This is a genomic window from Acidimicrobiales bacterium (assembly GCA_035547835.1).
GTDB lineage: Bacteria > Actinomycetota > Acidimicrobiia > Acidimicrobiales > Iamiaceae > DASZTW01.
In genome coordinates this window covers 57,672-902,705 of sequence record DASZTW010000005.1, presented here as the reverse complement: position 1 = coordinate 902,705, position 845,034 = coordinate 57,672, and the positions used below count along the sequence as shown (strand labels likewise).

The 845,034-nt window shown below is 70.3% G+C and carries 738 protein-coding genes, 7 tRNA genes, 1 other RNA gene, 2 pseudogenes and 2 riboswitches (1 of these 750 cut by a window edge); of the genes and pseudogenes, 508 read left to right on the top strand and 240 right to left on the bottom strand.

Translation table 11 applies throughout. The features are described from left to right. From VHA73_06440 to VHA73_06415, 6 genes are all read left to right on the top strand, one after another. Positions 1–577: RHS repeat-associated core domain-containing protein (locus VHA73_06440; GenBank protein HVX17654.1), on the top strand; the 577-nt coding region annotated here is incomplete at its 5' end. After that, positions 574–1,146 carry a hypothetical protein gene (locus VHA73_06435; protein ID HVX17653.1) on the top strand — a complete coding sequence of 191 codons (573 nt, stop codon included), beginning with the start codon at positions 574–576 and terminating at the stop codon, positions 1,144–1,146. The genes VHA73_06440 and VHA73_06435, both read left to right, overlap by 4 nt. Before the next feature lie 117 nt (positions 1,147–1,263). Next, the gene (locus VHA73_06430) at positions 1,264–1,788 is read left to right on the top strand and encodes a hypothetical protein (protein ID HVX17652.1); all 525 of its coding nucleotides are present in this window, start codon (positions 1,264–1,266) and stop codon (positions 1,786–1,788) included. A 72-nt stretch (positions 1,789–1,860) separates the two neighbouring features. Next, entirely contained in the window at positions 1,861–2,766 is a 906-nt protein-coding gene (locus tag VHA73_06425; protein HVX17651.1) for an RHS repeat-associated core domain-containing protein, read from the top strand. A gap of 1,056 nt (positions 2,767–3,822) precedes the next feature. Then, on the top strand, positions 3,823–4,608 hold the full coding sequence (locus VHA73_06420) for a hypothetical protein (protein HVX17650.1): 786 nt from the start codon (positions 3,823–3,825) through the stop codon (positions 4,606–4,608). Between the two features lie 8 nt (positions 4,609–4,616). Next, positions 4,617–5,060 carry a hypothetical protein gene (locus VHA73_06415; protein ID HVX17649.1) on the top strand — a complete coding sequence of 148 codons (444 nt, stop codon included), beginning with the start codon at positions 4,617–4,619 and terminating at the stop codon, positions 5,058–5,060. 1,136 nt (positions 5,061–6,196) lie between these two features. On the opposite strand, the gene VHA73_06410 is transcribed toward VHA73_06415, so the two are convergent. The 3 genes from VHA73_06410 to VHA73_06400 are packed head-to-tail and all read right to left on the bottom strand — an operon-like array spanning position 6,197 to position 8,593. Then, entirely contained in the window at positions 6,197–7,450 is a 1,254-nt protein-coding gene (locus tag VHA73_06410) for a cysteine desulfurase family protein (protein HVX17648.1), read from the bottom strand. Then, positions 7,345–7,833 carry a hypothetical protein gene (locus tag VHA73_06405; GenBank protein ID HVX17647.1) on the bottom strand — a complete coding sequence of 163 codons (489 nt, stop codon included), beginning with the start codon at positions 7,831–7,833 and terminating at the stop codon, positions 7,345–7,347. Before VHA73_06405 ends, VHA73_06410 begins: the two co-directional genes overlap by 106 nt. A 43-nt stretch (positions 7,834–7,876) precedes the next feature. Next, positions 7,877–8,593 (bottom strand): helix-turn-helix domain-containing protein, encoded by a 717-nt coding sequence (locus VHA73_06400; GenBank protein HVX17646.1) that lies wholly within the window; start codon positions 8,591–8,593, stop codon positions 7,877–7,879. 51 nt (positions 8,594–8,644) lie between these two features. Between VHA73_06400 and VHA73_06395 the strand changes: the two genes are divergently transcribed. The 6 genes from VHA73_06395 to VHA73_06370 all read left to right on the top strand — a co-directional run bounded on the left by VHA73_06395 (position 8,645) and on the right by VHA73_06370 (position 14,181). Then, positions 8,645–9,820 (top strand): P-loop NTPase, encoded by a 1,176-nt coding sequence (locus VHA73_06395; protein HVX17645.1) that lies wholly within the window; start codon positions 8,645–8,647, stop codon positions 9,818–9,820. A 297-nt stretch (positions 9,821–10,117) separates the two neighbouring features. Beyond that, positions 10,118–10,861, top strand: a complete 744-nt coding sequence (locus VHA73_06390; protein ID HVX17644.1) for a molybdopterin-dependent oxidoreductase — start codon at positions 10,118–10,120, stop codon at positions 10,859–10,861. Next, complete coding sequence (locus VHA73_06385) at positions 10,858–11,550, top strand: cytochrome b/b6 domain-containing protein (GenBank protein HVX17643.1); 693 nt, start codon at positions 10,858–10,860, stop codon at positions 11,548–11,550. The genes VHA73_06390 and VHA73_06385 overlap by 4 nt, the downstream gene beginning before the upstream one ends. A gap of 100 nt (positions 11,551–11,650) precedes the next feature. After that, complete coding sequence (locus VHA73_06380) at positions 11,651–11,890, top strand: DUF3107 domain-containing protein (GenBank protein ID HVX17642.1); 240 nt, start codon at positions 11,651–11,653, stop codon at positions 11,888–11,890. 3 nt (positions 11,891–11,893) lie between these two features. Continuing rightward, positions 11,894–12,844, top strand: coding sequence for an ArsA family ATPase (locus tag VHA73_06375; GenBank protein ID HVX17641.1), 951 nt, complete (start codon positions 11,894–11,896; stop codon positions 12,842–12,844). Beyond that, positions 12,844–14,181 carry an ArsA-related P-loop ATPase gene (locus VHA73_06370; GenBank protein ID HVX17640.1) on the top strand — a complete coding sequence of 446 codons (1,338 nt, stop codon included), beginning with the start codon at positions 12,844–12,846 and terminating at the stop codon, positions 14,179–14,181. Before VHA73_06375 ends, VHA73_06370 begins: the two co-directional genes overlap by 1 nt. A gap of 44 nt (positions 14,182–14,225) precedes the next feature. Here the strand turns inward: VHA73_06370 and VHA73_06365 are convergent, their stop codons facing one another. Next, positions 14,226–14,831, bottom strand: a complete 606-nt coding sequence (locus tag VHA73_06365; GenBank protein ID HVX17639.1) for an ATP-dependent Clp protease proteolytic subunit — start codon at positions 14,829–14,831, stop codon at positions 14,226–14,228. 97 nt (positions 14,832–14,928) lie between these two features. Here VHA73_06365 and VHA73_06360 point away from each other — a divergent pair, with 97 nt between their 5' ends. Both VHA73_06360 and VHA73_06355 read left to right on the top strand, forming a co-directional pair. Then, entirely contained in the window at positions 14,929–15,378 is a 450-nt protein-coding gene (locus VHA73_06360; protein HVX17638.1) for an SRPBCC domain-containing protein, read from the top strand. Then, a complete protein-coding gene (locus VHA73_06355) occupies positions 15,375–15,725 on the top strand; it encodes a metalloregulator ArsR/SmtB family transcription factor (GenBank protein ID HVX17637.1) in 351 nt (116 codons plus the stop codon). Before VHA73_06360 ends, VHA73_06355 begins: the two co-directional genes overlap by 4 nt. Before the next feature lie 154 nt (positions 15,726–15,879). Here VHA73_06355 and VHA73_06350 read toward each other — a convergent pair whose 3' ends face one another. After that, complete coding sequence (locus VHA73_06350; GenBank protein ID HVX17636.1) at positions 15,880–16,722, bottom strand: thioesterase family protein; 843 nt, start codon at positions 16,720–16,722, stop codon at positions 15,880–15,882. Continuing rightward, complete coding sequence (locus VHA73_06345) at positions 16,719–18,032, bottom strand: hypothetical protein (protein ID HVX17635.1); 1,314 nt, start codon at positions 18,030–18,032, stop codon at positions 16,719–16,721. The genes VHA73_06350 and VHA73_06345 overlap by 4 nt, the downstream gene beginning before the upstream one ends. 17 nt (positions 18,033–18,049) lie before the next feature. Here VHA73_06345 and VHA73_06340 point away from each other — a divergent pair, with 17 nt between their 5' ends. Together VHA73_06340 and VHA73_06335 are read left to right on the top strand one after the other, a co-directional pair. Beyond that, complete coding sequence (locus VHA73_06340; protein HVX17634.1) at positions 18,050–19,243, top strand: cytochrome P450; 1,194 nt, start codon at positions 18,050–18,052, stop codon at positions 19,241–19,243. Further along, positions 19,240–20,781, top strand: a complete 1,542-nt coding sequence (locus VHA73_06335; GenBank protein HVX17633.1) for a histidine kinase N-terminal domain-containing protein — start codon at positions 19,240–19,242, stop codon at positions 20,779–20,781. Before VHA73_06340 ends, VHA73_06335 begins: the two co-directional genes overlap by 4 nt. A gap of 103 nt (positions 20,782–20,884) precedes the next feature. Here VHA73_06335 and VHA73_06330 read toward each other — a convergent pair whose 3' ends face one another. Further along, positions 20,885–21,151, bottom strand: coding sequence for a WhiB family transcriptional regulator (locus VHA73_06330; GenBank protein ID HVX17632.1), 267 nt, complete (start codon positions 21,149–21,151; stop codon positions 20,885–20,887). Positions 21,152–21,382: 231 nt separating this feature from the next. Between VHA73_06330 and VHA73_06325 the strand changes: the two genes are divergently transcribed. Then, positions 21,383–22,114, top strand: a complete 732-nt coding sequence (locus VHA73_06325; GenBank protein ID HVX17631.1) for a glycerophosphodiester phosphodiesterase — start codon at positions 21,383–21,385, stop codon at positions 22,112–22,114. A gap of 35 nt (positions 22,115–22,149) precedes the next feature. Here the strand turns inward: VHA73_06325 and VHA73_06320 are convergent, their stop codons facing one another. Then, entirely contained in the window at positions 22,150–23,094 is a 945-nt protein-coding gene (locus VHA73_06320; protein HVX17630.1) for a diacylglycerol kinase family protein, read from the bottom strand. Between the two features lie 166 nt (positions 23,095–23,260). Between VHA73_06320 and VHA73_06315 the strand changes: the two genes are divergently transcribed. Then, positions 23,261–24,040, top strand: a complete 780-nt coding sequence (locus VHA73_06315; protein ID HVX17629.1) for an electron transfer flavoprotein subunit beta/FixA family protein — start codon at positions 23,261–23,263, stop codon at positions 24,038–24,040. 21 nt (positions 24,041–24,061) lie between these two features. Next, on the top strand, positions 24,062–25,030 hold the full coding sequence (locus VHA73_06310; GenBank protein ID HVX17628.1) for an electron transfer flavoprotein subunit alpha/FixB family protein: 969 nt from the start codon (positions 24,062–24,064) through the stop codon (positions 25,028–25,030). Positions 25,031–25,142: 112 nt separating this feature from the next. Here VHA73_06310 and VHA73_06305 read toward each other — a convergent pair whose 3' ends face one another. From VHA73_06305 to VHA73_06290, 4 genes are read right to left on the bottom strand one after another with little or no spacing between them, the layout of a single operon-like run. After that, positions 25,143–26,372 (bottom strand): hypothetical protein, encoded by a 1,230-nt coding sequence (locus VHA73_06305; GenBank protein ID HVX17627.1) that lies wholly within the window; start codon positions 26,370–26,372, stop codon positions 25,143–25,145. 5 nt (positions 26,373–26,377) lie between these two features. Further along, entirely contained in the window at positions 26,378–27,160 is a 783-nt protein-coding gene (locus tag VHA73_06300) for an SCO1664 family protein (GenBank protein ID HVX17626.1), read from the bottom strand. Positions 27,161–27,162: 2 nt separating this feature from the next. Then, on the bottom strand, positions 27,163–27,702 hold the full coding sequence (locus VHA73_06295) for a DUF3090 family protein (GenBank protein HVX17625.1): 540 nt from the start codon (positions 27,700–27,702) through the stop codon (positions 27,163–27,165). Positions 27,703–27,713: 11 nt separating this feature from the next. After that, positions 27,714–28,406, bottom strand: coding sequence for an MSMEG_4193 family putative phosphomutase (locus tag VHA73_06290; GenBank protein ID HVX17624.1), 693 nt, complete (start codon positions 28,404–28,406; stop codon positions 27,714–27,716). A 49-nt stretch (positions 28,407–28,455) separates the two neighbouring features. Between VHA73_06290 and VHA73_06285 the strand changes: the two genes are divergently transcribed. Continuing rightward, positions 28,456–29,130 carry a uracil-DNA glycosylase gene (locus VHA73_06285; GenBank protein ID HVX17623.1) on the top strand — a complete coding sequence of 225 codons (675 nt, stop codon included), beginning with the start codon at positions 28,456–28,458 and terminating at the stop codon, positions 29,128–29,130. On the opposite strand, the gene VHA73_06280 is transcribed toward VHA73_06285, so the two are convergent. Further along, the gene (locus VHA73_06280) at positions 29,099–30,469 is read right to left on the bottom strand and encodes a hypothetical protein (GenBank protein HVX17622.1); all 1,371 of its coding nucleotides are present in this window, start codon (positions 30,467–30,469) and stop codon (positions 29,099–29,101) included. The genes VHA73_06285 and VHA73_06280 overlap by 32 nt on opposite strands. Positions 30,470–30,554: 85 nt before the next feature. On the opposite strand from VHA73_06280, the gene VHA73_06275 reads away from it, so the two are divergent. Then, on the top strand, positions 30,555–30,908 hold the full coding sequence (locus VHA73_06275) for a hypothetical protein (GenBank protein ID HVX17621.1): 354 nt from the start codon (positions 30,555–30,557) through the stop codon (positions 30,906–30,908). Between the two features lie 7 nt (positions 30,909–30,915). Here VHA73_06275 and VHA73_06270 read toward each other — a convergent pair whose 3' ends face one another. After that, complete coding sequence (locus VHA73_06270) at positions 30,916–32,079, bottom strand: Coenzyme F420 hydrogenase/dehydrogenase, beta subunit C-terminal domain (protein ID HVX17620.1); 1,164 nt, start codon at positions 32,077–32,079, stop codon at positions 30,916–30,918. A 166-nt stretch (positions 32,080–32,245) separates the two neighbouring features. Between VHA73_06270 and VHA73_06265 the strand changes: the two genes are divergently transcribed. After that, positions 32,246–33,817, top strand: coding sequence for an LCP family protein (locus VHA73_06265; GenBank protein HVX17619.1), 1,572 nt, complete (start codon positions 32,246–32,248; stop codon positions 33,815–33,817). A gap of 163 nt (positions 33,818–33,980) precedes the next feature. Continuing rightward, positions 33,981–34,151, top strand: coding sequence for a hypothetical protein (locus VHA73_06260; GenBank protein HVX17618.1), 171 nt, complete (start codon positions 33,981–33,983; stop codon positions 34,149–34,151). Here VHA73_06260 and VHA73_06255 read toward each other — a convergent pair. The 3 genes from VHA73_06255 to VHA73_06245 form a co-directional block, all read right to left on the bottom strand. Continuing rightward, the gene (locus VHA73_06255; GenBank protein HVX17617.1) at positions 34,148–34,846 is read right to left on the bottom strand and encodes a nitroreductase family protein; all 699 of its coding nucleotides are present in this window, start codon (positions 34,844–34,846) and stop codon (positions 34,148–34,150) included. The two genes, VHA73_06260 and VHA73_06255, sit on opposite strands and share 4 nt — an antisense overlap. Then, a complete protein-coding gene (locus VHA73_06250; GenBank protein ID HVX17616.1) occupies positions 34,843–35,448 on the bottom strand; it encodes a TetR/AcrR family transcriptional regulator in 606 nt (201 codons plus the stop codon). Before VHA73_06250 ends, VHA73_06255 begins: the two co-directional genes overlap by 4 nt. 262 nt (positions 35,449–35,710) lie before the next feature. Next, a tRNA-Arg gene (locus tag VHA73_06245) sits at positions 35,711–35,782 on the bottom strand. Between the two features lie 93 nt (positions 35,783–35,875). Between VHA73_06245 and VHA73_06240 the strand changes: the two genes are divergently transcribed. The 11 genes from VHA73_06240 to VHA73_06190 all read left to right on the top strand — a co-directional run bounded on the left by VHA73_06240 (position 35,876) and on the right by VHA73_06190 (position 48,547). Next, complete coding sequence (locus VHA73_06240) at positions 35,876–36,241, top strand: response regulator (GenBank protein ID HVX17615.1); 366 nt, start codon at positions 35,876–35,878, stop codon at positions 36,239–36,241. Between the two features lie 99 nt (positions 36,242–36,340). Beyond that, a complete protein-coding gene (locus tag VHA73_06235) occupies positions 36,341–37,942 on the top strand; it encodes an arginine--tRNA ligase (GenBank protein HVX17614.1) in 1,602 nt (533 codons plus the stop codon). Beyond that, positions 37,939–39,243, top strand: coding sequence for a diaminopimelate decarboxylase (lysA, locus tag VHA73_06230; GenBank protein ID HVX17613.1), 1,305 nt, complete (start codon positions 37,939–37,941; stop codon positions 39,241–39,243). The genes VHA73_06235 and lysA overlap by 4 nt, the downstream gene beginning before the upstream one ends. A 91-nt stretch (positions 39,244–39,334) precedes the next feature. Then, on the top strand, positions 39,335–40,654 hold the full coding sequence (locus VHA73_06225) for a homoserine dehydrogenase (protein HVX17612.1): 1,320 nt from the start codon (positions 39,335–39,337) through the stop codon (positions 40,652–40,654). Next, the gene (gene thrC / locus VHA73_06220; protein ID HVX17611.1) at positions 40,654–42,042 is read left to right on the top strand and encodes a threonine synthase; all 1,389 of its coding nucleotides are present in this window, start codon (positions 40,654–40,656) and stop codon (positions 42,040–42,042) included. Before VHA73_06225 ends, thrC begins: the two co-directional genes overlap by 1 nt. Before the next feature lie 43 nt (positions 42,043–42,085). Further along, a complete protein-coding gene (locus VHA73_06215) occupies positions 42,086–43,246 on the top strand; it encodes a cofactor-independent phosphoglycerate mutase (protein ID HVX17610.1) in 1,161 nt (386 codons plus the stop codon). 230 nt (positions 43,247–43,476) lie between these two features. Beyond that, positions 43,477–45,438 carry a transcription termination factor Rho gene (gene rho / locus VHA73_06210; GenBank protein HVX17609.1) on the top strand — a complete coding sequence of 654 codons (1,962 nt, stop codon included), beginning with the start codon at positions 43,477–43,479 and terminating at the stop codon, positions 45,436–45,438. A 79-nt stretch (positions 45,439–45,517) separates the two neighbouring features. Then, positions 45,518–45,772, top strand: coding sequence for a 50S ribosomal protein L31 (gene rpmE, locus VHA73_06205; GenBank protein ID HVX17608.1), 255 nt, complete (start codon positions 45,518–45,520; stop codon positions 45,770–45,772). Positions 45,773–45,864: 92 nt separating this feature from the next. Continuing rightward, a complete protein-coding gene (gene prfA / locus VHA73_06200; GenBank protein ID HVX17607.1) occupies positions 45,865–46,956 on the top strand; it encodes a peptide chain release factor 1 in 1,092 nt (363 codons plus the stop codon). Further along, positions 46,956–47,837, top strand: coding sequence for a peptide chain release factor N(5)-glutamine methyltransferase (prmC, locus tag VHA73_06195; GenBank protein HVX17606.1), 882 nt, complete (start codon positions 46,956–46,958; stop codon positions 47,835–47,837). The genes prfA and prmC overlap by 1 nt, the downstream gene beginning before the upstream one ends. Further along, the gene (locus VHA73_06190) at positions 47,834–48,547 is read left to right on the top strand and encodes an L-threonylcarbamoyladenylate synthase (protein ID HVX17605.1); all 714 of its coding nucleotides are present in this window, start codon (positions 47,834–47,836) and stop codon (positions 48,545–48,547) included. The genes prmC and VHA73_06190 overlap by 4 nt, the downstream gene beginning before the upstream one ends. Here the strand turns inward: VHA73_06190 and VHA73_06185 are convergent. Further along, positions 48,510–50,042 (bottom strand): acetyl-CoA acetyltransferase, encoded by a 1,533-nt coding sequence (locus tag VHA73_06185; GenBank protein HVX17604.1) that lies wholly within the window; start codon positions 50,040–50,042, stop codon positions 48,510–48,512. The two genes, VHA73_06190 and VHA73_06185, sit on opposite strands and share 38 nt — an antisense overlap. A 195-nt stretch (positions 50,043–50,237) precedes the next feature. Between VHA73_06185 and VHA73_06180 the strand changes: the two genes are divergently transcribed. The 15 genes from VHA73_06180 to VHA73_06110 all read left to right on the top strand — a co-directional run bounded on the left by VHA73_06180 (position 50,238) and on the right by VHA73_06110 (position 62,363). Further along, a complete protein-coding gene (locus tag VHA73_06180) occupies positions 50,238–50,882 on the top strand; it encodes a hypothetical protein (protein HVX17603.1) in 645 nt (214 codons plus the stop codon). Beyond that, positions 50,870–51,409: a ribose 5-phosphate isomerase B gene (gene rpiB, locus VHA73_06175; protein HVX17602.1), complete on the top strand. Its 540-nt coding sequence runs from the start codon at positions 50,870–50,872 to the stop codon at positions 51,407–51,409. Before VHA73_06180 ends, rpiB begins: the two co-directional genes overlap by 13 nt. Continuing rightward, positions 51,406–52,674 (top strand): serine hydroxymethyltransferase, encoded by a 1,269-nt coding sequence (glyA, locus tag VHA73_06170; GenBank protein HVX17601.1) that lies wholly within the window; start codon positions 51,406–51,408, stop codon positions 52,672–52,674. The genes rpiB and glyA overlap by 4 nt, the downstream gene beginning before the upstream one ends. A 42-nt stretch (positions 52,675–52,716) precedes the next feature. Beyond that, entirely contained in the window at positions 52,717–53,862 is a 1,146-nt protein-coding gene (locus VHA73_06165) for an MraY family glycosyltransferase (protein ID HVX17600.1), read from the top strand. 154 nt (positions 53,863–54,016) lie between these two features. Next, the gene (locus VHA73_06160; protein HVX17599.1) at positions 54,017–54,304 is read left to right on the top strand and encodes an AtpZ/AtpI family protein; all 288 of its coding nucleotides are present in this window, start codon (positions 54,017–54,019) and stop codon (positions 54,302–54,304) included. Continuing rightward, positions 54,301–54,684, top strand: a complete 384-nt coding sequence (locus tag VHA73_06155; GenBank protein ID HVX17598.1) for a hypothetical protein — start codon at positions 54,301–54,303, stop codon at positions 54,682–54,684. Before VHA73_06160 ends, VHA73_06155 begins: the two co-directional genes overlap by 4 nt. Then, positions 54,681–55,466, top strand: a complete 786-nt coding sequence (gene atpB / locus VHA73_06150; GenBank protein HVX17597.1) for a F0F1 ATP synthase subunit A — start codon at positions 54,681–54,683, stop codon at positions 55,464–55,466. Before VHA73_06155 ends, atpB begins: the two co-directional genes overlap by 4 nt. A gap of 37 nt (positions 55,467–55,503) precedes the next feature. Beyond that, positions 55,504–55,770: an ATP synthase F0 subunit C gene (atpE, locus tag VHA73_06145; GenBank protein ID HVX17596.1), complete on the top strand. Its 267-nt coding sequence runs from the start codon at positions 55,504–55,506 to the stop codon at positions 55,768–55,770. After that, positions 55,770–56,279, top strand: a complete 510-nt coding sequence (gene atpF / locus VHA73_06140) for a F0F1 ATP synthase subunit B (protein ID HVX17595.1) — start codon at positions 55,770–55,772, stop codon at positions 56,277–56,279. The genes atpE and atpF overlap by 1 nt, the downstream gene beginning before the upstream one ends. Beyond that, a complete protein-coding gene (gene atpH / locus VHA73_06135) occupies positions 56,276–56,836 on the top strand; it encodes an ATP synthase F1 subunit delta (GenBank protein ID HVX17594.1) in 561 nt (186 codons plus the stop codon). Before atpF ends, atpH begins: the two co-directional genes overlap by 4 nt. Before the next feature lie 15 nt (positions 56,837–56,851). Further along, complete coding sequence (gene atpA / locus VHA73_06130; protein HVX17593.1) at positions 56,852–58,393, top strand: F0F1 ATP synthase subunit alpha; 1,542 nt, start codon at positions 56,852–56,854, stop codon at positions 58,391–58,393. Positions 58,394–58,410: 17 nt separating this feature from the next. Further along, entirely contained in the window at positions 58,411–59,283 is an 873-nt protein-coding gene (atpG, locus tag VHA73_06125; protein ID HVX17592.1) for an ATP synthase F1 subunit gamma, read from the top strand. 18 nt (positions 59,284–59,301) lie between these two features. After that, entirely contained in the window at positions 59,302–60,762 is a 1,461-nt protein-coding gene (gene atpD / locus VHA73_06120) for a F0F1 ATP synthase subunit beta (protein HVX17591.1), read from the top strand. A gap of 2 nt (positions 60,763–60,764) precedes the next feature. Beyond that, on the top strand, positions 60,765–61,247 hold the full coding sequence (gene atpC / locus VHA73_06115) for an ATP synthase F1 subunit epsilon (GenBank protein ID HVX17590.1): 483 nt from the start codon (positions 60,765–60,767) through the stop codon (positions 61,245–61,247). Positions 61,248–61,433: 186 nt separating this feature from the next. Beyond that, positions 61,434–62,363 carry a GNAT family N-acetyltransferase gene (locus tag VHA73_06110; GenBank protein HVX17589.1) on the top strand — a complete coding sequence of 310 codons (930 nt, stop codon included), beginning with the start codon at positions 61,434–61,436 and terminating at the stop codon, positions 62,361–62,363. Positions 62,364–62,411: 48 nt separating this feature from the next. Here the strand turns inward: VHA73_06110 and glpX are convergent, their stop codons facing one another. The 3 genes from glpX to VHA73_06095 all read right to left on the bottom strand — a co-directional run bounded on the left by glpX (position 62,412) and on the right by VHA73_06095 (position 65,965). Next, positions 62,412–63,422, bottom strand: a complete 1,011-nt coding sequence (gene glpX, locus VHA73_06105; GenBank protein HVX17588.1) for a class II fructose-bisphosphatase — start codon at positions 63,420–63,422, stop codon at positions 62,412–62,414. A gap of 87 nt (positions 63,423–63,509) precedes the next feature. Next, positions 63,510–64,436, bottom strand: coding sequence for an alpha/beta hydrolase (locus VHA73_06100; protein HVX17587.1), 927 nt, complete (start codon positions 64,434–64,436; stop codon positions 63,510–63,512). Between the two features lie 23 nt (positions 64,437–64,459). Beyond that, a complete protein-coding gene (locus VHA73_06095; GenBank protein ID HVX17586.1) occupies positions 64,460–65,965 on the bottom strand; it encodes an FAD-dependent oxidoreductase in 1,506 nt (501 codons plus the stop codon). Positions 65,966–66,146: 181 nt separating this feature from the next. Here VHA73_06095 and VHA73_06090 point away from each other — a divergent pair, with 181 nt between their 5' ends. Further along, positions 66,147–67,886 carry an amidohydrolase family protein gene (locus VHA73_06090; GenBank protein HVX17585.1) on the top strand — a complete coding sequence of 580 codons (1,740 nt, stop codon included), beginning with the start codon at positions 66,147–66,149 and terminating at the stop codon, positions 67,884–67,886. Further along, positions 67,883–68,506 carry a helix-turn-helix domain-containing protein gene (locus VHA73_06085; protein HVX17584.1) on the top strand — a complete coding sequence of 208 codons (624 nt, stop codon included), beginning with the start codon at positions 67,883–67,885 and terminating at the stop codon, positions 68,504–68,506. Before VHA73_06090 ends, VHA73_06085 begins: the two co-directional genes overlap by 4 nt. Positions 68,507–68,609: 103 nt before the next feature. Here VHA73_06085 and VHA73_06080 read toward each other — a convergent pair whose 3' ends face one another. Next, positions 68,610–69,230 (bottom strand): TetR/AcrR family transcriptional regulator, encoded by a 621-nt coding sequence (locus tag VHA73_06080; protein ID HVX17583.1) that lies wholly within the window; start codon positions 69,228–69,230, stop codon positions 68,610–68,612. Between the two features lie 169 nt (positions 69,231–69,399). Between VHA73_06080 and VHA73_06075 the strand changes: the two genes are divergently transcribed. The 6 genes from VHA73_06075 to VHA73_06050 all read left to right on the top strand — a co-directional run bounded on the left by VHA73_06075 (position 69,400) and on the right by VHA73_06050 (position 81,042). After that, entirely contained in the window at positions 69,400–70,758 is a 1,359-nt protein-coding gene (locus VHA73_06075) for a cytochrome P450 (GenBank protein ID HVX17582.1), read from the top strand. Between the two features lie 257 nt (positions 70,759–71,015). Further along, positions 71,016–72,362 (top strand): DUF4214 domain-containing protein, encoded by a 1,347-nt coding sequence (locus tag VHA73_06070; protein ID HVX17581.1) that lies wholly within the window; start codon positions 71,016–71,018, stop codon positions 72,360–72,362. Between the two features lie 263 nt (positions 72,363–72,625). Beyond that, a complete protein-coding gene (locus VHA73_06065) occupies positions 72,626–74,035 on the top strand; it encodes an alkaline phosphatase PhoX (protein ID HVX17580.1) in 1,410 nt (469 codons plus the stop codon). Between the two features lie 347 nt (positions 74,036–74,382). Beyond that, positions 74,383–78,987, top strand: a complete 4,605-nt coding sequence (gltB, locus tag VHA73_06060; GenBank protein HVX17579.1) for a glutamate synthase large subunit — start codon at positions 74,383–74,385, stop codon at positions 78,985–78,987. A gap of 14 nt (positions 78,988–79,001) precedes the next feature. Further along, entirely contained in the window at positions 79,002–80,462 is a 1,461-nt protein-coding gene (locus tag VHA73_06055) for a glutamate synthase subunit beta (protein ID HVX17578.1), read from the top strand. A gap of 13 nt (positions 80,463–80,475) precedes the next feature. After that, a complete protein-coding gene (locus VHA73_06050; GenBank protein ID HVX17577.1) occupies positions 80,476–81,042 on the top strand; it encodes an alpha/beta family hydrolase in 567 nt (188 codons plus the stop codon). Positions 81,043–81,078: 36 nt separating this feature from the next. Here VHA73_06050 and VHA73_06045 read toward each other — a convergent pair whose 3' ends face one another. After that, on the bottom strand, positions 81,079–81,849 hold the full coding sequence (locus tag VHA73_06045) for a hypothetical protein (protein ID HVX17576.1): 771 nt from the start codon (positions 81,847–81,849) through the stop codon (positions 81,079–81,081). Between the two features lie 50 nt (positions 81,850–81,899). Beyond that, positions 81,900–83,579: an MFS transporter gene (locus VHA73_06040; protein ID HVX17575.1), complete on the bottom strand. Its 1,680-nt coding sequence runs from the start codon at positions 83,577–83,579 to the stop codon at positions 81,900–81,902. 44 nt (positions 83,580–83,623) lie between these two features. Here VHA73_06040 and murA point away from each other — a divergent pair, with 44 nt between their 5' ends. Next, complete coding sequence (gene murA / locus VHA73_06035) at positions 83,624–84,895, top strand: UDP-N-acetylglucosamine 1-carboxyvinyltransferase (protein HVX17574.1); 1,272 nt, start codon at positions 83,624–83,626, stop codon at positions 84,893–84,895. 83 nt (positions 84,896–84,978) lie between these two features. Here murA and VHA73_06030 read toward each other — a convergent pair whose 3' ends face one another. Both VHA73_06030 and VHA73_06025 read right to left on the bottom strand, forming a co-directional pair. Continuing rightward, positions 84,979–85,221: a hypothetical protein gene (locus tag VHA73_06030; protein HVX17573.1), complete on the bottom strand. Its 243-nt coding sequence runs from the start codon at positions 85,219–85,221 to the stop codon at positions 84,979–84,981. Positions 85,222–85,225: 4 nt separating this feature from the next. Next, positions 85,226–86,608: a hypothetical protein gene (locus tag VHA73_06025; GenBank protein HVX17572.1), complete on the bottom strand. Its 1,383-nt coding sequence runs from the start codon at positions 86,606–86,608 to the stop codon at positions 85,226–85,228. 181 nt (positions 86,609–86,789) lie between these two features. On the opposite strand from VHA73_06025, the gene meaB reads away from it, so the two are divergent. Together meaB and VHA73_06015 are read left to right on the top strand one after the other, a co-directional pair. Then, positions 86,790–87,710 (top strand): methylmalonyl Co-A mutase-associated GTPase MeaB, encoded by a 921-nt coding sequence (meaB, locus tag VHA73_06020; GenBank protein HVX17571.1) that lies wholly within the window; start codon positions 86,790–86,792, stop codon positions 87,708–87,710. A 214-nt stretch (positions 87,711–87,924) separates the two neighbouring features. After that, positions 87,925–88,776 (top strand): phytanoyl-CoA dioxygenase family protein, encoded by an 852-nt coding sequence (locus VHA73_06015; GenBank protein HVX17570.1) that lies wholly within the window; start codon positions 87,925–87,927, stop codon positions 88,774–88,776. An 80-nt stretch (positions 88,777–88,856) separates the two neighbouring features. Here VHA73_06015 and VHA73_06010 read toward each other — a convergent pair whose 3' ends face one another. After that, positions 88,857–89,651 (bottom strand): enoyl-CoA hydratase-related protein, encoded by a 795-nt coding sequence (locus VHA73_06010; GenBank protein HVX17569.1) that lies wholly within the window; start codon positions 89,649–89,651, stop codon positions 88,857–88,859. 10 nt (positions 89,652–89,661) lie between these two features. After that, positions 89,662–92,352, bottom strand: coding sequence for an alpha-glucan family phosphorylase (glgP, locus tag VHA73_06005; GenBank protein HVX17568.1), 2,691 nt, complete (start codon positions 92,350–92,352; stop codon positions 89,662–89,664). A gap of 126 nt (positions 92,353–92,478) precedes the next feature. On the opposite strand from glgP, the gene VHA73_06000 reads away from it, so the two are divergent. From VHA73_06000 to glgB, 4 genes are read left to right on the top strand one after another with little or no spacing between them, the layout of a single operon-like run. Then, positions 92,479–94,446, top strand: a complete 1,968-nt coding sequence (locus VHA73_06000) for an alpha-1,4-glucan--maltose-1-phosphate maltosyltransferase (protein HVX17567.1) — start codon at positions 92,479–92,481, stop codon at positions 94,444–94,446. Further along, on the top strand, positions 94,443–96,173 hold the full coding sequence (gene treS / locus VHA73_05995) for a maltose alpha-D-glucosyltransferase (protein HVX17566.1): 1,731 nt from the start codon (positions 94,443–94,445) through the stop codon (positions 96,171–96,173). The genes VHA73_06000 and treS overlap by 4 nt, the downstream gene beginning before the upstream one ends. Beyond that, entirely contained in the window at positions 96,170–97,630 is a 1,461-nt protein-coding gene (locus tag VHA73_05990) for a hypothetical protein (GenBank protein HVX17565.1), read from the top strand. Before treS ends, VHA73_05990 begins: the two co-directional genes overlap by 4 nt. Continuing rightward, positions 97,627–99,528, top strand: a complete 1,902-nt coding sequence (gene glgB, locus VHA73_05985; GenBank protein ID HVX17564.1) for a 1,4-alpha-glucan branching protein GlgB — start codon at positions 97,627–97,629, stop codon at positions 99,526–99,528. Before VHA73_05990 ends, glgB begins: the two co-directional genes overlap by 4 nt. A gap of 482 nt (positions 99,529–100,010) precedes the next feature. Here glgB and VHA73_05980 read toward each other — a convergent pair whose 3' ends face one another. The 4 genes from VHA73_05980 to VHA73_05965 all read right to left on the bottom strand — a co-directional run bounded on the left by VHA73_05980 (position 100,011) and on the right by VHA73_05965 (position 106,334). After that, positions 100,011–102,377 (bottom strand): hypothetical protein, encoded by a 2,367-nt coding sequence (locus tag VHA73_05980; GenBank protein HVX17563.1) that lies wholly within the window; start codon positions 102,375–102,377, stop codon positions 100,011–100,013. Beyond that, positions 102,343–104,157, bottom strand: a complete 1,815-nt coding sequence (locus tag VHA73_05975; GenBank protein ID HVX17562.1) for a CocE/NonD family hydrolase — start codon at positions 104,155–104,157, stop codon at positions 102,343–102,345. The genes VHA73_05980 and VHA73_05975 overlap by 35 nt, the downstream gene beginning before the upstream one ends. 137 nt (positions 104,158–104,294) lie before the next feature. Beyond that, the gene (locus VHA73_05970; protein HVX17561.1) at positions 104,295–105,863 is read right to left on the bottom strand and encodes a sulfatase-like hydrolase/transferase; all 1,569 of its coding nucleotides are present in this window, start codon (positions 105,861–105,863) and stop codon (positions 104,295–104,297) included. Further along, the gene (locus VHA73_05965; protein HVX17560.1) at positions 105,864–106,334 is read right to left on the bottom strand and encodes an SRPBCC family protein; all 471 of its coding nucleotides are present in this window, start codon (positions 106,332–106,334) and stop codon (positions 105,864–105,866) included. Positions 106,335–106,446: 112 nt separating this feature from the next. Here VHA73_05965 and VHA73_05960 point away from each other — a divergent pair, with 112 nt between their 5' ends. Then, positions 106,447–107,337 carry a rhomboid family intramembrane serine protease gene (locus tag VHA73_05960; GenBank protein HVX17559.1) on the top strand — a complete coding sequence of 297 codons (891 nt, stop codon included), beginning with the start codon at positions 106,447–106,449 and terminating at the stop codon, positions 107,335–107,337. Between the two features lie 46 nt (positions 107,338–107,383). Here VHA73_05960 and galT read toward each other — a convergent pair whose 3' ends face one another. Then, entirely contained in the window at positions 107,384–108,346 is a 963-nt protein-coding gene (gene galT / locus VHA73_05955; protein ID HVX17558.1) for a galactose-1-phosphate uridylyltransferase, read from the bottom strand. Positions 108,347–108,467: 121 nt separating this feature from the next. Between galT and VHA73_05950 the strand changes: the two genes are divergently transcribed. Next, positions 108,468–109,625, top strand: coding sequence for a cysteine desulfurase family protein (locus tag VHA73_05950; GenBank protein ID HVX17557.1), 1,158 nt, complete (start codon positions 108,468–108,470; stop codon positions 109,623–109,625). Continuing rightward, positions 109,622–110,707, top strand: a complete 1,086-nt coding sequence (gene mnmA, locus VHA73_05945) for a tRNA 2-thiouridine(34) synthase MnmA (protein ID HVX17556.1) — start codon at positions 109,622–109,624, stop codon at positions 110,705–110,707. The genes VHA73_05950 and mnmA overlap by 4 nt, the downstream gene beginning before the upstream one ends. On the opposite strand, the gene VHA73_05940 is transcribed toward mnmA, so the two are convergent. Further along, positions 110,665–111,555 carry a hypothetical protein gene (locus tag VHA73_05940; protein ID HVX17555.1) on the bottom strand — a complete coding sequence of 297 codons (891 nt, stop codon included), beginning with the start codon at positions 111,553–111,555 and terminating at the stop codon, positions 110,665–110,667. The two genes, mnmA and VHA73_05940, sit on opposite strands and share 43 nt — an antisense overlap. A gap of 180 nt (positions 111,556–111,735) precedes the next feature. Here VHA73_05940 and VHA73_05935 point away from each other — a divergent pair, with 180 nt between their 5' ends. Together VHA73_05935 and ligA are read left to right on the top strand one after the other, a co-directional pair. Next, on the top strand, positions 111,736–112,788 hold the full coding sequence (locus VHA73_05935; GenBank protein ID HVX17554.1) for a hypothetical protein: 1,053 nt from the start codon (positions 111,736–111,738) through the stop codon (positions 112,786–112,788). Between the two features lie 41 nt (positions 112,789–112,829). Next, a complete protein-coding gene (gene ligA, locus VHA73_05930; protein HVX17553.1) occupies positions 112,830–114,854 on the top strand; it encodes an NAD-dependent DNA ligase LigA in 2,025 nt (674 codons plus the stop codon). Between the two features lie 37 nt (positions 114,855–114,891). On the opposite strand, the gene VHA73_05925 is transcribed toward ligA, so the two are convergent. Further along, complete coding sequence (locus tag VHA73_05925; protein HVX17552.1) at positions 114,892–115,428, bottom strand: hypothetical protein; 537 nt, start codon at positions 115,426–115,428, stop codon at positions 114,892–114,894. Between the two features lie 96 nt (positions 115,429–115,524). On the opposite strand from VHA73_05925, the gene VHA73_05920 reads away from it, so the two are divergent. Beyond that, positions 115,525–117,606, top strand: a complete 2,082-nt coding sequence (locus tag VHA73_05920; GenBank protein ID HVX17551.1) for a protein kinase — start codon at positions 115,525–115,527, stop codon at positions 117,604–117,606. A gap of 270 nt (positions 117,607–117,876) precedes the next feature. On the opposite strand, the gene VHA73_05915 is transcribed toward VHA73_05920, so the two are convergent. Beyond that, a complete protein-coding gene (locus tag VHA73_05915; GenBank protein HVX17550.1) occupies positions 117,877–118,278 on the bottom strand; it encodes an SCP2 sterol-binding domain-containing protein in 402 nt (133 codons plus the stop codon). 92 nt (positions 118,279–118,370) lie between these two features. Next, complete coding sequence (locus tag VHA73_05910) at positions 118,371–119,120, bottom strand: TetR/AcrR family transcriptional regulator (protein ID HVX17549.1); 750 nt, start codon at positions 119,118–119,120, stop codon at positions 118,371–118,373. A gap of 104 nt (positions 119,121–119,224) precedes the next feature. On the opposite strand from VHA73_05910, the gene VHA73_05905 reads away from it, so the two are divergent. Next, positions 119,225–119,980, top strand: coding sequence for an alpha/beta fold hydrolase (locus VHA73_05905; GenBank protein HVX17548.1), 756 nt, complete (start codon positions 119,225–119,227; stop codon positions 119,978–119,980). Positions 119,981–120,034: 54 nt separating this feature from the next. Here VHA73_05905 and VHA73_05900 read toward each other — a convergent pair whose 3' ends face one another. Continuing rightward, on the bottom strand, positions 120,035–120,727 hold the full coding sequence (locus tag VHA73_05900) for a TetR/AcrR family transcriptional regulator (GenBank protein ID HVX17547.1): 693 nt from the start codon (positions 120,725–120,727) through the stop codon (positions 120,035–120,037). A gap of 96 nt (positions 120,728–120,823) precedes the next feature. Here VHA73_05900 and gatC point away from each other — a divergent pair, with 96 nt between their 5' ends. The 7 genes from gatC to VHA73_05865 all read left to right on the top strand — a co-directional run bounded on the left by gatC (position 120,824) and on the right by VHA73_05865 (position 128,389). Next, positions 120,824–121,126 (top strand): Asp-tRNA(Asn)/Glu-tRNA(Gln) amidotransferase subunit GatC, encoded by a 303-nt coding sequence (gene gatC, locus VHA73_05895; GenBank protein HVX17546.1) that lies wholly within the window; start codon positions 120,824–120,826, stop codon positions 121,124–121,126. Then, positions 121,123–122,568 (top strand): Asp-tRNA(Asn)/Glu-tRNA(Gln) amidotransferase subunit GatA, encoded by a 1,446-nt coding sequence (gatA, locus tag VHA73_05890; GenBank protein HVX17545.1) that lies wholly within the window; start codon positions 121,123–121,125, stop codon positions 122,566–122,568. The genes gatC and gatA overlap by 4 nt, the downstream gene beginning before the upstream one ends. Beyond that, entirely contained in the window at positions 122,568–124,076 is a 1,509-nt protein-coding gene (gatB, locus tag VHA73_05885) for an Asp-tRNA(Asn)/Glu-tRNA(Gln) amidotransferase subunit GatB (protein HVX17544.1), read from the top strand. Before gatA ends, gatB begins: the two co-directional genes overlap by 1 nt. A 43-nt stretch (positions 124,077–124,119) precedes the next feature. Beyond that, a complete protein-coding gene (locus VHA73_05880; GenBank protein HVX17543.1) occupies positions 124,120–124,524 on the top strand; it encodes a cupin domain-containing protein in 405 nt (134 codons plus the stop codon). A gap of 136 nt (positions 124,525–124,660) precedes the next feature. After that, on the top strand, positions 124,661–126,403 hold the full coding sequence (locus tag VHA73_05875) for an MFS transporter (protein ID HVX17542.1): 1,743 nt from the start codon (positions 124,661–124,663) through the stop codon (positions 126,401–126,403). Between the two features lies 1 nt (position 126,404). Next, positions 126,405–127,058, top strand: a complete 654-nt coding sequence (locus VHA73_05870) for a TetR/AcrR family transcriptional regulator (GenBank protein ID HVX17541.1) — start codon at positions 126,405–126,407, stop codon at positions 127,056–127,058. 74 nt (positions 127,059–127,132) lie between these two features. After that, positions 127,133–128,389, top strand: a complete 1,257-nt coding sequence (locus VHA73_05865; protein HVX17540.1) for a GNAT family N-acetyltransferase — start codon at positions 127,133–127,135, stop codon at positions 128,387–128,389. A gap of 48 nt (positions 128,390–128,437) precedes the next feature. Here VHA73_05865 and VHA73_05860 read toward each other — a convergent pair whose 3' ends face one another. Then, entirely contained in the window at positions 128,438–129,232 is a 795-nt protein-coding gene (locus tag VHA73_05860) for a trypsin-like peptidase domain-containing protein (GenBank protein ID HVX17539.1), read from the bottom strand. 452 nt (positions 129,233–129,684) lie between these two features. Next, the gene (locus VHA73_05855) at positions 129,685–131,595 is read right to left on the bottom strand and encodes a DUF4012 domain-containing protein (GenBank protein ID HVX17538.1); all 1,911 of its coding nucleotides are present in this window, start codon (positions 131,593–131,595) and stop codon (positions 129,685–129,687) included. Between the two features lie 187 nt (positions 131,596–131,782). On the opposite strand from VHA73_05855, the gene VHA73_05850 reads away from it, so the two are divergent. The 6 genes from VHA73_05850 to VHA73_05825 all read left to right on the top strand — a co-directional run bounded on the left by VHA73_05850 (position 131,783) and on the right by VHA73_05825 (position 138,105). Beyond that, entirely contained in the window at positions 131,783–132,352 is a 570-nt protein-coding gene (locus tag VHA73_05850; protein ID HVX17537.1) for a hypothetical protein, read from the top strand. A gap of 57 nt (positions 132,353–132,409) precedes the next feature. Continuing rightward, positions 132,410–134,278, top strand: a complete 1,869-nt coding sequence (locus VHA73_05845; protein ID HVX17536.1) for an acetolactate synthase large subunit — start codon at positions 132,410–132,412, stop codon at positions 134,276–134,278. Beyond that, entirely contained in the window at positions 134,275–134,784 is a 510-nt protein-coding gene (ilvN, locus tag VHA73_05840) for an acetolactate synthase small subunit (protein HVX17535.1), read from the top strand. The genes VHA73_05845 and ilvN overlap by 4 nt, the downstream gene beginning before the upstream one ends. Before the next feature lie 77 nt (positions 134,785–134,861). After that, positions 134,862–135,890: a ketol-acid reductoisomerase gene (ilvC, locus tag VHA73_05835; GenBank protein HVX17534.1), complete on the top strand. Its 1,029-nt coding sequence runs from the start codon at positions 134,862–134,864 to the stop codon at positions 135,888–135,890. Between the two features lie 46 nt (positions 135,891–135,936). Continuing rightward, entirely contained in the window at positions 135,937–136,752 is an 816-nt protein-coding gene (locus VHA73_05830; GenBank protein HVX17533.1) for a class I SAM-dependent methyltransferase, read from the top strand. 39 nt (positions 136,753–136,791) lie between these two features. Continuing rightward, positions 136,792–138,105 carry a bifunctional o-acetylhomoserine/o-acetylserine sulfhydrylase gene (locus tag VHA73_05825; protein HVX17532.1) on the top strand — a complete coding sequence of 438 codons (1,314 nt, stop codon included), beginning with the start codon at positions 136,792–136,794 and terminating at the stop codon, positions 138,103–138,105. A gap of 35 nt (positions 138,106–138,140) precedes the next feature. On the opposite strand, the gene VHA73_05820 is transcribed toward VHA73_05825, so the two are convergent. The 4 genes from VHA73_05820 to serC form a co-directional block, all read right to left on the bottom strand. Beyond that, entirely contained in the window at positions 138,141–139,673 is a 1,533-nt protein-coding gene (locus VHA73_05820; protein HVX17531.1) for an NAD(P)/FAD-dependent oxidoreductase, read from the bottom strand. Between the two features lie 192 nt (positions 139,674–139,865). Beyond that, a complete protein-coding gene (locus VHA73_05815; GenBank protein HVX17530.1) occupies positions 139,866–140,285 on the bottom strand; it encodes a VOC family protein in 420 nt (139 codons plus the stop codon). Positions 140,286–140,325: 40 nt separating this feature from the next. After that, the gene (locus tag VHA73_05810; GenBank protein HVX17529.1) at positions 140,326–142,056 is read right to left on the bottom strand and encodes a class I adenylate-forming enzyme family protein; all 1,731 of its coding nucleotides are present in this window, start codon (positions 142,054–142,056) and stop codon (positions 140,326–140,328) included. Positions 142,057–142,059: 3 nt separating this feature from the next. Continuing rightward, the gene (serC, locus tag VHA73_05805) at positions 142,060–143,202 is read right to left on the bottom strand and encodes a phosphoserine transaminase (protein ID HVX17528.1); all 1,143 of its coding nucleotides are present in this window, start codon (positions 143,200–143,202) and stop codon (positions 142,060–142,062) included. 49 nt (positions 143,203–143,251) lie between these two features. On the opposite strand from serC, the gene VHA73_05800 reads away from it, so the two are divergent. The 3 genes from VHA73_05800 (at position 143,252) to serA (ending at position 148,166) form a co-directional block, all read left to right on the top strand. Beyond that, the gene (locus VHA73_05800) at positions 143,252–144,451 is read left to right on the top strand and encodes a pyridoxal phosphate-dependent aminotransferase (GenBank protein ID HVX17527.1); all 1,200 of its coding nucleotides are present in this window, start codon (positions 143,252–143,254) and stop codon (positions 144,449–144,451) included. Between the two features lie 8 nt (positions 144,452–144,459). Beyond that, positions 144,460–146,487, top strand: a complete 2,028-nt coding sequence (locus VHA73_05795; GenBank protein HVX17526.1) for a prolyl oligopeptidase family serine peptidase — start codon at positions 144,460–144,462, stop codon at positions 146,485–146,487. A 113-nt stretch (positions 146,488–146,600) separates the two neighbouring features. Beyond that, on the top strand, positions 146,601–148,166 hold the full coding sequence (serA, locus tag VHA73_05790; protein HVX17525.1) for a phosphoglycerate dehydrogenase: 1,566 nt from the start codon (positions 146,601–146,603) through the stop codon (positions 148,164–148,166). Here serA and VHA73_05785 read toward each other — a convergent pair. After that, positions 148,153–148,350, bottom strand: coding sequence for a hypothetical protein (locus VHA73_05785; protein ID HVX17524.1), 198 nt, complete (start codon positions 148,348–148,350; stop codon positions 148,153–148,155). The genes serA and VHA73_05785 overlap by 14 nt on opposite strands. A 311-nt stretch (positions 148,351–148,661) precedes the next feature. Between VHA73_05785 and leuA the strand changes: the two genes are divergently transcribed. Next, on the top strand, positions 148,662–150,383 hold the full coding sequence (gene leuA, locus VHA73_05780) for a 2-isopropylmalate synthase (GenBank protein ID HVX17523.1): 1,722 nt from the start codon (positions 148,662–148,664) through the stop codon (positions 150,381–150,383). Positions 150,384–150,442: 59 nt separating this feature from the next. Here the strand turns inward: leuA and leuD are convergent, their stop codons facing one another. Together leuD and leuC are read right to left on the bottom strand one after the other, a co-directional pair. Continuing rightward, positions 150,443–151,051, bottom strand: a complete 609-nt coding sequence (gene leuD / locus VHA73_05775) for a 3-isopropylmalate dehydratase small subunit (protein ID HVX17522.1) — start codon at positions 151,049–151,051, stop codon at positions 150,443–150,445. Between the two features lie 48 nt (positions 151,052–151,099). Beyond that, entirely contained in the window at positions 151,100–152,503 is a 1,404-nt protein-coding gene (gene leuC / locus VHA73_05770) for a 3-isopropylmalate dehydratase large subunit (GenBank protein HVX17521.1), read from the bottom strand. 54 nt (positions 152,504–152,557) lie between these two features. Here leuC and VHA73_05765 point away from each other — a divergent pair, with 54 nt between their 5' ends. Then, the gene (locus tag VHA73_05765; protein HVX17520.1) at positions 152,558–153,223 is read left to right on the top strand and encodes an IclR family transcriptional regulator; all 666 of its coding nucleotides are present in this window, start codon (positions 152,558–152,560) and stop codon (positions 153,221–153,223) included. Positions 153,224–153,246: 23 nt separating this feature from the next. On the opposite strand, the gene greA is transcribed toward VHA73_05765, so the two are convergent. Continuing rightward, complete coding sequence (gene greA / locus VHA73_05760) at positions 153,247–153,714, bottom strand: transcription elongation factor GreA (GenBank protein ID HVX17519.1); 468 nt, start codon at positions 153,712–153,714, stop codon at positions 153,247–153,249. A 237-nt stretch (positions 153,715–153,951) separates the two neighbouring features. Here greA and VHA73_05755 point away from each other — a divergent pair, with 237 nt between their 5' ends. From VHA73_05755 to VHA73_05735, 5 genes are all read left to right on the top strand, one after another. After that, positions 153,952–154,932: a 3-isopropylmalate dehydrogenase gene (locus VHA73_05755; protein ID HVX17518.1), complete on the top strand. Its 981-nt coding sequence runs from the start codon at positions 153,952–153,954 to the stop codon at positions 154,930–154,932. A gap of 14 nt (positions 154,933–154,946) precedes the next feature. Further along, positions 154,947–155,867 (top strand): branched-chain amino acid transaminase, encoded by a 921-nt coding sequence (locus tag VHA73_05750; protein ID HVX17517.1) that lies wholly within the window; start codon positions 154,947–154,949, stop codon positions 155,865–155,867. Next, positions 155,854–157,527 (top strand): citramalate synthase, encoded by a 1,674-nt coding sequence (gene cimA / locus VHA73_05745; protein ID HVX17516.1) that lies wholly within the window; start codon positions 155,854–155,856, stop codon positions 157,525–157,527. The genes VHA73_05750 and cimA overlap by 14 nt, the downstream gene beginning before the upstream one ends. Positions 157,528–157,538: 11 nt before the next feature. Beyond that, positions 157,539–158,090, top strand: a complete 552-nt coding sequence (locus VHA73_05740) for a hypothetical protein (GenBank protein HVX17515.1) — start codon at positions 157,539–157,541, stop codon at positions 158,088–158,090. A gap of 67 nt (positions 158,091–158,157) precedes the next feature. After that, the gene (locus tag VHA73_05735) at positions 158,158–159,243 is read left to right on the top strand and encodes a hypothetical protein (GenBank protein ID HVX17514.1); all 1,086 of its coding nucleotides are present in this window, start codon (positions 158,158–158,160) and stop codon (positions 159,241–159,243) included. Between the two features lie 63 nt (positions 159,244–159,306). Here VHA73_05735 and VHA73_05730 read toward each other — a convergent pair whose 3' ends face one another. Further along, entirely contained in the window at positions 159,307–160,113 is an 807-nt protein-coding gene (locus VHA73_05730; protein HVX17513.1) for a hypothetical protein, read from the bottom strand. A 140-nt stretch (positions 160,114–160,253) separates the two neighbouring features. Here VHA73_05730 and VHA73_05725 point away from each other — a divergent pair, with 140 nt between their 5' ends. Then, positions 160,254–163,151 carry an AAA family ATPase gene (locus VHA73_05725; protein HVX17512.1) on the top strand — a complete coding sequence of 966 codons (2,898 nt, stop codon included), beginning with the start codon at positions 160,254–160,256 and terminating at the stop codon, positions 163,149–163,151. Here VHA73_05725 and VHA73_05720 read toward each other — a convergent pair. Together VHA73_05720 and VHA73_05715 are read right to left on the bottom strand one after the other, a co-directional pair. Further along, positions 163,077–163,244, bottom strand: coding sequence for a hypothetical protein (locus VHA73_05720; protein ID HVX17511.1), 168 nt, complete (start codon positions 163,242–163,244; stop codon positions 163,077–163,079). The genes VHA73_05725 and VHA73_05720 overlap by 75 nt on opposite strands. A gap of 64 nt (positions 163,245–163,308) precedes the next feature. After that, positions 163,309–163,662, bottom strand: coding sequence for a multidrug efflux SMR transporter (locus tag VHA73_05715; GenBank protein HVX17510.1), 354 nt, complete (start codon positions 163,660–163,662; stop codon positions 163,309–163,311). Positions 163,663–163,769: 107 nt separating this feature from the next. Between VHA73_05715 and gltX the strand changes: the two genes are divergently transcribed. The 6 genes from gltX to VHA73_05685 all read left to right on the top strand — a co-directional run bounded on the left by gltX (position 163,770) and on the right by VHA73_05685 (position 167,922). Next, positions 163,770–165,191 carry a glutamate--tRNA ligase gene (gene gltX, locus VHA73_05710; protein ID HVX17509.1) on the top strand — a complete coding sequence of 474 codons (1,422 nt, stop codon included), beginning with the start codon at positions 163,770–163,772 and terminating at the stop codon, positions 165,189–165,191. Between the two features lie 11 nt (positions 165,192–165,202). Next, on the top strand, positions 165,203–165,877 hold the full coding sequence (locus tag VHA73_05705) for a YdcF family protein (GenBank protein HVX17508.1): 675 nt from the start codon (positions 165,203–165,205) through the stop codon (positions 165,875–165,877). A 167-nt stretch (positions 165,878–166,044) separates the two neighbouring features. After that, positions 166,045–166,116: transfer RNA gene (locus VHA73_05700), tRNA-Gln, on the top strand. A gap of 25 nt (positions 166,117–166,141) precedes the next feature. After that, positions 166,142–166,217 (top strand) — tRNA-Glu (locus VHA73_05695). A 234-nt stretch (positions 166,218–166,451) separates the two neighbouring features. Beyond that, on the top strand, positions 166,452–167,501 hold the full coding sequence (locus tag VHA73_05690) for a site-specific integrase (protein ID HVX17507.1): 1,050 nt from the start codon (positions 166,452–166,454) through the stop codon (positions 167,499–167,501). A 103-nt stretch (positions 167,502–167,604) separates the two neighbouring features. Next, positions 167,605–167,922 carry a hypothetical protein gene (locus VHA73_05685; GenBank protein ID HVX17506.1) on the top strand — a complete coding sequence of 106 codons (318 nt, stop codon included), beginning with the start codon at positions 167,605–167,607 and terminating at the stop codon, positions 167,920–167,922. An 88-nt stretch (positions 167,923–168,010) separates the two neighbouring features. Here VHA73_05685 and VHA73_05680 read toward each other — a convergent pair whose 3' ends face one another. Then, positions 168,011–169,282: a hypothetical protein gene (locus tag VHA73_05680; GenBank protein ID HVX17505.1), complete on the bottom strand. Its 1,272-nt coding sequence runs from the start codon at positions 169,280–169,282 to the stop codon at positions 168,011–168,013. 510 nt (positions 169,283–169,792) lie between these two features. Here VHA73_05680 and VHA73_05675 point away from each other — a divergent pair. Beyond that, positions 169,793–170,527, top strand: a pseudogene (locus tag VHA73_05675) (AarF/UbiB family protein). Positions 170,528–170,573: 46 nt separating this feature from the next. Here VHA73_05675 and VHA73_05670 read toward each other — a convergent pair. The 4 genes from VHA73_05670 to VHA73_05655 are packed head-to-tail and all read right to left on the bottom strand — an operon-like array spanning position 170,574 to position 173,604. After that, the gene (locus VHA73_05670; GenBank protein ID HVX17504.1) at positions 170,574–171,323 is read right to left on the bottom strand and encodes a TetR/AcrR family transcriptional regulator; all 750 of its coding nucleotides are present in this window, start codon (positions 171,321–171,323) and stop codon (positions 170,574–170,576) included. A gap of 19 nt (positions 171,324–171,342) precedes the next feature. Continuing rightward, positions 171,343–172,557: a cytochrome P450 gene (locus tag VHA73_05665; GenBank protein HVX17503.1), complete on the bottom strand. Its 1,215-nt coding sequence runs from the start codon at positions 172,555–172,557 to the stop codon at positions 171,343–171,345. A gap of 28 nt (positions 172,558–172,585) precedes the next feature. Beyond that, positions 172,586–173,014 carry a PaaI family thioesterase gene (locus VHA73_05660; protein HVX17502.1) on the bottom strand — a complete coding sequence of 143 codons (429 nt, stop codon included), beginning with the start codon at positions 173,012–173,014 and terminating at the stop codon, positions 172,586–172,588. Further along, on the bottom strand, positions 173,011–173,604 hold the full coding sequence (locus tag VHA73_05655) for a TetR/AcrR family transcriptional regulator (protein ID HVX17501.1): 594 nt from the start codon (positions 173,602–173,604) through the stop codon (positions 173,011–173,013). The genes VHA73_05660 and VHA73_05655 overlap by 4 nt, the downstream gene beginning before the upstream one ends. A 440-nt stretch (positions 173,605–174,044) precedes the next feature. Between VHA73_05655 and VHA73_05650 the strand changes: the two genes are divergently transcribed. Next, positions 174,045–174,704 carry a hypothetical protein gene (locus tag VHA73_05650; GenBank protein ID HVX17500.1) on the top strand — a complete coding sequence of 220 codons (660 nt, stop codon included), beginning with the start codon at positions 174,045–174,047 and terminating at the stop codon, positions 174,702–174,704. Further along, the gene (locus VHA73_05645; GenBank protein HVX17499.1) at positions 174,705–177,062 is read left to right on the top strand and encodes an MMPL family transporter; all 2,358 of its coding nucleotides are present in this window, start codon (positions 174,705–174,707) and stop codon (positions 177,060–177,062) included. Between the two features lie 340 nt (positions 177,063–177,402). Here VHA73_05645 and VHA73_05640 read toward each other — a convergent pair whose 3' ends face one another. The 3 genes from VHA73_05640 to VHA73_05630 all read right to left on the bottom strand — a co-directional run bounded on the left by VHA73_05640 (position 177,403) and on the right by VHA73_05630 (position 181,523). After that, a complete protein-coding gene (locus VHA73_05640) occupies positions 177,403–179,028 on the bottom strand; it encodes an NAD(P)/FAD-dependent oxidoreductase (protein HVX17498.1) in 1,626 nt (541 codons plus the stop codon). A gap of 93 nt (positions 179,029–179,121) precedes the next feature. Next, positions 179,122–180,681, bottom strand: coding sequence for an NAD(P)/FAD-dependent oxidoreductase (locus VHA73_05635; GenBank protein ID HVX17497.1), 1,560 nt, complete (start codon positions 180,679–180,681; stop codon positions 179,122–179,124). Then, a complete protein-coding gene (locus tag VHA73_05630) occupies positions 180,681–181,523 on the bottom strand; it encodes an SDR family NAD(P)-dependent oxidoreductase (protein HVX17496.1) in 843 nt (280 codons plus the stop codon). Before VHA73_05630 ends, VHA73_05635 begins: the two co-directional genes overlap by 1 nt. A gap of 89 nt (positions 181,524–181,612) precedes the next feature. Here VHA73_05630 and VHA73_05625 point away from each other — a divergent pair, with 89 nt between their 5' ends. After that, the gene (locus tag VHA73_05625) at positions 181,613–182,491 is read left to right on the top strand and encodes a metal-dependent hydrolase (protein ID HVX17495.1); all 879 of its coding nucleotides are present in this window, start codon (positions 181,613–181,615) and stop codon (positions 182,489–182,491) included. A gap of 8 nt (positions 182,492–182,499) precedes the next feature. On the opposite strand, the gene VHA73_05620 is transcribed toward VHA73_05625, so the two are convergent. The 4 genes from VHA73_05620 to VHA73_05605 form a co-directional block, all read right to left on the bottom strand. Then, the gene (locus tag VHA73_05620) at positions 182,500–183,114 is read right to left on the bottom strand and encodes a helix-turn-helix domain-containing protein (protein ID HVX17494.1); all 615 of its coding nucleotides are present in this window, start codon (positions 183,112–183,114) and stop codon (positions 182,500–182,502) included. Between the two features lie 358 nt (positions 183,115–183,472). Continuing rightward, complete coding sequence (locus tag VHA73_05615; GenBank protein ID HVX17493.1) at positions 183,473–184,702, bottom strand: cytochrome P450; 1,230 nt, start codon at positions 184,700–184,702, stop codon at positions 183,473–183,475. A gap of 8 nt (positions 184,703–184,710) precedes the next feature. Continuing rightward, the gene (locus tag VHA73_05610; protein ID HVX17492.1) at positions 184,711–185,826 is read right to left on the bottom strand and encodes a ferritin-like domain-containing protein; all 1,116 of its coding nucleotides are present in this window, start codon (positions 185,824–185,826) and stop codon (positions 184,711–184,713) included. Between the two features lie 1,071 nt (positions 185,827–186,897). Continuing rightward, the gene (locus tag VHA73_05605) at positions 186,898–188,805 is read right to left on the bottom strand and encodes an AarF/UbiB family protein (GenBank protein ID HVX17491.1); all 1,908 of its coding nucleotides are present in this window, start codon (positions 188,803–188,805) and stop codon (positions 186,898–186,900) included. Between the two features lie 148 nt (positions 188,806–188,953). Between VHA73_05605 and VHA73_05600 the strand changes: the two genes are divergently transcribed. Further along, positions 188,954–189,472 (top strand): hypothetical protein, encoded by a 519-nt coding sequence (locus VHA73_05600; protein ID HVX17490.1) that lies wholly within the window; start codon positions 188,954–188,956, stop codon positions 189,470–189,472. A 76-nt stretch (positions 189,473–189,548) separates the two neighbouring features. Here VHA73_05600 and VHA73_05595 read toward each other — a convergent pair whose 3' ends face one another. Beyond that, positions 189,549–191,096, bottom strand: a complete 1,548-nt coding sequence (locus VHA73_05595) for an AMP-binding protein (GenBank protein ID HVX17489.1) — start codon at positions 191,094–191,096, stop codon at positions 189,549–189,551. Between the two features lie 86 nt (positions 191,097–191,182). Here VHA73_05595 and VHA73_05590 point away from each other — a divergent pair, with 86 nt between their 5' ends. Next, the gene (locus tag VHA73_05590; protein HVX17488.1) at positions 191,183–192,319 is read left to right on the top strand and encodes a nitronate monooxygenase family protein; all 1,137 of its coding nucleotides are present in this window, start codon (positions 191,183–191,185) and stop codon (positions 192,317–192,319) included. A 292-nt stretch (positions 192,320–192,611) separates the two neighbouring features. Here the strand turns inward: VHA73_05590 and VHA73_05585 are convergent, their stop codons facing one another. Beyond that, on the bottom strand, positions 192,612–193,274 hold the full coding sequence (locus VHA73_05585) for a TetR/AcrR family transcriptional regulator (GenBank protein ID HVX17487.1): 663 nt from the start codon (positions 193,272–193,274) through the stop codon (positions 192,612–192,614). A 190-nt stretch (positions 193,275–193,464) separates the two neighbouring features. Between VHA73_05585 and VHA73_05580 the strand changes: the two genes are divergently transcribed. From VHA73_05580 to VHA73_05465, 24 genes are all read left to right on the top strand, one after another. Continuing rightward, entirely contained in the window at positions 193,465–193,767 is a 303-nt protein-coding gene (locus tag VHA73_05580; protein HVX17486.1) for a 4Fe-4S dicluster domain-containing protein, read from the top strand. A gap of 8 nt (positions 193,768–193,775) precedes the next feature. Next, complete coding sequence (locus tag VHA73_05575) at positions 193,776–194,636, top strand: DUF455 family protein (GenBank protein HVX17485.1); 861 nt, start codon at positions 193,776–193,778, stop codon at positions 194,634–194,636. Beyond that, entirely contained in the window at positions 194,633–195,388 is a 756-nt protein-coding gene (locus VHA73_05570; GenBank protein HVX17484.1) for a hypothetical protein, read from the top strand. The genes VHA73_05575 and VHA73_05570 overlap by 4 nt, the downstream gene beginning before the upstream one ends. After that, a complete protein-coding gene (locus VHA73_05565; protein HVX17483.1) occupies positions 195,388–195,696 on the top strand; it encodes a hypothetical protein in 309 nt (102 codons plus the stop codon). The genes VHA73_05570 and VHA73_05565 overlap by 1 nt, the downstream gene beginning before the upstream one ends. A 14-nt stretch (positions 195,697–195,710) precedes the next feature. Continuing rightward, a complete protein-coding gene (locus VHA73_05560; GenBank protein HVX17482.1) occupies positions 195,711–196,568 on the top strand; it encodes an alpha/beta hydrolase in 858 nt (285 codons plus the stop codon). A 29-nt stretch (positions 196,569–196,597) separates the two neighbouring features. Next, on the top strand, positions 196,598–197,023 hold the full coding sequence (locus tag VHA73_05555) for an OB-fold domain-containing protein (GenBank protein HVX17481.1): 426 nt from the start codon (positions 196,598–196,600) through the stop codon (positions 197,021–197,023). After that, the gene (locus tag VHA73_05550; GenBank protein HVX17480.1) at positions 197,023–198,165 is read left to right on the top strand and encodes a thiolase family protein; all 1,143 of its coding nucleotides are present in this window, start codon (positions 197,023–197,025) and stop codon (positions 198,163–198,165) included. The genes VHA73_05555 and VHA73_05550 overlap by 1 nt, the downstream gene beginning before the upstream one ends. 10 nt (positions 198,166–198,175) lie before the next feature. Continuing rightward, positions 198,176–199,375: an acyl-CoA dehydrogenase family protein gene (locus VHA73_05545; GenBank protein ID HVX17479.1), complete on the top strand. Its 1,200-nt coding sequence runs from the start codon at positions 198,176–198,178 to the stop codon at positions 199,373–199,375. Positions 199,376–199,398: 23 nt separating this feature from the next. Beyond that, positions 199,399–200,670 (top strand): acyl-CoA dehydrogenase family protein, encoded by a 1,272-nt coding sequence (locus VHA73_05540; GenBank protein HVX17478.1) that lies wholly within the window; start codon positions 199,399–199,401, stop codon positions 200,668–200,670. Positions 200,671–200,724: 54 nt separating this feature from the next. Continuing rightward, a complete protein-coding gene (locus VHA73_05535; GenBank protein HVX17477.1) occupies positions 200,725–201,669 on the top strand; it encodes a MaoC/PaaZ C-terminal domain-containing protein in 945 nt (314 codons plus the stop codon). A 51-nt stretch (positions 201,670–201,720) separates the two neighbouring features. After that, complete coding sequence (locus tag VHA73_05530; GenBank protein HVX17476.1) at positions 201,721–201,852, top strand: hypothetical protein; 132 nt, start codon at positions 201,721–201,723, stop codon at positions 201,850–201,852. Between the two features lie 286 nt (positions 201,853–202,138). Further along, the gene (locus VHA73_05525; GenBank protein HVX17475.1) at positions 202,139–203,242 is read left to right on the top strand and encodes a medium chain dehydrogenase/reductase family protein; all 1,104 of its coding nucleotides are present in this window, start codon (positions 202,139–202,141) and stop codon (positions 203,240–203,242) included. After that, positions 203,239–203,805, top strand: coding sequence for a carboxymuconolactone decarboxylase family protein (locus VHA73_05520; protein ID HVX17474.1), 567 nt, complete (start codon positions 203,239–203,241; stop codon positions 203,803–203,805). Before VHA73_05525 ends, VHA73_05520 begins: the two co-directional genes overlap by 4 nt. Before the next feature lie 81 nt (positions 203,806–203,886). Then, entirely contained in the window at positions 203,887–204,495 is a 609-nt protein-coding gene (locus tag VHA73_05515) for a TetR/AcrR family transcriptional regulator (GenBank protein HVX17473.1), read from the top strand. Then, entirely contained in the window at positions 204,492–205,481 is a 990-nt protein-coding gene (locus VHA73_05510; protein ID HVX17472.1) for an MBL fold metallo-hydrolase, read from the top strand. Before VHA73_05515 ends, VHA73_05510 begins: the two co-directional genes overlap by 4 nt. Then, complete coding sequence (locus VHA73_05505) at positions 205,478–206,518, top strand: TIGR03617 family F420-dependent LLM class oxidoreductase (protein HVX17471.1); 1,041 nt, start codon at positions 205,478–205,480, stop codon at positions 206,516–206,518. Before VHA73_05510 ends, VHA73_05505 begins: the two co-directional genes overlap by 4 nt. A gap of 121 nt (positions 206,519–206,639) precedes the next feature. Next, positions 206,640–207,068 (top strand): PaaI family thioesterase, encoded by a 429-nt coding sequence (locus VHA73_05500; GenBank protein HVX17470.1) that lies wholly within the window; start codon positions 206,640–206,642, stop codon positions 207,066–207,068. A 22-nt stretch (positions 207,069–207,090) separates the two neighbouring features. Continuing rightward, positions 207,091–208,317 (top strand): cytochrome P450, encoded by a 1,227-nt coding sequence (locus tag VHA73_05495; GenBank protein ID HVX17469.1) that lies wholly within the window; start codon positions 207,091–207,093, stop codon positions 208,315–208,317. Between the two features lie 115 nt (positions 208,318–208,432). Beyond that, on the top strand, positions 208,433–209,770 hold the full coding sequence (locus VHA73_05490) for an AarF/UbiB family protein (GenBank protein HVX17468.1): 1,338 nt from the start codon (positions 208,433–208,435) through the stop codon (positions 209,768–209,770). A 343-nt stretch (positions 209,771–210,113) separates the two neighbouring features. Next, positions 210,114–211,301 carry a hypothetical protein gene (locus tag VHA73_05485; GenBank protein HVX17467.1) on the top strand — a complete coding sequence of 396 codons (1,188 nt, stop codon included), beginning with the start codon at positions 210,114–210,116 and terminating at the stop codon, positions 211,299–211,301. Continuing rightward, the gene (locus tag VHA73_05480) at positions 211,298–211,717 is read left to right on the top strand and encodes an OB-fold domain-containing protein (GenBank protein HVX17466.1); all 420 of its coding nucleotides are present in this window, start codon (positions 211,298–211,300) and stop codon (positions 211,715–211,717) included. The genes VHA73_05485 and VHA73_05480 overlap by 4 nt, the downstream gene beginning before the upstream one ends. Before the next feature lie 207 nt (positions 211,718–211,924). Further along, positions 211,925–212,794, top strand: coding sequence for an alpha/beta fold hydrolase (locus VHA73_05475; protein ID HVX17465.1), 870 nt, complete (start codon positions 211,925–211,927; stop codon positions 212,792–212,794). A 216-nt stretch (positions 212,795–213,010) separates the two neighbouring features. Next, on the top strand, positions 213,011–213,913 hold the full coding sequence (locus tag VHA73_05470; GenBank protein ID HVX17464.1) for a metal-dependent hydrolase: 903 nt from the start codon (positions 213,011–213,013) through the stop codon (positions 213,911–213,913). Continuing rightward, positions 213,906–215,414 (top strand): NAD(P)/FAD-dependent oxidoreductase, encoded by a 1,509-nt coding sequence (locus VHA73_05465; protein HVX17463.1) that lies wholly within the window; start codon positions 213,906–213,908, stop codon positions 215,412–215,414. The genes VHA73_05470 and VHA73_05465 overlap by 8 nt, the downstream gene beginning before the upstream one ends. A 594-nt stretch (positions 215,415–216,008) precedes the next feature. Here the strand turns inward: VHA73_05465 and VHA73_05460 are convergent. The 7 genes from VHA73_05460 to VHA73_05430 form a co-directional block, all read right to left on the bottom strand. After that, on the bottom strand, positions 216,009–216,932 hold the full coding sequence (locus VHA73_05460) for a ferritin-like domain-containing protein (protein ID HVX17462.1): 924 nt from the start codon (positions 216,930–216,932) through the stop codon (positions 216,009–216,011). Between the two features lie 552 nt (positions 216,933–217,484). After that, entirely contained in the window at positions 217,485–220,757 is a 3,273-nt protein-coding gene (mobF, locus tag VHA73_05455) for a MobF family relaxase (GenBank protein HVX17461.1), read from the bottom strand. 87 nt (positions 220,758–220,844) lie between these two features. Continuing rightward, positions 220,845–221,582 carry a hypothetical protein gene (locus tag VHA73_05450; protein HVX17460.1) on the bottom strand — a complete coding sequence of 246 codons (738 nt, stop codon included), beginning with the start codon at positions 221,580–221,582 and terminating at the stop codon, positions 220,845–220,847. Between the two features lie 87 nt (positions 221,583–221,669). After that, positions 221,670–222,494: a bifunctional DNA primase/polymerase gene (locus VHA73_05445; protein HVX17459.1), complete on the bottom strand. Its 825-nt coding sequence runs from the start codon at positions 222,492–222,494 to the stop codon at positions 221,670–221,672. Beyond that, complete coding sequence (locus VHA73_05440) at positions 222,491–222,913, bottom strand: hypothetical protein (GenBank protein ID HVX17458.1); 423 nt, start codon at positions 222,911–222,913, stop codon at positions 222,491–222,493. The genes VHA73_05445 and VHA73_05440 overlap by 4 nt, the downstream gene beginning before the upstream one ends. A gap of 245 nt (positions 222,914–223,158) precedes the next feature. Continuing rightward, complete coding sequence (locus VHA73_05435) at positions 223,159–223,497, bottom strand: hypothetical protein (GenBank protein HVX17457.1); 339 nt, start codon at positions 223,495–223,497, stop codon at positions 223,159–223,161. After that, positions 223,494–224,081: a hypothetical protein gene (locus VHA73_05430; GenBank protein ID HVX17456.1), complete on the bottom strand. Its 588-nt coding sequence runs from the start codon at positions 224,079–224,081 to the stop codon at positions 223,494–223,496. Before VHA73_05430 ends, VHA73_05435 begins: the two co-directional genes overlap by 4 nt. A gap of 589 nt (positions 224,082–224,670) precedes the next feature. On the opposite strand from VHA73_05430, the gene VHA73_05425 reads away from it, so the two are divergent. From VHA73_05425 to VHA73_05375, 11 genes are all read left to right on the top strand, one after another. After that, positions 224,671–225,291 (top strand): hypothetical protein, encoded by a 621-nt coding sequence (locus tag VHA73_05425; protein ID HVX17455.1) that lies wholly within the window; start codon positions 224,671–224,673, stop codon positions 225,289–225,291. A gap of 152 nt (positions 225,292–225,443) precedes the next feature. After that, positions 225,444–226,049, top strand: a complete 606-nt coding sequence (locus VHA73_05420) for a hypothetical protein (protein HVX17454.1) — start codon at positions 225,444–225,446, stop codon at positions 226,047–226,049. Between the two features lie 724 nt (positions 226,050–226,773). Then, positions 226,774–227,526, top strand: a complete 753-nt coding sequence (locus VHA73_05415) for a hypothetical protein (GenBank protein HVX17453.1) — start codon at positions 226,774–226,776, stop codon at positions 227,524–227,526. Next, complete coding sequence (locus VHA73_05410) at positions 227,523–228,836, top strand: ATPase, T2SS/T4P/T4SS family (GenBank protein ID HVX17452.1); 1,314 nt, start codon at positions 227,523–227,525, stop codon at positions 228,834–228,836. The genes VHA73_05415 and VHA73_05410 overlap by 4 nt, the downstream gene beginning before the upstream one ends. Next, positions 228,833–229,678, top strand: coding sequence for a hypothetical protein (locus tag VHA73_05405; GenBank protein HVX17451.1), 846 nt, complete (start codon positions 228,833–228,835; stop codon positions 229,676–229,678). Before VHA73_05410 ends, VHA73_05405 begins: the two co-directional genes overlap by 4 nt. 218 nt (positions 229,679–229,896) lie before the next feature. Then, on the top strand, positions 229,897–230,553 hold the full coding sequence (locus VHA73_05400) for a type II secretion system F family protein (GenBank protein ID HVX17450.1): 657 nt from the start codon (positions 229,897–229,899) through the stop codon (positions 230,551–230,553). A gap of 36 nt (positions 230,554–230,589) precedes the next feature. Next, the gene (locus tag VHA73_05395) at positions 230,590–230,811 is read left to right on the top strand and encodes a hypothetical protein (GenBank protein HVX17449.1); all 222 of its coding nucleotides are present in this window, start codon (positions 230,590–230,592) and stop codon (positions 230,809–230,811) included. Between the two features lie 68 nt (positions 230,812–230,879). Then, a complete protein-coding gene (locus VHA73_05390; GenBank protein HVX17448.1) occupies positions 230,880–231,233 on the top strand; it encodes a TadE/TadG family type IV pilus assembly protein in 354 nt (117 codons plus the stop codon). Further along, entirely contained in the window at positions 231,230–231,643 is a 414-nt protein-coding gene (locus VHA73_05385; GenBank protein HVX17447.1) for a TadE/TadG family type IV pilus assembly protein, read from the top strand. Before VHA73_05390 ends, VHA73_05385 begins: the two co-directional genes overlap by 4 nt. Next, complete coding sequence (locus VHA73_05380; GenBank protein ID HVX17446.1) at positions 231,640–232,032, top strand: pilus assembly protein TadG-related protein; 393 nt, start codon at positions 231,640–231,642, stop codon at positions 232,030–232,032. The genes VHA73_05385 and VHA73_05380 overlap by 4 nt, the downstream gene beginning before the upstream one ends. 53 nt (positions 232,033–232,085) lie before the next feature. Continuing rightward, positions 232,086–235,370: a LysM peptidoglycan-binding domain-containing protein gene (locus VHA73_05375; protein ID HVX17445.1), complete on the top strand. Its 3,285-nt coding sequence runs from the start codon at positions 232,086–232,088 to the stop codon at positions 235,368–235,370. A 154-nt stretch (positions 235,371–235,524) separates the two neighbouring features. Here VHA73_05375 and VHA73_05370 read toward each other — a convergent pair whose 3' ends face one another. Together VHA73_05370 and VHA73_05365 are read right to left on the bottom strand one after the other, a co-directional pair. Beyond that, the gene (locus VHA73_05370; GenBank protein ID HVX17444.1) at positions 235,525–236,166 is read right to left on the bottom strand and encodes an abortive infection family protein; all 642 of its coding nucleotides are present in this window, start codon (positions 236,164–236,166) and stop codon (positions 235,525–235,527) included. Between the two features lie 180 nt (positions 236,167–236,346). Continuing rightward, the gene (locus tag VHA73_05365; GenBank protein ID HVX17443.1) at positions 236,347–237,813 is read right to left on the bottom strand and encodes a helix-turn-helix domain-containing protein; all 1,467 of its coding nucleotides are present in this window, start codon (positions 237,811–237,813) and stop codon (positions 236,347–236,349) included. Between the two features lie 285 nt (positions 237,814–238,098). Between VHA73_05365 and VHA73_05360 the strand changes: the two genes are divergently transcribed. Further along, positions 238,099–239,241, top strand: a complete 1,143-nt coding sequence (locus tag VHA73_05360) for a radical SAM protein (GenBank protein HVX17442.1) — start codon at positions 238,099–238,101, stop codon at positions 239,239–239,241. Positions 239,242–239,810: 569 nt separating this feature from the next. Here the strand turns inward: VHA73_05360 and VHA73_05355 are convergent. Continuing rightward, positions 239,811–240,917, bottom strand: coding sequence for an endonuclease/exonuclease/phosphatase family protein (locus VHA73_05355; protein HVX17441.1), 1,107 nt, complete (start codon positions 240,915–240,917; stop codon positions 239,811–239,813). A gap of 424 nt (positions 240,918–241,341) precedes the next feature. On the opposite strand from VHA73_05355, the gene VHA73_05350 reads away from it, so the two are divergent. The 16 genes from VHA73_05350 (at position 241,342) to VHA73_05275 (ending at position 259,351) form a co-directional block, all read left to right on the top strand. Beyond that, positions 241,342–242,085: a hypothetical protein gene (locus VHA73_05350; protein ID HVX17440.1), complete on the top strand. Its 744-nt coding sequence runs from the start codon at positions 241,342–241,344 to the stop codon at positions 242,083–242,085. A 17-nt stretch (positions 242,086–242,102) separates the two neighbouring features. Next, positions 242,103–242,417, top strand: a complete 315-nt coding sequence (locus VHA73_05345; protein HVX17439.1) for a hypothetical protein — start codon at positions 242,103–242,105, stop codon at positions 242,415–242,417. Further along, entirely contained in the window at positions 242,414–242,800 is a 387-nt protein-coding gene (locus VHA73_05340) for a TcpE family conjugal transfer membrane protein (protein ID HVX17438.1), read from the top strand. The genes VHA73_05345 and VHA73_05340 overlap by 4 nt, the downstream gene beginning before the upstream one ends. After that, positions 242,800–245,361: an ATP-binding protein gene (locus tag VHA73_05335; GenBank protein ID HVX17437.1), complete on the top strand. Its 2,562-nt coding sequence runs from the start codon at positions 242,800–242,802 to the stop codon at positions 245,359–245,361. Before VHA73_05340 ends, VHA73_05335 begins: the two co-directional genes overlap by 1 nt. Positions 245,362–245,432: 71 nt before the next feature. Beyond that, positions 245,433–247,310 (top strand): hypothetical protein, encoded by a 1,878-nt coding sequence (locus VHA73_05330; protein HVX17436.1) that lies wholly within the window; start codon positions 245,433–245,435, stop codon positions 247,308–247,310. After that, positions 247,307–248,893 (top strand): NlpC/P60 family protein, encoded by a 1,587-nt coding sequence (locus VHA73_05325; protein ID HVX17435.1) that lies wholly within the window; start codon positions 247,307–247,309, stop codon positions 248,891–248,893. Before VHA73_05330 ends, VHA73_05325 begins: the two co-directional genes overlap by 4 nt. Positions 248,894–248,997: 104 nt before the next feature. Further along, positions 248,998–249,387, top strand: a complete 390-nt coding sequence (locus VHA73_05320; protein ID HVX17434.1) for a hypothetical protein — start codon at positions 248,998–249,000, stop codon at positions 249,385–249,387. Further along, complete coding sequence (locus tag VHA73_05315; protein HVX17433.1) at positions 249,384–251,150, top strand: type IV secretory system conjugative DNA transfer family protein; 1,767 nt, start codon at positions 249,384–249,386, stop codon at positions 251,148–251,150. Before VHA73_05320 ends, VHA73_05315 begins: the two co-directional genes overlap by 4 nt. A 226-nt stretch (positions 251,151–251,376) precedes the next feature. After that, positions 251,377–251,520: a hypothetical protein gene (locus VHA73_05310; GenBank protein ID HVX17432.1), complete on the top strand. Its 144-nt coding sequence runs from the start codon at positions 251,377–251,379 to the stop codon at positions 251,518–251,520. Then, positions 251,517–251,678, top strand: coding sequence for a hypothetical protein (locus VHA73_05305; GenBank protein ID HVX17431.1), 162 nt, complete (start codon positions 251,517–251,519; stop codon positions 251,676–251,678). Before VHA73_05310 ends, VHA73_05305 begins: the two co-directional genes overlap by 4 nt. A 55-nt stretch (positions 251,679–251,733) precedes the next feature. After that, positions 251,734–252,420, top strand: coding sequence for a hypothetical protein (locus tag VHA73_05300; protein ID HVX17430.1), 687 nt, complete (start codon positions 251,734–251,736; stop codon positions 252,418–252,420). After that, positions 252,417–253,199 carry a hypothetical protein gene (locus VHA73_05295; GenBank protein ID HVX17429.1) on the top strand — a complete coding sequence of 261 codons (783 nt, stop codon included), beginning with the start codon at positions 252,417–252,419 and terminating at the stop codon, positions 253,197–253,199. The genes VHA73_05300 and VHA73_05295 overlap by 4 nt, the downstream gene beginning before the upstream one ends. A 258-nt stretch (positions 253,200–253,457) precedes the next feature. Continuing rightward, positions 253,458–254,624, top strand: coding sequence for a site-specific integrase (locus VHA73_05290; GenBank protein HVX17428.1), 1,167 nt, complete (start codon positions 253,458–253,460; stop codon positions 254,622–254,624). Between the two features lie 154 nt (positions 254,625–254,778). Continuing rightward, complete coding sequence (locus tag VHA73_05285) at positions 254,779–257,613, top strand: AAA family ATPase (GenBank protein ID HVX17427.1); 2,835 nt, start codon at positions 254,779–254,781, stop codon at positions 257,611–257,613. 57 nt (positions 257,614–257,670) lie between these two features. Beyond that, on the top strand, positions 257,671–258,687 hold the full coding sequence (locus VHA73_05280) for a methyltransferase (GenBank protein HVX17426.1): 1,017 nt from the start codon (positions 257,671–257,673) through the stop codon (positions 258,685–258,687). Between the two features lie 235 nt (positions 258,688–258,922). Next, positions 258,923–259,351, top strand: a complete 429-nt coding sequence (locus tag VHA73_05275; protein ID HVX17425.1) for a hypothetical protein — start codon at positions 258,923–258,925, stop codon at positions 259,349–259,351. 310 nt (positions 259,352–259,661) lie between these two features. On the opposite strand, the gene wecB is transcribed toward VHA73_05275, so the two are convergent. Continuing rightward, the gene (wecB, locus tag VHA73_05270) at positions 259,662–260,828 is read right to left on the bottom strand and encodes a UDP-N-acetylglucosamine 2-epimerase (non-hydrolyzing) (GenBank protein HVX17424.1); all 1,167 of its coding nucleotides are present in this window, start codon (positions 260,826–260,828) and stop codon (positions 259,662–259,664) included. Between the two features lie 149 nt (positions 260,829–260,977). Between wecB and VHA73_05265 the strand changes: the two genes are divergently transcribed. From VHA73_05265 to VHA73_05210, 12 genes are all read left to right on the top strand, one after another. Further along, positions 260,978–261,400, top strand: coding sequence for a CBS domain-containing protein (locus VHA73_05265; protein HVX17423.1), 423 nt, complete (start codon positions 260,978–260,980; stop codon positions 261,398–261,400). 13 nt (positions 261,401–261,413) lie between these two features. Then, positions 261,414–264,224 carry a cation-transporting P-type ATPase gene (locus VHA73_05260; GenBank protein HVX17422.1) on the top strand — a complete coding sequence of 937 codons (2,811 nt, stop codon included), beginning with the start codon at positions 261,414–261,416 and terminating at the stop codon, positions 264,222–264,224. Further along, on the top strand, positions 264,221–265,120 hold the full coding sequence (locus VHA73_05255) for a carbamate kinase (GenBank protein ID HVX17421.1): 900 nt from the start codon (positions 264,221–264,223) through the stop codon (positions 265,118–265,120). The genes VHA73_05260 and VHA73_05255 overlap by 4 nt, the downstream gene beginning before the upstream one ends. A 120-nt stretch (positions 265,121–265,240) precedes the next feature. Beyond that, complete coding sequence (argF, locus tag VHA73_05250) at positions 265,241–266,272, top strand: ornithine carbamoyltransferase (protein HVX17420.1); 1,032 nt, start codon at positions 265,241–265,243, stop codon at positions 266,270–266,272. Beyond that, a complete protein-coding gene (locus VHA73_05245) occupies positions 266,269–267,756 on the top strand; it encodes an APC family permease (GenBank protein ID HVX17419.1) in 1,488 nt (495 codons plus the stop codon). The genes argF and VHA73_05245 overlap by 4 nt, the downstream gene beginning before the upstream one ends. Beyond that, complete coding sequence (gene aguA, locus VHA73_05240) at positions 267,749–268,840, top strand: agmatine deiminase (protein ID HVX17418.1); 1,092 nt, start codon at positions 267,749–267,751, stop codon at positions 268,838–268,840. The genes VHA73_05245 and aguA overlap by 8 nt, the downstream gene beginning before the upstream one ends. Positions 268,841–268,890: 50 nt before the next feature. Continuing rightward, entirely contained in the window at positions 268,891–270,363 is a 1,473-nt protein-coding gene (locus tag VHA73_05235; protein ID HVX17417.1) for an AAA family ATPase, read from the top strand. Between the two features lie 66 nt (positions 270,364–270,429). Then, the gene (locus tag VHA73_05230) at positions 270,430–271,455 is read left to right on the top strand and encodes an NAD(P)-dependent alcohol dehydrogenase (GenBank protein HVX17416.1); all 1,026 of its coding nucleotides are present in this window, start codon (positions 270,430–270,432) and stop codon (positions 271,453–271,455) included. A 76-nt stretch (positions 271,456–271,531) separates the two neighbouring features. Beyond that, on the top strand, positions 271,532–272,410 hold the full coding sequence (locus VHA73_05225) for a universal stress protein (GenBank protein ID HVX17415.1): 879 nt from the start codon (positions 271,532–271,534) through the stop codon (positions 272,408–272,410). Between the two features lie 28 nt (positions 272,411–272,438). Further along, positions 272,439–274,790 carry a heavy metal translocating P-type ATPase gene (locus VHA73_05220; protein ID HVX17414.1) on the top strand — a complete coding sequence of 784 codons (2,352 nt, stop codon included), beginning with the start codon at positions 272,439–272,441 and terminating at the stop codon, positions 274,788–274,790. 93 nt (positions 274,791–274,883) lie between these two features. Beyond that, positions 274,884–275,660 (top strand): hypothetical protein, encoded by a 777-nt coding sequence (locus VHA73_05215; GenBank protein HVX17413.1) that lies wholly within the window; start codon positions 274,884–274,886, stop codon positions 275,658–275,660. Further along, positions 275,657–275,890, top strand: a complete 234-nt coding sequence (locus tag VHA73_05210; GenBank protein HVX17412.1) for a hypothetical protein — start codon at positions 275,657–275,659, stop codon at positions 275,888–275,890. Before VHA73_05215 ends, VHA73_05210 begins: the two co-directional genes overlap by 4 nt. A 28-nt stretch (positions 275,891–275,918) precedes the next feature. On the opposite strand, the gene VHA73_05205 is transcribed toward VHA73_05210, so the two are convergent. Both VHA73_05205 and VHA73_05200 read right to left on the bottom strand, forming a co-directional pair. Continuing rightward, on the bottom strand, positions 275,919–276,650 hold the full coding sequence (locus tag VHA73_05205) for a helix-turn-helix domain-containing protein (GenBank protein HVX17411.1): 732 nt from the start codon (positions 276,648–276,650) through the stop codon (positions 275,919–275,921). Positions 276,651–276,716: 66 nt separating this feature from the next. Next, a complete protein-coding gene (locus tag VHA73_05200; protein ID HVX17410.1) occupies positions 276,717–277,862 on the bottom strand; it encodes a hypothetical protein in 1,146 nt (381 codons plus the stop codon). Between the two features lie 78 nt (positions 277,863–277,940). On the opposite strand from VHA73_05200, the gene VHA73_05195 reads away from it, so the two are divergent. From VHA73_05195 to VHA73_05185, 3 genes are all read left to right on the top strand, one after another. Continuing rightward, entirely contained in the window at positions 277,941–278,525 is a 585-nt protein-coding gene (locus tag VHA73_05195) for a TetR/AcrR family transcriptional regulator (protein HVX17409.1), read from the top strand. A gap of 116 nt (positions 278,526–278,641) precedes the next feature. Then, positions 278,642–279,124 carry a hypothetical protein gene (locus VHA73_05190; protein ID HVX17408.1) on the top strand — a complete coding sequence of 161 codons (483 nt, stop codon included), beginning with the start codon at positions 278,642–278,644 and terminating at the stop codon, positions 279,122–279,124. 181 nt (positions 279,125–279,305) lie between these two features. After that, a complete protein-coding gene (locus tag VHA73_05185; protein HVX17407.1) occupies positions 279,306–279,893 on the top strand; it encodes an adenylate/guanylate cyclase domain-containing protein in 588 nt (195 codons plus the stop codon). Between the two features lie 31 nt (positions 279,894–279,924). Here VHA73_05185 and VHA73_05180 read toward each other — a convergent pair whose 3' ends face one another. Next, positions 279,925–280,749: an SDR family oxidoreductase gene (locus tag VHA73_05180; protein HVX17406.1), complete on the bottom strand. Its 825-nt coding sequence runs from the start codon at positions 280,747–280,749 to the stop codon at positions 279,925–279,927. An 83-nt stretch (positions 280,750–280,832) separates the two neighbouring features. Here VHA73_05180 and VHA73_05175 point away from each other — a divergent pair, with 83 nt between their 5' ends. The 6 genes from VHA73_05175 to VHA73_05150 all read left to right on the top strand — a co-directional run bounded on the left by VHA73_05175 (position 280,833) and on the right by VHA73_05150 (position 285,822). After that, entirely contained in the window at positions 280,833–281,612 is a 780-nt protein-coding gene (locus VHA73_05175; GenBank protein HVX17405.1) for an enoyl-CoA hydratase/isomerase family protein, read from the top strand. An 82-nt stretch (positions 281,613–281,694) separates the two neighbouring features. Next, a complete protein-coding gene (locus VHA73_05170) occupies positions 281,695–282,648 on the top strand; it encodes a TIGR03564 family F420-dependent LLM class oxidoreductase (protein HVX17404.1) in 954 nt (317 codons plus the stop codon). Between the two features lie 34 nt (positions 282,649–282,682). Beyond that, complete coding sequence (locus tag VHA73_05165) at positions 282,683–283,285, top strand: carboxymuconolactone decarboxylase family protein (GenBank protein ID HVX17403.1); 603 nt, start codon at positions 282,683–282,685, stop codon at positions 283,283–283,285. Positions 283,286–283,322: 37 nt separating this feature from the next. Then, positions 283,323–284,609 (top strand): aromatic ring-hydroxylating dioxygenase subunit alpha, encoded by a 1,287-nt coding sequence (locus VHA73_05160; protein HVX17402.1) that lies wholly within the window; start codon positions 283,323–283,325, stop codon positions 284,607–284,609. A 9-nt stretch (positions 284,610–284,618) separates the two neighbouring features. Then, the gene (locus VHA73_05155) at positions 284,619–284,948 is read left to right on the top strand and encodes a hypothetical protein (GenBank protein HVX17401.1); all 330 of its coding nucleotides are present in this window, start codon (positions 284,619–284,621) and stop codon (positions 284,946–284,948) included. A gap of 25 nt (positions 284,949–284,973) precedes the next feature. Further along, a complete protein-coding gene (locus tag VHA73_05150) occupies positions 284,974–285,822 on the top strand; it encodes an SDR family oxidoreductase (protein HVX17400.1) in 849 nt (282 codons plus the stop codon). A 7-nt stretch (positions 285,823–285,829) separates the two neighbouring features. On the opposite strand, the gene VHA73_05145 is transcribed toward VHA73_05150, so the two are convergent. Then, complete coding sequence (locus VHA73_05145; GenBank protein ID HVX17399.1) at positions 285,830–286,753, bottom strand: LLM class F420-dependent oxidoreductase; 924 nt, start codon at positions 286,751–286,753, stop codon at positions 285,830–285,832. A 170-nt stretch (positions 286,754–286,923) separates the two neighbouring features. On the opposite strand from VHA73_05145, the gene VHA73_05140 reads away from it, so the two are divergent. After that, complete coding sequence (locus VHA73_05140) at positions 286,924–288,168, top strand: CoA transferase (GenBank protein ID HVX17398.1); 1,245 nt, start codon at positions 286,924–286,926, stop codon at positions 288,166–288,168. A gap of 46 nt (positions 288,169–288,214) precedes the next feature. Here the strand turns inward: VHA73_05140 and VHA73_05135 are convergent, their stop codons facing one another. Further along, a complete protein-coding gene (locus tag VHA73_05135) occupies positions 288,215–289,321 on the bottom strand; it encodes a ferredoxin--NADP reductase (GenBank protein ID HVX17397.1) in 1,107 nt (368 codons plus the stop codon). Positions 289,322–289,503: 182 nt separating this feature from the next. On the opposite strand from VHA73_05135, the gene VHA73_05130 reads away from it, so the two are divergent. Beyond that, positions 289,504–290,853, top strand: coding sequence for an LLM class flavin-dependent oxidoreductase (locus VHA73_05130; GenBank protein ID HVX17396.1), 1,350 nt, complete (start codon positions 289,504–289,506; stop codon positions 290,851–290,853). A 23-nt stretch (positions 290,854–290,876) separates the two neighbouring features. Continuing rightward, entirely contained in the window at positions 290,877–291,800 is a 924-nt protein-coding gene (locus VHA73_05125; GenBank protein HVX17395.1) for a CoA ester lyase, read from the top strand. A gap of 36 nt (positions 291,801–291,836) precedes the next feature. Here the strand turns inward: VHA73_05125 and VHA73_05120 are convergent, their stop codons facing one another. Continuing rightward, entirely contained in the window at positions 291,837–293,042 is a 1,206-nt protein-coding gene (locus VHA73_05120; protein ID HVX17394.1) for a cytochrome P450, read from the bottom strand. Between the two features lie 90 nt (positions 293,043–293,132). On the opposite strand from VHA73_05120, the gene VHA73_05115 reads away from it, so the two are divergent. Next, entirely contained in the window at positions 293,133–294,329 is a 1,197-nt protein-coding gene (locus VHA73_05115) for an amidohydrolase family protein (protein ID HVX17393.1), read from the top strand. After that, positions 294,326–295,915, top strand: coding sequence for a FadD3 family acyl-CoA ligase (locus tag VHA73_05110; protein ID HVX17392.1), 1,590 nt, complete (start codon positions 294,326–294,328; stop codon positions 295,913–295,915). The genes VHA73_05115 and VHA73_05110 overlap by 4 nt, the downstream gene beginning before the upstream one ends. 27 nt (positions 295,916–295,942) lie before the next feature. On the opposite strand, the gene VHA73_05105 is transcribed toward VHA73_05110, so the two are convergent. Then, the gene (locus VHA73_05105; protein ID HVX17391.1) at positions 295,943–296,536 is read right to left on the bottom strand and encodes a TetR/AcrR family transcriptional regulator; all 594 of its coding nucleotides are present in this window, start codon (positions 296,534–296,536) and stop codon (positions 295,943–295,945) included. Positions 296,537–296,639: 103 nt separating this feature from the next. On the opposite strand from VHA73_05105, the gene VHA73_05100 reads away from it, so the two are divergent. Genes VHA73_05100 through VHA73_05080 form a run of 5 tightly spaced genes read left to right on the top strand, consistent with a single transcriptional unit; the run spans position 296,640 to position 302,525 of the window. Continuing rightward, entirely contained in the window at positions 296,640–297,986 is a 1,347-nt protein-coding gene (locus VHA73_05100) for a cytochrome P450 (GenBank protein HVX17390.1), read from the top strand. Between the two features lie 31 nt (positions 297,987–298,017). After that, positions 298,018–299,562: an AMP-binding protein gene (locus VHA73_05095; protein HVX17389.1), complete on the top strand. Its 1,545-nt coding sequence runs from the start codon at positions 298,018–298,020 to the stop codon at positions 299,560–299,562. Beyond that, entirely contained in the window at positions 299,562–300,629 is a 1,068-nt protein-coding gene (locus VHA73_05090) for an acyl-CoA dehydrogenase family protein (GenBank protein ID HVX17388.1), read from the top strand. Before VHA73_05095 ends, VHA73_05090 begins: the two co-directional genes overlap by 1 nt. After that, positions 300,616–301,743 (top strand): acyl-CoA dehydrogenase family protein, encoded by a 1,128-nt coding sequence (locus VHA73_05085; GenBank protein ID HVX17387.1) that lies wholly within the window; start codon positions 300,616–300,618, stop codon positions 301,741–301,743. The genes VHA73_05090 and VHA73_05085 overlap by 14 nt, the downstream gene beginning before the upstream one ends. Further along, positions 301,740–302,525 (top strand): enoyl-CoA hydratase/isomerase family protein, encoded by a 786-nt coding sequence (locus VHA73_05080; GenBank protein HVX17386.1) that lies wholly within the window; start codon positions 301,740–301,742, stop codon positions 302,523–302,525. Before VHA73_05085 ends, VHA73_05080 begins: the two co-directional genes overlap by 4 nt. Before the next feature lie 39 nt (positions 302,526–302,564). Here VHA73_05080 and VHA73_05075 read toward each other — a convergent pair whose 3' ends face one another. From VHA73_05075 to VHA73_05065, 3 genes are read right to left on the bottom strand one after another with little or no spacing between them, the layout of a single operon-like run. Further along, positions 302,565–303,551 carry an acyl-CoA dehydrogenase family protein gene (locus tag VHA73_05075; protein HVX17385.1) on the bottom strand — a complete coding sequence of 329 codons (987 nt, stop codon included), beginning with the start codon at positions 303,549–303,551 and terminating at the stop codon, positions 302,565–302,567. Then, positions 303,548–304,678, bottom strand: coding sequence for an acyl-CoA dehydrogenase family protein (locus tag VHA73_05070; GenBank protein HVX17384.1), 1,131 nt, complete (start codon positions 304,676–304,678; stop codon positions 303,548–303,550). Before VHA73_05070 ends, VHA73_05075 begins: the two co-directional genes overlap by 4 nt. A 6-nt stretch (positions 304,679–304,684) precedes the next feature. Next, positions 304,685–305,122, bottom strand: a complete 438-nt coding sequence (locus VHA73_05065) for a nuclear transport factor 2 family protein (protein ID HVX17383.1) — start codon at positions 305,120–305,122, stop codon at positions 304,685–304,687. 104 nt (positions 305,123–305,226) lie between these two features. Here VHA73_05065 and VHA73_05060 point away from each other — a divergent pair, with 104 nt between their 5' ends. Then, positions 305,227–306,918, top strand: a complete 1,692-nt coding sequence (locus tag VHA73_05060) for an AMP-binding protein (protein ID HVX17382.1) — start codon at positions 305,227–305,229, stop codon at positions 306,916–306,918. A 75-nt stretch (positions 306,919–306,993) separates the two neighbouring features. Beyond that, positions 306,994–307,740, top strand: a complete 747-nt coding sequence (locus tag VHA73_05055) for a TetR/AcrR family transcriptional regulator (GenBank protein HVX17381.1) — start codon at positions 306,994–306,996, stop codon at positions 307,738–307,740. 22 nt (positions 307,741–307,762) lie between these two features. Here the strand turns inward: VHA73_05055 and VHA73_05050 are convergent, their stop codons facing one another. Beyond that, positions 307,763–308,527, bottom strand: coding sequence for an SDR family oxidoreductase (locus VHA73_05050; protein HVX17380.1), 765 nt, complete (start codon positions 308,525–308,527; stop codon positions 307,763–307,765). 97 nt (positions 308,528–308,624) lie between these two features. Between VHA73_05050 and VHA73_05045 the strand changes: the two genes are divergently transcribed. From VHA73_05045 to VHA73_05030, 4 genes are read left to right on the top strand one after another with little or no spacing between them, the layout of a single operon-like run. Next, on the top strand, positions 308,625–309,689 hold the full coding sequence (locus VHA73_05045; protein HVX17379.1) for a phosphotransferase family protein: 1,065 nt from the start codon (positions 308,625–308,627) through the stop codon (positions 309,687–309,689). Beyond that, complete coding sequence (locus VHA73_05040; GenBank protein HVX17378.1) at positions 309,689–310,681, top strand: NADPH:quinone oxidoreductase family protein; 993 nt, start codon at positions 309,689–309,691, stop codon at positions 310,679–310,681. Before VHA73_05045 ends, VHA73_05040 begins: the two co-directional genes overlap by 1 nt. Then, positions 310,678–311,724 (top strand): hypothetical protein, encoded by a 1,047-nt coding sequence (locus tag VHA73_05035; protein ID HVX17377.1) that lies wholly within the window; start codon positions 310,678–310,680, stop codon positions 311,722–311,724. The genes VHA73_05040 and VHA73_05035 overlap by 4 nt, the downstream gene beginning before the upstream one ends. A gap of 24 nt (positions 311,725–311,748) precedes the next feature. Then, entirely contained in the window at positions 311,749–313,398 is a 1,650-nt protein-coding gene (locus tag VHA73_05030) for an OB-fold domain-containing protein (GenBank protein HVX17376.1), read from the top strand. Between the two features lie 9 nt (positions 313,399–313,407). Here VHA73_05030 and VHA73_05025 read toward each other — a convergent pair whose 3' ends face one another. Continuing rightward, a complete protein-coding gene (locus tag VHA73_05025) occupies positions 313,408–314,316 on the bottom strand; it encodes an SDR family oxidoreductase (protein HVX17375.1) in 909 nt (302 codons plus the stop codon). Positions 314,317–314,347: 31 nt separating this feature from the next. Here VHA73_05025 and VHA73_05020 point away from each other — a divergent pair, with 31 nt between their 5' ends. The 3 genes from VHA73_05020 to VHA73_05010 are packed head-to-tail and all read left to right on the top strand — an operon-like array spanning position 314,348 to position 316,296. Next, a complete protein-coding gene (locus VHA73_05020) occupies positions 314,348–314,656 on the top strand; it encodes a hypothetical protein (protein ID HVX17374.1) in 309 nt (102 codons plus the stop codon). A 52-nt stretch (positions 314,657–314,708) separates the two neighbouring features. After that, positions 314,709–315,128: an OB-fold domain-containing protein gene (locus VHA73_05015; GenBank protein ID HVX17373.1), complete on the top strand. Its 420-nt coding sequence runs from the start codon at positions 314,709–314,711 to the stop codon at positions 315,126–315,128. Positions 315,129–315,147: 19 nt separating this feature from the next. After that, a complete protein-coding gene (locus VHA73_05010; protein ID HVX17372.1) occupies positions 315,148–316,296 on the top strand; it encodes a thiolase family protein in 1,149 nt (382 codons plus the stop codon). A 60-nt stretch (positions 316,297–316,356) separates the two neighbouring features. On the opposite strand, the gene VHA73_05005 is transcribed toward VHA73_05010, so the two are convergent. After that, complete coding sequence (locus VHA73_05005) at positions 316,357–317,574, bottom strand: CoA transferase (protein HVX17371.1); 1,218 nt, start codon at positions 317,572–317,574, stop codon at positions 316,357–316,359. Between the two features lie 187 nt (positions 317,575–317,761). Between VHA73_05005 and VHA73_05000 the strand changes: the two genes are divergently transcribed. The 9 genes from VHA73_05000 (at position 317,762) to VHA73_04960 (ending at position 327,744) form a co-directional block, all read left to right on the top strand. Then, a complete protein-coding gene (locus VHA73_05000) occupies positions 317,762–319,999 on the top strand; it encodes an arylsulfatase (GenBank protein ID HVX17370.1) in 2,238 nt (745 codons plus the stop codon). A 61-nt stretch (positions 320,000–320,060) separates the two neighbouring features. After that, positions 320,061–321,374 (top strand): acyl-CoA dehydrogenase family protein, encoded by a 1,314-nt coding sequence (locus VHA73_04995; protein ID HVX17369.1) that lies wholly within the window; start codon positions 320,061–320,063, stop codon positions 321,372–321,374. Further along, positions 321,350–322,204, top strand: a complete 855-nt coding sequence (locus tag VHA73_04990; protein HVX17368.1) for an enoyl-CoA hydratase/isomerase family protein — start codon at positions 321,350–321,352, stop codon at positions 322,202–322,204. Before VHA73_04995 ends, VHA73_04990 begins: the two co-directional genes overlap by 25 nt. Further along, on the top strand, positions 322,201–323,028 hold the full coding sequence (locus VHA73_04985) for an enoyl-CoA hydratase/isomerase family protein (protein ID HVX17367.1): 828 nt from the start codon (positions 322,201–322,203) through the stop codon (positions 323,026–323,028). Before VHA73_04990 ends, VHA73_04985 begins: the two co-directional genes overlap by 4 nt. 7 nt (positions 323,029–323,035) lie before the next feature. Next, positions 323,036–324,328, top strand: a complete 1,293-nt coding sequence (locus tag VHA73_04980; GenBank protein HVX17366.1) for a hypothetical protein — start codon at positions 323,036–323,038, stop codon at positions 324,326–324,328. A 109-nt stretch (positions 324,329–324,437) separates the two neighbouring features. Next, positions 324,438–325,514: a cobalt transporter CbiM gene (gene cbiM, locus VHA73_04975; protein ID HVX17365.1), complete on the top strand. Its 1,077-nt coding sequence runs from the start codon at positions 324,438–324,440 to the stop codon at positions 325,512–325,514. Next, positions 325,511–326,440 carry a cobalt ECF transporter T component CbiQ gene (gene cbiQ / locus VHA73_04970; GenBank protein ID HVX17364.1) on the top strand — a complete coding sequence of 310 codons (930 nt, stop codon included), beginning with the start codon at positions 325,511–325,513 and terminating at the stop codon, positions 326,438–326,440. The genes cbiM and cbiQ overlap by 4 nt, the downstream gene beginning before the upstream one ends. Next, a complete protein-coding gene (locus VHA73_04965; GenBank protein HVX17363.1) occupies positions 326,433–327,308 on the top strand; it encodes an ABC transporter ATP-binding protein in 876 nt (291 codons plus the stop codon). The genes cbiQ and VHA73_04965 overlap by 8 nt, the downstream gene beginning before the upstream one ends. Continuing rightward, positions 327,301–327,744, top strand: coding sequence for a Fur family transcriptional regulator (locus tag VHA73_04960; protein HVX17362.1), 444 nt, complete (start codon positions 327,301–327,303; stop codon positions 327,742–327,744). The genes VHA73_04965 and VHA73_04960 overlap by 8 nt, the downstream gene beginning before the upstream one ends. A gap of 46 nt (positions 327,745–327,790) precedes the next feature. Here the strand turns inward: VHA73_04960 and VHA73_04955 are convergent, their stop codons facing one another. Together VHA73_04955 and VHA73_04950 are read right to left on the bottom strand one after the other, a co-directional pair. Continuing rightward, a complete protein-coding gene (locus tag VHA73_04955) occupies positions 327,791–328,528 on the bottom strand; it encodes a hypothetical protein (protein ID HVX17361.1) in 738 nt (245 codons plus the stop codon). After that, complete coding sequence (locus VHA73_04950; protein ID HVX17360.1) at positions 328,525–329,247, bottom strand: GntR family transcriptional regulator; 723 nt, start codon at positions 329,245–329,247, stop codon at positions 328,525–328,527. Before VHA73_04950 ends, VHA73_04955 begins: the two co-directional genes overlap by 4 nt. Positions 329,248–329,350: 103 nt before the next feature. Between VHA73_04950 and VHA73_04945 the strand changes: the two genes are divergently transcribed. Next, entirely contained in the window at positions 329,351–330,598 is a 1,248-nt protein-coding gene (locus VHA73_04945) for a hypothetical protein (protein ID HVX17359.1), read from the top strand. An 89-nt stretch (positions 330,599–330,687) separates the two neighbouring features. Here the strand turns inward: VHA73_04945 and VHA73_04940 are convergent, their stop codons facing one another. Together VHA73_04940 and VHA73_04935 are read right to left on the bottom strand one after the other, a co-directional pair. After that, complete coding sequence (locus VHA73_04940; protein HVX17358.1) at positions 330,688–331,968, bottom strand: amidohydrolase family protein; 1,281 nt, start codon at positions 331,966–331,968, stop codon at positions 330,688–330,690. After that, positions 331,955–333,577: an AMP-binding protein gene (locus tag VHA73_04935; GenBank protein HVX17357.1), complete on the bottom strand. Its 1,623-nt coding sequence runs from the start codon at positions 333,575–333,577 to the stop codon at positions 331,955–331,957. Before VHA73_04935 ends, VHA73_04940 begins: the two co-directional genes overlap by 14 nt. A 33-nt stretch (positions 333,578–333,610) precedes the next feature. Here VHA73_04935 and VHA73_04930 point away from each other — a divergent pair, with 33 nt between their 5' ends. Both VHA73_04930 and VHA73_04925 read left to right on the top strand, forming a co-directional pair. Next, entirely contained in the window at positions 333,611–334,423 is an 813-nt protein-coding gene (locus VHA73_04930) for an SDR family oxidoreductase (GenBank protein HVX17356.1), read from the top strand. 146 nt (positions 334,424–334,569) lie between these two features. Next, entirely contained in the window at positions 334,570–335,754 is a 1,185-nt protein-coding gene (locus VHA73_04925; protein HVX17355.1) for a steroid 3-ketoacyl-CoA thiolase, read from the top strand. 49 nt (positions 335,755–335,803) lie between these two features. Here VHA73_04925 and VHA73_04920 read toward each other — a convergent pair whose 3' ends face one another. Beyond that, complete coding sequence (locus VHA73_04920) at positions 335,804–337,972, bottom strand: acyl-CoA dehydrogenase (GenBank protein ID HVX17354.1); 2,169 nt, start codon at positions 337,970–337,972, stop codon at positions 335,804–335,806. 84 nt (positions 337,973–338,056) lie between these two features. Here VHA73_04920 and VHA73_04915 point away from each other — a divergent pair, with 84 nt between their 5' ends. Continuing rightward, positions 338,057–339,580, top strand: coding sequence for an acyl-CoA synthetase (locus VHA73_04915; protein ID HVX17353.1), 1,524 nt, complete (start codon positions 338,057–338,059; stop codon positions 339,578–339,580). Here the strand turns inward: VHA73_04915 and VHA73_04910 are convergent. Next, the gene (locus VHA73_04910) at positions 339,559–339,975 is read right to left on the bottom strand and encodes a hypothetical protein (GenBank protein ID HVX17352.1); all 417 of its coding nucleotides are present in this window, start codon (positions 339,973–339,975) and stop codon (positions 339,559–339,561) included. The genes VHA73_04915 and VHA73_04910 overlap by 22 nt on opposite strands. A 4-nt stretch (positions 339,976–339,979) precedes the next feature. After that, entirely contained in the window at positions 339,980–341,095 is a 1,116-nt protein-coding gene (locus VHA73_04905) for an Ig-like domain-containing protein (protein ID HVX17351.1), read from the bottom strand. A gap of 450 nt (positions 341,096–341,545) precedes the next feature. On the opposite strand from VHA73_04905, the gene VHA73_04900 reads away from it, so the two are divergent. Genes VHA73_04900 through VHA73_04880 form a run of 5 tightly spaced genes read left to right on the top strand, consistent with a single transcriptional unit; the run spans position 341,546 to position 346,165 of the window. Next, a complete protein-coding gene (locus VHA73_04900; GenBank protein ID HVX17350.1) occupies positions 341,546–341,710 on the top strand; it encodes a hypothetical protein in 165 nt (54 codons plus the stop codon). A gap of 12 nt (positions 341,711–341,722) precedes the next feature. After that, positions 341,723–342,274, top strand: coding sequence for an archaeosortase/exosortase family protein (locus tag VHA73_04895; protein HVX17349.1), 552 nt, complete (start codon positions 341,723–341,725; stop codon positions 342,272–342,274). Continuing rightward, a complete protein-coding gene (locus VHA73_04890; protein HVX17348.1) occupies positions 342,267–343,868 on the top strand; it encodes a glycosyltransferase in 1,602 nt (533 codons plus the stop codon). Before VHA73_04895 ends, VHA73_04890 begins: the two co-directional genes overlap by 8 nt. Beyond that, positions 343,865–344,704: a choice-of-anchor P family protein gene (locus tag VHA73_04885; protein HVX17347.1), complete on the top strand. Its 840-nt coding sequence runs from the start codon at positions 343,865–343,867 to the stop codon at positions 344,702–344,704. Before VHA73_04890 ends, VHA73_04885 begins: the two co-directional genes overlap by 4 nt. 9 nt (positions 344,705–344,713) lie before the next feature. Next, on the top strand, positions 344,714–346,165 hold the full coding sequence (locus VHA73_04880; protein HVX17346.1) for a hypothetical protein: 1,452 nt from the start codon (positions 344,714–344,716) through the stop codon (positions 346,163–346,165). Positions 346,166–346,216: 51 nt separating this feature from the next. Here the strand turns inward: VHA73_04880 and gmd are convergent, their stop codons facing one another. Next, on the bottom strand, positions 346,217–347,209 hold the full coding sequence (gmd, locus tag VHA73_04875) for a GDP-mannose 4,6-dehydratase (GenBank protein ID HVX17345.1): 993 nt from the start codon (positions 347,207–347,209) through the stop codon (positions 346,217–346,219). Positions 347,210–347,262: 53 nt separating this feature from the next. Here gmd and VHA73_04870 point away from each other — a divergent pair, with 53 nt between their 5' ends. Next, positions 347,263–347,784, top strand: coding sequence for a helix-turn-helix transcriptional regulator (locus VHA73_04870; GenBank protein ID HVX17344.1), 522 nt, complete (start codon positions 347,263–347,265; stop codon positions 347,782–347,784). A 22-nt stretch (positions 347,785–347,806) separates the two neighbouring features. Here the strand turns inward: VHA73_04870 and VHA73_04865 are convergent, their stop codons facing one another. From VHA73_04865 to VHA73_04855, 3 genes are read right to left on the bottom strand one after another with little or no spacing between them, the layout of a single operon-like run. Then, entirely contained in the window at positions 347,807–348,715 is a 909-nt protein-coding gene (locus tag VHA73_04865) for a GDP-mannose 4,6-dehydratase (protein HVX17343.1), read from the bottom strand. A gap of 24 nt (positions 348,716–348,739) precedes the next feature. Further along, complete coding sequence (locus VHA73_04860; protein HVX17342.1) at positions 348,740–349,987, bottom strand: ABC transporter ATP-binding protein; 1,248 nt, start codon at positions 349,985–349,987, stop codon at positions 348,740–348,742. A 33-nt stretch (positions 349,988–350,020) separates the two neighbouring features. After that, positions 350,021–350,983, bottom strand: coding sequence for an ABC transporter permease (locus VHA73_04855; GenBank protein ID HVX17341.1), 963 nt, complete (start codon positions 350,981–350,983; stop codon positions 350,021–350,023). 153 nt (positions 350,984–351,136) lie between these two features. Between VHA73_04855 and VHA73_04850 the strand changes: the two genes are divergently transcribed. The 3 genes from VHA73_04850 to VHA73_04840 are packed head-to-tail and all read left to right on the top strand — an operon-like array spanning position 351,137 to position 355,226. Beyond that, positions 351,137–352,153 (top strand): FkbM family methyltransferase, encoded by a 1,017-nt coding sequence (locus VHA73_04850; protein HVX17340.1) that lies wholly within the window; start codon positions 351,137–351,139, stop codon positions 352,151–352,153. After that, a complete protein-coding gene (locus tag VHA73_04845) occupies positions 352,150–353,658 on the top strand; it encodes a glycosyltransferase (protein HVX17339.1) in 1,509 nt (502 codons plus the stop codon). Before VHA73_04850 ends, VHA73_04845 begins: the two co-directional genes overlap by 4 nt. Further along, the gene (locus VHA73_04840) at positions 353,655–355,226 is read left to right on the top strand and encodes a glycosyltransferase family 1 protein (protein HVX17338.1); all 1,572 of its coding nucleotides are present in this window, start codon (positions 353,655–353,657) and stop codon (positions 355,224–355,226) included. Before VHA73_04845 ends, VHA73_04840 begins: the two co-directional genes overlap by 4 nt. On the opposite strand, the gene VHA73_04835 is transcribed toward VHA73_04840, so the two are convergent. Beyond that, on the bottom strand, positions 355,199–356,329 hold the full coding sequence (locus tag VHA73_04835) for a glycosyltransferase family 1 protein (GenBank protein ID HVX17337.1): 1,131 nt from the start codon (positions 356,327–356,329) through the stop codon (positions 355,199–355,201). The genes VHA73_04840 and VHA73_04835 overlap by 28 nt on opposite strands. Before the next feature lie 54 nt (positions 356,330–356,383). Between VHA73_04835 and VHA73_04830 the strand changes: the two genes are divergently transcribed. Next, entirely contained in the window at positions 356,384–358,387 is a 2,004-nt protein-coding gene (locus VHA73_04830; GenBank protein ID HVX17336.1) for a DUF4214 domain-containing protein, read from the top strand. 208 nt (positions 358,388–358,595) lie between these two features. Here VHA73_04830 and VHA73_04825 read toward each other — a convergent pair whose 3' ends face one another. Next, positions 358,596–358,955 carry a hypothetical protein gene (locus VHA73_04825; GenBank protein HVX17335.1) on the bottom strand — a complete coding sequence of 120 codons (360 nt, stop codon included), beginning with the start codon at positions 358,953–358,955 and terminating at the stop codon, positions 358,596–358,598. Positions 358,956–359,129: 174 nt separating this feature from the next. On the opposite strand from VHA73_04825, the gene VHA73_04820 reads away from it, so the two are divergent. From VHA73_04820 to VHA73_04810, 3 genes are all read left to right on the top strand, one after another. After that, positions 359,130–362,582, top strand: a complete 3,453-nt coding sequence (locus VHA73_04820; protein ID HVX17334.1) for a glycosyltransferase family 2 protein — start codon at positions 359,130–359,132, stop codon at positions 362,580–362,582. Beyond that, complete coding sequence (locus tag VHA73_04815) at positions 362,579–364,090, top strand: DUF5719 family protein (GenBank protein HVX17333.1); 1,512 nt, start codon at positions 362,579–362,581, stop codon at positions 364,088–364,090. The genes VHA73_04820 and VHA73_04815 overlap by 4 nt, the downstream gene beginning before the upstream one ends. 87 nt (positions 364,091–364,177) lie before the next feature. Continuing rightward, a complete protein-coding gene (locus VHA73_04810; protein HVX17332.1) occupies positions 364,178–364,603 on the top strand; it encodes a hypothetical protein in 426 nt (141 codons plus the stop codon). Between the two features lie 67 nt (positions 364,604–364,670). Here the strand turns inward: VHA73_04810 and ftsH are convergent, their stop codons facing one another. Beyond that, positions 364,671–366,650, bottom strand: a complete 1,980-nt coding sequence (gene ftsH / locus VHA73_04805) for an ATP-dependent zinc metalloprotease FtsH (protein HVX17331.1) — start codon at positions 366,648–366,650, stop codon at positions 364,671–364,673. A gap of 163 nt (positions 366,651–366,813) precedes the next feature. On the opposite strand from ftsH, the gene VHA73_04800 reads away from it, so the two are divergent. Then, a complete protein-coding gene (locus VHA73_04800; protein HVX17330.1) occupies positions 366,814–367,314 on the top strand; it encodes a DUF3499 family protein in 501 nt (166 codons plus the stop codon). Beyond that, positions 367,311–368,063 (top strand): CPBP family intramembrane glutamic endopeptidase, encoded by a 753-nt coding sequence (locus tag VHA73_04795; GenBank protein ID HVX17329.1) that lies wholly within the window; start codon positions 367,311–367,313, stop codon positions 368,061–368,063. The genes VHA73_04800 and VHA73_04795 overlap by 4 nt, the downstream gene beginning before the upstream one ends. A 3,294-nt stretch (positions 368,064–371,357) precedes the next feature. Here VHA73_04795 and VHA73_04790 read toward each other — a convergent pair. Next, complete coding sequence (locus tag VHA73_04790; GenBank protein ID HVX17328.1) at positions 371,358–373,112, bottom strand: DUF222 domain-containing protein; 1,755 nt, start codon at positions 373,110–373,112, stop codon at positions 371,358–371,360. 526 nt (positions 373,113–373,638) lie between these two features. Between VHA73_04790 and VHA73_04785 the strand changes: the two genes are divergently transcribed. The 12 genes from VHA73_04785 to secA all read left to right on the top strand — a co-directional run bounded on the left by VHA73_04785 (position 373,639) and on the right by secA (position 388,412). Continuing rightward, positions 373,639–374,994, top strand: a complete 1,356-nt coding sequence (locus tag VHA73_04785) for a phosphomannomutase/phosphoglucomutase (protein HVX17327.1) — start codon at positions 373,639–373,641, stop codon at positions 374,992–374,994. A gap of 2 nt (positions 374,995–374,996) precedes the next feature. Next, entirely contained in the window at positions 374,997–375,233 is a 237-nt protein-coding gene (locus VHA73_04780; GenBank protein ID HVX17326.1) for a Trm112 family protein, read from the top strand. A gap of 9 nt (positions 375,234–375,242) precedes the next feature. Continuing rightward, positions 375,243–376,274 (top strand): bifunctional phosphoglucose/phosphomannose isomerase, encoded by a 1,032-nt coding sequence (locus VHA73_04775; GenBank protein ID HVX17325.1) that lies wholly within the window; start codon positions 375,243–375,245, stop codon positions 376,272–376,274. A 175-nt stretch (positions 376,275–376,449) separates the two neighbouring features. After that, entirely contained in the window at positions 376,450–377,892 is a 1,443-nt protein-coding gene (ahcY, locus tag VHA73_04770; protein ID HVX17324.1) for an adenosylhomocysteinase, read from the top strand. Between the two features lie 184 nt (positions 377,893–378,076). Next, on the top strand, positions 378,077–379,789 hold the full coding sequence (locus VHA73_04765) for an ammonium transporter (GenBank protein HVX17323.1): 1,713 nt from the start codon (positions 378,077–378,079) through the stop codon (positions 379,787–379,789). 85 nt (positions 379,790–379,874) lie between these two features. Further along, entirely contained in the window at positions 379,875–380,729 is an 855-nt protein-coding gene (locus VHA73_04760) for an SDR family NAD(P)-dependent oxidoreductase (GenBank protein HVX17322.1), read from the top strand. Between the two features lie 10 nt (positions 380,730–380,739). After that, the gene (locus VHA73_04755; GenBank protein ID HVX17321.1) at positions 380,740–381,894 is read left to right on the top strand and encodes a RuBisCO large subunit C-terminal-like domain-containing protein; all 1,155 of its coding nucleotides are present in this window, start codon (positions 380,740–380,742) and stop codon (positions 381,892–381,894) included. Positions 381,895–382,031: 137 nt separating this feature from the next. Next, positions 382,032–383,528: a hypothetical protein gene (locus VHA73_04750; protein ID HVX17320.1), complete on the top strand. Its 1,497-nt coding sequence runs from the start codon at positions 382,032–382,034 to the stop codon at positions 383,526–383,528. Positions 383,529–383,563: 35 nt separating this feature from the next. Next, positions 383,564–384,193, top strand: coding sequence for a phosphoribosyltransferase family protein (locus VHA73_04745; protein ID HVX17319.1), 630 nt, complete (start codon positions 383,564–383,566; stop codon positions 384,191–384,193). A gap of 28 nt (positions 384,194–384,221) precedes the next feature. Beyond that, a complete protein-coding gene (raiA, locus tag VHA73_04740; protein ID HVX17318.1) occupies positions 384,222–384,836 on the top strand; it encodes a ribosome-associated translation inhibitor RaiA in 615 nt (204 codons plus the stop codon). Between the two features lie 44 nt (positions 384,837–384,880). Continuing rightward, positions 384,881–385,588 carry a response regulator transcription factor gene (locus tag VHA73_04735; protein ID HVX17317.1) on the top strand — a complete coding sequence of 236 codons (708 nt, stop codon included), beginning with the start codon at positions 384,881–384,883 and terminating at the stop codon, positions 385,586–385,588. A gap of 82 nt (positions 385,589–385,670) precedes the next feature. Further along, positions 385,671–388,412 carry a preprotein translocase subunit SecA gene (secA, locus tag VHA73_04730; protein HVX17316.1) on the top strand — a complete coding sequence of 914 codons (2,742 nt, stop codon included), beginning with the start codon at positions 385,671–385,673 and terminating at the stop codon, positions 388,410–388,412. A gap of 12 nt (positions 388,413–388,424) precedes the next feature. On the opposite strand, the gene VHA73_04725 is transcribed toward secA, so the two are convergent. Further along, entirely contained in the window at positions 388,425–388,646 is a 222-nt protein-coding gene (locus tag VHA73_04725) for a hypothetical protein (protein HVX17315.1), read from the bottom strand. Positions 388,647–388,750: 104 nt separating this feature from the next. Between VHA73_04725 and prfB the strand changes: the two genes are divergently transcribed. From prfB to VHA73_04690, 7 genes are all read left to right on the top strand, one after another. Continuing rightward, a complete protein-coding gene (prfB, locus tag VHA73_04720) occupies positions 388,751–389,866 on the top strand; it encodes a peptide chain release factor 2 (GenBank protein ID HVX17314.1) in 1,116 nt (371 codons plus the stop codon). A gap of 149 nt (positions 389,867–390,015) precedes the next feature. Then, positions 390,016–390,693: a cell division ATP-binding protein FtsE gene (ftsE, locus tag VHA73_04715; GenBank protein HVX17313.1), complete on the top strand. Its 678-nt coding sequence runs from the start codon at positions 390,016–390,018 to the stop codon at positions 390,691–390,693. 27 nt (positions 390,694–390,720) lie between these two features. Then, entirely contained in the window at positions 390,721–391,617 is an 897-nt protein-coding gene (locus VHA73_04710; protein ID HVX17312.1) for a permease-like cell division protein FtsX, read from the top strand. 52 nt (positions 391,618–391,669) lie between these two features. Continuing rightward, positions 391,670–392,584, top strand: a complete 915-nt coding sequence (locus VHA73_04705) for a crotonase/enoyl-CoA hydratase family protein (protein HVX17311.1) — start codon at positions 391,670–391,672, stop codon at positions 392,582–392,584. A gap of 64 nt (positions 392,585–392,648) precedes the next feature. Beyond that, positions 392,649–393,149 carry a carbonic anhydrase gene (locus tag VHA73_04700; protein ID HVX17310.1) on the top strand — a complete coding sequence of 167 codons (501 nt, stop codon included), beginning with the start codon at positions 392,649–392,651 and terminating at the stop codon, positions 393,147–393,149. Positions 393,150–393,248: 99 nt separating this feature from the next. Next, entirely contained in the window at positions 393,249–393,728 is a 480-nt protein-coding gene (locus tag VHA73_04695; protein ID HVX17309.1) for a CarD family transcriptional regulator, read from the top strand. A 15-nt stretch (positions 393,729–393,743) separates the two neighbouring features. After that, complete coding sequence (locus VHA73_04690; protein ID HVX17308.1) at positions 393,744–394,502, top strand: hypothetical protein; 759 nt, start codon at positions 393,744–393,746, stop codon at positions 394,500–394,502. Between the two features lie 32 nt (positions 394,503–394,534). Here the strand turns inward: VHA73_04690 and VHA73_04685 are convergent, their stop codons facing one another. Then, the gene (locus tag VHA73_04685; GenBank protein HVX17307.1) at positions 394,535–395,773 is read right to left on the bottom strand and encodes an acyl-CoA desaturase; all 1,239 of its coding nucleotides are present in this window, start codon (positions 395,771–395,773) and stop codon (positions 394,535–394,537) included. A 273-nt stretch (positions 395,774–396,046) separates the two neighbouring features. On the opposite strand from VHA73_04685, the gene VHA73_04680 reads away from it, so the two are divergent. Beyond that, complete coding sequence (locus VHA73_04680; protein ID HVX17306.1) at positions 396,047–397,108, top strand: adenylate/guanylate cyclase domain-containing protein; 1,062 nt, start codon at positions 396,047–396,049, stop codon at positions 397,106–397,108. A gap of 11 nt (positions 397,109–397,119) precedes the next feature. Here the strand turns inward: VHA73_04680 and VHA73_04675 are convergent, their stop codons facing one another. Together VHA73_04675 and VHA73_04670 are read right to left on the bottom strand one after the other, a co-directional pair. Beyond that, the gene (locus VHA73_04675) at positions 397,120–398,616 is read right to left on the bottom strand and encodes an NAD(P)/FAD-dependent oxidoreductase (GenBank protein ID HVX17305.1); all 1,497 of its coding nucleotides are present in this window, start codon (positions 398,614–398,616) and stop codon (positions 397,120–397,122) included. A gap of 11 nt (positions 398,617–398,627) precedes the next feature. Further along, the gene (locus tag VHA73_04670) at positions 398,628–399,497 is read right to left on the bottom strand and encodes a metal-dependent hydrolase (protein ID HVX17304.1); all 870 of its coding nucleotides are present in this window, start codon (positions 399,495–399,497) and stop codon (positions 398,628–398,630) included. A 68-nt stretch (positions 399,498–399,565) separates the two neighbouring features. Between VHA73_04670 and VHA73_04665 the strand changes: the two genes are divergently transcribed. Beyond that, positions 399,566–400,171 carry a TetR/AcrR family transcriptional regulator gene (locus VHA73_04665; protein HVX17303.1) on the top strand — a complete coding sequence of 202 codons (606 nt, stop codon included), beginning with the start codon at positions 399,566–399,568 and terminating at the stop codon, positions 400,169–400,171. Between the two features lie 12 nt (positions 400,172–400,183). Here VHA73_04665 and VHA73_04660 read toward each other — a convergent pair whose 3' ends face one another. The 3 genes from VHA73_04660 to VHA73_04650 all read right to left on the bottom strand — a co-directional run bounded on the left by VHA73_04660 (position 400,184) and on the right by VHA73_04650 (position 402,557). Further along, the gene (locus VHA73_04660) at positions 400,184–400,855 is read right to left on the bottom strand and encodes a helix-turn-helix domain-containing protein (protein ID HVX17302.1); all 672 of its coding nucleotides are present in this window, start codon (positions 400,853–400,855) and stop codon (positions 400,184–400,186) included. Positions 400,856–401,028: 173 nt separating this feature from the next. Further along, positions 401,029–401,898, bottom strand: coding sequence for an SDR family NAD(P)-dependent oxidoreductase (locus tag VHA73_04655; GenBank protein ID HVX17301.1), 870 nt, complete (start codon positions 401,896–401,898; stop codon positions 401,029–401,031). Continuing rightward, positions 401,898–402,557 (bottom strand): carboxymuconolactone decarboxylase family protein, encoded by a 660-nt coding sequence (locus VHA73_04650; GenBank protein HVX17300.1) that lies wholly within the window; start codon positions 402,555–402,557, stop codon positions 401,898–401,900. The genes VHA73_04655 and VHA73_04650 overlap by 1 nt, the downstream gene beginning before the upstream one ends. A 139-nt stretch (positions 402,558–402,696) precedes the next feature. On the opposite strand from VHA73_04650, the gene VHA73_04645 reads away from it, so the two are divergent. Then, the gene (locus VHA73_04645; GenBank protein HVX17299.1) at positions 402,697–403,086 is read left to right on the top strand and encodes an alcohol dehydrogenase catalytic domain-containing protein; all 390 of its coding nucleotides are present in this window, start codon (positions 402,697–402,699) and stop codon (positions 403,084–403,086) included. Next, positions 403,083–404,162 carry a phosphotransferase gene (locus tag VHA73_04640; protein HVX17298.1) on the top strand — a complete coding sequence of 360 codons (1,080 nt, stop codon included), beginning with the start codon at positions 403,083–403,085 and terminating at the stop codon, positions 404,160–404,162. Before VHA73_04645 ends, VHA73_04640 begins: the two co-directional genes overlap by 4 nt. Before the next feature lie 176 nt (positions 404,163–404,338). Here VHA73_04640 and VHA73_04635 read toward each other — a convergent pair whose 3' ends face one another. The 9 genes from VHA73_04635 to VHA73_04595 all read right to left on the bottom strand — a co-directional run bounded on the left by VHA73_04635 (position 404,339) and on the right by VHA73_04595 (position 416,763). Further along, entirely contained in the window at positions 404,339–405,700 is a 1,362-nt protein-coding gene (locus VHA73_04635) for an alpha/beta hydrolase-fold protein (protein ID HVX17297.1), read from the bottom strand. Then, a complete protein-coding gene (locus tag VHA73_04630; protein ID HVX17296.1) occupies positions 405,697–407,535 on the bottom strand; it encodes a phosphatase PAP2 family protein in 1,839 nt (612 codons plus the stop codon). The genes VHA73_04635 and VHA73_04630 overlap by 4 nt, the downstream gene beginning before the upstream one ends. Before the next feature lie 117 nt (positions 407,536–407,652). Next, on the bottom strand, positions 407,653–409,008 hold the full coding sequence (locus VHA73_04625; protein HVX17295.1) for an ATP-binding protein: 1,356 nt from the start codon (positions 409,006–409,008) through the stop codon (positions 407,653–407,655). Between the two features lie 4 nt (positions 409,009–409,012). After that, positions 409,013–409,693 carry a response regulator transcription factor gene (locus tag VHA73_04620; GenBank protein ID HVX17294.1) on the bottom strand — a complete coding sequence of 227 codons (681 nt, stop codon included), beginning with the start codon at positions 409,691–409,693 and terminating at the stop codon, positions 409,013–409,015. A gap of 19 nt (positions 409,694–409,712) precedes the next feature. Next, entirely contained in the window at positions 409,713–412,250 is a 2,538-nt protein-coding gene (locus tag VHA73_04615; protein HVX17293.1) for a DUF4118 domain-containing protein, read from the bottom strand. Positions 412,251–412,287: 37 nt separating this feature from the next. Further along, a complete protein-coding gene (gene kdpC, locus VHA73_04610) occupies positions 412,288–412,872 on the bottom strand; it encodes a K(+)-transporting ATPase subunit C (GenBank protein HVX17292.1) in 585 nt (194 codons plus the stop codon). Then, complete coding sequence (kdpB, locus tag VHA73_04605) at positions 412,869–414,911, bottom strand: potassium-transporting ATPase subunit KdpB (GenBank protein HVX17291.1); 2,043 nt, start codon at positions 414,909–414,911, stop codon at positions 412,869–412,871. Before kdpB ends, kdpC begins: the two co-directional genes overlap by 4 nt. A gap of 5 nt (positions 414,912–414,916) precedes the next feature. Further along, a complete protein-coding gene (kdpA, locus tag VHA73_04600; GenBank protein ID HVX17290.1) occupies positions 414,917–416,674 on the bottom strand; it encodes a potassium-transporting ATPase subunit KdpA in 1,758 nt (585 codons plus the stop codon). Next, on the bottom strand, positions 416,674–416,763 hold the full coding sequence (locus tag VHA73_04595) for a potassium-transporting ATPase subunit F (protein HVX17289.1): 90 nt from the start codon (positions 416,761–416,763) through the stop codon (positions 416,674–416,676). The genes kdpA and VHA73_04595 overlap by 1 nt, the downstream gene beginning before the upstream one ends. 294 nt (positions 416,764–417,057) lie before the next feature. On the opposite strand from VHA73_04595, the gene VHA73_04590 reads away from it, so the two are divergent. After that, positions 417,058–417,765, top strand: a complete 708-nt coding sequence (locus tag VHA73_04590) for a response regulator (protein HVX17288.1) — start codon at positions 417,058–417,060, stop codon at positions 417,763–417,765. 105 nt (positions 417,766–417,870) lie between these two features. Continuing rightward, entirely contained in the window at positions 417,871–420,330 is a 2,460-nt protein-coding gene (locus VHA73_04585; protein ID HVX17287.1) for an amino acid permease, read from the top strand. Positions 420,331–420,369: 39 nt separating this feature from the next. Here VHA73_04585 and VHA73_04580 read toward each other — a convergent pair whose 3' ends face one another. Together VHA73_04580 and ssrA are read right to left on the bottom strand one after the other, a co-directional pair. Continuing rightward, positions 420,370–422,241: a DUF4214 domain-containing protein gene (locus tag VHA73_04580; protein ID HVX17286.1), complete on the bottom strand. Its 1,872-nt coding sequence runs from the start codon at positions 422,239–422,241 to the stop codon at positions 420,370–420,372. Between the two features lie 189 nt (positions 422,242–422,430). Beyond that, positions 422,431–422,819: a transfer-messenger RNA gene (gene ssrA, locus VHA73_04575) on the bottom strand. Positions 422,820–422,942: 123 nt separating this feature from the next. On the opposite strand from ssrA, the gene VHA73_04570 reads away from it, so the two are divergent. After that, on the top strand, positions 422,943–423,593 hold the full coding sequence (locus VHA73_04570; protein ID HVX17285.1) for a cytidylate kinase-like family protein: 651 nt from the start codon (positions 422,943–422,945) through the stop codon (positions 423,591–423,593). On the opposite strand, the gene smpB is transcribed toward VHA73_04570, so the two are convergent. After that, complete coding sequence (gene smpB / locus VHA73_04565) at positions 423,584–424,066, bottom strand: SsrA-binding protein SmpB (GenBank protein HVX17284.1); 483 nt, start codon at positions 424,064–424,066, stop codon at positions 423,584–423,586. The genes VHA73_04570 and smpB overlap by 10 nt on opposite strands. Before the next feature lie 102 nt (positions 424,067–424,168). Here smpB and VHA73_04560 point away from each other — a divergent pair, with 102 nt between their 5' ends. The 9 genes from VHA73_04560 to VHA73_04520 all read left to right on the top strand — a co-directional run bounded on the left by VHA73_04560 (position 424,169) and on the right by VHA73_04520 (position 430,134). Beyond that, positions 424,169–424,951: an SIMPL domain-containing protein gene (locus tag VHA73_04560; GenBank protein ID HVX17283.1), complete on the top strand. Its 783-nt coding sequence runs from the start codon at positions 424,169–424,171 to the stop codon at positions 424,949–424,951. Positions 424,952–424,992: 41 nt separating this feature from the next. After that, the gene (locus VHA73_04555; GenBank protein ID HVX17282.1) at positions 424,993–425,409 is read left to right on the top strand and encodes a M67 family metallopeptidase; all 417 of its coding nucleotides are present in this window, start codon (positions 424,993–424,995) and stop codon (positions 425,407–425,409) included. 43 nt (positions 425,410–425,452) lie between these two features. Further along, a complete protein-coding gene (locus VHA73_04550; GenBank protein HVX17281.1) occupies positions 425,453–426,403 on the top strand; it encodes a cysteine synthase in 951 nt (316 codons plus the stop codon). Positions 426,404–426,471: 68 nt separating this feature from the next. Further along, complete coding sequence (murI, locus tag VHA73_04545) at positions 426,472–427,305, top strand: glutamate racemase (protein HVX17280.1); 834 nt, start codon at positions 426,472–426,474, stop codon at positions 427,303–427,305. 26 nt (positions 427,306–427,331) lie between these two features. Continuing rightward, positions 427,332–428,057 (top strand): ribonuclease PH, encoded by a 726-nt coding sequence (gene rph, locus VHA73_04540; GenBank protein HVX17279.1) that lies wholly within the window; start codon positions 427,332–427,334, stop codon positions 428,055–428,057. Positions 428,058–428,086: 29 nt separating this feature from the next. Next, on the top strand, positions 428,087–428,719 hold the full coding sequence (gene rdgB, locus VHA73_04535; GenBank protein ID HVX17278.1) for an RdgB/HAM1 family non-canonical purine NTP pyrophosphatase: 633 nt from the start codon (positions 428,087–428,089) through the stop codon (positions 428,717–428,719). A 13-nt stretch (positions 428,720–428,732) separates the two neighbouring features. Then, positions 428,733–428,806 (top strand) — tRNA-Leu (locus VHA73_04530). Positions 428,807–428,919: 113 nt separating this feature from the next. Further along, complete coding sequence (locus tag VHA73_04525; GenBank protein HVX17277.1) at positions 428,920–429,465, top strand: hypothetical protein; 546 nt, start codon at positions 428,920–428,922, stop codon at positions 429,463–429,465. Between the two features lie 54 nt (positions 429,466–429,519). Then, entirely contained in the window at positions 429,520–430,134 is a 615-nt protein-coding gene (locus tag VHA73_04520; GenBank protein HVX17276.1) for an ATP-dependent Clp protease proteolytic subunit, read from the top strand. Here the strand turns inward: VHA73_04520 and VHA73_04515 are convergent. Together VHA73_04515 and VHA73_04510 are read right to left on the bottom strand one after the other, a co-directional pair. Then, complete coding sequence (locus tag VHA73_04515) at positions 430,094–433,453, bottom strand: UvrD-helicase domain-containing protein (protein HVX17275.1); 3,360 nt, start codon at positions 433,451–433,453, stop codon at positions 430,094–430,096. The genes VHA73_04520 and VHA73_04515 overlap by 41 nt on opposite strands. Next, a complete protein-coding gene (locus tag VHA73_04510; GenBank protein HVX17274.1) occupies positions 433,450–436,443 on the bottom strand; it encodes a PD-(D/E)XK nuclease family protein in 2,994 nt (997 codons plus the stop codon). The genes VHA73_04515 and VHA73_04510 overlap by 4 nt, the downstream gene beginning before the upstream one ends. Positions 436,444–436,728: 285 nt before the next feature. Between VHA73_04510 and VHA73_04505 the strand changes: the two genes are divergently transcribed. Continuing rightward, complete coding sequence (locus VHA73_04505) at positions 436,729–437,811, top strand: DUF222 domain-containing protein (protein ID HVX17273.1); 1,083 nt, start codon at positions 436,729–436,731, stop codon at positions 437,809–437,811. Between the two features lie 54 nt (positions 437,812–437,865). After that, positions 437,866–439,362, top strand: coding sequence for a DUF4915 domain-containing protein (locus VHA73_04500; GenBank protein HVX17272.1), 1,497 nt, complete (start codon positions 437,866–437,868; stop codon positions 439,360–439,362). Here the strand turns inward: VHA73_04500 and VHA73_04495 are convergent. Genes VHA73_04495 through rpe form a run of 3 tightly spaced genes read right to left on the bottom strand, consistent with a single transcriptional unit; the run spans position 439,284 to position 443,631 of the window. Then, positions 439,284–442,148: an AMP-binding protein gene (locus tag VHA73_04495; GenBank protein HVX17271.1), complete on the bottom strand. Its 2,865-nt coding sequence runs from the start codon at positions 442,146–442,148 to the stop codon at positions 439,284–439,286. The genes VHA73_04500 and VHA73_04495 overlap by 79 nt on opposite strands. Continuing rightward, positions 442,145–442,921, bottom strand: coding sequence for an enoyl-CoA hydratase-related protein (locus tag VHA73_04490; protein ID HVX17270.1), 777 nt, complete (start codon positions 442,919–442,921; stop codon positions 442,145–442,147). The genes VHA73_04495 and VHA73_04490 overlap by 4 nt, the downstream gene beginning before the upstream one ends. A gap of 5 nt (positions 442,922–442,926) precedes the next feature. Beyond that, positions 442,927–443,631 (bottom strand): ribulose-phosphate 3-epimerase, encoded by a 705-nt coding sequence (rpe, locus tag VHA73_04485; GenBank protein ID HVX17269.1) that lies wholly within the window; start codon positions 443,629–443,631, stop codon positions 442,927–442,929. 47 nt (positions 443,632–443,678) lie between these two features. On the opposite strand from rpe, the gene VHA73_04480 reads away from it, so the two are divergent. The 4 genes from VHA73_04480 (at position 443,679) to VHA73_04465 (ending at position 447,866) form a co-directional block, all read left to right on the top strand. Beyond that, positions 443,679–444,947 (top strand): hypothetical protein, encoded by a 1,269-nt coding sequence (locus VHA73_04480; GenBank protein ID HVX17268.1) that lies wholly within the window; start codon positions 443,679–443,681, stop codon positions 444,945–444,947. Beyond that, entirely contained in the window at positions 444,944–445,564 is a 621-nt protein-coding gene (locus tag VHA73_04475; GenBank protein ID HVX17267.1) for a TMEM165/GDT1 family protein, read from the top strand. Before VHA73_04480 ends, VHA73_04475 begins: the two co-directional genes overlap by 4 nt. Positions 445,565–445,639: 75 nt before the next feature. Then, positions 445,640–446,272, top strand: a complete 633-nt coding sequence (locus tag VHA73_04470; GenBank protein ID HVX17266.1) for a hypothetical protein — start codon at positions 445,640–445,642, stop codon at positions 446,270–446,272. 34 nt (positions 446,273–446,306) lie between these two features. After that, positions 446,307–447,866 carry an AMP-binding protein gene (locus VHA73_04465; GenBank protein HVX17265.1) on the top strand — a complete coding sequence of 520 codons (1,560 nt, stop codon included), beginning with the start codon at positions 446,307–446,309 and terminating at the stop codon, positions 447,864–447,866. 138 nt (positions 447,867–448,004) lie between these two features. Here the strand turns inward: VHA73_04465 and VHA73_04460 are convergent, their stop codons facing one another. Then, positions 448,005–449,678: an AAA family ATPase gene (locus VHA73_04460; protein HVX17264.1), complete on the bottom strand. Its 1,674-nt coding sequence runs from the start codon at positions 449,676–449,678 to the stop codon at positions 448,005–448,007. Between the two features lie 208 nt (positions 449,679–449,886). Between VHA73_04460 and VHA73_04455 the strand changes: the two genes are divergently transcribed. The 6 genes from VHA73_04455 to VHA73_04430 all read left to right on the top strand — a co-directional run bounded on the left by VHA73_04455 (position 449,887) and on the right by VHA73_04430 (position 458,442). After that, positions 449,887–450,975: a lysylphosphatidylglycerol synthase transmembrane domain-containing protein gene (locus VHA73_04455; protein HVX17263.1), complete on the top strand. Its 1,089-nt coding sequence runs from the start codon at positions 449,887–449,889 to the stop codon at positions 450,973–450,975. Between the two features lie 93 nt (positions 450,976–451,068). Then, positions 451,069–453,732 carry an ATP-dependent DNA helicase UvrD2 gene (locus VHA73_04450; protein HVX17262.1) on the top strand — a complete coding sequence of 888 codons (2,664 nt, stop codon included), beginning with the start codon at positions 451,069–451,071 and terminating at the stop codon, positions 453,730–453,732. 152 nt (positions 453,733–453,884) lie between these two features. Further along, positions 453,885–454,772 carry a 4-hydroxy-tetrahydrodipicolinate synthase gene (gene dapA, locus VHA73_04445; protein ID HVX17261.1) on the top strand — a complete coding sequence of 296 codons (888 nt, stop codon included), beginning with the start codon at positions 453,885–453,887 and terminating at the stop codon, positions 454,770–454,772. Further along, positions 454,772–456,436 carry a ribonuclease J gene (locus VHA73_04440; GenBank protein ID HVX17260.1) on the top strand — a complete coding sequence of 555 codons (1,665 nt, stop codon included), beginning with the start codon at positions 454,772–454,774 and terminating at the stop codon, positions 456,434–456,436. Before dapA ends, VHA73_04440 begins: the two co-directional genes overlap by 1 nt. A gap of 205 nt (positions 456,437–456,641) precedes the next feature. Continuing rightward, complete coding sequence (locus VHA73_04435) at positions 456,642–458,204, top strand: long-chain-fatty-acid--CoA ligase (GenBank protein HVX17259.1); 1,563 nt, start codon at positions 456,642–456,644, stop codon at positions 458,202–458,204. 97 nt (positions 458,205–458,301) lie between these two features. Beyond that, entirely contained in the window at positions 458,302–458,442 is a 141-nt protein-coding gene (locus tag VHA73_04430; GenBank protein ID HVX17258.1) for a hypothetical protein, read from the top strand. A 75-nt stretch (positions 458,443–458,517) separates the two neighbouring features. Here VHA73_04430 and VHA73_04425 read toward each other — a convergent pair whose 3' ends face one another. Together VHA73_04425 and VHA73_04420 are read right to left on the bottom strand one after the other, a co-directional pair. Beyond that, on the bottom strand, positions 458,518–461,052 hold the full coding sequence (locus VHA73_04425; protein HVX17257.1) for an FtsX-like permease family protein: 2,535 nt from the start codon (positions 461,050–461,052) through the stop codon (positions 458,518–458,520). A gap of 6 nt (positions 461,053–461,058) precedes the next feature. Then, positions 461,059–461,832, bottom strand: coding sequence for an ABC transporter ATP-binding protein (locus VHA73_04420; protein ID HVX17256.1), 774 nt, complete (start codon positions 461,830–461,832; stop codon positions 461,059–461,061). Positions 461,833–462,179: 347 nt separating this feature from the next. Between VHA73_04420 and VHA73_04415 the strand changes: the two genes are divergently transcribed. The 3 genes from VHA73_04415 to VHA73_04405 all read left to right on the top strand — a co-directional run bounded on the left by VHA73_04415 (position 462,180) and on the right by VHA73_04405 (position 465,805). After that, positions 462,180–464,699 carry a DNA translocase FtsK gene (locus VHA73_04415; protein ID HVX17255.1) on the top strand — a complete coding sequence of 840 codons (2,520 nt, stop codon included), beginning with the start codon at positions 462,180–462,182 and terminating at the stop codon, positions 464,697–464,699. Between the two features lie 63 nt (positions 464,700–464,762). Next, positions 464,763–465,281 (top strand): DUF4395 domain-containing protein, encoded by a 519-nt coding sequence (locus tag VHA73_04410; protein ID HVX17254.1) that lies wholly within the window; start codon positions 464,763–464,765, stop codon positions 465,279–465,281. Between the two features lie 101 nt (positions 465,282–465,382). Further along, complete coding sequence (locus VHA73_04405; protein ID HVX17253.1) at positions 465,383–465,805, top strand: ClpX C4-type zinc finger protein; 423 nt, start codon at positions 465,383–465,385, stop codon at positions 465,803–465,805. A 48-nt stretch (positions 465,806–465,853) separates the two neighbouring features. On the opposite strand, the gene VHA73_04400 is transcribed toward VHA73_04405, so the two are convergent. The 3 genes from VHA73_04400 to VHA73_04390 are packed head-to-tail and all read right to left on the bottom strand — an operon-like array spanning position 465,854 to position 468,493. Next, a complete protein-coding gene (locus VHA73_04400) occupies positions 465,854–466,696 on the bottom strand; it encodes an ABC transporter permease (protein ID HVX17252.1) in 843 nt (280 codons plus the stop codon). Beyond that, a complete protein-coding gene (locus tag VHA73_04395) occupies positions 466,693–467,553 on the bottom strand; it encodes an ABC transporter permease (protein ID HVX17251.1) in 861 nt (286 codons plus the stop codon). Before VHA73_04395 ends, VHA73_04400 begins: the two co-directional genes overlap by 4 nt. A gap of 7 nt (positions 467,554–467,560) precedes the next feature. Continuing rightward, positions 467,561–468,493: an ABC transporter ATP-binding protein gene (locus tag VHA73_04390; GenBank protein HVX17250.1), complete on the bottom strand. Its 933-nt coding sequence runs from the start codon at positions 468,491–468,493 to the stop codon at positions 467,561–467,563. 117 nt (positions 468,494–468,610) lie between these two features. Here VHA73_04390 and rimO point away from each other — a divergent pair, with 117 nt between their 5' ends. Genes rimO through VHA73_04375 form a run of 3 tightly spaced genes read left to right on the top strand, consistent with a single transcriptional unit; the run spans position 468,611 to position 471,910 of the window. Next, a complete protein-coding gene (rimO, locus tag VHA73_04385) occupies positions 468,611–470,017 on the top strand; it encodes a 30S ribosomal protein S12 methylthiotransferase RimO (GenBank protein HVX17249.1) in 1,407 nt (468 codons plus the stop codon). Further along, on the top strand, positions 470,014–470,607 hold the full coding sequence (locus tag VHA73_04380; protein ID HVX17248.1) for a CDP-alcohol phosphatidyltransferase family protein: 594 nt from the start codon (positions 470,014–470,016) through the stop codon (positions 470,605–470,607). The genes rimO and VHA73_04380 overlap by 4 nt, the downstream gene beginning before the upstream one ends. A gap of 4 nt (positions 470,608–470,611) precedes the next feature. Then, positions 470,612–471,910, top strand: coding sequence for a competence/damage-inducible protein A (locus VHA73_04375; GenBank protein HVX17247.1), 1,299 nt, complete (start codon positions 470,612–470,614; stop codon positions 471,908–471,910). Between the two features lie 20 nt (positions 471,911–471,930). Here VHA73_04375 and VHA73_04370 read toward each other — a convergent pair whose 3' ends face one another. Further along, the gene (locus tag VHA73_04370) at positions 471,931–472,635 is read right to left on the bottom strand and encodes a histidine phosphatase family protein (GenBank protein ID HVX17246.1); all 705 of its coding nucleotides are present in this window, start codon (positions 472,633–472,635) and stop codon (positions 471,931–471,933) included. Positions 472,636–472,685: 50 nt separating this feature from the next. Continuing rightward, the gene (locus VHA73_04365) at positions 472,686–473,558 is read right to left on the bottom strand and encodes a LysR family transcriptional regulator (protein ID HVX17245.1); all 873 of its coding nucleotides are present in this window, start codon (positions 473,556–473,558) and stop codon (positions 472,686–472,688) included. A 70-nt stretch (positions 473,559–473,628) separates the two neighbouring features. Between VHA73_04365 and VHA73_04360 the strand changes: the two genes are divergently transcribed. Next, positions 473,629–474,381, top strand: a complete 753-nt coding sequence (locus tag VHA73_04360; GenBank protein ID HVX17244.1) for a sulfite exporter TauE/SafE family protein — start codon at positions 473,629–473,631, stop codon at positions 474,379–474,381. Here VHA73_04360 and VHA73_04355 read toward each other — a convergent pair. Further along, the gene (locus VHA73_04355) at positions 474,365–475,264 is read right to left on the bottom strand and encodes an oxygenase MpaB family protein (protein HVX17243.1); all 900 of its coding nucleotides are present in this window, start codon (positions 475,262–475,264) and stop codon (positions 474,365–474,367) included. The two genes, VHA73_04360 and VHA73_04355, sit on opposite strands and share 17 nt — an antisense overlap. Before the next feature lie 80 nt (positions 475,265–475,344). On the opposite strand from VHA73_04355, the gene VHA73_04350 reads away from it, so the two are divergent. After that, positions 475,345–476,337: a D-2-hydroxyacid dehydrogenase gene (locus tag VHA73_04350; GenBank protein HVX17242.1), complete on the top strand. Its 993-nt coding sequence runs from the start codon at positions 475,345–475,347 to the stop codon at positions 476,335–476,337. A gap of 261 nt (positions 476,338–476,598) precedes the next feature. Further along, positions 476,599–477,684, top strand: a complete 1,086-nt coding sequence (gene recA / locus VHA73_04345; GenBank protein HVX17241.1) for a recombinase RecA — start codon at positions 476,599–476,601, stop codon at positions 477,682–477,684. A 56-nt stretch (positions 477,685–477,740) separates the two neighbouring features. On the opposite strand, the gene VHA73_04340 is transcribed toward recA, so the two are convergent. Then, entirely contained in the window at positions 477,741–478,574 is an 834-nt protein-coding gene (locus tag VHA73_04340; protein HVX17240.1) for a slipin family protein, read from the bottom strand. Between the two features lie 149 nt (positions 478,575–478,723). Between VHA73_04340 and VHA73_04335 the strand changes: the two are divergent. After that, a pseudogene (locus VHA73_04335) lies at positions 478,724–478,981 on the top strand (stage V sporulation protein S). 121 nt (positions 478,982–479,102) lie between these two features. After that, on the top strand, positions 479,103–480,536 hold the full coding sequence (gene miaB, locus VHA73_04330) for a tRNA (N6-isopentenyl adenosine(37)-C2)-methylthiotransferase MiaB (protein ID HVX17239.1): 1,434 nt from the start codon (positions 479,103–479,105) through the stop codon (positions 480,534–480,536). 13 nt (positions 480,537–480,549) lie between these two features. On the opposite strand, the gene VHA73_04325 is transcribed toward miaB, so the two are convergent. Then, the gene (locus VHA73_04325) at positions 480,550–481,746 is read right to left on the bottom strand and encodes an ABC transporter permease (protein HVX17238.1); all 1,197 of its coding nucleotides are present in this window, start codon (positions 481,744–481,746) and stop codon (positions 480,550–480,552) included. Beyond that, positions 481,746–482,663 carry an ATP-binding cassette domain-containing protein gene (locus VHA73_04320; protein ID HVX17237.1) on the bottom strand — a complete coding sequence of 306 codons (918 nt, stop codon included), beginning with the start codon at positions 482,661–482,663 and terminating at the stop codon, positions 481,746–481,748. The genes VHA73_04325 and VHA73_04320 overlap by 1 nt, the downstream gene beginning before the upstream one ends. A gap of 247 nt (positions 482,664–482,910) precedes the next feature. Here VHA73_04320 and VHA73_04315 point away from each other — a divergent pair, with 247 nt between their 5' ends. From VHA73_04315 to dapE, 7 genes are all read left to right on the top strand, one after another. Further along, positions 482,911–483,723: a phosphotransferase gene (locus VHA73_04315; protein ID HVX17236.1), complete on the top strand. Its 813-nt coding sequence runs from the start codon at positions 482,911–482,913 to the stop codon at positions 483,721–483,723. Next, positions 483,720–484,658 carry a tRNA (adenosine(37)-N6)-dimethylallyltransferase MiaA gene (gene miaA, locus VHA73_04310; protein HVX17235.1) on the top strand — a complete coding sequence of 313 codons (939 nt, stop codon included), beginning with the start codon at positions 483,720–483,722 and terminating at the stop codon, positions 484,656–484,658. The genes VHA73_04315 and miaA overlap by 4 nt, the downstream gene beginning before the upstream one ends. 44 nt (positions 484,659–484,702) lie before the next feature. Beyond that, positions 484,703–485,602: a diaminopimelate epimerase gene (gene dapF / locus VHA73_04305; protein HVX17234.1), complete on the top strand. Its 900-nt coding sequence runs from the start codon at positions 484,703–484,705 to the stop codon at positions 485,600–485,602. Further along, positions 485,599–486,999, top strand: coding sequence for a GTPase HflX (gene hflX / locus VHA73_04300; GenBank protein ID HVX17233.1), 1,401 nt, complete (start codon positions 485,599–485,601; stop codon positions 486,997–486,999). The genes dapF and hflX overlap by 4 nt, the downstream gene beginning before the upstream one ends. A gap of 54 nt (positions 487,000–487,053) precedes the next feature. Then, a complete protein-coding gene (gene dapD / locus VHA73_04295; protein HVX17232.1) occupies positions 487,054–488,043 on the top strand; it encodes a 2,3,4,5-tetrahydropyridine-2,6-dicarboxylate N-succinyltransferase in 990 nt (329 codons plus the stop codon). Positions 488,044–488,048: 5 nt separating this feature from the next. Continuing rightward, positions 488,049–489,155: an aminotransferase class I/II-fold pyridoxal phosphate-dependent enzyme gene (locus VHA73_04290; protein ID HVX17231.1), complete on the top strand. Its 1,107-nt coding sequence runs from the start codon at positions 488,049–488,051 to the stop codon at positions 489,153–489,155. Positions 489,156–489,218: 63 nt separating this feature from the next. Beyond that, on the top strand, positions 489,219–490,331 hold the full coding sequence (gene dapE / locus VHA73_04285; GenBank protein HVX17230.1) for a succinyl-diaminopimelate desuccinylase: 1,113 nt from the start codon (positions 489,219–489,221) through the stop codon (positions 490,329–490,331). Positions 490,332–490,360: 29 nt separating this feature from the next. Here dapE and VHA73_04280 read toward each other — a convergent pair whose 3' ends face one another. Further along, positions 490,361–491,641, bottom strand: coding sequence for a S8 family serine peptidase (locus VHA73_04280; GenBank protein HVX17229.1), 1,281 nt, complete (start codon positions 491,639–491,641; stop codon positions 490,361–490,363). Between the two features lie 85 nt (positions 491,642–491,726). Next, on the bottom strand, positions 491,727–492,362 hold the full coding sequence (gene lexA / locus VHA73_04275; protein HVX17228.1) for a transcriptional repressor LexA: 636 nt from the start codon (positions 492,360–492,362) through the stop codon (positions 491,727–491,729). Between the two features lie 205 nt (positions 492,363–492,567). Between lexA and VHA73_04270 the strand changes: the two genes are divergently transcribed. Together VHA73_04270 and nrdR are read left to right on the top strand one after the other, a co-directional pair. Continuing rightward, positions 492,568–492,981, top strand: a complete 414-nt coding sequence (locus tag VHA73_04270; protein HVX17227.1) for a LysM domain-containing protein — start codon at positions 492,568–492,570, stop codon at positions 492,979–492,981. A 79-nt stretch (positions 492,982–493,060) separates the two neighbouring features. Further along, positions 493,061–493,531 carry a transcriptional regulator NrdR gene (nrdR, locus tag VHA73_04265; GenBank protein ID HVX17226.1) on the top strand — a complete coding sequence of 157 codons (471 nt, stop codon included), beginning with the start codon at positions 493,061–493,063 and terminating at the stop codon, positions 493,529–493,531. A gap of 61 nt (positions 493,532–493,592) precedes the next feature. On the opposite strand, the gene VHA73_04260 is transcribed toward nrdR, so the two are convergent. Together VHA73_04260 and VHA73_04255 are read right to left on the bottom strand one after the other, a co-directional pair. Then, positions 493,593–494,378 carry a dihydrofolate reductase family protein gene (locus VHA73_04260; GenBank protein HVX17225.1) on the bottom strand — a complete coding sequence of 262 codons (786 nt, stop codon included), beginning with the start codon at positions 494,376–494,378 and terminating at the stop codon, positions 493,593–493,595. Then, on the bottom strand, positions 494,371–494,898 hold the full coding sequence (locus VHA73_04255) for a MarR family transcriptional regulator (GenBank protein HVX17224.1): 528 nt from the start codon (positions 494,896–494,898) through the stop codon (positions 494,371–494,373). The genes VHA73_04260 and VHA73_04255 overlap by 8 nt, the downstream gene beginning before the upstream one ends. A gap of 539 nt (positions 494,899–495,437) precedes the next feature. Between VHA73_04255 and VHA73_04250 the strand changes: the two genes are divergently transcribed. The 6 genes from VHA73_04250 (at position 495,438) to VHA73_04225 (ending at position 502,735) form a co-directional block, all read left to right on the top strand. Further along, positions 495,438–498,314 carry a vitamin B12-dependent ribonucleotide reductase gene (locus VHA73_04250; GenBank protein ID HVX17223.1) on the top strand — a complete coding sequence of 959 codons (2,877 nt, stop codon included), beginning with the start codon at positions 495,438–495,440 and terminating at the stop codon, positions 498,312–498,314. A 247-nt stretch (positions 498,315–498,561) separates the two neighbouring features. Then, positions 498,562–498,700: riboswitch (adenosylcobalamin (AdoCbl) riboswitch) on the top strand. A gap of 55 nt (positions 498,701–498,755) precedes the next feature. Next, positions 498,756–499,658, top strand: coding sequence for an ABC transporter substrate-binding protein (locus tag VHA73_04245; protein ID HVX17222.1), 903 nt, complete (start codon positions 498,756–498,758; stop codon positions 499,656–499,658). Positions 499,659–499,742: 84 nt separating this feature from the next. Continuing rightward, a complete protein-coding gene (locus tag VHA73_04240; GenBank protein HVX17221.1) occupies positions 499,743–500,714 on the top strand; it encodes an iron ABC transporter permease in 972 nt (323 codons plus the stop codon). Next, positions 500,711–501,496: an ABC transporter ATP-binding protein gene (locus VHA73_04235; protein ID HVX17220.1), complete on the top strand. Its 786-nt coding sequence runs from the start codon at positions 500,711–500,713 to the stop codon at positions 501,494–501,496. The genes VHA73_04240 and VHA73_04235 overlap by 4 nt, the downstream gene beginning before the upstream one ends. Continuing rightward, positions 501,493–502,068, top strand: a complete 576-nt coding sequence (cobO, locus tag VHA73_04230; protein ID HVX17219.1) for a cob(I)yrinic acid a,c-diamide adenosyltransferase — start codon at positions 501,493–501,495, stop codon at positions 502,066–502,068. The genes VHA73_04235 and cobO overlap by 4 nt, the downstream gene beginning before the upstream one ends. A gap of 13 nt (positions 502,069–502,081) precedes the next feature. After that, the gene (locus tag VHA73_04225) at positions 502,082–502,735 is read left to right on the top strand and encodes an adenosylcobinamide amidohydrolase (protein HVX17218.1); all 654 of its coding nucleotides are present in this window, start codon (positions 502,082–502,084) and stop codon (positions 502,733–502,735) included. A 15-nt stretch (positions 502,736–502,750) separates the two neighbouring features. On the opposite strand, the gene VHA73_04220 is transcribed toward VHA73_04225, so the two are convergent. From VHA73_04220 to VHA73_04210, 3 genes are all read right to left on the bottom strand, one after another. Beyond that, positions 502,751–503,761, bottom strand: coding sequence for a diadenylate cyclase (locus VHA73_04220; protein HVX17217.1), 1,011 nt, complete (start codon positions 503,759–503,761; stop codon positions 502,751–502,753). Positions 503,762–503,775: 14 nt separating this feature from the next. After that, positions 503,776–504,675 carry an alpha/beta hydrolase gene (locus VHA73_04215; GenBank protein HVX17216.1) on the bottom strand — a complete coding sequence of 300 codons (900 nt, stop codon included), beginning with the start codon at positions 504,673–504,675 and terminating at the stop codon, positions 503,776–503,778. Between the two features lie 114 nt (positions 504,676–504,789). After that, the gene (locus VHA73_04210) at positions 504,790–506,943 is read right to left on the bottom strand and encodes a DHA2 family efflux MFS transporter permease subunit (protein ID HVX17215.1); all 2,154 of its coding nucleotides are present in this window, start codon (positions 506,941–506,943) and stop codon (positions 504,790–504,792) included. Between the two features lie 63 nt (positions 506,944–507,006). Between VHA73_04210 and VHA73_04205 the strand changes: the two genes are divergently transcribed. Then, the gene (locus VHA73_04205; GenBank protein ID HVX17214.1) at positions 507,007–507,822 is read left to right on the top strand and encodes an SDR family oxidoreductase; all 816 of its coding nucleotides are present in this window, start codon (positions 507,007–507,009) and stop codon (positions 507,820–507,822) included. Between the two features lie 19 nt (positions 507,823–507,841). On the opposite strand, the gene hrpB is transcribed toward VHA73_04205, so the two are convergent. Next, positions 507,842–510,325, bottom strand: a complete 2,484-nt coding sequence (gene hrpB, locus VHA73_04200) for an ATP-dependent helicase HrpB (protein ID HVX17213.1) — start codon at positions 510,323–510,325, stop codon at positions 507,842–507,844. Between the two features lie 61 nt (positions 510,326–510,386). Between hrpB and VHA73_04195 the strand changes: the two genes are divergently transcribed. The 3 genes from VHA73_04195 (at position 510,387) to VHA73_04185 (ending at position 513,804) form a co-directional block, all read left to right on the top strand. Continuing rightward, a complete protein-coding gene (locus VHA73_04195; GenBank protein HVX17212.1) occupies positions 510,387–511,352 on the top strand; it encodes an aldo/keto reductase in 966 nt (321 codons plus the stop codon). Positions 511,353–511,370: 18 nt separating this feature from the next. Beyond that, positions 511,371–512,378 (top strand): LLM class flavin-dependent oxidoreductase, encoded by a 1,008-nt coding sequence (locus VHA73_04190; GenBank protein ID HVX17211.1) that lies wholly within the window; start codon positions 511,371–511,373, stop codon positions 512,376–512,378. A 121-nt stretch (positions 512,379–512,499) separates the two neighbouring features. Continuing rightward, complete coding sequence (locus tag VHA73_04185; GenBank protein HVX17210.1) at positions 512,500–513,804, top strand: peptidoglycan DD-metalloendopeptidase family protein; 1,305 nt, start codon at positions 512,500–512,502, stop codon at positions 513,802–513,804. Here the strand turns inward: VHA73_04185 and VHA73_04180 are convergent. Next, on the bottom strand, positions 513,764–516,223 hold the full coding sequence (locus VHA73_04180; GenBank protein HVX17209.1) for a DUF6351 family protein: 2,460 nt from the start codon (positions 516,221–516,223) through the stop codon (positions 513,764–513,766). The genes VHA73_04185 and VHA73_04180 overlap by 41 nt on opposite strands. 68 nt (positions 516,224–516,291) lie before the next feature. Here VHA73_04180 and VHA73_04175 point away from each other — a divergent pair, with 68 nt between their 5' ends. Further along, positions 516,292–517,272 (top strand): hypothetical protein, encoded by a 981-nt coding sequence (locus VHA73_04175; GenBank protein HVX17208.1) that lies wholly within the window; start codon positions 516,292–516,294, stop codon positions 517,270–517,272. A gap of 19 nt (positions 517,273–517,291) precedes the next feature. On the opposite strand, the gene VHA73_04170 is transcribed toward VHA73_04175, so the two are convergent. Continuing rightward, complete coding sequence (locus tag VHA73_04170) at positions 517,292–517,846, bottom strand: hypothetical protein (GenBank protein HVX17207.1); 555 nt, start codon at positions 517,844–517,846, stop codon at positions 517,292–517,294. Between the two features lie 57 nt (positions 517,847–517,903). Further along, a complete protein-coding gene (gene mutM / locus VHA73_04165) occupies positions 517,904–518,722 on the bottom strand; it encodes a bifunctional DNA-formamidopyrimidine glycosylase/DNA-(apurinic or apyrimidinic site) lyase (GenBank protein HVX17206.1) in 819 nt (272 codons plus the stop codon). 88 nt (positions 518,723–518,810) lie between these two features. On the opposite strand from mutM, the gene VHA73_04160 reads away from it, so the two are divergent. Both VHA73_04160 and VHA73_04155 read left to right on the top strand, forming a co-directional pair. Beyond that, positions 518,811–523,415, top strand: coding sequence for an NAD-glutamate dehydrogenase domain-containing protein (locus tag VHA73_04160; protein HVX17205.1), 4,605 nt, complete (start codon positions 518,811–518,813; stop codon positions 523,413–523,415). A 60-nt stretch (positions 523,416–523,475) separates the two neighbouring features. After that, positions 523,476–524,231: a PIG-L deacetylase family protein gene (locus tag VHA73_04155; protein ID HVX17204.1), complete on the top strand. Its 756-nt coding sequence runs from the start codon at positions 523,476–523,478 to the stop codon at positions 524,229–524,231. 135 nt (positions 524,232–524,366) lie between these two features. On the opposite strand, the gene VHA73_04150 is transcribed toward VHA73_04155, so the two are convergent. The 5 genes from VHA73_04150 to VHA73_04130 form a co-directional block, all read right to left on the bottom strand. After that, on the bottom strand, positions 524,367–525,554 hold the full coding sequence (locus tag VHA73_04150; protein ID HVX17203.1) for a cytochrome P450: 1,188 nt from the start codon (positions 525,552–525,554) through the stop codon (positions 524,367–524,369). Continuing rightward, the gene (locus VHA73_04145; GenBank protein ID HVX17202.1) at positions 525,551–526,528 is read right to left on the bottom strand and encodes a DUF4214 domain-containing protein; all 978 of its coding nucleotides are present in this window, start codon (positions 526,526–526,528) and stop codon (positions 525,551–525,553) included. Before VHA73_04145 ends, VHA73_04150 begins: the two co-directional genes overlap by 4 nt. A 99-nt stretch (positions 526,529–526,627) precedes the next feature. After that, positions 526,628–527,029 (bottom strand): peptide-methionine (R)-S-oxide reductase MsrB, encoded by a 402-nt coding sequence (gene msrB, locus VHA73_04140; protein HVX17201.1) that lies wholly within the window; start codon positions 527,027–527,029, stop codon positions 526,628–526,630. 70 nt (positions 527,030–527,099) lie between these two features. After that, positions 527,100–527,810: an ABC transporter ATP-binding protein gene (locus VHA73_04135; GenBank protein ID HVX17200.1), complete on the bottom strand. Its 711-nt coding sequence runs from the start codon at positions 527,808–527,810 to the stop codon at positions 527,100–527,102. Next, on the bottom strand, positions 527,807–528,598 hold the full coding sequence (locus VHA73_04130; protein HVX17199.1) for an ABC transporter ATP-binding protein: 792 nt from the start codon (positions 528,596–528,598) through the stop codon (positions 527,807–527,809). The genes VHA73_04135 and VHA73_04130 overlap by 4 nt, the downstream gene beginning before the upstream one ends. Before the next feature lie 244 nt (positions 528,599–528,842). Here VHA73_04130 and VHA73_04125 point away from each other — a divergent pair, with 244 nt between their 5' ends. The 5 genes from VHA73_04125 (at position 528,843) to VHA73_04105 (ending at position 536,447) form a co-directional block, all read left to right on the top strand. Continuing rightward, positions 528,843–530,207, top strand: a complete 1,365-nt coding sequence (locus VHA73_04125) for an ABC transporter substrate-binding protein (GenBank protein HVX17198.1) — start codon at positions 528,843–528,845, stop codon at positions 530,205–530,207. Further along, complete coding sequence (locus VHA73_04120; GenBank protein HVX17197.1) at positions 530,204–532,243, top strand: ABC transporter permease; 2,040 nt, start codon at positions 530,204–530,206, stop codon at positions 532,241–532,243. Before VHA73_04125 ends, VHA73_04120 begins: the two co-directional genes overlap by 4 nt. Beyond that, entirely contained in the window at positions 532,230–533,855 is a 1,626-nt protein-coding gene (locus VHA73_04115; protein ID HVX17196.1) for a choice-of-anchor P family protein, read from the top strand. The genes VHA73_04120 and VHA73_04115 overlap by 14 nt, the downstream gene beginning before the upstream one ends. Then, positions 533,855–534,574, top strand: coding sequence for a hypothetical protein (locus VHA73_04110; protein HVX17195.1), 720 nt, complete (start codon positions 533,855–533,857; stop codon positions 534,572–534,574). The genes VHA73_04115 and VHA73_04110 overlap by 1 nt, the downstream gene beginning before the upstream one ends. A 67-nt stretch (positions 534,575–534,641) precedes the next feature. Further along, a complete protein-coding gene (locus VHA73_04105) occupies positions 534,642–536,447 on the top strand; it encodes an acyl-CoA dehydrogenase (GenBank protein ID HVX17194.1) in 1,806 nt (601 codons plus the stop codon). A 6-nt stretch (positions 536,448–536,453) separates the two neighbouring features. Here VHA73_04105 and VHA73_04100 read toward each other — a convergent pair whose 3' ends face one another. Continuing rightward, positions 536,454–537,293 carry a serine hydrolase domain-containing protein gene (locus VHA73_04100; protein HVX17193.1) on the bottom strand — a complete coding sequence of 280 codons (840 nt, stop codon included), beginning with the start codon at positions 537,291–537,293 and terminating at the stop codon, positions 536,454–536,456. Between the two features lie 34 nt (positions 537,294–537,327). On the opposite strand from VHA73_04100, the gene VHA73_04095 reads away from it, so the two are divergent. The 7 genes from VHA73_04095 (at position 537,328) to VHA73_04065 (ending at position 545,187) form a co-directional block, all read left to right on the top strand. Next, complete coding sequence (locus tag VHA73_04095) at positions 537,328–537,624, top strand: MGMT family protein (protein ID HVX17192.1); 297 nt, start codon at positions 537,328–537,330, stop codon at positions 537,622–537,624. A gap of 50 nt (positions 537,625–537,674) precedes the next feature. Continuing rightward, entirely contained in the window at positions 537,675–538,163 is a 489-nt protein-coding gene (locus tag VHA73_04090; protein HVX17191.1) for a glutathione peroxidase, read from the top strand. Positions 538,164–538,188: 25 nt separating this feature from the next. Further along, complete coding sequence (locus VHA73_04085) at positions 538,189–539,970, top strand: N-6 DNA methylase (protein ID HVX17190.1); 1,782 nt, start codon at positions 538,189–538,191, stop codon at positions 539,968–539,970. Between the two features lie 33 nt (positions 539,971–540,003). Beyond that, the gene (locus VHA73_04080) at positions 540,004–540,783 is read left to right on the top strand and encodes a ZIP family metal transporter (protein HVX17189.1); all 780 of its coding nucleotides are present in this window, start codon (positions 540,004–540,006) and stop codon (positions 540,781–540,783) included. Between the two features lie 47 nt (positions 540,784–540,830). Continuing rightward, positions 540,831–540,949, top strand: a riboswitch (SAM-I-IV-variant riboswitch). A gap of 44 nt (positions 540,950–540,993) precedes the next feature. Next, the gene (locus VHA73_04075) at positions 540,994–542,250 is read left to right on the top strand and encodes a homoserine O-acetyltransferase (protein ID HVX17188.1); all 1,257 of its coding nucleotides are present in this window, start codon (positions 540,994–540,996) and stop codon (positions 542,248–542,250) included. Further along, on the top strand, positions 542,247–543,446 hold the full coding sequence (locus VHA73_04070) for an aminotransferase class I/II-fold pyridoxal phosphate-dependent enzyme (GenBank protein ID HVX17187.1): 1,200 nt from the start codon (positions 542,247–542,249) through the stop codon (positions 543,444–543,446). The genes VHA73_04075 and VHA73_04070 overlap by 4 nt, the downstream gene beginning before the upstream one ends. A 79-nt stretch (positions 543,447–543,525) precedes the next feature. Beyond that, positions 543,526–545,187 (top strand): acyl-CoA synthetase, encoded by a 1,662-nt coding sequence (locus VHA73_04065; protein ID HVX17186.1) that lies wholly within the window; start codon positions 543,526–543,528, stop codon positions 545,185–545,187. A 108-nt stretch (positions 545,188–545,295) separates the two neighbouring features. On the opposite strand, the gene VHA73_04060 is transcribed toward VHA73_04065, so the two are convergent. After that, positions 545,296–546,027 carry an MIP family channel protein gene (locus VHA73_04060; protein HVX17185.1) on the bottom strand — a complete coding sequence of 244 codons (732 nt, stop codon included), beginning with the start codon at positions 546,025–546,027 and terminating at the stop codon, positions 545,296–545,298. A 210-nt stretch (positions 546,028–546,237) separates the two neighbouring features. Here VHA73_04060 and VHA73_04055 point away from each other — a divergent pair, with 210 nt between their 5' ends. Beyond that, positions 546,238–547,371: a hypothetical protein gene (locus VHA73_04055; protein HVX17184.1), complete on the top strand. Its 1,134-nt coding sequence runs from the start codon at positions 546,238–546,240 to the stop codon at positions 547,369–547,371. A 54-nt stretch (positions 547,372–547,425) separates the two neighbouring features. On the opposite strand, the gene icmF is transcribed toward VHA73_04055, so the two are convergent. After that, the gene (gene icmF, locus VHA73_04050) at positions 547,426–550,743 is read right to left on the bottom strand and encodes a fused isobutyryl-CoA mutase/GTPase IcmF (GenBank protein HVX17183.1); all 3,318 of its coding nucleotides are present in this window, start codon (positions 550,741–550,743) and stop codon (positions 547,426–547,428) included. A gap of 107 nt (positions 550,744–550,850) precedes the next feature. Between icmF and VHA73_04045 the strand changes: the two genes are divergently transcribed. Continuing rightward, positions 550,851–552,827 carry an acetoacetate--CoA ligase gene (locus VHA73_04045; protein ID HVX17182.1) on the top strand — a complete coding sequence of 659 codons (1,977 nt, stop codon included), beginning with the start codon at positions 550,851–550,853 and terminating at the stop codon, positions 552,825–552,827. A gap of 45 nt (positions 552,828–552,872) precedes the next feature. On the opposite strand, the gene efeB is transcribed toward VHA73_04045, so the two are convergent. Together efeB and efeO are read right to left on the bottom strand one after the other, a co-directional pair. Then, on the bottom strand, positions 552,873–554,150 hold the full coding sequence (efeB, locus tag VHA73_04040; GenBank protein ID HVX17181.1) for an iron uptake transporter deferrochelatase/peroxidase subunit: 1,278 nt from the start codon (positions 554,148–554,150) through the stop codon (positions 552,873–552,875). Positions 554,151–554,163: 13 nt separating this feature from the next. Continuing rightward, positions 554,164–555,285, bottom strand: coding sequence for an iron uptake system protein EfeO (gene efeO / locus VHA73_04035; GenBank protein ID HVX17180.1), 1,122 nt, complete (start codon positions 555,283–555,285; stop codon positions 554,164–554,166). Positions 555,286–555,548: 263 nt separating this feature from the next. On the opposite strand from efeO, the gene VHA73_04030 reads away from it, so the two are divergent. The 3 genes from VHA73_04030 (at position 555,549) to VHA73_04020 (ending at position 557,363) form a co-directional block, all read left to right on the top strand. Further along, positions 555,549–556,205, top strand: a complete 657-nt coding sequence (locus VHA73_04030; GenBank protein ID HVX17179.1) for a hypothetical protein — start codon at positions 555,549–555,551, stop codon at positions 556,203–556,205. A gap of 575 nt (positions 556,206–556,780) precedes the next feature. Continuing rightward, positions 556,781–557,239, top strand: a complete 459-nt coding sequence (locus VHA73_04025; GenBank protein HVX17178.1) for a hypothetical protein — start codon at positions 556,781–556,783, stop codon at positions 557,237–557,239. A 48-nt stretch (positions 557,240–557,287) separates the two neighbouring features. Continuing rightward, positions 557,288–557,363 (top strand) — tRNA-Gly (locus VHA73_04020). Positions 557,364–557,565: 202 nt separating this feature from the next. On the opposite strand, the gene VHA73_04015 is transcribed toward VHA73_04020, so the two are convergent. Continuing rightward, positions 557,566–559,956 (bottom strand): CocE/NonD family hydrolase, encoded by a 2,391-nt coding sequence (locus VHA73_04015; protein ID HVX17177.1) that lies wholly within the window; start codon positions 559,954–559,956, stop codon positions 557,566–557,568. 186 nt (positions 559,957–560,142) lie between these two features. On the opposite strand from VHA73_04015, the gene VHA73_04010 reads away from it, so the two are divergent. The 6 genes from VHA73_04010 to VHA73_03985 all read left to right on the top strand — a co-directional run bounded on the left by VHA73_04010 (position 560,143) and on the right by VHA73_03985 (position 567,721). Continuing rightward, positions 560,143–560,922, top strand: a complete 780-nt coding sequence (locus VHA73_04010) for an SDR family NAD(P)-dependent oxidoreductase (GenBank protein ID HVX17176.1) — start codon at positions 560,143–560,145, stop codon at positions 560,920–560,922. A 93-nt stretch (positions 560,923–561,015) separates the two neighbouring features. Continuing rightward, positions 561,016–562,431, top strand: coding sequence for an ABC transporter substrate-binding protein (locus VHA73_04005; GenBank protein HVX17175.1), 1,416 nt, complete (start codon positions 561,016–561,018; stop codon positions 562,429–562,431). 304 nt (positions 562,432–562,735) lie between these two features. Next, positions 562,736–564,145, top strand: coding sequence for an ABC transporter substrate-binding protein (locus tag VHA73_04000; GenBank protein HVX17174.1), 1,410 nt, complete (start codon positions 562,736–562,738; stop codon positions 564,143–564,145). Between the two features lie 44 nt (positions 564,146–564,189). After that, the gene (locus tag VHA73_03995; GenBank protein ID HVX17173.1) at positions 564,190–566,223 is read left to right on the top strand and encodes an ABC transporter permease; all 2,034 of its coding nucleotides are present in this window, start codon (positions 564,190–564,192) and stop codon (positions 566,221–566,223) included. Next, entirely contained in the window at positions 566,220–566,999 is a 780-nt protein-coding gene (locus VHA73_03990) for an ABC transporter ATP-binding protein (protein HVX17172.1), read from the top strand. Before VHA73_03995 ends, VHA73_03990 begins: the two co-directional genes overlap by 4 nt. Next, positions 566,996–567,721 carry an ABC transporter ATP-binding protein gene (locus tag VHA73_03985; GenBank protein ID HVX17171.1) on the top strand — a complete coding sequence of 242 codons (726 nt, stop codon included), beginning with the start codon at positions 566,996–566,998 and terminating at the stop codon, positions 567,719–567,721. Before VHA73_03990 ends, VHA73_03985 begins: the two co-directional genes overlap by 4 nt. Before the next feature lie 5 nt (positions 567,722–567,726). Here VHA73_03985 and VHA73_03980 read toward each other — a convergent pair whose 3' ends face one another. The 4 genes from VHA73_03980 to VHA73_03965 are packed head-to-tail and all read right to left on the bottom strand — an operon-like array spanning position 567,727 to position 572,978. Then, a complete protein-coding gene (locus tag VHA73_03980) occupies positions 567,727–569,184 on the bottom strand; it encodes an AMP-binding protein (protein ID HVX17170.1) in 1,458 nt (485 codons plus the stop codon). Continuing rightward, complete coding sequence (locus VHA73_03975) at positions 569,181–570,392, bottom strand: cytochrome P450 (GenBank protein HVX17169.1); 1,212 nt, start codon at positions 570,390–570,392, stop codon at positions 569,181–569,183. The genes VHA73_03980 and VHA73_03975 overlap by 4 nt, the downstream gene beginning before the upstream one ends. A 40-nt stretch (positions 570,393–570,432) precedes the next feature. Next, positions 570,433–571,764 carry a TetR/AcrR family transcriptional regulator gene (locus VHA73_03970; GenBank protein HVX17168.1) on the bottom strand — a complete coding sequence of 444 codons (1,332 nt, stop codon included), beginning with the start codon at positions 571,762–571,764 and terminating at the stop codon, positions 570,433–570,435. Beyond that, positions 571,761–572,978 (bottom strand): CoA transferase, encoded by a 1,218-nt coding sequence (locus VHA73_03965; protein ID HVX17167.1) that lies wholly within the window; start codon positions 572,976–572,978, stop codon positions 571,761–571,763. The genes VHA73_03970 and VHA73_03965 overlap by 4 nt, the downstream gene beginning before the upstream one ends. 153 nt (positions 572,979–573,131) lie before the next feature. Between VHA73_03965 and VHA73_03960 the strand changes: the two genes are divergently transcribed. From VHA73_03960 to VHA73_03950, 3 genes are all read left to right on the top strand, one after another. Then, positions 573,132–574,274 carry an acyl-CoA dehydrogenase family protein gene (locus VHA73_03960; protein HVX17166.1) on the top strand — a complete coding sequence of 381 codons (1,143 nt, stop codon included), beginning with the start codon at positions 573,132–573,134 and terminating at the stop codon, positions 574,272–574,274. After that, entirely contained in the window at positions 574,271–575,554 is a 1,284-nt protein-coding gene (locus tag VHA73_03955) for an acyl-CoA dehydrogenase family protein (GenBank protein ID HVX17165.1), read from the top strand. The genes VHA73_03960 and VHA73_03955 overlap by 4 nt, the downstream gene beginning before the upstream one ends. A 119-nt stretch (positions 575,555–575,673) precedes the next feature. Beyond that, complete coding sequence (locus VHA73_03950) at positions 575,674–576,975, top strand: acyl-CoA dehydrogenase family protein (protein HVX17164.1); 1,302 nt, start codon at positions 575,674–575,676, stop codon at positions 576,973–576,975. A 142-nt stretch (positions 576,976–577,117) separates the two neighbouring features. Here VHA73_03950 and VHA73_03945 read toward each other — a convergent pair whose 3' ends face one another. Next, positions 577,118–578,389: an amidohydrolase family protein gene (locus tag VHA73_03945; protein ID HVX17163.1), complete on the bottom strand. Its 1,272-nt coding sequence runs from the start codon at positions 578,387–578,389 to the stop codon at positions 577,118–577,120. A gap of 122 nt (positions 578,390–578,511) precedes the next feature. Between VHA73_03945 and VHA73_03940 the strand changes: the two genes are divergently transcribed. Beyond that, positions 578,512–579,702: an amidohydrolase family protein gene (locus tag VHA73_03940; protein ID HVX17162.1), complete on the top strand. Its 1,191-nt coding sequence runs from the start codon at positions 578,512–578,514 to the stop codon at positions 579,700–579,702. A gap of 22 nt (positions 579,703–579,724) precedes the next feature. On the opposite strand, the gene VHA73_03935 is transcribed toward VHA73_03940, so the two are convergent. Further along, positions 579,725–580,480, bottom strand: a complete 756-nt coding sequence (locus VHA73_03935; protein ID HVX17161.1) for a hypothetical protein — start codon at positions 580,478–580,480, stop codon at positions 579,725–579,727. On the opposite strand from VHA73_03935, the gene VHA73_03930 reads away from it, so the two are divergent. Further along, positions 580,369–581,844 (top strand): DUF427 domain-containing protein, encoded by a 1,476-nt coding sequence (locus VHA73_03930; protein ID HVX17160.1) that lies wholly within the window; start codon positions 580,369–580,371, stop codon positions 581,842–581,844. The genes VHA73_03935 and VHA73_03930 overlap by 112 nt on opposite strands. A gap of 162 nt (positions 581,845–582,006) precedes the next feature. Here the strand turns inward: VHA73_03930 and VHA73_03925 are convergent, their stop codons facing one another. The 3 genes from VHA73_03925 to VHA73_03915 all read right to left on the bottom strand — a co-directional run bounded on the left by VHA73_03925 (position 582,007) and on the right by VHA73_03915 (position 585,548). Beyond that, the gene (locus VHA73_03925) at positions 582,007–582,753 is read right to left on the bottom strand and encodes an SDR family oxidoreductase (GenBank protein ID HVX17159.1); all 747 of its coding nucleotides are present in this window, start codon (positions 582,751–582,753) and stop codon (positions 582,007–582,009) included. Positions 582,754–582,899: 146 nt separating this feature from the next. Continuing rightward, positions 582,900–584,423 carry an alpha/beta hydrolase domain-containing protein gene (locus tag VHA73_03920; GenBank protein HVX17158.1) on the bottom strand — a complete coding sequence of 508 codons (1,524 nt, stop codon included), beginning with the start codon at positions 584,421–584,423 and terminating at the stop codon, positions 582,900–582,902. A gap of 342 nt (positions 584,424–584,765) precedes the next feature. After that, positions 584,766–585,548, bottom strand: a complete 783-nt coding sequence (locus VHA73_03915) for a HemK/PrmC family methyltransferase (GenBank protein ID HVX17157.1) — start codon at positions 585,546–585,548, stop codon at positions 584,766–584,768. A gap of 73 nt (positions 585,549–585,621) precedes the next feature. On the opposite strand from VHA73_03915, the gene VHA73_03910 reads away from it, so the two are divergent. Both VHA73_03910 and VHA73_03905 read left to right on the top strand, forming a co-directional pair. Further along, positions 585,622–586,662: an alcohol dehydrogenase catalytic domain-containing protein gene (locus tag VHA73_03910; GenBank protein ID HVX17156.1), complete on the top strand. Its 1,041-nt coding sequence runs from the start codon at positions 585,622–585,624 to the stop codon at positions 586,660–586,662. 28 nt (positions 586,663–586,690) lie between these two features. Continuing rightward, positions 586,691–588,079, top strand: a complete 1,389-nt coding sequence (locus tag VHA73_03905; GenBank protein ID HVX17155.1) for an FAD-linked oxidase C-terminal domain-containing protein — start codon at positions 586,691–586,693, stop codon at positions 588,077–588,079. 28 nt (positions 588,080–588,107) lie between these two features. On the opposite strand, the gene VHA73_03900 is transcribed toward VHA73_03905, so the two are convergent. From VHA73_03900 to VHA73_03890, 3 genes are read right to left on the bottom strand one after another with little or no spacing between them, the layout of a single operon-like run. Beyond that, positions 588,108–588,692 carry a VOC family protein gene (locus VHA73_03900; protein HVX17154.1) on the bottom strand — a complete coding sequence of 195 codons (585 nt, stop codon included), beginning with the start codon at positions 588,690–588,692 and terminating at the stop codon, positions 588,108–588,110. 22 nt (positions 588,693–588,714) lie between these two features. Beyond that, positions 588,715–589,965, bottom strand: a complete 1,251-nt coding sequence (locus VHA73_03895; protein HVX17153.1) for a CoA transferase — start codon at positions 589,963–589,965, stop codon at positions 588,715–588,717. Next, positions 589,958–590,983: a hydroxymethylglutaryl-CoA lyase gene (locus VHA73_03890; protein ID HVX17152.1), complete on the bottom strand. Its 1,026-nt coding sequence runs from the start codon at positions 590,981–590,983 to the stop codon at positions 589,958–589,960. The genes VHA73_03895 and VHA73_03890 overlap by 8 nt, the downstream gene beginning before the upstream one ends. 137 nt (positions 590,984–591,120) lie before the next feature. Here VHA73_03890 and VHA73_03885 point away from each other — a divergent pair. From VHA73_03885 to VHA73_03850, 8 genes are all read left to right on the top strand, one after another. After that, a tRNA-Cys gene (locus tag VHA73_03885) sits at positions 591,121–591,195 on the top strand. 223 nt (positions 591,196–591,418) lie between these two features. Continuing rightward, on the top strand, positions 591,419–591,865 hold the full coding sequence (locus VHA73_03880) for a PaaI family thioesterase (protein HVX17151.1): 447 nt from the start codon (positions 591,419–591,421) through the stop codon (positions 591,863–591,865). A 1-nt stretch (position 591,866) separates the two neighbouring features. Beyond that, positions 591,867–594,902, top strand: coding sequence for a proline dehydrogenase family protein (locus VHA73_03875; protein HVX17150.1), 3,036 nt, complete (start codon positions 591,867–591,869; stop codon positions 594,900–594,902). Beyond that, a complete protein-coding gene (locus tag VHA73_03870) occupies positions 594,902–595,660 on the top strand; it encodes a hypothetical protein (protein ID HVX17149.1) in 759 nt (252 codons plus the stop codon). The genes VHA73_03875 and VHA73_03870 overlap by 1 nt, the downstream gene beginning before the upstream one ends. Beyond that, positions 595,657–596,031 carry an EthD domain-containing protein gene (locus tag VHA73_03865; GenBank protein ID HVX17148.1) on the top strand — a complete coding sequence of 125 codons (375 nt, stop codon included), beginning with the start codon at positions 595,657–595,659 and terminating at the stop codon, positions 596,029–596,031. The genes VHA73_03870 and VHA73_03865 overlap by 4 nt, the downstream gene beginning before the upstream one ends. Before the next feature lie 32 nt (positions 596,032–596,063). After that, the gene (locus tag VHA73_03860; GenBank protein ID HVX17147.1) at positions 596,064–597,257 is read left to right on the top strand and encodes an amidohydrolase family protein; all 1,194 of its coding nucleotides are present in this window, start codon (positions 596,064–596,066) and stop codon (positions 597,255–597,257) included. A 49-nt stretch (positions 597,258–597,306) separates the two neighbouring features. Next, entirely contained in the window at positions 597,307–598,779 is a 1,473-nt protein-coding gene (locus VHA73_03855) for an aldehyde dehydrogenase family protein (protein HVX17146.1), read from the top strand. Positions 598,780–598,798: 19 nt separating this feature from the next. After that, the gene (locus tag VHA73_03850; GenBank protein ID HVX17145.1) at positions 598,799–599,905 is read left to right on the top strand and encodes a Zn-dependent alcohol dehydrogenase; all 1,107 of its coding nucleotides are present in this window, start codon (positions 598,799–598,801) and stop codon (positions 599,903–599,905) included. Positions 599,906–600,062: 157 nt separating this feature from the next. Here the strand turns inward: VHA73_03850 and VHA73_03845 are convergent, their stop codons facing one another. The 3 genes from VHA73_03845 to VHA73_03835 all read right to left on the bottom strand — a co-directional run bounded on the left by VHA73_03845 (position 600,063) and on the right by VHA73_03835 (position 602,542). Continuing rightward, complete coding sequence (locus VHA73_03845) at positions 600,063–600,884, bottom strand: dienelactone hydrolase family protein (protein HVX17144.1); 822 nt, start codon at positions 600,882–600,884, stop codon at positions 600,063–600,065. Positions 600,885–600,971: 87 nt separating this feature from the next. Beyond that, on the bottom strand, positions 600,972–601,889 hold the full coding sequence (locus tag VHA73_03840) for a TIGR03619 family F420-dependent LLM class oxidoreductase (protein ID HVX17143.1): 918 nt from the start codon (positions 601,887–601,889) through the stop codon (positions 600,972–600,974). An 11-nt stretch (positions 601,890–601,900) separates the two neighbouring features. Continuing rightward, positions 601,901–602,542, bottom strand: coding sequence for an Lrp/AsnC family transcriptional regulator (locus tag VHA73_03835; GenBank protein HVX17142.1), 642 nt, complete (start codon positions 602,540–602,542; stop codon positions 601,901–601,903). A 164-nt stretch (positions 602,543–602,706) separates the two neighbouring features. Here VHA73_03835 and VHA73_03830 point away from each other — a divergent pair, with 164 nt between their 5' ends. From VHA73_03830 to VHA73_03810, 5 genes are all read left to right on the top strand, one after another. Further along, positions 602,707–603,579 (top strand): hypothetical protein, encoded by an 873-nt coding sequence (locus VHA73_03830; GenBank protein HVX17141.1) that lies wholly within the window; start codon positions 602,707–602,709, stop codon positions 603,577–603,579. Next, positions 603,576–604,703, top strand: a complete 1,128-nt coding sequence (gene hppD / locus VHA73_03825; GenBank protein ID HVX17140.1) for a 4-hydroxyphenylpyruvate dioxygenase — start codon at positions 603,576–603,578, stop codon at positions 604,701–604,703. Before VHA73_03830 ends, hppD begins: the two co-directional genes overlap by 4 nt. Positions 604,704–604,730: 27 nt before the next feature. Next, positions 604,731–605,897, top strand: coding sequence for a homogentisate 1,2-dioxygenase (locus VHA73_03820; protein ID HVX17139.1), 1,167 nt, complete (start codon positions 604,731–604,733; stop codon positions 605,895–605,897). Between the two features lie 13 nt (positions 605,898–605,910). Next, entirely contained in the window at positions 605,911–606,819 is a 909-nt protein-coding gene (locus VHA73_03815; protein HVX17138.1) for a fumarylacetoacetate hydrolase family protein, read from the top strand. Positions 606,820–606,900: 81 nt separating this feature from the next. Next, positions 606,901–607,380 (top strand): NAD(P)H-dependent oxidoreductase, encoded by a 480-nt coding sequence (locus VHA73_03810; GenBank protein ID HVX17137.1) that lies wholly within the window; start codon positions 606,901–606,903, stop codon positions 607,378–607,380. A 143-nt stretch (positions 607,381–607,523) separates the two neighbouring features. Here the strand turns inward: VHA73_03810 and VHA73_03805 are convergent, their stop codons facing one another. The 3 genes from VHA73_03805 to VHA73_03795 form a co-directional block, all read right to left on the bottom strand. Continuing rightward, positions 607,524–607,802, bottom strand: coding sequence for an Lrp/AsnC ligand binding domain-containing protein (locus VHA73_03805; GenBank protein HVX17136.1), 279 nt, complete (start codon positions 607,800–607,802; stop codon positions 607,524–607,526). 27 nt (positions 607,803–607,829) lie between these two features. Next, on the bottom strand, positions 607,830–608,402 hold the full coding sequence (locus VHA73_03800; protein ID HVX17135.1) for a hypothetical protein: 573 nt from the start codon (positions 608,400–608,402) through the stop codon (positions 607,830–607,832). Between the two features lie 300 nt (positions 608,403–608,702). Next, the gene (locus tag VHA73_03795; GenBank protein HVX17134.1) at positions 608,703–610,685 is read right to left on the bottom strand and encodes a DEDD exonuclease domain-containing protein; all 1,983 of its coding nucleotides are present in this window, start codon (positions 610,683–610,685) and stop codon (positions 608,703–608,705) included. Between the two features lie 38 nt (positions 610,686–610,723). Between VHA73_03795 and VHA73_03790 the strand changes: the two genes are divergently transcribed. From VHA73_03790 to VHA73_03745, 10 genes are all read left to right on the top strand, one after another. Further along, the gene (locus VHA73_03790; GenBank protein ID HVX17133.1) at positions 610,724–610,963 is read left to right on the top strand and encodes a hypothetical protein; all 240 of its coding nucleotides are present in this window, start codon (positions 610,724–610,726) and stop codon (positions 610,961–610,963) included. A 93-nt stretch (positions 610,964–611,056) separates the two neighbouring features. Further along, the gene (locus tag VHA73_03785) at positions 611,057–611,302 is read left to right on the top strand and encodes a hypothetical protein (protein HVX17132.1); all 246 of its coding nucleotides are present in this window, start codon (positions 611,057–611,059) and stop codon (positions 611,300–611,302) included. 126 nt (positions 611,303–611,428) lie between these two features. After that, the gene (gene sepH, locus VHA73_03780; GenBank protein ID HVX17131.1) at positions 611,429–613,174 is read left to right on the top strand and encodes a septation protein SepH; all 1,746 of its coding nucleotides are present in this window, start codon (positions 611,429–611,431) and stop codon (positions 613,172–613,174) included. A 51-nt stretch (positions 613,175–613,225) separates the two neighbouring features. Next, positions 613,226–614,359 carry a glycosyltransferase family 4 protein gene (locus VHA73_03775; protein HVX17130.1) on the top strand — a complete coding sequence of 378 codons (1,134 nt, stop codon included), beginning with the start codon at positions 613,226–613,228 and terminating at the stop codon, positions 614,357–614,359. Next, the gene (locus VHA73_03770; protein HVX17129.1) at positions 614,356–615,003 is read left to right on the top strand and encodes a hypothetical protein; all 648 of its coding nucleotides are present in this window, start codon (positions 614,356–614,358) and stop codon (positions 615,001–615,003) included. Before VHA73_03775 ends, VHA73_03770 begins: the two co-directional genes overlap by 4 nt. Positions 615,004–615,086: 83 nt before the next feature. Then, positions 615,087–615,554: an SRPBCC family protein gene (locus tag VHA73_03765; protein ID HVX17128.1), complete on the top strand. Its 468-nt coding sequence runs from the start codon at positions 615,087–615,089 to the stop codon at positions 615,552–615,554. After that, positions 615,554–617,026 (top strand): ArsA family ATPase, encoded by a 1,473-nt coding sequence (locus VHA73_03760; GenBank protein ID HVX17127.1) that lies wholly within the window; start codon positions 615,554–615,556, stop codon positions 617,024–617,026. The genes VHA73_03765 and VHA73_03760 overlap by 1 nt, the downstream gene beginning before the upstream one ends. After that, positions 617,019–617,351 (top strand): hypothetical protein, encoded by a 333-nt coding sequence (locus tag VHA73_03755; protein ID HVX17126.1) that lies wholly within the window; start codon positions 617,019–617,021, stop codon positions 617,349–617,351. The genes VHA73_03760 and VHA73_03755 overlap by 8 nt, the downstream gene beginning before the upstream one ends. Positions 617,352–617,543: 192 nt before the next feature. Continuing rightward, positions 617,544–618,626 (top strand): hypothetical protein, encoded by a 1,083-nt coding sequence (locus tag VHA73_03750; GenBank protein HVX17125.1) that lies wholly within the window; start codon positions 617,544–617,546, stop codon positions 618,624–618,626. Between the two features lie 15 nt (positions 618,627–618,641). Beyond that, positions 618,642–619,631 carry an ROK family protein gene (locus VHA73_03745; protein HVX17124.1) on the top strand — a complete coding sequence of 330 codons (990 nt, stop codon included), beginning with the start codon at positions 618,642–618,644 and terminating at the stop codon, positions 619,629–619,631. 95 nt (positions 619,632–619,726) lie between these two features. On the opposite strand, the gene VHA73_03740 is transcribed toward VHA73_03745, so the two are convergent. Further along, the gene (locus VHA73_03740; GenBank protein HVX17123.1) at positions 619,727–619,885 is read right to left on the bottom strand and encodes a DUF5679 domain-containing protein; all 159 of its coding nucleotides are present in this window, start codon (positions 619,883–619,885) and stop codon (positions 619,727–619,729) included. Positions 619,886–620,145: 260 nt separating this feature from the next. On the opposite strand from VHA73_03740, the gene VHA73_03735 reads away from it, so the two are divergent. Both VHA73_03735 and VHA73_03730 read left to right on the top strand, forming a co-directional pair. Next, positions 620,146–621,318, top strand: a complete 1,173-nt coding sequence (locus VHA73_03735; protein HVX17122.1) for an aminotransferase class I/II-fold pyridoxal phosphate-dependent enzyme — start codon at positions 620,146–620,148, stop codon at positions 621,316–621,318. Positions 621,319–621,341: 23 nt separating this feature from the next. Further along, positions 621,342–622,517 carry an MFS transporter gene (locus VHA73_03730; protein ID HVX17121.1) on the top strand — a complete coding sequence of 392 codons (1,176 nt, stop codon included), beginning with the start codon at positions 621,342–621,344 and terminating at the stop codon, positions 622,515–622,517. 75 nt (positions 622,518–622,592) lie between these two features. Here VHA73_03730 and VHA73_03725 read toward each other — a convergent pair whose 3' ends face one another. Continuing rightward, a complete protein-coding gene (locus tag VHA73_03725; GenBank protein ID HVX17120.1) occupies positions 622,593–623,189 on the bottom strand; it encodes a TetR/AcrR family transcriptional regulator in 597 nt (198 codons plus the stop codon). A 117-nt stretch (positions 623,190–623,306) separates the two neighbouring features. Between VHA73_03725 and VHA73_03720 the strand changes: the two genes are divergently transcribed. Further along, entirely contained in the window at positions 623,307–623,996 is a 690-nt protein-coding gene (locus VHA73_03720; GenBank protein ID HVX17119.1) for a hypothetical protein, read from the top strand. 42 nt (positions 623,997–624,038) lie between these two features. Here VHA73_03720 and glpK read toward each other — a convergent pair whose 3' ends face one another. Beyond that, a complete protein-coding gene (gene glpK, locus VHA73_03715; GenBank protein ID HVX17118.1) occupies positions 624,039–625,523 on the bottom strand; it encodes a glycerol kinase GlpK in 1,485 nt (494 codons plus the stop codon). Positions 625,524–625,611: 88 nt separating this feature from the next. Here glpK and VHA73_03710 point away from each other — a divergent pair, with 88 nt between their 5' ends. Beyond that, on the top strand, positions 625,612–626,640 hold the full coding sequence (locus tag VHA73_03710) for a 6-phosphofructokinase (GenBank protein HVX17117.1): 1,029 nt from the start codon (positions 625,612–625,614) through the stop codon (positions 626,638–626,640). Positions 626,641–626,662: 22 nt separating this feature from the next. Here VHA73_03710 and VHA73_03705 read toward each other — a convergent pair whose 3' ends face one another. The 6 genes from VHA73_03705 to VHA73_03680 form a co-directional block, all read right to left on the bottom strand. Continuing rightward, entirely contained in the window at positions 626,663–627,289 is a 627-nt protein-coding gene (locus VHA73_03705) for a GerMN domain-containing protein (GenBank protein ID HVX17116.1), read from the bottom strand. Beyond that, positions 627,286–628,710, bottom strand: coding sequence for a HAMP domain-containing sensor histidine kinase (locus VHA73_03700; GenBank protein ID HVX17115.1), 1,425 nt, complete (start codon positions 628,708–628,710; stop codon positions 627,286–627,288). The genes VHA73_03705 and VHA73_03700 overlap by 4 nt, the downstream gene beginning before the upstream one ends. Positions 628,711–628,728: 18 nt before the next feature. Continuing rightward, complete coding sequence (locus tag VHA73_03695) at positions 628,729–629,412, bottom strand: response regulator transcription factor (GenBank protein ID HVX17114.1); 684 nt, start codon at positions 629,410–629,412, stop codon at positions 628,729–628,731. Between the two features lie 63 nt (positions 629,413–629,475). Next, positions 629,476–629,760 carry a hypothetical protein gene (locus VHA73_03690; protein HVX17113.1) on the bottom strand — a complete coding sequence of 95 codons (285 nt, stop codon included), beginning with the start codon at positions 629,758–629,760 and terminating at the stop codon, positions 629,476–629,478. A 75-nt stretch (positions 629,761–629,835) separates the two neighbouring features. Then, positions 629,836–630,675 (bottom strand): inositol monophosphatase family protein, encoded by an 840-nt coding sequence (locus VHA73_03685; GenBank protein ID HVX17112.1) that lies wholly within the window; start codon positions 630,673–630,675, stop codon positions 629,836–629,838. Next, the gene (locus VHA73_03680; protein HVX17111.1) at positions 630,672–630,953 is read right to left on the bottom strand and encodes a hypothetical protein; all 282 of its coding nucleotides are present in this window, start codon (positions 630,951–630,953) and stop codon (positions 630,672–630,674) included. The genes VHA73_03685 and VHA73_03680 overlap by 4 nt, the downstream gene beginning before the upstream one ends. A 102-nt stretch (positions 630,954–631,055) precedes the next feature. On the opposite strand from VHA73_03680, the gene VHA73_03675 reads away from it, so the two are divergent. From VHA73_03675 to VHA73_03665, 3 genes are all read left to right on the top strand, one after another. Beyond that, entirely contained in the window at positions 631,056–632,576 is a 1,521-nt protein-coding gene (locus VHA73_03675; protein HVX17110.1) for a carboxylesterase family protein, read from the top strand. Between the two features lie 21 nt (positions 632,577–632,597). After that, positions 632,598–633,884, top strand: coding sequence for a DNA polymerase IV (locus tag VHA73_03670; protein HVX17109.1), 1,287 nt, complete (start codon positions 632,598–632,600; stop codon positions 633,882–633,884). Positions 633,885–634,058: 174 nt separating this feature from the next. Continuing rightward, positions 634,059–634,445, top strand: coding sequence for a DUF3040 domain-containing protein (locus VHA73_03665; protein ID HVX17108.1), 387 nt, complete (start codon positions 634,059–634,061; stop codon positions 634,443–634,445). An 84-nt stretch (positions 634,446–634,529) separates the two neighbouring features. Here the strand turns inward: VHA73_03665 and VHA73_03660 are convergent, their stop codons facing one another. From VHA73_03660 to VHA73_03650, 3 genes are read right to left on the bottom strand one after another with little or no spacing between them, the layout of a single operon-like run. Further along, positions 634,530–636,857 carry a DUF3488 and transglutaminase-like domain-containing protein gene (locus tag VHA73_03660; GenBank protein HVX17107.1) on the bottom strand — a complete coding sequence of 776 codons (2,328 nt, stop codon included), beginning with the start codon at positions 636,855–636,857 and terminating at the stop codon, positions 634,530–634,532. Then, entirely contained in the window at positions 636,854–638,083 is a 1,230-nt protein-coding gene (locus tag VHA73_03655; protein ID HVX17106.1) for a DUF58 domain-containing protein, read from the bottom strand. The genes VHA73_03660 and VHA73_03655 overlap by 4 nt, the downstream gene beginning before the upstream one ends. Beyond that, positions 638,080–639,054: a MoxR family ATPase gene (locus VHA73_03650; protein ID HVX17105.1), complete on the bottom strand. Its 975-nt coding sequence runs from the start codon at positions 639,052–639,054 to the stop codon at positions 638,080–638,082. Before VHA73_03650 ends, VHA73_03655 begins: the two co-directional genes overlap by 4 nt. Positions 639,055–639,187: 133 nt before the next feature. On the opposite strand from VHA73_03650, the gene VHA73_03645 reads away from it, so the two are divergent. From VHA73_03645 to VHA73_03525, 25 genes are all read left to right on the top strand, one after another. Further along, on the top strand, positions 639,188–640,072 hold the full coding sequence (locus VHA73_03645; protein HVX17104.1) for an ROK family protein: 885 nt from the start codon (positions 639,188–639,190) through the stop codon (positions 640,070–640,072). A 141-nt stretch (positions 640,073–640,213) separates the two neighbouring features. After that, positions 640,214–640,543, top strand: coding sequence for a CAP domain-containing protein (locus tag VHA73_03640; GenBank protein ID HVX17103.1), 330 nt, complete (start codon positions 640,214–640,216; stop codon positions 640,541–640,543). An 85-nt stretch (positions 640,544–640,628) separates the two neighbouring features. Then, positions 640,629–640,901 (top strand): hypothetical protein, encoded by a 273-nt coding sequence (locus VHA73_03635; protein ID HVX17102.1) that lies wholly within the window; start codon positions 640,629–640,631, stop codon positions 640,899–640,901. A 146-nt stretch (positions 640,902–641,047) separates the two neighbouring features. Then, complete coding sequence (locus tag VHA73_03630) at positions 641,048–641,479, top strand: hypothetical protein (protein HVX17101.1); 432 nt, start codon at positions 641,048–641,050, stop codon at positions 641,477–641,479. A gap of 40 nt (positions 641,480–641,519) precedes the next feature. Continuing rightward, a complete protein-coding gene (locus VHA73_03625) occupies positions 641,520–642,617 on the top strand; it encodes an enolase C-terminal domain-like protein (protein HVX17100.1) in 1,098 nt (365 codons plus the stop codon). Next, positions 642,614–643,306 carry a hypothetical protein gene (locus VHA73_03620; protein HVX17099.1) on the top strand — a complete coding sequence of 231 codons (693 nt, stop codon included), beginning with the start codon at positions 642,614–642,616 and terminating at the stop codon, positions 643,304–643,306. The genes VHA73_03625 and VHA73_03620 overlap by 4 nt, the downstream gene beginning before the upstream one ends. Before the next feature lie 116 nt (positions 643,307–643,422). Then, on the top strand, positions 643,423–643,923 hold the full coding sequence (locus VHA73_03615) for a hypothetical protein (protein HVX17098.1): 501 nt from the start codon (positions 643,423–643,425) through the stop codon (positions 643,921–643,923). A gap of 230 nt (positions 643,924–644,153) precedes the next feature. Beyond that, on the top strand, positions 644,154–645,149 hold the full coding sequence (gene rsmH, locus VHA73_03610; protein HVX17097.1) for a 16S rRNA (cytosine(1402)-N(4))-methyltransferase RsmH: 996 nt from the start codon (positions 644,154–644,156) through the stop codon (positions 645,147–645,149). A 2-nt stretch (positions 645,150–645,151) separates the two neighbouring features. Beyond that, positions 645,152–645,631 carry a hypothetical protein gene (locus VHA73_03605; GenBank protein ID HVX17096.1) on the top strand — a complete coding sequence of 160 codons (480 nt, stop codon included), beginning with the start codon at positions 645,152–645,154 and terminating at the stop codon, positions 645,629–645,631. A gap of 125 nt (positions 645,632–645,756) precedes the next feature. Further along, positions 645,757–647,625, top strand: coding sequence for a penicillin-binding protein 2 (locus VHA73_03600; GenBank protein HVX17095.1), 1,869 nt, complete (start codon positions 645,757–645,759; stop codon positions 647,623–647,625). A gap of 5 nt (positions 647,626–647,630) precedes the next feature. Then, a complete protein-coding gene (locus VHA73_03595) occupies positions 647,631–649,064 on the top strand; it encodes a UDP-N-acetylmuramoyl-L-alanyl-D-glutamate--2,6-diaminopimelate ligase (protein HVX17094.1) in 1,434 nt (477 codons plus the stop codon). Next, positions 649,061–650,110 carry a phospho-N-acetylmuramoyl-pentapeptide-transferase gene (gene mraY, locus VHA73_03590; protein ID HVX17093.1) on the top strand — a complete coding sequence of 350 codons (1,050 nt, stop codon included), beginning with the start codon at positions 649,061–649,063 and terminating at the stop codon, positions 650,108–650,110. The genes VHA73_03595 and mraY overlap by 4 nt, the downstream gene beginning before the upstream one ends. Then, positions 650,107–651,426: a UDP-N-acetylmuramoyl-L-alanine--D-glutamate ligase gene (murD, locus tag VHA73_03585; GenBank protein ID HVX17092.1), complete on the top strand. Its 1,320-nt coding sequence runs from the start codon at positions 650,107–650,109 to the stop codon at positions 651,424–651,426. Before mraY ends, murD begins: the two co-directional genes overlap by 4 nt. 83 nt (positions 651,427–651,509) lie before the next feature. Next, positions 651,510–652,787, top strand: a complete 1,278-nt coding sequence (ftsW, locus tag VHA73_03580) for a putative lipid II flippase FtsW (protein HVX17091.1) — start codon at positions 651,510–651,512, stop codon at positions 652,785–652,787. Continuing rightward, positions 652,784–653,902 carry a UDP-N-acetylglucosamine--N-acetylmuramyl-(pentapeptide) pyrophosphoryl-undecaprenol N-acetylglucosamine transferase gene (locus tag VHA73_03575; protein ID HVX17090.1) on the top strand — a complete coding sequence of 373 codons (1,119 nt, stop codon included), beginning with the start codon at positions 652,784–652,786 and terminating at the stop codon, positions 653,900–653,902. The genes ftsW and VHA73_03575 overlap by 4 nt, the downstream gene beginning before the upstream one ends. Next, on the top strand, positions 653,895–655,322 hold the full coding sequence (gene murC, locus VHA73_03570; GenBank protein HVX17089.1) for a UDP-N-acetylmuramate--L-alanine ligase: 1,428 nt from the start codon (positions 653,895–653,897) through the stop codon (positions 655,320–655,322). Before VHA73_03575 ends, murC begins: the two co-directional genes overlap by 8 nt. Further along, a complete protein-coding gene (gene murB, locus VHA73_03565; protein ID HVX17088.1) occupies positions 655,319–656,302 on the top strand; it encodes a UDP-N-acetylmuramate dehydrogenase in 984 nt (327 codons plus the stop codon). The genes murC and murB overlap by 4 nt, the downstream gene beginning before the upstream one ends. 84 nt (positions 656,303–656,386) lie before the next feature. Beyond that, on the top strand, positions 656,387–657,106 hold the full coding sequence (locus tag VHA73_03560; protein ID HVX17087.1) for an FtsQ-type POTRA domain-containing protein: 720 nt from the start codon (positions 656,387–656,389) through the stop codon (positions 657,104–657,106). 116 nt (positions 657,107–657,222) lie between these two features. Continuing rightward, entirely contained in the window at positions 657,223–658,305 is a 1,083-nt protein-coding gene (gene ftsZ / locus VHA73_03555) for a cell division protein FtsZ (protein HVX17086.1), read from the top strand. A 13-nt stretch (positions 658,306–658,318) separates the two neighbouring features. Continuing rightward, complete coding sequence (locus VHA73_03550) at positions 658,319–658,963, top strand: polyphenol oxidase family protein (protein HVX17085.1); 645 nt, start codon at positions 658,319–658,321, stop codon at positions 658,961–658,963. Beyond that, positions 658,948–659,673 (top strand): YggS family pyridoxal phosphate-dependent enzyme, encoded by a 726-nt coding sequence (locus VHA73_03545; protein ID HVX17084.1) that lies wholly within the window; start codon positions 658,948–658,950, stop codon positions 659,671–659,673. Before VHA73_03550 ends, VHA73_03545 begins: the two co-directional genes overlap by 16 nt. A 22-nt stretch (positions 659,674–659,695) precedes the next feature. Beyond that, on the top strand, positions 659,696–660,280 hold the full coding sequence (sepF, locus tag VHA73_03540) for a cell division protein SepF (protein ID HVX17083.1): 585 nt from the start codon (positions 659,696–659,698) through the stop codon (positions 660,278–660,280). 43 nt (positions 660,281–660,323) lie between these two features. Continuing rightward, on the top strand, positions 660,324–660,572 hold the full coding sequence (locus tag VHA73_03535) for a YggT family protein (protein HVX17082.1): 249 nt from the start codon (positions 660,324–660,326) through the stop codon (positions 660,570–660,572). 64 nt (positions 660,573–660,636) lie between these two features. Continuing rightward, positions 660,637–661,698 (top strand): DivIVA domain-containing protein, encoded by a 1,062-nt coding sequence (locus VHA73_03530; protein ID HVX17081.1) that lies wholly within the window; start codon positions 660,637–660,639, stop codon positions 661,696–661,698. 39 nt (positions 661,699–661,737) lie between these two features. Next, positions 661,738–663,132, top strand: coding sequence for a hypothetical protein (locus VHA73_03525; protein ID HVX17080.1), 1,395 nt, complete (start codon positions 661,738–661,740; stop codon positions 663,130–663,132). A 60-nt stretch (positions 663,133–663,192) separates the two neighbouring features. Here VHA73_03525 and ileS read toward each other — a convergent pair whose 3' ends face one another. Continuing rightward, positions 663,193–666,324, bottom strand: coding sequence for an isoleucine--tRNA ligase (gene ileS, locus VHA73_03520; GenBank protein HVX17079.1), 3,132 nt, complete (start codon positions 666,322–666,324; stop codon positions 663,193–663,195). Between the two features lie 128 nt (positions 666,325–666,452). On the opposite strand from ileS, the gene VHA73_03515 reads away from it, so the two are divergent. The 3 genes from VHA73_03515 to VHA73_03505 are packed head-to-tail and all read left to right on the top strand — an operon-like array spanning position 666,453 to position 668,526. Then, complete coding sequence (locus VHA73_03515) at positions 666,453–667,100, top strand: TraR/DksA C4-type zinc finger protein (GenBank protein HVX17078.1); 648 nt, start codon at positions 666,453–666,455, stop codon at positions 667,098–667,100. Continuing rightward, a complete protein-coding gene (gene lspA / locus VHA73_03510; GenBank protein ID HVX17077.1) occupies positions 667,097–667,600 on the top strand; it encodes a signal peptidase II in 504 nt (167 codons plus the stop codon). The genes VHA73_03515 and lspA overlap by 4 nt, the downstream gene beginning before the upstream one ends. Continuing rightward, the gene (locus tag VHA73_03505) at positions 667,597–668,526 is read left to right on the top strand and encodes an RluA family pseudouridine synthase (protein HVX17076.1); all 930 of its coding nucleotides are present in this window, start codon (positions 667,597–667,599) and stop codon (positions 668,524–668,526) included. The genes lspA and VHA73_03505 overlap by 4 nt, the downstream gene beginning before the upstream one ends. Before the next feature lie 72 nt (positions 668,527–668,598). On the opposite strand, the gene VHA73_03500 is transcribed toward VHA73_03505, so the two are convergent. Next, entirely contained in the window at positions 668,599–669,057 is a 459-nt protein-coding gene (locus tag VHA73_03500) for an Rrf2 family transcriptional regulator (GenBank protein HVX17075.1), read from the bottom strand. A gap of 122 nt (positions 669,058–669,179) precedes the next feature. Here VHA73_03500 and VHA73_03495 point away from each other — a divergent pair, with 122 nt between their 5' ends. From VHA73_03495 to VHA73_03460, 8 genes are all read left to right on the top strand, one after another. Continuing rightward, positions 669,180–670,280 carry an alkaline phosphatase family protein gene (locus VHA73_03495; protein HVX17074.1) on the top strand — a complete coding sequence of 367 codons (1,101 nt, stop codon included), beginning with the start codon at positions 669,180–669,182 and terminating at the stop codon, positions 670,278–670,280. Between the two features lie 67 nt (positions 670,281–670,347). Then, positions 670,348–670,911 carry a proteasome activator gene (locus tag VHA73_03490; GenBank protein ID HVX17073.1) on the top strand — a complete coding sequence of 188 codons (564 nt, stop codon included), beginning with the start codon at positions 670,348–670,350 and terminating at the stop codon, positions 670,909–670,911. 125 nt (positions 670,912–671,036) lie between these two features. Beyond that, positions 671,037–674,573, top strand: coding sequence for a DNA polymerase III subunit alpha (dnaE, locus tag VHA73_03485; GenBank protein ID HVX17072.1), 3,537 nt, complete (start codon positions 671,037–671,039; stop codon positions 674,571–674,573). A gap of 104 nt (positions 674,574–674,677) precedes the next feature. Further along, complete coding sequence (locus VHA73_03480) at positions 674,678–675,349, top strand: hypothetical protein (protein ID HVX17071.1); 672 nt, start codon at positions 674,678–674,680, stop codon at positions 675,347–675,349. A 26-nt stretch (positions 675,350–675,375) separates the two neighbouring features. Further along, complete coding sequence (locus VHA73_03475; GenBank protein HVX17070.1) at positions 675,376–675,984, top strand: nitroreductase family protein; 609 nt, start codon at positions 675,376–675,378, stop codon at positions 675,982–675,984. A gap of 21 nt (positions 675,985–676,005) precedes the next feature. After that, positions 676,006–677,052 carry an NADP-dependent oxidoreductase gene (locus VHA73_03470; protein HVX17069.1) on the top strand — a complete coding sequence of 349 codons (1,047 nt, stop codon included), beginning with the start codon at positions 676,006–676,008 and terminating at the stop codon, positions 677,050–677,052. A 57-nt stretch (positions 677,053–677,109) separates the two neighbouring features. After that, positions 677,110–677,358 carry a hypothetical protein gene (locus VHA73_03465; protein HVX17068.1) on the top strand — a complete coding sequence of 83 codons (249 nt, stop codon included), beginning with the start codon at positions 677,110–677,112 and terminating at the stop codon, positions 677,356–677,358. Between the two features lie 320 nt (positions 677,359–677,678). Further along, positions 677,679–678,980, top strand: coding sequence for a DUF222 domain-containing protein (locus tag VHA73_03460; protein ID HVX17067.1), 1,302 nt, complete (start codon positions 677,679–677,681; stop codon positions 678,978–678,980). A 182-nt stretch (positions 678,981–679,162) separates the two neighbouring features. Here VHA73_03460 and VHA73_03455 read toward each other — a convergent pair whose 3' ends face one another. Then, positions 679,163–681,229, bottom strand: a complete 2,067-nt coding sequence (locus tag VHA73_03455; GenBank protein HVX17066.1) for a thioredoxin domain-containing protein — start codon at positions 681,227–681,229, stop codon at positions 679,163–679,165. A gap of 41 nt (positions 681,230–681,270) precedes the next feature. On the opposite strand from VHA73_03455, the gene VHA73_03450 reads away from it, so the two are divergent. Further along, positions 681,271–683,007, top strand: a complete 1,737-nt coding sequence (locus VHA73_03450) for a class I adenylate-forming enzyme family protein (GenBank protein ID HVX17065.1) — start codon at positions 681,271–681,273, stop codon at positions 683,005–683,007. A gap of 40 nt (positions 683,008–683,047) precedes the next feature. Continuing rightward, entirely contained in the window at positions 683,048–683,803 is a 756-nt protein-coding gene (locus VHA73_03445) for an SDR family oxidoreductase (protein ID HVX17064.1), read from the top strand. A 147-nt stretch (positions 683,804–683,950) separates the two neighbouring features. On the opposite strand, the gene VHA73_03440 is transcribed toward VHA73_03445, so the two are convergent. The 4 genes from VHA73_03440 to VHA73_03425 are packed head-to-tail and all read right to left on the bottom strand — an operon-like array spanning position 683,951 to position 688,131. Continuing rightward, entirely contained in the window at positions 683,951–685,063 is a 1,113-nt protein-coding gene (locus VHA73_03440) for a saccharopine dehydrogenase NADP-binding domain-containing protein (GenBank protein HVX17063.1), read from the bottom strand. Between the two features lie 30 nt (positions 685,064–685,093). Continuing rightward, a complete protein-coding gene (dusB, locus tag VHA73_03435; GenBank protein HVX17062.1) occupies positions 685,094–686,245 on the bottom strand; it encodes a tRNA dihydrouridine synthase DusB in 1,152 nt (383 codons plus the stop codon). Beyond that, positions 686,242–686,889: a Maf family protein gene (locus VHA73_03430; GenBank protein HVX17061.1), complete on the bottom strand. Its 648-nt coding sequence runs from the start codon at positions 686,887–686,889 to the stop codon at positions 686,242–686,244. Before VHA73_03430 ends, dusB begins: the two co-directional genes overlap by 4 nt. A gap of 60 nt (positions 686,890–686,949) precedes the next feature. Continuing rightward, positions 686,950–688,131 carry an AMP-binding protein gene (locus VHA73_03425; protein HVX17060.1) on the bottom strand — a complete coding sequence of 394 codons (1,182 nt, stop codon included), beginning with the start codon at positions 688,129–688,131 and terminating at the stop codon, positions 686,950–686,952. Positions 688,132–688,168: 37 nt separating this feature from the next. Here VHA73_03425 and VHA73_03420 point away from each other — a divergent pair, with 37 nt between their 5' ends. Next, a complete protein-coding gene (locus tag VHA73_03420) occupies positions 688,169–689,089 on the top strand; it encodes a 1,4-dihydroxy-2-naphthoate polyprenyltransferase (GenBank protein HVX17059.1) in 921 nt (306 codons plus the stop codon). A 93-nt stretch (positions 689,090–689,182) separates the two neighbouring features. On the opposite strand, the gene VHA73_03415 is transcribed toward VHA73_03420, so the two are convergent. Beyond that, positions 689,183–690,049, bottom strand: a complete 867-nt coding sequence (locus VHA73_03415; protein HVX17058.1) for an alpha/beta fold hydrolase — start codon at positions 690,047–690,049, stop codon at positions 689,183–689,185. A 49-nt stretch (positions 690,050–690,098) separates the two neighbouring features. On the opposite strand from VHA73_03415, the gene menD reads away from it, so the two are divergent. After that, on the top strand, positions 690,099–691,886 hold the full coding sequence (gene menD / locus VHA73_03410; GenBank protein HVX17057.1) for a 2-succinyl-5-enolpyruvyl-6-hydroxy-3-cyclohexene-1-carboxylic-acid synthase: 1,788 nt from the start codon (positions 690,099–690,101) through the stop codon (positions 691,884–691,886). A gap of 41 nt (positions 691,887–691,927) precedes the next feature. Here menD and VHA73_03405 read toward each other — a convergent pair whose 3' ends face one another. Continuing rightward, positions 691,928–693,190, bottom strand: coding sequence for an isochorismate synthase (locus tag VHA73_03405; GenBank protein ID HVX17056.1), 1,263 nt, complete (start codon positions 693,188–693,190; stop codon positions 691,928–691,930). After that, positions 693,183–693,899, bottom strand: coding sequence for a ubiquinone/menaquinone biosynthesis methyltransferase (locus VHA73_03400; GenBank protein ID HVX17055.1), 717 nt, complete (start codon positions 693,897–693,899; stop codon positions 693,183–693,185). The genes VHA73_03405 and VHA73_03400 overlap by 8 nt, the downstream gene beginning before the upstream one ends. Positions 693,900–694,002: 103 nt before the next feature. Here VHA73_03400 and VHA73_03395 point away from each other — a divergent pair, with 103 nt between their 5' ends. From VHA73_03395 to nagA, 3 genes are all read left to right on the top strand, one after another. Beyond that, on the top strand, positions 694,003–695,421 hold the full coding sequence (locus VHA73_03395) for a site-2 protease family protein (GenBank protein ID HVX17054.1): 1,419 nt from the start codon (positions 694,003–694,005) through the stop codon (positions 695,419–695,421). 75 nt (positions 695,422–695,496) lie between these two features. Next, positions 695,497–696,354, top strand: coding sequence for a mycofactocin-coupled SDR family oxidoreductase (locus VHA73_03390; protein HVX17053.1), 858 nt, complete (start codon positions 695,497–695,499; stop codon positions 696,352–696,354). After that, positions 696,351–697,469: an N-acetylglucosamine-6-phosphate deacetylase gene (gene nagA, locus VHA73_03385; protein HVX17052.1), complete on the top strand. Its 1,119-nt coding sequence runs from the start codon at positions 696,351–696,353 to the stop codon at positions 697,467–697,469. The genes VHA73_03390 and nagA overlap by 4 nt, the downstream gene beginning before the upstream one ends. Positions 697,470–697,526: 57 nt before the next feature. Here the strand turns inward: nagA and VHA73_03380 are convergent, their stop codons facing one another. After that, on the bottom strand, positions 697,527–697,679 hold the full coding sequence (locus VHA73_03380; protein HVX17051.1) for a VOC family protein: 153 nt from the start codon (positions 697,677–697,679) through the stop codon (positions 697,527–697,529). Between the two features lie 34 nt (positions 697,680–697,713). Between VHA73_03380 and VHA73_03375 the strand changes: the two genes are divergently transcribed. After that, positions 697,714–698,571, top strand: coding sequence for a fumarylacetoacetate hydrolase family protein (locus tag VHA73_03375; GenBank protein ID HVX17050.1), 858 nt, complete (start codon positions 697,714–697,716; stop codon positions 698,569–698,571). 57 nt (positions 698,572–698,628) lie between these two features. Here the strand turns inward: VHA73_03375 and VHA73_03370 are convergent, their stop codons facing one another. From VHA73_03370 to VHA73_03340, 7 genes are all read right to left on the bottom strand, one after another. Next, a complete protein-coding gene (locus VHA73_03370) occupies positions 698,629–701,109 on the bottom strand; it encodes a DUF87 domain-containing protein (GenBank protein HVX17049.1) in 2,481 nt (826 codons plus the stop codon). 105 nt (positions 701,110–701,214) lie between these two features. After that, a complete protein-coding gene (locus VHA73_03365) occupies positions 701,215–702,249 on the bottom strand; it encodes an NAD-dependent epimerase/dehydratase family protein (GenBank protein ID HVX17048.1) in 1,035 nt (344 codons plus the stop codon). Further along, complete coding sequence (locus VHA73_03360) at positions 702,246–703,649, bottom strand: aspartate aminotransferase family protein (protein ID HVX17047.1); 1,404 nt, start codon at positions 703,647–703,649, stop codon at positions 702,246–702,248. The genes VHA73_03365 and VHA73_03360 overlap by 4 nt, the downstream gene beginning before the upstream one ends. 10 nt (positions 703,650–703,659) lie before the next feature. Next, positions 703,660–705,630 carry a neutral/alkaline non-lysosomal ceramidase N-terminal domain-containing protein gene (locus tag VHA73_03355; protein HVX17046.1) on the bottom strand — a complete coding sequence of 657 codons (1,971 nt, stop codon included), beginning with the start codon at positions 705,628–705,630 and terminating at the stop codon, positions 703,660–703,662. 10 nt (positions 705,631–705,640) lie between these two features. Further along, on the bottom strand, positions 705,641–707,347 hold the full coding sequence (locus VHA73_03350) for an acyl-CoA synthetase (protein ID HVX17045.1): 1,707 nt from the start codon (positions 707,345–707,347) through the stop codon (positions 705,641–705,643). A gap of 16 nt (positions 707,348–707,363) precedes the next feature. Then, positions 707,364–708,953, bottom strand: coding sequence for an AMP-binding protein (locus tag VHA73_03345; protein ID HVX17044.1), 1,590 nt, complete (start codon positions 708,951–708,953; stop codon positions 707,364–707,366). A gap of 139 nt (positions 708,954–709,092) precedes the next feature. Then, positions 709,093–709,551 (bottom strand): MaoC family dehydratase, encoded by a 459-nt coding sequence (locus VHA73_03340; protein ID HVX17043.1) that lies wholly within the window; start codon positions 709,549–709,551, stop codon positions 709,093–709,095. Between the two features lie 20 nt (positions 709,552–709,571). Here VHA73_03340 and VHA73_03335 point away from each other — a divergent pair, with 20 nt between their 5' ends. Further along, positions 709,572–710,381: a sugar phosphate nucleotidyltransferase gene (locus VHA73_03335; protein ID HVX17042.1), complete on the top strand. Its 810-nt coding sequence runs from the start codon at positions 709,572–709,574 to the stop codon at positions 710,379–710,381. 30 nt (positions 710,382–710,411) lie between these two features. Here VHA73_03335 and rlmN read toward each other — a convergent pair whose 3' ends face one another. Beyond that, positions 710,412–711,506 (bottom strand): 23S rRNA (adenine(2503)-C(2))-methyltransferase RlmN, encoded by a 1,095-nt coding sequence (gene rlmN, locus VHA73_03330; protein ID HVX17041.1) that lies wholly within the window; start codon positions 711,504–711,506, stop codon positions 710,412–710,414. Positions 711,507–711,575: 69 nt separating this feature from the next. Here rlmN and VHA73_03325 point away from each other — a divergent pair, with 69 nt between their 5' ends. Next, positions 711,576–712,310, top strand: a complete 735-nt coding sequence (locus tag VHA73_03325) for a VIT1/CCC1 transporter family protein (protein HVX17040.1) — start codon at positions 711,576–711,578, stop codon at positions 712,308–712,310. Positions 712,311–712,439: 129 nt separating this feature from the next. Further along, positions 712,440–713,057: a DUF4389 domain-containing protein gene (locus VHA73_03320; GenBank protein ID HVX17039.1), complete on the top strand. Its 618-nt coding sequence runs from the start codon at positions 712,440–712,442 to the stop codon at positions 713,055–713,057. Positions 713,058–713,182: 125 nt separating this feature from the next. Here the strand turns inward: VHA73_03320 and mshD are convergent, their stop codons facing one another. Continuing rightward, a complete protein-coding gene (gene mshD, locus VHA73_03315) occupies positions 713,183–713,764 on the bottom strand; it encodes a mycothiol synthase (GenBank protein HVX17038.1) in 582 nt (193 codons plus the stop codon). A gap of 49 nt (positions 713,765–713,813) precedes the next feature. On the opposite strand from mshD, the gene nth reads away from it, so the two are divergent. Next, on the top strand, positions 713,814–714,476 hold the full coding sequence (gene nth, locus VHA73_03310; protein HVX17037.1) for an endonuclease III: 663 nt from the start codon (positions 713,814–713,816) through the stop codon (positions 714,474–714,476). Positions 714,477–714,694: 218 nt separating this feature from the next. Here nth and VHA73_03305 read toward each other — a convergent pair whose 3' ends face one another. Further along, complete coding sequence (locus tag VHA73_03305) at positions 714,695–714,892, bottom strand: hypothetical protein (protein HVX17036.1); 198 nt, start codon at positions 714,890–714,892, stop codon at positions 714,695–714,697. Positions 714,893–714,944: 52 nt separating this feature from the next. Here VHA73_03305 and hisD point away from each other — a divergent pair, with 52 nt between their 5' ends. Genes hisD through VHA73_03280 form a run of 5 tightly spaced genes read left to right on the top strand, consistent with a single transcriptional unit; the run spans position 714,945 to position 719,416 of the window. After that, complete coding sequence (gene hisD, locus VHA73_03300; protein HVX17035.1) at positions 714,945–716,255, top strand: histidinol dehydrogenase; 1,311 nt, start codon at positions 714,945–714,947, stop codon at positions 716,253–716,255. Next, complete coding sequence (hisC, locus tag VHA73_03295) at positions 716,252–717,373, top strand: histidinol-phosphate transaminase (protein HVX17034.1); 1,122 nt, start codon at positions 716,252–716,254, stop codon at positions 717,371–717,373. The genes hisD and hisC overlap by 4 nt, the downstream gene beginning before the upstream one ends. Further along, a complete protein-coding gene (hisB, locus tag VHA73_03290; protein HVX17033.1) occupies positions 717,370–717,969 on the top strand; it encodes an imidazoleglycerol-phosphate dehydratase HisB in 600 nt (199 codons plus the stop codon). The genes hisC and hisB overlap by 4 nt, the downstream gene beginning before the upstream one ends. Next, the gene (gene hisH, locus VHA73_03285; GenBank protein HVX17032.1) at positions 717,966–718,661 is read left to right on the top strand and encodes an imidazole glycerol phosphate synthase subunit HisH; all 696 of its coding nucleotides are present in this window, start codon (positions 717,966–717,968) and stop codon (positions 718,659–718,661) included. Before hisB ends, hisH begins: the two co-directional genes overlap by 4 nt. Further along, positions 718,661–719,416 carry a 1-(5-phosphoribosyl)-5-[(5-phosphoribosylamino)methylideneamino] imidazole-4-carboxamide isomerase gene (locus tag VHA73_03280; protein ID HVX17031.1) on the top strand — a complete coding sequence of 252 codons (756 nt, stop codon included), beginning with the start codon at positions 718,661–718,663 and terminating at the stop codon, positions 719,414–719,416. Before hisH ends, VHA73_03280 begins: the two co-directional genes overlap by 1 nt. 25 nt (positions 719,417–719,441) lie before the next feature. On the opposite strand, the gene VHA73_03275 is transcribed toward VHA73_03280, so the two are convergent. After that, positions 719,442–720,020 carry a histidine phosphatase family protein gene (locus tag VHA73_03275; GenBank protein ID HVX17030.1) on the bottom strand — a complete coding sequence of 193 codons (579 nt, stop codon included), beginning with the start codon at positions 720,018–720,020 and terminating at the stop codon, positions 719,442–719,444. 68 nt (positions 720,021–720,088) lie between these two features. On the opposite strand from VHA73_03275, the gene hisF reads away from it, so the two are divergent. From hisF to trpA, 10 genes are all read left to right on the top strand, one after another. Beyond that, positions 720,089–720,898 (top strand): imidazole glycerol phosphate synthase subunit HisF, encoded by an 810-nt coding sequence (hisF, locus tag VHA73_03270; protein ID HVX17029.1) that lies wholly within the window; start codon positions 720,089–720,091, stop codon positions 720,896–720,898. Next, entirely contained in the window at positions 720,895–721,245 is a 351-nt protein-coding gene (locus VHA73_03265; protein ID HVX17028.1) for a co-chaperone GroES, read from the top strand. Before hisF ends, VHA73_03265 begins: the two co-directional genes overlap by 4 nt. Before the next feature lie 266 nt (positions 721,246–721,511). Then, positions 721,512–721,892 (top strand): phosphoribosyl-AMP cyclohydrolase, encoded by a 381-nt coding sequence (hisI, locus tag VHA73_03260; GenBank protein ID HVX17027.1) that lies wholly within the window; start codon positions 721,512–721,514, stop codon positions 721,890–721,892. Between the two features lie 6 nt (positions 721,893–721,898). Then, entirely contained in the window at positions 721,899–723,449 is a 1,551-nt protein-coding gene (gene trpE, locus VHA73_03255) for an anthranilate synthase component I (GenBank protein ID HVX17026.1), read from the top strand. Further along, complete coding sequence (locus VHA73_03250) at positions 723,449–724,345, top strand: hypothetical protein (GenBank protein HVX17025.1); 897 nt, start codon at positions 723,449–723,451, stop codon at positions 724,343–724,345. Before trpE ends, VHA73_03250 begins: the two co-directional genes overlap by 1 nt. Positions 724,346–724,368: 23 nt before the next feature. Next, positions 724,369–724,977: a DnaJ domain-containing protein gene (locus VHA73_03245; protein HVX17024.1), complete on the top strand. Its 609-nt coding sequence runs from the start codon at positions 724,369–724,371 to the stop codon at positions 724,975–724,977. 1 nt (position 724,978) lies between these two features. Then, complete coding sequence (gene trpC, locus VHA73_03240) at positions 724,979–725,779, top strand: indole-3-glycerol phosphate synthase TrpC (GenBank protein ID HVX17023.1); 801 nt, start codon at positions 724,979–724,981, stop codon at positions 725,777–725,779. Between the two features lie 94 nt (positions 725,780–725,873). Beyond that, the gene (locus VHA73_03235; protein ID HVX17022.1) at positions 725,874–726,536 is read left to right on the top strand and encodes a phosphoribosylanthranilate isomerase; all 663 of its coding nucleotides are present in this window, start codon (positions 725,874–725,876) and stop codon (positions 726,534–726,536) included. A 32-nt stretch (positions 726,537–726,568) separates the two neighbouring features. Further along, positions 726,569–727,768: a tryptophan synthase subunit beta gene (gene trpB, locus VHA73_03230; protein HVX17021.1), complete on the top strand. Its 1,200-nt coding sequence runs from the start codon at positions 726,569–726,571 to the stop codon at positions 727,766–727,768. Beyond that, positions 727,761–728,543, top strand: coding sequence for a tryptophan synthase subunit alpha (gene trpA / locus VHA73_03225; GenBank protein ID HVX17020.1), 783 nt, complete (start codon positions 727,761–727,763; stop codon positions 728,541–728,543). Before trpB ends, trpA begins: the two co-directional genes overlap by 8 nt. 56 nt (positions 728,544–728,599) lie before the next feature. Here trpA and VHA73_03220 read toward each other — a convergent pair whose 3' ends face one another. The 3 genes from VHA73_03220 to VHA73_03210 are packed head-to-tail and all read right to left on the bottom strand — an operon-like array spanning position 728,600 to position 730,512. Beyond that, the gene (locus tag VHA73_03220) at positions 728,600–729,301 is read right to left on the bottom strand and encodes an NUDIX hydrolase (GenBank protein ID HVX17019.1); all 702 of its coding nucleotides are present in this window, start codon (positions 729,299–729,301) and stop codon (positions 728,600–728,602) included. After that, on the bottom strand, positions 729,298–729,777 hold the full coding sequence (locus VHA73_03215; protein ID HVX17018.1) for a hypothetical protein: 480 nt from the start codon (positions 729,775–729,777) through the stop codon (positions 729,298–729,300). Before VHA73_03215 ends, VHA73_03220 begins: the two co-directional genes overlap by 4 nt. 9 nt (positions 729,778–729,786) lie before the next feature. After that, entirely contained in the window at positions 729,787–730,512 is a 726-nt protein-coding gene (locus tag VHA73_03210) for a dienelactone hydrolase family protein (GenBank protein HVX17017.1), read from the bottom strand. Between the two features lie 92 nt (positions 730,513–730,604). On the opposite strand from VHA73_03210, the gene VHA73_03205 reads away from it, so the two are divergent. The 3 genes from VHA73_03205 to VHA73_03195 are packed head-to-tail and all read left to right on the top strand — an operon-like array spanning position 730,605 to position 731,772. Continuing rightward, a complete protein-coding gene (locus VHA73_03205) occupies positions 730,605–730,925 on the top strand; it encodes a hypothetical protein (protein ID HVX17016.1) in 321 nt (106 codons plus the stop codon). Between the two features lie 3 nt (positions 730,926–730,928). Then, a complete protein-coding gene (locus tag VHA73_03200; protein ID HVX17015.1) occupies positions 730,929–731,276 on the top strand; it encodes a hypothetical protein in 348 nt (115 codons plus the stop codon). 13 nt (positions 731,277–731,289) lie between these two features. Next, complete coding sequence (locus VHA73_03195; protein HVX17014.1) at positions 731,290–731,772, top strand: globin; 483 nt, start codon at positions 731,290–731,292, stop codon at positions 731,770–731,772. A gap of 39 nt (positions 731,773–731,811) precedes the next feature. Here VHA73_03195 and VHA73_03190 read toward each other — a convergent pair whose 3' ends face one another. Together VHA73_03190 and VHA73_03185 are read right to left on the bottom strand one after the other, a co-directional pair. Further along, on the bottom strand, positions 731,812–732,984 hold the full coding sequence (locus tag VHA73_03190) for an aminotransferase class V-fold PLP-dependent enzyme (protein HVX17013.1): 1,173 nt from the start codon (positions 732,982–732,984) through the stop codon (positions 731,812–731,814). Positions 732,985–733,161: 177 nt separating this feature from the next. After that, complete coding sequence (locus VHA73_03185) at positions 733,162–734,190, bottom strand: sulfite exporter TauE/SafE family protein (protein HVX17012.1); 1,029 nt, start codon at positions 734,188–734,190, stop codon at positions 733,162–733,164. A gap of 222 nt (positions 734,191–734,412) precedes the next feature. Between VHA73_03185 and bcp the strand changes: the two genes are divergently transcribed. From bcp to VHA73_03160, 5 genes are all read left to right on the top strand, one after another. Next, a complete protein-coding gene (bcp, locus tag VHA73_03180) occupies positions 734,413–734,889 on the top strand; it encodes a thioredoxin-dependent thiol peroxidase (GenBank protein HVX17011.1) in 477 nt (158 codons plus the stop codon). A gap of 51 nt (positions 734,890–734,940) precedes the next feature. Then, on the top strand, positions 734,941–735,432 hold the full coding sequence (locus VHA73_03175; GenBank protein ID HVX17010.1) for a sigma-70 family RNA polymerase sigma factor: 492 nt from the start codon (positions 734,941–734,943) through the stop codon (positions 735,430–735,432). Continuing rightward, positions 735,429–736,112, top strand: a complete 684-nt coding sequence (locus tag VHA73_03170) for a methylated-DNA--[protein]-cysteine S-methyltransferase (GenBank protein HVX17009.1) — start codon at positions 735,429–735,431, stop codon at positions 736,110–736,112. The genes VHA73_03175 and VHA73_03170 overlap by 4 nt, the downstream gene beginning before the upstream one ends. A 26-nt stretch (positions 736,113–736,138) precedes the next feature. Then, positions 736,139–736,221: transfer RNA gene (locus VHA73_03165), tRNA-Leu, on the top strand. 39 nt (positions 736,222–736,260) lie between these two features. Next, the gene (locus tag VHA73_03160; GenBank protein HVX17008.1) at positions 736,261–738,414 is read left to right on the top strand and encodes a YceI family protein; all 2,154 of its coding nucleotides are present in this window, start codon (positions 736,261–736,263) and stop codon (positions 738,412–738,414) included. A gap of 71 nt (positions 738,415–738,485) precedes the next feature. On the opposite strand, the gene VHA73_03155 is transcribed toward VHA73_03160, so the two are convergent. After that, positions 738,486–738,947, bottom strand: a complete 462-nt coding sequence (locus VHA73_03155; protein ID HVX17007.1) for a DUF3293 domain-containing protein — start codon at positions 738,945–738,947, stop codon at positions 738,486–738,488. Between the two features lie 15 nt (positions 738,948–738,962). Continuing rightward, a complete protein-coding gene (locus VHA73_03150; protein HVX17006.1) occupies positions 738,963–742,838 on the bottom strand; it encodes an ABC transporter ATP-binding protein in 3,876 nt (1,291 codons plus the stop codon). 103 nt (positions 742,839–742,941) lie between these two features. On the opposite strand from VHA73_03150, the gene VHA73_03145 reads away from it, so the two are divergent. Continuing rightward, complete coding sequence (locus VHA73_03145) at positions 742,942–743,550, top strand: YetF domain-containing protein (protein HVX17005.1); 609 nt, start codon at positions 742,942–742,944, stop codon at positions 743,548–743,550. 63 nt (positions 743,551–743,613) lie between these two features. Here the strand turns inward: VHA73_03145 and VHA73_03140 are convergent, their stop codons facing one another. After that, positions 743,614–745,215, bottom strand: a complete 1,602-nt coding sequence (locus VHA73_03140) for an alpha/beta hydrolase (protein ID HVX17004.1) — start codon at positions 745,213–745,215, stop codon at positions 743,614–743,616. Positions 745,216–745,568: 353 nt separating this feature from the next. On the opposite strand from VHA73_03140, the gene VHA73_03135 reads away from it, so the two are divergent. Next, positions 745,569–757,859 (top strand): hypothetical protein, encoded by a 12,291-nt coding sequence (locus VHA73_03135; protein HVX17003.1) that lies wholly within the window; start codon positions 745,569–745,571, stop codon positions 757,857–757,859. 220 nt (positions 757,860–758,079) lie between these two features. Here the strand turns inward: VHA73_03135 and VHA73_03130 are convergent, their stop codons facing one another. Beyond that, positions 758,080–758,850, bottom strand: coding sequence for an SDR family oxidoreductase (locus VHA73_03130; protein HVX17002.1), 771 nt, complete (start codon positions 758,848–758,850; stop codon positions 758,080–758,082). A gap of 172 nt (positions 758,851–759,022) precedes the next feature. Here VHA73_03130 and VHA73_03125 point away from each other — a divergent pair, with 172 nt between their 5' ends. Both VHA73_03125 and VHA73_03120 read left to right on the top strand, forming a co-directional pair. Further along, entirely contained in the window at positions 759,023–760,279 is a 1,257-nt protein-coding gene (locus tag VHA73_03125) for an acyl-CoA dehydrogenase family protein (GenBank protein ID HVX17001.1), read from the top strand. A gap of 13 nt (positions 760,280–760,292) precedes the next feature. After that, entirely contained in the window at positions 760,293–760,877 is a 585-nt protein-coding gene (locus VHA73_03120; protein HVX17000.1) for a DUF308 domain-containing protein, read from the top strand. A 14-nt stretch (positions 760,878–760,891) separates the two neighbouring features. On the opposite strand, the gene VHA73_03115 is transcribed toward VHA73_03120, so the two are convergent. Genes VHA73_03115 through VHA73_03105 form a run of 3 tightly spaced genes read right to left on the bottom strand, consistent with a single transcriptional unit; the run spans position 760,892 to position 763,138 of the window. Beyond that, positions 760,892–761,350: a peroxiredoxin gene (locus tag VHA73_03115; protein ID HVX16999.1), complete on the bottom strand. Its 459-nt coding sequence runs from the start codon at positions 761,348–761,350 to the stop codon at positions 760,892–760,894. Between the two features lie 56 nt (positions 761,351–761,406). Further along, a complete protein-coding gene (locus VHA73_03110; protein ID HVX16998.1) occupies positions 761,407–761,967 on the bottom strand; it encodes a DUF1697 domain-containing protein in 561 nt (186 codons plus the stop codon). Between the two features lie 22 nt (positions 761,968–761,989). Beyond that, a complete protein-coding gene (locus VHA73_03105; protein HVX16997.1) occupies positions 761,990–763,138 on the bottom strand; it encodes an acyl-CoA dehydrogenase family protein in 1,149 nt (382 codons plus the stop codon). 136 nt (positions 763,139–763,274) lie between these two features. On the opposite strand from VHA73_03105, the gene VHA73_03100 reads away from it, so the two are divergent. The 10 genes from VHA73_03100 (at position 763,275) to glgX (ending at position 774,074) form a co-directional block, all read left to right on the top strand. Beyond that, positions 763,275–764,063, top strand: coding sequence for a TetR family transcriptional regulator (locus VHA73_03100; protein HVX16996.1), 789 nt, complete (start codon positions 763,275–763,277; stop codon positions 764,061–764,063). Beyond that, positions 764,060–764,956 (top strand): TauD/TfdA family dioxygenase, encoded by an 897-nt coding sequence (locus VHA73_03095; protein HVX16995.1) that lies wholly within the window; start codon positions 764,060–764,062, stop codon positions 764,954–764,956. Before VHA73_03100 ends, VHA73_03095 begins: the two co-directional genes overlap by 4 nt. A 141-nt stretch (positions 764,957–765,097) precedes the next feature. Further along, positions 765,098–766,561, top strand: a complete 1,464-nt coding sequence (locus VHA73_03090; protein HVX16994.1) for an ABC transporter substrate-binding protein — start codon at positions 765,098–765,100, stop codon at positions 766,559–766,561. Between the two features lie 4 nt (positions 766,562–766,565). After that, on the top strand, positions 766,566–768,728 hold the full coding sequence (locus tag VHA73_03085; GenBank protein ID HVX16993.1) for an ABC transporter permease: 2,163 nt from the start codon (positions 766,566–766,568) through the stop codon (positions 768,726–768,728). Continuing rightward, a complete protein-coding gene (locus VHA73_03080; GenBank protein ID HVX16992.1) occupies positions 768,728–769,459 on the top strand; it encodes an ABC transporter ATP-binding protein in 732 nt (243 codons plus the stop codon). The genes VHA73_03085 and VHA73_03080 overlap by 1 nt, the downstream gene beginning before the upstream one ends. Further along, positions 769,456–770,259 (top strand): ABC transporter ATP-binding protein, encoded by an 804-nt coding sequence (locus tag VHA73_03075; protein HVX16991.1) that lies wholly within the window; start codon positions 769,456–769,458, stop codon positions 770,257–770,259. Before VHA73_03080 ends, VHA73_03075 begins: the two co-directional genes overlap by 4 nt. Then, a complete protein-coding gene (locus tag VHA73_03070; protein HVX16990.1) occupies positions 770,252–770,710 on the top strand; it encodes a hypothetical protein in 459 nt (152 codons plus the stop codon). Before VHA73_03075 ends, VHA73_03070 begins: the two co-directional genes overlap by 8 nt. Beyond that, positions 770,707–771,384: a thiamine diphosphokinase gene (locus tag VHA73_03065; protein ID HVX16989.1), complete on the top strand. Its 678-nt coding sequence runs from the start codon at positions 770,707–770,709 to the stop codon at positions 771,382–771,384. Before VHA73_03070 ends, VHA73_03065 begins: the two co-directional genes overlap by 4 nt. Positions 771,385–771,394: 10 nt before the next feature. Further along, positions 771,395–771,874 (top strand): SRPBCC family protein, encoded by a 480-nt coding sequence (locus tag VHA73_03060; protein HVX16988.1) that lies wholly within the window; start codon positions 771,395–771,397, stop codon positions 771,872–771,874. Positions 771,875–771,902: 28 nt separating this feature from the next. Then, complete coding sequence (gene glgX / locus VHA73_03055) at positions 771,903–774,074, top strand: glycogen debranching protein GlgX (GenBank protein HVX16987.1); 2,172 nt, start codon at positions 771,903–771,905, stop codon at positions 774,072–774,074. Positions 774,075–774,133: 59 nt separating this feature from the next. Here the strand turns inward: glgX and VHA73_03050 are convergent, their stop codons facing one another. Continuing rightward, the gene (locus tag VHA73_03050; GenBank protein HVX16986.1) at positions 774,134–774,967 is read right to left on the bottom strand and encodes an ABC transporter ATP-binding protein; all 834 of its coding nucleotides are present in this window, start codon (positions 774,965–774,967) and stop codon (positions 774,134–774,136) included. 214 nt (positions 774,968–775,181) lie between these two features. Here VHA73_03050 and VHA73_03045 point away from each other — a divergent pair, with 214 nt between their 5' ends. From VHA73_03045 to VHA73_03015, 7 genes are all read left to right on the top strand, one after another. Then, positions 775,182–776,492 carry a hemolysin family protein gene (locus VHA73_03045; protein HVX16985.1) on the top strand — a complete coding sequence of 437 codons (1,311 nt, stop codon included), beginning with the start codon at positions 775,182–775,184 and terminating at the stop codon, positions 776,490–776,492. Next, positions 776,489–777,562 carry a hemolysin family protein gene (locus VHA73_03040; protein HVX16984.1) on the top strand — a complete coding sequence of 358 codons (1,074 nt, stop codon included), beginning with the start codon at positions 776,489–776,491 and terminating at the stop codon, positions 777,560–777,562. The genes VHA73_03045 and VHA73_03040 overlap by 4 nt, the downstream gene beginning before the upstream one ends. 10 nt (positions 777,563–777,572) lie before the next feature. Next, on the top strand, positions 777,573–778,229 hold the full coding sequence (gene npdG, locus VHA73_03035) for an NADPH-dependent F420 reductase (protein HVX16983.1): 657 nt from the start codon (positions 777,573–777,575) through the stop codon (positions 778,227–778,229). A 5-nt stretch (positions 778,230–778,234) separates the two neighbouring features. Beyond that, complete coding sequence (cysS, locus tag VHA73_03030; protein HVX16982.1) at positions 778,235–779,395, top strand: cysteine--tRNA ligase; 1,161 nt, start codon at positions 778,235–778,237, stop codon at positions 779,393–779,395. A gap of 105 nt (positions 779,396–779,500) precedes the next feature. Continuing rightward, positions 779,501–780,544 (top strand): lysophospholipid acyltransferase family protein, encoded by a 1,044-nt coding sequence (locus tag VHA73_03025; GenBank protein HVX16981.1) that lies wholly within the window; start codon positions 779,501–779,503, stop codon positions 780,542–780,544. Between the two features lie 63 nt (positions 780,545–780,607). Next, the gene (gene thrS / locus VHA73_03020; GenBank protein ID HVX16980.1) at positions 780,608–782,680 is read left to right on the top strand and encodes a threonine--tRNA ligase; all 2,073 of its coding nucleotides are present in this window, start codon (positions 780,608–780,610) and stop codon (positions 782,678–782,680) included. Further along, a complete protein-coding gene (locus VHA73_03015; protein ID HVX16979.1) occupies positions 782,677–783,198 on the top strand; it encodes an HIT domain-containing protein in 522 nt (173 codons plus the stop codon). Before thrS ends, VHA73_03015 begins: the two co-directional genes overlap by 4 nt. Positions 783,199–783,204: 6 nt before the next feature. Here the strand turns inward: VHA73_03015 and VHA73_03010 are convergent, their stop codons facing one another. Then, positions 783,205–783,543, bottom strand: a complete 339-nt coding sequence (locus VHA73_03010; GenBank protein HVX16978.1) for a Rieske 2Fe-2S domain-containing protein — start codon at positions 783,541–783,543, stop codon at positions 783,205–783,207. A gap of 87 nt (positions 783,544–783,630) precedes the next feature. Here VHA73_03010 and VHA73_03005 point away from each other — a divergent pair, with 87 nt between their 5' ends. Continuing rightward, positions 783,631–784,266, top strand: a complete 636-nt coding sequence (locus tag VHA73_03005) for a hypothetical protein (protein ID HVX16977.1) — start codon at positions 783,631–783,633, stop codon at positions 784,264–784,266. Between the two features lie 46 nt (positions 784,267–784,312). Here VHA73_03005 and fusA read toward each other — a convergent pair whose 3' ends face one another. Continuing rightward, a complete protein-coding gene (fusA, locus tag VHA73_03000; GenBank protein ID HVX16976.1) occupies positions 784,313–786,367 on the bottom strand; it encodes an elongation factor G in 2,055 nt (684 codons plus the stop codon). Positions 786,368–786,483: 116 nt separating this feature from the next. On the opposite strand from fusA, the gene VHA73_02995 reads away from it, so the two are divergent. The 16 genes from VHA73_02995 to VHA73_02920 all read left to right on the top strand — a co-directional run bounded on the left by VHA73_02995 (position 786,484) and on the right by VHA73_02920 (position 801,680). Further along, positions 786,484–787,161 (top strand): CDP-alcohol phosphatidyltransferase family protein, encoded by a 678-nt coding sequence (locus tag VHA73_02995; protein HVX16975.1) that lies wholly within the window; start codon positions 786,484–786,486, stop codon positions 787,159–787,161. After that, positions 787,125–788,048 (top strand): phosphatidylinositol mannoside acyltransferase, encoded by a 924-nt coding sequence (locus tag VHA73_02990; protein ID HVX16974.1) that lies wholly within the window; start codon positions 787,125–787,127, stop codon positions 788,046–788,048. The genes VHA73_02995 and VHA73_02990 overlap by 37 nt, the downstream gene beginning before the upstream one ends. Then, positions 788,041–789,129 carry a glycosyltransferase family 4 protein gene (locus VHA73_02985; protein HVX16973.1) on the top strand — a complete coding sequence of 363 codons (1,089 nt, stop codon included), beginning with the start codon at positions 788,041–788,043 and terminating at the stop codon, positions 789,127–789,129. The genes VHA73_02990 and VHA73_02985 overlap by 8 nt, the downstream gene beginning before the upstream one ends. A gap of 96 nt (positions 789,130–789,225) precedes the next feature. Further along, positions 789,226–789,780, top strand: coding sequence for a LemA family protein (locus VHA73_02980; GenBank protein ID HVX16972.1), 555 nt, complete (start codon positions 789,226–789,228; stop codon positions 789,778–789,780). Between the two features lie 47 nt (positions 789,781–789,827). Then, positions 789,828–790,736, top strand: coding sequence for a M48 family metalloprotease (locus VHA73_02975; GenBank protein ID HVX16971.1), 909 nt, complete (start codon positions 789,828–789,830; stop codon positions 790,734–790,736). A gap of 202 nt (positions 790,737–790,938) precedes the next feature. Beyond that, entirely contained in the window at positions 790,939–791,844 is a 906-nt protein-coding gene (gene pdxS / locus VHA73_02970; GenBank protein HVX16970.1) for a pyridoxal 5'-phosphate synthase lyase subunit PdxS, read from the top strand. A 58-nt stretch (positions 791,845–791,902) separates the two neighbouring features. Beyond that, positions 791,903–792,490, top strand: a complete 588-nt coding sequence (pdxT, locus tag VHA73_02965; protein ID HVX16969.1) for a pyridoxal 5'-phosphate synthase glutaminase subunit PdxT — start codon at positions 791,903–791,905, stop codon at positions 792,488–792,490. Beyond that, positions 792,487–793,236 carry a YebC/PmpR family DNA-binding transcriptional regulator gene (locus tag VHA73_02960; protein HVX16968.1) on the top strand — a complete coding sequence of 250 codons (750 nt, stop codon included), beginning with the start codon at positions 792,487–792,489 and terminating at the stop codon, positions 793,234–793,236. The genes pdxT and VHA73_02960 overlap by 4 nt, the downstream gene beginning before the upstream one ends. Beyond that, positions 793,233–793,727, top strand: coding sequence for a redoxin domain-containing protein (locus VHA73_02955; GenBank protein HVX16967.1), 495 nt, complete (start codon positions 793,233–793,235; stop codon positions 793,725–793,727). Before VHA73_02960 ends, VHA73_02955 begins: the two co-directional genes overlap by 4 nt. A 10-nt stretch (positions 793,728–793,737) precedes the next feature. Beyond that, positions 793,738–794,244, top strand: coding sequence for a crossover junction endodeoxyribonuclease RuvC (gene ruvC, locus VHA73_02950; protein ID HVX16966.1), 507 nt, complete (start codon positions 793,738–793,740; stop codon positions 794,242–794,244). Continuing rightward, positions 794,241–794,858, top strand: a complete 618-nt coding sequence (gene ruvA / locus VHA73_02945; GenBank protein HVX16965.1) for a Holliday junction branch migration protein RuvA — start codon at positions 794,241–794,243, stop codon at positions 794,856–794,858. Before ruvC ends, ruvA begins: the two co-directional genes overlap by 4 nt. 5 nt (positions 794,859–794,863) lie before the next feature. Then, entirely contained in the window at positions 794,864–795,907 is a 1,044-nt protein-coding gene (gene ruvB, locus VHA73_02940) for a Holliday junction branch migration DNA helicase RuvB (protein HVX16964.1), read from the top strand. A gap of 148 nt (positions 795,908–796,055) precedes the next feature. After that, positions 796,056–797,303: an acyltransferase gene (locus VHA73_02935; protein HVX16963.1), complete on the top strand. Its 1,248-nt coding sequence runs from the start codon at positions 796,056–796,058 to the stop codon at positions 797,301–797,303. 239 nt (positions 797,304–797,542) lie between these two features. Next, on the top strand, positions 797,543–799,417 hold the full coding sequence (gene secD / locus VHA73_02930) for a protein translocase subunit SecD (GenBank protein HVX16962.1): 1,875 nt from the start codon (positions 797,543–797,545) through the stop codon (positions 799,415–799,417). Beyond that, positions 799,414–801,138, top strand: a complete 1,725-nt coding sequence (gene secF, locus VHA73_02925) for a protein translocase subunit SecF (GenBank protein HVX16961.1) — start codon at positions 799,414–799,416, stop codon at positions 801,136–801,138. Before secD ends, secF begins: the two co-directional genes overlap by 4 nt. Further along, positions 801,135–801,680, top strand: a complete 546-nt coding sequence (locus tag VHA73_02920) for an adenine phosphoribosyltransferase (GenBank protein HVX16960.1) — start codon at positions 801,135–801,137, stop codon at positions 801,678–801,680. Before secF ends, VHA73_02920 begins: the two co-directional genes overlap by 4 nt. A gap of 175 nt (positions 801,681–801,855) precedes the next feature. On the opposite strand, the gene VHA73_02915 is transcribed toward VHA73_02920, so the two are convergent. After that, a complete protein-coding gene (locus VHA73_02915; GenBank protein ID HVX16959.1) occupies positions 801,856–802,773 on the bottom strand; it encodes a type IV toxin-antitoxin system AbiEi family antitoxin domain-containing protein in 918 nt (305 codons plus the stop codon). 342 nt (positions 802,774–803,115) lie between these two features. On the opposite strand from VHA73_02915, the gene VHA73_02910 reads away from it, so the two are divergent. Next, positions 803,116–805,515 (top strand): bifunctional (p)ppGpp synthetase/guanosine-3',5'-bis(diphosphate) 3'-pyrophosphohydrolase, encoded by a 2,400-nt coding sequence (locus VHA73_02910; protein HVX16958.1) that lies wholly within the window; start codon positions 803,116–803,118, stop codon positions 805,513–805,515. Here VHA73_02910 and VHA73_02905 read toward each other — a convergent pair. Continuing rightward, positions 805,499–806,152, bottom strand: coding sequence for a TetR/AcrR family transcriptional regulator (locus VHA73_02905; protein ID HVX16957.1), 654 nt, complete (start codon positions 806,150–806,152; stop codon positions 805,499–805,501). The genes VHA73_02910 and VHA73_02905 overlap by 17 nt on opposite strands. 144 nt (positions 806,153–806,296) lie before the next feature. Between VHA73_02905 and VHA73_02900 the strand changes: the two genes are divergently transcribed. Then, positions 806,297–806,677 (top strand): FKBP-type peptidyl-prolyl cis-trans isomerase, encoded by a 381-nt coding sequence (locus VHA73_02900; GenBank protein ID HVX16956.1) that lies wholly within the window; start codon positions 806,297–806,299, stop codon positions 806,675–806,677. A 54-nt stretch (positions 806,678–806,731) separates the two neighbouring features. On the opposite strand, the gene VHA73_02895 is transcribed toward VHA73_02900, so the two are convergent. Further along, entirely contained in the window at positions 806,732–807,883 is a 1,152-nt protein-coding gene (locus VHA73_02895; protein ID HVX16955.1) for a CapA family protein, read from the bottom strand. A 162-nt stretch (positions 807,884–808,045) separates the two neighbouring features. Between VHA73_02895 and hisS the strand changes: the two genes are divergently transcribed. Both hisS and aspS read left to right on the top strand, forming a co-directional pair. Further along, positions 808,046–809,377 (top strand): histidine--tRNA ligase, encoded by a 1,332-nt coding sequence (hisS, locus tag VHA73_02890; GenBank protein ID HVX16954.1) that lies wholly within the window; start codon positions 808,046–808,048, stop codon positions 809,375–809,377. Then, positions 809,374–811,164, top strand: coding sequence for an aspartate--tRNA ligase (gene aspS / locus VHA73_02885; protein ID HVX16953.1), 1,791 nt, complete (start codon positions 809,374–809,376; stop codon positions 811,162–811,164). The genes hisS and aspS overlap by 4 nt, the downstream gene beginning before the upstream one ends. A 6-nt stretch (positions 811,165–811,170) precedes the next feature. On the opposite strand, the gene VHA73_02880 is transcribed toward aspS, so the two are convergent. Continuing rightward, positions 811,171–811,926 carry an SDR family oxidoreductase gene (locus VHA73_02880; protein HVX16952.1) on the bottom strand — a complete coding sequence of 252 codons (756 nt, stop codon included), beginning with the start codon at positions 811,924–811,926 and terminating at the stop codon, positions 811,171–811,173. 3 nt (positions 811,927–811,929) lie between these two features. Beyond that, positions 811,930–812,232, bottom strand: coding sequence for a Dabb family protein (locus VHA73_02875; protein ID HVX16951.1), 303 nt, complete (start codon positions 812,230–812,232; stop codon positions 811,930–811,932). A 230-nt stretch (positions 812,233–812,462) separates the two neighbouring features. Here VHA73_02875 and VHA73_02870 point away from each other — a divergent pair, with 230 nt between their 5' ends. The 15 genes from VHA73_02870 to efp all read left to right on the top strand — a co-directional run bounded on the left by VHA73_02870 (position 812,463) and on the right by efp (position 826,285). Next, the gene (locus VHA73_02870) at positions 812,463–813,005 is read left to right on the top strand and encodes a hypothetical protein (GenBank protein ID HVX16950.1); all 543 of its coding nucleotides are present in this window, start codon (positions 812,463–812,465) and stop codon (positions 813,003–813,005) included. A gap of 91 nt (positions 813,006–813,096) precedes the next feature. Beyond that, positions 813,097–814,575 carry a replication-associated recombination protein A gene (locus tag VHA73_02865; protein ID HVX16949.1) on the top strand — a complete coding sequence of 493 codons (1,479 nt, stop codon included), beginning with the start codon at positions 813,097–813,099 and terminating at the stop codon, positions 814,573–814,575. Then, positions 814,572–815,069: a hypothetical protein gene (locus tag VHA73_02860; GenBank protein ID HVX16948.1), complete on the top strand. Its 498-nt coding sequence runs from the start codon at positions 814,572–814,574 to the stop codon at positions 815,067–815,069. The genes VHA73_02865 and VHA73_02860 overlap by 4 nt, the downstream gene beginning before the upstream one ends. Before the next feature lie 4 nt (positions 815,070–815,073). Next, positions 815,074–815,394 (top strand): hypothetical protein, encoded by a 321-nt coding sequence (locus VHA73_02855; GenBank protein HVX16947.1) that lies wholly within the window; start codon positions 815,074–815,076, stop codon positions 815,392–815,394. A 12-nt stretch (positions 815,395–815,406) separates the two neighbouring features. Continuing rightward, complete coding sequence (gene alaS / locus VHA73_02850) at positions 815,407–818,016, top strand: alanine--tRNA ligase (GenBank protein HVX16946.1); 2,610 nt, start codon at positions 815,407–815,409, stop codon at positions 818,014–818,016. Continuing rightward, the gene (gene ruvX / locus VHA73_02845) at positions 818,013–818,471 is read left to right on the top strand and encodes a Holliday junction resolvase RuvX (protein HVX16945.1); all 459 of its coding nucleotides are present in this window, start codon (positions 818,013–818,015) and stop codon (positions 818,469–818,471) included. The genes alaS and ruvX overlap by 4 nt, the downstream gene beginning before the upstream one ends. After that, positions 818,468–819,475 (top strand): endolytic transglycosylase MltG, encoded by a 1,008-nt coding sequence (locus tag VHA73_02840; GenBank protein ID HVX16944.1) that lies wholly within the window; start codon positions 818,468–818,470, stop codon positions 819,473–819,475. Before ruvX ends, VHA73_02840 begins: the two co-directional genes overlap by 4 nt. After that, a complete protein-coding gene (aroE, locus tag VHA73_02835) occupies positions 819,475–820,356 on the top strand; it encodes a shikimate dehydrogenase (GenBank protein ID HVX16943.1) in 882 nt (293 codons plus the stop codon). Before VHA73_02840 ends, aroE begins: the two co-directional genes overlap by 1 nt. Before the next feature lie 67 nt (positions 820,357–820,423). After that, a complete protein-coding gene (locus VHA73_02830; GenBank protein ID HVX16942.1) occupies positions 820,424–821,194 on the top strand; it encodes an A24 family peptidase in 771 nt (256 codons plus the stop codon). A 59-nt stretch (positions 821,195–821,253) separates the two neighbouring features. Further along, positions 821,254–822,429: a chorismate synthase gene (gene aroC / locus VHA73_02825; protein ID HVX16941.1), complete on the top strand. Its 1,176-nt coding sequence runs from the start codon at positions 821,254–821,256 to the stop codon at positions 822,427–822,429. Beyond that, positions 822,422–823,024 carry a shikimate kinase gene (locus tag VHA73_02820; protein ID HVX16940.1) on the top strand — a complete coding sequence of 201 codons (603 nt, stop codon included), beginning with the start codon at positions 822,422–822,424 and terminating at the stop codon, positions 823,022–823,024. The genes aroC and VHA73_02820 overlap by 8 nt, the downstream gene beginning before the upstream one ends. Before the next feature lie 7 nt (positions 823,025–823,031). Next, positions 823,032–824,036, top strand: a complete 1,005-nt coding sequence (locus VHA73_02815) for a 3-dehydroquinate synthase family protein (protein HVX16939.1) — start codon at positions 823,032–823,034, stop codon at positions 824,034–824,036. Next, entirely contained in the window at positions 824,033–824,506 is a 474-nt protein-coding gene (locus tag VHA73_02810) for a type II 3-dehydroquinate dehydratase (protein HVX16938.1), read from the top strand. The genes VHA73_02815 and VHA73_02810 overlap by 4 nt, the downstream gene beginning before the upstream one ends. Next, positions 824,503–825,693, top strand: coding sequence for an aminopeptidase P family protein (locus VHA73_02805; protein HVX16937.1), 1,191 nt, complete (start codon positions 824,503–824,505; stop codon positions 825,691–825,693). Before VHA73_02810 ends, VHA73_02805 begins: the two co-directional genes overlap by 4 nt. 31 nt (positions 825,694–825,724) lie before the next feature. Beyond that, positions 825,725–826,285 (top strand): elongation factor P, encoded by a 561-nt coding sequence (gene efp / locus VHA73_02800; protein HVX16936.1) that lies wholly within the window; start codon positions 825,725–825,727, stop codon positions 826,283–826,285. A gap of 42 nt (positions 826,286–826,327) precedes the next feature. Here efp and VHA73_02795 read toward each other — a convergent pair whose 3' ends face one another. Genes VHA73_02795 through VHA73_02775 form a run of 5 tightly spaced genes read right to left on the bottom strand, consistent with a single transcriptional unit; the run spans position 826,328 to position 830,351 of the window. Then, positions 826,328–827,095 carry a hypothetical protein gene (locus VHA73_02795; GenBank protein ID HVX16935.1) on the bottom strand — a complete coding sequence of 256 codons (768 nt, stop codon included), beginning with the start codon at positions 827,093–827,095 and terminating at the stop codon, positions 826,328–826,330. Positions 827,096–827,106: 11 nt separating this feature from the next. Further along, complete coding sequence (locus VHA73_02790) at positions 827,107–828,504, bottom strand: hypothetical protein (protein ID HVX16934.1); 1,398 nt, start codon at positions 828,502–828,504, stop codon at positions 827,107–827,109. 10 nt (positions 828,505–828,514) lie between these two features. Then, positions 828,515–829,027 carry a hypothetical protein gene (locus tag VHA73_02785; GenBank protein HVX16933.1) on the bottom strand — a complete coding sequence of 171 codons (513 nt, stop codon included), beginning with the start codon at positions 829,025–829,027 and terminating at the stop codon, positions 828,515–828,517. Beyond that, complete coding sequence (locus tag VHA73_02780) at positions 829,027–829,797, bottom strand: hypothetical protein (protein ID HVX16932.1); 771 nt, start codon at positions 829,795–829,797, stop codon at positions 829,027–829,029. The genes VHA73_02785 and VHA73_02780 overlap by 1 nt, the downstream gene beginning before the upstream one ends. Next, positions 829,794–830,351: a MauE/DoxX family redox-associated membrane protein gene (locus tag VHA73_02775; GenBank protein ID HVX16931.1), complete on the bottom strand. Its 558-nt coding sequence runs from the start codon at positions 830,349–830,351 to the stop codon at positions 829,794–829,796. Before VHA73_02775 ends, VHA73_02780 begins: the two co-directional genes overlap by 4 nt. A gap of 223 nt (positions 830,352–830,574) precedes the next feature. On the opposite strand from VHA73_02775, the gene nusB reads away from it, so the two are divergent. Beyond that, positions 830,575–831,111, top strand: coding sequence for a transcription antitermination factor NusB (nusB, locus tag VHA73_02770; GenBank protein HVX16930.1), 537 nt, complete (start codon positions 830,575–830,577; stop codon positions 831,109–831,111). A gap of 116 nt (positions 831,112–831,227) precedes the next feature. Here nusB and VHA73_02765 read toward each other — a convergent pair whose 3' ends face one another. Next, positions 831,228–832,151 carry a neutral zinc metallopeptidase gene (locus tag VHA73_02765; protein HVX16929.1) on the bottom strand — a complete coding sequence of 308 codons (924 nt, stop codon included), beginning with the start codon at positions 832,149–832,151 and terminating at the stop codon, positions 831,228–831,230. A 153-nt stretch (positions 832,152–832,304) separates the two neighbouring features. Here VHA73_02765 and pyrR point away from each other — a divergent pair, with 153 nt between their 5' ends. From pyrR to coaBC, 12 genes are all read left to right on the top strand, one after another. Then, positions 832,305–832,877, top strand: a complete 573-nt coding sequence (pyrR, locus tag VHA73_02760; protein ID HVX16928.1) for a bifunctional pyr operon transcriptional regulator/uracil phosphoribosyltransferase PyrR — start codon at positions 832,305–832,307, stop codon at positions 832,875–832,877. Then, complete coding sequence (locus VHA73_02755) at positions 832,874–833,926, top strand: aspartate carbamoyltransferase catalytic subunit (GenBank protein HVX16927.1); 1,053 nt, start codon at positions 832,874–832,876, stop codon at positions 833,924–833,926. The genes pyrR and VHA73_02755 overlap by 4 nt, the downstream gene beginning before the upstream one ends. Next, positions 833,919–835,316, top strand: coding sequence for a dihydroorotase (locus tag VHA73_02750; GenBank protein HVX16926.1), 1,398 nt, complete (start codon positions 833,919–833,921; stop codon positions 835,314–835,316). The genes VHA73_02755 and VHA73_02750 overlap by 8 nt, the downstream gene beginning before the upstream one ends. Beyond that, positions 835,313–836,575, top strand: coding sequence for a glutamine-hydrolyzing carbamoyl-phosphate synthase small subunit (carA, locus tag VHA73_02745; GenBank protein HVX16925.1), 1,263 nt, complete (start codon positions 835,313–835,315; stop codon positions 836,573–836,575). Before VHA73_02750 ends, carA begins: the two co-directional genes overlap by 4 nt. Further along, complete coding sequence (gene carB, locus VHA73_02740; protein HVX16924.1) at positions 836,575–839,997, top strand: carbamoyl-phosphate synthase large subunit; 3,423 nt, start codon at positions 836,575–836,577, stop codon at positions 839,995–839,997. The genes carA and carB overlap by 1 nt, the downstream gene beginning before the upstream one ends. Positions 839,998–840,042: 45 nt before the next feature. Then, positions 840,043–840,990: a dihydroorotate dehydrogenase gene (locus VHA73_02735; protein ID HVX16923.1), complete on the top strand. Its 948-nt coding sequence runs from the start codon at positions 840,043–840,045 to the stop codon at positions 840,988–840,990. Continuing rightward, positions 840,983–841,744 (top strand): orotidine-5'-phosphate decarboxylase, encoded by a 762-nt coding sequence (gene pyrF / locus VHA73_02730; protein HVX16922.1) that lies wholly within the window; start codon positions 840,983–840,985, stop codon positions 841,742–841,744. The genes VHA73_02735 and pyrF overlap by 8 nt, the downstream gene beginning before the upstream one ends. 112 nt (positions 841,745–841,856) lie before the next feature. Next, positions 841,857–842,180 carry an integration host factor, actinobacterial type gene (gene mihF, locus VHA73_02725; GenBank protein ID HVX16921.1) on the top strand — a complete coding sequence of 108 codons (324 nt, stop codon included), beginning with the start codon at positions 841,857–841,859 and terminating at the stop codon, positions 842,178–842,180. 47 nt (positions 842,181–842,227) lie between these two features. Further along, a complete protein-coding gene (locus VHA73_02720; GenBank protein HVX16920.1) occupies positions 842,228–842,770 on the top strand; it encodes a cytidylate kinase family protein in 543 nt (180 codons plus the stop codon). Between the two features lie 154 nt (positions 842,771–842,924). Then, positions 842,925–844,187 carry an MFS transporter gene (locus tag VHA73_02715; GenBank protein HVX16919.1) on the top strand — a complete coding sequence of 421 codons (1,263 nt, stop codon included), beginning with the start codon at positions 842,925–842,927 and terminating at the stop codon, positions 844,185–844,187. A 278-nt stretch (positions 844,188–844,465) separates the two neighbouring features. Beyond that, positions 844,466–844,810, top strand: a complete 345-nt coding sequence (gene rpoZ, locus VHA73_02710; GenBank protein ID HVX16918.1) for a DNA-directed RNA polymerase subunit omega — start codon at positions 844,466–844,468, stop codon at positions 844,808–844,810. A 46-nt stretch (positions 844,811–844,856) separates the two neighbouring features. Further along, positions 844,857–845,034: the start of a bifunctional phosphopantothenoylcysteine decarboxylase/phosphopantothenate--cysteine ligase CoaBC gene (coaBC, locus tag VHA73_02705; protein HVX16917.1), read on the top strand. 1,067 nt of this gene lie beyond the right edge of the window; the window shows 178 of its 1,245 coding nt (coding positions 1–178); its start codon is at positions 844,857–844,859; its stop codon lies off the right edge, out of view.

Here is an 845,034-nt window from a genome sequence, read left to right as displayed (position 1 = left end):
CGGGCTACGCCCCACCATCGAGATGGGCGCCCGACCGTATGACCCTCAACTCGGCAGATTCCTCACCATCGACCCCGTCCCCGGCGGCTCCGCCAACAACTACGACTACACCAACCAAAACCCCATCGGCGCCACCGACCTAGGCGGCACCATGACCGACTACGGCAACGGCTACATCGCCGTCAACCCGCCTGAGGATCTCCCGGTCAATCGGAGACGGGGCCAGCACACCTCTATCTCTTGCACCGGAATGCCCTCTCGATTCAGCACTCTTATCTGTTCCGGCGGCCGAGCCGTCGGCCCAGGCACTGCTGCCAACCGCTACACACACGCCTTCTTCCCACAGCCGCGGAAGGAGGCCCACGGCCTCTTAGCAGCTATCAATAGGGTGGGGAGGGCCATGTGGTCGGCCGTCTCCAGCCCGGGCGTTGATGGCACGATCTTCAAATTCTATCAATTGCTAACTGCCGGTGGTCGGACAGTCCCGGGTCCGGCGCCCGGGCCGGTGATCATTCCACGAGACGTGATCTGCCGGGTTAGCCCTCACGCACCCGGCTGCGCAACTCCAGCTGCATGAGGCGCGACGAACGGCTTGCTGTCCGCTTCTCGGATAAGCCTGTTCGCGAAGATTGGACAATCCTCTCGCTATTGTGGGGTGAGTTGCCATTGGGCGTGACGGGCGTGGCGGTGATGGTGATTCGAGATCAACACGGCACTGAGCGCTTCCGGCAGGACGTGCGGCGAAGGTCGCAAATGCGTGCGAGAGCAGCGGTCCTCAAAACCGCTGCAACATTGAACGACGACGACCTCGAGTCCTACCATGCCACCGGGCGATGGGCGGACGTGGTGCGGAAGTACACGCCGCCGCCCCCCATGACGGAAGCGGAAGCGGCCAAGATCCCCTGGTGGTTGGCCGCAGCAACGCTCCTCACGACACCACTCTTCATTCCGGCAATATTGACAACGATCTTCGTCCCGGCCCTGCGATGGATGGTCGCCGTATGGGTCATCGTAGTCTGGGCCACCCATCTGTACGCTTGGCGACATGGCTGGCTGCGAGTCGGCGCCTTCGATGACAACACGCTTCGTGATCATTACCGCAGATGTCTTCGACGGGTCATGAAGACGGCCACAGCTCGTCGATGACACTTGTCTAAGTGTGTAATCCACACGGGTTCACTAGTAAGCCGCGACGGGCGCTGGATCGTGTGGTCTGAAGCGACCGGTTATGTATTCATGATCCATCGAACGAGGTAGGTCAGCGTGATCCAACGAGCCCGAGAGTGGGTTCGGGACTTCCGTCGCGGGACGCCCGTCCAGGGTCAGGTTGCGGTCTTGGCGTGGGTCGCACTGGTGTGCTCGGCGGCAGGCGTCGGGATCTTCGGGCTCGTCCTGGCATCGCGGATCGTTGGCACAATCGTGTTGCTCATGGCCGTGGCCACGGCTGTATGGTCGCTCGCTGGTCTTCGCCAGCACGTGGCGGGACTCCACGCCGGGCGTTCAAGTGGGCCGGAGCCGTTCGTCGGCGCTCCGGAGATAGCCGACCCGGCCCGGGGGTCTGGATGGAACTTCGCTCCTCCTCCGGGGCCGCGGTTGAACTCGCTATCGAGGCTGGCCGCGGTGTTGTTGTGCGTTCTCGGCGCCCCATCGATTGTCGTCTTGATGATCCGCCTGGCAACCGGCGGCCACATCAGCGCAGGTCTGATGGTGCAGGTAGTCTTCACTGTCCTGCTCTTCGTGACGATCGTCAGGTGTGTGACCGTCGGTCGACCCGCCCGCTGGCGCTGATGGGCTACCGAACGGGTTGACGCCACGTCGGGTGCGGCGACCTCCACGTTTGGCTATGACACCGCTGGCCGCGTGACCGATGCGTCGGTCGCCACGGGTGGTGGGGGGTCTTCTACGCTGCGGTACGTGTACGGCACGACCACGGGGTGTGGCGCAGGCGCGATGGTGGATCCGGGTGCGGACTCGAACCGTTCTGCGGTGACCATCGATGGCGCCACCACCGATTACTGCTACGGGCCCGGTGATCGTCTCACCTGGACGTCGGGCGCCACGCCGGTCGGGGCGGTGGCCCATGACGGGCACGGCAACACGACCCGCCCCGTCGAACACCAAGCCGGGCTACGCCCCACCATCGAGATGGGCGCCCGACCGTATGACCCTCAACTCGGCAGGTTCCTCACCATCGACCCCGTCCCCGGCGGCTCCGCCAACAACTACGACTACACCAACCAAAACCCCATCGGCGCCACCGACCTAGGCGGCACCATGACCGACTACGGCAACGGCTACATCGCCGTCAACCCGTCGGGCTACGCGACGCAGCGGCGAGCCGCCTACACGGCGATCCAACCGCCCCGTTACACAGGCTCACCGGGCGACACGATCGCCCACATGAGAACCATGACCGCCCACCCCATGCCCGCCAACCGCTACACCCACGCCTTCTTCCCCCAAGTCAAGGAAGCCGGCAGATCCTGGTGGCAAAGAGGCTTACATACGCTCGGCGATGTAACGAACGTACTAGCCGGGTTCGCGAGCATACCTTGTGCCGATGGAGTCAAGCAGGCGTGCGTAGTGTCCGGCGTGCTGGGCATATCATCTTCAGCGCTGTACATCGGAAGTGGGTCGGTTGGTCAGGGCGTCTGCGAACTCGCCGCCACTGCGGTCGGGGTGACTGGTCTGCCGGGTATGCGAACAGAAGGCGGGAGTGCGCTCCTCGGCCTCGGCGGCAGCCTCTCGTGCGCGGCGGCCGGTTAGGTGACACACCCCTTGGACCAGACACCCCTCGACGGGTTCCAAGTCAGCCGGGGTTCATTAGCGTATGAGCTATTGCTCGACCTGGTGATGGCATGCAGCGCATGGCTCTTGCTATTACTGGTGTCCGGAGTACTACTTACTGTGGTGACCTGCGCAGCGGCCGCGGCGGCGACGTTAGCCATCCTTGTCAGACGGCTCCGAATGCCGACCAGGCTGATTCTGCTGGCCTCAGGTCTGCAGTTCAGGGCACCCGTGCGACGCGTCACGATTCCCTGGAGTGACCTGGTTGCAGTGTTGCGTGGCGGAGGAGGAAGAAATCTCTACTACGTCTGGAAGGCTATGGATCGGAAGATCACAACGCCAACTGGATTCACGAATGAGGCTGCGCTCTTCACCGAGGTATCTCGACGGGCGACCAACCTAAGGACAGTGCCTTGAGACGTGAAGGACGGCCCAATGCGGAGGGCTCGCTTCGTGCCCCCGCGGTCTCCGCATACACGAGCCCCCACGCCGGCCAGCTGAGCACATCGCGCACAGCAGGGAAGGCAGCATGGGACATGGTGAAGCTCGGAGCGTCGACTGTCAGACCGCTGGCCAATCTCATCATCGAGGCGCACGAACGTCCATCGCCTGCCAAACAGGCGGCGCGGCGGACGCATACGTAGGACTATGCGCGGCGGCCTATAGGGATTCGCAAATGAGGTCGCACTGTTCACTGAGGTATCTCGGCGCTTCGCGTTTCAGCGAGGTGTGACCGTGTCGAGTCGGTCTCAGCTCGGTTTCCCGTCATAGAGCAGCACGCGGATGCGGTAGCGGGCGAAGCGGCGGAACCCGAACCCGACACGCTTGCCCGCTTGATGAGGTTGTTGATCGCCTCGGTCGGGCCGTTGCTCACCGGCGCGTGGTGCCACGCGACGATCTGGTCCCGCCACCGGGCGATGGTGCGGCCCAGCGAACTGACCTTGATCGGGCACGACTCGTCTTGCAGGCGCCGGCGAACTGGCCGGCCAACTCCGGACTGTCAAGGTCGTAGATCGATGGCATGGCTTCCCTCGCGTGCCAGGCCGTGCGGACCTCGCCATGTGGGTCACCGGATGCGAGCAAGCCGATGGCCGGGTGACATCGCAGTCGTGGGACGGCGCCGTGGTCGCCCGGGTGTCCTACGACGCGCACTTCGACCTTGCCTCGGTGGCGTACCCGACCGGGGCCGGTAACGGCGGCAACGGCACGTCGTTGACCGTCGGCCGCGACGCCGAGGGCCGCACCGACTCGTTGACCGCCACAGGCCCAGGCGGGACGCTCACCTCCGATCAGGTCGCGTCCGGGTCGGGGTCGGGGTACTCCCAGTCAGGCCGCGTCGTGGCCGAACGGGTCGACGCCACGTCGGGCGCGGCGACCTCCACGTTCGCGTATGACACCGCTGGCCGCGTGACCGATGCGTCGGTCGCCACGGGTGGTGGGGGGTCTTCTACGCTGCGGTACGTGTACGGCACGACCGCGGGGTGCGCTGGTGGCGCGATGGTGGATCCGGGTGCGGACTCGAACCGTTCTGCGGTGACCATCGATGGCGCCACCACCGACTACTGCTACGGGCCCGGTGACCGTCTCACGTCCACGTCGGGTGCCGCTGCGGTCGGGGCCGTTGGCTATGACGTGCACGGCAACACGAACAGCCTGGGTGGCGACAGCTACACCAAGGCGGGCTACGCCCCACCATCGAGATGGGCGCCCGACCGTATGACCCTCAACTCGGCAGATTCCTCACCGTCGACCCCGTCCCCGACGGCTCCGCCAACAACTACGACTACACCAACCAAAACCCCATCCGCGCCACCGACCTAGGCGGCACCATGACCAACTACGGCAACGGCTACATCGCCGTCAACCCCCCATCCTGGACGAGACAGCGCGCGGCGTACACCTTCTACGTTCAGAACCCCGTCCCTCATGCTCTGCTGAGGAAGCCAACACGGCCCGCCAACCGCTACACCCACGCCTTCTTCCCGAATCCTCCGAAGAAGAGGTCCTGGATAGTAGGGGCAGCCAGCTGGGCGAACCGTGATCTCATCCAGCCAATTCACCACGGCGTCGTGCAGCCAGCCTGGCATGCCGCGCCCTCGATAAGCGAGACATTGAATCGGGTCAGATCTGCCATAGGCGCCTGTGAGATAGCCGGGACGTCCGGCGGCATCGCGGGCGTGTACGTGGCGCCATTCACAGGCCCCGAAGCCCCCGAAGTTGGTGCAGGTATAGGATGCGCCGGAGGGCTCATATACGGGTGGGAGTTCGGATGAGTCGTCTCGCCGCTATGCGGGTCTGGACCGTGGACCTCATTCGGCCCCTCACCCCAACGATGCGGTTCGCGTTGTTCGCAATTGTCGTCTTCCTCGTGGGTTTAGTTCCTACGGGTGTGCTCGCGATCGTGGATCATTGCCTTCCGCTTGGTTTGGCGGCCTTCGCGGTTGCCGCCCTCGGTCTTGGGTGGCTCATTTGGCGCCTGAACCAGTTTGTCGGTCGGGTACGGGCGGGCGGTGACCCGTTCCTTTGAAGGTGTGTCGATCTTCCGTAGAGGGACCGATGCCCTGTGCAGACGGAGCCAAGCTCGCCTGTATCGGTTCCGTCGCAACTGGAGGGCTCGCGGGCACCGCCTATCTCGGATCGGGTGATCCTCGCGCGGCAGAGTGCACGGCGATTGCGACCGGGGTCGGTCTCACTGGACTGCCTGGCTTCAGGTCGCCGCCTCAAAAGGCCCTTCTCAATCTGGCGGCGAGCGTGGAATGTGGCTAACGGGGAAAGTCGCGTGGGAGATGAAGAGGTTAGAACGTTTGATCTCAAACCGATCGATCTCTGGACTGAACGTATACAAGCGATGGTACTTCCCATGGTAGCTCTGATATTGGCGGTAGCGCTAGGTGGGGTGTTTCGCATCGTGGTTGCGTCCAGCGCCCTCCTCTTGCTGGTGGTATCAGCCCGTCACTACCTACGCTTGCCGACTCGTATATCTATTACGAGGGACTCGATTGTTTTCCGCGCTGCCGCCAGGCGTGTGGACGTGCCGCTAGAGCGCCTTCGTTCTGTGCAGCTTGCAAACGGGCTTGGTAGGTCATCGCTGTATCGATGGCGATGGAGTGATGGCTCGATCCGATCCGCGACGGGATTCCGAGATGAGTCCTGCCTGTTTGAGCTCCTCGAAAGCCGCGCACCCAACCTTGAGGCCTTGCCGGGGAGATGAACCTGCCATCGCCCCCATCGGCAGCTACTCACAGGCCCACGAGCTCGTCGGCTTCTGTGGAGTCCCGGTCGCACAAGCGGGTCGCCGGTGACGATGCCAACGGCCTATGCGTGGCGCTCAGGGCCCCGAGGCCCTGTCCATTCAGGCGAGGCGGTCGTCCAGTGATGTGAAACCACCCGAGCTCGCGGGACGGCCCAGTCAGCGTGCCAGGGAGCGGAGGCGGTCGAGGACGGCGGGGAGGGAGGCAGCGAGGGCGTCGATGTCGGCGTCGGTGGTGTTCCAGCCCACGGAGAGGCGCAGCGAGTGGTGTGCGTCGACGCCCATTGCTTCGAGCACCGGCGACGGCTCCAACGACTCCGATGCGCATGCGCTGCCGGAGTGCGCGGCGATGCCGGCCTGGTCGAGGCCGAGCAGCACGGCTTGCGGCTCGACGCCTTCGGTGCCGACGCAGACGAGGTGGGGTGCGCGATGGACGGGGTCGCCGTAGGGGGTGATCCCGTCGAGGCCGGCGAGCACCTGGCGGAGCCGGGTGGTGAGACGCTCGGCCCGTGCGGCTTCCGTGGCGAGGCGGTCGTCGGTGGCCAGGGTCGCGGCGGCCGCGCCGAGGCCGACGAGTGCCGGCACGTTCTCGAGACCCGCCCGGCGGGCCCGTTCCTGATCGCCGCCGAGGAGCAGGGGCTCGAGTCGCAGGCCCCGCCGCACCAGCAACATGCCCGTGCCGGCAGGCCCGCCGAGCTTGTGGCCGCTGACCGACAACAGGTCGGCGCCGAGGGCGTCGAAGTCGATCGGGATGCGCCCGCCAGCTTGCGCCGCGTCGACGTGCACGAGGACGTCGCGCTCGCGGCAGGCCGCCACGATCTCGGCCACGGGTTGCACCGTGCCCACCTCGTGGTTGGCCCACTGCACGTGGACCGCCGCGACCTGAGCATCGGGCTGGTCGATCGCGGTGACGACCTCGTCGACGGCGACCCGACCGCCGCTGTCGACCGGCACCACGGTGACGGGCCCGAGCCGGGCGGCGCCGAGGCGTACCGCGGAGTGCTCTACCGCGCTCACCACTTGGCGCGTCGGGGTTGCGGCATCTCGCGTGGCGTGGCGGCGCGCGGCGCCCCACACCGCGGCAGCGATCGCTTCGGTGGCCCCACTGGTGAACACCACCTCCCGCGAGCGCGCCCCGAGCAGCTCGGCGACCTGGTCGCGGGCGGTCTCGAGCGCGGCCCGCGCGGCCATGCCTTCTGCGTGGATCCGGCTCGGGTCGCCGGGTGAGGCCTGCAGGCACTCGACCATCGCGGCGGCGGCCTCGGGTCGGAGCGGGCTGGTCGAGGCGTGGTCGAGGTAGTGGCGGGTCACGGGAAGCTGGTCGGTGACGTGGTGGCGGAGCTGGTGGGCGCGCTCGTGGCGGAGGTGACCGACGGGCCGGAGCCAGCCCCCGCGCAGTTGGACTGGACCCACGCCTCGACCTGCTGGGACTGCCGGGTGAGGTTGGCGGCGCGGTCGGTGTAGTTGGTGAACGCCCTCGTGAGCGACTCGCTGTCGGTGGCGGCGGCCGCCCGGTGATCGAACTCCGACAACGCCTCGGCGAGCTGCCGTGCCGGCTGGCGGATGGTGCTCGGGGCCTGGTCGGCAGCGTGGTTCGCCGCAGTGGCGGCGGCGTGGATCTTCTGTTGCACGACCGGCCGGTTGTCGAGCGACGACGACTGGATCTCCGCGCCGAGCTGGCGGGCGCGATCGGTGGCCGCGCAGAACGCACGGGGATCGGCCTTGTTGCCCGACGAGCAGGCGGGCGCGGCGGCGACGGCGAGCAACCCCAACACCACGGCGGCGGCGCGACGCATCACGGCGCGATCGGTGCGCGGCCGGCGGGCCGTGGCGGGCGGGTCACGTCTCGACGGCGGTCGCGCAGATCTCGTCGCCCCGCGCCACCGACGACTCGGTGGCGGTGGTGGTGGCGCCGTACAGGCCGCTCAGCATGCCCTTCACCATGCCGCGGTCGACGGCGCAGATCACGGGATGCTCGAGCGCGGCCTCGCCGAAGGGGCAGTGGTCGTTCACGATGCGCAGCCCGTCGGCCGCCGTCTCGGTGCGCGCCGCGAAGCCGTGCGCGGTCATGGCGTCGGCCACGGCGTGCAGCGCGGTGCGGAACGAGCGTTGCGCATCCGCGCCGCCCATCGCCTGCGCCATGTGCTGGCCGAACTCGGCGCCGACGTCTTCGGCGAGCTGCTCGGCCGTGGTGGCCGGCAGCAGCGCGAGCGCCCGGCCGAGAAGCGTGGCAAGCACCTCGTCGTGGCGGATCGGCAGCTCGATCTCGGGCTGGTCGTCGGGTACCCGGTAGCGCTTCGACGGTCGGCCGGCCCCTGCGTTGCTCGCCCGACCGACCGAGACCTCGAGGTAGCCGCCGCTGGTGAGCTTGTCGAGGTGGTGGCGGGCGACGTTGGGGTGCAACTCGAAGTGCTGGGCCACTTCCGCGGCGGTGACGCCGGTGGCGGTGTCGCGAGCGAGCAGGTAGATGTCGCGGCGGGTGGGGTCGCCGAAGGCCGAGGTGATGGCGGTGACGGCCGACGCGAACTCCGTGCGGGAGAGAGAGCTGCTCGTCACGGCCGGTATTCTACCTACGTCCGTAGTGGAAATTCTGGAGGCCACCCGCTCGTGCCTGTCACCCACGACGCCGTCATCGAGGCGCTCCGCCCGGTGCACGACCCCGAGCTGCACCGTTCGATCGTCGACCTCGGGATGGTGCGCGACGTGACGGTTGTCGGCGGCGACGGCGCGGCGCCGTCGGGGGCCGCCGGCCTCACGATCGCGGTGGCGATCGACCTCACAGTCGCGGGCTGCCCGCTGCGCGGCGAGATCGACCGCCGCGTGCGCAACGCGGTCACCGAGCTGGCGCCCGACGCCACGCTCGACCTCCAGTTCGGCGTGATGACCGACGAGCAGCGCGCCGCGGTGCGCCGACAGCTCCACGGCGACCCTGCCGCCACGGCCGGGTCGAACCCGTCGGTCGGCCACAGCGAAGGCCGGGCGATCCCGTTCGCCGACCCGGCGTGCCGCACCCGCGTGTTGCTCATCGCGTCGGGCAAGGGCGGGGTGGGCAAGTCGTCGATCACCGCCAACTTGTCGATCGCGCTGGCCCGGCGCGGCCACACGGTCGGGGTGCTCGACGCCGACGTGTGGGGGTTCTCGATCCCGCGCATGTTGGGCGTCGAACGTCCGCCGACGGTCATCGACGAGATGCTGGTGCCGCCCGAAGTGCACGGCGTGCGCTGCATCTCGATGGGCTTCTTCGCCCGCGAGGACCAGCCGGTGATCTGGCGCGGGCCCATGCTGCACAAGGCGCTCGAGCAGTTTCTCACCGATGTGTTCTGGGACGAGCCCGACTTCCTGCTCGTCGACCTGCCGCCCGGCACCGGCGACATCTCGATCTCGCTGGCACAGTTCCTGCCCCGCGCCGAGCTCTACGTGGTGACCACCCCGCAGCCCGCCGCTCAGCGGGTGGCGCAGCGAGCCGCGTTCATGGGCCAGAAAGTGAACCTCGAGGTCAAGGGGATCATCGAGAACATGAGCTGGTTCACCGCCGATGACAGCACCCGCTACGAACTGTTCGGCTCCGGCGGCGGCCAGGAGCTCGCCGACCGGCTCGACGTGCCGCTGCTCGGCAAGGTGCCGTTGGTGCCGGCGCTGCGCGAAGGCTCCGACGACGGCCGCCCGATCGTCGCGGAACAGCCCGACGGTGAAGCCGCCGCCGCGTTCGCCGCGATCGCCGAAGCCATCGACGTCGAGCTCGCCCCCACCCGCCGCTGGAACGCCGAGCTGAAGATCATCTGACGGCCCGCCGCCTGCGGGCGGTCGTCACCCGTGCGGCATGGCCTTGCCGCGTCACATGATCGTGAAGTGCGCGCCACGGTGCTCCACCGCGTCGAGGAGATCGGCGAAGTGTCGAGATGCGTGGGTGGCGCTGACCTCGGGCACAGAGATCAGAAGATGTGATCAGGGACCTGCGCGTTGCGCCCGCAAGGAGCCGACCACGCCGCGGATGTCGACACCAACATCTGGTCCACGTGATGGTCGTGGAGGGAAAGGCCGACGTGGGGCGCGCCGCGCGGCGTCGTAGCGTGGGGGTCTGTGAGCGAGCATTCCGGCGACGCCACACCGCCGGAGGAGCCCGAAGCCGGCTCCCCGATCGGGCGGCGCATCGTGCTGGCGATGGCGGGGCTCGGCGCGGCCGGCATCGTGTGGGGCGCCAAGGCGCAGTCAGGCCTCGAGCGCATGCTGCGGCCGATCACGTTGCGCGATCCCACGGGGCTGTCGAACTTCGTGCCGAGCGCGGGGCGGTTTCGGATCTACTCGGTGACCGGTGGCCTGCCGCACGAGTCCGCGATTGCCTACCGCTTGCGGGTGCACGGCCTCGTCGATCGGCCCACGACCTTCACGCTCGACGACCTGCGGCGCCTGCCGCCGACTGCGCTCGCCAAGGACTTCCAGTGCGTCACCGGATGGCGAGTGCCGGACGTGCACTGGAAGGGCGTGGCGCTCTCGCGCCTGCTCGACGAGGTCGGCGCCAAGCCCGAGGGCCGCTTTCTCACCTTCTACTCCTTCGACGGCACGTACACCGAGAGCCTCACCGTCGAGCAGGCCCGCCGGCCCGACGTCATCGCGGCGTACGAGATGATCGGCAAGACGGTGACCCGTGAGCATGGCGGCCCGGTGCGGCTCTACGTGGCGCCGATGTACGGCTACAAGTCACTGAAGTGGCTCCAGCGGATCGAGGTCACCGACACGCTCCAGGCGGGGTTCTGGGAGGGCCAGGGCTACGACGTGGACGGTTGGGTCGGACGGTCCAACGGCCGCTCGGACGAGCCGACATGACTGCCGTGGCCGCGACGGCCGGCGACTCCGGGCGCGCACCCGCAGAACCGACGGGCCGCGTGCGGCGTTTCACCGGCACCGAGCGGATCGTGCACTGGACCACCGCGGCCGCGATGGTGTCGCTCGTCGGTACCGGCCTGATCCTCTACGTGGGCCAGCTCTCGGGCCTGGTCGGCCGGCGCGAACTGATCCGCACCATCCACGTGTGGTCGGGCTTCGCGCTCGCCGTGCCGCTGCTGGTCGGCCTGCTCGGCCCGTGGCGAGGCGCGCTGGTGGCCGACCTCCGGCGCCTCAACCGGTGGACGGCCTACGACCGCCGTTGGATCCTGCGCCGCCGGGTCCGCGTGGCGGCGGTCGACCGACCGGCCGCCGCGCCCATCGGCAAGTTCAACGCCGGCCAGAAGCTGTTCGCGGCGTTCGCCGGCGGATCGATCCCGGTCATGTTGGCCACCGGATCGGTCATGCACTGGTTCGACCACTTCGCGGTCGACCTCCGCACCGGCGCCACGTTCGTGCACGACTGGGTGGCCATCGGGTTGTTCGTGGCGGTGCCGTTCCACATCGTCAAGGCGCTGAGCGAGCCGGTGCTGTTGCGCGCGATGGTGCGGGGGTGGGTGCCGCGCCGCTGGGCCGACGTCCACCGACCCCGGTGGCTGGCCGCCGACCCGCCCGAGGCAGGGCAGACCTGACCGCGGATCCGGCGCCACTTGGGTGGCGTGGCCCTGTGCGCCCCTACGATGGGCGACCCCGACCGGACCGACTTCGTCCGAACCGACCAGGAGGCCCTCCGTGGACGTGCGCATCGGTGTGACGTACAGCCCCAAAGAGCTCACCATCGAGCTCGACAGCGACGTCGACCTCGTCAAGCTCAAGAAGGACATCGACGCCGCGCTCGAGGTCGGCGGCAAGGCGTCGGTGCTGTGGCTCACCGACCGACGCGGGCGCCAGGTCGGGGTGCCGTCCGACAAGGTCGCGTACGTCGAGATCGGCAGCCCCGACGCGGACCGCCGCATCGGGTTCGGCAGCTGAACCATGCCGGTCGACCTGCTGAACCGCCGCCTGCTGTTCGTCACCGGCAAGGGCGGAGTCGGCAAGTCGACGGTCGCGGCCAGCCTCGGGATGGTCGCCGCCGACCAAGGCAAGCGCACGTTGGTCTGCGAGGTCGACGCCAAGGGCAACTTGGCCGACTTCTTCGAGGTCGACCGCACCGGTTTCAAGCCGCGCCAGCTCCAAGACGACCTCTTCGTGATGTCGATGGACACCGAGGAGTCGCTGAAGGAGTACTTGCGGCTCCAGCTGAAGGTGCCGCTGGTCGGCAAGATCGGACCCGTCGCCCGCACGCTCGACTACGCGGCCAACGCGCTGCCGGGCGTGAAGGAGATCCTCACCATCGGCAAGCTCTGCTGGGAGGTCCGCGAACGCAACTACGACCTCGTCGTGGTCGACTCGGTCGCGTCGGGTCACATCATCGGCCAGCTCGCCGCAGCCGAGGGCATCAACGAGCTGGTGCAAGTCGGCATCGTCCGCAACCAGACCCAGTGGATGCTCGACTTGCTCAACGACGCCCGCACCACCGGGGTGGTGATCGTCTCCGCGCCCGAGGAGATGCCCGTCAACGAGACGCTCGAGCTGGCGGGTCGCATCAACGCCGAGACCGACGTCGACATCGCGGCGGTGGTGGTCAACCGCGTGCTGCCCGAGCTGTTCGCCCGCGGCGAGGAAGCGATCTTCGACCGGCTCCGCCAGCCGGCGCTGGCCACCGCGCTGTCGAGCGCGGCGAGCGGCGACGCCAGCACGGTGCTCGAAGGGGCCGAGCTGGCCATCACATTGCGGCGCACCCGCGCCGGGCACCTCGCCCGGCTGCGTGAGGAGCTGCCCGGCAACATCCCGCAGCTCTACGTGCCGTACCTCTTCAGCCGCTCCCACGGCGTGCGGGCCACGCGCCAGATCGCCGAGGCGCTGAGCCAGGAGCTCGGCTACTGATGGCCGGCCGCGCCGCGAAGCCGGCTTCGGGTCGCTCGGCCAAGGCGGCCGGCTCGAAGGCCGGCGCCCCCAAGCGGGCCCGGCGCTCGGGTGGTCGTGGGGCCGGCGACGGGCGCGACGGATCGGGTGACCGCCGGGCGTTCATCCGCGAGGCGGCCGCGTCGGGCGCCAAGCCGTCGTCGCTCGAAGAGCTGCTGGCGGCCAAGGAGATCGTGATCTCGTGCGGTTCGGGCGGCGTGGGCAAGACCACCACGGCTGCCGCGCTGGCTGCGATGGCCGCCGCGTACCACGGCGGCAAGGTGCTGGTGCTGACCGTCGACCCGGCGCGCCGGCTGGCCAACGCGCTCGGCCTCGAGGAGTTCGGCAACGTCGAGGTGCGGGTGCCGGCCAAAGCGTTCACAGCGGCGGGCGTGGAGCCCCGCGGCGAGCTGTACGCCGCCATGCTCGACACCAAGCAGTCGTGGGACGACCTCATCCGCCGTCACGCGCCCGACGCCAAGACCCGCGACGCGCTGCTGGCGAACCCGCTGTACAACAACGTCACCGGCAAGTTCGTGCAGAGCCACGACTACATCGCCATGGAGCGGCTGTACGAGATCCACGCATCGGGCACCTATGACCTGATCGTGGTCGACACCCCGCCCACCCGGAACGCGATCGACTTCCTCGAAGCACCCGATCGCATGGCCGAGCTGTTCACCGGACGGTTGCTGCGCTGGCTGCTCGCCCCCTACCAGTCACGCGTGTTCAGCGCCGCGTCGCGCCCGTTCTACAAGGTGGCCGACCGCGTGCTCGGCGCCCAGGTGCTCGAGGACCTGGCCGAGTTCTTCATGCTGCTCACCACCATGTCCGACGGCTTCATCGAGCGGGCCCGGTCGGTGAGCCGCACCTTGGCCGACAAGCGCACCACGTTCATCGTGGTGTCCACCCTCGAGTCCGCGCCGGTGCAAGAAGCCGAGTTCTTCATCGAGGCCCTGCACGACCGGAACTTCCAACTGGGTGCAGTCGTGCTCAACAAGGTGCTGCCCGACTACTTGCGCGACCCGGGCGGCTCCACGGTGGCGCGGCGGTTGGCCGACGACCACGAAGCGGTCGCCGGCACGCTGCTCGACGCCCACGGGGAGCTCGCCGAGCTCGGCACCCAGGCCGACATCGGCCGCGTGCTGCGCGAGGTGGGCGAGAGCTTCTTGAACTACTCGGTGGTCGCCAAGCGCGAAGCCGAACAGCGCGCCGAGCTGGGGCGCATCCCCGAAGTCGTGGCGAGCGTGCCGTACTTCGACGCGGACATCATCGACCTCGGCGGTCTCCTGCAACTCGGCAACGCCGTCTGGGAGTGACCAGCCGGCCTGAGGCGACGATCGACTCGCCCCCGCCGGCTTGATCACGACGCTCGAGCCGCCGCCTTTCGCGACGGCAGCACCGCGTCGACCAGTCCGTACGCCACCGCGTCGTCGCCGCGCAGGATGTAGTCGCGGTCGATGTCCTCGGTGATGCGCTTCACCGGCCGCCCGGTCGCCTCGACCAGCACGTCGATCATCCGCTTGCGCAGCTCCACCATCTCGGCCACCGCCCGTTCCAGGTCGGTCGACTGTCCTTGCGCCCCGCCATGCGGTTGGTGGATCAGCACCCGTGCGTTGGGCAACACATAGCGCTTGCCTTTGGTGCCGGCCGCGAGCAGCACCGCGGCGGCGGAGCAGGCCTGACCGACGCACACCGTCGCCACGTCGGACTCGAGGAACTGCATCGTGTCGTAGATCCCGAACAGCTCGACCATGTCGCCGCCGGGCGAGTTGAGGTACAGCCAGATGTCTCGGCCGGGCGCCTCGGCGTCGAGGTGCAGCAGTTGGGCGATCACCAGGTTCGCCGACGTCTCGTTGATCTCGGTGCCGAGGAACACGATCCGTGACCCGAGCAGCCGGGAGTACAAGTCGACCAGCCGCTCTCCTTTGGCGGTCTGTTCGCTGACAGTGGGCACGAGCATCGACATCCAGGGCTCCTCTCGCACATAGTGCAACCCGATAGTTGCACGATGTGGGCACGATAGGAGGTTGTCCGAGCGAACTGCAACCGGTAGGTTGCTCGACATGATCGAACTCTGCGTGGAGCGCGAGGTCGAGCTCGAAGCCGACATCGACGAGGTGTGGGCCGCGATCGTCGACGTCGACACCTGGCTGGTCGACGCCGGAGAACTCGACCTCGAATCGGGGAGCGAGCGGGAGCTGGTCGACGGCGGTGTGCGGCGGCGTGCCGTGGTCGACGAAGTGGTCGAGGGGCGCCGGCTGGCGTACCGCTGGTGGAGCGACGGCGACGCGGCGGGCGACATGGCGAGCCGGGTCGACATCACGTTGGAGCCACGCGATGGCGCCACCCGTGTGGTGGTGCGCGAGACGCCGCTGCCGGTGGTGGGTGCGCGGGCGAGCGTGCGCGCCGACGCGTCGGCCGGCACCGCGGCGCGGGTGCGCTCGGGGCGGTGGTGGGAGGTCCGGCTGACCTGCCTGGCGTTCACAGCGCTCGCCGGGCGCGTCGCAGTGTGACCAAGCGCGCCGGCGCGGCGACGGCGCGCACGGCCGCGTCGCTCGACGAGGTGCTCGGCGCGCTGGCCGACCCCACCCGGCGGGCGTTGTTCGAGCGACTGGTGCGCGAAGGACCCGACACCGCGACCCGCTTGGCCGGTGACCTCCCGATAAGTCGCCAAGCGGTGGTGAAGCACCTCCAGGTCTTGGCCGCCGCCGACTTGGTGACCACCGAGCGCCGAGGCCGCGAAGTGCGCTACGAGGCCGACGCGGCCGCTCTCGGCCCCGCCAACGCGTGGTTCACGGCTACCGGCGTGGCCTGGGACCGTCGCCTCGGCCGCTTGCGTGAGCGCGTGCGGCGCACCTGATCCCGACCTCCGTCGCTGCGCACGAGCCGAGCGGCGCACCTGATCCCGACGTCCGTCGCTGCGCACGAGCCGATCGCGCGGGTCTTGCGCGGCCCGCGGCCGCCGGACGTCCACGAGCGGGCCGCTCGCGCACGAGCCGCTCGCGTCGACCGCGTCAGCGGTTGCGGTCGAACAGCAACGTCTGGATGGCGCGGCCGATGCGGCCTTCGCGGTCGAACAACGCCGATTCGGCGAGCCCGACCGCGCCGCTGCCGAGCCACGTGATGGCGTCGAGGCAGATCCACTCGCCGACGGGCTCGCGAGCCACCGCGATCGTTAGGTCGGGGTTGATGAACGTGAAGTCGTCGATGTGGAACAACCCGGAGATGCCGTTGCCGAAGTCGGCCACCGCGGCCATTCGCTGCCACGGCGAGGGCGACTCGCCGGCCACGACCGGTACGTCGAGTCGTAGCCAGTCGACCGTCGGTCCGGGCCGGTCGAAGCCGCCGGACACGATGCGGTGCTCCACCGAGTGGCTGTGGAACGCCACTTGTTCGGGCTCGCTCCAGTAGACGACGGGCGGCGGGTCGTCGACGAACGGCGGCGCCGCGCTGCGCTCCGGTGGCGCGGCGCCTGCGGGGACGTGGTCTTCGGGGTGCAAGGTCTCGTCGCGCCGGATCCGCTGGGCCGTGGCCCGGGTGACTTCGAGACCCGATCCGGCCACGGTCACCGTGACCGCGACGCCTTGCACCTTGCGGCCGGGCCGGGTGACCTCAGCCCGCACCGCGAGCGGCTCGAGCGGCACCGGCCGCAACAGCTCGAGCGTGAGTCGGGCGGTGTGCAGCTCGGCCGGCGCCGGCACCCGTTCGACTTCGCGCGCCACCAGCGCTGCGACCGGACCCCCGTGCAGCGCGCCGGGGTCCCACGGTCCACGGCTGTACTCGGTGGGCAGCCAGGTGTGGTCGCCGGCCGGCTCGAACAGCGATGCGCCGGGATCGGCGTCGCCCGGCGCGCTCACGCCGGCGAGCGGCGAGCGGGTGCCGCCACTGGCGTGCCGCGCCGCTGGAACCTGAAGGCCGCGCCGGTCGAGATCTCGGTGAGCTCCACTTCGGGTGGTTCGGGCGTGGCGGCGTCGGTGTCGACCCGGATGGTCCACGCGGCCACCGCGTCGCCGGTCGGTTCGGCCCGTTCGACCACCGCGTGCGGGGTCAGGCACGCCGTGACAGACGTGAGCACGGCGTTGGCCGCGTCGTGCTCGGCGATGAGTGCCAGCCAGGTGAGGCCGTCGGGCTCGTCGAGCGCGGGGCACGGGCCGAGCGCGAGGGTGAGGTGATCGTCGGGGCCGTCGCCGGCGCGGCCGAGGCGCACGTCGACGTAGGACCGGGGCAGCAGCAGGGGGTGGACGGCCAGCACCGCGGCCAACCCGTCGAGGTCGGTCGGCAGCCCGAGCGCGGCGGCGAGGCGCTTGGTGGCCACGCCCCCCACCCCCGCGGCCTGGCGGATCCCGAGCGCGGCGGCGAGGTCGCCGCCGCTGCGGTCTGCCACCTGCAACAGGTACGAGCGCGAGAGCAGGTGCCCTTGCAGCGCCACCTCGTCGAGCACGGCGCTCAGCGTCGCGGAGGAGAAGCGTTCGACGACCAGGTCGGGTTCGACCGGGCCGTCGTAGCGGTCGTCGCCGTCGTCGGTCGCCAGCCCTGGCGCCGGAGTGGCGAGCGGAACCGCGGCCGCTTGCGACGCGCCGACCAGCTCCGCCTCGCGCGGCGTCGGCAACGGGTCGGCGTCGGCCACGATGGTGACCGTCCACGCGCAGTGCGGGTGGCGGTCGGCCGGCGTGCGGGGCGGGCGGTGGATGGGTCGCACCTGCGCACGGGCGTTGGTGGCCACGGCCGTGGCGTCGAACGTGGGGTCCTCGATGTCGTGGCACATCGCGAACACGAACTCTTCGCCCATCGGCTCGACGTCCATCAGCGCGCCGCAGTGGTCGAGCCAGAACTCGCCGTGGGTCGCGTCGTGCACCCGGTAGCGGAAGTCCATGAACTCGGGCGGCGCCCCGATGTCGAACTGCATCCCCTTGAAGATGGTCTCGACGTCGTCGCCCTCGAAGCCGAGCAGCTGTTGCATGCGCTTGGTGTAGATCGGGCTGGCACCCATCCACTCCGCGATCGCCGTGTCGCGCATCCCCTCCATGCCGTACTGCTCGACCAGCAGCGGCATGCCGGCCCGGTCGATCAGGTGCCCCGCGAGGAGCAGTTCGCGAGTGAGCTCCGCGAGCTCGTCATGGGTACGACCGGCCCAAGGCGAGGCCGGGGACGGTGCGAGCGAAGGCATGGGGGCAGACTATGGCGATGCCCACGGCCGAGGTGAGCTACGACCCGTACGACTACGCCATCCACGAGGACCCGTACCCGACATATGCCCGCATGCGGGAGGAAACGCCCGCCTACCACAACGCCGAGCGCGGGTTCTGGGCCCTGTCCCGCCACGCCGACGTGATGGACGGCTTTCGCGACAACGTCCGCTACTCCAACGAGTACGGCGTGTCGATCGATCCGGCTGCGTGGGGGCCGCACGCGCACCGCAGCGCGTCGTTCCTCGCCATGGACCCGCCGCGCCACGACCGGATGCGGGCGCTCGTCTCCCGCGCGTTCACGCCCCGGCGCGTCGCGCTGCTCGAAGACGACGTGCGGACCCTCACCCGCAAGCACCTCGGTCCCGCCCTCGACCAGCCGACGTTCGACATGGTCGGCGACCTCGCCGGCAAGTTGCCGATGGACGTCGTCTCCGAGCTGATCGGCGTGCCCGAAGCCGACCGCGATCAGCTCCGGGGATGGGCCGACCTGTTGTTGCACCGCGAGCCGGGCATCGACGACATCCCACCCGCCGGCGCCGCGGCCGCGCTGTCGCTGGCCTCGTACTACGCCGACCTCGTGGCCGATCGACGCAAGCACCCACACGAGGACCTCACCTCGGCGCTGCTCGACGCCGAGCTCGACGGTGACCGCCTGAGCGACGACGACGTCATCGGCTTCTTGTCGCTGATGGTCGTGGCCGGCAACGAGACCACCACCAAGCTGCTCGCCAACGCGTGGTACTGGGCATGGCGCTTCCCCGAGCAGCGGGCGATCCCGTTCGGTGACCCCGCTCGCATCCCCGCATGGGTCGAGGAGACGCTGCGGTTCGACACGTCGAGCCAGCTGCTGGCGCGGCGCGCCGTGGTCGACGTGTCGCTGCACGGGACCACGATCCCCGCCGGCGGGCAGGTCCTGTTGCTGGCGGGCTCCGCGAATCGTGACCCGAGGGTGTTCGACGATCCCGACGAGTTCCGCATCGGGCGCGACACTCAGGGTCTCGCCAGCTTCGGGATGGGCCGGCACCACTGCCTCGGCGCCTCGCTCGCCCGCCTCGAGGCGCGGGTCTGCCTCGAGGAGCTGGTCGGCGCAGTGGCCGATTACGAGATCGACGAGGCCGGCGCGAAACGGGTGCACTCGGTGAACGTGCGCGGGTTCGCGACACTGCCCACGAGAGCAGTCCGGCGGTGAGCGAGGCCGAGGAGCTTCCTGACGAGGTGCCCACCGCGGCGCCGTCCAAGCCGGTCGTGCCCGGCGAGCCGGTCGTCGCCGACCAAGGCGAGCTCGAGCGCATCCGCGCCGGCTTGGGTCTCGGACCGACCGGGCACTTGCTGCGGTTGGTCGCGAGCTGGAACCTGCTCGCCGACTTCTGCTTCTCCGACCTGTTGCTGTTCGTGCCAGCCGACCAGGAGGCGCACCGGTTCGCTGTGTGGGGCCAAGTCCGCCCGTCGACCGGCCAGACGCTGTACCGCGCCGACCTCGTCGGCCAGATCGTCGACGACGACGAACGCCCGCTCATCGCCCGGTCGTTCCGGCTCGGCGAGATCATCGAAGGCGAGATCACGATCGCCGCCATCCGCGAGCGCGTGCGTGTGCTGTGCATCCCGATCCGCTTCCAAGGTGAGGTGATCGGCGTGTTGAGTCGGGAGGCCGTCCCCTCGGTCGCCCGCCAGACCGGCGACTTGGAGCGCGCGTACGTCGACATCTTCAATCGCCTCGCCCGGATGATCGCGTCAGGCGACTTCCCGTTCGCCGCGGTCGACAGCGAGAGCGACGAGTCGCCGCGTGTCGGCGACGGCGTGCTCACCCTCGACCGGGGCGCCCGGGTCGAGTACGCGTCGCCGAACGCCGTGTCGGCGCTGCACCGGGTGGGCGTCCACGCCAATGCCGAGGGCATGCGGCTCGGCGAGCTGGGTCTCGACGACGACGTGATCCGCACGGCGTTCAGCGAGGCCGCGCCCACCAGCAACGAGTTCGAGCGAGGCCGCGACGTCACCATGCTGTTGCGGTGCATCCCGTTGCTCGACCACGGCCGCGTCACCGGCGCGGTGGTGCTCGTGCGCGACATCTCCGAGCTCCGGCGCCGTGACCGCCTGTTGCTGTCGAAGGACGCCACGATCCGCGAGATCCACCACCGGGTGAAGAACAACCTCCAGACGATCTCGTCGCTGCTGCGGCTGCAAGGTCGTCGCAGCGGATCGCCGGAAGCCAAAGCCGCGATCGAGGAATCGGTGCGGCGCATCTCGTCGATCGCGGTCGTGCACGAGACGCTGTCGAAGGAGGCGGGCGAGGACGTGCCGTTCGTCGACATCGTGCGCCCCTTGGTCCGCATGGTCGAAGACGGCCTGTTGGCGCCCGAGCGTCAGGTTCGCTTCGTGGTCGACGGCGACGCGGGCACGTTGCCGGCCGACGTGGCGACGCCGCTGTCGGTGGTGATCACCGAGTTGCTGCAGAACACGGTCGACCACGCGTTCCCCGACGGCGCCAGCGGTGAAGTGCACATCTCGCTCGCCGACGAGCACGGCGAGCTGGTGGTGCGAGTGGCCGACACCGGCGTGGGGTTGCCCGAAGGGTTCGACATCGGCCAGGCGGGTGGCTTGGGCCTCACGATCGTCCGGGCGCTGGTGACCTCCGACCTCGCCGGCACCATCACGGCCACGAGCCCGCCGGGCCGCACGGGCACGGTGGTGGAAGTGCGGGTGCCGACCCACGTCGCCCGCTCGGCTTGAGCCGGCGTGCCGGCGCGCCATCCAGAGCCGGACGCGACACGACCTCCCACGGGTGGCGGGAGGTCGTCGACGGGGGGTGTGGGGGAGTGGGTGTGGCGGTTGGTCAGGCCATGGCCGACTGGCGGCCGCGTGCCACCCACTGCTTGCGCAGCTTGCGGCGCTCCTCCTCGGAGGTGCCGCCCCAGATGCCCGAGTCCTGGTTGGTCTCGAGGGCGTACTCCAGGCACTGGACCTGGACTTCGCACGACCGGCAGACCGACTTGGCCGTCTCGATCTGCTCGATCGCCGGGCCGGTGGTACCGACCGGGAAGAACAGCTCCGGGTTGGTGTCTCGACACGATGACCGCCGACGCCATTCGTCGGATGCCAGCGTGAGCGACAAGAGGTGGCTCGAGGTAAGGGCCACTTGGTCCCTCCGCACATACGGCCACGAGATGCTCGTGACAAGCTTCACATGCTGCATCGCTCAGTAGGAGAAGCGACCACAGCGGGAACGGAGGTCAACGGTACCCACTCGTGAACGCACCCGCAAGGGAAATTTCCCTGTTCTTTACCGTTTCGGGCGTGACCCTTGTCGCACCCACCGACCTCGAGGCCAGTCATGTCGCACCCGCAGTTCCCTGACCCGCCCAACCGACCGTTCGTGCTCGGCCACCGCGGCGCGCCGCGGGTCGAGCCGGAGAACACCCTGGCCGGCTACCGCGCGGCTCGGCGCATGGGCGCCGACGGGATCGAGCTCGACGTGCGGCGCACGGCCGACGGGCGACTCGCCATCCACCACGATGCCCACTTGCCCGACGGGCGAGCGATCTGCGACATCGAAGCGGCGGACCTGCCGTCGTCGGTGCCCGACCTCGCCGCCGCGCTCGACGAGTGCCCGGGATTCCTCGTCAACATCGAGATCAAGAACAACCCCGGCGATGCGGACTTCGACCCGTCCGACGCCGTGACCGAAGGGGTCGTCGCGGCCCTCGCGCAGCGCAAGGTGGATGGCCACGACGACTGGGTGCTCATCTCGTCGTTCAACCCCGTGTCGCTCGATGTGGTGCGGCGGCTCGACCCGTCGCTCGCCACCGCCCAGCTCATGGGGGCACTCGAGGACGCCGCGTCGACCGCGGACGCAGCCGCCCGAGCGGGCCACTTGGCGCTGCACTTGTGGGAGCCCACGATCGACGCCGCCGTGCTGGCGTACGCCCACGACCGCGGGTTGCGGGTGACGGCGTGGACCGTCAACGACCCCGAACAGCTGCGGTCGCTCGCCGCGCTCGGCGCCGACGGCGTGTGCACCGACGTGCCCGACGTGGCCTTGGCCGCCTTCCGCCCGGCGACCTGAGCGTGCTGGGCGCGGCGGAGCGCCCCGGGGCACGGTCAGGCGTCCAGCGCGTCGGTGGGGGTGGGGAGGGGGAGCACCAGCGACAGGACGTCGGGCTCGTGACGCAGCTCGAGCTCCTCGACTTCGCCGAGGTAGTCGCCGTCGACCTGGTACGGCACGGGTCCGTAGCCCTTGATCGTGAGCTGGGACTCGTCGGGCCGGTAGTCGACCTTGCCGATCCGGTGGAGCTGGCGGGCGCCCCGCAGCGCGCCGCCGGCCACCCGCAGCATCCCGGTGAACGACATGGTGCGCACGGTGACGGTGGACAAGGCGTGGTCGAAGTCGGCGTCGGGGGCGATGTCGAGCGGCCGGTTCCCCAAGAACGTGTACGGGTTCGTGTTGCAGCAGATGGCGAGATAGGCGTCGTCGACCAGCGTGCCGTCGCTGTGCAACACCGAGAAGCGCGGGCGTGAGCGGTCGTAGTGGCGGAACCAGGTGGCGAACGCGGCGTACACGAACAAGGCGTGGCCGGCGTAGCGCTTCAACCGGCCCCGCGCTTCCACTTGGGCCACGACCGCGGCGTCGAAGCCGATGCCGACGTGGAACGTGAAGTACCGGCCGTTGGCCGACCCGAGCCCGACCCGCCGGATCGAGCCGGCCGCGAGCGCGTCGAGCAGCGCCCCGGTGGCCTCGATGGGGTCGTTGGGCAGGCCGATCGTGCGGGCGAAGACGTTGGTCGAGCCGCCGGGCAGCGCCGCAAGCGCGCAGTCGGTGCCGGCGAGCCCGTTCGCCGCCTCGTTCAACGTGCCGTCGCCGCCGAGCACCACGACCACCTCGGTGCCGGTCGCGGCTGCACCGCGGGCGAGGCGCGTGGCGTGCCCCCGACGGCTGGTCTCGGCGACGGTGACCTCGTGGTCGGCCGACAGCGCCTTGCCGATCACCACGCGGGCGCGTGCGGTGACCGACGATGCCGACGCGTTGACCAGCAGCAGGACCTTCATGGGCGGCCTGACGCTACCGGACACCTCCGCGCCCGGCCCCGCCCTGGCTCGGATGGTGCCGGGAGGAAGGCGGTGAGTAGGGTCTCCCTCTGTTGCCTGCGCCGGTCCCGACCGTGTCGCTCCGTCCGCAACCCACCTTCGAAACCCCGGAGGAGCTCGAACCCTCATGAACGTCGTCGTCTGCGTGAAGCAGATTCCTGACCCGGCCGACCCTGGCTCTCTCGACCCCGACCACACGCTGAACCGCAGCGGCAAGCTCATCTTGGACGACTCCGACTCGTACGGCGTCGAGATGGCCCTCCAGCTGCGCGACAACGCCGGCGGTGGCGAGGTGTCGCTGGTCTCCATGGCTCCCAACGGCGAAGTCGCCGGCCTGCGCACCGCGTTGGCGATGGGCGCCGACAAGGCGGTGCTGGTGAGCGACGACGCGCTCGCAGGGTCGTCGGCGCTGTCGACCGCCAAGGTGCTCGCCAAGGCCATCGGCCGCATCGACGGCGCCGACCTGATCCTCACCGCGACCGAGGCGTCCGACGGCTACACGGGCACGGTGCCCGGCCAGCTCGCCGAGCTGCTCGGCCTGCCATCGGTCACGTTCGCCAAGCACATCGAGGTCGACGGCAGCACCGTGAAGGTGCAGCGCCAGACCGAGGCTGGTTACGACATGGTCACGTCGCCGCTGCCGGCCGTCGTGTCGGTGACCGCGGGCGTCGTCGAGCCCCGCTACCCCTCGTTCAAGGGGATCATGGCGGCCAAGTCCAAGCCGGTCGACCAGGTGACCGTGGCTGACCTCGGCCTCGACGCCGGCGATGTCGGCTGGGCCGGCGCCGGCCAGGAGATCATCAGCGTCGCTCCCGCCGAGGAGCGAGCTGCGGGCGAGATCGTCGAAGACGAGGGTGAGGCCCACCTGAAGATCGTGGCCTTCCTCGAGCAGCTCAAGGTCATCTGAGGGAAGGGAAGGAAACAACCAGTGGCTCTCTCACGCATCTGGGTGCACGCCGAGGCTGCCGACGGCAAGGTCGCCACCATCACCCTCGAGATCCTGGCAAAGGCCCGCGAGATCGCGGACACCGTCGAGTGCTTCTACTCCGGTGCCGACGCCGACGCGGTGGCCGCCACCTTGGGCGCGCACGGCGCGTCGAAGGTCTACGCGACGGGTGACCTCAGCGGAGCCCTGCCGGGTGTCCCGGTCGCTGCCGCGCTGGCCGCCAAGATCGAAGGCGGCGACGCCCCCGACCTGGTCGTGTTCGGCACCACGTACGACGGTCGGGACATCGCCGCTCGCCTGTCGGTGCGGCTCGACAAGGCCGCCCTCACCAACAACATCGACCTCGAGCTCGACGGCGACACGGTTGTCGTAACCGAGCCTGTTTTCGGTGGCACGCAGATCGTCAAGACCCGGTTCACGACACCGGGCCCGAACCTCGTGTTGATCCGCCCGAAGTCGTTCCCGGCCGAGGAGAGCGGTGGCGGCCCGGCTGCGGTCGAGGCCCTCGCCGTGCCCGACACGCCGGGCACGAGCGGCGCGACGATCACCGACCACCACGTCGAGGAGAGCACCGGCCCGAAGCTCGACGAGGCCGAAGTGGTCGTCTCCGGTGGTCGAGGCCTCGGTGAAGCCGGCAAGTACGAGATGATCGAGACCCTGGCCAAGCTCCTCAAAGGTGCGCCGGGCGCCTCTCGCGCCATCGTCGACGCCGGCTGGGTGCCGTACTCGCACCAGGTCGGTCAGACCGGCAAGGTCGTGAAGCCCACCGTCTACATGGCGTGCGGGATCTCCGGTGCCACCCAGCACCTGGTCGGCATGAAGGGCTCGAAGAACATCATCGCCGTGAACAAGGACCCCGAGGCGCCGATCTTCTCGGTCGCCGACCTCGGCATCGTGGGCGACGTCCACAAGGTCCTCCCGAAGCTCATCGAGGCCCTCCAAGCCCGCTGACCCGCAAAACAACCTCCGTGCTGTGAGCACTTGGCCACCCAGGAGGTGGCTTTCTGCTCACAGCAGAGTGGGGTTGGTGGGGGTGGCGCCGTCGCTCCGGGGACGGGTGCAGCTACAGCGACGCGTCGGTAGCGGCGACCGCCCAGGCCAAGCCGTCGTCGGGATCTTCGACGGCGAGCCGTAGCTCCCAACCGGTGGCGGGTTCCATCGCGTCCCACCGGTACCAACGCAGCTCGGCGACCGCCTGACCGAGCTGGTCGGGCTCGACGGGCTCGTCCTCGTCGAAGCCGCAGAGCGCCACCGCGGTCCACCACGCCTCGAAGCGTCCGGCCGCCATGCCGCGCCGGCGGCCGTGTGCGCCGCCGCTCGCCGCGGTCCACGCCATGTCGGCCAGTGCGTCCGCCGGCTCGATCGGGGTGACGCGCACCTCGACTGGCGCGATGCGATGGATGGCGGCCACGGCGTCGCCGGCCACCGCGACCGCGTCGACGCGGCCGTTCGACTCGGTGATCCACGTGCGCGCCAGACCAGCCAACGCCCGCGCGGCCGGGTCGTCCTGGGGCGTGCGGGCGTCGGCGTTGTCGGGTGGCCCGTTGCGGGGTTCGGCATGGGGCGTGCGGGCGTCGGCGTTGGCGTTGTCGGGTGGCCCGTTGCGGGGTTCGTCCTGGGGCGTGCGGGCGTCGGCCTTGTCGGTTGGCCCGTTGCGGGGTTCGGCATGGGCGGCGTCGGCGTCGGCATGGGGCGTGTGGTCGCGGGCGCGGTCGTGTGGCGCGTCGTTCGTGGCTACCCGCAGGGTCCCCCCGCCTGGCCCCGGCACGACGTGCGCGGCCGGGGCACCATTCGAGCTCTGCGGGGTGGGGAAGTCGGCCGCGAAGCTCCGGTAGGTCGCCAGCGGGTAGGACGGCTCCCACGGGGCGAGCGTCAGCGGCAGGTCGAGCACGGGCGGGCCGGGGAGGTCGACGCCCGCCAAGTCCTCCCCGCGCACCACCCGCTCGTGGGCGAACACGACGGCCAGCGGGCCGGGCACCAGGTGCGGTGCCAGCTCGGACCACTGGTGCGTCGACGCCGCCACTTCGGGCAACGGACCGAGGGTGAAGCGGCCGTGCTCGTCGGTGAGCATCTGGGCCGCCCACTCGCCGGGAGCCTCGAGCGCCAAGCGGTACTCCACCAGCGACGCGATCGGCCACAGCTGCTTGCCGCGGGCGAGCGCGCGCCGGCAGCGGTCGTGGAGGTCGACGAGGCCGGGCCACTCGCGCCCGTCGACCAACCGGTCGACGTGGCGCACCAACTCGTCGAGATCGCCCAACTCGACCAAGTCGGCGTTTCGGCCGCTGGCTGCCACGGCCGTCAGACCAGCGGCCAGGGCCAGCGCCGGCCGGTGGGGTCGACGGGGAACTCGCCTTCCGCGACGAGGGCGCCCGCACGCGTCAGCACCGCGTCGCGCTCGAACGGATCGAGCAGATCGGACAGCTCAGCCGGCAGGCCGCTCGCCACCAGCGCCGCGAGGTCGTCGGCGACGTCGCCGGGCAGTTGCTCGCCTGCGAAGTCCCAGATCACCGTCCGCAGCTTGAACTCCGAGTGGAACGCCAAGCCGTTGTCGATGGCCCACACGTGTTCGTCGGCGTCGAGCAGGCAGTGGCCGCTCTTGCGGTCGGTGTTGTTGCACAGCACGTCGAACGCGCACAGGCGACGGAACTGGTCGAGCAGCGCGGCCGGTCCGTCTTCGACCAGCGCGAGGTAGTGCTGGTCGGGGTCGTGCTCGACGAACAGTTGGAGTGACCCTTCGCCGAGGGGGCCTTCGCGGATCACCGTCGGCGGTACGAGCGCCCAGCCCAGTGCCTCGGCGAGCACGTACGCCGCTCGCTCCCGTCGGTACAGACCACCGGGGAAGTCCCACAATTCGCGCTCGCCGCGGCCGGGCTTGTAGATCGCCAGCACTTGGGGCACGTCGGCCTCGCCAGCCTGACCCGCCGTGCCAGCCCCCTCAGCCGTGTTCGCCGCGTCGCCGGGAGAGGGCGGGCAGCCGACTCGGGCGAGGAACGTGGCGTTCGAGCTCCACGGCATGCGGCTCAGCAGTTCGATGTCGCCGTGTTCGAGCGGTGGCGGGACGGGGACGGCGGCGTGCCGCATGGTCAATGCGGGCTGTGGCCGTTGCTGCGTGGGCAGACGTGACCTGCGGGGTCCATGGGTCGCCCACAGATCGGGCAGGTCGGTCGCCCGGCACCCACGAGCTCGACCGCGGTGTCGATGAACCGGCGGGCCTGCCCACGGGTCATGGCGATGCGGGCGGTGGCGGCGTCGGGGTCGAGCTCGGCTGTGGGGTCCTCGTCGCCCTCAGCATCGCCTTCCTCGATCACCTGGACTTCCTGCGCCATGACCACCACGCGGTCGAGGTCGCGGTCGTACGCCAAGCCGAGCACCCCGATGGCCCACGCCGGCTCGAGGTCGGCGGCTTCGCCCAGCTCGGCGGCGCTGGCGGGAGGGAGATCTGCCACGAGCGCTTCGAGATGTTCGGCCAGCGCGATCATCTGCTGCTTCTCGCACTTGAGGGCCACCACGTCGCCTGCCTGGTGGATCTGGATCGAGAACACCCGCCGACCGGGCTCGCCGATGGCTGCGGGCACGACGTGGTCGGGATCCGGGAAGTCGAAGGACTCGTTGAGCGATGGCATGAGCGAACCGGTCAGGAGGGGACGAGGGTCGAGAGGTCGTCGCCGGTGGAGTTCACGGCCAGGACCACCGGTCCGGTCGGACCGTACGCGACGGCGGTGACCGAGCACGGCGACACCACAATCCGCTGGAACAGGTCGAGGTGGGTGCCGAGCGCGTGCGCGACGGCCGCCTTGATCGGATCGGCGTGCGACACGGCCACCACCGTCTCGCCGGGATGCGCCGCGACCAGCCCTTGGAGGGCGCCGACGATGCGTGTCTGCATCTCGGCGAACGACTCGCCTCCGGGGAACCGGAAGCCGCTCGGGTAGCGCTGCACGGCCTTCCACTCCGGCAGCTTCATGAGCGCCTTGAGCTCCTTGCCGGTCCAGTCGCCGAAGTCGCACTCCAACAGGCCCCGGTCGACTCGTACGCGGTTGCCGGTGGCCGTGGCGATCGGCGCGGCCGTCTCCTTGGTGCGCTCGAGCGGCGACGCGTAGACCGCGGCCACCTTGCGGAGCGCTGCGATGCGCTCACCCGCCCGGGCGGCCTGCTCGCGGCCCTTGTCGGCGAGGTGGAGGCCTTTCGCCCGCCCCGGCAGCACGGATCCGGTGGTGGGGGTCTGCCCGTGTCGGACCAGCAGCACCAACGTGGGTTTGGTGCCGTCGCGCGAGGGCGCTCGACGCTTGCGGGTCTGGCCGTTCGCCGCACCGGTTCGGGGAGCCATCGTGGCGACGCTACAGGGGGACGCGGACGGTGGCGCTACCGTCGCCGCGATGTCCGCCCGAGACGACGACCTCGCGGCGCTGGAGCGTCGCATCGTGGCCTGCCGCGCGTGCCCGCGCCTCGTGGAGTGGCGCGAGCGGGTGGGCCGTGAGAAGCGCGCGGCGTTCGCCGACCAGGACTACTGGGCCAAGCCCGTGCCCGGGTTCGGCGATCCCGACGCCCGCATCGTGGTCGTCGGGCTGGCCCCCGCGGCGCATGGCGCCAACCGCACCGGCCGCATGTTCACCGGCGACCGATCCGGCGACTTCCTCTACGCGGCGCTGCACCGGGCGGGGTTGGCGAACCAGCCCACGAGCACGGGCATCGACGACGGTTTGCGACTCGACGGTGTGTGGATCACGGCGCCGGTCCGGTGCGCGCCGCCGGCGAACAAGCCGACCGTGGCCGAGCGCGATCAGTGCCGGCCGTTCCTCGAGGCCGAGCTCGACCTGGTGCCGTGGCGGGTGGCCATCGTGCTCGGCAGCTTCGGTTACCAGGTGCTGTGCGGCATTCTCGGCGTGCGGCCCCGCCCGCGGTTCGGCCATGGCGTCGAGGTGCCGCTGCCCGATGGGCGCCACGTGGTCGGTTCGTACCACGTCAGCCAGCAGAACACCTTCACCGGCAAGCTCACGCCGGCGGGGTTCGACCAGGTGGTCAAGCGAGCGGTGGACCTGGCCTCGGCGTAGTCGGGTCGCCGGCCACCGCGGGGCTGGCGACGAACGCGGGGCTGGCGGTCGGCGGCGGCGTCCCGGGCCGTCCGGGTAGGCGGCCGTCGTCGTGGGGGAACGGGTCGGTCGGGCCCTTCGCCACCCGGTCGACCACCACGATGATCGCCAAGCCGCACAGCAGCAGCGCGACGCCCCCGCCGGTGGCGCTCTTGGAGAACAGCCGGATGATCATGGCGGCGAGGGCGATCACCACACCCACCCCCGCGAACCACGACGTGAAGCGCCGAGCGCCCTTGACCCCGGACCAGGTCACGCCCAGCGCGATCAGCAGGCCGAGGATCGACGCTCCCCACAGCCCGAAGTCGGTCGCCCCTGAGGTGACCAACCCGACCGTGACGACGGGAACCCCGATCGCGAAGCCCGCAGTGGCGATCCGCGACTGCCCCGCCTTGTCGAGCAACGTCGCCGCGCCGAGGTAGAGCAGTCCGAGCACCACCAGCACGCTGGCGAACTTGCCGGGCGCGAAGTCGACGCCGAACAAGTCGGCCGGGCTGATGGCCAGCGGCCCCAACTCGCTGGTGGACCCGTCGAACGAGCCCGAGCCGCTGTCGCCGTAGGAGTCGGAGTAGTCGTCGCTGAACGAGTCGGAGTAGTCGTCGCTGTAGGAGTCGGAGTAGTCGTCGCTGTAGCTGTCGGAGTAGCTGTCGCTGTAGGAGTCGGAGTAGTCGCCGGCGTACGGGTCGGTGGAGCCAAAGGAATCTGACGACCCGTCGTCACCCGTCTGGTGGGCGGCCGCGGGGTGCACGTGCGTCGCGTGACCGGCGGGCGCCGGTTGGCCGACGATCCGCGGCGACGACGTCGTGAACGCGATCTGGATCACCAGCAGGATCGCCAGCGCGGCGAGCCCCGCCGCGGCGAACACGGTCTGGCGGGCTACCGGCGCGAGGAAGAACAGCAACACCCATCCCACGATGGCCAGCAACAAGATGATCGTGGCCTTGGTCTTGAGGTCGCCGGGGGACTCGAACGGCTGGCGCGAGTGCGGGTCGACCACCAAGAAGAACCAGGCTGGTAGGACGCCGAGGAGCGACACCGTGACCGCGCCGGTGTACGTCGGACGATGGCGCAGCGCCCACAGCCCTGCCACCGCCGCGGCCTCGAGGATCACGGCGGTGAGGATCGCGAGCCAGCGACGCTGGCTGTCGGGGAACTGCCCGATGAGCACCACGAACCCGGCCACCAACATCACACCGCCGGCCGCAGCGAGCACCGACGGCACCCGCGGAAGGGGTCGGTGGTTGGGCGGCAGGACCTGCTCGTAGGCGGGTCGTGCGGGCGGGGCGACCTCGGGTTCCATGTCGGGACCCTAGGTCCGACCACCGTCCGCGGTCGGGGATGTCACGATTCCAGCGGCCGGCGGCGCCTGGATTAGCGTTTCGCCGATGTCTCTCACCACTCCGGCTCGTGTGACGCGCCCCCGTTACCGACTGCTCGCCGCCGTGGTCATCGGGTTGCTGGCGGTCGTCGCACTGTCGTCGTGCTCCACCACGCCCACCGCGTACAGCGGCAAGATCCGCAAGACCTTCGTGGAGTCGTGCAGCACCACCACCGGCGGCACGTCGATCCCGGCCAAGGTCTGCGGCTGCGTCTACGACAAGTTCAAGAAAGCCGAGCCGTTCAAGGAGTTCAAGAAGCTCCAGGACGACTTGCGCTCGAAGAAGAAGCCGCTCGACGAGCTCGGCCCCGCCGGCCGCAAGATGGTCGGCTACCTCGACACCTGCCAGCAGCAGTCGTAACCCGCGCTCAGGCGGGTGGTGCGGGCCGCCGACCCGGCGCCTCGACCGCGAACTCCGGCCAGCGCTTGCGGCTGTTCGCCGCCAGCTTGTGCATCAAGGCGATGGCGCCGGGATCGTCGTCGCCGGGCCGGGTCTCTATCATCCCTGCCTCGACCATGCCCTCGATCACCTCGCGGCCGGCGTCGGTGCGCACCACGGTGAGCGTCCAGTCGTTGAACGCGCCGATGCCCCCGGTGGAGATGTCGGCGTGCTCTGCCGCGAAGTCGGGGCACATCTTGCAGCCCTCGCGCGTCCAGGCGTGGCACTCCTTGAGGGGCACCTCGTGGTACTCGCCGTCGTTGGTCCAGATCTGGAACTTGCCCTTGATGTTGACCTTCTTGATGTCGGTCCGGGCGATGCCGTACTTGGCTTCGAACAGCTCGCTGAAGATCGCGTCGTCGAACGTCTTGGAGCACAGCAGGCCGATGTTGAGCGTGAGGCGTCGCCCGACCTTGCCGATCTTGCGGGCCTTCATCACCGGCGGCGCAGAGCTCTGGCAGCTCATGCCGACGAGCGCGATCCGCTCGGCGCCGCCGTCGATCGCGTCGTTGTAGGCCAACGTGTTCGCGGAATACGTGTAGCGGCTGCCCGCGGAGCGCAGCACATCGTCGCGGTTGCGGGCCACGCCCGGGACCGCGGTCCACGAGGAGCCGTCGCCTTCGAGGTACGAGACCAGCGCCGCATCGATCACGTCGTGTTCGAGCGCGTAGATGAGGATGGCGGAGACCAGGCCGCCGTCCTGCCCGCCCTCGTGCACCGCCGGATCGGTGGCACGAGCCAAGAACACGTCGCCGGTGATGCCGGACGGCTCATCGGCCTCGCGCACCCGCCCGAACAAGAGCTCGTCGGCTTGAGGCTCCCAGAGGCGAAAGCGCGGGCAGGCCCGGGTGCACGAGGTGCAACCCCGCTGGCCGTGGGTGCAGTCGCCCTCGCCGAGCTCCTCTTCGAGGTGGAACGGCTTGAAGCCGCCCTGGCCGTGCTCGTAGCCGATGACGTCGTGCGGGCACGAGATCACGCACGCCGCGCAGCCGGTGCACAGGCCGGTGGTGATCACCTCGTCGAACAGCTCGAGCCACTGCGGTGTCCAGCGCTCCCGCGCGGGCTTCGCGGCCGGGGTCGCGGTGTCGGTCACGTGCGAACCATCCTCGTCGTCGGATCGGTGTCGATGGAGCCGACACTACCGGCGGGAGGTGCGGTCCCGACCACCATCGAGCTGGCGTGGCCGAGGTGCACGGAGACCACACGAGGTCCCTGGGTGCCGCCGATCGGGACCCGGTGACGAGTAACCTCGAACCCTCGTGACCCCTCGCACTACCTCGGGTGGCCGGGCGCGCCCTCGCCGCCGCCCCCGACGCCGCTCATGGGGCCAACGATCCCTCGTCGGCCTCGGATCGTTGCTGACCATCGTCTTGCTCGCGGGCGCCGGCGTGGTCGGCTGGGTCAACTGGCGCTACGGCCAGCTCCAGCGGTACCACGTCAACTTGCGCAAGGCGGCCGCCGGCGAGCCCGAGAACTACCTCATCACCGGGTCCGACAGCCGCAAGGGCATCGTGAAAGGCTCCAAGGACGCGGGGGCGTTCCTCAACGGGACGTACGACGCCGGCCAGCGATCAGACTCGATCATGATCCTGCGGGTCGACCCTGCGCAGAAGACGGCGCGCGTGCTGTCGATCCCGCGCGACCTGTTCGTGTCGTACGCGCCGTCGAACGGCAAGGGCAACGGCCGCGGGAAGATCAACGGCGCGTTCGCGATCAGCCCGCAAGTGCTCACCGACACGATCAGCACCACGTTCGGCATCTCCATCAACCACTTCATGCAAGTCGACTTCGTGGGCTTCAAGCGCCTGGTCGACGCGATCGGCGGGCTGCCGGTCTACTTCGACACCGCCATGCGCGACCGCAACACCGGCCTCGACGTCGAACAACCGGGCTGCGTCAAGCTCGACGGCGACATGGCGCTCGCCTTCGCCCGGTCGCGGCACCTGCAGTACCAGAACAGCCACGGTCGTTGGGTGAGCGACGAAGCCAATGACTTCGGGCGGATCAAACGACAGCAGTTCCTCATGCGGCACGCGATCGCGCGGCTGAACAGCCAGGGCTACCTGACCCACCCCGCCGAGCTCGACCACCTGGCTTCGGCGTTCGTCGCCACCGTCACGGTCGACCAAGGCTTCAGCTTGGGCACGCTCAAGAGCCTCGCGGACCGTTTCCAGTCCTTCGACGCCGAGCACTTGAAGTCGTACACCGTTCCCGCCACGCGGTGGTATCCCGCGCCCGACGGGTCCGACGCGCTGAAGATCGACCAGGCCGCCGCGCAGCCGATCCTCAACATGTTCCGCAACCACGACGAGCAGCAGTCGTCGGCCTCGTTCCTGTCGGTCGGCGTCTACAACGGAACGGGCCAGGCGGGGCAGGCGTCGAACGTGGCGGGCGCGCTCGAGAAGGTCGGGTTCGGTGTCACGAGCGTCGGCAACGCCGCAACGCTCGGCTACTCGCAGATCCAGTCGCACACCATGATCCGCTACGCGCCTGACGACCGCGCGCAGGCCGACCTGCTGGCTCGCTCGCTGACGGTGGTGCCCCAGCTCGTGCCCGACTCGCGCCAGACAGAAGGCACCGTCGCGCTGATCACCGGCACCGACTTCACCACGGTCGAGGCCCATCCCAGAGCCGCGACGACCGGCGGCGCCGCTTCGTCGGCCAGCACCGTGGCACCAGATGCCACGTCGACGACCGCCGGCGGCCTGGGTGGGTCGGGGTCGGAGTCGTCGAGCAGCTCCACGTCGAGCTCCTCGACCACGACCACGTCGACCACGGTGCTGGGCCGGGTTCCCCCCGACACCGCCCCCGCCGGTGTCAGCTGCAGCTGAACCCGGATGCGGGCGAGTCGATCATTTCGCGTGTCCGCTCGCGTCGCGCCCGCAACGCCGGCAGAACGTCTGGCCGAGAGCGTGCTCGCCGCCGAGCGTTCAGCGGGCCCGAGCGTTCGAAGCCGTCGCGGATGAACGGCCCCTCCCCGGTGCAGTCGAGGTGGTGGGCGCCGATCTCGGCGGCAGCCTGCACGGCGGGGGTGCCGCGCTGCGGGCGGCTTCCCCGAGGCGTTCACCACGGCCCACGACGCCGTACCCGATGGCCGAGGCGGCCGCCGCCTGCGAGCACTTCGCCGCCGGCGGCAAGCTCGGCAAGATCGTCCTCGTCTCCTAGCCCCGGTCAGCGCGGGCGGGCTGGTTGCCATAGCGGTCGATGTGGACGACGTCCTCGATCGCCGCGCGGGTCGTGGACCCGTACTTGCCCTTTGCCCACCCGATGGGGATCACGCAGACCGGGTTCAGGTTCCTCGGCAGCCCGAGCACCTGCTTGGCGAGTGGCGTGAAGGCGATGGGCAGGGTCTGGAGCGATGCGCCCAGCCCTACGGCCCGGCAGGCCAGCAGCAGGTTCTGCACTGCCGGATAGACCGACCCGTAGTAGGAGGACACCGACAGCTGCGGCCACCCAACGGAGCGGTGCTTGAGGTTGCTGCGGTAGCAGGGGATCACGAACAGGGGGATGTCGGCGAAGTGCTCGGCCTGCCAGAGTCCGGGTGCCATGGCCCGGCGGTCCTGTTCGCTGGCCCGCTCGCCGACGATCGCTCCCACGCGCTTCGCGATCGGCACATAAACGCGACCGAGGCGTTCCTTCTGGGCCCGGTCCGTCACTACGACGTACACCCAGTCCTGCGAGTTCGACGACGTCGGCGCCTTGATCGACAGCTCGAGCAGCTCGTAGATCAGCTCGAGGTCGACGGGATCGGTGTGAAGGCGGCGCACTGCTCGTTGGGTCTGCATGGCGTCGACCATCGGCATCCGCAGCCGCTCGCGGGCTTCCTCGAGGGTGGGGGCGACGAAGGGGTCGGTGGTCATGGTCGCGGTTCCTCCTCGGGTCGGAACGCGTCGACGACGCGCTCCATGAGCGATTCCCAGCTCGCCGGCGCGGGCACCGGCAGTTCCATCGCCTGTACGAGGGCAGAGCCCATGAGGACCATGAACATGAACCGGGCCGCGGCGCGAGCGTCGACTTCCTCGGCGATCTCGCCGTTGGCCTGAGCCTCGGCGAGCGCCTCGGCGAAGACCGCTTCGCGAATCGTCACCTGCTCGCTGAGGACGGCCAGCACCTCCGGGTCCCGCCGGGCCGTCGATGCTGCCTCGATGAGCAAGGGTGCCGCCGGCTGGGAGCCGCTGCCGAGCTGGGTCCCGTAGGACCGGATCATGTCGAGCACGCTCGTCGCGGCACCGGTGTCGAACCAGTCACCCAGGTGGTTGCACGCGTGGCTCTCCACCACCGCGGCCAGCAGCTCGGCCTTGGACCCGAAGTGGTTGTACATCGCCCCGCTGCTCAGCCCGGCGGCGGTGGCGATGTCCGTGACCCGAGCCCCCTCGTACCCCAACGCAGCGAACGCGTCGGCAGCGCCGTCCACCACCCGGCGCCGGGTGTCCTCCGGCCTCAGCCCCTTGACGCGACCCATGACCGTGACAGTAAATGACTCGTCATTCATCTCACAAGGCGGAGCATCTCCAGGGAGGCCGGGGCCTACGACCGCAACGGACGTCCGCTGTTGCTCGCCGGGAACGGCCCGCGCGGGCCGTTGCCCCATCCGCCTGCAGCGATGACAACGGCACCGCGCAGTTCGGCGTTGCTCCCACACCGCTCCCACAAGGATCTCGGTGCGTTTGAGATCCTTGTGGCGTTCCGGAGTCCGCTGACCTGCAGGCCAGGGCTAGCAGCTGCGCCCTCGGCAGGACTCGAACCTGCGCACACGGCTCCGGAGGCCGATGCTCTATCCGCTGAGCTACGAGGGCTGGGGTGTCACACGCTACCGCGTCACCGTCCGCTGCCGATCCGCCGAACGACACGGAAGGCCCCCTGACCGGAGCGGACGGTACGATGCCCGCGTGGCGACGGTATTGGTGGTCGAGGACGACCCGGTGATCCTGCAACTGCTCGAGGTCAACTTCGAGCTCGAGGGGTTCTCCGTGGTGACGGCGAAGGACGGCTTCGAAGGGCTGACCCAGGCGAAGGAGGGCCGGCCCGACGTGATCGTGACCGACATCATGATGCCCCGGCGGTCCGGCCTCGAGATGCTTGCCGACCTGAAGGCCGACGGCGCGCTGGCGGAGATCCCGGTGATCCTCTTGTCGGCCAAGGCGCAGACAGCGGACGTGCGGGCGGGTCTCGAAGCGGGCGCGGCCGACTACATCACCAAGCCGTTCGAGCCGCTCGATCTCCTCGAACGCGTGCAGCGGGTCCTCGCTTCCTGAGGGCACCGCGGTCGAGGGCTCCGCGCGAGTCCTGAATGGGATTTCGCCGGTGGTGCCCGCTCGGGGATCATGGGCGTCCCCGACGGCAAAGGAGCCAGCGTGATCCGCGACGATCTGGTCGAGCAGCTGCGCGTGGCGCTCGCATCGGCAGGTGTCGAGCCGCCCGACGAGATCGGCATGGAGCGACCAGCCCGTCGTGAGCACGGTGACTGGTCGTCGAACGTCGCGCTGGCCACGGCTAAACGGGGCGGACGAAACCCCCGCGAGCTCGCCCAGCAAGTGGCCGACGCGCTGAACGCCGCGCCGCCGCCGCACGTCGAGCGCGTCGAGCTGGCCGGCCCCGGCTTCGTCAACTTCCACTTGCGTGAGTCGTGGCTCCACGACGTGCTCACCGATGTCGTCACCGCGGGTCCGGACCGCTACGCGGCGCCCGATCTGGGTGGTGGCGCGACGGTGATCGTCGAGTTCGTGAGCGCCAACCCCACCGGTCCGGTGCACGCAGGCCACGCCCGCGGCGCCGCCCACGGCGACTCGGTGGCCAGGCTCCTCGACCGGTGCGGGTATGCGGCGACGCGGGAGTTCTACATCAACGACCGCGGCGTCCAGATGCAGCGCTTCGGCGAGTCGCTGGCCGCCCGGAAGTCGGGCGCCGAACCGCCCGAGGACGGCTATCAGGGCCAGTACATCGTCGACTGGGCAGCCGACATGCCCGACGGGGTCGACCCCGCGGAGTGGGGCGAGGAGCACGCGCTCGCGGACCAGCGGGCGGTGCTCGACTCGTTCAACGTGCGCTTCGACGTGTGGTTCAGCGAGAAGTCGATGGTCGACGCCGGCGCGATCGACGACACGCTGCGCGACTTGCGAGACCACGGCGTGGTCTACGAAGCCGACGGTGCGACGTGGCTGCGGTCGTCGGACTACGGCGACGACAAGGACCGCGTGCTGATCAAGAGCGACGGCGAGTTCACGTACCTCCTGCCCGACATCGCGTACCACCGTGACAAGTTCTCCCGTGCCGGCCGGCTGATCAACGTGTGGGGCGCCGACCACCACGGCTACGTCGCCCGCATGCGCGCGGCGATGCAAGCGCTGGGCCACGACCCTGCCTCCCTCGATGTCGAGATCACGCAGATGGTCGACCTGCTCCAAGACGGGCAGCCGCTGAAGTTGTCGAAGCGCGCCGGCACGGTCATCGAGCTGCGCGACATCGTCGAGATCGCCGGGACCGACGCTGCTCGGCTCACGTACCTGTTGCAGTCGATCGACTCGCGCCAGACGGTCGACATGGCCGTGGTGGTCAGCCAAGGCATGGACAACCCGGTCTTCTACGTGCAGATGGCCCATGCCCGGATCCACGGCATCTTGCGCCGTGCGACGGAGGCCGGCGTGGCACGGGCGCCGCTGGCGGAAGTCGAGCTCGCCGTGCTCACCCACGAGCGTGAGCTCGACGTGTTGCGGTCGCTCGCCGACCTGCCCGACGTGGTGGAGCTCGCCTGCAAGGAGCGGGCACCTCACAAAGTGACGACCTGGGTGCGCGAGCTGGCCGGCGCGTTCCACGGCTTCTACCACGACTGCTATGTCGTCGGCGACGACATCCCGGCCGAGGTCACCCAAGCACGCTTGTGGCTGGTGGAGGCCGCGAGGGTCGGCTTCGCGATCGGGCTGGACCTCCTCGGGGTGTCCGCACCGGAGTCGTTGTGAGCGCCCCGCAGCCGGGGTCTCGGCCGTCGGGGACGCCGCTGCCGCGGGAGCTGCTACCCGACACGGCGGCCGTCGGGTCGTCAGGGCAGTTGTTCATCGGCGGGTGCGACACGCTCGAGCTCGCGGCCGAGTTCGGCACCCCGCTGTTCGTGTACGACGAAGCCCACCTCCGCAGCCGCTGTCGCGAGGCGCTCGCCGCGTTCGGCGACGGTGTCGCGTATGCCACCAAGGCGTTCTTGTGCCGCGCGATGGCGCGGCTCGTGTACGAAGAGGGCCTGCACCTCGACGTGGCGAGCGGGGGAGAGCTGGGTGTCGCGCTGGCGGCGGGGGTGCCGGCCGACCGCATCGTCGTGCACGGCAACAACAAGGCGACCGCCGAGCTGGTCGCGGCGCGCGAGGCGGGCGTCGGGCGCGTCGTGGTCGACTCGTTCGACGAGCTCGACCGCCTCGACGCGCTACACGCGTCCGACGGTCGGGTCGCCCGCGTGCTGCTGCGGGTCACGCCGGGCGTGGAGGCACACACTCACGAGTACGTCAGGACGGGCCAGGACGACTCCAAGTTCGGGTTCGGGTTGGTGTCCGGCGACGCAGCCCGAGCGGTGGAGCGTGCGCAAGGCGCTGCCTCTGTCGAGCTGGTCGGTATCCACGCCCACATCGGCTCGCAAGTGTTCGTGGCCGGGTTCTTCGAGCAGGCCGTCGAAGCGTTGGCCCCCTTCGTGGTGCCGCTGGGGTTGCCGGAGCTGTCGATCGGCGGCGGGCTCGGCGTGGCGTACGTCGCGGGCGAGACGGCTCCGTCGATCACCGAGTGGGGCACAGTCGTGCGCCTCGCGTGCGAGCACCACGGCATCACGGCCCGGGTGTCGGCGGAGCCGGGCCGCGCGATCGCGGCAGCTGCGGCCGTCACGCTGTACACCGCGGGCACCATCAAGGAGCTGCCCGGCATCCGCACGTACGTCGCGTGCGACGGCGGGTTCATCGACAACCCCCGTCCCGCGCTGTACGGCAGCGGCTACGAGACGTTCTTGCCCCGTGCGCTCGCGGCCTCCCGCGGCCTGTCCGTGCGCCTGGTCGGCAAGCACTGCGAGTCGGGCGACGTGCTGGTCCACGAGGCCGCGGTGCCGGCCGACCTGGCGGTGGGCGACGTGATCGCCACGCCGGTCACCGGCGCGTACGGCCGGTCGATGGGGTCGAACTACAACTGGCTCCCGCGGCCCGCAGCGGTGTTCGTCGCCGACGGTGACGCTCGGCTGGTCATCCGTCGCGAGACCTTCGACGACCTGCTCGCCACCGACGTCGGCTGACGCGCGGGTCGAACCTCAGGCCTTCTCGGGGCCCGGATCGAGCCGGAAACCCGGTGCGGAGCACTCGACGGCCCACCACTACGATCTGGGGGTGGGCCAACAGGAAACCCGACCCGTGCGCATCGGTCTGCTGGGGTGCGGCAACGTCGGTGCCGCGCTGGTGGGGCTCGTCGACGTGCAGCGCGATGCGATCGCCGCCCGCACCGGCCTCGACTTGCAGATCGCCAAGGTCGTCGTGCGCAGCGTGGCCCGCGAGCGACCCGTCCGCCTGCCCGACGGCGTGCTCACCACCGATGCCGCGGCGGTGGTCGACGACCCCGACATCGACCTCGTCGTCGAGGTGATCGGCGGCATCGAACCGGCCCGTGAGCTCATCATCAACGCGCTCAAGGGTGGCAAGCCGGTGGTCACGGCCAACAAGGAGCTGCTCGCCAACTTCGGGACCGAGCTGTTCGCGGCGGCCGACGGTTGCGGGCTCGACTTGTTGTTCGAGGCGGCGGTCGGCGGCGGCATCCCGATCATCCGCCCGCTGCGCGAGTCCCTGGCGGGTGACCGCATCCACCGGGTGCTCGGCATCGTCAACGGCACCACCAACTACATCCTCACCCGCATGTCCGAGGGCGGGGTGGCGTACGCGGAAGCGCTCGCCGAAGCGCAGTCGCTCGGGTTCGCCGAGGCCGACCCCACCGCCGACGTCGAGGGCTTCGACGCCGCTGCCAAGACGGCGATCATCGCCTCGATCGCGTTCGGCGCGCGGGTGGTCGCCGGCGACGTCTACCGCGAAGGCATCTCCACCGTCACCCGCACCGACATCGGGTTCGCGCAGCGCCTCGGCTACGAGATCAAGCTGCTCGCGGTGGCCGAGCGCATCGTCGACCTCGACCATCCCACCGTCGCCGTCCGGGTGCACCCGGCGATGGTGCCGGTGAACCACCCACTGGCGAGCGTCCGCGAGAGCTTCAACGCGGTGTTCGTCCAAGGCGAGGCCGTGGGCGACTTGATGCTGTACGGGCGCGGCGCGGGCGGTTCGCCGACCGCGTCGGCGGTGTTGGGCGACGTGGTCGATGCCGCGCACAACCTCCAAAAGGGCACGCACGCCACGCTCGGCTCCTTCGGCCGCATCGCCATCAGGCCGATCGACGACACCCGCTCGCCGTACTACTTGAACCTCGAAGTGGCCGACCGGCCCGGCGTCTTGCGGGTGATCGCCGAGGTGTTCGAGCGTCACGGCGTGTCGATCCGCTCGATGGAGCAGGAAGTGCTCGACGGCGGCGGCGCCCGCATCATCTTCATCACCCACTCGGCCCGCGAGGCCGACATCCAGGCCACGTTGCATGACCTGCGCGGCCTCGACCCGGTGAACCGCGTCGGGTCGATGTTGCGGGTGGTGGCCAGCGAGGACGACCGCTGATGCAGTACGTCTCCACCCGCGGCGCGGCCCCGGCCGTCGGGTTCGCCGACGTGCTGCTCACCGGGCTGGCGCCCGACGGCGGGCTGTACGTGCCCGATGCCTGGCCTCGCCTCGACCAGCCGGGTGAAGGCGCCACGTACGCCGAGGTCGCCACCGACGTGATGTGGCCGTTCGTCGACGGCGCGATCGGTCGCGACGACTTCGCATCGATGGTGGTCGACGCGTACGCCACGTTCCACCATCGCGACGTCTGCCCTGTCGCGCCCCTTGGGGACGGGCTGTGGCTGTGCGAGCTGTTCCACGGGCCCACGTTGGCGTTCAAGGACGTGGCGTTGCAGTTGGTCGGCCGCCTCTTCGACCACGAGCTCACCCGGCGGGGCGAGCGGGCCACGATCGTGGTCGCCACGTCAGGTGACACCGGGTCGGCCGCGATCGAGGCGTGCCGCGGCCGGTCGTCGCTCGACATCGTGGTGCTGCACCCTCGCGGCCGCGTCAGCGACGTGCAGCGGCGCCAGATGACCACGGTCGACGAGCCCAACGTCCACAACGTCGCCATCGAAGGCACGTTCGACGACTGCCAGGACCTCGTGAAGGCGTTGTTCGCCGATGTCGCCTTCCGCGACAAGGTCCGCCTGTCGGCCATGAACTCCATCAACTGGGCCCGGGTGATGGCGCAGACCGTGTACTACGTGACCAGTCACCGGGCGGTGCACGGGTCGGGTGGCATGGCGCCGATCTCGTTCGCCGTGCCGACGGGGAACTTCGGCAACGTGTTCGCCGGCTGGGTCGCTCGTCAGATGGGCCTGCCGATCGAACAGCTCGTGGTGGCGTCCAACACCAACGACATCCTCACCCGCTGGCTCGACAGCGGCACGATGTCGCTCGCCGACGTGGTGCCCACGCTCAGTCCCAGCATGGACATCCAAGTGTCGAGCAACCTCGAGCGCCTGCTGTTCGAGCTGGCGGGCCGCGACGGCGCGACCGTGGCGCGGCAGCTCGAGCAGTTCCGGGCCGAAGGCGCGGTGCGCCTGCCCGACGAAGCAATGGCCGAGGTCCGCGAGGTCTTCCGTGGCGTGCGCCTCGACGACGAAGCCACGCTCGCCGAGATCCGCTCGCTCCATGACCGCTCCGGAAGGTTCGTCGACCCCCACACGGCCGTCGGGCTCGGGGCGGCGCGCCAGGTGCACACCGACCCTGACGTGCCGATGGTGGTCCTGGCCACGGCGTCGGCCGCCAAGTTCCCCGATGCGGTCGAGCAGGCCACTGGCGAGCGCCCGGAGCTGCCCTCGTGGCTCGCCGACCTCCACGATCGACCCGAGCGCGTCTCCGTCCTCGACAACGACCTCGACCAGGTCCGGTCGTTCGTCCTCGATCGTGTCGCCGGTTGAGCGCCCGTTCCGGACTTCTCCGGGCGACGCGTAGGCTCGGGCGATGAAGTACGTCGTCTGCGTGCCCGATGGCTGCGCCGATCAGCCGGTGGCGGCGCTCGGCGGGCGGACTCCGCTGGAGGCGGCCGAGCTGCCCACGTTGCAGGGTTTGGCCGCCCGCGCCGAGATCGGACGGGCCGGCGTCATCCCTCCGGGGCTGCCGCCGGGCAGCGACGTCGGCAACATGTCGATCTTCGGTTACGACCCCGCCGAGTACCACACCGGCCGCGCGCCCATCGAGGCGGCCGCGCTCGGCATCGACCTGGCCGACGACCAAGTCGCCTTCCGCTGCAACCTGGTGACGGTCGGCGACGACGGCACCATGGTCGACTTCGCCGGCGGCCACCCCGACAGCGACGCCGCGGCCAACGTGATCGCGGAGCTCGACGCCGCGCTCGGCGGCGACACCCCCGACGGGCCGGTGTCGTTCCACCCGGGCGTGCAGTACCGCCACATCGTCGTGGCCCCCGCATCGTGGGCCGACGCGGAGTGCGTGCCGCCGCACGACCTGTCCGACAAGGCGATCATCGGTCCCTCCGGACCGGCCGCGGGACGCCTCGCCGATCTGATGGAACGCTCGCGGCCCATCGTGGGCGGTTCCTCGCTCGCCGCGAACCAGATCTGGCTGTGGGGCCAGGGCACGCGCCCGCAGCTCCCGTCGTTCACCTCGCGCTGGGGTCTCGACGCAGGGTTGGTCACGGCCGTCGACCTCGTGCGCGGGCTCGGCGTGCTCGCGGGCGTCGAGGTCATCGACGTCGAGGGCGCCACTGGCTGGTACGACACCAACTACGAAGGCAAGCGTGAAGCCGCGCTCGACGCGCTCGCGGACGGCGCCGACTTGTTCATCATCCACGTGGAGGCCACCGACGAAGCCGGCCACGCCGGCAACGTGGAAGAGAAGGTCAAGGCGCTCGAGAACTGGGACCGCCGCATCCTCGCGCCGTTGATCGGCGAGCTCGACGAGCTCGGTCCGTGGCGGATGTTGCTGCTGCCCGACCACGGCACGCCGGTCGAGCTCAAGACCCACACCCCCGACCCGGTGCCCTACCTGCTGTTCGACTCGCAGACCCCTGTGGAAGGCGGGCGCTACACCGAAGCCGGCGTGGCCGATCGGCCACTCGTGCCTGGTCACGAGCTGATGGGCCGCCTGGTCGCTGTTCGCTGAACCCCGCCGCGAAATGCGGTGCCGCGTTGTGATCGCGCTACACTGCGAGGACACCTCCCCGACCAGCATCGACTTGCGATGCGCTGCGTCGGAGGGTGGTCCTCCGGGATCGTGGGTCCGTTCTGTGTTGCACCCACCTCCCGGTCTTCCCGGATCGCAACTGCTGGTCCTGACGACACGTGGCAACCACGCGTGAGCACACGACCGGCATCGAGAAAAACGAGGTTCCGATGAGCGTGGGGTCCCAAGAGCTTGATCGCTCGGTCCTTGAACGCAAGGAGCGCGAGGCCCTGGTGAGCATCGCCGAGGCCCTCGGCAAGAAGCCACCGTCGCGCGCCCGCAAGGGCGACATCGTCGACCTGATCCTCCAACTCGCAGGGGTGGAGGAGCCAGCCGGCGACGCCGCGCCCGAAGCGGCCGTGAAGCCGCGTCGCGGCGCCCGCAAGGACGACACCGCTGACGGCACCGCCGATGGCGCCGTCGACACCGACGGTGCCGTTCCTTCCGTTGCCACCAACGGCGCGGCGACCGAGGGCGCCCCGTCCAACCACGATGCGTCCGATCACGACGAGCCCGGCCACGACGGGTCCCGCGCCGACGAGGCGGCCGACGATGCGGGCGAAGGTGCCCGTTTCTCGTCCAACGGCTCGACCTCCTCGCGGGGCGACGACGGGGGTGACGCCGACGAGCGCGCCACGGCGTCCAGCGACGCGTCGGCCGAGGACGGCGACCGCTCGCACGACCGCGGCGACCGCGGCGACCGCGGCGACTCCCAGGGCCAAGGCGGTCGCGGCAACCAGGGCGGTCAGGGCCAGCAGCGCAACCAGAACCAGGGTGGCCAGAACCAGGGCGGCCAGAACCAGAACCGCAACAAGGGCAACCGCAACGGCCAGAACCAAGGCGGCCAAGGCGGCGGCCAGGGTGGCCAAGGCCAAGGCGGCCAGAACCAGAACCGGGGCGAGGAGCCCGAGCCGGGCAACCGGCGGCGGCGCCGGCGCGGGCGTGGCGGCGAGCGCGAGCGCGGCCCGGTCGAGGAGTGGCAAGGCGAGCCCGTCGAGGTGGAGGGCATGCTCGACCTGCGCGACGAGGGCTACGGCTTCTTGCGGCTCAAGGGCTACCTGTCGAGCAAGGACGACGTCTACGTCTCCGTCAAGCAGGTCCGCCAGTTCGGCCTCCGCAAGGGCGACATCTTGAAGGGCGCGGCGCGGCCCGCCACCCGCAACGAGAAGAACCCGGCGTTGCTGCGGATCGACACGGTCAATGCCGGCGACCCCGAAGTGATGCGCAAGCGGCCTCGCTTCGAGGACCTCACCCCGTTGTTCCCCGACCAGCGCCTCACGATGGAGTCGCCCGCCGACCCCACCAACATGACGGCGCGCATCATCGACCTGGTCTGCCCGATCGGCAAGGGCCAGCGCGGCCTCATCGTGTCGCCCCCGAAGGCCGGCAAGACCACGGTCATGAAGCAGATCGCCCACTCGATCGAGCTCAACAGCCCCGAAGTGCACCTGATGGTGTTGCTGGTCGACGAGCGACCCGAAGAGGTCACCGACTTCCGCCGGTCGCTCACCCGCGGCGAGGTGATCGCCTCCACCTTCGACCGCCCGAGCGACGAGCACACGCAAGTGGCCGAGCTGGTGATCGAGCGGGCCAAGCGCCGCGTCGAGGACGGCCAGGACGTCGTCATCATGCTCGACGGCATCACCCGCCTGTCGCGTGCCTACAACTTGGCGGCACCGGCGACCGGCCGGATCATGTCCGGTGGTATCGACACCGGCGCGCTGTACCCGCCGAAGAAGTTCTTCGGTGCCGCCCGCAACCTCGAAGAAGGCGGGTCGCTCACGATCTTGGCCACTGCGCTGGTCGAGACCGGCTCAAAGATGGACGAAGTGATCTTCGAGGAGTTCAAGGGCACCGGCAACATGGAGCTGCGGCTCGACCGCCGGCTCGCCGAGCGTCGCATCTACCCCGCGATCGACGTCGACGCCTCGTCGACCCGTCACGAGGAGCTGCTGTTCGAGCGCAAGCAGCTCCAGCAGGCTTGGCGGTTGCGCCGGGTGCTGTCGGGCCTGGCGAGCGACGGCGGCACCTCGGCCGCTGGGCTCGAGATGCTCATTGACCGCCTCAAGACCTTCAAGACCAACGAGGAGTTCCTCGCCGAGGTCGCCAAGGCACCCACTGCTGCCGGCTGACCCATTGGGGCCGGGTTGGCGGCCACCGGTACAGTAGAAGTCCCCCGGGCCACAGCCGGCCCGGCGAAACGGAGAGACCATGAAGGCCGGAATCCACCCCGAGTACCAAGAGACGCAGGTGGTGTGCTCGTGCGGGCACACGTTCACCACGCGTTCGACGGTGCCCAACCTCCACGTCGAGCTGTGCGCGGAGTGCCACCCGTTCTACACCGGGAAGCAGAAGCTGGTGGACACGGGTGGCCGGATCGACCGGTTCGAGCGCCGCTACGGCAAGCGCCGCAAGGCGGGCGCTGCGGCCGAGTCGGGCGACGCCGCTCCTGCGTCCGACGCCTGATCCCATTCCGTCGCCGCACCGCGCCGCGAGCCGTCTGGCTGCGGCGCGGTGGCGCGCCTGACCCGCTGCGCCTCGTCGCCGCCCGCCGCTGAATGAGCGATCACCGCAAGCCCACCGACCTGCTCGGCAGGGTCGCGGCGCTCGAGGCGGAGCTCGCCGACGTCGAAGCTCGCCTGGCGGACCCCGAGGTGTTCGGCGAGCAGCGCCGCTACCAGGAGCTGGCTCGGCGCCACAAGCAACTCGAGCCGATCGTGGCCTGCGGCCGCGACCTGCGGACCCGCGCCGAGGACGCCGACACGCTGCGGGAGCTGTTGCCCGATGCGGGCGACGAGCGCGAGGTGGTGCGCGCGGATCTGGCAGCGGCCGACGCCGACACCGAGCGGCTGACCGAGCAGCTCCGGCTGCTGCTGTTGCCCCGCGACCCCAACGACGACCGCAACGTGATCGTCGAGATCCGCGGTGCCGAAGGCGGCGAGGAAGCCAACCTGTTCGCCCGCGACCTCTACGAGATGTACCGCACCTTCGCGGCCGATGAGGGTTGGACCAGCGAAGTCCTCGACGCGCAGCCGTCCGACCTCGGCGGCTACAGCGACATCACGTTCTTGTTGAAGGGCGACGGTGTCTGGACGCGCATGCACCAAGAGGCCGGGCCGCACCGCGTGCAGCGTGTGCCGGTCACCGAGTCGCAGGGTCGGGTCCACACGTCGTCCGCCACGGTCACCGTGTTGCCCGAGGCCGAGGAAGTCGACGTGGACATCGACCCCAACGACCTCGACATCGACGTGTACCGGTCTTCGGGACCGGGTGGACAGTCGGTCAACACCACCGACTCCGCGGTGCGGATCACGCACCGCCCGAGCGGGATCGTGGTGGCGATGCAGGACGAGAAGTCGCAGCTCCAGAACCGCGAGAAGGCGTTGCGGGTGTTGCGCTCGCGGCTGCTGCAGGCCGAGCAGGAGCGCCAGGCGGCCGAGGCCTCCGAAGCGCGCAAAGGCCAAGTCGGCGGCGGCGGCCGCTCGGAGAAGGTGCGGACGTACAACTTCAAGGAGAACCGGGTCACCGATCACCGGATCGGCCTCACGCTCTACAAGCTCGACAAGGTCCTGGCTGGCGAGCTCGGTGAGGTCGTCGACGCGCTGGTCGCCGACGAGCAGACCCGCCGCTTGTTGCAAGCCGACGGCTGATGGACGGTCCTGCCGGGCTCGATCAGGTCGCCGCGCAGGTGGCGCGGGTCACCGACCAGCTCGCGGCCGCCGGCGTCGACAACGCCCGGCAGGAAGCTCGGTGGCTGGTCGAGGAAGCCGCGTCGCGTCCCGTGTCGCTCGACGCGCTGGTCGCCCGGCGCGCCGCCGGCGAGCCGGTCCAGTACGTGTTGGGGCACTGGTCGTTCCGCACGCTCGAGTTGGCGGTCGACCGGAGGGTTCTGATCCCGCGTCCCGAGACCGAAGTGGTGTGCGGCTACGCGCTCGACGAGATCGACCGGGTGGCCGGCGACCTGGCCGGGCGAGAGGAGACCGTCAAGGTGGTCGACCTCGGCACCGGCTCGGGCGCGCTCGCGCTCGCGGTGGCCACCGAGCGGCCGGCCACCGAAGTGTGGGCGGTCGAGCGGTCGAGCGCCGCGCTCGACGTGGCGGGCGCCAACCTCGCGACTGCGGGCGCCGCGGGCCGGCGCGTCGAGTTGTCGGAGGGATCGTGGTTCGAGGCGTTGCCCCGTCGCTTGCGGGGCCAGATCCATGTGATCGTGTCGAACCCGCCTTATGTCGGCGCCGACGAGCAGTTGCCGGCGTCGGTGCGCGACTGGGAACCCGTCGACGCCCTCGTGCCCCAGCCGGGTGCGACGGGGCTGGAGGCCCTCGAAGTGATCCTTGCCTCGGCACCCCGATGGCTGGCGCCCGGCGGCGCAGTGGTGATCGAGATCGGCGCAGCCCAAGGCCCGACGGCGACCGAGTTGGCCACCGCGGCCGGCTTCAGCGACGTCGCCGTGCGACCCGACCTGGCCGGTCGCCCGCGCGCCCTGGTGGCCCGCCTCGAAGGTGAGGGCCCGGACCGGCTGGACCGGGCGTGACCGCTCCCGAGTGGTGCGCGGTCGACGCGGGCGACGTGACGAGCATCGACCGTGCGGTCGCTGCGGCCATCAAGGACCTCGATGCCGGCCGCGCCATCGTCGTGCCCACCGACACCGTGTACGGGCTGGCGGCGCGAGCCGACGATCCCGCCGCGGTCCAGCAGCTGTTCGATCTCAAGCAACGCCATGATCGCCAGCCGCTCGCCGTGCTGGTGGGCGGCATCGAGCAGGTCGAATTCTTGGCCGAGCTCGACGGCCGTCAGCGCCGGGTCATGGCGAGGCTGTGGCCTGGCGCCCTCACGCTCGTGGTGACCCGCCGGTCATCCAGCCGAGCGCTCGACCTCGGCGGCGACCCGGCGACGATCGGCGTCCGCTGCCCTGCGTCGCCGGTCATGCGCGCGATCGCGGCGGCCGTCGGCCCTGTCGCCACCACCAGCGCCAACCGCCACGGCCAGCCGACTCCCCACGAGGCAGCCGATGCCGCCGCGGGCCTCGCCGGCCAAGTGGCCTTGGTGGTCGACGGCGGACCGTGTCGCGACCGACCGTCGACGGTCATCGACACGACCGTCGAGCCGTGGTCGGTGCTGCGCGCCGGCCCGGTCTCGCTCGACGCCGTCCTCGCTGCCGGCGCGGCTGGGCCGCCGAGCCCAGCTGACCGTGGCGACGGCGCGCTCAGGCCAGGTGGCCGGTCCCGTCGGACCCGACGCTGACGCCGCGCCCCACGCACTCTGCGGTGACCATCGCCTTCACGTCCGCTGGTTCGGTGAGGCGACCCCACGTCCGGCGGCCGTCGGCCAGACGTGCCGCCACGAAACCGGTCTCGGGTTGGCCGTCGCGGTCGTGCATCACCGTGTACGCCTCGACCGACGCGTCACCGGCGGTCTCGGTGGCCGCTTCGGTCTTGCCCAGCGCGTCGATGGCGGGTTGGAGGTCGTCGTGGCGGAACCCGCCGGCGGGCGGCCGATTCCCGTACACCCCGAACGCGTGCTTGGTGATGAACCCGCCGTTGGCGGTGCACAGACCGGTGGCACCAGCGTCGGCGTCACGCAACAGCCCGGCCATGGTGGCCACGCCATGGGTGACGTAGTTGTTCCATGGGCCGCCGGCGAAGCTCAGCCCACCGGTCACGGTGAGTGGGCGGTCGCTGCCGATCCCTGACCCGAGGCCGATCTCGTGGGCCGCGATCTGCACGGCGCTCGGGAAGCACGAGTAGACGTCGACGTGCGCGAGGTCGTCGGTTCCGACGCCCGCCAGCTCGAGGACCCGGCGTCCGGCCAGGCGCACAGCCGGCGAGGCGTCGAGCGTGAGGCGGTTCGACACGTAGATCGTGTCGGCACCGTCGGTCCCGGCGTGCAGGAATACCCACCGGTCACTCGGCACGCCGAGCTCGCGGGCCTTTTCGACCGAGCACAGCAACACGGCCGCGCCTTGCTCGACGGCGTTGTTGGAGTTCAACAGCTTGGGATACGGCAGGCCGATCATGCGGTTGTCGGGTCCGACCGTCATCAGCTGTTCGGGGGTGTAGGCCTGTTGGATCCAGGCAGCCGGGTTGTGGGCGGCAACCTCGCTGAAGCGCGACCAGAGCTGGCCGAGGCGGTCGCGGTGTTCGTCGAGCGTCCAGCCGTTGGCCGCGCGCCACGCGCTCTCGAACATCGGGTACACCTGCACCGGCATCATCACCCCCCGCGACAGCTCGAGGTCCGAGGCCATCGGCAGCTCTTTGCCGAACACCTCTGCGGCGGGCTGGTCGTCGGGCTCGACCGTCCACTCGGGCTGGCTGCCGTCCTTGCGGAACCGGGTGCGGGTGCGCCACGCCTCGCCGCCACCGACCAGGACGAGGTCGTTGCGGCCTGCTGCGATGTCGAGCGCCGCCCGGTTCAGCAGCGACTGCGGCTGGTTGCCTCCAACCGTCGAGTACACCGAGGTGCCGGGACGGTCGGGAAGGCTGCAGCCGATGCGGTCGGCCACCAGGGCGCCAGGATTGCGGTAGCGCCACGACAAGATGCTGACGATGCGGATCGAGTCGATCGCGGCGAGCACGTCGCGGCCACCGCTGTCGGCTGCCGCGCGCCGTGCGGCTTCGGCCACCAGGTCGACCGGCTCGAGTGCCGGCTCACCGCGGTCGACCCGCTGGTTGAGCTGTCCGACGCCGATGACCACCGGCAGTCGAGGGTCGAGGTTGGTCGACGAGGGCGCATCCAACATGGCGTCGTTCTCCCACAGGCTTGACCAACCGGTCAACTCTGCGCTTCGAGCGGCGGCCAGCCGACCGCTCGACCGCTGCGGGTGCGAGCGGCGCTGGCTGGCCGTTCGAGTGCCACGGCGCAGGCCCCGACGGCGTGCCCGCACCCGTCGAGAGGCCTGGCATGGTCCGCGTACACTCGGCTGATCGACATCCTCGTGATCTGCACCGGCAACATCTGCCGCTCCCCGATGGCAGAAGGCATCTTGCGTGAACGGCTCGCACAGCGCGGGGTCGATGCCCGCGTGTCTTCGTCGGGCCTGAGCCTCGTCGATCGACCGGCCACCGATCACGCCGCCGAAGTGGTGGCGCGGATGGGCATCGACTTGTCGACCCACCGCAGTCGCGTGATCGACGCCTCGCAACTCGAAGCCGCCGACTTGGTGCTCGGCATGGAGCGTCGCCACGTGCGCGAGGCCTACCTCTTGTCGCCTTCGGTGCTCCCGCGCTCGTTCACCTTGCCGGAGTTCGTCCGACGCGCCGGCGTCGCCGGGCCTTGCCGCGGTGAGCTGTCGCCCTGGCTGGCCCGGCTCAGCCAGGGCCGGCGACCCGTCGACCTGGTGGGCGAGGCTTCGAGCGACGAGGTCGCCGACCCGTTCGGCGCCTCGCTCGCCGTGTACGAACGCACCGCCGAGGAGCTCGACGTGCTGTGCACCGCCGCCGCCGATCTGCTCGCCGGGCGCGAGGTGAGCGTGCCGGTCGCGGTGGGCGCCGGCTCGATGCCGGGTGTCTCCGAGCCGGGCGGCTCCGAGGTCCCACGGCCACCCCGGGCCTCGGCTTGGGCCCGCTGGTGGCGGCGCTGACCATGCGGATCTCGATCGGTTCTGACCACGCCGGGTTCCCGCTCAAGCAGCACTTGATCGAGGTGCTGCGCGACGCGGGGCACGAGGTGTTCGACCACGGCACCAGTTCCACCGAGCCGGTCGACTACCCGGGCTATTGCGCGGCCGCGGCCCGGTCAGTGGCCCGTGGCGAGGCCGACTTCGGCGTCGTCGTCGGCGGCAGTGGTCAAGGCGAGCAGCTCGCGGCCAACTCCGTGGCCGGCGTGCGCGCGGCGCTGTGCAACGACCTCTACACCGCGCGCATGGCCCGTGCCCACAACGACGCGAACGTGCTGTCGATGGGCGCGCGGGTGGTGGGGGAGGGCTTGGCCGACGAGATCCTCGAGCTGTTCCTCACCACGCCGTTCGACGGCGGCCGGCACCTTCGCCGGGTCGACCAGCTGAGCGCCCTCGACGCGGCCGCCGCTGACCCCGCGGCGCAAGATGCGCTCATCGACCAACTCCTCGCCGGCCCCGCCGGCTCGGCCCCATCCGGAGACCAGCAATGACTTGGCCCAGCACCCGCGACACCGCGACGTTCGACATCATCGACGCCGAGGTCGAGCGCCAGAACAGCACCCTCCAACTGATCGCGTCGGAGAACTTCGCGTCGCCGCAGGTGCTAGAAGCCACGGGCACGGTCCTCACCAACAAGTACTCCGAGGGCTACCCCGGCAAGCGGTACTACGGCGGCAACGACGTCATCGACCAAGTCGAGGACCTCGCCCGCGAGCGGGTCACGGCGCTGTTCGGGGCCGAGCACGCCAACGTGCAACCCCACTCGGGCGCCAACGCCAACCTGGCCGTGTACCACGCCTTGTTGGAGCCCGGCGACACCGTGCTCGGCATGCGGCTCGACCAAGGCGGCCACCTCACCCACGGCTCGCCGGTCAACGCGAGCGGCCGCCTCTATCGGTTCGTCTCCTACGGGGTGACGCCGAGCGACGAACGCATCGACTTCGACCAGGTGCGCGACCTCGCCAAGGCCGAGCGCCCCAAGCTCATCGTCGCCGGCGCGACCGCCTATCCGAGGACGATCGACCCCGCCCCGTTCCGCGAGATCGCCGATGACGTAGGCGCGCTGTTCATGTTCGACGCCGCGCACGTGATGGGTCTCATCGCTGGTGGCGTGCACCCGAGTCCGGTGCCGTACGCCGACGTCGTCACCTTCACGACGCACAAGACCCTGCGCGGTCCCCGTGGCGGTTGCATCCTGTCGCGCGAAGCGCACGCCGCCGCCATCGACAAAGCGGTGTTCCCGGGCATGCAAGGTGGCCCGCTCGACCACGTGATCGCGGCCAAGGCGGTGGCGTTCTTCGAGGCGGCGCAGCCGGAGTTCTCGGCGTATGCGCGCCAGATCGTGGCGAACGCCGACGCACTGGCCCGCGCGCTGTCGGCCACCGGCCTCCGGCTGGTCTCCGGGGGCACCGACAACCACCTCATGCTCGTCGACTTGCGCAGCTTCCACGAGGACATGTCCGGCAAGCGGGCCCGCCTGGCGCTCGATCGGGCCGGGATCTCGCTGAACGAGAACACCGTGCCCGACGATCCACGGCCGCCGTACATCACCAGCGGGTTGCGGATCGGCACCCCGGCGGTGACCACGCAAGGAATGACCGAGCCTCACATGGCCCAGATCGCCGACCTGATCCACCGGGTGCTGGTCGCGCGGACCGGCGACGAGGACGTGCTCGACGACGAGCTCGCCGCGGTGCGCGCCGACGTTCGGGCCCTGTGCGCTCAGCACGCGCCGTACCCCGAGTTGTCGAAGTAGGGCACCGCCGATGGTCCGCGCCGGCTCGCCATCCGGTAGCTGATGCCGCCGATCGGCGACTACACCATCGTCTTCGCCGTCGCGTTCGCCGTGACGTGCGGGGTCACGCCGCTCGTGCGGCGTGTGGCCAACGCCCGCGGCTGGGTGACGCCGCCGGGGCCCCGCAAGATCCACACCAGCCCGATCCCCGAGTTGGGCGGCACCGCCATGATGGCGGGATTCATGGTCGCGCTCGCCGCAGCACGCCTCATCCCGTCGTTCCGGCCGATGTTCGAGGGCACGACGCTGCCGCTCGGGATCATCGGTGGCGCCGTGATCATCTGGCTCGTGGGGACCGTCGACGACCTCCATGAGGTGTCGCCGCCGGCCAAGACCGCGGGCACCGTGCTGGCCGGGTCGGTGTTGTACCTGCTCGGCGTCGGCATGGTGTTCTTCAAGGTCCCGTTCGCGGGGATCCTCGTGCTGTCGCCCGACCTCGCACCGCTCGTCACCGTGGTGTGGGTGTTCGTGATGGCGCAGGCGATCAACTTGATCGACGGGCTCGACGGGCTGGCGGCCGGCATCGTGGCCATCGCTTCGGGGGCGTTCTTCTTGTACGGCCACCGGCTCGCGGTGGTCGGGGTGGTGAAGCCCGACAACCCGAGCTCGCTGATCGCGGTGATCACGCTCGGGCTGTGCCTCGGCTTCCTGCCCCACAACTTCCACCCGGCTCGGATCATGATGGGCGACGGCGGCGCGCTGCTGCTCGGGTTGTTGATGGCGGTGTCGACCATGCTCGTCGGCGGCCAGACCGACGACCCCTTCTCCGGTCGCACGTTCTTCTTCTACGCCCCGCTGTTCATCCCGTTGGTCATCCTCGGCGTGCCCATCCTCGACACCGCGTTCGCGATCGTCCGCCGCGCCACCCGAAGATCGGGCATGGCCACCGCGGACAAGGACCACCTGCACCATCGCCTGATCCGGCTCGGGCACGGCCAACGCCGTGCCGTGCTGATCCTGTGGGCGTGGACCGCTCTGCTGTCGGGGTTCGTGCTGTATCCGGCGTACACCGGCAAGGGCAACAACGCGATCGTGCCGATCGGCGTCGCGGCGTTCGGGCTGCTGCTCTACACGTACTTCCACCCCGGTGTCCGCCGGGCGCGAGGCGACCAGACCGGGGGTGAAGAGGAGCCCCGCGAGCGAGGCTGACCGGCGGCTGCGGACGCCTGCGAAACGGCCAGATTTTTGACCTCGCGGATTTGCCCCTGCCGCCGGTTCCGACCATAGTTGTGAGTGCATTCACGAGCACTCCTGTAGGAGCACCCTGTTACGGTCACCGGGCGGTGGCCGGAGCCAAAGGACGATGCACACTCTCGACTTGCGCGACTGGCGCGACCCGTTGATGTCTTCCCGCGATGAGCAGCGGCGTGCGGAGCGGAGCTATCTCCGCTACCTCGGCTCGGGGCTCGAGTTCTTCTCGACCGTCGCGGTGTTGACGTTCCTCGGTGTGTGGGTCGACAGCAAGCTCGGCACCAGCCCCACGTTCACCATCGTGTTGGCGCTCGTTGGCTTCGCGGCCGCCACCTGGATGCTCGTGCGCAGCGTGTTCAGCCCCAGCCAGCTCTGGCACAAGGGAGACGACGACCTGTGACGCCCATCGCCAAACGGGCCTTGTTGCTGTCCGGTGGCTTCGTCGCCATCGTGGTCGCTGCCGCCGCGGCGTTCGTCAAGTTCGACAGCGCCGCCGGCCGGGGGGTGCTCATCGGGGTGGCGCTCGGAGTCGTCAACCTGGTGGCCGGCGTGCTCGTGACCCGCCACTCGTTGCAGACCGGTGGCATCAAGACCACCACCAGCACCATGTTGGGCGGCTTCGCCATCCGGCTCGCCCTGCTGGTCATCTTGTTCTTCGTGTTCCAACACACCGCAGCGGTGAGCGCAGCAGCCTTCGCCCTCGCGTTCGTCGCCTTCTTCTTCGTCTACGTCGCTGCGGAGATCGTCATGGTCGAGCGCCTGAAGGCGGGGCACGCATGATCCTCGGCTCCGAGAACATCACCGACGAGCTGCTCGATTTCCATCTGATCGGGCCGATCACCGCCCATCAGTTCCTGCTGATCTTCGCCGGCGTCTTCATGGTCGGCCTGTTCTGGTGGGCGGCGCGCCGCCTGCCCCACGCCCCGAAGGCCACCGGCCTGCTGGCGCTGCTCGAGTTCGGGCTGGTCTGGGTGCGTGACGAGGTCGTGTACCCGTGGCTGGGGCCCGAGGAAGGCCGGCGCTACCTGCCGCTGTGCTGGACGATGTTCTTCTTCGTCCTGTTCTCGAACCTGTTCGGCCTGATGCCGTTCTCGGTGGTGCCCCACGCCCGGACCGACGTGTTCACCGTGGCCACCGGCAACATCGCGGTCACGGGCGGCCTGGCGATCATCGTGTTCGTGATCGTGCTGATGGCGGGCATGCGCGTGCACGGCATCGGCGGCTACTGGAAGACGCTGGTGCCGGGCGGTGTCCCGGCCCCACTGGTGCCGATCATCTGGTTCCTCGAGTTCGTGGGCCTGCTCACCCGCACGTTCGCTCTCGCCATCCGTCTTTTCGCCAACATGCTCGCCGGTCACGCACTGCTCGGCATCTTGTTCGGCTTCCTGATCGGCATCGAAGTGGTGGCGAGCCCGACCAGTTCGATCCTGCCCACCGCCGGATCGGCCCTGTTCCTGATCTGCGTCATGCTCTTCGAGGTCCTGATCGCCCTGATCCAGGCCTACATCTTCACGATCCTCACGGCGATCTTCATCAGCCTCTCGGTCGCCGAAGCTCACTGATCGACCATTCGAAAAAACCCAAGGAGAACCAGTACCCATGCATGCACTTCTCGCCTCGCTGTACGTCCTGGGGGCCTCGTCGCCCACCTTGTGGGGCCCGATGGGCGCCGGCATCGGCGCCGGGCTCGCGGCGATCGGTGCCGGTATCGGCATCGGTCAGATCGGCAGCGGCGCCAGCCAGTCGATCGCCCGCCAGCCCGAGGCCTCGGGTGACATCCGCGGCATCACCATCATCACCGCGGCGTTCATCGAGGGCGTTGCGCTCTTCGGCATCGTGGTGTGCCTCATCGCAAGCTCCAAGTAATGCTGGCGACCCTCGACAGCATCACCAAGCTGCGGCTTGGCACCCTGCTGTGGACGTGGGGCGTGTTCCTGGTGACCTTGTTCTTGTTGAGCAAGATCGCGTGGCCCATGCTCATCAAGAAGATGGAGGAGCGTGAGGTTCGGATCTCCGAAGGCCTGAAGAAGGCCGAGGAGGCCGAGGCGCACGCCCGCGAGCTCGCCGAGCGCCAAGAGCAGATCCTCGAAGAGGCGCGCCGCGAAGCCCAGCAGTTCCTCGCGGAGAGCCGCGAGTCGGCTGAGCACGCGCGCAACGAGATGCTCGCGGCGACGCAAGACGAGATCGCCGCGCAGCGCGAACGCGCCAAGCGAGAGATCGAGCTCGAGCGCGCCAACGCCATCGAGGAGCTCAAGACGGCCACCGTGGGGCTCACCCTCGACGCGTCGTCCCGCCTCCTGCAGCGTGAGCTGCACGACGACGACCACGAGCGCATGGCGCGCGAGGTCGTCGAGGAGGTGGCCAGCCGGCTGTGAGCGTCGCACACCCCGCCGCCCGCGTGTACGCACGGGCCCTGTTCGACATCGCCGAGGCCCCGACGGGCGGCGGCGTCACCCCCGAGCAGGTCGCCGACGAACTGCACGCCGTGCAGCAAGCCCTCGATGGGCTCGCGCCGGAGCTGCGCGGCTTCTTCGAGATGCCCCAGATCCGCCGCGAGGACAAGCAGCGCGTGGTCAGCCAGGCCTTCGAGGGCAAAGTCTCACGCCCGGTCTTCGGCCTGCTGCACGTGCTGGTCGACAAGCGGCGCGAGGCGCTGCTCGGCGGCATCGTGGCGGAGTTCGACGTGCTCATGGACGAGCGAGGCAACCAGGTGCGTGCCGGTGTGACCTCGGCGAAGCCGCTCAGCCAGGACGTCCTCGACGCCCTGCAGGCGGCACTGGAACAGCGGACACAACGACGAGTCGTGTTGCAGCAGCGACTCGACCCGGCCGTCCTCGGTGGGATCAGGGTCGACGTCGGTGACGAGGTCATCGACGGGACGCTCCGCCGGCGACTCGCGGACATGCGGCGCCTCCTCGCCGCTGCCCAATAAGGAGTAACGGAGATCATGGACATCAGGACCGACGAGATCAGCTCGATCATCCGTCAGCAGATCGAGTCCTTCGACGTCGACCTGCGGGCCGACGAGGTCGGCACCGTGCTGGAGGTCGGCGACGGCATCGCCCGTGTGTACGGCCTCGAGAACGCCATGGCGTCGGAGATGGTCGAGTTCGAGAACGGCTCGATCGGCCTCGCCCTCAACCTCGACGAGGACTCGGTCGGTACCGTGATCCTCGGCGAGTACGTCGACATCCGCGAGGGCCAGACGGTCAAGCGCACCGGCCGGGTGCTGTCGGTGCCGGCGGGCGAGGGCCTCATCGGCCGGGTGGTGAACCCGCTCAGCCAGCCCATCGACGGCAAGGGCCCCATCGAGACCGACAAGCTGATGCCGATGGAGGGCCGGGCGCCCACCATCGCCGACCGTCAGCCGGTGACCGAGCCGCTCATGACCGGCATCAAGGCCATCGACGCCATGATCCCGATCGGCCGTGGCCAGCGTGAGCTGATCATCGGCGACCGTGAGACGGGCAAGTCGTCGATCGCGCTCGACGCCATCATCAACCAGCGCGACACCGGCGTGATCTGCGTGTACGTCGCCATCGGCCTCAAGGCCTCCACCGTGGCCGGCGTGGTCGAGCTGCTCCGTGAGAACGGCGCCCTCGACTACACGATCGTGGTCGCCGCCAACGCGGACGACCCGGCGCCGATGCAGTACATCGCCCCGTACGCCGGCTGCGCGATGGCCGAGTACTTCATGTACGAGAAGAACCGCCACACGCTGTGCGTCTACGACGACCTCTCGAAGCAGGCTGCTGCATACCGCGAGCTGGCGCTGTTGCTGCGCCGCCCGCCGGGCCGCGAGGCCTACCCCGGCGACGTCTTCTACCTCCACAGCCGCCTGCTGGAGCGTGCCGCGAAGCTCAACGACGACCTGGGCGCCGGCTCGATGACGGCGCTGCCGATCATCGAGACGCAGGCCGGCGACGTGTCGGCCTACATCCCCACCAACGTGATCTCGATCACCGACGGGCAGATCTACCTCGAGCCCGACCTGTTCTACGCCGGTGTGCGTCCGGCCGTGAACGTGGGCATCTCGGTGAGCCGGGTGGGCGGCAACGCGCAGACCAAGGCCATGAAGAAGGTGGCCGGCACGCTGCGCCTCGACCTCTCGCAGTACCGCGAGCTCGAAGCGTTCGCCCAGTTCGCCAGCGACCTCGACGCCGGGTCGAAGGCCCAGCTCGCCCGTGGCGAGCGCACGGTCGAGATCCTGAAGCAGACCACAGCGGCCACTTGGCCGATGGAAGAGCAGGTGGCGATCATCTTCGCGGTGGGCCAAGGGCTGCTCGACGACGTGGAAGTCGACGAGGTGAAGCGGTTCGAGCAGGAGCTGATCGACTCGTTGCGCGCCAACTCGGACTCGGCCCTCGGCCCCATCCGCGACACCGGCGCGCTCGACGACGCGACGGCCGAGAAGCTCGCCGAGCAGATCACGTCGTTCAAGCGCAACTTGTGGAAGCCCGCGTCGCCCGCCGAAGCAGCGGCTTCCTGAACGGGGCTCACTGACCGATGCCAGAGCAGCCGAAGGTCATCCGGAAGCGCATCCGGAGCGTCAACTCCATCCAGAAGCTCACGCGCACCATGGAGATGGTGGCGACGGCGAAGCTGCGCGCCGCACAGGACGCGGTGGCGTCGTCGGGCCCCTACCTCGACAACCTTCGCAAGCTCATGGGCGACATCGGTGCCAGCGGCCTCGACGTGTCGGAGTACCCGTACTTCGAGGTGCGTGAAGGCAAGCGCACCTTGTTGTTCGTGGTCACCGCGAACCGCGGCCAGTGCGGCGCGTTCAACGCCAACCTGGTTCGGCTCGCACGCGACACCTACCACGCCAAGGTCGCCGACGGGCACGACGTGCGCCTGTTCGCCGCGGGCAAGAAGGGCGTGAGCGCGCTGCGGTTCGCCGGTTTCGACCCAGAGCGCACGTACGTCGACGAGCTGGTCGACCGGCCCACGTCGAGCGACGCCGAGTTCTTCTTGAACGAGCTCGCCAAACCGTTCCTCGACCACGAGGTCGACGAAGTGCTGGTGGTGTACCCGCACTGGATCAGCGTCGGCAGCCAGCCCCCCACGGTGTTGCGGCTGTTCCCGATCGCCCCGGAACACGCGGGCGACGCCACTGGCCGGGCACCCTTGTTCGAGCCGTCGGCCGAAGCGATCCTGCAGCGGTTGTTGCCGCTGTACGGCCGCCAGCTCATGTTCGCCGTGCTCGCCGAGGCAGTGGCGGCCGAGCAGGTCGCTCGGCGCACGGCCATGAAGCTCGCCAGCGACAACGCCTCCGACATGGTCACGGATCTGACCCTGCAATACAACAAGGCCCGCCAAGCAGTGATCACCAAGGAGATCGCCGAGATCCTTGGTGGCGCGGAAGCTCTCAAGAACTAGACGGACGAGGAACCCACTATGACTGACACGGCTACCAACACGCCGACCGACCAGGCGACCGACGCCCGCTACGGCAAGATCGTGCAGGTGATCGGCCCGGTGCTCGACGTCGAGTTCGCGAGCGAGGCCGACCTGCCCGAGATCTACACGGCCCTCACGGTCGAGGCAGGCGAGGGCGACAACAAGGTGTCGCTCACCGCGGAGGTCGAGCAGCAGATCGGCCGCAACCAGGTGCGTGCGGTCGCCATGTCGAGCACCGACGGTCTCGTGCGTGGCATGAAGGCGCTCAACACGGGCGCGCCGATCACGGTGCCGGTGGGCGAGGAGTGCCTCGGCCGGGTCTTCAACCTGTTCGGCGAGCCGGTCGACTATCGCGGCCCGGTGGAGACCAAGGAGCGCCGCCCGATCCACGCGCCGGCCCCCAAGTTCCAGTCGCTGTCCACCCGCACCGAGATCTTCGAGACCGGCATCAAGGTCGTCGACTTGCTCGCCCCGTACGCCAAGGGCGGCAAGACCGGCTTGTTCGGCGGTGCCGGCGTCGGCAAGACGGTGATCATCCAGGAGCTCATCAACAACGTCGCCCAGCAGCACGGTGGTTACTCCGTGTTCTGCGGTGTGGGTGAGCGCAGCCGTGAGGGCAACGACCTCTGGTTGGAGATGCAGGAGTCGGGTGTCATCGACAAGGCCATCTTGTGCTACGGCCAGATGAACGAACCGCCCGGCGCCCGCCTGCGTGTGGCCCTGTCCGGCCTCACCATGGCGGAGTACCTCCGCGACGAGGGCGGCCGCGACGTGCTGCTGTTCGTCGACAACATCTTCCGGTTCAGCCAGGCCGGTTCCGAGGTGTCGGCCCTGCTCGGCCGCATGCCTTCGGCGGTGGGCTACCAGCCCACGCTGGCCACCGAGATGGGCGCGCTGCAAGAGCGCATCACCTCGACCGACCACGGCTCGGTCACCTCGGTGCAGGCCATCTACGTGCCCGCCGACGACCTCACCGACCCGGCGCCCGCCGCGGCGTTCACCCACCTCGACGCCAAGACGGTGCTGTCCCGCCAGATCGCGGAGCGCGGCATCTACCCGGCGGTCGACCCGCTCGACTCCACCTCGCGGGTGCTGTCGCCGCAGCACGTTGGCGAGGAGCACTACAACGTGGCCCGCGAGGTGCAGCGCATCTTGCAGAAGGCCAAGGACCTGCAGGACATCATCGCCATCTTGGGCATGGACGAGCTGTCCGAGGAAGACCGTGTCCTCGTGCAGCGGGCCCGCAAGATCGAGCGCTTCTTGAGCCAGCCGTTCTTCGTGGCCGAGCAGTTCACCGGCCTCAAGGGTCGCTACGTGAAGCTGGCCGACACGATCCGCTCGTTCAAGGCGCTGCTGTCCGGCGAGTACGACCACTTGCCCGAGCAGGCGTTCTACATGAAGGGCGACATCGACGAAGTCGTCGAGGCCGCCGAACGCCAGGCTGCTGGCCAGGGCTGACCGTGTCGACTGCGGACCTGCTCCCCGAGCACCCCAACGGCTCGATCCACACCGGGAGTGTGGCCGACGAGCTCGCGCGCGGCCAGATCGACCTGCAGGTGTCGCTCGTGTCGCCCGAACGGCCGCTCTACAACGGTCGGGCGCACTGGGTGACCCTCACCGGGGTCGACGGCCAGTTCGGTGTGTGGCCCCGCCACGTCGCCATGGTGGCCGCCCTCGGCAGCGGACCGTTGCGGATCGGCCTGCCCGGCCACCAGGTCGAGCAGTTCGTGGTGCGGGGCGGTTTCGTCTCGATCGCCGACAACGTCGTGACGATCCTGGTCGACGCCGCCCTGCAGCAGGAGGGCGTCGACGTGGCGGCCGCCGAGGCCGACCTCGCCGAGACCAACGCCGAGCTGGCCCACCCGGGCAGCGACCAGGAGTTCGTGCAGCTCCTCGACGACCGGGCCTGGTCCCAGTCGCGCATCAAGCTCGCCCAGTCCTAGCCCCTCCCCGCGCCCCGGCAACCCCGGCAGCCGCCTGCTGCACCCCTCCCCATTCCCGAACCGGGTGAGGTCGTGGTCGCTCGGGCAGCCATGTGCCCCCCGTTCGGTGGGGGCTGGGCGCGTCGATGGGTGCGTGGACGCGACGGAGCGTGGCGCACGTCGGGTGGGCGGTAGCCTCGGGGGCCGATGGGTCGGCGACGGCGCTTGGCGGTGGTGCTCTTCGTACCGGACCCGGTTCGCACGGAAGTCGACGTGCTCCGGCGTGCCTTCGGCGACACCACGCTCGCCCGCATCGCGCCGCATGTCACGTTGGTGCCGCCGGTCAATGTCGACGCCGACGACGTTCCCGCGGCGATCGCGGCCGTCGACGCGGCGGTGCGCGGGGACCAACCGTTCGACGTCACGCTGGGGCCGCCCGAGACCTTTCTTCCGGTCACGCCGGTGCTGTATCTGCACGTTGGTGGCGACGACGCCCGGGCAGAGTTGGGCGGACAACGAGCCCGGGCGTTCGTCGCCCCACTGGCGCGGCCGGTTGGCCGTGACTTCGTGCCCCATGTGACGTTGGGCCGTGCCAAGCATGCCCCGTACCGCATTGACGCCGGCATCACCGCCTTCGGCGAGTACGAGGCGACTTTCGTGGCCGACCGCCTGACGCTCCTCGAGTTGCTGCACCCGCCAGGGGCGCCCGACATCTGGACGCCGATCCACGAAGCGCCGTTCGGCGGGCCGACGGTCGTGGCTCGCGGCCCCCTGCAGGTGGAGCTGTCGGTCACCTCGGTCGTGCCCGACGACGCGATCGATCTCCTCCTGGCTGCCTTCGGCCCGACGGGTGAGGTGCTCGGCGCCGGTGGCGAGGTGGTCGCGACGGTCGAGGTCGAACGCCGACCCCGGCGCGACGCACCCACTGGTCAGCAGGTGGTCACGGCCCGTCGCGATGGCGAGGCGCTGGGTGTGGCACTGGGCCGGATCGACCCGCTCGGTGGCGCGTCGATCATCGACGCGGTGGCAGTCGACGAACCCCATCGACGACAAGGTGTCGCCGCCCATCTCCTGCGCCACTTCCCACCCCATCTCGGCGGGGGTGGGCCGGACCCACGCCCTGCTGTGAGCACTTAGCCACCGTATGGGTGGCCAAGTGCTCACACCTCGGAGGGTGTGGGTGCGTCAGAAGTCGATCGAGGCGTAGCGCTTCAGCTTGTTGAGGCGGTGGCGGGCGCTGACGAAACGGACAGTGCCGGACTTCGAGCGCATCACCAACGACTGGGTGGTCGCGCCGTGCTGGTCGTAGTGGACGCCCTTGATGAGCTCGCCGTCGGTGATGCCCGTGGCGGCGAAGAAGCAGTTGTCGGCCGCGACCAGGTCGTCGGTGGTCAGCACCCGGTTCAGGTCGTAGCCGAGCTCCTCGGCGGCCTGGCGCTCGGCGGCGTCGCGAGGGTACAGCCGGCCTTGGATCGCGCCGCCCATGCACTTGAGCGCGGCCGCGGCGATCACGCCTTCGGGGGTCCCTCCGATGCCGAACAAGATGTCGGCGCCGGACTCGATCCACGCGGTCGAGATCGCACCGGCGACGTCGCCGTCGGGGATCAGCCGGATCCGGGCGCCCGCGGCGCGCACTTCGGCGATGAGGTCGGCGTGGCGCGGACGGTCGAGGATCACGGCAGTCACGTCGGACACGGGCTCGTTCTTGGCCTTGGCCACCGCGAGGAGGTTGTCGGTCGCGCTGGCGGTGATGTCGATCACGTCGGCCGCTTCGGGCCCGACGGCGATCTTCTCCATGTAGACGCACGGCCCCGGGTTGAACATGGTGCCCCGCTCGGCGACGGCGATGACCGCGATGGCGCCGGACCGGCCGAGGGCGGTCAACGTGGTGCCGTCGATCGGGTCGACGGCGATGTCGGTGGCAGGTGGGGTGCCGTCGCCGATCTTCTCGCCGTTGAACAGCATCGGGGCTTCGTCCTTCTCGCCCTCTCCGATCACGACGATGCCGTCCATCGGCACGCTGCTGAGCACGATCCGCATCGCGTCGACTGCCGCGCCGTCGGCGCCTTCTTTGTCGCCGCGCCCCATCCAGCGCGACGCGGCCAGCGCGGCCGCCTCGGTGACGCGGACGAGCTCCATGGCGAGGTTGCGGTCGGGTACCTGCTTCTCGGAGGCCGCGGTCGATGCGTCGGTCATGGCCGTTCACCGTAGTTGGCAGCCGGGGGTCGACCCGGCGCGTGCGGACCGCGCGGCGCCACCTGCGGGGCCGCCCGCGGCGCGGGGTCAGCGTGTCGGGTGGGCCGCCAGGTGGGCCAGCAACTCCTCGTTGAAGCGGTCGGCGGCGAGCTCGGGGATCCAGTGCCCGACGCCCTCGAGGACCACGAACTTGTACGGCCCGGTGATGTGGTTGGCCGTGGCATACGCGGCTTTCGGGCCGAGCGCGGGGTCCTGGTCGGACCAGACGTACAGCGTGGGGATCTCGATCGCGGGGAAGTCGGTGCGCATGAACCGCTTGCCGTCGGGGCTCCGCAGCGATCCCGCCCGGTACCAGTCGAGGCAGCCGCGGATGCCCTCGGGGTTGCCGAGGAGCTCGAGGTACTCGGCGACGCTGTCGTCGGGCAGCCCGGTGAACAGCGCCTTCATGACCTGGTTGTCGTTGGCGATGAACATCTGCTCGACGGTGCCGCGGGGCTGGCCGACGATCTGGCGCATGTAGCCGGAGCGCTCGTGCTGGTCGTCCTCGGGATCGGCGGCCCCGTTGTCGGCGGCCTTGGCGGAGCCTGCTTCGTAGGAGCTGCGGAAGGCCGCGGGGTGCGGGACCGAGGCGATGGCCAGCGTCGTGACGCGGTCGGTGTGGTACGCGCCGAGCGCCCACGCCACTCCGGCGCCGGCGTCGTGGCCGACCACGTCGAACCGGCCGATGCCGAGCGCGTCGGCGACGTCGAGCACGTCCTGGGCGAGCTTGTCCATGGTGAACGCCTCGACGTCGTCGAAGCGCGCCCCCGGCGAGTAGCCCCGCTGGGTGAACGCCACGGCCCGGTACCCAGCCGCGGCCAACGCGGGCAGCTGCAGGTTCCACGTGGCAGATGACTGCGGCACGCCGTGGAGCAAGATCACAGCCCGGCCGTCGGTGGGCCCGGCTCGGCGGGCCTGGAAGGTGAGCCGCCCGACGTTGATGTCGAAGCGCTCGATCGAGGCGGTGTCGGCCATGGTGCTCCTCGGGGTCCGTGCGCTCAGGCCACTACGGCCAAGAGCTCGTCGCGGGTCACTCTGCGGGGCCGGGGCTCGTCGCGGCGGCGTCGCGCGGCCTGTTGACGTGCCGCTTCGCCGATCCGCTGGAAGTCCGCCAGGCGGGTGAGCAACGTGTGCGGCGGATCCAGCAAGTTCATCACCCGCAGCACGACCCGAAGTAGCTCGGGCTCGGCGAAGCCGCTGGTCAAGATGGTGAAGAAGTCGAAGTTGCCGAGACCCGGCTGCTCGGCAGCGGCCGCCGCCTCGCCCGGCTGGGGTGCGGGTTTGGAACGGATGCCCCCGGGGATGTGCGCCCGCATCTGGTCGGTCATTACCGAGAAGTGGTACCAGGGCTCGACCTGGGCGGCGCTGGCGGCTTCGTAGCGGCGAGCCGCGTCCAACAGGTCGTCGGCGTCGCGGACCGAGTCGGCCGCCAGCGTGGCCTGCAGCAGCGCCAGCGACTGGCCCCGTCCGTACGCCGGGTTGGTGCACGTGTGCGCATCCCCCACGGCCAGCACGCCGGTCACTCGGGGATCGCCGGCTTTGTCGGTGAACGTGCGGATCCGGTTGATCAGCCCGGTCATCAGGTGCACCGGGTGGATCGGCTTGCCGCCGAACTCGATCACGTCGGCGATCTCGGGCATGAGCCGCATGGTTGCGTCGAAGCGGTCGGAGTCGTTGAGGTGCGAACGGAGCTCCTTGTCCTCCTTGTCGACGACCGCGGTGATCGAGTACGTGCCTGCGTCGGCGCCGATGACGCCCACTCCGAGCCCGCCGCTGAGCGCGGCGCGGAACCCGAAGTAGTTGGGCTCGTCGTTGCGGTAGAAGCGCGAGAAGTAGACGACGCCTGCGTCGCTGGTGGTCTCGGGGATGTCGATGCCGTGCGCGGCGAGCCAGCTCGGCAAGTCGCTGCGGCGCCCGGTGCTGGCGATCACGAGATCGGCGCCGACCACCGAGGCGTCCTCCATCTGCACACCGGCCACTGCGGGCACACCGTGGGGACCGGGCCGGTCGGCCACGACGAGGCCCGACACGCCGGTGCCGACCCGGAGGTCGACGCCTTGCTCCGCGAGCACGCTCCGGCGCAGCACCCACTCGAACGTGGTGCGACGGCAGCCGAGGATCTGCAGGTCGTCTTCGGACACGACGGCTCGGAGGTCGGGCGACATGTCGAGGCCGGGCAGCGACGAGCCCATGGCGACGGTGTGCACCCCGTTGTCGAGCAGGTCGGCCAGCACGTCGGGGAAGCGGTCGCGCAAGATGGTGCGCGCCAGCCCGAGGAAGGCGTGGGGGTGGCGGACTTGCGGCGCGCCGCGACGCTGCCACTCGAACGCGCCTTCCACGTCGTCGGGCATCGGGGTGTCGTCGCGCTCGATGAGGGTCACCCGGTGGCCCTGCCGGCTGAAGGCGAGGGCGGCGCCGAGGCCGCCGATCCCGGCGCCGATGACGGCGACGTGGAGTGACCGGCCAGGGGCGTGGGTCCCCGAGCTCGTCGTTGGCTCGTTCACGCGCTTGCTCCCCGCTGGGTTGACGATGAGATGAAATCGTTGTTTAGTCTCACTAGAACATCTTGTTGGTCGATGTCAAGCCCTGATCCCGTGACAAGCAAGCAGGACCCACCGGTGGGACGGCTTGTGTCGATCGTCTCAATCTGCGATGTTGGCCACGACGCAACAGGGGAGCGAAGCGATGCTGGACAAGGTCATCCGGGGCGGCACGATCATCGACGGCACTGGCCGTGCGGGGTTCACCGGCGACGTCGGGATCCGCGGCGACCAGATCGTCGCGGTCGGCGACGTCGACGAAGCCGCACACGAGGTCATCGACGCCGACGGCGCCCTGGTCACCCCGGGCTTCTTCGATCTGCACACCCACTACGACGGCCAAGTCACATGGGACGACGCGCTCGAGCCGTCGGCCACCAACGGGATCTCCACCATCGTGTTGGGCAACTGCGGCGTCGGCTTCGCGCCCGTCCGTCCCGCGGACCACGAGTCGCTGATCGACATGATGGAGGGCGTCGAGGACATCCCCGGAAGCGCCCTGTCGGTGGGGATGCCCTGGGGCGAGTGGGAGACGTTCCCCGAGTACCTCGACTTCCTCGACCGCCGGCGCTTCTCGGCCAACGTGGCGTGCCACGTCTCGCACGGCCCGATCCGGTACTACGTGATGGGGGAGCGGGCCTACGACGACCACGACGCCACCCCCGACGAAGTGGCCGAGATGGCCCGCCTGGTGCGCGACGCGTTCGACGCCGGCGCGGCCGGCTTCTCCAGCAACCGCTTCCGGGCCCACATGTCGCGCTCGGGGAAGATCGTGCCGGGCACGTTCGCGCCGCTCGAGGAGCTGGGCGCGCTCGCCCAAGCGGTGGGCGACGCCGGCCACGGCCTGATCCAGACCATCGCCGACGGCACCATCGCGCCGGGCAAGCACGAAGACGGCATGCCCGAGCTCGACATGCTCGCGGGTCTGTCGATCACGGCGGGGCGCCCGCTCACGTTCAGCACGTTCCAAGTCAGCAAGGAATCGATGGTGTTCCGTGCCGTGCTCGACGGCTCGGCTGCCTGGAACGCCAAGGGTGCGCAGCTCCGGCCGCAGATCATCCCCCGGTCGGTCACCGTGATGTGCAACCTCGACACGTACCACCCATTCTGGAATCGGCCCACGTACAAGAAGGTCGCGGAGCTCCCGCTCGAGGCTCGCGTGGCAGAGATGCGCAAGCCCGAAGTGCGCGATCAGATCCTCGGCGAAGGCGACGAGTTCACCGGCGGCCTGGCGGCGCTGGTGTCGGCTGGGCTGGGTGGGGGCCTCGGCCGCATGTTCTCGCTCGCTGCGCCGGTGAACTACGAGCCCGACGGCAGCGAGTCCGTCAAGGCGCAGGCCCAGGCGCTCGGCAAGGACCCGCTCCACCACATGTATGACCTGCTGGTCGACAACGGCGGGCGTACCTTCTTCGCCATGCTCGGGTCGAACTTCGCCGACGGCACGCTCGAGCCGTGCCGAGAGATGCTCGCCGACCCCAACACCGTCAGCGGCCTGTCCGACGCCGGCGCGCACGTGACGATGATCTCCGACTGCTCCACCTCGACCTTCCACCTCACCCACTGGGCGCGCGACCGCACCAAGGGGGCGACCGTGCCGGTCGAGCTGGCCGTGCACAAGCTCACCGGCGCGCCGGCGGAGATGTACGGCTTCACCGACCGCGGTGTGATCGAGGCCGGCAAGAAGGCCGACCTCAACGTGATCGACTTCGAGCGTCTCACCATCGAGGAGCCGTACTTGCGGCGCGACCTCCCGACGGGCGCGGCTCGCATCTTGCAGCCCGGCACCGGTTACCTCGCCACGATCGTCAACGGCGCCACGATCCGGCGCGACGACGCGGACACCGGCGAGCGCACCGGCCACCTGCTCCGGAGCCGCCGGGCGTGAGCCGCCGGGTCGGCACGCTGGGTCGGTCGCGCCAAGCCGCCGCGGCGTCGAGCACGCTCGACGCGGTGCTCGACGCGGCCCAGTTGTGCTTCGCCCGTTACGGCATCGCGCAGACCACGGTCGACGACGTGGTCCGCGTGGCCAAAGTCCCCCGTGCCACCTTGTACCGCCATGCCGGCGGGAAAGAAGCGCTGGTCGAGGCCGTCAGCCTCCGCCAGCTCGACCGCTTCTTGGCGCAGCTCGTCGAGCACGTGGCGGGCTTCGACGAGTTCGAGGACCAGATCGTCGAAGCGGTGCTGTTCACCATCGAGCACTACCGCTCCGACGACCTGCTGAAGCTGGTCCTGGCGGCCGGTCGCCTCCCCGAGGGCCGTCGCCTCCTGAAGGGCATGGAGGACCAGCTGCGCGGGCGCCTCGAACGGGCCAGCAAGCCGTGGCTGGAGGCCGCGCGCCAGGCCGGCAAGCTACGACCCGACGTCGACGTCCGCGACTACGTCGAGTGGACCACCCGCGTGATCGAGTCGCTGGTGCGGCTGCCCCCCGAGTGGCCGCGGGCCCGCGAGCGCGAGTTCCTGGCGCGGATGTTGGTGCCGGCGTTCGTCCCCGACGCCGCTCGCTGATGCCCACGCCGCCGTCGGCCACCGTCGGCCGCCGCCGGCCGGGCTGAGGTCCGGCGGGCCGGGCTCAGGTCCGGTGGGCCGGTCGGGCGCAGGTGGGCCGGGCTCAGGTCGGGCGCAGGTGGGGCTCGAACGCCTGGCGCACGTGGGCGGCGAGGTCGGGTGGCGTCACCAGCAGCGCGGCCAACGTGAGGCGAACCACCAGATCGGCCAACACGCCCGGCGGCGAGACGGTGTCGGCGCCATCGAGCAGCGCGACGATCGCCGGTTGCAGCGCCGCGCGGGTCGCGCCGGCGAACTCGGGCAGCAGCGGCAGCAGCTCACCGGCGAGATCGGGCTCGTCGCGCAGGACCTTCGTGATCAGCGGGTGGTCCGACGCGAAGCCGATGCCGGCGGTGACCACGTCGAGCAGCGCGTCGGGTCCGGTGGCGTCGCCGACCGTGTGCTCGAGCGTGTCGATGAGCAGGTGGGCCTCGCGGGCCAGCAGCAAGCGGACGACGTCGTCGACCGAGCCGATCTGGCGGTAGACGGTGGCCTTCGACACGCCCATCTCGCGGGCGATGTCGGGCACCGATGTGTGGGCGAGGCCGTGACGGGCGAAGCACGCCGTCGCCGCGTTGAGCGCTTCGTCGAGCTTCGGGTCGGGTCGCTCGATGAGCCGATCGAACGAGGCACGCAGCCGCGACAGGGGTGGCACGCCGGTGTGGTTGCGGGCGGTCGCGGCCATTGGCGGTCAATTCTAGGTGGGGTGGGTGAGACGCCGATGTCTTGACATCTCGAGGGATCGGCGCGAACCTGCGAGTCTGTTGAGACGATGCTATTACATCGTCTCAATGGACTCAAGCGACCCGGGCTTCGCTGCTCGACGGTCACGCCACCGCACGAGGAGGATCGCGATGTCGGTGCTCGAGGAAGTTGCCCAGCCGGGCGAACCACCCGTGGGCGCGGCCATGGCCGCCGACCACATCGACGCCGACTTGTCGTGGCCCGCCACGTATGAGCCGGCCGTGCCGCATGAGGCCTTTGACCGCCTGCGGGCCGCGGCGCCGGTGGCCTGGCACACCGAGCGGGTGCCCGAGCTGCTCGCGCAAGCGGGCGGCGCGATGCGCATGCTCGTGGACAGCCCCGGGTTCTGGGCCGTCACCAGCCACGCCGAGGTCACCGAGGTATCGCGTAACCCCGATCGCTTCTCGTCGTGGCTCGGCGGGGTGTTCATGTCGTCGCCCGACCCGAACAGCCTGCTGATGGCCCGCCAGATGATGCTCAACATGGACCCACCGGAGCACTCACGGTTGCGCCGCATCCTCCAGCCGATCTTCACCCCGAAGGCCGTGCAGCGGCTGGTGGAGTCGGTGGAGCGCAACGCACGGGAGATCGTCGACGACATCGCCGCGGACGGCGAATGCGACCTGGTGCCGAACGTGTCGGCCGAGATGCCGCTGCGGGTGCTGGCCGACCTGCTCGGCATGCCCCGCGACGACCGCCACCTGATGTTCGACTGGTCGAACAAGCTGATCGGCATCGAGGACCCCGAGTACGGCGGCAACCTCGGCGAGTCCATGGCTGCGCTGATGGAGATGATGCAGTACGGCAAGGCCATCGCCGACGACCGCCGCGCCGAGCCCCGCGACGACATGGTCTCGATGATCGTGAACGCCGAAGTCGACGGCCAACGCCTCACCGATGTCGAGTTCGGCATGTTCTGGTTGCTGTTGGTCATCGCCGGCAACGAGACCACCCGCAACTCCTTCTCGGGTGCCGTCGTCGCCCTGCACGAGCACGACAAGTGGGGCGAGCTGCGCGACAACCCCGACTTGATGCCCACCGCGGTCGACGAGCTGCTCCGCTACGTGTCGCCGGTCATGCAGTTCCGCCGCACGGCCACGCACGACACCGAGCTCGGCGGCCAGGCCATCCGCGCCGGCGACAAGGTCGTGATCTTCTACGGCGCCGCCAACCGCGACCCTGCCGTGTTCACCGACCCGCACGGCCTCGACCTCGCCCGCGACCCGAACCCGCACGTGGCGTTCGGCATCGGCCCCCACTTCTGCCTCGGGTCGCACCTCGCCCGGCTGCAGCTGCGCTCGCTGCTCGGCGAGCTGCTCCAGCGGCTGCCGGACCTCGAGATCGACGGGTCCGTGGAGCGCATGCGCTCGAACTTCATCTCCGGCATCCGCCACGTCCCCGTCCGCTACACGCCCGCCGCCCCGCCCCCGCCGCCCCGCCCCCGCCGCCCCACCCCCGTTGTGCTGTGAGCATTTGGCCACCTCCTGGGTGGCCAAATGCTCACAGTTCGGGGGGTTGGCGCGCGTCCCCCGGTGGTGCCCGCCCCACCCCGTTGTGCTGTGAGCACTTGGCCACGTCCTGGGTGGCCAAGTGCTCACAGCTCGGAGGGGTTGCTGGCTGCGCGTGCAACGACCCGTCTAACATTGCGATCCGGTTACGGACCCGGGCGCGCGCTCGGGTTGCCCCAGTCCCGGCCGATCTGCCGGTCACGATGGAGCCCACCCCGATGGACACCTCCCGGATCCCGCACTCCCCACGCCGCACGCCCGCGCGCTCGCTCGGCGCGGTCGCCGTCGGGCTCGTGGCGGTCCTGCTCCTCGGCCTCCCCGCCGCTGCCAGCGCCCGCCCCGCGGCCACCGCTGCCGGCACCTCGGCTGCCCACGGGGCCGCGGCGGACCGCCCACAGGTCGGGTCGGCGCGGTCGACGATCGGCGTCGACGACTATCCGTACCGCACGGCGACCAAAGGTGACACCGGCGTCTGGCGCTTCTCGATCCGGTACTGCACCTCGTTCGTGGCGTGGCGGATCAACGACCTGCTCGGCAAGAGCGACTTCGCCAACCACCGCACCGACGAGAGCTACTGGGCGTTCAAGAACTTCATGGCCACACCGGCCGGCGGCACGGTCCAGTTCGGCAATGCGTATGAATGGGCCGCGGCGGCCGAGGCCATGGGTTGGACGGTCGACCAGACGCCGACCGTTGGCTCGATCGCCCAGTGGGGCAAGGGCGACACCGGCGGCGCGAGCAACCACGTGGCGGTGGTCAAGCAAGTGAACGCCGACGGGTCGGTGTGGGTCGAGGACTACAACTGGACCGGCAACGGCACGTACCTCGTGCACCAGGTGCGGGCGCCGCGCTACATCCACGTGCCGGGCATCTCAACCGACGCCGCGCAGCTCGCCGGACCGTCGATCTCGCCGTTCGCGTCGACCGCCGCGTTCATCGACCAGCAGTACGTCGACTTCGCCGGGCGGGGGGCGACGACCGGCGAGCAGTCGCTGTGGACCTCGTACCTGTCGTCCAACAGCCCCGGCGGGTTGCTGGAGTGGATGGTCGACACCAACTCGCAGGTCCTCGACGTGACTGCGCCGGTCGTGCGGCTGTATCGGGCGTTCTTCCTCCGGCCCCCCGACCCGGCCGGCTACCAGTTCTGGAGCCAGCAGCTCGCCAACGGACGTTCGGTTGCGTGGGTGGGCGACGCGTTCGCCGGGTCGCAGGAGTTCAAGATCACGTACGGCAGCCTCGACAACCCGTCGTTCGTCGACCTCGTGTACCACAACGTCCTCGGCCGCACCGCCGACCCCGCGGGCCGCGCCATGTGGATCCAGAAGCTCCAAGAGGGGTGGACGCGTGGCCGGGTGATGGCCGGCTTCTCGGAGTCCACCGAGTTCAAGATGCAGACCGACGACGCCAACAGCATCACCCGGCTGTACCTCGGGATGCTGCGGCGCTCCCCGGATTCCGGCGGCCTGTCGAGCTGGCTGACGTACCTGCACGGCGACCACACGATGGCCGACGTCGCGGACGCGATCCGCCGCAGCGCCGAATACAGCGCCCGCTTCCCCGGCTAGCTGTACCCGGCGGCCCACCGCCGTCGGCTGACGCCACCGGAGCTCGAACCGGTGGCCCACCGCTGTTGGCTGACGCCACCGGAGCTCGAGCCAGCGGGCCTGCGCCGCCGGGCCTCGCCGTCCCGCAGCGGTCGACCTGCCCGCCGGGCGGACCACCGCCGCGTTGGCCCACGTCGGCGGCCCACGCGAACGTCGCCGGGGTTTCCTTTCAGGTTCACCCGGTCGTCTCGGCCTCGCCACCTCGGTTTGCCACCGTTTGCGGCATGCCGATCACACGTCGTCAACTCCTGCACCGCAGCGCGCTCGCCAGCCTGGGCGCCGTGCTCGCCACCCAAGCCGATTCGCTGGTTCGTGCCGCCCCCTCGTTCGCCCGCCCCCTGCACCGACCCACCACCCCGGCGGGATATGGCCCCCTCCTGCCCGATCCCGACGGGCTGCTCGACCTCCCGGCCGGCTTCCAGTACCGCGTGGTCACCAAGGCGGGCGACGCCCTCGGCACTGCCACCGTGCCCGGCCGGCCCGACGGCACCGCGTCGTTCTGGGGGTCGCGCAGCACCACGGTGCTGGTGCAGAACCACGAGATCGGCACCAGCGACCCGAACCCCGTGGTGGCCGACTCTGCGCTGGTGTACGACCCGGGCGCGCACGGCGGCACGACCAACATCACGGTCGATCACCACGGCCACCTCCTGAGTCAGGTCGCGAGCCTCGGCGGCACGTACAGCAACTGCGCGGGTGGCCGGACACCGTGGGGCACGTGGCTCACGTGTGAGGAGACCGAGCAACGGGTCGACGCGTCGAAGGGCATCACCCGCGACCACGGGTACGTGTTCGAGGTGCACCCCACCGATCAGGTGGCCAACCGCGACCCCCAGCCGCTCACGGCGCTCGGCCGCTTCGCCCACGAGGCGGTGGTGGTCGACCCCGTGCAGGGTCACCTGTATCTCACCGAGGACGCGGCCGGCCCCAACGGCCTGTTGTACCGGTTCACCCCGAAGACCCGCCCCAACCGGCTCCACACGCTGCGCGACGGCGGCACGCTCGAAGCCCTGTCGGTGCCGGGCGTGTCGGACCTGTCGGTGTACGCCAAGGTCGGCACCCGCCTGCGGGCCACGTGGAAGGCCGTGCCCGATCCGTCGGCGGCCACCACCTCGGTGCGCAAGCAGTTCGACTACGTAGGCTCGAACGGTGTCGCGGTCCGCGGTCCCGGTGGTGCGGTCACCCGGAGCCGCAAGTTCGAGGGGATGTGGTGGGGCGAGGGCCGGGCATGGATCGTCTGCTCGTTCGCCCGTCTGAGCGACGGCTCGGCCGCCGAGCACGACGGCCAGGTCTGGAGCTACGACCCGTGGAGCAAGTCCCTCGCCCTCGAGGTCCATTTCCCGGTGAACACCGCGCCCCCCAGCGACACACCCGATGGGCCCGACAACATCACCGTGTCGCCCTATGGCGGGCTGATCCTGGCCGAAGACGGCGAGGGCTGGCAGCACTTGTTGACCGTCGACCGTCACGGTGACGCCACCCCGTTCGCGCGCAACCGGATCCAGGCCGGCGACGGCAGCTACAGCGAGTTCACCGGGCCGGTGTTCTCGCCCGACCGCAAGGTCCTGTTCGCGAACGTGCAGGACCAGGGCTACGTCTTCGCCATCACCGGCCCCTGGCGGCGCACGTACTGAGTCGGGTCGCGCCGCGGGCGGCCTACAACGGCTCGCGGCCGCCGGTGTCGCAGCAGGTGGCCGACCGTCCCGCCCGGGGTCGCTTCTCGCGTTCCCGGTCTACGCGTCGGGCCACGCGAGAGGCAGGCGCCCGCCACGAGGAGCTCCAGCTGCTCCGGCGGCGGGCGCGACTGTCGAACGCGCCCACCTCCGAAGCACCGCGCGTTCCTTGAACCGGAGGGCCCGCGAAACCAGCTTGGAGGGTCTCGCCGGATCCGCAGTAAGATGACGTACCCTGCCGATTGGGCCAGCGTCGTCCCGGGCGCGGCAGGAGCCTCGTACTCCGCCCCACGGGAACCCACGCAACCATGGCCGAGCAGTCGACGACGAACACGCCGGGCACGAAGCCGCCCGTGCGGCAGGGCCTTTACGACCCCGCTTTCGAGCACGACGCGTGCGGGGTCGCGTTCGTGGTCGACCTCAAGGGCCGGCGCAGCCACGAGATGGTGCAGCTCGGGGTGTCGGCGCTGTGCAACCTCGAGCACCGTGGCGCGTCCGGCGCCGAACCGGACACCGGTGACGGCGCCGGGATCCTGATCCAGGTCCCCGACGAGTTCTTCCGGGCCGTCGCGGGGTTCGAGCTGCCCGAGGCCGGGGCGTACGCCACCGGCATCGCGTTCCTGCCGGCCGCTGCCGAGGCCGCTGACGCCGCGGTGGAGGGCATCGAAAAGATCGTGGCCGACGAGTCCGGCACAGTGCTCGGCTGGCGCGACCTGCCGGTGAACCCGTCGATCCTCGGCCGCGGCGCCCTTGCCGCGATGCCGAACTTCCGCCAGCTGTTCGTGTCGGTGGCCGGACCCGACGGCCGCCCCTTGCAGGGTCTCGACCTCGAGCGGCGGGCGTTCGTGATCCGCAAGCGCATCGAGCACGAAGTGGGCGTCGACGACGGCTCGCCGGCCGAGGGCGATGCGTCCGGCGTCTACTTCCCGAGCCTGTCGTCGCGCACGTTCGTCTACAAGGGCATGCTCACCACGCCGCAGCTCGACGAGTTCTTCCCCGACCTCGGCGACGAGCGCATGCGATCCGCGCTGGCGCTGGTGCACAGCCGCTTTTCGACCAACACGTTCCCGTCGTGGCCGCTGGCCCACCCGTACCGCCTGGTGGCCCACAACGGCGAGATCAACACGGTCATGGGCAACCGCAACTGGATGCGGGCCCGTGAGGCGATGCTGGCCTCCGACGACTTCGGTGGCGAGCTCAGCCGTGCGTTCCCGATCTGCACGCCCGGCGCGTCGGACTCGGCGTCGTTCGACGAGGTGCTGGAGCTGTTGCACCTCGGGGGCCGCCCGCTGCACCACGCGGTGTTGATGATGATCCCCGAGGCGTGGGAGAACCACCGCCACATGGACGACGCCCGGCGGGCGTTCTACGAGTTCCATGCCTCGCTGATGGAGCCGTGGGACGGCCCGGCGTCGATCGCGTTCACCGACGGCACCGTGATCGGCGCGGTGCTCGACCGCAACGGTCTGCGCCCCAGCCGGTTCTGGGTCACCAGCGACGACCTCGTGGTGATGGCGTCCGAAGTCGGCGTGCTGCCCATCGAGCCCTCGAAGGTGGTGCAGCGCGGTCGCCTTCAGCCCGGCCGCATGTTCCTGGTCGACACGGCCAAGGGCCGCATCGTTGGTGACACCGAGATCAAAGCCGAGCTCGCCGCGGAGCAGCCGTACGAGGAGTGGCTCGACGAGGGGCTCGTGCATCTTGCCGACCTGCCCGAGCGGCCCCACACCCGCTGGCCGCACTCGTCGGTGCTGAACCGCCAGCGCGTGTTCGGCTACACGTCCGAAGAGCTCAAGATCCTGATCGGACCGATGGCGCGCGCCGGCGCCGAGCCGATCGGCTCGATGGGCACCGACACCCCGACCCCGGCGCTGTCGGATCGCCCGCGCATGCTGTACGACTACTTCGCGCAGCTGTTCGCGCAGGTCACGAACCCGCCACTCGACGCGATCCGCGAGGAGCTCGTCACCTCGCTGCGCGCCACTCTCGGTCCCGAAGGCAACTTGCTGGCGCCCACGAACCACTCGTGTCGCCAGCTGGTGCTGCCCTTCCCGATCATCGACAACGACGAGTTCGCCAAGCTGGTGCACGTCAACGACGACGGCCGCCACCCCGAGCTCGCGTCGGTCGTGCTCCCCGCGCTGTACGAGGTGGCCGGTGGCGGCGCCGCGCTGCGCGCCGCGCTCGACGACTTGTGCGAGCAGGCCTCGGATGCCATCGCCGGCGGCGCGCGGCTGCTGATCTTGTCCGACCGCCATTCCGACACCGAACGTGCGCCGATCCCGATGCTGTTGGCCACGTCGGCCGTGCACCACCACCTCGTGCGCGAGAAGTCGCGCACCCAGGCCGACCTCATCGTCGAGGCCGGCGACGCCCGCGAAGTCCACCACATGTGCCTGCTGCTGGGCTACGGCGCCTCGGCCATCAACCCGTACCTGGCGTTCGAGACGGTCGAAGACATGCTCGCCCGCGGCGAGCTGTCGGGCGTGCCGCTCGACGACGCGGTCCGCAACTACATCAAGGCCGCGGGCAAGGGCGTGCTGAAAGTGATGTCCAAGATGGGCATCTCGACGGTCGCGTCGTACACCGGCGCGCAGGTGTTCGAAGCCATTGGCTTGTCGCAGGCGTTGGTCGACCAGTACTTCACCGGCACCACCTCGAAGATCGAAGGCGTCGGGCTCGATGAGCTCGCCGAGGAAGTCGCCCGGCGCCACCGCTTCGCCAACACCGAGCGCACGACCGAGATCGCCCACCGCGAGCTCGACGTCGGCGGCGAGTACCAGTGGCGGCGAGAAGGCGAGCACCACCTCTTCAACCCCACCACGGTGTTCAAGCTCCAGCACGCCACCCGCAGCCAGCGCTACGACATCTTCAAGGAGTACACGAAGGCCGTCGACGACCAGTCCGAGCGGCTGGCCACGCTGCGCGGGTTGTTCCGCTTCCAGCCCGGCGCGCGCCCGCCGGTGCCGATCGACGAGGTCGAGCCGATCAGTGAGATCGTCAAGCGCTTCTCGACCGGCGCCATGAGCTACGGCTCGATCTCCGAGGAAGCGCACTCGACGCTGGCGATCGCCATGAACCACCTCGGCGGCAAGTCGAACACCGGCGAAGGTGGCGAGGACGCCGAGCGGTTGTACGACCCCGAGCGGCGCAGCGCGATCAAGCAGGTCGCGTCGGGCCGCTTCGGCGTCACGTCGGAGTACCTCACCAACAGCGACGACATCCAGATCAAGATGGCCCAAGGTGCCAAGCCGGGCGAAGGTGGCCAGCTGCCGGGGTGGAAGGTGCACCCCTGGATCGCCCGAACCCGGTACACCACGCCGGGGGTCGGCCTCATCAGCCCGCCGCCGCACCACGACATCTATTCGATCGAGGACCTCAAGCAGCTCATCCACGACCTCAAGAACGCCAACCCCCACGCGCGCATCCACGTGAAGCTCGTGTCGGAGGTCGGCGTCGGCACCGTCGCCGCGGGCGTGTCCAAAGCCCACGCCGACGTGGTGTTGATCTCCGGCAACGATGGCGGCACCGGCGCCAGCCCGCTCACGTCGCTCAAGCACGCCGGGGGACCGTGGGAGCTCGGTCTGGCCGAGACCCAGCAGACCCTGCTGCTCAACGACCTGCGTGACCGCATCGTGGTCCAGGTCGACGGCCAGATGAAGACCGGTCGCGACGTCGTGATCGCCGCATTGCTGGGTGCCGAGGAGTTCGGGTTCGCGACCGCGCCGCTGGTGGTGTCGGGCTGCATCATGATGCGCGTCTGCCACCTCAACACCTGCCCGGTCGGCATCGCCACGCAGGACCCGGTGCTGCGGTCGCGCTTCACCGGAAAGCCGGAGTTCGTCGAGACGTTCTTCGAGTACATAGCGGCCGAAGTGCGCGAGCTGCTGGCCGAGCTCGGCTTCCGGTCGATCGCCGACGCGGTCGGTCACGCCGAAGTGCTCGACATCGAGCAGGCCGTCGACCACTGGAAGGCCCACGGTCTCGACCTCACCCCGATCCTGTGGCAGCCCGAGCTCGCCGAAGGGGCGAGCCGCCACCAGACCAAGGCCCAGGACCACGGCCTCGACAAGGCGCTCGACAACGAGCTGATCGCCGCCGCCCGTCCCGCGATCGACGACGGCCAGCCCGTCCAGATCCGGGTGCCCATCCGCAACACCAACCGGACGGTCGGCACCATGTTGGGCCACGAGCTCACCAAGGCCCGTCCCGCCGGTCTGCCCGACGACACGATCGTGATCGACTTCGAGGGCTCGGCAGGTCAGAGCTTCGGTGCGTTCGTCCCGAAGGGCATCACGCTGCGGCTCCACGGTGACGCCAACGACTACCTCGGCAAGGGTTTGTCGGGCGGCCGGCTGGTGGTCACGCCGCACGACGACGTGCCGGCCGACTTCGTCGCCGAGGACAACATCATCGCCGGGAACGTGATCCTGTACGGCGCCACGTCCGGCGAGGCGTTCATCCGTGGCGTGGTCGGCGAGCGGTTCTGCGTGCGCAACTCGGGGGCCACTGCGGTCGTCGAAGGGGTCGGCGACCACGGCTGTGAGTACATGACCGGCGGACGGGTCGTGGTGCTCGGCGCCACCGGTCGCAACTTCGGCGCCGGCATGTCGGGCGGCATCGCGTACGTGTGGGACCACGACGGGCTGTTCGAGTCGCGGGTCAACCGCGAGATGGTCGACCTCGACCCGCTCGACGACCTCGACCGCACCTGGCTCGTGTCCACCGTGTTCCGCCACCAGGAGGCCACCGGCTCCACGGTCGCCGAGCGGCTGCTGGCCGACTGGCCGTACGCCATCGAGCAGTTCGTGAAGGTCATGCCCCGCGACTACAAGCAGGTGCTGGGCGCGATCCGGCGCGCCGAAGAAGCCGGCACCGACATCGACGAGGCCATCATGGCCGCCGCCCAAGGCTGAGGGATTCGAGCGAAATGGGAGACATCCGAGGGTTCCTCAAGCACACCCGTGAGACCCCGACACGACGGCCGGTCCCGGTTCGGCTCAAGGACTGGAAAGAGGTCTACGAGCCGTTTCCCGACGAGGACCTGCAAGTGCAGGCCAGCCGGTGCATGGACTGCGGGATCCCGTTCTGCCATCAGGGCTGCCCGCTCGGGAACCTGATCCCCGAGTGGAACGACCTCGTGTACCGCGGCAACTGGCGCGAGGCCTCCGACCGGCTGCACGCCACCAACAACTTCCCCGAGTTCACCGGCCGGCTCTGCCCGGCGCCGTGCGAGGCGGCGTGCGTGCTCGGCATCAACCAGCCCGCGGTCACGATCGAGCAGATCGAAAAGCAGATCGCGGAGCACGCCTGGGCCAACGGCTTCCTTGAGCCGATGCTGCCCGCGCAGCACACCGGCCGGCGCGTCGCAGTGATCGGGTCGGGCCCCGCGGGCCTCGCGGCAGCCCAGCAGCTCACCCGCGCGGGCCACGACGTCGTGGTGTTCGAGCGTGACGACCGCATCGGTGGCCTGCTGCGCTACGGCATTCCGGAGTTCAAGATGGAAAAGGCGGTCATCGACCGCCGACTCGAGCAGATGGCCGCCGAGGGAACCCAGTTCCGCACGTCGATCGACGTCGGCGACCCTGACGGCGGCGTCACCGGCGAGTCGTTGCTCGCCGACTTCGACGCCGTCGTGCTGGCAGTGGGCGCCACCCAGTGGCGCGACTTGCCGATCCCCGGCCGCGAGGCCACCGGCATCTACCAGGCAATGGAGTACCTGCCGCCGGCCAACCGGGTGCAGCAGGGCGACTTGTTCGAGCACCCGTTCTCGGCTGCCGGTCGCCACGTGGTGATCGTCGGCGGCGGCGACACCGGCGCCGACTGCCTGGGCACCGCGCATCGCCAGGGCGCCGCGTCGATCCACCAGTTCGAGATCATGCCTCGACCGCCCGACGAGCGAGCCGAGTCGACCCCGTGGCCCACCTGGCCGCTGATGTACCGGGTGGCATCGGCGCACGAGGAAGGCGGCGAGCGGGTGTACTCGGTCAACACCGAGTGCTTCTTGGCAGACGACGACGGTCGAGTTCGTGCGCTGGTCGGCCACGAAGTCGAGTTCCGCAACGGCAGGTTCGAGAAAGTCGAAGGGTCGGAGTTCGAGCTGGAGACCGACCTGGTGCTGCTCGCGATGGGTTTCACGGGCCCGGAGCGTTCTGCGCTGCTCGACCAGCTCGGCGTCGAGTTCGACGAGCGCGGCAACATCGCCCGCGACGGCCAATGGGCCACCAACGTCGACAAAGTGTTCGTGGCGGGCGACGCCGGCCGCGGCCAGAGCCTCATCGTGTGGGCGATCGCCGAAGGGCGTGCGTGCGCGTCGGCCGTCGACCGCGCCCTCACCGGCGAGACGTTGCTGCCGGCGCCGGTTGCGCCCACCGACCGGCCCATCGCCTGAAGGCCCGAGCGCGATGAGCGTCGACGGGTTGCTGCTCGCGCACGGCGCGGGCGGCGGTGCGGACCACCACGTGTTCCTCGCGCTCGAAGCCGCGCTCGCGCCGTTGCCGGTGCACCGCATGGAGTTCCCGTACCGGCGCGAAGGCCGCAAGGCCCCCGACCGCGCGCCGAAGCTGATCGCATCGGTGGTGGCCGAAGCCGAGGCGTTCGCGGCACGGATCGGGTCGTCGCCCGAACGGCTGGTGCTGGGCGGCCGCTCGATGGGTGGGCGGATGTGTTCGATGGCGGTGGCCGAGGGCTTGCCGGCCGCCGGGCTCGCGTTGTTGAGCTATCCGTTGCATCCGCCGGGCAAGGCCGACCGCATGCGGGTCGACCACTTTGCCGACCTGCACGTGCCGTGCCTGTTCGTCGCCGGCGACCGCGACCCGTTCGGGAGCCCCGACGAGATCGACGACCACGTCGCCGCGATCGTGGGCCCCGTCACGACGGTCTGGTTGGCCGGCCAGCGCCACGACCCGAAGGCCGTGACCGACCCGGTCGTGGTCGACGCGGTCAGCGCCTGGTTGGCGACGATCGCCTGACGGCGGTTCGAGCGGCGACGGCGGCTGCGCTCTTCGTCAGCCGACCAGGTCCTTGATCTTCGAGTCGGCCGACTCGGCCAGCGCAGTGGCATCCGACTCGTCGGGCGGGGTGCCCTGCACCCCCGCGCGGGGCGCGCTCACCGAGTAGGCCTCGATGGTGGAGGTGACCGGGCCTCGCTGCACGGCGACGAAGTAGCCCTCCGACGTGAAGTCGACACCTTGCGACGTGCCCGAGAAGGTGATCCGGATCAGCGCCGAGTGCTCGCCGATGCCGGGGTCCGACAGGACCTCGAGCGTGCCGGACTTCAGGCTGCCACTGCTCTCGAGCTGGACCTTCGAGCCGCACTGGTCCTTCAGCGTGTGCAGCACGTCGGTGAAGTGCGACGAGGCGTCGCTGCGAGCCGCCACTTCCTGGCTGACGAACTCGGTGTCGTCGTGCTTGAAGTCGACGGTCACCTTGTGCTTGGTGGCCTTCTGTTGCAGCTTCTGGAACGCGGCGTCGCAGGTCGCACCCTTGGCGTGGACGTCGGTGTTGCTGTTGTCGCTGCTGTCGCTCGACGTGTCCTTGGTGAACCCGCTCGGCAGGTCGTCTTCGCTGAGCAGCGCGGACTTCAGGTCGGCTTCACTCGGGAGCGACCCGCTGGACCCGGTGTCGGTGGCGCCGGTGTCGGTCGAGGAGGTGTCGGTCGTGGCGCTCGTCGTGCTGGTCCTGAGACCCCCGCTCCCGCCGCTCGAACAAGCGGCCGCGAGCACGGCAACGATGAGCAGGGACAACGCGATGGAGCAGATGCGTGACGGGCGTGACATGTCGCTCTCCGTGGTTGTGGGTCGGGTGAGCATAGGCCGCCACCTCGACGTCACATGCCGGACTCGGCCACGCGGTCTTCGGGATTGAGATCCTCGAGGTGGCGGCCGGACGTCTCCGGATAGGCCACGGCCACGAGCACGGCCACCAGCAGCGGCCCGACCAGCAGCACCGACATGGCCGGGCCGAACCGGTCGAACGTGTCGGTCAGCCAGCCCGCCACCAAGAGCCCGGCGCTCGAGCCCGCGACGGTCACGACCTGCAAGAGCCCGTTGACCCGGCCGCGCAACAGCGTGGGGAACAACTCGGGCCCGTACACGCCGAACGCCGGCACTGCCACGGCGGCGACGACCGAGCCGACCATCGAGATCCCCCACATCGGCCAGCCGTGGGCGAACAGCACCGCGACGGCCAGCAGCGACCCGCCGAGCATGCCGGTGGCAGCGACGATGCGCCGCCCTCGCACGTCGGCCAGCCATCCACCGACGAGGATCCCGATGCCGCCCGGGGTCGACGTGAGGATCGTGTACAGCGAGATCTTGGCGGCCGAGAAGTGGCGTTCGTGGCGCAGGAAGTTGTTCTGGAGCTGGAACATCGGGGCGACGAACAGCGCGATGCCGAACGAGCCGATCGCCAGCAGCCAGAACCGCCGGCGATGCGCTTGGCTGGCGCTGATGCGCCGCCTCGGGTCACGCCGCGCCGCCGGCCTGCGTGTGTCTGCGCTGCCCGCGCCGTCGCCGGAGGGCGCGTCGCCGGTGCGCTCGGCTGGGTCCCCACGCTCGGCGCGGGCCGATCGCTCCGCAGCGTGGTGGGCGAGGAAGCGATGCGTCTCGGGCAAGTGGCGTCCGGCCCACGCCACGAACGGGATGCCGAGCAACGGCACGACGTAGATCGCCCGCCACCAAGCCGTGCCGAGGTCGGCCAGCGGGAGCACCCAGATGCACATGCCGGCGCCGAGCGCGGTGGCCATCGCCAACAGCCCGATCGCCCAGGCACGCGCGCCGGCCGGCACTTCTTCGGCGATGTACACGCCGATCAACAAGCTGCCGCCGGTGGCGAACCCCTGTGCCACGGCTTGGCTCGCGCCGAGCGTCCACAACCCTGGCGCCACCGCGCCGAGCGCGGCCGTGAGGCAGGCGACGTACAGCGACACCAGCAACAGGCGGCGGCGCCCTCGCTGGTCGGCCGCGGCGGTCACCACGAAGGCGATGAGCACGCCCACCCGCACCAGCGCGAGCGCCGCGCCCTGGTCGCCGGTGCTGCGGTGGAACTCGCTGGCGGCGTACGTGACGGTCTGCGTGATCGCAGTGCTGACGTAGCCGGTGACGAGCGACAGGGCGCACACCAACGCCAGCACGTGCGAGGCGCGGGCGTCGAACTGGTCGGGTGGCGCCCAGAACGGCACCACCCGGTCGGCGGAGCCGCTGGCGTCGCTCGGCCGTGCCGCCGCCCGGTGCTTGTGCTCGCGGCGCAACAACGAGTTGATGGGCAACACGAACAGCGGGCCCCACACCGGGATCGCCAAGTGGTAGCGGATGGTCTCGGTGACCCGGAACCGCGCCGGGCCGACACCGGCGACGTGCAGTCGCCGGTGCCAAGTGCGGAACGGGCCCCGGTCGAGCGTGAACTCGTCGCCGTCGAGCGCACGTTCCACGATGAGGCCGTCGCGGCTGCGGCGGAGCTCGGCAAGGCCCTCAGGGCCCACCTCGGAGGTGCAGGTGAGGGTCGGCATCGGTTCGTCGGCCCCAAGGCGAGGCCCGCACCATAATGACGGGTGTGGGGACCTCACGTGCGGAAGCCGACGGGCGGCTCCTCGTCCACCCGTCGGGTCCGCTGTCGGGCACCGTCACGATCGGCGGCGCCAAGAACTCCGTTCTGAAGCTCATGGCCGCCTCGGTGCTGGCCGAGGGCACGTTCGTGTTGCACGAGGTACCCGAGATCGTCGACGTGGCGCTCATGGCCGAGCTGCTCGAGTCGATGGGTGCCGCGGTGAGTCGCAGCGGTTCTGACCTCACGATCGACCAACCAGCGCAGCTCGACCCGGTGGCGCCTTACGAGCTGGTCGAACGCATGCGGGCCTCGATCGTGGTGCTCGGGCCGCTCCTGGCCCGCTTCGGGCGGGCTCGGGTCGCGCTGCCCGGCGGCGACGACTTCGGGTCACGGCCGATCGATTTCCACCTCCGCTCGTTGGAGGAGCTCGGCGCCACCTTCACGCAGTCCCACGGCTACATCGAGGGGCGGGCGGAGCAGCTGTTCGGCAGGCGCCTGCTGCTCGAGTACCCGAGTGTGGGGGCCACCGAGAACGCCTTGATGGCCGCCGTCATGGCCAAAGGCGCGACCGTCATCGACAACGCCGCCCGCGAGCCCGAGATCGCCGACCTCGCCGCTTTCTTGAACCGCATGGGCGCCCGGGTGTTGGGCGCCGGGTCGTCGACCATCCGCGTCGAGGGGGTGGAGCGGCTGAGCCCGGTCGAGCACACGGTGATCCCCGACCGGATCGAAGCGGCCACGTTCCTCGCTGCGCTCGGGGTGGCAGGCGGCGAGATCACCATCGAACGGGCGCGGGCCGACCACATGGACATGCTGATCGCCAAGCTCGCCGAGATGGGCATGAGGATCTCCCACGACGCGGGTGGGCTGTGGGCGATGGCACCCGAGCGCCTCCGGGCCGTCGACGTGTCCACGCTGCCGTATCCCGGCGTGGCCACCGACTACAAGCCGTTGCTGGTGGCCATGTTGAGCGTGAGCGACGGGGTCGGGATCGTCACCGAGAACATCTTCTCGGGTCGCTTCCGCTACATCGACGAGCTGGTGCGCATGGGCGCCGACATCCGCACCGAAGGGCACCACGCAGTGGTTCGCGGCAAGCCCCAGCTGTCCGGCGCGCCGGTGCGGGCGCCCGACATCCGTGCCGGCGCCGCGCTGGTCGTGGCCGCCCTGCGGGCCGAAGGCGACACGGTGGTGGCCGGCGCGGGTCACTTGGACCGCGGTTACGAGCGGTTCGTCGACAAGCTCCGTGGCATCGGGGTCGGCATCGAGCGGATCTGAGGCTTGCGGCCGACGCGGCGCCAGCCCACCAGCCACCTGTTCCGTCGGTGGACACCAGTGGACGCCAGGGGCGCCACCGGGTGTCAGTGCTCGTCGGTCGGTGGCGTCGACGGGGTCGCTGGGGCCGACGGCGACGAAGCGGGGCTCGAGGAGGCCGCGGGGGTGTCCGGGGCGCTCGGCTGGCCGGTCGGGCGGTTGGCGCGGTCGGCGCGCCGGTTGGCCGAGTGGAGCACCCACGCGAACAAGGCGAGCGGGATGGCCACGAGCAACACTTCGTCCCACTGGCCCTGGTGGGCCAAAACGGTCATCGCGGCGTCGACAGCCATGCCTTCAGGGTCCCAGAAGCGCGATGCACGACGCAACGCAGCCGGCGGCCAGCACGGCGGCCACCAGCGGCTGGCGGCGGCGGGCGGTGACCGGACCCAAGTCGGCCACCATGCGGTCGTGCGCCACGACGGCTGACGCCACGAAACCGATCAGGATCAGCGCGAGCTGCGTGGTGGAGCGCCCGGTGGGGCTGAACGGTCTCGGATAGAAGGTCCAGTCGTACGTGCCGAACAGGTTCCAGCCCTTCGAGAACGGGTCGGACGCCAAGATGATCACGTTCTGCACCTGCACCACGAACTGCTCCAACAACCGCACGGTCACCAATGTGACGGCGACCGGCAGCGCCGCCCACGCCAAGCGGAACGCTGGCGCGTCGTCGACTCCTCGGCGCGACCAGCTCGCTGCGGGGCTGCCGTCGGGCGGGCTCTGGTAGACGGCGTTGGACACCGCGGCCCAGATGGCGGCGATCAGACCGACGAACCAGGCCAACCCACCGAGGTGGGCGATGTCGCGCACCCGCAGGCTCTGGTTGATGGCGTGCTGGCCCCACCACCGTGAGATCTGCACCCGGCTGAACACGGCCGTGCCCGCGAGGACTGCGGCGACACCGAGCACGACCGGCGCCGGCACACCGCCGCCGCCGTCGTCGAGGGGACGGCGGACGCCGAAGCGTCCGGCCGGATCGCGCCCGAACGGGCTGAGCGAGCCAATGGCCCGCGAGGTGGCGAGCAGCGGTTCGTGGTCGCGCAGCCAGTCGGCGCCCCACGCCACCCCGCCTGCGGTGAACAGCACGCCGTGGGCGAGCAGCCACCAGCCGATCTGGCGTGGCCCGTTGCCGCCGTCGGTGGCGAGAAACAGCGCGGGGAGGCTCCACAGCGCCAACGGGGCGAGCCACGGGAGATGCGGTCCCCGGCGTGCGTCAGCGGCGTCGCTGCCGGCCCGGTCGTGGCCGGTGCCGGGCTCGTGGCCACGACGGGCGCGCACGAGGTCGGCGAAGCGCGCAGCACCCAGCCACGGGCACCACCAGGTCGCGGCTTCGCCGATGAAGACGCTGGCCATCGTCACGCCCAGCCAGAACACGAAGAACACGGCCCACGGCGTGAGGTTGGCGCCGGCTGCCGGATCGCCGGTGAGGCCGACCACCACCAGGGTCACATCGATCACCAGGCCGATCAGCCCGGCCACCGCCGCGCCCGCGCGCGCCGGCATCGACCCGGGTGAGGGGAGCAGGCCGCGGGTCCGCGTGGCCAGCCTCGGCGCCACCCACGCGACGCGCAACGCCAGCGTGGTCAGCGCCACCACTGCCAGGCCCAAGTAGGCCAACGCCCCGCGCGACAGGGGCAGGCCGAGTCCGTTGGCGTGTGCGAAAACCGAGGCAGGAGGCACGAGACATCGTACGTGGAGGCGGCCGCCGGGCCACGTCGTGGGTTGTCCGCAGCGTCGTGCCCGAGCACAATCGGGCGCCATGGGCCCTCTCGGAGAGACCGCCGCCGTTCTCGCGCCCGTGTCGGCGCCGACGGCGGGCGTGGGCGGCTGACCGGTGGCCAGACCCGACGCGAGTACCCGGTTGGCTGCCGCACGGGACGGCGACCGACGCGCGCTCGCGCAGCTCCTCACGATGGTGGAGCGCGGCGGTGACCATGCCCGCGCGGCGGCGCTCGCCGCGCAAGAGCATCGGGGGGAGGGTTACACCGTCGGCCTCACGGGCGCCCCGGGATCCGGCAAGTCCACCCTTGCGAGCGCGCTGGTCCACGTGCTGCGCCGCGACGACCGGCGGGTCGCCGTGCTGGCCATCGACCCGAGCTCACCGTTCAGCGGTGGCGCGCTGCTCGGCGACCGCATCCGCATGGGTGACCACGACCTCGACCCGGGTGTCTTCATCCGCTCCATGGCCACCCGCGGCCACCTCGGCGGGCTGGCGCTGGCCGTGCCCGAGGCAGTCCGCCTGTTGACCGCGGCGGGTTTCGAGTTGGTGCTGCTCGAGACGGTGGGGGTCGGGCAGGTCGAGGTCGAGGTGGCCGGCACCGCCGACACCACCGTGGTGGTCCTGAACCCGGGCTGGGGTGACCGCGTGCAGGCCAACAAGGCCGGCCTGATGGAGATCGCCGACGTGTTCGTGGTGAACAAGGCCGACCGCGACGGCGCGACGAAGACCCGACGCGACCTGGCCGGCCTGTTGAAGTTGCGTGACGACACCGACGGCTGGCGCCCGCCGGTGCTGGCAACGGTCGGCACCACTGGCGAAGGGGTCGAGGAGCTCTGCGTGGCGCTCGCCGCGCACCGCACGTTCCTCGAGGCGTCCGGCCAGCTCGCGGCCCGCCGCCGGCGCCGAGGGCGCGACGAGCTCCGTTCGGTGCTGGTCGAGCGGTTGCGGTCCCGTGCCGAGGCGGTGCTGGGCGCCGAGGGGGTGGCGGCGGTGGAGGCCGCGCTCGACGCAGGTGAGATCGACCCCTACACCGCCGCCGATCGGCTGCTCGATGGCGGCTGAGATCGTGATGGGCGGGTGGTCGCCGCGCCAGCCGGGCCGTCGAGTGGGTGATGGCGCGTGATGGGAGCTGCCGGTCGCTGTGCCGGCCGGGCCGTCGGTGAGATGGTGATGGGAGCTGCCGGTCGCGGCGCGGACCGGGTCGTCGGTGAGATGGTGATGGGAGCTGCCGGTCGCGGCGCGGGCCGGGCCGTCGAGTGGGAAAGGGGAGCTGATCGTGGGTGACGAGGTGCGTGAGGCCGAGCTGCACCCCTGGAACCAGGGGTTCGTCTGGGAGCGCCGGCGCGGGCCGTCCCGGTACCTCAGCGAGGCGCAGACGGCCCAGTTCGACGACCTCGGCTACGTGGTGGTCCCCGACCTGTTCGACGCGGCCACGGTCGAGTCGGTGCGGGCGGAGACCGACCGGTTCGAGGCCGAGGTCGACGCCGGCTTGCAAGGTGTGGAGGGCGGTCGCATTGCCATTGCCGAGACCGGTGCGATCACGTTCTCGACCCACCTGGTCACCCGCTCGGCCGAGCTCGCCGCCTTCAGCCGCCACCCTCGGCTGGTCGACCTCGGGGCCGACCTGATCGGGCCCGACGTGCGCCTCTACTGGGACCAGGCCGTGTACAAGAAGCCCGAGAAGCCCCGCCGCTTCCCGTGGCATCAGGACAACGGCTACGCGTACGTCGAGCCGCAGCAGTACCTCACGGTGTGGGTCGCGCTCACCGACGCCACCGTCGACAACGGTTGCCCGTGGGTCGTGCCGGGCGCGCACCTGCGGGGCACGTTGCGCCATGAGTACGTCGACCCGTTGGGCTACGAGTGCCTGCGCGACCCCGCCGGCGCGGTGCCGGCCGAGGTGCCCGCGGGTGGTGCGGTGGTGTTCTCGTCGCTCACGCCGCACCTCACCGGTCCCAACACCACCGACCAGGTCCGCAAGGCGTACATCCTGCAGTACTCGCCGAGCGACGCCACGGTGCTGCGAGGCGACCCCCAGGCCGGTCCGGCCACCGGCCGCGTCCCGGCCGACGACCCCGACCGCCAGTACGAAGTCCTGCGTGCCGGCTCTCCTGTCCCCCCGGCCTGACCCCAACAACCCCGTTCTGGGCTGCTTTCTACGCGTTGGGGCGCGTAATTTTCAGCCCAGAACGGAAGTGGGGGTGGGGGTCAGCGGCCGGTGAAGGTCGCCTTGCCGGGGCCGTGCTCGAGGAACGACGCCACGCCGATGCGGGCGTCGTCGGTGGCGAACACCTCGGCGAACAGCTGCTGCTCGAGGTCGAGGCCGCCGTTGAGCGTGATGTCGAGCCCACGGTCGATCGCCCGCTTGGCGAGGGATTGGGCGGCCACCGCGCCGCGGGCCAGCTCGGCGGCCTTGTCGATCGCACGGTCGAGGAGCTGATCGGGGTCGACCACTTCGTCGACGAGTCCCATGGCCAGTGCTTCGTCGGCGCCGACTTGGCGGCCGCTGAACACGAGGTCCTTGGCGCGCGCCGGGCCCACGAGGCGGGCGAGGCGCTGCGTGCCGCCGCCGCCCGGGATGATGCCGAGAAGGATCTCGGGCTGGCCGAACTTGGCTTTGGTGGACGCCAACCGGAAGTCGCACGCCAGCGCCAGCTCGCACCCGCCGCCGAGCGCGAACGTCGACACTGCGGCGATGGTGGCGCGGGGGATGTCGGCCACCGCGTTGAGCGCCTCGAGGAACAAGCCGCCGATCGTGCGTGCCTCGGTGGGCCCACCGAACTCGCTGATGTCGGCGCCGGCCGCGAACACCCGCTCGCCACCCCACACCACCACCGCGCCGGTCGGGTCGTCGGTGAGCGACCGGGCGACGTCGCGCAGCTGGCGCAACACCTCGCTCGACAGCGCGTTGACCTTGCCGTTCTGCAGCCGCACGACCGCGACCCCATCATCTCGCCGCTCCAGCGCGACAAGGTTTTCGTCCGAGGCCGTGTCCGTGCTCATGAGGCCGACGCTACCGGTGCCGCGCCCGGCTGGGGGACCCCTGAGCCCATGCCACCTTGCCGAGCTCGAGGGGGGTGGTGAGGTCGGGGTGTGAGGGGACGACGCGGACGGTGAAGCCGTAACGGCCGGCCCGTTCGCAGGGAACCGCGCCGGTGTAGCGGGCGTGGCCGTCGTCGATGGCCGACGCGGGGGTCATGGGGGTGACCACCGGCGCTTCGATCTCGTCGGTCTGGCCCACGGGGCCGTGCACGAGCTGCACTTCGACGTCGTCGGCTGACAGGGAGCCGATGCTGACGTGCGCAGCGACGGAGCGCTCGCCGCCGAGGTCGACCACGTCGGTGTCGGTCAGCACTTCGTCGACGTGGACGCCGTGCCAGTTGTCGAGCACATGCACCTTCCACGCAGCCAGGTCCTTGGCGCGGGCGGCGTGGTCGGCGCCGAGCCGGGCGGTGGTCGCGGCGTTGGGCTCGTAGAGCTGCTCCACGTAGTCGCGCACCATGCGCGACGCCGACACGCGCGGGCCGAGCGTGGCGAGGTTGTGCTTGACCTTGGCGACCCAGCGGCGGGCCACGTGGCCGCCCCACCGGTCGTAGAACAGCGGCACGATCTGGTGCTCGAGCAGCTCGAACACGCTGTTGGCCTCGACTTCGTCGCGGCGTTGCAGGTCGTCGAGCCGCTCGGCCGACGTGATGGCCCAGCCGTTCTCGCCGTCGAACCACTCGTCCCACCAACCGTCGAGGATCGAGCAGTTGAGCGCCCCGTTCAGGGCAGCCTTCATGCCGGACGTGCCGCACGCTTCTTGTGGGCGGCGCGGCGTGTTCAGCCACACGTCGGCGCCTTGGTAGAGCATCCGTGCCACCGCGATGTCGTAGTCGTCGACGAACACGAACCGGTGGCGCACGTCGGGTTGCGAGGCGAACGCGACGATCTGGCGGATCATCTCCTTGCCCTGGTCGTCGGCGGGGTGGGCCTTGCCGGCGAACACGAACTGCACGGGCCGGTCGGTCGACAGCAGCAGCGCCCGCAAGCGGTCGGGCTGCGACAGCAACAAGTTGGCCCGCTTGTAAGTGGCGAAGCGGCGGGCGAACCCGACGGTGAGCACGTTCGGGTCGAGGACCTGGTCGTACACCGACGCATCGGACGGCGACATCCCGCGGGCGATCGCTGCATCGCGCAGGCGGCCGCGCACGAACCCGACCATGCGCTCGCGGCCTTGTTCGAGCACCCGCCAGACTTCGTCGTCGCCGCTGTCGCGCACCCGGGCCCACTCGTCCTCGGTGGCGTCTTGCCATTCGGGCAGGACGTGGCGGGCGAGCAGGTCGGACATCTCCGACGACACCCACGTGGGGGCGTGCACCCCGTTGGTGACCGAACCGATCGGCACTTCCTCGAGCGGCACATCGGGCCACAGCGCCGCGAACAGCGCTCGGCTGACGTCGCCGTGCAGGCCGGACACGGCGTTGGAGCGGCCGGCCAGCCGGAAGCCCATCACGGCCATGTTGAACGGCTCGGGTGCGTCGGGGTCGCGCCCGGCGTCGGCCTCGGGCGGGCGGTTGTGCACGCCAGGCTCCTGCCCGATGGCCATGAGGTCGTCGAACGGCACGCCCACTTCGTCGCACCAGCCGGTGAAATAGCGCTCCATCAGCTCGCGGGGGAAGCGGTCGATGCCGGCGGGGACGGGTGTGTGGGTGGTGAACAGGTTGCCGGCGCGCACAGCCTCGATGGCTTCGGCGAGGTTCAGGCCGTCGCCCACCATGAGCTGGCGGATGCGTTCGAGCCCGAGGAACCCGGCGTGACCTTCGTTGGTGTGGAAGACGTCGGCGGTGATGCCCAGCGCGTCGAGCGCGCGCACGCCGCCCACGCCGAGCAGCAGCTCTTGGCGCAGCCGGTGTTCGGTGTCGCCGCCGTAGAGACGGTTGGTGACCTCGCGGAGGTCGTCGGGGTTGTCGTCGATGTCGGTGTCGAGCAGGTACAGCTCGGTGCGGCCGACGTCGGCTCGCCACACCCGCGCCACGAGCGGCCGGCCGGCGAGGTCGAGCTCGACCTGCACGCCGTCGCAAGGGTGGATCGCCATCGCGTAGGGGTCGAGGTCGGGGTACGCCTCCTGCTGCCAGCCGTCGGGGTTGAGCGCCTGGCGGAAGTAGCCGTGCCGGTAGAACAGCCCGATCCCGGTGAGCGGCACGCCGAGGTCGCTGGCCGCCTTCAAGTGGTCGCCGGCGAGCACGCCGAGCCCGCCGGAGTACTGGGGGAGCGCTTCGGCGATGCCGAACTCGGGCGAGAAGTACGCCACGCGACGCAGCGGTGAGCGGACCACGGCGGGCACTGCGGCCACCGGCTCGCCGTTGCCGTTGCCGTTGCCGTTGCCGTTGCCCGCGGTGTCGGGCGTGGGGTCGGCGGCGGCGCCGCGGGTGTGGAACCAGCGCGGGCCACCCAGGTAGCGGTGCAGCTCGTCGTGCACTTCGCCGAGGTAGCGCAGGAAGCCGGGGTCGGCGGCGAGCTGGTCGAGCCGTTCGCGGCGGACCTCGGCGAGCAGCCGCACCGGGTCGTGGACGGTGATGTCCCACACGTCGGGGTCGACCCAGCGGAACAGGTCGCGGGTGGCCGGGTCCCACGACCAGCGGAGGTTCATGGCGAGCTCTTCGAGGGCGGCCAGCTCGTCGGGCAGCCGTGGCCGGACGGTGAAGCTGCGGAGGGCGCGCATTGCCGCGACGGTAGCGACTCCCACACGGGTGCGATGCCGGTCGGGCCTCGCCGGTGGCGCGCCGGGGCGCTCGACGTGCGTCGCCGGTCGGCGCGCGGGGCGGCGGGCGCGTGCAAGGGTGGAGGGGTGCTCGGCCGACTGGTGATCGACAGGGTTCGACCCCGTGCGCTCGACGGTGACCACCCGGCCAAGGCGACGGTGGGCGAGGTCGTCCCGGTCCGGGCATGGATCCACCGCGACGGTCACGACCAGCTCGCGGCCCGGGTGCTGTGGCACCGGGTCGACGGGCCGTGGCATGCCGCGCCGCTGCGCGAGCTCGGCAACGACGAGTGGGCGGGCGAGCTCGTGGCCGATGACCTGGGTTTGCACGAGCTGGTCATCGAGGCGTGGGCCGACCATCTCGGCACGTGGGCGCGCGAGCTGGTGGTGCGCGCCGGGGCGGGCGACGATTTGGCGCCGGAGTTCGTCGACGGCGCCCGTCGCTGCCGCCGGTTGCTGCCGGTGGCCGGTCCCGGACCTGCGGCCGACCTGCTGCGCGACGCCGCCACCGCGTTGGAGCGCACGGAGTGCGCCGACCGAGTCCGGGTCGACGTGGGCACCGAGCCGGCGCTGGTCGCGCTGGGCGCCTCCCTGCCCGACCCGCACGACCGCGCAGTGTCGGCGCCGGTTGAGCTGTGGGTCGACCGGCCCCGCGCCCGCTTCAGCGCTTGGTACGAGCTGTTCCCGCGCTCCGAAGGTGGGCTGGTCGGCACCACCGGACGGCTCGACGACGTCGCGGCGATGGGCTTCGACGTCGTGTACCTGCCGCCCGTGCACCCGATCGGCACCACGGCCCGCAAGGGCGCCAACAACACCTTGACGGCTGCGCCCGACGACCCGGGCAGCCCGTGGGCGATCGGGAGCCCACTCGGCGGTCACACCGCCCTCGACCCCGACCTCGGCACGATCGACGACTTCGCCGCGTTGGTGGCCCGCGCCCACGACCTCGGCATGGAGGTGGCGCTCGACTACGCACTGCAGTGCTCGCCCGACCACCCATGGGTCACCGAGCACCCCGATTGGTTCCACCACCGGCCCGACGGTTCGATCCGCTTCGCGGAGAACCCGCCCAAGAAGTACCAGGACATCTACCCGATCAACTTCTGGCCCTCGTCGGCCGATGGCACGCCCGACGAAGCCGCCCGCCAGGAGCTGTGGGTGGCCTGTAAGGAGATCCTCGACGTCTGGATCGAGCGGGGCGTGCGGATCTTCCGCGTCGACAACCCGCACACCAAGCCGATGGCGTTGTGGGAGTGGCTGTTGCCCGCGGTGCGCGCCGAGCAACCCGACGTGGTGTTCCTGTCGGAGGCGTTCACCCGACCGAAAGTGATGGCGAAGCTCGCCGAGGTGGGGTTCACGCAGAGCTACACGTACTTCACGTGGCGCCACACCAAAGACGAGCTGACCGATTACCTGGTCGAGTTGTCGGGTGACCTGGCCGACTGGCTGCGACCGAACTTCTGGCCCAACACGCCCGACATCCTCGGCGGTGTGCTGCGCCGCGGGAACCGCGCGGCGTTCAAGTTGCGGGCCACCCTGGCGGCGCTGCTGTCACCGAGCTGGGGCATCTACTCGGGTTACGAGCTGTTGGAGAACGAGCCGGCGAGCGACGACAACGAGGAGTACCTCCACTCAGAGAAGTACGAGATCAAGCACCGTGACTGGGGCCGGTCCGACTCGCTGGCGTCCTACCTCGCTCGCCTCAACGAGGTGCGGCGCTCGTTCCCGGCGTTGCAGGAGCTGCGCACCATCCGCTTCCACTGGGCCGACAACGACCAGATCATCGTGTGGTCCAAGACCCGTCCCGACGGCTCCGACCCCGTGGTGGTGGTCGTGAACCTCGACCCCTCGGCACGGCAGTCCGCGACGCTGGGCCTCGACCTCGGCGCGCTGGGCCTGCCGGCTACTGCCGACGTCGTGTGGCACGACGCCATCTCGGGCGCGCGGTTCACGTGGCGTGGGCCGGACCCGTGGGTGCAGCTCGACCCGGCGGTGGAGTCCGCGCACGTGCTGACGTTGCGTCCGTGCGGGCCCGCGGCGGGCGGCGCTTCATGACGTTGCGAATCCCCACATCGGAGCGCCGCTCGCTCGCCGACGACCCGCAGTGGTACCGCACCGCGGTGTTCTACGAGGTGCTCGTGCGGGGCTTCAACGACGCCAACGGCGACGGCACGGGCGACATCGCCGGCCTGGTCGACCGGCTGGATTATCTCCAGTGGCTCGGCGTCGACTGCTTGTGGTTGTTGCCCTTCTACCAATCGCCGCTGCGCGACGGCGGCTACGACATCGCCGACTTCTTCACCGTGTTGCCCGAGTACGGGACCGTGGCCGACGTGGCGGAGCTCATCGACCAGGCGCACCACCGCGGCATGCGGCTCATCGCCGACATGGTCATGAACCACACCAGCGATCAGCACCCGTGGTTCGTCGAGTCCCGCCAGGACCGCACGAACCCGAAGGCCGACTGGTACGTGTGGGGCGACGACGAAACCCGCTACGGCGACGCCCGCATCATCTTCGTCGACACCGAGACGTCGAACTGGACCCTCGACCCCGAGCGCGGCCAGTACTACTGGCACCGCTTCTTCCACCACCAGCCCGACCTCAACTACGACAACCCCGAAGTGGCTGACGCCATGCTCGACGTGGTGCGGTTCTGGCTCCAGCTCGGCCTCGACGGGTTCCGCCTCGACGCCGTGCCGTACCTGTACGAGCGCGACGGCACCAACTGCGAGAACCTCGACGAGACGCACCGGTACTTGCGCCGCGTCCGCAAGATGGTCGACGCCGAGTTTCCCAACACCGTGCTGCTGGCGGAAGCGAACCAATGGCCGGCCGACGTCGTCGACTACTTCGGAGGCGGTCCCGACGCGCCGTCCGACGAGTGCCACATGTGCTTCCACTTCCCGCTCATGCCCCGCATGTACATGGCGGTGCGGCGCGAGCAGCGACACCCCATCACCGAGATCCTGTCACAGACGCCCGACCTCCCCGACGGCGCGCAGTGGGGCTTGTTCTTGCGCAACCACGACGAGCTGACCCTCGAGATGGTCAGCGACGAGGACCGCGACTACATGTACGCGGAGTACGCCAAGGACCCCCGCATGAAGCGCAACGTGGGGATCGCCCGCCGGCTGTTCCCGTTGCTCGACAACAACCGGACGGTGGCCGAGCTGTTCCACGCGATGTTGTTCTCGATGCCGGGCAGTCCGGTGTTGTACTACGGCGACGAGATCGGCATGGGCGACAACATCTACCTCGGCGACCGCGACGCGGTACGCACGCCCATGCAGTGGACGCCCGACCGCAACGGTGGCTTCTCCGGCGCCGACTTCGCGCAGCTGTACCTGCCGGCGCAGATGGACCCGGTGTTCGGGTTCAACGCCGTCAACGTCGAAGCACAGCTCCGCAACCCGAGCTCGTTCCTGCACTGGACGCAGCGCATGTTGCACGTGCGCCGCCAGCACCGGGTGTTCGGCACCGGCACGTTCGAGGTGCTCGGCGTGGAGAACCCCTCGGTGCTCGCGTACGTGCGACGCCAGACCCGTCCCGCGGACCACCCGAGCGGTCACGGCGAGGACATCGTGCTGTGCGTGTTCAACTTGAGCCGCTTCGCGCAGCCCGCGGAGCTCCAGCTCACCCGGCTGGCGGGGATGGTGCCCATCGAGCTGCTGGGGCGCGTGCCGTTCCCGCCCATCGGCGAGCTGCCGTACTTCATCACGTTGCCGCCGCACGGCTTCTACTGGTTCGAGCTGCAGCCCGAGCCCGAGGAGCCGGAGTGATCGACGCCGACTACGTCGCCCGGCTGATGGTGCCGTACCTGCCACGCCAGCGCTGGTTCTCCGGTGGCGGCGGCGAGCTGCGCGAGGTCCGGACCGTGGCCCACGAAGTGTGGCGCGACGAGTGGCCCGGCCTGGTGTGGGCGCTGGTCGACGCGTTCGTCGACGAACGGCCGCCGATCCGGTGTCAGGTGTTCGTGGGCCTGCGGCCGCTCGGCGAGCGGGCCGAGTTCCTCGACGGGAAGGGTCGCTGGCTGTTGGGCGACGTCGTGACCGACGCCGGCGAAGGCCTGGCGTACGACGCGTTCGTCGACTCGGAGCTTTCGCGGTTGGTGCTCGACCGGGTAGCCCCCGGCCTCGGCGCCACCACCATGCGGCCGCTCGCGGTGGAGCAGTCGAACACGTCGGTGGTGTTCGACGAGGAGTGGATCCTCAAGGTGTTCCGCCAGGTCCAACCCGGCCCGAACCCCGACATCGAAGTGGCGCGGGCGCTCGAGGGTGTGGGGTTCGAGCACGTGCCGTCGACGGTGGGGGTGTGGCGCCACGACGGCGCGGAGCTCGCGGTGGTACGGCGCTTCGTCCGTGGCGGCAGCGACGGCTTCGAGCTCGCCCGCACGTCGCTGCGCGACTTGTTCGACGCACGGGTGTCACCCGAGCGGGCCGGAGGCGACTTCGGGCCCGAAGCCGGGCGGCTGGGCACCGTCACCGCGCAGCTGCATGTGGCGTTGGCGGCCGCGTTCGGCGTCGGTGACGCCGAGCCGGCTCGCTGGGCGAACGAGCTCGCGACCGAGCTGCGCCGCGCCGACGCGTCGGTTCTCCCGGCCCACCGGGTCGAGCGGGTCTACGCGGCGATCGCCGGGCTCGACCCCGACGCGAGCGGCGCGGCGATCCGGGTGCACGGCGACTACCACCTGGGCCAGGTGCTGCGCGGCGACGAAGGCTGGTTCGTGCTCGACTTCGAGGGCGAGCCCGACCGTCCAGCCGACGAGCGGCGCGCCACCGCGTCGCCGTTGCGCGACGTGGCAGGGATGCTGCGCTCGTTCGCGTATGCGCCGGAGGTCGTGTTGGGCGAACGTCATGACGAGGCACCCGACACCGAGTTGCGGGCGTTGGCTGTGCAGTGGGAAGCGCGGGCGCGCACCGCGTTTCTGCGCGCGTACTTGGCCGAACCGGGAGTGCGGCACTTGTTGCCGAGCACCGACGTCGCGCTGGCTCGCCTGCTGTTCGGCCTCGAGCTCGGCAAGGCCGTGTACGAGGTCGGCTACGAGCGGGGGCATCGCCCCGACTGGGTGGCGATCCCGCTGAGCGCGGTCGAGCGGATCTCGGCCGCGGCCCTGGCAGGGGCCCCGCTCGTGAGCGAGCACGCGGAAGGTCCGAGCGACGACGAGGCCGACCTTGACGCCCCGGACCGACCTGGCGGGCCCGACGGGTCGGACGGCCGCGCGGGGGGCGGGCGGTGACCGGCGCGACCCTGGGCCCGCTCGATCTCCACCTGATCGGCGAGGGGCGCCATGAGCGGCTTTGGGAAGCGCTGGGCGCGGTGCCGGCCGGCCCCGCGCCCGACGACGGCATCCGCTTCGCGGTGTGGGCGCCGCACGCCAGATCGGTTGGCTTGGCCGGCGACTTCAACGGCTGGCACGCGGCGCGCGACCCGCTTGCACGGGCGGGGGAGTCGGGGGTGTGGGAGCGGGTCGTGCCCGCCGCCCGCCACGGCGACCGCTACAAGTTCGAGATCGTGGGCGCCGACGGCACCCGCCGGTTGAAGGCGGACCCGATGGCCCGTTGGGCCGAGACGGCGCCGGCGACGGCGAGCCGGGTGTTCGTGGGGTCGCACCACTGGCGCGACGACGAGTGGCTCGCGGACCGCCCGAAAGTCGCGCCGCACCGCCGGCGGCTGTCGATCTACGAGGTGCATCTCGGCTCGTGGCGCCACGCCCCCTCCGAGCACGGGCCTCGGCCGTTGACGTATCTGGAGGCTGCCGAGGAGCTCGGTGGCTACTGCACCGAGATGGGCTTCACGCACATCGAGCTGATGCCGGTGGCCGAGCACCCTTTCGGCGGATCGTGGGGCTACCAGGTGACGGGCTACTGGGCGCCCACCTCTCGATTCGGCACCCCCGACGACTTCCGGGCGTTCGTCGACACGTTGCACCAGTCGGGCGTCGGCGTGATCGTCGACTGGGTGCCGGCGCACTTCCCCCGCGACGAGTGGGCGCTGGCGCGCTTCGACGGCACGGCCCTGTACGAGCACCCCGACCCGCGCCGTGGCGAGCACCCCGACTGGGACACCTTGATCTTCGACCACGGCCGGCCCGAGGTCCGCAACTTCCTGATCGCCAACGCGCTGTTCTGGTTGGAGGAGTTCCACGTCGACGGGCTGCGGGTCGACGCCGTCGCGTCGATGCTGTACCTCGATTACTCCCGCGGCCCGGGGGAGTGGCTGCCGAACCGTCACGGCGGGCGCGAGAACCTCGAAGCGGTCTCGTTCCTGCAGGAGTGCAACACGGTCGTGCACCGTGCGCACCCCGGTGTGCTCACCATCGCCGAGGAGTCGACGGCCTGGCCCGGCGTCTCCAGACCGGTCGACCAAGGCGGACTCGGTTTCACGCACAAGTGGAACATGGGCTGGATGCACGACACGCTCGAGTACTTCGAACGTGACCCGATCCACCGCTCGTACCACCACGGCAACCTGACGTTCGGCCTCGAGTACGCGTTCAGCGAGCACTACGTGTTGCCGCTCAGCCACGACGAGGTCGTGCACGGCAAAGGCTCACTCATCGGCAAGATGCCCGGTGACCCGTGGCGCCGCTTCGCCAACTTGCGGGCCTTGCTGGCGTGGATGTGGGCGCACCCGGGCCGCCAGCTCCTGTTCATGGGCGGCGAGATCGGCCAGGAGCGGGAGTGGAACCACGACCGTTCGCTCGACTGGCACCTGCTCGACGACCCCGCGCACTTCGGCGTGCAGACCCTGGTGCGCGAGCTGAACGCGCTCCAAGCGTCGGAGCCGGCGCTGTGGGCCGACGACTCGAGCGAGCGGGGCTTTCGTTGGCTGATCGGCGACGATGCTGCGCAGTCGGTTCTCGCCATCGCCCGCTTCGACCCCTCACACGTCGCACGCCCGGTGGTCTGCGTGGCGAACCTCACCCCCGAGCCACGCGACGGCTACCGCGTCGGCGTCCCGGCCTTGGGCCACTGGGTCGAGCTGCTCGGCACCGACGCCGCCCGCTTCGGAGGCTCGGGCGTGCATGCGACGCTCGACGGCGCATCGGCCACCGACGTCGCCGCCCACGGCCATCGCCACTCGATCCTGCTTCACCTCCCCCCGCTGTCGGTCACCTTCCTCGCGCCGCAGTGACGGCGGCCGTCGATCTCCACCGCACTCGGGGTGGTTCACTGGCAGGCGGGCACGACCCGCTCCCACACCCCCGGGCCAAGTCTCGCCCGCCCATTCTATGTGCGGCTAGCCGACGCGGCTGGGAAGGCGCAGAGCGCGCCCGACCTGGGTGGGGCATCGGCTCTAGATCGCGAGTCGGCCGTACTGACGCGGCTCGACGAGCTGTTCGATTTCACACGATTCCCCGGCGTTGAGGACTTCGTGAGGCTGGCGAAGGCGGCGCCCGAGTGCACCCTGCATCCATGACCGCCTGTCGCTGACTGCGTTAGCACGCCCCGTGGCGCCCTTGAAGTACCCCGAGGCCCTCTGCGATGCGGCGAAGCAGCTTCCGCATCGCAGGTCGTAGACGCGGGTCGCCCTCGCCCGGGCCGTGGGCCGTGTTCCAGGCCGAACAGCACCAGCCCCGAGCCGTGTACGTCATTCGGTCGGGCCGACGAGATCCCTCAGGGCTGCGACGTGCAGGTGCCGGGCTGGAGGCGAATCGTGTGCGTGCCCGCAGGGACGGCGACCACGATGTTCGCTGCGTCGGTGGTCGACGCACGTGGGCCGTCGTCGATCGATACCGACGCGCAGCCCGAGCCGCCGCCCGTGAACGTGATCGTGGCCGGCGAGGAGGTGCGCACGGTGGCGGTCAGCGGTGCGGTTGCGGTGAGGGCCATGCCGGCGAGGTCGAGGGTGACGGCCCGCGTGCCGGTGAGGCGCGCGTCGAGCGCGTTGCGGGCGGCGCCGGGCAACAACGTCGGTTGCCAGACCTGCTCCTGGTACAGCGACGGCAGCTCGCCGCCTGGCGTGCCCGGCGCGACGCCGACGTGCTGTTCGGGGTTGGTGGCCATTCCCGGCCGTGCGAACGTCCGCACGTCGATGCTGGCGGTGCCGCCGGCGGGGTCGACCGCTTCGAGGTCGTGGACGAACCAGGCGTGGTCGAAGCGCAGCCCCGCGGACTTGCCGATGCCCGGCGCGTCGGTGTGGGTGACCTGGTCGACGGCGTGCTCGAACGGCATGATCCGGCTGAAGTGCACCTCGGCGGGGGCGGTGTCGCGGCGGGCGCCGCGGAGGAAGTCGGCGCCGACCCGGTAGTCGTTCAAGATGCCGGGCGTGAAGTGGGTGTTGCCCGGCAGTATGTCGAGCCGGTAGCGGTAGCCGAGCGCCTCGAGCTGGTCGGCCGCGGCCAGGCCGTTGGTGATCGGCACATTGGCGTCGATGTCGCCCTGGTAGATCTCGATCGGCGTCGCCCGCACGTTCACGAGGTTGGGCACCACATCGGGCAGCCCGGTCGTGGTGGTGGCGGGCTGGTTGCCGCCGACGGGCCCCTCGATCACGAACCCGGCGGCGAAGCGGTCGGGTTGGGTCGATGCGAACAGGTACGTGCCGAACCCGCCCATCGAGTAGCCGGCGACGGTGACCCGGTCGCGGTCGATGGGCAGCAGCGCTTCGGCATCGTCGAGGGCGCGGTCGGCGTCGAGGTAGGCCGCGCCCGACCACTCGTCGAGGTCGCTGCGGCCGCCGGGGCTCACCACGATCGCGTGGTTGTCGTCGCCGAGCTCCTGGAACAGGCCCGGCGTGATCGACGCCAGGCTGTGCGGCGTCATGCCCGAGCCGCGCAGCACCAAGGTGGCGGGCGAGGGCCGGCCGTCGAAGCCCACCGGCACGTACAGGCCGTAATCGCGCAGCGTGCCGTTGGTGCCGCCCTCCGACGAGGTCGGGGTGTCGTACTCGATGGTGCGCACCGAGTACCCGACGCCGGGCAGCAGCTGCTCGCTGTCGCCGCGCCGGAGGCGGTCGACCGACACGGTGGTGAAGTACCGGTCGATGTCGTGGTCGGCGAGCGCCAGCGCCTGGAGGTGGTCGTACGTCGCCCGCACCGGCTCGTCGAAGCGCGGCACCACTTCGGCGAGCGGTCCTTCCAGCGGCGGGCTCGTCAGCGTGTACGAGCCGGGCGCGACCACTCCGGTGGCCCCCACCACCCGCAGCGAGGCGCCGTGCGACCCGCCCACCTGCGCCAGCGGCAGGCGTGCGACGAGCGAGTTGTCGTACCCGGCGGGGTCGGCCGCGGCGGGCGCGGTGGTGGTGCGCCCGGTGCGCAGGTCGACGATGTGCGCGCCGGCGGCGGTCACGAGCACCGCGGTGTCGGCGGCGGTCGTGCGCAACCCGGACCCGAACGGCACGGTGCGCGACGCGTGGACACCCGACGCGTCGAACAGCAACAGCAGCGCCGTCTGGACGGGCTGTTGCATCGTGGTGGTGCGGGCCAGCACGTAGAGGTCGCTGCCGCGCACGGTGAAGCGCAGCTCGGACAAGTCGGCCTGGGGCACGAACGGCCCCGCGCCGGTGGTGGGCGCGAATTCGTCGAGGCCGCCGGGCACGCGCTCGGCGGGCGTCACCGCGTGGACCACCTGGTCGAGCAGCCCGAAGGCGACGCTCAACCCCGGGATCGCCGCCCCGTACGCGGTGAACGGGTAGTTCTCGTAGATCCACTCGCCGCGGTCGTAGTGCGCGGTGCCGGCGAGGTGGGCGGGTCGGCCGTGCCAGTCGGCGAGGCCTGCGTCGAGCGCGATGGGTGCAGTGGCCGGTGCCGCGGTGAGCGACGCCACCCGAGGCTTGGCAGCCACGAGCGGCGCTCCGGTCAGGCCGCTGCCGTGCGCGCCCGGCGCCGCGGTGGCCGGAGCGATCGACGCCGGAGCGATCGACGCCGCGGCGACCAGCGCGGCGACGGCACAGCCGGCCGCGGCGCTCGCGAGCAGCCGGCCACTCCGGGTCCGCCGCGAGCGGGTGCCGTCACCCTGCCGTCGTGACCAGGAGCCAAGAGCCATCGCGGGCACCCTCTCTCACGGTGTTGAGGGCCGGCAGCAGCGGGGTGATGTCGACCGACAGGCCGAACTTGCCCTTGGCGAGGCCGATCGAGGCGGGGGCGTGCGTCGGCAGGTCGACGCTGGTCAGGCGGAGCTGGAGCCGGTGGCCGGCGCGCAGGCGGTACGCGGTCGGCCAGATGCCGATGTCGTAGGCGTAGTAGCGGCCGGGGACGATCTCGGTGGGGTCGGTGTCGGTGTGGTACGGCGACGCCGTGGTGCTCCGCTCGGGGTCGAGCTGGCGATGCGAAGCGCGCAGGTAGCCGTTGGAGATGAGGGTCTCGCTGCCGTCGGGCGCCACGTCGCTGAGCTTTGCCACCCAATCGGTGTTGGTGGCCGTCGACGCTGCCACCAAGTGCAGCTGGGTCGGCCCCGCGATGGTCGTGGCACGGGTGAGCGGCGCGGTGCGCCACGTGAGCCCTTGGCCGGTGGCGAGACGTTGGTCGAGCGGGACGTACGGGCTGGCCGCCACGGTGCCGTAGTCCTCGAGCGGGGTGCTGAGCCCCTCGAGCGGGTTCGTCAGGTAGCTGGCGGTCGACCGACCCGACGCCTTGGTGGTCAGCGCACCGCGCTGCAACGTGAACTTGAGGTCGCGCGAGCTCGACGGCGGCCACGTCGACGACTCGGCGTACCGGTTGGCAGCCTGCACGTAGTAGCGCACGTTGGCGCGCTTGGGCACCGACTGGCCCAGCAGGTAGTGGCGGAAGAACTCGAACTGCACCGCGCTCGTGCTGTCGACGCCCGGCGGGTTGGTGAGCGGCGCGAACTCCCCGCCGCACCCCTTGTGCGTGCAGGGGTCGACCACCAGACGGGTCTCGACGCCCTTGCGGCGCGACAGCGCCTGGTACATCTCGGTGGCGCCGCGCACGAACCCGTCGCGCCAGCCGTCGAGGATCAGCACCGGCACCTTGATGCGGTTGGCCCGGTAGTAGGGCGACCGGTCGCGGTAGAACGGGTCGTCGTTGGGTCGGGCGAGGAAGTCGAGCGCGATCGGGGTCCCGAGAAGCTGACCGATCTTGGCCCGCACGGTCATCGGCAGCTGGCTCGTGCCGCCCGGGCCGACCAGACCCGGCCCGCCTTGCACGGCGATGTACTGCGCGTCGAAGAAGATGTTGGGGATGCCACCGTGCGCGAACGCGTCGCGGTACAAGTCGGCCAGCGCGACTTGCGGGGCGATGGCCACGAGGTGCGGTGGTTGCTGTTCGGCGGTGAGGTACTGCGTGATGCCGACGTACGAACCGCCTTGCATGCCGACCTTGCCGGTGGAGTAGCGCCGGGTGCCGAAGTACTCGGTCAGCTCGTAGCCGTCGCGGGCTTCGCGGGGCGAGAAGTAGTTGTCGTCGAGGTTGCCCTCGCTGCCGCCCGTGCCCCGCGTGTCGACCGACGCCGCGATGATGCCGCGGCTCGCGTACATCGTCGGGTCGCCGCACGAGCACAAGGTCTTGCGGCCGTACGGCGTCATCGAGAAGATCACCGGGAAGCGGCCGGGCGCCGCCGTCTTGCCGTCGCGAGACGGGAACGTGATGGTCGCGCCGAGCTGCGCGCCGTCGTCCATGGTGATGGCGACGTCGCTCGACACCGTCTTGTACTTGGCCGGCGGCAGGGCCGGGAAGCCCGCGGCGACCGCGGTCGACGACGTGGTCCGGCGCGGGGTGCCCGCGGCGACGCCGGCGGTGGTCAGGCTCGTGGCCACCAAGGTGGCCAGCGCGACGACGACGGCGACTCCGGTTCGGGGGGTGCGCACGAGAGCACGATAGGCGCCGAAGGATCTGTGAACAAAAGCGTTCGTGGACTTGTCGAGACGTCAGATCGGCTGGTCAGCTTCGTCAGCAGCGGGCCAGCGGCGGTTCGGCTGCCGTCGACCCCGTCGAGTGCGCCGGATCAGACGGGGGCGTCGACCGGCAGGCGCGGCGAGCGCGCCTCGGGGAGGTGGTCCCACAAGTCAGCCACGAGGTCGCCGCGCAGCGACGCCAGCGCCGGGTCGTCCCAGCGGTTGTCGTGCTGGAGTGGATCGTCGACCAGCGAGTACAGCTCGCCCTCGCTGCCGTCGTGCTTCGACCCGGGCAGGTAAGTGGTGGCCACCCAGCCGTCGCGGCAGATGGTGCGGAGCCGGACGATCTTGCCGAACAAAGCGCTGTCCCATTCGGTGAGCACCCGCTCGTGGCCGAGGTCGGTGGCCTCCGCGGCCGATAGCGGCAGCCGCGGGGCCTGCGCGGTGGCGGGAGGCTCGATGCCGGCGATGGACGCGAACGTCGCAGCGAGGCTCACATGGCCGACCGGCGCGTCGACCACCGCGGGGGCCACGCCCGCCGACGGTGCGGGTCGCCACACGAACGGCAGCCGCATCAGCGAGTCGACGTGGTACGGGCCCTTGAACAGCAAGCCGAAGTCGCCTTGGAGCTCGCCGTGGTCGGTGGTGAAGATCACGTCGGTGTCGCCGCCCCAACCGCGCCGGTCGACCGCCGCGAGCACGCGGCCCACGGCTTCGTCGATCAGCTCGTTCTCGATGTGGGTCAAGGCGTTCACTTCACGCACCTGGTCGGGCGTGAGCGTGGCCGGCACCCAGCGCGCCGGGGCTTCGTAGTTCGACACCCACGAGCCGTCGTACCAGGCCTTCCAGTGGCGGGGCTTGGCGTCGAGCAGCGCTTCGCGCTGCGCCCGATCGACGGGGTAGCCCTCGGGGAGGTCGAGATCCTGCCAGCGCACGCGTCCGAGCTCCGACTGCGGTGGGTCCCACGGGTGGTGCGGGTCGGGGAAGCTCACCCAGCAGAACCAGTCGGCGTCGTCATCGAGCCCGTCGAGCCAGGCGATCGTCCGGTCGGCCACCCAGTCGGTGTGGTACCAGCCGCGGGGGATCGCGTTGTGGCGCACTTGGGGCGCGTCGGTGTCGCCGCCGCCAGCCGCGTTCACGTTCAGCTCGGCATCGAGCACCGGGTAGAAGTCGCCGATCGCCTCGGGGTGCTCGTCGCGGAGCCACTGCGCGTAGTGCAGCAGGCCCTGGCCGCCGTGCGTCGCGAACTCGAGGTGCTCGAACCCGCGGTGCGGCACCCGCTCGCCGTCGAGGCCGGTGTGCCAGGCCTCGGTGGTGTGCCGCCCTGACAGCGTGTTCTCGGTGAAGCGGAGGAACGGGTCGAGGAACGGCTCGAAGTGCGCTTTGCCGATCAACGCCGTGCGGTAACCCGCCCGCCACAAGTCGAGCGCCGCGCTCGGCGCGTCGACGGGAAGCGCCACGCCGTTCATCCACACGCCGTGGCTGGCGACGTGCTGGCCGGTGATCATCGTGGAGCGGCTCGGCATGCAGACCACGCTCTGCGGGTGGGCCCGGGTGAAGCGAACGCCGCTGGCGGCGAGGCGGTCGAGCACCGGCGTGCGCGCCACGGTGCCGCCGTTGCAGCCGAGCGAGTCGTAGCGCTGCTGGTCGGTGGTGATGAACAGGATCTTGCGGCCCATTCAGTTGCCTCCTGCTCGGTCGGGGTCGTCGGCGCTGGCGGGGTGGGGGTCGTGGTGGCCGGCGGTGTCGGGGCCGTCGCCGGCGAACATCTGGTGGAGCCGGGCGAGGGCTTCGCCGGACCCGCTGCCGATGGTGAGGGCGAACACATCGGGCTCGGCGTCGGTGGAGTAGATGACGAGCGAGCCGTCGCCGTCGCCGATGACGTCGACGGTGCCGAGGTGCGAGGTGATCAGCCCGCCGGCGACGATCCGGTACTGGAACCGCCGCAGGTCGGCGTCGACGGTGACGACTTCCTCGTCGAGCGCGAGACCGCTCGGCAGCCGGACGTGCCGCGTGGGCGGGTCGGCGTCGAGGTCGGTGGTGCACTCGGCGACGGGGAACCACTCGGCCAGCCGGGCCGGGTCGCCGACCACGGCCCAGACGTCGTCGGGCGGAGCGGGGATGTGGAGGTGACGTCGGACAGAACCCACGGTCCCGATTATGGCACTCCGTGTGCCAAAAGTCAGCCCTCCCGTCGCCCAGCCGTCCCGCCACCCACAGCCGCGGCGGGGGGCCGGGCGGTCGCCGGTATCGTGACCGGCCGTGTCGGCCCCTTTTCGCACCTGCTATCGCCACCCGGACCAGCCGGCGGGTGTGATCTGCCAGCGCTGCGACCGCCCCATCTGCCCCAACTGCATGCGCCAGGCCGCGGTCGGGTTCCACTGCCCTGACTGCGCGAAAGCGGGCCGGCAGCGCGTCTACACGGCGGCGACCATCCACCAGCTCCAGCAGCCGATCGCCGCGCTCACGCTCATCGCGCTGAACGTGGCCATCTGGTTGGCGGGCTTCGCCGTGCAGGGCGGCCAGGACCGCATGCAGGCCAACTTCTCGCTCGTCGCGCGAGGCCCGTTCTACCGGGGCGGTCCGGTGGTCGGGATCGGCCAAGGCGAGTGGTGGCGCATCATCACCGCCGGCTTCTTGCACCTCAGCTGGATCCACATCATCTCCAACATGATCGCCTTGTGGGTGCTCGGCCAGCTGTGCGAACGGCTGGTGGGGTCGTGGCGCTTCGTGTTGGTCTACGCCGTGTCGCTGGTGGCCGGGTCGCTCGGCGCCCTGATCGTGGATCCCCACGTGTCGTCGGCCGGCGCCTCGGGCGCGATCTTCGGGCTGTTCGGGCTGCTGATCGTGGCGGCCTGGGCCCGGGGCATCGACTTGCGGCACTCCGGGCTGCTCACCTGGCTGATCATCGACCTCGTCTTCACGTTCACGATCCCGGGCATCTCGGTCGGTGCGCACGTCGGCGGCCTCATCGGCGGCGCGGTCGCCGGCCTGGCAGTGGTGGAACTGCCCCGCCGGCTGTCGGTCGGCGCGCCCAGGACCCGCGAGTGGGCCGGGATGGCCCTCGCCGGTGCCATCGGTGTGGCGTGCTTCTTCGGCGCGCTGGCCGTCGCGGCGTCGACCACGGTTCCCTTGCCGGCCGGCTTGGGCTGACCGCACCGCCGCCAGCTCTCCGCACGGGCGGCCTGGCCTGGCGAGGTCACGTGCGCAGGAGGGCTGCGGCGTCCTCGGGGGACACGATGTTGATCTGCACGCCGGTGCCTTGCTCGAACCCCACCGCGCTCGAGGTGCGTGGCACGAGGTGGACGTGCCAGTGGAAGGCGTTGTCGTGGTGGTGGGGGAGCGTGTGCACCACGAGGTTGTACGGCAGGTCGCCGACGCGGTCGAACAGGCGACGGATGCCGTCGCGCAGGAGCAGGCCGACCGATACCAGCGAGTCGGGGTCGGCCGACCGCAGGTGCCCTTCGTGCGTCTTCGGCAGGGCCAGCATCTCGAACGGCGCACCCGACCAGAACGGGCAGACCAGCAGCGCGTGGTCGTTCTCGGCGACCACCCGGAACCCGGCGGCGACTTCGGCCTCGATCGTGGTGCACAACACGCACGAACCTTGGAAGCGACGGAAGCCGGCCTCTTCCTCGGCGACCTCGCCCGGCACGAACGGGATGCCGAGGAGCTGGCCGTGCGGGTGGCGCAGCGACGCGCCCGCCTCTCGGCCGTGGTTCACGATGGCCTGGCTGTAGCGCACGCCCTGGACCCGGGAGTGCGTCTCGAGCCGGTCTCGGATGGCGGTCATGACCAGCTCGATCTGGTCGTCGTCGAGGTCGCCGAACCCGGCGTCGTGCTTCGGGCTCAACACCAGCACCTCATGGATGCCGCTCGCCGGCGCCTGGCGGAACACGGGGCCGAGGTTCTCGACGAGCATCGGTTCCTGGCCTTCGAACGCGGGATACAGGTTCGGCACCACTCGCAGCGTCCAGTGGCCTTCGGGCCCGTACGTCTCGAGCGCGGGCGTCTCCTCCTGGCCGGGGCAGAACGGGCAGGGTCGCGCGGGGTCGGCCTCGACGGGCAGGAGGGGTCGGGTGAAGTCATCGGGTCGGGTGGCGCGCTCGGTGGCGATGGTCACCCATCGCCCCACCAGCGGGTTGAGGCGCATCTGGCCCATGTGTTGCCTCGGCTCCCCAGTCGGAAGGTCCGTCGCCCCGGATGCTACCGGCCCGGCTCGCGGCGGAGCGCGAGGGGCGGGCGGGGCGGGGTGCACGGGGGTCGCCGGTAGCCTGGTGCCGGTGTCCGAGCCACCCCTGACCTACCTCGACCACGCGGCCACGACCCCGTTGCGGGCCGCGGCGCGCGCCGCGATGGAGCCGTGGTTGGGCGGGTCGTTCGGCAACCCCACCGGGTCGCACCGCGCCGCGCGTGCGGCGCGCCGGGCGGTCGACGACGCCCGCGACGTGGTGGCCGATGCGATCGGCGCCCGTCCGTCGGAGGTCGTGTTCACGTCGGGCGGCACCGAGGCCGACAACTTGGCCATCGGCGGGGTGGCGTCGAGCCCTGACGCCCGGGTGTGGTGCTCGGCCATCGAGCACCCCGCGGTGCTCGCGGCGGCCGAACGCCACGACCGCACACTGCTCGGTGTCGGCACCGACGGGCGGATCGACCTCGCCGAGCTCGACGACCGGCTGGCGAAGGCCGTCGCCCTCGGCGAGCTGCCGGCGGTGGTGTCGGTGATGACGGTGAACAACGAGACCGGAATGGTGCAGCCGGTGGCCGGCGTCGTGGAGCGCGTCCGCGCCGCGGCGCCCGGGGTGCCCATCCACACCGACGCGGTGCAGGGCCTGCCGTGGCTCGACCTCGCCCGGCACGCCGCGGATGCCGACCTCGTTGCCGTGTCGGCCCACAAGGTCGGCGGCCCTCAAGGGGTTGGCGCGCTGGTCGTCCGCAACGGCGTGGTGCTCACGGCCCGGTCGGTGGGCGGCGGGCAGGAGCAGGCGCGCCGCAGCGGCACGCACAACGTGGCGGGCATCGTGGGGTTCGGCGCGGCCGTCGCCGAGCTGGTCCGCACCCGCGAAGCGCTGTGGGCCGACGTCGCTCGGCGCCGCGACCGGCTGGCCGACGGGCTGCTCACGGCCGTTCCCGACGCCGTCGAGACCGGCGTGCGGGCCGGCAAGGTCGCGGGCACGTGCCACTTGTGCATCCCTGGCATCGAGGCCGAGGCGCTGCTGTTCCTGCTCGACCGCGACGGTCTGTGTGCCACTGCCGCGTCGTCTTGTGCGAGCGGTGCGCTCGAGCCGTCGCACGTGCTGGCGGCCATGGGCATCCCGCGCGAGCTCGCGGCCGGATCCTTGCGGCTGTCACTCGGTCACACCACCACCGACGCCGACATCGACCGGGCCCTCGAGCTCATCCCCGCCGCGGTCGCGCGGCTGCGGAGCGACGCGTCGTGACCGACGGGCCGGGCGACCCCACCCGCGTGCTGGTCGCGATGTCCGGCGGCGTCGACTCGTCGGTGGCCGCAGCTCTGCTGCGCGACGCGGGCCACGAGGTCGTCGGCGTCACCATGAAGCTGTGGGGCGGCGAGTCCGACACCGGTTGCTGCTCGGTGTCCGATGTCGATGATGCCCGCCGCGTCGCCGACCACCTCGGCATCGACCACTACACGTTCGGGTTCGCCGACGACTTCACGACCCACGTCGTCGAGCCGTACGTCGCGGCCCATGCGGCGGGCCGCACGCCGAACCCGTGCATCGAGTGCAACCGCCACCTGAAGTTCGACCGGTTGCTCGCCCGCGCCGACGCGCTCGGGTTCGACGCGGTGGCCACCGGCCACCACGCCCGCATCGTCACCCGACCTGACGGCACCCGCCGGGTGGCCCGCGGTGCCGACCGCGCCAAGGACCAGTCCTACGTGCTGCACATGCTCGGCCAGCACCAGCTCCGGCGCCTCCGCTTCCCGGTCGGTCACCTCACCAAGGCCGACGTGCGCGCCGTCGCGGCCCACCTCGGCCTGCGCACCGCCACCAAGCCCGACAGCCAGGACGTCTGCTTCATCACCAACGAAGCCGGCCGGTCGGAATTCCTGCGCCGCCGCGCACCGCTGACCCCGGGTCGGGTCGTCGACCGGTCGGGCCGTGAGGTCAGCCGCGTCGACGCGGTCGAGCTGGTCACGATCGGCCAACGGCGCGGCCTGCACCTCGCGGGGGGCGGCGCGCCGCGCTACGTGACCGACGTCGACGTCGCGTCGGCAACGGTCACGGTCGGCGACGCCGACGAGCTGCGGCGCGACGAGCTCGAGGTCGCGGCGATCACGTGGGCCGCAGCACCCGTCGCCGGCCGCTTCGACGTGCAATGCAGCGCGCACGGCCAGCCGGCCCCTGCCCAGGTCGAGACGCGCGACGCGGGCGGGAGCGCAGTTCCGGCCGAACGGGCGGTGGCGCGTTGGGACGTGGCCAGGAACCGGGTGGCACCCGGCCAGAGCGTGGTGTTCTACGACGGCGACGAGGTGGTCGGCGGCGGCACCGCCGTGTGAGACGGCCCCACCGGCACCGGCAATCGGTGGCCGCGCGCCGCGTCGAGGAACGCCGCTGGCCGGCTCGGCGTGCACAGCACGCCTCGCACGGCCACCGAGTCGGGCGGTTGGCGCCGACCGGGTGAGATCGACAGCTCCTGCGGCTGGTCGAAGAGGATCTCGATGGCCAGGCCGAGCGCGTTGCGGGTCAGGTCGATCGACGGGTTGTCGACCGGCGCCGGGCGCACCGCCACGATGCTGCGCCGGGCGAACAGGGCGGCGTCGGCAAGCGTGATCGGGTCGTGCACCACCAGCCCCGCCGGCACGAACACGACCCAGCGCCGGGCAAGCAGGTGCAGTCGCTGGAGGGCGTACCAGGCGGCGGGCCAGCCGGCCGCCAGCAGCACGCCGCCGAACACCCACTGGCGGGCGGCGAGCAGCAGGGGACCGGCCACGAGCCCGCCGAACGCCACGAGCCACGTCACTTGCACGACACCCAGCACGAGCGTGGCCGGCGGGCGTAGCGCGAGCCGACGTTCGGGGCCGTACGACGACCCGTCCACGAACACGTCGCCGGTGACGGACAAGAACGCCACCACGACGGCGAGCGCCGCGCTCGCGACCGCCACGGCCGTCGCGAGGGGGCCGCCGCCACCGAGCGCCGACCACACCGCCGCCACGAGGGTGCCTGGTGCGATCGTGCGATACACCGTCAAGCTGGTCGTGCGCGGCACCAACGTGGCCACCAGCGCCGCCGTCCACAGCAGCCAGCCGAGCGCCGCGGCCACTGCCGTGACCGCCGCCGATCTGCCGTCGAGCGCCTGGCCCACTGCCGGGCTGACGAGAAACGCGACCAGCGCCCACGACACCCGAGCAGGCCACGGGTTGCTTCGCTGAGCAGGGGTTTGGTCGGCCACGGCCGTCGAGATTTGCCGACGCGGCACGCCGCTGGCTATTCCAAGGGGGACCTCTCCAGGGGGAACGAGGCCGTGCAGCGCCCGGCACGGCTGGTTGGCCAGGTAGGCAGCGTCACGGCTGCGGGGGAAGCAATGACCGATCTCGATCGCTCGGACGAGCCAACTCCCGGTTCGTCGCCCGAGGCCGTCCTCGCCGGCGGGTCCCCGACGTCGATCGGCAGCTTGCCCCACGTCGACCCCGCGGCGGCCGTCGCGTTCGAGCTCGCCCAGCATCCCGAGCTGCCGGCCGCACCCACGCTCCCGACCCGCACCCCGTTCGAGTCGATGCTCGTGCAGGCCGGTTGGGGCGTGCCGGGCGTGTCGTTCACCGACGACGGCGCGCTCGTCGTGCAGCCTTCACAACTCGACCCCGACGCCCCCACCGACGATGTCGAGCTGGTGGGTGAGCCGTTCGCCACGTGGCGGGCGTTCTGCGAAGCGGTCGGCGCGAGCGGCCGCCAAGGTCCGGTCAAGCTCCAGCTCACCGGCCCGGTCACGTTCGGGCTGGCCTTGCTCGACGGCGGGGCGCCGCTCGACGTGGCGTTCCGGGTGGCCGCCACCGCGGTGCGCGACCGCGTGCAGGCCCTTGTCGGGTTGGCACGCCGGTCGTTCGGCGTACCGATCGTGTTGTTCCTCGACGAGCCGGCGCTGGCCGGCGGCTTGCGCGCCGAGCTGCCGATCGACGCCGACACCACGATCGACCTGCTGTCGGCCGCGCTGGCGGCGGTCGAGCGGCACGCGGTCACCGGGGTCCATTGCTGCGGTCCGGCCGACTGGCGCCTGGTGCTCAACGCCGGGCCGCAAGTGCTGTCGCTGCCGGTCGACGCCGGCGCGGCCGGCGCGGCCGGGGCGTTCAGCCAGTTCCTCGAAGGCGGCGGCTGGGTCGCGTGGGGGGCCGTGCCCACCGCGGCGCCGTTGGGCGAGCGTGCCGGCCGCTACTGGAAGTTGCTGTCGGGTCAGTGGTGTGAGCTGGTGCAAGGCGGCTGCGATCCGGTGCAGCTCCGGAGGCAGGCCCTGCTGACGCCCGAGTGCGGTCTCGCCCTGCACGACCTCGCACAGGCGGAGCACGTGCTCACGTTGGTGCGCGACTTGTCGAACCGGATGCACGACCAGGCCCTCGGCATCCGGCTGTCGGTCGGCGCATAGCGCCCAGGCTCGCCGTCACTGGCCGTCGGTACGATCGGGCGGTGACCGCGCCACCAGAAGTCGTCGCCCGGGTCGCCGCGCTCCGCGCCGAGCTGATCGAGCACAACCGCCGCTACTACGAGCTCGACGAGCCGACCATCGCCGACGCCGAATACGACGCGCTCGTCCGCGAGCTCCAGGCCCTCGAGGGCGAACATCCCGAGCTGCTCACCCCCGATTCACCGAGCCAGCGCGTGTCGGGGTTCGCGCCCACGTTGTTCGCGCCGGTCCGCCACGCGGAGCCGATGATGTCGCTCGACAACGTGTTCGACGTGGCCGACCTGCTCACATGGGGCGAGCGCAACGAGCGCCGCCTCGGCGACGCCGCCGTGCACTACGTCTGCGAGCTCAAGATCGACGGGCTGGCCATCTCGATCCGCTACGAGGGCGGGCGGTTGGTGCAGGCCGCCACACGAGGCGACGGGCGCACCGGCGAGGACGTGACCGGGAACGTCCGCACGATCGGCGTGATCCCCAAGCGTCTGGCGGCCGGTGCACCGGAAGTGCTCGAGGTGCGCGGCGAGATCTACATGTCGGCCACGGCCTTCGCCGAGCTCAACCGCCACCAGGGCGAAGCCGGCCTGCGGCTGTTCGCCAACCCGCGCAACGCGGCGGCCGGATCGTTGCGACAGAAGGACCCGGGTGTCACGGCCAGCCGGGAGTTGGCCATGTGGTGCTACCAACTCGGCCAAGTCGAGGGCGGCCCCGACTTCACGACGCACTGGCAGACCCTCGAGTTCCTCGGCGACCTCGGGTTCCCGGTCAACCCCGAGATCCGCACGTTCGACGAGCTCTCGCGGGTGCACGAGTTCGCCGAGCACTGGCAGGAGCACCGCCACGACCTCGACTACGAGATCGACGGCGCGGTCGTGAAGATCGACGAGCTCGCCCAGCGCGACCAGCTCGGCTCCACCTCCCGCGCGCCCCGCTGGGCGATCGCGGTGAAGTTCCCGCCCGAGGAGCGCACCACCAAGCTCCGCAACATCTCGATCTCGGTGGGCCGCACCGGTCGGGTCACCCCGTTCGCGGAGCTCGAGCCCGTGTTCGTGGGCGGGGTCACGGTCGGCATGGCCACATTGCACAACGAGGACCAAGTCGCCCAAAAGGACGTGCGTCCCGGTGACACCGTGATCGTCCGGCGCGCCGGCGACGTGATCCCCGAAGTGGTCGGCCCGGTCCTCGCCGAGCGTCCCAAGGGCCTGCGCAAGTGGACGTTCCCCACCATCTGTCCCTGCCCCGTGAAGTCCACGTTGGTGCGCGCCGAAGGTGAGGCGCAGCACCGGTGCGTCCACCCTGCCTGCCCGTTCCAGCGAGCGGGGGCGATCATCCATTTCGCGTCGCGCGGCGCCATGGACATCGAGGGGCTCGGCGAGCAGCGGGTGTACCTGTTCGCCGACCTCGGGCTGCTCGGCGACATCGGCGACATCTACTCGATCGACGGCGACCGTCTTCGTGGCCTCGAGGGCTTCGGCGACACGTCGGTCGACAACCTCCTGGCCGCGATCGAGGTGTCGAAGGAGCGCCCGCTCGCCAACGTGCTGGTCGGCCTCAACATCCGTCACTTGGGTCCGGCCGGCGCCGAGGCGCTCACCGGCGCGTTCGGCAACCTCGACAAGATCATCGCCGCGCCCGAACAAGCCCTGGCCGCCGTCGAAGGCGTGGGGCCGGTCATCGCGGCTTCGGTGCGTGCCTGGTTCGACGACCCGGCGCACCTGGCGGTCGTCGACAAGCTCCGCGCTGCCGGCGTCAACTTCGACGCCCCGGCCGACCAAGTGGTGCTCGAGCCGACGTTGGCCGGCAAGTCGGTGGTGGTCACCGGCACGCTCGACGGCTACAGCCGCGAGGCCGCCGAGGCCGCGATCAAGGCGCGCGGTGGCAAGTCGCCCGGCAGCGTGTCGAAGCGGACCACGGCCGTGGTCGTGGGCGCCGAGCCCGGCGCCTCGAAGGTCACCAAGGCCGAGGAGCTCGGCATCCCCATCCTCGACGAGCCGGCGTTCGAACGGCTGCTCGCCACCGGCGAGCTCTGAGGAGCAGCGCGGGCGGCGACCCTGCCGTCGACCTTCGCTAGTTGACCGTGAAATGCCAGCTGAGCGTGCGGGCGGAGCGCTGGCCGCGGGCGATGTTCCAATACCGCAGCGTGAGCGTGACGTCGCCCGTGCCGTAGGTCTCGATGACCTTGCCCTTGCCGGGGGTGAACAGGACCTCGTTGCGGTTGTTGGGTCGGGGGCCGAGCTTCGGGTCGTACTCCCGCGAGGTCACCGGGATGGCGCCGTCCATGTCGGTCTCGGGGATCGCCACGCCGTTGACCGTCAGCCGCCCGTCGTAGCCCTGCTGGAGGTAGGCGCCGATCTGCGCCTGGTGCAAGATGTGCGACCCCGGCAACGGGACCTCGCGCACCACCGCCGGATCATGCGTGGGCGCCTGTTCGTTGCTGGGCGCGTGGCTGAACGCGAACACCACGAACGCGGCCGCGCCGATGAGCAGCAGGCCGAACACCGTGCGGCGCACCCACCGGTGGGGATCGTCGCCGACGTCGGCGGATGGCCAGGCGTAACGGTGGTCGGCCGGCTCGGTGTCGGGTGGGGTTTCAGGAGGGGTCATGGAGGCGGGCAACTCCCTCATTGTTGCCGTTGGCGGGCGGCCCTCTGGCGCGGCACCATCCCCCGGCCCGGCAAGGGCCGCCGGTACGCTTGCGTGATGGCCCAGTCGCGCCTGACCGATGCACTCGGTCGTGTGCTCGGCGGCCGGTATCGCCTCATCGCCCCGCTCGGCGTGGGGGCTTCTGCCCAGGTCTTCCTGGCCGACGATGTCAGGCTCCGTCGCCGGGTCGCGGTCAAGATGCTGCACGTCGCCCTCGCGGACGACCACGATTTTCTGCGCCGCTTTCAGGCGGAGGCCCAGGCCGCGGCCGCCCTCAACCACCCGCATGTCATGGCCGTCTACGACTGGGGCCAGGAGGACGTCCCGTACCTGGTGCTCGAGTTCCTGGGCGGTGGCAGCGTCCGCGGCATGCTCGACAAAGGCCGGCGGCTGAGCCCGTCACAAGCGCTGCGAGTGGGGCTCGAGGCGGGCCGTGCGCTCGAGTACGCGCACAGCCGCGGCTTGGTCCACCGCGACATCAAGCCCGCCAACTTGTTGTTCGGTGAGGAAGGGCGCCTGCGCGTCGCCGACTTCGGCCTCGCACGCGCGCTGGCCGAGGCGGCGTGGACCGAACCGCAAGGCGCCGTGCTCGGCACTGCCCGCTACGCGGCGCCCGAGCAGGCACGCGGTGAACGGCTCGACGGCAAGGCCGACGTGTACGCCTTGGCCCTGGTGCTCTGCGAGGCGGTGACTGGCGAAGTCCCGTTCGCGGCGGACACCACGATCGGCACGTTGATGGGTCGGGTCAACCGCCCGCTCGAGCCGCCAGCCGAGCTGGGTCCGCTGCGCGACGTGCTCGCCCGCGCCGGCACCACCGACCCAGCCGATCGGCTCGACGCGCACGGTCTCGTCACCGCGCTGCTCGCGGCGGCCCGGGATCTGCCCGTGCCCCAGCCGCTGCCACTGGCCGGTACGGCCGCGAGCGACCCCGACATCCCGCTCGTCGACGCCGATCCCACGTCGATCCCGAGCTCGGCCGCGGCGGGGATCCTGGCCGACGGCGACGACGACCCCGACGCCACCCGCGCCGCGCCTTACCCCGTGCTCGCCGGGGCGCCCGACGCCGACCTCGACCGCACCGCCGTGGTGGGCCCGGTCCGCGACGCTGGCTCGGACACGCAGATCGGTGTCTCGCCCGTTGCGCCGGCCGCCGGCCGTCAAGGGCGCAAGGCGGCGAGGGACCAGCGCCGCGCGCGGCGCGCCACGGCGCAGAAGGAACGTCGTGGTGCGGGGCGACGGATCGGCACTGCGCTGGTGGCGCTGTTGCTGCTCGCCGGCATCGGTGTCGGCGGGTTCTTCGGGTACCAGGCGCTCACCGCCAAGCCCGCGCACGCCGTGCCCGCCACGATCGGCGCGGGCACCTTGAACCAGCGCCAAGCCGAGGCACAAGTGAAGGCGCTCGGCTACCACTGGAACGTCGCGTTCGCGCACTCCCGCAAGGACGGCTCCACCCGCGGCAACATCATCGGCACCCGCCCGGCGGCCGGCAAGAAGCTCGAGGAGGGTGGCACGCTCACCTTGGTGATCTCCGACGGGAACACGCTGGTGAGGGTTCCCGATGGCCTCGCGGGTCACGACCTCGGCTCGGTCAAGACGCTGCTCGGGGCCCCGGCGTTCCAGCTCAGCGTGCAGCCCGAGTACGCCTACGACGAGACCGTCGCTCGGGGCATCGTGATGGGCCTCAAGGACGGCACCCCCAAGCAGGTCGAAAAGGGCGCCACGATCGGGGTGGTCGTGTCGAATGGCCCGAAGCCACGGGTCATCCCGAGCGGGCTGACGGGCACTGATCCCACGTCGGCGGCCCAGAAGCTGCAGCAGATGGGTCTCCACACCGCCCAGCGCACCGACTACAACGACACGATCCCGAGCGGACAGGTCATCGGGACCGAGCCGGGCCCGGGCACCCAGGTGCCGCGGGGCTCGACGGTGGTGGTCGTGGTGTCCAAGGGCCCGCAGCCCGTGCAAGTGCCGTCGATCGCGGGGGTCACCACCCAGGCTGAGGCAATCGCCCGGCTCCAGGCCGTGGGGCTCCGGCCGGGCAATGTGAGCGGTCCCATCACCGGCACTCCGGTGGCTTACCGACCGGGCAGTGGGACCACCGTGAAACACGGGTCGTCGGTCGACATCATCTTGGGTTGACGCAGCCCGCGGACTGAGCGCGCGCCCAGCGACCGTGGTCGGTCGTGAAGGGATCTGGAGGCGTCATGCTGCGCTGAGGTGGACGGAGATATCTCCGCTTTTCTCCTTGCAGGTCCTCGTCAACAACTGCGGAGGGCGTTTACAATCGCACCGTTCGATCGCGCGACCGGTGGGGCCGGTTGGGGCGGTTCGTCCGGTGTGGTGATCCCCAGCCACCACAGCGTGGCGGCCGCTCCAACCGGCCCTATCGACGTCGTGGCGACTGGTTGGTCAGTCGGTGATGGCCTTGATCCGCTCGGCCACCTGCTGCGCGGTGGCGTCGGGCTGGGCGGTCTGCATCGCCATCAGCTTGGTCATGTCGCCCTGCACCTTGATCTTGCCGGACATGAACGCCTGCATCCCCGCCTGTGGGTTGCCGTCGATCAGGATCGCCTTGGCGGTCGCGTAGTCGAGCGTGCAGGTGAGGTCGGGGTTCTCGAGGTGACCGGTGTCGAGCTCGAGGTCGCCCTCGGAGGTGTCGAGGTGTGCGTCGCGCGAGTCGTCACCGAAAGGGACCTCGGTGACCACGAGGTTCATGCGCACCGCTTGTGGCGGCGCCTCCCCTTGGCCGTGGAACTCCTCACGGATCTTGCGAGCCTCGGTGATCCATTCGTCGGACAGGAATTGCGGCACGGCTTTTTCCCCTTGTTGCCGGTTTCGTTACCGGCGGGAACTTTAGAGGTTTCGCGGCGCAGGCGAGCGCGGGAACGTCGCCGTGCGGTGGCTCACGGCGCGGCGACCGCGCGGGGGAGGGCCGGCGGCGCGGCCAGCACGCGGCGAGCGACTTCCTCGTCGGCCGCGAGCGAGCACACGATGAACCGGCCGACGAAACCGCCGAGCTCGTCGGGGTCGTTCGCGATCCGGCCGGTGCGGTGGAAGTGGCTGAAGTAGCCGACCGAACCGACCACACCGAGCGCCAGCAGGTGGGGATCGTCGTCACGGATCGTGCCGTTGGCGACACCTTGGCGCATGATCCGCTCGACGTCGTCGACGTAGACCTCGTTGCCGCGGCGAAGCACGTCGCCGAACTGCTTTTCGATGGTTTCGACCTCGAGCAGCGCGAAGAAGTGGGCGTGGCGGCTCATGTACGTGACCGAGGCCTGGATGCCCTGGTGGATGCGTGCGAGCGGCTCGGCGTCGGGGTCCATCGCCTGGCCTTGCGCTTGGCGAAGTCGTAGCCGGTTCAGTTCGACGAGCTCGCGGAAGAGCGCGGCCTTGTTCTCGAAGTACCAGTAGAAGAGCCCTTTGGCGACGCCCGCCCGCTCGACGATGTCGACGATGCGCGTCTCGTTGTAGCCCCGCTCGGCGAACAGGTCCGCGGCGTGGTCGAGCAGTTGCTGCTTGCGCTCCTGGCCTTGGACGGTCAGTCGGCGATCGGTGGACATCGGCATGCCTTCGGCTCGGACCTCCAGGCGGAGGGGACGGCGGTTGACCGGCGGCGGGTTGACCCGCGGGTCAAGCAATTCTTCGACCATTCTTCGTGAAGGGTCAAGATTCCCCCCGACCGAACTTCGGAGAGTTCTGTGGGCACCTGGCACCCACAACTCTCCGAAGAACGCAGTGACGTAGCGTGCACGCCATGACGGATCCGATTCTTCCGGGCGCCGAGCCGTGGTCGGCGCCCGGTGGCCCCAACGGGGCCCTCGTGCTGCACGGCTTCACCGGCAGCCCCCACTCGATGCGCGGCCTGGCCGAAGCGTTGGCCGGCGCCGGCTTCGGCGTGGAGCTGCCGTTGCTTCCGGGCCACGGCACCTCGGTCGACGACATGCTCACCACTTCCTGGGACGACTGGTCCGCGGCGGCCGAAGCGGCCTACCAGCGACTGGTCGGGCGCTGCCCCGGCAAGGTGATCGTGACCGGACTGTCGATGGGCGGCACGCTCACGTTGTGGCTCGCCGAACGCCATCCCGAGATCGCCGGCATCGCGCTGGTCAACGCCGCGGCGCAGGACCAGCCGGGGCTCCGCGAGCTCGCCGAGGCGCTCCTGGCCGGCGGTGACCAGACCATGGACGGCATCGGCTCCGACATCGCCGATCCCGACAGCACCGAGTTGGCCTATGACCGCACGCCGCTGCTCCCGCTCGAGAGCCTTGCCGACGCGTTGCCCGCGGTGAGTGGCTCGCTCGGATCGGTCCAGTGCCCGACGCTCGTGCTGAACAGCCCGCAGGACCACGTGGTGCCGCCGGGAGACAGCGACGCGATCGCGGCGGGTGTCAGCGGTCCGGTCGAGCGGGTCACCCTCGAGCGGAGCTTCCACGTGGCCACACTCGACTACGACAAGGACCTCATCAACCAGTCGGTGGTCGACTTCGCCAACAAGGTCACCGCCGGCTGAGCCGACCTTCGGAGAGTTCGGGGCAGCCGACACCCACACGTCTGCGGAGTTCGCTCAGATAGCGGCGCGCAGGCAGAAGGCGGCGATGCGGTCGAGGTCGGCGGCGGTCGGATGCGTGCGAGACCACAAAAAGTCCGACACCCGGCCGATCACCGCGTGGGCCACCAGCAGTGTGTCGGGGCCAGGGTCGGCGTTCCCGAGGTCGCGAAACGGCGCCACCAGGAGCGCGGCGACAGGAACACTGGCGTTGTAGTGGTCGACGCTCGGGTCGGGATGGCCGTTGCCGTACGCCAGGATCGCGAGTGTGGTGGTGGCGGTGGGTTCGCTGGTCTGCGACAGCATCCCCTCGACCCACTTGCGGACCTTGCCTTCGGCGGTCGGCGCCTTGTCCATCTGGTGGGCCACGTAGCGGGCGAGCCGTTCGGTGCCGTCCTCGAGCAAGGCCAGCACGAGCGCGTCTTTCGACGGGAAGTGGCGGTAGAAGGCGTCGTTCGACAGTCCGGCTTCGGCCACGATGTCGGCCACCCTCGCCTTGGACGCCGTGCCGTGGCGGGCCATCACGGCCAGCGCCGAATCGAGCAACCGGCGGACCTCGGTGGTGTAGTCGGCCCCCCGTTTCGCCAGCGACCGGGCCGCGATCCGCACCGCCACGTCGTCGGCCTCAGAAACCCGGTTCTTCGCCACCAGAGCCAGATTCTGCCCGTCGCCGATCGCGCCACGCAACGACCGTGCGACGGCTGTCGCCACGGCCACCACGCCCGCACTCCCACCGTTGTGGGCACCGGAGCGTGCCCCGGTGGGCGCTGTGAGGTGCTCGGAAAGGGGTGCTCTAGCATCGCTGCCATGTCCGAACGCATCACGCGTGACGAGGTCGCGCATGTGGCGAAGCTGGCACGACTGCGGCTGTCCGACGACGAGCTCGACACGTTCACCGGCCAGCTCGCCGACATCTTGGGCCACGCGGCCGATGTCGAGGCGCTCGACGTCGGCGACGTGCCGCCCACCTCGCACCCCTACCCCCTGCGCAACGTGCTGCGCGACGACGTCGTCGGCGTCACGCTCGACCGCGACGAAGTGCTGGCGGCTGCGCCTCGCGCCGAGTCCGGGATGTTCGGCGTGCCGCAGATCCTGGGGGAGGAGCCGTGAGCGCCGAGACCGCGCTCCAGCTCGCGGCCGCCGTGCGGGCCGGCGACCGATCCGCTCGCGAGGTGCTCGACACCCATCTGGCCGCCATCGAGGCGCGCGAGGGCGATATCCACGCGTTCAACGAGGTGCTGGCCGACCAGGCCCGCGAGGCAGCCGACGCGGTCGACGCCCAAGTGGCGGCGGGCCAGGACCCGGGCCCGCTCGCGGGCGTGCCGATCGCGCTGAAGGACAACTTGTGCACCCGCGGCATCGCCACCACCTGCTCCTCGAAGATCCTCCAAGGGTGGCGGCCGCCCTACGACGCGACGGTCGTCCAACGCGTGCGAGCGGCGGGCGCCGTGGCGATCGGCAAGGCCAACCTCGACGAGTTCGCCATGGGCTCTTCCACCGAGAACTCGGCGTTCGGGCCCACTCGCAACCCGCTCGACCCCACCAGGGTCCCGGGCGGGTCGAGCGGCGGTAGCGCCGCAGCGGTGGCCGCGGGCTTCGCGCCGCTGGCGCTCGGCTCCGACACCGGGGGTTCCATCCGCCAACCCGCCGCGCTGTGCGGGGTCGTGGGGGTGAAGCCCACGTACGGCGCGGTCAGCCGATACGGCCTCATCGCGTTCGCATCGAGCCTCGACCAGATCGGGCCGTTCGCGACGACCGTGGCCGACGCCGCCGCGCTGCTCACGGTGATCGGCGGCCACGACCCGCTCGACTCCACCTCGATCCCGGAACCGCCCGCGGACCTGGTTGCGGGGCTCGACCGCGGGGTCGACGGGCTGCGGGTCGGTGTGATCTCCGAGCTGTTCGACCTCGGCATCGCGCCTGACGTCGCTGCCCGCACCCGTGAGGCCGCCGATGCGCTGGCCGCGGCCGGCGCCAAGGTCGACGAGGTCTCGGTGCCGGCAACGGTGTACGGCCTGTCGGCGTACTACCTGATCGCCCCGGCCGAGGCGTCGAGCAACCTGGCCCGCTTCGACGGCATGCGCTACGGCTTGCGGGTCGACGGGCCGACCGCCGAGGACACCATGGTCGCCACCCGCACCCAAGGGTTCGGCGCCGAGGTCAAGCGACGGATCATGCTCGGCACCTACGCCTTGTCGGCTGGCTACTACGACGCGTACTACGGCAAGGCGCAACGCGTCCGAACCCTCATCGTCCGCGACTTCGCGAAGGCGTACGAGCGCTTCGACGTATTGCTCGCGCCCACGTCGCCCACCACCGCGTTCGAGCTCGGCGCCAAGACCGCCGACCCGCTCACCATGTACCTCAACGACGTGTGCACGATCCCGTCGAACCTGGCCGGCGACCCGGCCATGTCGGTGCCGTTCGGCACCGGCGACGACGGCTTGCCGGTCGGCGTGCAAGTGCTGGCGCCTGCGCTCGGCGAGCCCGTCATGTTCCAAGTGGGAGCCGCGCTCGAAGCGGCCGCGCCCGCCACGGGAGGGGAGGCCTGATGTCCACGACCGACACGTCCGCAGCCTCGGACACGTCTGGCGCCGGCGCCGGTCTCCTGCCCGACGGCTGGGAGCTGGTGGTCGGCCTCGAAGTCCACGCCGAGCTGCTGACCGCCACCAAGATGTTCTCGGCCGCACCCAACGCGTTCGGTTCCGACCCCAACACGAACATCGACCCGACCACGCTCGGGTTGCCGGGGTCGCTTCCCGTGTTGAACCACAAGGCCGTGGAGCTGGCGATCCGGCTCGGCCTGGCCCTCAACTGCTCGGTGGAGCCCAGCGTGTTCGCCCGGAAGAACTACTTCTATCCGGACATGCCGAAGGACTTCCAGATCAGCCAATACGACAAGCCGATCAACGTCGACGGCTGGTTGGAACTGCCCGACGGCACCCGCATCGGGGTCGAGCGCGCCCACCTCGAAGAGGACACCGGCAAGTCCACCCACATGGGCGGCAGCGGCCGGATCCAAGGCGCCGACTACTCGCTGGTCGACTACAACCGCGCCGGCGTGCCGCTGCTCGAGATCGTGAGCCGGCCCGACATCCGCACGGCGGAGCAGGCCCGCGCCTACGTCGCCGAGCTGCGGGCGATCCTGGTCGCCACCGGTGTGAGCGACGGGAAGATGGAGGAAGGCTCGATGCGGGTCGACGCCAACGTGTCGGTTCACGAGGTCGGCACCGACTTCGGCACCCGCTGCGAGATCAAGAACCTCAACTCGCTGCGGTCGCTCGGCCGGGCCATCGAGTACGAGGCCCGCCGGCAGTACGAGGCCGTGCAGGCCGGCGAGTCGATCCGCCAGGAGACCCGCCACTGGGACGACACCGCAGGCCGCACGTCCACCATGCGGGTCAAGGAGGAAGCCGAGGACTATCGCTACTTCCCCGAGCCCGATCTGGTGCCGCTCGAACCGTCGGCCGGGTGGGTCGAGGAGATCCGCGCCGCCCTGCCGGTGCTGCCCTCGGCCCGCCGGGCCCGTCTCGCCGACGCCACCGGCGCCGACCGCGCCGCCGACGCGGTCGCGGTTCTGGTGGAACGGGGGCTCGACGACCTCGTGCTCGCCGCAGTCGACGCCGGTGCCGATGGGAGCCGTGCGCTCGTCCACGCCGAGCAGAACCTCACCGCCGACGCGGCGGGTGCGGTGACGGCCGAGGCGTTCGCCCGTCTCGTGGCCATGGAGACGGGTGGCGAGCTGACCGCCACACAGGCCAAAGCGGTGCTGGCCGCCATGGTCGACGGCGAAGCCGGTGGCGACCCCCAGGCGATCGCCGAGGCCAAGGGCTTCGAGGCGGTGGGCGGCGACGTGGTCGACCAAGCGGTCGACGATGCCATCGCGGCCAACCCCGACGCCTGGGCCAAGTACTGCGCGGCGGTCGCGTCGGGTGACGAAGCCGGGGCGAAGAAGGTGTCGGGCGCGTTCGTGGGGCCGGTGATGAAGGCCACCAAGGGCAACGCCAACGGCGGCGAGGTCATGGCCATCTTGGCCCGCAAGGCGGCCGCCACGACCTGACCCCAACCGGCGATCGGCGCCGGACGACGGGAGGTACAGAACCATGGCAGGAGTGGAACCGATCGAGGTCGGACAGCCGATCGACATGTCGGACCGCGTCATCGGGTTGCGGCGCAGCGACCGCAGGGCCGAGTTCGTCGTGTCGGACCCGGGGCGACCTCCGCATCACATCGACGGCCTGCACGTCGGGCTGTTCACGTTCGCGGAGGGGCGGATGCCGCCGCACCGCGGGGAACTGCACCCCGACGGGGACGAGGTCCTGTGTGTGGTGTCGGGCGTCGCCAACGTGCGGCTCGAGCTTCCCGACGGTACGCGCAACGTGGAGCTGGGTGCCGGACAGGCGATCGTCGTGCCACAGGGCACCTGGCACCTGATCACCCCGGTGCAACCGGGCCAGATGGTGAACATCACGCCCGGCCCGAACCAACAGCACCGGCCGGTGAGCTGACCCGTCGGCCGTCCGGCATCGGCTGTCCGCCGCAGGGGGTGACGACAAACACATACGGAACAGTTGAGTTTCGGAACTGAGTGGTGTTGTATCCTTATCGGTACTCCTCAGTCTCGAAACTCGAAAGCATCCCCCCATGAACCTCGACGCAGATCGGATCCACGAGCGGCGCTGGCTCGCCCTCGGCGTGCTGTGCTTCAGCCTCCTCGTCATCGGGCTCGACAACACCATCTTGAACGTGGCGCTGCCGCACCTCAGCGACAGCCTCGGTGCCACCAACAGCCAGCTCCAGTGGATCGTCGACGGCTACACGATCGTGTACGCCGGCCTGCTGCTCACGACCGGGGCGCTCGGCGACAAGTTCGGCCGCAAAGGCGCGCTGAGCGTCGGCCTGGTCGTGTTCGGCGTGTTCTCCGCCCTGTCGGCCTTCGCGACGTCGGCAGGCATGCTGATCGCCACCCGCGGCCTGATGGGCATCGGCGGGGCGTTGATCATGCCGGCCACGCTCTCGCTGGTCACCAACATCTTCACCGAGCCCCGCGAGCGCGCACGGGCCATCGGCATCTGGGCCGGTGTGGCGGCCGGGGGCGTGGCGTTCGGCCCGCTGATCGGCGGGTTCCTGCTGGCGCATTTCTGGTGGGGGTCGGTGTTCCTGGTCAACGTGCCGGTGGTCGCCATCGCCTTGCTGGGCGGCCACTACTTCCTGCCGTCGTCGAAGGACGAGACGGCGCCCAGCCTCGACCCGCTCGGCGCGGTGCTGTCCACCAGCGGCCTGGTGGCCGTGCTGTGGGGTCTGATCGAGGCGCCGAGCCACGGCTGGGGCGCGACACCGATCGTCGCGGCGTTCGCCGTCGGTCTCGGCCTGCTCAGCGTGTTCATCGCCTGGGAGCTGCGCAGCGACCACCCGATGCTCGAGATCCGCTTCTTCGCCAACCGGCGCTTCTCGGCAGCGAACGTGGCGGTCACGTTCGTGTTCTTCGCCATGTTCGGCTCGAGCTTCTTGATCACGCAGCTGCTGCAGAGCGTCCTCGGCTACAGCGCCCTCAAGGCCGGGTTCGCCATGTTGCCGATCGCGATCCCGTTGATGATCCTCGGGCCGCTGTCGGCCCGCCTTGCCGAGCGATTCGGTACCAAAGCCATGGTCGCGGGCGGCCTCACCCTCGTCGCCACCGGCCTGGCCTGGCTGGGGCAGATCCAGATGGGCGACGGGTTCACCTCGATCCTGTTCCCGATGGTCGTGCTGGCCACCGGCATGGGCCTCACGATGGCGCCCGCCACGGAGTCGATCATGGGCTCACTGCCACGGGAGAAGGCCGGCGTGGGCTCTGCCATGAACGACACCACCCGGCAGGTCGGCGGCGCGCTCGGCGTGGCGGTGATCGGCTCGGTGCTGGCTTCGGTCTACCGCCCGAAGATCCACGCGGCGCTCGCCCACAGCTCCCTTGCGCAGGCCGCGTCCCTGCCCGGCTCGACCGGCGCCGAGGCCCGCACGGCGCTCGCGGCCATCGGTGACCAGGTCGGTGCGGCGCACGCCGTGGTCGACAAGGCGGCGGCCGCCGGCCACCCGCTGCCCGACGCGGCCAGCATCTTGCACAACGCCCACTCGGCCTTCCTCAGCGGCTTCGGCAATGCCCTGCTCATCGGTGCCGGCGTCGCGCTGGCCGGCGCGATCATCGCCCTGTTGTTCCTCCCAGCGAGGGCCATCGACCATGATGAGGTCATGAGCGAGGAGCTTCCGGGCCTCGACGAGGAGTTGGTCGGTGCCGACGCTGCCGATGTGGCGGCGGTGCCCGCCGGAGCCGTCGGGCCCGTCGACGACGCCGGCGATCTGGCGCGGCTCGAACTCGCAGGTCTCCACGGCTCGGCCGCAGAGGCCTGAGATGGTCGCCGCCCGTGCTGCGGACAAGGTCGCCGCGAGCGACGTCGCGAGAAGCAGCCGCGCGACCCCCGCGGAGGACCCGTCCGAGCGCAAGATCGGTCGGCCCCGCGACCCGAACGCTGCTGAAGCCATCATCAACGCCACGATGGAGGTGTTGTCCGAGCAGGGTTTCGGCGGCATGACCGTCGACGCCGTCGCCGCTCGGGCCGGTGTCGGCAAAGCCACGATCTACCGCCGGTTCTCCTCCAAGACCCACTTGGCGCTCGCCGTGGCATCGGCCGTCCTCCCAGAGCCTGAGGTCCCCGACACCGGGACGGTGCGCGGCGATCTGCTGGCGTTGTTCTTGCAGTCGCACGGCGACGAGAAGCCCGAAGCCCACATGCGCCTCATGGCGGCGGTCTTCGCCGAGGCGATGGTCAACCCCGAGGTGCGCGACGTGCTCGGTGAGTTCGTCGAAGGTCGGCGCGGCGCCTCGAAAGCGGTCGTGGAGCGGGCCCGCGCCCGTGGCGAGCTGTCGGCTGACGCCGACGCCGGCCAGATCGCCGACATGATCAGCGGCACGCTGCTGTACCAGAACCTGGTGCGCGGCCAGGCCACCGACCCGAACCTGGTCGAGCACACCGTCGATGTCGTGCTCCGCGCCTTCCGCCCCTGACCGAGGGCGAGTGAGCGACCGTCGGCGGGGAATTCGCCGCGCAGGAACCGGCGGCCGCTGGTAGAACGCCAATCGTGTCCGACGAACTCGAGTTCCGTTCCCCGCGCCCGGGCGAAGCGGGGCCGTTCTTCACGCCGGTGCTCCAGAGTTTCGGCGACCAGCCCAGCCGGGCCGACATCGACCAGAACCGGTCGGTGTGGGAGCCCGAGCGCTGTCATGGCGCGCTCGACGGCGACCGGTGGGTGGGCGTGTCAGGTGCGTTTTCGCTCGAGGTGACCCTCCCGGGCGGCGCGAGCGTGCCGTTCTCCGGCATCACCATGATCGGCGTGGCGCCCACGCACCGTCGCCGTGGCGTGCTCACCACCATGATGCAATGGCTGCTCGACGACGCGGAGCAGCGCGGCGAGGCCGCGGCCATGCTCACCGCGTCGGAGTCGTCGATCTACGGCCGCTACGGGTTCGGCGTCGCCGCGCAGGCCGCGAGCCACGAGATCGAAGTCGACCGGGCCGCCTTCCGCGACCACCTCGACGTCCCCGGGAGCTTCACGCTGCTGCCGTTGGCCGATGCACTCGACGTGGTGCATGGCCTGTGGGAGCGGTGCCGCGCGGGTCGGGTGGGTGAGGTCAGCCGCCAACGGTCGCGCTGGGAGGACGAGCTGCTCGACCGGGAGCAGCACCGCCACGGCCTGTCTGCCCTGTTCCTGGTGGTGCACGAGGGTCCCGACGGGCCCGACGGGTTCGCCACGTACCGCCAGCGCAACATCTGGGGCACCGAGACCCACCGCTTGCCGGAGACGAGGGTGGTGCTCGACACGCTGTGCGGCACCACGCGCGACGTCGAAGCTGCGCTGTGGCAGTACCTGGCCTCGATCGACCTGGTGCGGGAGGTGGAGATGCCCGTGCGGCCGGTCGATGACCCGATCCGCTGGCGGCTCGTCGAGCCACGGCGGCTGAAGGTCACATCGATCTCCGACTGGCTGTGGGCCCGGCTGCTCGACGTGGCAGCCGCGCTGGCGGCCCGGAGCTATTCGGCTCCTGGTGCGTTGGTGCTCGATGTGGTCGACCCGTTCCGCCCTTCGGCAGCTGGTCGCTTCCGCCTCGAAGCCGGCGGGGCGTCGGAAGGGGACGGCGCGTCCTGCACGCCTGCGCCGGAGGCCAGCCCCGACCTCACGCTCGGCGCCGAGGAGCTGGGCGCGCTGTGGCTCGGCGGGGTGGCGCCGTCGGTGCTGGCCGCCGCGGGCCGGGTCGATGAGCACACCCCGGGCGCGTTGGCGCTCGCCGACCGGATGTTCCCGGTCCACCCAGGCCCTTTTTGCAACACGATGTTTTGATTGATGCGGGGCGTCGCGGCGTGCGTCGCGGTGTCGAGGGCGCCGAGGTCAGGCCGAACGGAGCGACGAGAGCTTGGCTCTGATCGTGTTGATCGAGATCGCGAAGCCGATGTTCGAGGCTTGCTGCTGGCTGCTGCTCGACGCGACGGCGGTGTTGAGGCCGACCACTTCGCCTTGGGCGTTGACCAGTGGTCCGCCGGAGTTGCCGCTGGAGATCGCCGCGTCGGTCTGGATCAGGTGGGACAGCGACGCGCCGTCCTGCTCGTCGATCGAGCGCTCGAGGGCAGAGACGATGCCGCGGGTGACGGTCGGGCCGCCTTCGAGGGCCAAGGCGTTGCCGATGGCCACGACGTCGTCGCCCACCTGGAGCTGTGAGGAGTTGCCGAGCGTGGCGGGCGTGAGGCCCTTGGCGCCCTTCAGCTGCAACAAGGCGAGATCAGAGCTGGTGTCCCTGCCGACGACGGCGGCCGAGTAAGAGCGCCCGTTGGCGAGCGTGACCTTGATGGAGCTGGCGTTCTCGACCACGTGCGCGTTGGTGAGGACTTGGCCGTCGGACGTGAGCACCACACCGCTTCCCGCCGCTTCGCCGACCACTTGGCGAGAGTCCGACCCGCCGTAGCCGTAGCCGTAGTCGAACGGGCCGGAGAGTTGCTGGGTGATCTGGGTGGTGATCGACACCACCGACGGCTCGACCTTCTGGAGGACCGCCGCCACGTCGAGCGTCGACCCGCTCAGCTGGTCGCTGACGCGGGTGATCGGCACGGCCGCCGACGCCGACGGGTGGTCCGACGCCGCTCGCCCGGCGATCCACCCCGCGCCGGTGCCGCCGATGAGCGCCAGCACCACCGCGGTGGCCGCCGCCCGTCGCCCGGCCCGACCACCCGTTGCCGGCGACGAATGCCGAGGAGGGGTGCTCGCCGCAGGGTCGGGTGGCGGGGGGCCGGGCGCGAACGGAAGCGAACTGCCGCCGGGCGGGGATGGGGGAGCCCCGTGCAGCGCAGCCGCCGCCGGCAGCGGAGCCGCCGCGGGCGCTGACGGGAAGGCGGGAGGGGCGGACAGCGGCCCGGGCGGTGGGGTCAGCCGTGGCGCGGGTGGCGGGAGGGGGTCATGCGCTTCGTCTGCCATGCCTTCGATGATGCGGGGCGGACTTGAAGTGCCTCTGGGCGGGTCCTGAGCGTTCCCTGGACGCGTCCGCCCCGGTTCCGGCCGCTTCGAACCGCCTGCTGTGAGCGCTCAACCACCTCCCAGGTGGTCAAGTGCTCACAGCAGGTCGGGGTTTTCGCCCGATGGCGGGGTCACCACTTGATCTCGAAGCGGTGATCGTCCTTCCAGTGTTGCTTGCCCATGCCCCAGATCTGGCCATGGAGACGTCCGGACGGCAACACCGTGATGTGGTCGTCGACCGCGGGCAGGTGGAACTGCACCAGGATCGTTCGGGTCGTGCCGTAGGGGATCGTGTAGCGCGAGCCGACCACCCGGTTCGGCGGGTCGAGGCCGATCACCGTGAAGCCCGGCTGGATGAGCCGGTTGTAGGGGAACGGGTCCTTGGCGCCCTTCAGGTAGTCCTTCTGCCACACCGCCCCGGCGTCCGACGGCGACAGCATGGCGACCGAGTACGCGTCGTTCGGCAAGTGCAAGTCGAGGTAGATGCGGTGGTTGCGAGGCTTCACGTCGGACGTGCCGCCCTCGATCTGGGGGCTCGTGTCGGTGCGCGGCGGGTTGTAGATGGTGACCGCGGTGTACACGAGCCAATTGCCGTGGTCGTCGCGGCGCACGTCGAGGCCGATGAACGGCGTGATGTAGTAGTCGAGCTTGTTGGCCGAGATGTTCTCGGCGCTCACCAGCATCGCGTCGGGTTCCATGGCGCCGTCGATGCCGAGCTGGTGCCACGCGGCCTGGATCTGCGGGTCGGCTGACCACGCCACGATGTGCCGTCCCGGGGTGACGTCGAGGAGTGCCGCGGCCAGCTTCGTGGCCGACACGGAGCGGGTGTTGAACTCCTTGAAGATGGTCTTGGCGAGCTGGCTCTGGAGATCGAGGCGCTGGTTCCGATCGGTGCTCGAGCGGCTGCCGAACGTCTTGTAGTTCTCGTTGAGCGTCTGCTGGATGATGTTGCCGGCGTCGTAACGCTTGCCGTTGAGCGTCACGGGGCCCGTGCCCTGGATGAGGGCCCGCAGGGCGAGCGCGTCGACCATCATCACGCCGTCGACCTGCCCGAGGCCCTGGCGCGCCGCCATCCTGGCGTAGATCGGCGCCGACTCCGGGAAGTTAGGCGACACGTTGGTCTCGCGCCATTCCTGGCCGATCGCGAACCCGCCGGTGTACCAGCCGTACGTCTTCAGCAGGTCGGTCGGGAGGTTGTCGATGGGGCCTTTGGGGTTCCACAGCGCCGAGGTCGGCGTGAAGTCGCCGACCTCGATCTGACCGTTGTGGATGTGGGCGACACCGGCCGACAGCGGCATGCCGTTGCCGCCACGCATCTCGGCGTTGTTCGCGGCAAGGATCAAGACGCGGTGGTCCTCGGCGAGGAACTTGCGGAACCCGGTGAGCGCCCGCTTCCCCTGCGCCATCTTGGTGTCGACCTTGTGCAGCTCGTGGACGAGTTGGCTGCGAGCCCCCGACAGCGGGGGGAGCAAGAAGCCACCCGCGCCCACGTGCACCGATCGCACCTGCTGGTCGATCACGTGGACGCTCTGGAGCAGGCGGTCGACGAGCTCGACTCTCCGGTCCGCAGAGGCGCCCTTGTCGAGCTCGGCCTGCAGGCCTCGGGCCTGCTGGCGCGCGGTGGTGCCGAGGTCGGCCGTCGCCCGCGTGATGTCGCGCAGCCCGTGCACCTGCCCACGTATCACCGGGAGGGCGGCGAGCGGTGCCAAGGCGAAGCTCGAGTGGGCCAGGTCGTCGGCTCGCTGCAAGTGGCCGTCGGCGCGGGAGGCCACCTTGGCGATCCCGCCGCCGGCGTTGACCTTCTGCACGGTGAGCTGCGTGAGCTCCTGGCGCCCCGCGTTCAGCTCGGACTGGATCCGGTACAGGTCGACGACCAGCAGCAGCGCCCAGGCCACCACGACGATGGCGACGACGGCCGCCCCCCGGCGCCACCAGGTCCACCGTCGCCACGAGGCCACGGGATGCCGGAGCACCCCGAGCGCCGCGGCACCAGACGCGACAAGGCGCCGTGCCTCGAGGAAGAAGCGCCGGCGCCGAGTCAACGAAGCTGGGAGATGGTCGGGCTGCTGCGGTGAGAGATGTGCCGACCGGCCCCGTCGGGTCCCCGTCGCCGGGGCCCTACGGGGTCAGACCAGGTCGTCGCGCCGGCGTGCGGCGTGGCGAGCCAGCAGCGCGAGGGCGACGAGCCCAGCGGCGATGCTGAGCGGCAGCACCGTGTTCCAGCCGGTCATGGCCAGCGAGCCGGTGCCACCCGCGCCGGTGTCACCGCTCGATGGCGTGCTCACCGGCGTGAACGCGGTGTTCGCGGTGGTCGTGGTGGGGCACGAGGTGTTCGACGACCCATTGCTCGAGCCCGACGAGGACCCCGCGGTGCAGGTGTTGCTCGAGCCGTTGGAGGAGCCGTTGCTCGACCCATTGCTGGAGCCGTTGCTCGAACCGTTCTGGCCGAAGGCCGCCACGGCGCTGAACATCATGAGGCCGATCACGGCCATCACCCCAACCAAGACCTGTACGGTCTGCTTCCGTTTCACGCCCGGTCTCCCCATTCGTGTGGATGAACTACGACGATCGTTGCTGTCGGGCGACGATTCTATGCACATCCGCCCGATTCCTTGTTACTTGCGCGGCCAGAAATCTACACACGTTCCCGCCGGCCGATGGCAACCCGCGGTGGTGAGGGGTGCAGGTCGTTCCCCCGGCATCGGGCTGCCCGATCTCTTTTTGCCCGGCGGCGTCGTGACGGGCCATACTTCCGGCGTGGACCAGCGCCGCACCGACACCCTTCTCGTACGCACCTGACGTACCGAGGTCTTTGACCTTCGGTGCGTCGAACGACCTCCCAGCCGGGAGGTCGTTGTGGTTTTCGGGCCGGGTCGCGAGCGACGAGATCCCTGCCGGGGAGCCACCGTCGCCGAACCCGTCCGATCCAAACCGCACAAGAGGAAGACCATGAAGCTCAACGGTGGACAAGCTCTGATCAAGGCGCTCGAGATGGAGGGCGTCGAAGTGATCTTCGGGCTGCCCGGGGGTGCGATCCTCCCCGTGTACGACCCGATCATCGACTCGCCGATCCGTCACATCCTCGTGCGCCACGAGCAGGGTGCCGGCCACATGGCCGAGGGCTACGCCCACGTGACCGGCCGGCCTGGTGTCGCCATGGTCACCAGCGGCCCCGCTGCCACCAACATCGTCACACCCCTGTGCGACGCCTACATGGACTCGGTGCCGATGGTGGTGATCACTGGGCAGGTGGGCACGAAGTCGATCGGAACCGACGCGTTCCAGGAGTGCGACACCACCGGCATCACGATGTCCGTCACCAAGCACAACTTCTTGGTCACCGACGCCCGCCAGATCCCGATGATCGTCCGCCAGGCCTTCCACCTGGCGACCACCGGCCGTCCCGGCCCGGTGCTCATCGACCTCCCGAAAGACGTCGTCGACCCCAACTCCGCGCTCGCCCAGATGGAGTGGTACTGGCCGAGCGACGACGACGTGGCCGCGTCGCTGCCCGGCTACAAGCCCACCACCCACGGTCATCCGCTCAAGGTCCGCGACGCGGCCGACCTGATCTTCGAGTCGCGCCGGCCGGTGATCTACGCCGGCGGCGGGATCTTGAAAGCGCGCGCCGCTGAGGCGTTGCGCGAGCTGGCCGAGCTGTGCGGCCTGCACGTCACCACCACGTTGATGGCCCGCGGCGCGTTCCCCGACGACCACCCGCTCGCGCTGGGCATGCCGGGGATGCACGGCACGTACACGGCGGTCACGGCGCTGCAGCGCGCCGACCTGTTGATCGCGCTCGGCACCCGGTTCGACGATCGGGTCACCGGCAACGTGGCCGGCTTCGCGCCCGGCGCGAAAGTGATCCACGTCGACATCGACCCGGCCGAGCTCGGCAAGGTCCGGCACCCTGACGTGCCCATCGTCGGCGACTGCCGCCTGGTCATCGAGGACCTCGTCAAGGCCATCCGCAAGACCCGAGAAGGTGGCCGTGCGCTGCCCGACACGTCGGAGTGGAAGTCGCAGATCTCGGGTTGGCAGGAGAAGTTCCCGCTCACGTACGAGCCCGCCGCCGATGGCGACCTGTTGAAGCCCCAGCTCGTGCTCGAGCACCTGCGCGACTCGGCGCCCGAGGGGACGATCCTCGCCTCGGGTGTGGGTCAGCACCAGATGTGGGCCAGCCAGTACTGGAAGTTCACCGAGCCGTACTCATGGGTCAACTCGGGTGGGCTCGGCACGATGGGCTTCTCGGTGCCGGCCGCGATCGGTGCCAAGGTCGGGCGGCCGGACCGCACCGTGTGGGCGGTCGATGGCGACGGTTGCTTCCAGATGACCGCCCAGGAGCTGATCACTGCGTCGGCCGAGCGGATCCCCGTCAAGATCGCGATCTTGAACAACGCGTATCTCGGCATGGTCCGCCAGTGGCAGGAGATGTTCTATGACGAGCGGTACAGCGAGGTGTACCTGTCGTTCGACTTGCCCGACTATGTGAAATGGGCGGAGGCCATGGGTTGCGTCGGCCTGCGTGCCGAACACCCCGAGGAGATCCAGAACGTGATCGACAAGGCCAACTCGATCGACGACCGGCCGGTGGTCATCGAGTTCCGGACCGACGCCCAAGAGAAGGTCTTCCCGATGGTGCCGGCCGGCCGGACCAACGACGAGATCCAGGTCCAGCCGTCGCAGCAGCCCCTGCTCGACGCCCAGCGGGCGGCGGGCTCATGAGCGAGCGCAGCGACGGTGCGCCGCGGCACCACACCCTGTCGGTCCTGGTCGAGAACAAGGCCGGGGTGCTCGCGAGGGTGGCCAACTTGTTCGCGAGGCGTGGTTACAACATCTTCTCCCTCGCGGTGGCCCCCACCGACGACGAGGCGTTCAGCCGTATCACCGTGGTGGTCGACGTGGAGTCGTCACCGCTCGAGCAGATCGTGAAGCAGCTCTACAAGTTGGTCAACGTGGTGCGCATCTCCGAGCTCGACCCGCGGGCGTCGGTCGAGCGCGAGCTGATGCTCGCGACGGTGAAGGCCATCCCGGGTGAGCGCGGCGAGGTGCTCGACCTGGTGCGCGTGTTCGACGGCCGGGTGGTGGCCGTCGGCCGCGATGCGCTCACCGTGGCGCTCGACGGCGCGCCCGACAAGTTGGACGACTTCGAGGAGCTCCTGCGAGCGTATGGGATCGTCGAGCTGCAACGGACGGGTCGCGTGGCCCTCCCGAAGCTCGAGCGGTCCTGACCCCGATCGCCCAGTCCCGACCGAACGACACACGAACTCGAACCACTACGCACGAATCGAAAGAGGATCAAGCTCCCATGGCCAACGTGTACTACGAGAAGGACGCGGACCGGTCGCTGATCGCCGACCGCAAGGTGGCGATCCTCGGCTACGGCTCGCAGGGTCACGCCCACGCACTCAACCTGAAGGACTCCGGCATCGACGTGCGGGTCGGCCTGCGCGAGGGATCGTCGTCGAAGGCCAAGGCCGAGCAGGCCGGGCTGCGGGTCGTGCCGATCGACCAGGCGTGCGCCGAGGCGGACCTGATCATGGTGCTGTTGCCCGACACTGAGCAGGGCGACGTGTACGCCGAAGCCATCGCGTCGAACTTGAACGAAGGTGATGCGCTCTTCTTCGCGCATGGCTTCAACATCCGCTTCGGGTTCATCGAGCCACCGGCCAACGTCGACGTGGCGATGGCGGCCCCGAAGGGCCCGGGGCACCTCGTCCGCCGCACGTACACCGAAGGCGGTGGCGTGCCGTGCCTCATCGCCGTGTCGCAGGACGCGTCGGGCAACGCCAAAGGTCTCGCGCTCGCGTACGCCGACGCCATCGGCGGTTCGCGGGCGGGCGTGCTCGAGACCACGTTCGAAGAAGAGACCGAGACCGACCTGTTCGGCGAGCAGGTGGTGCTGTGTGGCGGCCTGTCGGCGTTGGTGCAGGCTGGATTCGAGACACTGGTCGACGCTGGCTACCAGCCCGAGTCCGCGTACTTCGAGTGCTTGCACGAGCTGAAGCTCATCGTCGACCTCATGTACGAGGGCGGCATCAGCGACATGCGGTACTCGATCTCGACCACCGCCGAGTACGGCGATCTCAGCCGTGGGCCTCGGGTCATCACCGACGCGACCAAGGCCGAGATGCGCAAGATCCTCGGTGAGATCCAGTCCGGCGCCTTCGCCAAGGAGTTCATGGAGGAGGTCAAGAGCGGCGGCAAGCACTTTGCGGAGCTGCGCAAGGCGGGCCAGGAGCACCAGGTCGAGAAAGTCGGCAAGGAGCTGCGGGCGATGATGCCGTGGATCTCGGCCGGCAAGCAGAAGGTCTCCGACATCTCCGGCGGCGACTGACCGGGGCCGGCGTCCTCGCCCACGAGCCGGCGGTACGGTGCCGGCCGTGGAGGAGACCGAGTGGCGTGACGACAACCAGGCTTGGTGGGACGCGCGCGTCGCGGCCCACGCGGAGTCAGAGCTGTACGACCTCGACGGCCTCGTCGCGGGCCGCGACGACTTGCGGCCGTGGGAGCCCGACGACGTGGGACCGGTCGACGGCCTCGACCTGATCCACCTCCAGTGCCATCTGGGAACCGACACCGTGGGATGGGCGCGCCGGGGCGCGCGCACGGTCGGGCTCGACTTCTCGCAGCTCGCGCTCGACGTCGCCGCGGAGCTCGCCCGGCGCTGCGGGCTCGACATGGAGTGGATCCAGTCCGACGTGTACGAGGCGGCCGACGCCGTCGGCGGCCGCACGTTCGACGTCGTGTACACGGGCATCGGCGCGCTCGGCTGGCTGCCCGACCTCGATCGGTGGGCGCGGGTCGTGCGCGACCTGTTGCACCCTGGCGGGTTCCTGTACTTGTTCGAGATCCATCCGATGTGGGTGGCGCTCGCGGCGGACGGTCGCACGCTCGGCGAGGACGCGCTCGGCGCGACGTACCAGCGGTGGGACGAGCACGACTGGGGCTCGTACGCCGCACCCGACGCCCGCTTCGACGCCACCGTGACCTGGGAGCGCACCCATGCGATCGGCGAGGTGCTGACCGCGGTGCTCGACGCCGGGCTCACGATCGAGCAGTACCGCGAGCACGACGTCACCAACGCGCCCACGAAATGGTTGGAGCTGGGGCCGGACCGCCTCTACCACTTTCCCGAGGGACACCCGCACTTTCCGCTGACGTACAGCTTGCGGGCGCGGCGGTCGCGCAAAAGCTGACCTAGCAGGTCGACAATTGCGGTACTACGGTGTCGCCCCATGACGGATTCCAACTGGGGTTTCGAGACCCGACAGATCCACGCAGGGCAGCAGTCCGACCCGGCCACGGGCGCGGTGGCGGTGCCGATCTACCAGACCACGGCGTACCAGTTCCGCGACACCGAGCACGCGGCGAACCTGTTCGCGCTCAGCGAGATCGGCAACATCTACACGCGGATCATGAACCCCACCGAGGGTGTGGTCGAAGCGCGCATCGCCGCGCTCGAAGGCGCGCCCGACACTGCCGTGGGCCTTCCCGGCGCGCTGCAGGTGGCCAGCGGCCAGTCGGCCTCCACCATGGCGTTGCTCAACATCGCGGGCGCCGGCGACCACGTGGTCGCCGCGGCATCGCTGTACGGCGGCACCTTCAACCTGCTCGCCCACACGCTGCCGAAGCTCGGCATCGAGCTGTCGTTCGTGGAGGACGCGGACGACCTCGACGCGTGGCGGGCCGCCGCCAAGCCGAACACGAAGGCGTTCTTCGGCGAGAGCATCGGCAACCCCAAGAACGACGTGCTCGACATCGCCGGCGTGGCCGGTGTGGCGCACGAGGTCGGCGTGCCGCTGCTGATCGACAACACCGTGGCCACACCGTGGCTCGTGCGCCCGCTCGAGCACGGGGCCGACATCGTGATCCACTCGACCACGAAGTTCATCAGCGGCCACGGCACCACCATCGGCGGCGTGATCGTCGACGGAGGCTCGTTCGACTTCTCCAACGGTCGCTTCCCGGGCTTCACCGAACCCGACGCCAGCTACCACGGCCTCACGTACTGGCCGGCGCTCGGCCCCGGTTCGTTCATCATCAAGGCCCGTGTGCAGCTCTTGCGCGACATGGGCATGGCCATCAGCCCGTTCAACGCCTTCCTCACCTTGCAGGGCCTCGAGACGCTCAGCCTCCGGGTCGAGCGCCACAACGACAACGCCCGCAAGGTCGTGGAGTTCGTCAGCAAGCAGACCCAGGTGTTGAAGGTGAACCACCCGAGCCTCGACAGCTCGCCGTGGCATGCCCGTGCCGACGAGCTGTTCGGCGGCAAGGGCTACGGCTCGGTGCCCTCGTTCGTGCTCGACGGCGGTGCCGAAGCGGGCAAGCGCTTCATCGAGGCGCTCGAGCTGCACTACCACGTGGCCAACATGGGCGACGTGCGCAGTCTCGCCATCCACCCGGCGTCGACCACCCACTCCCAGATGGAAGAAGACGAGCTGCTCCGCATCGGGATCGAGCCGGGCCTGGTGCGCCTGTCGGTCGGCATCGAGACGGTCGACGACATCCTCGCCGACCTGGAGCGGGGATTCGCCGCCGCCAAGAAATGATCCGAGCTGTGAGCACTTGACCACCGCTCAGGTGGTCAAGTGCTCACAGCAGGGGTCTTTGTGCGGGCTCGATACTCGAACGCGGCGGGGTCGGGGCGACGGGTCTGCTGCCAGTAGCGGATCGTGGGCCCTGGCCAGTTGTTGGTGACCCGGCCGGACTCGGTCTTGTACCAACTGTGGCAACCGGACGTCCACACGCTGCCCTCGAGCTGGTGGTCGATGCGGCGGTTGAAGGCGTTCTGCACACCTGGCCGCACGTCGATCCACCCGAGGTCACGGTCGCGGATCGCCTCGATCTGCTGGAGGATCCAACGGATCTGGCACTCGAGCATGAAGATGATCGAGTTGTGGCCCAAGTTCGTGTTGGGCCCGTACAGCAGGAACAGGTTCGGGAAGCCCGTGACGGCGAGGCCGAGGTACGCCTCCGCGCCGTCACGCCAGTCCTCGTGGAGGCTCCGCCCGCCGCGGCCGATCACGTCCATCGGTGCGAGGAAGCCGGTGGTCTGAAAGCCGGTGCCGAAGATGATCGTGTCGACTACGTGGCGTTCGCCGTCGGCCGTGACCACCGCGTGGGGCTCGATCCGCTCGACGCTCTCGGTGACCAGGTCGACGTGCGGCTGGTCGACGGCCGGGAAGAAGTCGTCGGAGATGAGGATCCGCTTGCAGCCAGGCTGGTAGTCGGGACGCAGCTTGCGGCGCTTGTCGGGGTCGGCCACCTGGTCCTGCAGGTGTTGCAGCGAGATCTTCGTCATCATCTTCCCGAGGCGCGAGTTCTTGCGCATCGCGAACCACCGCGACTCGAAGTTCGCCCAGATGAACGCCCGGTACGCGCGGTCCAGCGACGGGACGTGGTTGAACAGCTGCTTGGCCCAGGCGCTGTACACCCGGTCGCGCTTGGGGATGATCCAGTTCGCCGAGCGCTGGAACAGCGTGACGTGGCCAGCGGTCTCCACGACGTGGGGCACGAACTGGATGGCGCTGGCGCCGATACCGATCACCGCGACGCGCTCGCCCGACAGATCGTGGCCGTGGTCCCAGCGGGCCGAGTGGAACGTGGTGCCCTCGAACGTGTCGAGGCCGGGGATCGCAGGGATCTGCGGGCGGTTCAACTGGCCGAGACCCGACACCACCACGTCGGCGGTGAAGTGCTCGCCGTCGGTGCTGCGCAGGTGCCAGCGCTGCTCCGCCTCGTCGAAGCGCAGCTCGGCGATCTCGGTGTTGAGGCGCAGGTGCGGCTTGAGCTCGTGGTGGTCGATCAACCCTTCGAGGTAGTCGAGGATCACGGGCTGCTCGGAGAACCGGCGTGGCCAGTCGTGGCGAGTGTCGAACGAGTAGGAGTAGAAGTGCGACGGCACGTCGCACGCGGCGCCCGGATACGTGTTGTCGCGCCAGGTGCCGCCGACCCCGTCGGCCTTCTCGTAGACCGTGAAGTCGGCAAGGCCCGTCTGGCGCAGGCGGATCGCCGCGCCGATGCCGCCGAAGCCAGCGCCCAAGATGGCCACTTCGAGGCGGCGTCCCGGTCGTGACCTGGCGGCGCGACCGCGCGCCTCGACCGCTGTTGCAACCATCGTTCGGTCCCCCGGATCCGTCGATTCGCGTGTCGGGGTCATGGTAGCGACGGCGCCTGTGGTCCCCCGCTTCGGGCCGCAGCAGGGCCGTCGCCGGCGCCATGGTCGCGTTCGCAGGTCACACCGCCGCTCGTCTTGCGTTCGGCGGGTGCCCCACGCTCTGCGCGGCGCGCGCGCCGGTGCTGCGGGGCCTCAGGGCAGGACGATCTCGCCGATGGGATCCGGGTTGTACGCGACTTCCCAGCGGTAGCCGTCGGGATCCGCGAAGTAGCCGGTGTAGCCACCCCAGTCACGCTGCTGGCCGGGCTGCACGATCTCGGCGCCGGCGGCCGCGGCGGTGGCCAACACCTCGTCGACCGCCGCGGTGGTGGGGACGTTGTGGGCGATGGTGAGCGGCGCCACACCCGAGCCCCGGTTCACTGGCGCGCCGAGCTCCGCCTCGAAATGGCTCGTGTCCCAGAGCGACAACATGAGGTGTTCGCCGACCTGGATCATCACGACCTCGCCGGGCACGTCGAGGTCGGCCCGCCAACCCAGCCCGTCGACGTAGAACGCCCGGCTGCGGTCGAGGTCGTCGATCGCCAAGGAGATGAAGCTGATGCGCTGGTCCATGCGCCCAAGTCTGCCGAGACCACCTTCGCCCTGACGAGACCTACATCGTCTCGGACAGCGAGACTTCTCCGGTGCCGCGCAGCACGTTCTTCAGCAGCTTCCCCGACGCGTTGCGCGGGAGCGGGTCGTGGGTGAGGTCGACGTACGCGGGCACCTTGAAGTTGGCGAGGGTCTCGGCCACCCATGCCTTCACGTCGCCCTCGGTCAGCTCGCTGCCGGGCGGCACCTGCACGGTGGCCTTGACCTCTTCGCCGAGCTCGGGGTGCGGCACGCCGAAGATGGCGGCGTCGAGGATGCCCGGGTGTTGCACCAGGCGGTTCTCGATCTCGACGCAGTAGATGTTCTCGCCGCCGCGGATGATCATGTCTTTGGCGCGGTCGGTGATGTACAGGTAGCCGTCGGGGTCGAGGTAGCCGATGTCGCCGGAGTGGAGCCACCCGTCGGTGATGGTCTCGGCGGTGGCGTCCGGGCGCTTCCAGTAGCCGGGCATCACGATCGGGCCTTTGATCCACACCTCGCCGGTCTCGCCCGTCGGCACGTCGTTGCCGGAGTCGTCGACGATCCGCAGGTCGACCACGGGAACCGGCTTGCCGACAGAAGTCGGCCGGTCGAGGGCGTCCTGGCCGGCGATGACGGTGGCCACCGAGCTGGTCTCGGTGAGGCCGTACGCGTTCGACGTCGACGTGACGTTGGGGAAGGTCTCGCGCACCATGCGCTGCAGCTCTTCGGCCGACGGTGAGCCGCCGAACGCCACCCCCGTCACCGAACTGGTGTCGTAATCGTGGCGGTCGGGGAACTCGCACACCCGCCACACCATGGTGGGCACCGTGGCCCACACCTTCACGCCCTCGCGCTGGATCAAGTCGAGCGCCTTGGCCGGCTCGAACTTGCCTTCGGGGATCACGAGACGCACGCCACCGAGCATGCCGACCACGAGGTTCGAGTGGCAGCCCGACACGTGGAACAGGGGAGAGGTGAGCAGCGAGACGGTCTGGCCGCCGTCGGCCGCGTCGCCGAGCAGCGGGGAGCCCGCGGCCATGGCCTGCTGGAGGCTGTGGAACATCGTGTTCTGGAGGTTGGCGATCATCGACCGGTGCGTCGATATGGCGCCCTTGGGTCGACCGGTGGTGCCCGACGTGTAGAAGATGACCGCCATGTCGCCTTCGTCGATCGCCACGGTGGGGAAGGCGGGGGTGGGGTCGGCCGTGAGCACGTCGAAGCGCTGGATCGTGACGCCGCTGGGCGGAGCCGGGAAATCCGACGGGTCGGCGTCAGCCAGGAAGACCGCTTCGAGGTCGGGCAGCTCCGCGAGCTGGTCCGCGATTCGCTCGTAACGTCGAGCGTCGGCCACCAGCACCTTCGATCCGCTGTCTTGCAACCCGAAGATGATCTCGTCGGTCTTCCACCAGCCGTTCAGGCCCACCAGCACCGCACCGATGTCGACCGTGCCCCAGAACGCCAGGCACCACTCCGGGTTGTTGGCGCTCAGCACCGCGACCCGGTCGCCCTTGGCGACGCCGAAGCGGCCCGCCAGGGTGTTGGACACCGAGTTGGCCAGCGTCGCGAACGTGGCGAACCCGTACCGCTGGTCGCCGTAGACCACGAAGTCGGTCGCGTCGCCGCGCGCGGCGCCGATCTGGGCCACTTCGCGCAACGCGTGCATCCGCTGCACGTACATCTTCTGCTCGGTGCCGTCGATGACCTCGGTGGTGATCTCGAACATCGCGCCCGGCGCGGTGAGCTGGGCGCGGGCCTCGTCAGCGGTGGGCATCGCTCAGACCAGCTGGGCGATCACGTGGTCGATGCAGCGGGTGAGCTGGGCGATGTCGCTGGGCTCGATGGCGGGGAACATCGCGATGCGCAGCTGGTTGCGGCCGAGCTTGCGGTACGCCTCGGTGTCGACGATGCCGTTCTGGCGCAGCACCTTGGAGATGGTGGTGGCGTCGACCCGGTCGTCGATGTCGATCGTGGCCACGACGTGGCTGCGCTTGGCCGGGTCCTTGACGTACGGCGTGGCGTACTCGTGGCCGTCGGCCCAGCCGTACATGGTCCCGGCCGACTGGTCGCAGCGGCCGGCCGACCAGTTCAGGCCGCCGTTGTGGTTGATCCACTCGACCTGCTCGACGGCGAGGGCGATGGTGGCCAGCGCCGGCGTGTTGTACGTCTGGTCCTTGCGGGAGTTGTCGAGCGCGGTGGTGAGGCTGATCGACTCGGGGACCCAGCGGCCGCTGGCGCCGATCTGCTCGATGCGGGCGACGGCCTCGGGTGAGCACACCGCCAGCCACAGACCGCCGTCGGACGCCAGGCACTTCTGCGGGGCGAAGTAGTAGACGTCGGTCTCGCGGGGGTCGAACCGCAGGCCGGCCGCGCCGGAAGTGGCGTCGACGGCGACCAGCGCCTGGCCGGCCGTACCGGCGGGACGCTGCAAGTCCATGGCCACACCGGTCGAGGTCTCGTTGTGGGTGAACGCGTACAGGTCGACGTCGGCGTTGGCCACCGCGGTGGGGTGGTCGCCAGGCTCAGACTCGATCACTTCGGGGTCGTCGAGGAACGGCGCCGCTTTGGCCGCCTTGGCGAACTTCGAGGAGAACTCGCCGAACGAGAGGTGCTGGCTCTTGCGGTCGATGAGACCGAAGGTGGCCGCGTCCCAGAACACCGTGGTGCCGCCGTTGCCGAGCAGCACTTCGTAGCCGTCGGGCAGGGCGAACAGCTCGGACAGCCCGTTGCGCAGGCGAGCCACCATGAACTTGACCGTCGGCTGGCGGTGGCTGGTCCCGAGGTACTCGCCGGAGATCCGGCTCAGCTCGGCCACCGCCTCGGGGCGCACTTTGGAGGGTCCGCAGCCGAAGCGCCCATCGGAGGGACGCAGGTCACTGGGGATGGAGATCTCGGGAATCGAGTCAGGTGAAGCGGTCATCGTCTGCCACTATGACCGACAGTCCCCCCGTTGGAGAAATGAAACGCACATGCCCGCTTCTCGCATCTCGCCCCGCGTCGCCGCCATCGCCGAATCGGCCACCCTCGCTGTCGATGCGAAGGCGAAAGCGCTCAAGGCGGCCGGCGAGTCCGTGATCGGTTTCGGGGCGGGCGAGCCGGACTTCCCGACGCCGGCGCACATCGTCGAGGCGGCTGTCGAGGCCTGCCGCAACCCCGCCAACCACCGCTACTCACCGGCGGGGGGGCTGCCAGAGCTCAAAGAAGCGATCGTGGCCAAGACCCGCCGCGACTCGGGCTACGAAGTGGCGTCGAACCAGGTCGTGATCACCAACGGCGGCAAGCACGCCATCTACAACACGGTGCTCACGCTGATCGCCGACGGCGACGAAGTGCTGCTCCCGGCGCCGTACTGGACCACCTATCCCGAGCCCATCCGCCTGGCCGGCGGCACCGTCGTCGAGCTGCCCACCACGTTGGCCGACGGGTTCAAGGTCACGGTCGAGCAGCTCGACGCGGCATACACCGAGCGGACCAAGGCGCTGGTCTTCGTGTCGCCGTCGAACCCCACCGGTGCCGTGTACACACCCGACGAAGTGCGCGCGATCGGTCAGTGGGCGGCCGCCAAAGGTGTGTGGGTGCTCACCGACGAGATCTACGAGCACCTCACGTACGGCGACCACGGCTTCTCGTCGATGCCCACGCTGGTGCCCGAGATCGCCGACCAGTGCGTCGTGCTGAACGGTGTGGCCAAGACATACGCCATGACCGGCTGGCGTGTCGGTTGGATGATCGCCCCGCCCGACGTCGCCAAAGCTGCCACCAACCTCCAGTCGCACGCCACGTCCAACGTGGCCAACGTGTCGCAGCGCGCCGCGTTGGCCGCGGTGTCGGGCGGGCTCGACGATGTGGCCACCATGCGTGCCGCGTTCGACCGCCGCGGCCGCAAGATGACCGAACTGCTGCGGGCCATCCCGGGCGTCGACCTGCTCGACCCCCAAGGCGCCTTCTACTGCTTCCCCTCGTTCGAGGCGTACCTCGGCACGGAAGTGGCGGGGCGCAAGGTCCTCACGACGCTCGACTTGGCGGCGGTCGTGCTCGAAGAGGCCAAGGTGGCCTTCGTGCCGGGTGAGGCGTTCAGCGCGCCGGGCTACGCGCGCCTGTCGTTCGCGCTCGGCGACGACGACCTCGGCGAAGGCATCAACCGCATCGCCGATCTGTTGGCCGGCTGAGGTCGGTCATGGGCGCGGCACGAGCCGAGGTCCCCTATGGGGCCTGGCCCTCGCCCCTCACTGCCGCCCGCCTGATGGAAGCGCCGGGCCGGGTCGCGACGGCCCGCCTTGCGGGCCCCGTTGTGTGGTGGGACGAGAGCCGGCCGGCCGAAGGGGGTCGCACGCAACTGCGTCGGCGCGCGCCCTCGGGTCGCGTGGACGACGTGCTGCCCGACGGCTGGAACGCCCGCACTCGGGCCCACGAGTACGGGGGCGCGGCGTGGGCCCCGGTCGGCGACGGCGTGGTGTTCGCGAGGTGGGACGACCAACGGCTGTATCTCACTGCAGAGCCGGGCGACGAGCCTCAGCCGCTCACCGCCGCGCCGAGCGCGGCGCACGGCTGGCGCTACGCCGACCCTCAGCCGAGCCCGGACCGGCGGTGGTTGGTGTGCGTTCGTGAGTCGCATGAGCCGGCCGATGTCGAACGTCACGGTGAAGCCGTGAACGAGATCGTGGCGGTACCGCTCGACGGGTCGGCGGTCGAGGAATCCGACGCGGTCCAGGTGCTGGTGAGCGGCGCCGACTTCTACCACTCGCCCCGACTGAGCCGCGACGGCGCCACGCTCGCATGGATCGAGTGGCGGCACCCGAACATGCCGTGGGACGGCGCGGAGCTGTGGCGCGCACCGTTCGACCCGGCGGCTGGCGAGGTGCATGCTGCCGGCACGGCAGCGTGGCTGTCGGGAAGCGCCAGCGAGGTCACCCAGGCGCCCGAGTTCGGGCGCGACGGCACCTTGTGGTTCTTGTCGGAGCGCTCGGGCTGGTCGAACCTCAACCGCATCCCGCCGCACGGTGGCGCGGCCGACGTCGAACACGTCGCGCCGGTCGACGCGGAGCTGGGCGGTCCGGGCTGGGTGTTCGGCACGCGGTGGATCGCACCGTTGGCCGACGGTCAGGTGGTGGCCACGCTGGTGCGCGACGGCATGGGTTCGCTGGCGGTGATCGACCCGTCGCAACCCGAAGACCCGCCCGTCGTGCTCGACACGCCGATCACTGATCCTGCCGCGGTGCTCGACGCCGGCGACGACACCACCGTCGTCGTGGTCGGCGGCACCGCGACCGCCACCTCTGAGCCCTACCGGTTCCGCATCGACGGCCGTGCGGTGGTCGGGTGGGAGGCACTGGCCCCGCCCACGGAGCCGATCGTGGGTCCGGAGTGGATCTCGGCGGCAGAGCCGTTGGACTTCACGTCCGCCGGCGGCCGAGTGGCACATGCGCTGGTCTACCGGCCCACCAACCCGACGGTCACCGCGCCGCCCGGCACAAAGCCGCCGTTGCTGGTCGTGATCCACGGCGGCCCCACGGCCGCCGCGCGGCCGACGTTCAGCCCTGCCGTGCAGTACTGGACCAGCCGGGGGTTCCTCGTGGCCGACGTGAACTACGGCGGTTCCACTGGGTTCGGGCCGGCGTATCGGCGGTCGCTGAACGGCCAGTGGGGCGTCATCGACGTGGAGGACTGCGTGGCGGTCGCCCGCCACCTCGTCGACGCCGGCGAGGTCGATCCCGACCACCTCGCGATCCGGGGCGGCAGCGCGGGTGGCTACACGACCCTCGCCGCGCACGCGTTCCACGACGTGTTCACCGCCGGCGCCAGCCACTACGGCGTGGCCGACATGAGTGCGCTCGCCGCCGACACGCACAAGTTCGAATCGCGCTACCTCGACACGCTCGTGGGGCCGTGGCCCGAGGCGCGAGCCACGTACGAGGAGCGGTCGCCGATCCACCACACCGACGGTTTCACCCGCCCGATGGCCGTGTTCCAGGGCCTCGATGACCAAGTCGTCCCGCCCGCCCAGTCGGAGATGATCGTGGCCGCGCTCGCCGCGCGGGGAGTGCCCCACGTGTACCTCGCGTTCGAGGGCGAGCAGCACGGCTTCCGCCAAGCACCCAACATCATCCGGGCGCTCGAGACCGAGCTGTGGTTCTACGGCAGGGTCTTCGGCTTCGAGCCGGCCGATCCGATCGAATCACCACCCGAGGCCGTCGGCCTCGTCTGAAGTGCGACCCTGCCCCGTCGCCGGCGCACCGGCGATCTGAACCGCGGGCCGGTGCGACAACTGACACTCGGGTCATCTGGCGACCGACGCGACCGAGCCGCGAGGATTGGCTCATGGCTCGTGTTCTCGTCACCGAAAAGATCGCCGACAACGGACTCCAGCGTCTCCGGGACGCCGGTCACGAGGTCGACGTGCAGACGGGCCTGTCGCCCGAAGAGCTGCTCGAGGTGCTGCCAGGTGCACACGCGCTGATCATCCGGTCGGCCACGAAGGTCACGGCCGACGCGCTCGCCGCGGGCCGCGACCTGGTGGTGGTCGGCCGTGCGGGCATCGGGCTCGACAACGTCGACGTCGAAGCGGCCACCAAGCAGGGCGTGATGGTGGTGAACGCGCCGCAGTCCAACATCTTGTCGGCTGCCGAGCACACGATCGCGTTGCTGTTGGCCCAGGCCCGCAACATCCCCCAAGCCCACGCTGCCCTCGTCGAGGGGCGGTGGGAGCGCTCGAAGTGGAACGGCGTGGAGCTCGCCGACAAGACCCTCGGCGTGGTGGGCCTCGGCCGGATCGGCCGGCTGGTCGCCCAGCGGGCGATGGCCTTCGGCATGAACCTGATCGCGTATGACCCGTATGTGTCCGAGGAGCGTGCCCGCCAGCTCAACATCGACCTCGTCGATCTCGACACGCTGGTGACCACTGCCGACTTCCTCACCTTGCACGTGGCCAAGACCCCCGAGACCCTCGGGCTGATCGGCAAGGAGTTGCTGGCCAAGGCCAAGCAGGGCCTGCGGGTGATCAACGTGGCCCGTGGCGGCATCGTCGACGAGGCGGCGTTGGCCGAAGCCATCAAGTCGGGTCACATCGGCGGCGCTGCGCTCGACGTGTTCGTCGAGGAACCCACCACCGAGTCGCCGCTGTTCGGCCTGCCCGAAGTGGTGGTCACGCCGCACCTCGGCGCCAGCACCGTGGAAGCCCAGGACAAGGCCGGGGACACCATCGCCGACATGGTGCAGCTCGCGCTCGCCGGCGAGTTCGTGCCGTTCGCGGTGAACATCGCCGCCGCCGAGGCCTCCGAGACGGTGCGCCCCTACCTCGGTCTGGCGGAGCTGCTCGGCCAGATGTTCAGCGGCCTGGCCGGGGTGCCGCCGATGCTCGAGATCGAGTACCAGGGCCAGCTCGCCGACTACGACACCCGGATCCTCACGCTCGCCGCGCTCAAGGGCCTGCTCGGCGCAGTGAGCGACGAGCCGGTGTCGTACGTCAACGCGCCGCAGCTCGCCGAGGAGCGCGGCACCGAAGTGCGCGACATCTCCACCACCACCGCCCGCGACTACGTCAACCTCGTCACGTTGCGCGGCGGCGGTCACTCGGTGGCCGGCACGCTGACCGGCATGAAGGGCGAGCCCCGCATCGTGCTGCTCGACGACCACGCCCTCGACCTCCCGCCCGCCAAGCACATGATCGTGGTCCGCAACGACGACCAGCCCGGCGTGATCGGGACGGTCGGCACGATCCTCGGCGACGCGGGGGTGAACATCTCCGACATGCACGTCGGCCGCTCGCCCGACGGTGCGTCGGCGTTGATGGTGGTGGCCACCGGCGGCGCGGTCAGCAGCGAAGTGCTCGGCGCGCTGCAGGCCGCCTCGGGCGTCGAGACCGCCGTCGCGATCAACCGGGACTGAGGCTGCCGGGTTCGGCTCCGGCGGACCCTTGCGCCGGTTCGGCCAGCTCGATCGCCGGCCAGGGCACGTCGACGGGCCACGGTTCGTCGAACACGGCCGTCTCCGGCCCCCGCAACCAGCGGAACGCCACAGCGGCGCCGATGGCCGCGGCGGAGGTGAGGGCGAGTCGTCGCAGGCCGCGCATCGCGGCGACGGTAGCGGGCCGCCGTGACCAGTTCGGTCGTGGGGGTCATGCCAAGGCCCGTTTTGTTCTTGACAACGAGATCCCCGCGACGAGACACTGGTCGGCGATGACCTCGGCCGCGACCCTCCTCCTGCTCATGTAGGCGAGCTCCACCATCCGGTGCTCGCCGAAGCTCCTGTGCCCTCGGGCCGGGGGCTTCTTGCGTTTTCGGGATCAGATCGCGTCGGGGCCGTCGCTCTGTCACACGAACCACCTCACCAACTGCACGAATCACCAGCCACAGATCAGTGGCCACACGAGAGAAGCCAGCCATGCCGCCAGAACCAGCGCAGCCACGCACGATGCCGTTCGACAAGTACCGCCCGTACGTGCCGCTCGAGCTTCCGGATCGCACGTGGCCCGACCGGCGCCAGGACCACGCCCCCGAGTGGTGCGCGGTCGACCTGCGCGACGGCAACCAGGCGCTGATCGACCCGATGGACCCGGTCCGCAAGCTGCGGATGTTCAACACGCTGGTGGCCATGGGCTTCAAGGAGATCGAGGTCGGGTTCCCGGCGGCCAGCCAGACCGACTTCGACTTCATCCGCCAGATCATCGAAGACGACTTGATCCCCGAGGACGTCACCATCCAGGTGCTCACCCAGTGCCGCGACGAGCTGATCGCCCGCACGTACGAGTCGATCGCCGGGGCGCACCGGGCGATCGTGCACTTCTACAACTCCACCTCCACGCTCCAGCGCAAGGTGGTGTTCGGCCTCGACAAGGACGGCATCACCGAGATCGCGGTCAACGCCGCGCGCATGTGCCGCAAGCTCGAGGAGACCGTGCCGGGTACCGAGGTGTTCTACGAGTACTCGCCCGAGAGCTACACCGGCACCGAGGTCGAGTACGCGGTCGAGATCTGCGACGCAGTCGCCGACGTGATCGAGCCCACCAGCGAGCGCAAGCTGATCATGAACCTCCCGGCCACGGTCGAGATGTACACACCGAACTTGTACGCCGACACCATCGAGTGGTTCCTGCGGACCATCCAGAACCGCGACGCGGTCCGCCTGTCGCTGCACCCCCACAACGACCGCGGCTGCGCAGTCGCCGCGGCCGAGCTGGGCGTGCTGGCCGGGGCCGACCGGGTGGAGGGGTGCCTGTTCGGCAACGGCGAGCGGACCGGCAACGTCGACTTGGTCACGCTGGCGCTCAACTTGTTCAGCCAGGGCGTCGACCCGAAGCTCGACGTGTCCGACATCGACGCGCTGCGTCGCACCGCGGAGTACTGCAACCGTCTGCCGGTGCACGAGCGGCATCCCTACGCCGGCGACCTCGTGTACACCGCGTTCTCCGGGTCGCACCAGGACGCCATCAAGAAGGGTTTCGCCGCGCTGTACGCCGATGCCGAAGCGGCGGGCCGCGGTCGCGACTACGAGCAGTGGGGTGTGCCGTACCTGCCGATCGATCCGGCCCACGTGGGCCGCACGTACGAAGCGGTGATCCGGGTGAACAGCCAGTCCGGCAAGGGCGGCGTCGCCTACATCATGGAGATGGAGCACGGTTTCGCGCTCCCGCGCCGCCTCCAGATCGAGTTCTCCAAGTCGATCCAGGCCATCGCCGAGGACACCGGCACCGAGATCAGCCCGCTGGCCATGTGGGACGCGTTCCAGGACATCTACTTGCCCTCGGCGCCGTCGCTGGTGCTGCGGTCACACGAGGTGTCGACCGACGACGACGGCTCGACCGCCATCGCCGCGCAGCTCACGGTCGACGGCCAGCCCGTCACCGTGCACGGCGTCGGCAACGGCCCGATCGCCGCGTTCGTGGCGGCCCTGCGCGCCGATGCCGGGATCTCGATCGACGTCGTCGACTACCACGAGCACTCGCTGAGCACCGGTTCCGACGCCAGCGCGGTGGCCTACGTCGAGACGGTCGACGACGACGGCACCACCCGCTGGGGCGTCGGCACCAACCCCAACATCAGCACCGCGTCGCTCCAAGCTGTGCTGTCGGCCGCCGAGCGCGCCCGCCCTCCCGTTCTGGGCTGAGAATTACGCGTCCCAGCGCGTAAAATTCAGCCCAGAACGGGGGAGGACGGGGAGGGCGGTCAGGTGGGGGTGGGGGCGTCGACGGTTGGGAGCCAAGTGGCGCGGCGGGGCTCGTAGTCGGTGATCGCGGCGGCATCGCGCAAGGTGATGCCGATGTCGTCGAGGCCCTCGAGGAAGCGCTCGCGGGTGGCCTCGTCGAGCGGGAACTCGATCGTGAGGCCGAGCGCGGGCGCCTCGAGCGTGCGGCGCGCCACGTCGATGGTGAGCTCGAGGGTGGGGTCGGCCTGCACGGCGTCGAGCAGCCGGCGATCGACGTCGTCGGGCACCACCACCGGCACAAGGCCGTTCTTGGTGCAGTTGTTGCGGAAGATGTCGCTGAAGCGGGGCGAGACGACGGCCTGGAATCCGTAGTCCATCAACGCCCACACCGCGTGCTCCCGCGATGAGCCGGTGCCGAAGTTCGGCCCCGCCACGAGGATCGTGGCGCCGGCGTAAGCCTCGTCGTTCAGCACGAAGTTGCGATCGTCGCGCCACGTCGAGAACAGACCCTTGCCGAAGCCGGTGCGCTCGACACGCTTGAGCCACTCGGCGGGGATGATCTGGTCCGTGTCGACGTCGCTGCGGTCGAGCGGCACTGCGGTGCCGGTGACGATGCGGACGGCTTCCATTGCGTGCTCCTCGTCGGTGTCGGTCGTGGTCAGGCCAGGTCGGACAGGTCAGGCCAGGTCCGCGGGGCTCGCGAACGTGCCGGCGATGGCGGTGGCGGCCGCGACGGCCGGCGACACCAGGTGGGTGCGCCCGCCGCGGCCCTGGCGGCCCTCGAAGTTGCGGTTGCTGGTCGACGCGGCCCGCTCGCCGGGCGCCAGCTTGTCGGGGTTCATGGCGAGGCACATCGAACAGCCGGGCTCGCGCCAGTCGAACCCGGCGGCCACGAACACCTTGTCGAGTCCTTCGGCCTCCGCTTGGGCCTTGACGGCGTGCGAGCCGGGCACGACCAGCGTCCGCATGCCTTGGGCGACGTGACGACCCTCGGCGACCTTGGCCGCGGCCCGCAAGTCCTCGATGCGGCTGTTGGTGCACGACCCGATGAACACGGTGTCGACCTTGATGTCACGCATCGGCGTCCCGGGGGTCAGGCCCATGTACTCCAAGGCGCGGGCTGCGGCGTCGCGCTCGGACGGCTCGGCGAACGACGCCGGGTCCGGCACCTGGCCGGCGAGCGGCGTGACTTGCGACGGGTTCGTGCCCCACGACACGTGTGGGCTGATCGAGGCGGCATCGAGGTCGACCTGCTTGTCGAACGTGGCGCCGTCGTCGGTGACGAGCGATCGCCAGTCGTCGAGGGCGGCTTCCCAGGCCTTGCCGGTGGGGGCGTGGGCCTTGCCTTCGAGGTAGGCGAACGTGGTGTCGTCGGGAGCGATCATGCCGGCTTTGGCGCCCGCTTCGATCGACATGTTGCACACCGTCATGCGGCCTTCCATCGTGAGGTCGCGAAAGGCCGAGCCGCGGTACTCGATGATCGACCCGATGCCGCCGCCGGTGCCGATGCGGCCGATGACGGCGAGGATCAGGTCCTTCGCCGTTGCACCCTCGGGCAGGTCGCCATCGACGACGACCGCCATGGTGCCGGGGCGCACCTGGGGAAGGGTCTGGGTGGCCAGCACGTGCTCGACCTCGCTGGTCCCGATCCCGAATGCCAGCGCACCGAACGCGCCGTGCGTGGCGGTGTGCGAATCGCCGCAGACGATGGTCATGCCCGGTTGTGTCAGCCCTTGCTCGGGGCCGATCACGTGCACGATGCCCTGGTGGGCGTCGCCCATGCCGTAGCAGACGATGCCGAACTCGCGGCAGTTGGCCTCGAGCACCTGCATCTGCTTCGCCGAGATCGGGTCCTTGATCGGCTGGTCGATCGCCTCGGTCGGCACGTTGTGGTCCATGGTCGCCACCGTGAGGTCGGGGCGACGAACCGTGCGGCCCGCCATGCGCAGTCCGTCGAAGGCCTGGGGGCTGGTCACCTCATGGACGAGGTGGAGGTCGATGTACAGCAGGTCGGAGTCGTCGTGGTTGGCGACGACGTGGCGGTCCCAGACCTTCTCGCTGAGCGTACGTGCTGTCGGCATCGGGCTACCTCGGTGGCTTGCATGTATCAGAGTTTGAGACAAGTATCTTGTCTCGTGGAACCCACAGTAAGCGGCGTCGGAGTGCTCGACAAGTCGATGGCGGTGTTGGCCGCGGTGGAAGGTGGGGCGTCGAGCCTGGCCGAGCTCGTCGCGGCCACCGGTTACTCCCGTGCCACCACACATCGGCTCGCGTCCGCGCTCGAAGCACACGGGCTGCTCGTCCGGCCGGCACGAGGCGGGTGGGTGCTGGGGTGGCGGCTGATCGGGCTGGGGCAGGTGGCATCGGCTCGCCAACCACTGGTGGCTGCCGCCCGCGAGCCGCTCGAACGGTTGCGCGACGCAACGGGTGAGAGCGTGCAGCTGTACGTGCGCGACGGCGAGAACCGCGTGTGCGTCGCTTCGCTCGAGTCACCGCACGGGCTGCGGACGATCGTGCCGGTCGGCGCCGTCCATCCACTCGACCGGGGCTCCGCGGGCAAGGTGCTGGCGGACGACCCGTTGGTGCGTAAACGAGGATGGGCCGACAGCGTGGCCGAGCGCGAGCCGGGGGTGGCGTCGGTGAGCGCGCCCGTGCGCGACGGGCGTGGTCGGCCGGTGGCGGCGATCAGCGTGTCGGGGCCGATCGAGCGGACCACGCGCCAGCCCGGCCGCAAGTACGCGGCCGACGTGGTGGATGCCGCACGCCAAGTGGAGGCCGGCGCACATCTGGCGGACCGGTGACCCGTCGACCCGCCCGCGATGCGTCAGCCGACCTCGACGACCTCCACCGTGATCGACGCGCCGGTCGGCGTCTCGTAGTTCACGGAGTCGCCGGGCTTGTGGCCGAGCAGCGCTTGGCCGAGCGCGGAACCGGGCGACATGACTTCGAGGTGGTCGTGGCGCTCCTCGATCGAGCCGATCAGATACCGCTCGGTGTCCTCGTCGCCTTCGTAGCGGATGGTGACGACCGACCCAGCCGCGACCACCTCGCCGCCGGCGTCTTCGACGATCTCGGCGTGCTCGAGCATGTGGGCGAGCTGGAGGATGCGGCCCTCCATCTTCCCCTGTTCTTCTTTGGCCGCGTGGTAGTCGCCGTTCTCGGAGAGGTCGCCGAGCTCCCGCGCTGCTTCGATCTTGCGGGCGATCTCGACGCGTCCTCGCGTGGTCAAGTCGTCGTGCTCGGCCTTCAGCCGGTCGAACGCGGTCTGCGACAGGTGTACTGCGTCAGCCATCTGTCGAGCCTACCGATTCCGGGGTCGCCGGCTTCCCCGTGGTCGAACCGGGTTGACGGTCGCGGTCGGCGGCATCGTAGAATCGCTGTTCGTGAGCACGTTCGGCACTGCCGTAGCGATCATTCCGTAGCACACACCAGCTCTGGTGTGTGCTGTCGACCGTCCACCTTGGTGGGCGGTTTTTCCGTTCTAGAGGGCGATCGCGTTCGCCCCGCGACCCGCAGGAGGTAAGGGCGAGTGGCCCACAAGATCGCTGTCATCGGGGGCGACGGGATCGGCCCCGAGGTGGTGGCCGAGGCGCTGAAGGTGGTGCGCGCCACCGGGGTCGCCGTCGAGACCACCGAGTTCGATCTGGGCGGCGCGCGCTACCTGCGTGACGGCACGGTGTTCCCTGACGAGACGCTCGACGAGCTGCGCGCGTACGACGCGATCCTGCTCGGCGCGGTCGGCACGCCCGAGGTGCCACCCGGCCTGATCGAGCGAGGGCTGCTGCTGAAGATGCGTTTCGAGCTCGACCAGTACATCAACCAGCGCCCGTTCCTGTTGCCCGACCGCAACGTCGACATGGTGGTGATCCGCGAGAACACCGAGGGCCCCTACGTCGGCGAGGGCGGCGTGCTGCGCAAGGGCACGCCCCACGAGGTGGCCACGCAAGGCTCGGTCAACACCCGCCACGGCGTGGAGCGATGCGTGCGGTACGCCTTCGAGCTCGCTGCGGGTCGCGATCGCAAGCACCTCACGCTGGTGCACAAGACCAACGTGCTCACGTTCGCCGGCGACCTCTGGGAGCGAACCTTCAACGAGGTCGCGGCTGAGTTCCCGCAAGTGGGGACGGCGTACAACCACGTGGACGCCGCGTCGATCTACTTCGTGCAGGACCCGGGTCGATACGACGTGGTGGTCACCGACAACTTGTTCGGCGACATCCTCACCGACCTCGGCGGCGCGGTGTCCGGCGGCATCGGTTTCGCCGCTTCGGCCAACTTGAACCCGGCGCGCACCGGCCCGTCGATGTTCGAGCCCGTCCACGGATCTGCGCCCGACATCGTGGGCACCGGAAAGGCGAACCCCGTCGCCGCGGTGCTGTCGGCGGCGATGATGTTGGAGTTCCTCGGCGAAGCCGACGCCGGCGCCCGCGTCCGCAAGGCGTGCGCCGACCCGGGTTCCCTGACCGGGACCACGTCCGAGATCGGCGACGCCATCGCCGGTCGAGTCTGAGAAGCGAGGCAACGATGCCATTGCAGAGTGTCGACAAGATCTGGATGGACGGTGAGCTGGTCGCCTGGGACGACGCCAAGGTGCACGTGCTCACCCACGGTCTGCACTACGGCTCGGGCGTGTTCGAAGGGATCCGCGCCTACGAGACCGATCGAGGGCCGGCGGTCTTCCGTCTCCCCGAGCACATCGATCGCTTGCTGCGCAGCGCGCAGATCTACCTGATCGATGTGCCGTACAGCCGTGACGAGCTGGTGGCGGCCACCGTCGAGACGGTGCGAGCCAACAACGTGCCGTCGTGCTACATCCGCCCGATCGTCTTCCTGGGTTACGGCGAGATGGGCCTCAACCCGCTGCCGTGCCCGACGAACGTGTCGATCGCGGTGTGGCCGTGGGGCACGTACCTCGGCGACGACGGCGTGCGCCACGGCGTGCGCACCAAGGTGAGCTCCTGGCAGCGCCCCGACCCCAACTCCTTGCCGCCGGCGGCGAAGGCCACGGGCATGTACCTCAACTCGCAGCTCGCCAAAGTCGAGGCGCTCAAGGCGGGCTACGACGAGGCCATCATCTTGTCGCCGCAGGGCTACGTGTCGGAGTGCACCGGTGAGAACCTGTTCGTCGTCCGCGATGGGATGATCATCACGCCGCCCGTGTCCGCCGGCGCGCTCGAGGGGATCACCCAGAGCTCGGTGCGCACCATGGCGGCCGACCTCGGCATCGAGTACCGCGAAGGCAACTTGTTGCGTTCGGACCTGTACACGGCCGACGAGGCGTTCCTGTCCGGCACCGCGGCCGAGGTGGTGCCGATCCGTTCCGTCGACGACCGCGAGATCGGCGAGCCGGGACCCATCACCCGCCGCATCCAGGAGACATACTTCGCCACGGTCCGCGGCCAAGTCGACCGCTACAAGGACTGGCTCACCTATGTCAACGAGTGAGGAGCGTTCGAGCTGGCCGGAGTCGATCGACATCTTCGACACCACGTTGCGCGACGGCGCGCAGTTCGAGGGCATCTCGCTCACCGTCGAGGACAAGTTGCGCATCGCCGAGTTGCTCGACCAGCTCGGCGTCGCCTGGATCGAAGGTGGCTACCCGCAGGCCAACCCGAAAGACGAGGAGTTCTTCCGCCGGGCACCGTCGGAGCTGCGCCTCACCACGTCGCAGCTCGTCGCGTTCGGATCGACCCGGCGCCCACGGGGCAAGGTCGACGAGGACCTCACACTGCGGGCGCTGGTCGAAGCCGGCGTGGGCACCGCGTGCATCGTGGGGAAGAGCTGGGACTTCCACGTCACCGAAGCGCTGCAGACGTCACTCGACGAGGGCGTCGCCATGGTGGCCGACTCCGTGCGGTTCCTCGCGGGCGCAGGTCTGCGCGTGTTCTTCGACGCGGAACACTTCTTCGACGGCTTCAAGCACGGACCCGAGTACGCGCTGCGGGTGCTGGAAGCCGCGGCGATCGCCGGCGCGTCGTGCGTCGTGCTGTGTGACACGAACGGCGGCTCGCTGCCGCACGAAGTAGAGCAAGCCACGACCGAGGTGCGCCGCTACCTCGACGGCGTGCAGATCGGCATCCACACCCAGAACGACTCGGGGTCCGCGGTCGCCAACTCCATCGCCGCGGTGCGGGCCGGCGCCACGCAGGTGCAGGGCACGGCGAACGGCTACGGCGAGCGCACGGGCAACGCCAACCTCATGACGGTCATCCCGAACCTCGAGCTGAAGCTCGGGGTGCGCTGCCTGCCCGAAGGGCGTATCGCCCGCCTCACATCGGTGAGCCGACACGTGGCCGAACTGGTCAACCTCCCGCCGCACGAGGCGGACCCGTACGTGGGTGCGTCGGCGTTCGCGCACAAGGGAGGTCTGCACACCTCCGCGCTCGGCAAGGTCGGCGGCGCGTCGTACGAGCACGTCGATCCCACGCTCGTCGGCAACCACACTCGGGTGCTCGTCAGCGACCTCGGCGGGCGGGCCGGTATGTCCATGAAGGCGGCCGAGTTGGGTGTCGAGCTCGACGGTGCCGCGGCCGGCGCGCTGAGCGAGGAGCTCAAGCGGCTCGAGGCAGAGGGCTACGTGTTCGAGGCGGCCGACGCGTCGCTCGAGCTCCGCATGCGGGCGGCCACGGGGTGGCACCAGGACTTCTTCCGCGTCGAGGGCTGGCGGGTCACCACCTACCACCGGACCGCGGGCGACGTGTCGGACCTCGCAGGCGACCCGATCGATCCACTCGTCGACACCGAGGCCACCGTCAAGGTGTGGGTCGGCGACGAGCGCTTCATCGCCGTGGGGGAGGGCAACGGTCCCGTCAACGCGCTCGACACCGCCCTGCGCAGCGCGGTCGGCAACCGCTTTCCCCAGTTGGCCGACATCAAGTTGGTCGACTTCAAAGTGCGCGTGCTCGACACGTCGGTGGGCACCAGCGCGGTGACCCGGGTGCTGATCGAGTCCAGCGACGGCGACCAGGCCTGGACGACGATCGGCGTGCACGAGAACGTGATCGAAGCGTCCTGGGAAGCGCTGCTCGACTCGATCGTCTATGGGCTGCTCCACGCAGGTCGAGCCGGGACGCCCATTTCGGACCAGGCAGCAGTCGACGGATAGATTGCGCCCCGATGGCCGCACCCGAGTACGTCCCGACTTCCCCTTCCGACGCCCCACGCCTGGTGTGGGTGTCGACCCCGCGACGCCCTGAGCCCTGGCTCGCCGACCGTCCCGGCGACTTCCCGCGCGACGCCCAGCCGCGGGGCGATCGGCTCGGCTCGCCGGGACCCGATCTCGGCTATGCCTACAAGCTGCTCGGGCTGTTCGCGGACAAGCTCCACCTCGCCGACGGTGAGCACCGGCGCGACGCGGAGGCGGGCGCCGTGCAGATCGCGATGAAGCGGTCGTCGTTGTTCGGCCGCGCGCCCGTCGTCCACGACCTCACGGTGGCGTTCACGGTGTGGGGCTTCCTCGACGAGTCGCCCGATGACGAGTTGGTGGAGACCCGGCGCCAGCTGTTCGAGGGTGCCGGGCACCACAACTCGTACGTCGTGCAGCGCACGATCGCCGACACGGTGCCGGAGCAGACGTTGTGTCAGACCCCTGCCGCGATCGCCTCCGCCCACGCCACGAACTGGAAGTCGCTGCTCGACCTCGACGCGGCGCGACGCGTCGGCCACTGACCTCCACTCGGGCGTCTCGCCCCGAGCCATGAACGCCCGCCGCTCGCGCTGGGCCGGCTCACCGTTGGTGAGCGCCGTCCTCCCGTCCTGGTTGTTCGCACGGGTCCTGGTGGTGGTGGCCTCGCTGCTGGCGAGGGTGAGCACGAAGTGGCTGGTTGGCCATCCCTTCACCGCCAACGTCCACGGACCGCTCGGATGGGTCTCGTGGGATGGCAGCTGGTACGAGACCATCGCCCGAGGTGGTTACGGGCACCTCGGGAAGGAATCACTCCGGTTCTTCCCGCTGTTCCCGATGCTCGGCAAGGCGCTCGGGTGGGTGCTGGGCGGCAACACGCAACTCGCCTTGTTGGCGTTGGCGAACGTCGGCGCGCTCGGCGCCGGGCTGTTGTTGCATCGCCTGGTGCTCGACGAGACCGGCGACCGCGCCGCGGCCAGCCGCTCGGTCTGGTACTTGGCGTTGTTCCCCTCCGCGTTCGTGCTCGCCTGGGCCTACGCGGAGTCGCTGTTCCTGTGCGCGGCCATCGGCGCGTTCATCGGCTATCGCCGCGGCCGCTGGTGGTGGGCGGCGCTGGCGGGGCTCGCGGCCGGGCTGTTGCGGCCGGTCGGCTGCCTGCTCGCGATCCCGGCAGTCGTCGAGGTGGTCCGCACACGAGGGCGGGGTCGCAAGCTGGTCAGCACCGACCAGGCGGCGGCGGTCCTGGCGCCCGTGGCGGGGCTGATCGCGTACTTGGCATGGGTCGGCGTTCGCTTCGGCGACTGGTTCGCGCCCTACACGGTGCAGGAAGGCCTCCGCGGCAAGACGGTCGACCCGATCACGCGGCTGGTCGACGGGGTCAAGCAGCTCGGCGGGTCGCAAGGCCTCAAGCAGGGCCTGCACGTGCCGTTTGCAGTGATCTTCGTGGTGCTCGTGCTGGTGGTGCTGTGGCGATGGCCGGTGTCGTACGGGCTGTTCGCGGCTGCGGTGCTGGTGGTGGCCCTCGGCTCGGCGAACATCAACTCGCTGGAGCGCTACGCGCTCGGTGGTTTCCCGATCGTCCTCGGGCTGGTCACGATCTCGGGCGACGACCGCGTCGACCGCATCGTCACCGCCGGCAGCGCGGCCACCATGGTGGCCTTGGCCAGTCTGGCGTTGGTCGGGGCCTACGTGCCGTGACGCGCCGGGATCCCCGGCGCCCACCACGCCGGGGATCCCTCCGCCCGCTCCCGGGCCTGGTGGTCAGGCGACCTTGAACGCCTGGATCATCCCCTTGCTCACGTGCGGGGCGCCGTTCTCCTGGCCGTGCAACGGGAGGAAGCAGACCGCCACGTAGTCGCCGGGCGTGAGGTCGGTGGTGGTGTAGTTGGTCTTGTCATGGGCGGCCGACACGTCGGCGACGAAGTCGACCTTGTCGCCGTACTTCTGCTCGGCGCCGTTGGGGTCCGACACCAGGGCCTTCACGAGCTCGTCGCTGGTGACGTCGCTGCCGTCTTTGATGCGCAGGATGGACAGCTCGTGCTCCTCGTCCATCGCGGTGTTGGTGAGCTCGAGGCTGACCTTCCCGGCTCTGACGGTGGCCGGCAGGCCCTTGTAGCCGTAGTCCACCGCCTGCACGTTGAGCTTGGTGAAGGGGCATGCCGTGTGGACCCACTTCTCGACCCCCGTCAGGGGTGTTGCCAGCGCGGGGCTGCTCGGGTCGAGCTGGTCGAGGTTCTGTCCCTGGGTGGCGGCGTGGACGATCCCCTGGATCGTGGTCGCATCGGCTTTCACCGCGGCGGGGGCCAGGCCGGTGAACGCGTCGACCGGCGTCGCCAATGTGGTCGCGAACGCCTTGACTGCGGCGGCGTCGGGTTGTTCATCGGGCCCGCCCGGCCCACTGCTCGCGACCTTTTCGACTTCGATCCACGCATTGCAGGCCTGGCTGACCGCGCTGCTGACGGTGGTGCTGCTGGTCTTGTTCGGGCTGCTCTTGGAGCTCTTGCTGCTCGAACATCCCGCCACTGCAGTGACAAGGACGATCGCGCCGAGCAGCACGAGCGCGGGCATGCGCCGACTGCGGTGCTTCACTGTTCACCCCTCCGGGTCGTGGGTTCGGTTCGCCGCTGCTCGCGGCCGTTGATGAACGTAGAGTGATGGGGCAGCGGGCGCATGAGTGGGGCGCCCCCCAAAGTTTGGGAGGCGGGGCGGTGAAGCGGGTCGAGGCGCCGCGGATCCTGGAGCGGGCCACCGAGCAGGCGGCGCTCCAAGGGGCCATGCAGCGGTTGGCGTCGGGAAGCGGTGGCATCGCGTTGGTGCGTGGCGAGGCGGGCATCGGCAAGACGCGCCTGGTCAAGCAAGCCATTGCGTCAGCGGCCGGTCTCGGTCTCTGCGCGCTCGCAGCCACTGCGGGTGAGCTCGAGCTCGATCTTCCGTATGCCGTCGTTCGCCAGCTGTTCCAGCCGCTCCTGCGAGGCCAGCCCACGGGGCCGGGTTCGGAGCTGTTCGACGGGTCGGCCCGCTTCGCCCAGGACCTGTTGAGCTCCGACTCCGTCTCGACGCTGGCGATCAGCCAGGAGTCGATCCTGCTCGGCTTCTACTGGCTGATGGTGGCCTTGACCGAGCACACGCCGGTCGTGTTGTTCGTCGACGACGTGCAGTGGTGCGACCACGCCTCGCTGCAAGTGCTCTCCTACCTGGCCCGCCGTCTCGAAGGTCTCGGGCTCTTGCTCGTGCTGAGCGAGCGTGACGATGGCCGGCCACTGCAGTCGGCTTCCCTCCTCGCCGGGATCGACCACGAGGCCGAGGTGTTGGAGCCGGCGCCGCTGACGATCGACGCGGTCCGCGAGCTGCTCGCTGCCCAGGCGGAGCTCGACCCGACGCCCGAGTTCGCCACGGCCTGTCGCGACACCACTGGTGGCAACCCGTTCCTCCTCGGCGAACTGGCCCGCGAGCTCGCGGTCGGCCGCTGGGAAGGCTCGGCGGCCGAGGCCGACGCAGTGCGCGACGTGGGGCCGCGTGCCGTGGCCGAAGCGGTGTTGGTGCGGCTGGCCAAGCTTCCGGCCGGCTCGGTCGAGGTCGCTCGCAGCCTTGCCGTGCTCGGTGACGAGACCGAGTTGCGATTGGTGGCGTCACTGGCCGGCGTCGGTCTCGACGACGCGGCCGCCGCGCTCGACGGCTTGGTGCGCCACGGCATCATCGACGACGCGCGGCCCGTGCGCTTCGTGCATCCGATCGTGCGCCAGTCGATCTACGCCGAGCTGACCGCGCCGGAGCGGGCCCGCCGCCATCGCCGAGCCGCCACGTTGCTCCGGACGGAGGGCGCGCCCGACGAGCGCGTGGCCTCGCACCTCGTGCTCGCCGAGCCTGCGGGTGACCCCGAGATCGTGGCGCTGCTGCACCGCGTGTCGCAGGTGGCGATGTTGCACTGGGACACCGCTCGGGCCTGCCGGTACTTGGAGCGTGCGGTGGCGGAGCCCCCGCCGCTGGAGCTCCGCGCCGCGATGGTGCGTGATTGGCGTCTCGCTGAGGTGCTCGCCCTGCGCGACGGGGCGGAGGACCGCTTGCGCGCGGCCCTGGCAGAGCCGTCGGACTTGGACGGAAAGCTGCTGGCGGCCCGCATCCTGGCCGGCCGCCTGGCGGTTGCCGATCGGGTGGTCGAGTCGATCGAGGTCTTGGCGGCCATCTTGGAGCAGGTCCGGGCGGCGCTCGCGGAGGCAACCGATCCGGCCACCTGCGCCCGGCTCGACCGGATGGCCAAGATGCTGATCTCCGACCTCATCGACACGGCGGGCGTGGAGCCCCGGGCGCTCGACGCGGCGCGGGGCCCTCTCGAAGCCGCGGGTGCGCTCGAGGACCTGGACCCCGACACCGTGCCGACGACGTACGAGGACCGCGTGGCCCTCGTGACGCGAGGTGGGGTGCTGATCCGCCGGGGCGAGCCGGTCGACCGCTGCCGGTCCTACCTGCGTGCGGCGCGCGCCGACGGTGTGCTGCGGTTCATCAACCCCGCGTCGCCGAAGTTCGTCCCGACCGCGTTGCTGTCGGTGGTCTGCGAGGACTTCGAGATGGTCGATTCGATCATCGACGATGCCACCACCGAGGCGCTGCGCACCGGGTCGAGCCTGGGCTTCGTCCAGGCACGGATGGTGCAGACGTATGTGGCGCTGCGGCGCGGTCAAGTGCGCGACGCCGAGGCAGCGGCGCGGGCCGTCGCCGAGGCGGGCGGCGCTCCGCCCGCCCAACTGACCCGTCTGTGGGTGGCGTGGTGGGTCAAGGCGCTCGCGTTCTGCGGCCGGCCGGACGAGGCGCGTGAGGTCCTTGCCGAACACGCGCTCGACGGCCCCCTCCCGAGCGGTTACGCGACCGCGTTCTTGCGCGATGCGCGCGGATGGCTGGCGTACCTCGACGGGCTGCCGGAGCTCGCCGCTGAGGAGTTCCTCGGGGTTGGCGAGCAGTTCTTGGCCCTCGGGGTTCAGAACCCGGCCGTCATCCCGTGGCGCATCGGTGCCGCGGTCGCGTTGGCGGCGACCGATCCCGACCAGGCGCTCGGATTGGCGTCGACCTCGTTGGACCATGCCCGCACGTTCGGCACCTCGCGCGCGGTCGGTACCGCCTTGTGGGGCTACGCCGCGGCGACTCCCGCCGCGGACCGCTTGGCCGTGCTCGAAGAGGCGACCGAGGTGCTGTCGGGGCCGGACACACCGCTCGAACGAGCGTTGGTCCTCGTGGACATCGGCATGACGTTGCGGCGCGCCAAGCGGCGCGCCGATGCCCGACCCGTGCTGCGCGAGGGGCTCGACCTCGCCGAGCGCCTCGGCGCCCGTACGTTGGCGGATCGAGCCGAAGCCGAGCTACGGGCATCGGGCGCCAAGCCGAGGCGCCGGGTCCTCGTCGGGGTCGACGCCCTCACGCCGAGCGAACGGCGGGTTGCCGAGATGGCCGCAGATGGCCTGACCAACCGTCAGATCGGTCAGCAGCTGTTCGTGTCGATGCGGACGGTCGAGAACCACCTCAGCGGCGTGTTCCGCAAGCTAGGCATCGCTTCCCGGGCCGAGATCGGCGACGTCCTCCAGCGCGGCGAGGAGGCTGAGCTTGCCGTGAAATGACCGCTCCCAGCCGTCGTCGCGCACCAATCGGCCTCGGAAGTCGGCGCGGTCCTCGATGACCAGGTGCACGAGCAGCTCGGAGTCGTGGTCCATCAACCGATGGTGCGGTCGCTGCACCCCCCTGCTGCAAGAGGGGGGCCACCGAAGTCTTTTCGTGTCAGGGTGCCGAGTGGCCGCCCGTCAGCGGCAGCAGCACCACGCCCGCCACGATCAGCACCAAGGCAGTGACGCGCAGCGCGCTGGCCGGGTCGCCCTGGAACAAGATGCCGGCTGCGGCCGTGCCGGCGGCGCCGATGCCGGTCCACACGGCGTACGCGCTGCCAACGGGGAGATGCTTCAAGCTGACCGTCAACAGGCCGAAGCTCGCCAGCGCGCACACGCAGAACAACACCGTCGGCCACAGCTTCTTGAAGCCGTCGCTCGCGTTGAGCGACAAGGCGAAGCCGGTCTCGAACACGCCGGCAACGATCACCAACAACCACGCCACGGTGGTCCTCCAGTTGTCGGGCACCACAGTCTGCCCGACGCGCTCGCTTGGGTCCGCTCGGCGCCGCCACTGAGCTCGGCGCGCCGTGCCCGTCGTCCGGGCCGGAAGGCACGAGCACTACCGTGGAGCGGGTGCCCGACGCTCCCCCCCGTGTCCGCTTCGCGCCCTCACCCACCGGCTACCTGCACGTCGGCTCGGGGCACTCGGCGTTGGCCAACTGGCTGGTCGCCCGCCGCACGGGTGGGACGTTCTTGTTGCGGATCGAGGACACCGACGCCGAGCGCAACCGTCCTGAGCTCGTCGACAACGTGCTCGAGATGCTCGAGTGGCTCGGCCTCCGCTGGGACGGCGACCCCGTCCACCAGAGCGTTCGCGCCGACCTGTACCTCGACGCCGCCGCCAAGCTCGTTGCCACCGGAGCGGCGTACCACTGCGACTGCACCCCCGAGCAAGTGCAGGCACGCGCCAAGGCCCGTGGCGGCAAGCCCGGCTACGACGGCCACTGCCGCGACCGCAACCTCGGCCCCGCGCCCGGCCGCGCCCTGCGGTTCCGGGTGCCCGACTCCGGGGCCACCGGCTGGACCGACCTGATCCGCGGCGAGGTCTCCTTTGAGCACGCCAACATCGAGGACTTCGTGGTGGTGCGGTCGAACGGCGCCCCGATGTTCCTGCTCGCCAACGCGTTCGACGACAGCGACATGGCCATCACCCACGTCATCCGGGGCGAGGACCACCTCAACAACACGCCGAAGTACCTGCTGTTGCAGGACGCCTTGGAACTGCCCAAGCCGGTGGCGTTCGCCCACATGCCGCTGCTGGTCAACGAGCAGCGCAAGAAGCTCTCGAAGCGGCGCGACGACGTGTCGATGGCCGACTACCGCGACGCCGGGTTCCTTCCCGACGCGATGGTCAACTACTTGGCGCTGCTCGGCTGGGGCCCACCCGACGGCGTGGAAGTGCGTCCCGTCGCCGAGATCGTGGAGCTGTACCGCCTCGAGGACGTCAACCCCTCGCCTGCGTTCTTCGACCGCAAGAAGCTCTTGCACGTCAACGCCGAGCACATCCGCGCGCTGGGCCGCGACGAGTTCCTCGCCGCCACCGCACCGTTCCTGGCCGGAGGCGATGCCGCTCGCGACGCGTTGGCGTCGTTGGCCACCGAAGTGCAAGAACGGGTGCGCACCTTGGCGGAAGTCGACCCGATGATCGACTTCTTGTACCTCGACGAACCAACGATCGACGGCGCGTCGTGGCAGAAGGCCATCGTGAAGGGCAAGCAGGTGCCCGAGATGCTCGACGCCGCCATTGCTCGGCTCGACGCAGTGACCGACGCGGAGTGGGCGCCCGAGCCGGTGCGCGCCGCGATCGAGGCCGCGGCGATCGACGCGGGGCTGGTGAACAGCGAAGGCGCTCCCCAGCTCTCCAAGGCACAAGGGCCCGTGCGGGTCGCGGTCAGTGGGCGAACGGTGGGCCCCCCGTTGTTCGAGTCGCTGGCGGTGCTGGGCCGGTACCGCACGCTCGAACGACTGCGGGCCACCCGGCGCCGCGTCGGATGACCGCCTGACCGATGAGCGGTCCGCTGGCAGCGCTGCTGTTCACGCTGATCATCGGGGCTGCGGGGCTGTTCGTGGTGGCCCGCTTCACCAAGCGCTTGGTCCTGCGGTTGGTCGCGGCGTTCATGGCGCTCGTGGTCGGCTACTTCGGCGTGACGTTCCTGCAGGTGTGGGGTGATTCGTACCGGGTCGACCACGGCAACGCCCAGGCCATCGTCGTGCTCGGCGCCGCGCAGTACAACGGTCGGCCGTCGCCCGACTTGGCGGCCCGCCTGGAACACGCGCTCGCCTTGTGGCGCCAGGGAGTCGCACCGATCATCGTCGTGACCGGCGGGCGCCAACCCGGCGACCGCTACACCGAGGCCACCACCGGCTACGACTACCTGCGTGCTCGTGGTGTGCCCGACACCAAGATCCTGAAGGAGGTCAACGGCGGCAGTACGTACGAGTCGCTGGCTGCGTCGGCCGGGTTCCTGCGACCCCGGGGGATCACCAAGGTGATGCTCGTGTCCGACGACTACCACAGCGCCCGACTGCTGGCGATCGCCCACGAAGTGCATCTCACCGCCCAGGTGTCACCCGCCCCCGACCAGCGGTCGACCGCCGCGGAGCTCCACCAACTCGGGCGCGAGACCGTGGCGCTCGGCATCGGCCGGGTGATCGGCTTCCGCCGCCTCGACAACCGCTGACCCCCACCACCCCCCGTCCACCCCCGTCCACCCCCGCCCACCCCCCGTCCACCCCCGCCCACCCCCCGTTCTGGGCTGAGAATTACGCGCTCCAGCGCGTAAAGAGCAGCCCAGAACGGAGTTTGGGAGGGGTCGCGGGGAATCGCTATTGTGAACCGTCCACCCGTTCGGGGGTGGTGTAATCGGCAACACAACTGGTTCTGGTCCAGTCATTGGGGGTTCGAGTCCTCCCCCCCGAGCTCGTCGCTCAGCGGCGCCAATCCAGCCCCCATCGTCTAGCGGCCTAGGACACCACCCTCTCAAGGTGGCGGCACGGGTTCGAATCCCGTTGGGGGTGCCAAGGGCGAAATCCCAGGTCAACTGGGATTTCGCCCTCGTCTCCCCATCAGCGACGAGAGCCCCACGCAGGGCCCGTGTGCCATCCGTGTGCCAAACCGCCACGGACATCGGCACGAGATGGGAGGACAACATGGGGTCAGTGCAACACCTGACCGGGGACCGCTGGCGACTCTTCGTCGAGGCGCCACCCGACCCCTTGACTGGGCAGCGACGCCGCGTCACCCGCCTGGTGCGGGTGCCGGGCAAGCGTGCTGCCAACCAGGCGCTGGCCGAGTTGACGGAGCAGATCCGACAAGCGCGATGGGAGCAACGGACCCGCCGGGTCACGGTGGACGAACTGCTCGACGAGTTCCTCGACCAGACCGACGCAGAGCGTTCGACTGTCGAGCGATGGCGCCAGGCGCTTAGCTGCCAGATCCGCCCGCACATCGGCGACAAGCCGATCGACGCTATCGATGTCCGGACGCTCGAGGTGCTCTATCGGCGACTCGCGGAGGGCGGCGGCCGCCGCGGAAGGCCGCTGTCGGCGTCGACGATCCGCAAGGTCCATGTCCCGTTGCGGCTCGCCTTCGAACAGGCGCGGCGCTGGGGGTGGATCGCCGCAAACCCTGCTGCCGACGCTCACCCGCCAAAGGTCGGACGGCAGGTGGTGCAACCGCCGTCCGATGACGTTCTCGATCGGCTGATTCGGGTCGCTGAGGCCCGCGACGTGGACTTCGCTGTCTTGGTTCGGCTCGGGGTGAACCTGGGGGCTCGTCGAGGTGAGATCTGCGCGCTTCGGTGGTCGGATTTCGACCTCGACGGTGCGACGGTCACCATTCGACGCGTCGTCCAGATGGTCGGTCACGAGGCCATCGTCGTCGAGCGAGCAAAGACGGCGGCATCGGTGCGCTCCGCAGCACTCGGGCCCGCCGTGGTCGCTGCGCTCCGTGCGATGAGACACCGTCATCAGGAACGAAACCTGGCCCTGGGGATTGGCGCTGAGGACAGCTACCTCTTCGGGCCGGACAAGGACCCGAGGCGGCCCATGAATCCTGGGGTTCTCAACGTCCGGTGGCGGCGACTCCGCAAGGCGGCTGGTGTGGGTGACGTGCGGTTCCACGACCTACGTCACGCCGTCGCGACGCGCATGCTCGGTCAGGGATACGACGTACGCACGGTTGCCGGCCGGCTTGGGCACGCGAACGCGTCGATGACGCTCGGCGTGTACGCGCACTTCCTGCCCGCTCGAGACGCCGCGGCGGCGGTGTCACTTGAGGAAGGGATTGGCAATGGTGGGCAGTAGCAGCCTGTCCAGCTTGCGGGACATGACCGGCTGTTCACCGTACGCAACAGGTGCTGCGCTCACGGCGCGGGGACCGAGGGGCAACGACCGGGAGGGAGGCGTAGTGAGCTCCATCGAGACGGCGGTGTCGGACACTGTCGAACGGATCCTCGAAGAGAAGCTGACCGAGGTCGTGGCAGTGCTGCGGTCCGAGCAACCACTGGCGCTGAACTACCGCGAGGCAGGCGTCCTGTTGGGCGTGTGTGACCGAACGGTCGCGAAGTACGTGGAAGTGGGCCTGCTGCATCTGCTGCCGGGCCTCGGGTCCGCGACCCGTCGCATTGCCCGAGTCGAGATCGAAGAACTCGTGACCGCTCACCTTGAGTCCCCGCCCGCGTCGGGAGACCGCGGGCGGGGGCCGGGACTTCGCCCAGCATCCTGACTCGATGCCCGAACGTTGCCATTACCGGAATGCTGCACGGTCCGGTCGCAAGCGAGCCGGGATGCTCGGCCTTCCGGCGGTCGAGGTGCTAGGGCAGGTTGGCAGCGTCGAATTCTCGTTGCAGCCGCGGTCGGTGCCGGTTCCGGTGGCGCAGGTCGGCGATGAGTTGGTCAACGCCCGCGTCGTCGGGAGTCGCGGCGCTCAGCGCCCGCATCTGTTGTAGGCGATGGGCGGCGCTCCGGTAGTTCCTGGCGTCGGCGACTTGGAGGTCGAGGTCGACGAGTCGGCCGAGGACCGGCAAGACCGCGGCGGGGTCGATTTGGGCGTAGGCGTCGGCCAGTGTTTCCCAGGTGTGATTGTCGGCGAGTCCGAGTTGGTGGGCGAGTTCCCAGGCACGTGCGGGTTCGCGGAGGTAGTCGAGTGTGAATCGGACGGCTTCGCGGGGCTGGGCGGCGAGTGTCTGCGTGACGTGGTCCTTGTGTCGAGGCCAGGCGTCGCGGGCGGCCTGGCGGAGGTCGTTGGCGGTTTCGGCGGTGGGCCACCGGTTGAACACCACGAGGCAGGTGTCGCAAAGCTGGTCGGGGTGATGTTCGGTGATGAGGTCGCACCAGTAGCGGGCGGCTTGGCGCGCTTGGTGGCCGTGGTCGATGTTGGTGGCTTCGCGTGCCCAGTCAATGGCCGGGTCGGTCTCGCCGATCTCAGCGAGCGCCTTCGCTGTGTCATGCAGACGGGAGGCAACTGTTCGGTCCGGGGCGTGGGTGGCGATGATCGCGTCGACGTCGCGGTCGAGGACGGCGAGCCGCTGCGCGTTGTAGTCCAACACGAATCGGGTGCGGCGCTCCTCGATCACGTGGTCCCAGGCAGCTGGATCCTCGACCCGCAGCCGCGGCGCGTATTGGTCGTCGGCACGTTCGGGTCCGAGCTGGTTGTAGATCTCGGCGAGGCGGGACCGGTAGAGGTCGGTCCCGGCGGCGCCGAGCGCGGGCGCGTAGGCGACGGGGTCGAGGTTGAAGAAGTCTTGGCGGCCGTCGAATTGGAATCGGATCATCCACTCGACCAGTCGCGCCGGCGGCACCGATGCCTTGGCGGCGAGGCGGGGGTGGAGGGCCAACAACCCGTCGATTGCGTCACCGATGACGCCGTTGGAGTCATCGGCTCGCAGAATGATCGTGATCGCAGACCCGATCGCTCGCTGCGTCACGGTGAACACCACCGCTGGGTCCTCGCGCTCGGCGGCCCCGTACAGGATCGCGACCGCCTCGTGCATCTGGCGGCCGTGCGCAGTCGCCGCGGCTCGGCCCCACAGTTCGCCACGCGTCCGAATCAGCGGCAACACTCGATCGGCAAGCAGCGAGCCCATCTCCGAAGTCTCCCAGCACTACCAGGGCCCAGAGCGTCGAGACCGACGGCGATAAGCCGACGGCGAGCCCACGAGGCCCGAGCACGCGGGCCCATCAGAGGCGTAGACGCCGAAGTTCACTCGCGGGACCAGGCCCACTCAGCATCGTTGGAGGTTCTGGCGCGACCCCGGCGCGATCGTCCAAACGCGATGTGGCGTCGGCCTCTGGGTGGCAGCGCTGCTGACCTGGGCTTCTTCTTGTGGATTAGGGAGGGAGAATCGACTCCCGTATTCAGCTTGGGAAGCCGGTCGTGTCGCGCATCGGTGGGCAGATGGGGGCGGCAGTAGGCGTCCAGGTCGTCGGGTTGGTGGGTCGCGGACGCTCGTGGAAGTCAGCGTCCGCGCGATGGACGCGCGATGGATTGTGGGCAGCGAGAGCGCCTGTTTTGTAGGCATGGCAGCGTGAGCACTGTGCTTGCTCGCCTCTCGGCCCGCGAGCGGGAGACGCACAGTTAACCCACCCTCGTAGCTGAGGTCGACTTCGTCATCGAAGCGAGATCGATGGAACGCTTCGCCGGCGGTCTCGACCGGTTCGGGAACAACGTCGAGGTCCGGGTCCCTGCTGTGCATTGGCCACTCACGACCCCGCGTCTGCTGACCATGGAACGGATCCACGGCTACAAGATCGACGATCTCGCCCGACTCCGACCCACCGGTTGGGACCTCGCCGAGGCGCTCAAGGCCGGAGTGCGTGGCTGGATGGAAGCGGCGCTCGTGCACGGGTTCTTCCACGGTGACGTGCACGCGGGGAACCTCATGCTCGACACTGACGGCCACATCGTGTTCCTGGACTTCGGGATCTGTGGCGAGCTCGATGACGCGACCCGCCGCGTCATCAGCGAGGGCTTACCAGCCCTGCTGGTCGACCGTGACTTCCGACGCGTCGCGAGCGCGATCTATGACCTCGGCGCCATCCTCGGCCCGGCGGACCTCGAGCAGTCCTCGCGCGACATCGCTGAGCTGGTCACCCCGATCCTCGAGCGGCCGCTCTCGGAGATCTCCTATGGCGAGGTCCTCGTCGACATTGTGAAGATCGGCACCCGTTACGACGTCCGCCTCCCCCGCGAGCTGGTCCTTGTCGCGAAGCAGCTCCTCTACTTCGAGCGCTACGCCAAGCTCATCGCCCCGGATTGGACGATCCTCGACGACCCGGAGCTGATCGCGTTCCTGTTCTCCAGCCCGCCCGCTGACGAACACGTGCCGTGAGCCTCGCTACCGACCTGTCGAGACCCGGACCCAACGCACTCGTCGCCTAACCCACGCACACACCGCCAGTGAGTCCGACCACGGTGGTGGTCTTGGGCTCGGCTTGCACCCCGGGCAGCGCCAGGCTGTCGGTTCGCAGCGCTCGGCGGAAGGCCTGGACGGCGGTGGGTGACAACCGTTGGGTGACCGCTCCGTCGGGGACGATCATCGGGACAAGCGTGCAGCGCAGCAGGCGGCGAAGCGCGCGCCCACGATCTGATGTCGTACTCACGTCCGCGGAGCAGGATCGAAGAAGCGGCACCACAACGGCCACCACCGCCTCGATATCGATCTCCGGTCGGATCAGGCCTTCGTGCTGCGCAACGACGAACAATGGCGCAACGAGCTCGTGAAACCGATCCTCAGCCTGCGCAAGCCAGCTCGAGGGCGACCACTCGCCGCCGTCGTCGAGGCTCCCCGTGACCAACAGCCAGAGCGGCTCACGACACTTGACCCGCTCCACGGCCGAGATGAATCCCTCGACGACAACCTCAGCGAGCGTCACTTCCGTGGTGACCGCGGCGCTCAGCTCGGCGAGCAACCGATCGACCTGCCTTAGGCCGACGAGCGCGACGAGCGCTTGCTTGTTGGGGACGCGCCGGTAGAACGTCGCTCGCGACATCCGCGCTGCATTGGCGATCTCGCTCGCGGACGAGCGGGCGACACCTCGCGCCGCGAAATGCTGCTCAGCGATGTCAAGCAATGGACCGGCCGCGTCGCCGGGCGTGCTCGGAGTCTGGGGGCCAGCGGAAGTCATCGGCGGCGCAGCGTGTGGCTCAACCGGTTGGGTCGAAGTGCAGTGCGAGTCGGCTCGGGCCCCAGATGCCGACGGTTGGCGGCTTCCACACGATCGGCTCCGCGAGCCCGATGTTCGGCATCCGACGGGCGAGGATCGGGAGCGCTTCTTGGAGTTCGGCGCGAGCGAGCGAGGCGCCCAAGCAGTAATGGATCCCGGAGCCAAAGGTGAGTTGCGGCGCACCGCTCGGCTCGCGCTCGATGTCGAAGCGGTCGGGATCGGACCAGGTGTCCGGGTCGTGATTCGCTGCCGCGAGGCTCGTCGCCACGAGGGTGCCGGCTGGGAAGGTCACCCCGCGGTATTCGACGTCTTGAGCGGCGATCCGAACAGTGGCACGAACGGTGCCGAGGTGGCGCATCACCTCCTCGACAGCACTCGCCGCCAAAGCGGGCCTCTCGGCGAGAGCAGCCCATTGGTCAGGGTGGCCGCTGAACAGCGCGACCGCGCACGCAAGCTGGTTCCGTGTGGTGTCGGTGCCGGCCATCAACACGGCCTCGGTCATCATCACGAGCTCGTCGGTGCTCATGCGATCGCCCTGCTCCTCGGCCCTGATGAGGCGCGTGAGCAAGTCGTCAGCGGGCTGGCTGCGACGCTCGTCGATCATGAGGCGGACGTAGGCGTCGAGTTCGGTCATCGCTGCCTCGATCACATCGAGGTCGTTGGCGATGTCGTTGTTGAAGATGCGGAAGATGGCCGTCGCCCACTCCGAGAACAGTCGCCAGTCCTCTCGTGGGGCGCCGAGCAGCTCGCAGATGATGGGGATGGGGTAGGGCTCGCACACGTCGCCCACGAGTTCGCATTGGCCCGTAGCGGCCAACGGGTCGAGCAGCTCGTTGACCACCTGCTGCATGAACGGCCGTAGCCGCTCCGTCGCACGAGGCGTGAAGGCTGGAGACGCGAGCCGCCGGACGCGGGTGTGCTCGTCCCCTTCCATCGACAGGATCGAGCGCCGCTGTCTGTCGCGCATGCGGCCTTCGGGCACGCCCGCCATCGCGGGCAGGGCCGAGAGCGCGGAGTGGAAGCGTTGGTCGCGCAACAAGGCGGTGACGTCGTCGTAGCGGGTGACCAGGTAGCCGAGCGGCGTGCGCGCCAGCCAGTGCTGCCGCCTCACTTGATCGAGGGCCCGCAACGCCTCGGCGCGTTCGAGACCGAAGATGTCGATCGTGGGGAGGTCAAGCTCGTGCGCGGTGGTCATCGAGCGGCCTCCAGGTCGCGAAGACACATCAGCGGGCCGGCGTCACGGTGACGGTGCCCTGAGCGGCGCCCACGAGGCGGTCACCGTTGGTCACGTCGATCCGCACCACCGCGGTTCGCTTCGTCAAGGAGATGATGTGGCTCCGTGCGGCGAGCGTCCCATCCCTGACCGGTGCTGTGAAGTTGAGGTTGAGCTGCGTGGTGGCTGCCCAGGCTCCGCGTGGGATCACGGGGTAGAGCACGGCACCCAGGACGTGATCGGCGAGCGCCGCCAGAACGCCGCCGTGCACGGAGCCGAACGGGTTGAGGAGGTCGGGTCGGACATCGACCTCGGCGGTCATGGTCCCCGGTCCGACCTCGGTCGTGCGGATGGCGAGGTAACCCGGCAGGCCACCGCCGCCTCCGGGTTCGGCGGAGATCAGCGCGGCAAGGTCGGCGTCGTAATGAGCGAAATTCATGTCGCGTGGCCCGCAGTCGGAGCGATGCCCGACCACAACATGGGCGTGATCATCTCCATCACTCGGTCGACATCGATACGGCCTTCCACAACCAGCGACCGCAGGCCGATAACCAGAACAGCACCGAAGAGCGCCGTTGCACCAAGCTCAGTGTCGGGCAACGGCCGAAGCGATCCGTCGGCGGCTCCCTCGACGAGTAGCCGCCGAACCGGGCCTTCAAATCCCTCGCTCACCCGTGCCGCGATCTCCGGGAGCTTGCCAGCCCGACCGAGATTCGCGATCAGCAACTGACTCGCTGCAGGGTGACCGTTGAGGTGCTCGAGTTGGGCCCGGATGACCGCGCGCAGCCGCGACGCGGGATCGCCCGGTCCACCGGCCGCCTCCCGCGCGCTGACGGTGAGGTCGTCCAGGATCGCTCGGAGCAAGAACGCGAGAACGGCGTCCTTGTTGACGAAGTAGTAATAGAGCGACGACCGCGCCACCCCAGCCGCCTGAGCGATATCGCTCATCTGCAGGTCGTCAAAACGGGCAAGCAGATCGTCGGCTGCTCGGTCGAGCTTGGACGCCATCTCGGCTGGGACGTCGCGCACGCCACCCAGTGTGGCTCCCGACGAGCCGCTCATCCTCGGCCCCGCCCCGCGCAGCGCTGCGCCGGGTCGAGTCGCCGACTCCCGCCAGCAACGAGCGCTCGAGGTTTGCTCGACATGAGGGTCCCTTCCGACGCTGTGCCGGACGTTGCGTTGGACATTGTGTCGAACAGATCCTACGATCAGTCCCCGATGTTGTCGAGCGACGTCGTCCGGCCTCCGCAGCGTTCGGTCCCGCCGCGGGTCGGCCGGGTGTGAACCCAACCATCGTGCGCAGGGCGTCGATCGAACGGCTCGATTGGGCCGACCTTGGAACACTCTTGGCCCGGTCCACGATTCGGCCGGGAGAGATCGAGTCTCGGTCCGTTGCGTGGGGTCGGTCGGGTGAGATCCATCGCGCGACGTTCGGCGACGGCCAGTCAGCCCTCGTCCGGCGATGCGCGATGGGCATGTCCGGCGCCTGCGCCGCTGACTACGCGACTGCCGCGGCGCTCGGCCATGCGGCCGTGGTGCAGGTGCCAGCGGTGCGATCCATAGGGTCTGAGGAGCTGTGGCTCGAGCGGCCCGACTGGTCTGATCCGCCTCAGCCGACCGACGCGGCCACCGATGCCTACATAGCGGCCCTCTTTGTGGAGCTATGCAGGAGCGGGACGATCATCGCCACCGGCCAACCGCATACGACGACCGGCGGTCACATCTCCTGCGAGGACCTCTGCGTCGTGGCACGGCTGGAGGCCGACGAGCGGGCAGCCCTGGTGCACGCCGTCGCCGGTGTCATCAACTCCGACGCGCAAGCCGTCTACGACGGTGTGACGGCGGTTTGCCGAGACCACCCGGCCGACCTTGCGAGGCAGATCGGGCGGAGCCTCACGGCGGCGCATGCGATCTGGACGCCGCTGGGCCTCGCGTTGGCGCTGCACGGCCTCAGCTGCGCAGCCAGCCGATCGGGCCCTCGAAGCGAGCCACTGGTCTTCCTGGCTGACGAACTGCTGCACCGACTCGACCTGGCCTTTCGGTGGCAACAGCACGTCCCATGCCTGGCCACCCCGGAACGGACGGAGCAGCTCATCTCATTTACCAATACGAAGGCGGCGCAGCGCTAGATGTTCGACCGTTTCGTTGCCGCCGTCGAACGTCATGCTCGCTGGGTCATCGGCGCGTGGTTGTTGGCAGCGGTCGCCCTCACGCTGGCAGCGCCGTCACTCAACGATGTCGGCTCCCAAGACACCGCGGACTTCCTGCCGGCGAACGCGCCCTCGCAACGCGCCGACAAGGTGCTCGCCCGCGTGTTCCCGAACGACCCCACACGAGACGCCGCAATCCTCGTGTTCGCACGGCCAACGGGCCTCACCACCGCAGACCACGCCTACATCGGCCAGCTCGAGACGTACCTCGCGACCCCGCAGATGCGAGGAGCCATCAAGCAGGCCCAGACCGCCACCACCAGCCCAGACCTTGCACCCTTCCTGCGATCCACCGACGGCAAGGCAGAGCTCGCGATCGTCAGCTTCACCAGCGCACCATTCACGCAGCGGTCGACACACGCGATCGGCGAGCTCCGAAGCCACCTCGACGACACGGCACCGCCGGGACTGACGCACCACGTCACCGGCCTCGCCGGGCTGGCCGCTGATCAGGCGAACGGGGTGGTGCAGTCCTTCTCCCGCACGGCGATCGTCACCGTCATCCTCGTGCTCGCACTCTTGCTGCTCATCTACCGCTCAGTTGTCGCACCGCTCATCCCGCTCATCACGATCGCACTCGCGTTCGCGGTGTCGAACGGCGTCGTGTCCTATGCCGCGAGTGGCGGTCTCAAGGTGTCGACGATGGTGGGGACCTTCCTCGTCGTCATGGTCTTCGGCGCCGGCACCGACTACTGCCTGTTCTTCACCTCTCGATATCGCGAAGACCTCGCCAGCGGCGCGTCCGTCGCCACCACCGTGCGGCGAACGACGACGACGATCGCAGCCGTCATCGCGGCATCGGCCGCGACCGTCATCGTCGGGTTCTCGTCGATGGTCACCGCCGACTTCGGCATGTTCAAGACGATGGGCCCAGCGGTGGGCATCGCGATCGCCGTCACCCTGGCCGCCGGGGTCACCTTGACGCCAGCGCTGCTGCGCGTCGCCAACACCAAGGCGTTCTGGCCCCGGACCCTCGATGAGGTCCGCGCTCACGGGCAGGACCACTCCGCTCGCTGGGCCCGCGTCGCCAAAACCGTACGACGCCACCCGGCACAACTGCTCCTTGCCGGTGTGATCGCGCTGCAGCTTCCCGCATCCGCGCTGGGCTGGTACCACCAGTCGTTCAACCTTGTAGCCGACCTCCCCCACGGCGCAGACGCACGAGAGGGCTACAACACGGTCGCCGCCCACTATCCGGGCGGCATGGTGTCGCCCGTGTACCTCGTCATCCAAGCCAACGGGCCAATCCTCGACACCGACCGCGTCGCCGCCATCGACAAGCTCACCGACGAACTCCGGACCCGACATGGCATCGCCGAAGTCCGATCGATCACCCAACCTGTCGGCGCACCCTTGACCGTGCACAACCTGCCCGAGCTCACCGCCGGTTCAGTCGCGCCGACGGCGCTCAACATCGACCCCGCCGTCGTTGACGCACCAGCTCTCCTCGAGGCCCTCGCCTCCCCGCGAGGTCTGCGTCTCACCGGGCCGCTGCTGCGCGAGCTTCCCCAACTCACCCAGCGCATGGGGCTCCTGCTCGGCGCGGACGGCAACTCAACAAGGCTGATCATCGCCCCGGCCGGGAACCCCTACGACACCAGCTCGCTCGACACCATCGAGCACATCGGGACCTGGGCAAAGCAATCGCTCGCCAACACCGCGCTGCGACACGCCACGATCTCCGTCGGCGGCCCGTCCAGCTTCTACGCCGACATGCGGCGCATCTCGAACAACGACTTCCGAGTGATCTGCATCGTGATCATCCTGGCGATCTTCGTCGTGCTCGCGCTCCTGCTTCGCAGCCTCGTCGCCCCCATCTACCTGCTCGCCACCGTGGTCCTGTCCTATGGCGCAACGATGGGCATCACCGTCATCGTGTTCCAAGGACTCCTCGGCGACCCCGGGATCACCTTCTGGCTCGCCCCGTTCCTCTTCGTGATCCTCGTAGCGCTCGGCGCTGACTACAACATCTTCATCATGAGCCGGATCCGCGAAGAAGCGGATGCCGGCTACGAGATCCACGAGGCCGTCAGCCGAGGTCTCACCCTCACCGGGCGAGTGATCACTTCCGCCGGATTCATCCTCGCTGGCACCTTCCTCGCCCTCACCTTCGCCCCGCTCCCCAACCTGCGCCAGATCGGCTTCGGCGTCACCGTCGGCATCCTCATCGACACCTTCCTCGTGCGCTCCCTCCTCGTGCCCTCAGCGACGATGGTCCTCGGCAAGTGGGCCTTCTGGCCGCGCATACCTGCAGCAGCGCGAACCAACGCGCCCTGAACGAGGCCCCGTCAGTCCCCTCCACCCGACAGCCGACCTCGGACTGGGGAGTGTCCCGTGGCCCTCAAAAACCTGACAGACGCCACGCTCCTCACTTCCCCGACCTGTAGCCGCGCGGCCTGCCACGCGCATCGCCGCGGATCTGGGGCGTCAAGGGGCATGAGCGACAGCCCTTCGTGCAGCCGGCGACGCGGCCGCCGCGATCGCTCTCGACGGTTGGCGACTCCGACCTTGGCGGCTCGGCAGGTCTCCCCGAGTTCGACGGTTCGACTGTGCAGGCTGGTGGAACGAGCTGGGTGGTGAGGACGCGACAGGCTTTACCTCTCGTCGCCCGCCCGCGTCACGCGCCCGGACCGAACACGAAGCCCCGATAGCCGTCGTCCGCGGCAGACGAGCACGCCGAGAGGTAGAGCTGCAGACCGCCCGGCCAGTTCAGCATCTCCCGCGTCTTGCCGGGGATGTTGGCGCCCATGTACCACGAGTCCGCTCGGGGGAAGAGAGTCATGGCAGCGATGCTCTGCACCTGTTCCCGCCATGCAAGCTCGGCCTCCGGCGTGGGTTCGACCCTCGTGACCCCGCGGCCTGCGAGATGCTCCAACAGGTCGATGAGCCAGTCGCCCTGGACCTCCGCGCAGGTTGGACCGTTGCAGAAGCCCGATGGGCTCTGTGGGCCATACAGGAAGAAGAGGTTGGGAAAGCCAGCGCACATTAGTCCCAGTTGGGTGCGCACGCCGTCGCGCCAATGGTCAGCGAGTGTGCCGCCGGTCGTGCCTCGAAGGTCCAAGCTCGTGAGTCCTCCGGTGACGGCATCGAAGCCCGTTGCGAGCACGAGAACGTCGAGGTCGTGCTGACGCGTCCGCGTGCGTAAGCCGTCTCGGGTGACACCCTCGATCGGGTCCGACCGGAGATCCACGAGTGAGACGTTGGACTGGTTGAAGAGGTCGTAGAAGTCCTGCTCGAGCGACGGACGCTTGACGCCGAACGGGTGCGGTGCCACAGATGGAGCGAGGAGTTCGGCCGTCAGCGGGTCGCGCAGGCGCTCGCGGACGCGGTCTCGCCAGAAGTCGTACGCCAAGCTGTTGGCGCGTTCGTCGAACACGATGTCGTTGAACCCGCCGGCCCAGAAGCTAAAGCCGCCCGCTTCCCACAGGCGTTCGTAGACCGCGGCCCGCTCCTCGGCGGACACGGCGAAGGTCGAGTCGCCGGTGGACCGGTAGTCGAATCCGGTGTTGGTCCGGCGCCGCAGGTCGAATCGGGCGGGGTAGTCCGCCTTCGCGGCGTCTTGCTCCTCGCGCGTGAGCTCTCGTTGGCGCATCGGCAGCGCCATCATCGGCGTGCGCTGGAACACGATCACCTCGGCGGCGACCTTCGCAGCTTCCTGGGTCACTTGCACACCGCTCGCGCCGGTGCCGATGATCCCGACTCGCAGACCTTCGAGGTCGACGCCGTCCTGCGGCCAGTGGGCCGTGTGGTGGCAGGCGCCGCGGAAGTCGTCCAAACCGGGGATGCTTGGCACGAACGCCTTGGCGGCGAAGCCAGTGCACAGGACCACAAATCGCGCCTGCAGTCTCTCACGGTCGGTGGTCCGGACGGACCAGGTATGGCTCGACTCGTTCCACGACGCCCCCTGGACGCGCGCGTCAAAGCGAATGTCGCGACGCAGCTCCCAGACGTCGTCGACGTGCTCGAAGTACCGGCGCAGGGCGCGCCAGTCGGGGAACCGCTGATCCCAGTACCAGTCTCGCCAGATCGTCTCGTCCGAGTACTCGTACATGGGCACGTGGGTGTCGACGCGGGCCCCGGGATAGCAGTTCCAGTGCCAGATGCCGCCGAGTCCGGCTCCCGCCTCGAGCAGAACGACCGAAAGGCCGAGGGCCCGTAGGCGGTGCAGTTGGTAGAGCCCGGCGAAGCCGGCCCCGACCAGGACGACGTCGTACTCGGGCGTCAAGGGGGTTGACTCAGCCATTGTCGAGGAGCTTACGACATACAACAGATCTTGATGGCTGTATCATCCGACCGCTGTTCGGCGGCTCCTAGCGTCGGGCTTCGGCCCGGCCGGCTACCTGGGTTGCGGGACCAACTTCGGCTTGCGTGTCTGGCGTCGAGCGGGAGGCGCAACCGGCCGTGGGGCCGTCGCGTACCGGTAGTGGGAGAGGGGGAAGTGGCGGTTCTGCCACCACATCTCCGCGTAGAGAGAGGGCCGAAGGGGGCTGTCGCCCTGGAAGTTCACGTAGTAGGTGTTCGACGTCGCGCATACGTCCCCGAAGAGGGGGCTTCCGGCTTGTCGCTCCCGGCACTGCTCGACGTACCTATCCTGCGGGCCGCGACGGATCTCGGCCGTCGTCTGCGCACGCCGGTCGGTTTCGGCGATCACGCGTGCAGCATGTTTTGTCGTTGCCTCGATCATCCAGAAGTACGAGCCGACGACGAACCCGTAGGGTCCTGCGACGGAGAAGAGGTTGGGGAAACCGCAGACGCTGACCCCCTGGTAGGCATGGAACCGTTGTTCGAGCCAGTGCGCGCCGAGCTCGACGCCGTTGCGGCCATAGATCGGGAACGGGACCGGCTCGGCCTCCGCCATGATGCGGAACCCGGTTGCGCAGATGAGCACGTCGGCGGTTCGCTCGGTGCCATCGGTTGTAACCACGCCGGCTGGGGTGACGCCTTCGATCGGCGTGGTGACCAGCTCGACGTTGGGACGGTTGAAGGCGCTGAGGTAGCCGTTGGACATGGACGGCCGCTTGCAGCCGAAGCCGTAATCGGGGATCAACGCCTCCCGAGTCGCTGGGTCGTCCACCTGGCGACGCATCCACGCCCTGAGCCCTGCTTCGAGCCCGGCCCGGACGGGTCGCAGGCGGTGTTGAAAGATCACGTTGCCGGCAAGGTCGAAAGCGACGGTTCCGACACCGCGGACAGCGGATCGAATGGGCGGCACCGAAAGCACGGCCCGCCCTACGACACCGATCCGAGGGTCGAGCTTCGGGGCGACCCAGATGGCGGTGCGCTGATAGACGTCGAGGGACTCGACTGCCGCGGCGATCTCGGGAATCAGCTGGAGAGCGGAGGCTCCGGTGCCGATGCAGGCGACCCGCTTCCCGGAGAGATCGAGGTCATGTTGCCATCGAGCCGTGTGGACGATCGTTCCACCGAAGTCGCCGATCCCGGGAATGTCGGGCAGCACCGGCCGCTCGAGCGCACCGATGGCAGAGATGACGAACCGAGCGGAGATCGTCCTGTCGCCGTCGTCATCGGAGACGTGGATGCGCCAGAGATCGTCGACCTCGTCGAACGTCAGCGACACGACCGTCGTCTCGAACCGGATCTTCGGCCGCAGGTGGTGCCGGTCGGCCACGTCCTCCGCGTACGCCAGGAGCTCCGACCCTGGGGCAAACAGCCGGCTCCATGTTCCGCGCTGCTCGTAGCTGAAGCTGTACATGAAGGAAGGGATGTCCACGGCAACACCCGGATAGGTGTTGGCGCGCCAGGTCCCGCCAACACCGTCCCATTTCTCGAGGATGACGAAGTCGTCGATGCCGGCTCGACGCAACTCGATAGCTGCGCCGAGACCGCCGAAACCGGCGCCGACGATGACAACGTGGTGGTCGGGTGCGCGCTTCATCAGTGAGCGACCCTCGTTCCGAGGTTGATCCCGAAGCGGATCAGATTCTGGTAAACGCCGGGTGGGAGGAGAGAGAGCAGACGAAACGCATGGGCGTCGGGGCCGACGAACGCGCGCCGCTTGTTGGCCTCGAGTGCGCCCACGATGACGGCGGCCGCCTTCTCCGGGCTCGTGAGGAACGCGCGGTCCGCCGCGGCGGCGAGCCGGTCTGGATCCTGGCCGAGCCCTCGCACGGTGTCCTCGTCGAAGCGGGCGTTCCGTGCGATGTTCGTCTTGATGCCACCCGGGTGGATCGTCGTGCACGACACCCCTGTTCCATCAGCGTCGAGCTCGATGCGGAGCGCCTCGGTGAAGCCGCGAACAGCGAACTTCGCTGCGTTGTACGCGGACTGCGACGGGATGCCCATCAATCCAAACACGCTGGACACGTTGACGATGTGCCCCTCGCCGGCCGCCTTCAGGTGCGGAAGGAAGGCCTTCGTGCCGTGCACGACACCCCAGAAGTTGATGCCCATGAGCCATTCGATGTCTTCGTAACTCATCGCCTCGACCGTGGCGCCGAGGGCCACGCCGGCGTTGTTGACGATGACGTTGGCGCGCCCGTGTTCGGCGACGACCTTGCCGGCCCAGTCCTCGACCGCGTTGCGGTCAGACACATCCACGAGGTGGTGGATCGTCGGTGCGCCTAGTCCGTCGAGCATCGCCACCGTGCCGTCTAGACCCGCCGCGTCGATGTCGGAGACGGCGAGCAGGCACCCCCTCCTCGCGAGCTCAAGGGCGACGGCGCGGCCGATGCCCGATCCTGCGCCGGTGACTGCGGCGACGCGGCCTTCTAGTTGCATGCGGGCTCCTGACGGTCTGTCCGCCTCGTCGAGACGTGAAACGATATGATGCTATTGTAACATCGTTACGCAACCGAGGAGGAAGTCCCATGCATGACGCGACTGCGGTGCCTGGCGCCTACGACCGGAGCGTCCGTACCCGACGGATCGCCTTCGGGTACAGGCCGCTCGCGAAGCACTTCGTCGACGGCGACATCGTGATGAGCCACGTCATGGCCATCCTGTCGGCGACGTTCCCTAAGGGCGAGCAGTTCTTCATCGACTCCGTCCGCAACTACCGCCAGGACATCGGCGATAACGAGCTCCGCCAGCAAGTGGCCGGGTTCATCGGCCAAGAGACGATGCACGGCCGGGAGCACGACCGGCTCAACCTGCTGCTTCACGATCTCGGCTACCCGACGAAGTTCGTCGATCGCGCGACGGGAATCGTCCTGGGCGTCATCCATCGGCGCGCTCCCAAGGCGGTGCAGCTCGCCTTCACCGCCGCGGCCGAGCACTTCACCTCGGTGCTAGCCGAGCAGCTACTGGCCGACGACCCCTTCGAGGAGCAGGAAGTGCCCGAGGAGCTGCGCGCCTTGTTCCGGTGGCACGCGCTCGAGGAGTGCGAGCACAAGTCCGTGGCGTACGACGTCTACCGCGAGCAGGTCGGGAGCGAGGTGATCCGCTTGTTGGTAATGGACGTGACCACGGCGGCCCTTGTGACGGTGGCAGCTGCGTCGATCGCCAGCTGCGTGCTCACGGACCGATCGGCGCGGCACCCCCTGCGGTTCGCGGCAAGCTTGTTCAACCTGCGCAACTCGCCGTTCGCACGCAAGACGATCTTGCTGAGGATCGCCGAATACCACCGCCCCGGCTTCCACCCGGACGACCGGGACACGGAGGAGCTGGTCGCGCGTTGGCGCACTGAGCTTTTCGGCGAAGAGGGCAGCCTTCGTGACCGGCTCGTCCGTTCGGCGGATAGCGCCTGACCCGAAGGTCAGCGTTGTCTCGCCGCTCGTCCAGGCCGGGCGAGGAGCGGGCCCATGACTGCGCGGAGGTGTCCGTCAATGTCGTCCGCCGGGGGGGCCAAGACCATAGTGACCAGCACCCGCGTAACCCAGTCGGCGAGGTAGGCGACATCGACGGGTGATTTGACGCCGATCGCTTCGAGCTTGACGAGGAGGGGCTCGGCCAGTCGCCGGAGGCGTTCCAGCAGGCTGTCGAGCTCGGTCACGACGAAGACCCCGACGAGCTCGGGTTCGTCGCGGAGCACCTTCGACAGGACGGGATGGTCGATCGCAAAACGCAGGGCGTCGGCGATGATGTCGATGATGTCGTCGGGTCGGGTCGCGGACGAGAGCCGGGGAAGCAGCGTCGACAGGAGACGATCGAGCTCGCGAGCGAGGAGCAGTCGGGCGGCCCGGTCCACGTTGCCGACCTGGCGGTAGACGGTGACGCGAGACACGCGTAACTCGTCTGCGATGTCCACGACCTTCGTCCGTCCAAGGCCGTGGCGGGCGAAACAACGTGCTGCCGCATCGAGGTACAGGTCGAGATCGGGTCCAGGAACCTCGGGCACGCCGAGGGCCTCTGCCGCCAACGAGTCAGCCATGCCTCCCGATGTCCCTTCGGCCATGTCGACAGCACCAGTGGTCGCGCAGTGATGTCTCAGCCTACTGCTCGGCGTCAGACGGCCCTGACCTCCACGGCGGCCTCGCCGGGTCGCCGCCACGCAGCGGTCCCCCGCTCGCCGATCACCGGGTTGTCGGTCGTGATCTCCTCTTGGATCTTCCGCACCAGCTCGTCGATGCAGGGGACGTCCGGCCGGGATCGGGGCCGGAGTCGGGCTCCTCGAAGAGCAGGGTCTCGGACCCCGAGAGCCGGCCCGGGAACCTAGGACATGTCGTCGAGCAAAGCGTGCGCGCCGATCCGCTTCTCGACGGTCCCGGCGGGGATTACCGCTTCCATGATCATGCGGTTACCGGGATCGAGCGGAACCCGCGCAGGATCGGGCTCGTGGTGGGGACCGCCGCACCAGCGGCGCGCAGCGTGACCCCCCGGCGGGCGAGAGCCGCGATCGCCAGCCGAGTCTCCATCCGCGCGAGCTGCGCCCCGAGGCAGAAGTGGATGCCATGGCCAAACGCGACCTGCGCGCCTGCGTCCCGTCCGACGTGGAACCGGTCGGGTTCGGCGAAGGCCCGGTCGTCGCGGTTCGCCGCGGCGAAGGAGACGTAGACGTTGGCGCCGGCGGGGAGACTGACCCCCCCGACTGTCGTCGGCGCGGTGGTCTGGCGGAAGAGACCTTGGACGGGACCGCAATAGCGAAGACCCTCCTCGACCGCGGGTGGCGCGAGATCGGGATCTTGCACGAGCCGCGACCATTCAGTCGGATGCTCCCAGAAGGCGTGCACCATGTTGCCGAGTAGGTTGGTCGTGGTCTCGTTCCCGGCGACGAGGAGGAGGATGCAGAACATGACGACCTCGAACTGGCTGAGCTCGTCCCCGTCGGGCGCCGATCGTGCGATCGCGCTGATCAGGTCGACGCCCGGCATGGCGCGCCGCTCCGCGACCACCTCGGAGAAGTAGCCAACCATCGCGGCGATCTCGAGCCCGCTTCTATCGATGTCGATGTCGTTGCTCAACGCGCCGACGAGTGCCTCCGACCACCGGCGGAAGTCGGCCATCCTCGACGCCGGAACACCGAGGATCTCCGCGATCAGGGTGACGGGGAGTGGGATCGCGAGGTCGCGGACCACATCCGCATCGCCGACGCGCATCCGCTCGACGAGCCCATCGACGAGCCCATCGGCGAGCCGGGCGGCTCGCGCCTCCCAGTCGGCCATCGCCCGCTTGGTGAAACCACGACTGACGATCCGCCGCAGCATCGTGTGCTCCGGCGGATCGCTGGCGATGAGCACACGGGAGCCGAACGCCCGGTCCAGACCTATGCCGCGTCCGCGTGCGCTCTCCCCACCGCCAGGTCCGGCTGCACCCAAGGCGAAGGCTCCGTACCCGCCGGCCGAGGAGAAGTCTTCGGGTCGGTGCAGTACTTCGAGGACGTCGGCGTGACGGCTGACGACCCACATCCGGTTCACCTCATCGTGCACAACGCCGAGGCGCCGGAGCGCCGCGTAGCACGGAAAGGGATCGGCGAGCGCCGCTGGTGAGAACAGGTCGGGGATGGTGTCCGTGGCGCGCATGGCCCTGGTCAATCCGCACCTGCAACTTCGCCCTCGGCGAGCGCGAACGCCTCGTATTCCTCGCCGGTGTCGGCGAAGTCCTCGAACTCGATCACGCGCAGCTCGGTAAAGCGCTCGCGGAGCCACCCGCCATTGGCGTCGAGCAGGCCGAGCTTCTTGCAGTTCGGCACAATCTTGGTGAAGAGCATTCGTTGGAACTCCGCGCGTATGGGCGCGGCCATGACAACGGGGATGGCGTCTTTCGGCGCGACCCCCATGCGCTCCCAGACCTCCTGCTGGAGGAAGCGGTCACGCATGCGCACCGCGGCCTCGAAGGCAAACTCCTGGCGCTCGGCCATTTCCTTATCGGTGAGCTCGGCGTAGTACTCCTTCAGAGACAGGACACCAAAGGCCACGTGACGGGCCTCGTCGCTCATGACGTAGCGGAGCAGCTGCTTGAGGAGCGGCTCTGTGGTCAGCTGGTGCATGAAGCCGAAGGCGGCCAGGGCCAGGCCCTCAACCATGATCTGCATGCCGAGGTAGGTCATGTCCCAGCGACTGTCGTCCACGATGTCGTCGAGGAGCATCCCGAGGTGGGCGTTGATCGGATAATGGCCGCTGAGCTTCGTGTCGAGGTACTTCGCGAAGACCTCGACGTGTCGGGCCTCGTCCATCACTTGGGTGGAGGCGTAGTACTTGGCGTCGATCCACGGGACGGTCTCGACGATCTTCGCCGTGCACAGGAGTGCGCCCTGCTCGCCGTGCATGAACTGCGACAGCGACCAGTTCTGGCTCTCGATCCCAAGCGTCGTCCACTCGGCGTCACCCCAGGATGCGAACGGGGTGTGGCTCAGGTCACCGCCCTGCAGCCCGAACTGGGCCGCCATCAACTTGGCCAATTGCTCCTGGTCGACCTCAGTCTCCCAAGGCAGATCGGTCTCGCCGTTCCATTGAGACGTCTTCGCCTTCTCGTAGAGGCGGCTGAGGGCCGGACGGGATCCCTTCTCATAGTCCCACGTGAAGATCGCCTGAGCATTGTCGGTGACGGCATGGATCGTGGAGTCCATGTCGGTGTTGGCAATCTCGAGGATCGCGTCTACGTCGTCGAGACGGGCGCGGCCGAGGATTTCCTCGTAGGTGGTCAAGTCCTGGCTCCTTGTTCGCGGTGTTGGGAGACGTCGCGGCATTGATCCCCGGCGTCAGGAGGTGTTCGACGAGACATTCGATCGCTGCGTCGGCTCTGTGAAGCAGGCGGCACGATGGCGCACGACGGGGTCAGTGGCACGACCCGCTCGGTGGCGATCGGCGCCGTGACCGAGTGGGTTAAAAGCAAGCGCTCGAGGCTTGACGAAGCGAGACCTCACGCTCGGCCAGTGCGCTGAAGAGCGCTTCCTTGCCGCCGGGGAACCGGCAGCAGGTGATCGCCCGGGACCGCCCGACGCCGCTCCGACGCCGTCAAGTGCCATCTTGCCCACCGCCACCAGGCCGGGCATGCGGTCTCGCCATCGAGCACGGGAACTCTTGCGTAGGTAGCGAGCACACCGAGACATTAGGCCTCTTACTGCGGCGATGCAACAGAAGACGAAATCTGTTGTTCGCCTTCCAAGTAGCCCTGGCCAGGTGTCCTTCCACCACCGACGCCCGCACAAGATGCGCGCTGAGTTGGGTCGTCGTGGTGGCTCAGCGTGTCGTTCGCCGCATGGCTTCCCCCGTCCACCTCGCGCTCACAGCATTGGTGCGTTCCTGCCGGCGAGCGGTGACAACGGCGCTCGGTTCGAGTCGGTGGATCCCCCGCCGGCGTAGCGCCCGATGCTGGGATCCAACAGACCCCTCCGCGGTCGATCAACCTCAACGATCGTCGACGATCAGGCGATCACGACGCTGGAATCGGGGCCGGGCCTCGAACGAGCACCCGAGCGCGTCGTCGGGGCCGCATCGCAGCGACCTTCGACGAAGTGACCGGCCACGTTCTGCGCATCGTCGGGATGCCCGCGTGCATGGGTTCGCTGACCGTCCGCTCCCACCGTCCAACACCGATCGGCAACCCATTGGAGTCCCGGGGGCTCACTCGAGCGGCAGGACGACCGCGCCTCCGCATCAGGGCCACCGGCTCCGCCGGATCCGAACGGGCGGTGTGGTACGCGGTGTTGTTCATCGCCGTCGACCTCGCCCGCCTCTCGCCGCGCCGACCGCCGGACTGCCCGCGGCCGAGTGCGTCAGGCAGTCAGCGACCGCACCCGCTCGCCGACTGAGCCAGCTGCCGGGTGGAGTTCGGCGACGGTGGCCGTACCAGTGGCGCCCAGGGCGCCCAGCAGCTCCATCAGATCCGTGTCCGGTCCGAGCACGGCTTCGAGGTTGCCTGTGAGCTTGATCTTGCCAGTGAGGAACGCCCGGACGGCGAGCTGCGGCTGCTGGTCGAGCACGAGGGCGCGCGCGGTCGCGTGATCAATACTCACGTCGATCTGGGCATGGCGCAGGTAGCCGAGGTCCATCTGGACGGACCCGTCCGTCGTATCGACGTGCGCCTCTACGGTGCCGTTGCCGAAGGGGACGTCGGTGACGGTGATGTTGGCGACCGCCGCCGGCACGCCCGGGGGGAGCGAGAGATCCAACTCGTCGCGTAGTTCTCGCATCGCGGTGATCCACTCGGGGCTTAGGAACGGCAGGGTCACGAGAGGTCCTCCGTCGTGAGGGGTACTGGTCGGTTCGCTGGAAGCGACTGCCGCCGTCTTCACCGGCGACACCCACACCGCGTCGTCGTCGAGCGTCATCTCGAGCGCCGCCGCACGAGCTGCAGCCTCGGCGGGGAAGATGTTCTTGACGACATAGGGATCGGCTGTGAGCGAGTACTCGGGCGCGAGGAACGTCGTGAACTTGTCGACGTAGAGGAGCTGTTTGCCGATGAGCACCAGCTCGCGCGGGACGGTGGCGTCATAGAGCTTGAGGAGCTCCAAGGACTGGGTGACGATCGCAGCGATGTCGAGATTGCCGAAACCATCGGTCAGGAGCGGACCGAAGATCGCCTCGATCACCGCGCCGAGTTCCTCGTCGGTGCCGACGTCCGCGGGGATCGCGCCGACACCCCGGTACGAGCGGGCGATGCGAACGAAGTCCAAGTCGAAGGAGCACGTGTAGAAGAGATCCTTCATCACCTGCTTCCAGCTCTCCGGGAGCTCGCCCATGATCCCAAAGTCCAGGAAGCAGGTACGGCCGTCGTCCAAGGCCCAGATGTTGCCAGCGTGCATGTCACCGTGGAACGGACCGTGGATCATCACCGCTTCGGCCCACACCTTCGCGCCGCGTCGCAGGACGGTCTGACCGTCGAAGCCCTTGGCTGCGAGCGCGTCGAAGGCATCCATCGGCGTGCCGTACACGCGTTCCATGCAGATCACCTGCGGGCCGCAGTAATCCCAGTAGACCGCCGGCGCGGTGACCAGGCGGTTGTCGCCGAACGCGCCGATGGCTTCACGGAACCGGTGCTGTTGCCACGCCTCCCGCAGGGGCACGAGTTCCTGGAACGTCGTGGTGTGGACGTCGCGGATGATCTCCCGCGCGTTCGAGCGCCGGGCCCACGGGGTCAGCTCGAGCAGGCGCGCAATCTTGAAGCCAACTCGGAGGTCCATCGCCATGCGCGTGCGGATCCCAGGACGCTGGACCTTGACCACTGCGTCGCGACCGTCGAGGAGCGTGCAGGCATGAACCTGGCCAATCGACGCCGCAGAGAGCGGCTCGTCGTCGAAAGACGCGAACAGCGCTTCGATCGGCTGTCCAAGGTCCTCTTCCACGGCGCGGCGCACGTGTTCGGCCGGGAAGGTAGTGACCTCGTCGAGGCAGCGTCGGGCGGCACTCGCGAGGACCGGAGGGAACAACGTGCCGGAGCTGGCGACGATCTGTCCGACCTTCACCATGGTCGGGCCAAGGCGGATGAGCCCGTCGACGAGGCCGTCGCACGCAACTTCTGCCACTGCGCGACGAGGGCGGCGCCACGACCGGGCGACGACGGCGAAGCCGACGGAGAACAGAAGGGCGGCGACGATGTGGACCAGGCGCAGGACGTCGCGCGGTCCGAGGTGCTCGAGCGGCGGCGTGTCGACCTGCAGCTGCTCCTCAGTGGGGAAGTCCATCGCTAGGTACGCTAGCGTATGTACGGTGGCGTACATAAAATCGAAGACGCGGCAGAGGCGCCCCCGACTCGAATCGGGGGCGCGACGAGAGCAGCTACTCGACCGGCTCCTCGTACTTGTAAACGAGGAGGGGTTCGGCTCGGTGTCCATGGAGTCCATCGCTCGGGCCGGCGAGATCGCCAAGACCGTCGTGTACAACCTGTTCGGCGACGTCGACGGAGCATTGAAAGCTCTCTTCGCCCGCGAACAGCAGCGCATGTTTGACGCCGTCGTCGCGGCGGTCCCGATGCCGCCATTCCGGGACGAGCCGGCAACGCTCATGCTCGCTGCGCTGCACCAGATCCTCGACGATGTGCGGCTCCGACCCGACTCGTGGCGCCTCCTGCTGGTTCCGGCGCCGGGGACGCCACCGGGCGTGCGGTCCGCGATCGAGTCACACCGGCGCCGCTTGGTCGCCCTTCTGCGGCCAGGTGTCCGCTGGGCGCTGGTTCGCTACGACGCAGAACACCTCGACGAGGAGCTTCTGGCCCATACAGCGATCGCCGCTGTCGAGCACGCAGTACGTCTCGCCCTGGAGGATCCCGCCGACTTCGGGATCGACCGGATCATTGGGTCCGCCGCCGAGGCGATCACACTCGTCCGCGACCGACTCGGGTCAGACCGTTGATGGAGACCGGGCTCAGGTCCAGCCGAGGGAGATGAGCAACGCGAGACGTACGTTGTCTCATGAGATCCACGAGCCGTCAGACGATGCTGCTCCCGTGGCCGGACCAGTAGCGGTCTCGGAGGACCCGTTTGTACAGCTTCCCGGTCGGCAGCCGCGGCAGCTCTTCCTCGAAGTCGATGGTCCGCGGGCACTTGTAGTGCGCGAGGTGGTCGCGACAGTACGCCAACAATTCGCGCTCGAGCTCGGGTCCCGCGGCGGTGTGGTCGGCGAGTTCCACGAACGCCTTCACCTCTTCACCCATCTCGTCGTTCGGTACGCCGATCACCGCCACATCGACGACCTTTGGGTGCATCACGAGGACGTTCTCCGTCTCCTGGGGATAGATGTTCACGCCGCCGCTGATGATCATGAACGCCTTGCGATCAGTAAGGAACAGCCAGCCGTCGTCGTCGAGATGGCCCACGTCCCCGAGGGTCGTCCAGCCATGGCCACCCGGATCTCGTGCATCGGCGGTCTTCCGCGGGTCGTTGTGGTACTCGTAGGCAAGCCCGCCGCCGAAGTACACCGTTCCCGCCTGACCGGGGGGAAGCTCCTCCCCGTCCTCGCCGACTATGTGGACCTCGCCGATCAACGGCTTGCCGACGGTCCCTGGGTGGGCGAGCCACTCCTCGGGCTTCACGAGGCAGAAGCCGTTGAGCTCGGTGCCGGCGTAGTACTCCCAAAGCACCGGTCCCCACCAATTCATCATGGCCTGCTTCGTGAGGATGGGGCACGGTGCCGCGGCGTGGACGGCCATGCGGAGCGAGGAGACATCGAAGCGCGTCCGCTCTTCCTCCGGCAGCTTCAGCATCCGCGTGAACATGGTTGGCACGAACTGCGCGCAGCTGACCTCGTGGCTCTGGATGGCCGCCAGGGCGTCGACCGGATGGAACTTCTCCATCATGACGACGGTGCCGCCAAGGGCCGCGACGCCGATGCTGAACCCGAGCGGCGATGCGTGGTACATGGGCGCCGGCGAGAGGTAGACGCTGTCCGCGTCAAAGCCGAAGACCTCACTGAGGAGCATGCTGATCATCTGCCCGTCCTCAATGGATCGACCGCTCAACGGCCGCTTGATGCCCTTCGGCCGACCTGTTGTGCCAGAGCTGTAGAGCATCAGCTCGCCGGCGGGTTGCTCCGCGAGGGGACCACTCGGCTGCGCGGACAGTGCCGCTTCGTAATCGCCGAGGTCCGCGGCGCCGCCGTCCACGACGAGTGGCAGCCGAACGTCAGGCGCATACCCGAGCGCCTCACGGAGCACCCCAGCCTTCGCAGGCGAACTGACGACCGATGCCGCTCCGGAATCGGCCAGGATGTATCCGACCTCTGACGCCGTCAGGTACGAGTTGACCGTCGTGACGTAGAAACCCGATCGGAGCCCCGCCCAGATCACCTCGAGGTAGCGAGGGTGGTTCTCCATGAAGATCGCCACGTGATCGCCGACAGTCAATCCATTGGCCCGCCATAGCTGCGCGAGCTGGTTGGATCGCTCATCGAGCTGGCGGTGTGTGACCGTCGCGCCCGATCCGCTCATGACGATCGCAGGTTTGTCGGGCGTCGCCGCCGCAGTGCTGCCTGGGTACATGACTCCCCCTCGTCATCCCATCCGTCAGCGGCAGACCATACACACGACATCGAGCGTCGTTCGTATCGTGCTGGTACGGTGCGATGATGCGCACCGCTGTTACCGAGTTGCTCGACATCGAGTTCCCAATTCTTGCCTTCAGCCATTGTCGAGACGTGGTCGCGGCCGTCACGAACGCGGGCGGCATGGGCGTGTTGGGCGCCGTTGCGCACACTCCCGAGCAGCTTGAGGTCGACCTCTCGTGGATCGAGGAGGAGACGAGCGGCAAGCCGTTCGGGGTCGATCTCCTGATCCCTACGCACTACGCGGGCGAGGAGGAGGGCGGCATCGATGCGACGGCGTTGCGGGCACTGGTTCCAGATGAGCACCGCACATGGCTGGACGACCTCTTGCGGCGATACGACGTGCCGCCGCTGCCGAGCGGCGGCGACGAGACGTCCTCTCGTCAGTTCGCCGGCATGCGAATCGACCCCAAGAGCATGGCGCCTCTCCTCGACGTAGCGTTCAACCACCGGATCGGGCTCATCGCCTCGGCGCTGGGCCCTCCGCCGGCACACCTCGTCGAGCGAGCCCGTCACTCGAACGTTCCCGTAGCGGCCCTGGCCGGAGCGGTCGAGCACGCCGTCGCACACGCGCAGGCCGGCGCGGACATCGTGATCGCGCAGGGCACCGAGGCCGGGGGGCACACGGGCCAGGTAGCGACCATGGTTCTCGTGCCCGAGGTCGTGGATGCCATTGCGCCCACGCCAGTGCTAGCGGCCGGTGGCATCGGCAACGGTCGACAACTCGCAGCCGGCCTTACCCTCGGGGCAGAGGGCGTGTGGTGCGGATCCGTGTGGCTGACCACGGAGGAGGCGGAAACGCCCCCGGTGGTTCGTGAGAAGTACCTTGCTGCCAGCAGCGGGGACACGGTGCGCTCCCGATCGATCACCGGCAAGCCGGCGCGAATGCTACGCACGCCGTGGACCGATGAATGGGAGCGCCGCGACGGGCCGGGTGCGCTCATGATGCCATTGCAGCCGATGCTCGTCGGCGAAGCCCTCGCCCGCATCCACCGCGTCGCGCATCACGAGGGATCGGGTGCGCACGAGCTGGTGACCTACTTCGTCGGTCAGGTCGTCGGCAGCATGCAGTCGGTCCGACCCGCTCGGCGAGTGGTGCTCGACATGGTCGAGGAGTTCATCGACGCGGTGGAGCGGGTCGAGGGCCTCATGCGCATCTGATCAGCTCGACCGTCCTGGAGCAGGTCCTTGAATGGCGTGTCCCTCAGGCGCCGGCGAGAGGACCACCATCCCGACGCGCGACCGTGTCCGTCGGGCCGCGCTCGGTGGCTAGACGTGTGAGTGCCCCGACCAGCACGCAGTCGACCTTCGTCGCGTCGGTCGACGCGACCATGACCGAACCCGGGATCGCGACGTCGAAGGCATCGCGCACACAGCCCGCTCGGTCATCTCGCAGCCGTCGGACTTCGACTCCTGGGTGGCAGGACGCGCGTCTCGCGCCGGGGTGCCTAGATCAGCGAGAGCGGAGCGGCTCCCGTCGCCGGGGCCGCGGCGACGGGGCCGTCGCCGGGCCAGCGACGAGCGCTGGCGCCAGGAAGGTCCACAAGTAGCGCCGCAGGTCGTCGTCTCGACGTTGGCGAGGACCGTCGAAGGTGACCATGCTCAGGATCGCCCGGAGGACCCACTCGGCCGCCTCGTCGAGATCGACGCCCGCGCGCAAGGTGCCGCTCTGCTGCGCGGTCTCGAAGTACGGCCGCAGGAAGTGAGCAGTCATGTCGAACAGTGCCTCGGAGGCACCCGCAATGGATGTCGTGATGCCGGCAGCCTCGGGCGCGAACAACAGGGCGAGGTTCTCGTCGCTCTGGATCGCACGGATCGTGAAGAGGACGCCCTCAACGATGGCGTCGCTCAGCTCCGGCACGTCGGCGATGCGTGCGCTTAGTCGCTCGAGGAAGCGGTTGCCCTCACGCAGCAGCACCCCGAGGATGAGCTCGTCGCGACTGGCGAAGTACCGATAGACCGTCGCCCGCGACACCTGGGCAATGCGGGCGACGTCCTCGATGGTCGTCTTCATGACCCCAAAGCGCCGGAAACAGGCCTCCGCCGCGTCGATCAGCCGCTCTCTGGCCGCGGTCATGTCATTGGGCACCTCGGTGCCCCATCGAAGCTGGCTCATCCCGAAAGATCGTACCGCAGATGCGGGTAGCGACAGAAGGTGCGCGACGTCAAGCGTTCTGTGTCGTCTCGACGACGATTCGAGGTCCCAACAGGCGGACTCACGCCGTCTGGTTCACGGCACGGCCGGTGCAGGGTGGGCACTCTACTCACGTCTTGCGACAAATCTCGTTTCATGTAGTATACCGTCGATGGGACGGTCGTTCACGAAGCGCCACGGCGCGCCCTACGTCATCATTGACGGCTGCATCGAGTGCGGGATCTGCGAGCGGGTCTGTCCGTACGACGCAATCTTCATGAGCGACGAGCTGGAGTACGTGGTTCAAGGCATTGATTGCCCCAGCTGCAACCGCTGCCTCGGACCCTGTCCAGTCGGCACGATCGTGCCGATGGACGACCCCCGCGCGGCGAGGGTCCGGGAGTCGAACAAGCCCTACATGCTCGAAGACTGGCGGGCGCTCGTCGCCGCCGGGGGAAAGCGAGGAGACCAATGAAGAGGTTCATGAAGCCCGCCGAGCTGGCGCGTGACGAGCGGTTTACCCGTACGGAGGTGCCGCTCGACTTCCTGATGGCCGAAGAGGTCACCGTCGAGCAGGTCGAGGAGACCATGCTGGCCCTGCTCGGCAACGAGGAGGTCCGGGAGATGGTCGCCGACCAAGGCGGGGCGGCAAGCAGTCTCCTTCGCCGGGTCCGACCCGACGAGGACGAGGCGCCGGTCTTCATCAAGAGCCAGATGCACGGCATTTTCATGGGGGAGATGCAAGCTCTGGAGGCCGCCGGCCGCAGCGCCTGGGACTTCACGGATGACGACGAGCTCCCTTGGAAGTTCCAGCTGGACATGGCCCGGCAGTGCTGGGACGAGACCCGACACGTCGAGGCCTACGCGGCCCTCCTCGAGCATGTGAACTGCGAGATCGGCGAGTTCTCGGAGAACCTTTTCCTCTTCGAGTTCGGGTGTTCGGATGACCCCGCCGAGCGCGTGGTCGGTGTCAACCGCTGCCTCGAAGGTCTCGCTCTCGACGTCTTCAACGACACCATCCGCTTCGGCAAGCAGGCCGATGACGAGGCGATCTGGCGGTCGGTCGACTACGTGTCCGCCGACGAGGTGACCCACGTCCGCTTCGGTCAGGTCTGGTCAAAGGCCCTCACCGCGGACGATCCGGCTCGGCGCAAGAAGGTCGTCGAGTTCCAGCGCAAGGTGGACCGGGCCTTTAGCCTCGGCGGCACGCGCGGGGCCTATGACGCGAATGGCACGTCGGGCTTCCTTCCGCTCGCGATCGAGTTCCGCAAGGCCGCGGGGTTCTCCGACGAGGACATCGCCGACGTCGCCGGCTCGGCGCCGAAGGTAGTGGCCTCGCGATGACCACCACCAACGGCAACGGGGCGCACCACGGGCCGGTCGTCGAGGGTTACGGCCCCAAGCGGCACGCACAGCCCTTCCCCTACTGGGACCGTCGTCGGCTCATCGGGGAGTGGACCGTCGAGGAGTCCGTCGAACGTATCGTCAACTACAAGTGGGCGGAACAGCAACTGTCCGCCGCCCTCGGCGGGTGGGTGGCCACCATCCCGGAGCTAGACGTCAAGTCGATGCTCGGGCCCGCCTGCTACCAGCATGCGTGGCACGCCGATCTGTGGCGCATCCGTCTCCCAGAGCTGCGAGAGAACGACGAGAACCGCGCCGAGCCGGCGAACGAGGCGTTCGCGCAGTTCATGAGCGAGTTGACGAGCCCGGACGACGCCGACGCCACCATCGAGAAGCTGGTCGGGACGTTTCGGGTCCTCGTCCCGCACCTCCTCGCGACCTACTCATTCCACCAGCGAGTCACGTCCGACATCGTCGACGCCCCGACTGTGCGGAATCTCAAGTTCATGATCGACGACGACATCGAGCAGATCATCACCGGCGAAATGATGATTCAGGACCTTGCCCGTACGACGAAGCTGCGAACGCGTGCTGGCAAGTGGCAAACCCACCTCGACGTCCTCCTCGCGAAGAGCGGTGGGGCCGCTGGCCCGGCGACGCTCGGCGGGCGCTCTCGGATCGTCGCTCCTGAGCGGGCTGTGCTCGGCGCAGCGCTCCGGCAGCGTCGAGAGCTCGCCGCCCTGCGAACCTGATGGCGGACGCCGCGGGGTTCTACGACGCAGAGGGCGTAGCCGAGACCCTGGCCATCGAGAGGCGGCTGCGCGACCGCGGGTTTGCCGACGTCATCGACGTCTTGAAGCTTGGCGGTCACTTCGACTTCGATGCCCGAGACGTCGCGGGCATCGTGCGCGAGGCCAATCGGTACCTCCTCCACCAGGAGACGGTCGACCTCGCCGGCGCACGGATCCTCTCCGCCCTCGGCGAGGTCGCCGTGAAAGCGCAGGCGTTCGACGCCATAGCTGCAATTGTCCGCCGCACCGCCCGTGCCCGTACCCCCTGACCCAGGAAGCTTTGTTGCACACGACCTTCATCGGCGCGGCTGGGCACCTTGCAGCCGACAGTTTCGGTCCGCCCACAGCCACACCCGTGCTGCTCCTCCATGGGGGCGGGCAGACCCGCCACTCCTGGGCCGGCGCCGCTCAGCGCCTTGCCGCCGACGGGTGGCGGGCGATCACCGTCGACCTGCGCGGCCACGGTGACAGCGACTGGGACCCAGCGGGCGACTACCGGATCGACGCGTTCGCTGCCGACGTGCGGGCCATCGTCGACCAACTCGACACGCCACCTGTGCTCGTCGGGGCGTCTCTGGGCGGGCTGGCATCGCTGATCGCCGCCGGTGAGGCACCCGCTGTCGAGCATCGCGCGCTCGTGCTCGTCGACATCGCCGTCGACATCGAGGACGATGCCGTGTCCCGAATCGTGTCCTTCATGGGCGGCGCCCGCGACGGTTTCGCCAGCCTCGAGGACGCCGGAGACGCCATCGCGATCTACCGCGGCGGGGTACGGCCGAGCGACCTCAGCGGTTTGGAGAAGAACCTCCGCCTGGACGACGACGGGCGCTGGCGCTGGCATTGGGATCCGAAGTTCCTCGATGGTGACCTCACTCCCCGCAGCTCTCGACCCCCCGGTCGGCTAGAGGCCGCAGCGCGGTCCCTCGAGCAGCCCTGCCTGCTCGTCCGTGGTCGCCAGAGCGACCTGCTGAGCGAAGAGGGAGCCCGCAGGTTCCTCGACCTTGTCCCGGCCGCACGACTGGTCGACGTGCGTGGCGCTGGGCACATGGTGGTCGGGGACCGCAACGACGCGTTCGTGGCCGCGGTCCTCTCCTTCCTCGATGCTCTCGACGAGCAAGACGGCGTCGACATCCCCGCTTGAGCTTTCACCGACCCTCACTGGAACCAGGTATGCAGAAGCCACTCGAAGATGGCTACTTCACGATGCCCGATGGCGACGAGCCACCTCGGCTGATCGGGTCCTACAGCCCGGAGGCCGACACCTACTTCTTCCCCCGACGCCGCCGTTGCCCGCTTACGGCCGGCCCGGTCGAGGACGTTCTGCTCTCGCCCACCGGCGAGCTCTACGCATGGACGTATGTGCAGTCGGCGTGGATGGGCAAGAGTCGCTTCGGCTCCACGGCCGACGGCCACGGCGTGGGTCAGGTCGATCTTCCGGAGGGAGTGCGCGTGCAGTGCATCCTCGACGGCGCCATGGGCGACTGGGAGATCGGGATGCGTATGCGGCTCGAGGTGTACCCCGTGCTGACAGACAGCGACGGCGACGAGCTCTGCTCGTTCCGGTTCGCACCGATCGAGGGCGCGAGCAGCCGGTGATGGCCCGCGACGTCTACGTGATCGGCGTTGGCATGGCGCCGTTCGGTCAGCCGGACGCGAAGGCGGCCGACCTCGGCTTCGAAGCTGGCGTCGCGGCGCTGGCAGACGCAGGAATCGGGTTCCACGAGGTCGGCTACCTCTACAACGGCTACCTCACCTCCGGGCTCCTGACCGGCATCACCCTCGCCAAGGACCTCGGTCTCACGGGCATCCCCGTGACGCACGTCGAGAACGCCTCCGCCACCGGATCGTGCGCGTTCCGCGAGGCGGTGCAGGTAGTGGCGGGCGGCAGCGTCGATGTGGCCATGGCACTCGGGTTCGACGATCTGAACAAGGCCGCGCCGTCGGTTGGTAGACGTAAGCCCGCGATCGACCAGGTGATCCTGCCCGCCGCGTTCTTCGCCATGTGGGCCACCCGTCGCATGCATGACGTCGGCACGACGGTAGAGACCTTCGCAGCGATCGCGGCGAAGAACTGGAACCACGCTCGACACAACCCTTTCGCGCAGCGCCGGGCCGACCACGAGGTAACCGTCGAAGAGGTCCTCGCCGCACGGATGGTGGCCTACCCCCACACCTCGAAGATGGCTTGCGCTGCCGGCTCCGGGGGGGCGGCGGCGATCCTGGCAACGCGCGAAGTCGCCGAGCGTCTCGCGGGCGGAAGGCCGTTGGTCAAGGTGCTCGCCAGCCAGCAGGAGTCGGAGCGATACACCGAGGGGCACATCTTCATGGGGGCGGTGGTCGGACCCGGCGAGCTCACGGAGTCGACGGCCAAGGCTGCGTACGAAGAAGCGGGAATCGGACCCGCCGACCTCGACCTGGCGCACGTCCACGATGCTTTCCCGATCGAGGAGCTCATGTACTACGAGTTGCTCGGGGTCTGCGGCCCGGGCGACGGCGACAAGCTGGTCGCCGAGGGCGCCACCCGCCTAGGAGGACGCATTCCGTTCTCCACCGATGGCGGCCTGACCGGCCGAGGCCATCCGGGCGGGCCGACCGGACTCGCGCAGATCTGGGACGTCACCCGGCAGCTGCGCGGCGAGGCCGGTCCGCTGCAGGTCGATGGCGCACGCACCGGCCTCGCCCACATGATGGGCGCAGGGGCAGTCTGCGTCGTCCACATCCTCCAATCGAGCAACTGAGGGACTCCCGGTGGACTTCGATCTCCCCTCCGACGACGACCCCCGTCGGGTGGCCGTGCGCCAGTGGCTCGCTGCGCACCCGAACCCCAGTGGCGCGGATCTCGCCGAGGCCGGCTACGTCGTGCCCCACTGGCCGACTCCATGGGGCCTCGACGCCGATCCGATGCACCAGCTCCTGATCGACGACGAGCTGAAACGAGCCGGTGTACGCCGGCCGCTCAACCCGATCGGCATCGGCTGGGCCGGGCCGACGATTCTCCATGCCGGCACGCCCGAACAGCACGACCGGTACCTGCCGGGGCTCTTGTCAGGGCAGGACCTCTGGTGCCAGCTGTTCAGCGAACCCGGTGCCGGCTCGGATCTCGCGAACCTCGGCACCCGCGCGGTCCGCGACGGCGAGGAGTACGTCGTCAATGGCCAGAAGGTCTGGAACTCGATGGCGCACTCGTCGAAGTACGGCATCCTGATCGCCCGAACAGACCCCGACGCCCCCAAGCATCAAGGCATCTCCTACTTCGTCTGCCCAATGGACCTGCCCGGCATCGAAGTCCGACCCCTCATAGAGATGACCGGGGTACACCTGTTCAACGAGGTCTTCTTCACGGACGTGCGTCTTCCGGCCGAGAACCTCATCGGTCAGGAGAACCGGGGCTGGGAACTCGCCAAGGTCACCCTCGGCAACGAACGGGTGTCCCTGTCGGGCGAAGGCGCGCTCTGGGGCAGCGGCCCGACCGTGCATGATCTCCTGGCCCACGCGAGGGCGCTGGGAGCGACAGGAGACCAGTTGGCCCGTCAGCGGCTGGCGCGGCTCTACGTCGAGGGTGAGATGCTGCGGCTGATCCGGCTGCGCACAGTCAGCGCTGCACTCAAAGGTCGCCCACCCGGACCCGAGGCCTCGATTCGCAAGGCCCTTGCCGACGACCACGGACAGCGCCTCATGGGACTGGCCAAGGACCTGGCCGGCGCCCATGGCATGTTGGCGGCATCCGGGGGCGTGGACGCCACCGCTGGCGCCGCCGCAGCCGCGATACCGGGGTCCAACGGCGACATGTGGTCACACGGCTTCCTCTTTGCGCCGGCCCTCACCATCGGGGGCGGGACCTCCGAGGTGCAGCGCAACATCATCGGTGAGCGCGTGCTCGGTCTCCCCCACGATGTCGACATCGAAACGGGCAAGACCTGGGCCGACACCCGTGGCCAACTGACATGACGACAGATCAAGGAGCCGAAACGGTGCGTGTTTATGACGACGACACCATCCGCGACGAGGCGAGGGCGTGGTTCGACGAGCATTGGGACCCGACGCTCACGCTCGGGGAGTGGTGGCGACGCCTCGCCGAATCTGGCTGGGGCTTCCCTACCTGGTCGCCGGACTGGTACGGGCGCGGGCTGAGCTCCCAGCAGGCCGCCGTGGTGGCCGAGGAGCGCCGCGGCGCCGGAGCGTACGGCCCGCCGAGCGGCATCGGCGTCATGATGGCTGGACCCACCATCGTCGCCCACGGCACCGATGAGCAGCGCAAGCGGTTCCTCCCCGACATGGTGGCCGGGCGCGAGGTCTGGTGTCAGCTGTTCTCCGAGCCCAGCTCGGGATCGGACCTCGCCAGCCTGCAAACCCGTGCGGTGCGAGATGGCGACGAGTGGGTGGTCAATGGCCAGAAGGTGTGGACCTCCGGTGCCCAGTACTCGAAGTGGGGCATCCTGATCGCTCGGACGAACCCCGAAGTGCCCAAACACCGGGGCATCACGTACTTCGTCATCGACATGGAGCAGCCCGGCATCGAGGTCCGACCCCTCAAGGAGATGACCGGCGAGGCCATGTTCAACGAGGTGTTCTTCTCTGATGCCCGCGTGCCGCACGAGAACGTGCTCGGCGAGGTCAACGGCGGGTGGGGCGTAGCGGTGACCACACTGGCGCACGAGCGAAGCTCCTTGGGTGCGGGCGCCTCCTTCGGGGGTGGTGCGATCATCGGCGCCCACGATCTCGACCGCCGCGTCGGCGAGCTGGTGGGCAGCGGCAGCGGTGGGGCGATGGCGGGCATGGCGGCCGTCTTCGGGGGTGGGGGCGACGTGCTCAAGCTCCTCGCGGCCACCTTTGGCAGTGCCGATGACCCTGTGATCCGGCAGGAGCTCACGCGGGCCTACACGCTCCTGGAGATCGCTCGCTTCACCGGCCTTCGTGCGCAGGCAGCAGCCGCGCTCGGCCATGGCCCTGGGCCGGAGGTGTCGACCGGCAAGCTCTTGGCGTCCAACATCGTCCGAACGCTGCGCGACCTGGCACTCCGTCTCGAAGGGCCCTACGGCACGCTGGCCCGGCCCGACGCGCCGCTCGACGGCATGGCGCAGCATCTCGCGCTCTTCAGTCCGGCGGTCTCCATCGCCGGGGGCAGCGATCAGGTGCAGCGCAACATCATCGGCGAGCGGGTGCTCGGGCTGCCGAGCGAGCAGCGAGTCGACAAGGAAGTTCCCTTCCGCGCTCTCAAGGTCGGCACGCAGATCTCCGGTTGACCGAAGCTCAGCGGGTCGAAGGCGTCTGCCGTCGACCGCGCGCTGTCGCCGCGAGTGCCGAATCGGATCGTCGTCGTATCACGTTCGACACATGCAACAGAGCATGATCTCTGTCTTGACCTCGTGGAAATGGCAATGCAGGATACGGCGATGGGCCGTCCCATCTCGAGCGATCTCGTCGGCTTCGAGACCGATCCGCATCCAGTGTCATGGGACGATCGTGACGTCCTGCTCTACGCCTGCGGCGTGGGCGCGCGGCCGGAAACCGATCTCGACTTCCTCTACGAGGGTCACGGGCCGAAGGTCCTGCCGACGTATGCCGTCGTGCCGGGCATGCTGGCTATGGCGGCGATCCTCGGCGGCGGGGTCGACATCGACCTGATGATGGTGCTGCACGGTGAGCAATCAATCACGCTCCATCGAGAGATCCCGCCTCGCGCCCACGCGGCCGTGACCGGGAGAATCAGTGAGGTATGGGACAAGGAGAAAGCGGCCGTGATCGGCTGCGAGGGCATCGTCGCCGACGACGACGGTCCGCTGTTCACGGTCAAAGCCACACTGTTCGTGCGCGGCGCCGGCGGCTTCGGGGGTGAGCGAGGTCCATCGACGGCGGGTCGCAACGAGCCGCCTGAGCGTGAGCCGGATCACGTCGTCACGATGGACACACGCCCGGAGCAAGCCGCCATCTATCGACTCTCCGGCGACCGCAACCCGATGCACATCGACCCCGCGTTCGCTACCGCAGCGGGTTTCGATGGCCCGTTCCTCCACGGCCTCTGTACCTACGGCTTCGTTGGTCGCGCAGTCTTGGGCACCGTCTGCGACGGCGACCCCCACCGGTTCCGCGGGTTTGACGCTCGTTTCGCCGACCGGGTCCACTGCGGCGACACCATCACCACGAAGATCTGGGACCTGGGTGCGGGCGAAGCGATCGTCCAAGCCGAAATCCAGACCGGCGCCATCGTGCTGTCGCAAGCCCGCGCCACCTTCGTCAACTGACCCCGCCGGCGCTGCGGTGGCGCCGCCGACCAGCAATCGAGGTCCCGTCCCGTGTCCGACCGAGCCCCTTCCGACGCCTGGATCGATGCTGTCCACGCCAGGCGAAGCGCACTGGCCGCCGCTGCCATGAAGGACCCGCTCGTGAACAGCACCGTCACGGGCGAGCCGGACGATGACCGGTGACGTGCGCCTCACCGGTGGGCACATCGGGCGCGGCCGCGCCCACGGCGATCCGCCGGAGCTCGCTGTCTCAGCGACGTCGCCAGGCACCCGTTCATTGAAGGTAAACCGCCGACCGCGAAGCCGGCGCCCATGGGCGGCGAGATCAAGGTCGAGGGCAACCTCGTGAAGGTGCTGTCCACCCAGTCGGCTCGTACCCGTCGGACGAACTGGTCGCCTTCCAGACGTTCGTTCAGGCCACGACGGCCTGAGGACGTTTCGGTCCGGCGCAAGGGACGAGACCAGCGCGATGCCTGCTGACGCGCTGGTACTCGAGGCGCCGAGATCGCTAGTACGGCGCCGGTTCGGCGTGCCCGACGTAGGCGAGGACGATGCGGTGCTCCGAGTCGAGGCGTGCGGGCTCTGCGGCACGGACCATGAGCTCTACACGGGCGCGCTCACGCCAGGGTTCCCGTTCGTACCAGGCCACGAAACCGTCGGGACGATCGAGTCGATCGGGCCGGCGGCAGCGGAGCGCTGGGCGGTCGACGTCGGAGACCGGGTCGCGGTCGAATGCTTCCAGTCCTGTAGGCGATGCGCTCGTTGCCGCTCCGAGGACTACCGGCACTGCGAACTGCACGGCCTAAAGGACATGTACGGCATGGTCAGCGCAACCCGGGCCCCAAGCCTGTGGGGTGGCTTCGCCACGCACCAGTACCTCGCGCCCGATTCGATGTTGCTACCGATCCCCGACGAGCTCGATCCAGTGCTCGCCGTCGCCTTCAACCCGGTCGGAGCAGGTGTGCGCTGGGGCGTGACCGTGCCAGGCACAGGCCCGGGTGACGTCGTCGCGGTGCTCGGCTGCGGCATGCGCGGCTTGGCGGCCGCAGCGGCAGCCAAGCACGCCGGCGCCGACTTCGTCCTCGTCACCGGTGCGGGACCACGAGACCGAGAGCGACTCGCCCTCGCTCCCTCATTCGGCGCAGACCTCGCGATCGACGTACTCACGCACGATCCGGCCGCAGAGCTCCGGCGCCGCACCGGCGGCGGCGCGGATGTGGTCGTCGACGTCACGTCGAACGCGCCTCAAGCCTTCGGCCAGGCGATCACAATCGCCGCGGCCAGCGCGCGTGTAGTCGTCGCCGGGACCCGTGGGTCAGGTTCGGGAGCGCCGGGCTTCGAGCCCGATGCAATCGTGTACAAGGAACTGGCCGTGCACGGCGCGCTCGGCGTCGATGCGGCCGCCTACGGCGCGGCCATCGACCTGCTCGTCGCGGGGACCTTCCCCTTCGCCGACCTGCCACGAGCGGTCGTCGGCCTGGACGGAGTCAGCGACCTGCTCATGACGATGGCTGGCGAACGCGACGTGCCGCCGGTCCATGCAGTGCTGGTGCCCCACACGGAGACGCTGTGAACGCACGAGTCGCGCCACTCGAGCTGGACGAGGCGCGACGCGTCGCGGCAGAGGTGGGGATTCCAAAGGAATTCGCCGAGCTCTCGGTGTTCAGGATCGCGCTCCGGAGCCCGAACGTAGCGGCGGCGCTCCACGGGATGTTGCGGCACCTCCTGTTCGGGAGCGCCTTCGACGGTCGACGCCGTGAGCTCATCATCATGCGACTCGGATGGGCGACCGGCTCGGTCTATGAGTGGACCCAACACTGGCGGGTTGCCGGATTGCTCGGCGTCGATCCGCACGACGTCGTCGCAGTTCGCGACTGGCACTCCTCCGACCGTTTCGATGCAGCGGACCGCGCGGTCCTGTCCGCCACTGACGACGTGCTGCACACAGGTTCGATCGGTGATTCGACCTGGAGCGCCTGTGCCGAGGTCCTCGACGACGCCCAGCTCGTGGAGCTCGTCGTCATCATCGCAAATTGGCGGCTCTTCGCCTCTGTCCTGCTGTCGTTGGACGTTCCGCTCGAGGACGGAGTGGAACCCTGGCCACCGGACGGTCAGCGCCCCGTGGACTGGGACTGAACGACGCGACCCATCTGTCGGACCTCACAACGTGAGGCGTTACGTGTCTCGTGAGGATCTGTGGCACAGTGTTTAGACACGATGTCCAATCACACCGCATCCATGAATCGAGTCGTTCCAGATCAACTCGCCGCCCGGCTGCACGCGGCGGCTGAGGATCTCGCGCCGACCACTCTGGACAACCTCGGCATGCGTGAGATCGCGCGGATCACTGGGATCCCTCGGGCCACGCTCTACTACCACTTCGCTAGCAAGGACGATCTGGTTGCGTTCCTGCTGCGCGCCATGCTTGAAGACCTCCGTCACGCCGTCGCCGCCGCCGTCGAACAGAACGGCGGGGTTCGCCTTCGGCTCCGCGCTGTCGTGGAGGCGCAATTCGCCCACCTGGCTGCCAACCCGGCGCTCGGTCGACTGCTTCTGATGAACCTCGGCAAACTCGAGCGCTTCCGGATCCTGGCGGATGGCATTGAAGCCGGATTCCGAGCCCCAGTTCGCAACCTGCTGCGAGAGGCAGTCGCCAGCGGCGAGATCGAAGCCCTCGACGCCGACGTGGTCGCAACTGCGCTCTACGGCGCAGTCACGATCCTCGGACTGGATGCATTGCTTCGTCGCGGCTCGCTGGAGCCGGCGGCGTTGGCCGCCTCGGTGTTCCCGTTCTTCTGGCAGGGTGTCGCAGGAGGCCGTCTGTGAGCTCCGCCCCACTCGCTCCTGTTGTGCAGACGCTGCCGAGCTGGATCCGCCACGTCGCCATCCCGACGCCGTTCCCGGTTGGTCCGGTCAACTGCTACATCCTCGACGAGGACCCCTTCACGATCGTCGATCCCGGCATGGCATGGGGAGACAACACGGCGATCCTTCGTGCTGCGATCGAGCTCACCGGCCGCTCGATCAACGACGTCGCACAAGTCGTGGTCACGCACGGCCATCCGGACCACTTCGGCTTGGCCGGTTGGCTGGCCGACGAAGCCGACGCGATTGTCGTTTGCGGACGTCCGGAGTGGCCGAAGCTCAGCGGAGCCGTCGATCGCACGCCGATGACCGACCTTGTTGCCCGACTCGGGATCCCGGAAGAGCTGCGTGACGTCTTCCGTGCTTTCTACGAGGGCGTGCGCGAGTTGAGCTACGCCATCGATCGGGACAGGGTCGTTCTTCTCGACGATGGCGATCACGTCGCGGCGGGCGGACGATCGTGGGATGCCCACGTCACCCCTGGGCACTCGGTCGGACACCTCTCTCTGTTCGATCGCGACGACCGGGTGCTGCTCTCAGGCGACCACCTCCTCGCGTGCATCACGCCAAACCCCGTCCTGGAGCCGGATGACGGTCCCGAAGGGCGGCGCCGAAGCCTGGTGGAGTACATCGCATCGTTCGATCGCTTCGTTCGGCTCGATCCGCTGCTGGTGTTGCCCGGGCATGGCCCGTGGTTCACGGACGTGCCAACCCTGACCGGAGCGATGCACCACCACCACGAAAACCGCTGCCAGGAGATCCTCGACGTGCTCGAGGCGTCAGGAGATCGGACGCCGTACGAGCTCGCCGGCGAGCTGTTCCCACATGTGCGCGACTTCTCGGTGATGCTTGCCGTCTCCGAAGTGGTCGGCCACCTCGACCTACTCGAGGACGACGGTCGTGTAGACCGATCGACGGACAGCCCAGCGAGGTATCAGGTCCGGTGACCCTCGAATTCGACCTGATGGTCGGAGGCGTGCCGCTGCGCGACGTGGCACCGCTGGCACGTGCGGCCGCTGACTGTGGCTTCTCCGGCCTGGTGGTTGCCGAGGCCGGCCGTACCGCCTACCTGGCCTGTGCCATAGCGGCGACTGCGGCGGATGTCGACGTCTTGACCGGCGTTGCGGTGGCGTTCCCTCGTAGCCCGATGGTCACCGCGCAGGTCGCCTGGGAGTTGGCGGAGGCATCTGGAGGTCGGTTCCGGCTCGGTCTCGGGACGCAGGTTCGCGCGCACATCCAGCGGCGCTATGGCTCCGAGTTCGACCCACCCGGTCCCCGTCTCCGCGAGTACGTCAGCGCGGTGCGCGCGTCGTTCGCAGCGTTCCGGGGCGCGCCGCTCGATCATCACGGCGAGCACTGGGATCTTTCTCTCCTGCCCGCCATGTGGTCGCCCGGTGCCATCGAGGTCGCCGATCCGCCGATCGACGTAGCGGCCGTGAATCCCTGGATGCTCCGAATGGCCAGCGCGATCGCCGACGGCATCCACGTCCATCCTCTGAACAACCCCGTCTACCTCGAAGAGACCGTGTTGCCGAACCGAGCGGCCGGCGCCGAGAGCGCGGGACGCGACCCGACCGATGTCCAGCTCATCATTCCGACGTTCGCCGCTCCAGGGTCCAACTCCGACGAGGTCGAGGTTTGGCGGGAACTCGCTCGCGTGCAGGTGGCGTTCTACGGATCCACGCCCAATTACGCGTTCGTCTTCGATCAGCTCGGCCGACCGGGAACGACAGAGCGGATCCGCGAGCGCCAGAAGGCCGGCGACATCGCAGGCATGGCTGCAGTGGTGGACGACGACCTACTCGACTACTTCTGCGTCAGCGGCGAGTGGGCCGCCGTCGCTGACGGCCTCATCGCCCGATATCGCGGCGTCGCCACACGGGTCGTGTCGTACTTCGCCGGCATGGCCTGGGCGCGGGAACCAGCGTCGCTAGGAGCGTGGGGGGAGGTCGCTCGGGCCGTTCGCGCAGGTGGCTGCGAGTGAGCGATTCCCGGCGACCCGAACCCGGGCGACACGATCGAGCACGTGCGTACTCGTCCGGCGCAATCGCCCCACGCGGATTACTCGAGCAGATGCTCGCGCGGGCGGCCCGACAGGAGACCTGATGGAATTCGAACAGTTCGACCCCGACCTCGCTTCGATGCTGACCGGTCCGGGGAACGCTGGCGGCGGCCTCCCCGACTACCTCGGGATCCGCACCACTGATGTGGGCCCCGGCACGATGACCGCCGAGCTTGAGGTCCGACCCGAACTGCTGAACCCCTTCGGAAGCCTGCATGGCGGCGTCCTCGCCGCGCTGACCGACCATGTGCTCGGCGCCGTCCTCTACCCCGTGATCCCCAAGGGCGCGTGGGCCGCTACCACCCAGTTGAACCTGAACTTCACCGCAGCCAGCAAGGGCGGCACCCTCATCGCTCGGAGCGAGATCATCGCCTTGACGAAGCGCACTGCTGTCGTGCGCATCGACATCCACAACGGCGCCGTTGTCGTCGGCGCCGCTCAAGGAACCGTCACCATCACCGCCCCACGTTGACCCCGGTCGTCAGGAGGCCGTCATGACGCTCGTCCACGAACTGGATCTCCCCGAAATCGACATCTTCGGCCTCGACCGGACGAGCCTCGTCCACGCGTTCGAGGCCGCCTCCAAGCGCCACTGGCTGGCTCGCACCCCGCTCGGCTACGCCGTGAGTCGGCATGAGGACGTCACTGCGATCCTGCGCGACCAGCGCTTCCACTCAGCGTTGTCCTTGTTGCCACAGCTCGGTGGGGTTCCGGAAGGTCGCTTACGCAACCGGCAGGAACGCTCGATCCTCTCGAAGGAAGGCGATGAGCACAACCGGCTTCGACGCCTTGCATCGCCCGCTTTCACACCCAAGGCCACCGAGCGGCTTCGCCCCTTCATGCGCCGAGTCATCAACGACCTCGTCGACGGATTCGCCGACACTAGCCGCTGCGAACTGGTGCATGACGTATGCGAGCCGTACCCCATCCCGATCATTTGCGAGCTCCTCGGCGCGCCGAAGGACGACTGGCGGTTGTTCTCGGCGTGGGCAACGGACATCTTCCGCATGTTCAACAACGACCTCGCGAACGACCTCGACGCGATCGAAGGCGCGATGGAGCATCTCGACGCGTATGTCCGGCACATGATCGACGAACGCCGGGGAAGACCTGCGGACGATCTCCTCACACGACTGATCCAGGTGGAGGAAGAGGGCGATCGACTTAGTACCGACGAGCTGGTGATGATGGCCGAAGCGGTGCTCATGGCCGGAACGGACACGACTCGGAACCAGCTGGCTTGCGCGGTTGCGCTGTTCGCGGAGCATCCCTCCCAGTGGGCAGCCCTCGGGGCCGACCCCGAGCTCGCGGCGAGAGCCGTCGAGGAGGCGATGCGCCATCTCGGCACGGTCCGGGGCACGGCTCGGATCGTCGCCGAAGATGCCGAGCACCGTGGTGTGACATTCCCGGCCGGAACCCTTGTCATGCTCAGCCTGGTCGCCGCGAACCACGACGCCGAAGTCTGGACGGATCCTTCGACCTTCGACATCCAGCGACCGTCAGGCGGCGCTCCGCAGCTGACCTTCGGGTCCGGGCTGCACTACTGCCTTGGTGCATCGCTCGCCCGCGCCGAGCTTCAGGAAGCGCTTCCGATCCTCGCCCGCCGGATGCCTGACCTCAGCTTGGTCGAGGCCATCCAGTGGAAGCCGCCGACGGTTGGCATCTGGGGGCCCAGCCGCCTGGCCCTCGCGTTCGGCTCACCCGGCAGTCCATCGAGCTGACGCGCGGGCGAGCGACCCAGACTCGGGCAGAGCCCTGGCAGAGGATGGCCGGGGTTCGGCGGCCCGTCCGACACCGTGTTCGACATGACGTCGGACCACACCGTACCTTGACTCCATGACATCGGTCCCGGAAACAGTCAACCCTCTGGGCGCCGGCCGCCGAACCGAGACGAGCCGCCGCGCGGTCCGCACGGGCCTAGTGCTGGCGCGCCACACCGCAGCTGCCGCCCGACGGACTCGTGGGCGCCGCCGCGATCAGGTGATCGCCCAGGAACTTCGGAGAGCGTTCGAAGATCTCGGCCCGACCTACGTCAAGCTCGCGCAGCTCGTCGCGTCAAGCCCCGGCCTTTTCCCCGAAGCACTGGCGACCGAATTCCGGGCCTGCTTGGACGCAGTTGCGCCTGTATCCATCGAGTTGGTGCGTTCGGTCATCGAAGCCGAACTAGGTGCGACGGTCGAGGAGCTATATCGAACATTCGATGCTGTTCCACTCGCCTCCGCCTCGATCGCGCAGGTCCATGCAGCCACGCTGCACGACGGAACCAGGGTCGTCGTAAAGGTGCAGCGCCCGGGGCTCACCGATCGCCTCCGCGCAGACGTGGCGATCCTCGCAAGGATCGCCCGCCTCCTCGATCGGTTGTCGGCCACGGGCCGCATGGCGAACCCGACTGCGGTGGTCGAAGACTTCGCGATCACCCTCTCCTCCGAACTCAACTTCGTCACCGAAGCTCGCTCGATGGAGCGCTTCGACACGAACCTGCGGTCGTTCGGCTCGAACGAAAATGTTCGCATCCCGGCGGTGGACTGGCGACTCACCACTCCTCGGGTACTCACTATGGAGCGGATCGAGGGCTACAAGATCGACGACCTCGCCGCGTTGGGCGAGACCGGCTGGGACCTCGCTGCTGTGCTGAAGGCCGCCGTGCGAGCCTGGATGGAGGCCGCGCTGGTCCACGGCTTCTTCCACGGCGACGTCCACGCGGGCAACCTCATGCTCGACACCGACGGACGCGTGGTCTTCCTGGACTTCGGAATCTGCGGGGCACTCGACGACACGACCCGCGCCGTCGTGTGCGACGGTCTTCCGGCGCTCCTCGTGGATCAGGACTTCGAACGAGTCGCGAGCGCGATCTATGACCTCGGCGCCATCCTCAGCCCCGCCGACCTCGAGCAATCAGCCAAGGACATCGCCGAGCTCGTCTCGCCCATCCTGGAGCGACCGCTGTCGGAGATCTCCTACGGCGAGGTGCTCGTCGACATCATCAAGGTCGGCACGCGCTACGACGTCCGCCTGCCGCGCGAGCTCGTCCTGGTGGCGAAGCAACTCCTGTACTTCGAGCGCTACGCGAAGTTGATGGCCCCCGACTGGACCATCCTTGACGACCCCGATCTGATCGCCTTTCTGTTCGAGTCGAGCCTGAACGACGGCTCCGCCAGGCCGCCGTCACCGTGAGGGGCCGGCGACGTGTCCAGCCGTTCATGGGAGCCGTCGCTTCGCCGAGTGCACTGAGTCGTCGCCGTATGGACCGTCGCCGGAGTCGGCCTCGCGTTGGCCGCATCCCTTTCCCCACGGTGCAGCGGAAGTCCGCTAGCGCCGACACCACCCCGACGACACCGCGCCCGCCGGTCTGCTCGGCCGCCTCGCGGATCTCAGCGGCTCAGAGCAGACCAGATCGAAGCGGCGCTCGGATCCTTCGACCGGACCGCGAGCGTCACAGTGATGCGAGGCCCAGGCATCCTTCTGGTCTCACGGCATCCGTTGTCGCCCGACGGTGCGAACACAAAGGGAGTCGACGATGAGGGAAACGAGATCGTTCGGCGGCACCACGGCGATCGTCGGGGTCGCTGAAACCGACTATGCACGAGGCGTCGATCGGCACGTGTGCGAGATGATCCTCAACGCCGCCATGGGAGCGATCACCGACGCTGGCCTCCGCCCTGACGCCGTCGATGGGATCATTCCGCAACCTGGTGTGATCACGGCCGAGGAGATCGCAGCGAACCTCGGTGTGCCGGAGCTGCGCTACAGCGTGACCGTCCACATGGGGGGCGCGAGCCCGGTCGCCGCATTGCAGACCGCTGCCATGGCGATCACCTGCGGCGTGGCAGAGACGATCCTCGTCTGCCTGGGATGGAACGGATACTCCGCGATGCGTCCTCGAGAAGGAGCAGTCCGCACGCATCGCTCAGTCGACGTGGGACCCATGACCGAAACGCTCCGCAATCACTACGCCCCGTACGGTCTGCTGGGCGCGGCGCAGCCCTACAGCCTCTACATCAGGAGGTACATCGAGACGTACGGCGTGGGTCCTGACGGCGCTGCGGCTGTCGCGCTCGCTTGTCGCGGCCACGCTCAACTCAACGATCGGGCGCTGATGCGTGGCCGCACGCTCACGCGGGCAGAGTATGACGCCGCCCCGTACATCGCGGAGCCGTTGAGGAAGTTCGACTGCTGTCTCGAGACGGATTGCGCTGCCGCAGTCGTGGTGACGTCACTTGAGCGCGCCCGTGACCTTCGCCGACACCCAGTCGTCTACCTCGGGGGCGCCGAAGGGCATCCGACCCCGGCCGACGAGATCGTGAGCAGGACCGATCTGCTCCGCCTCGGCCTGCACGCCGCGGCGCCCCGTGCGTATGCAATGGCCGGCGTCACCCCGAGTGACATCGACGTACTGGAGATCTACGACTGCTTCACCTACGTCGTCCTGCTCGAACTAGAAGCTCTCGGATACGCCGAGCCTGGGGGTGCCAGCGAGTTCGTCGCAGGCGGGAACATCGAGCTCGGTGGACGCTTCCCGGTGAACACGCATGGCGGCCTGCTCTCCCAAGGCCACTGCTGGGGCCTCAACCACATCGTCGAAGCCACCCGCCAACTTCGCGGGGACGGCGGCGAAGCACAGGTGGAGGGCGCCGAGCTCGCGTTGGTCACCGGCTACGGCGATCTCGGTGACGGCAGCGTCGCCATTCTGGGGGCAGACCGATGACCGGTGCCTTCGTTCCTGAGCCGGAGTGGCTCACGGCGGACTGGCACCGAGCCTGCGCCGCCGAGGGTCGGCTGCACATGCAGAGATGTGACGAGTGCGGTCACTGGCGACATCCACCCCGCAGATTCTGCGCCTCATGCTTCTCCGGAGAGTCATCCTTCCAGCCGGTAAGCGGAACGGGGCGGGTGTACTCGTACGCCGTGAGCCATCGCAGTCTCGACCCTGAATGGAACGCGCTTGCACCCTTTGTGACGCTCGTCGTCGAGCTCGACGAAGGACCTCGGCTCCTTGCCACACTGCTTGCTGATGACGCCGACGTTGCCATCGCTCAGCGCGTCGCGCTCGGAGTCGAGAGCCGCGGACCGACCTTCGTGCAGGTCCACGCCGCGACGCTGGAGTTGCCACCCTTTGTGTGACAATGACAGAGTAGTGTCTTATTGTCACGTCGCAAAAGACGGGGGCCAGGCATGAACAACGAAGGGCCAGCGGGCCTTCGCTCGGAGATGGCGGAGATCACCACGAGCCAGGGATCGAAACCTCCGCGACTTCGGCGGCGGACCGTCACCCTGGACGACGGTCACCGCGTCGGGGTCTCGATCTGTGGCGACGGCGTTCCGCTTGTCATGGTTCACGGCATCATCGCCGAGGGAATGTTGTATGCCCGGACGCTGCGCCGTCTTGCCGGCATGGGCTTCAGGGTGATCGCCATCGACAGCGCCGGACACGGGCGCAGCGCCTCTCTGGGGGCCAGTGCCTGGTCGTGGGACGCGTACGTCGACCTTCACCGGCGGGTGCTGGATGAGCTCGGTGTCCGGCGAGCCGTGTTGCTCGGCCACTCGATGGGAGGTCGAATCGTCGTGGACCTCGCGTCACGCGACCCAGACCGCGCTCTCGCGGTCATTCCGGTGGATGCCGCGATCGGGCAATCGTTCGATGCGATGACGCGGGCGATCCGCTACGCGCCTCCACTCGTGCCGTTCGGGCTCGGCCTGCTCGTTGCCGACACCCTCATGAGCGGAGTGCGTGGCCGTCGACAGATGGGGTCGATCGCTCGACTCGCCGCGCCATCGCTCGGTGACCGTCTTCGTTCGCTACCAGCGCTCGTGCCGGCCTTCGCCGCGACGTTGCAACCTCGGAGCTCGACGGCGATGCTGCATCGACTGGCGGCTGACGCCGTTCCGGTGGTCGTGATCCATGGTGACCGCGATCTCGTCACTTGGTTCGCGAGTGGACGCTCAGCGGCGCGAGCGGCCAATGGCACGCTCGTGCGAGTCGAACGAGGTGGGCACTCGTGGCTCCTTGAGGACGCTGACACTCTCCCCGCAATCGTCGGCTCGCTCCTGGATGGACCATTGGCCGCAGCGCTGCCCGACGGAGTTTCGATCTCCGACCTGTACGGACCCGAGGCGCTGGCGCTGACCCTCGACCGGCCGATGTCCGAGCCCTATCGCCTCCGCGCCGGTCACGCATGGCGCCTGGAGACCTCCGACTGAGTTGGCGAACTCGTGACGGTCGTTGTGCGGCCCCGTCCTTGGCATCGACGAACCGTCGACTCCCGCGATGAGCAGGACCGCAGCGATCCGTACGACCTGGCGAATCATGCCCGCGGCACAGGGGTGGCTTGCGCGGCCTCTGGGCCGCTCCTGTGCATCAATGCAACAAGAACACAAAGTTGCAACAGGGTCTCACCTGGGCAATATGCTCTGCCGATGGCCCTCACTGTGCACGCCGACCGACCAGCACTCGCCCCCCGCCGCACCTCCTTCGGACTTTCGGGAACGGCCGTCCACTGGCTCGCCGGGGACGCGCAATCCACGCACACGATGAACGTGGGGAACCTGCTCTTCCCCACGGGCGAGCGGTTCTTCAACGACTCCCTGCGGAACGCCCTCGCCTATGTCACGGATCCCGACCTCCGGGGCGAGATCCGAGGTTTCCTCGGGCAGGAGGTCACCCACGGTCGGGAACACGAGCGCTGCGTTGAGCGGCTTCGGGAGCACGGCATCGATTTCGACCGTGAGCTGCGTTGGTTCGAGGCGTTCCGGCGTGGTTTAGATCAGCGTGTGCGCCGCCTGCCGGAGCCGCTGCGCCGCCAGGCCGTGCTGCAGATGCTGGCGGTCACAGCCGCAGCCGAGCACTTCACAGCCTCGCTGGCCGGGTATGTGCTGGAGGGGAACACCTGGTGCTCGAGCGGGGTCGATGAGGATGTCTCGGCACTCTGGCTGTGGCACGCAGCCGAAGAGATCGAGCATCGGCACGTGGCGTTCGACGTCTACGCCGAGATCGGCGGCGGCTACGTCCGGCGGGCACTGACGATGGCCCCGCTCGCGCTCCTCCTTCCGGTGATGTGGCCTTTGATCACGACGGAGCTGATGCGTCGAGACCCCGCGGCTCACGGCCGGTGGCGATGGCGCAGCCACATGGCGGCAGCTCGCCGGGGCCATGTGTTCTCGTTGCCGCGGGCGATGTGGGACGTGCGGCTGTACTTCAAGCCGTTCCACCATCCGTCCCAACTCCCTGGCTCGTTGTCCCTAGCTCTCGAGCACCTGACGACGGCCCCCTTGGTGCTGGGCCATCGCGGCGCGGCGCGGCGCAGCGAGTCGGATGCCTGAGATGCGAGTGACACCGATTGAGGAACTCGACGTCGTCGTCGTCGGCGCGGGGCTGTCAGGCATCTGCGCAGGACATCACCTTCAGGCGGCGGCGCCCTGGGCGTCCTACGCGATCCTGGAAGGGCGCAACGCCATAGGGGGGACGTGGGATCTCTTCCGCTATCCCGGGGTCCGCTCGGACTCGGACATGTTCACGCTCGGCTTCCCGTTCCGGCCGTGGACGAGTGACCGCATGATCGTCGACGGCGCCTCGATCAAGCGGTACATCGAGCAGACCGCAGCTGACGAGGGCATCGACAAGCACATTCGCTTCGGACACCGCGTGACCTCGGCGAGCTGGGACACGATGGAGGGGCGGTGGCGACTCACCGCCGAAGGTCCGGATGGACCGGTCGACTTCCGGTGTCGCTTCTTCTTCAGTTGCACCGGCTACTACAGCTACGAGCAAGGGCATCGGCCGTCGTTCGCCGGCGAGGAGCGGTTCTCCGGAACGTTCGTGCACCCCCAACATTGGCCGGAGGAACTCGACTACCGCGGCAAGCGGGTGGTCGTCATCGGGAGCGGCGCCACGGCGGTCACGCTGGTGCCTGCCATGGCAGAGGAGGCAGCGCTGGTCACGATGCTGCAGCGGTCGCCGACGTATGTCGCGTCCGTCCCGGCTCGCAATCCGGTCGTCGGAGCTCTCCAGCGGGTACTGCCCGCACGCATGGCGGCGAACGCCACCCGCTGGGCGCATGCGCTCGGGACACAGGGCATGTACGTCTTCAGTCGTCGCCATCCGAAGCTAGTGCGGGCAGCGTTGAAGCAGATGGTGAAGCGACAGCTCCCAGCGGGATACGCGATCGATCCCCACTTCACCCCGCGGTATGACCCATGGGACGAGCGCATGTGCGCTGTACCGGGAGGAGACCTGTTCAAGGCGATCGCATCCGGACGAGCAGAGGTGGTCACCGACGAGATCGACTCGTTCACCGAGACCGGGATCCTGCTCCGGTCGCAGCGCGAACTCGAGGCCGACATCGTCGTTACTGCGACCGGCTTGGAGTTGCTGTTCATCGGAGGCATCGAGCTCCGCGTCGACGGGGAGCGGGTCGACGTGGCGGGTCGCCTGACCTACAAGGGAATGATGCTCGAGGGCCTACCGAACTTCGCGTTCGCCATCGGCTACACGAATGCCTCGTGGACCTTGAAGTGTGACCTCTCCGCCGCGTACGTCGCACGGCTCCTCAACCACATGCGGGCCACGGCACGGTGGATGTGCACACCGCGCAACGACGATCCCAATCTGGAGTCGAAGCCGATCCTCGAGATGCGCTCCGGCTACATCGCGAGGGCCGCGGGACTCATGCCCGCGCAGGGATCCCGGTTCCCCTGGCAGGTGCATCAGAGCTTCGTGCGCGACTACAGGGCCATGCGACTCGGCGGCGTTGAGGACGGCGCGATGCGATTCGACGAGATCCCCGCCGGCGCGCCGGTATCGGCCACGATCGACGCAGCCTGACCGACGTCGAACCTCGTCATCTGGCGACGACGATCACATCCAATCGGTGTTCGATGCCGTCGCATGTGCGGACTCCATCGCGGCTGATGCAGGCGATCGGCCAGCCGACGAGTTCGCAGCCGTCGGACCCCACAGCCGCGAGGTAGCGGTCGCTTCGGAGTGAAGGCCGTCGATCGAGGGGCGTCGGCGTGAGCTGGCGCCGGACCCACCTGTCGGGGACCTGCCGGGCCCGCAGGGCGGACGCGGCCCGAGTGTCGATGGCCGCAGCCGTCCGTCGGGCACGTTGGCGTAGCAGACCCCCGCCAGGCAGGGGCTGTGCGGCACGAGCCGCGCGCCGAAGCACGTAAGCGGAGGCCGCCAGGGCTTCGGCGGACCGGGGCAGCCCAACCCCCACGGAAGGCACCACGCGTCGCGGTTGATCCTCGAACACCTTTACCCGGTGGCCCGCGTCGACCATGCGGACGACCACCTCGAGCATCTCTGCGTCCGTGCCGATGCATCCGACGCGACTACCGACGACGACGAGCTCGTCGTCGAACGTGTCGGAGTCGAGGACGAGTCCTTGGAAGGCATCGATGTGCCTCAACGTCAATGTCATCCGACGGCCGGTTCAGCGGTGAGCCCGCTAATCCAGGACGGGGGTTGGGGCAGCGCTGCCTGCGGGATGCGGTCGGTGAGCCACACCAGCGCGTCGCCGAGCCGATGGTAGGGATGAGATCGATCGGCCACCATCTTCCCGTACTCCTTCAGCCCGAGATATGCCGGGTTCCGCCGTACGACCGGCGTGCGCACACCGACGAGGTCGAACCGCGCCAGCGCGTCGTAGAGCTGACGCTCGTCGAGGCCCATCGCGATGACGCTGTCGCGTGCCTTCGACATCAAGGGAAGGCCGGCGGGGAGTACGGCCAACGCCGCCGGAGAAAAGATCGTTTTGCCGAGATCGAGGAACTGTTGCAGTCGCGGCTGGCGCCCGAGCACCTCCAGCACGTGGTAGCCGACCGCGAGGTGGCGCGACTCGTCGTTGTTGATCTTGTCGAAGACCTGACCGCAAAGCGGGTCGTCCACCTCGTCAACGAGGAACTTGAGAAGTGCGCCGTCGAGTGCCACCTCCAGCATCGGGATCGCCGTCGCGAGCACGGCCAGCGGCAGTCCATCGGCGAAGCGATCGAGCCACTTCATCGCGAGGCGGATGCTGGGGTTGGGAGTCGGTACCCCGCCGGTTTCGACCATGCCCCACCGGCGCATCAGCGCGAGTTCAGCGTTGGCGTGTCGCTGCTCCTCGGCCTGGAAGTAGCGATAGATGTCGGCCAGTACGGGATCGGTGGCGCTGCGGGCCAGTGCGGCGAAAGCCCTCGATCCCACCTGCTCGATCCAGGTCACATCTGACATGAACGACTGCAGCCCGTCGCGCTGGTCCGGTCGGATCCGGTCTGCGCCGGGCGCGGCCCAGTCGATGTCCGCCAGAGCCCATTGGCGGTCCTTGATCCGCCCGAGCATCTTACCGAGATCGGTGCTCATGAGAGCCGTCCGGCGGGTCGCGTCGATGCTGACGAGTTCGCGGTGGTCGGGCGCAGGTGCGTCACTCTGGCCTCCTCAAAAGCATTATGAAACGAAGTGGTTTCATTGTAACACCGCGGCTAAGGGAGGCGGGGTCCGCGACTGTGCTGTCGTCGAGCTCGAGGCCGGGTCTGCTGCACTGAGACGTGACTACCTGACCTGACCCATCTCTTGGGCTTCAGGTCAAGCCTGTTACCAGCTCGTGCAGCAGACCCGGTGCACTTCTGCCGATGCCGTGCTGCCGCGAGCTTGCTGCTCTTGTAGAGGGCGGCCCAGCAGTCCGGTGTTGGCCCGCTGCCGCAGCTGAACTTGGACACGTTGCACTACGTGGTCTCGGGAGGTCGCTTTCGTCCGGCTTCAACGCATGGGTCTTGGTGGTGCCGGTGGCGAAGTACACGGTGAAGCTGACGACTATGTCGTGGTCAGTGGTGAGGTCTTCGTAGCGGTTGCAGTGGTCGGTGCACCCCTCGCCGAGCACACCCAGCGGGGTGTGCTCCCTCGATGTCATGCCTCTCAGATCGTCGGTTCGAGTTGGTGCGTCGCCGGCTGGTGTGGCCAGCCGGGCGGAGCGTGATCTGCCGCCTCGGGGCTCGGGATGTTCGACGGGAATGCAGCACGGGCGTGACCGATCAGGTCCTCGACATGTAGCAGATGTGCTCGCCGTTCCGGCTCCGCGCCGAGGGACTCGCGAGGTCCGCCCCAGCGCGCCTGGTAGCTGACGATTGCTCCCGCGGCGCGCCGCCAGCGTTGCCGTGCGTCTAGCTCGTCGGGTGGCGCGCCGATCTGTGCGGTGAGTTGGGGCGGTGCGCCAAGTTCGGCCACGCGGCCTGCCAATCGCTCTAGTCCGTCGATGGCCGCGCGGAGTCGGGTGAGTCGTGTTAGGTCTTCCGCGTGTTCTTCTTCCCACCGGGTGCGTCGCCTTTGCTGGAGCCGGAGTGCGGCGAGCCTCGCGTCTACGGCCGCTCGCTGCTCGGCCAGTAGCTCGTGTCGTTCGGTTCCGCGCCGCTGCTCGAGTTCTGCGCCATTGCATTTCCGCTTTCGCTCTCGCTGAGGGCGACGGGCGGCGGCGAGACGCTGCGCGGTGCGAGCTTGGCGTACGGCCAGGTCGGTCTGTTGTTTGGCGATCCGCGCTTGTCGGCGTCGGGCATCGGTGACCTCTTCGTCGCCGGGCGCGTGTGGCCGTCGGGCCTTGACGTCGCGTGCGAGCTGGTCGTATTCGCACCACAACCGGACGAGGTCTTGGCCCCACAGCTCGTTGTCCGTCTCGGCTTCGTCGGTGGCGAGGGCCTTAGCGGCGCTGCGTTGCAGCGAGTCGAGGAGCTGTGCGTCGGGAGTAGCCGTTTGGATGCCGTGGTGGTGTTGTTCGGGGTCGGGTTCGGCGGTGACGGCATAGAGCTGGTTGTGGTGTCGGCCGCGGGAGAGGGCGACGTAGCTGGCTTGTCGGTAGAGGCGGTCGTCGCCGTAGACGAGCAGCCGGTCGACGGTGGTGCCTTGGGCTTTGTGGACGGTGGTGGCGTAGGCGTGGGTGAGGTGATGGCGTCGCAGGTACCGAGACGGCACGTCGAGGTTTTGCCCGGTGTCGGTCTGCACCGCGATGGTGGCCGTGGCTGGGTTGACTGAGGTGACGGTGGCGAGGTCGCCGTTGATGACGCCGAGGTGTTTGTCGGCTCGGGTGAATAGCACTCGGTCGCCTGCGGCGTAGCCGCGTCCGTGCACGTCGAGGTCGGGTCCGTGCAGGGTCCCCTGCGCGCGGAGGTGGGCGCGGGCCGCCGCATTGAGGTCGCTGACGTCAACGTTGCGGGTTGCGATCATGAGGACGTCCTGTCTGGTTTGGGTGGCGGTCCACCAGTCCTGTGCCATCGTGGCGAGCGCGTCGGTTGCGGTATCGCAGAGCGTGACGCGGCCGTGGCGTCGGTAGGCTCTGATGGCGCTCGCTACGGCGCCGTGGCGCAGCTCAGCAAGCGCGCCGCGTTCCCAGGGCTCGCTTTGGCGGCTGTTGCGGTTGAGGGTGACGGCGCCGAGTCGCGCCTGCAGGCTGGCGAAGGCACCGCCGGCGCCGATTTCGGGGAGTTGGTGATGGTCCCCGACCAGCAGCACCTTGGCGCCGCCGCGTTGGGCGTGTTCGAACAGGGCGTGCAGCGTGCGGGAGTCGACCATCGCGGCCTCGTCAATAACCAGCACGGTTCGCGTCGACAGCACCTGGTGATGGGGCGCGTTGAGGTCGATGACCAGCCGGGCGACGGTCGTGGACTCGATGCCGGAGCCGGTTTCGAGTTGCCGTGCGGCGCGTGCCGCGAGCGCGCAGCCGACGACGTGGTGGCCGCTGCGTTGCCAGGCATCTCGGGCGGCGTCGAGCGCGAACGTCTTGCCGGTCCCCGCCGCCCCAACGACAACTTGGATCCCATCACCGCTCGAGCACACAGCGGTGACCATGGCGGCTTGTTCGGTTTTGAGGGTGGGCCGGGCCGCGAGCGCGGCGGCGATCGCTGAGGGCGGCGCGACCGCGGCGCTGGCGTGTTTGCGGTGGGTGGCACTGTCGAGGAGTTCGGCTTCGATGCGCAGCATCTCGGGTGTGGACCAACGGCGGAGATCTTCTTCCATCGCCACTGGGGTGCCGTCGGAGCGACCAATGCGCGCGCCGAGGCTCCCGGCGGTGACCGTGCGGACCACACGTTCGCTGGCGAGGAACTCATCGGCCGCCGCCTCGGCGTCGCCTGTGTCGCTGCTTGCGGGGAGGTCTTGGGCGAGGGCGCGGACGACGTCTTGGCGCGAGAAGCTCGACTGTCGGTGCGTCAGGCCGTCGGGCCCGGCGAGCGCATCCAACAGGTCATGACGGGCCCCTCGGTCGAGGGCGGCCGGTTGGTGGCGTCCGAGGACTTGGTTCACGTCGTCGGCGGTGAATCCCATAGTGGCGGCTTGCTCGGCCCACCGTTCACGCAGCGCTATCTGGTTGGCGTCGCTGTCCTTGGTTTGGCGGGTTTGGAGGGTCGCGGCTTGCGCGGCGCGTGCCGAGGACTGCCCGCGTTGGTCGAGGAGTGCTTCGATTTGTTCGCGTCGACGACTGAAGGCCCGCAGCACCGGCCGGGGGATGCCATCGATGTCGGCGTAGCCGTTACGAACCGGACGCCACGCCACGCCCAACCGTCGGGTCAACTCCGCGCGCAGCTTTGCCTGGTACATGAACCCGCTGGTGCGCGAGTTACGAAAGATCGCACGGCTGTCCAGCGCCCCCCATCGTCCGTCGAGGGCTTGGACCATGTTCGCTACCAAACAATGGGTGTGCAGCGCCGGGTCACCAGCGCGACTTGTCCGGTGCCGGAAACCCGCCACGATCAAACCGTCGGTCGGCAGCTGCTGGATTGATCCGTCGATACGGCGTCGGGTGAAGGTGGCGTTGCGTTCCAGGTAGCCCAGTGCGGCATCGACCGCGGCTTCGTGGGCCTCGACGACCTGGCCAGCGACTTCGCGGTCGCCGAGCGCGTACAGGACCGACACCGACTTCGGCGCCGAGAACGTCAAGTCCAAACCGGGGAGGCGAGGCTGGGCCGGGGTGCCGGCTCGGACCAGGCGGGTGCCGTCTGAGGGGTGCGTGCCGGCGAACACCGCCATGAACGCCTTGTCGTCGACGGGGCCTGACACGTCCAGGGCGGCGGTGCCGTTGCCTCGCCACCGGCCGGGGGCTTCGCCCGAGCCTAGGTAGTAGTCCTCGACATCTTTGGCGACTCGCCCGAGGTAGTAGTCGGCGCGGCGGAGTTTCCCGATCGACAACACGACAGCACCTCGCATGAGCTCATGCTTGGAGCTGTCGCCACCCTCCCGGCTGTGGCAGCCGTACTTCCCAACCATCGTGGGCGTTCGACTGGGCGACAGGAACTACGAGCGACGGTAGCCGCACCGCGTGCCAGTGTGTGCGCCTTCCTTCCAACTTTTCTTCATCGTCGTCGGTACTGGTCTTGTCTGCTCGTCGTTGGCTTGGTTGTCGTTCGATCCTGGTTCTGGGTCGTTCGTCTGCCTTCGCCTTTCGCGGACCCGAGCGACGCCGCACGCGGCGGAGAGTCGCCGGGCGACGGGGTGCGATGGGGCCGCAGCGGGGCCCGGGTGTTCAGGTCGTGGCGTACTCCTCGGGCAGCTCGACGCCGGCGGCGGCGGCGAGCGCGGCCATGTCTTGGCGGTCGACGTCGCGGGCGGGTAGCCGCTGTGGTGGGCGACCTGCAGCGTGGCGGTCAGGCAGGGAACCGCGTCGCCGGTGACGCGGCCTTCGCCGAATCCCTCGGCGGGGTAGGGGCAGTCGGTGCCGTGGGGTGAGGCGGCGTGCTGCCAGCCGGTGCCGTGTTCGTCGAAGGTGACGGGGTGCAGGTCAATCGAGCGGCCGTCAGCGGCGCGTAGCACGGCACGGGTCGGGAGGTAGTCCTCGGCCAGGCTGAAACCCAGTCGGTTGAGGGCGTCGCGTACGTCGTTGACGTGGGCGAGCTCGATGACGATGTCGAGGTCGCTGTGGTCGCGGGTCTGGGTGCCGAGTAGCGCGTCGACGCCGTAGCCACCGTCGAGCCACACGGCGAGACCGGCGCCGCGCAAGGCGCCGAGCACCCGCAGCACGTCACCCAATTGCATCGGGCGGTGTCTAGCCGGGGACCGGCGCACCGGCGTGGCGAGTTTGGGGCGGACGGAGGCGGTGGCCGGGCCGCGGTCGGGCTGGTTTCAGTGCCGCTGCAGGGCTCGGGTGCGGGGGTGTTGGTAGCCGCCGCGTAGCCCGGACGCGATGGTGGCGTTGGCTTCGCGTTCGCCGAGCCCGCTGGCTGTTGCGGCTGCTCGGAGTTCGAGGGTGGCGGTGGTGGGGTCGACGTGGCCGGCGGCGATGAGTTGGCCGATCCGAAACGCGGCCCGCACCAAGGTGTCGTTCCGTGTCCCAGGCCGGGTGTGTGCGATGTGGGTGGTTTCGCTGGTGAGCGCGGTTCGGCCGTATGGCGTCGTCGAGCAGGGCACTGGTCGTGAGCCGTTTTGGCGTGTTGACCTGGGGTGGGGAACGTTGCGGGGAACCCAGCGGGGAACCTCCGGCAGGGCCTGCGCGGGTCCTGTGGGTGTTGTCCAGGTGTAGGTGGCGCCGGTGGGGTGGATCGATGGTGGGGCGACGACGTAGCCGCCGCGGCCGCGCCAGTCGAGCCCGGGCCGGATCGCGACACGGTTCCCGGTGCCGGTTGGGGCGAAGTAGCGGTGCTGACCTCGCCCGGTGGTGACGGCCGGTCCCTCCGGTAGGGGGCGACCCTTCGCGAGGTGGATGAGGGAGTCGATCCCGGCGGGTCCGTCGATGTCCAACACGTCGAAGCCGTAACCGCTCGCGAGGCCGATGTTGGCGTCGGGCCGTTGTGCCCACCATGCGCGGATCTGGTCGGTGTTGGTGGTGGCGTCATGCACACCGTGGCGGGTGGCGGGCACCTTGCCCCGGGGCCGCAACGGCAACACTCGCCATCCTTGTTCCGCGTACTCGATGGCGGCGCGCAGCAGTGGCGCGGGTGTCGCGTTCATGCCGTCGCCTGCCGTTCGGCGGTGGTGTGGCGGCGGTGGAGGGCGACGACCAGTGCGGGGGCTCGGTGGAGTTGACGGGCCGACAGGGACGGAATCGCAGTGCGGACCGCGTAGGTGTCGTCGGGCAGCGCGATCGCCATCCCGAAACGCTCCAGGCGTTGCAAGGTCCGGCACAGCGTCGAATGGGCGCCGCCCCCGTAACTGATCCCCAACGCGTCCGCGAACTGATCGAGGTCGACGGTGACGGACCGGGCGTTGTTGAGGAGTTCCGCGAACAGGCTCAGCGCGGCGATCGAGCTGGGCCCGAGTGTCCATGCCCAGCAATGCGCGACGTAGGGGTGCCGGGCATCGAAACAACGGACTCCGACCTCCGCGGGCCATGGCGTGATGTTGAGCGGTGACGGGTAGTCGACGTGCATTGGGGTGCCTCCTGCAGCATCCGGGGCGGAGCGGCGGTCGCCCGCCAGGGCGGCGATTTCGCCGCCTTCGCCTCGATGTGCGCCGCAACCGCCGCACCCAAGTCGGGTGTCAAGGGCACCGCAGGTGTCACGAGTGACGGGAGTACCGCAGCGCAGCGAGGAACGGACCGCCCTTGACGCCCGGTTCGTCTTGGGTGTGGCACCCCACCCACCAGCCCGAGGCGCCCCAACCGACCTGACGCGACTCAGTGCCGGGCCGCCGGGTTTGCCGCGGGGGTGCGCATGGTGGTGCGGACCTTCCAGCCCGTCTCGTTTGCCGTCAGGAATCCGAAGCGCTCGAGGCGACAGATGCACCGCCCGATCCGCGACGTCCCGCCGTTGCCCGCGATACCGAGCGATCGGGCTGCTGCGACGAGATCCACCGGCATCGGGTCGCCGGTGTCGTCGAGTTCGTCGACGAGGAGTCGCCACAACAGCCAGGTCGCGGGGCCGAGCCGCGGCAACCAGTACTGCTCACACGCCTCGTCAGTGGGTGCGAGTCCTTCGGGTGTCGGCCACAGGGTGAACGCGACGACACAAGTCATGACGCCGTCTCCATGGCGCGCAGGGCGGCGTAGGTGCGGTCTCGGCGCCGGCGGATGGTTCGTTCGTTGCACCGCCGCCGCGCCGCGGCGTCACCGATCCGGGATGTGAACGCCAACTCGCCGACCAACTTCGCGTCGCCGGTGGTGACGATTCCGGACCGGGTCGCGTGGGTCAGCAGATCGAGAACCTCGCTGGTCGCGCAACACGTAGGGTCTGCGGGGAGCCTCGCGGCGTGTTCCTGGTCGAGCTGTGTCGCTGGCTCGCGGAGTTTGCCGGCGGCACGCCAAGCGTCGCGGCGGATGCCGCGCACCAACACGGCGCACACCGCGAAGTGGGCCGGGCGGCCTCGCCGGAGGTGCTCCAGCGTCACCGTCACCGCGACACTGGCCGCGTCGTCCCCATCGATGCCCGCGGCGCGCAGGTCGCGGGCGAGGCGACGCAACGCGGGTTGCAATGCTTGTAGCAGGAACCGGATCGCTGGGTCGCCGCCGTCGTACAGCAACGTCGCCGCGACCCGGTCGGCGGCATCGTGGGGTGCGTCAAGGAGCCACTGCGGCGCCTCGGCGACCGACGCGGCTTCCACAAGCTGCGGGACCGCTCGAGTCCAGGAGAGCCAGGCCCGTCGCGATGGCGGTGAGGTTGCGGCGCGGGGCCAGTCGAGATCCAGACGATCCAAGACGTTCATGACGGTGGTGCCTCCTGTGCACGGGCTGGAGCAGTCACCATCGACAACGCCGTTCCCCGCCACGTTCCCCACCCCGTCCCCCCCAGTCCGAGTCCATGTGCGTGGTCGTCTGCGGTGGCCCGACGTAGCGGGCAGCTACTCAGACCCCGATGGGGCCCGTGACCTGCGGTGGGGATCGCCCCGGGGATAACCCGTCACCACGCTTGGCGGAGATGGCGCGGTGCGATCGCTCGCCTTCGACGCGATCGCGCGTTACCTTCGCCGCAGGGCAACGGTCCCGAACCTCCCACCGGGTGACGGACCACGGACAGCGCCTCGAGCAGGTGACCCGCCGCCAGGCGGGACCGCGACGGTCCCCGACGGCGAGCCACCGCTCCTCGGGGTGAGGGTCTCGTCGAGCGACCCACCCAAGCGGGTCCTCAGCTCGACCTCGCATCACGCGCGGCCACCCCCGTGGCCGACGCGACGAGCGTCGAGGGAGGACCACATGGGCAAGCCGCGACGACCCAAACGGCACCAGCGAGCACTACCCGCGGTCGCATTCGTAGTGGCCCTGGCCGTGGCGCTCGGCGGATGCGGCGGAGGGCACCGGAGCCGCGCCGGCAGCGATCCGGCGCCGTCAGCGCCGCGTGGCACCAGCACGACCTCGGCGGGAACGCCGTCGACGACCTCGACCAAACTGGACGTCGCTGCGGTCACGGCACTCGTCCAGACGTGGGCGGCCACCTATGAGGCAGCACTGGCGAACCCCGCCACGCCGCCCGATCTCTCCGGCATCGTCGCCCCCAGCTACCTGCCGACGGTCGCGGCGAGACTCCAGCAGTACGCGGCGCAGCACGCCGCAGTGCGGCCCAAGCCGAACTCGCAGCACCGCCTTGCCGTGTACGACGTCAAGGTTGAGGGGATGTCCGCCACCGCGACGGCCTGCGAAGTTAACGACGCCCTGTTGGTCAACACGACGACAGGGCAAGTCCTCGGGGACAACACCTTCACTGCCGAGACCAGCGTTTCGCTGGAGAGGGCCGACACAACCGATGGGTGGCGCCTGACGCAGATCAGCGCGGGGCCGACAACGCAAGGGATCTCGGGATGCGCCTTGCAGCACTAAGGACTGTGGCGGTCGCCCTGAGTGTCGGGCTGTTGTGCGCGCCGCAGGTCGCTGGGGCGATCAGCGAGCAGGTGCCATCGGTCGCGGTGTGCCTTGGCTACGGCGGCCTCGGAGACCCCACACCACCGAAGATTGGGTTCGGGCTCTGCTGGATGCCGGCACCGGCGTCGGACCCGGCGCCAGTTCCTGCGTCGGCGCCGCCAGTGGATCCGGCGGCCTTGGCGGCGGGGCTGGCGCAGCAGTTGCCGTTGCTGATGCCGGTGCCACATCTGTCTCCGTCGCCGGACGCGGAGCTTGTGCAGTTCCCGGTGTGGTTGTGGGTCGATGCCAACGCCTGGCAAACCCAGTCTGCGTCGGTGTCCCAAGGCGGCACGGCCGCGACGGTGTACGCGGTGGCGGTCTCGTCGTCATGGGATATGGGCGACGCCGCGGCGAATGCGGCCCACGGCCAGGTCGGTGACGAGGGGTCGTCGGTGGTGGTGTGCCGTACGGCGGGGTCGGTGTGGCCGGGCTCGCCGCCGGCCCGCTACGACGAGGCCTCGCCTGATTGTGGCTATTCGTATCGGTGGTGGTCGGGCGACGAACCGAGCCGGAGGTTCGTGGTGACGGTGTCGATGCGGTGGCATCTGTCGTGGCTGTCCAACACCGGCGGAGCGGGCGATCTTGGTGACCGGGTTCTCTCGGCACGGGTGCCGGTGACCGTTTCGGAGTCCCAAGCGCTCGTGTGCGGCGCGTCTGAAACGGGGGGTTGTCAATGACCTCGGTGAAGCAAGCAACGCGCCGCGCGATCCGCGACGACAACGCCCGGCGTGGCGGGAATGGGTCCGTCGCGTCCGGCGGGTTGGCGGGTCGCCCGGTCCGGCGGAGACCGGTGGTGGCGTTGGGTGTGATCGTGTTGGTGGGCGCGATGTTCGGGTTCGCGTTGTGGTCGTCGTCGTTGGGTCACCGTTCTTCGGTTTTGATGGCGCGACGCGACATCGCCGCTGGCGCGGTAATCGGCCGTGCGGACCTCGCGCGGGTGGACGTTGGCGCGGACCCAGCGGTCGCGACGGTGCCGGGGTCGCGGCTCGACGCAGTTGTAGGCCAGGTCGCCCGGGCCGCGATACCGGCTGGCTCCTTGTTGACCAATGCTGCGTTCGGGGCGACGACTCCGCTGCGCGGAGACCAAGCGGTGGTCGGTGCTGTGCTGGCCCCTGGCGCGGTTCCGGTGCCGGACCTGCGGCCGGGCCAACGCGTCGAGGTCGTCGCCGCGCCCTCAAGTGCCGCGGCGGATGGTTCGCCGGTTCAGTCCGCGTCGACTGGGTCGCCGGTGGTTGCAGTGGTGTGGTCGGTGAGCAACGCGACCGCGGCGCAGGGCGCGCCTGGGACTGCGGTGTCGTTGTTGGTTGATCGGTCCGCGGCGCCCCAAGTCGCGACCTTGGCGGGTTCGGGACAGATGCGTCTGGTGTTGTTGGCAGACGCACCACGAGGGGGTGCTGGGCCGTGAGCTTGTTGGCGTTCGCGTCGTGCAAGGGCGCCCCGGGCGTGTCGACCACCACGGTGGGCCTCGCCGCGGCGTGGCCTCGACCCGTGGTGCTGGTGGAGGCCGATCCTTCTGGCGGTTCGCTCGCCGCGCGGTTCTCGCTGCCGTATGAGCCCGGTGTCGTGTCGCTCGCGGCGACAGCGCGCCGCAGCCTGACGGTCGCCGACCTGGAGACGGGGGCACAGCCGCTCCTCGGCCACGCCACGGTCCTGCCCGCCCCGGCCGGGGGCGGAGCGGCGACCGCAGCGGTCACCGCGTTGGCGGAGCCGCTCAGCTCTGCATTGCAGACGACCCGAGAGGTCGACGTGTTGCTGGACTTCGGCCGACTGTCAGCAACTTCACCGACATGGCCGTTAGCGGAAGTCGCCGACCGTGTCGTGGTGTGCACGGGCGCGATGTTGGCGGAGATCCAACACCTGCCCGCAGCGGCAGCAACACTGACCGACCGCGGGGTCGGCACGGGGTTGGTGGTTGTCGGTGACGGGCCTTGGCCACTCGAGGAGGTCGCCGCGTTCGCCGGCATCGACTTGGTGGTCACCGGCCGCGTCGCGCACGACCCGGTCGCCGCGGGTTCGGTGGGCGTGGGCGGTGTGGGGGAGCGGGCGTTGCGGCGCAGCCGCTGGTGGCGATCCATCGCAGCACTCGCCAGGTCACTCGCCGATGACGCAACGGCTCCAGCGGCAGATCCCGAGTCATCGAGGGTCACGCAGTGACGACGCAACGCGACGCCGCGGGGTCGGTGGTGGGGGAGGTTCGGTCCGCGGTACTGGCGGCGTTGGAGGACCGCGACCGTGTGGGCGACGGCTTGCGCGGCGACCTGGAGCAGGCGTTCGCCAACGATGTGATCGCGAGCACTTTGGGGGACATCGCGCAACGCCGTGTCACCGCAGGCGATATGGGGTTGTCGGTGGAGGATGAGGATTGGGTGCGCGGCGAGGTGTTGGCGTCGCTGTATGGGCTGGGGCCGCTGGAGCGCCTGTTGGCTGATGAGCACATCGAGAACGTCGTCATGAACGGCTTCGACGACGTCCTCGTCTACCTGGCCGACGGCCAAGTCGAGCAGGTCGCACCCTTGTTTGGTTCCAACGACGAACTCGTCGGGTTCCTGGCCCGCACCGCCGCGCACGCGGGCCGCACCGAACGGCGTTTCGACCGCGGCGAACCGTTCCTTGATGTGCGGCTCCCTGACGGTTCGCGGCTGCACGCGGCCCGCGAGGTGTGTGAGCCGCCGGTCACGGTGACGATCCGCAAGCACCGTTTCTTGAAGGTGTCGCTCGCGGACCTGGTCGGCATGGGAACGATCGATACCGCGTTGCATGACGTCCTCGCCGCGGCGGTGGATGCCCGGTTGAACGTGTTGGTGTGCGGCGGCACCGACGCCGGCAAAACCACCTTCGTGCGCGCCCTCGCGGAGCATGTCGATCCGCGGGAGCGGATCGTGGTGATCGAAGACGACGCCGAACTGGACCTGTCGCGGCACCGGACCAACGTCGTTGGTTACGAGGCCCGCCGCCCAAACACCGAAGGCGCCGGCAGCGTCGCGATGGCCGAGCTGGTACGCCAGGCCCGCCGGGCCCGCCCGGACCGGATCGTGGTCGGCGAGGTACGGGGCGGCGAGGCGTTCGAGATGCTCGATTCGATGTCGTTGGGCAACGACGGCTCGATGTGCACGTTGCACGCGAACTCGACCGCCGCGGCGTTCTCCAAAACCATCGAGTTCGTGCAGCGCGCCAACCCGAACTTCTCTGACACCCTCGCCGCCCGCATGATCGCCAACGCCCTCGACCTGGTCGTCCACATCCACAAACCCGACCGGCTCGCCACCGCAAGGGTGGTGTCGTCGGTGCGGGAGATCACCGGCTGCGAAGGACCCCGCGTCGACTCCAACGAGGTGTTCGTCACCGGACCGGACGGCCGGGCCCAGCCCGGCTACCCGTTCACCCAACCAACTATGGACCGTCTCATCGACGCCGGCCTGGACCCCGACGTGCTGGCTCGGGCAGAGGGCTGGTGGGACCAATGACCGTGATCGTCGGGGCCGGGTTCGGGGCGCTCGCTGCCGCCGGCGTCTTGCTGGTGGCTGCCGGCCTCACCGGCGTCGTGCCTAGACCGCTCAGCGGTTTGGACACGCTGGATCGTCTCGGTCGCCGGGTCGAACGCTTCGGGTTGCGTGCCGGGCTCGCGCTCGGCGGCGGGCTTGTCGGAGCGGTGGCGACAGGGTGGCCCGTCGCTGTGGTGTTGCTTGCCGCGACGGGATTCACGGCGCCGTCGCTCGTGGGCCTGCGTGGGCGTCGCGAGCACGAACTGGTCCGAGCCGAAGCCGTCGCCGCGTGGGCCGAGATGCTGCGCGACACAATCGCCGGTGGCGCAGGACTCCAAACCGCCATCGTCGCGTCCGCCCGCGCCGCACCAGCGGCGATCGCACCCGAAGTCGAACGGCTCGCCGGCCGCGCCCAGCGCTACGAACTCACCGACGCCATCAACGGATTCGCCGCCGAGGTCGCCGAGCCGACCGCCGATGTGGTGGTGGCGTCGCTGCTGTTGGCGCTACGCGCCCAGGCCCGGGACCTCGACAAGGTCCTCGCCGCTGCAGCGACCTCAGCGCGGGCAACCGTGGCGATGCAACGCCGCATCGAGGCCGGCCGGGCCCGCACCTACACATCGATTCGGCTCATCGTCGCGGTCACGGTCGGCTACGCCATCGCGCTCGTCGTGTTCGACCCCGCCTACCTGGCCCCCTTCGGCAGCGCCGGCGGCCAGGTCGTGTTGGCCGGCATCGGCGTCTTGTTCGCTGCCGGGCTCGCCAGCATCGGCCGTCTCGCCACGCCACTGGTGCGGCCGCGACTCTTCGAGTCCGAACCATGACCACCGCCGCGTTGCTTGGGGGCCTTGCCGGTGCCGGGGTGTGGCTCATCGCCATCGGCCTCCGACCACGCCCGCGGCCGATCGCCGTGGTACTCGCCGAACTCAACCGCCCCGCCACGGAGCGCATCGCCCACCGTGGGTCGGCCGACGGATGGACACGGACCGCGCTGCGCGTCGCGGGCGTTGTCGGGACCGACACCCCCGGTCTGTGGCGCGACTTGGCGTTGCTGGGCCGCTCCCGCGGCCGCCACGCCAGCGACAAGCTCGCCTCCGCCGCCGCGGCGTTCGCCGCCGTCGCGCTCCTCGCGGGCCTCGCCTTCGTGGGCGGCGCGACGCCGCCCCCAACCTTGATCGTCGCGGTAGCGGTCGGCGCGGGGGCAGCTGGCTACCTAGTCCCGGATGTGCTGGTTCGTCGCGACGCCCGTCGGCGCCGTGACGAGTTCCGTCACGCGCTCGCCGCCTACCTCGACCTCGTCGCCGCCGCCATGGCCGGCGGCGCGCACGCCAACCAGGCCCTGCACAGCGTCGCCGAGCTCAGCGACACCGATACCTTCCTCGCCTTGCGGCGCTGCTTGGAAGCGGCCCGGCGAGCGAACACGTCGCCGTGGGCGGCGCTTGCCGCGTTCGGCACCGAACGCGCCCTCACCGACCTCGAAGAACTCACCGCATCGCTCGCGCTGGTCGAACACGACGGCGCCCTGGTCCGCGAATCCCTTGGGGCGAAGGCCCGTTCGATGCGCGACCGCGAACTCGCCGATGCCCAAACCCAAGCCGAAACCGCGTCGGAACGCATGTCCATCCCCACCGTCTTGCTGATGGCCGGGTTCGTCGCGCTTGTCGGCTATCCGGCTCTCAGCCGAGTCCTCACCCTCTAACCGGAGCCGCCCCACCCGAGTCGAAAGGCCCACGTCATGACCCCACTGCTAGCAACCCAAGTCCGCATCGCAGTCGCCGCCCACATGGTCGCGGCGCGGCTCGCCGACCGGCTCGACGAAGTCGCCGGCGGCGACCGCGGCGAGGTCTCCTCCACCACGATCCTCGTCGGGGTGTTCTGCGCCATGGCCATCGCGGTCGGCGCCATCCTCTACAACAAGTTCACCGCCAAGGCCAACAGCATCCCCACCGGGCCATGACCCACCACGCGCTCCGGAGACTCGTGCACCGCATCCGGGTCGCGGCACGCAGTGATCGGGGGACATCGGTGCTAACCACCACCATCGTCGCCGCGGTGCTGATGGTCGCGGTCGCGCTGCTCGTGCAGTTCGCGCTGGTGTTCCACGCCCGCCAAGTCGCCACCGCCGCCGCCCAAGACGGCCTACGCGCCGGCCAACAACACGGCGCCACCCCCAACGCCGCCGCAACCGCGGCCCGCCGGCTCGCCGCCGGCGACACCACCCTCGACGCCGACCCGCCCGAGGTCACCGTCACCGGTCGGCAAATGCAGGTGGTGGTCACCGGCACCGCGCCGTCGCTCGTGCCCGGCATCCACAAATCCCGCGTGCGGGGCGTCGCCGCCGGCCCCATCGAAGCCTTCCGGGCACCGAGCCAACGATGAAACACAGCGACCGCGGTGACGCCACCGTCGAAATGGTGCTGCTCACCCCGCTGCTGATCCTGGTGTTGACGTTCGTCGTGCTCGCCGGACGAATCTCCAGCACCGACGCCGACGTCGCGTCTGCCGCGGCAGACGCGGCCCGCGCCGCGTCCCAACGCCAAACCCCCGCCGCCGGTGCTGCAGATGCGCGGACTGCCGCGGTGTCGACGTTGGCGGACAAACACGTGTCATGTCACGGCGGGCCCGCCGTCACGGTCGACACCGCCCGATTCGGCCACGGCGGCGACGTCACCGTCACCCTCGCCTGCACCGTGTCACTCGCCGACCTCGCCGTCGCCGGCATCCCCGGATCGCGCACCGTCCGCGCCTCGGCGTCCGTTCCGATCGACACCCGGCGCAGCGGGCCATGACCCGGCCGAATCGCGCCGAGCGGGGCCAAATCACCGGGTTCGTCGCTATCACGATCGTCGGGCTCCTCATGGCCGCCGGCCTCGCGTTCGACGGCGGCCGCATCCTCGCTGGACGCCGCGACGCCAACGACATCGCCCGCGCCGCGGCCCGCGCCGGAGCACAAACCCGCAACCCCCGCACCAACACCCTCGAACCCACCGCGGCTGCAGCCCAAGCCAACACCTACCTCACCCAACACGGCTACACCGGCACCGTCGCCGTGCAGCGGGACACCATCACCGTGACCGTGCGGCGCCGCGTCGACATGGCCATCTTGCCGATCGCAGCCCGAACTGTCACCGGCCGAGCAACCGCGACCGCGGTCGAACAATCCCAGGCCGGACCATGAACCGCGCGCGGACCCTCGCCAAGGCCGCCTGCGCGGCAGCTGTCATCGCAGCGGTGACCGTCGCCCTCCCGTTCTTCCTCGTCCTGGCAGTCGGCTGGCCGCTCCCGCACGCCGTGCCTTCCGCGACCACCGTCATGCGGGCCGTTCACAGTGGCGATGTCGACCAGCGGGTCTGGCTTCAAGTCATGGCAGCGGTCCTGTGGGTCGCGTGGGCCGCGTTCACCACATCGGTGCTGCTCGAGACGATCGCAACCCTGCGAGGCCGCGCCACACGGCCGGTCTCGGGTCTCGGCTGGGCGCAAGGCATCGCGGCCGAACTCGTCACCGGAATCGTCGTGGTCGCCACCCTCACGGCGACACGCACCCCGCCCGTCCAAGCCCTCCCACCAACATCGCGGGCGGTCCGGACCGCCACGCCAACCGCCTCCAGCCAGTTCGTTGAAGGCGATCGCCGTCCTCCGGCGCTGGTCAGATCACCAGGGCCGGCGAAGCAGTGGAACGTCGCCCGGCTAGACACCCTCTGGGGCATCGCGCACGCAGCCCTGGGCGACGGCCGACGCGCCGCCGAAATCGTCGCCGCCAACCGGTACCGCACCCAACCCGACGGTCAACACCTCACCTCGATCACCCAACCCCTGCGCCCCGGCTGGACCCTCGACCTTCCCGCCGACGCCACCATCACCACTCAAACCCCGCCATCCAGCGACGTGCCCGGCGCAAGCACGTGGACCGTCCAGCCGGCCGACAACTTCTGGACCATCGCGCAACGCACCCTCGCCACACACCTTGGCCGAGCACCCACCAAACCCGAAATCGACAGCTACTGGCGCCAACTCATCGACGCCAACACGAGCCGCCTCGTGCACCCCGGCGACCCGAGCCTCATCTATCCCGGCCAACCCCTCACCCTCCCGTTCCTCGCCGACCAGCCCGCGGCGACCCCGCAGGCAACAACCCCGAACGGCCAGTCCGCCGCCACGCCCCGGCCGCCGGCATCCGGCGACGGGGCACCCGCCCCGACTCCGCTGCCGCAAACCAAAGGTGGTCCCCGCACCGCCCCGCGACCGCCCGCCCCAACCGGCCCCGCCGAGCCCGGGCCCGCGATGCCCGTGACCCCGGCCGCGCCGCCAAACACCCAGCGTCCGGCGACGAGCGACCCGACGCCCCCCACCGCCACGGCGCCGACCCCTCCCAGCGCGACCCCACCGCACAGCGGCTCACCCATCCCGAGGCCCAAACCCCCACCCACGCGCTCCCAAGACGGCGCGAGCCGAAATGCCGGCGACACCCCCGCGCGAGCCCAGTCGCCGACACGCGAGGCCCCGACAACAAACGTGTCGAACAACGGCGCGGCCACCGCGCCACTGCCGCCGCCCGACCCGCCGCGTCCCGACCCAGCTCCGGCGACGGAGCCACCCCCTGAGACCACCCCAGCTGATGCGCGCCGGCACGACACCCCCGAACGCCCGTTGCGGCTGCCCGCCGAGCTGCTGGGCGCCGGCCTCGCCACCGCCGGCGTCGTGCGAGCGCTGCGCGGCGCGCGGCGCGCCCAGCAACGCCGCCGACAAACCGGCCACCTCATCGCAATGCCGGACCCCGCTGGCCGGGCCGCCGAGTCAGCGCTACGCGCCGGCACCGACCTCCAACAGGACGACCTGGTTGCCGCCGCGCTCGCAGCACTCAGCAACGCCGAACCAGTCATCGAAGCCCCCGCACTCCTCCGCGTCACCCCGACCGAGATCACCGCGACGTTCGGCGTTGCCCCGACCTTTCCGCCGCCGCCACCGTGGCAGGCGTGCGGTGAGGGCTGGGCCGTGGACACCGACGCGGCACTCGCCGGCGCCTCGGCCGGTGGCGTCTGCCCGTTGATGGCGCCCGCAATCCTCGGGACCAACGACGACACGCAACTCGCCGTCGACCTCCTCGCTGCGCCCGTCGTCACCATCGACGGTGACCCACACGCCGCGGCAGGTCTCGCAACCGCGATCGCGTGGAACACCGCCACCACCTGTTGGGCCGGCCCCATCGACGTGGTCACCTGCGGCCTCGGACCCTCCGCACCCAACACACCCGGCGCCCAAAGCGCCACCACCGACGAAGCCCTCGACCTGGCGATGCAACGAGCCGAGCAAGCAGCCGCGGATCTCGCCACCACCGGCCAGCGAACCCCGAACGCCGCCCAACACAGCGGCACCGGCGGCTTCTGGACCCCCCTCGTGGTCATCACCACCGAACATCTCAGCCACGCCAACGTCGAACAGGTACGACACCTCGCGAAACGTCAGAACAGCTGCGTAGCGGTCGTCGCCGTCACCCCACCGATCGACGACGGTTGGAGCGTCGTCATCGATGACGCCCAACACGCTTGCCTCAACCCGTTCGGGCTGACCTTCAACCCGACCTGCTTCGGGCCCCCGACAGGCGCCGCCCTACACGGCCTCATCGACACGGCCACCAACACTCCGTCCACGCCCGCGACCCCAGTGATCTACGCGGCCGTGGCAGCACCTCTAGACGAGCCGCGCTGGCTCTACCAAGCCCGGGTGCTCGGCGATGTCGATGTCATCGCCCGCCACGGCCAACCCGTCCGATTCCCACGGGCCCGTGCCGAAGAACTCGTCGTCTATCTCGCGACCAACAACCACCACGTAACCCTGCGCGACCTCGACGGTGACCTGTGGCCCGACGCCGACACCCTCAAGAACCGCAACAACGCCCTCAGCGAAGCACGACGCACGCTCGGCAACCACACCGACGGAACACCCATCCTGCGGCCCGTCGCCGGCAACCGAGTTGAGCTCTCCGGCGCCGTTGACACTGACTGGGCCCACTTCCAACGACTTGCCACCTGGGGCACCCGTCACGACGACGACGCCGGCATCGACGCCCTCAGCCGGGCACTCGAACTCGTTCGCGACGTCCCATTCGCCACCAGTCGCGGACGCCTCAACTGGGTTGCCGTGCACGAACAACAAATGATCTCGGCTATCGCCGACACCGCCGAGACACTTGCTGGCCGGCTGCTCGACCGAGGCCGTCCTGCCGAGGCCGAGCACGCCGCGCGCGCCGGATTACTCGCGGCACACGGCGACGAACGCCTCTATCGGGTCCTGATCAGGGCAGCCGACCAGGCGGGCCAGCCCGCCAAGGTCCGCGCCGCGATCGATCAGCTCCATCACGTGATCGAGGCCGAGGTCGAACCGTATGGCATGCTCAGCCAGGAATCCCGCGAGCTGATAGCCAGGATCCGACGGAGCCCTGCGAGCGTCGTGGCCGTTGACACCCCTGCCGCTCTCGGTGCCCGCGAGGAGGGTATCGGTTCGCGGCCATTTCGGTGAGAGCCGAGCCCGCCAGCCTGTGAGCCCTCCACGAGGGTCGCGCAGATCTACCGCGTGGGGGCCGGACTGGCGTGGGCGTTCGCCGTCGTGGCGGACTGCGCCGATCGCCCGACGGCTCGGGACAGTCGGGGCATCGCACCTGTCTTGTCCGTGGTCATGCCCTGCCCTGTGCCGAACGCCACGGCGCTGCCGGATCTTCAAGCGTGTTGAGCAGCAGCCGCGCGACGGTCAGGCCCGCGTCAACAGCGAGTTGGGCGTGTCGGAGGCTGAGTTCGCGCTGTTCAACGCGGCCGTGACCGGTGCCGTGGGTATTCCGTAGCTCGTCAATTCCGAGGACGATCTGCAGAGCCCCGCCCAGGATCTTCCGCACTGGTTCCTCGAGTGGCTTTCCGGCAGAGGCATTCCTCCTCGGGTGGATGTGCAGCGCCTCGAAGGCCGCCGTTAGGAGTGCTGGGAAGTTCTGGGGCGCTGGGTTTCCAGTGGTTTCGAGCACCACCTTCGCGATGGTCTCGAGCAGGTCTTTTGTCGATCCGAGTACCTGGGCGGCGTCGTCGTCTCGGTGGGCCCGCTGGATCCGGTCGACATGGCCGCGGAGCGCTGGAAGGTCGGGTAGGCGATCAAGGTCGGGCCGGTGGTTGCTCGACAATGTGAAGTCGTCGCTCAGGTTGAACCCATAAGCGGCGAGCGCTTGCCGGAGCCGTTCCAGCGCGTCGGGTTGACATGCCGGCAGTTCCTGATCGCGCAGCAACTCGACGAGTTGGTTGCACAGAGTGAACAGCTCGGCCTCGCTGACCACCTTTGACCGCTTGGCTTACGCGATCGCGCTTGGACCCGCCGTCGGGGTCGACGCCCACAATGTCAAACGTGTCGTTGATCTCGCCGTGCGTTGGCCCGGCGCCGCCTTGCCAGTAGTCGGCGAGCGCCTTCGCGAGGCGGGCTCGTCGTTGGTCGATCGAACGTGCCACGTCAGGACCTGCTAGTCACCAAGGACGGTCGCGTCCAACAGCAGGCGATCGACTTCAGGCTCCACCGGCGTCGCCAGCTGGCGCGCCAACGCGTCGCGGACGACGTGTCGGCCCGGCGGGTCCGCCGCCGAGAGATTGTTGGCCGAGCCCCAACGATCCTTTGGCTCCCCGAGCTCGTCCAGCTCGAACGCGGCGACGAGTCCGAGTAGGCCGGCGTTGACGTTCGCCTTGCGGGCGACTGTGACGACTGCCCCCTTGAACCTCAGGTAGCTGCCCTGCGACTCCTGCTCGACCTCACGCACGAGCGAGGAGGAATCGCCGAGTAGGAGCTCGAGAGCGAACTGGTTCGCGGCGTCCTCCTGAGCGTCCTCGCTACCTGGTGAGCTGGCAGGGCTGAGTGCGTCGACATCAACTACATCGCCGTCGTGGACGTGGCCCAGAGCGATGTGGCCGAGTTCATGCGCCAGGTCGAAGAGCCAGTAGGCGAGGTGGTCCCTCGATTCCTTGAGGACGACGGCGTGGGTTTCGTCGGTGGAGAGGACTGCAGCACAGAACCCGCGCTTGCCGTGGAGTGGAATCACTGGGATCCCTCGCTTCCAGGTCCATTCGACCAGCGATGCCAACGTCACTTGGCCTGAAGCGTCGAGGGCGGTGGCGCGAGTCTCAGCGGCATCGGGAACGGGTGTTGGCGTCGCCAGATCGACGTGGTGTTGGACGATCTGTGCGCTGGTGGCTGCCAGCGCCAACAGCGGCGACTGCTTCGGATTCGAAGAGGTGATCGTCTTGAACTGCACGGCGACTGGTAGGCGTGTCGGTGTCAGCTCGCCGGCTGTCAGTGCGTCCGTCGTCCAACCGAAGCCGCGGTTCAGCAGTTGCGGAAACTGCAAGCGGGATCCGGCGCGTGCCAGGCGGTCGATGAGCTCACGCCCGACACCGGCATCTGCGGCGCGTTTGCGCATGACCTTCTGTGAGACCTCCGGCGTGCCACTGCCCGAGATGTCGCTCAGGTTCGCCCCCATCGCCCGAAGGAGGGCCTGCACGGTCGAGATTCTGAGATCAAAGGTTCCGCTCTCGATCTTTGACAATTGTGGTGACGTCATCCCTGCGAGTGCCGCGACGTCTCGCTGGCTCAGGCCACGGTCTTCGCGCAATGCCTTGAGCCGGTGGGCGATGCGCCGCGCCTCATTGGCGTCCTCCTCACGCATATGGCGCGCAAACGCCGGGTCGGTCGCAACGCGCAGCTGCACCCAGCTGACATCACGTACTTCGGTACCGGCGAGGATCCGCACGCTGGCGTTGTCGGGGCCCGGTTGCAGGTCGAGTTCGAAGGAGCCTTTGATGCCCAACAGGGACGGCGCGATGCGGATCAGGTCGCCGTTCCCGAAGGTGACCTCGAGGTCTTCCCCAACTTTGCTCGCATCGGACACGTCGCCGTACCCCGGCGCGGTCCAACCTGACTGGACATCCTGATTAGTCACCGTTCAACTCCTCCCATGCCGCAAGCAGTGCGCCCTGTCGGACCTCCAGCTCTCGGACGAGATCGGCGTCGACCGGCTGCGCCACGTTGAACGACTCAAGAGTGAGCAGGAAGACAGACGCGACGTGTTGCCCACGACGCCTGACGTGTGCGTGCGGCAGGTGATGGGGCGAGCCTCGCTCGTCGTACACAAACACGCCAAAGTTGCGGAAAGTGAGAACCCTTGCCATACATGATTTAGCATGTATGCTAATCCGGACACGATCTGTTGACAAGGCAGCAGCCGATGACCGCACGACCCATTGCTCTCGACCGTCGGATGGCCCGGTCGCCACGACCTGGCCGCAGGATCACCGCTGCCGGCCTGGCAGATGCGTGCTACTTCAGGTCGGGGCCGGTCGAGGGCCGGCGCAAGGCGCTGCTGAAGATCACCGACCGGTGCGACTTGCACTGCGCCCACTGCTTTGTGTCCGCGACTGCGCAAGGGTCAGACATGGGCTTGGAGTTGCTCGCCGCGGCGATTCCTCGGTTGGTGGCATCTCGCGTTGCGAACGTGACACTTACCGGTGGGGAGCCGCTCGTGCATCCGGACCTGGCTGAGATCTTGCAGAGACTCGCCGAATCTGGCCTCGAGATCACCGTATGCACGAACGCAGTTGGCCTATCCGACGAAGTGTTGCACCAGGCCCAGGAGCTGGGCTGCGTCGCCTTCAACGTCAGCCTCGACGGCATCACGACGGACAGCCACGGCAAGTTCCGGGGTAGCCGGCAGTCGTTCGACAGCACGCTGGAGAACTGCCGACGTCTGGGACGCGCCGGCCTCCTCAAGGGGGTTCTCAGCACGCCCAATTCCTTGGCTGTGGAGGATGAGTACCGGGCTGTCTATGACCTCGCCGATGAGCTCGGCGCGGAGTACATGCTGCTGAATCCGCTATCGAGCTTCGGGCGTGGGATCCGGACCCGTGGACGCCTCAAGGCAGATGAGCAAACCATGGCCGGGATCCGGACGCGGATCGAGAAGGATGTCACTGACGGGTCCCCCGAGCCGGTGTTCATCAGGTTCCCGAACGACTCTCAGCCGCTCAGCAGCTGTATCGCGGGCGACATCATGTATGTCTTCGTGAACGGCGACGTGACTGTCTGTCCCTACCTCGTCTTCGCCACCGAGAACCCCGGTGCGAAGCATGGCAGAGACGAATTCATCGTTGGCAACCTCTTTGAGGACACCGACATCGCCGCCAAGCTCGATGGGTACAAGTTCCACGAGCGATACAGGGTCGGCGTCAATCCGTCGTGCGCTGGCTGCTCCGCGAGCTCGAGCTGCGGCAAAGGCTGCCCCGCGGCCGTCATCGCCGGCGGCGGCACCATTGGCGACGTCGACGTAGAGGTGTGTCCGACGCCGGAGGCAGTCAGTGTTCGTTGCTGTTGACGGCCCGAACGGCGTCGGCAAGTCGTCGGCCATCGCTGCCCTGCGGCCGCTGCTCGAAGCCCGGGGCCTGGCATGTCGCTGGGTGCGGCAGCCGAGCGACACGCAACTCGGGGAGTTCATCCGCGTCGGTGAGCAGCGGTACCGCGGCCTAACACTTGCTGCACTTGTCGTGGCCGATCGAGTGCTGCAGGTCGACAGCGTGATCCGGCCCGCCCTGGCTGGAGGGGAACTGGTCGTGACGGACCGACACATCGGTTCAACGCTTGCCCTGCAGCGGATCGACGGGGTTCCCCTGGATGTGTTGTGGGAACTGAACGCTGGTGTGCTTGTACCCGATCTATCGGTGTTCCTGCAGGCCCCCGCTGCTGTGCTTGACGCACGCCTGAATCGGCGTGGGCGCACGTCCCGGTTCGAGCACACCGAGGGTGGTTCCTACCAAGAGGCCCGCTTCTTCCAGGAGGCAGCCGAGCTAATGGAGCGCAACGGAGCTCGGGTCTTGCGCTTGTCGACTGTCGAAGGCGAAGCGGAGTCAGTCGCCGTTCGCATAGATCAGGCGATTGAGGCTTTACCTAGCTCGCCCGTCGTACCCGCGCTTCAGGGTCAGCTAGTGGCGGTCGCACCGTCAGCATCACGGCTGCGTGGTCGGTGATGCCGCGCTCCCGCGGCTCCTGCAGGTACTCGCAGCCTTCAACGGCCCCCGAGAGGCCCTGCGACACGAACGCGTAGTCGTACCGGTAGCCGCTGCCGGTCCGACCGACCCAGCTGTGCACCTGGACACCAGGGTTCAGATCCGCGTAGACGTCAGCGAAACCCGCCGCAGCGATCTCCTCCAGTGCGTCGTATTCCCACGCCTTGAAGGCCGGGTAGCGCGGTACGTGAGAGCGTCCGATGACGTTCAGGTCGCCCATGAACACCACTCCGGGCCCATCGGCGAACCGCCGTAGGGCCCGGGCCATCTGATCAAGGAAGGTGCGCTTCCGCTCGATCTTGGCAACGGACGCGTCACGCGACGGAACATAGGCAGCCACCAGCAGCAAAGATCGGTCGTCCGCCAACTCGTCGATCACCAGACGATGGGGCAAGTCCACATCGACGGTCACCGGCTTTGAGGCAGGGCCGATCCTTCTCGCGACCGCGACTCCCCGTTCGCCGCTCGAGGCCGGCAACGGGCCGTTGACCGAGTAGCCCTCGTCGCGGCACCAGTCGAGGAGCCAACGCGTCCCATCGTTGTCTCGGGTCTCGGTGAGCACGAGGACGTCAGCGTTGGCCTCGCCGAGGAAGCGAGCAAGTTGCCCCGCCCGAACGGCCGACGGCCCGGAGATGTTCAAGGTCAGGAGACGAATGAGGCGGTCTGCCCCCATGTCCGTCATCTCGCGGGCAGAGATCATATGATGATTATATGAAATGCGGCGGTTCCGATGCGCGATGGTGAGCCGATCACTCGGAGCACCCGCGTCGAACGTTGCCCGCCCGTCCAGACCAACGTGATGTGGCCCGTGCCTGTCGACCAGCGGCTCAATGAGCTGCTCGACCGCCTGGCCGACGCTGGTCGAGGCGAGACGACCCGTAGCCGCCTTCTGGCGGCGCTTGTCGCGGGCGCCCCGACAGATCCAGCGGATCTCCGTGAGACCCTCGATGCATACGGGCGGCTCACCGCCGGCCAAGTCGTCCTGCAACCGACCGGAATGATTGAGATGCCGACGCGGCGCCCGGGTCGACGTCCCCGATAGTCGGTCTCGCACTCGCGGCTCGGGTTCACGGGTTGGGCGTGACCTCGCCCGCTGGACATCCACGCGGGTCAACTCGCGAGCCGAGATCTTGAGCAGCGGGCACACGTGATTCGTGTGATGGAGCGAGTCCTGTCCGGCGCTGACACGCGGCTGTTGATGGTGCATGCCACCTCGATCGCGCCGTCAGAGGCCGGAGTCTCAGCCGGAGGGTGAGCCGGGCGAGGGCCGCCGGTCCGGTCGGGCTTGCCCCGTCGTGCTGCCGGTGGCGCGTTGCATGTTGTGGGCGCTCGTTGGGGTCGGGTTTCTGGGTGGCGTGGTCGCGTTCGTCCGGCCGGCGAGGTCGGCAGCCCGCGTGACGGGTGCGTCCGCGATGAATGGGCTGCCTGTGGGTGCTGGCGGGTTCGCAGAGTTGTTTGTTGCCTCGTATCTGCAGGCCGGCGCGGGCGCGGAAACGACCCTTGCGCCGTTCGTCGGCGGCACGATCGATGTGGCGGCGATGACACCTGGGTCCCTTTACGTGCCTCGGACAGCCGTCGTCGCTGCCGAGCCTGCAGGCCCCGGGTATTGGCGGGTCACCGTCGCGGCGGACGTGTTGGAGGACGTCTCGGGGTCCTACGTCGCGGCGGGTGTCCGCTACTTCGAGGTCGGCGTGACGAGTGGGCCGTCCGGTCTCGCGGTGGCCGCGCCCCCCGCTGAGGTCCCGGCCCCGCCGCACAGCCCGGCTCCGGCGTTGGCCGCCCCCGCTCTGCAGCCACCGATGGCCACCGACCCGATCGACGGTGTGCTCTCGGAGTTCTTCAGCGGTCTGCTCTGTGGTGGGGACGTGTCAAGGCTGGCGTCGCCTGGCGCCCCGATCGTCGCGGTCGCCCCGCCGGCGTTCGACAAGGCGGTCCTCACGGGGGTGGCGGTGTGGGGATCGGGTTCGGCGCGTCTGGCGGCAGCGGCTGTGCAGGGGTCGACGAAGGCCGGTTCGGTGGTGGTGTTGCGGTACGAGGTCGGGTTGGCGCTGCGGGCGGGCCGTTGGGAGGTCTCGTCACTGACTGGGGCCCCGACCCTCGCCAGCCGTCAGGGCGACGCGGGCGGGGCGTCGTCGGCTGCGGGTGCGGGTTCGTAGCTATCGGGAGGTGGCTCATGTTTGGTGTGTTGGCTGGCGGGTTCACGGATTTGATCAACGGGAAGATCAACCAGTGGCAGGGCTTGGCTCGGGGCGGGATCACGTTGTTGTCGATGGTCGTGGTCGGCGTCGTGTTCGTCACGAAACGGGCGTTGATGCCGGTGCTGGGGGCGGTGTTGTTGTCGGCGATCGTGTTGTGGGCGGTGTGGAACACCGACTGGTTGCGGAACAAGACCACTGAGGAGTTCAACCAGGGTCTCCGCACCCCGATCGTCCAGGTCGCTCCGCGCACGATCGGGCTGGTGCCGTTGCGGTTCGGCGTCGAGCGATGACCGCTGAGCGGGTGGAGTGCGTGACGTTCACGCACGCTCGTCGTCACCCGATGGTGTTGGGCAAGATCGGTGGCTGGACGATGCCGTGGCAGTTGTCGGTCGCGCAGCTTGTCGTCCTCGGCGTCGCGTACGCGGTGGTGTTTGTGGCGCGGCCGTTGTGGGCGCACCTGGGACCCGTGAATGTGTTGGTGTTGGTGGCGGGGCCGTGGGTGCCGGCGTGGCTGGTCCGCAATGGCCGGGTCGAGGGCCGCGACGCCCTGCGGTGGCTGGCCGGGCTCGGCGACTACCTCGCGGCACCCAAGCACGGTGAGTGTCTCGGCCGCCGCGTCCGCTGCCCCCGGCCTCGCAGCGGCGGGGGTTGGGTGCGGGTAGGTGGCCGCTGATGCGCCCCGCCGCGTCAGCGATTGTCGACCATTTGGTGTGGACGACATCGGGCTCGGTTTGGGCGTACTACACGGTCGACCCGCTGCCCTGGGCCCACCGCTCAGACGACGAACGCCTGTCGGTCCGCCACACGATCCGGTCGCTCCTGCTCGGCCTGCCCGAGCGCGCCGTGTTGTGGGGGCTGCACGAACAATTGGACCCCGCAGAGGTCGTTGGGTCGATGGTCGATGGCGTCGACCTGGACACCCACCCCGGGTGGGCGGCGGCGTGCGGCGAGACCCTCGATGGTCTGGCGGGCTGCCGGTTGCTGCGCCGCCTCTACCTGGTCGGCTTCCGACTGCCGGACACGAACCGCTCCCGCCTTGCCGCCGCGGTAGGTGCGGCGTCGGGGTCGGTTGAGGGTGCGTTCGGCCTGCCGCCGCGCCGACCATCGCGCCGCGATGTCGAGATCCGTAGACGCCAGGCCGCGGCGGTGGTGGCGCGGCTCGGCAACCTTGAGCTGACCCCGGCGTCGACCGGCCGGTTGCGGTGGCTGCATGCTCGGGCGTGTCGCCGCGGTCTCGCGGAGCCGGTGTTCGACCCGACCTGGGAACCCACCGCCACCGGTGAGGCGAGCGGCGGGTCGTTGGTCCGCCTGTTGGACGCCGACTTCGTCGAAGGCGGCCTCGCCGACGACGTGGATCGGCCGCGGCGGGCTCGGTATGTGCGGGTGGAGTCCGAGTTCGGGGTGTCGTTCCAAACGTTCTTGTGTGTCGCGGCGATGCCCGCGGAGTTCTCGTTCCCTGGGGGCGCGGGGGAGTGGTGGCGCGAGCTGGAGGAGGTTCCGTGGCCGGTCGAGTGGTGCCTTCGGCTGCGGTCGGTCGACAACCAACAAGCGCAACGCAAGGTGCGGCGCCAGCACCGCCAACTCATCGCGCAGGTCAACGAGTATGACGGCGAAGTCACCGGCGCCCCTGAATCGTTGGCGAAGGCGATCGACGGGATCCGCGCCGAGGGCGCTGATCTGGACGCGAACCGGGCTGAGCGCGAGGGCCAAGGCACGGTGGTGTTCGCGCTCGGCGCCGACAACCTCGCCGAGTTGGAGGACCGCGCCGGGGCGCTCACGGCGATGTTCGAGCCGCTCGACTACGGCCTGGGCCGCCCCACCGGCGGCCAATCCGACCTGTTCACCGCGTTCTTGCCCGGCGCTGGGTCCCCGCGGGTGTGCCGTGACTACACGCAGTTCATGTTGTCGGGGTCATGGGCCGCCGGCGCCCCGTTCACGGCGAACCCCGTCGGGGACCCGACCGGCATGCTGCTTGGCGCGTCCGTTGATGCCGGGATCGAGACGCCGGTGCTGTTCGACCCGGCGTTTGGTCCGGCGATTGGGCGGTCGGCGTCGATCGGGGTTTGCGGCGGTCTTGGCGGCGGCAAGTCCTACCTGGCGAAACGGATCTTGTGGGCGACGGTCGCGCGTGGCGGCCAAGCCGTCACCGTCGACCGAACGCAGCGCGGCGAATACGTCGCGCTCGGCGCCGTCATCCCGGGCCGCACGCAAGTCGTGGAGCTCGGTGCGACCAGCGACGTGTGTTTGGACCCGATGCGGATCTTTGCCACACCCGCGGAGCGCGAAGCGGTCACCCTCGGGTTTCTGACCTTGTTGACCGGGTACGGCACCCAGACGGTCAAGGGTGACATCCTCGCCGAGGTCGCAGCCACCGTCGCCGCCCGACCAGACAGTCACCTCGCCGACGTCATCGCGGAGCTCGATGGGTTGGTGCGCCGCGGCGACGAGCCCGAGGCCCGCGAGATCGCCCGCCGGGTCCGCTCCCAAGCGACACGGCCGGGCGTGCAGGTGGCGTTCGGTGACGGCGACCGGCTCTGGCTGGACGCCGATTTCATCGTGTTCCACGCGGCGGGGCTGGTGTTGCCGGACCGGGACCACATGGTGCAACCGCAGTTGCGGGATCAGTTGCCGCCGGAGCAGATCGTGAACCTGGCGTTGTTGTATCTGGTCGCGGCGGTGCAACGGCACGTCTGTTTCGCGGATCCGAGCCGGTTCGCTGTCGCGAACTTCGATGAGGCCCACTACTTGACCGCTTCGCCGCAAGGGGAGCAGCTGCTCACCGAGCTGGTTCGCGACGGCCGCAAACATAACGCTGCTGCGTCCATCCAGTCGCAAGCGCCTCAAGACTTTCCGCAACGCCTGACTGAGCTTCTCGGGCCGCGGTTCGCGTTCCGGCAATTCGGCGCGGCCGCGGAGATGGCGCAACGGTTCATGGGTCTCGAACCCGCCGCCGAGCTCACCGACAAGCTCAGCGACGAGACCGCAATGGTGTCCGGGCGGTGCTTGTTCCGTGACGTCCGCGGCCGTCTCGCCATGATCCAAGTCGCCACGGACCCCCTCGCTGAGGTTCACGCCGCGCTCGAGACCAACCCCGCCCGACCCGCCGGTACGGCGCCCCGCGGACACCATGCGGTCGACGCGCCGGCGGCGCCGATCGTGTTCGGCCACGAACCGCATCTGCGGCAGCGCACCAAAGGCGACGCGGTGGCCGTTGGTGATCGCGCCGGGCCGTGACGCGGCACGGACACCGCCCCCACAGGTGGGCGGCCTGGCGGAAGGTTGCGCGTCGAGCCACGAAGACGCTGGTGGTCGCCTGGATTGGGCTGCATGTTCTGGCGTTCGCGGCGATCCCGGTCGCCGCTGCGGTTGGTCCGAGCCGACCGGTGACCGTCCCGTCGACGGCCGAGCAGGTCGCGCCGCCGCCACCTCCCCAGCAGGGCAGCGGGAGTAGCGATCTGGGGCTGGTCCCTGACGCTGGGTATGGGCCCTATCCGGCGGCGAACTATGAGGTGACGTTCAAACACGGCCACTCGTGGGACTTCGCCCGGAACCTCATGGGTGGCCTCATCGTGCTCGTCTGGTCGATCGACAAGACCCTGGTGTGCGCGGGGCTGTGGCTGATCGGCTTCGCGTTCAACAACGGCATCATCACGGCGCTGCGAGACCCATTCCTACACGTCGGGCAAACCCTCGGCACCAACATCGTCGGACCGCTCCGCCTCGCGTCGGTCGCCTGGTTCGTGTTGGTTGTCGTGTGTGGGTGGCATGCATTGCGGGGTCGGTTCACCGTCGCGGTCGGGGAGCTTGCGGTGTCGGTGATCGCGGCCGGCTTGTTCGGGGTGATCGCCGCCAACCCTGCCGGTTACCTCCAAGGCTCCCTCGACACCGCCGGCAACCTGTCCGGCGCGGTGCTGTCCAGCGCCGACACCAACCAACACGCCCCACCCGCCAACACGGCGGGTGGGGTGGCGGTGGCGGTGCACCCAGCGCAACAAGCGATGTTCAAAGCGTTCATCGACGAGCCCTACCAAGTCATCCAATGGGGCCACGTCCTCACCGTCCCCGCGTGCGCTGAGGTAAACCGCAAGGCCCTCGCCAGAGAGAACCTGAATGATCCTGCCGCCGCGGTGTTCGGGATCGACACTGAAGCCAACGCCGATTGGGCGAGAGGCCAAATGGCCGCCGCGGGCTGCAAACCCGAAGCCGCGTGGGCCAACAACCCCTCCGCGGAACGGCTCGGCGCCGCGTTGATCTCGATGTTCGTCGCCGCGGTCGTGCTGGTCCTGCTCGGCGCCGTCGCGCTCACCGTCATCGTCGCCGTTGTCACGCTCGCCGGTGTGTTCGGCGCAGCCGTGCTGGTGGCGCCGTTCGCGGTGCTGCCTGGCGCTGGCCGCGCCGTGTTGTGGCGGTGGATCGCGGCGGTGGTGCGGGTTCTGCTCGCGGTGATCGGTATGGCGTTCCTGCTCGTCGTGCTGTGCGCCGCCACCACCGGACTACTCGCATCCACCCAATCGGAAGCCCCGATCGTGCGGTTCGTACTCGTCGCCGCCGCCGTGGTCTTCGCGTTCCTGCTCCGCAAACGGATCGTGCACGCTGGCGCCAACGCGGCGCAACGCCTCGCCGAGCACCTCTCCACCCGCCGCCCCGGCACCAACCCAGCCAGCCCCGCCCGATGGGTCGCACCCGCAGCCGCCGGGGTTACCGGGCTCGCCGTGGGCCGCGAACTCGCCGCCGCGCACCGCAACGCCCAAGGCGCAATGAACCGACACCGTGCCGCGCAGAACCGACACCGCGCCGCAGTCCAGGCCCGCCACCGCACCCCGGTCGGGACCACAGCAAGAGGCCGCGAAACCCAAAGCGCGCTCAGCAACGCCCGGATCCGGGCCGAAGCGACCGCGCCAGGTCGGCTCATCGCCGGTGTCGGCCGCCACGCCGCCACCGCAGCCACAACGGCGGGCCGGATCGGCGCGTTCGGTTACAAGGCCACCCTCGGCCTCCCCGTGCATGGACCCCGCGCCTACCACTCCGCCAAAGCCGCAGGCTCGGCCCGCTACCAGGAACTCTCCGGTCAACTCCGCGCCCATCGAGCCGAATACGCCGCCAACCTCCGCCGCCTCGGTGACGCCCGCGTCTTCCACCTCCGCTCCGAACACCCAGACCCCCACGACCACGACCGGCCATGACCCCAAAGGCCGCGGCCGGCCCCGCAGCGCGGGCCGCGGCCGCGGCGCTCGCCGGTCCGTTGGACCGATGGGCGCAGATCGTGCGCCGCACCATGTATGCGGGGTGCGGGTGCTTCGTCGCCCTGGTCGCTTGCGCCGCGGCGATGCTCGGCGTATCGGGCGGCCAACCACAACCCGACTCCGGAGCGAACACCGCGGACATTCCATCTGCCGTGCTCGCCGCGTACACGAACGCGGCCGATGACACCGACATCCCCTGGCCGATCCTGGCTGGCATCGGCGCCACCCAAACCAACCACGGCCGCACCGCGCCAGGCGAGACCATCCAACGCGAGCAGCCCGACCCGACCCGACCAGCCACCACGACCACCGGAGGGGCGGTCCAGACGCGGTTGTCGCCAGAGCTGGTGCCGCCGATCACCACACCCGGCTACGGCCTCTACCTCATCGACGGCCCCACCATCGTCGCCAACCCGCAGCACCTCGACGCAGCATCCCACGCGATCGCCGAGCGGCTCGCCCAGCTCGTCGAAGCCGGCGCCCGGGCCGCGAACCTCGACGACGACACCATCGTCGGCGTCTTCAACACCGACACCACCAACATTCCGCCGCGGGTGTGGCGGGTGTGGGTCGAGGCCATCAACAACCTGCCTCTCACCCCCGCACCCGACGCAGCCGGAGCGGGGAGTCTCGGCGAGGCTGCTATGAGCCGCGCTGCCCGCTACGCCGGCTACACCCCACCCGAAACCCTCGCCGGTCCGGTTGGGGACGTCGGCGCGACGGTCCCGTACGCCACCGCGTTCAACACCGCGGGCGCCACGACCGGTATCGACCCGCGGATGCTCGCCGCGGTCGCGCAGGTCGAATCCGGCTTCGACCTCGCCGTCGTCTCCTGCGAGGTCACCTCGCCAACCGGCGCCGAGGGCGTCATGCAACTCGAACCCGGCACCGCCGCGTCTCTGCATGTCGACCCATGCGACCCGGCCGCGGCGATCGCGGCCGCCGCGCAACAGCTGCGCGGCCTGCATGACAGATTCGGGACCTGGCCGATCGCGTGGGCCGCGTACAACGCCGGCGAAGGAGCCGTTCTCCGCTACGGCGGCATCCCGCCCTACCCCGAAACCCGCAGCTACGTGCAACGCGTCCAGGCCGCGTGGGACCAACTCCGCGCCCAATACCCAACCCCAACCGTCACCCCTGACGCGTCCGCCGCGGGCTGCGCACCCACCGGCGACACGCCCGGGGATGCGGCGATCCGGGCCGCGTGCACACAGCTCGGTGTCGCCTATATGTGGGGCGGCGAAACCGCCGGCCAAGCAATGGACTGCTCCGGGCTCACCCAATGGGCATGGCGCCAAGCCGGCATCGCGATCGCGCGCGTCACCTGGGACCAAATGCGCGACGGCACCCCAATTCCGAACCTCGAGGCCGCCCAGCCGGGTGACCTGTTGTTCTTCGAAGGCGGCGCGCACGTCGCCCTGTACCTCGGCAACAGCCAAATGATCCACGCCCCCCACACCGGCGACGTCGTCCGGATCGGTCCTGTGTACGCGCCGCCGTTCGTCATCCGCCGCCCCGCCTGACCCGGAATGGCTCTTCAGGCGCCGGGTCGTCGCGGGTAGTGTGACCGGTGGGTTGTGGCCTCCGGATCTGGCCACCGAAGTAAGCACCTTCGGAGGACCAAGCCATGACCACGCACCGGATCCGGCTCCACCGCCGATCCCTCCCCGCCCTCTTCCTGCGCCTCGCCGCCCTGTACGCGCTCGGCTGTGGACTCACTGCTGGCGGACGCCCCGCCCTCGTCGCCGGCGCCGCCGCGTTCCTTGTCCTGATGGCCGCAGCCCGCAGGTTGGGCACGGCCTGGGTCAGTGCAGGCCGTCACCGAATCGACTGGTCAAAAGGCCCCGGACACACGCCGCGCCACGCCGTCGCCGCCGACGTCATCGCGCGAATCGACGACCACGCTTTGCGGCTCTACTCACCCCAAGGCCACAAGATCGCCACCCTCGGCACTACCGCCGATCCCGACGGGCTGCTCATCGCGCTCGCGAACGCCGGCATCGAAACCTGGACATGACCGGCACGAGCCGGCATGTCCACATCACACCCCGACTCCGGCTCTTGCCTGTTGTGGCATCCCGGGACTGGCACACCTTCATGTGGGGCAACACCGCGCCACACGCCCGTTCGGGCGGGTCGGACGAACACGCCGATCAGCTGGAGCGGATCGCGGTCTACACCGCGGTCACGGTGTCGGGGGTGGTCGCGTTGCTGTGGCTGACCGGGCAAGTCGCCGCACTGCTGTGTGGGCACGGATGGCCAACCGGTTCCGGCGCCGCGGGACTCCATGCGCTCGCTCGATGGCCACATCACCTGGCCGACCCGCCCGCCGCGTACCCGTCACACCACCCGCTCGCCGCCACACCCCCAGCACTGTGGTGGGCAACCCTCGTGGCCCTCACTGTTGCTGGCGTCGTCGTCGGGCGGATCGTGTGGCGGCGCCACCGTCACCGGAGCGGCTGTGACGACAACCATTGGGCCACCGCCGCGGATCTGCGCGGTCTCACCGTCCGGCGCGCGACCCAAGGACGTCTCGTCATGGGCCGGGTCGGGCGGCGCCTCGTCGCCACCGAAGCCCGCCACTCTCTCCTCGTGATCGGCCCCACCCAATCCGGCAAAACCAGCGGCCTCGCCGTTCCCGCGCTGCTCGAATGGGAAGGCCCCGCCGTTGCCGTGTCCGTAAAAACGGACCTGGCTGAGCACACCATCGGCTGCCGGTCGCGTCTCGGCGAGACCTGGGTGTACGACCCCCGCCAAACCACCCAGCTCCCGGCCGCCACATGGTCGCCGATCTCGGCGATCGACACGTGGGAAGACGCCATCCGCGTCGCAGGGGATCTCACCGAAGCCGGGCGCAGCCACTCCGGCGACGGCATGCAACAAGCCGGGTTCTGGTTCGGGCTCGCCGCGCAACTCCTCGCCCCCTACCTCTACGCCGCCGCCCGCTCCGAGCGCACCATGGCTGACGTTTACCAATGGATCCTCACCCACGACCACACCGTCGCCCGCGCCACCCTCACCGCCGACGGCCACCCCACCGCCCTCGCGCAACACGACTCCATGTGGAACATCGGCGACCAAACCGCCAGCTCCGTGTTCGTCACGCTCCAAGAAGCCCTGCGCGTCTACGCGGACGGCCGCGTCAGCGCATCCACCGCGACCTCGGACGTCACTCCCGCGGACCTGTTCGGTACCTACCGCACCCTGTACGTCGCAGCGCCTGCGAAGGACCAGCAAGCCCTGCAGCCGTTGTTCTCGACGTTGATCGGCCACGTCATCGACCAAGCCTTCGCGCACGTCGCCGCGAGCGGCCGGCCCCTCGACCCACCCCTGCTGGTGATCGTCGACGAGGCAGCCAACGTCGCCCCCATGCGCAACCTCGCCCAGATCGCGTCGACCGCGGCTGCGCAAGGCATCCAGCTCGTCACGATCTGGCAAGACCTCGCCCAGATCCGAGACCGCTACCACCAACAAGCCAACACCGTGTTGAACAATCACCGAGGTCGTCTCCTGCTCGCTGGCTGCGGCGACCAAGACACCCTTCAATGGGCGAGCACCACGCTCGGCGTGACCGGGCCCCGACGCAACGGGCGTAGAGATACGGCCGCCCGTGGCGACGATCGGCACGACCCGCTCCTCACCCTTGACCACGCCAGGCGCATGCCCGGCCACCACGCCGTCCTCCTCTACGGCACCCACCACCCCGCCAAACTTCGCCTACGCGCATGGCACAAGGACCGTCGGCTCCGGAGCCTCGCGGTAACACAGCAACTGCGGTAGGTGGATCCCGGGCGACCGAGGTGGTCGGGTCGCGTGAGGGCGCACGCAGTCGCTCGGGTTGTTGAGCACCCCGCGCACTCACACCGGCACCCACAGACAGTCGAGGCGACATGTGCGCGCTCAACCGGAACTCGGTTGGATCCAGAGGCGCTACAGCTGGCCTGCCCCTAGAACGCCTGAGCTCGGCGTGTATCGACCGATCACGACGCAGCCGTCGATCGTGACGGTGAGAAAGGCGATCGCGCAGGGCATCGCGTCGGGCGTGCCGTCGTACCTGCTCACCCAGGCGCTGCGCACTGCCCGCGACCGGGGAGCCATCACTGTCGCCGAGCACCATCGGCTCTCCCACGATCTGGATTCCCGGGCATGACCGACCGTCCGCTCTCGTCGTTGTCGGACCGCGACAAGGAGCCGAGCTCCAAGCGGGTGCTCGACGCCTGGATCGCACACGCCGCTGGATCGACCGGGATCCTCGGGCGGCGACTCGGATGGACTATCGCGTCGAGCGTCGTGGTGGGCGTGCCATAAGTCTTCATATAAGTCTTCCTTGCTTCGGGCAGAGAAGACTTATATCCTCGTGGGCGTGGCAACCAAGGCTTCACTTCGACATCCCACCCGACGGTGGGGTTCAGGCACGGCGAGCATCGTGCGCTTCCTCGTAGCGTCCGACGCCCCCCTGACTCAGGTCGGCATCGCTGCTGAGGTGGGTGTCAGTCAGCCACGGGCGTCGCAGGTCATCAAGCGGCTGGCCGAGTTGGAAGCAGTACGGACAATGCCGGCAGGTTTCGTAGGCCGTCGAGCGCGGCTGCTCGATCTGTACCTGGATCGCACGCGCCCTTCCACTGGCGAATCTGACTCCTACTGGTACAGCACCCGCCCGATCATCGAGCAGGCGCGGCGCATCGCGGAGCAGGCAGTTCGCGAGCAGGCGCGGATCGCGTTCTCCGCGGATCTCGGTCCCGATCTGCTCGTGCCTTGGCGGCACCCGACTCTCGTCGTCGTCTATGCCGAGAGTCGTTTGGCGCTCGAGAGGGCCGGGCTCGTGCGTGCCGAGGGGCGCGCCGATGCCAGCACCATCGTCCGCTGGACGAACGATCGGACGCTTCTCGTGCCGGCGCCGCACTGGCCAGCTGAAGTCGAGGGCATTCCCCTGGTCGACCCGGTTCAGCAATGGCGGGATCTGATCGATCTCGGTGGAGACGACCGGCGTGAGGCAGCCGTCCGGTTGCGGCGCGCCATCCTCGACCGCTCGATCCGAGTGCAGTCATGACCATCCAGCCCGTGATCCTGGTCAGCTCCTCGGCGGCGATGGACGGCGGGTTGACGGCGGTCGCCGACGTGAGCGCTGCCATGACAACGGCCGGTGCCGCCGACGACTACCGCCTGATCGGTGGTGTCACCGTCCTACTGCATGTCTTGCGGCTGGGCCTCGACCTGCCGCTGCGGGCAACCGGCGACGCCGACTTCGGTGTTCCCCCATTCGTCCTTCAGCAGGCCTACCTCGTCGACGCGATCGAGGCGCTCGGCTACCAGAAGAGGTCGGGCAATCGATGGGAGCGGTCGATCGACGACCGACGCGTCGCTGCCGTGGATCTGCTCGTACCGACCTACCGCTCGCGAGCGCGCAGCACCGTTCGAGTAGGAGCCGTCGTGACCACCGAAGTACCGGGCCTGGCGGAGGCGCTCCGAAGGCCTGGCATCACACTCGACATCGAGATGCACCTCACCGACGAGACGCAGCACCGTTGCGTCGTCGTGATCCCCGACGCAATCGGAACGCTCGCGCTCAAGGCTGGAGCGCGCTCCGTGCGGAATGAGACACGCGACGCTGAAGACCTCTGGCGCTGCCTCGAGGTCGCAGCCGCTGAAGGGGTCAGCCCGGCGGACTTCGACGACGCGGCTCTATCGACGCTGAAGCAGCGTCTGAGCCACGAACTGGGCGATGGCGGCCACGCGCTGCCAAGGCTGACCGCTGGTCTTCAGGATGAAGCAGCGGCCCGCATGCGCACCCGACTACGAGCGCTCTTGGCCGAGGTGGTCGGCACATGATTCACGAGACGGGTGCACGATCCCGTGACAGGTGGGACATCGCCTGCGCTGGCTGACGCGCGTGTGCCAGTCCGTGTGCCGAACTCGGGGGAATTGGTTGACCTGGGGGTCCGGCGAGTCTCAAGGTGGCGGCACGGGTTCGAATCCCGTCGGGGGTGCCACGCATTGGCGCAGGTCAGCGCAGGGGCCGGGTCGAGGGCCCGGGCTGCCACTCTGGTGCCAATCCGGCCGGGCCACACTGGTGGGGTGCGGGGGTTCATGCGCCGCCGAGGTCCGAGCTGGGAGCTGCGGGTCTATCTGGGCCGCGACGCGCTCACCGGCGCCAAGCGTTATGCCACCCGCAGCGTGCGCGGCCCACGCGCCGACGCGCAACGAGTGCTGCGCGACATGGTCGCCGCCGCAGAAGCCGGCGTCACACACCACGCCGGCGCGACGTTCAGGGAGTTGTGCGAGGCCTGGTTGACCAGCGCCCGTGTCCAGCTCGCCGCGAACACCGCGGCAGAGACCCGCCGAGTGTTGGACCGCCATCTGCTGCCGACGCTGGGCGACGCGCCGCTGGCCGGGCTGCGCGCCGAGCACTTCGACGCCCTGTACCGCCTCCTCCAGGGCGGGGGCGATGCCAAACCGTCGGGCGCCGCGACGGTGCGGCGGGTGCATGGGGTCGCGCATCGAGCGCTCAACATTGGGGTGCGGTGGGGCTGGTTGGCCGCGAACCCTGCCAGCGGGGCGATGGCACCGCGGGTGGTGCGTGGTCCCATCGCGCCGCCCAGCCCGCCCGAGGTGGCCTCGCTGATCGCCGCCGCACGGCGGCGCGAGCCAGCCCTGGCAACGTTGGTCACCCTCGCGGCGACCACAGGGGCCCGACGGGGCGAGCTGTGTGGGCTTCGTTGGAGTGATCTCAATCCGGTGACCGGTGAGCTCGACATCGTCCGTGCGATCACCCTGGTCGATGGTCGCACCGTGATTGGCCCGACGAAGACCCGCCGATCGCGACGCATCCACCTCGATCGCGCCACCTGCGCCGCACTGGCCGAGCACCGACGACGCAACCGCGTCGCCCCCGGCGCCGACGGGTTCCTGTTCTCGACCGGGCCTGGCCGGGAGGACCCGTGGCGACCCGACCGGGTCAGCCGATCGTTTCGCCGACTCGCGGTCGAGGTCGGGCTCGACCATGTCCGCTTCCACGATCTGCGCCACTTCGTCGCGACCCGCCTGCTCGGCGCCGGCATCGACCTGCGCACCGTCGCCGGGCGCCTCGGACACAGCCACGCCTCGACGACCTTGAACGTCTACGCCGCATTCCTGCCCAGCGCCGACCAACACGCCGCCGAGGTCATCGCCCACCTCTTCAACCCCAACGACCCCGGCCCCGACATCGACGTGGCTGCCACTCCCCGCGCCAATCCGCGCCGAAAGCGGGCCTAGATCGACGTCGTCACCCACGACGATGCAGCCGACGAGCCCGACGGGGACCGTGTCAGAGCCTGCACGCCGCCCAACCGTCCGGGATAGGTCAGGCGGCTGGCTCCAGCGCCATAGTCTCCTGTCGCGAATCGGGTGAGACTCGAAGGGGGCGTCTATGCATCTCGTCCTCGCTGAGCGGCAGGCGGAGCTCGGCCGTATCGACGATGTGCTCGCGAGAGCGAGGGGCGGCGCGGGCTCGACATTGGTCATCGAGGGGCCTGCAGGCATTGGCAAGACGGCCCTTTTGCGGTCCGCCGCCGATCTTGCTGTTGCCGCGGGCATGCGTTGCCTTACGGCCGTTGGAACTCCGCTTGAATCGGATTACGCGGCCGGAGTGATTCGGCAACTGCTTGAGCCCAGCGTTCGGGCGGCTGACGACCTGGACTCGTTGTTTGCGGGGGCGGCCGGTCTTGCGCGGACAGTGCTGTTCGATCTTGCTGACCAGCATGAGGCGACACCTGGTGGCGTCCTGCACGGTCTGTACTGGCTTGTCGGGAACCTTGCGGCCAGCTCGCCGATGGTGATTGCTGTCGATGACTGTCATTGGGCGGACGAGGCGTCGCTGCGATTTCTGGCCTATTTGGCTCGCCGGGTCGAGTCGCTGCCAGTCGCGTTGCTGGTCGGAACGCGGCCTAGGAACGACGAGAGCGCGGCGGCCGGTGTCCTGGGCGAGTTGTTGGCAGATCGTTCGACTGGTTGGTTGCAGCTGAAGCCGTTGAGCCCCGCCGGTGTTGTGGAGGTCTTGCGAGCCTCGACCGGCGACGCCGTTGACCCTGAGTTTGCGCGGATGTGTTGTGGGGCGACTGGCGGCAATCCCTTCTTGCTGAGCGAACTTGCACGCGAGCTACGCGCTCGAGGGATGGGTTTCAGCGCTGCCGACTCGAGTCTCCTGGCTGGTGTGACGCCGCCGACCGTGGTGCAGCGCGTCCGGCTGACCTTGCACCGGATTGGTCCGGACGCCCGAGCCCTGGCTCGAGCGGTGGCGGTGCTCGGAGAAGACACCGATGTCGCCGTCGCTTCTACGCTGGCCGGCCTATCGGCCGAGCGGGCGTCGGCGACTTCTCTCGCGCTGGTGGCGGCCGGTTTGTTTGACGACTCTGTGCGACTGCGCTTTGCCCATCCGCTTCTCGCTGATGCTGTGCGTTCGGACATGCCTGCTGGCGATCGGGCGGTCGCGCACGCCGCTGCCGCCGAGTTGCTGAAGAGCCGAGGGGCGAGCCCGGAGCGAGTGGCGTTGCAGCTGCTGCACGTCGAACCCGCCGGGAGTCCGGTGATCGTTGAGGACTTGCGCGCCGCCGCGGCGGTGGCACGTGGTCGGGGGGCAGCGACCACAGAGGTCACGTTGCTGGCCCGGGCGTTGTGTGAACCCCCGACCCCTGAGGTACGTCTGCCGCTGTTGCTCGACCTGGCCCAGTGCGAATACGCCACTGGCAGGACGGCCGACGCCGCCGGCCACTACGACGAAGCTCGTCGGAACGCGAAGGATCCGGTCACCCAAGCCCGCGCGCTCATCGGTTTGTTCCAAAGTCGGTCGGGGGAGTTCTCGGCGCAGCGCGCCATGGCAGCCGATCTGGAGGCCGCCCTTCCGACGGTCCTGGAGACTGACCGGGAGTTGGGTTTGTTGGTGTGGACCCTGCTGCTGTTGGCGGTAGAACCGGGCCGAGGGTGGCAGCGGGTTGCCAGCGGCGTCGAAGGCCTCCGCGGCGACACACCTGGTGAAGCGCTGCTCGTCGGGCACGCCATGTTGCCGATCGTCAACCCGACGGTGACAGCTGCCGAACTCTCGGTGGTCAGCGCCCAAGCTGAGCGGCACGCCGCCGCGCTCGTCGAACGGGGCGCGACCTCGCTGGTCATGACCGGGATCGTCCTCGGGCTGCTCTGGACGGACGACTGCCGGCAAGCCGAGAGGCTGCTCACCGACGCGGCCGACATCGCGCAGCGCCATGGAGCGCTTCAGGACTTGGCGCTGATCTACCAGTTCCTGGCCATCTGCCGCTTGCGCGACGGGCGGCTACTAGATGCCGAGGCCGATGCGCGCACCGCAGCGGCGATCTCGGTCGGTGAGGGCTGGGCGGGAGCTGGCACGAGGGCGGCGGCTCCACTTGCCCACTCGCTCCTCGACCAAGGGCGAGTCGAGGATGCCCGTCGCGAGTTGGCAGACCTCGGCGACGGTCGGATCCCCGACGCTCCCGCCATGACGACCGTGCTCATCGCGCGGATGCGATTGCGGTCAGCCCTCGGCCGCCACGGCGCCGCGCTCGACGATTGGACAGAAGCCCTCGCTCGGGCCGAACGGCACTTCGGCGGAGTCAATTCGTCCTGGGTGCCCGACCTGTTGATCGCGGCCGAAGTTCACCACGCGGCGGGCGAGACGCGCGAACGCGACGCGCTGGTCGGGAGGGCATCGGAACTGGCTGAGCAGTGGGGGACGCCCGGTTTCAGAGGAGCGGTCCGCTCGCGCCTTGCGCGCTTCGGCCGGCGCGAAGACGCCATTGCCCTTTCCGCAGAGGGCATAGAGCTCCTTCGAACGTCACCGGCGCGGCTTGAACTGGCCACGGCGCTGGTCGCACACGGGCAGCTCCTCAGGCGCGCAGGCCAGCCCTCGGACAGTCGCGATCCCCTACGCGAGGGCTACGAGCTGGCGCGTCTGTGCGGCGCCCAACCGCTCGCGGAGACAGCACGGACCGAGCTGCGAGCATCGGGGGTTCGACTACGCCGCGAGGCACTGACTGGGGTCGACTCCCTTACAGCAAGCGAGCGCAGGGTGGCAGACCTGGCCGCGCGAGGCCTGTCGAACGCGGAGATCGCCCAGCGTCAGTTCCTCACCGTCAAGACAATCGAAGGCCATCTCTCGCGCGCCTACCGGAAACTTGACATCTCGAATCGGGCTGACCTGCCCAGGGCGTTGACCGGTAAAGACAAGGGTGACGGTCAAGGGTCGTCCCCGTAGCGGCCCGCCCCATACTCGTAAGACGATGCTCCCGTCACAACACGAGGGGAGCGAGAGATGTCGAGCACCATGGCCACCACCGAGCCGAACGGCCTGCCACACGAAATCGTTTGGACGATAACCAACGACGGCATCAGGGCGAGGTGCCTGCAACTCGCAGCGGAGGTCGGGGTCGCCGACCTGATCGATGACGACCCAGTCAGTGTCGAGGAGTTGGCGGCCGCATGCGACGCGCAGGCCGACGCTCTGCACCGCATCATGCGGTTGCTCGCCTCTAACGGCATCTTCGACCGTGACGGCCGCAGCTATCGACACACGCCAGCGTCACGGCTGCTCAGAAATGACCACCCCATGTCGATGAGGGCGTTCTCGCGGATGATGGGACTTCCGTTGTTCCCCCAAGTGTGGTCGAACCTCGACCACTCGCTTCGCACCGGAAAGCCCAGCGTCGAAGTGTCCGAGCCCCGCGGCTTTTGGGCCTACCTACAAGACCACCCTGACGAGGCTCAGGTCTTCGGACAGGCGATGGCGGCCAAGGCGTCGGCCGACATCGCGGCGGTTGTCGCCGCGTACGACTTCCGCGGCATCGCATCCTTCGCCGATGTCGGCGGAGGTCACGGTCATCTGCTGCGGGCGCTCCTCGACCACGCGCCCGCCGCGCGAGGCGTCCTCTTCGACCTGCCCGAGGTCATCGGCGGGCTCGGAGCCTCGCCCGACCGGATCGACTACGTCGCCGGCGATTTCTTCGCTGATCCGCTACCCGCTGCCGAGGCTTACCTCCTGATGGACGTGCTCCACGATTGGGACGACGCCCGAGCAGCCCAGATCCTGACGGCGATCCGATCCGCCGCACCCGAAACGGCCCGGCTGCTCGTGATCGAGGACGTTCTCCCGGGCGAAGAGCACGACGCTCGCGCCCACACCCTCGACGTGATCATGCTGGCGGTGACCGGCGGGCGGGAACGGACCCCGCAGGAGTTCGAAGCCCTGTTCGCCCGCTGCGGCTTCCGGACAGCCCAGGTGTTCTCCACCGACGGCCCACGGCGGATCATCGAAGCGCGACGGTTGGCGTGACACGCTGCGCCCCACCCGCGCCACGCTCAGAGCCGCGGTCGTTCAGTCGATGGTTGCCCGTCGATCGCCCTGTCATGGATGCTGCCCGGCGTCACAATCCCGAGGTGTGCGCGAGGCCGAGAAACGGCGGTTGTGTTCTGGCCTTCGGGCTACGCTCCGCCGGACGTCGGCACTGGGGGGTCTCGTGCATCTTCGCTACACGAAATACGGTCGGGCTGCATTGGGGTCGCTCGCAATGATCCTCGTGACCCTGGTTGGCGCGTGCTCGTCGACGAGCCGGTCGAAGTCGCAGGGCGCCGCTACCGTCAGTCGCTCCCAGTTCGTCGCGCAGGCAACCACCCTTTGTAACGCGAGCAATGAGCAACTCGGTCATGCGGCCCAGCAGGCCTTCGGTGCTCAGCAGCCGACAGCCGGCCAGTGGCGACCGTTCATGACTGCAACAGTGCTCCCGATCGTCCAGCAACGCCTCGATGCGCTACGTGGACAGCCTGTGCCGTCCGGTGACGCGTCGACGATCAAGGCGATCATCGACGCGGGGACGTCAGCGATCGCTACGGCGAAAGCCCACCCGGAAGTCATGACACCAGGCAGCCAGGCGCCGTTCGACCACTACGACCAGCTCGCAGCGGCGTACGGTCTAGGCGCCTGCGCCGTCGGCGGATAGGTCACTGACGCTGGCACCTCTTGAGCTCCCACGGTGGTGTCGGGCTAGTCCCATCCGCCGAGGTGGCTCCGTCCCGCGGCTGCAGAAACGCGTGTGTCAATTCGTGTGCCGAACTCGGGGGAATTGGTTGATCTGGCGGCCCGTCGATGCCACGTTTTCCTTGTAACAGAAGGCATTCCGGGTCTTGGTGTCGCCTCTCAAGGTGGCGGCACGGGTTCGAATCCCGTTGGGGGTGCCACCGAAAACCCCGGTTGACCTGGGGTTTTTGGTCTTGTCTCGGGGCCATGCCCCGTGTCCGCAGTCGAACGTCTCAACCGACGCTGGGCTGCCAGTCGGCCGGGCGGGGGCCCACGCCGAGGCGCCAGCGGATGGCGTCGACGCAACGTTGGGCGGCGTGGCCGTCACCGAAGGGGTTGCCCACACGGACCATCGCCGCCAGCGCCTCTGGGTCGGTGAGCAGCTTGCGAGACTCGGCCAGGATCGCGTCGGGATCGGTGCCGACGAGGAGCGCGGCACCGGCCTCGATGGCCTCGGGCCGCTCGGTCTTGTCGCGCAGCACGAGCGCCGGCGTGCCGAGGCCGGGCGCTTCCTCCTGGATGCCACCGGAGTCGGTGAGCACGAGGTCGGCCGCCGCCAAGACGTGGAGCAGGTCGGGATAGCCGAGCGGGGCGAGCAGTCGCACGTTCGGGTGCCCGCCGAGGCCGTCGCGCACGGGCGTCTGCACGATGGGGTTGGGGTGGACCGGTAGCACGAACTCGATGTCATCGAACTCGTCGGCCAGCGCGGCGATGGCACCGATGATGCCGGCGAGGGGACTGCCCCAGTTCTCCCTGCGGTGGACGGTGATCAGCACCAGCCGATCGGAACGCCGGTCGGTCACCAGCACGGGTGGCGACGAGCGGGCGCGCACGAGCGCCGATGCGTCGACGACCGTGTTGCCGGTGCAGACCACCGCGGTTCGATCGACGTTCTCGGCGAGCAGGTTGGCCCGGGCGAGCGGGGTCGGGGCGAGATGCAGCGCGGTGACGGTGGAGATGAGCCGCCGGTACGCCTCTTCCGGGAAGGGCTGCGTCAGGTCATCTGAGCGCAGTCCGGCCTCGATGTGGGCCACCGGGATCTGCTGCCAGAACGCGGCCAGTGCGGCCGACAGCGCGGTCGCGGTGTCGCCTTGGAGGACGACCATGGCCGGGTCAACTCGCGCGATGGCGGGTTCGAGCAGCGGGAGCAGGGCCGCGAACAGCTCCGACTGGGAGCCGCCGGCGCGTGGCGGGATCGCCAAGGTGACATCGGCGGCGAGCCCGAACGCGGCCAGCGCTTCGGTCGTCATGTCCGGGTGTTGGCCCGTGTTGAGCAGGTCGACGTCGAAGCCGCCGGCGGCCCGGAGGGCGACCACGACCGGTGCTACTTTGATGGCCTCGGGTCGCGTGCCGACGATCGCCAGCACGCGGGCGGGCTGCGTCCGGGCCGTCTCGCTCACCCGTGCAGCTTCGCGGCGAAGGGGCATGGGCGAAAAGTCCGTAGGCAAGCCGAACGTCGCCCAGGGCCAGGAGTGACGTTCGGCCCTACTGGCGGGCAGGCGATCCGGTCCACCATCGCGTCAAGGCCCGCGGACCGGGAGGGTGCCAGATGCTGGATACGTATACGCGCGAACACGTCGGCCGGTTCTCGCTCACGCCGCCGATCACGATCGATCGTCGGGCATCGTTGCGGGACGCGGCGCGGTCGTTGTTCCAAAACGACGTCGCGCTGCTGCTCGTGACCGACGACGACCAGCCCGCGGGCGTCGTGACCGAGCGTGATCTCGTGGCGGCGCTCGCCAACGGGATCGACCCGGACGAGACGATCGTCGGCTACGCGATGACCGGCAACATCGTCGCGGCGCAGCCGTGGGACACGGTTCTCGACGCCGCGACCCAGATGATCGACCTGCACACACGCCACCTGCTCGTTCGCGACGGTGGGCGCTACATCGGCGTGCTGTCGGTGCGCGACCTGTTCCTACCCGTCCTCCTCCAGGCGCTCGGCATGCATCCGAGCGACGAGGACTAGCCACACCCGCCCGGTGTCTCGCACGTTGGCGGTCGACGAGCATGCCTCGGCACCCCCGCCGGTCGATCCGCGTGAGGACGTCGGGCGCCTGCTGCACGATCTGCGCACCAGCCGCCACGGACTGCGGGCCCGCGAGGCCGAGCGTCGGCTGACCACCGACGGTGCCAACGAGCTCGTCCGCCGCTCCGGGACGTCGCGCACCGGTGCGCTCGTCCGCCAACTCGTCCATCCGCTCGCCTTGCTGCTCTGGCTCGCCGCGGCGCTGTCCGTCGTTGCCGGTACGCCAGTGGTGGGTGCCGCCATCGTCGCAGTGATCGCCGTGAACGCCCTGTTCGCGGTTGCCCAGGAGCGCCAGGCCGAACGTGCGGTCGAGGCGCTGGCGTCCTACCTCCCGCCGCACGCCACGGTGCGCCGCGACGATCGGCCCTGCAGCGTCCCGGTGCGCGAGGTGGTGCCCGGCGACATCTTGCTGATCGCTGAAGGCGACCGGGTTGCGGCGGACGCGCGCCTGCTCCACGGCTCGCTCGAGGTCGACATGTCCGAGCTCTCCGGCGAGTCCCGACCGGTCACGCGGGCCGCCGGGCGAAGGCCCGATCGGTCGGGCTCCTACCTGGACACACCGGACCTCGTCTTCGGCGGGACTTCGTGCATCACCGGCGAAGCCGAGGCGGCCGTGTTCGCGACCGGCATGCGCACCGAACTGGGGCGGATCGCCTCGCTCGCGCAGCGGGTCGGGGTGCCGTCGAGCCCGCTCGAACGGCAAGTTCGCCGAGTTGCGTGGCTGATCGGGTTGGTGGCCGTGCTGATCGGCGCCGCGTTCCTTCCGCTCGGCACGTTGGTCGCCCGGCTGAGCGTGTCGAGCGCGGTGGTGTTCGCCGTCGGTCTGTTGGTCGGCAACGTGCCGGAGGGCCTCCTCCCGACGATCACCCTGGCGCTGGCCGGTGGCGTCCGGTCGTTGGCGCGCCGCGGCGCCCTCATGAAGCGGCTCAGCTCTGTCGAGACGCTCGGATCCACCACCGTGATCTGCACGGACAAGACCGGCACGCTGACCGAGAACCGCATGGCGGTGGCAGAGGTCTGGCCGGAGGTGTGGGCCGCCGACGCGGGCGGCGCATCCGGGCTCGCCGACGACGTGCGCCGGGAGGCGCTGGCCGCCGTTGCGACCCGCTGCTCGACCGCCGAGTTGGTGCGCGCCGATGACGGCCAGCGGCCGTCCGGGTCGAGTGCCGCGGTGTCGGCGGCTGACGGGTCGCCCGCCGCGGAAGCAGTGGGCGACCCCACCGAAGTGGCCTTGCTCCGACTCGGGGCAGCGCTCGCTGGCGAGTTGCCGGGCGGCACGCGGCAACGGGAGCGGCGTGCGATCTTTCACTTCGATCCGGTCCGCAAGCTCATGTCGACCGTCGACGAGATCGAAGGGGTCTGCTGGGTGCACGTGAAAGGGGCACCGGAGATGGTGCTGCCGCGGTGCACCACGATGCTCGCGCCCTCCGGTGAGGCGTTCGCGCTCGATGACGACGGTCGTGAGGCGGTGACCGCCGAGGTCCGGCGCTTGGCGTCGAAGGGTCTGCGGGTGCTCGCGCTCGCACGCCGGATCGCCGACCCAGTTCCTCCCACCCGCGAGCAGGCCGAGCAGGGGTTGGCGTTCGTGGCCCTCGTGGCGTTGCGGGATCCGCCGCGACACGAGGTGGGCGAGGCGATCGAGCGTTGTCACCGCGCCGGGATCCGCGTGCTGATGGTGACGGGCGACCATGCGCTGACGGCGGTGGCGGTGGCGAAGGAGCTCGGCATCGGTGGGGCCGATCCGTCGGTCACGAACGGCGCAGAGCTCGACGCCATGAGCGACCAGGAGCTCGACCGCGTGCTGCGCGAGGGGGAGCACGTCTTCGCCCGTGTGTCACCGGAGGCGAAGTTGCGGATCACGGCGTCGCTGCAGGCCGAGGGTGAGGTGGTGGCGATGACCGGCGACGGGGTCAACGACGCCCCCGCGCTGCAGGCGGCGGACATCGGTGTGGCGATGGGACGCGCCGGCACCGACGTGGCGCGCGAGGCGGCCACCATGGTGCTGACCGACGACAACTTCGCCACGATCGTGGCGGCCGTGGAGGAAGGCCGCCGGGTCTACGCGAACGTGCGGAAGTTCATCTTCTACATCTTCGTGCACGCCACCCCCGAGGTGATCCCGTTCGTCGCCTTCGCCGTCTCGGGCGGGAAGATCCCGCTTCCGCTCACCGTGCTCGCCATCCTCGCCATCGACCTCGGCACCGAGACCCTGCCGGCGCTCGCCCTCGGCCGCGAGCAGGCCGAGGAGGGCATCATGGATCGTCCGCCGCGAGCGAGGACCGAAGGTGTGATCCAGCCGTCGTTGCTGTTGCGAGCATGGTTGTTCCTCGGCGTCATCACTGCCGCGCTCGCCTTGGCCGGCTTCTTCTTCGTGCTGGTCCGCGCCGGCTGGCATCCAGGCGACCCGGTGGGCGCCCACCGCGCGCTGCACCACGCGTACTTGCAGGCCTCCACCATGACGTTCCTCGGGATCGTGGCGTGCCAGGTCGGCACCGCGTACGCGGCCCGCACCGAACGTTCGTCGCTACGGAGCATCGGTGTGTTCTCCAACAAGTTGCTGCTGTGGGGGCTGCTGTTCGAAGTGCTGTTCGCGGCGTTCGTGGTGGCCGTCCCGGGCGTGGACCGGCTCTTCGACACCGCGATCCCGCCGCTGAGCGCGCTGGTGCTCCTGCCCGCGTTCCCCGTCATCGTCTGGGGCAGCGACGAGATCGCCCGGGCGGTGCAGCGCAGGGGAGCCCGGCGGTCGACGGCGGTGCCGGCATGACCCTCGTACTCGCCATCGGCGGCAACGCGCTGATGGTGCGGGGCGAGGCCCCCGATGTCGATGTGCAGCGCCGACGCGTGGTGGTGGTCGCTGAGTCACTGGCCGGCGCGGCCGACGGCAGGCCGCTCGTCGTCACCCACGGCAACGGCCCGCAGGTCGGTCTGCTGGCGATCGCCGAGGCCGGTTCCGACGGCGTGCTCGCGTCGTCCGGCATGGACGTCTTCACCGCCCAGACCGAGGGCTGGATGGGTTACCTCCTCGAGGGTGCGTTGAGCCCGTTGCGCGCCGGGCCCGTCGTGACGGTGGTGACCCGGGTCGAGGTCGACCCCGCCGATCCCGCACTGGCCACACCCACCAAGCCGGTCGGGCCCGTGTACCGGCACGACACCGGCGATGCGCTGGCGGCGAGGTACGGCTGGTCGATGCGGCCCGATGGGGACGGCCTTCGCCGGGTGGTTGCCTCCCCCGAACCGGTTCGCGTCCTCAGCTTCGATGCGATCCGGCTCCTGGTCGACCATGGCTTCACTGTTGTGGCGGGCGGAGGCGGGGGAGTGCCCGTGACGACCTCCGGTGGGTTCTCGAGTGGTGTCGACGCCGTGATCGACAAGGATCTCACCAGCGCGTCGCTGGCCATCGACCTCGAGGCCGCAACGCTCGCGCTGCTCACCGACGTCGATGCGGTGTACCGCGGGTGGGGTTCCGCCACCGCGCAGCCGATTCGCCGGGCGTCGGTCCGCGAGCTGGCCCCGTTCCGCCGTGACGACGGTGCGATGGGACCGAAAGTCGAAGCGGCGTGCCGCTTCGCGTCGGCGACGGGATGCGCGGCGGTCATCGCCAGCGTGTCGGACGCGGCGGCAGCGCTGCGTGGCGAGACCGGTACGACCGTCGTGCCCTGACGGGGCGAGGAGCGCAGGGGCGACCCGGCCCGACCTGGCGGGCGACAGGGCCGTTGGTCCCGAGAACTACGGTCGCCCGGCCCTACCCTGCACACCCCGTCGCGACGTTCCATGGTCGTCGTGGCACGCAACCTCATCGACACCAACGATCTCTCGGCCGATGAGCTGTTGGCGCTGCTCGACCTGATCGGCCTGTTGCGTGACGCCGACCGCGACCGGGCGCTGCCGCAGCTCCTCGCCGGTCGCTCGTTGGCCATGATCTTCGAGGAGCCGTCGACGCGGACCCGTGTGTCGTTCGAGGTCGCCATGACCCGGCTCGGCGGCCACGCGCTGTACCTGAAGCCCGGCGAGATCCACCTCGGCCGGCGCGAGACGCTCGCCGACACCGCCCGGGTGCTCTCACGCATGTGCGACGCGATCATGGCGCGCACGCTCCACCACGCGACCGTGCAGGAGCTCGCGGCGCACGCGACGGTGCCGGTGATCAACGGGCTGTCGGACTACAACCACCCGACCCAGGCCGTCTGCGACTTGTTCACCATGCGGGACCACCTGCCCGAGGGCCGGTCGCTCGAGGACTGCACGGTCGTGTTCGTGGGCGACCGCACCAACGTCTGCTCGTCGACCATGCATGCCACCACCAAGTTGGGCATGAACTTCGTGCACGCCGCGCCAGCTGCCTACCAGGCCCCGCCGGAGTGGATCGACATCGCACGCGCCAACGTGGCCGCGACCGGGCACGGTTCGGTGACGGTCACCGACGACGTCGCCGATGCCGTCACGATCGCCGACTTCATCTACACGGACCTGTGGTGGTGGGTCGACCAGGAAGACGAGGTCGAGGAGCGGCGTGCCGCGTTCATGCCGCGCTACCAGGTCAACAGTGACCTGATGGCACGGGCACCGGCCCGCGCCCGCTTCCTGCACTGCCTGCCGGCATCGCGTGGCGTCGAGGTCACCGACGAGGTCCTCGACGGCCCCGCGTCGCTGGCGTTCGACCAGGCGGAGAACCGGCTGCACGCCGAGAAGGCGATCCTCCTGTGGGCGATCGACCCGCCGCGCGTCGAGCCCGCCCCCGAAACCGTCGCCCGGCACCACGCGCGGATCGAGCAATGGCTCGACGCGGACCATGAGAGAGGGGCACGACCATGACCACGATCACCGGCGCGGGCGCGTCTGCACCGCCGTCCCCCGAACGGCCGACCTCCGCGTCGGCTGTCACCACCCGACCCGGCAAGCGCAAGGTGATGGGGCTGCTCGACGTCACGTTGTTCACCGTGTCGGCCATCTTGGTGGTCGACCAGCTGACTGCCTCGGCGTCCATCGGCGTCTCGGCCGTGGGCTGGTGGGTCATCACCATCGTCTTGTTCCTCGTTCCCAGCGCGATGGTCACTGCGGAGCTCGGGAGCGCGTATCCCGAACAAGGCGGTATCTACGCGTGGGTGCGTCGCGCGTACGGTCGCCACTGGGCCGCGCGCACGACGTACTGGTACTGGGTGAACGTGGCGCTCTGGATGCCCTCGGTGTACCTGCTCTTCACCGGTGTGTTGGTGGGGTTGTTCTGGCAGAGCGCCACTGTCTTCGACCAGTCCATGGTCGCCATCGGCCTCGTGTGGGTCACGGTGCTCGTCGGGCTCCAGACCCTGTCGATCGGCAAGCGAGTGACCAACGCGAGCGCCATCTTGAAAGTCGCGGTGATCTTGACGATCGGCGTCGGTGGCATCGTGCTCGCCGTCCGCCATGGCGCAGGCAACGCGTTCGGTGGCACCCGCATGTTGCCCGACTTCGGGGTGGCGAAGCTGTTCTTGCCGGTCCTGGTGTACCAACTGCTCGGCTTCGAGCTGGTGTCGTCGATGTCCGAGGAGCTGAAGGACCCGGCACACGACATCCGGCGAGGGATGTTCCGGGCGGCCGCGATCTTGAGCGCCTTCTACGTGCTCGGGACCGTCGGGATGCTGCTGGCGCTCCCGACCGAGAAGATCGGGCTCACGGAGGGACTGGTCGAGACGTTCAAGGCCGTCTTCGGTCAGGGCTCGGTGTGGCCCTGGGTGCTGGGCCTCGCGGTCATGGCCACGTACCTCGGCAACATGGTCACTTGGACGCTCGGCGCGAATCGCACGGCCGTCGAGGCGGCGCACGACGGCGAGCTGCCGAAGCTGCTGCGGGCCGAGACCCGGCGCGGCGCGCCGCTGTGGGCATTCCTGCTGTCGGGTGTCATCGCCACCGTCGTGTTGCTGTTCGCCGGTGCGTTCATCAAGACGCAGGACAACTTGTACTTCGCGATCTTCGCGTCGTCGTCAGCCATCTTCTTGCTGCCGTACCTGTTGCTCTTCCCGGCTGCGATCCGCCTGCGTCGCCTCGACCCGGACCGGCACCGCCCGTACCGGGTGCCGGGTGGACCGGCCGGCATCTGGGTGGCGGTGATCTTGGCCACCGGATCCATCCTCGCCTCGCTCGTGTTGTTCCTCTGGACGCCAGGTGAGCCGATCGACTGGAGCTACACCGGACCTCTCGTCGGCATCGTGGTCGCCACGATCGCGGTCGGCGAAGTGGTGGTGTCCCGTTCCCTGAGGCGGTCGACGGCTGCCGCGGCGGAAGCGGTCCCGGCGACGGCTGGTGGTGCGAGCGATGAGTGATCTGCACTGCTCCACTCCCCGCCGCGACGGCTTCCACATGCCCGGTGAGTTCGAGCCGCACGCCGGTTGCTGGATGGCGTGGCCCGAGCGTCCCGACAACTGGCGCCTCGGGGCGAAGCCGGCGCAGGCGGCGTTCGCCGCGGTCGCCGAAGTCATCGCGCGCAGCGAGCCGGTGACCATGGCGGTGTCGCCGTCGCAGTGGGTCCACGCCCGATCGGTCCTGCCCGCCCACATCCGGGTGGTCGAGATGTCCACGAACGACTCGTGGATGCGCGACATCGGCCCCACCTTCGTGGTCGACGGTTCAGGTGGTCGGCGAGGCGTCGATTGGCACTTCAACGCCTGGGGCGGACTCGAGGGAGGGCTCTACTTCCCCTGGGATCTGGACGACCTCGTCGCGGCGAAGGTGCTCGACATCGAGCACGCCGACCGGTACCGGGCACCGATGGTGCTCGAGGGCGGCTCGATCCACGTCGACGGCCAGGGAACCCTCATCGCGACCGAGGAATGCCTGCTCAACCGCAACCGCAACCCGGGGTTCGACCGGCACGAGATCGAACAGCTGCTGCGCCACTACACCGGCGCGGAGCGGATCATCTGGCTGTCCCGCGGTGTCTTCAACGACGAGACCGACGGACATGTCGACAACTTGGTGTGCTTCGCGCGTCCCGGTGTCGTGGCGCTCGCGTGGGCGAGCGACCACGACGACCCGCAGCATGAGATCTCGCTCGACGCCCGCCACCGGCTCGAGCGCGCCCGAGATGCCAGAGGCGAACCGCTCGAAGTGGTGCCCGTGCCGATGCCACGCCCGGTCACGATCGCGGCCGAAGAAGCAGCCGGTGTCGATCCCGTGCCCGGCACCTTGCCGCGGCACGAGGGCGACCGGCTGGCCGCGTCGTATGTGAACTCCTACGTGGCGAACCGCCATGTCGTGATGCCGCTGCTCGATGAAGGGACGGACGATGCGGCGCGCGACGCCCTGGCAGCGCTGTTCCCGGGCCGCGACGTCGTCGGCGTTCCTGCGCGGGAGATCCTCCTCGGCGGCGGCAACATCCACTGCATCACCCAGCAAGTGCCGGCATGACACCCGTTGACCCTCTTGGAGCGGCGGGTCCGACTGGCGCATTCGCCTCCGTGACCGAGACGCACTCGGGGGTCGTCTTCTTCGTCGGAGACCGCGCGTACAAGCTCAAGAAGCCGGTGCAGTTCGGGTTTCTCGACTTCCGGTCCCGGGAGGCGAGGGAGGCGGTGTGTCACCGCGAGGTCGAGCTGAACCGGCGGCTGGCGCCCGACGTGTACCTCGGCGTCGCCGACGTGTACGGACCGGACGGGCGGCCGATCGACCACCTCGTGGCGATGCGCCGGCTACCTGCCGACCGGCGCCTCACCCACCTCGTGGAGTCGAGCGCCGGCGCCGCCGACCAGTTGCGCCGCCTCGCCCACGTGCTCGCCGCGTTCCACGCGCGGGCCGCGACCGCGCCCGAGATCGACCGGGCGGCGGGACGCGACGCGCTCGCGACCCGATGGCAGGCCAACGCAGCCGAGATGACCCCGTTCGTGGGGTCACTGCTCGACAGCGACGCGGTTGGACGGGCAGCCATGCTCGCCGAGCGGTACCTCGCCGGCCGGGGGCCGCTGTTCGAGGCCCGGGTCGCCGACGGGCGCGCCCGCGACGGGCACGGCGACTTGCTGGCCGACGACATCTTCTGCCTCGACGACGGTCCCCGCGTGCTCGATTGCCTCGAGTTCGACGACCAGCTGCGGTGGGGTGACGCGCTGGCCGATGTCGCGTTCCTCGCCATGGACCTCGAGCGCCTCGGACGGCCCGACCTGGCAGCAGCGTTCCTCGGCCAGTACCGTGAGGTCGCGTCGGACACCTGGCCGGCATCGCTGGCCCACCACTACGTGGCCTACCGGGCGCTGGTGCGTTGCAAGGTCGCCTGTCTGCGCTCGACGCAAGGAGACGGCGACAGCAGCGACCAGGCGCGCCAGCTCTTGCGCATGACCGTCGACCACCTCGAGGCGGCGCGGGTCCGGCTCGTCGTGGTCGGTGGGCCGCCCGGTACGGGCAAGTCGACGCTCGCACGCGGTCTTGGCGACGCGCTCGATGCGGTCGTGCTGCGCTCCGACGAGGTGCGCAAGCAGCGCGCGGGTCTCGATCCGGCGACCGCAGCGGGAGCGCCGTTGGGCCGCGGCATCTACTCCGACGCAGCGACCGAAGCGACGTACCGCACGCTCTTGGTGGAAGCGCGCACCTGCCTGAGAGGTGGGCTGAACGTCGTACTCGACGCGTCGTGGAGCGATGCGCGCTGGCGCGACGAGGCGCGGCGCCTCGCGGGCGACGCGGTGGCAGACCTCCACGAGCTCCGCTGCACCGTTCCGCGGGCGCTGGCGGTGGCCCGCCTCGAAGCCCGCGCCGCGCGAGGGGGCGACGCCTCGGACGCGGACGCGGCCGTCGCCGAGGCCATGGCCGCGTCGGAGGCGCCGTGGCCGACCGCGATGGAGGTGGACACCTCCGCGTCGCCGGGTGAGGTCGTCGCCTCCGTGCTCGCACGGCTCGCGGACCACCCGATCGACCAGCCCGGCGGGGCCTTGCCGCTGCGGTGACTTCCGGCCCTACCGCCAGCGGTCCCGATGCGCGATGAAGGACGGGATCGAACAAGGAGGCGTCTGATGCGCGCTGCACGACTTCACGGCTACCAGCAGGACTTCGTGGTTGAAGACATCGCCGACCCCGAGCCGGGGCCCGGCGAGGTCCTCCTTCGAGTGGGTGGCAGCGGGGTGTGCCACTCCGATCTCCACTTGCGAAGCGGCGAGATGGCCGCGCTCGGCCTGCCCCCGTTCCCCTGGACGCTCGGCCACGAGAACGCCGGGTGGGTCGAGGCGCTCGGCCCGGGTGCGACCGGTTTCGAGCCCGGTGACCCGGTCGTGGTGTTCGGAGGCTGGGGGTGTGGGTTGTGCCGGCTCTGCCTCGGCGGCGAAGAGCAGCTGTGCGACGTCACGAAGTGGGGCGGCATCGGCTCGGCCGGCGGTTATGCAGAGCTGATGGTCGTGCCGTCGCCGCGCCATCTCGTCCGTTTGACCGAGCTCGAGCCCGCCATGGCGGCGCCGCTCGCGGACGCCGCGCTCACGCCGTATCGCGCCGTGAAGAAGGTGCTCGACCGGCTCGTGCCGGGCAGCACCGCGGTCACGATCGGGGTCGGTGGCCTCGGTCAGTTCGGGCTCGAACTGCTCAAGACGCTCAGCCAGGCCAAGGTCGTCGCGATCGACACGCTGCCATCGAAGCGGGCCCTGGCATCTGAGCTCGGCGCAGACCTCGTCCTCGACCCGATGGCTGCCGACCCCGGGGTGGAGATCGCCGCCTTCACGGGCGGCGAGGGCGCTTCGGCCGTTCTCGACTTCGTCGGATCCGACGTGACGATGCGGACGGCGGTCGGCGCGGTGGGCCGCAAGGGGATCGTGGTCCTCGTCGGTCTTGCCGGAGGATCGGCACCGTTCTCCTTCTTCTCGATGGCCGGCGAGGCCGAGCTCACATCGAGCTACTGGGGGAGCCGCAACGAGCTCGCCGAGGTGATCGCGCTGGCCGAACGGGGTCGTTTGCACGGCCATGTGGAGCGTCACGGCCTTGGCGAGATCAACGAGGTCTTCGGGCGGCTCCAGCAGGGGGAGATCGACGGCCGCGCCGTCCTCGTTCCCTGAGCGTCGGGACTTGTGGCCCTAGGAACGGGCCGCCCGATCCGTCACGATTGCCCCAAGCGACCAAGCGAGGTGCGACGTGGCAAGCAGCAAGATCGTCGTCGGTGTCGATGAGTCGGCGGGGTCCGCCGAGGCGTTGCAGTGGGCGGTGGCCGAAGCCCGACTGCGCGACGCCGATGTGGTGGCCGTCCTCGCATGGGGCTTCTTGGACCAACACCAGATCTCCGGGGTCGACTTCGATCCTTCCTACGCGGAAGGCGACGCCCGCAAGGCGCTCGACGAGTTCGTGGCGCGGGCGGTTGGCGACGAGGCCGCTTCGCATGTCATGTCGATGCCGATCTGTGACCTGCCGGTACCCGCCCTGCTCGAGGCGTCGGCGGGTGCCGACCTGCTTGTGGTCGGTGCGAGGGGTCTGGGTGGGTTCAAGGGGTTGCTCCTGGGTTCGGTGAGCCAGCGGTGCCTGCACCACACCGAGATCCCGATCGCGGTGGTTCGCAACGTTCGGGCACAAGGGAGTTCGCTGGGTCGGGTCGTCGTGGGCGTCGACAACTCCAGCGAGGCGCGGCGTGCCTTGCGGTGGGCGATCGACGAGGCGGCGCGGCGCGGTGCCCAGCTCGACGTGGTCACCGCATGGGAGGTTCCGGTCGTGGGTGGCATGCCGATCGCCACCGCGGCCCTCGACCCCGAAGTGTCCGAACAGGCGGCGGTCGATCGGCTGGCGCGGGCCGTCCGGGACGAGGACACCTCTTCGGTGACCGGCACGATCCGCCGCATTGCCGTCCAAGGAGGCCCATCGAGCGTCTTGATCTCCCGCGCCGAGGGTGCCGACTTGCTGGTGGTCGGGTCGCGTGGGCACGGCGCGCTGGGTCGGATGTTGGTCGGCTCAGTGGCGACGCAGCTGTCACACCACGCGCCGTGCCCGCTCGTGGTGGTGCCACCCCCACCTTCGGGAAGCTGATCCGGCGATGCCACGCAGGGGCGTTTCGGTGGACGGCCCTGCGAGGTCGGGCGGCCTCACCCGGAGCGGGTTGCTCCGGAACCTCATGCTGGCCCTTGCGGTCGGTGGCACTGCGGGCGGCGGCGTGCTGCACCTCGTCGATCAGCCAGGGACCGCGCACGTGGTGTGGGCGCTCACCACGGCCATCGGGTTCGTGCCGGCGCTCTGGTGGGTCGTCCAGTCGGCGCGGCGACGCAAGATGGGTGTCGACGTCATCGCGGTGCTGGCGCTGGTCGGCACGTTGGCGACAGGCGAGTACCTCGCAGGCGCGCTGATCAGCCTCATGCTGGCGACTGGACGGAGCATCGAGGAGCGAGCGGGTGCGCGTGCACGCCGGGAGCTGCGCATGCTGGTCGAGCGAGCCCCGGAGTTTGCGCACCGCTACGAGGCGGGTGGCTTGACCAGCCCCCCGATCGAAGCCGTCCGGCCCGGCGATCTCCTCCTCGTGAAGCCCGGGGAGGTCGTGCCGGTCGACGGCGTGGTGGCCAGCGGTCTCGCGGTGCTCGATGAGAGCGCCCTCACCGGGGAGCCCGTACCGGTGGAGCGCTCGGCCGGTGACGCCGTTCGCAGTGGCGTGGTCAACGCCGGCCCGCCGTTGGACTTGCGCGCGACGACCACCGCGAGCGACGGCACGTATGCGGCGATCACTCGGCTCGCCGCCGCGGTGGAGGCAGAGAGCTCCCCGTTCGTGCGGCTGGCCGACCGGTACGCGCTGGTGTTCTTGTTGGTGAGCGTCGTGGCGGCGGGTGCTGCCTGGGCATGGTCAGGAGCGCCGGCACGGGCCGTCGCGGTCCTCGTCGTGGCCACCCCGTGCCCGCTCATCTTGGCCGCGCCCACCGCCATCGTGGCGGGGCTCTCGCGAGCCGTCCGGGAAGGCGTGATCGTCAAAGGCGGCGACGCGTTGGAGCGACTTGCCGAGGGACGCGTGCTCCTGTTCGACAAGACCGGCACGCTCACGGCCGGACGACCGGCGGTCATCGAGATCAGCCCGGCGGCTGCCTTGCCTGCCGACGAGGTCTTGCGGTTGGCGGCCTCGCTCGACCAGGTGTCACCGCACGTGCTGGCCGTGTCGGTGGTGCAGGCAGCGCAGCAGCGCCACTTTCCACTCACCCTTCCTTCTGCGGTGGAGGATGTGGCCGGCCAGGGCATTCGTGGGCGCGTCGGGGAGCACGACGTGGCGGTCGGCAAGGCGGGCTGGTTGTCGGCGACGCCGAACCACGCCTGGTTGCGGGGCATCCGTCGCCGCGCGGATCTCGACGGCGCGATGACCGTGTTCGTCGAAGTCGACAACGAGGTGGCGGGTGCGATCGTGCTGCTCGACGAGATCCGGCCCGACGCGGCGAGGACGATCCGCCGGCTGCGCCGCGCGGGCGTGGATCGGGTCGTCATGGTGACCGGTGACCGCGAGCAAGTCGCCACGTCGGTGGCCGCCGTGATCGGTGCCGACGACGTGCTCGCCGAACGGACGCCACCGGACAAGGTCGCTGCCGTGCGAGCCGAACGTCAGCGGGGGCCGACGATCATGGTCGGGGACGGCATCAACGACGCCCCTGCGCTCGCCGCCGCGGACGTGGGTGTCGCGATCGCCACCACGGGTGCGACCGCGTCGTCGCAAGCGGCGGATGTCGTGTTGACCGCCGATCGGCTCGACCGGCTGGGCGACGCGATCGAGATCGCCCACCGGTCACGTCGCATCGCTCGTGAGAGCGTCGTGGCCGGAATGGGGCTCTCTGTTGCCGCCATGGTGGTCGCTGCTGCTGGCGGCCTCCCGCCCACGTGGGGTGCGTTGCTGCAAGAGGTCATCGATGTCGCGGTCATCCTCAACGCGCTCCGGGCGTTGCTGGCCCCGCCCGGCCAGCCTCGGTTCGACCCGACGGCGAGCCGCATGGCGCTGCGCTTCAGCGACGAGCATCGTCGGCTCCAGAGCGACGTCGACCAACTGCGGCTGGTGGCCGACCGGCTCGGTGCGGTCGATCGCTTGCAGGGCTTGGAGGAGGTTCGCAGGGTCCACCGGCTCCTCGTCGAGGAAGTGGCACCGCACGAGGAGGCGGAGGAGGCCGAGCTGTACCCGGTGGTGCAGCGGGTGCTCGGCGGGATCGATCCGACGGGCACGATGACCCGTGCGCACGTCGAGATCCAGCACTCGATCGATCTGCTCGGCCGGCTGCTCGACGACATCGGCCCCGAGGGCCCCGACGAGACCGACACGCTCGAGCTGCGCCGACTGCTGTACGGGCTGCACGCGGTCCTGCGGTTGCACAACGCCCAAGAGGAAGAGGGCTACCTGTCGCTCGCGGACGACGTGGTGGGCCGGCGCGAGGCGGCGACGACGACGGTCTGATCGCTTCGGCGCGACATCCCGACCTGGGAGGGGTCGGGCCGGTGCCGTAGCGTCTCGGTGTGCGACAGCCCGGGTCGTGGAGCCGCAACAGCGATGCATGACGTGTTCTTGGTCGCGGCTGCGTCGGTGGCCTGTGTCGTGGAGATGGTTGAGGCGCTGACGATCGTGTTGGCGGTCGGCGTCACGCGCGGCTGGCGCTCGGCGGTGATCGGCACCCTCGCCGCGCTCGCCGGCTTGGCCGTGGTGGTGGCGGCGCTCGGGCCGGCCGTGTCGCTGGTACCCATCGACACGCTGCGACTCGGGATCGGCGCGCTGCTGCTGGTGTTCGGCATGCAGTGGCTGCGCAAGGCGATCCTTCGAGCCAGCGGCTTCAAAGCGCTCCACGACGAGGACGCCATCTTCCTCGCGGAGGAACAGGCGGCGCAGGCCGCACCCCGCGACATGCAAGGCCTCGACTGGTACACGTTCACCGTCTCGTTCAAAGGCGTCTTTCTCGAAGGCCTCGAAGTCGCGTTCATCGTCGTCACGTTCGGCGGCGCGCAGCACAACGTGGGGCTCGCCGCGGTGGGCGCCGGCATCGCCGCGGTGCTCACGTTGTGCGTCGGCCTGCTCATCCACCAACCGCTCAGCAGGGTTCCCGAGAACACGTTGAAGTTCGTGGTGGGCGTCCTGCTCACGACGTTCGGTCTGTTCTGGTCGGGTGAAGGCGCGGGCTTCGCCTGGCCAGGCCACGACGCCGCGCTGGCCGGGCTGCTCGTGTACGTGATCGCCGTCAGCGCGGGCTTGGTCGCCTTCCTTCGCAGGCGTCACGCCACCGTTGCTGCCGCGACGACGATCGACCCGGCCGACTCACTCGGAGCGCGGGCATGAAGTACCTCGTCTCGTTCGGTCGGTTCTGGTACGACTTCATCGTCGGTGACGACTGGCGGCTCGCCCTCGGGGTGTTGGTGGTGCTCGGTGGTGGCTTTGCGGCGGCGCACCACGGGATCGCCGTGTGGTGGGCGGCACCGGTTCTGGTGGCTGCCCTGCTGGCCTGGTCGGTGAGCCGCGCGGCGCGCCCGGCTGCTCCGCCGCGGCCACCGGCGCAAGCCGAAGACTGACTCGCCGGCGGGGCCCGCCCGCCCGCCTTCAGGTGGTGCGGGAGCGCAGCGGTGGCGTTGCGTCGAGCCCGACCGCGTTGGCCCACAACCGGGTGATCTGCTCAACGGCGTGGTCGAACTCGAAGTCGCCCCAACCGTCGACCAACCACAGCTCGGCGAAGCGGGCGACCATCGCGCCGAGCGCGAGGGCAGCGATCTCGGGGTCGACGTCGGCGTCGGCCGCGCCTTCGGCCTGAAGACCGCGGATCGCCGCTTCGGCGCGCTCCGCAAAGTGCTGTTGGCGCCGGCGGCGCGCCTCGTTGACCGGCTGGTCGTAGCGCGAGACCTCTTCGATCACGCCCATGATCCGCGCACTCTCCCGGTACTGCTCGAAGTAGCGCCGATTGGCCCGCTCGATCCGGGCGCGGTCGGGGAGCGGGCTCGCCGCGGAGGCGGGTGGCGCGCTCGATTCGGGCCCCTCCGTCGCATCCGGGGGATCGCCCTGCTCGCCCGCGTCGGCGGCGGGTGGGCGAGCGGTGAGCCGCGCTTCTTGGGCCTCGGCCACCTCCCGGAAGATCTGCTCTTTGGAGTCGAAGTAGTGGTAGAAGCTGCCGTGCGACAGCCCGGCCCGCTCGGCGATGTCGGAGATGCGCGCGTCGAGGAAGCCTGCTTCTTCGAACACGTCGCGCGCCGCTTCGATCAATCGGGCGCGGGTTCGCACCCCTTTGCGGGAGCGGGGGGCGCCGGGTTGGGGCGCGGGCTTCGCCCGAGGTCTTGACACCGACGTCAAGTTAGGAAGGCCTCCGGGGGTCCGCAACCGCCACAGCGGGCCGATTGCGGGCCGGGCTCAGGAGCCGGGCTTGCTCGTCAGCTCGATCGGCACGTACTCGGGGTCGTCCTCGGACCGCATGCTGAACCGCCACTTGCAACAGACGTCGCCGGGGTCCTTGCGCGGTGGGATCGCAAGGATGTCCACGCGCATGTTCGGGTTGTACATCTTGGTGGTCACGATCATCGACTTCGGACACGTCGAGTGACAGTTCTTCTCCAAGATGTCGGGCCGTCCCATCGCTTCCCACTGGTCGACGGCGACGCAACGGTTGAACGTCATGATGCCCGTGTCGGGCTCGGGCATCTCGAACGACACGTCGAACGCCTTGCCCGGGAGCGCGGTGGCGTCCATCTGGAGGTCCTTCATCCAATCGGCCACCGTGTTGCCGTTGATCCCCAGATACTCGGCCTTGAGGCGTTTGGCGCCGGGGAGGACGGTGTCGCCCCACAGCGTCCATTGGATGTCGAACATCACGTCGAGCCCGTAGCGCACCGTGATCTGCGTGGCCCACGCCTCGATGCACTGCAGCAGGTATTCGTGGCTGCCGAGGAACCACGTCACCAGCTCGGTCTTGGCCAGTTGCGCGGTGTCGGGGCGTGGTGAGAAGAGGTCGGTGTACTGCACGCGTGTGGTGGCGCGGTCGTCTTCGGCCACCGATTGGTTTGGATCGGTGTAGGGGGTGCCGGCCGGGAGGAACTCGCCTCGCATCCGTTCCAGCTCGGGCACGACTTGATCGTTCCATGCCGTCCACTCGATCTCGGCCATCGTGTCCGCGCCGTAGCGCTTGGTGACCTCGGCCGCCCACCCGTCGACGCAGAGCTGCAGGTAGCGCTGGCTCCAGGGCAACAGCTTGGCGGCGATTGCGTCGACGGAGAAGTCCGTGAAGCGCAAGTCGGCGCGCCACGGTCCCGAATAGTCGGGCAGTTCGGCGCCCGAGTCGACATCGAGCTCTTGGCGGATGTCGAGCGCCGCCTTCGGATATGTGACCGCATCGTCGACCCGGTCGAACTTGGGGTAGTCGTTGAGGTCGACGCCGAGCATCAGGACGAAGTCGTCGGCGACCACTTCCTCGTCGAGGTGGGCGCCGGGCTTGCGGATCGCCAGGAGCTCGTCGATCCCCCGCTCGTGCGCTCCGTCGTCGCCGTGATGGTCGTTGGTCATGACTTCCTCCCGGTTCAGCCGTCGAGCAGCCGCATACTAGCCGTTCGGCTAGCTGCGGCGGCGGGATAGCTTGCGACCGTGGCGACTTCGGCGAGCACCTGGCGAGCACGACTCCGGCCGTACACCCCCGCACAACGCCGCACGATCGACGCCGCGCTCGATCTGTTCGGCTCGCACGGTGTGGGCGGCACCTCGTTGCAGATGCTGGCCGACGCGGTGGGCGTCACGAAAGCTGCGATCTACCACCAGTTCAAGACCAAGGACGCGATCGTTGTCGCGGTCCTCGAGACCGAGCTCGAGCGGCTCGACGTCGCCCTCGCCGCGGCCGAGCACGGACGTTCCGGTACGTCCGGTGCGCCGGCCCGGGACCTGTTGTTGCGTCGGGTGGTCGCAGCTGCCGTCGAGCGGCGAAGCGCCTGGAACACCCTCCAGAACGACCCGGTGTTCGTGCGGCTCCTCAGCGACCATGAGCCCTCGCGCGAGTTCTGGGCGCGTCTGTTTCGCGTACTGACCGGCGGCGGGCGAAGTGCACGAAGTCGTGTGCGGGCTGCGGTGTTGTCGTCGGCCATTGGCGCAGCCGCGCACCCGTTCGTGGTCGACCTCGACGACGCGACGTTGCGCAGAGAGCTGGTGGCGGTCATCGAGCCACTTCTGGAATCGTGACAAAGCATGGTGACGGCCTCATGAACCCGGTGAAACCCATCCGGTGAGGGTGGAGGATCCAGATCTAACGAATGCGTCATCCAATGGTCTGACCGTGGGCCGTGGTGTCGTAGAGGGTGAGTATTGCCACCGCCCATTTCTCGTCTATCATCGTCGCCGTCACGTTCACGTCACCAAGAGGTTTCAAGATGGCTGCAGCACGACGCAAGCCCGTCATGACTGCTGCGCACAAAGCTGCGCTGGCGGAAGGCCGAGAGCAGTCACGTACGATCCGCGCCTATCTCGAGGGCTTGGAAGCCAGCCGCCCGCGGCGCGGTCGTCGCCGTACCCCGGAATCGATCCAACGCCGCATCAACGACATCGATGCCGGCATGGACGACGCCAGCGCACTCGCGCGTGTCCAGCTCATCCAAGAGCGCATGGATCTGGCGGCCGAGTTGGCCAAGCAAGGCACCGGTGGTCCCGACATGAAGAAGCTGGAGCAGGGCTTCGCGCGGGTTGCCAAGGCGTACAGCGAGTCAAAGGGCATCAGCTACGGCGCATGGCGCGAAGCGGGTGTGCCAGCGGCGGTGCTGCGCGACGCCGGGATCGGTCGCTGAGCGATTCCTCGTCGTTGTTCTGAGCGGTGCCCGGCCCAAGTGGCCGGGCACCCGCCGTTTTGGGTCGTTTCCCGAACGGATTCGCGAGACTGTCGCTCCTTCTGGGATCATCGGTCCGACGACCCAATGGAGGGTCGGGGCCTTGGAGGGCTCGGTGCGGGTTGATCGTTGCTTCGCATTCATGGATCTCTGCGGCTTCACCGCGTTTGTCGAGCGCAACGGCGACGAACACGCCGTGTTGGTGCTGGCCGAGTTGCGCACTGCCATGCGAGAGAGCGCAGCCCGCCGGGGTGTGCGGATCGTGAAATGGCTCGGTGACGGCGCCATGTTGTCGTCGGCCATGCCCGACGCGGTCGCCGCTCTGGTGGCCGAGATCGACGTCCGTATGGCCACGAGCCTCCCGTCGCTCGCCGTGCGTGCGGGCATGGATCGTGGGCCGGTGATCATGTTCGAGGGCGACGACTACATCGGACGGCCCGTCAACGTGGCAGCCCGGCTCTGTGACGCGGCCGATCCTCGCGAGCTGCTCGCGACCGAGTCGGTGATCGCGCACCTGCCGCGCTGGATGGCGGCCACGCCGACGACGCTCACCACCGTGCGGGGGTTGCACGCCGACCTGGCCGTGGCGGGAGTTCGCATCGAGGCCGACGGCGATGCGGTCACCGATCCCGTGTGCGGCTTGACGATCCCGCGTTCCGCGGCCATCCGCAAGGGCAGCGAGTGGTTCTGCAGCCGGGCATGCGCCGGTGCAGACGAGCTGCCGCGCTGACGCAAGTTCCCACCCTCACCGGGTGGCCTCGTCACCGGGTGAGGATCGCCGCGCAGGCACCCCCGTCGACCAACAAGTCGGCGCCCGTCATGAAGCTGGCGTCGTCCGACAACAAGAACTTCACTGCGGCGGCGAGCTCCTCCGGCCGCCCTTCCCGGCCGAGGGCCGACTGGTCGACCATCGTCTGCATGATCTCGTGCGCCGCGGCTTCTTGTTGGCCTTGGGGCGTGTCGATGATCCCGGGAGAGATCGAGTTGATACGGGCGCCGAGTGGGCCGAGGCGGAGCGCCTCGCGCTGCACGAACCGCTGCACCCCTCGCTTCGCCCACGAATACGCCACACCCGGGTCCTCGATGCTGTCGCCGAGCGCCTCGTGGATGCGCTCGAGGAAGCCGTCCGCGAGCGGGTCGTCGACATGGCCGTCGCCGTCGCTGATCAGGGCTCGGTTCATGGTGCCGGCCATGGAGGCGAAGCACACGATGGACGTCCCTGCGGTGGCCAAGGGCCGAAGCACCCCGCAGAGCCGGGCGGTGCCGATGAGGTCGACCGTGAAGATCCGGCGCCAGTCGGCCATGGTGGGGGAGATGCCGGCGACGTGCGCGACGCTGCGGAGGGTGCCCAGCTCGCCGAGGCGGGTCCCGAGGCGTTCGAGGCCTGCGGCGTCGCTCACGTCGAGCAGGAACGGCTCGACCTCGGCGCGGCCGCCGGCGAGCTTAGTGGTCGCGGCGTCGAGCGAGGTCGCGTCGAGGTCGACGACCACGAGCGCGTCGACGGTGTCGCGCACGACGTGGGCGCAGTGGCGGCCCATCCCTCGGCCAGCTCCGGTCACCAGGCCGACCAGCGTTGTGTCCGTCATGGGCGCTCCTCGTGGTCGTGGCGCGGGGGTGTGGAACATCCGGTTCTCGGCTCCCGCGAACGGGCCTACCGTATACTGCCGCTGTGAGCGATGACCTTGGTGCTGCCGGCCTCCGCTTCGAACGCGAGGGTCCCATCGGCTGGTGCACGATCGACCGCCCCGCGGCGCGCAACGCCTTCACGCCGGCCATGTACTTCGGGCTCCGGCGTGCCGTCCGCCTGGTGAACGACGACCCTGATCTCGCCGCGCTGATCATCACGGGCACGGGCGACGTGTTTGCGCCCGGCGGCGACCTCGGAGGGCGAACAGAGCCCGGTGACGACCTGCCCGAGACGATCGGGCACGACCTCCTTCCGTTCACCGATATCCGCGAGAGTCGCGCGCCGGTGGTGGCGGCGGTCAACGGTATCTGCCAGGCCGGTGGCCTGCTGGTGGCGATGATGGCCGACGTCGCAGTGGTCAGCGATCGGGCCACCTTCCGGGCACCGGAGTTGCTGCGTGGCATCTCCGACGCGACGTTCGCGGCGGCGCTGCCCATGCATGTCGGTGTCGCGCTGGCGCGTGACCTGCTGCTGACCGGGCGGCGCATCGACGCGGCCGAAGCGTTGCGGATCGGCCTCATCTCGCGCGTGGTTCCTCATGACGACCTACGCGCGGAGGCCTTGCGGGCAGCCGGCGAGATCCTCCACACCTCGCCGCAGGCCCGCGCCGACGTGAAGCGCATGATCAACGAGCGCTACGGCCACATCGACTACCGCACGATGTTCGATGCTCTGGCCCGCTCCGAGGAGCCGCGCGAGGGGATGGCAGCGTTCATGGAGAAGCGCGACCCGAGCTGGATCCCGCGCGACCTGCCCTCCTGATCTCGGCTGGAAGTGTCGTTACACTCCTGGAAGAAGTACGTTCTCACGGCGGCGTAGGCACGACGCAGAGAGGTGGTCCGGGGTGCGCATCGGAGTCATGGTCGGCCCGGAACGAGGTCGGTACGCCACCAAGGTGTCCCGCATGCTGGCCGATGCCCGCTGGGCCGAAGAAGCCGGCCTGTCGTCGGTGTGGATCCCGCAGATCCCTGACGAGTTCGACGCCCTCACAGCAGCCACGCTGGTTGCGGCGGAGACCGGGCGGGTCGAGATCGGCACGGCCGTCGTGCCGATCCAACCACGCCATCCCATCGCATTGGCCCACCAGGCACTGTCGGTGCAGGCCGTCGCCGGGGGGCGGTTGGCGCTCGGGCTCGGCGTGTCGCACCACTGGGTGATCGACGAGATGCTCGGGTTGCCCTACGAGAAGCCCGCCGCCCAGATGCGCGCGTATCTCGAAGTCCTCGAGCAGGCCTTTGCCGGCCCCGGGATGGTCGACGTGGTGAACGACTACTACCGCGTGCACAACCCCCTCGACGTCACCGACATCACCCCGACGCCGATCCTCATCGCGGCCCTCGGGCCCGTGATGTTGCAACTGGCCGGGGCCCACACCGACGGCACGATCCTGTGGTTGGCCGACGAGCGGGCGATCGGCGAGCACATCGCGCCTCGCATCACCAGAGCGGCTGAAGACGCAGGTCGCCCGGCGCCGCGGATCGTGGCGGGTGTGCCGGTGTGCCTGTGCGCCGAGGGCGACGTCGAGGTCGCGGTGGCCAGGGCGAACCGCGTGTTGTCCGAAGCCGAGGTCTCGCCGAACTACCAGCGCCTGCTCGACCAGGGCGATGCCACCTCGGTCGGCGACATCATGGCCGCCGGCACCGAGGAGATGATCGCGCGGCGCTTGCGGGCGTTCGCCGACGCGGGCGTCACCGACCTGTCGGTCCGGGTCCTGCCGATCGGCGACAGCCGCGACGATCGCCTCGAGTCCTCGCGCCGCACCCGTGCGTACCTCGCGTCGCTCGGGGGAGCGTTGTGATCGCGGCAGCCGTCACCGCCAGGAGCGCCGACCGATGAGCCCACGCATCCCCCCGTTGCCGCCGAAGGAATGGCCCGAGGGCATGAGGGCGGCGCTCGCCGCCATGCGGCCCGCACACCCCCGCCACCCGTTCCCCCGGCGCGACGAGAACCGCTCGAAAGGCCTGAATGCGCTCGGCACATTGGCGCAGCACCCCGACTTGGCCACTGCGTTCCACACGTTGACCGCGCATGTCCTGTTCGTGTCCACGCTCTCGACGCGCGACCGTGAGCTGCTGATCCTGCGGGTGTCGGCGTTGCGGAAGTCCGACTACGAGTGGTGCCAGCACGTGGTGCTCGGGCGCGACAACGGTTTGTCCGACGACGAGATCCGCGCGATCGCGGCGGGCCCCGGTGCACCTGGCTGGTCGGCCCGTGACCGGGCGATGCTCCAGGCTTGCGACGAGTTGGTCGCCCACGCCCGCATCGGCGGTGCGACGTGGGACGTCCTGGCCGCCGAGTTCGACACCCAGGAGCTCATGGACCTGGTGTTCACGGTCGGCACGTACGACCTGCTTGCGATGGCGTTCCTCTCGTTCCAGGTCGAAGTCGACGACGACTTGCCCGGAAACGACCTTCTCGCAATGCGAGATTCGTGATATCGTAACCGTCGACCTGACGGAGGGACCCACGAACATGGCCCACTTTCCGAAGCCGCCCGAAGGCAGCTGGACCGAGCACTTCGCCATGGACACCGCTCCTCGCTCCTACGAGGACTCGATCTCGCCGGAGATCTACGAGCTCGAGCGCAAGGCGATCTTTCAAAAGACGTGGCTGAACGTCGGCCGCGTGGAGCAACTCCCGCGCAACGGCACGTACTTCACGCGCGAGCTCGACGCGGCGGGGACGTCGGTGATCTTGGTCCGCGACAAGGCGGGCGAGGTGCGGTGCTTCCACAACATCTGTCGCCATCGCGGCAACAAGCTCGTGTGGCAGGACTACCCCCGCGAGGAGTCGAGCGGCACGTGCCGCCAGTTCACGTGCAAGTACCACGGCTGGCGATACGACCTCGACGGCGCCCTCACGTTCGTGCAACAGGAGTCGGAGTTCTTCGACCTCGACATGGCGCAGTTCGGCCTGGTCCCGGTTCGCTGCGACACCTGGGCCGGGTTCATCTTCGTGAACTTCGACCCCGAAGCCCCGGACTTGCGCGAGTACCTCGGTCGCTTCGGCGCCGGGATCGAGCACTACCCGTTCGAGAAGATGACCGAGGTGCACCGCTACCGCGCCGAGATCGGAGCGAACTGGAAGCTCTTCATCGACGCGTTCATGGAGTTCTACCACGCACCTGTTCTGCACGCGAAGCAAGCCGTGGCCGACGAGTCCCGCAAGTTGCAGGGCTTCGGTTACGAGGCCTTGGCATACGACATCGACGGCCCGCACTCGCTGGTGTCGTCGTGGGGCGGCATGGCGCCGCCGAAAGACCTGAACATGGTGAAGCCCATCGAGCGCGTGCTGCGAAGCGGCTTGTTCGGGGTGTGGGACGCACCCGACATCGGCGAGATCCCCGAGTTCGTCAACCCGGCCAAACACCCCGCCTGGGGTGAGGACTCGTTCCTGTTCTTCCCGAACTTCATGATCCTGATCTGGAAGCCGAACTGGTATCTCACGTACCACTACTGGCCGACGTCGTACAACACCCACATCTTCGAAGGCACCTTGTACTTCGTGCCGCCGGAGAACGCCTTCGAGCGCCTGCAGCAGGAGCTGGCGGTCGTCACCTTCAAGGAGTACGGACTCCAGGACGCGAACACCCTCGAGGCCACGCAGTCGATGCTCGAGACCCGGGTGATCCGCGAGTTCCCCTTGAACGACCAGGAGATCGCCTTGCGCCATCTCCACAACACCGCTGAGAAGTACGTCGAGGAGTACCGCCAGAGCCAGCAGTCGAGCTCGTCGGTGCAGATCTCGGCCGTATCCTGAGGAGCCCAGATGCCGATGCTTCCCGAGGCTTTCGCCGATCTCGAGCCGTTCGCGCCGAAGTGGGCCGTCTACTCCGAGTACCACCGCTATGCGCGCCGCTTGGACAGCACGATGGACGAGCTGCAGGAGTTCTACGACGCGGCCTTCCCGCGGCTCGAAGCGGGTGCCGACTACCTCGAGGGCGTGTCGCTCGACGACATCTCCGACGAGGACCAGAACTTGTTGTGGCTGTTCTCCTCGTTGGTCACCGTGTCGTTCCCGGTCGAGGTGTGGCGCCAGCCGCGCGTGCCCGAGAGCGGCGCGTCGTCGATGGACGTGGTGATACAACCAGCGGTGTGAGGGCGCCGACCCGATGGAGCGGGGCATGACCGACGCCCCGCGCGCGGCGTCCGCGGACCGACCGTCGCTTGCTGGCGACGCAGCACGGCTCGACGGCAAGGTCGCAGTCGTGACCGGCGGTGGCGCCGGTATCGGCCGGGGGATCGCCGAGGGCTTCGCCACGTTCGGCGCATCGGTGGCGATCTGGGAGCAGGACCCAGCGACCGCGGCGGAGGTCGCGGCAGCGGTCGGTGGTCTGGCGGTGGTGGTCGACGTGCGCGACGGCGTCGCGTTGGATGCCGCGCTCGCCACGACCCTCGACCGGTTCGGGCAGATCGACGTGCTCGTGAACAACGCCGGCGGCGCGTTCCATCGCCCGTTGCTGACCACCTCCGACAACGGTTTCGACGCCCTGCACCGCGCCAACTTGGGTCATGTGCTGCGCGCCACCCGGCGGGTCGCGGGGTCGATGGTCGAGCGGGGGAGCGGCGGCAGCATCATCAACGTCACGTCGATCGAAGGCGTGCGCGCCGCTCCGGGTTATGCGGCTTACGCCGCCGCCAAGGCCGGGGTCGTGAACTTCACCCAGACCGCTGCCGTGGAGCTCGCCACGTACGGCATCCGAGTCAACGCGCTCGCGCCGGATGTCTGCCTCACCGAAGGCCTTGCCGCCCTCGCGGCAGCTGGGGTGGGTGACGAGCCCGCCCGCGACCTCGGCGCCGGCATCCCGATGGGACGGGCCGGGACGGTGGCCGACCTCGCCGGCGCCGCCGTGTTCCTCGCCTCGGATCTGTCGGCGTACGTCACCGGGCACACGTTGCACGTCGACGGCGGCACCCATGCCGCCGGTGGGTGGTACCGCCTCGGCGATGACTGGGTGCTCGGTCCTCGCTGAGGTCGAGTCAGCCGCGGCGTTCGACCGCGATCACCTCGCGGCCGTAGCGCTCCAACGTCTCGAGCGCGTGCGCGAGCGAGTCGCCCGGCACACCTGCCGATGCCCAGGTGACGCCGATGGACGCCAGCCGCTCGAGCCCTTCGAGGTGGGCCGCCGAGTCGAAGTGGTCGCCAGCTGGGTCGCCGCCTTCGTTCGTCGTGAACGCGATGTCGATCGTGGCGCGGTCGCGGCCGGCTTCGTCGACGCGCCGCCACAGGTCGTCGAGCAGTGCCGCCAAGTCGTCGGCGGACTCGAGCGGGGGAGTGCGCGCGGTCTTGGCCACAACTCTGGGCGCGGCGAACGGGTTCCATCCGTCGCCGACGGTGGCCACCCGCTGTCGCGCTTGCGCGCTGTTGCCGCCGATCCAGATCGGGACCCGCTTGGCCGGCTTCGGGTTGGCGGTCTGGCCGACCGCGTGGAAGTACTCGCCGTCGAACGCGAAGTCGTCGGTGGTCCACACGCCCTGCAGCACCGCGAGCGCCTCGTCGAAGCGGCCATTGCGCTCATCGGGGTCGACGCCGAGCGCGCGGTACTCGCCGCGCAGGTAACCGGTGCCGGCCGCCAAGATGAACCGGTCGTTCGACAACATCGCGATGGTGGCAACCGCCTTTGCCACCACGAACGGGTTGCGGTACGGCAGCACGCAGATGTTGGGGATCAGACGCAATCGCTCGGTGATCGCCGCGACGTACGCCAGCACGGCGAAAGGGTCGAGTGCGTCATGGCCGCCTGCTTGCAGCCACCGGTCGGTGGGTGCGGGGTGGTCGGTGAACCCGATGCCGTCGAAACCCGCCGCTTCCGCCGTCTCGGCGAACGCCCGGATCGCGGCGTGCGACATCAGCTCCGTGTTGGCCGGGTGGTTGACCAACGGGTAGGTGACCCAGTGCTTCACGTATGGTCCCCCTGCGTTCGAATGCGGCGAGGTTACCGCGGCGCTGCAGTTGAGAATAGACTTATCCCCAGGCGCGAAGGTCACTCTTGCGCGGGCCGCTCACTCGCCGGGCAGGCTCCGCCCGGTGCCGGCGCGTGGCGAGAACCACCAACCCTCCCGAGACGAACACGATGACGACGCCGACTGCCGACGACGACCCGGAGCCCGCGACGCCGACACCGGGCGTCCACGCCCTCGACGGCATCCGCGTGCTCGACCTCGGCACGTACATCGCGGGTCCCTTCTGCGCCACGATCCTCGGCGAGTTCGGCGCCGACGTGATCAAAGTCGAGCGGCCCGGCAGCGGCGACCGCCTCCGGCAGTTCGGCACTGAGACCGAGTGCGGCGACACGCTCGTGTGGCTCAGCGAGGCCCGCAACAAGCGGTCGGTCACCATCGACATGGGCGACCCCCGAGGTGTCGAGCTGCTCCGCGGCCTGATCGCCGAGGTCGACGTCGTGATCGAGAACTTCCGCCCCGGTGTGCTGGAGCGTTGGGGTCTCGACTACGCCGCCATGCGAGCGCTCAATCCCGGCGTGATCTTGTTGCGTGTGTCGGCCTACGGGCAGTCGGGGCCGATGAGCGACCAGCCGGGCTTCGCTCGCATCGCGCACGCGTTCTCCGGCCTCGCGTACCTCGCGGGCGAGCCGGGCGGACGTCCGGTGACCCCTGGCTCCACGTCGCTGGCCGACTACATCTCCGGGCTGTACGGCGCCGTGGGCGTGCTGCTCGCGCTCCGGGCCCGAGAGCTCACGGGTGAGGGTCAGTTCATCGACCACGCGCTCTTCGAGGCGACCTTCCGGGTGCTCGACGAGATCGCGCCGGCATTCCAGCAGTCCGGCTTCGTGCGCGAACGGATGGGTGCCGACACCGTGAACGTGCTACCGCACAGCCACTACGAAGCTGCCGACGGCCGGTGGATCGCCATCGCCTGCACCAACGACGACATGTTCCGGCGATTGGCCGGTGCCATGGGGGCGCCCGAGCTCGCGGCGGCGGACCGGTTCGGCACCAAGGAGCGACGCCTCGCCGCCCGCGACGAGGTGAACGCGCTCGTCGGCAAGTGGGTTGGATCGATGGATCGCGACGCGGTGCTCGCCGCTTGCCGCGCCGCGGAAGTGCCGGCTGGCCCGCTGTATTCGATCGCCGAGATCTTTGAGGATGAGCAGTACCAGCATCGCAACACCATCACCACGCACGACTCGCGGATAGGGCCGCTGGCCGTTCCGAACGTGATGCCCGTGCTGTCGGGCACGCCCGGCGAGATCCGCTGGCTCGGGGCGTCGCTCGGCGCGCACACCGACGAAGTGCTCTCCGAGCTGCTCGGGCGGACCCCCTCTGAGCTCGAGGAGCTGCGGCGCGACGGCGTGATCTGACCACCGGCGGGTCCGAGGCCGCACGGTGGCCGCGGCCGATCGCGGATCAGAACGATTCGTACTCGACGGTCACCGTCGGGCCTTCGGGCACGGCCTGGCAGGTGAGGATCCATCCGTCGGCCACTTCGTCGTCGCTCAAGGCGTTGTTGGCGTGCATGGTGGCCGAGCCATCGTGTTGCTGCGCGATGCACGTGGCGCAGTTGCCGGCCTCGCACGAAAACGGTGCGGCGAGGCCGCCGCGGCGGGCGGTCTCGAGCACCGTGTCCGGCGCGTGGTACGCGACCACGTGGCGTTTGCCTTTCAAGATGATGGTGAGCTCGGCGGGCACCTGTGGCGCGGCGCCGGCCCCGGCATCGCTGGACGACACCGGTTCGGGAGCCGGCTCCGCCACCAGCGTGGACCCGGCGGCGGGCAACGTCGACACGACGGTGGCGGCGAACCGCTCGATGGCGATGCGGTCGGCGGCGACGCCCGCCGCGAGCAGCGTGCCTTCCACGAGATCCATGAACGGCGTCGGGCCGCACACGTAGAAGTCGGTGTCGAGATCGGGGCCGACGAGCGAGGTGATCTCGGAGCCGTCGACGAGCCCGCGCTCCGTGTCGAGGTGATGCTCGACGCGGAGCCGGGCGGGGTGCGTGGCGGTGAGGTTCGCGAGGAGCTCACCGAAGATCACGGACTGCCCGTCGCGGTTGGCGTACAGCACCTTCACCCGGCGATCGGTGGTCGTGAGCACGCGCTTGACGATCGACACGACGGGCGTGATGCCGCTCCCGCCGCACAGCGCGACCAGCGGGCGGTCGCCTTCCTGCACGCAGAACACGCCCGCGGGTCGAGTCACTTCGAGCGTGTCACCGACGTCGACGTGGTCGTTGAACCAGTTGGAGATCAGCCCGCCGGGCACGCGCTTGACGGTGACGGTCAGGTCGGCGTCGGTCTCTGGTGCGCTCGACATCGAGTACGACCGCAAGTGCTCGTCGTCACCCAGTCGCACGCGGAACGTGCAGAACTGGCCGGCTTCGTAGCGGAAGAGAGCGGCGAGGTCGTCGGGGACGTCGAGCACGAACGACCTGGTGTCGGCGGTCTCCTGCACGACGTCCTTCACCCGCAACGGGTGATAGCCGTGCTCCCGCTTGATGTCGGCGTGCTCCGTCATCAGGCCCTCTGCTCGTCGGGCACCGCCTGCCGTGGCTTCGATGCCGCACCTTCTGGATTGCTGGTCCGCCCTTGGTGGACGGGGGTAGCAACGTGGTTTCCGTAATGGGAGAGTTAGATTATCATCTGACCTGCCGGACGTTCACGTGCCGGCCTCCACAGGCGACGGCAGGGAGCACCATCGTGAGCACGCAGCGCCAGATGGCACTGGTTGGTTTCATGCAAGCGGGCAACACGTCGGTGTACAGCGGATCCTGGCGCCACCCTGCCACCGAGCACGGGTTCCTGACGGCGGGCTACTACCAGAAGCTCGGACGAATCCTCGAGCAAGGGTGCTTCGACATGATGTTCTTCGATGACCGGCTCGCCATGCCGGGCATCTATGGCGGCTCGGTTGCCGAAGCGGTCCGCACGGGCGCCCGGCCGGTCAAGCTCGACTTGAGCGTGGTGCTCGGCGTGGTGGCGGGCGTGACCGAGCACATCGGTCTGGGGGCCACGTACTCGACCACGTACTACACGCCGTTCCACGTCGCTCGGACCTTCGCGACGCTCGATCACCTCACCAACGGGCGCGCCGCGTGGAACATCGTCACGTCGGTGAACGACGCCGAGGCCCAGAACTTCGGCGTCGACCAGATCCTCGGCCACGACGAGCGCTACGACCGGGCCGACGAGTTCCTCGAGGCCACGACCGGCCTGTGGGACACCTGGGACGATGACGCGTTGATCCTCGATCGAGCGGCCGGAGTCTTCGCCGACCCCGACGCGGTCCGCGAGCTGCGCTACGACGGCGAGTACTTCAAAGTGCGCGGCCCGTTGACCGTGCCGCGCGGGCCACAAGGCCGCCCGGTGCTGCTGCAAGCCGGATCGTCGGGGCGCGGTCGCGAGTTCGCGGCGCGCTGGGCAGAGCTGATCTTCACCGGTGACCCCGCCATCGAAGTCGCCCGGTCGCACTACAAGGACCAAAAGGACCGCCTGGCCGAGGGTGGCCGTGACCCCGCCTCCGTGAAGATGCTGCCGATGGCGTACGCAGTGGTGGCCGAGAGCGAGGCCCAGGCGCAAGACCGCGAGCAGCTGCTGCTCAACGACCTCGTCGACCCGGTTGCGTCGCTCACGTTGCTGTCAGAGCTCATGAACTACGACTTCTCGGCGCTGTCGATCGACGATCCGATCACGGACGAGCTGATCGAGTCGGTCAACGGCATCCGGGGGCTGGTGCAGAACATCCGCCAGCACATCGGCGTCGGCACGGTCACGTTGGGCGACATCGCCGGCTACCGCGCCACGTTGTTGCAGGGGCCGAGGTTCGTGGGAACCGGCGCGCAAGTCGCCGATCAGATGGAGGAGTGGTTCACCACCGGTGCGTGCGACGGGTTCGTCCTCGCCGCAACGCACTGCCCCGGCGCGTACGAGGACGTGGTGCGGATGGTCGTACCCGAGCTCCAGCGCCGCGGCCTGTTCCGGGATCGCTACACCGGCGCGACGTTGCGTGAGAACCTCGGCCTCGAGCGGCCGGCGGTGGCCCGGCCCTGACACCAGCGAAACGAGGAGGTCCGGTGCTTCGACCCCGCGCTCGACGTTCAGAGCTGGCCACGCCGGCCAGCAGCGAGAAGATGTGCGTGAAGTCCGCGTCGTCGGGCGCCGACCTCGTGTTCCTCGACCTCGAGGACGCCTGCGCGCCCGTAGCGAAGGAAGGTGCGCGGGCGATCGCGGTCGCCGCCCTCACCGAGCAGGACTGGGGCCGCACCGTGCGGGCCGTGCGGGTGAACGGCCTCGACACGCCGTGGTGCCACGGCGACGTGATCGAAGTGGTCACCGGTGCCCGAGACGCGCTCGACGTGCTGATCATCCCGAAGGCCCGAACCGCGCGCGACGTGTGGTGGTTCGACACGTTGCTCACGCAGCTCGAGCGGAAGCTGGGCTTGACGCAGCGCATCGGGCTCGAAGTGCTGATCGAGGAAGCTGAAGGCCTCGCCAACGCCGCTGAGATCGCCCGGGCCAGCGACCGCCTCGAAGCCATCATCTTCGGCGCTGGCGATCTGTCGGCCTCGTTGCACGCCCGGGTCGACGGGAACTTCGATCCGGTCGACGGGTATCCCGGCGACTTCTGGCACTTCGCCCGGGTGCAGGTGCTGACCGCGGCGCGGGCGGCGGGGATCGATGCCATCGACGCGCCGTACCCCGCCTACCAGGACCCCGACGGCTACCGCGAATCGGCCACCCAGGCCGCCTCGCTCGGCTTCGATGGCAAGTGGTGCATCCACCCGTCGCAGATCGCCATCGCGCACGAGGTGTTCTCGCCGACCGAGGCCGAAGTTGCCGCGGCGCGCGAGTCGATCGAGGTGTATCGGGCGTCAGAAGCGGACGGCGTGGGAGCGATCGGGCGCGACGGCCGTCTGGTCGACGCCGCCCACATGCGGCTCGCCGAGAACACGTTGCACAAGGCCGCGCTGGCCGCCGAGGAGTCCGCCGGCGCGTGAGCTCGGGCCACCGCGCACCAGGCGGCGATCAGCAGGTCAGGGGGTCCGCACCGGCAGTCGCTCCCAGCCCCGCACCGTCGAGGTGCGGGCCTGTACCGCCCGGTCCCAGTCGACCTCCCAGGTGGGGAAGCGCTTCAGGATCTCGTCGAGCGCGACTCGGCCTTCCATGCGGGCCAGCGCCGCGCCGAGGCAGAAGTGGATGCCGTAGCCGAACGCCAGGTGGTGGTCGATCACGCGGTGGATGTCGAAACGGTCCGCGTCGGGGAACTTGCGCTCGTCACGGTTGGCCGCGCCGTTGAGGAGGATCATCGCGCTGCCGGCCGGCACCACACGGCCGTGCAGCTCCACGTCGGCGGTCACGTACCTCGCGTTGACCGGTGACGGCGCTTCGTAGCGGAGGAGCTCCTCGATGGCCTTGGGGATCAGCTCGGGGCTGTCGACCAGCTCCCGGCGCTGGTCCGGGTGCTCGGCGAGCACTTTGCCGGCCCAGCCGATCAGGCGGGTGGTGGTCTCGTTGCCGGCGGCCGCGAGCAAGTTGACGTAGTTCAACAGCTCCTCGCGGGTGAGTCGCCGGGTCTCGCCGGTCTCGTCTTCGAACTCCGCGTTGAGCAACTCGGTCATGAGGTCGTCGGACGGGTGGTCGGCGCGCCAGTCGACGTAGTCGGCGAACGCCGCAGCCTGGCCCTGCGCCATGGCCTGGGCGTCGGAGAGGTCCGGCATCGTGCCGTCTTCGAGGCGCAACCCTTCGTCGATCTGCTCGCGGAGTGCGATCTGGTCTTCTTCGGGGATGCCGAGGAGCATCCCGATCGTGCGCATCGGGACCTCGGTGCCGATGTCGGTGATGAAGTCGAAGCCGCCCGATCCGACCAGGTGGTCGAGGCCGCGGGCGCAGAACGCCCGGACTTTCGGCTCGATCTCGCGCATGCGACGTGGCGTGAACACCCGCGAGAGGAGCTTGCGGCGGGCGTCGTGACCGGGCGGGTCCTCGAAGATGATGGAGCCGGGTGGGATCGTCATGTCGCTCTTGATGAGCTCGATCAACGTGCCCCGGGCAGAACTGAACGTCTGCCAGTTCACGAAGGCCCGCTCCACGTCCTCGAAGCGGCTCAGCGCCCAGAAGTCGTAGCGCTCGTTGTAGTAGAGGGGCTGTTCGTCGCGGAGCCGCGCCCAAACCGGGTACGGGTCGGTGTCGATCTCGAAGTCATAGGGGTCGTAGTACAGCTCGGGAGTGGCGGTGGTCATGCGGAGGTTCCCCCTGGGCGATCGTGACCCGGAATCCTCGTTACTCTAAGATAAGAGGGCCATTCTCACAACCGTCGGGGGAGAGCAGCGATGTCGACGCGCATGATCGATTGCCCGGTGTTCGACGCGGACAACCACATGTACGAGACCAAGGAGGCGATGACCAAGTTCCTCCCGGATCGCTACAAGGGGGCCGTCGACTACGTCGACGTGCGAGGCCGCACCAAGATCGTGGTCCGCGGCCAGATCAGCGAGTACATCCCGAACCCGACGTTCGACGTCGTGGCCCGGCCGGGCGCCCAAGAGGACTACTTCCGCCACGGCAACCCCGAAGGCAAGAGCCGCAGGGAGATCTTCGGCGAGCCGATGCGGGCGATCCCCGCGTTCCGCGAGCCCGCGCCGCGGATCGAGCTGATGGACGAACAGGGGCTCGACCGCGCGCTGATGTTCCCGACGTTGGCGAGCCTCATCGAGGAGCGCATGCGGGAGGACCCCGAGATGACCCACGCCGTGATCCACGCGCTGAACCAGTGGATGTACGAGACGTGGACGTTCAACTACGAGCAGCGCATCTTCGCCACCCCGGTCATCACGCTGCCGATCGTCGACAAGGCCATCGAGGAGCTCGAGTGGGTGGTCGAGCGCGGCGCCAAGGCCGTGTTGATCCGGCCCGCACCGGTGCCCGGGTTCCGAGGGCCCCGCTCGTTCGGGCTGCCGGAGTTCGATCCGTTCTGGGAGCGGGTCGTGGAGCACGACGTCCTCGTGGGCATGCACTCCTCTGACAGCGGCTACGAGCGCTACAACAACGACTGGATGGGCAGCTCGAGCGAGTTCCTGCCGTTCCAGCCCCAGGCGTTCCGGATGCTGTCGCAGTGGCGACCCGTCGAAGACGCGGTCGCGGCGCTCGTGTGCCACGGCGCGCTGTCGCGCTTCCCCCGCCTCAAGGTCGCCGTGATCGAGAACGGCAGCAGTTGGGTGGAGCCGCTGTTGAAGAACCTCGCGGACGTCTACAAGAAGATGCCGCAGGACTTCATGGAGAACCCGATCGACGTCATCAAGCGCAACATCTACGTGAGCCCGTTCTGGGAGGAGGACCTCGGCGCGCTCGCCGAGCTCATCGGCGTGGAGCACGTGTTGTTCGGATCCGACTACCCGCACCCCGAAGGGCTTGCCAGCCCCGCCACGTACGTGCAGGAGCTCGCCGGCCTTCCCGACGACACCGTCCGCAAGATCATGGGCGGCAACTTGGCGCGGTTGATGAACGTCGAGGACGCCGTCGTCGCATGACGGCGGGCGGCGAGGGCACCTGGCCGACCATCGGCGCGATGGTCGACGCGGCCGGCGGGCGATTCGGCGACCACCCCGCGGTGATCGACGGCGACCAGCGGCTGTCGTACCGCGAGCTCGCCGCAGGCGCCCGCCGCGTCGGCGCCGCCCTTGTCGCAGCGGGCGTGGAGGTGGGCGACCGCGTGGCGATCTGGGCACCGAACAGCGCCAGTTGGATCCTCGCCGCGCTCGGGGTGTTCGGTTCTGGTTGCGTGCTGGTGCCGGTCAACACCCGCTTCAAGGGGGCCGAAGCGGCCGACATCTTGGCGAGAAGCCGAGCAAGAGTGCTGTTCACGGTCACCGACTTCATCGGCGTCGACTACGTCGCCCTGTTGCGCGAGGCCGGCGCCGAGCTTCCTGCGCTGACGACCACGGTCGTCTTCCAGCCCGACGCGCCGGCCGGCGCGGTCACCTTCGACGCCTTCCTGGCCGGCGCCACCACCGCGTCGCTCGCCACACTCGGCGAGCGGTGGCGGGCGGTCGACACCGAGAACCCGTCCGACATCTTGTTCACGTCCGGCACGACGGGCTCGCCCAAAGGCGTGGTGCAGACCCACGGCCGCACGCTGACGGTGGCCACGGACTGGGTGGCCATGACCGGCCTCACCGCAGGCGACCGCTACCTGATGGTCAACCCGTACTTCCACATGTTCGGCTTGAAGGCCGGGATCTTGGCCTCGGTTGCCGCCGGTGCGGTGATGCTTCCGGAATCGGTGTTCGACGTCGACCGGGTGTTGGCGCGGGTGGCCGCCGACGCGGTGACCGTGTTGCCGGGGGCCCCCACGATCTACCAGTCGATCCTCGACCACCCCGGCCGTGACGGCCACGACCTGTCGACGTTGCGCGTGGCGGTCACCGGCGCAGCCGACATCCCCGTCGAACTGATCCGACGGATCCACGACGAGTTGCCGTTCCGGGTGGTGGTCACCGGTTACGGCCTCACCGAGGGCGGCACGGCGGCCGCCACCTCGCCCGACGACGACGCCGAGACGGTCGCCACCACGGTCGGGCGGGCGCGGCCCAGCTTCGAGTTGCGGATCGTCGACGACCAGGGCGCGGACGTGCCGACCGGCGAGCCCGGCGAAGTGCTGCTGCGGGGGCGCAGCATCATGTCGCACTACCTCGACGACCCCGAGGCCACTGCCGCGGCGCTCTCGCCCGACGGTTGGTTGAAGACGGGTGACCTCGGGATCATCGGCGACGACGGCTGCCTGCGCATCGTGGGCCGCTCGAAGGACATGTTCATCGTCGGCGGTTTCAACGCGTACCCGGCCGAGATCGAGAACGCGCTGTTGCGCCACCCGTCGCTCGCGCAAGCGGCGGTCATCGGCGTGCCCGACCATCGCCTCGGCGAGGTCGGCGTGGCGTTCGTGGTGCCGGCGGCGGGGGCCACGATCGACCCGGCCGAGGTCATCGCGTGGAGCAGGGAGCAGATGGCGAACTACAAGGTGCCGCGCCGGGTGGTGGTCGTCGATGCCTTGCCGCTCAACGCCACCGGCAAAGTCGTCAAGGACGACCTCCGCCGCCTCGCCGCGCAGGACGGATGACGCGTCGGGCGACATGACCGGCGAGGCTCACGAGAGCAGGTCGCCGGACTCGAGTCGGTCGAGCCACTGCTCGACGATGGCTCGGGTCTCGGCATGGCCGTTCTTCATCCCGAGCCCCTCTTCCATGACCAGCACACGGGCCACGCTGGTCATCAGCACCGGGATCACCACGGGTGGCAGGTCGCCGGTGTCGATTCCTCGCTCAGCCAACAACACGTGGAGCGCAGCGGCCTGCTGCTCCCGGAAGCGCTCCGCGTACGCGGCGACCTCCTCGCGGATGGCCGGACGGTGGTTGGCGAGCGCGTAGAACTCGGCGATCAGCGCCACGCCGTCAGGCTCGCTGTTGAACTCCCACATCGCGTGCAACGGGCGTGGCGCGGCGAAGGCCGCCTCCTGGCGGGCGAGGCTGTACTCCGCCCCGCGGCGGAGCATGGCGACGAACAGCTCGTCCATCGTGCGGAAGTAGTAGTGGACGAGCTGCGGCTTGAGGCCGGCTTTGGCGGCGACCTTGCGTGACGTCACGCCCGCGTAGCCGTCTTCGAGCATGAGCTGGAGCCCGGCGTCGAGCAACTTGCGCCGGGTGGCCGAGTCCTCGGCGCCAAGCCTTCGGGTGCTGCTCACCGGTCCGCCTCCCGAGCGTCGTTGACGATCCTTCGAACTTACTGCTAAGCAACTGCTCAGCATCGATTCTGGCGGGTTCGCCCGCACTGGCGAGAGGCAGTCGATGGCCGCGTTCGACGAGCTCGACTTCTACACCGATGCCGCCGCGATCGACGACCCATACCCCTTCTTCGCGCACTGGCGCGCCAAAGGTCCGGTCGTCGAGCTGCCGCACCACGGGGTGGTGGCCATCACCACGTACGACGAGACGGTCGAAGTGCTCCGCGACCACGAACGCTTCTCGTCGTGCAACGCGGTGACCGGTCCGTTCCCGGGCTTCGGTGCGCGTCCGGAGGGCGACGACGTCAACGACTTCATCGCCGCCCACCGCGATGAGCTGCCGATGAGCGAGTACATGGTCACGCAGGACCCGCCGCTGCACGAGGACCAGCGTGGCCTGATCATGCGCTTGTTCACCCCCAAGCGGATGCGGGAGAACGAGGCGTTCATGTGGGACCTGGCCGCCCAGATGGTCGAGCCCGCGGTGCGAGACGGCCGCGTCGAGGTGCTGCGCGACTATGGCCGGGTGTTCACCACCTTGGTGATCGCGTACCTGCTCGGGATCCCCGAAGCGGACCGCAACGCCTTTCGCGAGCGGCTCGACGGCGTGGGCGCGGCCCGCGCGGATCCGGTCCGCGGCGGGCCGGGCAGCGAGGCCGTGCCGCTGGTCCACGACCCGCTCGAGTTCCTCCAGGCGCGCTTCCGTGACTACGTCGAGGATCGCCGCGCCCACCCGCGCGGTGACGTGCTCAGTGAGATGGCGACCGCGACGTATCGAGACGGCCGAGTGCCCGAAGCCGAGGCGGTCGTACGGATGGGCACGTTCCTGTTCGCCGCCGGACAGGACACGTCGTCGCGGCTGATCGCCATGTCGCTGCGGATCATCGCCGAGAACCCCGACATCCAGCACTTCCTGCGTGACGACCCGTCACGGATCGGGGCGTTCATCGAGGAAGTGCTGCGGTTCGAGAGCGTGGTGAAGTCCCAGGCCCGCACAGCGAGGGTCACCACCACGGTCGGTGGGGTGAAGGTCGAGGCCGGCACCCAACTCGGCATCTTCCCCGGAGCCGCCAACCGGGACCCGGCCCGCTTCGAGTGCCCCGACGAGTTCCGGCCCGACCGGGAGAACGCCAGCGCGCACCTTTCGTTCGGCCGTGGCGTCCACGCCTGCCCGGGCGGCCCGCTGGCGCGGTTGGAGACCGTGGTGAGCGTGGCGACGTTCCTGTCCAAGACCAGCCACATCGCGATCGATGAAGAGCGCCACGGGCCCGCGGACGACCGCGACTTCCGATTCGAGCCCACGTACGTGCTGCGCGGTTTGCGGCGCTTGCACCTCCTGCTGACTCCGGCAGCGCCGGATGCGGTTCCACCTCCGGCAGCCCGCTCGAACCCGCGCGATTTCCAAAGTTGACGTCGATCTCAATTTTGAGAAGACTCTTCTCGTGACATCGGTGCTGCTGCATCACGGGCTCGAAGAAGCCGCGCAGCGCTGGGGTGACCGCGTGGCAGTTCGGGCCGGCGAGGCGCAGTGGACGTACGGCGAGCTCGACGGGCTCGCCAACGCGTTCGCCCGGGTGCTCGCCGCGGCCGGCGTCGAGGTCGGCTCGCGGGTCGCGGTGATGACCTCGAACCGGGTCGAGTTCGTGGTGGCGGTCAACGCCATCAGCAAGCTGGGCGCGGCCGCGGTGCTCGTGAGCCCGGCATGGAAGACGCGCGAAGTCGGCCATGCGCTCGCCATCACCGCTCCCTCACACGCCGTCACCGACGGGGACTCGACCGCGGTGATGTCCGAGCACCTGAGCCCATCGGTGGTGCTCGACCTCGACTCGCCGCCGCTGGCCGGTGCGGCCGGCCAGGATCGCCGCCCGCTGCCGCCCGCCGACGTGGCCGACACCGCGGAGTCCGTCTTGGTGTTCAGCTCCGGCACGACGGGTCTGCCGAAGGCCGTTCGCCACAGCCACTCGTCGATGGGTCACGCCACGCGCCACTGGGTGCAGACCCTCGGCTTGGGGCCCGACGATCGGTTCCAGGTCGCCACCCCGCCCTCGCACATCCTCGGCCTGCTCAACTTGGTGACGGCGGCCGCGGCTGGCGCCATGGTGCGCCTGCACGCGCGCTTCGACCTCGACGAAGTGCTGGCGCGGATCGAGTCGGACCGCATGACCTTGGAGATGGCGGTCGCGCCGATCGCGCTGGCGCTGGCGAACCACCCGGATCTCGAGCGCTACGACTTGTCGTCGCTGCGCTACATCATGTGGGGCGCCACCCCGGTGACCGACCACGTCGCTCGCGTGGTCACCGAGCGAACCGGCGTGCGGTGGTTACCGGCGTACGGCGCCAGCGAAGTACCGGTGATCAGCGTGAACCCGGTCGACCGCCCTGACGAGTGGCGGCTCGACTCGGCCGGGTTGCCACCCGACGGCGTGTCGCTGCGGGTGGCCGACCTCGACACGGGAGAAGTGCTGGCGCCGGGCGAGGTGGGCGAGATCCAGGTCCACAGCCCGTCTGTGATGACCGGCTACCTCCCGGACGCCGCGACGGCCGACGCGTTCGTCGACGGCTGGTATCGAACCGGCGACGTCGGCTGGCTCGAGCCGGACGGCTGGGTCCACCTGACCGACCGCTCCAAGGAGATGATCAAGGTCCGCGGCTTCCAAGTCGCGCCGGCCGAGATCGAGGCGGTCCTGCTCGGGCATCCGGCCGTGCGGGACTGCGCCGTGTTCGGCTTGGCCGACGAGTCTGCCGGTGAGGTGCCGGTGGCCGCGGTGCAGCTCGACCCGGCGCATCCGGTCGCCGACGGGGAGCTCGCGCGGCTGGTGGCCGACTCGCTCGCCACGTACAAGCAGGTGCGCCACGTGGTCGTGGTCGACGCGATCCCACGCCTTGCCTCCGGAAAGGCGCTGCGACGCACCCTTCGCGAGGAGCTCACCCCGTCGCTGCTCGCGTCCGGCGCCACGGCGGCGGATGTGCCGAGCGAGGAGGCCTGATGGACGTCCGGCTCTCCGCAGAGCAGGCGGCGCTCGAGGCGGCGGCCACGCAGCTGGTGGACCAGCTCTCCGCCTCGACGGTCGCCGACCTGGGCGACACGGTACGGGCCGGCAAGCTCGTGGCCGCCGTGGCGTCCTCGGGCTGGCACGAGCTGCGCGTGGAGAGCGACGGCGGTGCGCCGCTCGCCTCGGGCGTCGAAGTGGCGATCGTGGCCGAGGAACTCGGCCGCGGACTCGCCGACGCGCCGTTCACGGGTCCCACGCTCGCCGCGGAACTGCGTCGCCTGGCCGGCGCGCCGAGCGCCGCCGAAGTCGAGACGGTCCTGCTTGCGCCCGGCCTCGCCGAAGTCGCGCAGGTCACCGCGCACCAGGGGCCTGGCGGTGGTATCGCCGTCGATGCGCAGGGTGCGACGCGCGCCTTGTTCCTCCGTGCCATGGGTTCCGAGGGATACGAGGTGGCGAGCGTGCCGCTGCGATCGCTCCCGCGCCGCGATCCCCTCGACACCGGTGATCCCACCGACCTCACCCGTCTCACGGTCCCGTCCGGCGACGCCGCGCCCGAACGGCTGCCCGGCCAGGCACGGCTGCTGACCGACGAGGACGTGCGTCGCTGGACGGCCTTGGGCTTGGCCACCACGAGCGCCGACCTCGTCGGCGTGATGCGAGGCGCGGTCGAGCTGGCACGCGCGTACGCGATCGAGCGTCGCCAGTACGGCGCCGCGATCGGTTCGTTCCAAGCCGTGCAACACCTCCTCGCCGACGCGCTCGTCGCGATGGAAGGGTCGCGCAGCGCCACCTTGCACGCCGCGTGGGCGGTCGACTCGCTCCCGCCGGCGCAGGCGCTGTTGTCGGCGGCGGGTGCCAAGGCGTACTCGGCGCGGGCTGCTCGGCAGGTGTGCGAGACCGCGATCCAGGTCCACGGCGGCATCGGCAACACCTGGGACTGCCTCGCGCACGTGTTCCTGCGCCGGGCGCTGCTGTCGATCGACATCCTCGGCGGCGCCGGCCCGAACTTGGCCCGCGTGCTCGCGTGCCACGGAGTCGGAGGCTTCGATGGACTTTGGTGACGCGCCCGACGAAGCGGCCTTCCGCCTCCGGCTCCGCGAGTGGTTGGCCACCAACAACCCGGGTTTGCCGACCTCGTCGACCGACGACGAGTACTGGGCGGGCATGGCGGCTTGGCACCACGCGCTGTACGACGCGGGGTTCTTCGGGATGTCATGGCCGGTCGAGATCGGCGGCCAGGGGATGTCGACCGTGTTCGACGTGATCCTCGACGACGAGTTGGCCGCAGCTGGCGCGCCTCCCCGGCCCAGCCTCGGGTATCTCGTGCAAGGCATCCTCGAGCACGGCAACGAGGACATCCAGCGGCGGTTCCTGCCGGGCATCGTGAACGGCCGTGACCGGTGGTGCCAGGGGTTCAGCGAGCCCGATGCAGGGTCCGACCTCGCGTCGCTGCGGACTCGAGCCGACCGCGATGGCGACGATTACGTCGTGGTCGGCCACAAGGTGTGGACCAGCTACTCCGACGATGCCGACTGGTGCATGCTCCTCGCGCGAACCGACCACGACGTGCCGAAGCACAAAGGCATCTCGGCGTTCGCCTTGCCGATGGACCAGCGCGGCGTCGAGCAGCGGCCGCTGCGGATGATCAACGGCATCACCAAGGAGTTCGGCGAAGTCGTGTTCGACGGCGCTCGCGTCCCCGCGGCGAACATGATCGGCGAGCCCGGCGAGGGCTGGGCGTTGGCGATGACCGTGGTGAGCCACGAGCGAGAGCCCGGCGAGCTCGGCTACGTGTCGCGCTACCGCAAGGTCGTCCGCCAGCTCACCGACTTCGTGCGCGTCGACCCGGACGGCTACGACGCCGAGCAGCGTCGCGACTTGGCGTGGGCGATGGTCGAGTCGGAAATGTTGCGCGCGCACGTGAGCCGCCGGCTGTCGGCACGGCTCGACGGCATCGAGCACGGCCCGCAGGGGTCCGTCGACAAGCTGCTGATGACCCAAGCCGAGCAGACGGTCGGCCACGCCGCACTGTCGGTCGGCGGCGCGGGCCACGGCGCCGGCGACGACACGTGGCTCAAGGTGTACCTGTACAGCCGGGCGCAGAGCGTGATGGGCGGGACCGCCCAGATACAACGGAACCTGATCGCCCGCCGAATCCTGGAGCTGCCCGGATGACCGCCCCCAGTTACGACCTGCCGCCCGAGATCCAACTCGAGGTCGACGGACCGATTCGGGTCGTGCGCCTGAACCGTCCCGACGACCTCAACGCGACCAACCACCAGCTCCACCAGGGCTTGGCAGAGCTGTTCCCGCAAGTGAGCGCCGACCGCGACGCGAGGGTGCTGGTGCTCACCGGCAACGGCCGCGCGTTCTCCGCCGGAGGCGACTTCGCGTACATCGACGAGCTGAGCCGCGACGCCGACCTGCGCGAGCTGTCGCTCACCCATGGCCGCCAGATCGTGACCGGCATGGTGGATTGCCGGGTGCCGGTGATCGCGGCGGTGAACGGCCCGGCGGTCGGGCTCGGATGCAGCATCGTGGCGCTGTCCGACATCGTGTTCATGGCGGAGAGCGCCCATCTCGCCGATCCGCATGTGGCCGTCGGTCTGGTCGCCGCGGACGGCGGTCCCGTGACGTGGCCGCTGCTCACCAGCTTGCAGCTCGCCAAGGAGTACGCCCTGACCGGTGACCGCATCCCGGCGGAGCGAGCCGCGCAGATCGGCCTGGTGAACCACGTGGTTGCCGACGATGCCGTGCTCGACGAAGCGTTGGCCTGCGCCGAGCGCATCGCGAAGCTGCCGCGGCGCGCGGTCGAGGACACCAAGCGGATCCTGAACTTGCACCTCGAACGCGCGGTAGTCGCCACACTCGACTTCGCGCTGGCGGCCGAGGACCGCTCGTTCCGTTCGCCCGAGCTGCGCGCCAACCTCGACCGGTTGTTGTCCCGCGACACCTGACCTGCAGCCGGGTCCGGCCCGGCTCGGGGCAGACCGCGCTCAGAGCGGGAGTTGCGCGGGGAGGCGGCGCGTGGCGATCAGGTCGTCGCCCAGTTGTCGGGTGAGCGCCCGTGCCGAACCGAAAAGCTCGTCGAGCACCAACGCCCGCCGCATGTAGCGGTGAAAGGGGTGCTCGGTGGTGAAGCCGATCCCGGCGAGCACCTGCTGGCTGTGGCGCGCCACCGTGCGGGCCGACCGACCTGCCAGGGCCTTCGCCATGGCCGCGGTGGTGGGTGACCCATCGAGCCACGCGGCGTCGAGCACCGCGTCGGCCATCTCGATCGCGACCAACGCTTCGGCCAAGCGATGGCGCACTGCTTGGAAGCCGGCGATGGGACGGCCGAACTGGATCCGTTCGAGCGCGTGGGTGCGGGCCATCTCGAGCATCGTCCGCGACAGGCCGACCAGCTCGTGACCGATGGCAACCCGTGCGGCGGCAACGGCGTTCTCCCACGTGGCGACGTCGGTGACCGCCCCCACCTCGAGGCCCGCTGCGCTGACGCTGCACAGGCCCAGGCTCGGATCGAGGCCACTGACCCCGACCGAAGTCAACGCCGCGGTCGGGACCACCACGGCCACGTCGTGTTCGGTGGTGCGAGCCACCACCAACGCGCGGTCACGTGAGCTCGGCGCGGTGGTGGTCAGCGCGCTGGTGACCGACAGCCGGCCGTCGGTCAGCGTGCCGGGTGGCTGGCTGCTCCCAAGCGTCGGCAGCACCACGACGGTCGCGGCCGCGGCAGAGGCCCCGTCGCGGTCGGCAGCCGGGAGCGCGAGTGCGCGGGACAACACCCGGTCCAGTGCCGAGGAGGTCGCGTTCACCGCGCCTTGCACTTCGAACAGACGCGACACCGCGAGGTGCGGGTCATCCGCGAGGGCGTCGTCCCATCCGAGGTCCGCGAGCGCGGGGTCGAGATCTGCCCCCCGGTGCTGTTCGGCCGCGGCGCGGATGCTCTGGTCGAACAGCTCGACTTCGGCGTCGGAGATCATCGGTCGTCGCCCAGGTCGAGCAGCCGCCGGGCGATGATGTTGCGCTGGATCTCCGCGCTGCCGCCATAAATGCTCGCGGCGCGCGAGTACAGGTACTCGCTGCGCCACGCGCCGCTGCGGAGGTCGTCGCCGACGGTGATCTCGGTCGCGAGCGCCTCTTCGGCGAGGTCGTACACGGCCTGCTCGGCGGTGGCCACGAGCACTTTGTCGATCGACGTCTCCGGACCGAGCCGCTCGCCGTTGTGCAGCCGGTGCTGCGTGGCGCGCGAGCGGGCGCGGAACGCGAGGAGGGTCTGGGCCACCTCGCCGAGACGTGCCGGGTCGAGTGTGCCCGCGCTCGCGGTCTCGAGCAGTTGCTGGAGCCGGGTGTGCAAGTGCGAGGCGCGGTGCCACAACGCGGTGCTGCGCTCGTACGGCAACAAGTCCATTGCCACGGACCAGCCCTGGCCCTCGTGGCCCAGCGTGCGTCCGAGCGGCACGTGCACGTCGTCGTAGAAGACCTCGCAGAACTCCGGGAAGCCGTGCATGGTCTGGATCGGTCGCACGGTGATGCCGGGTGAGTCCATGTCGACGAACAGCGCGGTGATGCCCCGGTGGGCCGACTCGACGTCGCCGGTTCGGGTGAGCAGCACGCAGCGCTGTGCGTACTGGGCGAGGCTGGTCCACACCTTCTGGCCCGTGACGAGCCAGCCGTCGTCGTGGCGCACCGCCCTGCACGTCAGCGAACCCAAGTTGCTGCCCGTGCCGGGCTCGGAGAACCCCTGGCACCAGGTCTCGTCGCCTCGGAGGAGTCGGGGGACCATGACGGCGGCGAGGTCGGCCGGTGCGTAGTGGATCATGGTCGGTGCCAAGACCTCGGTCATCGAGTAGATGCCGGGCTCGACCATGCCGCGCGACGTGAGCGCTTCGCCGAGATAGGCACGCAGCAGCGGCGAGCCGCCCAGCCCGCCCACGCGCTCGGGCCAGCCGTGGCGCATCCACCCAGCGTCGAACGCGAGGCGCTTCACCGTCGACAAGTGCGCCATCTGGTCGTCGAGCGTGGCTTTGCCCTGATATGGCGGCGTCAGCTCCGCTTCGTGCTCGTCGAGCCAACGGTCGAGGGCAGGACGGAATTCGTCGAGCTCCATCGAGGGTCAGCCCGCCGACGGCGCGGGCCGGGTGGGGTCGTGCGCCCGGCCGTGATCGCGTGCGCCGCTCTTGCGCAAGAAGGTCATCGATCTCGTGTGGAGCCGCCAGCCGTCGCCGGTGCGCCGGTACGTGTCGGTGTAGTAGCCGATGCGCATGTCGTGGGTCTGTTGTTCCACGAAGCACAACGGTTGCTCGCCGCGGCCTTCGTCACCGTCGAGGTCGAGTGCGGGCGGGCCCACCATGAACAGACCCTTGGGCGCGGCGGCGACGAGCGTGGGGAAGTCGGCCAACGAGTACGTGTCGCCGAACGCCGAGTACGAGCCGTCGGGGGTGAAGACCTGCATGACCGACTCGACGTCGTCCTTGGTCATACCGACGGCGTAGCGCGCCAAGAGCTGTTGGATCTCGATGACGTCGTCGAGCGGCAGTTCCGGCGTGGCCATGACGACTGACGATAACCAAGTTCTCGGAATGCGGCAATGAGACTGGTTCGGACAGTGGGTCGTGCCTAAGGTGAGCCGGCTGGATCGCCGTCGAGGAGGGACCGGTGGGGGACGCAGACCGCCCGACACGCCAATGGCCGCTGCGCGCGGTGCCCGAGCACTTGCGCGCCCGCTACGTGGCCGAAGGCTGGTGGGACGACGACAGCCTCGGGGCCACCGTCGCCAACGGACTGGCCACGCTCGGCGCCACGCCGTTCAACGTGTTCTCCGCGGTGCGGCCGTGGCGCGGCACGTTCGCCGACATCGACCGTTCGGCCCGTGCCCTCGCCGGGTCGCTGCGGGCCCGCGGTGTGGGGCCTGGCGACGTCGTGGCGTTCCAGCTCCCCAACTGGGCCGAGGCGGGCGTGACGTTCTGGGCTGCGGCGTACCTCGGCGCCGTGGTCGTCCCCATCGTGCACTTCTACGGCGCCAAGGAAGTGGCCTACATCGTGCGGACGGTGCAACCGGAGGTGTTGATCACCGCCGACCGCTTCGGCAGCGTCGACCACCTCGAGCTCTACGGCGGGTTGTACGGCGACCGCTTCGGCGCCGACGACGGCCGCGATCATCCGACGCCGCAGTGGGTGGTCGTCGGCGACACCCCGCCCGGCGAGATTCCCGACGGCGCGACACCGTTCGCATCGTTGGCTGACCCGGACCTCGTCGACGCCGAACCGCTCGACGGTCCGCTTCCGGTCGATCCCGACAGCCCGGCGCTGGTCGCGTTCACTTCGGGCACCACGCGGGACCCCAAAGGCGTGATCCACTCGCACCGCACGATCGGTTTCGAGACCCGCCAGCTCGACCACATGTTCCCTAGAGGTGGTCCCGCCCAGATCACCGGAGCGCCCGTCGGGCACTTCATCGGGATGCTCAACGCGTTCTTGGTGCCGTTGTTGCGCGAACGGTCCGTGAACCTGATCGATGTGTGGGACCCGAGCGAAGTGCTGCGCCTGATGCGCACCGAGAGGCTCGGCGTCGGCGGTGGCGCCACGTACTTCCTCACCAGCTTGCTCGATCATCCCCACTTCACGAGCGAGCACCTGGCGATGATGCCGTTCGCCGGCCTGGGTGGTTCGAGCGTCCCCGTGCCGGTGATGGAGCGACTGGCAGCGATGGGCATCGAGGCGTTCCGCTCCTACGGCAGCACCGAGCATCCGTCGATCACTGGCTGCCTCCTCGACGAGCCAGCAGTGAAGCGCATGACCACCGATGGTTCCCCCTTGCCCGGGGTCGAGATCCGACTCGACGAGGCGGGCGAGATCTCCAGCCGGGGCCCCGACTTGTTCATGGGCTACGTCGACCCGGTCCTGACCGAGCAGGCCTTCGACGACGACGGCTGGTACCGCACTGGCGACGTCGGTGTGGTCGACGAGGACGGCTACCTCACGATCACCGACCGGGTGGCCGACGTGATCATCCGCGGCGGCGAGAACATCAGCGCGCAGGAAGTCGAGGAGTTGCTGATGGGATTGGCTGGTGTCGTCGAAGTGAGCGTGGTGGCAGCGCCTGATCCCCGACTCGGCGAGCGCGCGGCCGCCGTGTTGCGGCTCGGCACCGGTGCCGGCCGGCCGGCCATCGCCGACGTACGTGCGCACCTCGCCGCAGCCGGGCTGGCGAAGCAGAAGTGGCCCGAGTCGCTGCACGTGGTCGACGAGTTCCCGCGCACACCGTCGGGGAAGGTGCAGAAGTTCGTGTTGCGCCAACAGCTCCGCGACGGCGCCCTGGACGCATACGACGCGGCCGAGCGCATATGAGCGTTCTCTCCAGCGCGGGTCGGTAACATCGCTTTTCGAGATCGACGCTCTACTCAGAGCGGAGGAGCGATACACGTGGCGAAGGCGAGTGGGAAGTCGGCCGCCGGATCAGCTCGGACCAAGGCGGGCAAAGGCGGCGTGAGCCGTGGTGAGGCGGGGAGCTGGCGGGAGCTCGCGGTCGCCCGCTCGCTCGACTCGGCCCGCACCCGAGCCGAGAGTCGTGTGCAGCGCTTCCTCGACGCTGCGCTCGAGCTGATGGAGAGCGGGGAAAGCAACGAGTTCACCGTGCAAGAGGTGGTCGAGCGGTCGGGCCAGAGCTTGCGCAGCTTCTACCAGTACTTCGACGGCAAGTACGAACTGCTGCTCGCCTTGTTCGAAGAGTCCGTTCGCACCACGTCGGACCATCTCCGCGAGGTGGTCGACGAGGAGGACGAGCCGCTCGCGCGGGTGCACCGCTTCGTCACGGAGTACCACCGCACGTGCCGGCCGGCCAGCCGCCCGAAGAGGGGCGGGGGTACCCCGTCGCCGAACGCTCCGGTGCTGGTCGATTTCGCGCTGCAGCTCCTCACCGCCCATCCGGTGGAGGCGGCCCGCGCATTCGTCCCGCTGGTCACGTTGTTCGAGGAGATCCTCGGCGAGGCCCAGGCGTCGGGTGCGATCCGGGGCGACGTGCCCACCAAGCAGGTGGCCGGGGTCGTGCTCGAGTCGGTGATGTTCAACGCGTTCTCGTACACGATCGCCGGGGTGTCGTTGCCGTCGCGTGCGGACGACGCAGCCGAGACCCATTGGGATCTCGTGTTCCGAGGCATCGCCGCCAGCTGAAGGCGACGCCGGGGCAACCCCGTCAGACGCGGCGGGTGACCCCGCCGTCCACGCGGATGATGGCGCCGGTCGTGAAGCTCGACGCGCGGCTGGCCAAGTGCAGGGCCAGCGGCGCGATCTCCTCCGGCTCACCCATCCGGTTGAGCGGGACGAACGGCGCATCGGGACCTTCGGGCGCCCAGTCCTTGCTGAGCTGCGTGCGGAACGGACCCGGCAGGATCGCGTTCACGCGCACCTTTGGCGCATACGCGTCGGCCATTCCCACGGTCATCGCGTTGAGGCCGGCTTTCGCGCAGGCGTACGGCAACTCGACGACGCTGGCCATCAGCGAACCCACGGTGCCGACGTTGATGATCGATCCGCCGTCGTGATCGGCCATGTGGCGCGCACACAGCGCGGCGAGGCGGAACGGGCCTTTGAGGTTCACCGCCACGGTCTTGTCCCACAGCTCCTCGGTGACCGTGTCGATGTGCTCGTAGAGCGGCGACATGCCGGCGTTGTTCACCAACACGTCGACGCGGCCGAACTCGTCGATCGTCCGAGCGAACAGCGCTTCGCACTGGTCCCAATGACCGACGTGGCACTGCACCGCGAGCGCCTTGCGTCCGGTCGAGGCGGCGACTTCGCGGGCGGCCTCCTCGCACTTGTCGAACTTGCGTGACGCGATGACGACGTGAGCGCCGGCTTCGGCGAACGTTTGGACGATCGCCCGCCCGATGCCCGTGGCGCCGCCGGTCACGATCGACACCTGGTCGGTGAGGTCGTGCAGCTCCTCGAAGCGGTTCACCACCCGAGCATGGCACAGGCAACCGCATCTGGGAAGTCTTGTTCTGCTATCGAAGAACGCTATTCTTGGGGTGTCCTGCGATCAGAAGGGGAGATCGATGAGCGCTGCCGAGACCACCGACCCGACGCTCGATGCAGCGCAGCTCGCGGGCCTGGCCGCCTGGCTCGACACGACCGACCTTCCCGGCAAGGGTGCGCCGATCGAGAGCCGGTACGTGTCCGGTGGCAGCCAGAACGAGATCTACGAACTGCGACGCGGCGAGCTCCACTGCGCCATGCGCATCCCGCCGCCGACGGCTCCCGCCGATCGCGACAAGGGGATCGTCCGCGAGTGGCGCATCATCGAAGCGCTCGACGGCACCGACGTGCCGCACACCGCGGCAGTCGCGGTCTGCACCGATCCCGCAGTGCTGGGCCGCACGTTCTACTTGATGGGGTTCGTCGACGGCTGGTCACCGATGGGCCTCAAAGGGGGGCCGTGGCCGGCGCCGTTCGACACCGACACCGATGCACGCCAAGGGCTGGCGTTCGAGCTGGTCGATGCGATCGCCGAGCTCTCCAAGGTCGACTGGCAGGCACGTGGGCTCTCGGACCTGGGCCGACCCGACGGCTATCACGAGCGCCAAGTCGACCGCTGGCTGGCGTTCCTCGAACGGATCAAAGGCCGCGACATCCCCGGGCTCGACGAGGCGTCGGCCTGGCTGCGCTCCCACCGACCGCTCGACTACATCCCAGGACTCATGCACGGCGACTACCAGTTCGCCAACGTCATGTACCGCCACGGCGCGCCGGCCGAGATGGCGGCCATCGTCGACTGGGAGATGGGCACGGTCGGCGATCCGAAGCTCGACCTGGCGTGGGTGGTCGCGAGCTGGCCCGAGGAGACCGTCGAGGACGCCGACCCCGGCGGCTACGTCGACATGACCTTCATGCCGCCACGCGCTGCACTGCTCGACCGCTACGCCGAAGTGTCGGGCCGCCAGGTCGACGACATCGACTACTACCTGGTCCTCGCCAAGTGGAAGTTGGCCATCGTGCTCGAGCAGGGCTTCCAGCGAGCCACCGACGAGACCCCCGCGCTGCGGGCGTTCGGACCGATCGTGCTCGACTCGATGCGAGCCGCTGCCGACTTGGCAGCCACCACCGACTACGACCAACGCTGATGCGCGCTGCGGTGTGCCGAGCACACGGCCCGCCCGACGTGGTGCGGGTCGAGGACCTGCCGGCGCCGCCGCTCGGGCCCGGGCAGGTGCGCGTGCGGGTGCACGCCGCGGCCGTGAACTTTCCTGACGTGTTGGTGGTCGCCGACCGGTACCAGCTGACGGCCCCGTTGCCGTTCGTCCCGGGCAGCGAGCTTGCCGGGGTGGTGACCGAGGTCGCGCCCGACGTGTCGAGCGTCGACGTCGGAGCGCGCGTGGCCGGCACCGCGTTCGTCGGTGCCTTTGCCGAGGAAGCGGTGATCGGCGCGGCGGCAGTCACGGCGCTGCCGCCGTCCACGGACTTTCGTGCGGGCGCGGCTTCCGGCGTCGCGCATCGCACGGCGTTCCACGTGTTGCGCTCGGTCGCCGAACTGCGCCCCGGCGAGGAGCTCGTGGTGCTCGGCGCCGGCGGGGGAGTCGGGCTCGCGGCGGTGCAGATCGGGCGGCAGCTCGGCGCCGTGGTCACGGCCGTGGCGTCGACCGACGACAAGCTCGCCGTGGCCCGCGACTGTGGCGCGACCCGGCTCGTCAAGCACCGCGCCGCCGACTTGCGCGCGGCGCTGCGCGAGCAGCTTCCCGCAGGCACCGATGTGGTGGTCGACCCGGTGGGCGGGTCGCTGGCCGAGCCGGCTCTGCGGTCGCTGCGCCCCGGCGGGCGGTACGTGACCGTCGGCTACGCGTCGGGCGAGATCCCGCGGATCCCGCTCAACCTCGTGCTGTTGAAGGGCATCGAGATCCGCGGCTTCCAGTTCGCCGACTTCACCGCGCGCCGCCCCGAGGAGTTCGAGCGCAACGAGCAGGAGCTGCGCGCGTTGGTCGCGAGCGGGCGGGTGGCCCCGCACGTGGGAGCCGTGTTCCCGCTCTCGGAGGTGGTCGCGGCGTTGGAGCTGGTGGCCTCGGGACGAGCCATCGGCAAGGTCGTGCTCGACCTCGACACGGAGGAAGGTGGGCCATGACCACAGATCAACCTCGTCGCTGGAAGGTCGCGCAGTGGGCCACCGGCAACATCGGCTCGCGTTCGCTGCGATCGGTGATCGAGCACCCCGACCTCGACCTCGTCGGGCTCTACGTCCACAGCCCGGACAAAGTGGGGAGCGACGCGGGCGAGCTGTGCGGCACCGCCGACACCGGCGTGCTCGCCACCGACGACCCCGACGCGATCGTGGCCGGCGACGCCGACTGCGTGCTGTACATGCCGCAAGGGTGCGACGTCGATCAGATCTGCGCGCTGCTCGCGGCAGGCAAGAACGTCGTGACCACCCGCGGTGAGTTCCATCGCCCGGCGAGCATGGATCCCGACGCGCGTCGCCGGGTGGAAGCCGCCTGCACCGCCGGCGGCGCGTCGATCCACAGCACAGGGAGCAGCCCAGGCTTCATCACCGAAGCTGTGCCGCTCGTGCTGGCGTCGATCCAGCGCCGGCTCGACTTCCTCGCGGTCGACGAGTTCGCCAACTTGTCGCGGCGCGACTCACCCGAGCTGCTGTTCTCGCTGATGGGGTTCGGCCGCCCTCCGGGCGAGTTCGACCAACGTCGGGCCGACCACTTCCTCCACAGCTTCGCGCCGTCGCTTGCAGTCGTCGGCGACGCGATCGGCCTGCCGCTCGATGGTTTCGAGTCCTCCGGCTCCCTTGCTGTCGCCGCGGCGCGCACCGAGATCCTGGCCGGCGTGATCGAGGCCGGGACGGTGGCCGGGCAGCGCACGACGGTGACCGGCACGCACGGCGGCCGTCCGCTCGTGCAGTTCCGCGCCACGTGGTACTGCACGACCGACCTCGATCCGGAATGGGACGTGCAGCCGAACGGGTGGCACGTGTCGGTGCAGGGCGACACGCCGCTCGAAGTCGACTTGCGGTTCCCGGTGCCGCTCGACCAGCTCGCGGCGACCACGCCCGGCTACACCGCTCACCGGGCGGTCAACGCGGTGCCGTATGTTTGCGCGGCCGATCCCGGCATCCGCACGAGCGTCGATCTCCCGCAGATCATCCCGACGCTCGGCTGACACCCGTCGACACGAGGAGGCTGCGTGAGCCCCGAAGGCGCACCGTCGTTCCCCCGCCCACTCCCCGAGCTCACGCCTGGCGTGGAGTGGTTCTGGAAGTCGGGCGCCGACGGCGTGCTGCGCGTCCAGGGCTGCACGGACTGCGGCACGCTGGTGCACCCGCCCGTGCCGATCTGCCCGTCGTGCCGGAGCACGTCGTCCGCGCCGACACCGGTGTCCGGTCGCGCCAGCGTGGTGGGCTACACCGTCAACGCCCACATGTGGCACCCGGCGTTCGAGCCGCCGTACGTGATCGCGAACGTGGCCTTGGAGGAGGACCCCAGCGTCCGACTGACCACGAACATCGTCGGCTGCGACCCCGCCGACGTGCACATCGGCCAGCAGGTGGCCGTGCGTCTCGAGGAGCACGGCGACGTGTGGTTGGCGCTGTTCGAGCCGACCGGCGAGCCCGATGTCGCCGAGCGTGTGCCCGAGCCGGACCTTCCCGCGCCGCGAGCGCCGCTCAGCGACCACCGCTTCGAGCACAAGGCAGTGCTGTCGGGCATCGGTCGCTCCCAGATGGGACGGCGGTTGATGGTCGACCCGCTGTCGCTCACGGTGGATGCCTGCCTCGCAGCCGTCGCCGACGCCGGACTCACCCTCGACGACATCGACGGGCTGTCCACGTACCCGGGCATGGCGGGCATGGGGATGAGCGAGGGCGGGGTCACCGCCGTCGAGGAAGCGCTGCGGTTGCATCCCACGTGGATCAACGGCGGTGGCGACATTCCCGGTCCGGGCGGCTCGATCGTCGCCGCCATGCTCGCTGTTGCCAACGGCTTGTGCCGCCACGTGCTGTGCTTCCGGACGGTGTGGGAATCGACGTACGCGGCGCTCGGCCTGCACAGCGGTGGCGGTCGGGTGTCGGGATGGATGCAGTGGAGGCTGCCGTACGGCGCGCTGTCGGCCAGCAACTGGATCGCGATGAACGCCAACCAGTACTTCCACCGCTACGGCGCCAACCGGGAGCTGCTCGGCGCCATCGCGCTGAACGGCCGCGCCAACGCGGCGCGGAACCCCGTCGCGATCTACCGCGACCCCATGACGATGGACGACTACCTGTCTGCGCGGCCGATCACCTCGCCGTTCGGTCTCTACGACTGCGACGTGCCCTGCGACGCGTCGGTCGCCGTGGTCGTCTCCGACGCGAGTGTCGCGGGCGACCTCCCGAAGCCCGCGATCCGCGTGGAGGCCGTCGGCACGCAGATCCTCGAGCGGGTGTCGTGGGACCAGGGCGTGATCACCCATGAGCCCCAGGTGCTCGGCCAGTCGGCCCACTTGTGGACGCGCACCAGCCTGCGCCCTGACGACGTCGACGTGGCGTTCGTCTACGACGGGTTCACGTTCAACGCCGTGTCGTGGCTCGAGGGCCTCGGCTTCTGCGGCATCGGCGAGGCGCAGGACTGGATCGACGGCGGCAAGCGCATCGCGCTCGACGGCGACTTGCCGGTCAACACCCACGGCGGGCAGTTGTCTGAGGGCCGGACCCACGGCTTCGGGTTCTTCTACGAGGCGGTGACCCAGCTGCGCCACGACGCCGGCGAGCGCCAAGTGGCCGACGCGCGCACGGCGGTCGTCACTTCGGGCGGCGGCACCCCGTCGGGGGTGGTGCTGCTCCAGCGCGACGGCGCATGAGCCGCCGGATCACATCTTGCCGCTGAGGAACCCGACGACCGGCGTGGCCGACGGGAACGAACCGGTGATGCCGGCGCTGAAGTAGCCCGCGTCGGTGACCAACGTGATGCCGGTGATCACCGACGCCGCGTCGCTGCACAGGAACACCAGCGGATATGCCTGCTCCAGCGACGTGCTGGCCTCGACGCCGGCCTGCTCCCGGTAGTCCGCGCCGAACCCCAGCCACAGCTCCTCGTTGGCCCGCGCCAGCGGCGTGTCGGTGGGGCCAGGGAGGATCGCGTTGATCCGGATGCCCTTTTCGAGGAACGACAGCGCTTCGCGGGCGACGTACGCGTTGATCGCGAGCTTGCTCCACATGTAGTCGGCGCGGCCGTGGTCGACCGCCCACTTGGTGGCTTCGTCGAAGTCGGTGACGTCGAGGTACTCGTTGAGTGCCTCCAAGTTCGCCTGCCAGCCGAACCCCGCCGCGGAGGAGATCATGCCGATGGACGAACCGCGCCCGAGCTTGCCCGCGTCGATCAGCTTGTTGATGAAGTGGCGATGACCGATGAAGTTGATCCGCTCGATGCCGGGCGTGCCGTCAGCGACGCCGGCACACGAGAACAGCGCGTCGAACGGGCCGTCAACAGCGCGAACCGCCGCTTCGATCGAGGCTTTGTCGGACATGTCGACCTGCGCGGTCGTCACCCCGCCGAGCTCGATCTCCGCTCGGTCCATCACGGTCACGTCGGCCCCCGCGTCACGCACCAGCTCTGCAGTGGCGGCGCCCATTCCCGTCGCGCCACCGACCACCAGCGCCCGCTTGCCGTCGTACCTGAAGGCGTCGAACAGACCCATGTTCACTTGCTCCTCTCGTGGGCGGCGCCGCGCCGGCCGAGCATTTCTAACAGCGGCGTCATCGACGCTACGGTACTGCACCGGCAGCACCATCTGAGGAGTCGACGAACCCATGAAGTTGAAGGCAGGCCTGAAGCTGCAGAGCGCCGTGTCCGATGTGCAAGTCGTCGTCGTTCGCGCCCCCGACGACGAGGTCGAGCTGGCATGCGGCGGCGCCCCCTTGCTCGGCCCCGACGACCAAGCCGACGGCAGCGCGTCGCTCGACGCCTCGCTCGGCGACGGGCCCGCGCTCGGCAAGCGCTACGCCGACGAGGACCTCGGTGTCGAGCTGTTGTGCACGAAGGCGGGCGACGGCGCGCTGACCGCCAACGGCACGGTGCTGCCCGTCAAGGGCGCCAAGCCCTTGCCTGCTTCTGACTGAACGTCCGGCGCGGCGCCGGTCGACCCAAGCTGGTGCGCCGCAAGGAGATGCCATGACCCAGGTCGCCTTTGCTCCCGGCGTGTTCACGTGGCCATCGGACGACCCGCGTCTCATCGGGGCACGCTGCGCGGCGTGCGGTGCGGTGGTGTTCCCTTCGCGGGCGTCGTGCCCGCGCTGCGGCATGCCCGGCCTCGACGAGTTGCTGCTGCCCGAGCGCGGCACGCTGTGGACGTTCACGACCCAGGAGTTCTTGCCCAAGGAGCCGTACGCGGGCGGCGAGACGTTCGAGACGTTCCGGCCGTTCGGCGTGGGTGTCGTGCAACTCGGCGACGTGGTGCGGGTCGAGGCGCGCCTCACCGAGAGCGATCCGGCCAAGCTCGACTTCGGCATGGACATGGAGCTCGTGATCGTGCCGTTCCGGGTCGATGACGACGGCACCGAAGTCCTCACGTTCGCGTTCCAGCCGGTCTGAGCGCCCCAGGGAGATCGCCATGTACGACGTCGCCATCATCGGAGTCGGCATCCATCCGTTCGGTCGCTTCGGCGACAAGTCCGCCATCGACATGGGCGCCGAGGCGGCCCGCGCCGCGTTGACCGACGCGGGGGTGACGTGGCCACAGGTCCAGTTCGCGTTCGGTGGCAGCCGCGAGGTCGACAACCCCGACGCCGTCGTCGGCCTGCTCGGCTGCACGGGCATCCCGTTCATGGACGTCTACAACGGCTGCGCCACGGCGGCCACCGCGCTCCAGCTCACGGCCGACGGCATCCGCTCGGGCAACTACGAGATCGGCATGGCGGTCGGGATGGACAAGCACGACGCGGGCGCCTTCACCGCGGATCCCGTCCACTACGGCGCGCCGCCGTGGTACGGCGACGTTGGCCACTTCCTGACCACCAAGTTCTTCGGGATGAAGATCAACCGTTACATGCACGACTACGGCATCTCGCACGAGACCCTGGCGCAAGTGGCGGCCAAGGCGTACCGCAACGGCGAGCTCAACCCGAACGCCTTCCGTCGCAAGCCCATCGCAGCGGACGAGATCTTGTCGTCACGGATGCTCAACTACCCGCTGACGCAGTACATGTTCTGCGCACCGAACGAAGGGGCTGCCGCCGCGGTGCTGTGCCGCGCCGACCTGGTCGAGCAGTACACCTCGCGCACGCCGATCTTCTTGCGGGCCACTGCGCTGCGCACCCGGCGGTACGGCGCGTTCGAGGTCCACAGCTCGTGGGCGGCGGTCGACCAGGACGATGCCCCCACGGTGTACGCGTCCAAAGCGGCTTACGAGGAAGCCGCCCTCGGCCCCGACGACGTCGACGTCGTGCAGCTGCAGGACACCGACGCCGGCGCGGAGGTCATCCACTTGGCCGAGAACGGGTTCTGCGAGGACGGCGCACAAGAGCAGCTCGTCGCCGACGGCGCGTTCGAGATCGGCGGTGCATTGCCCGTGAACACCGACGGCGGCCTGATCGCGAACGGCGAGCCGATCGGCGCGTCGGGTCTGCGTCAGATCCACGAGTTGGTGTTGCAGCTGCGCGGCGAGGCGGGGGACCGCCAAGTGCCGGGCAGCCCACGAGTGGGCTACGCGCAGCTCTACGGGGCGCCCGGGACCGCCGGCGTCTCGATCGTCACGACCTGAGGCTTCGGGCGCGACCGCCGACCGCCAAGGCAGCCGGAAGTCTCGCGACAGCCGGGCGCGTCAGGCGACGACACCCTGCACTTTCAACTCGAGGATCTGGTCCATGTCGAGGCCGATCGACTCGAGCAACGCGTCGCCGTGTTCGTTGAACTCCGGCGCGCGCTTGGGCTGTGCGGGGTGTTCGTCGTACTGCACCGGCGCGGCCGCCAGACCGAACGCCACCCCTTCTTTGGTGTGGCACTCCTGCACGTAGCCGTTGGCGACCGCTTGCGGGTCAGTGGTCACCTCGAGCGAGTCCTGCACCAGCGCCCACTGGCCGCTGAACGACGCGAGCGCCTCGAGCCACTCCTCGCCGGTGCGGGTCAAGAAGGCATCGCGCACGGCTTCGGATGCTGCCTGGGCGTGCTCGCCGGTGCCGCCCGTGGCGGCGAACCGCTCGTCGGTGGCCAGCTCGGGGATCCCGAGCACCTCGCACGCCTCAGCCCAGTACCTGGTGGGCTGCAGGCAGGTCATGGCGATGAAGCGGCCGTCTCTGGTCTGGTACGTGTTGGTGAGCGGGTTGCCGCTGAAACCGCCGGCCGGTGGCGCGGTCCAGCCCCGCTGGAGCTGCAGCGACAGCGCGAGCGCGGCGCCCATCGACCACATGCCGACCCCGAGCAGCGACACGTCGACCACCGTGCCCTTGCCCGTGCGCTCGCGGTGGTACAGCGCGCCCATGATCCCGCCCGCGATGGTCATGGCACCGATCGAGTCGCCGAAGGCCGGCGCGGGTGGTGCCGGCACGTAGTCGTAGTCGGGTCGCTTCACGCCCATGGCCACGCCCGAGCGTGCCCAGTATCCGAGCGAGTCGTAGGAACCGTGCTGTGCGTCGGGCCCCCGCTCACCCTGGCCCGTGCCGCGGGCGTAGATGATCTCGGAGTTGTGGGCCCGGATGTCGTCGACGTCGATCTTCAACTTGGTGCGCACTTGCGGCAACTTGTTGGTGAGGAAGACGTCGCTGGTAGCGGCCAGCTTGTACAAGATGTCGAGGCCCTGCGGAGTGGTGAGGTCGAGACCGAGGCTCTGCTTGCCCCGGTTCGAGTGCTCGAGCAGCACGTGCACGCCGCCGCCGAAGATCGCCAGGCCGCTCGACGCGAGGCCGCGCATCGCGTCGCCTCGTTCCACGTGCTCGATCTTGATGACCTCGGCACCCCAGTCGGCGAGCAACGCCGACGCGGCCGGTACGAACGTGTGCTCCGCGACTTCGAGGATGCGGACGCCTTCCATGACTGCGGTCATCGGTCCCCCTGATCGACGCGCGTGGGTGACAGCGGCGTCAGTTGTACCACGACCGAACCCCGTCACCTGACGCAGGTGTTAGCTCCCGTTCTGGGCTGCTTTCTACGCGTCCCAGCGCGTAAATGGCAGCCCAGAACGGTGGGGGTGGGGGGTGGTAGAACCGCGGCCAGCTCTCACGGAGGACGCAATGACCGAATCGCCGGGGCGCCGCGCCCGCCGGCCCAACGTCGTGGTGATCGTGCTCGACGACCTCGGCTTCGCCCAGCTCGGGTGCTTCGGGGCCGACATCGCGACGCCCTCGTTCGACCGCCTGGCAGCGGGGGGCCTGCGGTACAACCGCTTCCACGTGACCGCGCTGTGCTCGCCCACGCGGGCCGCGTTGCTCACGGGCCGCAACCACCACGCAGTCGGGATGGGCTTCTTGTGCGACATGCCGCTCAGCCGCCCCGGCTACACCTCGCAGCTCCCGCGCTCGGCCGCGCCGATCCCGCGGGTGCTGCGCGACGCCGGCTATTCGACGTTGGCGGTCGGCAAGTGGCACCTGACCCCGCGCGGTCACCGGTCGGTGGCGGGACCGTTCGACTCGTGGCCACTCGGCTTCGGCTTCGAGCGGTACTACGGCTTCCTCCAAGGCGACACCAACCAGTGGGTGCCGAACCTGGTGGCCGACAACCACTACGTCTCGCCGCCCGCCACCCCCGACGAGGGGTACCACCTCACCGAGGACCTGGCAGATCAAGCCATCGAGCGCGTGATCGCCCAGCAGCAGGCCGCGCCCGGCAAGCCGTTCTTCTTGTACTTCGCGACCGGCGCGATGCACGCGCCGCACCATGTGGCGCCGGAGTGGATCGAGCCGTACCGGGGCGCGTACGACGACGGATGGGACCGCTGGCGGGAGCGCACGTTCGCCCGTCAGCTCGAGCTCGGCGTGGTGCCCGAGGGCACCACGCTCACGCCGCGCCCCTCGTGGGTTCCGGCGTGGGACGACCTCGACGCGGACGCACGTCGCCTCTTCGCCCGCATGCAAGAGACGTACGCCGGCTTCCTCATGCACACCGACGCGCAGATCGGTCGCTTGCTCGACGCGCTCGCGTCGTCCGGCATCCTCGACGACACCATCGTCGTGGCGTTCTCCGACAACGGCGCGAGCGCGGAAGGAGGCCAGCTCGGCACCTACAACGAGCATCGCTTCTCGGGCGGCCTCGCGGAGTCCGTGGCGGGCAACCTCGAGCATGTCGACGATTGGGGCGGCGTGCGCGGGTACCCGCACTACGCGTGGGGCTGGGCTTGGGCCGGCAACACCCCGTTCCGGCTGTGGAAGCGCTACACGTGGCTCGGCGGCACCCGCACCCCACTGATCGTGCACTGGCCGGCTGGCATTGCCGACCGGGGCGCGGTGCGCTCCACGATGGCCCACGTGGTCGACGTGGCGCCGACGCTGCTCGACGCGTGCGGCGTCGACTGGCCCGCGGCCGTCGACGGTGTCGTGCAGCAGAGGGTGGACGGGCGGTCGCTGATGCCGAGCTTCGCTGACGGTGCCATCGACCCACCCCGCACGCAGTACTTCGAGATGCTGGGGTCGCGAGCGCTGATCGACGGCCGTTGGAAGGCAACGACCGACCACGTGTCGACCGGGGTCATTGACGAGGAGCGCCTGCTGGAAGGCAGCCGTGACTTCGCCACCGACCAGTGGGCGCTGTTCGATCTCGACGCGGATTTCTCCGAGGCCGACGACGTGAGCGGGGAGCATCCTGACGTGGTGGCGCGGCTCGAACAGACGTGGATGATGGAAGCCGGCCGCAACCAGGTGTTCCCGCTGGCCGACGGGCTCGTGGCGCGGCTCGACGCGATGTTGCCGATGCCCCACCCACCACCGAACCCGGCCACGTTCGTGCCGGCCGGAGGCCCGGTGAACGACGAGTCGGTGCCCTTCCTCGCTGGGGGCGGCACCATCGTTGCCGAAGTGACGGTGGACGGGCAGGGACCGGATGCGCCCGCACCCGAGGGCGTGCTGTGCGCGCTCGGCGACTGGAACGCGGGCTACGCGCTGTGGGTACACGGCGGCGTCGCCCGATTCGACCTCAACGTCGGCGGCGTCGGCGTGCGCGTCGAGGCGGCCGAACGGCTGGGCTCGGGAGACCAGACGGTGGTGGCCACCCTGCGACGCGCCGGCGACGGCAGCGTCATCGGGGTGGGCGTGCCGGGGCACCTGACGGAGGTGGAGGTCGATGTCGTCTTGCCGTTCGCGTGGCAGCACGGTGGGACGCAGCTCCGGTTGGGTCACGACGAGGGTCTTCCCGTCACGCCCGACTACGACGTGCCTGCTCGGTGGACCGGTGCGCTGCATCGGGTGACCATCCACGCCGGCAAACCCGACGCTGACCACCTCGGCGAGCTGCTGCGCACCAGCCTGCACAGCGACTGACCCGCGCTCGGGGTGAGCGGTGGCTGGGACCTCAGTTGGGCCGAGTCGTAGGCTGGATCATATGCAATATGCAAACCGGGCGATGGGGGAGCCGGTTGCCAACCGCGCCTTGGCGATGCCGCCGGGGTCATCGGCCGATGAAGCGATCGAGGCCGTGCGCCGCTGGATCGACGCCAACGTGCCGTTGCCGTGGCGGGAAGCGGCCGCGCGCGGCGGGCGTTCCGCCATCCGAGCGATTCGCACCCGCGAGGCGTACGAGCAGTGGTACCCGGTGTTCGGGGCGTCGGGGCTGGTGGCCCCGACTTGGCCGGTGGCATACGGCGGACTCGATCTGGAGCCGTCCGCCGCGCGGGTGGTGGAGGCCGAGCTCCAGCTGTTCAACCTCGGGCGCCTCAACCCGCTCGGCCTCAACTTGGCGGCCCCGGCGCTGTTCGCCCACGGCACCGAAGAGCAACGGCTGCGGTACTTGCCGCCGATCGTGCGCAACGAGGAGATGTGGTGCCAGCTGTTCAGCGAGCCCGGTGCTGGCTCCGACCTCGCGTCGCTCGCGACCCGTGCCGAGCGCGACGGCGACACCTGGGTGGTGAGCGGCCAGAAGGTGTGGACCACGTGGGCACACCTCGCGGACCGTGCAGTGCTGTTGGCGCGCACTGATCCCGGCGCGCCCAAGCGCAAGGGCATCACGTACTTCCTGCTCGACCTGCACTCGCCCGGCGTCGAGGTCCGGCCGTTGCGCCACATGGGCGGCGAAGCCGACTTCAACGAGGTGTTCCTCACGGAGGTGCGGATCCCCGACGACTGCCGGGTGGGTGAGGTCGGCGCCGGCTGGGTCGTCGCCAGCGCCACGCTCTCGGGGGAACGTCAGATGGTGTCCGGGTCGGGGTCGGGGGGTGTCGACCGCATCGGGGGTTCTGGCGCCGGTCACTTGCTCGAGTTGGCCCGGGTCGCTGACCGCGACGGGCGGTGGTCGGCCGACGCCCCAGTCGCTCGTCAGGCCATCGTGCGCGTGTACGGGGAGGAGCAGATCCGGAGCTGGACCAACCAGCGCGTGCGGGCCACGTTGAGAGCGGGGCGGTCGCCGGGGCCTGAGACGTCGGTGGGCAAGGTCCACCAAGGCGACCTCAACCAGCGGATGCAGGAGCTGGCTGCTGACCTGCTCGGCATCGCATCGACCGCATGGGAGGCCCGCGCGGATGCGGACTGGGCAGCGACGTTGCCCCGTGAGGTGAAGGGCATGTTGCGGAGCCGCGCCAACACCATCGAAGGGGGCACCAGCGAGGTGAACAAGAACATCGTCGCCGAGCGCGTGCTCGGGTTGCCGCGCGACGTCGACCCGTACCGTGACGCGCCGTGGCGGGAGGTGCCGAGAAGCTGATGGCGTACGAGACCCTCCGCGTCGAGCGGGAAGGGCCGATCGGTTGGCTCGTCTTCGACCGACCCGACGCGGCCAACGCCATGGACGCCGCGATGTTGGCCGAGCTGGAACGGGCGTGGCGGGAGCTCGACGCCGATCCCGACGTGCGTGTGATCGTGAACACCGGTGAAGGTCGGTCGTTCCAGACGGGGCTCGACCTTCGTCAGCTCAGCGGCGACCCGGAGGCGCTGCGCGAGCAGTCACGGCGCACCAAGCGTGCGGAGCTTCGCATCACGGCGTGGCACAACCAGGTCTGGAAGCCGGTCATCGCGGCGGTCAACGGCACGTGTGCGGGTGGCGGGCTGCACTTCGTGGCCGACGCCGACATCGTGATCGCCGCGTCGGACGCGACGTTCCTCGACCCGCACGTGTCGGTCGGGCAAGTCACTGCGTACGAGGCCATCGGGCTGATGAAGAAGATGTCGGGCGAGGCCGTGACTCGCATGGCGCTGGTGGGTGCGCACGAGCGGACGTCGGCCCAGCGGGCGTACGAGCTCGGCATGGTCAGCCAAGTGGTCGACCCGCCCGAGCGGTTGCGCGACGAGGCCCGTGCCCTGGCCGCCAAGATCGCCCGCAACTCGCCCGCCGCGATGGCCGCCACGAAACGGGCCTTGTGGGGCGCGTTGGAGGCAGGCCTGCGCGAGGCGTGCCGCGCCGGCGCCAAGGAACTGGTGGGGATGTGGGGCCACCCCGACCAGACCGAAGGACCGCTCGCGTTCGCGGAGAAGCGAGCGCCGGTGTGGCTCGCGGTCAGCCCACATCCTGCGAACGAGGAGCAACCGCAGCCATGACGTTCTCGACGTTCGACACGCTGATCGTGGAGCGCCACGGCCCGGTGGGTTGGTTGATCAACAACCGGCCCGAGCGGCTCAACGCGATGTCGTCGCACATGCGCGACGAGTTCGCGGTGGCCTGGCTCGAGCTCGACCGCGATCCCGACGTGCGCGTGATCGTCCACACCGGCGAAGGTCGCGCCTTCCAGACCGGCGTCGACGTGACCGAGCTCGCCACCGACGGTCAAGGCATGGAGCGGTACCGCCAGTCCGTCGTGGACGACGACCTCCACTTCACGGCTTGGCACCAGCACGTGTCGAAGCCGGTCATCACCGCGGTGAACGGAATCTGCGCCGGCGGTGCCTTTCACTGGATCGCCGATGCCGACATCGTGATCGCGGCGTCCGATGCGCAGTTCTTCGACCCGCATGTGTCGGTGGGGCAAGTCGTGGCGCTGGAAGCCATCGGGTTGATGAAGAAGATGCCGGCCGAGGCCGTCATGCGCATGGCGCTGGTGGGTGCGCACGAGCGGATGTCGGCCCAGCGGGCGTACGAGCTCGGGATGGTGAGCCAAGTGGTCGACCCGCCCGGCGCGTTGCGCGACGCGGCACAAACCCTGGGCGAGACGATCGCCCGCAACTCGCCGGCCGCGATGGCCGCCACCAAGCGGGCGCTGTGGGGCTCGCTCGAACACGGGTTGAGCGAGGCGTGCCGAGAGGGGGCGAAGGAGCTGGTCGGGATGTGGGGTCACCCTGACCAGACCGAGGGTCCGCAGGCCTTCGCCGAGCGGCGCCCCGCCCGGTGGCAGACGCCGGCTCCTGCCCAGGGCGCCGAGGGGTGACCCGAGCGTGATCACCGCCGGCCAGCTCCTCGGCCGGGTGTGGCGCGCCGCGGGAGGAGACGTGGTGTACGGCGAGCCGTGGCCCGGGCTCGACGTGGTCGAGGTGCCGCCTGCGGTCGCACCGACGCTGGCGGCGGCGCACCGTCGGGTCCGCAACCGGTCCGCGCTCGTACACGAAGGCGACGGCCGGTTCCGGGTCGCAGGGGGGAGTGGTGCGCCGGCCGACCACGATGGCCCGGGCGGTGCCCGCCCGCTGCTCGCCGCAGCGCCGACCGAGCTCGTCGATGCCCTTCCGGAGCTCGCGCGGGGTGTCGATCTCGACGCGACGTTCGATCCGACCAGCCCCACCGACGACGTCTGGCCGCCCGCCGCGCCGGGCCCGGAGCGCTGGCAACCGCCGGAGGCCGACGTGGTGGCGCGCATCGCGCAGGCGGTCGCCCCGGTGGTGCTCGTCGGTCCGGGCGTGGTGCAGGCCGGGATGGTGTCGGGCTTCCATGCGCTGGCCGTCGCGCTCAGCGCTGGCACGTTGAACACGTGGGGCGCCAAGGGCGTCCTGCACTGGCAGAGCCGCCACCACTGGGCGACGATCGGCCTGCAAGCGCGGGACTTCGAGTTGGCAGGCCTCGCCGACACCGACTTGATCGTCGCGTCGGGCCTCGATCCCCTCGAGTCACCCGATGAGCGGTGGCGGTTGGCCCCCGCAGTCGAGCTCGACCCGCGCTCGTTGGCGCCGATGGCCGAACAGGTCGGCCGGCCGTGGCGGCCGCTCGCGGTGCCACCGCTGCGCGACCGCCTGGCGTCCGTCACGCAGGCGGGCTGGGCCCGCAGCGGGTCACCGCTGCACCCTGCGCGGGCAACGCTCGACCTCCACGATGCGCTCGGGCCGGGCGGCCTGGTCGCGGCCGACCCCGGGATCGCGGGGTTCTGGGTGGCTCGGACCTTCGGCACGACCGAGCTGGGGAGCGTGCTCGTGCCCGCCGACGGATCGTCCGAGGGGTTCGCCGCGGCCTGTGTCCTGGTGGCGCGGTTGCACGAACCGAACCGGGCCGCACTCGCGGTGGTCGACGGGCCTCCGTCGGACGAGGTCGCAGCCGTGCTCGACGCGGCCCGCCGACTCGGCGTGCCCGTTGCGGTCGAGGCCTGGTCGGCTGAGGGTGAACGCTTGGATCAACCGGCGCATCGGGCCCGTGCGGAAGAACTCGCGCGCGGCCAGCGGGTCGGTGTGGCGTCGGTCGCCATCGATCCGGCGCCGCTCGACGAGTTCGCGGCCGCGGCCGGTCGCATCATCGCCTGGACCTGAGCTCCGGGTCCGACTCCGCCTGCTCCTATTGCGACTGACTGGCAATTGAATAGGATGCGCAGTTGCTGGCCGCCATCGTGAGACGGGTTCGGCAGACAGGGGTCGGCTCGTGCACATCCCAGATGGCTACCTGAGCCCCCAGACGTGCGCGGTCGGGTTCGGCGCGACCGTGCCGGTGTGGACCGTGGCGGCCCGGCGGGCCGAAAAGGTCGTCACCAGCCGCCACGTCCCGCTGCTCGCGATCGGCGCGGCGTACTGCTTCTTGGTGATGATGTTCAACGTGCCGATCCCCGACGGCACGACCGCCCACGCCGTCGGTGCCGTTCTGGTCGCGTGCTTGTTGGGCCCGTGGGCTGCGGTGATCGCGGTGAGCATCGCGTTGGCGATCCAGGCGTTGTTCTTCGGCGACGGAGGGGTGCTGGCGTATGGCGTCAACTGCTGCAACATGGCCGTCGTCATGCCGTTCGTGGGTTACGGCGTGTACCGCCTCGGGGCCCGCCGGGCGTCGCTCACCTCACCGTCGCGAGCCGTGGCCGCGGGCGCCGGTGCCTACATCGGCCTGAACGCCGCGGCGCTGTGCGCAGCGATCGAGTTCGGCATCCAGCCCGACTTGTTCCACCGCGCCGATGGCACGCCGTTGTACGCGCCGTTCCACTTGTCGCAAGCGATCCCGGCGATGATGCTCGCCCACCTCCTCATCGCTGGTGCCGTCGACGCCGCGCTCACCGCCGGAGTGATCGCGTACCTCCAGCGGGCCAACGTCCCGATGCTGCGCGTCAACCACGCCGCGGTGCCCGACGACGACGCCGCGGTTGGCGACGACGGCGAGGTGGAGCGGGCGCCGGCGAGCCATGGATGGCGTTGGGCATGGATCGGTCTCGGCGGAATGGCGCTGCTCACCCCGCTCGGCCTCATCGCCCCAGGCTCCGCGTTCGGCGAGGTCGCTCCGCACGACCTCGCCGTTCACCAGTACGGGCTCACGGCGGTGCCGGACGGCTTGCGCCACTACGCCGGTTTCTTCCACCACGCGATCTTCGACGGCTACAGCTTCCGCAACGACCGCCACCCCGCGCTCGCGTACCTCGTGTCCGCCGCTGTCGGGCTCGCAGCGATCGCGATCGTCGTGTGCAGCCTGTGGCTCCTGTGGCGCGCCTGGCGGCGACGGCGGCCGGGGAGCGTTGCGTGAGCGCGGGGTCGACTCGCACACCCGATTGGCTGCTCGCGCCCGAGATGGGTCTGTGCCCGTGCGGTTGCACCGGTGTGCGCACCAAGCACGGGTTCGTCGACAAGACCCTCGCGGGCGGCGCGGGCGTGGTCCGCCAGGCGTTGCGCGCCGACGACGTCGCCAGCGCGCCGGGCCTGCTCCAGCGGCTCGACGCCAGGGTCAAGCTCGTGTCGCTGCTCGGACTGCTCGTCGCGGCTGCGTTCGTGCACCACCTCACTGGTCTCGCCGCCTTGTACGTCCTCACGCTCGCCCTCGCCGCGATGTCCGCCATCCCGGTCCGCTTCTTCGTGAAGCGGGTGTGGCTGTCCGTGCCCGTGTTCACCGGAGTCGTCGTGCTCCCGGCCACGCTCAACGTCGTGACGCACGGTCACGTCATCTGGTCGTGGGGCTCGTGGTTCGGACATCCGGTCGGCGTCACCAGCCAAGGCCTCTCTGCCGCGGCGCTCATCGTCGCGAGGGTCGCAGTGTCGATCTCGTTGGTGGTGCTGCTCACGTTGACGACGTCGTGGTCTCGGCTGCTGGCCGCCCTGCGCGCCGTCGCCGTGCCCCGGATCTTCGTGCTCGTGCTCGCCATGACCTACCGCTACGTGTTCGTGCTGCTCGACGCCGTCGACGAGATGTTCATGGCCCGCAAAGCCCGCACCGTCCACGCCGAGGCTGCCGCTGCCCGCGGTCGCCCGTTCGTCGCCGCGAGCGCGGGTGCCCTGTTCGGGCGGGCGCACGCGCTGTCGGACGAGGTGCACCAGGCGCTGGTGGCGCGCGGATGGTCGGGCGACGCCCGCACGTTGCGAGGCGCCACGGTCCGCTTGGTCGACGTCGGGTGGTCGGTCGCCTGCCTCGCGGTCGCTGCTGGGATGCTCTGGCTCGACGGGATCGTCGGTGTCTGACGTGGCGCTCTCGGAGCGCTCGGGTGCCGGCGAGCCGCTGCTCGATCTCGACGCGGTGTCGTACGCCTACCTCGGCCGTTTCCCTGCCCTCGACGACGTCTCACTCCGCGTCGGCAGCGGTGAGAGCGTCGCGCTGCTGGGCGCCAACGGGTCGGGGAAGTCGACCCTGCTGAAGGTGGTCGACGGTCTCGTGTTCCCCGACCGCGGCGCGTACCGGGCCTTCGGCGAGCCGGTCGACGAAGCGTCACTGGCCGACGCGGGCTTCAACGCAGGCTTCCGTTCGCGGGTGGGTTTCGTGTTCCAGAACTCCGACGCCCAGGTGTTCTCGCCCACCGTGCGTGACGAGGTGGCGTTCGGCCCGCTCAACATGGGCATCGGGCCCGAAGCGGCCGGCGATCGAGTCGACGAGATGCTCGAGTTGCTCGGCATGTCGGCGCTGGCCGATCGGGCCCCCTACCAGCTGTCGGGCGGCGAGAAGAAGCGCGTTGCCGTCGCAGCGGTGCTGGTGATGAACCCGCAAGTGCTGCTCTTCGACGAGCCGACGGCGGCGCTCGATCCGCGCACGCAGGGGTGGTTGGTGGAGTTGTTGGTGGAACTGCGCGGTGCCGGCAAGACCATCGTGGTCGCGACGCACGATCTCGAGCTGGCACCGTGCATCGCCGAGCGCGCCGTGGTCTTCTCCGAGGAGCATCGGCTCGTGGCCGACGCGGCCGTCAGCGAGGTGCTCGACGATGCCGGCCTGCTGCGATCCGTGAACCTCGTGCACGACCACGCCCACCACCATGGCGCCACCTGGCACTCCCACGAGCACGTCAGCAGGCACCACGGCGAACAAGTCGCAGATCGGTACATTGCCGACCGTGGATGAAGCCCGCTACGAGGAGATCGTCGCGTCGCTGCGCCGCGACGGCGGGCGGGTGACCGCCACCCGCAAAGCCGTGGTGCGGGCCCTGCTCGACTCCGATGATCACCATCTCACTGCGGCGGCTGTCACCGGTGCCGTGCGCGACCTCGACCCCGAGTTCCAGGAGTCGACCGTCTATCGCACGCTCGACCGGTTGGCCGAGCTCGGCATCGTCGAACACATCCACATCGGGTCGGGGGCCGCGGTATACCACCTGTCCGACGCGGACCACCGCCACCACCACCTGGTGTGCGACCGGTGCGGCCGGGTCGTCGAAGTCCCACCTGGGCTGCTCGACTCCGTCGCGCGTCGAGTGGAGCGCGACCACGGCTTCGTCCTCGACGCGGGCCACTTCGCGTTGAGCGGCACGTGCGCGGCCTGCCGCTCGCGCGGACGTTGAGGGGCACGCGCCACCGCCGCGCGGCGGGTCGGTCGGCGTGCCGGGGTCAGTCGTCCCAGAGCTCGGTGCGGTCGTCGCGCGACGGCTGCCGGCCGATCCGTAACGGCGACAGTGGCGCGTCGACCAGCAAGTAGCGGGCGAACCCCGTGGTCAACTCGATGTTGCGGCGATGCCACGCGCCGGTCGCCCCGCTTGCTCGCTCTGCCTTGACGGCCTCGGCCCACTGCTCCCAGGAGGGCACCGCCCACAGCACGAAGCACTCGTCGTCGTGGCGCATCACGGTCTGCCATGCGCCGGCCAGCTCCCAGCCATGGGCGCCCAACGCGGGCGCGCCTTCGTCGCGGACCCGCTCGAGGTAGTCGGCTGCGGTACCAGGCGCGACGTGCACTTCGTCGTGGGCGTACAGCTCGCCGCGCACGCCGTCCGCGCACAGCTCGGTGATCGTGCGGGTCCACGGCGCGGGGAGGAGCAGCCGGTCGATCCCGCCGGATCGGAACTCTGCGGCTCTGGCCCACCACCGTGCCAACTTGGGGTCCTGCAGCGACGCGTGGCCGAGCTCGTAGCGGAACGACGACGCCAGACCGTCGAGGCCGTCTTCCTCCCAGATGTTGACGACTTCGGGCCAGCGACCCGTGCTGCCGACCACGCCCCACACGCCGTAGCAGAGCTGGTCGCGCTCCTCTTGGCCGATCGGGCTGAAGTTGGCCGTCATGTGGTGCATGTAACGGGCGCGGTGGTGCCCGATGATGTCGATGTACTCGTGGATGTAGACCTTGTCGTTCACGCGTCGCCCTCTCCCGCGAAGAGCCCTCGGCCGGTGAACAGCGTGACGACCTTCTCGCCGACCCGACGCATCATCGTCTGGTATTCGCCGGCCACCCGCTCCGCGTCGCCGGCCTTGAAGGCGCGGGTGATGGCGGGGAGACCACGCCGCTCGATGGGCATGGCATCCGGCACCAGCTCGAAGAAGACGCCCGGGATCAAGCTCGACAAGCCGCGGATCGCGACTCGGACGCGGGTCGAGTGGCTGGCGTCCACCACGGTCCGATGGAACTGCACGGTCTGTTGCGTGAAGGCAGCAGGGTCGGTCGTGGATCGCACGGATCGGGCGATTGGCTCCAACGTCTCGACGAGCTTGCCGGTGTCGGCGCGCTGCAATGCCTGTTGGCCGGCGAACCCGTACATGAGGCCGTACAGCGCGTAGTGGTCGCGCACGGTGTCAGGGTCGAGCGTGTTGATGAACGCGCCGCGGTGGAGCTCGATGGTGACCCAGCCCTCGCGCTCCAAGGCGATGAGGCCTTCGCGTATCGGGATGCGGCTCAGCCCGAGCGCCCGGGCGACATCGTCTTGCGGCACGCGCGTGCCGGGCTGCAAGTGACCGTCGAAGATCAAGCGGCGGATGTAGAGCGCCGCCTGGTCGCCGCTGCTGAGGCGGGGGACCGTCGCGACGGCCGCCAGCTGCCGGCCGTTCGAGGTCGGCTCCGACGGCCGCTCTGCTGGCATGTGCTCACCTCCGGGCCGGTCGGGGGACGGCGGGCGCCGAGACCGGACCCGGCGCGGTGCTCGCCCTCTGTGCTTGGGCCGATTCGTATATAATATCGAGCCGATGGCCGACGGGGGGACGATCACCGACGAGGGGGTCGCCCGCCTCCGGGCCCGCATCGGGATCCCCGAGCCCCACCCGATGCCACCGCACTACGCACGGCCGGGCACCGACGCGTTCCGCCACGTGGCGGAGGCGTATGGCGACGACAACCCGCTGTGGTGCGACCCGGGGTACGCGGCAGCTACTCGTTGGGAAGGGCCGATCGCGCCGCCCCCGCTGGTGGGCGGCGACACGCTGATCGGCGAAGACGAGGTCACCGAAGTCCCCGCCGAGCATCGTGGCCTCATGAGGGGCGACCCGCTGCGCGGGGTCCATGCGTTCTACGCCGCGAGCGCGCGCGAATGGTGGGCGCCGCTGCGACCGGACCGGCGGGTGTTGCGACGCAACGCCTTGGTGGCTGCCCTCGACAAGCCCAGCGAGTTCGCGGAGCGAGCCATCCACGAGTGGACCGGGCAGGTGTTCCGCGACGGAGCGGGCACGCTGCTGGCCACCCAGCGGCGCCTGATGGTGCGAACCGAGCGGACCAAGGCCCGTGCGCGCAAGAAGTACGACGCGATCGAGCCGGCGGTGTGGACCGACGAGGAGATCGCCGCGCTCGAAGCGCAGTACGCCGCCGAAAGCCCACGTGGCGCGGCGCCGCGGTGGTGGGAAGACGTGGTCGAAGGCGCCGGGCTCGGCCCGATGGTGAAAGGGCCGCTCACCGTCACGGACATGATCTGCTGGCACGTGGGCATGGGCATGGGCCTGTACGGGGTGAAGCCGCTGCGACTCGGCTACCAGAACCGCCAACGGATCCCGCGCTTCTTCCACCGCGACGAACAGAACGTTCCCGACGTGATGCAGCGCGTGCACTGGGACCCGGAGTTCGCCCGCCGCTCGGGCAACCCGACGACGTTCGACTACGGGCGCATGCGGGAGACGTGGCTCATCCACCTGTGCACCGACTGGATGGGCGACGACGCCTGGCTGTGGAAGCTCGACTGCGAGTTCCGGCGCTTCAACTACGTGGGCGACGCGCAGTGGCTGCGCGGCACGGTGGTGCGCAAGTACCTCGCCGCCGGCGATCGTCCGGCCGTCGACGTGGAACTATCGGCGGTGAGCCAGCGCGGCGAGCTCACCACCCCGGGCCACGCGACGATCTTGTTGCCCAGCCGGGAGCACGGCCCGGTGCGGCTGCCGGATCCCCCCGGCGGATCGACCACGCTGCAAGGCGCGCTCGACGCCATCGCCGCCGAGTTCGCGTCGTGAGCGGCGGCTGAACCGACTGCGACCGCCGCACCGCCTCGGGTGCGTCTGGCCGCCAACCATCCCGGCTCGGCCGGGTCTGACCGGCCCGTTCAGGCCGAGGCTTTGGCGGCCAGCTCCGCCAGGCTGCCGGGGCCCTTGTGCTCGAGGCGGCCGTGGTCCATCGATCGTTCCGACACGTCGTGGTCCGGCACTTCGGCCCGCAGCGCGGCCACCGTGCAATCTTCCTTGGCACGGTGTGCGAACGGGTCGAACGAATACCAGCGGCACGCGTTCTCGTACGTGATCTTGTTGAGGTCGCTGTCGGACACGTCGGCCGCAACGGCTGCCAGTTCCTCGGCGGCGTGCGGCCACGAGGAGTCGGAGTGCGGGTAGTCGCATTCCCAGGCGATGTTGTCGATGCCGATCATGTCGCGCAGCGCGATCCCGACCGGGTCGGCGATGAAGCAGGTGAGGAAGTGGTCGCGGAACACGTCGCTCGGCAGTCGGTCGCCGAAGTCCTGACCCGTCCACAAGTGGTGCATGTCGTACGTGCGGTCCAGGCGGTCGAGGAAGTACGGGATCCAGCCGGTGCCGCCCTCGGACAGGGCGATCTTGATGTCCGGGAAGTGCTTGGGGATCCGTGACCACAACAAGTCGGCTGCCGCTTGGCAGATGTTCATCGGCTGGAGCGTGATCATCACGTCCATCGGGGCATCTGGCGCGGTGACCGCCAACCTGCCCGACGAGCCCAAGTGCACGGAGAGCACGACGTTCTCGTCGCACAACGCCGTCCACAGCGGGTCCCAGTGGTCGGTGTGGAAGCTCGGGTAGCCGAGCGCGGCGGGGTTCTCGGTGAACGTGACCGAGTGGCAGCCCTTGGCGGCGAGGCGGCGCACTTCGGCGGCGGCCAGTTCGGGGTCCCACAAGACGGGGAGCGCCATCGGGATGAAGCGCCCCGGGTAGGAGCCGCACCACTCGTCGACGTGCCAGTCGTTGTACGCCTGCACCACCGCCAACGCGAGGTCCTTGTCGTCGGCGGCGGCGAACAGCCGGCCGCTGAAGCCGGGGAACGACGGGAAGCACATCGAGCCGAGGATCCCGCCGGCGTCCATGTCCTTGATGCGCTCGTGGATGTCGAAGCACCCGGGCCGCATCTCGTCGAAGGCGGTCGGCTCGATGCCGTACTCCTCCTTCGGGCGACCCGCCACCGCGTTGAGCCCGACGTTGGGGATGACGGAGCCGTTGAACGTCCACACGTCGGAGCCGTCCTTGGTCTGGACGACCTTTGGTGCCTGGTCCTGGTACTTGGCCGGCAGGCGCCCGTCGAACAGGTGTGGCGGCTCGACCAGGTGGTCGTCGACGCTCACGAGGATCAGGTCATCGGCGTCCATCGGAGTCCTTTCGAGTGGTGCCGGCGGCCGCGTGGCCGTCGGGCTTCGCGTCGCGCGGCGTGGCGCTGCCCCCCTTGGCGAACGAGTCCAAGGGTACTCCTCGCGCCCGAGCCACGAGCTCTCGGGTCAGCACTTTGCCGAGCTCGTTGCGGGGGAGCGCGGGCACGGCCACGACTTCCACGGGGACCTTGTACGCGGCCAGGTGCTGCCGGCATCTCGCTTGCACCGAACCCGCATCGATCGGCCGGTCGTCGGTGGCCACGACGAACGCCCAGGGCACCTCCCCCAGCCGATCGTCGGGGACGCCGACCACCGCCGCGTCGGCGATGGCGGGGTCGAGCAGGAGCACTTCGACGACCTGCGCCGGGAAGACCTTCAGACCGCCGCGGTTGATCATGTCGGAGAGGCGGCCCTCGACCCAGACGAACCCGTCGGAGTCGACGCGGGCATGGTCACCTGTGCGGACGAAGCCGTCGGGGCTGACCCGATCGGCGAGCGCAGGCTCGACCGCCCGGGCCGTCGCGGGCGTGCGGATCCACAGCTCACCGAGCTCGTCGGTGGCACGCACGGCGCCATCCTCGTCGCACACGCGGACCTCGATGCCGTCGTGCGGGCGGCCGATCGAGCCGAGCTTGTCGTCGCCGTGCTCGCGGGCGTCGGCGGCGCTCCAACCGATCACTTCGCCGCCGAGCTCGGTCTGCCCGTAGCCGTTGAGGACGGCGGCGCCGAAGCGGTCGCGGAACCGTCGGGCCTGCAAGGGCGACAGCGGCGCGCTCACGCTGCGAACCAGGCGAAGCGGTGCCAGGGAGTCGACGGCCGGATCCTCGGTCAGCATCGTGAGCGCGGCGGGCGGGAGGATCACCGAGCGGATCCCGTAGCGGTGCACGAGCCTCGCGAACTCCCGGGTGTCGAACTCGTCCATCAGCACCACCGGGGCGCCGACGACGAACGCGAACAACACGTTGTACAGGCCGGCCCACAGCGACAGCGACACCGGCAACAAGTTCGGCATCGGGGCCTTCGCGGTAGCGGTCGCGCGGTCGCGGCGCCCGCGGACCGTCTTGACGACGCCGGCCATGAGCCGCTCCACCGTCTCTGCGCGCAGCTCGATGGGTCGCGGCCGGCCGGTGGTCCCCGACGTGAACTGCACGAGCGCCACGCCGTCTGGGTGCGTGTCGGCGGTGGGATCAGCGTCCCCGTTGCGCTGCCAGGTCCCGTCGCCCGATGGCGCGATCGTGCCAACGCGGCCAGGGAAGCGGTCAGGCTGGTCGGTCACCACGGCGGCAGGTCGTGTCGCGCCGAGGACCTCGGCCAGCTCGGGTGCCGGCAGTCGCGGGTTGAGCGGGACGTACACCGCGCCCGCGCGCAGCACGGCGAACAGCGTCGCGATGAGGGTCGCAGAGTTCGGGAGCAGGACCCCCACCGCCTGACCGGGCTGTACGCCTGCCGCGGCGAGCTGGTCGACGAGGCCGGTCGCGAGCTCGACGAGCTCGCTTTGCGTCGTCTGCTGCTCGCCGAGGTGGACCCGTACGGTGTCGCCGGCGACGTCAGCTGCGAACAGCAGGTCGGCGAGGCTCATTCCGGCGCGGTCCTCCGTGGCAGGCGTCATATTCAATATACGATTCGCTCCGAGGAGGCGCACATGGACCTGGGACTCGACGGGGCAGTGGTCGTCGTGAACGGCGGCAGCCGGGGGATGGGACGGGCCGCGGCCGAGGTGTTCGCCGCCGACGGGGCGGTGGTCGTCGTGCTGGCACGCAGCCAACCCGACCTCGACCGCACGGTCGAAGCGCTCCACGCGAAAGGGGCGGCCGACGCGGCCGGCATCTCCACCGACTTGTTGTCCACCGACCAGGTCCAGCGCGCGTTCGACGAGGTGGGCCAGCGCTGGGGGCACGTCAACGTGCTGGTGAACGCAGCTGGGCCGGTCGGCGTGGGCATCGGGTCCATCGACGCGCTCGACGACGCCGAGTGGCTCGCCACGTTCGACATCGGCACGGTGAGCGCCGTGCGTTGCGTGCGAGCTGCCCTGCCGCTGCTGCGGGCGGCCGAGTGGGCCCGCATCGTGAACGTGTCGGCCCACTCGACCAAGCGGCAGTCACCGTCGCTGCCCGCGTACACCGCGTCGAAAGCGGCGCTGACCAGCGTGAGCAAGAACTTGGCGGTCAGCCTCGCACCCGAGGGCATTCTCGTGAACACGGTGTCACCCGGGTCGTTCCTGTCGCCTGGGTTGCAGGGCTATCTGGCGTCCCTGCCGCCCGAGCGGGGCGTCGACCCCGACGACTTGTACGACGCCATGCGGGTGATCGACGAGGATTTCGGCCACCCGGCGTACATGCGCCGCGCCGCCGACCCCTCGGAGATCGGGCCGGTCATCGCGTTCCTCGGCTCGCGCGCCAACACGTACATGACCGGCGCCAACCTCAACGTCGACGGCGGCTCCGACTTCACCTGACGCCCGAGCCCGTTGTGACCCCAATCCCGTTCCGGGCATCTGTAAGCGCGCCCGAGGGGGCACCGTCAGGTGCCCAGAATGGTGAGAGGGAGGGGGGACGGAATAGGTTGCAGGCCGTCGAGAAGAGCGCTTTCTAGGGGGAGCAAATGCCCGAAGTCGTGATCGTCGAGGCCGTCCGGACGGCCGTGGGCAAGAAGAACGGCACGCTGTCGAACACCCACCCGATCGACCTGCTTGGTCCGGTCCAGGCTGAGGTTCTGCGTCGCGCCGGTGTCGACTCGAGCCAGGTCGGCCAAGTGGTCGGCGGTTGCATCGACCAGGTCGGCGCGCAGTCCGCCAACATCACCCGCACGGCCTGGTTGGGCGCGGGTCTCGACGAGAACGTCGCGTCGACGACGGTCGACAGCCAGTGCGGATCGTCGCAGCAGGCGCTGGCCCTGGCCGTCAACCTGGTTGGCTCGGGCGCCGAGGACATCGCCATGGCATGCGGCGTCGAGAACATGAGCATGGTGCCCCTCGGTGCGAACGCGATGGACGGCGCCAAGGCCGGTCACGGCAAGCCGATCAACCGCACGTACGCCACGCACTACGAGTACACGTCGCAGTTCGAGGGCGCCGAGCGCATCGCCGACAAGTACGGCATCACCCGCGCCGACACCGACGCGTTCGGCCTCGAGTCGCAGATCCGCGCCCGGCGGGCTGTTGACGAAGGCCGTTTCGAGGGCCAGATCCTGCCGATCGAAGCCACGCAGGTCGACGCCGACGGCAAGCGGCTCGACGAGACCATCACGTTCGGCGTCGACGAAGTGCTGCGCGACACGAGCTTGGAAGCGCTCGCCAACCTCAAGCCGGTGGCTCGCCCCGACGGCGTGCACACGGCGGGCAGCAGCTCGCAGATCTCCGACGGTGCGGCGGCCGTGCTCGTCACCACGGCCGACAAGGCCAAGGAGCTGGGGTTGACGCCCAAGGCCCGTGTGCTGCAGACCTGCCTGGTCGGGTGCGACCCCGTGCTGATGCTCGAAGGTCCGATCCCCGCCACCCAGCGCCTGCTCGACCGCCAGGGCCTCACGATCGACGACATCGACGTGTTCGAGATCAACGAGGCGTTCGCCTCGGTCGTGCTGGCGTGGGCCAGGACCCTGAAGCCGGACATGGGCAAGGTGAACCCCAACGGCGGGGCGATCGCGCTCGGCCACCCGCTCGGCGGCACCGGCTGCATCTTGTTGACCAAGACCCTGCACGAGCTCGAGCGCAGCGACGGCGAGTACGGCCTCGCCACCATGTGCTGCGGCGGCGGGCTGGGCACGGGCACGCTGATCCAGCGGATCTGACGCGGTGGCGGTGCTGCTGGCGCGCACGGCGCCGGCAGCTCACCGCACCTCAGTTGATCAGCGGGTCGCGCGGGAGACCGAGGATCCTCTCGCCGATCTGGTTGCGCTTGATCTCGCTCGTTCCACCGGCGATCGACATCGCTCGGTGCAACAGGACGAGCCGACCGCTGAGGTCGGTCGCGCCGTCGAGGAACGCGCCTTCGGGACCGGCGAGTGTGTGGAGGATGGCCGCCGAGTCGTGGCCGATCTCCGACAGCACGAGCTTGGTGATCGCGCCCTCGGGACCCGGTTCGGCGCCGGCCACCGCACGGTGCGCGCTGCGTAGGTTCATGAGCTGCATCGCCTGTTGCTGCGCGATGTAACGACCGATGCGGGCCGGGCCGTCGGCCATCCGCTCGGGGTGCGCGTCGTACGCCCCGATCAGCAGGTTGCCGGGAATCGACATGCCGCCTTGACCTCCGCCGATGCTGACGCTCTCGTTGCCGAGCGTGGCGCGGGCCACCGTCCAACCCGCGTCGACCGGACCCACGACGTCGTCGTCGGGCACGAACACGTCGTTGAAGAAGACCTCGTTGAACTCGGAGTCGCCGGTGGGCATCTTGAGCCGCCGGACCTCGACCCCTTCGGCGTGCAGGTCGATCACCATGGTGGTGATCCCCTCGTGCTTCGGCACGTCGGGGTTCGTGCGGATGGTGGCCAGGCCGAATGCGGCCTGGTGCGCACCGCTGGTCCACACCTTTTGGCCGTTGACCAGCCAACCGCCGTCGACCCGGGTGCCGCGGGTGGTGATGCCCGCCGCGTCGGACCCTGCATCAGGCTCGCTGAACAGCTGGCACCAGATCAGTTCCTGGTTCAGCGCCGGGCGAACCCAGCGCGTCACCTGGTCGTCCGTCGCATGCTGGATGAGCGTCAAGATGACCCAGCCCGTGATGCCGAGCTGCGGTCGTTGCACACCAGCGGAAGTGAACTCCTGTTCGATCACGAGCTGTTCGACGGCGCTCGCATCGCGGCCCCACGGCTTGGGCCAGTGCGGCATCGCGTAGCCCGACTCGATCAGCGCGTCGCGGCGAGCGTCGGCGTCGAGCCCGTCGAGACCGGCCAAGAACTTCTGCACTTCCGCTCGGATCGGCTCGGCCTCGGGCGGGAGCTCGATGTGGCCGTCGCGGGTGGTGCCCGCCCGCGCCTGGTCGGTGACCTCGGTCGCGGCCACGACTGGGTCGACCACGCTCATCAGCGTCGACGCGCGGCGCAGGTAGAGATGCGCGTCGTGCTCCCACGTGAACCCGATCCCCCCGTGGACCTGGGTGTTGAGCTGCGCGTCGAGCTCGGCTGCCGTGACGGCGAGGCTGGCGGCGACGGCGGCCAGGTACGTGAGCTGGTCGCCATCCGATGCTGCAGCGCGTGCTGCGTCCCACACCGCGGCGGTCGCCAGCTCCGTGGCCACCGCCATGTTGGCGCAGTGGTGCTTCACCGCCTGGAACGTGGCGATCACCCGCCCGAACTGCTTGCGCTCCTTGGCGTACGCGGCGGCCTGATCGGTGCACGCGCGGGCGATACCGGTGGCTTCGGCGGCGAACAGGACGCGCGCCAGGTCGATGAGGATGCGTCGCCCGCCGGGCACGACGTCGGCCCGCGCGCCGTCGAGCTGCACGCGGGCGCTGGGCCGGGTGGGATCGAGGTTGGTCGGCACAGTGATATCGACACCGGCGCCCGAGGCGTCGATGATCGCGAGGTCGGCGCCGGCGGCCACGAGCAGCAAGTCGGCCAGGCCCCCGCTGACCACGACGCCGGCGTTGCCGTGGGCGGTCTTGGCGCCCGTCGCGCCGCGGAGCTCGACGTCGCCGGCGGTGGCGACCGCGCCGACCGTCGTGCCGGCTGCCAGGCCCGGCAGGTGGCGGGCGCGCTGCTCCGTCGAACCGGCGGCCGACAAGACCGCTCCTGCGATCATGGTGGGCACGAACGGGCCGGGCGCGATGGCCGCGCCGAGCTGCTCGGCGACGATCACCGCCTCGGGGAGGCCGAACCCCGATCCGCCGTGCGCTTCGGGGATGGCAAGGCCCAGCCACCCGAGCGCGGCCGCTTCGGCCCAGAACTCGGGAAGTGCGTCGGGCGCGCCGTCGAGCAGGGCCCGCGCCGCTGCCCGCGACCTGTGCTGTTCGAGGAAGCCCGCCACCGATGCGGCGAGCGCGGCGTGGTCGTCGGTGATCGCGATGGACATCGGGCCACAGTACCGGCGGGTTCGCGCTCCCTGGTCCGGGCGCAGCACGCGCCCCGTGCGGAGGTGCAGGTAAGTTCGCTCCCCGTGACAGGACTGCTCGGCGCGCCGGAGGGCGCCATCGCGGTGGTGATGGGTTCCGGCGAGACGGTGACGTACGGCCAGCTCGAGGATCGGTCGTGCCGTCTCGCGCAGCGGTGGTGGGCAGATGGGCTGCGGCCCGGTGACCACGTGGCGCTGATGATGGAGAACCACCCGCGCTGCTTCGAGGTCACCTGGGCGGCGCTCCGCAGCGGTCTGCGGATCACGCCGATCAACTGGCACCTCACCGCCGACGAGGCCGGTTACATCATCGACGACTGCGACGCGACGGCGTTGGTGACATCAGCGAAGCTCGCCGGGGTGGTGGCGGCGGCCGGCTCGGCACTCGACCGCGTCACGAGTCGTCTCGTCGCCGACGGCGACGTGCCGGGCTTCGACCGGTATGAGAACGCCCTTGCCGCGAGTCCGGCCGAACGGCTCGAACGTGAGGTCACCGGTTCGTGGATGTTCTACAGCTCCGGTACGACGGGGCGACCCAAAGGCATCGTCCACCCGGTGCAGGAGAAGCCGTTCGGTGAGGTCGACCAGGGTCTCACGCTCATGCTGCAGGGCTTGTTCGGGTTCGGCTCCGACAGCGTGTACCTGTCGCCGGCACCGCTGTACCACGCCGCGCCGATCGGCTGGTCGATCGCCGTCCAGCGATTGGGCGGCACCGTGGTGGTCATGGAGAAGTTCGACGCGGAGGAGGTGCTCGAGCTGATCGAGCGACACCGCGTGACCCACGCGCAGTTCGTCCCCACTCATTTCATCCGCCTCCTCAAGTTGCCCGAGACCGTGCGCACCGCGCGCGACGTGTCGAGCCTCCGAGCCGTCATCCACGCCGCGGCCCCGTGCCCGGTCGAGGTGAAGTCGGCGATGATGGACTGGCTCGGCCCGATCGTGCACGAGTACTACGCCGGCAGCGAAGGCAACGGCTTCTGCTACGCCAGCCCGGCGGACTGGTTGGCCCACCCCGGCACGGTGGGTCGGTCGCTGCTCGGGCCGATCCACATCCTCGACGAGGACGGTACCGAGCAGCCGGTTGGCGAGCCGGGGCAGATCTGGTTCGAGAGCGGCGTCTCGTTCGAGTACCACCACGACGCGGCCAAGACCCGCGAGTCCGTCAACGACAAAGGGTGGAGCTCGCTGGGCGACATAGGGACGCTCGACGCCGACGGCTTCTTGTACCTGTCCGACCGCGTCTCGCACATGATCATCTCGGGCGGGGTCAACATCTACCCCCAGGAAGTCGAGAACGCGCTGGCGGTGCACCCGGCTGTCGCCGACGTCGCCGTCATCGGGGTGCCGGACCCCGAGATGGGTGAGCAGGTCAAGGCTGTCGTGGAGCTGTTGGACCCCGACGACGCCTCCGACGAGCTCGGCGCCGAGTTGATCGCGTATTGCCGGGAGCGGTTGGCGGCCTACAAGTGCCCGCGGTCGGTCGACTTCGTCGGCGAACTGCCGCGGCTGCCGACCGGCAAACTCCGCAAGCGCGATCTGCGAGCGCGCTACTGGCCCGGCGCGGCCTGACCGAAGGTTGCCTGGCCGGAGACGACCCGTGGCCCGGCCGACGCCGTCTCGCCACCGAGGCGCTGTTCGATGCGGTCGAGCTGATCGCGCAGCGCCGACACCTCGCGGGAGAGGTCGCCCATCGTGCGGTCGAGCTCGATGCGGACCGCACCCGACAGTTGCTCGAGCAGCTCTTCGGAGACTTCGAGCTCGAGGACCGCAGGTGTCGCGGCGCCTGCAGCCGCGCCGGCCGACAGCTGGGCACGCACCGAGTCGACGACCAGCGGGCCGAGGTGGCTGGCGATCATCGCGGTCAGGCGGTCGACCAACCCCGCAGGCGGATCGGCGAGGAGGCTGGCAAGGTCGGGCGTTCCGGCGGGCGCCCCAGAGCCGAGTGGCTCGGTGTGGTCGGTCATCGCGTCACGACGCCCATTGCGCCCACGGGATCTGCCAGTCGCCGTAACCGTTGGACGGTTGGAGCTGCTCGGGTGTGTTCACGACCTGGACCACGTCGCCCACTCGGCTGTAGTTGAAGAACCACTCCGCGTTGGCCGTGGAGACATTGACGCAACCATGCGACACGTTGCTTCGCCCCTGCGACCCCACCGACCACGGCGCGGCATGCACGAACTCACCCGAGTTCGAGATGCGGACGTTCCAGTAGACGGTCTCGTAGTAGCCGTCGGGTGAGTTCCTGGGGATCCCGACGGTGGCCGAGTCCATGATCACCTTCTGGGCGCGCTCGTTGATCACATGGATGCCGGACTTGGTCGGGTACTTGTCGCGTCCGGTGGACACCGGCATGGTCTTGACGACGGCGCCGTTGGTGCGGACCACCATCTGGTGCGTTGCCGCGTCGACCACCGAGATGTGCGAGTCACCGATGGCGAAGGAGATCTTGCGCCCGTCGACGCCCCAGGTCTGACCGTCGACGTCGAAACCCGCGAAGTTGATGTCGACGGTGACGTTCGTGCCCGGCGTCCAGTAGTTCTGGGGGCGCCAGTGCAGCTCGGTGTCGCTGAACCAGCGCCAGGCGCCGGTGACCGTGGGGGTCCCGGTGACCGTGATGCGCTGTTCGAGCTCCGCACGCTTCGCCTGGGGGATCGCGGTGTTGAGCCGCACGATGATCGGCATGCCGACGCCGTACACGCCACCGTCCCAGACGTTCACCGAGTCGGTGTGCAGCTCACGGGCGGGCGCGGAGGTGGTGAACGACCACGGTTGGGCGATGGTCTTGCCGTTGTCGCCGCGCACCGAGACCGTGCCGCTGTACGTGGTGCTCGGTACCAGCACGCCCGGGGATGCCTTCCACGTGTGCTGGTCGGGTGAGATCTGACCGGGGACGGGTTGGCCACCGGGAGCCGCCAGGGCCACGTTCGTGATGCGGCCGTGCTCCACGATCACGTTCGGCGCGGCATCGAGGGCCACTCCGGTGGCGGCCCCTGCCGGGGTCACGGTCACGAGGGCCGCGGGGGCGGTGGTCGTGGTCCGGGCGACCTTGACCCCACCGCCGCTGGAGGAGCAGCCGGTTGCCATCAAGACGACCGACACGAGGGCCGCGAGGGAGCCCAGGACCGCAACGCGTCTGGTTCGCAACGTCCGGACCGGTCGAGGGCAACCGAACCCGGCAGGCGGGGGAATCGAGTTCAATGCGTGCTCCGTCGGCAGCTCGGCGTGCCGTGTGGTTGATCGTGCCCGACAATCGTGCCCACCAGTCTGCCCGATGCGGGCACTCGGAGCACGACAGCACGCGAGAGAGTAGGGAAAGGCGCGAACCGCGATGGGGGATGCCTGTTCGCCGCGGTACGTGGCGGCCCGACCGACCTCGGTCCCCGATGCCCGATCTGGGCTGTTGCATCCGTTATGCTCGCGGTGCGCCCCTCGTGACCGAGCGACGACCTGAGGGGTGTGGCGGGCAGAGCGCTGGGGAGCAGACCTGCCTGTTCATCGAGCCGCTCTCTCGTGGCGGCGGACGAGGAGATGAGAATGTACGGAGGGAAGGTCCTCGGCGGCGGCGCCGTGGCCGGCACGGGTGGTGTCTTGGCGGCGACCGGATTCCCTGTGATCGGCTTCGCCCTCCTCGCCCTGGTGCTGATCGCGCTCGGCTTCATCTTGTTGCGCGTCGCGATGGTGCGCAGCGCCAACCGCTGATCTGACTCCGCCATGACCGCCAGTGTGATCCCCGCGAGGTCCCACCGCAGCTTCAGCCCGCCGTCGGTGGTGTTGGCTGCGGGCCTCGTCGCGCTGGCGGCACTCGTCGTGGCGGCCAACCGCTCGGTTCGCCTCTTCGAGACCTCGGTCGCGGCGTCGGTCCTGCGGCTCACCGGTGCGCACCAGGTCGGGTCGCTCGGCCCGAACGTGTTGTTCTCGGCAAAGGGCCGCTACGTCGGTGTCGCGCTCGACCCCGGCTGCTCGGCGGCGTTCCTCGTCGCGCCGTTCCTCGTCCTCGGCGCGGCGATGTTGCTGACGGGCCGCGTCACCGTCCGGCGTGGCCTCGCATCGACCGCGCTGGCGGTCGTGCTGGTCTTCTTGGCCAACCAGGCCCGCTTGTTCGTCATCGCATCGGCGATCCGCGCGTGGGGTCTGCGGGTCGGCTACGAGCGCAGCCACGTGTTCCTGGGCACGGTGGTGTCCACGTTCGGTGTGCTGTTCGGCGCGCTGGCGTTCTTCTACTTCGTGTCGCGGGGCCGGCGGGGGAGGTCGCATCGTGCTTAGCGGCCCCACGCTGCTGGCGGCGCTGAACGCCGCGGCGTTCTTGTTGTGCGTCGCGTTCCTCGCGTACGTCGTGATGATCATCGTGCCGTACTTGCGGCACCGGCCCGGCGAGCCGGGCGACGCGGCTGCGTTCGATTGGCACCTGCTCATCCCCGCCCTCGACGAGCAGTACGTGATCGAGGCCACCGTCGTCGAGTTGCGCCGGTCCTTCCCGGATGCGCACCTGTGGGTGGTCGACGACGCGAGCGCCGACCGCACACCCGCCATCGTGCAACGGCTGGCCACCGAGTTGGCGGACGTCCACGTGGTGACGCGTGAGCTGCCCGAGGCCCGCCAGGGGAAGGGCCCTGCCTTGAACGCGGGCTATCGGGCCATCGCGGCCTTCGTCGGTGACGAGGTCGACAGTGACCGCGTGATCGTCGGTGTGGTCGACGCCGACGCGCGGCTCGACCCTGCGTGTTGCTCGATCGTGGCGGGCGACGGCTGCTTCGGCGACCCCGCCGTGGGTGCGGTGCAGATCGAGGTCCGGGTCACCGACCACCTCGACGCTCCCGGCGGCCCGCTCAGCGAGTTGCAGCGCGACTCCATGCTCATCCGGTTGCAGGACCTCGAGTTCGCCGGCCCGATCGCCGGCATGCAACTGCTGCGTCGCAAGGTCGACAGCGTGGGCATGGGCGGCAACGGCCAGTTCAGCCGCCTGTCCGTGCTGCGAGAGATCGGCGGGCCCGAGGCGGAACCATGGCACGGCGCGCTGCTCGAGGATTTCGAGCTCGGGATCCACGTCCTGCTCGCCGGCCACCGCAACGAGTACTGCCACGACACATGGGTGGCGCAGGAAGGCCTGAAGAGCTTGCGGCCCTTGTTGCGCCAGCGCAGTCGGTGGTCGCAGGGCTCGATGCAGTGCATCCGGTACTTGTGGCCGGTCATGCGGTCGATGAAGGTCTCGACGGCCGGCGCCCTCGAGATCGCGTACTTCTTGTGCCTGCCGTGGCTGCAGCTCATCGGTGGCCTGGTGTACAGCGGCGTCACCGCGGTTGCCCTCTACTACCTGGCCACCAGCCCGGGCGGGTTCATGGGCTGGTTCCGCGGCGGCGCCTGGGGCATCTTGCCGCTGTTCCTGCTGTTCGGCTTGGCGCCCTTCATGATCTGGGGCCCGATCCACAAGCGCCGCAACGCCCCCAACTTGTCGTGGCCTCAGGCGTTCGCCACTGCGGCCGTCAACGTCGGCTACACGTATTTCCACCACTTGGCCGTGTGGTGGGCGTTCATCCGGCTGGTGGCGTCGCGCCACGACTGGAAGAAGACGGAGCGGTTGGTGCCTCGGCTGGCGCACGGACCGCTGCCCGGCTTCGCCCGGCGCCTCGCCGGCGGGTTCAGCACCCGGGGTTCCTTCGCCCGGCGTCGGCCGACCGTCGCCCTGCGCCCCGCGGTCGCCTCGCCCTACCAGAGCCAGCTCCAGTCCGTCTATCCGGCAGCGGCCCTCGCCGCCCCGGCCGACGAATCGCCGCGACCGGTTCTCGTGACCGGCCGGTTCGCCCGTAGAACCACCATCACTGCACCGACTGTCTCAGTCTCAACGCGGGAGGAAACATGAAGAAGCCAACCCATCACCGACGCGCACGATCGAGGGTGTTCGCCCTGGTCGCGTTCGCCGCCGTCGGCGTGCTGTTGATGTCCGTGCCGGCGTATGCCGACACCTCGCAATCGACCGGGCACGCCATCGACGTCACCTTGCTCAGCATCCCGACCGTCGACACCGGCGTCTACACCGCCGCCAACGACGGCACTACCGAGACCCACACCGGCAACACCGCTCCTTCGGTGGGCCTGTTGGGCTCACTCGGTGGCGTGGCCACCGCCGGCGCCTTGGTCCAGCAAGCTCGGGCGTTCACCGATGGCACTTCGGCTGCTTGCGCCGGCGCCGTCGGCCAGGGCGGCCTGGTCCAGATCGGCAACGACGGCACCTGCACCGTGACGGGCGCACCCTCCGGTGGCGTGTCGCTGCTGAGCGGGGCCATCAAGGCCGACGCCGTCCTGGAGTGGTGCACGGCTGACTCGTCGGGCAACGCCACGGCGCACGCGCAGATCGTCAACCTGCAACTGGCCAACGGCACGCCGATCAACATCTCGCTGCCCAACGTCAACATCCCGGGCATCGCCAACTTGGCGATCTCCCCGGCCACGGTGGCCGGTAGCGGTGGCCAGGTCACCGCGACCGCGCTGCACCTCGACGCGCTGAGCGTGTTGGGAACGGCCACGGGCACCTCGGTGAACATCGGCAAGGTGACGTGCGGCGTCAACGCCGCGACCAGCCCGATCCCGTCGTTCCCGATGGAGGGTCTGCCGATCGTCGGTGGCATCGCCGTGCTCGCCGGTGGCGTCTTGTACGTGCGCAAGCGGCGTCAACGCGTCGCTCCCGTCGCGTCCTGATCACCGCACATGGCTGACCATCCCCCGTTCCCCGGGGCCGGGCCCGACTTGCTCGAGGCCATGCTCCGTGGCGCGATGACGTCGCCGCACGTCGCCGCGGACCCGGTTGGTGGCCAGATGGTGGCCCGGTTGTTCGAGCAGCTGGCACAAGCCGATCCCTCCCGCATCGGCCGCCTCCTGTCCCCACAACCGGGCCCTGCGGCGTTCGAGGTCGAAGTGCACCGCACGGGCGACATCGTCCCCGAGTCGGTCATCCGCGATCTCACCGCAGGGGCTGCCATCCGGGAAGCCGCGGCCCGCTCGCGCGATCCCATGCGGAGCGTCGAGCTGGTGGTGGTGCCCGCTGATTCCGACGACGAGGTGGTCCTGGCCGCGAGGCCAGGACAACCTCTGTCGTATCTGTTCACCGACGACGTGAGGGCCCGAGCGGCCGTTCTCCCGCCGCCGGCGACCGCCACCGGCCCGCTCACCGGTCCGGTGCCGATCGTCCCGCCGTCGCGCTCGACCAGCGAGCACGCCTATGCCGATGATGCCGACGACGGGTACGAAGTCGACGACGCGGCGCACACCGACGAGCGCCATGGCGCCGGTCACGCGCTGCGGATGCCCAGCGTGGCGTCGAGCGACCTGGTTCCCGCCCCGGCCGGGTCGCATCCCGTCACTTCTGGCGAGCTGACCGCGGCGATCGAAGCCGCCCTGGCCGAGATGAGCATCCAAGTCGACGTTGCCGGTGTGGCCGAGCTCGTCTCGGAAGCGGTCGCCGGTCAACTCAGCACTGTCGCGCTGCGGTCCGAGGGCGCCCCCGCAGCGCAAGGCGGCGTGGTGCCGGCACTCGACGAAGAGCTACGGCGTGTGCAAGAGGAGTTCCGCGACCAGTCGCTCCAGCAGTTCGCGGTGCTGGCCGCGCAGATGCAGCGTTCGGAGGCGGCGGTCGCCTCACTCGCGGAGCAGCTCGCCGAAAGTCAGCGCCGGCCCCGAGCGGAGGCCGCCGAGCTCGCCGAGCTGCACGCGGGCCTGCGCGATGCCGTACGGATGCTCGCGGCGGTGGAACGCGACCGGCAAGCCGACGTCAGCGGCGACTTGTCTCGCCTGGAGCGCAACCTCGAGGGCGAGCTCCGGCTGCTCGGCCGGCAAGTCGAGACGCACGTCAGCTCGGCGCTGCAGCGGCGAGCTGACCGACCCGGAGCCGACGACCTGACGCGCCTGGCCGGCGATCTCGGCGTGGTCACCGAGCGGCTGGGCGCCCTGGTCCGCCACCTCGACGCCAGCGTCGACGTGCGCTCCCTCGGTCGCCTCACGCGCAGTCTCGAGCGCACTGCGGCGAGGCTCGGCGTGAACGACGACACGGGCGGGTTCGACGAAGTCGAGCACCTCGCGGGGCGCCGCACGAGGCGCGACGCGAGTGCGGGTCACCACCCGCTGCGCCTGGTGGACGATCCCGCGAGCGACACGGGCGCCTGAGCCGTCGCGGACGGCTCGCTTCCGCGGGCCGGTGGTGCGAGCCGCGCCAGTTCAGGAGTTCGGGCGGCTCAAGCGGTCGAGCTCGCCCGACAGCAGCGCCAAGTCGGCGTCGACCATCATGGTCACCAGCTCGGCGAAGCTGACTTTGGGCTCCCAGCCGAGCACCTTGCGCGCTTTGCTCGGGTCACCCACCAGCAGATCGACTTCGGCCGGTCGCATGAACCGCTCGTCCTGCTTCACGTACTGCTGCCAGTCGAGATCGACGTGGCCGAACGCCAGCTCGCAGAACTCCTGCACGGAGTGCGTCTCGCCGGTGGACACGACGTAGTCGTCGGGCTGATCCTGCTGCAGCATCAACCACATCGCCTCGACGTAGTCGCCTGCGAAACCCCAGTCGCGCTTGGCGTCGAGGTTGCCGAGGCGCAGCTCGTCGGTCTGCCCGAGCTTGATGCGCGCAACGGTGTTGGAGATCTTGCGGGTCACGAACTCGAGCCCTCGCCGTGGACCTTCGTGGTTGAACAAGATGCCGGAGCTGGCGTGCAGGTCGTAGCTCTCGCGGTAGTTGATCGTGATCCAGTGGCCGTACACCTTGGCCACCCCGTAGGGGCTGCGCGGGTAGAACGGCGTGGTCTCGCACTGCGGCACTTCGCGGACCTTGCCGAACATCTCTGACGACGACGCCTGGTAGAAGCGGATCGCCGGGTCGACGATGCGGATCGCGTCGAGGATGCGGGTGACGCCGAGCGCCGTCGTCTCGCCGGTGAGCACCGGCTGGCCCCACGACGTCTGCACGAACGACTGGGCAGCCAGGTTGAACACCTCGTCGGGCCGGTGCTCCCGCAAGATGTTCACCATCGAGATCTCGTCGAGCAGGTCGCCGGGCACGAACGTGATCCGATCCTGCACGTGGGCGATGCGCTCGAAGTTCACCGTGCTCGAGCGGCGTACCATGCCGATCACCTCGTAGCCCTTGTCGAGCAGCAGCTCTGCGAGGTGGGATCCGTCCTGGCCGGTGATGCCGGTGATGAGCGCGCGTCGGGTCATGGCGTCCGTTTGTACCGCCTTTGGACGGACCTGTCTGCTAAGTGGGTTGGCACATGGCGTCACGATCTGGATCCGGGGCCGGCGCTCCGAGGCGGGCGGGGATCACCCCCGACTCACTCGGGCGCGAGCCGGGCGAACCGCTCGGCCGACGGGTCGCGGCCCTGCGCAACGAGCGCGGTTGGACCCAACAGGACCTCGCCGATCGCCTCGCGGTCTCGCGGGCGGCTGTGTCGCACATGGAAGCCGGGATGAGCGACCCGAGCGAACGCACGGTTGCGTTGCTCGCTGGCGTGTTCCACCTGGAGCCCCACGACCTGGTGGCCGACACGAACTACCCCTCGGCGAAAGCCGAGCGGCTGCCGGTGACCGTCGCCCGCTACACCGAGGTCGAGCACCAGCTCGCCCGCTTCGACGCCGATCTCGAATGGCTCGCCTGGCTCGACGGTGGCCAGGCCGCACGGCGCCGGGTGATCGACCGGTGGCGGCCGGTGCTGCAACGCCTGTCGACGGAGGCACACGACCCGGCCGAGCGCGAGCTCGTCGCCGAGGCTCGCCGCCGGCTGAGCGACTGCTGAGCGTCGACTGCTGGGGGACCGATCAGGGATTGGCGACCCGCTTGCGCCAGTCGTCGAGCAGGTCGACGAGCGTGCGGTGCAAGGGGATCTCGGGCTCCCACCCGGTGGCGGCCGTCAGGCGGGCGTGATCGCCCCGCAGCACCGGCACGTCGACCGGGCGCAGCAGGTCGGGATCGGTCTCGAACGTGATCGGTAGCCGGGCCAGGTCACGCAAGTCGTCGGCGAGCTCCTGGACCGACACGTCGGTGCCGGAGCAGACGTTGTAGGCCGCGCCCGGCTCTCCGCGCTCGACGAGGAGGCGGTACGCACGAACCACGTCGCGCACGTCGGTGAAATCGCGGCGAGCCGACAGGTTCCCGACCGTGATCGTGTGGGTTCCATCTGCCTCGGCGCGGGCGATCCGTGAAGCCAGCGCCGAGGCCACGAACTTGTCGGTCTGACCGGGACCGAGATGGTTGAACGCCCGCACCCGCAACACCGGCAGCTGCCGACCCAACCAGGCTTGGAGACCGAGGTAGTCGGCTGCCACCTTGCTGGCGGCATAGGGGCTGACGGGGCGCAGCGGGGAGTCCTCGGTCAGCGGCAACTCGGCTTCGCTGACCTTCCCGTACACGTCGGCGCTGGACACGGCGAGCACCCGTTCCACCCCGGTCTCGGTCGCCGCGCCCAGCACGTTCAGCGTGCCTTCGGCGTTGGCGCGAAACGCCTGGGTCGGTGCCGACCACGAGCCTCCCACGTCGGCCCAGCCGGCCAAGTGGTAGATGGCGTCGGGCCGCACCCTGCGCACGAGGGTGCCCACCGCGCCGGGATCGCAGATGTCGACGCCGTCGTGGAGCAGATCGCTGCCCACCACGTCGTCGCCACAGCTGTCGAGGTGCGCGACGAGGTGGCGGCCCACGAACCCGGTCGAACCGGTGACCAGTGCCTTCATCGGTGTGCCTTCATCGCTTTGGGCTCACGGCTGCGCCTCCATCGCCGCGCGCACGCTATCGGGGCGGGGCGAGTCCGATCGCAGGTGGATCTCCATCGGGATGTTGGCCACGCCGATCGACTTGGTGAGGTTCACGACCTTGAGGAAGTCCTGGCCTTCGCGGTGGTCGTAGATGCGGCCGCTGCCGTGCGTCGTGAGGTCGAACGACATCATGAAGGTGCCGTCGAGCAGCGGCAGCCGCGCGAAGTCGAACGTGACCTCGCCGGGGCCGTCGGCGGGCGCGAACTCGACGCCGAGGATCTCGGAGTTGTTGCCGACCATCAGGTTCCCGGCCGCGTCGTGGATCATGAAACCGACGATCCAGTCGTCGATGCGCGAGCGGGTGTCGAACTGCGCCCGTACCCGGACTGGGTCGTCAGGGTGGCACTGGTCCGACCCGCCCGGGTACTCGATGAGGATCTCGGTGAACCACATCTCCTTGGTGGGCGGCGGCGGGCGGTTGGCGGCGACGTCGACCTCGTTGGTCTGCGCCAGCCCGCCGGCCAGCAGCGTGTCGCGAAAGTCCCGGATCGCCTGGCCGGGCTCGCCAGAGCTGACGACCCTGCCGTGATCGAGCACGACCACCCGGTCGCACGTCTGGCGCATCAGGTCGGCGGAGTGGCTGACCAGCAGGATCGACCGGCCCTCGCGCTGGAACTGCTTGACCCGGTCGAGGCACTTGCGCTGGAACGCTTCGTCGCCCACCGACAGCACCTCGTCGACGAGCAACACGTCGGGGTCGACGTTGACCGCCACCGCGAAGCCGAGCCGCGAGTACATGCCCGAGGAGTAGTGCTTGACCTGGTTGTCGATGAACGCGCCGATCTCGGAGAAGTCGACGATGTCGTCGAAGACCCGGTCGATGTAGTGCCGGTCGAGGCCCAGGATCGACCCGTTGAGGTACACGTTCTCGCGGCCGGTCAGGTCGGGGTGGAAGCCGGCGCCGAGCTCGAGCAGCGCGGCGGTGCGCCCCAACGTTCGGATGCGGCCGGACGTGGGCCGCAACGTGCCGGTGATGCACTTGAGCATCGTGGACTTGCCGGAGCCGTTGTGGCCGAGCAGCCCGACGGTCTCGCCTTGCGCGACCTCGAAGCTCACGTCGTCGAGCGCCTTGAACTCCTCGTACGGCATGCGACCGAGCTTGATCACGCGCTCTTTCGCGGACTGCGCCTTGTCGCGGTACAGCTTGAAGGCCTTGGTGACGTGCTCGACCTCGATGGCGTTCGGGTCCATCAGCTCCACCCGCCCATCAGCGCGACCAGCCCATCAGATCTCTTCCGCCATGTTGTCCTCGAGGCGGCTGAACAGCGCCAGCGCCAAGTAGAGCAGGACCAACGAGCCGGCGAGGGCGATGGTCGGGATGGCCGTGTACCACAACACGGTGTTGTGCGGGAGCGCTCCCACGGCGTCTTTGGCGCGGTTCAGCGTGTCGATGTGCGGACCGACGCCGTTGTTGTACAGCACCCGTTGGAACGGAACCGCGAACGCCGTCATCGGGTTCATCCAGAGGAACGCCGTCGACCAGCCGTGCTCGGCGATCTTGTTGCCCATCAGCGTGACCGGATAGACGATCGGCGTCGCCCAGAACCAGGCCAGCGTCATCAGCTCGGCCAAGTGCTGCATGTCGCGGAGGTACACGTCGAGCGCCGCGAAGATGATCGTGACCGCGGCCGTGAACACCACGACGCCGAGCAGCGCCGGGGCCAACGACACGAGGTACGTGCCCGACGGGATCTGGCGGAACACCAGCAGCGCGCCGAGCAGCACCAGCGACTGGAGGAAGAAGTGCACCAGGCTGGCGCCCACCGTGGCGAGCGGCAGAACCTCGCGCGGGAACCAGACCTTGGTGACGAGCTGCCCGTTGGCGACGATCGATCCGGTCCCGCCCATCACCGAGCCCACGAAGAAGTTCCACGGCAGCAGGCCCGCCATCATGAACAGCGCGAAGTTCTTCACGCCGTTGGTCATCAAGACGCCGAACACGAAGCTGAAGACCACGATGTACAGCGCAGGGTTCAGCAGCGACCAGAAGAACCCCAGGACGCTGCTCTTGTAGCGCACTTTGAGGTCCTTGCGGACGAGGTTCACCAGCAGCTCGCGGAACCGCCAGAGGTGCACCACCCGCTCGAGTGGGGTCGGACGTTTGGAGATCTCCCGCGCGCCGGATTCCGCCTCGGGGTGCCGGAGCGGTTCGTGGACGAGGTCGCGGGTTGGCGACACGGTGGACATCAGGGGCTGCTCACGTGCATCGAGGGTGCAACGCTAGTGCCTCGCCCTCCCAGGTTGGTGACGCTGAGCCGTGCCCGCGGCCGTGGCGGCGGCGGCCGATCGCGGGACTTCGAGCCTCCGGGGGCCCGCGAACGACCCACCTATACTGCGCCGGTGCCCCGGTTTCCCTCACACGCCCAGCAGGGCGAGGACGTCGTGCTGTGGCGGGCGTTGCGCCAGGTCACCAACGGGCGGTACGTAGAGGTCGGCGCCAACCATCCCACCGACCAGTCCATCACCCGCGCGTTCTATGACCACGGCTGGCGGGGTCTCACCTGCGAACCGGTTCCCTCGTTCGCCGACCTCCACCGAGCGCAGCGGCCGGAAGACCAACTCGTCCAGGCGGCGATCTCGAACCAGAGCGGCGAGCACATCACGATGTTCGAGGTGCCGGGCACCGGCCTGTCGACGATGTTCGAGGACATCAGCTCGCGCCACCTGAAGGCGGGCTGGGACGTGGTCGAGATCACCGTGCCCACGTTGACGCTCGCCGACGCGATCGAACAGGCCGGTTGGACCGACGAACCGATCCACTTCATGGTCGTCGATGTGGAGGGCGCGGAGCGCCAGGTCCTCGAAGGCATGGACTTCCAGCGCTGGCGGCCGTGGGTCCTGGTCGTCGAGTCCACCGCCCCGCTCAGCACGCTGCAGGCGCATGAGAGCTGGGAGAAGCTCGTGCTCGACGCGGGTTACCAGTTCTGCTTGTTCGACGGCTTGTCCCGCTTCTACGTGGCCGACGAGCACGCCGAGCAGCTTGCCGCCAAGTTGAGCTACCCGGCTGGGGGGCTCGACGACTTCACCACGCCGGCCGAGCGGGAGTTGCAAGCGCTGCGTGACCCTGAGCGGGGCCAGCTCGCACTGCTCACGGCGCGGGTCGGCGAGTTGGAGGCGGCCAACAACGAGCTGGCGGGGCTTGTCACGCGGTGGCGTGCCAAGTACTTGGAGCGATGGGCCGAGTCGGCCGACCCCACCGGGGGCGAGGCGCTGGTCAACGAGATCTACAACACAGTGTCGTGGAAGGTCACCAAGCCGTTGCGGGCTGTGCGGCGCGGGGTTGACAAGGTCGACGCCCTCAAGCGGGCGGGCGTCCGAGTCAAAGCCGCGCAACGAGCTGTCCGCGGTCGGGGATGAGCCAGACCGACCGCCCGCTCCCTCTCACCGGCTTGCGTGATCGCCTGCGGGCCGCTGCCGAGGTGCTCGACGTCGAGGTTCCCGACCCGAGCGAGGACTCGGCCATCGAGGCCGCGGACCTGCTGGCCGGCCTGGTGCAAGTGGCGGTCGGCGGTCGCGAGCCCGGCGCGGTGTGGTTGTTGCACGTGGCCCTCACCGCCAGCTTCCCCGGCTCCCACGAAGTGGCGCGGGCCCGGCGAGCCTTCGAGCTCCGCACCCCCGGCCAGGCCGAGGAGTGGCTGCTCGACGAGTGGTATCCCGCCGCGCGCCACAACCCGCTGGCCGCCTGGCCGATGGAGATCGTGCGCGACGCAGTGGTGCTCGACGTGAGCCACACCGCGCGCCACGATCTGCACACCGGGATCCAGCGGGTGGTGCGGTCGGCGTCGCCGTATTGGGCCGAGCTCGGCGAACTGGTGCCTGTGGCGTGGTCCGACGGCTTCCGCGGCTATCGGACGTTGACCGCCGTGGAGCGCCGTCGTGTGTTCCAGTGGAACGAGCATCAAGCCGATGGTCACGCGCTGCCGGCGTCGACGGTCGGGGCAACGATCCCCGACGACGACACCCCCGCGCTCGTGGTGCCGTGGAACTGCACGGTGGTGCTGGCCGAGTCGCTCGAGGCCGGTTCGTGCGATCGGTTGGCGGCGCTCGCCGACTGCTCGGGCTCGCGCTTGGCGGCCATCGGCTACGACCTGATCCCCGCAGTGAGCGCCGACATGGTGCCGGTGGGTCTTTCCGACCAGTTCCTGAAGTACCTCACGGTCATCAAGCACACCAGCCGGGTCGCGGCCATCAGCAAGGCGGCCGCGGTCGAGTTCCGCGGCTTTGGTGAGATGCTCGCCAACCAGGGCCTGCCGGGCCCCGACGTCCATGTGTGCGAGCTGCCGGCGCCACCGATGCCGCCGGAGCCAGTCGACATCCCCTCGGGTCGCCCGCGCGTCGTGATGGTCGGGAGCTTCGAGCCGCGGAAGAACCACTTGTCGGTGCTGTTCGCAGCGGAACGGCTGTGGCGCGAGGGCCATGATTTCGAGTTGCACCTGGTGGGCGGCATGTCCTGGGTGCACGACATCCACGACGAGATCGACCGCCTCGCCACCCTCGGCCACCCGGTGCACAAGCACTTGGCCATCAGCGAGGAGGCGCTCGACGAGCAGTACCGGTCGGCGCGCTTCAGCGTGTTCGCCTCGGTGCACGAGGGCTACGGGCTGCCGGTCGTCGAGTCGCTCGCGGTCGGCACGCCCGCAGTGATCGGCGACGTCGGGAGCGTGGGCGAGATCGGCGCGGCGGGCGGCTGCTTGTTGGTCGATCCGCGCGACGACGACTCGCTGCACGAAGGCATGCGTCGCCTGCTCACCGACGACGACTTGCTCCGCGAGTTGCACGGCGAGATCGCCGCCCGCCCGACCACCACCTGGTCCGATTATGCGTCGGCGAGTTGGCAGGCGCTGGTCGGAGCGGCGCCATGAGACGTCGCGGCGACGCCGCCGCCGCACTGGTGTCGCGCGTCGACTCGGGTCGGAGGACCCGCCGCGAGGCGCTGCGCGGCCGGCTGGCCGTGTTCGCGGCCGCCTTGGGGGAGGCGCCGTCGCCCGGGCGCACCACGATCGACCTCGTCGAGCAGGCGATCCGTGTGTTGCGGCCGATCGACGGTCGGCCCGACCCTTCGAAGATCTGGCTGCTGCACGCCGTGCTCGCGGCGCGGTTCCCGGCCCCGGACATGATCGTGCAGGCCACCCGCCGCGCCCGCCTCGACGGACCCGAGGCAGCGATCGCCCTCGCTCTCGACCACGCCCTCGACCGGTCGCTCAACATCGCGCCGGATGCGGTGCTGTCGCAGGAGATCCCCGACGACATGGGATGGCCCCAGGTCGAAGTCGTCACCGGCGAGATCATCGTCGACCTCCACCACACCGCTCGCACGCGGTTGGCGACCGGCATCCAGCGGGTGGCCCGCGAGTCCGCGCGCCGCTGGTCGCGCGACCACGATCCCGTGTTCGTGCAGTGGGGCGGCCGTGGCACGTCGATGCACCGTCTCACCACCGCCGAGGTCGCCGCAGCGCTGTCCGGCGAAGGGATGTCGGACGACGCCGACCCCGCTGATCCCACGGTGTTGATCCCGTGGAACTGCCGTTACCTGCTGCCAGAAGTGGCCGTCGAGCGGAACCGGGTGCGCGCGTTGACGGCCATGCTCCGCTTCTCCGGCACGACCGGAGGATCGATCGGGTTCGATTGCGTGCCGATGACGTCGAACGAGACCGTGAACATCGAGGTCGGTGGGTTCTTCGCGTATGGCATGTCGGTGACCCGCCACCTCGACCGGGTCGCCACCATCTCCGAAGGCGCCGGGGTCGAGTACGCCGGGTGGCGCACGATCTTGAGCGGCACCGGGGTCGAGGGCCCGGAGATCCGCGCTGTCCCGCTGGCGGTCGAGGCGCGCAAGGCCACGCCCGAAGCACGCGCCCAGGTGGCTGAGGAGCTTGGTCTGCCGTCGATCCCGATGGTGCTGGTCGTCGGCAGCCACGAGCCGCGCAAGAACCACTTGGCCGTGCTCCACGCGGCCGAGTTGTTGTGGCGCAAGGGCTACCGCTTCCACGTCGTCTTCGTCGGCGGGCAGTCCTGGCGGAGCGACGAGGTGCGCGGGCGCGTGGCTGAGCTGCGGGCAGGCGGGCGACTGGTCGACAGCGTCACGGCGCTGCCCGACGACCAGCTCTGGGCGGCGTACGAGATGGCCGATGTGGTGCTGTTCCCGTCGCTGAACGAGGGCTTTGGCCTCCCGGTTGCCGAGGCGCTCGCCACCGGGACGCCGGTGATCACGTCGCGGTTCGGGCCGATGGCTGAGATCGCGGCCCACGGCGGGGCGTTGTTCGTGGATCCACGCGACGACCACGACCTTGCCGAGGCGCTGGCCAGGTTCCTCGACGACCCGGACCTGCGGGCACGCCTCCGTGCCGAGGCGGAGCGGTCGCCCACCCGGACGTGGGACGACTACGCCGCCGAGGTGTGGGCCTATCTCGCCGCTGACGCCGCTCGGTAGAGCTCGACCAACCCGTCGACGCAGGCCGGCCAGGTGAAGCGCGCGACGTTGCGTGCACCTCGCTCGACCAACGCCGCCGCCGGCGTCGGGTCGTCGAGCAGCGGTGAGATCGCGGCCACCAGCGCGTCGACCAGGTCGGGGCCGGCGGTCGGATCGACGATGATCGCGCCATCGCCCACCACTTCGGGCAGCGACCCGGCGCGGGTGGTGACCACCGGCGTGCCGGTCGCCTGCGCTTCCAGTGGGGGGAAGCCAAAACCCTCGTAGCGGCTCGGGTACACAAACGCGGCCGCCCCCCGCAGGAGCGCGGATCGCTGGCGGTCGTCGACCCATTGCAGGCGCACGACGCGGTCGCCGTGCGCCGCGGCGCCGATGGCCTCGGCCGCGTCGGCGCTGGCGAGACCGTGGGGCCCGGCGATCACCAGGCGCAGATCGGCGTGTGTGCTGGCCAACCGGTCGAACGCGTGCACGAGCTCGGGGACGTTCTTGCGCGGTTCCACCGACCCGAGCGCGAGCAGGTAGCGGCCGCCACCCGCCAGGGCCGCGCCGTCGCCCGGGGTGGTGCCCGGTCCTTCGCTCGCGACGGCGACGCCGGGGTGGATCGCGCGCACCCGCGCCGGATCGGCGTCGAGGTACCGGACCACTTCGGCGGCGACGAACGCGGAATCGGTGTGCACCCACGCGCCGCGACCGATGGCCCGCCGGAGCAAGTCGGGAACGCGCCGGGCGTCGGCGCTCACGAGATGCGGGAAGTGCAGCGGTCCCAAGTCGTGCACCGACACGACCTCGGCCGCGCCTGCGCTGGGTGGCACCACGAAGTTGGGGCCGTGCACCACGTCGGCGCCCGCGGTGAGGAAGCGCACCGACGGTCGGTCACCGCGGCGCCACAGCTCCTTCAACAAGGCGGCGGGCGTGGGGCGATCGACGACGGTGACGCCGTCGGGCAGTTGCGCGGCGAGCCGCCCTCGGCCGCGGAAGGTCAGGGCGAACGCGACGAGGTCGAGGTCGTGGCGCGCGGCAAGGCCGCGGACCAGGTGGTCGCAAAAGACACCGATGCCCGTGTGTGGGGTCAACAACGGGGTGCAGTCGACGGCGACGCGCATGGCTGACAAGTTTGGTGCCCGGGAGCAGCACCGCGGCGCAGGTACCGTGGAACGATGGTGCGGGATCGTTTGGGGGGCCGGCGCGCGTGGATCGCGCCGGCCGTGTCGTTGCTGGTGCTCGGATCCGCGATTGCAGGTGCAGCGGCGCCCGCGGCGGCCCTGCGGGTCTCGTCCGCGACGCTGCCCTCAGCCCGCGCGGTCGTGACCACGATGCCCGACACGGTCAGCTTCCAGGGCCATGGTTGGGGTCACGGGCGGGGCATGGGCCAGTGGGGTGCGTACGGCTATGCCACCGGATCGCACTGGACGTGGCAGCAGATCACCGATCACTACTACCAAGGCTCGACCGCCGGTGATGTCGGGACCCGGTCGCTGAGCGTGGCGCTCACGCAGCTGTCGCCCACCAGCTTGTTGGGAACCGGTACGGCGTATCCCGACGCCACGGTGCTGCTGCAGCGGGGCACGCTGCGCTACGTCACACCCGACGGCGTGTCGCATCCGGTCCTGGGTCAGGCGCTGCGGCTCGAGCGCACCGGTCCGTCCGCGTGGGCGAGCTGGGTGGCGCCGGGCTGTGCAGGCCCATGGACCCCCGGCCCCGCCGTGTCGGGCGCGTCGATCAAGATGCTCCCCGCCGTCAGCGGTGCGACGAGCGTGCAGGACACGTTGGCGGTGTGTGAGCCGAGCCAGACCGGCTTCGAACGCCACGTGATCGGCGAGCTGCGCGCGGTCGACATCGGTTCGGGCCAAGCGCTCGTCAACGTGCTGCCCGTGGAGAGCTACCTGCAGTCGGTCGTGCCCCGCGAGATGCCGGCCAGTTGGGCCGACGCCGCCAACGGCGCGGGGATGGCGGCCCTCCAGGCGCAGGCTGTCGCCGCCCGCAGCTACGGGTTGGGCTCGCATCGCTACTCGTACGCCGACACCTGCGACTCGTCGTGCCAGTCGTATCCAGGGCAGTGGATCGTGCAGGGCGGCACGACATCGACGGTGGTCGATGCTCGGTCGAACCAGGCGATCAGCTCCACCGCCGGCCAAGTGCGGTTGCTGCCGGGCAACGTGATCGCCGCCACCGAGTTCTCGGCGTCGACAGGTGGCTACACCGCTGGCGGCGTGTTCACCGCCGTGCCCGACGACGGTGACGCAGTGGCCGGCAACCCCAACCACACGTGGACGGCCAGCATCGCCCGCACCGCGATCGAGCAGCGCTACGGGAAAGGCACGTTGCAGGCGATCGACATCACGGGCCGCAACGGTCTCGGCGACATGGGAGGTCGGGTCACCTCGATGACGCTGGTGTTCAGCGGCGGGTCGGTGAACCTCAGCGGCGACGACTTCCGCAGCGCGTTCGGGCTCGAGTCCAACTGGTTCCAAGTGACCAACAACTGCGCCGCCGCGTCGAGCCCGTCACCGCCGTTCCCGTCGATCACCGCCATGGTGACCCAGCAATACCACGACGTCCTCGCCCGGGATCCCGATTCCCAGGCGGCCAGATGGGTCGACGCCATCGCGTGTGGGCGCACCACACCGGAAGCCGTCGTGACGGCGTTCTTCACCTCACCGGAAGCCGACGCCGTCTTCGGTCAAGTCGTACGGCTGTACCTCGGCGTCCTCGGCCGGGTGCCGGACCTCGGCGGCGCGTTCGGCTGGCAGAAGTACGTGGCCGCGGGCATGACCCCGCAACAGCTCGCCGCCAACTTCGCCAACAGCCGCGAGTTCCGCAGTGTCCACAACCCGCCCTCGAACCGCGACTTCGTGTCGGAGATGTACGTGCAGATGTTCGGTCGGACCGCGGATCCCGGGGGGTTGCAGATGTGGACGAACTGGCTCGCGACCCACACCCGGGGCGACCTCGTCTACCAGTTCTCGATCGCCCGCGAGTTCCACCAACGGTGGGATGTGCGGGCAATGGTCCACGAGGGCTACTTGGCCATGTTGCGTCGGGTCGCGGATCCCGCCGGTTACGACGCCTGGTACTCGCTGGTCGTGAAGTCAGGCGGCTCCCCGGCGCCGCTCGTGCACGGGTTGTACACGTCACCGGAGTACCGCCTGCGGTTCTCGTGACCTGACCATTGGTGTGGCGGTGGCCGAGGCCGGGTCGCGTTCGTCGCCACGACGCGGAACTGGGACCCGTCGGGGGAGATCGGGTCCCAGTTCCTCGAGAGTGCCGCCGGGGGGAGCGGCCCATCTCTTGTGCGGCTCGCCATCGTTGCGATGGCGGCCGATCACGACACCGGGCGGGCGGGTGCCGGTGTCCAGTCTTCGAGGTGGTTCAGGCAGCTCGACCGACGAGGCCGCGAACCTGCTCGCGGGCGTCCTTGGCGGCGGTGCGGGCCTGGGCGACCAGCTCTGCGGCCTGCTCGGGCAGACGGCCCTGCACCTGGTCGAGGAGCGCGGCGACCTGCTGCTCGACGGCAGCGATGCGCTCTTCGGCGACCTTGCGCTGGCCCTCGACGTTGCCGCTGAGCTTCTTCAGCTCGCTGCGGAGCTCGGTCAGCTGCTCCTTCAGGCTCTTTTCGAGCTCGTTGCGCTGGACTTGGAGCTTCTGGAAGCCGATCACGCCGAGTCCGACCGTGACGTACACGGCGTCCTTGGCGGCTTTGGTGATGTCGTCGAGCCGGAACTCGGCCATGGGGGTTTCCTCCGGGTTGAGCGTCTGGGGAGCACCGTCGTCCGGCGCCGTTGTGCTAGCAACACTACGCCTTCTGTTAAACAGTTGCAAGCACTTGCGTTGTGACGATTGCTACAGCCAGGAGCCAGGGGGGTGCCGGAGCCGCCGGGTGGCGGCGACTACCCTGAGCGCATCGTGGAGACGCAAGATTCCGGTTTGGCCGCGCCCGACCGCAGAGTTCCCACTCCCGAGGCCCGCCACCGGAAGCTCGCCGGCACGCTCGCGTCCGCCCCACCGCCGGAGGCGGCAGCCGACGTGTCGGACGCGCCGCCCGCGCCCGCGCCGCCCGGTGGGTCGCCGCGGCGCTCCCGGCCCCTTCACGTCGGTGGCGCGGGGGGCGACGAGGTCCCCGAGATGGCGCCGTACGACCTCGGTCCCGACGACACGGGCGTCGTGGCGGCCGTACCGGAGGTGGCGCCAGCCGTCGTGGCCGTGGTGGTCACGCACGATCCCGGTCCGTGGTTTCGCGACACGTTGGCTGCGCTCGCCGCGCAGACGTACCCGAACTTGTCGGTACTGGTGGTCGATGCGGGCAGCGCCAACGACCCCACCCCCGTGGTCGCGGAGGTGCTGCCCACGGCATACGTGAAGCGGCTCGAGCACAACCCGGGCTTCGGCCCGGCAGCAAACGAAGTGCTCGACCTGGTCGACGGCGCCGCGTTCTACTGCTTGTGCCACGACGACATCGCGCCCGACCCCGACGCGGTGCGCCAGCTCGTCGAGGAAGCCTTCCGCTCCAACGCCGGTGTGATCGGGCCCAAGCTCGTCGACTGGGATGATCCGCGCATCTTGCAACAGGTCGGCGTCGCAGTCGACAAGGCAGGCGTGCTCGCTCCGTACGCCGATCCCGGCGAGCTCGACCAGGAGCAACACGATGCCGTCCGGGACGTCTTTGCCGTCCCGAGTGCCTGCACTTTGGTGCGGGCCGACCTGTTCGCGGCGATCGGCGGTTACTCGCCCGACATCGCGCGCCACGGTGAGGACCTCGACCTGTCGTGGCGCAGCCATGTGGCGGGCGCGCGGGTCATGGTGGCGCCGGCGGCGCGGGTACGTCACCGCGAGGCCGATCACGAGCGGGGAACCGACACCGATCAAGTGCGGCTCCGGGCGCGTCACCGGATCCGCACCTTGCTCACCTGCTACTCGCGGGCGTCGCTGTTGTGGATCGTGCCCCAGGCCGTGGTCGTGTCGCTGCTCGAAGCGGTCTACGGCCTCGTCGCCGGTCGCACGGAACGCAGCCGTGCCGAGCTCGACGGGTGGTGGTGGAACTTCCGCCAGCTCTCCTCGCTGCGCGCCCGCCGCCGCCAGCTGCAGGCGGTCCGCCGGGTCCCCGATCGGGAGATCCGCAACCTGCAGACGCGGGGGAGTGCCCGGGTGTCCGCGTTCATCCGGGGCCAGCTCGCTGCCGGCGACGATCAGCTGCGGATCATGGCTCGCCGGCGTCGCCGGTCCGATCCCGGCCGATCCGGCCCCCGCCGGGTTGGCGTGGCGGCCATCGTCGGCGTGGCGATCGTGCTGTTGGCCGGCAGCCGGGGGCTGCTGTTCGGCGACTTGCCGGCCGTCGGCGAGTTCGCCCGTTTCTCGCACGGTCCCATCGACCTCTTGCAGTCGTGGTGGAGCGGTTGGCGCGATGTCGGTCTCGGGGCCACGGGCGGTGCTCCCGCAGGGATGGGCGCGTTCGGGCTGCTCGGTCTGGTGTTCTTCGGCGCCGTCGGAGTGCTGCGGAAGGTGGCGATCCTCGCCATGTTGCCGCTCGGTGCTTGGGGCTCGTGGCGCTTGGCCCGCCCGATCGGGTCGTCGGGCTCTCGCGCGGTGGCGCTGATCGTCTACGTGGCGATTCCGGTCCCGTACAACGCCATCGCGCAGGGGGAGTGGGGTGCGTTGGTCACGTGGGCCTTTGCACCGTGGCTGTTGCTCGGAGTGTGCCGCGCCGCCGGCGTCGCGCCGTATGGGCGTCGTGGCATGCCCGCGGCGACGGCGGACACGGCAGCCACGCGGCCCACCCGGCCGCTCGCCGCGCAGTCGTTGGGTCTCGGTCTCGCCGTGGCGGTCGCTGCTCTGGTCGCTCCCGCGGCCGCGCTCGCCCTGGTGGTCATCGCGGTCGGGGTGGTCGTCGGTTCGCTGGTGGTGTTCCGCCTGAGCGGTTCGCTGCGGGTGGTGATCGCCACGGTCGGTGGGTTGGCCGTCGCGGGGGTGTTGCACCTTCCCTGGCTGCTCGGGTTCGTGCACGACGGCCGCCAGCTCGGTGTGCTCACGGGCCCGCGCAGTGCGGTCGGCGGTTCGCTGCCGTTCGCACACCTGTTGCGGTTCGAGTCCGGACCGCTCGGCGCCGCGCCCCTCGGATGGGCGTTCCTCGTCGTCGCCGCGCTGCCGTTGTTGATCGGTCGCGGGTGGCGCCTCGAGTGGGCCGTGCGTGGCTGGACGGTGGCGCTCGCCGCTTGGGGCTTGCTCTGGGCGGGGCAGGCCGGTTGGCTCCACGCCGCGCTGCCGACCCCCGACGTGCTGTTGGCGCCTGCTGCCGCGGGGCTCTCGCTCGCGGCCGCGCTCGGCGTGGCCGCCTTCGAGGTCGACTTGCCGAGCTACCGCTTCGGGTGGCGCCAACTCGCATCGGTGGTCGCCGCCGCCGGGCTGGTGGCCGGCGTGCTCCCCACGCTGGGCGCGGCCGTCGACGGTTCGTGGAAGCTGCCGAGCTCGGGGTTTGAGGACACGTTGTCGTTCATCCAGTCCGAAGCCCACAAGGATCCCTTCCGGGTGTTGTGGGTGTCCGACCCCGACGACTTGCCGGTTGCCGGGTGGCGCCTCGACGACCACTTGTCGTACGGGACGTCGAACCAGGGCCTGCCCTCGCTCGGCGACCGCTGGGCCAACCCGTGGCCGGGTAGCTCTGCGCAGCTCGGCGCGGCGATCCGCATGGCATTGCGTGGTGACACCGCGCAGCTCGGCCACCTGCTCGCACCCCTTGGTGTGCGCTACCTCGCCGTGCCGTCGCAGATCGCGCCCTTGCCGAGCTCGGTGCACCACCGGCCGCCGCCAGCCGCTTTGACGGCCGCGCTCGACGACCAGCTCGACCTCCAACCCCTCAACGCGCTGAATCCGGCGATCACGGTGTGGGTCAACCGGGCGTGGCGGCCGACTCCGGTGGTGCTGCCTGCCGGCAGCGTCGCCGACGGCTCGCAGCTCGGCGACGCCACCCGTCTCGTGGAGCCGACCCAGCGCACCCCTCTGGCGTGGGCGAGCGACCGGCGTTCGGCGCACGGCACCATCGCCGAGCCCGGCCAGCTGTTGGTCGACCAAGCAGACGACGCCGGTTGGAAGCTCCGCGTGGACGGGACATCGATGGCACGGTCCGAGGCGTTCGGCGCGGTCCAGCGTTACGACGTCACCAAGTCGGGTTCGGCATCGCTCCATTACGACACCCCGGTGGGGTGGATGCTGCTCGCCATCGGCCAGGTCGCGTTGTGGATCCTGCTGATCGTGCTGTGGCGGCGAGCCAATGGGGCTGATCGTCGACGCGAGCGCCGTGAGGTGCAGCTTCCCGTGCCCCGCACCGCGGCAGATCCCGTTCGTGAGCGGATGTGGCACCAATGACCCGCCGCCTCCTCGCGTTGCTCCTCGTCCCGGTGCTGTTGATCGGCGCCGCGGTGGCCGACGGTCGCCACCACCGCACGGTGCGCGGCCACGACGCACGGCCGATCCAAGTGTCCGCCAACGGGAACCCGGCGCCCACCGTGCCGCCGCGCACCCCGGCCAACGCCGGCTCGTACCTGCCGGTCATGGCCGGTCGCGCCGCGCTCGACACTGCGTGGTTCTGTGTCGCCAGCTCCACGTCCAACCCGACCGCTCCCGGGGTCGTCGTCCTCGCCAACGCCGGACCATCGCCAGCTCGAGTGGTGGTCAACGCAGTGTCGGATTCCGGCTCCACCAGAGCGGCCACGGTCGCGGTGCCAGCGGAAGGTGCGGCGCAAGTCGACGTGGCCGGCATGGTGAAGGGCAACTGGGTCGCGGCAACGGTGGTGGTCGACCACGGGGAGGTGGTGCCGAACCTGCTCGTGAGCCATGACGGGGCCACGTCGGTGACGCCCTGCGCCAGCCGGACCTCGTCGAACTGGTACTTCCCGATGGGCGAGAGCGAGACCGGTACCACGGAGGACTTGGTCTTCTACAACCCGTACCCCGACGATGCGAGCGTCGACGTGGCGCTCGAAACCCCCGACGGGCCACGCCAACCGCCGAGCCTGCAAGGGGTGCCGGTGCCGTCGGGGCAAGTGGTGGTGCAGCGGGTGAGCGACGTGGAGCGCCGGCGGGCCACCCTCGGCGCGACCGTCACGGCACCCACCGGCCGGGTGGTGGCTGCCCGGATGATCAGCTTCGACGGAAGTGGCGCTGCGGGTCCGCTGGGTGGCCCGCGGAAGGGGTTGAGCCTCGCCCTTGGCCAACCGACGCTCAGCACCGGATGGGCGTGGCCCTACAGCACCAAGGCCGATGGCCACGCCGACCAGTTCGTGCTGTACAACCCCGGCCAATCCGACGCGACGGTGGCCGTCCACATCGGGGTCGCGAACCCGGCGGGTGTCGGCCAGATCCCCGCGATCCCGGTCCAGGTGCAGGCCGGGTCCGTCACTACGTTCGACGCCTCGAAGCTGCGCCAGATCCCCGGCAACTCGAACTACTCGGTGCTCATCCAATCCACCAACGGCGTGCCGGTCGCGATCGAGCGCCTCGGTGAGCGGCAGACGTCGAGCGCGCATGGCCTGGTGGTCACGCCAGGGTCACCGGTGCAGGCGGAGGAGTGGGTGCTCGGGGCGGTGGACGGGCGGGCCGGGCAGGCATTCGTGACGGTGTCGAACCCCGGCGACCGGTCCGTCACGGTGCGGCTGCGGCGCCTCGACGGCAAGGGCGGCCGGGTGACGGCCACCCAGCAGATCGCGCCGCACGACCGGGCCGACTTCGCCGCCGACCAGTTCGGCGGTGACGGCCTTGCGTCGGTGGTCGTGCAAGCCGACCGCCCGGTCCTCGCCGGCGCGCTGCAAGAGCAGCCCCGAGGTCTGAGCTTCATGCTCGGGGTTCCCGCTCGGGCGTCGATCCGCTTCCCGTGAACGTGCCGAGCTCGCGCAACCCGGTCGGTCGTGTTCGTGGTGAAGCCCGGTTCGTGGTGAAGCCCGGTTCGTGGTGAGGTTCCGTACATGGTGAAGTTCATCGTCGCTGGCGCGCTGATCGTGGTCGCGGTCGTGGTGGCCTGGGTGTTGCAGCGCCGTACCCGCCCTGGTGCACCCGTGCAGGGGCGTACGTGGGCGGTGCCCGGCCAGGTCCATCGGCCCGACTTCTCGTCGCCCGACGTCCCATGGCTGGTGGCGGTGTTCACGTCGGCCACGTGCGACAGCTGCGCCGCGGTCTGGGCGCAAGCTGCGCCGCTCGCGTCATCCACCGTCGCGGTGCAGGAAGTGGCCTGGCAGGGTCAGAGGGCGCTGCACGATCGCTACGGCATCGAGGCCGTGCCGACAGTGCTGGTCATCGACTCGGCGGGTGTCGTGCGGGCCTCGTTCGTGGGCCGCCCGCCCGACGGTGAGCTCGCCGGCACGGTCGCCGGTCTCGACACGCCGCCGAGTTGAATCGCCGCACCGGTCCGAGGGGGCCGGTGCGTGTCCGGATCGGCTGCGCCTCGACCCGCCCGCCGTGTCAACGGATGGGTTGGGTGACCTTGCCGTTGGCGGAGCCGCCGATGATCCGCTGTACCTCGTCGCCCGAGATCGTCTCGTGTTCGATCAGGGCCGCAGCGATGCCGTCGAGCGCGGGACGGTGCTCGCGCAGTAGCTGCCGGCAGCGCTCTTCGCAGCGCCGCAGGATCTGCTCGACTTCCTCGTCGATCACGCGGGCCGTCTCGTCGCTGTACTCGCGGCTGTGCATGATGTCCTCGCCGAGGAACACCTGCCCTTGCGACCCCCACGCCATCGGGCCGATCCGCTCGCTCATGCCCCACTCGCGAACCATCTTGCGGGCTCGTTCGGTGGACACGACGAGGTCGTTGTTCGCCCCGGTGGAGACCACCCCGTAGACGAGCTCCTCGGCACAGCGGCCGCCCATCGCGACCACGATCGACTCTTCGATGTAGTCCTGGCGGTAGATGTGACGCTCGCTGTCGGGGAGCTGTTGGGTCATGCCCAGCGCCATGCCGGTGGGGAGGATGGTGACTTTGTGGACCGGGTCGGTGGTCTCGAGCACCGCCGCGCACAGCGCGTGACCGCCCTCGTGGTACGCGATCGACTCCTTCTCCTCGTCGGACAGGGCCATCGAGTCGCGCCGCTGACCCATCAGCACGCGGTCGCGGGCGTACTCGAAGTCATCCATGGTGATCTCGGCCCGGGTCTCGCGCACGGCGTGGAGGGCGGCCTCGTTGACGAGGTTGGCCAAGTCGGCACCGCTCATGCCGGGGGTGCCTTTCGAGACCTTGTCGAGGTCGACGTCGGGGCCGATCCGCTTGCCCTTGCAGTGGACGTTCAAGATGGCCCGGCGCTCTTCGAGCTCGGGCAACGGTACGACGACTTGCCGGTCGAAGCGGCCGGGCCGCAAGAGCGCGGGGTCGAGGATGTCGGGCCGGTTGGTCGCCGCCATCATCACGATCCCCTCGGTGGCCTCGAAGCCGTCCATCTCCGACAGCATCTGGTTCAACGTCTGCTCGCGCTCGTCGTGGCCACCACCGAGGCCGGCGCCGCGCTTGCGGCCGATCGAGTCGATCTCATCGACGAAGATGATCGCCTTGCCGAGCTTCTTGGCCGTCTGGAAGAGGTCACGGACCCGGCTGGCGCCGACGCCGACGAACATCTCCATGAAGTCCGAGCCGCTGACCGACAGGAACGGCACCCCCGCCTCGCCGGCCACTGCCCGGGCGATGAGGGTCTTGCCGGTGCCCGGCGGGCCCACCAGCAGCACGCCCTTCGGGATCCGGGCGCCGATCTGGCCGAACTTCTCGGGGTGGCGCAAGAAGTCGACCACTTCGGTGATCTCCTGCTTCACGCCCTCGTAGCCGGCGACGTCGGCGAACGTGGTGGCCGGTCGCTCGGTGGAGTACGTCTTGGCCCGCGAACGGCCGATCGACATGATCCCGTTGACCTGCCCTGCCGCGCGCCGCTGGAAGAACCAGAACAGCAGCCCGAAGCCGCCGAGGAAGATCACGAACGGCAGGATCGAGTCGAACCAGCTCGATGTCGGCGTGTGGGGCTTCACGTCGACTTTGTGCTTCGCCAACGTGGCGAGGTCCTTGTCGGGGAACGGCACGAAGCCGGTGGTCGAGAACGACTGACCGTTCGTGAGCTTGCCGTCGATCTTGCCGTTGGAGTTGTTGTAGGAGACCGACTTGACCTGGTTGGCGTTCACTTTCGTCAAGAAGTCGGTGTAGGAGATCGACTTGCCGCTCGACTTGCCGAGGAACGCCAGCGCGCCGACGAACACCACGACCGCGGCGATGATCGCCCAGACCATCCACTTCGGCCAGCCGGGTTCCACCCGCACGGGTGGCCGGTTCCCGCCGCCTTGCCCGCCTTGGCCGCCCATGCCGCCCGGCCCGCCCATGCCGCCGGGACCACCAGGCCCGCCGGGGCCGCCCGAAGGGCGCCGCGGAGGCGGCGGCGGTGGTGGCGGGGGCGGACCCTGCGGCGTCATGGACATCCATGCTAGGGGTGGTCGATGAAGGCGCCGCGAAACGCGGCTGGCGAAACAGGCAGCGCGGCGGCGGGGCAACGGTGCTCACACCCCGTGCCGCGACCGCCAACGTTCGCCGTGACCATCGCCGATCGTCGTGGGCCGAGCACTAGCCTGCAGCTCCATGCGTCGCACGTGTGCACGACCCGGCTGCGTGGCGGACGCCACGGTCACGCTCTCCTACGACTATGAGGGACGGGTGGTCTGGCTGGTGGCGCTCACCGAGGAGTCACACCCGATGGTCCACGACCTGTGCGCCGATCACGGCGACCGGCTCTCCGTGCCCCGCGGCTGGATGCTGCGCGACGAGCGCCCGCAGGTGACCGAGCAGTACGCGCCGGCCGACCCCACCGGCGCTCCGGCGGGTGTTGCCTCGGCCGGGGACACGGCGGGGCGTTCGGTGGCGGAGGGGGGCGCGTCGGTCATCTCCGCTGTGCAGTCGGCGGCGGGCGTGGTGATCGAGCCAGTCTTGGGTGCAGACGCCGATCCCGTAGCGCCACCGGTGGTCCCACCGACGGCCGCAGCAGCCGTGCAGCGGGTTGGCGGAGCGGGCATGGGTCTCGCCGTCCCCGCGGGGGTCGAGGTCGCGCAGGACTCGTTGTTTCACCGCGTCGCGTCTGCGTGATCGAGCCCGAGCGGATGGTGCAGCCGACTGCTGAAGCGCGTCCGGTCCGTTGGGGGGTCGGTGACGCGGTCGTCGGCTGGTTGGTCGCCAACTTCGGGGCGGTCGTCATCGGCTCGGCGATCATCGCCGCGGCCGGCTACACCGACATCCACACGAACCACTATCCCCTGTGGCTGATCGCGGTCCTGCAGATCCCGCTGTGGTTCGGCTACCTGGGCTCGGTCTTGTATGCGGCGTGGCAGCGCGGCAACGGGCTGCGCACCGACTTCCGGGCCTGGTCGAGGCCGGTGCCGGATCTCGCGCTGGGTGTCGTCGTCGGGGTGGCCTGCCAGTTCCTGCTTGTGCCGCTGGTTTCGTTGCCGTGGGTCAAGCTGCTCGAGCACCTGCAGAACAAGAAGATCGACCTCAGCAAAGTGGCCCGCGATCTCACTGACAAGGCGAACGACCCGCTCGGGGTGGTCTTGTTGGTGTTGATCGTTGCCATCGGGGCGCCGTTCGTGGAGGAGTTGTTCTTCCGCGGACTGCTGTTGCGGTCGCTGGAGCGCAAGTGGGGGGTGACGGTGGCGCTGTTCGGTTCGGCCATCGTCTTCGGCGCCACGCACTTCGAGCTGGCGCAGCTCCCCGCGTTGATCGCGTTCGGCCTGGTGCTGGCGTGGCTCGCGTTTCGCTTCGACCGCTTGGGCCCCTCGGTGGCCGCGCACCTCTCGTTCAACACCGCCAGCGTCATCCTCCTCCTGACGCACCATTGACGCGTGGCGGGCGGTGGTCGGCGCGCTCGCGCCGTGGATGGTCGCGAAGAGACCGGCCACGCCGGATGAGAGACTTCACACGATGACCGACGTCGAAGAGGAGGCGACGGGCGCGGACCACGCCGAACCGCTCGCCCCCGAGGCGGCGGCCCCGGCGCGCCGGCGCGAGCTGCGGCCGGTGCGGCTCGTCGACCTCGAGCACGACGGGTCGGAGGCTGGCGGGTACGGGCCCGGCAGGTCCGTGGCCGGCGGGTTCGCGCCCGGCCGGCCACCCGACCATGGATCACGGCCACGCGGGAAGCGGTCCGACCGTGATCGTCGGGCGCCGGGGGAGTTGATCGCGGACGGCATCGACCGCTGGCTGGCCATGCCGGCGGAGGGCTGGGTCACCCTCGTGGTGCTGGTGGGGTGCTCGCTGTTCATGTTCTACGCGGTGCACCCCGATCTGGTGTTCCACGCGTCGACGCCCACCGGCGGCGACATGGGAGCCCACGTGATCGGCCCCAAGTACCTGGTCGAGCATCTGTTGCCACACGGTCGCGTGACGGGTTGGACCCCCGACTGGTTCGCGGGCTACCCGCTGTACGGCTTCTACATGGTGGTGCCCGCGCTGCTGATCGCGCTGCTGTACGCGGGCCTGCGCAGCTGGGTGCTCGCCCCTGCGCTGGTGGCCGCCGTGGCCTTGCTCGCCAGCGGATGGTTCGTCCCCCGCTTGTGGAGGTTCCGACGGGCCCTCACCATCGTCGGCGTGCTCGCGGTCTTGTGGGCGGTGCCGATGCAGTACGGCATCGCCTTCAAGCTCGTCACCGTGCTCGGGCTGTGGACGCTCCCGCTGGCCGCCTGGGCGTTCGCCAAGCTGGCCGACCTTCGCTTCCCGGCACCGCCGCTGTTCGCGGTGGCGGCCCTCTTCTACCTGTTCAACCGCGAGCCCGTCTACCAGGGGATCGGCAACCTGATCGGCGGCAACATGGCGTCGACGATGGCGGGCGAGTACTCGTTCTCCATCGCGCTGTCGTTGACGCTCGTGTACTTCGGCGTGCTGCTGCGGGGCTTCAAGACCGGCCGACACCGGGTGCTCGCCGGCGTGCTCTTGGCCTTGGTGGGGCTGTGCCACCTGTTGCCCGTGTTCTTCGCGCTCGCCGCCACGCTGGTGTTGCTGGTGGTGCAGTTCCGGCCCCGGCGGGTGCAGTGGTTGGCGCCGGTGCTCGTCGTGGCGGGATCGTTGTCCGCGTTCTGGACCGTGCCGTTCCTGTGGAACCACCGGCTCACCAACGACATGGGCTGGGACAAGCTGCCGTATCCGAGCACGAACTTGCTCGACTATCTGCTCCCCCAGCACCAACTGTGGATCGCCGCACTCGCGGTGCTCGGTCTCGCCTTCACGGTCGTGTACCGGAACCGGGTGGGGTACTTCTTGGCGGGTTGCGTGGCGGTGACCGCGCTGGCGTTCTGCCTCATTCCCGAGGTCCAGCTGTGGAACGCCCGGATCCTGCCCTTCTATTACCTGTCGGTCTTCCTGCTCGCCGCTCTGGGCGTCACCGGCGCGCTGCGTCTCCTGAGCGACCTGTCGACTCGCCTCGACGGCGACCAGCCGTTCGGCATGCGCACGCTGTTCGTGGCGTCCGCGCTCGTGGCGCTGGGTGCGTACGTCGCGTTCTTCACCGCTCGCCCATGGCGATCGGGTGGCGTGTCGCCCGCCGTCGGGGGCTACGTGTTGCTGTTCGCGGTGGCGTTGGTCGCCATGGTGTTCGCCCACACCGAAGGCGGGGCCAGCGGGCACGAGGGTCGGGGTCGGCTCGGCGCGCTCGTCGCCACACCGCTGCTGGCCGCCGTCGGCCTCGGTGTGGTCGCGTTCCCGCTGCAGATCCTGCCGGGGCACTCGACCGTCACCCGCAACGGCCAACCGGTCACCAACAAGGCAGGCGCGCAGGAGCATCAGTGGCTGTGGTTCACGTCGTTCGACCACAACGACATGCGTGCGTGGGCCGAGTGGAACTACCGCGGTTACGAAGGCAAGACCGGTGTGTACGACGCGCAGCAAAAGGCATATGTGCACGGGTGGCCGGAGTACAAGGCGTTGATGGACACGATGGGTCGCATCGGCCGCGAGCGCGGCTGCGGTCGGGCGCTGTGGGAGCAGGACAACAACCTCGAGGGTGACTACGGCACCCCGATGGCGCTCATGCTCCTGCCGTATTGGACGAACTCGTGCATCGGGTCGGAAGAAGGGCTCTACTTCGAGTCGTCGAGCACCACGCCGTACCACTGGCTGCTCGCGTCACAGGCCTCTGCTCAACCCAGCAACCCGCAGCGCAACCTGCCGTACCGAACCCTCGACCTCAACGCGGCCGTGCCGGAGATGCGGCTGATGGGCGTGAAGTACTACCTGGCGGAGTCGAGCGCCGCGGTCGCCGCCGCCAGCAAGCAGGCCGGTCTCGAGCCGCTCGCCACGTCGGGCCCGTGGCACATCTACCGCGTCGTCGGCAGCGCGCCGGTGCAAGGTCTCGGTTACCTGCCGGCGGTGTGGGACCGGGCGCCGGGGCAGCACTCGTGGCTCGACCCGGCGGTCTCGTGGTTCTACGACCCGGGCCGGTGGGCGATCCCGTTCGCGGCCGGTGGGCCGTCGAACTGGCCGCGGGTCAAGACCGACTCGGCCAACTGGTCGACCAGGTGGGCCGGGATCGGCGCCGACATCCAGCATCGACTCGGTACCACCAGTCCTGATCCGCTTCCGACGACGCCGCGCCGGAAGGTCAGGGTTGCCAAGGTGTCGCACGTGCACCTCGGGACCGACACGATCTCGTTCGACGTCGATCGGCCCGGGACGCCGGTGCTGATCCGCACGTCGTACTTTCCGAACTGGCAGGCGTCGGGTGCCAAGGGGCCGTGGCGGGTGACGCCCAACTTCATGGTGGTGGTACCGACGTCGACACATGTGCGTCTGCACTACGGCCGCACGTCGATGGATTGGCTCGCGATCGTCCTGACGTTGGCCGGGGTGGTCGTGGCGTTGGTGCTGGCGCGCCTGGCCCCGGTCGTGATCGGCGACCGCTGGCCGCGCGGCCGTCCTCGCTACCTCCAACTCGAGGAGCGGCCGCCCGCGGTGTCCGGCCGTGTGGTGCCTGGTAGTGCGATGCCTGGTAGCGCGGCGTCGGGCGGCGCGGCGCCTAGTAGTGCGGCGTCAGGCGGTGCGATGGGCGGCGGGACATCGGCTGAGCCGGTGAGACCCGATGGCGTGAGCGCGCCGGCTCGAGCCGTGTCGGACCAGTTGCGGCGGGCTCCGTTGCGGGCCGATCAGTCGGGCGGCTCCGGTTCGCCATCGTCCGATCCGTCGTCTCGGTCCGATTCGTCGCCACCGGTCGTCGGTGACGGTTCGCCACTGCCGCCGCGGCCGTCCGATCTGTCGTCTCGGTCCGATCCGTCGTCTCCAGTCGTCGGTGACGGTTCGCCACTGCCGCCGCGACCGTCCGATCCGTCGTCTCGGTCCGATTCGTCGCCACCGGTCGTCGGTGACGGTTCGCCACTGCCGCCGCGGCCGTCCGATCCGTCGTCTCGGTCCGATCTGTCGTCTCCGATAGATCCGTCGTTTCCGCCGGACCCGCCTTCGCCCTGACGGCACCCACTGCCCGCACCGTCGAGCGGCGGGCTGTTGTCCCCCGTGCCGGTTCGCGCGGTGCCGGAAACGCCGGGACCGGCCAGGCCCAGGTTCGCCCCGGCGTGCTCTTCCGCCCCGCCGGCGCCATCCGGTCCGTCAGGCTGGCCGGGGCTGTTCGGTCCGTCGGGCTGGTCGGGACTGTCGGCCGCCGGATTCTCCGGATCCGCCGCCTCCGGGTGGGTGGAGCGCCACCGGTTGTGGAAGCCGCAGGCGAGGCGACCGTTGTCTTGCGTGGTGGGGCCTCCCCGGCTGGCCTCCTGGACGTGGTCGATCTCGGGCTGCTCCGGTGGCTCGTCGCAGCTCGGGTGGTAGCAGGTGCGGTCGCGGACCTCGATCGCTCGCCGCAGACCGCCGGTGAAGAACCGGCGCCTGGCCCCGACGTCGATCACGCGTGATGGGCCATCGAACACGATCCGCTCGACGTCGGCCTCGGACAGCCAAGCCGCGGCGCTGCCGGGTGTGAGCACGGTGCGGTTGAACAGCTCGAGGATCGGTCCACGGAAGGTCTCGAGCCCGACGACCACCGAGAACAGCGGAGCGGGCCGCCGCCCGTCGGCGGGTGCGGTGCGGGCTCGGACGGCCATCTCGACGAGCGCGTCGGCACGGCGTTGGGCGGGTGTGCGGCCGAGCTCGTCGGCCTGCGGGTCGCGCCCGAGTCGTTCCTTGGCGGCTGCCCGGTCGCGGCGGAACAGCTCGTGTTCGATCGAGCGCAGCGTTCCCGCCACGATCTCGCCCGACACGGGGTCGAGCGTGATCTTCCCGAACCACATGCCGCCGAACGTGCGGGACAGGTGCACGGCACGGCTCGACCGGTCGGCCGCGGCACCTTGCTCGGCGCCGTCGGGGTCGACCATCAGCTCCCACATGCGGCAGCGGCCCTTGAACTCGACGAACGTGCACGAGCGGGCGAGATCCAGCAGGTCCACGTGATCGTCGTCGAACGCGTCGGCCGTGCGGGTGTTGCGGACCGCCAGCAGGCCGCTCACGTGCGTGCGATCGATCTCGCCCTCAGCCCACGCCTCGGCGATCGCCCCGTACTGGCGACACACCCTCGCGTGGCGGACGCGGCGGCGGGCCTCCGCGATCGGGAGGCGCAGCTGCCAGGCGAGCCAGGCCGGCGCGCTCCGGGCTCCCGACGGTTGCCAGCACCGGCGACCGTCCCACGCGGCGAGCGTGTGCGCCTCAGTCGCCTCGAGCCGGCAACGCAGCCGTTGCAGGGTCTTGATGTGCGAGGTGAGCGAGTCGTCATCGAGGGTGTCGACCGCCGCGGCTTCGAGCCGCCGGAGCACCTCCTCGGCTTCGGTCAGCAGCTGTTCGACCTCGGCAGGTGGGTGACCGGCCGGAGGTGGATGGTCATCGAGTGGCGGGTGGTCGGCTGACGAGGGATCGTCCACCGGGGCCTCCTCTCGGGTACGGCGCGCGGGCAGCACGAGCACGGCGCGGCGGCATCAGGAGGGGACCGGCAACACCCTCGGCCCCGAGAGGGGAACCGTCACTATATCGAACTGGAGTTCGGGTCACAACCCGACGCCGAAATCTCTTGGGCAAGCCTGCTGGCCAGGGTCACCGCAGGGTCGTACGTACTCTGCGTACGGTTCGTCATGGATCAGCGGGACTGGAAGGTGGAGTTCGAGCAGACCGAGCTCTGCTGCACTCGGTCGGCCAGCTCGTACCGCTGAAGGTGAAGCAGCCACGCAGGTCTTCGACATGCCGGCGTTGCACGCCGACCGGCGCGCCCATCGCTCGGCGCGCCCATCGCTCGACGCGCCCGAGCTCAGTGGACGATCGAGACGGCTCCGAGCATCAACGCGCCGAAACCGATCAGCGCGGTGATGAGATGAGCCGGCAACTCCGAGACCGTGAACCAAGCGTGGCGAGCGACGCCGGGCGGAGAGCACCCGAAGTAGGGTGGCCGGCGCCATGGCAGCCATCGACACGGTCTTCAAGGCCTACGACGTGCGCGGCACCGTTCCCGACCAGCTCGACGCCGAGCTGTGCCACCGCATCGGTGCCGCCTTCGCCGCGTTCGCCGTGCGGGGCGACGCCACGGTCGCGGAGATCCTGGTCGGCCGCGACATGCGACCGAGTGGTCCCGACCTGGTCGACGCGTTCGCAACGGGCGTGCGCAGCCAGGGGATCGACGTCATCGACCTCGGGTTGTGCTCGACCGACCTGGTGTACTTCGCGTCGGGCTCGCTCGACGCGCCGGGCGCGATGTTCACGGCGTCGCACAACCCGGCGCAGTACAACGGCATCAAGTTCTGCTTGCGAGGCGCGGCGCCCGTGGGGCAAGACACGGGGCTGACGGAGATCAAGGAGCTGGCCGGCGCGACGTTGCCGGTGGCCGAGCTCACCGGCAAGCGCACCGAGCGCGACCTGCTGGGTGCCTTCGCCGATCACGTCCGCTCCTTCATCGACACGTCCGGCCTACGGGCGTTGAAGGTCGTCGCCGACACCGCGAACGGCATGGGCGGGCTCGTGGTGCCCGCCGTGTTCGACGCGCTCCCTTTCGAGCTGGAGGTGCTCTACCCCGAGCTCGACGGGACGTTTCCCAACCACCCGGCCGACCCGATCAACCCCGCGAACCAAGTCGACCTGTGCAAGCGGGTCGTCGACTCGGGCGCCGATCTCGGTCTGGCCTTCGACGGCGACGCCGATCGCGTGTTCGTGGTCGACGAGCAGGGCGTCGGCCTGTCCGGCTCCACCACCACGGCGATGGTCGCCAGCTCGGTGCTGGCCAAGGAGCCCGGCGCCACGATCCTGTACAACCTGATCTGTTCGAAGGCCGTGCCCGAGATCATCGCCGAGAAGGGCGGCACCCCGGTGCGCACGCGGGTCGGCCACTCATTCGTGAAGGCCGTCATGGCCGAGACGGGCGCGGCGTTCGGCGGCGAGCACTCGGCGCACTACTACTTCCGGCGCAACTACCGGGCCGACTCCGGGTTGATCGCCTCGATGTTCGTGCTCGAGCTCGTGGCGACCTCGGGGCAGCCGTTGTCGGAGCTGCGCAAGCCGTTCGAGCGCTACGCCGACTCCGGCGAGATCAACTTCGAGGTCGCCGACCCGAACCAGGTCATCGAGCAGATCGGCGACGCGTACGCAGCTGCCGACCAGGACCACCTCGACGGCCTCACGGTCGACCTCGGCGACTGGTGGTTCAACGTCCGTCCCTCGAACACCGAGCCGCTGCTGCGCCTGAACCTCGAGGCAGCCACCCGCGAAGCCTGCGACGCGCGGGTCGACGAGCTGCGCGCGCTCATCACCAAGGAGACCTGAGCATGGCGCTCGACCCCAAGCTGTTGGAGATCCTGGCCTGCCCGGAGGACAAGGGCCCGCTGCTGCCCTTCGAGGCCGACGGGTTCCTCTACAACCCCCGGCTCAAGCGGAAGTACCGGATCGACGACGACATCCCCGTGATGTTGATCGACGAGGCCACGACCGTCGACGACGCCGAGCACGAGCGCCTGCTCGCCAAAGCTGAGGCCGACGGCATCAGGCCCACCTTCGAAGACTGAGGCCCGGCGATGGGTGATCGGCTCGATTCCCTCGACATCTGGGGCGTCACGGCGGCGTTCCCCGAGCAGGTCGCGGCGGCCATCGGAGTGGGGGAGGCCCTCGAGGGCCTGCCCGCACACGACGACATCGCCAACGTGCTCGTGCTGGGCATGGGCGGCAGTGGCATCGCCGGCGATCTCGTGGCAGCGGTGGCGGGACCCTTCATGGCCGTGCCGATCGTCGTCGCGAAAGGCTACGAACCCCCCTCGTTCGTCGACGAGTCGACGCTGGTGGTGGCCATCTCCTTCTCCGGCAACACCGAGGAGACCATCGAAGCCGTGCAAGAAGCGGCGCTGTCGGGTGGTCGCGTGCTTGCGGTCACGGCCGGCGGGCAGCTCGCGGACCTGGCTGGTTCGTGGGGGTCGCCGGTGATCGGGCTCCCCGGCGACATCGCGATGCCGCGCTCGGGGCTCGGCGCCATGGCCGTGCCGGTGCTCGTCGCGTTCGAGAAGATGGGGCTGTTCCCGGGTGCCACCGAGTGGGTCCAGCGCGCAGTCGAGCAGCTCGACCGGCGTCGCGACGAGCTCGTCGGTGACAAGTCACCCGCGGCGCCGATCGCCCGTGCCATCGGCCGAACGTTGCCGCTGGTGTACAGCGCCGGGCCGATCGGGCGGGTCGCCGCGCAGCGATGGAAGTGCCAGGTGAACGAGAACGCCAAGGCGCCGGCATTCGCCAACACGATGCCGGAGCTGTGCCACAACGAGATCTGCGGATGGGGCCAGCACGGCGATGTCACGCGGCAGGTCTTCACGCTCGTCAACCTGCGCCACGACCACGAGCACCCCCAGGAGATGCGTCGCTTCGATCTCGTCACCGAGCTGTGCCGAGAGGTGGTGGGCGGCGTGATCGATGTGCGGGCGGCCGGTGAGGGTGAGGTGGCCCAACTCCTCGACCTGTGCCTGCTCGGCGACTTCGTCAGTCTCGAGCTGGCGGCGGCCGCGGGTGTCGATCCGGGGCCGATCCCGGTGCTCGACGACCTGAAGGCGGCGCTCGCCCGCTGACGATCTCCGGGGCCGATGACCCGCGGCGTCGCTGGGGCGGCGATCCCGTGGCGTCTACACTGGCCCGCCGGGCTGGACGACCAGCCCCGCCGGGCTGAGATGAGTGGTGTCAGGTGACCCCAGCCCTGAATCCGTCGTGAAACGAAGCGCGTCGTTCGGCGCGCCTGGAGGAGCAATGCCTGACACCCCCGACTTCAAGGTCGCCGACCTCTCGCTGGCCGCCTTCGGTCGCAAGGAGATCGAGCTCGCCGAGCACGAGATGCCCGGCCTGATGGCGCTGCGCGCCGAGCACGGCGACACCAAGCCGCTGGCCGGCGCCAAGATCATGGGTTCGCTGCACATGACCATCCAGACCGCGGTCCTCATCGAGACGCTGACCGCGCTGGGCGCCGAGGTGCGCTGGGTCTCGTGCAACATCTTCTCGACCCAAGACCACGCAGCCGCAGCGGTCGCCGTCGGCCCCGACGGCACCCCGGACAACCCCAAGGGCATCCCCGTGTTCGCCTGGAAGGGCGAGACGCTCGAGGATTACTGGTGGTGCACGGAGCAGGCGCTGCGCTGGCCGGGTGGCGACGGGCCGAACCTGATCCTCGACGACGGCGGCGACGCCACCATGCTCGTGCACAAGGGCCGCGAGTACGAAGCCGCCGGCGCCGTGCCCGCACCCACCGACGACGACTCCGATGAGTGGAAAGTCGTGCTGGCCACCCTCACCCGCACCCTCGCCGACGACCCGAAGCTCTGGACCGGCATCGCCGAGAAGATCCGCGGCGTGTCCGAGGAGACCACCACCGGTGTCCACCGCCTCTACCAGATGATGGAGACCGGCGAGCTCCAGTTCCCGGCCATCAACGTGAACGACTCGGTCACCAAGTCGAAGTTCGACAACAAGTACGGCTGCCGCCACTCGCTGGTCGACGGCATCAACCGGGCCACCGACGTGCTGATCGGCGGCAAGGTCGCCCTGGTGTGCGGGTACGGCGACGTGGGCAAGGGCTGCGCCGAGTCGCTCCGCGGCCAAGGTGCCCGCGTGCTCATCACCGAAGTCGACCCGATCTGCGCGCTGCAGGCCGCCATGGACGGCTACGAGGTGACCACCCTCGAGGACGCGCTCGGCAAGGTCGACATCTTCGTCACGGCCACCGGCAACAAGGACATCATCTCCGCCGAGCACATGAGCCGGATGAAGCACCAGGCCATCGTCGGCAACATCGGCCACTTCGACAACGAGATCGACATGGCCGGCCTCGCTCGCATGAGCGACGTGCAGAAGGTCGAGATCAAGCCGCAGGTGCACGAGTTCGTGTTCCCCGACGGCCACTCGGTGATCGTGTTGGCCGAAGGGCGGCTGTTGAACCTCGGCTGCGCGACCGGCCACCCGAGTTTCGTGATGAGCTGCAGCTTCACGAACCAGGTCCTCGCGCAGATCGAGCTGCACACCCACAACGAGCAGTACCCGATCGGTGTGTACGTGCTGCCCAAGCACCTCGACGAGATGGTGGCCCGGCTGCACCTCTCGTCCCTCGGTGTGAAGCTCACGGAGCTGTCGAAGTCCCAAGCCGACTACATCGGCGTGCCGGTCGACGGGCCGTACAAGCCGGACCACTACCGGTACTGATCGGCCGGACGCGGCCGCGCCCGGCCCGTCCGGGGGCGGCCGCGTCAGGAACCATCCGAGCGCCTGACACCAACCTGACACGTCGTCGCCAGGTTGGTGTCAGGTCCTCTTCACCGGGTCGACACGTCGACGAGACGATCGAGCAACACGCGTTTCCTACCTTGCCGCCGAGGAGGTAGGTCCAATGTTGCAAGCATCGTTCGCCGGCGTGTCCGCGGGCGGCATCTCACCCTCGGTCGGCCTGAGTTGGCGCGACCGCGTCCGCGCAGCCGTGCGGGACCCCGAGCGCCGGAAGTTCTTCGGCGTCTACTTGGGCGCCAAGATGCTCGGCATCGTCGCGCTCTTCGGCGCGATCGCTCTGCTGACCTGGCTCGCCTCGGGCGTCGCGAGCGCGATGCCCCTCGTGAAGGGCCAGGCGGCCGCCCCGAACGTGACCGACGTGGTCAACGCGACGAACACGGCGTGGACGCTCGTCGCGGCGTTCCTGGTGTTCTTCATGCAGGCCGGCTTCATGATGTTGGAGGCCGGCTTCGCCCGCACCCGGGAGACGGTGAACATCCTCCTCGAGTGCGTCGCGGACACGGCGTTGTGCGGGTTGCTGTTCTGGGCGTTCGGGTTCGCCTTCATGTTCGGTACCGGCAACGGGCTCATCGGGCACACGAACTTCTTCTTGAACGGCGCGGGCGCCACCGCCACGTACGGCTCGACCGGTGTGGCGTTCCTGGCGTTCTTCCTGTTCCAGTTCGCGTTCGCCGACACGTGCTCGACCATCACATCGGGTGCCATGGTCGGCCGCACGGACTTCAAGGGTGATCTCCTCTACAGCGTCGGGGTGAGCGGTTTCATCTACCCGATCCTCGGTCACTGGATCTGGGGACCCGGCGGCTGGCTCGGCAGCACCATGGGTTGGTTCCACGGCTGGTTCAAAGGCGGGGTCGTCTTCCACGACTTCGCGGGCTCGACGGTGGTCCACACCATCGGCGGCGTGCTGGCCCTCACCGGAGCGATCGCCCTCGGTCCTCGCCTGGGCCGCGTGTTCAAGCGGGACGGCGGTGGCCTCATGCCGGGCCACGATCTCACCATCGCGGCGCTCGGCGGCGTGATCTTGTGGTTCGGCTGGTACGGCTTCAACCCCGGGTCGACCTTGTCGGCGCTCGACAGCGCCGGCATCGGGCGAGTCGCCGCCAACACCACGCTGGCCGCCTGCTCCGGTGCGCTGGTCGCCATGGCGTGGATGTACAAGCGAGTGAAGTTCTGGGACCTCGGGATCACCACCAACGGCTTCCTTGCCGGGCTCGTGGCGATCACCTGCCCGTGCTACTGGGTGTCGCCGACCGGCGCGGTCCTCATCGGAGCCATCGCGGCGCTGGTGTGCATCTGGGGCATCGACTTCATCGAGTGGCTGCGGATCGACGATCCCATCGGTGCGGTCGCCGTCCACGGCGGGGCAGGGATCTGGGGCACGTTGAGCCTCGGGTTGTTCGCCTCTGGCCAGTACGGCGTGCCCACGCCGAACGGCGCCGACACGTCGACGGTCGTCAAGGGGCTGTTCTACGGCGGCGGCCTCCAGCAGCTCGGTGCCCAGGTGTTGGGCAGCGTGGTGATCACCGCGTGCACGCTGGCTGGCGGTCTGGCGCTCATGTTCGGGGTCCGCGCCATCAAGATGCTGCGGGTGTCGGAGCAGGGCGAGCTGCAAGGCCTCGACCTCCACGAGCACGGCAGCCCGGCGTACCGGCCGGAGTTCCAGTTCACCGGCTACGTGCCGGCCGGCTCGTCGCACCCGCAGGGGCAGGCCAGTGCGCCCAGCGGGTTCGCATCCGGGCTGCCGGCGCCCGTGGAGATGGTGCCCGTCGAGGTCGAAGGCGGCGAGACCAGCCGGCAGGCGGAGCCCGTCTGACCACCCGTTCCCCGAACATCGCGGCCGCACCGCACCCGCCGCGGGGCGGGTACGGTGCGGCTGCGACGAACGATCGGGGGACGACGTGGAGGAGCTCAACGGCAAGACGGTGGTCATCACCGGCGCCGCATCGGGGATCGGGCGGTCGATGGCGGCCGCGTTCGCCCGCGAAGGCGCCCGGCTGGTGCTGGGTGACATCGAGCCGGGTCCGCTGCACGAGGTGGTCGCCAGCCACCGCGGCGGCGGCACCGAAGCAGTGGGTGTGGTCACTGATGTCGCCAAGTGGGACGACGTCGTGGCGTTGCGGGACGCCGCGCTCGATGCGTTCGGGGCGGTGCATGTCATCTGCAACAACGCCGGCGTGGGCGGCGGTGGCCAGCTCTGGGAGATCGAGCTCGACGACTGGCACTGGGTGGTCGGCGTCGACTTGTGGGGTGTGATCCACGGCGTCAAGGCGTTCGTCCCGCTGCTGGTCGAACAAGGTGAAGGTCACGTGGTCAACACCGCGTCGGTCGCCGGCCTCACCTCGCCGCCGTTCATGGGGCCCTACAACGTCTCCAAGCACGGGGTGGTCACGCTCACCGAGACGCTGTCGGCTGAGCTGGCCATGGTCGCGCCGGGCGTCGGCGCGTCCGTGGTGTGCCCGGGATGGGTCAAGACCCGCATCGACGAGTCGTCGCGGAACCGCCCCGGCGGGCCTGCCGCGCCGGGCGATCCCGACGCCGAGGTCGAAAATGCGACGCGCGACGCCATCGCGGGCTTCATCGCCAACGGCATCTCACCCGACCTCGTGGCGTCGGCCGCCGTCGACGCGGTGCGCACGGGCCGCTTCTACGTGCTGACCCACCCGGACATGAACCAGGGCATCGCCGATCGTGTCGAGCGCATCGTGTCCGGTCGGCCGCCGGCGTCCGCGATGGAGCTCTTCGGCGCCGGGTAGTGGACCAGCCGTGATCCGGGCCACGTACCTGCTCGATCCGGTCGAGTCGGCCGCTTCGCTGGCCGAATCGGCGTCAGTCGGGGTTCCGTGGGGGTCGGCGTCGGCGCGGGCGCAGGTGGCCGACGTCGAGCCGGGGGCGGGCACCCGCGGCCGGGTGACGTTCGAGTTCCCCGTGGAGTTCTGGGGCGACGATCTCACGTTGCTCCTCGCGACCGTCGTGGCCGGCGAGATCATGGACCGGGCCGACGTGCGCGAGTGCCGCCTGGTCGATCTCGACCTGCCCGACGGCTTGTTGCCGGGTCCGGCGTTCGATGCACCCGACCGGGTGATGGTCGGCGCAGTGCTCGAGCCGGCATCGGGATCGTCGCCGCGCGAGCTGGGATCGGTGGCCGCGGATCTCGTCCGTGGCGGGGTCGACGTGATCGTCGATCCCGTGGCCTTGGCGGACCCGCCGTGGTGCCCGATCGAGGATCGGGTGGCTGCCGTGGGCGCCGCCACCCCTGACGATGTCACGTACTTCGCGAACGTCACCGGCCATGCCGGCACCGTGATGCACCGGGCAAGCGTCGCGGTCGACATGGGCGCCGGCGGCCTGATCGTGCACGCGGGTGTGCAAGGCCTCGACACTGTCCGGCTGCTGCGTGAAGCGGACCTCGGCGTACCGGTCTTCGCTCCCCGGACCGGGTTCGCGCCGTGGTTGCGGTCCGAGCGCTTCGGTCTCGCGCCCGACACACTCGCCAGACTGCTGCGGCTGGCTGGCGCCGACGTGATCTCCTGTGGCGCCATCGACGGGTCGCGCTGGGGTGGCGCCGACGACGTCGTGGCCCAGGTCGCCGCCTGCCGGCGCCCGGTGCACCGTCGCAGTTCGGCGCAGGCCGGTGCCGGGCCGGACCGACGCCCGCCCGACCCTCCAGACGTGTCGAACGATGGGCCGAAGGACTTGCCGGCAGCCGTCGCCGTGCTCGATGGCGGCCTCGACCCGGTCGCGGCGCGGGCCCAGGTGGAGCGGCTCGGCGGCTCCGGGCTGCTGGTGCTCCTCGACCACGAGGCGTACGTGCACCCGGGCGGGATCGAGGCCGCCGTCCGTGACACGGTCGCGGCGCTCGAGGCCCCGAGCGCCGATCCCGCCTCGGGCGCCGAGCGCTCAAGGCCGCCTCTGCCGTGAGCAGTCGCGATGGCGGGCCCACCCCGCCTGATCACCGCGGACGATGGTGAGCGGGGTCCGTACCTGTTTGCGCGCCGACCATGTTGCGCAGGGCGCATAGGGTGGTTCCGCGGGTAACCGAGGGAGGTGGTGGTCCAATGGTGTCAACCCGCTCGTTGACCTCTGGCGAGATCGACGGTCTGCTGCGGAAGGCCGTGACGTCGATCACGGAGGAATCCCGTGAGCAGTCCGGTCGCTTGATGGCACGGCTCATGGGGGAGCTCGCCGAGCGGGACGAGGATCTGCTCCTCAACACGTACCTCGCCGACCACCCGAGCCAGCCACCCACCTACCTGGTGGTCATCCGCGACGTCGACGGCCCCCCGGGCCCTGCGCCGAGCCCGCCAGCCCTCTCGTACCGCAGCGCATCGGTCGCCATCCGCCGCGCCCTGGCGGCGGTCGGCGGAGAACAGGACGTGGAGGTGCGGTCGCTCGAGCCCGACGGCACCGTTCGAGTGCTGTTGCGTGCCGCGCCGCACGAGGAGCTCGTGTTTCAGGTCCCGCACGAGCCGGTCGGCGCGGACGCCGACGACTCGTGGGCCCAGCGGCTTCATCGCTGGGCGGGATCCCTCGACACCGCGTCGCTCTCGTCGATGGACGCGGCGACCCACTCGACGGATGCCAGCCCCACCTCGTCGGCGAGCAACGGACACCAAGACGACCCCGACGCCGAGATCGGCGCACCGAGCGACCTGCGCGACGCAGCCGCCCCTTCGCTCTTCGACGCGCCGGTCGACCCGCTGGGGGTCACCACGTTCGGGGCCGTCGGGAGCGCGCACCCGCATCCAGACGAAGGCGAGTCGATCGCCACAGCGATCGGCCCCGCCGTTGCGGCAGCGGTCGGTCCGGCCGTGCGCACCGCGGTCGACGCAGCAGTTGGCCCCGCCGTTCAGGCGGCCGTCGGCCCGGCACTTGCCGAGGCCGTCACCGCGTCGATGCACGGCGCGGTCGACCCAGCGGTGGAGCGAGCGGTGCAGGCTGCCGTGCATCAGGCCGTGCAGAGCGCCCTGCACCCTGCCGTGCACCAGGCGGTGCAAGGCGCCGTGCAGCCCGCCGTGCAGCAGGCGGTGCAAGCCGCGCTCGCGTCGGTGGTGGAGCAGACCGTGGAGGCCGCGATCGAGCGCTCGGTGTCGTCCGCGCTCGGCAACGTGTCGCTCCAGCTCGACACCCAGGAGCTCTCCGAAGTGGTCCACGACGCGGTCGGCGGGGCGTGGGGCGGGGGCGACGGGTCGGAGTCGGCCAACGCGCCTTCCGCCGAGGCGGTGTCGCGTGCGGTGGCTGGTCGAGTGGTGCCAGAGGTCGAGATCGGGCTGCGGCAGCTCGAGAGCCGCGTCGGCGCGCTCCTCGCCGACCTGCCCGGTTCGGCGTACCTGGACGACTTTCGAGCCGAGCTTCGCGACCTGTCGCGTGGCTTGCACTCGGCGAAGGAGTCCTTCACGGCGCTGCACGAGGAGGTCCTCACCTCGGATCGACGCTCCCGTGAGCAACTCGCGGAAGTCAGCCGCCAGTTGTCCGACGCGGTCCAGCGGCTGCGCCGGCACGAGGCCGACCCGGCGAACTCGACCCGCCCCCGCATTCCCATGAACGGGGACTGAGCAGCGCTGTCGCACCCCGTCCCTAGCCTGCGGGTGTGCTGCTGGGAAGCGTGTGCCCGATCTGTGGCCGCCGAGGCGCGGCGCCCTGCCGGTCGTGCCTCGCTCGCCTGGTGCCGTGTGGCGCGCTGACGCCTCCGTGTGGCGTCGCCCGGGCGGCGGCGCTGTTGCGCTACCAGGGTGCGGGGCGCGAGCTGGTGGCCCGGTTGAAGTATCACAACGCCAGGGGTGCGCTCGACTGGCTGGCACGGGGCATGGCGGGGTTGATCGACGCTGACCCACCCCCGGCGGTGATCTGCTGGGTTCCCACGACGACCGAACGCCGGCGAGCCCGCGGGTTCGATCAGGCCGAGCTGCTCGCCCGCGCGGTGGCACGACAGCGCGGTGCCAGCGCGATGCCGCTGCTGGTGCGGCGCCGGGGCCCGGCGCAGACCGGGCGAGACGCCCGGCACCGGGCCGAAGGCCCCGCGCTGGCGTGCCGCGCGTGGGAGTCGGTCCCCGCCGGGGCACGCGTGCTGGTCGTCGACGACGTGATCACCACCGGGGCGTCGATCTCGGCGGCGGCTCGGGTCCTGCGCTCGGCTGGCGCGGCCGAGGTGTCGGCGCTCGCGGCTGCGCACACCCCACCCCGTGCCGACTTGCCGTCGCCCGACCTACCATCGGCATGACCATCCGCACGACCCTGGGAGGGGCCGCATGGAGATCACCGTCAGCGGTCGACACATCGAGGTGTCGGACAAGCTCCGGTCGCTCACCGAGCAGAAGGTCAACCGGCTCGACCGCTTCCTCGACATGGAGCGTGCCGAGGTGCACTTCACCCGGCACCGGAACTCGAGGGTCGCCGAGCGTGAGATGTGCGAGATCACGCTGGAAGGCCACGGTCACCACGTCCGCACCAAAGTGAGCGCCACCGACCAGTTCGTGGCGGTCGACAAGGCGGTTGACAAGCTCGGCCAGCAGCTCGCCCGCCTCAAGTCGAAGCTGGTGGGCCGTAGCCGCGGTGTCCGGCCGGCCAGACCCGACGCCGGGGCAGCGGTCCCCGCGGCCGGAGCGGCGTCGGCCGAGCCTGCGACCGGCGGCGGCGAGGGGGCCGCGAGGCCGGCTGCGGGGGGCGCCGATGCGACCCGTGAGCCGAAGATCGTGAAGAGCAAGCGGTTCGCCATGATGCCGATGACGGCGGAGGAAGCCGTGGTGCGGATGGAGCTGCTGGGGCACGGGTTCTTCTTCTTCACCAACGCGGACACGTCGCGGGCCGCCGTGGTCTACGCACGCGATGACGGCGACATCGGCTTGATCGACGAAGCCGGCTAGGGGTACAGCCGTTCAGGAGGGGTGAGCGAACTACCGTGGAGGCGATGACTTCGGATGAACCCGACGCCACGGCCGAGGCGGACGAGGATCTGTCAGCGGTGCGGGTGCTCATCTGCGACGACCACGCCCTCTTCCGGCGAGGTCTGCGGATGGTGCTCGAGAGCGAGGACGGCATCGAAGTGGTGGGCGAGGCCGACGACGGCGTGGAGGCCGCTGCCCTGGCCGAGCAGTCCGCGCCCGATGTGGTGCTCATGGACGTGCGGATGCCGGGCATGTCGGGCATCGACGCCACCCGGCGGATCGCGGAGGTCGTGCCGACGGCGAAGATCATCATGTTGACGGTCTCCGACGAGGAGGAAGACCTCTACGAGGCCATCAAGGCCGGTGCCGCCGGCTACCTGCTCAAGGAGATCTCGATCGAGGAGGTGGGTCACGCCGTGCGGTCGGTGTCGTCGGGCCAGAGCCTGATCTCGCCCTCGATGGCCGGCAAGCTGCTCACCGAGTTCACCACCTTGGCCCGTCAGGCCGACACCCGGCCGTCGGTGCCGACGCCCACGCTCACCGATCGCGAGCTCGAGGTGCTCCGGCTCGTCGCCGAAGGGTTGAGCAACAAGGCCGTGGGTCAGAAGCTGTTCATCTCGGAGAACACGGTCAAGAACCACGTCCGCAACATCTTGGAGAAGCTGCACCTGCACTCTCGGATGGAAGCCGTCATGTACGCCGTGCGGGAGAAGCTGCTCGACATCGAGTAGTCGGTGGCGAACCAGAGGGGGCTCGTCCCGGGTGGTGGCCGGGGGTCGAGGCGCTCCGGGGATAGGTAGACTCGACCGTCTCATGGCATTCCTGGATCGACTCCTCCGCGCGGGTGAAGGCAAGAAGGTCAAGCGCCTTGCCGAGATCGTTCCCGAGATCAACGCGCTCGAAGACGACCTCGTCGGACTGACCGACGCAGAGCTGCGCGCCAAGACCGACGAGTTCCGCGAGCGGCTCGCCGATGGTGCAGACCTCGACGACCTGCTGGTCGAGGCGTTCGCGGTGGTTCGGGAGGCCTCGAAGCGGGTCACCGGCCTCCGGCACTTCGACGTGCAGATGATGGGCGGCGCCGCCCTCCACGCCGGCTGGGTGGCGGAGATGAAGACCGGTGAGGGCAAGACCCTTGTGTCGACCCTGCCGGTGTACCTCAACGCGCTGGCCGGCAAGGGTGTCCACGTCATCACCGTGAACGACTACCTGGCCACCCGCGACGCCGAGGCCATGGGCCGCATCCACCGGTTCCTCGGGCTCACCATCGGCTTGGTGATCCCGACGCCGGACTTCGACCCCGACCACAAGCGCGAGCAGTACGCGTGCGACATCACGTACGGCACGAACAACGAGTTCGGTTTCGACTACCTCCGCGACAACATGGCGCTGTCGCTGGAGGAGAAGGTCCAGCGCGGCCACGCGTACGCGATCGTCGACGAAGTCGACTCGATCCTCGTCGACGAAGCGCGCACCCCGTTGATCATCTCCGGTCGCGTCGCCGACGCCGCCAAGCTCTATTACAAGTTCGCCAGCATCGTGCGTGGCCTCAAGATCGACGTCGATTACGACGTCGACGAGGAGAAGCGCATGGTCGCCCCGTTCGACGACGGCATCGAGAAGGTCGAACAGGCCCTCGGCGTAGACAACTTGTACGACGAGGTGTCGCAGAACCTGGTGCACCACCTGCAAGCCGCGTTGAAGGCCAAGGAGCTGTACAAGCGCGACAAGGACTACATCATCCAGCACGGCGAGGTGAAGATCGTCGACGAGTTCACTGGTCGCGTGCTCGAGGGTCGGCGTTGGTCCGAAGGCCTGCACCAGGCCATCGAGGCCAAAGAGGGCGTGAAGATCAAAGAGGAGAACCAGACCCTCGCCACGATCACGCTGCAGAACTACTTCCGCCTGTACGAAAAGTTGGCGGGGATGACCGGTACGGGCACCACTGAGGCCGCCGAGTTCATGGGCACGTACGACATGAACGTCGTGCCGATCCCCACGAACAAGCCGCTGATCCGCAAAGACCAGTCCGACGTCATCTACCGCACCGAGGAAGCGAAGTTCGAGGCCGTGGTCGAGGACCTCGTAGCGCGCCACGAGAGCGGCCAGCCGGTGCTGGTCGGCACCATCTCGGTCGAGAAGTCCGAGCTGCTGTCGCGGATGCTCGACAAGCGCGGCGTGCCCCACGAGGTGCTCAACGCGAAGCAGCACACGCGCGAGGGCGAGATCATCGCCCAGGGCGGCCGGATCGGCACCGTCACGGTGGCCACCAACATGGCCGGCCGCGGGGTCGACATCCTGCTCGGCGGCAACCCCGAGGGCCTGGCGCACAAAGAGACCGTGGCCAAAGGCCTCGACCCCGAAGACGGCGATGAAGGCGAGCGCTTCTACCGTGAGCGCGTCGACCACTTCAAGGAGCTCTGCCAGGCCGAGGGCGAGGAGATCCGCGAGCTCGGTGGCCTGTACGTGCTCGGCACCGAGCGCCACGAGAGCCGCCGGATCGACAACCAGCTGCGTGGCCGGTCGGGCCGCCAGGGCGATCCCGGCGAGAGCCGCTTCTACCTCTCACTCGAAGACGAGCTCATGCGCCTGTTCGCCACGGGCGCCATGAACTGGGTGATGGGCAAGGCGATGCCCGACGACATCCCGATCGAGGCCCGGATGGTGTCGCGGGCCATCGAGCGCGCGCAGAACACGGTCGAGCAACGCAACGCCGAGACCCGCAAGAACGTGCTCGAGTACGACGAAGTCCTCAACGAGCAGCGCAACGTCATCTACAAGCGGCGCGACCAGATCCTCGAAGGCGAGGATCTGCGAGATGAAGCCGTCGCCGCGCTGGCGGACGCCGTCGACTCGCTGATCCGCACCCACTGCGTGGCCGACGTGCCCGAGGAGTGGGACCTCGAGAGCCTGACCAACGAGATCCAGACGTTCTGGCCGAGCGAGATCACCGAAGACGAGCTCCGGGCGTGTCACACCACCGACGAGTTGTACGAGATGTTGGTGAGCGAGGCCACCGGTCACTACGAAAGCCGCGAAGAGCAGTTTGGCGAAGAGGCCATGCGCGAGATCGAGCGGCAGGTCATGTTGCGCATCATCGATCAGCGCTGGCGCGAGCACCTGTACGAGATGGACTACCTGCAGGAGGGCATCCACCTGCGGAGCCTGGGCCAAAAGGACCCGCTCGTGGAGTGGAAGCGCGAGGGCTTCTCGGCCTTCACCGAGCTCATGCACACCGTGTCGCAGGACTTCGTCCGCTACATGATGCACGTCGAGGTCATCGTCGAGCAGGAGCCGGCACCACGCCAGCAGATGCAGTACTCGGCCCCCGAGGACCCCTCGGCGTCGGGCGGGAGCGCGGCCATGACCGCCGCGGCCCGCGCTGCGCTCGCCGACGGTGGCGGCGACGGGGCGGGTGGCGACGGCAGCACGGTCGACGTCGGCGACGAGCCGTCCCAAGAGCCGGTCGTGAAGTCGGAGTGGGACAAGACCGGCCGCAACGATCCGTGCCCTTGTGGGAGCGGCAAGAAGTTCAAGCACTGCCACGGCGCGTGAGCCGGGGCCGGCTCAGGCCGGCTTCGTCGCCTCGATCAGGAATCGCTTCGCGGTCGCGACGAACGCTCCCTCGTGCTCGATGCGGTCGTGCATCGCCCGCAACCGGTCGCGATGGCCCCTGACGTCGAAGTTCGGCACCGCCCACACGACCAGGCGGAGGTAGTACACCACCGCGCCGACGTCGAAGAAGGTGTCGGCGAGGGTCGCTCCTCGGTTGCCCGGCCGTCGAGCCACGAGAAGTCCCAGCCGTCGATCGGAGCGTGGGCCGCCTCGGACACGAAGTCCTCGAACGATGGCATTGCACGATGTTGCCAGCTGCGTGCGATCCTGTGAGTCCCATGCGCGACTTCACCGACGACCTGGCCCACTTGCGGCGCCGGCTGGACGAAGCGGCCACCTACCTCCGGGTCGACGAGCTGCGCCGGGAGCGTCCCGAGCTCGAGACCGAGGCCTCGCGCCCCGACTTGTGGGACGACCCCGACAAGGCCCGCAAGGTGACCGGCGACCTGGCTGCGGTGGTCGACGACCTCGGGCGCTACGACGGGCTCGCCGGGAAGCTCGATGACGCCGACACGTTGTTCGAGCTGGCCCGTGAGGAAGGCGACGAGTCGCCCGCAGTCGAGATCGAGGACACGGTCGCGGCGTTGGCCCGATCCTTCGACGAGCTGGAGCTGCGGTCGCTGTTCGCGGGGGAGCACGACGAGCTCGACGCGATCTGTGAAGTGCACTCCGGCGAAGGCGGCACCGACGCGCAGGACTGGGCGAACATGTTGCTCCGCATGTACTTGCGCTGGTGCGAGGCCAAAGGCTTCGACGTCGAGCTCGACGAGGTCACGGCCGGCACCGAGGCCGGCATCTCGTCGGCCACCTTCATCGTCAAAGGCCGCTACGCGTACGGCTACCTGCAGGCGGAGCGCGGCGTGCATCGGCTCGTGCGCATCAGCCCGTTCAACGCGCAGGGCAAGCGCCAGACCGCGTTCGCCGCGATGCAGGTCACGCCGATGATCGACGAGGCCGAATCGGACATCGAGATCGACCCCAAGGAGCTGCGCATCGACGTGTTCCGCTCGTCGGGTGCCGGTGGCCAGCACGTGAACGTGACCGACTCGGCGGTGCGGATCACCCACCTGCCGACCGGCATCGTCACGAGCTGCCAGAACGAGCGCAGTCAGCACCAGAACAAGGACCGGGCGATGCAGATCCTGAAGGCGAAGCTGGCCGAGCTCGAACGCCAAAAGCGCGCCGACGAGCTGGCGTCGATCGTCGGTGACCAGCAGCGCGTCGGGTTCGGCAGCCAGATCCGGTCGTATGTGCTGCAGCCGTACCAGATGGTGAAGGACCTGCGCACCGACCACGAGAGCGGGAACCCGCAGACCGTGCTCGACGGCGACCTCGACCCGTTCATCGAGGCATGGCTCCGGTGGCGTCGCGCACAGGACCCCGCTGGCGCATGAGCGCACACCTGGCACGGCGCCGATCATGGCAGCGGCGTTCGCGACGGCCCGTCCCATGACCCGGAGGGCACCAAGGGCAGTGGTAGCGTGGATCCCTGCCGCGACCGCCGAACGGTCGCACACGCCCCGTTCGTGAGCCGCGCACCCACATGATCACGCTCGAAAACGTCACCAAGACCTACAAGGGCAACGTCGTCGCGCTGCGCGGCGCCAGCTGCGAGATCCAAAAGGGCGAGTTTGTCTTCCTGGTCGGCCCGTCCGGCTCCGGCAAGTCCACCTTGTTGCGCCTGCTGACCAAGGAGGACTCGCCCAACGAGGGCCGGGTCTTCGTGGCCGGCAAGGACATCGACGAGCTGTCGAGCTGGAAAGTGCCGTTCCTGCGGCGCAACATCGGGTTCGTCTTCCAGGACTTCAAGCTCCTCAGCAACAAGACCGTGTACGAGAACGTCGCGTTCGCCCTCGAGGTGATCGGTCGCCCCAAGCACGTGATCCGCACGCAGGTGCCGGCCATCTTGGAACTGGTCGGTCTGGCCAAGAAGATGGGCAACTTGCCGCACGAGCTGTCCGGTGGTGAGCAGCAGCGGGCGTGCATCGCGCGGGCGTTCGTCAACCGGCCGCTGATCCTGCTGGCCGACGAGCCCACCGGCAACCTCGACCCGGCCACGTCCGTCGGCATCATGCGGCTGCTCGACCGGATCAACCTGACCGGCACCACCGTGGTCATGGCCACGCACGACCGTGCAATCGTCGACTCGATGCGTCGCCGGGTGATCGAGCTCGACCGCGGGTCGATCATCCGCGACCAGGCACGCGGTGTCTACGAGTAGCCCCCGCCCCCTTCTCCGAGTAGCGCAATGGCCCTGAAAGTCGACTACGTCGCACGCGAGACGCTCACCAACCTGAAGCGCAACCTCACGCTGACGGTGGCGTCCATCCTCACGGTCGCCGTCTCGCTGGCGCTCGTGGGCTCGGCGTTCGTGGTGCAAAAGGCGGTCGCGCACTCGACCAAGCGTTGGAAGGGCGACGTCCAGTTCATCGTCTTCATGAAGGCCGACGCGTCGCAGGCCCAGATCGACGCAGTGGGCCGCCAGCTCAACGCGAACCCCAAAGTCGCCAAAGTCACGTACTTCGACAAGAAGCAGGCCTACGCCGAGTACAAGGACCTGTTCCGCAACGACCCCGTGTTCATCGACGTGATCACCGAAAAGGACGTGCCCACGTCGTACCGGGTGAAGCCCAAGGGCCTCCAAGCCGACGCCATCCAGGCGATGGGCAACTCCTATGCCAACGCACCCGGCGTGTACAAGGTCACGTTCGCGCTCGACGCGGTGAAGACCGTCGAGCGGGTCTCGGGCGTGCTGTCGAGCGTCATCCTCGGCACCGCGGTGTTCTTGTTGCTCGCCGCGTCGATGTTGATCTTGAACACGATCCGCATGGCCATGTTCGCCCGTCGGCGCGAGATCGAGGTCATGAAGCTGGTCGGCGCCACGAACTGGTTCATCCGGGTGCCGTTCATGGTCGAGGGTCTGATCCAGGGGCTACTGGGCGCGGTCCCGGCCATCATCTCGGTGATCACGTTGCACTTGTTGCTCGACAACGCGTCGCGCGACAGCTCATCGAACAACATCTTCACCGGGCTCGTCGTCACCGGTGGTCAGACCACGGGGATCTGCTTCCTGTTGGCAGTGATCGGTGCCGCCGTGGGCGCGGTCGGGTCGTTGGTCGCCGTCACGCGCTTCCTCGACGTCTGACGTAGCACCCAGACGGGACTGACCTGCCGATGCGCCCCGTTAGGGTGCGGCGATGGACTTCACCGACATCGCCTACTCGGTGGCTGACGGCGTCGCCACCATCGAGCTGAACCGCCCCGACAAGCTCAACGCGGGGACGCCCGCCATGGTGGTCGAGCTCGTCAAGGCGTTCGACCTCACCGACGCCGACGACGAGGTGCGGGCGGTGATCGTCACCGGGCGGGGCCGCGCCTTTTGCGCCGGGGCCGACTTGTCGAGCGGAGGTGCGACGTTCGACTACGAGTCGCGCGACGACGCCGATGCCTCGTCGTGGGGTGGCCGCGACCTCCTGCCCGATGACGCCGATGAAGAATCGCGTCGCATGGCCCGCCACCGCGACGGCGCGGGCCTCGTCACGCTGCGGATCTTCAACAGCTTGAAGCCGGTGATCGGCGCGATCAACGGGCCGGCGGTCGGCATGGGCGCCACCATGCCGCTGTCGATGGACATCCGCATGGCTTCGGAGACGGCGAGGTTCGGCTTCGTGTTCGCCCAGCGGGGGATCGTGCCCGAAGGCGCCTCGACGTGGTTCTTGCCGCGCGTGGTGGGCATCAGCCAGGCGGCGGAGTGGCTGTACTCCGGCCGCGTGTTCGATGCAGCGGAAGCGCTGGCGGGGGGCCTCGTGCGTAGCGTCCACGCGCCGGAGGATCTGTTGCCGTCGGCGCGGGAGCTGGCTGCACAGTTCGTCGCCGCGGCCCCGGTGTCGGTGGCGCTCACCCGGCGCATGTTGTGGCGCATGCAAGGTGCGTCGCACCCGATGGAGGCTCACCGTGTCGACTCCCGAGGGGTGCTCGCCACGGGTCGGCTGGCTGATGCCACAGAAGGTGTCATGTCCTTCCTCGAGAAGCGACCACCGGAATTCCGGATGAAGGTGTCCGAGGACCTGCCCGACGTGTTCCCCGACTGGCAGGAGCCGCGCTTCCACTGAGTGCGGATGGTCCGACCTGCGCAGGATTGGCGTCGGCGAAGGTGGTCGCCCAAGATCGGCGGTGATGTTCGACGATCTGATCGATGCCAACGAGAAGTACGCCGCCACCTTCACCGAGCACGACTTGACCGGAAAGGCGGCGCGCCACCTGGCGGTGGTGACGTGCATCGACAGCCGAATCGACCCGCTCGGGATCTTCGGGCTGGTGCCCGGCGACGCCAAGATCATCCGATCCGCGGGCGCCCGCGTGACCGACGACGTGCTTCGGAACCTCGTGCTCAGCGTCAACTTGCTCGACGTCGATCGTGTGGTGCTCATGCCACACACCGACTGCGCGATGGGTCGCACCAACGCGGCGATCGTCCAGGCGGTCAGCGAGGCGTCCGGCCGCGACGCGTCGGCGTGGGACTTCCGGCCGATCGAGGATCCCGACGAGACGCTGCGCGCCGACCTCGCGCGGATCCGCTCGTGTGACCTGATCAGCGACCGCACCGAGCTGGTCGGATGGCGTTATGACGTCCATACCGGCCTGGTCGCCCAAGTCGTCGACCACGTCGACGGCTGATGCAGGGCTCCTGAACTCGGCGATGAGTTCAGGAAGTGTGGCCTCGCCTGGCACAATAGGGGGTCCGTTTCCGAGCGGAGACGGAGTTGGAGGACTCCCTTGGCGTTCAACGTCGGTGACCGAGTCGTGTACCCACATCACGGCGCCGCGATCATCAAGAAGAAAGAGAAGCGCGACGCCTTCGGCGAGGTCCGTGAATACCTCGTGCTCGAGATGGTGCACGGCGAGCTCACGCTGTCGGTGCCAACCGACAAGGCCGAAGAGGTCGGTATGCGCCCGCCGATCAGCCGCTCCGACGTCGAGGACCTCTTCCGCCTGATCGGCAAGCGCGACGTGCGCGAGCCGTCGAACTGGAGCAGACGCTTCAAGAACCACCAGGAGAAGATGAAGTCCGGCGACGTCTACCAGGTCGCCGAAGTGGTCCGGAACCTCGCCCTCCGTGAGAAGGGGAAGGGGCTCTCGACCGCGGAAAAGTCGATGCTGGAGCGCGCTCGCAGCATCTTGGTCTCAGAGCTCAGCTTTGCACTCGACGTGTCCGAGGACGACGCCTTGGAGCAGCTGAACGCCGGGCTCGACTGACGGCAGGGCGGGCGTATGGTCGGACGACAGCGGCGGCGGCGAGAGCTCGACGACCTCCCCACGGGCCCGTCCGACGACGACCTCCTGCAGTGGGGTCGTGAGCTCGCCGGCTCGGGGTCCTTCTGGGGCCGCGGCAACGACGACTTGTCCATCGCGCCTGGCGAGGTCGGACCGGAACCCAAGGTCGAGTCGTTCGCGCCGGTCGACCCGCTCGCGGCACCCGAGCCGGTCGCCGTCGAACCCGAGGCGGAGCCGGAGCCGGTCGCCGTCGAACCCGAGGCGGAGCCGGAGCGGCAGCCGGAGCCGGAGCCGTTCGATCCGGTGGCATGGTTGGCCGAGGAAGTACTGCCTCTCGCGCCGCCGCGCGCGCCGGCACTGCGATGGGCCGAGCGCGTCGAGCCATGGGAGCACGAGCCGCTGGCGCTGGCCCCCGAGCCTGCGCCGCACCTCGTTGCCGAACCATCACCCGCGTCCGGCCACGAGCACGACCCCGACCATGTGGCGCGGCGCCGCGAGCCGATCCGGGCCGGATCCGGTACGCCGGCGCGGCCGGCGGGCGCTCGGTCCGCGCCGCTCGTGGCGAGGGGTCGGAGGGTGCGGCCGGTCATCCGTACGTCGTCTGCGGCCCGCCCGTCCGACGCGACCGGTGGGCGTCGCAACGCCACGATGAACGGCGGGGTCAACGGCATCGATCGCCCGATCCGAACCGAGCCGTTGCGCCCAACCGTCGACGGCGTGCTCCAGCCGCGCCTGTCCGAGCTCGACGACGCCTGATCGGTGGTCCGCGGGGCCCGAGCGGCCCCGGCTCAGCTCTCCGCGGCGGCGAGTCTCAGCTCACGTTGGTGCAGCTTCGTGGCCCTCGACAGCGCCTCGGCGTGGCGCAGCGTGGTCTCGATGCTCTCCTCGAGTGCCGCCCGGTGCGCCCGGACGACTTCTTCCATCTGCTCTCGCCGCGAGCGGGCATCTTGCTCGGCCGGAGTGTCTGCGCTGAGCGCTTCGGTCGCAAGGGACACGCCCGCCACACCCTCGAGCGGCGTGGCCTCGGTGGCGGTGGCCGGCGACGCCGCCGGCGACTCGCCGCCGAGCCGGTCGGCGAGGGCTGCCTTGGCCGACGACAACTTGTCGCTGGCGTGGGAAGTCGCCGCAGAGAACGCGGCCGTGGCCCGCTGCCAGTGAGCCCGGAACATGCCGATGTCGAGCTGGCCGTCGCGCACCCTTGCGGCGTCACGCGCCCAGCGCGGCGGGGTCTTCAAGTCGGAGACCACGCCGACGAGGCTGAGCGCCTTCAGCACGTAGTAGCTGATGTCGTACTCCCACCAGAAGAAGCCTTGGCGAGCCGACGCGGCGTAGTAGTGGTGGTTGTTGTGCCAGCCCTCGCCCATGGTCCACAGGGCGAGGATCGCCGAGTTGCGGCTCGTGTCCGTGGTCGCGTACCGGCGCCGACCGAACACGTGGTTCAGGGAGTTCACGGTGAACGTGCCGTGCCACAGCAGCACGGTGGAGAGGAAGAAGCCGATGAGCAGCCCGGACCATCCGGCGATCAGCGTGCACAGCACTGCGAGGCCGATCGGGAACCAGCCGTTGTGCTTCTCGACCCAGCGGATCTCCGGGTATTGGTGGAAGTCCTTGATCTTGGCTTCGTAGTCGACGGTGTTGTACTTGTCGCACAGGATCCACCCCATGTGACTCCACCAGAAGCCCTTCTGGGGTGAGTGGATGTCGCGCTCGGTGTCGCTGAAGCGGTGGTGGTCGCGGTGGTGGCCGGCCCACCACAGCGGCCCCTTCTGCGCGGCCGTTGCGCCACCGGCGGCGAGGATGAACTGGAAGACCCGGTTGGTCTTGTAGCTCCGGTGGGCGAAGTAGCGGTGGTAGCCGGCGGTGATGAAGAACATGCGCCCGAAGTAGAGCGCGACGCACAAGATCACGGCCTTGGTGGTGACCCCGGTGAAGATCGCCAGCAGCGGCACGAAGTGGCAGGCGATCATCGGAATCGAGGTCGCGAAGTTCACTCGCTCGTCGGCCGGGCGGGCGATTGCCTTTTGCACGGAGAGTGCTCCGATCAACAGGAGGATTCGGTGCAGCCTGGCCGCACGGATCCGAGGGATGAGCAATGGTAGTTGCGACGGCCGCTGCGGCGGGTCGCGGCTTCGGCGTCCGGGCCGGCGGTCCCGCCGGCAGGTCGTTTGGACCAGTCTCGCCGGACATCGGTTACCCGCGGTAGGCAGCCGGCGCGGTCAGGTGTCACCGCCCGCTCGGGGCGGTCAGGTGCCACAGGTCGTCTTGGCGCGCGATGGCTGCCGAGCCGCAAAACTGTGGCGATGGCTGAAGCCGACGATCCCCTGTGGCAGGCCGCGGCCGCACGAGGCATCACCCGCGCCGAGTTCGACGCCGCGTACCACCGGCACGGCGTCGGCGGCGTGGTGGCGCTGGTCGGTGAGCGGATCGCGCTGCCGGGTCCCCGTCGCTGGACGCCCGAAGAGGTGTGGGACCTCGCCGGGGTGGAGCCGGAGCTGGCACTGCGGCTGTGGCAGGCCATGGGATTCGCATCGGTTCCCGAGGGCACCCGCTTCTTCACCGATGCCGACGTGGAGGCCGTGTCCATCGCGGCGACCTTGGTGCGCAACGGGCTGGTGAAGCCCGAAGTGGCCGTCCAGCAGACGCGGGTGATGAGCCGCGCCATGCGAGGCATCGCCGCGGCCCACGAGGACCTTGTGATCAGCGGCCTCGACGCGATGTTCGACGGCGCCGACGAGCCCATGGTGGCGGCCGACATGATCGCCGCGATGGGCGCGCAGGCACTCGCCATCGACCGGCTCCTCGTGTACCTGTACCACCGCCACCTCGCCGTCGAGGCGGAGCGCCAGAGCCTGTCGCTCGAGACGGGCGAGGTCGGCTCCGATGTGGTGGTCGGCTTCTCCGACCTCGTTGGGTTCACCGCGCTCAGCCAGGAGTTGAGCGAGCACGAGCTCGCCGTCCTGATCGAGGACTTCGGCGCCGCCGCCACCAACGCCATCGGCGAGGCGGGAGGCCAAGTGGTGAAGATGATCGGCGACGAGGTGATGTTCTCGACGACGGACCACCGGGCCGCGGTCGCGGCAGCGGTGGAGCTCAGCGACGTGATCCGCAAGCTGCACGACGATCTCATGGTCCGCAGTGGGTTGGCGCTCGGCCCGGTGCTGCGCCACGAGGGCGATTTGTTCGGGCCCACCGTCAACCTCGCGAGTCGCCTCACGGCCTTGGCGCGGCCCGGCAGCGTCCTCGTGAACGAAGCGCTGGCCGAGGAGCTGGCCGAGGACGACACGTTGCAGCAGCGGGCGTTGCGCCCCCGCAACCTGAAGGGGATCGGCCGGGTCCGGGCGTTCGCGGTCCTGCCCGCCTGAAGGAGCCGCGCTCAGGCGACAGCGGATTCCGGTGTGTCGGCGGCCTTCGCCGCCGGGCCGGGGTTCGAGAAGACCATCGCGTCGTCGTGGATGCCCTTGACCTTCAGCGCCCGGTAGTCCTTCAGATAGCTCTGGTGGACCTGCCACGGGAACTTGGAGCCTTGCTTCGGGAACCGGTCGGCGGAGCGGGTCACGTAACCCGACGTGAGGCCCAGCAGCGGCTGGCGCTCGATGCTCGGGTCGGAGTTCACCGGCGTGCACTGGCGCTGCCCGGTCTCGTGGAGGTGGTTCAGCAGCCGGGTCACGTAGTTGCACGTGAGGTCGCACTTCAAAGTCCACGAGGCGTTCGTGTAGCCGACGGCCATGGCCATGTTGGGCACGCCCTCGAGCATCATCCCGCGGTAGGCCAGGCGATTCGCGATGTCGACTTCCTTGCCGTCGACGGTGAGCTCGATGCCGCCGATGAAGAGGAGGTCGAGCCCGGTGGCGGTGACGATGATGTCGGCCTCGAGCTCCTGGCCGGACTCGAGCCGGATGCCCTTTTCGGTGAACGTGGCGATGTGATCGGTGACCACCGATGCCCGCCCGTCCTTGATGGCCTTGAACAGGTCGCCGTTCGGCACCACACACATCCGCTGGTCCCACGGGTTGTAGCGGGGCGTGAAGTGGGTGTCGACGTCGAAGCCGCGGGGGAGCTGACGCTCCACCCCCTTGCGCAGCAGCTTCTTCACCAGCTCGGGCCGGCGCTGGCTGAGCTGGAACAGCCCTTGGGTGCCGAGCGCGTGCATCCACTTGATGGTGGGCCCAGAGATGCGGGAGGGGAGGACGCGCCGCAGCAAGTTGGCAAGCGGGTCCTTGTCGGGTGCCGCGACGATGTACGTGGGGGAGCGCTGAAGCATCGTGACGTGCGCCGCTGCGTCGGCCATCGATGGGATCAGCGTGACGGCGGTGGCGCCGCTCCCGATGACCACCACGCGCTTGCCGGCGTAATCGAGGTCCTCGGGCCAATGCTGGGGGTGGACGATCGTGCCCTCGAAGCGGTCCTTCCCCTCGAAGTCGGGGAGGTAGCCCTGGTCGTAGCGGTAGTAGCCCGAGCACGAGAACACGAAGCCGGCGGTCAGCTCGATGGTCTCGCCGGTGTCGGTGCGGGTGGCGGTGACGCGCCAGACGGCGTCGTCGGACGACCAGTCGGCTTTCGTGATGCGGTGGTGGAACCGGATCTTTTCGTCGATGCCTTCGTCGGCCGCGGTCTTGTTGATGTAGCGGAGGATCGACGCGCCGTCGGCGATGGCCTTGTCGTCCTGCCAGGGCGCGAAGGAGTAGCCGAGGGTGAACATGTCGGAGTCGGAGCGGACGCCCGGGTAGCGGAAAAGGTCCCACGTGCCACCGATGGCATCGCGCGACTCGAAGATCGCGTACGAGGCCCACGGGCACTGGGTCTGGATGTAGTGGCCGGCGCCGATGCCCGAAAGCCCTGCGCCGACGATGAGTACGTCGAGGTGTTCCACGGATCCCCCGGTCAGGCAGCTTTGCCGGCGAGCTTGTCGTTCAAGGAGCCTGCGGTGCCGAACAGCTCCTCGCGCCACTGCTCGATCAGCTCGGCGTTGTCGTAGTCGTCGGGGTGGAAGTCGGGGCGGTTGTAGTCGCGCAGCCGCGTGCGGACCTCCTTGCTGAACACGGGCGACTTCCGGAAGCGACGCCAGCTCGCCAGGACCTTGCGCGGCTTGTAGAAGTCGCGGTCGAGGGCCAGCGACGCGAGCATCTGGAAGGCCATGCCGATCGGGAAGCCGACGAGGAGGCCCCGCATCACCCAGACCCGGGTGCGCTCGGTGCCGCCGACCGCCTTGTACACGTCGAACGCGACGGCCTTGTGCTCGCTCTCCTCGAGCGCGTGCCACACGAACAGGTTGCGGACCTCGGCGTGACCGAAGTGGTCGCGCACCTCTTGGTTCGTGAGCACGACCTCAGCGAGCGTCGCAGTGAAGTGTTCGAGCGCAGCGGTGACCGCCAAGTTGGATTTCCGGCTGGTCATGCGCTCGCGCATCGCCAGGCCCCAGCGGGTCAGCCGTTCGACCACCTTCACGGGGTAGCCGAGCTCGTCCATGCGGTCGTTGAACGCCCGGTGCTCCCGCCCGTGCATCGCTTCTTGGCCGATGAAGCCGTTGACTTGGCGCTTGAGCTCAGGGTCGGTGATCTGATCACGGAAGTTCCGCACCGATCGCACGAAGTAGTCCTCGCCGTCGGGGAACACGGCCGACAAGGCCACCCCGAAGTGGCTGAGGAGGAGGTCACCATCGACCGCGTAGTGCTTGGGCACGTCGCGCAGGCCCTCTTCGAAGGAGATGCGCCGGGTCGGGACCTTGCGGGGAGTTTGCGTGGTGTCCGTCATTGGTTACCGATGGTAATACGAATTGAGGGATTCCATCAATCCCTCAATTCTGATATCCTCTGTGACTGATGGCGCAGGGCAAGGGCGAGCAGACTCGCCAAGCGATTCTCACCGCAGCAGTCCACCGGTTCGGCCGCGACGGCTACCGGGCCACCTCGGTGGCCGACATCGCGCGTGATGCCGGCGTGAGCGGCACCGCGGCTTACGCGTACTTCCCTGACAAAGAAGCGTTGTTCTTCGCAGCGGTCGACGACGACGCGGCAGGTCTGATCCACCGAGGCCTCGACCAGGTGGTGGCCGAAGCCGACATCGCCGAGTGGCGGGAGTCCGCGTTGTTCGCCTTGGTGGGTGCGATGGCCGACTTCCCGTTGGCCGAGCGATTGCTCGCCGGTCTCGAGCCAGAGGTCACCGCCCGGGTGCTCGACCTGCCCGCCGTGGCAGAGCTCCGCAAGGCGTTCGCCGATCGCATCGACTCCGATCAGCTCGCCGGCCGGGTCCGCCCCGACATCGACCCCGCCACGATGGCCAGCGGCATGGTCTCGATCTTGCTGTCGCTGCTGATGTCGGTGGTGCAGCTCGGGGCCGACACCATCACCAGCCACGGCGCCGACGTCGCGGCCGTGTTCGAGGCGGCGTTGACCCCCACCCGGGAGCCGGCGCGCCGGGCCTCTTGAGCCGCCGGCGGTTCAAGAGGGCAAGATCGGTCCCCGCCGAGCCCGCTCCACCAGCTCCATGATCGGGGTGTCGAGCGCACGCAGGCCGTCGAGGTCGAGCGCCGCGAGCCGGCTCGTCACCATCGAGCTCACGGCCGCCACCAACGTCTCGCAGGCGAAGCGCGCTTCAGGTGTCGCGGCGCCGAGCAGCGTCGCCACCAAGTCGGCGAAGCGCTCCTGGGCCGCCGCGCGCCGGGCCATCGCTTCTGGCCCCGCTGCGTACACCTCGAGCAGGAAGAGCCGCGCGAACGCCGGCTCGCTCGCCAGCGCCGACAAGTAGAGGTCGAGCAGCTCGGCGAAGCGGGCCAGCCGCTCGCCTTCGCTGACCGGTGCGCCGCCGGCGACGACGTCGCGGGCCGCATCGACCTCGCCGCTGGTGAGCAGCAACCCGACGGCGGCGTCGTAAGCCTCCATGAAGCACTCGGCCTTCGAGGAGAACTGCTGGTAGAAGGTCTCGCGTGACACGCCGGCGCGCCGGATCACGTCGGCCACCGACGTGCCGGCGTAACCTTTTTCGACCATGGCGTCGGCCATGGCGCGGAGCATGCGGCTGCGCTGCGCATGGGCGACTTCCGACCTGCTCAGGCCGTGACGGCCCCTCGGGAGGCGGGCCGACCTCGACGGAGCGGGGGTGCGGGCAGGCACGGATCGATCCTAATGGTGCGTCTGGCAAATGGCGGGGCGGTCCTGGCGGCCCTCGGCACCGCCGGGCGGCGTCCTTTTCCTCACCGCAGCTACGACGGCGCCTTCGTCGTGCGTCCTTGCCAGCGGCACCGGATGACTCGCCATGACCACCTCCTCACCCACCAGACACACCACTATGCATCCGTCGGTTGGGGCGTGGTGAGCTCGACCCGCTCGGACCGCGCCAGCTCGAGCCCTGCCGCCACCCGACCCCGCAGCGCACGGTCGACGACCGGCTGGGCCAATGCCCGGAACGGGATGACCGGAGCGACGTAGCGGGGCGCCACGATGCGCCGTGCGCGGGTCGCGATCCCATGCTCGATCGCGTCGATCGCCGGGCCGACCGGTGCGACCCGGTGCAGCTTCACCGGTCCACCTGTCAGTCGCTTCGCAGCCTCGGTACCGAAACCCCGACTCGTCATGTCGGTGTCGAGCTCGGCGTAGTAGGCCACGCCGACTCTGGCGCCCGTCGGGGCCAGCTCGGCCCGCAACGTGTTGCCGAGCGCCTCGACGGCGGCCTTCGAGGCGGAGTACGCACCCATGAGCGGTAGGTGGACGGCTGCGGCGAGCGATGAGGTGATCAGCATGTAGCCGCCTTCGTGGGCGAGGTGCGGCCCCGCGGCCCGAACCACGTAGTACGTCCCGAGGACGTTGACGGCCAGGGTCCGCTCGAACACGGATCGGTCGCCACCGATGAGCGGGAGCTGTGCGGCGATGCCGGCGTTGGCGATCGCCACGTCGAGCCCGCCGAGCTTCTCGACAGCCTTCTCGACGGCGTTCTCGACTGCGGTGGGGTCGGCCACGTCGCAGTCGTACGCGGTGGCATCACACTCGGCGGCCACTTGCCCGAGCAGGTCGGGCTCGAGGCCGAGCAGCGCCAGACGCGCGCCCCGTTCGTGGAGGCGCCGGGCGGTGAGGGCCCCGATGCCCCGTGCCGCGCCCGTGATCAGCACGCGTCGGCCGGCGAGGTCGGATGACCGGTTGGGCAAGAGGCGGTCGAGCATCAGGTGCGTCCTTCATGATCGGTGGTTGTCGGCGGGGTCGAGGTGCCGCGTCGTTCGAGGGCCGATCGGGCCGCCCGCACGAACGTGCCGGGCTGGCGGGTGGGCGGCGGGTCGACCGCGATGCCGAGCGCGTTGATGGTCATGGCGAGCATCACGTAGTGCCCGATGAGCAAGAACAGTTCGATGACCTCCTGGTCGTCGAACTGGGCGTGCACCTGTTCCCAGGCGTCCGCTGACAGGGTGCGGTCGTTCGACAGCTCGTCGGTCACGCGCAACAGCAGCGCTTGGCGGCCGGTCCAGTCATTGGCCTCGTCGTGGTGGACGTCGGTCGTGACGCGCTCGAGGTCCGCATCGGTGAGGCCGGCGTCGCGGGCGAGGCGGGTGTGCTGGTCCCACTCGTACTCGCAATGGTTGAGGTGCGCCACTCGCAAGATCACCAGCTCGGTGTCGATCCGTGGCAGACGCCCGCCCGGCATGAGTCCGCTCGCGAACCGGAGCCACGAGCGGAACAACCGCCGGTTGCGCCCGAGGGTGGTGAACACGTTGGGCGGCGGTCCGCCGGTGGCGGCTCCGAGCACCCTGGCGATCACGGTGTTGACCAAGCCGAGGTCGCGTGGGGTCCCAGGGGCGATGCGCGGACGTGGGTCGGTCGCAGGCACGTCGACAAGGATAGCCGATCTGCGAACAATCATGTTCGTGGATGCAGGCCTGGCACGCCGAGCCTCGACTCGCCGGTACGCTCGCCGTGCTGCGACAGGGGTCAGCAGCGATCGGCTGCACTGCCGAAGGGGAGGTCACGTGAAGGCAGCGGTCAACTACGCCAGCGGGGAACCGAGCGTGTTCCGGTACGAAGACGTGCCGGGTCCCGAGGTCGGGCCCGCCATGGTGCGGATCCGCACCGAAGTCGTGAGCATCGAGGGCGCCGACGTGCCGCACCGGGCCGGCGGCGATCTCGGAGCGGTGCCCCACATCGCCGGCTACCAGAGCGCCGGGGCGGTCGATGCGGTCGGTGACGGCGTCACCAGTTTGTCGGTGGGTGATCGGGCGGTGACCGTCGGTCTCGACGGCTTCCACGCCGAGCTGCGCGTGATGGTCGTCGACCGGAGCTTCTCGCCCGCCGAGGCTGCCGACGCCCACGCGTACATCGAGAGCCGGGCACCGGTCGGCCGGGCGGTGTTGGTGCCATGACCGACCTTCGCATCGCCGACACTCCCGACCTGCTGACCGCCGAATGGTTCACGTCTGCGCTCTCGCCTGCGCTCGAGGGGCGCAAGGTCACCCGCGTGGCCCTCGCGGCGGTCGGGACCGGTCAGATGTGCGACAGCTTGCGGGCGTCGCTCACGTTCGACGGCCCCACCGCCGTGCCGTCGACGCTGATCGCCAAGCTGCCGGCTGCCGACGAGACCAGCCGCGCCACGGCGCGATCGATGGGCAGCTACGAGAACGAGGTGCGCTTCTACCAGCAGCTCGCCGGCGACCTGCCGATGCGCACGCCGGAGGTCTGGTACGCCGACATCGACGTCGAGACCGCCAGCTTCGTGCTGCTCCTCGAAGACCTCGCCAACAGCCGCGCGGGCGACCAGCTGGCAGGTTGTTCGGTGGAGCAGGCGCAGGTGGCGGTCGACGAGCTGGTGAAGCTGCACGCCCCCAGGTGGGGTGATGCGGGCCTCGCCGAGTACCCCTGGCTCCACCGCGATCCCGAGATGGGTCAGCAGCTCATGATGAACCTGATCCCGATGATGTGGGACGGGTTCCAGCGGCGTTACGACGCCGAGCTCACCGCCGAAGTCCGCGAGGCCGGCAGCCAACTCGTCGACCACCTCGCCGGGTACGTGCTGGCGGAAACCTCACCGTGGACGGTCGTCCACGGCGACTACCGCCTCGACAACCTGCTGTTCGCCGACGGGCCCGGGGCGCCGCCGGTGGCTGTGGTCGACTGGCAGACCGTGACCCACGGCCCCGGGGTGCAGGACGTGTCGTACTTCATCGGCGCCGGTCTGCTGCCCGACGCGCGGCGAGAAGTCGAACGCGACCTCGTCCGCAGCTATCACGAGGGACTGCTGGCCGCCGGCGTCGAGGGCTACGGGTGGGAAGCCTGCTGGTACGAATACCGCCGCCAGACCTGGGCTGGTCTCGTGATGGCGATCGTCGCCTCGATGCTGGTCGAGCGGACCGAGCGCGGCGACCGGATGTTCATGGCGATGGCCACGCGTCACGCCGGCCACGCCCTCGATCACGACGCAGGTGCGCTGTTGGCCGGCTGAGGAGGCGAGCCGATGGGCGAGCCGGCCCATCGACACGGGGCCTGTTCGCCAGGCGCAGCCCGGCGAATCGAACGGTGACCCGCGACTCGGGCGAGCGATCCCGGGCGCCACCCAGCGGGTCGCATCGACCCAGACGGGCGAGTCTCGACCGAGGAGGGCGCTGCCGGCGTCGGTCATCAGGGTGGCCCGGCCCGGGTCCCCACGGGCTGCGCCGGCGCGCGAAGCACCGGAGAGGACAGGTGGGCACACAGCCAAGGAAGAGCGTCGGTGAACACCTGGTGGAACATGGGATAGGTGTGCCCGAGGTGGGTCGTCGACACGTACAGGTCGATGCCGCTGCGACGGGCGAGGTGCGCGATGTGAAGGGTCCATCTCAGCTGGGCTGCGATGGTCGGCATGGTGATCCAGCCGGCCATGCCGTCGTAGCGGTGGTGGCGGAGCAGCCACGCCACGTCGTAAGACCGAGCGACGCTTCGCGACCCGCCGAACAAGGTGCGGAACGTGGCGGTGGGAGAGCGCAACATCACGCGCGGCGGACCGCCGGCATCGACGAACGTGTGGAAGCGGTCGGAGTGTCGCAAGGCCAACTCGACGGCACACGTCCCACCCTCGGAGTAGCCGACCACTCCCCACCCATCCGGGGTCGGGTCGGCGCCGAAGCGGTTGATCACGTAGTTGCGGACGTCGTCGACCAGGTACGTCTCGGCGTGGACCTTCGGCGTGTCGACGCACTCGGTGTCGGCGCCGAAGGAGCCGTTGATGTCCGGCATCACGAGGATCGGGCTGCGACCCCCGTTGAGCTCCTCGAAGTGGTCGCTCACCGCATCGACCTCGCCGGCGCGCAGCATGTCGGCCGGCGACCCGGGCGTGCCGTGCAGGACCATGATGGCCGGGAGTGTCGGCCGTGGGCTGTGGAACCACGCCGGCGGCAGGTAGATCCACGCGCCGCGTGCGTGGAAGCCGGATCGGGTCGGCGGGATCGTGATCGGTACCGACACGCCGAGCTGTCCGACCGACGTGCTGGGCGTGGCGGTGCTCGCCGTGGCCGTCGCGCGGACGCGCTGTCCGAGCTCGGCCTGGGAGATCTGGTTACGGGCTTGGTGGCCGAGCAGCGCCGAGACGGTGGGGTAGTAGCCGTAGTACGCGTTGATCGACGCGGCGGCGAGCACCGCGGCCACCACCGCGCACCCCGCGCGAAGCAGGCGATCGACGCGGGAGCCCACCTGCCACGTGAGGGACGTGGCGGCGATGCCGAACACGCCGGTAGCGACCCACCCGACAAGGAAGTGCGGCGGCTGAGGGTCGAACGTCCTGGTTGCCCGCAGCAGCCGCCAGGCCCCTTCCGACGCGGCATACGACCCGACCGCGGCCACGACCACCCGCGTGGCGCCTCGGCGGTTCAGGCGCCGCAGGGCGACGAGGGCGACAAGCGCCGCCAGCACGGTGGCAACCCACAAGGTGTCGTGGGCGACGATCGACAAGCGACCGATCGGATCGTGTGGACCGAAGGGCCACGCGGTGATCGCCGCCAGCGTCATCGGTCGGCGACGATCGCGATGAAGTCCCGTTGGTCGGGCTGGAGGTAGCGGGTCGCGGGACGCTGCATGGTGGGTATCAGCTTCCGGGCGATGACGGACCCTGGGTGCGCAGGGTCGGGCTCGTACAAGTTGCAGGTCACGACCGGATCGTGGATGTCCAACTCCATCGCCCGCACCGCCCCGGCCTGGGTGATGGCGGTTGCGAGGGTCTGCAAGTTCAGCCCCGCGCCGGCCACGTAGACGAGGTTGCCGTGGGCGTCGACGCCGAGCGCGGAGCGCCACGTGTGCTCGAGCTGCACGTGGGAGGTGCCCCATGCACCGTCGGCGTTCTGGTCGAGCCCAGGCACGGGGTGCCCGCCATCGACGATGAGCTGCAGGTTCTGGCGGACCCCCACGACCGTCGGATCCCGGCCCACGTCGATGCCCCACCGGCCGATGCGCGCCGTGCCGTCCCGCGAGATGACGAGCGACGCGGCCCCGACCCGCAGCGGGACGGCCACCCTTCCGTCGACCTCGAACCCGCCGTTGGCGTCCTTCATGCGGAAGCCGCCGTTGAACGCGGCCAACACCTGGGTGCGGAGTTGGGGAGGGATCTCGGCACCCCACGGCCACCCGGATCCGCCGGGCTCCTTGGTACCGGCGACCAGCTTGGGGTGTGTCTGGCTCCTGTCGATCCACATGCCGGCCACGACGATGTCGGGCTGGGTCGGGTCCGGCCGCCAGTACGTCGTGTACAGCGCGGTCGGCAGACCGCCGGGCCGGACCACCGGGGCCCACTTGCCGTCGAACGCCGAAGCGAGGTTCCGCCCTTGGGCGCGGAGTCCGACTGCGGTGGCTGGCGGCACCGCGACAGGGCGCGGTTGGTTGCGGGTCGCCGGCCGCGCCACCCCGGCGCGGAACGGATGTGACGCCTCGGACGCCTTGGCCGGGCCGATGGTGGTCCGTGCGTACCAGAAGTTCTCGATCCAATCGACGAGGGAGCCGGCGCCCTCGGACCGGAGCCAGTCGGTCGTCCGGGTCCCGACGTCCGCACTGCCCGGGTAGCTCAGCGCCCGCGAATAGGACCAACCGACGGGCACGAAGAGCAGTACCACCACCGCCACGCCCGCGCAGACGAGGCGGCGACGGAGCACGGAGGAAGTGCGCCGGGCCGCGTCCAACGGTCGCAGGGCCAGGCGGCAGCTCGCGAGACCCCAACCGATTCCGAGCATGCTGCCGATCACCACGTCCGTCATCCAGTGGACCCCGAGCGCGAGGCGTGACAGGGGGACGAGCACCAACAGCGCGCCACTCGCGGCGACCACCGACCGGTGGACCCGTCGCGGGAGGTGGCGGCACGCCACGATCGCCGCGGTCACGATCAGCGCCGCGCCGACGGTGGTGTGGGCCGACGGGAACGCGAAGCCCGTGTCGCGCACCGCGGCGAGCGCGCGGGGCGGGCGTGGGCGGGCGAACACGACTTTCAGCACCTCGACCAAGGCGTACGAACCGACCGCGGCCAGTCCGAGTGACGCCACGTCGGCGGCGATCGGGGCCACGGACCGGTGCCGGCGCACTGCCCGGGCGACCAGGAGCGCGACGCCGATGCCTGCGACCAGGAGCAACGCGTCGGGCAGCACGCCTGCAGCCCCCGCCGCGCCGACCGGCCGGTGGGTTCCGAGCCAACGGGCGATCGAAAGGTCGGTTCCCCTGCTCGCTCCGTGACCTGCCGGCCCGACGACGAGGTAGCCGGCCACCAGACCGGCGAGCACGATGAGCGCCCAGGTGGCGGCTGCCAGCAGGGTCCGCTTGGCAGCGGCCGTTGCCTCGGCCGCCGCGCCGGGCCGTCCACGCATGTGCACGTCCTCACGATGCAGCGACGGTCGTGAGGCGATCGTGAGAGCAAGATGTGAGGCCGCACATGATCCGCTCGGGGCGCGCGCTGGTCTTCCGGGCGCCGGCGGTCGCCGGGGTCAGCCCGATGGAACCGCGATGTGGGCCTGCGCGCCGCGGATCGGGTGGTTGTCGACCCACGCCTCGCCGCCGTGGGCCGTCGCGACGCTCCGCACGATCGCCAAGCCGAGACCGGCGCCCGTCCCACGCTCACCCTGCGCCTTCGAGAAGCGGTCCATGGCCTGGCTGAGGAACGCCGGTGGAAACCCGGGGCCCTCGTCGGTGACCGTGCACACCGCCCGACCACCTACCTGGCGGAGCTCGACGGTGACGGTCGAGCCGCGAGGGCTGTGCCGGAGCGCGTTGTCGATGAGGTTGTCGAGCGCCTGGCGGTAGCGGTCGGGATCGAGGTTGGCGACGCGGCCTCCCTCGTCGCGCACGACGAGCTCGACACCGAGGTCCTGGGCGTGACTGGCCGCCGCGGTGACGGCGTGGCGCGCCGCGTCGGCCACATGGGTCGGTTGCAGATGGAGGTGCAACTCGCCGACGTCGCCTCGCGCGAGCAGCAGGAGGTCTTCGGCCAGGCGATGGAGTCGCTGCGTCTCGCCCGACGCGATGGAAAGCGCGCTGCGGAGCTCCTCGGGTTCACGGCCGGGCCGCAAGGCGAGTTCGAGCTCGCCTTGCAAGATGGCGAGCGGTGTCCGCAGCTCGTGTCCCGCCTCTGCGATGAAGTGCCGCTCGCGCCGGCGGGCGCGGCGCACCCGGTCGAGGAGGTCGTTCATCGTGCCGGCCAGTGACGCGAGCTCGTCGCGAGTGCGTGGCACGTCGAGCGTCGGACCGAGTTCGTCCTCGCTCAGGCTGGCGACCTGGCGGCGCATCCGCTCGACGGGATGCAGCGCCGCACCCGCGAGGAGCCAGCCGGCGAGCCCCGCGAGCAGCGTGAGCGGGATGGCCCCGAAGACCAGCTGGCGTTCGGCCCGGTCGGAGGCCTCGTCGGTCCCTTCCAGCGACGAGCGGACCACCACGGTCAGCGGCTGCCCGGTGTACGTCACCCGGAGCAGGATGTAGCGCTGGGCCTCGCCGCCGCCAGTGAAGAAGGTCGAGTGACCCGTCACGCGCTCGACTCGGGCGCGCGAGACCATTGGACGGTGGCTCGCGCTGGTCGACGACACGACTCGGCCGGTCGCGTCGAGGATCTGCGCTTCGGAACCGCCGAGCGGCAAGGGTGCGGCGCGGTCGGCTTCGAGCAGACCCACTGGCTTTGCCGCCGGCTGCGCGAGGGCGTCGGCGATCCCCGCCGCGCGGGTCTGCAACGTGGAGTCGGTCGAGTCCACCAACCCCTTCTGCAACTGGTGCACGAAGAAGTAGCCACCCACTGCCAGCACCGCGGCGGTGGCCAGTGCGAAGATCGCTGCGAGTCGGAGCCTCAGCGGCAAGAGGTCACGCGCCGGGTTCGATGCGGAGGCGGTAGCCCGCGCCGCGGACGGTCTCGAGGTCGTTGCGTCCGAACGGCTTGTCGATCTTGCGACGCAAGTAGGCGACGTACTGGTCGACGACGTTCGACACGCCGTCGTACGCGAAGTCCCACGCGTGCTCGAGGATCCGCGTGCGCGTCAACAGCTCGCCCGGATGGCGGACGAAGAACTCGAGCAGCGTGAACTCCTTCGGGCTCAGGTCGAGCTCGACGGTGCCCCTCCAGGCGCGGCGTGCGATGGGGTCGACCCGGAGGTCACCGACTTGCAGCGCGACCGGGCGCGGCGACGCCCCGCGGCGGATCAACGCCCGCAAGCGCGCCGCGAGCTCGCCGAAGCTGAACGGCTTCATCAAGTAGTCATCGGCGCCGACGTCGAGCCCGCGGATGCGGTCCGTCACCTCTCCGCGCGCGGTCAACATGATCACCGGCATCCACCGGCCGCGTTCGCGCAGCTGCCGACACACCTCGAACCCGTCGATGCCGGGGAGCGACACGTCGAGGACCACGGCGTCGAACTCGTGCTCGCTTGCGCACCAGAGGCCGTCGACGCCGTCGGCGGAGACCTCCACGGCGTAGCCCTCCTCCTCGAGGCCGCGCTCGAGCAGCGAGGCCATGCGCACTTCGTCTTCGACCACGAGCACACGCACGACGCCGACCCTACGGCGGTCAGATGTGAGTTCGATGTGAGTGCGCCGGCTCCGCGGGCAGGTCGAGCACGACGGTCAGGCCACCGCCGGGCGTGTCGTCGAGCACGACCGCCCCGTCCATGGCGTCCATGAAACCGGTCGCGACCGCGAGCCCGAGGCCCACGCCGGTTGCGCGGTCGCCCAGGCGCTGGAACGGCTCGACGACTCGGCTGCGGTCGGCCGCTCGCAGTCCGGGGCCCTGGTCGACCACACGCAGGTGCACCCGGTCGCCGATGGCACCGCCGGTCACCGTGATGGCGCTGCGCCCGGCGTGGCGCCGGGCGTTGTCGACCACGTTCGCCACCACTCGCTCGAGCAACACCGGATCCGCCATCGCGGCAGGAAGGCCGTCGGCAAGGTCGACCAAGATCTGTGCCGGATGCGTCGAGAGCGACGACAGGGCCCGGCCGACGGCGTCGTCGAGGTCGACCGGTTCACGCGACGGGTGGAGCACGCCCGCTTCGAGCCGGCTCATGTCGAGCAAGTTGCCGACCAGCCGGTCGAGCCGGTCGGTCTCCTCGTCGATGGTGCTCAGAAATGCATCCGTGTCGGTCGCGCTCCACGCCACATCGGACTGCAGCAAGCTCGACACCGAGGCCTTGATCGACGCGAGCGGGGTGCGGAGGTCGTGGGAGACCGCCCGCAGCAGGGCCGTCCGGAGCGCATCAGTCCGGGCGAGCACTTCGGCGTTGGCGGCATCGACGCGGAGCTGGTGCCGATCGCGGGCGTCGGCGAGCTGCGCGCAGAAGGTGGTGAGGACCCGAAGGTCGTCGGCGCCGAGGTCGGGCCCGCGGACCGCCAGGTACGTGGCCGGGTCGAGATCGATGACATGGTCCGCCGTCGTCGGGTCGCGAGGCGGATCGCTCCCGTACGCGGCCTCGATCGTCGGCGCTCCGGTCGGCTCCCCGCGGCGGACGACGGCGGCAGCGTCGATCCCGAACGCGTCGCACAGGTAGCGGAGCAGGCTGCCGACGGCGTCCTCGTCGCCGACCAGCCCGGCGGCCGCCTCGGCGAGCAACGTGGCCTCGGCTCGCGCTCGTGTGGCCTCCTGCCGTCGCCTCGCCGCGATGCTCACGAGGGTGGCGACGACCCCGCCGACCACGACGAACGCCACCAGCGACGTCACGTCGGACGCGTTGGCGACGGCGAGCGTGTGCAGCGGCGAGGCGAAGAACCAGTTCGTGGTGATCGCCGCGCCCGCCGCGCACGTCAGTCCGGGGCCCAGACCGCCGACGCTCGCCGCGGCCACCACCAACAGCAGGTAGGCCATCAGGTCGCCTGGTAGCGGGTAGCTCGTCCGAAGTGGCACCAGCAACAGCGTCAGCAACACCAAACCCAACACGGTGATGGCCCAACCGGCGATCACCCTTCGACGCGTCAGCGAGCGAGCTGTCCACCGGGGTCGGATGCCCCGGGCGCGGGCTGCGGCTCGGGTGTGTTCGTCGGTGACGATGACGTGCACGTCGATCTCGGTGTTGCGCAGCACCGCGCCGACGACCGAGCCTTGCATGAGCTCGGCGACCCGGGAGCGTCGGGTCGCGCCGATGATCAGCTGCGTGGCCTGTTGGCGCTTCGCGAACTGCGTGAGCGCCTCGGCCACGTGGTCGTGGACCAGGTCATGCCACGTGCCGTCGAGGTCGGCCACGAGAGCCTTGCACTGCTCGAGCCGTTCGGAGGTGCCGTCATCGGTCGCCACCAGACCATCGTCGGCCCGTACGTGCACGGCCAGGAGCTCGGCCTTGCTCCGGCTCGCGATCCGGGCGGCGCGGCGGATGAGCTGCTCGCCACCGGGTGCGCCCGTGATCGCGACCACCACGCGCTCGCGCGTCTCCCAGACCGCGTCGATCCCGTGCAGCTGCATGTAGGACTGCAGGCCCTCGTCGACGCGGTCGGCCACCCAGAGCAGCGCGAGCTCGCGGAGTGCGGCGAGGTTGCCGGGCCGGAAGTAGTTGGCCAGCGCCGCGTCGACCTTGTCGGGCGCGTAGATGTTGCCGTGCGCCAAGCGCCGGCGCAGCGCCTCGGGTGCCATGTCGACGATCTCGATCTGGTCGGCGACCCGGACGACCTGGTCGGGCACGGTCTCGCGCTGGTGGACGCCCGTGATCCGCTCGACGAGGTCGTTGAGCGATTCGAGATGCTGGATGTTGAGCGTGGTGATGACGTCGATCCCGGCGTCAAGGAGCTCTTGGACGTCCTGCCAGCGCTTGGTGTTACGGCTGCCCGGCGCGTTGGTGTGCGCGAGCTCGTCGACCAGCGCCACTCCGGGGTGGCGGGCCAGTACGGCATCGATGTCCATCTCTTCGAAGGTCGCGCCGCGGTGTTCGAGGCTGGCGCGGGCGACGATCGGCAAGTCGGCGACCTGGGCCGCGGTGCGGGCCCGCCCGTGTGTCTCGACGTACCCGACCACCACATCGGTGCCCCGCTCGCGGCGCCGCCGGCCCTCATTGAGCATGGCGAAGGTCTTCCCCACCCCAGGGGCCGCCCCGAGGTAGATCCGCAGCGAGCCGGCGTCGCTCACCCCCGCATCGTACGGACCGCGCCGCTGGCGCGGAACCTCACCGCGCCACACGTTCGTCGAGCGCGAGGTTGACCTCGAGGACGTTGACGCCCGGGACGCCGAAGATGCCGAACATCGCCCCGTCCTCGTGTTGGTGGACGAGTCGCAGCACGGTCCCGACCGGCACGTGCCGTGCCCGGGCGACGCGGGCGGCTTGGATCGTGGCGTTCGTCAGGGAGATGTCCGGGTCGAGGCCCGACGCCGACGCGGTCACCGCGTCGGCGGGCACTTTCGTTCCGGGCGTGAGGTCGTTCTGCGCTCGGTACGCCGTCACCCGCTGGCGCACGGTCGCCCACAGCTCGGGATTGGACGGGCCGAGGTTCGAGGCAGCGGACGCCTGGGCGTCGTAGCCGGACCCCGCCACGGAGGGCCGTGGCTGGAAGTACCTCGCATCCGAGAACGGTTGGCCGATCAACTCGGAGCCGACCACCTGGCCCGAGGCGTTGCGGGCGAGGGATCCGTCGGCCTGGTGGGGGAACGCGGCCTGGACCACCCCCAAGACGGCGGCGGGGTACACGAGACCGCACAGGAGCGTCAGGGCGACGATCATCCGCACGGCCGGCAGCAGTTGACGTCGAGTCACCGGAACCCCAGTCCTTGGAGGAGCAGGTCGATCGCCTTGATGCCGACGAACGGCGCGACCAGGCCGCCCAACCCGTAGACCAGCAAGTTCCGTCGCAGCACCGACGTTGCGTCGCTGGCGACGAAGCGCACACCCCGAAGGGCGAGCGGGATCAGGCCGATGATGATCAACGCGTTGAAGATGACCGCCGAGAGGATCGCGCTGGACGGGTTGTGCAGGTGCATGACGTTGAGGCGGTCGAGCGCCGGGAACCCGCCGCTGAACATCGCCGGGATGATGGCGAAGTACTTGGCGACGTCGTTGGCGATGGAGAACGTGGTCAGCGAGCCACGGGTGATCAGCAACTGCTTGCCGATCTCGACGATGTCGATCAGCTTCGTGGGGTCGGAGTCGAGGTCGACCATGTTCCCGGCTTCCTTGGCTGCCTGGGTTCCCGTGTTCATCGCGACGCCGACGTCGGCCTGGGCGAGGGCCGGCGCGTCGTTGGTGCCGTCCCCGGTCATCGCGACCAGCTTCCCGCCTTCCTGCTCGCGGCGGATCAGCGCAAGCTTGTCCTCCGGTGTGGCCTCTGCGAGGAAGTCGTCGACGCCGGCCTCTTCGGCGATGGCCGCTGCGGTCAGCGGATTGTCACCCGTGATCATCACGGTGCGGATGCCCATCCGTCGAAGCTCGGCGAAGCGCTCGCCGATCCCGGCCTTGACGACGTCTTTCAGGTGGATGACGCCGAGCGCCACCGGTATGCCGTCAGGGCAGGCGCGCTCGGCGACGACCAGCGGTGTCCCACCGCTGCGGCTGATGGCGTCGACCACCGCCCGCAGCTCGCCGGAGTACGTGCCGTGCTGATCCTCGACCCATGCTCGGACCGCGTCGGCCGCGCCCTTGCGGATCTCGCGGTCGGGCAGGTCGACGCCGCTCATCCGCGTCTGGGCGGTGAACGGCACGAGCGCCGCGTCGTGCAGTTCGCGGCCGCGCAGGTCGAACCGATCTTTGGCGAGCACGACCACTGAGCGACCTTCGGGGGTCTCGTCGGCCAAGCTCGCGATCTGGGCGGCGTCGGCGACGAGGTCGGCTTCGATGCCCGCGGCAGGGATGAACTCGGCGGCCACCCGGTTGCCGAGGGTGATCGTGCCGGTCTTGTCGAGCAGCAGCGTCGAGCAGTCGCCGGCCGCTTCCACCGCGCGTCCCGACATGGCCAACACGTTGCGCTGCACGAGGCGGTCCATGCCCGCGATGCCGATCGCGGAGAGCAGGGCGCCGATCGTGGTCGGGATCAGGCAGACCAGGAGCGCGACCAGCACCGTGGTGCGCTGGCCGGCGCTCGAGTACTGCGCGAACGGTTGGAGGGTGACGACGGCGAGCAAGAAGATCAGCGACAGGCCCACCAGCAAGATGTTGAGGGCGATCTCGTTCGGCGTCTTTTGACGTGCGGCGCCTTCGACGAGCGCGATCATGCGGTCGAGGAACGTCTCGCCAGGCCGCGCGGTGATGCGCACGACGATCCGGTCCGACAGCACCTTGGTGCCCCCGGTGACGGCGGAGCGGTCACCGCCGGACTCGCGGATGACCGGCGCCGATTCGCCGGTGATCGCCGACTCGTCGACCGTCGCGATGCCTTCGATCACCTCGCCGTCGCCAGGGATGAGCTCTCCTGCCTCCACCACGCACTCGTCGCCCAGATCCAGGTCGGGGCTCGGCACGTCCACCACCCGACCGTCGCGTCGGACCCGGGCGATCGTCTCTGTCTGCGCGGTCCGCAGCGCGTCGGCCTGGGCCTTGCCGCGACCCTCGGCCATGGCTTCAGCGAAGTTGGCGAACAGGACCGTGAACCAGAGCCAGGCCGAGACCAGCCCGGCGAACAGGTGAGGCTGACCGGCGCGACCCAGGTCGCGCACGAACAACACGGTGGTGTACGCGGCACCGATCTCCACGAGGAACATGACCGGGTTGTGGGCCAGCGCCCGCGGGTCGAGCTTCTGCAGCGAGGCCTTGGCGGCGTTGCGGACGAGGTCGCGTTGGAACAGCGCACGCTTCGGTGTCATGTCCTTCATCTCGTCAAGTGCTCCGCGACCGGTCCGAGGGCGACCACCGGGAAGTACGTGAGACCGACCACGATCAAGACGGTCCCGACCAGCAAGCCCGCGAAGAGCGGCGTTCCGGTTGGGAACGTGCCGGACGTCGCGGGCACGGATGGCTTGCGGGCGAGCGAGCCTGCGATCGCGAGCGCGGGCACGATCAGCAGGAACCGACCCACGAACATGGCCAGCCCGAGGGTGGTGTTGAACCATCTGGTGTCGGCGGCCAGGCCGGCGAAGGCGGAGCCGTTGTTGTTGGCCGACGAGGTGTACGCGTAGACGATCTCGGAGAGCCCATGCGGCCCGGGGTTCGCGATCGCGTGCCGACCGGCGTGCGTCGCAATCGCGATGGCGGACAGTGTGAGCACGGCGAGCGGGACCGCGACGATGAACAACACCGCGAGCTTCATCTCGGTGGCCTGGATCTTCTTGCCGAGGTACTCCGGTGTTCGCCCCACCATCAAGCCTGCGATGAACACGGCGAGCAGGACGAACACGAGCATCGTGTAGAGGCCGGAGCCGACGCCGCCAGGGCTCACCTCGCCCAGCATCATGTTGAACAGGGCCACGCCGCCGGCGCCGGGTGTGAGCGAGTCGTGGCTGGCGTTCACCGCGCCGGTCGACGTGGACGTCGTCGACGACGCGAACAGCGCGCTGGCGCCGGCGCCGAACCGCACTTCCTCGCCTTCGCCGTTGCCGATCGCCTGATGTGCGGTGAGGTGCTGGCTCACGCCGGCTCGAGCGAGGTGGGGGTTGGCCTGTCCTTCGAGGCCGACCGTGAGGCCCGCTGCGCCGATCCACAGCACGAACATGGCCGTGAAGATCACCCAGCCTTGGCGCCGATCGCGGACCATCCGGCCGAACAGGTACGTGACCGCGAACGGGAGCACGAGCAGCAGGAAGATCTCGATGATGTTCGTGAGCCCGGTCGGGTTCTCGAACGGGTGGGCGGAGTTGGCGTTGAAGAAGCCGCCTCCGTTGGTCCCGAGCAGCTTGATCGACTCCTGGCTCGCCACCGGGCCGCCCGGGAGGTGCTGCACGACGCCGTGTTGGAGCGTGTGGATGAGCTGGACCCCGTGCAGGTTCTGAATCACCCCTTGTGACGCGAGGACGATTGCCGCCAGCAACGAGACGGGGAGGAGCACTCGGACCGTGGTGCGCACCAAGTCGACCCAGAAGTTGCCGATCGTGGCGGCGCGGCGGCGCGTCAGCCCGCGGACGAGTGCCACCGCGACGGAGAGCCCCACCGCAGCCGACACGAAGTTCTGGACGGTGAGTCCGGTCATCTGGGTGAAGTGCGACATCGTGGACTCGCCCGCGTAGTTCTGCCAGTTGGTGTTGGTGACGAAGCTCACCGCGGTGTTCCACGCGAGCGCGGGGGTGACTGCGCCGCGGCCGGTGGGGTTGGCCGGAAGGTGCCCTTGCAGCCGTTGGAGGCCGTAGAGGAACAGGACGGACATCAGGGAGAACGCCAACAGCGCACTGGCGTACGCCGTCCAGCGTTGCTCCCGGCACTCGTCGATCCCGCACACCCGGTAGATCGACCGTTCCACGACGGAGAACACGCCGTCGGCGCGGCGGCGGATCGATCCGGACGCAGTCGCGTCGTCGCGGCCGCCGATCGCGGCGGTGTCCGCATGGACCCACGCGAGGTACGCCCCCAGCACCCTCGTCGAGATGACGAGCGCGACGACGAGCACCACCAACGTCCACGCGGTCCCAGCCGTCATCAGAAGCGCTCCGGGAAGACGAGCGCGAACACGAGGTAGATGCCGAACGCGATGGCGAGCACGAGCCCGACGAGGTCGTCGCCGCTCACGGTTCCGTCACGTCATCGGGACCGATGGCGCGGTCGCAGAGGTGGACCACCAGGCGGGCAACCGCGAAGCACGCCACGGTGCCGATGATCGCCACCAGATCAGCCATGGACGCCTCCTCGTTTCCGGGTCCGGTTGCGTTGGTGACGGTCGTTGTACCGCTGGCGGGGTGCAGGTGGAATGGGTCTGACGGCGTGTTGACGCGCTGCGTGCGGATCTTGACGGGATGCGATCCACGGGCCCGCCCACTCGCCATCGCGGGTCCGTACGCTGTGGCTGGTGAAGGGACGGCGGCGATGAACGACGCGCGGGATGGGTTCGAAGGGGCCGCGCCGCGGATCCTGGTCGTCGACGATGAGCCGCAGATCCAGCGGGCGCTGTCGACCAACTTGCGGGCTCGGGGCTACGTCGTCGACTTGGCGTCGACCGGTGAGGATGCGTTGCGGTTGGCCGCCGATCACCACCCCGACCTCGTGATCCTCGACCTCGGCCTGCCCGGCATCGACGGGACCGAGGTGGTGGCCGGGCTCCGCGGTTGGAGCGACGTGCCCGTCATCGTGCTGTCGGTCCGCTCCGACGAGGCCGACAAGGTCGAGGCGCTCGACGCGGGGGCCGATGACTACGTCACGAAGCCGTTCGGCATGAACGAGCTCCTGGCCCGCATGCGTGCCGCGCTGCGCCGCAACGCGCCAGCACCTGAGGAAGCACTGGTGGTCACCGACGCGTTCACGGTCGACCTGGTGGCCAAGCGTGTGGAGCGGGCCGGCCGAGAAGTCCGTCTGACCCCCACCGAATGGCGGCTGGTGGAGGTCCTGGTCCGCAATCCCGGCAAGCTCATCGGCCAGCGCCAGCTCCTCCAACAGGTGTGGGGCCCGCAATATGAGCGGGAGACCAACTACTTGCGCGTGTACCTCGCACAACTGCGCCGCAAGCTCGAGCCCGAGCCGGGCCGCCCGCGGCACTTCGTCACCGAGCCGGGGATGGGTTACCGCTTCGAGCCCTGAACCGCGTCAAGAACGCGTCAAGGATCGGTGTCGGACGCGTCAAGAGTCCGCCAGCGCCGTCCCGATCCGGTTCCCTCCATGCCGCGCGGCGGCTTGACTGGCGTGGTGACTGCCGTAGCGCCGCAGGAACCGGGCCTCGAACCCGGTTCGGAGGGATCGCTCGAGCCCAATGCCCTGGTGAACCGGCCGGTGCTGCCGGAGGGCTTCGGATACCGAGCCAAGCTGAAGCTGCTGGGCCCGCCGCTGGACTCCGACGAGCTCGAGCACCAGCGGTTGGGGATTCCCACCGCGCTGGCGGTGTTCTCCTCTGACTGCATCTCGTCGTCGGCGTACGCGACCGAAGAGATCCTGCACGTGCTGATCCCGGTGATCGGCGTGTTCGCGTTCTCGATGGTCGTGCCGGTGACGGTCGCGATGCTGGTCGTGCTGACGTTCCTGATCCTGTCGTACCGGGAGACGATCAAGGAGTACCCGACCGCCGGCGGCGCGTACATGGTCACCCGGGACAACTTCGGCTACAAGCCCGCGCTGGTGGCCGGCGTCTCGTTGCTGACCGACTACATCTTGACGGTCGCGGTCTCCGCGTCGGCAGGCATCGCGGCGTTGACGTCGTTGTTCTCCGGGCTGCGCCCCTACCACCTCGAGATGGCGTTGTTCGTGGTGGTGTTCATCGCGTACATGAACTTGCGGGGGGTCAAGGAGTCCGGCCGTGTCTTCATGGTCCCCACGTACCTGTTCATCGCGGCGATGGCGGCGATGATCGTGGCGGGCATCGTGCGGGCCGCCGGGGGAGGGCTGTCCCACGTGTCGTTGTCGCACGGCGCGGAGCTGCTCGGTGCCGGGGCGCACGGATCGATGGGCGTGGCCGACAAGATCTTCTACGGGGCCGCACTGTTCAAGGTCTTGCAGGCGTTCGCGTCGGCTGGCACCGCGGTCACGGGTGTCGAGGCGATCTCCAACGGGGTCAGCGCCTTCCACAAACCCGAATGGCGCCACGCGCGACGCACGTTGGTGATCATGGGGGTCACGCTCGGCACGTGCTTCCTCGGCTTGTCGTTCCTCGCCACCAAGACCCACCCGTCGCCCTACGAGAGCGGCAGCCCGACCGTGCTCGCGCAGGTGGGCAAGGAGGTGTTCGGCCACGCGGGGCCGGGCTTCGTGGTGTACGTGTTCCTGCAGGCCAGCACCCTGTTGATCTTGTGCCTCGCCGCCAACACGTCGTTCGCCGACTTCCCCCGTTTGGCCAACTTCGCCGCCGGCGACTCGTACATGCCGCGCCAGCTCATGAAGCGCGGCCACCGCCTCGTGTTCTCCAACGGCATCATGTTGCTGGCGGGCTGCGCGATCGCGTTGATGATCGTGACCGACGCGAACGTCAGCCGACTCATCCCGTTCTACGCGGTCGGCGTGTTCACCAGCTTCACGATGAGTCAGGCGGGCATGACCCGTCACCACATCCGCAAGCGGGAGCCGGGCTGGCAGCGCGGCGTCTTCGTCAACGGCATGGGGGCGCTGCTGTCGCTCGTGGTCGACGTGGTGTTCCTGGTCACCAAGTTCACCGAAGGCGCCTGGTTCATCTTGGTGCTGATCCCCGTCCTGGTCGCGCTGTTGGTTCGCATGAACCGCCAGTACGTCGAAGAGGCGGTCGAGCTGAAGTCGGCGGCGCCGACGGTGGCCACCATGCCGATCCTGCAGCGCCATGTGGTGTTGGTGCTGGTCGACGAGCTGGATCGGCCGACGGCTCGGGCGATCCAATATGCACGGACGTTGATGCCCGACGAGGTCCGCGCCGTCCACTGGGCGATCGACGAACCACGCGCCGAGATGCTCGCGCTGGAGTGGCGCCAGCTCGGCCTCTCACGGGTTCCGCTCCAGATCATCGAGTGCCCCGACCGACGAGTGACGCGCGGCGCGATGGAGCTCGCCGCCGAGTTGACCGTGGCGGGCGACACCGAGCTCACCGTCTTGTTGCCCCGCACCGAGTACCGGCGGGTCTGGCACCGGCTGTTGCACGACCGGACCGGCGACCACATCGCCGAGGAGCTGAGCGAGCTCCCGCACGTCAACGTGACCTTCGTGCCCTACCACCTCACCGCCGGGCGCAAGCGGTCGAACCTGACGGCCGCCGACGTGCTCGAGCAGGCCGCGGAGCTCGATCACGGCGGCGCGCGGCGACTGACCGTCGATGCCACCATCGACACCGGAACGCCGGGCGTGTACAGCCACGAGGAAGAAGAGCTCGGACGCGACGTGCGCCGGGTGGGTCGACCCGTCGACCTGCACCTGGTGGCGGCCGAGCCCGCCGAGGGCATCGCCGCGGTGCGTTTCCGCCAGCGCGTCGACTTGACCGGCCATGTCCGGGCGTTGCAGGTGCAGCCGTGGTCCGGCGTGGCTTCCCTCCAGGTCACCCTCGCCGACGCCCATGGCGAGATCCAGGTCGTCTTCCTCGGCCGGCGCGACGTGCCCGGCATCACGGTCGGCCGGCGGCTCCGGGTGGCCGGCACCGTCGGCCGCCACAAGGGTCGTCTCGCGCTGCTGAACCCCACGTACCAGCTGTTGGCCTGACCAGCGCCGCGTCGAGTCGGTTCGTGCCTGCCTGTCCGGTCAATCCGGGACCGGGATGGTGGTGAAGAACGGCCCATACGGCGCGTACGCCTCGTCGGGGACCGCGTCGTCGCCGAAGTAGAGGTTGAACCACGAGACGAGCAGATCGTCGCCGGTCGACAGGCTCGGGTGCGCGGCGACCGAGTACTGGCTGAGGGTCTGCCCGAAGCTGCTGTGCTCGACCGGCAGCTCGGTCGGCGTTCCCGATGGCGTCCACGGCCCCAGCGGCGTCGACGCGACCCACGCGACGATCTCGTTGGAGAACACGTTGTAGTTCTTGGTGATCATCACGAACTTGCCGGATGGGCGCTGGACGACGGACAACCCCATGCTCGGCGAGAGGGGGGTCGGAGTGTCAGTCGGCGCCAGCACCGGGGTGATGGCCGATGGATCGGCCCTCCAGCTTCCTGCGCCCCAGAACTGCCAGGCCGACGCGTCGCCGAGCCGGCCGGCCGGTACCCGCGCCGCGAACACGTCGTCGCCCGTTCCATCCGCGGCGACGCCGTACACGTACCACCAGCCGGCGACCCGCACTTCGCCGTTCCCCCACGCGACGACGGTGTCGTTCGACATCGGTGTGGAGACGGTGCCGAGGTACGTGGGAACGCGCCCGCCCGCCAGGCTGAAGTGCGCGAGGTCGATCCCGTCTTGGGCGAACCCCCAGGTGCCGGGGTGCGTCGTGCGCATGCGGGCGACGGGCACCCACATGTCGTTGCCGTCGACGATGGGGGCCGCCGGCCAGTAGTAGTGACCGTCCGCCGCGTCGGGGATCACCGCGCCGAAATCGGGTCCGGTGATCGGGATCAAACATCCGCCGACCGCGACCACCATCGTGTTGTGCACGAAGCCGGTCAGCGAGCGGCGACCATCGGCGTCGACGTCGCCTTGTGCGGTGTCGCCATGGACGAACAACACCGCGCCGCCGTCGAGCGGGGCGGACGCGCCGCCGTCGCCACCGGACCAGGCCCGGCCGTGCAGCTGGCGATAGGTCGCCCGCCAGGCGGCGGGGTCCGTCGGTGGGGGTGTCCCGCAGTCGCCCACACCGTTCGGCGGGGTGAGGCCGGCGGGCAACGCGGTGGTGGCCGCCTGGTCGAGCACCTCGGCCGCGCCCGTGAGGATCGCCCGCAGTGTGAGGTCGTCGACCGTGCGGAGCTGCTCGGACCAGAACTCGGCGCCCGCCGGGTCGGGATCGCGATGCAACACCTGCCGGTACGCGTCGGCGGTACGCAGCAGTCGACCTTCCTTCGAGGCGATGAACGACGTGGCGACGTCGAGCCGCGACGCCCCGTGGTCCAGCACCCACAACCACAGGGCTCTTCCGCTCGGGTCCGGAGCCCGCAACATGATGTAGTGGTAGAGCTGATCGATGAAGCCGGCGTTGGTGCCGCCGGCCTGCAGGAACCATTCGTAGGACCCGAAGACGTCGGCACGGATGGTCGACATGGTCTCGCCCGGTTGGGCCAGCCGATTCGACCAGAACGTGAGCCCGCCCTGATCGGGTACCCGGTGCAAGGTGTTGGCGTACAGCTCGGTCACCGTCACCGCGCGACCGTCGGCCGTCGACTGGTACCATCGGGTGATGTCGGCGTAGCGGACGTCGTGATCGGCAAGCCCGCTCGTGACGGCCTCCACCTCATCGGCCGTCGCCGACCTGCCCGCCACCCGGTGGACGATCATCGCGGTCCAGCGTGCGTCGCGCAGCCAGGCGAACCCGGCCGGGAGGTACGGACCCGACGACGCCACCTCGTGACCAGCTGTGGCTGCCGGGGCGGTGGGTGCGGCACCGGCGGAGGCCGGCGGCAGCACGAACGACTGCAGGAGCGCCACGACGGCGACGACCGCGACGCCACCACGGCGCGTGAGCTGGGACACCTGGATCTCGGTCTGGCTCGACGCTGGGGACCCCAACCGACGCGCGCAGCGCCGTTGCCCTTGAGTCCAAGCCCGCTCGCCAGCCGAGTGCCTCCGGAGAGGTGTCCGGATTATACCGTTTTGGGTCGATGTGCGCCGGAGCGACTGCCCACGGCGGAGCGAGCGTCACCAAGTGACCAGCGAGTGACGCAGTGGAGCTGGCGGGAATCGAACCCGCGTCCGTCGAGCGGTTGCCGCCCGCGCTACGACCATTCCCGAGTTCGCGCCTTCACGGCTGACGCACCGCCGGGTCGGGCGGCCCCCGAGGGAGCCACCGCCGGAACTTTCTCCGAGGTCAGCGGTCTTTCACGCCGTCAGTGGTCTTTCCCACCGTCATCCACCGCTTCTGTTGCCGGGCTGCGGCGGACAGGCCCCGCGTGCCATTGCTGGTCGCGATGACTCTCAGATCACCTGAAGATCAGGCGGCGAGAGCGAAGTCGCTATCGGCGCTTCTTTTGGGTGCCCCGTTTTAGGAGTCTGAGCAACTCCGGTCGCACGGATGTCGGCTTCCGGTCCCAACGTCGAAACCGATCAGCCCCTTGTCAATGAACCACCGGTCGAACCCGGTCGCACCATCGTACCGGCTGGCCGTGACACCCAGGCCCCAACGCGGGCGAGGCAGGCCGCCAACCGAGCCGTTGTGACGTGCGACACTGGGGCACATGGGAGACGCCCGTGTCGTCACGATCTCGGCCAGCTACGGAGCTGGTGGGAGCCTCATCGCGCCACGGCTGGCCACCGCGCTCGGCTTGGAGTTCGCCGACCGCCTGCTGACGCCCGACGTCGCCGAAGGCGCGGAGGACGAGGCGCAAGCGGTTGGCGAGTCCGAGCGTGAGGAAGGTCGCTGGACCCGGTTCCTCGACCGGCTCGCCATCGTGACCGGCGGCATGACGCTCGCGCCGGTGACGACTGACGACATCCGCCGTCCGCTCCGGGAGACCGTCGAGGCGTCGGTCGGGAAGCTGGCGTGCGAAGGCGCGGTGATCCTCGGCCGCGCGGGGTGCCTGGTCTTGGCCGACCGACCAGGTGTGTTCCACGTCCGTCTCGACGGGCCGCCGGACCGCCGCCTGCGGCGGGGGATGGCGATCGAGCAGATCGACGCGGCCACGGCGAAGCGCCACTTGGAGGAGACCGACCGCGCTCGGGATCGCTACGTCGACCGGCTGTACGGCCGGCGCACCTCCGACCCGGCGCTGTACCACCTGGTGCTCGACGCGACGGTCCTGAGCGTCGACGACGCCGTGGTGCTGTTGCGCCAGGCGGCCGAGGCGTTCTGGGCGCGCGAGCTGAAGGCCGTCGCAGCTCAGTCCTGACGCCGGCGCTCGGCGAGCGCCCGCTGGGTGTCACGGTCGGCGTCGCGCTCGGCGATCGCCTGGCGCTTGTCGTGGACTTTGCGGCCACGGGCCACGGCGATCTCGATCTTGGCCCGCCCGTCTTTGAAGTAGAGCGACAACGGCACGAGTTGGAGGCGGTCGATGTCGACCCGGCGGGCGAGCAGCTCGAGCTCCTTGCGGTGCACGAGGAGCTTGCGGTCGCGGTCGGCCTGATGGCCACTGTGGGCGGCGGCGTGCGAGTACGGCGAGACGTGCAGGCCGATCAGCCACAGCTCGCCACCGACGATGCGGGCGTACGTGTCGGTGAGCGACACCTTCGACTCGCGGAGTGACTTCACCTCCGAGCCGCGCAGCACCACGCCGGCCTCGAACGAGTCGAGGACGTCGTAGTTGCGGCGGGCCTGCCGGTTGGTGGCCACCACGTTGATGCCGTCGCGTGCCGGGGCGCTCATGAGGCAGGCAACGCTACCGGGGAACCAATCGGCTGCACCCGTCGTCCATACCCCGTTGACGATCGACCTTCCGATGGTCGGACTTCGGGTGGAGGGTGCACAATGCGATTCGACAAGACGACGAACTTGCGGCGGCTCGGCATCGTGACGGCGGCGCTGATCGTGATGGGTGCCGCGGCCGGCTGCAGCTCGTCGGGCTCATCCGGCGCCAGCGCGGCCGGCGCCGGTGGATCGTGCGGCGCGTCGGCTTCCAAGATGACGTTGCACGGAAGCGGCCAGGCGCAAGCGACGCCCGACCTGCTCACGGTGGTGGTGAGCGTCGACGTGACCGGCGCGACGGCGAAGGCGGCATTGGCGGACAACAACGCCAGGACCACCAAGTTGCACCAGACCTTCACGTTCGGCGGCGTGGCCGCCAAGGACGTGCAGACGTCGGGCCTCACGATCGAGCCTCAATACGCCTATCCCGCTGGCAAGCCACCGAGGTTGACCGGCTACCACGTCACCGACACGGTGACGGCCAAGCTCCGCAACCTCGACAAGGCCGGTGTGCTGATCGACGCGGTGGCCGACGCAGCAGGCGATGCGATCCGCATCAGCTCGCTGACGTTCTCGATGGAAGACCCGAGTGGCTTGCACGACTTGGCGCGCGCCAACGCCGTCCGCTCGGTTGTGGGCCAGGCGACTGCCACGGCCAAGGCGGCCGGTCAGCGGCTGGGACGGATCTGCTCGATTCGCGACGACCAGGTGAACACGATGTCCAACGGGCAGTTCGACGCGCTGCGGGCGGCTCCGTCCTCGGGGGCGGCGTCCGCGGTGCCCCTGGCACCCGGCTCGGTCGAGGCCGACAGCAACGTGACGGTCGTGTACGCGCTGGCAGGCTGAGGTCCGGGGCCGCCGGGCCGACCGCCGCTACCCTCGGCACGGTGATCCGCCTCGACCCGATCGCGTACCGCCAGATGCTCGCGCACGCGTACGACGGCTATCCCGACGAGGCGTGCGGGCTGCTCGGCGGCGCCCCGGGTGGCGCCGTGATCGAAGCGTTCGTGCCGTGCCGCAACGCCGACGAGTCGGCCAAGACCTATTCGATCGGGCCGGACGGCTGGCAGGCAGCCGACGAGGCGTTCGGTCCGCTCGGCATCGAGATCGTGGGCGTGATGCACTCGCACACGCACACCGATCCGTACCCGTCGCCAACCGACGTGGCCCAAGCTGACAACCCGCTGCTGGTCGGCTGGCACTACATCATCGTGTCGTTGCGCGACGAGGTGCCGTCGCTGCGCTGCTGGCTGCTCGACGAGGGTCGGATCGTCGAAGAGGGAGTGGAGCTGGCGGCCGGGTAGAATCCCGAGTCGAACAGTCACCTTTTGTTGAGGAGCCCGTCTCGTGGCCGTGTACCGCTCGGTCGAAGAGCTCATCGGCAACACGCCGGTCATCGATGTCAGCGAGCTGAGCCCCAACGCCCACGTCCGCATACTGGCCAAGCTCGAGGGCAACAACCCGGCCGGCTCGGTCAAGGACCGCATCGCCCGAGCGATGATCGAGGCGGCGGAAGCCGATGGATCACTGCGACCGGGGCAGCGGATCATCGAGCCGAGCTCGGGAAACACGGGCATCGCCTTGGCGATGATCGCCGGACGCAAGGGCTATCCGATCACGATCGTGTTGCCCGAGAACGTGTCGGTGGAGCGACGCCAACTGCTCGAGACGTTCGGGGCCGACATCATCCTCACGCCCGGAGCCGAAGGGTCGAACGGCGCGGTGCGGCGCGCCCAGCAGATGGCTGACGAGCACCCCGAGTGGGCGTTCCTCTACCAGTACGGCAACGAGGCCAACCCGCAGGCGCACTACGACACGACCGGTCCCGAGATCCTGGCCGACGTCCCCGACATCACGCATTTCGTGGCCGGGCTCGGCACGTCCGGCACGCTGATGGGCGTCGGCCGGTATCTCAAAGAGCACAAGCCCGGCGTCAAGGTGTACGCGGTCGAGCCGCCGTCAGGTGAGCTGGTCGAAGGGCTGCGCAGCCTCGACGACGGCTATATCCCGCCGGTGTTCGAGAAGTGGGGCGGGCTCGAACTGCTCGACGGCAAGCGCATCGTGCGGCCGCGCGAGTCGATCGAGTGGACGCGTCGGCTGGTACACGAATGCGGTGTCTTCGCGGGCCTGTCCGCCGGCGCCGCCCTGGCCGGCGCCGCCAAGCTGGCCGCCCAGATCGAGCGCGGCGTGATCGTGTTCGTGGTGGCCGACGCCGGGTGGAAGTACTTGTCGACCGGGGCTTACACCGACGACCTCGACGCCGCCGAGGAACAGGCCAGCAAGGTCATCTACTTCTGACGCAGCCGTACCGGTCCGATCAGCCGGTCACGAAGGGGCGAAAGGGAAGGCCGTAGGATCCGGGTCCGATGGCCGATGGCGACGATCCCCGCCCGATCGCCATGTTCGACAGCGGGTTCGGCGGGCTCACCGTCGCCCGGGCCGTCATCGACCTGCTGCCCGACGAGGACCTCGTCTACCTCGGCGACACCGGTCGGTACCCCTACGGCAGCCGCCCCGCGGCCGAGGTCCGCGAGTTCGCGCTGGAGATCGGCCGCCTGCTGGTGGCCGAGCACCACGCCAAGGCGCTGATCGTCGCTTGCAACACCGCGGCCGCCGCCGCCCTCGACGACCTCCGGGCCGCCGTCGCGGTGCCAGTGATCGGGGTCATCGACCCGGGCGTCCGCTCCCTGCTGGCCGCGACCGGCACCAAGCGGGTGGGCGTGATCGCGACCGTCGGCACCGTCCGGTCCGGCGCGTACCAACGCTTGGTGGCCGAGATCGACCCGGGGGTCGACCTCACGTGTGCCGCTTGTCCCGGCTTCGTGGAGTTCGTGGAGCGCGGTGACACCGACAGCGACCAGGTGCGCGTGCTCGCCGAACGTCTGCTGGCGCCGCTGGTCGACGCCGAGGTCGACAGCCTGCTGCTCGGTTGCACGCACTACCCGTTCCTGGCACGCACGATCGGTGGCGTGATGGGACGCGACGTGGTGCTGGTGTCCTCTGCCGACGAGACCGCGTTCGAGGTGCGGGCCGTCCTCGACGGGGTGCACGAGGCGGTAGGGGGGCGGGTCGCGCGACGCGCCGGCGACCGGCCCGGGCGGCACCGGTTCCTGTCGTCCGGCGACATCGAGTGGTTCCGCCGCCAAGGCGCCCGCTTGCTCGGTCCAGAAGTGGCCGAGGTGGAGCCGGTGCGCTGGTGACGGCGCGGGGCTGCGATGCTGGCGTGATGCGAAACGACGGCCGTGCCCCCGACCAGCTCCGACCGCTCGGCTTCGAGCGTGACTTCACCGATCAGACCCCCGGATCGGTGTTGGTCAGCTTCGGGCGCACCCGCGTGCTGTGCACCGCTTCGATCGACCTCGACGTACCCCGTTGGATGCGTGGACGCGGTCAGGGGTGGGTGACCGCCGAGTACGCGATGTTGCCGGGCGCGTCGTCGGAGCGCATCCGGCGCGAGGTCAAAGACGGCAAGCCGTCGGGTCGCACGCAGGAGATCCAACGACTCATCGCGCGCTCGCTGCGGGCGGTGTGCGACATGACCTTGCTCGGCGAACGGCAGGTCATCGTGGACTGCGACGTGTTGCAGGCGGACGGCGGCACCCGCACTGCGGCCATCTCCGGCGGCTATGTGGCCCTCCACGACGCGCTGTCGCGACTCGTGCAGCGCGGCGACCTTGCCGAGCACCCGCTGACCGATCGGCTCGCCGCGGTGTCGGTCGGCATCGTCGAAGGCACCGCGGTGCTCGACTTGCCGTACGAGGAGGACTCCCGGGCCGAGGTCGACATGAACGTGGTGATGACCGGCGCCGGCCGTTACGTCGAGGTCCAAGGCACGGCCGAAGGCATGGCCTTCACCCGTGGCGAGCTCGATGACCTCCTGAGCTTGGCGCAGGCCGGCATCGGCGAGATCGTGGCCGCGCAGTCGGCCGTGCTGGCGCAAGCGCCGGCGTGATCGACGGAGCCTGAGCGGCGAGCGGAACGATGCCAGATCGTGCCTTGGCGCGTTTCGTCCTGGCGACCGCCAACGCGCACAAAGCGCGTGAGCTGGCCGAGATCCTGGGCGACGACGTGGTGTTGTTGCCGCGTCCGCCGGACGTGGCCGAGGTCGACGAGACGGCCTCGACGCTGGAAGGCAACGCCCGCCTCAAGGCCCAGGCCCTTGTCGCGGCCACTGGGGAGGCGGCGATCGCGGACGACACCGGGCTCGAGGTCGATGCGCTGGGCGGTCGTCCGGGCGTCCATTCGGCCCGGTACGCAGGGTCCGACAGCGACGCGGTGGCCAACGTCGCCAAGCTGCTCGACGAACTGCGGGCCGCCGATGCCGCATCGCCCGCCGAACGCGCGGCCCGGTTCCGTACCGTGATCGTGGCCTTGTGGCCCGATGGGCGCGAGGTCGTGGTCGAAGGAGTCGTGGACGGGTCGATCGCGGAGCAGCCGCGCGGCGCAGGCGGCTTTGGGTATGACCCGGTGTTCGTGCCGGATGGCGATGGCGGCCTGACGTTCGCCGAGCTGAGCGCCGAAGCCAAGCACGCCATCAGCCACCGCGGGCGCGCCGCCCGTGCATTGGCCGCCGAGCTTGCCGTGCCTGCCGGTCGCCCTCCGGAGCATCCGTAGGATCGGGTCCGTCGCCGACGTAGCCCAACCGGCAGAGGCACGCGGTTTAGGTCCGCGCCAGTGAGGGTTCGACTCCCTCCGTCGGCACCGTTCTTCTGCCCCCGTGTGGGGGGAAATCACCCACTTGGTGTAGAAACTCTCCCCAAAGCGAGGCGCGGCCAACGGGCGGCAGGTGCCGAGTGGGAGACGAGATGACAGGGGTGAGTGGGCGAGCAGGCACGCGGCTGACGGTCGTGGTGTTCCTGCTTTTGGCGGTGGCGGTGGGTTTGTCGACCGCCGCGCGCCCGTCCTCCGCATCCACCCGCCAGACGTGTGACCCCACGTACGGCTGCACGACGACCTCGACACCGACCACCCGGCTGACGGTGCACTGCACCGCGACGTTCAGCGGCAGCCCGGGGAGCCCCCAGACCGCCGTGGTCGACGGCGTGCCGCCGGGGGCCGACGCATCGATCGTGTTCAACGGCGTCACGTACGGCACCGGTGTGGCCGACCCGCACGGCCACGTCGTCCTCCACTTCCAGCTCCCCGCGGGCAAGACCGGCACGTACCAGGTCGTGGTGGCGGGCGCGGACTTCAGTGCCGCGTGCGACCCGTTCGTGGACGCCGCGGTCAGCGCGTCGGTCGCCACGAGCCCGTCAGGGTTGCTCGCCCACACCGGTCTCGGCATCGGGCTGTTGGTGCTGGCGGCCCTGCTGTTGGTGTTGGCGGGCTGGGCGTTGCGGCGCAGCCGCACGACCTCGTAGTCCCAACCGGCGGCCGCGCGGGATGGCTCGAAAGCCCCGCTAGCCTGCCGGGCCATGGGTACACCGCCGCTGATCCGGCCGACCGACCAATTCCCGATGACCGACCCGACGTCGGAGATCTACCACCGGCTCGTCCAGGAGCGAATCCTGTTCCTCGGGTCCGAGGTGAACGACACGATCGCCAACCTCCTGTCGGCGCAGCTCGTGTACCTCGCCGGTCAGGATCCTGACCGCGACATCTGGCTCTACATCAACTCGCCCGGCGGGTCGGTGACGGCCGGCATGGCGATCTACGACACGATGCAGTTCGTGACTCCCGACGTCGGAACGGTGTGCCTGGGGCTCGGCGCCTCGATGGGCCAGTTCTTGTTGTGTGCCGGCGCGAAGGGGAAGCGCTACGCCCTCCCGCACGCGCGGATCATGATGCACCAGCCCTCCGGCGGCTTTCAGGGTCAAGCGGCCGACATCGCCATCCAGGCCGAGCAGATGGCCTACACGAAGAAGCTGCTCAACGAGCGCATCGCCCAGCACACCGGTCAGACCGTCGAACAGATCGAGGCCGACTCCGATCGCGACCGATGGTTCACGGCCGAGCAGGCCAAGGACTACGGGATCGTCGACCGCGTGGTCACCCACCAGGGTGAGATGACGGGCGGATCGACGAGCTGACGATCGAGCGCACCTCGTCCATCGCTTCGCGGAGTCCGGCGATCCACTCGGTGCGCGCTTCGGTCCCGGCCACGAACAGGAGCGCCGCGCCGGCAACCTCCTTGCCTGTCGTCGCCTCGAGCGCGACGGCGTACGTCGCCAGCTGGAGGCGGTAGCGGGCCACCAACCCATCGGCGTCGTGGCCTGCGAGCCGGTCGGTCTTGTAGTCGACGATCACGAGGCGACCGCCGTCGTCTTCGTACAGCAAGTCGACGAACCCTTCGGCTACGACCTCGTCTCGGGGAGCGACGCCGCCGAGCGGTGCGGCCACGTAGAGCTCGCGCCAGTGCCGGTGGGCGACCGCGGTGGCCACCACGTCCGACGCGATGGCGGCGCGGACCATGCGGGCGATGCCGGTCGCGTGGTCGGCCACCCGCTCGTTGTCGGCGTGGCGGATCGCGAGCTCCTCGACGTTCGACGGGTCGGCCAAGTCGATCGTCTGGAGCACCGCGTGGACGGCGCGGCCGATGGCGGTTCCGGCACGGCCGAGGCGCTGGACCGGCGAGCCCAGCGGTGCCTCGGCTTCGTCGTCGACGTGCGCGACGGCAGTTGCGGCGACGACGGGCGCGCGCCGGGTGCGGGTGAGCAACTCAGCTCTGGCGTCGACCCAAGCGGCTTGCTCGGCCCGCCAGCGGTCGACTTCGTCCCCCGCGGTGCCGGGGGTGCGGCTGGCCGGCGGTGTCGCGGGCTCGCCGCCGTCGCCGGTTGCGACGCCGTTGTCCGGCCCGGGTGCGGGGTCGGCACCCTCGAGGACCTCCGCGAGCGTCTGGCCGGGGTCGGCCTGGCGCCAGGCCTCCTCGAGCATGTCGGCGTCGGTGGTCGTGCGGCTCGGGCGGTGCAATGACAGCACGAGGTGGTCGCGGGCGCGTGTGGTGGCCACGTACAACAAGCGAGCGCGTTCGAGTTTCGCCAGCTCCTTGTCGGCGTCGCTCGCCTCCGCGAAGCCGTCCATCGGGAACGGCGCGCCGAGCCGCGCGCGGAAGTGGTCGCCCTCCCACACGACTTGGGTGGCCGCGCTCGTCGACGGCGCGACGTTCAGACCGCACACCACCGTGACCGGGAACTCGAGGCCTTTGGCGCCGTGGATGGTCATGATCCGGATCGCCTGGTGGTCGCTCTCGGGCAGCGCGGGCTCGCGGACCCGGGCGTGGTCAGATGCTTGGAGCTCCGCCCACTGGAGGAACCGCCGCAACGTGGCATCGGGCCGCTCGTCGAAGGCCCTCGCCTGCTCGAGGACGAACCGGAGGCGACGCCAGTGGTCGCGGGCCTTGTCGTCGGCGAGCGCCAACTCGAAGAACGGGAGATCGTGGGTGACCCGGTCCGCGAGGTCGGACACGCCCCGGAACCAGTGGCCGCGGGCGAGCGCTCTGAGCTGTGCCATGGCGCGGGCGACGGGGTGATCGGCGTCGACACCCGCCGGGTCCGGCGCGTGCAGCCGCCACCGACCGCGTGCTTCGTGCCAGTCGAGCAGGTCCTGGTCGGAGCACGCGAGGACTGAGGTGCGGAGCGCGCCGACGACGTCGATCTCCGAACCCGGCTGGTCGATCGCCCGGAGCACGGCCAGCAAGTCGCGCACGACCTGCGTACCCCACACCAGCGACGCGCTCTCGACCCGGTACGGCAGACCCGCAGCGACGAACGCAGCTTCCAGGTGGGGGAGCGCGCTGCGGCTCGGGATCAGCACCGCCACGTCGGACCGGTCGGCCGGGCGGCGCTCGCCGTCTTGGCCGGCGACGGGCCAGGACCCGATCGCGCCAGAGATGATCGTCGCGACGTCGGCGGCTTCCTGGGTGCGGACTTCGGCCGTCTTCACGCCCTCGTGCTGCTCGCCGACGACGTGTACCCGGGGACCGTCGGCGGTCGGCTGGCGGAACGCGTCCAGCGCCTGGTGGGGCGCCTGACCGTGCTGGTCGACGAGCAGGTGCTCGAAGATCTCGTTCACCCACTCGATCACGCCTGGCACCGAGCGGAAGTTGGTGGTGAGCCGCACCTCGTCGGCCTCGAACGTGTCCAGGATCCGCATGAACGCGGTGACGTCGGCCCGCCGGAACCGGTAGATCGACTGCTTAGCGTCGCCCACGAAGAACAACCGCCCCGGCTGCAGCTCGAGGGACTCGATCGGATCGCTCGACGGGTTGCCCGACGCCGGGTCGGCGGCGAGCCGCACCGCGATCTCGAGCTGCAGGGGATCGGTGTCTTGGAACTCGTCGATCAACAGGTGGGTCCAGCGGGCGGCGAGCTGGTCGCGCACTTCGGGGTGCTGGCGAAGCAGGTCGCGCGCCTGGACCAACAAGTCGTGGAACACCAATCGCCCGTTGGTGAGGCGCGCCGCTGCGGACTCGTGCGTGAAGCGGCGGACTTCCTCGATGAAGACCGTGGCCAAGTGCGTGCGGGTGGCAGCGAGCAGCTCGTTCCATGTGGCAGCGGCGGCCTTCATCGCCGAGGCGACGACGTCCTTGCCCTCTTTGCCGCCCCAGGCTGTCTGGCCGCCACCGTCGGTCCTGGGTGGACCGGCCGTGAGCACCGCCAGCACGGCGGGCTCGTCGTCGCCGGCTTCGGCCAGGCGTGCCCGCGCCGACGCGAACGACCCTTCGCCGGTGAGCCTCACCAGCAAGTTGTCGGTCGGATCGGTGCAGTGGCCGGCGTGCGCCAGCGCGGCGTCGATCGCGGCGATCAGCGGCGCGGGGTCGAGGCTCGGCGCCGGTGGGATCGTGAGCGGTTGGGTGGGAAGCCGATCGCGGTGGTCGTGCAGCGCCTCGGCGAGCTCCTCCAGACGTTCGAGCTTGAAGTCGAGCGCGAAGGCCCGCATCCACAGCGGTTCGAGATCGGGACGGGCGAGGAGCTCGTCGAGGAACACGCCAAAGCGGTCGTGCAGCTCCATCGTGGACTCGATTTCGTCGAGCACCTCGAACGCCGGCGGGAGCCCCGCCTCGATGGGGTACTGGCTCAACATCCGCTGCGCGAACGCGTGCAACGTGCAGATGGCCGCGTCGTCGAGGTCGTGCACGGTGCCGGGCGCCACCTTGCCCTCCCGCTCGTCGGCCACCAGCCGGTGGCGGAGGCGGCCGCGCAGCTCGGCGGCCGCCGCGTCGGTGAACGTGATGGCCGCGATGTTGCGCAGCGGCGTGTCGTTCGCGACGAGCTGCGCCACCCGGCCCACCAGCGCGCTGGTCTTGCCGGTACCGGCCCCTGCCGTGACGAAGACCGTGCGATCGAGCTGCTCGCGGATGTCGTCGCGCGCTCGTTGGTCGACCGGTGCCGGGGAGATCGGGGCGGTCACGGCTCGGCCCCGTCGGCGCGTGCGCCGGTGGTGAGCTCGACGTACGTCTCGAGCGCCGGGTCACTCGAGCTGCGCTCCCACTGCCCGCCGCGGCCGGTGGGGCAGATCTTGTCGAACTCGCACCAGTGGCAGTTGCGGTGTTCGTCGTGCCAGTAGTCGTAGGCCCCCGGATGACCGGGGAAGCGGCCGGCGCGGATGCCGTCGACGATCACATCGACCGTGTCGGTGAAGATGCGGTCGATCTCGGGGGTGAGGTCGTAGCCCCTCGTGACGAACTTCGCCCCGTCGGTGATGAACCAGTAGTGGGCGCTCACCCGCGTGTCCGGCGTGCCGAAGCGCTCACGTGCGGCTCGCGCGTAGAGGGGGAGTTGGAGGAGCTGCCCCTCCTTCACCGGCGCCTTTTCGAGATTCGCGTAGTCCGAAGCCTTGCCGGTCTTGTAGTCGGCCACCACGAGCGCGCCGTCCGTGGTGCGTGCCACGCGGTCGACCGATCCGGCGAACTTGATGGGTCCTTGGGTGGGGAGGTCGATCACCAACGGCGGTTCGTCGTCGCGCCCGAAGGTCATCTCGACGGCCAAGGGCTGGTTGCCGGCGGGCATTGCACCCTTGCGGTCGACGTGGGCGACGTGGAGCAGCTCGCGGCGCATGGTGCGCTTGCGTGACGCCCATTGCAGCGGCCGGCCGGTGATGCCGAGCTCCTCTGCCTCCGCGAACGCCTCATCGGCGATGGTCATGAGGTGCTCGTCGGTGTCGGCGCCCGGCACGCCGTCGATCCGGTCGCGGACCCACCGCTCGAGCACGAGGTGGACGAGCGATCCGCGCTCGAGGGGGCTGATGTCGTCGATGGCCTCAGGACGGTCGATCTGGCGCAAGCCCAACACCCGCGAGAACAGGTACTGCCGGGGACAGCGGGCATAGGTCTGGAGGCTCGTGGCCGACTGGGTGCGCGCTTCGGCGAGCAACTCGGTGCCCGCTGGATCGAGGCGGCCGTCGAATTCGGAGAACCCACCAAGCGCGCGTGCCTGCTCCGCACCGAACGCGGCGCGCAGCAACGGGTCGGCGAGCACGGCTGGACCGAGCACCGCACCGGTACCTCCGTGCCACAGCTCCGCGAGCCGACGGTCGCCGGCATCGGCGGGCGACGGGAAGTGGGCGAGCCCGTCGGCGAACGACGCCACGTGCCGGATGGCCGGATGCTCGATCGACCCTTCGATCAGCGCTTCGCCGCTCACCGGTTCGCCGGCCAGCGCGCCGGCGAGGTCGACCACCCACCGCGACGGCAGGTACGCCGCGCTGGCCCGCAAGTCGCCCCGCGGCCATGTGACCACCCGTTGGTCGGCGGTGGCGAGCGCCAGGGCGAAGTCGCGTTGCTGGTCGTCGGCCGTGCCCCCGAGCGGCGGGAGGCCGGCGCGCTCGCGGCCCAGGTCGCCGAGCAGCGGGTCGACCGCGGTCCCGCGAGGGAGCAGGCCTTCGGCCGCGCCGACCACGATCACTGCGTCGGCGCACAGGCCGGCCATCGAGAGGATCGACCCGAGATACACACCGTCGCCGAACGTGCCGGTGCGGCCCGCAGGCACGTCGAGCTGCGCGGCAAGGGCCGCGGCAAAGCGGGCGGGGTCGATGCGGGCGCCGGGCTCGATGGCGTCGAGCGCGGCGAGCTGGTCGACCACTTCGAGAACGTGCTCGTACGCGTCGACCTGGTCGTCGGCCCAATGACCACGCGGCGCGCGGGGCCGCAAGTAGGTGCGGAGCGCGTCGGTGGCCCACGCCGACCACGCCGGCCAGGGCTGCGTGACCGCGCCGCCGACAACTTCGGCGAGCTGCTGCACGAACGTCTGCAACGCCAGGTCGGCGTCGACCCGAGGGTCGTGGTGGTCGGGGTCGGTCGCCTCCTCGAGGCGGTCGATGCGGTGCTGCAGCCGCGTCTGCCACTGGTCGAGCCCTCCGAGGACGCCCGCGCGGCGCGACTCGACGTCCCACAACGACCGGGGCGGCGCCTCGCCCGTGGCCGGGTCGACGATCGGCGCGCTGACCAGCCACTGGAACACGTGGTCGCGCGACAAGTCGTCGGCCGCCAGCTCCAACAGGCCCTGCAGCGCCAGGCCGGCGGGTGTCTGCGCCAAGGTGCGCACGGCCGGACCGTGGTGGGGGATGCCCGCCCGCTCGAGGTGTTGGTGCACCAACCGGGCGTAGCGCTGACCCGGGTGCAGGACCGCGATGCGATGCAACGGAACGCCCTGTTCGGCCAACGCCGCCACGGCGCGGGCAGAGTGGCGCGCTTCGTCGTCGGGGTCGGAGAGCGACACGATGGTCGTGCCCTCCGCCAGCTCGTCGAGGGGCGGCGGCGCCAGCGTGAGGACGGTGGCATCGGGTGTGGCGGTCACCAGCGCCGCGATCGCGGGGTCGGACAGGTCGGGCGAGAACCAGATCAGCTCGCCGAGCTCGGTGGCCGCGCCGCCACCCTTTCGCAACGTGGCGGCGGCCCGTGCCGCGAGCGCCGCGTCGTCGGCCCAGCCCACCAGTCGCTCATCGACCCGGGCGTACAGCTCGGCGAGGGCTCGGCCGCGGGTGCCCGCCTTCGCCAGGCCGTCCCGGGCAGCCGGGCCGTGGCGGCGCACTTCCTCGTAGCCCTGCGCGACGCGCTCGATCGTGGCGGGGTGTGACGCCGCCGAACCCAAGTGACCCGGATGCATCGCCAGCACCTGCCGCACGGCTTCGCGCAGGACGGGTGGGCGCAGTCGACGCTGGTTGCCCAATCCCTCGACCAGCAGCTCCACCAGGCGGTCGACGATCTCGAACCGCACGTTCACGATGCCGGCGGTCCCGCCCACGCGGCCGCTCGCCAGCTCACGCCGGAGCGCCAGCGCGCTGCGTCGCGACGGCGTGACCACCGTGACCGGTGCCAGCGGGTCGCCCGCCTGCGCGGCCCGGACCCGCTCGGCGAGGGCCGCGACAGCTGCCGGACCCGCCGGCACGGTGATCGAACCCATCACGGCGAGCGTAGGCCCACGGTGTGACAGGCTCGGGCGGGCACACGAGGAGACGGGCATGGCGGAGACGGGGTCCGGGCTACCGGGTCAGGCTCGGCGACTTGCTGGTGTGCCAGGGCGGCGCAGGCATCGGCAGGGATCGCCTCCCCCGGCCGCGCCCGCGGGCGCCCTCTGCTGAATTTCTTGGAGTTTCTCGTCGGTTCACGCCTAGCGGATCACTTTCACTGTCACACCCCCTCTTTAGGCTGATCGAACAGCGTTCGATCAGCCCCCGGAGGTGCAGCAATGCCCACCCAAGCAACCGTCGCTTCCCCACCACCCTCCGCACCAGATGCCTCGTTACCAGGCCGCGCCCGCGGGCGCGCCGCCGACCTCGAGCCCAAACAGCTCGGCGCCGAGATCATCGGGCTCACCAGCCACCTCGCCGCCGGCACCTACGAACTGTTGGTGCTCATCGGCGAGCTCGATGCTCGCGGCAGCTGGGCCGCCTGGGGCGCCCTGTCATGCGCCGCATGGCTCGCCGAAGCCTGCGACATCGACCCCTCCACCGCCCGCCGCCAACTCGGAGTCGCCAAGGCCATGCGCTGCCACCCACTCCTCGATGAGGCCATGCGTGACGGCGACGTGTCGTATGCGAAGGCGCGCGTGCTCGTCGCGCACCTCACCGCCGACAACGCGTCGGCATTGGTCGAGATCGCCGCCCGCACGCCAGCAGCGCACCTCGGCAAAGCCATCGCCGCGTGGGCGCAACGCAACGAAGACCCCGCCGTGATCGCCGCGCGGCAACACGACGAGCGGTGCGTGAGCTGGCGCACCGACCCCGACGGGATGATCACCATCACCGCACGGCTCACGCCCGAGGCCGCCGGCAACATGATCGCCGTGGTCGACCAGGCGGTGATGGCCGACCGTGCGCCCGCGGGCGCGTCGCTCGGCCAACAACGAGCCGACGCCCTGGTGGGTGCCGTCACCAACGGCGGCGGCAACGTCGACACCGAAGTCGTCATCCACGTGCGGCCCGACGGCAACACCCTCGCCGACGGCACCCCACTCGCCGACCACGCCGTCACGAAGACGCTGCCAACTGCCTTCGTGTCGCTGCTCGTGCACGACATGGAGGGCATGCCGATCGACGCCAGCCCTCGCCGTCGCCACCCGTCGCGGCGACAGCGCCGCGTCATCGACGAACGCCAGACCGAATGCCAACACCCCGGCTGCACGGCACACGACTTCTTGCAATACGACCACATCCGGCCCTACGGGCCCGACGGCCTGACCGTGCTGCACAACCTCCAACGCCTGTGCGGCCCCCACAACCGCGCGAAAGGTGCCGTCCGGACGCCGTCGAACGCGAGAAGTACGTCGTGAGCCGGTGGCCTGCCCGTTGAGATGGGCCGGCGGGGCAGCAGTAGCGTGGGTGAGATGAGCGGGTGGCAGACGGCGCTGGCGGGCCAGCGTCTCTTGGTGACGGGCTTCGGGCTGACCGGCGGCGGGATCTACGACATCGCCGACGGCGTGGTGCAGCCGATCGACGACTTGTCGACGGTGGGACTCGACATCGGCGGCGGGCGGTTGTGGCGGCTGCTGCGTGCGCCGGGCGAGTACACGGGGTCGTGCGAGATCTTGAGCTACGACCCGACCGGTGTGCGGTCCTATGTGCGTCTCGACGGCGTACGCGACCCGCACGACATCCGGATCTTCGACAATGCCGTCCACCTCACGTCGAGCTGGTACAACGCGGTGCTCCGGCTCACCTCCGACGGCGACCCCTCGCTCGTGTGGCGGGGGTCGACCGTGCCCGACGCGTGGCACCCGAACTCACTGACGGTCGTCGACGGCCAGCTGCACGTGTGCGCGTTCGGCCGCTTCGACCGGCACAAGGCGTGGCGCAGCGACCAGCACCGTGGCAAGGGCGTGGTCGTCAACCTGGCCACTGGCGCCGACGTGCTCGCCAACCTCGACGCGCCGCACGATCCGCGGTTCGTCGACGGCCGCTGGTACGTGTGCGAGTCGTCGGTGGGGATGCTGACCGAGCTGTCGCCGGCCGGTGAACGGCTGCGTCAGCTCCCGATCGGCCACTACGCGCGGGGGCTCGCGATCGTCGACGGTTGGGCGTTCGTGGGCGTGAGCGCGCACCGTGAGACCGACGAGCGGCGGGCCGAAGTGGTCGTGGTCGACCTGGCCGCGGGTGAGGAGGTCGACCGGCTCACACTGCCGTGCCTCGAGATCTACGAGATCCTGCCGACGCCACCCGAGCTGGTGGTCGGGCTGTGGCGCGGCTTCGCGACCAACCCGTCGCGCACGACCGAGCAGCACTTGCGTGCCACCCGGGGGGCTGACCGTCAGCCGGCGCCCGACGACCGCCAGATCGCGCTGGCCGCACCGGCCGAAGCGGCCGCGGTCGCGGCGGCGGGCGAAGCGCACCCGCCCGAGTCGCTCGACGGTGAAGTCCGTGCACAGCCGCCGGAGACGTTCGTCGCCGGCACGATGCAAGTGCTTCCTGTGCAGGTCACCAACCGGTGCCCGTTCCCGCTGACCACGGTGCCGCCGAACGTGATCGGCGTGGCGGCGCGGTGGTACCCGGTCGATGCAGACGGTCAAGAAGGCGACCCCGAAGTCGGGCCGCTCGCCGCCTTCCCGGTGCGGATCGACCCGGGACGAACCGGCACGGTAGAGGTCGTGCTGAACGCGCCCGCGGCCGGTCGCTACCGCTTGTCGTTGGCGCTGCAGCAAGTGCGGCTCACCTGGTTCGGCTTCCGCACCGACGCGTACGTCGACGTCGTCGAACAAGTACCCGCCCCGGCCGAAGCGCCGGCGTCACCGCCGAGGCTGCACGTCGTTCACGACGACGAGGTGGCCAACGAGCCGGCGACCGACGCGGCCATCGACTCGGCTGCTGAGGCCGTCAGCCGCGAGTAGCGGCCGCTCGCCCGATCGAGGATCCACACCGGCGCGCCGCGCCGGGCGGGCACCACGCCCGCGGCCTGAAGGGGTTGGTGACGCAGCCGGAACCAGGTCGTGGTGGGGATCGCCCGCACCACCCGCACGATGTCGGGGCGTTCGTGGTCGGGACGTGAGCCGAGCGCGGCCGACAGGGTGGCCGGGTCGAGCGAGGCACCTGGCCGCAAGGTGACCGCCACCGCGGCGAGGCCCGGCAGGCCGTACGCGCAGGCCAAGTCGACGGCGGGGACGCCGGCCATCGCCCGCTCGATCGGGCGCGGCCCGAACGTCCCGTACGGCGTGCGGATCATCTCGTTGGCGGCGCCGACGAGCCAGAAGTCGCCGTCGCGGTCCACCTCGAACAAGTCGCCGGTGAGCAGCCAGGCGTCGTCGCGGCCGAACACCCCGCGGAGCGGGACGGCGTTGCTGGTGGCCGCTTCGGCGTCGGCGCGGGCGAGGAGCATGCCGACCTCGCCGGGTCGGCACGGCACCGCGAAGCCGTCGTCGGCCTCGACGAGGCGGCCGGCCTCGAGGTCGTACTTGGCCACCCGGACCAGGGCGCTGCCCGGCAGCCGTCGCCCTTTCGAGCCGGGCTTGTCGCCCCCGACGTTGACGAGCACGGCTCGACCTTCCGTCGAGGCGTAGAACTCGAGGACCTTGGCGGGCGCGAAGCGGTCGAGGATCCGTTGCCACAAGCCGAGCGGCATGCCGGACCCCATGAACAGTCGCACCGGGTGGTGACGTTCGAGCGGCGACACCGGCGCGGCGAGCAGCTCGTGCGTGAGGGTCCACGTGTAGGAGACCACGGTGACGCCGTAGCGGCGGACCTCGTTCCAGAACGTCTCGGGCTCGAAGCGGGTGGCGAGGGCGAGGCGGGCGCCGCCGGCCACCGCGCCCCCGATGCTGGTGAGGAGGGTCGACGGGTGATGGATCGGCGTCACGCCGTAGACGGTGTCGGCATCGGACAAGTTGGCCGCCGACGCGGTACCGAACGCCGACAAGGCCCAGCGACGGTTGGTGATCCGATTGGGCCGAGTCGACGCCCCCGAGCCGGTGAAGCAGATGTACGCGAGGTCGCGACCGCGGCCGGGGTTCGGTCGATACCACGACGGCACCCGAACTTCGTCGGGGTCGATGCGCTCCATGTCGGTGAGGCCGAAGCCGAGCTCTCGTGGCTCGCCGCCACCACCGAGGACGAGCGGCGTGATGTGGCTGATCTCGCGGGCCAGCACCACGTGCTCCGGGTCGGTGATCAGCCGGCTGATGCTGCCGAGCTCGGCCTCGCGCACGGGCGAGCCATCGGGGCGCAAGAGCACTGCCACTGCGCCGAGCCGGCTGAGCGCAGCGAGCACGGCAACGGCGCTGGGACGGGTGTCCATCAGGATCCCGACGTGCTCGCCTTGGCGCACCCCGACGGAGATCAGGCCGCGGACGATGTTGTCGATCCGTCGCTTGGCGTCGCGGTACGTGTGGCCGCGCCCCTCGAACAAGAAGAAGGTCGCGTCGGGTGCCGTACCGGCCTGTTCGTCGAGCAGCGAGCCGAGCGACACCCGTGACTGTGGGCCGACCCGTTCGAGGCGTGCCACGCGGGGGAGCGACTGGGCGAGGTCGTGGCGGAGCTCGTCGATCGACCGACCGGCACGTCGGATGGTGCGGGTGGTGTTGCGCACCGCCAGCGAACCGAGGGCTGCTGCGAGCGACACTGTGTCGGTGACCGGGTTGCCGGCGCCCGACCCGGTGAGATCGACTTCCTCGAGCGGCTTGATGTCGGGTTGCGGGCCGTCGCCGTCGCGCCAATGCAGCCAACCCGCGACGACCGGCCAGGTCTGTTCGACCGCCTGGGTGCCGACCACCAACCCGAAGTGACCGGTCGGGAGCGATCGCTCCCAGATCTCGGCGCGTGGCACGGCCTGGCGGACCGCTCGCACCACGTCGGGCGAGGCGATCTCGTCGCGGTCGCCGACGAAGCACAGCACGGGGCAGACGATGTCGGCCAAGGTGGCGCTGCGCCCCTCGATCACGAAGCCGCCGGACAGCATCCGGTTGTGGGCCACCATCTGCAGCGCCAGCTCGGCCAAGGCGGGACCGGGCCAGGCCACCCAGCCCTCCCGCATGAGAAACCTGCGCTGCTCCTCGCGCGGGCTGTCGACGTCGCGGTGGCGCAGGTCGCGGACGTAGGCGACCCGCTGGCGGATCGCTTTGACCGGGTCGAGGAGCCGGAAGCCCGTGCGGCTCGCCCACGCCGGCAGGTACAAGCTGGCCGGGACATGGTCGGCGAGGAACCCGATCGCGTCGCTGGCCAGCTCACCGGGGATCCCGAACGGCAACATGCCGAGCGTGTCGACCGGGCTGCCGAACGTGACAAGGCTGGCGATGCCCTTGCCCCGTCGGTAGGCGGCGGTCTGGTAGCAGAACATGCCGCCTTGCGAGTAGCCACCCATGTGGGGGTCGACGCCGCGGATGTCGCGGATCCGGTCGAGCGCGTCGTCGATCGCCAGCACGTGGTCGGTGAGCGTGCGTTCGAGGCCGCCGACCTCGTGCTCGGGTGCGCCGAAGTCGATGACCCACGGGTCGATGCCCGCTCCCGCGAGGAGTCGGACCGCGCTGGTGGCATGGCTGACGTCCCACACCTCGGCGCTCAACATCATCGGCGGCACGAGCAAGATCGCCGGGGGTGCTCCGCCGGCTGGCGCTGCGGCGCCGGCGGCGAGGTAGCGACGGAGGCGGTAGATCTCGCCCCGGTGCACCACCTCGTAGGGGGTCACGCGTCGGTCACCTTCGAGAAGTCGGGTTCGCGCTTGTCGAGGAACGCCGCGATCGCTTCCTGGTTGGCGGGTCCGCCGAGCAGTTCGGCGAAGGCGGCGTTCTCGGCATCGGTGGCCCGCGCGACCAGCGCGTCACGCTCGGTCCGCATCAGCCGTTTCGTGGTCACCAGCGACACCAGGGGAAGTGCGGCCATGGTGCGTGCGGCCGCGAGGGCGGTGTCGAGCAGCGCGTCGTCGGCCACCTTGGCCAGCGCGAAGCCGGCCGTCACGGCTTCGTCGGCTGACAGCCACGCGCCGGTCAGCAGCGTGTGGGCGGCGGCCTGCCAGCCCATGACCATCGGGAACAGCGCGCTGCTGGCGGCTTCGGGTGACACGCCGAGCGCGGCGAACGGTGTGCGGAACCGGGCCGACTCGGCCACGTACACGAGGTCGCAGTGGGGGAGCATGGTGAACCCGATGCCCACGGCGATCCCGTTGACGGCCGCGATGAGGGGTTTCGGGAACGACGTGAGCGCGGCGGCGAGGTACGGGAAGCCGGAGCCGGCTGCCGCGCCGTCGTCGCCGGCGATCTGACCGAGCTCGGCGATGTCCTGGCCGGCGCAGAACGCGCGGCCGTTGCCGGTGATGACCACCACGGAGGTGCCGGGGTCACGTGCGGCGTCGTTCAGCGCGTCGCCCGTGGCCCGGTACAGCTCGCCGTTCATGGCGTTGAGCGCGTCGGGGCGGTCGAGCGTCACCAGGCGGACCCGGTCCTGGTCGTCGATCTGGATCACTCTTGTCAGCTTTGCGCGGATTCGGCCGTCATGCGCAGTTCCGCCACGGCGTGTTCGAGGCCCTGGTCGTCGCGGAACAGGGCGCTGCCCGCCACCAAGACGTTGGCACCCGCTGCGACTGCGCCGGCGACCGTGCTCGTGCTGATGCCGCCGTCGACCTCCACGTCGACGTCGAGCCCGCGCCCGACCACCATCGCGCGCACTTCGGCGATCTTGGACTCCATGGTCGCCAGGTACGACTGGCCACCGAAACCCGGGTTGACGGTCATCACCAGCACCATCTCCACCAGATCGAGGACGTCGGCCACCATCACGGCGGGGGTCGACGGGTTGAGCGCCACGGCTGCCCGGGCGCCGAGATCGTGGACGTGGCCGAGTGCACGGTGGAGATGGACGGTCGACTCGACGTGGAGGATGAGCAGGCGGCATCCGGCGTCGACGTAGCGCGATGCGAGCTCTTGTGGTTCTTGCACCATCAAATGGGCCTCGAACGGCACGTCGACATGGCGACGGCAGGCCGCGATCACGTCGGGTCCGACGGTGAGGTTGGGCACGAAGCGGCCGTCCATGACGTCCCACTGGATCCGGTCGACGCCGGCGGCCTCGAGGCGTCGGCACTCCTCGCCGAGCGCAGCGAAGTCGGCCGGGAGGACGGACGGGACGATCTCGACGGGCCGGGCCGGAGCCGTGGCAGGTGGCGGTGGAGTCACCCCCGCATCCTGCCTGATCGCGCCGGCCTCGTGGATAGTCTCGGCCAATGCCTCGACCGCCCGCCGCTGAGTTGGCGCGCGGCGTCGAGGTCACGCCGTCGCGGGTGGTGGCCGGGGGCGACGCCTTGGCACGCGATCGCGACGGGAAGGTGATGCTGGTCGAAGGGGCGCTCCCGGGGGAGCGGGTGCGAGCGCAGGTGCTGGCCGAGCACCGCTCCTGGTCGCAGGCGGTCGTGGTCGACGTGCTCGAGCCGTCCGACGCGCGTCGCGAGCCCCCGTGCCGGTATGTGGCCGCGGGCTGCGGCGGGTGCACCTGGCAGCACATCGAGCCGGCGGCACAACGGCTCCTCAAGCGCCAGATCGTCGCCGACGCGCTGCGCCGTCAGGGTCGTCTGCGCGACCTCGCCGACGACGACCCGCGGCTGATCGACGGTCCCGTCCTGGACGTGACCGGCCACCGCACCACGGTGCGGGCCGCAGTCGTCGGAAAGAGGCCGGGGTTCCGGCGCCCGGCCAGCCACGAGGTCCTGCCGGTCGACGCCTGCTTGGTCGCCCACCCGGCCATGGCGGACTTGTTCGACGCGCGGTACCCCGGCGTCGACGAGGTGACGTTCCGTGTCGGGGCGCGCACCGGTGAACGGCTCGTGCTCGCAGCGCCGAGCGCTGCGGGCCTGGACCTGCCGGGCGACGTCGTGGTGGTCGGAGCCGATGAGCTCGCCGAGGGTCGGCGCGCCTGGTTCCACGAGGAGGCGGCCGGGCGGCGGTGGCGCATCTCGGCGGCCTCGTTCTTCCAGACCCGACCCGACGGCGCCGACGCGCTGGTCGCCGCCGTGGCGGCCGCCGTCGAGCGGTGGGCGCCGGCGGCGTCGACGCTGGTCGACTTGTGCGCAGGCGTCGGCCTGTTCGCCGGTGGGCTGGCGACCGCGCTGCCCGACCGGCCGTGGCGGGTCATCGCGGTCGAGCAGCACGCGCCGGCCGTGTCCGACGCGAGGCACAACTTGGCCGATCTCGACGTGCGTGTGGTGCGCGCGGCGATCGACCAGTGGCACCCTGCACCGGCCGACATCGTGGTCGCCGACCCACCTCGCACCGGCCTCGGCCGCCGGGCGGTGCAGGCGGTGGCGGGCACCGGCGCGGCGTTGGTGGTGTTGGTCAGCTGTGACCCGGCGTCGCTCGGTCGGGACACCGCGCTGTTGGGACAGGCGGGCTATCAACACCAGCAGACCGAGCTGATCGAGCTGTTCCCGCAGACCTGGCATGTCGAGGCGGTCAGCTCGTTCACGGCGCCGCGCGGCAGGGGAGCGGCCGCCTCGTGAACTTCGCCGCGCTGGGCGCGACGTTCGTCGTCATCTTCGCCGCCGAGCTGCCCGACAAGACGATGTTCGCGTCGTTGGTGTTGGGGACCCGGTTTCGTCCCCGCGACGTGTTCCTCGGCGCCGCGGGCGCGTTCGCCTGCCATGTGGTCCTCGCGGTGGCGGTGGGACAGGCGTTCACGCTGTTGCCTCGGCGCGCCGTCGACATCGTGGTCGCGGTGCTGTTCCTCGGCGGCGGACTGCTGTTGCTGCTGGGCAGAGAGGAGGCCGCGGCGCGCGAGGGCGCCGCGGCCGGCGCGGGCGGGACGACCACCGGCGGAGCGGCGACCCAAGTCGCCACACCGTCGCCCCGGGTGATCGCCACCGCGTTCTCGGTGGTGCTCCTCGCGGAGTTCGGTGACCTCACCCAGATCACCACCGCCAACTTGGCGGCTCGCTACCACGACCCGATCGCCGTGGGCCTCGGCGCGCTGCTCGGGCTGTGGGCGGTGGCGGGGATCGCCGTGCTCGGCGGTCGGGCGCTGCTGCGGGTCGTGCCCCTCGAGCTGGTGCGGCGCGTCGCAGGGGTCTTGATGATCGGTCTGGCGGTCTGGACGGCGGTCGAGGCGATTCGCGCCTGATCGTCGGGTCGGGAAAATCCCTTCGGGGTGGATCGGCGTACGTGGGAGGTGACCCGCGATCGGAGGAGGCCGACCATGAGGACCGCACCAAGGAGCAAGGGCGTCGCGCACGAAGGGATCACCGCGCGCCGCGTGGCGCTGATCCTGCTGGGCGCGCTGGCGGCACTCGTGCTGGCCGGCGCCTGCAGCTCAGCGAAGTCGTCGAAGGCCGCGACGGCCGGCACCGGAGGGACCTCGGGCTCGTCGACCACCGCGGCGACCGGGAGCTCGGCTGCCAGCGGCGCCGGCGTCTTCAAGGTGAAGGTCAACGACCAGTTCGGCCAGATCCTGGCCGACGCGCACGGCCTCACCTTGTACACGTTCACCAACGGCGCCGCGCCCGCTTCGTGTGACGCGTCGTGCCTCGCGGTGTGGCCCGCCGCCACCGTGCCGGCCACCACGTCGGCCAGCGCGACGGCCGGCGTGAACGGGCTCGGCACCACCATGGGCCCGAATGGTGCGACCGTGCTCGACTTCGAGGGCAAGCCGCTGTACACGTTCGTGCGGGACAAGGACGCAGGGGATGCCTACGGCGACGGACTCAACACCTTCGGCGGCACGTGGCACGTCGTGAAGGTGCCCGCAGGTGCGACCGCGAACGGCGGCGCGACCTCGTCGAGCGCGGCCACCACGACGACCGCGGCGAGCGGCGGTGCCGGGGGTTACTGACCCGACTAGAACGTGTTTCAACTACGGTGACCTCGTGACGCTCCACGACATGGTCTCCAACGGCGATCTCCTCGTCGCCGCCTTGAACCGCAACCCCGACAAGCCTGCGGTCTACCTGGGCGACGAGGTGCTCACCGGTGCGCAAGTGGCCGCCGAGGTCAGCCGCTACGCCCAAGCGATGGCTTCGCTCGGGATAGGGCAGGGGAGCCCCACCGCGGTGCTCGCCCTCAACCGGCCCGAAGTGCTGTTCAACATGGGTGCCGGCATGGTGCTCGGGGCGCGGGGCACGCCGTTGCACCCGATGGGGTCGCTCGACGACCACGTCTACATCCTCACCGACGCCGGCACGGAGACGTTGGTCGTCGACACCACCATCTTCGGCGAGCGAGCCGCCGAGCTCGCCAAGGCGCTCCCGTCGCTGCGGATCCTCACGTTCGACCCGTCGGACCTCGGCGAGTCACTGCCGGCGCTGGCGGCCGGGTTCGAGCCGCAACCGTTGGTGGCGGCCCGCGTCGACCCCGACGACGTCGGCAGCCTGGCGTACACCGGTGGCACCACCGGCAAGCCAAAGGGCGTGATGATGCCGCCGCGCAGCAGCGTCACGATGACCCAGATCCAGCTCGCCGAGTGGGATTGGCCCGACGAGCCCCGTTTCCTGATCGCCACCCCGCTCAGCCATGCCGGCGCCGCGTTCTTCATCCCGACGCTGCTCAAAGGCGGCTCGATCGTGGTGATCCCGTGGTTCGATCCCGAGCTCGTGCTCGAGACGATCGAGAAGTTCCGGATCACGGCCACGATGGTCGTGCCCACGATGCTGTACGTGCTGCTCGACCATCCCGGGTTCGCCGACGCCGACCTGTCGAGCCTCGAGACCGTGTACTACGGCGCCGCGGCCATGTCGCCCACGCGGCTCACGGAGGCGATCGAGAAGATGGGGCCGATCTTCGTGCAGTTCTACGGCCAAGCCGAGTGCCCGATGGCGATCTGCGTGATGAACCGCGCCGACCACGACCTGTCGAGGCCCGAACGGCTGGCGTCGTGCGGGCGGCCGGCGCCATGGGTGCGTGTCCGGCTGCTCGACGACGACGGGAACGAGGTCCCGAAGGGCCAGCCCGGCGAGATCTGTGTGCAGGGCCCCCTCGTGATGCTCGGCTACTGGAACAAGCCGGAGCAGACGGCCGAGGCGTTCGCCGGCGGGTGGCTGCACACGGGCGACATCGCCCGCGAGGACGACGACGGGTTCTTCTACATCGTCGACCGCAAGAAGGACATGATCGTGACCGGTGGGTTCAACGTGTTCCCCCGCGAGGTCGAGGACGTGATCGGCGAGCACCCATCGGTCGCGCAAGTCGCGGTCATCGGCGTGCCCGACGAACGTTGGGGCGAGACGGTCAAGGCAGTGGTGGTGGCGCGTCCTGGCGCGACGGTGGAAGTCGACGAGCTCATCGCGCTGGTGAAGGACCGCAAGGGCAGCCACGTGGCCCCCAAGTCGGTCGACGTGGTCGACGACATCCCGGTCAGCGCCCTCGGCAAGCCCGACAAGAAGGCCCTGCGCGAGCGCTACTGGGCCGGCGCGGCCCGCCAGGTCAACTGACGAGCCGCAAGCCCCGCCGCCCGCCGTTGCCCTCAGCTGATGGTGCGGGCCCGGGCCGGCGCCGGCGGGAGATCCGGCTCTCCCGGCGACCGGATCCCCACCCGGTTCGGGTGGTGGAGGGCGGGCGGAGGTCAGCGGTCAGCAGATGACGAGCTCGTGGGCGGCACGCGACGCAGCGAGGTACACCTGCGCGGGGTCCATGTCGGTGGTGTCGACGACGACCGCGTCGTACTCGACGCCCTTGTGCACCCACACCTCGTCCGCACGGATCACCGCCACGTTCTCCCACCGGTCGCGCAGCTCGGCCTCGGCGGAGATCGGATCGGGCGCGACGCGCACCGGGCGCCCCGTCGGACGGATGCCGAGCAGCTCGACCGCCTCGATGCCGTGGGCGCGGGCGTGCTCGTTGAGCCACCCGGCGATCTCGGCCGACATGCGGTAGGCCGTCGCCATGACCGCGGGCCGCACGTCGACAAGGGCGGCGGCCCGGGTGAGCCCGATGCCGTTGGGGTTGGATCGCTGGGCGTCGTCGCCCACCAGGGTCAGACCCGACGAGCGCCGCATCACGGCGCGCAGCTGCAACAGGGAGAGGTCCTGCGCCTCGTCGACGATCACGTGTCCGTACGTGGCGGGCACCCCCTCGAACCGGGCCAGGATCTCGTCGGCCAGCGCGCCGTCGGGGAACGCCACCGCCGCGGCTCGGTGGCCGGCCGGCGCCAGCCATGCGTCGACGAGGTCGGGGTCGGCACCCAGGTCGGTGAGGGTGCGACGGTTGCGGAGCTGCTTCATGGCTTGGCGGGCGCTCATCGACGGCCACACTTCAGCGGCCGCCCTGCTGGCCTCGCCGACCGTCGCGTCGCAGCGGTGGGCGAGGCGCGACACGAACACCTTGCGCCGGTCGCGCCATGACATCGGTCGGGCGCGCAGCCGTTCGACGAGCTCGACGACCTCGTCCTCGCCGACGCGGCGCATCCCGACCCGAACCCGACCCGGCCGGTACAGCGAGGCCTCGAAGCGGTCGAGCAGATCGAGCCAACGCTCGTCGCTGCCCGCAGGCGTCGACGGCCCGAGCAGCCGGTCGAACGTGGTCTGGGTGATGCGAGCCTCGCCGAGGGTGGGCAGCACTGCGGCCACGAAGCGCAAGAACTTGTCGCTCGGGCCCACCACCAGGATCCGCCCCGCGGTGAGCCGGGTGTCGTTGTAGACGAGCCAGGCCGCCCGGTGGAGGCCGACCACGGTCTTGCCCGTACCCGGCCCGCCCCGGAGGACGAGCCGTTCGGTGGGGTCGAGGCGGACCAGGTCGTCCTGTTCCGACTGGAGCGTGGCCACCGCAGTGCGCATCTCGGTGCCGCGACTGCGCGCCAACTCGTGGAGCAGGGGGGAGGAGCCGGACACTTCCCCCGTGGCGAAGTCCTCGACGAAGAGGTCGTCGATGCAGCCGACGTATGTGACGCGGCGGTCGAGCCCCAGCGGCTCGGTCATGCGGGCCTGGTAGAAGGCCGATGCGAACGGCGCCCGCCAGTCGATCACCAGCTGGTCGCCGCCTTCGTCGATGCCGTACAGGCCGATGCGCCAGGTCTGGCCGTCGTCGACGCGCCCGAAGGTGACCAGTTCTCGCTGGTACGTCTCGATCGTGCCCCTGACCACGGCGTCGATGTACTCGTCGGCCAGCGCGTCGGCGCCACCGCCGGAGATGCGGGCGAACCGTTCCAGCTTGTCGCGCGTCGCCGAGCGCGCGCGTTCGAGCGCGGCCCGTTCGGCGGCCAGGGCGACGGGAGCGTCGCGGCGCGGTGAAGGAGGAAGGTCGCTCATCGGTGGGGACCTGACCGGCGGCGGTGGCAGGAGGGGGGTGACGACGGTAGCGCCGTGCTGGAGGGATTGCCCAGCGACTTACCGAACCGAGCACCGGATGGCCCGCGACCCCGACCCGACTGTGCCTGCGCCGCGGCGCGGGCCGCAGCCCCGGCACGGCGACTGGTCCGAGGGCCGCCGGGCGGGCGACCGCACTACCATTGACCCCGTGGCCGACCCTGCCGCCCCTGCTGACGCTGACGGAGCCGACGGTGACCTCGTCCGGGTGTCGGCGGCGAGCGGGCGGCGGTTCCGTTCACACCGGGTCCTGTATCCCGCCGCCATGCTCGCGGCGACCGGCGTGGCGATCTGGATCACGATCCACCTGGTGGGCGACGTCAGCCGTTCGATCACCGCGATGGCCGGGTTCCATGCCGGTTGGCTGGGTGTCGCCGGCGCCGTCGAGGTGGCCGGCCTCGCCTTCGCGGGGGAGGCGCTGTGGCGCCTGCAGGGCCGACCCACCGTGATCGGCCGGACCGCCGCGCAGGCCGCGTCGCTCGTCAACTTGAGCCTCGGCGCGATCATGCCGGCCGCACCTGTCGAAGGGTTCACGTTGTCGTTCTTCGAGCTCCGTCGGCGCGGCCTGCCCAAGCGCCGGGCGAGCATCGCCTTGGCGTGGGGCCAGTGGCTGCAAGCACGTGGGTTCGTCCTGTTGGGCGCGGCCAGCGCGATCGCCGCCGTCGCGTTCGGCGAGCTGACCGGTCGCCTGGCCACCATTGCCTGGATCGGGGTGGCGGGCGGTGGGCTGTTCCTGGTCGGCACCTGGCTGTTGACGAGCCACCCCCGGCCGCTGGCGGCCGTCGGTGCGTTCGCGGTGCGGGTCTTGCCGGCCCGGGCTCATCCCGAGCAGGTCCGCGAGGCCGTGCTCCGCTTCCACCGCGAGGCTCACGACCTGCTCGGACGCGGCGCCCGCCGTCACGTGTCGTGGCTGTTCCTCACGGTCGGACCGTTCGCCATGGGTGTCTCGTTGTGGGCGATCCTCGAAGCGGCCGGTCGGCCGATCAGCATCGAGGAGGCGCTGCTCGCCGCGGCGCTCACGATCGTGGCGTCGTGGGTGCCGTTGGTGCCCGGCGGCATCGGGGTTGCCGAGTCCGCCCTCACGCTGGTGCTGCACCACTTCGGCGTCCCGCTGGCCGACGGCCTGGCGGTCGCGTTGGTGTGGCGGGGGATCACGTTGGTGGGCCCGGCCGCCACGGGGGTGGTGGCCCTCGCCGGCCTGCGCTTCCGTCGCGTCCACCACCCGGTCCCGACCACCTGATCCCACGTGCGGGGCACCGCAGGGTGCCGCCCTGGGCACGGTCAGGTGCCCAGAAAAAGATGGGGTGACACACCCCCGGCGTAGGTTGGGGTGATGCCCGTCTCCGGACCCGTCGCGCTCGGTCGCGCGGTGGTGGTCGGGGTGGGCGACCGGGTGCCCGAGCCCTGGGCGACCGCCGCCGAGGTGGTGATCGACGAGCCGGTCCTCGCCGAGCGGCCCGTGGGGCGGGCGCCTGACGTGGTCGACCGGCTGCATCGCGCGTGGGCCGCGCGGGAGCCGGTAGTGATCCGGCTGGCGGTCGACCCCGGCCGCTTCCGGCCCCCGGTCAGCGAGGCGCTCGAGCCCTGGACGCTCGACGTGTCCGACGAGCCGTGGGCTGACCGCCTGCACTTTCTCGTGTGGGCCAACAGCTACGACGCCCGCGGGGGCGAGGTCATCTGGTGGTGGGGGCGCAAGGCTGCCCGCCTCGGCGGGATCGAGACGCCGGACGGTCCGGCCGACCTCAGGTTGCCCGACGGGCGCGCCGCGTGGGTCGACGGCGGGCCACTCCGGCCCTGGACCCCCGCCGAGCTCGGTGGCGACGGCGATGGCGACGGGGTCGACACCACGGTCGTCGTGCCGTCGGAGGCGGTCGACCGCGGTGTCCTCGCGGTCCAACCCACGCCGGTCGCCCCCGAGGCGGACCTCGCACCCGATCAGCTGGCGGCCGTCGCGCACGGCAGTGGCCCGGCTCGTGTCATCGCACCGGCCGGTTCGGGCAAGACGCGCGTCCTCACCGAGCGCCTCCGGCACCTCCTGCGCGATCGCGGGTACGCGCCCGCCGGCGTCGTGGCCGTCGCGTACAACAAGGCCGCGCAGCTCGAGCTCGAGGCCCGCACGGCCGACGTGCGGCCGCACGTCCGCACCCTCAACTCGCTCGGACTGTGGGTGCTCACCCGCCACCGCGGCGGGGTCCCGCCGTTGCTGGACGAGCGCGACGTGCGCCGGCTGGTCGACGACCTCGCCCCGGTGCGGCGCCAGCGACGGTCGAACACCGACCCCATCGGCCCGTACGTCGAGTCGCTCGCGGCGATCCGCCTCGGCTTGCGTGACCCCGTCGAGGTCGAAGCCGAGCGCGACGACGTTCCGGGCCTGGCCGAGCTGTTCCCGGCCTATCGCCGGGCGCTCGCCGACCGGGGCGCGGTCGACTTCGACGACCAGGTCTACGCCGCCATCGAGACGTTGCTGGCTGACGGGCCCTTCCGGCGCGAGCTGCAATCGACGTGTCGCCACCTCCTGGTCGACGAGTTCCAGGACCTCACGCCCGCGCACCTGTTGCTCGTACGGCTGCTCGCGCTGCCGGAGCTCGACGTGTTCGGTGTGGGCGACGACGACCAGGTGATCTACGGGCACGCCTCGGCGGACCCTGCGTTCCTGATCGACTACGCGGCGCGCTTTCCCGCCGCAGCCGACCATCCGCTCACGGTCAACTACCGGTGCCCGGTCGAGGTGGTCGAAGGCGCCCGCACGCTGCTGGGCTACAACCACCGCCGCGTGCCCAAGGAGATCCACACCGGCCCGTCGGCCGATCCCACGCCGGGTGCGCTCTCGGTCGTTCGCCACCCAGCCGATGGGGGCGCGGGCGCCGCGGTGGAGGTGGTGCAGAGCTGGCTGGCCGAGCCGGGGGTGGCCCCCGCCCATGTGGCGGTCCTCGCGCGGGTCAACTCGCTGTTGCTCGCGCCGCACGTCGCGCTCCACCAGGCCGGCGTTCCCGTGCAGTCGGTGCTGGGCCCGGAAGTGCTCGAGCGGACCGGCCTGCGGGCTGCGATGGCCTACTTGCGGATTGCCGCGTCGCCCGAGTCCATCGACCCTGCCGACATCGTCGAGATCCTCCGGCGGCCCACCCGTGGTCTGCCCCAGTGGTTTCCCGACCGGCTCCACCGCCGGTCGGCGTGGCACCTGCACGAGCTGCGCGGCATCGGCCCGACCCTGTCCGACAAGGAGCGCCCCAAGCTCGACCGGCTGGTCGACGACCTCGAGATCGTCTGCGACGCCGGCCGTGAGGGAACCACCCGCCACGTCCTGGTGGCCGTGCGTGACGGGGTCGGGCTCGGCTCGGCGATGACGCTGCTCGACCGGACCGGCGGTGGCCAGGGCACCAGCCACCTCGACGACCTCGAAGGCCTCCTGCAAGTGGCCGACCTCCACCCGGACGTCGCGGGCTTCGAGGACTGGTTGCGCGCCACCTTCCGGCGCGAGGCCGACACCGAAGGCGTGACGCTGTCGACCATCCACCGGGTGAAGGGGAGGGAATGGCCGAGGGTGGCAGTCTTCGGCGTGTCCGACGGCGTGGTGCCGCACCGCTTGGCGGGCGACGTCGAAGAGGAGCGCCGGGTCCTGCACGTCGCCATCACCCGGGCCGAGCATCGGGCCACGCTGCTGGTCGACCAGACCCGCCCGTCGCCGTTCCTCGACGAGCTGGCGGGAAGGGCGCCCCGTCGCCCGGCCCAGGCGCGGATCGCCCGCGCCGGCGTGGTGCTCGACGCGGCGGACGCCGAGGTGGAAGGTCGCCTGAAGGCCTGGCGCAGCGCCCGGGCCAAGGCCGACGGCGTGCCGGCCTACGTCGTGTTGAACGACAAGCACCTGCGCGGCATCGCCGCCGCCCGCCCGACCACCCCGGCCGAGCTGATTGCGTGCGACGGGATCGGTCCGACCAAGCTCGAGAACTACGGCGACGAGATCCTGGCCATCGTCGACGCCCTCAATACCGAGCTGTGAGCAGTTGGCCACCCACCAGGTGGTCAACTGCTCACAGCGGGCGGGTGGGAACCGGCGCAAGGTGGGGTGGGGGTGGTTGGTATCGTGCGGGCGTCCGCTCCGCCGGCCGCCGGGCCGGACGCTCGGGGAGCGGTGGCGAAAGGATCCGCCCAATGGCCCGCTTCGGTGCGGTGCTCACTGCCATGGTCACGCCGTTCGCGGACGATGGCGCACTCGATCTCGGCGCTGCTGCCGACCTCGCCCGATGGCTGGTCGCGCACGGCAACGACGGCCTGGTCTTGGCCGGCACCACGGGGGAGAGCCCGGTGCTCACCGACGACGAGCGGATCGCGCTGTTCGAGTCGGTCCGTGCCGCGGTCGACGTCCCGATCGTGGCCGGCACCACCACCAACGACACGGCGCACTCCGTGGGCCTCACCCGTCAGGCCACCGAGCTCGGCGTCGACGCGATCTTGGCCGTCACGCCGTACTACAACCGCCCGAGCCAAGCCGGCCTGGAGGCACACTTCCGCGCGGTCGCGGCGGCCACCGACCTGCCGGTGATGTTGTACGACATCCCGATCCGGGCGGGGCGCAAGATCGCCTTCGACACGTTGGTGCGCCTGGCCGACGAGGTGCCCAACGTCGTGGCCCTGAAGGACGCGGCGGGCAACCCCGCCGAGACGGCCGCGCTGATCGCCGCGACGCCCGACGACTTCGACGTCTACAGCGGCGACGACTCGTTCACGCTCCCGCTGCTCGCGGTCGGGGCGGTGGGGGCGGTCGGTGTGGCCACCCACTGGATCGGCCGTGAGACCGGCGAGCTGATCGCGGCGTTCGCCGCCGGCGACGTCACCCAGGCCCGCAAGATCAACGCCCGGTTGCTGTCCTCGTACGCGTATGAGACCAGCGACGACGCCCCGAACCCGGTCCCCACCAAGGCGTTGCTGCGGGCCATCGGCTTGCCCGTCGGTCCGTGCCGGCTGCCGATGGGGCCCGATCCAGACGGACTCGACCAGCGGGCGCAGGCGTTGATCGCCGACCTGCACCTCACCCGCTGATGGCCGACGACGTCACCATCACGTTCCTCGGCGGGCTCGGGGAGATCGGCCGCAACTGCGCTGCCATCGAGTCCGACGGCCAGATCCTGCTGCTCGACTGCGGACTGATGTTCCCCGATGCCGACATGCTCGGCATCGACCTCGTCCTGCCCGACTTCACGTGGTTGCTCGAGAACGGCGACCGGGTGATCGGCTGCATCGCCACGCACGGCCACGAGGACCATGTCGGCGGTCTCACGTTCCTGTTGCGGGAGCTGAAGTTCCCGATCTACGGCTCCGCGCTCACCCTCGGCCTGGCCCGCCACCGGGTCGAGGAGGCCGGCCTCGCCGACCGCGCCGAGTGGATCGCCGTCGCCGACCACGAGCGCCGCGAGATCGGCCCGTTCACGTGTGAGTTCCTGCCAGTGGCGCACTCGGTGCCGCACGGGTTCGCCACCGCGATCCACACGCCGCAGGGAACGATCCTGCATACCGGCGACTTCAAGATCGACCTCACGCCGGTCGACGGCCGCACCACCGATCTCGGCGCCATGGGCGCGATCGCCCACGACGAAGGGATCCGGCTGCTGCTCGCCGACTCCACCAATGCGGAGGAGGCGGGCCACTCCCGATCGGAGCGGTCGATCGGGCGAGTCCTGCACGAGCTGTTCCGGGCGGCCGAAGGACGGCGCATCGTCACGGCCTGCTTCGCCAGCCACATCCACCGCATCCAGCAGATCGCCGACGCGGCCGTCGAGTCGGGACGGGTCGTGGCCACCCTCGGTCTGTCCATGAAGAAGAACGTGCGCCTGGCCCGCGAGATGGGCCTGCTGCGCATCCCCGACGCCAAACTGCGCGACATCGAGGAGGTCCGCGACCTCCCGCCGGGGCAGATCTGCGTGATCTCCACCGGGTCGCAGGGCGAGGCGATGTCCGCCTTGTCGCTGATGGCGAACGGCGAGAACCGCTGGATCGACCTCGGTCCCGACGACACCGTCATCTTGAGCTCGCACCCGATCCCCGGCAACGAGATGAACGTGTCGAAGGTGATCGACGGTCTGGTGCGCCTCGGCGTGCAAGTCGTGCACTCGGGCATCTCCGACGTACACGCGACGGGGCACGCCAAGTCCGAGGAGCTCAAGACATTGCTGTCGGTGTGCCGGCCCGACTGGTTCACGCCGGTGCACGGCGAGTACCGCCACCTCGTGGCCAACGCACGGCTCGGCCAGGAGATGGGGGTCGCCGCCGACCGCATCTTGGTGTGCGAGGACGGCGACCAGCTCGTGCTGCGCGATGAGGGCATCCGTCGCGACAAGGCGGCGGTGCCAGCGGGCTACCTCTACGTCGACGGCATCGTCGGCGATGTGGGCCACGGTGTCTTGCGGGACCGCAAAGTCCTGGCAGCCGAAGGCGTGGTGGTCGTGATCGTGGGGGTCGACGTGCGGAGCGGGTCGGTGTTGACCGGTCCCGAGATCATCACCCGCGGCTGGGTCCACGCACCCGAAGCCGAGGACCTGCTCGAAGAGGGTCGGTCCGTGGTGGCCGACGCGGTCAAAGCGGCGTTCGCCAACGACACGAACGACGTCGAAGGGCTCCAGCAAGTCGTGCGGCGCGCCGCCGGTCGGTTCGTCAACGAGCGCACCAAGCGCCGCCCCATGATCGTCCCTGTGGTCATGGAGGCCTGAGCACTCCGACCGCGACCGCGACCCAAAGGTCCGAACCGGGTGGGGATGTGGTCGCCGGGGCAGCCGGATCTCCCCCGACTCCGGGTTCCCGTGGCGGGGGGGCGGAGGGGACCGGTACCGGTGGGATCGGGGGGGCAGTCACCGGTAACGTCGGGCGCGGCCGGCGGGTGTCGCCGGGAAGGACCGGGAGCCCTGGGGGGACGTGATGGACATCCGCTGCCTTGGCGACATCGTGCGCGTGCACGGCGCCGAACGGCCCGATGCAACTGCGCTGGTGCTCGACGACGTCCGCGTGTCGTGGCGCGAGCTCGACCGGCGCACGAGCCAGGTCGCGGCAGCGCTGGGCGAGCTGGGCGTCGGACCGCAGGACCGGGTGGCGCTGATCGACAAGAACAGCATCGAGAGCTACGAGGTGGTGTTCGGCCTCGCCAAGTGCAACGCGGTGGCCGTCAACGTCAACTGGCGCCTGGCTCCACCGGAGATGGCCCAGATCATCGACGACGCGCAAGCAGAGGTCGTGATCGTGGGCGCCGAGTTCTTCGGCCACGTCGAGGCGATCCAGGCCGACCTTGCGACGGTCAAGACGATCATCGCGATCGGCGACCACGCGGGTTGGATCGACTACGGCACGTGGGTCGACGCGGCGCCGGCGCAAGACCCCGGTCTGGTGGCCGCCGCCGCCGACATCGCGTACCAGCTGTACACGTCGGGCACCACAGGTCTGCCCAAGGGCGTGATGCTCAGCACCGCCAACGTGTTCGCGCTGCTCGATCCGATCGGCGAGCGGTGGGCGTTCGAGCCCGGGGTGTCCGTCAACTTGGCGATCATGCCGTTGTTCCACATCGGTGGGCTCGGTTGGGCCGGCGTCGGCCTGTACTTCGGGTGCACGACCGTGATCTTGCGCGAGGTCGATCCGGCGCGGGTGCTCGAAGTGATCGAACAGCACCGGGTCACCCACGGATTCCTCGTGCCGGCCGTGATCCAGTTCCTGTTGCAGATGCCGAACGTGGCGACGACCGACTTCTCGTCGCTCGAGCTCATCGTCTACGGCGCGTCGCCGATCAGCGACACCACGCTGCAGTCGGCGCTCGAGACCTTCCAGTGCGACTTCGCGCAGGTCTACGGCGCCACCGAGACCTCGGGCGCGATCACGCAGCTCGATCCGGCCGACCACGATCCCGTCAACCGCCCGGACCTCCTGCGGTCGTGCGGCAAGCCGTATCCCTGGGTCGAGTTCCGCGTGGTCGACTCCTCCACGGGATCCGACGCCGCGGTCGGCGAGGTGGGCGAGTTCTGGACCCGATCGCCGCAGAACATGGTCGGCTACTGGAACAACCCCGAGGCCACCGCCGCGGCCATCACGCCCGACGGCTGGTTCAAGACGGGCGACGCGGGCTATGTCGACGCCGAGGGCTTCTTGTACATCCACGATCGGGTCAAGGACATGATCGTGACCGGCGGTGAGAACGTGTACCCGGCCGAAGTCGAGAACGTCCTGGCGAAGCACCCGGCCGTGGCCGATGTCGCCGTGATCGGCGTGCCCGACGAGCGCTGGGGTGAGGCCGTGAAAGCCGTGGTCGTCAAAGTGGCCGACGGCGACGTGAGCGCCGACGACCTGATCGCCTTCTCCCGCGACCGCGTGGCCGGTTTCAAGGTTCCCAAGTCGGTCGACTTCGTCGGCGAGCTGCCCCGCAACCCCAGCGGGAAGCTGATGAAGCGCGAGATCCGCGAGCCGTACTGGTCGGGCCAGGCCCGCCGCATCGGCTGATGAACGGTGCGGGCCGGGTCGGGTCGGGTCGGGTCGGGTCGGGTCGGGCCGGGTCGGGTCGGGCCGGGCCGGGTCCGGCCGCGCGAAGCTCGACGTGATGGACGAACCCGACGCCGGCGACCCGGCCTGCTGGTTGGGGCGGCTGTGCCCGAAGTGCGACGCGGTGCTCGACGACCCGCCACCGGCGACGTGTCCCCGTTGCGGCTCGTCGCTCGATGGTGAGCCGGCAGGGGGGTAGCACCGCGGGGTGGCGCAGGCCGCCCGCCCGCGACCGGGGGCCGGACCCCGGGCCCGGGGCCCCGCCGGAGGGTCGCTACTCGGTGGCGATGGCTTGGAGCACGTCGAGCTTTGCCGCGCGGCGGCCTGGCCAGATCGACGCGATGATCCCGACCACCACGCCGATGATGGCGACGTTGATCAGCTGCTGGAACGGGATGCGGATCGACGTCAGGCCTTGATCGCTCGGGATCGCCTCGAGCACGGCGATCGACGCGCCGAGGCCCAACGCCAGGCCGAGCACGGTGCCGGCCGCGGCGATGAGCACCGCTTCCCATCGGATCGTCGAGCGCACCTGCGCCCGGGACATCCCCACCGCACGGAGCACACCGAGTTCACGGGTCCGTTCGAGGATCGACAGACCCAGCGTGTTGGCGATGCCGACCAGCGCGATCAGCACGGCGAGCGCCAGCAAGGCGTACACCATGTTCAACATGCCGTTGAGCTGGCTCCCGATGCCGTCGGCGAACTCCTTGGCGGTCTGCACCTCGGCGACCGGATAGCCGGCGATCACCTTCTTGATGGCGGCGTGCGCCCGGTCGGCCCCGACCCCTGGCGCGTCCTTCACCAGGATCTGGTCGACCCCGCTCTGGCGGTTGGCTCCGACGGCGGCCCGCTGATCGATGATCGCCGAAGGGATCGCGCCGCTGTCGGCCACGATCGCCCGCACCGTGAAGGTGTGCCGCGAGCCGTCGATGTACGTGGCGTGCACCTTGGAGCCGATCTGCAGGTGGCGCTGGTCGGCTTTGGACTGCGTGACCGCCATGCCGTCCACACCGAGGTGGCGCAGGCTGCCCTGCTTGATGTCGAGGTGGAAGATCTCGGCGAATGCGGCGGGATCGGTGGCCATGGCGCGGCTGGCCACGTCGGAGGTGAACTGTGCCTCGGCCATCGCCACGACGTGCTGGAGCTGGGGCAGCGCGTCGAGCTTGGTCACCAGTTGGTCGGGCAACACGAGGGCCTTGCTGCTCACGACGAAGTCGCCCCGGAAGTTGTTGGTGATGGTGTCGTTGAGCGACGCCTTCACCGACGACGCGAACACCGTGATGAACGCCACCAGCGCGACGCCGATCATCAGCGCCGACGCGGTCGACGCGGTGCGCCGGGGGTTGCGGACCGTGTTCTCCTTCGCCAGTTGCCCCGAGATGCCGCGGAGCCAGGCGATCGGGGTGCCGATCACGGTACCCAGCACGTTGGACAGGATTGGGCCGAGGACCACGAACGAGAGCAGCGTGACGCCGGCGCCGAGCCCCACCCGCAGCGGGTTGCTGCCGCTGACGCCGGAACCGACCAGCAGCGCGGCGATCCCGATGAGCACGATCCCGACGGCCAGCCGCATCTTCGAGTGCCCCGTGTCGTCGACCTCGACCGCGCGCATCGCCTCGATCGGCGCGACCCGCGCGGCCTTGCGGGCCGGGAACAGGGCAGAGAGCAACGTGATCACCGTGCCGATCAGCACGCTGACCACCACGGTGCGCGTCGCGACGACGAGCGGTGCCGGCGGGAACTCCACGCCGAAGCTCGCGAGCAGCGACCGCAGGCCGGCCGCGGCCAAGATCCCGAGACCGAGACCGGCCGCGGAGGCGATGACACCCACCGCCAGCGCTTCCACCAGCACCGAGGCCATCACTTGTCGCGAGGTGGCACCCAGTGCACGCATCAAGGCGAGCTCGCGGGTTCGCTGTCCCACGATGATCGAGAACGTGTTGACGATGATGAACGCGCCCACGATCAAGGCCACGATCCCGAACACGAGCAGGAACGTGCTGAAGAAGCCGAGGAAGCTCTTGACCGAATCCTGGTCTTCCTTGGTGATCTTGGCGCCGGTCACCGCTTCGAGGTTGCCGGGCAACGTGTGCTGGATCCGGCTGGCGAGCGTCGTTTGGGAGATGCCGGGGTCGGCAGCCACCAGCACCGAGTCGACCTTGCCCGGTTGGCCGAGCACTCGCGCGGCTTGGGGCGGGTTGAACAGCGCCACCGATGCGCCGCCGGGGCTGTTGGCGGAACCGAACCGGGCGATGCCCACGACCGTTGCCTTGACTTGCCCGACCTGGGTTAGGATCCCGATCGGGTCACCGACCTTGAAGGGGCCCTTGTCGGCTGATCGCTTGTCGATCACGACCTGGCCGTCGGCGTGCGGCGGGCCGCCCGCCACGAATCGGAAGGGGTTGAGGGTGGGATCGGGGTCCCACGCGAGGCCGAGCACCGGCGCGCCGTTGCGCGGGTTGCCGATCGGGTCACCCTGCTGGTCGAGGAGCTGCGCGTAGCCCTGGATGTGGCCTTGCGCGCTGCGCACCCCGGGCACGCTGGCCACGGCCTTCACGAACGAGTCGCTGATCTGGGCGCGCGTCTTTTGGCCGCCGAAGCCGTCGTCGCCGACCGTGCGGGCAGATCGGACCACGACGTCGGTGGTCTTGTCGACGCTCGCGAACAGGTCGTCGAACGACCGGCTGACGGTGTCGGTGAGGACGTACGTGCCGGCGACGAACGCGACCCCGAGCACCACGGCCACGGCCGTGGCGACGAGTCGCAGCTTGCGGTGGGCCAGGTCCTTCAGCGCGGTGCGGAACACAGCGGATCAGTCCCCGAGTCGTTTCATACGATCGAGCACTCGGTCGGCCGAGGGGTCGGCCATCTCGTCGACGAGCCGGCCATCTGCGAGGAACAGCGCGCGGTCGGCCCGGCCGGCGGCGAGTGGATCGTGGGTGACCATCACGATGGTCTGGCCGTACTGGTCGACGGCGCGGCGCAGGAAGTCGAGGACTTCGGCTCCCGAACGGGAGTCGAGGTTGCCGGTGGGCTCGTCGGCGAAGATGATCGCCGGTCGGGCCAGCAGGGCGCGGGCGACCGCCACGCGCTGCTGTTGGCCGCCGGACAGTTCGCTCGGCCGGTGCTTGAGGCGGTCGGCGAGCCCGATGGTGGCGATCACCTCGTCGTACCAGTCCTTGTCGGGCTTCTCGCCGGCGAGGGTCAGCGGCAGCGTCATGTTCTCGGCGGCGGTCAGCGTCGAGACCAGGTTGAACGACTGGAAGACGAAGCCGACCTTGTCGCGTCGCAGTCGCGTGAGCTGCTTGTCGTTGAGCGTCGACAGGTCGATGTTGCCGATGAACACCTTGCCGCTCGTCAGCGTCTCGAGACCGGCAAGGCAGTGCATCAGGGTGGACTTGCCGGACCCCGACGGCCCCATCACCGCGGTGAACTGGCCAGCGGCCAGGTCGACGCTCACGCCATCGAGCGCGCGCACTGCCGTGGGGCCCGAGCCGTACTGCTTGACCGCGTCGACGGCACGGGCCGCGAGCGGTGGTTGGGTGGTGGGCGGCCCGGCGGGTTCGGTGAGAGGAGCTGACGTCACAGGGGATCCGTCCATTCGGGTCGGGGGCTGCGGTCGAGGTGGTCCCAGAACCGGTTCACCTGGTTACACGACCAATGCACATCGTCGCGGGACCCGCCGGCCGCCACCATCGGGAATTTCCCCCAGCTCGCCCCGAGACTTCTCGGGGTCGACCCCGGGTCGCAGGATCGACCCCACGAGTCTGGGCGACGCGGCGGGGAGTTGGCCATCGCGTTCCCGGGGCGACTCGGTGTGATTTGTGTCGCACCCCGCCCGGTTCCGGGTGTTTCGGCGGGTCGCCGAGGCCACCCGCGCCGCCCCGGCGCATCCACGGCACGGTCACACCTCACTGGTACCGTGGCCGCACTGTGACCGCGACCAAACGGAGCCGGTCCCGTTCCGCTCCGCGCCGAGGCAAGAACGCCCGCCGCGGCTCGCCGGCTCGCAAGCAGCGCCGCGAGCCGTCGTACCGTCGCGGGCTGCGCTTGTTGGTGCACGCCACCGAAGGCCACCGCGCCGACCTACTCGGCCTGGTGTGCCTGGGCGTCGGGTTGCTCGCCGGGTTCGGCATCTACGCACACCAGGCCGGCCCGATCGGCCGGGGTCTCAACACGGCGTTCGGTGCCCTGGTGGGGGTGGTGCGCATCCTCGTGCCGCCCGCGCTGCTCGTCATCGGCGTGCTGCTCATCCGGGGTCGGCGGGGCGGCGACGAGGAAGCGAAACGAGCCCCGGCCTCGAGCTCCGACGAGGTGACCCGGCCGCTCCCGAGCCCGCACGCCGGACTGCGCCGGGGGCTCGGTGCGGCGCTCGGTGCCGTGGCCCTCATGGGTTTGCTCCACCTCGGCCGCGGTGCACCCCACTTCGACGCGCCGCTCCACGAGCTCTCCCACGCCGCGGGCCTCATCGGCGCGGTCATCGGCAACCCGCTGCGCGCCGTGGCCGCCACGTGGGGCGCGGTGCTCGTGCTGGTGCTCATCGGTGTGCTCGCGGTCGTGCTGATCACCGGTGTCAGCTTGCGGACGGCCACGGAGGCGGCCGCGGGCGGCATGCGACCGGCAGGCTCCGCGGCCCGCAGGCGACTCGGGTCGTTGTTCCGAGTCGGGCCAGCCAGAACCGAGCGCCCCGGCGAGGCTGACGCGCCAGCGAGCGACGGGCCGGGCGCGCTCGACCCGGCAGGCGACCTCGACACCGTTGCCGACCAGCCCGCCGAGGCGGTGCCTGCGGGGGCCGAGACGCCGTTCGACCAGGACAGCGCGACCATCGCCAAGAAGGGCCGGCGCGGGGCTAAGGCCCCCGACGGCCCCACGGAGCAGCTCGAGATCCCGCTGGGTCCGGGCGCGCGCCCGTCGTCGTGGAAGCTGCCGCCGGCCAAGCTCCTCCAGCGCACCGGCACGTTGCAGGTCGACCGCAAGAGCCTCGAGGAGACCGGCCGCACGCTGGAGAACGCGCTGGCCGAGCACGGTGTGGAGACCCGCCTGGTCGGCATGACGGTCGGCCCCACCGTGACCCGTTTCGAGCTGGAGTTGGGCCCCGGCGTGAAAGTCGCCCGGGTCACCAGTCTCAACCGCGACATCGCGTACGCGATGGCCACCCCCGATGTCCGGATCCTCGCCCCCATCCCCGGGCGCCAGGCCATCGGGGTCGAGGTCCCCAATGCCCGCAAGCAGCTGGTCACCGTCGGCGACATCCTCGCGTCCGACGAAGCGGCAAAGGCGAAGCACCCCCTCGAAGTCGCCGTCGGCCGCGACATCGCCGGCAAGCCGGTGCTCGCGAACTTGGCGTCGATGCCCCACGTGCTCATCGCCGGTGCCACCGGCGCGGGCAAGTCGTCATGCATCAACTCGATCATGACCTCGCTGCTGATGCGGACGACCCCCGACCAGGTCCGCATGATCCTGGTCGACCCGAAGCGGGTCGAGCTCGGCCAGTACAACGGGCTGCCGCACTTGCTCACCGAAGTCGTCACCAATCCCAAGAAGGCTGCCAACGCACTGGCCTGGGCCGTGCGCGAGATGGAGCGGCGCTACGACCTGCTGGCCGAGGTCGGCGTCCGTGACATCGCCGGGTACAACGCGGCGTACGACCGTGGCGATCTCACCGAGCCGGGCCCCGACGGCAGCCCACCACCCGACTTCGGCACCGGTCGCACGTACGAGCGTCTGCCGTTCATCGTGGTGGTGGTCGACGAGCTGAACGACCTGATGATGGTCGCCGCCCGCGACGTCGAAGCGTCGATCACCCGCATCGCGCAGATGGCGCGGGCCGTCGGTGTGCACCTCGTGATCGCCACCCAACGCCCTTCGGTCAACGTGATCACCGGCGTGATCAAGGCCAACATCCCGGCTCGCTGGGCCTTCGCGGTGTCGTCGTTGCAGGACTCCCGGGTCATCCTCGACCAGCCCGGCGCAGAGCGCTTGCTCGGCAAGGGCGACATGTTGTTGTTGGGTCCGGCGTCGTCGGTGCCGCGGCGCATCCAAGGGTCGTGGGTCACCGAAGACGAAGTCCGCGCGGCGGTCGCGCACTGGAAGCGCCAAGCGCCCGATGTCGCGTACGACGACGAGGTCCAAGGCACGGACGAGGGCCCGCCGAGCGGTGGCGGGCTCGGCGGCGGCAGCGACGATGATGACGACGAGCTGCTCGCCCAGGCGATGGAGCTGGTGGTCCGCTCGCAACTCGGCTCCACGTCGATGCTGCAGCGCAAGCTCCGGGTCGGGTTCGCCCGGGCCGGCCGCTTGATGGACCTGCTCGAGCAGCGCGGTGTCGTCGGCCCGTCAGAAGGCTCGAAGGCCCGGGCGGTGTTGATGCGCCCCGAGGAGCTCGACGGCGGCACAGGCGGCGACCTCGGCGACGGCGCCGGCGCGCCCGACGTCGACGACCCCGCGTTCTGAGTCACCGGCGGGCTGCCGGCTGCGCGCTGGTGCAAATCCCGACCGGATCGGTAGGGTTTTGGCATGCGCCAACTCTCGTCTCGCCTGTTCTCGTTTCCCGACCCGGTCAACGAGGTCGCGGCGCGCACGGTGGCCGGCGGCGTGGTGCTGTTGACGGTGGCCACCCTGATCACCCGGTCGCCGTGGTTGCTGGCGGTGTTGGCAGCGGGCTTCGTCGCCCGTGTGCTCACCGGCCCCACCCTCAGCCCGCTCGGCCAAGTGGCCACCCGCGTGGTCGCGCCCGGACTCGACCGGTCGGGCCTCGCACGCCCCAAGCTCGTCCCCGGCCCGCCGAAGCGGTTTGCGCAGGGGATCGGCGCCACGTTGTCGGTCGGCGCGGTCATCGCGTACTTCGCTGGTGTGCCGATCGTGGCGTGGGTGTTGGTCGCCCTGATCACCGCCGCCGCCGCGCTCGAGTCGGTGTTCGCGTTCTGCCTCGGCTGCGCGATCTTCGCCAAGTTGATGGCGGCTGGGATCGTCCCCGAATCGGTGTGCGAGGCGTGCAACAACTTGCAGCTCCGCCAGCCCACACCTGCCGGCTGAACCGCCACCGACCGGCGCTTGTCAGGTGCAACCTGACATTGTAAGGTTCACCCTGACACATCGGCTGCTGCAGGGCGGCCGGACTGATCAGGGGGATCACCATGCCATCGGCATCCACGACCACGTCGTCCACTGCCACCACGAGCCGCTCGACCGAGCGCGATCGAGTCTTCCGGTGCTCGTTCTGCACCAAGTCGAGCGCGGAGGTGGCCAAGCTCGTGGCCGGGCCCGGCGTGTACATCTGTGACGTCTGCATCGGCCTGTGCCATGACGTGCTGGCCGCACACGCGGGTTCGTCGGGCGGCAGCGCGCCGGCCGAATGGGTGCCGCCGTGGGCATCGCTCTCTGACGACGAGTTGTTGGCCGCGCTGCCCGGCCTGGCAGCGTCGGTCGACCGGGTCGAGACCAGCCTGGTGGCGTGGGTCGGCCAGCTGCGCGAACGCGGCGTGTCGTGGGCGCGGATCGGGTCCGCCCTCGGCATGACCCGCCAGTCGGCCTGGGAGCGCTTCGCTCCGCAGCTCTGAGGTCGTCGACCGGCCGCGGGCGCACCGGGCCGCGGTGACGCGGCCGTGCTACACGCAGAGGAGGCGGCCGAGGCGGCGGATGGCGATCTGGAGGCACAGCACGCCCATGATCGCGAGGTACACGGCATGGCCGAGCGTCGACCAGCCGAGCGCGCCGAACGTCAGGTCACGCAACAGCACCACGCCGTGGTACAGCGGCGTGAGCCGGACGATCCACTGCACCGCGGGCGGGTACGTGGCCAGCGGCGAGAACGTGGCCGAGAACAAGAACATCGGCACGATGGCCATCTGGACGAGGTCGAAGTCCTGCCACGTGGTCATGTACGACGTTGCTGCCATGCCCGCGGCGGCGAACGCGAAGCCGATCAGCACCGCGGCGGGCACGGCGACGAGCGCCCACCACGACGTCGGCAACCCCATCACCGCCATCACCGCGAGAAACACCACTGCGTACGCCCCGCCGCGCAGCAACGCCCAACCGATCTCGCCCACTGCGACGTCGGCGACGTTCAAGGGGGTGGCCAGCACGGCGTCGTACGTCTTGGCGTACTTGAGCTTGAAGAAGATGTTGAACGTCGATTCGTACACGGCACCGTTCATCGCGGCGGCGCCCATCAGGCCCGGCGCGACGAACTGCGTGTAGGTGAGCTCGTGGCCACCGCCTCCCAGGTGTCCGACCAGCGCGCCGATGCCCACGCCGATGGAGCCGAGGAAGAACAGCGGCTCGAACAATCCGCCCACGATCACGACCCACGTGCGTTTGAACACCAGCAGGTTGCGCTCGATCAGCAGTGCGGCGCGGCGCCGGCCGAGCAGGAACGGCGGCACGATGCGGGCCACCATCGAAGCCGACCCGGGCGGCGGTGCCTGCTGCTGGTCGACGGCGGTCATTCGGCCAACCGCTTGCGGAACGTGCGCAACGCCATGGCGAACCCGGCGGCGAACCAGGCCAGCAAGTAGGCGACGTGCAACGCGGTCATGCCGAGGTGTGCGGTGCCGAGCGCGAGTGTGCGACAGAGGTCGACGCCATGCCACAGCGGCGTGATCCAGGCGAGTGGCCGGAGCGCGGCGGGCAACTGGTCGACCGGGAAGAACGTGCCGGAGAACAAGAACATCGGCATGACGCCGAAGCGGAACAGGGCCGAGAAGTTCGAGTCGTTCTCCTGCGCCGCGCTGAACGCCGCGATCGGCGACGTGAAGGCGAGACCGGTCAGCACCGACGCGGGGAGCGCGGCGAGCAACCACGGTGAGTGGGCCGCGCCGAACGCCGCCATCACGGCCACGAACACCGCGCTGTTCATGGTGAGGCGGGCCGCCACCCAGAGCTGCTCGCCCGTGACCACCGCCCGGACACCGATCGGGCTCGCCAGCATGCCGTCATAGATGTGGAGCCACTTGATGGCGGCGAACACGGGATACGTGCACTCGTTCGCCGCGGTCTGCATCATCGTGGCGGCCAGCAGCCCCGGCGCCAGGTAGGCGAGATAGCCCACCCCATGGGGGAGTGATGCCGACGCGCCGGTGGCGTGGCCCTTGTCGACCAGGTCGCCCAACCCGTAGCCGAGCGCCAGCAGGTACAGGATCGGGTTGCCGAAGCTGCTGAACAGCGACGCCCGCCACGTGCGCTTGTAGGCGACGAGGTAGTAACCGAACACGCCTCGCCAGGGGCGGGCGGGAGCGGCGAGCGGTCGCAGCTCGCCGGAGGGTGCGGCGTCTCCGGCCGGGACGGGGGCAGCGACGGCAGCCATGTGGGCTTCAGTCGACCAGCGTCCGGCCGGTCAGCCGGAGGAACACGTCTTCGAGCGACGACCGGCGCACCACCGCGCCGAGCGGCTGCAACCCGCGCCGTTCGACTTCTGCGAGGGTGGCGTCGCCGTCGTCGGCGGACAGGAGCACGCGGTCGGGCAGCACCTCGATGCGGGCGGCCACCCCCTCGAGCTTGTCGGCCGCGGCTTCGTTGGTGTCGATGGCGAAGCGCAGCTCGACGACTTCGCGCTCACACCACTGCTCGATCAGCCCTCGCGGCGACCCTTCGGCCACGATCTTGGCCTGGTCCATCACCACCAGCCGGTCACAGAGCTGTTCGGCCTCGTCCATGTAGTGGGTGGTGAGCACGAGCGTGACGCCCTGCTGCTTGAGCCGGTAGAGCCGGTCCCACACGAGATGCCGGGCCTGCGGGTCGAGGCCGGTGGTCGGTTCGTCGAGCAACACGATCTCGGGATCGTTGATCAGCGCGCGGGCGATCGTGAGTCGGCGCTTCATGCCTCCCGACAGCGGGTCGACCTTGGAGTCGCGCCGCTCGGTGAGCTGCACGAAGTCGAGCAACTCGTCGGTGCGCTCGCGGATGCGCGCTTTCGCCAGCCCGAAGTAGCGGCCGTAGATGTAGAGGTTGTCCTCGACCGTGAGCTCCATGTCGAGGGTGTCCTCTTGGGGCACGACGCCGAGCCGGGCCCGGATGGCGGCGCCGTCGGAGGCTGGATCGAGGCCGAGGATCCGCAACGTGCCCTCGGTGACCGGCGAGACCGTGCCGAGCATTCGCATGGTCGACGACTTGCCGGCGCCGTTCGGGCCGAGGAACCCGAACGCTTCGCCGGGCCGGACGCCGAAGTCGATCGCGTCGACCGCGACGAACGACCCGAACCTCTTGGTGAGCCCGCGGGCTTCGATCAACAGAGGTGCCCCCGGCACGGCACTCGACCCCGACACGGCGCACGACACTAACGACCGCGTCACGGGTTCCGGTCACCCATTTCGTCGCTTGGTGACCCGGGTCCCGGCTGGGGTGGGGCGGACAGGCATGGGAGGATGAGCACCACCATGTCGTCGAGTCCGTCGTCGAGCCGGTCACCGCGCACCTCACCCCGACGCCGGGACGGGGGGTCGCACACCGGGTCCTTCCACGTCACCACGCTGGGTTGCCCGAAGAACCAGGTCGACTCCGACAAGCTCACCGGCACCTTGCAGGCCGACGGGCTCACCGCGGCGGCGTCGGTGGAGGACGCCGACCTGGTGGTGGTCAACACCTGCGCGTTCATCGACGCGGCGCGCGAAGAGTCGGTCGAGGCGATCCTCGCCGCGGCCGGCGCCCGGCGCGACGGCGCCCGCCTGGTGGTCACTGGCTGCCTCGCCGAACGCTACGGCGACGAGTTGGCCGCAGAGCTGCCCGAAGTCGACCTCGTGGCCGGTTTCGGGCAGTCCGTCAACCTGCTGGCGCCGAACGCCGGCGCGGTGGACCCGGCGCCCGAGGGCGTCGCCGTCACGATCGGGGCCCGGCCCGCCGCCCGGTCGGCCGCCGTCCCCGACTTTGACCTGTTGAACCTGCCGCGGCCGGCATCGGAAGTTCCGTGGGCGTACGTGAAGGTGGCCGAGGGGTGCGACCGGGCATGCGGGTTCTGTGCCATCCCGAGCTTCCGTGGCCCGCAACGCTCACGCTCGATCGACACGATCCTCGCCGAGGTCGACCAGCTCGCCGCCCAAGAGATCGTGCTCGTGGCCCAGGACCTGGCGTCGTTCGGGCGCGACCAGGGCCGCGGCGAACGCTCGATCGTGCCGTTGGTGCAGGCGGTGGCGGCCCGGGTCCCCCGCACACGGCTGCTCTACCTGTATCCGTCGGATCTGACCGACGCGCTGGTCGACGCGGTGCTGGCCACCGGCGTGCCGTACTTCGACTTGTCGCTCCAGCACGTGTCGCGCCCGCTGGTGCGGCGAATGCGCCGCTGGGGCGACGGCGAGCGCTTCCTCGACCGCATCGCCGACATCCGCGCCCAGGCGCCGGACGCCGCATTCCGTTCGAACTTCATCGTCGGCTACCCGGGTGAGACGGAGGCCGACCACGACGCGCTGCTGCAGTTCGTGGCGGAGGCGCAAGTCGACTGGTGTGGCTTCTTCCGGTACTCAGCGGAGGAGGGGACGTACGCGTACGACCTCGACGGTCAGGTCCCCCCGGCGCTGGTCGAGGAGCGGATGGCCGAGCTGACCGAACTGCAGGACGAGATCACCGCACGAAAACGTGACGAAATGCTCGGTGCACGGGTCGAAGTGCTCGTGGACTCACCCGGCGTGGGTAGGACACACCGGGAAGCACCGGAGATCGATGGCGTGGTCCGAGTGCCACCGTCGCTCCGGCCCGGTAGCTTTCATACGTTGCGGGTGGTCGGGGCGGCGGGTCCCGACCTCGCCGCGGACCTCGAACGGGAGCCGGGGGACCCATGACCGACGTGACCACGACGAGCCGAACCTGGCGGTACGGCGCCTCTGCGTTGCTCACGTGGGCCAACTGCATCACGCTCGCCCGGATCGCGGGCGTGCCGCTGTTGATCCTGGCCATGGTCCAGAACCGGGTCGCGTGGTCCACGTTCCTGCTGGCGTTCATCCTCGCCGGGTCCGACGGGCTCGACGGGATCATCGCCCGGCGTCACGGCGCCACCCGGTCCGGTGCGTTCCTCGATCCGCTGGCCGACAAGTTCCTGGTGTTGGGCGCACTGTTCACCCTCGTCCACCAGGACGTCTTTTCGTGGGTGCCGGTGGCGATCATCTGCGCCCGCGAGCTCGGCATCAGCGCGTACCGGTCGTACTGGGGCCGCCGGGGGTTGGCTGTTCCCGCCCGCCGTTCAGCCAAGGCCAAGACCTTCGTGCAGGAGCTTGCCGTCGGGTTGGTGCTGGCGCCGCTCACGGCCGGGCATCCCGGCATCGGCATCACCGTCCTGTGGGTCGCCGTGGCCATGACGGTGGTGTCGGGCCTCCAGTACGTCCTCGACGGGCGGGCGGCCGCCACCTCGATGGCCGAGACCCGCACCGCGTAGCCACATGCGCTGCGAGGTCGTGGCGGTCGGCACCGAGCTGCTCCTCGGGCAGATCGTCGACACCAACTCATCCTGGCTCGGTGAGCAGCTGGCGCTGGCCGGCATCGATTGCCTGCAGCAGACCAAGGTCGGTGACAACCTCGACCGCATCGTCGCCGTGCTCACCGCCGCGCTCGATCGCAGCGACGCGGTCATCGTGTGCGGCGGCCTCGGGCCGACCCAGGACGACATCACCCGCGACGCGATCGCCCAGGTGATGGGCGTCGATCTGCATCGCGACCCGGCGCTGGTCGACGTGATCGGCGCCATGTTCTCGTCGCGCAACCGGCCGATGCCCGAGAACAACCTGCGCCAAGCCGACGTGCCCGACGGCGCCACGATCATCCCGCAGGCCCGCGGCACCGCGCCCGGCCTGATCTGCCCGGTGGGCGACGGGGGCGACGACAGCCCGAAGGTCATCTACGCGGTGCCGGGCGTGCCGTACGAGCTGTACGAGATGATCGAGCGGGCGGTCCTGCCCGACCTCAAACGTCGCGCCGGGGTGACCGCCACGATCGTGAGCCGCACGCTGCGCACCTGGGGTGACAGCGAGTCGGGGTTGGCCGAGCGGCTGGCGGGCCGCGTCGAGGAGCTCGATTCGATCGGTACGCCCACCCTCGCGTTCCTCGCGAGTGGCATGGAGGGCATCAAAGTCCGGATCACGGCGAAGGCGGAGACCGAAGCGGCGGCCCGCTCGATCGTCGAGCCAGAGGAGGCGACGCTCCGGCAGCTGCTCGGCGACCTCGTGTTCGGCGTCGACGACGAGACCATGGAGTACGCCGTGCTCCGCCTGCTCCGCGATCGCGGAGCCACGCTCGCGTTGGCCGAGTCGCTCACTGGTGGCCTGATCGGCGCCCGGATCACCAACGTGGCGGGCGCCAGCCGGTCGTTCGTGGGTGGCGTGGTGTCGTACGCCAGCGAGGTGAAGCACGACTTGCTCGACGTCCCCGCCGGGCCCGTCGTGTCCGCTTCCGCCGTCGAGGCCATGGCGACGGGGGCGCGCCGGGTGGTGGGTGCCGACATCGGCCTGGCCGTGACCGGTGTGGCCGGGCCCGACGAGCAAGACGGCGAACGTCCCGGCACGGTCTTCGTGGGGCTGGCGATGGCCGACGACGACGTCGTGTCCCGCCGCCTGACCCTGCCCGGCGATCGCGACCGCGTCCGCCAGTTCACGGTGATCACCGCGCTCGACTTGCTCCGCCATCGCTTGCTGGCCGACGCCCGCGGCGAGGCCCCCACCGCCCCCAAGGTCTTCGGCGCCTGACCTCCCACCCTCGGGGATCTTCAGCGGGGGGTGCGGCGGGTGAGCCCGGGGTGGAGGTGGGTGGTGTCGTTGTACGTGCGCAGCAGCCACCGCTGATCGGCGTCGACCACGAGGTGCGACACGGCTGCGTTGTCCGTGAGGAACGAGAACGGGCGGCCGCCGGTGGCGATCGCGGCGATCTGGCTGATGACCCCGCCGTGGCTGAACACGGCCACGCACTGATCGGCGTGGGCGGCCGCGATCCGGTTGACGGCAGCCCGCACCCGCGCTTCGAGATCGACGGCCTGCTCGGCGCCGGGGATCGGGTCCCACGAGCCGGCCTCGAACGCGGCGAGGGCGGCGGGGTGCCCGTGGGCGACGTGCTTGCGGAACTCGCCGCCCTCCCACTCGCCGAGATGCACCTCCCGCAGATCGGCCTCCACCACCGGGATCAACCCGAGTCGTTCCGCGAGCGGCGCGGCGGTCTGCGCCGTGCGCTGGAGCGTGGTGACGTAGATCGCGGCGAGGTCCTCGTGGGCCAACCGCTCGCCCACCCGCTCGGCCTGTTCCTCGCCGACGGGGTGCAACGGCGGGTCGCCCTGCCCACCGACCAGCGGGAACGGTTCGCCGTGGCGGTACGGCGCGGACTCGCCGTGGCGCACCAGCAGCAGCTGCGCGGCCCCGGGCGGCGGCTCGAATGCAGGCTGGCGGAACTCGGCCTCGGTCTCCTCAGGTGTGTCGCTCACCCCATGATCATGGCCGAGCGGCGCATGGCCCCGGTCCTTCCGGCGAGCGGTCACGGTTGGAGTGCCAGGAACGCCGCGGCGGCGGGGGACACCGGGCCGGGCCGGTACACCAGCCCGACGGTCCGGACCACCGCGGGCTCGAGGCGCGACACCACCGCCCCGGCGTCGGTCGCACGGCGGGCCATCGGCTCGGGGAGGAACGCCGTGCCGGCTCCGGCGAGCACCAGCGGCAGGAGTGCCTCGCGGTGCGCGGTCTCGACGGCGATGTTCGGTGCGAGGCCGGCGTGTTCGAGCGCGTCGTCGATGAGGCCGCGCATCGACGTGCCCATCGGCGTGGTGACGATCGGCAGGTCGGCGAGCGACGCGACCGGCAGGCGCCTGCGGGCCACCCGTCCATGGTCGCCGGCGTCGGGCGGCTGCACCGCGTAGACCTCCTGATCGAGCAACCGCTGCTCGACCAAGTCGTCCGCGGCGGGCAGCTCGACCAACCCCAGCTCGCACCGACCCGTGCGCACGGCGTCGAGCGCGTCGGCCACGTCGACCGGATCGACGACCCGCACCTGCACCCCGGGGTGGTGGCGGCGGAACTCGCCGAGGAGCCCGGCAAGCGGTTCCACGGCCAACGTCGGCAGACACACCAGGTCGAGGTGGCCGGCCGCGACGCCGGCCACTGCCGCCACCGCCTCGCGGGCGGTGGCCGCGTCGCGCAGCAGCTGACGGGCCGGGACGAGGAACGCCTCACCCGCCGCGGTGAGCTGCACGCCCCGTCCCACCCGGTCGAACAAGGCGACGCCCAGCTCGCGCTCGAGCGACCGGATGCCGACCGACAGCGACGGTTGGCTGACCGGTATCGCCTCGGCGGCCTTCGTGAAACCCCCCTCGTCGACGGCGGCTACCACGTATTCGACTTGGCGCAGTTCCATAGGGAAAGCATATGGGAATCATTTGACATATGTCTTGGACGAATGAACAGGTTCCTGCTTCCCTGAGGTCGTGCACTTCGTCCTCCACTGGCTCCCGATCCTCGCCATCGGCGCCGGCGTGGGCTTCCTCGGCGGGCTGTTCGGCAAGGGCGGCTCGGCCATCGCCACGCCGATGCTGGCGGCGGTGGGCGTTCCGCCGATCGTTGCGGTGGCCGCACCGCTGCCCGCCACCGTGCCGGGCACGTTGAGCGCGCTGCGTCCCTACTGGAAGCTGGGCTTCGTCGACCGGCCGACCGTCAAGTGGAGCCTGATCGTCGGTCTGCCGGCCACCGTGATCGGCGCGGTCGCGACCAACTGGATCAGCGGCGGGTTCCTGGTGGGGGTGACCGACGTGGTGGTGGCCGCCCTCGGGATCCGCTTCCTGCTGCGTCCTGGCAGCACAGAGGCGGTGCGCGACGTGCCGCACCTGACCGGGCGCACCATCGCGGTCGCGGCGGTCGTCGGGGTCTCAGCCGGCCTGCTCGCCAACAGCGGGGGGTTCTTGCTGGCGCCGCTGTACGTCGCCGTGCTGCGCATGCCGATGAAGCCGGCGTTCGGGTCGTCACTCGCGGTGGCGTCGATGCTGGCCGTGCCCGGCACGATCGTGCACGCCGCGCTCGGTCACCTCGACTGGTCGGTCGTCGGTGTGTTCGCGGTGGCGTCAGTACCGCTGTCGGCGCTGGGGGCTCGGGTGGCCCTGCGGACCGAGTCGGTGCGACTCGAGCGGATCTACGGGGCCGTGCTGGCCGTGCTCGGGATCGCCTTCCTCATCGCCCGGGCGTGAGCCGCTCCTTCAACCCGATCGTGGGGCGGCGCAAGAACAGGTAAGCGTCGATCCCCTTGGTGCGCACGGCGGGGAGCCGGTGGTACCAGCGGGCGAGCCGCCGGTCGAGGCGGTCGAACAGGCGCTGGTCGGCCGGGCTCAGCTCGAGGTCGAGGCGCTTGGCGAGGCGGGGGTCGAGCAGCCCGATGGCCATCACGCGCGGGGTGCGGGCGAGCGGGCCGGGCACCATCGGGTGCCACAGCACGTCGTGGACCATCGCCTGGCTCGTGGGTGTCGAGCCCAGCAGGTCGCTCGACAACACCTCGTCGAGATACTCGGCGAAGGCTCCTCGGTCGGGAGGGAGGAGCTCGGCCGGGATGCCGAAGAACCGCGCGAACGAGCAGGCGTCGGCATAGAACGCGTCGGCCTCACCGTCGGCGAACGGGCGGACCCAGCGGGTGAACGCGACCTCGACGCTGTCGATGATCGTGGCCCACACCCACCGCAGGAGCGTGGCGTCATGCGCGGTGTAGCGGTGCGCATCGTCATCGGGCACCGGCGGCTCGGCCACGTGCCCGTTCACGTGGTCGTGGAAGGCGTAGATGCGGCGGGCGGCGGCCCGCGAGATGTCGACGTCGCCGAAGACCAGCTGGGTGCCGAGGTCCATCGTGCCCCACAGCCGCCGCACCGGGAGGTGCTGGAAGCGGCTGTGGTCGCGGACGCCTGCGCCGACCTTCGGGTGGGCGACGTCCATCACCAAGGCCCGTTGCGCGAACAGGCCGCAGACCGGTTCGGACACGACCTTGCGCAGTGTGCTGTCCTTTCCGAACCCCATGTCGGCGTCCGGGTCGAGCTGCCCGAGGATCACGTCGTGGTGGTGGAGGGTCGGTTCATCGGCGCTCACGGTTCCCCCTTCCGGCGGCCACGAATAACTCTACCGCGGGTCGGAGATCTCCCGGGTCCTGCGCCGGTACCCTCCGGGCGGTGGAGGTGCTGATCTCGGAGCTGGCCGCGGCGCGCTTCGGCGACCGCATCCGGGCGGTGGCGCCCGACATCCGGCTGCTGCGCATGCAGGACGACGCCTCGCTGGTCGACGACGACGGCTGTGTGGTGGCCCGCGACGACGCGGCGCCCGACATCGCCTGGCTCACGTCCGACCTGTTCGACGAAGGCGGGCCGATCCGCAAGTTCATGGGCATGGTGCGCTACGGCACGTCGCTGAAGTGGTTCCAGTCGTCGGCCGCGGGCACCGACGAGCCCGTCTTCGCCGAAGTCGTGCGACGCGGTACCCGACTCACCACTTCGCACGTCAACTACGTCAGCATCTCCGAGTACGTGATCCGCGCTGCGCTCGACCACTTCCAACAGGCCGAGCGCTGGCGCGCCGCGCAGGCCGCAGGGGAGTGGCGGGTGCACCAGTTCCGCGAGGTGCGCGGCACGACGTGGCTCGTCGTCGGGCTCGGCGCGATCGGCGGCGCGGTCGCCGAACGGGCGCGGGTGTTCGGCGCGGAGGTGATCGGCGTTCGGCGCCATCCCCAGCCCGGCGACCCGGTCGACCGCGCGGTGGGGCTGGCCGAGGTGCACACCGTGCTCGGCGAGGTCGACGTCGTCGTGCTCAGCGTGCCGGCGAACTCGACGACGGCGGGCCTGGTGGATGCCCGGTTCCTGGCGGCGATGAAGCCCGGGTCGTTGCTCGTGAACGTGGGCCGCGGTGCAGTGGTCGACGAGGACGCGCTCCACGCCGCGCTCGATCGGGGCGTTCCGGCCCGTGCCGCGCTCGACGTGATGGCGGTCGAACCGGTACCGGCCGACTCGTGGATGTGGACCCATCCGCGACTGGTGCTCACACCCCACAACTCGGCGTCCGGCGACGGGCGGCGCGTGCGGGCCGCCGAGCTGTTCTGCGAGAACTTGCGCCGCTACCAGGCCGGCGAACCCCTCCTCCACGAGGTCACCGAAGCCGACCTCGACCGCTGACCGGCACGGGCCGAGCAGCCGTCCGGGCGGTCACCGGGGCGGTCGTGCGGGCGCTCACCGGCGGGCGCCGCAGAAGGCTTGATCGAACGGGCGTTCGTGAATTACGCTGATGTCGTTCTCGCAGGAGCGGCACCTCGCCGGGGATCCCCGGCACTGTCACACCCCCTGCGTAGCGTCGAGACCGAGTTGATCGCTGCGGCCATGCAGCCTCCGAACGACAACACGCTGCCGGTTGCGAACCGGCGAAGGAAAGGACACGACGTGGATCGTCTCAAGGCACTCGAAGTGGCATTGGGCAGCATCGAGAAGCAGTACGGCAAGGGCTCGGTCATGAAGATGGGCGAGAAGACCACCATGAAGGTGGAGGCCATCCCCACAGGCGCGCTGGCGCTCGACCTGGCGCTCGGGGTGGGCGGCCTTCCCCGGGGCCGGGTGGTCGAGATCTACGGCCCCGAGTCCTCCGGCAAGTCCACCTTGGCCATGCACGTCGTGGCGGAGGCACAGCGCAACGGTGGGATCTGCGCCTACATTGACGCCGAGCACGCCATGGATCCGGTGTACGCGCGGGCCATCGGGGTCGACGTCGACGAGCTGTTCATCTCGCAGCCCGACACCGGCGAGCAGGCCCTCGAGATCGCCGACATGTTGATCCGCTCGGGCGCGCTCGACGTGGTGGTGATCGACTCCGTCGCCGCGCTCACTCCACGAGCCGAGATCGAAGGCGAGATGGGCGACAGCCACGTCGGCCTGCAGGCCCGCCTGATGTCGCAGGCGCTCCGCAAGCTCACCGGCACGTTGAACAAGACCCAGACCATCTGCATCTTCATCAACCAGCTGCGCGAGAAGATCGGCGTGATGTTCGGGTCGCCCGAGACCACGCCCGGTGGGCGGGCGCTGAAGTTCTACTCGTCGGTCCGGCTCGACATCCGCCGCATCGAGGCGATCAAGGACGGGGTCGAGGTGGTCGGCAACCGCACTCGCGTCAAGGTGGTGAAGAACAAGGTGGCCCCGCCCTTCCGCCAGGCCGAGTTCGACATCATGTACGGCACGGGGATCAGTCGTGAAGGCTCGCTGCTCGACATCGGGGTCGACCTCGGCGTCGTGAAGAAGTCGGGTGCCTGGTACACCTACGAGGGTGAGCAGCTCGGTCAGGGCCGCGAGAACGCCAAGTCGTTCCTCACCGAGAACCCCGAGCTGATGGTCGAGATCTCCGAGCAGATCCGCAAGGAGGTCGGGGTCGATGACGACGTCGACGGCGCGGCCGACGACCTGCTGTCGGCCGACCCCGGCGGTTCGGCCGATGTCATGACCGAGCGCGACGACGAGCCGATCACGCTCGACGACTGACGCTCGCCGCATCCCGCTGCTGTGAGCACTTGACCACCTGGTAGGTGGTCAAGTGCTCACAGCTCGCTGGGGTTCGGCGGGGCGTCGGTGGGGGCCGTGGGCGGCGGCGGGGGCGTGACCACGCGTGGAAGCTCGCTGCCGCTGTGGGCGAAGACCCGGAAGGCCTCCATGACCTCGGTCGGGATCGGGAAGATGATGGTCGACGAGTTCTCCGTGGAGATCTCGGCCATCGTCTGCAATGTGCGCAGTTGGAACGTGCCAGGGGCGGCCGACATCGCAGTGGCGGCTTCGGACAGCTTGACCGAGGCCTGCAGCTCGCCTTCGGCGGCGATCACTTTGGCACGTCGGTCACGCTCGGCTTCGGCCTGACGGCTCATCGCCCGCTGGATCTGCTCGGGGAGGTCGATGTCGCGCAGTTCGACCCGGCGCACCTCGACCCCCCACTCCTCGGTCTGCTGGTCGAGCAGCTCCTTGATCTCGCCGTCGATCTGCTGGCGGTTGTTGAGCAGCTCGTCGAGGTCGTGCTGGCCCACCACCGACCGCAGTGCCGTCTGGGCGAGCAGCGATGACGCGTTGTACCAGCTCTGCACCCGGATCACCGACGCTTCCGGGCTGGTCACCCGCAAGAAGACCACCGCGTCGAGCGAGAGCGTGACGTTGTCCATGGTGATGACCTGCTGGGGCTGCACCGGGACGGCCATCTCCTGCAGATTGACCTTCACGATCTTGTCGATGAACGGCACGATCACGAACAGGCCGGGTCCCTTGGCGCCGACACAGCGGCCGAGACGGAAGATGACGCCTCGCTCATACTCCTGGACGATCCGCAGCGACATCACGGCCAGGAGCAGCAACACGACGACGACGATGATCACGATGACGGCGGCCACGGCCCGCACTCTACGGGCCGCGTGCCGCTCGTCAACGGGACAAATCGGACAGAGGTGCAGGAACCGACCCCTGCTCCGTCGAAAGGTGATCCACGTGGCCGGGTCGTTGCGGCCATGCCTGCACATTGGCGACAGTTGGGGAGCTGGCGTTGGAAACACTCAAGGTTTCGACTCGCTCGAACCCCAACGCGGTGGCTGGCGCGATGGCCGGGATCGTCCGTGACATCGGCACGGTCGAGGTCCAGGTCGTCGGAGCGGGGGCGCTCAACCAGGCGATCAAAGCGGTGGCGATCGCACGGGGATTCCTGCACGACTCGCATCTCGACCTCGTCTGCGCGCCGAGCTTCGCCGACATCGAGATCGACGGGCAGCGTCGGACGGCCATCCGCCTCTCGATCGAGGGCCGGCCCGACACGGCGGACGGCGGCGTGGAGCTCGACGACAGCCTGCTCGTACCGCACCACGCCTGACCGCACGCGCCGCATCGCTTCCGGGGGGCCGGGCCGCTGCTCGTAGACTCGTGCCGCCATGTCTGCGGATCCCACCCCTGCCCGCACGTACCACGTCCAGACGTACGGGTGTCAGATGAACGAGCACGACTCGGAGCGGATCGCCGGGCTCTTGGAGGCCGACGGTCTGGTCCGTGCCGCGTCGCCCGACGACGCCGACGTGTTGGTGCTCAACACGTGCTGCATCCGCGAGAACGCCGACAACAAGCTGTATGGCGCGCTGGGGCACCTCAAAGCTCGCAAGGCCGAACGCCCCGATCTCGAGATCATGGTGGGCGGCTGCCTGGCGCAAAAGGACCAGGAGCGCATCCGTGAACGCGCCCCGCACGTCGATGTCGTCTTCGGCACCCACAACGTGCACCGGGCAGCCGACCTGTTGCACGTGGCCAGGGATTCGGGTCCCGTCACCGAGATCTTGTCCGAGACCGTCGCCGAGGATCACGAGCTGTTCCCGTCCGCGCTGCCCGCGCGGCGCGAGCAGGGGCACGCCGCTTGGGTCACGATCCAGATCGGGTGCGACAACCACTGTGCGTTCTGCATCGTGCCGGCGGTGCGGGGACCCGAGATCAGCCGGGGGTTCGACGAGATCGTGGCCGAAGTCGAACGGCTGGCGGCCGACGGCGTCTCCGAGGTCACCCTCCTCGGTCAGAACGTCAACTCATACGGCCGCGATCTGGCGGTGGCTCGCCGCCGGGCGGGTGATGACGTACGGATCCGGCCGCTGTTCTCGGAGCTGCTGAGGGCGGTCGGCGACGTCGATGGCATCCGGCGTGTCCGCTACACGAGCCCCCACCCCAAGGATCTCCGGCCCGAGACCATCGCAGCCATGGCCGAGACACCCTCAGTGTGCGAGCACCTCCACTTGCCGCTCCAGTCCGGCAGCGACCGCGTGCTCGCCCTGATGCACCGTGGTTACACCGGCCAGCGCTATCTCGAGAAGCTGGCAGCGGCTCGGGCCGCGATCCCCGACCTGGCCGTGACCACCGACATCATCGTCGGCTTCCCGGGCGAGACCGACGACGACTTCGAGCGCACGCTCGAGGTGGCCGCGGTAGCCGACTACGACAGTGCGTACACGTTCATCTACTCGCCGCGTCCCGGCACGGAGGCGGCCGAACGGGTGGACCAGTGCGTCGACCCCACCGTCGTGCGCGATCGCTTCGACCGTCTGCGGGTCGTCGTGGAGCGGTCCGGGCTGGCCCGCCACGAAGCGCGTGTCGGGCGTACCGAAGAAGTGCTGGTGGAAGGTCCGTCCAAGCGCGACGCGTCGATGACCACTGGCCGCACGCGCCAGAACAAGCTGGTGCACTTCGCCTCGACTGCGCGGCTGCGCCCGGGCACGTACGCCACGGTCCGCGTCACCGGGGCGGCCCCCCATTTCCTGCGTGGCTCGCTCGTCGAAGTGGTCGAGCCGGCGCGGCACCGCACCCGCATCCCGGTCGTCGCCGGTTGACGATCGCGGTGGATCACTCCGCCCCACGCCACGCGGTGCGCAGCCGTGTGCGTCCCCGCGTTCGCAGCGCCGCACCGGCGTAGATCCGCGCCGCCACGGTCACCATGGCGGCGCATGCGGCGACGGTGAGCGCGAGGGCCGCGCCGGCCTGCCACCACGGGCAGGCGTCGGCCGCCATGCGCAGCGGAACCACGAACGGCGCAGTCGGCGGGAAGAACGTCGATGCGACGGCGAGGCCACCGTCGGGATGTTGGAACGCGATGGTGGCGGCCAGGAACGACAGCACCGCCAGCAACGTCACCGGCAGCTGGACCCCCTGCATCTCCTCTTGGCGCGACACGAGCGACGCGGCCACCGCGAACCCGCACGCATAGATGAGGTAGCCCAGCACGAACCAGCCGACCAGCGTGCCGAGCGTCAGCGGCCAACCCGGCGGGAGCGCGACGGTGCCGGCGGCGCTGGCGCCGATCAGTCCGACCGCGGCCATGGCCAGGAGCTGGCCGATCCCGAGCGCACCGATCCCGAGGATCTTCCCCGCCAGGAGGCGACGCGGCCGCACCGTCGAGAGCAGCACTTCGATCACCCGCGACGACTTCTCTTCGACCAACCCGACCGCCACCCAGATGCCGTACGTGAGGATCTGCCCGTACAACAGGATCGTGCCGATGAACATCAGGTTCTTGCGGCGTTCCGAGGCGGAATCTGCCCGGCGCAACGTCGTGACGTTCGTCAGGCCGGCGGACGTGAGCGCTGCCGCGGCTCGACGCTGCAACTCACCGGATGCAACCGCCTGGTCGATGGCCCGCACCCGCAACGCGCCGTCGAGCACCACGGCGAGCTCGGGGGCCAGGGACTTGTCGACCACCGTCGTGCCGTCGATCAGCGCTGCGTCGATCTCTCCGCCGCGCACCTCGGCGCGGGCACGCGACCGATCGGTGAGCACCCGAACGTCGACGGTGGTGGGCACGTCGACGCGATCGGCGACGTCGCGGATCGAGGCCGCCAACGCCGCCGCGTCGGTGCCGACGACCGCCACGCGGTAGTGCGTGGTCGTCTTGCGGTGGAGCACACCAGGCAGGATCGCCGCCACGAGGACCACCGCGATCCCGATCGCGGAACCGATGAGGAAGCCCTTCTGGCGCAACCGCGCGTCGATCTCCCGGCGGGCGATGAGGCCCACGTCGCGCCCGGCCGACCCACCGCGTCGCATCAGTGGACGACTTCGCGGAACAGGTCGCTGAGGGTCGCCACCACGGGGCCAAACCGCTCGACGGCGCCGACGTGCCGGGCGGCGTCGAGCACCACCTGGTCGTCGGCGTCCTCCGCGAGGTCGACTCGCCACGCGCCGGCGATGTGCTCGGCTCGCTGCACGCCCAGCAGCCCCTCGAGCCAACGGCCGTCGGTCGGGGCGACGGCGGTGCCCGCGCCCGTCGGCGCGAACACCACCTCGATCCGGCGTCCCGCATGGCGCCGGCGGACCTCGTCGATCGTGCCGCTGGCCACCAGGCGGCCCGCGTCGATGATCACCACCGAGTCGCACAATCGCTCCACCAGCTCGAGCTGGTGGCTGGAGAACACGACGGCCGCGCCCCGGTCGACTTGTCCGGCGAGCGCACCGGCCAGCGCGTCGACGCCGACGGGGTCGAGGCCGCTGAATGGCTCGTCGAGGACCAGCGCCTCGGGCCCGTGGAGGAGCGCGGCCACGAGCTGCACGCGCTGCTGGTTGCCCAGCGACAGGTCATCGACCATCGCACGCCGGCGGTCGCCGAGGCCCAGGTCGTCGAGCCAGCGCTCGGCGCGGCTCGTGGCCTCGACACGGCTGAGGCCGTGGAGTTCACCGAAGTAGCGGAGCTGATCGATCACCCACATCTTCGGATAGAGGCCTCGCTCCTCGGGCAGGTAGCCGAAGAGCGTGCGCCGCTGGTCGGGCTCGACGGGTCGGCCGTCCCAAGTGACCGACCCGCGGTCCGCTCGGGTGAGTCCGAGCGCGATCCGCATCGCAGTCGTCTTGCCTGCGCCGTTGCGTCCGACGAACCCCACGACCTGCCCCCGCGCCACCGAGAACGAGAGGCCCGCCAGCGCCTGGACGTCGCCGTACCTCCGGTGGAGGTCGTCCAACTGCAACACGCCGCCCACCCTATGAGCGCCCTGCCGATGCCGCGACGCGGCCGGTCCGGTCGAGCGCGGCGACTTTGGCGGCGGCCAGCACCACGAGGAGGTGCAGCAACACCGTGTTCGTGTCCATCGTGCTGCGACCGTATGAGCACCTCTTTGCGGGAACGTGCGAGGAATGCGAACCCTCCGTAACGATCTCCTTCTCGCCCGCGCCAGGCGCCACCGGGGCCCGGGGTGGCCCTCAGATAGCGTCGATGGCGTGGAGGCGACCCTGAGTCCCGAGCTCCGTGGCCTGGTCGACGGCGGGGCGTGGCTCGCGGTGCCGGGCACGAGCACGGCAACGGTGTGGCAAGTGGAGCTCGAAGACGGGAGGTCGGTGTTCGTCAAGGCCGGCGCCGAGCCGGGTGTGGCCGCCGCGATCACCGACGAGCTCGCCCGATGGGAGTGGCTCGAGGCCACGGATCTCGGCCAGCTGCCGGTGCCGGCGGTGCTCGGCCATCAGGCAGCGGACCCCGGGGCGCACCAACCGGCGGCGATCGTGTCGGCCGCGGCGGAAGGGGTGCCGGAGCTGCACTGGTTCCTCGACCCGCCTGACGTCGCCGACCTCCTCGGCTCGACGTTGCGGGCGGTCCACGCGCTCCCGGTCGACCGTTGCCCGTTCGAGGCAGCCCCCTCCGCGCTGATCGCGGCGGCGGAGGAGCGGGTGGCCGCGGGGCTGGTGGACTCGTCGAAGTTCCACGCCGCCAACCAGCGGTACTCACCCCACGAGCTGCTCGGCCACGCCCGGGCGCTGGTGGCCGCCGATCCCGACGGGGCCGACCGCGTGGTGGTGCACGGCGACTTCTCGGTCGGGAACGTGATCGTGCGGCCCGACACCCGCGCGGTGACCGGGGTGGTCGACTGGGCAGGCCTGGGAGTGGGCGACCGCCACCTCGACCTCGCCACGGCCGCCCGGTCGCTGGTGACGCACTTCGGGGGCGAGTGCCTGCCACGGTTTCTCGCCGCGTACGGGTTCGAGGAGCCCGACCCGCTGCGGCTGGAGTTCTACTCGCTGCTCGATCAGTTCCGGTGACGTCGTCGAGCCAAGGGGCCGCAGCCCACCTGGCGATCGTGGGGCCGACGGCTTCAGGGAAGTCCGCCGTGGCCATGGCTCTGGCACGGCTGCTCGGCGATGTCGAGCTCGTGGCGGTGGACTCGATGCAGGTGTACCGCGGGATGGACGTCGGCACCGCCAAGCCAACCGCATCGGAGCGCGCCGAGGTGCCCCACCACGCGATCGACCTGGTCGACCCGTGGGACGAGTTCACGGTGCGAGACCACCAGGCCGTCGTGCAGGCCGCGTTGGCCGACATCGAGGCGCGGGGCCGCCGGGCGCTGCTCGTGGGCGGAACGGGTCTGTACGTCCAGGCGATCGTCGACGGCCTCGACATCCCGGGGCGCTGGCCCGCGGTGCGCGCCGAGTTGGAGGCCGACGCCGACACGGTGGCACTCCACGGTCGGCTGGCCGACCTCGACCCGGCGGCCGCCGAGCGCATGGAACCGACGAACCGTCGGCGCGTGGTGCGGGCGCTCGAGGTCACGCTGGGCAGTGGTCGGCCCTTCTCGTCGTTCGGCCCGGGCCTGGGGGCGTACCCGCCGACCCGGTTCGACCTGGTGGGGCTGCGGGTGCCGCCGGAGGTGTTGGCCGGGCGGATCGCGGAGCGCTACCGGGAGCAGCTCGCGGCTGGCTTCCTCGACGAGGTGCGCGTCCTTGCCGACCCGCCCGTCGGCCGGTCGCTCAGTCGCACCGCCGGTCAGGCGCTCGGTTACCGCGAGCTGCTCGACCACCTCGCGGGCGCGGCGACCCTCGACGCCGCCGTCGACCTCGCGATCCGCCGCACCCGTGCGTTCGCCCGCCGCCAACGCGCCTGGTTCCGGCGCGACCCGCGCATCTCGTGGATCGACACCGGCGACGATCCGCTGTCCGCCGTCCCGGTGCTGGTCGACCGCTGGTCGCGCAAGAGCTGAAATCAGGTGGCACCCCGGCGGTCGCCTGCGAGACTGGCACGACCATGACCCTCGCTGCGCCGCGCCCGCCGACGACCGGGCATCTCCACCTCGGCAAGTACCACGGGCTGGGGAACGACTTCCTCGTCTGGTTGACCGACCGATCGACGGCCGACGCCGTCGATCTCGCCGCGCTCGCTCGACAGGTGTGCGACCGCCATCGTGGGGTGGGCGCCGACGGTCTGCTGGTCGGCACGCCATCCGACGTTGCCGGCGGCCCGCTGACGATGGTGCTGCACAACGCCGACGGCTCGCGGGCCGAGATGAGCGGCAACGGCATCCGCTGCTTCGTCCACGCCGTCGCCCGCGACGCGGGGATGGAGGAAGGCGAGCTGGCCGTGCAGACCGACGCCGGGCTGCGCACGGTCGACTTCGGCCCCGCACCCGACGGGGATCCCCGCAGCATCGTGGCCACGGTCGACATGGGGACCGCCGCGGCCGGCCCGGCCCCTGACACCGGCGCGCCCGGCCCCGCGGGTGGCCACGCGGCGGGCGCGGCGCCGGCCGGCACGGCGCCCATTCGCCAAGCCGAGGTTGAGCTCGGCAACCCCCACCTCGTGCTGCTCGTGGATGACCCGGCGGCGGTTGATCGGGCGGCGGTGGGCCCGGCCTGGGAAGCCCGATACTCCCACGGGATCAACGTCCACTTCGTGGCGCCGTCGGCCGACGGCTCCTCTCTCGCGGTGCACACCTGGGAGCGCGGCGCCGGGCTGACCGAGGCGTGCGGCACCGGTGCCGCGGCTTCGGCCCATGCCGCCCACCGATGGGGGCTGGTCGGCGACCACGTCGGGGTCACCATGCCGGGCGGCGACGTGCAGGTCGCGCTGGGCGAGCCGATCCACCTCACGGGACCGTCCAGCTGGATCGCCGACGTCGAGGTGCCCTGCGGGCGGGTGCGCGCATGACCGATCCCACCGGCCCCGACGTGCACGAAGATCCCGCGGGCGACGACGTGGCCGACGACCGCGCCCACCGCGGCGCGTTCGGCGAGTTCGGCGGCGAGTCCGGCGGCCTGATCGAGCGCTCGTTCCGGGAGCGCATCGTCTTGGTCGGCGTGGCCACCGACGGCCGATCCCCCGATGACGTCGATGCCGAGCTCGACGAGCTGGCGTTGCTGGTCGACACGGCGGGGGCCGATCCGGTGGGCCGGGTCGTGCAGCGGCGTGATCGACCCGACCCGGCCACGTACCTCGGCAAGGGCAAGGTCGCCGAGCTGAAGGCCGTGGCCGAAGCCACCGACTGCGACACCGTCGTGTTCGATGACGAGCTCACCCCGGCGCAGCAGTTCAACTTGGAGAAGGCCCTCGGTCGTACCGCGCTCGACCGCACCGCGGTGATCCTCGACATCTTCGCCCAGAACGCGCACAGCACCGAGGGCAAGGCGCAAGTCGAGCTCGCCCAGCTCCGCTACCTCCAACCCCGCATCCGCGGCAAGGGCAAGGGGCTGTCACAGCAGGCGGGCGGTATGTCGGCCGGCGGGGCGCGGGTGGGAACCCGTGGTCCCGGTGAGACGAAGCTCGAAGTCGACCGGCGCCGCATCACCCGCCGAATCCACAAGCTCGAGGCCGAGTTGCGGACCGTGGCCTCGCACCGCGACACGCAGCGCAAGCAGCGCTCACGCAGCCGGTACCACCAGGCCGTGATCGTCGGTTACACGAACGCCGGCAAGAGCACGCTGTTGAACCGGCTCACCGACGCGGGGGTGCTCGTCGAGGACCGATTGTTCGCCACGCTCGACGCGACCACGCGCCGCCTGCAGCTCCCCGGCGGCGAGTCGGTGTTGCTCACCGACACGGTCGGGTTCATCCGCAAACTGCCCCACGGACTCGTCGAAGCGTTCAAGTCCACCCTCGAAGTGGCGACGACCGCCGACTTGTTGGTGCATGTGGTCGATGGCTCGGCCCTTGACCCTGAGGGGCAGATCCGGGCCGTGCACGAGGTGCTGGTCGAGATCGGCGCGGGTGACGTGCCCGAGTTGGTGTGCGTCAACAAGGTCGACCTGGCCGAGGAGTTCGGTCGCCTCGACGGGGTCAAGCGCATCTTGTCGACGCACGCGGGGTCGGTGGCCATCTCGGCTCGCACCGGCGAAGGCGTCGACGACCTGCTGCTGGCCATCGGCGACCGCCTCCGCGCCGCCACCGCAGTGGTCGAGCTCGACGTTCCGTGGGACCGGGGCGACATCATCGCCACTGTGCACCGCGAAGGCGAGGTCATCTCCGAGCTGGCCGGCGAGTCGTCGCTGCGGCTGCGGGCTCGTCTCGACGACGCCGCCACGGGTCGCCTGCATGAGTTCGTGGTCTGAAGTCCGCTCGCCGGGGCGTCGGCCTGCCCCGGCCCGGCGCGTACGGTGTCGCCCGTGACCAACGCTGCTGATTCCCCTGCGCAGCCGGGCGCGTTCGGCGCCGGGCTCGCCACGATCGCGCCGGACGGCCAAGTGCTCGACACCTGGTACCCCGCGCCGCAGTTGGGCACCGACCAACCCGCCGGAACCCGGCGGCTCGACGGTGCTGCGGTGACCGGCCAACTCGGCGACGAAGCTGCCGCCGTGCTCGGGAGCGACGACGTGCGTGGGGTCGAAGTGGTGGCGGTCGCCACGTCGATCGCGGATCTCGACGACCCGCCCGTCGACACGCACGACGTCTATCTGCGCCTGCACTTGCTCTCGCACTGCCTCGTGCCGCCCAACGGCTGCAACCTCGACGGCATCTTCGGTCTGCTCAACAACGTGGTGTGGACGGCGGCCGGGCCGTGCGCGGTCGACGGTTTCGAGGCCACCCGGCTGCGGTTGCGGGCGGCCGGTCGGGTGCCCACGGTGTACGGGATCGACAAGTTCCCCCGGATGGTCGACTACGTGGTGCCGGCGGGGGTGCGGATCGCCGACGCCGACCGAGTGCGCCTCGGTGCCCACCTCGCTCCGGGCACGACCGTCATGCACGAGGGCTACTGCAACTTCAACGCCGGCACGCTCGGCGAGTCGATGGTCGAAGGGCGGATCAGCCAGGGGGTGGTGATCGGCAACGGGTCCGACCTCGGCGGTGGTGCCACCACCATGGGCACTCTCTCCGGCGGCGGCAAGGAGCGCGTGTCGGTGGGTGAGCGCTGCCTGATCGGATCGGAGGCCGGGCTCGGCATCGCGCTCGGTGACGACTGCACCGTCGAGGCCGGCTTGTACGTCACGGCCGGCACGTTGGTCGCCATGCCCGACGGCCAAGTCGTCAAGGCCCGGGAGCTGTCGGGCCAGTCTGGGCTGCTGTTCCGGCGGAACTCGCAGTCAGGGCGGGTCGAAGTGCTGTCGACCACCGTCGACTGGGGCTCGCTCAACGCCGAGCTCCACGCCAACGACTAGGCCCGATGGCCGGGTTCACCCCTCCGCCGTATCCCTACGACCGGCTCGTGCCGTTGCGCGAGGCGGCCGACCGCCACCGCGGCGGTGTGATCGACCTGTCGATCGGCACGCCGTGCGACCCGCCGCCGGCCGCGGCCATGTCCGCGCTCGCGGATCCCGTCGCGGCGCGGGGATATCCGCCCTCGATCGGCACCGACGCGTACCGCGACGCGGCTGCCGGGTGGTTGGCGCGGCGGATCGGCGTGACGGTCGACCCGCGCTCGGAGCTCGCCGCGTGCGTGGGCACCAAGGAGCTGGTGGCCGGCCTGCCGCAATGGCTGCGATTGCGAACGCCCGAGCGCGACACCGTCTTGTACCCGGCGATCAGCTACCCGACGTACGCCATGGGCGCCACGCTCGCGGGGTGCCGGGCCGTGCCGGTGACGGTCGACGACCACTGGCGCATCGACCTCTCGGCCATCGACCCCGCCGACGCGGCCCGGGCGCTGTGCCTGTGGGTCAACACCCCCGGGAACCCCGCCGGGGGCCTCGACGATCTCGACGCCGCCGCGGCCTGGGGACGTGACCGGGGGATACCGGTCCTTTCCGACGAGTGCTACGTGGAGTTCACGTGGGACGGGCCACCGCGCACGATCCTGTCGGGTGGCGTCGACGGGGTGCTCGCGGTGCACTCGCTGTCCAAGCGCTCCAACTTCGCCGGCGCCCGCGTGGGCTTCTATGCCGGCGACCCCGCGCTCGTCCACTACCTCTCCGAGGTTCGCAAACACGCCGGTTTCATGGTGCCCGGCCCCGTGCAAGCGGCCGGCGCGGTCGCGTTCGGCGACGACACCCACGTCGACGCGCAGCGTGACCGGTACGCACGGCGTCTGACCTTGGCGCAGCGACTCCTGGGCGCGTTCGGGATCGACGCGGCGTTGCCGCAGGGATCGTTCTACTTGTGGGCAGCTGCGCCCGACGGCGACGCCTGGGCGCTCGCACGCGAGCTGGCCGAACGGGCGGGCGTGTTGGTGAGTCCAGGTGAGTTCTACGGCGCGGCGGGGAGCGACCACGTGCGGGTCGCGGTCGTGCAGCCCGACGAACGCCTCGAGCTGGCGTTGTCGCGCGTCGCCTGACCAGCGGCAGGCCGGCCGATTCCCGGCGCGCCGCGGGCATCATCGCCCACTACCGTCGGGTCGATGTCCGCCGACGCGCCCGTCCCGGCCGCATCTGCCCACGACCCGTTGCCGTGCGACTTGTTGGCCCGTACCGCGGCGCTGATCGACGTCCCGTCGGTGAGCCGGAGCGAAGCGGCGCTCGCCGACCTGGTCGAGGCCGAGCTGCGCGCCCACGCCTGGCTCACCGTTGATCGCGTCGCTGACAACGTGGTGGCCCGCACGGACCAGGGCCGCGAGCGGCGGGTACTGCTGGTCGGGCACCTCGACACCGTGCCGGCCAACGGCAACGAGCGCGCCCGGATCGACGGCGACACGTTGTGGGGTCTCGGCGCTGCCGACATGAAAGGCGGGCTCGCCATCCAGCTCGAGCTGGCCCGGACGATGGCGGCGTCGGCGATCGACGTCACGTACGTGTTCTACGCCTGCGAAGAGATCGAGGCAGCCGCGAACGGGCTCGGCGAGCTGTTCCGCGAGCGCCCCGAACTGCTGGCCGGCGACCTCGCCCTGATCGGTGAGCCGACAGCCGGTCAGCTCGAGGCCGGCTGCCAGGGAACCATGCGCCTCGAAGCCACGTTGCGCGGGCGCCGCGCCCACACCGCGCGACCGTGGATGGGCCGCAATGCCATCCACCGCATGGGACGGCTGCTGGCCATCGTCGATGCGTACGAAGGCCGCCAGCCCGACCTCCAGGGCTGCGTGTACCGCGAAGCGCTCCAGGCCGTGGCGATCGAAGGCGGGGTGGCGGGCAACGTGGTGCCCGACTTGGCCACCGTGCGCATCAACCACCGGTTCGCGCCCGATCGATCGGCCGTCGAAGCCGAAGCCCACGTGCGCGAGGTCCTGGCCCCCGCGCTCGAAGACGGCGACACCCTCGAGGTGCTCGACGTCGCCGCGGCTGCGCCGCCGGCGCTCGACAACCCGCTGCTGGCCGCCTTCGTGGGGCGTGCAGACCTGGGTGTGGTGGCAAAGCTGGGCTGGACCGACGTGGCTCGCTTCGCCGCCCGCGGCGTCCCGGCCGCGAACTTCGGGCCGGGCGACTCCACGTTGGCCCACACGGCGGAGGAGCGCCTCGAACGTGAGCCGCTCGAGTGGACGTTCCGCGTCCTGCGAGCCTTGCTCTCCCAGGGCCTCTGACCAGCCGGGAGGCGCGGCCCGTGCGTAGGTCAGGCCGTGTCGCGGCGGCGCGCTTCGAGCATCTGCGCCAACGCGATCGCCGCGATGAGGATCGCGGCCGCCAGCGCCGGGAACAGCGGGCGGGACGAGCCGCCGGTCGCGCTCGGCGTGCGACCCGTCACGAGCGGCGTGGCGGGTTGGCCGGCTGCCGCCTTGGCCGCCGTTTGAGGGGTGGACGTCGCCGTCGGCGCCGGTGCCGCGCGGGTCACTTTCGGGGGTGGGCCGGCCGCGGCTGCCCGGCCGACATCGACCAGGCCGGCACCGGTGGTCGTCGGCGAACCGCCCACGATGGGGTCCGCAGTGGACAGCAGGCGCTCGACGGCTTGGCGGGGAGTGAAGCCCGCGCCGAGCAGGATGGCGAGCGCCCCGGAGACGTGCGGGGCAGCCATCGACGTACCTGACAGGCAGGCGTACTGGTTGGCACCGAGCTTGGGGTCCCAGTACGTGGACAGCACACCGCGGGGCTGGCCGCCAGTGCGGCAGGTCGTCTCGTCGTCGCCGGGCTCGCCGCCGGGCGCCGCGAGGCTCCAGCGAGCGTTGCCAACGGCATTCGCGTAGTCGGCGCGCACGCCTTGGCGGTTGACGGCCGTCACGACGACCACGGGCAGGTCGCCGACGTCGAGTTGGTGGTCGGTGGCGTTGCCCGAGGCGATCACGACCACGGCGCCGCGCGCCCATGCTTCGCGCAACGACGTCGCCAAGGTGCTGTTGGCCAGCGGGCTGGCATCGCTACCGAGCGACAGGTTGATCACCCGCGCGCCCCGGGCCACGGCCCAGCGCACGCCGGCCGCGACGTCGGCGGAGTCGCCCTCCGCGGAGCACGAGCTGGACTGCTGGCAGTGGTCGGTGAGCACCCGGACGCCGAGCAGTTTGGCTTCGGGTGCGACGCCGGTGATGCCGACGCCGTTGTTCGCGACCGCGGCGGCGATCCCGGCCACGTGCGTTCCGTGCCCGTCGTCGTCGGCTCCCGACCCGGTGCACAGGCCGGCGTCACCCCCGGTGCCGATGCAGGCGACCGAGCCGACGATGTTCGCGGCGAGGTCCTGGTGGGCCAAGTCGATGCCCGAATCGATCACGGCGATGGTGACGCCGCGCCCGCGACCCATGGCCCAGCCCTGCTCGGCGTGGATCATCGCCAAGTTCCACTGGAGGCCCTGGTCGTACGCCGGGTCGTTGATCGCGGGGGCCTGGCGGACCGCGCCAGCAGGCCGCGCGCCCAGCAGCGCGGTGCACATCACGACGAGCAAGAGGGAGGTGGCGGCTCGTCGCATGCCTCCATTGTTCGTCATCGAGGGCCGCCGCGCCTCGCGCGGTGGCCAGATGGTGCCGCGGGGTGTCGCGGCTCAGGTCAGCGCGCTAGCTCACGCGGCGCATGACGGTGACGACCTTGCCGTACACGTGCACGTCGTCGGCGTCGAACTCCATGGGCTCGAGACGCGGGTTGCGCGGCTCGAGGATGACTTTGCCCTTGGCTCGGCGATAGTGCTTGACGGTGGCTTCCTCGCCCGGGATCCCCGCGACCACGATCTCGCCCTGGTCGGCCGAAGGCTGGCTGCGAACGACGACGTAGTCGCCGTCGAGGATGCCGGCCTCGATCATGGAATCGCCCCGGACGCGCAGCATGAACAGGTCGCCGTCGCCGGTGAGGTCGGCCGCCACGGGGAGCACCTCGCCGATGTTCTCCTGCGCCAGCACGTCGGTACCCGCGGCCACGTCGCCGACGAGCGGGACATGGCGGACCGGCCGACGCTCGGCCACCGCACCCGAGGTGGGGTCGAAGCTGACCTCGATGGCCCGGGGTTTGGTTGGGTCGCGTCGCAGGTAGCCGTTGCGCTGGAGGGTGGCGAGTTGTGCGTGGACGCTCGACGGCGAGGTGAGGCCGACAGCCTCGCCGATCTCGCGCACCGAGGGCGGGTAGCCCCGCGTGCGCATCGATTCTTCGATGACGTCGAGGATCTGTCGTTGCCGGGCAGTGAGCTTGTGCGGGGGCATGGCGACTCCGAACGTGTGTTTGCAACGAGGGTAGCAACCGGCGTGGACGGTGACAAACATTTGTTCGAAGAGCGGTTGACAGCGGCCGCGTTCGATGGTTCGCTACGAACAAGCGTACGACGAACACCTGTACGCCCTCGCTTCGGGCGCTGGCTGTCACACCCCCTGGCGCTCACTGTCACACCCCCTGAGGAAACTGATCGACATGGCTGCCATCGTTCAAGCACCCAACCACCAAGGCCCGCTCGCCCGGCCGTCGTCTCGCCCCACGCTGCGCGTGATCGAGGGGGGTCGCTCGCCCCGCCTGCAGCGCGTCTACCGCCGCCGGCGCGGCGTCACCCTCGCGCTCGGCGTGGTCGCTGTCGCACTGCTCACGTTCGGTGCGCTCCGCGCCGCCAGCGCACTGGCCGGCGTGTGGTCGCCGACCGCCGGTGTCGCGCCGGCAGCGGTCACCCCGGCCGCCAGCCGCGTCGTGGTGGTCCAGCCCGGCGACACGTTGTGGTCGATCGCCGCGCAGCTCCACCCGAGCGGCGACATCCGTGCGGTGGTCGACCGCTTGGCGCGGGCGCACGGCCCTGGTCCGCTGCAACCCGGGGAACGCATCACCATCGCCGGCTGAGCTCGCCGGCTCCGGTCCCGGTGCGCGAGCGCCCGATGACGATCTCGGGGCCGATCGCGCGGGCGATAGCGTCCGCCTCGTGCGCTGCCCGACCTGCACCGGTGTGGACGACAAGGTGGTCGACTCGCGCATGGCGGAGGACGGCACGAGCATCCGGCGTCGCCGGGAGTGCGTGGGATGCGGTCGGCGCTTCACCACCTTCGAACGGATCGAGGAGTCGCCGATCACCGTCGTCAAACGCTCCGGCGACCGCATCCCGTTCGATCGCGACAAGATCGTCGGTGGCCTCCGCGCCGCGGCCAAGAACCGTCCGGTTGCCGATCAACAGCTCGTCGACCTCGCCGCCGCGATCGAGGAGCGGCTTCGGGTCGAGGGACGCGAGGTGGTGTCCACCGAGTCGATCGGGCTACAGGTCCTCGAGCGGCTGCGCGATCTCGACGAAGTCGCCTACCTCCGTTTCGCCAGCGTCTACAAGGTGTTCGAAGAGCCCGCCGATTTCGCCCGCGAGCTACGCCTGCTCACCAAGGGCACCGCACCCAAGCGCCACTGACCCAACACCCGCCCCCACGATCGGTTCTGGGCTGATTTTTACGCGCTGGGACGCGTCATTTTCAGCCCAGAACGGAAGAGGGGAGGGGGCGGCGGGAGGGGAGGGAGCGAAGGGAGCGAAGGTAGCGGAGGAGCAACGTGTCGCCGTCGAGCAGCGCTCGGTCGAGCGTGAAGGTGCGCAGTCCGGCGTCGGGTCCGGCGGCCGCCCGGGCAGAGGTGCCCCCGGCGCCCACCGCGGACAAGGTCTGGCACCACTCGTCGACGAGGTCCGCGGCCAGCAGCTCCCCGTTGATGGTCGGTCCGCCTTCACACGTGACCACCGAGACACCCAGCTCCCCGAGCAGCCGGACGGCCAAGGCCACGTCGACGCGCTGGTCGCCCGCCTCGATCACGTCAGCCACTTCGGCCGCCTCGCGACGTCGCGCCGCGGGCACGGCGGAGGTGGTGATGATGATCGGTCGACTCGGCGTGGCGGCGAACAGCTCGGTGCCGAGGTCGAGGTCGAGGCGGCCGGTGAGCACGGCGAGGCGAGGGTGTGGGGCCTGGCCGCGGGCCGCACGTCGTTGCTGCGCAGCCGCGTCGGTGCGTGGAGGCCCGTACTGCTCGGCGCGCACGGTTCCCGCACCGGCCAACACCACGTCGGCCACGGCGCGCAGCGTGTGGAACACGAGATGGTCGCCGGCGCTGCCGAGGGCACCGGAGCGCCCGTCCACGGCGGTGGCGCCGTCGACGCTGGTCACCATGTTCACCAGCAGCCAGGGCCGGTCGGCGGGCGGGGGGCGATGGTCGGATTCGTATCGTGCGACTGGGTCGACGTCGTCTGCGGGGTTGGGGAACAACTCACGCATGGGCACCGGCCACCGACCCTGGGCGCACCCGATCGCGGAGCTTGCGCAGCGCGCCGGCGAACGCGGCGAGCTCTTCCGGTTCGAGTGGTTCGATGAGCCACTGGTCGATGAGCGCCAAGTGCGGCTCGATCGCGGCCTCGATCTTCTTCCGGCCCTCGACCGTCAAGGTGGCGAACGAGCCGCGGCGGTCGGTCGGGCAGGCCGCCCGTTCCACCAGGCCGTCGCGCACCAGACGGTCGACGAGGCGGGTGAGACCCGAGGTCGACATGGCGACCTGGGCCGCCAGGTCGGTCATCCGCAGCTGCGCGTCGGGCGAGCGCGCCAGGCGGAGCAGCACGTCGAACTCGGAGCGGCCCAAGGCGGCCCGCTCCATCTCTGGCTCCATCTGCGCCATGAGACCGGCGTACGTCTCGACCAGCAGGCCCATGGTCGTGAGCCGCCCGTCATCGAGCGGGTCGGGCGCGGCAGCTCCGGTGTCGTTGGCCCCCGCGGCCGGGGTCATGGCGTGGGTGGAGGGCATGTTGCGAGCTTACGGGCGATGTTGTCGCGTGCAACTGTCCGAACGCTCCGACTGTTGCTGCTACAGGCAGTGGTGGTGGGCCGCTCGATCGTCCACCGGGCTGTGGATGACGGGCTCGTTCATCCACCGCGACGAGGCTCGTAATCCACAGAAATTCACGCGTTGTACCCCTTACGTTCCACAGGCGGGAGTTCGTAGGGTGCCCAAGAAGCGACGGCAGGGTACGGGCAACCGGAACAGTTGGTGCGTAGCTGGGTCATGGTGGCCGGGACGCCTGAGCGCGGTTCGTGGTCGCCCAACGTCGGGTTCCGGCAATGGGGGAGACCGCCTCGGACCTGGTTGTCCGTGCCCGCCATCGCAATGCGGAGCGCACCGCCGCGCCACCCTTGACAGGCCCGTAATTACAGTGGTGTAATCGAGCACTACATCTTGTGGGCAGGCCGTCGTGGGGACCAGGGCCACCACAAGATGCTGTGGCTCACACGATCTCGATCATCCACCCGCCACGACGACCAGCGTCGACCCGACAAGGAGTGTCCATGGCTCTCGCACCCGAGCAGACCGGCATCGGTATCCGTCGTTGGTTCACCAGCCCAGACGTGCATCCGTACGACGAGCTCACGTGGGAGCGGCGCGACGCGCGCATCACCAACTTCCGCGACGGGTCGGTCGCCTTCGAACAGCTCGGGGTCGAGTTCCCCACCACGTGGTCGCTGAACGCCACCAACATCGTTGCCCAGAAGTACTTCCGCGGTACCCCGGGCACCGCCGAGCGCGAGTCGTCGCTGCGCCAGGTCGTCGACCGGGTGTGCGACACGATCACCACGTGGGGGGTGGAGGGCGGCTACTTCGTCGACGACGAGGAGGCCGAGGCCTTCCGGGCCGAGCTCAAGCACCTGATGGTCACCCAGAAGGCGGCGTTCAACTCGCCGGTGTGGTTCAACATCGGGGTGCCCGGCGTGCCACAGCAGGCCAGCGCCTGCTTCATCTTGTCGGTCGACGACTCGATGGACTCGATCCTGAACTGGTATCGGGAAGAGGGCGTGATCTTCAAGGGCGGTTCCGGCGCCGGCGTCAACTTGTCGCGGATCCGTTCGTCGGTCGAGCTGCTGCGCGGCGGCGGCACGGCGTCGGGTCCGGTCAGCTTCATGCGGGGCGCCGACGCGTCGGCCGGCACCATCAAGTCCGGTGGCAAGACCCGGCGCGCCGCCAAGATGGTGATCCTCGACATCGACCACCCCGATGTCGAGGAGTTCATCTGGTGCAAGGCCCGTGAGGAACGCAAGGCGCGGGTGCTGCGCGACGCCGGGTTCGACATGGATCTCGACGGCGTCGACTCGCACTCGATCCAGTACCAGAACGCCAACAACTCGGTGCGGGTCACCGATGAGTTCATGCAGGCCGTCGTCGACGACGCCGACTGGCACTTGCGGGCTGTCACCAACGGTGAAGTCGTCAAGACCGTCCGGGCGCGCGACCTCCTGCGCCAGCTCGCCCAGGCCACCTGGGAGTGTGCCGACCCCGGCATGCAGTTCGACACGACCATCAACCACTGGCACACCGCGTGCAACAGCGGCCGGATCAACGGCTCCAACCCGTGCTCGGAGTACATGCACGTCGACAACTCGGCCTGCAACCTGGCCTCGATCAACGTGTTGAAGTTCCTCGCCGACGATGGTGCCGGCGGCGACGTGTTCGACATCGACGGCTTCCGCCAGGCCGTCGAGGTGGTGTTCACGGCGCAGGAGATCCTCGTCGGCCGTGCGGACTACCCGACCGGCCCGATCGGGGAGAACTCCCGCAAGTTCCGCCAGCTCGGCCTCGGCTACGCCAACCTGGGCGCGCTGCTGATGGCGTTGGGTCTGCCGTATGACTCCGACGCCGGCCGCTCGTGGGCAGCCGCCATCACCGCCTTGATGACCGGCCACGCGTACGCCACGTCGGGCCGGACCGCGGCGCGGATGGGGCCGTTCGCGGGCTACGAGGAGAACCGCGAGCACATGTTGCGCGTGCTCGGCCAGCACCGCGCCGCGGCCGCCGAGATCGACGAGGAGCTCGTCCCCGCACAGCTGCTCTCCGCCGCGCAAGAGGCGTGGGACGAGGCATGCGAGCTCGGCGAGGCGCACGGGGTACGCAACTCGCAGGCCTCGGTGTTGGCGCCCACCGGCACCATCGGCCTGATGATGGACTGCGACACCACCGGCATCGAGCCCGACCTCGGCCTGTGCAAGATGAAGAAGCTCGTCGGTGGCGGCACGATGCAGATCGTCAACCAGACGGTGCCCCGCGCGCTGCGGCGCCTCGGCTACACCGATGCCCAAGTCGACGACATCGTCGCCTACATCGACGAGCACAAGTCGATCCTCGGCGCGCCGCACCTGGCGTCCGAGCACGTCGACGTGTTCGCCTGCTCGATGGGCGACAACGCCATCCACTACCTCGGCCACGTCACGATGATGGGCGCGGTCCAACCGTTCATCTCGGGGGCCATCTCCAAGACCGTGAACATGCCGCAGGAGGTCACGGTCGAGGACGTCGAGCAGCTTCACATCGACGCCTGGCGGCTCGGCGTGAAGGCCATTGCCATCTACCGCGACAACTGCAAGGTCGCCCAGCCGCTCGCGATGGCCAAGAAGGAGGGTGCGGACGAGGAAGCGGACGCAGCAACCGCCGCGCCGGCGCAGATCGTCGAAAAGATCGTGGAGAAGATCGTCACGGTCAAAGAACCGGTGCGCCAGAAGCTGCCCCGCACCCGCACGAGCCGCACGTTCCAGTTCCGAGTGGCCGACTGCAAGGGCTTCGTGACGGTCGGCGAGTACGACGACGGTCGGCCCGGCGAGATCTGGCTCAACGTGTCGAAGCAGGGTTCGACCCTCGCCGGCATCATGGACTCGTTCGCCGTGTCGGTGAGCTACGGGCTGCAGTACGGGGTGCCGCTGCGGGCGTTCGTCGAGGCGTTCACCAACATGCGCTTCGAGCCCGCCGGCATGACCGATGATCCCGACATCCGTTTCGCCACCTCGCTGCTCGACTACATCTTCCGCCGCCTGGCGGTCGACTACCTGAGCTTCGAGGAGCGCGCCGAGCTCGGCATCTTGACGGTGGGCGAGCGCACGCAACCCACCTTGCCGGGGGTGGAGGAGACCGCCGTCGAGACCGTGCAAGGTCACGACGTGCTCGCCGACCCGCCATCGATCGAGTCCGCTTCGGCGCTCGCTGCCCGGCTCGAGGCCGATGCCGACGGCTACCAGCCCGCCGCGCCGGTCGAGTCGACCGCGGCCGCGCCGCCTGCCACGCCCGAGCCCAAGGTCGTCGGCTCCGATGCTCCGTACTGCATGCAGTGCGGCGTCCAGATGGTGCGGGCGGGCTCGTGCCACGCCTGCCCGAGCTGCGGCAGCACCAGCGGCTGCAGCTGACCCGACCGCACCTTCCAGCCACCACCGCCGACGACCCCGGGCACACCCCCGGGGTCGTTGCGCGCCCGTGCGGCGCTCAGGCCGGGAGAGGGTGGACGACGAGACGGGCCGGCCAGGCGTGAACCGGCGAGAGCGCGCAAGTAGTTCCAGAACAATGCGCCCGCGGTCACGGCGGTGCTGGTGGTCGTCCGGGCGCAGCGAGTCGAGTTCTGGTGCGTAACTGGCACCGCCGGTTCGCTGGGCGTACCCTGCAGCCGTCTGCCGCGGTCGCAGCGAAGTCCGGTGTGAATCCGGCGCTGTCCCGCAACTGTGTCCCTTCGGGGAAGCCAGGTCGCCTGCTGCCACGGCGTGACGAACCAGCCTCGAGGAAAGGGCCCGGTTCGCACGGCAGGTCTCCAGTTGTCGTCGAGCACCCCACCCTCGACCGAAGGGAGACCAACTGTGAAGAAGTCCTTGCTCGGCGTGCTCGCCGTGTCACTCCTGCTCGCCGGGCTCGTTGGCTGCGGCAGCTCCTCGCCGACGAAGTCGGCTTCACCGTCGACCTCGTCACCAGCCTCCGGCCCGACGGCGCACCGCATCGTGTCGTTGTCGTCGACGGCTACCGAGATGTTGTTCGCCCTCGGCGCCGACCACCGCGTAGTGGCCGTCGACAGCCAGTCCGACTACCCGGCCCGCGCACCGAAGACCAAGCTCTCGGCGTACGAGCCCAACGTCGAGGCCATCGCCAAGTACCACCCTGACCTCGTCGTGTTCGCCACCGACACCAAGGGTCTGAAGGCAGGGCTGCAGAAGCTCGAGATCCGCGTGCTGCAGCTGCCGGCGGCGGTGACGGTCGACGACACGTACCACCAGATCGCCGAGCTCGGCGACGTGACCGGTCGGCCGAAGGCGGCGGCGGCGCTGGTGACCCGGATCAAGTCCGGCCTCGCCAAGGCCGTGGCCCGGCTCGAGCCGCGCACGAAACCATTGACGTACTACTACGAGCTCGACAACACGCTGTACACCGTGACGTCGAAGACCTTCGTCGGCTCGCTGTTCACGATGGCGAAGCTCGACAACGTCGCGGACCCGGCCGACGCCGATGGCAAGAGCGGCGGCTACCCCCAGTTGTCGGCGGAGTTCCTGGTGAAGGCCAACCCCGATCTCGTGTTCCTGGCCGACTCGAAGTGCTGCGGCCAAGACGAAAAGACCTTCGGCGCGCGGCCCGGTTTCGACACGATGAAGGCGGTGACCGACCATCAGGTCATCACGCTGGACGACGACATCGCCAGCCGCTGGGGACCCCGTATCGTCGACCTGCTCGACCGGATCGTCGACGCGGCCAACGCCGCCCCAGCGGCCTGATCGGAGTTCGTCGTGGCGTTGCTCTCCCGCGACCCGAGGCCGGCGGAATCCGTTCGGCTCCGGCCAGCTTGGTTGGTCGCGGGGGTGATCGCCGTGGTGGTGGCGGGCCTGGCCGGGCTGATCGTCGGCCCGGCTGGTCTGTCGCCCGTGGAGGTCTTGCGGCATCTCGTGGGGCTCCACTCGACCCTCGATGCCCAACAAGTGGCGATCGTCGAGCAGATCCGCCTCCCTCGGGTGGTGCTCGGGCTGCTCGTCGGCGCCACGCTCGCGGTGTCCGGCGCCGGCTACCAGGGCGTGTTCCGCAACCCGCTCGCCGACCCGTATCTGCTCGGTGCTGCGGCCGGCGCCGGGCTCGGGGTGACCGTGGTGATCGCGACTTCGGCGCACGGTGGATCGACGCCGCTGTCGACGCCGCTGGCGGCGTTCGTGGGCGCGCTGGTGGCCGTGGGGCTCACGTACAGCCTGGGCGCGACGCGGGGTCGGCGGCCTTCTACCGGCGCGCTGATCCTGGCCGGCGTCGCCGTGGCCAGCTTCCTGACGGCCGTGCAGACGTACGTGCAGCAGCAGAACCAGGACACGATCCAGCAGGTCTACAGCTGGATCCTGGGTCGACTGTCGACCGCCGGCTGGCACGAGGTGTGGCTGCTCCTGCCGTATGCGGTGCTCACGTGCGGGGTGCTGCTGGCCTACCGGCGGGTGCTCGACGTGCTGGCGGTCGGCGACGACGAAGCGTCGACGCTTGGTGTCAACGCCCGGCGCGCGCGGCTCATCGTGGTGATTGCTGCGTCGCTCGGCACGGCCGCGGCGGTGTCGGTGTCGGGCCTGATCGGGTTCGTCGGCATCATCGTGCCGCACACGATCCGGTTGCTGGTCGGTGGGAGCCATCGGTTGCTGCTGCCGCTGTCGATCCTGTTCGGCGCCGCGTTCTTGTGCAGTACCGACTTGTTGGCCCGGACCGTGGCGTCGCCGGCCGAAGTGCCGATCGGCGTCGTCACCGCGTTCTTCGGTGCGCCGTTCTTCGTGCTGGTGCTACGGCGGTCGCGGGGGATGTTGTGACCGTCGCGATCGGTTGTCGGGGCGTCACGGTCACTGCCGGCGATCGCCGGCTGCTCGACGACGTCGACTTGTCGGTGACGACCGGCGAGTGGGTGGCGATCGTCGGTCCCAACGGGGCGGGCAAGACCACGCTGTTGCGCGTCCTCGCCGGTCTGGCCGCCGCGGCCGGGGAGGTCGTGATCGACGACCGGCCCGCCGCCGCGCTGTCGCGCCGCGACCGGGCGCGGGTGGTGGCCATGGTGCCGCAGGTGCCGTTGATCCCTGAGGGGATCCGGGTGATCGACTACGTGCTGCTCGGTCGCACGCCCCACATCCGCCCCTTGGGTGTGGAAGGCGTACACGACCTCGTGCAGGTCCGCGACGCACTCAAGCTGCTCGACCTCGCGGACCTGACCGACCGCGTCGTCACGACGCTCTCGGGCGGCGAGCGCCAACGGGTCCTGCTCGCCCGCGCGCTGGCCCAGGAGTCACCGATCGTCCTGCTCGACGAGCCGACCACGGCGCTCGACGTCGGCCACCAGCAACAAGTGCTCGAGTTGATCGACGACTTGCGTCACGAGCGCGACCTGACCGTGATCACCACCATGCACGACCTCACGCTCGCGGGGCAGTACGCCGAGCGGTTGGTGCTGGTCGACCGGGGTTCGGTGGTGGTCGACGGGTCGCCGGCCGAGGTCCTGACCGAGGCGAACCTCAGCCGTTTCTACGGCGCGACCGTGCGCATCATCGACGACGACAGTGGACGGCCCATCGTGTTGCCGGTCCGAGAGGAGCGACCATGACCCGCAACGCCGACGGCGTGCCCACCGAGCACCATCACCCCGCGCCGCGCCGCCGGGCCCCGAGCTTGGTGCTGGTCAACACCGGCGACGGCAAAGGGAAGTCGACCGCGGCCTTCGGCACCGCCCTGCGCGCGGTGGCCCGCGGCTGGAACGTGGTGGTCGTGCAGTTCCTCAAGTCCGGTAAGTGGCATGTCGGCGAGGAGAAGGTGTGCCGGGAACTCGGGGTGGAGTGGTGCTCGATCGGTGAGGGCTTCACGTGGGATTCCGAAGACCTCAGCGAGGACCAGGCGGTCGCCGCGGAGGCGTGGAGGAGGGCGGCCGAGTTGATCGCGGCCGGCGACCACCACCTCGTCGTGCTCGACGAGGTGACGTATCCGATCGCGTGGGGATGGATCGGGCGGGACGACGTGCTCCGGGCGATCGCAGCGCGGCCCGAGCACGTCAACATCGTGTGCACAGGCCGCGACGCACCGGCGGAGCTGATCGATCTCGCCGACACCGTCACCGAGATGCGCAACGTCAAGCACGCGTACGACCGGGGCGTCATCGCGAAGAAAGGCATCGACTATTGACGGACGTCGACCGTTGAGCGAGTTGGTCACCGAGGTCGTGTCGTATGCCGGCCCGGACGGTCGCGCTCGACCAGCGCTGGTGTGGCGGCTCCCCGCGGGCACGGTGGCGGTGACCTCGGGCTTGTTGGGCGGCGGGCTCGGCGTGCGCCGCTGGATCGTCAACGCGCAAGTGCCGCTCGACTACGACGAGCCCGATCCCGCGCGCCACGTCGGAGCCATCGCTGCCGAGTTGGGGTTGCCGGAGGGCGAGGGGGTTGGACTGCTCACGGCGGCAGAGGTCACCCAGTACGTCACGGCCCGCGACGAAGGTGCGGAGTGCGTGGGGACGGTGGGGGTGAGCGTGCCGACGTGGGCGGCCGGCCCGGACGGGACGTGGTCGCCGTGGTTGCCCGGCACGATCAACCTGGTGGCCTACGTGCCCGCGCCCTTGTCGCCCGCGGCCATGGTGAACGCCGTCATGACCGTGACCGAGGCCAAGTCGCAAGCGCTCGCCGAAGTCGGCATCCCAGGAACCGGCACCGCGTCGGACGCCGTCGTCGTGAGCTGCCTGCCCGGTGGCACCGAGCCGTATGGCGGGCCGCGCTCGGTGTGGGGTGCTCGCCTGGCGCGGGCTGCGCACCAAGTGGTCGTCGCTGGGGCGGAGGGCTTCCGGGCGCGCCACGGCTGACTCCCGCCGACGGCGTCACCCCGCAGCGGGCGGTGGCAGTGGCTCGTCGTCGACGATCGGGTCGTCGTCCTCATCGGGGACGGGGGCGGACGCTCCGAGGATCCTGCCGCCGCGCAGCACGGTGACCGGGCCGTCCTCGCTCACAACGATGACGGTGGCGGTCGGGTCGTCGAAGCTGTAGCGCCGCCCTGCCGTGTGGCGCATCCCGCGGAAGCCCTCGACGCCTTGTTCTGCTTCGGGGCTCGGCACCAGGCGGACGCCGATCTCGCGCAGGACACCGGTCTCGTCGACCAGCGCGGCGCCGTCGGTCTGTGACAGCACGTGGTGGAGGGGAGCCAGGTCGAAGGGCCGGCGCAAGTCGAGCTCGGGCGGCAGCATCATCCGTGGCTCGCGGTTGGTCTGCAGGTCGTCCTGCGCCCGGTACACCAAGATCGCGCCGGTTCCGCGCGACCCGAGATCGTGGACGGCGAACTCCAACAACATCTCCAAGACCGCGCGGTCGCTGCCGCCGGTGCACTCGTCGACCACCGCGTCCATCCACGACGACACCAGCGGTTCGTGGTGCCAGCGCAGCCCGTCCCAACGGAAGACGCCGAACGCGCCGACGATCCGCACCAGCCCCGAGCGGTGCCGCTGCACGACCACCGCGCCGAGCGCTTCGGCCAACACCACGAGATCTCGCTCCGAGCCGGCTGGGCGGTTGAACACCGCCCACTCGTCGCGGTGGTTGAGTCGGCGGATCAACCAGGTCGAGGCGCCGTCGGCGTACAGCCGAGCGGAGTCGATCGAGCGGTCGCCGACCGGCCGCCGGTCGATCTGCAGGTTGGTCGACTCCTCCCAGGAGGTGTGCGCCATGGTGGGTTCGATCAGCGCGCCGACGCTGGGCACGCGCCGCTCGTGCACGCGGGGACGGAGCGCGTAGTCGATCTCCTCGAGGGCCAGGGCGTGCCACGGCTCACGGCCGTCGAGCGTGAACCCGACTTCGGCCAGCTCCTCGGCGAGGCGGCGGAGTTGGCTGGGGCTCACGCGGCGTTGGTGCATCACGGTCGGGGGATGAACTCGTCGAGGATCCGTGCCAGCTCGACCGGCGCGTCGCCTTGGACGCTGTGGCCTGCGTTCTCCACGTGGACGACGGTGGCGTCGGGCCGGCGCCGGACGAGCTCGGCTTCGTCGGCGTCGTCGACGACGGACTGCGGCCGCATTCCCCGCACCAGCAGGAGCGGCGTGTCGGAGTCGCCGATGATGTCCCACAGCGCACCGAAGTCGGGCGCTCCACGCGGGTTGCGCTCGGTGAAGCGCCGGTAGCGCCACACCCACGTGCCGTCGGGGCGCTGCACGGCGTTGTGGAGGATCCCACGCCGCAGCGAGGACTCGGACCGCGTCGGGTTGTGCTCGATCGTGCGGGCCAGCAGGTCGTCGAACCGCTCGAACGACTCGGGGCCGTCGACGAACGCAGTGATGGCCCCGGCCTTGTGCTCGTTCACTCCCGGGGTGATGTCGACGAGGACCAGGCGACGCACCAGCTCGGGTGCGGCTCCCGTGAGCGCGACGGCGGTCATGCCGCCGAGCGACATCCCCACGACCGCGGCGGCTTGCGGGGCGAGCTCGCCGATCGTGGTCGCCACGTCGGCCGCCAGCGTGGTGACGTCGAGGCTGCCTTCGCGCCCCGCGTCGGAGTGGCCGTGTCCGGGGAGGTCGACCGCGAGCAGTGGGCGGTCGAGCGCCATCGCCACGGTGTCCCAGGTGTGGGCGTTCTGGGCGCCGCCGTGCAGCAGCACGAGCTCCGGCGGGCCGTCGCCCCAGACCAGCGCGCTCACCTCGCGGCCGGACTCGACCTCGACGGCGGTCCGGGCCACCGTCGGCGGCCCGTCGTAGGGCAGGCCGAACTCCTCGGCGTTCTCGTGGAACAAGCCGAACTCGTCGTAGTCGATGCGCTCCATCCCCGCAGTCTGGCCCTCGACCCACGTTCTGGGCACCCCAGCGTGCTTCTGCGTGCCTCATGGGGGACGGTCAGGCGTCCAGAACGAACAGGGAGCCGCGGAGGTGGGGTGGGGTCAGGGGCTGGATGGGGTGGTGCGGACGGTGCCCGACAGCGCGACGTCGATGATGTCGTCGGCCACCACCGTGCCGAGGGGTTCTCCGGCGATGATGCTGCGGTAGACGAGCGGCGCCAACAACATGTCGGCGAACACGGTGCGGTCGACGGGGGTGATGATCTCGCCGCGCGCGTCGGCGCGGTCGATCATCGTCATGATGTCGCGCCGGCGAGGTCCGACCAGCCGCTCCCGCAACTCGTGCGCGAGCTCCGGGTCGCGGGACGCTTCGCCGATGAGCCCGGCGATGGCGGGAGCGAGGCGCGGATCGGTGAGGCCGGCCGCGAGCTCGCGCAGGTACTGCGTGCAGTCGCCGCGGAACGTGCCGGTGTCGGGGACGGATCGGTCGGCCACGATCGAGGTGAGCGCGTCGACCACCAGGTCGACCTTCGATCCCCAGTAGCGGTCGATCGACTCGGTGCTGATGCCGGCTCGAGTGGCCACACCATGGAACGTGAGGCTCGAGAACCCCGCTTCGGTGAGGGCTTGGAGCACGGCGCCGAGCACGTCGCGCCGTCGTCGAGGGTCGGCGTGCAAGTGGCGGGCGGTCTGGGCGATCAGCTCGCCGTACGCTTCCTCGCCGGTCGCTTCGATGGCCGGACGAGCGGGAAGGAACACCGCCGCCACGATCGCCCCGAGCACCGCGACGCCGGCTCCCACCAGCACGGTGCGGTCGAGCGCGTGCACGAAAGCCGCGTTGGTGGCGTCCGTGAGCACTCTGGCAGCGCTGGCCGGGAGGTGCTTGGCCACTTCGGCTGCCGCGCCGACCGAGTCCTTGATGGCCGCCGCGCCCGCCGGCGACTGCTTTTGCGCCACGGCGAAGATCGGTGACTCCGTGACCTTGTGGCGGTACACGCCGGCCGTGATGGAGCCCAGGATCGCCACGCCGAGCGCGCCGCCGACTTCGCGTGTGGTGTCGTTGACGGCGCTGCCGACGCCGGCCTTCTCGGGTGGCAGCGAGCCCATGATCGAGTCGGTGGCGGGGGCCATCGCGAACCCCATGCCGAGGCCGATCACCACCAAGACGATGGCGACGAGGCCGAACCCGCTCGATGTCGTGGCCAGCGACATGATCGCCATGGCGGCTGCCACGAGCAGCAGGCCGAACGTCACCACGATCTTGGTGCCGGCGAGGGCGACCAGCCGCGAGCTCAGCGGCGCGGCGACCATGAGCGCGCCGGCGATCGGCAACAGCCGGATGCCGGACTGCAGCGCGTCGTACGAGAGCACGAACTGCAAGTACTGGGTGAGGAAGAACATCGACCCGAACATGGCGAAGAAGACCAAGGTGACGGCGATCGACGCGGCCGAGAACCTGGCGTCCGCGAAGAACGACACGTCGAGCAGCGGGTGCTCGACGTGCTGCTCCCACCAGGCGAACACGGCCAGCAGCACGGCTCCTGCTGCGAAGGCCGCCACGATCGACGGTGCCGTCCAGCCCTTGCTCGGTCCTTCGATGATCCCGAACAGCAGCGCGAGCAGCATCAGGACCGACAACAGCGCGCCCGCGTAGTCGATCGGTGGCGCGTCGGGGTCTCGGGAGTTCGGGACGAGGAGCGCTCCGGCCACCAAGGCAATGGCGATGACCGGGATGTTCACCATGAAGACGGAGCCCCACCAGAAGTGGCCCAACAGCCAGCCGCCGGTGATCGGGCCGATCGCCACGCCGAGGCCCGATACCCCGGCCCAGATCCCGATCGCCCGCCCGCGCTCTTGCGCGTCGAACGAGTTCGTCAGGATCGACAAGGTCGACGGCATGATGAACGCGGCGCCGAAACCTTGCAGCGCACGGGTGGTGATCAAGACGCCTGGCGTGCCCGCCCAGGCCGACGCGAGCGAGCCCGCCGCGAACAAGACAAGGCCCGCCGTGAGCGCCGTCTTGCGACCGAAGCGGTCGCCGAGGCTGCCTGCAAGGAGCAGGAAGCTGGCGAAGACGAGCGTGTACGCGTCGACGATCCATTGCAGCGCGCTCGACCCGGCGCCGAGCTCGCGGACGAACGACGGCAGCGCGACGTTGACGATCGTGCCGTCGATGCCGACGATCAGCAGGCTCACGCACAGCACGGCCAGGATCCACCAGCGCCGCGGATCAGGCGTGACAGCTGCGTCTGACATGGCCCGAGTCAACCAGCCCGAGCGGTGGGGTGCCGGTGATGATCGAGCTACCGTGCACGACCCATGGGAGTGAACGGACTCAACGTGTTGGTCACGGGCGGCGGCAGCGGGATCGGCTTGGGCTGTGCCGAAGCGCTGGTCGCCGCCGGAGCGACGGTCACCATCGGCGGTCGCACCGAGTCGAGGCTGGTCGAAGCGGGGGAGCGCATCGGCGCACGGCACGTGGTCGTGGACGTCACCGATGAAGCTTCGGTGGTCGCCGCGGTGGCGGCCGCCACCGCGGCGACGGGCCGGCTCGACGGTGTGGTCGCGTCGGCCGGGGGGTCTGAGACGATCGGTCCGATCACGCAGATCGACGTGGAGGCCTTCCGTCGCACGCTCGACTTGAACGTCACGGGCACGTTCCTCACGTTGAAGCACGCCGGGCGCCAGATGGCTCGCCAAGGCAGCGGGTCGTTCGTCGGCATCTCGTCGATCGCGTCGCCGTTGACGCACCGCTGGTTCGGCGCGTACGGCCCGGCCAAGGCCGGCATCGACCACTTGTGTCGCGCGGCTGCCGACGAGCTGGGTGCGAGCGGCGTGCGGGTGAACTCCATCCAGCCCGGCCTGGTCGACACCGATCTGGTGTCGTTCATCACGGTCGGCGGGCCCGTGCTCGAGGACTACCTGGAGTGCATGCCGGTGTCGCGGGTCGGCAAGCCCGCCGACATCGCGGCTGCGGCGCTGTTCCTGCTCGGGACCGAGTCCGAGTGGGTGACCGGTCAGAACATCGCCGTCGACGGCGGCCACACCGTCCGCCGTGGCCCCGATCTGCGGGCGGCGCTGGAGCCTGTGTTCGGCGCGGACGGGTTGCGCGGGTTGGTCGACCCGGAGGGCTGACGCTCCGCGTCCCGCCGCCTCAGGGGCCTGGGTGCTCAGGCCAGTCGTGCTTGGGGTAGCGGCCCGCCATGTCTTTGCGGACCTCGGCCCACGAGCCGGACCAGAACCCGGCGAGATCGCTGGTGGTCTGGATCGGTCGGTCGGCCGGCGACAGCAGCTGCAGCACCACGGGGACCCGGCCACCTGCCACGGTCGGCTGGTCACCCGAGCCGAAGAACGCCTGCACCCGGGCCGACGCCATGGGCCGTTCACCCGCGTAATCGATCGTGGCGGTGCGGCCGTTGGGCAGGGTGAGACGGGTGGGGGCGAGATCGTCGAGCTGGAGCTGCTGGTCGAACGGCAGCAACGTGCGCAACGCGAGCCCGATGTCGAGCACATCGAGGTCGCGGCGGCCCGTGGCGTGCTGGAGGAACGGCGCCAACCAGTCGTCGAGGCGGCGCAGCAGCTCCCGGTCGTCGAGGTCGGGCCAGTCGGTGTCGAAGGTGCGGCGCAGGAACGCGACGCGTTGTTGCACGCTGCGGGCGTCGTCGGTCCAATGGAGCGCTGCGAGGCGCGTGGCGCGCACCCGCCCCACGAGCGCCTCGACGGTCGTCGGCCCAGGCGTCGGCTTGCGTTCGGTGGCGGCAAGCTGGAGGGAGCCGAGGCGGCGATCCGTCCGCACCACCAGATCGTCGCGGTCCCGGTCCCAGGTGAGCACCTCGCGGGTCTCGATCTGGTCGCCGAACAGGCCATCGAGGTCGCCGGGGTCGAGCGCGGCACCGAGACGGATGCGCGCGTCCCTGCGCTTGCCGTCGAGGTCGGCGGCCACCACGAGCTCGTGGGCGGCCAACGGGTCGGTGGGCGGTACCCAGGCACCTGGCCCGCTGCGGAGGCGGAAGCGGCCCGGGCTGCCTCGCCGTTGTGCGACGCGGTCGGGGTACGCGAGCGCCAGTACCCGGCCGGTCCGGCCGAGGGGATCGTGGAGTGGGTGGGGGATCACGCCGAGCCGGCGAGCGACATCGTGGGCGCGGTCGCGCGCCGCCCGCACGCTGCGTCCGTCGAGCGCGGGATGTGAGCGGCTCGGATCGTCGAGCAGGGCGACGCGGAGCTCGAGGTCGGCGGGGAGCTCGTCGACGCGGCCGCGCAGCACGTCTCGGTCGTCGAGCAGCGACGCCAGCACGCAAGCCAGCCAGCGGTCGTCGGGCGCTGCCGCCTGCACCATGTGGGCCAGCCGTGGGTGGAGCGGCAGGTCGGCCATCGCTTTGCCGGCCGCGGTGACCTTCCCGTCGGGGTCGAGGGCGTCGAGCTCCCGCAGCAGGTTGCGCGCTTCGGTCAAGGCCCGGGCCGGCGGCGGATCCAAGAACCCGAGTTGCTCCACGGGCGTACCCCATGCCGCCAGCTCGAGGGCGAGGCCGGCCAAGTCGACTTGGGCGATCTCGGGATCGCGGTGGGGACGGCGCGCGGCGTGCTCGACCTTGGACCACAAGCGCCACGCGATGCCGGGTCCGGTGCGCCCGGCTCGGCCGGCGCGCTGATCGGCGGATGCCCGGGAGATCGAGATGGTCGTGAGCCGGGTCATGCCGCTGCGGGGATCGAACCGGGGCGCGCGGGCCAGCCCGCTGTCGATGACGACGCCGATGCCCTCGACCGTCAGGCTCGACTCGGCGAGGTCGGTGGCCAGCACGACTTTGCGGATGCCGGGCGACGGCGGCGCCAGCGCGGCGTCCTGTTCGACGGCGGGCAGGGCGCCGTACAGAGGATGCACCTCGATGCCGGGCGGGAGCTCGGAGCCCGAGAGACGGTCGGCCACGCGGCGGATCTCCCCGGCCCCGGGCAGGAACGCCAGGACGCCGTCGGTGCGCTCACGCACGGCGGTGCCGATGGCAGCTGCCATGGCGTCTTCGAGGCGGTCATTGCGGTGGCGCGGCAGCCAGCGGATCTCGACAGGGTGGGTGCGGCCTTCGCTCACGATCACGGGCGCGGCGGGTCCGGATCCGCCGAGCAGCGTCGCGACCCGGCCGCCGTCGAGGGTCGCGGACATGACGAGGATCCGCAGGTCCGGGCGCACCGTGGCGCGGGCTTCGAGCGCGAGCGCCAGCCCGAGGTCAGCCTGCAAGTTCCGTTCGTGGAACTCGTCGAACACGAGCAGCCCGACGCCCGCGAGCGCCGGGTCGTGCTGCAGGCGGCGGGTGACGATCCCTTCGGTGACGACCTCGACGCGGGTGCGGTCGCTGACGGACCGGTCGATCCGGGTGCGCCACCCGACCAGGCCGCCCGGCTCGTCGCCCACGAGCGTGGACATGCGCCGGGCGGCGGCGCGCGCCGCCACCCGGCGGGGCTCCAGCACCACGGTCCGCTGCCCGGCCAACCAGGGCTCGTCGAGCAGGCGCAGCGGGATGATCGTGGTCTTGCCCGCGCCCGGTGGCGCCTCGAGGACGGCCAGCCCGGGATCGGCCAGCGCGGCGCGCACGTCGGTCACCACGTCCTCGACAGGTAGGTCGGTGAGCGGTGGCGGCGCGGGCACGGCGACGAGTCTGGCGCGTCGGGCGTCGTGAACCGGTCCCCGCACCCGTAGTCTCACCGCCATGGACATGCCATATCGCCGTCTCGGTCGTTCCGGTCTGCAAGTGAGCGTGCTGTCGTTCGGGTCGTGGGTGAGCTTCGGCCCCCAGCTCGACGTCGGGAAGGCCGCCGAGTGCCTCGGCGCGGCCTACGAGGGTGGCGTGAACTTCTTCGACAATGCCGAGGCGTACGCCGGCGGCGAGTCCGAGCGGATCATGGGCGACGCGATCCGCCAGCTCGGCTGGCCGCGTTGGTCCTATGTGGTGTCCACGAAGCTGTTCTGGGGGCTCAACGACGCGCCGAACATGCGCAACACCTTGAACCGCAAGTACTTGCGTCAGGCCATCGCCGGGTCGCTCGAACGGTTCGGCCTCGACTACGTCGATTTGGTGTTCTGCCACCGACCCGATCCGGACACCCCGCTGGAGGAGACGGTGTGGGCCATGCACGACATGGTCGAGCGCGGCGAGACCCTCTACTGGGGCACTTCGGAGTGGAGCGCGGCGGACATCCGCGGCGCGTGGGAGATCGCCGAGCGCCACCACTTGCACAAGCCGCTCATGGAACAGCCGCAGTACAACTTGTTCGAGCGGCGCCGCGTCGAGCGCGACTACGCCCGCTTGTACGACGAGATCGGCCTCGGTCTCACCACATGGAGCCCGTTGGCCTCGGGCCTGCTCACCGGCAAGTACAACAACGGTGTGCCCGAAGGCAGCCGGGCTGCGTTGCCGGGCTACGAGTGGCTGCGCGACCTGGTGACCGACCCCGTCCGCAACGCCAGAGTCCAGGACCTCGCCAAGGTCGCCGACCGGCTCGACTGCACGCTGTCGCAACTCGCCATCGCATGGTGCGCCGCCAACCCGCACGTGTCGACGGTGATCACGGGCGCCTCGCGGGTCGAGCAGGTGCATGAGAACCTGAAGGCGCTCGACGTGCTGGACCGGCTCGACGACGAAGTCCTTGCCGAGATGCAGTCGATCGTCCGCTGACGCGGGCTCGTTCGCGCCATGCGTCTGTCCGTCGTCGACCAGTCACCCGTCTCGGAAGGATCGAGCCCGGCGCGAGCGTTGGCGAACAGCATCGACCTCGCCCGCCGGTGCGACGCCTGGGGCTACACCCGCTACTGGCTGGCGGAGCACCATGCCAGCGAGATGTTGGCCGGGCCCGCTCCGGAAGTGCTCATCGCGCGGCTGGCGGCCGAGACCGAGCGCATCCGCCTGGGTAGCGGCGGGGTGATGTTGCCCCACTACAGCCCGTTCAAGGTGGCCGAGGCGTTCCAAGTGCTCGAAGCGCTGTACCCCGGCCGCATCGACCTCGGCATCGGCCGCGCGCCCGGCACCACGCCGCTGGTCAGCCACGCGTTGCAGCGCACCCGGACCGACGGGCCGGTCCACGACGACTTCGCTTCGCAGCTCGTCGAACTGCTCGCGTGGCTGGGCGACGGCTTCCCGTCGACCCACCCGTACTCGCGCATCGAGCTGGCGCCCACCACGGAGTCCGCGCCTGCGGTCTGGTTGCTCGGGTCGAGCCCGTGGAGCGCCGCCGCGGCGGCACAACTGGCGCTGCCGTACTGCTTCGCGGGGTTCATCAACCCCGACCCGGCCCGCGCCTGCCTCGCCGCGTACCGCGAGCGCTACGACATCGGGGCCGGAGGAGGGCCCAAACCCGTGGCGATGCTCGCCCTCGGCGCGGTGGTGGCCGACACCGACGAGGAAGCGGCACGCCTGATGATGTCGTCGCGGGCGCTCCGCCATCGGATCACCCACGGTCGCCGCGGACCGATCCCGAGCCCCGACGATGCCATCGTCGAGCTCGGCCAGGAGCCCAAGCCGATGCCCGACGGCCAGGCGGACTGGCCCCGCTATGTGTACGGCCGGCCCGGGGTCGTGGTGGAGCGGCTCGCGCAGATCGCCGCTGAAGCGGAGGTCGACGAGTTGATGGTGGTGACGATCACCCACGATCACGAGGCGCGCTGCCGCTCGTACGAGCTGCTCGCCAAGGAGCTGCTGGGCTGATCACGGGTCCGGGCGCATGGCAAGCTTGTCCGGTTCTGATCTGACCCCTCTGGTGATGATGTCTCCCTTTTCGTCGGGTCGCGGGCGCGCCAGCACGTCTGGAACGCGGCGGCGGAAGTTCATGGCGGTCGCCGCTGCGACGGTCGCGGCGGGCGGCCTCGCCGTGGCCGGTTCGTCAACGCCCGCCACGTGGGCGCAGAGCGCCCCGCCTGCCGCAGAAGGCACCACGACCACCTCGACGCCTCCGACCACGACCTCGACCACGGCGCCGCCCACCACCGCGCCCCCGACATCCGCCCCACGCACGGTCACCACGCCCAAGTCCACGAGCACCACCGCCGCGTCGCCCACCGCCAACGCGCCGAGCAGCGCCACCCTTTCGGCTGCGTCCGGCGCGCCCGACCTGCCCGACGGCGTCGATCCGGCCACCGCCGACGCGGCGAACACGCTGGTCGACGCCGTGCAGAGCACGGGAGTCCTGCAAGCAGCGTTGCAACGACTCGACGGCGAGATCATCACCGCGAACCGTCAGGTCGCCGCCAGCACCGTGCGCGAGCAGCTCGCCGCCCGGCATGTCGACGAGTTGGGCCGCCAGCGCGACGCGGCAGCCGACCAGGTCCGGGCGTTGGCGTTGGCTCGCTACGTCGACGGTGGCCAGAGCGGCATCGAGCGGGTGGCCGACGTGCTCCGTGGGCGCGACACCTCCGAGTTCAGCCGGGAAGCTGCGCTGGAGCAGGTCACGGTCGACAGCGCCCAACAGCACTACACCTCTGCTTCGCGTGCTTACCGGAGCGCCGTTCGCGAGCGCGACACGACTCGCCGTCAACTCCAAGGCGCCACGACCGAGCGCGACCAGATCGTCGAAGAGCGCACCCGCACCGAAACCGCGTTGCAGAGCTCGCAAGGCCAGATCGACTCGTTGCGCCAGCAGGTCAATCTCGGCGCGCTCGTGCAGTCAAATGGCGGCAGCATCGGTTCGCTGCTCGCCGCCCGGGAGGCCGGCCAGCTCCCGCCGCCGATCGGACCGTGGTTCGCGTGGCCGTTGGCGGTCATGCATCCGGGTTCGCCGTTCGGCTTCCGCACCGATCCGGTGCACGGTTGGACCGCGTTCCACGCCGGTGTCGACTTCCCACAGCCCACGGGCACGCCCATCCGGGCACCGGCGAACGGTACCGTCGTGATCGCCGGGCCCGAATCGGGTTATGGGAACTGCACGGTCATCGATCACGGCAACGCGCTCGCCACGTTGTACGGCCACCAGTCGGCGATCATCGTGCGCCCGGGCGACGAGGTGAAGCGCGGCGAGGTGATCGGTTACGTAGGGTCCACCGGCAAGTCGACGGGGCCGCACCTCCACTTCGAGGTGCGGGTGCTGGGCAAGCCGGTCAACCCGCTCCCTTGGCTCGACCCAGCCATCTCCGGCTGAGCCCGACCAGCGCGGCGGCGCCGAGCAGGACCGCACCGAGCCACCAACGGTGGGCCGTGTCGTCGCCGGTGAACGCCAGCGTGCCCGATGGTGTGCGGCTCGGCGTTGACCCCGCGTCGGGGTTCGATCGTTCGGCGCCCTGCGCGGCGCCGCCCGGCCCCGGCACTTGCGAGCGGGCGAGGGTGTACGGCACCGTCACCGACTTGCCGGGTGTGGTGTAGCGCTGCCACGTGAGCGCCGCCGGGGTGTAGCCCACCGATGGCTTCGACCAGTCGCACACGCCGTCGGGGAACAGCTTGCGCAGCGCGTCGACCTGGGCGGGCGACAGCGCGGCCGGCTCGGTGGCCGCGGTCACCGGTTGGCGCCGGCACAAGATGTCGTCCTCGGTGAACGGCCCCCCGGCTGCCTGGCGGGGACCGGAGTGGCGCAGCACCCCTTGGTTGCAGGCGACGGGGACGCCCGCGACCACCAGCCGGCACTGGTTGACGGCGTCGGCTGGCGCCGACTCGGCCACGGCTTGTGCCCGGCTGAGCAGGGGGTTCGCCTGCAGCACGGCGTCGAGTCGGTCGAGCCATTGGTCGGCCGTCACGATCGCGTTGCCGGGATACGGCACCCCGTTCCAGATGGCCTGGGATCCGTGCGACCCGGACCTCGCGACCAGCCGCGCTTGTGTCTCGTACGGCCGGATCTGGTCGTGGATGTCGAGCGCGGGGACGACGTCGCTCACCGGGACCGCCTGGTCGATCACCGGCATCTCGGTGATGGCGCCGTGGCCGGTCACGAAGCCGTTGCGGTAGGCGTTGGCTGCGACGGCCGGCGACATGGTGGTGCGAGCGGCCTGGTGGTTGCCGTCGAGGTCGATGCCGCCCATCTGCTGGTTCAACGTGACGAAGTCGTCGGGCGTGATGACGCCGTCGCGGAGCGCAACGAGGCCGTACTGCACGCCTTCGTTGTCGACCGGCCGGTTGGCCATCCCGGTGGTCGGGTCGCGGCCCACCACGTTCACCAGATCGTCTTGCAGGTCGCAGCGCACGCCATCGGGGTTCTTCACCTTGTCGTAGCGGTCGGCGTCGGGGATCTCACCCGGGCAGTTGTCCGGCTTCAAGTTGTCGCCGAACAGGTCGACCCAGTCGTTGCAGACCTGCGGGGTGGCCAGTCCGGTGACGGCGATCTGCTTGGTGGCCGTCCACCGGTTCGGGTCGTTGCGGAACACGCGCTGGAACAAGACGCAGTCGTGGACGGTCATCGCCGTGGTCAACACGTCGGGGAACGACAGGATCGGCGTCCCCGCGTCGAGCAGGCCGGGGTACTGGTCGCCGATCGTGTACTGCTGGATCGCGCCGCCCGACGCGCCCGCACCGACCGTGTGCCGGACGGGCCCGTATTCGTCGACCACGTGCTCCTTGGTCATCATCAGCGTCTCGGCCGACAGCACCTGGTTGCAGTGGACGCCGAACGTGGTCAGCGACGACTGGCCGATCATCCAGCCGTCGCGTAGCCGGCTGCTCAGGTCCATCAGCGGTCCCGCCAAGTTCTCGGTGCTGATGCTGGTGAGCTGGCCGAAGACGTCGGTCTCGTGGCTGGCGCCCTGATTGAAGCCCGTGCCGCACGACTCGCCGAAGTGCCACAGCAGCTTGTGGTTCCACTCCGACGCGGTGAACGGCGCGTGCGGCCCGCGCTTGGCCGGGTCGTCGAGCACGGCGAGGCGGGCGATGCCGCGGTTGATCACGATCGACTCCACCCGCACGACCAGCGGCACCGTGCGACCATCGACCTTCGTGGTGGCCGTCCCGGAGGGATAGGGCGCGTACGGGTCGGCAAGCTGGGTGAAGTTGCCGAGCGCGTCGGCTGCGAACCAGTGGACCTGGGTCGGGACCACGCAATCGCGGCTCTGTGGCGGCCCGAGGCCCGACTGCGCGGTGTGGCAGACGAACGGATACTGGTGCGGACCCGAGATGACCGGACCTTGCAGGGAGTGGTCGGTGATCACGAGCCGCACGGTGCGTGTGCCGTAGCGGGACCCGGTGGCCGTGGCCTCGAGCAGGTTGTCGCCGAGGTGCAGTCCGTCGACGAGGCCTTGCAACACGCCGGCGCGTCCGGGCACCGGCACGAACGCCGCAGTCACGTCGGTGCCGTCGCGGGTGACGGTCACCTGGTCGGTGGGGTCGACCCCGCGCAGCTCGGTCCTCGCCTCGGGCCCGGACACCAGCGCGGGCCGCGTGGAGATCGTGGTCAGCTCCAGTTGGCCGGGCGCAAGGCCTGGTGCCTGGGTCGTGAAGTCGTCGCCGGCCACGGTGACTGGTCCACTGCTCGCGGATCCGGGCGTCGCTCGGGTGGCTGCCGACGAGGTGCCGGGCACCACCGCGAGCAAGGCGGCGACGGCCAGCGCGGCGATCGGCAAGGTCGTGTGACGGCGCATACCGGAGAAGGTACTCCGTTATGTGGACCACCCGTCATGGCCCGAGGCGGCATGGCAGAGTGCAGCACATGACCGAGATCCAGACTGTCCGGGGACCCATCGACAGCGCCACGATCGGCGTGACGCTCATGCACGAGCACGTCTTCGTGCTCAACAGCGAGTTCCTCGAGAACGACCCCAACTGGGATGAGGAAGCACGCGTCGCCGACGCGATCGAGCAGCTCGGGGTGTTCCGCGAGATCGGCGTCGACACCATCGTCGACCCGACCTGCATCGGGCTGGGTCGCTACATCCCGCGCATCCAGCGGATCGCCGAGCAGGTCGACGTGCAGATCGTGGCCGCGACCGGCATCTACACGTACGGCGACATGCCCTTCTACTTCCACTTCCGCTCGGCCGCGCTGACCGGCGGCGACCACGATCCGATCGTCGACTACTTCGTGAAGGACATCACCGAGGGCATCGCGGGGACCGGCGTCAAGGCGGGGATCATCAAGTGCGCCACCGAGGAGAACGGGGTGACGCCCGCGATCGAGCGGGTGCTGCGCGCGGTCGCCGGGGCGCACCGCCGCACGGGCGTGCCGATCACCACGCACACCCACGCGGGCACCGAGCGCGGCCTCGATCAGCAGCGGATCTTCCTCGAGGAGGGCGTCGACCTGCGCAACGTCGTGATCGGCCACAGCGGCGACACCGCCGACCTCGACTACCTCATGAAGCTCATGGACGCCGGCTCGACGATCGGCATGGACCGCTTCGGCGCCGACGTGATCTTGCCGTTCGAGCAGCGCGTCGACACCGTGGCCAAGCTCTGCGAGCGGGGTTACGCGGACCGCATGGTGCTGGCCCACGACGCGTCGTGCTTCATCGACTGGTTCGATCCCGACCTCACCGAAGCGCGCAAGATGATGATGCCGAACTGGAACTTCCGCCACATCCACGACGATGTGCTTCCGGCGTTGCGCGAGCGGGGCGTCACCGACGCGCAGATCGATCAGATGCTGGTCGGGGCGCCGCGCCGCATCTTGGAGCCGGTCGCTCCGTACTGAGTGCCGCCGTCGGCGCGGATCAGTGGCCGATGCCGGGGATGCTCAGCGTGGGGTTCGACGCGACCGTGGTCGACGGTGCGGTGGTGGTGCTGGGGGGTGGCACCGTCGTGGCGGGCACCGTGGTGGTGGTCGAGGGCGGCTGTGTCGTCGGCGGCGAGGTCGTCTCCTGAGAAGGCACGGTCGTGGCGCGGCGCGTCGTGCTGGTGGCCGCGGTCGTGGTGGTGGCTTCTGAAGTGGAGGTCGTGCGCTCCGGCTTGGAGCCGCCGCCAGAGCTCCGCCCGATCACGAACGCGGCGACCCCGACGATGATCGCCAACACGACGAGACCCGCGATGATCAGGGCCCGGTCGACCGGGTCGCGCTGCGGCCCACCCTGGTCGTCGTCGCCCCAGTCACCGCCACCACCACCCGAGCCGTCGTCGTCGCCTCCACCGCCGGGGGGCGGCGCTGGTACGTAAGCCCGTGGGCCGCTGGGCGCGACCGTCGTGGTGTCGGCCGGTTGTGTCGTGGGGGTCGTGGGACGGGGTAGTGCCTGCGTGGGCTCGCCCACCCACGGTTCGGGGTCGTGTGGCACCGACAACTCCTCGCGCGGCGCGTGGTTGATGGCGTGGCGGGCGACGTTACCGCGTGGTCAACGTTGGCAAGTGGGGCACCAGGTGGTGCCGCGCGCGTCGACCACCTTGCGCCGTAACGGCGCGCCGCAACGTCGGCATGGCTTGCCGGCGCGCCCGTAGCAGTTGAGGGCGTGCTGGTTGCTGCCGGCCTCGCCGTCGGCGCCGCGGTAGTCGCGCAAGGTGGTGCCGCGGTTGCGCAGTCCCGCGGACAACGCTTCGATCAGGGCGGCGTGCAGGGCCGCCGCGCGCGGGCGCGACAACGTGCGGGCCGACGGGTTGATCTTCGCGGCCCACAACGCCTCGTCGGCGTAGATGTTGCCGACGCCGGCCACCACCCGCTGACCGAGCAGCTGGGTCTTGATCCGGACCGACGACCGAGCCAGCGCGGCATGCAGGCCTGCGGCCGTGAACGACGGGTCGAACGGCTCGGGCCCCAGCGCGGCGAGGGTGGGAAGGCCGTCGTAGCGGCCCGCGTCGACCACGGCGATCCGACCGAAGCGGCGTACGTCGCGAAACACCAGACGGTCGCCGTCGTCGAAGCGCCACCACGCACGCGTGAAGGAGTCTGCGTCGACGTCGCCCGCCATCGGGTCGTGCGCTTCGACCACCCGGAGCTGTCCCGTCATGCCGAGGTGCACGATGAGCTCCCGGCCGTCGTCGAGATCGCCCAACAAGTACTTGCCGCGCCGCCGGATGCCCTCGATCGCCGCCCCGGTGGCGGTGCGGGCGTCGGTGAACTTGCCACTGGGGAACGCCCAGCTCTCGACGATCTGACGGCCGCTCACCATGGGTTCGAGCTGGCCTCGGATGGTCTCGACCTCGGGCAGCTCGGGCACGGCGCGAGGGTACCGAGTCATCGAGGGATCCGGTCACTACGATCGACCGCGTGCACCCGACCTCGGTGTCGTCGTCCTCACTGCCACGGTGACCGATGAGCCGCACGCACCGATGAGCCGCACGCCCGACAAGGCCGCGTCGCGCGTCGTCCGTGCCATGCGCTCCGTGGCCACCGGTGTGAACCCAGCGCTGGCCACCCGCTTCGCGCAGCTGCTGCTCGGCAAGCTCGGCGGTGCCGAGTTGGTGGTCACCGACGGCACCGGCGAGACGCTCGCACGATCGCTCGCGGAGCTGTTCGGTCGGGTCGACCAGCGCCAGGCGGGCGACGTGTTGGTGGAGTTGTCGAAGCCGGGATCGCTGCTGCTCGACGGGCTCACCTCGGAGGGCTCGGTCGTCGAGATCCTCTCCGACGACCGGCGCTTCATCGTGACCTCCGTGTCCGAGGAGCTGTTCCGCTTGGGCTATCGCGTCGTGCGGCTGTTCCACCCGGTGCTCGGGTCGGTGCGCGCGGAGTCCAACGCCATCGTCGACCTCGTGCCTGCGCGGGCCGCCGCGCATCGCGAGTCGATCGTGCAGCTGGAGCTCGATGCGGTGGTCGAACCGGCGCGGTCTGACTACGTGGTCGATGCCATCAAAGGGGTGCTCGACGACGTGTTGCGCGCCACCGAGGACCATCGAGCCATCCGGGCCGCGATGGACGCCGCTGCGCAGGCGTTGCGCGAGGCCGGCGAGTTCGAGGCAGCGGCGTTGGTCGACTGGCTGGAGTCCGAGCACTTCGTGCCGCTCGGCTGCTGCGAGTTCGTGCTCGAGGGAGCCGCCCACATGGGTGACCGGGCCGTCCTGCGGGTCGACCATGGGCTCGGGTTGCTGGCCGAGGCCGGCGGACCGCTCCGCCATCCCGTACCAGAGCCCGACGAAGCACCACCCGTGCTGGTGGCGCGCACCACCGAGGTGAGCCGGGTCCACCGCCGCACGCCCGTGTACCGCGTCGACCTGGTGATCACCGATCACGGGCGGCCGCGGGTCTTCCGTGTCGCCGGCGTGTTCACGCGGGCGGCCGACAGTGAACCGCCCGCCACGATCCCCGTGTTGCGGACGAAGCTCGAAGCGATCCTCGAACGGCACGACGCGGTGGCCGGGAGCTACGACGAGCAGACCCTCATGTCGCTGTTCGACGTGTTGCCCCGCGACGAGCTGTTCTGCGCCGACGTCGGGTCGCTCGACGCCACGATCCGCACTTTGCTCGGCGATGACCGCAACCGCCGGATCCGGGTGCTGGTCCGCCCCGACGAGCCGAGCCGGTCGGTGTCGGTCTTGTTGGCGCTGCCAACCGAGACGTACACGCAGGCGCTGCGGCGGCGCATCGAAGCTCATCTGCTCGCGCAGCTCGATGGTGATCAGGTCGACACCGACCTCTCGATCGGCAACCGATCCGAAGCGCTGGTGCGCTTCCTCGTTCGCGTCCGCGATGGCGCGCCGGTGCCGCCGGGCCCCTTCGACGACATCGCCCATGAGATCCGCTTCTTGTGCCGCACCTGGGAGGAGCGCGTCGAAGCCGAGTTGGCCGCGCAGGAGCCCGATCGCGGCAACGCAGCGCGGCTCGCCCGCCGTTTCGGTGCTCGCTTCCCGGAGACGTACCGCGATGTGGTCGCGCCCGATGTCGCCGCCCGCGACATCGCGGCGTTGCGCGACCTCGAAGCGTCCGGTCGACGTCTGGAAGTGCGCTTCGTGCCCAGCACGGACGGCCCGCACCGCTGCCGGGTGTACAGCCGGGGGGATGGCGAGGAGCTGTCCCGCCTCGTGCCGGTGTTCGAGAGCCTCGGGTTGTGGGCGATCGAGGCCGTGCCGTGGGACCTCGAGCCCGGCGATCTGCACGTTGACGACTTCGCGCTCCGGCTGGGCGACTCCCTTCCCGCCGGTTGCAGCCTCGACGTGGTGTCCGACGGCCCGCGCCTCGCGGCGGCGATGGAGGCACTGCTCGGCGGCGAGGCTGAAGTCGACTCGTTGAACCGGCTGGTGATCGCGGCCGAGCTGGCCGTCGAACAGGTCACGATCCTGCGGGCCTACCGCCGCTACCGGCGTCAGGTCACGGGCCGGTACTCGGCCGACTACGTGAACGACGTGCTGGTGGGGAACCCGGCGCTTTCGGCGTTGTTGGTCCGCTACTTCGAGGCGCGCTTCACGCCGTCGAGCGACGAGAGCAAGGCCGAGCTCCTGCACGCCGAGGCGGTTGCCGCTTGTGATGATCTCGCCCGGCTCGACGACGACCGGATCCTGCGCGGCGTACTCGGCACGATCGACGCCACCTTGCGGACCAACGTGCTCGGCCGGACCTCAGGTCCGCTGGCCCTCAAACTCGACTCGGCAGCCGTGCCCGACATGCCGACGCCCACTCCGTATCGAGAGGTGTTCGTGCACGGTCTCGCGGTGGAGGGCATCCACTTGCGCTTCGGAGAGGTCGCCCGCGGCGGGATTCGATGGAGCGAGCGGGTCGACGACTACCGCACCGAGATCCTCGACTTGGCGCACACGCAAGTGATGAAGAACGCCTTGATCGTGCCGACCGGCGCCAAGGGCGGGTTCGTGTTGCGCCGGCCGGTGCAAGTGCAGGAGGGCTACGAGCAGTTCATCTCCGGACTGCTCGACGTCACCGACAACCTTCGCGTCGGGTCGGTCGAAGCGGTGGAAGGCCGCCACGACGGAGACGACCCCTACCTCGTCGTCGCTGCCGACAAGGGGACCGCCGCGTTCTCCGACGTCGCCAACGGGCTCGCGCTCGAGCGAGGCTTCTGGCTCGGCGACGCGTTCGCTTCCGGTGGGTCGAACGGTTACGACCACAAGGCGCTGGGGGTCACGGCACGCGGCGCGTGGGTCGCGGTCCAGCGGCACTTTCAGACCCTTGGCGTCGACGTGCAGTCCGAGCCGATCCGCGTGGTGGGCATCGGCGACATGTCGGGCGACGTGTTCGGCAACGGGATGCTGCAGTCGTCGGCCATCGAGTTGGTGGCCGCGTTCGACCACCGGCACATCTTCTGCGACCCTGACCCCGATCCGCTGATGGGCCATGCCGAGCGTCGACGCCTTTTCGACGAGGCCGGGTCGTCGTGGGACGACTATGACCGGTCGCTGATCAGCGAGGGCGGCGGCGTCTGGCCTCGCACCGCGAAGCGAATCGACTTGCACCCTCGGCTCCGCGAGGCGCTGCGGACCGCGGCCGACCACCTCACGCCGCCCGAACTGATCCAGGCGATCCTGCGGGCGCCAGTCGATCTGCTGTTCGCCGGCGGCATCGGCACGTTCGTGCGGGCGTCGAACGAGGACGACGTCATGGTCGACGACCGCGCGAACAGCGACTTGCGCGTCGAGGCGTCCTCGCTGCGCGCCCGGGTCGTCGGTGAGGGCGCGAACTTGGCCTTCACGCCGCGCGCCCGGGTCGAGTACGCCCGCAAGGGCGGGCGCATCAACCTCGACGCGATCGACAACTCCGCCGGTGTCGACACGTCCGACCACGAAGTCAACCTGAAGATCCTCCTGGGCGTCGCGGTCGACGCAGGCGAGCTCGACGACGCGGGCCGAGTTTCGGTCCTGCACGAAGTGACCGACGACGTGGTCGCCGACGTGTTGGATGCGACCGGGCGCCAGTGCGATGCGCTCACCATTGCGCAGGCGGAGTCCGCCGAGGCATTCGACGCGTACACGACCCTGCTCGACGACCTCGTCCAACGAGACCTGCTCGACCTTCACGAAGACGCCCTGCCCGCGCACGACGACCTCATCGCCCGACACGAAGCCGGGGCTGGGCTCACCCGACCCGAGCTCGGCGTGCTGCTCGCGGCCACCAAACGCATGCTGCGCGCCGCCGTGTTGGCCTCGCGACTGCCCGACGACCCGGCGCTGCGCGCGGCGTTGGAGTCGTACTTCCCGCCTGCTGTCGTCCGCCGCTTCGATCGGCATCTCGACCAGCACCGCTTGCGGCGCGAGCTGGTCGCCACCGTCGTGGTCAACGAAGTCGTCGACCGTTGCGGCATCGCCACTGTCCACCGCCTGGCCGACGAGACAGGTGCTGGACTGGCCGAGGTGGTCGCAGCTGCGTGGACCGCCCTGCAAGTAGGGCAAGTCGCGTCGTCGCTCACGGGGGGCAAGTCGCCGCTGGACGCCGGCCGCTCGCTCGCCGACCTGTTCGCGACCCTGACGCGTCGGTACTTGTTGACCGGATCCACCGCCGACATCGCCGGAGTCGTTGGGCGCGACGCTGCGGTCGCAGCCGAGCTGGCGATGACGGCCAACGATCCCGCCGACCTCGAGTGGGTGCCGTCCGTTGCCGCGCTGGCCGACCACACGGGCCGATCCGCCACGGAGATCGCCGACGCCTTCACCGAAGTCACCAACCACCTCGGGCTCGCCCGGCTGCGCGACCGGTTGAACCGCACGCAAGTGGATGGCCGGTGGTCGCACAGCTTCCGGGCCGTGCTGCTGGCCGACGCGGCACGGGTCCGCGACGCAGTCACCACCCGGGCGCTCGACGCCGCTCCTGGCGAGGCGGTCGGCGACGCGGTCGCTGCGTGGGTGCGCGCGAACGGCGATCGGCTCGCGCACCTCACCCGCGTGCGTCGCGAGGTCGAAGCCGACCGCAGCTCGGGGCTCGACGGCCTCGCCGTGCTCGTGCGCTCGTTCCGGGGCTTGTTGGAGTGAGCGAAGGCCAATGGTGAGCGAAGGCCAATGGGGGGCGCCGCGGCGCGCGAGGGTGTCGCCATGACGGACCTCACCTCGGTTGATCGCCCGCTGATCCCCATGCCCGACGACTTCACGTCGGTGCTGTGCGTCGTGGCCCACCCCGACGATCTGGAGTACGGCGCGGCGTCGGCCGTCGCCCGCTGGACCGGCGAGGGCAAACAGGTGCGCTACGCGCTCGTGACGTCCGGCGAGGCTGGCATCGACGGGATGACCCCTGACGAGTGCGGCCCGTTGCGCGAGGGCGAGGAGCGTGCGGGCGCGGCGCAGGTGGGTGTCGCCGACGTCGAGTTCATGGGCCACACCGATGGCGTCGTCGAATACGGCTTGGCCTTGCGCCACGACATCGCGGCAGCGATCCGCCGCCACCGCCCGGAGCTCGTGGTCACGATCAACGGCGGGCTGCTGTGGGGTGCGGGCACGGAGCTCCCCCGGCTGAACATGGCCGACCACCGCAACGTGTGGCTGGCCGTGCTCGACGGTGCCCGCGACGCCGGCAACCGCTGGATCTTCACCGATCTCCTCGAAGAGGGGCTGGAACCGTGGACGGGTGTGCAGTGGGTGGCGGTCAGCGGGTCAGCCGACGCGCGTCACGCGGTCGACATCACCGGTCACCTCGATCGGGGAGTGGCGTCGCTGCGCGCCCACGCCGCCTACTTGGCCGGTCTGGGGGACAACACGATCGACCCCGACGAGTTCCTGCGCGCGATGGCGAGCACGGCCGGCGCGCGCGCCGGCGTCGAGCACGCCGTCGCCTTCGAGCTCATCGCCATCTGACCACCCGCTGCTGTGAGCACTTGGCCACCTGGGAGGTGGCTGGCTGCTCACAGCTCGAGGTTGGGGTGCGCCCGACCCCGCTGCTGTGAGCACTTGGCCACCTGGGAGGTGGCTGGCTGCTCACAGCTCGGGAGGTCAGGCGGGGCGGAGGGTGACGGTGGCGGCGCTGATGCCGGCGATCACCAGGCTCTGCGTGCGGGCGACGTCGCCGACGGGCTCGAGCGTGGCGTAGCGGTCGACCATCTCCTCGAGCAGCACGCGCCCTTCGAGACGCGCCAGTGCCGCGCCGAGGCAGAAGTGCGCGCCGAAGCCGAAGGCGAGGTGCGGGTTCGGCGTGCGGTCGCTGCGGAACTCACCAGCGTCGGCGCCGAACACGGTTTCGTCGCGGTTGGCCGACGCGTACAACAGCACGACCGGGTCGCCGGCGCGGATCGGCGTGCCGCTGAGCTCGGTGTGGCGGGTGGCGGTCCGCATGAAGTAGATGACCGGCGTGGTCCAGCGCAGAACTTCTTCGAAGGCGGTGGGTATGCGGCTGGGGTCCTCACGAAGCGCCGCCCACTGATCGGGACGTTCGGCGAGTGCCCGCAGCCCGCCCGAGATCGCGTGGCGGGTGGTCTCGTTGCCGGCCACAAGCAGCTGCACCAGGAACATCTCGAGCTCGGCGTCAGACAGGCGGTCGGCGTCGATCTCCGCGGTGGCGAGCGCAGTGATGACGTCGTCGCGGGGATTGGCCCGGCGGTCGCGGGCGACCTCGAGGAGGTAATCGTGCATCGCCGCCATGCGACGCTGTTGCTCGGTGGGCTCGAGGGGCGCGGCCCCGGGGATCGCGGCCTCCGACCACTCGAGAAAGCGGTCGTGGTCGGCCTCGTCGACGCCCAAGATGAGCCCGATCACTTGCAGGGGGAGCGGTTCGGCCAGACCGGGCACGATGTCGACCGGCTCGTCGGAGGGGAGCGCGTCGAGCAGCCGACGGGTGCGAGCACGGATCACCGGCTCGAGGGCGCGCATCTGGCGCGGACCGAAGGCCGGCTGCACCAGCTTGCGATAGCGGGTGTGCTCGGGCGGGTCGGTGTGCATCATCGTCGGCGGCGTCGGATATTCGACGCCGATCTCGAACGTGAGGATGCCTTTGCCGGAGCAGAACGTGGCGTTGTCGACGCTCGCGGCGTGCACGTCGGCGTGGGTCGACGCGAACCAGGCGCCGATCTCGTCGTTGTACGCGAGCGGTGCGTCGTGCCGGAGGCGGGCGAGCAGCGGCCACGGGTCGCCGGCGAAGAAGCCGTCGGTCACGAGCGGCGACGTGAGCTCGGTTGCCTGGGTCACTGCGTCGCCGGCTTGGCCTGTACGAGATACGCGAGCGTGTAGCAGCGCTCGATGTCGGCGTAGAGGGTGGGATGCTCGATGAGCTCGTCGCGGACGAACGCGCCGGTGGTCGCGGTGGTGGGCATGTAGCCGATGCCGTGCGAGCGGACGACTTCGAGGCCCGCCTCGGCGAACCGCTCGAGCATCTGGCTGTGGGTGTACTCGATCTTGTGATCGGGGTTGATGAACGGAAGTCCGGTCTGCCGGCACTCGATCTCGGTGATCGCCCGGTTTGGTGTGTCGAGCGCGAGGAAGCCGCCCGGTGCGAGCAGCCGACGAACGTCGTGCAGCAGCCCGCGGCCTTCCTCCGCGGTGATGTGCTCGAACGTCTGGCCTGAACAGATGAGGTCGTAGGAGCCGTCGGCGAGGTTCGACAGCTCGGTCATCGACTGGTACCGGTAGTGGACCGGACCGTGTGGCGAGTCGACGGACTTCATTTCCGGCACCTGGTACAGCTCGTGGCGTGCATCGACGGGAAGCTCGATGATCGTCAGCTCGGCGAAGTCGTACGGGTAGCCCATCACCTGCAGCGCGCCGTGGTCGGATCCGAGCGCGGTGCCGCCGAGGTCCAGGATGCGCTTCGCCGGGGGGAGGCTGCGCATCCACGTGACGCGACCGCTGTGGAACGCCTCGAGCGCGGCTCGGGCGCGGGCGCCGTCGACCGCCTCGGTCGAGTGCTCGAGCAGCGCCTCCACCTCGGCGCGGGTGCGACCGTCGGAGAGCTGTTGGAGCCATGAAGCGCGGCCGCCTTCGTCGACGGGGCGCTGGAGGATCCGTTGGTAGGCCATGTCGACGAACGCGCGGTCCGACAAGCCTGCGTGCCAAGCGGCGGGGTCGGGCGGTGTGGGGCGCAGCCGGTTGCGGGTGTGCAGCAGCGCCCGCCGCCCCGCCCGCCGGGCGTCGCCGAGGAACCCCCCGTCGGTACGGTCAGCCATGCCGTGACCCTACCGACCGCCCCGAGCGCGATGTGCCGGTCCGGTCGGCGCCTGAGGCGTCGGTTCTCCCGGCGCGCGGCGAGCAGGCCGTCGGGACGGTCAGCTGTCGTCGCCGATGAAGCAGAGGCTGGCCGAGTTCATGCAGTAGCGCTGACCGGTTGGCGTTGGGCCGTCGGGGAAACGGTGGCCGAGGTGGGCGCCGCAGGTGGCGCAGCGCACTTCGGTGCGAACCATGCCGTGCGAGCGGTCCTCGACCATCTCGACCCGCTCGGGGTCGAGGGCCTCGAAGAAGCTGGGCCAACCGCTGCCCGACTCGAACTTGGCGTCGGAGCGGAACAACGGCGTGTCGCACACGATGCAGCGGTACTCGCCCTGATCGTGGTTGTCCCAGTACTCGCCGGTGAACGCCTGCTCGGTGCCGGCCCGTTGGGTGACTTCGTACTGAAGTGCGGTCAGCCGCTCGCGCAGCTCGGCGTCGTCAAAGGTCTTGCGATCAGTCATCGCCCGCGACGGTAGCGGCGCGCGGCGTCGATCGCACCGGAGGGCGGACCGGCCCTGGTGCTGGTGTGACTCAGGTCGTCGAGCCGAGGTAGGCGGACGACAGGCCTTCTTCGAGGTCGGCGGGCTGGCCAACGTCGACGATCCGGCCGTGCAGCATGATCGCGGCGTAGTCGGCCACGCCGAGGACGGTGCGGGCGAACTGCTCGACCACCAGGATCGACACGCCTTGGCGGGCGACCTCGGCCACCCGCTCGTAGAGCTCGGCCACGATCAACGGCGCCAAGCCCATCGACAGCTCGTCGAGCAGCAGCAGCGACGGGTTGGTGCTCAGTGCCCTGGCCAGCGCGAGCATCTGCTGCTCGCCGCCCGAGAGCGTCCCGGCGAGTTGGCTGCGGCGTTCGCTCAGCCGCGGGAACTGGTCGTACGCGCTGCTCTCGACTTCGGCGAGCCCCCGCCCGGCGTACGTCGCCATGTGGAGGTTCTCGCGCACGGTCAAGTTCGGGAAGATGCCGCGGCCTTCGGGGATCGTGCACACTCCGGCCCGCACCAGCTCGGCCGCGCCTGCGCCGTTCACGTGGCGGCCCGCGACGTGGACGCACCCGTCGGTGGCCTTGATCTCACCGCTGACGACCTTCAAGGTCGTGGACTTGCCGCCTCCGTTGGGTCCCAACAACGCCACCACGCAGCCGGCCGGGACGACGAGGTCGACACCGTGGAGCACCTCGATCGACCCGTACCGGGCCCGGATGCCTTTCAGCTCGAGGGCTGGGGTGGCCGTCATGGCTGCGGGCCCGTCAGCTCGTGCGCTCGGGCTTCCTCGGTCCGCCGGAGCGACGAATCCTCGACCGCGGCGCCGAGGTACGCGTCGAGCACAGCTGGGTTGCGCTGGACCTCCTCGGGCGTGCCGCTCGCGAGGATGGCGCCGTAGTCCAGGACGTAGACCTGCGCGCACACGCGCATCACCAGCGGCACGTCGTGCTCCACCAGCAGGATCGCCATGCCTTCGGCCGCCAGCTCGCCGAGCAGCTCGCCGAACGACTCCGTCTCGGCTTCGTCTTGGCCGGAAGCCGGTTCGTCGAGCAGCAGCAGGCGGGGCTGGGTGGCGAGGGCGCGGGCGAGCTCCACGAGCCGTGCCTGGCCGGTGGGCATGGCGTCGACGCGCTGATCGGCTTGCGCGTGCAGGCCGACGCGGGTGAGCGCCGCGAGCGCGGCGTCGCGGGGCTCGGTGCGATCGCGGGACCACGTGCGGTGGATCTCCGCGGCGGTCTGGACGTTTTCCAACGCCGTCATTGAGCCGAACAGCTCGAGCCGTTGGAACGTGCGGGCGATCCCGCGCCGCGCCCGCTGATGGGTCGGGAGGTTGGTGAGATCTTGCCCGTCGAACGCGACGTGACCGCTGGAGGCATCCTGCAAGCCGGTGATCACGTTGAACGTGGTGGTCTTGCCGGCGCCGTTGGGCCCGATGAGGCCCACGATCGATCCCGCGTCAACGGCGAGGTCGACATCGCGGACGGCGTAGTTCCCGCCGAAGTGCACGTTGATCGAGCGAACTTCGAGCAGCGCGGACATCGGCTCCCCCCGGGGTGGCCGGCAGTGGTGGGTGGTGACAGGTGGTTCACTCGCAGTTCGGCGCCGGCGTGGAAGGTGCCTGCCCGTCTTGCGTCGAATTGTGAAAGACGATATCTGACAGGGGGTCAGATACCAGAGTCAGCTTTCGGGGAGGAACGCGTTGGGTCGCGCATCGCGGAGGTACGCGCTCCTCGCACTCGTCGCCGCGCTGGTCCTCGTCGCCACAGCAGGCTGTGGAGCCCGCTTGGACAAGGCCCAGACGCGCGCCGCGATCGGGGGCGGGGGCGGTGGAGGCGGCGGTGCCGCCCAGTCCACCGCAGGCGCGACGGACTCAGGTGCCGGTGGCCCCACCGCCACGGTCGCCACCGGTGCGCAGGGCTCCACCTCGGGCGCGACCGGTGGGTCCGGTGGGTCTGGTGGGTCCAGTGGATCAGGTGGCGGAACCGGCGGGCCGAGCGCCGCCCAGAGCGGGGGGTCCGGCTGCTCGGCCGTCGCCGGCACCAAGGCGCCGGGGCTGTCCGACACCGAGATCAAGTTCGGCAACATCTCGACGATCACCGGGCCGGTTCCCGACTTCGGCCAGACCGGTCGGGCCGGCGCCAAGGCGTACTTCGACTACATCAACGCCACGCAAGGCGGGGTCTGTGGTCGCAAGCTCTCGCTGGTGACCGCGGACGATCGCCTCGACACGGCCACCAACCGTGCCGCGGCGCAGCAGCTCATGGGCCAGGTGTTCGGCTTCGCCGGCAACACGACCGTGGTCGACAACGGCTCCGCCAGCGTGCTCGGCGGTACCGACATCCCGGTGTGCGCGCTCACCATCGGCGACGCGTCGGCCACGATGTCCAACGGGTTCTCACCGAACCCGGTCAACGTCGCCTCGCACTCCAACGGCACGGTCGCCATGTGGCGCTACCTGAAGTCGACGTATCACATCACGAAAGTGGCGGTCATGACGCCGGCCCAGAACGACGCCCGTGAGCGATCGATCGGGTACATCAACGACGCGCAGGCCGCGGGGTTGCAGACGATGACCCTCGAAGCGCCGATCACGGAGACCAACTACACCGGCTACGTGTCCAAGATGCAGAGCGGCGGCGCCGATGCGCTGATCACGACGCTCGAGGTCAACGGCATGGCGAAGCTCGCTCGAGCGGTCCAAGCCAACCCCACGTTCGTCAAGCAGCTCAAAGTCCCGTTCTACGGCGCGCAGGCGTACGGTCAGCAGTTCCTGAAGCTCGCCGGCGACGCGGCCAACGGCACCATCATCGGCATCAACTACGACATCATCGAAGGTGGCACCGCGGCGACGCAGACCTTCGCCCAGTGGTACGCCCGCAGCGCACCCGGCCGCGACGCCGACTTCTTCGCGCTCATGGGCTGGACTGCTGCCGAACTGTGCGTGCAAGGCCTGAAGGCAGCCGGTGGCGCGCCGACTCGTGCCAAGGTCACCAACGCGCTGAAGGGCATCCACCACTACACGGCCGGCGGCATCCTCACGGACCGCGACCCCGCGAACAAGACGACCAGCCAGGCGTTCGCCGTCGTGGGTGTCAAGAACGGCAAGTGGGTCCATCTCTATCCGGCGAGCGGGTTCGCCAACGGATGAGCCGCTTCGTGCCCCGCACCCGGGCCCAAGTCATCGGCGCGGTGGTGCTGGTGGCGTACCTCGTCCGCATCTTCTGGACGGCGCCCGACATGGGGCAGCTGTTCAACTTCACGGTCATCGGCGTGGCCGAAGGGTGCGTGTACGCGATCGCGGCCAGCGGGCTGGTGCTCACGTACGCCACGACGGGCGTGTTCAACTTCGCCCACGGCGCGGTGGGGATGGCAGCGGGCTACGCGTATTACTCGCTGACGGTGCAGCACGGCCTGCCGACGGTTCCGGCCCTCCTCATCGTCGTGTTCGTGCTGGCGCCGCTGCTCGGCCTTGTGCTCGAACGCGTCATGCGGTCGTTCGCCGATTCGTCGATCCAGACCTCGATCGTCGTGACCATCGCCCTCACGGTGATGCTCATCGGCATCGCGCAGCAGGCCTGGCCGCCCCGGACGGCAGCCGTGCTGTCACCCCTGCTGGGTGACAACCACATCTTGACGATCTGGAAGGCCCACCCCACGTACGACAACGTGGCGGCGCTGGTGTTGGCCGTGGTGGTCGCGCTCGGGTTGCGCTCCCTCCTTTACCGGAGCCGCACCGGCGTCGCGATGCGGGCGGTCGTCGACAACCCGAATCTCGCTGCGCTCAACGGCGCTCGACCGGTCACGATCGCCCGCTTCAGCTGGATGTTGGGCTCGGTGCTGGCTGCGGTGGCCGGTGTGCTGTTGGCGAGCGGTACGAACCTCGATCCGGTCAACCTCACCTTCTTCGTGGCGGGTGCGTATGGCGCGGCGGTGGTCGGCAAGCTCAAGAGCATCCCGCTCACGTTCGCAGGTGCCATCGCCCTCGGGCTCTTGCGCAACCACGCGTTCTTCGCGCTGCCGCAAGGACAGGTGTGGAGCTCGTTTCGCAACGCGCTGCCGGGCGTGTTCTTGTTCTTCGCGTTGCTGTTGGTGCCCGCCGCGCGGCTGACCGTCGGCCGCGTCGTCGGCGTCCGCTCCCCGAACGTGCCCGGCCTGCGCCGTTCGGCCGTCAGCGGTGTCGTGTTCATCTGTCTCGTCGTGCTGCTGAGTCGGGTCGTGCCGGCCGAGCACCTCACCGACATGACCCGCGGTCTGATCTTCGCCACCTTGTTGCTCTCACTCGTGCTGCTCACCGGTTTCAGCGGCCAGATCTCGTTGTGCCAGTACGTGTTCATGGCCATCGGTGCGTGGGCGATGGGCACGTACTTCGGCGGCAACAGCATCTGGGGCATGCTCCTCGCCGGCCTCGTCGCGGTGCCGCTCGGTGTGCTGGTCGCGCTGCCGGCCATGCGGCTGCAGGGGCTGTACCTCGCGCTCGTCACGTTCGGCTTCGCGGTGGTGTCACGCGACTTGCTGCTCGACAACCCGCACATCTTCGGCAAGCACGACGTCGCCGTCGGCCGACTGCAGTTGTTCGGGATCGATTGTTCGGGCGACAAGGCGTTCTTCGTCCTCGCCGGGGTCGTCTTCGTGGTGTTCGCCATCGGGGTGTTGGCGATACGTCGAAGTCCGTTCGGCCGACGCCTCGCCGCCGTGCGCGACAGCAAGGCCGCGTGCGCCACCCTCGGCCTCGACACGCGCCGCACCCAACTCGCCGTCTTCACCGTGTCGGCGTTCGTCGCGGGGGTGGCCGGCTCGCTGTACGGCGGGCTCGGGGCCACCGCGGGCAGCATCCAGTTCGACCCGATCAACAACATCGTGTTGCTGTTGTTCGCGATGGTCGGCGGCGTCACCACCGTGACCGGAGCGCTGCTCGGCGGATCGCTGTTCGCGCTGCTGCCGTTCATCGCCAGCCGCTATCCCGACTACCAGGCTCTGCCGTTCGCCGTGATCGCCTTCGGCGCCATTGCGCTCGGCCGCCAACCCAACGGGCTCGCCGGTCTGTTCTTCGAGTGGGCCCACGGCGGGCGACGGAACGCCACTGCCGGATCGTCGTCGTCGCAGCCCACGGCCACGCTGCCCGCTGGCGACCTCCCGGGAGCGGGGGAGCCGATCGTGGAAGGGCCGGTCCATGCGCCGGCGTGAAGGTCGTTCCCGCCGCCGGGCCGGTCGCTTGCTCACGGCGCTGGGCGCCGCCCTGCTGATCGGTGCCACCGTGGCCGGTAGCAGCGCGGGCGCGCAGACCGACCCTGGCGGGTCGGGCGGGTCAGGTGGCGCTGCGGACGCCACCGGCACCACGCCGGACCTCGGGGGCTACATCGTGAAGTCGAGGGCTGCCGGCGTGGCCTTCAGCTACGACAGCCCCGGCCTCATCCCGGGCACGCCCTCGCCGATCCTCGGCGTCAGCCTGCCCGAGGCGTCGACCAACTTCAGCAACGGGCCGAGCGGCTACGCGCTGGCGAGCGTCCTGTATCCCGGCGCGCTGCTGTCGGATCTCGGGCCGGTCGTGGCCGAAGCCGGGTACGACGTGCCGATCCCCGGCTACCCGATCCGCACCCAGGCCTTCTACCCGTCTGGCCCGACCACCGCCGAGCAGACCGACGGTACGGCGCGCATGGCGTCGAGCACCGACGCGGGCAGCGCGCAGAGTCTCGCCGATCACGGTGCGCTGACCGTTCCCGGCCTCATCAGCGTCGGTGCGATGGTGTCGCACTCGGTCAGCGGCATCGAGGATGGGCACGCGGTCAGCCGAGCCCGGGTCGAGCTGCACGGCGTCGACATCCTCGGCGGCCTGGTGCACATCGACGCACTGGTCACCGACCTGGTCGCCACCAGCGACGGCAACAAGGCGGCCACAGCGGGCACCAGCTCCGCGTCGGGCGTGAAGTTCCTCGGCCTGCCGGCCACGCTCGACGGCACCGGCGTGCATCTCGCGTCGCAGCCTGCCGAGACGCCAACCACCGCGGCGTCGAACCCCCTCGGGCCACTGCTCGACCAGCTCGGCGCCGGCAAGCTCGACTTGAGCGGTCTGTCACCGAAGCTGGCGCCCGTGGTCAGCGGGCTGAACAAGTTGCTCGGCACCGTGGGCGGCGGAGCCCAGAAGCTCACCGACCTCCTGGCCACCGGCGGGATCACGATCACGCTCACCAAGCCGGTCGAGACCATCGACGGCGCACAGGGGGAGCGGTTGGCGGACGGCCTGTCGGTGACGCTCGACTACGACGGGCACAAGACTCCGGTGATGTCGCAGCTGCTGGCGCTCATCCCGAGCGAGCAGCTGCCGTCGGACCCCATCCCCGGCGTCCCGCTGAACACGTCGCCGCAAGCGCTGGTCGAGATGGTCAAGGCCCACCACATCTTCAACGTGGCGCTCGGCCTCGGCGACGTGTCCACCATCGCCACGCCTGCGTTCGAGCTCGGCCCGCTCGCGTCGTCCACGGGGGGCTCCGGCGGTGGCGAGCTCCCGTCATCCGATCTCGGCACACCCGGCGAACCGTCGCCCGACCTGGCAGGGGACGGCGGCCAGTTCACGACGCCGGCTCCGACGCTCGCCAAGCCCTCGCCGGTGCAGGCCGGGCCAACCAGCCTCATCTCCTTCGGCACCAACCCGCTGGCGGTGGCGGCTTCGATCCTGTTGCTGTTGCTGATCGGCGCGGCGGCCTGGTTCGGCGCGACACGCCTCGCTGACCGCACGCTGGCGGCCGCCGGCGGGGCGTGCCCCGAACATCTCGACGCACCACCTGGAGGTACCAGCTGATGACCGTCGCCGTGCCCGACCCGACGATCGAACCGGCGGGCGCCGACGCGCAGGAACCGCAAGCGCAGCGGTTCGAGCGCTTGTCGGCCGGTATCGCTCAGATCCGCACGCAAGCCAAGCGGATGAAGTTCACCGAGCGCACGTTGATGATCATCGGCGGGATCCTGGCGCCGATCGGCATCTTGTTGGTGTTCGTCGGCTGGTACGGCGCGGCCCATTCGCCTTACCTGTTCCAGCAGATCCCGTACCTGATCTCCGGCGGCCTGCTCGGGTTGGCGCTGGTGTTCGCCGGCGGCTTCTTCTACTTCGCCCACTGGATGACCGAGGCGGTGCGTGAGCAGCGGCGCCAGGCCAGCCGCGTGATCGACGCCATCGATCGGCTGGAGACCACGCTTCGCTCCATGGCGACGCCTGCCCATGACCGCACGAACGGCGCGGCGCGCGGCGTCGGCGCCGTGGCGGGCCGTGATCTCGTTGTGGGCGAGGAAGCCCCGGTGGCTGCCCCGGCGGTGCCGGGCGGGGACCGGTCGGAGGGCGAGCCCGTCGCCGGCGAGTCAGCCCGGGCGGCCGCCGCGCCGCGGGTGTTGGTGGCCACCAACCGTGGCACGGTCGCCCACCGACCTGATTGCGTGGTCGTGGCCGGCAAGACCGGGATCCGGCGGATCACCGATGGTGAGCAGCTCGGCGCCTGCCGCCTCTGCGACCCCTTCGCCGATTGACCGGCCGTGACGGGGCGCGCCGGCGCCCCTGAAACGGGCGTGCCGGTGCATGCATACGCTGGGGCGCATGTCCGACTACCTTCCCCCGTTGCAGGACATCGACTTTCTCCTCGACCAGATCGTCGATCTCGAAGCGCTGTCGAAGCTCGAACCGTTCACCCACGCCGATCCCGCGAGCGTGCAAGGCGTGATCGAGGAATACGGCCGCTTCGTGAGCGAGGTCATCGCTCCCACCAACCGAACCGGTGATCTCGAGGGGAGCATCCTCGAGGGCGACGAAGTGCGCACCCCCGAGTCGTTCAAGACCGCGTACGACCAGTACGTCGCGGCGGGGTGGGGTGGCGTCTCGTTCGACCCCGGCTATGGCGGCGGCGGGTTCCCGCACCTGGTCGGCATCGTGCTCCAGGAGCTGCTCAACAGCGCCAACATGGCGTTCGCGATGGCGCCGCTGCTCACCCAGGGCGCCATCGAGGCGTTGGTCGCCCACGGCTCGGAGACGCAACAGCAGGTGTTCCTGCCGAAGATGGTCAGCGGCGAGTGGACCGGCACCATGAACCTCACCGAGCCCGAGGCCGGCTCCGACGTCGGCGCGCTGCGCACCAAGGCCGTCCGCCAGGGCGACGGCACGTACCGCATCACGGGCCAGAAGATCTTCATCACGTTCGGCGAGCACGACCTGGCGCCGCAGATCATCCACCTCGTGCTGGCCCGCACACCCGACGCCCCGCCGGGCACCAAGGGGATCTCGCTGTTCATCGTGCCGAAGTTCCTGGTGGGCGACGATGGCTCGCTCGGCGAGCGCAACGACGTCCACGTGGTCAGCATCGAGCACAAGATGGGCATCAAGGCCAGCCCCACCTGTGTGCTGGCGTACGGCGACAACTCCGACGGTGCCGTGGGCTACCTCGTCGGCGAGGAGCACGCCGGCATGCGATACATGTTCACGATGATGAACAACGCCCGCCTCGGCGTGGGCATCGAGGGGCTCGGCGTGGCGGAACGTGCGTACCAGGACGCGCGGCGGTACGCGCAGGAACGCCAGCAAGGTCGGGCCGTGGGGGCCGAGCCCGGCACGCGCTCGCTGATCGTCGAGCACCCCGATGTCCGTCGCATGCTCTTGACCCAGAAGGCGTCGGTGGAGGCGTTGCGGGCCATGGCTTACCTCGAGGCGGAGCACATCGACTTGTGGCGGCATCACCCCGACGCCTCCCGTCGCGAAGGAGCCGGCGAACTGGTCGAGCTGCTCACCCCCTTGGTCAAGGCCTGGGGCACCGACGTCGGCGTCGACGTCGCCAACCTCACCATCCAGATCTACGGCGGCATGGGCTTCATCGAGGAGACCGGTGTCGCCCAGTACTTGCGGGACGTGCGGATCACGCAGATCTACGAAGGCACGAACGGCATCCAGGCCATCGATCTCGTCGGGCGCAAGCTGCCGATGCGGGCCGGCGGCGTGGTGGCCGACCAGGTCGCACGGATGCGGGCCACGGCCGCGGAGCTCACCGGTTCGGGCGACGACGCCCTCGCGGCGATCGGTGGCCGCCTCGCCGAGGCAGTCGACACGGTCGAGCAGACCACCGCTTGGCTGTTGGAGCACGGTGTCGCCGACGTCAACGACCTGCTGGCTGGCGCCGCGCCGTACTTGCGGATGCTCTCCCTCACGGTCGGCGGGTGGTTGCTCGGCCGGTCCGCCGCGGCCGCCCGGAGCCTGCTCGACGCAGGCGGATCATCGCACGACGCGGGGTTCCTCGCCGCCAAAGTCGACACCGCCAGGTTCTTCGCCGACCACCTGCTCCCGGCGGTGCACGGCTTGGCGGCGCCGGCCACCGCGGGCGCCGAGGGGCTGTTCGCGGTCTCGCCCGAGCAGCTCTGAGCGACCTCAGCCGGCCGCGAGGACCGCGTCGGACAGGGCCGGCCACCGGGGGAGCGCCCGCGCACCGAACGGCCGGTCGGTGAGGCAGACCAGCGCGACACCAGCCACGGGGTCCACCCACAAGAAGGTGCCCGCTCGGCCGAAGTGGCCGAACGTGGCCGGCGAGTTCCGCTCGCCGGTCCAGTGGGGTGACTTCGTGGCGCGCAGCTCGAACCCCAGCCCCCAGTCGTTGGGTGCTTGGCGCCCATAGCCCGGCAACACGCCGGCCAGACCGGGGAACGCCACGGTGCTGGCAGTGGCCACCGTGGAGGTTGCGAGCAGGTCAGGCGCCAGCAGTTCGGCAGCGAAGCGTCGGAGGTCGGCAACGGTGGACACCGCGCCGGACGCGGGCGATCCGTCGAGGCGCGTGGCGTGCATGCCGAGCGGGGTGAGCACGGCCTCGGTGAGATAGGTGGCGAACGGCAGACCACTGGCCCGGGTCACGATCTCGCCGAGCAAGTCGAACCCCGCGTTGGAGTAGATGCGGCGGGTGCCTGGCGGGGCGAGGACCTGACCGTCGGGGCCGAGGCCCGATGCATGGGCGAGCAGGTGTCGCACGGTCGCCCCGGCCACTCCGTCGACCGCGTCGTCGAGGCCGACGATCTCCTCTTCGCAGGCAACGAGCACGGCGGTGGCGGTCAGCAACTTCGTCACCGAAGCCAACTCGAATCCCAGGGCGTCGTCGCCGTGGATGACGGCCGGGTTCGTGTGGCCCGCTGCGTCGCGGCGCGCGGCCCCGACCGCCGCGTGGGTGACCGGCCACTCATCGATCAGTGCGTGCAGCTCCTGCGTACGGCGGTCGTCCATCGCACGGCGAGCGTACGTCGGCTACAAGTGGCGGATGCTGACGGGGGCCTGGGACCGGGACGCGTTCGAGGCCGCCGCGCGCTCGGTCATCGCGGGCCTGCAGCCGGGCGAGCTCGTGACGTACGGCGAAGTCGCCATGGAAGCCGGCTGGCCCGGTCACGCACGAGCGGTCGGCGCGCTGCTCCGCGAGCGCTCCGGCGGGCTGCCCTGGTGGCGCGTGGTGCCGGCATCAGGCCGCTTGGCGCCGCACTTGGTGCGCGAGCAGAGCCGTCGATTGCGGGCCGAAGGGGTGACGGTGGTCGACGGGCGGATCCGGGGATCGCGCCGGTGACCTCGCCTTCGGCATACTGATCGGACGCCGAGAAACCTGGAGGTACACCCGTGGCGATCTACGACCACCCCGTTCGCGCCCTCGATGGCAGTGCTGCCGACTTGCACGACCAGGCCGGCAAGGCCCTGCTGATCGTCAACGTGGCCTCGAAGTGCGGCCTCACCCCGCAGTACGAGGGCCTCGAACGACTTCAAAAGACGTATGGCGACCGCGGCTTCAACGTGTTGGGGTTCCCGTGCAACCAGTTCATGGGCCAAGAGCCCGGGACGGCCGACGAGATCGCCACGTTCTGCTCCTCGACGTACGGCGTCACGTTCCCGATGTTCGAGAAGATCGAGGTCAACGGCGACGGCCGCTCGGCGCTCTACGCGGACCTGACCCAGACGCCGGACGCAGCGGGCGAAGCCGGCGACATCCAGTGGAACTTCGAGAAGTTCCTCGTCTCCCCTCGAGGCGAGGTCGTGGGCCGCTTCCGCCCGCAGACCGAGCCCGAGGCCGAGGAGCTGGTCGCCGCGATCGAGGCACAGTTGCCGAGCTGACCCACACGGAGGGTCGTCGGATCCCGTGAGCGCTGCATCGCTGGGCGGCGTGGCCGCCGCCGCCCGGCTGCTCGCGGCCCGCTTCGGTGTCGACGTCGACCAGTTCACCGGGTCCGCCCCCCGGCTCTTGTCGGAACGGCCCGTGCCCGTGCCCGACTCGTGGGCAACCGCGCTGGCCGACGTCACCCGCGACCAGGCGCCCGATGCGGTCGGGTCCCTCTATGAGGGCGGGTTGTCCGCGGATCACAAGCGCGCCGGGGGTGTCGTGTACACACCCCGGCCGGTTGCCGACGGGCTGATGGCCGCCGCGGTCGACCGCGTCCCGGCCGCTCTCGCCCGCACGTGGACGATCGTCGATCCGTCGTGCGGTGGCGGCGCGTTCCTTCTCGCTGCGGCCCGATGGTTGGCGCGCGCCGGCGTCGATCCTGGCGAGGTTGTCGCCGAGCGGGTCGGCGGCGTCGACGTCGACCCTGGCGCCGTCGCGGTCAGTGAAGCGGCGCTGGTGTTGTGGGCCGCGCTCGAGTCGGGCCACGTGCCGGACCGGGGCGTGCCGGGCCTCGTCGTCGGCGACGCGCTGCTCGTGCCCGAACTGCTGCACCGGGCCGGCCGGCACCCCGACCTGGTGATCGGCAACCCACCCTTCCTCGGCCAGCTCGCCGAAGCCACCCGGCATGACGCCGATCGCCGCGCCGCGCTCAAGCGGGTGTGGGGTGCCCTGGTGCGCGGCTACACGGACTCGGCCGCGCTGTTCCTGGTGGCCGGCCGCCGGGCGGTTGCGCCCGCCGGACGCGTCGTCTTGGTGCAGCCGCTGTCGGTGCTGGGGGCCCGAGACGCCGGCCCGGCAAGAGCGGCGGCCGTCGACGGTGCACGATTGCACGGGATGTGGGTGGCGCCCGAGCGGGTGTTCGAGGCCGCCGTTCGCACGTGCGCGCCCGTGATCGCCCTCGACCACGACAAGGACGGGATCGTGCGTCGGTGGTCCGGGCCGGACGTGACGCCGATCGACCCGGTGCCCGCCGACCCCGGCTCGGCCCGCGGCGAGCAGTGGGCGGGTCTGGTGGTCGACGTGCTCGGGGTGCCACGGGTCGACCTGCGCGCACCGGCCGCCGACCGTCCGGGTGTGGTCGGCGACCTGGCCACCGCTACCGCCGGGTTCCGCGACCAGTACTACGGCCTCGCTCCCTTCGTGTGCGAGGCCCCGGGCGGTCATGATCTCGACGTGGCGCGCTTCGCGCCGCTGATCACGGTCGGGATGATCGATCCTGGCCGCCACCGCTGGGCCGCGACCCCGTTCCGGTTCGCCGGACGACGCTGGCTCCGACCCGTGGTCGACCTGGCTGCCCTGCGAGCGGAGGCGCCCGACCTCGCACGCTGGGTCGACGCGCGGCGCCAACCCAAGATCCTGGTGGCCACCCAGACCCGTGTGATCGAAGCAGTGGCCGACCGCACCGGGGTGCTCGTGCCATCGGTCCCCGTCATCAGCGTCGAGCCGTTCGATCTCGCCGATGTGTCGCGGATCGCCGCGGCGCTCACCGCCCCCCCGGCCAGTGCATGGGCGTTCCGCGAGACCGCTGGCACGGCCCGGTCGGCCGATGCCGTGAAGCTCGCGGCGCGCCAAGTGCTGGCCGTGCCGCTCCCCACGATCGACGCGAGCTGGCACGCGGCCACCGCCGCGCTCGATGCCCACGAGCTCGCCGCGTTCGCGTCCGCCGCTGCCGAGGCCTACGGGCTCGCGCCCGACCATCCCGTGGTGGGGTGGTGGCTCGCTCGGCTGCCTCGCCGCGCGCCGGTCCCAGTTAGAGATTGAGAATCGTTCTGACTTCTGGCTAGAGTGCCGCACGTGGTGATCCTCGTGGCGTTGGCGACGGTCGCATCCACCGCGGCAGGCGGGCTGTTCGCGCTGCGCTTTCGCGACCGGTTGCATCTGGTGCTCGGTTTCACCGCCGGCGTCATCCTCGGTGTGGTCGCGTTCGACGTGTTGCCGGAAATATTCGATCTGGTTCGCCATCTCGACGTCTCGGTGCGGCTCCCGATGGGCGCGCTGGTCGTGGCGTTCTTGGCCTTCCACGTCCTCGAGAAGTCGCTGCTGATCCACGCCGCGCACGAAGACGAATACGGCGAGCACCACGAGCACGCCCACGGCCTCGATCAGGTCGCGGCCCACGGGCACGACCACGGGCACCCCACGGTCGGGCTGGCGTCGGCCCTTGCCCTGTGCGCGCACAGCTTCGCCGACGGCCTCGGGATCGGCCTCGCGTTCCAAGTCGACACGCGGGTCGGCGTCGCCGTGGCGCTCGCGGTCGTCGCCCACGACTTCGCCGACGGACTGAACACCGTGGGCCTGATGCTGCGCCACGGCAACGATCGCACACGAGCGCTGCGCCTCCTCGCACTCGACGCGCTGGCGCCGCTCGCCGGCGCGGCGCTGACGTTGGCCGTCGACGTGCCGCAGAAGGTGTTGCTGGTGTCGCTTGGCGCGTTCGCCGGCTTCTTGCTCTACATCGGCGCGGCGGACATCCTCCCGGAAGCGCACGCCAATCACCCTTCGTGGGCCACGCTGCTGACCACCATCAGCGGGACGGCACTGATGTTCCTTGTCATCGGCGCGCTGCCGGCTTGAGGGGCCTTTCGGCTTGACGGCTTCGGCCTGGGCCTGCTGCAATCTGGCCCTGGCATCATGAGCGACCCGGGCGACCGGGTCCGGCAACCTGGGACCGGACACCCAAGGTGCTCTCCCGCTGCGACGGGGATGTGGCCGCCAACCGGCGGCAACGAAGTGTCCGAGACGGCTCCGGCCGCCTCGCTTCGGGTGTCCTTCCCCTGATTCGAGATGGAGGAGGACGTGGCGAGCAGCCCGGCGTGGGCCGACGACGGCAACCACCTCGCGCCTGACGCGTGGCGACGCCCCCGTGATTCCACCCTGCCTGCGTCGGGTGCCTGGCGGCCGAGCGACCCGACGGCCGACCGGCAGTTCCTGCAGATGGCCGTCGACCGACCGTTTGTGCTCGAAGGCGGCGGACAGCTCCGCGAGATCACCATCGCGTTCGAGACGTGGGGCGAGCTGAACGCGGACCGCTCGAACGCCATCCTCGTGTGTCATGCGCTGACCGGCGACGCCCACGCGGCCGGTCGCACCGGGCCCGGTCAGGCCACCCCTGGTTGGTGGGATGCGATCATCGGCCCCGGCCGGCCGCTCGACACCGACCGCTACTTCGTCGTCTGTCCGAACGTGTTGGGCGGCTGTCAGGGCAGCACCGGCCCGGCATCGCACCGACCGGATCGCAACGCGCCGTACGGCCCGTCGTTCCCGGTGGTGACCATCCGCGACATGGTGCGCACGCAGGCCCGGTTGGCCGAGGTGCTCGGCATCATTCGCTGGCATTCGGTGATCGGCGGCTCGATGGGCGGGATGCAGGCGCTCGAGTGGGGCGTCATGTGGCCCGACCGCGTCGGTTCGGTCGTGGCCATCGCCACCTGCGCGGCCGCCACGGCACAGCAGATCGCCTGGTGGAGCTGCGGTCGCCGAGCCATCGCGCTCGACGCCAACTGGAACGGCGGCGACTACTACGACGCGCCACCCGGCAAAGGTCCCCACGCGGGCTTGTCGCTCGCCCGCATGATGAGCCAGATCACCTTCCGCACCGACGACGTCTTCACCGACCGTTTCGGGCGCGACGTGGTCGAACCCATCGACGAGTCGTTCGACATGTGGCAGCGGTTTCAGGTGGAGCGCTACCTCGAGCACCATGGCCACAAGCTGGTCCGCCGCTTCGACGCCAACAGCTACCTCGTGTTGGCCAAGGCCATGGACCTCCACGACATCGGCCGCGACCGCGGCGGCATCGACCTCGCGCTCACTCGGATCACGGCCCCCACGTTGGTGATGGGCGTGTCGAGCGACGTGCTCTATCCGTCGTACCAGCAGCACTACATCGCCGACGCGCTGCGGCGGTCGGGCGTGCCGGCGAGATACGCGGAGATCGACAGTCCCCATGGCCACGACGCCTTCCTGATCGAGCACCGCCAAGTCGGCGCTGCCCTCACCGCGTTCTTCGACGAGTTGGAAATCACCGGAGCCACCCAATGACCGATCACTTGCATCCCGAGACCACCGCCATCCGAGGTGGCCGCCGACCTGGCGAGACGAGCTTGGCGCCGGTGATCTATCCGTCGTCGACGTTCACGACGGAGTCGGTTGCCGACGCCCGCCAGCAGGCCACTTCCGTGGCGCCGAGCCGCTTCTACACCCGCTATGGGAATCCGACCGTCGCCGACTTCGAGTCCGTGATCGCGGAGCTCGAAGGAGCCGAAGCGGCCCGGGCGTACGCGTCGGGCATGGGTGCGGTGTCGGGCATCATCCTCGCGCTGTGCTCGTCGGGCGACCATGTCGTCGCGCAACGCCAGCTGTACTCGGGCACGCAACTGCTGTTCCAGGCGGTGTGCCCGCGGTTTGGGATCGACGTGACCTTCGTCGACGGCACCGATCCCGACGCGTGGGCCGCGGCGGTGATCCCCGGTCGCACCCAGGTGGTGTGGGCCGAGACACCGGCCAACCCGAAGCTCGACCTCGTCGATCTCGACGCGCTCGGTGCGATCAAGGGCCCGATGAAAGTGGTCGACTCCACGTTCGCCACGCCGCTCGGCCAGCAGCCGCTCCGCCACGGGGCAGACCTGGTGCTGCACTCAGCGACCAAGGGCATCGCCGGCCACAACGACGCCACGCTGGGGGTTGTCGCGGGGTCGGCGGACCTGATCCAGTGGCTGTACGGCTTCGCCATCCTCCAAGGCGCCACCGCTTCGGCGTACGACGCGGCCAACGCGTTGCGCGGCGTGCGCACGCTGCCCGCCCGCCTGCACCGCCAGTGCGAGACGGCGCAACGGCTGGCAGAGGCGCTCGAAGCCGACGACCGTGTGACCGAGGTGCGCTTCCCCGGCCTGGCCTCGCATCCCCAGCACGGCCTGGTCGAGCGCCAGATGCGCCTGCCCGGCAGCCAGATCTCCTTCGATGTGCAGCCGGCGGGTGAAGCGTCGGCCGACGAGGTCGGCGCCCGGTTCGTTGAGAGCGTCGAAGTGGCGTTCATGGCGCCGTCGCTCGGCGGCCCCGAGACGCTCGTCACCCACCCGGCCTCCACGACCCATGTCGGGCTGCTGCCCGAGGAGCTTGCCGCAAACGGGATCGGCCCGGGCACGATCCGGGTGTCGGTGGGCCTCGAGCACCCCGACGACGTGCTCGCCGATTTCGACCAGGCGCTCACCCACGCGACCAAGGGCTCCACCAGGTAGCGCCTCACCGCGGCCGGCCGGCTCGCGTGGGCCTCAGCCCCGCACCTTCGCACCGCCCGACGGCCTAACATCTGACGCTGTGTCAGATGTCGAGTTCACGATGGCCCGCACCCACGAGGTGGTGGCCGAGGCGGTGCCCGATCGCGAGGCCGTGGTGTGGCGTGATCGCCGGATCACCCACGCCGAGCTCGCGGGCCGGAGCCGGCGCCTCGCCAACTACTTGCACGACCGTGGGCTCGGGGTGCGTCGCGAGCGGTCCGAGCTCGCCAACCACGAGTCGGGCCAGGACCACGTCGCGCTCTACCTCTACAACGGCAACGAGTACCTCGAAGGTCTGCTCGGCGCGTTCAAGTCGCGGGTGGCACCGTTCAACGTGAACTACCGCTACGTCGAAGATGAGCTGCGCTACCTGTTCGCCAACTCCGACGCCAGAGCGGTCGTGTACCACGCGGCGTTCGCGCCGACCCTGGCCAAGGTGCGCGACTCGCTGCCCGACCTCGAAGTGCTGCTGCAAGTCGACGACGGATCGGGCAACGACCTCCTCCCGGGCGCGGTCGACTACGAGCAGGCGCTGGCTTCGGCGCCGTCGGACGCGCCGCCGGTCGACCCGTCGCCCGACGACCTGTACATCCTCTACACCGGCGGCACGACGGGGATGCCGAAAGGCGTGCTGTGGCGTCAGCACGACATCTTCCTCTCTGCGATGGGCGGCCAGGTCCCCGGGGTGTGGGACCCGGTCAGCTCCTATGAGGACCTCGCCGCGCGCGCCGCGTCGGGCGACGGCCTGCGCATGATGCTGATCCCGCCGCTCATGCACGGCGCCGCGCAATGGGGCTCGTTCATCGCGCTGCACGGTGGTGGCACGGTTGTCTTGCCGCATGACAACACCCGTATGGACCCGCCCGACGTGCTGCGCACCGTCGAGCGCGAGCGCGCGGTCAGCCTCACCACGGTCGGCGACGCCGTGGCGCGCCCACTGGTCGAGGAGATGGAGCGAAACTCGTACGACCTGTCGTCGCTGGCCGTGGTCGGCAATGGCGGCGCGGCGTTGACCCCGTCGATCAAGGAGCGGCTGCTCGCCCAGTTGCCGAGCCTGATGGTGAGCGACGCGATCGGCGCCTCGGAGACCGGCGCGCAAGGCAGCCACCTGTCGACCCGCGACGCCGTGTCGACGGGCCGCTTCTCGGCTGCGCCCGGCGCGGTGGTGGTCAGTGAGGACCTCTCCGCGCTGTTGCCGGCCGGCCACGACGGCAATGGCTGGCTGGCCCAGTCGGGATGGGTGCCGCTCGGCTACCTCGGCGACGCGGAGAAATCGACGCGGACGTTCCCGGAGATCGACGGCATCCGCTATTCCGTCCCGGGTGACCGTGCGCGGCTGTTGGGCGACGGGTCGATCGAGCTGCTCGGCCGCGACTCGGTGACCATCAACTCCGGTGGCGAGAAGATCTTCGCCGAGGAGGTCGAACAAGCCATCGCCGGCCATCCGGCGGTCTACGACGTGACCGTGTGCGGCCGGCCCGACGAGCGCTGGGGCAACGCCGTGGTCGCACTCGTGGAGCTGGGTGAGGGGCGTACGGCTTCGGCGGCGGAGCTCGAATCGCATGCCGCCCGGCACGTCGCTCGCTACAAGCTCCCGAAGGCGTGGATCTTCGTGGAGCACATCCAGCGGTCGCCGTCGGGCAAGGCCGACTATCGCTGGGCCAAGGAGCACGCGCTCGCCGAGCGCGGCGTCACCACCTGAGCAGCCACGGCCCTGCCCGGTGGCGCAAAAACGGCACCGGGGCCGGATGCCCGCCGTGCGGCGGGTCGATCCGGCCCCGGTTGTGAAACGGATGGTCCGGCGAGTAGTTCAGGCGGCCCGCGATGCCTCGGCGGGAGCCAGGATCTCGTGGACCACGGCGGCGAGGCCCCCGCCCACGAGCGGGGCGATGATGAACAGCCAGATCTGCTTCAGCGCGTCGCCGCCCACGAACAATGCCGGGCCGAGCGAGCGAGCAGGGTTCACCGACGTACCGGTCAGCGGGATGCCGATGAGGTGGACGACCACCAGCGCCAAGCCGATGGCCACCCCGGCGACGGCGGGTGCGGAAGCCATGCGGCCCGTGACCGCCAGCACCACGTAGACGAACAGGAACGTGAGGATCACTTCGGCCAGGAAGGCGCCGCCGGCGTTGAGGCCGGTCATCGACAACTTGCCGTAGCCGTCGGCGCCGAGGCCCTGTGTCTTCACGTGGTAGTCGGCGGTGCCGGCGAAGACAGCCCACAGCAGGGCTGCACCGGCGATGCCCCCGATGAACTGGGCGACCCAGTACTGCACGGCTTCTTGGACGGTGAACCGCTTGGACACCAAGAAGCCCATGGTGACCGCGGGGTTGACGTGACAGCCCGAGATCGGGCCGATGGCGTAGACGAGGACCAACAGCACGAGGCCGAAGGCGAGCGCGGTGGCGACCACGCCGGCCGACGGTGCGGTACCGGTCACCTTGAATCCGAAGCTCAACGCGGCCACACCACATGCGAAGAACACCAGCAGTGCGGTCCCGATTGCTTCGGCGACGAGCTTTCTCGTTTGTTCGGGCATGCAACTCCTCCGACGTGTCGGTGGACGGGCTCAGATGACTGTGACATGCCGGCCCGACAAAGTGGTGGACCGGCGCCAAATGGGACCAAATCCAATGGAACGCGGTTACCTCGTGTCGGTGGCGCGCAACCGGGTTCTGGACTGCCGTAGGGTGCACCAGCCGACGGCCAGCGGCCGTCGCATCCTGCGTCAGCACCCGGGGGAACGACGATGCTCAGCCCGTACGACGATCTGCCGATCCATCAGGCGGGTGCGCCGGTCGCCCAACCCGCGTCAGCCGATCCCAACGTGTACGACCGGTACTTCTTTTGCGGTTACGACGCCACCGCATCGGCGCCCTTCTACTTCGTCGGCGCGCTCGGTCACTATCCCAACCGCGACGTGATGGACGCGGCCTTCAGCATCGCGATCGACGGGGAGCAGTACGCCGTGCTGGCCTCGCAGCGGATCCCGGCCGAACGCCACACCACCAAGCTCGGTCCGATCGAGGTCGAGGTGGTCGAGCCGTTGCGCACGTTGCGGTACACGGTCGACGCCCCTCGTCACGGGCTGCGCGCCGATCTCACGTTCGCGGCACGAACGCCGGCCATCGAGGAGCCGCGCCAGACGATGATGAGCGGTCAGAAGGTCACGATGGACTCGACCCGCCTGGCACAGTCGGGCACCTGGTCGGGATGGATCGAGATCGATGGCAACCACATGGACCTCGACCCGTCGTCGACGTTCGGGACCCGCGACCGCTCGTGGGGTCTACGGCCGATCGGCGAGCCGCCGGGTGGCGCCCCTCCGTTGCACCCCACCGGCATCTGTTGGTTGTGGGGGCCGACGAACTTCGCGGACCGCTGCTCGTTCTTCGGAGTGTCGGAGAACGCCGAGGGTCTGCGGTCGTTCGAGTCGGGCGTGGTGTCGCCGGCGCTGGCACCGGGTGCGGCCACGTACGGCGAGGAGGCCTGGGCCACGGTGCGTCACGCCCATCGGGTCGACGTCGACGTGCACTGGCGGCCGGGCACCCGCCGCGCCGCGGGCTCCACCGTGCGCTTCCACTGGCGCGACGGCGCCGTCGACGAGTTGGGCTATGAGCCGCTGGTCGACTTCCACATGAAGGGCGTGGGCTACACGGATCCCGTGTGGGGCCACGGCCGTTACCTGGGTGAGTACGCCGACACGGGCAACCGTTGGAAGCTGGACGACCTCGACCCCCTTGCCCCGGAGAACTTCCATGTCCACCAGCTCTGCAAGGTGCACTGGAACGGCGACGTCGGCCAAGGCGTCTTCGAACAGGTGGTGATCGGTCCCCACGTCCCGAGCGGTTTCGCCGACTGGTTCGACGGCGCCCCGGCCTGACCTTCGGAGCGTTTCGGGTCCCATGACCCCGCATCTCTCCGAACGTCGCCGAGCTCAGACGTTGCGGCGGTAGCGGCCACCGACGTCGAACAGGGCGTTGGTGATCTGGCCGAGCGAACACACGCGCACGGCCTCCATCAGCACGGCGAACACGTTGTCGCCCGCGAGCGCGGCGGCCCTCAAGCGATCGATCGCGGGCTCGCGCGCTGCCGCGTGGCGCTGGTGGAACTCGTGGAGACGGGCGAGCTGGCCTTCCTTTTCGGCCTCAGTGGCTCGGCTGAGCTCGAGCGGCTTGCCGTCGTGGCCCGGCACGCCGTCGTGGGCGAGGTCGCCTGCGTCGCTCGCCGGGTTGCGGAACGTGTTGACACCGATGATCGGCAGCGTGCCGTCGTGCTTGCGGGACTCGTACAGCAGCGACTCGTCCTGGATCCGGCCGCGCTGGTAACCGGTCTCCATGGCGCCGAGGACACCGCCCCGCTCGGTGAGGCGATCGAACTCGGACAGCACCGCTTCTTCGACCAGGTCGGTGAGGTCATCGATGATGAACGCGCCTTGGAGCGGGTTCTGGCACTTGGCGAGGCCCCACTCCTGGTTGATGATCATCTGGATCGCCATCGCCCGGCGGACCGACTCGTTGGTGGGCGTCGTCACCGCTTCGTCGAAGGCGTTGGTGTGCAACGAGTTGCAGTTGTCGTAGATGGCGATCAGGGCTTGCAGCGTGGTGCGGATGTCGTTGAAGTTCATTTCCTGGGCGTGCAGCGAACGGCCCGAGGTCTGCACGTGGTACTTGAGCTTCTGAGACCGCTCGTTGGCGCCATAGCGGTCGCGCATCGCCACCGCCCAGATGCGCCGTGCCACTCGCCCGAGCACGGAGTATTCGGGGTCCATGCCGTTCGAGAAGAAGAACGACAAGTTCGGCGCGAAGTCGTCGATGTCCATGCCACGCGCGAGGTATGCCTCGACGTACGTGAAGCCGTTGGCCAGCGTGAAGGCGAGTTGGCTGATGGGGTTCGCGCCCGCTTCGGCGATGTGGTAGCCGGAGATCGACACCGAGTAGAAGTTCTGGACCTCATTGGCCACGAACCACTCCTGGATGTCGCCCATCATCTTCAGCGAGAACTCGGTCGAGAAGATGCACGTGTTCTGGCCCTGGTCCTCTTTGAGGATGTCGGCCTGCACCGTGCCCCGCACGTTGCGCAGGACCCACGCTCGCGCCGCTGCCGCTTCCTCTGCGGTGGGTTCACGCCCGTGGTCCTCGCGCAGTCTCGCGAGGCGCTGGTCGATGGCCGTGTTGAGGAACATGGCGAGGATGGTGGGCGCCGGGCCGTTGATCGTCATCGACACCGAGGTGGTGGGGTCGCAGAGATCGAACCCGTCGTACAGCGCCTTCATGTCGTCGAGGGTCGCGATCGACACCCCTGACGTGCCGACCTTGCCGTAGATGTCGGGACGCTCCGCGGGGTCGAAGCCGTACAGCGTGACCGAGTCGAACGCGGTGGACAGGCGGGTGGCGGGCTGGCCTTCGGCGAGCAGGTGGAAGCGTCGGTTGGTGCGGAACGCGTCGCCTTCACCGGCGAACATCCGCGTCGGATCCTCGTTCTCGCGCTTGAACGCGAACACCCCTGCCGTGAACGGGAAGTGGCCGGGCAAGTGCTCGCGTCGCAGGAAGCGCACGAGCTCTGCATGGTCGTCGAAGCGGGGGAGCGCGACTTTGGGCACGTGGGTGCCGCTGAGCGACTCGGTGGTGAGCTGGGTGCGGATCTCGCGGTCGCGCACCACGGTGACCCGCTCGTCGCCGGAGTACGACTCGCGCAACGCGGGCCAGTCGTCGAGCAGCGCACGGGTGGCGTCGCTCAGCTCCGCGTCGACCGTGGACGCCAACGCAGCCAGTTCGCCACTGTTCGTCGGGCCGGCTGCCACGGTGCCCGTGGGCTCCGGCGACCGGGACGCGAGCAGCGCCTCGACGGCATGCACCTGTTGTGCGCGGCGGGCGGCGAGCGCCTGTGTCTCGGTGGTGGCGTGGTACGACCGGACCGCTTCGCTCACCTCGGACAAGTAGCGGGTCCGGTTGGGCGGCACGATCACGGTCGACGACGTGGTCACCTTGTGGTCGACGGGCGCGAGCGTGCCGGACCCCTCGCCGATGGCGAGGCCGTGGCCGACGAGCTCGTCGCGGAGGAACTCGTACAGCGCCGTGACACCGTCGTCGTTGACGTGGCTGGCGATCGTGCCGAACACCGGCATGTCGTCGGGTTTGGCGCCGAACGCCTCCCGGTTGCGGACGAGCTGGCGCGCGACGTCGCGCCGGGCGTCGTCGGCGCCGCGACGATCGAACTTGTTGATCGCCACCGCGTCGGCGAAGTCGAGCATGTCGATCTTCTCGAGCTGCGACGCGGCACCGAACTCGGGCGTCATCACGTACAGCGACACGTCGGTGTGGCCAACGATCCCCGCGTCGCCTTGGCCGATGCCCGGGGTCTCGACCACCACGAGGTCGAAGCCGGCCGCCTTGCACGCCGCCACGATGTCGTCGATCGACTCGGGCACTTCCTGGGTGGCCGACCGGGTGGCCAGCGACCGGAAGTAGATCTGGGGGGAGTCGACCGTGTTCATGCGGATGCGGTCGCCGAGCAGCGCGCCGCCGCCTCTGCGTCGGGTGGGGTCGATGGCCACCACCGCCACACGAACCTTGTCTTCCTGGTCGAGGCGCAAGCGCCGCAGCAGCTCGTCGGTGAGCGACGACTTGCCCGAGCCGCCCGTACCCGTGATGCCGAGCACCGGGACCGTTCGGCGCGCTGCGGCCCGACGGAGCTCGGCGAGCGCAGTCCCGTCGTACTTGCCGGCTTCGAGCCCGGAGATCGTGCGGGCGAGGTCGTGCACGCTGCCGGCCAGCAGGCCATCGAACGACGGCGGGAGGTCGGCTGCGAGGTCGCGGTCGCACTCGCGCACCATCTGGTGGATCATCCCGGGGAGACCGAGGTGCTGCCCGTCCTCGGGGGAGAAGATGCGGGCCACGCCGTAGGCGTGGAGCTCTGCGATCTCCGCCGGGATGATCGTTCCACCGCCGCCGCCGTACACGCGGACGTCGCCGGCGCCCTGCTCGCGCAGCAGGTCGACCAGGTACTTGAAGTACTCGACGTGCCCTCCCTGGTACGACGAGACGGCCACCCCCTGCACGTCCTCTTGGATCGCCGCCGACACGATCTCGCCGACCGAGCGGTTGTGGCCGAGGTGGATCACCTCGGCGCCTTGGCTCTGCAAGATGCGGCGCATGATGTTGATCGACGCGTCGTGGCCGTCGAACAGGCTGGCCGCGGTGACGAACCGCACCGGGTTGACGGGGGAGTTGCGCTGGGGCGCCTCGGGGGGCATCCCGCAACGTTAGTTGGACGTCAAAGTAATTGCGAGCTGCGTGACGGCGACGTTGCCCACCCTCGAGGCTGCGGTCGCCGTCGCGGGTGGTCGGCCAGAATGCAGCCATGACCGCGCGCCCTGCTCCGTTGTGGACCCCGCGACGCGACGCGCGCGCGGCCACCCGGCTGGGTCGCTTCCTCGACCGGCTCGAGTCCGACCACGGCGTCGAGCTCCTCGACCATGAAGCGGCGTGGCGCTGGTCGATCGATCACCTCGCCGAGTTCTGGCGATCGCTGTCGGATGAGTTCGAGATCGCCTTCTCCGCGCCACCGGCCCACGTGCTGGCGGGCGGACCCATGCCGGACGTGACCTGGTTCCCGGGCGCCGAGCTGAACTACGCGCAGCAGGTCCTGGCGGCGCCGGGCGTCGCGGACACGGCACCGATCGTGTGGTCCCTGTCGCAGTCACGAGAGCCGGTGGTGCTCACGCTGGGCGATGTCCGCCGCGAGGTCGCGGCGTGCCGTGCGGGCCTGGCCCGCCTCGGCATCGGCAGGGGTGATCGGGTTGCCGGCTATGTGCCGAACATCGCCGAGTCGTTTGTCGCCCTGCTCGCCACCGCCAGCCTCGGCGCCGTCTGGTCGTCGTGCGCGCCGGAGTTCGGCACCCGGTCCGTGCTCGACCGGTTTGCTCAGATCGAGCCCTCGGTGCTGTTCGTCGTCGACGGCTACCGCTATGGCGACAAGGCGGTCGATCGTGTCGAGGAAGTGGCCGCGATCCGCGCCGGGCTCCCGTCGGTCCGGCACACGGTGGTGCTCCCGTACCTCGAACAGGATCCGGGTCGGGTCCCGGGCGCGATCGGTTGGGACGTGCTCCTCGGCGGCGCCGACGAAGCGCGCCTCGAGTTCGAGCAAGTGCCGTTCGACCACCCGCTGTACGTCTTGTTCTCGTCAGGTACCACCGGGCTACCGAAGGCGATCGTGCACGGACACGGTGGCATCACGCTCGAGCACGCCAAGCAGCTCGGCCTCTACGGCGATCTGCAGCCGGGCGATCGTTTCTTTTGGTTCTCGACCACCGGCTGGATGATGTGGAACTACTTGGCATCGGGGCCGATGGTCGGCGCGTCGATCGTGTCGTTCGACGGTGACCCTGGCCATCATGGCGTCGACGGGTTGTGGCGCATGGCGGCTGACCTCGGCGTCACGTTCTTCGGGACCTCGGCTCCGTTCCTCATGGCGTGCCGGAAGGCGGGTCTGCGGCCGGGGAAGTCGTTCGACTTGCGTGCGTTGCGCACGATCGGCTCCACCGGTGCGCCGCTGCCGCCGGAAGGCTTCGAGTGGGTGTACGACGCCGTGTCAGCCGACGTGTTGTTGTCGTCGGTGTCGGGAGGCACCGACGTGTGCACGGCGTTCGTCGGCGGTTCGCCGCTCACCCCGGTGCGCGCCGGCGAGATCAGCTGCCGATACCTCGGCTGCGCCGTGGCGGCGTTCGATCCCGACGGCCACCCGGTCGTGGGGGAGCAGGGCGAGCTGGTGATCACCGAACCGATGCCCTCGATGCCCGTCGGCTTTTGGGGCGACGCCGACGGCTCGCGCTATCGAGCGGCCTACTTCGAGGACTTCCCCGGTGTCTGGCGCCACGGCGACTGGATCACGATCGCCGCCGACGGCACCTGCGTGATCTCGGGCCGCAGCGACTCCACGTTGAACCGCGGCGGCGTCCGGTTGGGCACCAGCGACTTCTATGCCGCGGTCGAGGAACTGCCGGAAGTGGCCGACAGCCTCGTCGTGCACCTCGACGACGCCGGCGACGGGGTAGGCGAGCTGCTGCTGTTCATCCGCCTCGCGCCAGAAGCGGTGCTCGACGACGATCTGCGCGCTCGCATCGCTGCCGCGCTGCGCACGCAGCTCTCGCCCCGCCATGTGCCCGACCGGATCGAAGCCGTTCCCGCCGTGCCGCGCACGTTGTCGGGCAAGAAGCTCGAAGTGCCGGTCAAGCGGATCTTGGCGGGCATGCCCGCGGACCAAGCCGCGAGCCGCGGCGCGCTGGTGGATCCCGGCGCGCTCGACGTGTTCGAGCGCTTGGCGGCCGAGCGTCGATGAGCCCGAGCGCCTGCCCGGTCCGAACGCGACCCGGCGTTCCGGCCGTCAGGTGAGCAGCGTGCGACCGAGCCAGTCGCCATGGTCCCGCACGCCGGGCAACGCGAAGAAGAACCCGCCGCCGACCGGCGTGATGTACTCCTCTAGCCCTTCGCCGTTCAGCCGTTCCTGCACGGCCATGAAGCCGCGGTCGAGGTCGGCTTGGAACGCCTGGAACACGAGTCCCTGGTCGAGGTGGCCGTTGGCGGAGAACCCGCGCGAGTAGTTGAACCCGCGCCGCAAGATGCGGTTCTTCTCGGTGGCCGGAGTGCGCGGGTTGGCGCGCCGGATGTGGCCGTCGAGCCGGAACACGTTGCCTTGGGGGTCGTTCGCGAAGTCGGGAGTGTCGGTCTCTCGGCTTCCGTCGAGCGGCGCACCGGATGCCTTGTCGCGACCGATCAGCTCGTTCTGCGTGCGCAGTGGGGTGCGGTCCCAGAACTCCACGTGCATCTGGATCAGGCGTATCGCGTGGTACGTGCCGCCCGCTGCCCAGGCCGGCTCGCCGCGTGCCCCTGCCGCCACCCACACGAGCTCGTCCATCAGTTCCCGGTCGCCCGTGCCGGGGTTGGCGGTGCCGTCCTTGAAGCCGAGGAGGTTGCGCGACGACGACCGGCCTGCGCCGAGCGTGTTGGGCTGGATGAAACCCTCCTGCATCCAGCGCAACACAGCTTGGCGACGAGTGGCCCGCATCAGTTGCCGGAACGCGTGTTGGCAGGCATCGGGGGTGTGGGCGCAGATCTGCACGGCGACGTCGCCGTGGGATCGGGCGAGATCGAGCTGGTCGTTCGGGAAGCTCGGCATGGGGCGCAGCGTGGCCGGGCGCCGGCTGGCCAGCCCGAAGCGGTCGTCGAACAGCGACGCGCCGACGCTGACCGTGACGGAAAGGCCGTCGGCGGGGCGCGCCGGGCCGACCACGAAGTTGTCGGTCGGTGGGAACAGGTCGCTCCTGGCGGCGACCTTGCCCCCGCGCATGAGGGAGTCGATCTCCTGGTCGAGCGCCTTGAACATGGCGACCAGGTCGGTCCGGGCGACGCTGACCACGTCGAACGCCGCCACGATGGCGTGACCGGGCGCCGGGGTGGTGATGCCGGGCTGATGGCGGCCGAAGCGCGGAATGCGGTCGGTGCCGAACCCGTCGCCGTTGAGGTCGTCGGGATAGCCCGGACCGGGGCGTGCGCTCGCGCTGGTCGTACCGCAGGCCGCCAGACCGACGCCGGCCGCGGTGGCACCCAGCCCGGCGAGCACGCCGCGGCGCCCGACACGTGCACCACCGAGTTCCGAGCTCATCGCCGCATCCCGGTCAGCTCACCGCCAGCCCGAGCAGTCCGGGCACGGTGGCGAGCTCCTCGCTCAGGTCGCTCAAGCCCGCCTTGAGCGACGCGCGGTCGTTGTCGCTCACCTTGTCGTACGGCTGGTAGCCACTGGGGTCCGCGGCGTCCTTCATCCGGTCGGTGACCGCCGTCAACGAGGCGAAGTCCTCCTTCAACTGCTGCAGCAGCGCCGGACCGTCCTTCACGTCGCCGAGCGCAGGGGTCAGCAGGTCGATGATCTTCTCGGCACCATCGACGTTCGCCACCAGCGTCGCCACGTCGGTGTGGCTGTAGCGCTCCTCCTCGCCTGTCACCTTGGTCTGCGCCGCTTCCTCGATCAGGCCGGCCGCGCCTTTGGCCACGACCGACGGGTCGATGGTCAGCGTCTTGATCTTGGCGACGAGCGCCGTGGTGTCGCTCAGCAACTTGTCGGCCTGGCCCGACAGCGACGGCATGGGCTGGTTGTCCCACAGCCCGTATTCGAGCCGGTGCCAGCCCGTCCACTTCGGGTCCTGCTCCTTTTGGCCGAAGTCGTCGGCGCGCGCGTCGATCGCCGCGTCGAGGTCGGGGAACAGCTCGGCGATCGGCTCGAGCCGCTCGTAGTGGACCCTTGTCGTGGCGTACAGAGCCTTGGCCTGGTCGCGGTTGCCGGCCTTGACGGCGGCCACGAACTGCTGCGTGCCGGCGAGCAATGCGTCGACTTCTTGCACCGCATACGCCTTGTAGCTCGTCGTCGCGGGTTGCAGCGCGGCGGTCACCTTCGGATCGAGGCCGCCACCTTCACCGGTGACCGTGAGCTTCCCGCGGTCCTTGGCCGGCGTGGTGCACACGAGCTGGTGCACGCCTTTGGTGACCCTTGCCTTCAAGGTCACGGTGTCGCCGGCGGGGATGCCCTCACGCTCCGCGACGAGGTGTGGGCCGGGGCTGATGACCTCGAACTCGCCGGTGGTCTTCGCCTTGTTGGTGACCTCGAAGGAGATGTCACCGGCGTTCGCGTGCAGGTCGACACTGCCGCAACCCTGGTCGGTCAGCACGACCTTCAGGGGCTTCGCGCCGTCCCCGCTCTGGCCTGCCGATCCACCAGACCCCGACGAGCCACATGCACCGAGCATCGCGGCGGCGCCGACGAGGAGGCCCGCCGCTGCCAACTTGGGTCGAGACCCGCGCGGGTCGGATCGGAACCTGAGGTTCATGAGAGTGTGTCCTGTCTGCTCGTCCTGAACATCGAGATAAGGAGTGCCTAACAGACTAGAGGTGGCAAATACAACACCAGATGGGAAGGCGGCGCCACCAAAGACCTGGGGTCCGCGCCTTGACCCAGCCGCGAGGTGTCCCGGCCCTACACTGGGCCCTTCGCTTCAGAGGACTCGAGGCATTGCACCCCAGCATCTCCATTGCTCGTTCGCGCCGCCTGCTCACGGTTGTCGCCGTCACGGCCGTGGTGGTCGGACTGTGTCTGGCCGCGGCCCGCGCGGGCGCGCAGACCGGCACCTCCGACGGCACCGATTCCGGCGGGACGCCGAGCTCGGTCAGCGTGACGACCACGGTCGACCTCGTCAACGGATCGGTGAACCCGACCACGACCACGAGCACGATCGCGGCGTCGGTCACCAAGGCGGACCACAGCGCCGACAAGCACCGGACCACCAACTGGAAGGTGTGGGCCATCGTGGCGGGCCTCGTGCTGGTGGCCCTGTTGATGGCCGTGCTCACCTGGCGCTACTGGGCGCGCACTCGACCCCCGAGGGGTGCGGCTGCCAAAGGCGCCGCGCTCACGCTGCCGGGCGCCGGGTCCTCCGCTGCGGACGCCGAGCAGGCGTCCGTGGACGACGACGATGGCTGGGCCGCCCCCGAAGCTGCGGACACCCGCGTCGCGGTGGTGCCCGGCGGCGCCGCGCCACCCGCGGAGGACGCAGCCGACGCGGGCGCGTTCCGCAGCGGCCGGCGCGGTCGTGGGCGGCGGGAGAGCCGCTACGCCAACCTCGAGATCTCCCTGCCGGCGCACCCTGACGACGAGCCGTCAGACATCTGACCGATCGGGGGGTGGAAGACCCTCCGGTACGGTGAGGTGATGTCGAGCTCGACGTCGAACCTCCTCAGCGGGCCCCGAGGTGGAGCACACGTATGACCGATGAACCCCAGGATCCGAGCGAACCGCAATCGGTGACCGACCCGCCCCCGGGGACTGGTGACGGAACGCCGACGCCGCCCTGGGACCGCGAACCGCCTCCCGCGCCCGACCTGGCTGCGAGCGAGACCGACCAGGACCAGCCGTCGCCGGATCCTGGGGGCGGGGCTGGCGAGGACCTGCCGCGGTCGGAGGTGGCAGCCGAAGGCCCGCCGACCGCTGGGCTCCCGCCAGCCACGCCGGTCCCTCCCTTGACGGGAGTCCCGCCGTCGGCCGGCGTGCCCCCGTCCGCGTATGCACCGCCTGGCCCGCCGCCGCCCGGCCCACCGACGGCCTGGGGCCGGGGTCCGTCGGCGCCACCCCCGCCGCCGGGTGCGGGCGCCACGCCGCCGCCCCCGCCCCCCGTCGGCCCGCCTCCCGGCGCGGTCGCGCCCGCGCCGCCCCCGCCCGGCGTCGCGCCAGTCGAACGGCCGGCGCCGATGGGCTCGTTCACCCCGAGCGGGCCGGTCGTCACGGGGCCCATCCCCGTCATCGACGACCCCACCGGGATGTCCGCAGCGGTGCTCCGGCTGAGCCCCGCCAGCTACCACTCGGCGGTCCCATCGCTCACCGTCGCGGCGTCCCGCCTCGACTCCGGTGAGCACGTCGAACTCGTCGCACAAGGCATGTTCAACGAGGTGCCCGGCATCGTGATGGTCACCGACCGCCGCGTCGCCATCATCAACGGACGCCAGTGGCAGCCCGACATCGTGGAGACGATCTACGTGAGCGACTTGGTCGTCCAGGGCTGGCAGGATCACCAGACTGCCGCGCTGGCGTTCACGTGGGCGGCGACGCGGGTGCAGATCGACCGCATCTTCGACGTGCCGATCGCCCACGACATCGCCAAGCGGGTCCGGGAGCGGGTCGCGTCGGTCGCTTCGGGTCCCCCGGCCTGATCCGCTGTTCGGCCGCTCCGGCGGGCCTCGCTATAGTGGTCGCCTCACGCGGACGTGGCTCAGTTGGTAGAGCATCACCTTGCCAAGGTGAGGGTCGCGGGTTCGAATCCCGTCGTCCGCTCCATCGAAACCCCCTGCTCAGCAGGGGGTTTCTCGCGTTCGGAGGCGATGGCGCGACGGGATGTGGCGGCACCAGGTCGGGCCGCGGCGGTGTGACACGGCGGTGTGACACGGCCGTGTGCGGCGGTGTGCGGACGCTCCCGCACTTCCCCGCCGTCCGCGCGCGGCGGGTTCCCCGACGGGAGTGGAGCGCTGGACGGGCCGGCTCAGGCAGGACGGTTGGCGATGGCGACGTACGGCCGGCAAGGCTCGCCGCGCAGGCCGGGGCACGGAGGCAGCCCGGCTTTGGGTACCACGCCGGGGATCACCGGCAGGACCAATTGCGACGGCATCGACGGGGAGTGGGCGATCGCCACGTGCGCGGTGCCGGTGGGGCTGGTCACCGCGAAGGACCACACCGGCTGGTCGCCGTTCGGTGCGGTGATCGTGACGCGGATGCGCGAACCGGCCCGGTACTGGTGGCCCTGGTAGTACAGCGGGATCGTCACTTTGACGTAGCGACCCTTCGGCATCGCGGACGTGTCGGACGCCCGCAAGCTGAGCACCGGCTGGAGCAACGTGCTCTTCGACCCGTCGAGCGCGCGCTCACTCGTGCGCACCCAACCGTTCTGTACGAACGTCTCCTTGCCGTCGGGACGCACCTCGCTGATGGTGGCCTGCAAGTCGACGTTCGGCGACGACGACCGCACCCACACGTCGACGCGTCCGGCCCCGACGACGGTGGTGTCCTGGGCGAGGGGCGACGTCACGTAGGACACGGCGCTGCCCTTGGGGGCCTGGCGCCACGTGAACGCGGGCAGCGCCTGCCAGGGGTCGGCGCCGGCGTAGTCCGTGAGCGGGCGAGCCCCGGCATCCCACGTGAAGCCGTCGGCCGCGGCGCGGGTCGGCCGAGAGTTGGTGAGCGCGCCACCGCTGCTGAGATACCAGGTCTCCGCCCGGGTCGAGCGCGGCGGGAAGGTGGCGAAGGAGCGCTCTGAGGTGGGGTAGGGGAGGCCCGGCTTCGAGCCACCCGCGCCGTTGTCGAACACGACACGGACCGGGGGCAGCTGCTTGAACATCGCCAAGGCCCGTTTGTACGTCAGCGCACCCTGGACGGGGTCGTCGGGCAGGCTCAGGCCGTCGATCCCCATCGCCGTCTGGTACACGAGCGGCGCCGTGGCCTTGATCAGCGCGGTGTTGTAGATCGGTGGTTGCTTCGCCACGAACAGCTCGAGGAAGTCGTACCAGCGGTTGAACGTCACCGGGTCGAGCGAGTCGATGTGGAACCCGTTCGTGAACGTGAACCACTTGTTGTCCGTGCCCGTGAAGTGCGACGCGAGATCCGGGCAGTGACCGCCCGTCTGCTCGTCTTCCCACTGGCAGGCGAGGAAGACCGGCACTTTGATCTTGTGCACGAACGTGATCGGGGCCAGCGGGTCGGCCACCGACGCCACGTAATGCGAGTTCGCCTTGATCTTGGCGAGCAGGTCGACGGCTTCGGGATGCAGGGCCTGGTTGGCCTTGCAGATCGTGTCGCCGTGCTGGATCTTGTCGTAGGCCCACTTCTGGCCGCCGGTGGGCGATGCTGGCAACGCGTCGTGCACCCGTTCTTTCGCCCAGGCGAGGGCGAACCCGGTGTTCAAGATCCCACCGGGATACAAGGTCGTCTGGGTCGAGTCGATGACCGACAGCGGCGAGATGGCGGCCAGGCTCGGCGGGTTGAGCTGGGCGGTGAACAGCTGGCTGATGCCGCCGTAGGAGATGCCGAGCATGCCGACCTTGTGGTGCAGCACCCAGGGTTGGCGGGCCACCGTCTCGATCACGTCGTAACCGTCGAGGTCCTGCAGCGGTTCGAAGAAGTCGAAGGCGCCGCCCGAGCAGCCGGTGCCGCGCATGTTCACGTCGACCACGGCGAAGCCCATGAGGTTGGCGACCGTGGCGATCCCGTTCTGGGGACCGGCTGGGTCGGCGAAGCCATAGCCGCCGTACTCGATCAGGGTCGGGTAGGGGCCGCCGACGGGCAGTTGCGGGAGCTGGATGTCGCCGGGCAGCCGTAGCCCGTTCAGCGCCACCGAGTTCAAGGCGTCCCTCAGCTGCTGGGGGATCTTCACGCCGCCGGGGATCGGTAGCGCATCGAGCACATCGGTCGGGAGGTGCACGTCGATCGCCAGCTTCGTGCCGTCCCGGGTGGTCAGATAGCCGTAGCCGTGGGTGGGCAGCGTCTGGTCGTAGACGTCGAGGTTCGGTGGCGCGGCGTCCGGCGGCAGCACTTCGAGGGGTGGGGACGCCGCCCCGCCTTGGGGGCGCACCCGATACCCCTCACCGGGTGCCACGCCGCGGAACAGCACGCCGCCCAACGAGTTCGCTCGCCGGGTGGCGACCGTCGCGCCGCGGTGGTCGAGCAATGCGACGCGGGCCGATGGCCGAACCCCCGTGGCGTACACCTGCTCGACGCTCCCATGCGCCGCGAACGCGGGACGGCCAGACGGTGAAGAGGGCGACGCGGTCGCGGGCGCGGCGATGCCGCCGAGAGTCGATCCCAACAAGACCACCGCCGCGACCGCACGCCATCGTGTGGTCGCCCGGTGGACGCCCTTGCGCATGCCGCTTGTGTCCACAATGTCCGATCTTCGCATCCCACCGTCGCGCCCGGCGAGCCCGCCATCTGACGGCGCGTCCCGCTCTCCGAGCGTGAAAAGCACAGTTCCCCAAATGAGAACTAGATTCGCGGCCGTGGCCCGGACGAACCACGAGTCGCCCGGTCGCCGCACCGAGCAACCCCCCGCCGGCGAGGAGGCCGTGACGTGACCGATGACGCGAACGATGGCGCGAGTGAACGGCGTGTGGCGCTGGTGACGGGCGGCGCGTCCGGGATCGGCCGGGCCATCGCGTTGCGACTCGCCCGCGACGGCTTCGCGGTGGCCGTCGTCGACTTGTCCGACGACGGCGCCGAGGCGGTGGCCGGGGAGATCACCGAGGCTGGTGGTGAGGCCGTGGCGCTCGGAGGCGTCGACGTGTCCGACCGAGCGCAGGTCGATCAAGCGGTGGCAGCAGCACGTGGCGCACTCGGGCCGGTCCTCGTCCTGGTGAACAGCGCTGGCATCAGCGCGACCACCGGGTTTCTCAAGATCACCGACGACTTGTGGGACCGGATCATGGCGGTCAACTTGAACGGGCCCTTCTACTTCTGCCAAGCGGTGCTGCCCGACATGTTGACGGCGGGCTGGGGTCGGATCGTGAACATCTCCTCGTCGAGCGCCCAGGGCGGCCAGCAGTACATGACGCACTACGTGTCGTCGAAAGCCGGACTGATCGGCCTGACGAAGGCGTTGGCACTCGAGTTCGGGCCCAAAGGCGTGACGGTCAACACCATCCCGCCAGGTTTCGTCGACACGCCCATGCTGCGCGAGTCGGAGGCGCAGGGGCTGCTCGGCGACACCGTCGAGCACCACGCCGCCCTGACTCCGGTCCGCCGGGCCGGCCGACCCGAGGACATCGCCGGCGCGTGCTCGTGGCTGGTGTCCGATGATGCGGGCTACGTGACGGGCCAGGTCATTGGCGTCAACGGTGGCCGCAACACCTGACGAGGTGACGATCCAAGGCCGGCGCGGCCGGGGTCAGCTACCGTCGCGCGGCACCCGCAGTCGCAGCACCATCGGATCAACGGGGGAGGCTCGATGAGCCGGTCGATGTCCATGCGAGGCCGCGCTGTGTCGGCCCTGGTCGTGCTGCTCGTCGTTGCCGCGGCATGCAGCAACGCGAAGAAAGGTGGCGGCGCGATCGACACCGGAGGCGGCGGGGCGGTCACCACGTACGCGGGGTCCGACTTCTCCACGCACCAGACCGTGAGCGCACCAGGCGTGACCGACACGGAGATCCGCGTGGGGTCGATTGTGTCGAAAACGAACCCCCTCGGGACCGACATGAACGAGTTCAACAAGGGCCTGCAGGCCTACCTCGACTACGTCGACGCGAAAGGCGGCGTGTGGGGTCGCAAGATCAAGCTGGTGTCCCAGCGGGACGACCAGACGGCCAACAACGCCACCGAAGCCGATGCCCTGTTGAGCCAAGACAACGTGTACGCCGCGTTCGTCGCGGTCGAGCTGTTCACCGGCGCGCCGAAGCTCGCGGCGGCCGGGATCCCCACCTTCGGGTGGAACATCAACGCCGAGTGGCAAGGGCCCGAGAACTTCTTCCCCAACGTGGCGCCGATCTGCTTCAACCAGTGCTCGCCCTTCCAGCACGTCGCGCCGTGGATGGCTCAAAAGGTGCACGCAGCGAAAGTCGGCGTGTTGGCGTACGCCGTTCCACAGTCGGCCAGTTGCGGCAAGGGCATCTCGAGCGCGTTCAAGGAGTTCGGCAACGACGTCGGCGCGCACGTGGCGTTCGCCGACACGTCGTTGCAGTTCGGCCAGACCGACTACTCGGCCCAAGTGTCGAAGATGAAGGCCGCCGGCGTCGACTTCCTCGTGAGCTGCATGGACTACAACGGCGACTTCGCGGTGGCCAAGGAGATGGTCAAGCAGGGCATCCGCGACAAGGTCACGTTCATGCACCCGAACATGTACGACCAGGACTTCGTGAAGGCGAACGCCCGGTACTTCAGCGGTGACCTGGTCGTGACGTCGGGGGTGGTTGCGTTCGAGCACCAGCCCCAGCCGGCCTCGGTCAAGCAGTTCATCTCCTACGCCAAGGCGCACGACGTCAAGATCCTCGAGCTGTCCGCGCAGGGCTGGGTGGCCGGGATGCAGTTCGTGAGCGCGTTGAAGGCGGCCGGACCGAACTTCACCTGGAAGAACCTGGTCCAGGCGTGGAACACCACCACGTGGTACACGGCCGACGGATGGGTGCCTCCGACCGATTGGAGTCGCCAACACGGCAACCCGGGCGACCCTGCGCACGCGCCGAGGTTCGAGTGCACGAACGTGGTCCGCGTCCAGCCCAACGGCGACTTCAAAGGGGTGTGGGACGACCACGGCAAGCCGTGGGTGTGTTGGGACGGGGCCAACCGGGACCAGTGGTATCAGCCGGTCAACGTCCGCTTCGACACCGACAAACCCTTCACGTTCAAGGACGCCCAGCGCCAAGGCTGAGCGCCCGCGACATGACGTTGGTGTTAGACATTTCGGACCGCTTGGTCCGCTTGCTCACTCGCGCGGCGGCGCGGGGTCGACCTGCGCCAGTCGCTGCGCCGGCCAGGCGGAGGCCAGCCTCACCACGGCCCACAAGAACACTGGGGTCATGCGTGTCGGCCGGCCGATGCCAATTTTCGACGCCGTGTCGAAAATGGGCCTGGTCGGGGGGTGACACCGCTGTTAGACTGCGCACCCTGAAGCTGTTCGATGCATCGGGCCGTTGGCTGGCCAGCCAGACGACGAAGATCGGGGGATCCCACTGATGAACCGCTTGATGTCCGGCCGCGGTCGCACCGTTGCGGCCGTGCTGTTGCTGCTCCTCGTGGCTGCCGCGTGCAGCAACGCCTCGAAGGGGTCCTCGACCACCGACACCGGCTCGGGGTCGAACGGGCCGGTCACCACGTACTCCGGCTCGGACTACTCCAAGCACCAGGCGGTGACCGCGCCGGGCGTGAGCGACACGGAGATCCGCGTGGGGTCGATCGTGTCGAAGACGAACCCGCTCGGGACCGACCTCAGCCAGTACAACAAGGGGCTGCAGGGCTACTTCGACATGATCAACGCCAAGGGCGGCGTCTGGGGCCGCAAGATCAAGCTGGCGTCCGAGCGTGATGACCAGACCGCCAACAACGCCACCGAGACCGACGCGATGTTGAGCCAGGACAACGTGTACGCGGTCTTCGAGGCGGTCGAGCTGTTCACTGGTGCGCCGAAGCTGGCAGCCGCCGGCATCCCGACCTTCGGCTGGAACATCAACCCCGAGTGGGCCGGGCCCAAGAACTTCTTCCCGAACATCGGCCCGGTGTGCTTCAGCGACTGCGCGCCGCAGCCACACATGGCGCCGTGGGTGGCCAAGCAGGTCAAGGCCACGAAGGTTGGCGTGCTCGCGTATGGCGTGCCCCAGGCAGCCGGGTGCGCGAAGGGCACGCAGGACTCGTTCACCAAGTTCGGCAACGACGTCGGGGCACACGTCGTGTTCGCAGACTCGTCGTTGCAGTTCGGCCAGACCGACTACTCGGCACAGGTCTCGCAGATGAAGTCGAAGGGCGTCGACTTCCTCGTCACCTGCATGGACTACAACGGCGACTTCGCAGTGGCCAAGGAGATGGTCAAGCAGGGGATCCGCGACAAGGTCACCTTCATGCACGCCAACATGTACGACCAGACGTTCGTCTCGAAGAACGCCAAGTACCTCGAAGGCGACATCATGTTGGCGAACATCACCGCGTTCGAGCACCAGCCGCAGGCTGCCGCGGTCAAGGAGTACGTCGCGTACGCCAAGGCTCACCACATCCAGGTCGCCGAGCTCACCGCCCAGGGCTGGATCTCGGGTCTGCAGTTCGTGAACGCGCTCAAGGCCGCCGGCCCGGACTTCACCTGGGCCAACTTGATCAACGCCTGGAACACGCAGAGCTGGTACGTCGGCGACGGCTGGAACCCGCCGATCGACTGGACGCGCCAGCACGGCGACCCGAAGGTCGCCACGAACCGGGGGCCGTTCGAGTGCGCCAACTTCGTCAAGGTCGGGCCGAACGGGAAGTTCGTGGGCGTGTGGGACGACAACGGCAAGCCCTGGGTGTGCTTCGACGGCCAGAAGCCCGACGTGTGGCAGACCCCCGTGCACGTCACCTTCGCCACCAACAAGCCCTTCACGTTCAAGGAAGCCCACTAGCGGTCCGGCGCGCGGCGCCGTGACGGCTCGGGGAGAACTTCGCAGTGCACGACATCGTCAGTTCGTTCATCCAGGGCTTCCCGGTGGGTTGCGTCTTCGCGCTCATCGCGATGGGGTTCGTCCTCACCTACAAGGTGTCGGGCGTCTTCAACCTGGCGTTCGGTGCGCAGGCGTACGCCTCGGCGGCGCTGTACTACGAGCTTCGTGTGAAGCACGGGTGGCCGATCCCACCGGCCGTGCTCGTCGCGGTCGTGCTGTTCGCGCCGCTGCTCGGGGTGTTGTTGTACTGGGCGGTGTTCCGCCATCTGCGCACGGCGCCACATGTGGCGCGCCTGGCGGTGTCCATCGGTCTGTTGCTCGCCCTGCCCGAGATCGTGAAGCTGGCGCTGGACTTCGGCTCCGCGCCGCTGTACGGGGTCGAGGGCATCGTCGGGTCCGGCGACACCACGTACCACCTCGGTAGCTACGGCTTCTTCCGGGACGACATCGCCACGATCGTGGCCACCCTCGGCGCGCTGGTGGTGCTGACGGCGCTGTTTCGCTACACGGCCATCGGGCTCCGAATGCGCGCGGTCGTCGAGAGCCCCCGCATGACCGAGCTCGCAGGGATCAGCTCCGATCGGGTGTCGTCGGCAGGGTGGATGCTGTCGAGCTTGTTTGCCGGGCTCGCCGGTGCGCTGCTCGGCCCGCTGTATCCGCAGCTGTCGTCGCAGAACTTCTTCTTGTTGATCGTGGTGGCGATCGCTGCTGCCGTGTTCGCCGGCCTGTCGAGCCTGCCTCTGGCAGTGGTCGGTGGGCTCGGCCTCGGCATCGGTGCGCAGCTGCTGGCTCGTTGGTTGCCGGCGAACAGCATCGTCTCGCAGGGCCTGCGTCCGTCGTTGCCATTCGTGTTGCTGTTCGTGGTCTTGATCTTCAAGCCGTCGTTGCAGCGCGACACCGGCCACGCGGATCCCCTTGCCGGTGTCGACCCGCCGTCTGCCGGCGACGTGACCGACGAACGCAGCCCGGCCCTCACCCTTGCCACCCGGATCATGGGCGTGGCGGTGGTCGCCGGCGCGCTGCTGTACTTCGGTTTCGCCGCCGACAACTACTGGGTCGGCCTCGGCACCAAGGCTGCCGCGCTGGCCGTCATCTTCTTGTCGTTCACGGTGTTCACCGGGATGGCGGGCCAGATCTCGCTGGCGCAGGGCTCGTTCGCGGCCATCGGCGGGTTCACCGCCGGCCAGCTCGCCACGAAACAGGGCATGGGCGTGTTGCCGGCGATGGTCATCGGCGTGGTGCTCGCCGCGCTCGTGGGCGCGATCTTGGCCATCCCGGCGCTCCGGCTCGGCGGCATCTATCTGGCGCTCGCGACGTTGGCGTTCGCGATGTTCTTCGAAAGCGTGATTCGCAAGTTCGACTGGGCCAGCGGCGGGCAGTTGCCGATTGCCGTGCCGCGCCCGCAGCTCGGCCCGATCAACTTCACCGACGATCGCAGCTACATGCTGCTGTGCTTCGTGATCTTGGCGCTGGCGTCGTTCGTCGTCGCGCGCATCCGCCGCGGTCTGGTCGGTCGGAGCTTGCGGGCGCTCGACACGTCCGAAGTCGCCGCCGCGTCGATGGGCGTCAGCCCGACGCGACTGCGGATCCTCGCGTTCGCCGTGTCGGCCGCGCTGGCGGGCTTGGGCGGGGCGCTGTTGAGCATGCGGGAAGGTGCGGCCAACTACGACGCGAACTTCACCGTCGTCGGCGCGCTGCTGTGGTTGGTGCTCGTGGTCATCATGGGCACGCGCACCGTGCTGGGCGCGATCGCCGCGGCGTGCGCGTTCACGTTCTCCCCCGAGATCCTCCAAGCGCTGCACATCTCCCAGCAGTGGCAGATCGTGCTGTTCGGCCTCGGCGCCATCGGTTTCGCGCAACACCCCGAAGGCGTGCTGCAGTACTACAACGGGCTCACGATGAACCGCCTCCAGCGACTGCTCGACCGGGGTTCCCCGTCGCCGGTCGCCACGCCCCCCGAGCCGGTCGCCGTGGCCGACGGTGCGCCGGATCCGCAGCCCACAGCTGCTGGCATCGGCGAGGGGAGTGAAGCCCGATGAGCGCGCTCTTGCACGCGTCGAACATCTCGTTGAGCTTCTCGGGCATCAAGGCGCTCAACGACGTGAGCCTTCGCATCGACGATGGCGAGCTCGTCGGTCTGATCGGACCCAACGGCGCCGGCAAGACCACCCTGTTCAACTGCATGTTCGGCGTGTTGCGCCCCGACCAGGGCTCGGTCCACCTCGGCGGGCAGACCCTTGGTCGCATGCCCACCTTCAAGCGGGCCCGCCTCGGGTTCGGGCGCACCTTCCAACGCATCGAGCTGTTCACTGGCATGACGCCCCGCGAGCACCTGTTGCTCGCCGACCAGATGCGCGACGGGAAGTGCGCGGTGTGGCGCGACGTGGTCGGGCTGAGCCGTCCCAAGCCCGACGCGAGGAAACGGGTCGACGCCACCTTGGCGCTGCTCGGTCTGGATGACTGCGCCGATCGGCCGATCGAGTCGCTCAGCCTTGGTCGCGGCCGACTCGTCGAGGTCGGCCGAGCCTTGATGACCGAGCCGCGCCTGCTACTGCTCGACGAGCCGTCCTCGGGGCTCGACCGCAGCGAGACCGCGGCGCTCACCGAGACGCTGCGCAACGTGCATCGTGAACGCGGCGCGGCGGTCCTGCTGGTCGAACACGACGTCGAGATGGTGCGCCAGTTCGTCGAGCGGATCTATGTGCTCGATTTCGGAACCGTCATCGCCGAAGGCCCGACCGCAGAGGTGCTGAACGACCGGCGGGTGCGTGAGGCCTACTTGGGCGAGCTGGCCACATCCGGGAGCGAGTCGTGACCGCGCCGGGTGCGCCGCTGCTGGAGCTCGATTCGGTCAACGCGGGCTACGGGCCGTTCCGCGCCGTGTTCGACGTGTCGTTCTCGATCGGCGAGGGCGAAGTCGTCGCGCTGCTCGGTGCCAACGGTGCCGGCAAGACCACGCTCGCCCGGGTCGTCACCGGCTTGGTACCGGTCACGTCCGGCGCCGTGCGCTTCGATGGTCACGACATCACGAATCTCAAAGCGTGGCGGATCGCGCCGCTCGGCATCGTCCACGCGCCGGAAGGCCGGTCGGTGTTCGCGTCGCTGTCGGTCGAGGAGAACCTCACCCTCGACTTCCAACGCAGCTTGGGGCGACGGGGTGTGGCCGCCGGTCTCGAGCGGGCGTTCGAGCTCTTCCCCCGCCTTGGCGACCGCCGCAAGCAGCGTGCCGGCACGCTCTCGGGCGGCGAGCAGCGCATGTTGTCGCTGGCCCGGGTGCTGGTGCGGCCGCCGCGGTTGCTGGTGGTCGACGAGCTCTCGCTCGGGTTGGCCCCGATCATCGTCGACGAGGTGTACGGCTTGCTGGACCAGGTCCGCAGCGCGGGCACCGCGTTGCTGATCATCGAGCAGTACGTCGGCCACGCCATGCAGATCGCCGACTCCGTCGTGTTGTTGCAGCACGGTGAAGTGGTCTACGACGGCTCGCCTGCTGCGCTCGGCGACATCTCCGAACGACTGCTCGCCGCCGGATCCCACTGACCGCGTCAGCCGCCGCGGGCCTCGACCAGCCGCTGCCGGTTCACTTTGGTTGCTTCGCTGCGCGGCACCCGCTCGACGAACTCGATCGTCTTGGGAACCTTGTAGGCAGCGAGGCGGCCTTTGGCATATGCGATCAGCTCGCCTGCCGTCGGCGGCGTGCCGGGATCGGCAGGCTCGACGATCGCGTGCACCCGCCGACCCCACTCGGGGTCGCGCAACCCGACCACCACGACGTCGGCCACCGCTGGGTGGTCGATCAGCGCAGTCTCCACCTCTGCGGGGAAGACGTTGGCGCCGCCACTGATGATCAAGTCGACGCGGCGGTCGACCAGGTACAGGTAACCGTCGTCGTCGACGTAGCCGACGTCGCCCACCGTGCGGAACCCGTCGCGCTCGTCGAGTTGCGGTGCCTGACCCAGATACGTGGAGCCGCCATACGTCGGCGACTGCAGGTAGATCGACCCGACCGAACCGGTGGGCACTTGCTTGCCGTCTTCGTCGAGGATGCGGATCTCGGTACCGCGGAACCCTTTGCCCACGCTGCCCTCGTGGGTCATCCACTCGTCGCCGCGCAGCGCGGTGATGCCGATGGATTCGGTCATGCCGTAGGCCATCACGATGCGCTCGGCGCCGATGAGCGACGCCCATCTGTGCACGAGCGACGGCGGCATCGGGGCCGCGCCCTGGAGGATCCACACCAAGCTCGACAAGTCGCGCTCGTCGACACCAGGGAGATCGGCGATCCGCTGGAGCATCGTGGGTGTGGCCGTGAACGTGGTGATCCGGTGCCGTTCGATCACGTCTACGACGCGTGCTGCCTCGAACTTCTCGAGGACCACGAGGCGGTCGCCGGCGAGCAGGTACTGCAAGGTCACGAAGGCGTTGACGTGGTACATCGGCGCCAGCACGGCGATGGTCTGCGGCCGTGGTGCCGGTTCCCACGTGTCGACGATCGAGCCTGCGTACATGTCGTTGAACTCACCAGGAGCGGCGACGACGATCACTTTGGGCGTGCCCGTCGAGCCGCTGCTGCAGATGCCGTACGCACGTGGCGATGTGACGTCGGGCAGGTCGGCTGGCGGAAGGTCGGTCGTGGACTCGATCCACTCGAGGTCGTCTGCGCCGACGAACACCCGCGGGTCGACGACTTCTCGGAGGCGTTGCAGTTCCCAGTCGGGGAGGTCCCACCGGATCGGGATCGGTATGGCCCCCACCTTCCACGCCGCGAACGCGGTGTACGTGAAGGCAGGCGAGTTCCGCAGCGCGATGCCGATCCGGTCGCCCAGGCCGAGGCCCTTGTCGGCGAGCGCAGCCGCGACCTGGTTCGACCGCCGGTGCAAGGTCTCCCAGGTGAGCGTCTGCTCCGTGCCGTCGAGCGCGACGTGGACGTAGACCTCGTCGTGTGGGCGCACGGCCGCCTGCTCGGCGATCTTGCGGCCGAGGCTCGGCGCCTGTTGCGTCACGAGATCCCCGTCACCGGGACGTTCGAGTAGCCCGCCACATTCGACATCTGTACTCGCCGAAGCCCTGCTTCGTCGACCTCGAGGCGTCGCCAGCGGCGGGCAAGCTCCTCGATGGCTAAGCGGCTCTCGGCTCTCGCGAGGGCGGCGCCGAGGCAGCTGTGGATGCCGTGGCCGAAGCCGATCGCGACATTGGGCTCGCGCTCCACGTCGAACTCGTCGGCGCGGTCGAACGCGCGCGGGTCGCGAGTGGCCGCGCCGGTGATCAACAGCACGGGGTGGCCGGCCTCGATGGTGCCGCTCTCGAGCTCCACGTCGGCGATCGAGAAGCGACCTTGGTATTGCGAGGGAGGCAGGTAGCGAAGGATCTCCTCGACCGCCCGCGGGATCTTGTCGGGGTCGTCGACCACCTTTTGCCATTGCTCGGGATGGCGTGCGAACAACACCACGGCGTTGCCGACGAGCTTGGTGACCGTCTCGGCGCCTGCCCCGCCCAACAAGGTGGCGAAACCAGCGATCTCGCTGTCGTCGAGGCCCGTCTCGACGCCGTCGCCGCGGTCGACGGTGACTTGTGTGAGGCGCGACAGCATGTCGTCGCCGGGGTTGCGGCGCTTGCTCGCGGCGAGCTCGTAGAAGTAGGCGCCGGTCTCCAGCATTGCCTGCCGGCCTTCTTCGGTGGGTTCCATGTCGCCCGGGTCGCGATGCAAGCTCACGTCGATCCAATGGCGGATCTGCTGCCGCTCACCCTCGGGCACGCCGAGCATGCGGGAGATGATCTCGACCGGAAACCAGGCGGAGAAGTCGGCAACTGCATCGAAGTGGTTGGCATCGCCGAGCTGGTCGAGCTGGGCGGCGACCACTTCGCGGACCATGGGTGTCAGGCCGGTCACGGCCTTCGGGGTGAACACCCGGCTGACCAGCGCACGCAGCAGATCGTGCTCGGGTGGGTCCATCATGATGATGCTGCGGAAGCTCTTGATGAGCGCCGGGTCCTTGGTCAACGTCGACAGGTCGACGCCATGCGCGCTCGACAGCTGCTTCCAGTTGCGGTGCGCAGTCACGACGTCCGCGAAGCGCGACACCGCGTAGAAGTCGTACCGCTCGGAGTAGTAGACGGGCGCCTCGTCGCGGAGTCGGCGGTAGACCTCGCTCGGGTCGTTGAAGTAGTCGTCGGAGAACGGGTCGAACTCGACGGCGGCAGTGGTGGTCATGGCAGTCTCCCGATCGGTCGGGTGGACGGGCATTGTGCGGTCATCGCCCGAGGAGCCCACGCTCGATGATGTGTGCGGCGGCGTCGACGGTGGCCGCGGGGCGGCTCTCGGCGCCGAACGCACTGAGCAGCGACACCATCAGCAGCGCTTCGGTGTCGACGTCGCCGAAGTTGCGGGGTGCGAGGAAGCGGGCGACGCGCCGGCGGCCCCAGTCGAACAACGCGGCCCGCTCGGCTGTCAGCGTGGCGTCGCGGAGCGACCCCTCGACCCACACGCGGATCATGCCGGTTTCCTCCGACTGGCTGGCGTTGTAGCGGCGCAGCCAGCGCCGCAGCGCGGCCCGGTCGCCGGAGTGGTCGGGCCCCTCGAGCTGCGGGAGCTCGAGGAAGGTGCGGGACACGCTCTGGATCGCCGTGGCGGTGAGCGCGCGGACCAACGCCTCCTTGTTGGGGAAGTAGCGGTAGAACGCGCCGTGCGACACGCCTGCGGCCTCGACGAGGTCGTCGACCCGGGTGCCGTGGTAGCCGCGGTTGATGAAGACGTCGCGGCTCGACGCCAGCAGCGCGGCCAGGGCGCGCCGCCCGTTCGAGGGCTCGGTGGGTTGCGTCCGGGCGTCCGCGAAGAGCTCGCGCAAGGCCGGACCGAAGTCGAGCCGCGGGGGAGGCGTGGCCGCCGGAGCGTGCATGTTGACGCTCGCGGCGAGGCCGAACAGCGAGCGGTGGATGACATCGGTGAGCGCCACCTCGAGCCGATCCTTCGGGTACGCCTCGGGGGCGGCCACGCGCAGGATCGTGCTGAGGTCGAGCGTGTGGGTCATCCACGAGCTCAACAGGAGGATCAGGGGGTCGAGCTGCCGCGGCGGCAGGGTCATGGTGGTCAACCGCGAGCGGATGGTCGCGACGTTGCGCTCGCCCCAGCGCGCCGCCCCGGACGCGACCTCTTCGTCGGTCTCGGCTGCAGCGCCGAACGCGTTGTACACCGGCTGGTGCCGTTCGTAGATCTCGCCGTGGCGCGCCACCCAACTGCGCAAGCTCTGCCAGCCGGCCTCGTCGGGGCCGATGGGATCGAGCGCTTCGGTCGAAGCCCGGAGTTGGCGGGCGACTTGTCCGGACAAGTGGCGGAACACGTCCTCCTTGCTGGAGAAGTACTGGTAGAAGGCCACCCGCGAGCAGCCGGCCCGTGTCGTGATCCGGTCGACGCTGCACTGGTGGTAGCCCTCCTCGGCGAACACCCGCAGGGCCGCGTCGAGGATGCGCTGCTGGGTCTGCTGGCCGCGGGCGCCAACGGTGGGGTTCTCCGAGAACGGGGCGCGCCGCACGATCACGCCGTCGCGGGCGCGCGCGCTGTTCGACTGGCTGGGACGGGTGGTCACGCCACGATGCCCCGGACCTTGAGATCGACCACCGTGTCCCAGTCGAGGCCGAGCTCAGCGAGGATCTCGTCGCCGTGCTCGTTGAGCTCGGGCGCGCGCCCCGCCGGCGACGGCTCACCGCCGAACTGCACCGGGGCGGCCGCCAGCTTGAACGGGATGCCCTTGGCCGTCACACAGTCCTGGATGTAGCCGTTCGCTCCGGACTGCGGGTCGTTGGCGGCTTCGAGCGAGTGCTGGACCACGGTCCACTGCCCGGCGAAGCCCGCCAGCGCATCCCGCCACTCTTCGAGCGTGCGAGCGCCGAACGCCTCGCGCAGGATCGCCTTCACCTCGCGGTGGTTGTCCATCAACAGGTCATGGCTGTTGAACCGTGGATCGTCGGCGAGCTCGGGTCGTCCGATCGCGTCGCACAGCCCACTCCAGTACTGGCCGGCCTGGAGGCAGCAGAGCGCCAGCCAGCGACCGTCTTTGGTGAGGTAGTTGGCGACGAGTGGGTTGGCGCGCGGTGCGTCGTCGGACGGCGAAGGCAGCGGTTGGTCGAGCACGAGCGACAGCGCGACGGATTGGCCCATGGCCCACAAGCCGGTGCCGAACAGCGAGACGTCGACGGTGGTGGCCTCGCCGGTACGCTCGCGGTGGAACAGCGCGCCCATGATGCCGCCGGCGATGGTCATCGCCCCGATGGAGTCGCCATAGCCCGGCCCGGGTGGCGACGGCACGTTGGTGTGCTCGGGTCGTTGCACGCCGTAGGCCGCGCCGGCGCGCGCCCAGAACGCGAGTGCGTCGTAGGAGCCCTTGTCGGCGTCGGGCCCCCGCTCGCCTTGGCCGGTGCCGCACACGTAGATGATGTTCGGGTTGTGCGCGCGAATGTCGTCGTCGCGGATGCGCAGTCGCTCGCGCACGCCGGGCAACTTGTTGGTGAGGAAGACGTCGGCGGTCGCGGCGAGTTGATAGAGGATCGCTCGTCCCTCGTCGGTCGACAGGTCGAGCCCGAGGCTGCGCTTGCCGCGGTTGGAGTGCTCGAGCAGCACGTGCACGTCGGTGGGGATCAGCGCCACGCCGGTCGAGGCGAGCCCCCGCATCGCGTCGCCTCGCACGGCGTGCTCGATCTTGATCACGTCGGCGCCCCAGTCCGACAGCAGGGCCGACGCGGCGGGCACGAACGTCTGTTCCGCCACTTCGAGGATGCGAACGCCTTGCATCACGGCAGTCATGGAGGCCTCCGATGGGGTGCCGGGTGGACGGCGTGGGCTGCGAAGGAAGTAATCTAACAGTTGCGTCACCAAACGAGTTGGGAAACGAGGGATTCGTGCCCGTCGAGCATCCGAACCGACACCACCTCCGCGCGGCGAGCGGCAGGTAGCCCGGTGCTGATCCAGCCGAACGGCGACCAGGCGTTTCTCCGCGAGACGACCGATCGTTTCCTCACCGATCGGGCAGGCGTCGCCGACCTCCGGGCGTTGCGCCACGACCCTGCAGGGTTCACCCCCGACTACTGGCGCCAAGGGGCCGAGCTCGGCTGGACGTCGCTGCTCGTCGACGAGGCACACGGTGGCGGCGCGGTCAGCGACCACGGGCTGGTCGACCTCACGTTGATCGCCTACGAGTTCGGCCGTCACGCCGCGCCCGGACCGCTGATCGGCGCCAACCTGGCGGCCTGCGCGCTGAGCTCGTCGACCGACGCGGGTCATCTGGCAGCGCTGCACGATCAGCTGTCGGGTGCGGCGCTCGTCTCGTGGTTCGCGGCCTCGGGTGCAGAGAGACGAGGTGGCGACACGGCCTCGGTCACGATCACGCCCGCGGGCGACGACCTCGTGCTCACGGGCATCGCGCGGCCGGTCGAAGCCGGTGGCCGAGCCACGCACGTCGTGGTCGCGGGCCGCACCGGCGACGGTCTCACGCAGCTCCTGGTGCCCGCCGACGCGGAGGGCCTCACCGTCGAGCCGCTCCAGTCGGTCGACCTCACCCGGCGTTTCGCGCGGTTGCGCTTCGACGAGGTGCGGATGCCGGCCACGGCGCTCATCGGCGCGGTTGGCGAGGCCGGTGAACAGGTCGGCCGGCAGCTGCAGATGGCTGGCGTCCTGCTGGCCGCGGAGTCCGTCGGCGCCATGCAGCGAGCGTTCGACATGACCGTCGAGTGGGCGTTCGACCGCTACTCGTTCGGGCGTCCGCTGGCGTCCTACCAAGCCCTCAAGCACCGCTTCGCCGACATGTTGATGTGGCTCGAAGGAAGCCACGCCATCGCCGACGAAGCGGCCGCCGCGGTCGCGCGGGGACAGGCCGACGCGGTCGAGCTGGTCAGCGCCGCGCAGGCATACATCGGCACGTACGGAACGGAGCTGTTGCAGGAGTGCGTGCAGCTCCACGGCGGCATCGGGATCACGTTCGACCACGACTTGCACCTCTACTTGCGGCGCGTCACGGTCAACGCGGCGGTCTGCGGCACAGCTGCCGAGCATCGCCAGCGGCTGGCGGACATCGCCGAACAGAACGAGGGGAGCGCAGCGTGAGCAACGCGCCCACGGACCACGGGTCCGGCGAGAGCCTCGACGCCTTCCGCCGGCGCGCACGGGCGTGGATCGAGGACAACCTCGAACGCTCCACTGCCAACGTGATGACGTTGCGCAACGATCGCAACGAGGAAGAGGAGCTCGCCGCAGTCGACTACGACCGCCAGCTCCAGCGCCGCCTGTTCGACGCGGGGCTCGCCGGAATCTGCTTCCCGCGCGAGTACGGCGGCCAGGGGCTCAGCCCCGCGCACCAAGCCGCGCTGAACGAGGAACTGTCGGGTTTCGAGACCCCCTCGCGCCTCCAAGCGCCCACGCACTCGCCGTGCGCGGCGGTGATCCTCGACTTCGGTTCCGAGGAGCAAAAGCGCCGTCACCTGCCGGCCATCTTGCGAGGCGAGGAGATCTGGATGCAGCTGCTGTCGGAGCCGAGCGGGGGCTCCGACGTGGCGGGGGCGCTGACCAGCGCCACCCGCGACGGCGACGAGTGGGTCCTCAACGGTTCGAAGATCTGGACCACCGGTGCGTGGTGGGCCGACTGGGGACTGTGCCTTGCGCGCACGAACTGGGACGTGCCGAAGCACCGAGGCCTGACCGTCTTCATGTTGCCGCTACGCCAGCCCGGCATCGAGGTGCACCGCATCGAGATGCTCAACGGCAACAAGGAGTTCTGCCAGGAGTTCATGACCGACGTGCGGGTGCCCGACGCCGACCGCGTCGGCGAGGTCGACGATGGCTGGACGGTCGGCACGCGGTGGATGTTCCACGAGCGGATGCTCCACAACTCGCCGTACGTCACCTTCCCATCCGACCTGGTGCACGGCGGGTTGGGCGCCGCGACGTTCGTCGCCTTGGCCCGCGACGTGGGTCGGCTCGACGATCCCGGCGTGCGTGACCTGATCGGCGAGGCGCGGATGTTCGACCTGGTGCGGGATGCCGCCCACCGCCGGTTGCGCGACGGGATCGCGACGGGCGCGATGTCCGACCAGGCGGCGGCCGTGAGCCGGCTGTTCACGGCCGAGGCGACGGCGCGCAAGACGTCGATCGCGTTCGAGATCGCCGGCGGCGCAGGGGCGGCGTGGTCCGACGACGACGGGTCGGCCGCCGGTGTCGGGATCGACTACCTGATGCGCCAGGTCACCGCCATCGGCGGTGGCACCACGGAGATGGCTCGCAACGTGATCAGCGAGCGGGTGCTCGGCATGCCCCGGGAGCGCTCGCTCGACCGCGACGTGCCGTTTCGCGACGTGCCACGTGGCCCGTCGTCGGGCTCGCCGGGCTGACCCGCCGGACCTGGGCTCTCGGTTCGTCAGCGGGCGCGAGGGCCGACGCCGTCCACGACCCGGAACTGGACTCTCTGTCACCAGAATCATATTCTGGCAGGGACAGGGAGGAGCGGCCCATGGCGTGGGACTTCGAGACTGATCCCGACTACCAGGCACGACTCGACTGGGTCGAGGAGTTCGTGCGGGAGGAAGTCGAGCCGCTCGACCACGCGTTCCCGCACCTGCAGTTCGTCCCGCTCGACGAGACCCGCCGCAAGATCATCGACCCGCTCAAAGAGGAAGTCCGCCGGCAAGGTCTGTGGGCCACCCATCTCGGGCCCGAGCTCGGCGGGCAGGGCTACGGCCAGCTCAAGTTGGCGCTGCTCAACGAGATCCTCGGCCGCTCGCAGTGGGCCCCGATCGTGTTCGGTTGCCAGGCACCCGACACCGGCAACGCCGAGATCATCGCCCACTACGGCACCCCCGAGCAGAAGGAGCGCTACCTCCAGCCGCTGCTCGACGGCGAGATCTTCTCGAGCTACTCGATGACCGAGCCGCACGCCGGGGCCGACCCCACCCAGTTCACGACCCAGGCTGTGCAAGACGGCGACGAGTGGGTCATCAACGGCTGGAAGTACTTCTCCTCGAACGCCAAGACGGCCGCGTTCCTCATCGTGATGGCCGTCTCGAACCCCGACGTGAGCCCGTACAAGGGCATGTCGATGTTCCTGGTCCCGACCGACACCCCTGGCGTGCGCATCGAGCGCAACGTCGGCCTGTACGGCGAGCCGATGAACGAGGGTTCGCACGCGTTGATCCACTACGACAACGTGCGGGTGCCGGCCGCGTCGCTGCTCGGCGGCGAAGGACAGGCGTTCGTGATCGCCCAGACCCGCCTCGGCGGTGGCCGGATCCACCACGCCATGCGCACGATCGGCATGTCGCAACGGGCGATCGACATGATGTGCGAGCGGGCGCTCAGCCGCGAGACCCAAGGCAGCCTGCTCGCCGACAAGCAGTTCGTGCAGGGCTACATCGCGGAGTCGTACGCGCAGCTCGCCCAGTTCCGCCTGTTCGTCCTCAACACCGCGTGGAAGATCGACAAGTACAACGACTACCAGCGCGTGCGGAAGGACATCGCCACCGCCAAGGTCGTCATGCCGACCGTGCTGCACGACATCGCGTGGCGTGCCATGCAGGTGCACGGCGCGCTGGGGACCACGAACGAGATGCCGTTCTTCGGGATGATTCACGGCGCGGGGGTCATGGGGCTCGCGGACGGGCCCACTGAAGTGCACAAGGTGACGGTGGCGCGCCAAGTGCTGCGTGACTACGAAGGCACCGAGGGCATGTGGCCCACCGAATGGATCCCCGGAAAGGTCGAGGCCGCGCGCGCCAAGTACGCCGCGTACCTCGAGCACGAGGTCGGCAACCTCTAGCGGCCCTGCGGGGCCCGAGTTCGCCGGCCCCGCACCCCGGGGGGACGGGGCACGGGGCCGGGAAGCAGGCCGCCCGGTCGAGGCGGCAGCGTGGTAGGTGGGTCGGCCGTCGGCTGGCGGGCCCGGACCCGAAACGGCGGGGTCAGAAGACGCCGATGCCGGCGGCCTCGTTGCGTTCCCTCCACTCGGCGCGCGAGCGGCGGGTCGTGTCGACGTCGGCCGAGCGAGCCCGCAGCGCGCCGACTGTGGCTTGGTCCTTCGGGGTGTGCGCGAACGGGTCCCAACCGAAGAACCGGGTGCTGTTCTCCCAGGTGATCTTGTGGATGTCGGCGTCGGAGCAGCCGGCGTCCTGGAACTCTCTCCAGGCGAACTCGGGCGACTCGGGCCACGTCGTGTCGGTGTGCGGGTAGTCGCACTCCCAGGCGATGATGTCGACGCCGATGCGGTCTCGCAGCAACAAGCCGGACGGGTCGGTGATGTAGCAGGCAAGGATGTGGTCGCGGAAGACCTCCGACGGCAGCTTGCCACCGAAGTCGTCGCCGCCGTGCAGCCATGCCTGGTTCTGGAAGTGTCGATCGATGCGGTCGAAGTAGAACGGGATCCAGCCGATGCCGCCTTCGGACAGCGCCACTTTGAGATCGGGGAACTGGCGCAGCGTGGGGCCGAACAGCAGGTCCTGCGCCGTGATGGCACTGATCTGGCAGGCCAGGACCATGAGGTGGTCGACGGGTGCTTCGGGCGGTCGCTTGATGACGTCGAAGCCGGCGCCGATGTGGAGCGACAGCACGACGTCATGGTCCGACATCATCTTCATCATCGGGTCCCAGTAGCCCGACAAGAAGCTGGGGAAGCCCTGCACGTGGGGCGTCTCGAGGAAGCTGATCGAGCGGCAGCCCTTCTTGGCCACCCGCTCGACTTCCTTGGCCGCCAGCTCGACGTCCCACATCGGAACGATGCACAGCGGGATGAACCGGCCCGGGTACGCGGCGCACCACTCATCGAGCACCCAGTCGTTGTACGCCTGGAGCATGATCTGGGCGATCTCCTTGTCGCCCGACTCGGTGAAGGTGCGGGCGTTCCATCCCGCCATGGTCGGGAAGCACATCGAGGCGAGCACGCCGTTGGCATCCATGTCGCGGACGCGCTGGTGCACGTCGAAGCAGCCGGGCCGCAGCTCCGTGTACGAGCCAGGGTTGAACCCCCACTCCTCTCGCGGCCAGCCGACCGTGGCGGCCATGCCGAACGAAGTGGAGGTGCGCTGGCCCTGGAAGACCCACTCGTCGTTGCCCTGGTCGTTGCGCTCGACGCGCGGAGCCTTGTCGAGCCACTTGGCCGGCACGTGGTTCTGGTACATGTCCGGTGGCTCGACCATGTGGTCGTCGATGCTGACCAGGATCATGTCGTCCATCTGCATGGCGGGCTCCCTCGTGCCGCTCGTCGTTGCGCTCGTCCCCCGGCGGTGGTCGTCGCATCGAACTAACAGTCGTGTCAAAGAAAACTAACACCTGCGTCATACGTGACGCTACAATGCGCGACATGGCACGTACGCTCGACTTCCCGATCTTCGACGCCGACAACCACCTCTACGAGACGAAGGACGCCTTCACCCGGCATCTGCCCAAGCAGTACCGAGAAGCGATCCGCTACGTCGAGGTCGAGGGCCGCACGAAGATCGTCGTGCGCGGCACGATCAGCGACTACATCCCGAATCCCACCTTCGAGGTCGTCGCACGTCCCGGAGCGCAGGAGGAGTACTTCCGCATCGGCAACCCCGAGGGGAAGTCGTTCCGTGAGGTGATCGGCGAGCCGATGCGTGCACCCGCCGCCTTTCGCGAGCCGGCCCCACGCCTCGAGCTGATGGACGAGCTCGGCGTCGACCGCACTTTGATGTTCCCGACCTTGGCGAGCCTGCTCGAGGAGCGGCTGCGCGACGACCCGGTGACCACGCACGTGGTGATCCACGCCCTCAACGAGTGGCTGTACGAGACGTGGCAGTTCAACTACGAGGACCGCATCTTCACGACCCCCGTGATCACGTTGCCGATCGTCGAGAAGGCGATCGAGGAGCTCGAGTGGGCCGTGGAGCGCGGTGCCAAGACGGTGTTGATCCGGCCTGCTCCGGTGCCCGGCTTCGGCGGCTCCCGCTCGTTCGCGTACCCCGAGTTCGACCCGTTCTGGCAGGCCGTGGTCGACCACGACATCCTCGTGTCGATGCACGCGTCGGACAGCGGTTACGCCCGCTACCAGGCTGACTGGACCGGCCCGCAGGAGATGTTGCCGTTCCGCCTCGACAGCTTCCGGATGCTCACGATGGGCAAGCGAGCGGCGGAGGACACGGCGGCGGCCATGACCTGCCACGGGCTGCTCACCCGGTTCCCCGACCTGCGGATCGCGTTCATCGAAAACGGCGCCGACTGGGTGATCCCCTTCCTCGAGCACCTCGCCGACGTGCACCGCAAGGTGCCGCAGATGTTCGAGGAGGACCCGGTGGAGGCGTTCAAGCGCAACGTCTACATCAGCCCGTTCCACGAGGATCACCTCGACAAGATCATCGAGACGCTCGGCATCGACCACGTGTTGTTCGGGTCCGATTACCCCCATCCCGAGGGCCTCGCCGAGCCGTGCTCGTACGCCGACCACCTGCCGGCCGACATGCCCCACGACGACATCGCCAAGATCATGGGCGGCAACCTCGCCAACATCATGCGCGTCCCTGTCACCGTCTGACCCCAAACCCGATCTGCAAGGGTCAGGGGAGGTGGCGGTCCCACTCGTAGGGGACGGGGGTCAGGAACGGGGCCGCGAGCAGGGGAGCGCGGCTTCCGCCTCGGCGGCGTGCGGCGAGCCAGGGGTGGAGACGATCAGCCACGGCCACCGGGTCGTCGTCGAGGAAGCAACAGGTGAGTTGCGCCGCGGGCGTGGGGCCGGCGGCCGGTCGGCGGAACCACCACACGCCGGCGACGCCCGGCACCTCGCACACGCTCGCCGGCGACGCCTTGCCTCGCTCGATCAGCAGGTAGGCACCGGTGGATGGTCGCCAGGGCACGACGTCCGCGCCGACGAGGACGGAGCGCGACGCGGCCATCCCGGCCCGGTCGTAGACCTCCAGTGCGACGCTCGGCAGCCGCAGCGGCATGCGTCCCGCGCCGCCGAGCGCTTTGCCGAGCGACTGGAACGGTTCGAGCGCCGACCGATCGGCGAACAAGTAGGCCATCACGTGGTCGACTTCGTCGTACGGTGGTTGGGCCGCGGCCCGGGCTGCTCGGCAGGCGGGGGTGGACACCAGCCGGAAGCTGTGGCGCAGCCCGCGGAGGCGGTGCTGCTCAGGTCGGTGGTCGAGGGCGTGCCACGCCAGGTACTGGGCGTCGCGGCCGCCGGGATCGCGTGTCGAGAATGACACGAACACGGTGGTGGCGTCGGTGGTGCCGATCGACAGGATCTCGCCGACCTCGCCGGACGGATGGCCGCCCGGTGCCCGGCCGTCAAGGTCGTCGCTGTTCGACACGGGTGTTAGTTTCGCGCGCCGTGCAGCCGATGACGCAGGTGGCACCCGGTGCCCAGCCCATCGCAGCGACGCGTCCCTTCCCGTACCGGGTGCGCGCATGGTGGGGAGACCGACCGGTGGCCGACAGCACGGCCGCGCTGCGCCTGGAAGTCGCTGGCGACGCGCCCATCCTCTGCTTCCCTGCGGACGACGTCGAGCTCTCCGTGTTCCGTCACGACACGGCATCGGTGACATGTCCGGTCAAGGGCGTGGTCGAGCAATGGAGCACCGACCGGCTCGATCCCGGAGCGGGCGCGGCCAGTACCGGGACCGGCGCGTCATGGGGTGAGTCGCCGGTGGCGGATGCGACGGACGGCAGCGGTGTGCTGTGGGCGTTCACCGACCCTCCGGAGCCCCTCGCCGCGCTGGCCGGCCGGGTGGCGTTCGACCACGACCGGGTGCGCGTCGAAGTGGTCGACGCGGTGGCGGGCACCCCCGAGCGTGACGTCACCACCAAGTGGTTCCCCACGTGGGGGGACGCCGCGGATCTGCTCGAGGTCATGGATGTCCGCCCCATCGGCGAGCACCGTTACGTGACCGTGATCCGCGACGACCACCGCCGTCCGGTGGTCGAGGCAAGCCAGATGCTCGGCCAGGCGATCGTGGCTGCGGGCCGCTGTGCGCCAGGCCGCCGGGTCGTGTCGTCGCACCTGGTGGCGCTGCGGGCCGCCGACGCCCGCGCGCCGCTCGAGCTGCAGTTGCACCCGGCGGGCGAGGGGCGCACGTTCACGACGTTCACCGTCGACGTGACCCAAGGCGACCGGCGCTGCGCGGTCGGCATGCTGTTGCTCGATGTCACTGCGGGCGACGTCATCGCCCACGCGGCTGCCCCGCCCGAGGTCGCGGGCCCGTATGACAGCGTCCCTCACGACATGGGGGTCACGGGACGTGACCTTCGGGTGGTCGACGCGGCCTACACCGACGACCCCGACGCTCCGGTCGGGCCGCCGGTCCTCGACGCCTGGGTCCGGTTCCGCGAGCTGCCCGACGATCCGCCGTTGCACGCCGGATTGCTGGCGCAGTTCACCGGACACATGTCGATCGCGGCTGCGCTGCGCCCGCACGCCGGCATCGGCCAACGTGATGCCCACCGCACCTTCTCCACGGCCGTCAACGCGATCTCGCTGTCGCTGCACGCCGACATCCGCGCCGACCGCTGGCTGCTGTATCACCACCTGTCGACGTTCGCCGGCGACGGCATGACCCACTCGGAGTGCCGGGTGCACGACGAAGCGGGCCGCCTGCTGGCTTCGTTCTCGGTCGACGGGATGGTTCGCCCGTTTGCCCGGGTCGACGCGGCGCGCGACGACCGCACGGCGCTGTGAGGAGGCGAGCCAATAGGCGAGCCGACCCATCAAGACGGCGCCCGTTCGCCAGGCGCAGCCTGGCGAATCGAACGGTGACCCGCGTCTCGGGCGACCCGTCCGCGCAGGTGCTACGCGCCCGCCTCCCGTCGCCTCCCTCGTCGGCCGCCGCCGGGCGCGGACTCAGCTCTGGGGGCGTGGCTGCACGATCACCGACGGGATCGCCACGCTCGCACCGGCCGACAGCACGTGGTGCACGGTGGTCACGAGGTCGTCGATGTCGATGAAGCAACCCGCCAGCAGCGACCGCTCCTGCCAGATCGGGTGCAGCTCCATCATCAGGTCCATGTCCCACCCGGAGGCGAACTCGGTCATCCCCGGCCCTTCGCCACCGATGCAGTCGCCCACGGTGATGCGCGAGAAGCCAACGGTCGGGTGCTCGGCGCGCCAGGCATCGATCAGCTTGTTCAACGCGGCTTTGGTGACCGTGTACGACGCGAGGCCGGGCCAGGGGTCGGTGGTCGACGCGCTCACCGACGAGAGGTAGGCCGCCACGCCGTGCGACTCCTGCAGGTGGGGGAGCGCTGCGGCGGTGATCGACGCGGCGCCCACGACGTTGGTGTCGAACACCCGGTGCCACGTCTCGGGATCGACGTCGGTGATGCGGGCGAGCGGACCGATCGCCGGCGTGTAGACGACGGCGTCGATGCCGCCGAGGCCTGCGGCCGCTTCGTCGACGGCGGCGCGGCACGAATCGGGGTCGGTGACGTCACAGGCGATGGCCAGGCTGCCCGGCCCGGCGTCCTTGGCTGCGTCGACCAACCGATCGTGGCGCCGTGCCAGCAGTGCGACCTGCGCCCCGCGGGCGGCGAGCCCCGTCCCGATGCAGCGGCCCAACCCACTCGATGCGCCCACCACGACCGTCTTCATGCTCTGGTCACCTCGTCCGTTGTGCAGAGGTCCTCAGCCTCGCCGATCGTGGCGCGTTCGGCCAGTCGAAAGTGACACGACTGTCCGATGGCGCCACAGCCGGCAGCGGATCGAGCGCGTGACGGACAGCGCGCAGGCGGCGATCGTCAGCCTTGGACCAGCGAGGGGTCGGCGTAAGCCAGGAGCGCGCTGCGGTCTTGGGGCAGCACGTAGCCGGCAGCGATGACCTTGTCGGCATCGGTCCGGTAGTCCTGCAAGTACGCGTCGCGGCTCGGGTACCGCTTGGCGAGCTCGGCGGCGGGGATCGGGTTGGTCGAGCCGAGCAGCAGGCAGATGGTGGACGGGTTCGGCCCCGGTTGGCCCGAAAGCGCGGCCACCGGCACGTCGACGGGCGGGGTGCGGATACCGCCAAGGGCGATGCCGAGCGAGTCGCGTTGCACGGCGGGCGGGTTACCGGCCACTTCGAGGCGACGGGCGGTGTCGGGTGGCGTCTTGCCGTCGGTGATCCACGTGGTGAGCGCGCGCAAGGCCGCCTTCGCCACAAGGTGGAACGGGCCGTTGTTGATGGGGACCCCGCACTTCACGTACGACGCAGTGGCCCCGAGGAGGTGCTGGTCGGCGTGGGCGGTGCCGGCCACTTCCCACAGCCGGAACTTGGCACTGTCGGGCTGGCGGGCTGCGTACGAGTTCAAGATCCCCGTGATGTCGGACTCCGATTGGAGGTCGAGCACCGGCGCGTCGAGGTCGTCGCGAAAGCGCGCGGGCTTGCGGCCGATGGCGCTGGCGATGTCCGCAGCCTGGTCGGCGCCGACGATCGGCAGGTAGCCAGCGCCGCGGCTGTGCACGAAGAACCCGTCGAACGCGCGCGTGAGCGGTTGCACGCCGTCGTAGTACGTGACCATGGCGTAGGCCGACTGTGACTCACCTGCCGCGATGAGGTGCTCGGGCTCGGCGCCGTCGAGCCCGGACCCGGCGCGCAGGGCCCTCGCCACTTGCGTGAAGATGTCGAACGCGAAGCCGTCGCCGGGGTGCGACAGCGTGCCGTAGCGCGCCGGGTCGATCTTGACCAGGCCCTTGCCGGCGGCTTCCGCGCCGGGCACGTTGACCCCCACGAGCACGGGCCCGCCCATCACCCCGATCCGCTGCGCGGACACGCCGACCCAGATGTCGCCGTTGCGCATGATCTCTTCGTGGAGGCTCGACCACTCGGGATCGGCGTCGACGCCGCCGCTGACGTTCAGCCACTCGACGACGACGTTGCCGCTGAACCGCTTGGCGTCCTTGGGTGCCCGCACCAGCACGCGGGTGCGGTAAGGGGCCGACGCATCGGGCTGGAAGGTCCACTCGCCGTCCTCGGCGAGCTCGCCTGCCGCTTTGTACGACGCGGCCGTGCCTGCCGCGGCGTACTCCCGTTGCACGTAGCCGTGGCCGGCCAGGTCGTATGTCAGCGCAGACCCGATGAACACCCCCTTGCCGCCGGTCAGCGGGGACAGGTCCGCGGCCGGGCCGGCGGGTCGAGGTGTGGTGGTCGACGACATCGGAGTGGGGCGCTCTGCTCTGCGGCCGTTGCTCCCGCTGCTGGAGCAGGCTGCGGCGAGCAGCAGCGTGGCGAACAACCCGATGGTCGCTGTCTGGCCCCGGCGATGCACGACACGACGCAACACGATCATGCGAGACCCCCCGATCCCTTCGTTGCCGCTCGGGTCGGCGACCCGCCGATGCTAGTGGTGCGTCTGGCAGATGGCGGGGCGGTCCTGGCGGCCCTCGGCACCGCTGGGCGGCGTCCTCCTCCTCACCGCAGCCACGGCTGCGCCTTCGTCGTGCGTCCTTGCCAGCGGCACCGAATGACTCGCCATGACCACCTCCTCACCCACCAGACACACCACAAGTGGTGCGTCTGGCAAGTGGCGGGGCGGTCCTGGCGGCCCTCGGCACCGCTGGGCGGCGTCCTCGGGCTCACCGCAGCCACGGCTGCGCGTCGCACCGGGACGCCCAGCGGTGGCGCAGCCTTGTCACTGGCCGGTGCTGGACGTGGCTCCTCGCGTGCTGACGAGGCCGCGCACGTCGCCGTCGCCGTCGGTCCACGTCTCGGTCGCCGTGAAGCCGAGACGCGCGAGGTCGGGCCCGAGCGCGTCGACCTGCTCGCCGCCGAGCTCCACCAGGAGCTGGCCGCCGGGGCGGAGGAGCTGGCCGGCCGCGGCCACGACGCGGCGGACGACGGCGAGGCCGTCGGGGCCGCCGTCGAGCGCGAGGCGCGGCTCGAAGTCCTGCACGTCACGCGGCAAGAAGCGGATCGCGTCGGTGGGCACGTACGGCGCCACGCTCACCACGATGTCGAACGACCCTGACCGGAGACCGTCGGCCAGGTCGGTGCGCACGGCCACGACGCCGTTGCGGCGCGCGCACGCCACCGCACCCGGGTCGAGGTCCGTGCCGATCACGACCGCGCTGGGCACCGCCGCCGAGATGGTGGCGGCAAGTGCCCCGCTCCCCGTACCGATGTCGACCACCCGACCACCCGTTCGCCCCGACCGCGCGCCGATGGCTCGCCGTGCCAACTCCTCCGACTGCGGTCGCGGCACGTACACCCCGGGATCGAGCGCGAAGCGGCGACCCGCGAAGCTGGCCCAGCCGACGACCCACTCGAGAGGCTCGCCACGCAGCCGGCGGGCCACGAGATCCTCGAGTGCCGCTCCGTCCCCAGACGCCGCCAGCAGCGCGCCGGCTTCCTCGTCGGCCCGCACCGAGCCGGCACGCGCGAGGCGTTCCGCGACGCCGTGGCGGTCGAAGTTCATCGACGGGCAGCGTACGAGCGCCGGCGCCGGCCGGCATGGGTCGCCCCGCGACAGCGGCGATAGCGTCCCGACCGTGCAGGCCTACCGCGTGATCGAGTGGGAGCGACCCGCGGAGCTGGTCGACATCCCGGTCCCGTCACCCGGACCCGGCCAAGTGCTGGTGAAAGTTGCGGGCAACGGGCTGTGCCACTCGGATCTGGCCATGCAGCAGGTACCCGAGAGCATCGGGGACGCCCTTGGCTGGCATGTCCCGTTCACCCTCGGCCACGAGATCGCCGGGCAGGTCGCGGCGGTCGGCGATGGCGTCCGGGCCGTCGGGGAAGGCGACCCGGTCGCGCTGCTCTCACCGGCGTCGTGCGGGACTTGCCGGGCATGTCGGCGCGGGCACGAGAGCGCGTGCCCGCACGGCGCCGTCGGTCGCGGCTATGGCCGCGACGGCGGGCTCGCCGGGTACGTGCTCGTGGAGCGCGAGCGGGACTGCCTGGCGTTGGGGACGCTCGACCCCGCCGAGGCAGGACCCCTCACCGACGCTGGCGCGACCTCCCATCACGCCGTCGCCCGTGTGGCGCCGCACCTGGCCGAGGACGCCTCCGCGGTGGTGATCGGTGCGGGCGGGCTCGGTGCCTTCGCCGTCCAGATCTTGCGGGCGCTCACGCCGGCGCGGGTGGTGGCGATCGACGTCAACGCAGGTCGTCGTGAGCTGGCCGCGGAGCTGGGCGCACACGACGTGCTCGCCGGCGTCGACGACGACACTGCATCACATGTCCGTGCGCTGCTCGAAGGCGTCGGCGCCGACGCGGTCCTCGACTTCGTGGGAACCGACGCGACGATTCGCGCCGGTTTGGCATGCGTCGAGCCCGGCGGCGCGTTCGGTCTGGTCGGCGCGGGTGGTGGGACGTTCCGCGGACCCTGGTTCGGCGGGTTGCCCCAGGATGTGGAGGTCTTCACGTTCGAGCGGTCCGATGTCGCCGACGCCCGCGCAGTGATCGAGCTCGTGGCGGACGGCCGGGTGCGCAATGTCGTTGATCGGTTCCAGCTCAGTCGAGTCGCCGACGCGTACGCGGCCCTGGAGGCCGGTGCCTTGCGTGGCCGCGCGGTGGTCGCGCCCGACTGATGATCTTGCCGCCAGTGAGCGCGAACCCATGACCGGCGACCTCGCACCGCTCGGTCCGTTGCGCCGCGAGCGAGTGGTCGACGCGCTGCAGGCGGCCGTGCCCGCCGGCGCCGTCGTCACCGACCCCGACGTGATGGAGCAATACCGGTACGACCGCGCGATGACCGTGCAGCCGGGCTCGCCGCTCGCGGTCGTTCGTGCCGGGTCGACGGCTGACGTGCAGGGCGTGGTGCGCGTGGCCGCGGAACATCGGGTCCCGCTCGTCACCCGCGGCGCGGGTACGGGGCTGTCGGGTGGGGCGAGCGCGATCGACGGCTGCATCACGTTGTCGACCGAGCGCATGCGCGCCATCGAGATCGATCGGCTCGCCATGACGGCCACGGTGCAGCCCGGTCTCTTGAACGCCGAGGTGAAAGCTGCCGCCCGAGAGGCCGGCCTGTGGTACCCGCCGGATCCGTCCTCGTTCGAGATCTGCTCGATCGGCGGCAACCTCGCGACCAACGCGGGCGGGTTGTGCTGCGTGAAGTACGGCGTGACGACCGATTACGTGCTCGGCCTGGAAGTCGTCTTGGCGGACGGCCGCGCGGTGCGGCTGGGCGGGTCGACAGTGAAAGACGTGGCCGGGTACGACCTGAAGCGCCTCTTCGTCGGTTCGGAAGGCACGCTCGGTGTGATCACCGAGGCCACCTTGCGCCTGCGGCCTCGGGTCGCCGAGCTCACGACCGTCGCGGCGACGTTCGCCTCTGTGGTCGACGCCGGCAGGGCCGTCACCGCGATCGTGTCCGCGCTCCGGCCGCGGGCCCTCGAGCTGATGGACGGTGCGGCGATCGCGGCCGTGGAGCGGGTGCAGCCGATGGGCTTCGGCGCCGGCGTCGGCGCGTTGCTCGTCGGCCAACTCGACGGTCCGCGCTCGGAGTCCGATGCGGTGGCCGAGAAGTGTCGCGTGGCCGGCGCGGTCGACGTGGTGATCAGCGACGACGAGGTGGAAGGCGAGTTGTTGATGGCGGCGCGGCGCATGGCCATCCCATGCGTCGAACGGCTCGGCGCGGTGTTGATCGAAGACGTCGGCGTGCCCGTCGACCGGGTGCCCGACTTGGTGGCGGCGGTGGCCGAAGTGGCCGACCGTCACGGCATCGACGTGCCCGTGATCGGCCATGCGGGCGACGGCAACTTCCACCCGCTGGTCACGTTCGACCCCTCCGACGACGATGCGCGGCGCAGGGCCGGGCAGGTGTTCGACGAGATCATGGACGCAGCCCTCGCGCTCGGCGGCACCATCTCAGGCGAGCACGGCATCGGGTCGCTCAAGGCCCGTCACCTGGGCGCGCAGCTCGGCCCAGACGTGGTGGATGTGACCCGGGCGATCAAAGCTGCGCTCGACCCCGCGGGCATCCTCAATCCGGGAAAGTGGATCTGAGCCGCGACCGAGTCGGCGCGACGGGCGTTCAGCCGACCGGTTGCGCGGCGGCCGCGGCTCGGGCTGCTTCGAGGTCGGCCGCAGTGCGCGGCTCGTGGCTGACATCGCCCTCGCCGAGCCGGCGGGTCCACGACGCGAACTCGAGCAGGATGCCGTCGGGGTCGAAGAAGTACATCGACCGCACGAACACGCCGTCGTACATCTTGTCGGACACGCCCCACTCGCTGTCGTCGTGGAGCATCGGCTCGGACACCGCGACGCCCTTGGACTTCAGCCGCTCGTAGTACTCGTCGAACTTCTCGTCGGGCACGTCGAACGCCAAGTGGTTCATCGACCCGATCGCGCTCGTCAGGCCCCCGTCGGCCGGCAGGCCAGTCGGTGCGGACACGCCGGGCGCCCCGTCGGGCGCGTCGGGGAACCAGAAGAACGCCACGCAGTCGCCGTTGCCGATCTCGAAGAAGAAGTGCTGGCCCATGCCGGCTGGCAACTCGATGGTCTTGACCAGGGGCATGCCGAGCACGCCTTGGTAGAAGTCGACCGTGCGGGCCATGTCGCGGCAGACCAGCGCGACGTGATTGACCCCCCGGATCTCGAACTCCTTGTTCTCAGCCATGTGGTGCCCCCTAGGCAGTTGGTCAGATGAGGCCGGCGTCGTGGAGGCGATCGAGCTCTGCCTCGCTCACGCCGGCCAGATTCGTGAGGATGTCGCGGGTGTCCTGCCCGAGCGCCGGCCCGGTGGCGCGGACGGAACCCGGCGTGGCGGTGAACTTCGGGACGATCCCGTTCATCGGCACGTCCCACCCTTGGTGGGAGCGCCGCCGCAACACCATCTTGCGCGCTTCGAAGTGGGGATCGGCCAACATGTCGGGCGCGGTGAAGATGCGCCCCGCCGGCACCCCGTGCTCGTCGAGGATGTCGAGCGCCTTGTCGGCGGTGAGCGACCGTGTCCACTCCGAGATCCGCTCGTCGAGCTCTTCCATGTGCTCGCCGCGGGCGCTGTGGGTGGCGTAGCGCTCGTCGGTGGCCAGCTCGGGCTGGTCCATGGCGGTGCACAGGCGGCCGTAGACGGTGTCGGCGTTGGCGGCGATCAGGATCTCCGACCCGTCGGCCGTCGGGTAGACGTTCGACGGCGCGACGCCCGGCAAGACGGAGCCCGACCGACCCCGGATCACGCCCGCAAGCTCGTAGTCGGCGAGCGTGGACTCCATCAGCGCGAACACCGCCTCGTAGATCGCCACGTCGACCTCTTGGCCGCGGCCGGTGCGCTGCGCGGCGGTGTACGCGGCAAGGCCGCCGATGACGCCGAAGACCGCGGCGAGGGCGTCGCCGAGCGACACACCCGCGCGGGCCGGTGCGCGGTCGGGGCTGCCGGTGGTATGACGGATCCCGCCCACGGCCTCGCCGATCGACCCGAACCCGGCCGCGGTGGCGCGCGGGCCGTCCTGGCCGAACCCCGAGATGTGCACGGTGACCAGCCGGGGGTTGCGGGCGGCCAGGTCGGCGTGGCCGAGGCCCCACTCGTCGAGGCGCCCTGGCCGGAAGTTCTCGATCACGAGGTCGCACGAAGCGGCGATCTCACGAACGAGGGCGCGGCCTTCCTCGCGACGCAGATCGACAGTGACCGACCGCTTGTTGCGGGCGATGGCCGGCCACCACAGCGAGTCGCCGTCGCGGGTCTGACCCCATGCGCGCATCGGGTCGCCGACGCCCGGCGGCTCGATCTTGATCACCTCGGCGCCATAGTCGCCCAGCAACTGACCGGCGAAGGGCCCGGCGATGAAGCTCCCCAACTCGAGGACGCGCACGCCGGTGAGCGGGCCATCGACCAACGGATCGGGTGAGGACGCCAGGTCTGCGTCCGTGTCGTCGGGCGTGTCCTCAGCCATCGGTCGCGATTGTACGCAATCGGCCGTGGGGGGTTCCCCGGAAGCGAGGCCCGGCGACGCCGACATGGCTGGCCACGGGGCGGCCGACGAGCACGCAGGCCAGCTCCGCGGCCCTCACGAGGTGGTCGACGTCGAGGCCGGTCGACACGCCGGTGGCTTCCAAGGCGTGGGCGAGGTCCTCGATTGCGAGGTTGCCGGACGCGCCCGGCGCGAAGGGGCAGCCGCCCAGCCCGCCGACGGTGCCGTCGATCCGGTCGACGCCCGCTTCGATCGCGGTGAAGGCATTGGCGATCGCCAGCCCGCGCGTGTCGTGCAAGTGCACGCCCAACGGTGTGCTCGGCGCCAGCCCGCGAACCGCCTCGACCTGCGCGCGGACCTCGGTGGGCACGGCCGTGCCGATCGTGTCGGCCAGGCCGATCCCGGCGACGCCGGCGGCCAGCGACGCTTCCGCGGCCCGAACGACGTCGCCCGCGGGCACGGGGCCTTCGAACGGGCAGCCGAACGCGGTGGCGAGCGTGATCTCGACCCGTGCACCCTCGGTGCCGGCCAGCGCCACGATCTCGCGGAGCGCCGCGAACGAGTCGGCGACTGATCGTCCGGCGTTCTCGAGGTTGTGGCGCTCGGACACCGACACCACGAACTGCAGGTCGCGCAACCCCGCGGCCAGTGCGCGCTGTGCTCCCCGGGTGTTGAGGACCAGACCCCATCGAACCGGCACGTCGTCCGCGTTGGCGGTGGGGGAGGTGCCGGTGCGGTGACACAGCTCGTCGGCGTCGGCCATGGCCGGCACGCGGTCGGGACGCACGAACGAGGTGAGCTCCAGGTCCCGGACACCGGCAGCGACGAGCGCTTCGTACAGCGCCACCTTGTCCGTGGTGGCCACGACCCCCTCGTCCTGCAGCCCGTCGCGCAGCGTGACGTCGCGCAGCGTCAAAGCTCCTGGAGTGGTCGTCGCGTCGACTGGTGCCGCGGCTGCTTCGCCGTCGACGTTGTCAGCGCCATTTCGTTCCTGTTCCATGATTGCATACAATCTAGCAGCGCCCGTGCGTCGCCAGGCCCGGTCCAGCTGGGGAGACCGGGACGTGCCGGCGGCCGTGCCGCCTCCCGGTTGCGTGCGAGTGGCCCACCCGGTGCCCACTAGAGTGACCCACCCCAGGCGGTGTGGCCGAGTGGCTCAGGCAAGGGCCTGCAAAGCCCTGTACGCGGGTTCGATTCCCGCCACCGCCTCCAACTCTCTGACGGTGACTTCCCCGTTCCGCGGAAGCGCCGCCAGACGCACCGCGAGTGACGATCGAGGCGGGGTGAGAACTGCGGTGCCGCCGCAGGTAGCGGCTACGTCGGTGAGCCGGGACCTGTTGTCATCTTCGGTCGACTTCCTTCGGGGCCGCCGCGCGGACGGTGTGATGCGGCATGCTGGCTGCGAACCGAACGCGTCGTGAAAGAGGTCCCGCTCGTGAGCCCCGACCACGCTGCCGCCGAGGAACCCGTCACGGATCCCGCCGCACTCGAGCGGCTGGTCGCGCTGATGCCGTTCGCGGTCGAGCTCGGGCTTCGGTTGCGGTCCGTCAGCAAGACCGAAGTGGTCGGGGAGCTCGACTGGGCACCGAACCTGTGCACCACGGCGGGGCTGTTGCACGGCGGGGTGCTGATGTCGTTCGCCGACAGCCTGGGTGCGGTGTGCGCGTTCGGGAACCTGCCCGAAGGTGCCAGCACCGCCACCATCGAGTCGAAGACGAACCTGTTCCGCGGCGTGCGCGGCGCCACGATCGTGGGCACCAGCACGCCGCTGCACGTGGGCCGCACGAACATCGTGGTGCAGACCGACGTGCGCGACGACCGGGGCAAGCGGGTCGTGCTGGTAACCCAGACCCAGGCCGTGATCCCTGCGGGTGGCGCGTGAGGTGACCCTCCCGTCCGAGGCCCGGGTCGCCGAGCTGGCACGCCAGCTTGCGGCCATGGGGGAGCGGGAGACCAGTGGGGTGTACCGCCGGTCATTCGTGTCGGACCGGATGATGGCCTGGGCGATGGCGCGCCCGGCGTTCAGAGCCCAGCTGTTCCGCTTCGTCGACGCGTTCCCTGCCATGGTCGACGACGACGACATCGCTCGCCACTTGCAGGAGTACTTCAGCGGCGACGCGCCCTGGTTGGTGGAGCACGGCGTCGACGTGGCCGCGAAAGTGCCGTTCGGCCGGTCGGTGTCGGCCGGCGTCGCACGGCGGAACATCCGGGCGATGGCGGAGCAGTTCATCATCGGCTCGACCGCAGAGCAGGCCGTCGACCGCGTGGCCCGCATGTGGAGCGCGGGTCGGGCGGCCACGGTCGACGTCCTGGGAGAAAAGACGGTGGTGGCGGCGGATGCCGATCGGTACGCGGCGCGAGCATCGGAGCTGATCACGGCGCTGGCCGACGCCGCTCCCGGATGGGCGCCCGACGATCACCTCGACCACGACGGCAGCGGCGTCGTGCCGCGGGCCAACCTCAGCGTGAAGCCGAGCGCGCTGAGCGTCCACTACCACCCGCTCAGCAGGGCCGGAGGTCTGAGCGAAGCCGCGGCGCGCTTACGTCCCATCCTGAGCATCGCCCGTGACCGCGGCGCCACCGTCCACTTCGACATGGAGCACCACGAGTCGAAGGACCTCACACTCGACTTGTTCCGCCAGCTCCTCTCCGAGGAGGAGTTCGCAGCCGTCGATGCCGGTGTCGTGGTGCAGGCCTACCGGTGCGACGCCCGCGACGACCTCGCCGATCTCGTGGCCTGGTCGGCCAAGCGCGCCGGTGCGGTGCCCGACGCGCAGCCGATCCGCATCCGTCTGGTGAAGGGCGCGTACTGGGACACCGAGACCATCCGTGCCGAAGCGGCGGGCTGGCCGTCGCCGGTGTTCGCACAAAAGGTCGAGACGGACGCCAACTTCGAGCGGCTGGTGCGGATCCTGCTCGACCACCACGGCGAGGTGCGACCGGTGGTGGGCAGCCACAACCTCCGTTCACTCGCCTACACGATGGCGTATGCGAAGGCGAACGGGATCGACGACCGGGCGGTCGAGATCCAACTGCTGAACGGCATGGCGGAGCCGATCCACGACGCGGTCGTGAAGATGGGCTACCGGCTTCGCGTGTACTGCCCGGTCGGGGAGCTGGTCCCCGGGATGGCGTACCTGGTGCGGCGTCTGCTCGAGAACACGTCCAACGAGTCGTTCGTGCGCCATCGCTTCGCCGAGGGTCAAGACCTCGACCGCCTGCTCGCGATGCCGGCGGTGACGTCGATCCCCGAGCCACCACGTGCGGCGCGGCGCGCCGACACCGACCCCGCCGATCCCGCGCCGTACGCGCCCGAGCCGGTGCGTGAGTGGCACCGGCGCGACGTGCGGACCGACTTCCAGGCCGCCCTCGACCGGCTCGACCGCGACCTGACAGGACCCGGCGGTGAGCCGTTCGTGGTACCGGCGGTGGTCGACGGTGAGGCGATGGCGACCACCGACGCGATCGACTCGGTCGATCCTGCCTGCCCGCCGGTGGTCGTGGCGCGCAGCGCGTCGTGCGGCATCACCGAGGCCGACCGTGCGATTGCCACAGCGGCGGCGGCGGCGCCCGCTTGGCGGGCGACCCCCGTGGCCGAGCGCGCGGCGACGCTGTTCCGCACCGCCTCGTGGTTCCGGCACCGCCGCGACGAGCTGGCGGCGCTCGAAGTGCGCGAAGCGGCCAAGCCGTGGGCGCAAGCCGATGCCGACGTGTGCGAAGCCATCGACTTCTGCGAGTACTACGCCCGGGAGATGCTCCGGCTCGACCGTGGCGGGGCGGTGCAGTCGCCGCCCGGCGAGGTCAACGAGTTGCGCTACCGCGGCCACGGCGTGGCGGTGGTCATCTCACCGTGGAACTTCCCGCTGGCGATCCCCACCGGCATGACCGTGGCTGCGCTCGTGGCCGGGAACCCGGTGGTGCTCAAGCCGGCCGAGCAGACGCCCGCGATTGCGGCGCGGTTGGTCGAAGCGCTGTTGGCGTCGGACGTGCCGCCGGGGGTCATCGGGTTCGTCCCGGGCATCGGCGAAGTCGTCGGCGCCCACCTCGTTGCCCACCCAGACGTCGCCACGGTCGCGTTCACCGGCTCGCGTGCCGTGGGCCTGGCGATCAACGCGTCGGCGGCCGTCCACCGAGCCGGCCAGCGCCACCTGAAGCGCGTGATCTGCGAGCTGGGCGGCAAGAACTCGGTGATCGTCGACAGCGACGCCGACCCCGATCAGGTCATCCCGGCCGTCGTCGACTCGGCCTTCGCGTTCGCGGGCCAGAAGTGCTCGGCGTTGTCGCGCCTCATCGTGCACGAGGCCGCGTGGGACGCGATCGTGCCCCGGCTCGTCGACGCGGTGGCCGAGCTGCACGTGGGCCGGCCGTCAGATCCCGAGACGGTCGTGGGCCCGGTGATCGACGCCGAGGCAGCCGCGCGCCTGGCCGGCGTGGTCGATCACGCCGGCGAACACTCCGACGTCGCCCTGCATCGCGCCGACGTCCCCGACGGCGGCTGGTTCGTCGGCCCCACCGTGTGCACCGACGTCGATCGAGCCAGCTCCTTGTGGCGCGACGAGCTGTTCGGCCCGGTGCTCGCGGTGGTCCGGGCGTCGTCGTTCGACCATGCCCTCGAGCTCGCCAACGACACCGAGTACGCGCTGACCGCTGGGGTGTTCTCGCGGTCGCCCGCGCATCTGGCGCTCGCGGCCGAGCATCTGGAGGCGGGCAACGTCTACCTCAACCGGGGGATCACCGGCGCGGTGGTGGGACGCCAACCCTTCGGCGGGTTCGCCATGTCGGGCCTCGGCTCGAAGGCGGGCGGTCCCGACTACCTCCTCCACTTCCTCGACCCGATCGCCACCTCGGAGAACACCTTGCGTCAGGGCTTCGCGCCCGAGCCCGCAAGTGATGGTCCGCGTGATAGTCCACAGGGTTGATGGCCGACGACCCAGTGACTGACGACGCGCCGGGCGCGGACGACCAGCCGCGCGCCTGGCCCCACCGGCCGCCGCCGTCGCCGCCGCACGAGCACCGCCCCGACGCGTTCATCCCCGAGCACCCCAACGCGCCGCCGGCCGCCGCGCCGATCTGGGTCGGGAGCGCGCCCGACTGGACGCCTCCGCCCCCCGCCGAACCGTTGCCCGGCCCGCCGCCCGCGATCGCGCCGCCGCCTGCCCCACGGGTGCCGGAGCCCGCGCCCACCCGGCCGCGGCGTCCACGACCCGACCCCCGGCCGGGCGGGCCGTCGGTATCGGGATCGGTGCTCCTCGGTGCGGTCCTCGTGATCCTCGCCGGGGTGGCGTTGGTGGTGGCCGCCTTCCTGCCCTGGGTCGTCGGCACGGGCATCGAAGTCGATGGCTGGCACGCCACGAGCGACGCCAAGTTCTTGCTGGGCGCCGGCATCGTCGCACTGGCGGTCGGCTCGTTGATCGTGGGATCGGTGCCGGTGAGGTGGCCGCGGGTGCTGATCTTCGTCGGGGCCGCGGCGACGCTCGCGCTGGCTGCGTCCGACATCGTCGACGCCAGCCACGTGGCGAACGTGCAAGTACCGTCGCCCCACGCCGGTAGCGGTCCGTGGCTGGCGCTCGTCGCCGGTGCGGTCCTGCTGGCGTCGTTGTGGTTCGTCAGGGCCCGGCCTTCCGTCGAGCGCGAGCGAGCGGGTACGCATCCGGAACGGACGGAGGTTGCGGGGTGATCAAGTTGATCTGCTTCGTGAAGCGCAAGCCGGGGCTGTCACGCGAGGAGTTCCACCAGCACTGGTCGAAGGTGCACGGCCCGCTCGTGGCCGGCTCCGAGTCGGGCAGCTACGTGTTGCGCTATGAGCGCAACGCCCGACCTCTCGGTGACTACGACCGCACCGGGATGCCCGACGGGCCCGACGGCTGCACGATCCAGTGGTTTGCCTCGATCGAGGACTTCTGGGCCTCGACCAGCGCCGCCGACTACGCCGAGATCGACGCGGATGTCGCCACGTTCATCGACACCGACGCCCTGCAGTGGATACTGACCGAGGAGCCCGACGTCGTGATCGATCGGCTCGGAGATGGCCCGGTCCGCCGAACCTGACGGGTCGTCAGATCGACGGTAGGCTCCGGCCCATGTCGGAGTTCCCCAGGATCATCTCCGTCGATGACCACGTGGTCGAACCGCCCAACGTGTGGGTCGACCGCTTGCCGAGCAGGTACGCGGAGGTCGGGCCGCGCATCGTGCGCGCGCCGGTCAAGGAGATCACGTTCGTCGGCGGCAAGTTCGCGCCGGTGATGGGCACGGATGGCGACGACGGGCCTGTGGCCGATTGGTGGATCTACGAGGACCTGCACCGGCCGCTCGTCCGCGTCGACTCCGCGGTGGGCGTCGACCGCGACGACGTGACCATGCGCGGTGTCACGTACGAGGAGATGCGACCCGGTTCGTACTCGTTGCCGGACCGTCTCGCCGACATGGACACCAATTGGACCGAAGCGCAGCTCTGCTTCCCGACGTTCCCGCGATTTTGCGGCCAGACCTTCACCGAGGCGAGCGACAAGGACCTCGCGCTGTTGTGCGTGCAGGCCTACAACGACTGGACGGTCGACGAATGGTGCGGGCCGTCGCAGGGCCGGCTGATCCCGCTGATCATCGTGCCGTTGTGGGATGCCGACTTGGCGGCCACCGAGGTGCGGCGCATGGCTGCCCGCGGCGTGCGCGCGGTGTGCTTCAGCGAGATCCCGCCGTTCCTCGGTCTGGCGAGCATCCACTCGGGCTACTGGGACCCGTTCTTCCAAGCGTGCGAGGAGACCGACACCGTCATCCACATGCACATCGGGTCGTCGTCGAAGATGCCGTCCACCTCGCCCGACGCCCCGGCGGCCGTCGGCTCCACGCTCACGTTCGTGAACGCCAGCTTGAGCCTCGTCGACTGGCTGATGTCGGGCGTGTTCACCCGCTTCCCGAAGCTCGAGATCGCGTTCTCCGAGGGCCAGATCGGCTGGATCCCCTACGTGCTGGAACGCGCCGATGTCGTGTGGCGTGAGAACCGGGGCTGGGGCGGCGTGGCCGACAAGGTGTTCGAGCCGCCGTCCGACCTGTTCCGCAAGCACGTGTACGGCTGCTTCTTCGACGACCCCAACGGCTTGGCGCTGCTCGACAAGATCGGCCGCGACCGCGTCACGTACGAGAGTGACTATCCGCACTCCGACTCGACTTGGCCCAACACCCGCCAGATCGCCGAAGAACAGATGAAGGGGCTCGACGAAGTCACGGTGGAGATGCTCGTGAGGGGCAACGCCAAGCGCCTGCTCCGCCTCGACTGATCGCTTCGCCCCGCCTCGACCGCCCGTACCGATTCGCGAAAGAAGGACGATGACCGACCACACCATCGGCTCCGGCCCGTACCGCCAGCTCATCGGAGGCCAGTGGGTCGAGGGCGCCAAGGGCACGTACCCGATCATCAACCCCGCCACCGAGGACGTCGTCGGCGAGGCGCCCGAGGCGTCGGTCGACGACGTCGAGGCGGCGGCGGCCGCCGCCAAGGAGGCGCAGCCGAAGTGGGCGGCGCTGCGGCGCGAGGAGCGCGCGGAGCTGTTGCAGAAGGTGGCCGACGAGCTGAAGGCCCGTTCGCGCGACTTCACCGACCTGGTGATCGCCGAGACGGGCGCCACCCGGATGGTCGGGTCCACGATGCAGGTGCCCCAAGGCGCGGCCCGGTTCGACTACTACGCCAAGGCGGCCCTGCAATCGGTCGACATCCCGCTGCCGCCGCAACCGATGCCCAACACGGCCCTCGCCCCTGGGGGCCTGATCGGCGCGGTGGTGCACCGCGCGCCGGTGGGTGTGGTGGCCGCGATCACCTCGTACAACTTCCCGGTCACGAACATGGCCGGCAAGCTCGCCCCGGCACTCGCCGCCGGCAACGCGGTCGTGGTGAAGCCCGCACCGCAGGACCCCTTGGCGTGCATCGAAGTGCTGCGGGTGTGCCACGAAGTCGGGATCCCCGACGGCGTGGTCAACATCGTGACCGGCTCTGGCGCCGAGGCCGGCGCGGCGCTGGTCGGGTCGCCCAACGTCGACATGGTGTCGTTCACCGGCTCCAGCCACGTCGGCGTCGCGATCGCCACCGAGTGCGCCAAGACGTTCAAGCGCTCTCTCATGGAGCTCGGCGGCAAGGGCGCCTGCCTCGTGCTGGAGGACGCCGACATCCGCGCTGCCACCACGGGCCTGGCGAGTGTGTGGGGCTTCCACTCGGGCCAGATCTGCACCGCGCCCACCCGGGCGATCGTGCACCGCAGCCGTTACGACGAGCTGGTCGGGGCGCTCACCGCGGCGTCGGCCAAGATGACCGTCGGCGACCCGCGGGAGAAGACCACGGTCGTCGGCCCGGTCATCACCGAGACGCACCGCGACCGCGTCGAGGCGCACTTGCAGCGCGGCATCGACGAAGGTGCCGAAGTGCTGCTCGGCGGCGAGCGACCAGCGATCGACAAGGGCTTCTACGTGGCACCGACGCTGATGCTGTCGGACAACACCACGTTCGTGGCCCGTGAGGAGATCTTTGCGCCGGTCATCGTGGTCATCCCCTTCGACGACGAGGAGGAGGGCATCGCGATCGCGAACGACTCGCCATATGGCCTGTATGACTACGTGTACACGTCCGACATGGCCAAGGGGTACGCGATCGCGCAGCGCCTCGAAGCCGGCAACGTCGGTATCAACACCGCGCAGCGCAACCACGAAGCGCCGTTCGGCGGCTTCAAGATGAGCGGGGTCGGCCGCGACGGCGGCATGTTCGGCGTGCACGCGTACACCGAGATGCAGAGCATCGTCTGGCCCTCGTGAGGGCCGAGAAGGGGAGCACATGAAGGGGCTGGTCTTCCTCGGCGACGGCGTCGTCGAGTACACCGAGGAACTGGAGCTGATCGAGCCGGGGCCGCGCGAGGTGGTCGTGCGGATGGTCGCCGCAGGCGTGTGCCACTCCGACGTCAGCGTGATGAACGGCACCATCCCGTGGAAGCCGCCGTCGGTGCTCGGCCATGAAGGCGCGGGAGTCGTCGAGGAAGTCGGCGCGGAGGTCCGATCCGTGCGGGTCGGCGACCACGTGGTCGTATCCACGTTGGCCAACTGTGGCGTGTGCCCCAAGTGCCAGACGGGTCACCCCACGCAGTGCCGCAAGTCGATCGGCGTCATCAAACAGCCGTTCCTGTACAAGGGCGAGCCGGCGTCGAACTTCGCGGCCACGTCGTCGTTCGCCGAGCGGACCATCGTGTCCGAGGTCCAAGCGGTTCCGATCTCCAAGGACATCCCACTGACGTCGGCGTGCCTGATCGCGTGCGGGGTGCTCACCGGGGTGGGCGCGGTGTTGAACCGCGCCCGTCCGGCACCCGGCCAGACCGCGGCGGTGTTCGGCACCGGCGGCGTGGGGCTCAACGTGATCCAGGGCTTGAAGCTGGCGCAGGCAGGCCGGATCATCGCGGTCGACACCAACCCGGCCAAAGAAGCGCTGGCCCGTCAGTTCGGCGCCACCGACTTCATCAACGCCGCCGACACCGATGCCGTGGCGGCCATCCGCGAGTTGTTCCCGTTCCACCCGAAGATGGTGGTCGGCCCGCTCGGCGCAGGTGGGGTCGACTTCGCGTTCGAGTGCATCGGCAACACCAAGGTGTTGCGCCAGTGCATCGACTCGATCGACTGGGGCGGCTACGCCGTTGCGGTCGGTACGCCGGGACCGACCGACGAGTTCTCCTCGACGGTCGGCGCGCTCGCCCAAGTCGACCGCGGGATCATCGGCTGCCGGTACGGCAGCTCGTGCCCCCAACACGACGTGCGGCTGTACGCCGACTGGTACACCCAGGGGAAGCTGTTGCTCGACGAGCTGGTGACCGAGACGTATCCCCTCGAGAAGTTCCACACCGTGGTCGAGGACATGGAAGCCGGCCGTCTCGCCAGAGGCGTCCTCGAGTTCTGACCCGCAGATCCCCGAACGGGGGGGGGAGATCCGGTCGCTTGGCGCCGCTGAGCGTCCCCCGAGCTCGGCGCGCGTGGTCAGATCCGGAGTCGGTCGGACGCCGCCAGGTTCGGTTGCGGGCAGCGAACCCGAAGATTCGGCGGGCGTGTGGTGGGGATCAGCTGGTGAGCAGGCGGGTGCGGAACAGGTCGAGCACCTGGTCGAGCGTCGCGCGGGTGGCGCTGCCGGGCTCGTCGATCAGATGCTCGGTCACGACCGAGTGCGGGCGCATCTTCGAGTCCGGGTTGGCGTCGCTGTCCTCTAGCTCGACGGCCACGAATGCGTCGCCGAGCTCGCGGCGCAGGAAGTCGAACCGCTCACCCGGTGACATCGGGTCGCTCTTGAAGCGCATCCCGAGGACTTGGAGCCCCTCGGCTGCGCAGCGGTGTTTCACCACCGCGAGGTCGTCGGGGGAGATGTCGATCGACGCCTTCCGCTTCTTGGTGATCGCCGCCGGCATCGACGGTTGCGACAGCACAGGCGCCAAGATGCGGTCGTCGGCGGCCATGGCGAGCGCGAATCCACCCGTGAAGCACATGCCGATGGCGCCGACGCCCGGCCCGCCGCACCGCTCGTGCTCGTCAGCGGCGAGCGCCCGCAGCCACGAGATGACGGGCGAGGTCCGGCCGGTTGCCAGCACCGTGAACTCGCGGCTGATGCAGGTCGGGATGATCGACGACGTGAGGTACCCAACCGTGCGGAGCATGCCGTGCGCCTTCGGGTCCGGGTCTCGCCCGGGGTCGCCGTACAAGTGCGGCATGACCGCGGTGCAACCGATCGCTGCGACCTTCCGGGCAAAGTCGGCGACCTTCGGCGTGATGCCCGGCATCTCCGCGATCACGATCACGGCCGGGCCGGTGCCGAGCCGGAACACCTTGCGAGTCTTCCCGTCGTGCGTGAACGTTGTGTGCTCGAAGTCGTGCAGCTCGTCGTCAGCCATGGCGCCGCACCGTACCGGTCGCGCGGCGTCGGCGGCGACGTCATCGGCGGCTGCGGCGGCGCGGGCTCCGCCGGTGTGGCGACGCGGTCAGCTGGTGAGGACGAGCGGCCAGACCTGCTCGCCGAACGCGTGCAGCTGGTCGGCCTGCTCTGCCACGTCGCGCGAGACCATCCGCACCTGCACTTGGTGCACGCCCAGCTCGCGGTAGTCGCGCAAGTACGACGCGATGCGCTCGGCCTCGCCCTCGAGGCAGGGCCCGGTGTCCCACTCGGGGGTGCCGACGTGCACCGGCCCGGCGATCGCACCGATCGCGAACGGTCCCGACCGACCGGCCGCGGCGCGGTGTGCACGAAGCTGCTCGATGGCCGCGGGCATGTCGCGCTTCAACGTGCCTTGCGGCAGCCACCCGTCACCGCGCTCGGCGGCACGGCGGATCGCAGCCGGTGCGGAGCCGCCGACCCAGATCGGTGGACGAGGCGTCTGCACCGGGCGTGGCGCGACGTGCATGCCATCGACCGACACCTCACGGAGTTGTCGGTCGATCCCGTCGATCGCCGCGTCGAGCAGCGCGCCGCGGCGGTGGAAGTCGATGCCAAGGGCGTCGAACTCGGCCTCCACGTGCCCGGCGCCGACGCCGATCACGATGCGCCCGCCCGACAGGCGATCGAGGGTGGCGAACGCATTGGCGGACACCAGCGGGTGGCGGTACGCCGCCACCCACACATGGCTGACCAGATGGACATCGGTGGTGCGCGCGGCCAAGTAGCCGAGCGTCGCGATGGTGTCGTACCACGTGGCCCCCATGGTCGGGACCTTGTCGTCGGGGATGGCGACGTGGTCGCAGACGGCCACGTACCAGGCCCCGGCCGCTTCGGCTGCCCGGGCGATGGTGGCCAGCTCCTCGGCGCCCGCCGTGCGCTCCCAGTCCTCCACGAAGATCTCGCTCTGGGCCTGGATCGGGAGCTGGATGCCCCACACGATCTGCCCGTCGGTCAGCTCCAGCACCCTGCGCCCACTCAGCTCTTGCGGCCGCGGGGACCGCGAGTCAGGCCTGCCCGCCGCGCGGGGACGTTCCCCGAGGTCGGTGTCTCCGGGCTGCTGCGGCGGCGTCGGCCCGCCTCGTTGCCGTCGGTCGCTGCGGCGGGTCTGGCGGGCGCGTTGTTGGTGGCGGGCTGTACCGGCGCTTCGTCGACCACCATCTCGACGATCGGCAGGACCCGTGTGCGGATCTGGCTGGTGAGGGCGATCTGCGTGGACGTGCGACGGATGCCCGACACGGACAACACGCTGGACAGGACTTCCTGCAAATGCTCGTTCGACTGTGCGACGACGCGGCAGTGGAGGTCGCCGGGTCCTGTGGTCGAGTGCGCCTCGATCACCTCGGGGATCGTCTCGAGGTGCGCCACGACCTCGGCCAGCCCGCCTTGCGCGATCTCGAGCGTGACGAAGGCGAGCACCCCGTACCCCAGCGCCTCGAGGTCGAGGTCCGGACCGAAACCCGCGATCACCCCCCGGGACTGCAGCTTGTCGAGGCGGGCCTGCACGGTCCCCCTGGCCACCTGGAGCTGGCGGGCCAGCTCCATCACGCCGCTGCGGGGAGACGCCGCGAGCGCAGTGATCAGCCGGGCGTCGAGCTCGTCGATCCCCGTAGGCAACATGAGCGAACCGTACAGCAAATCTGGCGAGAGAGGTGACAGATTGTGCAGCAGATCGTAGAAGTGTTGACGGGATCTACGAGTGCACCTTCACTGGACTGCACAGATCGTCGGAATTCGCGGTCCTCGGCAGTGTCGCGGTTGGATCGCCGAAAGGGGGAGTCTAAATGACCAGCGTTCCAGTGCTGACGGGGCCGGTCGACTCGGGCCTCGGGTCCTTCCGGGCGGAGGTCGACCAGTTGGTGGACACGCACCCGGTCGTTGTCGACAACGTCTACACGCGTTGGTTCGCGGCAGGCGACGCCACGGTCGACCAAGTCCGCCACCTCACCGTGCAGTTCTCGGTCTTCAGCCACTTGTTCATGGAGGCGGCGCTCCGCAAGGTCCTGAACGCCCCCACCCTCGAGGCGTACCACGCCGGCAAGGAGATCCTCCTCAACGAGTTGGGGGTCGTGTTCCGTCCGGCCCGCGCTCCGTCGAGGCTCCCCAGTGACGACGTCGACCCGGCGCTGCTGTCGACAGAAGGCAGCGTCGACGGTGGACGCTTTCGCTTCGGTGCCGCCCACTTCGAATGGCTGCTCCGCTTCGGTGCCCCGCTGGGTCTCGGATTCGCCGACCTCGGCAAGCGGCGCCTGGCCACCCCCGCGACCCGGTTGTTCTGCGACGAGCTGCTCCGCTGGTACGGGTCCGACGACGTGTGGGAGGCCGAGGGCGCCAGCTATGCGGTCGAGCACTGGGCGGCCGCCGGGTTCTGGAAGGAGCTGATCGACGGGCTCCAGCGCTTCGCGGCACGAGCTGGTGTCGACCTCCCGCTCGCCTTCTGGACGTGGCACGACAAAGTCGAGGACCAACACGCGGGCCACACCGAGGCCGAGCTGGCCGAGCTGTACGGCACCGAGGGGTTCGACGGCGTGGCCTTCCTCCGCGGCGCGGCGCACATGCTCGACGGGGTGCAGGTCTTCTGGGACGGACTCGAGACCGACCGTCGGGCGGGCCCGCTGCATCCGCGCGACGGGCGCGTCGCGGAGCCCGTCCGATGACCGCCATCCGACATGCCCGCGCGGCTGGCGGTGCACCGTCGGCCCCCCGGTTGAAGGCGCTCGACCACCTCGAATGGTGGGTCGGCAACGCCCGGGCGTTCGCCGGCTTCTTGTGCTCGGCGTACGGCTTCGCGCCGACGGCGTACGCCGGGCCCGAGACCGGTCGGCCGGACACCGCCACCTATGTGGTCGAGCAGGGCTCGATCCGCTTCGCGGTCACCAGTGCGCTCGGCCCCGATTCGCCGGTGGCCGATCACGTTCGACGCCACGGCGATGGCGTGAAAGTCGTGGCGTTCGCGACCGACGACGTGGCCGGCGCGTGGGACGCGCTGGTCGCGAGGGGTGCCACGCCGGTCGCCGAGCCGACCCACGTCGGCGATCGCCACGGCACCGTCGCGGAGGGGTCGGTGGCGACGTTCGGCGAGACCGTCCATCGCCTGGTCGATCCCCACGACTACTCGGGCCCGTTCCTCCCTGGCTTCGAGCGCGCCGATCTGGTCACGCCGGTCGGGCCGGACGTCGGACTCGGTCGCATCGACCACACGGTCGCCAACGTCGAGCGCGGCACCCTCGACCGGTGGGTGCAGTTCTACGAGGACGTGTTCGGGTTCCGTCGACTCCAGCACTTCGAGGCCGACCAGATCGCCACCGAGTTCTCGGCGCTTCGTTCGACGGTGGTGTGGGACGGCGACAGCGTCGTGTTCCCGATCAACGAACCGGCCGACGGGCGCAAGAAGAGCCAGATCGAGGAGTACCTCGACTACTACGGCTGCCCGGGGGTCCAGCACGTCGCGATGACCACGCCGGACATCGTGGCGTCGGTGCACGCCCTGCGGGCCCGCGGCGTGCGCTTCATGGACGTGCCGGACAACTACTACGACGACGCGCGGGCCCGGATGGCTGGCCTCGATCTGCCATGGGATGCGCTGGCCGGCGCAAGGGTGTTGGTCGACCGGGACCACGCGGGTCACCTCCTGCAGATCTTCACCGAACCGCTCGGCGACCGCCCCACGGTGTTCTTCGAGCTGATCCAGCGCGAGGGCGCCACCGGGTTCGGCGAAGGCAACTTCAAGGCGTTGTTCGAGGCGATCGAGCGGGCGCAGGCGCAGCGCGGCAACCTGTAGCCGCGCAGGCCCGGGCCGGAGGTGGACATGGCAACGAACTTGCCGCAGTGGCAACAGGGAACCGTCACCCGGCAGGCCCATGTCGGGCTCCCACCGGGCACGGTCGAAGACGAGCATGGTCGCGGTGGCTTCAGCGGGCCGGCGTCGCACTTGTATCGCCTCCACGCGCCGACCGGGTGGACCTCGGTCGACGGGCCCGCCGCCCATCGCGCCTGGGACACCACCCGCATCACGAACAGCGCGATGCGGTGGCCACTGTGGCTGCTCACCAACGGGCAAGTGGCCATCGGCGTGTTGCACTTCGAGCCGGGCGACCCGGCCGGCGACGCCGCCGAGTTCCTCCGCGATGCCGACGGCGACCTCTGCTGGTTCGTCCACACCGGTGTCGGCGTGCTGGCCACGGAGTACGGACCGCTGCACTACCAACCGGGTGACTTTCTGGTGGTCCCGCGTGGCACCACGTTCCGCTTCGAGCCGGCGCAGTCGACGCACTTGCTCGCCGTCGAGGCGATCGGTTCGCGGTTCGACCTCCCCGATCGCGGACTGCTCGGTCGGCATGCACCGTTTGATCCCGCCATCCTCGAAGTCCCCGAACCGGCGCCCATCGATGAGTCCGGCGACTTCGCGGTGGTGATCAAGCGCGACGGCGAGAAAACCGTGGTCCGCTACCCGTTCCATCCCTTCGACGTGGTCGGTTGGAAAGGCGACGTCGCTCCGATGCGGCTCAACGTGGCTGACCACCGACCGATCGTGTCGCCCCGCTACCACTTGCCACCGTCGGTCCACACCGACTTCGTGGCTGACGGCCTGGCCGTCGGGGTGTTCGCGCCGCGGCCGCTGGAAGAGGATCCCGACTCGGTGCGGCTGCCGTTCTTCCACCGCAACGTCGACTGCGACGAGGTGATCCTCTACCACTCCGGGCAGTTCTTCTCGCGAGCCGGCATCGGTCCGGGGATGTTGACGTTCCACCCGTCGGGTCTGCACCACGGACCGCAGCCCGGCGCGGTCGACCGTGACCGCGCCGCGGCGGAGGCAGCCCGCGCGGGCGACGGCAAGGTCCACGTGCGCACGGACGAGTACGCGGTGATGATCGACGTGTTCCGGCCGCTGCACCCCGTGCCTTCCGACGCGGCCGCGGCGGCCGAAGTCGAGGGGTATGTGGCGTCGTGGTCGAGCGAACCGGCCAATCGCTGAGACGGGTGGTCCGGTGAAGCTGGCGCTGATAGCCGACCGCGAAGGCCTCGAGTGGGTGGCCACCGTCGATTCCGCTGCGGGCACCGCGTCACCCATCGCGGCGTCGCCATCGTTGCTCGAAGGCCAGCAGTCGCTGTTGCGGGTGGCGATGACCCGACACGCTCCCGACCCGATCCGACCGCCGCTCGGGCTCGACGCCGTCCGCCTCTTGAGCCCGGTGCCCGAGCCGCCGTCGATCCGAGACTTCTACGCGTTCGAGGAGCACGTGGCCACTGCGATGGGCGCGCGGGGACGCACCGTGCCGGCGGCCTGGTACGAGGTGCCCGCCTTCTACTTCACCAACCCGGTGGCCGTGTTGGCTCACGGCGATCCCGTGCACGCGCCGCGCGGTTGTGAACGGCTCGACTACGAGCTGGAGGTGGCGGCGGTGGTCGGTGTCGAGGTCGACGGAGCTGACGACCTCGAGCGGCATCCTGCGGACTGGCGGTCGGTGGTCGGAGGCTTCTGCGTGATGAACGACTGGTCCGCCCGCGACGTGCAGGCCACCGAGATGGCGGTCGGCTTGGGTCCAGCCAAGGGCAAGGACTTCGCCACGTCGCTCGGACCGTGGCTGGTGACGCCCGACGAGTTCCCGGCCACCGCGGGGTCCATGACGGCCAGCGTGGACGGCGTGCAATGGTCGAGCGGCGACCTCGCCGCACTGCACCATCCGTGGCCCACGATGCTCGCGCAAGCCGCTCGCGACACACGGCTGCGGCCGGGCGACGTGCTCGGCACCGGCACAGTGGGCACGGGCTGCATCCTCGAACTGTCGCTCGTCCACGGCAGCGATCGGTTCCCGTGGCTGGCGCCGGGGCAGCGGGTGGAGCTCACCGTCGAGGGCATCGGCACCCTCACGAACGAGGTTGTCGCCCGCCCCTGACCCGCCGGTGGCCATCGTGGCGGCGCCGACGCGGGCTCGACTGTGGCGTCGGCCCGGCAACCGAGTCGTAGCCTGCCGCGGGTGGCTCGGCTCTTGGTGGTGTCGCATTCACGATCGGGCGGCACCGCGCAACTGCGCGACGCCGTGCTCGACGGGATCGCCTCGGCCACCGAGGAGATGGGCGCCACCGCCTCACTCGAACTGCGCCGGCTGGAGTGCGAGGCCGCCGGGCCCGACGACGTGCGCTGGGCAGAGTTGGTCGTGCTCGGCTGCCCCGAGCGGTTCGGCTACATGGCCGGGCTGATGAAGGACTTCCTCGAGCGCATCTACTACGAGGTCATCGACGAGACCCGCAGCAAGCCGTGGGGACTCTTCGTCAAGGCGGGCAACGACGGTTCGGGCGCCGTGCGCAGCGTGGAGCGGATCGTCGCCGGATTGCAGTGGAAGCAAGTGCTGGCCCCGGTCGTGGCGGTGGGCGACGATGTGACCGTCGAGCACACCGACGCGGCCTGGGAGCTGGGAGCGACGTTGGCCGCCGGCCTGCTCAGCGGCTTGTACTGAGCGGCGCCCGCCGATTCCGCTCTGGGCACCTGCCGTGCCGCCGGGGGCGCGCGGAGGCGCCCAGAAGGCGGGGGTGACCGTTGTCCGGGGGCGGGCCGCTGGCTGCCGGGCCGCTCGCTGGGGCTGTTGGGGTCGCGCCGGCCTCAGTCGACGCCGAGGCTCCACATGCTCTCGAGGTCGTGGCTGCTGAACGCCTGGTAGGCGATCATCGTGCGGGTCGACACGATGCCGGGCAGCGTGGCCACCTTGCCGGTGACCACGGCGGCGAGATCGTCGTGGTGGCGCACCCGGACGATCACCACCAAGTCGACGTCGCCCGCCACGGAGTACACCTCGGCCACGCCGTCGATCTCGGTGAGCGCGCTCGCCAGCTCGGTGATGCGCGCCGGTTCGGCCGCGATGAGCACGAAGGCGCTGACCATGCGGCGAGGATACCGGGACCAGGTCGGTCAGGTGCTGGACGGGTCGGGTTCGACGGTGGTGGCCGCCGGTCGCTCGTCGATGATCCGGTCGGGGCGCACGGTGCCGGTCTCGGCTTTCGCGTGGCGTAACCGGGCGAGCGCCGCGCGGGCCGACGACTCGAGCTGGTCGACCTCATCGGCCAGGCCGCGCAGCGCAGCTCGACGCTCCCTGGCAGTGGTGTTGGCGCGGTGGTTGCGGCCAAGGCGGGTGTCGAGCTCGACGGCCTGATCGACCAGGGCGCGCAGCTGACGGTGCGCGTCGTCGACCGGCTCGGGGACCGGACCACGCCGCCGACGCAGCCGACCGGGGGGCTTGGCGCGGCTGCCCAGTGCGTCGAGGCACACGCCGGCTACCACTTGGAGGCGACGATGCAACCGGGCCGAACGGGACGGGATCAGCGCCCATCGCCATCGCACTGGCGTGCGCAGCCCGGGCGCGAGCCGCAGCACGTGGAGCACCCGGGCCCGTAGGAACAGCGTGATGGCCAACAGGACCAACACGGCCGCCACGCCTTTGGTGAACAGGCCTCCGATGGCGAGGTTGAGCCCCGTCGACAGCACCTGACCAGCCTACGAAACCCCGTCCCGCCCCGAGCCCCGTCCCATCCACCCTCAGCCACGACCGTGCGATTCGTGCAGAAGTGGCTGCGATTTCGCCACTTCCGCGCGAAGAACGAGCGCGATGTGGGCCGCGTCGAACTCTTCGTGCACTTTTTGGCTGCATGGTCGCCACTTTCGTACGAATCGCAGGATTCTGGCGGCGCGGGACGGAGCGCGAGCGGGACGGGGCGGGGCGGCGCGGGCGCGGGCGTGACGGGGCGGCGCGGGCGCGGGCGCGGGCGGGACGGGGCGGGAGGGCGGTCAGCGGCGGGGCGCGTGGGTGGCGCGCGCGGTGGGGCGGAACTGGGGGAGCGGCGGGAGCGGGGTGGCCAGCGCGCCGTCGCACGACACCAGGCGGACCTGGTCCGGATGCCGGTCGAGCCAGGCGGCGACGCAGGCCAGCTCGTCGGCCACGTGCCGCTCAAAGGCGTGGACCAGCGCATCCGGGCAGCCGATCCCGGCGTCGCCGGCCGGCGCGGGGGTGTCGCCGACCGGCGAGTGGGTGTCGCCGACCGGCGCGGGGGTGTCGCCGGCCGGCGAGTGGGTGTCGCCGACCGGGGTGGAGGCGTCGCGGGTCGGGGAGGGGGTGCCGTCACCCGGCGCGGGAAGGCAGCCCGGGCCGAAGGTGGGGAACGGGTCTTGCCGCCCGACGGGCCCGGCCTCGACCAGCTCGCCACGCACGAACGCCAGGCGTTGGCGGGCGTCGTGGTCGCCGCCGGCCGTACGGCTCACCGCGACGTCGAGCACGACCCGCGCCGAGCGCCACAGACCCTCGAAGCGGCGCTGGCGGCGCAGCGCGGTGGCGAGCGCGTCGGCACGGTCGCGCAGGTCGGCCGCTTCCTCGAACCGTTCCTGGGCGGCGAGGTCCACCATGCGCGCCTCGAGCGGTCCGAGCAGGATCGACGGGTCGGTGGTGAAGCCCCGGACCACGGCGTCGACGTGGCGTCGATACTCGGTCTCTGACACGCCGCCAGTGCACGGGCACAGCGCCACGCCGAGCTGCGCAGCCGCGCATGCGCCCTCGCGTCGTGCCTGGACCGGGACGGGCGCGGTGCAGCGTCGCAGCGGTACGACGGTCTGGACGGCCTCGATCACCCGTTGCGCGGCGCGGGTCGACGACAGCGGCCCCAGGTAGCGTGCGCCATCGGGGCGTGCTCGGCGCACGACCGACAGGCGAGGGAAGCGCTCGTTGGTGAGCTTCACGTACGCGTACGAGCGCCAGGTCTTGGCTTGGCGGTTGAAGCGTGGCTCGAGCTGGTGGATCAGGCGCACTTCGAGCACGGCGGCTTCGAGGGGAGTGGCACACCCGATGTGGTCGACGCCCGCCGTTTCGCGGAGCATCGGCCCGATCTTGCGCCGCTCGTCGCCCGAGAAGTACGAGCGGACCCGACTCCGCAGGTTGGTGGCCTTGCCGACGTACAAGGCGCGGCCACCCCGGTCCCGGAAGATGTACACGCCCGGCGAGCGCGGGAGGTCTTCGGTGAAGCGGAGCTTGTCGGCCTGGGGGTGACCGCCGAGCTTCGGAAGGGTGAGCAGGTCGTCGAGCCCGAGCACGCCCCATGCGGCGGCCCGTTCGAGCAGGAAGTGGAGCAGGTCGCCGGTGGCGAGCGCGTCGTCGAGCGCGCGGTGGCTGGGTTGGTGGTCGAGGCGGAACCGGTCGGCAAGGGTGCCCAGCTTGCAGTTGGGCACTTCGTCGCGCACGAGGCGTCGGGCGAGCGCACAGGTGTCGACGGAGCGGTTCGACAGCCGGGGGCGACCCGTGCGCTCGAGCGCCGCGTCGAGATAGCCCAAGTCGTAGCGGACGTTGTGACCGACGATCACCGCGTCGCCGATGAACTCCAGCAGGGACGGGAGGACCTCGTTGGTGTGCGGCGCCGGCATCACCATCGCCTGGGTGATGCCGGTGAGCACGGTGATGAACGGGGGGATGAGTGCCCCCGGGTTGACGAGCGTCTGGAAGCGACCGAGGCACTCGCCGCCCCGGAGCTTGACAGCGCCGATCTCGGTGATCCCGCCGTCGGTCGCGGTACCGCCGGTGGTCTCGAGGTCGATGACGCAGAAGGTGACCTCCGACAGCGGCGTGCCGAGATCGTCGAGCGTGCGCTGCACGAAGCGGGGAGCGGGCACTGCGTCGCCGGGGTCGCGCATCGCCACCGTTGTATCGAACAGGCGTTCGGTCGTCAAGAGGTCCGCGGGTCGGCGCTGGGGGCCGCGTTCCCCGTCGCCGGTGTCCGGAGTGGTCACTGGGGCACCATCCTTTGTGCGGTCGGTAACATCTCGCCGTGACCACCTCGCGCTATCGCTGCACCGGTTGCGGCAACCTCACCCGCTTCGACGTCACTGCGTCGCGCCGCACCCGCTCGTTCCACCACTACACCGTGGGTGGCGACCTCACGGTCGAGGCCGAAGAAGTGCTCGACGAGCAGGTCGAGGAAGTCCTGTGCCGTTGGTGTGGCTCGGGCACCCAGGTCGAGCAGATCTCTCAAGAGGCGGCGGAGGCCGCCGCGCAGGGGAACGCCTGACCCACCTTGCCTCGGGGCCGAGCCCCGGCCCGCTGTCACACCCCGCGGGTTGACTGGTGCCCGTCAGCTACCGGTCCCCGAGGAGGCCTGGCGATGGGTTGGAACGACCCGAACGTGCGCGACGAGCACGGTGGTGTCCGGATCGACTGCGACACCTGCGTGATGCGGCGCACCGATGCGTGCGACGACTGCGTCGTCACGTTCCTGTGCTCGCGCGAGCCCGACGAAGCCGTGGTGATCGACGTCGCCGAGGTGCGTGCGCTGCGTTTGCTGCAGCGCACTCTGCTTGCGCCGGGTCTCCGCTACGAACCCGATCCGGGCCACCGCAGGTCGTCGTGATCCCACCCGCCGCGGTGACGGCGCGCCTCGCCTCGGGCGCCTGACCCCGCCTGGTTGATCGCCGGGGCGATTGGGGCGAACTGCTACCGTCGTCGCAGACCTGAGGGCGGGTCGAGGACGGCTGCTGTGAAGAAACTCCACTTGGTCGGCCTCACAACCGACCGCAAGAACCTGATGTTGAGCACGCGTCGCGGCAGCAAGTCGGGCGCGTACACCGTCGAGATCGACGACGACCTCGTGCAGGCGCTGACGCAGCCGGCCAGCGGCAGCGAGACGCCGGTGCCCACCGCGAAGCGTGGCCGCTCGACGCCCAACGCCCAACAGGCTGCCGAGTTGGAGGAGATCCTCGGCGAGCAAGAGGCTCGTCTGCGCCAAGACAGCTCGCTCAGCGTTCGCGACATCCAGACCCGGCTCCGGCGAGGCCACCGCCTCGACGAGGTCGCCAAAGAGGCCGGCGTGAGTCGCGAGTGGGTGGCGCGGTTCGCCGCGCCAGTGGTCGCCGAGCAAGCCGCGGTGGTCAACGAGCTGCGCGAGGCCACCTTCTCCGCGCGGCGCAAGGGTCCGTCGGCCGCACCGGTGGCCGAGTCCATCGCCCGGAACCTGCTCGACAAAGGCGTCACCGATGTCGCCGAGCAGCTCGAGCAGGGTTGGCGCGCGCATCAGGTCGAGGGCGACGAATGGCTCGTGCGGTTCGACTACCGATCGAGGGGCCGCACGCAGGTGGCCGAGTGGCGCTGGCGTCGTCGTAGCGGTCGTGCCGTTGCGGTGAACCGCTTGGCGGCGGAGCTCGCCCACCTCGAGCACGACGCGGGGGATGTGGCGGCCATCGTCTCGCCCCCGACCCTGCACACGCGTACCGGGAGTCGGTCCCGCCACCCATCCGGCGGCGAAGGCGACCGTGCTCCGTCGAACGGCGCGCGTGCCAAGCGGGCCTCGAAGCGGACGGGAGGCACCACCCGCGCCGGCGAGGGCGGCACAGAAGTGGCCCCGTCGCGTCCGGCCGCGAAGAAGGCGGCCGCCAAACGCCGTCCGGCGACGAGGGCCGCGGCCAAGGGGACGACGGCCAAGCGGGCGGCCGCCACCAAGTCCACCGGCTCGAAGAAGGCAACGGCGAAGAAGGCGGCCGCCGCCAAGTCCACCGGCTCGAAGAAGGCACCGGCGAAGAAGGCAACGGCGAAGAAGCCGGCGGCCAAGCGGGCTGGGACCGTCCGGAGCGCAGCGACGGCGGGCGCTGGCGCGAGGAAGGCCACACCTGCCAACAAGCGCGCCGCCGCGAGGAAGGGCACACCAGCGAAGGCCGCGCCGCCCAGCAAGCGAGCGGCCAGCAAGCGAGCGGCCGGCAAGGCTGCGGCCGCGAAGCCGTCGGCCACTCGTGGCGCGGCACGCAAGCGGGCCGGCGCCCCCGGGAACAACGCGCGAACGAAGGCCACCGGCACGGGCTCCTCGTCGGCGCGCCCCTCGCGCGGCGGCACGCCGTCACGTCCCGCCCGGGAACCCGCGGCGCCGGTCGTCGAGACGTCGGTCGCGGCGTCCCAAGCGGCGCTCGCCGAGCCGGTGTCCTCGAATGGCCAGGGCGCGGTGGTCCAGCCCGAGGGGCGTACGTCCGTTGCGTCACCCGCTGGCGGCGGCCGGATGCTGCCGACCGAGGACCCGTTCGCAGGCCTCGACTTGTCGGCTGGGTTCTCGCCGAACTGGCGTGAGACCCCGGTGGGCGAGCCGGACCCTGACCCCTCGCCTTCGCCGCGGCTGGCACGCACCGAATGGCCGCCGCGGGTCGAGGGCGGCGCCGCCCCGGGCGACGAGACCGACGGGGGCGACCCCTCATCCGCACCCGTTCATCGCCGCCGCGCACCGCTGCGCGCTGAGCGCTGACCGCTCGGAGACGGCCCCGCCGCATCCCCTTGATCCAGGACTTCCTTCGTGGTGCCCCACCTGCTCGTCACCAACGACTTCCCGCCCAAGCACGGTGGGATCCAGTCGTACTTGTGGGAGCTGTGGCGCCGTCTTCCACCCGACGACGTCACCGTGCTGACGACGTCGTTTCGTGGCGACGCAGCGTGGGATCGCGAGCAGCCGTACCGCGTGGTGCGGGACCCGGCGCGGGTGCTGTTCCCGACGCCGCCGATCGTGCGGAGGATCAACGAGCTCGCCGCCGACGTCGGCGCGAAGTTGGTGGTGCTCGACCCGGCCCTTCCGTTGGGCTTGGTCGGCCCCCGCCTCGAGCTGCCGTACGCGGTGGTCGTGCACGGGGCCGAAGTCACCGTGCCCGGCCGTGCACCGGGCGTGCGGGGGCTCCTCGGTTGGGTCCTGCGTGGGGCGCGCGCCGTCATCGCAGCGGGCGGTTATCCGGCCCGCGAAGCCGAACGGGCGGCCGGCACCTCGTTGCCGGTCACGGTGATCCCGCCTGGTGTCGACCCGACCCGCTTCCAACCGCTCGACGCGCCGGCGCGTGCCGGCACGCGTGCCCGGTTCGGACTGCCCGCTGATGGTCCGCTCGTCGTGTCGGTCAGCCGCCTGGTGCCGCGCAAGGGCGTCGACGTGGTGATCGAGGCCGTCGCCCGACTCGCGCCGACGCATCCGGGGCTCACGTTGGCGGTCGGCGGTGACGGCCGCGACCGGGTGAGGTTGGAGCGCCTCGCTCGTCGCACGGGCGCGCCGGCACATTTTCTCGGACGGGTGCCCGACGACGACCTCCCGGCGTTGTACGGCGTCGGCGACGTCTTCGCGATGTTGTGCCGCAACCGGTGGGCCGGTCTCGAGCAGGAAGGCTTCGGGATCGTGTTCCTGGAGGCGGCCGCCGCAGGCGTTCCACAAGTGGCCGGCGACAGCGGAGGAGCCGCCGAGGCCGTCGCACACGGCGAGTCCGGCCTGGTGGTCGACGACCCCACCGACGTGGCGGCCACTGCCGCCGCCTTGTCGAGGTTGCTCGACGAACCCGCCCTGCGAGCCGGCGCCGCGGCGGCCGGGCGCGCCCGCGCGGAGTCCGAGTATGGCTACGACGTGCTGGCGGCGCGCCTGGTCGACGCGCTCGACCGGGCCGCGCAGGGCGCGCCGTGACGGACCAGCTCGGGCCCGTCGAGCCCGATGACGACGATGCCGAGTGGGTTGACGCCCGTGGTGACGAACGCTCGCTCGCCGACGAGCCCGGACTGACGATCCTGCGGGTCGACGTGATCGCCACGGCGGTGTTCGTCGTGGTGCAGATCCTCGCCGCGGCGCTCGGCGCCAAGCCGCTGCTGGTGGTGTCGGTCGCGCTGGCGCTGACCCTGTTCGTGGTGGGCATCGTCGGCTACGTCGTGGGTTTTCTCCAGGCGGTGGGCCGCAGCCGCGCGGAGGAAGTCGACTTGGCTGGGCTGTTCTTGTTGGCCGACGCGCCCCGCACGATCCGCCGGGTGCTGGCCTCGGCGTTCGCGGTCCAAGTCGTGGTGGCGCTCGGTGCAGCGGCCGTCCGGCCGTTCTCTGCGCTGGCGTTCGGCATCCTCGTGCCGCTGTTCGGCGGCGCCGCCGCGTGCCGGTGGTCAGCTCGGTACGGCGACTTCCCGCCGCGGGGCGTCGCCAGGGGCGATGTGCGTGACCGTCGCCGGGGTGGCGACGGCCGGGTTCCTGGTCCACCCCGCCGTCGCTGGTTCGATCCCGTGGGGCTCGACGACGACCGGGATGCGGATGCTGGTGGGGTTCGGCCAGAATGCGAAGATCGGTAGCCAGTTCGAACCGAATGGGCAGGGACGCGCCCGTCGGCAGCGGGCGACCGGTCACATGGCAACAGAGGAGATCAGCGGGGATCATGGCCGAGCACGCCATCGAACACACCACCGTCGACGCTCCCGTCGACGACTGCCTGGCCGTCGTCCTCGACTTCGAGCGCTACCCGGAGTGGGCACGTGCGCTGAAGGAAGTCACCGTCGCGTCCCGCGACGACGAAGGTCGCCCGCTCGAAGTGCAGTTCCGCGCCGCGGGCTTCGGGCACAGCACGACGTACCGGTTGCGCTACGACTACTCGGGCTCGCCCGGCAGGCTGTCGTGGACGCTGGTCGAGAGCGACGTGTGCCGCAAGCTTGACGGCTACTACGACTTCCGACCCGCCGATGGCGACCCTGGCCGCACCGAAGTCGACTACCTCCTCGAGGCGGAGCTGGTGGTGCCGCTTCCGGCGTTCATCAAGCGACGCACGGAGCTCAAGATCATCCACACCGCCCTGCACGACTTGCGGGCCCGGATCGAACAGCAGGCGGCAGGAGTCGAGCCGTCGTAGTGGCCGGTGAGCCGAGATCGACGCCCGACGAGCGCGCCGCGGTGACGCGCGGCGCCCACCCGGGTGGGCGCGCCAAGAGCGCCACGGCGAAGTCCGCGGCGGCGAGGCGGACCGCGACGAAGAAGCCGACGCCGCAGCAGGCCGCGGCGAAGAAGGCAACGGCGAAGAAGGCAACGGCGAAGAAGGCAACGGCGAAGAAGGCATCGGCGAAGAAGGGCGCCGCTGGCGCGAGAGCTGGGTCAGCTCGTCCCCGTAGCCGGAGCACCGATGCCGAGCAGGTCACCCCCACGTCGCTCGACGGCACCCGCGTGCTGCTGTTCACCGGTAAGGGTGGGGTCGGCAAGACCACCACCGCCGCGGCCACCGCCTTGCGGTGCGCGGAGCTGGGGCACCGCACGATCGTGCTGTCCACCGATCCGGCCCACAGCCTCGCCGACGCCTTCGGCATCGAGCTGGGGCCGCTCACCCGCGAGATCGCCCCCAACCTCTTTGGTCAGCAGCTCGACGCACAGGACCGCATGGAGGACGCCTGGGCCGACATCCAAGAGTGGCTGCGGGGCGTGTTCGACTGGGCCGGCGTCGACGGGATCGAGGCCGAGGAGCTGTCGGTGCTGCCCGGACTCGACGAGATCTTCGCGCTGGCGGACATCAAGCACTACGCGTCGTCGGGGGAGTGGGACGTCGTGGTCGTCGACTGCGCGCCCACTGCGGAGACCATCCGGCTGCTCTCCTTGCCCGACATCTTGTCGTGGTACATGGAGCGGCTGTTCCCCATGGGGCGGCGGGTCAACAAGGTCGTGGCGCCGGTGCTGTCGCGGGTCACCTCGCTGCCGGTCGCGGGCGACGACGTGCTGGGCTCGGTCCAGAGGTTCTACGACCGGCTCGACGGCGTCCGCGAGATCCTGGGCGACGGGCTGCGTTCGTCCGTCCGCCTGGTCGTCAACCCCGAGCGGATGGTCATCGCCGAGGCCCGCCGCACGCACACGTACTTGTCGCTGTTCGGCTACCGAGTCGACGCGGTCATCGCCAACCGGCTGCTCCCTGACGTCGTGAGCGACCCGTGGTTCGACCGGTGGAAGGCGGCCCATGCCGAGCATCTCGACCAGATCGAGCAAGGGTTCGCGCCCATACCTGTGTTGCGCGCCGAGCTGGCGGCCGAGGAGCTGATCGGGCTCGACCGGCTGCGCCCCTTCGCGGCCACCTTGTACCCGGACGTCGACCCTGCGGCGATGTTGCACGACGGTGACCCCATCGACATTCGGGAGCGGCCCGGTGGCGGCTTCGCGCTCCGGATGACGCTGCCGAACGCCTCGAAAGACGACCTCGAGCTGGGTCGCCGCGACGACGAGTTGCTGATCCGGGTCGGCCCGTATCGGCGAGCTGTCCTGCTGCCCGACTCGCTCAAGCGTCGCGCGGTCACCGGTGCCAGCCTCGAGGGCAGCGTGCTGGAAGTGGGGTTCGACCATGGCTGACCGACCAGAGCGACCATCCACCGCGACCGACGCCGAGACGGCGCAGGTGCCACCCGGTGATCCACGTGCCAACGCCTCGGCCGCGCTCGATCACCTCCAAGGTGCCGCGCTCGAGCTGATCGCGGCTGCCCGGTCGGTGCTCGACGCGGCGGAAGAAGTCGTGCAGGACCCCGACGCGCTGCGCCACGCCACGGGCGCGCTGACCTCGATCGTCGACGCCGCCGCCAAGATCGGTCGCAGCGCGGCAGGCGCGGCCACCGGCCACGGGGGCGCCGCACGCGCTTCGTCCGACGACAACCCGATCGAACGGATCCGAGTGGACTGACAGCGTCCGGTGTGCCCCGATGTCGAGCGATGTCGGGCACCCCTCCTGTCGGCATCGGCGCGGGAGGGTTCGGGTCCGGCGAGCACGTCCGCCCGGGCCCGCGTACGATCGCGCTACGTGTGCCCGGCAGGGCGCAGCGCCGAGTCCGGAGGTAATGGCTTGCCCGTCATCACGGAGGACACCGTCCGACGCTTGGCTCAGTTCCGGGGGGAGCGAGCGCCGGTCACGACCTGCTACCTCGATGTCGACGGAAGGCGGCTCACCCGCCAAGCCGACGTCGAACAGGAGCTCGAACCGCTCCTCCGTCGATTGCGAAGCAAAGCCAACGGAACGGCATCGGTGCACGACGACCTGCGCCGGATCGAGGCCTACGTCAAAGGTGGTTTCGAGCGCTCCGGGATCCGGGGCCTCGCTTTCTTTTCGTGCAGCGCCGAGGCGCTGTGGGAAGTCGTGGCGCTGCCCGTGCGGGTCCGCAGCCGGGTCACCGTGAACCACCAGCCCGCCGTCTCGCAGCTCGAGTCGCTGCTCAGCGACCACGAGCCGTTCGGGGTGCTGCTCGTCGACCGCCAACGCACCCGGTTGTTCCGCTTCGAGCTCGGCGAGCTGGTCGACCGGTCCGAGCTGGTCGACGAGTTGCCCCGCGACTACGACGTGCGAGGCATGCGCGAGCGGGGCGAAGTGCAGCCGCACGCCGACGAGCTCGCCCACCAGCACGCCCGCGGTGCCGCGCAGGCGGCGTGGGCCGCCCATCAGGAGCGGCCCTTCGACCACCTCGCGCTCGGCGGCCCCGACGACGTCGTCGGCCAGGTGACCGCTGCGCTGCACCCCTACCTCCGCGAGCGGTGCCGCACCCGCATCAACGTGCCGATGACCGCGTCGGTGGCGCAGATCCGCGACGCCGCGATCGAACTCGAGATCGCCACCAGCCGGCAGCGTGAGGCCGACCTCGTCGGCCGCCTGCGCGAGCAGGCCGGCGCCGCGACCCGGGCCGTGGTGGGGCTCCACGCCACCTTGGCGGCGCTCGACGAGCGGCGGGTTGAACGGTTGGTGGTCTCCGAGGGCTACAGCGTGCCCGGGTTCCGCTGCGAGCCGTGCGGCTGGCTCTCGGTCAAAGGACCCCGGTGCCCGGTCTGCGAGACCGACATGGCCCGCATCGACGACGTCGTCGAAGAAGCCATCGAAGTCGCGTTCGCCCAGTCATGTTCGGTCGACGTGTGCACGGGCAATGCCGATCTCGACGTCGCCGGTCGGATCGGCGCCTTCCTGCGCTACTGACGCCACTTGACCACCGTGACGCCTCGGCTCGTTGCCGGGCTCGACCTCGGCGGGACCAAGTTGCTCGGGGCGGTCGTCGACGCCGCGGGGGACGCGGGCGCGCCCTTGCTCGAAGCGCGCATCCCGAACCCCCACGGCGGACCGGAAGTGCTGTTCGACGCACTGGGCGACATGGTGGCCGGCTTGCGGGCGCGCGCCCAGGCCGAGCGCGGTGTGGACCTCGTGGCGGTCGGACTCGGCGCGCCCGGGCTCGTCGACCGAGCCGGCGTGCTCCGGTTCGGGGCCAACCTGCCCGGCGTGGTCGACGTCGACTTCGCCCATGAGCTGCGCCGGCGCACCGGCCTCCCCGTCGCGGTCGACAACGACGCCACGTGCGCCGCCTGGGCCGAGCACGAGCGAGGCGCGTCGGTCGACTGCGACAATTCCGTGCTGGTCACGTTGGGAACCGGGATCGGCGCCGGGATCGTCGTCAACGGCGCGGTGTTCCGGGGCGCCCACGGGTTCGCCGGTGAGCCCGGCCACATGACCGTCGACCCAGACGGCCCCGAGTGCACGTGCGGGCGGCGGGGGTGCTGGGAGCGCTACGCGTCGGGTTCAGGGCTGGCCCGATTGGGCCAGGCGGCAGCGCGGGCGGGGCACAGCCCGCTGCTGGTGACGCTGGCCGGCGGCGAGGCGTCCGCGGTCCGGGGCGAGCACGTGACGCAAGCCGCCGCCGAAGGCGACCGCGGCGCCCTCGGGGTGCTCGCGGAGGTCGGCCACTGGCTCGGCCTCGGCATCGCCAACCTCGTCAACGTGCTCGATCCCGAGGTCGTGGTGGTGGCGGGTGGGTTGGTGGAGGCCGGCGACTTGATCCTCGCGCCGGCCCGGGGCGCGTATCACGGCCTGGTCTACGGCGACCACATGCGGCCGACCGTGCCGATCCGCGCCGCGCAGTTGGGGGAGCGGGCCGGCGCGATCGGCGCGGCGCTGCTCGCCGACGAGGCGGCGCGTGGCGGTGACGACTGAGCCCACCCCCGTTCCGCGCGTGCATTCCGACCGGGACGGTTGGATTTCTCGCGCGGAAGCGAGGGTTGGCGGGGCTGGTTCGGCGTCAGGCCTGGTCAGGCCTTGCCGAGGATGCGGTTCAGCTTGGTTCCGCACGTCGGGCAGATGCCCTTGGCCATGCGGGTGCCCTTGTCGTTCACGACGACGTCGCCCTCGAAGGTTCGCTTCTCACGGCACTTGACGCAGTACGCCTCACCGTTGAACTTCTCGCTCATTGGTTCCTCCCTGCGCTGCATGGCAGCGATCCAGGGTCGGGTTTCCGACCGCTGCACACGCTAGGGCGGTGTCGTGGCCTGACTGGCGGATAGGCGCAAAACCAGTTGCACGTGCAATCAGTGACGCGGGGTGCGGTCGGCGTCGACGAAGCACGCCCGGGCCGCTCGATCCCGGTCCACATGGCGTGGCGCACCGGGTCCGCCGTGGCCGCCGGAACCGGCTTCTGACGCTCCGAACGGCAGCAGTACTGTCGTCGCCCATGGAGTTCCGCCGGATCACGAACCTGCCGCCGTACGTCTTCACGATCATCGACACGCTGAAGGTGCAGGCTCGTCGCGACGGGGTCGACGTGATCGACTTCGGGTTCGGCAACCCGGATCTTCCGTCACCAGAGGTGGCGGTGGAGAAGCTCTGCGAGGCGGCGCACAACTCCCGCAACCACCGCTACTCGTCGAGCCGAGGCATCCCCAAGCTCCGTGATGCGGTCGCCGCCCTGTACCGGCGTCGGTTCGACGTCGAGCTCGACCCCGAGACCGAGGTCATCGCCACGATCGGCGCCAAGGAGGGCTTCAGCCACCTCATGTGGGTGCTGCTCCAGCCTGGGGACGCTGCCTTGGTGCCGTCGCCGTCGTACCCGATCCACATCTACGGGCCCTTGTTCGCCGGCGCTGACGTACGGGAGATCCCGATCGGCACCGACGAGGACTTCTTCGAGAACGTGCAGGAGGCGTACGAGTACTCGTGGCCCAAGCCGCGGGTGATCGTGCTGTCGTTCCCGCACAACCCCACCACCACGTGTGTCGACCTGGGCTTCATGCAGCGGATGGTCGACTTCGCCCGCGAGCGCGGCGTGATCTTGGTGCACGACAATGCCTACGCCGAGCTCGGGTTCGACGGGTACCGGCCGCCGTCGATCCTCCAGGCCGAAGGCGCCAAGGAGTGCGCGGTCGAGCTGTACTCGCTGACCAAGTCGTTCTCGATGGCGGGTTGGCGGATGGCGTTCCTCGCCGGCAATCCCGACATCGTGGCCGCGCTGGCGAAGATCAAGAGCTACCTCGACTACGGCGCCTTCCAGCCGATCCAGATCGCGTCGACCGTCACCTTGAACGAGGACCCGGACCACCCTGAGCAGGTGCAGAAGATCTACCAGGCCCGCCGCGACGCCTTGTGTGAAGGGCTGAACCGCATCGGCTGGGAGGTCACCCCGCCAGGCGGCACCATGTTCTTGTGGGCGCCGATCCCCGAGCCGTACCTCGAGATGGGATCGATCGAGTTCGCGTCGTACCTCGTGCGCGAGGCACACGTCGCCACGTCGCCCGGCGTCGGCTTCGGCCCGCGGGGCGACGGCTTCGTGCGGTTCGCCATGATCGAGAACGAGCAGCGGACCCAACAAGGCATCCGCAACCTGCGTCGCGCCTTGGACCGGCTCTGAACAGGTCGCCCGCGCCGGCGTCGTTGTGGACGCCGGCTTTCGTCGTCATCACGCTGGCCGGGCTCGCGTACTTCACGGCCCTGGGGGCGCTGCTTCCCGTCCTCCCGCACTTCGTCGAGGACGAGCTCGGGGGTAGCGGGTTCGCGATCGGGCTGGCCGTGGGGGCGTTCAGCGTGTCGGCCGCCCTGTTGCGCCCGGCGGTCGGCCGCCTCGGCGACCTTCGTGGGCGACGGCTGTTGGTGGTCGGTGGCGGGCTGGTGGTCGCCGCGTCGATCGCGGGCTATGCGCTGGCCAGCAACCTCGTGGTGCTGGTGGTGCTGCGCCTGTTGACCGGAGCGGGCGAGGCGGCGTTCTTCGTGGGCGCCGCCACGGCCGTGCAGGATCTGGCGCCACCCGAACGTCGTGGGGAGGCGGCGTCGTTCTTCTCGGTGTCGCTGTACGGCGGTCTGGCGATCGGGCCGCCATTCGGTGAGTACGTGTCGCACCACCTCGGCTGGCACCAGACCTGGTTCATCATCGCTGCGTGTGCCGCCGTGGCGCCGCTGGTCGGCAAGTGGGTGCCGTCGAGCGTCGAGGGCGACGTCCCAACCCGCCGTGGGTTCCTCCACACCGCCGCGATCGGCCCTGGCGTCGTGTTGGTGCTCGCCATGATGGGGTTCGCGGCGTTCGGCACGTTCGTACCGACATGGACCGACCATCTCGACCTGCACGGCTCGGGCGGTGTCTTCGGCCTGTACGCCGTCATCATCTTGCTGGTGCGCCTGGTGGGGGCGAAAGTGCCCGACCGCTTCGGTCCGCTGGCCACCAGCGTCGCGTCGCTGTTCGCGCTCGTGGCCGGGCTGACGGTCATGACGAGTTGGCCCGCCCCTGCCGGGCTGTATGCCGGCACAGCCGTCTTCTCCGTCGGCATGTCGCTGCTGTTTCCGGCGCTGTTCCTCCAAGTCATGCGCGATGCACCCGACGAGGAGCGCAGCCATGCCGTCGGCACGTTCTCGTTGTTCTTCGACCTGTCGCAGGGCTTGGGGGCGCCGCTGCTGGGCGTCTTGGTGTCGGTGGCCGACGAACGCGCCGCGTTCGGTGCCGCAGCGGTGCTCTGCACGGTGGGCCTGGTGGTGCTGGCGAGCCGCCGGGCGCAGTTCCGCGAGCCGGTCGCTCTGGTGCACGACACCGACGCGGCGCTGCTCGCGGAGCCGCACTGACGCCCGGGCACGCCGTGGCGGGTGGGAACGTGGTCGTTGCGGCGACCGGCCCCCAGTTCGGGGCAGGGCCGCGGGTCAGCGGGGGGCTGCGCCGAGCAGCCCGCCGAGGCAGAAGCCGACGGCGGCGTGCAGGTCGGCCTCGGTCGGCTCCTGCGGGCCGGTGAGCACGTGGCGGTTGAGCTCGTTGACCACGCCGAAGGTTGCGTGCGTCAACAGCACCGGGTCGCCGTCCGGGATGAGCCCGTCGGCGATCGCGTCCTTGATGTGTTGCATCGTGTCGCTGATCGCAACCTCGCGGCCCTTGCGGATGGCGTCGGCGAAGCGATCGTCGGTGGCGGCGAACTCGACGAGCTTGGCGAGGCGGCTGTTGTGGGTTGACCACCTGATCGACGCTTCGATGCCCCGCGCCAGTCGGTCGAGCGGGTCACCGGCGTCGGCGATCGCGTCGGCCTGGTAACGCCGGAGCTCGCCCTGGGCGTTGCGGAGGATCGCCCGAAACAGCGCTTCTTTGGAGTCGAAGTACCAGTAGAAGACGCCCTTGCCGACACCGACCCCGCGGACGATGTCGGCCACCGAGGTGGGGTGGTAACCGTTCGACGCGAAGCGCTCGGTCGCGAACTCGATGAGCTGGCGGCGGCGTTCCTCGCCTCGGCTGGTGAGCTTTCGGGCCACGGCCTGCACGCTAAGAAAGAGTTGACCGGTCGGTCAAGAACCCTGGGCCGTCGACGCTCATCGTGAGTTCGCGTCCTCGAAACACGCCGTTCACGGTCGATCCGTAGCGTGGCCGTCATGGTCACGTACATCGTCCGAACTTGGCTACCCGACCGACCAGGCGCGCTGGGTGCCGTCGCGTCGCGGGTGGGGGCCGTCCGTGGCGACGTCGTGGGCATCGACATCCTCGAGCGCGATGGCGGTCAGGCGGTCGACGAGCTGGTGGTCGAGCTGCCCGACGAGGGTCTCGTCGAGCTCTTGGTGGCCGAGATGTCCGAAGTCGACGGCGTGAAGATCGAATCGGTGGCGCTCGTGGAAGAAGGCGTGCACGACCCGCGCCTCGACGCCCTCGAGACGGCCGCCCAGCTCGTCGGCGCATCCGATCCGCTCGAGTTGGAGGACCACCTCTGCACGCACGCGGGGCGCACGCTCGGCGCAGCTTGGGTCGCGCTGGTCGACGTCGACGCCATCGAGCTCCGGTCCGCGACGGGCGCCGCCCCCGATGCCCCCTGGTTGGCGGCGTTCGTGCGGGGCTCCCAGGCGGCCACCCAGCTCGCCGGCCCCGACGGCATCGAGCACAGCGCCGACGACGTCGCCTGGGCCCCATTGCCGGCGGCCGACCTCGTGCTGGTGGCTGGCCGCAGCGCAGGCCCCCGGTTCCGCGCCCGGGAGCGACGCCAGCTCGCCGCGTTGGCACGCATCGCCGATACCCGGCTGCGCGAGCTGGTGCGCCTCCGCAGCCGCCAGTCGCACCCTGCAAACGGCTGACCGGGCGGGCCGCCGGCCGGTCAGCCGCGGGCGGAGGGCGATTCAGGTGGCCCAGCGTCGCGAGCGCTCGACCGCGTTGCGCCACTGGGCGTACGCGGCGTCGGCGGCGGCGCGGTCGGCCACCGGTTCCACTTCACGATCGAGCACCCAGTTGCGGCGCACGTCGTCGAGACCGCACCACACCCCTTCTGCCAGGCCCGCGAGGTACGCCGCGCCCAAGGCGGTGGTCTCCTGCACGGCCGGCCGGCGAACCTGCACCCCGAGCTGGTCGGCTTGGATCTGCAACAGGAGGTCCATGACCGAGGCGCCACCGTCGGCCCGCAGGCCCCGGATCGGGTGGCCGGACGCGGCGGACATCGCCTCCACCACGTCGCGGGTCTGGAACGCCATCGACTCGACGGTGGCCCGCGCCAGCTCGGCCCGCCCGGTGCCCCGCGTGATGCCGAGGACGGCCCCGCGGGCATACGGGTCCCACCACGGGCTGCCCAGCCCGGTGAACGCGGGGACGACGACCACCCCGCCGCTGTCGGCGACGCTGGCCGCCAGCGGACCCACTTCGGCGGCCTCGTCGATCACGTGCAGCCCGTCCCGCAACCACTGGACGGCCGCGCCGGTGACGAAGATCGAGCCTTCGAGGGCGTAATCGACCCGGTGGGCACCGCCCTCTGTCGGGAGCTGCCACGCCACGGTGGTGAGCAGGCCCTCGACCGGTTCGGGCAGCTGGTCGCCCACGTTCATCAGCACGAACGATCCAGTCCCGTACGTGTTCTTCGTGTCGCCCGGTTCGAAGCAGGCCTGGCCGAACAGCGCAGCTTGCTGGTCGCCGGCAATGGCCGAGATCGGGAGGCCGCCCGGTAGCCCGTCGAGGGCCGCGGTGCGCGCCATGCGGCCCGACGTGGGTCGCACCTCGGGCAAGACGTGTGGCGGCACACCCAACAAGTCGCACAGCTCGTCGGACCAGGCGAGCCGACCGATGTCGTACAGCATCGTGCGGCTCGCGTTGGTGGGCTCGGTCGCGTGCACTTCGCCGCCGGTCAGCTTCCAGAGCAGCCACGAGTCGACGGTGCCCGCGGCGACGTGCGGACCCGGGTCGACCCCGCCTTCGGTGAACAGCCAAGCGAGCTTCGTGCCCGAGAAGTACGGGTCGAGCACCAGACCGGTCGTGCGGCGGACCAGGTCGAGGTGGCCAGCCTCGGCGAGCGCCTGGCAGCGGTCGGCAGTGCGGCGGTCCTGCCACACGATGGCCCGGTGCAGCGGCTGCGAGGTGCGTCGGTCCCACACGACGACCGTCTCGCGCTGGTTGGTGATGCCGATCGCGGCCACCGGGTCTTCGAGCACCGCGAGCAGGCCGCCGAGAACGGCCACGACCGCGTCCCAGATGTCGCCGGCGTCGTGCTCGACCCAGCCCGGCTGCGGGAAGTGCTGGGGGAACTCCTGATAGCGGTAGTCGACGGGCCGTCCGGTCGTGTCGTACGCAGCAGCGCGCACCCCGGTGGTGCCCGCGTCGATGGCGATCACGACGGGCATGGGCGGTCACGCTAACCCGCGTCCCGATGCAGCCGGTACGGTCCAGCCTGGTCAGGTAGCGGCTGGGATCACCTCGAGGAGGACGCAGATGCGGATCGGGATGCTCACCGGCGGCGGCGACTGCCCGGGCCTGAACGCCGTGATGCGAGCCGTGGTGCGCCGGGGCACCGACGGCTGGGGCGACGAGTTCTTGGGCTTTCGTGACGGGTGGCGTGGGCTGATCGACGACGACGCCATGGCGGTCGACGTGGCCACCTTCCGGGGCACGCTGCCCCGCGGCGGCACGGTGTTGGGCTCGTCGCGCACCAACCCCTTCAAGATCGACGGCGCTCCTGTCGCGTGCGCGGCGTCCCTCGAAGCGCGGGGCGTCGATGCGCTCATCGCCATCGGTGGTGAGGACACGCTCGGCGTCGCCGACAAGCTGGCCGCCGAAGGCGTCCCGGTGATCGGCGTCCCGAAGACGATCGACAATGACCTGTCGGCCACCGAGCTCACGTTCGGTTTCGACACGGCGGTGCAGATCTGCGTCGACGCCATCGACCGCCTGCACACCACCGCCGAGTCCCACGACCGCGTCATGGTGGTCGAGGTCATGGGACGCCACGCCGGTCACATCGCCGTGTGGTCGGGCATCGCAGGCGGGGCGGCGGTCACGCTGATCCCGGAAGTGCCGTTCGACATCGCCGCAGTGTGCGAGTCGATCGTGGCTCGGCATGCGCAAGGGCGCTTCGCGTCGATCGTCGTGGTGGCCGAAGGCGCGGTACCCCGAGAAGGCACGTTGTCGGTGCAGTCGGGCGCGGTCGACCAGTTCGGCCACGCCCAGCTCGGCGGCATCGCCGACCTGCTCGCCCGGGAGATCCAGGCGCGCACCGGGTTCGAGACGCGCGCGACCGTGCTCGGTCATGTCCAGCGCGGCGGGACGCCGACCGCGTTCGACCGGGTGCTGGCGACGCGGTTCGGCGTGGCGGCCGTCGAAGCCGCGCACGACGGAGCATGGGGGCAGATGGTGGCGTTGCGGGCCGGCGAGATCGTCCGGGTGCCGCTGGCCGACGCCGTCGGCTCGCTCAAGCTGGTCGACCCGGCTCTGTACGACGTCGCCCGCGTGTTCGAGGCGTGACCGGGCGATCGTCCTCGGCTGGTCAGGGCACGCAGCGACCCGGGTTGTACGAGGCCGCGCCGGAGCCGTCCGATGAGCTCGCGTCGTAGTCGACGCGTGTCACCGCCTTCTTGTTGCGACCCGCGGTCGGCACCTCGATCAACCGTCCCCGGCTGCGGAACGACACAGTCGACACGCCGGGCAGGGCGGTGGCGGTGTAGACGAACTGGGCGTACGCGTTGCGGGCGCTGACGCCCGACAAGTCGTCCATCTCCTTGCTGAGCGCGATCACCAACACGCCGCGCGACGACAAGTCGAGCGACAACAGCCGGGTGCCGGGCGGGATGAACGTGGTGAGGAGCTGGGCGCTGCGCTCTGTGTCGCTCGGACCGCCGATGAGCTGGTCGAGGAGGGTGCGGACGTCGTCGGTGTAGCCACGCCGACACACTTCTTGCAGGCGCTGGTCGCGGACGAAGAACAAGTGCTGGATGTACGGGCCCTGCTCGCCGGCACTGGGTGCCGTGGTGTTGGGGGCGAGGAGATCGCGGACCTGCTCGCGGTTGATGGCCCGGGGGTGCCGGTCGGTCGGCACCCCACAGCCCGCCAATCCGGCCACCACGGCGATCGCGGCGAGCACGGCGACGGCGCGGCACCGCAGGCGGCGCCTCATGCGGGGTTCACCGGTAACTCGATGACGAACCGCGCGCCCGAACGACCGTCGGGCCGGTCGGACACCCACACCTGACCGCCATGGAGCCGGACGTGCTCGGCCACCAGCGACAAGCCGAGCCCGACTCCTTCGCTGCCCGTTCGCCGTCCGGCCGAGACGCCGCGTGCAAAGCGGTCGAACACGGTGTCGCGCTCCTCGGGCGGCACGCCGGGGCCGCTGTCCTCGATGAGCAGGTGCACTCTGTGGTCACCGCTCTGTTCCAGCGCCACGCGGGTCGCGCCGCCCCCGTACTTGGCCGCGTTGTCGAGCAAGTTGGCGAGGACCCGCATGAGGCGACGTTTGTCGGCCCGGACCACCACACCGGCGAGCTCGGCGTCGAGGTCGACGGGGATCTCGTGGTCGTTGCCGAAGCTCACCGCCTGCATCACCAGCTCGGCCAGCCGCACTTCCTCCAGATCCAGGCGGGCCGCGCCGGCGTCGAAGCGCGAGATCTCGAGCAGGTCCTCGACGAGCTGCCGGAAGCGGGCGATGTCGGCGACCATGAGGTCGAGCGCGGACTGCATCGGGCCGTCGGGGAGTTCGTCGCGACGCGAGTTCAAGACCTCGACCGACGCGGAGATGGTCATCAGCGGTGACCGCAGCTCGTGGCTGACATCGGACGCGAAGCGGTTGTCGCGGTCGATGCGGCCCTCGAGCGTCTCGGCCATCAAGTTGAACGACTCGACGAGCCGCACCAGGTCGGCGTCGCCACCCGGATCGAGCCGGGTCTCCATGTGGCCACTGGCGAGGGCTTCGGCCGCGAGGGTGACCTCGTCGAGCGGTCGCAGACTCCGGCGCGACATGATCCAACCGAGGAAGGCCCCGGCCACCGTGGTGAGGGCGGCGGCACCGAGCAGCGCCACCGTGAGCGTCCGCAAGGTGTTCTCGACCTCGGACATTGAGACGATCTCGAAGTACGCCGCGTCGATGCCCGGCATGGGGAGGCCGACCGCCAGCTCCATCTCGCCGTTGCGCTCGAACCGCATCCGCGCCGGTTCGCGCCGGTCGACCGCAGCGCGCAGCGCGGCGGGCAGCGCGTCGTGACCGAACTGTGCGTTGGGATGCAGCCACACGTCGCGGTACTGCAACACCGGCCACGAGCCGCTGGGCGTGGCCAGCGAGTTCACATCGTCGTTCAGCTCTTCGGTCGTGATGTTGGTGGTGCCGATCTGGTTGCGGAGGTTGCGAGCGTTGGTGGTGGCCTGGCTCAAGGCGGCGGATTCGCGCTGTTCGAGCAGGTTGCGCCGGGTGAGCCCGTACGACACGAACGACAAGAGCGCCGAGAGCACCAACCCGCCGAGCGCGAAGCCGATCGTGAGGCGCGCGCGAAGGCCGGGCCGGCGGGGTCGGAGGCGGGAGAGCAGGCGTCGGATCCGGGTCATGTGCGCCCGCGCGGTTCCCTACGCGATCAGCTTGTAGCCCATGCCGCGGGCCGTGACCACGTAGCGGGGGTTCGCAGGGTCGACTTCGATCTTGGTCCGGAGTCGGCGGACGTGGACGTCGACCAGGCGCCCGTCGCCGAAGTAGCCATAGCCCCAGACCCGCTCGAGCAGCGTCTCGCGGCTGAACACCCGCCCAGGGGCACCGGCGAGCTCCACCAGGAGGCGGAACTCGGTCCGGGTCAGGTGCAGCTCTTGACCTCCGCGTCGGACCGTGCCCTCGTCGGGGATGATCTCGAGGTCACCGAACCGCAAGTGGCTGGCACCACCGTGGTCGCTCGCCCGGGCCCGGCGCAGGAGCGCACGGATGCGGGCCGACAGCTCCTTGGTGGCGAACGGCTTGGTCAGGTAGTCGTCGGCCCCCGCTTCGAGACCAGCCACGACGTCGTGCGTGTCGTCGCGCGCGGTGACCATCACGATCGGCACGTCGCTGACGCGCCGCAGGTTCCGGCACACCTCGAAACCGTCGATGCCCGGCAACATGATGTCGATCAGGACGACGTCGGCAGGGTGCTGCTTGAACAGGTCGATCGCGTCCTCACCAGTGGGGGCTTCCTCGACCTGCCAGCCTTCGTCCTCGAGCCCGAGGCGGACGACCGTGCGGATTCGCTCGTCGTCTTCCACGGCCAGGATGCGCACGGACATCGGCGTAGATCGTGCCACACGGCCCGGTCCCGTGAGGACCGGCGGCGTTGGGCGAGGAACGGATCAGGCGAAGGCCGTGAGGAACGCCTCGCGCGCCACGTCGCCCATGGTGCGCACGTGGAGCCCGCCGGGGAAGCGCGCTCGGTAGGTGCTGCACTCGGACAACGCCTCGAGGCCTTCGGGGGTGAAGGCCTCGAGCGACTGAAGGTCGATCTCGAGTCGGGAGGGGTGGCGCTCGACGGCGGCACGCACCGCGGCGAGCAGCGTGCGTCCCGCCGTCCGGTCGAGCTTGCCCCGTACCTCCAACACGAGCGTGCCGGGATCCAGAGGAGGCTCGGGTGGCGTCACGGGGTTCGACCTTGTCGAACCCATCTCTCGTTTCGGTGACAGCCGCGTTGCGATCCGGTGACGATCCCCGACCGGCTACGCGTCGCCAGCACCACTGCGCGCCAAAAGGGTGCGAAGCGGACCGAACAGCGCGGGCGACGACGCCAGCACGAAGTCGCCCGAAGGCGGTCCACCATCGAGGCCGCCGACCATCGCGCCGGCCTCGGTGGCCACCAGCGCGCCTGCCGCGTAGTCCCACGACCCGAGACCCTTCTCGTAGAACGCGTCGACGTGTCCGCACGCCACGGCGCAGAGATCGGTCGACGCCGCGCCGAGCCGGCGGATGTCGCGCACGGCCGGCAGGACGGTCTCGAGCACGCGGGCTTGGCGGGCGCGTCGCTCGGCCAGGTACGAGAACCCGGTCGCCACCAGGGCTGTCGACAGGTCCGCGGCCGACGAGCAGCGGATGGGTGCACCGTTGCGGGCCGCGCCACCGCCGACCGTGGCCGTGAACAGCTCGTCGCGGACCACGTCGAGCACCACGCCCGCCACCATCTGAGCGCCGTGCTCCGCGGCAACCGACACGGCATAACCGGGCAGTCCATACACGAAGTTGGTGGTGCCGTCGATCGGGTCGATGTGCCAGGTGACGCCCGTGGAGCCCGGGCGAGCAGCGCCTTCCTCGCCGTTCAACCCGTCGCCGGGGCGGCGTCGGGCCAGCTCCTCGACGATGCGGCGTCCCACCGCACGGTCGACTTCGGTCACCAGGTCGGTGGCCGACGACTTGGTCGAGATCAACGGCACGGCCGCTGCGCGCACGCCGCCGGCGGGATGGGCGACCTCGGGAATGAGCGTTGCGGCGGACCGCACGACCTCGACCGCGACCGACAGCAGCTCGCCGGGGCTGGGCACCGCGGCCGGCGACGGATCGGTCATCGGCGAGTGTGTCGGCGCGGCAGCGGGTGCTCGATCGTGCGCCATTCGGTCATCGCACGCATCACCAGCACGGCCACCACGGCGGTCCCCGCGGCAGCCAGCAGGGCGCCGATGAGGATCCCCACACCGGCGAGCGTGCGATTGCCCTTGTACTGGAGGTCCATCAACGCCCAGCCGATCGCACCACCGCAGGCGCCGCCGACCAGCACCGCGGCGAAGGCCAGGATCCGCACCACCACCGGTGGGGTGGCCGCGGCAGGCTGGGACGGGTCGGTCATCCGGATCATCGTAGGGAGTCCTACGATGCGGCCGTGCATGCGTCGGCGTGGCGCCGGCACCTGGAGGCGAGGTCCTCGCCACGGCCGCACAGGGGGAGATGGATGGAACCGATCGCAACCACCAGCTTCGGCAAGGTCCGGGGGATCGAGCAGCACGGCGTCTTGTCGTTCCGCGGCATTCGCTACGCCGAGGCGCCCGCGGGCGCGCGCCGCTGGCTGGCGCCCGCGCCGACCGAGCACTCCGGCGATCTCGATGCCACCGAGTTCTGCGCGGCACTGCCGCAGAACCTCGGCGCCCTCGAAGGCATGTTGACATCGGGCGAGGCGGTCTCGTTCAGCGAGGACGCGTTGTGCCTCAACATCTTCACGCCCGCGGCCGACGACGGCGCGCGCCCCGTGATGGTGTGGATCCACGGTGGGGCCTTCGAGACCGGTTCGGGCCACACCCCTTGGTACAACGGCACCGGCTTCGCCAAACGCGGTGTGGTCGTCGTGACGATCAACTACCGCCTCGGCGCGCTCGGCTTCCTCGACCTCGGATCCATCGGGATGACCGATGCGTTCCCCGACAGTGGCAACCTCGGGATCCTCGACCAGGTCGAGGCGTTGCGCTGGGTGCAGCGCCACATCGCGTCGTTCGGCGGCGATCCTTCGAACGTCACCATCTTCGGCGAGTCGGCCGGCGCGATGAGCGTCGGCACCCTGCTCGGTACGCCCGCCGCGCGCGGGCTGTTCCACAAGGCGATCCTGCAGAGCGGCGCGGCAGAGAACCTGCACCGGCCCGACCGGACGGCGGCGGTGGCCGAAGCGTTCGTGGAAGCCGCCGGTGTCGGGACCGACGCCGAGCGCCTGCGGTCGTTGTCGGTCGACGAGGTGCTCGCGGCGCAGGCCAAGACCGGAGGCCTCACCGGCGCGGGCGCCGGTGGTTCCGACCTCTCCCTGCCGTGGCAGCCCCACGTCGACGGCCGAGTCATCCCTGCGGCGCCGATGGACCAGGTCGCTGCCGGTTCGGTGGCCGACGTGCCGATCCTCGTCGGCACCACGTTGGAAGAGATGCGGCTGTTCCAGATGCTCGTGCCGGCGTTGGCCGAGATCGACGAGACGGGGCTGGTCCACCAAGTGGCCAGCGCAGTCGGCCACGACGCGGCGGGTGACGTGATCAGCCAGTACCGCGCACGGCTCGGCGCGGGCGCCTCGGCGGCCGATCTGTGGGTGGCCGCGGCCACTGACCAGGTCTTCCGGATGCCGGCCATCCGCCTGGCCGCCCAGCAGTCCGCCCACCAGTCCGACACGTACATGTACTTGTTCACGTTCCGCAGCCCGGCGTTCGGGGGCCGTCTGGGCTCCTTCCACGCGCTGGAGCTCCCGTTCGTGTTCGAAGTGCTCGACGCGCCGGGCGTGTCGATGATGACGGGCCCGATCCTGCCGCCGATGCGAGAGCTGTCGTCGGCCATCGCGTCGTCGTGGGCGACCTTCGCGCACGAAGGCCGACCCGCGGGCGACGGCCTGCCGGCCTGGGCACCGTACGATGCCGGCCGCCGCGCCACCATGACGCTCGACGTCGGCCTGTGCGAGATGGTCGACGACCCGATGGGCGACGAACGAGCGCTGCTCGGCGCCTGACGCACCCGTACCCTGTCGGGGGTGCCCCGCACGATCCTCCACGTCGACATGAACGCCTTCTTCGTGTCGGCCGAGGTGCTGCGACGCCCCGAGCTCGAAGGCAGAGCCGTCGTGGTCGGCGGGTCCGGCCCGCGAGGAGTGGTGGCTGCCGCCAGCTACGAAGCGCGTCGCTACGGCGTGCACTCCGCGATGCCGTCGACCCGGGCCCAGCGGCTCTGCCCGCACGCGGTCTTCCTGCCAGGCGACCACGCGTACTACGGCGAGGTCAGCGCGCGGGTGATGGCCATCTTCCGGTCGTACACGCCGCTGGTGGAGCCGATCTCGCTCGACGAGGCGTTTCTCGACGTCACCGCGGCACGGCGGCTCCGCGGCGACGGACCGACCATCGCCGCGAGCATCCGCGGTCGTGTGCGCAGCGAGGAGGGGCTGCAGTGCTCGGTGGGGGTTGCGCCGTCCAAGTTCCTGGCCAAGCTGGCGTCGGAAGCTGCCAAGCCGCGCGCGTCGTTCGATCGCATTGACCCCGGTCCGGGCGTGATCGAAGTCGAGCCCGGCGCCGAGCTGGCCTTCCTCCACCCGCTGCCCGTCGCCGCGCTGTGGGGCGTCGGCCCGGCCACGCTCGAGCGACTCCAGCGACTCGGTGTGTCCACGGTGGGCGACTTGGCTGCCATCCCGCTCACCACGTTGCAGCACCGCGTCGGCAACCACCACGGGACGCACTTGCACGAGCTCGCGCACGCCCGCGACCCGCGTCCGGTGGTGCCGGAGCAGGCGCTGAAGTCGGTGAGTCACGAGGAGACCTTCGCCACCGACCACCACCGCGTGGAGACCCTCACGCCCGAGGTCGTGCGGATGGCCGACGCCACCGCCGAGCGGATGCGGCGAGCGGGGGTCACCGGCCGGACGGTCACGTTGAAGGTCCGCTTCGGCTCGTTCCGCACGATCACCCGCTCCGTCACGTTGTCGGGACCGACCGACTCGGCACGGGCGATCGCGGGAGCCGCGCGCGGTTTGCTCGACCAGATCGACCCGGCTTCCGGCGTCCGCTTGGTGGGCGTGGCCGTCACGAACCTCGACGAGGGCGGCACCCGCCAGCTCGGGCTGTTCGACGACGACGCCACCTCTCGCACGGCGGGTCGCGCGGCGCGGGCGGCCTCGTGGGACGCGGCCGAGCAGGCCGTCGGCGAGGTTCGTGACCGGTTCGGTACCGACGCGGTGGTGCCGGCCCGGCTGGTGGACGCCGACGGCGTCCGGGTCAAGCGGCGAGGCGACCAGCAATGGGGCCCCGACGCGGCGGGTGCGGACCCGTGAGCGGCGAGCCCGCCCGGCACCTGGGGCGGCTACTCCGCGGCCCGTGCGCGGGTGCCGCAGCTTCTCGGACGTCGACTTCGTGAATATGAGAATCAGCCCGCTCTGCGTTGTTGGTCACCGTCGCCTGTGCGAGACTGTTCGGGCGGAGCCGCCGAGGCGGAAAGGGTCGTAGACGTGCCGCTCTCCGAGGACGAACAGCGCATCCTCCACCAGATCGAGCAGCAGTTCTACGAGCACGACCCGGCCCTGGCGGGTGAGCTCGAGACCACCAGCCTGTACTCGCACACCCTCGGCCAGATGAAGTGGGCGCTCGCGGCCTTCGTGGTCGGCGTCGTGGTCCTCGTCGTAGCCCTCGCCACGGCCACCTCGTTCGTGGTGGCGTTCGTGGGCTTCGTGATCATGTTGGGGGCGGCGCTGTGGTTCGAGCGAAACGCCCGCAAACTCGGGCGGGCCGGCTGGCAGCGCGCCACTGACTCGATCCGCAACGGCGCGTTCCGCGATCAGCTCAACCAGACCGCCGAGCGCATGCGCGAGCGGTTCCACCGCAACGACTCCGAGTGACCCCGCCGCCGGCGCGAGCACGGTCGGCGTGACCTCTTCAACGGTCGGCTGAACGCGTTCGCCCGACGCGACCCGGGGCGCTCGTCAGTCACGGCCGGCGAGCTCGCGCAAGGTGCGGGGCCGCAGTGAGGACGTGGCGTGGCGCCACGGTCCCAGTTCGTCGCGGATCGCCCGGTCGATGTCGTTCGCCAGCTCCTCGGCACGCATCCGATCGGGCGAGGCGGGTGCGTCGTCCCAGACCGCGTCGGTGGCCAGGCGTGCCAGTGTGGCCACCGAACCGGCCGGCGCCTGGCGGTCACCGACCCGTGCGGCGTACTCGAGGCGGGTTTCCGTGCGCTGCGGCGGGGGCGCGACCAGCGCCAAGGCGTCGCATGCTTCACTCCAGGCGACGGCCACCTGCGCGGCGTCGGATCGGGCCCGCCGGCGGCGACGCTGGCGCAGCCACCAGCGCACACCGGCCAGGGCCGCGACCACCACCAAGACCGCGGCCACGATGACGATGCCGATCCACGCCAGCACGCCCGCGATCCGGCTTGCCGCGCTCGAGGAGCGCCGGGCGGTCGTGGCGCGGGCCACGGTCGTGGTGGGGCGCGAGGGCGCTGCCGCGCTCGGCGCGGTGGTGGTCGGGCTCGGCTGCGCGCCGGGGGAGAAGTTGGGGAGCGTGGCCGGTGAGCCGGACGTGGCCACGTCTTGTTGGAACGGCACCCCCGTGTAGCTCTCGTTCCCGGGAGCGCCTCGTCCCGGGGTCGGCTCGAACGCAACCCAGCCCTGGCCGGGGAACCACACTTCGGGCCAGGCGTGCGCTTGGCGCCCGTACACGGCGAAGGACTCCACCGCCCCGGCCGTCGCCTGGCCGGGCGTGAACCCGACCGCCACGCGGGCCGGCAAGCCCAGCGCCCGCGCCATCACGGCGTACGTGCCGGCGAACTGTTCGCACCATCCCCTACGGACTTGCAAGAAGGCAGTGATCGGGGAACCGCCGACCTCGCTCAATCCGGGCTGGAGCGAGTACGTGAAGTTGTTGCGGAACCAGTCCTGCAAGGCGCGTGCCTTGGCGTACTCGGTGGTCGCGCCCGCGTCGCCGACCACCCGCTCGGCCGTTGCCCGCACCGTCGGCGGGAGGTCGGCCGGCAGCGCGGTGTAGTGCCGGAAGTCGGAGCTGCCCATTGGCTGACCGCCGGCGGTCAGGTCGGCCGGCGTGAGCGACGGGACCTGCGACGTGATCGAGTACTGCAGCCCGTCCGAGCTCGACAGCCCCCGCCGGACGATCAACGTGGCTGACCCGGGGTCGTACAGCAACTTCGAGGTACCGGAGATGTGGGTGGCCTGGTAAGCGGCCGGCGCCCAGACTTGCGCGAGGTTGATGAGGTCGAAGTGCTGGCCCAACTCGGTCGAGCGGGTGGCCTGGCCGGGGTGGTCGAGCTTGCCGTCGGCCTTGCTGAAGCTGTTGTTCGACGACCAGACGTAGTCGTGGTAGTCGTCGAGCGCCGTGATCCGCCAGTAGGCAGGTCGATCCGCCTGCACCGTGAAAAGCAAAGTGTTGGACTCGCGGACCAGCCGGTCGCGGAGATCGACGAGCGGGCTCACCGTGACCCGCGTGTCACCTTGGCCATCCCCCCGCCACCTGGTCCACGGAGATTGGTCGTGACGTGGCGCCGCGGTGGCCGCGGCGATGCCCACGAAGCTGGTCGCGGCCACGATGAGCACGCCGGCCTGGAGCCGGTTGCGAGATTCCGTACGTGGGTTGCCCACGAGCCACCGATCGGTGTCGCGGCCCCGGTTGACCCGGTCGACCAGCACGAACAGCAGCGCGGCGGCCGCGAACAACCCCGTTGCCGTCAAGCGCAGCCGTGGCCCACCGAGCACCGCGCCGAACAGGAAGAGACCAGTGGCGGGCACGAGCGCTTCGGCCCTGGCGCTCAGGCGGAAGGCGAGCGCGTCGGCCGCGATCGCGATCAGGACCAGCAGCGCCCCGAGGCCGAGCACGAATCCGGGAAGAGGAGCCGTCGGTGTGACCACGTTGCGGAATGCGTCGGCGGACGCGCGGAGGTCGCCGCGCATGTGCGAGAGCACCGAGACGGTCGGCAACACACCCAGCAGCGAGTGCGCGCGGTAGCGCATGGCCACCATGACCACGAGGGAGGCCAGGGCCGCGGCTGGCGCGGCGACACCCGCCGGCCAGCGCCAGCGCCGCCCGAGCAGCGACGCGACGTGGGCGGTGAGCGACACTGCGACGAGCGGCCAGAGGAAGCTGGTGCCGTTGAGGAGGCGCACGAAGCTGAACGCGCACGTGATGGTGACAGTGGTCAGCGCCAGGAACGGCAGGTCGATGCGGACCCGTGCGCCTCGGCGCTGGTCCCCTGGCTGGGGGGTCGTGCGCGGGTCGGCGACGCCGCGGTGTTCGTCGCTCATCGGGTCGACCGCCAGGCGACGGGGAAGGGTCGGGCTGCATTGCAGCGGATGACGTTGCCGAAGGCATGCGGGGGCGCGGGCAGGTCGGCGTCGGTCATGGCCGGACCGTCATCCCAAGTCGAGGGCAGCCCGGCGCCAGGGCCGAGCGCCCACGATGACGGCTCGAACCGCACCAGGGTGGCGTAGCGAGCCGCCGCCGCGAGCGCGACCAGGTCGTCGGGGGGCATGGCGGCGGTGACCACCACCAGCGCGTCGGTGGGCCGCGCACGGAGGGTGGCCAGCGCCGGCGCGAGCGACGACGAGTAGTGGGGCTCCAACACGGCGAGCCGGTCGAGCACCTCGTCGAGGTGGCGGGCAGTCGAGCCGGTGCCCGAGTCGGCGCCGTCGCTCACCACGAGGCGGATCGCGTCGCCCCGATCGCTGCACGCCGACAAGATGCTGGCGGCCGCGGACACGACGTGCTCTTGCGCCGCGGGCGGCACGGCCGAGGTGCGCACGTCGACGAGCACGGTCAAGCGGCCGGCCGCCGGCGGCTCGTCTTGGCGGACGAGGAGGTCAGACGCGCGCGCGGAGGACCGCCAGTGCACCCGGCGCAGGTCGTCGCCGCGCACGTACGGGCGCAACCCGGCGAACTCGCGGCCCTGGCCGAGCAGCTGAGGTCGCGGCGGTCCGGGTAGGTCGTCGCGTCCCTCACCGGGCAGCCGCGCGGTGATGCGGTCGATGTGGGGGAGGACGGTCGTGGTGGCGGTGCCGGCCAACGTGCGTTCCCGCCGGGCGATGCCGAACGGGTCGCTCACCGCGACCGACATCGGGCCGATGTCGAAGCGTCCTCGCCGCTGCGTCGGCAGCCGGTACGCGGTGGTCGCGTGCGCGCCGGGGAGGAGCGGACTGAGATCGAGCCGTGCGCCTACCGTGCTGGACACGGGGTCGTGGAGCGTGGCGTCCGGGCTGCGAGTGCGGCCACGGTTGGTGACGGTGAGCTCGACGCGGGCGACGGCTCCGGCCTGGCACCTGGGTGGGACCACCCGACGTCGCACGTCGAGCGCGGGCCTGCGCAGGATCACCCAGGCGAGGCACACGGCCACCAGGGCCAGGCCGATACCCCCGAGCGCGACGACCTCGACGACGCCCACTGCCGCGCCGATCGACAGGGCGGCGAGCGAGCCGCCGGTCACCGCCCATCCGGGCCGGGTCAGGAGCTGGCCCGGCCCGACCCGTTCGCTCATCCCGGCTGTCGCGCGGCCGGCACCGGCACCCCGGTCAGCGCGTCGTGGACCACGTCGGCGGCGGTGATGCCGCGCAACTCGGCTTCGGGGGCCAGGACCAGCCGGTGAGCGATCACGGGCTCGGCCAGGGCCTTGATGTCGTCAGGGATGACGTACGCGCGACCGTCGAGCGCGGCGCGTGCCCGCGCGGTGCGCTGCAAGCTCAGCGTGGCCCGTGGCGACATCCCGATCGCCACGGCCGGGTGTTGGCGGGTGGCGTGGGCGAGGTCGACCAAGTACCCGCGCAGCGCGGGTGCGACATGCACGGCGCGCAGCCCGGCGCGGGCGGCGGCGATCGCGTCGGCCGTCACCACCGGGCCGAGCTCCGACAGCGGCGCGTGGTCTTCGTGCAGCGACAAGATGTCGAGTTCGGCGGAGCGCGCTGGATAACCCATCGACAGGCGCAGCAGGAAGCGGTCGAGTTGCGAGTCCGGCAGCGGATGGGTGCCTTCGTGCTCGAGCGGGTTCTGGGTGGCGATCACCATGAACGGGTCGCGCAGGTGATACGTCACCCCGTCGACCGTCACCTGCTGCTCCGCCATGGCCTCGAGCAGCGCTGATTGCGTCTTCGGCGATGCCCGGTTCAGCTCGTCGCCGAGCACCACGTTGGCGAAGATCGGTCCGGGGTGAAACTCGAAGCGGCTGTTCGCGCGGTCCCACACGTTGACGCCCGTGACGTCGGAAGGCAGGAGGTCGGGAGTGAACTGCACCCGGCCGAAGGTGCCGTCGATCGAGATGGCAAGGGCTTTGGCGAGCGAGGTCTTGCCCACGCCCGGCACGTCCTCGAGGAGCAGGTGACCGTCGGCCAGCAGCGCCACCAGCACGAGGTGGATGACGTCGGACTTGCCCTGGATGGCATGGGCGATGTTGTCGGCGATGACCGAGAAGTGTTGGGCCAGGTCGTCCGGGCGTCGGGTCCGGGCAGTGGACACGGGTTCCTCCACGAGAGCGGGGTCAACAGCGTACGCGGCAGGGGAGCCGAGCGGAGAGCGACGTCGCGCCGGCGTGCGCGCCGGTGTGCCTGTCGGGGGCCGCCGCCACCACCGTGCCGGTACGGTGCCGCCCGTGTCACATGTGCTTGCGGTCGACATCGGCGGCACCAAGTTGGCCGCCGGTGTGGTCGACGACACCGGCGAGGTGCTCCACCGCGCCAAGGTGCCCACTGCCGGCGACGGCCCCGACGGCCTGCTCGCGACGCTGGTCGCGTTGCTCGACGAGGTACGTGCCGTCGCGGCGGATCGCGGTGCAGGTGAACTGGGCGCTTGCGGGGTCGGCTGCGGCGGCCCGATGACCCGCACCGGTCGCGAAGTGTCGCCGCTCAACATCCCCCAGTGGCGTGACTTCCCCTTGGCCGCGCGTCTGGCCGAGGCCACTGGGTTGGCCGTGTACGTGGACAACGACGCCAAGGCGCTGGCGCTCGGCGAGGGATGGTGCGGCGCCGCGCAGGGCTGCACCGACTACCTGGCCATGGTCGTGTCGACTGGGGTCGGTGGCGGTCTGGTGGTCGACGGCCGGCTGCTCGATGGGCACGGTGGCAATGCGGGACATGTCGGGCACGTGATCGTCGAGCCGGACGGTCGTCCATGCGGGTGCGGCGCGATCGGCTGTCTGGAAGCCGAGGCGTCGGGGACGGCCATCCGTGCGATCACGGGCCGTCCGGCCGAAGAAGCGGGGCCCGAGGTGATCGAGCGCACGGGTCGTTTGGTGGGACGTGGCGTGGCGTCGGTGGTCAACCTGCTCGATCTCGAACTGGTCGTCGTGGCCGGATCCGTGGCGCTCGGATTCGGTGGCCCGTTCTTCGCTGCCGCTCAGGCTGCACTCGACGCGTCGGCTCGACTCGAGTTCAGCGCCGGTACCCGCATCGTGCCGGCCGGGCTGGGCGCCGAGGCTGGGCTGGTGGGCGCGGCGGCGATCGCGTTCCAGCAACTCGGTCACCGCGCCAAATCGTGAGCGACATCTCCTCAAGGCTCGGGGGCCCGTGCCGACAAGTGGGCCATGCGCCGTGGTCTCGTAGCTCTGACCGTCGCCCTCACGGCTGTGCTCTTGTTGGTTGGCTGCCGCTCGCAGCAGCAGAACCAAGTTGCCGACGCCGTGAACGGTGACCGAATCGCCCATCAACTCCCCGCACTCGCTCCCAGCGACATGCTCGACCTCAAAGCCCAAGCCTGGGCGGACCAACTCGCCCGCGACGGCTACCTCCACCATTCGACCCTGACAGCCGGGATCAGCGGCTGCTGGGTGCGGATCGGTGAGAACGTCGGTTACGGCGCGAGCATCGCCGGCGTCGAAGGCCAGTACATGGCATCGCCGCCGCACCGTGCCAACATCTTGAACTCGGCCTTCAACCGGGTCGGTGTGGGTTACGCCCGCACTGCGGACGGCCGAGTGTGGACGGTGCAGGAGTTCGCCCAGCTCTGCTGAGCGCTGCAGCTGACGCCGACGGCAGGGTGCCCTGGCCGGCTCGGTGAGCCGCTGGCCCCGTCGTGCAGGCCCATAGGATGCGCTCGTGACGGAGCGGGCCACATCCCCAATCGCGTGGTCGCTGGCCGCGACCCGTGCCGTGGTCCGGCGCCCCACGTTGTGGCCCACCGCGCTGGCGCAGGTGTGGCGGCTGGCAGGGAAGGGGTGGTGGCGGCGCGCTCCGTTCCTGCCGCTGCCGGACCGTGACTACCTCCGCTTTCGCGTCCACACGGCTTACGGAGTCGACCACGACCCGGATCCGTCCGACATCGTCACGTGGTTGACGTGGTGCCGAGCGTGGCGGCGAGTCGCCGGATGAGCACGTTCCACGGTCGGCTGGCCGCGTACCGTGCGGGCGAGAGGCCAAGGGCTTGCCGCCGCTGGCGACGATCGGGTTGACTCACCACCGCCGGTCATCCACCTCCATCGCAGCTCCGGCATCCACCCGCCCTCTGGAGTTGCCCCATGTCTGGACTCGCGCTGGTCGCCGCCATCTGGCTGCTCGCCGGACTCGGCTGGGTCATCGTGCGCTCGTTCGAGCGACGATCTGCGCTGCCGCGACGTCAGTTCCGTCGCGCCATGCGCTCCCTGGCGGCGTCCGTTTCGGTCAACGGCGATCGCCCGACCCCCGCGCTGCGCGGCGTCGGCGGCGGGTCCGGCCTCGGCCTCGGCCTCCCACCGATCACCTCGCTGACCCGGCCGCTGCCGCCATCGGTCACCGTCTTGCGGCGTCGGCGCCGCGTCGTCACGTGGTGCACGGTGGGGTTGGCCATCTTGACCTTGACGCTCGCCGCGATCGACCGCACCCGCGCGATGGCGGGCGCGGCTGCGGCCGCCACCGTCGTGGCCGTCGGGTACCAGGTCGTGCGCGAGTCGGTTCGCCGCGCCCACCGCTGACCCGCGGGCCCCCGGAGGCCGGCCGGTAGCGTCGGAGCCCATGGAGGCTGCCGACGTGCCGTTGCGCGGGATCGAGCTCCGACGGGTCCGGCTGCCGCTCGTACATCCCCACGGTGACGCCCGCGGCACGCAAGTCGAGCGCGATGTCGTGGTGGTCCGGGTCGAGACCGACGATGGCCGCACCGGCTGGGGCGAATGTCCCACGTTGTCCGCCCCCACTTACATCCCCGAGTACACCGACGGTGAGTGGCGCCTGCTCGTCGATCTGCTCGTGCCTTCGTTGCTCGGGGGCGCTGGGGCCCGACCAGTCGGTCACGCACCCGCGTGCTGGGCGATCGACACCGCGCTCGCCGACGTGCGGGCCCAGGCACACGGGTGCCCGTTGTCGTCGTTGTGGGCCGGGCCGGCGGGAGCCAGGGGCCGGGTCGCGTCGACCGCGGTCGTCGGCCTGGAGCGCGACCTCGACCAGCTCCACCGGCGGGTGGCGGCGGCACTCGAGCTCGGTCACCGTTCCGTCAAGGTCAAGATCGACCCGACTTGGCTGGTCGAACCGTTGACGGAGCTCCGGGCCACGTGGCCCGACCTCGACCTGTCGGCCGATGCCAACGGCAGCCTCGCCGAATGCGACGACCGCGACTACGACGCCGTCGAAGCGCTGGGGTTGGCGTACCTCGAGCAACCCCTTGCTCCCGACGACCTCACCGGGTCGGCCGCGCTCGCCGCTCGCCTGCGGACACCGGTGGTGCTCGACGAGTCGGTGACGTCCAGTGGCGCGGTCGCCACGATCGTGGCGCTCGGCGCGGCGGATGGGGTGAACGCGAAGCCCGGCCGGCTCGGCCGCGAATCCATCGCAGTGGCGCGAGCAGCGCACGACTCGGGGCTCGAAGTCCTCTGCGGCGGGATGCTCGAGACCGGGATCGGCCGGGCCGCTGCGCTGGCGGTGGCCGCCTTGCCGGCGTTCACCCTCCCCGCCGACCTCGGGCCTTCCACGTCGTACTTCGAGCGTGACCTCACCGAGCCGTTCGACCTCGACGCGCGCGGCACGCTCGAAGTGCCGGGGGGTGTGGGCCTCGGTGTGGTACCCGACCCACAGCACCTCGACGTGTGCACCGTCGAGCAGGTCTGGATCGGACGTTGACGTCTGGTTGGCGCGTCGAGCACGCGCATGGCAGCGCCGGCGTGCTGCATGGCCGCGCGCTCTCGCCGCCCGTCGAACGCACGATGTGGCTGCTCGAAGTCGACCGGCCCGCCGTCGTGCTCGGCAGCACCCAACCCGACGCGATCGTCGATCGCGCGGCCGCCGACGCGGCGGGAGTCGAGATCGTCCGGCGGCGCAGTGGTGGCGGAGCGGTGCTCTTGGAGCCCGGTGGCGCGTGGTGGGTCGACCTGGTGATCCCCCGCGGCGATCCGTGCTGGCACGACGACGTGGGGGTGGCGGCTGCGTGGGTCGGTGAAGCGTGGCGGTCCGCGGTCGCAACGGTGCTCGACGCGCCGACGTTGTCCGTGCACGCGGGCGCCATGGTGCACACGGAGTGGTCGCGGTTGGTGTGCTTCGCCGGTGTCGGGCCGGGCGAGGTGATGGGTCGTCGACCCGGCGGTGGCTTGGCCAAGGTGGTGGGCATCGCCCAGCGGCGCACCCGGTACAGCGCGACGTTCCAGTGCGCGCTCCACCGCCGTTGGGACCCCGCAGCGCTCGTTCGCCTGCTCGATCTCGCACCCGCCGAGCGGGCGCGCGCCGAGGCCGCGCTCGCCGTCGCCGCATGGGAAGTCCCGGCCGATCCGGCGCGCTTGGAGGCCGCGCTGCTGGACGCCTTGCCGTCGGGCTGACGCCACCCTGGCGGCGACCTCACCCCTGAGCCCCGCCTGGCGACGTGGAACGTCGTGGTTCTTCCGTGCTTTGCCATCGTTGACCGGTGGAGAGCAGTGGTTTATGGTGGTTCGCAGTGGAGGAGTCGGGAGTACCCGTGCAGCACGAGGGAACCGCCGTGGCGGCGACCTTCTCCGCGGGCGCCCCCGACCTGTTCGGCGGTGAGTGGGACCGCACGATCGACGACAAGGGGCGCATCGTGGTGCCGTCCGAGCACCGCCCCCACCTGGCCGCCGGGGCCCGTGTCCGGGTGTGGGCCGGCCCGTGCATCGCCCTGTTCCCGCTCGACTACCTCAAGCTGATCTCCGCCGACTTGCGCGCCCGTGCACGCGACGGCGTGGCCGCTCGCCGCGTGCACGACACGCTGTGGGTCCGAGCCGTGGAGGCCACCCCCGACGCGCAGGGACGTATCCACCTCCCCGAGGCGATGCGTGCCGAGGTGGGTGTCACCTCCGAGGTCCACCTCGTCGGAGTGGGCACGCACATCGAGATGTGGCCGCCCGAACGATGGGATGACGTCCGCGCCGACGGCGAGGCGTTGCTCATGGACCACGTGAACACGGGACTGGGGATCTGACCGTGTCCACGTCTGCCGTTCGCCGGCTCCCCACCCGCCACTGCCAATCCCCACGCACCGATCGGTCGTCCGCAGTCCCTCGGCCGGCAAGATGGCAAGCCCCTTCTCCGCCCGCTTTCCATCTCGCCTGGTTGGAGAGACAACCGGCTGGGCATTCGCCGGCCGGGGGGCTGCCGACCATCGATCCGTGCGTCCGGATTCCGTGGCCGAAGCAGCAAGGAGCGGCGTCCATGGCGCCTTCACGTACCTCGCCTGCCGGCGAGTTCCGCCACGAGCCCGTCTTGGTCGAGCGTGTGCTCGAAGTGTTCGCCGAAGTCCCGCCGGGCCTGGTCGTCGACGGCACGTTGGGCGCGGCCGGCCACGCCAGCGCGCTGCTGCGGGCCCGCGACGACATCGCGCTGTTGGGGATCGACCGGGATCCGGTGGCCCTGCGGGCCGCGTCGCGCACGCTCGAGCGGTTCAGCGGCCGGAGCCGCCTCGCCCGCGCCCGCTTCGATTCGCTCGCCGCGCTGGCGACCACGACCGCCGCCGAGCTGGGCGTGCCGATCACCGGTGTGCTGCTCGACCTCGGCGTCTCCTCGCCGCAGTTCGACGACGCAGACCGCGGGTTCAGCTACCGCTTCGACGCCCCGCTCGACATGCGGATGGACCCCGACCAACGCTTCTCGGCCGACGACGTCGTGAACGGCTACGACGCCGCCGAGCTCGCGCGGATCATCGAGGCCCACGCCGACGAGCGTTTCGCGCGCCGAATCGCGGACGCCGTCGTGGCGGCGCGTCCGGTGCGAACCACGGGCGCGCTGGCCGACGCGATCCGCGACGCGATGCCGGCGGCGGCGCGCCGCCGGCGGGGCCATCCCGCGAAGCGCACCTTCCAGGCGATCCGCATCGAGGTCAACGACGAGCTGCGAGTGCTGGCCGCGTCGCTGTCTCCGGCGATCGACGTGCTCGCCCCGGGCGGGCGGATCGCGGTGATCAGCTACCACTCCGGCGAGGACCGCATCGTGAAGGACGCCTTCCGTCAGGCCGTCACTGGCGGCTGCATCTGCCCGCCACAGCTGCCGTGCGTGTGCGGTGCCGTGCCGGTCGCCCGGACGATCGGTCGCCAAGGGGCCCGGCCCACGGCCGACGAAGTGACCCGCAACCCGCGCGCCGAGAGCGCCCGTTTGCGGGTCCTCCAGAAGCTCACACCTGACGAGGCCCGCGCGGCCGTGGAGGGTCGCTGACGATGGCTGCCACCACGGCTCCTGCCCGGCGTACGGCGACGGCCGTCCCCCGCCGTGCCACCACGACCACCCGCCGGCCCGATCTCCGCGTCGTCGACCCGCGGCCGTGGCGCATCCGGCGGGGTGTGGTGGTGGTCGCGGCGCTCGTCTTCGTGTTCGGCGCGCTGCTCGCGTCGGCCGTGTTCCACGCGCTGCTCGCGCAAGGACAGCAACGCCTCGACCACTTGAACAGCCAGGTGTCCGACGCGCAGCAGACCTATGACCGCCAGCGGCTCGAGGTCGACCGCCTGTCCGCTCCCGACCGGATCGTGTCCCGAGCCGAGCAACTCGGGATGGTGACGCCGACCACGGTCGAGACCATCACCCCTGCGCCAGGGACCGGCGCCGAGATCGCCGACGTGCCGGGTGACAACACGCCCGCGCCCGCCGACGCCAACACCGGGTACGCCACCGTCAAGCCCTATCTGGGCACGGATCGGTGACCGCTCGGCCAAGGACGGGTCGGGCGGTTCCGCAACGCCGCGCGAGCGGAGCCGCCCGCCGCCCTGCATCGCGGGGCCGAGGGTCCCGCGCGGTCGCACGGCGCCGGTTGGGGGGCCTGTTCGGCGTGTTCGTCTTGTTGTTCTGCGCAGCGGTCGCCCGCCTTGCCGACGTGCAAGTGCTGCAACCCGGACGCTACGTCCACCTCGGCGAAGAGCAGCGCGTGGTCCGCGAATCGCTGCCGGCCGGGCGCGGCACGATCTTCGATCGCAATGGCGTCGAGCTGGCCATGTCGGTTCCCCAGCAGACCGTCTTCGCGGACCCGAGCATGATCCACGACCCGGTCGCCACTGCCCAGAAGCTGGCACCCGTGCTCGGTCTCGATCCGGGTGCGCTGGCGCAGGAGCTGCACCGTTCCGGACGTTTCGTGTACCTGGCGCGGACCGTGCCCGACTCCGTGGCGCGCAAGGTGACGAATCTGCATCTCCAAGGCATCGCGTTGATGCCCGAATACGACCGGATCCGCCCTGCGGGCGACCTCGGTTCGGGGGTGCTCGGTGTCACCACGGTGGATGGCCAGGGGATCGCCGGGCTCGAGCGTCAGTACGACTCGCTGTTGCGCGGAACCCCGGGCTCGGCGGAGTACGAGCACTCCAAGGCCGGCACCATCGCCGGGGCGCCCCGCAAGGTGGACCCGGCCCGACCGGGCGACGACCTCGTGCTCACGCTCGATCGCGGCTTGCAGTACCAGACCGAGCAGTTGCTCGCCGACCAGGTGAAGACGACTGGATCGCACGGCGGCATCGCGATCGTGTCGGACCCGTCGACAGGCAACATCTTGGCGATCGCGAACGTGCAGCGCGACTCCACCACGAACAAAGTGACCGCGTCGTCGAACAACGCGGCGCTCACCACGGTCTTCGAGCCCGGCTCGGTCAACAAGGTCATCACGGTCTCCGCCGCGCTGGAAGAGCACAAGGTGACGCCGTCCACCTGGTTCCACGTGCCGTCGGAGCTCTACCTGGGCGGTGCGCGCTTCACCAACGCCGAGGCCGAGCCTTCGGACCAGACGGTGTCGGACATCTTGACGATCTCGTCGAACCTCGGGACGATCGGCATCGCCCGCGAGCTCGGCGGCAACGTCGTGAACGACTACCTCCACAAGTTCGGGTTCGGCACCAAGACGGCGCTCGACTTCCCCAACGAGGCGGCCGGGATCATGTTGCCGCTCGATCAGTGGAGCGGGTCGTCCATCGGCTCGATCCCGATCGGGCAGGGGATCGCCGTGACCGCTCTGCAGATGCTCGAGGCCTACAACGTGATCGCCAACAACGGCGTGTATGTGGCACCGCGGCTCGTCGACGCGACCATCGACCAGCGGGGCGTGGAGCATCGTCGCCCCGCATCCGCCAGCCACCGGGTCGTGTCGGCCACCACGGCACGGCAAGTGCGCGGCATGCTCGTGAACGTGGTCCGGCACGGTACGGGCACCAACGCGGCCATCCCCGGCTACACGGTGGCCGGCAAGACCGGTACCGCTCGCAAGCCGGTCGCCGACCACGTCCCCGGCGACGGCTACAAGGACGCGAGTGGCTACCACTACGTGTCGACGTTCGTGGGCATGGCGCCTGCGGAGAACCCCCGCCTGTCGATCATCGTGGTGATGGACGAGCCGACCAAGGGCTTCTACGCCGCCGAAGTCGCGGCACCGTTGTTCAGTCGACTCGGTGCACTGGCGTTGCGCACATTGCGGATCCCGCCGGCGGCCCCGGGCGACAACCCGTTCGCCGACATCCCGGCGCTCAGCTCCGACGCGGCTGCGTCGAGCAAGTCGGAGCGGGCCGTCGGCCCCGGTGCCGCCAACACCCCCGCGCCTCAGTCCTCGACCACGGCGCCCACGTCGTCCACCCGTTCGTCCTCATCGTCCACTTCCGCGCCTGCTTCCAACACCGCTGCGCCCCGCACGGCCACGACCCGTTCCTCCTACGGGGGTTGACCATGATGGTCGACGAGCTCTGGGCCGCCATGGAGGCAGCACCAGGCTGGGACGGCGCCATACGGCGCGGATCGACTGGCGCGGGACTCGACGTGCGCGACGCGCACCACGATTCGCGCGATGCCGCCCCTGGCACCTTGTTCTGCTGTGTCACCGGCCAGTCCCATGACGGCCACCGGTACGCGCCCGCCGCCGTGGAGGCTGGTGCGGTCGCGTTGTTGTGCGAGCGCGAGCTCGACCTCGCCGTCCCGCAGTTCGTGGTGACGTCGACCCGCGCCGCCATGGGAGAGGTCGCCGCGGCGATCCACGGGCGGCCCGCCGACCGGCTGGCCATGGTCGGGGTCACCGGCACGAACGGCAAGACCACCGTCGTGCACCTGCTCGACGCGATCTTCACCGCAGCAGGTCGCCGGTCGCGGGCGGTCGGCACACTCACCGGTGCCAGGACCACGCCCGAGGCCACCGACCTGCAGCGCCTGCTGGCCACGTTCGTGGCCGACGGAGTCGACACGGTCGCGATGGAAGTGTCGAGCCACGCGCTCGTGCAGCACCGGGTCGACGGCGTTCGTTACGACGTCGCCGTCTTCACGAACTTGTCGCGCGACCACCTCGACTACCACCACGACATGGCCGAGTACTTCCGAGCCAAGGCCTTGCTGTTCGAGCCGGTCCGGGCGCGCAAGGCGGTCGTCAACCTCGACAGCCCCGAGGGGCGCCTGCTCCACGATGCTGCCCGCGTGCCGACGGTCGGGTACTCGCTCGGCGATGTCAGCGACTTGGAGCTCGACGTCCGCGGCAGCAGCTTTCGCTGGCGCGACCTCGACGTCCGCCTCGCGCTCGCCGGCGACTTCAACGTGTCGAACGCGCTGGCCGCTGCCACCGCCGCGGTCGAGCTGGGCGTGGACCCGGCCGACGTGGTGGCCGGTCTGGCTGCCGCCGGCACGGTGCCCGGGCGGTTCGAGCTGGTCGACGAAGGCCAGCCGTTCACGGCCATCGTCGATTTCGCCCACACCCCCGACGGCCTTCATCGCGCGTTGGCGTCGGCGCGTGGCCTGGCCGGCGAACGGCACGTCTTGGTCGTGTTCGGGGCGGGTGGCGACCGCGACCGATCGAAGCGACCGGAGATGGGTGCGGCCGCAGCACAAGGCGCAGACCTGGTCGTTCTCACCTCGGACAACCCCCGCAGTGAGGATCCGCTGGCGATCATCGAAGCCGTGCGTTCGGGTGCGACCTCCGCATCTGACACGCTGGAGCTGGTCGTCGAGCCCGACCGATCAGCCGCCATCGCGTTGGCGGTGGCGCGCGCCCAGCCGGGCGACGTCGTGCTGATCGCCGGGAAAGGACACGAAACCACTCAGACGATCGGCGCGCGCGTGCTGCCGTTCGACGACCGTGAGGTCCTTCGCGACGCGCTGCGCCACACGGAGAACCGCCCATGATCGCCCTGCTGCTCGCCGGGTCCATCTCGCTCGCCCTGTCGCTGCTCGGCACCCGCCTGCTGATCGGTTGGCTCACTGCCCTGAAAGTCGGTCAGCCCATCCGCGAGGAGGGCCCGAAAGGCCACGTCACCAAAGCGGGCACCCCCACCATGGGCGGCATCGCGATCGTCGGCTCCGCGGCCATCGGCTACGCCGTGGCGCACGTGCGCCACGGCCTGCTGTTCACCCGCACCGGGATGCTCGTGATGGCGCTGATCATCGCCGGTGGGGCGGTCGGGCTCGCCGACGACTGGATCAAGGTGTGGCAGGAGCGCAACCTCGGGCTGAACAAGCGGGCCAAAGCCGGGGGCTTGTTGGTGGTCGCGCTGGCGTTCGCGATCGCCGTGGTGAAGCTCACCGCCATCCACACCGAGGTGTCGCTCACCCGCTACAACAACTTCAGCAGCTTCCACCTCAGCAAACCGGTCTGGGTGATCTGGGCGGTACTGCTCATCGTGGGCACGACCAACGCCGTGAACCTCACCGATGGCCTCGACGGCCTCGCGGCGGGGTCGAGCCTCTATGCGTTCGCGGTGTTCGTGGTGATCGGCTACTGGGCGTTTCGCCACCCGAACTACAGCGTGGCCCACGCGCTCGATCTGGCCGTCGTCGCTTCCGCGATGGTGGGTGCGTGTGCGGGGTTCTTGTGGTGGAACGCCGCGCCTGCACGGATCTTCATGGGCGATACCGGCGCCCTTGCCATCGGCGCGGGCCTGGCCGGGTTGGCGCTCACGTTGAACACCCAATTGCTGTTGTTGATCATCGGCGCGCTGTTCGTGGTGGAGACGCTGTCGGTGATCATCCAGGTGGCGAGCTTCCGGATCTTCGGCCGCCGGGTGTTCCGGATGGCCCCGATCCATCACCACTTCGAGCTGAGGGGGTGGCCGGAGACGACGGTGATCATCCGGTTCTGGATGCTCGCGGGGCTGTGCGCGGCGTTGGCTCTCGGCATCTACTACGCCGACTTCAACGCGCACCTCTCGATGCTCGGCAAGGGCGCCGAGTGAGCACCGCGCTCGTCGTCGGGCTCGGCGTGACCGGGCAGGCGCTGGTCGGAGCGTTGCGGCGCCACGGCCACGACGTGACCGTGGTCGACGACCGTCCCGCCGCGGCGACCCGAGCGGCCGCGGTCGAGCTCGGCGTCGACTTGGTGGAGGCGCCCGATCCCGCGGTGCTCGACGCGCTGGTGCGGCGCGCCGACCTGGTGTTGCCGAGCCCCGGCGTGCCGGACCACCACCCGGTGTTCGCGGCGGCGGCCGCGGCCGCCGTGCCCGTGCGCAGCGAGCTCGACCTGGCCGCGGACTGGGATCAGCGGCCGTTCCTCGCCATCACCGGGACGGATGGCAAGACCACGGTCGTGTCGTTGGTCGTGGCGATGTTGCGGGCATCGGGCCTCCGTGCAGTCGAGGCGGGCAACACCGAAGTGCCCCTCGTGGCGGCGATCGCCGACCCGTCACCCGAGGTCTTCGTGGTCGAGGCGTCGTCGTTCCGGCTGGCAGCCATCGACACGTTCCGGGCCAAGGTCGGCACGTGGCTGAACTTCGCGCCCGACCACCAAGATGCGCACGCCAACCTCGCCCGCTACGAGGCTGCCAAGGCCAAGGTGTTCGAGGCGGTCGCGACGGATGGCCTGGCTGTCGCCAACGCCGATGATCCCGTCGTGGTGGCCCACGCGAAGGTCGCCCCCCGGGTCGAGACGTTCGGACTCGGCCCGGGTGCGGACTGGCACGTGGCCGGGTCCGACCTCTGCACGCCGGACGGAACACCGTGGGTTCGCACGGCCGACCTGTGGCGGACGTTTCCCCACGACTTGTCCAACTTCCTGGCGGCGGCCGCCACTGCGGTCGGGGGCGGGGCCACGCTTGCCGGTGCGGAGGCAGCAGCCGTTGCCTTCCAAGGTCTCCCTCACCGGGTCAGTTTCGTGGCCGAGTCGGGTGGGGTCCGCTGGTACGACGACTCGAAGGCCACCGCGCCGCACGCCACCCTCGCAGCGATCGCCGCCTTCGATCGGGTGGTGCTGATCGCAGGAGGCCGGAACAAGGGCCTCGACCTCGCCACGTTGGGCCGAGCAGCGGACCGCCTGCGTGGCGTCGTCGCGATCGGGGAGGCCGCCGCCGATGTGACTGCCGCGCTGGCGGGCCACGCACCGGTGGTGCAGGCCGGGTCCATGGACGAGGCCGTCGCGGCGGCGCGTGACCTCGCCGGTCCCGGCGATGCCGTGTTGTTGTCACCCGGATGCGCATCGTTCGACTGGTACGGCTCGTACCGCGAACGAGGCGACGACTTCATCCGTGCCGTAACCGAGCTCCTGGGGGCCAGATGAGCACTCGAACCGGAACCCGACCCGCCGGACCTCGCTCTGGCAAGGGTGCCGCTGGCACCAAGTCGCGCCCGTCGTCCCCTCCGGTGCGCCCGACCGCCCGCGCGGCGCGTCCGACCCGCGCCGCTGGCTCGTCGAGCCGCGCCGCCGCCTCGCCGAGCAACGGCTTTTGGCTGCTGGCCTTGGTGGTCGTCGTGTTGTGCCTCGTCGGGCTCGTGATGGTGCTGTCCGCGTCGTCGGTGATGTCGCTCGACACGACGGGTTCGTCGTGGACGTACTTCATCAAGCAGGCGATGTGGGTCACCGTCGGCGCCGGGGCGCTGTTGGTGTGCATGGCGTGCGACCTGCGGGTCATCCGCCGGATCGGCCCGCTGGCGTTGTTCGCGGCGGCCGGGATGTTGTTCTTGGTGTTGGTGCCGGGCCTGGGCGTGAGCGCCAACGGTTCTACCCGCTGGCTCGGCTTCGGGTCGCTGTCGATCCAGCCGGCCGAGTTCGCCAAGTTGGCGGTGCTGGTGTTCGTGGCTGATCTGCTCGCCCGGCGCGCCGATCGCGTGCACGACCCGCGATTCTCGATTCGGCCTGTGATGGCCGTGGCCGGTCTCTTCGCGGTGCTGTTGATGCTGCAGCCGAACCTCGGCACCACGATCATCCTCGTGTCGATCGTGATGGTGATGTTGTTCGTCGCCGGCGCACCCGGCCGGGAGCTGATGGGTTGGGGGACGGTCGGGCTGGCCGCCGCGGTGCTGCTCGCGCTGGCGGCCCCGTACCGCCGGGCCCGGGTGTTGGCGTTCCTGCACCCGTGGGCGGATCCGGCCAACACCGGCTACCAGCTCATCCAGTCGCAGGTCGGGCTCGCCGATGGTGGCTTCCTCGGGCTGGGCCTCGGGGCGTCGCGGGCCAAGTGGGGCTTCTTGCCGTATGCCCACACCGACTTCATCTTCGCGATCGTCGGCGAGGAGCTCGGGTTGTTGGGCGCGGCGCTCGTGGTGATCCTGTTCGTCGCGCTGGCCTTTCTCGGCGTGCGCGCCGCGGTCCGCACCAACGATCGATTCTCGATGCTGCTGGCGGTGGGCGTGACGACGTGGATCACGTTGCAGGCCTTCGTGAACATCGGCGCGGTGATCGGCATCCTGCCGATCACCGGCGTGCCGCTGCCGTTCTTGTCGTTCGGTGGTTCGTCCGTCTTGTTCACGATGGCCGCGACCGGTCTCCTGTTGAACGTCGCCCGCCACCCCGAGCCTGCCCATGCCCGCACACGCGCGCGTGCGCCGCGCGGGGCGTCGACTCGCGCCCGCGCCGGCGCACGCCGGCCCGTACCCGCCGGCGCCGGCGGGGGTCGGCTGCTCGGCGCCCGACTGCGGTGAGCACCGGGGGCCCCGGCGGGGTCCTGATCGCGGGCGGCGGCACCGCCGGGCACCTCCTGCCAGGTCTGGCAGTGGCGCAGGCCCTCGTCGAGGGGGGCCGTGATCGCGCCACGATCCACTTCGTCGGCGCGGTCCGGGGCCCCGAGTCCGACCTCGTCCCGAAGGCGGGCTTCACCGTCGAGGTTCTCCCCGGACGCGGGATCCAGCGTCGTCTGACGTGGGCCAACGTCCGCGCGGTCGCCGATCTGGTCCAGGCGCTGTTCCGCGGCATCATGGTCGTCCGCCGACGTCGACCCGCGGTCGTCGTGGTGCTCGGGGGTTACGCGTCGGCGGCGTGCGGCATCGGTGCCGTTCTGTGGCGCGTGCCGATCGTCTCGCTGGAGCAGAACAAGAAGGCCGGCGCCGTGAACCGGCTGCTGCGATGGTTCACCACGGCAGCGGCCGTGTCGTTCGAGGGCACGGACCTGCCGCGAGCGACGGTGACCGGCAACCCGCTCCGGCCCGAGATCCGGCACATGGCCGAGCACCCCGAGCCCGCAGCCGCTCGACTGGCGTTGGGGCTGCCCGCGGACCGCACGGTGATCGGGGTGTTCTCCGGGTCGCTCGGGTCTCGGCGGATCAACGAAGCGGTGCGGGAGGTGGTGGAGCGATGGGCGGACCGTTCCGACCTCGCCGTGCGCCATGTCATCGGACGGCGCGATTTTGCGACGTACCTGCAGACGGCTCCCCACCCTCCGTCCAGCGGCATGGTGTACCAGGTGGTCGAGTACGAGGATCGTGTCGAGTTGCTCCTCGACGCCGCCGATCTGGTGGTCACCCGCGCCGGTGGCACGGTCTTCGAGTTGATGGCCGCAGGGCTGCCGGCGATCCTCGTGCCGCTGCCGATCGCCACGCGTGATCACCAGACCGCCAACGCCGAGGCGGTGGCGGCCACCGGTGGGGCCGTCGTGGTGCCCGACGCCGACCTCGATGGGGATCGCCTCGAAGCCGAGCTCGCCACCCTGCTCGCCGATCCCGACCGCCTCGTCCGCATGCGCAAGGCGATGCGGACCGCCGCGAGCATCGACGCAGCCGACAAGGTCGCGGCGGTGATCGAAGATGTGGTGCATGGCTGACGACGCACGATCCGCGATTCGCCCGGGTGGCGCCCCTCTCCTCGATCTCGCAGGGCCGCCGATCACCGTGCACGTCATCGGCGCGGGCGGCGCGGGGATGAACGCCATCGCGTCGGTCCTGCTCGCCATGGGCCACTCGGTCACCGGCACCGATCTCAAGGAGTCCAACGGGCTCACCCGGCTGCGCGCCCAAGGCGGGGTCGTCCATGTCGGCCACGACGCAGCACACCTCGGCGCGCCCGACGTGGTCGCAGTGTCCACGGCGGTTCCCGAGGACAACCCCGAGGTCCGCGCGGCGCGCGAGCGCGGGATTCCCGTCCTGCGACGCGCCGAGATCCTGGCGGCGATCGCAGCGACCCGGCGCACGGTCGCAGTGTCGGGCACGCACGGCAAGACCACGACCTCATCGATGCTCGCCCTGGCGCTGGTCGGATCCGCGCTGGCGCCATCGTTCATCATCGGCGGCGATCTCAACGAGATCGGCAGTGGGGCGGTGTGGACGGACGGCGAGCTGTTCGTGGTGGAAGCCGACGAGAGCGACGGCACCTTCCTCGAACTGCCCGCCGATTCGGTGGTCGTCACCAACGTGGAGGCCGACCACCTCGACCACTACGGCGACCTCGCGCACGTCAAGAAGGCGTTCGAGCAGTTCGTGCGCCAGGCGCCCGGTGTGCAGGTGGTCGGGATCGACGAGCCCAACGGCGCCGAGCTGGCCCGGGTGACTGGAGCGATCACGTACGGAACCGCGGCTGGTGCCGACTACTGGATCGCGGAGCCGACGATCCGCCAAGTGGGCGCGACCGGCACGATCGTGCGTCGGGGCGAAGTGCTCGGGAGGCTCACGCTCCCGGTGCCGGGCCTGCACAATCTTCGCAACGCCACCGCGGCGCTCGCCATGGCGATGGAGCTCGGCGCCGACTTCGACCGCGTGGCCCGCGCGCTGGGTCGATTCGGTGGCGTCGCCCGGAGGTTCCAGTTCCGTGGCGAGGTCGGCGGCGTCACGTTCGTCGATGACTACGCCCACAACCCCGGCAAGGTGCGGGCGGTGATGGAGGCCGTCGAGGGTACCGGGTGGACCCGAGTGGTGGCGGTGTTCCAACCCCACCGGTACAGCCGCACGCAAGACCTGTGGCGCGAGTTCGGCGACGCGTTCCCGGGTGCGGACCTCGTCGTGGTCACCGACGTATATGGCGCGGGCGAGACGCCACGCCCCGGAGTGTCGGGCCACCTCGTCGTCGAAGCGATCCTCGCGGCGCGACCTGGCCAGACCGTGGTGTACCTGCCCCAGCGGCGCGACGTCGTCGACTACCTCGCCGGTCACCTGCGAACGGGGGACTTGTGCCTGACGCTCGGCGCGGGCGACGTGACCACTTACCCGTCCGAGATCATGACCCGGCTCCGGGAGCGCGCGGAGGAATGAGCCGGCGGGATCGGAAGGGGCTGCGGGATCGGAAGGGGCTGGTCGAGCTCGATGCACGCTTGCGGGCGCGCTTCGGCGGCGAGGTCGAGACCGATGCGCCGCTGGGTGCGCGCACCACGTACCGGGTCGGCGGGTCCGCTGCCCGTCTGGTGCGAGTGGACGATCACGACGAGCTGGCCGCGCTGGCGTCGGCCACCGCGGGCTCGGACGTGCCGATCCTGATCGTGGGCAAGGGCTCGAACCTGCTGGTCGCGGACCGAGGCTTTCCGGGTCTCGCTGTCCTGCTCGGTGACGGGTTCGCCGAGATCGATGTCGACGTGGCGCACGGCGAGGGCGTCGGGGTGGTCGATGCCGGGGGAGCAGCGTCGCTGCCGGTCGTGGCCCGCCGGACCGCCGCGGCGGGGCTGACCGGCTTCGAGTGGGCCGTGGGTGTGCCCGGCTCGATAGGTGGTGCGGTGCGCATGAACGCGGGTGGCCACGGTTCCGACATGGCAGCCAGCCTCGAGGGGGTCCGCGTGATCGACCTCGCGACCGGCGAGGATGGATTCGTGTCAGCTGGGTCGCTCGCCCTCCGATACCGCAGCTCCTCGGTGACGGCGAGCCAGGTGGTCTCCCTCGCCCGGTTGCGGCTGGTCGTCGGCGACCGAGCGGCATCCGAAGCCGAGATCAGCGAGATCGTGCGCTGGCGTCGCGCCAACCAGCCAGGCGGACAGAACGCGGGGTCGGTGTTCGCCAACCCGCCCGGCGACTCCGCCGGCCGGTTGATCGACGCAGCGGGCTGCAAGGGCTTGCGGATCGGCAGCGCCGAGGTGTCGCCGAAGCACGCCAACTTCATCCAGGCCGACGCCGGCGGATCCGCCGACGACGTGTTCGCGCTGCTGGTCGAGGTGCGCCGCCGGGTGCACGAGTCCTCCGGCATCGTCCTCCACCCGGAGAACCGACTCATCGAGCTCGGACCTCTACCTGACCTCGAGGCCTGATTGCCGACCGCCAGCCCGCCCCGTGCACGCTCGACCCCACGTCGACCCGGGGTCGACCCTCGCCTGCGCGCCCGTCGCATCGAGGTGCAACGCGAACGGGGGCGCAAGCGGCTGCACCGGGTGGTTGCGCTCGGGGCGCTCGTGGCGTTGTCGGCCATCGCGTACGGCGTCACGCGCACACCGCTGCTGGCCGTGCAGCACGTCCGGGTCAGCGGAGGCGATCAGGTTCGGCCCGCGGCGATCCAGGCCGCGTCGGGTATCCGCAACGGTGCGCCCATGCTCGACGTGTCGACTGGCGCGGCCGCCCGGCGCATCGAGCAACTGCCGTGGGTCGCCGATGCATCCGTGCAACGCAAGTGGCCGCGCACCATCGTGATCAAGGTTGCGGAGCGCCAGCCCGCCGCGCAGCTCGCCGACGGGAAGCAGTGGCTGGTCGTCGACCTCGCCGGCCGCGTGCTCGAACGTCGGTCATCATCGTCATCGGACCTTGCCACCGTCGTGTGGCAGGGCAGCCGCGTGGCTCCGGGCTCGACCCTCGCCGTTCCGGCCGCGTTGTTGCGGCTGGCCGACGCGCTCCCGACCGAACTGCGCGAGGCGCCGGCGACCGTGTCGCTCGATGGGTCGCTGTTGGTGGTGAACCTGCCGGGGGGCGCGGTCATCCGGGTGGGGGACACGACGGCGTTGCGCGACAAGCTCGTTGCCGCGGTCACGCTGCTCGAGACACCGGCTGCCCACTGCGCCGCGGTCATCGATGTGCAGGTGCCGACTGCGCCAACCTTGACCACGAAGCAAGGGTGCGCCTAGCGTGTCCAACCGGATACAACAGGTTTACATAACCCTAAAGTAGCAGTCGAGGGTTTCGTCGAGGCGCGGCCTCGGCCGTTCTAGCGTTATCGAATGCAGCCGGAGGTCGCCTGAAGATGGCTAGCAACCTGCAGAACTACCTGGCGGTGATCAAAGTCGTCGGGATCGGTGGCGGCGGCGTCAACGCGGTGAACCGCATGATCGACGCCGGCCTGAAGGGCGTGGAGTTCATCGCGGTCAACACCGACGCCCAGGCGCTGCTCATGAGCGACGCCGACGTCAAGCTCGACATCGGCCGCGAGCTCACCCGCGGGTTGGGTGCCGGCAGCGACCCCGAAGTCGGGGCGCAGGCCGCCGAGGCCCACCGCGAAGAGATCGAAGAGGTCCTCAAGGGGGCCGACATGGTGTTCATCACCGCCGGCAAGGGTGGCGGTACCGGCACCGGCGGTGCGCCGGTCATCGCCGAGATCGCCAAGAACCTCGGCGCGCTCACGATCGGCGTCGTGACCCGGCCGTTCGCCTTCGAGGGCCGGCGCCGCGCCGTCCAGGCCGAGACCGGCATCCAGAAGCTGAAGGAGAAGGTCGACACCCAGATCGTCATCCCCAACGATCGGTTGCTCACCGTCTCCAACGAGAAGACGTCGGTGATCAATGCCTTCAAGATGGCCGACGAGGTCCTCCTTCAGGGCGTGTCCGGCATCACCGACCTGATCACCACGCCGGGCCTGATCAACACCGACTTCGCCGACGTCAAGATGATCATGAGCAACGCAGGTTCGGCGCTCATGGGCATTGGCCACGGCAGCGGCGACGGTCGGGCACTCCAAGCGGCCCGCAACGCCATCTCCAGCCCGCTGCTCGAAGCCTCGATCGAAGGCGCTCGCGGGATCCTGCTGTCGATCTCGGGCGGTTCCGACCTCGGCCTGTTCGAGGTGAACGAAGCAGCCGAAGTGATCCACAGCGTCGCCCATCCTGACGCCAACATCATCTTCGGCGCCGTCATCGACGACGAGATGGGCGACGAGGTGCGAGTTACCGTCATCGCCGCCGGATTCGACCGGTGGGACGACAAGAAGGGCGCGCCGCCGGCCACCGCCGAGCCCCGTTCGAACCGCGCTGCGGACCTGTTCGGCCCCGACGACGACGAGGGCGACCTCGGTGACGACGATGAGTTCGACGTCCCCTCCTTCTTGAAGTAGAGGACCGCGCTCGTTGCCCGTCCGCTTCACGGATCGCAGCCATGGCGACCTGGCGGTCGATCTCGACGATGAGGTGCTCGCACCGCGCCGCGCCCGGGTGGTCGACGCACCGTGGACCTGGCTGCGCCAAGTGCACGGTGCGCAGGTGGTGGTCGTCACCAGGCCCGGCCAGCACGCCGGGGTCGCAGCTGACGCGGCGGTCACCCGCGTGGCGGGGGCGCCGCTTGCCATCCACACCGCGGACTGCGCGCCGGTGGTCATGTCGGCACCCGGTGTCGTCGGTGTCGCCCATGCCGGTTGGCGCGGGCTCGCGGCCGGGATCCTCGACCGCATGGTCGACACCATGATCGACCTCGGCGCCGATCCCGCCGCGCTCGCGGCGGCCATCGGACCCTGCATCCGCCCACGGTGCTACGAGTTCGGAACCGCCGAGCTCGCCGATGTCGTCGCGGCAGTGGGGCCCGACGTGCGCTCGACCACGTCGTGGGGCACGCCCGCGCTGGATCTGCCGGCCGGGGTGCAGGCGGCGCTGGCCCGGCGGGGGGTGAGCCGTGTCGACGACGCCGGGACGTGCACGGCGTGCAGCCCCGTCCACTGGTCCCACCGCGCTCGTCGCGACGCGTCCCGCCAGGCCACCGTCGCGTGGCTGGAGCCGTGATCACCGTGGCCGGCGACCCCATCCCCGCGGCGCCGCCTCGCGACGTGGCGGAGCTGCAGGCGCGCGCGGCGCGCGTGCGCGAACGGATCGCCGCTGCGGGCGGCGACCCGGCTGCGATCACGCTCGTCGCCGTCACCAAAGGGCTCCCCGTCGGCCTCGCCGCGTTGGCGTTGGAGGCGGGGCTGGAAGATCTCGGCGAGAACTACGCGCAGGAGCTGCTGTCCAAGCACGAGCAGCTCGGTGCAGCGGCCGCCCGGGTTCGCTGGCACTTCATCGGCCAGTTGCAACGCAACAAGGTGGCGAAGCTGGCACCGGTGGTCGACGTGTGGGAGACGGTCGACCGCGTCGAGCTCGGTACCGCCATTGCGCGCCACGCGCCCGGTGCGACGGTGTTCGCCCAGGTCAACGTCAGCGGCGAGCCGCAAAAGGGCGGCTGCCTGCCCGACGCGGCCCCCGACCTCGTCGCCGCGTTGCGTGACCTCGGGCTGGCGGTGCGTGGCCTGATGACCGTCGGGGCGACCGGTGCCCCCGAAGCGGCCCGCGACGGCTTTCGCACGTTGCGACGGTTGGCCGATCGACTCGGGTTGGTCGACTGCTCGATGGGCATGTCGGGCGACCTCGAGGTCGCAGTGGCGGAGGGCGCCACCATCGTGCGTGTGGGCACCGCGCTGATGGGTCGCCGTACCACGACGTCCTACGTGCGAGACTGAGGCTCTCGGGTCAGGAGGAACCATGGCGACCATGTGGCGTAAGGCCATGCTCTACCTGGGGCTCGGCCCCGACGAGGAATACGACGACTACGAACCCGGCTACGAGCCGCCGGCCAGTCGCGGCTACGACAACGACTCGGCGGGGCTCGGCGGGCGGTACTCGCCGTCGTCGTACCCGCCCGACGAGCCGTCGTCGATCGGCGCCGTGCGGCCCATCAACCCCACGGGTGGCGTGCGCGACACGCCGTCGGTCGTCACCGTGCAGCCTTCGGGCCAGCTGCAGCCCCAGCCACGGCCGCGCCCCCAGGTGGTGCGGCCCTTGCCTGCGCCGTCGAGCGCCAAGCCCGTGGTGGTGGTGCCCACCTCGTTCAACCAGGCGCAAGAAGTGGCCGACAAGTTCAAGGGCAACCAGCCGGTGATCGTCAACCTCCAAGGAGCCGACCGCGAGCTCTCGCGTCGTCTGATCGACTTCGGCAGCGGCCTTTGCTACGGGCTCGGCGGCCACATGGAGAAGGTCGCCAACCAGGTGTACCTGCTGACCCCCGTCAACGTCGAGGTGCCGGCCGAGGAACGGCGACGCCTCGAAGAGCGCGGTTTCGACCGCTGACACCTGCGGCTCGACCGATCCCGGCGCAACCTACGCTGACCCCGTGCGAACGCTCGTCATCGATCTGCTCTACGCCTACGCGTTCGTGTTGTTCATCCGCGTGGCGCTGAGCTGGGCGACCGCTTACTCCCGGAGCCAGCCCCTCCAGCAGGTCGAGCGAGCGCTCGCCAAGATCACGGATCCGGTGCTGAGCCCGATCCGTCGTGCGCTTCCCGCCTCTGGTCGGATCGACTGGTCGCCCACGATCGCCATGGTCGGCTGCTACATCCTGGCCCGCCTGCTCGGCGGTTGACCCCCTGGTCGGCTCGCGCTCGCAATCCTGAGCCTGCCGACGCTGCCGACTAGCATCGCCACCCATGGAACTCACGCCAAAACTGCTCACCGACGAGGTCGACTTCCGGGTCGCCTACCGGGGCTACGACCGCGACGAGGTCGACGACTTCCTCGAGCGGGTGGCGGTGGCGGTGGGTCAGTTGCAGGCGCAACTCGGCGAGGCGGTCGAACGTGCTCGTGGCGCCGACGCCCGTGTGCAGGCCGCGCAGCGTGAGGCCGAGGAAGCGAAGCGTCACGCTGCCCGTGCCCAGTCCACGCAGCCCGCGCCGGCCGCCGTGCCGGCAGCGGCGCCGGTTGCCGAGCCGCCCGCGGTCAGCAGCCGTGAGACCGAGGATCTCAACGAGGAGCTTCGCCGCACGCTCGTGCTCGCCCAGCGCACCGCGGACGCCGCGATCCGTGAAGCGCGCGAGCAAGCCATGAAGATCACCGGCGAGGCCGACGAACGTGCCCAGCGCCGCATCGCCGATGCCGAGGCCGAAGCCCGCCGCAAGTCCGACGAAGCCCGTTCGAAGCTGCTGGCCGAGATCGCCGAGCTCGAGGGCATCCGCGAGTCCTTCCGTGGCGACGTCACCGTGCTCGAGCGCCATCTCGAGGAACAGCGGCTCCAGCTGAGGTCCACGTTGCAGGAGCTCCAGCGGCTGCTCGACGACCCTGGCAGCTTCCGTGTCGAGCCGATCCCGCCGCTGTCGGGCGTGTCCGCCCCACGCGCGAACGAGCTTCCCGCGGCGCGGCCCGCGCCGGAGAATCGCCCGGCGCCCGCGCCGCGCCCCGCAGCAGCGCCGCCTGCCCGCCAGCCCCGCCGCCCTGCTCCTGGCCCGGCCGGCTCGGGCCAGCAAGGCCCGCCGAGCGGTGAGGTCACCTTCAAAGGCGCGACCCCGGCGGCGGGCGCGGCGCCTGCCGACCCGGGTCCGCGCACCCAACCCGTCTCTGCGGCCCGTTTCGAGGCCGATGAGAGCGATGACGCGTTCTTGGCCGAGTTGCGTCGAGCCATGGCTGACGAGGAACCTCTAGGGCCACGATCCAGTGAAGCTGGTGCAGCGGGCGATGACGGTGGGCGTCGCCCGCGCTTCGGCCGGCGGCGCTGAGTTCCGCTGGTCTGACCCCCACCCGCACCGGAGGCAGAAGTGTTGTTCTTGTTGAGCATCGTGTTGGTCGTCGTCGCCCTCATCCTGTTGGTGTTGGGCTTCGCGGTCTCGAGCGGGCTCGGGCTCATCTATGCCGCGATCATCGTCGCGGTGGCCGCGGGCGCGGTCTTGGTGATCTCCGTGCTGCTCGACCGCAAGCGGCCGTCCGCAGCACGCGACCGCCCGTCCGACATCGGGAGCGGCTTCGAGCCGGCGATCGCCGGCGCAGCTGCGGGAGCCCCGGCGGCGCTGTCGTCCCATGGTGACGCCGACTCGGCCGCCTCGCTCGGTGCGGTCGACGATCGGCCCGGTGCCGTGGCGGTCGCCGACCACGACACGGCCGAGCACGAAGCGGCCGAGCCGCATGCGGCCGCGCACGCCTCGGTCGACGAGGAGCTGGCTGGCGGCGCCGCGGCCCCCACCCAAGAGGACTGGGCGCCCGAGGTACCCGAGACCCATCTCGCGGAAGCCGCGCACGACCACGACCACCTCGCGGCGGCCGCCCCTCCTGCGGCCGCGGCCGGCGAGGGGGAGTGGGTCAGCGACGAGGACTGGGCGGCCGACGACTACTTCCCGATCGCCGAGTACAACGATCTCAACGTCGAGGAGATCCTCCCGCTGTTGCCGCAGCTCTACCCGGAGGAACTGCCGGTCGTCGAGGAGCGGGAGCGCTCCACGAAGAATCGGGCCGTGATCCTCGACACGTTGGCCGACCTCCGCGAGGAGTTCGCGGCCAGCGGCAGTGCGGTGCCCGCTGGCCAGTGGAAGATGGGCGACGACGAGTGGGAGGTCCACGACGAGTGGGAGCCCGCTGCAGTTGGGGCCGACGACGATCTTCCATTCCCGATCGACGACTACGACCAGCTCACCGCCGCCGAAGTGATCCCGCTGCTGGGTGACTTGGAGCCCGATGAGCTCGCTGAAGTGCGAGCACACGAGGCTCGGGGTGCGAAGCGCGCCACGGTCCTCACCGCCATCGACCGGCGGCTCGGGCGCGCGGGCGCCGGAAGGGCCGCGGCATCCACGGCGCCGGCGCGCAAGGCCGCCGCCACGAAGGTGACCGCCAAGAAGGCGGCGCCGGCGAGGAAGGCCACCGCCACGAAGAAGACCGGTGCCGCGAAGAAGACCGGTGCCGCGAAGAAGACAGCGGCGTCGCGGACGCCGGCCAAGAAGGCCACGCCGGCCAAGACCCCGGCCCGCAAGGCAGCGGCCAAGCAGGCCCCGGCCAACAAGGCCGCCCCGGCCAAGCGCGCCGCGGCGCCAGCGAAGAAGGCGGCACCGGCGCGCGCCACGGCAAAGAAGGCTGCGGGAAAGCAGGCCCCGGCCAAGAAGTCGACCGCCAAGAAGGCGCCAGCAAAGAAGGCGTCCGGCAGCCGCACCCCCCGCAAGCGGTAGCCGCCTGCAGGCTTGCCGTCGGGCCGGTCACGGCACCGGCCCGCGGTTCAGCCCGCTCGGTCAGCGCGCCAAGGTGAGGCCGACGGTGACGGCGTCGTCATCGCCGAGGCGCAGCGTCGATCCCACGGTGGCCGGATCTCGCCGCAGCGACGCGGCGAGCACTTCGCCGGCGATCCAGTCGCCGTACGCCTCGATCAGATCGTCAGCGCCCGCGATGGCGACGTCGACCCGGTCGGCGATCGCGAAGCCCTGCTCCTTGCGGAGGTCGTTGACGGCGCGCACCAACTCACGGGCGCGGCCCTCGAGCCGGAGCTCGTCGTCGAGCTCGAGGTCGAGTGCGACCGCCCACCCGGCGTCCTCTGCCAGCGCGAACGACTCATGACGGCTGGCGCGGGTCTCGACATCGTCGGGACCGAGCCGCTCGCCGAGGACCTCGATGAAGCCGTCGGCCTCGAGTTGGCGCTGGAGCGCCGTGCCGTCGGCCGCCGCCAGCGCCGCCTTCATCTCGCCGATGCGGGGACCGAGCCGGGGCCCGAGCACCCGGAAGTTTGGCGTGACGGTCCACGTGAGCAGCCCCGACAGCGTGTCGACATCCTCGAGCACCTTGACGTTGAGCTCACCGGCGATCTCGGCGCGGGTCCCGTCGTCGAGCTCGACGCCCGGGTGCAGCACCAGCGCGCGGCGCAGCGGCTGGCGGACTTTCACGGCAGCGTCGGTGCGAGCCGCACGACCCAGCGCGACGAGCCGTCGGCTGGCTGCGACCTCGGCGGCCAGGGCAGGGTCGTGCCACCCGCTCTGCGTGGGCCAGTCGGCCATGTGGACGGACGTTGGACCATCGGCGGTGGGCTCGGTGAGCACCATGTGGAGCTCGTCAGCGAGGAACGGGCAAAACGGTGCCAGCAGCCGGGAGATCGCGACCAGGCAGCGGTACAGCGTGGCGTGTGCGCTCGGGTCGGCCGACTTCCAGAACCGCGGGCGGTTCCGCCGGACGTACCAGTTCGACAGGTCGTCGACGAGCCGTGCGAGGCGGTCGGCGGCCGTCAGCGCGTCGAAGTCCTCGAGCGCGTCGGTCATCACCGCGATGGTCTCGTCGAGCTCCGACAGGATCCAGCGGTCGAGCTGGTGGCTCGGCGGTGGCGCGGCGCTGTCGGGCTCCCAGCCATCGAGGTCGGCGTAGGTGGCGAAGAAGCTGAAGCAGTTCCACAACGTCAGCAGCGTGCGGCGGGCGCTCTCGCGGATCGCGTCCTCCATGACGCGGCGCTGTGCCCACGGCTGACCGGCTGAGAAGAAGTACCAGCGCAGCGCGTCGGCGCCGTGGTGTTCGAAGACGGTCCACGGGTCGACGATGTTGCCTCGGGACTTCGACATCTTGAGGCCGTCGGCGTCGACCAGCAGGCCGAGGCAGACCACGTTGCGGTACGGCGTCTGCCCGAACACCAGCGTGTTCACGGCGAGGAGGGAGTAGAACCAGCCGCGGGTCTGATCGATGGCCTCGCAGATGAAGTCGGCGGGGAAGTTCTGGTCGAACGTGGCGGCGCCCTCGAAGGGATGGTGCCGTTGGGCGGAGGGCATCGAGCCCGAGTCGAACCAGGCGTCGAGCACGGGTGCCAGGCGGGAAGCGGTGGCGTCGCAGCCCTCGGCTCCGCACGGGAACGTCACCTCGTCGAGGTACGGGCGGTGCAGATCGAGGTCGCTGAGATCGCGGCCGGCCCGCTCGGCCAGCTCGGCCACCGAGCCGACGCAAGTGTCGTGGTCTTCCGTGCAGCGCCAGATCGGCAGCGGCGTGCCCCAGTACCGGTCGCGCGACAAGGCCCAGTCGACGTTGTTCTCCAGCCAGTTGCCGAACCGGCCGTGCTTGATGTGGGCGGGGTGCCAGCCGATGCGCTCGTTTTGGGCGAGCAGGTCGTTGCGCCGATCGGATGTGCGGGCGAACCACGAGGTCTTGGCCCAGTAGATGAGGGGCGTGCCGCACCGCCAGCAGTGCGGGTAGCTGTGCTCGTACGGGACGCGGAGGACCAGCCGACCCGCCCGTTGCAGCTCGGCGATGATGTCTTCGTCGGCGTCGCGGACGAAGCGGCCAGCCCATTGCGGGACCGAGTCGTCGAACGTGGCCTGGGCGGTCACGGGGTTCAGCACCGGCAGCCCTTCGGCGCGGCCGACCTTGGCGTCGTCTTCGCCGAACGCGGGCGCCATGTGCACGATGCCGGACCCGTCGTCGGTGGTCACGAAGTCGGCTGTCACCACCCGCCAGGCGTCGCCGGACCCGGTGGGCGGCTCGAGCAGGGCGAACGGCCGCTCGTAGCGGGCGCCGACGAGGTCGGCCCCCTGCACCTCGGCCACCACTTCGGCCTCGGGCCAGCGGCGCCCGCGGGCCGTCGCCGCCACGACCAGGTCATGTCCAGCGGGCAGCCCGCCGGTGCCGGCCCGCACCCGCTGGTACGTGATGGCGGCGCCGACCGCTGTGGCGACGTTGGAGACGAGGGTCCAGGGCGTGGTGGTCCACACCAACAGGTCGGCGCCCTCGAGGGCCGACGCGGCCGCCGGCACGGACGTGAGGGGGAATCGCACGTAGACCGACGGGTCGACGACGTCCTGATAGCCCTGGGCGACCTCGTGGGAGCTGAGCGCCGTGCCGCACCGCCCGCAGTACGGGACCACCCGGTGGCCTTCGTACAGCAGACCGCGGTCCCACATCTGGCGCACCAGCCACCACACCGACTCGATGTAGTCGTTGGTCAGGGTCCAGTACGCGTCGGCGGTGTCGATCCACACCCCGGCGCGCTCGGTCAGCGAGGTCCAGTCGTTGACGTACTCCTGCACCGAGTCGCGACAGCGCTGGTTGAAGGCCGCGATGCCGTACGCCTCGATGTCACCCTTGGAGTGCAGCCCGAGCGACTTTTCGACTTCGAGCTCGACGGGCAGCCCGTGACAGTCCCATCCCCCCTTGCGCGGCACGGCGTGGCCCCGCATGGTCTGAAAGCGCGGGAAGAGGTCCTTGAAGGCCCGTGCCCACACGTGGTGCAGGCCCGGTCGGCCGTTGGCGGTGGGCGGGCCCTCGTAGAAGATCCACGGCGTGCCGTCCTTGCGCAGGTCCTGCACGCGGGCGGGCAGGTCGTCGCGGCGCCAGCGCTCGAGCACTCGCTGCTCGAGCGCGGCCAGGTCGAACGAGGGCGCAACAGGGCCAAACGGCATGCCTGGTAGCGTAAACGGCTCCCCGAGGGTGTCCGACCGTCGGTTTCGTACGGTGCAGGTTGTGACCCGCCGTGTGAGCTGCCTACAATCCGGCGCCTTCCTCTGCCTCTCCTGCCGGAAAAGAGCCTGTGACCTCGTCGAAGAAGTCCACCTCGCCCAAGTCCGCAGCGGCCAAGAAGACGGTCGCGAAGAAGCCGGCTCCGGCCACCTCGAAGACCACGGCCAAGCCGGCGGCGAAGACGTCCGCGCGCCAAGGGGCGTCACCTGCCAAAGCGGCGAGAGCGGCCGGGGTTGCGAAGGCCACCAAGGCGGCGAAGCCCACGAAGGCGGCGTCGCCGGCCGGCACCGGCGCAACCAGGGCGAACGGCGCCGTGGCGCGTGCCAAGCCCAAGAAATCGCCCTATCCCGCCAAGTTCGTCGAGCAACAGCAAAAGGCGTTGCTCGAGGAGCGCGCCACGTACTTCCAGCAGGCGGAGACGCTGCGGGCCGAGGCCGACTCCCTCGTCGCCGACTACGAGCCAGGCGATGTGCAGTTCGACGAGGAGTCCGGCGAGGGCGACACGATCAGCATGGAGCGCGAGCGCGATTTGCAGCTGTCCGCGCAGGCCCGCCAGATGGTCGAAGAGATCGACCTCGCGCTCGGCAAGATCAACGACGGCACGTACGGCATCTGTGAGGCCTCCGGCGAGCCGATCCCCAAGGAACGGTTGGAGGCGATCCCGTGGGCGCGAGTCCGGGTCGAGTTCAAGACCGGCGGTCTGGCCACCCGCCGTTGACGGGGCCGCGGCCGGCGGCCCTGCGCTCCCTCGGTGTCGCAGCCGCCGTCATCGGCCTCGACCAGCTCACCAAGTGGTGGGCGGTCAACCGGCTGTCGCGCGGCTCCATCCACTTGGTGTGGACGTTGCGGTTGTCGCTGGTCCACAACAGCGGGGCGGCGTTCAGCTTCTTTTCCGGCAAGGGTTACGGCCCGGCCATCGCGCTCGCCGCGATCGCGGTCCTGGCCGTGTTGGCGTTGAGCAGCCGGCAACTTCGCGGGCGTCTCGGTGAGACCGCGATCGGCCTCGTGATGGGCGGCGCGCTCGGCAACTTGAGCGATCGCCTGTTCCGTTCTCACAGTGGGTTCCTGCAAGGCGGCGTGGTCGATTTCGTCGACCTCCAGTGGTGGCCGGTCTTCAACCTGGCTGACACATGCGTCGTGGTCGGTGTGCTGCTCATCGCTGCGGCGGTGCTCCTGTCGGGGGCCGAAGGCCCGGCCGGGCCCTCCGGCTCGTCGTGATCATCGAGGAAGTCGTCCCGCACGCGCTCGACGGGGAACGCCTCGATCGTCTCGTGGCCCTGGTCGCCGATCTTTCGAGGGCGGCAGCGACCGAGCTCGTGGTCGCCGGCGCCGTGGAGATCGGAGGGGCGGCGCAGACGAAGCCGTCGACGCGGGTGGCCGAGGGCGACCAGATCCGCATGGCGGTGCCGGAGCCGATCGGTGAGCGGGCGCTGACCCCCGACCCCGGCATCGAGCTGGTGATCCGCTTCGCCGACCACGACGTCGCGGTGGTCGACAAGCCCGCCGGTCTGGTGGTCCACCCCGGGGCCGGAAACCGCTCCGGCACGTTGGCGCACGCGCTCGTGGCGCGCTTTCCGGAGATCGCCTCGGTCGGTGCCGATCCGGCGCGACCCGGCATCGTCCACCGCCTCGACAAGGGCACCTCGGGATTGCTCGTCGTGGCGCGCACGGCGCGGGCCTACGAGGCGCTGGTGGCACAGCTCGCTGCCCGCGAGGTGCAGCGCACGTACCGGGCGCTGGTGTGGGGCCATCCCGAATCGGGCCGCGGCGTGGTCGACGCGCCGATCGGCCGGTCGGCGCGCGAACCCACCAAGATGGCGGTCACGGCCGACGGGCGTGAGGCGCGCACCAGCTATGAGGTCGACGTCCGCTACGTCGAGCCCGACGTGGCAGCGCTGACCTGCCGGCTCGAGACGGGGCGCACCCACCAGATCCGGGTGCACTTGGCCGCCATCGGTCACCCGGTGGTCGGCGATGACCGTTACGGGCGGGCTCGACCCGAGCTCGAGCTGGAGCGGCCGTTCCTCCACGCGGCCCGACTGGTGTTCGCCCATCCCGTGACCGGCGAGCCCGTGGACGTGGCATCGCCCCTGCCTGGCGACCTCGTGGCTGTGCTGGGGCGCCTGCAACCGGTGCCCAGCTGAGGCCGACCGGCGCGCGAAACGGGCCGGGCTGATCGAGGCGGGTGAGGTGGGCCCGGCACCGAGCCGCGCGGGTCAGTCGAGCAGGCGGGCGGTCAGCTTCGGCCACTCCCTGGTGCCCCGGGCCATGGCCGTGACGTCGGCGAGGGTGATGCCTTCGAGGAGGTGGCGCATCCGCTCACCGGTGTCGGCCCACACCGCCAGCAGGACGCATTGACCTTCGTGGTCACAGGCCCCGTCCTGGTGCGGCAGCCCGAAGTCGCCCACCACGATGGGTCCGTCGACCGCGGACACGATCTGGGCCAGCGTGATGTCACCCGGTTCCGCGGCGAGGATGTAGCCGCCCCCGACACCCCGCTTCGACCGCACCAGACCCGCGCCTTTGAGCGCCAGCAGGATCTGCTCGAGGTAGGGCTGGGGCAGGCCGGTGCGCTCGGCGATGTCGCGCACCGAGGTCGGCACCGACGTGCCGTCGTGCAACGCCAGCGACAACAGCGCGCGACAGGCATAGTCGCCCCTGGTCGAGACCTTCATGGCCCCATCGTACGGGAGCGGATCGCACCTCGGGCGAGTGGCCGGGGCGGCCGGGCCTGGCGCCGGGTGCGGGGAGCCGCCGGACCGCGTGACCGGGGGTGGGAGGGGATAGCTTGACCGCGATGGCCGACGAACCCCTGCTTCCGGACTACGAGGGTGGCTGCATCGCCAACGTCGTCCCGGCCCTGCAGGACCCCGCGCCGACCTGCCCGCCGTGGCTCCCGGCCATGGCGCATGACGCCGAACAGGTCGTGCTGTTGGTGCTCGACGGACTCGGTTGGGAGCAGCTCCTCGAGCGCCGGTCGCTCGCCCCCACGCTGGTCGCCATGCAGGGAGGACCGATCACCAGCGTGGCGCCGTCGACCACCGCCACAGCCCTCACCAGCATCACCACGGGGCTCGCGCCGGGGGAGCACGGCGTCATCGGCTACCGGATCGGGCTCGGCGGCGACGTCCTCAACGTGTTGCGCTGGCACACCTCGGCTGGCGACGCCCGCAAGCGGCTGCCCCCGCACGAGTTCCAACCGCACCCGGCGTTCGCCAACCAGTGCCCGCCCGTCGTCACCCGCGCAGAGTTCTCCTCGTCGGGGTTCAGCGGCATCCACCTCGATCCTGTGCGGTTTCGCGGCTACCGGGTGCCCTCGTCGCTGCCGGTCGAGGTGGGCGCCCTCCTGCGGTCGGGGGAGCCGTTCGTGTATGCGTACTACGACGGCATCGACAAGGTCGCCCACGAGTACGGGTTGGCGGAGCACTACGACGCGGAGCTGGTGGCCACCGATCGGCTCGTGGCCGACGTGATCGCCGCGCTCCCGCGCGGCGCAGTGCTGCTGGTCACGGCCGACCACGGGCAGGTGCACACCGGTGTCGACAAGGTCGACCTCGACGACAGCGTCGAGCGGCTCGTGGCCGCCCAGTCCGGTGAAGCCCGGTTCCGCTGGCTGCACGCCCGGCCCGGTCGGGTCGACGAGCTGGCTGATGCGGCACGGGCCGCCCACCACGACCACGCGTGGGTTCGCACCCGCGACGAGGTCGTCGGGCAGGGCTGGCTCGGGCCCAAAGTCACCGACGAGGCAGCTTCGCGCCTCGGCGACGTCGCCCTCGTGGCGAAGGGAACCGTCGCGTTCGACGATCCCCGCGACACGGGGATCTTGAAGATGCTCGCTCGCCACGGCTCGGTCACCGCGGCGGAGCTGCTCGTTCCACTCGTCGTCGCCCAGGGCTGACGCCCGGCCCGCGCGGGCGAGCGGTGGCGTGGTCCCACGGCTCCCGGTCGCGTGACAAGATCGACGCATGGCCCCTGACGAGACACCGCAAGCCGCGCCGACGGTCGCCCGGGGGGAGCTCGTCGACCCAGCGCCGCCGCCGGCAGACGAAGCCGAGGACGTGCATCGCGAAGCGGTCGAAGAGCCGGCCAAGGTGATGCGGATCGGCTCCATGATCAAACAGCTGCTCGAAGAGACGCGGAACATGGAGCTCGATGCGCCGGCCCGGACCCGGCTGCGCGACATCTACGACACGTCGGTGCAGGAGCTCGGCGCCGCACTGTCGCCCGACCTGCGGGCGGAGCTCGACCGTCTCGCGCTGCCGTTCACCGAGGACGAACAGCCCTCTGATGCCGAGCTGCGGGTGGCCAAGGCGCAGCTCGTCGGCTGGCTCGAAGGCCTGTTCCACGGCATCCAGGCCACGCTGTTCGCCCAGCAGATGGCGGCCCGCCAGCAGCTCGACGACATGCGACGCCAGCTCGGCCCAGGTGGCCCAGGTGGCCCGGGGGGCCCGGGGGGTCCCGGGATGCCGCCGGGCATGGGGGGTGGCCCGCCGGGCGAGGGTGACGACCGCCCGGGCGTCTACCTGTGAGTCGGAGCCGACGAGCGATCGGGCGTCGTCGGATGCGAGGCGCTACAGTCGAGATCCCGAATCACATCGATGTGATTCGGTCGCCCGTTTCGAACCGCCGCCAGTAGGTCCGGGGGAGCCGCTTCGTGGGGGATTCGTTCACCCACCTGCATCTGCACACCGAGTTCTCCATGCTCGACGGCGCCGCCCGTGTGAGCGAGGTGGTGGCCGCGGCCGCGGCCGATGGGCAGCCCGCGATCGGCATCACCGATCACGGCAACATGTACGGGATCCTCGACTTCTACGCGGCGTGCCGCCAGGTCGGGATCAAGCCGATCCTCGGCTTGGAGGCCTACCAGGCCCACGATTCCCGCCATGAGCGCCCCCCGCGGCGGGGCCGGGTCGACGACACCGGCGGTGAAGCCGAGGGTGGCAACAAGCTCTACTACCACCTGACGCTGCTGGCGCAGGACACCGTCGGTTACAAGAACCTCATCCAGCTCTCGAGCCGCGCGTATCTCGAGGGCTACTACTACAAGCCCCGCGTCGACTGGGACATCCTCGCCGAGCACGCGCCGGGCCTGATCGCCACCACGGGGTGCCTGGGCGGCCACGTGCTCCAGTCGCTGCTCCGCGGCGACCAGCAGGGCGCACTCGAAAAGGCCGCCCGCCTGCAGGACATCTTCGGGCGCGACAACCTGTTCGTCGAGTTGCAGGACCACGGGATCCCTGAGCAGCACAAGACCAACCCGCAGCTGCTCGACATCGCCCGGCGCATCGGCGCGCCGCTGCTGGCCACCAACGACAGTCACTACACGCATCGCCACGACGCGGAGTCGCACGACGCGCTGCTGTGCGTGCAGACCAACTCGCTGATGAGCGATCCCGACCGCTTCAAGTTCAGCGGTGACGAGCACTACTTGAAGTCGGCCGCGGAGATGCGGGCGCTGTTCGCCGAGCTGCCCGAGGCGTGCGACAACAGTTTGTGGATCGCCGAGCGGTGCAACGTCGAGATCGAGTTCGACAAGGCCCTGCTGCCCGACTTCCCACTCCCGCCGGGTTTCGCCGACGCCGCGGCGTATCTCGAGCACCTCACGTTCGAGGGCGCCAAGGCACGTTGGGGCGCCAAGCTCCGCGACGACGTCGTCGAACGGCTGGCGTACGAGCTGAAGGTCATCGGCGACATGGGCTTCAGCTCCTACTTCTTGATCGTGTGGGACCTGATCCGCCACGCCCACGACAGCAACATCCGGGTGGGACCCGGCCGAGGGTCGGCGGCCGGTTGCGCGGTGGCCTACTGCCTGCAGATCACCGACATCGACCCGATCCGCTACGACCTGCTGTTCGAGCGCTTCTTGAACCCGAGCCGGGTGTCCATGCCCGACATCGACATGGACTTCGACTCCCGCTACCGCGACGAGATGATCCGCTACGCCGCCGAGCGCTACGGCCGCGACCGGGTGGCGCAGATCGTGACGTTCAGCCAGATCAAGGCCCGCGCCGCGGTGCGCGACGCGGCACGCGTCCTCGGCTACCCGTATGCCGTTGGCGACCGGATCGCCAAGGCCATGCCGCCGCTCGTGATGGGTCGCGACACGCCGTTGTACGCGTGCCTCGAACCGCATCCCAAGTTCGACGACGGCTACAAGATGGCGAGCGACTTGCGCCAGATGTACGCCGAGGACCCCGACTGCAAGCGGGTCATCGATGTGGCCAAAGGCCTCGAGGGGCTCCGTCGCCAAGACGGCATCCACGCTGCAGCCGTGGTGATCACCAAGGACCCGCTCACCGACTACCTGCCGATCCAGCGCAAGCCCGAAGCCGGCAAGCCGGTGGAGGAGGCACCGGTCGTCACGCAGTACGAGATGCACGGGGTCGAGGATCTCGGTCTGCTGAAGATGGACTTCCTCGGGGTCCGCAACCTCGATGTGATCAGCGACGCGGTCGAGATCATCCGCGACTTCCGTGGGGTCGAGGTCGACATCGACGCGGTGCCGCTCGACGACGAGCCGACGTACGAGATGCTGCGGCGCGGTGAGTCGATCGGCGTGTTCCAGCTCGAAGGTGGCCCGATGCGGGCACTGCTGCGCTCGCTGGCGCCCACCGAGTTCGAGGACATCGCCGCGCTGAACGCCTTGTACCGCCCCGGTCCGATGGCCGCCAACATGCACAACGACTACGCGGACCGCAAGAACAACCGCAAGCCGGTCCAGTACCTCCATCCCGACGCCGAGGAGGTCCTCGGCGACACGTACGGGCTGATGGTGTACCAGGAGTCGATGATGCGGGTGGCCCAGAAGTTCGCGGGCTACTCCCTGGCTGACGCCGACAACCTCCGGAAGGCCTGCGGGAAGAAGATCCGGGAGAAGATCGCGGAGGAGCGTGAGCGCTTCACAGAGGGCTGTGAACGCAACGGCTACGGCCGCGAGCTCGGCACGAAGTGGTTCGACATCATCGAGCCGTTCGCCGACTACGCGTTCAACAAGAGCCACGCGTACGGCTACGGCTACGTGGCGTACCAGACCGCGTACCTCAAGGCGAACTACCCCCACGAGTACCTGGCTGCGCTGCTCACGAGCGTCAAGACGAGCTTGGAGAAGGCGGCCGTCTACCTGGCCGAGTGCCGGGCCATGGGGATCCGGGTGCTCACGCCCGACGTCAACCGCTCCCGGAGCGACTTCGTGCCGGCCCGCCTGCCCGACGGGGAGGTGGTCGTCCCGTTCGGCCTGTCCGCCGTCCGCAACGTGGGTGAAGGGCTCGTGTCGCTGCTGATTGCCGAGCGTGAGGCCAACGGGCCGTTCGCCGACTTCTATGAGTTCTGCGAGCGGGTCGACGTGTCGGTGCTGAACAAGCGCACGATCGAGTCGCTGATCAAGGCGGGCGGGTTCGATTCACTCGGTCACCCGCGCCAAGGCCTCCTGCAAGTGTTCGAGCAGATCGTCGACGTGACCGTCGCCCGCCGCCGCGAGCGCGACCAGGGCGTGATGAGCTTGTTCGACGACGCGCCGGCCACCGACGATGGATCGGCGTTTGACGAGCGACCTCCGATCCCCGACGTCGAGTTCGACAAACGTGCCCGCCTTGCGTACGAGAAGGAGATGCTCGGCCTGTACGTGAGCGATCACCCGCTCATGGGTGCGGAGGACGCGCTGCGCCGCCGGTGTGACCGCACGATCGACGAGCTGGGCAGCCTGGGCGACAGCGGCGGCGTGGTGAAGGTGGGCGGCGTCTGCACCAGCTTGCAGCGCAAGTGGACCAAGAAAGGCGACCTCATGGCCGTCTTCCAGCTCGAAGACCTGCAGTCGCAGATCGAGTGCATGGTGTTCCCCAAGACCATGCACGAGGTCGGGCACCTGCTCGACGACGACGCCGTGCTGATCGTCACCGGCCGTGTCGACACCCGCGACGACCAACCGAAGCTGGTGGCCATGGGCGTCGAGATCTTCGATGGCATCACCGACGGCGCGCCTCCGTTGCGACTCAAGGTCCCGCCGCAGCAGTTGTCCGAGCGCCTGCTGGCGAAGCTCCGGGGTCTCCTGGACCAGTTCCCCGGGGAGTCCGAGGTGTTCTTGCACCTCGGCGACGGGCCGGTCGTGCGGCTGCCGAGCAAGTTCAACGTGGGCGTCACGCCCGGTCTGATCGGCGAGATCCGGGTGTTGTTCGGCCCCGGATCGCTGCTCTGATCCGCCGACGCGCCGCGCTGTCGCGGCACTCAAGTTGCAGTTCCCGGGCGGACCTACTGAACTAGTAGGGGTAGTCGCCGTCCTTTCGGGGGTCATTGCAGCCCATGGCAATTGAAGTGGACACCAAGGACTGCACCGCGTTGGGCGAAGACGAGATGGCCGAGATGGCCGACCTCTGCGCCGAGACGCCGCAGGCCTACGAGGTCGGGCTTCTCACGAAGCACGCCGAGGAATGGGTGCTGATCACGCTCGTGAGAGAGACCGGGAGGCTCAAGGGCTTCGCGTTCTCCACGCTCGAGCGCATCGGCGGGACGCCGAGCGTGATCGTCGGGTTGGCGTCCGTGAAGCGCACGTCCAAGCGCGACAGCGTGCTGCGCGCCATCAACCACGATCTGTTGCGCCGCGCTGTCATGGCGTTCCCCGACGAGGACGTGCTGGTCGGCACCCGCATCGTCACCACCGGCGGCTACGAGGCGTTCCGCACGCTGCACGACGTCGTGCCGCGGCCTGACTACAAGCCCACGGGCGAAGATCGGGCATGGGGTCGCCGCCTCGCCAAGCGCTTCGGCATCGACTCGGCGAGCTACGACGAGCAGACGTTCGTCGCCCGTGGCGCCGAAGTGCCGCCGCCGTGCCTGTCACATGAGGCGCTCAAGGCCGACCGCGTGCCCGAGGGCGTCGAGATCTTCTTCGGCGACCTCGACCCCGACCGCGGCGACGCGCTGGTGGTGTGCGGCTGGGCACTGGCCGAAGAGCTCGAGAAGATCGGCCGCTGAGCGACGTTTCGAGCCCGCCCGGCGCGGTGGCGGGTGAGTCCCTGTTCGCCGCGCTGGTGCGGCGGCGCAGGATGATCCGCAACTTCACGGACGAGTCCGTCCCGGCCGCCGCAGTCGACCAGCTGCTCGACCTCGCTCGGCGGGCGCCCTCGGCGGGCAACACCCAAGGTCTGGCGTTCGTGGTGCTCGAAGGCGCCGACACCGCTCGCTATTGGGACGTCACCCTGCCGTCGGCGCGTCGGAGCCGCTTCCGCTGGCCGGGGCTGTTCCAGGCCCCGGTGTTGGTGATCGTGTGCTGCTCGCCTGACGCGTATCTCACCCGCTATGGCGAGCCCGACAAGGCCGCAACCGGACTCGGCGCGGGTGCCAGTGCATGGCCGGTGCCGTACTGGTGGGTCGACGCCGGCGCCGCAGCCGAGCACGTCTTGTTGGGCGCCGCGGAGGCCGGCCTCGGCGCTTGCCTGTTCGGGGCGTTCGACCACGAGCCCGCCGTGCTGGCCGCCCTCGGGGTGCCGCCCGGGTGGCGGGCAGCCGCCACGATCGCGCTCGGCCACCCGGCGCCCGACGAGCCCGGCCGGTCGGCTGCGCGACCCCGGCGCCCGCTCGGCGAAGTGGTCCACCGCGGTGGCTGGTGAGCGGGCGGTAGCTTCGCCGCCATGACCGATTCGATCGCGGCGTCGGAGCTCGAACCCAGCCTCGCGGGCGTCCAGAACCACCGGCTGGTCCTGGCCGGGCGACCTGTCGGCTTGGTTCGGCAGGAGAACTTCACCTCCGACGCGGTGCCATTGCCCGATCTGGCTGAGGGCGAGGCGCTGATGCGGGCCGAGTACCTCGGCATCGACGCCACCGTCCGCACGTGGCTCAACAGTGCCGAGGGCTACCTCCCACCGGTCGAGATCGGCGAGGCGGTGCGTTGCAGCGGCATCGGCACGGTGGTGGCCTCGCGGTGCGAGAAGTTCCCGGTGGGCCAGATCGCGTACGGGCTACCCGGCTGGCAGGAGTACGGCATCGTGCGCGACGACGGCATGTCGTCGGCCATCCAAGCCGGAGCCGACCTGCCCGCGATGTTGAGCGTGCTCGGCTCCACCGGACTGACCGCGTACCTGGGGCTCACCGACGTGGCCGAGATCAACGAGTCCGACACAGTGGTCGTCTCGGCGGCTGCGGGCGCCACCGGCTCGGTGGCCGTGCAGATCGCCAAGAATGTGTTCGGGTGCCGGGTGATCGGCATCTGTGGCAGCGACGAGAAATGTCGCTGGCTGGTCGACGACCTCGGCATCGACGGCGCCGTCAACCACCGGACCGACGACGTGCCGGCCCGGCTGCGTGAACTGTGCCCCAAACGGATCGACGTGTACTTCGACAACGTCGGCGGGCCACTGCTCGACATCGTGCTCGGCCAGATCGCCCGTGGGGCCCGCATCGCCCTGTGTGGCGCGATCGCGGTCTACAACGACGTGCACAAGCCACCGGGCCCGGCGAACTACCTCAACTTGATCTCACGGCGGGCCAAGATGCAGGGGTTCATCAGCCTGGACTGGTGGGACCGGTTCCCGGCGGCCACCGAGCAGCTCGCCGCGTGGGTGGCGGAAGGCAAGATCAGGTACCGGATCGACTGGCACGAGGGGCTGAAGTCGGCACCCGACGCGCTCAACGCCATGTTCACCGGCGCCAACATCGGCAAGATCGTGATACGGCTGTAGCTGGAGAGCCCTTCCTCTGCTGGATTAGCCAGCGTGCGCATTGCGAGGTGTGCCTGTGTGATCGCTTTGTACTGCGATCGGCATGACGCGACCTCTGCGGCCGCTGTGCTGGCGGGGTCCACGTTGTCAGGGCTGAACGGGTTCGCCGGACGGCTGGCGGGCGCGATGGTCGCCGACGCCTCGAGCGCCATCGACGTCGTGCGATACCGGGCGCTTGCCACGAACACCGCTTCGCTCGCGATCGCGCATCGCCTTGGCTTCAGAGCGTTCGGCCAGAACTTCCGCGCCCGCCGGAGGGCCATCTGAGCTCGCAGAGGTTTCTTGAAGAATTCCTGGTCAGGGGTTGCTGGCCGCGCGTGTGTTCGATAGGGTGCGGCTACTTCCCCTTTCGGGACCGAGGGTTGTTGTGACGGTCCCCTCCAAGACGGGTCCGGCGGGTGAGCCGGGCTCGAAACCTCGATTCGGTGTTTGCTCCCTGCCCGATGCTGGGCGGGTGGAGCGGTCGTGGATGGAAGGGAGGAAGCGTGGACGAAGCCCCCACACCGGCTGTGCCTGGCCCGGTTGCTGTGGCGTTGGCTGCCGCGCATGCCGTTGTCTCCGCCCTCGCGGATGTGGATTTCGGCTCGGTGGATGACGACGCGTTGGGTGACGGCCTGGTGGAGTTGCAGGAGTTGCGGGCGCGTCTCGACGCGGCCGAAGCCGCGATGATCGGCACGTGGGATGGGCGTCAGGCGTGGAAGCCGTCGGGCGCGCGGTCGGGGGCGGCGTGGTTGGCGTGGCAGACCCGTGTCCCGGTCGCCGATGCGCGCCGGCGGGTGCGTCACGCCCGGGCGTGCCGGGATCACCCGGTGATCGCCGAGGCGTGGGCGAAGGGCCGCATCGACGGGGCGCATGTCGCGGCCCTGTTGCGGGTCCGCACGCCGCGCACCGAAGCAGCGTTCGAGGCCGATCATCCCGATCTGGTCGAAGCCGCTGCGGTCCACAACTTCGCGAGGTTTCAGCGTTTGTGTCGCCGTTGGGAAGCCACCGTCGATCCTGACGGCGCGGAACAAGGCGCCGATGCGGCACGCGACGCACGCGAGCTGCACCTGTCACAAACCTTTGGCGACATGTGGTTCGCCCGCGGCGTGTTCGACCCGATCTCCGGACAGATCCTCGCCGACACCCTCGAAGGCATCGACCGCGAGCTGTTCGAGGCGGACTGGGCCGAGGCCCGCGAACGACTCGGCCGCGAACCCACCGTCGATGACCTGTGCCGCACACCCAGCCAGCGCCGCGCGGATGCGCTGGTGGAGATGGCCATCCGGGCCCGCACCACACCCGAGAACGGCAAGCGGCCGAGGCCGCTGTTCACCGTCGTCGTCGGTCTCGAAACACTGCAAGGCCCGATCTTGGAGCTGTTCAACCGCACCCTGGTCACACCCGGCACCGCCGCGGCGTGGTTGAGCCGGGCGGATGTGGAACGGATCGTGTTCGACGGGCCGTCACGCGTGCTCGACGTCGGCGAACAACGCCGCTTCTACCGCGGCGCGTTGCGCCGGGCGATCGAAGTGCGCGACCGCACCTGCTACCACCCAAGCTGCGACCAGCCACCCGACCGCCCCGAAATCGACCACATCACCGAAGCCCACAACGGCGGGCCCACCACCCAAGACAACGGCCGCCTCGCCTGCCGCTACCACAACAACTGGCGCAACACCCACCCCGACCCGCCCGACGAAGACGAACCCGACGGACCCGACCCACCGGGCGATCCGCCCGACGAGCCCGATCGATCCGAGGAAGGCGACGAACCAGACAGTTCCACTGAGCCGCCTGTCGGTGAGCCGGTCAGCCCCGACGGCCCCGAGCCACCAGCCGAACCGCCCGGCAGCCAGCCGGTCGACCCCGACCGCCCCGACCCCGACCGCCCCGACCCCGGCAGCTGAACCTGTCGCGGGCAACACCACGTCGATCGCAGGCCGAGCGGGCTCGACCCGCCGGGTGACACTGCGGCGGGCCACCAGGGGCTCGACGTTGGCCACACGCCGTCGCGAGAGCGAAGCAGGCGAGAGCGAAGCAGGCGTGAGTGAAGCAGGCGTGAGTGAAGCAGGCGTGAGTCAGCGGTGCCTCAGGCGCCGGCAGTCTGCACGGCGTCGAGCTGCGCGCCGAGCGCGGCTGCGTCGGCAGTGGGCGCGTCGCAGACCATGCCACGGCACACGAACGCGCGGCCGGTCTCGGGCTCGCCGTCGGCGGCGGTGCGGCCTTCCCACAGTGGGCCGTCGAACGGCTCGCCCCACACGAGCACAGCGTGGGGGAGCCAGCGGCGCTGCGCTTGGGCAACCAGGTCGTCGCGCTCGCCGCTGACCACGATCTCGAGCGGTTCGTGCACGGCGAGGTCGAGGCCGTGCAGCAAGTGCCCGAACGCGCCGGGCACGTCGACGGCCACCGTGCCGAGCAGCTCGAAGATCGCGTCGGCAGCTTCGCGGTATCGCTGGTCGCCCGTGATGGTGGTGAGGCGCACGAACCCCACGGCGACGAGGCTGTTGGCCGACGGGCTGGCGTTGTCCATCAGGTCCTTGGGGCGGGCCACCAGCTTCTCGGCGTCGTCGGCAGTGGTGAAAACGCCGCCGGCGTCGAGATCCCAGAACCGGTCGAGCAAGGTGTCGGCGCAGTGGCGGGCCTCATCGAGCCATCGCACCTGGCCCGTGGCTTCGTAGAGGTGCACGAACGCCTCGACGAGCGCGCCGTGGTCGGCAGCGAACGCGGGTTGCTTGGCTTCGCCTGCGTCGGCCTGCCAGCTGCGCAGCCAACGGCCGACCGGGTCGCGCAGCTCGGCGCAGAGGAACTCGGCGTTGGCCGCCGCGGCGTCGACCCAAGCGGCGTTTCCGGTGGCTGCGCCGGCCTCGGCGAGCGCGCCGAACATCAGCGCGTTCCACTCGGTGAGCACCTTGTCGTCGAGGCCGGGACGCACCCGTTCAGTGCGGGCCTCGAACAGGATCCGGCGGGCCGCCTCGACATCGTCGGGCCTCGTGAGCTCACCGCGGTGCGCGATCCGGTTGGCGATGTTGGAGCCCTCGAAGTTGCCGGCCTCGGTGATGCCCCACCACTCGAGCGCTGGCCCGGCCAAGTGGGGCTCCCCGGCGCCTTCGAGCGCCCTGCGCACCTCGGCGGGCGCCCACAGGTAGAACTTCCCCTCCACGCCCTCGCTGTCGGCATCCTCGGCCGAGAAGAACCCACCGCTCGGGTGGCGCAGGTCGCGCAGCACGTAGCCCACGGTTTCCTCGACCACCTGGAGGTAGGTCGCGTCGCTGGTGAGCTGCCACGCGTGCAGGTACACGCGCACGAGCTGTGCTTGGTCGTACAGCATCTTCTCGAAGTGCGGGGCGAGCCAGACGTCGTCGACCGAGTAGCGGGCGAACCCGCCGCCGATGTGGTCGTAGATCCCGCCCGCGGCCATCGCGTCGAGCGTGATGCGCGCGGCCGCCAGCGCCCGTGCGTCGCCGTGTGCGCCCGCTGCCAGCAGTAGGTCGAGGTTCGAGGCCTGGGGAAACTTCGGCGCCCGACCGAATCCACCGCGACGGTCGTCGTGCTGGTCGCACAGCTTGGCGATCGCCGCCGTGATCGCCTCGGCGCCGGGTATCGCCCGGTCGGAGCGGACGGCGGCCGCCTGCAGGTGCTGGGTGATGCGATCGGCTTGCGCAACCAGGTCGTCGCGCTCGCCGTGCCACGCCTGATCGACGGCCCGGCACAGGTCGACGAACCCGGGGCGACCGGGCGCCCCGGTGGGTGGGAAGTACGTGCCGCAGAAGAACGGTCGGCCATCGGGTGTGGCGAACACCGTCATGGGCCATCCGCCCGAGCCGGTCATGGCTTGCGTGGCCTCCATGTACACGGCGTCGACGTCGGGTCGTTCCTCACGGTCGACTTTGACGTTCACGAACAGCTCGTTCATGACCGCGGCCGTGGCGGGGTCCTCGAAGGACTCGTGGGCCATCACGTGGCACCAGTGGCACGACGAGTAGCCGATCGAGATGAGCAGCGGCTTGTCGTCGGCGGCGGCCCGCTCGAACGCCTCGGCGCCCCACGGGTACCAGTCGACCGGGTTGTCCGCGTGCTGGCGGAGGTAGGGGCTCGTCTCGCTGGCGAGCCGATTGGCCGGTGGCCGCTCGCCGGAGGGCCGTGCGCCAGAAGCCATCGGGCCACCGTAGCGCCGGGTCGGGCTGACAAGATCAGGCGGTGATCGACCACTTCCACCGAGCTTGGACCGACCTCACGGGCCCGGGCGGGCCGTTCGAGTTGACCACGGCCACCATCGACGGTCGGACAGTGCGGGTCTACCGGCACGCGCCGGCGAACTTGCGCCAGTTGTGGGAGCGCTCGGCCGAGTTCGGCGACCGGCCGTACGTGGTGTTCGAAGACGAGCGCCACACGTACGACGACATCCACCGTCAAGTCCGGGCGCTGGCGCAGGTGCTGCGCGACCGATTCGACATCGGCGGGGGCGATCGGGTGGCGGTGGCCATGCGCAACTACCCCGAGTGGATCGTGAGCCATTGGGCGATCACGGCGCTCGGCGCCACCACTGTGGGCTGCAACGCCTGGTGGACCGGGGCGGAGCTCGAGTACGGCCTGCTCGACTCGCGGCCGCGCGTGCTGATCGCCGACGACGAGCGGCTCGAGCGCGTGCTGCCGCACCTCGACGCGGTGCGCGCTGCCATGGCACTGCACGTGATCAGCGTGCGGTCCGAGCGGGACCTCCCCGCCGACGCAGACCGCTGGGACGACGTGGTCGACGCGGCGGGCGCGCCCGACACGCTTCCCCCGGCCGTCATCGAACCCGACGACGAGCTGTGCGTCTTTTACACGTCGGGCACCACCGGCACCCCCAAGGGCGCCGTCCTCACCCATTGTGGCTCGGTCACCAACGTGTTGAACTGCCAGTTCATGGCGGCAGCCGCGTATGCCGGCGCGCAGCGCGCCGCGGGAGGACCGCCGACCCCGCCCGAACCGCCCGTGGGGGCGCCGCCGCCGGTCGTCCTGGTGTCGACGCCGCTGTTCCACGTGACGGCCTGCCACTGCCTGTTGCACCCGGGCACGTTGGCCGGCAACACGCTCGTGTTCATGTACAAGTGGGACGCCGGCCGGGCGCTCGAACTGGTCGAACGTGAGCGCGTCACGTCGCTGTCCGGCGTGCCCGTGATGAGCCGAGAAGTGCTCGCCCACGCCGACTGGGAGCGCCGCGACACGTCGAGCTTGGCGGGCATGGGCGGTGGGGGAGCCGCGTTCCACCCTGATCTGGTGGCCAAAGTCGACGCCGCCTTGCCCAACGGTCTCCCGTCGACCGGCTACGGGCTGACCGAGACCACCGGGGTGGTCACGTCGAACTTCGGTCCCACTTGCCTGCTCAAGCCAGCATCGTGCGGGCCGGTCGTGCCCACCCTCGACGCTCGACTGGTCGACGAAGCGGGCGCCGAGATGCCCACCGGTACCGGCTCGGTGGGTCGGCTCCAAGTGCGGGGTGCCGTCGTGTTCGCCGGGTACCTCAACCGGCCCGAGGCCACTGAGGACGTGCTCGCCGACGGTTGGTTCGACACCGGCGACGTGGCGTTCATCGACGATGACGGGTTCGTGCACCTCGTCGACCGGGCGAAGGACATGGTCAACCGCGGCGGCGAGATGATCTCCTGCGGCGAGGTCGAGACGGCGATCCACGAAGCGCTCGACGTGGCCGAAGTCGCCGTGTTCGCGGTGCCCGACGAGCGCTTGGGCGAGGAGGTCGCCGCGGTTCTGGTACCGCAACGTGGCGTGACGCTCGAACCGGCCGCTGTGGCCGCGGCCCTCGCCGGCCGGATCGCCGCGCACAAAGTGCCGTCGCGGGTGTGGGTGCGCCACGATCCTCTGCCCCGAAACGCCAACGGCAAGTTCCTCAAGCGCCAGCTGCGCGACGACTACGCCGTCCCGCCGGCGTCCTAGGAGACTGCTCGGCGCGTGGCGAGCGGTACGGTCGGCGCTCATGGATCTGCGACTCGACGGGAAGACGGCCCTCGTCACTGGGGCCTCAAAGGGGATCGGCTACGCGATCGCGGAGCTGTACGCGGCGTGCGGCGCCAACGTGATGCTCTCGTCGCGCAAACCCGACGCGCTCGCGGCCGCGGTCGAGCAAGCCCGGCCGTCGGCCACCGGCGTGTTGGCGTTCCACGCGGCCAATGCGGGCGACCCGGACGCGGCGGTCGAGACCGTGGCCGCCACGATGGAGGAGTTCGGGTCCGTCGACATCTTGGTGAACAACGCCGCCACCAACCCATACTTCGGGCCGGCGGTCGACGTGGAAGTGAGCCAGTTCGACAAGATCAGCGACGTCAACTTGCGCGGGCCGCTGCTGTGGTCGCAAGCCGCGCATCGGGCGAGCATGGCTGCCAGCGGCGGGGTGATCTTGAACATGGCGTCGATCGGCGGCATGGGGATCGAGCACGGGATCGGCATCTACAACACCAGCAAGGCCGGGCTGATCCACCTGACCCGGGTTCTGGCCTCGGAGTTGGCGCCCGACGTGCGGGTCAACGCCATCGCCCCGGGTCTCGTGAAGACCGACATGGCGCGGGCGCTGTGGGAGGAGCACGAAGAAGCGGTCGCCAAGCGCATACCGATGCGGCGCCTCGGCGCGCCGGTCGACATCGCCCACATGGCGCTGTTCTTGGCGAGCGACGCAGCGTCGTGGATCACCGGCCAGACGTTCGCGGTCGACGGCGGGCTGATGGTGGCGGGCTGACCGGTGGCGGGCTGACCGGTGGCGGGCTGATGGTGGCGGGCTGATGGCGGCGGGCTGACCGGAACTCCGTCGGCTCGGCGGCCCGGCGGCCCGGCGGTCGGTCGGTGCCGACGGGCCGGTGCGCTGCCGGCCGGCGCACCGGTTCGGTCAGGTGCGGCGCAAGCCGGCCGCTTCGGCGGCCGCCGCGAGTGGGTCGAGGCCGAACGCCTCGACCGGCCCGAGCGCCCCCGTGCCGTGGATCGCGCCATCGCGTGCGGTGATCGCCCCCCACGCGAGGAACGCCGCAGTGAGGTCGTACGGGTCGGGTCCGGCGAGGTCGACGGTGGCCAGCTCGGCGCCCTGTGCGTCGCGGGCCACGGCGGCCACCCAACTGCGCTGGCGGGCACGGACTTCTGCGCTGGGCCCCTCGCCGGGCGGGCGCACCCGGTTGGCCAGGCGTTCCATGGCTTTGGCGGTGCCAGGGATGCGGGTGAGCACGGCCGTGATCGGCGCCAACGCCGCCATGGGGCGGCTCAGCTTGCCGAAGGCACCGAGATATACGCCCACATCGCGGACGTCGGGCGCGACGCGCGGCACCGTGAAGTGCTCGCTGCCCGGTACCGACACGCCGTAGCGGTCGCTGCCGTCGACCCGGAACTTCTGCGCCGACGCGGAAGTGCGGGTGGTGACCAACGCGCCGCCACGCCAAGCGAATCCGGGGTCGGCCACGATCCCCGCCATCGATGCCAGCGTGCCGCCGCTCGCTGCTTCGCGACCCACGTCGCCCACCAGGAAGTAGCCGATGTCGACACCTCGCGCGCCGTCGCCGGCGTCGCGCAGCGCGAGCGACGCGGCCAGGGCGCCCGGCACGTAGTCGAAACCGAAGGCAGTGAGCAGTCCGCAGCCGGCCGCGGCAGCCTGCGCGCCGTAGTGCTCGAAGATGCGACGGATGAACACCGGTTCGCCGGTGGAGTCGAGGTAGTGCACGCCCGCGTCGATCGCGGCCCTTGCCGCGGCGTCGCCCCAGCGGGCGAACGGTCCGACCGTCGAGATCAGCACATCGCCGTCGGACAGCAGCTCACGCAGCGTGTGCGGGGCCTCCACGTTTGCGACGGCGGTCTCGGCCGCGCCGTCGAGGCTGGTGGCGAGCGCATCGAGCTTGCCCTGGTCGCGTCCGACGAGCAGCGGCCGCTCGCCGCTGGCCACCAGATCCGCGGCGGTGAGCCGACCGGTGAAGCCCGTGGCGCCGAACAACACGATTCGTCCCTTGCTGGGTCCCATGCGCGCAGCGTACGCGGCCCGGGGACCTTGTCAGCCCCCCGACACCATCTCCTCGGCGCCGAGCGGCGCGGCGGGATCGTCCGGGTCGTCGAGCCAACCCTCGGGCAGCGCGACCGGTCGGGGTCCGCTCGTATGGCCGCGGGCCACTCGGCGCGCGCTGTCAGGGAACTGCATCGAACGGTCCAAGCGCGACACGATCTCGACCAGGTCGTCGAGGGTCGAGACCTGCATGACCGCGCGGCGGACGTCGTTGCCGACCGGCCAACCTTTCACGTACCAGTGGGCGTGCTTGCGGAACTCGCGGATGTCGCGCCCGACGCCCCACAAGTCGTCCTTCCACGCCGCGAGGAGTTGGGCGTGCTCGACCATGAGGTCGGCGACGCCGCCGAGTGCGGGTGGGGCCGGCTCGGGTCGCCCCGCCAACACGGCGGCGAGCTGACCGAACAGCCACGGGCGGCCCAGGCAACCCCGGCCGACGACCACACCGTCGCAGCCGGTCGCGGTCATCATCGCCTGGGCGTCGGCGGCCTCCCAGATGTCGCCGTTGCCCAACACGGGGATCGACGCGATGGCGGCCTTCAACTCACCGATGGCATCCCAGTCGGCAGCTCCCGCGTAGTGCTGCTCCGCGGTGCGAGCGTGCAGCGCCACGGCGGCGGCGCCCTCCTCCTCGGCGATCTGACCGGTGGCAACGTGGGTGAGGTGGTGGTCGTCGATGCCCTTGCGGAACTTCACGGTGACCGGCACCCCGTGCGGCTCAGCGACGGCGACGGCAGCGGCGACGATCCGGCGCAACAGCCGGTGGCGCCAGGGAAGGGCCGCACCGCCACCCTTGCGGGTGACCTTGGCGGCTGGGCACCCGAAGTTGAGGTCGAGGTGGTCGATCCCCAACTCGCCGATCAGGATCCGCACCGCCTCCGCGGTGGTGGATGGATTCGTGCTGTAGAGCTGCAGCGACCGCGGCGTCTCCTCGGGGGCGAACGCGGCGAGCTTCCAAGTTCGGTCGTTGCGCTCCACCACCGCACGAGCGGTGATCATCTCGCTGACGTACAAGCCGGCGCCGAAGCGCCGGCACAAGGTGCGGAACGGCGCGTTCGTGACGCCGGCCATGGGTGCCAGCACCACCGGCACGTCGAGATCGATGTGGCCGATCTGGAGCGCGGGCGCCGTGGTGGTGCTCACGGCCACAAGTCGGTGACCGACAGGCCGAGCCGCTCGACCAGCACGCGCAACAGCGGCAGCGAGAGGCCGATGACGTTGCCCGGGTCGCCGTCGACGCCATCGATGAACGGGGCCGACCACCCGTCGAGCGTGAACCCGCCCGCCACCCCGAGCGGCTCGCCGGTCCCGACGTAGCGGGCGATCTCCTCGTCGGTCGGCGACCCGAACCGCACGACCGTGGCGGCGACCTCGGCGATCGGCACCAGCTGCAGGTCACGGCCCTCGCGTTCGGGCTCGACGGAAGGCGCGAGGTCGATCACGCAGTGGCCCGTCCGCAGCACCGCCTCGCGGCCGCGCAATGAGAACCAGCGCTGCAACGCCTCCGCCTTGCTGGCGGGCTTGCCGTACGCGGTCCCGTCGACGTCGAGCACGGAGTCGCAGCCGACCACGAGTGCTGGTGGGGTGGTGCGGTCGTCCGCGATGCGGTCGGCCACGGCACGGGCCTTGCGGACTGCGAGGGCCAACGCCTGGTCGTGGGGCGACAAGTGGCCGACGTCGTCTTCTGCCGCGCGCGACACGACGACCTCGGGGTCGAAGCCCGCAGTCCGCAGCAGGCGCAGGCGGGCCGAGGAGGCGGAAGCGAGCACGAGGCGTCGAAGGGGCACCTCATCAGCGTGCCACGCCCGGGGTGCCGGTCGGTGCGGTGGGACCGGCCGGGCGGCCGCTCAGGGCTGCGGCCGCGGCCCGGGTTCGCCTGTCGTGCGCGTCGGTGCGCGGAGCAGATCTCGACGGATCTTGCCGAGCGCTGTGCGGGGCAGGCGGCCGACGAGCACCAGATGGCGGGGTGCCGCGTACGCGGGGAGCTGTCGCTTCACGTGCTCCCGGAGCCCTGCGAGCGTCGGCGGTCGGTCGCGGGTGACGGGCACCACGAACGCCGTCACGCGCTGGCCCCACTCGTCATCGGGGAGCCCGGCCACGGCCGCATCGGCGACGCCCGGATGGCTGCGGAGCACTTCCTCCACCGATGCAGGCCACACGTTCTCGCCACCGGTCACGATCAGGTCGTCGCGGCGGCCGTCGACGTGGAGGCGACCCTTGTCGTCGATGCGACCGAGATCGCCGGTGGTGAACCATCCGGCGTCCTCGAGCGGGTTCGACCCGTCGCGGTAGGCACGCAACAGCTGCGGGCCGCGCACCCGTATCTGGCCGTCGTCGCCGATCGCGATCTCCACCCCGTCGAGCGCTTCGCCCTCGTAGACCACGCCGCCGCCGGTCTCGGTCAGGCCGTACGTGTGCACGACGTTCGCCGGTCGAGGTGTGGGATCTGCCGAGCCGCCGAGCACGACCCGACGAAACGCGTCGGGTCCGATCCGATCGAGCGCCGTGGCCACCAGCGACGTCAGCGTGGCGCCTCGCTCGGCGGCTTGCAGGACCCGTTCGGCGTCGAAGCCCGGATGCACTTCGAGCGGCACACCCTCGATCAGCGCCCGAGTCACCACGCCGAGCCCGCCCACATGAGTGAGCGGGAGGCAGGCGAGCCACTGGTCGGCCCGTGGGTCGACGCCGAGGCGGCGGTGCACGGAGCGAGCGTGGGCCGCCAGACCGCTGTGGGTGTGGATCACGCCTTTGGCCGGGCCGGTCGTACCGCTGGTGGGCACCACCAGCGCGTCGCCAGGTCGCAGCGGCGGGTGCGGGGTGGGATAGGAGCGGATCGGGTCGCGCACCCCGTCGGCCCGAATGATCTCGTCGGGATCGAGCGACTGGAAGAGGTGCTGGCGGGAGGGCACGGGCAGGCGCGGGTCGACGGGCAGCGCCACGTCGCCCGCGTCCCACACGCGACACAGCGCCAGGACCCAGTCCGGCCCCGGCACCAGATCAAGCGCGACGAGACGGGGTGTTCGGGCCATTGGCACGAAGGCACGTTAGGGGCAACACTGGCGCGCCGTGCAGCCTGTCGCGCCTCCCGCCGCTCTCACCTCGCGCCTCGAGGTGTGGCTGGCCGGCGCCCGCCCCCGCACCCTGCCCGCCGCGGTGGTGCCCGTTGCCGTGGGCACCTCAGCAGCCGTCGGGGTGACCAGCGGCGGCATCATCTGGTGGCGGTTCGTGGCGGCGATGGTGGTGTCGCTCGCGCTCCAAGTCGGCACCAACTACGCCAACGACTACAGCGACGGCGTGCGCGGTACCGACCACGACGAGCGCCGCGTGGGGCCGGTGCGCTTGGTTGGCCAAGGCCTTGCCGAGCCTCGACGCGTGAAGATCGCGGCGTTCGCGGCGTTCGGCGTGGCGGGCATCGCCGGCTTGGCGCTCACGCTCGCGGTGGGCTGGGTGCTGCTGATCGTCGGCGCGGCCAGCATCGCCGCGGGCTGGTTCTACACCGGCGGACCGCGGCCGTACGGGTACGCGGGCTTCGGCGAGCTGTTCGTGTTCGTGTTCTTCGGCGTGGTGGCGACCGCTGGCTCGGCGTACGTGCAGACCGAGCACGTCACGTTGTTGGCGGTGGCGGCGTCGGTGCCGGTTGGGATGTTGGCGACGGCGCTGTTGGTCACCAACAACTTGCGGGACATCCCAGGTGACACCGAGTCGGGCAAGCGGACGGTCGCCGTCCGCATCGGCGACCGCGCCACCCGCTGGTTGTTCATCGGCCTGCTCGAGGCAGCCATCGTCGCCGTTGCGGTGGTGGCACTCGCCGGCCACCGTCGATGGGGGTTGCTGGGGCTCGCCGCACTGCCGCTTGCGGTGCGCCCCATCGGCCGGGTCCGCGGCGGGGCTCGCGGGCCGGACTTGATCGCCGTTCTCGGCGACACCGGCCGCGTGCAACTGGTGTGCGGCCTGCTGTTCGCGCTCGGTCTGGCCCTGTCGGGCTGACCGCCCGACCGCCAGGAGCCGACGGCCAGGAGCCGACCGCCAACCGGGGCGTGATGTGGTGGTTGGGGCGACCAGGTCCCCAGCCAGTTCCGGTTACTCGGCCGGTGGCCACACCGGCAGGGACGGCCGTCGCCCGCCGTCGTCGCCTCGATCTCCGCCGTCACCTCCACGCCCGTCTCGGCCTGCGGCGGTGGGGCCGGACGCCGTGTGGTCGGGTACCGGCGGCAAGTTCCGCAACCAGTGCGACAATCGCCCTGCCACCCACTCGGGTTGTTCACGCGGCACGGAATGGCCCGCGCCGGGCACGACCTCGAAGCGGGCGAAGCGACCAATGGCTTCGGCCATGCGCTCGCCGATCGCCCGGAACTTGGGGTCGTGCTCGCCCGCGAGCACCAGCACCGGGATCCGGCGCTCGCTGAGCAGCGGAAGCTGGTCCCACAGCGATTCCTGGGCGCCGGTCCCGGCAAGACGCAAGCTCGCTGCCAGACCGGACTCGGCGTTGCGCATGCGATCGTCGCGGTCGGCTTGTTCCGGCGTGAGGTGGGCGAACAGCGGCCGTTGGAGCCACCAGTCGAGGAACGGCTCGACGCCTTGTTGCTCGATCCAGCTGGCGAGCTTGTGGTCGTCGGTGCGCCGGGTGGCGCGCTCTTGCGGATCGCGGATCCCGGCGGTGGCGCCGATCAGCACGAGCGAGCGGACGGCATCGGGCCGCAACATGGCCACGTGGAGCGCGTGGCGCCCGCCGAGCGAGTAGCCGACCCACGACGACAGGCCGTACGTGGCGGCGAGGATGCGGGCGGCACCGCCCAACGACAGGTGCTTGTCGCCGTTCATGCCGTGCCCGGGCAGGTCGGGCGCGATGACGTCGTAGCCAGGTCCGAGCTCGAGGCGGTCGACCACGGGCTGCCACGAGCGGCCGGTCTGGGTGAAGCCGTGCAACAAGATGAGGCGATCGCCCACGTGAGCCACGTTGGGCACTCTGCCACGACGGCTGCCACCATGGTGGCCGATGGTGGAATCGGACCCGGGCCGGGATGCGGCCACCTTCTGCGCCACGTTGGTCGACGAGTGGGTCCGGGCCGGTGTCGAGCACGCCGTGGTGGCCCCCGGATCTCGCTCGACGCCGATGGCGGTGGCGCTTGCGGCCGATGGCCGCTTGCGGACCCACGTGGTGCTCGACGAGCGTTCGGCGGCGTTCACCGCGCTCGGTGTCGGCCGCGCGACGGACCGGCCCGCCATCGTCGTGACCACCAGTGGCACGGCCGCGGTCGAGTTGCACCCGGCGGTCGTCGAGGCGCACCACGACGGTGTCGCGATGATCTGCGTGACCGCCGACCGCCCACCGGAGCTGCAAGGCGTGGGCGCGCCGCAGACGGTCGATCAAGTCGGCTTGTACGGCGGCGCGGTGCGCTGGGCGGCATCGCCCGGTCCTCCCGAACCTGTCACGGCCCCGAGCGCTTCGTCGTGGCGCTCCCTCGCGGCGCGGGCCGTGCTCGAGGCCGTGGGCGGACGCCGCCCACCCGGCCCGGTCCACCTCAACCTCGGCTTCCGCGAGCCGTTGGTCGGCGAACCAGCGCCGCTGCCGCCGGGGCGCGACGGCAGCGCGCCCTGGCACGGCCGGCCGATCGTGGCTACCACCCTCGGCGAGTCGGCCTTGGCCGCCGCCGCGCACGCGCTGTTCGCCGGCGACGACCGATCTGCGGGCGCGCGTTGCGGACCGCACGCCACTAGAGGTGTGATCATCGCCGGGTCCCACTTCGGTGCGGGCGGGGCCGCGGCTGTGCACGAACTGGCTGCCGCGCTCGGCTGGCCGGTGTTGGCCGACCCGCGGTCCGGGGCGCGCGCCCCGCACCCCACGACCGTGGCGCACTTCGATGCGATCTTGCGCGCCAAGGGCTTCGCATCGAGCCACACCCCCGACGTCGTGCTCCGGGTCGGCCGGTTGCCCGCGTCCAAAGTGCTCGGCGAGTGGCTGGCGGGTGCCACGCCACGCGAGGTCGTGCTCGATCCGACCGGTGCGTGGATCGACGCGGCGCGCGCGGCCGCGCACTACGTAGTGGCCGATCCGGTCGACACCTGCCGGCGCCTCGTCGAGCAGGTGACCGGGCAGGCCCGGCAGGCGGTGACCCCCGGCGACTGGCTCGACGGCTGGCAGGAGGCCGAATCCGCCGCGGCGCGCTCGATCGCCGCCACGCTGCAGGCCGAGGGCGACGGCGATCCGGCGCAACCCACGACCGAGCCCGGGACGGCCCGCGCCGTCGCTGCCGGCTTGCCAGACGGCGGCCACATGGTGGTGTCCTCGTCGATGCCGGTGCGCGATGTCGAGTGGTTCGCGGCGCCGCGCGTCGGTTGGCGCGTGCACGCCAACCGAGGGGCCAACGGGATCGACGGCGTGGTGTCGACCGCTGTGGGCGTGGCGCTGGCGTCCGGCGCCCCGACCACCGCGCTCTTGGGCGACTTGGCCTTCCTGCACGACAGCAACGCCCTGCTCGGTCTGCGCCACCGGCCGGTCGACCTCACCGTCGTCGTGGTCGACAACCACGGCGGCGGCATCTTTTCGTTCCTCCCGCAAGCTGCCGCGCTCGACTCGGCCCGCTTCGAGCAGCTGTTCGGCACCCCACAAGACGTCGACGTTGCCGGGCTGGCCGCGGCCCACGGCATCCCGGTGCTGGCCACGCTCGCCGAGGCTCGAGCCGCCAGCGGTGTGCGGCTGGTCGTCGTGCCCACCGACCGCGCCCGCAACGTCGACGTGCACGACCGCATCCACGCCGCAGTGGTCCAAGCGATCGACGGGTGAGCCAGGGCGCCCGGCTCGGTGCGCCGCGACCAGGCTCGGGCTCAGGGCCGGATCAGCGCGTTGAGCATCACTTGCAGCTTGGCGCGGGTCTCCACGAGCTCGGTGGCGGGGTCGGAGCCGCCCACCATGCCGTTGCCGCCCCACACAGTGGCGTTGGGGCCGTCGAGCTGCGCGCAGCGGATGCTCACGGCCCACACGCCGTTGCCCGCGGCGTCGACCCATCCGACCGACCCCGCGTATCGCCCACGGTCGAAGCCTTCGAGCTCGGCGATCAGGTCGCGGGCGGTGTCGGTGGGCCGCCCGCACACGGCGGGAGTCGGATGCAGCGCATCGCGCAGCTCGAGGGCGGACGCCGGCGGATGCGAGAGCCGGCCTTCGACTTTCGTGGCGAGGTGGTGGACGTTGGCGAGCGTGACCACCCGCGGTTCGGCTTCGTGGTCGACGTACGACGAGAAGTCGAGGAGGGTCTGGTGGACTTCCTCGACGGCCACCTGGTGCTCGTGGCGGTACGTGGCCGATGCGAACAGCCCGGCGGCCGCACGGGCGTCGGCGTCGGGGTCGCCACGGCGAGGTGTGGTGCCCGCGTGGGGATCGGCGCGCACGATGTCGCCTCTGCGGGCGACGAGCAGCTCGGGGGTTGCCCCGACGAACCCGTCGACCGAGAACAGGTAGCAGTCGGGGTAGGTGTTGCGTAGCCGTGCCAGGACCTGGTCGACCGGGATGGGGGCGTCGGCTTCGATGCGAAGTTCCCGCGCGAGCACCACTTTGTCGAGCTTTCCGGCATTGATGCGACCGACCGCGTCGGCCACCCGGTCGCACCATTCAGCGGGATCGAGGGTGGCGCGGACCTCGAACGCGGATGGCCCGGGCGGCACGGACCCGGACCGCGCGGCGGCGAGCGCGTGGGCCACCTGGGCCGTCGCAGCGCCGGCGTCGGCCGCTCCGGCGGGGGGCGAGATCGTGGTGACCCACCGGGTGCCGTCGCCCGACCTCCCGACCACGAGCGACGGGATGGTCAGCAAGCGGTGGCGCTCGGCCTCCGGCCCGTCGTCGCGAAACGGCAGGGCCCCGAACGCCACGGCCCCGCACCCCGGCAGCCCGACCTCGTCGTCGACGTCGATGGCGGCCAGCGCAGTTGCTGCCAGTTCGGCCGGCACCTGCGTCGCGACGCCCAGCCCGGCGAAGCCCTCACCGGCCCGCTCGAACAGGACGCCATCGGCGCCCGCCAAGACCGGCAAGTCGACGTCGAGGTCGAGGCGACGGGTGCGGGCGACAAGCGCTGCTCCGCCGTGAGCGTCAGGCACGGCTCGCGGCGATGAGCTGGGCCACTTGCAGTGTCAGCAAGTCGTGCCGCACATCCGGGAACCCCGCGCCTCGCACCAGGTCGAGCAGCTCGGGAGTGGGTGGGAGGTACGCCACCGACGCGGGCAAGTAGCGGTACGCGGCCTTGTCGCTGAAGAGGCCGCCGATCCACGGCACGACCTTCCCGAAGTAGAGGCTGTGCCCGAACCGCAACAGGCGGTTGGGGGGCTCGGCCACCTCGAGCAGCGCGATGCGGCCGCCGGGTCGGACCACGCGGCCGAGCTCGGCGAGGAACGGCTCGAGCTCCACGAAGTTGCGCAGCGCGAACCCGCACGACACCCCGTCGACCGACGAGTCAGGGACCGGGAGCCGGAGCGCGTCACCTTGCACCAGCGGCGCCGAGGTACGGGCGTTGGCAAGCATCCCGAAGGAGAGGTCCACCCCGACCGGTTGGTGCCCAGCTGTGGCGAGGTCGCGGCACATGTCGCCGGTGCCGCACGCGAGGTCGAGCACCCGTGACCCGGGGGGCAAGTCCAGCGCGGCGATCGCCCGCTTGCGCCACCCGACGTCGAGCCGGAAGGTCATGATCCGGTTCACCAGGTCGTAGCGGGGGGCGATCGTGTCGAACATCGACCGCACCGCCGCGACCTTCTCGTCGCCCTCGGGCAAGTGGACGGCCGCAGCCGCGCCGTCGGTGGTCCGCAGGGTCACCGACCCATCGTACGGCGAGTCCGCCACCGACCCGCGCGCCGAGGTGACGGCGCCGCTCTGCACCCCGAGACGCCCGCCCGCCCCGCCCACTTATGCTGGCGCGGTGTTCGACGAGTTGGGAGGCCCCCCGCAAGTTCGCGTCGCGGGGATCCCGGTGCGCGTCGAGTGGCCCTTCTTCCTCTTCGCCGGCGTGCTCGGCCTCGACTTCCACGGCCTGTACATCCTCGGTTGGATCCTCATCGTGTTCGTGTCGGTGCTGGTGCACGAGTTCGGCCACGCCGTCCTCTACCGGGTTTTCGGCCAGCACCCGACGGTGCACATCACCCCCGTGTCGGGCCTCACCCACGGCGAACGCCCGCTGCCGCGCGCCAAGACGATCATCGTGTCGCTGGCCGGCTCGGTGTTCGCGTTCGGGTTCCTGGCGACCCCCGCGATCGTCTTGCGCCAACAGGGCCTCAACGACGTGGGTGGCTGGGCCTTTGTGCACCCGGCCTGGTTCTGGACCGTGTACTACGTGGCGCAAGTCAACATCTGGTGGTCGATCTTCAACATCTTGCCGATCGTGCCGCTCGACGGCGGCCACGTGAGTGAGGCGTTGATCGGCCCGTTCCGGGCGCGGGTGCTGGCGGTGGCGGTGTCTGCCGGCGCGGCCGTCTACGTCGACGCCAAGGGTCAGCGGCTCGTGGCCCTGTTCCTGGTGGTGCTCGCCGTCTGGAACGGCATGGAGGCCTACCGGATGCGCCAGGGCGGCGAGAGCGGGTTCCTGCCCGGCGGGTTCTCGTCGCCGCGCCCTGCTCCGGAACCTCCGCCCAAGCGCCGTCGACCGAAGGACGGGGGCGGCAAGGGCTCGGGCAAGCGCGGCAAGGCCCGCCGCGGGCTCAGCGCGGTGCCCGACCTTCCACCCGAGGCCGATGCGCCCCGCCCGGAGCGGGCGCCCACGCGCACCGTCGCGCAGCTCGTCGCATCGGCTTGGGAAGCGCTGCGGGCCGGTGACGGCGACACGGCCGCGCTGCTGCTCGACAGCGCGGGTGAGCGGACGCCTGGTGTGCCCAGGTACCTGGCCGCGTCGGTGGCGGCATCGTCGGGCGACCGCCCCAAGGCCCTCACCTTGTTCGAGCAGGCGTTCCTGGCCGGCCCGCCGCCCAACCTGGTGGCCGCGGGCGTGGTGGCCGACCATGACCTCGCCGGCGAGCTCGCCAAGCGCTTGCTGGCGCACGACCGCGACGGGGTCGACGCAGCCGCGACGCTGGCCACCCATCTGCACTACGCCGGCCGCTTCGCCGCCGCCGCGCTGGTCGGCGAGCGGGTGTATGCCGACGGCCGGGCCAGCCAGCCGCAGACGGCGTTCGAGATCGCGTGCGCATGGGCGCAGGCCGACGATCCCCGCCGTGGCCTCGAGTGGCTGGAGCGCGCGGTCGACGCTGGCTTCACCGCACCGAAGTTGATCGACCACGAGGCCGACTTGGCGCCGGTCCGCGCGCTGCCGGGTTACGCCGCGCTGCGCGAGCGGATCACGTCGTGACCCGGCCTGTGCCGGTGGCAACTTCCGGCGCCGTGATCGGCCTCCCGCCGAGCCCGGGTCGGCCATGATGGGTCGATGACGGACGACGAGGCTGCGCTTGCGTTCGCGGGCCGGGTGGCCCTGATCACGGGCGGCGCGCGAGGGCAGGGGAAGTCACATGCGCTGGCCTTCGCGTCAGGCGGCGCCGACATCGCGCTCTGCGACCGTTGCGCGGACGTGGCCGCGATCCCGTACCCCATGGCGACCGCCGGCGACCTCGCCGAGACGGTCCGCGAGATCGAGGCGCTCGGCCGGCGGTGTGTGTCGGCCACGCTCGACACGGCCGATCGCGCCGCCCTCGACGCGTTCGTGGCGGAAGCCGAAGCGTCGCTCGGCCGGATCGACATCGCGGTGGCCAACGCCGGCGTGTCGTGCGCCCGCAGCGTGCAGGACATGACCGCCGACCTCTGGGACGAGATCATCGGCTCGAACCTCACCGGGGTCGCCAACACCGTCACTGCGGTGGCGCCCGGCATGATCCGCCGTCGCTACGGGCGCATCGTCACCGTGTCGTCGATGATCGGGCGCGGCGCCAACTACGGGATGAGCGCGTACGGCGCCTCGAAATGGGGGGTGATCGGCCTCACGAAGTCGGCGGCGCACGACCTCTCGCCCTTCGGGATCACGGTCAACTCGGTCGCGCCGGGCAACGTCGACACCCCCATGGTGCACAACGATTTCATGTATCGCATGCTGCGCCCCGATCTCGACCAGCCGGGCGCCGACGACATCGCTGCGACGTTGGGGTCTTTGCACCTCCAGCCCGGCGTGCCGTGGCTCGACCCGGCAGAGGTCACCCGCGTGGTGCTGTTCCTGGCCGACGAAGCCAGCGCCCACCTCACCGGCATCGTGGTGCCGGTCGACGCGGGCGCCGCCGCACGCGTCACCGCGTGAACCGCACGCTGACCGGCCGGGTGGTGCTGGCCGACCGGGTGCTCGATCGCGGTCGTGTGCGCATCGCCGAAGATCGGATCGTTGCGGTCGGCGAGGCGGACGGCCCCGTCGACGACCAGTGGATCACGCCGGGTCTCATCGACGTGCACGTGCACGGCGGCGGCGGGCACACCATGACCAGCGGCAACCCGGGCGAGGCGCTCGCTGCCGTCGCGTTCCACCAGCGCCACGGCACCACGTCCACGGTGTGCAGCCTGGTCACCACCCCCGTCGACGGCATGTGTCGAACCGCGGCCGCGCTCGCGTCGATCGTCGACGGCGGCCAGGTCGTCGGGCTCCACCTCGAAGGTCCGTTCGTGTCGGCCGCGCGCTGTGGGGCACTCGACGCCGCGTCGATGCGAGACCCCGATCTCGCCGTGCTCGGCCGGCTGCTCGACGCGGGAGCCGGCACCGTGCGCACCATGACGTTCGCTCCCGAGCTGCCGGGCGCGCTCGATCTGGTGGGCGCGCTGCGGGCGGCGGGTGTGGCGGCGTGCGTGGGCCACACCGACGCGACGCACGACCAGGTGAGAGCCGCCTTGGAGGCCGGCGCCGCCGCCGCCACCCATCTCGGCAACGCCATGCGCGGCTTCCACCACCGCGAGCCCGGCCCGATCGGGGCCTTGCTCGGCGCGCCCGGTGTGGTGTGCGAGGTGATCTGCGACGGGGTCCACGTGCACCCGGCAGCGGTTGCGCTGTTCGCGCAGGCCGCAGGCGACGAGGGGATCGCGCTCGTGACCGATGCGGTGGCAGCCGCAGGTGCCGGCGACGGCACGTTCGACCTCGGCGGCCACCGGGTCGAGGTGCGCGAGGGCGTGGCGCGGGTCGCGGGGACCGGCACCCTCGCCGGCTCGACGCTCACGATGGATGCCGCGCTGCGGCGGGCCGTGCGCGACGTGGGCCTGTCGCCCGTCGCCGCCTGCCGGGCCGCCGCCACGAACCCGGCACGGGTGCTCGGGGTCGCGGACCGCACCGGCGAGATCGCACCCGGGATGGCCGCCGACCTGTGCGTGTTCGACGACGACTGGGCGCTCACCGAGGTCGTCGCACGGGGCGCCTCGATCATCCCGGGCTGACCGTCGGGCGACCTGGTCGGGCTCGGCGCCGGTCCGCCGGGCCCGCCCGGTTGCAGATCAGCTGCGGGCTGTGGGCTCGTGGACGGACCAGGCATTGCCGTCGGGGTCCTGGAAGTACACCAACGTGCCCCACGGCAGCGGCTCGACGTCACTCACGGCCACGCCGTTGGCAGCGAGTTCGTCGTGGGCGGCCTGGGCCGGATCGACCACGACCTGCAAGCCCTCCGGTCGCTACCGTCCGGGTGTGCGCATCGCTTCTTTCTCCACCGCCGATGATCCGCGCGTTCGGCTGGGTGTGGTCGACGACGCCGGCCTCGACATCGTGGAGCTGCACCACCCCGCCGACCTCACCCAGCTCGTCGTGTCGTGGGACACCGAACGTTCCGCGGTTGCCGCGGCAGCCGAAGCCGGGCCGCCGATGCCACTCGAGACTGTACGGCTGCATGCGCCGCTGGCGCCGCCCCGCAACGTGCTGTGCATCGGCAAGAACTACCGCGACCACGTCAGCGAGATGGCGGCGGCCACCGGCGGCTCGGCTCAGCCGGAACGGCCGATCGTGTTCACCAAGGCGCCGACCACGGTCATCGGCCCGGCCGACGACATCCCGTTGCATGCCGAAGTCACGTCGATGCTCGATTACGAGGCCGAGCTCGGGGTGGTGATCGGCCGCGGCGGGCGGGCGATCACCGAGGCCGAGGCCATGGCCCATGTGTGGGGCTTCACGGTGATCAACGACGTGACCGCTCGCGACCTCCAGTTCGCACACGGCCAATGGTTCCTCGGCAAGTCGCTCGACGGCGCCTGCCCGATGGGCCCGTGGGTGGTCACTGCCGACGCGTTCGATCTCGACGGCGCCGAGGTCCGCTGCTCGGTCAACGGCGAGGTGCGGCAAGCGGCCCCGGTCAGCCAGATGATCTTCGCCATCCCGACACTGATCGCTGCGCTGTCGGCCGGGATGACCCTGGTGCCGGGCGACGTGATCGCGACCGGCACACCCGCAGGGGTGGGCGCCGCCATGGATCCTCCGCAGTTCCTGACGGCGGGCGACGAGGTGGTGTGCGAGGTCACGGGCCTGGGGTTGTTGCGCAACCGCGTGGCGTGAACGCGCCGCCGGCCGCGGACCCGACCGGCGCCACCGGTTCGCCGCGGCCCGGATGTGTCAGCCGACCGGCAGCCACCCCAGCACGAGCTCGGTGACCGTCACGTCGGCACGCTCGAGCGCGATGTCGAGCGGCGTGATGTCGTCGGCGGCCGCCTTCCACTTGGCGTCGATCGCGGCGAGCTCGCTGGACAGCTCCGCTTCCAGCCGCTCGATGTCGGCCTGCTCGGACTCGACTTTCGTCTCGGCAGCTTCGACGCGCCGCCCGGCCGCACCGGTGCTGGTGCTTCGGCTGGCCGCCCGTCCGATGCTGCGGACGATCGTGCCGGTGTTGCGGCGGCCGCCGAGGAACGAGCCGAGCAAGCTGCCGGCGGCGGACAGCACCGCCGAGGTGCGTTGCGACTTCGCCGACGCCTCGGCCACACCGGCGGCCTCCTGCGCGGCCACCAGCTGCTTGTGCTCGGTGGTGAGCTTCGCCTCGTACTTGGTGCGCAGCGCTGCGGCTTCCTTGTCAGCGGCGTCCGACGCGGCCTGCGCGACTCGGGCTCGAAAGGCCTCTTCGGCCTCGCCGGGCGCGGCCACCACCTTCAGCGACGCGCATTGCAACACGTGCGCTTGTTGGGTCGCGACGAGCTGGGCCACGAGGTCCTTTTGCAGTTTCGACCAGAACGTCTTCTTGTCGATCGGTGCGTCGGGCAGCCGGTACACGGCGCCGGCCGGGGCCTGGTCGAGCAAGTCGCGGTCGTCGTAGTCGACCACCGTCGCATCGGCGGGGTTGGGGGCCGGCCCGAGCGGGTGGAGCACGGCCTCCCATTCCTGGGTGGTGCGGACCTTGGTCTTGGTGTCGTCGAATACCAAGTTCACCCTGGCGACGGCCGCGGCTTCATAGCGGGTCCCGGCGGTGGCGCCCACAGTCGGCGCCCAGGCCGCGGCGGAGTCGATCCAGTGGACCGCCACCCCGTCCGCGCACTGTGGCGCCACGGGAGAGTCCTCGGCGCCGATCGTCGCAGGGGCGGCCGGCGCAGGAGGCGGCACAGGGCTCGCTGGGGCGGCGGCACCTGTCGCCGGGTCGGACGCGTCGGCTGACACGCCGGGTTGGGCGGTCTCGGCAGCAGCGGCGGCGGGCGCGTCCGAAGCGGCGGGTGAAGCACTCGCGGCCTTCTCGGGTGCGTTCGCCATCAGTGAGGCGATCTGGTCGCGGGTGATCGGCCCGCGCAGGTACGAGAGCGCCCAGCGCGTGGTGAACACCTTCGGTTGGTTCGCTCCGGGGCTGCGGAGCACGAACTCGCGCTTGCCCAAGCCGGCGATCGTGTCGCCGACGGCCTTCACGTCGACGCCACCTGCGGCCGACGACATGCCGTCGAGCAGCCGTGAGCGGTCCTGCTCGGTCTGCAAGCGCCCGACCATCCACGTGCCCGCGTTCGACAGCGCCTTGTAATCGACGTCGACGGGGTTCTGGGTGGCCAGGACGAGACCGACGCCGAACGCGCGCGCTTGCTTCAACAAGGTGAGGATCGGCTTCTTCGCCGGCGGCGCGCCGTTCGGGGGCGCGTAGCCGGCGACTTCGTCCATGTACACGAGCGCCCGCAGGTCGCTGGTGCCCGACTGGCGTCGCATCCAGGTGATCAGCTTGCCGAGGATCATCGACGTGACGAACTGCCGCTCGTCGTCGGACAGGTGCGCGGTCGACACGATCGCGGCGCGGGGCTTGCCGCCCTCGCCTTGGAGCACGTGGTCGATGTCGAGCGGGACACCTTGGCCCCACGCCGAGAACGAGGGTGACGCCAGCAGCCCGTTGAGCTGCATGGCGAGCTGGGTGCGGTCCTTCGGGGGGAAGAACTGGTCGAGCTCGAAGACGCCCAGCTTGCGGATCGGCGGCTGTGCGACCTGTGCGACGAGCGTGGCGAGGTCGAGGTCCTGCCCGTTGCCCCAGGCGTTGGCCAGCAAGTTCGACAACAAGATGTGCTCGCGGCTCGACAAGGGGTCGGCTTGGATGCCGATGAGGCCCAGCAGGCCCGACACGAAGCCTTCGATCTCGTCGTTGAGCGACTCGGGATCGACGCCTTTGGGTGCGGCCAGCGAGCCGACGATGTTGAGGGGCACCCCCGACGTGGAGCCGGGCGTGAAGATCGTGAACTCCGCCGCATCGCGCAGCGCCTGGATGCGGTCGGGCCCGAGCCCCCAATCGGCCAGCCCCTTCGTCCAGGCATCGGCCTGGGTGGCCGCGAACGTCGGCACGTCCTGGCCGGCTTGTTGCGCAGCCGACGGGTCGACCCACGGCTCGAAAGATGGCGCGTCGAGCTTCGGGAACGTCAACAACAGGTTCCCCAGGTCGCCTTTGGGGTCGAACGCGATCAAAGGGATGCCGGCCAGCAACGCCTCTTCCATCAACACGATGCCGAGGCCGGTCTTGCCGGAGCCGGTCATGCCGACGATGACGCCGTGGGTGGTGAAGTCGGCCGACGCGACCGTCACTGCCTCACCGGTTCGCTTGTGGTCGCCGTCGACCGTCTCGCCGATCCCGAAGGTGCGCGCACTCATGGAACGGAACGTAGCGGTCAATTCACCCGTCGTGCCGTGCGCGCCCGCCGTGCCGCGGGTGGGGCGGTGTGGCGCGGTCCGGTTCGTCCGCCGGCTGGCGGCCCGTCAGCCGGCGGGGGCGTAGCCGTGCGCGCGGAACCAGTCGGCGGCGCGGGCGAGGGCGGCTTCGGGCGGTCCCGACGTGTAGCCGAGCTCGGTGCGCGCCCGGGTGTCGTCGAACGGCATGGGTTTGGCCGACATGCGGGCTGCCTCGAGCGGGACGTGCGGCTCGCGGCGCAGCAGCGTTCCCTCGAAGAAGTCGCTGGCCCGTGCCGCGCCGAGCGCGACCCATTCGGGGACATGGCGGGTCGGTGCCGGCAACCCCGTGTGGTCGGCCAGCACGTGCAGCAACTCGGCGAGCGTGAAGTCGCGACCGCCGAAGATGTAGCTGCGACCCGTACGCCCACGCTCGGCCGCCAGCAAGTGGCCTTCGGCCACATCGGCGACGTCCACCACGTTGAGGACGGTGTCGACGAACCCCGGCATCTGGTGATTCAAGAAGCGCAAGATGGTGCCGCCGGTGGGGGTCGGCGCACGGTCGCCGTCGCCGACGGGGAACGTCGGCATGCCGAGCACGACGTCAGCCCCTTGCGCCGCGAGACGGAGCGCCTCGTGTTCGGCGACGTACTTCGAGCGCTTGTAGTGGCCGTAGAGCTGGTCGATGCGTGGGCGTTCGGATTCGGTGGCGGGCTGCCGATCGGCCCGCAAGCCCAAGGTGCCGACGGTGCTCGTGTACACCGTCCGGAGCCCGGCAGCGCCCGCCGCTTCGATCACGTGGATCGTGCCGTCGACGTTGACGTCGTAGAACACGTCGGGGTCGGGCGCCCAGAACTTGTAGACGGCGGCGGTGTGGATCACGAGGCTCGTGCCCGCCACGGCATCCATCACTGCGGCGCGGTCGCGCACGTCGACGTCGGCCCGCTCCACGTCGAGACCTTCGAGCTCGAGGGCAGGGTCGCCCGGCTCGACCATGGCGCGCACACGACACCCCCGTGCCAGCGCAGCCTTCACGATGTGCGAGCCGATGAACCCGGCAGCGCCCGTGACGAGGACGAGGTCGTCGTCGCCGACGGGCCGGACGAGCGGATTCGGCACGCTCACGACTTGTGCTTCCTCCTCGCCTTCAGGCCGCGCGTGGCGAAGTCGCGCCCGAGGCGAACGGTGGACGTGCCCATGTGACGCGCTTTGCGAAGCACGTCGTCGAGCGCGGTCACGAACCGCTCGACCTCGGCGGGGCCGGCCACCAGCGGTGGGAGGAGCTTCACGATGTTGACGTCGTCGGCGGCGACTTGCGTGAGGATCCGGTGATCGTTGAACAGCGGCCCGACGACCATCTGCGAGAACAGACCGTGACGCATCGCCTGCAGCAGCCGGAACGCCGCCTTGCCGGGTGCGGCGGAAGGCTGGTCGAACTCGATGCCGATCATCAAGCCGAGGCCACGGACATCGCTGATCATGTCGTGGTGGCCGGCGAGCTGCTTGATGCCGTTGGTGAGCAGCGCGCCCGTGCGCCGGGCGTTGCTGAGCAGGTCTTCCTCGTCGAGCACGTGGAGGAACACGTGGCCCGCCACGGCGGCGAGCGTGTTCTGTCCGAACGTGGAGGAGTGGACCATGGCGCGATCGAGCGAGCTGTACGTCGAGCGCCAGATGTCGTCGCGGCACAAGGTGGCCCCGACCGGGATGAAGCCTGCGGAAAGCGCTTTGGCCATGGTGACGAGGTCGGGCTCGATGCCGGCGTGCTGGTAGCAGAACAGTTCACCGGTCCGCCCCAAGCCGGTCTGCACTTCGTCGATCACCAGCAGCGCGCCGTGCTGGTGGCACAGCTCGAGGGCACCGCGCAGATAGGACGGTGTCGCGATCTCGACGGTCTTGCCCTGGATCGGCTCGATCACGAACGCAGCCACGTCGCCGCGGCGGAGCTCGGCCTCGAGCGCTTCGAGGTCACCGAACGGCACCGGGGCGGTGCCCGGCAGCAGCGGCTCGAAGCCCTCCCGGAACTCGGCACCACCGTTGAGCGCCAGCGCGCCGGTGGTCAGGCCGTGGAACGCGTGGTCGCAGTAGACGATGCGCGAGTGGCCGGTGTGGCGCCGGGCGAGCTTGATGGCTGTCTCGTTGGCTTCTGCGCCGCTGTTGCCGAAGAAGCAGCGCGACAGCCCGCCGCCCGCGCGGTTGACCAGCTCCTCGGCCAGCAACCCGGCCAGCAACGGCGTGTCGAACTGCACCAAGTGCGCGAGGTCGCGGTCGAGCGCGTCGACCAGCGCGTCTTTGACGACCGGGTGGTTGCGACCGAGCGCGAACACCCCGAACCCGGCAAGGAAGTCGAGGTAGTCGCGACCTTCGTCGTCGTACAGCAGGCAGCCGTCGGCCCGTACGTAGCGGCGGTCGAACCCGGTGAGCTCGAGGACGCTGACCAGTTGGTGGTTCAGGTGCGCGTGGTGGATCGCCGGCGCGTCGGCCACGCGGGCGAGGAGTGCGTCGAGGTCGAACGGTGTCGTGCCCACGGGACCTTCTTTAGTCGAACGCCGGGGAGCTGAGCGAGGCGCCACCACCGGTGGCGACGATGAACCGGTGGACGCGGCCGGCCCGCAGGTCGGGGTTGAACCAACGGGCCCGGTAGCGGTGGCGGCCCGGCGGCGACGCGTCGCCAAGGTGCGTGACCTCGACGTCCCAGCCCTGGTCGTCGACCGGTCGCCCGTCCGCGATGGCTGGCCGCCATGTCGTCCCGTCGTCGTCGCTTGCCTCGACCGACACCATCGTGCGGTGCCAGCACAGCGTGGTAGGCGGGCCGCCGATCCATTCGAACGACCAGTGCCCGTCGACCGTCGGCGCGGGGTCGGTGAACGTCGGTTTCCCGTCCGGCTGGGCGGGCGGGACTTCGGGGGGTGCCACCGGCGATGGCAGGAAGCGGCGCACTTTCAGGTCCCACGACCGCGACGCCGCCACGTCGTGGAACCAGCCGTGGGCGAGGGTGTGGTGGGCGACTTCTGCCGCGTGCGCCGCGAGGAACGCCTGCGTGCGGGGTCCGTACAGCGTGTGGCCGCCCTCGTACCACTGCTGGCCGTACTCCTCGGCGGTGGCCACGTAGCCGCAGTACTCGTTGGCCACCGACGACACGACGACGCGGTCGACCCCACCTCGGCCCGCTGCGCTCTCGTCGAGCGCAGCCCACGCCGCAGCCGCGATGCGCCGCCCCGACTCGACGGTGATCTCGAACGGCAGGCCGATCAGCGCCGTGTCGGCCAACCGGAGCACTTGCACCGGGATGATGCGCGGCATCGAGCGTGGCGGCACGACCAGCGGCTGCAACCACCGTGAGCCGATGACCCACTTGGCGCCTTGCGGTCCGGGCCGGCCCCACCGCCTGGGGTGACCGGGCGTGAACGGCGGCAACTTGTCGAGCACGGGGGTCGTGTTCTCGGTGGCGCCGGCCACCAGGGCCGCGCCGACCGCCCCGCGGCGCGGCAGCTCGATCTCGCCGATGCGCCGCGACCGGTCCAAGTCGACTTCCCGCAAGCCGGCGCCGAGCTCGACGTCGGTGCGCAAGTCCTGGGCCAGCGACGCCCAGAGCTCGTGCGCGGCTGCACCGATCGTTCGCCCGATTCGGCGAGCTTCCACGTGGCCGGCCATACCTGGACGCAGCGCGGGAGCGACGTCGGCGTGGGTGCCTTCGACCGCGCCCACCACCGCCCGGGCCCCCGCCGAGGCTTCGATGCGGCGGTCGAGCTCACCGGTGAGGTAAGCCCACACATCGGCGTTGTAAGAGTGCGTTCGCTGCGGGACGCCGGTGCCGTGGATCGAGAACACCGCGAACGCGGCGAGCGGCCGGGGTGCGTCGCCGTCGACCCGGTCCGCACGGATCACGTGCAGCTCGGGGTTGACGGCCGACCACTTCCGTTGGGGTTCCGTCCGCTTGTCGGCGACGGTCTCGTTCTCGACGTGCGCGGGGTGTGATCGGTTCCGGGTCGAGCCCCACACGTCGGCCGTGCCGATCGCCAGCGACGCGGGGCCGGCCCCGGTCACGGCCTCGGTGACCGCGCCGCTGATCCGCTCGACCAGGAAGTCGACCCAGCCTGGGTCGAACCCCGACCGGTTCGAGGCGAACCGGTTGTAGAAGTCGGTGCCGAGGAACTGGCCGGGCCCGGCGTGGGTGTGGGTCGCGCCGATGAACAGACCCGGCAGGCGGACCCTGGTGGTCGCCGCGACGGCCTCCGCGACGCGGTGCTGGAGCACCGACGATCCGCCGAGCAGGTCGCAGGCCACCAACGCCAGCGGCGTGGTGCCGTCGTCGAGGTACAGCACGCGGGCGCGCAGTCGGGTGTGGAAGCCGTTGCCGTCGTGCGCGTTGGCCGAGTACCCGGCTTTCGGCAACCCGGGCGGCGGGGTGATGTCGACCTCGGCGGCGCCGGCGATCAGCCCCGGCCCGCCACGCGGCGCAGGCCGCTCGAGGGCCGGCCGGACCGAGAACCGGGCGCGCTCGCTCACGCCGACTCGCTCATGGCTGGTCCGCGGCCGGCGCTTCGACGGCCTGGGCGCGGGCCCAGCGGTAGTCGGCCTTGCCCGCTGGCGACCGCACGAGCTGAGGCAGGTAGATGAACTGCTTGGGGAACTTGTAGCGGGCGATGTGCTCGGCGGCTTCGGTGAGCAACTCATCGTCGGTGACGGTTTGCCCTTCGTGCACTTGCACGAGTGCCACCACCTCGTTGCCCCACCGCTCGCTCGGCCTGCCGACCACCACCACGTCGTACACCGCGGGGTGCTGCGCGATGGCCTGCTCGACCTCCTCGGCGAAGATCTTCTCGCCGCCGGAGTTGATGGTCACCGAGTCGCGGCCCAGCAGCTCGATCTGGCCGTTGTCGAGCAAGCGGGCGCGGTCGCCCGGCACCGCATAGCGCACACCGTCGAGCTCGACGAACGTACGGGCGGTCTTGTCGGGATCGCCGAGGTACCCGAGCGGCACCCGCCCCTGCTCGGCCAGCCAGCCCGTGCCGTCGTGACCAGGTGGCAGCACCTTGGTGAGGTCCTCATCGAGCACCACCGTGGCGGGCCCCGCGTTGAACGTGCCGCTGGACACCGCGCCGGGTGCCGATACCGACATCATCTGGGCGCCGGTCTCCGACGCGCCGACCCCGTCGATCACCAGCGTGCCCGGCAGCTGGTCGAGCAGGCGCTGCTTCAGCGCAGGGTTCAGCGGCGCGCCGCCGTTGGAGATCGCCACGATCGACGAGATGTCGTGCGCACCGTTCTCGAGCTCCTCGACGAGCGGCCGGGCGAAGGAGTCGCCCACGATCATGACCGTGTTGACGTTCTCCTGCTCGACGCGGCGCCAGATGCCGGGAGCATCGAGGTGCTCGACGTCGTCTTGGATGATGATCGTGCCGCCGTTGGTGAAGGTCATCCAGCTCGCCCATTGCGCCGCGCCGTGCATGAACGGCGGCAGCGGCATGATCCGGAGCCCGACCTCGGCCGCGGCCGCATGGTCGGCGATCGCTTCGTAGCTCTCGTACTCGTTCGCGGTGCCGAAGACGCGGCCGCCCATGGCCCCGACGTAGATGTCGTCTTGGCGCCACAGCACCCCTTTCGGCATGCCGGTCGTGCCGCCGGTGTAGAGGATGTACAAGTCGTCGGGCGACGGCTCCACCCCCGGGGGTGGCTCGGGTGAGGCCGCCGCGAGCGCGGTCTCGTAGTCGATGGCGCCGGGCAGCAGGTCGTTGTCCGACTCGTCGGCCACTTGGAGCAGCAGCGACAGGTCGGGGGCGTTGGCGCGCACTTCGGCGAGCACCGGTGCGAACCGGGCGCTGTACACGAGCGCGCGAGCCGCGCTGTTGCGCAGGAGGTACTCGAGCTCCTCCGCGACATACCGGTAGTTGACGTTGAACGGCGCCACCCGGGCCTTGTACGCGCCGATCATCGACTCCAGGTACTGGTTGCCGTTGTGAAGGTAGAGGCCGAGGTGGTCTTGGCCCGACTCGTGGCCGGCCAACCCGGCACGCTCCACACGCACACCGAGCCCGTGCTCGTGCAGCACGTTGGCCACGCGGTTGGCACGTGCGACGAGCTGGCGGTACGTCATCCGCAAGTCACGCCACACGATGACCTCGCGGTCGGGCAGCCGCTCCGCCACGACGTCGACCACTTTGGCCAAGTTGTAGGGCACGCGGGCGGGGGGTGCTGCAGGATCGGTCACGGCGGGATCGGCCACAGCCGCCTCCTCGGAACTAGGGAACTGGGTGGGTGGCCCGCTCGGTGGCGCCGTCGCGGGCAGATCGACCGGCGACCATGCGCGCCCAGCGGTGGTCGGGCTTGCCGTTGCTGAGGCGGGGGATCGCGGGGACCACTTCGATGCGCCGGGGGGTCTTGAAGCCGGCCAGATGCTGGCGGCAGTGGGTGATGAGCACCGACGGGTCGACGAGGTCGTGCGGGTCGAGCGCGACGACCGCGGTGACCCGTTCGCCCCACCGCTCGTCGGGCACGCCCACGACGACGGCGTCGATGACGGCCTCGTGGTCGACGAGGACCGCTTCGACTTCCTCGGCGAAGATCTTCTCTCCGCCCGTGTTGATGATCCGCTCGCTACGGCCGAGCAGCACGACGGTGCCGTCGGTGTCGACCGAGGCGAGGTCGCCGGTGAGTGCCCAGCGCTCGCCGTCGATGGTGATGAAGGTGCGGGCGGTCCGTTCGTCGTCGCCGTAGTAGCCGAGCGGCACACGACCGCGCCGGGCCAGGCGTCCGACGGCGCCCGATCCGGGCACGACGGGACGAAGTCCGTCGTCGAGCACGGCGGTGCCGGGACTCGCGACGAAGCGGCGCAGGCCCGAGGCCGCCTGGCCGGGGAAGACGGCCATCTGCCCGCCGCTGCCGGTCTCCGTGGTGCCGTAGCCGTCGACCACGGCGGCGCCGGGCAAGTGGTCGAGCAGCGCCGCCCGGACCGGGCCCGACAGCGTGGCGCCGCCCGACACGACCACGAGCAGGTCGCCGAGCTCCCAACGCCGCGGCGCCGCGTCGAGGGCTTGGGCCAGCGGGCGGCCGAACGCATCGCCGACGATCACGAGGTGGGTGACCGAGCAGCGCTCGACGCACGTCCACACCGCCTCGGGGTCGAACCCGGTCGTGTGGCCGAGCACCACCGTTCCGCCAGACAGGAGTGTGATGAGCGCAGTCCATTGGGCGGTGCCGTGGGTGAGCGGGCTGGCGGGGAAGAGGCGCACGCGGGCGCCGTCGGCCGCATGGCTGCCCTGCAGCGCGCTGAGGTACAAGTCCTCGTGACGCCACAGCACCGCTTTGGGGGTGCCGGTGGTGCCGCCGGTGCACAGCAGGTAGTGATCGTCGCCGCTGCGTGGGTGGTCGGGCCGGGCGCTGCTCGCCCCGGCGATGGCCGCGTCGAGCTCGGAGCCGGCCGACAGGCGGTGGATGTCGCGCTGCACTCCACGGTCGGCGGTCAGCCCGATCGCCGCGCCGACGGCCCGGGTGAGGTCGGGTTCTGGTTCGTGGATCACCGCGCGCAGGTCGGTGCTGGTGAAAAGTGCCCGCAACTCGGCGGCGGTGTAGCGCAAGTTCACGTTGACGGGCACCGCCCGCACCGTGAACGCCGCGAACAGGGTTGCGAGGTGGTCGACGGTGTTGCGCAGTGCCACGCCCACGTGGTCGCCCGCGCCGATGCCTTCGGCGGCGAAGACGTTGGCGAGGCGGTGGACGCGGTCGACGAAGTCGCAGTAGGTCACGTCGGACCCACCGACTCGGATCGCCGGCCGCGTGGGCCGCTCTTCGGCGACCTGCTCGAGCAGGTCGGCCAGGTTCGCTCCCCCCACGGCGGCGACGGTAGTGGTCACCGCCCGACCGGTGAAATCCGTGGCGGCGCCTGCCCGCAGGGCACGCGGCGGCGGTGCCCCGCGGCGCCCGTGCCCACGGGTTCAGACGGCGGGACCGACACGCTGATCGCTGGTTTGATCAGACGAAGTAACGGAACAGCACCTCGGCGACGCAGGCCGGCTTGTCGGCGCCTTCGACCTCGAAGGTGATCCGCAACTTGATCTGCACCCCGCCGGCCACGTCGGCCACGTCGAGGAGCTCGACGCCCGCCCGGAGTTTGGCCCCGACGGGCACCGGCGAGGGGAAGCGAACCTTGTCGGCCCCGTAGTTGACGCCGAGCTTGAAGCCTTCGATGCGGACGGTCTGCGGGAGCAGGCGCGGACCGAACGACAGCGTGAGGTAGCCGTGGGCGATCGGCCCGCCGAACGGGCTCTCGGCCTTGGCGCGCTCCACGTCGACGTGGATCCACTGGTGATCACCGGTGGCTTCGGCGAACTGGTTCACCATCTCTTGGGTGACTTCAACCGATGGGCTGTACCCCAGGTGCTGGCCGACGTTGGCCTTGAGGTCGTCGATGCCGTTGAGAACCTTGGTCATGGCCTGCATGATGGCCGACGATGACCGACGGTGAGAACTCCGGCGAACCATCGCACCCGCCGCTCGCGGGGGTGGTGCTCGCGGCGGGCGCCGGCGCCCGGTTGTGGCCACTCACCCGTGAGCGCGCCAAGGCGCTGTGCCCGGTCGGCAACCGGCTGCTGGTCGACTTGGCGATCGAGCGTGTCCGCTCGGTCGTGGGCGCGGTCGCGGTGAACGTCCACCACCACCGTCTCCAGGTCGAGGAGCACTTGGCGCGCCACCACCGTGACGTGACGGTGTCGGTGGAGGAGCCCACGGCCCTCGGCACCGCAGGCGCCTTGGGCGAGTTGCGGGGTTGGCTCGACGGGCGTGGCGCGCTGGTGACCAACTCCGATGCCTGGCTCCCGGTCGCGCCCGGCGAGGTGGCCTCGTTCGTCGCCGGATGGGACGGCGAACGGTCCCGCCTGTGGTGCGTCACCGACCCGGCGCGCGGCGATTTCGGCGATCATCGCTACATCGGCGTGGCCTTGGTGCCGTGGTCGGTGATCCGCGGGTTGGCCGCGCGCCCGTCGGGTCTGTACGAAGCATCGTGGCGTCACGAGGAGGTCGCCGGGCGGCTCGACCTCGTCACCCATCGCGGACCGTTCACCGACTGCGGCACGCCACGCGACTACCTCACGGCCAACTTGGCGTCCGAAGGGGCGACCGCGCAGGGGGTCATCGCTCCTGGGGCGCGCGTCGAAGGCGAGGTGGTCCGCAGCGTGGTGTGGCCGGGGGCCAGGGTGTGGCCGGCCGAACGGCTGGTCGACGCCATCCGCACACCGGCGCAGACCGTGCTGATCCGCCCGTGACGCGCCGGTGACACGCCCGTCGGTCGCCGCTCAGGCGCGACGTGCGGGTGCGGCCACGGCGATGGTGTGGTTGGCGCGGAGCTGACCGCACGCCGCGTCGATGGAGCGGCCTCGCGTCTGGCGCACGGTGGCGTTCACGCCTCGCTCGCGCAGCTCGTCGCGGAACGCTGCGACCCGCACGGGCGGGGTGCCCGACACGCCGTAGCCGGGCGTCGGGTTGAGCGGGATCAAGTTGACGTGCGCCCGCAACGGGCGGGCGAAGGCGGCGAGCTCCGCTGCGTCGCGTTCGCGGTCGTTCACGCCGTCGATCAGCGCCCACTCGAACGACAGCCGCCGGTTCCGGACGGCCAAGTACTCGTGGCATGCCGCTGCGAGCCGGCGGAGCGGATAGCGACGGTTGATCGGCACCAACTCGTCGCGCAGCTCGTCGTTGGCGGCGTGGAGGGAGACGGCGAGGTTGACCGGCAGGGGAGCGGCCGCCAAGCGGGCGATCCCGGGCACGATGCCCACGGTCGAGACCGTGAGATGCCGGGCGGACAACCCGAGGTCGGCGTGCATCCGCTCGATCGCGCGCCACACGTTGTCGAAGTTCGCGAGCGGCTCACCACCGCCCATCAACACGACGTTGTCGAGGCGGCGGCCAGCGTCACGGCAACGCCGCGCGGCGCGCACGACCTGCTCCACGATCTCGCCCGAGGTGAGGTGGCGGTCGAAGCCGCCCTGACCTGTCGCGCAGAACGAGCAGGCCATGGCGCAACCCGCCTGGCTCGAGACGCACACGGTCGAGCGGTCGGTGTAGTGCATGAGCACCGATTCGATGAACTTCCCGTCGCGCAGCTCGTACAGCCACTTGACGGTCTCGCCGGCGTCGGCGGCCTGCTCATCCGCGATGCGCAGCCCGGCCGGCAGCTGCTGGTCGAGCCGGGCGCGCAGCGCTTTCGGGACGTTGGTGATCTCGGCGGGTTCCCGTCCGGCGTGGATGGCCTGCCAGACCTGGTCGACCCGGTAACGAGGCTCGCCGGCCAGCAACCCGGCCAGGGCGTCACGGTTGACCTCGAATCGGGTGGGGCCCTCGTAGCGCGCGGTGACCAGCGGGGCTGAGGGCTGCTTCACGGGATCCGGCATGCCTGCCCCAGGCTACGGGGTCACCTTCCTTCGTGGAACGGAACGAGCGGCGCGGCTTACCGTCGCGGCATGCCATCCGCGGTGCGACACCGTGCCCCGTCCCCGCCGTCGAGGGAGCATCACCACCGTGATGTCCGCGGCGGCGCGGCGCGTGCCGCCGTGTTCGGGGTGAGCGACGGGCTGGTCACCAACGTGTCGCTGATCTTGGGCGTCGCCGGGGGGCAGGCGTACGGCGGTTACGTCCGCCTCGCCGGCCTGGCTGGCCTGATCGCCGGCGCCCTGTCGATGGCGGCGGGCGAGTACAACTCGATGCGCGTGCAGTCCGAGTTGCTCGAACGCGAGCTGGCGATCGAGCGCGTGGAGCTGCGCCGGAACCCCAACGTCGAGCGGGCCGAGCTGGCCCGCATCTACGAGTCGCGTGGCGTCCGTCCCGACCGTGCCCTCGCCATGGCAACCGAGCTGATGGCCGATCCCGAAGTCGCACTCCAGACCCATGCGCGCGAAGAGCTCGGCATCGACCCGACGCGGCTGGGCTCGCCGAAGTCTGCCGCGCTCGCCTCGCTGTTGGCCTTTGCGCTCGGCGGGCTCATCCCGTTGGTGCCTTGGCTGTTCGCCGAAGGCACCGCGCCCATCGTCGCTTCGGTGGCCCTGGCGGTCGTGGCGTCGGTGGCGCTCGGGTTCTTGATCGCCCGCTTCACGAACCGGTCGCCGTATCGCACCGCGGCTCGCCAACTCCTGTTGACCGCCGTGGCCGCCGCGACCACGTGGGGCATCGGCCACCTCATCGGCATCAACGTGCACTGACCCCCGGCACCGCGCGCCTCGCGACGCGGCGACCCGGAGGTGGAGGGGGTGGGCGCGCTGAGGTGGTCGGCTCGGCGCGGGGTGTGAGAACCATCGCACGGCCGCGGCCACGTCGATACGGTTCGCGTCATGGAACCAACGTCGGCGGCTCCGGCCGCGTTCGACCCAGCGGGCTACCCGGTGCAGGCGGAGGTCGTCACCCCCGCCCAGCTCGACCGGTGGCGCGTGCTGCAGTGGATCGCCGCGATCCCGCACTTCGCCATCTTGTACGTGCTGCGCGCGGCCCTTCAGGTGGTGGCGATCATCGCCTGGTTCGCGATCTTGTTCACGGGCCGATATCCCGAGGGCCTGTGGGACTTCTCGGTCGGGGTGATGCGTTGGGAGTGGCGCGCGTCGACGTACGCGCTGTTCCTGCACGCGAAGTACCCGCCGTTCCAGCTCGACAGCGGCGAGCAGGACCCCGGCAGCGAGCCGGCGCTGTTCGCCGTGTCACGGCCCACCGAACGGAATCGTCTCACCTGCGCGCTGCGGATCATCTGGGCGATCCCGGCTGCGTTCATGGCGGCGGTGGTGGGGATCGGCGCCGCAGTGGTCGCGGTCATCGGCTGGTTCGTGGTGCTGTTCACTGGTCAGTGGCCCGACGGCATGCGCAGCTTCCTGGTCCGTGCGCTGCGGCTGGAACAGCGCTTCACCGCGTACCAGTACCTCCTGGTCGACGAGTACCCGCCCTTCAGCCTCGACGCTTGACCGACCCCGCCCCGAAATCCCGCCCGAAAACCTCGCTGCTGTGAGCAGAAACCCACGCCACAGGTGGCCAAGTGCTCACAGCAGGGGTTTGTGGGGTCCGCCGGGGGAGGCGGGTCGGGAGCGGGTCAGGAGTAGACGCGGTCGGTGTGGTGGTGGGTGAAGCCGAGCGACGCGTAGAGCTTCACGGCCGGGGTGTTCACCGCGTCGACGTACAACATGGCGGTGTCGATGCCGTGGTGGTGGAGCCAGTCGAGGCCGGCCACCGTCATCGACCGGCCGAGCCCGAGCCCTTGGAACGCGGGGTCGACGGCGATCACGAATATCTCCCCCAAGACGGGGTCGGGCGCGGCGGCGGGATGGACCTTGGTCCAGCAGAACGCCGCGAGCTGCCCGTCCCGCTCGTGGAGGAGGAAGCCCTCGGGGTCGAACCAGGGCTCGGCCATGCGGGCGTGGAGCCGTTCGATCGTGTAGTCGCTCTGGTCGGGGTGGTCGGCGAAGGCGCGGTTGTTGACCTGGATCCACGCCCCCTCGTCGGCGGTCCCGGGCCGCAGCGCCCGAGTGGCCACCGCCGGCGCGGCGTCGACCAGCGGCAGCGGGACGCGGAGCTGATACAAGTCGCGCCGGTGGTGCAAGCCGCGCGCCAGCGCCTCGGCGTCGGTGGCCGCGTCGGGCCCGCTGACCACCCACGAGCGCTCGGACCCGGCCATCGACGGCACCGTAGTTCGACCCGGCGCCGGCCCCGGTACCGTTCCGGCGATGGCAGCCACCCGACGTCCCCGATCGCCCAAGGGCCGAGCCCGCCTCACCCATGAGCGGCTGGCCGACGAGTATCCAGGCGATGCCGTCGCGCTGTGCGAGCTCGACCACCGCAACCCGTTCGAGCTGCTGGTCGCCACGATCTTGTCGGCACAGACCACCGACGTACGGGTGAACGCGGTGACGCCGGAGCTGTTCGCCCGTTACCCGTCGGCCCTGGAGTTGGCGGCAGCCGATCCCGCGGATGTGGAGCGGATCGTGCAGTCGACCGGCTTCTACAAGAACAAGACGAAGAGCTTGCTGGGCATGGCGAACGCGCTGGTCGAGCGGTTTGACGGGCAGGTGCCCGAAGCCATGGCCGACCTCGTCGCCTTGCCGGGCGTGGGCCGCAAGACCGCCAACGTGGTCCGTTCAGTGGCGATGGGGCTCCCGGGGCTCCCCGTCGACACGCACGTGCAGCGGGTGTGCCGCTTGCTGGGGCTGATCGCCGAGACCGACCCGGTGAAGATCGAGTACGAACTCAACCCGATGGTGCCGGCGGACGAGCGCGGGGTCTTCAGCTTGCGGGTGATCTTGCACGGCCGGCGTGTGTGCATCGCGCGCCGTCCCAAGTGCGCGGAATGCGTGCTACAGGACTTCTGCCCGTCGGCGTTCGCGGGATGATTCGCCCCACCGGCGGACGCGCTGGCGGTCCGGCCGAAAACAAGTGACGGCGCCCACGAGGGGCGCCGTCACTGGTGACTCGGGCGGCGGATCCCTGAGTCACCCCAGAACCAGGTGGCGGGTACCTGGTCTGTTGCTCACGTTACTCAGACTCGGGTCTGGTGGGGATAAGAAAGTCGGGAACTTTTGAGATTTGTGGCGAATCTCTCGCACCGCGTTCATCCCAGCGCGCGCTCCGCGCGAACCAGCGATCGCCTGGCGGTGCGGAGCGACCGTTCCACCTCGTAGATGGTGGCGGCGATGTGCTCGGTCTCGGGGCTCTCGAGCGACTTGGCGAGCTCGGCGACCCGGGCGCTGAGGTCGTCGATCACGCTCGACATGGCCGACATCTGGACGCGGGGGTCGGGCGGCGACATCGGGCCAGTTAACCCTTCCGGGGTGGGTACGGGCGACCGGTAGCCTCACCACGTGCTCACCCGCATCGACGTCCGAGGCGTGACCCGCGGCCTCGCGGAACTGCTTCCTGCGCCGAAGGCCGACGCGTCGGGCCCGGTCGAGGTGGTCCGCGAGGTGCTCGACCGAGTGCGAGTCGAGGGCGACGCGGCCGTGCGGGCCTACACGAAGCAATTCGACGGTGCCGCGATCGCCGACGTGCGGGTTCCCGCAGCTCAGATCGACGCGGCCCTCGCGTCGATCGATCCCGATCTCCGAGCCGCGCTCGAAGCGGCCGCCGGCGCCGTGGCTGACTTCCACCGCCACGCGTTGGCCGCGACCGCTTCCCCTTCGACGTACGAGCGGCGCGAAGGCGGCGGCACCGTCCGGGTCGACACCGTGTTCCGTCCCGTCGAGCGTGCGGGGGTCTATGTGCCGGGTGGCCGAGCGCGCTACCCGTCGAGCGTGATCCACACCGCCGGGGTGGCGAGCGTCGCGGGTGCCGGGTCGGTCGCGCTGTGCTCACCGCCCGGCCCCGACGGCGAGATCCCCGCCATCACGCTGGCCGCCGCCGCCATCGTGGGGGTCGACGAGGTGTACCGCGTGGGCGGCGTGCAAGCCGTGGCCATGCTGGCGTTCGGCACCGAGTCGTGCCGCCCGGTCGACGTGATCGCCGGGCCGGGCAACGTGTACGTCGCCACCGCCCAGCGCGAGGTCGCCGGCCGCGGCCTCGTGGGCGTCCCTTCCGCGTTCGCGGGCCCGTCGGAGATCGTGGTGCTCGCGGACGAGACCGCGCGGGTCGAGTACGTCGCGGTCGACATCATCCTCCAGGCCGAGCACGGTCCGGTGGGGCAGTCGTGGGTCGTCACCTGGTCGCCCGACGTCGCCGACTCGGTGGAACGAGAAGTGGAGCGCCAAGTCGCCGCGGCGCCGCGGCGCGGTGACATCGAGGCGAACTTCGCGCAAGGCGGTTACCTCGTGCTGTGCGACGGGCCCGAGCAAGCCTGCGACGTCGCCAACGTCGTGGCCGCGGAGCACCTCGAGATCCTCACCGCGGAGCCCGCACGGCTCGTGCGGGCGATCCGCCACGCAGGCGCGATCTTCTGCGGGCCATGGACCCCGTCGTCGGTGGGCGACTACGCGGCTGGCCCCAGCCACGTGCTCCCCACCGCCCGCACGGCGCGGTTCGGCTCCGCGCTGTCGGTCCGCGACTTCCTCAAGGAGGTCCACGTGGTCGGCGTCGACCGGCCGGCCCTCGACGCGCTCGCTCCCACCATCGAGACGCTGGCCGAGGCCGAGGGGTTGGTGGCGCACGCCGAGTCCGTGGCGCGGAGGGTCCGCGCGTGAGCGCCTCCGGATCGAAGCCGACTGCCATGGCTGGGTCGACACCGAGGGTCGCGCCGCGCGACGACGTCGCGTTGATGGAGGGCTACCACTCTCCACAAGTCGCGGTCGACGTGCGGCTCAACACCAACGAATCGCCGTTCCAGCCACCCGCGGCGTTCGTCGACGAGCTCACGGCGGGGATCCGCGCTCTCGACTGGCACCGCTACCCCGACCGCGAGGCCACCGGCTTGCGCACGGCGATCGGCAAGCTGCACGAGGTCGGTCCCGAGCAGGTGTTCGTGGCCAATGGATCCAACGAGGTGCTGCAAGTGCTGCTCCTCACGTACGGAGGCGCGGGGCGAACCGCTGCGGTGTTCGAGCCGACGTACGCGTTGCACAGCCACATCGCGCGGCTCACCGGCACGGAGGTGGTCGTGGGCGCACGCGACGAGTCGTTCGGGCTCGATCGCACAGAGCTCGACCGCTTGCTCGCGCAGCGCGCCCCCGACGTGTTGTTCCTGTGCTCGCCGAACAACCCCACGGGCCTGGCCGAGGACCCCGAGCTCGTGCGGCACGCGCTCGGCGCGGCGCCTGGTCTGGTGGTGGTCGACGAGGCGTACGGGCAGTTCGCGCCGTGGAGCGCGCTCGATCTCGTCGGTCCCGATGTGCCGCTCGCGGTCACCCGCACGTACTCCAAGACCTGGTCGATGGCCGCGGCCCGCCTCGGTTACCTCATCGGGCCGCCATGGTTGGTGGCCGAGCTGTGGAAGGTGGCGCTGCCCTACCACCTCGACGCCATGAAGCAGCTGGCAGGGCGGCTCGCGCTCGACCACGCCGCGGAGATGGAAGCGCGGGTCGCGGCGATCGTCGAGGAGCGAGGTCGGATCGAGGCGGGTCTCGCCGACCTTGACGTCGATGTCTGGCCGTCCGCCGCCAACTTCATCTTGTTCCGGCCGCGCGGCGTCGGTGGCGACGAGGTCTGGCAGCGCTTGGTCGACCAGTCGGTCCTGATCCGCAACTGCGCGTCCTGGCCCGGCCTCGAAGGCTGCCTCCGGGTGACCGTCGGGACCGCTGACGAGAACACCCGGTTCCTCGCTGCGCTCCGGCGCGCCCTGGGCGAAAGGCCGAACCCGACATGACTTCGACCCGGTCCGCCGGCCGCAGCCGCACCACCAAGGAGACCGACATCTCGGTGACCCTCGACCTCGACGGCCCGACGGGGCAGGTCGAGGTGTCGACGGGTCTGCCGTTCTTCGACCACATGCTCGACCAGCTCGGCCGCCACGGCGGCTTCGATCTCCGGGTCGAGGCCAAGGGCGACTTGCAGGTCGACGGGCACCACACCGTCGAGGACACGGGCATCTTGATCGGGGAGACGTTCCGCGAGGCGCTCGGCGACAAAGCGGGCGTTCGGCGGTTCGCGAGCGGGCTGTACCCACTCGACGAGGCGCTGGTCGAAGTTGCCCTCGACTTGTCGGGCCGGCCGTTCGTGGTGTTCGACGTGCCGTTCGGTGAAGTCCTCCCGCTGGGCGATCCGCCCTTCAACCCGGAGATGTCCGAGCACTTCTGGCAGTCGTTCGCGACGGCAGCCGGCATCACGCTGCACGTCACCAAGCGAGCCGGGGTGAACACCCACCACGTCGTCGAGGCCACGTTCAAGGGCGTGGCGCGCTGCTTGCGCGACGCGGTGCGCGTCGAAGGCCGTGGGGTGCCGTCGACCAAGGGCCAGCTGTGAGCGGGGCATCCGTTCCGGGGCCCGGGTCGCGGCCCCGGATCTCGGTGGTCGACTACGGGATCGGCAACCTCCGTTCGGTCGAGAAGGCCTTGCAGCAGGCGGGTGCGGACGCCGCGTTGGAGAGCGATCCGGCGCGCATCGCCACGGCCGACGGGGTGGTGCTGCCCGGTGTCGGCGCGTTCGGGAAGTGCCGCAGCGCGCTGCGCGCGTCAGGCCTCGAAACCGAGGTCGTGGCGCTGGCCACGGCAGCTCGCGATGGCGGGGGCGTGCCGTTCCTCGGGATCTGCGTCGGCATGCAGCTGCTGTTCGACGGATCCGACGAGTCGCCCGACGCACCCGGCCTCGGCCTGCTGCCGGGTCACGTGACGCTGCTGCCCGACGGCGTGAAGCGGCCGCAGATGCAGTGGAATCGCCTCGACCCGGTGCAACCCCGCCACCCGCTGTTCGCGCAGATGCCGGCTCACCCGTGGGCGTACTTCGTCCATTCGTACGCCGCGGTGGTTCCGGACGCCGGCAGGGCCTGCGTGCTCGCCACCTGCGATTACGGCGGTCCGATGGTCGCCGCCGCGGGGCTCGGTCGCTTGGCGTCGACGCAGTTCCACCCCGAGAAGTCGAGCCGCGACGGGCTCGCGCTCCTTCGCGCGTTCGTGGGCCAGTGCGCTGCCGTGCGAGCCGGCACGAGCGCGGCCTGATGGACCTGTATCCCGCCATCGACTTGCGTGACGGTCGCTGCGTCCGGCTGTACCAAGGCGACTTCGCCCGAGAGACCGTGTACGGCGACGACCCGGTCGCGCAGGCCCGCCGGTTCGCCGCCGCGGGGGCGTCGTGGTTGCACGTGGTCGACCTCGACGCGGCGCGCACCGGTGACCCGCGGAACCGTCCGGTGATCCTCGACGTCGCCACCGCCTTGTCCGGTACCAGCGCGTCGGTGGAGGCCAGCGGTGGCGTGCGCGACGACGCCGCGGCCACCGCGCTGCTCGACGGGGGCGTGCACCGGGTGGTCGTCGGCACCGCCGCCCTCGACGACCCCGACTGGGTGCGGGACCTCGCCGCGCGCCATCCGGGCCGTGTCGCGGTGGGACTCGACGCCCGCCGCACCGCCACGGGTTGGGAAGTGGCCGTGCGGGGTTGGGTCGAGGGTTCCGGGCGTGATTTGTTCGACGCCGCCGCCACGTTCGCCGGTTCGGCCGTCGCCGCGCTCGTCGTCACCGAGATCGGGCGCGACGGCACGCTCGCAGGCCCCGATGTCGACGGGCTGGCCCGCGTGCTGGACGCCACCGACCTGCCGGTGGTCGCGTCGGGGGGCGTGGGCACCCTCGCCGACCTCCAGACGCTCGACTCGTTGGAAGTCGACGGCCGGCGCCTCGCCGGGGCCATCGTGGGCCGCGCGCTCTACGAAGGTGCGTTCACGATCGACGAGGCGCTCGCCGCCGTCGCGCCGGCCTGACCGGCCCGAGGTCGGGGCCCGCCCCTCAGCCCACGGTCAGGTTCCAGCTGCGGACGACCCGGTTGTCGTGCTCGTGGCCGAGCGTGGAGGGGCTCGTCGGGTCGAGCACCCAGCAACGTCCCTCGACCGGGGCCATCGCGAGCCAGCGTGCGGTGAGGATCCGCAGGACGTGGCCGTGGGCCACCAGGGCCACCGACCCGTCCACGGCAGCGCAGCGCGCCAGCACCCGGTCGGCCCGGCTGCCGACGTCGTCGGCCGTCTCGCCGCCGGGGCAGCCGTCCCACACCTGCCAGCCCGGATGCGTGGCGCGGTAGTCGGCGCTGGTGATGCCCTCGACCTCGCCGTAGTCCCACTCCATGAGGTCGGCGTCGAGCTCGGCAGCCTGAGCGGGATCGGTGAGGCCGGCGAGCTCGGCGGTTTCCGTCGCCCGTCGCAGCGGACTCACGAGCACCAGGTCGAAATGTCGGTCGGCGAACCACGGGCGGAGCCGGCGTGCCGCGTCGCGGCCCTTGTCGAGCAGTGGGAGGTCGGTGCGGCCTGTGTGCCGTCCGGCCTCGCTCCACTCGGTCGCGCCGTGCCGGACGATCACGATGCTCGATGCCATGGTGGCCAGCGTGCCAGGTGGAGAGTCGGCCAGCCGGACCAGGCGGCGGTTGCCGGTAGCGTGGTCGGGTGGAGTGCGCCCGTGTGATCCCTTGTCTCGACGTCGACGCGGGTCGCGTCGTCAAGGGCGTGAACTTCGTCGGCCTTCGTGACGCGGGCGACCCGGTCGAGCTCGCCGCGCGCTACGACCTCGAAGGCGCCGACGAGTTGGTGTTCCTCGACATCACTGCCTCGAGCGACGCCCGCGACACCATGGTCGACGTCGCCCGGCGTACTTCTGAGCAGGTCTTCATCCCGTTCACCGTCGGCGGCGGCATCCGCACCGTCGACGACGCGCGTCGCATGTTGCGCGCCGGTGCCGACAAGGTGTCGATGAACACGGCCGCGGTCGACCGACCCGAGCTGGTCACCGAGGTGGCCGAGGTCTTCGGCAGCCAGTGCGCGGTGGTGGCGGTCGACGCCCGCCGCCGGCCGGCCGGCCCGGCGCACCCCGACGGCTGGTGGGAGATCACGACCCACGGCGGACGCACCGGCACCGGCCGCGACGCCATCGAGTGGGTGCAGGAAGTGGAGGCGCTCGGTGCGGGCGAGATCCTGCTCACGTCGATGGACCGCGACGGCACCCGTGACGGCTTCGACCTCCCGCTCACCCGGGCCGTGGCCGCCGCGGTGCGGGTGCCGGTGATCGCATCGGGCGGGGTCGGCACGCTCGACCACTTGGCCGACGGTGTCCTCGAGGGCCACGCCGACGCGGTGCTGGCCGCGTCGATCTTCCACTTCGGTGAGCACACGATCGCCGAAGCCAAAGCCGCCATGGCGGCGCGGGGGATCGCGGTACGGCCCGTGCCGCCCGCCTCGCCGGATACCGTCGCGTCGTGACCGAGCACGCGCCCCCCGGACCCGCCGACGACGAGAAGCTCCCGATCAAGATGCTGAACGACCGCATCTTGGTGAAGCTGAACACGGCCGAGGGCGAGCGCCGGTCGACCGGCGGCATCTTGATCCCCGCCACCGCCCAGATGGGCAAGCGCCTGGCGTGGGCCGAGGTCGTCGCGCACGGCCCGAACGTCCGCACCATGGAAGTCGGCGACCAGGTGCTGTTCAACCCAGAGGACCGCTACGAGGTCGAGGTGCGCGGCGCCGACTACCTCATCTTGCGCGAGCGCGACATCCACGCCGTGGCGTCGCCGCGCCTCGAAGAGTCGAGCACCGGCCTGTACCTCTGACGGTGATGATCGGCGAGGGCCTGGCGTTCGTGCTGGGCTGTCGCTGGCAGCACCGGTGAGGGGTCGAGCGACGAGGTGGACCTCGTGCCGGCGTGGCGCGGCGCGCCAGACAAGCCGCGCCGGGCGTGGCGGTGCTGACGGCGTCAGCGAATCAGTGCAGCTACCTGAACGGGTTCATCCGCCACGCAGTCTGGCAAAGGCGCACGTCGATCGGCTGACGGTATTCGGTTGGGGGACCTCGGGAAGCGGCCCGTACGATGGCGGCCATGCCCGGGGCCACTGCCATCCCGATCCGCGACGAAGACCTCGCCAACATCACGTACAACGCCGACGGTCTCGTGCCGGCGATCGTGCAGGAGCAGGCGACCGGGCAGGTCCTGATGATGGCCTGGATGAACGAGACCACCTTGCGGCGCACGCTCGATGAGGGGCGCACGGTGTTCTGGAGCCGGTCGCGCCAGGAGGAATGGCGCAAAGGCGACACGTCAGGTGACCGGCAGTTCGTGCGCGAGGCGTACTACGACTGTGACGGCGACGTCTTGCTGTTCGTGGTCGACCAGGAGGGCGGCGGGGCGTGCCACACCGGGCAGCGGTCCTGCTTCTACCGGTCGTTCGGGTCGGGCCCGTCGGCCTCGCTCGACCGGTAGCTCGTCGTGCTCCGACCCAGCCGCGACGACTTTCGCGCTCTCGCCCGCGACCACACGGTCGTCCCGGTGTGGCGCGAGCTGCTCGGCGACCTGATCACCCCGGTCGCCGCGTACGCCCGGCTCACGGCAGGCGACGAGCCGGGCTTCTTGCTGGAGTCGGTGGAGCGCGAGCGCTGGAGCCGCTGGTCGTTCGTGGGACGCCGTCCGATCGCCACGATCGTCGCCCGGGGTCGCCAACTCGAGCTCGAAGGCGAGCTGCCCGGCCTGGCCGACCTCCCGCTCGACCAGGGCGTCCTGCCTGCCCTCGAGCTGCTGCTCGACCGCTACCGGTCGCCGCAGATCCCCGAGCTTCCACCCCTTCACGGCGGTGTGGTCGGCTATCTCGGCTACGACGTCGTGCGCGAGGTCGAGCGCTTGCCCAACGTGCCCACCGACCACTTGGGCCGGCCCGACGCGGTGCTGTCCGTGATCGGCCAGCTCGCCGCGTTCGACCACTGGCGCCAGCGGGTGACGCTCATCGAGAACGTGATCGTGCCCGAAGGCGCCGACGACGCGTGGCTCGACCGCGCGTACCGCGCGGCGATGGCACGGCTCGAAGGGCTCGCTGCCGACGGCGCACGTCCGCTCGGTGAGCCGTTGGTCGACCCCCCCGATCCCGACGATCCGCTGCCCGAGGTCACGTCATCGATGGGCGCCGAGGGGTACCAGCAGGCGGTGGAGGTGGCCAAGGAGCACGTGCTGGCCGGTGACGTCTTCCAGGTCGTGCTCGCCCAACGGTTCGACTTCCCGCTCGAGGCCGAGCCGTTCGACGTGTACCGGGTGCTGCGCCAGATCAACCCGAGCCCTTACATGTATTTCGTGCGCCATCCCGAAGTGACGTTGGTGGGCGCGTCGCCCGAGCCGATGGTGCAGCTGCTCGACGGCAAGGTCATCTCGCGGCCGATCGCGGGCACCCGGCGGCGGGGTCGCACCGACGAAGAGGACCGTCGCCTCGGCGCCGAGCTGTCCGAGCACCCCAAAGAGCTCGCCGAGCACGTCATGTTGGTCGACCTGGCTCGCAACGACGTCGGCCGGGTGGTGCAGTTCGGCACGTGCCACGTCGACGAGATGATGACGCTCGAGCGCTACAGCCACGTCATGCACCTCACCTCGCAGGTGTCGGGCGCGCTGGCCGAAGGGCGCACGCCGATCGACGTGTTGCGGGCCACCCTCCCGGCCGGCACGGTGTCGGGCGCGCCCAAAGTGCGCGCGATGGAGATCATCGACGACCTCGAACCCACCAAGCGGGGGCCGTACGCGGGAGTGGTCGGCTACCTCGACTTCAGCGGCAACATCGACACCGCGATCGCCATCCGCACCATGGTCGTCGGGCCGGACGGGCTGGCGTCGGTGCAGGCCGGAGCCGGCATCGTGGTCGACTCCGTGCCCGAGCACGAGGACCTCGAGTGCCACAACAAGGCCCGCGCGCTGTTGGCGGCGGTCCCGGCGGCCCGCCGCATGACCGCGGAGCGACGGCGGAGGGCATCCCGAGCCACATCCCGAGCCGAGGCATCGTGATGGAGGCGTTCCGCATCGAGCGCGACGCAGTGCTCGCCACCGGGCCTGACGCGGCGACGTACCTGCAGGGCCAGCTCAGCCAGGACCTCAGCAGCTTGGCCGTCGGCGAGTCGGTGCGCGCGCTGCTGTTGGAGCCGACTGGCAAGACCGTGGCGTGGTTGCGGGTCACCCGTCTGGCCGGCGCCGATGTTCCTTACGGCGAGACGGCTGACGCCGAGCCGGCCGGCACCGAGCCGAGGGGAGAGGCCTACTTGCTCGACACCGATGCCGGCATCGGTCCGGCGATGACCGCGCGGCTTGAGCGGTTCAAGCTCCGCACCAAGTGCGACTTTCGGCCCCTCGCCTGGCAGTGCGTGGCGATCCGCGGCGACGGCGCAACGGTGGATCGCTTCGCCGGCGCCGCAGAGGTCGTGGCAGGCGCACCTTGGCCGGGGATCGACGGCGTCGACTTGTGGGGCCCCACCGTCGACGTGCCGGACGGCGCGACGGCGGCCGACGCGGATCGTTACGAGCAGCTGCGGGTCGACGCCGGCGTGCCGGTGACCGGCGTCGACTTGGCGGTCGACGGGATACCCAACGAAGGCGGTCGGTGGCTGGTCGACCAGTCGGTCAGCTTCACCAAGGGTTGCTACACCGGCCAGGAGCTGGTGGCCCGCATCGACTCGCGCGGCGGGCACGTCCCGCGGCCGATCCGGCTGCTCGATCTGGCGTCGGGCGACGTGGCACCCGGTGCATCGGTCGCCGACGCCGACGGCAAGGTCGTCGGCGAGGTCACGTCGGTGGCGGGGGAGCACGCGCTCGGTGTCGTGGGCCGCGCCGTGGAGCCCGGCAGCGCGGTCACCGTCGAGGGCTCGAGCGGACCCGTGGCGGCCACCGTGCGGTCCTTGCCGGTCTGACGGGCAGCTGGTACGGAACGCCCATGAACCACTACGAGGTGCTCGGGGTGACGCCCGACGCGCCGACGGCCGAGGTCCGGCGGGCCTACCTCCGCACGGTGCTCGGCGAGGCCGACGACGACCGCGCGCGGCGCAGCGACGCCGCCGAGGCCTGGGCCGTGCTGCGCGACCCCGCCAAGCGCGCGGCGTACGACCAGCAGCTCGCGGCCGAACGATCGCCGGCGCCACCCGCTACGGCGTCGGACCCCGTGCCGACTGCCGAGGCGCGTGCCGATCCGGCGCCGGCGGGGGAGTCGCCGCCCGCACCCGAGCCCGAGCCAACGCCGGAAGGCACCCGCCGCGTGCATCCCCCGCTGCCGGACGAGGTGCCACACGTCGCGGCCCAGCGCGAGCCGCCGCGTCTCGCCCGCGATCGGCCCGGCCAACCGAGCGGCCCTGACCTGCGTCCCGCCCGGTTGAAGCGGGTGATGGACGTGTTTCCCGCGGCGATCATCGCGATCGGGGTGCTGCTGGCACTGGCCGCCTGGCTGGTCGGGTCCGGCGGCCTGTTGCTGTTCGGCCTGCTGTTGCTGGCGGTCGGTGTGGTCAGCTTCATCCTCATCCCGCTGTTCGAGAACATCAACGATCGCTGACATGGCCACGTACCTCGACGCCATCCTCGCGGCGCATCGCGCCGCCGCCGCCGCTGACGCGCGCGACGTCGACCAGCTCATCGCGGCTGCCCGAGCGGCCGAGCCGGCCCGTGGGTTTCGCGCCGCGCTCGCGGCCGGGGCGGCGGCGCACGGCGTGGCCGTCATCGCCGAGGTCAAGCGGCGCTCGCCCTCCAAAGGTGCGTTGCACCCCGACCTCGACCCCGCCGCCGTGGCGACGGACTACGAGACCGGCGGGGCCTCGTGCTTGTCGGTGCTGACCGACGTCGACCACTTCAGCGGCTCGGCCGATGACCTGCGCGTCGCGCGGGCTGCGGTGTCGGTTCCCGTGTTGCGCAAGGACTTCACGGTGTCGGCAGCCGACGTGGCCGACGCTCGGCTGATAGGTGCCGACGCCGTGCTGCTCATCGTCGCGGCGCTCGACGACCGTGAGCTCACCGACTTCCACGCCTTGGCGGCCGAACTCGGGCTCGACGCCTTGGTCGAAGCCCATGACGAAGTCGAAGTCGAACGGGCTGTCACCGCAGGCGCCACCTTGATCGGCGTCAACCAGCGCGACCTGGTCAGCTTCGCGGTCGACACCGACCGCGCCGTGCGGGTGGCCGCAGCCATGCCCGACCACGTGGTGCGGGTGGCGGAGTCGGGCATTCGCAGCGGCGACGACGCCCGGCGGTTGGTCGACGCGGGGTACCACGCGCTGCTGGTCGGCGAGATGCTGGTGACGTCAGGTGACCCCGCCGAGGCGGTGCGCTCGCTGGTGCGCGGCGCGCGGGCCGCGCGGTGACGACGCGACCGGACGTGCCGGGTGGCGAGGTGGCGAACCGGACGGCTCGCCAATTCGTCTGGGGTCGACGGGGGTGTCCCGTAGGATCGCCACGATGTTCGTGAAGATCTGCGGCATCACGTCTGAGGAGGACGCCTTGCTCGCCGTGGCGATGGATGCCGACGCCATCGGCTTCGTCTTCGCGCCGTCGAAGCGCCAAGTGGCCGTGGGTCTGGTGCGCGACATCGTCAAGCGGTTGCCGCCCGAGGTCATGACCGTCGGCGTGTTCCGCGACGAGTTGGCGCCGCGCGTGGTCGAGGTCGTCAACTCCGCCGGCCTGGCCGCCGCCCAGCTCCACGGGCACGAGACGCCCGAGACCACCGCCTGGATCCGCCAGCGCGTGCCGCGCGTCATCAAGGCCTTCCCCGCTGGCTCGACCGACATCGAACGCTTCGCGTCCTACCGGGCCGATGCGTTGCTGCTCGACTCGCGCACGCCGGGCTCGGGGCAGATCTTCGACTGGACGCTGAGCGAAGGGGTGCCTGCCGGGGCGCGCCTGATCCTCGCGGGCGGTCTCACGCCCGAGAACGTCGGTGATGCCATCGCGGCAGTGCAGCCGTGGGGCGTCGACGTCTCGAGTGGCGTCGAGGTCGATGGCGGCGAACCGGGCCAGAAGGACGCCCGCAAAGTCCGGGCGTTCGTGGCCAACGCGCGGGCGGCCGACCCGGCCGAACCCCACTACGAGGGCGACCTCTACGACTGGAGCGAGGAGTTTTGACCCCTGCAGGGGGCCAGGTCGAACGCTGGCGGATGACCGACCCCACACCCGACGGCCGCTTCGGCGACTACGGCGGTCGCTTCATCCCCGAGACCCTGATGCCGGCGTGCGTCGAGCTCGACGAAGCATTCCGGCGCTTGTGGGTCGACCCGGGCTTCCGCGGCGAGTTCGACACGCTGCTGCGGGACTACGCCGGCCGCCCGTCGTTGCTCTATGACGCCACCCGCCTGTCCGCGCGGCTCGGCTGTCGCGTCTTGTTGAAGCGCGAGGACCTCAACCACACGGGCTCGCACAAGGTCAACAACGTGTTGGGGCAAGCGCTGCTGGCCAAGCACATGGGCAAGCGGCGGCTGATCGCCGAGACGGGCGCCGGCCAACATGGCGTCGCCACCGCCACCGCCGCCGCGCTGTTCGACATGGAGTGCGTCGTCTACATGGGCGAAGTCGACATGGAGCGCCAGGCCCTCAACGTGTTCCGCATGCGGCTGCTGGGAGCCGAGGTCCGGCCCGCCACGACCGGCAGTCGCACGCTCAAGGACGCCGTCAACGAGGCGATGCGCGACTGGGTGGCCAGCGTGCAGACCACCCACTACTGCCTCGGGACCGTGATGGGCCCGCACCCGTACCCGTGGCTGGTACGGGAGTTTCAGCGGGTGATCGGCGACGAATCCCGCGCCCAGTGCCGGGAGCTGCTCGGCGGTACCGGCGGGCCGGCGCCGGGCGACGGCGTGCCCGACGTGGTGGTCGCCTGCATCGGCGGCGGCTCCAACGCAGCGGGGGTGTTCGCCGGGTTCGCCGGCACCGAGGCGGAGCTGGTGGGCGCGGAAGCCGCCGGCGGCGCGGCCATCGCCCGGGGCGTGCCGGGCATCGTCCACGGGATGCAGTCGTACTTCATGCAAGACGAGTGGGGGCAGATCTCCGAGGCCGAATCGATCTCCGCCGGCCTCGACTATCCCGGCATCGGACCCGAGCACGCATGGCTGTCGGACTCGGGTCGCGCCCGGTACGAATCGGTTGCCGACCCCGAGGTGCTCGAGGCGTTCACGCTGCTGTCGCGCACGGAAGGGATCATCCCGGCGCTCGAGTCCTCGCACGCCGTCGCGTGGGTGATGCGCGAGCGCGAGGCCCTCGCCGGCAAGACCGTGTTGGTGTGCTTGTCGGGCCGGGGCGACAAGGACGTCGCGCAAGTGGCACAGATCCTCGGCCCGGACGCTGGGGGGTCGGGTGGCTGAGCTCGGCACCCTCGAGCGCGCGCTGCGCGCCCGGCGCGACGAGCGACGGAAGCTGCTGGTCCCGTACTTCACCGGTGGGTTGCCGGGCTGGCTCGACCACGTGCATGCCGCAGTCGCCGCGGGCAGCGACGCGATCGAGGTCGGCATCCCGTTCTCCGATCCGGTCATGGACGGCCCGGTCATCCAGCACGCTTCCCAGCAGGCGCTGGCGGCAGGAGCCACGCCGGCGTCGATCCTCGACGAGCTGCGGCACGCCGAGGTCGGCGTCCCGGTCGTGGCGATGACGTACGTGAACCTGGTGTTCCGCATGGGCGCCCGCCGCGCCGTGGCCGAGCTCACCGATGCGGGCGTGTCCGGAGTGATCCTGCCTGACCTGCCGCTCGAGGAGCAGGGCACCTGGCGCGCCGCCTCGGCGGGTTCCGACGTGGCCACGGTGCAGCTCGCCAGCCCGATCAGCAGCGACGAACGGCTGGCGGAACTCACTTCCGCGTCGGCCGGCTACGTGTACGGCGTCAGCTTGCTCGGGATCACCGGTGAGCGGGCGAGCTTGGGTGAGCTGGCCGGTTCGCTCGCGTCACGGCTCAAAGCGGTGACCGATCTCCCGGTCCTGATGGGTTTCGGTGTGGCCACTCCCGAGGTGGCAGCGGAGATCGCGGCGGTGGCCGACGGGGTGATCGTCGGCTCGGCAGTGATGCGTCGCATCCTCGACGGCGCGCCACCCGACGACGTCGGGGCGTTTCTCGGCTCGCTGCGGTCCGCGCTCGACGCGCTCTGACGCGGCGCCAGCCCGCCCCGCCCGGCTCCGGTCAGGCACCTTCGGGCCGAATGGCATCAGGGCGTCAATGGCTCGTACGTCATCTGGCGCCCGTCGATCACCAGGCGATGGCGTGGGCCCGGCGCGTCGAGTGGGTGGCCGCCGTACGCCGCGTCGGCTTCGTACACGAACACCATCCTCCCGCCGCCCGCGTCGCGGAGCTGACCGAGGTAGCGCACGGGCTCGGCGGCGCGGGCCGCCTGCTGCGCGGCGGCCGCAGTGGGGTGTTCGCGCAAGCCGAGCAGGCTGACGTATTGCGGGATCGGGAGGTCGATCTCGCCCGCGTGGTGGCGCTCGAGCGCCACCCCCGGGGTCATCCAGGCAGCGTCTTGGATCTCCTGGCCGTCGAAGGTGGGGACGTGTTCGGCGCTTGCGTCGACTGTCGCCAAGAAGAACCAGGTGGCGAAGCGGCGCGGGGCCATCTCGGGCGTGGTCCAGTGCGAGAACGCCACCAGTGATCCGGGTTCCACGTGCACGCCGGACTCCTCGAACGTCTCGCGGATCGCCGCCACCCGGCATGCGCCGAGGTGGTCGTCGGGGGCGAGGCCGTTGCGGTCGTCGTCGTCCACCGCGCCGCCGGGGAACACCCAGCTCCCCGCGTGGAACTGGCGCCCCCCGCCTTTGTGGACCAACAGCACCTCGATGCCGCTGTCGCGGTCGCGCAGCGCGATGGCGGTGCCCGATGGCCGGGGCTCCACGGGTGCGGACGCGTCGCTCACGGTGTGGGCGGGCTGTACTGCACGTTCGTGACGACCCAGCCGATCGGTCGCTTCTCCAGATCGATGCGGATCTCGTACTGGTTCGTCAGCAAGCGGTACACGCAGCTCGACGTGGTGAACTCCCCGGCGTCGCAGCCACGGGTGTTCAGCTGCCCGACCGGCACCGCGAGCATGGTGGTCGCTGCGTTGGCCGTGGCGCTCTGCAAGGCCGCAGCTCGGTCGTGGGTGCGCCACGCGTCGAGCAAGTGCTGCGCGGCCGCGTCGTTGGTGGGGAACCCGACCGTCGGGCCGGCGGGTGCCGTGGTGGCCGGGGCGGTCGACGCCGGTGCGCTGGTGGCTTCGGTCGTGGGACTCGTCGACGGCGACGACGAACCGCAGCCGGCCACGAGCATCGCCACCAGCGCGACGCCGAGCGCGAGCAGCACGAGCGGCGGGGTGGCGGGTCGGCGGGTGCAGCGGGGCGCGGTCGGCGGCACGTCCGGACCCTACTGGGGGTCGGAGACGTCGAGGTTCGCGTGCAGGAAGGTGATCATCCGGTCGAAGGCCAGCTCGGCGGCGGCCTCGTCGTACGCCTGCCGGTCGGACTCGAAGAACCAGTGCCGGGTGCCGGGGTAGTGGTGGAACTCGGGCTCCAATCCCACGAGGTGCAGGTGCGCCTGCATCTCGATGCGCTCGTTGTCGGTGACGAAGGGGTCGTGCTCCGCGAAGTGGCCCTGCACGGCGGCTGTGGCGCCCATGAAGTCGATGTCCTGGGTGCCGTAGAAGATCGACACGGCGCCGATGTGCTCGGCGGCACGGGTGGCCAGCCACAGCGCCAGCGACGCACCCATCGACATGCCCACCACGCCGAGCGGCGCGTCGAGGGTGATCGGCAGCGACCGCAACGTGCGGGCGCTGGAGACGACGAGGTCGGCGGTCTCGTTCATGTCGCGGTCGCGCAACAAGAGCTCGGCGTCGGCTTCGGTGGTGGGCAGGTGGCCGTCGAGCAGATCGGGTGCCAGCACCGCAAAGCCGGTGTCCGCGATGCGGTCGCACAGCGATCGGACGAACGGCGTCAAACCCCACCAGGAGTGGAGCAGGAGCACGCCAGGGTGCGGACCGTCCGCCGAGCCGTCGCTTGGGGGAGCCACGAGGTACGCGCTGCCGGCGCTCGACCGAGGGCCGGAGCCGGTCGACGCGTCCGCCGGTGGGTCAGTCGAGGGGTCAGGCACCGCGGCCAACGTAGCGTCACCCGCCGTGGCGCCGGCAGGCCTCGGGTTGGCTCGGCCGCGCGGTCGGGGCGCCGCCGCGCCACACTGGGACCATGACCAAGGCACCCGATACCGTCACCGACGCTCTCGGCCTGCTCGCCACCGACGGGTATGCGGCCGAAGTCCAGCTCATCGATGGGCACTTGCGCTGGCGCGCGGGTGACGCCACCTGCACGCCAGCCGAAGCGGTCGTCGAGCGGGTCTATCGGTTCGAGGGCGACAGCGACCCGGGCGACGAGATGGTGGTGCTCGGTGTGCGCGACCCGAAGTCGGGCACACGAGGCGCGTTGGCCATGGCGTACGGTCCGGCCGCCGATCCGGAAGTGATGCAACATCTCGACCTCGATGATCGGCGCTGGCAGGAGACCGACTGACCCATGTCCGTGTTCGACCCTTCCTTCTCGCCGCCCGAGCCCGACGATGGCTGCCCGCTGTGCGAAGCGGCGCGGATCACCGAGTGGTTCCACGAGGACGAGGTCTGCTGGATCGCCGAGTGCGAGATCTGCTCGACGCCGATGGTCGTGTGGCGCCACCACGGCGTGGAGCCGCCCGCCGACCACCGCGACCACATGATGCAGCGGCTCGCCGCAGTGGCCGACGACCTGCTCGGTGCCCACTGGGTCGACGGCCACATGCGCAACATCCCGAACCACTTCCACGCGCACGCCCGTCCCCAAGGCGGGTTCTTCGGCCCGAGCGGTCGCCAAGCACCCCGCCCCCGGTGACGGTCGAAGCGCGATGACGGAGCAGCCGGTCCGCTTGTCGCGTGCCAGCGGAGCTGGTGGGGCGGCCGAACCGCGGCCCGAGCCGGAGCGCGAAGCGCGCCAAGCCACCCTCTACGACCTGGTCGGTGGCACGGCGTTCTTCTTCCGGCTGGTGGACCGGTTCTACGAAGGGGTCGAGTCCGACCCGCCGTTGCGGGCGATCTACCCCGACGACCTCGCACCTGGCAAAGAGCACCTCGCCTTGTTCTTGCAGCAGTACTGGGGTGGCCCGGGAACGTACTCAGCCGAGCGCGGCCACCCGCGCTTGCGGATGCGTCACGTCGAGTTCCGGATCGATCAACGCCAGCGCGACGCGTGGCTCGCCCACATGCTCGAGGCGGTCGACGCGGTCGTCGCCGACGCGGCGCTCGAGCCAGAGGTCGACCAAGCCGCGCGCGAGGCGTTCGCCCAGTACTTCGACCACGCTGCGACGTTCCTGATCAACGCGCCGGGTTGAGCTGCACCGGTTCAGGGCGGGCGCGGGTCTGCAGCGACGTCAGCTGAGCCGACGGATCGCGGCCACCAGCTGATCGATCTCCTCGTCGGTGGTCAGGTAGTGCACCGACGCCCGAACGAGCTCCTCGGCGTCGTCCCACACCGGGTCGAGGCGAGCGACCGATGCAGTGGTCACGCTCACATTGATGTCGACCTCGCGCAGCCGGTCTCTGACCTCGTACGCCGATCGACCGGCCAGGCGGAACGTCACGATGCCACTCCGCCAACGGCCGCGGTCGGTCAGGTGTACGCCTTCGAGGTCAGCCAGCGCGCCTCGCAGTGCATCGGCTTGGCGTCCGACCTGCGCGCCGACGGCCTCCAACCCGATCGCGATGGCGTACTCGGCGGCCGCGCCGAGACCGAGCCGGCCGGCCACGAACGACTCCCAGGTCTCGAAGCGCCGGGCGTCGTCGCGCAGCTCGTAGCGGGCCGGTGCGGTCCAGTTGGCAGATCGCACGTCGACGAACGGTGGATCGAGCTGGGGGAGCAGCGACCGCCGGACCCACAAGAACCCGGTGCCGCGTGGACCGCGGAGGAACTTGCGACCCGTCGCGGTGAGCAGGTCGGCGCCGAGCTCGTTGACGTCGACGGGCAGTTGGCCGACCGACTGGCACGCGTCGAGCAGGAACGTGATCCCCCACTCCTTGGCGAGCCGACCCACTTCGGCGGCGGGGTTGATCAGACCGTTGTGACTCGGGCAGTGGGTGAGCGAGATCAGGCGCGTGCGGTCGGTGAGGACTGCGGCGAGCGCGTCGAGGTCGATGGTGCCGTCGGCGTCGTCGGGTACGACGTCGATCACCGCGCCGCGCCGCCGAGCTTGTTGCAACAGGCCGAGCGCGTTGCTCCCGTACTCGGCCCAGCCGGTCACCACGTGGTCGCCGGGCTGGAGGTCGAAGCTGTAGAAGGCCATGTCCCACGCCCGCGTCGCGCTCTCGACGAGCGCGATCTCGTCACGGTGCCCGCCGACGAGGGTGGCCAACGAGTCGTACACGGCCTCGAGCTCGGTGGCGCGGAGGTCGGCCGCTTCGTAGCCACCGATGTCCGCCTCGAGCCCGAGGTGGTCGATGAGGGCTTCGGTGACCGGGGCCGGCGGCAGCGACGCGCCCGCATGGTTGAAGTGGATGACGTTGTCACAACCGGGGGTGTCCGCCCGTAGTCGCTCGATGTCGATCACGCGACAAGGTTCGCGCGCCGCGCGGTGAGCGGACGGAGAGTTGGGCTCCCGCGCTTGCGTTGCGCCGAGGCGGCCTGGCCCGGCGTGGCCTGGCGGGGTCTGGCCGAGCGCCGGGTGCCCGGAGCGGTTCGGCCCGGCGGGGCGTGGGTTTGGCGGGGGATGGGACGGCGATCCGGGTCAGTCGGTGGCGAACGTGGTCGACCCCAGCGCGCCGTCGTGGCGCGCGGCGGCGTGTCGGTTGCCGGCTTGCATCCCCCCGTCGGCCGCAGGCGGTGAGACGCCGGAGGGGGTGGTGGTCGCCGGGATGTCGGTCGGCGTGTCGGTGGTCGGCGTGGCCGTGGTCGGCCGGGTGAGCCGCGAGACGGTGAGCAGCCACCCGCCGATCAGGGCGGCGAGCACCAGCGCCACGATGCCGACGCCGAGCGTCGACAGGCCGAGCAGCTTCAAGCCCGACAGCGTGAGCACGTAGATCAGCGCAGGGCGGATCACGCGGTCGGGTGCCACCGCCGAGAGGCGGGCGCCGACGTAGACCCCGGGCACGGCGCCGAGGATCAAGAAGCCGGCGAGCGCGAACTGCACCTGACCGAACAGCACGTGGCCGAGCGTGGCCGCGGCCACCAGCGGTATGGCTTGCACGAGGTCGGTGCCGACCAGCTCCCCCGCCGTGAGTTGTGGATAGACAGCGAGCAGGGTCACCAGCATCAGCGACCCGGAGCCGACCGACGTGAGGCCGACGATCAGGCCGCCGCCGATGCCGATCAGCAAGGTGGGAATCGGCTTGACCGGCACGGCGCGCACGTCCGTGTGGGGCCGGGCCGAGCGGCGCCTGGTCATCACCGTCTTGACGATCATCCCGGTGGAGGCCAACAGCAGTGCGCCGCCGATCACCAGGCCGATGCGGTGCTGGAGCTCGTCGCCGTGGCCAAGGCCTCGCAGGGCGAGGGCGCCGACAAAGGCCGCAGGAACGGACCCGAGGCACAGCCAGCGGACCAACCCCGTGTGTACGGTGCCCCGGCGGGCGTGCACCGCGCCGCCGACGGGCTTCATCACGAGTGCGGCCACGAGGTCGCTCGACACCGCGGCGCCCGGTTGGATGCCGAACACGAGAACGAGCAGCGGCGTCATCAGCGCGCCGCCGCCCATGCCGGTCAGACCGACGATCCCGCCCACCGCGAAGCCCGTGAGGGTCATCAGCAGGTTGTGCACCGAGCCAGCATATAGCCGGGAAAGCCGACAGAAAAGGTGGCTTTTCCCCCAAATGCCCGAGGGCACCCGACCCACCCGACCCACCCGACCCACCCGACCCTGCTGTGAGCACTTGAACACCGTGGGGGTGGGTTTCTGCTCACGGCACGGATGGGGGGAGCGCCGCGGCGGCGGCGGGGTTCGGCGACAGGGGCGGGGGGTGGACGGCTACGGTCGGCGGACATGGCGACGGCATCTCCCACTTCCCCGCAGCCCGGCGAGCGGGCGCCCGCGATCGGATTGAAGGACCAGCGCGGCGACCTCGTTCGGCTGTCGAGCTTCAAGGGGCGCAAGGTGCTCGTGTTCTTCTACCCCCGGGCCCTCACACCCGGCTGCACCACCCAGGCATGCGGGCTGCGCGACATCGCCGGCGACGTCGGTGACACCGTGATCGTCGGCATCAGCCCCGACACGCCGGAGAAGCAGGCCCAGTTCGACGAGAAGCACGGGCTCGGCTACCCGTTGCTGTCCGATCCCGACCACAAGGTCGCCGAGGCGTATGGCGTGTGGGGCGAGAAGTCGCTGTACGGCCGCAAGTTCATGGGGATCATCCGGTCCGCCTTCCTGATCGACGAGAAGGGCAAGATCGCCGCGGCGTGGCCCAAGATCAGCCCCAAGGACACCCCGAAGAAGCTGCTGGCCGCGCTGGCCGACGCCTGATCTGCGGCCTGATCTCACGCGGGCGGCGGCCGCGTCGTTGTCTCCGGTGAGATGACCACACGCCACCTCCCTCCGTTCCAGCAGGTGCTCGATGAGCACGGCGCCGCGCTGTGGGGCTATTGCCGTGCGCTGCTCGGCCCCGACGATGGCGCCGACTGGTTCCAGGAGACGGTGCTCGCGGCATTGCGCGGCTATCGCGACCTCCGCCACGACGCGAACCTCCGAGCGTGGCTGTTCACGATCGCCCACCGGCGGCGGATCGACGCGGCCCGCGCGGCCGCGCGGCGCCCGGTGTCGACCCGCGCCGCCCTCCCCGAAGACGTGGCGACCGGCCGGCGTCCCGATGCGGACGATCTCCCGGACGTCGAGCTCTGGGAAGCGGTGGCCGCGCTGCCCGACAAGCAGCGTGCGGCGGTGACGTACCGCTATCTGGCCGACCTGCCGTACGCGGAGATCGGCGAGGTCATCGGAACCACCGAGGCGGCCGCCCGCCAGAACGTGCGCGCCGGCCTCGCCACCCTCCGCAAGCAGGTGACGCCATGACCCTCCGCCCGAACTCCGCCCACTCGAACCCGACCGACTCGTCGCCCGACGCTGCCGCTCCGGTCGACGCTGCCGACACCGCGATCGTCGACCGGCTGCGCGCCGCGGCGAGTGCCACGCCGTCGGTCCCCGCCGATGTGCTGTCCCGGGCCCGGGACGCAGCGGCCGCAGCCGGCCTGGTCGACGTCGCCTGGACCCACCACGACACGCCGATCGGTCCCCTCACGCTGGCGGCCACGTCGGTCGGCCTCGTGCAGATCCACTTCGGCACCGGCGCGGAGGGTCTCGAGGAGCTGGCTGCGAGAGTGTCGCCGCGGGTGTTGGAGGACCCGGCCCGCCTCGACGACGTCCGCCGCCAGCTCGACGAGTACTTCGACGGCGCGCGCCGCGACTTCGATCTCCCGCTCGACCGTCAGCTCTCCCACGGCTTTCGCCTCGACGTCTTGCGGGAGCTCACCCTGGTGCCGTTCGGCGTGGTGCTCAGCTACCGCGACCTCGCCACCCGGGTCGGGCACCCCGGTGCGTCCCGCGCGGTCGGCACGGCCATGGCCACCAACCCCATCCCGATCGTGCAGCCGTGCCACCGCGTGCTGCGAACCGGCGGGGCGCTCGGCGGCTACGGCGGCGGCCTCGACGCCAAGCGCTGGCTGCTGCGCCACGAGGGCGTCCTGCTCGCGTGACCCGCCCGGCTACGATCGACGAGCTCGCCCGGGTGGCGGAATGGCAGACGCGGCGGACTCAAAATCCGCTGTCCGAAAGGGCGTGTGGGTTCGAATCCCACCCCGGGCACGCCGGTCGCTGGGCGGCCGCGCAGGGGGACGAGATGACATGACCGACGCCGAGCCAGCCGCCGACGTGCCCCGCCGGCGCGGCGCGCGGCCGTGGCGGTCGAAGTGGCGGATCCTCGCCGCGGTCGTGGTGGTACTCGGCGGCGTCGCGGGCTTCGCGTGGTGGAAGATCCATTCGTGGCTCGACGTGCCGAGCCGGTACAAGACGGTGGGGTACTCGGTGCCGTCAGCTCCCCGGCTGGTCGCCGGTAACGGCGAGACGGTGTACCGCATCGACCCGACCCGGTCGCAGCTGGGCTACGAGGTGTCCGAGAAGCTCGTCGGCGCCACGACCGGCCATGCGATCGGTACCACCAACGGCATCGCCGGCGACTTGGCGCTGAACCCGACCAACCCTGCGGCCAGCCGGGTCGGCGACATCGTGGCCAACGTCGAGCAGTTCCACTCCGACCAGAGCCTGCGCGATGCCCGCATCCGCGAGGACTTCCTCGAGTCGGCCACCTATCCGCTCGCCACGTTCCACACCACGAGCATCAGCGGGCTGCCCGCCCGTCTCGAACCGGGGCACACCTACCATTTCCAACTCCACGGGACCGCCACCGTGAAGAAGACCACGGCGCCGATCACGTGGGACGCGACGGGTCGCTTCGCCAACGGTCGCCTCACCACCACGGCCACCACCGACACCAAGCTGTCGACGTTCGGCGCCGGGCCGATCTCGGTGGCGGGGCTGGTCAGCACGTCGGACGCCGTGCGCCTCACCATGCGGCTGACCGCGCTCGACCCGTCGACCAACCAGATCCCCACGCAGATCGCCGCGCCCGCAGGGGCGGCCGAGCACGGCTCGGGGCCGTCGTTCCACAAGACGATCCAGCCGATCCTCGAAGCGAGCTGCGCGTCGTGCCACAACACGGGCAAGGTCGGCGCGGAGCACTGGACGCTCGACACGGCCGGCGACGCGTCGAAGGTCGCGTCGGGCATCGGCGTCGTGGCGAAGGCTCGCTACATGCCACCCTGGCCGGCGTCGACCAAGGGGGTGCCGCTCGCGCACTCGTTGCAGCTCAGCCAGCAACAAGTCGACGACTTGGTGGCGTGGGGTGAATCCGGAGGCCACCTCGACGTCCCCGCCGACACCCGCATCAAGCCCACACCGGGCGCGGCCGGTCCGGCGCCGCGCCACGACGTGGTGGTGCGCATGGCGAAAGCGTACGAAGGCTCGGCGTCGATCCCCAACGACTACCGCTGTTTCGTCCTCGACCCGCACCTCACCAAGTCGATGTACCTGACCGGCTACGAGTTCCTCGGCGACCAGATCAACGAGATCCATCACGCGCAGGTGTTCAAGTTGCCGGCCGCCGGTCGCGATCAGGCGGCCGCGCGCGAGGGCCAGGACGGCAAGCCCGGCTGGTCGTGCTACGGCGGCCCCGGTGTGGCGTTGGGCCGCGGCCGTGGCCACCGGGTGGTCGGTCAAGCCGGTCTCATCGCGGGGTGGGTACCGGGTCAGTTGCCGGTGATCTACGGCCACGACAGCGGCGTCCGGCTCGATCCGGGCGACGCGCTCGTCCTGCAGATCCACTACCACCACGAGGACATCAAGCCGACCCCCGACCGTTCCGGCATGGCTCTCCAGCTCGACCCGGTGAGCTCGAGGATCCGGCCGATCACCATCGTGAACCCACTGGCACCGGTCGAGATCCCGTGCATGCCGGGCACCAACGCACCGCTGTGCAACCGCGACGCCGCGCTGGCCGACGACGCCAGGTTGTACGGACCCATCGGTGCGTTCGCCGAGCCGGGGCTGCTGGGGATCTGCGGCAAGACCCCCGAGGAGCTGACGGCGGGGTTCGACGGGGTGGCCCATTCGTCGTGCGACACCAAAGTCCCGCAGTCGGGCACGATCATCGCCGTGATGGGCCACATGCACACGTTGGGCAAGAGCTTCCGCCTCACCCTCGACCCGGGCCTGCCGAGCCAGAAGATCCTGCTCGACATCCCGACGTGGAACTTCGACTGGCAGATGAACTACTCGCTCGCACAGCCGCTCCACGTCGACGCCGGCCAGACCGTGCGGATGGAGTGCACGTGGGACCGGTCGCTCGACCCGAACCGGCCGCCGAAGTACATCGTGTTCGCCGAAGGTACCGAGGACGAGATGTGCTTCTCGACGTACGCGCTGATTCCCGACTCGCCCTGACACGCCTGCAACGCGGTGCCCGGTCGGGCCGCTGCCCGACCGCTTGCGCGCGCCTCCGGCTCCGCAAGCCTTCAGGCAGGCGCAGGGTCGATCGCCCAGGAGTGCGCAGTCGCGACGCGGCCGTCGCACGCCACCACCAACAAGCCGTCCGGTGCGTCGACGAGCTCGAAGATCGCGACTTGGCCGAACTGCCGGCCGAGCGCGCATGCCTCGTCGCGCGACAGCCCGACGACCGCGATGCTGTCCTCGTACCAGTCGCTGTCCGGGTCGAGCCCGACCGCCGGCCAACGGGCGAGTTGCCGCCGGTCGATCTCGGCGCTGAGCTCACGCTGCGACGCATCGTTGCGCGCCGCGTCGCGCTTCTCGCCGCCCGGGTTCCACGCCGTGATGACGTGGACAGGGCCCTCGGCGAGCTCCGCGGGGAACTCGCCCGAGCGTCGGGTGGCCGGTCGGAACCCGACGGGGCCGGTGGCCAGCGTGATGCGCACGTGGGCGCGCTCGAAGTCGTCCCACGTCTGTCGCGGTGCGCTCATCTGCGCTGCTTCGCGTCAGCTCGCGGCCGAGATCGAGGGCGCGTCGGGGACGTCGGGTTGGTCGGGATCGGCGAACGCCTGCCACATGTCGGCGTAGCGACCCCCGCGGGCGAGCAGGCTGTCGTGGTCACCGTCTTCGACGATGCGACCGCCGTCGAGCACCAAGATGCGCTGTGCCCGGCGGGCCGTCGGCAGTCGGTGGGCGATGGTGACCGAGGTGCGCTTCCCGCACACGGTGTCCATGGCCTCGTTGATGCGAGCTTCGGATGCCAAGTCGAGGTTGGACGTGGCTTCGTCGAGGATCAGCACCGCCGGGTCGACGACCAATGCGCGGGCGAGGCAGAGCAACTGTCGTTCGCCGGTGGACAACGACCGTCCCCGTTCGATCAGTTCGTGGTCGTAGCCACCGGGCAGCCGCATGATCCGCTCGTGCAGGCCGACCGCTCTCGCCGCCGCTTCGAGCTCGGCGCGGCTGGCGCCGGGCCGGCCGTACGCGAGGTTCGCGGCGACGGTGCCGGCGAACAGGAACGGCTCCTGCGGCACATAGCCGAGCTGCTGGCGGTACGCGGACGGGTCGACGGTGCGCAAGTCGATGCCGTCGACCAGCACGGCTCCTTCGGTTGGGTCGTGGAAGCGGGCGACGAGCTTCACCAGCGTGGACTTGCCGGATCCGGTCTCGCCGACGAGCGCCACTGACTGGCCGGCATGCAGCACCACGTCGATCCCGTCGAGCGCCCACGGAGCGGCCGGCGCGTACCGGAAGCGCACCTGGTCGAAGCAGACCTCGCCTCGCAGGCGCGGGAGCCGCGTCGGTTGCTGCGAGGTGGGCACCGACGTGGGAGTGGTGAGCAGGTCGTCGAGCTTGCGCATGCCCGCCGCGGCCTTCTGCCAGCTGTCGAACACCTGTGAGAGCTGCTGGATCGGCGCGAAGAACTGCGTGAGGTACAGCAAGAAGGCGACCAGCACACCGACCGTGATCGACCCGCGGTGCACCAACAGCGCGCCGAGCCCGAGCACGAGCGCCGTGCCGAGCCCGGCGAGCAGCTCGGCGAAACCGAAGTAGCGGGCCTGGATCCACATCGCCTCGATGCCGGCGTCGCGGTGGGCAGCGCCGAGGTCGCGGAAGCGGGCGACGTTGTGGGACTGCCGCCGGAAGGCCTGGGTCTCGCGAACGCCGCTCAAGTTCTCCTGCAGGTCGGCGTTGACCGCGGCGATGCGCTCGCGCTGGCGGTCGTACGCCGCGCTCGACCTGCGGCGGAACCACGCGGTGGCCACGGCGAGCGGCGGGATGAGGGCGAGCGTCGCCAGCGCCAGCCAAGGGCTCAGCACGAACAGCACCACCAACATGCCGATGAACGTGACGGCGTTGACCACCGCGTTGATCAGGCCGTTTTGGAGCAGGTCGGACAAGGTGTCGACGTCGGAGGTCATCCGGGTGAGGATCCGCCCCGCCATCTCGTTCTCGTAGAAGTCGAGGCCCAGCCGCTGGAGGTGGGCGAACACGCGGATGCGGAGCGCCACCAGCACGCGCTCGGCGGTGCGGCCGGTCACGAGGGTGTCGGCCCACATGTCCCACCAGTCGAACAAGGTGACCCCGAAGAACACGGCCGACGCGGTCCACAGCGCATTGCGCGAACCGTGCACGACGGCCCGGTCGATCCCGACTTTGATGAGCGCCGGGCCGGCGAGCGTGGCCAGCGCGTCGAGCACCACCAGCACGAGGCCGAGGCTGAGCTCCCGGCGCCACGGGCCGAGGAAGCGCCGGAGGTGGAGGCTGCCGCGGTCCTCCTCGTGGGTGGCCGCGTCGACGTTGCTGTGGTCGACCGGTGGCTCGAGCGCGTCGAGCGCGGCCAGCAGCTCCGGCGTGGGTGGGCCGAGGAAGCGGTCGCCGCCGCCCATGGCTCGCCCCGCGCCCACCCCGCCGCCCATGCGCGTCCCCGCGGGCGCCGCAGTCCGCGCCACCGGCACGATGTGCGATCGGCGTTCGGTGCCGTCGGCGGCCCGCTCGGCCGTGCGCTCGGTGGCCCGTTCGGCGGAGGGCGCATCGGCGAACGCGCTCTCGGTGACGCACGGGTCGGGCTCGGGGTCGCTGCCCGCGACGAGCGCCGGTGGCGCGTCGAGCTGGTCGTCGTCGCCGGCGAGCAGCTCCCGGTAGCGAGCACACCGACCGACCAGGTCGTCGTGCGTGCCGGTGTCGAGGACCTGCCCCTCGTCGAGCACCACGATCCGCTCGGCCAGCCGCAACGTGGAGCGGCGGTGGGCCACCAGCAACGTCGTGCGGCCGACCATCAGCCGTTCGAGGGTCTGGTGGATCTCGTGCTCGACCCGCGCGTCGACCGAGCTGGTCGCGTCGTCGAGGATCAAGATGCGCGGGTCGGTGATCAGCGCCCGGGCCAGCGCGATGCGTTGCCGCTGGCCACCCGACAGGGTGAGGCCGCGCTCACCGACCGGGGTGTCGTAGCCATCGGGCAGCGCCTCGATGAAGCCGTCGGCCTCGGCAGCGCGCGCCGCGGCCCGGATCTGCTCGGGCGTGGCGTCGGGACGGCCGTACGCGATGTTGGCGCCGATCGTCTCGGAGAACAGGAACGTCTCCTCGAACACCACGCCGATGTGGCGGCGGACCGAGTCGACCGTGAGGTCGCGGACGTCGTGACCGTCGAGCTGCACCGAGCCGCCGAGCACGTCGTAGAAGCGGGGCGCCAGCAGCGCGACCGTCGACTTGCCCGAGCCCGACGCGCCCACCACCGCCACCCGGTCGCCGGGTGCCAGCTCGAGGTCGAAGTCGGAGAGCACCGGTTCGCGGCGCGAGTAACCGAACGTGACGTGGTCGAACCGGACGCGGCCCTCGACGGTTGCCAGATCGAGCGCGTCGGGCGCGTCGGCGACCAGCGGAGTGGCGTCGAGCAGCTCCATGATCCGTTCGGTCCCCGCCCGCGCCTGCTGCGCCGCGGTGAGAAACAGGGCGAGGGTGCGCGACGGGGCCGCGAGCTGGGTGAGGTACGTGAAGAAGGCCAACAACGTGCCGACCGTGAGGTGACCGTGGAGCGCCAACCAGCCGCCGACCACCAGCACCGCGAGCTGACCGCAGGCGGGAAGGGTCTGCAGCAGCGCCGTGAACTTGGCGCGGTGGCGGAGATTGCGGGTCCGCGCCCCGAACAGCACTTCTACGGCGTCGACCAGACGTCGCAGCTCGGTGGGTTCCTGGCCGAAGCCCTTCACGACCCGGACTCCGGTGACGGCTTCCTCGACGGCCGCGGTCATCTCGGCTTCGCGCTGCGACGCGTCCCAGCTCGAGACGTAGACGATGCTCCGCATGCGCCACGCCGCCGCGAACGAGGTGACGGCAACGAAGCACGCCAGCGCGCACAGCAACGGCGATAACCAGAGCATGAGCCCGAGTGACACGAGGAGCTGCACCGCGTTGCCGAGCACCAGCGCCATCCACGCCAGCAGCGCTTGGATCATGTTGAGGTCGGCGTTCGCCCGACTGACGAGCTGGCCGGTCTGCAGGTTGTCGTGGCTCGCGAAGTCGAGTCGCTGGAGGTGCTCGAACACCGCGTTGCGCAAGTCGTAGGGGACTTCGAGGCTCACTTTGCCGCCGAGGTAGCGACGCACCAATGTCGACGCGAGTCGCACCACAGCCAGCACCACCAAGACGGCGAGCAGCGTGCCGAGCGAGCCGTGCCGGCCGATCACGACATCGTCGATGACGCTGCGCTGGATGACCGGGCCGACCGACACGGCGGTCATTCCGACCACCGCCGCGGCGAACGCGGCCACCACTTTCCCCTTGTGTGCACCGACCCACGGGCGGAGCCGTCGCAACCAACCCAGCTCGGGATCAGCGTGCGCGGTGGCAGGCGAACCGGTGGCGGGCGGCGACGCGGTCATCGCTGCCCGATCGCGTTCTGTCTGCACCCACACCGCACGGCGAGCCAGGCTACCGGTGGCTCGTCGGCAACCGGCCGAGCCCGAGCCACCCGAAGGAGCCGACGTGACGACCCTCGCACCGTTTCCGACCCTCGCACCGTTTCCGACCCTCGCCTCGATGTCCACGAGCCTGTTCCACGGCGGCATCCCTGTGTTGGAGAAGGTGCTGCGCACCGTGGGCGTGTACGTGGGCCTGCTCGTGCTGTTGCGGGTGGCGGGCAAGCGCGACTTGGCGCAGCTCAACTCGTTTGACCTCGTGGTGCTGTTGCTGCTGTCGAACGTGGTGCAAAACGCGGTCATCGGGCCCGACAACACCCTGACGGGTGGCCTGCTCGGCGCCGCGGTGCTGGTGGCGGCCAACGCGGCGGTGGTCCGGTTCGTGAACCGCGATGACCGTCTGCTGCGCGCCTTCGAGGGGTCGCCGACCGTGCTGGTGCGCGACGGAGAGGTCGACCATGCGGCGCTGGCCAAGCTCGGACTGCGGCCCAGCGACGTGCGGACCGCGCTCAGCCGTCAGGGTGCCGACACCCTCGCCGACGTAGCCGAAGCGCGCCTCGAACCGGGTGGCGCGATCGTCCTCGAGCTCGCCGCGGATGCGACACCGGCGCGCCGCAGCGACCTGGCGCGCCTCGACGCCAAGCTCGACGAGCTGTTGCGCCGGTCGGCGCCCTGACGGCGCGCGTTCATCGCCGCCCGGTCGCTCGACGGGCGCCGCGGCGGACGAGGCACCGTCGGGTCAGGGTTTGCAGCGGATGCCGTCGCGGGGGAGGCGCCCGTCGAGGAGGTACTGGGTGACGGGCTGGTCGACGCAGGTGGATCCGTGCGTCAGGTACACCGTGTGCTCGGTCGACTCGTAAGTGACGAGCACCGAGCCCGGCAACAACGTGTGCGCCTGCTCGGCGTGGCTGAACGGGGTTGCGGGGTCGCCGGTGTTGCCGATCACGACCACCGGCGGCGCGTCCGCGAAATCGGCCGCCGTGAACGACTGGAGCGGATGGCGCGCGGCGGGGAAGCCCCAACAACCGGGCAGGCCTTCTGCGAACTGACCGCCGACCAGTGGAAGCTCCTTCGACCACTGGGCCACGAGGGTCGGGTGGTCGCCGAGCGGATCGTGCGCACGGGCGGCCTGGTCCGCGCAGCTGATCGCATGGAACGAGTCGAGCAGGTGGTCGAGCGAGCCGTCGGGCCGGATGCCGGCGTAGTAGTCACGCAGCACGAGGAGGCAGGCGGCGTCGGGATCGGACTTGCGGGAGGCCTGCGAGAGCCCGGTACCGAGGATGGGCCACAGGGTGCGGTCGTACATGGCTTGCGCCACCGCGGTGTCGAGCTCGCCGATGCCGACGCTGGCCTTGCGTTGCCGGAGCGCGCTGCCCACCAGCGAGCACGTTCCCGAGGCGGGGATGCGCGCGCCGGCTTCGAGACGAGCGGAGAGCGCCGCGAACGCGCCCGCCGCGTTGCCGTCGCCGAACGAGCAGCTCGAAGTGCCGGCGGTGCAGTCGCGCAAGAAGGTCTCGACGGCCTTCTCGAACCCGACCGCCTGGTCGTGGCTCTCGCTGATGGGGTCCTGCGGCAACGCGATGCCGTCGAGCACCATGGCGCGCACGTGGGTGGGGTACGTCGCGAGGTACGACATGCCGAGCTCGGTGCCGTAGCTGAAGCCCACGTACGTCAACTTGCCGTCCCCGAGCGCGGCTCCGATCGCGTCGAGGTCGCGCACCGTGCTCCACGTGTCGACGTACGGCAACACGCTGCCGGCGCGGCGCAGGCAGTTCTGGGTGTCGCGAATCGTCCGCTGGCGCAACGCGGTGGTCTCGGCCGGCGTATCGGGCGTGGGGTCGAGGTCGGGCTCGAGCGTCTCGGCCATCGACGTGCAGGCCACGCCGTCGGACTTGCCGGTCCCCCGAGGGTCCCACGACACGAGATCGAAGTGCTGTCCGAGATCGCGGCCGGAGCGGTCGAACGCCCCGTCGACGTAGTCCTGGAAGTCGGAGCCTCCGGCCTCGCCCGGACCGCCGAAGTTGAACAACACCGACCCCTCGCGGGTACCCGTGGCCGGCTTGCGCGCGAGGTGCAGACCGATCGTCTTGCCGTCCGGCTTCGACCAGTCGAGGGGCACTTCCAGCGTGGCGCACTGGAGCTCGCCGCACGACTGCCAGTCGAGGCGGGACGCGGTGGCGGTGCGGTTGCTTCCGGCCACGCTGGGCGGGCTCGCCGTCGACGTGGTCTTGGCGAGGTCCTCGATCCTTCCGGACGTGCAGCCGGAAGCGAGCCCGACGAGGAGCAGCAGCCCGATGACGGCGGTCGCGACCAGGGGCCGTTGGCGGTGGTGAGTGGTCACTGCGCTCCATGTTGCACGGGGACGAGAACCGGAACCGAAGGCTGAAGCGGAGCATCCGCCGACGGCGACGAAGCTGGCCGCCGAGACGGGCTCGATCACGGTCCGCAGGAGTCCACGCACTGTCGGTGAGCGCCCGCGGTCCTCGAGCCCCGATCGGGACCCCAGAAATTACAGCAATGGATAATCCTAGGGGTGTGCTGGGGTCCCTGCTGCCGGGGTGCTTTGGTACGTTTCGGACGCTGTCCCTCCTGTGTGGAGGGAGGCGCGGGCTGACGGCAAGGAATGGGCGATGTCCCGGCGTAGGCCGGTCGCCCTCTGTCACCCGCCAACGACGGGCGAAGGGGTGGACCACCATGGGCAAGCGGGCTGAGCGTCGCGACGGACGTGACTCGGCGGCGATGGAGCGGCGCATCATCAAGCGTGCGCTGCTGACCTTCGCAGCTGGTGGCACGATCATCGGCGTCCAGGCGACAGCCGCGCACGCGACCACCGCCGTCCATGCAGCCGACCCCTCGCAAGCCGCCAACACCGGCGGCGGCACGGCCAACACGTCGAGTGGCGCGTCGCAGGTCAACACGGCTGGCGCCACCGCCACCGGCAACAAGACCTCCAACACGGTCGGGCAGGCCGTCACCGCCTCTGGCGCAGTGCAGGTCACCCACCAGACCAGCACCGTCAACAACCAGGGCAGCGCGTCGGCCAACACGGGCAACAACACGGTCGTCGGCAACGGCTCGCACAACACGGCGACAGCGAACCAGAGCCCGAACATCGACGGCGCCGCCACGTCCGCCGTCAACATGAACGGCACCGCATCGAACACCTCGAACGGCACCGGCTCGATCGTCACCGGCCCCGCGACCGCGGTGGGCAACCAGTCCTCCAACAGCGTCACGCAGTCCGACGGGGGCGTCGCGGGCGGCGTGGTCGACGACCACCAGAGCTCCACGATCGACAACACCGGGACGGCCAGCGCGACGTCGGGTGGCAACACCGCGACCGGCAACGACTCCACCAACGACGCCGAGATCAACCAGGCCTTGCTGGGCGCGGTGGCCGGCACCAGCGACGTCGCAGTCAACGAGGACGGCACCGCGTCGAACACGTCGGACGGCAGCGCGTCGATCCGCACCGGCGCTGCCACCGCGACGGGTGACGACTCGACCAACGCGGTGAGCCAGAGCGACCAGCGCACCTCGGGCGGCGCGCTCGCCGGTGTGGAGCTGTACGACCAGAAGTCGGTGGTGCACAGCACCGGCTACGGCACGGCCAACTCGGGCTACAACACCGCGTACGGCAACAGCTCGATCAACACCGCGCTGGTCGACCAGAACGCCTCGGTGGCCCCGCCGCCGATCGCCCCGGTTGCAACGGCTGGCGCCGTCGGCGCGTCGTCGTCGAACAACGGTGCGAACGGCGCGAACGTCAGCGGCGCGGGCGGTGCCAGTGGCACGGGCGGCGCTGGTGGGACGGGCGCAGGCGTGGGTGGCGCGGGTGGCGGTGCCGGGGCGGGCGCCGGCACCGCCATGACCACGGGCGACCTCGCCCAGAACCAGACCGGCACGGCGTCGAACGACTCGAACGGCTCGGTCTCGATCGTGACCGGCGCGGCCACTGCGGTCGGCGCCAAGTCCACGACGAGCGCAACCCAGGCCATCACCGACCCGTCGAGCGGCGTGGTCGACGCCGATCAGAGCTCCGACGTCTCGACGACCGGGACGGCCTCGTCCGACAGTGGTCACAACACGGGCACGGGCAACAGCTCGACCAACACCGCCACCACGACGCAGACGACGGGCGTCGCCGGACCTTCGGTGAGCACGACCGCCACGGGTGGCGCAGGGGGCAACGGATCGGGGACGGGCGGTGCGGGTGGCACGGGCACCGGCGGCGCCGGTGCCGCGGGTGGCAGCGGTGGCGTGACGGTCGTCGCGTCGGGCGGTACTGCGGGAGGGCCCGGCGGTGCGGCTGCAGGCTCGGCCGGTGGACCCGGGACGCCCGGTGCCACGGGCGCCGCGGGCGGCCCCGGCGGTGCCGCGGGCTCCGGAACCGGCGGCTCGGGTGGCCCGGGAGGGTCGGCCGGCTCAGCGGTGGCCGGATCCGGCGGCGCGGCCGGTGCGGGTGGTACCGGCACCGGCGGCGCGGGCGGAGCCGGCAGGGGCACGGGTGGTGCAGGTGGCGCGGCGTCGGCCAGCGGCTCGGCCACGATGTCGACCGGCGACATCGGCCTCAACCAGACCTCGACCACGTCGAACAAGTCGGACGGCTCGGTCGGCATCGTGACCGGCGCGGCCACGGCCACGGGCGCGACGTCTTCCACGACCTCGAACCAGTCGATCGACGGCACCATCACCGGCAGCGGCACGATCGACGCGGACCAGGCCATCTCGAACACCGTCGACGGTTCCGCCACCTCCAACAGCGGTGACAACACCGGCGTCGGCAACTCCTCGACCAACACGGCCACGACCACGCAGACCAGCGGTGTCACGGGCCCGTCGGTCACCGTGACCGCCACGGGCGGCAACGGCGGCAACGGAACAGGCACGGGCGGTGCGGGCGGTACCGGCACGGGCGGCGCAGGTGGCGCCGGCGGTGCGGGCGCTGCCGCGGTCGGTGGCGCCGGCGCCAGCGGTGGTGCGGGTGCTGCCGGCACGGGCGGCAGCGGTGGTGCGGGCGGAGACGGTGGTGACTCCGCGGCAGCAGGTGGCAACGCTGGGCCCGGCGGGTCCGGTGCGCCTGGCGCGCCGGGTCTGCCCATCATCGGCGGGCCTGGGGGCGCGGGTGGCACGGGCGGCAGCGGGACGGGCGGTTCGGCCAGCGCGACCGGCGGTGCTGGTGGCGTGGGCGGCGCGGGTGGCGCCGGAACGGGTGGTGCCGGCGGTGCGGGTGGTGTCGGCGGCGACGCAACCGGTGGCGCAGGTGGCGCAGGTGGTGCGGGTGGCGCAGCCACAGGTGGTGCCGGCGGCGCAGGGAGGGCGACCGGTGGTGCGGGCGGCGACGCCTCGGCGACCGGCTCGGCCACGATGTCGACCGGCGACATCGGCCTGAACCAGACCTCGACCACCTCGAACGACTCCAACGGCTCGGTCAACATCTCGACCGGCGCCTCGACGGCGACCGGCGCGACGTCGTCACTTACGTCGACCCAGTCGGTCGACTCGTCGATCGGCGGCAGCGGTGTGTCCACGCCGGACCAGACCGCTTCGAGCTCCGTCGCGGGTTCCGCGACCTCGAACAGCGGCGGGAACACCGGCTCTGGCAACTCGTCGACCAACAACGTCACGAGCACGCAGGACACCGGCGTGACCGGCCCGTCCGTCACCGCGACGGCGACCGGTGGCGCGGGCGGCGACGCCACGGCGACCGGTGGTGCGGGCGGCGCGGCCACGGGCGGCGCAGGTGGTGCAGGTGGTGCCGGTGGTGAGGCCATCGCAGGGACCGGCGGGACCGGCGGGACCGGCGGGACCGGCTCCGGTGGTGCGGGCGGCGCCGGCGGCGACGGCGGCAGCGGCACGGCCACGGGTGGCAACGGCACCGGCGGCTCCGGCGGCTCCGGCGGTGCGGGCGGCAGCGTGGGCATCGGCGTGGCTGGCTCCGGTGGCTCCGGCGGCGCGGGTGGCGACGGCGCGGGTGGCAGCGCGAGCGCCGGAGGCGGTGCAGGGGGTATCGGTGGTGCCGGCGGGACCGGCTCCGGTGGTGCCGGCGGCGCGGGTGGCGCGGGTGGCGCGGCGACGGGCGGTGCCGGTGGCGCCGGCGGTGTCGGTGGCGCAGCGACCGGTGGCGCCGGTGGCGCGGCGACCGCGACGGGCGGTGCCGGTGGCGGCGCGACGACCAACGTGTCGGGCTCGATGACCACGGGCGACATCGGCCTCAACCAGAACCGCTCCGCGACGAACACGTCCGATGGCTCGGTGAACATCTCGACTGGCGCGTCGACCGCGACCGGCGCGTCGTCCACCGCGAGCTCGACGCAGGCCGTCGGCTCGACGATCGGTGGCAGCGGTGTGTCCCTCCCGGACCAGACCGCCACCAACTCGGTGAGCGGTTCGGCGACTTCGAACTCGGGCGACAACACCGGCTACGGCAACTCCTCGACGAACACGGCCACGAGCTCGCAGTCCTCCGGCGTGTCCGGTCCGAGCCTCAATGGCTCGTCGACGGGCGGCGCGGGCGGCGCCTCCACGGCGACCGGCGGTGCCGGCGGCGCGGCCACGGGCGGCGCAGGTGGTGCTGGCGCCTCCGGTGGCGGCGCGATCGGTGGCAACGGTGGTGCAGGTGGTGCCGGTGGCACCGGTATCGGTGGCGGCGGCGGTGCAGGTGGCACCGGTGGGAACGCGACCGCCACGGGTGGCTCCGGCTCGGGCGGCACGGGCGGCAGCGGCGGGTCCGGTGGATCCGGCGCCCTTGGTGCCGGTGGGACGGGTGGTGCCGGCGGCACTGGCGGTGCCGGCACGGGTGGCGACGCCGCGTCGACCGGTGGCGCAGGTGGCGCCGGCGGTGCGGGCGCTACGGGAACCGGCGGGGTCGGTGGCACGGGCGGCGCGGGTGGCGTCGCGACCGGCGGTGCCGGTGGCGCAGGTGCCGCGGGTGGCGCGTCGACCGGTGGTGCCGGTGGCGCGTCGACCTCGACGGGCGGCGCGGGTGGTGCCGCGTCGACGACCGTGACCGGGTCCATGACCACCGGCGACATCGGCCTGAACCAGAGCGGCACGACCTCGAACACGTCGGACGGTTCGGTCTCGATCTCGACCGGCGCGGCGTCGGCGACGGGCGCGACCTCGACGTACACCGGCTCGCAGTCGGTCGACGGCTCGATCTCGGGCTCGGGCGTCTCGGACGCGAACCAGACCACCACCAACGCCGTGGCGGGTACGGCCGACGCCTCGTCGGGCGACAACACGGGCTACGGCAACTCCTCGGACAACACCACGTCCAGCAACCAGACCTCCGGCGTCACGGGCCCGGTGGTCAGCGCGTCGTCGACCGGTGGCGCGGGCGGTGCATCGAGCGCGACCGGTGGTGCGGGCGGCCAGTCGACCGGCGGTGCCGGTGGTGCGGGCGGTGCCGGCGGTAGCGCGATCAGCGGCAACGGCGCCAGCGGTGGTCTCGGAGGTAGCGGCTTCGGTGGTGCGGGCGCTGCCGGCGGCAGCGGTGGTCAGGCTTCCGCGACGGGTGGCACCGGTACGGGTGGCACTGGTGGCGCGGGTGGTTCCGGCGGTCCCGTCGGAGTCGGTGCCGGTGGCGCCGGCGGAACGGGTGCTGCTGGCGGCGCGGGCACCGGCGGTGCCGGATCGGCTCTCGGTGGTTCGGCTGGAGCAGGTGGTGCCGGCGCTGCAGGCACCGGCGCGGCCGGCGGTACCGGCGGCGCCGGCGGTGCAGCCACCGGCGGTGCCGGTGCGATCGGCGGCGTCGGTGGCGCTTCCACGGGCGGCGAAGGCGGCCGGGCGACGTCGACCGGTGGTGCCGGTGGCGCATCTGCGACGGTGGCCAGCGGCGACATGTCCACGGGCGACATCGGCCAGGCCCAGAGCGGCTCGACCACCAACACGTCGGATGGGGCGGTTGCGATCTCGACCGGGGCCGCGTCGGCAACCGGTGCGAGCTCCACGGCCCATGGCACGCAGTCGGTGGACGACTCGATCGGCGGGTCGGGTGTGTCCGACCAGCACCAGTCGGTCACCAACGCGGTGGCCGGTACGGCCACCGCGTCGAGCGGTGACAACACCGGCTCCGGCAACGACTCGTCCAACGCTGCCTCGAGCAGCGCGACCTCGCGCGTGACCGGTCCGGTCGTCAACGCCACTTCGACTGGCGGTGCCGGTGGCACTTCGTCGGCGGTCGGTGGTGCCGGTGGCGCTTCGACCGGTGGCGCGGGTGGTGCCGGTGGCGCCGGCGGTCAGGCGATCGGTGGAAACGGCGCCATCGGTGGCGGCGGTGGCACGGGCGGCGGCGGCTTCGGTGGCGCCGGCGGTGCCGGCGGCGCGGCCACCGCGAGCGGCGGCACGGGCCAAGGTGGCACCGGCGGCCGGGGCGGCAACGGTGCGCCTGGTGTGGCCGGCATCGGTGGCACGGGCGGCACGGGTGGCGGCGGTGGCACCGGCGAAGGCGGTCCCTCGACGGCCAACGGCGGTACGGGCGGTGCCGGTGGCGTCGGCGGCACGGGCCAAGGTGGTGCCGGTGGAACGGGCGGTGCCGGCGGTCCCGCGACCGGTGGCGCAGGAGCTGCCGGCGCGGCCGGTGGCGTCTCGACCGGCGGCGCGGGTGGCGCGGCGAGCTCGACCGGCGGCGCCGGCGGTGCGTCGTCCACGAACGTGTCCGGCTCGATGACCACCGGCGACATCGGTCTGGCGCAGAGCGGCACGACGTCGAACACGTCGGGCGGCTCGGTCACGATCTCGACCGGCGCGGCATCGGCGACGGGCGCGAGCTCGACGTTCGACGCCACTCAGGCGATCCACGGCGCGACCACTGGGTCGAGCGTGAGCGACCAGCACCAGACCGTCGACAACGCCGTGGCCGGCACCGCGGACTCGACCACCGGTGACAACACGGGCTACGGCAACGACTCCTCGAACACGGCCGCCAGCAACGACAGCGCTTCGGTCACGGGGCCGGACCTGACCGGCTCCTCCACGGGTGGCGCCGGTGGCGCCTCCAGCGCCCGCGGTGGCGCAGGGGGTGCCTCGGTCGGCGGCGCCGGCGGCGCAGGCGGCTCCGGTGCGAACGCGTTCGGCGGCATCGGCGGCGAGGGCGGTCTCGGCGGCACCGGCACCGGCGCGAACGGTGGCAATGGCGGCCAGGGTGGCCAAGCTGCGGCGACGGGAGGCGCGGGCACCGGCGGCACAGGTGGCGCCGGCGGCTCCGGCGGCGCGACCGGAATCGGCATCCCGGCCGGGGGCGGCCAGGGCGGTGCCGGCGGCGCGGGCCTGGGTGGCACGGCGTCGTCCGGCACGCTCGGCACGGGCTTCGGCGGCGCGGGCGGCACCGGCGGTGCAGGTGCCGGTGGCCAAGGCGGCACCGGTGGCACCGGTGGCGCAGCGAACGGAGGTGCCGGCGCGGCCGGCGCGGCCGGCGGCGCTTCGACCGGTGGCGCAGGTGGCCGGGCGACCTCGACGGGCGGCGCGGGTGGCGCGTCGCAGTCGACCGTGCAGGGCGACATGACCACGGGCGACATCGGCCAGTCGCAGGACCGCACCACGTCGAACACGTCGGACGGTTCGACCTCGATCACGACCGGCAACGCGTCGGGCACCGGCGCATCCTCCGCGGTGACCGCGTCGCAAGCCGCGAGCTCCGACGCGGGTGACGGCGTGAGCCTCGGCGACCAGACCGTGACCTCACACGTCAGTGGCGCGCTGACCGCCGACTCCGGCTCCAACACCGCGTATGGCAACGAGTCCTCGAACGACGCCACCGGCTCCGCGACGAACGGCGTCGGCGGGCCCGTGGTGTCGAGCACCAGCACGGGTGGCGCCGGCGGCGCGTCGGCTGCGATCGGCGGCGCGGGTGGCCGTTCCGTCGGCGGGGCAGGTGGCGCCGGTGGCGCTGGCGGGACCGCAACCGGCGGCGCCGCGGGCGCCGGCAACGGCGGCGGCTCCGGCGCAGGTGGCGCAGGTGGCGCAGGTGGCGCAGGTGGCGCCTCGACTTCGACCGGCGGCACCGGAACCGGTGGTGCCGGCGGCGGCGGTGGCACGGGCGGCGGTGGCACGATCGCCGGAACCGGCGGCCAGGGCGGCTCCGGCGGCGGCGCCAACGGCGGTCTCGGCGGCGCCAACGGCCGCTCCGGTGGCATCGGTGGCACCGGTGGCGCGGGGACCGGTGGTGCCGGTGGTGCCGGTGGCACCGGTGGTGCGGCAGCCGGTGGTGCTGGCGCGGCTGGTGCGGTCGGTGGAGCTTCCACCGGCGGCGCAGGCGGTCGCTCGACCTCGACCGGCGGTGCGGGCGGTTCGTCCGACTCGTCGGCCACCGCCTCGGTCACGACCGGCGACATCGGGCAGTCCCAGGCCGGCACGACGTCGAACACGTCCGACGGCTCGGCCACGATCACGACCGGCTCCGCCGGTGGCACGGGTGCGGCCAGCACGCTGAGCGCCGCCCAGCAGACCGGGTCGTCGCTCGGCTCGGGTGTGGTCGACGCCGACCAGACGCTGACGTCCGACGTGTCCGGTAGCGCGGGTGCTTCCTCAGGCGGCAACACCGCGACCGGCAACGTCTCGACCAACCAGGCCAGCGCGGCGGCGATCTCGGCCGTGACGGGCCCCCTGGTCTCGAGCGGCAGCACGGGTGGCGCCGGTGGTGCGTCGACGTCGACCGGTGGGGCCGGCGGCGCGTCCGTCGGTGGCGCCGGAGGTGCCGGTGGGGCCGGTGGCCTCACGCAGGGCGGCGCCGGTGGCAGCGGTGCGGCCGGCGGTGCCGGGACCGGCGGGAGCGGTGCGGCCGGTGGTGCCGGCGGCACGGCGACCGGGTCCGGTGGTACCGCCACGGGCGGCACCGGTGGCACGGGCGGCAACGGTGCAGGCGCGGCCGTTGGTGCCGGCGGCAACGGTGGCACGGGCGGCACGGGCGGTCCCGCGCAAGGCGGGCTCGCGAACTCCACGGGCGGCGTGGGTGGTGCCGGCGGCGCGGGTGGCGCGTCGACCGGTGGTGCCGGCGGCGCGGGTGGCGCGGGTGGTGCCACCCGAGGTGGCCAGGGCGGCGCTGGCGCGGCCGGCGGCGCCTCGACGGGTGGCGACGGTGGTCGTTCCGAGTCGACAGGCGGCGCAGGCGGTCCTTCGACCTCGGCGGCCTCGGAGACGATGTCCACGGGCGACGTCGGGCTCGCCCAGCAGGGCGACGTCACGAACACGTCAGATGGATCGGCGACGATCCGCACCGGCTCGACCAACGTCACCGGCGCGCAGTCGACGCTGCACAGCCAGCAGCAGGCTGACGACGCGATCAGCGGGTCCGGCACGATCGGCGGCGACCAGACGTTCGCCAACACGGTCCAAGGCGCGGCGTCGTCGACCTCTGGCGACAACGACGCGACCGGCAACGAGTCCGACAACGGCGTCAGCAGCCTCACGACGACCGGCGTGAGCGGGCCCCGCGTGACCAGCTCCAGCACCGGCGGCGCAGGTGGGGCATCGACCTCGACCGGCGGCGCTGGCGGTGGCTCGACCGGCGGTGCCGGCGGTGCCGGCGGTGTGGGTGGCGGCGGAACCGGTGGTGCCGGCGCGCAAGGTGGCGTCGGCGGTGGCTCCACCGGTGGTGCCGGCGCAGTCGGTGGCGGTGGCGGCAACGCCGCCAGCACGGGCGGCGCGGCGACCGGTGGTGACGGCGGCCAAGGTGGTTCCGGCGGTCCTGCGGCCCTCGGCCTCGGTGGCAGCGGCGGCCAAGGCGGTGCCGGTGGTGCCGGGACGGGCGGCAACGCGGTGAGCGTGGCCGGCGCGGCTGGTGCGGGCGGTGCCGGCGGTCAGTCGACGGGTGGTGCCGGTGGCGCGGGCGGCGCCGGTGGCGCGGGCACGGGCGGCGCGGGCAACGTCGGTGGCGTCGGTGGTCAGTCCGCGGGCGGCGCAGGCGGCGCCTCGACGTCCACAGGTGGGGCCGGCGGTTCGTCGGGCTCCACCGCCGATGGCACCCTCGCGACCGGCGATGTCGGTCAGTCGCAGGCCGGCACGACGGCGAACACCTCGGGTGGCAGCGCGACCGTCACGACCGGAAGTGCAGGCGCCACGGGTGCGAAGTCGTCGGCCACGGCGGCGCAGCAGTCGGCGGCGACGATCGGTGGGTCGGGTGTGGTCGACGGTGACCAGCACGTCGACTCCTCGGTCAGCGGAGCGGCGAGCGCTTCGTCCGGCGGCAACGGCGCGGTCGGCAACGCTTCGACCAACGGCTCGACCTCGAACGACGGCAACACGGTCGGCGGCCCGGTGGTGTCGAGCACCTCGACCGGCGGTGCCGGCGGGGCATCTGCGTCGCTTGGCGGCGCAGGCGGAGCCAGCACGGGCGGCGCCGGCGGCGCCGGTGGGGCTGGCGGCGCTGGCAACGGCGCGGCGGGCGGTGCCGGTGGTGCCGGTGGCGTGAGCACCGGTGGCGCGGGTGCGGCCGGTGGCACAGGTGGCGCGGCCACCTCGACCGGCGGCACGGGCACGGGTGGTGCCGGCGGCGCGGGCGGTGCCGGTGGCCCGGCAGGCCTCGGTGCCGGCGGCTCGGGTGGTTCGGGCGGCTCGGGCGGTGCCGGGACCGGCGGTAATGCGAACTCGACCGGTGGTGCCGGTGGCGTCGGTGGTGCCGGTGGTGCCAGCACGGGCGGCGCGGGTGGTGCCGGTGGTCTCGGTGGTGCCGGCAACGGCGGCGCCGGAGCGGCCGGTGGTGCCGGCGGTGCGAGCACGGGCGGTGCCGGTGGCGCCGCGACCTCGACCGGAGGTGCGGGTGGTGCGTCCACCGACCACGCTGACGCGTCGCTCACGACCGGCGACATCGGTCAGAGCACGAGCCGAACCACTTCCAACAACTCCGACGGCACCGCGACGATCGCCACGGGGGCTGCGTCGGCCACCGGTGCCGACGCAGGCTCGACGCTGACCAGCTCGCAGCAGGCCACGGCGAACGTGTCCGGCACGGGCGTCGCCAACCTCGACCAGGGCCTCGACAGCACGGTCGACGGCACGGCATCGGCCATCACCGGCGCCAACCAGGCTGACGGCAACGATTCGACCAACAACGCTGACTCGACGGTGACCACGTTGCAGTCCGGGCCGACCGCCACGAGCGCGGCCACGGGCGGCGCGGGTGGCGCGTCGGCAGCGACCGGCGGCGCTGGCGGTGCCTCCACCGGCGGCGCCGGTGCCGTGGGTGGCCAAGGCGGCGTCGGTTCCGGCGCCACAGGCGGCGCGGGTGGTGCCGGTGGCACCTCGACCGGTGGTTCCGGTGGTGCAGGTGGTGCCGGTGGTGGCGCCTCGACGACCGGCGGATCGGCCAGTGGCGGCTCGGGCGGCTCCGGCGGCCCAGGTGGTCCGGGCGTCCTCGGCGGCGGCGTCCCGGGTCTTCCGGGCACGGGCGGGTCGTCCAGTTCCGGGACGGCAGCCGCGGGCACCGGTGGTGCCGGCGGCGCGGGTGGTGCCGGTGGCACCTCGACCGGCGGTGCGGGCGCCGTTGGCGGCAATGGCGGCGCGGGCACCGGTGGTGCCGGTGGCGCGGGTGGCGCTGGTGGCACCTCGACCGGTGGTGCCGGTCTCGCGGGCACCTCGACCGGCGGCGCAGGTGGCGGCGCCGACTCGAGCGCCCACTCCTCGCTCACGACGGGCGACATCGGCCAGGCCGACTCTGGCACGACTTCAAACACGTCCGACGGAACGGCGAGCGTCACGAGCGGGGCCGGCGATGCAGTCGGCGCCAAGTCGACGTTGCACGCGACGCAGGCCGCGGACGTCACGATCGGCACGCCCGGCGTGGCCGACGTCGACCAGGACGTCACGGCCCACACGACCGGGTTCGGCTCGGCCTTCACGGGCGGCAACACCGGCGTCGGCAACGCCTCGACGAACGGTGTCTCCCACACCGCCACGACCACCGCTGACGGGCCGACGGCCACCTCGGCGGCCACGGGTGGCGCGGGTGGTGCCTCGGCCGCCACGGGCGGCGCAGGCGGTGCTTCGACCGGTGGCGCAGGCGCAGCTGGTGGGGCTGGTGCCGCAGGCAACGGCGCCGGTGGTGGTGCTGGCGGCGCCGGTGGCGGCGCCACAGGTGGCACCGGTGGCGGTGGCGGCGCAGGTGGCACGGTCACGTCGGGCACCGGCGGCAACGGTGGCGCAGGTGGTGCTGGTGGCGCGAGCACGGGTGGTGCAGGTGCTGCAGGTGGTGCCGGCGGGTCTGGCACGGGCGGAAACGGTGGCACGGGTGGTTCAGGTGGCGCAGCCACGGGTGGCCACGGTGGTGCAGGGACGGCCACGGGCGGCGCCGGTGGCGACGCCGCAGCTGACTCCACCGAGGACCAGACGACCGGCGACCTCGCCTCCTCGTCGACGTCGCCGTCGAGCAACTCGTCGGACGGAACCGCATCGGTCGGCTCCGGGCCCGCTTCGGCCGAGGGGGTCGAAGCCACCAACCAGGTCACCCAGTCGGGTCACATCGACGCCGGTGGGGTCGTCACGCCCACCCAGTCGTCGCTGCTCGTCAACACGGGCACGGCCTCGGCTGACTCGGGTGTGAACGTGTCGACCGGCAACGTGTCCGGCAACACGGCCTCGACCACGTCGACGTACAACACGCCGGCGCCCACGACCACCCAGGCCGAGATCGCCGGTGCCGGTGGCGCCGGTGCGGCCTCCGGCGGTGCGGGCGGTGCGGCCACCGGTGGTGCGGGCTCGCCCGGCGGCACGCCGGGCACGCCCAGCGCGGGGGCCGGTGGCGCGGGAGGCCCCGGGGGCTCGGCCGCCGGCAGTCCCGGCGGCCTCGGTGGCGCAGGCACCTCGGGTGGCAGCAACGGCGCGATCGGCGCTGTCGGCACGCCGGCCGGCGGCACCGGAGGCAGCGCGGGCGGCGCCGGTGGCACGGTCGCCGGGTCGAATGGCACCAACGGCACCAACGGTGCGGCGAGCAACGGCACCAACGGTGCTGCGGCGTCGTCCGACGGCGCCGACGGGGTCGACGCCCCCTGATCCGGACCCTCCCACCGTGCTGTGAGCACGTAGCCACCTGGTGGGTGGTCAAGTGCTCACAGCGGGGCGCGGGTTCCCCACCTCCCACCGTGGTGTGAGCAGGTAGCCACCTGGTGGGTGGTCAAGTGCTCACAGCGGGGGGAGGGTTCCCCACCTCCCACGGTGGTGTGAGCAGGTAGCCACCTGGTGGGTGGCCAAGTGCTCACAGCGGGGGGAGGGTTCAGGCGAGGGTGGCGCTGTCGATCCGCAGGTCGGCGCCGTTGAAGATCGACGAGTCGTCCGACGCGGCCCACGCGACGATCTTGCCGAGCTCTTCGGGCTTGGCGCTGCGGCCGAGCGGCATGGCGCGCTGGATCAGCTTCCAGTTGGCGCCTTCGGGCACGGCGAACTCGTTCTGGATGGGCGTCTCCACCGACCCGGGGCTGATCGTGACCGCCCGCAGGCCCTGCTCGGCGTACTCGACCGCCAGCGCCCTCGTCATCGACAGCACGGCGCCTTTCGTGCCGCTGTACGCGGCGCCCCACGGGCAGCCGGCGTGGGCGGCCGTCGACGCGATGTTCACGATCACGCCCCTGCGCTCGAGCAGGTGGGGGAGGGCGGCCCGGCAGACGAGGAACGTGCCGTGCACGTTGACGTCGAACATCTTGCGCCAAGTGGCGAAGTCGAACTCGTGGGTGTGGCCGAACCGCAAGATGCCGGCGATGTTTGCCACGACGTCGAGCCCGCCGAACGCGTCGACGGCCGCGGCGACGTGCGCGCCCACCGCTTGCTCGTCGCTCACGTCGCCGGGCTGCACGATCAACGTGGCGCCCGATCCGCCGGCCTCCGCCACGGCGGCCTCTGCCATCTGCTCGGTCTCGGCGAGGGCCTCGGCGTTGGCATCGATCCCGTAGACCGATGCGCCTTCTGACGCGAACTGCACGAACGACGCCCGCCCGATCCCCGACGCCACGCCGGTGACGAACACGGCCCGACCTTCGAAGCGCTGCATCCAGGTGCCCCTTCCACTGGCGCGAGAAACGAGAACACGTTCTAACACGCCGTCAGGTCGGTGGAGGCCCGCCACCCGATGCCGTGGCGTTTCGCCCTGGGAAGCCGGGCGACGTACGGTGACGGGCCTGGCCGAGCCGTCGCGACGGCAACCACCCGGAGGGGGAACACCGGTGTACGAATGGTCCGACGAGCAGCTGATGGTGCGCGATGCCGTGCGGCGCTTCCTCGAGGAAGAGGTGAAGCCCCACATCGACGACCTCGAGCACGGCGATCTGCCGCCGTACGACATCATCCGCAAGCTGTACGCCACGTTCGGCATGGACACCATGGCGCGGGCCGGCTTCAAGGCCCGCATCGAACACGAGAAGGCCGCCGCCGAGGCCGCGGCGCAGGGCGAGACGTTGCCCCCCAAGCCCGAGCGTGAGGGTGGCGACGGCGGCGCCGCGTCGATGACGCTGATCCCGATCATCGAGCTGTGCCACTACTGCCCGGGCATCGTCACCGCCATGGGCGTGAGCACCGGCCTCGCCGCAGGCACGATCATGAAGAGCGGCACCATCGAGCAAAAGGAGCGCTGGGGCGGCGACTTGCTCACCTTCGAGAAGGTCGGCGCGTGGGCCATCACCGAGCCGAACTCCGGTTCCGACGCGCTCGGCGGCATGCGCACGTCGGCGCGCCGCGACGGCGACGAGTACATCCTCAACGGGAACAAGACCTTCATCACGAACGGTCCGTACGCCGACACGACGGTCGTGTACGCCAAGCTCGACGAAGGCGACAACGCGCCGATGCGCGAGCGCAACGTGTTGGCCTTCATCCTCGACAAAGGCATGGAGGGCTTCGAGCAGTCCAAACCGTTCCGCAAGATGGGACTGCACTCGTCGCCCACCGGCGAGCTGTTCCTCACCGACGTGCGGGTGGGCAAGGACCGGCTGCTCGGCGGCACCGAGGAGATGGGCGGCGGCGGCGGGCGCGAGTCGGCCAAGGCCAACTTCACCACCGAGCGGGCCGGGGTCGCGGCCATGTCGCTCGGCGTGATCGAGGAGTGCCTCGCGCTGTCGATCGACTACGCGAAGAACCGGCTCCTGTGGGAGAAGCCGATCGCCGAGTTCCAGCTGATCCAGGAGAAGCTGGCGCTGATGGAAGTCGCCCGGCTCAACGTGCAGAACCTCGTGTTCCGCTTCGTGGAGATGGCGGCAGCCGGCAAGCAGATGACGCTCGCGGAAGCGTCCGCGCTGAAGCTGTACTCGGCCCGTTCGGCGAGCGAGGTGGCCATGGCGGCGGTGCAGCTGTTCGGCGGCAACGGCTACATGTCGGAGTACCGGGTGGAGCAGCTCGCCCGCGACGCCAAGGTGTTCCAGATCTACGCCGGCACCGACGAGATCCAGATCACCCACATCGCCAAGGACCTGCTGAGCCGGGCGTGATGGGGAGCTCCCGGTGACCGCGCGCCGGCCGCTGGGTCCGCGCCCGCCCGGCACGCTGCTCGACGCGCTGGCGGAGATCACCGGGAAGTGGCACTGGCTGCTCGCCGTCGGCGTGGCCGAAGTGGTGGCCGGGATCGTGGCCGTCGCGTATCCGGGTGTCACGATCGCGGGGCTGGCGGTGGTGGTCGGCATTGCCTTGTTGGTCTTCAGCGTGGCGACGATGATCGCCGCGGCGGGCGTGCCCGCCGGCGTGCCCGGCCGTGGCTGGGCGGTCGGCCTGTCGGTGGCGGGGATCGTGGCGGGGCTCATCGCCCTCACCCGACCCGGCGCAGGCCTCTACGCCGTGCTCGTGGCCCTCGGCGTGTGGCTGGTGGTGGCCGGGATCGACGACTTCGCTCGCGCCGCCACCCATCCCAAGCCCTGGCTGGTCCGCTTGTTCGGTGCGCTGAGCCTCGTGGCCGGCGTCGTAGTGCTGATCGACCCCTGGACCGGCGTCGCCACCGTGGCGCTCGTGGTGGGTCTGTGGTTCATCGTGCGCGGTGTGCTGCACGGGGCCGCCGCCCTGCTGTTACGCCGCGCGTACGACGACCTGCGCTGACGCGGGCGAGCGCGTCAACTGGCGGTGCGCGCTTTCAGGAACTCGAGCGCGTCGTCGGCGTGGCGGTTCATGTTCGTCTCGCTCGAGATCTCCGCGAGCAACTTGCGGTCGGTGCCGATCACGAACGTGTGCCGCTTCACCTTGAGCAAGCTGATCGGGCGGGCGACACCGAACTGCCTGGCCACCGTGCCGTCGTCGTCCGACAGCAACGGGTAGTCAAAGGAGTGCTGGTCGGCGAAGCGCTTCTGCTTGTCGACCGTGTCGAGGCTGATGCCCACTCGCTGCGCGCCCACTTCGGCGTACTCCGCGGCCAAGTCACGAAAGTGGCAGGCCTCCTTGGTGCAGCCCTTCGTCATCGCCGCCGGGTAGAAGAACAGCACCACAGGGCCGTTCTCGAGCAGCGTCGACAGGCGGCGTGGTTGGCCGTCCTGATCCGGCAGCTCGAAGTCCGCGACCTCGTCGCCCACGTTCATGTCGGCCTCCCTGGTGGATCGTCCTTGGCCGCCGCCTGCGGGACAGGCGGTTCTGGTCACAGCTCGCTCAGCGTACGCACCATGGCGATCGAGCGGACGGTGAGGATGCGATCTCGCCCGATGTGGCGAAGCAACCACTGCACGGTCATCTTCGAGCGACCCATCCCGTCGGGGTAGCGCAACAGCAGCTCGCGGCCGCTGACCTCGGCCCGGTCGGGCGCCACGCGGTCCCAATCGGCGTGCTCGAACGCGTCCGGCGGCGGTGGCGAGTCGCAGAACCCGACGTGGAGCGCTTTGGGTCCGTCGGTGGGGTGGCGGTGCGCATCACAGCGGGCCGCGGCGTCGGCGAGCTGGTCCTGGCTGCGGACCACCACTCGCAAGTCCCGGTTGTAGCGGGCCGAGAGGGCGGCGCCGAGTTGGTCGGCGACGTCGCCCGCTTCGAGCGCGGCGGGGGTGTCGACCCGAACGTTGCCCGAGTTGGCGTACGTCTGGACCTCGGTCCAACCGAGCTCGTCGCACACCGCAGCCAAGTCGGCCATGGCGACCTTCAGGCCACCGACGTTGACGGCGCGGAGCAGCGCGACGTGGCGCGCACGGTCTTGCTTCGGGCCGGTCATGTCGGCGGCTCCTGTCGAGTGCTCACACGCCGAGCGAGCGCCCGACGATCTCCTTCATGATCTCGGTGGTGCCGCCGTAGATGGTGGTGATCCGGGCATCGGTGTACGCCCGCGCCACGGGGTACTCGAGCATGTAGCCGTAGCCGCCGTGAAGCTGCACGCAGCGGTCGACCACCCGCTTTTGCAGCTCGGTGCACCACCACTTCGCGGCGGCGGCCTCGTCGGCCGTGAGCTCGCCACGCAGGTGCGCGGCGATGCAGCGGTCGATGTGCGACTGGCCGATCTCGATCTCGGTCTTCATCTCCGCCAGCGCGAACCGGGAGTTCTGGAACGATCCGATCGGTTGGCCGAACGCGGTGCGCTCCTTGACGTACGCGAGCGTCCAGTCGAACGCGGCGCGCGCTGCGGCTACGCCGGCGTTGGCGATCGAAAGCCGTTCCTGCGGCAGGTTGTGCACGAGCTGGAGGAAGCCGGTGCCCTCGTCGCCGAGCCGGTTCACCACCGGCACATGGACGTCGTGGAAGAACAACTCGGCCGTGTCCTGGCTCTTCAGCCCGACTTTGTCGAGGTTGCGGCCGCGCTCGAACCCTTCCATGGCGCGCTCGATCACCAGAAGGCTCATGCCCTTGTGGCGCTGTGTCGGGTCGGTCTTCACCGCGCAGATCACCACGTCGGCGTTGATGCCGTTGGAGATGAACGTCTTTGAGCCGTTGACGATGTAGTGGTCGCCGTCGCGCACCGCCGTCGTCGCCATGCCCGCCAGGTCCGAGCCGATGCCCGGCTCGGTCATCGCCACGGCTGTGATGAGCTCGCCCGACGCGATGCCCGGCAACCAGCGGGCCTTCTGGTCGTCGTTGGTGAGGTGCAAGAAGTAGGGCGTGCAGATGTCGGTGTGGAGGGTGAGGCCGAGCCCGCAGCCGCCGACGCCGGCTCGCTGCACTTCCTCGCCGATCACCGCGTTGTACCGGAAGTCGTCGACCCCGCCGCCGCCGAACTCCTCGGGTATCGCCATGCCGAGAAAGCCGGCCGCGCCAGCCGTCGCGAACAGCTCGCGGGGCACGATCCCTTCGTGCTCCCACCGCTCGAAGTTGGGCACGACCTCCTTGTCGAGGAAGGCCCGGAAGCTGCCCCGGAACATCTCGTGCTCGTCGTCGTACAGGGTCCGCTCCATCCCCGCGACGGTACCGCGCGGCCACAACCGTGCGATTCGTGCAGAAGCGGCGGCTGTAGTGCCACTTCTGCACGAAGAGTCGGGAAGACCTCGGCGAAGGGTCGACAAAGTAAGTCAGTTGCTTTAGAGTGCCGGCATGGCCCGGGGAGAGGCGACGCGGCGACGGATCTTGGAAGCGGCGGAGCGACTGGTCGGCGAGCGAGGTGTCGCCGCGCTGTCGTTGCGGGAGGCGGGGACGATGGCCGGCGCCAGGAACAACTCGGCGGCGATCTACCACTTCGGCTCCAAGGCCGCACTCGTCGACGCCATCTTCGAGCTCCGCATGACCGCGGTGAACGCCCGTCGCGAGGCCCTGCTCGACGATGCAACGCCGTCGGATGCCAACTCTTCGTGCGGAAGTGGCGACACAGCAACCACTTCTGCACGAATCGCAGGATCTCGGTCGGGGGCGGCGGCGGGGTCGGCGGCGGGGTCGGCGGCGGGGTCGGGGTCGGGGGTGAACGATCCGGTACGGGCGTTGGCGGCGGCGTTCGTCGTGCCGTTGGCCGAGTCGCTCGACGAGGCACCCGGATCCACCTGGTACGGCCGGTTTCTCGCCGCCTTCCTGGCCGACCCGGTGGCGTCGGGCCGTCTCACCGAGCTCGATCGCCCCGAGCTGAGCGGGATGCGGCGCTGGATGGTCGAGGTGTCCGCCCTGCTCGACCACTTGCCACCGCCGGTTCGCGACCAGCGCATCGAGCTGGCCGTGCGGCTCACCGTCATGGCGGTGGCCGACTACGAGCGGGCCCGTGACGCCGGCACCCCCGACGCCGGCTCGCCCGCCTGGCTGGCGAGCGGCCTCGTCGACGCCGTCGCCGGGCTGCTGTGCGCCGCACCATCCGACGCCACCCTCAACCTCGTCGCCACTTTGGAGGTCCCCACGTGACGTTCACGATCCGACCCGGCCTGCGTGCCGGCGAGTATCAGCTCCACCGGCTCGGCCCTGGTGCCGACGACAAGCCCTACGAGCGCTTCGACCTGCGCCCGCTCGGCCCCACGATCGGCGCCGAAGTGTACGGGGTCGACGTCGGCCAGCCGCTCAGCCCCGAGCTGTTCGCCGAGCTCGACCGGGCGCTGCTCGAATGGAAGGTGCTGTTCTTCCGTGACCAGCACGTCAGCGGCGCGCAGCACCGCGACTTCGCTCGCAACTGGGGCGAGCTCGAAGTGCATCCCTTCTTGCGGGAGGGCGAGGTACCCGAGGTCGTCCGCTTCGACAAGGGCCCGAAGGAGACGGGCTACGAGAACATCTGGCACAGCGACGTGTCGTGGCGGCTCGAACCATCGCTCGGCTCGATCCTGCGCTGCGTCACGCCGGCCGCGCTCGGCGGCGACACGCTCTGGGCCGACATGTACATGGCGTACGAGTGCCTCGACGAGGAGACCAAGGCCGCCATCGAGGGCCGCACCGCCGTGCACGACTTCTCCGGCACGTTCGGCATGCTGCTCGAACCGGACAAGCTCGCCGAGATGCAGGCGAAATACCCGCCCGCCGAGCACCCGATCGTGCGCACGCATCCGCAGACCGGTCGCAAGATCCTGTACGTCAACGACGTGTTCACCAGCCATGTGGTGGGCATGGAGCCCGACGCCAGCCGGGCGTTGCTCGACCACCTCACAGCCCAGGCTCGCACCCCCGAGTTCCAGTGCCGCTTTCGTTGGGAAGCGGACTCCATCGCGTTCTGGGACAACCGGTGCACGCAGCACTACGCGGTGTCGGACTACGCACCCCAGCGACGCGTCATGGAGCGGGCGACGATCATCGGTGACCGTCCCTGGTGAACCGCACGGGCGCCCGGCGCGGCAACGGTTCCGCACGGCGAGATCGCATAATGTATATCAACCCGCCGACGGGAGGCCCTTGTCAACGGGCGCGGATTGAGGCAGCCTGTCCCGACCGGTCGCAGAGATCAGGGGGTGTCGATGCGTCACCGTCGCGTTGTGTCGCTCGTGTTGGTCGTGGTGGTGCTTGTCGCGGTCACGGCATGCACGCGGCCGAAGGACCAAGTCGAGATCGGCGCCGCGCCGTCCGCCGGCAGCGGGTCGGGCACCCAGACCGGCGCCACGACGTCGAGCGGTGGCAACGGGGGCGGCAACTCGGTCGACCAGGCCATCGCGAACGGTGACTTCGGCACGCTCAAGCAGGTCTGCGGCGGCGGCAAGACCGCGAAGGTCGCGCCTGGCACGCCGGGCATCAGCGGCGACACGATCAGCCTCGGCGTCTTCTCCGATCCCGGCAGCCAGGTCCGCCCCGGGCTGAACCAGGAGCTGTTCGACACGAGCGACGTGTTCACCGCGTGGTGCAACAGCCTCGGCGGCGTCAACGGCCTCAAGCTGAAGGCAAACCACCACGATTCGGCGCTGTTCAACGTCAAGACCGAGATGATCAAGGCCTGCCAGCAGGACTTCTTCCTGGTCGGCGGCGGTGCCGTGTTCGACGACACCGGTGAGTCCACCCGCCTCGAGTGCCTGTTGCCGAACGTCCCCGGCTACGTGGTCACGTTCCGGGCCCGCGGTGCCGACCTGGTCGTCCAGCAGTCGCCGGGCGGCAACACCGCCATCGACTTGGGCATGGCCCGCATGCTCAACGACAAGTTCCCCGACGCCAAGAACCACGTGGGGTTCCTCACCGGCAACCTGCCGTCGCTCACCTCGGTGAACGGCCAGTACAAAGAAGCCGGCCAGCACTTCGGGTGGAAGGTCGTCTACAACGACCTCTATCCCGCGACCGGCGCTTCCACGTGGGTGCCGTATGCCCAGAAGATGAAGCAGGCCGGCGTGAAAGGTCTCTGGTACACGGGTGAGCCGGAGAACCTCGGCAAGCTGATCGCCGCGTTCGGCACCCTCGACTACAAGCTCGACTGGGTGGCGGCGGCCGCCAACGAGTACGACGTCAAGCTCCTGCAGAACGCGGGCTCGGCGTTGGCGAGCGTGCCGGCCTTCGTGCAGATCAACTACGCCCCGTTCGACGAGCAGCCGCCGGCGCCGACCATGGCCGAGTACCAGGCCCTGTACAAGAAGTTCAAGCCGAACGGCAAGAGCCACGCGGCGCTGGGTGAGAACTCGATGTCGGCGTGGCTGCTGTTCGCGACTGGTCTCCGCAAGTGCGCGACCGTGGACCGCAAGTGCGTGTTCGAGGCGCTGAAGTCGATCAAGGGTTGGGACGCAGGCGGCCTGCAAGCGCCGGCCGACCCCGCCCACAACAACGTCCCCGGTCAGTGCTTCGCGGTCATGCGGGCATCACCCGACGGGTTCAGCCTCGTGAAGTGGCACGCCAACCACGGCATCTACAACTGCGACGCCAAGAACGTCGTCGCCTTGAAGGGCAAGTACGGCGAAGGCGCCACGCTCGCGTCGGTGGGCAAGTCGATGGCCGACCTCAAGTAGCGGCGTGGACACCTTCATCACGTACACCGCGCTGGGCCTGGTGATCGCCGCGGGTTACGCCGTGATCTCGAGCGGCCTGGTGCTCACGTACGCGACCACCGGTGTCTTCAACTTCGCGCAGGGCGCCACCGGCATGCTCGCCGCGTTCGTCTACTGGCAGCTGCACGTGTCGTGGGGCTGGAACACGATCGTGTCCCTCGTCGTCACGCTCGGCGTCCTCGCGCCGCTCGCCGGGATCGTGATCGAGTTGCTCTTCCGCGGCCTCCAAGACACGTCGGAGAACACGAAGCTCGTCGTGTCGGTGTCGCTGCTGTTTTCGATGATCGGTTTGGCGAACCTGCTCTGGAAGCCCAACCAGTCTCACGTCGTCCAGCGGTTCTTCGGCAACAACACCGTGCACTGGGGGCCGATCAAGCTGACCTGGCACGACCTCGCGACCGTCGTCGTCGCCATCGTGGTGGCCGTGTTGTTGCGCTGGTTGCTGTACCGGAGCCGGATCGGCGTGGCGATGCGAGCCACGGTCGACGACCCTGCGCTCGGCAGCCTCAACGGGATCCGCACCGTGCGGGTCAGCCAGCTCAGCTGGGTGCTCGGCACGGTCCTGGCCGCCGTCGGCGGCGTGCTGGTGGCACCCGGTGCCGGCCTCGATGCCGTGCTGCTGTCGACGTTGATCGTCAACGCCTACGCGGCGGCGATCTTCGGTCGCCTGCGGTCGCTGTCGATGACGTTCGTCGGCGCCATCGTGCTCGGCCTCGCCGACTCCTACCTGCAGGGCTACCTGCCCCAGAGCCAGTACCTCGCCGGGCTGCGGCTCGCGTCGCCGGTGATCATCTTGTTCATCGCGCTGCTGGTGCTGCCGAGCCCGCGGCTCGCAACGCTGGTGCGGACCCGTGAGTACTTCCCCGCGCCCAGTCGTCGCGGCCTGGTGACGTTCGCGGCGATCGTGCTGGCGGGCGGTCTGATGCTGGCCGCCACGCTGTCGCTGTCCGACCTCAACACGTACGGCTACCTGTTCTCGTTCGGCATCATCGGCCTGTCGCTCGTGCCGCTGTTCGGCTTCGCGAACCAAGTGTCGCTGTGCCAGTTGAGCTTGGCCGGCGTGGGCGCGATCACGATGGCCCATTTCGGCCACCAGGGGAACCCGTTGGGCCTCGTGCTGGCCGTCGTGGTGTCGGCGCTGGTGGGCGCGCTGGTCGCGTTGCCCGCACTGCGGTTGTCGGGGATCTACTTGGCGTTGGCCACCGCCGCGTTCGCGGTGGCGCTCGACCGCTGGGTCTTCACGCTGCCGAACTTCGACCTCGGGCCTTGGACGATCAAGATCTTCGAGGGTGGATCCACCAACGTCGACAACCTCCGGCTCGGAGGTGTGCGCTTCGACAGCCCCAAAGCCCAGTTCGTCTTGCTGGTGGTCGCGTTCACGCTGTGTTGCCTGTTCGTCGGCAGCTTGCGCCGGTCGCGGTTCGGTCGGCGGCTCATCGCGCTCCGCGACAGCGAAGCTGCGTGTGCCACGTTCGGAATGAGCCTCATCGGCACCCGTGTGGCCGTGTTCGCGATCTCGGCCGGTATCGCCGGCCTCGGCGGTGCGCTGTACGGCATGCAGCGCAGCGCCGTGAACCCCGACGACTTCCAGTTCACTGCCGGCCTGCCGCTGTTCATGGTGGTCGCGATCGGCGGAGCGGGCTTCGTGTCCGCAGGCCTGTTCACGGGAGCTTCGCTGTATGGGCTGTTCCCGCTCACCAGCGTGCTCGCGTCGTGGTACACGAGGTTCCAGAACCTCACCGTCGGGTTCGCGGGCATCGGACTCGGTCGGGAGCCGAGCGGCGCGGCGCCACAGTTCCGTCAGGGCTTCGAGCCGCTCACCAACCGCCCACCGCTGATGTGGGGCACGTTGGGCGGCCTTGCGGTGTGGAGCGTGTTGCGCCTCGTCCACGCGTCGGGCAACTGGACGTACGTGATCGGCTTGATCGTGATCGTCGTGGCGGGCGCCGCAGTCGCGGTTCTGCTGGACCGGCGTGAGGCGCTTGCCGGTCGACCGCGGGAGGCGCCCACCCCGCTCGAATGGGTTGGCCTCAGCGAGCCGTGGACCCCCGAGCGGCTCGCCGAGGTGGAACGCGAGCTGGTCCTCGAGGAGTTCTCGCCGGCTGTCGCAGCTGCGAGGGTCCGCTGATGGCGCTCCTCGAAGCACGCGACCTCACGGTGACGTTCGGCGGCAACCGGGCGCTCAGCGGCGCCACGCTGCACGCCGATCCCCGCCACATCACGGGTCTCATCGGTCCGAACGGCGCCGGCAAGACCACGATGTTCAACATCATCTGTGGGTTGTTGAAGCCCGACTCCGGCGACGTGCTGCTGCGCGGCGAGTCCCTCCTCGGCAAGAACCCCACGCGCCGCGCCCGCCTCGGCCTGGCCCGCACGTTCCAGCGTCTCGAGCTGTTCACGATGATGAGCGTCCGCGAGAACGTGCAAGTGGCCGTCGAGACGCAGCGGGCCTTGCGGGCCACGGGTGCCACCCGCCGACGGGTGGACGAGCTGCTCGACCGGGTCGGCTTGCTCGGCCGCGCGGACGAGCGCGTCACGAACCTGCCCACCGGGCAGGCGCGGCTCGTCGAGCTCGCCCGGGCGCTGGCTTGCGATCCTTCCGTGCTGCTCCTCGACGAGCCGGCGTCGGGGCAAGACGACACCGAGACCGCCACCTTCGCCGCCTTGCTGCGCGAGCTCGCGGCCGGCGGGTTGGCCGTGGTGATGGTCGAACACGACATGCGGTTGGTGATGGAGGTCTGCGATCCGATCCACGTGCTCGACTTCGGCCGGGTCCTCGCGGTGGGCAGCCCCGACGAGATCCGCACGAACGAGGCGGTCCTGGCCGCCTATCTCGGGGCCCAGAAGGAGGCGTCGTGACCGACGACCAGCCTCGCTTCCCCCCTCGGCGGCGGGAGCCGCTGCGAGCGGCGCGCGGCCAGACCGGTGCCGGGCGGCCCGGCGCTGCGCTCCTCGACGAAGTGGAACCGTTGCTCGAGTTGCGCGGCGTGCGTGCGGCCTACGGCACGATCGAAGTCATCCACGGGATCGACCTGCGAGTGCTCCCCGGCACGGTGCACGCCATCCTCGGCCCCAACGGCGCCGGCAAGTCCACCTTGTTGAAAGTGGTGTCGGGCCTGCATCCCGCCGCGGCGGGCGACGTGCTCCTTGCGGGGCGCCGCGTCAACGGTCTGCCCGCCGACGCGCTGGCGCGCCGGGGGCTGTGCATGGTGCCGGAAGGTCGGGGCATCTTCCCGAACCTGTCCGTTGCCGAGAACCTCTGGTTGATGACGCATTCAGGGCAGCGGCGGGCACAGATCGAGGACGTCGCGTACGCGCGGTTTCCCCGGTTGGCAGAGCGCCGGCACCAAGTGGCCGGCACGCTGTCGGGCGGCGAGCAGCAGATGCTGGCGATGGCCCGCGGCCTCACGACCGACCCCGCCTTGTTGTTGCTCGACGAGCTGTCGATGGGGCTGGCGCCACTGATCGTCGAGGAGCTGTACGAGCTCGTCGCGTCGGTGGCCGCTGCCGGGGTGTCGATCGTGGTCGTCGAGCAGTTCGCACGCGTGGTGCTCGGCGTCGCCGACCGTGCCACGGTCATGGCACACGGCCAGATCATCCGCGACGGCACTCCTGCGGAGCTCGAATCCACCATCACGGAGGCATATCTCGGTGGCTGAGGAACTCGAACCCACGTCCCTGTCGGCCGATGACGCGTCGTCCGACGACGCCGCAGGCGGCGGGAGCGACACGTCGCCGGCCGCGGGCGCGCCGGTGAACGGCGACCGCGTCGCGCGCTTTCGCGCCGAGGTCGCCGAGCTCGGGCTCCGCGACCCGGTCGTGAACCGCGAGCGGACGTTCATCCGCCTCGGCGCGGTGGCGATGGCGTTGGGCGTGGTGTGGGTGATCGTTTCGTACTTCGTGGGCCACAGCACCCGGAACCCGCTGCAGCAACGTGACATGGTCGTCAGCGCACTGTTCGGCTTGACGCTCGTGGTCGTCGGCGGGGTCTTGTACCTGCGGTACTCGTTCGGCCGCTTCCTGCGCTTCTGGCTGGCGCGCTCGGCCTTCGAGCAGGCCCAGCAGACCGAACAGCTCGTCGAGGCGCTGCGCGGCACCGGCGACAAGTGAGCCGACCGTCCGTCGCCGTCGTAACCGGCGGGGGACCATTGGGTGGCGCCGCCGCACGGGCCGCCGCGCTCTGCTCGGTGATCATCGCCGCGGACTCCGGTGCCGGGCACGCCCTCGACGCGGGACTCCCGGTCCATCACGTGGTCGGTGACCTCGACTCGATCCCTGCCAGCGTGCTCGCCGCGGTCGAGGGGGCCGGCGCCGCCGTCCACCGCCACCCGAGCGACAAGGACGAGACGGACTTGGAGCTGGCACTCGACCTTGCGATCTCGCTCGAGCCGGACGCGCTCGTGGTGGTCGGGGGCGCCGGGGGCCGGCTCGATCACCTGCTGGCCAACGTGGCGGTGCTCGGGCCCGTGGCCGTCGCCTTGGGCGCGCACGCGCCGGTCGAGGCGTGGTACGGCGGGTCGCGCTTGGCGATTGCCGTGCCGGCCCGCAGCGTGTCGGTGGGCGGCGCACCCGGCTCGCTCGTCACCCTCCTCGCCCTCCATGGGCCCGCGCACGGCGTGCGGACGGTCGGGCTGCGCTGGCAGCTCGACGGTGACGCGCTGGAGCCTGGCGTGGCCCGGGGCGTGAGCAACGAGCTCACCGGCGCGACGGCCGGCGTCGCAGTCGACGGGGGGATCGTGACCGTGATCCAACCGGAAGCCGAACATCTGGGCGACACGCACTAGAAACAACGCCGTGGACCTCACGGCGACCCTCGACACCGACGCGCCGGCGTCGACCTTGTTCGCGTGGGTCGACGACCTGACCACGTATCCCCGGTGGCTCGACATCGTCAGCCGGGTCGTCGCCGATCCCTCCGGCGAGGCCGAAGCGTGGATCGTCGACTTGCGCGGCCGGCTCGGACCCCTGGCGCGGACCAAGCGGTTGCGCATGGTCCGCTCCCGGCGCGAGGAGGAGCGACTGGTCGTCTTCGAGCGCCAGGAGCTCGACGGCCGCCAGCACTCGGCGTGGGTGTTGCAGGCCGAGCTGGCCGACGACGGCGACCGCCGGCGCCTCGACATGCATCTCCACTACGGCGGCGGGCTCTTCGGTGCGGTGCTCGAGCGTCTGCTCGCCGACGAGGTGCGCCGATCGCGTGACCGCCTGCGTGACCTGGCCGCGGCGGGCCCACCCGGCGCGCCAGCTCCAGAGACCGGCCCCGGCGCGGGCTCCTGACCAGGGCGACCAGGTCACCGAACCCGGCATGGCTCCCGTCGACGACGCCCGGCTGTGGCCTGGCCGACCGCACCCGTTCGGCGCCACGACCCGCCACGACGGCGGGCGCGTGGTCACCAACTTCGCGGTGTTCTCCGAAGCCGCCGAGTCGGTCGAGGTCTGCCTCTTCGACGACGGCGGCAACGAACGACGCCACACCTTGCCCGAGCACACGGGCTGGGTCTTCCACGGCGAGGTGCCGGGCGTGGCGCCCGGTCAGCGGTACGGGTTCCGGGTGCACGGGCCGTGGGCACCGGCCGAGGGCCACCGGTGCAACCCCACCAAGCTGCTACTCGACCCGTACGCGCGGGCCGTCGAGGGCACCGTGCGGTGGGACGACGCCGTGTTCGGCCACGGCGGCGCAAACCTCGAAGCCGACCCCGACGCGCCGCCCGACGATCGCGACAGCGCGCCGTTCGTGCCGCGCTCGGTCGTGGTGGACCCTGCATTCGACTGGCGCGGCGACCGCCGGCCCGACACCGCCTGGTCCGACACGTTCGTCTACGAGGCGCACGTCAAAGGACTCACCCGCACCCACCCGGACGTGCCCGAACACGACCGGGGCACGTACCGCGGGCTGACCCATCCGTCCGTCGTCGAGCACCTCCAGTCGATGGGGGTGACCGCGGTCGAGCTGCTGCCGGTGCACCAGTTCATCCACCGGCGGCGCTTGGTCGACCAGGGCCTGCGCAACTACTGGGGCTACGACTCGATCGGGTTCTTCGCGCCCCACAACGAGTACGCCGCCTCGGGCCAGCGCGGTGAGCAGGTGCGCGAGTTCAAGGAGATGGTGCGGTCGTTGCACGCTGCCGGCATCGAAGTGATCCTCGACGTCGTGTACAACCACACGGCCGAAGGTGGCCGCGGCGGGCCCTCGCTCGCCTTCCGGGGGTTGGACAACGCCAGCTACTACCGCCTCGATCCGGCCGACCTGCACCGCAACATCGACTACACCGGCACTGGGAACTCGATGAACATGCGCCACCCCAACGTGTTGCAGCTCATCATGGACTCACTCCGGTACTGGGTGGAGGACCTCCACATCGACGGGTTCCGGTTCGACCTCGCGGCCACGCTGGCCCGGGAGCTCCACGACGTCGACGAGCTGTCGTCGTTCTTCAACTTGATCCAGCAGGACCCCGTCATCAGTCGAGTGAAGCTGATCGCCGAGCCGTGGGACCTGGGCGAGGGCGGCTACCAGGTCGGCAACTTCCCGCCGCTGTGGACCGAGTGGAACGGGCGGTACCGCGACGAGGTCCGAGACCACTGGCGCGGCCGGGGTGGGTCGCTCGGCGAGTTCGCGCGCCGGCTGTCGGGCAGCTCTGACCTGTACGCCACATCGGCCCGGCGACCGTCGGCGAGCATCAACTTCGTGACGTGCCACGACGGGTTCACGTTGGCCGACCTGGTGTCCTACGAGCACAAGCACAACGAGGCCAACGGCGAGGACAACCGCGACGGCTCCGACGACAACCGGTCGTGGAACGGCGGCGTCGAGGGTCCCACGGACGACCCCGCCGTTCGCGCCCTGCGCTTCCGGCAGCGCCAGAACTTTCTGGCCACGTTGCTGCTCTCACAGGGCGTGCCGATGCTGCTCGCCGGCGACGAGCTGGGCCGCACCCAGCGCGGCAACAACAACGCGTACTGCCAGGACTCCGACGTGTCGTGGATCGACTGGTCGGCGGTCGACTGGGACCTGGTGGCGTTCACGCAGTGGCTCGCGCGGTTCCGCGCCGACCATCCCAACTTGCGTCGCCACCGGTGGCTCCAGGGCGAGCCCGTGGTCGACGGGGGCCTGCCCGACGTGGCGTGGTTCGACCCGTCGGGACACCCGATGACACCGGAGGAGTGGGAGCGCGACGATGGCGTTGCCTTCGCGACGTTCCTCAACGGCGAAGCGATCGCCGGCACCGGCCCGCACGGCGAGGTCCGCCACGACGACACGTTCTATGTGTGCTGGTCGGTGGCCGAGGGCGACGTGGCGTTCACGTTGCCGTCGGCCGAATGGGGCGCCGGCTGGGTGCAGGTCCTCAGTACCCACGAGCCCGCTCCGCCGGCTCCGGTCACCGTCGACTCGCCGCGCTGGTCCGCCGGCGACCAGGTCACGGTGACCCCCCGATCGCTGGTGGTCCTGCAACGTCTCCCTGCTGTGAGCACTTGACCACCTGGTGGGTGGCTGCGTGCTCACAGCAGGGCGGGGTGGAGCCGGCTGGGGTCGGGTCAGCGGCGGGACCAGGCGAGCCAGCGGCCGTCGCGGCGTTCGAGGCTGAGCGGGATCCCGAAGCAGGTCGACAAGGACTCGGCGGTCAACGTGGTGTCGAGCGGGCCTTGGGCCAGCACCCGGCCTGCCTGCAACAACAAGGCGTGCGTGAAGTCGGCGGGGATCTCCTCGGTGTGGTGAGTCACCTGCACCAGTGGGGCGACCGTCGGGTCGGCCGCCAGGTCGGTGAGGCGACCCAGCAGGTCCTCACGGGCCGCCAAGTCGAGTCCCGCGGTCGGCTCGTCGAGCAGGAGCAGCCCGGGGTCACCCATCAACGTGCGAGCCAGTTGGGCCCGCTGGCGTTCGCCGGACGACAACGTACCGAACGCGTGGTTTGCGAGGTGGCCGATCCCGAGGCGGGCCAGCAGGTCGCGGGCGCGGCTCCGGTCGGCGTCGGTGTACGTGTGCCACCAGGGCTCGAGCGCGCCGAACCGCGCCGTGACGACCACGTCCTCGACCAGCAGGTCGGGACGCAGCAAGTCCGCGAACGCCTGGCTGGCTACGCCGATCCGGGTGCGGAGCTGGCGGACATCGGTACTGCCGAGCTCCTCGCCGAGCACCCTCACGCGGCCCGACGTGGGGTGGAGGTACAACGACGCCACCCGCATGAGGGTGGTCTTGCCGGCGCCGTTCGGCCCGAGCACCACCCACCGTTCCCCGTCGCGCACCGTCCACGACACGCCGTCGAGGATGGCCCGGTCGTCGCGCCGGACCGTCACCGACTCCAAGTCGAGGACGGCCTCGGCGTCCCTCGACGAGGGTGGGGGCGCGGCGGGCGGGGAAGTGGCGGTCACGGGCTGATTCTGCTGGCTCGCCCGTCCCGCGTCAGACCGAGCCGGGAGGGACCCCTCCGCACGCGGCGCTCCGCCACCTCCTGATGGTCACGTGGCGGTCCCGCGGCCCAGCGCGCGGGCCGACCAGACTGTCCACCATGGCCCGACCACCCGAGTCCGCCGACGAGGAGCGTCTCCGCTGAACCTCCCCACTGCCAAAGCGGTGCTCGGCGTCGTGAGCGTCGTGCTGTTGTTGGTGGCCACGGCGTTCTTTGTTGCGGCGGAGTTCGCGCTGGTCGCCGTCGACCGCACCCGGATGGAGCAGTCCGCGGCCCGCGGCGGGCGGCGGTCGCGCCTGGTGCTCGGCGTGATCCGCCGGTTGTCGTTTCACTTGTCGGGAGCGCAGCTCGGCGTCACGTTGTGCAGCCTGGTGCTCGGCGTGCTCGCGGAGCCCGTCCTGGCCCGCCTGTTCCACCACCCGGTGGCCGCACTGATCGGCGAGCGCGGCGCGCGAGGCACGTCGGTCGTGGTCGCGTTGGTGCTGTCCACCGTCGCGTCGATGGTGCTGGGCGAGCTGGTACCGAAGAACATCGTGCTGGCCAGACCCGAGCGTGCCGCGCAGAACCTGTCGGGGCCGTTGCGGCTGTTCAGCTTGGCCATGACCCCGATCATCCGGGTGTCGAACGGGGCAGCCAACTGGGTGGTGCGGCGCTTCGGCGTGGAGCCTCGCGAGGAGCTGGCGTCGGCCCGTTCGGTCGAGGAGCTCGAGCTGCTGATTCGCCTGTCGGGGGAGCAGGGGGCCATCGACCGCGAAGCGGTGCAGCTGGTCACCCGGTCCATCCGCTTCGGTGACAAGACGGCGGCCGACGCGCTGGTGCCCCGGGTCGAGGTGCGGGCGCTGGAAGTGGGCACGTCGGTGCCGGCGCTGATCGCGGCGTCGATCGAGACCGGCCACAGCCGCTTCCCGGTGCAGCGTGGCGATCTCGACGACCTGGTCGGAATCGTGCACGTCAAGGACGTGTACCGGGTGCCCGCCGATCGGCGCGACTCGGCCACGATCGACGAGCTGGTCACCGCCGCGCACGTGGTGCCCGAGACGCGGCCGCTCGACGACCTCCTGCTCGACCTCCGGGCGCGGCGCTTGCACCTGGCGGTGGTGGTCGACGAGCACGGCGGCACGGCGGGCATCGTCACGTTGGAGGACCTGCTCGAGGAGATCGTCGGGGAGATCACCGATGAGTACGACCCGATGCCGGCGTCGGTCACCGTGCCCGGTCCGGGGGAGAGCGTGGTGGTGTCGGCGGCGCTGCACCCCGACGAGCTGTTCGACGCGGTGGGCCTGCGCATCCCCGATGGTCCGTACGAGACCTTGGCGGGATTCGTGCTGCAACGGCTCGGCCACATCCCGTCGCCGGGCGAGCGAGTCGGCCTCGACGGCTGGGCCCTCGAAGTGACGGCCGTGGAGCGCCACCGGGTGGTGTCCGTCCGCGTCACCCCGCCGGACGACACGGGCTCGGCGGGCGACGGCGACCAGGCAGACCCATGAACGTCGTCGCGACCATCGCCTTGCTGGTGGCGAACGCGTTCTTCGTGGCCGTCGAGTTCGCGCTGATCACCAGCCGGCGCACGGTGCTGCAACCGCTCGCCGAGGGTGGGGACCGGCGCGCGACGCTGGCGTTGCGTGCGAGCCGGTCGCTCTCGCTCGAGCTCGCCGGTGCACAGCTCGGGGTCACGATGTCGTCGCTGCTGCTCGGCTTCGTGACCGAGCCGATGGTGTCGGCTTGGCTCGAGTCGCTGCTCGGCGTCGGCAACGGCCTGCCGGACCGGCTGGTCCACACCCTCGGTTTCATCCTGGCCCTGGTCATCGTCTCCTTCCTTCACATGGTGATCGGGGAGATGGTCCCGAAGAACATCGCCATCGCCGCTCCCGAACGGGCGTTGTTGTGGCTGGCGATTCCCGACCGGGTGTACGTCTTCGTGTTCGGTCCGGTGATCCGGGCGCTGAACTGGGCCGCCAACGGCGTCACCCGTCTGCTCGGGGTCCAGCCCCGCGACGAGCTCCACACGGTCCACTCGGCCGATGAGATCGCGCTGCTGCTCGAGTCGTCGGCCGACGAAGGCCTGATCCCCGAGTTCGAGCACGACCTGCTCGCCGGCGTCCTCGGCTTCGGCGAAGCGCCGATCTCCGAAGTGATGGTGCCCTGGGCGCAGGTGACCACCGTCGGCCGCGAGACCACCGTGGCCGGCCTCGAAGGGGTGTTCGTGGCCAGTGGCCACAGCCGAGTCCCGGTCGTGGCCACCGACGGTCGGCGCGTGCTCGGGTTCTTGCACGCCAAGGACCTCCTGGCGTTGCCGGTCACCGCTCGCGAGCGCCCACTGCCACTCGGGCGGCTGCGGCGGATGCTCATCGCCCGGCCGGACTGGACCCTCGACCAGACCTTGTTGGCCATGCAACGGGCACGCATCCACATCGCGGTCGTCCGCGAGGGGCCGGACCCCGTCGGCCTGGTCACCCTCGAGGATCTGCTCGAGCAGCTCGTCGGCGACATCCTCGACGAATCGGACCTCGAGCGGCCACGTCCGTCGGGGGAGGGAGGCCGCGAAGCGCGCCGGTAGGGTGTCGCCCATGCGTATCGGAGTGCTGGGGGCCACCGGGCCCCAGGGAAGTGGTCTCGCGGCCCGGCTGGCGTCGCTCGGCCACACGGTGGTGCTCGGCTCCCGGGCCGTCGAGCGGGCCGAACAGGCACGCAACGAGATCCTCGATGCCTGGCCCGGTCACGAGCTCGACATCGAAGCGGGCGACAACAAGGCGGCCGCCGCCGCAGAGGTCGTGGTCGTCGCCACACCGTGGGAGGGCGCGCCGCCGACGGTGATGGACCTCGCCGACGAGCTCGACGGCAAAGTCGTGATCTCCATGGCCAACGCGCTCACCAAGATCGGCAAGTCGTTTCAGCCGATCGTGCCGGCTCGTGGTTCGGTGGCGGCCGAGATCCAGGCGGCGATCCCGCGCTCGAGGGTGGCTGCCGCGTGGCAGAACGTGCCAGCCGCCGAGCTGGGCGCCATCGACCACCCGGTCGAGTGCGACGTCATGGTCTGCGGCGACGATCCCGAAGCCCGCAAGGTCACGTCGGGCCTGGTCGACGAGATCCCCGGAATGCGAGCCGTCGACGCAGGTCGCCTCAGCTCCGCGGGGGCCATCGAAGCGCTCACCGCGGTGCTGGTCGGCATGAACGTCCGGTACAAGACCCGGCTGTCGATCCGCCTCACCGGGCTGCCGGAGTAGCACCCGTGGCCGCGGCCGACGAGTCCACGCGCCCCGACCAGCCGCCGATGCGGTTGTATGACACGGCTCGCGCCGGGGTGGTCCCGTTCGAACCGGGGCCGATCGTCACCATGTACACGTGCGGGATCACGCCGTACGACGCGACGCACCTCGGGCACGCCGCCGTCTACCTCACGTACGACGTGTTGCAGCGACGCCTGCGAGACCGCGGCCACGAGACGCGGTGCGTGCGCAATGTGACCGACGTCGACGACGACATCCTCCGCAAGGCCCGGGAGCTCGGGGTCCACTACCTCGACCTCGCAGCCGCCGAGACCGCCCGGTTCGACGACGACATGGACGCGCTCGGCATGTTGCCGGCGTGGAGCGAGCCGCGTGCCACGTCCGCCATCGCCGACATCCGCGGGTTCATCGGCATGGTGATCGACCAGGGCCACGCGTACGAGCGCAACGGGGCCGTGTACTTCGACGTGAGCTCGTTCGAGCGGTTCGGGCAAGTGAGCCATTACGACCGCGACACCATGTTGCGCCTCGCCGCGCAGCACGGCGGCAACCCCGACGACCCCAACAAGGACGACCCGCTCGACTTCGTGCTGTGGCAGCCATCTGCCGAAGGCGAGCCGTCGTGGGACTCGTTGTGGGGGCCCGGCCGGCCCGGCTGGCACATCGAGTGCTCGGCGCTCGCCATGCGCGAGCTCGACGCCACCATCGACTTGCACGGCGGCGGCGCCGACCTCATCTTCCCGCACCACGAGTGCGAGGCGGCCCAGTCCGAGGCCGCCACCGGCCAGCCGTTCGTGCGGCACTGGATGCACCAGGCCATGGTCCGGATGAACGGCGAGAAGATGTCGAAGTCGCTCGGCAACCTCGTGTTCGTCAGCGACTTGCGCAAACTGTGGGACACCCGGGCGATCCGCTTGGCCGTGCTGGTGCACCACTACCGCCACGAGTGGGAGTGGGACGAGCAGTTGATGCCTGACGCCGCCGCACGCCTCGAACGGTGGCAGGCCGCCGGGTCCGGGTCCGGGGCGCTGGGCGAGGTCCGTGCCGCGCTCGACGACGACCTCGACACCCCGGGCGCCGTCGCCGGGATCGACGCCGCGGCCGCCCGCGGTGAGGGAGTGAGCGAGGCCGCCGCGCTCCTCGGCGTCCTGCTCGCCGACTGACCTCGCCGGCTGACACGCCGAGGCAGCCCGGTTCGGGACGGGTGTCCTGCGCCGGGGGTCTGCGTCGGGCATGATGCGGGAAACGGACACGTCGCGAGGAGATCCGTGGCCGCTGAGGTCGGACGCTTGTATCCCGTCGCCCGGCGCGTCATCGTGCCGGTCTTCAACCGCGCCTGGCGGCTCACCGTCGAGGGGCTCGACAACGTGCCCGCCACCGGCCCTGCGATCTTTTGCCCCAACCACGTGTCGGTGCTCGACTCGTTCTTCTTGCCGGCCGTGCTCCCTCGGCGCATCACGTACGTCGGCAAGGCCGAGTACATGGACGACTGGAAGACCAGGCACCTGTTCCCCGCGCTCGGCATGATCCCGATCGACCGGTCCGGTGGCAGTGCGGCCGACGCGGCCCTCGACGCCGCCGCCGGTGTGCTCGAACGGGGGGAGTTCTTCGGCATCTACCCCGAAGGGACGCGCAGCCGCGACGGTCGGCTCCACCGCGGCCACACCGGTCCGGCCAGGTTGGCGTTGCGGACGGGCGCGCCGCTGATCCCCGTCGGCCTCGTCGGCACCCTCGACGTCATGCCGGCCGACGCCAAGTTCCCGAAGCTGCGGCGCTCGGTGACGGTGCGCATCGGTCGGCCCATCACCGTCGACAAGTACGTCGGCGTGGAGCACGACCGGTTGCTGCTGCGCCAGCTCATCGACGAGGTCATGTTCGAGGTCCGCGAGCTCTCCGGCCAGGAGTACGTCGACGAGTACGCCTCGAAGCCACGCGCCGCGCAGCCCGCCGTGGTGGCCACCTCGGCGATCTCGCCGGCGCCCACGTCGACCGCCATGCCCGATGGGATCGAGCCTGAGCCGTTGCCCGAACCGTTGCCCGAGGGAGACCCGGCCCGGGCCGCGGCCTCGGCGGGTGCGGGCGACTGCGATCCCTCGACCGAGCCCGACCTGGCCCCGGCCACCGCCGGCGGACGGCTGTCGGGGGCGGAGCCGGTGCCCGTGGGGGCGGTCGCGAACAGTGCAGAACGGCACGACCACGACCTCGATCTCGTGGCTGCGGGGCGGACCGATGTGGTCGACGCCACGGTCGGCGCCGCGGGCCGCTCGTCCGCCGACGTGCTGCGTCCCCGCGAGTTCGCCCCTCCGGCCTGACCCCGCCCGAGGGCGGGGCGAAGTCGTTCCGGGCGTGGCGACCCGCGTCGGTAGGCTCCGGCGATGGCCGAGATCACGATCAAGTTGCCAGACGGGTCGGCGCGCACGCTCCCGGAGGGCGCGACCGCCGGCGACCTGGCCGCGTCGATCGGTCGAGGCTTGGCGAAAGCAGCGGTCATCGCCGAGGTGAACGGCACCGAGCGCGACCTCACCTGGGAGCTGGCCGACGGCGACGAGGTGTCGATCACCACCACGACGTCCGAGCGGGGTCTCTACACGATCCGCCACTCCACCGCCCACGTGCTCGCCCAGGCGGTGCTCGACCTCTTTCCCGGTGCCACGTTCGCGATCGGCCCGCCCGTCGCCGACGGCTTCTACTACGACTTCGAACTGCCGCCGGGCCCCGACGGCAGGCCCGCCACGTTCCTCGAGGCCGACCTCGAGCGCATCGAGGCGCGCATGCGCGAGATCATCGCCGACGCGCAGCCGTTCGTCCGCGACGAGCTCACGTCCGACCAGGCGCGGGGGGTGTTCGCCGGTCACCGCTACAAGCTCGAGATCATCGACGGCGAGGCCGACGACCCCATGTCGGCCACGGCGTCCGGCCTCGTGCGCACGTACGAGAACCCGCCGGCCAAGCCGAAGGCCGATCCGCCCTTCCACGGATACCCGGGCTTCATCGACTTGTGCCGCGGGCCGCACGTCCCGAACACGAAGGCGTTCCTCGGCCACTTCAAGCTGATGCGGGTGGCTGGCGCGTACTGGCGCGGCGACGAGCACAACCCGATGCTGCAGCGGATCTACGGCACGGCATGGGCCACCCGCCAGGAGCTCGATGACCACCTGCACCGTCTCCAAGAGGCCGAAAAGCGTGACCATCGGCGTCTCGGCAACGAGCTCGATCTGCTGTCGTTCCCCGAGGAGCTCGGGCCCGGCCTCGCGGTCTGGCACCCGAAGGGCGCCATCGTCCGAAAGCTGATGGAGGACTACAGCCGCGAGCGCCACGCGACCGGGGGTTACGAGTTCGTGTACACGCCGCACATCACGAAATCGGACCTGTTCGAGATCAGCGGCCACCTCGAGAACTACGCCGACGACATCTACCCGCCGATGGAGCTCGACGCATCGGATTACTACCTGAAGCCGATGAACTGCCCGATGCACATCCTCGTGTACCGGAGCCGCCAGCGGTCGTACCGGGAGTTGCCGTTGCGGCTGTTCGAGCTCGGCACGGTGTACCGCTACGAGCGCAGCGGCGTACTGCACGGGCTGTTGCGCATCCGTGGCTTCACGCAAGACGACAGCCACATCTTCTGCACGCCCGACCAGGTGGTCGGCGAAGTGCGGTTCCTGCTCGGCTTCGTGCTGAGCGTGCTGCGCGCGTTCGGGTTCGAGGACTTCGAAGCCAGCTTGTCCACGCGACCCGAAGGCAAGTCGGTCGGCACTGACGAGGTGTGGGCCGATGCGACCGAGGCGCTGCGCCAGGCCTTGGAAGCCGAGGGGCTCCCGTACGACATCGACGAAGGTGGCGGCGCCTTCTACGGGCCCAAGATCGACGTCAAGGTCCGCGACGCGATCGGCCGCGATTGGCAGCTCTCCACCATCCAGTGCGACTGGAACCTGCCCGATCGGTTCGGCCTCGAGTTCGTCGGTGCCGACAACGCGCGCCACCAGCCCGTGATGATCCATCGCGCGCTGTTCGGTTCGATCGAACGGTTCTTCGGCGTGTTGCTCGAGCACTACGCCGGGGCGTTCCCCACCTGGCTCGCGCCCGTCCAGGTCCGCGTGCTCGCCGTGCGCGACGACGTCGACGGGCACGCCGACGACCTCGTCCAGCGACTTCGCGCGCAGGGGTTCCGTGCCGACCGGGTGCCGGCGGAGGAGAAGCTCGGCGGGCGGATCCGCAAGGCGAAGCTCGAGAAGATCCCGTACGTGCTCGTGGTCGGTGAGCGCGATCTGGAAGCCGGCACGGTCGGCGTCAACCCGCGCGGCGGCGAGGTCGTGCAGGACGTGCCGTTCGACGACTTCGTGGCCCAGCTCGCAGACGACGTCGCCGAGCGCCGCGTCGCCCCGCTTGCCGGCGCCAGCGCCTCGTCGGAGTCGCCCGCCCGGTCAACGGCGCAGGGCGCCCCGTGAGCCTCGACCGGCTCTGGGCGGGCTGGCGCACCAGCTACATCAACCAGGTGTCGGTCGACGACTCGTCCCTGCGCCCCGATGGTGAGGGGCGCAGCTTGTTCGAGCGGATCTTCGACTCGGGTCGCCCCGACGACGAGACGTTCATCTTGTGGCGGGGGTCCGAGTGCTTCGCGCTCCTCAATGCGTACCCCTACGGCTCGGGCCACCTGATGGTGCTGCCGCAACGAGCGGTCGCCGACCTCGACCAGCTCACGCCCGACGAGCAGCGCGAGCTCTGGCAGGGCGTGACCGATGCGGTGGTCGCGATCCGCGCTGCGTACTCGCCCGACGGGGTCAACGTGGGCATCAACCTGGGCACGGGTGCCGGCGCCGGCGTGCCCGACCATCTGCACGTGCACTGCCTGCCGCGGTGGAACGCCGACACCAACTTCATGACCACGATCGCCGAGACCCGGGTGCTCCCCGAGCCCCTCGACGTCACTTGGCGCAAGCTGCGCGACACCTGGCCGCCGTCATAGTCGCAGTCAGGTCACGTGGAGGGTGTCCCCGTCGACCGTGACCGTGCCGCGCTTGAGCGGCGCCACACGGGTCAGCGCCTTGACCGAGGCACCGAGCCCCGGGATCTTGGCGAACACGCCTTGGGGGCCGCGGGTCATCCGCCCGGTCTCGACGTCGTACTTCGCCTGGTGCCACGGGCACACCAGGCAGCCGTCGTCGTCGACGCTGCCGCCGGCCAGGTCGGCGCGGAGGTGGCGGCACTTCCGGCCGACCGCGAAGTACGAGCCGTTGTTGCCCACTGCGTACGAGCCGGCACCGGTGACCGTGCCCGGTGGGAGGTCGGAGGTGGGGAGGTCGTTCGCCATCGGTGGCTCCTTCCGGTCCGGTGCGAGGGACCACGCAGAGTCTTGTCGCCGCAGGGGCGTTGCGCCCGCCCGACTACCGTTTGGCCCGTGATCGACCACGACGAGCAGGGCACCGGTCAGGCCGGGCCCTCCGGCACCGACCAGTCCGACGGCGAGCTCGTGGACGAGCAGGTCGCCGAGCAGGTCGATGGCGTCGACGACGAGCACGTCGACGAGCTGCCGGAGGACCTCGACGCGGCCGGCTTCGTGGGCGCGTACACGTTCCCGAACAACAGTCGTCGCCGGGCGCCCGGCTACCTGTACCTGATGATCGCGGTGGCGTGCCTGGTGATCTGGCTCGCCACCCGCAGCCACCAGCCGGTGCTGGCCAACGGTGGGATGCTCGCGGCCGCGATCGGCCTGGCGGCGGTCGGCGTCTACCACCTGGTGGCGGGTCGCAACCTCGACGTCGACGAGCGCGACGCCCTGGTGACCGCAGCCCGCACGGTCGGGTTCGCGGTGGGCCATGCGTCGGCGCAGATGAGCTGGCGGGGAGTGACCAGCCGACCGACCTGGCGGATCCTGCTCTACTCGGCGGAGTCGCCGCCCAAGCAGCGCGGCCTGGTGCTGGTCGACGGGTGTGACGGCGAGGTCGTCAGCTGGTTCGTCGAGGACAACCCCGAGGACTGGTCCGACCTGCGCGACGACCTCGCGTCGGTCCGCACCGACCGACCACCGGGCTGACCCCTCCCGTTCTGGGCTGCTTTTTACGCGTCCCAACGCGTAGATCTCAGCCCAGAACGGCGATGCGGTCGGCCACCTGGGGCGGCGCCACGTCGTAGTGGTCGTGGCTGAGGCGGAAGCGCCCGCGTCCGCCGGTGATCGAGCGCAAGTCGATCGCGTACCGCATCACCTCGGCGGTGGGCACCAGCGCCACGACCGTCTGCTCGCCGTCGCCGGGGCCGGTCTCGGTTCCCTGGATCTGGCCGCGCCGGGAGTTGAGGTCGCCCATGACGTCGCCTTGCAGCTCGACCGGCATGGTGACCTCGAGGCGTGACACGGGCTCGAGCAGCACGGGCCCGGCGGCGTCGAGGGCCGCCCGCAACCCGAGGGTGCCGGCCATCTTGAAGCTCATCTCGGAGCTGTCGACGGAGTGCGCCTTGCCGTCGAAGCAGGTGACCTCGAGATCGACGACCGGGTGGCCGAGCACCCCGGATCCGAGGGCTTCCTCGACGCCCTTTTGGACCGCCGGGATGAACTGTCGGGGGATGGCACCACCCACGATCTTGTCGACGAAGCGGAAGCCCTCGCCCCGGGCGAGCGGCGTGACCTTGAGGTTGGCGACGCCGAACTGGCCGTGGCCGCCGGACTGCTTCTTGTAGCGACCTTCGGCCTCCGCGTCCTTGGAGATCGTCTCCCGGTAGGCGACGTGCACGGGCTCCATGTCGACCTGCACCCCGAACTTCCGTTCCAGGCGCTCGAGGGTGATGGTCAGGTGGGCCTCACCTTGGCCGCGCAGCACGGTCTGGTGGATCTCGTCGTCGCGCTCGACCAGCACCGTGGGGTCCTCGTCGGCCAAGCGGTGCAGCGCAGTGGCCAGCTTGTCCTCGTCGGCCTGGGTGCGCGCCGAGATGGCCGTGGCGAGCAACGGCTCGGGCCACTCGATCGGGGTCACGGTCACGCGCTGGCCGGCCGGGGCCAGCGTGTCGCCGGTGCGGGTGTGGGCGAGCTTGGCCACCGCGCCGATGTCGCCGACGACGAGCTCGCTGACGTTCTCCTGCTCGGCGCCGCGCACCGAGAGCAGACCGTGCAGACGTTCGTCGTCGCCGGTCCGGGAGTTGACCAGATGGTCGTCAGGGCGGATCTGCCCCGAGAGCACCTTGAACAACGAGATGCGCCCCACGTAGGGGTCGGCGACCGTCTTGAACACGAACGCAAGGGGTTGCCCGTCGGTGCTGGCCTCGACCTCGACCGTGGTGTCACCGGCCATGACCTCAGTGGCTGGGCGCTCGAGCGGCGACGGCCCGATCTCGCAGATGTAGTCGGCCAAGCGGTCGACCGCGATCTCGGCGAGCGCCGAGCCGCACACCACGGGGAAGACGGTGGCGTCGTCGACGCCGAGGTGCAGCGTGTGCTCGAGCTGCTCCACGGACGGGATGTCGCCTTCGAGGTAGCGCTCCATGAGCTCGTCGTCGGCCACCACGATGCCTTCGACCAGGTTGTCGTGCACGCGGTGCTCCTGGTCGGCCATGTCGTCGGGGATCTCGGCCTTGGTGGCGGATCCGTCGGCGTAGAGCCAGGCCGTGTCGGTGAGCAGGTCGGCCACACCCCGGAAGTCGGCCTCTTGCCCGATCGGCAGCTCGAGCGGTGCGATGCCCGCGCCGAAGCGGGTGCGGAGCTGGTCGAGGGTGCCGTCGAAGTCGGCGCGCTCCCGGTCGAGCTTGTTGACGAACACCATGCGCGGCAGGCCGAGGTCGGCGGCGATGTGCCACACGATCTCGGTCTGGACCTCGACCCCCTCGACCGCGCTGACCACGAACACCGCCAGATCCGCGACCCGCAGCGCGGCGTGCACCTCGCCCACGAAATCGGCGTAGCCAGGGGTGTCGATCAAGTTGATCTTGTGGTCGCGCCACTCGAACGGCGCGAGCGCCATGGAGATCGACACGCCGCGCTTGTGCTCCTCGGGGTCGTTGTCGCACACCGTGGTGCCGTCCTCGACGCGGCCAAGGCGGTTGGTGGCCCCGGCGCGGTGCAGGAGCGCCTCCGCGAGGGTGGTCTTTCCGACCCCACTGTGGCCGACGAGGGCCACGTTGCGGATCCGATCCGGCGGGAACTGACGCATGCCGACCCCCTGTGGCAACTCGCGGCGTCCGGTGATCGCGTGGTCCCGCCACCCTACCGACGAGGCACGCGCCGCGCGCTGGTAGCGTGCCCGGCAGTTTCCAGCTTGGAGAATCGATGTTCGACGGTCGTTTCCGGGCGAGTGTGGAGCGAGGCCTTCGCCCCGTCGGGGTCAACCTCCGCAAGGCCGGGATCCGTGCAGATCACCTCACCGCGCTCGGTGTCGCGGCCGCGGCCGGTGCCGCGGTCTCCATCGGTGCCGGCAACCTCCGCTTGGGCCTGCTGCTGCTGATCCTCACCGCCTTGCCCGACGTGCTCGACGGTGCGGTGGCCAAGGCGTCCGGCACCGCCTCGGCCCGCGGGGCGTTCTTCGACAGCGTGTCGGACCGCCTCACCGACGCCCTGCTGCTCGGCGGCACGGCCTGGTACCTGTCGTACCGCCACGACCGCACGCCGGTGCTGGCGCTCGCCGTGCTGGCGGCGTCGATGCTGATCTCTTACGAGCGGGCCAAGGCCGAGTCGTTGGGCTTCGACGCGCGGGGCGGGTTGATGGAGCGGGCCGAACGGCTGATCGCACTCGGGTTCGGCCTCTTGTTCGACAACCTGCTCGTCGGCGTGCTGTGGGTGATGCTCGTGCTCACCTTGTTCACGGCCGGACAGCGGTTCTCGAAGGTGTGGCGCCAGGCGTCGAAGGCCCGCCCGGTGGTCGAGCCGTCGCGCTGGCGGGGCCGGCGCACCGCGCGCAAGCGGGCCCGCACATGGCGAGAGCGGTCACCGTCCCGTCGGCGGTCGTGAACCCGTCGCCGCAGTACCTGGCCTACCGGTCGGGTGCCGCGTTCGCCCGCGCCGTCCCCGCGCCACTGGTCACACCCTTGACCGATGCTGCGTCGCGCGTGGCGGGTCGGCTGCTTCGCGACCGGCGCTCCCAAGTCGAGCGCAACGTGGCCCGGGTGCTGCCCGACGTCACCCCGGCCGAGCGGCGAGCGGTGGTCGACGCGACCTTCGAGTCCTACGCGCGCTACTGGGCCGAGTCGTTCCGGCTGCCGGGTACCCCACTCCAGGTGATCGAGGCCGAGCACACCGCGGAAGGCGTCGAGCACCTCGAGCAGGCGCTCGCCGCCGGCAATGGGGTCATCCTCGGCCTGCCGCACCTCGGGGGCTGGGAGTGGGGGGCGTTCTGGCTCACCGGTGTGCGGGGTTGGAAGGTCACCGCGGTCGCCGAGGCGCTGGAGCCGCCCGACTTGGCTGACTGGTTCGTCGGCCTACGACGCGAGTTCGGCCTCGAGATCGTGCCGCTCGACAACGGCGCGGGGGCCGCCAGCATCCGGGCCCTCAAGGCCAACCACATCTTGTGCCTGGTGTGCGACCGCGACGTCGCCGGTGGCGGGGTGGAGGTCGAGTTCTTCGGCGAGCGCACCACGTTGCCGTCCGGTCCGGCCACCCTCGCGTTGCGGACCGGCGCACCGATCCTGCCGACCGCCGTGTACTTCGAGGGCAGCGGCCACCACTCGGTCATCGAGCCCCCCGTGCCGGCCGAACGGCAGGGATCTCTCCGCGAGGACGTGGCCCGGGTGACCCAGTCGCTCGCGGTCCGCCTCGAAGCGTTGATCCGTCGTGCACCCGAGCAGTGGCACCTGCTGCAGCCCAACTGGCCCTCCGATCCGGGCTACCCCCATGGCTGAGCCCGTGTCGCGGCCCTTGCGGGTGGCCATGGTGTGCCCTTACAGCTTGACGGTGCCCGGTGGCGTGCAGTCCCAGGTGCTCGGCCTCGCACGGGCGCTGCGCCAAGCCGGCCATCCCACCCGCATCCTGGCGCCGTGCGATGGACCGCCCCCCGACTCGGGTGTCACACCGTTGGGCAACTCGATCCCTACGGCAGCCAACGGGTCGGTCGCACCGCTCGCGCCCGACCTGCCCGCTCAGCTGCGCTTCATCCGCGCGCTGCGCGACGAGGACTTCGACATCCTCCATCTGCACGAGCCGCTCGTGCCCGGGCCCACCCTCACTGCTGCGGTCATCAAGTACACACCCCTCATCGGCACCTTCCACGCTGCCGGCGCCAGCGCGGCGTACCGGTACCTGCGCCCCGCCGTGCGCCGGTTGGCCAAGCGGATCGACATCAAGGTGGCCGTCTCGGAGGACGCCCGGGCGCTGGCGCAGGACGCGCTCGGCGGCGAGTTCCGCCTGCTGTACAACGGCATCGAGATCGAGCGGTTCGCCAAAGCCGACCTGATCCCCACCGAGGGTCCCACGATCTTGTTCTTGGGTCGCCACGAGCCGCGCAAGGGCCTGTCCGTGTTGCTCGACGCGGTCGGCCGGTTGGGCGCCGACGTGCGCGTGTGGATCGCGGGCGACGGTCCCGAGACCGAGAGCCTCAAGGTCCACCACGCCGGCGATCCCCGCCTCGAGTGGCTCGGGCGCGTGTCCGACGCCGAGAAGGCGTCGAGGTTGCGCTCGGCCGACGTGTACTGCGCGCCGTCCCTGCACGGCGAGTCGTTCGGTGTGGTGCTGCTCGAGGCGATGGCTGCGTCGACCGCGATTGTGGCGTCCGACCTGCCCGGCTACCGCAACGTCGCTCGCCCCGACCGCGACGCGCTGCTCGTACCGCCAGGCGATCCCGCGCTGCTCGCCGGCGCGCTGCAACGAGCGCTCGACGATGCCACCCTGCGCCGCGACCTGGTGGCGTCGGGGGAGCGGCGCGCGGACGACTTCTCCATGCACCGCCTCGCGGCGCGCTACGTCGAGCTGTACCGGACGTTGTGAGCGCAGCGCCCCGCGTGGCCCCGCATCCGATGGCCCGAACCACCACGTAGACTGGGACTTCGACGATCTTTCGTTGCTGCCGTTGGAGGCCTGTCCATGACCGTCGTCTTGATCATCATCGCGATCATCGTCGTCCTGCTGATCATCTTCGCCATCGTCACGTACAACGGGCTGATCGGGCTGAAGAACCGGGTCGACTCCGCGTGGGCGCAGATCGACGTGCAGCTCAAGCGACGCCACGACCTCATCCCGAACCTCGTCGAGACCGTGAAGGGTTACGCCGCCCACGAGCGCGAGACGCTCGAGAAGGTGGTCCAAGCGCGCAACATGGCGGTCAACGCGCAGGGTCCACAAGCGCAGGCGCAGGCCGAGAACGTGTTGAGCGGCACCTTGAAGTCGCTGTTCGCCGTGGCCGAGCAGTACCCGGACCTGAAGGCGAACCAGAACTTCCTGGCCCTGCAAGAGGAGCTCACCTCCACCGAGGACCGGATCGCGTACTCGCGCCAGTTCTTCAACGACAGCGTCCAGAAGCTGAACACCAAGATCCAGACGTTCCCAGCCATGCTGTTCGCCGGGATCGCCAAGGCCACCCCCCGCGAGTACTTCGAGGCCGACGGCGCGGATCGCTCGGCGCCGCAGGTGCAGTTCTGAGCCCCTGGCCACCCGAGTCCGGATCCTGCTGTCGAGGTTGATGCTCCTTGTTCGACCAGATCGGTGAGAACAAGCGGCGCAGCGCAGTGCTGATCACCGCGTTCGTGCTGCTCGTCGCGGCGGTGTTCACCGTCGTCTTCTTCCTGTTCCGGTGGGGACCCATCGGCATCGTGATCGCGGTCGTGATCGCGCTCGGCGCCGCGTTCACGTCGTACTGGAAGTCCGACACGGTGGCGCTGAAGATGAGCCGGGCGCGGCCCGCGCCGGAGGCCGAGTACGCGCGCCTGCACAACCTGGTCGAGGGCCTCTGCATCGCCAGCGGCCTGCCCAAGCCGCGGCTGTACATCATCGATGACACCGCCCCCAACGCCTTCGCCACGGGCCGCAACCCCCAGCACGCGGCCATCGCCGTCACGAGCGGGTTGTTGGAGAAGATGAACCGGGTGGAGCTCGAAGGCGTGCTGGCCCACGAGCTCAGCCACATCAAGAACTACGACATCTTGGTCTCGACGTTGGCCGTCACGATGGTGGGGATGATCGCGCTCGTCTCCGACCTCTCGATCCGCTTCCTGTGGTGGGGCGGCGGCCGCGACAACGACAACGACCGCGGCGGAATGCCGGGTGGACCGATCCTCGCGATTCTCGGCTTGGTGCTGCTCGTGTTGGCGCCGCTGATCGCGACCCTGATGCAGTTCGCCGTGAGTCGCAAGCGCGAGACCCTGGCCGACCTCTCCGGTGCGGAGATGACCCGCTACCCGCCGGGGCTGATCTCGGCCCTCGAGAAGCTCGAGGCCGACCAGACCGTGGTGCACGCGCACAGCCGCGCCACCGCCCACCTGTGGATCGAGTCGCCGCTGCCGGCCAACGAGGCCGAGGGCAAGCTGTCGCGGTTCAACAAGCTGTTCGACACCCACCCACCCCTCGACGAGCGCATCGCGCTGCTGCGCGAGCTGTAGCCATCGAGGGGGGAAGTGATCGGGGGAAGGAGACCCCCCCGAGCTCCCCGATCGGTGCCGGCCCTGCGGGTCGGCGGGGGCGTCGAGATGGCGGCGCCACATCGAAGCTCGGGCCGGCGGCCGGCGGGGCGGCCGTGGCCGACTGTCTCGCCTCGGCTGATCCGGTTCGGGGTGGATCGGAGGGGGCCATAGAATCGGGGGCATGGTCGACGTCCCTGCACCTTCCGCCGCTCACGAGACCGGCACGTACCGGGTCAAGCGTGGCTTGGCCGAGATGCTCAAGGGTGGCGTGATCATGGACGTCGTCGACCCCGAGCAGGCCCGCATCGCGGAAGACGCCGGGGCCGCCGCGGTGATGGCGCTCGAGCGGGTGCCGTCCGACATCCGCCGCGACGGCGGGGTGGCCCGCATGAGCGACCCCGAGATGATCGAGGGCATCAAAGCGGTCGTCACCATCCCGGTCATGGCCAAGGCCCGCATCGGCCACTTCGTGGAGGCCCAGATCCTCGAGTCGCTCGGTGTCGACTACGTCGACGAGTCCGAAGTGCTGACCCCGGCCGACGAGGCCCACCACATCGACAAGTGGGCCTTCACGGTGCCGTTCGTGTGCGGGGCCACCAACTTGGGCGAAGCGCTGCGCCGCATCAGCGAGGGCGCCTGCATGATCCGCTCCAAAGGCGAGGCCGGCACCGGCAACGTGGTCGAGGCCGTACGCCACCTCCGCACCATCCTCGGCGACGTCCGGCGCATCACCCAGGCCGATTCCGCCGAGCTGTACGACTGGGCCAAGCGCCTGCAGGCACCGGTCGGCCTGGTGCAGGAGTTGGCCGACACCGGCACGCTCCCCGTCCCGCTGTTTTGCGCCGGCGGTCTCGCCACGCCGGCCGATGCGGCGCTCGTCATGCAGCTCGGCGCCGAGGCGGTGTTCGTCGGCTCGGGCATCTTCAAGAGCGAGAACCCGTCGGTGCGGGCCAAGGCCATCGTCGAGGCCACCACCCACTTCCGTGATCCCGCCATCCTCGCCAAGGTCAGCCGCGGCCTCGGCTCGGCCATGGCGGGCCTCGAGATCGGGTCGCTCGAGACCAAGCTCGCCGACCGGGGCTGGTAGGCCGTCACCCCGATGCGCGCGGCCACGAGCACCGGTCAGCCCAAGGAGCCTCCCGGAGGTGGGTGGCACCATCGGCGTGCTGGCATTGCAAGGTTCGGTCGACACCCATCAGCGGGTGCTCGCCGAGCTCGGCGCGACCGCGCTCGCCGTCCGCACGCCTGACCAGCTCGCCGGCGTCGACGCGCTGGTGCTCCCCGGCGGGGAGTCCACCACCATCTCGTTCCTCCTCGACTCGTCCGGGCTGCGCGAGCCGTTGGGCGAGCGCCTGCGCGAGGGCATGCCGGCGTTCGGGACGTGCGCCGGCATGATCCTGCTCGCGGCCGACGTCGCCGACGGCCGTGCCGACCAGCGCAGCTTCGGCGCCATCGACATCGGCGTGCGGCGCAACGCGTTCGGCCGCCAGATCGACTCGTTCGAGGCTGACTTGCGGGTCGACGCCGTCGAGGACGCCGACCGTCCGTTCCACGCCGTGTTCATCCGCGCCCCGTTCGTCGAGCGCGTCGGTGCCGGCGTCGACGTGCTCGCGACGGTCGACGACCACCCCGTGCTGTGCCGCCAAGGGTCGGTGCTCGTGTCGGCGTTCCATCCCGAGCTGACCGGCGACGGCCGGCTCCACCAACTGTTCATGAAGGAGGTGTGCTCGTGAGTGGGCACTCGAAGTGGGCCACGATCAAGCACCAAAAGGCCGCCAAGGACAAAGCGCGCGGCAAGAACTTCGCCAAGCTGATCCGCCAAGTCGAAGTCGCGGCTCGCCAAGGCGGCGGCGACCAGGACTCCAACCCGACGCTGCGCACCATGTTCCAAAAGGCCCGCGCCGCGTCGGTGCCCCTCGACACGATCGAGCGGGCCGTCAAGCGAGGTACCGGCGAGCTCGAAGGCGTCAACTACGAGCAGATCAGCTATGAGGGCTATGCGCCCCACGGCGTGGCGCTGTACATCGAGGTGCTCACCGACAATCGCAACCGCACCGGCTCGGAGATCCGCACGCTGTTCACCCGCAACGGGGGGTCGATGGCGGAGCCTGGCGCGGTGGCGTGGCAGTTCGAGCGCAAGGGCGTGGTCGACGTCGACCGCTCGGCCGAGGAGGACGCGGTGATGGAAGCGGCGCTCGAAGCCGGTGCCGACGACGTCGACGACGTGGGTGACGCGTGGCGGGTCACCACCCCGCCCGGCGACGTGGAGGCGGTGCGCGCCGCGATCGAGGCGGCAGGTCTCCCCGTGCAGTCCTCGGACGCCACGATGGTCGCGTCGAACACCGTGCCGCTCGACGACGTGGAGGCCGCGAAATCGGTGTTGCGACTCATCGACCTGATCGACGAGCAGGACGACGTACAGGACGTGCATGCCAACCTCGACTTGTCCGACGAGGTCGCTGCGGCACTCGAGGCATGACCGGGGCGGTGGCGGCCGAGGCCGTGGTGGGGGAGCCGGCGCCCGACTTCGCGCTCGAAGGCACGGCGGCGGGCTGCGAGCGCGGCCGGCGCACCTACACCCTGGAGGAGTTCCGGGGCCAGCCGGTCGTGCTGGTCTTCTACCCGGGCGACAAGACACCGGTGTGCACGCAGCAGCTCAACACGTACACCCGCGGCGTGGGCCAGTTCGCCGAGGTCGGCGCCCAGGTGCTGGCGCTGAACCCGGCCGACCTCGACAGCCACGAGTCGTTCGCGTGCGAGCAGGGCGGCTTCGGCTTCCCGCTGCTCAGCGACCCCGCCAAGGAGGTCGGCGCCCGGTACGGCGTGCTCGGCCCGCTCGGCTTCTACCGTCGCTCGGTGTTCGTCATCGACGCCGGCGGCGTCGTCACGTGGGCCCATCGCGCGATCTCTGGGCTCACGTTCCGCCCGGTCGACGAGATCATCCACGCCGTGGCCGAGGCCGCCGGGTAACCTCGTACAGATGTTCGTGCTCGGCGTCGACCCGGGGCTCTCACGCTGTGGCTACGGGTGTATCGAGTCTCGCGCCGGTCGGCACCAGGCCGTCGCCGTCGGCGTGTTGCGCACCGATCCCTCGCGGCCCGTCCCCGATCGGCTCGCCGAGCTGCAAGGCGAGCTGCGCGACCTGTTCCGCGAGCTGCAGCCGTCGGTGGTCGCGATCGAACGGGTCTTCTTCCAGCACAACGTCCGCACGGCCATGTCAGTCGGGCAGGCCAGCGGGTTGGCCATGGTCGAAGCGGTCGCGATCGGGGCCGAAGTCGTCGAGTATTCACCCAACGAGGTGAAGCTGGCCGTGGCGGGTGACGGGCGGGCCTCCAAGGCCGAGGTCCAGGCCATGGTCCAGCACCTGCTCGGGCTCGCCACGCCACCGAAGCCGGCCGACGCGGCCGACGCCTGCGCACTGGCCTTGTGCCACCTCGCGCACGCCGGACTCCGGCGCCGGGTGGCCGCGGCAGGGGGATCGCGGTGATCGGCTCGCTGCGGGGGCGCCTCGTCGACCGGGGCATCGACGGTGAGCTGCTGATCGAGGTCGGCGGCGTCGGCTACCGCGTGCAGGTCGCGCCGGTCACCTCGGTGGCGCTCGGCGCCGAGGGCGACGACGTGTTCGTGTGGGTGCACCACCGCGTGCGCGAGGACGGCCAGACGCTGTTCGGGTTCGCTGACAAGTCCGAGCGCGAGTGCTTCGAGGCCATGCTCGGCGCGCACGGCGTGGGGCCGGCGCTGGCCTTGGCGATCCTGGGCGTGCACGCCCCCGCCGAGCTGTTTCGCATCCTGGCCGACGGCGACGCCGACGCGCTGTGCCTCGTGCCTGGCGTCGGCAAGAAGACCGCGGCGCGCCTGCTCGTCGAGCTCGAGTCCCGGCTCGACGTCGACACGGTGGAGCTGCCTCGTGCCGTCGCCGGGGCCGGCCCCGGTCCGGCCGGCAACGGCGCGTCGCGGGCCCGCGCCGACGTCCGCAACGCGCTGGCAGAGCTCGACTACTCCGCCGAGGAGATCGGCGCCGCCATGCGGGACCTGCCCGACACCGACGATCCCGCGGCGCTGCTCCGCGTGGCGCTCGCCACGCTTGGCTCGCCGCGCTGATCCCGATGCGCGACGAGCTGCTCACCCCCGAGCCCGGTCCCGACGAGCCCGTCGAAGAAGTCGGCCTCCGGCCCCGCAAGCTCGACGAGTTCGTGGGCCAGAGCGAGCTCAAAGAGCATTTGCACATCATGTTGGAGGCCGCCCGCCGCCGCGGCGAACCGCCCGACCACCTGCTGTTCGCCGGACCGCCCGGCCTCGGCAAGACGTCACTGGCCCACATCGTCGCCAACGAGATGGGCGTGCGGCTGGTGCCGACGTCGGGGCCGGCGCTCGACCGCGCCGGCGACCTCGCATCGATGCTCAGCCAGCTCGAGCACGGCGAAGTGCTGTTCGTCGACGAGATCCACCGCTTGCCCAAGCCGGTCGAGGAAGTGCTGTACTCGGCGATGGAGGACTTCCAGCTCGACATCGTGTTGGGCAAGGGGCCAGCCGCCCGGTCGATCCGCCTCGACCTGCCCCGTTTCACGCTGGTCGGCGCCACCACCCGCACGGGGTTGATCACCGGCCCGCTGCGCGACCGCTTCGGGCTGGTCACCCGGCTCGACTACTACACACCCGACGATCTCGAAGCCATCGTCCACCGGGCCGCCGGGATCTTGGACGTGAAGGTCGACGGCGACGGCGCTCGCGAGATCGCCCGCCGGTCGCGGGGCACGCCCCGCATCGCCAACCGCCTGTTGCGCCGGGTGCGCGACTACGCCGAGGTCCGCGGCAACGGTGTGGTCGACGCCGTGGCCGCCCACGACGGGCTGACCACGTTCGGCATCGACGACCGCGGCCTCGACAAAGTCGACCGGGCCATCCTCGTGGCCCTGTGCGAACGGTTCGGCGGGGGGCCGGTCGGCTTGTCCACCCTCGCCATCGGCGCGGGCGAGCCGGCCGAGACCGTCGAGGACGTCCACGAGCCGTTCCTGATCCAACAAGGTCTGCTGATCCGAACCCCTCGGGGCCGGGTCGCGACCGATGCGGCGTGGGCCCACCTGGGCGTGGCGCCGCCACCGTCGGCCGGCCGGCGCGAACCGCCGGACAGCACGCTGTTCGACTCCTGACCCGCGGCGCCCCGTGCCGCGCGTCGGCGGGCAGGTCCCTGCACATCTGCTGGGGACTACGTGTGAATCGGGCGGATCGGCTGCATCCCCGCAGGGTCGCCCCTAACGTGGCACGTGGGCGCACGCTGTCGAACAGGAAGGCCACACCATCCCCGGCGATTCGCCATCCCCGACCGCTTCCGCGACGCGCCGCGTCCTGGCGCTCGACGGGATCCGCGCGATCGCGGCCTTGACGGTGTTCGTGTACCACGCGTGGCTGTACAGCCTTCCCGTGGTCGCCGCGTCGCAGCGCGACTCGGTCGGCGACGACCTCTTGCACGAGCTGCGCCTCGGCTTGGTCCTGTTCTTCGTGCTGAGCGGCTTCTTGTTGTACCGACCGTGGGTGCGCGCCGTCCGCGAGCAGCGGGCCCGGCCGTCGACGTCGCGCTACGCGGCCCGCCGGGTCGCCCGCATCCTGCCGGCCTACTGGCTCGCGCTGGTCGGTGCGATCGTGTTGTTGTGGGGTCGAGACGCCTCGCCGGGCGTCCGGCTGCCGGCCACCAGCGACTTGTGGATGTTCGCCGTGTTCGCGCAGAACTTCACCGACCGCACGCTCCTCAAGCTCGACCCACCGATGTGGACGCTCACCGTCGAGGTGTCGTTCTACGTCGTGCTGCCGCTGTTGGGCTGGCTGGCCGCGCGCTCGGGTCGCCGCGTGGGGGTCTGGCTGGTGCCCGTCGCGTTCGGGGCCGGCGGCATCTTGTTCAACTGGTGGATGGCGGCGCGCGGCGATGCGCCGCTGTTCGTCAGCAAGATCCTGCCTGCGGCCGCGCCGTACTTCGCGCTCGGCATGCTGGCCGCCGTGGTGCTCGGCGACCGCCGCGTCGGTCGCGGCACCATGTCCGCGCTGGTCGCCGCCGGCACTGCGCTGGTGGTCGCCGACAGCGCCTGGGCGCTGTGGAACGCGCACGCCAACAACTCCACCGCGTTCGACTTGAAGGTGTGGCGCGACACGCTGGCTGCCGCTGGGTTCGCCGCGATCGTGGCGGCGATCGCCGGCGCGGCGCGGCCGCCGTCCAGCCTCGTGTCGCGGCCCATCGTCTGGACCGGCCAGGTGTCGTACGGGTTGTACCTCTGGCACGTGCCGATCCTGTGCGTGCTGCGATCTGAAGGGATGTTGCCGTCGTCGCCGCTGCTGGCCGCGCTGGTGGCGTTGCCGCCCACGCTGTTCGTGTCGGGGCTGAGCTGGCGCTGGCTGGAGCGGCCCGTCACCGAGTGGGTCCGCCGCCGTCAGACCGCCCGCGGCCGAGGCGCGCAGCCCGGGCGCGGGCTCGACGGCTCCTCGCCACCATCGCCGCCCGGTGCCGTGGTGGGAGGGTCGGAAGCCGAACCGGCGTGGGTCGACGCACGAGCCTGACCCTCCCGGCCGACCAGCAACACGTGGCTGTTCGCCAGGTGCAAGCTGGCGAATCGAACGGCGACTCGCGATCTGGGCGACCTACTGGCGCGCGTCTAAGGTGGCGCTCCGTTCCGACGGGCGGTGGGCGGGCAGCAGGCCCCGCCCACGTCGCCGTCACCTGAGAGGCTGAAGGTGCACCTTCTCCAACCGCGCCGGTCCGGTGCAGCATCCACCCGGTTCCCGAACGAGGTCGCCCTGTGAAGGGCCGTCGCGAGGCCACCACGCTGGTCGTCTTCGCTGTGATCACCCTCGGCTTGTTGGGGTGGACGTTCGCGATCGGCAACAAGCCGCTGCTGGGCCTCGACCTCAAGGGCGGCATCTCCGCCACGCTCCAGCCGCTCGACAAGAACGTGCCGTCGTCATCGGTGGAGCAGGCCAAGGAGATCATCCGCAACCGCATCGACGCCCTCGGTGTGGCCGAGCCCGACATCGTGCGCCAAGGCAAGACGGTGGTCATCTCGTTGCCCGGTGTGAAGGACCCCGAGAAGGCCAAAGAGGTCATCGGGCGTACCGCCAAGATGGAGTTCCGGGCGGTGATGCCGGCGGGCACGCAAGCGACCACGGGGCAATGGCAGGCGCCGAACCCGTTCAACGCGCAAGTCGTCGCCGCGCTGAAGAAGCAGTCCACCTCCACCACCACGCCGCGCTCGTCGACCTCGGCCGCCAAGGGCGCCACCACGACCACCACCACTGCCAGCACGACCGGCAACTCGAGCAGCACGACCACGCCCGGCACCACCGCGGGGTCGGCCACGTCGACCAGCGCCGCCGCCGGTACCCAAGGTCGCAGCGTCCACGTGCCGGCAACGACCACGCCACCCACCACGCAGCCGCCGGCCTCGTCGTCGACCACCGCCACGACCTCGGGCTCGACCACCACCACGACGCCCACCAACCCACTCGTGGCGTCGGCCGCCAAGTACGGCAACCCCGACGTGCCCCAGGCGGTGGAGGCCTGCCTGGCGAGCGCGCCCACCGACTTGTCACCCACCACCGGTGAGGTCGTGCTGCCCGGCCAGATCGACCACAAGCAGACGTACCTCGACTGCTACCTGATGGGGCCGGTCAACCTCCAGGGCGAGGCCCTCAGCAAGTCGCAGCCGCAGCTCGACAACACGGGCCAGTGGCAGGTGGGCGTCAGCGTCAAGACCAAGTTCGAGAGCAAGGCGAACCGGTTCATGAACGCCTGCTACGACGGCAACTCCGACTCGTCGAAGGGTCCGATCTGCCCGATCACCGGCCAAGGCGACACCGGCCAACGCGGGCGGATGGCCATCGTGCTCGACGGCCAGGTGATCTCGGCGCCCACGGTCGACGCGCTGAATCTGGCGTCGAACGCCGGCGGCTTCACGATCACCGGCAACTTCTCGCACTCGAGCGCCAACGATCTGTCGCTGCAGCTCCGCTACGGCGCGCTGCCGGTCACGTTCAAGGAAGCCACGTTCCAGAAGGTGTCCGCCAAGTTGGGCTCGGACTCGCTGCACGCCGGCCTGGTGTCCGGCCTGGTCGGGCTCGCCCTCGTGGCCATCTACATGTTGGTCTTCTACCGGGTGCTCGGGTTGGTGGCCATCGCCAGCCTGGGTGCTGCCTCGGCGCTGTTGTGGGTGGTGATCGCCTACCTCGGCGTGCACGGTGGCCTGGCGCTCACCTTGTCGGGCATCACCGGCATCATCGTGTCGGTCGGCGTGGCCGTCGACTCCAACGTCGTGTACTTCGAGCACTTGCGAGAAGACACCGACAAGGGCCGCACGTTGCGCGGCACCGTCGACCGGTCGTTCAGCGACGCCTGGCGCGTGATCCTGTCGGCCGACCTCGTGTCGCTGATCGGCGCCGTGATCCTCTACTACTTCACGGTCGGCTCGGTGCGCGGCTTCGCGTTCTACCTGGGTCTGTCCACGATCCTCGACCTGGTGGCGTCGTGGTTCCTCATGCGCCCGGCCGTCTTGTTGCTGGCCCGCAGCGCGTTCTTCCAGGACCGGCCCCGCATGCTCGGCGTGTCGCACCGCCACCACACCGACCTCGCCGATGACGGCCGGGTCGACGACACCACCGTCGCAGGAGCCGAGGCATGAGCGCCGACGACGAGCCCCGCGAGGGCGACGAGGCCGAGGCCGTGGCCGACGAGATGGCCGAGTCCGACGACGGCGCGACGATCGACGACACCGTCGATGCCGGGGTCGACGGCGAGGGCGCGGACGGCACGTCGCTCGACGCCGACGACGAGGCCGACGTGCCGGCCCATGCCGACGGCTTGGTCGGCGAGGCCGGCAGTGACGAGGGCGAGTTCGGCGAGTCCGACGAGTCCGACGAGGGCGGCAGCGACGAGGGCGACGACGCCGAGGGCGACGACGCCGAGGGCGAGGGCGACGAGGGCGACGAGGGCGACGAGGGCGAGGGCGACGAATCCGACGACGCCGGTGGCGACGACGACACGTCCGACGCGGCGGAGAGCAGGCGGAAGCGGCGTGCGGCCCGGGCGCCACGCCCGCCGCGGCAGCGACCGGCCCGGGCGCGCAACGGCTTCTTCCACCGCCTGTACTCCTTCGACGCCAACATCGACTTCAAGAAGGGCTGGAAGGTCGCGGCAGTGCTGTCGACGCTGATGGTCGTCATCAGTATCGGCTCGCTGTTCGTGCGCGAGCTCAACTTGGGCATCGACTTCCGCGGCGGCATCGCCTGGCAGTTCCCGGGTGGCGACGCATCGACCAGCCAGATCCGCAAGGCCGCCACCGACGCCGGCGCCAAGGACCCGCAAGTGCAGCGGCTGGGCACGTCGGATTTCCGGGTCGAGGTGCCGCCGGCATCGAGCGACGCCGCGAAGGCCGCCTACGAAGGCAAGATCTCCACGGCTCTGGCGAAGGCCTCCGGCCAGCCGCTGTCGGTCGTCGAGGCCAACTTGAACGAAGTCGGCCCGACATGGGGCAGCGACGTCTCGTCGAAGGCCATCAAGGCGCTGATCTTCTTCCTGATCGCGATCTTCATCTACGTGTGGATCCGCCTCGAGTGGAAGTTCGCGATCTCCGCGATCGCGGCGGTGATCCACGACGTCATCGTGGCCGTCGGCGTCTATTCGATCCTTCGTTTCGAAGTCACGCCTGCGACCGTGATCGCGTTCCTCACGATCCTCGGTTACTCGCTGTACGACACGATCGTCGTCTACGACAAGATCCGCGAGAACCAGGGGCGGGTCACCGCCAACGGCACCATGACGTACACCGACATGTGCAACTTGTCGGCGAACCAGACCTTCATGCGGTCGATCAACACCACGTTGTCGGCGGTCATCCCGGTGCTGTCCATCCTCATCATCGGCGCCTGGGTGATGGGCGCCGTGACGCTCGAGGAGTTCGGCTTGGCGTTGCTGGTCGGCCTGATCTCCGGGGCGTACTCGTCGATCTTCATCGCCGCGCCGATGACGGCGTGGATCAAAGAACGTGAGCCGAAGTACGCCGAGATCCGCCAGCGGCTCAGTCGGCTGTCCGACGAGGAGCGCGCCGAAGGGCTCGCCGCGGGCTCCGCTGCCCGGCGCGAAGCCGTCGTGGTCGGTGCAGGCGCCGGAGCCGGCGGCGCGCGGGGCGAAGGCCGCCGGGCCGGTGGACGGGTCGCCGCCGCGGGCGGGGCGAGCGGCAGTGCCCCAGCCGGCGGCAGCGACGGCGATCTGGTCGGCGGCGCGGGGGCCGACACCCGGCGGCGTGGTGCGGTGCCACCCCGACCGTCGGGCACCCGGTCGGCGGGGGCCAGCATCACGCCACGGCCTCGCAAGCACACCCCGGATCGCCGGAAGAAGAAGTGAGCGGCCTCGCGGCCGGCGACGTGGCCCGGTTGGGGGCGCTGGTGCGCGACATCGCCGACTTCCCCGAGCCGGGCGTCGTCTTCAAGGACATCACGCCGTTGCTGGCAGACGCCGCTGCGTTCACGCTCGCCGTCGACGGGGTGGTCGACCATTTCGCCGGTGCGGGCATCGACGTCGTGGTCGGGGTGGAGGCCCGCGGGTTCATCGTGGCCGCGCCGGTGGCCTACCGGTTCGGTGCCGGTTTCGTCCCGGTGCGCAAGGCCGGGAAGCTCCCGTGGGAGATCGAGCGGGAGGAGTACGACCTCGAGTACGGGTCGGGGCTGCTCGAGATCCACCGCGACGGGGTGCAGCCCGGGCAACGGGTGCTGATCGTCGACGACGTGCTCGCCACGGGCGGTACGGCCGCCGCGACCGCCACCTTGGTCGAGGGACTGGGTGGAACCGTCGCCGGGATGGGTTTCATCCTCGAGCTGGCGTTCCTCGGCGGACGCGCCAAGGTCGCCACCCACGACGTCGTGTCCCTCCTCACGTATCCCACCTGACCCTCACCTCCCACATCCGTGCTGTGAGCACCTAGCCACGTGGTGGGTGGTCAAGTGCTCACAGCACGGCGGTTGGGTCGCTCCACCGGATCCTGCTGTGAGCACCTAGCCACGTGGTGGGTGGTCAAGTGCTCACAGCACGGCGGGCGGTGGCGGCGCCGGGCGGTGGCTGCGGTCAGGCGGAGTGGCGCTCCTCGGCGGGCCAGACACGGCGCAGTGCGTGGCGCAGCGACCGGTCACCGGGGAGGAGGTCGGCCTTGTCTGCGTGGAGCAACGTCCACCCGGCGGCGACGACGGCCTGGTGGCGGGCCTCGTCGTGCTGCCAGGCACTCGGGCCGTGCCATCGCCGGGAGTCGTACTCGATGCCGACCTTGACCGCTCGCCAGCCGACGTCGGCCCGCGCGATGGGGATCCCGTCGGCGTCGTAGATCACGATCTGCGTCTCGGGTTGTGGGAAGCCCCACTCGATGAGCTGACGCACCAGACGCACTTCCGCGGGGCTGCCCGGTTCGATCCCGTCGCGCCACGGATCGAGGAGTGATCGCAGGACAGCGACGCGCCGACGTGGTCCCGCCCGTTCGATGGCGAGCTCGATCTCGCGCGGGCTGGTCAGCCCGGCGTGGAGGATCTCGTCGACGAGCGTGGCCAGGCGCTCGGGGGTCGTGATCCCTGCGCAGTCGACCAGTGTGCGGGCGGGCGACGTCGACGGGATGGCGGTCACGATCGTGGTGTCGAGCGGGTGGACTCGGCTCCGGTGCACGACGCCGACGGTGCCGCGTGCCGAGCGGCCGTACGCGACAGTGACGTGAGGGTCGGGAGGTGGCGCAGCCGCGGTGATCAGCGCGGCGGCGCTGAAATGCGACGCCTTCGCACCCGGCGGGGCCGCAAGGCAGGCAGTCAACGTCTGTTGTCGCCACGACGTCGGCACACCGGCGACCCGGTACACCCCCCGGGCCACCGCCTGCCACCGTCCCGACCGAACCCAACCGTCGATCTGCCGCTGGCTCATCCCAACGGCCCGGGCCTGCTCGTGGCTGACCAACCCATACTGTTGGGCAGCGAGCAAGCCAGTCTGCGTGTCGTGATGTTTCATGTCATTCAGCATGCCGACGACCTGCGACAGTCTCGGACCCGAGCTCTGCCCCGGTCGTGGTGTGAGCACTTACCCACCCACCAGGTGGCCAGCTGCTCACAGCAGGGTGGGGGTGGGTGGTGATCGGTCGTGGTGTGAGCACTTACCCACCCACCACGTGGCCGGCTGCTCACAGCAGGGTGGGGGTGGGTGGTGATCGGTCGTGGTGTGAGCACTTGCCCACCCACCAGGTGGCCAGCTGCTCACAGCAGGGTGGGGACGGGGGCTGCCGGGGGGTGGGTGGGTCCCGTATCCTGGGGTGACACCCGTGGCTCGGGTGGTCCAGGACAACGAGGAGGGCACGTGCCGACCGTCGATCGGGTGTTGCCGTGGCGCCGGAGCGCCGCGCCCCCGGCCGTCGAGGTAGCGCCGCTCGTCAACTTGTACCGGGCCGTCCACCCCAAGTCGCCGACCGACCGGATCGTCCATGCCTACGAGGTGGCGGCTGCCGCCCACCAGGGCCAGGTCCGCAAGTCCGGCGAGCCGTATGTGCAGCATCCGCTTGCCGTGGCGTCGATCGTCGCGTCGCAAGGTCTCGACGACGGCTCCATCGTGGCGGCGCTGTTGCACGACGCGGTCGAGGACACCGGCGTGACCCTTGCCGACATCGAGCGCGACTTCGGTCCTGACGTGGCGGCCGTGGTCGACGGCGTCACCAAGCTCGACCGGGTCCGCTTCGAGTCCAAGGAGGAGCAGCAGGCCGCCACCATGCGCAAGATGCTCGTGGCGATGGCCAAGGACCTCCGCGTCCTGATCATCAAGCTGGCCGACCGCCTCCACAACATGCGCACCCTGGCCGCCATGCCCGCGTGGAAGCAGGAACGGACTGCACGCGAGACGCTCGACGTCTACGCCCCACTCGCCCATCGCCTCGGCATGCAGGAGGTCAAGCAGCAGCTCGAGGATCTGGCGTTCGCCACGCTGCACCCGAAGCGGTACGCCGAGATCGACCACATGGTGTCCACGAGGGCACCCGAGCGCGACCTCTACTTGTTCCAGGTGATCGAGCACGTGCAGGAACGGCTCAAGGAGCTGCGCATCGACGCCGAGGTCACCGGGCGGCCGAAGCACCTGTGGTCGATCTACGAGAAGATGGTCGTCAAGGGCCGCGACTTCGAGGAGATCTTCGACCTCGTCGGCATCCGGGTCACCGTGCAGACGGTCAAGGACTGCTATGCCGCGCTGGGGTCGATCCACGCCACGTGGAAGCCGGTGCAAGGCCGGTTCAAGGACTACGTGGCCATGCCGAAGTTCAACCTCTACCAGTCGTTGCACACCACCGTGATCGGGCCGCTCGGCAAGCCGGTCGAGGTCCAGATCCGCACCGCCGAGATGCACGACCGGGCCGAGCGTGGGGTGGCTGCCCACTGGGCGTACAAGGACGGCAGCGGCAAGGCCGACGACCTGGTGTGGCTGAACCGCATCGTCGACTGGCAGTCGGAGACCTCCGATCCCAACGAGTTCATGGCGAACCTCAAGGTCGACCTCGACCAGGACGAGGTGTACGTCTTCACCCCGAAGGGCCGGGTCGTCACCTTGGCCAAGGGCGCCACGCCGATCGACTTCGCGTACGCCATCCACACCGAGGTCGGCCACGCATGTGTGGGTGCCAGGGTCAACGGTCGTCTCGTGCCGCTCGACCATCCACTGTCGTCGGGGGACTCGTGCGAGATCTTCACGTCGAAGGTCGAGGGCACCGGCCCGTCGCGCGACTGGCTGCACATCGCGGCCACACCCCGGGCCCGCGCCAAGATCCGCCAGTGGTTCTCACGCGAGCGGCGTGAGGACGCGATCGACAACGGCCGTGAGGACCTCGCTCGCGCGTTGCGACGTGCCGGGCTGCCGGTGCAGAAGCTCGCCGGCGAGGTGCTGGGCGAGGCGGTCAAGAGCTTCAACTACCACGACCTCGACGCGCTGTACGCGGCCATCGGCGAAGGCCACGTCAACGCCCAGTCGGCCGCCGCCCGCATCGGCAAGATGTTGCGCGACGGCGAGCAGGAAGAGCAGCTGCCCGTCACGCCGCGTGCGCCGCGACGGCGTCGCGGTGCCAGCGTCGGCGTGCACGTCGAGGGCCTCGACGACGTCATGGTGCGCCTCTCGCGGTGCTGCACACCAGTGCCGGGCGACGACATCATCGGCTTCATCACCCGAGGCCGGGGCGTGTCCGTCCACCGAGCCGACTGCGCCAACGCGGTGTCGCTGTCGACCGGGCAGCCCGCCCGCTTGATCGACGTCGAGTGGGACGAGACCTCAGCCGGCACGTTCGTGGCGTCGATCGAGGTGAAGGCGCTCGACCGCAGCCGGCTGCTGCGCGACGTGTCGCAGACCCTCGCCGATCACCACGTGAACATCTTGTCGTGCACCATGAGCACCGGCACCGACCGGGTCTCGAAGATGCGCTTCGACTTCGAGCTCGGCGACCCGTCGCACCTCGACGTGCTGCTCCGCTCGATCCGCCGGATCGACAGCGTGTACGACGCCTACCGCGTGGTCGAGGGCAGAGGCGCCAAAGCCGCGGCTCCTCCGCGCGCCGGCCGGGCGCCTGGCGGATCCACGGCACCGGGAGGTTCGCCATCGCGGCCGGGTGCCACGCCGGCCGACCCGACCACCCCGGCGAACGGAACGACCGGGGCGGGCCCGGTGAACGGGGCGGGCACCGTGAACGGGGCGGGCGCCGACCGCGGGGTCAGGGCATCGGGCTGACGATCTCGCGCACCGCGCCGAACGCCTGCACCACGATGGCGGTCAGCGCGTCGAGCAGCACCACACGCTCGGGTTTTCGGGTCGTCTGCCACGACTCGATCGCCGCGAACACCAGCCCGAACGTGCCGTGGGTGACGACGGTGAGCACGTCGGGGTCGAGGTCGGGCGACAGGGTGCGGACCACCACCTGCGTGTGTTCGTTCAAAGTGGTGACCAGGGCGTTGTCGAGCAGCCCACGGTCGTCGGCGCGCAGGGACCGCACCAAGTAGGCGTACACCGCGGGCTCGTCGGTGACGGTGGTGATCAGCGAGTCGAGCACCGAACGTGCCGCAAGCTCCAGGGTCGGCGGGCCCTGCTCGGCCACTTGGGCCAGGGCCCGATCCTCGATCTGTTCGGCGAGCGCGAGGGCGATCGCCTCGGCGATGCCCGACTTGCCGCCGAACTCGCCGTGGATCACCGGCTTGGAGACGCCCGCCGCCGCCGCCATCTGCTCGATGGAGCACGCCGCGCCGTGCTGGCGGATGGCCGCGAAGGCCGCGTCGAGCAGGCGGGTGCGGTTCGCTCGGCGTTCGGCTGCGGACCTTCGTGGGCGACCCGGACCACGGGCCGGAGCCCGTGTCGCGTCGGTGCTGGCCACGGGCCGACGCTACCAGCACCCCTTCTGGCCACCGATGACCTGGACGGGCGCGCCTCGGGGCGGTGGGAGCTGGGCCGGCCGCGCCAACTGTCGCGCCCCCGCCACGCCGACCGGGGCCCGTGGACCATGCCGTAGGGTGCAGCCATGGCCGCTGACGAGAAGCCCCACGTGTTCGTGCCTCCCGGCGAGACGCCGCCGACCGAGCTCGAAGTCGACGACCTCGAAGTCGGCAACGGGCAGGAAGCCACCCCGGGCTCGCAAGTCGAGGTCCACTACGTAGGCGTGTCGTGGCGCACCCGCCAGCAGTTCGATGCCTCGTGGGACCGCGGGGAGACGTTCCGGTTCGGGCTCGGCCAAGGTCAGGTCATCGCCGGTTGGGACCAGGGTGTGGCGGGGATGAAGGTCGGCGGTCGCCGCCAGATCACCATCCCGCCGCACCTCGCGTACGGCAAGCAGGGCGCCGGCGGCGTCATCGGCCCGAACGAGACGTTGGTGTTCGTGGTCGACCTGCTCGGCGTCGGCTGACGGCACGGCGGGCCGCCCGACTGCGAAGCGCCCCGGTCGCGCCCGCGGGCGACGTCACTTGTCGAGGCCGGTGCAAGCGCGCTGGCTGTCCCACGTGCGGTCGGCGTCGGCCTTGGCGGCCCCGGTGAGCAGCCGCGGCACGTTGTCGCCGCCGATGTGGGCGGGCAGCCACTCGTAGCTCGTCGGCTTGCCGCCGCCGATGGCGACTTGGAAGATGCCCGAGTTCGAGCTGGCCGCGCTCGGCGCGTCGAATGCGAAGTTACCGAGGCCGTAGTCGACGATGGCCTGGCCCAGCCGCCCCCCGCCTTCCACCCGGTGGGCGTGGCTCCCGACCACGATGTCGGCTCCGGCATCGACCAGCTGGCGGGCGAGCGTCTCTTGGGTCTCGCTCGGGCAGGTGTGCGTCTCGATCCCCCAGTGGAGGAACACGACCAGCGTGTCGGTGCGCGCGCGGGTGGCGCGCACTTCGGCCAGCAGGCGGTCCACCCGCTTCGCCGAGGCCAGCCCCGGGTGCGTCGCGGTGGCCGTCCACGATTCGATGAGGTTGTCGTCGATGACCTGCGTCGCGCCGATCACGGCCACGCGGTGGCCCCGGATCGTGGTCTCGAACGGCCGGTACGCCTGATCTTCGTCGCGGCCGATCCCGATGACCGGCAGGCCCGACGACTTCGACGCGGCCAGCGCGTCGTCAACCCCATCGAGCCCGAAGTCGAGGCCGTGGTTGTTGGCCATCGTGACCACGTCGAGGCCCGCTGCCTCGAGCGCGGTGAACGACGAAGCGGGTGCCCGGAACGCATATTGCTTCGCGGCAGCTGTTCCCCGGCTGGTGACGGCCGTCTCCAAGTTGGCAACGGAGAGGTCGGCGTCGTGCAGCGCGGGTGAGATCGCGGCCAGCGCCGTGGCCGGATCACTGGCGAGCGCCGCGGACAACGGGCCGGTGAAATTGATGTCGCCGGCGAACCGCAAGCGGATCCGAGCCTTGCCGCTGACCTCGGTGGTGGCGGACCTGGCGGTACTGGCGCCGCGGCGCGGCGTGGATGCGGTGCTCGGGGTCGAGGTCGGGTCACGGGGTGCGGCGGAGGCGCCCGGCGCGTCGGGTAGCGCGGCGTCGGCCCCACTGCCGCTGGACGGCATGCGGCTGAGCACGATCACGGCCACGACGAGCGTGACGACGAGCAGCGCCGATCGCCCAGCGGAGCGCTTCACCGATCGCAAGGTAGTGCAGGGGTCCACGAGCCGAGCGCATGGTGGGGCCCTGGCGCGGCCGGGTGGACCACGCTCGGCCGGTCCCGGCCGCGCGTTCTGGCGGATCGTGTCGGCGAATCGCATGGTTCGGTGGTGGGGTGGCGCCAGGTAGCGTGGCGGGCCGTGTCGGCCGGGCCTTCGTTCAGTGCACCTGTCGGGACGCGCGACGTCCTGCCAGGCGAGGCGGCCCGCTGGGAGCGGCTGATCGCCACCTTCGCCGGCCTCATCGAGCGGGCGGGCTACGGGTTGCTGCACACGCCGCTGTTCGAAGACCTCGGGGTCTTCCAACGGCTGGGTGAGGGCACCGACGTGGTCCGCAAGGAGATGTACGACTTCGAGGACAAAGGCGGGCGCCGGGTGGCGCTGCGGCCCGAAGGCACCGCGTCGGTCACCCGTGCGTACGCCCAACATCGGCCGCAAGTGAACCCCTGGAAGATCTGGTACCTGACCCCCGCCTTCCGGTACGAGCGTCCGCAAGCCGGGCGCTACCGCCAGCACCACCAAGTGGGCGTCGAAGCGCTCGGGTCGCCCGACCCGGACCTCGACGTGGAGGTCATCGCGCTCGGCCACGAGTACCTCGCCGCGCTCGGGCTGCGCCGCGTCACGTTGCTGTTCAACTCGTTGGGCACGCCCGCCGATCGCGTGGCGTACATCGACCTGCTCCGCGGCTGGCTGACCGACCGACTCGGCGACCTCGATCCCGATGACCGGGCGAGAGTCGAGACCAACCCGATGCGGGTGCTCGACTCCAAGCGCGCCGCCACTCGTGACGCGACGGCCGACGCGCCCCGCATCACCGACCACTTGTCGCCCGACGCCGCCCGGCACTTCGAGCGCGTGCTCGAAGGCCTCCGCGCGCTCGAGATCGACGTGGTCCTCGAACCCCGGCTCGTGCGGGGGCTCGACTACTACAACCACTCGCTGTTCGAGTTCACGAGCGACGTGCTCGACACCGCGCAGGCCGCCGTGCTCGGCGGCGGGCGCTACGACGGCCTCGTCGAGGCGTTGGGTGGGCCACCCACGCCCGGTGTCGGATTCGGTTCGGGCATCGAGCGCGTGCTGCTGGCATGCGACGCGGAAGGCGTCTTCGACGTGCCCGAGCCCTCGGTCGACGTGTTCGTGGTCGACGTGACCGGCGGCGACGCGGCCCGTGACCTCACCGTCGAGCTGCGCCGCACGGGCATCGCCGCCGACCGCGCGTTCGACGCCCGCTCGATGCGAGCCCAGATGAAGGCGGCCGACCGGTCGGGCGCCGCGCTCGCGCTCATCGTCGGTCCCAAGGAAGCAGCAGGTGGGCAGGTCACGGTGCGCGACCTGCGCGGCCACGACCACCGTCCCGACGACGCCCAGACCACCATCGCCCGCGACCAGGTCGCGGTGCGTGTCAACGAGCTGCTGGCAGCGGCCCGGCCCACGTCCCCATCCGGGGCGGATCCCGCGACGGAGGAACGATGACCGACGGCCCAGCGCCCGAGCAGCGACCCGAGCTCAGCTTCACCGGTGCGCCGGCGGGTCGGCGCGACGCCTGGTGCGGCGACGTGCGCCCGGCCGACATCGGTCGCACCGTCCACCTGTGCGGTTGGGTGGCACGGCGGCGCGAGCACGGCGAGCACTTGGCGTTCGTCGACCTGCGCGACCGCACCGGTCTGGTCCAGTGCGTGGTCGACGGATCGCACGACGTGCGCGCCGAGTACGTGGTGCGCGTGACCGGCACGGTCCAGGCGCGACCCGACGGCACCGTCAACCCCAACCTGGCCACCGGCGAGGTCGAGCTGCACGACTGCGAGGTCGAGATCCTGTCGGTGGCCGAGCCGCCGCCGTTCCCCCTCGACGACCGCCGCGAGATCGACGAGACCCTGCGGCTGCGTCACCGCTACCTCGACTTGCGGCGCGGCCGCATGCAGCACAACTTGCTCGCGCGGGCGAAGATCAACAGCGCGCTGCGCTCGGCGATGGAACGTCAGGGCTTCGTCGAGATCGAGACGCCGATGTTGATCGCGTCGACTCCCGAAGGCGCCCGCGACTTCGTGGTGCCGTCGCGCCAGAGCCCGGGTGACTTCTACGCCCTTCCCCAGAGTCCGCAGCTGTTCAAGCAGCTCGCGATGGTGGGTGGGATCGACCGCTACTACCAGATCGCCCGTTGCCTGCGCGACGAGGATCTCCGCGCCGACCGGCAGTTCGAGTTCATGCAGCTCGACCTCGAAGCCAGCTTCGTCGGCCAAGAGGAAGTGTTGGCGTTCACCAGCGAGGCGGTCGCCGACGCGACCGAAGCGGTCACGGGGGAGCGACCGGCGAGCATCCCGTCGATGACGTGGCACGAGGCCATGGAGCGCTACGGGTCCGACAAGCCCGACGTGCGGTTCGGCCTCGAGCTGGTCGAGCTCACCGAAGTGTTCGCGGCCACGGGGTTCAACGCGTTCCGCACCCCGTGTGTGAAGGGCATCCGGCTGCCGGGCGGCGCCGAGCTCGGGCGCAAGCGGCTCGATGACCTGACCGACCGCGCCAAGCAGTGGGGCGCCAAGGGCCTGGCGTGGTTCCGCGTCGAAGACGGCGCGCTGAGCTCGCCGGTGGCCAAGTTCCTCTCCGACGACGAGCAGCAGGCCTTGCGGTCGGCGCTCGACGCGGAAGTGGGCGACTTGTTGTTGCTGGTGGCCGACGAGCGCACCGTGGTTCGTCACGTGCTCGGCCTGTTGCGGCTCGAGCTCGGCCGGCCGCCGGTCAACGCAGCCGGGTTCCACTTCTTGTGGGTGGTCGACTTCCCGCTGTTCGAAGGGCTCGGCGACGACGGCCGACCCCTACCGGCGCACCACCCGTTCACGATGCCCCACGCCGACGACCTGTCACAGCTTGCGTCGAGTGACCCGTCCGACCTCCTGTCGATCCGCTCGCAGGCGTACGACCTCGTGTTGAACGGCTGGGAGCTCGGTTCGGGCAGCGTCCGGATCCACCGGCCCGACATCCAACAGCGGATCTTCGAGCTGTTGGGCATCGGCGAGGACGAGGCGCAGCTGAAGTTCGGGTTCCTCCTCGACGCGTTCCGCTACGGGCCACCACCGCACGCCGGCTTCGCGTTCGGCATCGACCGGCTCACGGCGTTGTTGGTCGGCGAGGAGAACATCCGCGAAGTCATCGCCTACCCGAAGACCCAGTCGGGCGCCGACCCGCTCACCGGGGCCCCGGGGCCGATCGACGCCGCGCAGCTCACCGAGCTCGGTCTGCGGTTGTTGCCGAAGAAGGCCTGACCGCCGCTACTGGAGGCCGCGGTACTCGCCGCCGTCGACCGGTATCGCCGCGCCAGTGATGAAACGGGCGGTGTCGGAGCACAAGAACGCCACCACTCGGCCGAAGTCCTCGGGACGCCCGATCGTGCCGCTGCCGATCGATCGACTGGCAGCAGCTTCCTCGGCCGCTTCGATCGACCCGTACAACGACACCATGCGGTCGGTGCCGTGGAGGCCCGGCTGCACCGAGTTCACCGTCACCCCGCCCCCGGCGACCTCACCGGCGAGCGTCTTCAAGAACGCGGTGGCGCCCGCCCGAGCCGTGTTCGACAAGATCAACGTCGGCGACGGTTGGCGCACGGTCACCGACGTGATCGCCACCACCCGACCCCAGCCCTGGCCGACCATTGCCGGGACCGCGGCCTTGCACATCGCGACGGTCGACAGCAGGTTCAACGCCAGCGCGGGCTCGTAGGCCTCGAGGTCGGTCGACTCGAACGTTCCGGCCGGTGGCCCACCCGCGTTCGGGACGAGGATGTCGAGCCCGCCGAGTGCCTCGGTCGCGGCGGTGACGAACGCGGTGGCCCCGGCCGGGGTGCCGACGTCGGCTACGAGCGCGATGGCGCCCGGCATGCTCGTGGCCGCGTCCTCGACCCGTCGGCGGTCCCGCCCGCAGATCGCAACAGTGACCCCTTCCGCGGCGAGCGCCCGGGCCGAGGCGAGCCCGAGCCCGGCAGAGCCGGCGGCCACGGCCGCTCGCCGGCCAGCGATCCCGAGGTCCACGGGTCAGTCCTCGAACTCGTACTGGACCGCGGTGCGGTTGGCGAGGATGGGTCGGAGGCGCTCGGCGATGAGCTGCTGGTGCCATGCGTGATCGCGGTAGGCCTCGTAGCCCGCGAGATCGGCGAAGTCGGCGACGATCGCGTACTGGTGGTTGCCGTCGGCGAGGGACAGATCGGGGCCGTGATGGTACGCACGCGTCGTGCCGACGATGCCCGGCAACTCGTCGAGCCCGGACCGGAGGTGGGTGAGCTGCTGGTCGGTCGCGTCGGGGTGGAATCGAAGCAGCACGACATGTCGAACGGTCACGCACCCATTCGAGCACGCCGACGGGTCGGCCTGGGCCACGGGCCGCTCGGGCGCGGGGCGCGCAGCCCCGGGCGGGGGGCGGGCGCGGGCGGAGCCGCTGGGCGATGGCGGCGCGGCGGGTGCGTCGCTGTCCCGGCGCCGGGGGCGAGGGGCGTGCGGCCCCGGGCGGGGTCGGGGGCCGCACGCGGGTGCCGGTACCGGGAGCTGGCCGGCGGGGTAGCGTCAGGCACATGGCTGGGACCGATCGACCGATGCGGGTGGTGCCCGAGCGCCAGCGGGCGAGATGGTTCGTGGAGGTCGCCCTCGGTGCGTCGTTGCTGTGGGTGATCGAGCTCAGCGTGCTCGGACGATGGGGGTCGGTCGGGCGTCCGATGCGCGATGTGGTCATCGTCGGGGCAGTCGGCATCGTGGTCGGCGGCGGATGCTGGCAGCGACTGAGCCAGGCGGCCGCCCGGCACCGACCGCTCCCGCCCGGTGCGTTCGAGCGCCAATCGCCGGGATCTGCGCGGGTGATCGTATGCGTCAGCGCCTTGCTGCTCGCCACGGCCACCGTGGCGTTCGGTGTCGTGATGCCCGCCGTGCTCGCGGGTGTACTCGCCTACGCGTTCGTGGTCCGCCGTGCCGAGGAGACCTATGGCGTGCAGCTGTGGCGTGACGCCGCCTGGCGCTCGTCGTTCGGCGCGGACCCGGCAGAGCTGTACTGCACCGGCGCTCGCTCCACCTCGGGCGATTCGTCGCGCCGCCTCCGCGTCCCGCGCCACCACACTGCCTGACCCCCCTCCGTCGTGCTGTGAGCACTTGGCCACCTGGTGGGTGGCTGGGTGCTCACAGCAGGTGGGGGAGTGGGGCGCGTAGCCTCGGGTGATGGCACCACGGGCCCCGCGGGGCGGCGTTGTCGGCGGCGCGGGCGGCGGTGCTGGCGGCGGTGCTGGCGGCGACCTGTTCGCAGCTGCCGCCGAGGACCGATTGGCGACGCGGGCACCGCTGGCTGAACGACTCCGGCCCGTGACGCTCGACGACATCGTCGGCCAGGACCACCTGCTCGCCCCAGGTGCACCCTTGCGCACGCTGATCGACGCCGACCGACTCAGCTCCGTGGTGCTGTGGGGGCCGCCTGGCACCGGCAAGACGAGCCTCGCCCGCCTGATCGCGCGCACCACGGCCAAGGCGTTCGAGCAGCTCTCGGCCGTGAACGCCACGGTGGGCGACGTGCGAGCGGTCATCGCGCAGGCCCACCAACGGCTCGGCGAGCACGAGCAGGGGACGATTTTGTTCCTCGACGAGGTCCACCGGTTCAACAAGGCGCAGCAGGACGCGCTGTTGCCGGTGGTGGAGTCGGGCCTGCTGGTGCTGATCGGTGCCACGACCGAGAACCCGTACTTCGAGGTCAACCCTCCGCTGCTCAGCCGCTCGACGTTGTTCCGCTTGCACGAGCTCGACGCCGACGCGGTCGGTCGGCTGATTGACCGGGGCGTCCAGGCCGAACGCGTGGCCATCGACGCGGCCGCGCGTGACCACCTGGTGGCTCGGGTCGGCGGCGACGGTCGTCAAGTGCTCACCGCGCTCGAGGTGGCGGCGACGTTGGCCCGGAGCGCGGCCGCCCGGCGCGCCGCGGACGACGCGGCCGGCGAGCGCGCGCCTTCCGGTCGGGAGGCCGCCGGCTCGGCTTCGCCGGCTCGAGCTCCCGATGGCCGGCCTGCCGTGATCGGTCTGGTGGAGGCCGAGGCGGCCCTCGGGACCAAAGCCCTCCGGTACGGGCGCGACGAGCACTACGACGTGGTGTCCGCCTTCATCAAGTCGATCCGCGGGTCCGATCCCGACGCAGCGCTGTGGTGGCTCGCAACCATGCTCGAGGCGGGGGAGGACGCCCGCTTCATCGCCCGTCGCCTGGTGATCCTCGCGTCGGAAGATGTCGGCCTGGCCGACTCGCAGGGGCTGGTGGTGGCCGACGCCGCGGCCCGCGCCGTCGAGTTCGTCGGCCTCCCCGAAGCCCAGCTCAACTTGGCCCACGCCACCGTGTACCTGGCCACCGCGCCGAAGTCGAACCGTTCCACGGTCGCGCTCGGCGCGGCGCAGGCGGCGGTGCGCGAGCAGCGGGCGAGCGGGGTCCCGGCCCATCTGCGCGACGCCCACTACCGTGGCGCGGCGTCCCTGGGTCACGGTGAGGGCTACGAGTATCCTCACGACGACCCGCGGGGATGGGTCGACCAGAGCTACCGGCCGCCAGAAGTGGCCGGACGCACGTTCTACCGGCCGTCCCCCCACGGCGACGAAGAGGAGATCGGGCGGCGCATGGCCGAGCTGCAACGGTGGCGAGACGATTCCGAAAGGCCGCGCGCATGACGGCGCTCGTCGCCCAGATGAGCGCCACCGACCTCGCCACCGTGCTGGTGTGCGTGGGCACGGCCGTGGCGGTTGCGGTGCTGGTGTGGGCCATCGGGTCGTTGCTGCGGGCCGCTCGCCGGTTGCGCGCCGCGGCGGAGCGGCTCGACCGCCATGCCGAGGAGCTCGTGGCCGCACTTGGCGACACGGTGGCGGGGGCCGATGCGCAAGTCGACCGGCTCGACGCCGTGCTGTCGTCGGCCGAGTCGATCACCGGCACGGTCGACGCGGCCTCTCGGCTTGCCTACCGGGCTGTGTCGAACCCCGTCATCAAGACCATGGCCCTGGCATCGGGCACGAGCCGGGCTGCCAAGCGGTTGCGCGGCACCGAACCGCCGCCCGGCGTCACGTCGCTGCCGGCTGCCCGCCACAGCGCGGCGGCGCGGCGTGACGCCCGTGGCGGCCCCCGCAGCACGGGCACGGCCCGCACCACCCGTCGACCGAAGAGGAAGTGAGGCGGTGTTCAAGCGCGTCACCTGGTTCGCCACCGGAGCTGCGGCGGGACTCGGCGGTGCCGTGTACGCCCGTCGGCGGGTGCGGGAGGCCGTCGGCCGGCTTGCGCCGGAGCACGTGCAACAAGCCGCTCGGGATCGGGCGCGCGCGGCGGCCGAGCGGGTGGCCGACGCGGTGCGCGAGGGGCGCGCCGCGATGCGTGAGCGAGAGCAGGAGCTTCGCGACAACCGCCCAGGTCACACGACCGTGATCGACACCACCGGGCGGGCCTCGGGCCGCCCGGGTGCCGAACCCAACTCGATTCAGGCCCGCCAAGCCGCCCGGTAGGCTTCGCGCGCCATGGACGTCGACCAGCTTCGCCGCGCCTTCGTCGACTTCTTCGCGGCGCGCGAACACACGGTCGTCCCCTCGGCCAGCCTGATCCCGCACCACCCGTCGGCTCCGATGTTCACGAACTCGGGGATGATGCCGTTCGTCCCACAGTTCCTCGGCGAGGAGCCCGTGCCGTGGGACCCGCGCCGGGCCGTGTCGGTCCAGCGGTGTGTGCGCGCCGGCGGCAAGCACAACGACCTCGACGCGATCGGCCGATCGCCGCGCCATCTCAGCTTCTTCGAGATGCTCGGCAACTTCAGCTTCGGCGACTACTTCAAGACCGACGCGATCCGCTTCGCGTGGGAGTTCGTCACCGGCACGCTCGGACTCGACGGTGATCGCATCTGGGTGTCGGTCCACGTCGACGACGACGAAGCAGCGGAGATCTGGGTCGACGAGGTCGCGTTCCCCGCCGAGCGGATCGTGCGGTTCGACAAGGACAACTTCTGGGAGATGGGCGACGTCGGCCCGTGCGGGCCGAGCTCGGAGCTGTTTTGGGACTACGGCCCCGAGATCGGGCCCGACGGCGGTCCGGCCAACCCTGCGGCCGAGGATCGCTTCGTCGAGATCTGGAACCTGGTGTTCCAGCAGTACTTCCGCCAGCCCGACGGCACGTTGACCGACCTCCCGTCGAAGAACATCGACACCGGCGCCGGCCTCGAGCGCATCGCGTCGGCGCTGGTGGGCGACCACTGGCTGTACGCCGCCGACACGCTCTCGCGCCTGGTCGACAAAGCACAGTCGCTCACCGGCCGTCTGCTCGGCCGCGACCCCCAAGACGACATCGGCTTGCGGCTCATGGCCGACCACGCCCGCACGATGACCTTCCTGGTTGCCGACGGCGTGGTCCCGTCGAACGACGACCGCGGCTACGTGCTGCGCCGGATCATCCGCCGGGCGATCCGGTTCGCGTACCTGCTCGGCGTCGAGGACCTGGTGATGCCCGCCATGGCCGACGAGGTCATCACCGTGATGGGCGGTGCCTACCCCTACCTGCTCGACGCCCGCGACGGCCTGCTCGGCGTGCTCGAGCGCGAGGAAGGCCAGTTCCGTCGCACGCTGCGCACCGGCCTCGGCATCCTCGACGCGGAGCTGGCGGCGCTCCCCGAAGGCGGCACGCTGCCGGGCGAGGTCGGGTTCACGTTGCACGACACGCACGGCTTCCCGCTCGAGGTCACCACCGAGCTGGTGGCCGACCGCGGGTACCAGTTCGACCAGGCCGGCTTCGACCGCGCCATGGCCGATCAACGGAACCGGGCCAAGGCGCACGCCCGCAAAGGCGGCGTGGCGGCGGGCGACGAAGCGGCCGCCTTCGCTGCCGTCCTCGACGAACACGGGCCCACCTCGTTCGTGGGGCGCGACGTCGACCTCGTCGACGGCACCGTCGTGGCGGTCGTTCCGTCTGACGACGATCCCACCCTCGTGTCGATCTTCCTCGACCGCACGCCGTTCTACGCCGAGTCCGGCGGCCAGGTCGGCGACACCGGCACCATCACCACCGACACCGGCCGGGCCGACGTGGTCGACACCACCGCGCCGCTGCCGGGCCTGCACCGCCACCATGCCCGCATCGTGGAAGGCGAGATCACAGCCGGGCAGCTCGCCCGCGCCGAGATCGACCACGAGCGGCGCGCCGCGATCCGGCGCAACCACACCGCCACCCATCTCCTGCACTGGGCGCTGCGCACGGTGCTGGGCGAGCACGTGAAGCAGCAGGGGTCGCTGGTGGCGCCCGACCGGTTGCGGTTCGACTTCAGCCACTACGAGCAGGTCACCACCGACCAGATCCGCACCATCGAAGACCTTGCGAACCACGACATCTTGGGCAACGCGCCCGTGCACCACTTCGAGACCACCAAGGAACACGCGGCCGAGCTCGGCGCGATCGCGTTCTTCGGCGAGAAGTACGGCGACCGGGTCCGGGTGCTCGAGGCCGGCGAGCACTCCATCGAGCTGTGCGGCGGCACCCACGTGCAGCGGCTCGGCGACATCGGGCCGCTGAAGATCGTCAGCGAGGGCTCGATCGGGTCGAACATCCGCCGCATCGAGGCGGTCACGGGCACCGGTCCGATCGATCGGCTCCGCGCCGAGGAAGACCTGGTGGCGCAAGCAGCTGCTCGCGTTGGAGTGCCGTCGTCCGATCTGCTGAGCGGCATCGACAAGCGCGTGGCCGAGCTCGACGACCTCCGCGACGAGCTCAAGGGCCTGCGGCGCCGGATGGCCACCTCGCAGGCCGGCGATCTCGCTGCCCAGGCGATCGACGGGGTGGTGGTGGCCAGGGTCGACGGCATCACCCGCGACGACGTCCGCGACTTGGCTCTCGCCGTGCGCGACAAGGACGGCATCCGCGGCGCCGTGCTCGGCGGGGCACCCGATGGCGGCGGTGTCACGATCGTCGCGGCGGTCCGGCCGGGTCAGGGTCTGCACGCCGGTGACCTCATCGCCGACGCCGCCAAGACGGTCAGGGGTGGCGGCGGCAAAGGCGCCGACCTCGCCCAGGCCGGCGGCAAGGATCCTTCGCAGCTCGACGACGCGCTGAACCAGGCCCGCGCTGCCGCCGGCATCCCGCCGGCGTGAGGGCGCTGGGTGTCGACCCCGGCACCAAGCGGGTCGGGGTGGCGCTCGGTGACACCACGACCGGCGTCGCGACACCGCTCACCGTGGTCGCCCGCACCCGCGACGCAGCGGCGTACCGGCGGGAGGTCGCCGCGCTGGCCGAGGAGTGGGAGGCCGACCTGCTCGTCGTCGGTCTGCCGGTGACCATGGGAGGACAGGTGGGGGTGGCGGCCGAGGCCGCCCGCTCCGAGGCCGACGAGCTCGGGCGCGCGACCGGCTTGCCGGTGGCCCTCTACGATGAGCGGCTCACGTCGGTGACCGCCAACCGGTCGCTCCAGCACCAAGGCCTCGACAGCCGTGCACGCCGCGGCAAAGTCGACGCTGTGGCCGCAGCCGTCTTGCTGCAGGCGTGGCTCGACGGGGTGGCCGCCGGCACCGTGGTCCCACCGCTCGACGAGGGCACCCAACGCACATGACCGATCAATCGCCGTTCGAGCCGATCGAGCTGCCCGCGTCGCGCCTCGCGGTCGATACCCGCAGCGAGGGTCGGCCCGGTGGATCGGGGCTGCCGCCCAACCGTCGGCGGGGCCGCAACGTGTTGTTGGCGGCGGCGGTGGTCGCGACGTTGGTCGTGTTGGTGCTCGGACCGCTGCGCACCAAAGTCCGCGACGCCCTCGGCGGCCACCCCACCACGACCACCGTGCCGGTTCCGGTCGACGTGGCGATCCCTCCCGGCTTTCGCCTCGCCAACATCATCAATCGGTACCACTCCATGGTGCCGTCGTTGTCGGTCACCGCCATGCGTCGCGCGCTGACCGACGGCAGCGTCACGTCGACGCTCCTGCCGCCTGGTGGTGTCCCGGCGTCCCGCCTGCCCGAGAACGGCAGCGCGCTCGAAGGCCTGCTGCTGCCGTCCACCTGGTCGGTACCCCGCGGCGCGAGCGCCGACCTCGTGCTCGAGAACATGGTCTCGGGCATGGAGGACGAGACGGCCCAGCTCGGCATCAGCGCCGCCGCCCAGCGCCTGAACCTCACGCCGTACCAGATCATCACCGTCGCCTCGATGGTGCAGGCCGAGGCCGGCAACCCCGACGAAGCGCCGAAGATCGCGCGGGTGATCTACAACCGTCTGGCGGCCGACGAGCCGCTCGGCATCGACGCGACTTCGAAGTACCTCAAGTGCGTCACCTCGCTCAACGAGCAGGTGTGCCAATCGCCGCTCACCAACGCCGACTTCAAGGTCGACTCGCCGTACAACACCCGCACGCACCGCGGCCTGCCACCCACCCCGATCGGCGCGCCGGGGAAGGACGCGCTCGAAGCGGCCATGAACCCCGCCGCAGGCCCATGGCGGTTCTACGTGCGTGCGGTCGCCGACGATTCGCTCGGGCGTCCCCAGCACGAGTTCTTCGCCGACAACACGAGCGCCGATTACAACCGCGCGGTGCAGGCCTGCATGGCCAGCTCGCTCGGGTGCTGATGGGTACCCTCCGGCCGAGCGGCTCGACCCGTCTGGCCGCGGTGATCGGCGATCCGGTCCGTCACTCGCTGTCGCCGGTGCTGCACAACGCCGCGTTCGAGGCGCTCGGCCTCGACTGGGTGTTCCTCGCTTTCGAAGTGGCTGCAGGCCGTGGTGCCGACGCGGTCGCCGCCATGGCGGTGCTGGGCATCGGCGGCCTGTCGGTCACCATGCCGCTGAAGGCGGAGGTTGCGGCCGCGGTCGACGAGCTCACCCCCGACGCGGCCGCGCTCGGCGCGGTCAACTGCGTGTCGTTGCGCGACGGGCGGACGGTCGGCCACAACACCGACGGCTCGGGGTTCGTCGCCTTCTTGCGCAACGACGAGGGTTTCGACCCCGATGGCCGCCGCGCCGTCGTGCTGGGCGCCGGCGGCGCGGCCCGGGCGGTGATCCACGCGCTCGCCGCGGCCGGCGCAGCCGAAGTCGGGATCGTCAACCGCACGCCCGGGCGCGCCGCGGCTGCGGCCCGCCTGGCGGGCTCGGTGGGGAACGTCGTGCCGGCCGAAGCCGTGGCTGACGCCGACCTGGTGGTCAACGCGACGCCGGTCGGCATGGCCAACGTGGCCACCTTCCCCGGCGTCGACGAGCCGCCGGTGATGCCGTCGGACCCGGCGTTGCTCGGTCCAGGACAGCTCGCAGTCGACCTGATCTACGAACCGGCGAGCACGCCGTGGATCATCGCGGCCCGAAGCCGCGGCGCCAGTGTCGCAAACGGCCTGGGTCTGCTGATCGCGCAAGCCGCGCAGGCCTTCCGGATCTGGACCGGCCAGGACGCCCCGACCGGGGTCATGTCGGGCGCGGCGGTCGGCGCCCTGGCTGCCCGCGACGACCCCACGCCTTGACCCCGGCCTGATCCGGCCGACAGGACGAGCATGCCGTCGTACCCCAGCGCGCCGTAGGGTGCCCGCCATGGCCGACCCGGTGCTCCTCGCGGCGTGCGGGGCAGGCGGTCTCGTGTCGGGCGTGTTCGTCGAGGCGCTGGCGGTTCGCCATCGCGACGACGCCGACCTCGACCGCCCGCTGCGGGCGCCGTGGTCGCGGTGCGGATCCTGCGACGCCCCGCTGCACGGGCTCGAGCTCGTGCCGGTGGCCGGACCGTTCGCCCACCGAGGACGTTGCCGCGAGTGCGGCCACGTCGTGGGCGTGGCCCAGCTCGCCGTCCAAGTCGTCAACGCCGTGCTCTGGATCCTCGCCGGCATCCGCTTCGGTGCCAGCGCACCGCTCGTGCCCTACCTCCTGCTGTTCTCGGGACTGCTCACCTTGGCCGTGGTCGACTTGCGCACGTACCGGCTGCCGGACCGTCTCACGTTCCCGATGCTGTACGGGTCGGTCGTGGCGGTGGTGGTGCTGTCGCTGGTGCGCCATGAGCCCGCACGGATCCTGTACGCCGCGGCGGGGTCGCTCGGCTTCTTCGCGTTGTTGGCGCTGATGGCGTTCGTGTCCCCCAAAGGCATGGGCTGGGGCGACGTGAAGCTGGCACGCCTGCTCGGTCTCTGGCTCGGGTGGCTGAGCCCGATCCTGGTGGTCCACTCGCTGCTGGTCGCCGGTCTGGCCGGGGTGGTGGTGGGGCTGGTGGTGCTCGCGGTGCGGCGCGGCCACAGCGCGCCGTTCCCGTTCGGGCCGATGCTCGCACTCGGCGCGGTGGTGGCCATCTTGATCAGCCCCGCGCTGGTCGCCTGAGCAGCCACGCGCCCCGAACCCCGTTCGGACGCCCGGCGCCCAGGGCGTAGATTCGCGTGATGCTCCGCTTCCTCACCGCCGGCGAATCACATGGTCGCGGCCTGGTCGTGGTGGTGGAGGGGCTGCCCGCGGGGCTCACCGTGACGGTCGAGCAGATCCAGGCTGAGCTCGCCCGCCGCCGCCTCGGCTACGGGCGAGGTCCGCGCCAACGGTTCGAACAAGACGAGCTCACGATCGTCGGCGGGGTCCGCCACGGCCGGACGCTCGGCTCTCCGGTCGCCATCGAGATCGGCAACTCCGAGTGGAAGCGCTCCGACAAGTGGCACGAGGAGATGGCCGTCGAGCCGGGCGGGACCAAGGCCCCGCTCACGCAGGTCCGACCCGGCCACGCCGATCTCGCCGGCATGCAGAAGTACGGATTCGTCGACGCCCGCGACGTGCTCGAACGGGCTTCGGCCCGCGAGACCGCGGCTCGGGTGGTGGCTGGGTCGCTGGCCAAAGCGCTGCTCGCCGAGCTCGGCGTCGAGGTCCTCAGCCACGTCATCGCGCTCGGTGGCGCCCGGGCCGGGCTCGACACCCGCCCGCGCCCGTCTGACCTCGCCCGCATCGACGCGTCGGCCGTCCGCTGCTTCGACCCGGTCGCCGAGGAAGCGATGGTCGCCGAGATCAAGGCTGCTGCCAAAGAAGGTGACTCGCTCGGGGGCATCGTCGAAGTGCTGGCGTACGGCGTGCCGGTGGGCCTCGGGAGCCACGTCCACTGGGATCGCAAGCTCGACGCCTTGCTGGCCCAGGCGGTCATGAGCATCCAAGCGGTGAAGGGCGTCGAGATCGGTGACGGCTTCGAAGTCGCCTCGCGGCGGGGGAGCGCGGCGCACGACCCGATCACGTACGACGCCGAGGAGGGCTTCCGCCGCACCTCGATGCTCGCCGGCGGCCTCGAAGGCGGCATCTCCACGGGCGAGCCGGTGGTGGTGCGCGCCGCGATGAAACCCCTCGCCACCCTGAACCGGCCCACGCTGGAGACGGTCGACGTGCTGTCGAAGGAACCGGGCGTGTCGTTCAAGGAGCGCACCGACGTCACGGCCGTACCGGCGATGGGTGTGGTCGCCGAGACGATGGTGGCGCTCACCCTCGCCAACGAGGCGGCCCGCAAGTTCGGCGGCGACTCCGTGCGCGAGATGGTGCGCAACGCAGAGGCGGCAGAGCGGGACCGGCGGGAGGGTCCCCTTGGCTGATCGTCGCTCGAAGCACCCGACGCACATCGCGCTGGTCGGGCTGATGGGGTCCGGCAAGACCACCGTGGGCCAGCGGTTGGCGCGCCGGCTCGGCTACCGGTTCGTCGACGCCGACGCGGCGTTGGCCGAGCGCACCGGCCGCAGCGTCCGCCACTGGTTCGCCGAGGAGGGCGAGGAAGCGTTCCGCGAGGCGGAGACCTGGGTGCTCGCCGACCTGCTGTCGGCTCGCGAGCCCACGGTCGTGGCCACCGGCGGCGGCGTCGTCACCACCAAGGCCAACCGCACTCGACTGGCACAGCCCGACGTGGCGGTCGTGTGGCTGCGGGCCACCCCGGAGTTCCTCGCCAGCCGGATCGAGCAGCGCCAGGACGGCCGCAAGCGCCGTCCGCTGCTCGACGACGACGTGGCCGGAACCCTGGAACGCCTCGCCGGCGAGCGGAACGGCTGGTACGAGAAGGTCGCGGACATCACGATCGACGTCGAGCCGGTCCACCAGCACGACGACAAGCCCAAGAAGCGCCTGAGCCAGCTGGTCGAAGAGGCCCTGCGCGAGTCAGGCGTGGTCCAAGCGGGCGCCGCGTCGGGTGCGCGGTGATGCGGCCATGATCGAGCTCGACGTCCCGCTGGGCGACCGCAGCTACCCGGTGTTGGTCGGGTCCGGCGCGCGCCACCGCCTGGCGGCCGTGGTGCCGCACGGCGTCCGGCGCGCGGCCATCGTGACCCAGGCGACCATCGGGGTCGAGGTCGACGCCGGCATCGAGCAACGGACCTTCACGATGGGCGACGGCGAGGACGCCAAGCACCTCGGGACGGTCGAGGACCTGTGCCGCGACTTCGCGCAGTGGGGGCTGACCCGCGGCGACGTCGTGGTCGCCGTCGGCGGCGGGGTGGTGACCGACACGGCCGGCTTCGCCGCTGCGGTGTACCACCGGGGTCTGCCCGTCGTGCACGTGGCAACCACGCTGCTCGGTCAAGTCGACGCGGCCATCGGCGGCAAGACGGGCGTGAACTTGCCCGAAGGCAAGAACCTGGTGGGCGCGTTCTGGCAACCGTCCGCCGTGCTGTGCGACACCGAGGTGCTGGCGACGTTGCCGCCCCGCGAGTACCGCAGCGGGCTCGGGGAGATGGCCAAGTACGCCTTCTTGGGTGTCGACGACTTGCGCGACCTGCCGCTCGACGAAGCCGTCGCTGCGTGCGTCCGCTGCAAGGCCGACGTCGTGGCGTCCGACGAGCGCGAGAGCGGTCGCCGGGCGATCCTGAACTACGGCCACACGCTCGCCCACGCGGTCGAGACCGCCGGCCAGTACGACCTGCGACACGGCGAAGCGGTGGCGATCGGGCTGGTGTACGCGGCCGAGGTGGCGCGGCGGCTCGGGCGCATCGACGACGAACGGGTCCTCGAGCACCGCGACGTCGTCGCGTCGTACGACCTCCCGCTGGCCTTGCCGTCCGGCCTCGACCCGGGGCAGCTCGTCGACCTGTTCAGCCGCGACAAGAAAGCGGTCGCAGGTGTCACCTTGGTGCTCGACGGGCCACGCGGCGTCGAGCCCGTACCGGTCGACGATCGCGCACTGCTGCTCGACGCCATGGAAGCATTGCGGGCATGACCGGAAGCGAGCCGTCGCGCGGCACGATCGTGCTGCTGTCTGGCCCGAACCTCGATCTGCTCGGCCAACGCGAGCCGGCGGTGTACGGCACCGCCTCGCTGGACGACCACGTCGCCACCGCCACCGAAGCGGCGGCCGCCCACGGCTTTGCTCTCGAGCACACGCAATCGAACCATGAAGGCGACCTGATCGACGCCATCCACGCGGCGCGAGGTCGGGCTGCCGCCATCGTGATCAACGCCGCGGCCTTCACGCACTACTCATGGGCGTTGCACGACGCGCTCGCGGCGTTCGACGGGCCGTCGATCGAGCTGCACTTGTCGAATCCCGCGGCGCGCGAACCGTTCCGTCACACGTCGGTGTTGGCGGGGGTGGTCGGCGGCGCGGTGATCGGTTTCGGTGGGCTGGGGTACCGCCTGGCGGTCGACGCCGCCGTGGCGGTGCTCGAGGAGCGGGCGGCGTCGATGTGACAGCGCCGGTCGTCGACACCGACGTGTACGCGCTGGCCGACGCGGCCGACCCGGTCCGGGCTGCGGCGCGGGTCTTGCGGTTGGTCGAAGGTCTGGCGCCGTCCGACGTGGCCGGCCGGGCTGCTCGGGTGCAGGAGCGTCTCGACGACGCGGGGTGCGATGCACTGTTGGTCACGAACCTCGTGAACGTGCGCTGGCTCACCGGGTTCACCGGCTCGGCCGGACTGCTCCTGGCCACGCCCGATCGGCTCCACCTGGTCACCGACGGGCGTTACGACTTCCAGTCCCGCGACGAGCTCGAACGGGCGGGCGTCGACGCGGAGATCGTCATCGGCGCCGGTGAGGCGCAGCGCGACGCGATCCAAGCGCGGTCGTCAGGCTTCTCGCGGATCGGCTTGGAGTCCGACTCGGTCACGTGGGCGGCGCAGCGCCGGTACGCGTCGTCGTGGTTCGAGGGCGCCGAGCTGGTGCCGACCGGCCGCCTGGTCGAGGACTCGAGAGTGGTGAAGGACGCCGGGGAGATCGCCCGCATCGAGGCGGCGGCGGCCATCGCGGACGCCGCCCTGGCACGGCTGCGCCATCGACTCGTCGAGGAGCCGCGCGAGCGGGAGTTCGCACTCGAGCTCGACAGCGAGATGCGCCGACTCGGCGCGAGCGGTCCCAGCTTCGACACCATCTGCGCGGCCGGCACGAACGGCGCGATGGCGCACCACCGGCCGGACGACACCCGCTTGCGCGAGGGCGACCTCGTGGTGCTCGACTTCGGCGCCGTCGTCGATGGCTACTGCTCCGACATGACCCGCACGGTCATGCTCGGCGAGGCCACGTCGACCCAGGCCCGCATGCTCGAAGTCGTGGCCACCAGCCAGCAGGCCGGGGTCGCCGCCGTGGTCGCCGGCGTGCCGGCGGTCGACGTCGACGCCGCCTGCCGTGAGGTGATCGACCAGGCGGGCTGGGGCGACGCGTTCAGCCACGGCACCGGCCACGGGGTGGGACTCGAGATCCACGAGGCACCGGGGGTCTCGCGCACCTCGGCTGCTACGCTCACGCCCGGCGCGATCGTGACCGTCGAGCCCGGCGTGTACCTGCGGGACCACGGCGGCGTGCGCATCGAGGACACCCTGCTGGTGACACCGACCGGATCGCGCCCGCTCACCTTGGCTCCCAAGGTCACCGCGGTGAGTTGACCGTCCAATCCGTCACTTCCCGAGGAACACCATGGCTCTCACGACCAACGACCTGAAGAACGGCATGACCCTCAACTTGCCCGAGGGGCTCTTTCAGGTGGTGGAGTTCCAGCACGTGAAGCCGGGCAAGGGTGGGGCGTTCGTTCGCACCACGCTCCGCAACGTCCGGACCGGTTACTCGCTCGACCGCACGTTCCGTGCCGGCGAGAAGGTCGAGCAGGCCATGATCGACAAGCGGGAGATGCAGTACCTGTACCGCGACGGCGACGGGTTCGTCTTCATGGACACGCAGACGTACGAGCAGTCGACGGTGGCCGCTTCGGCCCTCGGCGACGCAGCGGGGTTCATCACCGAAGGTGCCACCCCCAACGTGCAGTTCTACGGCGACGAGGTCGTCGGGGTGGAGCTGCCGGCGGCCGTCGAGCTGGCCGTGATCGAGACCGAGCCCGGTGTCCAAGGCGACCGGGTGTCGGGTGCCCGCAAGCCCGCCACGGTCGAGACCGGGATCCAGGTCCAAGTGCCGTTGTTCGTCAACGTCGGCGACCGCCTCAAGGTCGACACCCGCTCCGGCGAGTACATCTCCAAGGCCTGACGCCCCCACCCCAAGGCGCACCGACCCGTTCTGGGCTGAAAATTACGCGTTGGGACGCGTCAAAAACAGCCCAGAACGGACTTTGCGCAGGGTGGCTGCCAGGCAGGCCGCGATGACCGCCGTCGACCAGCCGGGTCCTGCCAGCGCTGCCACCGCGCCGGCCGCCACGGCGGCCTGGCCCGCCACCGCGAGCGCGCGGCTGGCCGGCTCGGCCCGATCGAGGCGGCGGTGCAGCGCAGCCAGCCGTTCGGGCGTGCGTGCGCGGGCGCTCAGGAGCACTGCCGCGCCCCGCAGGGTGCCGAACGTGACGCACGCGGCGAAGGCGACCACCGGCGACGCAGTGAGGGCGGCGACCACCACCAGCGCGTACGTGGCTGCCGTCATGATGTACGTGGCGAACCCGGTGCCGATCTGCCAGCCGAAGCCGCCGGCGTACACCCAGGTGCGGAACTTGCGCAGCCACGTCTCGTCGACTTGGCGGGGATGCAACGGGAGGGAGATCCCGAACACCGCCAAGTCGGATGCGACCCCCACCAGCGCGGCGGCGCCGACCAGCGCGAGCGAGAGGGAGCGCGACGGGCCAACGGCGTGGAACGCGGCGGCGATGGCAGCCGCCACGGCGCCGAGGCACGCGCCGCCGACGGCGGCGCCGGCGATGAACCACGCCGCAGCCGCCGGGTAGCGGTGGCCGCGCGCCCGCTCGGTGACCGGCGTGATGGTCGACAGCATCGACAAGCCGCATGGCGACCACGTACCGCGGATGGCGGCCACGACGGCAAGGGCGAATGCGCAGACGATCGTGATGGCCATGGGGGCTCCTGTCACGAGACGATTCCGGTGAGCGGGTTGTACGTGAGGCTGCCGTGCTGGAAGTCGGCGCGCTGGGTGCCGTCGGACTGCGTGTACACGTCCGAGATCGGGAAACCGAGCGGCGACGTGTACGAACCCATCCCGTAGTACTTGCGGTAGATCGGTCCCCAGATGGCGTGCAGCCCGACGTCGTGCGAGTCGGAGATCATGCCGTCTTGGAACCAGCACACGGCGACACCCCGAACCGTGCCGGTGTTCGAGATGGGATAGCCGAGCGAGCTCTTCTCCCGGCCCAGCACGCGGTACTTCAGCGACAGCGAGCCGCGGATCTCGTGCGCGCCGGTGCCGCTGCTCCAGTAGATCAGGCCGTCTTGGAACGGTTGCCACTGCCCGCCGTCGCTGGTGGGCTGGACCGAGTCGGTCGGGTGGCCGAGCGCGGACTTCACGGACCCAATGCCCCAGTAGCACTGGTAGATGGGCTGCCAGACCGAGTGCACCCCCGCGGTCCACGAGGCGACGATCACGCCCTGTTCGAACCACGACACGAAGACCTTGCCCCACGGTGTGGTGAGCGTGCTCTCCTCGGTGATGGGGAATCCGAGCGGGCTCAGCGTGTTGCGCTGGCCGTAGTACTCGCCCCAGATCGAGCCGCGCACGGCGTGCGTGCCGGTGGTGGCCGACTCGAAGATCGCGCCGTGCTGGAAGACCGCCCAGAGGCCGCGGCCGGAGGGGTCGGGTCCCGGCGGGATCGTCATCTGGCCGAGCACGCCGGTGGGCCCGCCGTAGTGGTGCCAGAGGTCGGTGATCGCCGAGCAGCCCCGGTCGAGGCAGGGCGCCGAGTGCGTGGCGGTGTTGTTGTCGGTGGCGCTGGCGGTCGTGCAGGTCTGGTCGTACTGCCACGGCGGCGTGCACGTGGCCACACGGCACACGACCGGCCCGTAGCAGCTGATCTCCTGGTGGCACTGGCCGTAGCGGAACTGGTTGCACGCGACCCGGCGCCGATCGCAGGTGCCGGTGTTGTTGCAGTGGCAGGACCCGTTCCAGATCGACCCGCACTTGGCGTTGCAGTCGATGTAGTAGCGGGCTCCGCCGCAGCAGAACCCCGAGTTGTCGGCCTTCCACCAGCCGCCGACGAAGGTGTCGTTGGGGCACATGTTCTGCTTGCTCAAGGTGCAGCAGAACACGGTCCAGCCGTCGCCGCACTCGTTGCCGGAGCCACACACGGCGTCGTAGGCGCTCACCGGCTCCACGAGATACTTCCAGGGCTTGGTGGTGAGCGCAGAGCCGACCACGGCCGTGCTGGCGAGGAACCCCCGGCGCGACGAGCGGTTGCCGAACAGTCCCGTCGAAAGGCGGCTGACGACCCGCTCGGAGAACGAGGGGCTGGGCGTCGAGGCAGGTGCGGTCAACGTGGCCTCCTCAGCGGGGCGCGATGGTGGTCGCGGCGAGGGTCTGGTTGGCGAGATGTGTCAACTGGGTCGCGTTGCGCCGTGCGCCGAGCACCACGTAGAGGCAGAACGCTCGGCCCGACTCGGTGAAGAAGTGCTGGTAGCCGGCTTGGCCTGGCAAGGCGTGCTGGAGCGCGTCGGCGCGGAACTGCGCGGGGCTCAGACGTCGGGGTCGGGTGCCCGCGAACAGCGCGGTGCCGACGCTCTCGGCGCCGTACTCGAACAGCACGACCAGCAGGTTGCTGAACCCCATGAGGTCGACCGCGCCGGACCCGAAGTCGCCCCGCTCGGCCGGCAGCGCGAAGTTGGCGAGGTGCACAACGGGGTTGGGGCGGTCGCCGGCTGTGGCGCCTCGGGCCCGCTGCGCCGGCCCTGGCAACGCGTTGGCGGGCGGTGCGGCGCCGGGTTGGCGGACCATGATCCGCCCTTCCCACCCCGCAGGGAGGTCGACCGTGATGCCGTGGTCGGACAAGACCGTGCCCATCAGCGTGGACCTTCAGGGTGTGCCGCGGGCTCGCCGGTCGGGTACAAGCTCGGGTCGCCCGGCATGATGCCCGCCTGCATCAGCTCGCGGTCGACTTGTGCTTCGCGCGCCGCGTCGCCGAGCGGTTTGGCGTCGCGCAGCTCCGTGCTCGACAAGAACGCGACGTCGCCGGTGGCTTGTGAGAGCAGCCGGGCCACCTGTTCCCAGCTCAAGCCGGTGCCTTCACCGTTGATGCGGCCGGCTGGGCCGTCGACCGACACCACGTACGGCGAGCCCGGCACCGCGTAGTCGGTCCACGCCTGCGACGACGCCACCACGTCGAGGCCCCGGGGCCGCAAGGCGTCGAGCGCCGAGGGGCTCTCGTCGACGAGGTCCTTCGTGAGCACCACCAGGCGGGTGTTCTTCGGCAGGTGGATCTGGGAGCGATCGGCGAGCGCCGACCAGAACGCTTGGCACGTCTGGCAGCCGGAGGTGAGGAACACCAAGACGGTGTGGTGGTCGACGCCGGCCACGCGGACCACCACCGCGTTGCCGGTGGGGTCACGACCGGAGATGTCCGGCGCCGCGGCGCCTGCAACCCCGCCGGGCACCGGCTCGGGGACGCCGGCCACGGTCCGGATCGGCGGCTCGACCGCGGTGCGCACGGGCGCGCCGCCGTCGTCGAGCTCGTGCAGGCGCCGCAAGATGGTGGCGTGGCTGCGCAACAGGCCGGCCACCAGCAGGGCCAGCAGCACGACCGCCGCGGTCAGCACCGACACGAGCGCGGTCATCGTTGCGGCTCCGGCGGGGCAACCGAGCGCTGCGCATCGAGCAACGCGGGCACCGCGGTGAAGGCGAGGTAGCCGAGCCAGGCCAGCGCGAGGGTGGCGACGGCGAACGGCAGGCCGGACAAGGGCTGGCCGTGCGCGAGGTCGAGCACACTGCCCGGCGGTGACCAGGTGGCCGCCAGCGCCGCTGCCGCGGCCGCCAGGTCGACCACGACGTGGACCGGGCTCACGGGTGCGTCGACCTCGCCGAAGCAGCCGCAGGGCTCACGGTTGGACCGCACCGCGAGCATCCGGGCTGCGACTGCCGCGAACACGAGGTACGCGCACGCGACCAGCGCGGAGGTGAGGCGGTTGCCGAACGCGAGCGCGCCGGCCGCGATCACCACTTCGACGAAGCCGCTGATGCGCCCGATCGGCACGCGCCGCAGATGCCGCAGACCCGGGATGCGGGCCGATTGCAGCGCTTGGGTGACGACGGCAGGTCGGACCAGCTTCGCGACCCCCGCCCCGCCCAGGAGGATGGCCGCCGCGAAGAGCCATCCGGCGGCGACTGGCATGCTCTGACCGTAACACTGGCGTCGGCGTGGGTGAGCGGTGGGCGCGGTGGCTGCGGCGATCAACTGGACACGTGTTCAGCGGCCCCACCGACTGCCGCACGGGTCGACCGTTGCGTCGCCAAGCGGTCGTCGGGTTGGTGGGCCGGGACGGTCGCCGACCGACACGCGGCTACGGTGCGCATCCGGCCTCGCGACCCTCGCGCCGCCCGAGCAAGGACCATCCGTGGAGCACCCGACGTCCGCATCCGAGCCGGCCGGCGAGCCCGACGGCGAGCCCGACGGCGAGCCGGTCGACGAGCCGGACACCGTCGAGGCGTACGACGCCACACCGATCGGCGGCGCCGCAGGCCCACGGCGGGCCGCTCGCGAGCGGGCGCTCGAGCTCCTGTACGAAGCGGAGGTCAAAGGCTGCACGGTGGCCGACATCGTCGACGCCCTTCCGCTCGCGCCGGATCCGTACGCCGTCGCGCTGGCCGGGGCAGCACAAGCGCGCCAAGCCGCCACCGACGAGCTGCTCGGGCAGTTCTCCCACCGTTGGGACGTGCACCGCATGCCGGCGGTCGACCGGGCGGTGCTGCGCCTCGCGGTGGGCGAGCTGGCGTCGCAACCCGATGTGCCGGCCCGCGTGGTGCTCAACGAGGCGGTCGATCTCGCCAAGCGCTACTCGACCGAGGAATCCGGCCGCTTCGTGAACGGGTTGCTGTCGCGGGTCGCGCACGAGGTGCGTCCCGGCGAGCTCGACGCGCCCGACGAGCGCTGAGCCGACCGTCCGCGTCGAGCCACCCGCGGCACCAACCCGCCGGCTGGGTGGATCGCCGTGGCGGCCCGGGCACAGGTGCGGGTCCGTGGCCGGTCAGTGGCCCGGTCAGCGACGTGTCAGAGGCCGCCGCTGAAGGTGTCGCACTTCCGGGGGTCGCCGGTCTCGTAACCGGTGCGGAACCACTTCTGTCGTTGGGCCGCCGAGCCGTGCGTCCACGTCTCGGGCGTGACCTTGCCCTGGAACTCCTGTTGGATCCGGTCGTCGCCCACCGCGGCCGCGGCGTCGAGGCCGTCGGTGATGTCGGCGTCGGTGATGGAGGTGATCAGCGGGCGCCCGGTGCTGGCGTCGGGGGTGGTGCTGGCGTGGTGCGCCCACACTCCCGCGTAGCAGTCGGCTTGGAGCTCGAGACGCACCGAGTCGCTGTTCTCGCCTTGCTGCGCGCCGTGTTGCGCGTCGGCGAGCGTGCCGGTGAGGTCCTGCACGTGGTGGCCGTACTCGTGGGCGATCACGTACGCCTGTGCGAACGGTCCGCCCTTGGCGCCGAAGCGGCTGCGGAGCTCGTCGAAGAAGCCGAGGTCGATGTACACCAGCTTGTCGGCCGAGCAGTAGAAGGGCCCCACGTCCGCGTTCGCCGGGCCGCAACCGGTGGTGATCTGCCCGGTGAAGAACCGGGTCTGCGCGCCTTGATAGTTCTGGATCTCGGTGCCCCAGAAGTCCTGCACGCTGTTGACCACGCCGACGATGCGGCAGTCGTCGCGCTGGTTGGCGTCGGCGCCGGTGCGGCAGTCGCTGGCGAGGTTGCCGGCGCCGACCTGCTGGTTCGGGGTGACCTGCCCCGACAGACTCGACGACCCGCCGCCGTTGCTGAGCACCGTGACCAGCAAGTAGATCACCAGCCCCACCACGCCGAGGCCGCCGCCGCCCACGCCCATGCGACCGAGGCCCCCGAGGCCGCCCAGTCCGCCGAGGCCGCCGCCTCCCGCGCCGCGCTCGTCGTCGATCTGCGACACGTCGAGCGGGGCCTGATCGTCGAACTCCATGAGGCGTGTCTCCTGGTCGAGCACCAACGAGGGGTGCCGGGATGGGCCCGCGGTGGCGGAAACCCTACGACCTCGCGAGGGGCGGCGGCTGCTATCCTGGCTGCCTGACCGTGAAGTGGGTCCGGCGAGGCCCATACGGACAGGAGCTGGCCGATGGCCGAACGAGAACGACGCCTGACGCCCCCGTACGGGGGCGTTTTCGTTGCCCGGACCCGCGTGATGGACGCCGGTGACCTGCAACGGGCCACCTGGCGCATGGCGCACGAGATCGTCGAGGCGAACCATGGTCTCGACGAGGTCGTCCTGGTCGGGCTGCAGACCGGTGGCATCGACCTGGCGCACCGCCTGGCGGTGGCGCTGGCCGAGATCGAGGGCAGCGAGGTGCCGGTCGGCAGCCTCGACGTCGCGTTCTACCGCGACGACATCGGGCTGCGGCCCGTGCTGCCCGAGGCCGTGACCGACATCCCGGTCGAGCTCGACGGCAAGGTGGTCGTGCTCACCGACGACGTGCTGTTCACCGGCCGCACGATCCGGGCCGCGCTCGACGCGCTGGTCGACTACGGCCGTGCCCGCGCCGTGCAGCTCGCCGTGATGGTCGATCGGGGGCACCGGGAGCTGCCGATCCGGCCCGACTACGTCGGCAAGAACCTGCCCACCCGGCGCGACGAGGTGGTCGATGTGCACGAGCACGGCGTGGACCTCGGCGAGATGGTGAAGGTCAAGTGAGGCATCTGCTGTCGATCGACGATCTCGGCGGCGCCGACGGGATTGCCGAAGTGCTGCGGCTCACCGACTCGTTCGTCGAGGTCAGCGCCCGCCAGATCCCGAAGGTCCCCGCGCTGCGCGGCAAGACCGTGGCGTGGTTGTTCTACGAGGACTCCACCCGCACCCGCCTGTCGTTCGAGACCGCGGCCAAGCGGCTGTCGGCCGACACGCTCAACTTCTCCGTCTCGTCATCGTCGGTCAGCAAAGGCGAGTCGCTGCGCGACACCGCGCTCACCATCGAGGCGATGGGCGTCGACGCGATCGTGGTGCGGCACAAGTCGGCCGGCGCGCCGCACCGCATCGCCACCTGGGTCGGCGCCAAGGTCGTCAACGCCGGCGACGGCTGGCACGAGCACCCCACGCAGGGCCTGCTCGACGCGTACACGATCCGCCAACGCCTCGGCAGCCTCGAGGGGCGCCACGTGGCGATCATCGGCGACATCAACCACTCGCGGGTGGCGCGCAGCGACGTGCTGGCGTTCACCGCGATGGGCGCCGAGGTCACCCTGGTCGGTCCGCCCACCTTGTTGCCGCCGAGCCTCGAAGGCTGGCCGGTGAACGTGAGCTACGACCTCGACGCGGTGCTGCCGACCGCCGACGTGGCCGCGCTGCTGCGGCTGCAGCGCGAGCGGATCGACGAAGCGCTGGTGCCCACCTTGCGCGAGTACACGGCAGGGTGGGGGCTCACTGCCCGCCGGGCAGGGTTGCTGCGCGACGACGCCATCGTGATGCACCCCGGGCCGATGAACCGCGGGGTGGAGATCGCGCCCGAGGTCGCCGATCTGCCGAGCGCGGTGATCGTCGACCAGGTCCGCAACGGCGTCGCCGTGCGGATGGCCGTGCTGTACCTGCTGCTCGGCGCCGGCACCGACCTCGTCCCACCGACCACCGACGACGCCACCGACACCGCCACCGACACCGCCGCCGATGCGTCCGACGACGTCGGCGGGCTGCCCGCCGATCAGCCCGACCAACCCGCCGAGGCGGGGGAGGAGACCGCCCGTGCCTGAGCCCACCCTGGTCATCAAGGGCGGACGTCTGATCGACGCGACGGGTGAGCGCAACGCCGACGTGGTGGTCGGTGACGACGGCACCGTGTTGGCCGTCGGCACCGGCCTCGACGCACCGCGCACGCTCGACGCAGGCGGGTGTGTGGTGAGCCCCGGTCTGGTCGATCTCCACGCCCACTTGCGCCAGCCGGGCAAGGAGGAGGCCGAGACCATCGAGACCGGCAGCCGCTGCGCTGCGCTCGGCGGGTTCACGGCGGTCGTGGCCATGCCCAACACCACCCCCGCCATCGACTCGGCCGCGGTCGTGCGCGAAGTGCAGGACCTCGCCCGCACGGCGATGTGCGAAGTGGCCGTCGCCGGCGCCATCACCCTCGGACGTCGAGGCGACACCCTCGCCCCGATGGCCGAGATGGCCGCGCTCGGGGTCCGGCTGTTCACCGACGACGGCTCGGGCGTCGAAGACAACCGGCTGATGCGTCGGGCCCTGGAGTACGCCAGCGGACTTCCCCAACCGGTCGTGCTCGCCCAGCACTGTGAGGACGGCGCGCTCAACGCCGGCGGCCACATGCACGAAGGCGAGTGGTCCGCCCGGCTCGGCATCCCGGGCCAGCCTGCCGAGGCCGAGGAGCTGATGGTCATGCGCGACATCGCGCTGGCCCGCCTCACCGGCCAGCGGGTCCACTTCCAGCACTTGTCCACTGCAGGGTCGGTGGTGATGGTCCGTGCGGCCAAAGCTGCCGGGCTGCCGGTGTCGGCAGAAGCAACGGCGCACCACCTGGCGCTGACCGACGCGTTGTGCGCCAGCTACGACCCGGTGTTCAAGGTCAACCCGCCTCTGCGCACCACCACCGACGTGCTCGCGGTGCGCGACGGCCTCGCCGACGGCGCCATCGACGCCATCGCCACCGACCACGCCCCCCACGAGCAAGAAGCCAAAGAGCAGCCGTTCGACCAGGCTCCGCCCGGGATGCTCGGGTTGGAGACGGTGCTCGCCGTGGCGCTCACCACCATGGCCGGCGACGCGGACCCGCCCGATGGGTTCGCGGCAGAGGGGGTGGTGCCGGTCGACCCGACCGGCGAGCTCGGCGCGGGCAACGGGCGCAACGGCATCGCCACGCGTGGGCGGGCTTCGCTGGGAGACGTGCTCGGCGCACTGTCGTGGCGTCCGGCATCGATCGCCGGGCTCGACCACCACGGCGGGCCGATCGTCGCGGGTCGCGCGGCGCACCTCGCGGTGATCGACCCCACCGCCACGTGGACGGTCGACGCGGCGGCGTCGGCGAGCCGCAGCCGCAACAACCCGTGGGCCGGCCTCGAGCTGCGGGGGAAGGTGCGCCACACGCTCTGGCGCGGTGAACCGATCGTGATCGACGGGGAGGCGCAACGATGACCCGGCGTCTCCAACCGGCACTGCTGGTGTTGGCCGACGGAACCGTCTTCGAGGGCGAGGCGTTCGGCGCCCTCACGCCGGGGCGCATCGCGCCGGGTGAGGTCGTGTTCAACACCGTGCTGTCGGGCTACCAGGAAGTGATCTCCGACCCGTCCTACGCGGGCCAGATCATCTGCTTCACGTACCCGCACATCGGCAACTACGGCGCCAACCGCAGCGACGACGAAGCGCGTCGCCCCTTCGCCCGCGGCGTGATCGTGCGAGAGCTGGCCCGGCGCGAGAGCAGCTGGCGTTCCGAGGAGCACCTCGATGCGTTCCTGCGCCGCCACGACGTGCCGGGCATCGGCGGCATCGACACGCGACGCCTCACTCGCCACATCCGCGACGCCGGGGCCATGCCCGGCGCGTTCGCGATCGTCGACGACCGCGTCGACGGCGCGATCGACGAGGCCACGCTGAAGGCGGCCGCGGCCGCCGAGCCGGGCACCGAGGGGATCGACTTGGTGGCGCAAGTGACCACGCCGGAGCCGTACGTCGTCGAGGCCCGCGGGGGTGACTTGCGGATCGTGGCCTACGACTTCGGCATCAAGACGACGATCTTGCGGCACCTCGCCGGTCTCGGGACCGTCGAGGTGGTGCCGGCGTCGACCACGGCCGCCGAAGTGCTCGCCCGCGAGCCCGACGGCGTGTTCTTGTCGAACGGCCCGGGCGACCCGATCACGGTCCCGTATGCCACCACGGCGGTCGGCGAGCTGCTCGGCGAAGTGCCGGTGTTCGGCATCTGTCTCGGCCACCAGCTGCTCGCTTCGGCGCTCGGCGGCGAGATCGCCAAGCTGCCGTTCGGCCACCACGGGGGCAACCACCCGGTGCGCAACTTGGCCACCGGCCACGTCGAGATCACCAGCCAGAACCACAACTTCGCGGTGGTGGAAGGCTCGGTGCCGCACGCCGAGGTCACCCACGTCAACCTCAACGACGGCGTGGTCGAGGGCCTCCGGTGCACCGACGTGCCCGCCTTCAGCGTGCAGCACCACCCCGAAGCCGGCCCGGGCCCGCACGACGCCTCCTACCTGTTCGCCGACTTCGCGAGTCTCGTCCGCAAGGACAGCCTTTCCAGACGAACCCGGCGGCGTCCGCCTGCGGCGGACACGGCGGCGGCGACCGAGCAGGTCGGATCGCCCGCGGTTGTCCCGGCGCCAGAGCCCCCCGACCCCACCGGCCCGCCCGTCGGTCCGTCTGGCGACGGGAGGGAGGGCTGATGCCGAAGCGCACCGACCTGTCGTCGATCCTGATCATCGGGTCGGGACCGATCGTGATCGGGCAGGCCTGCGAGTTCGACTACTCCGGTACGCAGGCGTGCCGCGAGCTGCGAGCCGAGGGCTACCGCGTGATCTTGGCCAACTCGAACCCGGCCACGATCATGACCGACCCCGAGTTCGCGGATGCCACGTACGTCGAGCCGCTCGACGTCGACATCCTCACCAAGATCATCGCCAAGGAGCGGCCCGACGCCTTGTTGCCGACGCTCGGCGGTCAGACGGCCCTGAACTTGGCGATGGAGCTGGCCGAGGCCGGTGTGCTCGACCGCCACGGCGTCGAGATGATCGGCGCCGACGCGGAGGCGATCGCCACTGCCGAGGACCGCCAGCAGTTCAAAGAAGCCATGACCGGCATCGGGCTCGACGTCCCGTCGTCGGGGATCGCCCACACGATGGACGAAGCCCGCGAGGTGGTCGAGCGGATCGGCCTGCCGGTGATCATCCGTCCGGCGTACATCCTCGGCGGCAAGGGCACCGGCATCGCGTCGACCCCCGAGCAGTTCGACAAGATCGCCGCCACCGGCCTCGAAGCGAGCCCGATCTCCGAGATCCTGATCGAGCAGTCGATCGCAGGTTGGAAGGAGTACGAGCTCGAGGTCATGCGCGACCGGGCCGACAACTGCGTGATCATCTGCTCGATCGAGAACCTCGACCCGATGGGCGTGCACACGGGCGACTCGATCACGGTCGCGCCGGCCCAGACCTTGAGCGACGTCGAGTACCAGCGCATGCGCGACGCGGCGTTCGCGTGCATCCGGCGCGTCGGCGTCGAGACCGGCGGGTCCAACGTGCAGTTCGCGCTCGACCCGGCCAACGGCGACATGGTCGTGATCGAGATGAACCCGCGCGTGAGTCGCTCGTCCGCCCTTGCGTCGAAGGCCACGGGCTTCCCGATCGCCAAGATCGCCGCCAAGCTGGCGGTCGGCTACACGCTCGACGAGATCCCCAACGACATCACCAAGGCCACCCCGGCGAGCTTCGAGCCCACCATCGACTACGTGGTCACCAAAGTGCCGCGGTGGGCCTTCGAGAAGTTCCCCGGCACCACCGGTGTGCTCGGCACACAGATGCAGTCGGTCGGCGAGGCGATGGCCATCGGCCGCACGTTCCCCGAGTCGCTGCAAAAGGCGCTGCGGTCGCTCGAACAGGGCCGTCACGGGCTCAACTGCGACCCCGGAGAGGCGCAGTACGACGACTGGTCCGACGACGAGCTGGTCAGCCGGGCAGCGATCGCCACACCCGATCGGCCCTTCCAACTCGAAGCCGCGCTGCGCCGCGGCCTCGGCATCGACCGGGTCTACGAAGCCACCCGCGTCGATCCCTGGTTCCTCGACCAGATCAGCCTGATCACCGAAGAGCGTGCCGAGCTGGCCGCGGCCGGCATCGAGTCGATGGACCGGGCGGGCTGGCGGCGTGTGAAACGGCTTGGCTTCTCCGACGCGCAGCTCGGCTACTTGTGGGACGTCGACCCGCTCGAGGTGCGCCGCCGGCGTCTCGAAGCCGGGGTGCGGGCCACGTTCAAGACCGTCGACACCTGTGGGGCCGAGTTCGAGGCGGAGACGCCGTACCACTACTCCACGTACGAGGACACCGACGAGGTCCGAGCGTCGAGCGCGCCGAAGGTCCTGATCCTCGGCTCGGGCCCGAACCGGATCGGCCAAGGCATCGAGTTCGACTACTGCTGCGTGCACGCGTCGTTCGCGCTGCAAGCAGCGGGCTACGAGACCATCATGTTGAACTGCAACCCCGAGACGGTGTCGACCGACTACGACACGTCGAACCGGTTGTACTTCGAGCCGCTCACCCACGAAGACGTGCTCAACGTCATCGAAGCCGAACAGGACGCGTCGGTCGCGGGCGGCGCCGGGTCGCTGGTTGGCGTGGTGGTCGCGCTCGGCGGCCAGACGCCGTTGAAGCTGTCGGGCGTGCTGCCCTCCGAATTGGTGCTCGGGACGCCGCCCGCGTCGATCGACCTCGCCGAGGACCGCGACCGCTGGAACGCGCTGTGCACCGAGCTCGGCATCCCCCAGCCGGCGGGTGGCACGGCCACCACCGTCGACGCGGCGCTCGCCATCGTCGCGGGCATCGGCTACCCGGCGCTCGTGCGGCCCAGCTACGTGCTCGGCGGTCGGGCCATGGAGATCGTCTACGACGACGCGCAGCTGGCCCGGGCGATGGAGGAGCTCGCCAGCTTCGGCGGGCTGGGCCGCGAGGGCCTGTCGTCGCAGCGACCGGTGCTGATCGACCGTTTCTTGGAGGACGCCACCGAGGTCGACGTCGACGCCATCCGTGACCACACCGGCGAGATCATCATCGGCGGCGTCATGGAACACGTCGAGGAAGCCGGTGTCCACTCGGGCGACTCGGCGTGCGCGTTGCCGCCGTACTCGCTCAGTCCCGACACGGTGGCGGTCATCGAGGACTACACCCGGCGCATCGCCCACGCGCTCGAGGTGGTCGGGCTCATCAACGTCCAGTACGCGGTGAAGGAGATGCCCGTCGAGGGCGGCGAGCCGGGTCAGACCGCAGCCGAGGTGTTCGTCATCGAGGCGAACCCGCGGGCCAGCCGCACCGTGCCGTTCGTGGCCAAGGCCACCGGTGTGCCGTTGGTGAAGATCGCCACCCGGGTGATGGTCGGCGCCACGCTCGGCGAGCTGCGGGGCGAGGGCATGGTGCGTGCGCCGGTCACCGGGCACGTCGCCGTGAAAGAAGCCGTGCTGCCGTTCAACCGCTTCCCCGACGTCGACCGGGTGCTCGGTCCCGAGATGCGCTCCACCGGTGAGGTCATGGGGATCGACGCCACGTTCGGCCTGGCGTTCGCCAAGAGCCAGATCGGCGCCGGCGACCGGCTGCCCGAGTCGGGCACCGTGTTCTTGTCGCTTGCCGATCGCGACAAGGCCCAAGGGGTGGCGGCGGCACGCCGGTTCGCCGACCTCGGCTTCAAGATCGCCGCCACGTCGGGCACGGCCGACCACCTCGAAGCGCACGGCGTTCCGGTGTCGACCCGGGTCGCCAAGATCGGCGAGCCGGAGGGATCCGACGCGGTGCAGCTCATCTCGTCGGGTGAGGTGCAGTTGGTCGTGAACTCGCCGCGCGGCCGCGGGCCGCGGGCCGACGGCGACCACATCCGATCCGCCGCCGGGGTGGCCGGGATCCCCTGCCTCACCACTGCCGCGGCCGGCCTCGCCGCGGCCACCGGGATGGCCGACTGGGCGGAGCATCCGCTCCAAGTCCGCTCGTTGCAGGAATACCACCGGATGGGCGGAGCGGATCTGCGCCGCACCCCACCGGAACCGGAGGCCGCAGCGACCCCGCCGTCTTCGACCTCCGCCCGCCGTCGCCGGTCCTCTGGCCCGGTGTGAGGCGAGCGGATGGCAGCGCCACACACCCCAGGGAACTGGCGTCGGTTGAGGCGACCTTCACGGCACGCGCCGGCCGCCGTCGACCTGTCGACGACCGTCGGCGGGGTGCGGTTCCCGAACCCGGTGATGACGGCGTCGGGTACCGCAGGGCACGGCGCGGAGCTGCGGCACTTCTTCGACTTGTCGGCTCTCGGCGGGGTGGTCGTGAAGTCGTTGGCGGCGTTTCCCTGGGAGGGCAATGCCGCCCCGCGGGTGCACGAGACCCCCGGCGGCATGCTCAACAGCGTGGGCCTGCAAGGGCCGGGCGTCGAGTCGTGGCTCGCCCACGAGTTGCCCGATCTGCTGGCAGCGGGGTGCACCCGGATCGTCGCGTCGATCTGGGGGCGCAGCGTCGAGGAGTACGAAGCCGCCGCCCGGCTCCTGTCGAGCGCGCCGGGCGAGGTGGTGGCGGTCGAAGTCAACCTGTCGTGCCCGAACACCGAGGCCGGACGCCACTTGTTCGCGCACGACCCGGCCGCCGCCGCGGAAGTGGTGGCCGCCTCGGCCGCCCACGGCCGCCCCACGTGGGCCAAGCTCAGCCCCAACACCGATCGCCTGGTCGACGTCGCCGGCGCGGTGGCGGGCGCCGGCGCGGCTGCGGTGACGTTGGTGAACACGCTGCTCGGCTTGTCGATCGACCCGCACACCCGGACCGCCCGGCTCGGCAACGGTGGCGGCGGATTGTCGGGACCCGCCATCCACCCGGTCGCAGTGCGGGCGGTGCACGACGTGCATGCCGCGCTTGGCGACCTGCCGATCGTCGGCGTCGGAGGGATCGCCACGGCCGACGACGCGGTCGAGTTGTTGTTGGCCGGCGCGTCGGCCGTGCAGGTCGGCACCGCCACCTTCGCCCGACCGACCGCACCCCACGACGTGTTGACCTCACTGGAGCGATGGTGTCGCCGCGACGGCGTATCGTCGATCACCGAGCTGATCGGAGCTGCCCATGTCTGAGCCGACCTCTTGGCCCACCGCCGCTTCCGACGCCCCCGATCCCGCGGCGCTGTCCGACGATCCGGCGCGCGCCCGGTTGGCCATCGCGCTCGACGTCGACGACCTCGTCGTCGCCATCCGCATGGCCCGCGACCTGCGCCCGTGGTTCTCGGTGGCGAAAGTGGGCCTCGAGCTGTTCAGTGCGGTCGGGCCGGACGCCGTGACCGCCATGGCCGATCTCGGATACGACGTGTTCGCCGATCTCAAGTACCACGACATCCCGACCACCGTCGGCCGGGCGGCCCGCGTGACCGGCGCCCTCGGCGCCAAGTACCTCAACTTCCACGCGCAAGGCGGGGTCGACATGTTGCGGGCGGGGGTCGAGGGGTTCAAGCAGGGCGCCACCGACGCGGGCATGCCCGAACCGGTCGCCTTGGCGGTCACCATCTTGACCAGCGAGCCCGAGGCGCCGGCCGACGCGATGGCCACGCGCGTCGGCGCAGCGATCGAAGCGGGCTGCGACGGCGTGGTGTGCGGCGCACACGACGTGGCGGCCGTGCGCCAGCTCGCACCGGCCTTCGTGACGATGGTGCCGGGGATCCGCCCGGCGGGGGTCGACGACCACGACCAAGGTCGCCCCGGCACGCCCACCGAAGCGATCGGGGCCGGCGCCAGCGTGATCATCTTGGGCCGGGCCGTCACCCGCGCGGCCGACCCCGTAGCCGCGGCCACCGCGGTGCACGCCGAAGTGACCGCGGCGCTGACCCGGGCCTGACACCCCGGCTCGGTCGGAAGCGGCCGGGGGTTGGCGCCGAGGTGCGTCGCGCTGGCCGAGCCGGATCGTGAGTGCCCCGGACGTGCGAAGGAGGGCGGGGTAGGGTGCCACCATGCCTCAGCCGCCCTCCCTCACCCCCGAACAGCGTGCCGCCGCTCTGGAGAAGGCCGCTGCAGCCCGCCGGGCCCGTGCCGAGCTGAAGGAACGGCTCAAGATGGGGTCGCTCAGCTTGCGTGAGCTCTTCGGCAAGGCCGACAGCGACGACCACGTCGGCAAGATGAAAGTGCTGGCCGTGCTCGAATCGTTGCCCGGCGTCGGCAAGGTCAAGGCGCGCCGCACGATGGAGAAGCTCGGGATCGCCGAGAACCGCCGTGTGCGGGGCCTCGGCAACCAGCAGGTCAGCAACCTGCTCGACGAGTTCCCGCCTGATCACTGACTGCCCCGGCCGGCTGACCTCCTGATCGCCCCAGGGCGGACGCGCGCGTGTTGATCACCATCTCGGGCCTTCCCGGGTCCGGCACGAGCACCGTGGCGAAGGCGGTGGCGGCCGAGCTGGGCCTCGAGCACCTCGACGGCGGCACCGTGTTTCGGGCCATGGCCAAAGAGCACGGTCTCGGGTTGCACGCCTTCGGCGAGCTCGCGCAGCGCGATTCGTCCATCGACGTGACCCTCGACGAGCGGTTGGCCGAACGGGCGCGGGCCGGCGATGTCGTGCTCGAGTCGCGCCTGGCCGGCTGGATCGCCCGTCAGGACGACTTGGCCGCGGTGAAGGTGTGGATCAACTGTGACGAGCAGGTCCGCGCGGAGCGGGTGGGGGCCCGCGACTCGCAGGACCCGGCCGACGCGCTGGCGGTCAACCGGGCGCGCGAAGCGTCCGAACGCCAGCGGTATGCGACGTACTACGGCATCGACTTGGCCGTGCTCGACATCTACGACCTCGTCCTCGACTCGTCCACCCGCCCCGCTGCCGACCTCGTCGCCGCCATCGTCGCCGCCGCCCCCTCCGCCCCCAATCCCGAGGTGTGAGCACTTGACCACCTCACCGGTGGCGAGGTGCTCACAGCAGGACGGGAATCGGGAAATGGACGGTGCGGTTCGCGGTCCCGGCAGATAGTTTACCTGGTGAAGGATTGGAGCGGACACGGACGAGGCGAACCAGACGAACCGGGTCAAGACGGCCATGGGGCGCACGTTCTCGTCGCTCCACACGCGGAACTTCCGGTTGTTCTTCATCGGTCAGCTCATCTCGAACACCGGCAACTGGCTGACGATCGTCGCGCTCACGCTGCTGGTGCTCCACCTCACCGGCAGCGGCGTGGCGGTCGGCGCCGTGGCCGCCTGCCAGTACGGCCCGATCCTGTTGCTGTCCGCGTGGGCCGGCGCCATCGCCGACCGCTCGAACAAGCTGCGGCTGCTGAAGACCACCCAGGCGCTCGAGATGTGCCAGTCGTTCGCGCTCGGCGCGCTGGCGTTCCAGCGAAACCCACCGCTGACCTGGCTGTTCGTCACCGCCGCTGCGGGCGGGGTGTTGCTGGCGTTCGACAACCCGGTGCGACGGTCGTTCGTGACCGAGATGGTGGCGTCGGACGAGATCCCGAACGCGGTGCTGCTGTACAGCGCGCTGGTCAATGCGTCGCGCATCTTCGGCCCGGCGCTGGCCGGCCTGCTGGTCGTGACGGTGGGTTACGGCTGGAGCTTCACCCTCGACGCGACGTCGTACGTGGCCGTCCTCGTGGCCCTGTTCATGATGCGACCCGCGGAGCTGCGGACCGTGCCGGTGACCCCGAGGGGGAAGGGGCAGGTCCGGGCCGGCATCCGCTACGTCTCCCAAGTGCCCGACTTGTGGATCCCGTTCGCCATGCTCGGCGTGATCGGGCTGCTGGGCTACAACTTCAGCGTCGTGCTGCCCTTGCTCGTGGAGCACTCGCTGGGCGGCGGCGACGGCACGTTCACGTTGGTGTACTCGGTGTACGGGCTGGGGGCGCTCGTGAGCGCCCTGGTCGCGGCGCACCGCAACCGGGTCAGCGTCCGGGTGATCGTGGTCGGCTCGCTCGCGCTCGGCTCGACGATGTTGGTGCTGTCCGCGGTGCCCAACATCGCCACGGCGTTCCCGGTCGTGTTCGTGCTCGGGGTCGCCAGCCTGATCTACATGACGGCCACCACCGCCATCGTGCAGGTGCGGGCCGATCCCGCCATGCACGGACGGGTGCTTGCGCTGCAGAGCGTGCTGCTGATCGGCACGACGCCGATCGGCGGGCCGATCCTCGGGTGGGTTGCCGACTTGATCAACGCCCGAGCGCCGCTCGTCCTGGGCGGTGTGGCCACGATCTCGGCCGGCGTGTGGGGTTGGTGGACCGTGCGGCGGCTCCACGTCGACGAGGCACCGCGTCCGGTGGCCGAGCCCGAGCTCTCCGAAGTCGTCGAGGCCAGCGGCGCGAGCTGATCCGGGAAGGAGTGGCGCGGCGGCGGACGCCCGGCGCGTCACGGCCCGAGCGCCGCCATTTCGGTGCGATTCGTGCAGAAGTGGCTGAATGCTCGCCAAGATCCTCCGAATCGCACGGTCCTGGCTGCCCGCGCCAGACGATCCGGGCGGGTGGGACGTCATCTCGCTGCGCGGAAGTCGTCCTCGCGGGGGTCGGGTTGGTAACCTTGCCTGTCCCGTCCGGACGCCGTCGGCGCGCTGGTACGGGTGCAAGTTCCCCCGAGTGAACGAGCGGTGAGATGGCCTGGGAGCACGACACGATGATGAACCCCCGCGTCGAGGATCTCCTCGAGCGCGCCGGGTCCAAGTTCCACTTGGTCACGCTGGCGTCCAAGCGCGCCCGTCAGATCAACTCGTACTTCGGGCAGCTCGGTGAGGGCCTCGGGTCGGTCGTCCCGCCGCAGGTCACGAGCTCGGCGCGCAAGCCGCTGTCGATAGCGTTCGAGGAGATCGCTGCCGACAAGATCGTGCCGGGCGAGCCCGAGCCGCTCGCTGACGAGGTCGACGAGGCAGCCGACGGCGAAGCTGGCGCACCCGCCCTCGAGGTGGTCGCCACCGACCCGTCGGGCGACGAGGCGGAGTAGGCCCGACCCTCCCGGTCCGGCGCCGCGCCGTCCCCCGACTGGCCCCATGCCCGCATCTCCGCCGAGCCCGCTGTCGGGCAAGCGCGTGGTGCTCGGCGTCACCGGCGGCATCGCCGCGTACAAAGCCATCGAGGTGTGCCGTCGCCTCGTCGACGCCGGGGCCCACGTGTCACCGGTGCTCACGAGAGGCGCGCTGCGGTTCGTGGGCGCCACCACGTTCTCTG

Excerpts from the sequence above, each read along its gene's own strand:
- VHA73_03870 (HVX17149.1), top strand. The coding sequence starts at position 594,902 with ATGGCCGACGACCCAGTGACTGACGACGCGCCGGGCGCGGACGACCAG.
- ruvC (HVX16966.1), top strand. The coding sequence starts at position 793,738 with ATGTTCGTGCTCGGCGTCGACCCGGGGCTCTCACGCTGTGGCTACGGG.
- VHA73_03805 (HVX17136.1), bottom strand. The coding sequence starts at position 607,802 with ATGGTCAGCGCCTTCGTGCTCATCGCGGCCGAACCGGCGCGCATCACC.
- VHA73_05280 (HVX17426.1), top strand. The coding sequence starts at position 257,671 with ATGTCGAGCACCATGGCCACCACCGAGCCGAACGGCCTGCCACACGAA.
- VHA73_03305 (HVX17036.1), bottom strand. The coding sequence starts at position 714,892 with ATGTCGCCGCCCGACCCCCGCGTCCAGATGTCGGCCATGTCGAGCGTG.
- VHA73_02715 (HVX16919.1), top strand. The coding sequence starts at position 842,925 with ATGGGGCGCACGTTCTCGTCGCTCCACACGCGGAACTTCCGGTTGTTC.
- VHA73_05080 (HVX17386.1), top strand. The coding sequence starts at position 301,740 with ATGACCGCCCCCAGTTACGACCTGCCGCCCGAGATCCAACTCGAGGTC.
- VHA73_04885 (HVX17347.1), top strand. The coding sequence starts at position 343,865 with ATGAAGAAGCCAACCCATCACCGACGCGCACGATCGAGGGTGTTCGCC.
- gatB (HVX17544.1), top strand. The coding sequence starts at position 122,568 with ATGTCCACGACCGACACGTCCGCAGCCTCGGACACGTCTGGCGCCGGC.
- VHA73_03945 (HVX17163.1), bottom strand. The coding sequence starts at position 578,389 with ATGCAGATGGACGACATGATCCTGGTCAGCATCGACGACCACATGGTC.
- VHA73_04655 (HVX17301.1), bottom strand. The coding sequence starts at position 401,898 with ATGCTCGACCGCCTCTTGCCCAACCGGTCATCCGACCTCGCCGGCCGA.
- VHA73_04630 (HVX17296.1), bottom strand. The coding sequence starts at position 407,535 with ATGCGTGGACGGCCCGGCGCGGCGGCCGAGGCAACGGCCGCTGCCAAG.
- VHA73_04775 (HVX17325.1), top strand. The coding sequence starts at position 375,243 with ATGGGTGATCGGCTCGATTCCCTCGACATCTGGGGCGTCACGGCGGCG.
- miaB (HVX17239.1), top strand. The coding sequence starts at position 479,103 with ATGTCTGCGGATCCCACCCCTGCCCGCACGTACCACGTCCAGACGTAC.
- VHA73_05360 (HVX17442.1), top strand. The coding sequence starts at position 238,099 with ATGACCGCACGACCCATTGCTCTCGACCGTCGGATGGCCCGGTCGCCA.
- VHA73_04110 (HVX17195.1), top strand. The coding sequence starts at position 533,855 with ATGACCGTCGCCGTGCCCGACCCGACGATCGAACCGGCGGGCGCCGAC.
- VHA73_05350 (HVX17440.1), top strand. The coding sequence starts at position 241,342 with ATGAATGGGCTGCCTGTGGGTGCTGGCGGGTTCGCAGAGTTGTTTGTT.
- VHA73_04905 (HVX17351.1), bottom strand. The coding sequence starts at position 341,095 with ATGGCAACCGGCTGCTCCTCCAGCGGCGGTGGGGTCAAGGTCGCCCGG.
- gmd (HVX17345.1), bottom strand. The coding sequence starts at position 347,209 with ATGACCCGACGCGCGCTCATCACCGGCATCACCGGCCAGGACGGATCC.
- VHA73_05450 (HVX17460.1), bottom strand. The coding sequence starts at position 221,582 with ATGCAATTGGGTGACGTGCTGCGGGTGCTCGGCGCCTTGCGCGGCGCC.
- VHA73_04450 (HVX17262.1), top strand. The coding sequence starts at position 451,069 with ATGCCCGTCTCCGGACCCGTCGCGCTCGGTCGCGCGGTGGTGGTCGGG.
- menD (HVX17057.1), top strand. The coding sequence starts at position 690,099 with ATGGTGGAATCGGACCCGGGCCGGGATGCGGCCACCTTCTGCGCCACG.
- VHA73_04460 (HVX17264.1), bottom strand. The coding sequence starts at position 449,678 with ATGAGCGACCTTCCTCCTTCACCGCGCCGCGACGCTCCCGTCGCCCTG.
- VHA73_05340 (HVX17438.1), top strand. The coding sequence starts at position 242,414 with ATGACCGCTGAGCGGGTGGAGTGCGTGACGTTCACGCACGCTCGTCGT.
- VHA73_06040 (HVX17575.1), bottom strand. The coding sequence starts at position 83,579 with ATGCCGACCCTCACCTGCACCTCCGAGGTGGGCCCTGAGGGCCTTGCC.
- VHA73_03100 (HVX16996.1), top strand. The coding sequence starts at position 763,275 with ATGGCCCGGGGAGAGGCGACGCGGCGACGGATCTTGGAAGCGGCGGAG.
- VHA73_06295 (HVX17625.1), bottom strand. The coding sequence starts at position 27,702 with ATGCCATCGCTCAACGAGTCCTTCGACTTCCCGGATCCCGACCACGTC.
- leuC (HVX17521.1), bottom strand. The coding sequence starts at position 152,503 with ATGCCGACAGCACGTACGCTCAGCGAGAAGGTCTGGGACCGCCACGTC.
- VHA73_02915 (HVX16959.1), bottom strand. The coding sequence starts at position 802,773 with ATGAAACATCACGACACGCAGACTGGCTTGCTCGCTGCCCAACAGTAT.
- VHA73_03150 (HVX17006.1), bottom strand. The coding sequence starts at position 742,838 with ATGACCGCGTCGCCGCCCGCCACCGGTTCGCCTGCCACCGCGCACGCT.
- VHA73_05555 (HVX17481.1), top strand. The coding sequence starts at position 196,598 with ATGCAGAAGCCACTCGAAGATGGCTACTTCACGATGCCCGATGGCGAC.
- VHA73_04560 (HVX17283.1), top strand. The coding sequence starts at position 424,169 with ATGCGATTCGACAAGACGACGAACTTGCGGCGGCTCGGCATCGTGACG.
- VHA73_03500 (HVX17075.1), bottom strand. The coding sequence starts at position 669,057 with ATGAAGGTCTCGACCAGGGGCGACTATGCCTGTCGCGCGCTGTTGTCG.
- VHA73_05385 (HVX17447.1), top strand. The coding sequence starts at position 231,230 with ATGAAACACAGCGACCGCGGTGACGCCACCGTCGAAATGGTGCTGCTC.
- VHA73_02765 (HVX16929.1), bottom strand. The coding sequence starts at position 832,151 with ATGGAGTTCGACGATCAGGCCCCGCTCGACGTGTCGCAGATCGACGAC.
- VHA73_04950 (HVX17360.1), bottom strand. The coding sequence starts at position 329,247 with ATGCCAGCAGAGCGGCCGTCGGAGCCGACCTCGAACGGCCGGCAGCTG.
- trpB (HVX17021.1), top strand. The coding sequence starts at position 726,569 with ATGACCGACCCCACACCCGACGGCCGCTTCGGCGACTACGGCGGTCGC.
- VHA73_06385 (HVX17643.1), top strand. The coding sequence starts at position 10,858 with ATGACTGCCGTGGCCGCGACGGCCGGCGACTCCGGGCGCGCACCCGCA.
- VHA73_05850 (HVX17537.1), top strand. The coding sequence starts at position 131,783 with ATGGCCAGCGAGCCGGTGCCACCCGCGCCGGTGTCACCGCTCGATGGC.
- VHA73_06325 (HVX17631.1), top strand. The coding sequence starts at position 21,383 with ATGTCGCACCCGCAGTTCCCTGACCCGCCCAACCGACCGTTCGTGCTC.
- VHA73_03820 (HVX17139.1), top strand. The coding sequence starts at position 604,731 with ATGGCAACGAACTTGCCGCAGTGGCAACAGGGAACCGTCACCCGGCAG.
- VHA73_03010 (HVX16978.1), bottom strand. The coding sequence starts at position 783,543 with ATGGCGAACGACCTCCCCACCTCCGACCTCCCACCGGGCACGGTCACC.
- VHA73_04910 (HVX17352.1), bottom strand. The coding sequence starts at position 339,975 with ATGACCGACCACACCGAGCCACTCGGCTCTGGGGCGCCCGCCGGAACG.
- VHA73_05925 (HVX17552.1), bottom strand. The coding sequence starts at position 115,428 with ATGACCCCTCCTGAAACCCCACCCGACACCGAGCCGGCCGACCACCGT.
- VHA73_03495 (HVX17074.1), top strand. The coding sequence starts at position 669,180 with ATGGCCGACGAACCCCTGCTTCCGGACTACGAGGGTGGCTGCATCGCC.
- VHA73_04400 (HVX17252.1), bottom strand. The coding sequence starts at position 466,696 with ATGACCGCCGTCGACCAGCAGCAGGCACCGCCGCCCGGGTCGGCTTCG.
- VHA73_03930 (HVX17160.1), top strand. The coding sequence starts at position 580,369 with ATGACACGAACACGGTGGTGGCGTCGGTGGTGCCGATCGACAGGATCT.
- VHA73_05490 (HVX17468.1), top strand. The coding sequence starts at position 208,433 with ATGACATCGGTCCCGGAAACAGTCAACCCTCTGGGCGCCGGCCGCCGA.
- VHA73_06360 (HVX17638.1), top strand. The coding sequence starts at position 14,929 with ATGATCGAACTCTGCGTGGAGCGCGAGGTCGAGCTCGAAGCCGACATC.
- VHA73_03755 (HVX17126.1), top strand. The coding sequence starts at position 617,019 with ATGGCTGACCGACCAGAGCGACCATCCACCGCGACCGACGCCGAGACG.
- VHA73_05595 (HVX17489.1), bottom strand. The coding sequence starts at position 191,096 with ATGTACCCAGGCAGCACTGCGGCGGCGACGCCCGACAAACCTGCGATC.
- VHA73_04005 (HVX17175.1), top strand. The coding sequence starts at position 561,016 with ATGAGCCGGTCGATGTCCATGCGAGGCCGCGCTGTGTCGGCCCTGGTC.
- VHA73_04570 (HVX17285.1), top strand. The coding sequence starts at position 422,943 with ATGGGAGACGCCCGTGTCGTCACGATCTCGGCCAGCTACGGAGCTGGT.
- VHA73_04215 (HVX17216.1), bottom strand. The coding sequence starts at position 504,675 with ATGGAGCGCATCGACTACGACGAGTTCGGCTTGTTCCACGAGAACGCC.
- mihF (HVX16921.1), top strand. The coding sequence starts at position 841,857 with ATGCCTCAGCCGCCCTCCCTCACCCCCGAACAGCGTGCCGCCGCTCTG.
- VHA73_03765 (HVX17128.1), top strand. The coding sequence starts at position 615,087 with ATGGCCGAGCACGCCATCGAACACACCACCGTCGACGCTCCCGTCGAC.
- VHA73_04120 (HVX17197.1), top strand. The coding sequence starts at position 530,204 with ATGAGCCGCTTCGTGCCCCGCACCCGGGCCCAAGTCATCGGCGCGGTG.
- VHA73_05485 (HVX17467.1), top strand. The coding sequence starts at position 210,114 with ATGAGGGAAACGAGATCGTTCGGCGGCACCACGGCGATCGTCGGGGTC.
- VHA73_04095 (HVX17192.1), top strand. The coding sequence starts at position 537,328 with ATGCTGACGGGGGCCTGGGACCGGGACGCGTTCGAGGCCGCCGCGCGC.
- VHA73_05395 (HVX17449.1), top strand. The coding sequence starts at position 230,590 with ATGACCCCACTGCTAGCAACCCAAGTCCGCATCGCAGTCGCCGCCCAC.
- glgP (HVX17568.1), bottom strand. The coding sequence starts at position 92,352 with ATGCGCGCCCTCCGCAGCTTCACCGTCCGGCCACGGCTGCCCGACGAG.
- VHA73_05750 (HVX17517.1), top strand. The coding sequence starts at position 154,947 with ATGCCATTGCAGAGTGTCGACAAGATCTGGATGGACGGTGAGCTGGTC.
- VHA73_03205 (HVX17016.1), top strand. The coding sequence starts at position 730,605 with ATGACCAAGGCACCCGATACCGTCACCGACGCTCTCGGCCTGCTCGCC.
- rpmE (HVX17608.1), top strand. The coding sequence starts at position 45,518 with ATGAAGGCCGGAATCCACCCCGAGTACCAAGAGACGCAGGTGGTGTGC.
- VHA73_04060 (HVX17185.1), bottom strand. The coding sequence starts at position 546,027 with ATGCCCGAACAAACGAGAAAGCTCGTCGCCGAAGCAATCGGGACCGCA.
- VHA73_06165 (HVX17600.1), top strand. The coding sequence starts at position 52,717 with ATGCCGCCGATCGGCGACTACACCATCGTCTTCGCCGTCGCGTTCGCC.
- VHA73_03925 (HVX17159.1), bottom strand. The coding sequence starts at position 582,753 with ATGAAGACGGTCGTGGTGGGCGCATCGAGTGGGTTGGGCCGCTGCATC.
- VHA73_05065 (HVX17383.1), bottom strand. The coding sequence starts at position 305,122 with ATGGCCACGCCGGAACTGCCGCTCGACGACGTCATCGAGATCCAACAG.
- VHA73_04590 (HVX17288.1), top strand. The coding sequence starts at position 417,058 with ATGAACGACGCGCGGGATGGGTTCGAAGGGGCCGCGCCGCGGATCCTG.
- VHA73_05015 (HVX17373.1), top strand. The coding sequence starts at position 314,709 with ATGACCCAGGTCGCCTTTGCTCCCGGCGTGTTCACGTGGCCATCGGAC.
- VHA73_04145 (HVX17202.1), bottom strand. The coding sequence starts at position 526,528 with ATGGCTGACCGTACCGACGGGGGGTTCCTCGGCGACGCCCGGCGGGCG.
- VHA73_04250 (HVX17223.1), top strand. The coding sequence starts at position 495,438 with ATGGCTCTCGCACCCGAGCAGACCGGCATCGGTATCCGTCGTTGGTTC.
- VHA73_02810 (HVX16938.1), top strand. The coding sequence starts at position 824,033 with ATGACCGGAAGCGAGCCGTCGCGCGGCACGATCGTGCTGCTGTCTGGC.
- VHA73_03155 (HVX17007.1), bottom strand. The coding sequence starts at position 738,947 with ATGAGCGCACCGCGACAGACGTGGGACGACTTCGAGCGCGCCCACGTG.
- VHA73_02775 (HVX16931.1), bottom strand. The coding sequence starts at position 830,351 with ATGCCAGTCGCCGCCGGATGGCTCTTCGCGGCGGCCATCCTCCTGGGC.
- VHA73_05230 (HVX17416.1), top strand. The coding sequence starts at position 270,430 with ATGCGCGCTGCACGACTTCACGGCTACCAGCAGGACTTCGTGGTTGAA.
- atpF (HVX17595.1), top strand. The coding sequence starts at position 55,770 with ATGCTGGCGACCCTCGACAGCATCACCAAGCTGCGGCTTGGCACCCTG.
- carA (HVX16925.1), top strand. The coding sequence starts at position 835,313 with ATGACCCGGCGTCTCCAACCGGCACTGCTGGTGTTGGCCGACGGAACC.
- VHA73_05815 (HVX17530.1), bottom strand. The coding sequence starts at position 140,285 with ATGGACCAGCGCATCAGCTTCATCTCCTTGGCGATCGACGACCTCGAC.
- pyrR (HVX16928.1), top strand. The coding sequence starts at position 832,305 with ATGGCCGAACGAGAACGACGCCTGACGCCCCCGTACGGGGGCGTTTTC.
- VHA73_06065 (HVX17580.1), top strand. The coding sequence starts at position 72,626 with ATGCCGATCACACGTCGTCAACTCCTGCACCGCAGCGCGCTCGCCAGC.
- VHA73_05795 (HVX17526.1), top strand. The coding sequence starts at position 144,460 with ATGGGCGCGGCACGAGCCGAGGTCCCCTATGGGGCCTGGCCCTCGCCC.
- VHA73_05345 (HVX17439.1), top strand. The coding sequence starts at position 242,103 with ATGTTTGGTGTGTTGGCTGGCGGGTTCACGGATTTGATCAACGGGAAG.
- VHA73_05635 (HVX17497.1), bottom strand. The coding sequence starts at position 180,681 with ATGAAGCGCGCACCCGACCACCACGTTGTCATCGTCGGCGCCGGTTTC.
- VHA73_03655 (HVX17106.1), bottom strand. The coding sequence starts at position 638,083 with ATGAGCGAACGGGTCGGGCCGGGCCAGCTCCTGACCCGGCCCGGATGG.
- VHA73_04920 (HVX17354.1), bottom strand. The coding sequence starts at position 337,972 with ATGTCCATCGCGATCACCGACGACCACGCCGCGCTCGCCGCATCGGTG.
- VHA73_05180 (HVX17406.1), bottom strand. The coding sequence starts at position 280,749 with ATGACGGACACAACGCTGGTCGGCCTGGTGACCGGAGCTGGCCGAGGG.
- efeO (HVX17180.1), bottom strand. The coding sequence starts at position 555,285 with ATGCTCGGTGCATGTGGCTCGTCGGGGTCTGGTGGATCGGCAGGCCAG.
- VHA73_05445 (HVX17459.1), bottom strand. The coding sequence starts at position 222,494 with ATGAACGCGACACCCGCGCCACTGCTGCGCGCCGCCATCGAGTACGCG.
- VHA73_05420 (HVX17454.1), top strand. The coding sequence starts at position 225,444 with ATGCCGGCACCGGCGTCGGACCCGGCGCCAGTTCCTGCGTCGGCGCCG.
- rpoZ (HVX16918.1), top strand. The coding sequence starts at position 844,466 with ATGGCCTGGGAGCACGACACGATGATGAACCCCCGCGTCGAGGATCTC.
- VHA73_02980 (HVX16972.1), top strand. The coding sequence starts at position 789,226 with ATGACCGTCGTCTTGATCATCATCGCGATCATCGTCGTCCTGCTGATC.
- VHA73_03630 (HVX17101.1), top strand. The coding sequence starts at position 641,048 with ATGTCTGGACTCGCGCTGGTCGCCGCCATCTGGCTGCTCGCCGGACTC.
- VHA73_05570 (HVX17484.1), top strand. The coding sequence starts at position 194,633 with ATGACCACCACCAACGGCAACGGGGCGCACCACGGGCCGGTCGTCGAG.
- VHA73_03785 (HVX17132.1), top strand. The coding sequence starts at position 611,057 with ATGGGTTGGAACGACCCGAACGTGCGCGACGAGCACGGTGGTGTCCGG.
- bcp (HVX17011.1), top strand. The coding sequence starts at position 734,413 with ATGGCGACGGCATCTCCCACTTCCCCGCAGCCCGGCGAGCGGGCGCCC.
- VHA73_04780 (HVX17326.1), top strand. The coding sequence starts at position 374,997 with ATGGCGCTCGACCCCAAGCTGTTGGAGATCCTGGCCTGCCCGGAGGAC.
- VHA73_03320 (HVX17039.1), top strand. The coding sequence starts at position 712,440 with ATGGAACCAACGTCGGCGGCTCCGGCCGCGTTCGACCCAGCGGGCTAC.
- VHA73_03090 (HVX16994.1), top strand. The coding sequence starts at position 765,098 with ATGCGTCACCGTCGCGTTGTGTCGCTCGTGTTGGTCGTGGTGGTGCTT.
- VHA73_03700 (HVX17115.1), bottom strand. The coding sequence starts at position 628,710 with ATGACCCGGATCCGACGCCTGCTCTCCCGCCTCCGACCCCGCCGGCCC.
- VHA73_04935 (HVX17357.1), bottom strand. The coding sequence starts at position 333,577 with ATGACGCCTGCCACGGAGGACCGCGCCGGAATGAGCCTCGCCGACCTG.
- VHA73_05650 (HVX17500.1), top strand. The coding sequence starts at position 174,045 with ATGGGCATGTCCGGCGCCTGCGCCGCTGACTACGCGACTGCCGCGGCG.
- VHA73_04255 (HVX17224.1), bottom strand. The coding sequence starts at position 494,898 with ATGCCCTCCACCCACGCCATGACCCCGGCCGCGGGGGCCAACGACACC.
- sepF (HVX17083.1), top strand. The coding sequence starts at position 659,696 with ATGGCGACCATGTGGCGTAAGGCCATGCTCTACCTGGGGCTCGGCCCC.
- VHA73_03940 (HVX17162.1), top strand. The coding sequence starts at position 578,512 with ATGGCACGTACGCTCGACTTCCCGATCTTCGACGCCGACAACCACCTC.
- VHA73_06370 (HVX17640.1), top strand. The coding sequence starts at position 12,844 with ATGGCCGGCCGCGCCGCGAAGCCGGCTTCGGGTCGCTCGGCCAAGGCG.
- VHA73_05810 (HVX17529.1), bottom strand. The coding sequence starts at position 142,056 with ATGCCCACCGCTGACGAGGCCCGCGCCCAGCTCACCGCGCCGGGCGCG.
- VHA73_05905 (HVX17548.1), top strand. The coding sequence starts at position 119,225 with ATGACGGATCCGATTCTTCCGGGCGCCGAGCCGTGGTCGGCGCCCGGT.
- VHA73_03675 (HVX17110.1), top strand. The coding sequence starts at position 631,056 with ATGGAACCGATCGCAACCACCAGCTTCGGCAAGGTCCGGGGGATCGAG.
- VHA73_05670 (HVX17504.1), bottom strand. The coding sequence starts at position 171,323 with ATGACTTCCGCTGGCCCCCAGACTCCGAGCACGCCCGGCGACGCGGCC.
- VHA73_05245 (HVX17419.1), top strand. The coding sequence starts at position 266,269 with ATGACCACGATCACCGGCGCGGGCGCGTCTGCACCGCCGTCCCCCGAA.
- mshD (HVX17038.1), bottom strand. The coding sequence starts at position 713,764 with ATGGCCGGGTCCGAGCGCTCGTGGGTGGTCAGCGGGCCCGACGCGGCC.
- icmF (HVX17183.1), bottom strand. The coding sequence starts at position 550,743 with ATGCCCCCCGAGGCGCCCCAGCGCAACTCCCCCGTCAACCCGGTGCGG.
- VHA73_03845 (HVX17144.1), bottom strand. The coding sequence starts at position 600,884 with ATGGCTGACGACGAGCTGCACGACTTCGAGCACACAACGTTCACGCAC.
- VHA73_03830 (HVX17141.1), top strand. The coding sequence starts at position 602,707 with ATGACCAGCGTTCCAGTGCTGACGGGGCCGGTCGACTCGGGCCTCGGG.
- efp (HVX16936.1), top strand. The coding sequence starts at position 825,725 with ATGGCTCTCACGACCAACGACCTGAAGAACGGCATGACCCTCAACTTG.
- VHA73_04900 (HVX17350.1), top strand. The coding sequence starts at position 341,546 with ATGTACGGAGGGAAGGTCCTCGGCGGCGGCGCCGTGGCCGGCACGGGT.
- VHA73_05730 (HVX17513.1), bottom strand. The coding sequence starts at position 160,113 with ATGCCCGCGCTCGTGCTGCTCGGCGCGATCGTCCTTGTCACTGCAGTG.
- VHA73_06300 (HVX17626.1), bottom strand. The coding sequence starts at position 27,160 with ATGCGGCACGCCGCCGTCCCCGTCCCGCCACCGCTCGAACACGGCGAC.
- ilvN (HVX17535.1), top strand. The coding sequence starts at position 134,275 with ATGAGCGAGCGCAGCGACGGTGCGCCGCGGCACCACACCCTGTCGGTC.
- leuD (HVX17522.1), bottom strand. The coding sequence starts at position 151,051 with ATGGAAGCCGTCCGCATCGTCACCGGCACCGCAGTGCCGCTCGACCGC.
- VHA73_02860 (HVX16948.1), top strand. The coding sequence starts at position 814,572 with ATGACGGCGCTCGTCGCCCAGATGAGCGCCACCGACCTCGCCACCGTG.
- VHA73_04405 (HVX17253.1), top strand. The coding sequence starts at position 465,383 with ATGCCATCGGCATCCACGACCACGTCGTCCACTGCCACCACGAGCCGC.
- VHA73_05315 (HVX17433.1), top strand. The coding sequence starts at position 249,384 with ATGACCGGCACGAGCCGGCATGTCCACATCACACCCCGACTCCGGCTC.
- ftsZ (HVX17086.1), top strand. The coding sequence starts at position 657,223 with ATGGCTAGCAACCTGCAGAACTACCTGGCGGTGATCAAAGTCGTCGGG.
- VHA73_05935 (HVX17554.1), top strand. The coding sequence starts at position 111,736 with ATGACCGATCTCGATCGCTCGGACGAGCCAACTCCCGGTTCGTCGCCC.
- VHA73_05580 (HVX17486.1), top strand. The coding sequence starts at position 193,465 with ATGGGACGGTCGTTCACGAAGCGCCACGGCGCGCCCTACGTCATCATT.
- VHA73_04870 (HVX17344.1), top strand. The coding sequence starts at position 347,263 with ATGGCGTCACGATCTGGATCCGGGGCCGGCGCTCCGAGGCGGGCGGGG.
- VHA73_05165 (HVX17403.1), top strand. The coding sequence starts at position 282,683 with ATGAGCCCACGCATCCCCCCGTTGCCGCCGAAGGAATGGCCCGAGGGC.
- VHA73_04735 (HVX17317.1), top strand. The coding sequence starts at position 384,881 with ATGACTTCGGATGAACCCGACGCCACGGCCGAGGCGGACGAGGATCTG.
- VHA73_04505 (HVX17273.1), top strand. The coding sequence starts at position 436,729 with ATGCCCACCCAAGCAACCGTCGCTTCCCCACCACCCTCCGCACCAGAT.
- ruvB (HVX16964.1), top strand. The coding sequence starts at position 794,864 with ATGCGCGACGAGCTGCTCACCCCCGAGCCCGGTCCCGACGAGCCCGTC.
- VHA73_05870 (HVX17541.1), top strand. The coding sequence starts at position 126,405 with ATGGTCGCCGCCCGTGCTGCGGACAAGGTCGCCGCGAGCGACGTCGCG.
- ileS (HVX17079.1), bottom strand. The coding sequence starts at position 666,324 with ATGCCGTTTGGCCCTGTTGCGCCCTCGTTCGACCTGGCCGCGCTCGAG.
- VHA73_03335 (HVX17042.1), top strand. The coding sequence starts at position 709,572 with ATGACCGACGGTGAGAACTCCGGCGAACCATCGCACCCGCCGCTCGCG.
- VHA73_05600 (HVX17490.1), top strand. The coding sequence starts at position 188,954 with ATGGAGTCCATCGCTCGGGCCGGCGAGATCGCCAAGACCGTCGTGTAC.
- VHA73_06435 (HVX17653.1), top strand. The coding sequence starts at position 574 with ATGAGGCGCGACGAACGGCTTGCTGTCCGCTTCTCGGATAAGCCTGTT.
- VHA73_05910 (HVX17549.1), bottom strand. The coding sequence starts at position 119,120 with ATGGTCGAAGAATTGCTTGACCCGCGGGTCAACCCGCCGCCGGTCAAC.
- VHA73_03390 (HVX17053.1), top strand. The coding sequence starts at position 695,497 with ATGACGGACGACGAGGCTGCGCTTGCGTTCGCGGGCCGGGTGGCCCTG.
- VHA73_05800 (HVX17527.1), top strand. The coding sequence starts at position 143,252 with ATGCCCGCTTCTCGCATCTCGCCCCGCGTCGCCGCCATCGCCGAATCG.
- VHA73_04840 (HVX17338.1), top strand. The coding sequence starts at position 353,655 with ATGAGACGTCGCGGCGACGCCGCCGCCGCACTGGTGTCGCGCGTCGAC.
- VHA73_03705 (HVX17116.1), bottom strand. The coding sequence starts at position 627,289 with ATGAGGCGCCGCCTGCGGTGCCGCGCCGTCGCCGTGCTCGCCGCGATC.
- VHA73_03965 (HVX17167.1), bottom strand. The coding sequence starts at position 572,978 with ATGACTGCCGTGATGCAAGGCGTTCGCATCCTCGAAGTGGCGGAACAG.
- VHA73_03340 (HVX17043.1), bottom strand. The coding sequence starts at position 709,551 with ATGACCAAGGTTCTCAACGGCATCGACGACCTCAAGGCCAACGTCGGC.
- gatC (HVX17546.1), top strand. The coding sequence starts at position 120,824 with ATGTCCGAACGCATCACGCGTGACGAGGTCGCGCATGTGGCGAAGCTG.
- VHA73_05740 (HVX17515.1), top strand. The coding sequence starts at position 157,539 with ATGGCCGCACCCGAGTACGTCCCGACTTCCCCTTCCGACGCCCCACGC.
- VHA73_04000 (HVX17174.1), top strand. The coding sequence starts at position 562,736 with ATGAACCGCTTGATGTCCGGCCGCGGTCGCACCGTTGCGGCCGTGCTG.
- VHA73_03080 (HVX16992.1), top strand. The coding sequence starts at position 768,728 with ATGGCGCTCCTCGAAGCACGCGACCTCACGGTGACGTTCGGCGGCAAC.
- VHA73_03660 (HVX17107.1), bottom strand. The coding sequence starts at position 636,857 with ATGAGCGACGAACACCGCGGCGTCGCCGACCCGCGCACGACCCCCCAG.
- msrB (HVX17201.1), bottom strand. The coding sequence starts at position 527,029 with ATGACTGATCGCAAGACCTTTGACGACGCCGAGCTGCGCGAGCGGCTG.
- VHA73_04105 (HVX17194.1), top strand. The coding sequence starts at position 534,642 with ATGTCCGACTACCTTCCCCCGTTGCAGGACATCGACTTTCTCCTCGAC.
- VHA73_02780 (HVX16932.1), bottom strand. The coding sequence starts at position 829,797 with ATGACCGCGCTCGTGTCGGTGCTGACCGCGGCGGTCGTGCTGCTGGCC.
- VHA73_05085 (HVX17387.1), top strand. The coding sequence starts at position 300,616 with ATGGACTTTGGTGACGCGCCCGACGAAGCGGCCTTCCGCCTCCGGCTC.
- aguA (HVX17418.1), top strand. The coding sequence starts at position 267,749 with ATGAGTGATCTGCACTGCTCCACTCCCCGCCGCGACGGCTTCCACATG.
- VHA73_06090 (HVX17585.1), top strand. The coding sequence starts at position 66,147 with ATGCTGGACAAGGTCATCCGGGGCGGCACGATCATCGACGGCACTGGC.
- VHA73_05110 (HVX17392.1), top strand. The coding sequence starts at position 294,326 with ATGACGGCGGGCGGCGAGGGCACCTGGCCGACCATCGGCGCGATGGTC.
- VHA73_06010 (HVX17569.1), bottom strand. The coding sequence starts at position 89,651 with ATGAGCACGGACACGGCCTCGGACGAAAACCTTGTCGCGCTGGAGCGG.
- npdG (HVX16983.1), top strand. The coding sequence starts at position 777,573 with ATGCGTATCGGAGTGCTGGGGGCCACCGGGCCCCAGGGAAGTGGTCTC.
- VHA73_04130 (HVX17199.1), bottom strand. The coding sequence starts at position 528,598 with ATGTCCGCGCTGCTCGAAGTTCGCTCGATCAACGTGCACTTCGGCGGG.
- VHA73_04440 (HVX17260.1), top strand. The coding sequence starts at position 454,772 with ATGGCCGACGACGTCACCATCACGTTCCTCGGCGGGCTCGGGGAGATC.
- VHA73_05070 (HVX17384.1), bottom strand. The coding sequence starts at position 304,678 with ATGGAGCTCGACGAATTCCGTCCTGCCCTCGACCGTTGGCTCGACGAG.
- VHA73_03440 (HVX17063.1), bottom strand. The coding sequence starts at position 685,063 with ATGGGACCCAGCAAGGGACGAATCGTGTTGTTCGGCGCCACGGGCTTC.
- VHA73_04945 (HVX17359.1), top strand. The coding sequence starts at position 329,351 with ATGGCCGACGGGGGGACGATCACCGACGAGGGGGTCGCCCGCCTCCGG.
- ahcY (HVX17324.1), top strand. The coding sequence starts at position 376,450 with ATGCCTGACACCCCCGACTTCAAGGTCGCCGACCTCTCGCTGGCCGCC.
- VHA73_02830 (HVX16942.1), top strand. The coding sequence starts at position 820,424 with ATGGCCGACCCGGTGCTCCTCGCGGCGTGCGGGGCAGGCGGTCTCGTG.
- VHA73_06345 (HVX17635.1), bottom strand. The coding sequence starts at position 18,032 with ATGCCTTCGCTCGCACCGTCCCCGGCCTCGCCTTGGGCCGGTCGTACC.
- VHA73_05820 (HVX17531.1), bottom strand. The coding sequence starts at position 139,673 with ATGGTTGCAACAGCGGTCGAGGCGCGCGGTCGCGCCGCCAGGTCACGA.
- VHA73_04800 (HVX17330.1), top strand. The coding sequence starts at position 366,814 with ATGCGTCGCACGTGTGCACGACCCGGCTGCGTGGCGGACGCCACGGTC.
- thrC (HVX17611.1), top strand. The coding sequence starts at position 40,654 with ATGCAGTACGTCTCCACCCGCGGCGCGGCCCCGGCCGTCGGGTTCGCC.
- VHA73_04055 (HVX17184.1), top strand. The coding sequence starts at position 546,238 with ATGCTCAGCCCGTACGACGATCTGCCGATCCATCAGGCGGGTGCGCCG.
- VHA73_05875 (HVX17542.1), top strand. The coding sequence starts at position 124,661 with ATGAACCTCGACGCAGATCGGATCCACGAGCGGCGCTGGCTCGCCCTC.
- VHA73_06110 (HVX17589.1), top strand. The coding sequence starts at position 61,434 with ATGGGTCGGCGACGGCGCTTGGCGGTGGTGCTCTTCGTACCGGACCCG.
- VHA73_05630 (HVX17496.1), bottom strand. The coding sequence starts at position 181,523 with ATGCAACTAGAAGGCCGCGTCGCCGCAGTCACCGGCGCAGGATCGGGC.
- VHA73_03275 (HVX17030.1), bottom strand. The coding sequence starts at position 720,020 with ATGGCATCGAGCATCGTGATCGTCCGGCACGGCGCGACCGAGTGGAGC.
- VHA73_03490 (HVX17073.1), top strand. The coding sequence starts at position 670,348 with ATGGCCCCTGACGAGACACCGCAAGCCGCGCCGACGGTCGCCCGGGGG.
- VHA73_06055 (HVX17578.1), top strand. The coding sequence starts at position 79,002 with ATGGGAGACATCCGAGGGTTCCTCAAGCACACCCGTGAGACCCCGACA.
- VHA73_05825 (HVX17532.1), top strand. The coding sequence starts at position 136,792 with ATGACGGATTCCAACTGGGGTTTCGAGACCCGACAGATCCACGCAGGG.
- VHA73_06075 (HVX17582.1), top strand. The coding sequence starts at position 69,400 with ATGTCGGTGCTCGAGGAAGTTGCCCAGCCGGGCGAACCACCCGTGGGC.
- VHA73_04710 (HVX17312.1), top strand. The coding sequence starts at position 390,721 with ATGGCCCTGAAAGTCGACTACGTCGCACGCGAGACGCTCACCAACCTG.
- VHA73_06030 (HVX17573.1), bottom strand. The coding sequence starts at position 85,221 with ATGGCTGTCGACGCCGCGATGACCGTTTTGGCCCACCAGGGCCAGTGG.
- kdpB (HVX17291.1), bottom strand. The coding sequence starts at position 414,911 with ATGACACCGAAGCGTGCGCTGTTCCAACGCGACCTCGTCCGCAACGCC.
- fusA (HVX16976.1), bottom strand. The coding sequence starts at position 786,367 with ATGCGTCAGTTCCCGCCGGATCGGATCCGCAACGTGGCCCTCGTCGGC.
- glpK (HVX17118.1), bottom strand. The coding sequence starts at position 625,523 with ATGCCCGTCGTGATCGCCATCGACGCGGGCACCACCGGGGTGCGCGCT.
- galT (HVX17558.1), bottom strand. The coding sequence starts at position 108,346 with ATGGGCCAGATGCGCCTCAACCCGCTGGTGGGGCGATGGGTGACCATC.
- VHA73_03130 (HVX17002.1), bottom strand. The coding sequence starts at position 758,850 with ATGCAGCGCTTCGAAGGTCGGGCCGTGTTCGTCACCGGCGTGGCGTCG.
- VHA73_05645 (HVX17499.1), top strand. The coding sequence starts at position 174,705 with ATGTTCGACCGTTTCGTTGCCGCCGTCGAACGTCATGCTCGCTGGGTC.
- VHA73_05405 (HVX17451.1), top strand. The coding sequence starts at position 228,833 with ATGACCGTGATCGTCGGGGCCGGGTTCGGGGCGCTCGCTGCCGCCGGC.
- VHA73_06315 (HVX17629.1), top strand. The coding sequence starts at position 23,261 with ATGAACGTCGTCGTCTGCGTGAAGCAGATTCCTGACCCGGCCGACCCT.
- VHA73_04365 (HVX17245.1), bottom strand. The coding sequence starts at position 473,558 with ATGGAACTGCGCCAAGTCGAATACGTGGTAGCCGCCGTCGACGAGGGG.
- VHA73_02900 (HVX16956.1), top strand. The coding sequence starts at position 806,297 with ATGGCCGCTGACGAGAAGCCCCACGTGTTCGTGCCTCCCGGCGAGACG.
- VHA73_05160 (HVX17402.1), top strand. The coding sequence starts at position 283,323 with ATGGCCCACTTTCCGAAGCCGCCCGAAGGCAGCTGGACCGAGCACTTC.
- VHA73_04100 (HVX17193.1), bottom strand. The coding sequence starts at position 537,293 with ATGGACGACCGCCGTACGCAGGAGCTGCACGCACTGATCGATGAGTGG.
- serC (HVX17528.1), bottom strand. The coding sequence starts at position 143,202 with ATGACCGCTTCACCTGACTCGATTCCCGAGATCTCCATCCCCAGTGAC.
- VHA73_03455 (HVX17066.1), bottom strand. The coding sequence starts at position 681,229 with ATGGCTTCTGGCGCACGGCCCTCCGGCGAGCGGCCACCGGCCAATCGG.
- VHA73_05615 (HVX17493.1), bottom strand. The coding sequence starts at position 184,702 with ATGCGCGCCACGGACACCATCCCCGACCTGTTCTCACCAGCGGCGCTC.
- VHA73_03835 (HVX17142.1), bottom strand. The coding sequence starts at position 602,542 with ATGTTGCCTACGGGGATCGACGAGCTCGACGCCCGGCTGATCACTGCG.
- VHA73_05435 (HVX17457.1), bottom strand. The coding sequence starts at position 223,497 with ATGACTTGTGTCGTCGCGTTCACCCTGTGGCCGACACCCGAAGGACTC.
- cobO (HVX17219.1), top strand. The coding sequence starts at position 501,493 with ATGACCCGCAACGCCGACGGCGTGCCCACCGAGCACCATCACCCCGCG.
- VHA73_06280 (HVX17622.1), bottom strand. The coding sequence starts at position 30,469 with ATGGAACCCGAGGTCGCCCCGCCCGCACGACCCGCCTACGAGCAGGTC.
- VHA73_02995 (HVX16975.1), top strand. The coding sequence starts at position 786,484 with ATGTTCGACGGTCGTTTCCGGGCGAGTGTGGAGCGAGGCCTTCGCCCC.
- prfA (HVX17607.1), top strand. The coding sequence starts at position 45,865 with ATGAGCGATCACCGCAAGCCCACCGACCTGCTCGGCAGGGTCGCGGCG.
- VHA73_05880 (HVX17543.1), top strand. The coding sequence starts at position 124,120 with ATGGCAGGAGTGGAACCGATCGAGGTCGGACAGCCGATCGACATGTCG.
- VHA73_05115 (HVX17393.1), top strand. The coding sequence starts at position 293,133 with ATGTCGACGCGCATGATCGATTGCCCGGTGTTCGACGCGGACAACCAC.
- VHA73_04785 (HVX17327.1), top strand. The coding sequence starts at position 373,639 with ATGGCAGCCATCGACACGGTCTTCAAGGCCTACGACGTGCGCGGCACC.
- rph (HVX17279.1), top strand. The coding sequence starts at position 427,332 with ATGCGAAACGACGGCCGTGCCCCCGACCAGCTCCGACCGCTCGGCTTC.
- VHA73_03695 (HVX17114.1), bottom strand. The coding sequence starts at position 629,412 with ATGTCCGTGCGCATCCTGGCCGTGGAAGACGACGAGCGAATCCGCACG.
- VHA73_04510 (HVX17274.1), bottom strand. The coding sequence starts at position 436,443 with ATGGGTTCGATCACCGTGCCGGCGGGTCCGGCAGCTGTCGCGGCCCTC.
- VHA73_03235 (HVX17022.1), top strand. The coding sequence starts at position 725,874 with ATGTTCGTGAAGATCTGCGGCATCACGTCTGAGGAGGACGCCTTGCTC.
- VHA73_03040 (HVX16984.1), top strand. The coding sequence starts at position 776,489 with ATGAACGTCGTCGCGACCATCGCCTTGCTGGTGGCGAACGCGTTCTTC.
- VHA73_04995 (HVX17369.1), top strand. The coding sequence starts at position 320,061 with ATGCAATATGCAAACCGGGCGATGGGGGAGCCGGTTGCCAACCGCGCC.
- VHA73_03170 (HVX17009.1), top strand. The coding sequence starts at position 735,429 with ATGACCCTCCGCCCGAACTCCGCCCACTCGAACCCGACCGACTCGTCG.
- glgX (HVX16987.1), top strand. The coding sequence starts at position 771,903 with ATGGCTCCCGTCGACGACGCCCGGCTGTGGCCTGGCCGACCGCACCCG.
- VHA73_04210 (HVX17215.1), bottom strand. The coding sequence starts at position 506,943 with ATGTCAGACGCAGCTGTCACGCCTGATCCGCGGCGCTGGTGGATCCTG.
- ilvC (HVX17534.1), top strand. The coding sequence starts at position 134,862 with ATGGCCAACGTGTACTACGAGAAGGACGCGGACCGGTCGCTGATCGCC.
- VHA73_05585 (HVX17487.1), bottom strand. The coding sequence starts at position 193,274 with ATGAGCCAGCTTCGATGGGGCACCGAGGTGCCCAATGACATGACCGCG.
- VHA73_04025 (HVX17178.1), top strand. The coding sequence starts at position 556,781 with ATGGGCTCGTTCACCCCGAGCGGGCCGGTCGTCACGGGGCCCATCCCC.
- VHA73_03990 (HVX17172.1), top strand. The coding sequence starts at position 566,220 with ATGAGCGCGCTCTTGCACGCGTCGAACATCTCGTTGAGCTTCTCGGGC.
- atpG (HVX17592.1), top strand. The coding sequence starts at position 58,411 with ATGCCAGAGCAGCCGAAGGTCATCCGGAAGCGCATCCGGAGCGTCAAC.
- VHA73_03975 (HVX17169.1), bottom strand. The coding sequence starts at position 570,392 with ATGACCACCACTGCCGCCGTCGAGTTCGACCCGTTCTCCGACGACTAC.
- atpB (HVX17597.1), top strand. The coding sequence starts at position 54,681 with ATGATCCTCGGCTCCGAGAACATCACCGACGAGCTGCTCGATTTCCAT.
- VHA73_03480 (HVX17071.1), top strand. The coding sequence starts at position 674,678 with ATGGCAATTGAAGTGGACACCAAGGACTGCACCGCGTTGGGCGAAGAC.
- pdxS (HVX16970.1), top strand. The coding sequence starts at position 790,939 with ATGGTCGACGTCCCTGCACCTTCCGCCGCTCACGAGACCGGCACGTAC.
- VHA73_05440 (HVX17458.1), bottom strand. The coding sequence starts at position 222,913 with ATGCACGTCGACTACCCGTCACCGCTCAACATCACGCCATGGCCCGCG.
- VHA73_05475 (HVX17465.1), top strand. The coding sequence starts at position 211,925 with ATGGTTCACGGCATCATCGCCGAGGGAATGTTGTATGCCCGGACGCTG.
- VHA73_05005 (HVX17371.1), bottom strand. The coding sequence starts at position 317,574 with ATGACCGCAGTCATGGAAGGCGTCCGCATCCTCGAAGTCGCGGAGCAC.
- VHA73_05605 (HVX17491.1), bottom strand. The coding sequence starts at position 188,805 with ATGGACTTCCCCACTGAGGAGCAGCTGCAGGTCGACACGCCGCCGCTC.
- VHA73_02785 (HVX16933.1), bottom strand. The coding sequence starts at position 829,027 with ATGGGCACGGTCTTGTCCGACCACGGCATCACGGTCGACCTCCCTGCG.
- VHA73_04175 (HVX17208.1), top strand. The coding sequence starts at position 516,292 with ATGACCGAGATCCAGACTGTCCGGGGACCCATCGACAGCGCCACGATC.
- VHA73_05010 (HVX17372.1), top strand. The coding sequence starts at position 315,148 with ATGTACGACGTCGCCATCATCGGAGTCGGCATCCATCCGTTCGGTCGC.
- VHA73_04520 (HVX17276.1), top strand. The coding sequence starts at position 429,520 with ATGGGTACACCGCCGCTGATCCGGCCGACCGACCAATTCCCGATGACC.
- VHA73_06160 (HVX17599.1), top strand. The coding sequence starts at position 54,017 with ATGCACACTCTCGACTTGCGCGACTGGCGCGACCCGTTGATGTCTTCC.
- rdgB (HVX17278.1), top strand. The coding sequence starts at position 428,087 with ATGCCAGATCGTGCCTTGGCGCGTTTCGTCCTGGCGACCGCCAACGCG.
- VHA73_06080 (HVX17583.1), bottom strand. The coding sequence starts at position 69,230 with ATGGCCGCGACCGCCCGCAACCACACCGGCGTGCCACCCCTGTCGCGG.
- VHA73_04260 (HVX17225.1), bottom strand. The coding sequence starts at position 494,378 with ATGCGTGAGTTGTTCCCCAACCCCGCAGACGACGTCGACCCAGTCGCA.
- secA (HVX17316.1), top strand. The coding sequence starts at position 385,671 with ATGGCATTCCTGGATCGACTCCTCCGCGCGGGTGAAGGCAAGAAGGTC.
- greA (HVX17519.1), bottom strand. The coding sequence starts at position 153,714 with ATGGCTGACGCAGTACACCTGTCGCAGACCGCGTTCGACCGGCTGAAG.
- murI (HVX17280.1), top strand. The coding sequence starts at position 426,472 with ATGGCCGATGGCGACGATCCCCGCCCGATCGCCATGTTCGACAGCGGG.
- VHA73_04750 (HVX17320.1), top strand. The coding sequence starts at position 382,032 with ATGGTGTCAACCCGCTCGTTGACCTCTGGCGAGATCGACGGTCTGCTG.
- rlmN (HVX17041.1), bottom strand. The coding sequence starts at position 711,506 with ATGCCGGATCCCGTGAAGCAGCCCTCAGCCCCGCTGGTCACCGCGCGC.
- VHA73_04290 (HVX17231.1), top strand. The coding sequence starts at position 488,049 with ATGGCCGGGTTCACCCCTCCGCCGTATCCCTACGACCGGCTCGTGCCG.
- VHA73_05090 (HVX17388.1), top strand. The coding sequence starts at position 299,562 with ATGGACGTCCGGCTCTCCGCAGAGCAGGCGGCGCTCGAGGCGGCGGCC.
- VHA73_04270 (HVX17227.1), top strand. The coding sequence starts at position 492,568 with ATGGCTGCCATCGTTCAAGCACCCAACCACCAAGGCCCGCTCGCCCGG.
- VHA73_04815 (HVX17333.1), top strand. The coding sequence starts at position 362,579 with ATGACCCGCCGCCTCCTCGCGTTGCTCCTCGTCCCGGTGCTGTTGATC.
- VHA73_04680 (HVX17306.1), top strand. The coding sequence starts at position 396,047 with ATGGCTGAAGCCGACGATCCCCTGTGGCAGGCCGCGGCCGCACGAGGC.
- VHA73_04500 (HVX17272.1), top strand. The coding sequence starts at position 437,866 with ATGAGCGGGTGGCAGACGGCGCTGGCGGGCCAGCGTCTCTTGGTGACG.
- ftsE (HVX17313.1), top strand. The coding sequence starts at position 390,016 with ATGATCACGCTCGAAAACGTCACCAAGACCTACAAGGGCAACGTCGTC.
- glyA (HVX17601.1), top strand. The coding sequence starts at position 51,406 with ATGACTTGGCCCAGCACCCGCGACACCGCGACGTTCGACATCATCGAC.
- VHA73_03905 (HVX17155.1), top strand. The coding sequence starts at position 586,691 with ATGACCGGCGACCTCGCACCGCTCGGTCCGTTGCGCCGCGAGCGAGTG.
- VHA73_05680 (HVX17505.1), bottom strand. The coding sequence starts at position 169,282 with ATGGGCTCGCTGCTTGCCGATCGAGTGTTGCCGCTGATTCGGACGCGT.
- VHA73_05255 (HVX17421.1), top strand. The coding sequence starts at position 264,221 with ATGACCCTCGTACTCGCCATCGGCGGCAACGCGCTGATGGTGCGGGGC.
- VHA73_04705 (HVX17311.1), top strand. The coding sequence starts at position 391,670 with ATGGACTTCACCGACATCGCCTACTCGGTGGCTGACGGCGTCGCCACC.
- VHA73_03250 (HVX17025.1), top strand. The coding sequence starts at position 723,449 with ATGGAGGCGTTCCGCATCGAGCGCGACGCAGTGCTCGCCACCGGGCCT.
- VHA73_05660 (HVX17502.1), bottom strand. The coding sequence starts at position 173,014 with ATGAATTTCGCTCATTACGACGCCGACCTTGCCGCGCTGATCTCCGCC.
- VHA73_06415 (HVX17649.1), top strand. The coding sequence starts at position 4,617 with ATGACCAACTACGGCAACGGCTACATCGCCGTCAACCCCCCATCCTGG.
- VHA73_05480 (HVX17466.1), top strand. The coding sequence starts at position 211,298 with ATGACCGGTGCCTTCGTTCCTGAGCCGGAGTGGCTCACGGCGGACTGG.
- VHA73_03895 (HVX17153.1), bottom strand. The coding sequence starts at position 589,965 with ATGGCTGAGGACACGCCCGACGACACGGACGCAGACCTGGCGTCCTCA.
- VHA73_04930 (HVX17356.1), top strand. The coding sequence starts at position 333,611 with ATGGACCTGGGACTCGACGGGGCAGTGGTCGTCGTGAACGGCGGCAGC.
- VHA73_04665 (HVX17303.1), top strand. The coding sequence starts at position 399,566 with ATGGCGCAGGGCAAGGGCGAGCAGACTCGCCAAGCGATTCTCACCGCA.
- murB (HVX17088.1), top strand. The coding sequence starts at position 655,319 with ATGAGCCGGCGGGATCGGAAGGGGCTGCGGGATCGGAAGGGGCTGGTC.
- VHA73_03370 (HVX17049.1), bottom strand. The coding sequence starts at position 701,109 with ATGAGTGCGCGCACCTTCGGGATCGGCGAGACGGTCGACGGCGACCAC.
- VHA73_04855 (HVX17341.1), bottom strand. The coding sequence starts at position 350,983 with ATGTCCACCGTGTCGCCAACCCGCGACCTCGTCCACGAACCGCTCCGG.
- VHA73_04810 (HVX17332.1), top strand. The coding sequence starts at position 364,178 with ATGGTGAAGTTCATCGTCGCTGGCGCGCTGATCGTGGTCGCGGTCGTG.
- VHA73_05565 (HVX17483.1), top strand. The coding sequence starts at position 195,388 with ATGGCGGACGCCGCGGGGTTCTACGACGCAGAGGGCGTAGCCGAGACC.
- VHA73_04670 (HVX17304.1), bottom strand. The coding sequence starts at position 399,497 with ATGACGGACACCACGCAAACTCCCCGCAAGGTCCCGACCCGGCGCATC.
- VHA73_03595 (HVX17094.1), top strand. The coding sequence starts at position 647,631 with ATGGTCGACGAGCTCTGGGCCGCCATGGAGGCAGCACCAGGCTGGGAC.
- VHA73_03325 (HVX17040.1), top strand. The coding sequence starts at position 711,576 with ATGCCATCCGCGGTGCGACACCGTGCCCCGTCCCCGCCGTCGAGGGAG.
- VHA73_04470 (HVX17266.1), top strand. The coding sequence starts at position 445,640 with ATGAGGACCGCACCAAGGAGCAAGGGCGTCGCGCACGAAGGGATCACC.
- kdpA (HVX17290.1), bottom strand. The coding sequence starts at position 416,674 with ATGACGGCTGGGACCGCGTGGACGTTGGTGGTGCTCGTCGTCGCGCTC.
- VHA73_05100 (HVX17390.1), top strand. The coding sequence starts at position 296,640 with ATGGCCGCGTTCGACGAGCTCGACTTCTACACCGATGCCGCCGCGATC.
- VHA73_04380 (HVX17248.1), top strand. The coding sequence starts at position 470,014 with ATGACCGACGTGACCACGACGAGCCGAACCTGGCGGTACGGCGCCTCT.
- VHA73_06275 (HVX17621.1), top strand. The coding sequence starts at position 30,555 with ATGTCTCTCACCACTCCGGCTCGTGTGACGCGCCCCCGTTACCGACTG.
- VHA73_04410 (HVX17254.1), top strand. The coding sequence starts at position 464,763 with ATGCGCCAACTCTCGTCTCGCCTGTTCTCGTTTCCCGACCCGGTCAAC.
- VHA73_06070 (HVX17581.1), top strand. The coding sequence starts at position 71,016 with ATGGACACCTCCCGGATCCCGCACTCCCCACGCCGCACGCCCGCGCGC.
- gltB (HVX17579.1), top strand. The coding sequence starts at position 74,383 with ATGGCCGAGCAGTCGACGACGAACACGCCGGGCACGAAGCCGCCCGTG.
- VHA73_03245 (HVX17024.1), top strand. The coding sequence starts at position 724,369 with ATGAACCACTACGAGGTGCTCGGGGTGACGCCCGACGCGCCGACGGCC.
- prmC (HVX17606.1), top strand. The coding sequence starts at position 46,956 with ATGGACGGTCCTGCCGGGCTCGATCAGGTCGCCGCGCAGGTGGCGCGG.
- mraY (HVX17093.1), top strand. The coding sequence starts at position 649,061 with ATGATCGCCCTGCTGCTCGCCGGGTCCATCTCGCTCGCCCTGTCGCTG.
- VHA73_06185 (HVX17604.1), bottom strand. The coding sequence starts at position 50,042 with ATGTTGGATGCGCCCTCGTCGACCAACCTCGACCCTCGACTGCCGGTG.
- VHA73_03115 (HVX16999.1), bottom strand. The coding sequence starts at position 761,350 with ATGAACGTGGGCGACGAGGTCGCGGACTTCGAGCTGCCGGATCAGGAC.
- VHA73_03425 (HVX17060.1), bottom strand. The coding sequence starts at position 688,131 with ATGGCCCGAACACCCCGTCTCGTCGCGCTTGATCTGGTGCCGGGGCCG.
- VHA73_04690 (HVX17308.1), top strand. The coding sequence starts at position 393,744 with ATGGTCGGACGACAGCGGCGGCGGCGAGAGCTCGACGACCTCCCCACG.
- VHA73_05380 (HVX17446.1), top strand. The coding sequence starts at position 231,640 with ATGACCCGGCCGAATCGCGCCGAGCGGGGCCAAATCACCGGGTTCGTC.
- VHA73_05285 (HVX17427.1), top strand. The coding sequence starts at position 254,779 with ATGCATCTCGTCCTCGCTGAGCGGCAGGCGGAGCTCGGCCGTATCGAC.
- VHA73_04765 (HVX17323.1), top strand. The coding sequence starts at position 378,077 with ATGTTGCAAGCATCGTTCGCCGGCGTGTCCGCGGGCGGCATCTCACCC.
- VHA73_04435 (HVX17259.1), top strand. The coding sequence starts at position 456,642 with ATGGACATCCGCTGCCTTGGCGACATCGTGCGCGTGCACGGCGCCGAA.
- aspS (HVX16953.1), top strand. The coding sequence starts at position 809,374 with ATGACCGACGGCCCAGCGCCCGAGCAGCGACCCGAGCTCAGCTTCACC.
- VHA73_05215 (HVX17413.1), top strand. The coding sequence starts at position 274,884 with ATGCATGACGTGTTCTTGGTCGCGGCTGCGTCGGTGGCCTGTGTCGTG.
- thrS (HVX16980.1), top strand. The coding sequence starts at position 780,608 with ATGGCCGAGATCACGATCAAGTTGCCAGACGGGTCGGCGCGCACGCTC.
- smpB (HVX17284.1), bottom strand. The coding sequence starts at position 424,066 with ATGAGCGCCCCGGCACGCGACGGCATCAACGTGGTGGCCACCAACCGG.
- VHA73_05210 (HVX17412.1), top strand. The coding sequence starts at position 275,657 with ATGAAGTACCTCGTCTCGTTCGGTCGGTTCTGGTACGACTTCATCGTC.
- VHA73_05290 (HVX17428.1), top strand. The coding sequence starts at position 253,458 with ATGCGCCGCCGAGGTCCGAGCTGGGAGCTGCGGGTCTATCTGGGCCGC.
- VHA73_03445 (HVX17064.1), top strand. The coding sequence starts at position 683,048 with ATGGATCTGCGACTCGACGGGAAGACGGCCCTCGTCACTGGGGCCTCA.
- VHA73_05550 (HVX17480.1), top strand. The coding sequence starts at position 197,023 with ATGGCCCGCGACGTCTACGTGATCGGCGTTGGCATGGCGCCGTTCGGT.
- VHA73_04895 (HVX17349.1), top strand. The coding sequence starts at position 341,723 with ATGACCGCCAGTGTGATCCCCGCGAGGTCCCACCGCAGCTTCAGCCCG.
- hisI (HVX17027.1), top strand. The coding sequence starts at position 721,512 with ATGCCCGGGGCCACTGCCATCCCGATCCGCGACGAAGACCTCGCCAAC.
- VHA73_03920 (HVX17158.1), bottom strand. The coding sequence starts at position 584,423 with ATGATCGTGTTGCGTCGTGTCGTGCATCGCCGGGGCCAGACAGCGACC.
- VHA73_03890 (HVX17152.1), bottom strand. The coding sequence starts at position 590,983 with ATGGAACAGGAACGAAATGGCGCTGACAACGTCGACGGCGAAGCAGCC.
- VHA73_04985 (HVX17367.1), top strand. The coding sequence starts at position 322,201 with ATGACGTTCTCGACGTTCGACACGCTGATCGTGGAGCGCCACGGCCCG.
- VHA73_02955 (HVX16967.1), top strand. The coding sequence starts at position 793,233 with ATGACCGGGGCGGTGGCGGCCGAGGCCGTGGTGGGGGAGCCGGCGCCC.
- atpA (HVX17593.1), top strand. The coding sequence starts at position 56,852 with ATGGACATCAGGACCGACGAGATCAGCTCGATCATCCGTCAGCAGATC.
- VHA73_05705 (HVX17508.1), top strand. The coding sequence starts at position 165,203 with ATGAGCGGTCCGCTGGCAGCGCTGCTGTTCACGCTGATCATCGGGGCT.
- VHA73_04880 (HVX17346.1), top strand. The coding sequence starts at position 344,714 with ATGGCTGACCATCCCCCGTTCCCCGGGGCCGGGCCCGACTTGCTCGAG.
- VHA73_04190 (HVX17211.1), top strand. The coding sequence starts at position 511,371 with ATGCGTCTGTCCGTCGTCGACCAGTCACCCGTCTCGGAAGGATCGAGC.
- VHA73_05140 (HVX17398.1), top strand. The coding sequence starts at position 286,924 with ATGACGACGCCGACTGCCGACGACGACCCGGAGCCCGCGACGCCGACA.
- atpD (HVX17591.1), top strand. The coding sequence starts at position 59,302 with ATGACTGACACGGCTACCAACACGCCGACCGACCAGGCGACCGACGCC.
- VHA73_05120 (HVX17394.1), bottom strand. The coding sequence starts at position 293,042 with ATGACCACCGCCACTCCCGAGCTGTACTACGACCCCTATGACTTCGAG.
- VHA73_02990 (HVX16974.1), top strand. The coding sequence starts at position 787,125 with ATGGCGAGAGCGGTCACCGTCCCGTCGGCGGTCGTGAACCCGTCGCCG.
- VHA73_06340 (HVX17634.1), top strand. The coding sequence starts at position 18,050 with ATGCCCACGGCCGAGGTGAGCTACGACCCGTACGACTACGCCATCCAC.
- lexA (HVX17228.1), bottom strand. The coding sequence starts at position 492,362 with ATGCCCCCGCACAAGCTCACTGCCCGGCAACGACAGATCCTCGACGTC.
- VHA73_06100 (HVX17587.1), bottom strand. The coding sequence starts at position 64,436 with ATGGCCGACACCGCCTCGATCGAGCGCTTCGACATCAACGTCGGGCGG.
- VHA73_04635 (HVX17297.1), bottom strand. The coding sequence starts at position 405,700 with ATGACGCTGGCGGCGATCACCGCGTGGCCCTTCGGTCCACACGATCCG.
- VHA73_02870 (HVX16950.1), top strand. The coding sequence starts at position 812,463 with ATGGCTGGGACCGATCGACCGATGCGGGTGGTGCCCGAGCGCCAGCGG.
- VHA73_05150 (HVX17400.1), top strand. The coding sequence starts at position 284,974 with ATGACCGACGCCCCGCGCGCGGCGTCCGCGGACCGACCGTCGCTTGCT.
- VHA73_05045 (HVX17379.1), top strand. The coding sequence starts at position 308,625 with ATGAGCGCTGCCGAGACCACCGACCCGACGCTCGATGCAGCGCAGCTC.
- VHA73_04180 (HVX17209.1), bottom strand. The coding sequence starts at position 516,223 with ATGCGCCGTCACACGACCTTGCCGATCGCCGCGCTGGCCGTCGCCGCC.
- VHA73_03195 (HVX17014.1), top strand. The coding sequence starts at position 731,290 with ATGACGGAGCAGCCGGTCCGCTTGTCGCGTGCCAGCGGAGCTGGTGGG.
- VHA73_03470 (HVX17069.1), top strand. The coding sequence starts at position 676,006 with ATGACCGATTCGATCGCGGCGTCGGAGCTCGAACCCAGCCTCGCGGGC.
- VHA73_04430 (HVX17258.1), top strand. The coding sequence starts at position 458,302 with ATGGACGAACCCGACGCCGGCGACCCGGCCTGCTGGTTGGGGCGGCTG.
- VHA73_06290 (HVX17624.1), bottom strand. The coding sequence starts at position 28,406 with ATGGCTCCCCGAACCGGTGCGGCGAACGGCCAGACCCGCAAGCGTCGA.
- VHA73_05425 (HVX17455.1), top strand. The coding sequence starts at position 224,671 with ATGGGCAAGCCGCGACGACCCAAACGGCACCAGCGAGCACTACCCGCG.
- VHA73_03710 (HVX17117.1), top strand. The coding sequence starts at position 625,612 with ATGCGGATCGGGATGCTCACCGGCGGCGGCGACTGCCCGGGCCTGAAC.
- VHA73_04825 (HVX17335.1), bottom strand. The coding sequence starts at position 358,955 with ATGGCCGAGTTCCGGCTCGACGACATCACCAAAGCCGCCAAGGACGCC.
- glpX (HVX17588.1), bottom strand. The coding sequence starts at position 63,422 with ATGACCGACGCATCGACCGCGGCCTCCGAGAAGCAGGTACCCGACCGC.
- VHA73_05920 (HVX17551.1), top strand. The coding sequence starts at position 115,525 with ATGGCCCAGTCGCGCCTGACCGATGCACTCGGTCGTGTGCTCGGCGGC.
- VHA73_05785 (HVX17524.1), bottom strand. The coding sequence starts at position 148,350 with ATGCGCGGCCTGCGACGACTCGCCCTCACCTCCGCCGCGGCCATCGGC.
- VHA73_05460 (HVX17462.1), bottom strand. The coding sequence starts at position 216,932 with ATGAGCACCGATCTCGGTAAGATGCTCGGGCGGATCAAGGACCGCCAA.
- VHA73_04830 (HVX17336.1), top strand. The coding sequence starts at position 356,384 with ATGGTGCGGGATCGTTTGGGGGGCCGGCGCGCGTGGATCGCGCCGGCC.
- carB (HVX16924.1), top strand. The coding sequence starts at position 836,575 with ATGCCGAAGCGCACCGACCTGTCGTCGATCCTGATCATCGGGTCGGGA.
- VHA73_05305 (HVX17431.1), top strand. The coding sequence starts at position 251,517 with ATGACCGACCGTCCGCTCTCGTCGTTGTCGGACCGCGACAAGGAGCCG.
- VHA73_03625 (HVX17100.1), top strand. The coding sequence starts at position 641,520 with ATGGAGGCTGCCGACGTGCCGTTGCGCGGGATCGAGCTCCGACGGGTC.
- VHA73_05020 (HVX17374.1), top strand. The coding sequence starts at position 314,348 with ATGAAGTTGAAGGCAGGCCTGAAGCTGCAGAGCGCCGTGTCCGATGTG.
- VHA73_02840 (HVX16944.1), top strand. The coding sequence starts at position 818,468 with ATGACCGATCAATCGCCGTTCGAGCCGATCGAGCTGCCCGCGTCGCGC.
- VHA73_04045 (HVX17182.1), top strand. The coding sequence starts at position 550,851 with ATGACCGCGCGCCCTGCTCCGTTGTGGACCCCGCGACGCGACGCGCGC.
- VHA73_05620 (HVX17494.1), bottom strand. The coding sequence starts at position 183,114 with ATGGCTGACTCGTTGGCGGCAGAGGCCCTCGGCGTGCCCGAGGTTCCT.
- VHA73_06285 (HVX17623.1), top strand. The coding sequence starts at position 28,456 with ATGTCCGCCCGAGACGACGACCTCGCGGCGCTGGAGCGTCGCATCGTG.
- VHA73_05185 (HVX17407.1), top strand. The coding sequence starts at position 279,306 with ATGGATCTCTGCGGCTTCACCGCGTTTGTCGAGCGCAACGGCGACGAA.
- prfB (HVX17314.1), top strand. The coding sequence starts at position 388,751 with ATGCGCGACTTCACCGACGACCTGGCCCACTTGCGGCGCCGGCTGGAC.
- VHA73_05200 (HVX17410.1), bottom strand. The coding sequence starts at position 277,862 with ATGACCAACGACCATCACGGCGACGACGGAGCGCACGAGCGGGGGATC.
- VHA73_05665 (HVX17503.1), bottom strand. The coding sequence starts at position 172,557 with ATGACCACCGCGCACGAGCTTGACCTCCCCACGATCGACATCTTCGGT.
- VHA73_06215 (HVX17610.1), top strand. The coding sequence starts at position 42,086 with ATGAAGTACGTCGTCTGCGTGCCCGATGGCTGCGCCGATCAGCCGGTG.
- VHA73_06255 (HVX17617.1), bottom strand. The coding sequence starts at position 34,846 with ATGACCACCGACCCCTTCGTCGCCCCCACCCTCGAGGAAGCCCGCGAG.
- cimA (HVX17516.1), top strand. The coding sequence starts at position 155,854 with ATGTCAACGAGTGAGGAGCGTTCGAGCTGGCCGGAGTCGATCGACATC.
- VHA73_04865 (HVX17343.1), bottom strand. The coding sequence starts at position 348,715 with ATGAAGGCACTGGTCACCGGTTCGACCGGGTTCGTGGGCCGCCACCTC.
- VHA73_04835 (HVX17337.1), bottom strand. The coding sequence starts at position 356,329 with ATGCGCGTCGCCGTCGACTGCACCCCGTTGTTGACCCCACACACGGGC.
- VHA73_04375 (HVX17247.1), top strand. The coding sequence starts at position 470,612 with ATGCGCTGCGAGGTCGTGGCGGTCGGCACCGAGCTGCTCCTCGGGCAG.
- VHA73_04115 (HVX17196.1), top strand. The coding sequence starts at position 532,230 with ATGCGCCGGCGTGAAGGTCGTTCCCGCCGCCGGGCCGGTCGCTTGCTC.
- VHA73_04195 (HVX17212.1), top strand. The coding sequence starts at position 510,387 with ATGGACATGCCATATCGCCGTCTCGGTCGTTCCGGTCTGCAAGTGAGC.
- VHA73_05335 (HVX17437.1), top strand. The coding sequence starts at position 242,800 with ATGCGCCCCGCCGCGTCAGCGATTGTCGACCATTTGGTGTGGACGACA.
- VHA73_03530 (HVX17081.1), top strand. The coding sequence starts at position 660,637 with ATGGAACTCACGCCAAAACTGCTCACCGACGAGGTCGACTTCCGGGTC.
- VHA73_03855 (HVX17146.1), top strand. The coding sequence starts at position 597,307 with ATGACCGACCACACCATCGGCTCCGGCCCGTACCGCCAGCTCATCGGA.
- alaS (HVX16946.1), top strand. The coding sequence starts at position 815,407 with ATGGACGTCGACCAGCTTCGCCGCGCCTTCGTCGACTTCTTCGCGGCG.
- VHA73_04280 (HVX17229.1), bottom strand. The coding sequence starts at position 491,641 with ATGCGACGAGCCGCCACCTCCCTCTTGCTCGTCGTGATGTGCACCGCG.
- VHA73_03860 (HVX17147.1), top strand. The coding sequence starts at position 596,064 with ATGTCGGAGTTCCCCAGGATCATCTCCGTCGATGACCACGTGGTCGAA.
- VHA73_05495 (HVX17469.1), top strand. The coding sequence starts at position 207,091 with ATGACGCTCGTCCACGAACTGGATCTCCCCGAAATCGACATCTTCGGC.
- VHA73_03850 (HVX17145.1), top strand. The coding sequence starts at position 598,799 with ATGAAGGGGCTGGTCTTCCTCGGCGACGGCGTCGTCGAGTACACCGAG.
- VHA73_02865 (HVX16949.1), top strand. The coding sequence starts at position 813,097 with ATGGCACCACGGGCCCCGCGGGGCGGCGTTGTCGGCGGCGCGGGCGGC.
- VHA73_03200 (HVX17015.1), top strand. The coding sequence starts at position 730,929 with ATGTCCGTGTTCGACCCTTCCTTCTCGCCGCCCGAGCCCGACGATGGC.
- VHA73_04640 (HVX17298.1), top strand. The coding sequence starts at position 403,083 with ATGACCGACCTTCGCATCGCCGACACTCCCGACCTGCTGACCGCCGAA.
- ftsH (HVX17331.1), bottom strand. The coding sequence starts at position 366,650 with ATGACGCCGCAGGGTCCGCCCCCGCCACCACCGCCGCCGCCTCCGCGG.
- dapF (HVX17234.1), top strand. The coding sequence starts at position 484,703 with ATGACCCTCGCTGCGCCGCGCCCGCCGACGACCGGGCATCTCCACCTC.
- VHA73_02985 (HVX16973.1), top strand. The coding sequence starts at position 788,041 with ATGGCTGAGCCCGTGTCGCGGCCCTTGCGGGTGGCCATGGTGTGCCCT.
- rimO (HVX17249.1), top strand. The coding sequence starts at position 468,611 with ATGAGCACCACCATGTCGTCGAGTCCGTCGTCGAGCCGGTCACCGCGC.
- VHA73_05970 (HVX17561.1), bottom strand. The coding sequence starts at position 105,863 with ATGGGCCGCAAGATCCTGTTCATCACCACCGACCAGCAGCGCTACGAC.
- VHA73_04070 (HVX17187.1), top strand. The coding sequence starts at position 542,247 with ATGACCGATCACTTGCATCCCGAGACCACCGCCATCCGAGGTGGCCGC.
- VHA73_02795 (HVX16935.1), bottom strand. The coding sequence starts at position 827,095 with ATGGCCATCACGATCGTCTGCGCATTCGCCCTTGCCGTCGTGGCCGCC.
- VHA73_04845 (HVX17339.1), top strand. The coding sequence starts at position 352,150 with ATGAGCCAGACCGACCGCCCGCTCCCTCTCACCGGCTTGCGTGATCGC.
- VHA73_06045 (HVX17576.1), bottom strand. The coding sequence starts at position 81,849 with ATGTCACGCCCGTCACGCATCTGCTCCATCGCGTTGTCCCTGCTCATC.
- VHA73_05320 (HVX17434.1), top strand. The coding sequence starts at position 248,998 with ATGACCACGCACCGGATCCGGCTCCACCGCCGATCCCTCCCCGCCCTC.
- pyrF (HVX16922.1), top strand. The coding sequence starts at position 840,983 with ATGTCTGAGCCGACCTCTTGGCCCACCGCCGCTTCCGACGCCCCCGAT.
- dapE (HVX17230.1), top strand. The coding sequence starts at position 489,219 with ATGTCCGCCGACGCGCCCGTCCCGGCCGCATCTGCCCACGACCCGTTG.
- VHA73_05525 (HVX17475.1), top strand. The coding sequence starts at position 202,139 with ATGCCTGCTGACGCGCTGGTACTCGAGGCGCCGAGATCGCTAGTACGG.
- serA (HVX17525.1), top strand. The coding sequence starts at position 146,601 with ATGGCTCGTGTTCTCGTCACCGAAAAGATCGCCGACAACGGACTCCAG.
- aroC (HVX16941.1), top strand. The coding sequence starts at position 821,254 with ATGCTCCGCTTCCTCACCGCCGGCGAATCACATGGTCGCGGCCTGGTC.
- VHA73_03135 (HVX17003.1), top strand. The coding sequence starts at position 745,569 with ATGGGCAAGCGGGCTGAGCGTCGCGACGGACGTGACTCGGCGGCGATG.
- VHA73_02815 (HVX16939.1), top strand. The coding sequence starts at position 823,032 with ATGATCGAGCTCGACGTCCCGCTGGGCGACCGCAGCTACCCGGTGTTG.
- VHA73_03720 (HVX17119.1), top strand. The coding sequence starts at position 623,307 with ATGGTCACGTACATCGTCCGAACTTGGCTACCCGACCGACCAGGCGCG.
- VHA73_04925 (HVX17355.1), top strand. The coding sequence starts at position 334,570 with ATGCCCGAAGTCGTGATCGTCGAGGCCGTCCGGACGGCCGTGGGCAAG.
- efeB (HVX17181.1), bottom strand. The coding sequence starts at position 554,150 with ATGAGCTCGGAACTCGGTGGTGCACGTGTCGGGCGCCGCGGCGTGCTC.
- VHA73_03280 (HVX17031.1), top strand. The coding sequence starts at position 718,661 with ATGGACCTGTATCCCGCCATCGACTTGCGTGACGGTCGCTGCGTCCGG.
- VHA73_04075 (HVX17188.1), top strand. The coding sequence starts at position 540,994 with ATGGAGGAGGACGTGGCGAGCAGCCCGGCGTGGGCCGACGACGGCAAC.
- VHA73_03735 (HVX17122.1), top strand. The coding sequence starts at position 620,146 with ATGGAGTTCCGCCGGATCACGAACCTGCCGCCGTACGTCTTCACGATC.
- VHA73_05155 (HVX17401.1), top strand. The coding sequence starts at position 284,619 with ATGCCGATGCTTCCCGAGGCTTTCGCCGATCTCGAGCCGTTCGCGCCG.
- VHA73_05075 (HVX17385.1), bottom strand. The coding sequence starts at position 303,551 with ATGATCTCCGACGCCGAAGTCGAGCTGTTCGACCAGAGCATCCGCGCC.
- VHA73_04155 (HVX17204.1), top strand. The coding sequence starts at position 523,476 with ATGACGGACCTCACCTCGGTTGATCGCCCGCTGATCCCCATGCCCGAC.
- VHA73_06250 (HVX17616.1), bottom strand. The coding sequence starts at position 35,448 with ATGGGTCGCGTCAAGGGGCTGAGGCCGGAGGACACCCGGCGCCGGGTG.
- rho (HVX17609.1), top strand. The coding sequence starts at position 43,477 with ATGAGCGTGGGGTCCCAAGAGCTTGATCGCTCGGTCCTTGAACGCAAG.
- hflX (HVX17233.1), top strand. The coding sequence starts at position 485,599 with ATGACCGATCCCACCGGCCCCGACGTGCACGAAGATCCCGCGGGCGAC.
- VHA73_05575 (HVX17485.1), top strand. The coding sequence starts at position 193,776 with ATGAAGCCCGCCGAGCTGGCGCGTGACGAGCGGTTTACCCGTACGGAG.
- VHA73_04135 (HVX17200.1), bottom strand. The coding sequence starts at position 527,810 with ATGACGGCCACCCCAGCCCTCGAGCTGAAAGGCATCCGGGCCCGGTAC.
- treS (HVX17566.1), top strand. The coding sequence starts at position 94,443 with ATGACGTTGCGAATCCCCACATCGGAGCGCCGCTCGCTCGCCGACGAC.
- VHA73_03110 (HVX16998.1), bottom strand. The coding sequence starts at position 761,967 with ATGACCGGCCCGAAGCAAGACCGTGCGCGCCACGTCGCGCTGCTCCGC.
- VHA73_04700 (HVX17310.1), top strand. The coding sequence starts at position 392,649 with ATGTTCGACGATCTGATCGATGCCAACGAGAAGTACGCCGCCACCTTC.
- leuA (HVX17523.1), top strand. The coding sequence starts at position 148,662 with ATGCCGCCAGAACCAGCGCAGCCACGCACGATGCCGTTCGACAAGTAC.
- VHA73_04395 (HVX17251.1), bottom strand. The coding sequence starts at position 467,553 with ATGGCTGCCGTCGCTGCCCCCGTCCCGGCCGGAGACGCCGCACCCTCC.
- VHA73_04205 (HVX17214.1), top strand. The coding sequence starts at position 507,007 with ATGGGAGTGAACGGACTCAACGTGTTGGTCACGGGCGGCGGCAGCGGG.
- VHA73_05135 (HVX17397.1), bottom strand. The coding sequence starts at position 289,321 with ATGACGGAGCACGCCGACATCAAGCGGGAGCACGGCTATCACCCGTTG.
- VHA73_04480 (HVX17268.1), top strand. The coding sequence starts at position 443,679 with ATGCCTCGACCGCCCGCCGCTGAGTTGGCGCGCGGCGTCGAGGTCACG.
- rsmH (HVX17097.1), top strand. The coding sequence starts at position 644,154 with ATGGCGCCTTCACGTACCTCGCCTGCCGGCGAGTTCCGCCACGAGCCC.
- VHA73_05500 (HVX17470.1), top strand. The coding sequence starts at position 206,640 with ATGGAATTCGAACAGTTCGACCCCGACCTCGCTTCGATGCTGACCGGT.
- VHA73_03105 (HVX16997.1), bottom strand. The coding sequence starts at position 763,138 with ATGGAGCGGACCCTGTACGACGACGAGCACGAGATGTTCCGGGGCAGC.
- aroE (HVX16943.1), top strand. The coding sequence starts at position 819,475 with ATGGGTACCCTCCGGCCGAGCGGCTCGACCCGTCTGGCCGCGGTGATC.
- atpE (HVX17596.1), top strand. The coding sequence starts at position 55,504 with ATGCATGCACTTCTCGCCTCGCTGTACGTCCTGGGGGCCTCGTCGCCC.
- VHA73_06365 (HVX17639.1), bottom strand. The coding sequence starts at position 14,831 with ATGTCGATGCTCGTGCCCACTGTCAGCGAACAGACCGCCAAAGGAGAG.
- VHA73_03685 (HVX17112.1), bottom strand. The coding sequence starts at position 630,675 with ATGACCGATCCGTCGCCGGCCGCGGTGCCCAGCCCCGGCGAGCTGCTG.
- VHA73_03900 (HVX17154.1), bottom strand. The coding sequence starts at position 588,692 with ATGGCTGAGAACAAGGAGTTCGAGATCCGGGGGGTCAATCACGTCGCG.
- murC (HVX17089.1), top strand. The coding sequence starts at position 653,895 with ATGGCTGACGACGCACGATCCGCGATTCGCCCGGGTGGCGCCCCTCTC.
- raiA (HVX17318.1), top strand. The coding sequence starts at position 384,222 with ATGGAGATCACCGTCAGCGGTCGACACATCGAGGTGTCGGACAAGCTC.
- VHA73_03680 (HVX17111.1), bottom strand. The coding sequence starts at position 630,953 with ATGACCGACCCGTCCCAGCCTGCCGCGGCCACCCCACCGGTGGTGGTG.
- VHA73_05470 (HVX17464.1), top strand. The coding sequence starts at position 213,011 with ATGGCCCTCACTGTGCACGCCGACCGACCAGCACTCGCCCCCCGCCGC.
- VHA73_03915 (HVX17157.1), bottom strand. The coding sequence starts at position 585,548 with ATGAACTTCGACCGCCACGGCGTCGCGGAACGCCTCGCGCGTGCCGGC.
- VHA73_05465 (HVX17463.1), top strand. The coding sequence starts at position 213,906 with ATGCCTGAGATGCGAGTGACACCGATTGAGGAACTCGACGTCGTCGTC.
- VHA73_04185 (HVX17210.1), top strand. The coding sequence starts at position 512,500 with ATGGCGGTCGCCGCTGCGACGGTCGCGGCGGGCGGCCTCGCCGTGGCC.
- VHA73_05325 (HVX17435.1), top strand. The coding sequence starts at position 247,307 with ATGACCCCAAAGGCCGCGGCCGGCCCCGCAGCGCGGGCCGCGGCCGCG.
- secF (HVX16961.1), top strand. The coding sequence starts at position 799,414 with ATGAGCGCCGACGACGAGCCCCGCGAGGGCGACGAGGCCGAGGCCGTG.
- VHA73_05720 (HVX17511.1), bottom strand. The coding sequence starts at position 163,244 with ATGGACCACGACTCCGAGCTGCTCGTGCACCTGGTCATCGAGGACCGC.
- VHA73_03605 (HVX17096.1), top strand. The coding sequence starts at position 645,152 with ATGGCTGCCACCACGGCTCCTGCCCGGCGTACGGCGACGGCCGTCCCC.
- VHA73_04860 (HVX17342.1), bottom strand. The coding sequence starts at position 349,987 with ATGGACCCGAACGCCATCGAGGTCGAGCACGTCACCAAGGCCTTCAAG.
- VHA73_03175 (HVX17010.1), top strand. The coding sequence starts at position 734,941 with ATGACCACACGCCACCTCCCTCCGTTCCAGCAGGTGCTCGATGAGCAC.
- VHA73_05640 (HVX17498.1), bottom strand. The coding sequence starts at position 179,028 with ATGGCTGAGTCAACCCCCTTGACGCCCGAGTACGACGTCGTCCTGGTC.
- VHA73_05515 (HVX17473.1), top strand. The coding sequence starts at position 203,887 with ATGTCCAATCACACCGCATCCATGAATCGAGTCGTTCCAGATCAACTC.
- VHA73_03950 (HVX17164.1), top strand. The coding sequence starts at position 575,674 with ATGGCGTGGGACTTCGAGACTGATCCCGACTACCAGGCACGACTCGAC.
- VHA73_04940 (HVX17358.1), bottom strand. The coding sequence starts at position 331,968 with ATGGACGCCGATGACCTGATCCTCGTGAGCGTCGACGACCACCTGGTC.
- VHA73_06320 (HVX17630.1), bottom strand. The coding sequence starts at position 23,094 with ATGAAGGTCCTGCTGCTGGTCAACGCGTCGGCATCGTCGGTCACCGCA.
- VHA73_05000 (HVX17370.1), top strand. The coding sequence starts at position 317,762 with ATGACCGAATCGCCGGGGCGCCGCGCCCGCCGGCCCAACGTCGTGGTG.
- hisB (HVX17033.1), top strand. The coding sequence starts at position 717,370 with ATGACTTCGACCCGGTCCGCCGGCCGCAGCCGCACCACCAAGGAGACC.
- VHA73_05980 (HVX17563.1), bottom strand. The coding sequence starts at position 102,377 with ATGGCTCTTGGCTCCTGGTCACGACGGCAGGGTGACGGCACCCGCTCG.
- dapA (HVX17261.1), top strand. The coding sequence starts at position 453,885 with ATGGCCCGCTTCGGTGCGGTGCTCACTGCCATGGTCACGCCGTTCGCG.
- VHA73_06375 (HVX17641.1), top strand. The coding sequence starts at position 11,894 with ATGCCGGTCGACCTGCTGAACCGCCGCCTGCTGTTCGTCACCGGCAAG.
- VHA73_03160 (HVX17008.1), top strand. The coding sequence starts at position 736,261 with ATGACCGACGCCGAGCCAGCCGCCGACGTGCCCCGCCGGCGCGGCGCG.
- VHA73_06405 (HVX17647.1), bottom strand. The coding sequence starts at position 7,833 with ATGCGTCGCGCCGCCGCCGTGGTGTTGGGGTTGCTCGCCGTCGCCGCC.
- VHA73_05265 (HVX17423.1), top strand. The coding sequence starts at position 260,978 with ATGCTGGATACGTATACGCGCGAACACGTCGGCCGGTTCTCGCTCACG.
- VHA73_05625 (HVX17495.1), top strand. The coding sequence starts at position 181,613 with ATGCATGACGCGACTGCGGTGCCTGGCGCCTACGACCGGAGCGTCCGT.
- VHA73_05035 (HVX17377.1), top strand. The coding sequence starts at position 310,678 with ATGACCACAGATCAACCTCGTCGCTGGAAGGTCGCGCAGTGGGCCACC.
- trpC (HVX17023.1), top strand. The coding sequence starts at position 724,979 with ATGGCCACGTACCTCGACGCCATCCTCGCGGCGCATCGCGCCGCCGCC.
- VHA73_04325 (HVX17238.1), bottom strand. The coding sequence starts at position 481,746 with ATGCGACGCGGTGGGTCGGCCGGGCGCGACGTGGGCCTCATCGCCCGC.
- VHA73_03740 (HVX17123.1), bottom strand. The coding sequence starts at position 619,885 with ATGAGCGAGAAGTTCAACGGTGAGGCGTACTGCGTCAAGTGCCGTGAG.
- VHA73_06050 (HVX17577.1), top strand. The coding sequence starts at position 80,476 with ATGAGCGTCGACGGGTTGCTGCTCGCGCACGGCGCGGGCGGCGGTGCG.
- VHA73_05040 (HVX17378.1), top strand. The coding sequence starts at position 309,689 with ATGCGCGCTGCGGTGTGCCGAGCACACGGCCCGCCCGACGTGGTGCGG.
- nth (HVX17037.1), top strand. The coding sequence starts at position 713,814 with ATGGCAGCCACCCGACGTCCCCGATCGCCCAAGGGCCGAGCCCGCCTC.
- mobF (HVX17461.1), bottom strand. The coding sequence starts at position 220,757 with ATGCGAGGTGCTGTCGTGTTGTCGATCGGGAAACTCCGCCGCGCCGAC.
- VHA73_05590 (HVX17488.1), top strand. The coding sequence starts at position 191,183 with ATGCGCACCGCTGTTACCGAGTTGCTCGACATCGAGTTCCCAATTCTT.
- VHA73_05295 (HVX17429.1), top strand. The coding sequence starts at position 252,417 with ATGACCATCCAGCCCGTGATCCTGGTCAGCTCCTCGGCGGCGATGGAC.
- VHA73_05275 (HVX17425.1), top strand. The coding sequence starts at position 258,923 with ATGATCCTCGTGACCCTGGTTGGCGCGTGCTCGTCGACGAGCCGGTCG.
- hppD (HVX17140.1), top strand. The coding sequence starts at position 603,576 with ATGACCGCCATCCGACATGCCCGCGCGGCTGGCGGTGCACCGTCGGCC.